At 68.7% G+C, this 906,516-nt stretch carries 850 protein-coding genes, 2 tRNA genes, 3 pseudogenes and 4 riboswitches (2 of these 859 running past the window's edge); of the genes and pseudogenes, 417 read left to right on the forward strand and 438 right to left on the reverse strand.

Annotation, left to right across the window (positions count from 1 at the left end; all coding sequences use genetic code 11):
• Positions 1 to 945, reverse strand: partial view of an amino acid adenylation domain-containing protein gene (locus tag ACQPYY_RS16325; protein WP_433594380.1) — the 5' end (the start) only. The gene continues 17,175 nt to the left of window position 1, outside the view; only the first 945 of its 18,120 coding nucleotides appear in the window; its start codon is at positions 943 to 945; its stop codon lies beyond the left edge, outside the window.
• A gap of 665 nt (positions 946 to 1,610) precedes the next feature.
• Here ACQPYY_RS16325 and ACQPYY_RS16330 point away from each other — a divergent pair.
• Both ACQPYY_RS16330 and ACQPYY_RS16335 read left to right on the forward strand, forming a co-directional pair.
• Complete coding sequence (locus tag ACQPYY_RS16330; RefSeq protein ID WP_433594381.1) at positions 1,611 to 2,237, forward strand: TetR/AcrR family transcriptional regulator; 627 nt, start codon at positions 1,611 to 1,613, stop codon at positions 2,235 to 2,237.
• Positions 2,238 to 2,244: 7 nt separating this feature from the next.
• The gene (locus ACQPYY_RS16335; protein ID WP_433594382.1) at positions 2,245 to 3,399 is read left to right on the forward strand and encodes a hemerythrin domain-containing protein; all 1,155 of its coding nucleotides are present in this window, start codon (positions 2,245 to 2,247) and stop codon (positions 3,397 to 3,399) included.
• A gap of 33 nt (positions 3,400 to 3,432) precedes the next feature.
• Here the strand turns inward: ACQPYY_RS16335 and ACQPYY_RS16340 are convergent, their stop codons facing one another.
• Complete coding sequence (locus ACQPYY_RS16340; RefSeq protein ID WP_357276973.1) at positions 3,433 to 3,759, reverse strand: winged helix-turn-helix transcriptional regulator; 327 nt, start codon at positions 3,757 to 3,759, stop codon at positions 3,433 to 3,435.
• 110 nt (positions 3,760 to 3,869) lie between these two features.
• Here ACQPYY_RS16340 and ACQPYY_RS16345 point away from each other — a divergent pair, with 110 nt between their 5' ends.
• Together ACQPYY_RS16345 and ACQPYY_RS16350 are read left to right on the forward strand one after the other, a co-directional pair.
• Positions 3,870 to 4,739 carry an alpha/beta hydrolase gene (locus ACQPYY_RS16345; RefSeq protein ID WP_433594383.1) on the forward strand — a complete coding sequence of 290 codons (870 nt, stop codon included), beginning with the start codon at positions 3,870 to 3,872 and terminating at the stop codon, positions 4,737 to 4,739.
• A gap of 19 nt (positions 4,740 to 4,758) precedes the next feature.
• Positions 4,759 to 5,763, forward strand: a complete 1,005-nt coding sequence (locus ACQPYY_RS16350; protein WP_433594384.1) for a YncE family protein — start codon at positions 4,759 to 4,761, stop codon at positions 5,761 to 5,763.
• Here the strand turns inward: ACQPYY_RS16350 and mqo are convergent.
• Positions 5,700 to 7,172 carry a malate dehydrogenase (quinone) gene (gene mqo, locus ACQPYY_RS16355; RefSeq protein WP_433594385.1) on the reverse strand — a complete coding sequence of 491 codons (1,473 nt, stop codon included), beginning with the start codon at positions 7,170 to 7,172 and terminating at the stop codon, positions 5,700 to 5,702. The two genes, ACQPYY_RS16350 and mqo, sit on opposite strands and share 64 nt — an antisense overlap.
• A gap of 93 nt (positions 7,173 to 7,265) precedes the next feature.
• Between mqo and ACQPYY_RS16360 the strand changes: the two genes are divergently transcribed.
• Entirely contained in the window at positions 7,266 to 8,201 is a 936-nt protein-coding gene (locus tag ACQPYY_RS16360) for a LysR family transcriptional regulator (RefSeq protein WP_433594386.1), read from the forward strand.
• On the opposite strand, the gene ACQPYY_RS16365 is transcribed toward ACQPYY_RS16360, so the two are convergent.
• Positions 8,182 to 8,646, reverse strand: a complete 465-nt coding sequence (locus tag ACQPYY_RS16365) for an NUDIX hydrolase (protein WP_433594387.1) — start codon at positions 8,644 to 8,646, stop codon at positions 8,182 to 8,184. The genes ACQPYY_RS16360 and ACQPYY_RS16365 overlap by 20 nt on opposite strands.
• Positions 8,647 to 8,866: 220 nt before the next feature.
• Here ACQPYY_RS16365 and ACQPYY_RS16370 point away from each other — a divergent pair, with 220 nt between their 5' ends.
• The 9 genes from ACQPYY_RS16370 (at position 8,867) to ACQPYY_RS16410 (ending at position 16,176) form a co-directional block, all read left to right on the forward strand.
• Positions 8,867 to 9,538 (forward strand): NAD(P)H-binding protein, encoded by a 672-nt coding sequence (locus tag ACQPYY_RS16370; RefSeq protein WP_433594388.1) that lies wholly within the window; start codon positions 8,867 to 8,869, stop codon positions 9,536 to 9,538.
• Positions 9,539 to 9,604: 66 nt separating this feature from the next.
• Positions 9,605 to 9,784: a hypothetical protein gene (locus ACQPYY_RS16375; protein ID WP_433594389.1), complete on the forward strand. Its 180-nt coding sequence runs from the start codon at positions 9,605 to 9,607 to the stop codon at positions 9,782 to 9,784.
• Between the two features lie 116 nt (positions 9,785 to 9,900).
• A complete protein-coding gene (locus ACQPYY_RS16380; protein WP_357082395.1) occupies positions 9,901 to 11,112 on the forward strand; it encodes an AAA family ATPase in 1,212 nt (403 codons plus the stop codon).
• A gap of 24 nt (positions 11,113 to 11,136) precedes the next feature.
• Complete coding sequence (locus tag ACQPYY_RS16385) at positions 11,137 to 12,111, forward strand: DUF58 domain-containing protein (RefSeq protein WP_379098899.1); 975 nt, start codon at positions 11,137 to 11,139, stop codon at positions 12,109 to 12,111.
• Positions 12,108 to 13,133 carry a VWA domain-containing protein gene (locus ACQPYY_RS16390; protein ID WP_357276959.1) on the forward strand — a complete coding sequence of 342 codons (1,026 nt, stop codon included), beginning with the start codon at positions 12,108 to 12,110 and terminating at the stop codon, positions 13,131 to 13,133. The genes ACQPYY_RS16385 and ACQPYY_RS16390 overlap by 4 nt, the downstream gene beginning before the upstream one ends.
• Positions 13,134 to 13,182: 49 nt before the next feature.
• On the forward strand, positions 13,183 to 13,899 hold the full coding sequence (fabG1, locus tag ACQPYY_RS16395) for a 3-oxoacyl-ACP reductase FabG1 (RefSeq protein ID WP_357276957.1): 717 nt from the start codon (positions 13,183 to 13,185) through the stop codon (positions 13,897 to 13,899).
• Positions 13,900 to 13,966: 67 nt separating this feature from the next.
• Positions 13,967 to 14,806 carry an NADH-dependent enoyl-ACP reductase InhA gene (gene inhA / locus ACQPYY_RS16400; RefSeq protein WP_433594390.1) on the forward strand — a complete coding sequence of 280 codons (840 nt, stop codon included), beginning with the start codon at positions 13,967 to 13,969 and terminating at the stop codon, positions 14,804 to 14,806.
• A 34-nt stretch (positions 14,807 to 14,840) separates the two neighbouring features.
• Positions 14,841 to 15,929 (forward strand): ferrochelatase, encoded by a 1,089-nt coding sequence (locus ACQPYY_RS16405; protein ID WP_433594391.1) that lies wholly within the window; start codon positions 14,841 to 14,843, stop codon positions 15,927 to 15,929.
• 10 nt (positions 15,930 to 15,939) lie between these two features.
• Entirely contained in the window at positions 15,940 to 16,176 is a 237-nt protein-coding gene (locus tag ACQPYY_RS16410) for a hypothetical protein (RefSeq protein WP_433594392.1), read from the forward strand.
• Positions 16,177 to 16,188: 12 nt separating this feature from the next.
• On the opposite strand, the gene ACQPYY_RS16415 is transcribed toward ACQPYY_RS16410, so the two are convergent.
• A complete protein-coding gene (locus ACQPYY_RS16415; protein ID WP_433594393.1) occupies positions 16,189 to 16,881 on the reverse strand; it encodes a hypothetical protein in 693 nt (230 codons plus the stop codon).
• Positions 16,882 to 16,991: 110 nt separating this feature from the next.
• Between ACQPYY_RS16415 and msrB the strand changes: the two genes are divergently transcribed.
• Together msrB and msrA are read left to right on the forward strand one after the other, a co-directional pair.
• On the forward strand, positions 16,992 to 17,447 hold the full coding sequence (gene msrB / locus ACQPYY_RS16420; RefSeq protein ID WP_357276948.1) for a peptide-methionine (R)-S-oxide reductase MsrB: 456 nt from the start codon (positions 16,992 to 16,994) through the stop codon (positions 17,445 to 17,447).
• Positions 17,444 to 17,956, forward strand: coding sequence for a peptide-methionine (S)-S-oxide reductase MsrA (gene msrA, locus ACQPYY_RS16425; RefSeq protein ID WP_433594394.1), 513 nt, complete (start codon positions 17,444 to 17,446; stop codon positions 17,954 to 17,956). The genes msrB and msrA overlap by 4 nt, the downstream gene beginning before the upstream one ends.
• Positions 17,957 to 18,410: 454 nt before the next feature.
• Here msrA and ACQPYY_RS16430 read toward each other — a convergent pair whose 3' ends face one another.
• From ACQPYY_RS16430 to ACQPYY_RS16445, 4 genes are all read right to left on the reverse strand, one after another.
• Positions 18,411 to 19,358: a hypothetical protein gene (locus ACQPYY_RS16430; protein WP_433594395.1), complete on the reverse strand. Its 948-nt coding sequence runs from the start codon at positions 19,356 to 19,358 to the stop codon at positions 18,411 to 18,413.
• A gap of 413 nt (positions 19,359 to 19,771) precedes the next feature.
• Positions 19,772 to 20,179 carry a single-stranded DNA-binding protein gene (locus ACQPYY_RS16435; protein WP_433594396.1) on the reverse strand — a complete coding sequence of 136 codons (408 nt, stop codon included), beginning with the start codon at positions 20,177 to 20,179 and terminating at the stop codon, positions 19,772 to 19,774.
• 930 nt (positions 20,180 to 21,109) lie between these two features.
• Positions 21,110 to 22,570: a helix-turn-helix domain-containing protein gene (locus ACQPYY_RS16440; RefSeq protein WP_433594397.1), complete on the reverse strand. Its 1,461-nt coding sequence runs from the start codon at positions 22,568 to 22,570 to the stop codon at positions 21,110 to 21,112.
• A gap of 9 nt (positions 22,571 to 22,579) precedes the next feature.
• The gene (locus ACQPYY_RS16445) at positions 22,580 to 22,759 is read right to left on the reverse strand and encodes a hypothetical protein (RefSeq protein WP_433594398.1); all 180 of its coding nucleotides are present in this window, start codon (positions 22,757 to 22,759) and stop codon (positions 22,580 to 22,582) included.
• Positions 22,760 to 23,496: 737 nt separating this feature from the next.
• On the opposite strand from ACQPYY_RS16445, the gene ACQPYY_RS16450 reads away from it, so the two are divergent.
• Positions 23,497 to 24,027: an HD domain-containing protein gene (locus ACQPYY_RS16450; RefSeq protein WP_433594399.1), complete on the forward strand. Its 531-nt coding sequence runs from the start codon at positions 23,497 to 23,499 to the stop codon at positions 24,025 to 24,027.
• On the opposite strand, the gene ACQPYY_RS16455 is transcribed toward ACQPYY_RS16450, so the two are convergent.
• Positions 24,003 to 24,485 (reverse strand): NUDIX hydrolase, encoded by a 483-nt coding sequence (locus ACQPYY_RS16455; RefSeq protein ID WP_433594400.1) that lies wholly within the window; start codon positions 24,483 to 24,485, stop codon positions 24,003 to 24,005. The two genes, ACQPYY_RS16450 and ACQPYY_RS16455, sit on opposite strands and share 25 nt — an antisense overlap.
• Positions 24,486 to 24,490: 5 nt before the next feature.
• Positions 24,491 to 25,228, reverse strand: a complete 738-nt coding sequence (locus tag ACQPYY_RS16460; protein WP_433594401.1) for a helix-turn-helix domain-containing protein — start codon at positions 25,226 to 25,228, stop codon at positions 24,491 to 24,493.
• 145 nt (positions 25,229 to 25,373) lie between these two features.
• On the opposite strand from ACQPYY_RS16460, the gene ACQPYY_RS16465 reads away from it, so the two are divergent.
• From ACQPYY_RS16465 to ACQPYY_RS16515, 11 genes are all read left to right on the forward strand, one after another.
• A complete protein-coding gene (locus tag ACQPYY_RS16465; RefSeq protein WP_433594402.1) occupies positions 25,374 to 25,841 on the forward strand; it encodes a hypothetical protein in 468 nt (155 codons plus the stop codon).
• Positions 25,838 to 26,125, forward strand: a complete 288-nt coding sequence (locus tag ACQPYY_RS16470) for a hypothetical protein (protein WP_433594403.1) — start codon at positions 25,838 to 25,840, stop codon at positions 26,123 to 26,125. The genes ACQPYY_RS16465 and ACQPYY_RS16470 overlap by 4 nt, the downstream gene beginning before the upstream one ends.
• Before the next feature lie 17 nt (positions 26,126 to 26,142).
• On the forward strand, positions 26,143 to 26,466 hold the full coding sequence (locus tag ACQPYY_RS16475; protein ID WP_433594404.1) for a WhiB family transcriptional regulator: 324 nt from the start codon (positions 26,143 to 26,145) through the stop codon (positions 26,464 to 26,466).
• Positions 26,466 to 26,792: a hypothetical protein gene (locus ACQPYY_RS16480; protein ID WP_433594405.1), complete on the forward strand. Its 327-nt coding sequence runs from the start codon at positions 26,466 to 26,468 to the stop codon at positions 26,790 to 26,792. The genes ACQPYY_RS16475 and ACQPYY_RS16480 overlap by 1 nt, the downstream gene beginning before the upstream one ends.
• 5 nt (positions 26,793 to 26,797) lie before the next feature.
• Positions 26,798 to 27,079, forward strand: a complete 282-nt coding sequence (locus ACQPYY_RS16485) for a hypothetical protein (RefSeq protein WP_433594406.1) — start codon at positions 26,798 to 26,800, stop codon at positions 27,077 to 27,079.
• Positions 27,079 to 27,660, forward strand: a complete 582-nt coding sequence (locus tag ACQPYY_RS16490; protein ID WP_433594407.1) for a DUF2637 domain-containing protein — start codon at positions 27,079 to 27,081, stop codon at positions 27,658 to 27,660. Before ACQPYY_RS16485 ends, ACQPYY_RS16490 begins: the two co-directional genes overlap by 1 nt.
• Before the next feature lie 54 nt (positions 27,661 to 27,714).
• A complete protein-coding gene (locus ACQPYY_RS16495; RefSeq protein WP_433594408.1) occupies positions 27,715 to 29,052 on the forward strand; it encodes an FtsK/SpoIIIE domain-containing protein in 1,338 nt (445 codons plus the stop codon).
• Positions 29,049 to 29,243, forward strand: a complete 195-nt coding sequence (locus ACQPYY_RS16500; protein ID WP_433594409.1) for a hypothetical protein — start codon at positions 29,049 to 29,051, stop codon at positions 29,241 to 29,243. The genes ACQPYY_RS16495 and ACQPYY_RS16500 overlap by 4 nt, the downstream gene beginning before the upstream one ends.
• Before the next feature lie 172 nt (positions 29,244 to 29,415).
• Positions 29,416 to 31,191, forward strand: coding sequence for a replication initiator (locus ACQPYY_RS16505; RefSeq protein WP_433594410.1), 1,776 nt, complete (start codon positions 29,416 to 29,418; stop codon positions 31,189 to 31,191).
• A complete protein-coding gene (locus tag ACQPYY_RS16510; protein WP_433594411.1) occupies positions 31,191 to 31,379 on the forward strand; it encodes a helix-turn-helix transcriptional regulator in 189 nt (62 codons plus the stop codon). Before ACQPYY_RS16505 ends, ACQPYY_RS16510 begins: the two co-directional genes overlap by 1 nt.
• Position 31,380: 1 nt before the next feature.
• Positions 31,381 to 32,703 carry a tyrosine-type recombinase/integrase gene (locus ACQPYY_RS16515; RefSeq protein WP_433594412.1) on the forward strand — a complete coding sequence of 441 codons (1,323 nt, stop codon included), beginning with the start codon at positions 31,381 to 31,383 and terminating at the stop codon, positions 32,701 to 32,703.
• On the opposite strand, the gene ACQPYY_RS16520 is transcribed toward ACQPYY_RS16515, so the two are convergent.
• Positions 32,675 to 33,817, reverse strand: a complete 1,143-nt coding sequence (locus tag ACQPYY_RS16520; protein ID WP_433594413.1) for an acyl-CoA dehydrogenase family protein — start codon at positions 33,815 to 33,817, stop codon at positions 32,675 to 32,677. The two genes, ACQPYY_RS16515 and ACQPYY_RS16520, sit on opposite strands and share 29 nt — an antisense overlap.
• Positions 33,818 to 33,891: 74 nt before the next feature.
• On the opposite strand from ACQPYY_RS16520, the gene ACQPYY_RS16525 reads away from it, so the two are divergent.
• Together ACQPYY_RS16525 and ACQPYY_RS16530 are read left to right on the forward strand one after the other, a co-directional pair.
• Positions 33,892 to 34,488, forward strand: a complete 597-nt coding sequence (locus ACQPYY_RS16525; protein ID WP_433594414.1) for a TetR/AcrR family transcriptional regulator — start codon at positions 33,892 to 33,894, stop codon at positions 34,486 to 34,488.
• Between the two features lie 92 nt (positions 34,489 to 34,580).
• Entirely contained in the window at positions 34,581 to 36,071 is a 1,491-nt protein-coding gene (locus tag ACQPYY_RS16530) for an FAD-binding oxidoreductase (protein WP_433594415.1), read from the forward strand.
• A gap of 3 nt (positions 36,072 to 36,074) precedes the next feature.
• Here ACQPYY_RS16530 and ACQPYY_RS16535 read toward each other — a convergent pair whose 3' ends face one another.
• The 4 genes from ACQPYY_RS16535 to ACQPYY_RS16550 all read right to left on the reverse strand — a co-directional run bounded on the left by ACQPYY_RS16535 (position 36,075) and on the right by ACQPYY_RS16550 (position 40,345).
• Positions 36,075 to 36,380: an alpha/beta fold hydrolase gene (locus ACQPYY_RS16535; RefSeq protein WP_433594416.1), complete on the reverse strand. Its 306-nt coding sequence runs from the start codon at positions 36,378 to 36,380 to the stop codon at positions 36,075 to 36,077.
• A complete protein-coding gene (locus ACQPYY_RS16540; RefSeq protein ID WP_433594417.1) occupies positions 36,377 to 37,108 on the reverse strand; it encodes an alpha/beta hydrolase in 732 nt (243 codons plus the stop codon). The genes ACQPYY_RS16535 and ACQPYY_RS16540 overlap by 4 nt, the downstream gene beginning before the upstream one ends.
• 215 nt (positions 37,109 to 37,323) lie before the next feature.
• Positions 37,324 to 39,513 carry a hypothetical protein gene (locus ACQPYY_RS16545; RefSeq protein WP_433594418.1) on the reverse strand — a complete coding sequence of 730 codons (2,190 nt, stop codon included), beginning with the start codon at positions 39,511 to 39,513 and terminating at the stop codon, positions 37,324 to 37,326.
• A 91-nt stretch (positions 39,514 to 39,604) separates the two neighbouring features.
• Positions 39,605 to 40,345 carry a S1 family peptidase gene (locus tag ACQPYY_RS16550; protein WP_433594419.1) on the reverse strand — a complete coding sequence of 247 codons (741 nt, stop codon included), beginning with the start codon at positions 40,343 to 40,345 and terminating at the stop codon, positions 39,605 to 39,607.
• Between the two features lie 72 nt (positions 40,346 to 40,417).
• Here ACQPYY_RS16550 and ACQPYY_RS16555 point away from each other — a divergent pair, with 72 nt between their 5' ends.
• The 4 genes from ACQPYY_RS16555 to ACQPYY_RS16570 all read left to right on the forward strand — a co-directional run bounded on the left by ACQPYY_RS16555 (position 40,418) and on the right by ACQPYY_RS16570 (position 43,292).
• Positions 40,418 to 40,933: a pyridoxamine 5'-phosphate oxidase family protein gene (locus tag ACQPYY_RS16555; protein ID WP_433594420.1), complete on the forward strand. Its 516-nt coding sequence runs from the start codon at positions 40,418 to 40,420 to the stop codon at positions 40,931 to 40,933.
• A 114-nt stretch (positions 40,934 to 41,047) separates the two neighbouring features.
• A complete protein-coding gene (locus ACQPYY_RS16560) occupies positions 41,048 to 41,779 on the forward strand; it encodes a helix-turn-helix domain-containing protein (RefSeq protein WP_433594421.1) in 732 nt (243 codons plus the stop codon).
• Between the two features lie 62 nt (positions 41,780 to 41,841).
• Positions 41,842 to 42,705 carry a DUF222 domain-containing protein gene (locus tag ACQPYY_RS16565; RefSeq protein WP_433594422.1) on the forward strand — a complete coding sequence of 288 codons (864 nt, stop codon included), beginning with the start codon at positions 41,842 to 41,844 and terminating at the stop codon, positions 42,703 to 42,705.
• Complete coding sequence (locus tag ACQPYY_RS16570) at positions 42,606 to 43,292, forward strand: DUF222 domain-containing protein (RefSeq protein ID WP_433594660.1); 687 nt, start codon at positions 42,606 to 42,608, stop codon at positions 43,290 to 43,292. Before ACQPYY_RS16565 ends, ACQPYY_RS16570 begins: the two co-directional genes overlap by 100 nt.
• A 350-nt stretch (positions 43,293 to 43,642) precedes the next feature.
• On the opposite strand, the gene ACQPYY_RS16575 is transcribed toward ACQPYY_RS16570, so the two are convergent.
• The 3 genes from ACQPYY_RS16575 to ACQPYY_RS16585 are packed head-to-tail and all read right to left on the reverse strand — an operon-like array spanning position 43,643 to position 45,743.
• A complete protein-coding gene (locus tag ACQPYY_RS16575; RefSeq protein ID WP_433594423.1) occupies positions 43,643 to 44,035 on the reverse strand; it encodes a VOC family protein in 393 nt (130 codons plus the stop codon).
• Positions 44,036 to 44,086: 51 nt separating this feature from the next.
• Complete coding sequence (locus ACQPYY_RS16580) at positions 44,087 to 44,896, reverse strand: hypothetical protein (RefSeq protein WP_379098943.1); 810 nt, start codon at positions 44,894 to 44,896, stop codon at positions 44,087 to 44,089.
• Positions 44,897 to 44,918: 22 nt separating this feature from the next.
• Positions 44,919 to 45,743 (reverse strand): DUF3097 domain-containing protein, encoded by an 825-nt coding sequence (locus ACQPYY_RS16585; RefSeq protein WP_433594661.1) that lies wholly within the window; start codon positions 45,741 to 45,743, stop codon positions 44,919 to 44,921.
• 182 nt (positions 45,744 to 45,925) lie between these two features.
• Here ACQPYY_RS16585 and ACQPYY_RS16590 point away from each other — a divergent pair, with 182 nt between their 5' ends.
• Together ACQPYY_RS16590 and ACQPYY_RS16595 are read left to right on the forward strand one after the other, a co-directional pair.
• Positions 45,926 to 46,357: an NfeD family protein gene (locus tag ACQPYY_RS16590; RefSeq protein ID WP_433594424.1), complete on the forward strand. Its 432-nt coding sequence runs from the start codon at positions 45,926 to 45,928 to the stop codon at positions 46,355 to 46,357.
• Positions 46,357 to 47,595 carry an SPFH domain-containing protein gene (locus ACQPYY_RS16595; protein ID WP_357276919.1) on the forward strand — a complete coding sequence of 413 codons (1,239 nt, stop codon included), beginning with the start codon at positions 46,357 to 46,359 and terminating at the stop codon, positions 47,593 to 47,595. The genes ACQPYY_RS16590 and ACQPYY_RS16595 overlap by 1 nt, the downstream gene beginning before the upstream one ends.
• 71 nt (positions 47,596 to 47,666) lie before the next feature.
• Here the strand turns inward: ACQPYY_RS16595 and ACQPYY_RS16600 are convergent, their stop codons facing one another.
• The 6 genes from ACQPYY_RS16600 to ACQPYY_RS16625 all read right to left on the reverse strand — a co-directional run bounded on the left by ACQPYY_RS16600 (position 47,667) and on the right by ACQPYY_RS16625 (position 53,698).
• The gene (locus ACQPYY_RS16600) at positions 47,667 to 48,605 is read right to left on the reverse strand and encodes a TauD/TfdA dioxygenase family protein (RefSeq protein WP_433594425.1); all 939 of its coding nucleotides are present in this window, start codon (positions 48,603 to 48,605) and stop codon (positions 47,667 to 47,669) included.
• A gap of 19 nt (positions 48,606 to 48,624) precedes the next feature.
• Positions 48,625 to 49,971 carry an LLM class flavin-dependent oxidoreductase gene (locus ACQPYY_RS16605; RefSeq protein ID WP_379098953.1) on the reverse strand — a complete coding sequence of 449 codons (1,347 nt, stop codon included), beginning with the start codon at positions 49,969 to 49,971 and terminating at the stop codon, positions 48,625 to 48,627.
• A 39-nt stretch (positions 49,972 to 50,010) separates the two neighbouring features.
• Positions 50,011 to 50,880 (reverse strand): ABC transporter permease, encoded by an 870-nt coding sequence (locus ACQPYY_RS16610; protein WP_433594426.1) that lies wholly within the window; start codon positions 50,878 to 50,880, stop codon positions 50,011 to 50,013.
• Positions 50,873 to 51,709, reverse strand: a complete 837-nt coding sequence (locus ACQPYY_RS16615; protein ID WP_433594427.1) for an ABC transporter ATP-binding protein — start codon at positions 51,707 to 51,709, stop codon at positions 50,873 to 50,875. The genes ACQPYY_RS16610 and ACQPYY_RS16615 overlap by 8 nt, the downstream gene beginning before the upstream one ends.
• On the reverse strand, positions 51,706 to 52,785 hold the full coding sequence (locus ACQPYY_RS16620) for an ABC transporter substrate-binding protein (protein ID WP_433594429.1): 1,080 nt from the start codon (positions 52,783 to 52,785) through the stop codon (positions 51,706 to 51,708). The genes ACQPYY_RS16615 and ACQPYY_RS16620 overlap by 4 nt, the downstream gene beginning before the upstream one ends.
• 166 nt (positions 52,786 to 52,951) lie before the next feature.
• Entirely contained in the window at positions 52,952 to 53,698 is a 747-nt protein-coding gene (locus tag ACQPYY_RS16625; protein ID WP_379098965.1) for an IclR family transcriptional regulator, read from the reverse strand.
• Positions 53,699 to 54,166: 468 nt separating this feature from the next.
• Between ACQPYY_RS16625 and ACQPYY_RS16630 the strand changes: the two genes are divergently transcribed.
• Positions 54,167 to 54,508 (forward strand): transglycosylase family protein, encoded by a 342-nt coding sequence (locus tag ACQPYY_RS16630; protein ID WP_357276906.1) that lies wholly within the window; start codon positions 54,167 to 54,169, stop codon positions 54,506 to 54,508.
• Positions 54,509 to 54,587: 79 nt separating this feature from the next.
• On the opposite strand, the gene ACQPYY_RS16635 is transcribed toward ACQPYY_RS16630, so the two are convergent.
• From ACQPYY_RS16635 to ACQPYY_RS16655, 5 genes are all read right to left on the reverse strand, one after another.
• Positions 54,588 to 55,385 carry an ABC transporter ATP-binding protein gene (locus ACQPYY_RS16635; protein WP_433594430.1) on the reverse strand — a complete coding sequence of 266 codons (798 nt, stop codon included), beginning with the start codon at positions 55,383 to 55,385 and terminating at the stop codon, positions 54,588 to 54,590.
• Complete coding sequence (locus tag ACQPYY_RS16640) at positions 55,382 to 55,717, reverse strand: hypothetical protein (protein ID WP_433594431.1); 336 nt, start codon at positions 55,715 to 55,717, stop codon at positions 55,382 to 55,384. The genes ACQPYY_RS16635 and ACQPYY_RS16640 overlap by 4 nt, the downstream gene beginning before the upstream one ends.
• Positions 55,718 to 56,001: 284 nt before the next feature.
• Entirely contained in the window at positions 56,002 to 57,264 is a 1,263-nt protein-coding gene (locus ACQPYY_RS16645) for a sensor histidine kinase (protein WP_433594432.1), read from the reverse strand.
• 29 nt (positions 57,265 to 57,293) lie between these two features.
• Complete coding sequence (locus tag ACQPYY_RS16650) at positions 57,294 to 57,671, reverse strand: response regulator (RefSeq protein WP_433594433.1); 378 nt, start codon at positions 57,669 to 57,671, stop codon at positions 57,294 to 57,296.
• Positions 57,672 to 57,742: 71 nt separating this feature from the next.
• Complete coding sequence (locus ACQPYY_RS16655; protein ID WP_433594434.1) at positions 57,743 to 58,414, reverse strand: response regulator transcription factor; 672 nt, start codon at positions 58,412 to 58,414, stop codon at positions 57,743 to 57,745.
• 335 nt (positions 58,415 to 58,749) lie between these two features.
• Between ACQPYY_RS16655 and ACQPYY_RS16660 the strand changes: the two genes are divergently transcribed.
• Positions 58,750 to 59,379: a TetR/AcrR family transcriptional regulator gene (locus tag ACQPYY_RS16660; protein ID WP_379098988.1), complete on the forward strand. Its 630-nt coding sequence runs from the start codon at positions 58,750 to 58,752 to the stop codon at positions 59,377 to 59,379.
• Positions 59,380 to 59,391: 12 nt separating this feature from the next.
• Here the strand turns inward: ACQPYY_RS16660 and ACQPYY_RS16665 are convergent, their stop codons facing one another.
• On the reverse strand, positions 59,392 to 60,102 hold the full coding sequence (locus ACQPYY_RS16665; protein WP_433594435.1) for a TVP38/TMEM64 family protein: 711 nt from the start codon (positions 60,100 to 60,102) through the stop codon (positions 59,392 to 59,394).
• A 169-nt stretch (positions 60,103 to 60,271) separates the two neighbouring features.
• Between ACQPYY_RS16665 and ACQPYY_RS16670 the strand changes: the two genes are divergently transcribed.
• The 4 genes from ACQPYY_RS16670 to ACQPYY_RS16685 all read left to right on the forward strand — a co-directional run bounded on the left by ACQPYY_RS16670 (position 60,272) and on the right by ACQPYY_RS16685 (position 65,995).
• Positions 60,272 to 62,107 (forward strand): methylmalonyl-CoA mutase family protein, encoded by a 1,836-nt coding sequence (locus ACQPYY_RS16670; protein WP_433594436.1) that lies wholly within the window; start codon positions 60,272 to 60,274, stop codon positions 62,105 to 62,107.
• A 2-nt stretch (positions 62,108 to 62,109) separates the two neighbouring features.
• The gene (gene scpA, locus ACQPYY_RS16675; protein WP_357082223.1) at positions 62,110 to 64,368 is read left to right on the forward strand and encodes a methylmalonyl-CoA mutase; all 2,259 of its coding nucleotides are present in this window, start codon (positions 62,110 to 62,112) and stop codon (positions 64,366 to 64,368) included.
• Between the two features lie 107 nt (positions 64,369 to 64,475).
• Positions 64,476 to 65,474: a methylmalonyl Co-A mutase-associated GTPase MeaB gene (meaB, locus tag ACQPYY_RS16680; protein WP_433594662.1), complete on the forward strand. Its 999-nt coding sequence runs from the start codon at positions 64,476 to 64,478 to the stop codon at positions 65,472 to 65,474.
• Positions 65,450 to 65,995: an N-acetyltransferase family protein gene (locus tag ACQPYY_RS16685; protein WP_433594437.1), complete on the forward strand. Its 546-nt coding sequence runs from the start codon at positions 65,450 to 65,452 to the stop codon at positions 65,993 to 65,995. The genes meaB and ACQPYY_RS16685 overlap by 25 nt, the downstream gene beginning before the upstream one ends.
• On the opposite strand, the gene ACQPYY_RS16690 is transcribed toward ACQPYY_RS16685, so the two are convergent.
• Both ACQPYY_RS16690 and ACQPYY_RS16695 read right to left on the reverse strand, forming a co-directional pair.
• The gene (locus ACQPYY_RS16690) at positions 65,992 to 66,969 is read right to left on the reverse strand and encodes an alpha/beta hydrolase (RefSeq protein ID WP_433594438.1); all 978 of its coding nucleotides are present in this window, start codon (positions 66,967 to 66,969) and stop codon (positions 65,992 to 65,994) included. The genes ACQPYY_RS16685 and ACQPYY_RS16690 overlap by 4 nt on opposite strands.
• 147 nt (positions 66,970 to 67,116) lie before the next feature.
• Positions 67,117 to 68,301 (reverse strand): acyl-CoA dehydrogenase family protein, encoded by a 1,185-nt coding sequence (locus ACQPYY_RS16695; protein ID WP_433594439.1) that lies wholly within the window; start codon positions 68,299 to 68,301, stop codon positions 67,117 to 67,119.
• Between the two features lie 184 nt (positions 68,302 to 68,485).
• Between ACQPYY_RS16695 and ACQPYY_RS16700 the strand changes: the two genes are divergently transcribed.
• Complete coding sequence (locus ACQPYY_RS16700; RefSeq protein WP_379099006.1) at positions 68,486 to 68,941, forward strand: MarR family winged helix-turn-helix transcriptional regulator; 456 nt, start codon at positions 68,486 to 68,488, stop codon at positions 68,939 to 68,941.
• Complete coding sequence (locus tag ACQPYY_RS16705; RefSeq protein WP_433594440.1) at positions 68,938 to 69,936, forward strand: zinc-binding dehydrogenase; 999 nt, start codon at positions 68,938 to 68,940, stop codon at positions 69,934 to 69,936. The genes ACQPYY_RS16700 and ACQPYY_RS16705 overlap by 4 nt, the downstream gene beginning before the upstream one ends.
• A 3-nt stretch (positions 69,937 to 69,939) precedes the next feature.
• Here the strand turns inward: ACQPYY_RS16705 and ACQPYY_RS16710 are convergent, their stop codons facing one another.
• The 3 genes from ACQPYY_RS16710 to ACQPYY_RS16720 are packed head-to-tail and all read right to left on the reverse strand — an operon-like array spanning position 69,940 to position 72,258.
• On the reverse strand, positions 69,940 to 70,302 hold the full coding sequence (locus ACQPYY_RS16710; protein WP_433594441.1) for a DUF1304 domain-containing protein: 363 nt from the start codon (positions 70,300 to 70,302) through the stop codon (positions 69,940 to 69,942).
• Between the two features lie 40 nt (positions 70,303 to 70,342).
• On the reverse strand, positions 70,343 to 71,230 hold the full coding sequence (locus tag ACQPYY_RS16715; RefSeq protein ID WP_433594442.1) for an amidohydrolase family protein: 888 nt from the start codon (positions 71,228 to 71,230) through the stop codon (positions 70,343 to 70,345).
• Positions 71,227 to 72,258 (reverse strand): nucleoside hydrolase, encoded by a 1,032-nt coding sequence (locus ACQPYY_RS16720; RefSeq protein ID WP_433594663.1) that lies wholly within the window; start codon positions 72,256 to 72,258, stop codon positions 71,227 to 71,229. Before ACQPYY_RS16720 ends, ACQPYY_RS16715 begins: the two co-directional genes overlap by 4 nt.
• Before the next feature lie 122 nt (positions 72,259 to 72,380).
• Between ACQPYY_RS16720 and ACQPYY_RS16725 the strand changes: the two genes are divergently transcribed.
• The gene (locus tag ACQPYY_RS16725) at positions 72,381 to 72,953 is read left to right on the forward strand and encodes a TetR/AcrR family transcriptional regulator (protein WP_379099018.1); all 573 of its coding nucleotides are present in this window, start codon (positions 72,381 to 72,383) and stop codon (positions 72,951 to 72,953) included.
• Between the two features lie 2 nt (positions 72,954 to 72,955).
• On the opposite strand, the gene ACQPYY_RS16730 is transcribed toward ACQPYY_RS16725, so the two are convergent.
• A complete protein-coding gene (locus tag ACQPYY_RS16730; protein WP_433594664.1) occupies positions 72,956 to 74,518 on the reverse strand; it encodes an MFS transporter in 1,563 nt (520 codons plus the stop codon).
• Positions 74,519 to 74,692: 174 nt separating this feature from the next.
• Positions 74,693 to 76,063 (reverse strand): CoA transferase, encoded by a 1,371-nt coding sequence (locus ACQPYY_RS16735; protein WP_433594443.1) that lies wholly within the window; start codon positions 76,061 to 76,063, stop codon positions 74,693 to 74,695.
• 64 nt (positions 76,064 to 76,127) lie between these two features.
• On the opposite strand from ACQPYY_RS16735, the gene ACQPYY_RS16740 reads away from it, so the two are divergent.
• Positions 76,128 to 76,916 carry a thioesterase II family protein gene (locus ACQPYY_RS16740; protein ID WP_433594444.1) on the forward strand — a complete coding sequence of 263 codons (789 nt, stop codon included), beginning with the start codon at positions 76,128 to 76,130 and terminating at the stop codon, positions 76,914 to 76,916.
• 51 nt (positions 76,917 to 76,967) lie between these two features.
• Here ACQPYY_RS16740 and ACQPYY_RS16745 read toward each other — a convergent pair whose 3' ends face one another.
• The 6 genes from ACQPYY_RS16745 to ACQPYY_RS16770 all read right to left on the reverse strand — a co-directional run bounded on the left by ACQPYY_RS16745 (position 76,968) and on the right by ACQPYY_RS16770 (position 82,152).
• Positions 76,968 to 77,744, reverse strand: a complete 777-nt coding sequence (locus tag ACQPYY_RS16745) for an O-methyltransferase (protein WP_433594445.1) — start codon at positions 77,742 to 77,744, stop codon at positions 76,968 to 76,970.
• Between the two features lie 85 nt (positions 77,745 to 77,829).
• Entirely contained in the window at positions 77,830 to 78,201 is a 372-nt protein-coding gene (locus ACQPYY_RS16750) for a DUF2784 domain-containing protein (protein ID WP_433594446.1), read from the reverse strand.
• A 20-nt stretch (positions 78,202 to 78,221) separates the two neighbouring features.
• Positions 78,222 to 78,998 (reverse strand): O-methyltransferase, encoded by a 777-nt coding sequence (locus tag ACQPYY_RS16755; protein WP_433594447.1) that lies wholly within the window; start codon positions 78,996 to 78,998, stop codon positions 78,222 to 78,224.
• A 299-nt stretch (positions 78,999 to 79,297) separates the two neighbouring features.
• Positions 79,298 to 80,749, reverse strand: a complete 1,452-nt coding sequence (locus tag ACQPYY_RS16760) for an SDR family NAD(P)-dependent oxidoreductase (RefSeq protein WP_433594448.1) — start codon at positions 80,747 to 80,749, stop codon at positions 79,298 to 79,300.
• A 117-nt stretch (positions 80,750 to 80,866) separates the two neighbouring features.
• Entirely contained in the window at positions 80,867 to 81,940 is a 1,074-nt protein-coding gene (locus ACQPYY_RS16765) for a hypothetical protein (RefSeq protein WP_433594449.1), read from the reverse strand.
• Positions 81,937 to 82,152 carry a hypothetical protein gene (locus ACQPYY_RS16770; protein WP_379099041.1) on the reverse strand — a complete coding sequence of 72 codons (216 nt, stop codon included), beginning with the start codon at positions 82,150 to 82,152 and terminating at the stop codon, positions 81,937 to 81,939. Before ACQPYY_RS16770 ends, ACQPYY_RS16765 begins: the two co-directional genes overlap by 4 nt.
• A 123-nt stretch (positions 82,153 to 82,275) precedes the next feature.
• On the opposite strand from ACQPYY_RS16770, the gene ACQPYY_RS16775 reads away from it, so the two are divergent.
• The 3 genes from ACQPYY_RS16775 to ACQPYY_RS16785 all read left to right on the forward strand — a co-directional run bounded on the left by ACQPYY_RS16775 (position 82,276) and on the right by ACQPYY_RS16785 (position 84,972).
• Positions 82,276 to 82,971, forward strand: coding sequence for a TetR/AcrR family transcriptional regulator (locus ACQPYY_RS16775; protein ID WP_433594450.1), 696 nt, complete (start codon positions 82,276 to 82,278; stop codon positions 82,969 to 82,971).
• Between the two features lie 86 nt (positions 82,972 to 83,057).
• Complete coding sequence (locus tag ACQPYY_RS16780) at positions 83,058 to 84,203, forward strand: acyl-CoA dehydrogenase family protein (RefSeq protein ID WP_379099047.1); 1,146 nt, start codon at positions 83,058 to 83,060, stop codon at positions 84,201 to 84,203.
• 208 nt (positions 84,204 to 84,411) lie between these two features.
• Complete coding sequence (locus tag ACQPYY_RS16785; protein WP_433594665.1) at positions 84,412 to 84,972, forward strand: TetR/AcrR family transcriptional regulator; 561 nt, start codon at positions 84,412 to 84,414, stop codon at positions 84,970 to 84,972.
• On the opposite strand, the gene ACQPYY_RS16790 is transcribed toward ACQPYY_RS16785, so the two are convergent.
• Complete coding sequence (locus tag ACQPYY_RS16790) at positions 84,969 to 86,006, reverse strand: saccharopine dehydrogenase NADP-binding domain-containing protein (RefSeq protein ID WP_433594451.1); 1,038 nt, start codon at positions 86,004 to 86,006, stop codon at positions 84,969 to 84,971. The two genes, ACQPYY_RS16785 and ACQPYY_RS16790, sit on opposite strands and share 4 nt — an antisense overlap.
• 151 nt (positions 86,007 to 86,157) lie before the next feature.
• Between ACQPYY_RS16790 and ACQPYY_RS16795 the strand changes: the two genes are divergently transcribed.
• Together ACQPYY_RS16795 and ACQPYY_RS16800 are read left to right on the forward strand one after the other, a co-directional pair.
• Positions 86,158 to 87,027 carry an AraC family transcriptional regulator gene (locus ACQPYY_RS16795; RefSeq protein ID WP_433594452.1) on the forward strand — a complete coding sequence of 290 codons (870 nt, stop codon included), beginning with the start codon at positions 86,158 to 86,160 and terminating at the stop codon, positions 87,025 to 87,027.
• Between the two features lie 57 nt (positions 87,028 to 87,084).
• Positions 87,085 to 87,921, forward strand: a complete 837-nt coding sequence (locus ACQPYY_RS16800) for an LLM class F420-dependent oxidoreductase (RefSeq protein ID WP_433594453.1) — start codon at positions 87,085 to 87,087, stop codon at positions 87,919 to 87,921.
• A gap of 51 nt (positions 87,922 to 87,972) precedes the next feature.
• Here ACQPYY_RS16800 and ACQPYY_RS16805 read toward each other — a convergent pair whose 3' ends face one another.
• Positions 87,973 to 88,521, reverse strand: coding sequence for a YdeI/OmpD-associated family protein (locus ACQPYY_RS16805; protein ID WP_433594454.1), 549 nt, complete (start codon positions 88,519 to 88,521; stop codon positions 87,973 to 87,975).
• Positions 88,522 to 88,566: 45 nt separating this feature from the next.
• A complete protein-coding gene (locus ACQPYY_RS16810) occupies positions 88,567 to 89,973 on the reverse strand; it encodes an MFS transporter (RefSeq protein WP_433594455.1) in 1,407 nt (468 codons plus the stop codon).
• 159 nt (positions 89,974 to 90,132) lie between these two features.
• Here ACQPYY_RS16810 and ACQPYY_RS16815 point away from each other — a divergent pair, with 159 nt between their 5' ends.
• The 3 genes from ACQPYY_RS16815 (at position 90,133) to ACQPYY_RS16825 (ending at position 93,525) form a co-directional block, all read left to right on the forward strand.
• Positions 90,133 to 91,029, forward strand: coding sequence for a LysR family transcriptional regulator (locus tag ACQPYY_RS16815; RefSeq protein ID WP_433594456.1), 897 nt, complete (start codon positions 90,133 to 90,135; stop codon positions 91,027 to 91,029).
• Between the two features lie 110 nt (positions 91,030 to 91,139).
• A complete protein-coding gene (locus ACQPYY_RS16820; RefSeq protein ID WP_433594457.1) occupies positions 91,140 to 92,378 on the forward strand; it encodes a serine hydrolase domain-containing protein in 1,239 nt (412 codons plus the stop codon).
• A gap of 49 nt (positions 92,379 to 92,427) precedes the next feature.
• A complete protein-coding gene (locus ACQPYY_RS16825; RefSeq protein ID WP_433594458.1) occupies positions 92,428 to 93,525 on the forward strand; it encodes an amidohydrolase family protein in 1,098 nt (365 codons plus the stop codon).
• Between the two features lie 161 nt (positions 93,526 to 93,686).
• Here ACQPYY_RS16825 and ACQPYY_RS16830 read toward each other — a convergent pair whose 3' ends face one another.
• Genes ACQPYY_RS16830 through ACQPYY_RS16850 form a run of 5 tightly spaced genes read right to left on the reverse strand, consistent with a single transcriptional unit; the run spans position 93,687 to position 97,705 of the window.
• A complete protein-coding gene (locus ACQPYY_RS16830; protein ID WP_433594459.1) occupies positions 93,687 to 94,748 on the reverse strand; it encodes a DNA polymerase domain-containing protein in 1,062 nt (353 codons plus the stop codon).
• On the reverse strand, positions 94,745 to 95,845 hold the full coding sequence (locus tag ACQPYY_RS16835) for an ATP-dependent DNA ligase (protein ID WP_433594460.1): 1,101 nt from the start codon (positions 95,843 to 95,845) through the stop codon (positions 94,745 to 94,747). Before ACQPYY_RS16835 ends, ACQPYY_RS16830 begins: the two co-directional genes overlap by 4 nt.
• A gap of 51 nt (positions 95,846 to 95,896) precedes the next feature.
• Entirely contained in the window at positions 95,897 to 96,292 is a 396-nt protein-coding gene (locus ACQPYY_RS16840) for a cold-shock protein (RefSeq protein ID WP_379099083.1), read from the reverse strand.
• Between the two features lie 43 nt (positions 96,293 to 96,335).
• Positions 96,336 to 97,442 carry an SPFH domain-containing protein gene (locus ACQPYY_RS16845; RefSeq protein ID WP_433594461.1) on the reverse strand — a complete coding sequence of 369 codons (1,107 nt, stop codon included), beginning with the start codon at positions 97,440 to 97,442 and terminating at the stop codon, positions 96,336 to 96,338.
• Between the two features lie 44 nt (positions 97,443 to 97,486).
• A complete protein-coding gene (locus ACQPYY_RS16850; protein WP_379099087.1) occupies positions 97,487 to 97,705 on the reverse strand; it encodes a hypothetical protein in 219 nt (72 codons plus the stop codon).
• A gap of 232 nt (positions 97,706 to 97,937) precedes the next feature.
• On the opposite strand from ACQPYY_RS16850, the gene ACQPYY_RS16855 reads away from it, so the two are divergent.
• Positions 97,938 to 99,467 (forward strand): DHA2 family efflux MFS transporter permease subunit, encoded by a 1,530-nt coding sequence (locus ACQPYY_RS16855; RefSeq protein WP_433594666.1) that lies wholly within the window; start codon positions 97,938 to 97,940, stop codon positions 99,465 to 99,467.
• Positions 99,468 to 99,525: 58 nt separating this feature from the next.
• Here ACQPYY_RS16855 and mraY read toward each other — a convergent pair whose 3' ends face one another.
• Positions 99,526 to 100,611, reverse strand: coding sequence for a phospho-N-acetylmuramoyl-pentapeptide-transferase (gene mraY, locus ACQPYY_RS16860; RefSeq protein ID WP_433594462.1), 1,086 nt, complete (start codon positions 100,609 to 100,611; stop codon positions 99,526 to 99,528).
• Positions 100,612 to 100,695: 84 nt separating this feature from the next.
• On the opposite strand from mraY, the gene ACQPYY_RS16865 reads away from it, so the two are divergent.
• Together ACQPYY_RS16865 and ACQPYY_RS16870 are read left to right on the forward strand one after the other, a co-directional pair.
• The gene (locus ACQPYY_RS16865; protein ID WP_433594463.1) at positions 100,696 to 101,535 is read left to right on the forward strand and encodes a helix-turn-helix transcriptional regulator; all 840 of its coding nucleotides are present in this window, start codon (positions 100,696 to 100,698) and stop codon (positions 101,533 to 101,535) included.
• Positions 101,536 to 101,622: 87 nt separating this feature from the next.
• Positions 101,623 to 102,387: an SDR family NAD(P)-dependent oxidoreductase gene (locus ACQPYY_RS16870; RefSeq protein ID WP_433594464.1), complete on the forward strand. Its 765-nt coding sequence runs from the start codon at positions 101,623 to 101,625 to the stop codon at positions 102,385 to 102,387.
• Between the two features lie 6 nt (positions 102,388 to 102,393).
• On the opposite strand, the gene ACQPYY_RS16875 is transcribed toward ACQPYY_RS16870, so the two are convergent.
• The 3 genes from ACQPYY_RS16875 to ACQPYY_RS16885 form a co-directional block, all read right to left on the reverse strand.
• On the reverse strand, positions 102,394 to 103,107 hold the full coding sequence (locus ACQPYY_RS16875; protein ID WP_379099099.1) for an MgtC/SapB family protein: 714 nt from the start codon (positions 103,105 to 103,107) through the stop codon (positions 102,394 to 102,396).
• A gap of 220 nt (positions 103,108 to 103,327) precedes the next feature.
• A riboswitch (M-box (ykoK) riboswitch) is annotated at positions 103,328 to 103,501 on the reverse strand.
• A 93-nt stretch (positions 103,502 to 103,594) separates the two neighbouring features.
• Complete coding sequence (locus ACQPYY_RS16880) at positions 103,595 to 104,215, reverse strand: TetR/AcrR family transcriptional regulator (protein ID WP_433594465.1); 621 nt, start codon at positions 104,213 to 104,215, stop codon at positions 103,595 to 103,597.
• A gap of 57 nt (positions 104,216 to 104,272) precedes the next feature.
• Entirely contained in the window at positions 104,273 to 104,671 is a 399-nt protein-coding gene (locus ACQPYY_RS16885; protein ID WP_433594466.1) for a hypothetical protein, read from the reverse strand.
• Between the two features lie 569 nt (positions 104,672 to 105,240).
• Between ACQPYY_RS16885 and ACQPYY_RS16890 the strand changes: the two genes are divergently transcribed.
• Positions 105,241 to 105,870, forward strand: coding sequence for a hypothetical protein (locus tag ACQPYY_RS16890; RefSeq protein WP_433594467.1), 630 nt, complete (start codon positions 105,241 to 105,243; stop codon positions 105,868 to 105,870).
• A gap of 29 nt (positions 105,871 to 105,899) precedes the next feature.
• Here ACQPYY_RS16890 and ACQPYY_RS16895 read toward each other — a convergent pair whose 3' ends face one another.
• The 10 genes from ACQPYY_RS16895 to ACQPYY_RS16940 form a co-directional block, all read right to left on the reverse strand.
• Positions 105,900 to 106,214, reverse strand: a complete 315-nt coding sequence (locus ACQPYY_RS16895) for a transcriptional regulator (protein ID WP_433594468.1) — start codon at positions 106,212 to 106,214, stop codon at positions 105,900 to 105,902.
• The gene (locus ACQPYY_RS16900; protein ID WP_433594469.1) at positions 106,211 to 106,675 is read right to left on the reverse strand and encodes a hypothetical protein; all 465 of its coding nucleotides are present in this window, start codon (positions 106,673 to 106,675) and stop codon (positions 106,211 to 106,213) included. Before ACQPYY_RS16900 ends, ACQPYY_RS16895 begins: the two co-directional genes overlap by 4 nt.
• A gap of 67 nt (positions 106,676 to 106,742) precedes the next feature.
• Positions 106,743 to 108,611 carry a Na+/H+ antiporter gene (locus ACQPYY_RS16905; protein WP_379099110.1) on the reverse strand — a complete coding sequence of 623 codons (1,869 nt, stop codon included), beginning with the start codon at positions 108,609 to 108,611 and terminating at the stop codon, positions 106,743 to 106,745.
• A 54-nt stretch (positions 108,612 to 108,665) separates the two neighbouring features.
• A complete protein-coding gene (locus tag ACQPYY_RS16910; RefSeq protein WP_357082128.1) occupies positions 108,666 to 108,941 on the reverse strand; it encodes a hypothetical protein in 276 nt (91 codons plus the stop codon).
• A gap of 107 nt (positions 108,942 to 109,048) precedes the next feature.
• Positions 109,049 to 109,657, reverse strand: coding sequence for a hypothetical protein (locus ACQPYY_RS16915; protein WP_379099113.1), 609 nt, complete (start codon positions 109,655 to 109,657; stop codon positions 109,049 to 109,051).
• A gap of 99 nt (positions 109,658 to 109,756) precedes the next feature.
• Positions 109,757 to 111,091: a pyridoxal-phosphate dependent enzyme gene (locus ACQPYY_RS16920; protein ID WP_433594470.1), complete on the reverse strand. Its 1,335-nt coding sequence runs from the start codon at positions 111,089 to 111,091 to the stop codon at positions 109,757 to 109,759.
• Positions 111,091 to 112,500 carry a decarboxylase gene (locus tag ACQPYY_RS16925; protein ID WP_433594471.1) on the reverse strand — a complete coding sequence of 470 codons (1,410 nt, stop codon included), beginning with the start codon at positions 112,498 to 112,500 and terminating at the stop codon, positions 111,091 to 111,093. The genes ACQPYY_RS16920 and ACQPYY_RS16925 overlap by 1 nt, the downstream gene beginning before the upstream one ends.
• Before the next feature lie 32 nt (positions 112,501 to 112,532).
• Positions 112,533 to 113,789: a heavy-metal-associated domain-containing protein gene (locus ACQPYY_RS16930; protein ID WP_433594472.1), complete on the reverse strand. Its 1,257-nt coding sequence runs from the start codon at positions 113,787 to 113,789 to the stop codon at positions 112,533 to 112,535.
• On the reverse strand, positions 113,786 to 115,066 hold the full coding sequence (locus ACQPYY_RS16935; RefSeq protein WP_433594473.1) for an aminotransferase class V-fold PLP-dependent enzyme: 1,281 nt from the start codon (positions 115,064 to 115,066) through the stop codon (positions 113,786 to 113,788). The genes ACQPYY_RS16930 and ACQPYY_RS16935 overlap by 4 nt, the downstream gene beginning before the upstream one ends.
• 114 nt (positions 115,067 to 115,180) lie before the next feature.
• Entirely contained in the window at positions 115,181 to 115,723 is a 543-nt protein-coding gene (locus tag ACQPYY_RS16940; protein ID WP_379099128.1) for a DUF2599 domain-containing protein, read from the reverse strand.
• A 238-nt stretch (positions 115,724 to 115,961) separates the two neighbouring features.
• Here ACQPYY_RS16940 and ACQPYY_RS16945 point away from each other — a divergent pair, with 238 nt between their 5' ends.
• Positions 115,962 to 116,426, forward strand: coding sequence for a hypothetical protein (locus ACQPYY_RS16945; RefSeq protein WP_357276788.1), 465 nt, complete (start codon positions 115,962 to 115,964; stop codon positions 116,424 to 116,426).
• A gap of 27 nt (positions 116,427 to 116,453) precedes the next feature.
• Complete coding sequence (locus ACQPYY_RS16950) at positions 116,454 to 116,765, forward strand: EthD family reductase (protein WP_433594474.1); 312 nt, start codon at positions 116,454 to 116,456, stop codon at positions 116,763 to 116,765.
• Between the two features lie 60 nt (positions 116,766 to 116,825).
• On the opposite strand, the gene ACQPYY_RS16955 is transcribed toward ACQPYY_RS16950, so the two are convergent.
• Entirely contained in the window at positions 116,826 to 118,556 is a 1,731-nt protein-coding gene (locus ACQPYY_RS16955; protein ID WP_433594475.1) for a GMC oxidoreductase, read from the reverse strand.
• A 102-nt stretch (positions 118,557 to 118,658) separates the two neighbouring features.
• Between ACQPYY_RS16955 and ACQPYY_RS16960 the strand changes: the two genes are divergently transcribed.
• Complete coding sequence (locus ACQPYY_RS16960) at positions 118,659 to 119,330, forward strand: MerR family transcriptional regulator (RefSeq protein ID WP_433594476.1); 672 nt, start codon at positions 118,659 to 118,661, stop codon at positions 119,328 to 119,330.
• Positions 119,331 to 119,347: 17 nt separating this feature from the next.
• Here ACQPYY_RS16960 and ACQPYY_RS16965 read toward each other — a convergent pair whose 3' ends face one another.
• The 3 genes from ACQPYY_RS16965 to ACQPYY_RS16975 form a co-directional block, all read right to left on the reverse strand.
• Positions 119,348 to 120,706 carry a family 1 glycosylhydrolase gene (locus ACQPYY_RS16965; protein ID WP_433594477.1) on the reverse strand — a complete coding sequence of 453 codons (1,359 nt, stop codon included), beginning with the start codon at positions 120,704 to 120,706 and terminating at the stop codon, positions 119,348 to 119,350.
• Positions 120,707 to 121,039: 333 nt separating this feature from the next.
• On the reverse strand, positions 121,040 to 121,690 hold the full coding sequence (locus ACQPYY_RS16970; protein WP_433594478.1) for a class I SAM-dependent methyltransferase: 651 nt from the start codon (positions 121,688 to 121,690) through the stop codon (positions 121,040 to 121,042).
• Positions 121,687 to 122,253, reverse strand: coding sequence for a hypothetical protein (locus tag ACQPYY_RS16975; RefSeq protein ID WP_433594479.1), 567 nt, complete (start codon positions 122,251 to 122,253; stop codon positions 121,687 to 121,689). The genes ACQPYY_RS16970 and ACQPYY_RS16975 overlap by 4 nt, the downstream gene beginning before the upstream one ends.
• Positions 122,254 to 122,406: 153 nt before the next feature.
• Here ACQPYY_RS16975 and ACQPYY_RS16980 point away from each other — a divergent pair, with 153 nt between their 5' ends.
• The 8 genes from ACQPYY_RS16980 (at position 122,407) to ACQPYY_RS17015 (ending at position 129,081) form a co-directional block, all read left to right on the forward strand.
• Positions 122,407 to 123,120 carry an RNA polymerase sigma factor gene (locus tag ACQPYY_RS16980; RefSeq protein WP_433594480.1) on the forward strand — a complete coding sequence of 238 codons (714 nt, stop codon included), beginning with the start codon at positions 122,407 to 122,409 and terminating at the stop codon, positions 123,118 to 123,120.
• A 149-nt stretch (positions 123,121 to 123,269) separates the two neighbouring features.
• The gene (locus tag ACQPYY_RS16985) at positions 123,270 to 123,686 is read left to right on the forward strand and encodes a helix-turn-helix domain-containing protein (RefSeq protein WP_433594667.1); all 417 of its coding nucleotides are present in this window, start codon (positions 123,270 to 123,272) and stop codon (positions 123,684 to 123,686) included.
• 74 nt (positions 123,687 to 123,760) lie between these two features.
• Complete coding sequence (locus ACQPYY_RS16990; protein WP_433594481.1) at positions 123,761 to 124,504, forward strand: aquaporin; 744 nt, start codon at positions 123,761 to 123,763, stop codon at positions 124,502 to 124,504.
• 716 nt (positions 124,505 to 125,220) lie between these two features.
• Entirely contained in the window at positions 125,221 to 126,798 is a 1,578-nt protein-coding gene (locus tag ACQPYY_RS16995; RefSeq protein WP_379099178.1) for a sensor histidine kinase, read from the forward strand.
• Positions 126,795 to 127,229 (forward strand): roadblock/LC7 domain-containing protein, encoded by a 435-nt coding sequence (locus tag ACQPYY_RS17000; RefSeq protein WP_357276764.1) that lies wholly within the window; start codon positions 126,795 to 126,797, stop codon positions 127,227 to 127,229. The genes ACQPYY_RS16995 and ACQPYY_RS17000 overlap by 4 nt, the downstream gene beginning before the upstream one ends.
• Positions 127,226 to 127,573 (forward strand): DUF742 domain-containing protein, encoded by a 348-nt coding sequence (locus ACQPYY_RS17005; RefSeq protein ID WP_357082077.1) that lies wholly within the window; start codon positions 127,226 to 127,228, stop codon positions 127,571 to 127,573. Before ACQPYY_RS17000 ends, ACQPYY_RS17005 begins: the two co-directional genes overlap by 4 nt.
• A complete protein-coding gene (locus ACQPYY_RS17010; RefSeq protein WP_379099182.1) occupies positions 127,548 to 128,144 on the forward strand; it encodes a GTP-binding protein in 597 nt (198 codons plus the stop codon). Before ACQPYY_RS17005 ends, ACQPYY_RS17010 begins: the two co-directional genes overlap by 26 nt.
• Positions 128,145 to 128,289: 145 nt before the next feature.
• Positions 128,290 to 129,081, forward strand: coding sequence for an alpha/beta fold hydrolase (locus tag ACQPYY_RS17015; protein ID WP_433594482.1), 792 nt, complete (start codon positions 128,290 to 128,292; stop codon positions 129,079 to 129,081).
• On the opposite strand, the gene ACQPYY_RS17020 is transcribed toward ACQPYY_RS17015, so the two are convergent.
• Positions 129,082 to 129,894, reverse strand: a complete 813-nt coding sequence (locus tag ACQPYY_RS17020; RefSeq protein WP_433594483.1) for a helix-turn-helix domain-containing protein — start codon at positions 129,892 to 129,894, stop codon at positions 129,082 to 129,084. It abuts the gene before it with no gap.
• 268 nt (positions 129,895 to 130,162) lie between these two features.
• On the opposite strand from ACQPYY_RS17020, the gene ACQPYY_RS17025 reads away from it, so the two are divergent.
• Genes ACQPYY_RS17025 through ACQPYY_RS17040 form a run of 4 tightly spaced genes read left to right on the forward strand, consistent with a single transcriptional unit; the run spans position 130,163 to position 135,037 of the window.
• The gene (locus ACQPYY_RS17025) at positions 130,163 to 131,344 is read left to right on the forward strand and encodes a 2-deoxy-scyllo-inosose synthase (RefSeq protein WP_433594484.1); all 1,182 of its coding nucleotides are present in this window, start codon (positions 130,163 to 130,165) and stop codon (positions 131,342 to 131,344) included.
• A 7-nt stretch (positions 131,345 to 131,351) separates the two neighbouring features.
• On the forward strand, positions 131,352 to 132,635 hold the full coding sequence (locus ACQPYY_RS17030) for a DegT/DnrJ/EryC1/StrS family aminotransferase (RefSeq protein WP_433594485.1): 1,284 nt from the start codon (positions 131,352 to 131,354) through the stop codon (positions 132,633 to 132,635).
• On the forward strand, positions 132,632 to 133,837 hold the full coding sequence (locus ACQPYY_RS17035; RefSeq protein WP_433594486.1) for a GNAT family N-acetyltransferase: 1,206 nt from the start codon (positions 132,632 to 132,634) through the stop codon (positions 133,835 to 133,837). The genes ACQPYY_RS17030 and ACQPYY_RS17035 overlap by 4 nt, the downstream gene beginning before the upstream one ends.
• Before the next feature lie 21 nt (positions 133,838 to 133,858).
• Positions 133,859 to 135,037 carry a cytochrome P450 gene (locus tag ACQPYY_RS17040; protein WP_433594487.1) on the forward strand — a complete coding sequence of 393 codons (1,179 nt, stop codon included), beginning with the start codon at positions 133,859 to 133,861 and terminating at the stop codon, positions 135,035 to 135,037.
• Here ACQPYY_RS17040 and ACQPYY_RS17045 read toward each other — a convergent pair.
• Positions 135,012 to 135,941: a GlxA family transcriptional regulator gene (locus ACQPYY_RS17045; protein WP_433594488.1), complete on the reverse strand. Its 930-nt coding sequence runs from the start codon at positions 135,939 to 135,941 to the stop codon at positions 135,012 to 135,014. The two genes, ACQPYY_RS17040 and ACQPYY_RS17045, sit on opposite strands and share 26 nt — an antisense overlap.
• Before the next feature lie 154 nt (positions 135,942 to 136,095).
• Between ACQPYY_RS17045 and ACQPYY_RS17050 the strand changes: the two genes are divergently transcribed.
• Both ACQPYY_RS17050 and ACQPYY_RS17055 read left to right on the forward strand, forming a co-directional pair.
• Entirely contained in the window at positions 136,096 to 136,908 is an 813-nt protein-coding gene (locus tag ACQPYY_RS17050) for a dienelactone hydrolase family protein (RefSeq protein WP_433594489.1), read from the forward strand.
• Between the two features lie 125 nt (positions 136,909 to 137,033).
• On the forward strand, positions 137,034 to 137,630 hold the full coding sequence (locus ACQPYY_RS17055; RefSeq protein ID WP_433594490.1) for a GNAT family N-acetyltransferase: 597 nt from the start codon (positions 137,034 to 137,036) through the stop codon (positions 137,628 to 137,630).
• 146 nt (positions 137,631 to 137,776) lie between these two features.
• Here the strand turns inward: ACQPYY_RS17055 and ACQPYY_RS17060 are convergent, their stop codons facing one another.
• Positions 137,777 to 138,901, reverse strand: coding sequence for an FAD-dependent oxidoreductase (locus ACQPYY_RS17060; protein ID WP_433594491.1), 1,125 nt, complete (start codon positions 138,899 to 138,901; stop codon positions 137,777 to 137,779).
• A gap of 94 nt (positions 138,902 to 138,995) precedes the next feature.
• On the opposite strand from ACQPYY_RS17060, the gene ACQPYY_RS17065 reads away from it, so the two are divergent.
• A complete protein-coding gene (locus ACQPYY_RS17065; protein WP_433594492.1) occupies positions 138,996 to 139,721 on the forward strand; it encodes a TetR/AcrR family transcriptional regulator in 726 nt (241 codons plus the stop codon).
• 197 nt (positions 139,722 to 139,918) lie between these two features.
• Here ACQPYY_RS17065 and ACQPYY_RS17070 read toward each other — a convergent pair whose 3' ends face one another.
• The gene (locus tag ACQPYY_RS17070) at positions 139,919 to 140,452 is read right to left on the reverse strand and encodes a class I SAM-dependent methyltransferase (RefSeq protein ID WP_433594493.1); all 534 of its coding nucleotides are present in this window, start codon (positions 140,450 to 140,452) and stop codon (positions 139,919 to 139,921) included.
• 67 nt (positions 140,453 to 140,519) lie between these two features.
• Between ACQPYY_RS17070 and ACQPYY_RS17075 the strand changes: the two genes are divergently transcribed.
• Positions 140,520 to 140,804, forward strand: coding sequence for a hypothetical protein (locus ACQPYY_RS17075; RefSeq protein WP_433594494.1), 285 nt, complete (start codon positions 140,520 to 140,522; stop codon positions 140,802 to 140,804).
• A gap of 210 nt (positions 140,805 to 141,014) precedes the next feature.
• Here ACQPYY_RS17075 and ACQPYY_RS17080 read toward each other — a convergent pair.
• Together ACQPYY_RS17080 and ACQPYY_RS17085 are read right to left on the reverse strand one after the other, a co-directional pair.
• Positions 141,015 to 141,080, reverse strand: a pseudogene (locus ACQPYY_RS17080) (hypothetical protein); the annotation flags it as partial.
• Between the two features lie 263 nt (positions 141,081 to 141,343).
• Complete coding sequence (locus ACQPYY_RS17085; RefSeq protein ID WP_433594495.1) at positions 141,344 to 142,069, reverse strand: SDR family NAD(P)-dependent oxidoreductase; 726 nt, start codon at positions 142,067 to 142,069, stop codon at positions 141,344 to 141,346.
• Between the two features lie 48 nt (positions 142,070 to 142,117).
• On the opposite strand from ACQPYY_RS17085, the gene ACQPYY_RS17090 reads away from it, so the two are divergent.
• Entirely contained in the window at positions 142,118 to 143,014 is an 897-nt protein-coding gene (locus ACQPYY_RS17090) for a LysR family transcriptional regulator (protein ID WP_433594496.1), read from the forward strand.
• A gap of 42 nt (positions 143,015 to 143,056) precedes the next feature.
• Here the strand turns inward: ACQPYY_RS17090 and ACQPYY_RS17095 are convergent, their stop codons facing one another.
• From ACQPYY_RS17095 to ACQPYY_RS17130, 8 genes are all read right to left on the reverse strand, one after another.
• Positions 143,057 to 143,497 carry a nuclear transport factor 2 family protein gene (locus tag ACQPYY_RS17095; protein ID WP_379099231.1) on the reverse strand — a complete coding sequence of 147 codons (441 nt, stop codon included), beginning with the start codon at positions 143,495 to 143,497 and terminating at the stop codon, positions 143,057 to 143,059.
• Positions 143,498 to 143,515: 18 nt separating this feature from the next.
• Entirely contained in the window at positions 143,516 to 144,385 is an 870-nt protein-coding gene (locus ACQPYY_RS17100; RefSeq protein WP_433594497.1) for a TIGR03619 family F420-dependent LLM class oxidoreductase, read from the reverse strand.
• Positions 144,386 to 144,540: 155 nt separating this feature from the next.
• Positions 144,541 to 144,750, reverse strand: a complete 210-nt coding sequence (locus ACQPYY_RS17105) for a hypothetical protein (protein ID WP_379099269.1) — start codon at positions 144,748 to 144,750, stop codon at positions 144,541 to 144,543.
• A gap of 99 nt (positions 144,751 to 144,849) precedes the next feature.
• Complete coding sequence (locus ACQPYY_RS17110) at positions 144,850 to 145,422, reverse strand: dihydrofolate reductase family protein (RefSeq protein ID WP_433594498.1); 573 nt, start codon at positions 145,420 to 145,422, stop codon at positions 144,850 to 144,852.
• A 45-nt stretch (positions 145,423 to 145,467) separates the two neighbouring features.
• A complete protein-coding gene (locus tag ACQPYY_RS17115; RefSeq protein ID WP_433594499.1) occupies positions 145,468 to 146,202 on the reverse strand; it encodes an SRPBCC family protein in 735 nt (244 codons plus the stop codon).
• 2 nt (positions 146,203 to 146,204) lie between these two features.
• Complete coding sequence (locus tag ACQPYY_RS17120; RefSeq protein ID WP_379099277.1) at positions 146,205 to 146,816, reverse strand: ArsR/SmtB family transcription factor; 612 nt, start codon at positions 146,814 to 146,816, stop codon at positions 146,205 to 146,207.
• Positions 146,817 to 146,926: 110 nt separating this feature from the next.
• Positions 146,927 to 147,877: a hypothetical protein gene (locus tag ACQPYY_RS17125; protein WP_433594500.1), complete on the reverse strand. Its 951-nt coding sequence runs from the start codon at positions 147,875 to 147,877 to the stop codon at positions 146,927 to 146,929.
• Between the two features lie 243 nt (positions 147,878 to 148,120).
• Complete coding sequence (locus tag ACQPYY_RS17130) at positions 148,121 to 150,583, reverse strand: patatin-like protein (protein WP_433594501.1); 2,463 nt, start codon at positions 150,581 to 150,583, stop codon at positions 148,121 to 148,123.
• A gap of 170 nt (positions 150,584 to 150,753) precedes the next feature.
• On the opposite strand from ACQPYY_RS17130, the gene ACQPYY_RS17135 reads away from it, so the two are divergent.
• Positions 150,754 to 151,146 carry a nuclear transport factor 2 family protein gene (locus tag ACQPYY_RS17135; protein ID WP_433594502.1) on the forward strand — a complete coding sequence of 131 codons (393 nt, stop codon included), beginning with the start codon at positions 150,754 to 150,756 and terminating at the stop codon, positions 151,144 to 151,146.
• A 16-nt stretch (positions 151,147 to 151,162) separates the two neighbouring features.
• On the opposite strand, the gene ACQPYY_RS17140 is transcribed toward ACQPYY_RS17135, so the two are convergent.
• The 5 genes from ACQPYY_RS17140 to ACQPYY_RS17160 form a co-directional block, all read right to left on the reverse strand.
• Complete coding sequence (locus ACQPYY_RS17140; protein WP_433594503.1) at positions 151,163 to 152,392, reverse strand: site-specific integrase; 1,230 nt, start codon at positions 152,390 to 152,392, stop codon at positions 151,163 to 151,165.
• A gap of 67 nt (positions 152,393 to 152,459) precedes the next feature.
• Positions 152,460 to 152,654 carry a hypothetical protein gene (locus ACQPYY_RS17145; protein ID WP_433594504.1) on the reverse strand — a complete coding sequence of 65 codons (195 nt, stop codon included), beginning with the start codon at positions 152,652 to 152,654 and terminating at the stop codon, positions 152,460 to 152,462.
• A 180-nt stretch (positions 152,655 to 152,834) separates the two neighbouring features.
• Positions 152,835 to 153,635, reverse strand: a complete 801-nt coding sequence (locus ACQPYY_RS17150; RefSeq protein ID WP_433594505.1) for a HugZ family protein — start codon at positions 153,633 to 153,635, stop codon at positions 152,835 to 152,837.
• Positions 153,636 to 153,671: 36 nt separating this feature from the next.
• Positions 153,672 to 154,901 (reverse strand): DNA polymerase IV, encoded by a 1,230-nt coding sequence (dinB, locus tag ACQPYY_RS17155; RefSeq protein WP_433594506.1) that lies wholly within the window; start codon positions 154,899 to 154,901, stop codon positions 153,672 to 153,674.
• Between the two features lie 43 nt (positions 154,902 to 154,944).
• Positions 154,945 to 156,972 carry an ArnT family glycosyltransferase gene (locus ACQPYY_RS17160; RefSeq protein WP_433594507.1) on the reverse strand — a complete coding sequence of 676 codons (2,028 nt, stop codon included), beginning with the start codon at positions 156,970 to 156,972 and terminating at the stop codon, positions 154,945 to 154,947.
• Between the two features lie 86 nt (positions 156,973 to 157,058).
• On the opposite strand from ACQPYY_RS17160, the gene ACQPYY_RS17165 reads away from it, so the two are divergent.
• Positions 157,059 to 158,285, forward strand: a complete 1,227-nt coding sequence (locus ACQPYY_RS17165; RefSeq protein ID WP_433594508.1) for a serine hydrolase domain-containing protein — start codon at positions 157,059 to 157,061, stop codon at positions 158,283 to 158,285.
• On the opposite strand, the gene ACQPYY_RS17170 is transcribed toward ACQPYY_RS17165, so the two are convergent.
• Together ACQPYY_RS17170 and ACQPYY_RS17175 are read right to left on the reverse strand one after the other, a co-directional pair.
• On the reverse strand, positions 158,282 to 158,632 hold the full coding sequence (locus ACQPYY_RS17170; protein ID WP_379099307.1) for a hypothetical protein: 351 nt from the start codon (positions 158,630 to 158,632) through the stop codon (positions 158,282 to 158,284). The two genes, ACQPYY_RS17165 and ACQPYY_RS17170, sit on opposite strands and share 4 nt — an antisense overlap.
• Before the next feature lie 70 nt (positions 158,633 to 158,702).
• On the reverse strand, positions 158,703 to 159,215 hold the full coding sequence (locus ACQPYY_RS17175; protein ID WP_433594509.1) for a dethiobiotin synthetase: 513 nt from the start codon (positions 159,213 to 159,215) through the stop codon (positions 158,703 to 158,705).
• A 113-nt stretch (positions 159,216 to 159,328) separates the two neighbouring features.
• On the opposite strand from ACQPYY_RS17175, the gene ACQPYY_RS17180 reads away from it, so the two are divergent.
• Entirely contained in the window at positions 159,329 to 160,273 is a 945-nt protein-coding gene (locus ACQPYY_RS17180) for a MerR family transcriptional regulator (protein WP_433594510.1), read from the forward strand.
• A 2-nt stretch (positions 160,274 to 160,275) separates the two neighbouring features.
• Positions 160,276 to 160,605, forward strand: a complete 330-nt coding sequence (locus ACQPYY_RS17185) for a thioredoxin family protein (RefSeq protein ID WP_379099316.1) — start codon at positions 160,276 to 160,278, stop codon at positions 160,603 to 160,605.
• Here ACQPYY_RS17185 and ACQPYY_RS17190 read toward each other — a convergent pair.
• Positions 160,602 to 161,318 (reverse strand): MerR family transcriptional regulator, encoded by a 717-nt coding sequence (locus ACQPYY_RS17190; protein WP_433594511.1) that lies wholly within the window; start codon positions 161,316 to 161,318, stop codon positions 160,602 to 160,604. The two genes, ACQPYY_RS17185 and ACQPYY_RS17190, sit on opposite strands and share 4 nt — an antisense overlap.
• 59 nt (positions 161,319 to 161,377) lie before the next feature.
• Between ACQPYY_RS17190 and ACQPYY_RS17195 the strand changes: the two genes are divergently transcribed.
• Positions 161,378 to 161,818: a DUF6194 family protein gene (locus ACQPYY_RS17195; RefSeq protein WP_433594512.1), complete on the forward strand. Its 441-nt coding sequence runs from the start codon at positions 161,378 to 161,380 to the stop codon at positions 161,816 to 161,818.
• Between the two features lie 69 nt (positions 161,819 to 161,887).
• On the forward strand, positions 161,888 to 163,357 hold the full coding sequence (locus tag ACQPYY_RS17200; RefSeq protein WP_433594513.1) for a potassium transporter: 1,470 nt from the start codon (positions 161,888 to 161,890) through the stop codon (positions 163,355 to 163,357).
• Between the two features lie 210 nt (positions 163,358 to 163,567).
• Here the strand turns inward: ACQPYY_RS17200 and ACQPYY_RS17205 are convergent, their stop codons facing one another.
• Entirely contained in the window at positions 163,568 to 164,251 is a 684-nt protein-coding gene (locus ACQPYY_RS17205; protein WP_433594514.1) for a TetR/AcrR family transcriptional regulator, read from the reverse strand.
• Between the two features lie 108 nt (positions 164,252 to 164,359).
• Here ACQPYY_RS17205 and ACQPYY_RS17210 point away from each other — a divergent pair, with 108 nt between their 5' ends.
• Complete coding sequence (locus tag ACQPYY_RS17210; RefSeq protein WP_433594515.1) at positions 164,360 to 165,382, forward strand: hypothetical protein; 1,023 nt, start codon at positions 164,360 to 164,362, stop codon at positions 165,380 to 165,382.
• A 120-nt stretch (positions 165,383 to 165,502) separates the two neighbouring features.
• On the opposite strand, the gene ACQPYY_RS17215 is transcribed toward ACQPYY_RS17210, so the two are convergent.
• Positions 165,503 to 165,871 carry an antibiotic biosynthesis monooxygenase family protein gene (locus ACQPYY_RS17215; RefSeq protein ID WP_379099336.1) on the reverse strand — a complete coding sequence of 123 codons (369 nt, stop codon included), beginning with the start codon at positions 165,869 to 165,871 and terminating at the stop codon, positions 165,503 to 165,505.
• Positions 165,872 to 165,922: 51 nt separating this feature from the next.
• Entirely contained in the window at positions 165,923 to 166,348 is a 426-nt protein-coding gene (locus ACQPYY_RS17220) for a DUF2871 domain-containing protein (protein WP_433594516.1), read from the reverse strand.
• A 234-nt stretch (positions 166,349 to 166,582) separates the two neighbouring features.
• Between ACQPYY_RS17220 and ACQPYY_RS17225 the strand changes: the two genes are divergently transcribed.
• Complete coding sequence (locus ACQPYY_RS17225; protein ID WP_433594517.1) at positions 166,583 to 167,197, forward strand: TetR/AcrR family transcriptional regulator; 615 nt, start codon at positions 166,583 to 166,585, stop codon at positions 167,195 to 167,197.
• Positions 167,198 to 167,306: 109 nt separating this feature from the next.
• On the forward strand, positions 167,307 to 168,578 hold the full coding sequence (locus tag ACQPYY_RS17230; protein WP_433594518.1) for a vWA domain-containing protein: 1,272 nt from the start codon (positions 167,307 to 167,309) through the stop codon (positions 168,576 to 168,578).
• Positions 168,579 to 168,597: 19 nt separating this feature from the next.
• On the opposite strand, the gene ACQPYY_RS17235 is transcribed toward ACQPYY_RS17230, so the two are convergent.
• Positions 168,598 to 168,984: a hypothetical protein gene (locus ACQPYY_RS17235; protein ID WP_433594519.1), complete on the reverse strand. Its 387-nt coding sequence runs from the start codon at positions 168,982 to 168,984 to the stop codon at positions 168,598 to 168,600.
• A gap of 518 nt (positions 168,985 to 169,502) precedes the next feature.
• Between ACQPYY_RS17235 and ACQPYY_RS17240 the strand changes: the two genes are divergently transcribed.
• From ACQPYY_RS17240 to ACQPYY_RS17250, 3 genes are all read left to right on the forward strand, one after another.
• Positions 169,503 to 170,435: a hypothetical protein gene (locus ACQPYY_RS17240; RefSeq protein WP_433594520.1), complete on the forward strand. Its 933-nt coding sequence runs from the start codon at positions 169,503 to 169,505 to the stop codon at positions 170,433 to 170,435.
• 330 nt (positions 170,436 to 170,765) lie between these two features.
• Positions 170,766 to 171,251, forward strand: a complete 486-nt coding sequence (locus ACQPYY_RS17245; RefSeq protein ID WP_433594521.1) for a hypothetical protein — start codon at positions 170,766 to 170,768, stop codon at positions 171,249 to 171,251.
• 116 nt (positions 171,252 to 171,367) lie between these two features.
• Positions 171,368 to 172,153: an SAM-dependent methyltransferase gene (locus ACQPYY_RS17250; RefSeq protein ID WP_433594522.1), complete on the forward strand. Its 786-nt coding sequence runs from the start codon at positions 171,368 to 171,370 to the stop codon at positions 172,151 to 172,153.
• 58 nt (positions 172,154 to 172,211) lie between these two features.
• Here the strand turns inward: ACQPYY_RS17250 and ACQPYY_RS17255 are convergent, their stop codons facing one another.
• Positions 172,212 to 172,679, reverse strand: coding sequence for a VOC family protein (locus ACQPYY_RS17255; RefSeq protein WP_433594523.1), 468 nt, complete (start codon positions 172,677 to 172,679; stop codon positions 172,212 to 172,214).
• 82 nt (positions 172,680 to 172,761) lie between these two features.
• Here ACQPYY_RS17255 and ACQPYY_RS17260 point away from each other — a divergent pair, with 82 nt between their 5' ends.
• Positions 172,762 to 173,790, forward strand: a complete 1,029-nt coding sequence (locus tag ACQPYY_RS17260; RefSeq protein WP_433594524.1) for a helix-turn-helix transcriptional regulator — start codon at positions 172,762 to 172,764, stop codon at positions 173,788 to 173,790.
• Positions 173,791 to 173,911: 121 nt separating this feature from the next.
• Here the strand turns inward: ACQPYY_RS17260 and ACQPYY_RS17265 are convergent, their stop codons facing one another.
• Positions 173,912 to 174,520 carry a GNAT family N-acetyltransferase gene (locus tag ACQPYY_RS17265; protein ID WP_433594525.1) on the reverse strand — a complete coding sequence of 203 codons (609 nt, stop codon included), beginning with the start codon at positions 174,518 to 174,520 and terminating at the stop codon, positions 173,912 to 173,914.
• A gap of 4 nt (positions 174,521 to 174,524) precedes the next feature.
• A complete protein-coding gene (locus ACQPYY_RS17270) occupies positions 174,525 to 175,481 on the reverse strand; it encodes an MBL fold metallo-hydrolase (RefSeq protein ID WP_433594526.1) in 957 nt (318 codons plus the stop codon).
• 47 nt (positions 175,482 to 175,528) lie between these two features.
• Between ACQPYY_RS17270 and ACQPYY_RS17275 the strand changes: the two genes are divergently transcribed.
• Positions 175,529 to 175,951, forward strand: a complete 423-nt coding sequence (locus ACQPYY_RS17275) for a MerR family transcriptional regulator (RefSeq protein ID WP_433594527.1) — start codon at positions 175,529 to 175,531, stop codon at positions 175,949 to 175,951.
• Here ACQPYY_RS17275 and ACQPYY_RS17280 read toward each other — a convergent pair.
• Positions 175,948 to 177,264, reverse strand: a complete 1,317-nt coding sequence (locus tag ACQPYY_RS17280) for a cytochrome P450 (RefSeq protein ID WP_433594528.1) — start codon at positions 177,262 to 177,264, stop codon at positions 175,948 to 175,950. The genes ACQPYY_RS17275 and ACQPYY_RS17280 overlap by 4 nt on opposite strands.
• A 137-nt stretch (positions 177,265 to 177,401) precedes the next feature.
• Between ACQPYY_RS17280 and ACQPYY_RS17285 the strand changes: the two genes are divergently transcribed.
• From ACQPYY_RS17285 to ACQPYY_RS17310, 6 genes are all read left to right on the forward strand, one after another.
• A complete protein-coding gene (locus tag ACQPYY_RS17285; RefSeq protein ID WP_433594529.1) occupies positions 177,402 to 178,538 on the forward strand; it encodes an epoxide hydrolase family protein in 1,137 nt (378 codons plus the stop codon).
• Between the two features lie 69 nt (positions 178,539 to 178,607).
• On the forward strand, positions 178,608 to 179,261 hold the full coding sequence (locus ACQPYY_RS17290; RefSeq protein WP_433594530.1) for a maltokinase N-terminal cap-like domain-containing protein: 654 nt from the start codon (positions 178,608 to 178,610) through the stop codon (positions 179,259 to 179,261).
• Positions 179,262 to 179,336: 75 nt separating this feature from the next.
• Positions 179,337 to 179,903 carry a DUF308 domain-containing protein gene (locus ACQPYY_RS17295; protein ID WP_433594531.1) on the forward strand — a complete coding sequence of 189 codons (567 nt, stop codon included), beginning with the start codon at positions 179,337 to 179,339 and terminating at the stop codon, positions 179,901 to 179,903.
• Between the two features lie 61 nt (positions 179,904 to 179,964).
• On the forward strand, positions 179,965 to 180,309 hold the full coding sequence (locus ACQPYY_RS17300; protein WP_433594532.1) for a hypothetical protein: 345 nt from the start codon (positions 179,965 to 179,967) through the stop codon (positions 180,307 to 180,309).
• A 10-nt stretch (positions 180,310 to 180,319) separates the two neighbouring features.
• Positions 180,320 to 181,204 carry an NAD(P)-dependent oxidoreductase gene (locus ACQPYY_RS17305; RefSeq protein ID WP_433594533.1) on the forward strand — a complete coding sequence of 295 codons (885 nt, stop codon included), beginning with the start codon at positions 180,320 to 180,322 and terminating at the stop codon, positions 181,202 to 181,204.
• Between the two features lie 91 nt (positions 181,205 to 181,295).
• The gene (locus ACQPYY_RS17310; RefSeq protein WP_433594534.1) at positions 181,296 to 182,492 is read left to right on the forward strand and encodes a DUF418 domain-containing protein; all 1,197 of its coding nucleotides are present in this window, start codon (positions 181,296 to 181,298) and stop codon (positions 182,490 to 182,492) included.
• A gap of 9 nt (positions 182,493 to 182,501) precedes the next feature.
• Here ACQPYY_RS17310 and ACQPYY_RS17315 read toward each other — a convergent pair whose 3' ends face one another.
• The 3 genes from ACQPYY_RS17315 to ACQPYY_RS17325 are packed head-to-tail and all read right to left on the reverse strand — an operon-like array spanning position 182,502 to position 184,306.
• On the reverse strand, positions 182,502 to 182,861 hold the full coding sequence (locus ACQPYY_RS17315; protein WP_379099400.1) for a VOC family protein: 360 nt from the start codon (positions 182,859 to 182,861) through the stop codon (positions 182,502 to 182,504).
• A gap of 9 nt (positions 182,862 to 182,870) precedes the next feature.
• Positions 182,871 to 183,719 carry an alpha/beta fold hydrolase gene (locus tag ACQPYY_RS17320; protein WP_433594535.1) on the reverse strand — a complete coding sequence of 283 codons (849 nt, stop codon included), beginning with the start codon at positions 183,717 to 183,719 and terminating at the stop codon, positions 182,871 to 182,873.
• Positions 183,716 to 184,306: a TetR/AcrR family transcriptional regulator gene (locus ACQPYY_RS17325; RefSeq protein ID WP_379099406.1), complete on the reverse strand. Its 591-nt coding sequence runs from the start codon at positions 184,304 to 184,306 to the stop codon at positions 183,716 to 183,718. Before ACQPYY_RS17325 ends, ACQPYY_RS17320 begins: the two co-directional genes overlap by 4 nt.
• A gap of 388 nt (positions 184,307 to 184,694) precedes the next feature.
• Here ACQPYY_RS17325 and ACQPYY_RS17330 point away from each other — a divergent pair, with 388 nt between their 5' ends.
• Positions 184,695 to 185,942 carry a cytochrome P450 gene (locus ACQPYY_RS17330; protein ID WP_433594536.1) on the forward strand — a complete coding sequence of 416 codons (1,248 nt, stop codon included), beginning with the start codon at positions 184,695 to 184,697 and terminating at the stop codon, positions 185,940 to 185,942.
• A gap of 217 nt (positions 185,943 to 186,159) precedes the next feature.
• Here ACQPYY_RS17330 and ACQPYY_RS17335 read toward each other — a convergent pair whose 3' ends face one another.
• Positions 186,160 to 187,386, reverse strand: a complete 1,227-nt coding sequence (locus ACQPYY_RS17335; protein WP_433590161.1) for a cytochrome P450 family protein — start codon at positions 187,384 to 187,386, stop codon at positions 186,160 to 186,162.
• Between the two features lie 291 nt (positions 187,387 to 187,677).
• Between ACQPYY_RS17335 and ACQPYY_RS17340 the strand changes: the two genes are divergently transcribed.
• Positions 187,678 to 187,911 carry a hypothetical protein gene (locus tag ACQPYY_RS17340; RefSeq protein ID WP_357276576.1) on the forward strand — a complete coding sequence of 78 codons (234 nt, stop codon included), beginning with the start codon at positions 187,678 to 187,680 and terminating at the stop codon, positions 187,909 to 187,911.
• A 162-nt stretch (positions 187,912 to 188,073) separates the two neighbouring features.
• Here the strand turns inward: ACQPYY_RS17340 and ACQPYY_RS17345 are convergent, their stop codons facing one another.
• Positions 188,074 to 189,132: a LacI family DNA-binding transcriptional regulator gene (locus ACQPYY_RS17345; protein ID WP_433590162.1), complete on the reverse strand. Its 1,059-nt coding sequence runs from the start codon at positions 189,130 to 189,132 to the stop codon at positions 188,074 to 188,076.
• Positions 189,133 to 189,287: 155 nt separating this feature from the next.
• Here ACQPYY_RS17345 and ACQPYY_RS17350 point away from each other — a divergent pair, with 155 nt between their 5' ends.
• From ACQPYY_RS17350 to ACQPYY_RS17365, 4 genes are read left to right on the forward strand one after another with little or no spacing between them, the layout of a single operon-like run.
• Positions 189,288 to 190,613, forward strand: coding sequence for an aryl-sulfate sulfotransferase (locus ACQPYY_RS17350; RefSeq protein ID WP_433590163.1), 1,326 nt, complete (start codon positions 189,288 to 189,290; stop codon positions 190,611 to 190,613).
• Between the two features lie 24 nt (positions 190,614 to 190,637).
• Positions 190,638 to 191,501 carry an ABC transporter permease gene (locus ACQPYY_RS17355; protein ID WP_433590164.1) on the forward strand — a complete coding sequence of 288 codons (864 nt, stop codon included), beginning with the start codon at positions 190,638 to 190,640 and terminating at the stop codon, positions 191,499 to 191,501.
• 2 nt (positions 191,502 to 191,503) lie between these two features.
• The gene (locus tag ACQPYY_RS17360; RefSeq protein ID WP_433590165.1) at positions 191,504 to 192,259 is read left to right on the forward strand and encodes an ABC transporter ATP-binding protein; all 756 of its coding nucleotides are present in this window, start codon (positions 191,504 to 191,506) and stop codon (positions 192,257 to 192,259) included.
• A gap of 19 nt (positions 192,260 to 192,278) precedes the next feature.
• Positions 192,279 to 193,241 (forward strand): ABC transporter substrate-binding protein, encoded by a 963-nt coding sequence (locus ACQPYY_RS17365; RefSeq protein WP_433590166.1) that lies wholly within the window; start codon positions 192,279 to 192,281, stop codon positions 193,239 to 193,241.
• A gap of 122 nt (positions 193,242 to 193,363) precedes the next feature.
• On the opposite strand, the gene ACQPYY_RS17370 is transcribed toward ACQPYY_RS17365, so the two are convergent.
• Complete coding sequence (locus tag ACQPYY_RS17370) at positions 193,364 to 194,398, reverse strand: fused (3R)-hydroxyacyl-ACP dehydratase subunits HadA/HadB (RefSeq protein WP_433590167.1); 1,035 nt, start codon at positions 194,396 to 194,398, stop codon at positions 193,364 to 193,366.
• A 95-nt stretch (positions 194,399 to 194,493) separates the two neighbouring features.
• A complete protein-coding gene (locus ACQPYY_RS17375) occupies positions 194,494 to 195,138 on the reverse strand; it encodes a hypothetical protein (RefSeq protein ID WP_433590168.1) in 645 nt (214 codons plus the stop codon).
• Positions 195,139 to 195,353: 215 nt separating this feature from the next.
• On the opposite strand from ACQPYY_RS17375, the gene ACQPYY_RS17380 reads away from it, so the two are divergent.
• The 4 genes from ACQPYY_RS17380 to ACQPYY_RS17395 all read left to right on the forward strand — a co-directional run bounded on the left by ACQPYY_RS17380 (position 195,354) and on the right by ACQPYY_RS17395 (position 198,233).
• Entirely contained in the window at positions 195,354 to 195,908 is a 555-nt protein-coding gene (locus tag ACQPYY_RS17380; protein ID WP_379099438.1) for a carboxymuconolactone decarboxylase family protein, read from the forward strand.
• A gap of 85 nt (positions 195,909 to 195,993) precedes the next feature.
• The gene (locus tag ACQPYY_RS17385) at positions 195,994 to 196,821 is read left to right on the forward strand and encodes an alpha/beta fold hydrolase (RefSeq protein ID WP_433590169.1); all 828 of its coding nucleotides are present in this window, start codon (positions 195,994 to 195,996) and stop codon (positions 196,819 to 196,821) included.
• A gap of 162 nt (positions 196,822 to 196,983) precedes the next feature.
• Positions 196,984 to 197,826: an SDR family NAD(P)-dependent oxidoreductase gene (locus tag ACQPYY_RS17390; RefSeq protein WP_433590170.1), complete on the forward strand. Its 843-nt coding sequence runs from the start codon at positions 196,984 to 196,986 to the stop codon at positions 197,824 to 197,826.
• Between the two features lie 137 nt (positions 197,827 to 197,963).
• Entirely contained in the window at positions 197,964 to 198,233 is a 270-nt protein-coding gene (locus ACQPYY_RS17395; protein WP_379099448.1) for a hypothetical protein, read from the forward strand.
• A 10-nt stretch (positions 198,234 to 198,243) separates the two neighbouring features.
• On the opposite strand, the gene ACQPYY_RS17400 is transcribed toward ACQPYY_RS17395, so the two are convergent.
• Positions 198,244 to 198,567, reverse strand: a complete 324-nt coding sequence (locus ACQPYY_RS17400) for a hypothetical protein (protein WP_379099451.1) — start codon at positions 198,565 to 198,567, stop codon at positions 198,244 to 198,246.
• 249 nt (positions 198,568 to 198,816) lie between these two features.
• On the opposite strand from ACQPYY_RS17400, the gene ACQPYY_RS17405 reads away from it, so the two are divergent.
• A complete protein-coding gene (locus ACQPYY_RS17405) occupies positions 198,817 to 199,533 on the forward strand; it encodes a VIT1/CCC1 transporter family protein (protein WP_433594668.1) in 717 nt (238 codons plus the stop codon).
• A 9-nt stretch (positions 199,534 to 199,542) separates the two neighbouring features.
• Here the strand turns inward: ACQPYY_RS17405 and ACQPYY_RS17410 are convergent, their stop codons facing one another.
• The 15 genes from ACQPYY_RS17410 to ACQPYY_RS17480 all read right to left on the reverse strand — a co-directional run bounded on the left by ACQPYY_RS17410 (position 199,543) and on the right by ACQPYY_RS17480 (position 216,738).
• Positions 199,543 to 200,253 carry an SDR family NAD(P)-dependent oxidoreductase gene (locus ACQPYY_RS17410; protein ID WP_433590171.1) on the reverse strand — a complete coding sequence of 237 codons (711 nt, stop codon included), beginning with the start codon at positions 200,251 to 200,253 and terminating at the stop codon, positions 199,543 to 199,545.
• A gap of 95 nt (positions 200,254 to 200,348) precedes the next feature.
• Complete coding sequence (nuoN, locus tag ACQPYY_RS17415; RefSeq protein ID WP_433590172.1) at positions 200,349 to 201,965, reverse strand: NADH-quinone oxidoreductase subunit NuoN; 1,617 nt, start codon at positions 201,963 to 201,965, stop codon at positions 200,349 to 200,351.
• Entirely contained in the window at positions 201,962 to 203,587 is a 1,626-nt protein-coding gene (locus tag ACQPYY_RS17420; protein WP_433590173.1) for an NADH-quinone oxidoreductase subunit M, read from the reverse strand. Before ACQPYY_RS17420 ends, nuoN begins: the two co-directional genes overlap by 4 nt.
• Positions 203,588 to 203,607: 20 nt before the next feature.
• A complete protein-coding gene (gene nuoL / locus ACQPYY_RS17425) occupies positions 203,608 to 205,479 on the reverse strand; it encodes an NADH-quinone oxidoreductase subunit L (protein WP_433594669.1) in 1,872 nt (623 codons plus the stop codon).
• 16 nt (positions 205,480 to 205,495) lie between these two features.
• Positions 205,496 to 205,795 (reverse strand): NADH-quinone oxidoreductase subunit NuoK, encoded by a 300-nt coding sequence (gene nuoK / locus ACQPYY_RS17430; protein ID WP_357010729.1) that lies wholly within the window; start codon positions 205,793 to 205,795, stop codon positions 205,496 to 205,498.
• The gene (locus ACQPYY_RS17435; RefSeq protein WP_379099461.1) at positions 205,792 to 206,622 is read right to left on the reverse strand and encodes an NADH-quinone oxidoreductase subunit J; all 831 of its coding nucleotides are present in this window, start codon (positions 206,620 to 206,622) and stop codon (positions 205,792 to 205,794) included. The genes nuoK and ACQPYY_RS17435 overlap by 4 nt, the downstream gene beginning before the upstream one ends.
• Positions 206,619 to 208,382 carry an NADH-quinone oxidoreductase subunit NuoH gene (gene nuoH, locus ACQPYY_RS17440; protein WP_433590174.1) on the reverse strand — a complete coding sequence of 588 codons (1,764 nt, stop codon included), beginning with the start codon at positions 208,380 to 208,382 and terminating at the stop codon, positions 206,619 to 206,621. The genes ACQPYY_RS17435 and nuoH overlap by 4 nt, the downstream gene beginning before the upstream one ends.
• An 82-nt stretch (positions 208,383 to 208,464) precedes the next feature.
• The gene (locus ACQPYY_RS17445; protein ID WP_433590175.1) at positions 208,465 to 210,933 is read right to left on the reverse strand and encodes an NADH-quinone oxidoreductase subunit G; all 2,469 of its coding nucleotides are present in this window, start codon (positions 210,931 to 210,933) and stop codon (positions 208,465 to 208,467) included.
• Positions 210,930 to 212,252: an NADH-quinone oxidoreductase subunit NuoF gene (gene nuoF, locus ACQPYY_RS17450; protein WP_433590176.1), complete on the reverse strand. Its 1,323-nt coding sequence runs from the start codon at positions 212,250 to 212,252 to the stop codon at positions 210,930 to 210,932. The genes ACQPYY_RS17445 and nuoF overlap by 4 nt, the downstream gene beginning before the upstream one ends.
• Positions 212,249 to 212,944 carry an NADH-quinone oxidoreductase subunit NuoE gene (gene nuoE / locus ACQPYY_RS17455; protein ID WP_433590177.1) on the reverse strand — a complete coding sequence of 232 codons (696 nt, stop codon included), beginning with the start codon at positions 212,942 to 212,944 and terminating at the stop codon, positions 212,249 to 212,251. Before nuoE ends, nuoF begins: the two co-directional genes overlap by 4 nt.
• The gene (gene nuoD / locus ACQPYY_RS17460) at positions 212,941 to 214,272 is read right to left on the reverse strand and encodes an NADH dehydrogenase (quinone) subunit D (RefSeq protein WP_433590178.1); all 1,332 of its coding nucleotides are present in this window, start codon (positions 214,270 to 214,272) and stop codon (positions 212,941 to 212,943) included. Before nuoD ends, nuoE begins: the two co-directional genes overlap by 4 nt.
• Positions 214,272 to 215,051 (reverse strand): NADH-quinone oxidoreductase subunit C, encoded by a 780-nt coding sequence (locus tag ACQPYY_RS17465; protein ID WP_433590179.1) that lies wholly within the window; start codon positions 215,049 to 215,051, stop codon positions 214,272 to 214,274. Before ACQPYY_RS17465 ends, nuoD begins: the two co-directional genes overlap by 1 nt.
• Complete coding sequence (locus tag ACQPYY_RS17470) at positions 215,048 to 215,602, reverse strand: NuoB/complex I 20 kDa subunit family protein (protein WP_040808330.1); 555 nt, start codon at positions 215,600 to 215,602, stop codon at positions 215,048 to 215,050. The genes ACQPYY_RS17465 and ACQPYY_RS17470 overlap by 4 nt, the downstream gene beginning before the upstream one ends.
• Positions 215,603 to 215,676: 74 nt before the next feature.
• Positions 215,677 to 216,057 (reverse strand): NADH-quinone oxidoreductase subunit A, encoded by a 381-nt coding sequence (locus tag ACQPYY_RS17475; RefSeq protein WP_033090134.1) that lies wholly within the window; start codon positions 216,055 to 216,057, stop codon positions 215,677 to 215,679.
• 261 nt (positions 216,058 to 216,318) lie between these two features.
• On the reverse strand, positions 216,319 to 216,738 hold the full coding sequence (locus ACQPYY_RS17480) for an Rv3143 family two-component system response regulator (protein WP_379099484.1): 420 nt from the start codon (positions 216,736 to 216,738) through the stop codon (positions 216,319 to 216,321).
• A gap of 127 nt (positions 216,739 to 216,865) precedes the next feature.
• Between ACQPYY_RS17480 and ACQPYY_RS17485 the strand changes: the two genes are divergently transcribed.
• The 5 genes from ACQPYY_RS17485 to ACQPYY_RS17505 all read left to right on the forward strand — a co-directional run bounded on the left by ACQPYY_RS17485 (position 216,866) and on the right by ACQPYY_RS17505 (position 221,927).
• Positions 216,866 to 218,413 carry a hypothetical protein gene (locus ACQPYY_RS17485; RefSeq protein WP_433590180.1) on the forward strand — a complete coding sequence of 516 codons (1,548 nt, stop codon included), beginning with the start codon at positions 216,866 to 216,868 and terminating at the stop codon, positions 218,411 to 218,413.
• Positions 218,410 to 218,853 (forward strand): hypothetical protein, encoded by a 444-nt coding sequence (locus tag ACQPYY_RS17490; RefSeq protein ID WP_433590181.1) that lies wholly within the window; start codon positions 218,410 to 218,412, stop codon positions 218,851 to 218,853. The genes ACQPYY_RS17485 and ACQPYY_RS17490 overlap by 4 nt, the downstream gene beginning before the upstream one ends.
• Positions 218,850 to 219,959 (forward strand): FHA domain-containing protein, encoded by a 1,110-nt coding sequence (locus ACQPYY_RS17495; RefSeq protein WP_433590182.1) that lies wholly within the window; start codon positions 218,850 to 218,852, stop codon positions 219,957 to 219,959. Before ACQPYY_RS17490 ends, ACQPYY_RS17495 begins: the two co-directional genes overlap by 4 nt.
• Positions 219,960 to 220,031: 72 nt before the next feature.
• Positions 220,032 to 221,408 carry a dihydrolipoyl dehydrogenase family protein gene (locus tag ACQPYY_RS17500; protein ID WP_433590183.1) on the forward strand — a complete coding sequence of 459 codons (1,377 nt, stop codon included), beginning with the start codon at positions 220,032 to 220,034 and terminating at the stop codon, positions 221,406 to 221,408.
• A 90-nt stretch (positions 221,409 to 221,498) separates the two neighbouring features.
• Complete coding sequence (locus ACQPYY_RS17505) at positions 221,499 to 221,927, forward strand: CBS domain-containing protein (RefSeq protein WP_379099499.1); 429 nt, start codon at positions 221,499 to 221,501, stop codon at positions 221,925 to 221,927.
• A gap of 79 nt (positions 221,928 to 222,006) precedes the next feature.
• Here the strand turns inward: ACQPYY_RS17505 and ACQPYY_RS17510 are convergent, their stop codons facing one another.
• Together ACQPYY_RS17510 and ACQPYY_RS17515 are read right to left on the reverse strand one after the other, a co-directional pair.
• Entirely contained in the window at positions 222,007 to 222,408 is a 402-nt protein-coding gene (locus ACQPYY_RS17510; protein ID WP_433590184.1) for a nuclear transport factor 2 family protein, read from the reverse strand.
• A gap of 103 nt (positions 222,409 to 222,511) precedes the next feature.
• A complete protein-coding gene (locus tag ACQPYY_RS17515; protein WP_433590185.1) occupies positions 222,512 to 222,760 on the reverse strand; it encodes a hypothetical protein in 249 nt (82 codons plus the stop codon).
• A 178-nt stretch (positions 222,761 to 222,938) separates the two neighbouring features.
• Between ACQPYY_RS17515 and ACQPYY_RS17520 the strand changes: the two genes are divergently transcribed.
• The 3 genes from ACQPYY_RS17520 to ACQPYY_RS17530 all read left to right on the forward strand — a co-directional run bounded on the left by ACQPYY_RS17520 (position 222,939) and on the right by ACQPYY_RS17530 (position 226,232).
• Positions 222,939 to 224,099, forward strand: coding sequence for a helix-turn-helix domain-containing protein (locus ACQPYY_RS17520; RefSeq protein ID WP_433590186.1), 1,161 nt, complete (start codon positions 222,939 to 222,941; stop codon positions 224,097 to 224,099).
• Between the two features lie 310 nt (positions 224,100 to 224,409).
• On the forward strand, positions 224,410 to 224,559 hold the full coding sequence (locus tag ACQPYY_RS17525; RefSeq protein ID WP_433590187.1) for a hypothetical protein: 150 nt from the start codon (positions 224,410 to 224,412) through the stop codon (positions 224,557 to 224,559).
• Between the two features lie 167 nt (positions 224,560 to 224,726).
• Complete coding sequence (locus ACQPYY_RS17530) at positions 224,727 to 226,232, forward strand: FAD-binding oxidoreductase (RefSeq protein WP_433590188.1); 1,506 nt, start codon at positions 224,727 to 224,729, stop codon at positions 226,230 to 226,232.
• 29 nt (positions 226,233 to 226,261) lie between these two features.
• On the opposite strand, the gene ACQPYY_RS17535 is transcribed toward ACQPYY_RS17530, so the two are convergent.
• Positions 226,262 to 226,696 carry a MarR family winged helix-turn-helix transcriptional regulator gene (locus tag ACQPYY_RS17535; RefSeq protein ID WP_379099516.1) on the reverse strand — a complete coding sequence of 145 codons (435 nt, stop codon included), beginning with the start codon at positions 226,694 to 226,696 and terminating at the stop codon, positions 226,262 to 226,264.
• Between the two features lie 26 nt (positions 226,697 to 226,722).
• Positions 226,723 to 228,489, reverse strand: coding sequence for an MFS transporter (locus tag ACQPYY_RS17540; protein WP_433590189.1), 1,767 nt, complete (start codon positions 228,487 to 228,489; stop codon positions 226,723 to 226,725).
• A gap of 558 nt (positions 228,490 to 229,047) precedes the next feature.
• Between ACQPYY_RS17540 and ACQPYY_RS17545 the strand changes: the two genes are divergently transcribed.
• A complete protein-coding gene (locus ACQPYY_RS17545) occupies positions 229,048 to 229,773 on the forward strand; it encodes an MspA family porin (RefSeq protein ID WP_433590190.1) in 726 nt (241 codons plus the stop codon).
• Between the two features lie 24 nt (positions 229,774 to 229,797).
• Here the strand turns inward: ACQPYY_RS17545 and ACQPYY_RS17550 are convergent, their stop codons facing one another.
• Positions 229,798 to 230,283 (reverse strand): polyketide cyclase, encoded by a 486-nt coding sequence (locus ACQPYY_RS17550; RefSeq protein WP_433590191.1) that lies wholly within the window; start codon positions 230,281 to 230,283, stop codon positions 229,798 to 229,800.
• A gap of 78 nt (positions 230,284 to 230,361) precedes the next feature.
• A riboswitch (ZMP/ZTP riboswitch) is annotated at positions 230,362 to 230,441 on the forward strand.
• Positions 230,442 to 230,469: 28 nt separating this feature from the next.
• Between ACQPYY_RS17550 and ACQPYY_RS17555 the strand changes: the two genes are divergently transcribed.
• Positions 230,470 to 230,937 carry a hypothetical protein gene (locus ACQPYY_RS17555; protein ID WP_433590192.1) on the forward strand — a complete coding sequence of 156 codons (468 nt, stop codon included), beginning with the start codon at positions 230,470 to 230,472 and terminating at the stop codon, positions 230,935 to 230,937.
• Here ACQPYY_RS17555 and ACQPYY_RS17560 read toward each other — a convergent pair.
• Both ACQPYY_RS17560 and ACQPYY_RS17565 read right to left on the reverse strand, forming a co-directional pair.
• Positions 230,897 to 231,763 (reverse strand): hypothetical protein, encoded by an 867-nt coding sequence (locus tag ACQPYY_RS17560; RefSeq protein WP_433590193.1) that lies wholly within the window; start codon positions 231,761 to 231,763, stop codon positions 230,897 to 230,899. The two genes, ACQPYY_RS17555 and ACQPYY_RS17560, sit on opposite strands and share 41 nt — an antisense overlap.
• A 141-nt stretch (positions 231,764 to 231,904) precedes the next feature.
• A complete protein-coding gene (locus ACQPYY_RS17565) occupies positions 231,905 to 232,780 on the reverse strand; it encodes a LysR family transcriptional regulator (protein WP_433590194.1) in 876 nt (291 codons plus the stop codon).
• A gap of 123 nt (positions 232,781 to 232,903) precedes the next feature.
• On the opposite strand from ACQPYY_RS17565, the gene ACQPYY_RS17570 reads away from it, so the two are divergent.
• The 5 genes from ACQPYY_RS17570 to ACQPYY_RS17590 are packed head-to-tail and all read left to right on the forward strand — an operon-like array spanning position 232,904 to position 237,908.
• Entirely contained in the window at positions 232,904 to 234,352 is a 1,449-nt protein-coding gene (locus ACQPYY_RS17570) for a form I ribulose bisphosphate carboxylase large subunit (protein ID WP_379099534.1), read from the forward strand.
• Positions 234,353 to 234,365: 13 nt separating this feature from the next.
• Complete coding sequence (locus ACQPYY_RS17575; RefSeq protein WP_357081801.1) at positions 234,366 to 234,788, forward strand: ribulose bisphosphate carboxylase small subunit; 423 nt, start codon at positions 234,366 to 234,368, stop codon at positions 234,786 to 234,788.
• Between the two features lie 25 nt (positions 234,789 to 234,813).
• Positions 234,814 to 235,890: an AAA family ATPase gene (locus tag ACQPYY_RS17580; protein ID WP_379099537.1), complete on the forward strand. Its 1,077-nt coding sequence runs from the start codon at positions 234,814 to 234,816 to the stop codon at positions 235,888 to 235,890.
• A gap of 16 nt (positions 235,891 to 235,906) precedes the next feature.
• Entirely contained in the window at positions 235,907 to 236,983 is a 1,077-nt protein-coding gene (locus ACQPYY_RS17585) for a class 1 fructose-bisphosphatase (RefSeq protein WP_357276474.1), read from the forward strand.
• Positions 236,984 to 237,029: 46 nt separating this feature from the next.
• On the forward strand, positions 237,030 to 237,908 hold the full coding sequence (locus ACQPYY_RS17590; protein WP_379099541.1) for a phosphoribulokinase: 879 nt from the start codon (positions 237,030 to 237,032) through the stop codon (positions 237,906 to 237,908).
• A gap of 72 nt (positions 237,909 to 237,980) precedes the next feature.
• Here ACQPYY_RS17590 and ACQPYY_RS17595 read toward each other — a convergent pair whose 3' ends face one another.
• Positions 237,981 to 238,568 carry an HdeD family acid-resistance protein gene (locus ACQPYY_RS17595; RefSeq protein ID WP_433590195.1) on the reverse strand — a complete coding sequence of 196 codons (588 nt, stop codon included), beginning with the start codon at positions 238,566 to 238,568 and terminating at the stop codon, positions 237,981 to 237,983.
• Positions 238,569 to 238,652: 84 nt separating this feature from the next.
• Positions 238,653 to 239,324, reverse strand: coding sequence for a YoaK family protein (locus ACQPYY_RS17600; RefSeq protein ID WP_433594670.1), 672 nt, complete (start codon positions 239,322 to 239,324; stop codon positions 238,653 to 238,655).
• Between the two features lie 187 nt (positions 239,325 to 239,511).
• On the opposite strand from ACQPYY_RS17600, the gene ACQPYY_RS17605 reads away from it, so the two are divergent.
• On the forward strand, positions 239,512 to 240,678 hold the full coding sequence (locus ACQPYY_RS17605) for a thiolase family protein (protein ID WP_433590196.1): 1,167 nt from the start codon (positions 239,512 to 239,514) through the stop codon (positions 240,676 to 240,678).
• 130 nt (positions 240,679 to 240,808) lie between these two features.
• Positions 240,809 to 241,921: a DNA glycosylase AlkZ-like family protein gene (locus ACQPYY_RS17610; RefSeq protein WP_433590197.1), complete on the forward strand. Its 1,113-nt coding sequence runs from the start codon at positions 240,809 to 240,811 to the stop codon at positions 241,919 to 241,921.
• Between the two features lie 18 nt (positions 241,922 to 241,939).
• On the opposite strand, the gene ACQPYY_RS17615 is transcribed toward ACQPYY_RS17610, so the two are convergent.
• The gene (locus ACQPYY_RS17615; RefSeq protein ID WP_433590198.1) at positions 241,940 to 242,359 is read right to left on the reverse strand and encodes a hypothetical protein; all 420 of its coding nucleotides are present in this window, start codon (positions 242,357 to 242,359) and stop codon (positions 241,940 to 241,942) included.
• A 401-nt stretch (positions 242,360 to 242,760) separates the two neighbouring features.
• A complete protein-coding gene (locus ACQPYY_RS17620) occupies positions 242,761 to 243,237 on the reverse strand; it encodes a winged helix-turn-helix transcriptional regulator (protein ID WP_379099555.1) in 477 nt (158 codons plus the stop codon).
• A 101-nt stretch (positions 243,238 to 243,338) separates the two neighbouring features.
• On the opposite strand from ACQPYY_RS17620, the gene ACQPYY_RS17625 reads away from it, so the two are divergent.
• On the forward strand, positions 243,339 to 244,742 hold the full coding sequence (locus ACQPYY_RS17625) for an MFS transporter (RefSeq protein WP_433590199.1): 1,404 nt from the start codon (positions 243,339 to 243,341) through the stop codon (positions 244,740 to 244,742).
• Here the strand turns inward: ACQPYY_RS17625 and ACQPYY_RS17630 are convergent.
• Positions 244,739 to 245,992, reverse strand: a complete 1,254-nt coding sequence (locus tag ACQPYY_RS17630; protein WP_433590200.1) for an MFS transporter — start codon at positions 245,990 to 245,992, stop codon at positions 244,739 to 244,741. The two genes, ACQPYY_RS17625 and ACQPYY_RS17630, sit on opposite strands and share 4 nt — an antisense overlap.
• Positions 245,993 to 246,118: 126 nt before the next feature.
• Here ACQPYY_RS17630 and ACQPYY_RS17635 point away from each other — a divergent pair, with 126 nt between their 5' ends.
• Entirely contained in the window at positions 246,119 to 247,177 is a 1,059-nt protein-coding gene (locus ACQPYY_RS17635) for a LysR family transcriptional regulator (RefSeq protein ID WP_433590201.1), read from the forward strand.
• On the opposite strand, the gene ACQPYY_RS17640 is transcribed toward ACQPYY_RS17635, so the two are convergent.
• Complete coding sequence (locus ACQPYY_RS17640; RefSeq protein ID WP_433590202.1) at positions 247,110 to 247,724, reverse strand: Uma2 family endonuclease; 615 nt, start codon at positions 247,722 to 247,724, stop codon at positions 247,110 to 247,112. The genes ACQPYY_RS17635 and ACQPYY_RS17640 overlap by 68 nt on opposite strands.
• 67 nt (positions 247,725 to 247,791) lie before the next feature.
• Between ACQPYY_RS17640 and ACQPYY_RS17645 the strand changes: the two genes are divergently transcribed.
• From ACQPYY_RS17645 to ACQPYY_RS17660, 4 genes are all read left to right on the forward strand, one after another.
• The gene (locus ACQPYY_RS17645; RefSeq protein WP_433590203.1) at positions 247,792 to 248,202 is read left to right on the forward strand and encodes an NUDIX hydrolase; all 411 of its coding nucleotides are present in this window, start codon (positions 247,792 to 247,794) and stop codon (positions 248,200 to 248,202) included.
• Between the two features lie 139 nt (positions 248,203 to 248,341).
• Positions 248,342 to 249,463, forward strand: a complete 1,122-nt coding sequence (locus tag ACQPYY_RS17650; protein ID WP_379341551.1) for an NAD(P)H-dependent flavin oxidoreductase — start codon at positions 248,342 to 248,344, stop codon at positions 249,461 to 249,463.
• 218 nt (positions 249,464 to 249,681) lie between these two features.
• Complete coding sequence (locus ACQPYY_RS17655) at positions 249,682 to 250,506, forward strand: HNH endonuclease family protein (protein ID WP_433590204.1); 825 nt, start codon at positions 249,682 to 249,684, stop codon at positions 250,504 to 250,506.
• A gap of 35 nt (positions 250,507 to 250,541) precedes the next feature.
• Entirely contained in the window at positions 250,542 to 250,766 is a 225-nt protein-coding gene (locus tag ACQPYY_RS17660) for a hypothetical protein (RefSeq protein ID WP_357081764.1), read from the forward strand.
• A 3-nt stretch (positions 250,767 to 250,769) separates the two neighbouring features.
• On the opposite strand, the gene ACQPYY_RS17665 is transcribed toward ACQPYY_RS17660, so the two are convergent.
• Positions 250,770 to 251,219 (reverse strand): SRPBCC family protein, encoded by a 450-nt coding sequence (locus tag ACQPYY_RS17665; RefSeq protein ID WP_433590205.1) that lies wholly within the window; start codon positions 251,217 to 251,219, stop codon positions 250,770 to 250,772.
• A 190-nt stretch (positions 251,220 to 251,409) separates the two neighbouring features.
• Here ACQPYY_RS17665 and ACQPYY_RS17670 point away from each other — a divergent pair, with 190 nt between their 5' ends.
• From ACQPYY_RS17670 to ACQPYY_RS17685, 4 genes are all read left to right on the forward strand, one after another.
• On the forward strand, positions 251,410 to 251,943 hold the full coding sequence (locus ACQPYY_RS17670; RefSeq protein ID WP_433590206.1) for an NUDIX hydrolase: 534 nt from the start codon (positions 251,410 to 251,412) through the stop codon (positions 251,941 to 251,943).
• Positions 251,944 to 252,069: 126 nt separating this feature from the next.
• A complete protein-coding gene (locus ACQPYY_RS17675) occupies positions 252,070 to 252,654 on the forward strand; it encodes a dihydrofolate reductase family protein (RefSeq protein ID WP_433590207.1) in 585 nt (194 codons plus the stop codon).
• Positions 252,655 to 252,665: 11 nt separating this feature from the next.
• Entirely contained in the window at positions 252,666 to 253,007 is a 342-nt protein-coding gene (locus ACQPYY_RS17680) for a YciI family protein (RefSeq protein WP_433590208.1), read from the forward strand.
• Entirely contained in the window at positions 253,004 to 254,230 is a 1,227-nt protein-coding gene (locus tag ACQPYY_RS17685) for an RNA polymerase sigma factor (RefSeq protein ID WP_433590209.1), read from the forward strand. Before ACQPYY_RS17680 ends, ACQPYY_RS17685 begins: the two co-directional genes overlap by 4 nt.
• Positions 254,231 to 254,241: 11 nt before the next feature.
• On the opposite strand, the gene ACQPYY_RS17690 is transcribed toward ACQPYY_RS17685, so the two are convergent.
• Positions 254,242 to 254,823: a TetR/AcrR family transcriptional regulator gene (locus tag ACQPYY_RS17690; RefSeq protein ID WP_433590210.1), complete on the reverse strand. Its 582-nt coding sequence runs from the start codon at positions 254,821 to 254,823 to the stop codon at positions 254,242 to 254,244.
• A gap of 39 nt (positions 254,824 to 254,862) precedes the next feature.
• Between ACQPYY_RS17690 and ACQPYY_RS17695 the strand changes: the two genes are divergently transcribed.
• Positions 254,863 to 256,107, forward strand: coding sequence for a KasA/KasB family beta-ketoacyl-ACP synthase (locus tag ACQPYY_RS17695; RefSeq protein ID WP_433590211.1), 1,245 nt, complete (start codon positions 254,863 to 254,865; stop codon positions 256,105 to 256,107).
• Between the two features lie 36 nt (positions 256,108 to 256,143).
• Here ACQPYY_RS17695 and ACQPYY_RS17700 read toward each other — a convergent pair whose 3' ends face one another.
• Both ACQPYY_RS17700 and ACQPYY_RS17705 read right to left on the reverse strand, forming a co-directional pair.
• Positions 256,144 to 256,557 (reverse strand): hypothetical protein, encoded by a 414-nt coding sequence (locus ACQPYY_RS17700; RefSeq protein ID WP_357081746.1) that lies wholly within the window; start codon positions 256,555 to 256,557, stop codon positions 256,144 to 256,146.
• Positions 256,554 to 256,838: a hypothetical protein gene (locus ACQPYY_RS17705; RefSeq protein WP_379099595.1), complete on the reverse strand. Its 285-nt coding sequence runs from the start codon at positions 256,836 to 256,838 to the stop codon at positions 256,554 to 256,556. The genes ACQPYY_RS17700 and ACQPYY_RS17705 overlap by 4 nt, the downstream gene beginning before the upstream one ends.
• 213 nt (positions 256,839 to 257,051) lie before the next feature.
• Between ACQPYY_RS17705 and mtnA the strand changes: the two genes are divergently transcribed.
• The 3 genes from mtnA to mtnC are packed head-to-tail and all read left to right on the forward strand — an operon-like array spanning position 257,052 to position 260,029.
• Positions 257,052 to 258,719 (forward strand): S-methyl-5-thioribose-1-phosphate isomerase, encoded by a 1,668-nt coding sequence (gene mtnA / locus ACQPYY_RS17710; protein WP_433590212.1) that lies wholly within the window; start codon positions 257,052 to 257,054, stop codon positions 258,717 to 258,719.
• A gap of 33 nt (positions 258,720 to 258,752) precedes the next feature.
• Entirely contained in the window at positions 258,753 to 259,331 is a 579-nt protein-coding gene (locus ACQPYY_RS17715) for a 1,2-dihydroxy-3-keto-5-methylthiopentene dioxygenase (protein ID WP_433590213.1), read from the forward strand.
• Positions 259,328 to 260,029: an acireductone synthase gene (gene mtnC / locus ACQPYY_RS17720; RefSeq protein WP_433590214.1), complete on the forward strand. Its 702-nt coding sequence runs from the start codon at positions 259,328 to 259,330 to the stop codon at positions 260,027 to 260,029. The genes ACQPYY_RS17715 and mtnC overlap by 4 nt, the downstream gene beginning before the upstream one ends.
• A gap of 95 nt (positions 260,030 to 260,124) precedes the next feature.
• On the opposite strand, the gene ACQPYY_RS17725 is transcribed toward mtnC, so the two are convergent.
• The 5 genes from ACQPYY_RS17725 to ACQPYY_RS17745 form a co-directional block, all read right to left on the reverse strand.
• Positions 260,125 to 260,715, reverse strand: coding sequence for a GTP-binding protein (locus ACQPYY_RS17725; protein WP_357081736.1), 591 nt, complete (start codon positions 260,713 to 260,715; stop codon positions 260,125 to 260,127).
• Complete coding sequence (locus ACQPYY_RS17730) at positions 260,696 to 261,073, reverse strand: DUF742 domain-containing protein (protein ID WP_357081734.1); 378 nt, start codon at positions 261,071 to 261,073, stop codon at positions 260,696 to 260,698. Before ACQPYY_RS17730 ends, ACQPYY_RS17725 begins: the two co-directional genes overlap by 20 nt.
• Positions 261,070 to 261,495 carry a roadblock/LC7 domain-containing protein gene (locus ACQPYY_RS17735; protein ID WP_040857697.1) on the reverse strand — a complete coding sequence of 142 codons (426 nt, stop codon included), beginning with the start codon at positions 261,493 to 261,495 and terminating at the stop codon, positions 261,070 to 261,072. The genes ACQPYY_RS17730 and ACQPYY_RS17735 overlap by 4 nt, the downstream gene beginning before the upstream one ends.
• Entirely contained in the window at positions 261,473 to 264,175 is a 2,703-nt protein-coding gene (locus ACQPYY_RS17740; protein WP_379099607.1) for a sensor histidine kinase, read from the reverse strand. Before ACQPYY_RS17740 ends, ACQPYY_RS17735 begins: the two co-directional genes overlap by 23 nt.
• Positions 264,176 to 264,341: 166 nt before the next feature.
• Complete coding sequence (locus ACQPYY_RS17745; RefSeq protein ID WP_433590215.1) at positions 264,342 to 266,321, reverse strand: sensor histidine kinase; 1,980 nt, start codon at positions 266,319 to 266,321, stop codon at positions 264,342 to 264,344.
• Between the two features lie 240 nt (positions 266,322 to 266,561).
• Here ACQPYY_RS17745 and ACQPYY_RS17750 point away from each other — a divergent pair, with 240 nt between their 5' ends.
• The gene (locus ACQPYY_RS17750; protein WP_433590216.1) at positions 266,562 to 268,061 is read left to right on the forward strand and encodes an alkaline phosphatase; all 1,500 of its coding nucleotides are present in this window, start codon (positions 266,562 to 266,564) and stop codon (positions 268,059 to 268,061) included.
• On the forward strand, positions 268,058 to 268,546 hold the full coding sequence (locus ACQPYY_RS17755) for a hypothetical protein (protein ID WP_379099614.1): 489 nt from the start codon (positions 268,058 to 268,060) through the stop codon (positions 268,544 to 268,546). The genes ACQPYY_RS17750 and ACQPYY_RS17755 overlap by 4 nt, the downstream gene beginning before the upstream one ends.
• A 272-nt stretch (positions 268,547 to 268,818) precedes the next feature.
• On the opposite strand, the gene ACQPYY_RS17760 is transcribed toward ACQPYY_RS17755, so the two are convergent.
• The gene (locus tag ACQPYY_RS17760; protein WP_379099617.1) at positions 268,819 to 269,493 is read right to left on the reverse strand and encodes a cupin domain-containing protein; all 675 of its coding nucleotides are present in this window, start codon (positions 269,491 to 269,493) and stop codon (positions 268,819 to 268,821) included.
• 167 nt (positions 269,494 to 269,660) lie between these two features.
• Between ACQPYY_RS17760 and ACQPYY_RS17765 the strand changes: the two genes are divergently transcribed.
• Complete coding sequence (locus ACQPYY_RS17765) at positions 269,661 to 271,214, forward strand: succinic semialdehyde dehydrogenase (protein WP_433590217.1); 1,554 nt, start codon at positions 269,661 to 269,663, stop codon at positions 271,212 to 271,214.
• 59 nt (positions 271,215 to 271,273) lie between these two features.
• Entirely contained in the window at positions 271,274 to 272,089 is an 816-nt protein-coding gene (locus ACQPYY_RS17770; protein WP_433590218.1) for a class I SAM-dependent methyltransferase, read from the forward strand.
• Positions 272,090 to 272,150: 61 nt separating this feature from the next.
• Here ACQPYY_RS17770 and ACQPYY_RS17775 read toward each other — a convergent pair whose 3' ends face one another.
• The 3 genes from ACQPYY_RS17775 to ACQPYY_RS17785 form a co-directional block, all read right to left on the reverse strand.
• Positions 272,151 to 272,558 (reverse strand): DUF779 domain-containing protein, encoded by a 408-nt coding sequence (locus ACQPYY_RS17775; RefSeq protein WP_357276401.1) that lies wholly within the window; start codon positions 272,556 to 272,558, stop codon positions 272,151 to 272,153.
• 13 nt (positions 272,559 to 272,571) lie between these two features.
• A complete protein-coding gene (gene exaC, locus ACQPYY_RS17780) occupies positions 272,572 to 274,089 on the reverse strand; it encodes an acetaldehyde dehydrogenase ExaC (RefSeq protein WP_379099625.1) in 1,518 nt (505 codons plus the stop codon).
• A 182-nt stretch (positions 274,090 to 274,271) separates the two neighbouring features.
• Entirely contained in the window at positions 274,272 to 275,489 is a 1,218-nt protein-coding gene (locus ACQPYY_RS17785) for a transcriptional regulator (protein WP_433590219.1), read from the reverse strand.
• Positions 275,490 to 275,695: 206 nt separating this feature from the next.
• Here ACQPYY_RS17785 and ACQPYY_RS17790 point away from each other — a divergent pair, with 206 nt between their 5' ends.
• Both ACQPYY_RS17790 and ACQPYY_RS17795 read left to right on the forward strand, forming a co-directional pair.
• Positions 275,696 to 276,259 (forward strand): hypothetical protein, encoded by a 564-nt coding sequence (locus ACQPYY_RS17790; RefSeq protein WP_379099630.1) that lies wholly within the window; start codon positions 275,696 to 275,698, stop codon positions 276,257 to 276,259.
• Between the two features lie 9 nt (positions 276,260 to 276,268).
• Positions 276,269 to 276,634 (forward strand): hypothetical protein, encoded by a 366-nt coding sequence (locus tag ACQPYY_RS17795; RefSeq protein ID WP_433590220.1) that lies wholly within the window; start codon positions 276,269 to 276,271, stop codon positions 276,632 to 276,634.
• On the opposite strand, the gene ACQPYY_RS17800 is transcribed toward ACQPYY_RS17795, so the two are convergent.
• The gene (locus tag ACQPYY_RS17800) at positions 276,592 to 277,041 is read right to left on the reverse strand and encodes a nuclear transport factor 2 family protein (RefSeq protein ID WP_379099636.1); all 450 of its coding nucleotides are present in this window, start codon (positions 277,039 to 277,041) and stop codon (positions 276,592 to 276,594) included. The genes ACQPYY_RS17795 and ACQPYY_RS17800 overlap by 43 nt on opposite strands.
• 167 nt (positions 277,042 to 277,208) lie before the next feature.
• On the reverse strand, positions 277,209 to 278,429 hold the full coding sequence (locus ACQPYY_RS17805; RefSeq protein ID WP_433590221.1) for an FAD-dependent monooxygenase: 1,221 nt from the start codon (positions 278,427 to 278,429) through the stop codon (positions 277,209 to 277,211).
• A gap of 72 nt (positions 278,430 to 278,501) precedes the next feature.
• Between ACQPYY_RS17805 and ACQPYY_RS17810 the strand changes: the two genes are divergently transcribed.
• The 4 genes from ACQPYY_RS17810 to ACQPYY_RS17825 all read left to right on the forward strand — a co-directional run bounded on the left by ACQPYY_RS17810 (position 278,502) and on the right by ACQPYY_RS17825 (position 282,372).
• Positions 278,502 to 279,065: a TetR/AcrR family transcriptional regulator gene (locus ACQPYY_RS17810; protein ID WP_433590222.1), complete on the forward strand. Its 564-nt coding sequence runs from the start codon at positions 278,502 to 278,504 to the stop codon at positions 279,063 to 279,065.
• A 145-nt stretch (positions 279,066 to 279,210) separates the two neighbouring features.
• Positions 279,211 to 280,191, forward strand: a complete 981-nt coding sequence (locus tag ACQPYY_RS17815; protein WP_433590223.1) for a terpene synthase family protein — start codon at positions 279,211 to 279,213, stop codon at positions 280,189 to 280,191.
• 331 nt (positions 280,192 to 280,522) lie between these two features.
• Complete coding sequence (locus ACQPYY_RS17820; protein ID WP_433590224.1) at positions 280,523 to 281,506, forward strand: polyprenyl synthetase family protein; 984 nt, start codon at positions 280,523 to 280,525, stop codon at positions 281,504 to 281,506.
• A 131-nt stretch (positions 281,507 to 281,637) separates the two neighbouring features.
• Positions 281,638 to 282,372: a glutamine amidotransferase gene (locus ACQPYY_RS17825; protein WP_433590225.1), complete on the forward strand. Its 735-nt coding sequence runs from the start codon at positions 281,638 to 281,640 to the stop codon at positions 282,370 to 282,372.
• On the opposite strand, the gene ACQPYY_RS17830 is transcribed toward ACQPYY_RS17825, so the two are convergent.
• From ACQPYY_RS17830 to ACQPYY_RS17845, 4 genes are all read right to left on the reverse strand, one after another.
• Positions 282,360 to 283,580, reverse strand: a complete 1,221-nt coding sequence (locus ACQPYY_RS17830; RefSeq protein ID WP_433590226.1) for a glycosyltransferase 87 family protein — start codon at positions 283,578 to 283,580, stop codon at positions 282,360 to 282,362. The two genes, ACQPYY_RS17825 and ACQPYY_RS17830, sit on opposite strands and share 13 nt — an antisense overlap.
• Before the next feature lie 130 nt (positions 283,581 to 283,710).
• A complete protein-coding gene (locus ACQPYY_RS17835) occupies positions 283,711 to 285,192 on the reverse strand; it encodes a hypothetical protein (RefSeq protein WP_433590227.1) in 1,482 nt (493 codons plus the stop codon).
• Positions 285,182 to 286,828, reverse strand: coding sequence for a sulfatase-like hydrolase/transferase (locus ACQPYY_RS17840; protein WP_433590228.1), 1,647 nt, complete (start codon positions 286,826 to 286,828; stop codon positions 285,182 to 285,184). Before ACQPYY_RS17840 ends, ACQPYY_RS17835 begins: the two co-directional genes overlap by 11 nt.
• Complete coding sequence (locus ACQPYY_RS17845) at positions 286,825 to 287,763, reverse strand: haloalkane dehalogenase (RefSeq protein WP_433590229.1); 939 nt, start codon at positions 287,761 to 287,763, stop codon at positions 286,825 to 286,827. The genes ACQPYY_RS17840 and ACQPYY_RS17845 overlap by 4 nt, the downstream gene beginning before the upstream one ends.
• Positions 287,764 to 287,831: 68 nt before the next feature.
• Here ACQPYY_RS17845 and ACQPYY_RS17850 point away from each other — a divergent pair, with 68 nt between their 5' ends.
• The 4 genes from ACQPYY_RS17850 to ACQPYY_RS17865 are packed head-to-tail and all read left to right on the forward strand — an operon-like array spanning position 287,832 to position 292,121.
• A complete protein-coding gene (locus tag ACQPYY_RS17850) occupies positions 287,832 to 288,386 on the forward strand; it encodes a TetR family transcriptional regulator (RefSeq protein ID WP_433590230.1) in 555 nt (184 codons plus the stop codon).
• A gap of 21 nt (positions 288,387 to 288,407) precedes the next feature.
• Positions 288,408 to 288,764, forward strand: a complete 357-nt coding sequence (locus tag ACQPYY_RS17855) for a DUF1330 domain-containing protein (RefSeq protein WP_379099668.1) — start codon at positions 288,408 to 288,410, stop codon at positions 288,762 to 288,764.
• Between the two features lie 32 nt (positions 288,765 to 288,796).
• A complete protein-coding gene (locus tag ACQPYY_RS17860) occupies positions 288,797 to 291,640 on the forward strand; it encodes an AfsR/SARP family transcriptional regulator (RefSeq protein WP_433590231.1) in 2,844 nt (947 codons plus the stop codon).
• A 34-nt stretch (positions 291,641 to 291,674) separates the two neighbouring features.
• On the forward strand, positions 291,675 to 292,121 hold the full coding sequence (locus tag ACQPYY_RS17865; protein ID WP_433590232.1) for an SRPBCC family protein: 447 nt from the start codon (positions 291,675 to 291,677) through the stop codon (positions 292,119 to 292,121).
• A 79-nt stretch (positions 292,122 to 292,200) separates the two neighbouring features.
• Here the strand turns inward: ACQPYY_RS17865 and ACQPYY_RS17870 are convergent, their stop codons facing one another.
• The 4 genes from ACQPYY_RS17870 to ACQPYY_RS17885 are packed head-to-tail and all read right to left on the reverse strand — an operon-like array spanning position 292,201 to position 297,224.
• Positions 292,201 to 293,031: a M12 family metallopeptidase gene (locus tag ACQPYY_RS17870; RefSeq protein WP_379099677.1), complete on the reverse strand. Its 831-nt coding sequence runs from the start codon at positions 293,029 to 293,031 to the stop codon at positions 292,201 to 292,203.
• Positions 293,032 to 293,036: 5 nt separating this feature from the next.
• On the reverse strand, positions 293,037 to 294,308 hold the full coding sequence (locus tag ACQPYY_RS17875) for a hypothetical protein (RefSeq protein ID WP_433590233.1): 1,272 nt from the start codon (positions 294,306 to 294,308) through the stop codon (positions 293,037 to 293,039).
• Between the two features lie 7 nt (positions 294,309 to 294,315).
• Complete coding sequence (locus tag ACQPYY_RS17880) at positions 294,316 to 296,196, reverse strand: hypothetical protein (protein WP_379099682.1); 1,881 nt, start codon at positions 296,194 to 296,196, stop codon at positions 294,316 to 294,318.
• Positions 296,175 to 297,224: a DUF2235 domain-containing protein gene (locus tag ACQPYY_RS17885; RefSeq protein WP_433590234.1), complete on the reverse strand. Its 1,050-nt coding sequence runs from the start codon at positions 297,222 to 297,224 to the stop codon at positions 296,175 to 296,177. The genes ACQPYY_RS17880 and ACQPYY_RS17885 overlap by 22 nt, the downstream gene beginning before the upstream one ends.
• Before the next feature lie 266 nt (positions 297,225 to 297,490).
• Here ACQPYY_RS17885 and ACQPYY_RS17890 point away from each other — a divergent pair, with 266 nt between their 5' ends.
• On the forward strand, positions 297,491 to 297,736 hold the full coding sequence (locus ACQPYY_RS17890; protein ID WP_433590235.1) for a hypothetical protein: 246 nt from the start codon (positions 297,491 to 297,493) through the stop codon (positions 297,734 to 297,736).
• 174 nt (positions 297,737 to 297,910) lie between these two features.
• Here the strand turns inward: ACQPYY_RS17890 and ACQPYY_RS17895 are convergent, their stop codons facing one another.
• Positions 297,911 to 298,321: a hypothetical protein gene (locus ACQPYY_RS17895; RefSeq protein WP_379099691.1), complete on the reverse strand. Its 411-nt coding sequence runs from the start codon at positions 298,319 to 298,321 to the stop codon at positions 297,911 to 297,913.
• Positions 298,322 to 298,587: 266 nt separating this feature from the next.
• Between ACQPYY_RS17895 and ACQPYY_RS17900 the strand changes: the two genes are divergently transcribed.
• Positions 298,588 to 299,253, forward strand: coding sequence for a DUF6891 domain-containing protein (locus ACQPYY_RS17900; protein WP_433590236.1), 666 nt, complete (start codon positions 298,588 to 298,590; stop codon positions 299,251 to 299,253).
• Positions 299,254 to 299,412: 159 nt separating this feature from the next.
• On the opposite strand, the gene ACQPYY_RS17905 is transcribed toward ACQPYY_RS17900, so the two are convergent.
• From ACQPYY_RS17905 to ACQPYY_RS17915, 3 genes are all read right to left on the reverse strand, one after another.
• A tRNA-Leu gene (locus ACQPYY_RS17905) sits at positions 299,413 to 299,500 on the reverse strand.
• Positions 299,501 to 299,594: 94 nt separating this feature from the next.
• Positions 299,595 to 299,903 carry a hypothetical protein gene (locus ACQPYY_RS17910; protein ID WP_379099697.1) on the reverse strand — a complete coding sequence of 103 codons (309 nt, stop codon included), beginning with the start codon at positions 299,901 to 299,903 and terminating at the stop codon, positions 299,595 to 299,597.
• Between the two features lie 150 nt (positions 299,904 to 300,053).
• Positions 300,054 to 300,881 carry a tetratricopeptide repeat protein gene (locus ACQPYY_RS17915; RefSeq protein ID WP_433590237.1) on the reverse strand — a complete coding sequence of 276 codons (828 nt, stop codon included), beginning with the start codon at positions 300,879 to 300,881 and terminating at the stop codon, positions 300,054 to 300,056.
• Positions 300,882 to 301,155: 274 nt separating this feature from the next.
• On the opposite strand from ACQPYY_RS17915, the gene mihF reads away from it, so the two are divergent.
• Positions 301,156 to 301,470: an integration host factor, actinobacterial type gene (gene mihF / locus ACQPYY_RS17920; RefSeq protein ID WP_357081650.1), complete on the forward strand. Its 315-nt coding sequence runs from the start codon at positions 301,156 to 301,158 to the stop codon at positions 301,468 to 301,470.
• Positions 301,471 to 301,609: 139 nt separating this feature from the next.
• Positions 301,610 to 301,694, forward strand: a tRNA-Leu gene (locus ACQPYY_RS17925).
• A gap of 56 nt (positions 301,695 to 301,750) precedes the next feature.
• Here ACQPYY_RS17925 and ACQPYY_RS17930 read toward each other — a convergent pair.
• The 6 genes from ACQPYY_RS17930 to ACQPYY_RS17955 form a co-directional block, all read right to left on the reverse strand.
• Positions 301,751 to 303,199: an amidase gene (locus ACQPYY_RS17930; RefSeq protein ID WP_433590238.1), complete on the reverse strand. Its 1,449-nt coding sequence runs from the start codon at positions 303,197 to 303,199 to the stop codon at positions 301,751 to 301,753.
• Complete coding sequence (locus ACQPYY_RS17935) at positions 303,196 to 304,197, reverse strand: 1-aminocyclopropane-1-carboxylate deaminase/D-cysteine desulfhydrase (RefSeq protein ID WP_433590239.1); 1,002 nt, start codon at positions 304,195 to 304,197, stop codon at positions 303,196 to 303,198. The genes ACQPYY_RS17930 and ACQPYY_RS17935 overlap by 4 nt, the downstream gene beginning before the upstream one ends.
• The gene (locus ACQPYY_RS17940; protein WP_433590240.1) at positions 304,194 to 305,495 is read right to left on the reverse strand and encodes a D-arabinono-1,4-lactone oxidase; all 1,302 of its coding nucleotides are present in this window, start codon (positions 305,493 to 305,495) and stop codon (positions 304,194 to 304,196) included. The genes ACQPYY_RS17935 and ACQPYY_RS17940 overlap by 4 nt, the downstream gene beginning before the upstream one ends.
• Before the next feature lie 80 nt (positions 305,496 to 305,575).
• Positions 305,576 to 306,529 (reverse strand): LysR family transcriptional regulator, encoded by a 954-nt coding sequence (locus ACQPYY_RS17945; protein WP_433590241.1) that lies wholly within the window; start codon positions 306,527 to 306,529, stop codon positions 305,576 to 305,578.
• Positions 306,530 to 306,568: 39 nt separating this feature from the next.
• Complete coding sequence (locus ACQPYY_RS17950; RefSeq protein ID WP_433590242.1) at positions 306,569 to 308,668, reverse strand: amylo-alpha-1,6-glucosidase; 2,100 nt, start codon at positions 308,666 to 308,668, stop codon at positions 306,569 to 306,571.
• Positions 308,665 to 309,906 (reverse strand): glycosyltransferase family 4 protein, encoded by a 1,242-nt coding sequence (locus tag ACQPYY_RS17955; protein ID WP_433590243.1) that lies wholly within the window; start codon positions 309,904 to 309,906, stop codon positions 308,665 to 308,667. Before ACQPYY_RS17955 ends, ACQPYY_RS17950 begins: the two co-directional genes overlap by 4 nt.
• Before the next feature lie 976 nt (positions 309,907 to 310,882).
• Between ACQPYY_RS17955 and ACQPYY_RS17960 the strand changes: the two genes are divergently transcribed.
• The gene (locus ACQPYY_RS17960; protein ID WP_433590244.1) at positions 310,883 to 312,112 is read left to right on the forward strand and encodes a lipase family protein; all 1,230 of its coding nucleotides are present in this window, start codon (positions 310,883 to 310,885) and stop codon (positions 312,110 to 312,112) included.
• 166 nt (positions 312,113 to 312,278) lie between these two features.
• Complete coding sequence (locus ACQPYY_RS17965) at positions 312,279 to 313,253, forward strand: alpha/beta hydrolase (RefSeq protein WP_433590245.1); 975 nt, start codon at positions 312,279 to 312,281, stop codon at positions 313,251 to 313,253.
• A 10-nt stretch (positions 313,254 to 313,263) separates the two neighbouring features.
• On the opposite strand, the gene ACQPYY_RS17970 is transcribed toward ACQPYY_RS17965, so the two are convergent.
• Entirely contained in the window at positions 313,264 to 314,259 is a 996-nt protein-coding gene (locus ACQPYY_RS17970) for an RNA polymerase subunit sigma-70 (protein ID WP_433590246.1), read from the reverse strand.
• 132 nt (positions 314,260 to 314,391) lie between these two features.
• Positions 314,392 to 315,396: an NADPH:quinone oxidoreductase family protein gene (locus ACQPYY_RS17975; protein ID WP_433590247.1), complete on the reverse strand. Its 1,005-nt coding sequence runs from the start codon at positions 315,394 to 315,396 to the stop codon at positions 314,392 to 314,394.
• A gap of 206 nt (positions 315,397 to 315,602) precedes the next feature.
• On the opposite strand from ACQPYY_RS17975, the gene ACQPYY_RS17980 reads away from it, so the two are divergent.
• Positions 315,603 to 316,739: a hypothetical protein gene (locus tag ACQPYY_RS17980; RefSeq protein ID WP_433590248.1), complete on the forward strand. Its 1,137-nt coding sequence runs from the start codon at positions 315,603 to 315,605 to the stop codon at positions 316,737 to 316,739.
• Positions 316,740 to 316,857: 118 nt separating this feature from the next.
• Here the strand turns inward: ACQPYY_RS17980 and ACQPYY_RS17985 are convergent, their stop codons facing one another.
• The gene (locus tag ACQPYY_RS17985; protein ID WP_433590249.1) at positions 316,858 to 317,988 is read right to left on the reverse strand and encodes a glycosyltransferase; all 1,131 of its coding nucleotides are present in this window, start codon (positions 317,986 to 317,988) and stop codon (positions 316,858 to 316,860) included.
• A gap of 302 nt (positions 317,989 to 318,290) precedes the next feature.
• Here ACQPYY_RS17985 and ACQPYY_RS17990 point away from each other — a divergent pair, with 302 nt between their 5' ends.
• Together ACQPYY_RS17990 and ACQPYY_RS17995 are read left to right on the forward strand one after the other, a co-directional pair.
• A complete protein-coding gene (locus tag ACQPYY_RS17990) occupies positions 318,291 to 318,512 on the forward strand; it encodes a hypothetical protein (protein ID WP_379099724.1) in 222 nt (73 codons plus the stop codon).
• Between the two features lie 5 nt (positions 318,513 to 318,517).
• Entirely contained in the window at positions 318,518 to 319,594 is a 1,077-nt protein-coding gene (locus tag ACQPYY_RS17995) for a hypothetical protein (protein ID WP_433590250.1), read from the forward strand.
• Positions 319,595 to 319,639: 45 nt separating this feature from the next.
• Here the strand turns inward: ACQPYY_RS17995 and ACQPYY_RS18000 are convergent, their stop codons facing one another.
• The 5 genes and pseudogenes from ACQPYY_RS18000 to ACQPYY_RS18020 form a co-directional block, all read right to left on the reverse strand.
• Complete coding sequence (locus ACQPYY_RS18000) at positions 319,640 to 320,530, reverse strand: NAD(P)-dependent oxidoreductase (RefSeq protein WP_433590251.1); 891 nt, start codon at positions 320,528 to 320,530, stop codon at positions 319,640 to 319,642.
• Positions 320,531 to 320,753: 223 nt separating this feature from the next.
• The gene (locus tag ACQPYY_RS18005; protein WP_433590252.1) at positions 320,754 to 322,208 is read right to left on the reverse strand and encodes an FAD-dependent oxidoreductase; all 1,455 of its coding nucleotides are present in this window, start codon (positions 322,206 to 322,208) and stop codon (positions 320,754 to 320,756) included.
• Positions 322,209 to 322,419: 211 nt separating this feature from the next.
• Positions 322,420 to 322,550, reverse strand: a pseudogene (locus ACQPYY_RS18010) (DALR anticodon-binding domain-containing protein); the annotation flags it as partial.
• A gap of 48 nt (positions 322,551 to 322,598) precedes the next feature.
• Positions 322,599 to 324,119, reverse strand: a complete 1,521-nt coding sequence (locus tag ACQPYY_RS18015; protein WP_433590253.1) for an FAD-dependent monooxygenase — start codon at positions 324,117 to 324,119, stop codon at positions 322,599 to 322,601.
• An 87-nt stretch (positions 324,120 to 324,206) separates the two neighbouring features.
• On the reverse strand, positions 324,207 to 325,310 hold the full coding sequence (locus ACQPYY_RS18020) for a phospholipid scramblase-related protein (RefSeq protein ID WP_433590254.1): 1,104 nt from the start codon (positions 325,308 to 325,310) through the stop codon (positions 324,207 to 324,209).
• Positions 325,311 to 325,491: 181 nt separating this feature from the next.
• Between ACQPYY_RS18020 and ACQPYY_RS18025 the strand changes: the two genes are divergently transcribed.
• From ACQPYY_RS18025 to ACQPYY_RS18035, 3 genes are all read left to right on the forward strand, one after another.
• The gene (locus ACQPYY_RS18025) at positions 325,492 to 326,709 is read left to right on the forward strand and encodes a hypothetical protein (protein ID WP_433590255.1); all 1,218 of its coding nucleotides are present in this window, start codon (positions 325,492 to 325,494) and stop codon (positions 326,707 to 326,709) included.
• 120 nt (positions 326,710 to 326,829) lie between these two features.
• Positions 326,830 to 328,179, forward strand: a complete 1,350-nt coding sequence (locus ACQPYY_RS18030; protein WP_379099741.1) for a M20/M25/M40 family metallo-hydrolase — start codon at positions 326,830 to 326,832, stop codon at positions 328,177 to 328,179.
• Between the two features lie 19 nt (positions 328,180 to 328,198).
• On the forward strand, positions 328,199 to 328,735 hold the full coding sequence (locus ACQPYY_RS18035) for a YbhB/YbcL family Raf kinase inhibitor-like protein (protein ID WP_433590256.1): 537 nt from the start codon (positions 328,199 to 328,201) through the stop codon (positions 328,733 to 328,735).
• Between the two features lie 153 nt (positions 328,736 to 328,888).
• On the opposite strand, the gene ACQPYY_RS18040 is transcribed toward ACQPYY_RS18035, so the two are convergent.
• Positions 328,889 to 329,440: a TetR/AcrR family transcriptional regulator gene (locus ACQPYY_RS18040; RefSeq protein WP_379099747.1), complete on the reverse strand. Its 552-nt coding sequence runs from the start codon at positions 329,438 to 329,440 to the stop codon at positions 328,889 to 328,891.
• 131 nt (positions 329,441 to 329,571) lie between these two features.
• Here ACQPYY_RS18040 and ACQPYY_RS18045 point away from each other — a divergent pair, with 131 nt between their 5' ends.
• Positions 329,572 to 330,873 carry a phthiocerol/phthiodiolone dimycocerosyl transferase family protein gene (locus tag ACQPYY_RS18045; RefSeq protein ID WP_433590257.1) on the forward strand — a complete coding sequence of 434 codons (1,302 nt, stop codon included), beginning with the start codon at positions 329,572 to 329,574 and terminating at the stop codon, positions 330,871 to 330,873.
• Between the two features lie 106 nt (positions 330,874 to 330,979).
• Here ACQPYY_RS18045 and ACQPYY_RS18050 read toward each other — a convergent pair whose 3' ends face one another.
• Together ACQPYY_RS18050 and ACQPYY_RS18055 are read right to left on the reverse strand one after the other, a co-directional pair.
• A complete protein-coding gene (locus tag ACQPYY_RS18050; protein WP_433590258.1) occupies positions 330,980 to 332,809 on the reverse strand; it encodes an AMP-dependent synthetase/ligase in 1,830 nt (609 codons plus the stop codon).
• Between the two features lie 214 nt (positions 332,810 to 333,023).
• Positions 333,024 to 333,896 carry a GTP cyclohydrolase II gene (locus ACQPYY_RS18055; RefSeq protein ID WP_433590259.1) on the reverse strand — a complete coding sequence of 291 codons (873 nt, stop codon included), beginning with the start codon at positions 333,894 to 333,896 and terminating at the stop codon, positions 333,024 to 333,026.
• Positions 333,897 to 334,173: 277 nt separating this feature from the next.
• On the opposite strand from ACQPYY_RS18055, the gene ACQPYY_RS18060 reads away from it, so the two are divergent.
• A complete protein-coding gene (locus tag ACQPYY_RS18060) occupies positions 334,174 to 334,827 on the forward strand; it encodes a GTP cyclohydrolase (RefSeq protein ID WP_379099758.1) in 654 nt (217 codons plus the stop codon).
• On the opposite strand, the gene ACQPYY_RS18065 is transcribed toward ACQPYY_RS18060, so the two are convergent.
• The gene (locus ACQPYY_RS18065) at positions 334,824 to 336,320 is read right to left on the reverse strand and encodes a carbohydrate kinase family protein (protein WP_433590260.1); all 1,497 of its coding nucleotides are present in this window, start codon (positions 336,318 to 336,320) and stop codon (positions 334,824 to 334,826) included. The genes ACQPYY_RS18060 and ACQPYY_RS18065 overlap by 4 nt on opposite strands.
• 337 nt (positions 336,321 to 336,657) lie before the next feature.
• Between ACQPYY_RS18065 and ACQPYY_RS18070 the strand changes: the two genes are divergently transcribed.
• The 3 genes from ACQPYY_RS18070 (at position 336,658) to ACQPYY_RS18080 (ending at position 337,780) form a co-directional block, all read left to right on the forward strand.
• Entirely contained in the window at positions 336,658 to 336,948 is a 291-nt protein-coding gene (locus tag ACQPYY_RS18070; protein WP_379099764.1) for a hypothetical protein, read from the forward strand.
• A complete protein-coding gene (locus ACQPYY_RS18075) occupies positions 336,945 to 337,232 on the forward strand; it encodes a hypothetical protein (protein WP_357098548.1) in 288 nt (95 codons plus the stop codon). The genes ACQPYY_RS18070 and ACQPYY_RS18075 overlap by 4 nt, the downstream gene beginning before the upstream one ends.
• Positions 337,233 to 337,375: 143 nt before the next feature.
• Positions 337,376 to 337,780 carry a hypothetical protein gene (locus ACQPYY_RS18080; protein WP_433590261.1) on the forward strand — a complete coding sequence of 135 codons (405 nt, stop codon included), beginning with the start codon at positions 337,376 to 337,378 and terminating at the stop codon, positions 337,778 to 337,780.
• A 62-nt stretch (positions 337,781 to 337,842) separates the two neighbouring features.
• Here the strand turns inward: ACQPYY_RS18080 and ACQPYY_RS18085 are convergent, their stop codons facing one another.
• From ACQPYY_RS18085 to ACQPYY_RS18095, 3 genes are read right to left on the reverse strand one after another with little or no spacing between them, the layout of a single operon-like run.
• Positions 337,843 to 338,922: a quinone-dependent dihydroorotate dehydrogenase gene (locus tag ACQPYY_RS18085; RefSeq protein ID WP_433594671.1), complete on the reverse strand. Its 1,080-nt coding sequence runs from the start codon at positions 338,920 to 338,922 to the stop codon at positions 337,843 to 337,845.
• Between the two features lie 18 nt (positions 338,923 to 338,940).
• A complete protein-coding gene (locus ACQPYY_RS18090; protein ID WP_213555396.1) occupies positions 338,941 to 339,207 on the reverse strand; it encodes a DUF5703 family protein in 267 nt (88 codons plus the stop codon).
• Entirely contained in the window at positions 339,207 to 340,214 is a 1,008-nt protein-coding gene (locus ACQPYY_RS18095) for a hypothetical protein (protein WP_433590262.1), read from the reverse strand. Before ACQPYY_RS18095 ends, ACQPYY_RS18090 begins: the two co-directional genes overlap by 1 nt.
• A gap of 217 nt (positions 340,215 to 340,431) precedes the next feature.
• Between ACQPYY_RS18095 and ACQPYY_RS18100 the strand changes: the two genes are divergently transcribed.
• The 4 genes from ACQPYY_RS18100 (at position 340,432) to ACQPYY_RS18115 (ending at position 343,875) form a co-directional block, all read left to right on the forward strand.
• Positions 340,432 to 340,788, forward strand: a complete 357-nt coding sequence (locus tag ACQPYY_RS18100; protein WP_379099777.1) for a hypothetical protein — start codon at positions 340,432 to 340,434, stop codon at positions 340,786 to 340,788.
• A 101-nt stretch (positions 340,789 to 340,889) separates the two neighbouring features.
• Positions 340,890 to 341,426, forward strand: a complete 537-nt coding sequence (locus tag ACQPYY_RS18105) for a hypothetical protein (protein ID WP_433590263.1) — start codon at positions 340,890 to 340,892, stop codon at positions 341,424 to 341,426.
• The gene (locus ACQPYY_RS18110; protein ID WP_433590264.1) at positions 341,426 to 343,528 is read left to right on the forward strand and encodes an MMPL family transporter; all 2,103 of its coding nucleotides are present in this window, start codon (positions 341,426 to 341,428) and stop codon (positions 343,526 to 343,528) included. The genes ACQPYY_RS18105 and ACQPYY_RS18110 overlap by 1 nt, the downstream gene beginning before the upstream one ends.
• Positions 343,525 to 343,875 carry a YrdB family protein gene (locus ACQPYY_RS18115; protein ID WP_433590265.1) on the forward strand — a complete coding sequence of 117 codons (351 nt, stop codon included), beginning with the start codon at positions 343,525 to 343,527 and terminating at the stop codon, positions 343,873 to 343,875. Before ACQPYY_RS18110 ends, ACQPYY_RS18115 begins: the two co-directional genes overlap by 4 nt.
• Before the next feature lie 16 nt (positions 343,876 to 343,891).
• On the opposite strand, the gene ACQPYY_RS18120 is transcribed toward ACQPYY_RS18115, so the two are convergent.
• From ACQPYY_RS18120 to ACQPYY_RS18135, 4 genes are read right to left on the reverse strand one after another with little or no spacing between them, the layout of a single operon-like run.
• Complete coding sequence (locus tag ACQPYY_RS18120; RefSeq protein ID WP_433590266.1) at positions 343,892 to 344,734, reverse strand: heme ABC transporter ATP-binding protein; 843 nt, start codon at positions 344,732 to 344,734, stop codon at positions 343,892 to 343,894.
• The gene (locus tag ACQPYY_RS18125; RefSeq protein ID WP_433590267.1) at positions 344,731 to 345,870 is read right to left on the reverse strand and encodes a FecCD family ABC transporter permease; all 1,140 of its coding nucleotides are present in this window, start codon (positions 345,868 to 345,870) and stop codon (positions 344,731 to 344,733) included. The genes ACQPYY_RS18120 and ACQPYY_RS18125 overlap by 4 nt, the downstream gene beginning before the upstream one ends.
• On the reverse strand, positions 345,867 to 346,901 hold the full coding sequence (locus tag ACQPYY_RS18130; protein WP_433590268.1) for a heme/hemin ABC transporter substrate-binding protein: 1,035 nt from the start codon (positions 346,899 to 346,901) through the stop codon (positions 345,867 to 345,869). Before ACQPYY_RS18130 ends, ACQPYY_RS18125 begins: the two co-directional genes overlap by 4 nt.
• Before the next feature lie 20 nt (positions 346,902 to 346,921).
• A complete protein-coding gene (locus ACQPYY_RS18135) occupies positions 346,922 to 347,881 on the reverse strand; it encodes an aldo/keto reductase (protein WP_357277124.1) in 960 nt (319 codons plus the stop codon).
• Positions 347,882 to 348,144: 263 nt separating this feature from the next.
• Between ACQPYY_RS18135 and ACQPYY_RS18140 the strand changes: the two genes are divergently transcribed.
• From ACQPYY_RS18140 to ACQPYY_RS18180, 9 genes are all read left to right on the forward strand, one after another.
• Complete coding sequence (locus ACQPYY_RS18140) at positions 348,145 to 349,095, forward strand: undecaprenyl-diphosphate phosphatase (RefSeq protein ID WP_433590269.1); 951 nt, start codon at positions 348,145 to 348,147, stop codon at positions 349,093 to 349,095.
• Between the two features lie 16 nt (positions 349,096 to 349,111).
• Positions 349,112 to 349,852 carry a histidine phosphatase family protein gene (locus tag ACQPYY_RS18145; protein ID WP_379099800.1) on the forward strand — a complete coding sequence of 247 codons (741 nt, stop codon included), beginning with the start codon at positions 349,112 to 349,114 and terminating at the stop codon, positions 349,850 to 349,852.
• A 20-nt stretch (positions 349,853 to 349,872) separates the two neighbouring features.
• A complete protein-coding gene (locus ACQPYY_RS18150) occupies positions 349,873 to 350,478 on the forward strand; it encodes a DUF3090 domain-containing protein (protein ID WP_357098508.1) in 606 nt (201 codons plus the stop codon).
• A gap of 4 nt (positions 350,479 to 350,482) precedes the next feature.
• Positions 350,483 to 351,280 carry an SCO1664 family protein gene (locus tag ACQPYY_RS18155; protein ID WP_433590270.1) on the forward strand — a complete coding sequence of 266 codons (798 nt, stop codon included), beginning with the start codon at positions 350,483 to 350,485 and terminating at the stop codon, positions 351,278 to 351,280.
• Positions 351,281 to 351,447: 167 nt separating this feature from the next.
• Entirely contained in the window at positions 351,448 to 352,686 is a 1,239-nt protein-coding gene (mshC, locus tag ACQPYY_RS18160) for a cysteine--1-D-myo-inosityl 2-amino-2-deoxy-alpha-D-glucopyranoside ligase (protein ID WP_379099807.1), read from the forward strand.
• A 150-nt stretch (positions 352,687 to 352,836) separates the two neighbouring features.
• Entirely contained in the window at positions 352,837 to 353,724 is an 888-nt protein-coding gene (locus ACQPYY_RS18165) for a GNAT family N-acetyltransferase (RefSeq protein WP_433590271.1), read from the forward strand.
• An 84-nt stretch (positions 353,725 to 353,808) separates the two neighbouring features.
• Positions 353,809 to 354,543: a FadR/GntR family transcriptional regulator gene (locus ACQPYY_RS18170; protein ID WP_433590272.1), complete on the forward strand. Its 735-nt coding sequence runs from the start codon at positions 353,809 to 353,811 to the stop codon at positions 354,541 to 354,543.
• 20 nt (positions 354,544 to 354,563) lie between these two features.
• Positions 354,564 to 355,235, forward strand: coding sequence for a sterol desaturase family protein (locus tag ACQPYY_RS18175; RefSeq protein ID WP_433590273.1), 672 nt, complete (start codon positions 354,564 to 354,566; stop codon positions 355,233 to 355,235).
• 199 nt (positions 355,236 to 355,434) lie between these two features.
• Complete coding sequence (locus ACQPYY_RS18180) at positions 355,435 to 358,524, forward strand: crotonase/enoyl-CoA hydratase family protein (protein WP_433590274.1); 3,090 nt, start codon at positions 355,435 to 355,437, stop codon at positions 358,522 to 358,524.
• Positions 358,525 to 358,656: 132 nt separating this feature from the next.
• Here ACQPYY_RS18180 and ACQPYY_RS18185 read toward each other — a convergent pair whose 3' ends face one another.
• From ACQPYY_RS18185 to ACQPYY_RS18205, 5 genes are all read right to left on the reverse strand, one after another.
• On the reverse strand, positions 358,657 to 359,310 hold the full coding sequence (locus ACQPYY_RS18185) for an enoyl-CoA hydratase-related protein (protein ID WP_433590275.1): 654 nt from the start codon (positions 359,308 to 359,310) through the stop codon (positions 358,657 to 358,659).
• 23 nt (positions 359,311 to 359,333) lie between these two features.
• Positions 359,334 to 359,930 carry a TetR/AcrR family transcriptional regulator gene (locus ACQPYY_RS18190; protein ID WP_379099827.1) on the reverse strand — a complete coding sequence of 199 codons (597 nt, stop codon included), beginning with the start codon at positions 359,928 to 359,930 and terminating at the stop codon, positions 359,334 to 359,336.
• 91 nt (positions 359,931 to 360,021) lie between these two features.
• Positions 360,022 to 361,827, reverse strand: coding sequence for a fatty acid--CoA ligase FadD11 (gene fadD11, locus ACQPYY_RS18195; RefSeq protein WP_433590276.1), 1,806 nt, complete (start codon positions 361,825 to 361,827; stop codon positions 360,022 to 360,024).
• Positions 361,828 to 361,913: 86 nt separating this feature from the next.
• Positions 361,914 to 363,290 carry an SPFH domain-containing protein gene (locus tag ACQPYY_RS18200; RefSeq protein WP_433590277.1) on the reverse strand — a complete coding sequence of 459 codons (1,377 nt, stop codon included), beginning with the start codon at positions 363,288 to 363,290 and terminating at the stop codon, positions 361,914 to 361,916.
• A gap of 306 nt (positions 363,291 to 363,596) precedes the next feature.
• Positions 363,597 to 364,175 carry a TetR/AcrR family transcriptional regulator gene (locus ACQPYY_RS18205; protein WP_433590278.1) on the reverse strand — a complete coding sequence of 193 codons (579 nt, stop codon included), beginning with the start codon at positions 364,173 to 364,175 and terminating at the stop codon, positions 363,597 to 363,599.
• Between the two features lie 94 nt (positions 364,176 to 364,269).
• Between ACQPYY_RS18205 and ACQPYY_RS18210 the strand changes: the two genes are divergently transcribed.
• Together ACQPYY_RS18210 and ACQPYY_RS18215 are read left to right on the forward strand one after the other, a co-directional pair.
• A complete protein-coding gene (locus ACQPYY_RS18210) occupies positions 364,270 to 365,088 on the forward strand; it encodes an SDR family oxidoreductase (protein ID WP_433590279.1) in 819 nt (272 codons plus the stop codon).
• A 14-nt stretch (positions 365,089 to 365,102) separates the two neighbouring features.
• A complete protein-coding gene (locus tag ACQPYY_RS18215) occupies positions 365,103 to 366,176 on the forward strand; it encodes an NAD(P)H-dependent amine dehydrogenase family protein (RefSeq protein WP_433590280.1) in 1,074 nt (357 codons plus the stop codon).
• A gap of 1,499 nt (positions 366,177 to 367,675) precedes the next feature.
• On the opposite strand, the gene ACQPYY_RS18220 is transcribed toward ACQPYY_RS18215, so the two are convergent.
• Positions 367,676 to 368,086 (reverse strand): hypothetical protein, encoded by a 411-nt coding sequence (locus tag ACQPYY_RS18220; protein ID WP_433590281.1) that lies wholly within the window; start codon positions 368,084 to 368,086, stop codon positions 367,676 to 367,678.
• 897 nt (positions 368,087 to 368,983) lie between these two features.
• Here ACQPYY_RS18220 and ACQPYY_RS18225 point away from each other — a divergent pair.
• The 4 genes from ACQPYY_RS18225 to ACQPYY_RS18240 all read left to right on the forward strand — a co-directional run bounded on the left by ACQPYY_RS18225 (position 368,984) and on the right by ACQPYY_RS18240 (position 374,008).
• Positions 368,984 to 369,769: an FkbM family methyltransferase gene (locus tag ACQPYY_RS18225; RefSeq protein ID WP_433590282.1), complete on the forward strand. Its 786-nt coding sequence runs from the start codon at positions 368,984 to 368,986 to the stop codon at positions 369,767 to 369,769.
• Between the two features lie 168 nt (positions 369,770 to 369,937).
• A complete protein-coding gene (locus ACQPYY_RS18230; RefSeq protein ID WP_433590283.1) occupies positions 369,938 to 370,420 on the forward strand; it encodes a cation:proton antiporter regulatory subunit in 483 nt (160 codons plus the stop codon).
• A 6-nt stretch (positions 370,421 to 370,426) separates the two neighbouring features.
• Positions 370,427 to 371,605 (forward strand): cation:proton antiporter, encoded by a 1,179-nt coding sequence (locus ACQPYY_RS18235; protein ID WP_433590284.1) that lies wholly within the window; start codon positions 370,427 to 370,429, stop codon positions 371,603 to 371,605.
• 306 nt (positions 371,606 to 371,911) lie between these two features.
• Positions 371,912 to 374,008, forward strand: a complete 2,097-nt coding sequence (locus tag ACQPYY_RS18240) for an acyltransferase family protein (RefSeq protein WP_433590285.1) — start codon at positions 371,912 to 371,914, stop codon at positions 374,006 to 374,008.
• Between the two features lie 501 nt (positions 374,009 to 374,509).
• Here ACQPYY_RS18240 and ACQPYY_RS18245 read toward each other — a convergent pair.
• The 7 genes and pseudogenes from ACQPYY_RS18245 to ACQPYY_RS18275 all read right to left on the reverse strand — a co-directional run.
• On the reverse strand, positions 374,510 to 375,286 hold the full coding sequence (locus ACQPYY_RS18245; protein ID WP_433594672.1) for a transposase: 777 nt from the start codon (positions 375,284 to 375,286) through the stop codon (positions 374,510 to 374,512).
• Positions 375,276 to 375,656, reverse strand: a complete 381-nt coding sequence (locus ACQPYY_RS18250) for an IS5 family transposase (RefSeq protein ID WP_433590286.1) — start codon at positions 375,654 to 375,656, stop codon at positions 375,276 to 375,278. The genes ACQPYY_RS18245 and ACQPYY_RS18250 overlap by 11 nt, the downstream gene beginning before the upstream one ends.
• A gap of 266 nt (positions 375,657 to 375,922) precedes the next feature.
• The gene (locus ACQPYY_RS18255) at positions 375,923 to 376,711 is read right to left on the reverse strand and encodes an FkbM family methyltransferase (RefSeq protein ID WP_433590287.1); all 789 of its coding nucleotides are present in this window, start codon (positions 376,709 to 376,711) and stop codon (positions 375,923 to 375,925) included.
• Positions 376,705 to 401,151: a non-ribosomal peptide synthase/polyketide synthase gene (locus ACQPYY_RS18260; RefSeq protein WP_433590288.1), complete on the reverse strand. Its 24,447-nt coding sequence runs from the start codon at positions 401,149 to 401,151 to the stop codon at positions 376,705 to 376,707. Before ACQPYY_RS18260 ends, ACQPYY_RS18255 begins: the two co-directional genes overlap by 7 nt.
• 555 nt (positions 401,152 to 401,706) lie before the next feature.
• Positions 401,707 to 401,886 (reverse strand): hypothetical protein, encoded by a 180-nt coding sequence (locus ACQPYY_RS18265; protein WP_433590289.1) that lies wholly within the window; start codon positions 401,884 to 401,886, stop codon positions 401,707 to 401,709.
• Between the two features lie 23 nt (positions 401,887 to 401,909).
• Entirely contained in the window at positions 401,910 to 402,515 is a 606-nt protein-coding gene (locus ACQPYY_RS18270) for a hemerythrin domain-containing protein (RefSeq protein ID WP_433590290.1), read from the reverse strand.
• Positions 402,516 to 402,586: 71 nt separating this feature from the next.
• Positions 402,587 to 402,952 (reverse strand): annotated as a pseudogene (locus ACQPYY_RS18275) (SDR family oxidoreductase); the annotation flags it as partial.
• A 486-nt stretch (positions 402,953 to 403,438) separates the two neighbouring features.
• Here ACQPYY_RS18275 and ACQPYY_RS18280 point away from each other — a divergent pair.
• Entirely contained in the window at positions 403,439 to 403,693 is a 255-nt protein-coding gene (locus ACQPYY_RS18280) for an IPT/TIG domain-containing protein (RefSeq protein ID WP_357289723.1), read from the forward strand.
• 819 nt (positions 403,694 to 404,512) lie between these two features.
• On the opposite strand, the gene ACQPYY_RS18285 is transcribed toward ACQPYY_RS18280, so the two are convergent.
• On the reverse strand, positions 404,513 to 405,205 hold the full coding sequence (locus ACQPYY_RS18285; protein WP_433590291.1) for a DUF4232 domain-containing protein: 693 nt from the start codon (positions 405,203 to 405,205) through the stop codon (positions 404,513 to 404,515).
• A gap of 471 nt (positions 405,206 to 405,676) precedes the next feature.
• On the opposite strand from ACQPYY_RS18285, the gene ACQPYY_RS18290 reads away from it, so the two are divergent.
• Both ACQPYY_RS18290 and katG read left to right on the forward strand, forming a co-directional pair.
• Complete coding sequence (locus ACQPYY_RS18290) at positions 405,677 to 406,090, forward strand: Fur family transcriptional regulator (RefSeq protein ID WP_379100286.1); 414 nt, start codon at positions 405,677 to 405,679, stop codon at positions 406,088 to 406,090.
• A gap of 35 nt (positions 406,091 to 406,125) precedes the next feature.
• A complete protein-coding gene (gene katG, locus ACQPYY_RS18295) occupies positions 406,126 to 408,348 on the forward strand; it encodes a catalase/peroxidase HPI (protein WP_433590292.1) in 2,223 nt (740 codons plus the stop codon).
• A gap of 82 nt (positions 408,349 to 408,430) precedes the next feature.
• On the opposite strand, the gene ACQPYY_RS18300 is transcribed toward katG, so the two are convergent.
• The gene (locus ACQPYY_RS18300; protein WP_433590293.1) at positions 408,431 to 408,910 is read right to left on the reverse strand and encodes a hypothetical protein; all 480 of its coding nucleotides are present in this window, start codon (positions 408,908 to 408,910) and stop codon (positions 408,431 to 408,433) included.
• A gap of 177 nt (positions 408,911 to 409,087) precedes the next feature.
• Between ACQPYY_RS18300 and ACQPYY_RS18305 the strand changes: the two genes are divergently transcribed.
• Positions 409,088 to 409,939, forward strand: coding sequence for an alpha/beta fold hydrolase (locus tag ACQPYY_RS18305; protein WP_433590294.1), 852 nt, complete (start codon positions 409,088 to 409,090; stop codon positions 409,937 to 409,939).
• 44 nt (positions 409,940 to 409,983) lie between these two features.
• On the opposite strand, the gene ACQPYY_RS18310 is transcribed toward ACQPYY_RS18305, so the two are convergent.
• On the reverse strand, positions 409,984 to 410,730 hold the full coding sequence (locus tag ACQPYY_RS18310) for an SCO6745 family protein (RefSeq protein ID WP_433590295.1): 747 nt from the start codon (positions 410,728 to 410,730) through the stop codon (positions 409,984 to 409,986).
• Between the two features lie 159 nt (positions 410,731 to 410,889).
• Here ACQPYY_RS18310 and ACQPYY_RS18315 point away from each other — a divergent pair, with 159 nt between their 5' ends.
• Together ACQPYY_RS18315 and ACQPYY_RS18320 are read left to right on the forward strand one after the other, a co-directional pair.
• A complete protein-coding gene (locus tag ACQPYY_RS18315) occupies positions 410,890 to 411,600 on the forward strand; it encodes a metal-dependent hydrolase (RefSeq protein WP_379099898.1) in 711 nt (236 codons plus the stop codon).
• 53 nt (positions 411,601 to 411,653) lie between these two features.
• Positions 411,654 to 412,148 carry a phosphoribosyltransferase gene (locus ACQPYY_RS18320; protein ID WP_433590296.1) on the forward strand — a complete coding sequence of 165 codons (495 nt, stop codon included), beginning with the start codon at positions 411,654 to 411,656 and terminating at the stop codon, positions 412,146 to 412,148.
• A gap of 78 nt (positions 412,149 to 412,226) precedes the next feature.
• On the opposite strand, the gene ACQPYY_RS18325 is transcribed toward ACQPYY_RS18320, so the two are convergent.
• The 3 genes from ACQPYY_RS18325 to ACQPYY_RS18335 form a co-directional block, all read right to left on the reverse strand.
• Positions 412,227 to 412,718, reverse strand: a complete 492-nt coding sequence (locus ACQPYY_RS18325) for a peptidylprolyl isomerase (RefSeq protein ID WP_357085817.1) — start codon at positions 412,716 to 412,718, stop codon at positions 412,227 to 412,229.
• Between the two features lie 214 nt (positions 412,719 to 412,932).
• Entirely contained in the window at positions 412,933 to 413,319 is a 387-nt protein-coding gene (gloA2, locus tag ACQPYY_RS18330; RefSeq protein ID WP_433590297.1) for an SMU1112c/YaeR family gloxylase I-like metalloprotein, read from the reverse strand.
• Between the two features lie 10 nt (positions 413,320 to 413,329).
• Positions 413,330 to 414,142 carry a LysR family transcriptional regulator gene (locus ACQPYY_RS18335; protein ID WP_433590298.1) on the reverse strand — a complete coding sequence of 271 codons (813 nt, stop codon included), beginning with the start codon at positions 414,140 to 414,142 and terminating at the stop codon, positions 413,330 to 413,332.
• Positions 414,143 to 414,209: 67 nt separating this feature from the next.
• Here ACQPYY_RS18335 and ACQPYY_RS18340 point away from each other — a divergent pair, with 67 nt between their 5' ends.
• Positions 414,210 to 415,103: an NAD(P)H-binding protein gene (locus tag ACQPYY_RS18340; protein ID WP_433590299.1), complete on the forward strand. Its 894-nt coding sequence runs from the start codon at positions 414,210 to 414,212 to the stop codon at positions 415,101 to 415,103.
• Positions 415,104 to 415,193: 90 nt separating this feature from the next.
• Here ACQPYY_RS18340 and ACQPYY_RS18345 read toward each other — a convergent pair whose 3' ends face one another.
• The 3 genes from ACQPYY_RS18345 to ACQPYY_RS18355 are packed head-to-tail and all read right to left on the reverse strand — an operon-like array spanning position 415,194 to position 417,493.
• Positions 415,194 to 416,051, reverse strand: a complete 858-nt coding sequence (locus ACQPYY_RS18345; RefSeq protein ID WP_433590300.1) for a fructosamine kinase family protein — start codon at positions 416,049 to 416,051, stop codon at positions 415,194 to 415,196.
• Positions 416,052 to 416,092: 41 nt separating this feature from the next.
• Positions 416,093 to 416,881 carry a helix-turn-helix domain-containing protein gene (locus tag ACQPYY_RS18350; RefSeq protein ID WP_433590301.1) on the reverse strand — a complete coding sequence of 263 codons (789 nt, stop codon included), beginning with the start codon at positions 416,879 to 416,881 and terminating at the stop codon, positions 416,093 to 416,095.
• Between the two features lie 54 nt (positions 416,882 to 416,935).
• Entirely contained in the window at positions 416,936 to 417,493 is a 558-nt protein-coding gene (locus tag ACQPYY_RS18355) for a sugar O-acetyltransferase (protein WP_433590302.1), read from the reverse strand.
• 30 nt (positions 417,494 to 417,523) lie between these two features.
• On the opposite strand from ACQPYY_RS18355, the gene ACQPYY_RS18360 reads away from it, so the two are divergent.
• From ACQPYY_RS18360 to ACQPYY_RS18370, 3 genes are all read left to right on the forward strand, one after another.
• Complete coding sequence (locus tag ACQPYY_RS18360; protein WP_379099918.1) at positions 417,524 to 418,417, forward strand: TIGR03619 family F420-dependent LLM class oxidoreductase; 894 nt, start codon at positions 417,524 to 417,526, stop codon at positions 418,415 to 418,417.
• 91 nt (positions 418,418 to 418,508) lie between these two features.
• Positions 418,509 to 418,862, forward strand: a complete 354-nt coding sequence (locus ACQPYY_RS18365; RefSeq protein ID WP_433590303.1) for an iron chaperone — start codon at positions 418,509 to 418,511, stop codon at positions 418,860 to 418,862.
• A 117-nt stretch (positions 418,863 to 418,979) separates the two neighbouring features.
• Entirely contained in the window at positions 418,980 to 420,182 is a 1,203-nt protein-coding gene (locus ACQPYY_RS18370; protein WP_433590304.1) for a WD40/YVTN/BNR-like repeat-containing protein, read from the forward strand.
• On the opposite strand, the gene ACQPYY_RS18375 is transcribed toward ACQPYY_RS18370, so the two are convergent.
• The 3 genes from ACQPYY_RS18375 to ACQPYY_RS18385 form a co-directional block, all read right to left on the reverse strand.
• Positions 420,183 to 422,117: a DUF4153 domain-containing protein gene (locus tag ACQPYY_RS18375; protein ID WP_433590305.1), complete on the reverse strand. Its 1,935-nt coding sequence runs from the start codon at positions 422,115 to 422,117 to the stop codon at positions 420,183 to 420,185.
• Positions 422,118 to 422,492: 375 nt separating this feature from the next.
• Positions 422,493 to 423,422, reverse strand: a complete 930-nt coding sequence (locus ACQPYY_RS18380) for a HAMP domain-containing sensor histidine kinase (protein WP_433594673.1) — start codon at positions 423,420 to 423,422, stop codon at positions 422,493 to 422,495.
• A gap of 116 nt (positions 423,423 to 423,538) precedes the next feature.
• Positions 423,539 to 424,216 (reverse strand): response regulator, encoded by a 678-nt coding sequence (locus ACQPYY_RS18385; RefSeq protein ID WP_379099929.1) that lies wholly within the window; start codon positions 424,214 to 424,216, stop codon positions 423,539 to 423,541.
• A gap of 119 nt (positions 424,217 to 424,335) precedes the next feature.
• On the opposite strand from ACQPYY_RS18385, the gene ACQPYY_RS18390 reads away from it, so the two are divergent.
• The 4 genes from ACQPYY_RS18390 to ACQPYY_RS18405 all read left to right on the forward strand — a co-directional run bounded on the left by ACQPYY_RS18390 (position 424,336) and on the right by ACQPYY_RS18405 (position 427,463).
• Positions 424,336 to 424,887, forward strand: coding sequence for a hypothetical protein (locus tag ACQPYY_RS18390; protein ID WP_433590306.1), 552 nt, complete (start codon positions 424,336 to 424,338; stop codon positions 424,885 to 424,887).
• A 381-nt stretch (positions 424,888 to 425,268) separates the two neighbouring features.
• On the forward strand, positions 425,269 to 425,838 hold the full coding sequence (locus tag ACQPYY_RS18395) for a copper chaperone PCu(A)C (protein WP_379099935.1): 570 nt from the start codon (positions 425,269 to 425,271) through the stop codon (positions 425,836 to 425,838).
• On the forward strand, positions 425,831 to 427,060 hold the full coding sequence (locus tag ACQPYY_RS18400; RefSeq protein WP_433590307.1) for a Dyp-type peroxidase: 1,230 nt from the start codon (positions 425,831 to 425,833) through the stop codon (positions 427,058 to 427,060). The genes ACQPYY_RS18395 and ACQPYY_RS18400 overlap by 8 nt, the downstream gene beginning before the upstream one ends.
• Positions 427,061 to 427,127: 67 nt before the next feature.
• Positions 427,128 to 427,463, forward strand: coding sequence for a YnfA family protein (locus ACQPYY_RS18405; RefSeq protein WP_433590308.1), 336 nt, complete (start codon positions 427,128 to 427,130; stop codon positions 427,461 to 427,463).
• 147 nt (positions 427,464 to 427,610) lie between these two features.
• On the opposite strand, the gene ACQPYY_RS18410 is transcribed toward ACQPYY_RS18405, so the two are convergent.
• Positions 427,611 to 428,246: a TetR/AcrR family transcriptional regulator gene (locus ACQPYY_RS18410; protein WP_433590309.1), complete on the reverse strand. Its 636-nt coding sequence runs from the start codon at positions 428,244 to 428,246 to the stop codon at positions 427,611 to 427,613.
• 118 nt (positions 428,247 to 428,364) lie between these two features.
• On the opposite strand from ACQPYY_RS18410, the gene ACQPYY_RS18415 reads away from it, so the two are divergent.
• On the forward strand, positions 428,365 to 429,807 hold the full coding sequence (locus ACQPYY_RS18415; protein ID WP_433590310.1) for an MFS transporter: 1,443 nt from the start codon (positions 428,365 to 428,367) through the stop codon (positions 429,805 to 429,807).
• Entirely contained in the window at positions 429,804 to 430,490 is a 687-nt protein-coding gene (locus tag ACQPYY_RS18420) for an SGNH/GDSL hydrolase family protein (protein WP_433590311.1), read from the forward strand. Before ACQPYY_RS18415 ends, ACQPYY_RS18420 begins: the two co-directional genes overlap by 4 nt.
• Before the next feature lie 96 nt (positions 430,491 to 430,586).
• On the opposite strand, the gene ACQPYY_RS18425 is transcribed toward ACQPYY_RS18420, so the two are convergent.
• Positions 430,587 to 430,937, reverse strand: a complete 351-nt coding sequence (locus tag ACQPYY_RS18425) for a hypothetical protein (protein WP_213555781.1) — start codon at positions 430,935 to 430,937, stop codon at positions 430,587 to 430,589.
• A gap of 206 nt (positions 430,938 to 431,143) precedes the next feature.
• Here ACQPYY_RS18425 and ACQPYY_RS18430 point away from each other — a divergent pair, with 206 nt between their 5' ends.
• A complete protein-coding gene (locus tag ACQPYY_RS18430; protein ID WP_433590312.1) occupies positions 431,144 to 432,133 on the forward strand; it encodes a glycosyltransferase family 9 protein in 990 nt (329 codons plus the stop codon).
• On the opposite strand, the gene ACQPYY_RS18435 is transcribed toward ACQPYY_RS18430, so the two are convergent.
• Both ACQPYY_RS18435 and ACQPYY_RS18440 read right to left on the reverse strand, forming a co-directional pair.
• On the reverse strand, positions 432,130 to 433,041 hold the full coding sequence (locus ACQPYY_RS18435) for an EamA family transporter (RefSeq protein WP_433590313.1): 912 nt from the start codon (positions 433,039 to 433,041) through the stop codon (positions 432,130 to 432,132). The genes ACQPYY_RS18430 and ACQPYY_RS18435 overlap by 4 nt on opposite strands.
• A 98-nt stretch (positions 433,042 to 433,139) precedes the next feature.
• The gene (locus tag ACQPYY_RS18440; protein ID WP_433590314.1) at positions 433,140 to 433,466 is read right to left on the reverse strand and encodes an ArsR/SmtB family transcription factor; all 327 of its coding nucleotides are present in this window, start codon (positions 433,464 to 433,466) and stop codon (positions 433,140 to 433,142) included.
• 182 nt (positions 433,467 to 433,648) lie between these two features.
• On the opposite strand from ACQPYY_RS18440, the gene ACQPYY_RS18445 reads away from it, so the two are divergent.
• Positions 433,649 to 434,356, forward strand: a complete 708-nt coding sequence (locus ACQPYY_RS18445; RefSeq protein ID WP_433590315.1) for a M23 family metallopeptidase — start codon at positions 433,649 to 433,651, stop codon at positions 434,354 to 434,356.
• Positions 434,357 to 434,550: 194 nt separating this feature from the next.
• Positions 434,551 to 435,594 carry a hypothetical protein gene (locus tag ACQPYY_RS18450; protein ID WP_433590316.1) on the forward strand — a complete coding sequence of 348 codons (1,044 nt, stop codon included), beginning with the start codon at positions 434,551 to 434,553 and terminating at the stop codon, positions 435,592 to 435,594.
• Here the strand turns inward: ACQPYY_RS18450 and ACQPYY_RS18455 are convergent.
• Positions 435,545 to 435,871 carry a hypothetical protein gene (locus ACQPYY_RS18455; RefSeq protein WP_033086730.1) on the reverse strand — a complete coding sequence of 109 codons (327 nt, stop codon included), beginning with the start codon at positions 435,869 to 435,871 and terminating at the stop codon, positions 435,545 to 435,547. The two genes, ACQPYY_RS18450 and ACQPYY_RS18455, sit on opposite strands and share 50 nt — an antisense overlap.
• 196 nt (positions 435,872 to 436,067) lie before the next feature.
• Here ACQPYY_RS18455 and ACQPYY_RS18460 point away from each other — a divergent pair, with 196 nt between their 5' ends.
• Positions 436,068 to 436,403, forward strand: coding sequence for an RNA polymerase-binding protein RbpA (locus ACQPYY_RS18460; protein ID WP_213555785.1), 336 nt, complete (start codon positions 436,068 to 436,070; stop codon positions 436,401 to 436,403).
• A gap of 68 nt (positions 436,404 to 436,471) precedes the next feature.
• On the opposite strand, the gene ACQPYY_RS18465 is transcribed toward ACQPYY_RS18460, so the two are convergent.
• Positions 436,472 to 437,560, reverse strand: a complete 1,089-nt coding sequence (locus ACQPYY_RS18465) for a response regulator transcription factor (RefSeq protein ID WP_433590317.1) — start codon at positions 437,558 to 437,560, stop codon at positions 436,472 to 436,474.
• 128 nt (positions 437,561 to 437,688) lie between these two features.
• Between ACQPYY_RS18465 and ACQPYY_RS18470 the strand changes: the two genes are divergently transcribed.
• Positions 437,689 to 438,108, forward strand: coding sequence for an ester cyclase (locus ACQPYY_RS18470; RefSeq protein WP_433590318.1), 420 nt, complete (start codon positions 437,689 to 437,691; stop codon positions 438,106 to 438,108).
• Here ACQPYY_RS18470 and ACQPYY_RS18475 read toward each other — a convergent pair.
• From ACQPYY_RS18475 to ACQPYY_RS18510, 8 genes are all read right to left on the reverse strand, one after another.
• Positions 438,102 to 438,884 carry an ABC transporter permease gene (locus ACQPYY_RS18475; RefSeq protein WP_433594674.1) on the reverse strand — a complete coding sequence of 261 codons (783 nt, stop codon included), beginning with the start codon at positions 438,882 to 438,884 and terminating at the stop codon, positions 438,102 to 438,104. The two genes, ACQPYY_RS18470 and ACQPYY_RS18475, sit on opposite strands and share 7 nt — an antisense overlap.
• Positions 438,885 to 438,994: 110 nt before the next feature.
• The gene (locus ACQPYY_RS18480) at positions 438,995 to 439,987 is read right to left on the reverse strand and encodes an ATP-binding cassette domain-containing protein (protein ID WP_433590319.1); all 993 of its coding nucleotides are present in this window, start codon (positions 439,985 to 439,987) and stop codon (positions 438,995 to 438,997) included.
• Positions 439,984 to 453,681, reverse strand: coding sequence for an amino acid adenylation domain-containing protein (locus ACQPYY_RS18485; protein WP_433590320.1), 13,698 nt, complete (start codon positions 453,679 to 453,681; stop codon positions 439,984 to 439,986). The genes ACQPYY_RS18480 and ACQPYY_RS18485 overlap by 4 nt, the downstream gene beginning before the upstream one ends.
• Positions 453,682 to 454,091: 410 nt before the next feature.
• On the reverse strand, positions 454,092 to 455,744 hold the full coding sequence (lnt, locus tag ACQPYY_RS18490; RefSeq protein ID WP_433590321.1) for an apolipoprotein N-acyltransferase: 1,653 nt from the start codon (positions 455,742 to 455,744) through the stop codon (positions 454,092 to 454,094).
• A 337-nt stretch (positions 455,745 to 456,081) separates the two neighbouring features.
• The gene (locus ACQPYY_RS18495; RefSeq protein WP_433590322.1) at positions 456,082 to 457,677 is read right to left on the reverse strand and encodes an amidohydrolase; all 1,596 of its coding nucleotides are present in this window, start codon (positions 457,675 to 457,677) and stop codon (positions 456,082 to 456,084) included.
• Positions 457,678 to 457,823: 146 nt separating this feature from the next.
• A complete protein-coding gene (locus ACQPYY_RS18500; protein WP_433590323.1) occupies positions 457,824 to 458,318 on the reverse strand; it encodes an FxsA family protein in 495 nt (164 codons plus the stop codon).
• Between the two features lie 82 nt (positions 458,319 to 458,400).
• On the reverse strand, positions 458,401 to 459,063 hold the full coding sequence (locus ACQPYY_RS18505) for a response regulator (protein ID WP_433590324.1): 663 nt from the start codon (positions 459,061 to 459,063) through the stop codon (positions 458,401 to 458,403).
• A gap of 77 nt (positions 459,064 to 459,140) precedes the next feature.
• Entirely contained in the window at positions 459,141 to 460,364 is a 1,224-nt protein-coding gene (locus tag ACQPYY_RS18510) for a sensor histidine kinase (protein ID WP_433590325.1), read from the reverse strand.
• A gap of 88 nt (positions 460,365 to 460,452) precedes the next feature.
• On the opposite strand from ACQPYY_RS18510, the gene ACQPYY_RS18515 reads away from it, so the two are divergent.
• Complete coding sequence (locus ACQPYY_RS18515) at positions 460,453 to 461,220, forward strand: TSUP family transporter (protein WP_433590326.1); 768 nt, start codon at positions 460,453 to 460,455, stop codon at positions 461,218 to 461,220.
• Between the two features lie 6 nt (positions 461,221 to 461,226).
• Here ACQPYY_RS18515 and ACQPYY_RS18520 read toward each other — a convergent pair whose 3' ends face one another.
• Entirely contained in the window at positions 461,227 to 461,958 is a 732-nt protein-coding gene (locus ACQPYY_RS18520; RefSeq protein ID WP_357085752.1) for a TetR/AcrR family transcriptional regulator, read from the reverse strand.
• A 187-nt stretch (positions 461,959 to 462,145) separates the two neighbouring features.
• Between ACQPYY_RS18520 and ACQPYY_RS18525 the strand changes: the two genes are divergently transcribed.
• From ACQPYY_RS18525 to ACQPYY_RS18540, 4 genes are all read left to right on the forward strand, one after another.
• On the forward strand, positions 462,146 to 463,672 hold the full coding sequence (locus tag ACQPYY_RS18525) for a TldD/PmbA family protein (protein ID WP_433590327.1): 1,527 nt from the start codon (positions 462,146 to 462,148) through the stop codon (positions 463,670 to 463,672).
• 21 nt (positions 463,673 to 463,693) lie between these two features.
• Entirely contained in the window at positions 463,694 to 465,091 is a 1,398-nt protein-coding gene (locus ACQPYY_RS18530; RefSeq protein ID WP_433594675.1) for a metallopeptidase TldD-related protein, read from the forward strand.
• Positions 465,092 to 465,221: 130 nt separating this feature from the next.
• Complete coding sequence (locus ACQPYY_RS18535; RefSeq protein ID WP_379099988.1) at positions 465,222 to 465,818, forward strand: dihydrofolate reductase family protein; 597 nt, start codon at positions 465,222 to 465,224, stop codon at positions 465,816 to 465,818.
• A 192-nt stretch (positions 465,819 to 466,010) separates the two neighbouring features.
• Complete coding sequence (locus ACQPYY_RS18540) at positions 466,011 to 466,913, forward strand: S1C family serine protease (RefSeq protein ID WP_379100292.1); 903 nt, start codon at positions 466,011 to 466,013, stop codon at positions 466,911 to 466,913.
• 29 nt (positions 466,914 to 466,942) lie between these two features.
• Here the strand turns inward: ACQPYY_RS18540 and ACQPYY_RS18545 are convergent, their stop codons facing one another.
• Positions 466,943 to 467,212 (reverse strand): helix-turn-helix domain-containing protein, encoded by a 270-nt coding sequence (locus ACQPYY_RS18545; protein ID WP_357276106.1) that lies wholly within the window; start codon positions 467,210 to 467,212, stop codon positions 466,943 to 466,945.
• A gap of 79 nt (positions 467,213 to 467,291) precedes the next feature.
• On the opposite strand from ACQPYY_RS18545, the gene map reads away from it, so the two are divergent.
• Positions 467,292 to 468,059 carry a type I methionyl aminopeptidase gene (map, locus tag ACQPYY_RS18550; RefSeq protein WP_433590328.1) on the forward strand — a complete coding sequence of 256 codons (768 nt, stop codon included), beginning with the start codon at positions 467,292 to 467,294 and terminating at the stop codon, positions 468,057 to 468,059.
• Between the two features lie 4 nt (positions 468,060 to 468,063).
• On the opposite strand, the gene ACQPYY_RS18555 is transcribed toward map, so the two are convergent.
• The gene (locus tag ACQPYY_RS18555; RefSeq protein WP_433590329.1) at positions 468,064 to 469,791 is read right to left on the reverse strand and encodes an amidohydrolase; all 1,728 of its coding nucleotides are present in this window, start codon (positions 469,789 to 469,791) and stop codon (positions 468,064 to 468,066) included.
• Positions 469,792 to 470,012: 221 nt separating this feature from the next.
• Between ACQPYY_RS18555 and ACQPYY_RS18560 the strand changes: the two genes are divergently transcribed.
• Both ACQPYY_RS18560 and ACQPYY_RS18565 read left to right on the forward strand, forming a co-directional pair.
• Complete coding sequence (locus ACQPYY_RS18560; protein WP_433590330.1) at positions 470,013 to 470,963, forward strand: FkbM family methyltransferase; 951 nt, start codon at positions 470,013 to 470,015, stop codon at positions 470,961 to 470,963.
• 102 nt (positions 470,964 to 471,065) lie between these two features.
• Positions 471,066 to 471,722 carry a TetR/AcrR family transcriptional regulator gene (locus ACQPYY_RS18565; protein WP_433590331.1) on the forward strand — a complete coding sequence of 219 codons (657 nt, stop codon included), beginning with the start codon at positions 471,066 to 471,068 and terminating at the stop codon, positions 471,720 to 471,722.
• On the opposite strand, the gene ACQPYY_RS18570 is transcribed toward ACQPYY_RS18565, so the two are convergent.
• Both ACQPYY_RS18570 and ACQPYY_RS18575 read right to left on the reverse strand, forming a co-directional pair.
• Positions 471,723 to 472,421: a glyoxalase gene (locus ACQPYY_RS18570; RefSeq protein ID WP_433590332.1), complete on the reverse strand. Its 699-nt coding sequence runs from the start codon at positions 472,419 to 472,421 to the stop codon at positions 471,723 to 471,725.
• An 87-nt stretch (positions 472,422 to 472,508) separates the two neighbouring features.
• Positions 472,509 to 473,093 carry a TetR/AcrR family transcriptional regulator gene (locus tag ACQPYY_RS18575; RefSeq protein WP_433590333.1) on the reverse strand — a complete coding sequence of 195 codons (585 nt, stop codon included), beginning with the start codon at positions 473,091 to 473,093 and terminating at the stop codon, positions 472,509 to 472,511.
• A gap of 92 nt (positions 473,094 to 473,185) precedes the next feature.
• Here ACQPYY_RS18575 and ACQPYY_RS18580 point away from each other — a divergent pair, with 92 nt between their 5' ends.
• On the forward strand, positions 473,186 to 473,926 hold the full coding sequence (locus ACQPYY_RS18580; RefSeq protein ID WP_433590334.1) for an alpha/beta fold hydrolase: 741 nt from the start codon (positions 473,186 to 473,188) through the stop codon (positions 473,924 to 473,926).
• Between the two features lie 9 nt (positions 473,927 to 473,935).
• Positions 473,936 to 474,316 carry a PPOX class F420-dependent oxidoreductase gene (locus tag ACQPYY_RS18585; protein WP_379100006.1) on the forward strand — a complete coding sequence of 127 codons (381 nt, stop codon included), beginning with the start codon at positions 473,936 to 473,938 and terminating at the stop codon, positions 474,314 to 474,316.
• Positions 474,317 to 474,391: 75 nt separating this feature from the next.
• Here the strand turns inward: ACQPYY_RS18585 and ACQPYY_RS18590 are convergent, their stop codons facing one another.
• Both ACQPYY_RS18590 and cobN read right to left on the reverse strand, forming a co-directional pair.
• Entirely contained in the window at positions 474,392 to 474,931 is a 540-nt protein-coding gene (locus ACQPYY_RS18590; protein WP_379100008.1) for a hypothetical protein, read from the reverse strand.
• Positions 474,932 to 475,237: 306 nt separating this feature from the next.
• Entirely contained in the window at positions 475,238 to 478,873 is a 3,636-nt protein-coding gene (gene cobN / locus ACQPYY_RS18595; protein WP_433590335.1) for a cobaltochelatase subunit CobN, read from the reverse strand.
• A gap of 45 nt (positions 478,874 to 478,918) precedes the next feature.
• Positions 478,919 to 478,990: riboswitch (adenosylcobalamin-variant (AdoCbl-variant) riboswitch) on the reverse strand.
• Between the two features lie 226 nt (positions 478,991 to 479,216).
• Between cobN and ACQPYY_RS18600 the strand changes: the two genes are divergently transcribed.
• Positions 479,217 to 479,447 carry a hypothetical protein gene (locus ACQPYY_RS18600; protein WP_379100011.1) on the forward strand — a complete coding sequence of 77 codons (231 nt, stop codon included), beginning with the start codon at positions 479,217 to 479,219 and terminating at the stop codon, positions 479,445 to 479,447.
• Positions 479,448 to 479,639: 192 nt separating this feature from the next.
• Positions 479,640 to 480,839 (forward strand): precorrin-3B synthase, encoded by a 1,200-nt coding sequence (gene cobG / locus ACQPYY_RS18605; RefSeq protein ID WP_433590336.1) that lies wholly within the window; start codon positions 479,640 to 479,642, stop codon positions 480,837 to 480,839.
• Positions 480,840 to 480,993: 154 nt separating this feature from the next.
• Here cobG and ACQPYY_RS18610 read toward each other — a convergent pair whose 3' ends face one another.
• The gene (locus ACQPYY_RS18610; protein WP_433590337.1) at positions 480,994 to 482,454 is read right to left on the reverse strand and encodes a DUF6345 domain-containing protein; all 1,461 of its coding nucleotides are present in this window, start codon (positions 482,452 to 482,454) and stop codon (positions 480,994 to 480,996) included.
• Between the two features lie 350 nt (positions 482,455 to 482,804).
• Between ACQPYY_RS18610 and ACQPYY_RS18615 the strand changes: the two genes are divergently transcribed.
• Complete coding sequence (locus tag ACQPYY_RS18615) at positions 482,805 to 483,767, forward strand: AraC family transcriptional regulator (protein ID WP_433590338.1); 963 nt, start codon at positions 482,805 to 482,807, stop codon at positions 483,765 to 483,767.
• A gap of 103 nt (positions 483,768 to 483,870) precedes the next feature.
• On the opposite strand, the gene ACQPYY_RS18620 is transcribed toward ACQPYY_RS18615, so the two are convergent.
• A complete protein-coding gene (locus ACQPYY_RS18620) occupies positions 483,871 to 485,619 on the reverse strand; it encodes an acyl-CoA dehydrogenase family protein (protein WP_433590339.1) in 1,749 nt (582 codons plus the stop codon).
• A 487-nt stretch (positions 485,620 to 486,106) separates the two neighbouring features.
• On the reverse strand, positions 486,107 to 487,315 hold the full coding sequence (locus ACQPYY_RS18625) for a cytochrome P450 (protein ID WP_433590340.1): 1,209 nt from the start codon (positions 487,313 to 487,315) through the stop codon (positions 486,107 to 486,109).
• Between the two features lie 477 nt (positions 487,316 to 487,792).
• Between ACQPYY_RS18625 and ACQPYY_RS18630 the strand changes: the two genes are divergently transcribed.
• Positions 487,793 to 488,344, forward strand: a complete 552-nt coding sequence (locus tag ACQPYY_RS18630) for a hypothetical protein (RefSeq protein ID WP_433590341.1) — start codon at positions 487,793 to 487,795, stop codon at positions 488,342 to 488,344.
• Here ACQPYY_RS18630 and ddaH read toward each other — a convergent pair.
• Positions 488,313 to 489,185, reverse strand: a complete 873-nt coding sequence (gene ddaH / locus ACQPYY_RS18635) for a dimethylargininase (RefSeq protein WP_379100025.1) — start codon at positions 489,183 to 489,185, stop codon at positions 488,313 to 488,315. The two genes, ACQPYY_RS18630 and ddaH, sit on opposite strands and share 32 nt — an antisense overlap.
• A 176-nt stretch (positions 489,186 to 489,361) precedes the next feature.
• Here ddaH and ACQPYY_RS18640 point away from each other — a divergent pair, with 176 nt between their 5' ends.
• The 4 genes from ACQPYY_RS18640 (at position 489,362) to ACQPYY_RS18655 (ending at position 492,798) form a co-directional block, all read left to right on the forward strand.
• Positions 489,362 to 489,799 (forward strand): Lrp/AsnC family transcriptional regulator, encoded by a 438-nt coding sequence (locus tag ACQPYY_RS18640; RefSeq protein ID WP_357276068.1) that lies wholly within the window; start codon positions 489,362 to 489,364, stop codon positions 489,797 to 489,799.
• 108 nt (positions 489,800 to 489,907) lie between these two features.
• The gene (locus tag ACQPYY_RS18645; protein ID WP_433590342.1) at positions 489,908 to 490,543 is read left to right on the forward strand and encodes a precorrin-8X methylmutase; all 636 of its coding nucleotides are present in this window, start codon (positions 489,908 to 489,910) and stop codon (positions 490,541 to 490,543) included.
• On the forward strand, positions 490,540 to 492,198 hold the full coding sequence (cobJ, locus tag ACQPYY_RS18650) for a precorrin-3B C(17)-methyltransferase (RefSeq protein WP_433590343.1): 1,659 nt from the start codon (positions 490,540 to 490,542) through the stop codon (positions 492,196 to 492,198). Before ACQPYY_RS18645 ends, cobJ begins: the two co-directional genes overlap by 4 nt.
• 54 nt (positions 492,199 to 492,252) lie before the next feature.
• Entirely contained in the window at positions 492,253 to 492,798 is a 546-nt protein-coding gene (locus tag ACQPYY_RS18655) for a PadR family transcriptional regulator (RefSeq protein WP_433590344.1), read from the forward strand.
• Positions 492,799 to 492,822: 24 nt separating this feature from the next.
• Here the strand turns inward: ACQPYY_RS18655 and ACQPYY_RS18660 are convergent, their stop codons facing one another.
• Both ACQPYY_RS18660 and ACQPYY_RS18665 read right to left on the reverse strand, forming a co-directional pair.
• Positions 492,823 to 493,566, reverse strand: a complete 744-nt coding sequence (locus tag ACQPYY_RS18660) for a cobalt-precorrin-6A reductase (protein ID WP_433594676.1) — start codon at positions 493,564 to 493,566, stop codon at positions 492,823 to 492,825.
• Positions 493,563 to 494,120: a hypothetical protein gene (locus ACQPYY_RS18665; protein ID WP_379100035.1), complete on the reverse strand. Its 558-nt coding sequence runs from the start codon at positions 494,118 to 494,120 to the stop codon at positions 493,563 to 493,565. Before ACQPYY_RS18665 ends, ACQPYY_RS18660 begins: the two co-directional genes overlap by 4 nt.
• Before the next feature lie 371 nt (positions 494,121 to 494,491).
• On the opposite strand from ACQPYY_RS18665, the gene ACQPYY_RS18670 reads away from it, so the two are divergent.
• Positions 494,492 to 494,806, forward strand: coding sequence for a 1-deoxy-D-xylulose-5-phosphate synthase N-terminal domain-containing protein (locus ACQPYY_RS18670; protein ID WP_433590345.1), 315 nt, complete (start codon positions 494,492 to 494,494; stop codon positions 494,804 to 494,806).
• Between the two features lie 54 nt (positions 494,807 to 494,860).
• On the opposite strand, the gene ACQPYY_RS18675 is transcribed toward ACQPYY_RS18670, so the two are convergent.
• On the reverse strand, positions 494,861 to 495,235 hold the full coding sequence (locus ACQPYY_RS18675; RefSeq protein ID WP_433590346.1) for an STAS domain-containing protein: 375 nt from the start codon (positions 495,233 to 495,235) through the stop codon (positions 494,861 to 494,863).
• Positions 495,236 to 495,584: 349 nt separating this feature from the next.
• Here ACQPYY_RS18675 and ACQPYY_RS18680 point away from each other — a divergent pair, with 349 nt between their 5' ends.
• The gene (locus tag ACQPYY_RS18680; protein WP_433590347.1) at positions 495,585 to 495,755 is read left to right on the forward strand and encodes a hypothetical protein; all 171 of its coding nucleotides are present in this window, start codon (positions 495,585 to 495,587) and stop codon (positions 495,753 to 495,755) included.
• 196 nt (positions 495,756 to 495,951) lie between these two features.
• Positions 495,952 to 496,362 (forward strand): low affinity iron permease family protein, encoded by a 411-nt coding sequence (locus tag ACQPYY_RS18685; RefSeq protein WP_433590348.1) that lies wholly within the window; start codon positions 495,952 to 495,954, stop codon positions 496,360 to 496,362.
• Positions 496,363 to 496,405: 43 nt separating this feature from the next.
• Here the strand turns inward: ACQPYY_RS18685 and ACQPYY_RS18690 are convergent, their stop codons facing one another.
• Entirely contained in the window at positions 496,406 to 496,870 is a 465-nt protein-coding gene (locus ACQPYY_RS18690) for a CinA family protein (protein WP_433590349.1), read from the reverse strand.
• 22 nt (positions 496,871 to 496,892) lie between these two features.
• Positions 496,893 to 497,042 (reverse strand): hypothetical protein, encoded by a 150-nt coding sequence (locus ACQPYY_RS18695; RefSeq protein ID WP_433590350.1) that lies wholly within the window; start codon positions 497,040 to 497,042, stop codon positions 496,893 to 496,895.
• Positions 497,043 to 497,413: 371 nt separating this feature from the next.
• Here ACQPYY_RS18695 and ACQPYY_RS18700 point away from each other — a divergent pair, with 371 nt between their 5' ends.
• The 6 genes from ACQPYY_RS18700 to ACQPYY_RS18725 all read left to right on the forward strand — a co-directional run bounded on the left by ACQPYY_RS18700 (position 497,414) and on the right by ACQPYY_RS18725 (position 501,862).
• Positions 497,414 to 497,788: a hypothetical protein gene (locus tag ACQPYY_RS18700; protein WP_433590351.1), complete on the forward strand. Its 375-nt coding sequence runs from the start codon at positions 497,414 to 497,416 to the stop codon at positions 497,786 to 497,788.
• Entirely contained in the window at positions 497,785 to 498,213 is a 429-nt protein-coding gene (locus ACQPYY_RS18705) for a CBS domain-containing protein (protein ID WP_433590352.1), read from the forward strand. The genes ACQPYY_RS18700 and ACQPYY_RS18705 overlap by 4 nt, the downstream gene beginning before the upstream one ends.
• Before the next feature lie 316 nt (positions 498,214 to 498,529).
• Complete coding sequence (locus ACQPYY_RS18710; protein ID WP_379100051.1) at positions 498,530 to 498,736, forward strand: hypothetical protein; 207 nt, start codon at positions 498,530 to 498,532, stop codon at positions 498,734 to 498,736.
• Positions 498,737 to 498,921: 185 nt separating this feature from the next.
• Positions 498,922 to 499,557 carry a flavodoxin family protein gene (locus ACQPYY_RS18715; RefSeq protein WP_379100053.1) on the forward strand — a complete coding sequence of 212 codons (636 nt, stop codon included), beginning with the start codon at positions 498,922 to 498,924 and terminating at the stop codon, positions 499,555 to 499,557.
• Positions 499,554 to 500,159: a UdgX family uracil-DNA binding protein gene (locus tag ACQPYY_RS18720; RefSeq protein WP_433590353.1), complete on the forward strand. Its 606-nt coding sequence runs from the start codon at positions 499,554 to 499,556 to the stop codon at positions 500,157 to 500,159. The genes ACQPYY_RS18715 and ACQPYY_RS18720 overlap by 4 nt, the downstream gene beginning before the upstream one ends.
• 167 nt (positions 500,160 to 500,326) lie before the next feature.
• The gene (locus tag ACQPYY_RS18725; protein WP_433590354.1) at positions 500,327 to 501,862 is read left to right on the forward strand and encodes an FAD-dependent oxidoreductase; all 1,536 of its coding nucleotides are present in this window, start codon (positions 500,327 to 500,329) and stop codon (positions 501,860 to 501,862) included.
• A 438-nt stretch (positions 501,863 to 502,300) separates the two neighbouring features.
• Here ACQPYY_RS18725 and ACQPYY_RS18730 read toward each other — a convergent pair whose 3' ends face one another.
• Complete coding sequence (locus ACQPYY_RS18730) at positions 502,301 to 502,846, reverse strand: DUF2267 domain-containing protein (protein ID WP_433590355.1); 546 nt, start codon at positions 502,844 to 502,846, stop codon at positions 502,301 to 502,303.
• A gap of 214 nt (positions 502,847 to 503,060) precedes the next feature.
• Between ACQPYY_RS18730 and ACQPYY_RS18735 the strand changes: the two genes are divergently transcribed.
• The gene (locus ACQPYY_RS18735) at positions 503,061 to 503,735 is read left to right on the forward strand and encodes a hypothetical protein (RefSeq protein ID WP_433590356.1); all 675 of its coding nucleotides are present in this window, start codon (positions 503,061 to 503,063) and stop codon (positions 503,733 to 503,735) included.
• Positions 503,736 to 503,914: 179 nt separating this feature from the next.
• Here the strand turns inward: ACQPYY_RS18735 and ACQPYY_RS18740 are convergent, their stop codons facing one another.
• A complete protein-coding gene (locus ACQPYY_RS18740) occupies positions 503,915 to 504,286 on the reverse strand; it encodes a Zn-ribbon domain-containing OB-fold protein (protein WP_433590357.1) in 372 nt (123 codons plus the stop codon).
• Between the two features lie 522 nt (positions 504,287 to 504,808).
• On the opposite strand from ACQPYY_RS18740, the gene ACQPYY_RS18745 reads away from it, so the two are divergent.
• Positions 504,809 to 505,231: a CBS domain-containing protein gene (locus ACQPYY_RS18745; RefSeq protein ID WP_433590358.1), complete on the forward strand. Its 423-nt coding sequence runs from the start codon at positions 504,809 to 504,811 to the stop codon at positions 505,229 to 505,231.
• A gap of 400 nt (positions 505,232 to 505,631) precedes the next feature.
• On the opposite strand, the gene ACQPYY_RS18750 is transcribed toward ACQPYY_RS18745, so the two are convergent.
• Both ACQPYY_RS18750 and ACQPYY_RS18755 read right to left on the reverse strand, forming a co-directional pair.
• On the reverse strand, positions 505,632 to 505,826 hold the full coding sequence (locus ACQPYY_RS18750) for a hypothetical protein (RefSeq protein ID WP_379100068.1): 195 nt from the start codon (positions 505,824 to 505,826) through the stop codon (positions 505,632 to 505,634).
• Between the two features lie 327 nt (positions 505,827 to 506,153).
• The gene (locus ACQPYY_RS18755) at positions 506,154 to 507,602 is read right to left on the reverse strand and encodes an SDR family oxidoreductase (RefSeq protein WP_433590359.1); all 1,449 of its coding nucleotides are present in this window, start codon (positions 507,600 to 507,602) and stop codon (positions 506,154 to 506,156) included.
• Between the two features lie 50 nt (positions 507,603 to 507,652).
• Between ACQPYY_RS18755 and ACQPYY_RS18760 the strand changes: the two genes are divergently transcribed.
• Positions 507,653 to 508,513 (forward strand): MerR family transcriptional regulator, encoded by an 861-nt coding sequence (locus ACQPYY_RS18760; RefSeq protein ID WP_433590360.1) that lies wholly within the window; start codon positions 507,653 to 507,655, stop codon positions 508,511 to 508,513.
• On the opposite strand, the gene ACQPYY_RS18765 is transcribed toward ACQPYY_RS18760, so the two are convergent.
• From ACQPYY_RS18765 to ACQPYY_RS18785, 5 genes are read right to left on the reverse strand one after another with little or no spacing between them, the layout of a single operon-like run.
• Positions 508,491 to 509,369 (reverse strand): MerR family transcriptional regulator, encoded by an 879-nt coding sequence (locus tag ACQPYY_RS18765; RefSeq protein ID WP_433590361.1) that lies wholly within the window; start codon positions 509,367 to 509,369, stop codon positions 508,491 to 508,493. The genes ACQPYY_RS18760 and ACQPYY_RS18765 overlap by 23 nt on opposite strands.
• Entirely contained in the window at positions 509,366 to 510,673 is a 1,308-nt protein-coding gene (locus ACQPYY_RS18770; RefSeq protein ID WP_433590362.1) for a class I SAM-dependent methyltransferase, read from the reverse strand. The genes ACQPYY_RS18765 and ACQPYY_RS18770 overlap by 4 nt, the downstream gene beginning before the upstream one ends.
• Positions 510,670 to 511,395 carry a DUF1365 domain-containing protein gene (locus ACQPYY_RS18775; protein ID WP_433590363.1) on the reverse strand — a complete coding sequence of 242 codons (726 nt, stop codon included), beginning with the start codon at positions 511,393 to 511,395 and terminating at the stop codon, positions 510,670 to 510,672. Before ACQPYY_RS18775 ends, ACQPYY_RS18770 begins: the two co-directional genes overlap by 4 nt.
• Positions 511,392 to 512,735 carry an NAD(P)/FAD-dependent oxidoreductase gene (locus ACQPYY_RS18780; protein ID WP_433590364.1) on the reverse strand — a complete coding sequence of 448 codons (1,344 nt, stop codon included), beginning with the start codon at positions 512,733 to 512,735 and terminating at the stop codon, positions 511,392 to 511,394. Before ACQPYY_RS18780 ends, ACQPYY_RS18775 begins: the two co-directional genes overlap by 4 nt.
• Positions 512,723 to 513,313 carry a lipocalin family protein gene (locus tag ACQPYY_RS18785; RefSeq protein WP_433590365.1) on the reverse strand — a complete coding sequence of 197 codons (591 nt, stop codon included), beginning with the start codon at positions 513,311 to 513,313 and terminating at the stop codon, positions 512,723 to 512,725. Before ACQPYY_RS18785 ends, ACQPYY_RS18780 begins: the two co-directional genes overlap by 13 nt.
• A gap of 144 nt (positions 513,314 to 513,457) precedes the next feature.
• On the opposite strand from ACQPYY_RS18785, the gene ACQPYY_RS18790 reads away from it, so the two are divergent.
• A complete protein-coding gene (locus ACQPYY_RS18790; RefSeq protein WP_433590366.1) occupies positions 513,458 to 514,411 on the forward strand; it encodes an SDR family NAD(P)-dependent oxidoreductase in 954 nt (317 codons plus the stop codon).
• Between the two features lie 243 nt (positions 514,412 to 514,654).
• Here ACQPYY_RS18790 and ACQPYY_RS18795 read toward each other — a convergent pair whose 3' ends face one another.
• Positions 514,655 to 515,674: an alcohol dehydrogenase catalytic domain-containing protein gene (locus tag ACQPYY_RS18795; RefSeq protein WP_433590367.1), complete on the reverse strand. Its 1,020-nt coding sequence runs from the start codon at positions 515,672 to 515,674 to the stop codon at positions 514,655 to 514,657.
• 262 nt (positions 515,675 to 515,936) lie between these two features.
• Between ACQPYY_RS18795 and ACQPYY_RS18800 the strand changes: the two genes are divergently transcribed.
• From ACQPYY_RS18800 to ACQPYY_RS18885, 18 genes are all read left to right on the forward strand, one after another.
• Positions 515,937 to 517,046, forward strand: a complete 1,110-nt coding sequence (locus tag ACQPYY_RS18800; protein ID WP_433594677.1) for a HoxN/HupN/NixA family nickel/cobalt transporter — start codon at positions 515,937 to 515,939, stop codon at positions 517,044 to 517,046.
• A 35-nt stretch (positions 517,047 to 517,081) separates the two neighbouring features.
• Complete coding sequence (gene hypA, locus ACQPYY_RS18805; RefSeq protein WP_357276018.1) at positions 517,082 to 517,456, forward strand: hydrogenase maturation nickel metallochaperone HypA; 375 nt, start codon at positions 517,082 to 517,084, stop codon at positions 517,454 to 517,456.
• Entirely contained in the window at positions 517,414 to 518,256 is an 843-nt protein-coding gene (gene hypB, locus ACQPYY_RS18810) for a hydrogenase nickel incorporation protein HypB (protein WP_433590368.1), read from the forward strand. Before hypA ends, hypB begins: the two co-directional genes overlap by 43 nt.
• Before the next feature lie 88 nt (positions 518,257 to 518,344).
• The gene (locus ACQPYY_RS18815; RefSeq protein ID WP_379100109.1) at positions 518,345 to 519,400 is read left to right on the forward strand and encodes a hydrogenase expression protein HypE; all 1,056 of its coding nucleotides are present in this window, start codon (positions 518,345 to 518,347) and stop codon (positions 519,398 to 519,400) included.
• 10 nt (positions 519,401 to 519,410) lie between these two features.
• Positions 519,411 to 521,207 carry a nickel-dependent hydrogenase large subunit gene (locus tag ACQPYY_RS18820; RefSeq protein WP_433590369.1) on the forward strand — a complete coding sequence of 599 codons (1,797 nt, stop codon included), beginning with the start codon at positions 519,411 to 519,413 and terminating at the stop codon, positions 521,205 to 521,207.
• Between the two features lie 30 nt (positions 521,208 to 521,237).
• Positions 521,238 to 522,137 carry a NifU family protein gene (locus tag ACQPYY_RS18825; protein ID WP_379100113.1) on the forward strand — a complete coding sequence of 300 codons (900 nt, stop codon included), beginning with the start codon at positions 521,238 to 521,240 and terminating at the stop codon, positions 522,135 to 522,137.
• On the forward strand, positions 522,134 to 522,778 hold the full coding sequence (locus ACQPYY_RS18830; RefSeq protein ID WP_379100115.1) for a DUF5947 family protein: 645 nt from the start codon (positions 522,134 to 522,136) through the stop codon (positions 522,776 to 522,778). The genes ACQPYY_RS18825 and ACQPYY_RS18830 overlap by 4 nt, the downstream gene beginning before the upstream one ends.
• Positions 522,775 to 523,425: a DUF6084 family protein gene (locus ACQPYY_RS18835; RefSeq protein WP_433590370.1), complete on the forward strand. Its 651-nt coding sequence runs from the start codon at positions 522,775 to 522,777 to the stop codon at positions 523,423 to 523,425. Before ACQPYY_RS18830 ends, ACQPYY_RS18835 begins: the two co-directional genes overlap by 4 nt.
• A complete protein-coding gene (locus ACQPYY_RS18840; protein WP_433590371.1) occupies positions 523,422 to 524,807 on the forward strand; it encodes a hypothetical protein in 1,386 nt (461 codons plus the stop codon). Before ACQPYY_RS18835 ends, ACQPYY_RS18840 begins: the two co-directional genes overlap by 4 nt.
• The gene (locus ACQPYY_RS18845; RefSeq protein ID WP_379100121.1) at positions 524,795 to 524,914 is read left to right on the forward strand and encodes a DUF6893 family small protein; all 120 of its coding nucleotides are present in this window, start codon (positions 524,795 to 524,797) and stop codon (positions 524,912 to 524,914) included. Before ACQPYY_RS18840 ends, ACQPYY_RS18845 begins: the two co-directional genes overlap by 13 nt.
• 4 nt (positions 524,915 to 524,918) lie before the next feature.
• Positions 524,919 to 525,395, forward strand: a complete 477-nt coding sequence (locus tag ACQPYY_RS18850) for a hydrogenase maturation protease (RefSeq protein ID WP_433590372.1) — start codon at positions 524,919 to 524,921, stop codon at positions 525,393 to 525,395.
• Between the two features lie 3 nt (positions 525,396 to 525,398).
• Positions 525,399 to 525,641: a HypC/HybG/HupF family hydrogenase formation chaperone gene (locus ACQPYY_RS18855; protein WP_379100125.1), complete on the forward strand. Its 243-nt coding sequence runs from the start codon at positions 525,399 to 525,401 to the stop codon at positions 525,639 to 525,641.
• The gene (gene hypF / locus ACQPYY_RS18860) at positions 525,638 to 527,941 is read left to right on the forward strand and encodes a carbamoyltransferase HypF (protein WP_433590373.1); all 2,304 of its coding nucleotides are present in this window, start codon (positions 525,638 to 525,640) and stop codon (positions 527,939 to 527,941) included. The genes ACQPYY_RS18855 and hypF overlap by 4 nt, the downstream gene beginning before the upstream one ends.
• Before the next feature lie 17 nt (positions 527,942 to 527,958).
• Positions 527,959 to 528,282 carry a HypC/HybG/HupF family hydrogenase formation chaperone gene (locus ACQPYY_RS18865; RefSeq protein ID WP_379100129.1) on the forward strand — a complete coding sequence of 108 codons (324 nt, stop codon included), beginning with the start codon at positions 527,959 to 527,961 and terminating at the stop codon, positions 528,280 to 528,282.
• Positions 528,279 to 529,391, forward strand: a complete 1,113-nt coding sequence (gene hypD, locus ACQPYY_RS18870; protein ID WP_379100131.1) for a hydrogenase formation protein HypD — start codon at positions 528,279 to 528,281, stop codon at positions 529,389 to 529,391. The genes ACQPYY_RS18865 and hypD overlap by 4 nt, the downstream gene beginning before the upstream one ends.
• Entirely contained in the window at positions 529,384 to 530,463 is a 1,080-nt protein-coding gene (gene hypE / locus ACQPYY_RS18875; RefSeq protein WP_433590374.1) for a hydrogenase expression/formation protein HypE, read from the forward strand. Before hypD ends, hypE begins: the two co-directional genes overlap by 8 nt.
• 86 nt (positions 530,464 to 530,549) lie before the next feature.
• Entirely contained in the window at positions 530,550 to 531,260 is a 711-nt protein-coding gene (locus ACQPYY_RS18880; RefSeq protein ID WP_433590375.1) for a DUF6390 family protein, read from the forward strand.
• 62 nt (positions 531,261 to 531,322) lie between these two features.
• Entirely contained in the window at positions 531,323 to 531,871 is a 549-nt protein-coding gene (locus ACQPYY_RS18885; RefSeq protein ID WP_433590376.1) for a CAP domain-containing protein, read from the forward strand.
• Positions 531,872 to 531,974: 103 nt separating this feature from the next.
• Here the strand turns inward: ACQPYY_RS18885 and ACQPYY_RS18890 are convergent, their stop codons facing one another.
• Positions 531,975 to 532,850, reverse strand: a complete 876-nt coding sequence (locus tag ACQPYY_RS18890; protein ID WP_433590377.1) for a LuxR C-terminal-related transcriptional regulator — start codon at positions 532,848 to 532,850, stop codon at positions 531,975 to 531,977.
• Between the two features lie 14 nt (positions 532,851 to 532,864).
• Complete coding sequence (secY, locus tag ACQPYY_RS18895; protein WP_433590378.1) at positions 532,865 to 534,184, reverse strand: preprotein translocase subunit SecY; 1,320 nt, start codon at positions 534,182 to 534,184, stop codon at positions 532,865 to 532,867.
• A 420-nt stretch (positions 534,185 to 534,604) separates the two neighbouring features.
• Between secY and ACQPYY_RS18900 the strand changes: the two genes are divergently transcribed.
• Together ACQPYY_RS18900 and ACQPYY_RS18905 are read left to right on the forward strand one after the other, a co-directional pair.
• Positions 534,605 to 535,606, forward strand: a complete 1,002-nt coding sequence (locus ACQPYY_RS18900; RefSeq protein WP_433594678.1) for a zinc-binding alcohol dehydrogenase family protein — start codon at positions 534,605 to 534,607, stop codon at positions 535,604 to 535,606.
• A 29-nt stretch (positions 535,607 to 535,635) separates the two neighbouring features.
• Positions 535,636 to 536,637 (forward strand): potassium channel family protein, encoded by a 1,002-nt coding sequence (locus tag ACQPYY_RS18905; protein ID WP_433590379.1) that lies wholly within the window; start codon positions 535,636 to 535,638, stop codon positions 536,635 to 536,637.
• A 156-nt stretch (positions 536,638 to 536,793) separates the two neighbouring features.
• On the opposite strand, the gene ACQPYY_RS18910 is transcribed toward ACQPYY_RS18905, so the two are convergent.
• A complete protein-coding gene (locus ACQPYY_RS18910; RefSeq protein WP_433590380.1) occupies positions 536,794 to 537,009 on the reverse strand; it encodes a DUF4389 domain-containing protein in 216 nt (71 codons plus the stop codon).
• Positions 537,010 to 537,343: 334 nt separating this feature from the next.
• On the opposite strand from ACQPYY_RS18910, the gene ACQPYY_RS18915 reads away from it, so the two are divergent.
• Positions 537,344 to 538,345, forward strand: coding sequence for an Acg family FMN-binding oxidoreductase (locus ACQPYY_RS18915; protein ID WP_433590381.1), 1,002 nt, complete (start codon positions 537,344 to 537,346; stop codon positions 538,343 to 538,345).
• A 208-nt stretch (positions 538,346 to 538,553) separates the two neighbouring features.
• On the opposite strand, the gene ACQPYY_RS18920 is transcribed toward ACQPYY_RS18915, so the two are convergent.
• Entirely contained in the window at positions 538,554 to 538,859 is a 306-nt protein-coding gene (locus tag ACQPYY_RS18920) for an SHOCT domain-containing protein (protein ID WP_387303529.1), read from the reverse strand.
• Entirely contained in the window at positions 538,843 to 539,604 is a 762-nt protein-coding gene (locus ACQPYY_RS18925; RefSeq protein ID WP_433590382.1) for an SDR family oxidoreductase, read from the reverse strand. The genes ACQPYY_RS18920 and ACQPYY_RS18925 overlap by 17 nt, the downstream gene beginning before the upstream one ends.
• Positions 539,605 to 539,784: 180 nt before the next feature.
• Here ACQPYY_RS18925 and ACQPYY_RS18930 point away from each other — a divergent pair, with 180 nt between their 5' ends.
• The gene (locus ACQPYY_RS18930) at positions 539,785 to 540,495 is read left to right on the forward strand and encodes an SRPBCC family protein (protein ID WP_433590383.1); all 711 of its coding nucleotides are present in this window, start codon (positions 539,785 to 539,787) and stop codon (positions 540,493 to 540,495) included.
• Positions 540,492 to 541,490 (forward strand): Acg family FMN-binding oxidoreductase, encoded by a 999-nt coding sequence (locus ACQPYY_RS18935; RefSeq protein ID WP_433590384.1) that lies wholly within the window; start codon positions 540,492 to 540,494, stop codon positions 541,488 to 541,490. The genes ACQPYY_RS18930 and ACQPYY_RS18935 overlap by 4 nt, the downstream gene beginning before the upstream one ends.
• 312 nt (positions 541,491 to 541,802) lie before the next feature.
• On the opposite strand, the gene ACQPYY_RS18940 is transcribed toward ACQPYY_RS18935, so the two are convergent.
• The 7 genes from ACQPYY_RS18940 to ACQPYY_RS18970 form a co-directional block, all read right to left on the reverse strand.
• Positions 541,803 to 543,161, reverse strand: a complete 1,359-nt coding sequence (locus ACQPYY_RS18940) for a wax ester/triacylglycerol synthase family O-acyltransferase (protein WP_433590385.1) — start codon at positions 543,159 to 543,161, stop codon at positions 541,803 to 541,805.
• Positions 543,162 to 543,180: 19 nt separating this feature from the next.
• Entirely contained in the window at positions 543,181 to 544,068 is an 888-nt protein-coding gene (locus ACQPYY_RS18945; protein ID WP_433590386.1) for a universal stress protein, read from the reverse strand.
• Between the two features lie 233 nt (positions 544,069 to 544,301).
• A complete protein-coding gene (locus ACQPYY_RS18950; RefSeq protein ID WP_433590387.1) occupies positions 544,302 to 546,005 on the reverse strand; it encodes a SulP family inorganic anion transporter in 1,704 nt (567 codons plus the stop codon).
• 169 nt (positions 546,006 to 546,174) lie between these two features.
• A complete protein-coding gene (locus ACQPYY_RS18955; protein ID WP_433590388.1) occupies positions 546,175 to 546,609 on the reverse strand; it encodes a hypothetical protein in 435 nt (144 codons plus the stop codon).
• A gap of 5 nt (positions 546,610 to 546,614) precedes the next feature.
• The gene (locus ACQPYY_RS18960) at positions 546,615 to 547,373 is read right to left on the reverse strand and encodes a sigma 54 modulation/S30EA ribosomal C-terminal domain-containing protein (RefSeq protein ID WP_379107016.1); all 759 of its coding nucleotides are present in this window, start codon (positions 547,371 to 547,373) and stop codon (positions 546,615 to 546,617) included.
• 184 nt (positions 547,374 to 547,557) lie between these two features.
• Positions 547,558 to 549,954: a phosphoketolase family protein gene (locus ACQPYY_RS18965; RefSeq protein WP_433590389.1), complete on the reverse strand. Its 2,397-nt coding sequence runs from the start codon at positions 549,952 to 549,954 to the stop codon at positions 547,558 to 547,560.
• Entirely contained in the window at positions 549,951 to 550,886 is a 936-nt protein-coding gene (locus ACQPYY_RS18970) for a universal stress protein (RefSeq protein WP_379107020.1), read from the reverse strand. The genes ACQPYY_RS18965 and ACQPYY_RS18970 overlap by 4 nt, the downstream gene beginning before the upstream one ends.
• A 229-nt stretch (positions 550,887 to 551,115) precedes the next feature.
• On the opposite strand from ACQPYY_RS18970, the gene ACQPYY_RS18975 reads away from it, so the two are divergent.
• A complete protein-coding gene (locus ACQPYY_RS18975) occupies positions 551,116 to 551,322 on the forward strand; it encodes a hypothetical protein (RefSeq protein ID WP_433590390.1) in 207 nt (68 codons plus the stop codon).
• Here ACQPYY_RS18975 and otsB read toward each other — a convergent pair.
• On the reverse strand, positions 551,307 to 555,308 hold the full coding sequence (otsB, locus tag ACQPYY_RS18980; protein WP_433590391.1) for a trehalose-phosphatase: 4,002 nt from the start codon (positions 555,306 to 555,308) through the stop codon (positions 551,307 to 551,309). The two genes, ACQPYY_RS18975 and otsB, sit on opposite strands and share 16 nt — an antisense overlap.
• Positions 555,309 to 555,414: 106 nt before the next feature.
• Here otsB and ACQPYY_RS18985 point away from each other — a divergent pair, with 106 nt between their 5' ends.
• A complete protein-coding gene (locus tag ACQPYY_RS18985) occupies positions 555,415 to 556,413 on the forward strand; it encodes an Acg family FMN-binding oxidoreductase (protein ID WP_433590392.1) in 999 nt (332 codons plus the stop codon).
• 73 nt (positions 556,414 to 556,486) lie between these two features.
• Positions 556,487 to 557,134, forward strand: coding sequence for a response regulator (locus tag ACQPYY_RS18990; protein ID WP_379107027.1), 648 nt, complete (start codon positions 556,487 to 556,489; stop codon positions 557,132 to 557,134).
• 554 nt (positions 557,135 to 557,688) lie between these two features.
• Here the strand turns inward: ACQPYY_RS18990 and ACQPYY_RS18995 are convergent.
• Complete coding sequence (locus tag ACQPYY_RS18995) at positions 557,689 to 558,087, reverse strand: pyridoxamine 5'-phosphate oxidase family protein (protein ID WP_379107220.1); 399 nt, start codon at positions 558,085 to 558,087, stop codon at positions 557,689 to 557,691.
• Between the two features lie 442 nt (positions 558,088 to 558,529).
• Between ACQPYY_RS18995 and ACQPYY_RS19000 the strand changes: the two genes are divergently transcribed.
• The 4 genes from ACQPYY_RS19000 (at position 558,530) to ACQPYY_RS19015 (ending at position 564,029) form a co-directional block, all read left to right on the forward strand.
• Complete coding sequence (locus tag ACQPYY_RS19000; RefSeq protein WP_433590393.1) at positions 558,530 to 560,857, forward strand: heavy metal translocating P-type ATPase; 2,328 nt, start codon at positions 558,530 to 558,532, stop codon at positions 560,855 to 560,857.
• Positions 560,858 to 560,990: 133 nt separating this feature from the next.
• Positions 560,991 to 561,869, forward strand: coding sequence for a DUF302 domain-containing protein (locus ACQPYY_RS19005; RefSeq protein ID WP_433590394.1), 879 nt, complete (start codon positions 560,991 to 560,993; stop codon positions 561,867 to 561,869).
• A gap of 83 nt (positions 561,870 to 561,952) precedes the next feature.
• Positions 561,953 to 562,093 (forward strand): hypothetical protein, encoded by a 141-nt coding sequence (locus ACQPYY_RS19010; protein ID WP_433590395.1) that lies wholly within the window; start codon positions 561,953 to 561,955, stop codon positions 562,091 to 562,093.
• A 208-nt stretch (positions 562,094 to 562,301) separates the two neighbouring features.
• The gene (locus tag ACQPYY_RS19015; RefSeq protein ID WP_433590396.1) at positions 562,302 to 564,029 is read left to right on the forward strand and encodes a GAF domain-containing sensor histidine kinase; all 1,728 of its coding nucleotides are present in this window, start codon (positions 562,302 to 562,304) and stop codon (positions 564,027 to 564,029) included.
• Between the two features lie 66 nt (positions 564,030 to 564,095).
• Here ACQPYY_RS19015 and ACQPYY_RS19020 read toward each other — a convergent pair whose 3' ends face one another.
• From ACQPYY_RS19020 to ACQPYY_RS19035, 4 genes are all read right to left on the reverse strand, one after another.
• Positions 564,096 to 564,995 (reverse strand): universal stress protein, encoded by a 900-nt coding sequence (locus tag ACQPYY_RS19020; RefSeq protein WP_433590397.1) that lies wholly within the window; start codon positions 564,993 to 564,995, stop codon positions 564,096 to 564,098.
• 37 nt (positions 564,996 to 565,032) lie between these two features.
• Positions 565,033 to 566,031, reverse strand: a complete 999-nt coding sequence (locus ACQPYY_RS19025) for an Acg family FMN-binding oxidoreductase (RefSeq protein ID WP_433590398.1) — start codon at positions 566,029 to 566,031, stop codon at positions 565,033 to 565,035.
• A 77-nt stretch (positions 566,032 to 566,108) separates the two neighbouring features.
• Positions 566,109 to 567,056 (reverse strand): universal stress protein, encoded by a 948-nt coding sequence (locus ACQPYY_RS19030; protein WP_433590399.1) that lies wholly within the window; start codon positions 567,054 to 567,056, stop codon positions 566,109 to 566,111.
• 66 nt (positions 567,057 to 567,122) lie between these two features.
• Positions 567,123 to 568,340, reverse strand: a complete 1,218-nt coding sequence (locus ACQPYY_RS19035; RefSeq protein ID WP_433590400.1) for a Rieske 2Fe-2S domain-containing protein — start codon at positions 568,338 to 568,340, stop codon at positions 567,123 to 567,125.
• A 205-nt stretch (positions 568,341 to 568,545) separates the two neighbouring features.
• Between ACQPYY_RS19035 and hsaA the strand changes: the two genes are divergently transcribed.
• Positions 568,546 to 569,709 carry a 3-hydroxy-9,10-secoandrosta-1,3,5(10)-triene-9,17-dione monooxygenase oxygenase subunit gene (gene hsaA, locus ACQPYY_RS19040; RefSeq protein ID WP_433590401.1) on the forward strand — a complete coding sequence of 388 codons (1,164 nt, stop codon included), beginning with the start codon at positions 568,546 to 568,548 and terminating at the stop codon, positions 569,707 to 569,709.
• A gap of 15 nt (positions 569,710 to 569,724) precedes the next feature.
• Here the strand turns inward: hsaA and ACQPYY_RS19045 are convergent, their stop codons facing one another.
• The 7 genes from ACQPYY_RS19045 to ACQPYY_RS19075 all read right to left on the reverse strand — a co-directional run bounded on the left by ACQPYY_RS19045 (position 569,725) and on the right by ACQPYY_RS19075 (position 574,694).
• Complete coding sequence (locus tag ACQPYY_RS19045) at positions 569,725 to 570,684, reverse strand: acyl-ACP desaturase (protein WP_433590402.1); 960 nt, start codon at positions 570,682 to 570,684, stop codon at positions 569,725 to 569,727.
• A 142-nt stretch (positions 570,685 to 570,826) separates the two neighbouring features.
• On the reverse strand, positions 570,827 to 571,588 hold the full coding sequence (locus ACQPYY_RS19050) for a sigma 54 modulation/S30EA ribosomal C-terminal domain-containing protein (protein WP_433590404.1): 762 nt from the start codon (positions 571,586 to 571,588) through the stop codon (positions 570,827 to 570,829).
• A 159-nt stretch (positions 571,589 to 571,747) separates the two neighbouring features.
• Positions 571,748 to 571,981 carry a (4Fe-4S)-binding protein gene (locus tag ACQPYY_RS19055; RefSeq protein ID WP_433590405.1) on the reverse strand — a complete coding sequence of 78 codons (234 nt, stop codon included), beginning with the start codon at positions 571,979 to 571,981 and terminating at the stop codon, positions 571,748 to 571,750.
• A 46-nt stretch (positions 571,982 to 572,027) separates the two neighbouring features.
• Positions 572,028 to 572,231, reverse strand: a complete 204-nt coding sequence (locus ACQPYY_RS19060) for a cold-shock protein (protein WP_357085479.1) — start codon at positions 572,229 to 572,231, stop codon at positions 572,028 to 572,030.
• Positions 572,232 to 572,346: 115 nt separating this feature from the next.
• Positions 572,347 to 573,093, reverse strand: coding sequence for a pirin family protein (locus ACQPYY_RS19065; RefSeq protein ID WP_433590406.1), 747 nt, complete (start codon positions 573,091 to 573,093; stop codon positions 572,347 to 572,349).
• Between the two features lie 131 nt (positions 573,094 to 573,224).
• Positions 573,225 to 574,109, reverse strand: a complete 885-nt coding sequence (locus ACQPYY_RS19070; RefSeq protein ID WP_433590407.1) for an alpha/beta fold hydrolase — start codon at positions 574,107 to 574,109, stop codon at positions 573,225 to 573,227.
• 102 nt (positions 574,110 to 574,211) lie between these two features.
• On the reverse strand, positions 574,212 to 574,694 hold the full coding sequence (locus ACQPYY_RS19075; protein WP_433590408.1) for a nitroreductase family deazaflavin-dependent oxidoreductase: 483 nt from the start codon (positions 574,692 to 574,694) through the stop codon (positions 574,212 to 574,214).
• 438 nt (positions 574,695 to 575,132) lie between these two features.
• Here ACQPYY_RS19075 and ACQPYY_RS19080 point away from each other — a divergent pair, with 438 nt between their 5' ends.
• Positions 575,133 to 575,669, forward strand: a complete 537-nt coding sequence (locus ACQPYY_RS19080; RefSeq protein WP_433590409.1) for a hypothetical protein — start codon at positions 575,133 to 575,135, stop codon at positions 575,667 to 575,669.
• Between the two features lie 209 nt (positions 575,670 to 575,878).
• Here ACQPYY_RS19080 and cbiE read toward each other — a convergent pair whose 3' ends face one another.
• Entirely contained in the window at positions 575,879 to 577,123 is a 1,245-nt protein-coding gene (gene cbiE / locus ACQPYY_RS19085; protein WP_433590410.1) for a precorrin-6y C5,15-methyltransferase (decarboxylating) subunit CbiE, read from the reverse strand.
• Complete coding sequence (locus ACQPYY_RS19090; RefSeq protein ID WP_433590411.1) at positions 577,120 to 577,881, reverse strand: SDR family NAD(P)-dependent oxidoreductase; 762 nt, start codon at positions 577,879 to 577,881, stop codon at positions 577,120 to 577,122. Before ACQPYY_RS19090 ends, cbiE begins: the two co-directional genes overlap by 4 nt.
• Positions 577,882 to 577,948: 67 nt before the next feature.
• Here ACQPYY_RS19090 and ACQPYY_RS19095 point away from each other — a divergent pair, with 67 nt between their 5' ends.
• The gene (locus ACQPYY_RS19095) at positions 577,949 to 578,377 is read left to right on the forward strand and encodes a PPOX class F420-dependent oxidoreductase (RefSeq protein WP_379107071.1); all 429 of its coding nucleotides are present in this window, start codon (positions 577,949 to 577,951) and stop codon (positions 578,375 to 578,377) included.
• 121 nt (positions 578,378 to 578,498) lie between these two features.
• On the opposite strand, the gene ACQPYY_RS19100 is transcribed toward ACQPYY_RS19095, so the two are convergent.
• Positions 578,499 to 579,626 carry a M24 family metallopeptidase gene (locus ACQPYY_RS19100; RefSeq protein ID WP_433590412.1) on the reverse strand — a complete coding sequence of 376 codons (1,128 nt, stop codon included), beginning with the start codon at positions 579,624 to 579,626 and terminating at the stop codon, positions 578,499 to 578,501.
• A gap of 497 nt (positions 579,627 to 580,123) precedes the next feature.
• Between ACQPYY_RS19100 and ACQPYY_RS19105 the strand changes: the two genes are divergently transcribed.
• Complete coding sequence (locus tag ACQPYY_RS19105) at positions 580,124 to 581,101, forward strand: 5'-3' exonuclease (RefSeq protein ID WP_433590413.1); 978 nt, start codon at positions 580,124 to 580,126, stop codon at positions 581,099 to 581,101.
• A 39-nt stretch (positions 581,102 to 581,140) separates the two neighbouring features.
• On the opposite strand, the gene ACQPYY_RS19110 is transcribed toward ACQPYY_RS19105, so the two are convergent.
• From ACQPYY_RS19110 to dop, 13 genes are all read right to left on the reverse strand, one after another.
• Positions 581,141 to 581,602 (reverse strand): hypothetical protein, encoded by a 462-nt coding sequence (locus ACQPYY_RS19110; protein WP_433590414.1) that lies wholly within the window; start codon positions 581,600 to 581,602, stop codon positions 581,141 to 581,143.
• Positions 581,603 to 581,739: 137 nt separating this feature from the next.
• Positions 581,740 to 582,465, reverse strand: a complete 726-nt coding sequence (locus tag ACQPYY_RS19115; RefSeq protein ID WP_433590415.1) for a DUF4333 domain-containing protein — start codon at positions 582,463 to 582,465, stop codon at positions 581,740 to 581,742.
• A 112-nt stretch (positions 582,466 to 582,577) separates the two neighbouring features.
• Entirely contained in the window at positions 582,578 to 585,271 is a 2,694-nt protein-coding gene (locus ACQPYY_RS19120) for a DEAD/DEAH box helicase (protein WP_433590416.1), read from the reverse strand.
• A gap of 3 nt (positions 585,272 to 585,274) precedes the next feature.
• Positions 585,275 to 586,249 carry a twin-arginine translocase subunit TatC gene (tatC, locus tag ACQPYY_RS19125; RefSeq protein ID WP_433594679.1) on the reverse strand — a complete coding sequence of 325 codons (975 nt, stop codon included), beginning with the start codon at positions 586,247 to 586,249 and terminating at the stop codon, positions 585,275 to 585,277.
• 122 nt (positions 586,250 to 586,371) lie between these two features.
• A complete protein-coding gene (gene tatA, locus ACQPYY_RS19130) occupies positions 586,372 to 586,644 on the reverse strand; it encodes a Sec-independent protein translocase subunit TatA (RefSeq protein WP_357085454.1) in 273 nt (90 codons plus the stop codon).
• 64 nt (positions 586,645 to 586,708) lie between these two features.
• Positions 586,709 to 587,740, reverse strand: a complete 1,032-nt coding sequence (locus ACQPYY_RS19135) for a 2-dehydropantoate 2-reductase (protein WP_433590417.1) — start codon at positions 587,738 to 587,740, stop codon at positions 586,709 to 586,711.
• Positions 587,737 to 588,729 carry a helix-turn-helix transcriptional regulator gene (locus ACQPYY_RS19140; RefSeq protein WP_379107223.1) on the reverse strand — a complete coding sequence of 331 codons (993 nt, stop codon included), beginning with the start codon at positions 588,727 to 588,729 and terminating at the stop codon, positions 587,737 to 587,739. Before ACQPYY_RS19140 ends, ACQPYY_RS19135 begins: the two co-directional genes overlap by 4 nt.
• Positions 588,730 to 588,851: 122 nt before the next feature.
• Positions 588,852 to 589,844 carry a helix-turn-helix transcriptional regulator gene (locus ACQPYY_RS19145; protein ID WP_433590418.1) on the reverse strand — a complete coding sequence of 331 codons (993 nt, stop codon included), beginning with the start codon at positions 589,842 to 589,844 and terminating at the stop codon, positions 588,852 to 588,854.
• 204 nt (positions 589,845 to 590,048) lie between these two features.
• Positions 590,049 to 591,407, reverse strand: coding sequence for a Pup--protein ligase (pafA, locus tag ACQPYY_RS19150; protein ID WP_357085449.1), 1,359 nt, complete (start codon positions 591,405 to 591,407; stop codon positions 590,049 to 590,051).
• A gap of 201 nt (positions 591,408 to 591,608) precedes the next feature.
• Positions 591,609 to 592,379, reverse strand: a complete 771-nt coding sequence (gene prcA, locus ACQPYY_RS19155; protein WP_357283940.1) for a proteasome subunit alpha — start codon at positions 592,377 to 592,379, stop codon at positions 591,609 to 591,611.
• A complete protein-coding gene (prcB, locus tag ACQPYY_RS19160; protein WP_379107092.1) occupies positions 592,376 to 593,236 on the reverse strand; it encodes a proteasome subunit beta in 861 nt (286 codons plus the stop codon). Before prcB ends, prcA begins: the two co-directional genes overlap by 4 nt.
• Positions 593,233 to 593,427, reverse strand: a complete 195-nt coding sequence (locus ACQPYY_RS19165) for a ubiquitin-like protein Pup (RefSeq protein ID WP_033089305.1) — start codon at positions 593,425 to 593,427, stop codon at positions 593,233 to 593,235. Before ACQPYY_RS19165 ends, prcB begins: the two co-directional genes overlap by 4 nt.
• A 194-nt stretch (positions 593,428 to 593,621) precedes the next feature.
• Positions 593,622 to 595,121 carry a depupylase/deamidase Dop gene (gene dop / locus ACQPYY_RS19170; RefSeq protein WP_379107094.1) on the reverse strand — a complete coding sequence of 500 codons (1,500 nt, stop codon included), beginning with the start codon at positions 595,119 to 595,121 and terminating at the stop codon, positions 593,622 to 593,624.
• A 132-nt stretch (positions 595,122 to 595,253) separates the two neighbouring features.
• Between dop and ACQPYY_RS19175 the strand changes: the two genes are divergently transcribed.
• Positions 595,254 to 596,480: a DUF418 domain-containing protein gene (locus tag ACQPYY_RS19175; protein WP_433590419.1), complete on the forward strand. Its 1,227-nt coding sequence runs from the start codon at positions 595,254 to 595,256 to the stop codon at positions 596,478 to 596,480.
• Here ACQPYY_RS19175 and ACQPYY_RS19180 read toward each other — a convergent pair.
• Both ACQPYY_RS19180 and ACQPYY_RS19185 read right to left on the reverse strand, forming a co-directional pair.
• Positions 596,477 to 596,794 carry a hypothetical protein gene (locus ACQPYY_RS19180; protein ID WP_433590420.1) on the reverse strand — a complete coding sequence of 106 codons (318 nt, stop codon included), beginning with the start codon at positions 596,792 to 596,794 and terminating at the stop codon, positions 596,477 to 596,479. The genes ACQPYY_RS19175 and ACQPYY_RS19180 overlap by 4 nt on opposite strands.
• A 23-nt stretch (positions 596,795 to 596,817) precedes the next feature.
• Positions 596,818 to 597,528 (reverse strand): TetR/AcrR family transcriptional regulator, encoded by a 711-nt coding sequence (locus ACQPYY_RS19185; protein WP_379107100.1) that lies wholly within the window; start codon positions 597,526 to 597,528, stop codon positions 596,818 to 596,820.
• A gap of 94 nt (positions 597,529 to 597,622) precedes the next feature.
• Between ACQPYY_RS19185 and ACQPYY_RS19190 the strand changes: the two genes are divergently transcribed.
• Both ACQPYY_RS19190 and ACQPYY_RS19195 read left to right on the forward strand, forming a co-directional pair.
• The gene (locus ACQPYY_RS19190; protein ID WP_433590421.1) at positions 597,623 to 598,540 is read left to right on the forward strand and encodes an AurF N-oxygenase family protein; all 918 of its coding nucleotides are present in this window, start codon (positions 597,623 to 597,625) and stop codon (positions 598,538 to 598,540) included.
• Positions 598,537 to 598,884: a DUF4873 domain-containing protein gene (locus ACQPYY_RS19195; RefSeq protein WP_433590422.1), complete on the forward strand. Its 348-nt coding sequence runs from the start codon at positions 598,537 to 598,539 to the stop codon at positions 598,882 to 598,884. Before ACQPYY_RS19190 ends, ACQPYY_RS19195 begins: the two co-directional genes overlap by 4 nt.
• 19 nt (positions 598,885 to 598,903) lie before the next feature.
• Here ACQPYY_RS19195 and ACQPYY_RS19200 read toward each other — a convergent pair whose 3' ends face one another.
• Complete coding sequence (locus ACQPYY_RS19200) at positions 598,904 to 599,593, reverse strand: TetR/AcrR family transcriptional regulator (protein WP_433590423.1); 690 nt, start codon at positions 599,591 to 599,593, stop codon at positions 598,904 to 598,906.
• Between the two features lie 127 nt (positions 599,594 to 599,720).
• On the opposite strand from ACQPYY_RS19200, the gene ACQPYY_RS19205 reads away from it, so the two are divergent.
• Positions 599,721 to 600,173 (forward strand): nitroreductase/quinone reductase family protein, encoded by a 453-nt coding sequence (locus tag ACQPYY_RS19205; protein WP_379107110.1) that lies wholly within the window; start codon positions 599,721 to 599,723, stop codon positions 600,171 to 600,173.
• A gap of 396 nt (positions 600,174 to 600,569) precedes the next feature.
• Here the strand turns inward: ACQPYY_RS19205 and ACQPYY_RS19210 are convergent, their stop codons facing one another.
• Positions 600,570 to 600,929, reverse strand: coding sequence for an arsenate reductase family protein (locus ACQPYY_RS19210; protein WP_357283966.1), 360 nt, complete (start codon positions 600,927 to 600,929; stop codon positions 600,570 to 600,572).
• A 94-nt stretch (positions 600,930 to 601,023) separates the two neighbouring features.
• Positions 601,024 to 602,637 (reverse strand): hypothetical protein, encoded by a 1,614-nt coding sequence (locus tag ACQPYY_RS19215; protein ID WP_433590424.1) that lies wholly within the window; start codon positions 602,635 to 602,637, stop codon positions 601,024 to 601,026.
• A gap of 354 nt (positions 602,638 to 602,991) precedes the next feature.
• Between ACQPYY_RS19215 and ACQPYY_RS19220 the strand changes: the two genes are divergently transcribed.
• Together ACQPYY_RS19220 and ACQPYY_RS19225 are read left to right on the forward strand one after the other, a co-directional pair.
• Complete coding sequence (locus ACQPYY_RS19220) at positions 602,992 to 603,207, forward strand: type II toxin-antitoxin system VapB family antitoxin (RefSeq protein WP_433590425.1); 216 nt, start codon at positions 602,992 to 602,994, stop codon at positions 603,205 to 603,207.
• Positions 603,204 to 603,647 (forward strand): PIN domain-containing protein, encoded by a 444-nt coding sequence (locus ACQPYY_RS19225; protein WP_433590426.1) that lies wholly within the window; start codon positions 603,204 to 603,206, stop codon positions 603,645 to 603,647. The genes ACQPYY_RS19220 and ACQPYY_RS19225 overlap by 4 nt, the downstream gene beginning before the upstream one ends.
• A 12-nt stretch (positions 603,648 to 603,659) precedes the next feature.
• Here ACQPYY_RS19225 and ACQPYY_RS19230 read toward each other — a convergent pair whose 3' ends face one another.
• Positions 603,660 to 604,439 carry a helix-turn-helix domain-containing protein gene (locus tag ACQPYY_RS19230; protein ID WP_433590427.1) on the reverse strand — a complete coding sequence of 260 codons (780 nt, stop codon included), beginning with the start codon at positions 604,437 to 604,439 and terminating at the stop codon, positions 603,660 to 603,662.
• A gap of 335 nt (positions 604,440 to 604,774) precedes the next feature.
• On the opposite strand from ACQPYY_RS19230, the gene helR reads away from it, so the two are divergent.
• Positions 604,775 to 606,967 carry an RNA polymerase recycling motor ATPase HelR gene (gene helR, locus ACQPYY_RS19235; protein WP_433590428.1) on the forward strand — a complete coding sequence of 731 codons (2,193 nt, stop codon included), beginning with the start codon at positions 604,775 to 604,777 and terminating at the stop codon, positions 606,965 to 606,967.
• On the opposite strand, the gene glnA is transcribed toward helR, so the two are convergent.
• Positions 606,937 to 608,373, reverse strand: coding sequence for a type I glutamate--ammonia ligase (gene glnA, locus ACQPYY_RS19240; RefSeq protein WP_433590429.1), 1,437 nt, complete (start codon positions 608,371 to 608,373; stop codon positions 606,937 to 606,939). The genes helR and glnA overlap by 31 nt on opposite strands.
• A 330-nt stretch (positions 608,374 to 608,703) precedes the next feature.
• Between glnA and ACQPYY_RS19245 the strand changes: the two genes are divergently transcribed.
• From ACQPYY_RS19245 to ACQPYY_RS19260, 4 genes are all read left to right on the forward strand, one after another.
• Positions 608,704 to 610,467: an AMP-dependent synthetase/ligase gene (locus ACQPYY_RS19245; protein ID WP_433594680.1), complete on the forward strand. Its 1,764-nt coding sequence runs from the start codon at positions 608,704 to 608,706 to the stop codon at positions 610,465 to 610,467.
• A gap of 10 nt (positions 610,468 to 610,477) precedes the next feature.
• Positions 610,478 to 611,689: a PucR family transcriptional regulator gene (locus tag ACQPYY_RS19250; RefSeq protein ID WP_433590430.1), complete on the forward strand. Its 1,212-nt coding sequence runs from the start codon at positions 610,478 to 610,480 to the stop codon at positions 611,687 to 611,689.
• Positions 611,690 to 612,008: 319 nt separating this feature from the next.
• Positions 612,009 to 614,069: a CocE/NonD family hydrolase gene (locus tag ACQPYY_RS19255; RefSeq protein ID WP_433590431.1), complete on the forward strand. Its 2,061-nt coding sequence runs from the start codon at positions 612,009 to 612,011 to the stop codon at positions 614,067 to 614,069.
• Positions 614,070 to 614,170: 101 nt separating this feature from the next.
• Entirely contained in the window at positions 614,171 to 615,655 is a 1,485-nt protein-coding gene (locus tag ACQPYY_RS19260) for an ABC1 kinase family protein (RefSeq protein ID WP_433590432.1), read from the forward strand.
• Here ACQPYY_RS19260 and ACQPYY_RS19265 read toward each other — a convergent pair.
• Positions 615,585 to 617,129 (reverse strand): glycosyltransferase family 39 protein, encoded by a 1,545-nt coding sequence (locus ACQPYY_RS19265; RefSeq protein WP_433594681.1) that lies wholly within the window; start codon positions 617,127 to 617,129, stop codon positions 615,585 to 615,587. The two genes, ACQPYY_RS19260 and ACQPYY_RS19265, sit on opposite strands and share 71 nt — an antisense overlap.
• A 177-nt stretch (positions 617,130 to 617,306) precedes the next feature.
• On the opposite strand from ACQPYY_RS19265, the gene ACQPYY_RS19270 reads away from it, so the two are divergent.
• The gene (locus ACQPYY_RS19270; RefSeq protein ID WP_433590433.1) at positions 617,307 to 617,552 is read left to right on the forward strand and encodes a hypothetical protein; all 246 of its coding nucleotides are present in this window, start codon (positions 617,307 to 617,309) and stop codon (positions 617,550 to 617,552) included.
• A gap of 54 nt (positions 617,553 to 617,606) precedes the next feature.
• Here the strand turns inward: ACQPYY_RS19270 and ACQPYY_RS19275 are convergent, their stop codons facing one another.
• Positions 617,607 to 617,990 (reverse strand): nitroreductase family deazaflavin-dependent oxidoreductase, encoded by a 384-nt coding sequence (locus ACQPYY_RS19275; RefSeq protein WP_379107138.1) that lies wholly within the window; start codon positions 617,988 to 617,990, stop codon positions 617,607 to 617,609.
• Between the two features lie 198 nt (positions 617,991 to 618,188).
• Between ACQPYY_RS19275 and ACQPYY_RS19280 the strand changes: the two genes are divergently transcribed.
• Positions 618,189 to 618,707, forward strand: coding sequence for an NUDIX hydrolase (locus ACQPYY_RS19280; RefSeq protein WP_357284016.1), 519 nt, complete (start codon positions 618,189 to 618,191; stop codon positions 618,705 to 618,707).
• A gap of 7 nt (positions 618,708 to 618,714) precedes the next feature.
• Here the strand turns inward: ACQPYY_RS19280 and ACQPYY_RS19285 are convergent, their stop codons facing one another.
• The 4 genes from ACQPYY_RS19285 to ACQPYY_RS19300 all read right to left on the reverse strand — a co-directional run bounded on the left by ACQPYY_RS19285 (position 618,715) and on the right by ACQPYY_RS19300 (position 623,891).
• Positions 618,715 to 620,145: a lipase family protein gene (locus ACQPYY_RS19285; protein WP_433590434.1), complete on the reverse strand. Its 1,431-nt coding sequence runs from the start codon at positions 620,143 to 620,145 to the stop codon at positions 618,715 to 618,717.
• Positions 620,146 to 620,565: 420 nt separating this feature from the next.
• Positions 620,566 to 621,606, reverse strand: a complete 1,041-nt coding sequence (locus ACQPYY_RS19290; protein WP_433590435.1) for a TIGR03842 family LLM class F420-dependent oxidoreductase — start codon at positions 621,604 to 621,606, stop codon at positions 620,566 to 620,568.
• A gap of 30 nt (positions 621,607 to 621,636) precedes the next feature.
• Complete coding sequence (gene hydA / locus ACQPYY_RS19295; RefSeq protein WP_379107146.1) at positions 621,637 to 623,058, reverse strand: dihydropyrimidinase; 1,422 nt, start codon at positions 623,056 to 623,058, stop codon at positions 621,637 to 621,639.
• The gene (locus ACQPYY_RS19300; RefSeq protein WP_379107149.1) at positions 623,055 to 623,891 is read right to left on the reverse strand and encodes a nitrilase-related carbon-nitrogen hydrolase; all 837 of its coding nucleotides are present in this window, start codon (positions 623,889 to 623,891) and stop codon (positions 623,055 to 623,057) included. Before ACQPYY_RS19300 ends, hydA begins: the two co-directional genes overlap by 4 nt.
• Before the next feature lie 161 nt (positions 623,892 to 624,052).
• Here ACQPYY_RS19300 and ACQPYY_RS19305 point away from each other — a divergent pair, with 161 nt between their 5' ends.
• Positions 624,053 to 624,460: a hypothetical protein gene (locus tag ACQPYY_RS19305; RefSeq protein ID WP_379107151.1), complete on the forward strand. Its 408-nt coding sequence runs from the start codon at positions 624,053 to 624,055 to the stop codon at positions 624,458 to 624,460.
• Positions 624,461 to 624,535: 75 nt separating this feature from the next.
• On the opposite strand, the gene arc is transcribed toward ACQPYY_RS19305, so the two are convergent.
• The gene (gene arc / locus ACQPYY_RS19310) at positions 624,536 to 626,296 is read right to left on the reverse strand and encodes a proteasome ATPase (protein WP_357284036.1); all 1,761 of its coding nucleotides are present in this window, start codon (positions 626,294 to 626,296) and stop codon (positions 624,536 to 624,538) included.
• A 332-nt stretch (positions 626,297 to 626,628) separates the two neighbouring features.
• Between arc and ACQPYY_RS19315 the strand changes: the two genes are divergently transcribed.
• Positions 626,629 to 626,985 (forward strand): hypothetical protein, encoded by a 357-nt coding sequence (locus ACQPYY_RS19315; protein WP_433590436.1) that lies wholly within the window; start codon positions 626,629 to 626,631, stop codon positions 626,983 to 626,985.
• Positions 626,986 to 627,064: 79 nt separating this feature from the next.
• Here the strand turns inward: ACQPYY_RS19315 and ACQPYY_RS19320 are convergent, their stop codons facing one another.
• Positions 627,065 to 627,898 (reverse strand): tRNA (adenine-N1)-methyltransferase, encoded by an 834-nt coding sequence (locus ACQPYY_RS19320; protein ID WP_379107155.1) that lies wholly within the window; start codon positions 627,896 to 627,898, stop codon positions 627,065 to 627,067.
• A 101-nt stretch (positions 627,899 to 627,999) separates the two neighbouring features.
• On the opposite strand from ACQPYY_RS19320, the gene ACQPYY_RS19325 reads away from it, so the two are divergent.
• Positions 628,000 to 628,872 (forward strand): RecB family exonuclease, encoded by an 873-nt coding sequence (locus ACQPYY_RS19325; protein ID WP_433590437.1) that lies wholly within the window; start codon positions 628,000 to 628,002, stop codon positions 628,870 to 628,872.
• A gap of 12 nt (positions 628,873 to 628,884) precedes the next feature.
• On the opposite strand, the gene hisG is transcribed toward ACQPYY_RS19325, so the two are convergent.
• From hisG to ACQPYY_RS19355, 6 genes are all read right to left on the reverse strand, one after another.
• Complete coding sequence (hisG, locus tag ACQPYY_RS19330; protein WP_379107159.1) at positions 628,885 to 629,736, reverse strand: ATP phosphoribosyltransferase; 852 nt, start codon at positions 629,734 to 629,736, stop codon at positions 628,885 to 628,887.
• An 89-nt stretch (positions 629,737 to 629,825) separates the two neighbouring features.
• Entirely contained in the window at positions 629,826 to 630,089 is a 264-nt protein-coding gene (locus ACQPYY_RS19335; protein WP_357085381.1) for a phosphoribosyl-ATP diphosphatase, read from the reverse strand.
• A gap of 43 nt (positions 630,090 to 630,132) precedes the next feature.
• Positions 630,133 to 631,935, reverse strand: coding sequence for a choline/carnitine O-acyltransferase (locus ACQPYY_RS19340; protein ID WP_433590438.1), 1,803 nt, complete (start codon positions 631,933 to 631,935; stop codon positions 630,133 to 630,135).
• Between the two features lie 211 nt (positions 631,936 to 632,146).
• Positions 632,147 to 633,514 (reverse strand): NAD(P)/FAD-dependent oxidoreductase, encoded by a 1,368-nt coding sequence (locus tag ACQPYY_RS19345; protein WP_433590439.1) that lies wholly within the window; start codon positions 633,512 to 633,514, stop codon positions 632,147 to 632,149.
• 63 nt (positions 633,515 to 633,577) lie between these two features.
• A complete protein-coding gene (locus ACQPYY_RS19350) occupies positions 633,578 to 634,408 on the reverse strand; it encodes a class I SAM-dependent methyltransferase (protein WP_433590440.1) in 831 nt (276 codons plus the stop codon).
• A gap of 14 nt (positions 634,409 to 634,422) precedes the next feature.
• Positions 634,423 to 635,283: a HalD/BesD family halogenase gene (locus tag ACQPYY_RS19355; RefSeq protein WP_433590441.1), complete on the reverse strand. Its 861-nt coding sequence runs from the start codon at positions 635,281 to 635,283 to the stop codon at positions 634,423 to 634,425.
• A 177-nt stretch (positions 635,284 to 635,460) separates the two neighbouring features.
• On the opposite strand from ACQPYY_RS19355, the gene ACQPYY_RS19360 reads away from it, so the two are divergent.
• A complete protein-coding gene (locus ACQPYY_RS19360; protein ID WP_433590442.1) occupies positions 635,461 to 636,375 on the forward strand; it encodes a toprim domain-containing protein in 915 nt (304 codons plus the stop codon).
• A 44-nt stretch (positions 636,376 to 636,419) separates the two neighbouring features.
• Complete coding sequence (locus ACQPYY_RS19365; protein ID WP_433590443.1) at positions 636,420 to 636,665, forward strand: alpha/beta fold hydrolase; 246 nt, start codon at positions 636,420 to 636,422, stop codon at positions 636,663 to 636,665.
• Between the two features lie 6 nt (positions 636,666 to 636,671).
• On the opposite strand, the gene ACQPYY_RS19370 is transcribed toward ACQPYY_RS19365, so the two are convergent.
• The 4 genes from ACQPYY_RS19370 to metH all read right to left on the reverse strand — a co-directional run bounded on the left by ACQPYY_RS19370 (position 636,672) and on the right by metH (position 643,216).
• A complete protein-coding gene (locus tag ACQPYY_RS19370) occupies positions 636,672 to 637,043 on the reverse strand; it encodes an MmcQ/YjbR family DNA-binding protein (protein ID WP_379107171.1) in 372 nt (123 codons plus the stop codon).
• Positions 637,044 to 637,096: 53 nt separating this feature from the next.
• Positions 637,097 to 637,765 carry an HAD family hydrolase gene (locus ACQPYY_RS19375; protein ID WP_433590444.1) on the reverse strand — a complete coding sequence of 223 codons (669 nt, stop codon included), beginning with the start codon at positions 637,763 to 637,765 and terminating at the stop codon, positions 637,097 to 637,099.
• Between the two features lie 123 nt (positions 637,766 to 637,888).
• A complete protein-coding gene (locus tag ACQPYY_RS19380; RefSeq protein WP_433590445.1) occupies positions 637,889 to 639,559 on the reverse strand; it encodes a serine/threonine-protein kinase in 1,671 nt (556 codons plus the stop codon).
• 78 nt (positions 639,560 to 639,637) lie between these two features.
• Positions 639,638 to 643,216 carry a methionine synthase gene (metH, locus tag ACQPYY_RS19385; RefSeq protein ID WP_433590446.1) on the reverse strand — a complete coding sequence of 1,193 codons (3,579 nt, stop codon included), beginning with the start codon at positions 643,214 to 643,216 and terminating at the stop codon, positions 639,638 to 639,640.
• Positions 643,217 to 643,431: 215 nt separating this feature from the next.
• Between metH and ACQPYY_RS19390 the strand changes: the two genes are divergently transcribed.
• Positions 643,432 to 644,325 carry a PAC2 family protein gene (locus ACQPYY_RS19390; RefSeq protein ID WP_357085358.1) on the forward strand — a complete coding sequence of 298 codons (894 nt, stop codon included), beginning with the start codon at positions 643,432 to 643,434 and terminating at the stop codon, positions 644,323 to 644,325.
• 134 nt (positions 644,326 to 644,459) lie between these two features.
• On the opposite strand, the gene ACQPYY_RS19395 is transcribed toward ACQPYY_RS19390, so the two are convergent.
• The gene (locus ACQPYY_RS19395; protein WP_379107180.1) at positions 644,460 to 644,765 is read right to left on the reverse strand and encodes a hypothetical protein; all 306 of its coding nucleotides are present in this window, start codon (positions 644,763 to 644,765) and stop codon (positions 644,460 to 644,462) included.
• A gap of 246 nt (positions 644,766 to 645,011) precedes the next feature.
• On the opposite strand from ACQPYY_RS19395, the gene ACQPYY_RS19400 reads away from it, so the two are divergent.
• The gene (locus ACQPYY_RS19400) at positions 645,012 to 646,148 is read left to right on the forward strand and encodes an XRE family transcriptional regulator (RefSeq protein WP_433590447.1); all 1,137 of its coding nucleotides are present in this window, start codon (positions 645,012 to 645,014) and stop codon (positions 646,146 to 646,148) included.
• 59 nt (positions 646,149 to 646,207) lie between these two features.
• Positions 646,208 to 647,008 (forward strand): DUF2127 domain-containing protein, encoded by an 801-nt coding sequence (locus tag ACQPYY_RS19405; protein ID WP_433590448.1) that lies wholly within the window; start codon positions 646,208 to 646,210, stop codon positions 647,006 to 647,008.
• Here the strand turns inward: ACQPYY_RS19405 and ACQPYY_RS19410 are convergent, their stop codons facing one another.
• Positions 647,009 to 648,082 (reverse strand): alpha/beta hydrolase, encoded by a 1,074-nt coding sequence (locus ACQPYY_RS19410; RefSeq protein WP_433590449.1) that lies wholly within the window; start codon positions 648,080 to 648,082, stop codon positions 647,009 to 647,011.
• A 56-nt stretch (positions 648,083 to 648,138) separates the two neighbouring features.
• Positions 648,139 to 650,214, reverse strand: a complete 2,076-nt coding sequence (locus tag ACQPYY_RS19415) for an alkyl/aryl-sulfatase (RefSeq protein ID WP_433590450.1) — start codon at positions 650,212 to 650,214, stop codon at positions 648,139 to 648,141.
• A gap of 188 nt (positions 650,215 to 650,402) precedes the next feature.
• On the opposite strand from ACQPYY_RS19415, the gene ACQPYY_RS19420 reads away from it, so the two are divergent.
• On the forward strand, positions 650,403 to 650,996 hold the full coding sequence (locus ACQPYY_RS19420; protein WP_433590451.1) for a TetR/AcrR family transcriptional regulator: 594 nt from the start codon (positions 650,403 to 650,405) through the stop codon (positions 650,994 to 650,996).
• Between the two features lie 70 nt (positions 650,997 to 651,066).
• Here the strand turns inward: ACQPYY_RS19420 and ACQPYY_RS19425 are convergent, their stop codons facing one another.
• The 4 genes from ACQPYY_RS19425 to ACQPYY_RS19440 form a co-directional block, all read right to left on the reverse strand.
• Positions 651,067 to 651,393 carry a DUF202 domain-containing protein gene (locus tag ACQPYY_RS19425; protein ID WP_379107193.1) on the reverse strand — a complete coding sequence of 109 codons (327 nt, stop codon included), beginning with the start codon at positions 651,391 to 651,393 and terminating at the stop codon, positions 651,067 to 651,069.
• Between the two features lie 25 nt (positions 651,394 to 651,418).
• Positions 651,419 to 651,778, reverse strand: coding sequence for a YidH family protein (locus ACQPYY_RS19430; protein ID WP_379107194.1), 360 nt, complete (start codon positions 651,776 to 651,778; stop codon positions 651,419 to 651,421).
• Positions 651,779 to 651,902: 124 nt separating this feature from the next.
• Positions 651,903 to 652,544 carry a response regulator gene (locus ACQPYY_RS19435; RefSeq protein ID WP_379107195.1) on the reverse strand — a complete coding sequence of 214 codons (642 nt, stop codon included), beginning with the start codon at positions 652,542 to 652,544 and terminating at the stop codon, positions 651,903 to 651,905.
• Positions 652,541 to 653,695, reverse strand: a complete 1,155-nt coding sequence (locus ACQPYY_RS19440) for a histidine kinase (RefSeq protein ID WP_433590452.1) — start codon at positions 653,693 to 653,695, stop codon at positions 652,541 to 652,543. Before ACQPYY_RS19440 ends, ACQPYY_RS19435 begins: the two co-directional genes overlap by 4 nt.
• Positions 653,696 to 653,904: 209 nt before the next feature.
• On the opposite strand from ACQPYY_RS19440, the gene ACQPYY_RS19445 reads away from it, so the two are divergent.
• The 5 genes from ACQPYY_RS19445 (at position 653,905) to ACQPYY_RS19465 (ending at position 663,491) form a co-directional block, all read left to right on the forward strand.
• Positions 653,905 to 654,477 (forward strand): GlcG/HbpS family heme-binding protein, encoded by a 573-nt coding sequence (locus ACQPYY_RS19445; protein WP_433590453.1) that lies wholly within the window; start codon positions 653,905 to 653,907, stop codon positions 654,475 to 654,477.
• Positions 654,478 to 654,676: 199 nt separating this feature from the next.
• Positions 654,677 to 656,227, forward strand: a complete 1,551-nt coding sequence (locus ACQPYY_RS19450; RefSeq protein WP_433594682.1) for a TIGR02677 family protein — start codon at positions 654,677 to 654,679, stop codon at positions 656,225 to 656,227.
• Positions 656,227 to 657,669, forward strand: coding sequence for a TIGR02678 family protein (locus tag ACQPYY_RS19455; RefSeq protein WP_433590454.1), 1,443 nt, complete (start codon positions 656,227 to 656,229; stop codon positions 657,667 to 657,669). Before ACQPYY_RS19450 ends, ACQPYY_RS19455 begins: the two co-directional genes overlap by 1 nt.
• Entirely contained in the window at positions 657,669 to 662,066 is a 4,398-nt protein-coding gene (locus ACQPYY_RS19460; protein WP_433590455.1) for a TIGR02680 family protein, read from the forward strand. Before ACQPYY_RS19455 ends, ACQPYY_RS19460 begins: the two co-directional genes overlap by 1 nt.
• Positions 662,067 to 662,174: 108 nt before the next feature.
• Positions 662,175 to 663,491: a hypothetical protein gene (locus ACQPYY_RS19465; protein ID WP_433590456.1), complete on the forward strand. Its 1,317-nt coding sequence runs from the start codon at positions 662,175 to 662,177 to the stop codon at positions 663,489 to 663,491.
• Positions 663,492 to 663,612: 121 nt separating this feature from the next.
• Here the strand turns inward: ACQPYY_RS19465 and ACQPYY_RS19470 are convergent, their stop codons facing one another.
• The 4 genes from ACQPYY_RS19470 to ACQPYY_RS19485 all read right to left on the reverse strand — a co-directional run bounded on the left by ACQPYY_RS19470 (position 663,613) and on the right by ACQPYY_RS19485 (position 666,675).
• Complete coding sequence (locus tag ACQPYY_RS19470; protein ID WP_357284115.1) at positions 663,613 to 663,885, reverse strand: hypothetical protein; 273 nt, start codon at positions 663,883 to 663,885, stop codon at positions 663,613 to 663,615.
• 168 nt (positions 663,886 to 664,053) lie between these two features.
• The gene (locus ACQPYY_RS19475; protein ID WP_433590457.1) at positions 664,054 to 665,433 is read right to left on the reverse strand and encodes a metallophosphoesterase; all 1,380 of its coding nucleotides are present in this window, start codon (positions 665,431 to 665,433) and stop codon (positions 664,054 to 664,056) included.
• 134 nt (positions 665,434 to 665,567) lie between these two features.
• Positions 665,568 to 666,038 carry a cyanase gene (gene cynS / locus ACQPYY_RS19480; RefSeq protein ID WP_357085320.1) on the reverse strand — a complete coding sequence of 157 codons (471 nt, stop codon included), beginning with the start codon at positions 666,036 to 666,038 and terminating at the stop codon, positions 665,568 to 665,570.
• A 28-nt stretch (positions 666,039 to 666,066) separates the two neighbouring features.
• Positions 666,067 to 666,675 carry a carbonic anhydrase gene (locus ACQPYY_RS19485; protein ID WP_433590458.1) on the reverse strand — a complete coding sequence of 203 codons (609 nt, stop codon included), beginning with the start codon at positions 666,673 to 666,675 and terminating at the stop codon, positions 666,067 to 666,069.
• 123 nt (positions 666,676 to 666,798) lie between these two features.
• On the opposite strand from ACQPYY_RS19485, the gene cynR reads away from it, so the two are divergent.
• Positions 666,799 to 667,725: a transcriptional regulator CynR gene (cynR, locus tag ACQPYY_RS19490; RefSeq protein WP_433590459.1), complete on the forward strand. Its 927-nt coding sequence runs from the start codon at positions 666,799 to 666,801 to the stop codon at positions 667,723 to 667,725.
• Positions 667,726 to 667,737: 12 nt separating this feature from the next.
• Here the strand turns inward: cynR and ACQPYY_RS19495 are convergent, their stop codons facing one another.
• The 3 genes from ACQPYY_RS19495 to ACQPYY_RS19505 form a co-directional block, all read right to left on the reverse strand.
• Positions 667,738 to 668,157, reverse strand: coding sequence for a M15 family metallopeptidase (locus ACQPYY_RS19495; RefSeq protein WP_433594683.1), 420 nt, complete (start codon positions 668,155 to 668,157; stop codon positions 667,738 to 667,740).
• 258 nt (positions 668,158 to 668,415) lie between these two features.
• Positions 668,416 to 668,853 carry a M15 family metallopeptidase gene (locus ACQPYY_RS19500; RefSeq protein ID WP_433594684.1) on the reverse strand — a complete coding sequence of 146 codons (438 nt, stop codon included), beginning with the start codon at positions 668,851 to 668,853 and terminating at the stop codon, positions 668,416 to 668,418.
• A 192-nt stretch (positions 668,854 to 669,045) separates the two neighbouring features.
• Positions 669,046 to 670,722, reverse strand: a complete 1,677-nt coding sequence (locus ACQPYY_RS19505; protein ID WP_379107210.1) for a fumarate hydratase — start codon at positions 670,720 to 670,722, stop codon at positions 669,046 to 669,048.
• A gap of 213 nt (positions 670,723 to 670,935) precedes the next feature.
• Here ACQPYY_RS19505 and ACQPYY_RS19510 point away from each other — a divergent pair, with 213 nt between their 5' ends.
• The 7 genes from ACQPYY_RS19510 (at position 670,936) to ACQPYY_RS19540 (ending at position 676,743) form a co-directional block, all read left to right on the forward strand.
• A complete protein-coding gene (locus ACQPYY_RS19510) occupies positions 670,936 to 671,436 on the forward strand; it encodes a MarR family winged helix-turn-helix transcriptional regulator (RefSeq protein ID WP_379107212.1) in 501 nt (166 codons plus the stop codon).
• Between the two features lie 165 nt (positions 671,437 to 671,601).
• On the forward strand, positions 671,602 to 672,495 hold the full coding sequence (locus tag ACQPYY_RS19515; RefSeq protein WP_357284127.1) for an STAS domain-containing protein: 894 nt from the start codon (positions 671,602 to 671,604) through the stop codon (positions 672,493 to 672,495).
• A gap of 14 nt (positions 672,496 to 672,509) precedes the next feature.
• A complete protein-coding gene (locus tag ACQPYY_RS19520; RefSeq protein WP_033085409.1) occupies positions 672,510 to 672,899 on the forward strand; it encodes an STAS domain-containing protein in 390 nt (129 codons plus the stop codon).
• Positions 672,877 to 673,302: an anti-sigma regulatory factor gene (locus ACQPYY_RS19525; RefSeq protein WP_379107213.1), complete on the forward strand. Its 426-nt coding sequence runs from the start codon at positions 672,877 to 672,879 to the stop codon at positions 673,300 to 673,302. Before ACQPYY_RS19520 ends, ACQPYY_RS19525 begins: the two co-directional genes overlap by 23 nt.
• Positions 673,295 to 673,948 carry a SpoIIE family protein phosphatase gene (locus ACQPYY_RS19530; protein WP_379107215.1) on the forward strand — a complete coding sequence of 218 codons (654 nt, stop codon included), beginning with the start codon at positions 673,295 to 673,297 and terminating at the stop codon, positions 673,946 to 673,948. The genes ACQPYY_RS19525 and ACQPYY_RS19530 overlap by 8 nt, the downstream gene beginning before the upstream one ends.
• 7 nt (positions 673,949 to 673,955) lie before the next feature.
• Positions 673,956 to 676,265: a SpoIIE family protein phosphatase gene (locus tag ACQPYY_RS19535; protein WP_379107216.1), complete on the forward strand. Its 2,310-nt coding sequence runs from the start codon at positions 673,956 to 673,958 to the stop codon at positions 676,263 to 676,265.
• 148 nt (positions 676,266 to 676,413) lie between these two features.
• Positions 676,414 to 676,743: an STAS domain-containing protein gene (locus tag ACQPYY_RS19540; RefSeq protein WP_379107229.1), complete on the forward strand. Its 330-nt coding sequence runs from the start codon at positions 676,414 to 676,416 to the stop codon at positions 676,741 to 676,743.
• A 109-nt stretch (positions 676,744 to 676,852) separates the two neighbouring features.
• On the opposite strand, the gene ACQPYY_RS19545 is transcribed toward ACQPYY_RS19540, so the two are convergent.
• A complete protein-coding gene (locus tag ACQPYY_RS19545; protein WP_433590460.1) occupies positions 676,853 to 677,890 on the reverse strand; it encodes an LLM class F420-dependent oxidoreductase in 1,038 nt (345 codons plus the stop codon).
• Between the two features lie 169 nt (positions 677,891 to 678,059).
• On the opposite strand from ACQPYY_RS19545, the gene ACQPYY_RS19550 reads away from it, so the two are divergent.
• Both ACQPYY_RS19550 and ACQPYY_RS19555 read left to right on the forward strand, forming a co-directional pair.
• Complete coding sequence (locus tag ACQPYY_RS19550) at positions 678,060 to 678,698, forward strand: cyclodeaminase/cyclohydrolase family protein (protein WP_433590461.1); 639 nt, start codon at positions 678,060 to 678,062, stop codon at positions 678,696 to 678,698.
• 227 nt (positions 678,699 to 678,925) lie between these two features.
• The gene (locus tag ACQPYY_RS19555) at positions 678,926 to 679,672 is read left to right on the forward strand and encodes a L,D-transpeptidase (RefSeq protein ID WP_379107717.1); all 747 of its coding nucleotides are present in this window, start codon (positions 678,926 to 678,928) and stop codon (positions 679,670 to 679,672) included.
• Between the two features lie 108 nt (positions 679,673 to 679,780).
• On the opposite strand, the gene ACQPYY_RS19560 is transcribed toward ACQPYY_RS19555, so the two are convergent.
• Positions 679,781 to 680,629, reverse strand: a complete 849-nt coding sequence (locus ACQPYY_RS19560; RefSeq protein ID WP_433590462.1) for a bifunctional 5,10-methylenetetrahydrofolate dehydrogenase/5,10-methenyltetrahydrofolate cyclohydrolase — start codon at positions 680,627 to 680,629, stop codon at positions 679,781 to 679,783.
• Positions 680,630 to 680,938: 309 nt separating this feature from the next.
• Here ACQPYY_RS19560 and ACQPYY_RS19565 point away from each other — a divergent pair, with 309 nt between their 5' ends.
• Together ACQPYY_RS19565 and ACQPYY_RS19570 are read left to right on the forward strand one after the other, a co-directional pair.
• Entirely contained in the window at positions 680,939 to 681,799 is an 861-nt protein-coding gene (locus tag ACQPYY_RS19565) for a YdcF family protein (protein ID WP_433590463.1), read from the forward strand.
• Between the two features lie 57 nt (positions 681,800 to 681,856).
• Positions 681,857 to 682,678, forward strand: coding sequence for a putative protein N(5)-glutamine methyltransferase (locus ACQPYY_RS19570; protein WP_433590464.1), 822 nt, complete (start codon positions 681,857 to 681,859; stop codon positions 682,676 to 682,678).
• A gap of 388 nt (positions 682,679 to 683,066) precedes the next feature.
• Here the strand turns inward: ACQPYY_RS19570 and ACQPYY_RS19575 are convergent, their stop codons facing one another.
• Positions 683,067 to 683,465: a VOC family protein gene (locus ACQPYY_RS19575; protein WP_433590465.1), complete on the reverse strand. Its 399-nt coding sequence runs from the start codon at positions 683,463 to 683,465 to the stop codon at positions 683,067 to 683,069.
• Positions 683,466 to 683,568: 103 nt separating this feature from the next.
• Here ACQPYY_RS19575 and ACQPYY_RS19580 point away from each other — a divergent pair, with 103 nt between their 5' ends.
• Both ACQPYY_RS19580 and ACQPYY_RS19585 read left to right on the forward strand, forming a co-directional pair.
• Complete coding sequence (locus ACQPYY_RS19580; RefSeq protein WP_433590466.1) at positions 683,569 to 684,555, forward strand: helix-turn-helix transcriptional regulator; 987 nt, start codon at positions 683,569 to 683,571, stop codon at positions 684,553 to 684,555.
• Positions 684,556 to 684,745: 190 nt separating this feature from the next.
• Positions 684,746 to 685,480 (forward strand): hypothetical protein, encoded by a 735-nt coding sequence (locus ACQPYY_RS19585; RefSeq protein ID WP_433590467.1) that lies wholly within the window; start codon positions 684,746 to 684,748, stop codon positions 685,478 to 685,480.
• An 86-nt stretch (positions 685,481 to 685,566) separates the two neighbouring features.
• On the opposite strand, the gene ACQPYY_RS19590 is transcribed toward ACQPYY_RS19585, so the two are convergent.
• Positions 685,567 to 686,016 (reverse strand): hypothetical protein, encoded by a 450-nt coding sequence (locus ACQPYY_RS19590; protein ID WP_433590468.1) that lies wholly within the window; start codon positions 686,014 to 686,016, stop codon positions 685,567 to 685,569.
• A gap of 1,013 nt (positions 686,017 to 687,029) precedes the next feature.
• Complete coding sequence (locus ACQPYY_RS19595) at positions 687,030 to 687,266, reverse strand: hypothetical protein (RefSeq protein ID WP_433590469.1); 237 nt, start codon at positions 687,264 to 687,266, stop codon at positions 687,030 to 687,032.
• Between the two features lie 797 nt (positions 687,267 to 688,063).
• Here ACQPYY_RS19595 and ACQPYY_RS19600 point away from each other — a divergent pair.
• Positions 688,064 to 688,705 (forward strand): hypothetical protein, encoded by a 642-nt coding sequence (locus ACQPYY_RS19600; protein ID WP_433590470.1) that lies wholly within the window; start codon positions 688,064 to 688,066, stop codon positions 688,703 to 688,705.
• A gap of 136 nt (positions 688,706 to 688,841) precedes the next feature.
• Positions 688,842 to 689,360: a ferredoxin gene (locus ACQPYY_RS19605; protein WP_433590471.1), complete on the forward strand. Its 519-nt coding sequence runs from the start codon at positions 688,842 to 688,844 to the stop codon at positions 689,358 to 689,360.
• A gap of 40 nt (positions 689,361 to 689,400) precedes the next feature.
• Here the strand turns inward: ACQPYY_RS19605 and ACQPYY_RS19610 are convergent, their stop codons facing one another.
• On the reverse strand, positions 689,401 to 690,561 hold the full coding sequence (locus tag ACQPYY_RS19610) for an IS110 family transposase (protein ID WP_433590472.1): 1,161 nt from the start codon (positions 690,559 to 690,561) through the stop codon (positions 689,401 to 689,403).
• 557 nt (positions 690,562 to 691,118) lie between these two features.
• Here ACQPYY_RS19610 and ACQPYY_RS19615 point away from each other — a divergent pair.
• The 3 genes from ACQPYY_RS19615 (at position 691,119) to ACQPYY_RS19625 (ending at position 692,597) form a co-directional block, all read left to right on the forward strand.
• On the forward strand, positions 691,119 to 691,511 hold the full coding sequence (locus ACQPYY_RS19615; protein WP_433594685.1) for a DUF7691 family protein: 393 nt from the start codon (positions 691,119 to 691,121) through the stop codon (positions 691,509 to 691,511).
• Between the two features lie 331 nt (positions 691,512 to 691,842).
• On the forward strand, positions 691,843 to 692,211 hold the full coding sequence (locus ACQPYY_RS19620; protein ID WP_433590473.1) for a hypothetical protein: 369 nt from the start codon (positions 691,843 to 691,845) through the stop codon (positions 692,209 to 692,211).
• Positions 692,208 to 692,597, forward strand: a complete 390-nt coding sequence (locus ACQPYY_RS19625; protein ID WP_433590474.1) for a hypothetical protein — start codon at positions 692,208 to 692,210, stop codon at positions 692,595 to 692,597. Before ACQPYY_RS19620 ends, ACQPYY_RS19625 begins: the two co-directional genes overlap by 4 nt.
• Before the next feature lie 131 nt (positions 692,598 to 692,728).
• Here ACQPYY_RS19625 and ACQPYY_RS19630 read toward each other — a convergent pair whose 3' ends face one another.
• Complete coding sequence (locus tag ACQPYY_RS19630) at positions 692,729 to 693,238, reverse strand: hypothetical protein (protein WP_433590475.1); 510 nt, start codon at positions 693,236 to 693,238, stop codon at positions 692,729 to 692,731.
• A gap of 404 nt (positions 693,239 to 693,642) precedes the next feature.
• On the opposite strand from ACQPYY_RS19630, the gene ACQPYY_RS19635 reads away from it, so the two are divergent.
• Together ACQPYY_RS19635 and ACQPYY_RS19640 are read left to right on the forward strand one after the other, a co-directional pair.
• Positions 693,643 to 694,203 (forward strand): TetR/AcrR family transcriptional regulator, encoded by a 561-nt coding sequence (locus ACQPYY_RS19635; protein ID WP_433590476.1) that lies wholly within the window; start codon positions 693,643 to 693,645, stop codon positions 694,201 to 694,203.
• A gap of 36 nt (positions 694,204 to 694,239) precedes the next feature.
• Positions 694,240 to 695,130, forward strand: coding sequence for an alpha/beta fold hydrolase (locus tag ACQPYY_RS19640; RefSeq protein WP_433590477.1), 891 nt, complete (start codon positions 694,240 to 694,242; stop codon positions 695,128 to 695,130).
• 168 nt (positions 695,131 to 695,298) lie between these two features.
• Here ACQPYY_RS19640 and ACQPYY_RS19645 read toward each other — a convergent pair whose 3' ends face one another.
• Positions 695,299 to 696,171 carry an alpha/beta fold hydrolase gene (locus ACQPYY_RS19645; RefSeq protein ID WP_433590478.1) on the reverse strand — a complete coding sequence of 291 codons (873 nt, stop codon included), beginning with the start codon at positions 696,169 to 696,171 and terminating at the stop codon, positions 695,299 to 695,301.
• Positions 696,172 to 696,283: 112 nt separating this feature from the next.
• On the opposite strand from ACQPYY_RS19645, the gene ACQPYY_RS19650 reads away from it, so the two are divergent.
• Positions 696,284 to 696,685 (forward strand): winged helix-turn-helix transcriptional regulator, encoded by a 402-nt coding sequence (locus ACQPYY_RS19650; RefSeq protein WP_433590479.1) that lies wholly within the window; start codon positions 696,284 to 696,286, stop codon positions 696,683 to 696,685.
• Positions 696,686 to 696,743: 58 nt separating this feature from the next.
• On the opposite strand, the gene ACQPYY_RS19655 is transcribed toward ACQPYY_RS19650, so the two are convergent.
• Entirely contained in the window at positions 696,744 to 697,307 is a 564-nt protein-coding gene (locus ACQPYY_RS19655; protein WP_433590480.1) for a S1 RNA-binding domain-containing protein, read from the reverse strand.
• Positions 697,308 to 697,912: 605 nt separating this feature from the next.
• Here ACQPYY_RS19655 and ACQPYY_RS19660 point away from each other — a divergent pair.
• Together ACQPYY_RS19660 and ACQPYY_RS19665 are read left to right on the forward strand one after the other, a co-directional pair.
• Positions 697,913 to 699,082 carry a cytochrome P450 gene (locus ACQPYY_RS19660; protein ID WP_433590481.1) on the forward strand — a complete coding sequence of 390 codons (1,170 nt, stop codon included), beginning with the start codon at positions 697,913 to 697,915 and terminating at the stop codon, positions 699,080 to 699,082.
• A gap of 816 nt (positions 699,083 to 699,898) precedes the next feature.
• Positions 699,899 to 700,189 carry a hypothetical protein gene (locus ACQPYY_RS19665; protein ID WP_433590483.1) on the forward strand — a complete coding sequence of 97 codons (291 nt, stop codon included), beginning with the start codon at positions 699,899 to 699,901 and terminating at the stop codon, positions 700,187 to 700,189.
• 224 nt (positions 700,190 to 700,413) lie between these two features.
• On the opposite strand, the gene ACQPYY_RS19670 is transcribed toward ACQPYY_RS19665, so the two are convergent.
• Positions 700,414 to 701,025 carry a TenA family protein gene (locus tag ACQPYY_RS19670; RefSeq protein ID WP_433590484.1) on the reverse strand — a complete coding sequence of 204 codons (612 nt, stop codon included), beginning with the start codon at positions 701,023 to 701,025 and terminating at the stop codon, positions 700,414 to 700,416.
• 374 nt (positions 701,026 to 701,399) lie between these two features.
• On the opposite strand from ACQPYY_RS19670, the gene ACQPYY_RS19675 reads away from it, so the two are divergent.
• Positions 701,400 to 702,242, forward strand: coding sequence for an SDR family NAD(P)-dependent oxidoreductase (locus ACQPYY_RS19675; RefSeq protein ID WP_433590485.1), 843 nt, complete (start codon positions 701,400 to 701,402; stop codon positions 702,240 to 702,242).
• Positions 702,243 to 702,657: 415 nt separating this feature from the next.
• On the opposite strand, the gene ACQPYY_RS19680 is transcribed toward ACQPYY_RS19675, so the two are convergent.
• Positions 702,658 to 703,374: a hypothetical protein gene (locus tag ACQPYY_RS19680; protein WP_433590486.1), complete on the reverse strand. Its 717-nt coding sequence runs from the start codon at positions 703,372 to 703,374 to the stop codon at positions 702,658 to 702,660.
• 153 nt (positions 703,375 to 703,527) lie between these two features.
• Positions 703,528 to 704,037, reverse strand: a complete 510-nt coding sequence (locus ACQPYY_RS19685) for a hypothetical protein (protein ID WP_433590487.1) — start codon at positions 704,035 to 704,037, stop codon at positions 703,528 to 703,530.
• A gap of 561 nt (positions 704,038 to 704,598) precedes the next feature.
• Between ACQPYY_RS19685 and ACQPYY_RS19690 the strand changes: the two genes are divergently transcribed.
• Complete coding sequence (locus tag ACQPYY_RS19690; protein WP_433590488.1) at positions 704,599 to 705,447, forward strand: GNAT family N-acetyltransferase; 849 nt, start codon at positions 704,599 to 704,601, stop codon at positions 705,445 to 705,447.
• 209 nt (positions 705,448 to 705,656) lie between these two features.
• Here ACQPYY_RS19690 and ACQPYY_RS19695 read toward each other — a convergent pair whose 3' ends face one another.
• The 6 genes from ACQPYY_RS19695 to ACQPYY_RS19720 form a co-directional block, all read right to left on the reverse strand.
• A complete protein-coding gene (locus tag ACQPYY_RS19695) occupies positions 705,657 to 705,881 on the reverse strand; it encodes a hypothetical protein (protein WP_433590489.1) in 225 nt (74 codons plus the stop codon).
• Positions 705,882 to 705,952: 71 nt separating this feature from the next.
• Positions 705,953 to 706,453, reverse strand: coding sequence for a hypothetical protein (locus ACQPYY_RS19700; RefSeq protein WP_433590490.1), 501 nt, complete (start codon positions 706,451 to 706,453; stop codon positions 705,953 to 705,955).
• Positions 706,454 to 706,492: 39 nt separating this feature from the next.
• Positions 706,493 to 707,557, reverse strand: a complete 1,065-nt coding sequence (locus tag ACQPYY_RS19705) for a hypothetical protein (RefSeq protein WP_379103838.1) — start codon at positions 707,555 to 707,557, stop codon at positions 706,493 to 706,495.
• Between the two features lie 886 nt (positions 707,558 to 708,443).
• Entirely contained in the window at positions 708,444 to 709,628 is a 1,185-nt protein-coding gene (locus ACQPYY_RS19710; protein WP_433590491.1) for an SPFH domain-containing protein, read from the reverse strand.
• 189 nt (positions 709,629 to 709,817) lie between these two features.
• A complete protein-coding gene (locus ACQPYY_RS19715; RefSeq protein WP_433590492.1) occupies positions 709,818 to 710,030 on the reverse strand; it encodes a DUF397 domain-containing protein in 213 nt (70 codons plus the stop codon).
• A 2-nt stretch (positions 710,031 to 710,032) separates the two neighbouring features.
• Positions 710,033 to 710,917, reverse strand: coding sequence for a helix-turn-helix domain-containing protein (locus ACQPYY_RS19720; RefSeq protein ID WP_433590493.1), 885 nt, complete (start codon positions 710,915 to 710,917; stop codon positions 710,033 to 710,035).
• 163 nt (positions 710,918 to 711,080) lie between these two features.
• Here ACQPYY_RS19720 and ACQPYY_RS19725 point away from each other — a divergent pair, with 163 nt between their 5' ends.
• Both ACQPYY_RS19725 and ACQPYY_RS19730 read left to right on the forward strand, forming a co-directional pair.
• Complete coding sequence (locus tag ACQPYY_RS19725; protein WP_433590494.1) at positions 711,081 to 711,464, forward strand: hypothetical protein; 384 nt, start codon at positions 711,081 to 711,083, stop codon at positions 711,462 to 711,464.
• Entirely contained in the window at positions 711,451 to 711,756 is a 306-nt protein-coding gene (locus ACQPYY_RS19730; protein ID WP_433590495.1) for a hypothetical protein, read from the forward strand. Before ACQPYY_RS19725 ends, ACQPYY_RS19730 begins: the two co-directional genes overlap by 14 nt.
• Before the next feature lie 21 nt (positions 711,757 to 711,777).
• Here ACQPYY_RS19730 and ACQPYY_RS19735 read toward each other — a convergent pair whose 3' ends face one another.
• The gene (locus tag ACQPYY_RS19735; protein WP_433590496.1) at positions 711,778 to 712,431 is read right to left on the reverse strand and encodes a hypothetical protein; all 654 of its coding nucleotides are present in this window, start codon (positions 712,429 to 712,431) and stop codon (positions 711,778 to 711,780) included.
• 18 nt (positions 712,432 to 712,449) lie between these two features.
• Here ACQPYY_RS19735 and ACQPYY_RS19740 point away from each other — a divergent pair, with 18 nt between their 5' ends.
• Positions 712,450 to 712,602: a hypothetical protein gene (locus tag ACQPYY_RS19740; protein WP_379103852.1), complete on the forward strand. Its 153-nt coding sequence runs from the start codon at positions 712,450 to 712,452 to the stop codon at positions 712,600 to 712,602.
• Positions 712,603 to 712,635: 33 nt separating this feature from the next.
• Here the strand turns inward: ACQPYY_RS19740 and ACQPYY_RS19745 are convergent, their stop codons facing one another.
• A complete protein-coding gene (locus ACQPYY_RS19745) occupies positions 712,636 to 713,223 on the reverse strand; it encodes a suppressor of fused domain protein (RefSeq protein ID WP_433590497.1) in 588 nt (195 codons plus the stop codon).
• 240 nt (positions 713,224 to 713,463) lie between these two features.
• On the opposite strand from ACQPYY_RS19745, the gene ACQPYY_RS19750 reads away from it, so the two are divergent.
• Complete coding sequence (locus ACQPYY_RS19750) at positions 713,464 to 713,667, forward strand: hypothetical protein (RefSeq protein ID WP_433590498.1); 204 nt, start codon at positions 713,464 to 713,466, stop codon at positions 713,665 to 713,667.
• Between the two features lie 140 nt (positions 713,668 to 713,807).
• Positions 713,808 to 714,149: a hypothetical protein gene (locus ACQPYY_RS19755; protein ID WP_433590499.1), complete on the forward strand. Its 342-nt coding sequence runs from the start codon at positions 713,808 to 713,810 to the stop codon at positions 714,147 to 714,149.
• Between the two features lie 39 nt (positions 714,150 to 714,188).
• On the opposite strand, the gene ACQPYY_RS19760 is transcribed toward ACQPYY_RS19755, so the two are convergent.
• From ACQPYY_RS19760 to ACQPYY_RS19770, 3 genes are all read right to left on the reverse strand, one after another.
• A complete protein-coding gene (locus tag ACQPYY_RS19760) occupies positions 714,189 to 715,079 on the reverse strand; it encodes an SAM-dependent methyltransferase (RefSeq protein WP_433590500.1) in 891 nt (296 codons plus the stop codon).
• A gap of 407 nt (positions 715,080 to 715,486) precedes the next feature.
• A complete protein-coding gene (locus tag ACQPYY_RS19765) occupies positions 715,487 to 716,314 on the reverse strand; it encodes an SDR family NAD(P)-dependent oxidoreductase (RefSeq protein WP_379103862.1) in 828 nt (275 codons plus the stop codon).
• Between the two features lie 34 nt (positions 716,315 to 716,348).
• Positions 716,349 to 717,920: a succinic semialdehyde dehydrogenase gene (locus tag ACQPYY_RS19770; protein ID WP_433590501.1), complete on the reverse strand. Its 1,572-nt coding sequence runs from the start codon at positions 717,918 to 717,920 to the stop codon at positions 716,349 to 716,351.
• 89 nt (positions 717,921 to 718,009) lie between these two features.
• On the opposite strand from ACQPYY_RS19770, the gene ACQPYY_RS19775 reads away from it, so the two are divergent.
• On the forward strand, positions 718,010 to 718,711 hold the full coding sequence (locus tag ACQPYY_RS19775; RefSeq protein ID WP_379103866.1) for a TetR/AcrR family transcriptional regulator: 702 nt from the start codon (positions 718,010 to 718,012) through the stop codon (positions 718,709 to 718,711).
• Positions 718,712 to 718,784: 73 nt separating this feature from the next.
• On the opposite strand, the gene ACQPYY_RS19780 is transcribed toward ACQPYY_RS19775, so the two are convergent.
• The gene (locus ACQPYY_RS19780) at positions 718,785 to 720,044 is read right to left on the reverse strand and encodes a glycosyltransferase (RefSeq protein WP_433590502.1); all 1,260 of its coding nucleotides are present in this window, start codon (positions 720,042 to 720,044) and stop codon (positions 718,785 to 718,787) included.
• A gap of 254 nt (positions 720,045 to 720,298) precedes the next feature.
• Between ACQPYY_RS19780 and ACQPYY_RS19785 the strand changes: the two genes are divergently transcribed.
• Together ACQPYY_RS19785 and ACQPYY_RS19790 are read left to right on the forward strand one after the other, a co-directional pair.
• Positions 720,299 to 721,492, forward strand: a complete 1,194-nt coding sequence (locus ACQPYY_RS19785; RefSeq protein ID WP_433590503.1) for a hypothetical protein — start codon at positions 720,299 to 720,301, stop codon at positions 721,490 to 721,492.
• The gene (locus ACQPYY_RS19790; protein ID WP_433590504.1) at positions 721,425 to 722,078 is read left to right on the forward strand and encodes an EamA family transporter; all 654 of its coding nucleotides are present in this window, start codon (positions 721,425 to 721,427) and stop codon (positions 722,076 to 722,078) included. The genes ACQPYY_RS19785 and ACQPYY_RS19790 overlap by 68 nt, the downstream gene beginning before the upstream one ends.
• On the opposite strand, the gene ACQPYY_RS19795 is transcribed toward ACQPYY_RS19790, so the two are convergent.
• On the reverse strand, positions 722,032 to 722,532 hold the full coding sequence (locus tag ACQPYY_RS19795; protein WP_433590505.1) for a DUF2199 domain-containing protein: 501 nt from the start codon (positions 722,530 to 722,532) through the stop codon (positions 722,032 to 722,034). The genes ACQPYY_RS19790 and ACQPYY_RS19795 overlap by 47 nt on opposite strands.
• A gap of 93 nt (positions 722,533 to 722,625) precedes the next feature.
• On the opposite strand from ACQPYY_RS19795, the gene ACQPYY_RS19800 reads away from it, so the two are divergent.
• The gene (locus ACQPYY_RS19800) at positions 722,626 to 723,468 is read left to right on the forward strand and encodes an ankyrin repeat domain-containing protein (RefSeq protein ID WP_433590506.1); all 843 of its coding nucleotides are present in this window, start codon (positions 722,626 to 722,628) and stop codon (positions 723,466 to 723,468) included.
• Here ACQPYY_RS19800 and ACQPYY_RS19805 read toward each other — a convergent pair.
• From ACQPYY_RS19805 to recC, 5 genes are all read right to left on the reverse strand, one after another.
• A complete protein-coding gene (locus ACQPYY_RS19805) occupies positions 723,434 to 724,933 on the reverse strand; it encodes a flavin-containing monooxygenase (protein WP_433590507.1) in 1,500 nt (499 codons plus the stop codon). The two genes, ACQPYY_RS19800 and ACQPYY_RS19805, sit on opposite strands and share 35 nt — an antisense overlap.
• Positions 724,934 to 724,978: 45 nt before the next feature.
• Positions 724,979 to 725,821, reverse strand: a complete 843-nt coding sequence (locus ACQPYY_RS19810; protein WP_433590508.1) for an alpha/beta fold hydrolase — start codon at positions 725,819 to 725,821, stop codon at positions 724,979 to 724,981.
• Positions 725,822 to 725,965: 144 nt separating this feature from the next.
• The gene (gene recD / locus ACQPYY_RS19815) at positions 725,966 to 727,885 is read right to left on the reverse strand and encodes an exodeoxyribonuclease V subunit alpha (RefSeq protein ID WP_433590509.1); all 1,920 of its coding nucleotides are present in this window, start codon (positions 727,883 to 727,885) and stop codon (positions 725,966 to 725,968) included.
• Positions 727,882 to 731,673: a UvrD-helicase domain-containing protein gene (locus ACQPYY_RS19820; protein WP_433590510.1), complete on the reverse strand. Its 3,792-nt coding sequence runs from the start codon at positions 731,671 to 731,673 to the stop codon at positions 727,882 to 727,884. Before ACQPYY_RS19820 ends, recD begins: the two co-directional genes overlap by 4 nt.
• Before the next feature lie 49 nt (positions 731,674 to 731,722).
• Complete coding sequence (gene recC, locus ACQPYY_RS19825) at positions 731,723 to 735,121, reverse strand: exodeoxyribonuclease V subunit gamma (protein ID WP_433590511.1); 3,399 nt, start codon at positions 735,119 to 735,121, stop codon at positions 731,723 to 731,725.
• A 178-nt stretch (positions 735,122 to 735,299) separates the two neighbouring features.
• On the opposite strand from recC, the gene ACQPYY_RS19830 reads away from it, so the two are divergent.
• From ACQPYY_RS19830 to ACQPYY_RS19850, 5 genes are all read left to right on the forward strand, one after another.
• Complete coding sequence (locus tag ACQPYY_RS19830; RefSeq protein WP_357277243.1) at positions 735,300 to 735,506, forward strand: hypothetical protein; 207 nt, start codon at positions 735,300 to 735,302, stop codon at positions 735,504 to 735,506.
• A gap of 109 nt (positions 735,507 to 735,615) precedes the next feature.
• Positions 735,616 to 736,506 (forward strand): tat pathway signal sequence, encoded by an 891-nt coding sequence (locus ACQPYY_RS19835; RefSeq protein WP_379103892.1) that lies wholly within the window; start codon positions 735,616 to 735,618, stop codon positions 736,504 to 736,506.
• A gap of 217 nt (positions 736,507 to 736,723) precedes the next feature.
• Positions 736,724 to 738,175 carry an NAD(P)/FAD-dependent oxidoreductase gene (locus ACQPYY_RS19840; protein WP_433590512.1) on the forward strand — a complete coding sequence of 484 codons (1,452 nt, stop codon included), beginning with the start codon at positions 736,724 to 736,726 and terminating at the stop codon, positions 738,173 to 738,175.
• A gap of 119 nt (positions 738,176 to 738,294) precedes the next feature.
• Entirely contained in the window at positions 738,295 to 739,287 is a 993-nt protein-coding gene (locus ACQPYY_RS19845; RefSeq protein WP_433590513.1) for a hypothetical protein, read from the forward strand.
• Positions 739,288 to 739,475: 188 nt separating this feature from the next.
• Entirely contained in the window at positions 739,476 to 740,255 is a 780-nt protein-coding gene (locus ACQPYY_RS19850) for a hypothetical protein (protein WP_433590514.1), read from the forward strand.
• 156 nt (positions 740,256 to 740,411) lie between these two features.
• Here the strand turns inward: ACQPYY_RS19850 and ACQPYY_RS19855 are convergent, their stop codons facing one another.
• From ACQPYY_RS19855 to ACQPYY_RS19870, 4 genes are all read right to left on the reverse strand, one after another.
• Entirely contained in the window at positions 740,412 to 741,062 is a 651-nt protein-coding gene (locus ACQPYY_RS19855; RefSeq protein ID WP_379104931.1) for an urease accessory protein UreD, read from the reverse strand.
• On the reverse strand, positions 741,052 to 741,807 hold the full coding sequence (ureG, locus tag ACQPYY_RS19860; protein ID WP_433590515.1) for an urease accessory protein UreG: 756 nt from the start codon (positions 741,805 to 741,807) through the stop codon (positions 741,052 to 741,054). The genes ACQPYY_RS19855 and ureG overlap by 11 nt, the downstream gene beginning before the upstream one ends.
• Positions 741,808 to 741,873: 66 nt before the next feature.
• Positions 741,874 to 742,506 carry an urease accessory protein UreF gene (locus ACQPYY_RS19865; RefSeq protein WP_379103902.1) on the reverse strand — a complete coding sequence of 211 codons (633 nt, stop codon included), beginning with the start codon at positions 742,504 to 742,506 and terminating at the stop codon, positions 741,874 to 741,876.
• 61 nt (positions 742,507 to 742,567) lie between these two features.
• Positions 742,568 to 742,789, reverse strand: a complete 222-nt coding sequence (locus ACQPYY_RS19870; RefSeq protein WP_357277261.1) for a hypothetical protein — start codon at positions 742,787 to 742,789, stop codon at positions 742,568 to 742,570.
• A 167-nt stretch (positions 742,790 to 742,956) separates the two neighbouring features.
• Between ACQPYY_RS19870 and ACQPYY_RS19875 the strand changes: the two genes are divergently transcribed.
• Positions 742,957 to 743,934: a zinc-binding dehydrogenase gene (locus tag ACQPYY_RS19875; RefSeq protein ID WP_433590516.1), complete on the forward strand. Its 978-nt coding sequence runs from the start codon at positions 742,957 to 742,959 to the stop codon at positions 743,932 to 743,934.
• Here ACQPYY_RS19875 and ACQPYY_RS19880 read toward each other — a convergent pair.
• Positions 743,923 to 744,819, reverse strand: coding sequence for an SDR family NAD(P)-dependent oxidoreductase (locus tag ACQPYY_RS19880; protein WP_433590517.1), 897 nt, complete (start codon positions 744,817 to 744,819; stop codon positions 743,923 to 743,925). The genes ACQPYY_RS19875 and ACQPYY_RS19880 overlap by 12 nt on opposite strands.
• A gap of 114 nt (positions 744,820 to 744,933) precedes the next feature.
• Here ACQPYY_RS19880 and ACQPYY_RS19885 point away from each other — a divergent pair, with 114 nt between their 5' ends.
• Positions 744,934 to 745,773: a hypothetical protein gene (locus tag ACQPYY_RS19885; RefSeq protein ID WP_433590518.1), complete on the forward strand. Its 840-nt coding sequence runs from the start codon at positions 744,934 to 744,936 to the stop codon at positions 745,771 to 745,773.
• Here ACQPYY_RS19885 and ACQPYY_RS19890 read toward each other — a convergent pair.
• Complete coding sequence (locus ACQPYY_RS19890; RefSeq protein WP_433590519.1) at positions 745,770 to 747,269, reverse strand: MFS transporter; 1,500 nt, start codon at positions 747,267 to 747,269, stop codon at positions 745,770 to 745,772. The genes ACQPYY_RS19885 and ACQPYY_RS19890 overlap by 4 nt on opposite strands.
• Before the next feature lie 127 nt (positions 747,270 to 747,396).
• Between ACQPYY_RS19890 and ACQPYY_RS19895 the strand changes: the two genes are divergently transcribed.
• Positions 747,397 to 748,065 carry a TetR/AcrR family transcriptional regulator gene (locus tag ACQPYY_RS19895; protein WP_433590520.1) on the forward strand — a complete coding sequence of 223 codons (669 nt, stop codon included), beginning with the start codon at positions 747,397 to 747,399 and terminating at the stop codon, positions 748,063 to 748,065.
• A 216-nt stretch (positions 748,066 to 748,281) separates the two neighbouring features.
• The gene (locus ACQPYY_RS19900; RefSeq protein WP_433590521.1) at positions 748,282 to 750,633 is read left to right on the forward strand and encodes an arylsulfatase; all 2,352 of its coding nucleotides are present in this window, start codon (positions 748,282 to 748,284) and stop codon (positions 750,631 to 750,633) included.
• Positions 750,634 to 750,786: 153 nt separating this feature from the next.
• Here ACQPYY_RS19900 and ACQPYY_RS19905 read toward each other — a convergent pair whose 3' ends face one another.
• Entirely contained in the window at positions 750,787 to 751,197 is a 411-nt protein-coding gene (locus tag ACQPYY_RS19905; protein ID WP_379103920.1) for a YchJ family protein, read from the reverse strand.
• Between the two features lie 4 nt (positions 751,198 to 751,201).
• Entirely contained in the window at positions 751,202 to 751,609 is a 408-nt protein-coding gene (locus tag ACQPYY_RS19910; protein WP_379104933.1) for a nuclear transport factor 2 family protein, read from the reverse strand.
• 87 nt (positions 751,610 to 751,696) lie between these two features.
• On the opposite strand from ACQPYY_RS19910, the gene ACQPYY_RS19915 reads away from it, so the two are divergent.
• Positions 751,697 to 752,239, forward strand: coding sequence for a PadR family transcriptional regulator (locus tag ACQPYY_RS19915; protein WP_433590522.1), 543 nt, complete (start codon positions 751,697 to 751,699; stop codon positions 752,237 to 752,239).
• Positions 752,240 to 752,243: 4 nt separating this feature from the next.
• Here ACQPYY_RS19915 and ACQPYY_RS19920 read toward each other — a convergent pair whose 3' ends face one another.
• From ACQPYY_RS19920 to ACQPYY_RS19945, 6 genes are all read right to left on the reverse strand, one after another.
• Positions 752,244 to 752,915 carry an O-methyltransferase gene (locus tag ACQPYY_RS19920; protein WP_433590523.1) on the reverse strand — a complete coding sequence of 224 codons (672 nt, stop codon included), beginning with the start codon at positions 752,913 to 752,915 and terminating at the stop codon, positions 752,244 to 752,246.
• Positions 752,916 to 752,982: 67 nt separating this feature from the next.
• On the reverse strand, positions 752,983 to 754,704 hold the full coding sequence (locus tag ACQPYY_RS19925) for an urease subunit alpha (RefSeq protein WP_433590524.1): 1,722 nt from the start codon (positions 754,702 to 754,704) through the stop codon (positions 752,983 to 752,985).
• On the reverse strand, positions 754,704 to 755,015 hold the full coding sequence (locus ACQPYY_RS19930) for an urease subunit beta (RefSeq protein ID WP_433590525.1): 312 nt from the start codon (positions 755,013 to 755,015) through the stop codon (positions 754,704 to 754,706). Before ACQPYY_RS19930 ends, ACQPYY_RS19925 begins: the two co-directional genes overlap by 1 nt.
• A 6-nt stretch (positions 755,016 to 755,021) precedes the next feature.
• On the reverse strand, positions 755,022 to 755,324 hold the full coding sequence (locus ACQPYY_RS19935) for an urease subunit gamma (protein WP_357085156.1): 303 nt from the start codon (positions 755,322 to 755,324) through the stop codon (positions 755,022 to 755,024).
• Positions 755,325 to 755,452: 128 nt separating this feature from the next.
• Positions 755,453 to 755,842 carry a PaaI family thioesterase gene (locus ACQPYY_RS19940; RefSeq protein ID WP_379104935.1) on the reverse strand — a complete coding sequence of 130 codons (390 nt, stop codon included), beginning with the start codon at positions 755,840 to 755,842 and terminating at the stop codon, positions 755,453 to 755,455.
• 117 nt (positions 755,843 to 755,959) lie between these two features.
• Complete coding sequence (locus tag ACQPYY_RS19945; protein WP_433590526.1) at positions 755,960 to 756,568, reverse strand: helix-turn-helix domain-containing protein; 609 nt, start codon at positions 756,566 to 756,568, stop codon at positions 755,960 to 755,962.
• A gap of 104 nt (positions 756,569 to 756,672) precedes the next feature.
• On the opposite strand from ACQPYY_RS19945, the gene ACQPYY_RS19950 reads away from it, so the two are divergent.
• Complete coding sequence (locus tag ACQPYY_RS19950; protein WP_433590527.1) at positions 756,673 to 757,491, forward strand: MBL fold metallo-hydrolase; 819 nt, start codon at positions 756,673 to 756,675, stop codon at positions 757,489 to 757,491.
• Positions 757,492 to 757,711: 220 nt separating this feature from the next.
• Here ACQPYY_RS19950 and ACQPYY_RS19955 read toward each other — a convergent pair whose 3' ends face one another.
• Positions 757,712 to 758,545, reverse strand: coding sequence for a helix-turn-helix domain-containing protein (locus tag ACQPYY_RS19955; protein WP_379103953.1), 834 nt, complete (start codon positions 758,543 to 758,545; stop codon positions 757,712 to 757,714).
• 552 nt (positions 758,546 to 759,097) lie between these two features.
• Between ACQPYY_RS19955 and ACQPYY_RS19960 the strand changes: the two genes are divergently transcribed.
• Positions 759,098 to 759,223, forward strand: coding sequence for a hypothetical protein (locus ACQPYY_RS19960; RefSeq protein WP_433590528.1), 126 nt, complete (start codon positions 759,098 to 759,100; stop codon positions 759,221 to 759,223).
• 637 nt (positions 759,224 to 759,860) lie between these two features.
• Positions 759,861 to 760,820: a helix-turn-helix domain-containing protein gene (locus ACQPYY_RS19965; RefSeq protein ID WP_433590529.1), complete on the forward strand. Its 960-nt coding sequence runs from the start codon at positions 759,861 to 759,863 to the stop codon at positions 760,818 to 760,820.
• Positions 760,821 to 760,823: 3 nt separating this feature from the next.
• On the opposite strand, the gene ACQPYY_RS19970 is transcribed toward ACQPYY_RS19965, so the two are convergent.
• Both ACQPYY_RS19970 and ACQPYY_RS19975 read right to left on the reverse strand, forming a co-directional pair.
• Positions 760,824 to 761,852 carry a helix-turn-helix domain-containing protein gene (locus ACQPYY_RS19970; protein ID WP_433590530.1) on the reverse strand — a complete coding sequence of 343 codons (1,029 nt, stop codon included), beginning with the start codon at positions 761,850 to 761,852 and terminating at the stop codon, positions 760,824 to 760,826.
• 205 nt (positions 761,853 to 762,057) lie between these two features.
• The gene (locus ACQPYY_RS19975) at positions 762,058 to 762,762 is read right to left on the reverse strand and encodes a hypothetical protein (protein WP_433590531.1); all 705 of its coding nucleotides are present in this window, start codon (positions 762,760 to 762,762) and stop codon (positions 762,058 to 762,060) included.
• 134 nt (positions 762,763 to 762,896) lie between these two features.
• Here ACQPYY_RS19975 and ACQPYY_RS19980 point away from each other — a divergent pair, with 134 nt between their 5' ends.
• The 6 genes from ACQPYY_RS19980 to ACQPYY_RS20005 all read left to right on the forward strand — a co-directional run bounded on the left by ACQPYY_RS19980 (position 762,897) and on the right by ACQPYY_RS20005 (position 769,297).
• On the forward strand, positions 762,897 to 763,934 hold the full coding sequence (locus ACQPYY_RS19980; RefSeq protein ID WP_379103968.1) for a FecCD family ABC transporter permease: 1,038 nt from the start codon (positions 762,897 to 762,899) through the stop codon (positions 763,932 to 763,934).
• Positions 763,935 to 764,008: 74 nt separating this feature from the next.
• Positions 764,009 to 765,082, forward strand: coding sequence for a FecCD family ABC transporter permease (locus ACQPYY_RS19985; RefSeq protein WP_433590532.1), 1,074 nt, complete (start codon positions 764,009 to 764,011; stop codon positions 765,080 to 765,082).
• A gap of 37 nt (positions 765,083 to 765,119) precedes the next feature.
• The gene (locus ACQPYY_RS19990; protein WP_379103972.1) at positions 765,120 to 765,911 is read left to right on the forward strand and encodes an ABC transporter ATP-binding protein; all 792 of its coding nucleotides are present in this window, start codon (positions 765,120 to 765,122) and stop codon (positions 765,909 to 765,911) included.
• 78 nt (positions 765,912 to 765,989) lie between these two features.
• Positions 765,990 to 766,391, forward strand: coding sequence for a BlaI/MecI/CopY family transcriptional regulator (locus tag ACQPYY_RS19995; protein WP_379103975.1), 402 nt, complete (start codon positions 765,990 to 765,992; stop codon positions 766,389 to 766,391).
• A gap of 43 nt (positions 766,392 to 766,434) precedes the next feature.
• Entirely contained in the window at positions 766,435 to 767,376 is a 942-nt protein-coding gene (locus tag ACQPYY_RS20000; protein WP_433590533.1) for a M48 family metalloprotease, read from the forward strand.
• A 397-nt stretch (positions 767,377 to 767,773) separates the two neighbouring features.
• On the forward strand, positions 767,774 to 769,297 hold the full coding sequence (locus tag ACQPYY_RS20005) for a DEAD/DEAH box helicase (RefSeq protein WP_433594686.1): 1,524 nt from the start codon (positions 767,774 to 767,776) through the stop codon (positions 769,295 to 769,297).
• Positions 769,298 to 769,589: 292 nt separating this feature from the next.
• On the opposite strand, the gene ACQPYY_RS20010 is transcribed toward ACQPYY_RS20005, so the two are convergent.
• On the reverse strand, positions 769,590 to 770,030 hold the full coding sequence (locus ACQPYY_RS20010; protein ID WP_433590534.1) for a nuclear transport factor 2 family protein: 441 nt from the start codon (positions 770,028 to 770,030) through the stop codon (positions 769,590 to 769,592).
• A gap of 96 nt (positions 770,031 to 770,126) precedes the next feature.
• Between ACQPYY_RS20010 and ACQPYY_RS20015 the strand changes: the two genes are divergently transcribed.
• The 5 genes from ACQPYY_RS20015 (at position 770,127) to ACQPYY_RS20035 (ending at position 777,455) form a co-directional block, all read left to right on the forward strand.
• Complete coding sequence (locus ACQPYY_RS20015) at positions 770,127 to 771,563, forward strand: GuaB1 family IMP dehydrogenase-related protein (protein WP_433590535.1); 1,437 nt, start codon at positions 770,127 to 770,129, stop codon at positions 771,561 to 771,563.
• 358 nt (positions 771,564 to 771,921) lie between these two features.
• On the forward strand, positions 771,922 to 773,298 hold the full coding sequence (locus tag ACQPYY_RS20020; protein ID WP_433590536.1) for a hemolysin family protein: 1,377 nt from the start codon (positions 771,922 to 771,924) through the stop codon (positions 773,296 to 773,298).
• The gene (locus ACQPYY_RS20025; protein ID WP_379103989.1) at positions 773,291 to 774,355 is read left to right on the forward strand and encodes a hemolysin family protein; all 1,065 of its coding nucleotides are present in this window, start codon (positions 773,291 to 773,293) and stop codon (positions 774,353 to 774,355) included. Before ACQPYY_RS20020 ends, ACQPYY_RS20025 begins: the two co-directional genes overlap by 8 nt.
• Positions 774,355 to 775,251, forward strand: coding sequence for a 3-methyladenine DNA glycosylase (locus ACQPYY_RS20030; protein WP_433594687.1), 897 nt, complete (start codon positions 774,355 to 774,357; stop codon positions 775,249 to 775,251). Before ACQPYY_RS20025 ends, ACQPYY_RS20030 begins: the two co-directional genes overlap by 1 nt.
• 365 nt (positions 775,252 to 775,616) lie before the next feature.
• Positions 775,617 to 777,455: a C39 family peptidase gene (locus ACQPYY_RS20035; RefSeq protein ID WP_433590537.1), complete on the forward strand. Its 1,839-nt coding sequence runs from the start codon at positions 775,617 to 775,619 to the stop codon at positions 777,453 to 777,455.
• 100 nt (positions 777,456 to 777,555) lie between these two features.
• On the opposite strand, the gene ACQPYY_RS20040 is transcribed toward ACQPYY_RS20035, so the two are convergent.
• Positions 777,556 to 778,356, reverse strand: a complete 801-nt coding sequence (locus tag ACQPYY_RS20040; RefSeq protein ID WP_433590538.1) for a hypothetical protein — start codon at positions 778,354 to 778,356, stop codon at positions 777,556 to 777,558.
• Here ACQPYY_RS20040 and ACQPYY_RS20045 point away from each other — a divergent pair.
• The gene (locus ACQPYY_RS20045; RefSeq protein ID WP_433590539.1) at positions 778,355 to 779,794 is read left to right on the forward strand and encodes a hypothetical protein; all 1,440 of its coding nucleotides are present in this window, start codon (positions 778,355 to 778,357) and stop codon (positions 779,792 to 779,794) included. The genes ACQPYY_RS20040 and ACQPYY_RS20045 overlap by 2 nt on opposite strands.
• A gap of 48 nt (positions 779,795 to 779,842) precedes the next feature.
• Here ACQPYY_RS20045 and ACQPYY_RS20050 read toward each other — a convergent pair whose 3' ends face one another.
• The gene (locus ACQPYY_RS20050; protein WP_379103999.1) at positions 779,843 to 780,343 is read right to left on the reverse strand and encodes a hypothetical protein; all 501 of its coding nucleotides are present in this window, start codon (positions 780,341 to 780,343) and stop codon (positions 779,843 to 779,845) included.
• A 143-nt stretch (positions 780,344 to 780,486) separates the two neighbouring features.
• On the opposite strand from ACQPYY_RS20050, the gene ACQPYY_RS20055 reads away from it, so the two are divergent.
• Entirely contained in the window at positions 780,487 to 781,029 is a 543-nt protein-coding gene (locus tag ACQPYY_RS20055; RefSeq protein ID WP_379104001.1) for a DUF6817 domain-containing protein, read from the forward strand.
• On the opposite strand, the gene ACQPYY_RS20060 is transcribed toward ACQPYY_RS20055, so the two are convergent.
• From ACQPYY_RS20060 to ACQPYY_RS20080, 5 genes are all read right to left on the reverse strand, one after another.
• Positions 780,929 to 781,513, reverse strand: coding sequence for a DUF1353 domain-containing protein (locus ACQPYY_RS20060; protein WP_433590540.1), 585 nt, complete (start codon positions 781,511 to 781,513; stop codon positions 780,929 to 780,931). The genes ACQPYY_RS20055 and ACQPYY_RS20060 overlap by 101 nt on opposite strands.
• A 33-nt stretch (positions 781,514 to 781,546) precedes the next feature.
• The gene (locus tag ACQPYY_RS20065) at positions 781,547 to 782,269 is read right to left on the reverse strand and encodes an alpha/beta fold hydrolase (RefSeq protein WP_433590541.1); all 723 of its coding nucleotides are present in this window, start codon (positions 782,267 to 782,269) and stop codon (positions 781,547 to 781,549) included.
• A complete protein-coding gene (locus tag ACQPYY_RS20070) occupies positions 782,266 to 782,913 on the reverse strand; it encodes a hypothetical protein (RefSeq protein ID WP_433590542.1) in 648 nt (215 codons plus the stop codon). The genes ACQPYY_RS20065 and ACQPYY_RS20070 overlap by 4 nt, the downstream gene beginning before the upstream one ends.
• 186 nt (positions 782,914 to 783,099) lie before the next feature.
• The gene (locus tag ACQPYY_RS20075) at positions 783,100 to 784,236 is read right to left on the reverse strand and encodes an NAD(P)/FAD-dependent oxidoreductase (RefSeq protein WP_433590543.1); all 1,137 of its coding nucleotides are present in this window, start codon (positions 784,234 to 784,236) and stop codon (positions 783,100 to 783,102) included.
• A 97-nt stretch (positions 784,237 to 784,333) separates the two neighbouring features.
• Positions 784,334 to 784,951, reverse strand: coding sequence for a DUF4232 domain-containing protein (locus ACQPYY_RS20080; RefSeq protein WP_433590544.1), 618 nt, complete (start codon positions 784,949 to 784,951; stop codon positions 784,334 to 784,336).
• 265 nt (positions 784,952 to 785,216) lie between these two features.
• Here ACQPYY_RS20080 and ACQPYY_RS20085 point away from each other — a divergent pair, with 265 nt between their 5' ends.
• From ACQPYY_RS20085 to ACQPYY_RS20100, 4 genes are all read left to right on the forward strand, one after another.
• Entirely contained in the window at positions 785,217 to 786,794 is a 1,578-nt protein-coding gene (locus ACQPYY_RS20085) for an LVIVD repeat-containing protein (protein ID WP_433590545.1), read from the forward strand.
• An 83-nt stretch (positions 786,795 to 786,877) separates the two neighbouring features.
• A complete protein-coding gene (locus ACQPYY_RS20090) occupies positions 786,878 to 787,450 on the forward strand; it encodes a DUF305 domain-containing protein (protein ID WP_433594688.1) in 573 nt (190 codons plus the stop codon).
• A gap of 47 nt (positions 787,451 to 787,497) precedes the next feature.
• A complete protein-coding gene (locus ACQPYY_RS20095) occupies positions 787,498 to 788,499 on the forward strand; it encodes an adenylate/guanylate cyclase domain-containing protein (RefSeq protein WP_433590546.1) in 1,002 nt (333 codons plus the stop codon).
• 301 nt (positions 788,500 to 788,800) lie between these two features.
• The gene (locus tag ACQPYY_RS20100; RefSeq protein ID WP_433590547.1) at positions 788,801 to 789,523 is read left to right on the forward strand and encodes a PaaI family thioesterase; all 723 of its coding nucleotides are present in this window, start codon (positions 788,801 to 788,803) and stop codon (positions 789,521 to 789,523) included.
• A 63-nt stretch (positions 789,524 to 789,586) separates the two neighbouring features.
• Here ACQPYY_RS20100 and ACQPYY_RS20105 read toward each other — a convergent pair whose 3' ends face one another.
• The 3 genes from ACQPYY_RS20105 to ACQPYY_RS20115 are packed head-to-tail and all read right to left on the reverse strand — an operon-like array spanning position 789,587 to position 792,263.
• Positions 789,587 to 790,876 carry an acyl-CoA dehydrogenase family protein gene (locus ACQPYY_RS20105; RefSeq protein WP_379104024.1) on the reverse strand — a complete coding sequence of 430 codons (1,290 nt, stop codon included), beginning with the start codon at positions 790,874 to 790,876 and terminating at the stop codon, positions 789,587 to 789,589.
• A 2-nt stretch (positions 790,877 to 790,878) separates the two neighbouring features.
• Complete coding sequence (locus tag ACQPYY_RS20110) at positions 790,879 to 791,520, reverse strand: TetR/AcrR family transcriptional regulator (RefSeq protein ID WP_433590548.1); 642 nt, start codon at positions 791,518 to 791,520, stop codon at positions 790,879 to 790,881.
• A complete protein-coding gene (locus ACQPYY_RS20115; protein WP_433590549.1) occupies positions 791,517 to 792,263 on the reverse strand; it encodes an SDR family NAD(P)-dependent oxidoreductase in 747 nt (248 codons plus the stop codon). The genes ACQPYY_RS20110 and ACQPYY_RS20115 overlap by 4 nt, the downstream gene beginning before the upstream one ends.
• 184 nt (positions 792,264 to 792,447) lie before the next feature.
• Here ACQPYY_RS20115 and ACQPYY_RS20120 point away from each other — a divergent pair, with 184 nt between their 5' ends.
• Positions 792,448 to 794,640 carry a malate synthase G gene (locus tag ACQPYY_RS20120; protein ID WP_433590550.1) on the forward strand — a complete coding sequence of 731 codons (2,193 nt, stop codon included), beginning with the start codon at positions 792,448 to 792,450 and terminating at the stop codon, positions 794,638 to 794,640.
• Positions 794,641 to 794,780: 140 nt separating this feature from the next.
• Positions 794,781 to 795,284, forward strand: a complete 504-nt coding sequence (locus tag ACQPYY_RS20125) for a hypothetical protein (RefSeq protein WP_379280341.1) — start codon at positions 794,781 to 794,783, stop codon at positions 795,282 to 795,284.
• A gap of 297 nt (positions 795,285 to 795,581) precedes the next feature.
• Here ACQPYY_RS20125 and ACQPYY_RS20130 read toward each other — a convergent pair whose 3' ends face one another.
• Positions 795,582 to 797,084: an MFS transporter gene (locus tag ACQPYY_RS20130; protein WP_433590551.1), complete on the reverse strand. Its 1,503-nt coding sequence runs from the start codon at positions 797,082 to 797,084 to the stop codon at positions 795,582 to 795,584.
• Between the two features lie 89 nt (positions 797,085 to 797,173).
• Between ACQPYY_RS20130 and ACQPYY_RS20135 the strand changes: the two genes are divergently transcribed.
• Entirely contained in the window at positions 797,174 to 797,830 is a 657-nt protein-coding gene (locus ACQPYY_RS20135; RefSeq protein ID WP_379104038.1) for a TetR/AcrR family transcriptional regulator, read from the forward strand.
• Between the two features lie 125 nt (positions 797,831 to 797,955).
• Here the strand turns inward: ACQPYY_RS20135 and ACQPYY_RS20140 are convergent, their stop codons facing one another.
• Genes ACQPYY_RS20140 through ACQPYY_RS20150 form a run of 3 tightly spaced genes read right to left on the reverse strand, consistent with a single transcriptional unit; the run spans position 797,956 to position 799,561 of the window.
• Positions 797,956 to 798,918 (reverse strand): NAD(P)-dependent alcohol dehydrogenase, encoded by a 963-nt coding sequence (locus tag ACQPYY_RS20140; RefSeq protein ID WP_433590552.1) that lies wholly within the window; start codon positions 798,916 to 798,918, stop codon positions 797,956 to 797,958.
• Positions 798,915 to 799,142, reverse strand: coding sequence for a helix-turn-helix transcriptional regulator (locus ACQPYY_RS20145; RefSeq protein ID WP_357277401.1), 228 nt, complete (start codon positions 799,140 to 799,142; stop codon positions 798,915 to 798,917). Before ACQPYY_RS20145 ends, ACQPYY_RS20140 begins: the two co-directional genes overlap by 4 nt.
• A complete protein-coding gene (locus ACQPYY_RS20150; protein WP_433590553.1) occupies positions 799,136 to 799,561 on the reverse strand; it encodes a hypothetical protein in 426 nt (141 codons plus the stop codon). The genes ACQPYY_RS20145 and ACQPYY_RS20150 overlap by 7 nt, the downstream gene beginning before the upstream one ends.
• 100 nt (positions 799,562 to 799,661) lie before the next feature.
• On the opposite strand from ACQPYY_RS20150, the gene ACQPYY_RS20155 reads away from it, so the two are divergent.
• Positions 799,662 to 800,879 (forward strand): cytochrome P450 family protein, encoded by a 1,218-nt coding sequence (locus ACQPYY_RS20155; RefSeq protein ID WP_433590554.1) that lies wholly within the window; start codon positions 799,662 to 799,664, stop codon positions 800,877 to 800,879.
• 470 nt (positions 800,880 to 801,349) lie between these two features.
• A complete protein-coding gene (locus tag ACQPYY_RS20160; protein WP_433590555.1) occupies positions 801,350 to 801,931 on the forward strand; it encodes a hypothetical protein in 582 nt (193 codons plus the stop codon).
• A 25-nt stretch (positions 801,932 to 801,956) separates the two neighbouring features.
• On the opposite strand, the gene ACQPYY_RS20165 is transcribed toward ACQPYY_RS20160, so the two are convergent.
• Positions 801,957 to 802,769 (reverse strand): amidohydrolase family protein, encoded by an 813-nt coding sequence (locus tag ACQPYY_RS20165; RefSeq protein ID WP_433590556.1) that lies wholly within the window; start codon positions 802,767 to 802,769, stop codon positions 801,957 to 801,959.
• A gap of 271 nt (positions 802,770 to 803,040) precedes the next feature.
• On the opposite strand from ACQPYY_RS20165, the gene ACQPYY_RS20170 reads away from it, so the two are divergent.
• The 4 genes from ACQPYY_RS20170 (at position 803,041) to ACQPYY_RS20185 (ending at position 806,202) form a co-directional block, all read left to right on the forward strand.
• Complete coding sequence (locus ACQPYY_RS20170; protein ID WP_379104052.1) at positions 803,041 to 803,586, forward strand: HNH endonuclease; 546 nt, start codon at positions 803,041 to 803,043, stop codon at positions 803,584 to 803,586.
• A 55-nt stretch (positions 803,587 to 803,641) separates the two neighbouring features.
• A complete protein-coding gene (locus ACQPYY_RS20175; protein WP_357277419.1) occupies positions 803,642 to 803,908 on the forward strand; it encodes a WhiB family transcriptional regulator in 267 nt (88 codons plus the stop codon).
• Positions 803,909 to 804,099: 191 nt separating this feature from the next.
• Entirely contained in the window at positions 804,100 to 805,701 is a 1,602-nt protein-coding gene (locus tag ACQPYY_RS20180; protein WP_433590557.1) for a VWA domain-containing protein, read from the forward strand.
• Between the two features lie 90 nt (positions 805,702 to 805,791).
• Positions 805,792 to 806,202: a DUF7144 family membrane protein gene (locus ACQPYY_RS20185; protein ID WP_379104058.1), complete on the forward strand. Its 411-nt coding sequence runs from the start codon at positions 805,792 to 805,794 to the stop codon at positions 806,200 to 806,202.
• Positions 806,203 to 806,307: 105 nt separating this feature from the next.
• On the opposite strand, the gene gcvP is transcribed toward ACQPYY_RS20185, so the two are convergent.
• From gcvP to ACQPYY_RS20220, 7 genes are all read right to left on the reverse strand, one after another.
• Positions 806,308 to 809,154: an aminomethyl-transferring glycine dehydrogenase gene (gcvP, locus tag ACQPYY_RS20190; RefSeq protein WP_433590558.1), complete on the reverse strand. Its 2,847-nt coding sequence runs from the start codon at positions 809,152 to 809,154 to the stop codon at positions 806,308 to 806,310.
• A 160-nt stretch (positions 809,155 to 809,314) separates the two neighbouring features.
• Positions 809,315 to 809,410: riboswitch (glycine riboswitch) on the reverse strand.
• Between the two features lie 51 nt (positions 809,411 to 809,461).
• Positions 809,462 to 810,028 carry a MerR family transcriptional regulator gene (locus tag ACQPYY_RS20195; RefSeq protein WP_357200843.1) on the reverse strand — a complete coding sequence of 189 codons (567 nt, stop codon included), beginning with the start codon at positions 810,026 to 810,028 and terminating at the stop codon, positions 809,462 to 809,464.
• A gap of 205 nt (positions 810,029 to 810,233) precedes the next feature.
• Positions 810,234 to 810,707 (reverse strand): bifunctional nuclease family protein, encoded by a 474-nt coding sequence (locus tag ACQPYY_RS20200; protein WP_040807814.1) that lies wholly within the window; start codon positions 810,705 to 810,707, stop codon positions 810,234 to 810,236.
• 147 nt (positions 810,708 to 810,854) lie between these two features.
• Entirely contained in the window at positions 810,855 to 811,640 is a 786-nt protein-coding gene (ftsR, locus tag ACQPYY_RS20205) for a transcriptional regulator FtsR (RefSeq protein WP_379104064.1), read from the reverse strand.
• Between the two features lie 44 nt (positions 811,641 to 811,684).
• Positions 811,685 to 812,152, reverse strand: coding sequence for a glycogen accumulation regulator GarA (garA, locus tag ACQPYY_RS20210; protein ID WP_213555026.1), 468 nt, complete (start codon positions 812,150 to 812,152; stop codon positions 811,685 to 811,687).
• A 186-nt stretch (positions 812,153 to 812,338) separates the two neighbouring features.
• The gene (gene gcvH, locus ACQPYY_RS20215) at positions 812,339 to 812,743 is read right to left on the reverse strand and encodes a glycine cleavage system protein GcvH (protein ID WP_357278132.1); all 405 of its coding nucleotides are present in this window, start codon (positions 812,741 to 812,743) and stop codon (positions 812,339 to 812,341) included.
• Between the two features lie 57 nt (positions 812,744 to 812,800).
• The gene (locus ACQPYY_RS20220) at positions 812,801 to 813,418 is read right to left on the reverse strand and encodes a CDP-alcohol phosphatidyltransferase family protein (RefSeq protein WP_379104067.1); all 618 of its coding nucleotides are present in this window, start codon (positions 813,416 to 813,418) and stop codon (positions 812,801 to 812,803) included.
• Positions 813,419 to 813,549: 131 nt separating this feature from the next.
• Here ACQPYY_RS20220 and ACQPYY_RS20225 point away from each other — a divergent pair, with 131 nt between their 5' ends.
• A complete protein-coding gene (locus ACQPYY_RS20225; RefSeq protein WP_433590559.1) occupies positions 813,550 to 815,235 on the forward strand; it encodes a GMC oxidoreductase in 1,686 nt (561 codons plus the stop codon).
• A gap of 83 nt (positions 815,236 to 815,318) precedes the next feature.
• Positions 815,319 to 816,212 (forward strand): nuclease-related domain-containing protein, encoded by an 894-nt coding sequence (locus tag ACQPYY_RS20230; RefSeq protein ID WP_433590560.1) that lies wholly within the window; start codon positions 815,319 to 815,321, stop codon positions 816,210 to 816,212.
• Here ACQPYY_RS20230 and ACQPYY_RS20235 read toward each other — a convergent pair.
• The 3 genes from ACQPYY_RS20235 to ACQPYY_RS20245 all read right to left on the reverse strand — a co-directional run bounded on the left by ACQPYY_RS20235 (position 816,181) and on the right by ACQPYY_RS20245 (position 821,071).
• Positions 816,181 to 816,855 (reverse strand): phosphatase PAP2 family protein, encoded by a 675-nt coding sequence (locus ACQPYY_RS20235; protein WP_433590561.1) that lies wholly within the window; start codon positions 816,853 to 816,855, stop codon positions 816,181 to 816,183. The genes ACQPYY_RS20230 and ACQPYY_RS20235 overlap by 32 nt on opposite strands.
• 22 nt (positions 816,856 to 816,877) lie before the next feature.
• Complete coding sequence (locus ACQPYY_RS20240) at positions 816,878 to 819,028, reverse strand: MMPL family transporter (protein ID WP_433590562.1); 2,151 nt, start codon at positions 819,026 to 819,028, stop codon at positions 816,878 to 816,880.
• A 135-nt stretch (positions 819,029 to 819,163) separates the two neighbouring features.
• A complete protein-coding gene (locus tag ACQPYY_RS20245; protein WP_433590563.1) occupies positions 819,164 to 821,071 on the reverse strand; it encodes an acyl-CoA dehydrogenase family protein in 1,908 nt (635 codons plus the stop codon).
• A gap of 137 nt (positions 821,072 to 821,208) precedes the next feature.
• On the opposite strand from ACQPYY_RS20245, the gene ACQPYY_RS20250 reads away from it, so the two are divergent.
• From ACQPYY_RS20250 to ACQPYY_RS20260, 3 genes are all read left to right on the forward strand, one after another.
• Positions 821,209 to 822,600 (forward strand): threonine/serine ThrE exporter family protein, encoded by a 1,392-nt coding sequence (locus ACQPYY_RS20250; RefSeq protein WP_379104939.1) that lies wholly within the window; start codon positions 821,209 to 821,211, stop codon positions 822,598 to 822,600.
• 115 nt (positions 822,601 to 822,715) lie between these two features.
• Positions 822,716 to 824,983 carry an MMPL family transporter gene (locus tag ACQPYY_RS20255; protein ID WP_433590564.1) on the forward strand — a complete coding sequence of 756 codons (2,268 nt, stop codon included), beginning with the start codon at positions 822,716 to 822,718 and terminating at the stop codon, positions 824,981 to 824,983.
• 136 nt (positions 824,984 to 825,119) lie between these two features.
• Positions 825,120 to 825,926 carry a tyrosine-protein phosphatase gene (locus ACQPYY_RS20260; RefSeq protein WP_433590565.1) on the forward strand — a complete coding sequence of 269 codons (807 nt, stop codon included), beginning with the start codon at positions 825,120 to 825,122 and terminating at the stop codon, positions 825,924 to 825,926.
• Between the two features lie 69 nt (positions 825,927 to 825,995).
• On the opposite strand, the gene ACQPYY_RS20265 is transcribed toward ACQPYY_RS20260, so the two are convergent.
• The 3 genes from ACQPYY_RS20265 to ACQPYY_RS20275 all read right to left on the reverse strand — a co-directional run bounded on the left by ACQPYY_RS20265 (position 825,996) and on the right by ACQPYY_RS20275 (position 828,792).
• On the reverse strand, positions 825,996 to 826,724 hold the full coding sequence (locus ACQPYY_RS20265) for a TetR/AcrR family transcriptional regulator (RefSeq protein ID WP_379104085.1): 729 nt from the start codon (positions 826,722 to 826,724) through the stop codon (positions 825,996 to 825,998).
• Between the two features lie 74 nt (positions 826,725 to 826,798).
• Positions 826,799 to 828,025, reverse strand: coding sequence for a cytochrome P450 (locus ACQPYY_RS20270; RefSeq protein ID WP_379104087.1), 1,227 nt, complete (start codon positions 828,023 to 828,025; stop codon positions 826,799 to 826,801).
• Positions 828,026 to 828,117: 92 nt separating this feature from the next.
• A complete protein-coding gene (locus ACQPYY_RS20275) occupies positions 828,118 to 828,792 on the reverse strand; it encodes a hemerythrin domain-containing protein (protein WP_433590566.1) in 675 nt (224 codons plus the stop codon).
• A gap of 101 nt (positions 828,793 to 828,893) precedes the next feature.
• Here ACQPYY_RS20275 and ACQPYY_RS20280 point away from each other — a divergent pair, with 101 nt between their 5' ends.
• On the forward strand, positions 828,894 to 832,169 hold the full coding sequence (locus ACQPYY_RS20280) for a BTAD domain-containing putative transcriptional regulator (protein WP_433590567.1): 3,276 nt from the start codon (positions 828,894 to 828,896) through the stop codon (positions 832,167 to 832,169).
• A gap of 73 nt (positions 832,170 to 832,242) precedes the next feature.
• Positions 832,243 to 832,698, forward strand: a complete 456-nt coding sequence (locus ACQPYY_RS20285; RefSeq protein ID WP_379104093.1) for a nitroreductase/quinone reductase family protein — start codon at positions 832,243 to 832,245, stop codon at positions 832,696 to 832,698.
• Between the two features lie 7 nt (positions 832,699 to 832,705).
• Here ACQPYY_RS20285 and ACQPYY_RS20290 read toward each other — a convergent pair whose 3' ends face one another.
• Together ACQPYY_RS20290 and ACQPYY_RS20295 are read right to left on the reverse strand one after the other, a co-directional pair.
• A complete protein-coding gene (locus ACQPYY_RS20290) occupies positions 832,706 to 837,178 on the reverse strand; it encodes a caspase, EACC1-associated type (RefSeq protein ID WP_433590568.1) in 4,473 nt (1,490 codons plus the stop codon).
• A 111-nt stretch (positions 837,179 to 837,289) separates the two neighbouring features.
• A complete protein-coding gene (locus ACQPYY_RS20295; RefSeq protein ID WP_433590569.1) occupies positions 837,290 to 838,801 on the reverse strand; it encodes a sugar transferase in 1,512 nt (503 codons plus the stop codon).
• A 519-nt stretch (positions 838,802 to 839,320) separates the two neighbouring features.
• Between ACQPYY_RS20295 and ACQPYY_RS20300 the strand changes: the two genes are divergently transcribed.
• The 4 genes from ACQPYY_RS20300 to ACQPYY_RS20315 are packed head-to-tail and all read left to right on the forward strand — an operon-like array spanning position 839,321 to position 843,043.
• The gene (locus ACQPYY_RS20300) at positions 839,321 to 840,577 is read left to right on the forward strand and encodes a methyltransferase domain-containing protein (RefSeq protein WP_379104943.1); all 1,257 of its coding nucleotides are present in this window, start codon (positions 839,321 to 839,323) and stop codon (positions 840,575 to 840,577) included.
• A 5-nt stretch (positions 840,578 to 840,582) separates the two neighbouring features.
• Entirely contained in the window at positions 840,583 to 841,365 is a 783-nt protein-coding gene (locus tag ACQPYY_RS20305; RefSeq protein ID WP_379104099.1) for a sugar phosphate nucleotidyltransferase, read from the forward strand.
• Positions 841,362 to 842,012, forward strand: coding sequence for a PIG-L deacetylase family protein (locus tag ACQPYY_RS20310; protein ID WP_433590570.1), 651 nt, complete (start codon positions 841,362 to 841,364; stop codon positions 842,010 to 842,012). The genes ACQPYY_RS20305 and ACQPYY_RS20310 overlap by 4 nt, the downstream gene beginning before the upstream one ends.
• A gap of 2 nt (positions 842,013 to 842,014) precedes the next feature.
• On the forward strand, positions 842,015 to 843,043 hold the full coding sequence (locus tag ACQPYY_RS20315; protein ID WP_433590571.1) for an NAD-dependent epimerase/dehydratase family protein: 1,029 nt from the start codon (positions 842,015 to 842,017) through the stop codon (positions 843,041 to 843,043).
• On the opposite strand, the gene rfbC is transcribed toward ACQPYY_RS20315, so the two are convergent.
• Positions 843,027 to 843,596, reverse strand: coding sequence for a dTDP-4-dehydrorhamnose 3,5-epimerase (gene rfbC / locus ACQPYY_RS20320; RefSeq protein ID WP_379104106.1), 570 nt, complete (start codon positions 843,594 to 843,596; stop codon positions 843,027 to 843,029). The genes ACQPYY_RS20315 and rfbC overlap by 17 nt on opposite strands.
• 14 nt (positions 843,597 to 843,610) lie before the next feature.
• Between rfbC and ACQPYY_RS20325 the strand changes: the two genes are divergently transcribed.
• Positions 843,611 to 844,732 carry a class I SAM-dependent methyltransferase gene (locus ACQPYY_RS20325; protein ID WP_433590572.1) on the forward strand — a complete coding sequence of 374 codons (1,122 nt, stop codon included), beginning with the start codon at positions 843,611 to 843,613 and terminating at the stop codon, positions 844,730 to 844,732.
• Between the two features lie 243 nt (positions 844,733 to 844,975).
• Positions 844,976 to 845,602: an MspA family porin gene (locus ACQPYY_RS20330; RefSeq protein ID WP_433590573.1), complete on the forward strand. Its 627-nt coding sequence runs from the start codon at positions 844,976 to 844,978 to the stop codon at positions 845,600 to 845,602.
• Positions 845,603 to 845,697: 95 nt separating this feature from the next.
• Here the strand turns inward: ACQPYY_RS20330 and ACQPYY_RS20335 are convergent, their stop codons facing one another.
• From ACQPYY_RS20335 to ACQPYY_RS20345, 3 genes are all read right to left on the reverse strand, one after another.
• Entirely contained in the window at positions 845,698 to 846,537 is an 840-nt protein-coding gene (locus tag ACQPYY_RS20335; protein WP_433590574.1) for a glycosyltransferase family 2 protein, read from the reverse strand.
• Complete coding sequence (locus ACQPYY_RS20340) at positions 846,534 to 847,925, reverse strand: polysaccharide pyruvyl transferase family protein (protein ID WP_433590575.1); 1,392 nt, start codon at positions 847,923 to 847,925, stop codon at positions 846,534 to 846,536. The genes ACQPYY_RS20335 and ACQPYY_RS20340 overlap by 4 nt, the downstream gene beginning before the upstream one ends.
• Positions 847,926 to 848,070: 145 nt before the next feature.
• Positions 848,071 to 849,678, reverse strand: a complete 1,608-nt coding sequence (locus ACQPYY_RS20345; RefSeq protein WP_433590576.1) for a serine/threonine-protein kinase — start codon at positions 849,676 to 849,678, stop codon at positions 848,071 to 848,073.
• 342 nt (positions 849,679 to 850,020) lie between these two features.
• Here ACQPYY_RS20345 and ACQPYY_RS20350 point away from each other — a divergent pair, with 342 nt between their 5' ends.
• The 11 genes from ACQPYY_RS20350 to ACQPYY_RS20400 all read left to right on the forward strand — a co-directional run bounded on the left by ACQPYY_RS20350 (position 850,021) and on the right by ACQPYY_RS20400 (position 863,915).
• Positions 850,021 to 851,082: a glycosyltransferase family 4 protein gene (locus tag ACQPYY_RS20350; RefSeq protein ID WP_433594689.1), complete on the forward strand. Its 1,062-nt coding sequence runs from the start codon at positions 850,021 to 850,023 to the stop codon at positions 851,080 to 851,082.
• Entirely contained in the window at positions 851,079 to 852,269 is a 1,191-nt protein-coding gene (locus ACQPYY_RS20355) for a glycosyltransferase family 4 protein (protein WP_433590577.1), read from the forward strand. The genes ACQPYY_RS20350 and ACQPYY_RS20355 overlap by 4 nt, the downstream gene beginning before the upstream one ends.
• Positions 852,270 to 852,756: 487 nt before the next feature.
• A complete protein-coding gene (locus ACQPYY_RS20360; RefSeq protein WP_433594690.1) occupies positions 852,757 to 854,040 on the forward strand; it encodes a lipopolysaccharide biosynthesis protein in 1,284 nt (427 codons plus the stop codon).
• Complete coding sequence (locus ACQPYY_RS20365) at positions 854,037 to 855,041, forward strand: CgeB family protein (protein ID WP_433590578.1); 1,005 nt, start codon at positions 854,037 to 854,039, stop codon at positions 855,039 to 855,041. The genes ACQPYY_RS20360 and ACQPYY_RS20365 overlap by 4 nt, the downstream gene beginning before the upstream one ends.
• 53 nt (positions 855,042 to 855,094) lie before the next feature.
• Positions 855,095 to 856,471 (forward strand): hypothetical protein, encoded by a 1,377-nt coding sequence (locus ACQPYY_RS20370; protein WP_379104123.1) that lies wholly within the window; start codon positions 855,095 to 855,097, stop codon positions 856,469 to 856,471.
• The gene (locus ACQPYY_RS20375) at positions 856,462 to 857,763 is read left to right on the forward strand and encodes a GNVR domain-containing protein (RefSeq protein WP_433590579.1); all 1,302 of its coding nucleotides are present in this window, start codon (positions 856,462 to 856,464) and stop codon (positions 857,761 to 857,763) included. The genes ACQPYY_RS20370 and ACQPYY_RS20375 overlap by 10 nt, the downstream gene beginning before the upstream one ends.
• 77 nt (positions 857,764 to 857,840) lie before the next feature.
• A complete protein-coding gene (locus ACQPYY_RS20380; protein ID WP_433590580.1) occupies positions 857,841 to 859,169 on the forward strand; it encodes a glycosyl hydrolase family 28-related protein in 1,329 nt (442 codons plus the stop codon).
• Positions 859,166 to 860,470: a GNAT family N-acetyltransferase gene (locus ACQPYY_RS20385; protein WP_433590581.1), complete on the forward strand. Its 1,305-nt coding sequence runs from the start codon at positions 859,166 to 859,168 to the stop codon at positions 860,468 to 860,470. The genes ACQPYY_RS20380 and ACQPYY_RS20385 overlap by 4 nt, the downstream gene beginning before the upstream one ends.
• Entirely contained in the window at positions 860,463 to 861,782 is a 1,320-nt protein-coding gene (locus ACQPYY_RS20390; RefSeq protein WP_433590582.1) for a glutamate-1-semialdehyde 2,1-aminomutase, read from the forward strand. Before ACQPYY_RS20385 ends, ACQPYY_RS20390 begins: the two co-directional genes overlap by 8 nt.
• A 13-nt stretch (positions 861,783 to 861,795) precedes the next feature.
• A complete protein-coding gene (locus tag ACQPYY_RS20395) occupies positions 861,796 to 862,974 on the forward strand; it encodes a glycosyltransferase (protein WP_433590583.1) in 1,179 nt (392 codons plus the stop codon).
• An 80-nt stretch (positions 862,975 to 863,054) separates the two neighbouring features.
• Positions 863,055 to 863,915 (forward strand): amidohydrolase family protein, encoded by an 861-nt coding sequence (locus tag ACQPYY_RS20400; RefSeq protein WP_379104135.1) that lies wholly within the window; start codon positions 863,055 to 863,057, stop codon positions 863,913 to 863,915.
• Positions 863,916 to 863,960: 45 nt separating this feature from the next.
• Here ACQPYY_RS20400 and infA read toward each other — a convergent pair whose 3' ends face one another.
• The gene (gene infA, locus ACQPYY_RS20405; protein ID WP_433590584.1) at positions 863,961 to 864,194 is read right to left on the reverse strand and encodes a translation initiation factor IF-1; all 234 of its coding nucleotides are present in this window, start codon (positions 864,192 to 864,194) and stop codon (positions 863,961 to 863,963) included.
• Positions 864,191 to 864,961 (reverse strand): GNAT family N-acetyltransferase, encoded by a 771-nt coding sequence (locus tag ACQPYY_RS20410; RefSeq protein WP_433590585.1) that lies wholly within the window; start codon positions 864,959 to 864,961, stop codon positions 864,191 to 864,193. Before ACQPYY_RS20410 ends, infA begins: the two co-directional genes overlap by 4 nt.
• Before the next feature lie 296 nt (positions 864,962 to 865,257).
• Between ACQPYY_RS20410 and ACQPYY_RS20415 the strand changes: the two genes are divergently transcribed.
• The 5 genes from ACQPYY_RS20415 (at position 865,258) to ACQPYY_RS20435 (ending at position 870,793) form a co-directional block, all read left to right on the forward strand.
• Entirely contained in the window at positions 865,258 to 865,650 is a 393-nt protein-coding gene (locus ACQPYY_RS20415; RefSeq protein WP_379104142.1) for a VOC family protein, read from the forward strand.
• Positions 865,651 to 865,654: 4 nt separating this feature from the next.
• Positions 865,655 to 866,572, forward strand: a complete 918-nt coding sequence (locus ACQPYY_RS20420) for a sigma-70 family RNA polymerase sigma factor (protein WP_433590586.1) — start codon at positions 865,655 to 865,657, stop codon at positions 866,570 to 866,572.
• Positions 866,573 to 866,660: 88 nt separating this feature from the next.
• The gene (locus ACQPYY_RS20425; protein WP_433590587.1) at positions 866,661 to 867,983 is read left to right on the forward strand and encodes a GDSL-type esterase/lipase family protein; all 1,323 of its coding nucleotides are present in this window, start codon (positions 866,661 to 866,663) and stop codon (positions 867,981 to 867,983) included.
• 160 nt (positions 867,984 to 868,143) lie between these two features.
• Entirely contained in the window at positions 868,144 to 868,395 is a 252-nt protein-coding gene (locus ACQPYY_RS20430) for a hypothetical protein (RefSeq protein WP_433590588.1), read from the forward strand.
• A gap of 337 nt (positions 868,396 to 868,732) precedes the next feature.
• Positions 868,733 to 870,793 (forward strand): SDR family oxidoreductase, encoded by a 2,061-nt coding sequence (locus ACQPYY_RS20435; RefSeq protein ID WP_433590589.1) that lies wholly within the window; start codon positions 868,733 to 868,735, stop codon positions 870,791 to 870,793.
• Positions 870,794 to 871,039: 246 nt separating this feature from the next.
• Here the strand turns inward: ACQPYY_RS20435 and ACQPYY_RS20440 are convergent, their stop codons facing one another.
• Positions 871,040 to 871,627, reverse strand: coding sequence for a cutinase family protein (locus tag ACQPYY_RS20440; protein WP_433590590.1), 588 nt, complete (start codon positions 871,625 to 871,627; stop codon positions 871,040 to 871,042).
• A gap of 328 nt (positions 871,628 to 871,955) precedes the next feature.
• On the opposite strand from ACQPYY_RS20440, the gene ACQPYY_RS20445 reads away from it, so the two are divergent.
• The gene (locus ACQPYY_RS20445) at positions 871,956 to 873,356 is read left to right on the forward strand and encodes a WS/DGAT/MGAT family O-acyltransferase (protein ID WP_379104156.1); all 1,401 of its coding nucleotides are present in this window, start codon (positions 871,956 to 871,958) and stop codon (positions 873,354 to 873,356) included.
• A gap of 22 nt (positions 873,357 to 873,378) precedes the next feature.
• On the opposite strand, the gene ACQPYY_RS20450 is transcribed toward ACQPYY_RS20445, so the two are convergent.
• Positions 873,379 to 874,299: an alpha/beta fold hydrolase gene (locus tag ACQPYY_RS20450; RefSeq protein ID WP_433590591.1), complete on the reverse strand. Its 921-nt coding sequence runs from the start codon at positions 874,297 to 874,299 to the stop codon at positions 873,379 to 873,381.
• 84 nt (positions 874,300 to 874,383) lie between these two features.
• Positions 874,384 to 875,082, reverse strand: a complete 699-nt coding sequence (locus tag ACQPYY_RS20455) for an expansin EXLX1 family cellulose-binding protein (RefSeq protein WP_433590592.1) — start codon at positions 875,080 to 875,082, stop codon at positions 874,384 to 874,386.
• Between the two features lie 423 nt (positions 875,083 to 875,505).
• On the opposite strand from ACQPYY_RS20455, the gene ACQPYY_RS20460 reads away from it, so the two are divergent.
• The 3 genes from ACQPYY_RS20460 (at position 875,506) to ACQPYY_RS20470 (ending at position 878,627) form a co-directional block, all read left to right on the forward strand.
• Positions 875,506 to 876,363 carry a cyclopropane mycolic acid synthase family methyltransferase gene (locus ACQPYY_RS20460; protein WP_433590593.1) on the forward strand — a complete coding sequence of 286 codons (858 nt, stop codon included), beginning with the start codon at positions 875,506 to 875,508 and terminating at the stop codon, positions 876,361 to 876,363.
• Between the two features lie 536 nt (positions 876,364 to 876,899).
• The gene (locus ACQPYY_RS20465; RefSeq protein ID WP_433590594.1) at positions 876,900 to 878,024 is read left to right on the forward strand and encodes a hypothetical protein; all 1,125 of its coding nucleotides are present in this window, start codon (positions 876,900 to 876,902) and stop codon (positions 878,022 to 878,024) included.
• A 21-nt stretch (positions 878,025 to 878,045) separates the two neighbouring features.
• The gene (locus ACQPYY_RS20470; protein ID WP_433590595.1) at positions 878,046 to 878,627 is read left to right on the forward strand and encodes an SMI1/KNR4 family protein; all 582 of its coding nucleotides are present in this window, start codon (positions 878,046 to 878,048) and stop codon (positions 878,625 to 878,627) included.
• Positions 878,628 to 878,725: 98 nt separating this feature from the next.
• On the opposite strand, the gene ACQPYY_RS20475 is transcribed toward ACQPYY_RS20470, so the two are convergent.
• Positions 878,726 to 879,307 carry a TIGR03086 family metal-binding protein gene (locus tag ACQPYY_RS20475; protein ID WP_433590596.1) on the reverse strand — a complete coding sequence of 194 codons (582 nt, stop codon included), beginning with the start codon at positions 879,305 to 879,307 and terminating at the stop codon, positions 878,726 to 878,728.
• Between the two features lie 132 nt (positions 879,308 to 879,439).
• Here ACQPYY_RS20475 and ACQPYY_RS20480 point away from each other — a divergent pair, with 132 nt between their 5' ends.
• On the forward strand, positions 879,440 to 880,048 hold the full coding sequence (locus ACQPYY_RS20480) for a TetR-like C-terminal domain-containing protein (protein ID WP_433590597.1): 609 nt from the start codon (positions 879,440 to 879,442) through the stop codon (positions 880,046 to 880,048).
• A 26-nt stretch (positions 880,049 to 880,074) separates the two neighbouring features.
• Here ACQPYY_RS20480 and ACQPYY_RS20485 read toward each other — a convergent pair whose 3' ends face one another.
• The 16 genes from ACQPYY_RS20485 to ACQPYY_RS20560 form a co-directional block, all read right to left on the reverse strand.
• On the reverse strand, positions 880,075 to 881,268 hold the full coding sequence (locus ACQPYY_RS20485) for a sensor histidine kinase (protein WP_433590598.1): 1,194 nt from the start codon (positions 881,266 to 881,268) through the stop codon (positions 880,075 to 880,077).
• Positions 881,269 to 881,320: 52 nt separating this feature from the next.
• Positions 881,321 to 881,986, reverse strand: coding sequence for a TetR/AcrR family transcriptional regulator (locus tag ACQPYY_RS20490; protein ID WP_433590599.1), 666 nt, complete (start codon positions 881,984 to 881,986; stop codon positions 881,321 to 881,323).
• Positions 881,983 to 882,705: a TetR/AcrR family transcriptional regulator gene (locus tag ACQPYY_RS20495; RefSeq protein WP_433590600.1), complete on the reverse strand. Its 723-nt coding sequence runs from the start codon at positions 882,703 to 882,705 to the stop codon at positions 881,983 to 881,985. The genes ACQPYY_RS20490 and ACQPYY_RS20495 overlap by 4 nt, the downstream gene beginning before the upstream one ends.
• Positions 882,645 to 883,256: a hypothetical protein gene (locus ACQPYY_RS20500; protein WP_433590601.1), complete on the reverse strand. Its 612-nt coding sequence runs from the start codon at positions 883,254 to 883,256 to the stop codon at positions 882,645 to 882,647. The genes ACQPYY_RS20495 and ACQPYY_RS20500 overlap by 61 nt, the downstream gene beginning before the upstream one ends.
• A gap of 14 nt (positions 883,257 to 883,270) precedes the next feature.
• A complete protein-coding gene (locus ACQPYY_RS20505; protein ID WP_433590602.1) occupies positions 883,271 to 884,221 on the reverse strand; it encodes an MlaD family protein in 951 nt (316 codons plus the stop codon).
• On the reverse strand, positions 884,222 to 885,232 hold the full coding sequence (locus ACQPYY_RS20510; protein WP_433590603.1) for an MlaD family protein: 1,011 nt from the start codon (positions 885,230 to 885,232) through the stop codon (positions 884,222 to 884,224).
• Positions 885,229 to 886,152, reverse strand: coding sequence for an MCE family protein (locus ACQPYY_RS20515; protein ID WP_379104179.1), 924 nt, complete (start codon positions 886,150 to 886,152; stop codon positions 885,229 to 885,231). The genes ACQPYY_RS20510 and ACQPYY_RS20515 overlap by 4 nt, the downstream gene beginning before the upstream one ends.
• Positions 886,153 to 887,163, reverse strand: coding sequence for an MCE family protein (locus ACQPYY_RS20520; RefSeq protein ID WP_433594691.1), 1,011 nt, complete (start codon positions 887,161 to 887,163; stop codon positions 886,153 to 886,155).
• Positions 887,163 to 888,170: an MCE family protein gene (locus ACQPYY_RS20525; protein ID WP_433590604.1), complete on the reverse strand. Its 1,008-nt coding sequence runs from the start codon at positions 888,168 to 888,170 to the stop codon at positions 887,163 to 887,165. Before ACQPYY_RS20525 ends, ACQPYY_RS20520 begins: the two co-directional genes overlap by 1 nt.
• Entirely contained in the window at positions 888,167 to 889,195 is a 1,029-nt protein-coding gene (locus ACQPYY_RS20530) for an MlaD family protein (RefSeq protein ID WP_433590605.1), read from the reverse strand. The genes ACQPYY_RS20525 and ACQPYY_RS20530 overlap by 4 nt, the downstream gene beginning before the upstream one ends.
• A 3-nt stretch (positions 889,196 to 889,198) precedes the next feature.
• Positions 889,199 to 890,068: an MlaE family ABC transporter permease gene (locus tag ACQPYY_RS20535; RefSeq protein ID WP_433590606.1), complete on the reverse strand. Its 870-nt coding sequence runs from the start codon at positions 890,066 to 890,068 to the stop codon at positions 889,199 to 889,201.
• Positions 890,068 to 890,895 (reverse strand): ABC transporter permease, encoded by an 828-nt coding sequence (locus tag ACQPYY_RS20540; RefSeq protein ID WP_433590607.1) that lies wholly within the window; start codon positions 890,893 to 890,895, stop codon positions 890,068 to 890,070. Before ACQPYY_RS20540 ends, ACQPYY_RS20535 begins: the two co-directional genes overlap by 1 nt.
• A 302-nt stretch (positions 890,896 to 891,197) precedes the next feature.
• Positions 891,198 to 892,448 (reverse strand): NAD(P)/FAD-dependent oxidoreductase, encoded by a 1,251-nt coding sequence (locus ACQPYY_RS20545; RefSeq protein ID WP_433590608.1) that lies wholly within the window; start codon positions 892,446 to 892,448, stop codon positions 891,198 to 891,200.
• The gene (locus ACQPYY_RS20550; RefSeq protein WP_357084824.1) at positions 892,445 to 892,630 is read right to left on the reverse strand and encodes a rubredoxin; all 186 of its coding nucleotides are present in this window, start codon (positions 892,628 to 892,630) and stop codon (positions 892,445 to 892,447) included. The genes ACQPYY_RS20545 and ACQPYY_RS20550 overlap by 4 nt, the downstream gene beginning before the upstream one ends.
• A 1-nt stretch (position 892,631) precedes the next feature.
• Positions 892,632 to 892,811, reverse strand: a complete 180-nt coding sequence (locus ACQPYY_RS20555; protein ID WP_357278151.1) for a rubredoxin — start codon at positions 892,809 to 892,811, stop codon at positions 892,632 to 892,634.
• Positions 892,811 to 894,037: an alkane 1-monooxygenase gene (locus ACQPYY_RS20560; protein WP_433590609.1), complete on the reverse strand. Its 1,227-nt coding sequence runs from the start codon at positions 894,035 to 894,037 to the stop codon at positions 892,811 to 892,813. Before ACQPYY_RS20560 ends, ACQPYY_RS20555 begins: the two co-directional genes overlap by 1 nt.
• Before the next feature lie 108 nt (positions 894,038 to 894,145).
• On the opposite strand from ACQPYY_RS20560, the gene ACQPYY_RS20565 reads away from it, so the two are divergent.
• Positions 894,146 to 894,751, forward strand: coding sequence for a TetR family transcriptional regulator (locus ACQPYY_RS20565; RefSeq protein ID WP_379104194.1), 606 nt, complete (start codon positions 894,146 to 894,148; stop codon positions 894,749 to 894,751).
• A gap of 45 nt (positions 894,752 to 894,796) precedes the next feature.
• Here the strand turns inward: ACQPYY_RS20565 and ACQPYY_RS20570 are convergent, their stop codons facing one another.
• Positions 894,797 to 896,746 carry an FAD-dependent oxidoreductase gene (locus ACQPYY_RS20570; RefSeq protein ID WP_433590610.1) on the reverse strand — a complete coding sequence of 650 codons (1,950 nt, stop codon included), beginning with the start codon at positions 896,744 to 896,746 and terminating at the stop codon, positions 894,797 to 894,799.
• Between the two features lie 126 nt (positions 896,747 to 896,872).
• Between ACQPYY_RS20570 and ACQPYY_RS20575 the strand changes: the two genes are divergently transcribed.
• The 5 genes from ACQPYY_RS20575 to ACQPYY_RS20595 form a co-directional block, all read left to right on the forward strand.
• Positions 896,873 to 897,352, forward strand: coding sequence for a pyridoxamine 5'-phosphate oxidase family protein (locus ACQPYY_RS20575; RefSeq protein WP_433590611.1), 480 nt, complete (start codon positions 896,873 to 896,875; stop codon positions 897,350 to 897,352).
• 112 nt (positions 897,353 to 897,464) lie between these two features.
• Positions 897,465 to 898,130 (forward strand): respiratory nitrate reductase subunit gamma, encoded by a 666-nt coding sequence (locus tag ACQPYY_RS20580; protein ID WP_433590612.1) that lies wholly within the window; start codon positions 897,465 to 897,467, stop codon positions 898,128 to 898,130.
• Positions 898,131 to 898,288: 158 nt separating this feature from the next.
• Positions 898,289 to 902,593 (forward strand): TIR domain-containing protein, encoded by a 4,305-nt coding sequence (locus ACQPYY_RS20585; RefSeq protein WP_433590613.1) that lies wholly within the window; start codon positions 898,289 to 898,291, stop codon positions 902,591 to 902,593.
• Positions 902,590 to 903,477: a DUF4231 domain-containing protein gene (locus ACQPYY_RS20590; RefSeq protein ID WP_433590614.1), complete on the forward strand. Its 888-nt coding sequence runs from the start codon at positions 902,590 to 902,592 to the stop codon at positions 903,475 to 903,477. The genes ACQPYY_RS20585 and ACQPYY_RS20590 overlap by 4 nt, the downstream gene beginning before the upstream one ends.
• A 142-nt stretch (positions 903,478 to 903,619) precedes the next feature.
• Positions 903,620 to 906,516, forward strand: partial view of an alpha-mannosidase gene (locus ACQPYY_RS20595; protein WP_433594692.1) — the 5' portion only. Its footprint extends 112 nt past the window's final position; only the first 2,897 of its 3,009 coding nucleotides appear in the window; the start codon lies at positions 903,620 to 903,622; the stop codon falls past the right edge of the window.

Here is a 906,516-nt window from a genome sequence, read left to right on the forward strand (position 1 = left end):
GACCACATTGGCCACCATGCCGCCCGAACGCCGCAATACCGCGGAATGCCGGCCCGACACGGGCAGGCTCAGGAGAACTTCGTCGCTGCCGGTCATTCTCGCCAGATAGGCGGCGAACGCGGCGACGATGATCGGGGTCACGCTCTTGTCGTGGTCGAGCGCGACGGTATCGAGCAGGTGTGCGGTGTCTTCGGCGAGTTCGGTGCTGACCAGCGTCGGATGAATGGTGGGCTTGTTGACGTGGGCGGCCAGACTGGCGCCCGCCGGTGCGCCCGTCAGATGCTCCATCCAGTGGGCGCGATCGTTCTCCATCCGCGTCGAATCACGGTACGCCAGATCTTGTTCGGCGACCAGCCGCAGGTCCTGGGCCACGCACGCGGGGGGCTCCTCGGCCTTGATCCACGCGTTGTACAGCTCGGTCATGCGGTGCAGCATGGTCACGGCGGCGAATCCGTCGAGCGCGATGTGGTGCGCGCGCTGGTACCACAGGTAATGGTCGTCGCCGACCTGGAAGACAATGGCGATCACCAGGGAGTCGCGCAATAGATCCAGGGGTGCGGAATAGTCCTCGGTCATTCTGCGATGTGCCGTCGCCACCGGATCGGCATCCTGTCGCAAGTCCTCGACCCACACCGAGGCGCCGTTGTCGGCGTCGACGTACTGGAATGGCTCGCCGTCGATCTCGACCAGGCGAGTATGCCCCGACCCGAACTCCCGGCCGGCCGTTCGGCAGGCTTCGACCAGGAGTTCGGCGTCCAATTCGCCGACGATCTCGACGTATTGGGCGACGGATATGGGTGTGGAGACCGCGAGATGCTGGGCGAACCAGATTCCCCGCTGCGCGGATGTCAGCGGAAAGACCTCGTGTGATGAATGAAATGTGCCATCTGGCAACGATTCTGGCTGGTCAGGATTGCTTTCGATGCCATTGTGCAGTTGGCGCATTTCGACCTCCAGCAAACAACGTTCATGTCAGGAACTCAAAACGCCCGAGGGCCGGCTGTCGATACGCTCACGCGCGCCGGGTCCGGGGACCATGGAATATGGCGGCAGGGTGTGACTCCGACACCCGCATTGCTGTGTACGTCGGGTCCGCCGCTGAGATCATTACAGCGAGTACCAACCGGTTCGTATGTGCCGACGTCGGCGCTCGATTCCCGGCATTCGTTCGCTACATCGCATCCACCCCGACCCCCGAATCACCCTCAGACCTCCCGGAAAACCGTCCAGTATGCCTTCGACCGCAGTGTCGACTGAGACCATGCCGAACTTCCCAACTTGAAAAGCGACTGTCCATGATGATTCTGCGCTCCGATGCCGCAACCAGTCGGTTTATTGATCAAAATGTTGGAAAAGGTTGTGCCTCACAGCATGAGATCCGGATGGGCGAACGTTGGTTCATGGGGTTTGACCTGCGATATTGGTGCAGTTTAGTCGTGAAAATTACAGAGACGTGAGCCGAGACCAGATTGAAAGCTGGCCTCTCACACGCCTCGAACCCTCAAGGGGAGGGTCACTGGCGAACTTGGCGCAACCTGTCAATCGATGGCTCCGTGGTGAATCACTGGAACAGTCTTGTGTTGAATACTTGGTCGTTCCATACTTTTTGTGTGTCACCCGCCAAGTCCCGCCGCTACGAGTCGCCGCTCCGCCAGGAGACGGCGGCGCGGACCCGCCGGCGGGTCGTCGAGGTCGCCTCGCGACTGTTCGTCGAGCGCGGCTGGGAGGGCGCCTCCATGCGCGATGTCGCGCGCGAAGCGGGATGTTCGGTGGAGACGGTGTACGCGAGCGTCGGGAACAAGACCGCACTGTTGAAGACCGTCCTCGACATCGCGGTCGTCGGCGACGACGCGCAGATCGCACTCGACGATCGCCCGTGGTTCGGCGTGGGGGAAGGTCCCCTCGCGACCCGCGTCGCCGCACTGGCGGAGGTGAGCGCCGGGATCTACCGGCGCACCGCCGAACTGCGCCGTGTCCTCGACAGCGCGGCTCGGAGCAACGCCGAACTCGCCGAGCTGGACGCCGGAAGCCGTGCACAGGAACGCATCTCGCGCACCGCGCTGGTGTCCGCGGCGGCCGGACGGCCGTTGACCGAGCTGGAAGCCGATGCGGTCCAGTCGGTGTTCAGCAATGAGATCTACCGGCTCCTCACCACGGTCAGCGGGTGGAGTCATGCCCAGTATCAACAGTGGGCGGCCGACGCGATCGTGCGGCTGCTCGACCTTCACGAGGAGTAGCAATGCCATGACCGCCGACACCGGCCTGGCCGGACCCGCGGATACCCGAGTCATGCGAATCGTTCATTCGGCCCTGCGGCGGGACTTCGGACGCGCCCGCCACGCGCTCACCGAATGGCCCTATCCCTTCGACGAACAACGCCGGGCGCTGGCCGCCCATCTGCTCTGGATGATGGACTTCCTGCACCATCACCACGAATCCGAGGGCGAGCACCTGTATCCGCTGGTCCGTGAGCGCAATTCGGGAGCCTGGGCCCTCCTCGACACCATGAACACCGATCATCGGTCCATCGCGCCCGCCATGGACGACCTCGCCGCCGCCGCCCGGACCTACCGTGACTCGGCCGAGCATCGCCCGCGCGTGGTCGACGCCCTCGATGCGCTGACCGGCGTCCTGCTTCCGCATCTCGCGCGCGAGGAGGCGGAGATGATGCCGATCGTCTCGCAGACCCTCACCGACGCCGAGTGGCGGCACTGGGATCTCGAATACAACGTGAAACCGTTGGGGCCCATCGATTTATCGGATCAGGGCCTGTTCATCCTCGACGGTCTGCGAGGTCAGGATCGGACCGCCATCACCGAACTGGTCCCCGCGGTGCCGCGCTGGATCATTCTCCACCTGATGATCCACCGCTACCGGCACGGCGCGTTCCAGCGGTGGCGCACCAGCGAGTTCAGTTCCCTGAAGACCACACTCGGCGGCCGCCAGGAATACACGACTTCCGCTTCACCGCAACAGATCTGGGACATTCTCACCGACGTCACCCGCGTCGGCGAGTGGAGTCACGAGTGCCGTTCCGCGCGCTGGCTCGACGGCGCGACCGCGGCGTCCCCGGGCGCCCGATTCGTCGGGTACAGCAAGTCCGGTGTCATGCGCTGGAGCCGCGCCTGCACGATCACGGTGCTGGACGCGCCGCGCGAACTGGGCTGGGTCACCCACGGCGGGGTCTGCGGTGACAACACCGAATGGCGCTACACCCTCGAACCTTCCGAGGGCGGCACGCGCATCGTGCAGACCTATCAGGTGCTGTCCATGCCGATGTGGTTCGACCGCGTCGTCTGGGTCGCGACCCCGGCCCATCATGATCGCCGGTCGGCGCTGCACTCCGATCTGGCCCGATTGGCCGGGATCGCGGAACGCTCGGGCCCTCGGGAGGGGTGAGGGCCGGAGCCGTGTGGTCCGCCGACCGTTCGGTCACGGGTGGTCGGCGGCCCAGGCGCAGATGGCGGCGAGCGGGGTCTGCAGCGACTTGCCGAGTTCGGTGAGGGAGTACTCGATGTGCTGCGGGGCGGTCTCCTTGAAGACGTGGCGTTCGACGAGCCCGTCGGATTCCATGCCGCGCAAGGTCTCGGTGAGCACCTTCTGGGTGATGCCGGGAAGGCGGCGGCGCAGCGCGGCCGGGCGCTGGGCGCCGTCGAGCAACGCGTAGATCAGCAGGATGCGCCATTTGGCGGCCAGGCGTTCGAGGGCCTGGCGGGTGGTGCAGGATTCCTCGAGTACGTCGGGAATCACCAGGTCCATCGCGCCTCCGTTCGGAAGGGCACTTCGAAGTGCCTTCTATCGGTGGCGGGGGTCCGCGCCTACCGTCGTGTTTCACCGTAATGCGACGACTTCGAGGACGAGAGCACCAGATGACTGTCAGCACAGTTCCGTTCACTTTCACCCGCGCCGGAGACCGACTGGTCGGCACCCTGTATGTGCCGGAGGGCGAGCCCACCGGCGTGGTGGTCACGACCGGCCCGCTGACCTCCGTCAAGGAGCAGGCGGCGGGCGTCTACGCCGAAGCGCTGGCGCGCCGCGGGTTCGCCGCCCTGGCCTTCGATCACCGGACCTTCGGCGAGAGCGCCGGGGGGCCGCGGCAATTGGAGGACCCGCTGGGCAAGGCCGCCGACATCAGCGCCGCCGTCTCGGCGCTGGAAGCGGACGAGCGTTTCACCGGTAAGACCGTGGTCGCGCTGGGCGTCTGCGCCGGTGGCGGCTACATGGCCCGCGCGGTCGCCGACGACCCGCGCCTGCGGGCGTTCGCCGGCGTCGCGGGCGTGTATGCCGACGCGGCCGCCAACCCCGCCGATCCGGCGGTGGTCGAGCGCGGCCGCCTGGCACGGGAGCGCCGCCTCGCCACCGGCGAGGTCGAGACCATCCCGGCGGTGGCCGCGGACAACGGCGACGTGGCCATGCCCCTGACCGAGGCGTTCGAGTACTACGGCACCCCGCGCGGCGTGGTCCCCAACTACACGAACGGTTTCGCCGTCGAATCCTTCGAGCACACCGCGGGTTTCGACGCCCAGGAGGCGGCGGCCCGGCTGTCGGTGCCGTTCCTGCTGGTGCACTCCGAGCACGCCCTGGTCCCGCCGTGGGCGCGCAAGTTCTACGCTGGGGTGGCATCCCCGAAATCGGAGCTGTGGCTGGACTCGGTCGGCCAGATCGACTTCTACGACGATCCCCGCCTGATCGAGCCCGCCGCCGACGCGGCCGCCGACCTGTTCCGCGGCGTCTGCTGACCCGCGTGAGGTGAGCCGGATGTGGCCGAGACGAGCCGGGTGGGCGCTGACCGCGATCGCACTGGTCGCGGGCTGCTCGTCCGGCCCGGCCACCACCGGCGGACCGCTGCCGCTGCGGAAGGTCGCCCAGGTGGCCCTGCCGGGCGGCTCGGCCCGATTCGATTACGCGAGCCTGGATTCCGGTCGTGGACTGCTGTTCCTGGCACACATGGGAGCCGGTGAGATCGTCGAGGTCGACGTCCGCGCGCACCGCGTGGTGCGCACGATCGCCGACACCCCGGATGTCCACGGCGTGCTGGTCGTTCCGGAGAAGCACCGGGTGTACGCGACCGTGACCGGGCGTGATCGGCTCATCGCCCTGGACGAGGACAGCGGGTCGGTGCTGTTCACCGCGCCGACCGGGACGTACCCGGACGGGTTGGCCTACGATCCGGTGCGCGACGCGGTCTGGACCACCAATGAGCGCGCGGGCAGCGAGTCGGTCCTCGACGCCGACACCGGCCATGCCCGCGGCACGGTCACTCTGGGCGGCGAAGTCGGCAATGTCGTCTACGACCCGGGTCCCGACCGCATGATCGTGGCGGTGCAGGGCCGAGGCGATCTCGCGGTCATCGACCCCGGCGCGCTGTCGGTCACCGACCGGATTCCGACGCCCGGCTGCTCGGGACCGCACGGTCAGGCGCTGGACGCGGCCCGGCAGCTGATGTACGTCGGCTGCGAGGACGACGCCACGCTGGCCACGGTCGATCTGGCGAAACACGCTGTCACCGACCGGAACAGCGTCGGCCCGACCCCCGACGTACTCGCCTACGATCCCGGCGCGCAGCGCGTCTACGTGGCCGCCGAGAGCGGCTGGGTCGGAATGTTCGACGCCAGGGCCGGGCACCCGGCTCCCATCGGAGCCGAGCACCTGGCCGACGGCGCGCATGTCGTCGTGGTCGATCCGGCCGATCATCACAGCTACTTCCCGATCCCCGCCGCGGCGGCGGGGCCCGTGCTCTGGGAGTTCGAGCCCTCGGCGTAGCCCGGCACCAGCTGCCGCAGGCGCGGCTCCCAGCCCGAACGTTGCTGCGGGAAGCACCGTTCCAGGAGTTCGATCATGATCGCGGGCGCGGTCGACGCACCGGGGGACGCGCCCAGCAAGCCCGCGATCGTGCCGTCGGCGCCGGTGACCAGTTCGGTGCCCATGGTCAGCACACCCACCCGGTCGAGGTCGGGCTTCACCAGTTGCGCGCGCTGTCCGGCCTGGACGAGATACCAGTCGGCCGGATCGGCCTCGGGGTAGAAGCGTTGCAGCTGAGCGAACTTGCGCCGCCGGGTCGCGAGCAACTCGCCGATCAGATAGCGGACCAGCGGCAGATTCTGCAGTCCCGCCGCCACCAGCACCACGATGTTCGTCAGCCGCAGCGTGGTGAACAGGTCGATCAACCTGCCGTACTTGAGCAGCCGCGTACTGAACGTCGCGTACGGGCCGAACAGCAGTGACGACTCACCGTCGACATTCCGCTTGTCCAAGTGCGGCACCGACATCGGGGGAGCGCCCAGCGGGGCCTGGCTGTAGACCTTCGCGTCGTGCCGGGCCACGACCTCGGGGTTGTCGGTACGCAGGAACTGCGCGCCGACCGGGAACACGCCGTAACCGCGCACCTCGGGGATCCGAGCCCGCTGGAGCAGCTTCAGCGCGTAGCCGCCCGCACCCACGAATACGAAGCGGGCGCGGATGGTGAAGCGCCGCTCGCCGTGCCGATCCCGGCCCGTCACCGTCCAGATGCCGTCGGCGTCGCGTCGCAGCCCCTTCACCTCGTGACCGGTGCGCACCCGCGCGCCCGCGTCGGTCATCGCCCGCACGAGCGACCCGGTCAGCGCCCCGAAATCGACGTCGGTGCCCGCCTCGAACCGGGTGGCGGCCACCGGTTGCCCCGGCTTCCGGCCCGCCATGAGCAGGGGAGCCCAGTTCGCGATGACGGCGGGATCCTCGCTGTACTCCATGGCGGCGAACGCGGGCAGCGCGCGCAGGGTCTCGAATCGCCGCCGCAGGTAGTCGACATCTCGCTCGCCGAAGACCACATCCATATGCGGTGTCGCCGTGACGAATCCGGTGTCGGCCAGCGCGCCCCGCTCGGCCAGTCCCGTCCAGAACTGCCGCGACAGCGCGAACATCGACGCGATCTCGGCCGCCTTGCCCGCATCGCCCGGATCGGGCATGTAGTTGAGTTCGCACAGGCCCGAGTGCCCGGTGCCCGCGTTGTTCCACGGATCCGAACTCTCGGCCGCGACCCGGTCGAGCCGCTCCAGCAAGGCCATCGACCAATCCGGTTGCAGCGCCGCGATCATCGCGCCGAGGGTGGCCGACATGATGCCGCCGCCGATCAGTACGACATCGAGAATCTCTGTGTCCGTGGCGGTTTCGCTGTGTGTGGTGTGGTCGTTCATCTGCGTGACCTCCTGGTCGGCGGGTACTCCGTCATCGTCACGCCACGCGTATCCATCCGTCCAATGTTCATTCCGAGCCGTTATGATCCGAATATGGATGAATTGTCGTCATCGCAGGTGGAAGCCCTGATCCCGTTGCTCGCGGCGTTCGATGCGGCCGCGGGGGAGGGACACGTCACCCGGGCGGCGCAGCGGCTGGGCGTGCCGCAGTCGTCGTTGAGCCGCCGATTGAAGGCGGTCGAGCAGGCGGTCGGGGTGAAACTCTTCCAACCGGTCGGTCGGCGCATCGCCCTCACCGCCGCCGGCCAGGAACTCTACGAACGCACCCGCGGCCTGGTCCAGGCCCTCACCGATGCCGTCGACGTGGTCCGCAGCGACGCCGACCCCGACAGCGGCCTGGTCCGCTTCGGTTTCCCGTTCACCCTCGGCCCGGTCAGCATCCCGTCACTCCTGGCCGACTTCCACGCGGGCGCACCCCGTATCCGCCTGCACCTCGTGCAGGCTCACGGCAGCGCCCTGACCGCGATGGTCCGCGACGGCCGCCTGGATCTGGCCGTCACCATCCCGGCCCCCGACGACCTGCCCGGGATCATCCTCGGCCACCAGCGCCTGCATCTGTACGTCGCCGACGCCCACCCGCTGGCAACCCGTGCCGAGGTCGAGTTCGCCGAACTGGCCGACGAGCCGTTCATCGCGAACCCGCCGACCTACCACCTGCGTCGCCTGGTCGACTCCTGGTGCGCCGAGGCCGGATTCACCCCGCGCGTCGGCTTCGAGATCACCGAGTTCGAGACGCTGCGCGCCCTGGTCGCCCAGAATCTCGGCATCGCGGTGCTGCCCGCACTGGAGGTCGCCCACCCGGGCCTGTCACGCGTGAGCCTGGCCGGTGCGCGGGACCGCAGCATCGGCCTGGTCTCGGGCAGCCACCGCCCGACTCCCGCGGTGGCACGCCTGCGTGATCACGTTGCCGCGCAGGCCCTGTCGTATCTCGGGCGCGGCGCGGCCCCGGCTACTCCTGATAGGTCGTGAGGATGCGCCGGATCGACGAGGTGACCGGCAGGTCCCCGGTCAGCGGCACCCACCGGTATTCGGCGTAGTTGGTCACCCGCACCGGTCCGGCGCTGGCCACCACCGCGGCGAAATGCTCCCGGCGCACCGGTTTCCCGGCGCTGGACAGGTAGTCGAAGCTGCCGAGGTGGCGCAAGATATCGGTGACCGCCAGCCCGGTCTCCTCGCGCACGGCCCGCACCACCGCGCTGGCCAGCGACTCGCCCGGGCGCACCACTGTGCCCGGTAGGTGCAGCGGACTGCGCCCTTCGACGTGCTCCTCGTGCTCGAGCATCAGTACCGAGTCATTGTGCTCGACGACCACCCCTACCCGTAGCGCGACTCCCTCCGCGGCGGCCCGCTCCCGCAGTTCCTGCAACACCGTTTCGCCGATGGACTGCCCGGGCGAAACTTCGAAATCCCACACTGCACACCACATCCCGTATCACCGGACACCGTCGACCGATATGGATAACGCTACCGGCGGAGAAACGGTCGGCGGCAGAGACATTCGCAAGAATAGGCGCACTTCCGCCCCAGCGATCCTGGGTCCGGAAACTTTCTCGACACCGGCCCGAAATGCCTGCGTGCCATCGCCGCGGCGGGGGTGGGAAGCTGGACCCGTACCGCCTACGAGAGGAGTCATCGTGAAGGTGTTCCAGATCGGCGCGGCCGGCGGTATCGGCCGCCGCCTGGCGACCCTGCTCACCGCTCGCGGTGACGAGGTCACCGGCATGCACCGCGGCCCCGCGCAGGCCGAGATCATCGCCGCGACCGGCGCGACCCCGCTGCACGGCGACCTGATCGCCGATTCGGTCGACGAGCTGGCCGCCAAGTTCCACGGCCACGACGCCATCGTCTTCTCCGCGGGCGCGCACGGCACCGGCACGGACCAGACCAGCCTCATCGACGGCCGGGGCCTGGAGAAGGCCGCCGACGCCGCCCGCTTCGCCGGTGTCGCCCGCTTCGTCCTGGTCTCGGTGTTTCCGGACGCGGGCCGCGATCGCGAAACCACGCCGGGCTTCGAGCACTACATGCGCGTGAAGAAGACCGCCGACGCCTACCTGGTCGGCACCGACCTGGACTGGCTGATCATCCGCCCCGGAACCCTGCGCGACGAACCCGGAAGCGGCCTGGTCACCGCCGGACTGGCGATCGAATACGGGGATGTGCGCCGCGATGACGTCGCCGCGTTCATCGATGTGGCCCTGCACCGCCCGGCCCTGAATCGCGTGATCCTCGAACTCACCGAGGGCCATACGCCGGTCGCGGACGCGATCGAACTCGTGCTCGACCGCTCGACCACCCTCCGCCGCTAGCGCCGCGCGGCCGGGGGTCGCGGCGGCCCGACGGCCGGGGTCGACCACCGCCACCGCAGCGCCGCGGTGCGCCAACCGAAGGCGGTCACCGCGGCCGCGCCGGTGGCGACGGTCATCCCGGTCTTGAATCGGCTCGCCGATCCCGGCGTCCGGGCCCTGGTCGTCTACGGCGCCGAGCTCGGAACGGCGTCGTCCATGGCGCTGCGCGAATTGACCCGCCCGGCCGCCGATCCGGCTCCGGATTAGCTGAAAGCCACATTTCGCGCCGAAATTTCGCGCCCCGATCGCGGGCGGGTGCGGCAATCGCGCGAGATACCTGGAATAGTTGGGGCGGAACGCACAGGACCAAGGCGAAAGCGGGGATGTTGGTGACTTCGACTGACGGTGTGAGCGGGGTAAGCACGGTGAAGGACGCACCTTCGGCTCCGAGCACCCTCGAGCGCGATGTCCAGACCCTGGAAAAGGCGATCTACGAAGTCAAACGTGTGATCGTCGGTCAGGATCGGCTGGTCGAGCGGCTGTTGGTCGGTGTTCTCGCCAAGGGGCACGTGCTGCTCGAAGGTGTGCCGGGTATCGCCAAGACCCTGGCCGTGGAGACCTTCGCGACCGTGGTGGGCGGCAGCTTCTCGCGCGTGCAGTTCACCCCGGACCTGGTGCCCACCGACCTCGTCGGTACCCGCATCTACCGGCAGGGCCGCGAGGAGTTCGACACCGAGCTGGGCCCGGTGGTCGCCAACTTCGTGCTCGCCGACGAGATCAACCGCGCGCCCGCCAAGGTGCAGTCCGCGCTGCTCGAGGTGATGGCCGAGCGGCACGTGTCCATCGGCGGCAAGACCTACCCGATGCCGAATCCGTTCCTGGTCATGGCGACTCAGAACCCGATCGAGTCGGAGGGTGTGTACCCGCTGCCCGAGGCGCAGCGCGACCGCTTCCTGTTCAAGGTCGTCGTCGACTACCCCTCGGTCGAGGAGGAGCGCGAGATCATCTACCGGATGGGTGTCACCCCGCCGGAGCCCAAGCGGGTGCTCGACCCGGCTGAGCTGGTGCGGCTGCAGAATGTCGCCGCCAACACCTTCGTGCACCACGCCCTGGTCGACTACGTCGTCCGGGTGATCGCCGCGACCCGCAAGCCCGCCGACTTCGGCATGCAGGATGTCGCCGGCTGGATCTCCTACGGCGCGTCCCCGCGAGCCTCGCTGGGCATCATCGCCGCCGCCCGCGCGGTGGCCCTGATCCGCGGCCGCGACTACGTGGTGCCGCAGGACGTGGTCGAGGTGATCCCGGACGTACTGCGTCACCGCCTGGTGCTGTCCTACGACGCGCTGGCCGACGAGGTCAGCCCGGACGACGTGATCAAGCGCGTGCTGCAGACCGTCGGCCTGCCGCAGGTCGCCGCTCAGGCCAACGCTCCGGCCGGCGCGCCCGCCCCGATGCCCGCCGCCGTGCCGCAGCCCGGCATTCCGCAGCAGCCGGGCGTGCCCGCGCAGGGTATTCCGCAGCCGCCGCAGCAGGGCATCCCGCAGCCTCCGAACGGTCAGATGCCCGGCGTCCCCGGTCAGCCGCAGCCGAAGTAGGTGGCCACGGAATCGACTGCGCCCGTGACGATCTCAACTCCCAGCGACTCCCCGCACGCCCCGCCCTCGTTCCGGCAGGGTCAGCTCACCGACCCGCGGTTGTCGGCGGCGCTGCGGACGCTCGAACTCACCGTGCGCCGGCGCCTGGACGGCGTGCTGCACGGTGACCACCTGGGCCTGATCCCGGGTCCCGGCTCCGAGCCCGGCGACGCCCGCATGTATCAGCCCGGCGACGATGTGCGGCAGATGGATTGGTCGGTCACCGCCCGCACCACCCACCCGCACGTGCGGCAGATGATCGCCGACCGTGAGCTGGAGACCTGGCTGGTGGTCGACCTGTCGGCCAGCCTCGATTTCGGTACCGCGCTGTGCGAGAAGCGGGATCTGGTGGTCGCCGCGGCGGCCGCGGTCACGCATCTGACCAGCGGCGGCGGCAACCGGATCGGTGCGGTGGTGACCAATGGCAATGAGCTGATCCGCATTCCGGCCCGCAGCGGCCGGGTGCACGAGCAGTCGCTGCTGCGCAAGATCGCGACTACCCCGCACGCCCCGGACGGTGTCCGCGGTGACCTGCGCGACGCGATCGAGGCGTTGCGCAGACCGCAGCGCAAACGCGGTCTGGCCGTGGTCATTTCCGATTTCCTGGGTGATATCGACTGGCAGCGGTCGCTGCGCGCCATCTCCGGCCGCCACGACCTGCTCGGTGTCGAGGTCCTGGACCCGCGCGATCTGGAGCTTCCGGATCTGGGCGATGTGGTCCTGCACGACCCGGAGACCGGACGCACACGGGAATTCAGTGTGACCCCCACGCTCCGCGCCGATTTCGCGCGCGCCGCGCAAGGCCATCGGGATCAGGTCGAGCAGGCGTTGCGCAGTTGTGGTGCGCCGGTGATGACCCTGCGCACCGACGGCGACTGGATCGCGGACGTGGTTCGATTCGTGTCCACCCGGCGCCACACCTTTGGCGCCCCGAACGCCGGACGGGTGCCGCGCCAGTGACTATCGGCGAGCTGACCTTCAGCCTTTCGCATTTCGCCTACCAGTATTGGCTGGCCTTCCTGGCCGTGATCGCGCTGGCGGCGCTGATCTACATCCTGATGCAGCAGCGGCGTCGCAAACAGATGCTGCGCTTCTCCAATATGGAGATGCTGGAGAAGGTGGCGCCCCGCCAGCCCAAGCCGTGGCGGCACATTCCCGTCGCGGTGACCCTGGTGGGCCTCATGTTCCTCACCTTCGCCGCGGCCGGTCCGACCGCGGCGAAGAAGGTGCCCCGCAACCGCGCCACGGTGATCCTGGTGATCGACGTGTCGCTGTCGATGGAGGCCACCGACGTGCCGCCCAGCCGGATCCAGGTGGCCAAGAAGGCCGCCAAGGAATTCGCGGACAATCTGACCCCGGGCATCAACCTGGGCCTGGTCACCTTCGCGGGTACCGCGTCGGTGCAGGTGTCGCCGACCACGAATCGGGAGGCGGTCAAGGCCGCCATCGACACCATGAAGCTGGCCGAGCGCACCGCCACCGGTGAGGGCATCCTGACCGCGTTGCAGTCCATCGACACCCTGGCCTCGGTGCTGCCGGGTGCGGAGAAGCCGCCGCCGGCCCAGGTGGTGCTCATGTCCGACGGTAAGCAGACCGTCCCGGACGACAAGGATGTCGAGAATCCCCGCCACGGCTTCACCGCCGCGCGTCTGGCGAAGGAGAAAGGCATTCCGGTGTCGACGATTTCGTTCGGCACCACGTGGGGCACCGTGGAGATCCCCGACCAGGACGGCAAGGGCTCCCAGCGGGTCCGCGTCCCGGTGGACGACGATTCGCTGCGCGAGATCGCGAAACTGTCCGGCGGCGAATTCTTCACCGCCTCCACGCTGGAAGAACTCAAGAACGTCTACGCGCACTTGGAAGAGCAGATCGGCTTCGAGACGACCGTCGCCGACGCCAGTCGCCCGTGGTTGCTGCTGGGTTTGGTGGTGACTGCCGCCGGGTTGGTGGCCGCGTTGCTCTATCGTCAGCGTCTGCCGTAAATCGGTACCGCGCGCCGAGTCCCGAACACGAACAGATAGGTTTGCGTCTATGTCGAACATCACATCCCGGTCGGTCCTGGTGACCGGCGGTAATCGCGGCATCGGGCTCGCGGTCGCCCAGCGCCTGCTCGCCGACGGACACAAGGTCGCCGTCACCCACCGCGGGTCCGGCGTTCCCGAGGGGCTCTTCGGCGTGAAATGCGATGTGACCGATAGCGAATCGGTCGATCGGGCGTTCTCCGAGGTGGAGGCGCACCAGGGTCCGGTCGAGGTGCTGGTCGCGAACGCGGGCATCACCGATGACACCCTGCTGATGCGCATGACCGAGGAGCAGTTCACCCGGGTCATCGACGCCAACCTGACCGGCGCCTTCCGTTGCGCCAAGCGCGCCAACCGCGCCATGCTGCGGGCCCGCTGGGGCCGCATGATCTTCCTGGGCTCCGTGGTCGGTCTGGGCGGTGGCCCCGGTCAGATCAACTACGCCTCCTCCAAGGCCGGTGTCATCGGTCTGGCGCGCTCGGTGACCCGCGAGCTGGGTTCGCGCAACATCACCGCCAATGTGGTCGCCCCCGGCTTCATCGAGACCGATATGACGGCCGAGCTGCCCGAGGACCTGAAGGAGACCGCCAAGAAGTTCATTCCGCTGCAGCGTCTCGGCCAGGCCGAGGACGTCGCCGCGGTCGTCAGCTTCCTGGCCTCCGAGGATTCTCGCTACGTCTCCGGCGCGATCATCCCCGTCGACGGCGGAATGGGCATGGGCCACTGAGCCTTCCGCTCAGGCCCGACCCGAACCCTCACCCCCAGCATTTCTAACGAGGAGAACCCACCACCCCATGGCTGGATTGCTCGCAGGCAAGACCGTACTCATCACCGGCATCATCACCGACTCGTCCATCGCCTTCCACGCGGCCGCGGTCGCGCAGGAGCAGGGCGCGAAGGTGATCATCACCGGCATCCCGGAGCGGCTGCGCCTCATCGACCGCATCGCCAAGCGCCTGCCGCAGGAGGTGCCCCCGGCCATCGGTCTGGACGTCACCAGCGAGGAGAACCTGGCCGAGCTGCCGGAGAAGCTGCGTGAGCTGGCTCCGGAGGGCATCGACGGCGTGCTGCACTCGATCGCCTTCGCGCCCAAGACCCTGATGGGCCCGGACGCGGTGAACTTCCTCGACGCCCCCGGCCCGGACGCGGCCAAGGCGTTCGAGATCTCGGCGTGGTCGTACGCCTCGCTGGCGCGCGCCGTGCTCCCCGCCATGAACGAGGGCGGCTCCATCGTGGGCATGGACTTCGATCCGCGTACCGCGATGCCGTTCTACAACTGGATGGGTGTCGCCAAGGCGGCGCTGGAGTCGGTGAACCGCTACGTGGCGCGGGAGGTGGGCGCCGCCAAGAAGATCCGCTCCAACCTGATCGCGGCCGGTCCGATCAAGACCCTCGCGGCCAAGGCCATCGCGGGCACCGCCACCGATGACGCCAAGCAGCTGAACATGCTCAACGAGTACTGGGACGGTGCGTCCCCGATCGGCTGGGATGTCGACGACCCGACCGTGGTCGCCAAGTCCGTGTGCGCGCTGCTGTCGGATTGGCTGCCCGGCACCACCGGTTCGATCATCTACGTCGACGGCGGCGCCAGCCACAACACCTGGTTCCCGGAATCCGGTTTCGGCGCCAACTGATCGTCATCGGTTCGATTTTCTGAGGAGGAGAGCAGTGCAGGCGGAGCCCGCGGCTCGTGAAGTGGACGCCCTGCTACTGCTGTCCTTCGGCGGTCCCGAGCGCCCCGAGGACGTGATGCCGTTCCTGGAGAACGTCACTCGGGGCCGGGGCGTGCCGCCGGAACGCCTGGCCGAGGTCGCGCAGCATTATCTGCACTTCGGCGGGGTGTCCCCGATCAATGCGCTGAACCTCGACATCATCAAGGCGATCGAGGCCGAATTCGGCTCGCGCGGTATCGATCTGCCGGTGTATTTCGGCAATCGCAACTGGCATCCCATGGTCGAGGCGACCGTCGAGGGCATGCGCGCCGACGGTGTTCGCTCGGCGCTGGTGTTCCCGACGTCCGCGTGGGGCGGGTATTCGGGCTGCCTGCAATACCAGGAGGACATCACGCGTGCCCGCGCCGCGGTCGCCGATGCTCCCGAATTGGTGAAGTTGCGCCAATATTTCGATCATCCGTTGTTCGTGGAGGCGTTCGCGGACGCGATTCGTGCGGCGGTCGCGGAATTGCCGCAGGACAAGCGGGATTCGGCCCGCCTGGTCTTCACCGCGCATTCCGTGCCGGTCTCCGCCGATATCGCCTCCGGTCCGCCCGCCGAGCAGCGTCTCTACAGCCGTCAGGTCGCGGAGGCGGCCCGATTGTGCGCGGCGGCAACCGGATTCGACGCCTACGACCTGGTGTGGCAGTCGCGTTCGGGCCCGCCGCAGGTGCCGTGGCTGGACCCCGACATCGTCGACCATCTCGACGCGCTCGCCGACCGGGGCGTGGACTCCGTCGTGGTGTGCCCGGTGGGTTTCGTCTCCGACCACCTCGAGGTCATCTGGGACCTGGACAACGAGGCGAAAGAGCGTGCCGCCGAACTGGGTATGGCCTTCGCCCGCGCCGCCACCCCCGGCCCGGACCCGCGTTTCGCGCGCATGGTCGCCGATCTGGTGCAGGAGTACCTGACCGCCGCCGCCCCGGCGCGTCTGAGCGACATCACCGGCCTGGGCTGCACCGTCGACGGCGCGCCGTGCGTGGTCGGCTGCTGCGCCCTGCCGCCGCGCAGGCCCGCGGTGGCACCGGCGGCCGCCGAATTGTAGTCTCGCCCAGGTGACTACACCCGGACGCGGAACCCCGCAACGCCGTCAGCCCGCCTCCGGCGGCACCGCCGCCCGCAAGCCGCAGCGCACCTTCGGCCCGCCGGACATGTTCGTCTGGGCGCCCGTGCTGACCCTGTTCCTGGCCGCCGGCATCGTCGGCACCATCGGCCAGTCCATCATGTTCGCCGCCGCCTGCGTCGCCATCGCGGTGGTCATGCTGGTGGCCGACATGTTCTTCAACCGCTGAACGATTCGCCTGTCAGTGCAGGACGTTCACCGCGCGGGCGACGACCAGGCTCACGGTGACGAGGGAGACCCCGGACTGCACCATCATGAGGAGCTTGGCCCAGCGGGTCATCGGCATCACGTCGGTGGGGCTGAATGCGGTCGCGTTGGTGAACGACAGATACAGATAATCCGGAAATTGCGGCTCCCATTCGGGATCGGCGAGTTCCGGATTCTGCATCTGGACCCACAGGAAATCCGGATACGGCTTGCGGGCGTGGGCGCGCGCCGCGGGACCGCCCCGGTCGAAATCCCAGTACCAGAGCGCGAACACCAGCACGTTGGACAGCCAGACCGCGGCGCCCGAGCCGAGCAGACCGGCGGCGTTGTTCGCGGCCGTCCCGTTGATCAGCGATTTCACCAGGTGGGACACCGACCACACCATGCCGAAGCCGAGCAGCGCCATCAACAGCAGGCTGAATCGCCGCAGTCGTTCGTCCTCGCGGTCGAGCCGTACCGGGTTGGCGATCACCAGGACGAGCAGCAGCGCGAACCCGACGATCGGCACGACCCAGTTGGGCCCGGCCGAGTATTCGGGCGGCAGGAGGTACTGCACCAGCAGGATCCCGATGACGGCCGCGGTGGCCGCCCAGCGCGATTCCCCGGTCGTGCGCCGCGCCCACGCGGGTACCTGGTCGTCGTCGGCGTCGTTCCTGGCTGCGCTCACGATCGTGAGTATGCCCGGCGGGCAAAGGTGACAGAAGTATGACGCGGGCTCGCGAACGGACTTTCCGTCGGGCAGGGTGGGTTGTAGCTGAGGCCTACCAAGGAGGTCATGTGGCACGGGAGTACAACCGGAATCCGGCGGCGGTGGCGGCGCTGTCGCCCGAGCAGTATCACGTCACCCAGGAGAACGGCACCGAGCGGGCGTTCACCGGCGAGTACTGGGACAACCACGAGCCCGGTATCTACGTGGACGTGGTGTCCGGGGAGCCGTTGTTCGCGTCGACGGACAAGTTCGAGAGCGGATCGGGGTGGCCGAGTTTCACCAAGCCGATCGACGCGACGAATGTGGCCGAGAAGCGCGACGTCAGCCATTTCATGGTGCGCACCGAGGTGCGATCGGTGCACGGTGACAGCCATCTGGGCCATGTGTTCCCCGATGGCCCGCGCGACGCGGGCGGGCTGCGCTACTGCATCAACTCGGCGTCGCTGCGGTTCGTGCATCTCGACGATCTGGAATCCGAAGGCTACGGACAGTACAAGACGCTGTTCACGAAGGAGGAAGCGTGAGCGACACACGCAAGGCGATTCTGGCCGGTGGCTGTTTCTGGGGCATGCAGGATCTGATCCGGCGTCAGCCCGGTGTCATCGACACCCGGGTCGGATACACCGGCGGCAGCAACGACAACCCCACGTACCGCAATCACCCCGGGCACGCGGAGGCCGTGGAGATCGTCTACGACCCGGCCCGGACCGATTACCGTGCGCTGCTGGAGTTCTTCTTCCAGATCCACGATCCGAGCACGCGGGATCGGCAGGGCAACGACATCGGCTCGAGCTACCGTTCCGCCATCTTCTACCTGGATGACGAGCAGAAGCGGGTCGCCGAGGACACCATCGCCGACGTGGACGCCTCGGGCCTGTGGCCGGGCAAGGTGGTCACCGAGGTGACCCCGGCGAGCGCGTTCTGGGACGCCGAGCCGGAGCACCAGGACTACCTGGTCCGCTACCCGAACGGCTACACCTGCCACTTCCCGCGTCCGGGCTGGAAGCTGCCCCGGCGCGAGACGACGGCATAGCAGTGAAAACGAGGGCCTCACCGCGGCATTCGCCCCGTTGAGGCCCTTCTTTTCGCCCGTTGCCGGGATTAGCCTGAGGCCGGACCACTACGGCAACGACTGGGGCAACAACCGCGGCTACCAGCAGTCGCCGTGGTGGTGCCGATTCGGCAGCTGCTGACGGTAATTCGTCGCCGTCCCGTGCCGTCCCGTGCCGTCCCGGCGCGGGACGGCTGAACTCTGTCCGCCCGACCCTCAGTTGCCGGCCAGCGACCGCGCGATGACCAGGCGCTGGATCTGGTTGGTGCCCTCGAAGATCTGGGTGATCTCGCAGCCAATCCTGCGGACCTCCAGGAATATTCGCAATACCGCACTGACATGTGCAGGTGCATCTCTGGGCTTCTGGCGAGCTCTACCGCGTTCCGCGACCTTGACGGCCTGGTGACGGCCTGCGGACCGAGGTCGGGATCGATCCTCAGGTTCCGACGATCGCATGGTGAAGCAAGTCGACAACGAATCCGTGCAGGGTGCCAAGCTCCGCCCGAAGTTCGTCGTGCGTCGGTCGGCTGGTGTTCCCGTGCACGAGTTTGCTGCGTGTCGTGTACGCCCTTCCGAAGAAGGTCGACGGATCGAAACCGCCGTACTCCTTGTCACCCAAGGTGGATGCCAGCTTGCGCCCGGATTCCGTGATCGACTCCTTTTTCCCGTAGCCGATGTGCTGAATGATCGTCTCGAGCTCCTCCGGGCTGAGGTCAAGCTCCTCGGCATGACGCTGGCACGATTCGAGTGCTGCGCGGATCGTGGCTGACTGCCGCGCGGGTTTTAGGAGTGCTTCGATGGCAGTGACCAGCGTGATGTATTGCGTTTCAGGGTTTTGATCGAACCTTGATGCGTGGAGCAGAGTCAGAGCCAGAGTCTGTCGTGCGGACATCGTCGAAGATGCCGCCCCAGCGTCACGAATCGCGTTGAGCAGCTCGGATGATGGCCGTTGGACTGACAGGTCAGCTGTGAACGATACGAACGCCGACAGCGGGTTGTCGGACTCGGGGTGGACCAGCAACCCATGGCGGTCCTTCAGCAAGACCGGTGCCTCCGGCGGAAAGTCCGTCTGACTGAGCGGAATCCGGGAAGGATGCGGCTCGGCTTCATCGCCAATATTGATCCCGACGAAGCGATCTGAACAGGCCAGTAGCAGCCGTCTGCGCCAGCTCATGCCTGCCTTTAGCGCATCTTCTGCAGTTGGGTATGGACCACCAGCTAGAAGTAGTCTTGCCGCCGCCGGGAACAGCTCGTTGTCGGCCGAAGGGCGCAGGACTACCTCGACCCCAGACTCGGAGAACAGCACAAGCCGATTGCCTTCCGCGGCAATGTACTCACCCGGCACCAGGTCGATTGTGTTGCGGAAGCGGAACTGTGTGGTCACCCGCCGAAGCTTTCCACGCGTGTTTCGGAATCGACACTGGTTTTGGCCTGACGGGTTCGTTCCAGTCGTCGGGCCAGATCCGCACCGAGCTAGTCGATGTGAGCACACGCCGCTACGGAGACTGTTCTTCTCCCTGCTTCCTCATACTGGCCCTCCTCTGCGCAAGGAGGTCGGGTCAAGGGTGGGCTTTGCCCATCGGCTTGCCGACGCGACGAAGGAGCGCCCTTGACGCGGCCTCCTGGAGCGAGACAATCGGGCCTATGAGGAGGCGGGGAACCCTCGGTCTGTCCGCCCCATCGAGTGCTCGGCGCGGACGTCGTTAAATACGTAAAAGGGGAATTCGGCAGCTGTTTGCGTGACGGGTGGTCAGCGACCGGACCTGGTGGCGCCAGGCCCGGTCTGTGTCGGCCGGATCAGAACGGCGGTTCGTTGTCGTCGGTGCTGCCGTTGCCGCGGATGCGACGGGTGATCTTCGCGAACTGGTATTTCAGGTCGATCGCTACCGTGTCGGCGGTCAGTTGCAGGGCAGCGTGCGGTTTGGAGTCCTTGCCGATGTAGGCGTCGGGGACCAGGCGGTGGCCGGTGACGGTGACGCGGCAGCCTTTGACCAGGCTGTCGGCAGTCTCCTGGGCGAGGTCGCCCCAGCAGGCGATGCGCATGACGGTCTTGCCGGCGTCGACCCACTGGTTTTGCTGGCGGTCGAACACGCGGTCGTTGGCGATGACGGTGAAGTTGGTGACGAGCTTGCCGGTGTTGGTCGTGCGCGGTTCGGGATCGTCGGCGAGATGGCCGGTGATGGTGATGGACACGGTGCTGGCCATGACGGTGACCTCCTGGTGGTGGAGTCCGGGTGGTGCCGGGCTCTCGGTGTCTGGTGGGACGGGAGTCGCTGTGGTGGGCACTGTGCGGCCTCGTCAAGACTTGCCGTGGATGCGCCTCCCAAAAGACTTGTGCGTCAGCTCGATTGGGAGGTGTAGCCGCGGTGACACCGCTTGGTCTTGGCGTGGCCGTGCGGGGTCTGCCATGGTGGCACTCGGCCTACCGGACATCGGGAGAACGGTGCTCGGACTTCGCCATCGGGAGGGCATCGGCGTGGCTGGTGCCGCGGCTGTCGTCAGCGCCGGGCGGCTTGGTGATGATTGCGGGCCGTGAACGGGCGGCATCGGGATGGTCGGCGCGAACTTCGCTGGCGGCGGCGATGGCCGTGGGCTCGATCGTCAGCGGGATCGGTGGGTCGGTGCTGGGGAGGGCGGCGTGTGTGGCGGTTGCTGGGGTGGCCTTGCCCAGAAGGCTGCTGACAGCCTGGTCGAAGGCTGCTGGGGCGGCGTCGGCGGTCAGCGTCTGGTCGGCGGACCCGCATCGGCGAGGACTCCGAACTGTGGGCTGGGCTGTGACTGGGTGTTGGCACGGTGGTGAGCGGGCTGGAGTGGCAGGGCGCGCAGATTGGTCGGAGTGGCCGTGGCGGCGGTGGCACTGGCGTCGGCGGACCACTGGTCGGCTTCGGCTGGCGCCGAGCGGGTTTGGTGCTGCCGGGTCTGATCGTTGGGCGCGTGTCATGCGGACAGATGCCGGATTGCTCTTTGGAGTGTCATGAGTGGTGCGGGGGCGGGAGCCGCAACGCGCCGACGCTCCGGGGCGGTGGAGCGTGCGGAACCGGCCCGTGTGCGTCGACGCGCGGGGCGGCGCGCGCACGCGCGCCGCTCTTGAACCTGCAGAGGAAAATTCGGCAACAGGGTGGTCGTTGCGCTGGTTCATAACGCACCATTAACCCTGGTCGGATACAACTGATTTCGCAGCTTGATCAACCGCTCAATAGATGCCCGGGGATTAAGAGCATTAACGGCTAGCATATCCAACAGCTTCAAATATTCCGAAACATCCTCCCTTCTGTCAATGTAGAGCGCGCTCGTCAATTGCTCCGTGTAGACGATATCAGGCAACCTCGGCTCGCTAAATCGAAGCAGGCTAAAAGAAGGTGAGAATCCACTCAACGAGCCATCCTTTTGTCCGAGAATCTGAATTACCACCCTACGATGTTGAGACATTGCAATAAGGTGCTCGATCTGTTCAAAAATGATATCTCGACTGACCGGTGCGCAAAGGATGGCTCTCTCATCAATTATTGCCCACAAGGTTGGTGATACCATGCTATTCAGTAGATCCTGACGCTCCATGCGCACCTTGAGCTGCAAATCGACCATACGTTTGATTGGGTCGGACTTGTTCGGAGAGTGCGGAAACTCTATAATTGCTCGGGCGTATTCTGATGTTTGCAGCAGTCCTGGTATGAAGTGCCCTTCGAAGGTTCGGATAGCTGCCGCATTCCGCTCAAGGTGAAGGTATCCCCTAAGCCAGTCTGGCAGAATGTCATCATATTTAGACCAAAAGCCGGACTGCCCGGCATTTTCGGCAACCTGCATCCACTCGTGATGAATACTCCGCTCGGTCTTCCCGTATAGCCTCAGGAGCTGCCGTATTCTGTTCTTGCCAAGATCTACATATCCAAGCTCCAAGAGCCGAATCTCAGAGGTCGGCCAATCGAGAATTTCACTGGCCCTATCCAGTGTGAAACCCTGCGATTCTCGGAGTTCTCTCATGTACCTACCGAGCGCCATACTCAAGACCGTGGGATATACATCCTCCGATCCCTGTGTTGATCGAATTTCGTCAGACGATAGATCCTCGATAAATTCAAGTGAAGTCGCATTGATCTGCGGGCCGGCATCATGTAACGCCCGCAACAGTCGCAGACCGATTGAACGCTGACCCGATTCGATAAGGTCGCCAGCAATCTGAAACGCCTCGCCCATGCCACGCGCACGAGCAAGGGGACGCGCGACTTCGGGCTGAACGGCAGCCTGTTGCTCTGTGGACGTAGGTTCGCCACCACGAAGTACGAGAGGCCCTTCATGATCAGTGGGTGTTGGTTCACCTCCACGAAGGACCTCTCTAGCGCTCCCCGAGTACCACAGAAGAGCCTGCTCTACCCGCGAAAGCGTTCCATCTGAAACCCTGCGGGTGCCACGCTCAAGATCCCCCAGAACGCGGTAACTGAGTCCTGTCGCCTGTGCAAGCTTCTGGCGCGTCTCGAGTCCGACGGATTTTCTTCGTAGGCGAACATAATCTGCTAGACGAAGCCAGTTTTCCGGGACGTCGCTACTCTGGACTTCTAGTTCCGCCACTTCTTCCGCGCTATGGGGAATCCCGCTCATTGTGGTGTCTTAACGCCTCATCAACAGCTGAACCACCGCCACGCCGAGTGCCGCTAGCGGAACGAAGGCGATGCCACTAGCCGAGATCGCCTCCACGAGCGGCTTGCCTGCCGCCATCTTCAAGATGTAGGTGATCAGTGAACCGATCACTGCCAACAGGAACGCAACTATGAGCGCTAGGGCCATCATAGTGCCCCCTCGGCTAGGGCCATCTTGCCCGTTCGACGAAGATGAACCCGAGTTCCTCGCTATCATTGACCTGCTTTCGTGTTCGCCAAAACGGAGCAACTGGCCTCACCTGGGTCACGACCAGGTGGGGCCGCTCCGTATCTTGTCTGTTCAAGGCGGGTGTTGATCGCCTGAGTTGGTGTACGGATGTCCGCTACACTCCCCGGATAGAAACATTCCACGCGGTTCGTGTTTGCGCGGATGCGCGCCCTCAACCCCCCAGCCTCCTGTATCTGTCGGAGGGGCGGCCAGTTGCCTGATCGGGATCCAACTTCCAATTAGAGTTACAGAGATGTGCTTGCATCTGCGATTGCATCACGCCAGCAATGGTAGGCACTCGTGTGCGAAAAGTCGACGTAGGTCGCCAACATTGCCACAGTAAGTTTCTCGCCGAGCATAACCGCAGTTCGGGAGCCCATCCAACAAGTGGCAAGGTTGCCACTTTGACTCGGAGCTACGGAGAAATGTGAACTAATTCCCTCTTGGTATTTATGTACCTTTTGACCAATATTTCGCATATTTCCGAATCTCATCGCGAGACGAAGCGGGGCGACGGGCGGCGCTGACACTTCGACAGAAGCGGGCGTGAGTGTTCGCCTGGCCGATATCAGAACTGCTGTTCTAGCTCAGGCCGTAGGCCTCCGCCAGTACGTCGCCGAGATCACGGCGGCGACCACGTGCGCGTAACATGGCCGGTCATGGACGCTGCGACGGCAGAACTGCTTGTACCGCTGACCGACTCGCGGCGTGCACACACGATTGCAGTGGGGCGCAAGGTTGAACGGGTTGCTCGCCTCGTGCCGGAGCTTCTCCGTGCGGAGGTGGTTACAGCGGCATACCTTCACGATGTGGGCTACGGCTACCCCGCAACCGGCTTCCATCCGTTAGACGGGGCGGAACTGCTGGCGGCGCGGGGATACTCCTTGACGGTCTGCCACCTGGTTGCCTTCCACTCCGCGAGCACGGTGGAGGCTGATGTCCGCGGCATCCCCCAAGAGACGCTTGATCAATTCACAATGTCTGCAGATGTGCCAGGGCTCGATATCGCCAGCGACTTGGTGTGGTGGGCCGACATGACCACCGGACCGACGGGCGAGACACTCACACTGGACGAACGGCTGGCAGACATCCGGGTTCGATACCCGGAAGGAACGTTGGTACGCATCGCGATCGACCGGGCCGAACCGCTGTTGCGTGGAGCGGTTCAGCGAGCTTCGGGGTCGATGTAGGGTTCTGGCTTGGACAGCGCCCAATCGATGCGCTTGCGCTGGCTTGGGTCCATCGTCAGCGTCGGAATCTGCTCGACCGGAACCCATTCGACTCGAGTGCTCTCGCTGCTGGTGGTTGGCTCCCCACCGACAACCTCACCGCGGTAGATGACCGTGAACTCCTGGCGTACCTCGTCATTGCTGGTGTAGTGAATGACGTGCGTGGGGTCGGTGAAGACACCTACGAGCCCGGTGAGTCGGATGTCGACGCCGGTTTCCTCTTGGGTCTCCCGGACGGCGGTTCTGCTCAGCGACTCGCCCGGATCATGTGCGCCACCGGGCATCGACCAATTGCCGTTGTCGGATCGGCAGATGAGTAGGACTTCATCGCCGCGGCGAACGAAAGCGCCGGCACTCGGCCGGACGCTGTTCGCGGTGGGTGCGTTCGGGTCCTGGTGGTAGTCAATGCGACGGCCCATGTTGATCAGAGTACTGCGGGTTCAGCTGTTGCCCAGACTGCTTCAAACGAGTCGTGGTAGTAGCTGAACAAGTGCCCACCTTGAACCTGCTGGAGGTGCTGCACTGGTGACTTGGCTGCGTACGCGCCATAGCTATGGGTGTTGACCAGCATTGATTCATCGAAGCGGTAGATGCTGTTGTACAGCACTGTGTGATGGGTTCGGATGTTAACCCGAGGTAGCTGGACTGTCTCCCAGAGGTATTCGAGGGTGGAGTGGCATCGCTGAGGTAGCGAGGGCAAACCTTCCTCGCGGGCCCGTGCCCTCACATTCGCCGAATCGCTCTCCCCAAGGAGGATTCGAATCTCTGCGCCAGCCTTGGACTTCTCGCGTACAACGTTGACGAAATCGAGCGACTCGACCAGGAATCCGCCCGCGTAGACGAGTACCTCGATGTTCTCGCTCGCCTGGCGCATCAGTGAGCGCCAAACGTCGTGCGGCACTTCCGATCGGGTTGGCCAAATCTGAACGATCTCTGACAGGGACGCGGCGGACGATCGGGCTCCAGCTAGTAGTTCGGGCCAGAGGTAGGTCTCCTCGCATCCGAGTATCCGGGCAACCTTCAATCGAATTCCTGGATGTGGACGGCGATCTTGAGTTAGCCATCGCTCCACCGTCTTCGGGCCGACATCTAGCTTTTCGGCAAGGCTGTTCTTGCTGATCTCAGCGGAAGCCATTGCCCCCCTGAGCCGTTCGTTCCCCATAGGGACATGGTACGCCTGCAAGTGTCCCTAAGTGTCCCTTTTTGCTGGTTATAGCGGCCCCATGCTTCGCGGGATTCTGAGTTCATCAGGCATTACGGACAACAGCAAGGCTCCGAAATGCTAATGGACGCAAAGGAGTTCGAGCATGGCTCTCAAGGATGTGTGGTTCACCCCGGAGTTCAGCGAGGCGTTCCCGATGGGACTGGTGCTGGTAGGGGTGATCGAAGCGGTGACGGAGTTCAGCCGTGAGCGCAACGCGCCCAAGCGGCAGAAGGTCGACCTGGACGACCAGGGCAACGGCACGGGTAAGCGGTTGTGGAAGGGGACGGTGACCGACCCGACCGGTAGCGGCTCGAGGAACCAGACCTTCGACGTGCTGTTCATCGCGGACGTGCAGCCGGTCCCGTCGTCCTCGCCGATCAGCCCCGGCTTCACCCCGGTCGTGTTGGAGGGCTTGCAGATCAAGCCGAAGATGCAGGGCGCGGGCGAGTTCAAGTCGATCGGCTGGAACATCCGGGCGACCGGCATCGCGGGCGACAACTCGGGCGCGAAGGTGCCGCCCGCGGACGTCCCCGCCTCCCGCCCGGCGCGTGAGGGCAAGGCGGTTGCGTGATGTGCATCAGCTTCAACGTGCACGGCCGCACTGACGGCGTCCAGGCGGTTACGTATCTGCCAGGGCAGTGGAACATCTACCCGAGCGGCCGCAGGTGGTTCGCGCCCGCCATCGTGCGGGTCGAAGTCGGCCCGGAGGACGCGGGGACTCTGAAACCGGACATGTCGCTGTACATGTCGGTGGAGGACGCCCAGTCGCTGATGGAGGCGCTTGGGGCGGTGCTCGTGGAACACGGTCTCGCACAGATCAGTTCGCCCAACGAGCCCGATGAGGCGGCGTCGTGATGCGCCGGGGTGGGCTGGTGAAGCCGAAGATGCTGGGCCGCAATCTGTCCGACCCGCATCATGCTGCCGACCGGGCGTGTGCGGGCTTGAACACCGAGGTGTTCTTCCCGGACACCATCACCGAAGCCGCGGAGGCTGTCGAGATCTGTGTGCAGTGCCCGCTGCTGACCCGGTGTGCAGAGTGGGCGGCGCGAGCGGGTGTGACCGATGGCGTGTTCGCCTCGGTGTGGGTGCCGGGGCTCGGTGCCTCCACGCAGGACAAGAACACTGCCCGCGCCCGCCTGGCGCTTGTGGCCGCCACCGGACTGCCGTACGTCGAACCGAGTCAGGAGGTGGCGTGATGTCGCTGTGGACCGCAATCGCGTTGGCCCAGAACAGCATGGAGCGCTCCCCGGACGAGCCTCGCATGTTCGTCCGCGGCGCGGTGGGCATCACCTGCGCACTGCTGGCTCCGGCCGCGATCATCCCCGCGGCCGCGGTGCTGCTGGCGTTCGGGCATCACTCCGATTCGACCGAGCTCGCGCCGACGGCGGTGCTCGTGTCGAACCCGACCGGGGTGCCCTGTGTGATGTTCTGCGACGAACCGCCCCGGACCTCCGATTCAGCAATGCCGACGGCGGACCCGAAGACCCTATGTCCGCCGTTCTGCGAATTCGAGCGGTGGTGATCCGGATGGCCGATCGGCGAACACCTGCGCAACACCATGCCGATATTGCGGCGTGCACCCTTGATCGATTGCAGCGGATCGCAGGGGAGCTGGACCACCTGTTCCTCCAGTTTCAAAGCCTGTGCTACTACGCCGCGCAGCACCCCGAGCTCGGGGTGAATGCTGATCATCTCCTCGCGGCTGAAAGCGCGGTGGCGATGCTGTTGCACTGCGCCCCGGAGGATGTCCGCACGATGGCCTCCAAGCTGCCGTTGCGTGGTCTCGAATTCGGATGCGAGGCACCGTGATGTATACCAAGGTCACGGCCAACCTGCTTGTTCTCGGGCTGGCCGTGGCCGCCATCCTCGCCGTGGGATTGGCGGCCTTCCGACTCTCCTTCGTGGGCCTGCGGGAACTCGCGGTGGCTGCGGCGATTCCCGCCGGGGACGCTTGGCTGTTCCCGGTGGTCATCGATATCACCACCGCCATCGCTGCGGCGCTGGCGGTGGCGGCCACCGATGAGGCTGTGCGGCAGTGGTTCTCCCGTGTGCTGATCGTGGGCACGCTGGTGAGCATCGCTGGGAATGGGTTGCACTCGGTTCTGCGTGGTCAACCGCTGCCGACCTGGGGATGCGTCCTGGTCGTCGCGGTGGCTCCGATCGCTGTGTTCGCCGATGTCCACGGTCTCATCCTGCTGATCGCATCCATGGCTCGAACTCCGAGCCCTGCGCCCGCGCCGGCCATTCTGACCCGAGAGCCGGTGGAGTTGGCGCCTGCGCCTGCTGATCCGCCGATCGTGGCGGTGTCGGTCGCGGTTGCTCCGCCGCCGCGCATGATGCCGATTCCCGCGCCCATCCTCCGCCCGAACCTGCCGGTAGCAACGCCGTAATCAGCTGCGTCCCTTCCCCTTTTCCAGTCTCCGTACTTCCCTCAGGGGGTTGTCATGTTGATCCCATCGCTCATCCAATTCGGGGTGCCAGTTGCGGGTGCGCTCGCCTTCGGCGCGTACATCGTCCCCGGCCCGTGGCACGGTCCGGACCCGGTTGGCCCGCCGACGGTGGCCGAGATCGTGGACGAGGCTCCGACGGTGCTGCGGCCCGCGGTGCAGGTGTTCGCCGATCCGGACCAGACCGACCGCATGTTCACCACCCTCAAGCTCGGCCACCCCGACCGCGGGTTCCCCGGCTTCCAGGGCTGGAACTACGCCCGCCACGGCCTCGACATCGATCTGTGGGCGCTGTGCGGGCAAACATTCGACGACTGGAACAACGACCACACCCGCGCCCAGTTGGCCACCTATCTGGGGGTGGAGCAGGTGACGGTGACCTCGCCTGCTCCGAGTTGGATCCGTCTCCACGTGAGGGTGCACGACACCCTCGCCGACCCGGCAGCGTTGCTGGTGTGGGCTCACAACGACGTGGACTTGGAGGCGGTCCCGGTCGGCATCCGCGAAGACGGCGAACTGTGGCGGCTGAAGATTCTCTACGCCCACGTCCTCATCGCCGGGGCGACCGGTTCGGGCAAGGGGTCGGTGCTGTGGTCGATCATCGGCGGACTCGGACCCGCCATCCGTAGCGGTCTCGTGGATGTGCTGATGGGAGATCCCAAGGGCGGCATGGAATTCGGCCGCGGGGAACACCGCCTGTGGACCGACTTCCAATATGGCGCCGACGGCATCATCGGCATGCTCAAGAAGGTCGCCGAGGTGGACATGCCCGAGCGGGCGGCGCGGCTGCGGGAAGCCCGGATCCGCAAGTTCGTCCCGAGCGTCGAGGACCCGCTGAAGGTCATCGTGATCGACGAATACGCGGCGCTGTCGGCGTTCGCGACCAAGGAGCAGATGCAGGAGGGCCTGCGCTACATCGGGCTGATCCTGACCCAGGGCCGCGCGATCGGGTTCAGCGTCATCGTGGCCTTGCAGGATCCATCCAAAGAGAACATGCCCAACCGGCAGCTGTTCCCGGTCCGGATCGGCCTCAAGCTCGACGAGCCGACCCAGAACGCCATGGTCCACGGCCAAGGCGCCAAGGACCGCGGCGCCCGCTGCCACGAAATCCCCGACACCACACCCGGCGTCGCCTACGTCGGCGAAGACGGCACCCGCGAGTTCGTGCGCGTTCGCGCCTTCTACGTCAGCGACGACGATGCAGACGCCATCGTGGATCTCTTCGCGGTCGCACCCGAGATCGACGGGCCTGCGGAGGATTACAGCGACTTCGACCCGGACGACCTCGGCGATGACGGCCTCGATGGGTTCGGCGAATCGGGGGCGGCGGCATGACCGTCCTGAAGGGCAGCGTCCACCTCCGTCTGTCCGGCACCCTCGGCGACATCACCAAGGTCCTTGCAGATCTCAGCGCATCCAGGGCATTCCGGATCGAGGTCAACGAACGTCCGCACGCCAATCGCCACGGTTTCGACGTGCACGTCTACGCCGAACTGTTCGTGCTCGACCAGGAGATGCCGCGATGAACACCCCCAGAGAATTGACCGTCGTGACCTGCGAGGTCTACGGCCACACCGGGAGCATCTGGCTTCCCCACGGCCACTGTGAGCGCTGCGGAGTACCTGCGGTCGAGGTGCTCGCCTGGGACTGCCATGGACAGCTGATGGGGATGATCCCCACGAACAGGGGCTCGTCCCGATGACCACCACCGACCCCCATACCACTGTCCCTGCCACTCTGACTGCCGCGGAGCGCCGGGCGTTGCCGAACTTGGTCGACATCGCCCAGGCTGCCGCGGAGAAGTTCGGCGTGTGCCGCCGGCCAATCCCGATGCGTGCGTTCAACCCCGAGACTGGTGAATCGAAATATGTTGGTGCGGCGTGCAAATCGACCCGCTCTTCGGAGTGCCCCAGCTGCGCGGCCAAGGCCCGTGCCCTGAGAATCGCGCAGTTGCGCGAGGGCTGGCATATCGCCGAGGAACCGGTCCGCGACCGCAATGAACCTACCGAACAGCAGACGGCGCTACTCACCGCGCGCGCTGACATGCTCGTCGGGTATCGGGCTGCCCGGGACGCGGGAGATGAGGAAACCGCGGACGGGTTCCGGGAAGTGATCGCCGATCTCGATCGCGAACTGCGGGAGTCGGGCATGTCCGGGAGGATCCCCGGCATTGATGCACTGCCACGAAAGCCCCGTCGGGCTCGCTCGACTAAGCGGCGCCAGGATGTTCCGGACCTGCCGCGAAAGAAGGTTTCCCGTACCACCATCGGCCGAAAGTACGCGGGCAAGCATCAACCCTCGATGTTCCTCACGGTGACGATGGATTCCTACGGTGTCTGTCACCGCGATGGGGCGACGGACAAGAACGGTCACATCTGCGGTGACGGTTCACCTGTCGATCCCGCAGCCTACGACTACCAGCGGGCGGCCCGTGACTCGATGTTCTTCCCGCTGTTGTTCGACCGCCTCATGCAGAACCTGCGCCGCGCGGCCGGGCGGGACGTGCAGTACTTCGCCGCGGTCGAACCCCAACGCCGCGGCGCCCCGCACGCCCATATCGCGATCCGCGGCACCGATCCGCACGCGCTGATCGCGCAGGTGATCGAGGCGACCTATCACCAAGTGTGGTGGCCGCACTTCGACCATGAGCAGTACAGCGATGGTGCGATGCCGGTGTGGGACGGCGGTGCCGGCACATTCGTCGATCCCGACACAGGATCCGTGCTGCCCACCTTTGACGACGCACTCGCGCTTATGGACGAAGTGGACGACGTTGAACCGGCGCATGTGTTGCGTTTCGGTGTGCAGGCCAAGACGGTGGACATCGGTGACACCGATCCCGACGGCGAGCACGGGCCAGTGCGTGCGCGCAAGGCTAAGGGTGTGCTCGGCGGGACCGAGGATGCAGGCAGGCTGATCGGCTACTTGACCAAGTACCTCACCAAGTCCATCGGTGAAGTTCTCGAAGCACCCAACGAGCGGACCCAGCGCCATTACGAACGGTTGCACGCCGAGCTACAGCGCACCCCGTGCTCGCCACAGTGTGCGGTCTGGCTGCGCTTCGGCATCGTCCCTCGCGGAGCCAAGGCCAAGACCCAACCGGGTCGTTGCAAAGGGCGCGCCCACCGCCGTGACACTCTCGGCCTACGTGGGCGCCGGGTGCTGGTCTCGCGCCGCTGGTCGAACAAGACCCTGCCCGACCACAAGGCCGACCGCATCGAATTCGTTCGGCAAGTCCTCGCCGCGGTCGGCATCGCCAAAGCCGAACAGGCGCAACGGTGGGTCGTGCGGCTGACCGAACCTGGCGACGTGGAGGTCCCGCCTCGCGAGACGTTGATCATGTCCTCGGTTGCTCAACGCTCGGTGTGGCAGAACGAATACCTCACCGCAAAGGGAGTGCTGGCGGACATCGCTGAACCACAACGTGTTTCGGGAGCCGGAGTCGCGTACTCGCCAGCAGGGAGGGCGGACTGATGGATTTGCCCGAGAATCGGTTGTGGACCGCCGAGGAGACGGCCTACTTCCTCGGGGTGTCGGTGAAGACCCTCTATCAGTGGAAGTGGCTTCGTCAAGGTCCCCCGGTGGTGCTCGTTGGCCGACGCTTGCGCTATCACTCGGCCAAGGTGAAAGCGTGGGTCGAAACCCATTGTGAGGCGGCGTGACATGGGACATGTAGAAGATCGTTGGTTCCGGCCGCAGCGTGACCAGTCGGGCCAAGTTGTTCTCAATGGGCGCGGCAAGCCAGTGATGGAACCGACCGAGCTCCATGGGAAGGGCTTGCGCTACCGGGTGCGCTACATCGCTCCGGACGGAGCCGAACGGTCGAAGTCGTTCCCAGATAGGCAGAAGAAGCGTGCCGACGACTTCCTGATCGAGGTCGAATCCGACAAGCGCGAGGGTCGGTTCATCGATCCGAAAGCGTCGCGGAAGACCTTCCGGCAGCAGGCGGAGAACTGGTACAAGGCACAATCGCCGGATCCAGCGACCCGGCTGGTGTTGCGGCAGCGGTTAGAACGGCGCATCTATCCGACGCTCGGCGATCTGACCTTCGACCGGATCGAACGGCCCGCAACCATTCGCGACTGGGTGGGTGGTCTGGACGATCTGGGCTTCTCCGAAAACTACAAGGCCGTGTTGTTCACGGTCGTATCGGCGGTCTGTGAGTCCGCGGTGGACGACCGAATCATTCGGCAGAACCCCTGTAAGGCCAAGACTGTGCGTCGGCCCATCGGCAAGAGCCCACAAGTCGTCGTGTGGCGCGCGGAACGACTTCGCAGCGTGGGCTCGGGACTTCCGCCGCGATTCGGGATCGTCACGAAGCTCGGGGCGGGCTTGGGATTTCGGCAGGGTGAGATCCTTGGGTTCTCCGCGGACGACATCGACCGCGTCCGGAAAATGGCCCGGGTAGAGCGGCAGCTCAAGACAGTCAAGGGCGTCACCATGTTCGCGCTGCCCAAGGGCGGCAAGACCCGCGAGGTGCCATTGGCGGACTCGGTCCTGGCCGACATCGATGCCCATACGAAGGAATTCGGGACCGCGCTGGTCACGCTCCCATGGGGACGGCCGGACGGCGAGCCTGTATCGGTCCGCTTGCTCGTCGTTGGTGAGGGTGGCCGAATCTACAGCGGCGACGTGTTCAACAAGCTGATCTGGCGTCCAGCGTTTGTAGCAGCCGGGCTGACCTTCGGTCGGCGTGCTGATGGCATGCACGCGCTCCGGCACTACTTCGCGTCCGTCCTGCTGTCGACGGGCTGCTCCATCAAGGAGCTGGCCGACTTCCTCGGCCACAACGATCCCGGCTTCACCTTGCGGACCTACACCCACCTGGTGCCGTCCAGCCTCGATCGCGCGCGTTCGGCAATCGATTCAGCGTTCGGTCGGACCGATTCGCCCACGGCCTACAGACGGCCTGCGCGGGCGAATCGGGTCACTGCTGGGGCGCTACGTCGTCGGAGAATCAGCCGTTTGCCAGGCTCCGCGCGATGACCAGGCGCTGGATCTGGTTGGTGCCCTCGAAGATCTGGGTGATCTTGGCTTCGCGCATGTAGCGCTCGACGGGGAAATCCTGGGTGTAGCCGTAGCCGCCGAGGACCTGGACGGCGTCGGTGGTGACCTTCATGGCGGCGTCGGTGGCGACGAGTTTGGCGACGCTGGCCTGGCGGGAGTAGGGGAGTCCGGCGTCGCGGCGGCGGGCGGCGTCGAGGTAGGTGGCGCGGGCGGAGTCGACGGCCGCGGCCATGTCGGCGAGCACGAAGCCCAGGCCCTGGTGGTCGATGATGGCGCGGCCGAAGGCTTCGCGCTGCTTGGCGTAGGCGACGGCGTCGTCGAGGGCGCGCTGCGCGATGCCGGTGGCGACGGCGGCGATGCCCAGGCGGCCGGAGTCCAAGGCGCTGAATGCGATCGGGAGACCCTGGCCGGGTTCGCCGAGGAGGCGTTCGGTGGGCACGAACGCGTCGTCGTAGGCGGCGCTGGTGGTGGGAACCGCGCGCAGGCCCATCTTCTCCTCGGGCTTGCCGAAGGTCAGGCCCTCGGTGCCGGCGGGAACCAGGAAGCAGGAGATGCCGCGTGAGCCCTCGCCGGTGCGGGCGAACAGGGTGTAGTAATCGGCCTTGCCGCCGTTGGTGATCCACGCCTTGGTGCCGGTGATCCGGTAGCCGCCCTCGGCCTCGACGGCCCGGCAGCGCAGCGCCGCGGCATCGGACCCGGCATGCGATTCGGACAGGCTGTACGCGCCGATGAGATTGCCCGACAGCATGTCCGGCAGCCAGCGTTGCTTCTGCTCGTCGGTGCCGTAGACGAACAGCGGGTGGCACGACAGGCTGTGCACGCTGACCGCCACGGCGACCGCCGCCCACCGCGCGCCCAGTTCTTCGAGCACCTGGAGGTACACCTCGTAGGGCTGGCCGCCCCCGCCGAACTCCTCCGGATACGGCAGGCTCAGCAGCCCCGCCGCGCCGAGCGCCCGGAACGCTTCGTCGGGATAGCGCTCCTGCTTCTCGTACTCGGCCGCGATCGGTTCGAGCACCTTGTCCGCGATATCGCGGGTGAGCTCGATGAGGTCGCGGGCTTCGGACGTGGGCAGCAAACGATCGACGGGCATGAGGTCACAGTACGACCGACACCCAATTGCGTGCAAGGCAGCACGCAATTTCGCAAGGCGGCTAGACTGACCAGGTGGTATCCGGTCTACCCCCGAACAAGCACCAGGAGAAGAGCCTCCGCACCCGTGCGCTGCTGCTCGACGCCGCCATAGACAGCCTGGCCGAGGTCGGGTACGCGAGCGCCTCCATCGCGGACATCACCGCGCGGGCCGGGGTGACCCGGGGCGCGCAGCTGCACCACTTCCACACCCGGCAGGAATTGTTCGCCCAGACCATCGAGCACCTGACGCAGCGGCAGGGCGAGGCGCTGCGGCGGCGGGAACGGACGCTGCCGGGGGAGTCGTCGCCGGGGGAGGTGCTGGTCGAGCTGGTGACCGCGCCCTTCGCGGGGAAGCTCGGCAAGGCCGCGGTGGAGCTGTACGTCGGCATCGCCAATGACAAGGAACTGCGCCGCAACATGCTGCGCGTGCAGCACGACCTGACCGCCGAACTGCTCGACGCCTGCGGCCGTTTCGTGGACGTGCCGCGCGAGCGCCTGGAAGCGGCGTTCTGGCTCACCATCAACCTGGTGCGCGGCGCGACCCTGGACGAGATGGTGGGCCGAGATCGTCTGCGGCGCAAGCAGGTTCTCTCGGACTGGGCACGACTCGCCGACGGCATGCTGGCGTAAACACATCGGTCGCGAGGCGCGATAACGAACCGTTGAGTGGTTCGTTATCGCGCCCGGGCAGTCGGGCGTGACCTCGGGGGAGGTGCGCCGTCATGGCGATCAATCGTCGAAACCTGTTGCGGGCGACCGCGCTCGGAGTCGGTGTGGCCGGATTGAGTTCGGTGACCGGCTGTGGACCGGAAGGTTTGCCGCGTGCGGAAACACCTGCGGGGCCGGTGGATTGGGAAGGGCTCCGGCGGCGACTGGCCGGGACCCTGAACCTGCCGTCCGATTCCGGTTACGGGACAGCCAAACTGGCCTTCAATCCGGTGTTCGACAGTCGCCGTCCGGCGGCGGTCGCTCAGGTGACCAACGCATCCGACGTCCAGGCGTGTGTGAACGCCGCGGCGAGCGCGAGGATCCCGGTGGCCGCGCGCAGTGGTGGCCACAGCTACGGCGGGTACTCGACGCCCGACAACGGCCTGGTCGTCGACCTGGGATCGATGAGCGGTGTGGAGGTGAAGCCGGACGGCACCGCGGTCATCGGTGCGGGCGCCCGGCTGATGGACGTGTATTCGGCTCTGGCGAAGGCCGGTCGCTGCCTGCCCGCAGGCTCTTGCCCGACGGTGGGCATCGCGGGTCTGACCCTGGGCGGCGGCCTCGGCGTCTTGACCGGCAAGTACGGATTGACCTGCGACAACCTGATTTCGGCGCAGGTGGTCACCGCCGACGGAACCGTCCGCACGGCCTCGGCGACCTCCGAACCCGACCTGTTCTGGGCGCTGCGCGGTGGCGGCGGCGGCAACTTCGGCATCGTCACCTCCTTCACCTTCAAGACCGTCGCGGCGCCGCGACTGGCGGTCTTCCAGGTCCGCTTCCCGGCCGGGTCGCTGACGGAGGTCCTCGGAGCCTGGCAGACGTTCACGGCCTCCGCGCCCGACGAATTCTGGTCCACCCTCGGCATTTCCGCCGGGAGCCCGCCGACGTGCCGGATCAACGGATGTTATGTCGGGTCGGAGAGCACTATGAATGCCCTGCTCGACAAACTGGTCGCGGCCACGAGGACGCAACCGTCCAACCGGTATTCGCTGTCCAAGGATTACCTCTCGGCGATGATGTATTTCGGTGGCTGCGCGAATTACTCGGTCGAGCAGTGCCGGCCGGACTGGAATGGCGGGGGAGTGCTCGGGCGGGAGTCGTTCACGGCGTCCTCGCGAGTGCTGACGAAACCATTGGCGGACCCGAGCCGATTGACCGCATTGCTCACCGGGCGCAGCGGAATGGATGTCCTGCTCGACAGCATGTCCGGCGCACCCACTCGAATCGGAGCGAAGGACACGGCATTTCCCTATCGCGGTGCGTTGGCGACAGCACAGATTTACGTAGGTGCGACAACCCCGGAGGCGCGGACGGCGGTGAACGAAGTGCGGGATGGCCTCGGCGCATTGACCGGCAATACGGCCTTCGTCAATTACATCGACCCCGGCCTATCCAACTGGGCGACCGCCTATTACGGCGACAACGCCTCCCGGCTGCGCGGGATCGCCAAACACTACGACCCCGCCGGAGTCTTCACCTTCGACCAGTCGGCGTCGAGGGCTTGAGGTTCAACGGGTCCAGCGTCCGGGCGGCGGGTCCATCGAGGTGTAGGCGGGCAGCGGCAGCGGCTGATCGTCGAGGAAGGTCTCGAGCAGTCGGGTGAAGAGATCGGGCTGGTCGGTCGAAACCGCATGGCCCGCACCCTGAACATCGACGAGGGTCGAGAGGGGGAGGGTGTCACGGTACTCGCGGGAGACGGGCCATCGGAGGAAGTCGCACTGCGCGGCCAGGACCAGCGCCGGAACGCGTGCGTTCCGCAAGGCGGGCCGGGGATCGGGGATGGTGGCGAAATCGGCTGTCGTCCGCTGATTCACGTAGAAGCCCTGCAGGTTGTCATGTGCCGGCGTGGTGACCTCGTGTCGGGGAAGGCCTCCGGCCAGATCGCGCCGGGCGCGACGAAGACCGCCTTCGCGACATGGTCAGGGTGAGCCGCGATGTACTGCGCCGTCAGCGATCCGCCCCAGGATCGTCCGATGAGGATGAGCTGGTCGGCGCCGAGCCGGCGCCGGATCGCTTCGAGGTCGTCGACCTGACGCCGCACGGTGTAGTCGGTGACGTCGCCGAGTCGCGTCGACCGGCCGCCGCCCACTTGGTCGTACGCGTAGACGTCGTACCCCCGGGCCGCGAGTTCGGCCCCGCCGATCGGTATTCCTTCTCCCGGGGTTCCCGGCCCGCCGTGGAGGAAGATCACCGGCGGTTTCCGTGAAGGGACATCGGCGGCCGGCGTGTGGACAAAGGCGATCCGCGACCCGGTGGGGAGTTCCCAATACCGGACAGCCGCGGGCGCTTCGGAGTTCGGCTGCGACGGGAAGGGGTGGAGAATCGTCGCAGCCGCCAACGCGACGATCGCCGCGCCGACCGCCGTGCTCGATCCGGCCGCGGCCACGGTCGCGCGGCGCACCCCTGCCATACGGAAGCCCCAGCGGCTGATCAGAAAGCACACGCCGACCGCCACCGCGAGACCGATGCCGAGGAACAGCGACGGGGTGTCCACTACGTATGCCACCACGACCGCCGCGAGTCCTCCGGCCACGATCGCCACCACGATGCCGACGGCGATGACCGCCACTCCCCGGACAACTCGCCACCGGCGACGTGCGTTCGCCGGGGTCGCCTCTTCCGCTGTCGCTGCTATCTCGGACCTGCCTCGTGAAATCGTCGTTTCGTCGCGATCGAGGTCCCCAATGTAAACGGGTCCACGGCGTTGCCGAGCGATTCAGCGCGGCCTGTCGGACGGTTGCCCAGTTGTGTGGCGTCTCAGGCGGATTCCACGGCGTGCAGGATCGCGAGGAGGCGGGTGAGGGCCCGCTCGTCCTCGACAGCGATGTCGTCGGTGGAGTCGAAGCGCTCGTCGCGCTCGACCAGGGGTCGGAGCTTCTTCACCACCGCGCCGCGGACCGCCGCCGGTGCGCTGGTGAGTCGTTCGGTGAGTCGGAGCCCGAGGTCGCGCGCCCACCTGTCGGTCACCGCCCGCGCCACGATCTTCGCGATGCGTGCGGGAGTTCCAGGCAGCGGCAGTCCGAGCTCGAGCAGGGCCATGGTCGCGGTGACGCCGGCCTTGATGAGCGGGCCGTTGTAGTTCTTGCGGTCGGTGATCACGAGGTCGGCCAGCAGTGCGCTCGAGTCGGCCACCGCCTCGGGCGGAAGGAGTTGCCCGGCATGCCAATCGAGCGCGAGGCGGACGGCGTCCTCGATCGGCTCGGTCCCGGCGTCGATGATGCCGCGCAGGATGGGCCAGCCGAGTGCGGCCTCGCGAGCGTCACCCTCGGCGAGAACACGAAGCGCGGCCAGCTGGTTGCCGCGTTCGGGGATGCTGGTCGCGGGCTCAGCGCCGACGAGGCCGCGACACCAGTCGAGGAAGCGCGGGTCGGAGCGATCGTCCCAGTGCGCGAGGACCTCTGATTCGGTGTACCGCAGGTCGGCGTCGAGGACGCGGTGGAAGTCGTTCGGGTCCTTGGTCAATCGCGCGAGCGCCAGCAGCACTGTCGCATCGCCGCCGCGCGCGGCTTCGCGGACATGGCCGATGCTCGCCGTGTCGTTCCAGCCCGCCAGCGTGTCGGCCGCCTGTTTCGGCGCGGACGCCAGCAGCGCCCGGACCGCCGAGATCGCGTCGGCCGTGGCCGCGCCGGGCCAGGAGCCGAGGAGCGCGATGAGCTGACCCGCGCCGTCGCGGGACGGATCGGCGGGCGGCGTTTGCCGCAGGGCCTGCAGGATCGCGGCGGTGAGCAGGGTGGCGGCCGGCGCCTGCACGCGCACGAGCGCGTAGCCGAGTGCGGATCGCGCCGATGCCGACGTGGCGACCATGAGGCCGCGCGCGGCCGGGTTGGTGAGCAGGGCCTGAGCCAGCGGGCGCGACCACCGTCCGTCCCCGGCCCGCAGTAGTGCGAAGCCGGCGTCCACGCGAGCATCGGTGTCGAAGCTGCTCGACCCGAAGGTGGAGATGCCGCCGGAGGTGACCTGCTCGGCGAGTGTGACGAGCGCGTCGCGGACCTCGGGCGTCGGCGGGCATTGGCGCAGCGCGGCGATCATCGTCTCGGGCCGGGACTCGGGGAGGGCCGCGATGGTCAGCAATCGGCGGACCGCCGCCGGCGCATTGCCGCGGGATCCGAGCATGACATCGACCAGTCCGCCGATTGTCGACTCGTCCGGAACCGGCAGTTTCGCGAGGATGTGAGCCGCAGCGTCCGGGTTGACCGCGCTCAGCCACTCCGGAAGATTGTCGACGCCGAAGGCGATGTTCGGCGCGACCTCGACAGCCAGTTCCCATCCTGCGATCAGTGCGTCGAGATCGGAAGGCTCCTCGCGCCGGGACGCGACCCGCGCGAGCGTGCCCGCCATGACCAGACCGGGATCCCTGTCCGCGAGAGCCGAAGTCGCGTCGGCCCCGAGCGTGGTCAGCGCGGCGACGCAAGCCTGCTCGACCTGACCTGCCGGTCGCGATGCCGCCCGGACCACGAGGGTGTCGATAACCGTGGAATCGACCGCGGGCTTGCCGGAATCGGCCGGGAGCGCGGCGGACTGCAGCAATGCCGCGGCCGCGGCCTCGGGGCCGTCGTCGTCGATCAGCGGCCGCACCAGCGCGGCGATCCCGGTCAGCGCGGCCCGGGCGGACCGGACCAGGGCGGCGGTCTCGGCGTCGTTGTCGATCTGTTCGTAGTCGTTGACCGTGTCGGCGAACATCAGCAGCAGCCACGCGGCGCTCTCCGCGTCCGCGGTTCGCCGCGCGCCGAGGGCCGCGGCGATCCATGTCATCGCCGGTGCGGTCGAGTCGTACAGGGTGCCCTGGTGCAACACCGCGCCCCACAACTCGTGCAACGACTGCTCGACCGTCGCCGAATCCTCCAGCCCCTCGATCCAGCCGGGCACGTCGCTCGCGTCGCCGTACGCGTGTTCCAGCGCGGACCAGTCGATTTCGCCGGTGCGGGAGCGTGGGTGCACGCCGTTCATGGATCTCCTTGTCGTGGAACGCGCAGCTCCGGCGGAGGCGGGGTGTCGCTGCTCGACTTCGCGGCTGGTAGCCGGTGTCGAGGGCAGAAACTCAGAATGCCGCGGGTATCCGCGCGTAGACGCCCGGGTACCCGGCCAGCGCGGTTCCGCGCGCCCAGGACGTGATCGCGACCAGTTTCCCGTCGATGAGCAGTGGTCCGCCACTGTCGAGCTCGCCGGTGTCGGCGTCGGTGGAGCCGGCGCACACCATGTCGGCGGCGTCGAAGGCGCCGGGATAGGCGGCGGCGCACTCGGCGTCGGACACCATCGGGACGGTGGCTTGCCGCAAAACGGTGTTGAAGATGTCGCTGTCGCTGGTAGCGCCCCAACCGAGCACGGTGCCGGTGCCGCCGTCGGGTGCGGCGATCGGGACGGTCGGTCGGGACTGCGGGTGCGCGAGCGTCAGGATCGCGAGGTCATGGTGATAGACATCGACGCCGTCGACGGTGTCGATGCGAAAGTCGGGGTGCAAGTGGATATCCGCGACGCTCACGGTAGTTCCGTCACGTGTGGTCAGATCGCTGCGGTCGAAGGTGACGGTGAGCGCTTGCGGCAACAGTTGTGCGAGTTGCACGCAGTGCGCATTCGTGAGCACTCGGTCCGGTGCGATGAGTGCGCCACCGCAGAACTGACCCGAGGCGCGCGGGAAGAACATCGGGGTGCCGACCGCGGCCAGCCAGGGATAGTCGCCGGCCTTGGCCTCGGTGCCGCCGACCACGCCGTGAGCGGGGGCGGGCACCGCGCAGCCGATGAGCGCCGCGGCGAGGACTGCGAGCCGACAGGAGTACGACATCAGGCCATTCAAACAGAGGGAACTGGGTTTCGGTGGCCGGATATGTCGGACCCTCGGCGTACGGTCGCGGTCATGACGTCTTGGAACGAGTTCGCTGCGGCCGCCCCTCGCATCTCGGGAATCTTCACTCGTCGTCACGCCGCCACCGGCAACCTGTGCATGCTCGCCACCCTGCGCAAAGACGGCTCACCGCGCATCAGCCCCCTGGAACCGCGCATCTTCGAGGGTGAGCTCTGGCTGGTGGGCATGCCGGGCACCACCAAGTTCGCCGATCTGGCCCGCGACCCGCGCTTCTGCCTGCACACGGCGACCGTCGACACCCAGGTCAGCGACGGCGACGTGAAGATCTTCGGCAGCGTGCGTGATGTGCAAGATCCGGAGCTGCAGCGCCGTTGGGCCGAAGACCTCTTCGCCGAGAGCGGATTCGACCTGCGCGGACGGAAGTTCGAGCCGTTCTACGCGGTGGAGCTGACCGGGGCTTCGTCGGTCGAGATCGTCGAGGGCCGCATGGAAGTGACGGTGTGGAAGCCGGGGCAGGATGAGCACGTCGTCGAAGTTTCCGACAGCGCCGACCCGGCGACTACATAACGTGCAATATTGCATGCAGTGCAAGACGGCATCTCGTGCAACAGTGCACGGGATGCCGAATATTGCTGATTTTCAGCAGATTTCGAGGTCAATGCGCGATCGGGTGCGTGCGTCGTGACGACTGTCCGTGCCCCACAAGGCTATCGGGAGCGACCGTCGAGCGTCGGTGACGCGGTGATCTGGTGTCGCGACGGCATCTCGGACGCCGACCCGCCGGTGCTGCCGGACGGCTGCATGGATCTGCTGTGGATCGATGGACGATTGTCGGTGGCGGGCCCGGACACCCGGGCCTACCGTCCGGAGCCCGGCTTCGCGGACCGGATCGCTGGTGTTCGCCTCTCCCCGGGGGCGGCGCCGGCACTGCTCGGGGTGCCCGCACGTGAACTCCGGAACGCCAGGGCCGATCTCGCCGATCTGTGGTCGCCCGCGGATCTGCGCACCGCTTCGGGGTTGATCGCACGAGCATCAAATCCGGCCGTCGGGCTGGAAGCAATCGCTCGCTGGTGCGCGGGCCGAACGGATGCCATCGATCCCGTGGTGCGATTCCTGGTGGCGTCGCTGAGATCGGGCAGTTCGGTCGCGGCCATCGCCGGCGAGTTGCAGACGGGGCCGCGCAGGTTGCATCGAATATCGCTTGCGGCGTTCGGGTATGGGCCCAAGACGCTGGGGAGGGTCCTGAGGATGCAGCGTGCGTTGGCATTGGCGCGCGGCGGAATGGGGCTTGCGGACGTAGCGGTCGCTTCTGGATATGCGGATCAGGCACATTTGACGCGGGATGTTCGGGAGTTTTCGGGCATGTCGCCGATGAAGTTGCTCGGATCGAAATTGGAACCGCTCTCGTTCTGAATATTATTATATCACTTCGTGATTCGGGCGTAGATGCTTTGCATTGGCGATAGAATTGATGCATGAATTCGATGGGGGTGACACTCGACGACTGCGGTATCGCTGAACTGGCGGCCGCGGTCTCGACCCTGACCGAATCCTTGCAGAACGGGAAGATGTCGGAGCTCTCCGACGAAGATGTTGTGTCGTTGATGCGGCAGCTCGAAACCTGCAAGCGTCAACTCGCCGCACTCGATACCCGCCTGATCATCGAAGCCGGAGAACGTTCCCTGCATTCGCGCAGTGGCGCGGGGAAGATGGTGCCGTTCCTGCGCCACACCCTCGGACTCTCCCGCTACGACGCGTCCGTGCGTGTGAAGATCACCCACCACTGCGGCGAATTCGTCCAGCAGACCGGGCATGTCGCGCCGCCGGTATTGCCGGTGACCGCCGAAGCGTTTGCGGTCGGTGATATTTCGCGGGATCACGTGCGTCACATCGTGGACGTGATGGACCACCTGCCGGTTGATGTGCCCACCGAAGCGCGTGCAGAGGCCGAGCAGATCCTGGTGGACTACTCCCGTCATGGGTGGCCGGATGATCTGTTGAAGATCGGCCGTGACATCCTCGCCCGCCTGGACCCGGATGGGAAGGTCGTCTCCGACGCTGACCGTCGCCGCCGTCGCGGGATCACGTTGTGCCGCCCCGGGGTGGACGGGATGACGCGGATCGAGGGCTGGATCACGCCAGAACTGCGTGCGTGCCTGGATGCGGTGTTCGCGAAGCTGGCGCGGCCGGGATGTGCAATGTCGAGGATCCGGAAAGCCCGTCGGCCACTGGCGGGTTCATCGCCGACAGCATCCTTGATGCTGCCGCGCGTCGCGACCGTCGTGACGCCGGACAACGGACTCATGATGCGTTGCTGGCGTTGGTGCAGCCGGGTGTGAACATGCGGACCCTGGGCATGCACCGTGGGCTGCCGGTCGAGGTCGTGCTGACCATGAGTCTGTCCGACCTGGAGAACGGCACCGGGGTTGCCACCACCGCTTCCGGCATCCAGATCTCGGTCAACGAAGCCCTGAAGATGGCCGAGGGCACCCGCCCGGTGATCGCGGTCCTCGATGGCGACGGGATGCCGCTCTACCTGCGCCGTTCCCGCCGCACCGCCAACCGCGCCCAACGATTGGCGCTCCTCGCCCGCGACAAGGGATGCACTCGCCCGGGGTGTGAACAACCCGCCAACATGTGCGCCGCCCACCACATCACCGATTGGGCCAAAAACGGGCCGACCGACATCGACAACCTCACACTCGCGTGCGACCACTGCCACGCGTTGATCAACGACGGCCCGGATGGCTGGAAAACCGTTGTGATGGGTAAAGATTCACCTCATGCGGGCCGCACTGGGTGGATTGCGCCGAAGAGTGTTGATCCGACCGGTACCCCACGTGTGAACGATCGTCATCACGTGGGGCAGGCGATCGCCGCTGCCGTCGATTCCAGTTGCCGAACGTGGCGCTCACGGGCAGCGTGACACTCGGCTGCTCATGTCGCACTGGCGTGCGCAAAGCGACGGGGAGTGTGGTCACCTCGCCTGCCCTGCCGGACTGGGGCTGACGCCGGGCTGAGATCCGCATTCCGCCGATCCCAGCCCACGGACTGCACGCATCACCTTCTCGAGAAAAGAACCCGAAGAACCTATAGGCAACAAGCCACTTCGAGAAGCTCACCCGCAGCTCTTCCTCTACACCGGGACGATGCGCGGCCGAGCCGTGAGGGGGCTGGTAGGTGAGGGGCCTCGCAAGCTGGGCCACCCTCTCTTCCTTCTCCAGGCGTCTTTTATCTTTTGGTCCCTTTGTCTTTGAGTTCTTGGCTCTTTGTCCGTCAGCCCAACGCGGCGTACAGATCCACCCGGTGCCCATCCGGATCGAGCACAGTCGCATACCTCTGCCCCCAGAACGCATCGAACGGCTTCAACTCCGCCCGATACCCCGCCCCCACCAGCTCCTCGAACTTCGCATCCACCCCACCCGGCGACCCACAGTCGCACGCCAGCCCGATCCGCCCAGCCCCCGGCACAGCCACCCAGTCCGGCCGGAACGACCGAACCGTCTCCTCGGTATCGAGCATCAGCTTCACTCCCCCACCCAGGTCCGCGTCGACATGCGGCTCCGTCTCGGCCCCGTCCGCGAAAGCCACGCCCAACCGCCGATAGAACGCCAGCGAAGCCCCCATGTCGGCGACCACGATCCCGATCACATTCAGTCGAATACCCATGCCCGAACCCTAAGCGCGGGCCACACCGATTCTCTTGAACGAATCGGACACTCAGCGAGCGTGGACAGCCGCCAGCCGCGCGGCGCGAATCGCATTCCACAACGGCCGCAACAACGCTTCCTGAGCAGCCACCGCAGTGGCAGAGGTCGGCGCCGAAGCCGGCTCCCGCTCGGCCACGGTCAGGATCGCCGCGACCTGATCGGCGGTATCGAGAATTCGCCGCGCCCGCAGCGGCATCGAATCCGGATACTTGTGCCGCGAATGCCCGGCCAGTTCGGCCTCCACCAGATCCCGCGGCGCGACCCCACCCGACCCGAGCCGCGTGGTGTGCATCTGCGCCAACGCGTCCGCCGCATCCCGCACGGCTTCCCGCATCGTGTATTCGGCCTCACCCAACGGCATTTCCGGCGCGAGGGTCAGCGGAATGGGTGTGGAGTACACCCGCCACTGCAATGCGTCCTCATCGGTCCACACCGGTACGAGTCCGGTCCCGGTGGTTCCGGGCGCTCCGACGAGGATGCCTTCCTCGGCTTCGGTTGCGGCGGCCGCGAACTCGGTGCCGACGGGTATGCCCCGCACGTCTCCGGGGATCGGCAGCACCAGCCGAACCTGCGCCTCGGGCCCGGTGTACGCCTCGCGAATAATCTTGAGCAGCGCCATGATTCCCGCCCCGGCGACCGCCGCGGGGTCGTCGTCGGACGCCCACGGCAGCCCGGTGTGCCCACCGGTGACAGGGTCCCCGGCGGCCACGGTCTGCCGCGAAGCCCAAGCGCGCAGTTCATCGAGCACATCGTCGGGGGCGCTACAGCCTGCCAGCCAGGAACCGGCCCAGACCGTGAGCGAGGCGCTTGGGGAACTCATGTATTCGAGGATAACTGGCTGGCTACTCCTGCTCGGTGACGAAATCGATCAGTCGTTCGACCGCGCCGATGAGGGGGGTTTCCAGGTCGCGGTAGGAGTTGACGGCGTTGTAGACGCGCCGCCACCCGTCCTGCGGGGTGCCCCAGCCGAGGCGTTGGCAGATGCCGGTCTTCCAGTCCTCGCCGCGGGGTACGTCCGGCCAGGCGCGGATGCCGACGGCTGTGGGTCGGACGGCCTGCCACACGTCGACGTAGGGGTGGCCGGTGACGAGGACGTGCGCGCCGAGGCCCTGGGTGAGGCCGGTTTCCTTGGAGCCGGTGACCAGGTGGTCGACGAGGACGCCGACGCGGTGGTTCGGGCCGGGCTGGAATTCGGCGAGTTTCGCGCCGAGGTGATCCAGGCCCTCGAGTTGTTCGACGACGACGCCTTCGACTCGGAGGTCGTGGCCCCACACGCGTTCGACGAGGGCGGCGTCGTGGATGCCTTCGACCCAGATGCGGCTGGCGCGGGCGACGCGCGCTTTCAGGCCTTCGACGCGGGTGGATCCGGAGGCGGATCGGGTGGATTTCGCGGGTACGGTGGCGGTCGGCTTGACCAGGGTGACCGCTTGGCCGTCGATGAGGAAGGCGGCTTCTCGCATCGCGAACAGTCGCACGCGTCCGGCGCGGTCCTCGAGTTTGACGAACTCTCCGTCGTAGCTGCGGTCGAAACCGACTACGGCGCCGCAGAATCCGGTGGCCGCGTCCTCGGCGACGAGGTCGCGTTCGGCGACCACGCGGGGCACTTCCCGCTTCTGTTTCCGTGCGTGCCCGGTGAAGATGTCGCCGTACTTCTGGTGCCCACTCACCGCGTCGAGGTTACCGGCGGCGGACGGGAATCCCGCTCGCGCCGCGCCCATTCCGGCGGTCGGGCGGCTGCTGGGCAGGTTGTGCACGGTTTCCGGTGATCGGTGTCCGATGTGCCCGGTCGCGGGGCTCGGAGTGATCACGAATATCAGCCGGGCCCCGCAAATACAGTTACTGTTGTGGCGTGGCCGCAATAGTTTGGCTGGTCGCGGGCATCCTGCTCGCGGCGGCCGAGATGCTCACGGGCACTCTTGTGCTGATCATGCTGGGGGTCGCCGCGCTGATCACGGCGGGCGTGAACGCGCTCACGGGGGCCCCGGTGCTGGTGGACGCGGTCGTGTTCGGTGTCACCTCGATCGCGCTGCTGGTGCTGGTGCGCCCATTCCTGTTGCGGCGCTACGCGACTCCGCCGCCGCATCAGACGGGGGTGGACGCTTTGCCGGGCAGGACCGCCAAGGTGCTCGAAACGGTCGACGAGCACGGTGGTCGCGTGAAGCTCGGCGGAGAGGTGTGGAGTGCGCGCCCGTACGACGCCTCGGAGACCTATCCCATCGGTTCGACCGTGTACGTCATGAGGATCGACGGCGCGCACGCCGTCGTCATGAAAGGGCAGTGATGGGTGTACTGATAGTCGCCGTCGTACTCATACTTCTGGTCGTCGTGGTGGTCTTCAAGTCGGTGGCGTTGGTGCCGCAGGCCGAGGCCGCCGTGATCGAGCGGCTGGGCCGCTATTCGCGGACCGTGTCCGGGCAGCTGACCTTCCTGGTGCCGTTCGCGGACCGGGTGCGCGCCAAGGTGGACCTACGCGAGCGGGTGGTGTCCTTCCCGCCGCAGCCGGTCATCACCAAGGACAACCTGACCGTGCAGATCGACTCGGTGGTGTATTTCCAGGTCACCAGCCCGCAGGCCGCCGTCTACGAGATCTCCAATTACATTGCCGCCGTTGAACAGTTGACGATCACCACGCTGCGCAACGTGGTCGGCGGCATGACCCTCGAGGAAACCCTCACCTCCCGCGACCAGATCAACGGTGAACTGCGCGGCGTCCTCGACGAGGCCACCGGCCGCTGGGGCCTGCGGGTGGCGCGCGTGGAACTGAAGGCGATCGATCCGCCGCCGTCGATTCAGGAATCGATGGAGAAGCAGATGAAGGCCGACCGCGAGAAGCGCGCCATCATCCTCACCGCCGAAGGCCAGCGCGAGGCGTCGATCAAGACGGCCGAGGGCCAGAAGCAGGCGCAGATCCTCGCCGCCGAGGGCTCGAAGCAGTCGATGATCCTGTCCGCCGAGGGTGAGCGGCAGTCCCGCATCCTGCGCGCCCAAGGCGAGCGGGCGGCCGCGTATCTCCAGGCACAGGGCCAGGCCAAGGCCATCGAGAAGGTGTTCGCCGCCATCAAGAACGGCAAGCCCACCCCCGAGCTGCTGGCCTACCAGTACATGCAGACCCTGCCGCAGGTCGCCAAGGGCGACGCCAACAAGGTGTGGCTGGTGCCGAGTGACTTCGGCAAGGCCCTCGAAGGGTTCGCGCGCGGTTTCGGCAAGCAGGGCGAGGACGGCGTGTTCCGCTACGAGCCGGCCCCTGACGGCGCGGAATCCGCGACCGAGGACGACTCCGACGAGGTCGCCGACTGGTTCGACACCGCGACCGACCCGGCCACCCAGCAGGCCGTGCGCGCCGCGGAGGCCGACGCGCGCACTCCGGTCGAGCCGATGAGCCTGCCGCCGACGGTCGCGCCGCAGCAGCTGCCGCACACCCAGCGTCCGGCTCCGCCCGTGCAGCCGCAGTACCGGCCGGAACCGCCGGACCAGCGCTGGCAGAACCCGCCGCAGCCGCCGCGCCCGCAGGGGCACTGACGGATTTCCCGGTCACGAAACCGAACGAGGCCCTCCCGGTAGCGCCGGGAGGGCCTCGTCGTCGGTCGAGGTCAGTTCGCGGAACCGTCGAACCGTTCCCCCGAGATCGACCGCGACGGCTCGCCGTCAACGCCGACGGGGACTTCACCTTCGAGGGTCGTGCGGTACAGCACTCGGGTCACGTCGAGATGGTCGAGGTCGCTGGGCGCGAGGTGCGCGGTGGCGCGGTTGTCCCAGAACGCGACGCTGTCCTTCTCCCACCGGAATCGGACCGTGTACGCGGGGTCGGCGATCTCGGCGTACAGCAGCTCGAGCAGCGCGTCGCTCTGCCGCGGGCTCAGTCCGATGATGCGGGTGGTGAAGCCGGGGTTCACGAACAGCACGCGTTCCCCGGTCACCGGGTGGACGCGGACCACCGGATGCTCGGTGACCAGCGGCGCCGCCGCGACGCGTTTGGCGTAGTCGCTGTCGGCGTCCCACACGGGCAGCTTGCCGCCGAACCGGTGCTCGGCGCGCAGCCCGTCGAGCAGCGTTTTGAGCGAATCCGGCAGTCCCGCATAGGCGGCCGCCAGATTGGTCCACTGGGTGTCGCCGCCGCGGTCGGGTGCGATCTCGGCCCGCAGCAGGGAGGCGGCGGGCGGGTTGATCAGCGGCGAGATATCGGTGTGCCACTGATTGGTGTAGCTGAATTTCTTCTTCCCGAAACGCTTTTCGTAGAGCCGGCTGTCGACGGCCAGGATCTCGGGGTGCTCGGTCGGGGCGTCGTCGTCATAGGGGTGCGACGGCGTGACCGCGCCGAAGCGCCGGGAGAAGGCGATCTGCTCGGCATGCCCGATGCGCTGATCACGGAAGAACAGCACCTTGTATTCGTGCAGTGCCGCGGTGAGGACCGCGATCTGCTCGTCGGTGAAGTCGTCGCGCAGGTCGATGCCGCTGATCTCGGCGCCGATGTGCCCGGCGACGGGAGTGATCTGGAAGGTGGCGACGGGGTTCTCGGTGACGGTGGTCATGAGGGTTTCCTTTCGGTGCTCAGGCGGTGGCCTGGGTGCGGACGGGAGTGAACTGGCTTTCCACCGCGTCGAGGCCGTAGTGGCCGCGCAGTGTGGTGGCGGTGTATTCGGTGCGGAACAGGCCGCGCTGCTGCAGGATCGGCACGACCTGGTCGACGAAGTCCTCGAGCCCGCCGGGCAGGTAGGGCGGCATGATGTTGAAGCCGTCGGCGGCGCCCTGCTCGAACCAGCTCTGTAGGTCGTCGGCGATCTGTTCGGGGGTGCCGGCGAGGGTGCGGTGGCCGCGGCCGCCGCCGAGCTTGCCGATGAGCTGGCGTACGGTCAGCTCCTCCTTCTCGGCGAGCTCCTTGACGAGGGTGAATCTGCTCTTGCCGCCTTCGATCTCGCTTTCCGGGGGCAGCGGCGGGAGCGGCGCGTCGAGGGCGTGCTCGGTGAGGTCGACGCCGAGCAGCGTCGACAGCTGCCGCAGCGCGTAGTCGGGGGAGATGAGGTCGGTGAATTCCTGTTCCAGCGCACGGGCTTCGGCCTCGGTGCCGGCGATGAACGGCACCAGACCGGGCAGCACTTTCAGGTCGTCGGCGGACCGCCCGTATTTGGGCAGCCGGGCCTTCAGGTCCCGGTAGAACGCCTGCCCCTCGGCGAGGGTGCGCTGGGCGGTGAACACGGCCTCGGCGTGGCGGGCCGCGAATTCCTTACCGCTCTCCGAGGATCCGGCCTGCACGAGCAGCGGCCGCCCCTGCGGGCTGCGCGGGGAGTTCAGCGGCCCGCGGACCCGGAATCGTTCGCCGCGGTAGTCGAGGGTGTGCACCTTGTCCGGGTCGGCGAAGACGCCGGTCTCCGGGTCGAGCACGACGGCGTCGGATTCCCAGCTGTCCCACAGCCGCACGGTCAGGTCGACGAACTCCTCGGCCCGCTCGTAGCGGCGGGCGTGTTCGGGGATGGCGTCGAAGCCGAAGTTGAACGCCTCGTCCTCGCTGCCGGAGGTGACGATGTTCCACCCTGCGCGTCCGCCGCTGATGTGGTCCAGGGAGGCGAATTTGCGGGCCAGGTTGAAGGGTTCGTTGTAGCTGGTCGAGGCGGTGGCGATGAGGCCCACGTGTTCGGTGGCGGTGGCGATGGCCGCGAGCAGGGTGACCGGTTCGAAGACGGCGAGGGCGTTGCGTTTGATGCGCGGCCCGACCGCGAGCCCGTCGGCGAAGAACACCGAGTCCAGTTTGCCGCGTTCGGCGATGCGGCCGAGCTCCTGGAAGTGCCCGACCTCGAGCACCTGGTGTTCGCGGGTGCGCGGATGCCGCCAGGCGGCCTCGTGGTGGCCGACGCCCATGAGGAAGGCGTTGAGATGGAAGGTCTTGCGGGGGTTGGGCATAGGGGAGTGATCCTTCGATGGTTTCAGTAATGGCGGCGGCTAGCGGTGCGCGCGCCAGCGGGAGAGCCGTCGCTCGATGGCCACGAGCACGCCGTTGTAGGTGAGCCCGACCACGGCGATGGCGACGATCCCGGCGTACATGTCCGGAATCTGGAAGTTCTGCTGGGCGGCGGTGATCAGGTACCCGAGCCCGGCGCGGGCCCCGAACATCTCCGCGGCGATGAGCACCAGGATCGAGCCCGAAGCCGCCATCCGGATACCGGTGAAGATGGACGGCACGGCCGCGGGCAGGATCACCTTCTGGAACAGTCGGAGCGGTGAGAAGCCGAGTGAGACGGCCGATTTCACGAGCAGCGGGTCCACGGTCCGCACGCCGCTGATGGTGTTGAGCAGGATCGGGAAGAATCCGGCGTACACCACGAGCGCGATCTTCGAGGTCTCGCCGATGCCGAGGATCAGGATGAACACCGGCAGCAAGGCGAGGGCGGCGGTATTGCGGAACAGTTCCAGCACCGGGTTCAGGAATTCCGCGACCGGCCGGTACCAGGCGATCGCCACACCGACCGGAATCGCGGTCACCAGTGCGATGGCGAAGCCGATGAGCGAGCGGGTCAGGCTGGTGGACACGTGTTCCCAGAGCTGACCGTTGCGGATCAGTTCGAGCCCGGCGCTGACCACCGTGGAGAACGGCGGCAGGAAGACCTCGTCGACGAGACCCAGTCGTGGCGCGGCCTCCCACACCGCGAGGAATGCCGCGATCACCACGGCCGGTTTGCCGATCCGCCAGCCGATGCGGGCGAGCGCGGGCAGGACCGAGGAGGCCCGGCTCGGTCGCGGCGCCGCGCGATCGGCGGCGGTGCGGGACGGGATCTCGACGGGTGCGTCGACCAGGTGCACAGCGCTAGACATGGGAATTCCTCCGATCGGCGGTGAGCGCGGCCTGCTCGAGGTCCTGGGCCCGCGCGACCTCGTCGTGCAGCAGCGACCACACGTGGTGGCGCAGTTCGCGGAACCGTTCACTGGACCGGATATCCGGGTCGGCGGCCCGGTCCAGGTCGATGTCGACCACGGCCTTGATCCGCCCGGGTCGCGAGGTCAGCACCGCGACGCGCTGCCCCAGGTAGACGGCTTCGTCGATGCCGTGGGTGATGAACAGCACCGTCTTGCCGGTGGCCCGCCAGATCCGTAACAGCTCGTCCTGCAACGACTCCCGGGTCTGGGCGTCGAGCGCGGCGAACGGCTCGTCCATCAGCAGCACTTCCGGATCGAAGGCCAGGCTGCGGGCGATGGCGACGCGCTGTTTCATGCCGCCGGACAATTCGTGCGGGTACCGGTTGCCGAAGCCGGCCAGTCCGACCAGTTCCAGGTAGTGCTCGGCGATTCCCTTGCGGGCGCGACGGGCAATGCCCTTGGCCTCCAACCCGAATTCGATATTGGCCCGCGCCGTGCGCCACGGCAGCAGCGCGTACTGCTGGAACACGATGCCGCGATCGAGTCCGGGCCCGGTGACGGGCGCGCCGTCGAGCAGGATCTGCCCGGCGGTCGGCCGGTCCAGCCCGCCGAGCAGATCCAGCAGCGTGGATTTGCCCGAACCGCTGGGCCCGACCAGGACCAGGAACTCACCGTCGCGAACATCGACGGAGATGTCGGAGAGCGCGGTCAGCGGCTCCCGCTCACCCCGCACGGGGAATTCCTTCCGGACGCCCGAGAGCGCGAGTTTCACCGCGGCGGTGCTCATTTGGCCACCGCCTCGCCGCTCGGGCCGCCGGTCGCCGGGTACTTCCCGTTGGCGTACGGGTTGTCCTTGTTGGTGTAGAGGTCCTTGGCGGAGAGCTTGCCCGCAGGCAGTTCGCCGTTGCGGACCAGCCAGTCGATCCAGATCTGCAGCTCCCGTTCGGCGACCACGCCGCCGGGGACCGGGACGCCGGAGCTCTTGTAGTACTGCAGCAGCGAGGTGTTCTCGTTGCGCCCGCGCTTGTGGATGATGTCGGCGAACCGGGCCACCACCTCGTCCCGCGGGGTCACCTGCAGCCATCGGGTGGCGCGTGCGGTGCCCTGGACGAAGTCGGCCACCGCGTCGGCGTGCGACTTCAGGTAGTCGTTGCGGAAGACGTAGGTGCCGTAGTCGAATTGGCCGAACAGATCCTTGTCGGTGTACAGCGGATGGATGCCGCCGCGCCCGATGGCGGTGTCGCGGAAGACGCCGCCGAGCGCGGCCACGTCGATCTGCCCGTTGCGCAGCGCGTCCTCGGTATTGGCGGGCGGCAGCACGACGAGCTGCACCTGCTTGATCTCGGCGTCACTGAGCCCTTGATCGTGCAGCCATTGGCGGGTGATGAACTCGTGGTGCGCGCCCAGGGTGTTGACGCCGACCTTCTTGCCGATGAGGTCGCGCGCCGAGGTGATGCGGGAGTCGTCGCGCACGAAGTAGCCGGTGAAGTTGAGTTCGTCCGCGCCGTAGGAGCTGAGCACCGAGGTGACGGGCGCGCCGCCCGCGATGAGCTTGATGACCGCGCCGTTGAAGGCGCTGCCGAATTCGACCTGTTTGGTGGCGGCGGCCTGGATATTGGCCGGGCCGGAGGTGGTGTCGCCCTCCCAGTGCAGGTCGATCTTGGTGAAGTAGCCGAGGTCGGCCGCGAGTTCGAAGGCCGTGACCTGGCCGGTGCTGCCCTGATAGCGGACGACGGTCCTACCGTCGGCGGTCGTGCCCGCGTCGGTCTCGGCGCAGCCGGTGAGCAGGACCGCCGCGCTGGTGACCGCGATCGCGGCGGCGACCGCACGTCGCACCCGCGCGGGGCGGAGAGAGAAGGCCATGGGGATGTCTTTCGGTGAGTGTGTCCGTCGCGGAATGGGTTTCGTGGCGGGGACGACAACAGAGCCGCATGGGGGTTCCTCTTCGGGGGTGGGGACGGTCGATCGGAGTGCTCACATGCTGCGATGGCCGGGAGGCCCCGGCAACCGCCATTTCACGATGTGGAAATCAGCGTGAGCGAAATTCGGCGGCGGAAAGCGTTGCGTCGCCGGTGTTTTGGAACAGCGGCGCGATCCGGCCCGCCGCGATGCGCATGGCCGGGACGACGGCGCGGATGAGCTCGCCATCCAGGCGCGCCGAGCGGGCCTGCACCGCCAGCGCGCCCCGCACCTGCCGGTGCGGTCCGACGATCGGTACCGCGAGCGCGCGGATCGGATCGTCGGTCTCGATGAGCTCGCTGGCGAACCCCCGGTGCCGGACCCGGTCGAGGTCGACATCGGCCGCGGCCCGGCCGGCGGAGTAGGCGAGCAACGCGTGGCCCGTCGCGCTGGCGTGCAGCGACTGCCGGGCCCGCGGCACCTGATGGTGGCAGAAGTGGACGGGCGGGCGGGCCTGGAACACCGTGACCGCGTCATCGGCCTCGGGCACGCTCACGCTCACCGTGATGCGGATGCCCGCCGCCAGCGCGTACAGGTGCGGTGCGATCGAGTCCAGGCCCAGCCGTGCCAGCGCGGGCCGGGCCAGTGTGGCCAGCCCCTGTCCGACGCGATACCGGTCGGTGGCCGGGTCCTGCTCGAGCAGCCCGCCTCGGACCAGCGCCTGGGCCAGCCGGTGCGTCGTGCTGACCGGCAGCGCGGCCCGGTGGGCGAGTTCGCTCAGCGACAGCTCGGGATCGTCGCCCTCGAGGCAGTTCAGGACGTGGATCGCGCGGTCGACAGCGCGGGCTCCGGACCGGGGTTCATCGATGGCGGCCATGGTTCCTCCTGGGGGACCCGAAACGACGTTCCAGGCACTATCCCGAGTGCTCTGACCTGGGGCAACGGTTGTGCGCACCGCGATCCGAGCCGGTCGGCCCGCGTTTCCGCGCGCGCATCGTTTTGTGTCGCGTTTGTATTACGCGATGGGGGTCACCTTTTATGCGTGACCTCGCTCACAAATTCACGGCTGAATTCCAGAAATGTCATTCTCCGACACTCCGCGACGAACTGCGTAAACCACATAAAGTACGGTCGCAATCGTTTCGTCAACTGCTCGTGATCGATACGTGATTTGCGGAGATCTTTCCGTTACCGTCGCTAGCGGCTCGGAGAAACCCGGGCTCCAGCTCGAATCGACGAACACCGGCAACTCCGTCCCGCGATTCGAGAGCAACCGATACCCCTGGGGACGGGGACCCGCAGCGAGCAGCACGGGCCGGTGGGAGCGGGGCAAGGAAACAAACTTATGCATCGCAACCGGAAGCTCACCACCCGCACTCGTATCGCCGCCGCCACCGCGGCCGTGGGCGCGCTCGTGTCCGTCCCGTTCGCGCTGTCGACGGCGACCGCCTCGGCCGCCTCGGGCAACTGGGATGCTGTCGCGCAGTGCGAGAGCAGTGGCAACTGGGCCGCCAACACCGGCAACGGTTTCTACGGCGGCCTGCAGTTCACCCAGAGCACCTGGAACGCCTACGGTGGCGCGGGCAGTGCCGCCAACGCCAGCCGTGAGGAGCAGATCCGCGTCGCGGAGAACGTGCTCGCCGGCCAGGGCCGGGGCGCCTGGCCCGTGTGCGGCGCCTACCTGTAATAGGCGTTCCGCTCAGTCGGAATTCACAATGGCTCGTGCCGCAACGATGCGGCACGAGCCATTGTCGTATTTCATGCAATCACGCATGGGCTTCGTAGATCGCCTGCGCCAATTCGATCTCGAGGGCCTGGAATTCGGGCTTCGCGGTGACAGCTAACTCCCGGACACCGTGCTTGTCGTCGCCGGGCAGGGTGATGGCCCGGTCCGCGATGACGCGCCCCGGCCGGGCGCTCATGACCAGGACCCGGGTGGACAGGAATACCGCTTCCTCCACCGAATGGGTCACGAACACAATGGTTTTCCCGGCTTCGCGCCACAGTCGCAGCAACTCCACCTGCAACCGCTCGCGGGTCAGTTGATCCAGCGCGCCGAACGGCTCGTCCATGAGGATGATGCGCGGATCGTTGGCCAGCACCCGCGCGATCTGCGCCCGCTGCTGCATCCCGCCGGACAGCTCGTAGGGCCGCTTGCCGCCGACGTCACCGAGCCCGACCAGCTCGAGTAGCCGATCCGCCGCGACCCGGCGCGCCTTCTTGTCCACGCCACGGCACTTCGGGCCGAACTCGACATTGCCGCGGACGCTGAGCCACGGATAGAGGGTGGGCGACTGGAAGACGACGCCGCGTTCCGGGCTCGGCCCGTCGATGCGGTCCTGGCCGACCAGTAGGGTGCCGGTGCTGGGTTCGAGGAACCCGCCGAGCAGTTGCAGCAGCGTGGTCTTGCCGCAACCGGACGGCCCGACGATGCTCACGAACTCGCCGGGCTCGATGACCAGATCGGTGGGGGACAGCGCGACGGTGCTGCCGGTCGGGGTGTCGTAGGTCTTGGAGACCTCCGTCAGCACCACCCGGTCGCGCTGGTCGAGCGCCGTCGTCATTTCGCACTGACCTTGGTGGCCGCCGCCGCGTAGACCGCTCCTGCGTACGCCTCCGGCGCCGCCAGGCCCTGGATCTCGCCCTGGCTCAACAGGAACTCGGCCGAGGCCTTCAGGTCCGCGCCCAGCTGCTCGCCCAGGTAGGCCGGACCGGCCTGGGCCGCGGCGTCGAGGTAGGTGGGTTTGCCGGCCTTGGCGGTCTCGGCGGCGGTGGTGACCACATGTCCGTTCTTGACCAGCTCCGACAGTGTCGGCTCCCAGACGAACGCCGCGTCGATATCGCCGCCACGCCAGGCCGCGGCGATGGCATCGGGCTGCATGTTCACCAGCGTCACGTCGCGCTCGACCCCGGCGGCGGTGAGCGCCGCGAGCAGGGGGACGCCGCGCGCACGGCGAGACCGCGAATCGGTCCGGCGGGCAGGGTGATTCGGGTCCGGTCTGCGGAGGCGGTCGTGGATCGGGTCGCGCCGATACTGATCATGCGGGTGTTCCGGGCACGTGGTGGGGACTCACGTGGGTGCGCCTCTCTATCCGACGGGTGGGCCTGCGGTGCCGGTGCGAGACCGAAACCGTCCGGCCCGATCCTGTCGAGGTGGCGTCGCGGCGAACAGCACCAGGATCAGCGTGATTCTGAAACCGGCTCCGCCAGCGGCCGGGTGGGAACCGTCGCGGTGAGCCGGGTGCCCGTGCCGGGGCGGGAATCGACGCGCATGCTGCCGCCGATGACCGCGAGCCGGTCGCGCATGTTCGTCAGCCCGGTGCCGTCGGTGGCGCGATCGGGGTCGAACCCGCGGCCGGTGTCGGTGACGGTGACCACCAGGCCGGTGTCGCTCTGGTGTGCGGCGATGGTGACGGTGGCGGTGGGCCCGCCGTGTTTGGCGCTGTTCTGCAGCGCTTCCAGACAGCAGTAGTAGAGCGCTGTCTCGATGTCCGGCCGATACCGCCCGATCCGGTCGGTGCGCACCCGCACGGGAATGGGGGAGCGGGCGGCCGCGGCGGGGAGAGCGCCCGGCAGACCTTCGCGGGCCAGCAGCGGCGGGTAGATGCCCTGGGCGAGGCGGCGGATCTCGGCGATGGCGGTTTGCAGCAGTTCGCCTGCCTCCCCGATCAATCCGACGCCGGCGACCGGATCGGTGGTCACGGTCTGGCGGGCCAGCTGCAGCGTGATCGCCACCGCGACCAGCTGTTGCTGCGCCCCGTCGTGCAGATCCTGTTCCAGCCGCCGCCGTTCGGCATCGGTGGCCGCCACCAGGCGGGCGCGGGAGGACGTGAGCTGGTCGGCGCGTTCGGCGAGCAGCCGCTGCGAGGAGCGCAGCGCGTCGGCATTGCGGCGCGCGATCACCGCCATATCGCCCAGGGTGGCCGCGGTGTGCCAGACCACCAGCAGGATCGGCACGGTCACGGCCGGAAACCCGATGGTGGCAAGGTATTTGGCGACCATCGGCGCGACGACCGAGGCGACCACCGGCAGCGCGAGCGCCGCGCACCCGAAGGTGGTGGCCAGGGTCGCGAGGCAGTACAGCAGCAGGCGGCGGCGCTGCACATACGGGATCGCGCTGATGGCCGGGATGATCGCGGCTACCACGTGCAAGGGCAGGGTGAACGGCGACAGCCACGACGCGGCCAGCGCTCCGGTCCAGATGCACACGGAGAGCGTGGCGATGGCCATTTCGAACGCGCCCCGCGCCGCGATCCGCAGCGCCACCGAGAAGACCACGCATTCGACGACGAGCAGCGCCAGCATCGCGAACACCCAGATCGTCGGCCGCCCGATCGCCACGGCCACGGTCAGTCCGAGTAACACGCCGTTCGCGATCAGCAGCGCGACGATGAGCTGCCGCAACCGGATCCGGGCCAGAACGTCGGTGCCGTCGGAGTCCACGCCGCCACCCGGGTTCGACCCGCCGGTGTTCAGGGCGGTGTGAGCCCGCTCCAGATGCTGCGCAGCAACTGCGGGCTCAGCGTCTCCTTGTGTACGTAACCTGCTGCGCCGCACCGGTATACCTCGTGGGGGAGATCGGATGTGTCATAGGTCGACATGAGCAGCACCGCCACGCCGGGATGCGCCTGCCGCAGCCGCCGGGTGGCCTCGATACCGCCCATGCCGGGCATGTGGATGTCCATCAGCACCAGGCCGGCGCCCGCGCCGCGGGTCAGTTCGAGGGCCGCCTCGCCGCTGTCGGCCTCGCCCGCCAGCACGAACCCGGCGCTCGCGGCCACCATCGCCGCGGCCGCGCGCCGGAAAGCGGGCCCGTCGTCGACGATCCACACCAGCACCTGCTCGGTCATGTGCGCCCCGGCTCGGTCATGAATGTCATGGTGCGACGCGGACCGGGCCTCGGGAAAGGGTGCAGGCACCCCTACCCGGGGTGCGCGGCCAGATACAGCAGCACCGCGGTGACCCGCTGGTCCAGGGTGGGATCGGAGGTGAGTCCGAACTTCGCGAAGATCGAGTTGATGTGCTTCTCGACCGCGCGTTGCGACAGCGAAAGCCGCTGCGCCACCACCCGATTGCTGCCGCCGCCCGCGATCTCGGCGAGCACCTGCCGTTCCCGGGCGGTGAGGCGGCCGACCAGTTCGTCTTCGCGGCGGCGCGACAACAGCGTCTGCACGATCACCGGGTCCAGCACCGACCCGCCGCCCGCGACCACGTGCACCGCGCTCAGCAGCTGGTCGACATGCGCGATGTGCTCCTTGAGCAGGTACCCGCGCCCGGCGGACCCGCCATCGAGCAGCCCGGTCGCGTACCGGGGTTCGGCGTAGTGGGACAGGGCGATGACGCCGGTGCGCCGCCCGGTGGCGCGCAGCTGCCGGGCCAGCCGGATCCCCTCGTCGGTCCCGGTGGGCGGCATGCGGATATCGGTGATCAGCACATCGGGTTCGTGCCGGTGCACCAGTGCGGCGGTGGCGTCGAAATCGGTGGCGGTGCCGACCACTTCGATGCTGCCGTCGGTGGCCAGTACCCGCAGTACCCCGTCGCGGATCAGCATCGAGTCCTCGGCCACCACAACCGTGACCGCTGTACTACTCACAGTGTCCAAGGATCCTCCGACCGTGGCCCCCGCGCACGGGTACCGCGCTACCCGATCACGCCGACGCGGATCCGCACGCGCCAATCCCGGTGTGCCCCTTGCCCGCGAGGGGGTGCAGGCACCACGTTGATCAGTGGTATCGGCAGGCTGCCCGGGGCAGGCGCGGCGGCCGACCATGGAAGGCGCGAGGACGGTGGGGAGGAGGGGACCCCACCGTCCTCGCGCGGATCACGCCGGTGGCCGGTGGACTGTGAGCAGGTGGGGGCAGGTTGGTAGCGTGGTCGCAGGAAAACGATCGGTTGATCGGTTATGAGCTGAGCCCGGAGGAGAGTGTCGTGACGGCCGTACGGCGGACTCAGGCCCAGCGGCGCGCCGAGACGCGAGAGGCGCTGATCGAGGCCACCATTCGGGCGATCGTCGAGAAGGGCTACTCCAAGCTCACGGTCAACGAGGTGTGCCGCCGCGCCGGCGTCTCGCACGGCGGACTGTTCGGCCGGTTCGACTCGCTGTTCGACCTGGTGGCCGCCGCCGCGGGCGAGGTCGGCCGCCGCCAGATCGAGCGCTTCGGCGCGAACGTCGCCGAGCTGCCCGATCCGCGCGACGTCGACGCGGTGCTCGCGATCTGGCTCGACGCCGCCCGCGACCCGATCAATACGGTGTGGCTGGAGCTGACCATCGCGGCCCGCACCGATGAGCAACTGCGCGAACACCTCTCGGTGGTCCGCGACGAGTACGCCGTGGCCCTGCTCTCCGGCGGCGGCCTGCCCGCCACCCGCGGACTCACCCCCGAACAGAACCTGGCCCTGGGCTCGATCGTGGTGTTCTGTTTCGACGGCTTCGCCATCCATACCGGCACCTTCCCGCAGCCGGAGCTGGATGCCATGCGCCTGGCCGCCCTGACCACCATGGTCCGGCAGTACCTGGACACCCACCTCGTATCCGACCGGGCCGCAACCCCAGACTGACCGGTCCCCGGGTCAGCGACCCACGCCGGTCGGGTCTGCCTGGCCGACCGTCATGCGGGCATCCACGACCAGGCCGATCACACCCACCGCCAGGCAGGCGACGGTCACGATGATCTGGGCGGGGGAGGTCCGATTGGTCAGCGCGTCGCCGAGCAGCACGGTCCCCACCGTGCCGGGGATGATGCCGAGGAAGGTGGCGGCGAGGTAGGGCGTGAACCGGATGGAAGACAGTGCCGCGCAATAATTCACGATCGAGAACGGCGCGAAGGCGATGAGCCGCAACGATCCGATCGCCAGCCAGCCCCGCCGCGCGAGCCGTGCGTCCACCGCCTGCACCGTCGGATGGGTGAGCCGGGCGCGAACTCGCTCGTGATCGAGCGCGCGCACCAGCCACAATGCCAGCACCGCGCTCAGGGTGGTGGCGGTGATGGCGAGCGTCAGCCCCTCGGCCGACCCGAACAGCATCCCCGCGCTGAGCGTGAAAATCGTTCGAGGGAACGGGGCGACGCACACGAGTGTGTGCACGGCGAAGAACACCAGCGGCAGCATGGGCCCGACCGAGTCGGCCCACTGCCGGATCTGCTGGGGTGCCGGATGCGGCGCGAAGGCCGCGAGCGCGAAGAGTAGTCCGCAGCCGATCAGCAAGGCCAGGGTGCGGGGTTGGCGCAGGCGGCTGAGCAGCCCGGATACGCGCTCGAGCGGGGAGCTCACGGTTGTTGGCACCGCGCCAGGTTACCCGCTGGTAGCGAGACTCCGGAGACGGCAATCACGGGGGTGCCGCTAGCATCAGGGGAAAGACGAGGAATGCTCGTTAACCAAAGTGACCGTTGATCTGCGCGTATGCCGGCCCAACGGGCACCGCGGTCAGGGAGTGGAAGAAGGAACAGCAGCTATGCCGATTGCTTCCGACTCGGACACCGATCCGGTGCCCGAGTATGCCGCCTGGCGCAAGGGTGTCGCCGGGGTGCTGGCGAAGGCCCGCAGGGTGGATGCGAGCGAACTGCCGGACGAGCCGGAGAAGCTGCTCGCGGTCACGACCTATGACGGTCTCACCGTCAACCCGCTCTACACGCGCCGGGACGAACTGCCCGAGCAGCCGCTGCCCGGGCAGTTCCCCTACGTGCGCGGTGGCGACGCCACCCGCGACGTGCACCGCGGCTGGTTCGTGAGCCAGAAGTTCGCCGGTGCGGACGCGAAGGCCGTCAACGCCGACATCCTCTTCGCGCTGGACAACGGTGTGAGCGCCGTGCAGCTGGGCGTCGCCGAGCGTGGCGTCCCGGTCGAGGGCCTGGCCACCGCGCTGAAGGGCCTGCTGTTCGAGCTGGCCCCGCTCACCCTGGACGCCGGTCCGGCCGCCAATGAGGCCGCCGCCCAGCTGTTCTCGGTGCTCGACGCCTACGCCGCGGCCAACGCGACCACGGTGCCGAACCGTGCCGACATCCGCGTCTCGCTGGGCGCGACCCCGCTGACGAGCCTGTTCGCGGGCACCTCCGCCATCGACCTGGACGGCGCGGTCGCGCTGGCCCAGCAGGCGGTGGCCCGGCCGGAGACCATCCGCGCGATCACCGTGTGCGGCGTGGCCTTCCACAACGCGGGCGCCTCCGACGCGCAGGAGCTGGGTGCGGCCGTGGCCGCGGGCCTGGAGTACCTGCGCTCGCTCACCGACGCCGGCGCCGACATCGTGGATGCGCTGGGGCAGCTGGAGTTCCGCTTCGCCGCCACCGACGACCAGTTCGAGACGGTCGCGAAGTTCCGCGCCGCCCGCAAGCTCTGGGCCCGCGTGGCTCACGTCTGCGGCGCTCCGTCCGCCGGCAACGCGCCGCAGCAGGCCGTGACCTCCGCGGCCATGATGAGCCAGCGCGACCCGTGGGTGAACATGCTGCGCACCACGCTCGCCGCGTTCGGCGCGGGCGTCGGCGGCGCCGACATCGTCACCGTGCTGCCCTTCGACGCCGCCCTGCCCGCCGGGGAACTCGAGGTGTCGCAGGCGTTCTCCGAGCGCATGGCCCGCAACACCCAGCTGCTGCTGCTCGAGGAATCCCGCCTCGGCCACGTGCAGGACCCGGGCGCGGGCTCCTGGTACGTGGAGTCGCTCACCGATGAGCTCGCCGCCAAGGCGTGGGAGTTCATGCAGGAGATCGAGGCCGCCGGCGGTTACCTGGCCGCGCTGCAGGCGGGTCTGCTCGCCGAGCGCATCGGCGAGACCAAGGCCGAGCGCGATTCCGATGTGGCGCACCGCAAGACGGCCGTCACCGGTGTCAACGAGTTCCCGAACCTGGGTGAGAAGCCGCTGTCGGAGGCCGCGCGCGCCACGGAGTCCTCGGCCCGCTACGGCGCCGCCTTCGAGGCGCTGCGCAACCGCTCCGACGCCTACCTGGCCGCCAACGGCGCGCGCCCGCGGGTGCGCCTGGTTCCGCTGGGCCCGGTGTCGGAGAACAATGTTCGTGTCACCTTCTCCACCAACCTGCTGGCCTCCGGCGGCATCGAGGCGGTCACCGAGGCCGGTCCGTCGATCGCGGTGCTGTGCGGTTCGGACAAGCGGTACGGCACCGACGCGGCCGCGGCGGTGGAGGAATTGCGGGCGGCCGGTGTCACCACCGTGCTGCTGGCCGGACCCGAGAAGGCGGTCGCGGACCTGACCGGCGCCCAGCGCCCCGACGGTTTCGTGACCGCGCGCATGGATGCGGTGGCGGCTCTGTCCGGTCTGCTGGAGAAGCTGGGAGCGTAGAGATGAGCGATATCAAGCACCGGATCGGCAATTTCGCCGAAGTACCGCTGACCGAGGGCGACACCGCCCCCGCCGAGGTCAGCGCCGCGCAGGTCGAGGAGTTCGTCAAGACCGCCGCGACCGCCAATCACTATGCGCCCGAACAGCTCACCTGGTCGACCCCCGAGGGCATCGACGTGCCGCCGGTGTTCACCAAGGCCGACCGGGACGCCATCGTGGCCGAGGGCTACCCCCTGGACAGCGTGCCGGGTATCGCGCCGTTCGTGCGCGGTCCCTACCCGACCATGTACGTGAACCAGCCGTGGACCATCCGCCAGTACGCGGGCTTCTCCACCGCCGCGGACTCCAACGCCTTCTACCGCCGCAACCTGCAGTCGGGTCAGAAGGGCCTGTCGGTCGCCTTCGACCTGGCGACCCACCGCGGCTACGACTCGGACCACCCGCGCGTCACCGGTGACGTCGGCATGGCCGGTGTCGCCATCGACTCCATCCTCGACATGCGGGAACTGTTCGATCAGATTCCGCTGGACCAGGTTTCGGTGTCGATGACCATGAACGGCGCGGTGCTGCCGATCCTGGCGCTCTACGTCGTCGCCGCCGAGGAGCAGGGCGTCGCGCCCGAGCAGCTGGCCGGAACCATTCAGAACGACATTCTGAAGGAGTTCATGGTCCGCAACACCTACATCTACCCGCCCAAGCCCTCGATGCGGATCATTTCCGACATCTTCGCCTACACCTCCGCGAAGATGCCGAAGTTCAACTCGATCTCCATCTCCGGCTACCACATCCAGGAAGCCGGCGCGACCGCCGACCTGGAGCTGGCCTACACCCTCGCCGACGGCGTGGAGTACATCAAGGCCGGTCTGGACGCGGGCATGGAGGTCGACAAGTTCGCGCCGCGACTGTCGTTCTTCTGGGCCATCGGCATGAACTTCTTCATGGAGGTCGCGAAACTCCGTGCGGGCCGCCTGCTCTGGAACGAGCTGGTCGCCAAGTTCGAGCCGAAGAACTCGAAGTCGCTCGCGCTGCGCACCCACTCGCAGACCTCGGGCTGGTCGCTGACCGCGCAGGACGTGTTCAACAACGTCGCGCGCACCTGCGTGGAGGCCATGGCCGCCACCCAGGGCCACACCCAGTCGCTGCACACCAACGCCCTCGACGAGGCGCTGGCCCTGCCGACCGACTTCTCCGCCCGCATCGCCCGCAACACCCAGCTGCTGATCCAGCAGGAGTCCAACACCACCCGTCCGGCCGACCCGTGGGGCGGCTCGTACTACGTGGAGTGGCTGACCCACCAGCTGGCCGAGCGCGCCCGCGCCCACATCGCCGAGATCGAGGCGCACGGCGGTATGGCGCAGGCGATTTCGGAGGGCATCCCGAAGCTGCGCATCGAGGAGGCCGCGGCTCGCACGCAGGCCCGTATCGACACCGGTCAGCAGCCGGTGATCGGCGTCAACAAGTACCTGGTCGAGGAAGACACCCCGATCGAGGTCCTCAAGGTCGAGAACTCGCGCGTGCGCGCCGAGCAGAACGCCAAGCTGGAAAAGCTGCGCGCCGAACGTGATTCGGCCGCGGTCGAGCAGGCGCTGGCCGAGCTCACCCGCGCGGCCGCCTCGACCGAGGGCGGCATGGAGAACAACCTGATGGCCCTGGCCATCGCGGCGGCCCGCGCCAAGGCCACCGTCGGTGAGATCTCCGATGCCCTGGAGAAGGTCTACGGCCGCCATCAGGCCGAAATCCGTACGCTCTCCGGCGTTTACCGGGAGGAGGCGGGCAAGGTGACCAATATCAGCAAGGCCATCGAACTGGTCGAGGAGTTCGCCGAAGCCGAGGGCCGTCGCCCCCGCATCCTGATCGCCAAGATGGGTCAGGACGGCCACGACCGCGGGCAGAAGGTGATCGCGACCGCCTTCGCCGACCTCGGCATGGACGTCGACGTGGGCCCGCTGTTCCAGACCCCCGAAGAGGTGGCGCAGCAGGCGGCCGACAACGACGTGCACGTCGTCGGCGTCTCGTCGCTGGCCGCAGGCCACCTCACGCTGGTGCCCGCCCTGCGGCAGGCACTGGCCGATGTCGGTCGCCCCGACATCATGGTCACCGTCGGCGGCGTCATCCCGCCCGGTGACTACGACGAGCTGTACGCCGCGGGTGCCGCGGGCATCTTCGGCCCCGGCACCATCATCGCCGACGCCGCGATCGACCTGATCGGGAAGCTGGCCGCACAGCTGGGCCACGAGATCGGCAGCGGCGCAACGGAATGAGCGACGCCGCACGCGCGACCGGGGGTGGCGAGAACCACCCCCGGCTCGGCACCACCGCCGGTGTCGGGGTCCCCGGACCCGGCCCCGGCGTCCGGCCCGCCACCCCGGTGGCGCGCCGGGTGATCGACGTCGACCAGCTGGCCGCGCAGGTGCGGGCGGGGGAGCGGGCCGGACTGGCCCGCGCCATCACCCTGGTCGAATCCACCCGGAGCGACCATCGGGAACTGGCTCAGCAGCTGCTGCTGAAGCTGACTCCCGACGCGGGCAAGGCGCTGTCCAATCGCGTGGGCATCACCGGCGTTCCGGGCGTCGGCAAGTCGACGTTCATCGACGCGCTCGGCATGTACCTGATCGGCCAGGGCCATCGGGTGGCGGTGCTGGCCGTCGACCCGTCCTCGACCTTGACCGGCGGCTCGATCCTGGGTGACAAGACCCGGATGGAACGGCTGTCGGTGCAGCGCGATGCGTTCATCCGGCCCTCGCCGACCGCGGGCACGCTCGGCGGCGTCGCGAAGGCGACCCGCGAGACCATCGTGCTTCTCGAAGCCGCGGGCTACGACGTCATCCTGGTGGAGACCGTCGGCGTCGGCCAGTCCGAGGTCACCGTCGCCAATATGGTCGACGTCTTCTGCTTCCTCACCCTGGCCCGCACCGGCGACCAGCTGCAGGGCATCAAGAAGGGCGTGCTCGAACTCGCCGACCTGGTGGCCGTGAACAAGGCCGACGGCCGTCACGAGCTCGAGGCCAAGGCCGCCGCCCGCGAACTCCAGGGCGCCATGCGGCTCGTGCATCCGCGCGAATCGCTGTGGCGGCCACCGGTTCTCACCATGTCCGGCCTCAACGGCACCGGCCTGGACACGTTCTGGGACGCGGTGCTCACCCACCGCCGGGTGCTGACCGAGGCGGGGGAGTTCGCCGAGAAGCGCCGCCGCCAGCAGGTCGACTGGACCTGGACCATGGTGCACGACAACCTGCTGCGCCGCCTGTCCGACAACCCGGCCGTCAAGGCGTTGAAGGCCCCGGTCGAGAAGCAGATCCGCGACGGCTCCCTCACCCCGGCGCTGGCCGCCGAGGAGATCCTGTGGGCCTTCGACGAACGGCCCTGACCGCCATGACCATCCGGATCCGCCCCGGTCTCGCCTCCGACGCGGGCGCGGTCGCCACGCTGCACACCGCCAGCTGGCGCACCGCCTACGTCGGGATCATGCCCGGGGCGTATCTGGACGGGGCGCTGGCCGATGACCACCAAGCCATGTGGCTGTCCCGGCTGACCGCGGAGGTCGCGCCCGGCAGCCTCTTCGTCGCCGAATCCGGCTCGGAACTGCTGGGATTCATCTATCTGGCGCCGCAACCGGACGGTCGCGTTCTGATCGACAATCTGCACGTCAGCCCGGCCCGCAAGCGTGGCGGCATCGGGACACGACTCCTGCGGCACGGATTCGAGTGGGCCGCCGCCCAATTCCCCGGCCACCCGGTGTACCTGGAAGTGCTGGAAGGCAATACGGCCGCCATCGCGTTCTACGAACGCCATGGCGGCCGGGCCGGTGCGCCGCGGACCTACCGCTTCCCGCAGGGCTTCGAGGTCCAGGATCTCGAAATCACCTGGCCTGTCACGCCCGCCGGCTAGACCCCGAGGGCGCCGGCGATCAGCGGCCAGGAATCGTGCACGTCATCCTGCCAATACGGCCAGGCGTGCGTGCCGTTCCGGTAGGCGACCTGCGCCGGAATCCCCAGCTCCCCGAGCCGGCTGACCAGGGAGTCCGTGCAGCTGCGGACGACCGTCTCCATGGCCCCGCCCACCGCCATGCGATCGGCCAGCGTGGCCACGTTCCCGCCGATGCTCGGATCCGCGAGGGAATCGTGCACGCCCGATGCGCCATTGCCCGCCGAGATGTAGAGCGCCACCCCGCGTAACTGGTCCGCGTTGATCACCGGATCGTGGGCGTCCCAGGCCGGATTGTTGTCGGGCCCCCACATGTTGGCGGCGTTCGCCCGGAACAGGCTGAGTTCGGTGCGCACGAAATTGCGGGCCATCGCGTCGGTGGTGCGCGGGCAGCCGCTGAAGGCCCCCACGGCCTGGTACATGCCGGGCGCTTCGATGGCGAGATTCAGCGCCGAGGTCGCGGACATCGACGCGCCCGCGATCGCGTTGCGCCCGGTCATCTGGAAGTGGGATTCCAGCAGCGGCGGCAGTTCGTGGATCAGGAAGGTGGACCACTTGTTGCGGCCCAGCGCCGGGTCGTCGGAGATCCAGTCGGTGTAGAAGCTGGCGCGCCCGCCGATCGGGGTGATGACGTTGACCGGCTTGTCGGCGAAGAACTGGGCGACGTCGGTGCGATTGGACCAGGGTCCGCCGGATTCACCGCCGTCGACCGCGTTCAACAGGTACAGGGCGGGGGCCGGTTCGTCGGGATGCGACACCCAGACCGGGATGTCGCGTCCCATGGCCGCGGAGTAGACGGTCACTTCGTACTGGCGTCCGCCGAGCGGCCGCACGTCCACGATGCCGGAACCGCCGCCGGGGTCGGCGTGCGCGGATGCCGGCACCAGGGCGGCAAATATGGCGATCAGGGCAACGAGAGAACGCGTCAGTCGATGCATGACAGTGAGTATCCCGCCGATGACGTCGATTGTTTTTGACATCAGCACGCGTGTTCTCCGCCGAGGGGTTTCGCGGTGGGCGAAAATGGGTAAAGTCGCGCGGTCCGATAGCCGCATCCTGGCAGCTATCGGACCGCGCCGAGGATGTCAGATCATCATGCGCAGCGGGCCCTCGGGTTCCAGGCCCATGGTGGTCAACGCCGTCGAGTGGTAGATCGAACCGGGCGTGTGGATGGCGTGCTGCAATCCCACGTGCGCGTCGCGCCAGAACCGCTGCATGACGTTCTGCCGCCGCGCCGCGTTGCCGCCGGACCGCGCGAAGATCTGGTCCACCGCCGCCACCGCCCGCCACGCGCAGCGGACCTGATTGCGGCGCACCACGGCTCGGTCCTCGAAGGAGATGGGCTTGCCCGCGTCGGCGAGATCGTAGAGGCGGCTGATGCCGTCGAGCAGCTGGCTGCGGGAGGCGGCGATGTCGGCGGCGGCCTCGGAGATGGCGGACAGCACGATCGGGTCGTCCTTGATCATGGTGCCGGTGGCGGTGACGCGATTGCGCTGGTAGTCGAGGTGGGCCGCGAGCGCGCCCTCGGCGATGCCGATGACCGCGGCGGTGATGCCGAGCGGGAACATCGACCAGAACGGCAGCTTGTAGACGGTGTCGGTGCGGCCCGCGCGCTCGGCGGCCCGCTCGCCTTCGGCGACCGCCTCCATCTCGATGGTCCGGTAGGCCGGAATGAACGCGCCGTCGACGATGATGTCCTTGGACCCGGTGCCCTGCAACCCGATGACGTCCCAGGAGTCGTCGACGATGGTGTAGTCCTTGCGCGGCAGCACCACGTGCAGCACGGTCGGCGGCATCACCGGATTCCCCTCGGGGTCGGCGAGCAACGCGCCCAGGAAGATCCAATCGCAGTGGTCGGTGCCGGAGGAGAAGGCCCAGCGCCCGTTCAGCGTGTACCCGCCGTCGGCCTGCTTCGCGACGCCCATCACCGCGTAGGGCGAGGCGATCCAGGCTTCGGGGTTCTCGCCCCACACCTCGTCCTGCAGCCGGCGATCCATCAGCGCCATTTCCCACGGGTGCGCGCCGACCACGCCGGTCACCCACCCGGTGGAGCCGCAGTGCTTGGACACGGCCATGACCGCCTCGGCGTAGTCGCGCGGGTGCGCGGCCAGGCCGCCGTACTCGGTCGGCTGCAGCATCCGCATGATGCCGGTCTGACGGAGCAGCTTCACGCTCTCGTCGGAGAGCTTCCCCAGCCGCTCGGTTTCCGGGGCAGTCGCCGCGAGCTGTCCGGACAGCTCCTCGATCCGGCTCACTACCTCATGCGTCATTGCAACTCCCCGCTGTTCGGCGTCCCTCGATTGGAACGCGTTCCAGGGCAACGTATCCCGAATTCCCGCGGTTTGCCGGACAAACCCGATCGCTATCACCGTGCATCGTCTCCGGGCTGCCGGTGTGACGGAGCAGACGGACAGATAGATTGTGCACAATTTAATTGTTGGCTACCGTGTTGAGGTGACCGATGAGCAGGCACTGGAGAACCAGCTGTGCTTCGCGCTGTACGCGGCGTCGCGCGCGATGACCGGGTTGTACCGGTCCAAACTCGACGCGCTCGGCATCACCTATCCGCAATATCTGGTCCTGGCCGCGCTCTGGCAGCGCGACGAGCGAACTGTCAGCGATCTGTGCGCGGCGCTGGACCTGGACTCGGGCACGCTCTCGCCTCTGCTGAAGCGCCTCGAAACGGCGGGCTTCGTGACCCGCCGCCGCTCCACGACCGACGAACGTCGCGTCGAGATCAGCCTGACCGACCGCGGCCGCGACCTGCGCGCGGCCGCCTGCCACATCCCCGGACGGGCCGAGGAGATCTCCGGCATGTCCACCACCGAACTGGCCGACCTGCGGACGACCCTGCACCGGCTCACCGCGGCCCTGGCCGCCCACCCTCGATCGAAGGAGAACCCCTCATGAACGCTCCCATGCGCGCGGTGGTCATCGAAGCATTCGGCGAGCCGAAGGACGTGCTGACCACGTCCGAACGGCCGGTACCCGAACCCGGCCCGGGTGAGGTGCGCGTCGCGACCACCCTGGCCCCGATCCACAATCACGACCTGGCCATCATTCGCGGCATCTACGGCTACCGGCCGGAGCTGCCCGCCGTCCCCGGCACCGAGGCCGTCGGCAGCATCGACGCCCTCGGCGCGGGAGTCACCGGCCTGGAAGTCGGTCAGCGCGTGACGGTCTCGGGTGTGCAGGGCGCGTGGGCGGAGTATTTCGTCGCCAAGGCGGGCGGCGTGGTGCCGGTGCCGGACTCGGTGTCCGACGCGACCGCGAGCCAGCTGCTGGCCATGCCGCTGAGCGCGCTCATGCTGCTGGAGGACCTGAAGGTCGAACCCGGGCAATGGATCACGATCAACGCCGCCAACGGCGCGGTCGGGCGGCTGCTGAACCTGCTGGCTCGCGCCCGCGGCGTCCATGTGCTCAATCTGGTGCGCAGCGAGGCCGCCGCGAAGTCCTTGCGGGAGCTGGGTTTCGAGCCGGTGCTCGACACCGAGTCCGCGGACTGGGTCGAGCGGGCCGCCGAGGTCACCGGCGGTGAGCCGATCGTGCGCGCGGTCGACCAGGTCAGCGGCAAGGCCGCCAACGACCTGCTCACGGTGCTGGCCCCGCGCGGCGAGCTGATCACGTTCGGTGCGCTCTCCGGTCAGCCGCTGGTGCTCGACCCCGGCCCGATCATCTTCAAACAGGCCGTGGTGAAGGGCTTCTGGGGCTCCAAGCGGGCCGAGGAGATCGGCGGCGAGGAGCGCCGCCGACTCATCACCGAACTGGTCACCCTGGCCGCTCAGGGCGTGCTGGATCTGCCCGTCGAGACCGCCTACCCGCTCGAGCAGGCCGCCGAGGCGGCCGCGGCCAGCGAACGACCGGGCCGCAACGCCAAGATCGCGCTCAGCGTCTCCGGCGGCTAGCCGCTATCCGGCCAGCAGCACCGCGGCCAGCGTGATCGCGCCCGGCGCCGCCTGGGCGAACAGGATCCGCCGGCTCGCGGTGGCCGCGCCATAGAGTCCGGCCACCACCACGCAGGCCGCGAAGAAGATCTTCGCGGCCTGCCCGACCGGATCGGACGCGATCAGGCCCCAGATCAGGCCCGCGGCCAGAAAACCGTTGTAGAGGCCCTGATTGGCGGCCAGCACCTTGGTCTCCTCGGCGAACTCGGCGGTGGTGCCGAAGCTCGCGCGAACCCGGGGCGTGGTCCACAGGAACATCTCCATGACCAGGATGTAGACGTGCAACGCGGCGAGCAATCCGACGAGGATCTCCGCGACCAACCGCATGACCGGCCCGCCTTTCTCGATATCGCCAGGGCGTGAGGTGTTATCCGAGAGTGAACACGCGTGCCGCGTTATCGTGACAGACCGCGCGCAGCCAGTCGTCGCCGAGGTCCAGGCGTTCCAGCGCGAACAGCGCGTGCCCGTACGGGTAGGGGATGTTCGGGAAGTCGCTGCCGAACAGGATCCGGTCGCCGAGATCGCGGACGCGGGGGAGTTCGGCGGTGGGGAAGGGGTCCGCGGCCTCGAAGAAGTCGGTGAAGTTCATCGTGGTGTCGAGCAGGACACCGGCGTGAGCCTGGGCGATATCGAGGAATTCGCGGTATTCGGGAGCGCCCATGTGCGCGATGATCAGCCGTAGTCGCGGGAAGCGCCGCAGCAGGGCCGTGATGGGCTCGGGACCGGTGAATTCCCCGGCGGCGGGCCCGGATCCGCAGTGGATGACCACCGGGGTGCCCGCGTCCTGGATCAGGCCCCACACCTCGTCCAGCAGCGGATCGGCCGGGTGGTAGTGACCGACCTGGATGTGCAGCTTGAAGATTCGCGTCCCGGACTCCAGCGCCGCGCGCACGTACTCGGGCGCGCCCGGCTCCGGATAGAAGGTCGAGGTGTGCAGGCAGTCCGGCGTGCGGGCGGCGAAGTCGGCGGACCAGCTGTTGAGCCAGGCCGCCATGTCCGGTTTGTGCGGATAGATCATCGAGGTGAAGGCGCTGACCCCGAACCCGCGCAGCGTCTTCAGCCGCACCTGCTCCTCGTCGCGGTAGGTGATCGGCCATTCACGATGGCCCACCAGCGGTCCGGCCGTGTCGAAGTAGGTCCACACCTTGCGCAGCACCTGCTCGGGCATGAAATGCGTGTGCACGTCGATGATTCCGGGCAGCCCGAGGCGCTCGCGGAATCCGGTGACGTAGTCGAGGTCTGTTCCGCCGGTCACCGGTCGGTGTCTCCTTCCGCGAACACCGTCCGCGCGTAATCGCCGACGCGGCCGATCAGCCGCTCGAAGAATTCCTCGGGCCCGGTCGCGACCACGATGTCCGCGTTGGGTTCCCGGCCCCACATCCCCGCCCAGTCGGCGACGGTGGTGGCGCGGGTCAGGGTGCCGGTCAACTCCACGTCGACCGTCGCGGGCTTGGTGACGGCCAGGCTCGGGTCCAGTGCCACCGCCGCCGCGAACGGGTCGTGCATGTGCGCCAGATAGCCCTGGTCGTAGAGCTTGTGGAAGTCGAAGTAGAAGCGCACCGCGTCGGTGAGGAACCGCACCAGCGGATTGCTCGCCTTCGAACGGGCGTGTGGCGGATCGTCCTCGGTGACCAGTTCCACCGGCGTGCTGCCCGCCCGTTCGGCCAGCAGTGCCAGGTGTGGGGGCTTCATCTCGATGGTCTCGGTGATGTCGAGCGCGCACACGATCGGTCGGCGGTCGGCGGGCGCGGCGGAGAAGGCGTCGAAGACCTCCTTGGCCGCCTCCGGATCCACGTGCACGTTCCACTCGTTGGTGGGGGTGGTGTTGCCCGGGTGATTGAACGCCCCGCCCATGATGACCAGCCGCCGGAGCAGTTGCGGCAGTCGCGGTTCCAGGCGCAGTGCCAACGCGAGGTTGGTGAGCGGGCCGGTGCACAGGCCGACGATCTCGCCGGGGTGCTCGCGGGCCAGGTCGACCCACAGCTGCGCGGCCGGCCGGTTCGACAGCGTCCGCTTGCTCGCCGGCAGCTCCGCGTACCCGACACCCTGCGGCCCGTGGGTGTCCTCGGTGGTGCGCAGCGGCACCGCCAGGGGCGTCAACGCCCCTTGTGTCACTTCGATTTCCGGGGCCCGCGCGAGATCGAGCAGCGCCAGATTATTGGCCGCGACCCGCGGCGCGGGCACATTGCCCGCGGTGGAGGCGATTCCGATGATCTCGGCCTCGGGGGAGGCGAGCAGGTAGAGCAGACCGAGGGCGTCATCGATGCCGGTGTCGTTGTCCATGAGGATCTTCTGCCGCACGGGTTCGAGGGTAGCGGGATCGATGCCCGATGAGACCGAGGCCCGATCGGGCGTTTGATACGGGTGTCTGGAACGAATGTCTAAGACGCTGCTAGGGTGAGGTCATGGGAAATCGAGAAGACCTGCTGGAAGGTGCACGCAAGGCCGTCCTCGAGCGGGGCCTGGCCAAGGTCACCGCCCGGGACATCGCGAGCGCCGCCGGTGTCAGCCTCGCCGCCATCGGCTATCACTTCGGGTCCAAGGACCAGCTGATCACCGAGGCGATCACCATCGGGGTCGGCACCCGGATCGGCGACGGCATGGAGGCCGCCATCCGCGACGCGGGGGAGGGCCACACGCTCTGGGAGTCGCTGGCCGCGACCTGGAACGGATTCGTGGACGTCGTGCAGCGCAATCGCGACGGCCTGCTGTTGAGCATGGAGAACGGCCTGCAGATCGCGCGCGATCCCGCGCAGCAGATCTTCATGGCCGAGGCGACCGAGGTGGCGCACCGCGATATCGTCGCCATCGTCAGATCCACCCATCCGGATCTGAGCGAGGATCAGGCCGTCGCGGTCGGGAAGCTGCTGTTCCTGGTGTTCCAGGGCCTCGCCATCCAGATGGTCATCGCTCCGAGCGCGGAACTGCTGGACGGTGATTCGCTCACCACCGCCATCGAGGCGATCCGAGGCAAGTGATCTCAGCTGGGCGGCACGTGCCGCAGCCGGGTCACGGCGATGACGGCCAGCAGCAGTGCGGCCCCCGCCGCGATGGCAGCCGTCAGGTGCATGCCGGTGAGGAAGGCGTGCTTGGCGGCGTCGGCCACCGTGGTGCCCAGCCTGCCGGGCATGGTGCGCGCGACTTCCAATGCCGCGCCGAGCGTGTCCCGCGCCGCGCGCGCGTCGGGTTCCGGCATGCCGTAGGGCAGGCCGGCGTTGAGCTGGCTGCGGTAGATGGCGATGCTGATGCTGCCGAGGATGGAGATCCCGAGCGCGCCGCCGAACTCGGCCCCGGTCTCCGAGAGCCCGGAGGCGGCCCCCGCCTGCTCCGGCGGCGCGGTGCCGACGATGAGCTCGGTGGTCACCCCGAACACCGGTGCCAGTCCGAACGACACCAGCAGTGACGCCACGATGGTGAGCTCCACCCCGCCCGAGGTGGTGATCTGGGTGAGCAGCAGCAGTCCGGCGGCGGCCATGGTCATGCCGGCGCCGATCATGTACGCGGGCCGTACCACTTTCATGATGCGCGGCCCCAGCTGCGAGCCGACCATGAAGCCCAGGCCCGCCGGGATGGTGGCCAGACCGGCACGCAGCGGCGACATGCCCAGCACCAGCTGGAAGTACTGTCCCACGAACAGGGCGTATCCGAAGGCGACGAAGATGGAGACCATATTGATGGTCAGCGCGGTCCGGAAGCTGCCTAGTCGGAACAGGCGTAGGTCCAGCATCGGGTCGGGCGTATTGAGCTGACGCCGAACGAAGATCACCCCGATCCCGATGCCGGTGGCCAGCGCGGCCACCGCGATCGGGCCGGGCCCGTCCTGCGCGGCCTTCTTCATGCCGAACACCACCAGCAGCACCGCCGCCGTGCACAGCGCGGCGCTGACCGGATCGAGGCGGCCCGCGTCGGGATCCCGGAACTCGGGCAGCACCCGGGGCGCGAGCACGATCAGCAGCACCATGACCGGCACCGCGAGCAGGAACACCGACCCCCACCAGAAGTGTTCGAGCATGAGCCCGCCCGCCAGCGGCCCGATGGAGCCGCCGACCGAGTAGGAGCCCACCCAGACCCCGACCGCCACCGACCGTTGCCCCGGGTCGCGAAACATGGTGAAGATCAACGAGAGTGTGGAGGGCGCGAGGGTGGCCCCGGCGATGCCGAGCAGTGCCCGGCAGGCGATGAGCACCGGCGCGGACGGCGCGAAGGCCGCGATCACCGAGATCGCCGCGAACGCGGCCGCTCCGACCATCAGCAACCGGCGACGGCCGATGCGGTCGCCGATGGTGCCCATGGTGAGCAGCAAACCCGCGACGAGAAATCCGTAAACGTCGATGATCCACAGCAATTGGGAACTGGTCGGCCGCAGGACCTCGCTGATCTGCGGCACCGCCAAGTGCAGGACCGTCAGGTCCATCGAGTAGACCAGGCACGCCAGTGCGAGCACCGACAGTCCGGCCCATTCCCGTCTCCCTACCTTGGTGGCGCCGGCGTCGCTGGCGGCGGTGAGCAAGGGAGCAGGTGTGTCCACGGTGACGTCCTCCATCCGCATGTCGACACACATGTCGACAATTTTGATGTCGGTTTCAGGGTCTCATTTATTAACGCCGGACGGGGGATAAGTGCGGCGTGTCGAAAGTGCTGCATTGCAAGGCAATTCGACTATTTCTCGGATGTACTTGCGGGTGTGCGTGCAGCAGCTTGTATACATTCGCCGAAGTTACGAACCGTCCGGTCGGGCTTTCCATTCGGGAGCGCTCGATCCGTAGGCCGGAGCGGGACACGGAAAGTCCGGATACTCGCTCAATGCCGGGCCCGCGGTGCTCACCGCCGCGTGCGTCACCGCGTAACGCGGATCCGGGACCTGCGCGGGCACGTGCCCGGGCGTCCGGCCCGGCGCGGTGATCAGCCAGGATGCGGTGCGGGCCAGCGCGACCCGGACATCGCGGCCGCGGCCGTCGGCGCGGCGCGCGCACAGCGCGTCCAGCACGCCCGCCGCGAGCAGGTACCCGCTGGCGTGGTCGAGGGCCTGGGCCGGGAGGGCGCCCACGGCCGGTTCGTTACGCGAATTATCGCGTGTGCCTTCGATAAGAGAAATTCCGGATGTGGCCTGCACGATGCTGTCGAAACCGCGCCGATCTCCCCACGGGCCCCGTTCGCCCCACGCCGAAACTCGTCCGTGCACAATTCCCGGTCGAATATCGCCGGGCCGCACTCCGAACCGTTCCAAGCTGCCCGGTCGGTAACCCGAGATGATTATGTCCGCATTGCTGATCAATTCGCGAAAGATCGGAAGTCCGGTGCGCAAATCGACTACAGTGGAACGCTTCCCCTGACAGGTGTCCAGGAACTGCCAGTCGATCTCCGGCAGGTCCGGCGGGTCGATCCGCAACACATCGGCTCCCAGCAGGGCCAATGCCCGCGTCGCCACCGGACCGGCGATCACCCGGGTCAGATCCAGCACCCGGATTCCGCGCAGCGGGAGCATTGCCGTTGCGGCGCCGAGTGAGTCGAGCGCGCCCCGATCGTCGCGGGCGTCGAGCGCGACCAACGGGCCGGACGCGGCCGCTGTGCCCTGCGGGCTGTCGGCCCACTCCCGCTCGGTGCGCACCCGGAACGCGATGGCCGCGTGCTCGGCGGCGCGCTGTTCGATATCGGCGGCCGTCAGCGTCGCGACCCGCCGGGTGAAATCCTCGGGAGTGGCCTCGGCGGACAGATCCAGCGCCGCCAGCAGGCGTGCCCGATGGTGCGGGTAGTTGGCGTGCGTCCGCACCCAGCCGTCCGCGCTTCGGAAGAAACCCGACAATTCCGCGAACATTCGCGGCTGCTGCCCATCGATCCGCAGCAGCTGGTCGCTCTGGAAGGCCGCCGCGACACGGCCGGGATCGATGACGCCGCGCAGCGGCGTCACCCCGCAGACTTCGCGCCACCGGTCGGCCGCACCGGCGAAGGCCGCGACCGCGCCACCCGCCAGCGCCCAGAACGGCAGCGTCGCAGCCAGATTCGCGCCCGGATCGAGCGCCGGCACCGGTGTCCCGGCAACCCCGATTCCGGTCTCGTAGTCGCGAACCAATGCGTCAGAGGTGGCCACGAGCCGACTCTAACGCCGGGACCAGGTGCGAGCCCGACGCGAGATCTCGGGGCATACTCGATCGATGAGCGCCCATCGACTCCCCGGAACCACCTGGCTGCGCGAACTGAAGCCCGATCCCGCCCCCGAGACCGTACTGGTGTGCTTCCCGCCCGGCGGCGGCTCCGTCGGCGCCTACCGGCAGTTGGCCCAGCGCTTCGGCGCGGGCACCGCGGTCTTCGGCGTGCAGTACCCCGGGCGGCAGGACCGCCTCGGCGACCCGCCCGTCCCCGCGCTCACCGAACTGGCCGGGCACGCCGCCACCGATCTGCTGGCCTGGCCGAAAGACGTGCGGCTGGCCATCTTCGGGCACAGCATGGGCGCGACCGTCGCCTACGAGACCGCCCGCCGGGTCGAGGCGGGCGGACGCGAGGTGACGCACCTGTTCGTCTCCGGCCGTCCCGCACCGGTGCACGAGGAGTCCGGCCGTCTGCACGAAGGCCCGGACGAGGGCCTCATCGCCGAACTCGAACGGCTGTCGAACGATCCGTCCTCGGTGAAGATCCTGCGCGACGAACCGGGGCTGGCCGATCTGGTCCTCCCGGCGGTGCGCACCGACTATCGCGCGGTGGAGACCTACCGCCACCAGACCGGCGCACCGCTGCGCACGCCGATCACCGCGCTGATCAGCGCCTCGGACCCGACCACCTCGGCCGCCCAGGCCGGGCAGTGGCGCGACTTCACCACCGCCGATTTCGATCTCGCCACCTTCGAAGGCGGCCACTTCTATCTGGATCTGCCCGAGAACATCAAGGCGCTCGCGGACTCGATCACCCGGGCGCTCGCCACGGCGTCGCCCGGCCCCTCGAAGTAGGTCGGCCGGGCTGCCGCGGACAGCGCCTGCGCCGCCGCGGCGAGTTCGCCGTCAGCCCAGGTATTCCGACTCGAGCACCCGGTCCTTGAGCAGGGACTGGTACTCGATGTGGGTGTCGTGCTCCACGGTGCGCCAGGACGAGCCCTCGGCCTCCCGCATGTAGGCCAGGTAGTCCGGCGCGCCGGGAATGCGCATATTGTCGGCCACCACGATGGTGCCCGGGTGCAGCCAGCCCGCGTCCAGAATGTGCTTCAGATCGGCGAGGTACGCCGACTTGTCGTGATCGACGAAAACGAAATCGACCGCGCCCTCGGTGATCCCGTACTCCTCGGCGAGCGCGCGGATGGTGTCCCCGCCGTCGCCGATGGTGCCGACCACCACCGTCACCCGATCCGCGAACCCGGCGTGCGCGATGATGGCCCGCGCCACCTCGGCATTGGCGGCACTGAACTCGACCGAGATAAGGCGCGCGCCCTCGGGCAGCACCCGCGCCGTGCGGACCGCGCTGTAGCCGACGTAGGTGCCCAGCTCCAGGGCCAGCGTCGGATTCGCCCGGCGCACCGCGGCATCCAGCAGCAGGCCCTTCTCGTCGCCGACGTTCACCAGATTGCTGCGCGTGCGCGCGAACCGGTCGATCGCGTCCAGCACGCTGTCCGGGTTGCCCTGCTCGGCATTGGCCAGCACGTGATCGCGCACCGCGGCCTCACGCCCGTCACCGAATTGGCCCGTGCGGGTGAAGGTCCCGATTCCCCACACGGTGCTGACCGCCGTGCGCACCGGATACACCACCCGCTCCAGGAACACCGACGCGATCGATGAGCCACCCATGAAAACCCCTTAAGTCACTTCGACAACCAGCGCGATTATGCACGCCCCGAAGCGGATTCGCCCGCAGCGGCCGGATCGGCGGTGATCACGAGGGTGCGGCGGCCCGCCGCCGCGACAGCAGGTACAGGCCCACCCAGGACACGCCGACGCACACCACCACGACCACTCGGACCTCTTCCAGCGCGCTACGGGGATAGAGCACACCGGTGATGTAGTGGTCGATGAATCCGCTCGGCGGCAGGCCCGCCTCGCCCGCTCGGTGGCGCGCCCAGTTCTCCAGGTTCGTCAGCGGGCACTCGACCTTGAACAGCACGGTGCTGAACCCCCATCCGAACGCGAGCAGGTGCAGCCAGAACGTGCGCGGCCAGCGCCAGGCGATGAACCCGCCCACCACGACATAGGCCACGAACGCGAAATGCGCGATCGCGGTCGCGTCGGCCAGCAGCCGGTAGACCATGACCCCAGGATAGGTGCGGGTCAGCCGAGGTACTCCGACTCCAGTACGAGATCTTTCAGCAGCGACTGGTATTCGACGTGGGTGTCGTGCTCGACGGTGCGCCACGTGGCGCCCTCGGACTCGCGCATGTACCGCAAGTAATCCGGCGCTCCCGGAATGCGGACATTGTCGGCGACGGCGAGGCTGCCCGGGTGCAGCCAACCGGCCTCCAGGATCGTCTTCAGGTCCGGAAGATAAGCCTTCTTGTCGTGGTCGAGGAAGACGAAATCGAGTGCGCCGGGAGCGAATCCGTGCTCGGACGCCAGGCGTTTCACGGTGTCACCGCCGTCGCCGATGGTGCCCACGACAACGGTCACCCGATCCGAGAGCCCCGCGTGCGCCAGCAGCGTCCGCGCGATCGACGCGTTGTCGGCATTGAACTCCACCGACACCAGCCGCGCGCCCGGCGCCAGCGCCCGGCCGATCCGGACCGCGCTGTACCCGCAGTAACCACCCAATTCCAGGGCCAACGCGGGGCCGGCCCGGCGTACGGCCGCGTCCAGGATGAGCCCCTTCTCGTCGCCGACATTCACCAGCATGCTGCGGGTCCGCGCGAAGCCGTCGTACGCGGCGAGCACACTGTCCGGATCGCCGGCCGCCCCGTGGGCCAGCACGTACGCCCGCGCCGCCTCCTCCCGGCCGTCGCCGACCTGCCCCGTGCGTGCGAAAGTCGGCCCGCCCAAGGCGAATCGGATCACCGACCAGCGCAGGAACGGCAACCGCTCGCGCAATGCATCAGCCACAGACTTAGCGCTCATGAGATCACCCGTCCTGGTGGGGGAGTGCGTGTGTCGATTATGGGCCGCGGTGGGAACGCGGGGTGGGGGACCGCGCATGGATCGGACTCGGGAAACCCGCAGGGTAGGGGAGTTTCTCGTCCAATTCTGGCGGCAGCCCGATGCTCGCCGGAGCTGATTCCGGCAATCAAGGCATATGAGTACGTACATATGCGCATCTAAACATGAATGCTCACCTACTCGGAAACTGTCGAGAAACAGCCCCCTCGCCTTCTAAAACAGCAAGGAGGGGAGGGGGCTGGGTCGGTACGGAAGTCTGGCTACCAGTTGGAAGGTTCGTAGTCCTTGAGGAAGCAGCCGTACAGGTCGTCACCGGCTTCGCCGCGGACGATCGGGTCGTACACCCGGGCCGCGCCGTCGACCAGGTCGAGGGGTGCGTGGAAGCCCTCCTCTGCGAGCCGGATCTTGGTGTAGTGCGGTCGCTCGTCGGTGATCCAGCCGGTGTCGACAGCGGTCATGAGGATCTTGTCGGACTCGAACATCTCGCGGGCGCTGGTGCGGGTCAGCATGTTCAGCGCGGCCTTGGCCATATTGGTGTGCGGGTGGCCCGCGCCCTTGTAGCCGCGGGCGAAGACGCCTTCCATGGCGGAGACGTTGACGACGTACTTGCGGCGGGCGGGGGCGGCGGCCATGGCCGGGCGTAGTCGGGAGATGAGGATGAACGGCGCGACCGAGTTGCACAGCTGCACTTCGAGCAGTTCGGTGGCCTCGACCTCACCGACGTTCTGCACCCAGCTGTTGGTGTGGGCGAGGTCGGGCACCAGGCCGCCCGCGTCGATGGCGACGCCCTGCGAAATGCGTTCGGGGGTCGCCGATCCCGCGATCAGCGCGAGGTCGGTGATGTCGGCGGCGGTGAGGTTGGGTGTGAGGCTCGCGGTCAGCGCGGTGGGGTGGGCCTGCATGGTCTTGCCGAAGCTGATCACGTCGGGCAGTTCGCCGGCGGGCAGCGGTCCGTTCTCGGCTTCGACGAGGGCGCTGTAGGCGCCGACCGAGCGGCGCACGGTCTGGGCGGCGTTGTTGATGAGGATGTCGAGCGGGCCCTGGGCGGCGACATCGTCGGCGAGGGCGACGACCTGGGCGGGGTCGCGCAGGTCGATGCCGATGATGCGGAGCCGGTGCAGCCAGTCGGCGCTGTCGGGCTGGGCGGCGAAGCGGCGGATGGCGTCGTTGGGGAACCGGGTGGTGATGGTGGTGTGGGCGCCGTCGCGCAGCAGGCGCAGCGCGATGTACATGCCGATCTTGGCGCGGCCGCCGGTGAGCAGGGCGCGCTTGCCGGTGAGGTCGGTGCCCGCGTCACGCTTGGCGTGGCTCTTGGCTGCGCAGTCCGGGCAGAGCTGGTGGTAGAAGGCGTCCACGCGGGTATAGCGCTGTTTGCATATGTAGCAGGGGCGTGCCCGCAGCAGCGTTCCGGCGCTGCCGCGTTCGGTGGCGGAGCTGATCGGGATCCCGGCGGTTTCGTCGTCGATGCGGTTGGGAGAGCCGGTGGCGGTGGCGGCCACGACTTCCTTGTCGGCGGCGGAGATGGCGTCGCGGGTGGCGATGCGCTTGTTGCGCTTGAACTTCTTGAACATGTGCCCGACGGCGCGCTGCACGGTGACGGAGTCCGGGTGGTCCTTGTCGAGCTCTCCGGCTTGTTCGAGGACGCGCAGGCAGGTGGCCAGGTCGGCGGGGTCGATGGCTGGGGCGTCGGTCGGGGTGGTCTGCTCGGCCATCGGAGCTGCGATGATCCTTCGTGTGCGGGGCGGTGGACCGAGCCATTCTCCCAGAGCGTCGGAGGTGCGGGTCGCCCGGCCGTGACCTGGGGCCGGGCGCGGTGGGTGGTGGTCGGGTCAGGTGGTGGCGGTGCCGAGGGGTTCGAGTCGGGTGGCGTGGTGGTCGTGGCCGAGTTCGCGGGCGTGGTCGGCGAGCCGGGTGAGCAGGTCCGCGGGGATGTGGTCGCGGAGCTGAATGAGGGTGTGCCACACCGTGTCCGGGGTGTCGGTGGTGAGGGCGGCGTCGACGAGTGGCAGGGCTTGGGGCCAGAGGTCGTGGGTGGCGGTGGCGTCGATGATGGCGGTGAGGATGTGTTCGTCGTGGATGGCGGGGCGTTGGGCGAACCGGCGCAGGCTGTCGGGGCTCATGGCGCTGGTGATGGGCAGCAGGGTGGTCCAGGCGTCGAGTTCGGCGACGGCGGCGATGAGGCTGTCGAGGACGTCGTCGCCGAGGCCGGCGGTGATGTCGCCGATCCAGGCGCGGTTGTGGGGTGCGATGTTGTCGAGCAGGTCGATGCCTTCGGCCCACATCTGCTGGTCGTGGGCGGCGCGGATGATGCCGGGGACGCGGTCGGCGACGATGTGCAGGACGTGGTCGAGGGCGGTTTTGTCCTCGAGTAGGAAGCCGATGCGCAGCAGGTCGGGGTCGCTCATGACGGGGGCGGCGGCGCGCAGGGCGGGTTCGGGGATGACGTGGACGAAGCGGCCCATGGTGATGTGGTCGCCGCGGGACAGGAGTTGGCGGGCGACGTCGGCGACCATGGTGGCGGGTACGGCGGCGATGATGGCGGCGGTGCGGCGGGGGTCGAGTTGGACGGCGGCTTCGGCGAGGAAGGCGGGGGTGAGGTTCTTGGCGATGTCGACCGCGCGGCGGGGTTCGACGGCACTGGCGACGGCGGCGCACAGGATGGGTCCGAAGGCGCGTTCGGCGATCTTGGAGCTGATGGCGACGGGGACGATGGCGCTGGCGGTGGCGATGGCTTTCATGCGTTGGGCGTCGCGGTCGAAGAGCAGGTCGGTGACGCGTTCGCGGTATTCGCGTAGGGCGGCGGGTGGGAGGTCGACGAGGAAGTCGAGGTCGGTGGGGTCGTCGAGGCCCAGGACGCGGGCGAGTTTGGTGGTTTCGGCGACGGCGGCGAGGTGGTCGCTCATAGACCCAGTGCTTTCTTGACGGCGGGGCGCAGCAGGCGCGGGACGAAGTCGAGGGAGGAGCCGAGGGCGGCGTCGAGGGTGTCGCGGCGGTGGGTCTTGGCGGCTTCGAGGAGGCGGTGGAGTTCGGCCAGGTCGCTGTCGGGGAGCTGGTCGAAGGCTGCGGGCAGGGGTGCGCGCAGGGTGTCGCCGAGTTGGCGGGCGGGGTCGGACATCGTCGTCTTTCCGGTTGTGCGTACTGCCGGTACGGGATTCGATACTGGCAGTACGCTCGGTCCGAAATCAAGTGGGATTGTCGCGTGGACCTGCCGTACCGGCGGTACATGTATGCTGCGCGGGTGGTTCGTAGCAGCGCCGGGGGGACTCGGCTGGTGTCGCGTGAGGACATTGTGGACGCGGCGATCCGGGTGATCGATCGGGCGGGTCCGCGCCCGAGCATGGATGACATCGCGCGGGAGGCGGGGATCACCAAGCCGCGGTTGTACCGGCAGTTTGCGGACAAGGGGGATCTGTTCACCGAGATCGCGGCGCGGATGTCGCGGCGGGCGTTCGCGGCCGCGGGTGCGGATATGACGTTGATGCTGCAGCCGCCGCGGCTGGCGTTGACGCGGGTGTTCGGGGAGTACGCGCGCGGAATCCTGGAGCATCCCAACGTCTTCCGGTATCTGGGGCAGGCCCCGGTGATCCAGCAGTCGGGCTCGGGGGTGCTGCAGCTGGATCTGGGGCGTGAGGCGGCGCTGCGGTTGGAGAAGCTGGCGCGGTCGGTGGCCGAGGCGGTGCCTTTGGATACGGCGGGGCTGGACTATCTGTCGCGCGCGCTGACCGGTGCGGTGGTGTCGATCACCGATCTGTGGCTCTCGGATTCGGATACGCCGTCGGCGGCGCAGACCGAGGAGTTCGTGGCGCAGGCCACGGAGTTGGTGTGGGGGTTGATCGATGGTTTTCTGCGGCGTCAGGGGATCGCCGCGAATCCGGACGTCCCGATCTTCACGATGTTCGCCGAGGTGAATCAGGCCCGGTCGTCCGACTATTGACACGTTGTTGACACCACGCCAATAGCCGTGCACCCTAGGGGCGAGGCGCATGTGCGCACCCCGTTCAGGCAAGCGAAGGATCTGCGATGGCACGCCCCGCATGGAGCGACGACGAGGTCGAGGCGGTACGAACTCTGGCGACCACCTTCTTCGAGAAGGAGGTGATCCCGCACACCGAGAAGTTCATCGAACAGGGCCACCCCGACCGCGCCCTGTACAACCGGGCCGGCGAACTGGGCCTGCTGTGCGCGGCCATCCCCGCCGAATATGGCGGTGGCGGCGGTACTTTCGCCCACGAGGCGGCCATCATCGAAGCCCAGACCCACGCCGGGGACGGCTCCCTGGGCATGTCGGTGCACTCCTCGATCATCGCGCCCTACATCCACGAGTTCGGTTCCGAGGAACTCAAACAGCGCGTGCTGCCCAAGGCGGCCAGCGGCGAGATGGTGCTGTCCATCGGCATGACCGAACCCGGCACCGGCTCGGACCTGCAGAACATCAAGACCCGCGCGGTGCGCGAGGGCGACGAGTACGTCATCACCGGCTCGAAGATCTTCATCTCCAACGGCTGGCTGTGCGACGGCATCATCATCGCCTGCAAGACCGACCCCACCCAGGGCGCGGCCGGCGTCTCGCTGATCTTCGCCGAGGTCTCCGACGAGACCCCCGGCTTCAAACGCGGCCGCATCCTGTCCAAGATCGGCGGCAAGGCCCAGGACACCGCCGAGCTGTTCTTCGACGGCCTGCGGGTGCCCGCGTCGAACCTGCTCGGGCAGGCCGAGGGCCAGGGCTTCTATCAGATGATGCAGATGCTGGCCCAGGAACGACTGGTCACCGCCATCCTCGCGGTCGCCATGACTGAGAAGGCCGTGCAGCTGACCGTCGACTACACCAAGGGCCGCGAGGCGTTCGGCAAGCCGCTCTACGCCATGCAGAACACCCGGTTCGAACTCGCCGAGTGCGCGACGATCGCCAAGGTCGGACGCGTGTTCCTCGACGACTGCATCAGCAAGCACCTGCGCGGGGAGCTCGATATCCCCACCGCGGCCATGTCGAAATACTGGTTGACCGATCAACTCGGTAATGTGGTGGATCGCTGCCTGCAGTTCTTCGGCGGCTACGGATACATGACCGAATACCCGATCTCGCAGTTGTACACCGGCGCTCGGGTCCTGCGAATCCTCGCGGGAGCCAACGAGGTGATGAAGGATCTCATTGCCCGCTCACTCTGACCCCACCGCGCCGCCAAGGCCCGGCGGTAACTCTGACCCCACCGCGCCGCCAAGGCCCGGCGGTAACTCTGACCCCACCGCGCCGCCAAGGCCCGGCGGTAACTCCGAACCCACCGCGCCACCAAGGCCCGGCGGTAGCACCGACCTCACGGCGGACGACGGCGCCACGCGCCGTCGCCGCCTCGAGCCCGACGAACGTCGCGCGCAGATTCTGTCCTGCGCGATCGACATGTTCGGCGAGCGACCCTACGCGGCGGTGTCCACCGCCGAGCTGGCCCAGCGGGCCGGGGTGGCGCGCGGGCTGATCAACCACTACTTCGGCAATAAGCGCGACCTGTACCTGGCGGTGGTGCGCCGCATGGTCACGCTGCCGCGGCCGGAGAAGATGGCGGTGCCCGCCGGGACGCTGCGGGAACGCGTGGACGCCAGCGTGGCATGGCTGCTCGACACCATCGGTGAGCACGGCAGCACCTGGGTCAAGGTCACCGGTCACGAAGGCGTCGGCGACGATCCGGAGGTGCAGCGCATCCTCGACGAGGCCGACTACGCCGCCGCCGACCGCATGGTGGCGATGATGGGTCTCGACGATTCGCTGCATTCGGCCGAATTGCGGGCGCTGGTGCGCTGTTACGGCGGTCTGGTCAAGGCCGCCGGGCGCGAATGGATCGTGCGCGGCAGCCTGACCCGCGAGCAGGTGCACCACCTGCTCGCCGACGCGCTCACCACGCTGGTGGCCGAGACGTTCCCGAAGGTCGACGCGAACCCCTAGACGCTCGCGAGCTCCTCGACCTGCCAGTGCACGCCCGTGGTGGCGAGATGGTCGAGGAAGCTCGCGGCGTCGAAAGCCTGCGCGGGCGCGAGGGTTCCGGCCGCGGCGCCGTCGAGCGCCAGGCGGCGCGCGGCCTCGACCGCGATGACCGCGGTGGCCGCGTACGGGTCGAACCCGGTCACCCAGCCCCGCGCCCGGCTGCCGTCGGCGCCGGTCGCCTCGGCCAGGATCAGCCAGCGCGACGCGGCCAACGCGTCGGGGTCGGGGATCTCCGGAATCGTCTCGGCGACTTCACCGCCCAGGCCGGCGAAGATCTCACCCATCTCGGTGCGGATCACCCCGCGCACGATCGGGGTGTCGAGGTGGCGGGGAATGGTGTAGACGCCCGGCAGGGCCAGCGGCGTCACCGACACCGGTTCCGGTTCGCCGGGTTCGAGGAGGGCGGTGGCCGATTCGTTCGCCGATTGCCATGTCCGGTCGCGGTATTCGACCTGATCGAGCACGGCGATGGCGGCCATCGAACGGGCCGTGCCGCGCGAGGCCGCGCCCGGGCGACGCAGATCGGCGACCCGGACTTCCCGCAGCGGCGTGTCGAGGCGGGCCGCGGTGAGCGCGGCGATCAGATCACCGGGCACACCGTCATCGGTGACCGCCGGAACGACCGCGACCCCGGCCTGTTTCGCGGGCTCGTCATAGGTGGACAGGATCTTGTGCAGGTAGCCGGGTTCGCCGGTGGTGTCGATGTAATGGCGGCGGGCGGCGATCGCGGCCCGCCGCACCGGCTCGCCCCACAGGGTGAACGGGCCGGCGGCATTGACGACGGCGTCGCTGTCGGCGAACGCGGCGGCCAGGGCGGCGGTGTCATCGAGGGCGGCCACCCGGATCTCGGCGTCAGGGACCCCGGTGCGGGCGGCGACGGCCCGCAACCGGGTCTCGTCGCGGCCCACGAGGATGGGGGACAGGTCGCGGCGCGCGAGTTCGGCGACGATGAGCGAACCGGTGAAACCGCTCGCGCCGTGCACGGCAATACGCATGAGGGACAACTCCATCGGGTGAAGGGGATACGGGCCGGGAATCGGCTCGCAATCCACGCTAGGCACGCCCGTTCGGACGATCCATGCTCGAAAGTCCGGTTCCGATATCCGATCGTCCGGAGTCGCGGGCGCCGCCGGTACGGTGGGATTCGTGGACATCCTCAGTGACGCGGTCGCCGCGATGCGGCTGGGCACACCGCATTCCACCCGCACCGTCCGGCGCGGCAGCTGGCGCACCCACTTTCCCGCCGCGGGCAACAGCGCCGGTTTCCATGTGGTGCTGCAAGGTTCGTGCTGGCTGCTGCCCGACGACGGCGACCCGATCCACCTGCACGCCGGTGACGTCGCGTTCCTGCCCCGCAGTCGAGGCCACGCCATCGCCGACCGCCCCGACGGCGACCCCGGTCCGGGCGCGGCGGGGTCGGACACCGTATTGCTGTGTGGCGCTTACTCTCTCGACGACGCGCGCCCGCACCCCGCGTTGGCCGAACTGCCCGATGTGATCCATCTGCCCGCCCGGGTCGGGCACCACAGCCCGCTGCGCGCCGCGATCGACCTGCTCGGCCACGAACTCGACGCCGCCGACGGCTCCGGGGCCATCGCGCCACTGCTCGAAGTGCTGCTGCTGTTCCTGCTGCGCGCCTGGCACGAGGCCCACCCCTCCGACACCGGTTGGGTCGGCGCGCTACGCGACCCGGCCGTGCACACCGCCCTGCAAGCCATCCACGCCGACCCCGGCCAGGCCTGGACCGTGCAATCACTGGCCGACCGCGCGGGCATCTCACGATCGGTGTTCGCGCAACGGTTCACCGCCACCTTGGGCATCGGCCCGCTCACCTACCTGACCTGGTGGCGCATGACCGGCGCGGCCCGGTTGCTGCGTGACACCGACCTGCTGCTGCGCGTCGTGGCCGAAAAGTCCGGATACACCTCCGAATACGCGTTCGCCAAAGCCTTCAAACGCGAATTCGGGGTCGCACCGGGACGATTCCGCGCCCAGGGCCGCCCCGACGCCGCCTGAGCGAATTCGATATCGAATCGGGGAATGCAACCCGATCATCGACGGTTGGTGCCCGGTATGGCATTCGACGGCTTGGGAACATTCGGCGTGTGGCAGCCCTATCCGCAGTTCACCCCGGAATCCGCGCGGGAAATAGAGGAACTCGGCTACGGCACGATCTGGCTGGGCAGCTCCCCGCCCGCCGACTTCGACGGCTACGAGCAGCTGCTCGCCGCCACCGAATCACTGGTGGTCGCCACCAGCATCGTCAATGTGTGGGCCTCGGCGCCCGACGCCGCCGCCGACACCTACCTGCGCCTGGACGAGAAATTCCCCGGCCGCTTCCTGCTCGGCATCGGCGCGGGCCACCGCGAACACACCGCGGACTACACCAAACCCTATGACGCGCTGGTCGACTACCTCGACGTCCTCGACGCCCGCGGCGTCCCCCAGCACGGCCGCGCCCTCGCGGCGCTCGGCCCGCGCGTGGCACGCCTGGCCCGCGACCGCACCGCCGGCGCCCTGCCCTATCTGACGGTCCCCGAACACACCGCCGAACTGCGCGGCATCCTCGGCCCCGACTCCCTGCTCGCGGTCGAACACAAGGTGGTCCTCGACGACGACCCGGCCCGCGCCCGCACCCAGGGCCGTGACCGCGCCGGCTTCTACCTCGGGTTGAGCAACTACACCAACAACCTGCGCCGCTTCGGATTCGACGACACCGACCTCGCCGCCCCCGGCAGCGACCGCTACATCGACGCCGTCGTCGCCCACGGCGCCGCCGACCAGGTCGCCGACCGGTTGAACGAGCACCTGCGCGCCGGAGCCGGCCATGTCGCCATCCAAGTCCTCGGCGACGACACCGCCGCCGCCCTGCGCGCCCTCGCCCCCATCCTCACCACGAACCGGGACTGACACCGATTCCGGGCGACACGCGTCCCGCCTGTCGCCCGGAATCAGCCGGTGTCACCGGCTTTCGAGCTCGTTCACAGCCTTCTCCAGCCGGGAAGCCCGTGTTTTCGCCGTTCTCGTGCGCACCACGTCCAACACGATCAGATACTGGCCCGTCCGGTCCAGCGCCTCGAACGCGGCCCGGGCCCGCGGCCGCGCCGCCAACGCCGCCGCCAAATCCTCGGGCACCGTGAAGTTCGCCTGCGACGGATACGCCGCCGCCCACCGCCCGTCCGCGCGCGCCGCCGCCACCTCCGCCAGCCCAGGCCCGCGCATCCGCCCCGCCGCCGTCAACGCCGCCACCTTGTCGACATTCACCTGCGACCAGAAACTCCCGGGCCGCCGCGGCACATACTTCTGCAGATAGAACTCGGCATCGAGACCCTTGCGCTGCCCGGAGATCCAGCCCCAGCACAGCCCAACATCCACCGCCTCGTCCTCGGTCAGCGACGCGATCCCGGATCCCTTCTTCGCCATCCGAATCCACACCCCCTCCGCGCGCGAGTGATTGACCTCGAGCCAGGCATCGAACGCCTCCGCGTCACCGAACGCCACCGAATCCATACCCGCCACTGTCGCAGACCGCACCGACACCACCGCTGATCGCCGCTACCGGGCCACCCGCCGCGACATCAACGCCTGCCCGAGCACGAGCGCACCCAGGACCAGCACCGCCACCCCGACCACTCGGAATCCGGCGTCCGCGCCCGAGACGAACGCCGCGACAATCGCATCGGAACGCTCGGGTGCGAAGCCTCGAGCCTGCGCCACGGTGTGCGCGCCGCCCGCGCGGACCTCCGGCGGGAGAGCGGCGACGAAACGGGAGGTCAGGACGGTGCCGATCACCGCAACACCCAACGCGCTCCCGAATTCGCGGGTCGTGGCCTGCAATCCCGCACCCACCCCGGCCAGCGACTGCGGCAATGCGCCGGTGATCGCCGCCGACAAGGTCGGAAGAGCCAGCGTCACACCGATTCCGGTGACCACAAGCCACGCCGCGTACACCAGGTAGGAGGTGTGCGGGCCGGTGGTGGACAGGCCCAGCAGTCCGCCGCCGACGAAACCGAACGCGATCGCGATCGTGGCGTCCACCCCGATCCGCCCCGACAAGCGTCCGACATGGCGTGCGCCCACGATGACCGGAACCGTCAACGGAATGATCCCGAGCCCCGTGCGCAGGACCCCGAACCCCTTGGCGTATTGCAGGAACGAGGCGTTCACGTAGAACAGCGCGAACATCCCGAAGAACACCGCCGTCATCCCCAGGCAGGCGCTGCGCAGATCCGGTGACGCGAACAGCCGCGGATCCAGCAACGGATGCCGCACCCGCAACTCGACCACCGTCCACACCGCGAACAACACCGCCGCGCACCCGAACCCGGCGACCACCACGACACTGCCCCAACCCGCCACCGGACCTTCCACGATCCCGACCAGCAGCGCCACCGACGCCGCGACCAGCAACACCGTCCCCACCGGATCCAGCCGCCGATCGTGACGGCCCGACACCGGCGCGATCCACGCCACCAACCCGGCCAGCAGCCCCGCCAGCGGCGCCGCCGCCACGAACAGCCACCGCCACGACCCGCCCGAAAGCACCGCGCCGCCACCGACATTGCCCAGCACCCCGCCGATCCCGGTCATCGACGCCCACGTCGCGATCGTCGCGGCCTTGCGATCGGCGGGCACCGCGTGCAGCAACACCGCCAACGTGTTGGGCAACACCGCCGCGGCGCCCGCCCCCGTGATCGCCCGCCCCGCCAGCAATACGCCCACCGACGGCGCCAGCGCCGAGACCAGCGCGCCCACCGCGAACAAGCCCAGCCCGGCCAGCAGCACCCCCTTGCGCCCGAACCGGTCACCGGCCGCGCCACCGGGAATCACCAGGCACGCGAACACGATCACATAGGTGTCCACGATCCACACCAGCGCCGACGCCGACGGCCGCAGCGGACTCGCCGCCAGCATCGGGACAGCCAGATTGATCGCGGCCACCATCCCCACGACCAACACCACACACGCGCACATCAACGAGACGAGCCCCCGACGAACCACCGCGTTCGGCGCGGTCCCGGCTTGGGGGAGAAGGTTTGTTTGCATGCGGTGCACGCTATGGATCAGGTGTGTATTCGCGCGACGCAAGTTCGACAACCCAGAGTTGCATACGATGCAACAATGACCGAGCAGCTCGACCTGAACCTGTTGCGCGTCTTCGACGCCCTGCTCCAGGACGCCAGCGTCACCGCGGCCGCCGAACGCCTGCACCTGTCGATCCCCGCGACCAGCCGCGCCCTGGGCAGGCTGCGCCGCGCCATGGGCGACCCCATCCTGGTGCGAGCCGGGCGCGCCATGACGCCCACCCCGTTCGCGCTGCGCACCGCACCCCGCGTGCGGTCTCTGCTCGAAGAGGCCGCCGCCCTCATCAGCGCCGACCGCACCATCGACCTCGCGGCGCTCGAGCGCACCTTCGCCATCCGCATCAACGATGGTGTCGCCGCCACCCTGGTCACCGCCGCCGTCGCGGCCACCGCGGCCGCCGCACCCGGCGTGGTCCTGCGCTTCGTGCCCGAAGGCGACGAAAGCCTCGAAGCGTTACGTGACGGCAGCATCGACCTCGACATCGGCGCCGATACCGCCGCCGCCCCCGACATCCACACCGCCGAGCTCTACCGCGAACACCTCGTCGGCATCGTCCGCGCCGAGCATCCGCTGGGCCGCCACCGCCGCCCCACCCTGGCCCAACTCTGCACACACCCGCACGTGTCGGCGTCGCGTCGCGGCCGCGCCCGCGGCCCCCTTGACGACGCGCTCACCGCCGCGGGCCTGCACCGCCACGTCGCCGCGGTCGTGCCCACCTCCGCCCTTGCCGCCCTGCTGGTTTCGCACACCCCCTACGTCGGGCTGGTCCCGCACCGGCTCGCCGAACAGTACGGCGACACCTTGGGCCTGCGCTGGTTCGGCATCCCCGCGCCCCTCCCCGAAGTCGACATCCGGCTGCGCTGGCACGCCCGCCTCGACGCCGACCCCGCCCAACGCTGGCTGCGCGAGACCCTGCGCACCGCGCTGGGTTGACCGGGCGCGCAACCGTTCCCACATCACCGGTGTCGAAACCTCCCACCCCGCCCCAAAATTGTCCCAGACACATCTTGCCGGGGTGGTGGTGCCGCCGCTACCGTGGACCGATGACGACCCACAGCTCCGCCACCGCTGCCGGACTGCCCGCCGGAGTCCACGGCGCCGCCGACCCCCGATTCGATTCCGCCATACGGACATTCGCCCGCGTCCTGGCCGGACGCCGCGGCAACGGCGGCGCACTCGCGGTGTATCAGGACGGCGAACCGGTCGTCGACATCCACGCCGGCGCCGCCGACGCCCACGGCACACCCTGGACCGCCGACACCGGCGCCATGGTGTACTCCGCGTCCAAGGGTGTCTCGGCCACCGTGCTCGCGCGCCTGGCCGATCGCGGCCTGCTCGACTATGACGCCCCCGTCGCCGAATACTGGCCCGAATTCGCCGCCAACGGCAAAGCCCGCATCACCGTCACCGAACTGCTCAGCCACCGCGCCGGACTCTCGAGCCTGCCCGCCGTCACCCCCGACGAAGTCCTCGACCACGAACTCATGGAACAACGCCTCGCGGCCGCGAAACCCGATCACCTGCTGGGCAAACCGATCTACCACGCGCTCACCATCGGCTGGCTCATGGCCGGCCTCGCCCGGGCCATCACCGGCCACGACATGACCCGCCTCTACCGCAGCGAGGTCGCCGAACCCCTCGGCGTCGACGGCATCCACCTGGGCCGCCCACCCGCCGGATCCCGCACCCGCCCCGCCGACCTGGTCGGATCGCTGAAGAACCTGGCCGAGCACACCATTCCGGGCCCGGTCGCCACCGCCGTCCCGCAACTGCCGCGCCTGCTGCGATCCCCGATCTCCTCCATCTACGTCCCCGGTCTGGAATCGATCTTCCGCGGCGACCGGCCCGCTATCCTCGACACCGCCCTGCCCGCCGGCAATGCGGTGTGCACCGCGCCCGCCCTGGCCAAGATGTACAGCGCCCTGGCCGGCGGCGGCACCGTCGACGGCCGCACCTACCTGTCGCCGGAAACCGTTCGGGGCCTGCAACGCATCCGCACCTACCAACTCGACCGCGCCCTGGTCATCCCGTTCTGGCACGTCGGCTACCACAGCTTCCCGTCCCCGCACGCCCCGCGCGGCTACGGGCACATGGGCCTGTTCGGGTCGATGGGCTGGGCCGACCCCGACTCCGGTGTCGCCGTCGGGTTCGTGCACAACCGCATGTCCGCGGGCTGGAGTCCGGTCGACCAAACCCTGTTCGTGGCCCTGCTGCACCTGATCCTGCGCGGCGCCCGCCAACCCGCCGCGCTCGCCGAGCAGCGCACCGCCGGAGCCGCCTGACCCGCGAGTCGATCTTGCCCACTGCTGCAACGGGTTCTAGATTGGCTGCATGCAGGGGGAGCCGAACCACAAGCTGGCCATCCGTCACGTCCGAATCTTCGACGGCCACACCATCACCGCACCGACCACCGTCGTCATCGACGGCACCGTCCTGGGAACCGACCCCGTCGGCGCCGAGACCCTCGACGCCGACGGGGCCGTCCTCATTCCGGGCCTCATCGACGCCCACGTCCACCTCGACAGCCCGCACGCGCTGGATGCCTATGCCGCCCACGGCGTCACGACCGCCCTGGACATGGGTTCGGTCGACACCGCCCTGATCGAGCGGGCGCGCGCCCGCACCGCCACGACCACCGTGCGCTGCGCCGGAGCGCCGATCATCGGTTCCGCCGGCGTGCACGCCCACGTCCCCGGCATCGCCGACGTCGGCATCATCCGCCACCCGGACCAGGCCGAAGCCATGGTGGCGCAACGCGTCTCGGCCGGTAGCGACTACATCAAGCTGATCCTGGAAGCCCCCGGCGAAGGCGGACCCGACACCGACACCGCCAAGGCCGTCGTCACCGCCGCCCACGCTCGCGGCCTGACCGTCGTCGCCCACACCTCCACCCCCGGCGCGTACGCCATGGCCATCGACGCCGGCGTCGACGCCCTCACCCACGTCCCCATCGGAGCCCGCCTGCCCGCCGCCGACATCGACCGCCTGGCCACCGGCGCCCACGTGGTGATCCCCACCCTCGTCATGATGGAAGGCGTCGCCGAAATCCACGGCGTCGCACAGTATTTCCCCGTCTCTCTGAAAACCGTCGGCGCCCTCCACGCCGCGGGCGTCCCCATCCTCGCGGGCACCGACGCCAATCAGATGCCCGGCATCCCCTTCCACCCGCCCCACGGCGCGAGCCTGCACCACGAACTCGAACTCCTCGTCCGAGCCGGTCTCACCCCCGCCGCCGCTCTCAACTCCGCCACCACCCTGCCCGCCCGCCACTTCGGCCTCACCGACCGCGGCGCCATCACCCCCGGCCTGCGCGCCGACCTGATCCTGCTCGACGCCGACCCGCTGGCCGACATCACCGCCACCCGCGCCATCCGCAAGATCTGGTGCGCAGGCACCGAACACGCCCCCGCGCAGACACTCTCGGCCTAGCCCGTGTCCGCGACCCGTCGGCGTCGCACCCGCATGTGGTCAGCCTTCCTCGTCGGATCGGCCGTGACCGTCGCCCGGTGTGTCGACCGCCATGGTGTCGTTCACCCGATCGGTGAGCCGCTCGAACGTCAACGCCGCCTGGCTGTGAGGATGCGGTACCGCTAGTCGGCGTCCTTGCGGGCCTTGCTGGGCTGCACGCGCGGCGGCTCATCGGGCATCTTCGGATACACCGGCGGCCACGGGGCGTCCATCAAGCCCGCGGCCATGTCCTTGTCCGACATCTCCAGCAGCGGAGTCAGCGACTGCGGGGTGCGATCGGCCCACGGGTCGCCCAGTTCGGCGACGCGGGCGGGCACGGTGGCGATCGTGAGGTCGTCGGGAACGATCGTGGCCAGCTCGTCCCACGAGATCGGGGTGGAGACCTGCGCGCCGACCTTCGGGCGGGCGCACCACGCACCGAAAACCGTTTTGTGCGGGGCATTCTGGTTGAAATCGACGAACACCCGCGAACCGCGCTCCTCTTTCCACCACGCCGCGGTGATGTCGTCGGGGTGGCGGCGTTCGAGTTCACGAGCCAGCGCGACCGCGGCGGCACGGACCTGGTAGCCGTCCCAGTTCGGTTCCAGCATCGCGTACAGGTGCAGACCGCGCGAACCGGACGTCTTCACCCGCACATCGATACCCAGTTCCGTGCACAACTCGCGGGTCGCGAACGCCGCGGCACGCAGATCGTCGAAACCGATGCCGGGGGAGGGATCCAGATCGATGCGCAGCTCATCGGTGACGCCGGTCGGCGGCAGCACGTTCCCGGCCGCGTCGAGCACCGGCGGGAACGTGGACGCCGCCTCGGCCCCGGCATGGGTGGGCCAGACGTGGAAACCCAAGCAGCCCAGATTGACCGCCCACACGATGTGCGCCATATCGACCGCGACCAGCGCGTCGCTGGTGGTGCCGTTCGGGGTGGACACGACCGTGGTCTGCAACCAGTCCGGCGCCGAGGACGGGACACGCTTCTGGAACCACGACTTGCCCGACGCCCCGTCCGGGTAGCGCTTGAGCAGCACCGGCCGCCCGCCGATGGTCCGCATGATCGGATCGGCGACGGCCAGATAGTAATTCACCAGATCCAGCTTGGTGTCCCCGCGCTTGGAGAAGTACACCTTGCCCGGATTCGACACCGGCACCGTGCGCCCGGACACCTCGATCTGCACCGAATCACTCACCGCGCGGTCCCTTTCGAATTTCTGGCCTCGGCGAAGATGTCGGCCAGCTCGGCGGGCGCGACCTCGTCGAGCTGAGCGTAGGTACACGAGTCGGGGGTGCGGTCGGTGCGGAACCGCACCAGCCGGCCGCCGTGGCGGAAACGCCCGGCCATCACATGCTCGTAGCGCACCTCCGCCACCAGCTCCGGCCGCAACGCCTCCCACGACAGATCCTTGCCGCCGGTCCAGCGGCTCACCCCGCCCGGCATCTTCCCGTCGGCCTTGGCCTGTGCGGCGGCATCGGCCCAGGAACGCCACGGATGGTTGTCCAGGGCGTGCTCGCGCAACGGGGCCAGCTCGTCGACCAGTTCCTTGCGCCGGGCCGCGGTGAACGACGACGCCACCCCGACATGATGCAGATTGCCGTCGTCGTCGAACAGGCCCAGCAGCAGCGACCCGACCCCTTGGCCGTCCTTGTGCCAGCGGAACCCGGCCACCACGCAATCGGCGGTCCGCTCATGCTTGATCTTGAGCATCACCCGCTTGTCCTGCAGATACGCCAGATCCGATGCCTTGGCCATCACCCCGTCGAACCCCGCGCCCTCGAACCGGGTGAACCAGTCCGCGGCGACATCGGGATCGTCGGTGATCGGCGTCAGATGCGTGCCCGGATGCGAGCCGTCCAGCACCGTTTCGAGCAGTGCGCGCCGCTCGGCGAACGGCCGCCCGGTCAGATCCTCATCACCCAAGGCCAGCAGGTCGAAGCCCACGAAACTCGCGGGGGTCTCCGCGGCCAGCTTCTTCACCCGTGACGCCGCCGGATGCAGCCGCTGCTGCAGCGTGTCGAAATCCAGGCCGTTCTCGGTGACGACCACGATCTCCCCGTCCACCACGCACCGCGGCGGCAGCGCCTGACCCAGGAGTTCCACCAGTTCGGGGAAATACCGGGTCAGGGGCCGATCATTGCGGGAACCCAGCTCGATCTCGGGTCCATCGCGGAACACGATGCAGCGGAAGCCGTCCCATTTCGGTTCGAACCGCAACCCCGGCTCCCGGGGCAGCTCCGACACCGATTTGGCCAGCATCGGTTTCACCGGCGGCATGACGGGCAACAGCACACGGCCTCCTCGGTTCGCGGCGGATCCGAGACCGATCGTAATGCGAACCGGTCAGTTTTCGAGCCACCCGTGCGCGTCGGCGAACGAGGTGAGCCGATCCCGAATCGTGATGATCTCCGCCGCCGTCAACTGCGGCGAGGCATCCAACAGCAGTTCGGTGATCAACCGGCGATGCTCGGCCGCGGTCATCTGCCCCGCGGCGCGATGCTCCTTACCCTTGTGCCGCACCGGCGCCGCCGGCTGACCCGGCACCACCGCCAGATTGATCGCCTTCGGACCCCGATCACCCTCGGTCACATCGAATTCGAAAACCCGCCCCTGGCGCAGCTCGTCCTCATCCAACCCGATGTCGTTGACATGCACGAACACATCCGGGCCGCCGTCTTCCGGACGGATGAACCCGAAACCCCGAGAGCTGTCGAACGACACCAATTTCCCGATGGACACCTAAACACCCGCTCCTCGTCGCCGCGTCCCTCTGGCGGTCACTCTAGTCCGCGGGCTGATCATTGTTGGAGGAAAGTGCCTTTTGCAACGAATTGAAGACCGTCAACCCCTGGCCCACCATCCCGTTGACGATCTCCGACACCCCGTCGGGACCATTGAGCACCGTCAGATTCGCCTTCGACAGCCCGCTCGCGGCCTGCTTCACGATCTCGGGCAACTGCTCGATCAGCAGCTGATCGAGCGCGATCCGATTGTTCGACGCCGCCGCCTCGGCCTGGATCCGGGTGCGGTCGGCTTCGGCCTCGGCGAGAATGCGTACCCGATCCGCCTCTGCCAGAGCGGGTTTGACCACCTCGGCCTGCAACTGCTGCTCCCGCAGCTCCGCCTGCTTGCGCGCCTGCTCGGCCTGGGCGGCCAGCACCTCCTGCATGGCGGTGGCCTGCGCGAGCGGACCCGCCTGCGCGGCTTCGGCATTGGCCTTGTCGATATCGCGCTGATACTGCGCCCGCAGGATCGCGGTCTCGCGCTGATACTCGGCCTGCTTGCGCTGGGACTCCTGCTCGGCTTGGGCGGCCAGCTGGGCGGCGGCGGCCTGCGCGATCTGCGCGTCACGCTGCACCGCGGCATTGTGCGGGGCGGCCAGGGCGGAGATGTAGCCCAGATTGCCGTCGTCGATGTGCTGGATCTGGAACGAGTCCACCCACAACCCGATATTGCTCATCTCCACCTTCGAGGCCACCAGCACCTCGTCGGCCAGCTTCTGGCGCTCGCGAATGATCTCCTCGACCGTCATCGACCCCACGATCGAGCGCAGATGACCGGAGAAGATGCGCCCGGTCAGCACGCTCATCTCCTTCTCCTGCTCGGACAGGAACCGTTGCGCCGCATTGACGATCGACTGCTCGTCATTGGCGACCTTGAACGCGATCACCGCCCGCACGTCGAGCTGGATGGCCTGTTTGGTGACGCAGCGTTCACCGATCTCGGCCTCGAACATCGCCAGCGACAGATACCGCACCTTGCGGAACAACGGCACCACCCAGGCGCCGTGACCGATGATCACCCGGAACGGCGCGCCGCCGTCCTTGCCGTGACGGCCACCGCTGACCAGCATCGCCTCATCGGGATCGGGTACGTGATAACCCAGCATCGTGTATTTCCCCTCGAACGTGGTTCCCGAGCATTTCCGTTGAATCAATCGCCCGGAAGCGGGACCCACGCAACAACATCGACGAGACGGCCGGGATGAGCGGCGACCACCAGTACCGGCGCACCGGCGGGCAGCGGCTCGTCCGCGCGCGCGATGTAGAGCTCGGTTCCCCCTCGGATGGCGACCAGTACCTCACCGAGGGCTCCCGCGCCCCGGATCGGCGAGGTCAGCGTACCGGTCAGGCCCACTACCGGGTCGGTCATCGCGATGTTCTCCTCGCCGGGGGGTTCGCTGAAAACGCCAGCGTACGCGCGCGGAGTGTGCTGCTCGGGCCGCTGCGCGGTCGCCTCATGTTTGCTACTGCTCGGTATGATTCGCTTGTCCCACCTCGGAGCGACAGTCGCGCGGCAGGAAGGACCCGCTCGTGAGCATTCCGATCCACGCCGAGAGAAAAATGTGCTGGTGTCCGCACCGACCGGCTGGCAGGCTGAAGCGGTGACCACCCCTCCGGATACCAAGGCGGCCGACTCCGCCGACGACAAGCTGGACATCGGCGTCTTCAAAATCGCCGGTGTCGTGGTGCTCGGCGCCATCATGTCGATCCTCGACGTCACGGTCGTGACCGTCGCCATCCCCACCTTCCAGCACGACTTCGACACCACCTACGCCATCGCCGCCTGGTCCATGACCGGCTACACCCTCGCGCTGGCCACCGTCATCCCCCTCACGGGCTGGGCCGCCGACCGATTCGGCACCAAACGCCTCTACATGATGGCGCTGGTGTTCTTCGTGATCGGCTCGGTGCTGTGCTCGACGGCCTGGAACATCGAGTCCCTCATCGCCTTCCGCGTCATCCAGGGTCTCGGCGGCGGCATGCTCATGCCGCTGGGTATGACGATCATGACCCACGCCGCGGGCCCCACCCGCATCGGCCGCGTCATGGCCGTGCTCGGCGTGCCCATGCTGCTGGGCCCCATCGGCGGCCCCATCCTGGGCGGCTGGCTCATCGACTCCTTCAGCTGGCACTGGATCTTCCTGATCAACCTGCCCATCGGCATCATCGCGCTGGTCCTGGCCTACACGATCTTCCCGCGCGACAATCCCGAGCCGTCGCAGAGTTTCGACTTCCTGGGCATGCTGCTCGCCTCGCCCGGCCTGGCCGCCTTCCTGTTCGGCGTGTCCTCCATCCCCGGTGAGGGCACCATCAAATCGGCCAAGGTGCTCATCCCCGCCATCATCGGCGCGGGCCTGCTGATCGCGTTCGTCTTCCACGCCCTGCGCACCGAACACCCGCTCATCGACCTGCGGCTGTTCAAGAACAAGTCGCTGCGCTACGCCGTCATGACCATGACCCTGTTCGCCATGGCGTTCTTCGGCTCCGGTCTGCTGCTGCCCTCGTATCTGCAGCAGGTGCGCGGTGAATCCACCCTGGCCGCCGGTCTGCTCATCGCACCGCAGGGTCTGGGCGCGATGCTGACCATGCCGATCGCGGGCCGCCTGGTCGACAAGATCGGGCCCGGCAAGATCGTGCTCACCGGTATCTCCATCATGACGCTGTCGATGGCCGCGTTGACCCAGGTCAAGGCCGACACCCCCTACCCGCTGCTGTGCGGGGTGCTGTTCGTCATGGGTCTGGGCATGGGCTGCACCATGATGCCGACCATGACCGCCGCCATCCAGACCCTCACCCACGGTGAGGTCGCGCGCGGTTCCACCCTGATGAACATCGTCAACCAGACCGCCGGATCCATCGGCACCGCAACCATTTCCGTGGTGCTGACCACCCTGCTCAACCACCGGCCCGAAGCCAAGCTGGCCATCGGATCGCACTACGATCCGCGCATCTCCCAGCAGGTTCCGCCGCAGGTCCTCGCCGACGGCTTCGATCAAGCCGCCCAGGCGTTCGCCCACACCTTCGTGGTGGCCACCGTGCTGCTGCTGGCGACGCTGATCCCGGCGTTCTTCCTGCCGCGCACCAAACCGGCGACCCCGGCCGCGGCCGACGCGCCCGCGGTCGTGCACTGAGATAACACCGTCGAAAGCCCACCCGGAAACCATTGTCCCGGGTGGGCTTTCGCGTTTCTCAGCGTCGCGGCCCCGACGAGGCCAGGTGCTCGGCGTAGAAGAACAGCAAGCCCGTCGCCGCCGAGATCGCCGCCAGCAGCCAGAATCGGATGATCACCGTGGTCTCCGGCCAGCCGGTCAGCTCGAAATGGTGATGGAACGGGGCCATCTTGAACACCCGGGTGCGGGTGGTGCGGAACATGACGATCTGCAAGGCCACCGACGCGATCTCGGCCACGAACAGCGCGCCGACCGCGATCATCAGCAGTTCGGTGCGCGTGGTGATCGACAGCCCCGCCAGCAGCCCGCCCAACGCCAGCGACCCCGTGTGGCCCATGAAGATCTTCGCCGGAGCCGCGTTCCACCACAGGAATCCCACGCACGCCGCCGCGCCCGCCGCGCACACCACCGACAGATCCAGCGGATCGCGCACCGTGTAGCAGCCCGGCACCGCCCTGGTCGCGCACGCGTGCGCGTACTGCCAGAACGTGATCAGCACATACGAACCCAGCGCCAACCCCACCGAACCCGCCGCCAAACCGTCCAGGCCGTCGGTGATGTCGACCGCGTTCGACCAGGCCACCACGATGATGCACGCCACCACCAGAAACCCCGCGACCGCCAGGGACACCGTGGAGATGTCGCGCACGATCGAGATCTGCTTGCTGCCCGGCGTCAGCCCCGACCCGCCGCGGAACCGCAACGCCAACACCCCGAACACCACCGCCGCGCACAACTGGCCGACGATCTTGCCCGACGCCGTCAACCCCAGCGAGCGCCGCTGCGACAATTTGATCGCGTCGTCGGCGAACCCCACCGCCCCCAATGCCGTCGCCAACCCCAGCACCAGCAGCCCCGACGCCGACGCGCCCCGCCCGTCGAAATGCCGCCCCACCTGCGTCGCCGCCCCGTACCCGCACCAGATCGCGACCAGGATCGCCAACCCGCCCATGGTCGGCGTGCCCCGTTTGGACAAATGACTCGCCGGGCCGTCCGAGCGGATCGCCTGCCCCCACCGCTGCCGCGTGAACAGCCGAATAAGCAACGGCGTCACCGTGATCGACACCACCAGTGCCACCAGCGCCGCCACCAGAATCTGCCGCATCGCACCCCCCTCGAAACCCGAAATCCGGTCACATGCTAACCGCCGCCGGAACGAAAGGGGCCCCCGTGATTGTTAGCGTGAGATATGACCACCCCGGGTGCGCGCCGCGACCAACTGCGAGAGTTCCTGCGCGACAGACGCGCCCGCATCACCCCCGACCAGGTCGGACTTCCCACCGCCGGCCGCCGCCGCACCCCCGGCCTGCGCCGCGAAGAAGTCGCCGTCCTCGCCGGAGTCGGCGTCTCCTGGTACACCTGGCTCGAGCAGGGCCGCGACATCACCGTCTCCACCGACGTCCTCGACGCCATCGCCGCCGCCCTGCTGCTCGACGGCCCCGAACGCGCCCACCTGTATGTCCTCGCCGGCCTCAACCCACCCTGCCGCTCCGGCACCGCCACCGCCGGCATCACCCCCGAGACCCGGAACCTCCTCGACGCCTGGGGCCCCCGCCCCGCCGTCCTCCGCAACCGCTACTGGACCGTGCTGGCCTACAACGACGCTGCCCGCGCCGTCTTCGGTTACGAAGCCCCCGGCCACAACTGCCTCATCACCTACTTCACCAACCCCCGCTACATGGCCATGCCCCACCACTGGACCCGCGCCGCCCCCGCCGTCGTCGCCGCCTACCGCGCCGACTCGGCCCCCTGCCCCGACGACCCCGGCTTCGACGCCGTCATCACCGACCTCGCCCGGCGCAGCCCCGAATTCGCCGACCTGTGGTCCCGCCACGACGTCGGCACCCCGGCTCAAGCCGTCAACGCCCTCCATCACCCAGAAGTCGGCGAACTCCACTTCGACACCACCACATTGACTCTCGCCGACCGCCCCGACCAACACGTCGTCCTCTACAACCCGCGCCCCGACACCGACACCGCCGAAGCCCTCGACCGCCTCCACCGCCTCCGCCTCGCGCCACCCGCGTGAAACGGTGGCGGCCGCGCAAGGTGGTGGTGTCACACCCACGATGAGTGCGCACTGTTTACCCATGGCGTGGCCCGGCACGCTGAAGCCATGACGCACAACGGGATCCGCTACGTGAACAAGATCGCCCTCATTACCGGTGGCAGCAGCGGGATGGGGCTGGCCACGGCGCAGCGCCTCATTGCCGAAGGCGCGGAGGTGATCATCACCGGGCGGGACAAGGGTCGGCTGGACGCCGCCGTCGCCGAGCTGGGGGAGCGCGCGACCGCGATCCCCGGCGATGTCACCGACGCCGAGGATCTTGCCGCGCTGGGTCGAACGGTCGGCGAGCGGTTCGGGCGGCTGGACGTGGTGTTCGTGAATGCGGGGGTCGGGGCGTTCCAGCCGTTCACCGCTGTCACCGCCGAGGAGTTCGATCGGATCGTGGGCCTCAACTTCAAGTCGGTGTTCTTCACCGTCCAGCAGGTCCTGCCGCTGGTGTCGGCGGGTGGCGCGATCGTCATCAACGCCTCGTTCGCCACCTATCGGGGTGCGCCCGGTACCGCCCTGTACACCGCCACCAAGGCCGCGGTCGATTCCTTGGCGCGGACCCTCGCGGCGGAGCTGGCGCCCCGGGGGATTCGGGTGAATTCCATCAGCCCGGGCTACACCGACACCCCCGCCTTCCGTGCCGAGACCACACCCGAGACCCAGGCCGAGGCGGCCTCGCGGGTGGCGCTCGGTCGCATCGGCACCTCCGACGATGTGGCCGCCGCGGTCGCGTTCCTGGCCTCCGCGGACGCCTCCTACATCACCGGCCAGGACCTGCTCGTCGACGGCGGGCTCACCACCGTCATTCCCTCGGCCATGGTCTGAAGCGGCTCACTGCTCGGTTTCCACCGGCCGTGGCACCGTGCGCCAGCCGACGCTGGTCACCGCCGGCTCCAGGCTCAGACGGCTCACCGCGGACTCCATCTGGCGATCGTCGCGACGATCGCCGGTGAGCTCGGCCCGCACCTGCACCCGCCCCGGGGACGTGTCGTGACTCGAGATGGACACCAGCCGCAAGTCGGTGCGCGTCAACGACTGCACCAGCAACGCCCGCACCTGCGCCTCGTGCGCGTCGTCGGTGTCGGCGTGGAAGGCGTACAACGCGTCCTGGGCGTCGGTGCCGTCGGCGAGCGGACGGTCCACCGATCGGGCGACCGTGCGCAGCGCGGTATTGACCACCACCACCGCGACCGTGCCCGCCGCGGCCGTCGAGTACATGCCCGCACCCGCCAGCGCGCCGACCGCGGCCGAACACCACAGCGTGGCAGCGGTATTGAGGCCGCGGATATTGAACCCGTCGCGCAGGATCACGCCCGCGCCCAGGAAGCCGATACCCGAAACGATCTGCGCCGCAACGCGGGTCGGGTCGGCGGTGGCGCCGTTGAAGCCGTGCGCGGACAGCAGCACGAACAGGGTCGCACCGGCGGCGACCAGTGCGTTGGTGCGCAGCCCGGCCATGCGGGCCCGGAACTGGCGCTCGAACCCGATGATCGCGCCCAACCCGACGCCGGTGGCCAGGCGGAGCAGCATTTCCCAGGTGGTCATCTCGATCTCCCAGCGGATGACGGCGCACTCGGAAGTGGACGCTACCGGGTGCGCGGCAGCGGCCTGAGGATAAGCGGAGTGTCGCCTGGTGAACGATTGGCTAACGGAACTCGGTCCGGTCCATCGGGCACGACCACCACCTCCTCGGCACACGCGCGCAACGCGACCATCGGGTCGCGTCCATGCCGGGGGAGTGGGACCGGCGGGGAATCGCCGGCACGGGTACCACCCCTCGTAAGACCTTCAGCACTCCACGGCGTAACCCGCCACCAGGGCGGGAGCCGGTCGGGGCATCCCCTTAGCTCGGGGAAGCCTGTCCTGATCCGGGGCGTCTCTCGACGTTCGGGATCGCCGGCCTGTATCCGTGAAGGAGCCTCAGCTAACGACGGCACCTTGCGTCAGCGAGTAAACACCCCGGCGCCGCGCCTCGCAACCCGATGTGACCGCGGTCGCCCGCATCCACGCCGCAACCGATCTGGTGGGAGGGTCAGGGATACATGCCGCGATAGGCGTCGATGGTCGCCACCAGATGGTCCACGATCTGATCGCGCGTGGCGCGCAGCGTGCCGTTGAGCCACGCCGAGAACATGCCCGCATTGCCGCTGGCCATGGTGACCGCGGCCAGCCGCCGCCGCACCGGATCATCGATGTGGGCGAACAGGTGATCCTGGATCAGGCGGGTGAAGGCGGGCATGACCGCGATCGTGGTCTGGCCCAGCCCCGTCGACGAATACGGCTCCACCAGGAACAGTCGCGACTTGCGCGGATCCTGCAGCACCTTGTCCACCAGCGCTTCCGACAGCGCGCGATCCCGATCGGGATCATCGGCGACCGCGAACGCCGTCATCGGATCCAGGAACTCGTCGGCGATCTGGCGGTAGAGCACGTCGAGCAGTTCGTCGCGGCTGGCGAAGGATTCGTAGAAATAGCGGTCGGTCAGCGTGGCGCGCCGGCACACCGCGCGCATGGTGACCGCGCCCGCCCCGGATTCGCCGATCAGGTCCAGTGCGGCCTCGAGCAGCGCGGTGCGGCGCGCCTCACGGCGTTCGGTGAGGGTGGTTCCGCCCCAGATGCGGGGCTCCTCGGCGGGAGGCTGCTCGGTCTGCACCGGGTCAAGAGTAATGCCCGGGCCCGGGTGTGAGCGCACACCCGGCCCCGGACCGGCTCACTTGGTGACCACGCACGCGCTGCCGAGGTTGATGCCGGTGCCGACGGTGACCGTCGCCCACTGCGAGCCGTTGTAGGTCCAGGCCTGCACGTAATGGGTGCCCGTGGAGGTCGGCGTCCAGCTCGAGGTGGCGGTGCCGCCGCTGCCCAGGCTGAACTGCTGCGGACTGAACGTCGCCGAGGCGCTGTCGTAGAGCCACACGTACTCGTTGGGGCTGCCGTTGACGGTGACCGTGTAGGCGCAGTTGGTGCCGTAGCCGCCGCCGATGCTGGTGCCGGTCGCGATGGTCACGCTGCTGACGTAGGCCGACGCGTCGGGCGCGGCGAGCACGAGCGCCGCGGCCGCGGCGAGACAGGTGGCGAACACGGACACGGCCGAGGTGCGTGAGCGGATCATTGTCGATCATCTCCCCAGATGAACGGGATGAATGAGAACCCTGCGACGCCATTGGCGCATAGAGGCAAGTGTCGGTGTTCAGCACCCGCGATAGGCGCGTATCGGACTACTCGGTGCGAACCGGTCACCCCGCCAACGCAATTCGCGATCTCCGGCAATCAGTCGGCTGCCCAGGTCCGAGGTCGAAAGGTGGGGGTTCCCCTAACAATCCCCTAATTCCTGCGCTCACAGCGCAATTCAGCTACTACATCGCTAACGTTCCGATTGTCCGAATCGCCGGGGTGACGAAGCGCAGACACCCACCGGTGATCGGACACCACGCGAGTCCTCTTCCCCGAGACTCGCCTCCCGCGTCCCCGCCGCGCAGCGGGCGCCGCGAACCCCGGCGTCGCCGGGCCGAACCCCGATCCCGGCCCGGCGACGCCGTCTCATAAGCGCCGATTCCGCCACAAGGACGGCGCGAATGCCGTGACGCTGCGATGATCGACCCAGTTTGGATTCAGTTCGGGTAGGCATTGCGAATCAACCTGTGCCGGTGGACTGTTCGAGGTGCAGAAGGATCGCGCAGGATGACCGCAAGCCGGTATGCCAGTAACTCCGATGTAGCCGAGCCTGCCGAGCCGTCGGGCTGGGGCCGACATCTGGGCGTCGGGGACGACATCGCGGACAGTCTCGGTTCCGGACAGCTCGGCGCGCTCATCTTCGCCCGAAAACTGGTGCGCTGCTGGTACATCGCGAACTTCCTGCTCGCGTCGACCCTCGGCTCGGGTGTGGGCCTGTTCGCCTGGGAGTACGGTCAGCGGACCTACGGCGACTGCACGGGCACCGCCACCTGCTATCCGCGCTGGGAGTTGCTGGTGCTCGGCGTCGGCTCCGGATTGCTCGCCGCGGGAGTGATCTTCCTGGCCGCGTCGTTGCCGTGCTTCTGGGTCGCCTACGCCATCCGGTGGTCGGCGCGCGCCATGGCCGACCGCAACGGCGGGCCCGAGCACTACGAGGCCGAGCACTACGCGGTCGCCGAGCAACACCAGTGGCACGCGGCCGAGCAGCCGACGCGCCGCCAGCCGCGGACCGAGGAACCGCCGCGCCGGCAGGCCCGGGCCGAGGAGCCCCAGCGCCGTCAGGCGCGACCCGAGCCGCCCCAGCAGCGCCGCCCCGCGCGCGGTGAACAGCCCGCCCGCCGCCCGGCCCGCACCTGACCAACCGCTCCCAGCCCATCGGCGGCCGCCTACCCGAGCGGCTCGCCGGGTGCGGTGGCGCCCGCGACGATCTCGCGCAACGCCGCGATATGCCCGTCGAAGGCGATGCGCCCGGCGTCGGTCAAGCGGGCCCGCACCTTGCGGCGACTGCCCTCGAGGCGACGCTCGGTACTGACGTACCCGGCTTCCTCGAGGGTCGCCAACTGCTTGGACAGCGCCGAATCCGACAGTCCCAGGCGCTCTTTGAGGAACGCGAACTCCGCCCAGTCGGCCGCGGCGAGCGTGGCCACCAGCGTCAGGCGCGTGCTCGGGTGGATCAGTTCGTCGAAACGGGCCTCGCTCACGCGCGCACCCACCGCCGTCCCGCCGCCAGCAGCTCGGGCCCGCCGAAACCGATGACCGCGGCCACCAGCAGCGCCGACCAGATGCGCGGATGCCCCGCCCCGTCGGCGTCGAGCGCGATCGCCGCGGCCACGGTCAGCGCGACCAGGCCCACCAGCATGCCGATCACGACCAGCGGCGTGCGCCGCCCGGCCACCTCGGCGCTGACCTGGACCCCGCCGGTGCGGCGGCGGCCATCGAGCAGCCGCGACGCCACCGTCGCGTGCCCGGCTCCGAACGCCAAGGTCGCGACCGCTGCCAACCAGTCCGGGCCCAGATCGCCCAGGGCTCCCAAAGCCAGCCAGCCGCAGGCCATTCCCCACCAGTAACCGCGGGGCAATCCGACTTCCGCGGCCATCTTCTGCCGCGCCTGACCAGCCGCGTCGAGTGCCGAACGCGCCTGCTCCGGAGTGATGCCGTCCATGATGACTCCTTACTTTCCTACTTGGAAAGTAAGACTCCACTTTCCCGCTAGGAAAGTCAAGGGTGGGTCAGCCCAGCAGTTCGTCCAGATAGCACCAGCGCCACGACTCACCCGGCTCCACACTGCGGATCACCGGATGCCCGGTGCCGTCGAAATGCTTGGTCGCGTGATTGCCCGGCGAGGAGTCGCAGCACGCCACATGCCCGCACTCCAGGCACATCCGCAGATGCACCCACACCAGACCCTCCTCGAGGCATTCCCCGCAGGCGTCCGGGGTATCGGGCACCCGCACGCACGGCGCCTCCCGCAGGTGCTCACACGCCCCCGGCGGCATCGGCGCCCGCAACCCCAGCCCGTCGTCGTCCTCGGCCTCGGTGACCCGGTCGATGGTGGACTCCTCGATGTCGAGGGCGGCCATCACCGCCTGCAGCACCTCCTGATCGACCTGCCCCGCGTCACGGATCCGCAGCACCGTCTCGCGCTCGGCCGCCAGCATCGCCAGGCGCAGCCGCCGGTACTCGCCGCTGGGGGTGACCCGCTGGGATTCCGAGCGGCCCAACAGCTCCCACGCCGACTGCGCCCGCACCACCACCCGGTTGCGCAGCGAGTCCACCACATCCGGCGGTGTCTCGGGCGCGATGTTCTCCTCGAGCGCCTTCAATCCCGCCGTCGTCGCCTGTTGCAGCAGATTCGCCTCCTGCAACAGGTCCTCGGCCCGGCTGGGCCCGCGCAGGCGCAGCATCCGCACCAGCCACGGCAGCGAGAGCCCTTGCAGCAGCAGCGTTCCGCCCACCACCACGACCGCCAGCAGCCGCAGCGTGTCCAGTTCCGGTGTATCGCCGGGCAGCAGCAGCGCCGCCGCCAGCGTCACGACGCCGCGCATACCGGCCCACGCCACCACCGCCGGTCCGGTCCACTCCGGCTTGGGTTTTCCCTGCCGGCGCCCCTCGATCTGCCAGGCCGCGTACGTCGCCGGGAACACCCACACCGGCCGCACCACGATCACCGTCACCAGCACCGCCGCACACGTCCACAGCAGTGTCGAATGCGGCAGATCGCTGTGCCAGGCGGCCTCCACGATATGGCGCACCTGCAACCCGATCAGCAGGAACACCGCGGACTCGAGAATGAACGCGATGGTCCGCCAATTGGTGTGCTCGGCGATGCGCGAGGCCGCGCTCTGCCAGTGCGGCGCACCGTGACCCAGGATCAGCCCGCACGTCACCACCGCGATCACGCCCGAGGCGTGCACCGACTCCGCGGGCAGATACGCGATCCACGGCGCCAGCAGCGACACACTGGTGTCCAGCACCGGATCGGTGATCCGGCGGCGCAGGAACGCCAGCATCATCGCCGCGGCCACCCCGATCAGCGCGCCGCCGCCGGCCGCGCCGATGAAACTGGCCCCCGCCTGCCACAGCGTCACACTGCCCGCCATGGCCGCGACCGCGGTCCGCAGGGTCACCAGCGCGGTCGCGTCGTTGAACAGCGACTCGCCTTCGAGCAGGGTCACGATCCGGCGCGGCATCCCCACCCGTCGCGCCACCGCGGTCGCCGCGACCGCGTCCGGCGGGGCCACGATCGCGCCGATCGCCACCGCCGCGGAGAACGGCACCGGCAGCAGCCAATACACCACCGCGCCCACCGCGAACGCGGTGAACAACACCAACCCCACCGACAGCAGCGTGATCGAGGTCTTCTTCGGCCGGAAATCCACCAGCGAGGTGCGAATCGCCGTCGTGTACAGCAACGGCGGCAGCAACCCCAGCAACACCAGTTCGGGCTCGATGTCGAACTCGGGCACGAACGGCAGATACGACGCGATTACCCCGGCCACGGTGAGCACGAACGGCTCACCCACCCCCAGCCGGCGCGCACCGGCCGCCAGTGCGACCGCGACCGACACCAGCACCACGAGTCCGAACGCCCACTCCACGTGATCATCGTGCCAGTCGCGGTGTCCGATTCCGGCAGCGGCACCGCAGATGGGTCAGTCGGCGTGGCCCGAACGGGACCGGGTGATCGCGAAGACCCCGATGCGCGCGGCCAGCGCCACCACCCACAGCACCACGCCGACCATATTGAGCATCGGACCGGCGCCGGTGTAGGAGCCGACCAGGATGGAGACGACACCCGCCGAGAAACACAGCACGGTGGCGGCATGACAGACGGTGAGGGTGATGCGCAGGTCGGTGTCCGGACCCGCGGCGCGCTCGATACTGATGGTGAAACTCCTGGCAACACTGTTGAATTCGGCCCCAGGCACCATAGCGTCCCGAAGCCGGAAGTGCAGAGTCCAGCAGCTCACCGTTCCCGCCGTATTCGCTTGCGGGGCGTGATGGCGGTGTTGCTCAACGGAATTCGCGAGTCGGATCAGGGGGTCTGCTTGACGCAGATCCAGGTTTCGCCGTCCTTGCGGGCCTCCACCTTCGGTGACTGGTATTGCCAAATGCACGCGATCTGCATGTCGATCGGGGCCTGGCACACCCAGGTGGTCTTGTCGATCACGGCCGGACGCACCTCATTGCTCGTCGGGTACGTCGCCTTGCAGTAGCCGGGCATATCCCGGATACCGCCCTTGGCCACCTGTTCGGGGGTGAAGCACATACCGCTGTAGGGGTCGTTCATCGAGAAGGACATGTGCAGACCGGTCTGCTTGTACTGCCAGTCGCACGCCTTGCCCAAATCGATGACCGCCTCACACGACTGGCCGTCGACCTGGCCGTACCCGTAGGAGACGCAGTACTGCGCCAGATCCAGCCCGCCGATCGAGGTGGACGCGGGCACACTCGGCGCGGTCGAGGACTGGGTGCGATCACCGACGACGTTGACGATCAACGGGGTGATGATCACCGCGGCGGCCACCGCCACCACGATCACGGCCAGCGCCCACGCCGGTACGCGCCTCAGCAACGGTGCGAGCACCCGTTGGGAGAATGGGGTCCACAGTGGCGAGAAGAACTGCGAGAACTGTTCGAGCACGAGCGCCCCTTGTTCCATGCATGTGCGGCAGCACAGCAATCCTATCGCCCGGGCCGGGGTCGCCACAGCCGAAATTACTGGGGCTGCGGCATATTGGCGTCAACTGTGCCGGGGTGCGGATTCCATCGGTTTGCCCGCGTCGCGCCAGGCCGTGATGCCGCCGGCCAGACTGTGCGCGTCATACCCGGCCCGGCGGGCCAGCGCCGCGAACCGCAAGGACACCTCACCGACCGGGCAGACGAAGACCACCGGCCGCGACCGTGAGAACGGAACACCCTGGACGAGCATGTCGTCGAGCTGATCGTCGCGGATGTTCAACGCGCCCGGCACATGCGCGATCCGGTAGGCCATCGCGCCGCGGGTGTCGACGATGGTCGGGCGCGCGGTGCGATCGAGCTGGTCGAGCTCGTCGGGGGACAGGGCCGGAGTCGCGGCGAGTTCGGCCGCGTCCGGAGCCGGGGCGCGTCCCGGCTTGCCGAACAGTTCTGGGCGGCGCTTGCGGACATAGGACAGGTACGGCTCGAGTCGATCGCACACGATGATCACCGCGATCAGCGGATCCGCCTGCGCCGAAGGCGGTTCCACCGACCCCAGGAACTCCAGCGCCGCGGCATAGGTCGCCCCGCTCGTCGGCCCGGCGAGCACCCCGTGGGCGGTGGCCAGGGTCAGCGTCGCGTCGACCGCGCGCCCGGCCTCCACCGCCATGATGCGGTCGTAGAAGTCGGGCTGGAACAGGCCCACGTCCCACATCTCGGTCTCCGAGCGGATACCGGGAATGAAGTCGCCGCGTTCGGAGACCACCGCGACGGTCTTCAACTCCGGATTGTGTTTGCGCAGAAAGGTCGCCGTGCCGCGGGTGGACCCGGTGGTGCCCAGCCCGCCGATCAGATAGTCGACACGGGTGATGCCGTCGCGCGCCAGGTCCTCGTGGATCTCGCGCCCGGTCCCGTGATGGTGGGCCTCGATGTTCTTCTCGCTGGTGTACTGCGAGGGGTGGTACCAGGCGCCGGGTGCGCGGGCCATGGTCGATTCGATGACCGAGTACACGTCGTTGGGGGCCGTCGGATCCGGGCATTCCGACAAACCAGGCAATTCTTCGATATCGGTCCCCAACAGCTGCAACAGGTCTCGCACCTCGGCGACCTTGATCCGATTGGTGACCGCGCGTAACCCGATCCCGTGCAAGGCCGCCAGCACCCGCAACGCCTTGGCGGTATTGCCGCTCGACGCCTCGATCAAAGTCTGCTTCCCGGCGATGATCTCGTCGAGGTCGTCGCGGATCATCCCCCACGCCACCCGATCCTTCACCGACCCGAACGGGTTGTAGAACTCGAGCTTCGCGTACAGCTCCACCCGCGCGAGCCCGTGCACGGCCGGATCCAGCCGCAACAGTGGGGTATTGCCGATCAGTTCGGTGATGTGGTCATAGCGCATCAGTGCACCTCGTGCCAATCAACGTCGCGGCACACCCGGAACAGCCCGGATTCGCGCGACACCGCCAATTTCGGCGGCACCGGATGCATCGAGGCCCGCGCGGCCGACAGATCCATGTGGTAGGCGGCGGTATTGGGGAACACCACGAAATCCCCCGATTGTGGATACCGCGGTAGCCACACTTTGTGGTTGGTGATCAGATCCCGTTCCAGGCACAGCCGCCCGGCCAGGAACACGCCCGCCGCATCGGGATTCGGAACGCCCGGGACGGAAACCGGCTCGTCAGCGCCGGTTCGGGCGGGGAGGAGGATCGGGTCGACCATCACCTCCTGATCGGCCGGGGTGACGGTGTCGCGGCTCAGATCCAGATTGACCAGGGTCGACCCGTCGGCGGTCCGCTTCACGAATTCCACCCGCGCCACGGTGATTCCGGCGTGGTCGACCAGCGCCTTGCCCGGCTCCAGCCAGATGTCGAGGAGGTTCTCCCCAGCCACCTGTGCAAAACTGCGCCCGCCCTGCGCGTCCAGGCCCGTATCCAGGAGATCGGCGAGCATGCGGTCGGCATCCACAATGTTGGCGTATTTGTGAAAAACTGGTGTCCCATGCACCGCGCCGTCCTCGACGTGGAACCCGAAAGTGTTGGCGCCCCAGGCCATCTGCTCGCCACGGCCCACCAGTGATTCGCGCAGCGCGTGCACGTATGCATCGAATGCGCCCGCGTCCGCGGTGAACACCTGCCGGAAGCCGCCCCCGATATTCAGCACCGTCGGCGTCAATCCGTACCCGTAGGCCCGCTCGGTCAACTCCAGGCAGCTCTCCACCGCCCGGACCCGTTCGGCCGGTTCGCCCGAATCCAGGTGAAAGGCGAACCCGCGGAACTCGATCCGATCCCGCTGGGTCGACAGCAGCTCCAGCAGCTGGTCGCTCTCGGTCAACGGCACCCCGAATCGACTCACCGGCGTGCCCGGGAATCCGCACATTCGGACCAAAACCGGCACGGGGATATCCGTTAGTGCCGCAATGCGTTCCAGTTCCCACAGATTGTCGACATTGATGGTCACCCCGGTGCCCACCAGTGCGCGCAACAGCCCCTCACCCTTGGGACCGGTGACCTCGATGCGCTCGGGTTCGAACCCGGCCTTCAACGCACCCAGCAGCTCGGCCTCCGAGGCCACGTCGATACCGATGCCCGCCGCGCGCCCGGCGGCCACGAACGCGCGCGACTGATTCACCTTGTGCGCGTAGCAGATCCGGAACCCCGCACCGCGCGCCGTCAGAACCGCCCGCAACCGCTCCAGGTTCTGCGTGAAGACCTGCGGGAACACCAGATGCGCGGGGGATCCGAACTCGGTGACCGCGTCCCGGACCGCGCCCGGCGTGTCCAGGAATTCCGACACCAGCGCATGCATCTTCGCCGGCAACCCCGGCGGCGCCGCAGCCGTCATACGGCGGTTTCGCTGGTCGCCGGGGTGACCAGGGTCGGGTTGTAGCCGCTGTCGCGCAGCGCCTCGAAAGCACGATGCCGGTTGCGCGGACTGCGGAACTCCGCGACCACCCGCTTGCTGACCAGATCGATATCGCCGACCCCGATGCCCATCGCGTCCAGCACCCCGCCGATGGTGCGCACGCAATGCTTGCACGTCATGTCCGGGACATAGAACACCTGGTCCTCGGCGGCGAGCTCACCGGTCTCCGAGCCCGTTTCGGCCGCCACCTCGGCCACCGTGATCCGGTCGACGATATGGGTGAACACCTCGGTGAACCGGTCGACGACCAGCGGCAGGATGCTGTAGTGCGCGCCGTCGAGTTGATGCGGCATGGCGGCCAGGCAGGCCGGGCGGGTGCCCGGCGGCAGCAGCGCGTACTGGCGCGAGATCAGATCCAGCTCGTCGTGATACTTGGCGATCGCCTCGCTCACGCTCAACCCCTCGGCGTTGGTGGCCCGGCGCATGACCCGGTGCGCGTCCTCGATGGTCATGTCCTTCATGGCGCGCAGTGTCGCCACCGTCTCCGCCGAATACCGTACGGTCCCATCGGGTTGGGTGGTCAGGGTGACCGCGATCATGCCGCGCCGGTAGCTCGAGGCCTGTAACTCCCAGAACCAGCGCGTCGCCACCGCCGCGTAGATGCCCGAATCCCGCATGCCGATCGCGAATTCGGCCGGGGTGCGATACGGCGTCTCCCGCGCCAGCAGCGCGTGCTGGGCCAGCGCCCGCCCCGCCGCCTCGATGCCCACCCGGAAGATCTCGTGCGGCACGTGATCGGTGGTGGTGCCGTTGAGCACCGCCTGCTCGCGCGGGCCGAGCTTGGCCATCCGCTGGTCCAGTGCGGGATCGGCGTCGAGGGCGTGCCACAGCGCCAGCACCGTCTCGCGCATGGCGATCGGCACGACCGGGCCCAGCCCGCCGGTACGGAAATGCCCGGTATTGGGGATGCCGTCGCTGTCCGTCCAGGTGATGCGGTGGGTCGCGCTGGTCACCTGGTCGGCGCGGCACGGGCGCATGAACCGTTCCAGATACAGCCGTTGCGACAGCGTCAGATGCGAGCCGGACTCCGAAGCCAGCGGCGTGCAGGTGTATTCGACGCGACGCGGAGGCGGCGGCACCGGGGCCGCGCCCAATCCCGGCCGGGCCAGTCCGGCCAGCACCCGGGAGGCGGCGCGGCGGTCGTAGCGGGGTTCGGGGCCTGACGTGGTCACGAGACCTCCTCGGCAATCGTGGCGACACACTCGGTGAACCGGTCGATCTCGTCGACGGTGGTATAGACGTGCGTGCTCACCCGCACCGAATCCTCGTCGGCCACCGCACCGGCGGTGGGGACGCAATGCGCTCCGGTGCGGACCAGGAAGCCCAGCTCGCTGAGCACGAACCCCAGGTCGGTGGCGCTGATCCCGGCGACGGTGAAAGACACGATCCCGTACCCGGTTTCGCACGGCGCGTACGCGGGGCCGGGCGTGAACTCGACCCCGGTGATCGGGCGCAGACCTGCGATCAACCGCTGCGTGAGGGCCCGATTGTGGGCGGTGATCGCGTCGAGTCCCAGCTCGCCCAGCACCCCGAGGGCCGCGCCGAGGGCGAGGATCCCGGGCAGGTTGTGGGTGCCGCCCTCCAGCAGTTGCGGCATCGCCCCGCCCACCAGGCCCGAATCGTCCAGTGACACTCCCGAATTGCCGCCCGGCAGAAACGGCAGCAGTTCACTGTGTCGGCGGCGGTGGCAATAGAGCACGCCCGTCCCCGGGGCTCCGAACATCTTGTGCGCGGCGAACACCGCGAAATCGGCGCCCAGCTCCGCCATCCGCACCGGCACATGTCCGCCGGACTGACTGCAGTCGAAGCACAGCGCGATCCGCGGATCGATGCGCCCGCGCAATTCTTCCAGGGTGGTGAGTCCGCCGAAGACATGGTGCAGATGGGCCACGGTGATCATCCGCGTGCGCGGGGTGATCCGCGCCGCCACATCTTCGACATCGGCCTCACCGAGCTCGTTCACCCGGTAGGGCACCAGCTCGATGCGCCGCCCGAACCGGGCCAGCAGGCCGCGCAGATGCTGCCACGGATACACATTGGAGGCGTGATCGCGTGGGCTGTAGAGGATCTCGTCGCCGTCGCGCAGATTCGCCAGCCCCCACGACAGCGCCACCGCGTTCATCCCGGCCGTGGCGCCGCCGGTGAAGACCACCTCATCCGGTGCGGCCCCGATGAATTCGGCCATCGCCGCGCGCACGGCGGCCACCTCGGCGGTCAGCGCGCCGGCCCACGCATAGGTGCCGCGCCCGGCATTGGCGGTGCGTTCGCGGTGATAGCGCTGCACCGCGTCGATCACCGGTCGTGGTTTCTGAGTGGTGGAGGCGGAATCGAGGTAGACCTCGGTGGCCTGGGTCAGCGCCGGGAACAGCGTGCGCACGCCGGGGTGCGCCGGTCCCCGGGCGGCGGCGGGCGGCGTGGGCGTAGAGGTCTCGGGTGCCGAGGCGCGCACCATTGCCCTCCCTCCCAGGAGTGAGCGCTGGACGTCACCCACGATACGCACATTTGGCGATCGGCTCGAAGGTTCTGGCGGGCAACCGGTTTCGTTACCGCATCGAACAACCGCTCAGCGTTCGGGACCGCCCGGATTGCACAGCGCCGACACCGTCGCGTCGTACCCGACCGCGGGCCGCCACGGCTCGATGTTCCAGCTGGTCTTGTCCGGCGCGACCGCGCGCGCCCACTCCCAGTGGCATCGGAACTGGTCGTACATGCCGGGGGAGTCCGCGTCGGGAGCCAGCGCCAGCACCTCGCCCCAGGCGCGATCCCCGGCCGTCGGGAACAGGTCGACGCGCCCGGCGCGGGTCGGGAAGATCTTCAACCGGCGGCCGTCGATCTCGTCGGTCCACTCGGTGTGATCGATGAGCGCCTGATCGGCCATCGGGTCCACCGTCGGCGTCGCCGCGCTCGAGATCGCGGTGGCGGTCGTGGGGGCCACCGCACTCGCGGTGGGCACCGGCTGTACGGGTGCGACGGTCGCCGAGATCGGCCCCAGCGAACTGACCACCACCGGCGGCGAGTTCTCGGCCGCGCCGCAACCGGTCAGTACCAGTGCCAGCGCGAGCACGGGCGGGCCACCCGCGAGTTTCCAGCGCCGCCGCATGGGCATACGCCCCTTTCATTCGATTCGTCCGGCCGGGATCCGAAACTACCAGCGACAATCGCGCACACGCGGAACACGCAGGGCAGCCCCGGACTTCGGTGCTCCGGTTTTGCCCGCGCTGGTGTATTGGCCCAGACAGCCCCTACGATGTCACGCGCGGGGCGGTTCGTGAAAGAGGGGACCGTCCGGCACCCTTGGTACCGGATGGTTGCTGACTGGTAGGGGAACGATGAATGCCGCGAACGTGAAACTGCTTGTGTGGGAGTGCGACAACACGCTCTGGGATGGGGTGGTGTGCGACTCCACCGCCGGAGCGCTGCGCGCCGAGGCCGCGCGCTCACTGCGCATCCTCAGCGAGCGCGGCGTCATGCACGCGGTCGCCTCCCGCGGGGAATGGGCCTGGACGGTCGAGCAGCTGCGCCGCCACGGCGTCGCCGACCGCTTCGCCGCCGTCGAGGTCGGCTGGGGCCGCAAGTCCGCTGCCATCGCCCGCATCGCCGAAACCCTCGGCGTGGGCCTGGGCCAGGTCGGCTACATCGACGCCGAACCCCTCGAACGCAGCGAGGTCGCCCACGCCCTGCCCCAGGTCCGCTGCTACGCCGCCCGCCACGTCGACGTCCTCGCCGCCCTCCAGGAATTCCGCGCTCCCCTCGGCGACGTCCCGCCCCCGACCTCCCCGATGGGCATCTCCCACATCCACGCCCACTGAGCCGGACCGCCCCGTAGCCTCGGTGCGATGTACCGACTCTCGATCCTCTACGGACATCCGCAGGATCCGGCAGCTTTCGACGAGTACTACTGGAACACCCATATCCCGATCGCTCGGGAGATGACCGGCCTGAAGAAGTGGACCATCGGCCACGGTGAGAGCGTCGATCCCAGCCAACCTTCGCCCTACTACCTGGTCGTGGGCCTCTACGCCGATTCGCGTGCCGAGCTCGAGGCGGTCCTGGCCAGTCCGCAGGGGCAGGCGGCGGTCGCCGATGTCCCCAACTTCGCCACCGGCGGTGTCACTTTCGTCTACAGCCACGAGCGGGACCTGATCTGATGTCGACACGAGTAGGGCCCCGGCCGTCGATCGGCCGGGGCCCTACTCGTGTGCGGGTGGTCAGGCGGGCGTGGATTCGGAGCTGCCGCCCCGGATTTCGACGATCGGCAGCACCAGGGCCGCGGGGGCCGAGGCGGGGACCATCGGCTGCGACGGTGCGACGGGTGCGATGCGGGCATAGCCTGCGGACTGGTCAGGGCGGGTGTCGGCCTGGCCTTTGTTGGGCCACATGGCCGCGGCGCGCTCGGCCTGGGCGGTGATGGTCAGCGACGGGTTCACACCCAGGTTGGCCGAGACCGCGGCGCCGTCGACGACCGAGAGCGTCGGGTAGCCGTAGACGCGGTGGTAGGCGTCGATGACACCGTGGTCGGCGTCCGCGCCGATGGCCGCGCCGCCCAGGAAGTGGGCGGTCAGCGGGATATTGAAGACTTCGCCCCAGGTGCCGCCCGCGACACCGCCGATGGTGTCGGCGACCTTGCGGGTGACCTCGTTGCCGGCCGGGATCCAGGTCGGATTCGGTTCGCCGTGGCCCTGTTTGGAGGTGAGCTTGCGCCCGAACAGCCCGCGCTTGGTGTAGGTGGTGATGGAGTTGTCCAGATGCTGCATGACCAGCGAGATGATGGTGCGCTCACTCCAGTTCTTCACCGACATGAACTGCAGCAGCATCAGCGGGTGCCGCAGCACGATGCCCAGGAAGCGCAGCCAGCGCGGGATGCTGCCGCCGCCGTCGACCATGAGCGTCTGCAGCAGGCCCATCGAGTTGGAGCCCTTGCCGTAGCGGACCGGCTCGATGTGCGTGTCGGGGGTCGGGTGGATCGAGGAGGTGATGGCCACGCCGCGGGTGTAGTCGATGTCGGGGTTCACCTTGCGGGTGGCCGCGCCGAGGATGGATTCGGAGTTGGTGCGGGTCAGCAGGCCCAGCCGCGACGACAGCTGCGGCAGGACTCCCTTGTCGCGCATGGCGAACAGCAGCTGCTGGGTGCCGCGGGTGCCGGCGGCCAACACCACGTGCTTGGCCGTATAGGTCTTGGGCTGCTTGCGGAACCAGGCGCCGGTGCGTTCTGTCTCCACGTCCCAGGTGCCGTCGGGCAGCGGGCGCACGGTGGTGACCGTGGTCATCGGGAACACCTGCGCGCCACCCTTTTCCGCCAGGTACAGGTAGTTCTTGACCAGGGTGTTCTTGGCGTTGTGGCGGCAGCCGGTCATGCACTCGCCGCATTCGATGCAGCCGGTGCGCTCGGGGCCCGCGCCACCGAAGTACGGGTCGGGCACGGTCTTGCCCGCCTCGCCGAAGAACACCCCGACCGGGGTCTGCACGAAGGTGTCGCCTACACCCATGTCCTCGGCGACCTGCTTGAACACCTCGTCCGCGGGAGTCATGTGCGGGTTGGTGACGACGCCGAGCATCTTGCGGGCCTGCTCGTAGTAGGGCATCAGCTCGTCGTGCCAGTCGGTGATCTCGCGCCACTGCGGGTCGGCGAAGAACGGGGCCGGGGGCACGTAGAGGGTGTTGGCGTAGTTGAGGGAGCCGCCGCCCACGCCCGCGCCGGCCAGGATCAGCACATCGCGCAGCGGGTGGATGCGCTGGATGCCGAAGCAGCCCAGCTTCGGGGCCCACAGGAACTTGCGCAGGTCCCAGCTGGTGTCGGGGAGCTGATCGTCGGTGAAGCGCTGACCCGCCTCGAGCACGCCGACCGAGTAGCCCTTCTCGGTGAGGCGCAGTGCGCTGACACTGCCGCCGAAGCCGGACCCGACGATGAGCACGTCGAAATCGGTGTCGCGTTGGGTCATGAGGACTCCCTTGTCGTCGTCGACAGTGTGGCGGCGGTTACGCTAATGCGGACAGTTGTGGCTGTCAACGTCGGGCCGGGTTGCGGTATCTATGCTGTTCGCGTGGACCGATACAGCCGCCTGCAACTCGCCGAACTCAGCGGTGTCGCCGCCCGCACCATCCGCTACTACCACTCGGTCGGCGTGCTGCCCAAGCCCGGGCGCGCGGGCAAGGAAGCCGTCTACGGTCCCGACCACCTGGAGCGACTGCGGGCCATCACCACCATGCAGGCGCGCGGGTTGCGCCTGGACGCGATCCGCGAGGTGTTCGAAGCCGAGGTCCCCGGCGACGGCGACTGGCGGGAGGTCTTCGATCCGCGCTACAGCGGCGACATCGACACCGGCACCGTCCTCGACGACGACGCCCTGACCGAGTTGCTCGGTGATCGCCGCCCCGAGATCCTCGACGACCTGCTGTCGGAGGGCTACCTCCAACCGCTCGGCACCCGCTGGCGGGTGCCCGAACCTGCCATGCTCACCGGCGCGCTGATCCTCTACGACGTGGGCACCGATATCGCGTTGTCGGGCGTGCTGCGCAAGCTGATCCGCACCCACATCGCCACCTTGGCCGACGAGATGATCCGGGTGGTGCGCGAGGCCTCGGGCCGGGAGTACACCGGCGAGGGCATCGATCTGGACCTGGATCGATTCCGGGACCGGTTCCTCGCCACGGCCCGTGAGGTCGGCGGCGCCACCCTGGCCGAGGAGATCGAACGCGCGGTCCGCCAACGCTGACGCGCGCCGCGCCCGGATCAGGGTGCGGGGACCGCGGTGGGGACGGTGACGGGGTTCTCGCAGCTGGCCGGGGGATCGACCAGCTTGCAGTCGGACGGGAAGCGCACCGGCTCGTAGCCCGAGGGCACCCCGCCGGCGGTGATGATCTGCCGGTAGGTGTCGACCGCGTCGGTGGGTTTGCGGGTCAGGCTCGGATCGGTCTGCACGTCCACGGTGTAAAGGCCGAAACGCGGTGCGAACGAACCCCACTCGTAGTTGTCGGTGAGGCTCCAGTAGTTGTAGCCGATCAGGTTCATGCCGTCGGCCTTGGCGCGCTGCAGCCAGTACACGGTGTCGCGCAGATGATCGGAGCGGGTGTAGCCGTCGGCGCGCGGCTTGCCGTTCTCGGTGGGCATGCCGTTCTCGACCACCCACAGGGGCTTGCCGGGGAACATCCGCGAATAGTGTTGCAGCGCATAGTAGATGCCCTCGGGGCGGATCGGGAGATCCCACATCCCGGCGGGCGGCGCGACCGACCCGTCCGGCATATTGACCGTATTGGCCTCGGGTGGCTCGTAGCCGAAGTAGTAGTCCACGCCGATGAAGTCGAGCTTGTCGCCGATGCGTTCCATGAGCGGCCCGTTGACCTGCGCCTCGGCTCCGGCCACATAGCCGACATTGCTGGTGACCAGCGCCTTGGGCTGCACCTGGTGGATGTAGTCGTAGATCTCGTTGTGTGCCTGGGCGACCCGGTCGAGCATCTGGTCGGCGTCGGTGTCGTTCTGGCGTACCTCGTGCATGATGTAGGCGACCGGCTCGTTGACCGTCACCCAGACCGGATTGCGGGAGGTGTAGCGGTCGACCACCTTGCGGGCATTGGCCAGCCAGTCGCCCACCATGGCGTCGTCGTTCCAGCCGCCGCGTTCGGCGGCCCAGCCCGGGTACACCCAATGGTCGAGCGTGAGCATGGGTTCCATGCCGTTGGCCACGATGTCGTCGATGACGCGGTCGTAGAAGGCGAAGCCCTCCTCGTCCCACACCCCCGGTTCGGGCTGGAGGCGCGCCCATTCGATGCCGATGCGGAACACCTTCGAGCCCAGGCCCGCCGCCAGCGCGATGTCGGTCTGGTAGCGGGAGCGGAAGTCGATGGAGTTGCGGTAGCGGTCCCAGTCGGGATTGGCGTCGATGTAGTGCATCCAGTTGCTGTCGGGGGCGTGCCCCTCGGACTGGAAGCCGGACGCGGCCACGCCCCACAGGAAGTCCGGGCCCAGTCCGCCGTGGGTGCCCGGGGTCGCGGGCGGCAGTGCGGGAGTCGCGTGGGCGGTTGTGGCCACCGGCAGCAGCGTCGCGGCGGCGGCGAGCCCAGCTAGGACTAGTCGGTGCAGGCGACGGCGCATCGGGGCTCCTTCTCCGGGACGCCTGGTCGGAATGTCCCATTCGGAGCGTAGCTGTCTATTAGCTGAATTCCGGGGCAGCGAGGGGCGTGTCGCGGGGACCGGTGCGCTCCGCTCACCCGCCGATCAGCGCCGGATTTCCGGACCGGAAAACCCTTGCGCACCTCACCTGCCGCGATGGCGGGCCCCGTTGATGATCTCGGTGTCGAGCCGTCCTCATGCCGCCTACCGTTCGTGCTGTACCGGCCTGTGGCCCAAGCGGTTCCAGGAGGGGGAGTCGCAGTCCGGTGCAACCACCCGGCGTCGTTTTGGCGAGGCAGCGTCACCGGGTCGGCCTCAGTGCGCGACCCGCGCTCGCACAATGCGGGGTTCGACCGAATAGTCCTGTCCGGCCGAGACTTCGAGATAGCGAGAGGCCAGCGTGTCGGCGCTCAGGTCCTCCTGCACCACCCACCCCGTGTCGCGCACCGCCCGGGCCACGCCGGTGACGCCCGCGCGAGGCACCTCGAGCACGATCTCCGCGCCGCCCGGGCAACCGGCGAGTAGCCGCAGCACCGTCGCGGTCGTCTCGGGACAGGCGGGGCCGCTCCCGGGATCGGTGTCCGCGGCGGCGTGGCCCGAATCGCGGCGGTACGGGTCGTCGAGCCGAATGGCGAACACCGGGTCCCCGGGCTCGAATCCGGGTGCGAATCGGACGAATTCCGCGATCTGCCTCGCCGCGGCCGGGTCGCCGGGTGCGGAATCCCCTGATCGCCGCACGATTCCGCCCTCACGCTCGGTGACCCGGATGACGCGCACGTCACGGTACGGATTGTGGGCGATGAAAGTGTCCAGGGCAGTGCCGAACACCAGGACCTGACGTGTACCCGCCGACACCGCTTCGGCGAGCCGGTCCTCGGCATAGCGCTGCCGGGCCGCCGCGAGCAGTCGGCGGCTCCGACCACCGGGTGGGTGCGGGACCTCGCGGCCCGCGGCGGCGGCTCTCATGCGCCCGGCTCGTCGTCGCGCGGCTCGGGTCCCGGCGCGGTGCCCGGACCGTGCGGACCGGGGCCGCGATGACCGTGCGGTCCGTGGTGCCCGGGTCCGGCGAACGGACGTCCCGGTGCTGGCGGTATGCCGGGCCCCGTCGGCCATTCGGGCATGCCTGGCATGGAAGGCATCTGGGGCATCGAGGGCAAGGGCGGAATGCCCGGCATGGGCGGAATGGCGGGAACCGGCGGAATCGGCGGCGTGGCGTGCAGTGGCGGAATCGGGATCCCGGTGCCGGCTCCGCCGAAGCGCTGGAACGCGGCTTGACGTGAGGTGCCGAAGATTTCGCCGATCTCGGCCCAGGTCCGCCCTTCGTCGCGGGCCTGCCGCACCAGCGACCGCAGCACATCGTCGACGACACCGTCGAGACTGCGTGCGGCCCGCAGCGCGGCCATCACCGAGGGTGGCGGAACGCCCTGGCCGGGGCGCAATACCTCGACCACGACATCGGCATTGGTGGACAACAGTTTTGCCAGGATCGCTCGCTCGTCGGCGGGATCCCGGTGCGGGGAATCACTCATATGTAAATGCTGCCTTGACGCGAATTCTGCTGTCAAGGAACGATTTACACACCCCGCTTACTGAGCATTAGCTGAAAGAAATGCGCTTTGTTTGCCGCCCCTATAACGTGTTCGTCAGCGATCTGGAGGTGCAGGGCGGAGGACACCTGAAACATGACCGACCCAGAGAGATGCGCGGCCGAACACGAGCTGTTCGAGCTGGTTCGCAAGGCCGGATTCGAGGGACCGGCCTGGAAGCTGTTGGCGGACAGTTTGGTTCGCCACGCATTGGCCGTCCTGGGGCCGTGGGTGCGCAGCGGCTGGATTTTCGCGGTCGCCGAACGCGAGGGGATGCCCTTGCGTCCGACCGCGCAGGAGCGGCTGTTGGTGGAGACCCGCTTCGCCGAGGACTTCGTGCGCGAGACCATCACCCGCGCCCTCGAACGCTTTCGCCGCGCCGCCCGTGACGGCGACGGCTGGGACGCCGACGGCGCACAGAGTCTGGGCGGCTACTTCCTCGGCGTGTGTGTCCGCGCCTTCGTCGAGCACTTCCGCCGCAGCCGCCGCGGCGGAGATCTCTACCGGTACCAGCCCGCGTCCACGGTGGCGGTGGTGAGCCAGGACGGCCCCGAGCTGTCGGAGGTCCTGGCCGCCGCCGAGGACATCGCCGGATCCGTCGTCTCCCGCCTAGCGTTCCGCAGCCGTCTGGAGGGCCTGAGCGAGCGTGACCGTGCGCTCGCCTGGGGCAAAGCGATGGGATTGAGCGCGGGCGAGATCGCGCAGCTCTTCGCGTTCCCGTCGGTCCCGGCCGTCGAAGTGCGCTGGGCCGGACTACGCAGCGACCATGATTGGATGACCGGCCTCGACGGCCAGGAGGTGGCCGAATGAGCCCCGATCACGCCCCCGACCCGATGCTGCGCATCGCCGACCTGCTCGAACGCTCCTCACTCAATGACCCCGCCCTGGACCGCCTCTACACCCGCATTCCGCATCGCACCCCGGCGCGGCACGGCACGCCCGCCCCGATCCCGTCGGCCGTGACCGGTTTCGCGGCCCGGCTCAACGAGCTCTTCGACGCCATGCCCACGCCCGGCGGACGCCCGCACACCAACTCCGCGGTCGCGACCCAGCTCACCGCCTGGGGCCACCCCATCTCCAAGCCCTACCTGAGCCAGCTGCGCTCGGGTGCGCGCACCAACCCCTCCCGCGAGACCATCGCCGCCCTGGCCCGCTACTTCCGGGTCCGCCCCGACCATTTCGCCACCGCCGCCCACCCCGTCCCGCGCGGCCACGACCTGGACCTGCTCGCCCGCCTGCAATTCCCCGGCCTGCGTGGACTCGCCATCGCGGCCGTCGATCTGAGCGAGGAATCCCAGCACCTGCTCATCACCATGGCCGAGCGACTGCGCCTCACCGAGGGCCTGCCGGAGGTGGGCGCGGGCGGCCTGGAATAGCCCGGCGGCGGTATATACGAAATATCTTGTGCCGAGCCCGGCTTCGGAAACCGCTGGTCTGGCACTGTGACCGGGTGCCGAACCCCGAACCGCCCGTCCTCGCCGCTGACCGCGCCATCCCCGACGCGGGCCCGCTGCCGCTCGGGCGTCGAGCGGTGGCCGAGTTCTCCGGTACCGCCGCCCTCGCCGCCGTCGTGATCGGTTCGGGCATCGCGGCCGACCAGCTCTCACCCGGCGACCTCGGCCTGCGGCTGCTCGAGAACTCGACCGCCAGCGCGCTGGGGCTGGCCGTGCTCATCCTGATCTTCGGACCGATCTCGGGCGCGCACCTCAATCCGGTGGTGTCGCTGGCGGATTGGCTGGGCGGCCGGCGCGACCGCCGGGGACTGTCCACGCGGGCGTTCGGCGTCTACGTCGCCGCGCAATGCTCCGGCGCGATTGTCGGTGCGCTGCTGGCCAACGCCATGTTCGACCGGCCTCCGCTGCAACTGGCGACCCAGCAGCGTGTGACCGGCGGTCACCTGCTCGGCGAGATCGTCGCCGCCGCCGGATTGGTCGCGATCGGCTTCGCCGCCGCCCTGCTCGGACGCGGAGTCGGCGCCGCGGCCGTGGCCGCCTACCTCGGTTCGGCCATCTGGTTCACCAGCTCGGGGTCGTTCGCGAATCCCGCGCTCACCCTGGGGCGCATGCTGTCGGATTCGTTCGCCGGCATCGCCCCGTCCTCGGTGCCCGCGTTCACCGCGGCCCAGATCCTCGGCGGCCTGGCCGGTTCCAGCCTGATCACTCTGCTGTATCGCCCGGCCGTCCGCGGCGTCTAGGCCACACGCGCGGTCGAGGGACCGCGAACGAGGTGCGGTCACCGGGCCATCCGTCGGCCGGGACCAGCGTCTGGGGCGTACCGAGCTCCTCGGCTCCGTGCTCGCAGCCGCGGCGTTCTCCAGGATTCCGCGCAGCCCGGCGGCCGCCCGGGATCGGCATTCACGTCGGGTCCCTGGGCGAGCAGCCACTCCAGCGCCAGCTGACCCCGCCGAAATGCCCAGCCGCGAGGCCATCTCGCGCAACGCCGCCACCTGTGCAAGATTCTCGTCGAGGTGCTCGCCCTGGAAGCGGGGGTCGTGACGGCGGAGATCGGCGTCGGTGTCGGCATCGAGTGTGGCGGTGACCAGGCCGCGACCCAGCGGGCTGTAGGGCACCGGGCGTCCCCGCTGCGGGCGCGGGGGAGTAGCTGGGCCGCTGGACCCCTCTCGGGGCTGCGCGACCGGTGATCGAAGCCCGGTGTCGGCACGTCGGGCCACGACCTCGGAAGAAATGGTCGGACGTCCATTTTGTGGCGCTCGGACCTCGGGTTCGAACCCGCTCGGCGGGGAGGTCCGACGCAGCGAGCCCTCGGCCTGCAAGAGTGCGCTGAAATGCGATGAGCTGCATGGACTCCGGTCGGCGGTTTGCTCGGAGATACCGAAAGGTTCGGGGACACAGACGATTCTGCTATGGTGGCTCCGCCGATTTCAGGATCGGCCGGACGACAAGAGAATTGATGAATCAAGACAACGCCGTGCTGCTTTCCTGGGTCCTCGCCGCCGCTCTCGTGCTCGCGGTGGTAGGGGTGGTATTCCTGTGGCGCGCCCTGCGCGCCGAACGTGGGCGTGTCGCGGCCGTGCGCGAGGAGCAAGTGGACCGCGACGCCGCGGTCGAGGCCATGATCGCGAATCTGACCGAGAATGTCGTGCCCGCCATCGGTGCGGCGGTGCGTCGATCGGACCCCGACAACCCGACCGTGAACCTGCCGGTCGTACTCGAACAGTCGCGCATCGCGGAACTGGTGTGGCAGTGGACCGCCCGCTGCGGCGAAGAACTGCAGAAGGTCGCCACCGAGACCGCCGAGCGGGTCGCGCGCGAACGCGCCAACGAGACCCAGCTCGCCCTCGCCGAGGCCGAATCCACCCGCGAGACCGCGATCGCCCAGGTCGAGGAGATGGCGCAGCTGGCCATCGCCCAGGCCGAGGAGGCCGCCCGCGTCTCGGTCGCGCAATCGAACGAGAACGCCCGCGCCGCGGTCGCCGACGCCGCCGACAGCGCTCGTGCGCAGGTGGAAGGCGCGGCCCGCGACGCCACCTCCGCGGCTGTGCGCGCGTTCGGCGCGTCCGTGGTGAGCCTGGGCGCCGACGTCAGCCAGGTGGTGAGCGCCGCGCTGCGTCGCCACCGCAATGACGAGACGTTCGAGACGCTCACCCGCATCGACCATTCCGTGCAGCAGATGATCCGTCAGGCGCAGTCCTACGTGATCGTCTGTGGTGGTCTGCCCGGCCGCCGCTGGCCGCAGCAGTCCCTCACCGACGTGGTGGGCGGTGCCACCGGCCGCGTGCGCGACTACACCCGGGTGCGCTCGGGCGAACTGGACCGCCCGGTGGTGAGCCGCGTGGTCGAGCCGCTGGTGCACACCATCGCGACGCTGCTGGACAACGCGCTGCGTTACTCGCCGCCGACCTCGTTCGTGGACATCGGTTTCCAGGAGGGCCACCACGGCGTCACCGTCATCGTCGATGACGCCGGCGTCCGGATGAATCCCGAACAGCTCGAGGAGACCCGCCGCGTGCTGGCCGGCGACCAGGTCGTCGACATCCACGCGCTGGGTCCGACGCCGCGCGTCGGCTTCCCCGGTGTGGCCGCGCTGGCGCGCCGCTACGGGTTCTCGGTCTACATCGACGGCCCGAACATGTACGGCGGTATGCGTGCCATGGTGTTCATCCCCGAAACCCTGCTGGCCGCACCGGCCGCCGCGCAGCTGACCGCCCCGGCCGTGGTGCCGGCTCCCGCCCCGGTGCCGATGACCGTGGCGGCTCCCGCCCCGGCGCCCGCGCCCACCCGGCTGCCCTCGCCCGATCCCGAACCTACCGTGGTGGCCATGGATTCGGTCGCACCCCAGGAACTGACCTCCGGCGGCCTGCCTCGACGGCGCCGCCGCTCCGCGACGGTGGCCCTGGCGGCCACCGCCGGCCCGGACACCGCGGACGCCACCGCCTCCGCGCGTCCCGATATCGCCGCTGCCTGGCACAGCGGCTCCCAGCGCGGCCGTGCGGCCGCGTACGAGCACTCCGAAGGGATGACATCGTGACCGGTACGCCCGCGACGGCAGTGAGTGATACCAACCGGCTGGCCTGGCTGCTCGAGGATCTCGAGGCCCCCGGTGTCCGGTTCGCCGTGCTGCTGTCCGAGGACGGCCTGCGCATCGCCCATACCGGCGGCGTCAGCATCGACGATGCCGAGCGGTTCGCCGCCGCGGCGTCGGGTCTGCGGGCCCTGGGCAAGGCGCTCGCCGAGTTCTGCGGCGGTTCGCCCGGGAACTCGGTGCGGCAGAACATGACCGAATACGCCGACGGGATGATCTTCATCACCGCCGCCGGAGCCGGTGCGCTGCTGGGCGTCTCGACCACCCAGGACGTGGACGTCAGCCTGGTCGCGCACCGGATGAACGAGCTGGCCGGGCGGGTCGGGCGTGAGCTCGGCAGTACGTCGCGGACCAGAGTGGATCTGCCGCGGTCATGAGCCGGCCCCGGCGCGATCCCGACCTGGTCCGGGCCTACGTGCGCACCGGTGGCCGATCGCGTCCGAGTCGGGCGCTGGATCTGGTCAGTCTGGTTGTCGCGGTATCCGATCCGCCACCCGGTGCGTCCCCGGACGCTCGCCGCATCCTGCAGATCGCTCGGCGCGGGGTGCTGACCCCCGCCGAGCTGGCGGCCTACCTGGATCTGCCGCCGTCGGTGGTGAAGATCCTGGTAGCCGATCTGCTCGACAGTGGCCATCTGGCCCACCCTGCCCCGGTGGAAGCGCTGCCGGGACAAGCCCTCTTGGAGGAGGTACTCCATGGACTCCGCGCTCTCTCCGCATGAGCGCGTCGTCGACTATGTGCCGGAGACCGTCACCCGCACCGTGAAGTTGCTGGTGGCGGGGAACTTCGGCGTCGGGAAGACCACGTTCGTAGGCAGTGTGTCCGAGATCCGGCCGCTGCGCACCGAGGAGACGATCACCGAGGCCAGCGTCGGTGTCGACGATATGGCCGGGTTGCCGGGCAAGACCACCACCACGGTGGCCATGGACTTCGGCCGTATCACCCTCAATCCCCGCCTGGCCCTGTATCTCTTCGGCACGCCCGGCCAGCGCCGGTTCGTGCCCATCTGGGAGGACCTGGCCGTCGGCGCGCTCGGCGCGCTGGTGCTGGTGGACACCCGCCGCCTGGACAAGGCCGACGAGGCGCTGTCGATCCTGGAGGAGCGCGGCGTGCCGTACGCGGTGGCCGTCAACGACTTCGACGGAGCGCCCCGCCACGCGCTCGAGGAGATCCGGGAGGCGCTCGACCTGGATCCGGACACCCCGCTGCTGCGGCTGGACGCCCGCGACCGCAACCCCTGCCTGCAGGCGCTGATCACTCTGGTCGAGTATCTGCTGGAGCCCCGCGTCTAGCCGTATTTTCTACGGGCAGAACATCATTCGTGGTGGGAGGCCTGGCGGAACGGGCGGCGTGACGGATCTCGCAAGGACGGTCACCCGGTGTGGAATCTGCTGTACGGTGAGCGATTCCTGCAGGGTGAACTGAAGGAGTTTCGGAATGCCGTTTGCGAGCAGAGGATCGGTGAAGATCCACTACACCGATACCGGCGGGCCGGGTCCGGCGGTGGTGCTCGGGCACGGGCTGTTCATGGATCAGGCGATGTTCGCACCCCAGATCGAGGCGCTCGCGCCCGACTACCGGATCATCGCCATCGATTCGCGCGGGCACGGCGAGACCGAGGACGACGACACCCCGTTCAGCTATTGGGATCTCGCCCGCGACGCCTGGGCGGTGGTGGACGAACTGAGCCTGGACCGGGTCGTGGTGGGCGGGGTCGGGCACGGCGGGTTCACGGCGCTGCGGATGGCGCTGCTGGCGCAGCCGCGGGTCGACGGGGTGATCGTGGTCGGTTGCAGCGGCACCGCCATGACCGCGCAACGCCGCGCCGGGTACCAGGAGGTGCTCGCGCAGTGGACGAGCGGCGCCACCCCGGGGCCGACCATCAGGATGGTGGGCTCACTCATGGTCGGCGGCACGGTCGAGGAGCAGCAGCCCTGGCGCGACAAATGGGGCGCTGCCGACCGCGAACGCATCCGGCTGGCCGGGGAGTGCCTGGTCAACCGAGACACCGTGCTCGAGCTGCTCGGCGAGATCCGGTGTCCGGCGCTGGTGCTGCGCGGGCTGGCCGATCAGGCGATCAGCGCCGAGCAGGTCGAGGAACTGGCCGCGGCCCTGGGCAATCCGGTGCCGGTGCACACCATCGCCGGGGCCGCCATGACCCCCTCACTCACCCATCCCGGGGAGGTCAACGCGCTGTTGCGCGGGTTCCTCGCGGGCGTGCCCCGCTGATCACGGCTCGAGCAGTCCGATGAACAACTGGTGCGCCGGACCGGGGGCGGTCGCGCGATAGCGCTGCACCCGCACGTCGAACACGGTGGCGGTGCGGGGGTTTCGCAATGTGAAGGTGGGGTCCTGGCGGCCGATGTGCACATGCCCCTCGTTCCACAGCCGCCGGAAGTCGTGCTGCTGACCCAGTTCCCGCAGCAGACCGTCGAGGTCGCCGCTTCCCGGAACCCCGGCGGCGTAGGCGCGGAAGCGCCCGACCATCAACCGCGCCTCACGCTCCCACTCCTCGAGCACGATGCGCGCCCGCGGATCGGTGAACATCCAGCGCAGCACGTGCCCCCGGCACGACAGTCCCGGCAGTGCCTCGTCGAAGGCGCTGTTGCAGGCCACCACATTCCAGGCATCGTCGATCGCGGCGGCCAGATGCGGCAGCAGGGCGTCGAGCGTGGTGCGCACCGCGGAGGCCGCCGCGTCACCGTGACGCAACGCCCGCGCCGACGACGCCGCCGGACGCTGCTGGGCCAGGTGGTACAGGTGCACGCGTTCGGCGGTGTCGAGCTCGAGCACCACGGCGAGCGAATCCAGAATGGCCGGACCGGGATTGAGCGCCTCACCCTGCTCGATCTTGGCGATGTAGCCCAGACTGGCGTGGGTGGCCTCGGCCAGCTGTTTACGGGTCAGCCCCGCCGGATAGCCCGTGCTGGCCCGCGCCCGGCGTTCGCGCACGAACTCCGCCAGCGTGGGCGCGCGCAGCACCTCGACGGTCGGCAGCCCGAATTCGTTGTCGGCCAACGGCACCCCTTCGCACACGGTCATCTGCCCCCAGCCTAGGGGGCCGCACCGGCCGGGGCCGCACGGAATGACGACCCGGGGTGGCCGCGGGCGGCGGTACCACCGGCGGTGGTGGCGGCGCAACACCGTGTTTCGCACAGTGGTACTCGCGAATTCGCCTGCACCTGACTGGGGAATCCCAGCGGTTGCCAAGTGGGGAGCGCGCATTCGATATTTGCCGTGCGAGGGTCGGCAATGGCGCCGGCAAGGGAGTCGATGGGGGATCGGCCAATAGCAAGGAGCGGCACCGGAAATGGCCAATACTTCATTGTCGCGCGACGAATCGGGTCTGCGGTCGCGCACGATAGTGATCGGCGAACAATCGTTTCCCTACTATTTCGGCCGCGACTGCGTAGCCGAGATCGGTGCGGCGATCACCGCCCTGGGACCCGACAAACTCGTGATCGTCACCGACGACGACGTCCGCGCCCGCTACCATCACCACCTCGACACCCTGGCCGGATCCATTCCCGCGCTGATCCTCTCGCATCCCTCCGGCGAATCCATGAAAACGCTGACCTGCCTGTCGAGCCATCTGGAGACCGCATTGCGGGCGGGCGTCACGCGGCGTTCGGTCGTGGTGTCCTTCGGCGGCGGGGTGCCCGGGAATCTGGCCGGGCTGATGGCGAACCTGCTGTTCCGGGGTGTGCGGCTGGTGCACGTGCCGACCACCACGATCGCGGCCATGGATTCGGTGCTGTCGCTCAAGCAGGCGATCAACTCCGGGGTCGGGAAGAATCATCTGGGCACCTATTACGCGCCCGAAGCGATATTCACCGACGTCGAACTGTTCACCACCCTGCCGGAGCGTGAATTGCGTTCGGGGTTGTGTGAAATGGCGAAGAATTGCCTCGCGATCCAGCCGTCGGCGCTGGACGGCTTGCGGCGGGTCATCGCGGCGGGCGAATTGAGCAGCCCGCATTCGCTGCTGTGGTTGCTGGACGCGAGCATCGCCGCGAAATCCGCGGTCACCCGGTCGGACACCTTCGAGCGCCGCGCCGGGCTGGTCCTCGAATACGGGCACACCACCGGGCATGCCATCGAGATCTGTGATCACCGGGTGCGCGGGGTCGCGGGACTTCCGCACGGCGCGGCGATTGCGCTGGGAATGCTGGTGGCCGCGCATATCTCGCACGCACGGGGGTGGCTGTCCGATGACGACGTGAGCGTCCACTACGAGATCGTCACCGGGCTGGGCGTGGAGCCGGCGCTGCCCGCGTCGGTGAGTGTCGACGATGTGCTCGCGGTGATCGCGGACGACAACAAGAAGGGGTACCTGCCGCCGCGGCCGGACACGGTGCCGTTCGTGCTGCTGCGGTCACTGGGGCATCCGGCGAATACGGGGGACCTTCCGCTGGTGCCGGTGGAGGTGTCGGAGATCCGGGCCGCGCTCGATGTCGTCGCGCGGGCGTCCGCCCCGGTCGTGGTCGGGTAGGCGCGCCATGCTCGCACTGCACGGGGGTGCGTCGGTCCGCGGGGGACGGGCCTGGCCGCGCTGGCCGCAATACGACAATCGGACCGCGGCGGAACTGCTGGCCGCGCTGCACTCCTCACGCTGGTCGGTGACCTGGTACAGCCCGCGCGGCGGCAAGTCGCGCGAGCGGTTGTTCGGCGAGGCGTTCGCCCGCTACAACGACGCGGCCTACGGGGTCAGCGTGGACCACGGGTCCAGTGCGCTGGTGATCGCGTTGGAGGCGCTGGGGATCGGGCCCGGGGACGAGGTGGTGGTGCCCGCCATGACCTGGGTCGCTCCGGCGACGGCGGTGCTGCGGGTGGGCGCGGTGCCGGTACTCGCCGATGTCGATCCCGATACCGGCTGCCTGACAGGTGATGAACTGCGCGCGGTCGTCTCGCCGCGCACGCGGGCGGCCATCGTGGTGCATCTGGCTTGCACCGCGGCCGAACTCGACGACATCGTCGCGGTCACCGGTGACGAGGGGCTCGCGCTGATCGAAGACTGCTCGCAAGCGCACGGCACTCGGTGGGCCGGTCGCGCGGTCGGGACCTTCGGCGCGATCGGGGTGTTCAGCCTCGGTGCGGCCAAATCGCTGGCCGCGGGGGAGGCCGGGGCCGCGATCACCGACCGCCGCGACCTGTACGAGCGAATGCTCATGCTGCGCGCGGACTCTCGCGCGTACACACGACATGCGCCCGCTCCCGGGGAGTTCGAGCTCGTCGAACAGGCCACCGTCATGGGCGCGAACTACTGCATGTCCGAACTCACGGCGGGGCTCCTGCTCGACCAGTTGCCGCGCCTCGACGACCAGCACGCGCTGCGTGAGGCCAGGGCGAAGGATCTGGAAGCCGGACTGCCCGACATTCCCGGCTTGGAACGCATCCCCGTCCCCGCGGCGGTGGACCGGCGCGCCGTCTACGAATACGGAATCCGGCTGCAACCCGGTGCTTTCGGTCTCGCAACCGTCGATCAGGTGGCGGCGGCGCTCACGGCCGAACTCGGAACCAAGGTCTACCCGCCCCGCGATCCACTGCACCGCAGCGCCCTGCTGCGCCCGCAGACCAAGCCTCGCTTCGCGCGGCGCTGGGCCGAGGCCGTCGAACGCGCCACCGGGCGCGACTTCACCGGCGCCGACCACTACCGCGATCACACCCTGCTCATGCATCACAGCGTTCTGCTGGGCGAGCGCGCCGACATCGACGACATCCTCACCGCGCTGGACAAGGTGCGCACCCACGCCGCCGCCCTCGACCCGAAAGGCCTGGCATGACCTCGGAACTCATGGCCGACTGGCAGAGCCGCACCATCGACGGGATCCGCACCCGCCGCGCCGTCGAATCCGACTGGGAGGCGTTGCGCGGGCGCTACGACCGCGCGTTCGGGGGTGTGAAGACCCACGATTTCGAGGCGTGGAAACGGCAGTTCCGGCTCGAGGACATCGCGGTCGTGGAGGACGTCACCGAGGCCGGGGAACCGCGCATCGTGGGGACCGCGGCCATCATTCGCACCACGGTGACCGCGCCGGGCGGGGCCCAGCTGACCGTCGCGGCCTGCGCGCAGGGGATGGTCGCCACCACCCATCAGAAGCGCGGAATCTACGCCAAGGTGCAGGCCGAGCTGATGGCCATCGCCATGGAGACCGAAGCCGACGTGTTCGCCGCCATGCCCGGGCCCGGCGGCCGTTACGCCTATGTCGGCGTCACCACCTACACCCGGCATCTGCGGATCGACCGCGCGCGGGCGAAACTCCGGGCGGCCGAACCGGATTCGGGTCGAGTGCGGGAGTCTTCGTACGCCGAATCGATGGGGGAGCTGCGTCGGCTCTACGCCCGCTGGCAGCAGGGCACGCCCGGGGCGCTGGATCGCGCGGAGTCCTGGTGGCCCAGTGCGTTGCATCCGCGGGCGTTCGTCTTGACGCACGCCGACGGCTACGTCGTCTACGAACTCGCCGGAGACGCCGTGCATGTGCGCGACTTCTGCGCGCTCACCGTGCCCGCCCACCGCGAGCTGCTGCGCTGTCTGCTCGGCCAGGGCGAATACGCCCGGATCCTCCTCGACACCGCCATCGACGACCCCACCCCGCTGCTGCTCGAGGATGCCCGCGCCGCTGCGGTGACCGGCGTCGATGCCGGGCTGTCGACGTGGATCCTCAACCTGCCCAAGGCCATCGGAGCCCGAGAGTTCCGGGCCGACTTCCACGGCGTCATCGAGGTGGCCGATCCGTGGGGGTTGAGCGCCGGCACCTACCGGCTCGACATCACCGGCGGCCACGGCGTCTGGACGCCCGCCGAAGGGGCGGCCGCCGACGTCCGCATCGGGCCGCTCGAACTCACGACCGCCTACTTCGGCACGCACTCGATCAGCGAGTTCGAGCGCGCGGGCCGCGTGGGCTCACTTACCGCCGGTGCCGCCGACACGCTCGACCGCGCCTTCGCCACGACGCGGAAACCCTTCAACACCACACCTTTCTGAACGCACCCGAGGACAGCGCCGATGACAACCACCCCCGCCGAACCCCTGCCCGCCGACGGCACCGCGCGCGACACGACCCCGTCGGTCTGCCCGGTCACCGGCGTCGTCGGCTCCGGCATCACCCGCACCACCACCCCCACCGGCGACTCCGCCTGGCTGGCCACCGGCTACGACCTGGTCCGTGACCTGTTCACCGACCCGCGCCTGGGCCGCTCGCACCGCACCCCGGAAACCGCGCCCCGCCTGGGGGAGTCGGCCTTCTCCGGCGGCCCGATCGGCAACTTCGACACCGAACTCGATGACCATGCCCGCATGCGCACCCTGCTGCAACCGCACTTCTCACCCAAACGCATGCGTGAACTGCGCCCGCGCGTGGAACAACTCACCACCGAACTGCTCGACGCCATGGAGGACCAGGGTCCGCCCGCCGACCTGCAAGCCGCCCTGGCGCTCCCGCTGCCACTGCTGGTGATCTGCGAACTGCTCGGCGTCCCCTACGCGGACCGCAACCGCTTCCGTGACTGGGTCGACGCCGTCGGCAATGTCGCCGACCGCGCCAAGGTCGAACAGGGCGTCGCCGAACTGTTCGCCTACTGCCTGCACCTGGTCGGCCGCAAACGCCGAGACCCCGGCGACGACGTGGTCTCACGCCTGTGCGCCGTCGACGGCGTCACCGACGACGAGATCGCCACGCACGCCATGGTTCTCCTGTTCGCCGGCCACGAAACCTCCGCCGTCCAGATCGGCGTCGGCATCCGCATGCTGCTCGAGAACCCCGCCCAGTTCCAGCTCCTGCACGAGCGTCCCGACCTGGTCGCCTCCGCCGCCGAGGAACTCCTGCGGGCCTGCAACGCCAGCAGCCTGCCGCGCTACGCCCGCCACGCCCTGACCATCGGCGACACCGACATCGCCCCGGGCGACCTGGTCCTGCTCGGCGTGGCCTCCGCCAACCACGACCGCACCACCTTCACCCACCCGGACCGGGTCGACATCACCCGCCAGGAATCGGCACATTTCATGTTCGGCTACGGCCCGCGCTACTGCCTCGGCGCTCCGCTGGCCCGGCTCGAGCTCCAAATAGCGTTCTCGCAGTTGGTGACTCGCTTCCCGACTTTGGCCTTCGCGGTGGACCCCGCGACTCTCACCGAACGTGACGACATCTTCACCGGCGGACTCACGGCGTTGCCGGTGCGCTGGTAGCCGAGCGCTTGAAGGCGGTTCTGTACTCGCCGGGCGCGCACCCGGTGTGCCGTCGGAAGAGTTTGGCGAAGGTCGCGGCGTCGCGATATCCGACGAGGTGACTGATCCTCGCCACCGAATGGTCGGTTTCCTCCAAGAGCAGGCTCGCCCGCCGCACCCTGGCCCGCTGGAGGTATTCCAAAGGCGTCTGCTGCGTTTCGCCGGTGAAGCGGCGCAGCAACGTCCTCGGGCTGACCCCGATGACCGCGGCCAGGGCATCCAGGTCGTAGCGCTGGTCGAGGTTTCGATCCAGATACCGCCTCACCTCTCGCGACAGCTGACCACCGCGGCGGGTCGGAACCAGTGCCGGGTCGACATACGGAGTTTGCCGAGTCCGAGTGTCATCGAGCAGCGTCAGTCTCGCGGTCGTCCGCGCCACCCGATCTCCGTGGTGTTCACGTACCAGCGTCAGCGCCAGATCGTGCATCGCACTGAACGCGGCGGTGGTGATCACCTCCGCCGCGGCGACCACCACCGTGCGCTCGGCCACGACACTGACATCCGGGTACGTCTGCGCCAGATCATGCGCGTACAGCCACGAGGTAGTCGCCTCGCGACCACCGAGCAACCCGGCCTCGGCCAGCAGAAACGCCCCGACACAGATCGAAACCACCGTCGTGCCCTGCGCGCGAAACCTCTGAATCGCGGCGATCTCCGGCCCCAACCGAGACCGCACACCCACAAACGCCGCGCCGGAACCCGTCTCGAACCCCGGCACGATCAACACATCCACCTCGCGCAGAGCCGACACCGCGACCCGCAGCCCACCCGCCGCCACCACCTGCCGCCGCGGCGACATCACCACGATCTCCGGCGCCTGCCCCGCCGGCGCGACCTGCGCCGCGATCGTCAGCAGATCCGGCACCGCGTACACCTGCGACGCGAAGCACCCGTCATACGCCAGCACCCCCACCCGCAATCGCGTCACACCACACCTCCCGAGCCGATGGCCAGATCACCCTCGTACATGGCGATCCAGCCTATGTGACAGCCCGCGCCCACGCCCTACCTTCCTCGTCATGGACCACGACGACCCTCTCGACGACTTCACCGCACGAGCTGTCACCGTCGACGGCATCACCAAGATCGTCCACGTCTCCGGATCCGGCCCCGCCGTCATCCTCATGCCCGAGATGCCTGGCATCAGCCCCGATGTAGCCCGCTTCGCCCGCTGGATCCGAGACGCCGGCTTCACCGTTCACATGCCCTCCCTCTTCGGGGTGGACGGCGCCTATCCCACCGTCGAACTGGGGAAGCGCGTCTACAACCACATCTGCGTGAGCGCCGAATTCCGAGTCCTCGCCGGAACCGGCACCAGCCCCGTCGTCAGCTGGCTCCGCGGCCTGGCCCGCCGAGCCCACCAGGACTGCGGCGGCCCCGGCGTAGGCGCCATCGGCCTCTGCCTGACCGGAAACTTCGCCCTGACAATGACTCTCGACCCCGCCGTCATCGCCCCCGTGATCAACCATCCCTCCCTGCCCTTCGACGACCTGGGCGCCCTCGAACTCTCCCCAGCGGACGCCTCCGCGATCGCCGCCCGCTTCGAACGCGAAGACCTCCGAGCCCTCGGCTACCGCTTCGAGGGTGACAAATGGTGCACCGCAGCCCGATTCGCCGCCTACCGGTCCCTCCTGGGCGACCGCTTCGACGCCCGAGTCCTCCCCGCCGCCCAAGCAAACCCGACCCCGCCCCCCTTCTTCGCCCAGACAGTCCAAACCCCTCACAGCGTCGCCACCGCCCACCTCGTGGACAAACCGGGCCACCCCACCCTCGAAGCCCGAGACGAAATTCTCGCCTTCCTGACCAACCGCCTGACCGCCCCTCCGCAGTAGCCCCGCGACAGCTTTTCGTTCGGCATCAGAGCAGCCCGCCGTCATTCTGGCGTGCGGGCCGATGCCCTGTACGATCACCGTGATCGGCGAAAGCCATGGGGGAAGCGATTGTTCGGGGGAAATCCATGGTCTCGACTCTGTCCGGCAAGATCGTCGAACTGACCGAGCTGACGCTGGATGACGCGGCCGCTCTGTCGGCCGCGGCCGCCGAGAACCGCGACTCCTACACGCACGCTCACGTCCCGGCCGACGTCGAGGCCATGCGCCGTTGGGTCGATCAAGCTCTGGCGGCGCGCGCCGCCTCCCGCCAGCTGCCTTGGGCCATCCGTCGCGCTCACACCGGGGAAATCATCGGCACCACCAGTTTCCACCTCGAACACTGGCCCTGGCCCGGCCGCACCACCACCCCACCCACCCCCGACGCGGTAGAAATCGGCTCCACCTGGCTGGCCCATTCCGCGCAACGCACCGGAGCCAACCGCGAAGCCAAACTCCTCCTCCTGGACTACGCCTTCACCGACTGGCAAGTCCACCGGGTCCGCTTCCGCACCGACGTCCGCAACACCCGCTCCCGCCGGGCAATCGAATCCCTCGGCGCAACCCTCGACGGCATTCTCCGAGCCGACTTCTCCGACCCCGATGCCACAGTCCGAGACTCCGCCTACTACTCCATCCTCGCCACCGAATGGCCCGCCCTCCGCGCTTCGCTGGTCACCGCATGATGGCCGCCGCCTGAATTCACCATTCCGAAGTGAGCGCTTGCCTCAGCTCTGATGAGATGCCACCGGTTCCTGGCCACGATGTGCCGCCGTTCGAACCGGTCACGCTCTGGGGCCGCGGGATCCGCAGCGGCGAAAGGTGAACGTCCTCAGGACAGTGTGGCTTCGGGGGCGAAGGCGGGCAGCTTCTCGAGGCTGCTGCGCACGGCTTCGTTGCCGTACACGAACATCTGTCGCTCGTAGTCGTCGACCGCGCTGAGCAGATCCCGACGGGCTTCGTTGGCCTCGATCAGGCAGCGGCGCAACAGGTCCGCGTCGCGCAGCGCGGTGTTCGCACCGTTGCCGCCGGTCGGGGAGGTGGCGTGGATCGCGTCGCCGAGCAGCGTGACCGGGCCGGACGCCCAGCGCTCACCGGGCTCGACCACCCGGATGGACAGCAGCGTGCTGTTGTCGGGGTCGGCCTGCTCGATCAGCGCGCGCAGCTGCGGGTGCCAACCTTCCATCCTGGACAGCACGGCTTCCTGGGCGGTCAGGTCCTCCAGCGAGCCGTTCGGCGGCAGGATCATGGCCCAACGCACGTAGTCGCCGATATCGGGCAGTGTGACTTCGGGAGCCAGTTGCTCGGCGGCCTGCTTCGGCGGGGTACGGAATCGCATTGCACCGAGCAGCAGGCTGACGCCGCCGCCCGTGATCTTCGAGCCGTATGCCTTGGACAGACCGGCGAATTCGTCGGTCAGCGGGGTGCGGCCGATGACGAACCGGACACCGGTGTCGGTCGGGGTGGTCTGCGGCGACAACACCCCGCGGACCGCGGACGTGACGCCGTCCGCGCCGACGAGCAGGTCGGCGGTGGCCGGGTCGCGGCGGGCGAACCGGGCTCGGACCCCGCCATCGGCCAGCACGTCGTAGCCGGTCAGCGCGGCATCGGTGTGCACGGAGAGACCGGTCAGCAACAGGTGTCGCAGCACCTGCCGATCGACGACGATGCCGGTCCGGCCCGCGCCGAGCCTGCCGATCTCGTTCAGCCGCGGGTCCAGGATCAGCTGTTCGGCGGAGGCGTCCATGACGATCTCGTCGAGCAGGGGGTGCCAGCACGTCGGCAGGCAGCCGCGCACCGCGTGGAAACCGGTGGGATTCAACACGAGCCGGTAGCCCTGGAACCGCGCGACGATCCCCGGGTCGCGCTCGAACACGTCGACCTCGATCCCGCCATTCCGCAGACCCTGCGCGAGAGCCAGACCTCCCAGACCGGCTCCGACGACGGAAACTCGCATCACGCACCTCCTGAACCGCGAACGAACTTAGTTCGCTATGACGATCTAAGTTCTACGCAACGAACTTAGTTCGTGTCAAGCTACAGTTGCCGGTATGCCCGCTGATCCCCGCCAACGCCGCGCAGCCCGCCACGCCCAACCCGCAGCCGAGGCGGCCGTGTCGGCGCAACGTAAGAAGCCCATCACCGTCGAACGGATCACCGACGCCGCCTTGGAGGTCGTCGCCACCGAGGGATATGACGCGCTGACCATCCGCCGGGTCGCCGCCGCGCTCGGCACCGGTCCGTCGTCGCTCTACGCGCACATCGTCAACAAGGACGACATCGATGATCTGCTGATCGGCAGGCTCTACGCCGAAGTCATTCTCCCCAAACCGAATTCGGACGCCTGGCGTGAACAGTTGCTCGGGGTGTACACGCAGATCCGCGACCTGTACCTGAAATACCCCGGAGTCTCGCGAGCCGCCTTGGCCATGGTGCCGACCAACCTGGAAACGCTGCGGGTCGGCGAGGGAATCCTGGCGATCCTGCTCGCGGGCGACATCGAACCGAGGGCCGCCGGATGGGCCCGCGACGCGATGTCGCTCTACGTCAGCGCCTACGCACTGGAAAAGTCACTGGTCCAGCAACGGCGCAAGCACCAGGATCAGGACTGGGTGCTCGGCCACGAGGAGTTGCTGGACCGCTTCACCGCACTGCCCGCCGAGAAATTCCCGCTGACTCGACGCCATGCCTCCGAGTTGATCTCCGGCAGCGGACACGAGCGCTTCGAGTTCACCCTCCGCCTGCTCATGAACGATCTGCAACCCGCAGCCGGGTGATCCTCGGCGCACAACGGCCACATGCTGCCGAGACAATCACCGATCCACAGAATGAGGAGGGCGTCGCCTGAAGCCGGGGCGGGCAGGACGAGACGAGACGCCCTCCCAAGCCGACTTGGCGTGGGCGCGACCACACAATTCGCTGATCGAGGTGATCGCCGCGTGGTGCGGGTTCGTCGGTGCGTGAGTGCTGGCTTCTACTCGGTCTTGCGGCGCGCGAGGATGATCCCGCCGAGCGGACTCTCGGCCGAGGTCAGAGTCTTCTCGGTCTCGACGACGAAGCCCGCGTCCTCGAGCCACGTGCGCATTCGGCTGTGCCGGCGGCGATGGACATGGAGATGCAGGGGGTGTCCGCCGTAGCCGTGGGTCTTCACATTCGACTCGTCTCCGACGTGGAAGCCGAGTAGCAGTGGCCCGCCCGGGCGAAGCACTCGCCGGAATTGGCCGGCGACGCAACCGAGCTCGTCATCCGGGATGTGGATCAGCGAATACCATGCGACCAGGCCGGCTATCGAGGCGTCCGGGAGGGCGAGGTTGGTCATGGAGCCGACGTCGAACCGGAGATCGGGGTGATCACGGCGGGCCACTTCGATCATCCCGGGCGAGAGGTCGATTCCGAATGCGTCGACACCCAGTTGACGCAGGTGGGCGGTGATCCGCCCCGCCCCGCAGCCCACATCCGCGACCAGGCCGCCGCCCTGGACGCGCACTCGTTCGGCGAACGACGCCAAAGCTGAACGTTCTTGGGGTGTTTCGTCCAAGAGGTGACGGGTGAGGTCCGCATATGTAGTCGCGACGGTGTCGTACGACCTCTGCGTCGCTTCGAGCCAGCCGTCAGCGTTCAGTCCCGTTCCCACAGTCGAACAGTATCCCGAGCACCCGATCAGGACCGGCAGTCAGCTCGAGCGCATCATCGCCGATCTGGGTGCGCGAATCGGTAGCCGCAAACCGTTCACCGTGCTGTCCGCGGGCGACAGCGCCACCGAGGTTTTCGACACCGGCACCTTGGACCGGCTGCGAAAGCTCGAGCACGCCCGCGACCCACACGGCATGTTCCGCTCCAACTTCCCGATCCTCCACTGACCCTGCGGTTTCGAACCGGCGCCGACCGCCTCGGCCGCGCTGTGCCCCCGATCGTGATTCGCGGGGCGCAGCGCGGCCACACCGACGACCGACCGGGTCGCCCGCCACTGCCGACGAGACGTTGCGCGGCTTGTGTGTGAGGTTGTCAACGTCGACTACGACCAACTCGGTCTGGGCGGACCACTTCTCGGAGAACCCGATCACCTCGTCGCCGACCGAAAATCGGGCGACTCCGAGGCCGACTTCCTCGACGACCCCGGCGACATCGCTGCCCTGCCCAAACGGAGAGGTCGAGGAAAGATCTCAGCCATCGCGCCGGACCGGATGGCCGCCTCATCGGGATTGATGCCGGCCGCTTCGATCCGCATGAGGAGCTGCTCGTCGCCGGGCACAGGGCGGACGACCTCGTCGACCCGCAACACCCCGATGCCACCGAACTCGGCGGACCTGACTGCCCTTGTCATGGCCTCGCTTCTCCTCCGGCGCGCGAGGCGTCGCTGATCACTCGAGCGGGATGTGGTGGGGCGCCGGTGTTCCTGTCACCAGGGCACGGCTCCGGCGTCGTCGATGAATTCGCCGCTCGGGCCGTCGTCGGGCAGGGTGGCGAGGTGAATCGCGATGGCCGCGCCCTGCTGTGGTGTGCGGTCGCCCCTGAAGCCGTTGAGGTCGGTGGCGGTGAAACCGGGGCAGCCGCAGTTGATCAGGATGCCGGTGCCGCTCAGTTCCTTGGCGTATTGGATGGTGACGGCGTTGAGGAAGGACTTCGACGCCAAGTACGCGGTGGGAACCGGGCCCATATCGATGCTCGGTGTGGTTTGCAGACTCAGCGAACCGACGCTGCTGGACATGTTCACAATTCGCGGCGAGGCCGAGGCCCGCAGCATCGGCAGCATCGCGTTGGTCACCCGGACGACCCCGATCACGTTGGTTTCCACGACGATTCGCACGGTCGCGGGATCGACCGTGGTCGGTGTCTGCGGCATACCGCCGGTGATCGCGGCATTGTTGACCAAGACGTCGAGGCCGCCGGCTTCCTCGGCGATCAACTCGGCCGCAGCGGCCACGCTCGCGTCGTCGGTCACATCGAGCGGTACGGCGAACGCATCGGTCCCGGCCGCGCGCAGCTTCTCCACCGCGGTCTCGCGGCGTTGCCGGTCTCGCGCGCCCACACCGATTCGCCAGCCGAGGGCGCCCAGGCCCGCGGCGATCTCGTATCCGATTCCTTTGTTCGCGCCGGTCACCAGCGCAATCGTTCGTTCACTCACACCGCCGATCCTGCTGCCGACTCGGGTGGGGCGTCCAAGACCGATTGGGTGGGCGCCGATACCGCACGGGTATTCGTCCTGGTGAGCGCCGGATACGATGACGTGGTGGAGACGCGGGAGTTGCGATATTTCGTCGCCGTCGCCGAGGAGTTGCACTTCGGGCGGGCGGCGCAACGGCTCGCGATGGCGCAACCACCGCTGTCGCGGGCGATCCAGCAGCTCGAACGGCGGCTCGGAGTCGTTCTGCTGCAGCGCGCTTCGCGCGTGATCACGTTGACCGAGGCCGGGGCCGTCCTGCTGCGGGAGGCCCGGCTCGCCCTCGAAGCGGTCGAAGCCGCCGAGCGCCGCACCCGGCGCGCCGCTGCCGACCGGCCGGGTCTGGTGCTGGCCACCAAGGCGGGAGCGTCCAGAGAACTGCTGTCGAAGCTGCTGGACGCCTACGCCGTCGAACCCGGCGCTGTCGCCGTCGAGGTGATGCTGTGCGGGCCCGGTGAGCCGGAAAGACTGCTCCGCAACGGGAGTGCCGACGTTGCCCTGCTCCACCGGCCCTATGACACGACAGCCGGACTCGACACCGAAGACCTGCACACCGAACAGCAGGTCGTGGTCCTGCCCGCGGGGCATCCCCTCGCCAACCGCCCCCACCTGTCGATGACCGAGGTCGAGACCCTGACGGACCTGCCCCTGCCGCGGTGGCCTCGACCGGATGGGAGTTATCCGGACGGCCCCGGCCCGCAGGTTCGCGACCAGACCCAGTTGACCCAACTGATCACGCTCGGACGGGCCTGCGCGCTCATGCCCGAGTCGCTGCGAGCCCAACTCCGCGACGATCACGCCATCGTGCCGGTGCCGGACGCACCGGCCGTCACGACCGCCATCGCCTGGCCACCACACAGCAGATCCCGAGCCGTCGCCGACCTGGTCCGCACGGCGATACGCCTCTAGCCGATGCCATCGGCGAATGCCGCGTGAGCACGCGGCATTCGCTCAGCGCCAGCGGTTCTCGAGCAGTTGCCAGGTATCGCTGACCGATTCCATGGCTTCGTAGCTGCGGGTGTAGCCGGTCTTGCTGATCCGCCAGACTCCGTCGTCGCAGCGGCGATATTCGTCGGAGTAGAAGGCGGCGCCGGAGAGGATCTGGCGCTGTTCGGTGAAGATGACCTGGTCGGTGAGATACCAAGTGCCCGTGGCGGTATCGCCGTCGATGTCGATTTCGGGGTGGTGGCAGTTGTGGACGGTGATGATCGCGGGGGTCAGGCTGTTGCGCATGTGACCGACCAGAGCGTCGCGGTCCGAGAATGAGAGGCGGTGACCGTATTCGGCGGTGACATCGGGGGTGAGGGTGTCGGCGAATTCGTCCCAGTTCTTCAGGTCCAGTGCCCGGAGGTAGCGGTACTTCAGCCGGCGAATCGACTCGATCGTATCCATGATCTTCTCCTCGGGATTTCAGAGCGCCGCGATGACCGCGGCGGCGTACTTTTCGATCTGCTCGGTCCGCTGATCGAGGGTGCGTTCGTCGGGGCCGTTCTCGTGAACCCCGCGGAACCCCACCACCACATCGGTGACCCCCGAATCCGCCAGACGTCGCACCCCGTCGACCGTGAATGCCTCACGGGACGCCGCAAAGGTCCGGAACTCCTTCTCCGGAGCGAATTCTCGCCGCAGTTCACCCAGTCGCCCGAGTATCCTGTCGAGCTCCTCGCTGCTCCCACCCGCGCTCATCCAGCCGTCGCCCCGCACCACCGACCGCCGCAACGCCGCCTCGCTGTGCCCACCGATCAGAATCGGCAACCGCTGTGCGGGAACCGGATTCATCTCGATCTCGGGAATGTCATAGAACTCCCCCTGGAACTGGAACGCCCCGCCCGCGCACAGGCCGCGAACGATATCGATGCACTCGTCGAGCCGCTTGCCCCGCTTCTCGAAGTCCACGCCCATCATCGTGAAGTCCTGCGGCCAGGGACTGATCCCGACGCCCAGTGACAACCGGCCTCCACTCAGCGCCGCGACCGATGCCGCCTGCTTGGCGACCAGCACAGGCGGCCGCACCGGCAACTTCAACACGAATGGAGTCACCTCCAGCCTGCTGGTAGCCGCGGTCACCGCGGCGGCCAACACCAGCGGCTCGATAAACGGCTTCCCCCGCAGAAACTCCCGCGTCCCATCCTCGGTATACGGATACCGCGCGTCGGATTCCGCCGGATAGGCAAGGCTGTCCGCCAAACAGATGCCGGTGAACCCGGCCTCCTCGAGCGATCGCGCCAGCGGGAGCCAATGGGCAGGGTCGCCCGCAGCCTCAGCGAAGTGGAATCGCACGACGGTCAGACCTCCTGGATGGCACTGTGACAGGTGCCACCACCATCGCCCGTTATCCCAGGTTCCTCACCGCAGAGTCTCAGCCTCCGGGAAATACAACCCTGCCGCTGGGACCGCTGGTAGCTTCGCACCGCCCCTGGCGTGCTCTCACGCGGTCAGACGAGTTCTACTTCGTCGAAGCGAACGGTGAAGGTGTGGCGGCGTTCGCGAAGCACACCGCCCTCGCGGTGGACGATGCCTTCGGCGAAGTCGATGCGGAGTTCTTCGCGGTGGGGGTCGACGGTGCGGACTACGCCGCAGATTCCGGAGAAGGGTCCGGACGGGAAGTAGACGACGTCACCCGGTCCGTAATCGGTTGAGCCCACGGGGTGAGCGTAGTCGCGGATGACCACCGGTGCCGGTAGGAACATTCGGGCCCGGCGGATTCGATCCGCCGGGCCCGAATACGAAGCAGCCGGGAATGGTCAGCGCACGACGTCGAAAACGTTCTTCTGGATGCCGTTGGCATAGGTCTCCGACTCGACCAGCTTCAGCTTCTGGACATCCTTGTCGGTGTCGGGGAACAGTCGCTTGCCCGCGCCCAGCAGCAGCGGGAAGACGAGCAGGTGGTAGCGGTCGATGAGGCCCGCGTCGGAGAGGCCGCGGTTGAGGGTGGCGCTGCCGTGGACGATGATCGGGCCGCCCTCGGTGTCCTTGAGCTTGGCGACCTCGTCGAGCGAACGCAGGATGGTGGTCTCGCCCCAGTTGGACACCAGGTCGTCCTCTTTCAAGGTGGTGGAGACGACATACTTCGGCATCACCTTGTAGCCGGCGAAGTCCTCCATGTCCGGCCACACGGGGCTGAACGCCTCATAGCTGGTGCGGCCCAACAGGATCGCCGCCGACTCCTCCTGTTCGCGGCCCTTGATCTCGTAGGCCTCGGGAACGAAGTCGATGTCCTTGAAGGTCCATCCGGAGTTCCGGTAGCCGGGTTCGCCGCCGGGGCCTTCCACGACACCGTCGAGGGACACGAAGGCGGTGCTGATCAGGGTGCGCATGCTGTTCTCCTTGATATCTGGGGTGCGAGTGATGATCGAGTCGGTTCAGCTCACCAGGGCGGTGAGCCAGTGCTGCCAAGCGATTTCGGCGCCGTCGGTGTCGGGTCCGAACAGGTGGTGGAACATCAGGGCCAGACCGGTGGGTGCCTGATGGAAGGTGTAGAGGCCATCGGCGGTGCGGATCTCGAACCGTTCGTCGTCGGCCCACACCACCTCGCCGTCGATCGGCGGCAGGCCGGCGGGGGAGGCGTGCACCTGGGCGCCCGCGACGAGCGGCGTCGGCAGGGTCAAAGCCTCGATGAGCGCGTCCCGCACCGCGCGGCCGGAAGAGCCTGTCGCGACACCGAATACGGGCACCGCGATCCGCCCCGGGAAGTAGCGGAGGTATTCGCGCAACGTATTGAGGTGGAACGGCCAGCCCCGCCGCAGCGCGTCGTATTCGTCCTGCCAGTCGTCGCCCAGCACGCCGCTGTGCACGACCCGCAGCACGGTGCTGCCGCCCTCGCGCCCCTCGATCAGATACTCGAAGGCCATGAACCGCCCGTCCTCGGCGGTCCCGGTGCGGGTCGCGAGCCGCTTACCCGGCTCGTAGGCGGTGATCACGGCTTCTTCCCGCTGCCCACCGGTCTCCATGGCCGAGATCCCGCCCTCGCGCGCTTCGATCTCATTGCGCCCCATGAACCAGGAGTCGACCCCCGGCCCGGTCGCGATCGCGTCCCACACCTGCTCCGGGGTGGCGGGCAGGTGCTCCTCCAGTTCGATCTCGAACGGATGTCCCATGGTCAGTTCCCCTGTCCTGCTGCGGTTTCGGTGGCGGCGTCGGGAATCTGATGCATCCCGACCACCACCCGGTGATTGCGGCCCGCCGGTGCGGACTCGTCGTGATAGCGGCTCACCAGCGAGGTGACCGCATCGGCCAGCTCCTCGGCGAACGCGGCGCGGTCGGCGGCGGAGGCGAACCGCACCTGCGCGTCGATCCCGAACGTCGCGACCCGCCGCTGTGCCCGCGCGGCCCCGCTCAGCAGCGTCCCGACCTCCTGCACGAGCCGCGACCCCAGCGCCAGCAGCCACCGCGCCGACAGCTGATCGGGCGATCGCGCCGGATCGGGACTGACCGCCCCCATCGCACTGGGCGAAATCACGTAAGACGCTGCGGTAGCGCGATACACACGCTCGGTGACGTTTCCCTTGCGACGTTCCTCTATCAACTCCACCAGCCCGTGCCGGGCCAGCTCCTTGAGGTGGTAGTTGATCTTCTGCCGCGGCAGCCCCAGCCGTCCGGCCAGCATGGCCGCCGACCCTGGTTCGGCGAGTGCGGCGAGGATCCGAGACCGGATCGGGTCCAGGGACGCCTCTGCCGCCGCGGGTTCTTCGATCACTGCGACGTCGAGCATGGCTCAACCTTCGCACCGACAAATAATTTTGTCAAGACAATCCATGTTGTCGGTGCGTGGGTTGAGCGGTCGCGGTCGAGTCGGCCCGCCGAGCCGGTGGCCGGCGCCGTTCAGGCCGCCTTCCTGGTGCCCGGCAGGGGCTGGACGTAGCCTGCCCCGGCATCGGACTGGTCGGGGCGGCCGAGCCGAATGAGCGCGTGCGGATAGGCGCACTCGTGCAGCAGTGCGCCGCGCACGCCCTCCCGCACCGCCGGAACCTTCATGGTCTGGGTCAGCAGTGAGCTGGCCAGACCGTTGCGGGCGGCGGTCAACAGGATGGAGCTGGCGGCCACACCGGCGTTGAGATGGCCGAGCCGGTCGTCGGTGGGTGTGCAGAGGATGAGCAGTTCGGCCGAGTCCGGGTCGTTGTCGTCGAAGGGGCTGCCGGTGGCGGGGATCGGCTCGATCGCGCACCGGTTGGAACTCCAGCTCGGCAGTGCGGCCCTGGCCGAGAGGTCACGCTGGTCGATTCGTCCCGCGACACCGGTCAGGAATTCGCCGTAGTCGCCGTCACGGTCGGCGGCCGCGCGATACGCGTTCGACAGATTGCGCCGCAGCTGATCCGGCACATGCCGGGCCGCCGCCCGGGTCCCGGCGGTGCTGCCGCTGATCGAGCGGATCATGTTGGCCGGCATTTCCCAGGGGCGGAAGCGGTTGTGCTGGAATTGCCGCTGAAAGATCGCACCCGCCAGACCGATCTGATCGCGGGTGGCCGTGCTCGGCGCGAGATGAAGCACCGCAAGATGATTCGGATCGCGCGGGTCGGGTAGCGGCACGGTCACCACGGCCCAGCCGAAGGCGGTCAGCGCGGTCCGCAGGTGATGCAGGGCGGCGCCGTTGCCGATCATCCGGGCCCGCTCCACCGCCGGATCGAAGATCAGCGGCACGTGCGGCTCGTCCATCCTGATATGCAGTGCGGCACCGTCGAGCCACCACATCCATGGCAGCGTGCCGTTGGCGAGTGGGGCTTCCCGTGCCATTTCCAGCGCGGCACGAATTGTTTCCTCCGACGGTGCGGACATCAGACGCATGACTATGGATTCCTGTTGCTTTTTTGGCCGTTGGCGGAGTGTTCACGCCACGGCGGCGGAAGGCAGCGGCCCCGGACCGCGATCCAGGACCCAGACAATCTGAAATGAATCTTCGTCATACAGGAAAGCAGTCGATCGGGTGGACAGTCCACCCGCGGTGACTCCGCTCACCGTTTTTACGGCTGTTTCCTCGGGCGTAGTGACGCACTTCACAGCACCCGGAAAGAGTTCGATTCAGCGGTTATAACCAATTTTCCCGGCTTCGAGTGCGGCGATCTGCGCGCGCAGGGATTCCATCAATGTCGCAGGGATGCGCCGCAGATCGCCCTCGGTCGCGAGCACCGCCGCCAGCGCCTGGGGAAGAAGGGTTCGTCCCACATCGCCATCGTTCTGGAATGTTTCGTCGAGCGTCCGCAATATCAACTCGACCGCGTCCAGCCGCCCCCACAGGTAATCGTTCTCCCGGTCGGGTGCGTGGGCGAACGCGCCGAAGTGGTGCAGGGCAACGCCTTTGAGCTTGCGCTGCCCGAGTGGCGTCAGCGCGGTCGCGCGCAAGGGACTGAATTGCACCACCGGAATGGGGCTGAATTGCGGGAGCTCCGACAACGAGATCGTCGGGAACAACAGTCCGTCCCAGAGGCCGAATCCCAAGTAGCGACTGGCCAGGAGAATCCGGTCGCGCTTGTTCCACGGCGATGTCGTTCGCGCGAACGCCTCCCAGAGCGTCTGCCCGTCGTTTCCGATGAGCCCCCGGATCACTGCGCGATACTCCGTGAACAGCCGGTCGAAATTCTTCGTCGCGCGGGCGGCGAAATCCTCCGGCGTCCCGAAGCGCACCCCCTGGAAGTCCCCGGCCTGCAGGCGAACCGGGTCCAGGAAGTCGAGTACCTGCTGTTCGGACAGCGCCTGGATCGCCGTGCACGGCGCCTGGGATATCGTCTCCAGTTGTGCCCAGGCCTGGCGTTTGAGGTCGTTGACGTCCTCGCGTGGCGGCCCGCCCTCGACGGTGTAGAGCCGGTTGAGTCCGGCCACGATGAACAGCATCCGGCGCTGCCGGTAGGGGGCGTCCATGTCTTTCAGCAGCGGCGACAGTTCGCTGGAATCCGATGCGGTCCAGCAGGGTTGGCTGCGCAGCCAGGAAGCGATGGCGCACCGGATGAAGACCGCGGTCCCCGATTCGCCGGGCAAGGCGAAATGCGCCACGATCGCATCGGCCAGGCACCGGGCGGCCGCGTCGGCCTTGAGCCTCTGGTAGGTGTTCCAGGTCGATCCGAGCGCCGTCACCGCATCCGCGTACAGGCGGTCCGACAGTTTCTGGAAGTCCGCCTGATCCATGAGGAAGTCCAGCGGCGGCATGGACTCGATCGCCGCGCGCAAGCCCCGCGAGCCGGGCTGCGGCGCGGATCGCTCGATGCCGGGGAGCGTGGCGAGAGCACTCGCGACGTGGTCGAGGACTTCGGCCTCCTGCTGCATGGAGATGGCGCCCACTTCGGCGATCTTCTCGTTCAGGTCGCGCAACCGGAGGAGGTCCGGGATCAGGGACCGACTGCCCCGGATCCCGATGAGCACCTTGCGGACATCGGCCGCCCACCGGCGTTTCGAGGATTTGCCCGCGTTGGTGTCGGCGGCCGCGGCCGAGAGGCCGCACGCGGGGTCCGGTTCGATATAGACGAGTCGGCGATACACCTGGGTCGCCGCCCGTCTGCGTCCGATCGCCTCGATGACCAGGTCGAAGGGCGCGTTGTCCAGCACGCCGCCATCGACGAACCAGGCGGTGCCCGCGTCCCGCCCGATCTCCTGGTAGCTGTACCGGAATCGATCGGTATCGACCCGCGTACCGCGCGGGAACCCCGCCTCGGCCGGGAAGGTCGTGGGATTGACCGGTTCGAACGCACCGGGGAACGCGGAGGTCGCCCGCGCGGCGAAGGACAGTGTCGGGGTGGCGTGCGGACCGAAGGCCGCCGGATCGTCGTCGTCGCGCAGGAACTGGAGTACCTGCGCGTGCTGCCGGTCGCGCTGCCCGACCCCGCCGCCGCTCGACGCGACCGCCACATCGAATCCGTTCAGGTCCGTCGTGGTCACGAACAGCGACAGCTCGCCCTCCTGCGGAATCAGCGTCGCGGGCACGGGACCCGGCGTGGTGGCGGACCAGGGGACGGTTCCTCGGTCGTCCATGCTCGACAGGGCGCCGTACAGCAGGCGCGACATCAGATCACCCCTGAGGACGGAGCGCCCGGTCCAGAACGTGCCGAGTTTGACCGCGAAGGCCAGCGCGAAGCGCAGCGGCAGCGTGCCGATCCGCCAGCCCCGCAGCAGCCGGTGGAGATCGGCTTGGTCGATCCACAATTGCTTCAGCTGTCCCTGATCGGCGTTCTGGGCGATCGCCTTGGCCAGCACGACACCGTTGATGCCCCCGGCGGAGGTGCCCGCGATGATGTCGATGCCGACCGACAGCGGCCGTCCTCGCGCATTCATCCGCGAAAGAGCGTCGAAATAGACGCCTTCCGTATCGACCGGCTTGCCGTCGGCGCCGACGAAGGGATTCACGTTCTCCGCCCCGGTGCCGAACCGCTCATCGAAAGCTCGGGAGGCGCGGACGAGTTTGTGTAATTCCTTAGTTATGCCATGCATATAAATGGCGAGAGATACGCCCCCGTAGCAGACGAGCGCGATTCGCAGTTCGGCGTTCTGAGACATCGGGCCCCCTTGGAGAGACACCACACGGCGATTCCATCAGCCTAAGCCCCCGCTACCACCGCGACCTGCGTATTGAGCTACTCGATAGCTGGCAGAACACCCCTTGACCCGGTCACCCGCCCTCCGGGAACATGCAGTCATCCTGTTTGTATCTCAGAAGGATTCTTCTCATGTCCGATACCAAGGATCTCTTCGAGCGCTATCACGCCTGCTGGGCCGCGCACGACCCTGACCGCATCGCCCAATTGCACACGCCCGACGCCATTTTCCACTTGCACTCCGGTCGCGAACCCGCGCGCGGGCGCGACGCGATCCGCGCCGCCGCCGCCGAGAACTTCGCCCTCGTCCCGGATCTGACCTTCACGATGGTGAATCTGCGTGTGGGCGAGGACTTCTGGGTCGTCCAATGGGTCCTGACCGGTACCTCCATCACCGGAGCCGCCGTACATGTCGACATCGCGGACCTGGTGCTGGTCGAAGGCGGTCTGGTGCGCGAGAAGCACACCTACGTCGACGGCGTGGCGATGCAGGCCGCACTGTCGGCGCCCGCCGAGATCGCCTGACCGGAGGAATCGCGCCTCAGAGTCCCAGCTTGGTTACGGCATTGTCCTCCAAGGGGTTCGCTGTCCGAATGTAGCCGTGCACCGTACGCGGATTGGACCAGCGGCCCTGGCGCATGATTTCGCGGTCGCTGGCGCCGCCCAGGGCGGCCTGGGTGGCGAAGCCGGCGCGCAGCGAGTGGCCGGAGAAGAGCGCGGGATCGAGACCGGCGCGGGCCGCGTAGCGCTTGACCAGTTCTGCGACCGCCCGGCCGGACATGGCGGTTGCCGCGAGACCGCCGTGGCGTGAGATCGATGGAAACAGTGGCAGATCCGGGTCGATGAGCGTGGTGCCGGTGAAGCCGTGGCAGCGGTGCAGGCGCGGGTCGGGGGCGGGGCGGGCGTCGATCCAGGTGCGGAGGTCACCATCGGCGTGCGCTTCGCGCAGCCGGGTCCAGTCGGCGTAGGCGCATACCGGGCAGGTGTGCGGGCGTTGACCGCGGGGGAGGGCCACCCGCTGTTCGTTCACGCCGGTGGCGTCGGTCTTGGTGGCGGGCAATTGAATCAGCAGCAGCGGCTCGCCGGTGGTGTGGTCGGTGGCCACGCTGACGTCGGTGATCCGCAGGGCGGCGATCTCGCTGCGTCGCAGCGCTCCCGCGAAGCCGACCAGTAGCAGCAGGGTGTCGCGGCGGCGCGCCGGTTCGGTCGGCCACGCCGCGGGCGGAAGTTCGCCCAGCAGTTGGTCGAGGGTGTGCAGCAGGACCGGCCGTTTGCGTTTCGGCCGGCTGCGGCGGGTGCGGCGCATACCGCGCAGGGTCAGCCGCACCACGTCCGAGCGGGTCGGCGAGGGCAGCCCGTTGGCGGCGTGGACCGCGGCGATCGCGGCGGCCTTGCGTTCCAAAGTGGCCGCGCTGAACGCCCATTCGCCGTTCTCCCGACGCGCGTCGGCTGCGGCGGCCAGATAGACCGCGACGTCCAGGGCGTCCGCGGGCAGCGCCTGCCGGGATTCGGCCGAGCACCACGCCGCCCACGCGATCCAATCGGTCCGGTAGGCGCGCAGCGTGTTCGCCGACTGCGACGCTTCGAGATAGCGGCGCAACGATTCCGCCTGGACCTCGTCGAACCGGTCCCGCACCAGCCGCAAGGCCGCCGCGTCGATCAGCACGCTGCGCACCCCGCGCCGCAGTTCGCCGCGCACCTCGTCGGGCACCGCGATCACCGCGGACTGATCCCCGGGCGGGCGTTCGCTGATCTCGGTCGGTTCCGGCATGTCTCGACCCTAGATCGAGCGCGCGTTCCCGTTGCGGCAGACCCCGTTTCGCGTGTCCGGCGCCGGGTCAGGGCTGTAGCCGCCAGACCGCGTCGGGTTTGGGGAGCGGCCAGCTCCAGCCGTGCTGGGCGCGCAGTTCGAGCAGTTGCTGCCGTCGTCCACAGGATTGCTCGGTGCCGCCGTCGCCTTCGACGCAGTTGCGGTGTGTCCAGAGCATGGCTTCGACCGTGCCGGACAAGCGCATGGCGCTATGCTCTGGCATCCGATGATGCTCGAGCACAGACGGCTTGTCCGACATGGCCCAATCATCCCCCAAAGGTGGCGGACTGTCGTGCGGTCTGCGCGTCTTCGCAGCGCCGGAAGGACATCCGCTGTCCATGGGGATGGTGATCGCCGCTCGTACCGCGCCCCTGTTCGGGCCCCTGACCGGCGGCGCCGTGGGTCATGGCGCATCCTTCGAGGCTCGTGCCAATTCGACTGTCGCCGCACGCAATTCGGCGATGGCGTCGATGGGCTGGAGGTAGCCGATCCGCGTCACGGCGATGCCGCGGGGCGTGGTGACCCGCAGATCCAGTCCGAACCGGTCGGCACGTTCGCAGACCGCGGCCGTCGCATCCGGGTACCCGCCGCGCGCGTGCGCCATGTCGAGCAAGGCATCAGCGTGATCATCGTTGAGATGTGCGATCGCCCGCGCCGCGGCGGGAATGATCGGATCGGCCTGAGCCGCCGCGTATTCCTCGGCCGTCGCCGAATCCATCCGGCCGTAGCCGCCGACCCACCGGGCCCGCCGCACGCGCAGTACCCACACCGTGAAATCGCTGAAGTCGATATAGGTCTTGGCGGCCGGGACCGCGGCCAGGTGCGCCTCACGAGCGGCGACCGCCTCCGCGCCCTCGGGCCGCTCGGCGACACCGGCCAGCGTCAATCGCGTTCCGGCCAGCGGATCCTCGGGCAGATCCGGGGTGACGATCGAGACGCTGGCCCGTGGATCGCCCGCCAGATTGCGGCCGTGCTCGGCCATGCGGGACACACACAGCACCGGCTGACCCTCGAGCAGCCCGTACGTGACGAAACTGGCCCAGGGTCCGCCGTCGGCGGACAGCGTCGCCAAGGTCGCCGTGTTCGTCGCCGCGGCAACCGTTCTGGCCTCATCGGCCGCGGACGGCCGCGTGGTGTTCACGATCGGGGTCAGCGGCGGCGGAGTCGAGGGAGCGTCGCCGGGGTCACCGTGGTCGAGAGCCATGCGTCACAGGCTACCCGCGCCACCGAACACGACTGATCAGTCCGGGAGGAGAGGCACCGACAGCCCTTCACCCTTGCGCAGCAGCGCCGCGCGGGTGACCGTGCCCGCACCGAACCGATCCCGCAGCGCGTCCAGCGTCGAATCCAGGGTCGATTCCGCGCGCGCCTCGAACGGCAGCGACAACTGCATACTGTCGGCCCGATCGAGATTGGTCAGGGTCAGGCCGATGAGCGTGAGCCCACCGCGCTCCTCGATCAGGGGCAACGCCGTCGCCAGCAGGGTGCGCGCCGCACGCAGGATCGCCGTGCCGCTGTCGGTGGCCTCCGGCAGGGTGTGCGAGCGGGTGGCGCGGGTGAAGTCGTCGAAGCGCATGCGCAACACCACCGTTCGGCACACCCGCCCCGCTCTGCGCAGCCGGTGCCCGAGCCGATCGGCCAGTCCGTGCAGATACGCTTCGAGCTCCTCGTCGCTGCGGTACCGCCGCCCCATGGCCCGTTGCGCGCCGATCGACCGCCGCCTCCGACCGGTATCCACGCGCCGGGGATCACGCGCCCACGACAGCGCGTGCAGGTGCCGGCCGACACCCGGGCCCAGCACCGCGGCCAGCGGTCCCTCACCCATGTCGGCGAGCTGGCCGACCTTGGTGATCCCGCGCTCGTGCAGCTCGCGGGCCGTCACGGCGCCCACGCCCCACAGTCGTTCCACCGGCAGCGGATGCAGGAACTCCAGCTCCTTGTCCGGCGGAACCTCCAGCAGCCCATCCGGTTTGGATACCGCGCTGGCCACCTTGGCGAGGAACTTGGTCCGAGCCACCCCCACCGAGATCGGCAGCCCGACCTCGGCCCGCACCCGCTCCCGCAGTCCACGCGCGATCTCCACCGGGCTTCCCGCGATCCGCCACAGGCCCGCCACGTCGAGAAACGCCTCATCGATGGAGATGCCCTCGACCTCCGGCGTGGTGTCCCGGAAGATCTCGAACACCGCCTTGCTGGCCTGCGAATAGGCCGACATCCGCGGCGGCACCACGATCGCGTGCGGGCAAAGGCTCACCGCCTGACGCAGATTCATCGGCGTCCGCACCCCGAACGCCTTCGCCTCGTAGCTGGCGGCCAGCACCACCCCGCCACCCACCAGGACCGGTCGGCCGCGCAGTCGCGGATTGTCCCGCTGCTCGACCGATGCGTAGAACGAGTCCAGGTCGGCGTGCAGAATCGCCGCCCGCTCGGGGCGCTCCTGCCTGCTCGACATCGATCCGGACACGAACATATGTTCGCATACCCATCGGTCTGATGTATGCCGGGCGGCCGAATCAGTGCGGTGGCGCGGTCAGGTCGTAGACGGCCATGTCGCCGAAGTGGTGGGTGGCGGTGTAGTGCGCGGTCACCCAGGCGAGGATTTCCGTGTTGCCCGCTGGGCGCCAGATGCCGTGGGGTGCATTCGGTTGCGCGGGACTGGAGGGGTCCGCCGGCTTGGGGTCGACGCGCCAGGAGTCGGGGAGCTCGACCTCGGGGATCAGGTAGTAGGTGATGGCGTGGTCACGGACCATCTGCTGGAACTTCGGGAGGATGGGAACCGGATCCTCCGAGGTGAAGCCGCCGATCGCGAGGACGGGTGTGCGGCTGGCCAATTCGAGGCCCGCCGCCGGGGAGGAACGGTCGATGGCGGCCGACCACCGGGTATTGGTCTGCTGTAGCAAGGCCACCAGTTGGGGATCCGCTTGCCCGCCCATCAGGGTCGAGAGCCGGCGGCGGAACTGGTCGGCCGGACCGGACTGCTTCGGACGGGCCGGGCCCACGGTGGGACTGCCACCGGTGTGGGCCTGCGGCAGCGTGGCGGCGGCGTAGGCGGTGGAACCGGCCAGGGACGCGAGGACTCCGGCGATGAGTAGGGCGGTCGTCGCGCGAGTACGTCGCCGGTCCCAGCGCGCCGCGGGCGGAAGCGACAGGACCAGCAGGGCCAGGGCGACGATCACCGAGGCCGCGAGGACGGTCCAGCGCAGCCACGGCTGCCAGTCGGAATCGCGTTGCAGCAGGACGAAACTCCAGATGCCCGCGGACAGGATCAACGCCGCGGCCCCGACCCGCCCGAACCCTTCGGTGCGGCGACGCCACACCTCGTACGCGCCGATCGCGACGCAGCCCGCGATGGCGGGTGCGACGGCCAGCGTGTAGTAAGCGTGCATCCCCGCCTTCATACCGGAGAACAGCGCGCTGTCGATCACCAGCCACAGGCCGAACACCAGCGCGGAACCACGGATCAGGTCGGTGCGCGGACGCCGGCCTCGCGACAGCAGCACCAGGGTGAAAGCGACCAGTGCCGCGGGCAGCAGCCAGGAGATCTCGAAGCCGATCTCACCGGTGAACATGCGGTCCGGGCCGGAACCGAATCCGCCGCCGAAGCCACCCTGCTTCAGCGCCTCCGGAATCTGATAGCCCTCGGGCAGTTCGAAGGGGTTCTTGTTGTCGCCGCCCATGTGGTTCTTGCCCAGGTAGCGGGCGAAGCCGTTGTAGCCCAGCACCAGATCCATGAACGTGTTGTCCTTGGACACGGCCAGATACGGCCGGGAATCCGCCGGCCACAGGATGGTGAGCAGCACGAACCACCCCGACGACACGATCAGCGCGCCCACGGCGGCCAGCGAGTGCAGCAAGCGGGCGCGGATGCTCGCCGGGGCGGCGATCACGTACGCCGGCCCCAGTGCGGGCAGCACCATCAGCCCTTCGAGCATCTTGGCCAGGAACGCGAATCCCAGTGCGACACCGGCCAGCACGATCCAGCGCAGACTCGCCCGCGGCAGCGCGCGGACCGTGCAATACGCGGCGGCGGTCATGAGCAGGACCATGACCGCGTCGGGGTTGTTGAACCGGAACATCAATGCCACCACGGGCGTCACCGCGAGCACGATGCCCGCCAGCAGGCCCGCGCCACGGTTGCCGGTCGCGCGAACCACGGCCGCGTACATCAGCGCCACCGCGCCGACCGCCATGATTGCCTGCGGTGCAAGCATGCTCGCACTGCTGAATCCGAACAGCTGCCCGGACAGGCCCATCACCCACTGCGAGACCGGCGGCTTGTCGACGGTGATGAAGTTGCCCGGATCCAGCGATCCGAACAGCAGCGCCTTCCAGTCCCGTGATCCGGACCAGACGGCTGCCGCGTAGAAGCTGTTGCCCATCGCGTTGACGCCGATGTTCCACAGGTAGGCGGCCGCGGTGCCGAGGAGCAGCGCCGCCAGCGCGATCCGTTCCCAGCGTCGGGCGGGGGCGAGGCCGTCCGGTTGCGCGGTCGGCGGGGTGGTCGGTTCGGACGGGGCCAGCTCGGCGGTGGTCACGCTCACCGCGGGAGTGTGTCCGGCCAGCCGGTGAACACCCTGGCTCCGAGCTGGGAGCTTCCTGGGAACCAAGATCTCCCTATGCTGGTCGCATGACCCCTCCGATGACGGCGCTGGTGCGGATCGACCCCGACCTCGACGCCGTGACCACGATCGGTCCCGAATCCGACCCCGCCGTCGCCGGCCTCCCGGGGGGCGACATCGAGGCGATCTGGCGGTCCGTGCAGGACTGGTATCGGATGGGCACCACGCCCGCCATCCAGGTGTGCCTGCGCCACCGCGGGCACATCGTCCTGAACCGGGCCATCGGCTACGGCTGGGGCAACGCCCCGAAGGACGCACCGGATGCCGACAAGCGGCTGGTGACGCCCGATTCGCCGTTCTGTGGCTTCTCCACGGCCAAAGGCGTAGCCGCGGCGGTGATGTTCATGCTCATCGAACAGGGCGCGTTCGCCTTGGACGACCGGGTGTGCGACTACGTGCCGGAGTTCAGCAGCCACGGCAAGGATCGCATCACCATCGGCGACGTCATGTCGCACTCCGCGGGCGTCCCGTTCATCACCCCGCCCTACCGCGGCTCCGAACTCGTCCTCGACGAAGAACTCGCGGTGCGCGGCCTCGCCGATCTCGTTCCGAGCTGGCGGCCCAACCGTTTCCGCGTCTACCACGCCATGACCGGCGGCCTGATCCAGCGACTCCTGGTGCAGCGCGCCACCGGGCGGGCCATGCGCGACCACCTGCGCGAGCAGGTCCTCGAACCGCTCGGCTTCCGCTGGAACAACTTCGGCGTCCGGCCCGAGGACGTGGACAGTGTGGTCCCCAGCGTGCGGGTCGGCCCCGGCCCGTCCAAGGTGTGGCGTCACCTCGCCGGTCGCGCCCTCGGCGGCGGCCTGTCCGGCCCCACCGACGAATCCGCCGCCCGCGCCTTCCTGACCGCGGAACTCCCCTCCGGCAACCTCGTCACCACCGCCACCGAGCTGTCGCGCTTCTACGAAATCCTGGCCCGCGGCGGCGAACTCGACGGTGTCCGGATCATGCGGCCCGACACCGTGGCCGCGGCGACCCGTCCGGCCCGCCGGCTGCCGGGCGTCGCGGGCCGGGTATCGGTGGCGGGCTACGAATTGGGCGCGCGCCGTTCCAAATTCGGCCCCGACACCGGCTCCCATTTCGGCCGCAGCGGACTCACCACCCAGTACGGCTGGGCCGACCCCGCGCGCAGCCTCGCCGGCGCGATCCTGACCAGCGGCAAGGCCCAGGCCGACGCCGACCGGCCGTGGCGGCTGGTCGCCCAGATCTCCACGGCGGTCCGGCCTGTCTAGCCGGCGGAGGCCAGCGCCGCGCGAGCCGCGGCGAACCATTCCTGGGTGCCGACCAGGCCGGCGGCGATGTCCTTGCGGGCGCCGTTGAAGCCGTAGAGGTTGCCGGCGTAGCGGGTGAGTACGGAGCCCTCGTGCTCGTCGAGTTCCTCGAGGACGGCGGCGTCCCCGAGCAGGTAGGCGACGTCGGCCAGTTCGGTGGGGGACCACTCCTCTCGGTAGTCGTCCCAACCGTGCTGCTTGACGGCGAGGGCGCGCTCGACCAGGGTCGCCTTCAAAGCCGCGCGGTCCGCGTCGGTGGGCTGCCGTGATGTGAGGTGGTCCCAGTTGATCCGTTCTGCGTCGGCCATTCGCTCATTGTCGCATCGTGGGGTTCGCGCTCCGCGCCACGGCGATGGTCGCCGGTCGATCCCGGCCGCGTCACGGTGCGCCGGTGAGGTGACGCCGGAACTCGGTGGCGGCGGTGAGCGCCAGGTCGACGGCTTCCGCCGGCGTGGTGGCGACGGCCGCGCCCGCGACGGGTGCACCGGCGGCGTCGAGGACCTGCCAGCCACCGATCGTCACGACGGGCACACCGCGGCCGTTCGCCAGCGCGTATTCGGACAGCGTGCCCCAGGAGCCGCCGACCACGACGACCGCGTCCGCGGACCCGACCAGGACAGCGTTTCGGGCTGCGCCCATGTTGGTGTACAGCACCGCGGACACGCCGGCGCAGACGGCGGCCGGGTCGGTGTCGGGGCGTACAGCGATGACCAAACCGCCCGCAGCCGAGGCGCCTTCGGCGACCGCGGCCATCACGCCGGTGCCGCCGCCGCACAGCACGGTGGCACCGGCCTCGGCCAGCAGCCGGCCGATCTCACGGGCATGGGTGGTGTCTGCGTCGGTGGCGTCACGCGGTCCGCAGACCGCTACCTGGATAGGCGGCACGGCCATGGGTCGCTCCTGCTCGTCTCGGCGGCGCATCTCGTCATCAGACTAGGCCGGTCCCGGTATTCACAGGTGGCGGGTTGACCTTGCCCCTAGGGGCAGCATTTAGATTCGGCGTCATGCGGATTGGTGAAGTCGCTCGGCTGGCGGAAGTCAGTCCGAAAGCGATCCGGCGGTACGAGGCGCTGGGATTGGTGGCTCCGGCCCGGCAGGCGAACGGGTATCGCGAGTACGACGACGACACGATTCGGCTGGTGCGCGAGATCCGTGTGCTCAATCGGCTCGGGATTCCGGTGGAGGAGACCCGCCCGTTTCTGGAATGCCTGGTGGCGGGCGGCGAGCACGGTGACGACTGCCCGGAGTCGCTGGCCGAGTATCACCGAGCCATCGACGATCTGACCGCACAGATCGAGGCGCTGACCGCCCGCAGGGACGGTCTGATCCAGCGACTGCGGGAGGCCTCGTATCGGCGCAGCGACGCCGTTCCCGTTCCGGGCCCGGACGATCTGATGAAGCTACCGGCTGATCTGGTGGCGCCGATCGACGACGGTGCGGCCGCACACTTGGCCGGAGTGCGCGTGCCCGCGGTGTCGATCGACGATTCCAGCGGCGAGCGAATCGATCTCGCCGCGCTCGACCCCGGACGCACCGTCATCCACCTCTACCCGCTGACCGGCCGACCCGACGCCGACATCCCCGCCGGATGGAATGACATCCCGGGGGCCCGCGGCTGCACGCCCCAGTCCTGCGGCTTCCGAGACCACTACACCGAGCTGCGCGCCGCGGGCGTCGACCGGCTCTTCGGCCTGTCCAGCCAGACCACAAGCTATCAGCACGAGGTCGTCACTCGATTGGGGCTGCCGTTCACGATGCTGTCCGACCCGGACTTCAGGGTGGCCGACGCACTGTCGCTGCCGACCTTCGATTTCGACGGCACCCGGCTCTACAAGCGGCTGACCCTGGTCATCCGCGACGGCGTGATCGAGCACGTCTTCTACCCCGTTTTCCCGCCCGACCGACACGCCGCCGAACTCCTGCGCTGGCTCCACGAGAAGGAATCCTGACCATGACCGAGATAACCCGCGTCACCGACGAGAGCTTCGAGCGACAGGTACTGGCCCGCAAGGGAACCGTCCTGGTGGATTTCACGGCCGAGTGGTGCCCGCCCTGCCACATGATCAAGCCCGTGCTCGCTCAGATCGCCGACGAGCGGTCCGACACCTTGACCATCTACACGCTCGACACCGACGAAAACCCCACGGCCGTGCGGGATTACCGAATCATGTCGCAGCCGACCCTGCTGCTCTTCCGCGACGGTCACCTGCTCCGCACCCTCGTCGGCGCGCGATCCAAGACCAAGCTCCTCGCCGAACTCGATGCCGCGCTGCAAGGCTAGGCCCGAGACCGCAGGGCGCGCAGCTCGGCGGCTCCGTCGAGCAAGGCCAGCGAACGGGATTCGATGCTGGCATCCCGGACCGCCAGCCGCTCCAGCACCTCGTTCCAGCGGCGCGCGCTCCGGAATTCGGCCATGAGGATGGCCAGGGCCGGGATGCCGTACCCGGCTCGGCGGAGCTGGTGCACGATGCGCGCGTCACGGACGTCGGCGGGTGCGTAGACGCGTGCGTCTCGAGGAACGGCGCGACCCGGGGTCACCAATCCTGTTGTGTCCCAATGCCGCAAGGTCGAGGGGCGGATGCCGAGACCAGCGGCGAGCTCGGAGACGCTCATCGAGTCCGAACCACGGACCTCGGTGATGGGTTCCTCGCTGATGTGGCGGACGGCTGCCCGGGTCGCCTCGAGATCACGGCGTTCGGTGTCGAGGCCGGCGTGCGCGGCGTCGAGCAGGGCGAGCATGCGCGCGGGGGAGTCGTGCTGGGCGGCGCGGACGATGTCCTTGGCCACCACGGGCCCGGTTCCGGCCGCGAGCGCGCGGTAAGCCCGAGCCGCCACGACATGACGGTGGTCGTAGACCCGGTACCCGGTCGGCGTCCGTGTCGCGGGCGGCAGGACGCCATCACGTTCGAGATTGCGGATCTGCTGAACCGAATACCCCGCGCGGCGCGCCACATCGGCGGTCCGCAGAACAGCGGAGTTGCGACTTTCGACCACCTCACCTCGGCTTTCCTCACCCAAGTCTCCACAAGCACTTCGGGTCCACGATAGAACTCATGGATATCGAGCAGATCACCGAGTACATCGAGTCCCTGGACGGCGTCCTGACCCTCGCGCCGGGCCCGGACAGCGCCTTCCCCGAGATCGCCTGGGGCGACAGGTTCTTCTACTACGCCCCCGACGGCCAGGTCCCCGCCCGAACCCAGCCGTTCGCCACGATCATCACCAAGGACTACCCCGACGACGCGACCTCGCAGTTGAACCGCCCGGGCCTCTTCCGCCTCAATATCAGTGTCGGGCGGGACGCCTTCATCGCCCGGTTGGGGCATACGCCGCGTGAGAGCGCCGACCACCGGCACGACCCCGCCGAGGTCGACTCCCTGTTCCCCCATCCGGTCTATGCGGGTGCCGCCTGGCTGTCGATCATCAACCCGGACACCACGGCCCCGGTGGCCAGGGATTTGCTTACCCTCGCCCACGACCGCGCGCGGACGTGACGGCAGGTCGACTATTCGTTGACATCCGTGGCCGTGGGTGTTCTCATCAGAGGTAACTGGGGGTTGCCGATGAGCACATCTGACGTGAATCCAGGGCATGGCGAGACCTGCGATGTATGCATCGTCGGGGCGGGGATCGTCGGGCTCAATGCCCTCTACGTCGCGAGTCGCTACCTGAGCCCCGATCAGAAAGTCATTCTCGTGGACCGGCATCCACGAGCCGGCGGGATGTGGGTCGACGCCTATCCCTACGTTCGGTTGCATCAGCCCCATCCACTGTTCACCGCGGGCGACATCAAGTGGACGATCGGCAAGGAACGCTCCTACCTCGCGACGAAGAGCGAGGTACTGGAGCATTTCCAGCACTGCATGCGGGTGATCGGACAACGCGTTCGGGTCGAGGAGTACTTCGGCTTCGACTACCGGTCGCATGAGGAGACCAGCGGCGGCGTGCGGATCACCTGTGCCGGTCCCGACGGCACGCCACTCGTGATCACCGCGACCAAACTGATCAAAGCGTTCGGCACCAATGTGACGCCGCTGGAACCACTCCAGGTGTCGAGCACCCGGATGCGGTCGGTATCACCCAACTATTGCGACGTGCGCGCCGATGACATGGCCGCCAGCGATGCGCCGGTGTGGATCATCGGCGGCGGCAAGACCGCCATGGACACCGCGGCGGCACTGATCACCGCTTCCCCCGGACGGGAGGTCAACCTGGTTGCCGGGCCGGGAACCGTCTTCATCAATCGCGACCGGATCCTGCCGCGCGGGGCACGCCGCTGGTGGGGCGGCGGCATGCCGAACCGGTTGTTCATCGACATCGCACGCCATTTCGACGGAACCAACGAGCCCGAGGTTCAGGATTGGCTGCTGCGTACCGCCGGGCTGGCGGTGACCCCGCACCCGAACAACTTCTTCGCGGGCCTGTTGTCGGAGTCGGAGCAGCGGACCATTCGCGAGGGACTGAACACGGTGGTCATGGATCACCTCGAGGACGCGGTCGACCGCAACGGTTCCGTTGAATTGCAATTCCGTAGCGGCAATTCCACCGAGACCACCGCCGGCAGCTGGCTCGTGAACTGCACCGGCTATCTGCTGCACACGAGCACCCCCTACGAGCCGTACGTCTCGCCCAGCGGATCGGTGCTGTCGATCCAGACCCGTTCGGCGACATTCGGATTCCTGTCGTTCGCCGGCTACTTCCTCACCCACCTGATGTTCCGCGACAAGCTCCGTGAGCTGCCGCTGTACGCCGTCGACGGCGACGACCTGCGAACGAAGACGGCCACCGCCGCCGCCCTCACCTACGGCGCCCTGACCCTGCACCTCTACAACCTGAGCCTCATCTACGACGCGCTCGGACCGTCGGTGTTCCTCCGCTGCGGACTCGACTTCGACCGCTGGTATCCCATGCACCGCCGCCTCGGCGACACCGCTCACTTCGTCCGCACCCACCACCACGACCAAGACCACAACCGCCGAACCCTCGACACCCTCCGCGACCGATTCGCCGCCCGCTGCGGCCCGATCGTCTGAACCGACCCAGCCGATCCTGTTGTGCGGGCGGTCAACGCCTGTCGATCGAGAGAATCGAGTTCTCCACCACGCTCTACGACCACGCCACCGCTCTTGCCCGCCAGCATCCGGGCGTCCTGCTGCCCAATGAGGCATGCGATACCCGAACACCGGCGAATACGCCGTCAGTGACGAATCATCCACCGGGGTAGAGAAGCTCTCACGCCCGAGCTAGGAACGAACGTGATCGGGACCGTGACTCGTCGGAGTGCGCGCTGCGGAACCTGCCCTGGTCTCCGCGTCGTCGAGCGCGGGCACGAGTGGGGCGAGCGCGGCGCGCAGCAGATCGGACAGCGAGCCGGACACCACGACGAAGCCTGCGATGGCGGTGTCGGAGGCGGGCTGTAGCCATTGTTCGAGCGCGACCCGGATGGCGGCGGCCACCCCGGCGGCGAGTACCGGGGCGGTGAATTCGTCGATGGCGCCCAGGCGTTCGGTGATCGCGGCGGCAAGAGGTTTCGAGATCGCGCCCGTGGTTCCGAGGAACACTTCGCGGAGCGCCGGATGCGTGGTGATCAATAGCACTGCGTCGCGGCGGGTTTCGCCCGGGTCGATGTACTCCGTCAGAACCGCGGCGATGATCGCGTCCGCGAGACCCACCTCGGGGGCTCGGGCGGTGACGGCCGCGGCGACCCGGGCGTCCCGCTCGCCGGTGACGGCCGCGACGATCGCCTGGTCGCGGCTGGAGAAGTAGTTGTTGTAGGTGCGCGGCGAGACGCCGGCCGCCTCGGCGATGTCCTCGACGCGCATATTGTCCGGCCCCTGTTCGAGGGCCAGTCGTAGCGCGGCTTCCCGGAGGGCCTCGCGGGTGGCCTGCTTCTTGCGCTCGCGCAATCCTGCGGGTCGCGGTGTCACGACCCGATCCTGCCATACAAAGGTGCGTGTACGAAATATTGCGTGCACGCATGTTTCGTGGTTAGCCTGGCGTCGACCGAACCGCCCGATCGACAGAAGGGATCGCACATGCGAGCCAAGGGAATGACCTATGACACCGGGTTCATCGCGAACGGCCACACGTCACGACAGGACTTCGACCCCGACGTTGTCCGCCGGGAGTTGGCGATCATCCGAGACGACCTGCACTGCACGGCCGTTCAGATTGTCGGAGGCGATGCCGACCGGCTCGACGTGGCGGCGCGGCATGCCGCGGAACTGGGTCTCGAGGTGTGGTTCTCGCCCTACCCGCTGGAACGGACGGCTGCGGAGATCCTGGCCTTGTTCGCGGATTGTGCGCGACGGGCCGAGCGGCTGCGGGCGTCCGGAGCCGAGGTCGTATTCGTCACCGGAGTCGAGCTGAGCCTGATGAATCGGGAGTTCCTGCCCGGCGACTCTGTCTGGGAGAGGCTCGAATTCCTGCTCGGCGATCCCGAGACCCGCGGTGAGCGGCTGGCCGAGGTGATCGGTCGTCTCGACAGGTTCCTGGGGGAGGCCGTGGCGGTGGTGCGTGAGCACTTCGCAGGCAAGCTCACCTACTGCGCCATCCCGTTCGAGCGGATCGACTGGACCCCCTTCGACATCATGTCGATCGAGCTCATTCGCTCCGCCGAGGTGGCCGACCGATTCCGGGCCGGGGTGCGCGACCTGGTCGCCCAGGGAAAGCCGCTGGCGATCACCGGTTTCGGCACCGCCACCTGGCAAGGCGCGGCCGATATCGCGCCACGCAGCAACGAAATCGTCGAATACGACGCCACCGGCGCCCCGATCCGATTGACGGGCAGCTTCATCCGGGACGAGACCGAACAAGCCGCCTACCTCTCCGAACTGCTCGAGATCTTCGACACCGAAGCCGTCGACAGCACCTTCGTATTCCTCTTCGCGCTGCACAGCCACCCGCACCGCCCCGACGGCGATCCCCGCGACGACCTGGACCTGGCCAGCCTCGGCATCGTCAAAGTCCTGGAGCACACCCACGGCGACACCTACCCGGACATGCCATGGGAACCGAAGCAGGCCTTCGCCGCCGTCGCTCGGTCCTACAGCGCCTGACTACAGCGCACTGATTTCGCCACCCTCGCCGCGTGGATCAGTGCCTCTGGGACAGACGACCGAACCTGATCCGATCGTTGAGGCGGCCGTATTCGCCCGCCTCAGCGATCGGGGTGATGGTCAGGCGCCGCAGATTCCCTCGACGGCGAGCTTCTGGAATGCGGTTGGGTAGGTGATGATTCCGTCGGGGTACTTGGCTGCGCCTTGATGGAACTGTGGGTTGGAGAGGGCTGCCAGGAGGGCCGCGGAGGATTCCCAGACCGCGATATTGGCGAAGAGTTGGCTGCCGCCGAATCCGCGGTGCATTTGGGTGGAGACGAAGCCGGGTTGTGACTTCATGAAGGAAGCGTCTTCGGTCCAGATCTTCAGGAAGTCATCGGCCAGGTCGGCGGGGACGACGAAGATGTTGATGACGTTGATCGGGCCGGTGTTCTCCTGGAGCTGGACAGGGAGCGGGACCGTGGGGTCCAGTGCCTGGAATTGGATCATTGGTTCATCCTTTCGTGCTGACTTCATTCGTAAATCTGGTGTGCCCGTGCGTCATACGTGGGCGGGTACTTCCTGACGGGCCGTCGCCGGGCGATACAGGCAGACGAAGAACAGTGTGAATCCGATGGTCAGGAGGATGTGGCCGCCGCCGGACATGTGGGCAAGGAACCCGCTCTCGGGTTGGCCCTTGACGGTTCGCATGCCGATCAGCGTCATACAGGTCACCGACCAGAGGACGCCTGTGTTGTACGTCCAGAAGAACCAGCCGTACAGCCGCTGGGAGGAAATGGCGAACTGCTTGTCCAAAGCCAGGACAATGAGAAAGAACAGCGTGCCGAGCGACAACAGATGCGTATGGGTGATCGCGAGTTCGGTCTTCCCGGTGAAATTGTGGGACTTCGTGAAATCGCGATAGAACAACCCGGACAGCAGTCCGAGGACGGTGTAGAGGGTCGCCGCGAAGTAGAGCTGTTTCATCGAGTTCCTTGTCGGAGTGTGGGGTGCCGGCCTCCCCTGGGCGCCCTGCCCGATCCTTGCGGCCGGTCGGCCATCATGACGACCACCACTCTAGAACAGATGATCAGTAAATGGAACAACGTTCTAGTGAGTGGATCGATGATCAACTAGACTCGGCGTAGTACGAGCACGTCGAAGCTGATGGGCTCGATACGCTGACTGACCACAGGTGTGGTTGTTGGACAGGAGGAGTAGATGTCGGCGGAGCAATCCGGCGTGGTCCGCTTGCGTGATCGACGTGAGCAACTGACGCTGCGGATCATCCTGACCACCGCCCGCCGGCTCTTCGCCGAGAGCGGTTACACGGGCACGTCGATTCGGCACATCGCCCGCGAGGCCGGGGTCGCGCCGCAAACGATCTACTCGCACTTCGGTTCCAAGGCCGGAGTGCTGCGAGGGCTGATCGACCTGCTCGAGGAAGAAGCGGGTTTGATCGATCTGCGAGCCGAGTCCCAGCACCTCGACGATTCCCTGGAGTTGATTCAGGTGCTGGCCAAGGGAAGCCGACAGGTCCGCGAGCGGTGTGGTGACATCCTCACGCTGCTGCACTCCGGCGCCAGCATCGACGCCGACATCGCCAATGCCAGGGCAGAAGCCATGCGCCGCAACCGCATCGAAATCGACGCGGTCATCGCGCAGATTCGCGATGCCGGTAGAAACCTCGACGCCAACGCCACCGATGTCGCCATCGCGCTGATGACAGACGACGTCTACCACAGCCTGGTCACCGACGCCGGCTGGACGCCCGCGGCGTACGAGCGATGGCTCACGAACTCGCTCGCGGTCCTGCTGTCGCACTCGCAGCCGTAAGCCAACTCAGCACGCGGATTCCGCAGGACCGTAACCATTCGCCGAGAAGCAGGGTGCGCGAATGGTTACGGTGAACGGGAACCGTCTACCTGGATCGAGAGCCGACCTGATGACCGAGTCTCCACTGATGCTGACCAAGGGGCAGAACGCCGAAGTAGCGACGGCCGCGGTGGTGATCGCTGTGAGCGTCCCGGCCCCGGTGGACATTTCGGCACTGCTGGTCACCGCTGCGGGGAAGGTCCGCTCGGATGCCGACTTCGTGTTCTACAACCAGCCTGACGCATCCGGTGTCCACCTGTCGGCGGGAACCCTGCGGGTGGATCTGAGTCAAGTACCGGCCGAGATCGCGCAGATCCGGGCGGTGGTCACCCTCGATGATCAGCACGCGTCCTTCGGCGCCTATCCGCCACCCACCGCAACTCTCGCGGATGCCGCCGGAAAGCCGTTGTACGACTACCGGATCGACGGCCTCGGCAGGGAATCCGTGATCGTGGCGATCGAACTGTACCGTCGCGGTTCGGGCTGGAAGGTGCGTGCTGTCGGGCAGGGTTATGCGGGCGGCTTCGCGGATCTGATCACCGATCACGGTGTCGTCGTCGATCAACCGGCGATCGGCTCCGCCACGGCGACGCCTGCGCCCGAGCCGATCGCGTCGGTGCGGTCTATGCCGGGTGAGGCGAAGTTGTCGCTCGAGAAGCGGCAGGTTCTGGATCTGCGCAAACGCGAAGTGGTCAAGGTATTGCTGACCAAGGGCGCACAAGGCGTGCGGGCAAGGGTGATCCTGGTGATCGACAAGACCGGGAGTATGGCCGGGCTCTATAAGCGCAAGGTCGTGCACCAGGTGGTGGAGCGGATGATCCCGGTCGCCATTCAACTCGACGACAACGGTGCGCTCGAGCCGTTCCTCTACGGCCAGAAGTACGCGAAGCTGCCCGATATCACCGTCGAGGACGCCGAGCGGTGGTGCGCGACGTTCCTGCACCTGAACGGCGTGCACGCGGGCATCGACTACCGGCACATCGGCGCGGTGAATGACGAGATCCCGATCATGCAGGCGATTCTCGGGTCGCTGCAGAACACCGGCCAGCCGACGCTCGTTTTGTTCTTCACCGACGGCGGGTTCAGCAAACGCCGCGAGATCACCCAACTCATGCGTGCCGCGTCGCGGGCGCCCGCCTTCTGGCAGTTCATCGGGCTGGGGCCCAACAACTTCGGGATCCTGACCAAACTCGACGATCTCGATGGCCGGGTGGTCGACAACGCGGGCTTCTTCGCCGTGCGCGACATCGATCAGCTCTCCGACGCCGAGCTGTACCGTTTGCTGCTCAGCGAATTCCCCTCCTGGTTGCGGGCCGCACGCCAGGCCGGCGTGCTGCGCTGATCGATACCGTCTTCGGCTGTTATCCGGCAGGGCACGAGCCGAGCCACCAGACGTCGTGTGTAGTCCAGGGTTGACTGTGCCCAGACACACGCAAGCAGACGTTGTCGTGGAACTTCACCATCAGGCTCCCGTCGTCCTCGACGGTGACGTCGTGAACGGTCTGGTTGAGCACTTCGGCCAGGCGTAGCAGCCTGAGTTTCTCATCGTCCTCTTCCGCAGGGACCGGGACAGCGGGGCCCGGTATCACGGTGAAACTGCTGTCGATGTAGAGGCGGACTTCCTGCGGAGATGCCTCGTCACGATGATCGGCGAATGTCACGTACGGCCAGGCTTGCCGAATGCCGATTTCGACGACGAAGCGTTCGCGCAGGAGGGCGGGGGCATCGTCGTGGTTCAGGTTGAGCATCCAGGTCCTATCCGTCGATGCGATGTGGTCGGTACGACGAGAATCTACGGTCCGTCGGTCGCGGCTACGCAGCAGCGTGGACGGCTGCGACACCAGCAGACTCGGGAATTGGTACGGGCGTGCATGCGAGCACAGTTTTTCGGGGGATACGTTGGGGTTTCGTAACGTTGGCTGCGACCAAACGTAAACGTATTGTTTGCGACGTCGATTGGGGAAGTGGGGAATCCTGACCCCCGATAAGGTTCACTTATCGGAGGTCAGACTCGGATCGATTGGTTTGGGGCAGATCAGGTTTCGTTTCGTGTTGTTCCGTTGGAAGTGACGGAACCAACGCTACGATTTGCGACGTGACGAGTACTTGCAACTACCCGGGGTGTACGAAACCGATCACGCGCGGCGGAGGGCCGGGGCGGCCGTCGGAATACTGTGAGCACCCCGAGCACACGCGGTGGAGGGCTTGGCGGGAGCGGCAGCGGCAGCAGGCGGGGGAGGGGGAAGGGCCGGTCGCCAATGTCACTGTGACGCAACAGGGGCCGGTGACCGTGGCTCGGCTACGGGCGGATGAGCTGCTCGGACAGTTTCGGGCGATCGCCGAACAGCTGGGTACGACGTTGAATACGGCGGTGGCGGAGCTGTCCACCCTGGCCGACCCGGCGGTGGCTGAGGCGCAGGTCCAGGCCGTGCAGGCCGATGCGGCGCGGCGGATTGCCGAGGCGGAGATGGCGACCGTGGTGGCCGAGCAGGCGCGGCGGGAGGGCGACGAGGCCAGGGCCGCGGCGGATTCGGCGGCCGAGGACGCGGCGCTCGCTGCGGAGGAAGCCGAGGGGCGGATCGCGGAGGCGCTGGCGGCGCGCGATGACGCGCTGCGGGAAGTCGCGCGGGTGACCAAGCAGGCCGCCGATGATGTGTTCGCGGCGCGGGCCGAGGCGGAGGCCGAGATCCGCACCATCCGCAGGGAATCCAGCGAGGATGTCGAGCGGGCCCGGCAGCAGGCGAGCGAGGACATCGAGTTGGCGCGCACCAAGGCGGCGGCCGAGATCGAGCAGGTGCGGAGGGATTCGGCGCAGCGGATCACCGCGGCGGGCGCGGAGCGGGATCTGGCGGTGCAGCGCGCCGCCGATGCCGAGCGCACCATCGAACGCGCAGAAGCCGCGGTGGCGGAACGCAGCCAGGTGGTCGCCGAAACGCGGTCGGTACTGGAACAGACGCGCACCGATCTCGAACGCGCCAGGACCGAACTCGCCGATGTCCGCCGACAAGCCGCCGCCGATATCGGCACCGTCCGTGCGGAAGCCAAAGCCGCACTGGACCAGGCGCATCAGGAGTCCGCCGCCCGCATCGCGGCGCTCGATGACGCGCGGGCCCAGACCCTGGCGCGGGCCGCCCGCGCCGAGCAACAACTCGACGCCCTCCTCGCAACCCGAAACGAACAGCCCGAGCCCTCCAAGTAGCCCCTTACACCATGCAGCCCCGTTGCGGGGGACAGAGAAATTGAGGGCACCGCTCCGATGGTGAACCGGAGATTCGCCTCCTAAGGTCGGAGCGGGGGCCTCCGCCCCCGAGTTGTCTTGTCGCGCAGCGGATGTGTCGGGGCTGGGGCTGCGGTGAATTCGGGAGGAAGCATGTCCGCGATTGCGGATCGGTGTGGCCGGGTGCGTGCGGGGAAGGGTGTCGGCGCGGCGGCGGTATTGATGTTGACGGCCGTGTTGACACTGGCGGCAGGGTGTTCCTCGGACGATTCGAAGACCTCATCGGCGACGACGACCAAACCGTCCATCAGTGTGACGGCCACCAGTGTGGTACCGACGAGTTCCGGTGCGCCGGTGGCGAGTCCGGGTGGCGGGAACCCGGGCGGTGGCAATCCCGGCGGTGGTAACCCGGTAGCGAACTCGCCGCAGCAGCCGCAGGACGTGGCACCCGGTGACGCGCCGCCGCCCGAGCCCGCTCCGGCTCCCGGCGGCGTCGACCACTACGTGAAGTGCACAGACAAGATCAACTACGCCGGCGACCCGCGCAGCAACGCCGAAATCAATCTGCTCGGTGAGCAACACGGTGGCGACTGCCCGGTTCCGATTACCGCCGCCGCAACCGCGACGACAACCCCACCGGCGACGACCTCCACCGATCCGGCGCCCACCGTCACGTCCACCACGGTTGCTCCGACCACCACGGCGGCGGAGACGACGTCTCCGCAAACCGGTACGGCCGCAGCGACTCCCACCGCCGACCCGGCCACCACGCCGGCCGCCGCGACCGTCCAGAAATAGCTCGGACCCACCCCTTGTGACACCTGGTGCCGTTTGCGAATATGACGCAAGATTTCCTGGTGGATAGCGGTATCGTCGGTGGGGAAAGAGGGGTGTGACACTTGAACATCAACGCCATGCGAGCACGGCAGTCCCGGCCGAGCGTGGCACGCGTATACAGCTACGTCCTCGGCGGGCGCGACAATTACGGTGTCGACAAGGATCTCGGTGACTACTTCATCGAGGATCTACCCGGGTCGGAAAAGTTGGCCATCACCAATCGCGACGCAGTGCTGCGCGCCGCGAAGGCCATGGCGGACGCGGGAATCCGGCAGATCATCGATATGGGCTGCGGACTTCCGGCGGCCGTGAACGTGCACGAGGTGGTACGGCAGGTCTACCCGGAGGCCCACGTCGTGTACGTCGACGACGATCCGTTCGTGGTGGCCCACGGCCGGGCGCTGCTCGCCGTCGACGACGGAATCACGGTGCTGGAAGCCGATATTCGCGATCCGGCGGGTATCGAGAACAACGCCGAGGTGCAGCGGCTCATCAACTTCGACGAGCCGGTCGGCCTGCTCTTCGCCATGACGCTGAGTTTCGTCAATGACGAAGAGAATCCGACCTCTGTGGTCCAGTACTGGGCGGATCGGATCGCTTCCGGCAGCCGGATCTACCTGTCGCACTTCCGAACCGGAACCTCGCGCGAGGCGATCGCGACCGCGAGCAAGATCCTGGAAGCCTTCGGCCGTGGACGCTTCCGCACCGACGACGAGATCCGCGCCTGTTTCGGAACGCTCGCGCTCGACGAGGACGATCTGCGCCCGTGCGTCCAGTGGCGTGGGGAGGACTCCGAAGGGGACCAGCCCGAGCTGACGGTCTGGGAACAGCTGGTGGTCGGCGGCATGGCCCGCAAGCCCTGATCGCCGCACACGAGGATGCACCGGTAGCGACCAGCTGCCGGTGCATCGTCATTTCTGGTCAGGGCTGGGTGTCATCGACTGCGACGTCGAGGATCCAGGTGATGCCGAAACGATCGCGCAGCATCCCGAACCCGGGCGTCCATGGGGCTGCGGCGAACTCCTCGATGACCGTCGCACCGTCGGCGAGGAGCTTCCACAACGCGCCGGCTTCCTCGACGGTGTCGCCGCGCACGGACAGGAAGAACGGTTCCGTGGTGATGGTGGTGCCGTTTTCGCGGCGGGTGGTCGGCGCGTAGTCGGCGACCGGTTCGTCCGGGCCGGGCACGTCGTATGCCATGACCCGGAACCCGTTGTCGGCGGAGACCTGGCCGAACACCACATTGCTCGCACCCGGCGCCTCCGCGGGCATCCCGAAGTCGCCGTAGGTGGCGATCGAGATCTGCCCACCGAACACCGACTGGTAGAACTCCAGAGCCGCACGAGCCTGCCCGTGGAAATTCAGGTGGGCGACAGCGTTGACCGACATGATGGCCTGTCCTTTCACGCATGGTTCGCCGCCGGAGGCTTCCGGCAACGGAATTCACTCTCGCAGTAGTACAGGACAGGGAATGTCCGCTATTCGTGGCAATCTGGCGACCATGCCGACCGCCACCTCGACGGCAACCTCCCGTCGCCTGCTCTCGTTGTTGTCACTGCTCCAGGTCCGCCGCGCCTGGCCCGGCGGCCTGCTCGCCCAGCGGCTCGGTGTCAGCGAACGCACCGTGCGCCGCGACGTCGATCGGCTCCGTGAGCTCGGGTACCTCGTCCACGCGGTCAAGGGACCTGAGGGCGGCTACCGGCTCGACGCAGGCAGCGAGCTGCCACCACTGCTGTTCGATGACGAACAGGCGATCGCTCTCGCGGTGGCGTTGCGGATCGCGGTCGGGGCTGGAGCGGGTGTCGAAGAGGCCGCGGCACGAGCGCTCACGACCGTCCGCCAGGTCCTGCCCAAGCGGCTGCGTCACCGCATCGACGCCCTCGAGATCACCGCGGTCGAATCGGTCGGGCGCGGCATCGGGGCCCGTGTCGACACCGACGCCCTGCTCACGTTGAGCGCGGCCATCCGAGCCGCTGAGGAGCTGCGGTTCGACTATCGGACGCCGATGCCCGCAGCCGACGCCAGCCCGCGGCCGCCGCGGCGAGTGCAACCCCACCACCTCGTGATCCGGGGCGGACGCTGGTACCTGATCGGATGGAGTCCACAGCGGGCGGACTGGCGCATCTACCGCGTCGACCGGATGGTGTTGCGCACTCCCAACGGACCGCGCTTCACACCCCAGCCACTGCCGGGCCGCGACGTCGCCACCTTCGTCGCGGGCCGGTTCAAAGGCTCCGACAGCGCGAACAATTGGCGGTGCCGCGGCGAGGTGATCCTCGACCTCCCCGCCGCACAGGTGGCGCCTTTCGCCGCTGACGGCGTCGCCGAGGAACTCGGGCCCGCCCGCACCCGACTGCTGATCGGATCCTGGTCGTGGGCAGGGCTGGCGGCCATGCTGGCCAGGTTCGACGCCGAGGTCGAAGTCGTCGGCCCGCAGGCGCTCCGTGACGCGTTCGCTGATCTGTCCCACCGCGCCGAGCGCGCCGCACGAGGTCGCTGACGCAAAGTCCAACGGACGCAAAGGTCTTCGGTCCGGCATGCCGAACGCAGCATGGCCGCCGTCCGACGGGTGTGGCTGACGTTCGTGTGGGGCACCGAGATTGGATGAACGACCGTTGTCGTCAGCGGGGCGTACGCCACATCGGCCACAACGGCGGGCCGCCTCGGGTGGCGTCCAGGGTGCCGGTGACCTCGAAGCCGAATCGCTCGTAGTACGGCACGTTGTCGGGTTTGCTGGATTCCAGGTACGCGGGCAGGCCCTCCTGGTCGCAGCGATCCAGACGCGAATTGAGCAGGGCCCGCCCGAATCCCTGTCCGCGAACACCAGGCAGGGTTCCGAGGACGGCCAGATACCAGTGCGGTTCACGGGGGTGCGCCCGCGCCATCGTCTCCGAGAGCCGGCCGGCGGTCAGCAGCCGGTGCCGGAAGGCGAACAGCAGCCCGGGCAGCTGACGCCGGGTCGCGCTCTCCGGGGCGTGCCAGTGCCCGGGCGGTGCCCAGAGTGCCGCGCCCACGATGGAATTGGCGTCGTTGCAGGCCACCTCCACCCCACCCAGGGGGATGAAGTGGTGGCGGGCCATCGCGGTGAACAATGCGGCGGCGCGGCGAGCGCGGGTGGCGTCGTCGCGGATGAGCCATGCGGTGATCGGATCGTCGGAAAAGGCGATGCCGAGCACTCGCGCCAATTCCGGAATGTCGGATAGCTGGGCCGGACGTACGGTGATCCCCATGGGTTCACGGTAGCGGCTCGGCGACCTCCGCATCGGGCGCTGCCAGCAGCAGGGCGGCGTCGTGATCGTGGGTGGGGATCACCGGAACGAGGCGTTGCGCCAGGTGGAGGCGGTGGAGGGTTTTGAAGGTGGCGTCGCGGTCGTGGTCCATGAAGACGCCCGGATAGGTGGCCTTCTGCCGGATTCGGTCGATTTGCAGGGTGTGCCAGGCGGCGTCGCCGGCGAGGAGTTTCCAGCCGTGCGTCGTATGGGCGAGAACGCCGATGCTGCCGGGTGTGTGTCCGCCGAGGTCGACCAGGACGACGCTGCCGTCTCCGAAGAGGTCGTGGCTGCGGGTGAAGGTGAGGATCGGGGGACCGTCGAGGTCGTACTCCTGGTGGGGACGGTCGACGAGGGAGTCGCGGACGCCGCCCACGGGCGCGACGGGACCGGTCATGACCCAATCTCGCTCGACGCTGTGCAGGTGGACGGGCAGGCCCGGCAGGTCGAGCAGACCGCACACATGATCCCAGTGGGCATGAGTGGGCAGCGCGAAGTCCAGTGCGGGCAGGCCCGGTTGGGCTTGCAGGGCCGTGGCGGTCGCAACGGTCTCGGCCGGCGGACGCGCGACCGGGCGGATCACGGCGGGCAGTTGCGCGATGGCGCGGTGCTCGGCGTCGACGCAGAAGCCCGGGTCCACGATGAAGGTGGCCTCCGGGTGCTGGATGACGAAGGAGCTCAGCGCGCTGGTGATGCGGCGCGGAGTGGAGACGCCTTCCACGACGACCTGGGTCGGAACCGGGCGGGGGACGTTGGTCAGAGCCGTCACGGTGACGGTGCGCTCGGTGCGGGGGAGTCCCGCATCGGTGATCGAGCGCAGGAACCGTTGGTCGGCGGGCCGTGGCCGGACCGCGCCGTGGAGGGAACCGATTGCGGCGGTGCAGCATTGCATGAGCGTGGGCTTGCGTACTGGATCGGACATGGAGGAACGCTAATACTTAAGGTCGACATGAAGTAAAGGGGAGAATCGTGACCACAGCGCAGGACATGAGAATCGGTGACGCCGCCGCGGCACTCGGTGTGGAGACGCACGTGCTGCGGCATTGGGAATCGGTGGGCCTGCTCGCCCCGCCACGCAGTCCGTCGGGCCACCGCAGCTACAACGAGGACATTCTCGACTACGCCCGCGCGATCCTGACGCTGCAGCGAACCGGCCTGTCGCTGAGCCAGATCCGGCAGCTCGGACTCAGCGAGCACACCGATCGGCGGGCCATCATCAACGACCGCCGCGCCGAGGTGCGCGAGCGCATCGCGTTGCTCGAGGCCACGGACCACTTCCTCGAGCATATGCTCGCCTGCCGTCACGCCATCATCAGCGAATGCGACGAGTGCTCGGCGTACGTGGCGCAGGCCCACGTGCGACGCGCACCCGAATTCCCGGACCGCGGTTAAGGGAGCGGGGAGACCACGACCGGAGCACCGTGGGCCGGAACGTGCGTGATGTTCCGGATCCGCACGGGCTCGCCGGTCTTGCCCTGCGGCAGCGAAAGCCGGTAGCGGGTGAGGATCTCCCGCAGCACCGCCGTTCCCTCCATCAGTGAGAACCCGGCTCCGATGCACCGCCGCACGCCGCCGCCGAACGGCAACCAGGTGTTGGGCGTGACCGACCCGTCGAGGAATCGCTCGGGCCGGAACGCGATGGCGTCCGGGAAGGCTTCGGCGCGTTCGTGCGCCAGGATGATCGAGGTGGCGATGACCGTGCCCCGCGGCAGGTGGTATCCGCCGATGGTCAGGTCGCGGGTGAGCTTGCGGCCGGTGCCGGCGATGACCGTGTGCAGCCGCATCGACTCCTTCAACACCGCTTCGAGGTACTTCTCGTCCTCGTCGTGAGCCGCGCGGCGGGCCTGGGTCTGGATCTCGGGATTGGCGGCCAGCTCGTGGCAGGTCCAGGACAGCGCGGACGCGGTCGTCTCGTGCCCGGCCAGCAGCAGGGTGATCAGCTGGTCGCGCAGTTCGGCGTCGGTCAGCGGTGCGTCGTCGGGGTTCTCGCCGGATCCGGCGGCCAGCAGCCGGGACAGCACATCGTCGCGCGCGTCCAGGTTCGGCTGCGCCCGGCGCTCCGCGATCTCGCGGTAGAGCAGCTCGTCGATGGCGGATTGGGTGGCGCGGAACCGCTTCCACATGCCGCGCCGCGCCAGGAACGGGTACTTCCAGCCGAACATGATGATCGGACTGACGTTCACGACCTCGCGCAATCGCGGCACCAGGGCGGCCCGGCGGGCTTCGTCGGCCATACCGAACACCACCTGCATGATGACATCGAGCGTCAGGTCGTTCATGCGGTCCAGGGTGTGCAGGGTCGTGCCCGGAACCCAGCGGTCGACATGGGTTTTCGCGATGTCGTCGACCAGCGCCCGGTAGCCGCGCAGCGAGGATCCCACGAAGGCGGGCATGAGCAGTCGCCGCGCGCGGGCGTGCTCGTCCTCGTCGGTGATCAGCAGCGAGTGCTCGCCCAGGATCTCGGCCAGCAGCCGATTGCCCTCTCCGGCGTGCAGGTCCGCAGGGTCGCCGGCGAAGATCTCGCGGATGTGCTCGGGCCGGGTGAACACGACCAGGTTCTCGGCGTACGGCGCGGCCAGATGCAGGGTGAAGGTGTCCCCGTGCCGGCGGGCGGCCGACCGGACCAGCGGTCCGCGCCATTTGGTGTAGATGGCGGTCTGCACGATGGGCGGCAGGGCCGGTCCGGGTGGAAAGGTGGTGGTCACGTAGCCGGTTCCCTCCAGTCGCGCCGCCTCGCCGCGGCTGAAACGCTCGCGTACCAGCCTAGAACGCGGGCCGCCGCAGCGGAATCGGCGAACGGATCAGGACCGCCCCTGACCTAGTTGGTTCCTACCGTGAAGACATGACGGTTTTCGAGCCCTTCCGAATCGATGTTCCGGACTCCGATATCGACGATCTGCGGACTCGCCTGACCCGCACCCGGTGGCCCGCCGACCTGCCCGAGGTGGGCTGGTCCTACGGCATTCCGACCGCGTACGTGCGCGAGCTGTGCGAGTACTGGAGCAGCGGCTTCGACTGGCGCGTCCACGAGGCCGAACGCAACCGCCATCCCCAGTTCGTCACCGAAATCGATGATCAGCGACTGCATTTCACGCACGTCCGTTCGCCCGAGCCGAATGCACTGCCGCTGGTGCTGGTGCACGGCTGGCCGTTCGAGGACTTCACCGACCTGATCGGCCCGCTCACCGATCCGCGCGCGTACGGCGGCGATCCGGCCGACGCCTTCGACGTGGTCATTCCGACGCTGCCGGGGTTCGGTTTCTCCGGACCGACACGGCACGCGGGGGAGGCCGCGACCGAGCGGTCCGCCGAGTTGATCGTGAAACTCATGGCCGGCCTGGGCTACACCCGCTACGGCACGCACGGCGGGGACGCCGGATCGTTCATCGCGCCCGGCATCGGCCGGCTCGTGCCCGATCGGGTGGCGGGTGTGCACCTCAACGATCCCATCACGATCCCGTCCTGGAACGACGACGGTTCCGGCTACAGCGAGGCCGATCAGCAGAAGCTGGCGCGGCTGAAGGATTGGAGCAGCAGCGAGACCTCCGGGTACGCGGGCATGCATTCGACCCGTCCGCAGACCCTCGCCCCGGCCGTCGCCGACTCCCCGGCGGGCCTGCTCGCGTGGGTGCTCGACGTGGTGAACACCTTCACCGATCCGGCCCGCGAGACCCCGGACGCGGCGATCGACCGCGACCTGTTGCTGACCAACCTCTCGGTGCTGTGGTTCACCAACACTGCGGGTTCGTCCATGCGTCTGTACAAGGAATCCCAGCACTGGGGCGCCGAGCTGCCCAACTCCGGAGTGCCGACCGGGGTGGCGGTCTTCCCCGGTAACGGCACGATTCGCGGCCTGGCCGAACGGCAGCACACCGTCGTGCACTGGTCGGAGTTCGACCGCGGCGGCCACTTCGCGTCGATGGAGACCCCCGATCTGCTGACCCGGGATCTGCGTGACTTCTTCCGAAAGCTGCGCTGACATCGGCGAATATTGGCCCGCCGCAAGGGGTTCGGCCGCGATCCGGCCGGACTCTGGCAGGATGGCTCTATGGCCGAGATCCACGAGACGACCATGCAGCCCGCCAAGCTGGAATTGCTGACGGCGTGGCTACCCACCCGGCACTGGCATGTCGGCGCCGGGACGCCCGCCCTGGTCAAGTCGGGCGGATTCCGGCTCGACGATCCCGACGGTGAGGTCGGCATCGAACTCATGGTCGTCACCGACCTCGCGGGTCCGGTGCCGGTCGCGTATCTGGTTCCGATGACCTACCGCGGGGCCCGCGTCGAGGGTCTGGACCACGCGCTGATCGGCAACTCCGAACACGGTGTGCTGGGCATGCGCTGGCTCTACGACGCCGCCCACGACCCGGTGTTCATCGAACAGGCCGCCCTGCTGCTGACCGGCAAGGCCACCCCGCAGGACCAGAACACGAGTGACACCCCGGACCTGACGGTGCACGTGGTACCGGGCGATATCCTCACGCCCGCACCGGGATTCCGGCCCACGGTGATCGACACCGACGCCCACACCGACATCGCCTTCGACTCCGACCGTTCCACCAATGCGGGTGCGGAGCTGATCCGCGTGCACCGGCGCCTCGCCACGGGCCGGTCGCTGGGCCGTGACCGCAGTCATCTGGACGCGCCGTGGTCGGCCCCCGACGGCACCACGCCGCGCGGGGTTTTCCTCAGTGCTCCCTGACTTCGGACGGGTCCGACGCGCCGAGCGTACACCAAACGTCCAGTTACCTGCACGAATCGGTCATATCATGATGAGGTGCCCGCCAACCGGATAGAGGGGCGAAGCGAGGTCTTCGCCGATTGGGCTTGGCAGTCGCTGGTCGTCACCGGCGGCTGCTCGGTGGTGCTGGGGGTGGTCCTGGCGGTCTGGCCGGACAAATCCTGGCAGGTGGCGGGAATCCTCTTCGGGCTGGTGCTGCTGGCGACGGCGGCCTTCCAAGTGGTGATGGCGTTCGGCGCCCGGATCCACCCGGCTCTCAAATGGCTCGAGGTGTTCAGCGCGGTCGTCTCCCTCGTGCTGGCGCTGTGGACCCTCGACGGTGGCGAGTGGGTTGCCTTGCTGTCCTTGTGGATCGGGATCGGCTGGGTGCTGCGGGGAATCGTGCAGGCGATCGTCGGAGTGTGGTCGGAGGAGTACGCGGGCGCGGGCGGACTGGAGCTGATCGGGCTGGCGACCGTGGCCGCGGGGGTGGGCGTCGCGGTCGCGCCGTTCACGACGCTGCCGCCGCTCTCGATCACCGTGGGGCTGCTCACGGTCGCGCTCGGCGTCTCGGAGATCGCGATCGGCCTGCGGGTGCAGCCGGTGACCGTCGGAACTTTCTGACAAATCCTCCGCGCGACGTTCGTGCTTCCCTCGGATAACTAGCCCTCCCGAAGTTACTCGATTGCCCGAGATTCGCCACGACGGAGGCAGGACGTCGACACTGGATCTGGTCGGCAGGGATCTCACCGTCCTGACCGCCGACGAGGATTGGGCTGACGCCGCGCACGCCGCCGCGGAGGCACTGTCGATTCCATTGACCGTGTATCGAATTCCTGTGACGGACAGCGATGGGACCGGCGGCATCGGCGTGCGCCCGGACGGCGTGGTTCTGGTGCGCCCCGACCACGTGATCGCCTGGCGCATGATCGAGCGGCCCCTCGACCCGCGGACCGCCCTGATCGACGCGCTGAGTGAAATCCTGTCGCTCAACGGCCGAGCGATGCGGCCGGTCACCGGGGCTCGGTAGGGTTCGGCTCGTGGCGAGGATCGCGTTTCTGGGGTTGGGCCGGATGGGTGCGGGGATGGCGGGGCGCATGGTCGCCGCCGGGCACGAGGTGGTGGTCTACAACAGGACCGCCGCCAAGGCCGACGAACTCGTCGCACAGGGCGCTGTGTTCGCGGCCACGCCCCGCGAAGCCTCCCGGAACGCGGAGGCGATCTTCGCCATGGTGGCCGATGACACGGCGTCGCGGGCGGCCTGGTTGGGGGCGGACGGTGCGCTGGCGGGGGAGTATGCGCCGGGCGCATTCGCGGTGGAGTTCTCGACCATCTCCCGGCCCTGGGTGCTGGAGCTGGCGAAACATGCCGCCGCGCACGGTCTTCGGTACCTCGACTCCCCGGTCACGGGGCTCCCCGAGGCCGCGGCCGCCGGACGACTGACCCTGTTCGTCGGCGGGGCCGCCGCCCACCTCGACGCGGCGCGCCCACTGCTGCGCCCATTGTGCACCGACATCGTGCGCTTCGGTGAGGTCGGTTCGGGCACGAGCTACAAACTGATCCAGAACCTGCTCGGTTCGGTTCAGATCGCCGCCACCGCCGAGGCGCTGCGCACCGCGGAACTCGCGGGTTTGGACCTGGCGGTCGTCGCCGACACCCTCTCGCGTGGCGGTGCGGCCAGCCCTACGGTGATCCGCATGTGCGCGGAGATGATCGGCGGCGTGCACGACCGCGACATCGCCTTCACCGCGGCCCTGCGCCTGAAGGACACCCGGATCGGGGTCGAACTGGCCGATGCGGTCGGCACTCCCGCGGCCCTGGGTCATACCGCCGAGCGGATCTTCGAGCGTCTGGTCGCGGCGGGACACGGCGATCTGTCCGAAACCAAGCTCATCGACCTGCTCAGAGGTCCTGCCATGGGGTGACTTCCGGGCCTGTCAATACCTCGGAGGTCGGATCGGGAATCCGGGGCCGCGGTGGATGTGGCGGGGGCGCTGCCGGAAATAGCGTGAGGGCATGTCCGAACAGCTCGAAACCCAGGTAGCCGGTGTGACGCAGAGGCAGCGCATCGGGGTGGTCGACAGTCTGCGCGGATTCGCGCTGTTCGGGATTCTGGTCACCAATACCGTGGTGGCGACGATGCTCTGGTCGTCGCCGGGCGCGGGCGCCGATCCGCAGCCGATGTTCGACGGCACGCTGGACCGGTTCGTCTACGGGCTGATCGACGGGTTCTTCCTCGGCAAGTTCTATCTGCTGTTCGCGTTCCTGTTCGGGTACTCGTTCACCTTGCAGATCGCGGCCGCCGGACGTGCGGGCGTCGCGGCCACGCCCCGGCTGTTGCGACGCTGCCTCGCACTGCTCCTGATCGGTCTGGCGCATCTGCTGCTGTTGTGGATCGGCGACATCCTCACCCTGTACGCCGCCTTGTGCCTGATCCTGGTGGCGCTGCGCTGGATTCGGCCGCGCCCGGCCCTGATCACCGGCCTGGTGCTGTATTTCGCGTTCGCGTCGCTGGCGTTCCTCCCGGGCAACGGGGGACTGGCCGGGGTGGGCGAGGTGTTCGATCTGCAGCGCATGCATGATGGCTACACCGCCAATTTCGGTGACACGCTGCGCGCTCAGCTGGAGTTCGGCCCGAAGTTCATGATCTTCACCTGGATCGGTCAGGGCCTTCCGGCGCTGGGGATGTTCCTCGTCGGCGTGGCGGCCGGCAAGCGCCGCGTGTTCGAGGACGCGGACTGGACGACCAGGTGGCTGCCACGGGCGCTCGCGGTGGGATTCGGTGTGGGACTGCCCGTTTCCGCTGTCACAGTGACGTTGATGACACTCCACGGGGAACTGCCGTCGTTCTGGTACGGGGTGCAGGAACTCGCGAATCCGTTGCTGACACTCGGATACGCGGCGAGCATCGTGTGGCTGGCCCGCTACCGGTGGGCCGGCGCAGTGGGCTGGCTCGCACCCGCCGGGCGGATGGCGGCGACCAACTACATCGGGCAGTCGGTGGTCCTGATGCTCATCTACACCGGATACGGCCTGGCACTGGCCGATCGCGTGCCCCCGGTCGGGGTCGTCTTGATCGCGGTTGCCACGTATCTGGCGCAGATCCGGCTGAGCGCCTGGTGGTTGCGCACTCATCCGTATGGCCCGGTCGAGTGGCTGCTGCGCACGGCGACCTACCTGTCGATCCCCGCGTGGCGGAAACCGGCAGCGTAGGCGCGCTGTTCAGGGCAGGTCGTAGGCCGTGGCGTGTCGCGGCTGGTACAGGCCGATCTGGCCCGCGCCCGGCACCTTCAGCATGGTGAGCAGGCCCCACCCGGCATCGGTGACGTCCGAGGTGAATTCGACGCCCTTGGACCGCAGGTCGGCCACGGTGGCGGTCAGGTCGTCGCACATGAGGTACAGCTCGGCCTTGCCGCTGTCGGGGACCTGCGCGGGATGCACGGCGAGTTCGGCGGGCGGCGACTTGAAGATGAGCCACCCGTTGTTCGCGTCGACATGGGCCAGGCCGAGGATGTCACGGAAGAAGGCCCGTGCCGCGTCGGCGTCCTCGGCGTAGAGGATGGTGTGCGCACCGGTGATCATGTGCCGACGCTAACAGCGACCGGCCGCTCCGGCGCGCAGGTGCGCGGTGAGGATGTCGCCGAGTTGCGCGGCGAATTCGGGGGCCTCGGTGCGCATCCCATTGTGGGCGCCGGGGAACTCGGTGACCTCGATCCCCAGCCGGTGAGCGATCTCGACGGCGGGGCGGTACGGCAGGCAGCCCTGCGTCTCGCGCCCGGCGGCCATGATCAGCCGATCGGCCACCGGGGCGAGCGCCGCGAAATCGGGGCGATACGAGGTGAATTCCCGCAGCTCGTGCTCGAGCATCAGCGGGCCGTTGGCCGCCAGTCGCGCCCACATCTCGGCGGCGCGCGGCGGCAGTTCGTCGGGCATCGGGGACGGCTTCATGGCATTGCCGATGCCCGCCAGGAAGCGCACCGACGCCGGGCCGGGGCCTTCGGTGCGGAACAGCGCGTAGACCTCCTCGACCATGGCGCGCTGTTCGGCGGCGTCGGGAAGCACGGCGAAGCATGGTGGCTCGTGCGCGATCAGCAGCGACACCTGCTCCGGATGCCGGGCCAGCAGATCGAGCCCGACGATCGCGCCGTTGCTGCCGCCGACGACGAGAGCGGGCTCGTCGGTGAGGTGGCCCAGTAGCCGGTGGGCGTCATCGCTCTGCACCTCGACCCGCTGCGTCTGCTGCGGACCGTCCAGGACGCTGCGTGAATAGCCGCGCTGGTCCAGCGACACCACCGTGAACCGGTCCTGGAGAACCTCGGCGATCGGGTCGACCGAGGCCGCGTCGCCGCCGCCGCCCGGCAGGAACAGCACGAGCGGACCGCTGCCGCGCACCTCGTAGTAAATGGTCGCGCCTGGTACCGGAAGCGTCTCGGATCTCATTGCGGGGTCTCCTGTTTCGATGTCGGCCACTGGGTCAGCAGCAGATGCAGGGCGTCGAGGATGCGCGCCCAGGACCCGTCGGTCTCGCGGGAGTGGTTGAAGCCGCCGACGGTCTCGAGCGTCGCGAAACCGTGGAAGGTGCTGCGCAGCAAGCGGCCCGCATCGATCAGCTCGGCGCCGTCGAGGTCATAGCCGCGCAGCAGCGCTTCGGTGAGCTGCACGCTGCGGACCGCTCCGGGGGCGTCGGCGATGGCCTCGATATCGAGCTTGCGCTGGGTCGCGTCGTAGCGGCCGGGGTGTTCGCGGGCGTAGTCGCGGTAGGCGTTCGCGAAGGCGATCAACGCATCACGACCCGCCCGCCCCTGGACCGCGACGCCGATCCGGTCGGTCATCTCGACCGCGGCCCGCAAAGCGATGCGAGTACGCAGATCCTGCAGATTCCGGACATGCGAGTAGAGGCTCGGATCCTTCACCCCGAAGTGCTTGGCGACCGCGGCCAGCGTCACGTTGTCGAACCCGATGGCATCGGCCATCTCGGCGGCCGCCTGCGTAATGCGTTCGGCGTTCAACCCCACCCGCGGCGACATCAGCCCACCCCTTCCTAAGGTCATTAGGTTTAAACCTAATATACCTAGGTTCGGCGGCGGGTCAAAACACGGTGAACGCCCCGGAAGTCGCGAACGTCGTTACCTCAGTTGCCCCTTACGTCGGATTTCCGTTACCGCCCGCGCAGTCCCTCGAATGCCAGGGATACCGCGCGACGGCGGGCGGTCTCGTCCCCGCCGTAGCGTTCGGCCGCTGCGCTGAGCCCATACGGGGATCGCGGAATTCGCTGGTGGTGGACCGTCGCAGCACGGTCTCGGTGTCGGTGGTCGGGCTGATCGCGGTCGCCGGGTGCCTCTCAGCGCACACGTGACCACTGCCGGCGTGGGTTATATTTTGCCGCAACCGCTTTCATGAAATCTTGGAGCATATGTGGATCCGCAGTACGCGCATCAGGGCGCGTCCCTCAGCATGAGGTCGCCCGATCACGCGCGAGTCTCGATCTACGGTCCCGAGTTCGCCGCTGATCCTCATGGGCATTACCGGTGGATGCGCGCCACCTACGGGCCGCTGGTGCCGGTCGAGATCTGGCCTGGAGTGCCTGCGACCCTGGTGATCAACTACGCGACTGCGGTGCGGATCCTCAACGACCCTGTCCGCTTTCCGTCCGATCCGAGCATCTGGCAGCAGACTGTGCCCGCCGATATCCCGATCATGCCCATGGTCGAAGCCCGGCCCAACGCCATCCGCACCGACGGGAATACGCATGCCCGCTACCGTCAGACGATCAACGACGCGCTCGCCGGCATCGACCTCCACGCTGTGCGGGCCATGGTGGAGCGCGCCGCTGTCCCCCTGGTCAACGGTTTCTGCGCGGACGGCATGGCTGACCTACTCGGTCAGTACGCCTTCCCGCTCGTCTTCTCGGCCTTCTGCCAGGCAGTGGGCTGCCCGCCGGAAATCGGTGAGCGTATCGCGGCGGTCAACGCTGCCATGTTCGATGGCGTGGACACCGCGGAAGTGAACCGGCTCATGGGCGAAGCACTGCTCGACCTCACCGCGCTCAAACGAGCCCAGCCCGCTGACGACGTCACCACACGACTGGTTCGACATCCGGCCAGGCTCAGCGACGAGGAGATGGTGCATCAGCTGGTCCTGCTGTTCGCCGCGGGCGTCGAGCCGGCAGCGAACCTCATCGCCAACACGCTGTTGCTGATGATGACCGACCCCCGCTTCACCAGCAGCATCGTTCAAGGGATCCCCCTGCCCACGCGCGTCGCGATCGACGAGCGGTTGACGTCCGACCCGCCGATGGCGAACTACTGCGTGACCTACCCGCAGCAGCCGGTCATGCTGGACAAGGTGTGGCTGCCGGCCCACCAACCGGTCATCATCAGTATGGCTGCCTGCAACACCGACCCAGAGTTGGAGCCGGGCAGTCCCCTTGATAACGGCTGGAACTTGGCGTTCTCGTCGGGTCCGCACGCCTGCCCCGCACACGCCCGGCCCTTCGGGGTCCTGCTCGCGCAGGAGGCCATCGATCAACTCCTGGACTACCTACCCGAAACAAGGCTGGCGGTGCCTGTCCCCGATTTGGTGTGGCGGCCGGGTCCGTTTCACCGCGCACTGACAGCGCTGCCCGTCACATTTCCGCCGTCGAAGCCATTTCCAGTCCTGTAGAAGGTAATCGCCCGTTGCGACGATCGCGCTGGACGGCTCACAGGTTCGGAGCAATCCGGACGACCGCCTCGAATCGCGCCTGTCATCCGTGGATTGGTCGATCCGTTTCTCGGTCGCCGCGGGGCCTTCGGTGAAGGCCCCGCGGCGGTTCAGCGATCAGTCGCTTGCCACAGCGATGCGGCCCATACGGTATCGAGTTCCTTCTCGAATGCCGCGGCTATCGCAGGATAACCGGCAGACGGTCGTGCCCGTTGGCGATGAAACCGGGCACTGTGCCGAGCTCGTCGGGCGAGACAGCGAGTTTCATGTTGGGGAACGCCTGGAACAGCGTGGTAAGACCGACGAGGGCCTCTAGCCGTGCCAGCGGTGCGCCCGGACAGCGATGGGGGCCATGTCCGAACGCCATGTGGGCCTTGTTCGTCCGAGTGGGGTCGAACATATCCGCGCTGTCGCCGTAGACCTTCGGGTCCCGGTTGGCGCCGGCGGGGCACGAGAGTATCGGATCGCCTGCGGTGATCGCGACGTCGCCGAGAACGAAATCGTCCACCGCGTAGCGCAGTGGGGCGTGAGCGATCGACGGTTCGAACCGCAGCGTTTCCTCGATCACATCCGCCCAGGGCAGGCTGCCGTCGAGCGCGGCAGCCAGGTGGTCCGGGTGGGTGAGCAACAGGAAAATGGCTTGGTCGAGCAGGTCCACTGTCGTCTCGTGCCCGGCGTTGATCGCGAGATAGAGGGTTCCGATGAGCTCCGCATCGCTGAAAACCGTTGCGGGATCGTCCGCGTGGGCGATGAGGGCACTGGTCATGTCCTCGGCGGGATTGTCGCGACGATACTCGACGAGAGTCTCCAGGAGCGCGAGCATTGCCTGGTAGTTGGCCAGGGCCTCCTCTTGACTCGCGGCAACGTCGAAGATTCCGTCGACGCACTTCCGCAGCGGCTCGATCAGGTTTGCGGGAACTCCGATCAGCTCGTTGATCACACGCAGCGGCAGCGGGTAGGCGAAATGCTCGCGGAGGTCGACAGGGTCACCTCCCGTCCTGGCATCCAGCCCTTTCACCAGATCATCGGCGATCGCCTGGATCCGCGGCTCCAGCGCCGCGGTCCGCCTGTCGGTGAACACCGGCACCAGAGGGGCGCGGAGGCGACGGTGGTCTGGCCCATAGGCGGTGAACATGCTCGGGGTGTTCACCCAGTTGAACAGCGGGAAGTCCGTCCCGATCCTGCCGTCCCGGAACGCCGGCCAGTGCTGCTTGGCGTCCTTGGAAACCAATGAGCTGAGGAGAACCTTCTTGAGCAGTTCCGTATCGGTCACTGACCACGCGGGTACTCCGCCGGGGAGCTCGACCTCGGTGACCGGTCCTCGCGCGCGGATGCTGGCAATCTCACCCTGAATGTCTTTACCTGAGGCGTCGATGACGATGGGGCCGTCGGTGTGGCTCTTCATGTGAACTCCAATCTGACCGTGAACCCTGCCTGCAGGGGGCTGGTGTAGCGCCCCCTCAGCTTCTGGTCCTTCACCAAAGTAGCCGATGTTGTTGATCCTCAACGTTTTACGAGACAGACTCGGGAATCCGGACGCGGGCGCTCGGCTCGGGCTCGGCGCGGTCCGGGGCCGCATCTTGCCTGCCGCGCAGCGTCAGCCCCTGGAATCGAGGGCTGCAACGCGGCCGATTCCGGTCTGTAGCGTCCGAACCGGAGGAGGCATCCGCCGGGGTACACAGAAGAGAAGGACTTGATGAAGCGTTCTATTGCCGGAGTCGTCGTCGCCGCGGGTTTGCTCATTCCCGGCCAACTGGTCTCCGCAGCCACGGCCTCCGCGGCGAATGCGCCCACCACGGTGGCGGATACCGGGTCCGGCGGATGCACCTCGAGCATGCCTCAGACGTGCAGTTCGCCGCTGGCTGCCGCGATCCTCGGCCTGCTCGGCGGACTGTCCACCGGTTCGGCTAACGGCGGGCAGCCCAAGTAGTCGAATTCGCCGTCATGCCAACCGGCGCTCTTCCCCGCTCGGGGACGGGGTGGGCGCCGGTTGATCCGCCGCCGCTTTCCTTCAGCTCTCGATATGCCGGCCGGTACCTGGCGACCGATACCGCGGGCGCGTCACGGCGTGGAGTGAGTCCGCCGGACCGAGTCACCCGACGGGTGTCGATGCCGGCCGCCACGGGGTGCAGCCACAGGTTTCACCGAGGCTGAGATGGACATCGAACGGTGACGGGGGAGCGCTGGGGGAGTTCGTGTTTCCGGCTGCGTCGAGGACGCGGGACAGGGCCGTGCGGGCGATGTCGTCGATCGGCTGTTGGACGGTGGTGAGGATCAACGGGGCGTATGTGTTCGCGGTGTCGGCGTCGTAGCCGACGACGGCAACGTCCTCGGGGATGCGCAGTCCGGCATCGGCGACCGCCCGCAGGGTCGCGGCGGCCTGGGCGTAGGTTCCGACCACGAGCCCGTCCGGCGCTGGATGGTCGGCGAGGTAGCGCCGCACGGCGTCGTACGCGCCCGCGGGGGTTAGGTCGGTGGGAATCCGTTGCGCGGCAGCGGCTCCGACGACGGAGGCATAACCCTCGTAGCGCTGGGCGACGGTTTCGCGGTCGCCGTGCGCGACCTCGTCGGGGGTGAATCCGCCGACGAAGACGATGGATCGACGCTGATGGTCCTGGCCCAGATGGTTCGCGGCCAGCCGTCCCGCCCGCACATGGTCCGCGCCGACCATGCCCGCGTCGACGTGGTCGCGGTTGTTGTGCACCCAGACGATGGGAATGCGGGCCTGCCTGCACAATTCGGCCGTCGCGGGACCGTTGGCCCCGCCGACCACGATCAGCCCCTCGATGCCGGAGTCGACGAAGGCGGCGGCGAATTCGATCTCGCGTTCGGGGTCGTAGGCGGTATTGCCGATCAGCGTCAGATGGTCGCGGTGGCGGGCCTCGATCTCGATGTGGCCGACCAGGGTGCCGAAGAGGGGGAGGCGGACGTCGGGGACGAGCAGGCCGAGGTGCCGCCAGCGTCGCGGGCGCCGCAGGGCGCGCGCGGCGCGATCGGGGCGGTAGTTGAGTTCGTCGAGGGCGGCGGTCACCTTGGCGCGCAAGGCGTCCGAGACCGGGCGCGGACCGTCATTGAGGACGTAACTGACGACGGCGGTGGAGGTGCCGGCTCGCCGGGCCACATCGGCGAGGGTGGCGCGTTTGGCAGTCACGTTGGTACCAACTCTCGTCGCTCGCGGGCCGGTTGCCCAGGCTTGAAATCGTTCTGATTCTTACAGTCTCCGCACCGGTTCCGTACCGCGCAAATCGATTAGATTCGTTACATCCGCGACCCGACCGCTTAACAGCCGACTGATGGAGTGAATGCATGGCCTTCGTACGACTCACCGGTGTCACCTATTACGAACCGGAATCAGCCCATGACAGCTACATCGTGTTCACCGGCGCGGACTCCGTCACCCGGCTCATCGACATGCACGGCGCGGTGCGCCACGAATGGTCCTATGCCGGTGTGCCGCCGCGCATCCTGGATCCGGCACTGACCGGGCGGCTCGGGGACGTCGGAGTGCAGCTGTCGCTCAGCGGCGATCCGCGCGGCGGGATCTACGCCAATGGCACTGTGGGACAACTGACCTGGGACGGCGACCGGGTGTGGGAGTGGGGCACGCAGGCTCCGGGCGGCGCGGCCCGGCAGAACCACGACTGGGAACTGCTGGCCAATGGCAACCGCCTGCTGCTGGTCACCATTCCCCGAGTGGTTCCGCGGCTGGGTTCGGCCGTGGTGGGCGACCAGGGGCTGTACGAGGTCGCTCCGGACGGGTCGATCGTGTGGGAGTGGCGGGCCGGTGACCATCTCGACGAACTCGGATTCTCCGAGGCCGGGTGGGATGCCTTGCGCGAGACCGTCGCTCGCGACCCCGACGATGCCTGGGGTTGTCTGGAGATCAACAGTGCGAAGACGCTGGGACCCAACCGCTGGCATCGCGCCGACCCCGACAGTGTGTTCCAGCCCGACAACATCCTGATCAGCAGCCGCAAGGCCAATGTGGTGGCACTGATCGACAAGGCGTCGGGTTCGATCGTCTGGAAGCTGGGCCCGTACTTCGACGCCGAGGCCGGGGCGCAGCACCAGCGGATCAATGCGCACAAGGTGCCGCGGCCGCTCGATCAGATCTCCGGACAACACAATCCGCATCTCATCGCCGACGGCCTGCCGGGCGCGGGCCATATCCTCGTCTTCGACAATCAGGGCGGCGCGGGGTATCCGCCCGCGGCCCTGGGCATTTACGCCGGGTCCCGGGTGCTCGAGATCGATCCGACGACCCGGCAGATCGTGTGGCAGTACACCGCGGAGGATTCCGGGCTGCCGTCGTGGACGTTCTTCAGTTCGTTCGTCAGCAATGCCCAGCGACTGCCGAACGGCAACACCCTCATCACCGAGGGTATGACCGGCCGCCTGTTCCAGGTCACCCCGCGGGGCGATGTGGTGTGGGAGTACGTGTCGCCCTACGAGGGTCGCGGTGTCGCCGGCGAACCCGAGGTGCACGAGCCGCGCGTGCCGGGCGTGGACCGGCTCAGCGACACCCCGCTGGTGTACCGCTCGCAGGCCGTCCCCGCCGAATGGGTGCCGCTCGAGCCGCATCCCGATCTGGCCGCCGTCGATCTGCGGACGACGGTCCGTCCCACCACCTAGCTCCGCCGAATTCAGGTGAATCCCATGACATCGAGCGTGCAAACCACCTCGGGCCGCACCACGTCGCAACCGTCCGCCGTGGTGACGGACGAGCCGCGCCGGACGCGGCGGCCGTATCCGCGCTGGTCACCGCGATGGCGAACGATCGGCGGCACGGCGGCCGGGATCGGATTGGCCGTGCTGGCCTGGTCCCTGGTCGCCGCGGCCGAACCCTTTCCCCGCCAGCTGTTTCCGACCGTCCCCCAGATTCTGACCGCCGGGCACACGCTGTGGGCCGAGGGTCTGCTGATCCCCGATCTCACGGCGAGCCTGCGCCGGGCGGTGTTCGGTCTGCTGATCGGTGTGGCCGCCGGCGTGTTCGCGGCCGTCCTCACCGCGAGCACCGGGGCCGGGCGGGCCTTGTTGCAGCCGGTGCTGCGTTTGCTGTCGCCGGTGCCGACGATCGGCTTGGTGCCCTTGGCGATTCTCTGGTTCGGGATCGGCGAGAACAGCAAGATTCTGGTGATCGCCCTGGGTGTGTTCGTTCCGGTCTGGATCAACAGCCATTCCGGATTCTCCGGGACCCCGGCCGACTACCTGCAAGCCGCACGCTGCCTCGGCGCGGGGCGCTGGCAGACGCTGACCCGCGTCGTCATCGCCGAAGGGCTGCCCGATGTGGTGGCCGGTGTGCGGGTCGGCGCGGCCATGGCGTTCGTGCTCATCGTGGTTGCCGAGATGACCGGCACCACGGCGGGTCTCGGGTATCGGATCTATCAGGCGCAGCTGTTCTCCCAGGCCGACCGGCTGATCTTCTGCCTGCTGGTGCTCGGGGTCCTGGGTGCGATCGGTGACGCCGTGATCGCGGCGATCAGCGCCCCGGTCCAGCGCTGGGCGCGGGAGGTGAGCTAGTCATGGCGATCGCCACCCGCGACCTGACGGTCCGTTTCCCGAACACCCCACAGCCCACCCTGCAAGGCATCGATCTGATCGTTCCGGACGGGTCGTTCACGGTGCTGGTGGGCGCGTCGGGCAGCGGCAAATCGACCCTGCTGCACTGCCTGGCCGGGCTCATCACGCCCACTTCGGGCGCCGTCACCGACAATGGCGTGCCGGTGTTCGCCCCCGATCCGCGGCGCGGCGTCGCGTTCCAGCGGGACGTGTTGTTCCCGTGGCTGAGCGTGGCGGGCAATATCGACTTCGCGCTGCGCGCCCATCGGGTGCCGGTTCGCTTGCGCGGCAATCGGATCGACGAGCTGCTCGACCTGGTCGGGCTCCCCGCCGAGGTGCGGCGCAAACGGCCCGCCCAGTTGTCGGGCGGCATGCGTCAACGCGCCGGGATCGCACGCATGCTCGCCGGTGAACCCGAGATCATGCTCATGGACGAGCCGTTCGCGGCGCTGGACGCGCTGACCCGGCTCAATATGCAGGACCTGCTCATCGATCTGTGGACCCGCCTGCAACGCACGGTCGTCTTCGTCACCCACGACGTCGACGAGGCGATCCGGTTGTCCGACACCATCAGCGTGCTCGCGGGCGGACGGATCACCAATCAGATCCCCAACCCGCTGTCCCGGCCCCGGCCCGCGGACGCCCTGGCCGACCAGCCCGGCTACAGCGAACTGCGCCGGCTGCTCCACCACGAACTCGGTATCCAGCACGCGATGTGAAGAGAAGAAGAGAACAGCCGTGAAGAAACTCCTCCGTCCCCTGACCGCCGCCCTGGCCGTACTCGCCCTGGCACTGCCGCTGACCGCGTGCGGATCCTCCGATGATTCCGACCCGAAGACCCTCACCGTCGGATTCGTGGTCGACCCGTCGTGGGCGCAGATTCCCGTCGCCCAGCAGACCGGATTGTTCACCAAGCACGACGTGAAAGTGAAGGTCGTCAATTTCTCGACCGGGGTGGAGGCGTTGCAGGCGCTCGCCGCCCACCAGGTCGATATCGCCACCGCCGCCGACGTGCCCACCTCGGCCACCCTGACCCGGTCGCCCGCGCTGCGGGTGGTCGGGGACGGATCGCGGTGGCAGGGTTCGCGAATCATCGCCCGCCGTAGCGCCGGAATCACCTCGGTCGCGAACCTGGCCGGGCATTCGATCGGCACGCCGTTGGGCACCAGCGCCGCCTACTTCGCGTCGAATGTGCTCTCGCACAACGGTATTTCGGCGAATCTCGTGCAGGTCGCACCGTCCGCGACGCTGACCGCGGCGACCCAGCACAATGTCGACGCCGTCTCGATCTTCCAGCCCTACCAGGCCCAGGTGGCCGAATCGCTGGGCGGCGACGCCGTCGAGCTCACCGGCGGCACCTACAACCAGCACAGCCTGTACCTGGCGACCGATACCGCCATCGCGTCGAAATCGGCTGCGCTGACGGCGTTCTTCGCCGCGCTGGGGGAGGCCGGGACCCAGCTCGCCGCGCGCTCCGGCGACGCGGTGTCCGCGGTCGCCACCGCCACCCAGCTGAGCCGGGCGTTGCTCGAGAAGATCCTGCCCGAGTTCGACTACACCCTGCAGTTGCGGCCGGAGCTCGCCGATACCCTCGCCGAGCTCGGCGCCTGGGCCAAAGACCAAGGGAAGGTCGACCGTTCGACGCCACTGCCGGACTACACGACCCTGCTCGACGCCGAATTCGTTCCCCGCGGCAACTGATCTGTCAGAGGGCGTGCGGCGGTGGCGAGCGTAAGTGTTGTCATGGCAATCAGATTCGCCGCGATGGCCGGCGGCAGCCAGGTGGTGTCGTGGCCGGGGATGACACCACCTGGAAGTCGTGGCTAGGCGAGTCGGACGTCCGCGGTGGCGAGACCGAAGATCTTGCGCCCCGCCGCCTTCGCGACGATGACGACCACGGCCGTCCGGGTCTCGGGATCGAGCGACTTGATGCGCCCGGTGAATTCGACGACGCCCGCCGTGGCGGCTTCGATCACCGTGTAGTTCGACAGCCGGACTCCGTAGCGGAGCATGGCGCCCGGGTCGCCGAGCCAGCCGGTCACGAAGCCCGCGCCCAAGCCCATGGTGAGCATGCCGTGCGCGATCACGTCCGGAAGGCCCGCGAGCGTGGCGATCTCGGCATGCCAGTGGATCGGATTCACGTCACCGGAGACCCCGGCGTAGTTGACCAGGTCGCCGCGGGTCAGGGTCACGGTCCGAGGGGGAAGCTCGTCACCGACGGCCAGATCCTCGAATCGCACCGACGTGAGCGGGGTCCGCAGCCGCGACACCGGAGAGAACCGTGCGGCGTCGCCCGGCTCGGGCACCCGACCCGCGTCGGCGGCAGCGGCGGGCGTCGATTCGAGCCCGGTCATCATGACCCGGTCGATCGTGGCGCTGATATCGGCGTTGACGTCGTCGCCGGTCAGCCCCACGACGGTGGTGTGCATGACCTGCATGATGTCACCGGCCATGTCGCTGAACGTGTTCGTGATGGTGAGCAGATCCTTGCCGCCGATCCGGCGCACCGAGGACAACTCGACATCACTGACCAGCCGCTCGCCGGTCTCCACCGGCTTGTACATCTCGAAGACCTGATCGGTCTGCACGATCACGTCGTAGCCTTCGAGCACGGTCTGCAGCAGCTTGCGATTGGCCAGCATCGCCGCGGTGGAGATGAACGTGGTCGGTGCGATCAGCCCGGCGTATCCGAGCCCCTGGGCGGCGTCCTCACTCCAGTGCGCGGGGTGGAAGTCCTGGACCGCTCGCGCATACTCCCGGATCTTCTCCCTGCCCACCTCGTAGTAGTCGTCCAGGCGGTAGTGATGCCCCACCAGCCCCGCTACGTCGAACGTCGCCTCCACCAAGCCCTCCTCCATCCGGATTCCTTCCACACGGTAACCGGTGGTGGCCCACCGACATCATGAGTGAAACGACACCTTCTCACACGACTCGGCGCCCGCGGCGGAAAACATCAGAAGGGATACTCCGCACACAGCCGCCCTGAGAAACTACGGACGGCATGCTCCCGCATCCGCCGCCCGTACACCACATCCGAGCCCAGATCCGTATAGGTCTCGAACTCGCACTGGACGAATCCTGCCACCTCCGCCACATATACATCGAAGCCCGGGTACATCAGCCCCGCGTACGGCATGTCGTCGACATCCACAGCGACCACTGGGTACTCACCCAGCGAATCGGCCGCCCCCACCGCCAGCACCCGTCGTGAGTCCGACCCGCCCGGCAGCAGGAAGCACTCCGGGAACCGCTCGGCCAGCCCCTCGAAGGTCTCACCCCAGGGCTGCCCCAGCTCGTCGCCGACCAGCTCGTCCAATGGCCGCGGCGCGAATCCGCCGTCCTCCGCGAACCATCCGCAACGCTCGAACAAGGTGGTATCGAACGCGAGCCACTCCCGAAGGCTCGGCGAGAGCGGCCGCCCCGACGGAAACACCGCCCCGGCCAACGCTTCCCCGTCCATGGGCCGTGGCTCACCCGCCACCCACGGTGTGTGACCGACCCACGCGACAGGCTCGAACATCGCCCGCCCGGGCTCACTCCGCACAGACTCGATCACCCGCCGCGTCAAGCCGACCCCGTGCCGCACCTCTTCAGTCATGGCGCGCAAGCTAACAGGTCAGTCCGACGAAATCACCTGCCGGGAACGGCAATCCGCCGTTCCCGGGGACCGCAGCCCAGGAACAGGGTGGGCGGGGGCCGAGGCGGTAGACGCATATCACTGAAATCGGACACGCATTGCTACTACAAGCCGTCGCAGGTTCGGCCTAGGCTGATACGCAGGGAAGATCCCGCGAAACGCCATGGGGAGGCATCATGCGCGCAATTGCCCGAATCATGCATTACGTCAAGGCCTTCGGTCGGGCTCGCAAGAATCAGACCGATCTGTTCGGCTGGCTCATCCGGCGGCCGCAGCTGCTGATCAGCACCCTGCTCCACGAAACGATGCTGCTGTTCTCCAACAAACTCGACCCGACCCTCAAGGAGCTGGCCGAGCTCAAGACCGCGGCACTGGTCAACTGCCAGTTCTGTCTCGACATCGGCTCCACGCTGGCCCACTTCGGCGGGGTCACGGCAGCGCAGGTCACCGACCTGCCGACGTATCAGGACAGCGATGCCTACAGCGATACCGAGAAGCTGGTGATCGCCTTCGCCGAGGCCATGACGGTCACGCCGACCGCACTGGACCTCGACGACCTGCGCACCCAGCTGCTGAGCCGGATGAACAAGTCCCAGTTGACCGAACTGACCGCCGCCATCGCGTGGGAGAATCAGCGGGCGCGGCTGAACCAAGCGCTCGGGGTGCGCCCGCTCGGCGCCGCCGAGGGTGTCGCCTGCGCGCTGCCGGAATCCCGCCGTCAGGTCGGCTGAGGCTCTTCCGTTCTCGCGGCGATGAATTCGACGCGGTCGTACCGTCAATTCAGGTGTCCCTCTTCCGAGACACCTGGAGCTACCCATGACCTCGACCGCACCCGTCACGTCCGGAACCGTCGCGGTGCCCGACGGCACCATCTACTACGAAGTCCGCGGCAGCGGCCCGCTGATCGCACTGGTCGGCGCCCCGATGGATTCCGGCCCCTTCGGCGCGCTGGCCGAACTACTCGCCTCCGACCACACCGTGCTGTGCCCCGACCCGCGCGGCCACGGGCGCAGCACCGTGACCGACGCCGACAAGGACTCGACGCCGGAACTGCGCGCCGACGATCTGGCCCGCGTGATCACCCACATCGGTCAGGGCCCGGCCGTGGTGCTCGGCTCCAGCGGCGGCGCGATCACCGGCCTGGCGCTCGCCATCGACCGGCCCGAGTTGGTGTCCACACTCATCGCGCACGAGCCGCCGCTGCGCGAACTGCTCGACGACCGGGACGATCTGCGGGCGCGAACCGACGAGATCGTGGACGTCTACAACACCGGTGACGTGATCGGCGCGGTCCGCAAGTTCGGTGAGATGTCAGGACTGTTCATGCCGGAGGAGATGCTGGAGCAGATGTTCGGCGGCGAACGGGACCCCCGGGCGATCGCCTCCGACGACTTCTTCTACCGCCACGAACTGCACACCACCTCCGGCTGGCAGCCTTCCCTGGACGCGCTGCGCGCCACCCCGACGACGATCGTCATCGGCATCGGCGACGAGTCCGCGGGCCTGTTCTGCGACCGGACCTCGCGTGCCCTGGGCGGTGAGCTGGGCATCGAACCGACGCTCTTCCCGGGTGGCCACGCCGGGTTCATGGAACAGCCCGATGCGTTCGCCGGGCGGGTCCGCGAAGTCATCGAGGCCGACTAGCGGGTTCGTCGACGGCCATGTGTCGAGCCGGGGCGCCGACGCATGGCTGTCGACGATTGACAGCGAACTGCCCCCGTCGTAATTTACCGATTAGTCAATTCGTGTGGGTCAAGATCCAGCTACCCGCATCCGCCGACCTCGCCACCGACGACGGGTACCGATATGAAGAACTATCTGGCCACCGCGCTGCTGCAACCGACGCCCTCGATCCGATCGATCGTCGGCGCGACCGGCGCACCGGATCTGCACGGCCGCACCGTGATTCTGACCGGCGCATCCTCGGGCATCGGCGAAGCGACCGCGCACCTGCTCGCCGACCGCGGAGCGCGGATCCTCGCGGTGGCCCGGGACCGGGAACGGCTCGAGCAGACCTGCGGGGCCATCACCGCCGACGGCGGCGTCGCCCACCCGATGCCCTGCGATCTCACCGATCCCGAACAGGTCGGCGAGCTGGCGGCCACCGTGCTCGAGCATTTCGGCACCCCCGACATCGTGGTCAACAATGCGGGGCGGTCCATCCGCCGCAACGCCTTCGACGCCACCGACCGGGCCCACGACTACGAGCGCACCATGGCCGTGAACTACTTCGGGCCTGTTCGCCTGACCCTGGCCCTGTTGCCCGCGCTGCGGGCGGCGAACAGCGGCCACATCATCAATATCGGCACCTGGGGCACCACCGCCGGCGTCATGCCCAAGTTCAGTGCCTATCACGCCTCGAAGGCCGCTCTGGCCGCGTTCGGGCGTAGCCTCGGCGCGGAGTGCCATGACACCGGAATCGCGGTCACCACAATCGGATTCCCGCTCGTGCGTACGCCGATGATCAGCCCGACCAGTGACTACGACACCCAGGCCGCGCTGACGCCCGAGCAGGCCGCGGGCTGGGTGCTCACCGCGGTGCGCGACCGTCCGGTCGAGCTGTATCCCACGTATGCGGCGGCCTTGCGGCTGCTGTCGACGGTGTCGCCGCGGCTGGCGGACAGCCTGGTGCGCGCGGCGGGCATCTGACCCCGTGCGGCCTATTCAGGAATAGGCTGGGGGCACACTTATCCGTGCGATTCGGGGAGGTGTGGGTGATGAGAACTCCAATGGCCCGAGGTGTGGGCATCGCGGCGATGTGTCTCGCGGTATTCGCGGGAACAGTGGTGAGCTCTTCGAGCGCTCAGGATGTAGACGGTCAGCGGTACGTGTGCGATCAGGTGGAGATCACCACGGATGGTCACGGTATCGGGACCGGGAACTGCGTATCCGCGGGTGGCGGCGCTCCCGCGATGGGCTTGATATCCGGTGCATTCGATATCGTGCGGCGCGGGGACGACTTCACCGTGCACTGCCAGGACAATGGCGGGATGGCGACCGGGGAATCGTGGTTGCCGGGTGAGGTGAACGGGGCCACCACGCATTGTTCGGCGTAGCGTGGCCGGGTCATTCCACCGGTGGAATCGCCCAGCGCGCATAGGTGTTTTCGGGACTCACCGTGATGATGTCGGCCACCTGCACGATGTCATCGGGGATGCGACCGCCGAAGTGGGCCAGGCTGGGGATGATCACCGCGTCGGCCTCCATCCGGGAGACCAGGGTGCGGACCCGGACCAGCGGCCGGTCGGTCTCGGGACCGAAGACCACCGTCTTGCACAGGTCATAGCCGAGCCGGCGAGCCAGATGCTGGATCTGAGCCTCGTCCCACTGCTGCTGCGCCCCCGACACATCGTGCCGGAGGTATCCGATCGCTGATGGTTGTGGCCGCATCCTGCCGCTCTCTTACCCGATCCGCTTGGCGCCGAAGACAACGCTACGGCCAACCCGCGCCGCGCATGACCCGAATCCACCGAGAATCTGCTTGTCGCAAACGTGTCGCGATCGCCGTGTCGCGGATTGCAAGGGGTGTCTGTCGCACCGAAACCCCTTGATATGCAATGCATTACCTAATTTCGGTGAGCCTTTCTTTGCTGGCGGCAAACGTTGTGAACTACTACCGTTCCCCTGGTGAGGGACGAAATGACCGGTTCGGTGGCGCTCGCGCATCCCGCCGAACCTCATGCGACGGGATTGGCGACTCGCCTGAATTGGCTGCGTGCGGGTGTTTTGGGCGCGAACGACGGGATCGTCTCCGTGGCTGGGATTGTCGTCGGTGTCGCGGCCGCGACGAGCAACAGCACCGCGATCCTGACCGCGGGCGTGGCCGGACTCACCGCGGGCGCGGTGTCGATGGCCCTCGGCGAGTACGTCTCCGTCAGCACCCAACGCGACAGCGAACGCGCCCTGCTGGACACCGAACGCCGTGAATTGGCAGAACAACCCGAAGCCGAGCTCGCCGAACTGGCCGCCATCTACCGCGCCAAGGGCCTGTCCCCGGCCACCGCTCAGGCTGTGGCCGAAGAACTCACCACCGCGGACGCATTCACCGCCCACGCCGAGGCCGAACTCGGTATCGACCCCGACGACCTCACCAACCCCCTCCACGCGGCCCTCTCCTCGGCCCTGTCCTTCACCCTCGGCGCACTGCTCCCACTCCTGGCAATCCTGACGCCCCAGGCGATCCGGGTTCCCCTCACCATGGGCGCGGTCCTGGCCGCCTTGGCCCTGACCGGCGCGTTGGGCGCGCGTCTCGGGCAAGCTCCCGTCGCCCGCGCGACCATCCGCGTCCTCGCCGGCGGCGCGCTGGCGATGATCACCACCTACGCCATCGGCCACCTCGTCGGAATCACCATCTGACCCACCCGATCACCAGGCCAGCGGCCCCTTCGCGTCGAAGAACCCGCCCGTCGGCCCGTCCGCCCCGATCTGCGCCATCCGCACGATGATCTCGGCCGCCTCCTGCACCGTCTGATGCCCGAGGTTGTGGTTCAGATCGGTACCGGTGTAGCCCGGTTCCACCGAATTGATCCGAATACCCGGAAAAGCCTTGGCGTACTGAATCGTCAGCACATTCACCGCGGTCTTCGACGCCGGATATGCCACCCCCGGATACCGACCGGCGATGTCCCCGTCCGTAGCGAGCCTGTTCAACGATGCCAGCCCACTGCTCACGTTCACCACAACCGGTGCCTCCGCCTTCTCCAGCAACGGCAAGAAGGCCTCCAACACCCGCACGGTCCCGAAAACGTTGGTCTCGAACGTCTCCCGCATGATCTCGGCAGTCATCTCCCCGGCCCCCAGCACACCCCCGTCCGCACTCATCTCCGCCTGAATCCCCGCATTGTTGATCAACACATCCAGCCCACCCTCGGCCTCGATCGCCGCGACCGCAGCGCGCACGGACTCATCATCGGTGATATCGATCCGAACAGCCCGCGCCCCCACCGCTTCCGCCGCCGCCAGCCCCCGCTCGGCATCCCGGCTCCCGAGATACACCGTGTGCCCCTCCACCACGAGCCGCCGCGCAGCCTCGAACCCGATTCCCTTATTGGCACCCGTAATCAGAATTCTGCTCATACCCCGAACCTAGAACCTGGAGCACACTCCAAGTCAACACCAATCGGGCTCGCCGCGAATTTCGCGGCGAGCCCGATTCTTTGGATCCGGTGGGTTCAGTGGATGAGGGTGGCGGCGTTCTTGGCGAGGTCGAGGAGGGGTTGGGGGAAGATGCCGAGGACCAGGGTGGCTGCGGCGGTGAGGGCGATGATGGTGCTGGTGAGGGTGGGGTGGACGACGGTGGGCGGGGTTGCCGGGGCGTCGGTGAAGAACATGAGGACGATGACTCGGATGTAGAAGAAGGCGGCGATGGCGCTGGAGATGACACCGACGATGACGAGGGTCGCGGCCTCGCCGCCGGTGGCGGCGGCGAAGACGCCGAACTTGGCGATGAAGCCACTCGTCAGCGGGATGCCCGCGAAGGAGAGGAGGAACAGGGAGTAGGTGGTGGCCAGCCAGGGGGAGCGGCGGCCCATGCCCGCCCAGGCGGGGAGCGCGGTTGCCTCGTCGCCGTTCTCGTCGCGGACCAGGCTGACCACGGCGAAGGCGCCGACGGTGCCGAGGCCGTAGACGGCGAGGTAGAAGAGGATGGAGGAGACGCCGGCGGTGGTGGCGGAGACCAGGGCCGTCAGGATGAAACCGGCGTGGGCGACAGAGGAATACGCGAGCATGCGCTTCATGTCGGTTTGGGTGACGGCGAGGATCGCGCCGACGACCATGGTGGCGATGGCGACCGCGGCGAAGACCGGGCGCCAGTCGTTGCGGAGGTTGGGGACCGCGACGTACAGCACGCGCAGCAGGGCACCCACCGCGGCGATCTTGGTGGCGGCGGCCATGAATGCGGTGACCGGAGTCGGCGCGCCCTGGTAGACGTCGGGGACCCAGGACTGGAACGGAACCGCGCCGATCTTGAAGAGCAGGCCGACGGCCAGCATGGCGACGCCGATGACGGCCAGGGTGTGCGACTTGCTGTCGTCACGGGCCACCGCCTCGGCGATGCCCACCAGCCGGATCGTTCCCGCGTAGCCGTAGAGCAGTGCCATTCCATAGAGGAAGAAGGCCGACGAAAACGCGCCCAGCAGGAAGTATTTCAACGCGGCCTCCTGGGAGAGGAGACGGCGACGGCGCGCCAGGCCGCACAGCAGGTACAGCGGCAGCGACAGCACTTCCAGTGCCACGAACATGGTGAGCAGGTCGTTCGAGGCGGGGAAGAGCATCAGCCCGGCGAGCGCGAACATGGTGAGCGGGAAGACCTCGGTGGTCGCGATTCCCGCTGTGGTGGCGGCGATCTCGTCGAGGCTGCCGGGTGTGGAGGCGGCCTGCGGGGTGAAGGCGTCGACCCCGCCACGGGAAGCCGTGAGACTCCAGGTGCCGGGTCCTTCGCGGCGCACCGGCATCCGGTCGGCCCGCCGCTCGGCGATGAAGAGCAGTCCGAGAATGCCGACCACCAGGATGGTGCCCTGCAGGAACAGGGAAACCCCGTCGATGGCAACGGCTCCCACCACGGCGGTCGCCCGGACATCGCGCAGTCCGATGACCGCGCCCAGCGCGACCGCCATACCGCCGAGACCGAGCACCAGGTGGATCACATAGCGCGACGCGCGCGGCGCGAACGCCTCCACCAGCACCCCGGCGACCGCGACACCGAACACGATCAACATCGGTGACAGGTACCGGTATTCGATGCTCGGTGCCGGGACCGTCGCGGCGGCGAGCAGCAGACCTCCACTCATTTGTGGGCACCTCCGGTGTTCGTCTGGGCGGCTTCCGGCTGCACCGCCGGGGCCGGATTGTGCTGTCCGATGGTGGTGAGGGTGCGGGCGACGGCCGGATCGATCCGGTCCAGCACCGGTTTGGGGTACGCGCCCAGAAACAGCAGCGCGATGATCAGCGGGACCACGACCACCATTTCGCGGGGCAGCAGGTCGTAGAGCCGCTCGTTGCCCTCCTTCACCGGGCCGGTCATCATCCGCTGGTACATCCACAGCACGTACACCGCGGCCAGCACCAGCGCGGAGGCCGCGATCACGGCCGCCACCGGGTAGCGGGTGAATGTGCCGATCAGCACCAGGAATTCGCTGATGAACGGGGCGAGCCCGGGCAGCGACAGCGTGGCCAGGCCGGAGATGAGGAAGGTGCCCGCCAGGATCGGCGCGACCTTCTGGACGCCGCCGAAGTCGGCGATGAACCGAGATCCGCGCCGCGACACCAGGAATCCGGCGATGAGGAACAGCGCGGCGGTGGAGATGCCGTGGTTGATCATGTACAGCGTCGCCCCGGTGCCGCCCTGGGTGGTGAGCGCGAAGATGCCCAGGATGATGAACCCGAAGTGCGAGATCGAGGTGTAGGCGATCAGCCGCATCACATCGGTCTGCCCGATGGCCAGCAGCGCCCCGTACAGGATTCCGATCACCGCGAGCACGCTGATCAGCGGCGCGTATGTCGATGTGGCCGAGGGGAACAGCAGCAGGCAGTAGCGCAGCATGCCGAAGGTCCCGACCTTGTCGACCACCGCCATCATGAGCACCGCGCTGGCCGGGGTGGCCGCCACCGCGGCGTCCGGCAGCCAGGTGTGCAGCGGCCACAATGGCGCTTTCACCGCGAACGCGAACATGAATCCGAGGAACAGCGCGTTGAGCACCGCGGGCGTCGCCCCGAGCTGCCCGGAGTTGGCGGCCTCCATGACGGTCCGGAAGTCGAAGGTGCCGCCGCCGTGGCTGCCCAGCTTCTCCCGCGCGGTGATCACGTAGAGCCCGATCACCGCGGCCAGCATGATGAGTCCGCCGAACAGGTTGTACAGCAGGAACTTCACCGCGGCCCGCGCCCGCTGCTGACGCAACGCCATGTCCCCGGTGCGGGGGCCGAAGCCGCCGATGAGGAAGTACATCGGGATCAGCATGACCTCGAAGAACACGTAGAACAGCAGAATGTCCAAGGCGGTGAACGAGACCAGCACCATGGATTCCACGACCAGGGTGAGCGCCACGTAGTAGTGCGCGACCCGCGGCCCGGTGCCGACCTCCCGATCGTCCTGCCAGCCCGCGATCAGCAGCAGCGGTACCAGTCCCGCGGTGAGCAGGACCAGAACCAGGGCGATCCCGTCGAGGCCGACCGTGTAGCCCGCCCCGAAGGCCGGGATCCACTGCCGGTCCTCCACGAACTGGTATTGCGCCCCACCGGTTTCGAACCGGGTGGCCAGCCAGATACCGATCCCGAGCGTGCCCAGCGAGACGATCAACGCGAAGGCCCGCACCGCGGTCCGCTGTCCCGCCGGGAACAGCAGCGCGAGCGCCGCCCCGCCGAGCGGCACCGCCCACAGCAGGGTGAGCCAGGGAAATTCGCTCACGGAGTTCATCGGTGCGTTCGCAAGCTCATTCACAGGAACCTCACCGCCAGCAGGGCGGCGACCACGAGGGCCGCGCCGGTGAACATGGACAGGGCGTAGGAGCGCACGAAACCGGTTTGCACGCGCCGGATCCGGGCCGACAGTCCGCCGATCACCGCGGCCGTGGAGTTGACCAGGCCGTCGATGCCGCGGTTGTCGACGAACACCAGCGACCGGGTCAGGTGCCGGCCGGGACGCATGAACGCGGCCTCGTTGGCGGCGTCGCCGTACAGGTCGCGGCGTGCGGCCTCGACGAGCGGGTTGCCGGCGGGCGCGGTCTCGGCGATCGGGGACTTCGCGTACTGGTCGTAGGCCACCCAGACGCCGGCCGCGACCACCGCGAGCGCGAAGAACGTGATGGCCCAGGCGGGAATCACCGGTTCGCCGTGATGTTCGCCGACCACCGGGGCCAGCCAGTTGGTGAGCGAGGACCCGTAGGCGAAGAGCATGCCGGAGAAGACGGATCCGAAGGCCAGCAGGATCATCGGCCCGGTCATCGAGGCGGGCGCCTCGTGCGGATGCGTGCCTTCCTTCCAGCGGCGCTCGCCGAAGAAGGTGAAGATCATGACGCGGGTCATGTAGAACGCCGTGATGCCCGCGCCGCACAGCGCGGCCAGGCCGGTGACGACACCGCCGACCCCGCCGTACGCGAACGCCGCCTCGATGATCCGGTCCTTGGACCAGAATCCCGCGAACGGCGGAACACCCAGGATCGCAAGGTATCCGAGCCCGAAGGTGACGTAGGTGATCGGCAGCAGCTTGCGCAGTCCGCCGTAGCGCCGCATATCGGTCTCGTCGTTCATCGCGTGCATGACCGAGCCGGCGCCGAGGAACAGTCCGGCCTTGAAGAAGCCGTGGGTCAGCAGGTGCATGATCGCGGCCGCGTACCCGACCGGGCCGAGCCCGGCGGCCAGCACCATGTAGCCGATCTGGCTCATGGTCGAGGCGGCGAGCGCCTTCTTGATGTCGTCCTTGGCGCAACCGATGATCGCGCCGAACACCAGAGTGACCGCGCCGACGGCCATCACGGCCGCCTGCGCGCCCGGCGCGAGATCGAAGATCGGGTTCGAGCGGGCGATCAGATAGACGCCCGCGGTGACCATGGTGGCGGCGTGGATGAGCGCCGACACCGGTGTCGGACCCTCCATGGCGTCCCCGAGCCAGGACTGCAGCGGCACCTGCGCGGACTTGCCGCAGGCCCCGAGCAGCAGCAGAAGCCCGATGGCCGTGAGGGTTCCGGTGCCCGCGTGGCTCGCCGACCCGAAGACGGTCTGGAAGTCGATGCTCCCGAAGGTCGCGAACATGACCATGAGCGCGATCGCCAGCCCCATGTCGCCGACCCGGTTGACCACGAACGCCTTCTTGGCCGCCGTCGCGGCGGAGGGCTTGTGGTACCAGAATCCGATCAGCAGGTAGGACGCCAGGCCGACGCCTTCCCAGCCGAGGTACAGCACCAGGTAGTTGCCCGCGAGGACTAGTACCAGCATGGCGGCCAGGAACAGGTTGAGGTAGGCGAAGAATCGCCGCCGTCCCTCGTCGCCGTTCATGTACCCGATCGAGTAGATGTGGATCAGCGATCCGACGCCGGTGATCAGCAGCGCGAAGCACATCGACAGTTGGTCGAGTTGCAGCGCGAAGTCGACCTTCAACCCGGCGACCGGCACCCACTCGAACAGCGTGTAGTGCACGGCCCGTTCGGAATTCGGCCGGTCCAGCATGTCGGAGAACGCCCACGCCGCGACCCCGAACGAGGCGAGCGCCAGCGCGGTGCCCGGAATATGGCCCCACGTGTCGCCGATCCGGCCGATCAGCAGCAGGAATACGGCCCCCGCGAGCGGGAGCGCGGGCATCAGCCACAGCATCTGTGCGGTATCCATGTCAATACCGCAGCAGGTTCGCGTCGTCGACCGAGGTCGAGCGGCGGGCCCGGAAGATGCTCATGATGATGGCCAGGCCGACCACGACCTCGGCGGCGGCCACCACCATGGTGAAGAACGCGAAGACCTGGCCGTCGAGATTGCCGTGTGTGCGCGCGAAGGTGACGAAGGCCAGGTTCACGGCGTTGAGCATGAGCTCGATGCACATGAACACCACGATGGCGTTGCGCCGCACCAGGACTCCGGCGGCGCCGATGGTGAACAGCAGGGCCGAGAGGTACAGATAGTTGTCCGGATTCACCGCTGGCCTTCCTCGTGAGTGTCGTCGCCGGGAACGTCGCTGCCGTCGCCGACGGTCAGCACGACCGCTTCGGTGTGGGCGCGATTGCGGCGGTGCCGCAGGATGGTGCTGACCGACAGCTCCTCGAAGGAGCCGTCCGGCAGCCGCGCGGGCGCGTCGACGGCATTGTGGCGGGCGTACACGCCGGGCGTGGGCAGCGGCGTCACCCGGGTGCCCGCGCGGAAGCGTTCCTTGGACAGGGTGCGCTGATCGGTGGGCGGCCCGAACCGTTCGCGGTGCGCGAGCACCATGGCGCCGATGGTCGCGGTGATGAGCAGTGCGCCGGTGAGCTCGAACGCCCACACGTAGCGCACGAAGATGAGTTCGGCCAGCGCCCCGACGCTGTAGTTGCCGCCCAGGCCGGGACCGGTCTCGGCGACGCTCCGGTCGGCCATGCCGCGGGCGATGCCGCCGATGAGCAGCATGCCGAAGCCGATGCCCACCACCACGACCGCGAGCCGCTGCCCGCGCAGCGTCTCCCGCAGCGACTCCGCGGAATCCACGCCGACGAGCATGAGCACGAACAGGAACAGCATCATGACCGCGCCGGTGTAGACGACGATCTGCACGATGCCCAGGAACAGCGCGCTCTGCGCGATGTAGAACGCCGACAGCGTGATCATGGTGGCGGCCAGGCACAGTGCCGAGTGCACGGCCTTGCGCGCGCAGACCATGCCGAGCGCGCCGAGCACGGCCACCACGGCGAGGATCCAGAACTGGACGGCCTCGCCGGTGGAGGTGTGGGTGACGATCTGCTGGGCGGGCTGGGCGATCCGGTCGGTGATCATGATTGCTTGGTCCCTTCCGCTCCGGCGAGTTCGCTTGCCGCGCCGGGGACTTCGCCGCGGTAGTAGGAGCCCTCGTCCGCGCCGGGGTACATGGCGTGCGGCGGGGCGACCATGCCCGGCTGCATCGGGGCGAGCAGATCCTGCTTCTCGTAGATCAGCCCGGCGCGGTTGTCGTCGGCCATCTCGTACTCGTTGGTCATGGTGAGCGCCCGGGTCGGGCAGGCCTCGATGCACAGACCGCACCCGATGCAGCGCAGGTAGTTGATCTGGTAGACGCGGCCGTAACGCTCACCGGGAGAGAAGCGTTCGTCCTCGGTGTTGTCGGCGCCCTCCACGTAGATGGCGTCGGCGGGACAGGCCCAGGCGCACAGCTCGCAGCCGATGCACTTCTCCAGCCCGTCCGGATGCCGGTTGAGCTGGTGCCGGCCGTGGTAGCGCGGCGCGGTCGGGGTCTTGACCTCGGGGTAGAGCTCGGTGTTCGGCTTCTTGAACATCGTCGAGGCGGTGACCACGAATCCGCCCAGTGGGGCCAGCAGATCCGGCTTCGGTGTGGACGCCATCGGGGTCGCGGGCATCGGCGGCACCGGGAAGTCCGAGTACGCCCGCGTCGAGTCCGGGTCCGGGGAGGCGTTGGTGCGGTCGTAGCCCGCGTGCCCGGCCCGGATCACCAGCGCCAGCAGCACGGCCGCGACCACCAGCCCGCCGATCACCATGCCCGCGGTCTGGATGTGGGTGCCGTTGTTCTGCAACACCTTCAGGGTCGCGACGAACATGACCCAGGCCAGCGACACCGGGATCAGCAGCTTCCAGCCCAGGTTCATGAACTGGTCGTAGCGCAGGCGGGGGAGCGTGCCGCGCAGCCAGATGAACACGAACAGGAACGTCCACACCTTGGCGGTGAACCACAGCATGGGCCACCAGCCGCTGTTCGCGCCCGCCCACAGGCTGATCGGGAACGGCGCGTGCCAGCCGCCGAAGAACAGCGTGGTGGCCAGCGCGGACACGGTCGCCATATTGATGTACTCGGCCATCATGAACATGGCGAACTTGAGCGAGGAGTACTCGGTGTGGAAACCGCCGACCAGCTCGCCCTCGGCCTCGGGCAGGTCGAAGGGCGCGCGGTTGGTCTCGCCGACCATGGACACCGCGTAGATCAGGAACGACGGCAGCAGCAGGAAGACGTACCAGGTTCCCTCCTGCGCCTTGACGATTCCCGAGGTGGCCATGGTGCCCGAGAGCAGGAACACCGCGGCGAAGCACAGCGCCATGGCGATCTCGTAGGAGATGACCTGCGCGGTCGAGCGCAGCCCGCCCAGCAGCGGATAGGTGGACCCGGACGCCCAGCCCGCCAGCACGATGCCGTACACGCCGACCGAAGCCATGGCCAGGATGTAGAGCACGCCCACCGGCATATCGGTCAGCTGCAGCATCGTCTGGTGCCCGAATATGCTGACCTGCGGCCCGAACGGGATCACCGCGAACGCCATCACGGCCGGGATCAGCGAGATCACCGGCGCGAGAATGAAGATCGGCTTGTCCACGATGGCCGGGATGATGTCCTCCTTGAGGAGCATCTTCACGCCGTCGGCGATGGACTGCAGCGAGCCGCGCGGCCCGACCCGGTTGGGTCCGACACGCATCTGCATGAACGCCACGATCTTTCGCTCCGCGTACACCGCCAGCATCGGGATGAGCAGCAGGAACACGAAGATCCCGATGGATTTCACCAGCACCAGCCACCACGGATCGTGGCCGAACATACCCAGGGTGTTCGCGTCAGGCCCGGAGGAGGCAGCGTGTGTAACCACAGAGGGCCCCGCGAACACCCTCATCAGATCGAGCTCACTCACGGTGGTCCTCCCGTCGGATACGCACGAGGTGGCCGGGTGTGGTGCCGAGCTGCACCAGCACGTCGGAGCCGGGGGAATTCATGGGCAGCCACACCACGCCGTCGGGCATCTCGGTGATGACCAGGGGCAGGGTGATGTGGCCGTGGTCGGTCGCGGCGGTCACCGGATCGCCGGTGGTGGCGCCGATCCCGGCGGCGGTCTCGGCCGACAGCCGCACCACGGGGGTGCGGGCGGTACCCGCCAGGTTGGGTTCGCCGTCCTGGAGCCGGCCGCGGTCGATGAGCATCCGCCAGGACGCGAGAACCGCTGTACCCGAATGGGGTTGGGCCGGCGGATGTGGGCGGTGCACCGGCGTCGGGGCGGGGGCGCCGTCCCAGACTCCGAGGTCGGCCAGTTCCGCGCGGGCGCCGGCGGCGTCGCGCAGGCCCAGCCGCACCCCCATCTCGTTGGCGATGGCGTCCAGGAGCCGGTACTCGGGCAGCGGCGCCGCCTCGCGGCGGACGGTGGAATCGCGCAGGGCGGCCTCGAATTGGCGGTGGCGGCCCTCCCAGGTGAGGAAGGTGCCGGCCTTCTCCATGGCCGAGGCGACCGGGAACACGACGTCGGCGCGCTGGCTGATGTCGCTGCGGCGCAACTCCATCGACACCACGAAGCCCGCCGCGTCGATGGCCTGCAGGGCGGCGTGCGGGTCGGGCATGTCGCCGACCTCGACGCCACCGATGAGCAGTGCGCCCAAACTGGGCGCGGCGGCCAGGATGGCGGCGGTGTCGCGGCCGGGAGTGCCCGGCAGTTCGTTCACGTTCCAGGCTTCGCGAACCTGTTTGCGCGCTGTGGGATCGGCGACGGGCCGCCCGCCGGGCAGCAGCACCGGCAGTGCCCCGGCCTCGAGCGCGCCGCGCTCACCGGCGCGGCGGGGGATCCAGGCCAGCGTCGCTCCGGTGTCGTCGGCCAGCCGCGCCACCGCGGACAGGCCGCCCGGAATGCCACCGAGGCGTTCACCGGCGAGGATCAGCGCGCCGGGCTCGCGCAGCAGGTCCGCGACCTCGCGCAGCCGGGCGTATCCGGCGGTCAGCTCATCGGTCTCGCCGGTCCGGATCGCTTCCAGCACATGCGGTTCCGCACCCGGTGCGGCCGGCAGCAGGGTGCCGGACAGCTTTTGCAGGCCGCGGGTCACATAGGGCGCGAGCGAGTAGATCGGTGTGCCGTTGCGGCGTGCGGCCTTGCGCAGCCGCAGATACACGATCGGCGATTCCTCTTCCGCCTCGAACCCCACCAGCAGCACGAAGGGCGCACGTTCGAGGGCGGCGTAGTCGACGGTGATGCCCTGCCCGGCCACCCGGGCGGCCAGGAAGTCGGCCTCCTCGGCGGAGTGCTCGCGGGCGCGGAAGTCGATGTCGTTGGTGTTCAATGCGACTCGCGCGAACTTGGAGTACGCGTAGGCGTCCTCCAGGGTCACCCGGCCGCCGACCAGGACGCCCGCCTTTCCGCGCGCCGCGGCCAGTCCGCGGGCGGCCGCACCGATGGCCTCCGACCACGACGCGGGCTGGAGGCTGCCGTCCCAGCTGCGGACCAGCGGCGTGGTGAGCCGATCGGATTCGGTGAGGTAGGTGAACGCGAATCGGCCCTTGTCGCAGTTCCATTCCTCGTTGACCTGCGGGTCGTCACCGGCCAGGCGACGCATCACCTTGCCGCGCCGGTGATCGGTGCGCTGAGCGCAGCCGCTCGCGCAGTGCTCGCACACCGCCGGGCTCGACACCAGGTCGAAGGGCCGGGCGCGGAAGCGGTAGGTGCTGCCGGTGAGCGCGCCGACCGGGCAGATCTGCACGGTGTTGCCGGAGAAGTAGGAGTCCAGCGGCTCCCCGGCGGCCGTGCCGACCTGTTGCAGCGCACCGCGTTCCATCAGTTCGATGAACGGGTCACCGGCCACCTGCTGTGAGAACCGGGTGCAGCGCGCGCACAGCACGCAGCGCTCCCGGTCCAGCAGGATCGCCGAGGACAGCGGAATCGGCTTGGGATAGGTGCGCTTCTCACCGTCGAAACGGGATTCGGAGCGCCCCGCCGACATGGCCTGGTTCTGCAGCGGGCATTCGCCGCCCTTGTCGCACACCGGGCAGTCGAGGGGGTGATTGATGAGCAGCAGCTCCATCACGCCCTCCTGCGCCTTGGCGGCCACGGGGGAGGAGACCTGGGTGCTGATCACCATCCCCTCGGCCACGGTCTGGGTGCAGGAGGCGACGGGCTTGCGCTGCCCCTCGACCTCCACCAGGCACTGCCGGCACGCGCCGACCGGGTCGAGCAGCGGATGATCGCAGAAGCGGGGGATCTGGACGCCGATGAGTTCGGCTGCCCGGATCACCAGGGTTCCGGCGGGCACCGAAACCGGGGTGCCGTCGATGGTCACGGTCACCATGTCGGTGGGGGTCACCCCGCCACCGGTTGTGGAGCTCACTGTCGAGGTCATCGTGCTCCTTGGGTGGCCCAGGCCGTGGTGCGGGCCGGGTCGAACGGGCAGGCGCCGAGGCGGATGTGCTCGGCGTACTCGTCGCGGAAGTACTTCAGGGAGGAGAAGATCGGGCTGGCCGCGCCGTCACCGAGGGCGCAGAAGGATTTGCCGTTGATGTTGTCGGCGATGTCGGCCAGCTTGTCCAGGTCGGTCTCGTGGCCCTGTCCGCTCTCCAAACGCTGCAACAGCTGGACCAGCCAGTAGGTGCCCTCGCGGCAGGGGGTGCACTTGCCGCAGGATTCGTGGGCGTAGAACTCGGTCCAGCGCAGCACCGCCCGCACCACACAGGTGGTGTCGTCGAAGATCTGCAGCGCCTTGGTGCCGAGCATGGAGCCCGCGGCCGACACGCCCTCGTAGTCGAGGGGGACGTCGATGTGCTCGGCGGTGAACAGCGGGGTCGACGAACCGCCCGGGGTCCAGAACTTCAGGGTGTGGCCCTCGCGGATGCCTCCGGCGTAGGTCAGCAACTCGCGCAACGTGATTCCGAGGGCCGCTTCGTACTGGCCCGGTCGTGTCACGTGACCGGAGAGCGAGTAGAGGGTGAACCCCGGCGACTTCTCCGTGCCGAACGACCGGAACCACTCCACGCCATTCGCGAGGATGAGCGGCACGGACGCAATGGATTCCACATTGTTGACCACGGTCGGGCAGGCGTAGAGGCCGGCCACAGCCGGGAACGGGGGACGCAGTCGGGGCTGACCGCGGCGGCCCTCGAGCGAATCCAGCAGCGCGGTCTCCTCACCGCAGATGTAGGCGCCCGCCCCGGCGTGCACCACGATCTCCAGATCGAAACCCGAGCCCTGGATATTGCGGCCGAGATAGCCCGCCTCGTACGCCTGCTGCACGGCGGCCTGCAATCGCCGCAGCACCGACACCACTTCGCCGCGCACGTAGATGAACGCGTGCGAGGCGCGAATGGCGTAGGCCGCGATGATGACGCCCTCGATGAGGGTGTGCGGGGTGGCCAGCATGAGCGGAATGTCCTTGCAGGTGCCGGGTTCCGACTCGTCGGCGTTGACCACCAGGTAGTGCGGCTTGGTGACGCCGTCGGGGCCGGGGCCCTGCGGGATGAAGCCCCACTTCATGCCGGTCGGGAAGCCCGCGCCGCCGCGGCCGCGCAGACCGGAATCCTTGATGGTGGCGATCACCTCGTCCGGCCGCATGCGCAGTGCCTGGGGCAGCGCCCGATAGCCGCCCTGGCGGCGGTAGGACGCCAGGGTCCAGCTGTCCGGGTCCGCCCAGTGCTTGGTGAAGACGGGAGTCAGAGCAGTCGTCACCGAACGCCTCCGTCGGTCGAGTTCTCTTCCGCGGCACGCAGACCGGCCAGCGACGCGTCCCCGGCCACACCGTCGGTGGCGCCGGGTCGCTGGTCCGGGTAGCCCGCGAGGATCCGAGCGGTCTCGCGGAAACTGCACGGCGGGATGCCGCTGCGGGAGGCGGTCGGCGGCTGGTCGCGGCGCAGCGAATCCACCAGTTCCTTGGCCGATTCCGGGGTCTGGTTGTCGAAGAACTCCCAGTTGACCATGATGACCGGCGCGTAGTCGCAGGCGGCATTGCACTCGATGTGCTCGAGGGTGACCATGCCGTCCGCGGTCGTCTCGCCGTTCCCGAGTCCCAAGTGCCGCTTCAGGTCCGCGAGGATCTCGTCGCCGCCCATGACCGCGCACAGCGTGTTCGTGCAGACGCCGACGTGGTAGTCGCCGGTCGGGGTGCGCCGGTACATGGAGTAGAAGGTGGCCACCGCGGTGACCTCGGCATCGGTCAATCCCAGCTGCTCGGCACAGAATTCGATGCCGGTACCGGACACATAGCCCTCCACCGATTGCATCAAGTGCAACAGGGGAAGCAGTGCCGAACGCGGATGCGGGTACCGGGCGATGATCTCCCGGGCCTCCACCTGCAGCCGGTCGTGCGCCTCCGGCGGGAACGGGATCGGCCGCGTGGTCAGGTTCAGCAGGATCTCGGTCATCGGTCCACGCCTCCCATCACCGGGTCGATGGAGGCGACGGAGGCGATCACGTCGGCGACCAGACCGCCCTCGCACATCGCCGCCACCGCTTGCAGATTCGTGAACGAGGGGTCGCGGTAGTGGACCCGGTAGGGGCGGGTTCCGCCGTCGCTCACCATGTGCACGCCCAGTTCGCCGCGCGGCGACTCGACCGCCACGTACACCTGGCCGGGCGGGACCCGCAGACCTTCGGTGACCAGCTTGAAGTGGTGGATCAGCGATTCCATGGAGGTGCCCATGATCTGGCCGATGTACTTCGGCGAGTTGCCGAGACCGTCCGGTCCGAGCTGCAAGTCGGCAGGCCAGGCGATCTTCTTGTCCTCCACCATGACCGGGCCCGGCCGCAGCTTGTCGAGGCACTGCTCGACGATCTTGACCGATTCCTTCATCTCGTTGACGCGGATCAGGTAGCGGCCGTAGCAGTCGCAGCCGGTGTCGGTCTGCACCTCGAACTCGTAGTTCTCGTAGCCGCAGTACGGCTGGGACTTGCGCAGGTCGTGCGGCAGACCCGTGGCACGCAGCACCGGGCCGGTGATGCCGAGCGCCATGCAACCGGTCAGGTCCAGGTAACCGACATTGCGGGTGCGCGCCTTCCAGATGGGGTTCTCGTTGAGCAGCATCTCCATGTCCCGCAGGCGGCTCGGCAGCAGTTCCAGCAGTTCGCGGACCTTCTGCACGCCGTCGTCCGGGAGGTCCTGGGCCAGGCCGCCCGGGCGGATGTAGGCGTGGTTCATGCGCAGACCGGTGATGGTCTCGAACACGTCGAGGATGAGTTCGCGTTCGCGGAAACCGAACAGCATCGGGGTCAGCGCGCCCAGCTCCATGCCGCCCGTGGCCAGCGCCACCAGGTGCGAGGAGATGCGGTTCAGCTCCATGAGCATCACGCGGATGACATTGACGCGCTCGGGGATCTGATCGGTGATGTCGAGCAGCTTCTCCACCGCCAGGCAGTACGCCGTCTCGTTGAAGAACGGCGACAGGTAGTCCATGCGGGTGACGAAGGTGGTGCCCTGCACCCAGCTGCGGTACTCGAGATTCTTCTCGATGCCGGTGTGCAGGTAGCCGATGCCGCAGCGCGCCTCGGTGACGGTCTCACCCTCGATTTCGAGAATGAGCCGCAGCACCCCGTGCGTGGAAGGGTGCTGCGGGCCCATGTTCACGACGATGCGTTCCTCGGCGATGCCGTCCAGGGTCGCGGAGATCTCGTCCCAATCGTTTCCCACCACGGTGACCGAGCGTTCGGGCCGGTCCTGGGTGTCACGACGGGACTTGGTGCCGGTGTTGTTCATTACGAGTACGTCCTCCGCTCGTCGGGCGGCGGGATACGCGCGCCCTTGTATTCGACCGGGATTCCGCCGAGCGGATAGTCCTTGCGCTGCGGGTGGCCACGCCAGTCGTCGGGCATGGCGATGCGGGTCAGCGACGGGTGACCGTCGAAGAGGATGCCGAAGAAGTCGTAGGTCTCCCGCTCGTGCCAGTCCACCGTCGGGTACACCGAGTACAGGGAGGGCAGGTGCGGATCGCTGTCCGGCACCGACACTTCCAGCCGCAGGCGGCGGTTGTGGGTGATCGAGTTCAGGTGGTAGAGCGCGTGCAGCTCGCGCCCGGTGTCCTCCGGGTAGTGCGCGCCGCTGGCGCCCAGGCACAGCTCGAACCGCAGGGCTTCGTTGTCGCGCAGCGTCTTCGCGACCAGCACCAGGTGATCGCGGCGGATGTGCAGGGTGAGCTCGCCGCGGAACACGACGATCTTCTCCACCGCCTCGTCGAAGGTCTTGGCCAGCGCCAGGCGCAGATGCGCGATGACCTCGTCGAAGACCGGGCCGTAGGGGGCTGGGGTGCCGCCGGGCATGGAGACGGTCCGGACCAGGCGGCCGTAGCCGGAGGTGTCGCCGGTGCCGGAGACGCCGAACATGCCCTGGCGCACGCCGATCACGTCGTCGGCGGGCGGCGCGGGCTCGGCGGCCGGAGACTCGACGGCGGCGGATTCCGTTGTGTCCGGGGTCTTCTCAGTGGGTTCCACGGCCGCCTCCGGGGGGCTCTCCGTGCCGACAGGTGCATCGAAGCTCATCGCAGCAGCCCCTTCAGCTGAATGGTCGGGGTGCTGGCGAGCGCGGCGGCTTCGGCCGCGCGCACGGCCTCTTCGCGATTGACGCCGAGCGGCATCTCCTGAATCTTCTCGTGCAGCTTCAGGATCGCGTTCAACAACATCTCGGGCCGCGGCGGGCAGCCGGGCAGGTAGATGTCGACCGGGACGATGTGGTCGACGCCCTGCACGATGGCGTAGTTGTTGAACATGCCGCCCGAGGATGCGCAGACACCCATGGCCAGCACCCATTTCGGTTCGGTCATCTGGTCGTAGACCTGGCGCAGCACCGGGGCCATCTTCTGACTCACCCGGCCCGCCACGATCATCAGATCGGCCTGGCGCGGCGAGGCGCGGAACGCCTCCATGCCGAAGCGGGCGATATCGAATCGCCCGCCGCCGGTGGCCATCATCTCGATCGCGCAGCACGCCAAGCCGAACGTCGCCGGCCACAGCGAACTCTTGCGCAGATAGCCGGCCAAATCTTCCACCGTGCTCAGCAGGAACCCGCTGGGCAGTTTCTCCTCGAGACCCATATCGGACTACTTCTCCCGGATCGGGACACCCCGCCTCGCACGGGATGTGTGAATGGAAATCCCCTGTGCGCCGATCAATCCCAGCTGAGACCGCCGCGCCGCCACTCGTAGGCGTAGGCGACCGAGACGTTGAAGATGAACAACGCCATGGCGGCCAGCCCGAACACTCCGAGTGCGTCGAAGTGCACGGCCCACGGGTAGAGGAAGACGATCTCGATGTCGAAGATGATGAACAGCATGGCGGTGAGGTAGTACTTCACCGGAAAGCGTTGGCCCGCAGCGTTTCCCGGACCACCCGCGACCGCGTGCGGGGTCGGCTCGATGCCGCATTCGTAGGCCTCGAGCTTGGCCCGGTTGTAGCGTTTGGGGCCGATCAGGGCCGCCAGGAAAATAGAGAACACCCCGAACGCGGCGGCGACCGCGCCGAGAACCAGGGTCGGTACCTCGATATTCACTTCAGCACTACCCCTCCTGCGAGCTGGACGACGCACTACGGACGGCAGCGGGCGCGGAGGGATGATGTCAGTGGTGCATGGCAGTCATGCATCTCCCCGCGCTCCTGTGAGCTACGGCACAGATTACAACTCGGACGAGAAGATACATGACGATTCGCGATCGCGTTTGATCGAATTCGGAACGGTCTTTTATGACCGATTGGACGCAATCCCGTTTGTCACGTGACACGGGTTTGCCCTGATCACGAGGGCAGAGGAAGATCAGGCCGCGAAGCTATTACCGAGCACACCCAGGACAGCGTCGGTCAACCGGATGGGGTCGATGGGGTGCGGCACCGCCGCTTCCGCGCGCGACCAATTCGCCAGCCAAGCATCATCGGGCCGACCGGTCAGCACGACAATCGGTGGGCAGTCGGCGATTTCGTCCTTGAGCTGCTTGGCCAGGCCGAGACCGCCCTCCGGGGCCGACTCGCCGTCGAGGATCAGCAGATCCAGTCCACCGGCGTCCATGCGCTCGAGGACCACCGGGCCCGTGGCCACCTCGACATAGTCGATGGGCGGCAGATCGGGGTGCGGCCGTCTGCCCAGCGCCAGCATGATCTGGCTCCGGGTATCGGCATCACTGCTGTAAACGAGGACCCGCACAGCGGCGGGACGTTTGGCATCGGCCACGTTCCGCATGCTACGTCGCAGATGGGGCGGTGCGGGGCAGCTTCGCGAGAAGTCCGTGTACGCGTCGCGGAATCGCCTGTCGCGCAATGTGTCGATGCCCGGTTGTTCGTAATCCGAGACCGGTACGATCCCGCGAATGAGGGGAGACGTCACGCAACGCCTCATCGAAACCGACGTATGGACCGACGAGTTGGTGGGGCGAGCCGGGATTCCGGTCTTCGATGTGCCACTGGTGAGCGTCGGCAGCGGGCTGGGATCGTTCACCCTGTTCGACACCTTGCGGATCTACGGGGTGCCCGGGGCGGCGATGGCGGTGCTCGGGCCACAGGACGTGCCGTGGGGGTCGTACGAATACCTGACTCGGGTGTCGCAGATTCCGCGCGGGGAACGGCTGCGCAGCGATTCGGGCGGAACGCCGGACAATATCTGGGGATTTCCGTCCTATGCCCTGCGCGAGGCGATAGCTGAAAAGTCGCTATCAGCTGTGTGGAATGTGCTGGTGGAGCCCGTTCTCGCCGAGTATCACACGCCTCGGGCAGGACAGGTCCTCGTGGCGCTGGAGCGCGAATTCCAGCGGGTCGAATACGCGCGATCCTTGCACAAAGGGCAGGTTCGCATGGTGCGCAAACGGAACGGCGGCGGGTATTTCACGATTCTCACGCCGCCCGAAGGAGCGGCGGCGACCAAGCGAATCGCGTTTCGCAGCAGTCATGTTCACATCGCCGTCGGGTACCCAGGGCTGCGGCTGCTGCCGGATCTGCAGGAGTACCGCGAGCGGTATCGCGATCCGACGCGGGTGGTGAACGCCTACGAGCCGCACGAGCACGTGTACGAGGCGTTGCAGCGGCGACCGGGGACGGTCATGGTGCGCGGCAGCGGGATAGTAGCCAGTCGTGTGCTGCAACGGCTGATCGACGACCGGGATCGGCTGCGGCTCAACACCCAGGTCCTGCATCTGTTCCGGACCTATGTGGCGGGACCACAAGGGGAGAGCGTGTTCGCGCGGCGGGCGGGAGCGAACGGGTGGGCGTATCAAGCCTTCAACTTTCCCAAGGCGAGCTTCGGCGGCCAGATCAAGCAGCGGCTGGGGAAGCTCGAAGGGCGGGAGCGGGCGGAGGCGCTGAAGACGCTGGGCGGGACCACGACGCCGCGGCGCAAGCGGTGGGAGGAACAGCTGGCGCGGGGGCGGGCGCAGGGCTGGTATCAGATCCTGGTGGGGTCGGCGCGGAATCTGCGGCCCGATCGCACCAGGCCCGGGGTGGTGACGACGGTGGCGCCCGAGCCGGGCGGGCCGAGCAGCTTCGCGTCGACCGACCGGCCGGTTGACGTGCACGCCGATTACATCATCGACTGCACCGGGCTCGAAGCCGACATCCGGGAGCATCGGCTGCTCGCCGACCTGCTCGATCACACCGGGGCGCGGTGCAATCCGCTCGAGCGGCTGGATGTGGATCGGACCTTCGAGCTGTTCGGGACCCGCAGCGGGGCCGGGCGGGTCTACGCCTCGGGCAGCGCGACGCTGGGCGGGTATTTCGCTCCCGTGGACTCGTTCGCCGGATTGCAGTACGCGGCCCTGCAGATCGCCGATGACCTGGCGGCGAACGGGTTCTGCCGGCGGCTGGATGCGCTGCGGTCGCTGACGCAGTGGTGGCTGTGGGTCACCGACCGGAAGATTCCGGCATGACGCCGACGCTGTGGGGGCGGATTCAGACTCGCGTGATCGTGCTCGGGGTGATCGGGGCGGTGATCACGCTACTGATCACCCCGCTGCTGCCGATGGGGAGGCTGTCGCTGGAGCAGGGTTACCGGGTCACGCTGACCATATTGGCGGCGGTCATCCTGCTCGGAGTCGGGTGGGAGCTGGCGTATCACGGTCTGCAGCAGTTCCGGTGGGACAAGGACTGGCCGACCGTGTTCGGGCTGGTGACCATTGCGAACGAGGGACTGCTGCTGTGGTTGCTGGTGCGGTACACCTCAGCGGTCGTGCCCCGGGATTTGCGGCCGTCCGCGCCGGCGTTCGGCATCGATTTCACCCTGACCTGGCTTGTGTACTGGGGATTCGTCAACGGTCCGATCCGGGTGGTGCTGCCGCGCTGGCGATATACCGGGGGCCGGGTGCTATGACCGCGCGGGTCGAGGTGGTGCCGGGCCGCCACCTGGTGGCCTGCGTCGACGGGGTGGTCGTGGTAGTCGCGCACCGGGATTCGAGTGTGATCACCGCGGCGTCCGAGGCTATTGCCGTGCTGGACAAGGTGTTGGAGATGGTGGCGGAGGCGTCGTCGCGGGAGACTCGGCGCACCGGGCGCACCTTCGCGCGGCTGGCGAGCACGTGGCTCATGGGTCGCACGGACGAGGAGCAGGTCGAATTCGGGGTGCTCACACCGGGAAAGCGGGGGCTGGCGGTCTTTCTGCACGGGCGGGTCACCGCGATGCTCGAGGGGATGGATGACCGGGAGGTGTTGCACGGCCGCGATGCCGGATTCAGTGTCGATCGGGTGGTGAGTCCCGCGCCGGGGCGGGCGGCGGCGGTCTTCGTCGACGACGGCGAACCGCGGACGAGCCTGCCCCGGGAGAGCGTGTGGTCGCTGCGCGACGGGCGGGTGCCAGGTTCGGGAGCGGTGATGTGGTTGGGAGAGAAGGCGAATACACCCGAGGCCGAGATCGGAACCGGAGGCCGGGGCCCGGTTCCGCGCGATTCCGGCAGCGCGCGCACCATCGCACCCACTGCCATTCCCGCAGGAATCGAGACCGCTCCCACCGGTGTCGTCGTGCACGGATTCACCTGCGCTCGCGGACATCTCAACGACCCGCGCGTGTCCTTCTGCGTCGTGTGCGGCATTCGCATGGAACAGCTGACCTGTGTCCTCGCCCCCGGGATCCGCCCGCCGCTGGGCGTTCTGCTGCTCGACGACGGCACCTCCTATGTCCTCGACAGCGATCTCGTGATCGGCCGCGAGCCCGCCCGCTCACCGCAGGTGCGGCGTGGCGCCCAAGCCATCCGAATCCCCGACGCCACCGGCGGCATGTCCCGCGTCCACGCCGAGATCCGCCTCGTGGACTGGGATGTCCTGGTCATGGATCGCGGGTCCGCCAATGGCACGCACATCCGCCCGCCCGGCCGCCCCGACTGGATCCGCGCCGCACCCGGCCACCCCACCGTCCTGGCGCCCGGCAGCCAGTTGCTGCTCGGTGGACGGGTGTTCACCTTCGACTCGCCGCACGGACGCTGACGGCGGAGGTTGGATCGATCCGGTCGGATGTGGGGATAGCGTCACAGGGAGCTGACGAGCGAAGGAGCACGTGTGACTGCCGAATCCGTTGATGTCGTTGTGATCGGGATGGGGCCCGGAGGCGAAGACGTGGCCACGCGGGTGGCGCGGGGCGGGCTCGCCGTGGTCGGGGTCGAGGGGCGATTGGTGGGCGGCGAGTGCCCGTATTACGCGTGTGTGCCGACCAAGATGATGGTTCGGGCGGCGGGGGTGCTGGCCGAGGCTCGGCGGGTGCGGGGGCTCGCGGGGTCGGCCACGGTGCAGGCGGATTGGCGGCCGGTCGCCGCGCGGATCCGGGACGAGGCCACCGACGATTGGGACGACCGGGCGGCGGTGGAGCGGTTCGAGAAGGCCGGTGGGCGGTTCGTGCGCGGGTGGGGGCGGATCAGTGCGCCGGGTGAGGTGACTGTGGCGACCGATAGTGGAGAACGGGTGTTTCGAGCACGGCGGGGGATTGTGCTGAATCCGGGGACGGAACCGGCTGTTCCGCCGCTCGACGGGCTGGCGGGAACGCCGTTCTGGACGAACCGGGAGGCGGTGCCGGCTACCGAGGTGCCCGAATCGCTCATCGTGCTGGGCGGGGGCCCGGTGGGGGCGGAGTTCGCGCAGATCTTCGCGCGCTTCGGGGCGCGGGTGACCGTGGTCGTGCCGCGGCGGCTGGTGCCGCAGGACGAGCCGGAGGCGGGGCAGCTGCTGGCGACGGTGTTCGCGGAGGAGGGGATCGAGGTCCGGAGCGGGGTTCGGGGAACGGCGGTGCGGCACGACGGGCGCGAGTTCGCGCTGACTCTCGACAATGGCGAGGTGCTGCGCGCCGAGCGGCTGCTGGTCGCGGCGGGGCGGCGAACCGAACTGGCGGGCTTGGGAATCGGGGCGGTCGGCTTGGACGAGTCGGCCAGGTCAATACCGGTGGACAACCGGCTGAGGGCGGCCGAAGGGGTGTGGGCGCTCGGTGACGTCACCGGGCAGGGGGCTTTCACTCACGTGTCCATGTATCAGGCGCGGATCGTGGCACAGGACATTCTCGGTAGCGGGGACGAGGTCGCGCGGTATCACGCCGTACCGCGGGTGACCTTCACCGATCCCGAGGTCGGGGCGGTCGGTATGACCGAGGAACAGGCCCGGGCGGCGGGGCTGACCGTGCGGGTCGGAATCACCGAAGTACCTGCGTCCACGCGGGGTTGGATCCACAAAGCGGGCAACGCCGGATTCATCAAACTGGTCGAGGACGTCGACCGCGGGGTGCTCGTCGGCGCGTGCTCCGCCGGGCCGCAGGGCGGCGAAGTCCTCAGCGCCCTGTCGGTAGCGGTCCACGCCCAGGTCCCGACCGCGACCCTGCGGGAGATGATCCTCGCCTACCCGACCTTCCACCGCGCCATCGAATCCGCGCTCGATGCCCTCGCGTCCGTTTAGGCATCGAATCGCAATCGTTGCTGTTCACACCCGCGTAACAGCGGCATCCTGGTAACCATCGATAGTCCTAGCTGGTTGGGCGGTGGGCACATGCGAATCTCGGAAATCCTGCGCCGGAAGGGCGGCGAAGTCGTCACGATTGCACCCGATGCAACCGTGCGCGAACTGCTCAGAATCCTGGCGGCACACAATGTCGGCGCGGTCATCGTCTCCCCGGACGGCACCGCCATGGCCGGCATCGTCTCCGAACGAGACATCGTCCGCCGCCTCTACCGCGACGGCGCACCCCTCCTGGACTCCCCGGTCTCCACCATCATGACCGCGGCGCTCCACACCTGCTCCCCGGACGACAACGTCGAAACCCTCAACGCCATCATGACCGAACACCGAATCCGCCACCTCCCCGTCCTCGAGGACGGCCGGATGATCGGCATAGTCAGCATCGGCGACGTGGTCAAAAGCCAGATCTCCGAACTCGAAACCGAACGCGAAGCCCTCGTCCGCTACCTCCACAGCTGACCGGCACCCGGCGTTCCGCACTCCGCTGGCCTGTGGATATTGCCCTACCCGAGTGGTGGTTTGTATCCCGGCGGGCTACCTACGGGGTCAAGGGCTTCTGGCGGGGGATCACGCGGCGGTGAGCGATGCGCCAGCCGTGGGGAGTGCGGTGGAGGGTGTCCTCGTAGGTGACGCTGGTGGTCGTGGCGTCGGTGTTGACCGCCAGGCCCTTGGAGATCGCGTGGGCCGTGTCGCGGTCCAGGGCTGTGACCACCACATTGGTGACATGGTGGGCTAGGGGGTTGGCGTCGCCCAGTTCGCGTGCCATGTCGCGGAGGGCTTCCACTCCGGGCACGGTGCCTGCGCCGAAAGCGGTCAGGTCGTAGGCGACGTCCTCGGTGAATACCTCGGTCCATCGGTCGAACTCGCCCGAATCGCTCAGATGTCCGTGCAGGGCGACCACTTCGTGGATCGCCAGTCTGTCCGCAACCGAATCCGTCATTCCCACACCAGATCACGAACCAGCGCGGTCGGCCACGGATTTTTCGCCGCGTTCGGCGGGCGGGTCGAGCCCGGGCCGATTGCTCGGGCTGTCGCCGGTGGGGTCAGTCGGTCCAGATGGAGAGGTACCAGAGGCCGTCGTCGCCGAGGTTGCATTCGTAGATGTCGTCGCCGGGGACGAGCTGGGTGCCGTCGGGGCGGGTGAAGGTGCCGGTTTCGCCGTCGGCGTCGCAGGCAGCCTCGGTGGGGTAGCCGCCGTCAACCTGCCACTCGGTGTCCTTGCCGGCGTGGGCGGTGCCCATCGCGGCGATCAGGCCGAGGGCAACCAGGGAGGTCGTTGCGAGCTTCTTCATATGTTGTTCCTTTTCACGAAAGAGCCCGGTCGAAGGTCTAGGTAAGACCGACTGGCCGGGCCGCCACACGATACTTCAGCACGCGGGTCCGACAAATCCGGCGGCGGTCGGACCGCTTGGGGCTCAGGACGTTCCGGTACCAGCTGCGCCTGCCGGGTGGCCGACCTAGTCTGGAGCGATGAGCGGCGACCTTGGTCAGCGGCTGCAATCGGTTCGGAAGCGGCGGGGGCTCACGCAGCGGGAGCTGGCCGCGAATTCGGCTGTCTCGGTGTCACTGATCCGGAAGATCGAGCAGGGGGAGCGGGACGACACTCGGATCGAGACGCTGCGGCGGTTGGCGGTGGCCCTGGGGTGCCCGCTGACCGCGCTCATCGGTGCCGCGCCCCGCGCTCCGGAGAGCAGGGACGGCGAGCTGTGGGCCGCCACCAGGCGAGCGATCGATGCGCCTCGGCCGGATGTAGCGGTGGAGCCGCACGCGGAAGAGGCTGTGGCCGAATCCCTTGCGGCGGCCGTGCGGCTCTACCACGACAACCGGTATGAGCTGCTGGCGCGAGTTCTGCCCGATCTGGTGGACGCGAGTGAGAGTGTCTCACCCGTGCTGCGGGCGCGGATTCTCCAGCTGACCGGATCGGTCATGGTGCAGACGCGACAATTGGGAACGGCGCGCAGAGTTCTCGATCACGCGCTGGCGGCGGCACAGGCGAGCGATGATCTACTCGATGCCGCGTCCGTTGTCGTCACGCTGTGCTGGCTACTCCTGGTGGAGCGGCGATTTCAGCAGGTCGATGACCTGGCGATCGACTGGGCCGACCGAATCGAGCCACGGATCTCGACCGCAACCGATCGCGAGCTCTCCACGTGGGGTTGGCTGCTGTTGCGTGGGTCGGCGGCGGCGATCCGCGACAACCGCCCCGACGACGCCGATGACATGATGCGGTTCGCACAGGCCGCCGCCGTGGCCGTCAAACGCGAACCCCGCGGCTACCAGGACTATTGGACGGTCTTCGGACCCGCCACCGTGGCCATGAAGCGCGTCGAGAACGCGGTCATCGATGACCGGCCCGACCTGGCACTGCGGTTGGCCCATGACGTGCCGACCGGCCTGCGGCCCACCTCCGACAATCGCAATCGGCACCTCCTCGACGTCGCTCGAGCCCACCTCGACCTCGCCCGGCCAGATCCGGCCCTGGACATCCTGATTCGGCTCTCCGGCGAGGCCCGCCCCTGGTTGATCGAGCAGCGGTTGGCCAAGGATCTCCTGGCCAGGCTGATCGGCAGACGCCGAACCCTCACCCCGGAGATGCGCGCCCTCGCCGACCTCATTCACCTCGAATACTGATCGCTTCGTGGCATTTCCGCGTTCGGACCCCGGAAAGTGCCATTGCCGCAGAATCTCCGCGGCCCGATCCTGATTCGGAATCCGCTGGAAGCACACTCGACGATCGAGAGGGCGAGCAATGAACCCCAGGGCTCTGGGATATCTCCGCGAAGACGTGTCCGGCTCACGACGGCAGTGGGATGAGCGGCGGATTCGGGCGTTGGCGGAACGGTTGGGGTATGACCTTCGGCGGACGGCGGTGTTCGGGCCGCATACCGATCGGCCGGTGCATCGGTTGGGGGTGCTGGTCGGGAATTTGGGGGTGGATGCGGTGATCGTGCCGAGTCTGGAGCATTTCGAGGGTGGGGAGGTGCCGGGGGAGTTGGTGCGGCGGGCGGATGTGATCATCGTCAGTCCGGAGGAGACGTTCGCGCGGTGGATCGTGCCGCCGGATGCGGTGGCCGACATGTGGTCCCGGTAGGCGGCATGCGGTGGACACGCCAGCACCCGTTTCGACGAATGAACGGTGGGTGAACCATGATCAATTGGTGCCGTGTCGTTCGATGGAAACAGGTGGTCGCGAAATTTGATGTCGAAAGCGAATAAGTCGGCGGCACAGCGGATCTCCGGCAGACCGAGGGGGCTGGTGTGAGACCCCAATTCTCGCGCAGCGTGTTTCTGCGCGGAGCTCTCGGAATCGCGGTCGCCGGTGTGGGTTTCGCGGGGGCCACACGGCTGCCCACCTCGGATGCGACACCCGATACCGGGTCCTCCGGAGCGAACGCCGGAGACCTGGGCAGCGCTTCCGGATCGAGCAGCGGGAGCGTCGACCCGAAATGGCGTGAGCTCAAAGGGAAACTGCGCGGGCGGGTCGTCCTGCCGGGGGACTACGGGTATCCGGGCGTGAAGGAGGTCTTCAATACTCGCTTCGACAACGAGATGCCCGAGGCGATCGTGCAGATCGCGGACGCCCAGGACGCCGCCGCCACCTTCGAGTTCGCGGCCGAGAACGACCTCCAGGTGGCGGCCCGCGCCGGCGGCCACTCGTACGCGGGAATGTCCACGGCGACCGGCACACTCGTCATCGACGTGCGGCGCATGCAGGGCATTCGCACCGAGGGCGGCACCGCGGTCATCGCGCCCGGCCACACCCTCTACGACATCTATCGCGAACTGGACCACGGCGGGCTGAGCCTGCCCTCCGGCATGTGCCCCGGCGTCGGCATCGCCGGTCTCACCCTGGGCGGCGGACTCGGCAACGAGTCCCGCGCCCACGGCCTCACCGGTGACCGGCTCACCGCCGCCACCGTGGTCCTGCCCGATGGCACCATCACCGAGGTCTCCGCCACCATCCGCCCGGATCTGTTCTGGGCCTTGCGAGGCGGTGGCCCGCACTTCGGCGTCGTCACCTCGTTCACCTTCGAGACCATCCCGGCGACGCCGAAAGACGTAGTGCGCCTGACCTTCCAGGGCGAGGAAGCCGCGATCGTCATCGCGGGCTGGCAGCAGTGGCTGCGCTCGGCCCCGCGTGAGCAGTGGGCCGATGTCAGCATCGATGCCGACGGCCAGGGTGGTATGCACTGCTGGATGCAGCTGGTCTGTCCCGCGGGTACCGGCGAAACCGCGACCGCCGAACTGGTCGACGCCATCGGCTTCGCCCCCAGCATCGTCGAACCCCGCACCCTGTCCCACCTGGAAGCGGTCCTCTACCTGGCGGGCGGCACCGCCGATCAGCCGCGCGCCGCCTTCACCAACGGCTCCGATATCGTCGCCGACCTCACCCCCGACACCATCGGACGTATCCTCGAGGTCGTCACCCGCTACTCCAGCGTCGGCGGTACCGGCTGGGTCCAGATCAACGCCCTCGACGGCGCGATCAGCGACCTGGCCCCCGACGCGACCGCGTTCCCCTGGCGCAACCACGCCGCTCTGGTCGAATGGGGTGCGTACGAACCCATCCCGCACGAATCAGCCCTGGCCTGGATCGCCGACGCGCACGCCATCATGGCTCCCGACTCCGTCGGCGCCTACATCAACTATCTCGAGCCGGGCGACCCACTGTCTCGCTACTACGGCACCAACTACCCCCGCCTGGCGAACCTCCGCGGTCTGGTGGACCCCGACAACCGCATCCGCTCGGTCCTGACCACCTGACCCCGCCCCTCGGGGCGGGGGAGCCCCCACTACTGGTCGAGGGCCTGGATGAGGGTGTCGAGGCCGGAACTGACCGATTCGCGCTGGGCGGGCGTCAGGGACTCCAGGGCGAGAGCGAAACGCTGGATGCGGGCCGAGGTGAGGCCGGTGACCAGGTTGTGGGCCGCCTCGGTGGCGGTCAGCAGCTGGGCCCGGCCGTCCTCGGGATCGGCGTCGCGGGTGAGGAATCCGCCCTTTTCCAGGCCCGTCACGATGCGAGACATCGTGGGGGCGCTGACCCGCTCGATCGAGGCCAGGTCGCCCAGGCGGAGCGGGCCCGAACGGGCGACCGTCGCGAGGGCGGACGCCGCGCCGGGGCTCAGCGCCCCGAGGTCGCCGGAGGTACGCAACAAGCGCAGCAGGCGGCCGATCGAGTGGTACAGCTCGGCGGCCTCGGTGAGCTGGTCGGGGTCGGCGACACCCATAGGCTCGGACAGCGTGATCTCCTCCGTCAGATTCCCTCGCGGGCGGCTTCACGCAATTCGGCCGCCTCGTCCGTGACAGTCGGGCTACCGGCGAACCAGGAGGCCGCCGCGCCGATCAGCATCATAATCGCGGCTCCCAGGAAGACCACGACCAGACCCGAGTGGAACGGGCCGGAGATCAAGTGCGGGAAGAACTCCTGACCGGTGAGCACGTCGCCGTGCACGCCCGGGTGGTCGAGAGTGCCGGTGGGGCCGAGCAATTCCTTGATCGGGTTGTAGCCGAGGAAGGCCGCGAACAGGCTGCCCACCGGCGGCATGTCCGAGATCGCCTCGGCGGCCGGCGCGGGCACGCCCTGCTCCTGCAGGCCCGAATTCATGGCGTCGGGCAGCGTATTCGACAGGCCGATGATCATCAGCGAGAAGAACAGGCCGATCGACAACGCCATACCGCCGTTGAACAGCGTGCCGCGCATACCGGAGGCCACACCGCGCTGCGCGGCGGGCACCGAGGACATCACCTCGGCGGTGTTCGGCGACGCGAACATGCCCGACCCGAGGCCGTTGAGGGCGATGACGAGCGCGAACACCCAGTAGTCGAAGTCGACCGGCAGCACGACGAGCAGCACGAAGGTCAGCGCGGTGATCAGCATGCCGGCGGTGGCGAACAACCGCGCGCCGTACCGGTCCGACAGCTTGCCCGAAACCGGGCCGGCGATGAGGAATCCGACGGTCAGCGGCAGCAGGTAGATGCCCGCCCACAGCGGCGTCTGCTCGAAGGAGAACCCGTGCAGCGGCAGCCAGATGCCCTGCAGCCAGATGATCAGCATGAATTGCAGACCGCCGCGGCCCAGCGAGGACATCAGCCCGGCGATATTGCCCAGCGCGAACGCCCGGTTCTTGAACAGCGACATATTGAACATCGGCTGCGCGACCTTGGATTCGATCACGCAGAACACGGCCAGCAGGACGATGCCGCCGATCACCGCGCCCAGCACCCACGGGTTGGTCCAGCCGGTCTTCGAATCCCCGTGCGGCTGAATGCCGTAGGTGATGCCGGTCAGCAGCGCGGTCAAGCCCAGCGCGAACGTGATGGTGCCCGGCAGGTCCAGTGATCCCGGATTGCGCTGGCCATTGTCGTGCAGCGAGCGGTACGACCAGATGGTGCCGATGATGCCGAACGGCACGCTCACCCAGAAGATGGCCTTCCAATCCCACTGCGCCAGTACGCCACCCATGAGCAGACCGAGGAAGGAACCGGCCACCGCCGCGACCTGATTGATCCCGAGCGCGAACCCGCGCTCGTCGGCCGGGAAGGCGTCGGTGAGGATCGCGCTGGCATTGGCCATCAGCATGGCGCCGCCGACGCCCTGGATCACGCGCCAGGCGATCAGCCATACCGCGCCGCCGCCGTGCGTGAACGGATCGAACGACAACGCGACGGCCGCGAGGCTGAACACCACGAACCCGTAGTTGTAGATCTTCACCCGCCCGACCATGTCGCCGAGCCGCCCGAACATGACCACCAGCACGGCCGAGGACAGCAGGAAGCCCATCATCAACCACAGCAGGTAGCTGACATTGGCCGGTTCCAGGGGGTTGAGCCCGATGCCGCGGAAGATGTCGGGCAGCGAGATCGTCACGATCGAGGAGTTGATGGTGACCATGAGCATGCCCAGCGTCGTATTCGACAGGGCCACCCACTTGTACCTGGGGTGATCGTGCTCGATCCGGAGTCGTCTCCGAATGGTCTGGACGTCACCGGCATCCAATCCGGTGGTAGGGGCCGCAGCCATCAGAGCCTCCCGCGAGTCTACGAACGAACTTCCCCAATATAGTTGCATGTTGCTAACTAATGAAATCGGGTTTGCCTCACTCAGTGGAATGCCTCGCGGCTGAAAACAGAGCATTGCATGGTTTTCGCGAACGGACGCGGCGGCGGGCGCCGGTTTCACGGAGGGGAATTGCCCTGCCTCGCAAACACTTTCGGCCACGGCATCCTTCCGCGGTCGCCCACCGTCGACCATCTGGTCGAAAGCGCCCTCGACCCGGCCTACTCCGGCGACGTCTGCCCACCGGGCAACTGGCCGGCCTTCGCGCCGCGCGGACGCGTACCCGAATCCGTCGAGCCTCGGACTCCGCGGGGAGCAACCGGAATGCACATCAAGCCGGCTTCTTCTGTGCGACAAGGATTCCCGCCCTGATCGCAGATCCGTCACCATCGATTCGGGCCGGTCGACACGCGTGTCGCAGCGCACCGGTTCGGCACGATTTGCAGTTACGCTGCTATTCGGGACCTGCGCCAACGGTATCGAGCTCGTACACCTTTTCGAGAACGAGAACAGGATCCGGTTATGCGACATGCGCTCATGGCCGCCGCGGCAGGAACAGCCGTGGCCGGTGTGACCCTGGCGAGCCTGTGGGCCTGGGGTGCCGATACGGTCCGGGCTCAGCCGCCCGGCGGGGACATGTCATCCGCGGGCGTGCATGTCGTGGCGTCGGTCGACACCGTCGAGGTGAATCCGCCCGGCAACCGGACACCGAACTTCCTGATGACGTTCTCCCATGCCGCGCAGATGTCGGGCAGCTACTCGGTCACCGTGGACGGTGGCCCGATCACGTCCGGTCAGGCCGTCGCGGGGTTCATCCTCGGCTGCGGGATCAGTGTGGCCGGCGGCGTCACCGTCGGTATCGAACCCAACCAAGGCTTGGCCGCCGCCATCGCCCCGTCGGTGACCCCCGGGAGCGTCTCCGTCAGCCCGCCGAGTGGGACGGTCGCGCCCAGCGCCTCGGTCACCCCGCCCGACATCAGTCTCGGACCCAGCGTGGGCGGGGCGCTGGGCGTAACGGAAGTCTTGACGGCCACCATGGGGCCCGGCCAGGTCACCACCACGACCACGGCGACCGCGGCCCTGGACAGCGCCACCGAGTGGCCGTACCAGATCGCGTTCAACAACGCCGCGTTGAACGTCGCCCAATGTGCTTCGCCGGTGTCGGCGGTCCCCTTCGTCACCACCACGGTCGCCACCTCGAAGGGTGTGGTGCAGACCACCGCCTACGGCGACCAGTTCACCTTCTGAACGCGGCCAGTCGCCCGGGCCGCCCTACGGCGAAGGCAGTTCCGGCCGGGGCTTTCCCGGGGCGACGGTGCGGGCGAGGATGCCGAGGGTGGCGCGGAGAGCGCTTTCGGGGATGACCGGGAAGATATCGGCGTCCTTGAATTCCTGGGGAACAGCGGACCAGTCGTAGTAGGACGTCACGAGGGTGCCCGCTTCGATGGGCTCGAGGAGATAGCCGTAGACGTGGCCCGGTTCGACTCGGCCGCGAACGGTCCAGGCGATCTGCTTGTCCTGTTCGAATGCGACGATTTCGACGGTCACGTCGTACAGCCCCAGCGGGTAGTCGTTGAGGGCCTCGCGGTCCATGTGGACGACGAAAGTGTCACCGGTGGCGTTGACGGGGTCTCCGCTGGCCGCCATCAGCATGCCGGAGCTGTCGATGGAGACATGACCTTGCGGATCGCTGAGGATGCTGAAGATGTCGGCCGCCGACGCGGCAACGGCCCGCTGCACTCGAAATTGTTCTGACACAACAGGATTCTACGCACGCGTACCGAGACGGCGCGACCCGGTGCACGCCCGATCCTGAAACCGCGGCCACGCGGGCTACAGTGGTGTCGCGACTGGCGTGACGTGGATCGGACCACGAGGAAGCGCGTATCGGAGCGTCGTCCGCCTGGGTGCTCCCGAACTCGAGTTCGGGAAGTAGGCCCCGTCATGGATCTTCGGTACGGCATGAATCCCCATCAGCGAGCCCGCGTGGTCGACCGCAGCGCCGAACACATTCGCGTGCTGCACGGTTCCGCGTCGCTGATCAACTATCTGGACCTGCTCAATGGCTGGCAGCTGGTCGCCGAGGCGCAGGCCGCGACCGGCCGGGTGGCGGCCACCTCGTTCAAGCACGTCTCACCCGCCGGGGCGGCGCTCGACGGGGAGCTCGACGAAACCCTGCGCGAGTCCTGGGGTTTGGGCGACACCGGCCTCGGATCGGTTGCCGCCGCCTACATTCGAGCTCGCGACGCCGATCCGCGCTCCTCGTACGGCGACATGATCGCGGTGTCCGCGCCCGTGGACGACGAGCTGGCCGACCTGCTGGGCGGTGGGGTGTCCGACGCCATCATCGCCGCCTGCCGCGAACACCGGATCACCCTCGCGCGCACCGAGCTCCGCATGTTCCACCACTGACACACCTGCCCCGGCCACCGGCACCTGACCGCGTCGCAACCGATGCCGCGGTCCGCGTGGCCGGGTCGGCAGGACCGGGGGGACGAACGACGGTAGGGGGAGCGTAGGAGATCGTGGGCTGGACGAAACTGGGCCGGACGAGCGTGAAATTGGGCTGTCGCGCCGGCGGATCCGTGTGGGGCGCACGTAACACCATGGCGAGCACGAACACGAATACGCCTGCGATGGCCAGCGCCGCCACCATGATCAGGGTGGATTCCCGCTTTCCCGGCTCCGCGGAGGGCGCTTGCCGTTGGGGGACGTTCCTCGTTCGACGGGCGGATGGTGCGCGCGGCGCCGCCGGGCGGTGAACCGGTTGGGCCTGATAGGACGCCACGCCCGCCTCGCGCAGCACCGTCGGCAGCGTGTGCTCGATCCTGTCGAGCATCGAACCCAGCACATCCGACTGCACGCGGTCGATCAACTCGCGGCGCTGCAGACCGGCGTGCAGTGCCCGGGCGGCCGCCGCGGACTCATCGGCGATCAACCCGAGGACGACCAACCCGACCGGGATCGGCCACAGGCGGTACCGGGTCGCCAACCGCCCGGACACCTCCAGGGCGATCGCACACTGATCGGTGAGCCGCACGTTCTCCCACCGCCCTGCGCCCCGGCTCGGCCGATCGATCATGCCCTTGCGCTCGATCGCGTCGGCATCTCCGGTGTCCAAGCAGATCCGTGACCAGTCACCCGATCCGTCCGCCCGCATCAACGCCACCAGCAGGTCACCCGTGTCGATGGGAGCCGGTGCCCTGGCGACCGCCGCGAGTCGCAGCGCGACGACCACCGTCGTATGGAAGCGGGCACCATCAAGTACGCCAGCCATGACTCATCTCCCCCGGCTGGGCCGAAAAACGGAGTACGTACCGCTCCGTTTGCGAGGAGAGTACAGCCTCCACAGTGTCCTGTCAGGCGATCGCCGACGACCTCAGACACCACGAAATGCTTTGTCGCCGACTCGATCCGGGTCCGTGATATGGGAGAGGAACAGGCGCGCGGCGGGGGTGGGGGTGCGGGTGGTGACCGCGTGCCACGGGCGGGTGAGGGGGGTTCCCTCGACGGGGAGGATCTCCAGGCGGCCGGTGGCGAGGTCGGCGGCGACGGCGTCGGAGTGGATGAGGGTGATGCCGAGACCCTCGCGCGCGGCGGCCAGGGCGGCGCCGTGGGTGCCGAGAGTCAGTGTGGGCGGGTGGATTTGGAGGCGGTCGAAGAGGGCGAGGGTGGTGTCTCGGGTGCCCGAACCTTTGCCGCGCAGGAGCCAGGTGGCGTCACAGGGGTCGGGCCAGCGGGAGGGCGCGCCGACGACGACGAGTTGGCAGGGGCGGCGGGCGCGGGTGATGAGGCCGGTGTCGCGAGGCGGGCGACCGGCGACCACGAGGTCGGTTTCGTGGTGGGTGAGTTCGAGGAAGAGGACGTCACGGGGGTGGATCGACAGACCCAATTCGATATCGGGATACCGGGTTCGGAACGACGCCAGCAGGTGGAGCAGGACGTATTCGCCCGCGGTGGCGACGACGCCGATGCGCAGCCGGCCGGTCTCGGCTTCCCGGACGGCGGCGTGCGCCTCCTTCATCAGACCGAGGATGGTGCGGCAGTAATCCGCGTACACCCGCCCGGCTTCGGTGAGCGCGATGCCGCGCCCGGATTTGGTCACGAGTTTCGCGCCGAGTTGTTTCTCGATGTGTGCTACGGCCGCGGAGGCGGCGGCCTCGGTGATGTGCAACTGGGCGGCGGCGCGGCGAATGCTGGAGTGCTTGGCAACGGCGAGAAAGGTTTCCATGCGCACCGCGCTCACCGTACCCATACTCAACGGTAGCAAACCCGACGAAAAGGTTGAGCGAGAACAGAAACAATCGAATTGTTTGTCGTTAACGGGCCCGTCATCCTGGGAATCGCAAGTGACCCAACCCGGTTCGCAGGAGGAAAGATGGCCGGATCTGACGATGATCAGCGCAGCCGGTGGGATCCGGGCGTGCAGTCGTACGCGTCGATGGGATACTACAACCCGGACTACGAGCCGAAGGACACCGACGTCCTCGCGGTCTTCCGGGTGACACCCCAGGACGGCGTCGACCCGATCGAGGCGTCGGCGGCCGTCGCCGGTGAATCCTCCACCGCCACTTGGACAGTCGTCTGGACCGACCGTCTCACCGCGCACAACCGGTACCAGGCCAAGTGCTACCGCGTCGAGGAGGTGCCGGGTCGCCCGGGCGAGTACTTCGCCTACGTCGCCTACGATCTGGACCTCTTCGAGGAGGGATCCATCACGAACCTCACGTCCTCGGTGATCGGCAATGTATTCGGTTTCAAACCGCTGAAGGCATTGCGACTGGAGGATATGCGTATTCCCGTGGCGTATGTCAAGACCTTCCAGGGACCGCCGCACGGAATCGTGATGGAGCGCGAGTATCTCAACAAATACGGCCGCCCCCTGCTGGGTGCGACGGTGAAACCGAAACTCGGGCTCTCCGCGCGCAACTACGGCCGTGTGGTGTACGAGGCCTGCAAGGGCGGACTCGATTTCACCAAGGACGACGAGAACATCAACTCGCAGCCGTTCATGCGCTGGCGTGACCGCTACCTGTTCGCCATGGAGGGCGTCAACCGCGCCATCGCCGAAACCGGTGAATTGAAGGGCCATTACCTCAATGTCACCGCCGCCACCATGGAGGACATGTACGAGCGCGCGGAGTTCGCGAAATCGCTCGGCAGCTGCATCATCATGATCGACCTGACGGTCGGCTATACCGCCATGCAGTCCATCTCGAAGTGGGCGCGCACCAACGGCATGCTGCTGCATCTGCACCGGGCCGGGCACTCCACCTTCACCCGCCAGAAGACGCACGGCGTCAGCTTCCGGGTCCTGGCCAAGTGGTGCCGGCTGATCGGCGTCGATCACCTGCACGCGGGCACGGTCATCGGCAAGCTCGAGGGCGACCCGCACACCGTGCGCGGCTTCTACGACACCCTGCGCGACAACCACATCCCCACGAACCCGGTCAACGGCATCTTCTTCGACCAGGACTGGGCCAGCCTGCCCGGCGTCATGCCGGTCGCCTCCGGAGGCATCCACGCCGGCCAGATGCACCAGCTGCTGGACCTGTTCGGCGACGACGCCATCCTGCAGTTCGGCGGCGGCACCATCGGCCACCCGATGGGCATCGCCGCGGGCGCGGAGGCCAACCGGGTCGCGCTCGAAGCGGTGGTCAAGGCACGCAACGAGGGTCGCGATCTGCTCAAGGAGGGCCCGGACGTGCTGCGCCGCTCCGCCGAGAGCTGCCGCCCGCTCGAGGTCGCCCTGCAGACCTGGGGTGACGTCACCTTCGAATACACCTCCACCGACGCCCCCGACGCCGTCCCCACGGCCTCCCGCTGAAAGTCGAGCCACCATGCATCTGCGCCAAGGCACCTTCTCGCACCTGCCGGACTTCGACGACACCGAGATCGCCGCCCAGGTCCGCTACGCCCTGCTCAACAACTGGCCGGTGTCGATCGAGTACACCGACGATCCGCACCCGCGCAACAACTACTGGGAGATGTGGGGCCTGCCCCTGTTCGATCTGGACGAGCCCGACGGTGTGCTCGCCGAGATCAACGCCTGCCGGGCCACGTTCCCGCGCCACTACATTCGCGTCAACGCCTACGACGCCTCCTACGGCCGCCAGACCACGGCGCTGAGCTTCATCGTGCAGCGCCCGGCCGACGAACCCGGTTTCCGCCTCGACCGCACCGAGGGCGCGGACCGCAGCCAGCGCTACGGCTTCCACGCCTACTCGTCGGATCAGCGCTCCGGCCAAAGATACGGCGGCTGAACACCTTTCGGATCAGGAGGTTATCGTGAGCTCGGAACACCCCGCGGCATCGGACGGTCGGCAGCCTGCAGCCGGCCGCCCGGCGGGCGGGTTCCAGATGCATCGGCCCGGGGCCACGAGCCCCGGCCCGCTGCGCGGTCCGGCCGCCGACGCGTCTCCCCGACCAGAGGACACCGTGGCGGCCGGCCACCTACTGGAACCGCTGGCCGACGACGCCGTCCTGGATCTGTCGACCGACGTCGCGGGCAAGGACGTCGAGGACACCCTCACCCGCCTGGACGCCGAACTGGTGGGCCTGGCCAATGTCAAACGCCGGGTGCGCGAGATCGCGGCCCTGCTGCTCATCGATCGGGCCCGCCAGCGCTTCGGCCTGCAGGCCACCCGCCCGACCATGCACATGAGCTTCACCGGCGGCCCCGGCACCGGCAAGACCACCGTGGCGCTGCGCATGGCCGAGATGCTGCACGCCCTCGGGTACATCCGGAAACCCAAGGTGCACACCGTCACCCGCGACGACCTGGTCGGCCAGTTCATCGGCCACACCGCGCCCAAGACCAAGGAGGCGCTGGCCAAGGCCGCCGGGGGAGTGCTGTTCATCGACGAGGCCTACTACCTGTTCCGCCCCGAGAACGAGCGCGACTACGGGCAGGAGGTCATCGAGATCCTGTTGCAGGAGATGGAGAACGAGCGCACCAGCCTGGTGGTCATCTTCGCCGGCTATCCGGACCGGATGGACACCTTCTTCTCCGCCAACCCCGGCCTGTCCTCGCGGGTGGCCCACCACATCGAGTTCCCCGACTACACCCACGACGAGCTGATGGCCATCGGCGAGCTCATGGTGCGCCAGGAGAACTTCCGCTTCGATCCCGAAGCCGCGCAATCCTTCTCGCGCTACCTGGAGCTGCGCATGGCCCGCCCCCGCTTCGCCAATGCCCGCAGCGTGCGCAATGCCCTCGACCGCTGCCGGCTGCGGCAGGCCAAACGCCTGGTCGAACTGCATCGGCCGGTCGGCCGCACCGATCTGATCACCCTGACGGACAGCGACGTCCTCGGCAGCAGTGTGTTCACGGACGCCCTCGCCGACGAGGGGGCATCTCCATGAGGGAATGAGAGGGACTGTGCCCGAAGGATTGAAGACCCTGACCCGGTACACCATCGAGCAGGAGCACAAGCATCCCGGCTCCTCCGGGGAGTTCTCGGCGCTGCTGAACGTGCTCGCCACCGCAACCAAGATCATCGCGAATCAGGTGACCCGGGGCGCCATCGTCGGCTCCCTGGGCGCCTCCGATGCCGGCCACCTGCCGGTCACGGTGCATCGCAAGATGGATGCCATCGCCAACGACATCATGGTGTCGGAAAGCCAGTGGACCGGACCGCTGGCCGCCCTGGTGTCGGAGCAGATGCGCGAATGCCATCAGGTGCCCACCGAGATCCGGCGCGGCAAGTACCTGCTCGCCTTCGACCCGCTCGACGGGTCGAGCAATATCGACGTGAACCTGCCGGTCGGCACGATTTTCAGCGTGCTGCGCGCACCCGAGGACGGGCGCGTCCCGGCCGGGCACGACTTCCTGCAACCGGGCGTGCAGCAGGTCTGCGCGGGCTTCACGCTGTACGGGCCCGCGACCATGCTGGTGCTGACCACCGGCAACGGCGTGGACGGGTTCACCCTCGACCGCGAGGTCGGCGCGTTCGTGCTCACCCACCCGCGCATGCGCATCCCGGACGACACCTCCGGATTCGCGATCAACGCCGCCAACGAACGGTTCTGGGAGCGCCCGGTGCGCCGCTACGTCCACGAATGCCTCGAAGGCGTGGACGGGCCGCGCGGGCGCGACTTCAATATGCGCTGGGTCGCCTCTCTGGTGGCCGACACCTTCCACATCCTCACCCGCGGCGGGCTCTACATGTATCCGCGCGACACCCGCAATCCCGAACGGCCGGGCCGGGTCTCGCTGCTGTACGGGGCCAATCCGATCGCCTTCGTGGTCGAGCAGGCCGGGGGAGCTGCCTCCACCGGGCACGAACGCGTGCTGGACGTACGGCCCGAGGAACTGCATCAGCGGGTGCCGTTCATCTTCGGCTCCCGCAACGAGGTCGAGCGGATCGAGCGCTATCACCGCGAACCGGAGGAGGGGCCCAGCTTCGACGCCTCGCTCTTCGGTTCCCGCTCACTGTTCCGCGCGGCCCGTCATTGAACGGCCGGGCGCGCGAAACCTGCTGTCCGGCAATCGAGGAGGTGCCATGTCGGTCAAACATCCCGTGGTCGCGATCACCGGGTCGTCCGGTGCGGGGACGACCAGCGTCACGCGAACCTTCCAGGAGATATTCCGCCGCGAGGGAATCAACGCGGCCATCGTGGAAGGGGATTCGTTCCATCGCTACGACCGCAACGAGATGAAACTGGCCATGGCCGAGGCCGAACAGCAGCGCAATCTCACGTTCTCGCATTTCGGGCCGGAGGCGAATCTGCTGCCCGAACTCGAGACGCTGTTCCGCGATTACGGGGAAACCGGCGTCGGGGCGGTACGCCGCTATCTGCACGACGACGAGGAGGCCAAACCCTACGGGCAGCCCGCGGGCACCTTCACGCCGTGGGTGGAGCTGCCACCGGGCAGCGACCTGTTGTTCTACGAGGGCCTGCACGGGGCCGCGGTCGGCGAGGACGTCGATGTCGGGCGGTACACCGACCTGCTGGTGGGCGTGGTGCCGATCATCAATCTGGAGTGGATTCAGAAGGTGCACCGCGACAAGACCGAACGCGGCTACTCCAGCGAGGCCATCATCGACACCATTCTGCGGCGCATGCCCGACTACGTGAAACACATCTGCCCGCAGTTCTCGCGGACCTATGTGAACTTCCAGCGGGTGCCGACGGTCGACACCTCGAATCCCTTCACCGCCCGGACGATTCCGACCGCGGACGAGAGTTTCGTGGTGATCCGCTTCGCCGACCCGAAGGTGATCGACTTCCCGTATCTGCTGTCCATGCTGCACGACTCGTTCATGTCGCGGCCCAACAGCATCGTGGTGCCGGGCGGGAAGATGGATCTGGCCATGCAGCTCATCTTCACGCCGCTGATCCTGCGGCTCATGGACAAGCGGCCCAAGCGGCTGCGCTGAGAATATCCGCGCCTCAACGAGAATGGCGGCCGCCCCGATTGTGGGGCGACCGCCATGTCGGTTGTCGGAAGACTATAGGTTCGCGGCGACGTGCTTGGCCGTGCGCTTGACCTGGAACGCCGAGATGACCTCGAAGATGCCGATCACGATCAGCCAGCAGCCGACCACGACGACCAGAGTGGTGATGGAGCGGAACGGCTCCACGATCAGTAGGCCGCCACCGACGATCAGCAGGATGCCGAACAGGATCTGCCAGCCCCGGCCCGGAACCGCGGAGTCCGACATCGCGGCCACCAGCACCGCGGTGCCGCGGAAGATCCAGGTGATACCGATCCACAACGCCAGCAGGCCGATCGCCTGGAACTCGTTGCGGAAGCAGAAGAAGCCCAGGATGAACGACAGGATGGCGGTGATGAACGACAGCACCCGCATCCAGGCGCTGACATGCAGACCGAACGCCGCGATCAGCTGGAAGACGCCGGAGACGAGCAGGTAGATACCGAACAGGACACCGGCGACCACCAGGGTCGGTCCGGGCCACACCAGGATCAGGATGCCCAGCACCACCGAGAGAATGCCGGTGACCAGGATCGACTGCCACGCGCTGCGGGCCAGTGCTTGGACCGGCCCCTCGAAAACTCCCTCTTTGCTGGTTGTCATGTTGTGCAGAATATGACCAGTTCGCCGCATTTGCGGTCAATTAGCCATGTGTTGCCTGGCTGTGACCTGCCCGTGTCGCGCGGTTCAGCTCTCGTCTATCGCCCGTCGGACCGTGCGCCGCACCCAGCGGATGTCGGCTCGCCAGGTGTAGGAGGCCACCAGCAGCGACCCAGCGACGGCGGCGTTGAGCATGTAGGCGCCGTCGACCACCACCGCGACCAGGCCGCCGATGAGCGCGCCCGTACCGAACGAAAAGTATTGCGTCGCATAGCCCAGCCAGTCGCGGACGCTGCCGCCGCCGAAGGCGTGCCGCTCGATGCCCTGTGCGAGTTTCACCATCGTGCCGGTGACGTAACTGACCGGGATCGACACCTCGCCGTTCTTCACGAACGAGGTGTTCAGCGCGCCCATGCCGAAGGCGACGAAAAGAATGGGGACCAGGCCGATGCCGCGCTCGTCGAGTATGTTGTCGACGATGGCCGCGCACGCCAACGCGACGGTGGTGAGCATGGTCGCGCCGTGCGGGTGATTGGTCCACCAGTACCGCCGGCAGATCGAGGCGACGAAGACTCCGGCCAGGAAGCAGGCGATGATCGAGGCCGCGCCCACGGCCAGGGTGTAGTCGCCGGCGAAGTTGCCGAGAATCGCGCGTTCGGTATTGCCGGTCATGAAGGTGACGAAGTAGCCCTCGGAGTGGGCGTAGGCGGCCGCGCCGATGAATCCGGCGAGCACCGACAGCACAGCGGACAGCCGCATCTCGAGGTCCCAGAAGGGGGCGTGGGTTCGATTGCTGGTGGCGGTCACAGCAACAGGTTAGCAATCGGAATCAGCGCGACAGGGAGGCTGGAAATCTGGGTGCTGACGACGCCACCGGTCGTGGGGTACAGTGCCTATGTTAACCGGAATTCGCATCCGGATCGTCCGCTGGGAACAGGGAGAAGTCATGACTTCCGCCGTCATCGTCGACGCCATTCGCACCCCGTCCGGAAAGGGGAAAGTCGGTGGCGGCCTGTCCGAAGTCCATCCGGCCACCCTGCTCGCGGGAGTACTGGGCAGCCTGATCGAGCGCACCGGAATCGACCCCGCGCTCGTCGACGATGTGATCGGCGGTTGCGTCACCCAGAGTGGTGAGCAGGCGTTCAATATCTCCCGCACCGCGGTGCTCGCGGCCGGCTTCCCGGAAGCGGTGCCCGCCACGACGGTGGACCGACAGTGCGGATCCTCACAGCAGGCCGCCCATTTCGCCGCCCAGGGCGTCATCGCCGGGGCCTATGACATCGCCATCGCGTGCGGCGTCGAGTCCATGTCGCGGGTGCCCATGTTCTCCAATGCCCAGGGCCAGGACGCCAACCGTGGCCCGATCGCGCACCGCTACCCGGACGGCCTGGTGCAGCAGGGCATCGCGGCCGAGGTGCTGGCCGCGCGCTGGAAGCTCGACCGGACCGCCCTCGACGAGTTCGCCGCCCGCTCGCACCGATCGGCCGCCGCCACCGCCGCGGCCGGGGGCTTCGACAACGAACTGGTGCCGGCGGGCACGATCAGCGCCGACGAGACCATTCGGGCCACCACCACCGTCGATGGCCTGGCCGGACTGAAGCCCGCCTTCACCGACGCCGAATTCAAGGCCCGCTTCCCGGAGATCGAATGGTCGATCACCCCGGGCAACTCCTCGCCGCTGACCGACGGCGCCTCCGCCGCGCTCATCATGAGCGAGGAGAAGGCCGCCCAGCTCGGCCTGAAGCCCCGCGCCCGCTTCCACTCCTTCGCCGTCACCGGCGACGACCCGCTGCTCATGCTCACCGCCGTCATCCCCGCCACCCGCAAGGTGCTGGCTCGCGCCGGGCTGTCCATCGACGATATCGACGTCTACGAGGTGAACGAGGCCTTCGCGCCGGTGCCGCTGGTGTGGGCGCGGGAGCTCGGCGCCGACCCGGCCAAGCTCAACCCGCGCGGCGGCGCGATCGCCCTGGGCCACCCGCTCGGCGCGTCCGGCGGCCGCATCCTGGCCACCATGCTCAACCACCTCGAGCAGACCGGCGGTCGCCACGGCCTGATGACCATGTGCGAGGCCGGTGGCCTGGCCAACGCCACCATCATCGAACGCCTCTGACAATGCGCGCCTGACACGGGAACCCGCGCGGGACGCGATGGACGGCACGTCGGCGCACCCACTGGATCACGGCCCGCGTCGGTCCTCGGTCGTATGCTCTGGCCGTTGCGGTCGAGCGGGTTCTGGAGGCGTGGTGCGGGTTTCGTGGGATCAGGTGTTCGCCTGGCGAGTGCGGCGGCAGTTCGTGGATCAGCGGACCCCCTCGAACGCGGTGGCCGTGGCCGAACAGCTGTGCGGGGTGCAGGCACAGGTCACCTCGGCCGCGGAAACAGCTGTGGCGCTGCGGCGTTCAACGGGGAAGCCCGGCGCGGTCGTCGACGCGCTGAGGGAGGGGACACTACTCAAGACCTGGGCCATGCGCGGGACGCTGCACGCCATGACGCCGGAGCAGGGCGCGGCCGCGCTCTCGCTCATGGCCTCGGCGCGGACCTGGGAGAAACCGGCGTGGACCAAGGCCTCCGGGGCGACGCCCGAGGATGTCGCCGCGCTGGTGAAGGCGGTCGGCGGGATTCTCGACGGGCAGGTGCTCACGCGGGACGAGCTGGTGTCGGCCCTGATCGCCGAACCGCGCTTCCAGCCGCTGGAGCAGCACCTCCGCTCGGGGTGGGGGTCGATGCTCAAGCCGCTGGCCTGGCAAGGGGCGCTCTGCTACGGCCCGGCGCGCGGCACCTCGGTCACCTTCACCAATCCCACGCACGTCGTGCCCGAGTGGGCCGGCATTCCGGAACCCGATGACGCCGCGCCCACGATCGTCCGCGCCTACCTCGGCACGCACGGCCCGGCGTCGCCGGAGATCTTCAATACCTGGCTGACCCGCGGATTCCTCAGCAAAACGACTGTGCGCCGCTGGTTCTCGGCACTGGGAAACGAACTGACGGAGATCGACGTCGAGGGCCGCCGCGGCTACTTCCTGACCGAGCACCTCGACGAGCTGGCGCAGACGAAGCCGACCTCCGCGGTTCATCTACTCGGCCAGTTCGACCAGTACGTGCTGGGCCCCGGCACCGGCGACACCGTGCTGCTGCCGGGCGACCATCGCGCCAAGGTCAGCCGCACCGCGGGCTGGATCTCGCCGCTGGTGCTCGTCGGCGGCCGGATCGCCGGCACGTGGGAGGCCGAGGACGGCACACTGGTCGTGTCCATGTTCGACGGCGCGCCCGTACCGACCGCCGAGATCGCCGCTCAGCTGCCGACGGTCGCCAAGGCCACCGGACACCAGCTCACGGGCGTCCGGGCCGCCTGACTCCGATAGTGGTGCGGTTCAGTTCGATTCGACGACCGGATCGACCCACACCCACCACCCGGTGTCGGCGATGGTGACGGCGATCGCGCGTCCGTCCATCTCGACCTCGGCGGTGCCGGGGCGATCGGCGCGACCATAGGCCCATCGCACGCCGCTCACGTTCGAGCCGTAGCCGAGCACGTAGACCGACCCGCGACTGCCCACCGCGATGAACTCGCCCGCGCCGACACTCATCCCGGCCCGCCATTCGCCGTCGTCGAGGATCAGCTCGTCGAGGTCGATCTCGGAACCGTCGCCGTTGGTGTCGACGAGCGCGAACGCGAACGCGCCGTTGCTCGCCAGCGCCAGCACGCGCGAATGCCGCGGATGCCAGCCGCCGACCGCCAGGACGGTCTCCGGGCTCGGCCGGGTGGACTCACTCGGTTCAGCGGGACGCACCGCCACCACCTTTCTTCCGCATGCCGCGGAAACCAGCTGAGAAACCAGGGCACCGCGGAGCAGGCGAGGACCGCCTGCGCGAGGTACCTGGTCGAATTGTCCGGGAGGCCCAGATCACGATCAAGCTGCCCCTCCGGATAGCACCAAGCCCGCGGAGATGACCAGCGCGACGACGTGCTTCCGGGCCCACCGGGTCCGGCGACTGTCAGGCCTGTCGAGATCCCCCCGAATCCGTTGTGCGCGAACCGCTTCGACAGCGCGCCACTCCACGGATTCCAGGGCACCTATCGGTTCGCGGCCCGTGGGTGCTCCCGCGCGTGGCACGGGCTGGACGCGATCATCAGCGGCCGGGCAGCAACGCGGGGGTGCGGGCGGCACCCCGGGGCCGGAGGGTTCATGCCTCAGCCACGAGCGGGCAGCAGGTCCGGGTCATGGGCACCCGGGCCCAACTGCAGGCGCAGGTCTTTCGAGGCGACGGGCTCACCGCATTCGGAGCAGGCGGGCTGGACGGTCATGGTGTGGCCGCAGCCGGTGTGCACGGCTTCGATCGGCGGACCGTCGGGGGCCGCCCATTCGTCACCCCATTGCCGCATGGCGGCGAGGATCGTCCACAGGGAGCGACCCTTGTCGGTGAGGCGGTAGTCGTAGCGGACCGGGTTGTCCTGATAGGGGGTCTTCTCCAGGACTCCTTGCTCGACCAGGTGTTCCAGGCGCTGGGTGAGCACATTGCGGGCGATGCCGAGGCGGGTGCGGAAGTCGTCGAAGCGGGTCACCCCGAACAGGGCGTCCCGCACGATCAGCAGCGTCCACCACTCGCCGACCACCTCCAGGCATTGGGCGATGGAGCAGTTCATGTCCTCGAAGCTGGTTCGCCGCATATCCCACAGCATAGTCGGTTGCTTGAAGAGACTCACTACCTTATGGTCAGTCGCATGATGCAACTCACTGGGTTCGATGCCCCGAGACATGGGGGAGAGCGATGAATGCCGTTGTCACACAGGAGGAGCGGCGGGCAGTCGATTCGCGGGTGGTGCTCGGCATCGTCGCGGTGGCGGTGCTGCTGTCCAGCCTGGACCTGTTCATCGTCAATGTGGCGCTGCCGCGGATAGCCGAGGATTTCTCGGGTGCGCGGATCTCCGGGCTCTCGTGGGTGCTCAACGCGTACGCGATCGTCTACGCGGCCCTGCTGGTGCCCGCGGGACGTCTCGGTGACCGCAACGGGCACAAGACGACCTTCCTGACCGGGCTCGGCGTCTTCGTGCTCGGATCGGCGTTGTGCGCGGTGGCCCCGAACACGGGAGCACTGGTCGCGTTCCGGGTGGTCCAGGCCGCCGGCGCGGCACTGCTCACCCCGTCCTCGCTCGGCCTGCTGCTGGCCGCGACACCGGCCGAGCGGCGGGCGACGGCGGTCCGACTGTGGGTCGCCTTCGGCGGTCTGGGCGCTGCGCTGGGCCCGGTGCTCGGCGGACTGCTCGTCGAACTGCATTGGCGCTGGGTGTTTCTGGTGAACGTGCCGCTGGGAATCATCGCCCTGCTGGTCGGCGTCCGGTTGCTGCCGCGACCCGCGGGCACGGGCGGCCCCCTGCCCGATGGGGTCGGCGCGCTCTCGCTGATCGCCTCGGTGGGTTCGCTGATCCTGGCCGTGGTGAAGGGACAGGACTGGGGCTGGGGATCCGCGGGAGTGCTCGGTGCGGTCGCGGCGACCATCGTCTTCGCGGCAGTCTTCGTGTTCTCTTCACGCCGCCACCACAGCCCCGTCGTCGATCCGGGCCTGCTGCGCGTCCCGAACTTCACTGTCGTGCTCGGCAATTCCCTGCTGTTCAACTTCGCCTTCGCGGGCATGCTGCTCTCGGCGGTGCTCTGGATGCAGAACGTCTGGGGCTGGTCCGCACTGAAGACCGGCCTCGGCATCGCCCCCGGCCCCCTGGTCGTGCCGGTCGTCGCGATCGCGGCGGGCCCCTTCATCGCGCGGGTCGGCGTCGGCCGAGTCCTCGCCCTCGGCGGAATGGCCTTCGCGGCCGGAATCATCTGGTGGGCCCAGGCCGTCGCCCTGCACGCCAACTACGCGACCGGGCTCCTCGCCGGGATGCTGCTGACCGGCCTCGGCGTCGGCCTGACCCTGCCCACCGGCACCGCCGCCGGCACCTCGGGCCTGCCGCCCCAGCAATTCGCGACCGGCTCGGCCGTCCTCACCATGGCCCGCCAGCTCGGAATGGCCGTAGGCGTAGCGGTTCTCGTGGCGGTCTTGGGTTCACCGCACGGCGGACCGGCAACCCTGGACGCCTTCCGCCACGGCTGGTACGTGATCGCCGCCGCGTCCGTCGCCGCGGGAGCATTGGGCCTGGCGGTACGAATGCCCAAGCCTGCCGCCACCTCCGGCTAGGCCCGCGACCGCGCGGTTTCGGAGAGGCCCGGGCCGGTGGCGCCGCCCGGGCGCTCCTCGCGGGGGAGGAGCAGTGGGCTGGCCAGGATCAGCAGGCCCACGACCGCGATGGCCGCGCGGGGGCTGGTGACGCTCGCGAGGAGTCCGCCGAGGGCACTGAGTCCGGCGATGGCGAGGCCGCTGCTGATCGACCACGCCGAGAGGGTGCGGGCGACAAGGTCTTTCGGTGTGTGTTCGAGGCGGTAGGTGGCCAGCACCGGGGTGTAGAGGCTCATATTGATGATGATCGCGAGCTCTACCACGATCACAGTCACGAGGCCGAGGACGCCGGGCTGGACGAAGACGAGGCCGATCAGCCAGATGGCGCGCAGGGTGCCGACCGTGCGGAGCACGCGGAACTGGCCATGGCGAGCCACCACCCGGGCCGCCAGGCGGGAGCCGATGAGGCCGCCGAGGCAGGGGGCGGCGAAGGCCAGGCCGTATTGCCAAGGGCTGAAGTGGAGTTCGCGGAGCAGGAGGACGGCGAGCAGGGGCTCGGTGGTCATGATCAGGCCGTTGACGAGAAGCTGGTTGAGATAGAGGGACCGGAGGCCGGGGTGGCTCAGCAGGTGCCGCCAGCCTTCCAGGAGGTCAGCGGTTCGGGGGGTGCTCACGGTTTTCTGGTGGGGGCGTTGCTCATTGCCGCCGATCGCGGTGACTGCGAAGGCCGACAGCAGGTAGCTGACCGCGTCGGCGATCACGGTGACGACCGGACCGAATACGCCGATCGCCGCGCCGCCCAGCGGGGGTCCGAGGGCGATGGAACTCCAGTTGGTCGATTCGAATCGTGCGTTGGCGACCAGCAGGTCGTCCGGGCGGACGAGGGACTTCAGGTATGCGCCACTCGCGGCGCCGAAGGCGATCTTGGCCGCGGCGACGACGGCCGAGACGACCAGCAACTGGGCGAAGCCGAGATGCCCGAGGGCGTAGGCGATCGGGATGCTCAGCATGATCGCGAATCGCAGCAGGTCCATCGCGATCATCACCGGGCGCTTGGGCTGGAACTCCACCCAGGGGCCGAGCGGCAGGGCGATCAGTGCGCCGACCGCGGGCCCGACGGCCGCCAGTGTGGAGACCTGAATGGGGCTGGCGTGCAATACGGTGACGGCGATCAGCGGGAGGGCGCCGAAGCCCAGGCCGGAGCCATAGGCGTTGACCGCGTAGGACGCCCACAGCCATCCGAACTCGCGGCCCAGTGCTCGTCTGGCCATCACGCTGCCTACCTCCCGAACAACTCACTGTTGACGGAGGTGATCCAATCAATCGAGGAAAGGCGAGATCAAACAACCGTTTTGTCGGCGAGCCACAACCGCGCGTTGTGGGAGTACGGTGTGCCCGTGGATCTCACCGGTGTGCGCACCTTCGTCGCGGTCGCGGACGCGGGCCAGTTCCAGGAAGCCGCCCACGCGTTATCGATCACCCAGCAGGCAGTTTCCAAACGCATTGCGGCGCTGGAGAAGTACTTGGATGTGCGCTTGTTCGCCCGGACCGCGCGCGGGGCCGAGCTGACCATCGACGGGCGGTCGTTCCTGCCGCACGCACGGGAACTGCTGCGGGTGGCCGACCGCGCCGACGCCTCGGTGCGGCCCGGCCGGCGCGCGTTGCGTGTGGATGTGGTGAACAGGCGCGTGGTCATGGCGTCGCTGCTCCAGGACTTCCATCGCGCTCACCCCGATATCGCGCTCGACATCGTCACCCTCGAAGGCGATGCCGAGGCCGCGATCGCGGCCGTCGAGGCGGGGACGATCGACGCCACCTTCCATGCCATCCGAGTACGGCAGCAGCTGCCCCGCGGGATCAGCACGGCCCGGGTCATCGACGAGCCGCACGAGCTGCTGGTCGGCCCGGGCCATCCTTTCGCCAACGCCCGGGCGGTGACGCCCGGGCAACTGGCCGGGCACCGCATCTGGATGCCCGGTCTGCCCACGCACGGCGAGGTCGCCGACTACTTCGCCGAACTCACCGAGACCTTCGGATTCACCATCGACCGGCTCGGCCTGGTCTTCTCGAAAGAGGCCCTGCTCGAGGAGATCGCCGACTCGGCGGACCTGGCGACCCTGGTCGGCCGAGGTACCCGATACCTGTGGCCGGACAGCTTCGACCTGCGGCGCATCCCCGTGCGCGGCCCCTCGCTGGTCTACCCGCTGTCCCTGATCTGGCGTACCGACAACGCGCATCCAGCGCTCCCCGAACTCCGGGGTCATCTCGACGCACGACGGACAGCCGAGCCCGAGGACGAGATCTGGCTGCCGACATGGGCGCAACGCATCCCGCGGCCTGTCGACTCACGGAACGCTGGACTGAGCCAGACCGACGAAGCGTGTCCCACTACCAGCGGCGCGGAAGCTGACTCTGCAGGTCCTCGAACATCACCGCGACTTTCACGGGGTCGGTGAGTACCAGCGCCTCGGTGTGCTGGTTCCAGCCGACGTACCGCCGGCCCGACCAATCCAGTCGCAGCTCCTCGATCACGGTGATCTGTTGCCAGTCCTTGTCGAAGTGGACGATGAGGTACACCGGAATGCCTGCACGGGCGTACAACTCACGCTTGATGCCGATATCGTCATCGATCGTGCTGTCGGATGTCACCTCCACAACCAGCAGCGTCTGGTCTGCGACCTGCCCCACGTCGTACGGTCCGCCGGAGCAATCCCGCAGGATCAGATCGGGATAGCGGGCCCGCAATCGACGGCGCGGGTCGCCATGATCGTTGTCGGCCAATCGCATCGGCGTATCGCCGTGCACTTCCCGGCAGGGCCCATCCGGGTCGATGGAGTACTCGAGTGCGGACCTCAGGCGGTGCACGACTCGATCGTGTACTGGGCTCTGGGCCATACATTCCAGCATCACACCGTCGTGGATCTCACCGAAGGCATCGGCGGGCCCGGCAAGAAACTCCTCGACCGTCACGAGTCGAGGCGGCTCCTGGCCAGGCTTTGACATGCCGACAGCGTACCCCCGGCGACGTCGCGAACCGGACCGTCCGCGCAGCGCGCGCTATGGTGCGCGAATGCGGACGGAGCGGGAGCAGCGGCTGATCGACACGGTGGCGTGGGTGCGGATCGAGGGCGGGAGGATTCTGTGCGCGCGGCCGAGCGGCAAGGACGTCTTCTATATCCCGGGCGGGAAACGCGAAGGGGACGAGACCGATCTGCAGACGCTCGTGCGCGAGATCCGCGAGGAGCTGACCGTGGAGATCGCCCCGGAGACGGTCGCTCACGTGGGCACCTACGAGGCTTTGATTCCCGACGCGGTCGTGCGCATGGCCTGCTATACGGCCGAATACTCCGGCGACATCGCGGTCAGCAGCGAGATCCAGGAGATCGCCTGGTTCAGCTACGCGGACCGGCCGCACGTGCCGCCCGTGGACCAGCTCCTTTTCGATGATCTGCATGCCGACGGGCTGCTCGCGCACGGCTGACCATTCCCGGCAACTAGAACATGTTGTTGACAGTGACCTACGGGTAGGCATCGAGAGACTGGTCCGAATGTAGAACATGTTCTAGTGTGGTGGGCACAACATTTCCAGTGTCGGAAAGTTCAGAGGAGCCCACCACACCATGCGTACCGAGATCTGCGATCGCCTCGGCATCGATGTGCCCATCTTCGCCTTCACCCACTGCCGGGACGTGGCCGCCGCGGTCAGCAATGCGGGCGGTCTCGGCGTGCTCGGTGCGGTCGGGTTCACCGCCGAGCAGCTCGAGGTCGAGCTGCAGTGGCTGGACGAGCACGTGCAGGGCGTCTACGGCGTCGACCTGGTCATCCCGTCCAAGTACGAGGGCAAGGGCGTCGAGGGCCTGAGCCCCGAGGAGCTGGAAGCCCAGCTGGCCAAGCTGGTTCCGCAGGGCCACCGCGACTTCGCGGAGAAAATCCTCAACGACCACGGCGTGCCGCACCTGCCGCCGGAGGAGAAGCACAACCAGCTGCTGGGCTGGACCGCCACGACGGTGGCCCCGCAGATCGAGGTCATCCTCAACCACCCCAAGGCGAAGCTGGTCGCCAACGCGCTGGGCACCCCGCCCGACGACGTGATCAAGCAGATCCAGGACTCCGGCCGCCTGATCGGCGCGCTGTGCGGTTCGGTCAAGCACGCCATGAACCACAAGAACGCCGGACTGGACTTCGTGGTCATGCAGGGCACCGAGGGCGGCGGCCACTGCGGCGAGATCGCCTCGATGGTGTTGTGGCCGCAGGTCATCGACGCGATCGGTGATATGCCGGCGCTCGCGGCCGGCGGCATCGGCGACGGCCGTCAGGTCGCGGCGGCCCTGGCCATGGGTGCGGCGGGCGCGTGGACCGGCTCGCTGTGGCTGACCGTAGAGGAGGCCAATGTGCCGCCCGCGCAGATGCAGACCTACATCGACGCCACCAGCTCCGACACCGTGCGTTCGCGCTCGTGGACCGGCAAGCCGTGCCGCATGCTCAAGAACGACTGGACCGAGGCCTGGGAGGCCGAGGACACCCCGAACCCGCTCGGCATGCCGCTGCAGATGATGGTCGCCCTCGACGGCGTCAAGCGCGGCCACCGCTACCCCGAGCAGGCCAAGGACGTGAACTTCAACCCGGTCGGCCAGGTCGTCGGCATGATGAACAAGATGGAGCGCTCCGCGGACGTCATGCAGCGCCTCATCAACGAGTACCTCGAGGCGTGCGAGCGGCTGAACAAGCTGAACAACGCCTGATCGACACCGCCTGATTCTCAGGACAATTCGGCGCGCCGGGTAGCTACTACCCGGCGCGCCGTCGCATATCCGCAGGTGGTGGCGCGGGACGGGCTGCGCCGCCATTGTTTTCGATCTTCGCGGGACCCACCATGGAGTCACGGTGGGTGTGACGCAGGTCTCCGAACCTCGGGTGCGACTTGCCGATTCGGGTCGCCGATTGCGAAGGTTTGCGGGATATGTTGCGCACAAATCCATTACGCCTGTCGGATCGCCTGTCCCCGGCCCAGCGCCGCCTGCTGCAAGCGGTCGTATCGCTATTGATCGTGGCCGCACTGGCCGTCGCTTTCACCATCCTCGAAAAACGCGGCGGCACAGACAAACCGGAGTCGAGTGGGCCGCCGATTCCCGATCGCGGCGCGCAACCGGCCGGATCGGCCAAGGAGATCAACGCGCTGCTGGGCAAACTCAAGGTGGCCGACGAGCTGCCGATGACCGGCTATTCGCGCGACCGCTTCCCGCACTGGGACACCGAGAAGCCCGAGCACGGATTCGGTGACAGCTTCGCGCAATACAGCCGCTGCACCACCCGCGAGGTGGTGCTGATACGCGACGCGACCGGACCGGTGAAACTGGATCCGAGCAGCTGCAAATTCAGCGGCCTCGGCGCCACTGCGGGCTGGCGCGACCAGTACGGGGTCATGGACAAGAAGACCAATGCCCTCAAGCCCTACAAGTGGACCACCGATTCGTCGGGCCTGGACATCGACCACATCGTGGCGCTGGCCGAGGCGTGGCGGTCGGGCGCGGCGAAGCTCGACGACGACACCCGCCGCCATATCGCCAATGACGCGTTGAACCTGGTGATTTCCGATCCCACCGCCAACCGTTCCAAGGGGGACCAGGATCCGTCCAGTTACCTGCCACCCGGAAACTTCCGGTGCGCCTATATCGGGCACTACATCCAGGTGAAACTAAAGTACGGATTGAACGTCGACACCAAGGAACAGTCCGCATTGCAGACAGCGGTGAAGGACTGCATCAGCAAGGGAGAGTTCACATAGTCGCCATCGTCGAAATCCAGAGCGAGGCAGCCGTCATGACCCGGGAAGAGGGAACGGTCTCCGGGGATCTCGATGTGACGCTGGACTACTCAGGCCACGGGCTCGTGCGCTATCGCGGTACCGCCACCTGGTACACCATCGGAAATCTGGAGGACGAGGAGCCGCGCAGCTGGACCAGCGTGCAGGACCTGGCCACCGCTATCGAGCACGAGAGCGGTGGCCGCGACGCCGCGGGCAATGTGACGCCGTTCGAGGCGTGAACGCTAGTCGCGCACGGCTTTCAGGGCCTCGGCGCGGGTCTTGACGGCTTCGGTCATGCCGGTGAAGCCCTTGCGCAGCGCGCCGCCGAGCAGGCCGCCGACGACCACCGACAGCGGGCCGTTGAGCTGGAAGTGCGAGTCGTAGCGGGTGCGGCCGTCGCCGAGATCGGTGATCAGGTGCGAGCGTTCGCTGCTGAGCACGCCGAGCGGCGCGGGCTTCATGTTGTAGCTGAACTCGCGCCCCGGGGTGCAGGAGCGGACGAACTCGCGCTGCTGCTTGGGCGGGCCGACCAGCTGCACGCGCATGTCGATGGGGGAGCCGGGTTCCAGGGTGGTCTTGCACTCCAGGACGAAGGGATTCCATTCCCCGTACGCGTCCACATCGGTGAGCACCTGCCAGACCAGCTCGGCGGGTGCGTCGATCTCCACGCTTTTGTCGATGACGAAGGCCATGGGGGAACAATACTGACACCAGTTCTAGATGGCGGGGTGGGTCTCACTCCGTGGAGGCACCCGCATCTCGCTCAGGCCGGGGATCCCGGTGACCGGGAGGCGATCCTACGGTCCGGGCATGACGGTTGAGGCTCCGCGCAATCACCTACGGCCCCGGCCACTTACGCCCCAGTCCCCGTACCGTCGACTCATGACTCTCGCCGAGCGCTACCCACAACTGCACGCCCCCGCTCGCTGGGAGTGGGGCGGGCTCGACGTCCAGTTCTCGACCGAGCTGCCACCCGATGACCTCGTCACCAATATCCACCTCGTCTGTTTCGTCGGCGACCGCATCGTCCTGTGCCGCGACGAGCGCGGTGTCTGGATCCTGCCCGGCGGCACCCGCGAGGCCGGAGAATCCATCGAGTCCTGCGTCATCCGGGAACTCGCGGAGGAGGCGGGCGCCGAACTGGACGGGCCCATCCTGCAATTCGGTGCGCACTACGCGACGACGGACCGTCCCGAGCCGTATCGCCCCTGGCAGCCCCATCCGCACAAGGCCTGGCTGTGGTGCATCGCCGAGGTGCGACTGACGGGCGCACCGACCAATCCCGAGGACGCCGAACAGATCCAGGAGGTCGGACTGTTCACTCTCCCGGAAGCCCTGCGCCGAGTCCGCACGGACGGCCACTATCTCCCCGAACTTCTGATGCTGGCGGTGGAGCTCACGCGTCCGAACGCCTGAACGGAACCGCGGCCGAATACCCTTGCTGGGAAAAAGTTCGGCGCCGGTGTCGATTTCGCCTGTGGCTTTTCGTGTAGGAGGTGAACGGTCGCGGAAGAGCGGTCAACTCGAGCGAAGGAGCATCTCATGCGCAAAGTCAACGCCACTTTGTCCGTCACTCTCGACGGAGTTGTCCAAGGCCTGGGACGTCCGGACGAGGACACCCGCGGCGGCTTCACCCACGGGGGCTGGGGCGGCAAGTACAACGACGAGGTCATGGCGGCGGAGATGGGCAAGGGTATGGCCGAGCCCACGGACATGCTGTTCGGGCACCGGACCTGGACGGACTTCATCACCGCCTGGGCAACCCGCACCGACGACAACCCGTTCACCACGCACATGAACGCGGCCACCAAGTACGTCTGTTCCAGGACTCTGGAGAACGCGGACGCCTGGCAGAACTCGATCCTGTTGTCGGGCGATGCCGCCGAGACGGTGGCCAAGCTCGTGACCGAGGATGGCAGGGACCTGACGATCATCGGTAGCGCCTCGCTGGTTCGCGACCTGCACGCCGCCGGCCTGGTCGACAGCTACACGCTGCTGATCCATCCGCTCACCCTCGGCACCGGCAGGCGACTGTTCGAGGGCAGCGCCCCGCTGACCGAATTCGAGCTCACCGGCAGCGTCACCACCACCAAGGGCGTGATCATCGCCCACTACACCCGCCTGTGAGGTAGGAATCCATGCAGAAGTACCTGCTGTCGATCTACCAGCCCGAGGGCGAGGCGGATCCCGCGGCCATGGTCCGGATCGCGGCCGATCTGCACAAGTTCAACGAGGAACTGCGCGAGAGCGGCTCGTGGGTGTTCACCGGCGGCCTGCACGCGCCCGGCACGGCTACCGTCGTGCGCGCCGACGGCATGCTCACCGACGGTCCCTACGTCGAGGGCAAAGAACACGTCGGCGGGATCTGGGTGATCACCGCACCCGATCTGGACGTCGCACTGGAATGGGGCCGCAAGGCGGCCGCCGCGACCACGCTGCCGATCGAAGTCCGCCCGTTCCAGGACGTCGAACCGTATTGAGTCCGACACCGGAGGGGATCGCGGCCGTGTTCCGCGCCGAGTACGGCAGAGCCGTCGCCGTACTCGTGCGCGGACTCGGCGATATCAGCGCGGCCGAGGACGCCGTCGCCCACGCGTTCACCACGGCGCTGCAGCGCTGGCCGGTCGATGGCATGCCGCCCAGCCCGGCCGGCTGGATCATCACCACCGCCCGCAACCGGGCCGTCGACGAGCTGCGCCGCGAATCGGTTCGCGCGCACAAGCACGCCGAGGCTCAGCGCCTCCACAGCCCGGACGAAGCCGACGAGGAGGGCCCGGTGCGCGACGACCGTCTGCGGCTGATCTTCACCTGCTGCCACCCGGCCCTGGCTCTCCCCGCGCAGGTGGCGCTCACACTGCGGCTCCTCGGCGGGCTCACCACGACCGAGATCGCCCACGCCTTCCTCGTGCCCGAACCAACGATGGCGCAGCGTCTCGTCCGAGCCAAGGCCAAGATCCGTGACGCCAAGATCCCCTACCGGGTGCCCCGCGACGCCGATCTGCCCGCCCGGCTCGGCGCGGTACTCGCGGTGCTCTACCTGATCTTCAACGAAGGCTACGTCGCCACCTCCGGCGCCGAACTCGCTCGCGCCGAACTCTGTGCCGAGGCGATCCGCCTGGCCCGGCTGCTGGTCGAGCTCATGCCCGACGAACCGGAGGCCGCGGGTTTGCTCGCGCTGATGCTGCTGATCGAGGCCCGGCGCGACGCCCGCACCGACCTCGACGGCTGCCTGGTCCGACTCGCCGACCAGGACCGCTCCCGCTGGAACGCCGACCTGGTGACCGAGGGTCGCGCGGTCACCCGCGCCTGCCTGCGCCGTAATCAGCCGGGCCGGTACCAGATTCTGGCCGCGATCAATGCCGTGCACACCGACCCCGTCACCGACTGGACGCAGATCCTCGCGCTCTACGACCAACTCGTGCACTTCGACACCGGCCCGGTGGTCGCACTCCACCGTGCTGTCGCGGTCGCCGAGGTCCAGGGCCCGGCAGCGGCGTTACGTGTGGTGGATGATCTGAATCTCGGGCACTACTACCTGTTTCACGCGATCCGCGGTGACCTGCTCGCCCGCCTCGGGCGAACAGCGGAAGCCGATCAGAATTTCGACGTCGCGGCGCAGCTCACCGGGAACCAGTCGGAACGCACCTTCTTACTCACCCGCCGCGATCAACTGGGCCGAACCGACCGCCCCCGCGAAGACTGACCGACAAATTCTCAGCTTCCGGCTTCAGTCGGCTGCGTCACCACCCCGGCCACGAGAAGGGCGACAGAGCGTTCGACACGGTCGGTGTCGCCGGTGATCCACCAGTCCATGATCAGGCCGCGGATGCCGGAGACGAGCAGCGTCGCCGAGGCTTCGGGGTCGGGCAGGCTCGGGTCGATGCGGTGCAGGGACTCGGCCATCGGGGTGACCACCGCGGTGATCGCGTCGGTCGCGTAGGGCCGGAAGGGGCTGCCGGGAACGGTTGCGGCGCCGAGGACTTGGAGCAGAGCGCGCAGGCTCACCGCGCTGTCTCCGGCGGTATTGCGGTCGAACGAGCTGGTCAGGCGGGCGGCGAGGGTGGCGGTGTCGTCGATGCCGGAGAACATGGCGCCGATGTCGGGGCGATGGGATTCCAAGGCGGCGACCAGCATTGCCTCCTTGGTGCCGAAGTAGTGGATGAGCATGCGGGAGCTGGTGCCCAGGTATTCGGCCAGGGGGCGCAGGGAGAGTTCGGTGAGGCCGTGGTCGGCGATGTAGGCGATGACGCCTTCGAGGAGCTGGGCGCGGCGGGCGTGGTCGAGTGGGCGGGGCACCGGTTGACTGTAGCGGGTGCTACAGGTATTCATGTCTCCATGAGTGTAGCGATTGGTACAGAAACTCGACGGGACGTGGTGGTGACGGCGATGGCGGCGACCACCTGCCTGGGGGCCGACCTCGACGCCACCTGGTCGCGGCTACTGGCGGGGGACAGTGGGATCGGCACGCTCACCGACGATTTCGTCACCGCGAATCAGCTGCCGGTGCGGATCGGCGGACGGCTGGTGACACAGCCGGGGGAGCGGCTGACCCGGATCGAGCAGCGGCGGATGTCGTTCGTGCAGCAGCTCGCGCTGGTGCTGGCACGGCAGGTGTGGCAGGACGCGGGGACGCCGCGGGTCCCGGCGGAACGGCTGACGGTCGCCGTGGGCACCGGGCTCGGCGGCGGAGAGGCACTCATCAATGCCGTGGACCTGATGAAGACCGGGGGCTACCGGAAGGTGCCGCCCATGACGGTGCCGATGGTCATGCCGAACGGCCCGGCCGCCACGGTCGGCCTGGAGATCGGCGCGAAAGGCGGTGTGTACGCGCCTGTTTCGGCGTGTGCATCGGGCGCGGAGGCCATCGCCCACGCGTGGCGGCTGATCGCCACCGGCGAGGCGGACGTGGCGGTCGCGGGCGGCGTGGAGGGTCATATCGACGCGGTCCCGATCGCCAGTTTCGCCATGATGCGGGCCATGAGCACCCGCAATGACGAACCCGAGCGCGCCTCAAGGCCTTTCGACCGGGACCGGGACGGCTTCGTCTTCGGCGAGGCGGGGGCGCTGCTGGTGCTGGAGTCAGCCGAGCATGCGCGAGCGCGGGGTGCGCGGGTACTCGGCCGGGTGCTGGGCGCGGGCATCACCTCGGACGGCTATCACATCACCGGCACCTCGCCCGACGGCGACGGCGCGGCCCGCGCCATGCGCAAGGCGCTCACGGCGGCCGGGCTGACGGGCGCGGACGTCGACCACGTCAACGCGCACGCCACCGGCACTCCGGTCGGTGACGCCTCGGAGGCGAAGGCCGTCATGGCGGTGACGCCGCACGCGTCGGTGTACGCGCCCAAATCGGCGCTGGGACATTCGATCGGCGCGGTAGGTGCGCTGGAGGCGATCCTCACGCTACGCACCCTGTCGGAGCAGATCGTGCCGCCCACCATGAATTTCGAGAATCCGGACCCGGGGATCGAGCTCGACGTGGTCGCCGACAAGCCGCGCGAGCAGCGGCTGCGGTACGCCTTGAGCAATTCGTTCGGATTCGGCGGCCACAACGTCACGCTGGCCCTCGCGCCTGCCTGAGCGGAAATTCGCTCGGCACAAGGCGATTCAGGCAGGTCAGGGCAGTTTATCGGTCTGGACGCGCGGGTCCAGCTTGCGCAGGGTGTCGGGCCGGTCGGTCAGACAGGGCCAATCCCGGCTCACCGCTTCGAGAGTGGCGTGCCCGGCGGGAATGAGGGCGTCGGCGTCGGGCCGATCGGCCAGAGTGTCGCCCAGTTGATCACTGGCGGGGCGGTCCAGCGGCTGGATGACGGTGTTGGGCAGGTCCAGCAGCACGGTGAGGATGTCCCACCGGCCGGGCGGTATCAGGGCGCGGGCGGCGGCCAGCGCGGTGGCCGGAACGATGATGGTGTGCCCGGCGTCCGCGGTCGCCCACACCACCGATTGCACGTAGGCCACGCGGTGGGCCCAGGCGGTCAGCGCGGCGGTGTCGAAGACGACGCCGCCCAGGGTCGGGGCGGCGGGGCTCATGCCGCGCCGGCGTGATCGCCGGGGGCCTCCTCGTCATCGGATAAAGGTGGCAACCCCTGCACCGCCCGGGCGCGATTGATCAGATCCAGCGGCGGTCGGCCACCGAGGGCGTTCTCCAGGCGGGCCAGTGAGTCGGCGCGGTCGACGCGCGCCTTCACGGACTCGGCGACGAACGCGGAGATCGAGGCGATGCGTCCGGAGGTGCGCCAGTCATCGAGAGTGGCGGCGATGTCCTCGGGCATCGTCACGGTTATCTTGCGGGTGCGACGCGGTCTCGCCATACCGCGATAGTAAAGCGGTATGTGCGGCGGACAAAAGCTGACACCCGCGCCGAGCGCCGGAACCGCAGGGGCGCAATCCCGCACGAAATCGGGCTATTCGGATCGGCCTGATCGGAAACCTGCCGGTCAGGCGCGGGGGCGGGTTCGATACGGTGGAGTGTGCCCACCCCCGTGGGCATCGCCGCAAATCTCCAGTCAAGAGGACATAACTCGATGGATCAGAGTTCGATCGTGTGGGCCGACGGTGCCATGGTCACCATCGACCAGCGAGCCCTGCCGCACCAGGTGCGGGAGCTGCGGATCACGACGGTCGACGAGGTCATCGACGCCATCAAGACGCTGGCCGTGCGCGGCGCGCCCGCCATCGGCGTGTGCGGTGCGTTCGGTGTGGTGATCGCGGCCCGGGCCGCCACCACCGACGGCATCCTCGACACCGCCCGGGTCGAGGCCGAGGCCACCCGCATCGCGGACGCCCGCCCGACCGCGGTGAACCTGGCGTGGGGTGTGCAGCGGACGCTGTCCAAGCTGGCCAGGGGCGTCGAGGCGCTCGAGGCCGAGGCGCTGGAGCTGCTGGCCGAGGACGGCCGGGTGAACCTGGCCGCCGCCACCGAGGCGGCCGATCTGATCCAGCGGCTGTGCGGGGACCGCCCGCTGCGGCTGCTCACCCACTGCAATACCGGTCGCCTGGCCACCACCGCGTGGGGGACCGCGATCGGCGCGCTGCGGGTGCTGCATCAGCGTGGCGCGCTGGCCGAGGTGATCGTCGACGAGACCCGCCCGCTGTTGCAGGGCGCGCGCCTGACCGCGTGGGAGATGGCCGAGGCCGGGATCCCACACCGGCTCACCATCGATTCGGCGGCGGCCTGGGCCATGGCCACCGAGGGTGTGGACGCGGTGGTCGTGGGCGCGGACCGGATCACCGCCGACGGAGCCGTGGCCAACAAGATCGGCACCTACATGCTGGCCATCGCGGCCGCGCACCACGGCATTCCGTTCATCGTCGTCGCGCCGGAATCGACGCGCGACATCTCCACGGCACGGGGTTCCGACATCGTGGTGGAGCAGCGCGCGGCCGCCGAGGTGACCGGATTCGGTGGCGTCGCAACGGCTCCCGCGGGCACGGCCACCTTCAATCCGGCCTTCGACGTCACCCCGGCCGAACTGGTCACCGCCGTGGTCACCGAGTTCGGCGTGCTCGAGGACCCGTCCGCCGCCCGCACCGCCGCCGGAACGGCGACCACACCCGGATCGGCCGCGGCCGCCGGCGCCGAGATCGCGGACATCGCGCGCGGCCTGTACGCGAGCGGCTGGATGCCGGGCACCGCGGGCAATATCTCTGTGCGCCAGGGCGATACGGCCGTCATCACCGCGAGCGGGCTGTCCAAGGGCGAGCTCACCGCCTCGGACATGGTCACGGTCGCCGTGGTCGACTCCCGGCCCGTGGACGACTCCGGCCGGAAGCCGTCGGCGGAGACCACGATCCACACCGCCGTCTACCGGACCCGCGGCGCGGACGCCGTGGTGCACGTGCACCCGCCGCACGCCACGGCCGTGTCGATCCGGACCGGCGGAAACGGCGTCACCACCGCACGTTTCGCCGGATACGAGCTGATCAAGGGCCTGGGCTCGGCCCGCCCCGATCTCATCGACATCCCGGTGTTCCAGAACCACGCCGATGTCCCGCGGATCGGCGCGGACATCGAGAAGTATCTGACCGAGCACCCGGAGGCCCCGCCGGTGCTGTTCATCGCCGGGCACGGCATCACCACCTGGGGCGCGTCGCTGGCCCAGGCCCGCGACCGCGCCGAATGCCTCGAGGCGATGTGCGAACTGACCACTCTGACCGGGCACCAGGAGCTCCCGGTGCGCGACCATGTGTGAAACGAATACCGCGTTCCGAGAAGGGAACCTCCGATGACCTTGTTGCAGATCATGTCCGACGCCGATGCCGGTGAGGTCGTCCTGCGCACCGATGACGACGCGGTGATCGCCGCCGAGCTGGGCAAGCGCGGCATCACCTTCGAGCGCTGGCCGCTGCTGGAGGGCTTCAGCGCCGCCACCACGACCGAGCAGCTGCTCGCCGAATACCAGGGCCGCATCGACGAATTGAACGCCGACGGCCGCTACAAGTTCATCGACGTGGCCCGGATCCACCCCGACGACGCCGACCCGGAGTGGCCCGCCAAGGCGGTCGCCGCGCGCACCAAGTTCCTCGACGAGCACCGGCACGCCGAGGACGAGGTCCGTTTCTTCGCCGCCGGCGCGGGCTGCTTCTACCTGCACCTGGGCAACGAGGTGCTGGCGACCGTGTGCACCGCGGGCGATCTGGTGTCGGTGCCCGCGGGCACGCTGCACTGGTTCGACATGGGCACCCGCCCGGAGTTCGTGGCCGTGCGCTTCTTCGAGGAAGAGGACGGCTGGATCGGCGATTTCAGCGGCGACAAGATCTCCGCGGGCTTCCCGACCCTGGACGAATTGCTGGCCCCGGCATGATCAAGGTGGTCGTGCTCGATATCGAGGGGACTACCAGCCCGACCAGTTCGGTGCGGGAGGAGCTCTACGGCTACACCCGGGAACGGCTGCCGGGCTGGCTGGCCGAGAACCGCTCCACCTCCCAGCGCTTCGGTGGCGACGCCGATCCCATCATCGAGGCCACCCGCGCCCAGGCGGACCGCCCGGACGCCGACGCGGCCGAGGTGGCCCGCATTCTCATCGAGTGGCTCAACACCGATGTGAAGTCCGAGCCGCTCAAGGCCGCCCAGGGCATCATCTGTGCCGAGGGTTTCCGCAACGGCGCGCTGCACGGCGAGTTCTTCCCCGATGTCGCCCCGGTCCTGCGGGCCTGGCGTGACGCGGGGCTGGAGCTCTACATCTATTCGTCGGGTTCGGTGCGCAATCAGAAGGATTGGTTCGAATTCGCGCGCGGCGGCGATCTGTCCCCGCTCATCAGCGGGCATTTCGACCTGTCGACCGCGGGCCCGAAGCGCGAGGCCGCGTCCTACGAGAAGATCGCGAGCGCCATCGGCGTTCCGCCCGAACAGATCCTGTTCCTGTCCGACCACCCGGACGAGGTGGACGCCGCGGCGGCCGCGGGCTGGCAGGCCGTCGGGGTGACCCGCCCGGGCGAGCCGAACAGCCCGCGCGGCCCGCACCGCTGGATCAGCGATTTCGCGGACGTCGTCCCCAACTGACCGGCGCCGCACCGGCACTGGTCGCAACGACGACAGAGATCGAGCCCGCCCGGCACGCGCCGGACGGGCTCGATTCGTCTTCGCCGGAGAACCGCTCAGCGCACCCCGGCCGTGGCGGCCCGCTCGATGAGGTACTCGACGAGCGTCATCAGCACGTTCTTGGCCGAGCCGCGATCACGAGCGTCACAGAGCAGCACCGGGATTCGCTCGTCCAGGTCGAGGGCGTCGCGCACCTCGGCCGGGGTGTAGAGCGGTGCGCCCTCGAAGCAGTTCACGGCCACCGTGAAGGCGACGCCGCGACGCTCGAAGAAGTCGATCGCCGCGAACGAGCCCTCGAGCCGGCGGGTGTCGGCCAGCACGACCGCGCCCAGGGCGCCGCGAGCCAGCTCGTCCCACAGGAACCAGAAGCGATCCTGCCCGGGGGTGCCGAACAAGTAGAGGACCAGGTTCTGGTCGATGGTGATGCGGCCGAAGTCCAGCGCGACCGTGGTGGTGGTCTTACCCTCCACCCCGCGCAAATCGTCTACGCCCGCTGACAACTCGGTAATGAGTTCTTCGGTGCGCAGCGGAGTGATCTCACTGATCGCCCCGACCATCGTGGTCTTGCCCACGCCGAAACCGCCCGCGATGAGAATCTTCACCGAGGCGGCCATGGGCGCGGCGGAATCAAAGTTTTCGGATGCCATCGAGTACCGCTCGCAGAATGTTGAGGTCACCGGGCGCGGCTTCGGGGGAGGCCGGGGCCCGGAACTTGAGGATGTTGTCGGAAATCAGGTCCCCCACCAGAATCTTCGTCACCGCCAATGGCAACCGCAGGGCGGCCGAGACCTCGGCCACTGTCAGCGGAAGCCGGCACAACCGCACGATTTCCGTGTATTCCGGCTCGGCACGCCGCAGCGGTGGGGCCGCGTTCGGCACTACCACCACTGTCAGCATGTCCAGATCGTGCCCCGCGCCCATGGTTCGGCCACCGGTCCGTGCGTAGGGGCGCACGAGCGGACCGGCCGCGTCATCGAACCACTGTTCCCCCGGCCCCGCGCTCATGACAGCCGCGGGTTGCCTTGTCCGGCCAGGTTGTGGCGCGGCGTGGTGGACAGGTAGTTGCCGACCCGCTGCACGGTCAGGTTCATCTCGTAGGCGACCATGCCGAGGTTGGCCTGTTCGGTGGCCTGCAGCGCGAGGCAGGCGTGGCTGCCGGCGGCGGTCACGAACAGCACCGCACGCTCGAGTTCGATGACCGCCTGGCGGACGCCGCCGCCGTCGAAACGGCCACCGGCGCTGCGCGCCAGCCCGTAGAGAGTGGAGGACATGGCACCGAAGTGCTCAGCGTCCTCGCGGCTCATGGCGGATGAGCGGCCCAGCAGCAGTCCGTCGGTGGAGTGCACCACCGCGTGACGGACGCCCGCTAGCCGGTCGACGAGATCATCGAGTAGCCAGTTGAGATCACCAGCGTTTGAGGTGGTCACCGTCGCCTTCCTGTCGTTCCTGCTGGGTGCCTTCGAAGAAGGCCTGGGACTCAGGCCCGAACGAACCGGGATCGGCCTGGCGGCCCTGCCTGGTTCCGTTTTCGATGGCGGAGAAAAGGTCTCGGGCCTGCTCGGCCGTGCGGGTGGCCTGGACCGCCGACTCGGGGGTCGACTGCTCCTTCGCCAATTCCGGTGCGAGACTTGCCTGCCGGTGCCGTCGCGGAAGCGCGGGCCGGGTGTCGGAGCCAGTGTAATGGGACCGATCGTGTTCGCGAGCACGGAAGCCGTTTTCGGACGGCGGGACCGCGCCGTTCTGCAGGTCCAGTCGCGGCTGCTGCGGCGGTTCGGGCCGCGGCGGCGAGGTGGGCGGGTCGAACGGCGTCGCCGCGCCGAAGGACATGACCGGCGGCACGGCCGAGTCGGTCCCGGGGCCGAACGTACTGGCAGGCGGGGCGAAGGACGTCGTGGGCGGGGCGAACGAGCCGGTCTGCGGGGCGAACGAACCCGTCGACGGACCGAAGGGCTCCGGCTCCGGCTCGGCCGGGGTGACCGGCGGCTCGGACGGAGTCGTCAGCGGCGCATCGTAGTTCAGCAGCGGCAGGTCGTAGCTCGAGGTCATCGACGGCGGGACCGCCGGGGCTGCGGGCAGCTGCGGCAGCGCGGCCACCGCGGCCGAGGCGGCGGACAGTCCGCCCGTCTCGAGCTGGCGCGGCGCCGCCGGGATCTCACCGGTGCGGCCGGAGGCCTGCACGGTCAGGACGGTGGGCACGAGCACGATGGCGCGGACGCCGCCGTAGTCGGACTCGGTGAGCCGCACCGTGATTCCGTGGCGCGAGGCCAGCTGGGCGACCACGAAGCGGCCGAGGCGGAAGTCGTCGGGCAGCATGGCGACACCGAAATCCGGGGCCTCACGCAGCACCGCGTTGATCCGCGCGAGCTCTTCCTCGGGCATACCCATGCCCTGGTCGATGATCTCGATAGCGACACCCTTGCCGACCACATTGCCGCGCACCTCGACCTGCGACTGCGGCGGCGAGAAGTGGGCGGCGTTGTCGACCAGCTCGGCGAGCAGGTGCACGAGGTCGGCCACGGCGCTGCCGACGATCGACACCTCCGGCAGCCGGGCGATCTTGACGCGGGTGTAGTCGGCGGTCTCGCCGACGCTGGAGCGCACGATCTCGAGCAGCTGCACCGGGTTTCGCCACTGCCGGCCAGGCTGACCGCCCGCGAGAATGATCAGGTTCTCGGCGTTGCGGCGTTCGCGGGTGGCGAGGTGGTCGAGGCGGAAGTAGATGTCCAGCAGCGCCGGATCCTCCTGCTGCGACTCCGCGGCGTCGAGGATCTCCAGCTGGCGGTGCACGATGACCTGGCTGCGGTGGGCGATATTGAGGAACATCGCCTTGACGCCCTCACGGGTGCGGGCCTCGGTGATGGCGGCCGACACGGCGGAGGCGTGGGCGTGGGTGAACGCCTTGGCCACCTGGCCGATCTCGTCGTGGCCGAAGTCCAGGATCGCCTTCTCGTCGGCCGGGTCCAGCGGGCGGCCCTCGCGCAGCTTGGCCATGATCTCGGGCAGCCGCTCGTCGGCGAGCACCAGCGTCTCGTCACGCAAGCCCTTGAGGCGGCGGATGATCCGGTTGGCGAGGATGAGCGAGACCAGGAAGGCCAGCGCCGACACCGCCACCATGGCGCCACCGACGAGCGCGGAGTTCCGGGCGTCGGTGTCGGCCACGTCGGCCGCGGCACGCTCGTTGTGCTTGCTGTTCTTGTCCCACAGCTTGAGGACCTGGGCGTTGAGGCGGGACACCGTGTCCCGCCATTCCTGCGGGGTGAAGGTCAGCGGCGCGACCACCGGCGGGGTGCCGGGCTTGACCGGAGGCAGCGTCATGGGGTCGAGCGCCCGCGACAGCAGGACGTTCTCCATCATGACGACCTTCGTCCAGTCCGGGTCGTTCATCAGGGCCTGCATGTCGGCATTGCCGGCGCCGCCGTCACCACCGGCGAGCACGCCGAGGTTGACGCGGTAGGTGCCTGCCACACGGGAGAATTCGATGGCCAGCTCGGGCGGCAGCGCACCGCCCGCCAGCAGCACCTCGGCCACCGCGGCTTCACGGGAGAGCATTTCGGCGGACTGCACGATCTGCAGGCCGTTGATCATCTCCATGGCGACCGCGGCATTGGGCGCGCGGTCGGCGACGATGCGGGTGCCGATCCAGATGAACTCGAGCACCTTGCCGTAGAAGTAATAGGTGTCCGACACCGATACGCCGTTGGTGTCGATTCCGGTGCGCAGTCCGGCGAGCTGGCGGGTGAGGGTCAGGAACCCGCCGACGTCGCCGGTGACCGATTCCGGGCCGGATTCGCGCATGGAGGCCGATACCGGCGCCATCCCCAGCAACGCGTTGTCGAGCCGGGTCCGCGCCTGCGCGAGGGCCTTCGGGTTGGCGTCGTCGCCACCGGCCATCTGGGCCAGCGAGAGCTGGCGCTCCTGCTCGACCGCGGCGATCAATTCTCCGGTGGGCGCTCCGGCGGCGGACAACGCGTCCGCCCATTCCCGCGCCTGCTTGCTCTCGACCACCAGGTACCCCGCGCCACCCACGCCGATCGCGAGCAGCGCCAAGCTCGGGACGAGTGCGATGGCAAGCACGCGGGTGCGGACCCCGAGCCTTGCTCTGAACATCGGGCAAAGGTAACGGGACGTAGGTCACAAATGCCGCATCGATCCCGTTGGGCGGGAGTGCGTTTGACAGACCGGGTCATACATGACGGTGCATCGCATAGGAAGCCGTCAAACAGCAATCTGATAGCTACCCTAATAGACGGCGGCACAGGACGATTCGCACCGCTCAGGCGTGTCGCCGCGAATCGACGGCATGGGACGAATCCGGCGTGGCGTCCGGCGGTTCGCGCTCGATCAGGACCGTGGGCAACAACACGATCGCGCGCACGCCGCCATGATCGGAATCGGACAAACGCACCGAGATGCCGTGACGGGCGGCCAGTCGCGACACCACGAACAGGCCCAGTCGCGAGTCCTCGGACAGCCTGGTGACCGCGAAGTCCGGTGCGGCGCTCAGCAGCTCGTTGCGGCGGTCCAGATCCTCGGCGGGCATCCCCATGCCCTGATCGCTGATCTCCACGACCACGCCGCGGGCCACCGCCGTGCCGGTGATCTCCACCCAGGACTGCGGCGGGGAGAAGGAGGCGGCGTTGTCGACCAGTTCGGCCAGCAGGTGCACCACATCGGCGACCGCCGCGCCGGCCAGGAAAACCGCTGGCAGACGACCGATTCGAACCCGCTGATAGTCGGCCGTCTCCCCGGCGGAGGAACGCACCAGTTCCAGCAGGGGGACCGGGTTGCGCCATTGTCTGCCGGGGCGGCCACCCGCCAGGATGATCAGGTTCTCGGCATTGCGGCGTTCCCGGGTGGCCAGGTGGTCGAGGCGGAAGTAGATGTCCAGCAGCGCCGGATTCTCCTGTCGCGCCTGCGCGGCGTCGAGAATCTCCAGCTGGCGGTGCACGACGACCTGGCTGCGGTGCGCGATATTGAGGAATACCGACTTCACGCCCTCGCGGGTGCGGGCCTCGGTGAGCGCGGCGCCGACGGCCGCGGCGTGCGCGTGCCCGAACGCCCGCGCCACCTGCCCGATCTCGTCGTGTCCGAAGTCGAGGACCGGTGTGGCGGCCTCCATCTCGAGGTGCTCGCCCGCGGCGAGGCGTCGCATGGTCTCGGGCAGTTCGTCGTCGGCGAGAGCGAGGGTGCGGTCCCGCAGCCGCCGCAGCCGGCGGATGATCTGGTTGGCCAGCGCCAGCGCGACCAGGATCGAGATCGCTCCCAGCCCGACCATGCCCGCCCCGGCCCATACCGATTTGCGGGTGGTGTCGGAGGCCGCGGCCACCGCCAGCCGCTGGGCCTCCTCGTTCTCGGCCTGCCAGAGTTCGGCCAGCCCGTGAGCCACCTCCGCGGCGCTGCGCTGCCACTGGTCGACAGGGACCGGAAGCGGTTGCGGCGCGGACCGTTTGACCGACCCCTCCGGCACGGCCAGGGTGCGCTGGGCCAGGACCGGTTCCACCTGGCCCAGATGCACCCAGGCTGCGCTCCACACCAGGGCGCGCGCCGCGGCGGCCTGCTGCTCGTCGGGTGCGGCCACGATGGCCGCCACCGCGGTGCGGTAATAGCCGACCAGGCTGAGATATTCGGCCCCGAGCTCGGGGGAGAGGTGGTTGCCGTCGAGCAGTGACACCGCCAGCGCGTTGGCGCGGCTCATCGCCTCCAGGCAGTGCAACACGTCCGCCGCCTGGGCCAGTTCCACCGCGGTGGCCGAGTCCGGCGCGGAACGCTGAGCGACCTCCACGCCCGCCATCACCGACTGCGGAATGCGGTTGTAGAAGGCATAGGCGTCGGCGGCCGGGACGGTCCCCGCGTCGATCCCGGTCCGAATCCCCGCCAGCCGCTTGCTCGTTTCGCCGAGCGCCGTCGTGGCCTGCCCCATGGAATCGGGCCCGATCCGCGACAACTCCGACTGCGCGGGCGCGAGCAGCCGCACCGCCGTATCCAGCCGCTGCCGCGCGGTCGTCAACTGCCGCACCTCGACATCCACCCCGGCCAACCGCCACAACGTCAGCTGCCGTTCTGCCTGCACGGCCTCGATCAACTCACGGGTGGGTGCGATCCCGGCCTGCATCTCACCCGCCCAGGTTCGAGCACGGGATGCGCGGTCGACCAGGACGCCGGCCGCACTGTTACCACTGACCGCCAGCGCCAGGCTCGGGACCAGCGCGATGGCCAGGACCCGGGTCCGGACGCCGAGCTTCGGAAAACGCATCGCCGCAACCTAGCCGGGCGCCAGATGCGCGGACGGCACGAGTCCTTTTGTGCGGGATGGTGTTTGACAGCGCTCCGGCGCGTCCCGTAGGCCCTGGTCATGGGGCATCCGTTAACCTGCGCGCCAACTGGGAGATTACTGCGAGTCGGAAACGGGCTAACCTGCAGCACTACGTTCAGCCGCGCCCGGGACATGAGCCGCGCCGCCGGACCTCGGGGACGCGACGACGGAGGAGACGAAGTGCAGCACAGGAAACGCGCGTGGTGGGTCGCGATGGCGACGGCGACCGCCGCGATGTCGGCCGCGACGCTGGTGGCCGGATGCGGGTCGGACAGCAAGGGCGACAACGAGGTCCACAACATCATCTACCTGCTCGGTGACGGTATGGGGCGCACCCATGTCACCGCCGCGCGCCAGCGGTTCGAGGGCGCGGGCGGGCAGTTGCAGCTCGAGAAGCTGCCGTATGTGGGCGCGGTCGCGACCTACGCCGTGGAGCCGAACAGCGCCAAGCCGTCGCTGGTGACCGACTCCGCGTCCGCGGCCACCGCGTGGTCGTCGGGTGTGAAGACCTACAACGCCGCCATCGGCGTGGACGCCTTCGGCAAGTCGGTGCCGACGCTCATGGAGCAGGCCAAGGCCGCGGGCTTCGCGACCGGCAATGTCAGCACCGCCGAGATCACCGACGCCACCCCGGCGGGCATGTTCAGCCACGCGCTGCTGCGCGGCTGCCAGGGCCCGACCTTCAGCGATTCGACCTGCCTGCCCAAGAAGGCCGACGGCAGCTACGAGGCGCAGCCGGCGGACAAGACGCTGGTCACCCCGATCGCGGAGCAGATCGCGCGCAACAACACCGCCGACGTCATCTTCGGCGGCGGCCTGGCCCGCTTCGAGCCCGATGACCAGAAGGCCTTGCTGGACAACGGCTATCAGGTGCTGGGCTCCATGGGTGATCCCGCGCTGAAGGCGCAGACCGCCGAGAGCCAGAAGGTGGCCACCGCCGCCGACCTGAAGTCGGTGACCGCGCAGAAGGTGATCGGCCTGTTCAACCGCGGGAACCTGACCGTCACCAATGCCCGCAACGCGCTGCCGGATTCGGCTCCGCAGAAGCAGGAACCGACGCTGAAGGACATGACCACCAAGGCGATCGACCTGTTGTCGGCGCGCAAGGGCAAGGGCTTCCTGCTCCAGATCGAGGGCGCCCTCATCGACAAGCGCTCGCACGCCAACGACGCCGCCCAGACCCTCGACGAGGTCAAGGCGTTCGACGACGCGGTCGCCGCGGCCATGGACTTCGCGAAGAAGGACGGTCACACCATGGTGATCGTGACCGCGGACCACGAGTGCGCGGGCTTCAACATCATCGAGAAGAACACCTTCACCAACGCCGAGGCCGTGGCGCCGCCGACGAACGTGGACGCCACCAACCCGGCCAACAACAGCAAGCCCGGCCGTGACGGCAAGGACAACGTCAAGGACCCGGTCCGCTCGCCCGGCCTGGTCAACGGTGCGGGACAACAGGATCCGCGCAACTTCGCCCCCGCCACCTTCCGCACCCCCGACGACCCGGCCGAGGTGAAGGACGGCACGCCCGAGGCAAGCCTGTGGCTGACCTACCTCTCGGGCAACCACACCGGCGCCGATGTGCAGATCTACGCCTACGGCCCGGGTGCGCAGGTGTTCGCGACCAGCCAGGACAACACCTCGCTGTACACCAAGATGCACAAGGCGCTGCTGCCGTGACACGGCGAACCGGAGCGGTGATCGCGGGCCTGCTGGCGGTGGCGGGCCTGGGCACGGGATGTTCCTCCGCGCCGCAGCCCGCGACCCCGGCACCCGCGGCCGCTCCGGTGGCCGCCCCGCGCACGACCGAGCCCCCGGCCGCGACGCTCGCGATCCCGGCGGGGGAGGTGCGGCTGGCGGCCGGGCCGTTCACCGATCGGGTGCGACTGAGCGGCACCCGGCTCGAAGGGTCTTCCGTGCGTGGCACTCTGGCGATCACCTCCGATGTCAGCGATGTGCTGGCGCTGGAGGTGAGTGCGGCGTTCTACGACGCCAATGGCCGACTGGTCGGTACGGGGATGTTCCAGCACGCCGACGAGGAACCCACCGGCGGCGGGCCGCACGTGCCCAGCGTGAACGGCATTCCGTTCACCATCGTGTCGGCTCCGGCCGACGCTCCGGTCTCGGCGGCGGTACTGTCGATCCCGGTGCTGGTGAACGAATAGGGTTGGGCCGCATGTCTTTCGGTGATCCCGCGCACGCACCCCTCGTACGTGCGCGGGATCGGGGCCCGACCCGCCGGTGCTGCCTTCACCGGCGGGAGATTCCCTGCCCGGGGTAGTACTGGCTATTTCTTCGCCGGCCGATCACGATCGGTTACAGAATTCGCAGCAAAATGCTGGAATTCCGGCAATACGGACAAAATAAATGCGGCACTCCGTCCAAGACGGAGTGCCGCATGTGCCCGCGGCCGGGCGGCCGCCGATGGGCTTGTCCCTCAGGTGCGTTTCGCGTACTGGGCCGCACCGGCCCAATCGAGCATCACGCACGGCTCGTCGCCGAGGACCCAGGCGTCGTGACCGGCCGGGCAGAACAGGTAGTCGCCGGGGCCGAGCTCGGATTCCGCCCCGTCGTCCATCCGGATCCGCAGCCGGCCCGAGATGCAGTAGCCGACGTGCATGGCCTGGCAGGTGTCGGTGCCGGCGATCGGCTTGACGTGGGTGGACCAGCGCCAGCCCGGTTCGAAGACCGCGCGGCCGAGCGCGCCGAACGGCGTCTCGATCAGGTCCATCCGACCCATTCCCGCCTCGAAGGGGCGGGTTTCGTCCGGACTGTCGAGGCTGCGCACGACCATACTGCGCCCCTGGCCGTCGGCCATATTGTCCTCGCGCAGCAGATCCAGGTTGTGGAAGACCGCCGGACCGTCGCACAGTGCGGCGATCTCCTCGGCGAAGCGGGTGGTCTCGGGCAGGTCGGAGTTCTTCATCGCCTCTTCGTAGGAGGGGAACTCGACCATCTGCATATAGGTGTTCGGGTGATCGCGATCCTTGGCCTCGAGGCCGCGGACGGCCGTGCGCTTGCCCGCCGTCGCGGTCAGCCACGCGTCGAGTTTCTCGTTGAACTCATCGATGTGAGTGGTCGTGAACTCGATCGTCTGAACGAACTTGGTCATTGTGGGCACTCCTTCGAAAAGGGCACCCCGCCGAGAACATTACTCTCGGATCGCTGGGTGAACTGGCAATTTTGTGGCAATCGCCAGATTTCCCAGTCCGGGCCCCGCGCCGAGGTCAGGGGGTAGATTGTGTGTATCCCAAAGTTACTCGCAAGTAGGAGGCGATGATGCCGGTGCCGGCTGCCGCGGTGTTCGAACGGCTGCGCTCGTTCGCGGCCGTGGATACCACGCAGGACCACGCGACCAGAGCGATCACCGAGGTGTTCACCGGTGACACCCTGGGCGAGGTGCCGGTCGGCACCGCCGCCGATGTCGCCACCGCCATCGCCAAAGCCCGTGCCGCCCAGGCGGACTGGGCCGCGCGCACCCCCCAGCAGCGGGCCGAGGTGCTGGACCGCTACCGCGCGCTGGTGATCGAGAACCGCGAATACCTGATGGACGTCATCCAGGCCGAGACCGGCAAGGCGCGCTGGGCGGCACAGGAGGAGGTGATGGGCCTGTTCCTCGCGGCCCGCTACTTCTCCCGGGTCGCGCCGAAACTGCTGGCGGCCCAGAGCGTGCCGGGCGCGTTCCCGGTCCTGAACCGGGCCTCGGTGCGCCCGGTGCCCAAAGGCGTGGTCGGCGTGATCGCGCCGTGGAACTACCCGATGCTGCTCGCGGTCGGCGACTCGATTCCGGCGCTGCTGGCCGGGAACGCGGTGGTGGTCAAGCCCGACAGCCAGACCCCGTACTCGGCGCTGGCCAATGCCGAGCTGTTCGCCCGGGCCGGGCTGCCCGCGGATCTGTTCGCCGTGGTCACCGGTCCTGGCACGGTGGTCGGCACGGCCATCGTCGACGACTGCGACTACCTGATGTTCACCGGCTCCTCCGCCACCGGTCGCACCCTGGCCGAGCAGTGCGGACGCCGCCTCATCGGCTTCTCCGCCGAACTGGGCGGCAAGAACCCGATGATCATCACGCGGGGCGCCGACCTGGACAAGGCCGCCAAGGCCGCGGTCCGTGCCTGCTTCTCCAACGCGGGCCAGCTGTGCATCTCCATCGAGCGCATGTACGTCGAGCGCGCGGTCGCCGAGAAGTTCACCGAGAAGTTCACCGCCGCGGCGCGGGCCGCGAAACTCGGTGCGGCGTACGACTTCTCGAAGGATATCGGCAGCCTGATCTCCGAATCACAGCTGGAGACGGTCACCAAGCACGTCGCCGACGCGGTCTCCAAGGGCGCGAAGGTGCTCGCGGGCGGCAACGCCCGCCCCGACCTGGGCCCGCTGTTCTTCGAGCCGACGGTGCTGTCCGAAGTCACCGACGCGATGGAGTGCGGTCGCAACGAGACCTTCGGCCCCCTGGTCTCCATCTACCCGGTGGACTCGGTCGACGAGGCCATCACCCGCGCGAACGACACCGAGTACGGCCTCAATGCCAGCGTCTGGGCGGGCAGCAAGGCCGAGGGCGAGCACATCGCCGGGCAATTGCACGCGGGCACAGTCAATGTCGACGAGGGCTACGCCCCCGCCTGGGGCACCACGGGCGCTCCCATGGGCGGCATGGGCATCTCCGGCGTCGGCCGCCGCCACGGCCCCGACGGCCTCCTGAAGTTCACCGAACCCCAGTCCATCGTGGTCACCCGATTCCTCAACCTGGACGCCCCGCCCTTCGTCCCCCAGGACAAGTGGCAGCCTTTCCTGATGACCATCGCCCGCAGCCTCCGCTTCCTGCCCGGCCGCTGAGGTGCCGTTAGACCAACCTTCCGGTGTGCGTACACTGTACTCGTCGGAAGGTTGGTCGAATGGCGGAGAATCCACTGGCCGCGCCGGGCGCATGGGACGACGTTGCCGCGGGCTATGCCGAGGTCGTGTCGGACATGATGCGTCCCTTCGCGATTCGCGCGCTCGAGCTGGGCGGACTGACCGCCCGGTCGCGGATCATCGATGTGGCCACCGGCCCCGGCGTGCTGGCCCTGCAGGCCGCACCCCGGGTCGCCGAGGTCGTCGCGGTCGACTTCTCGACAGAGATGATCCGGCGATTGCGCGGCACGATCATGCGGGCCGGAATCGGGAACGTGCTGACCGGCGTCAGCGACGGCCAGCGATTGCGCTACGCCACCAACACCTTCGACGCGGCCTTCTCGATATTCGGGCTCATGTTCTTCCCGGACCGCGCGGCGGGCTTCGCCGAACTGCGCCGGGTGCTGCGGCCCGGCGGCACCGCCGTGGTGTCGAGCTGGGCTCCGATCGCGGACTCGCCGCTGATGACCCTGCTGTTCGAGGCCTTCCAGACCGGGATTCCGGGATTCTCCGCGCCCCAGCCGAATCCGGACAGCCTGGAGAATCCGATCGCCTTCCAACGCGAACTGCACGCGGCAGGCTTCACCGAGGTAACCCTGCGCCCGCACACCGAATCGTTCCGCTACGACAGCGCCGAGCAGATGTGGGACCGGCTGACCCGAGGCAGCGCGCCGTTGCAGGCGACAAGGCGGCGCACGGACAAGGCCACCTGGGCGGAGCGGGAACGCGTCATGATCGAGTATCTGCGCGAGCACTACGAGCCCGGCTCGGCCCTGTCCACGACCGCGTGGCTCGGCGTCGGCCGAAAGGCGCGCTAGCGGATTCGCGGGCTGTACGGTGGCGCGGCCGACCCGGAGAAACCGGCCGCGCCACCCTCCTTCATCCGGCCAGTTCGTTGCCGCGGAGCGGGGCAGGAGCCGCTTCCAGCACCGCTGTCTCGGCATCGGTGAACAGGCGTGACCGGATGACGAATCGGACACCCTCGGGCGCTTCGAGGGAGAAACCGCCGCCGCGGCCGGGGACCACGTCGACGGTGAGGTGGGTGTGGCGCCAATATTCGAATTGGTCGGCGCTCATCCAGAACGATGTGTCCGGGAAGACGCGGCCGAGCAGTACATCGGCCGCGCCCACCCGGAACTCGCCCAGGGGATAGCACATCGGGGAGCTGCCATCGCAGCAGCCGCCCGACTGGTGGAACATCACCGGGCCGTTGTGGTCGATGAGCCGTTGCAGCACCGCCGCCGCGGCCTCGGTGATGGTCACCCGGGATACCGGACCCGCCGTCATATCGCCCCCCGGTTCAGAAGAATCCGAGTTTCTTCGGCGAGTACGACACGAGCAGGTTTTTCGTCTGCTGGTAGTGGTCGAGCATCATGCGATGGTTCTCGCGGCCGATGCCGGACTTCTTGTAGCCGCCGAACGCCGCGTGCGCGGGATAGGCGTGATAGCAGTTCGTCCACACCCGACCGGCTTTCAGCGCCCGGCCCACCCGGTAGGCGATGCCGCCGTCGCGGCTCCACACGCCGGCGCCGAGGCCGTAGAGCGTGTCGTTGGCGATGGTTACCGCTTCGACCTCGTTGTCGAAGCGGGCCACCGCTACCACCGGTCCGAAGATCTCCTCCTGGAAGATCCGCATGTCATTGCGGCCCTCGAAGATCGTCGGCTCGATGTAGTACCCATTGGGGAAACCCTCCACCTTGCGCATCTCGCCGCCGGTGAGCACTTTCGCGCCCTCCTGACGGCCGATATCGATGTAGGAGAGGATCTTTTCGTACTGGTCGTTACTGGCCTGCGCGCCGATCATGGTCGCGTCGTCGAGCGGATTGCCGCCCTTGATGGCCTTGGTCCGCTCGATGCAGCGGGCCATGAACTCGTCGTAGATCGACGAATGGATGAGCGCCCGGGACGGGCAGGTGCACACTTCGCCCTGGTTCAGCGCGAACATCACGAAACCCTCGACGGCCTTGTCCAGGAAGTCGTCGTCGGCCGAAAGCACGTCGGGGAAGAAGATATTGGGGCTCTTGCCGCCCAGCTCGAGGGTCACCGGGATGATGTTCTCGCTGGCGTACTGCATGATCAGCCGCCCGGTGGTGGTCTCGCCGGTGAAGGCGATCTTGGCCACGCGCGGGCTCGACGCCAGCGGCTTGCCCGCCTCCACGCCGAAACCGTTGACCACGTTGACGACTCCCGGCGGCAGCAGGTCCGCGATGAGCTCGATCACCAGCAGCAGCGAGGCGGGCGTCTGCTCGGCGGGTTTGATGACGACACAGTTGCCGGCGGCCAGCGCGGGCGCCAGCTTCCAGGCGGCCATCAGGATCGGGAAGTTCCACGGGATGATCTGCCCGACCACGCCCAGGGGTTCCTGGAAGTGATAGGCGACGGTGTCGGCGTCGATCTGGGAGAGGTGACCCTCCTGCGCGCGGACCGCGCCGGCGAAGTAGCGGAAGTGGTCGACCGTCAAAGGCAGGTCGGCGGCGAGGGTTTCGCGGACCGGCTTGCCGTTCTCCCAGGTTTCGGCGACGGCGAGGCGCTCCAGGTTCGCCTCGATCCGGTCGGCGATCTTGTTGAGGATGTTGGCACGATCCGTCACCGAGGTGGCACCCCAGGTTTCGGCCGCCCGGTGCGCGACCTCCAGGGCCATGTCGATGTCCGCCGCGCTGGAACGCGCCACTTCACAAAAGGTCTCGCCGTCGATCGGGGAGGGATTCTCGAAGTATCGGCCCTCGATCGGCGCTTTCCACTCGCCGCCGATGAAGTTGTCGTAGCGGCGGTTGAAGCTGATGATGCTGCCCTCTGTGCCGGGCTTGGCGTAGATCATGGCGCGGCTCCTGATCGCATTATCTGCGGTGACGGGGGCCACTATGAACCGCGAAGGTTGGCGGGAGGTTGGCGCGGGGTTGGCGAAACGTTGCCGCGTCGGTACCTGCGGAATCGGCTGCGGTAACGGACAATTCGGATGCTAGGCACGCTGTGCAACCTTGCATGCGATGCGTGTGTGGCCTAGCGCAGCGCGGTGTGCAACCGCGCGGCCGCCAGGGCCCGGCGGCTGTCGCCGTGGGGGAGCAGCCGCAGGGCGTGCTCGTGGATCTCGATGTCGTCGGGGCAGCGCTGACCGAAACGCAGGGCGTGCTCGGGATTGTGGTCGGCCAGTACGGCTGTGCGCAGGCAGACGTCGAGGTGCTCGCGCCACTGCACGATGCCCGGGACATCCGAATCCGGCAGCAGCGGACCGCGATACAGCCGCACGGCCGTGGTCAGGTCGCCCGCCTCGAGCGCGGCCAGCAGTTCGACGGCGTCGCAGGCGAGGGGTTCGGTGAGCATGTACCGGCGGTCGGCGATGCGGCCGTCGGTGGCGGCACGCAGCCGGGAGACGTCGGATTTGAGCGTGCTCGACGACACCGACCGGCCGCCATAGACGGCCTCGTGCAAGCGTTCCGGCGTGAAGCCCTCGGGCTCGAGCGCCAGCAGGGTCAGGATCTCGAGTTGCCGCGGCCGCATCGGCACCTGGCGGCCCTGCTGGTACAACCGGGGGACACCCAGCGCTTCGAGGCGGGGTGTGGCCGCGGGGCGTTGCTGTTCGGCGTGCACTCGGGATTCGATGGCGGTCACCAGGGCTCGGACGGTGGTGAGGATCAGCGGATGCGAGCGGTCCCAGTACGTCGATAGATCGAGCACGCCCAATTGGCGACCGTCGGCGGCGCGGATCGGCGCGCAGTAGCAGACCCAGCCGTGCAATGCCTCGACCAGATGCTCGGCGGCCCACACCTGGGAGGGGCGGCCGCTGTGCAGGGACAGCGCGATGCCGCTGGTGCCCATGTAGGGCTCGTCCCAGCAGCCGCCGGGGGCGAGGTTCACCGATTCGGCCCGCCGCCGCACCGAGCGGTCGCCACAACTGAAGAGCACGGTCCCGGCCTCGTCGGTGACCACCGCGATCATGCCCGAGTCCTCGGTCAACGCCCGCAGCTCACCCGCCATCTCGGTGACCGGGGTGCGCAGCGGCGATTCGGCCCAACGCGAACCCAATTCGTCGCGGTCGGTTCCCGGGGCCACGGCCCGTGTCGGATCCACCGTGCGCAGCGACCGCTCCCACGACGCGGCCACTTCACCGCGCAGCGCCACCTGGGCGGCGGGCGGACAGCCGGGGGTGGACGTGGTCCACCGCTCCCAGGCCTTCTCCAACTCCGCACGCTGATGCGACGCGGCGGGCAGCTGTGTCATGGCGCAAACTCCTCGGGGTGCCTCCGGACCGAGCGATATCCCATGATGGCGCGCGGTCGCACCGTGCGGGCCGCATTCGCCGCAGTCCGCGGAGTAAATCGTCCGGCGTCGCTTCGCATCCTTCGCCGGTGGCGACCCACCGGGTTTGAAGTGCCGATTTCGAGGCATTACGCCAACGGGGATACGGACTCGACCAGGAGGATCAAATGTCGAGCGGAGCATGGATCGCAGTGATCGTCGCCGCGGCGGTGATCGTGGTGTTGGTGATCGCGGCGGTGCTCGGGCCGCGCAGACGCAGCCGACGGCTGCAGCGTCGGTTCGGACCCGAATACGACCGCACCGTGGCAGCGGCGCCGAACCGCAAGGACGCCGAGCAGGAGCTGACAGACCGCGAAAAACGCCACGAAGAACTGGATCTGCGGGATCTGTCGCCCGAGGAGAAGCAGCGCTACGACGCGGCCTGGACCCACATCCAGGAACAGTTCATCGACGACCCCGGCGGGGCGCTCGACGCCGCCGACCGCCTCGTCACGAAGGCGATGACCGACCGCGGCTACCCGAACGAGAACTATGACCAACAAGTGGCGGACCTGTCGGTGGAACACTCACGCCCCCTGGGCCGGTTCCGCGCCGCCCACGAGATCGCCGCGCGTGCCGGACACGGCGAGGCGTCCACCGAGGACATGCGCGTGGCCATCGTCGACTACCGCGAGGTGTTCGCCGAACTGGTCGGCGGCGATCACCACGGCACCTCCGACCACCAGAAGTGAGGCATTGAGATGATCATGAATCCACACCCGCGCGAGGACGTCCCGGCCACCGAGTCCGCCGAGCGCGAAGACCTCCACGGCGACGGCCGTTCCCACGGCGACGGTGACCCCGGGCGGCTGCGCGATCAGTGGCGCGATATCCAGGCCGGGTTCGTCGACGATCCCAAGGACGCCGTGACCCGCGCGGACGCGCTCGTGGGCGACGCGCTCGAGCAGCTCACCGATCAGTGCTCGCGCCGCCGTGAGCAACTCGAAAGCGAGTGGGCGCGCGGCGAAGCCGCCGATACCGAGGCACTGCGCACGGCGCTGCGCGGCTATCGCGACCTGTTCGATCAGCTGGTGGGCGGCACCGCGTCCGGGGCGACGAACATGTAGCTCTTCTCCTCGACGCGCTGCTTGATCCGCCACTCGCCGCCGACCCGCACGAAGGTGTCGTGGTACCAGAGGCCGCACAGCATGAGCCGCCGTTCGCCGTCGGCGGCGCCGACCATCATCGGGTTGTGACACATGGTGCGCGCGGTGGCGTTGTCACCCTCGACCCGGATGGACGAATTGCTGATCATGTGTTGGAACGCCGAGAAGTTGGGCATGACCGTGGCGAGGAACTTCTTGGTGGATTCCACGTCACCGGCCGGACCGCCCATGGCGGTGTAATCGATGTGGGCGTCCGGGGTGAAGATCTCGTCCAGCATGTCCCACTGGTGGGTGTCCACGGCGTGGGAATAGCGGACCATGAGGTCCTCTATTTCCATGCGATCCGAAATCTCCTGCAGGGACAACATGCTGCCTCCGGGTATGGCCGATAACTCTTCAGGGACGGTGCGCCACCGTACGCCCAGGGTCGTCGTTGATCTTGCCATTTCCGAAAGACGAGGGGATGCCATTGATCTCGTTCGGGCCGGCCGGTCGCCCGCAAAGCACGCCACAAGCGGCGCGATCCGGGTGCAGGTCAGGCGGCGGGGTCGCCGATCCGGTAGTCCTCGACCGTAATTGTCCGCGCCACCTTCTGCGGAGCGCCGCCGATCAGTCCGCGCCAAGGCAGGTAAGGGAGCAGGCGCACGTTCAGGTTGCGGAAGGCGATCATCGCCTTGCTGTTCGGGGCGTACCAGCCGCCCACGCCCTCCGCGAATTTCTGGCAGGCGTCCACCATCGGCCGCATCCGTGTCTCGTAGCGGTCGAAGGCGACGCGGTGATCGCCTGTGGCCGCGGCCAACTCACCGGCCAGCACATACGCCCCGACCAGCGACAGGTCCGCGCCCTGGCCGGACAGCGGGGACGCGCAGTATCCGGCGTCGCCGACCAGCGCGATCCGGCCCTTAGACCACCGGTCCATACGGATCTGCGCCATGGCGTCGAAGTAGAAGTCCTGGGCGTTCGGCAGTTCCGCGAGCAGGCGCGGCACCTCCCAGCCCTGGTCGGCGAACGTCTCGGTGAGGATGCGTCGTTGGGCGTCGGTGTCGCGGTAGTCGTAGTCGAGGGGATCGGACGCCCACGCGAAAATCGCTTTGGCCTCGGTGTTCTCGCGGGCGCTGTAGGACCCCGCGATCTTTCCGGGGGTGTTGTGGTCCAGTTCCCAGTGATCCAGACTCAGCAGATTCGGCGTCGTGAAGATCGAGATGTAGTAGCCCATGTGGCGGAGGAATTCCGATTCCGGGCCGAAAACCAGCGTGCGGGTGTGGGAGTGGACGCCGTCCGCGCCGATGACCAGATCGAAGGTGCGGGCGGGGGAGTTCTCGAGCGTCACGTGCACGCCTGATTCGCCCTCACGCAACGCGGCGATGGAGTCGCCGAAGAGGTATTCCACATTCTCGCGGGTCGCCTCGTAGAGAACCTCGGCCAGATCGCCGCGCTGAATCTCGGTGTCGCCATTGGCCCCGACGCCATTGAACACCTCGCTGGAGATGGAGGCACGAGCCTTTCCCCCGGCATCGACATAGGAAGTGCCGCGCTTTCCGGTACTGCGAGCGTGCACCTGCTCGAGCAGACCCATGCGCCGGACCACCTCGGTGGCGCTGCCCAGGACATCGATGGCCTGGCCGCCCGGACGCAGCGCCGGGGCCTTCTCGACCACGGTCGGTTCGAATCCGTAGCGCCGCAGCCAGAACGCGAGGGCGGGGCCCGCGATGCTCGCGCCGGAGATCAGGACGTTCTTGGTGCTCGTCTGCCGCATATCTCGACCATAGATCCGATTTGGGCAAACGCGCAAGACATTTGTCTCAGGCATTTGCGCTAGAGTGTGGGCATGGGAAACCGTGAGGATCTGCTCGCCGGCGCGCGCCAGTGCCTGTTCGACAAGGGCTATGCCCGCACCACCGTGCGCGATATCGCGACCGCCTCGGGGGTCAGCATGGCCGCCATCGGCTATCACTTCGGGTCCAAGGAAGCGCTGCTCACGGCCGCGCTGGCAGAGGCCACCGAGGAGTGGGGAGACCGGTTGGCACGGACGGTGGCGGCGGCGGAACCGAGTCCGGATCCCCTGCGGCGCTTCGCCTCCCACTGGGACGCCATTCGCGCATCGGTGACCGCCGATCGCGGGCTCTGGGCCGCGACCTTCGACGCGCTCTCGCATCCGGAAACCCGGGCTCAGCTGGCGGAGCGGACCGAGGACGCCCGGGCGGGACTGGCCCGGTTGTTCGAGGGCGACGAGGGGGACGAGGCCGGACGGTCGGTCGGCGCGCTGTATCAAGCGCTGCTGATCGGGATCGCCGCACAATCGCTGATCGACGGCGAGACCGCGCCCAGCGGAAGCGAACTCGCGGAGGGGCTGCGGCGGATCACCGGGGTCCGCGACGCCACGGCCGACTAGCGGAAACGGACCGCACGAGGGCCGCGCCGGGTCGGATGGCCCGCAGATTCCTAATGACTGGGATTCCAGATGCGAGTGCAAACGTCCGAAATGCCGTTATCGTTACGATCTACTCAGTAAATAGTTGGGGGGTAGGCAGTTTCGTATGGAAGCGCTCGAAGTCTTCATGCCGTTCGAACCGGCGGGGCTCAATCCCGCGGAGCCGCAGGCGGAAGCGGGAATGTGGGCCTGGCTGGAAGCCTACTCGCTGGTGCCGACCGAGCCCACTCGGCGGCGCATGGAACGGACCCGACCGGCCCGTATGTACGCGCTGTGGTGCCCGCGCGCGAACGCCGAGGAGCTCACACTGCTGAGCCAGTACACCGCGTGGGCCTTCATCGTGGATGACCAGTTCGATATCGAAATCCCCGAGCCGCAGCGGTGTTTGGCGGCGATCCTCGCCATCGAAGCCGTACTGGACGGTATCGACAAGCCGTCCGGAGTGCTCGCGATCGCGTTCGCCGACCTGTGGAAACGCTTGTGCCAGGGTCGGTCCCCGGCATGGCGCGAGAGCGTACGCGGCGAGATCCGGGACTGGCTGTGGACCTACTACGCCGAGAGCGTGGGACGGCTCTCCGGCAATCTGCCCGACCTCGAGGACTACCGCGCGCATCGGCGAGACGGCGTGGCGCTGTTCGTGTTTCTCGATATCAGCGAGCGCGCCGAAGGCGTCGACCTGAGCCCCGCGACCCGGCACCTGCCCGCCATGCGCAGTCTGCGCGCCGCGGCCGTCGAGCACATGGGCCTGTTCAACGACGTGCTGTCGGTCGCCTCCGACGAGGCGTCCGGCTACCTGTACAACTCGGTGCTGCTGGCCCAGTATCACCACGGCCACGATCGAGCTCAGGCCCGGCAACTGGTGAACGGCATGCTGTCCGAGTGCGTGGCGCGCATGACCGACGCGGTCGAGCGCCTGCCCACCGAGCTCGACGATGCCGGCATCACCGGCCGCGAACGCGCCGACGCCCTCGCCACCGCCGCGAATTACACCGTCTACGTGCGCGCCAACCACGACTACCACTATCAGGCCGCCCGCTACACGAGCGCGCCCGCCGAGGCGCTCGAACACGGGCTGCCACTGACCTGACCACGCCCAACGGCGCACCGTTGCCGAACTGAAATTCGCAGGCAACCCCCGGGTTTCAGTTTCCGATGGGACGATGGGGTTCTTCTGAGCATTGCTACCCAGCTGCCACCGGGTGGCTGCGGTAGCCGTGTCCGAGAGAGCGGGGCCGATTATGCGAGCGTCGAAACCGATCCGTTTCACCGTGGGAGCGCAGGGGGAGGGCAAGCGCCGGTGGGGCCTGTCCCGCCCCGCCGTGGCCGCCCACGCCGGGCACGACGAATCCCGTGCCCGGGCAGCCGAATCCATAACGCGCCCACTCGACGCGACCGCGGAGCGAAGAGCCCGTAGACAATTGAGCGAGGCCAGAGCGGCCATCGACCCGGTGTTGCGGACCGCGGTCAGTGGCCTGACCGAACCGCTGGACCTGATGGCCGGGTACCACTTCGGCTGGTGCGATCCCGAGGGAGCGGCCGTCACCGGCGTGCAGGGCAAGGCGCTGCGCCCGGCGCTCACCTTCGCGGCCGCGACCGCGTGCGGCGGGGATCCGGGCACGTCGGTCCACGCGGCGGCGGCCGTCGAACTGCTGCACAACTTCTCGCTCGTCCACGACGACGTGATGGACTGCGACGCCTTCCGCCACGGCCGGCCCACGGTGTGGCGGGTGTGGGGTGAGACCACCGCGACCCTGCTCGGCGACGCGCTGCAGGCGGTGGCGCTCGGCGCGCTGTGCGACGGCGTGCCGGAGACGGTCACCGCCGAGGCGGTCATCCGGTTGACCCGGGCCACGGTCGACCTGTGCCACGGGCAGTACGCGGACTGCGACTTCGAGACCCGGGCCGCCGTCACCGTCGACGAGTACCTGGGCATGGCCGCGGGCAAGACCGGCGCGTTGCTCGGCTGCGCCTGCGCGCTGGGCGCACTGTGCGCCGGGGCCGACGAGCGCGTGGTGTCGGCGATGCACACCTTCGGCGCGGAACTGGGCCTGGTGTTCCAGCTGGTCGACGACTTCATCGACATCTGGGGTGATCCGGAGGTCACCGGGAAACCCGCGCACAGCGATCTCATCCATCGCAAGCAGTCGTTCCCGGTGGTGTGCGCACTGGAATCGGGCACGGCCGCGGGTCGCGAGCTGGCTCGGCTCTACCGCACCCGGCACCCGCTGACCACGGCACGCGCGGCGCGGGCCGCGGAGCTGGTCGAGCGGGCGGGTGGCAAGCAGCGCACGTTGCGGCGGGCGTCGACGGCCTTGGAAGCGGCTTTCGCGGCGTTGCCCGATGATCTGGTGTCGGACGACCTGAGCGCCTTGGCTCAGCTGGTCGCTCATCGCGATCGCTGATCGCGGGGTACGGCCGTGCGGGAAGGGCCAGAAAAACAAAGTACGTGTAACCGGCGGTTACACGTACTTTGTTTTTTGAGAAATATCTGATGAGGTACGCCGACTGTACCAGAGCCATCGACAATGTGGTGATGGCGAAGCCTTGTCTGCTGTTGCAGCTGCGACCCGAGCAAGCGGCCTCCGACCAGGAGTATGAAGCGATCCTCGACGCGGGCGGTCTCGCACCGGAGGAGGTGGCACGGGTCGAGATGAATCGCGGCATGCCCGACCTCGACCTCGACGACTACTGGGCCGTCATCGTCGGCGGCGGGCCCAGCAATATCAGCTACCCCGAGGACCGCAAGTACGACTACCAGCGCGCCTTCGAACCCGAACTGAGGAAGCTGCTCATCGAGGTGGTCCGCCGGGACTTCCCCTACCTGGGCGCCTGCTACGGCCTGGGCGTGCTGGCCGAAGCCCTGGGCGGGACCGTGGGTACCGAGCGCTACTCCGAACCGCCTGGAGCGACCACCATCGAACTGACCGGCGACGCCGCCGCCGACCCGCTGCTCCACGGCCTCCCGGACGCCTTCCGCGCCTTCGTCGGCCACAAGGAGTCCTGCCAGGACGTCCCACCCGGCGCGACGCTGCTGGCCCACTCCTCCGGCTGCCCGGTCCAAGCGGTCCGCGTCGGCGAGCACGTCTACGCCACCCAGTTCCACCCCGAACTCGACGGCCGAGGCCTGGCCCTGCGTATCGAAATCTATCGCCACGACGGCTATTTCGACCCCGCCGAGGCCGACTACCTCACCGAACTCGGCCACCGCGAGCACATCACCGTGCCCCAGGAGATCCTGCGCCGCTTCGTCGCCCGCTACCGGGAGTGAGCCTCGATCAGCGCTGAGCTCATGGCCGGGCGCGGTGATACGCGGCGGCGGGTCGCGATCGCGGCGGCGACCAGGAGCGTCCAGGTGAGCCAGATGTAGGCGTTGTGGGCGACGATGGCGAACGGGCCCGGATCGGCAAGGCGGAGAACGCTTTCGGAGGGCAGGCCGAGGAAAGGGAAGATGCCGCCCGAGCAGAGGAGGAATACCGCGATCAGGGCCGCGGCCGCCAGAACCGAACGGTGGCGCAGGAGGGTGAGGTCGGCCGCGCAGATCAGTAGCGGTGCGAGCCAGACCCAGTGGTGAATCCAGGTGTAGGGGGAGATGGCGGCGGCCGTCATGCCGCACAGGGTCAGGGCGGCGAGTTCCTGGCCGGTCGCGGAGAGGCGGCGGGCCACGACGAGACAGGCCAGGGCGGTGGCGAGGGCGGCCGCGGGCCAGAGCAATTGGGCGAGGCCGCCGGAGCCGAGGGAGCGGGCGAGCAGGCCGCGCAGGGATTCGTTGTCGGGGTTGCCGGGCACGCCGACACGGGCCGGGTCGGCGAAGGCGCCGCTCCAGAAGGTGAGGGAGTCCTTCGGCATGACGGCCAGACCGATCACCAGGGTGGCAGCGCAGGCGCCCGCCGCGGCGGCGGCCGCGCGGAAGCGACCGGTCACCAGCAGGTAGAGGATGAAGAAGGCGGGCGTCAGTTTGATTCCGGCGGCGACGCCGATCAGCGCGCCTTTCCAGCGGGACGAGTCGGGCATGGTCATATCGGCCAGGACCAGCAGCAGGAGCAGCAGATTGACCTGGCCGAGGCCGATGGTTTGGCGGGTCGGCTCACACCACAGCAGCACCGCGGTGGCGGCGGGGACGACGATCAGCAGCCGCCGGTCGCGCCGGAAACCCAGCAGCGACAAGGCGGCCCACACCGATCCGGCCAGCAGTGCGATGTTGCCGAGCGCACCGGCCATGGTGAGCGACGCACCGTGCAGCACCACCAGCGGCACGAACAGCAGAGCCGCGAACGGCGTATAGACGAATTCCCATTCGCCGCGCGTGTGCCCGCGCAAGGGACTGTCGTAGACCGAAACCCCGTGCACCACACGGTCGGCCGCGACCCGGTAGACATCGAGATCGTCCAGCGGGAACATCGCGCGCGGCGGCAGTAGCGCTTGGCGCAGGTACCAGCCGGCGGCCAGGACGCCGAGCGTTCCGATCAGCCACACCATGGGCGCCGGTATCGACCGTCCGTGTGGTGCGGCGGGATTCACGGAGGCCGCGTCGCCCCTCGTCGGAACGGGCATGCGGACTCCCACGGTGGTTCGGGCTGGCGTGTGCCCGAACCACCGTAGTGGCGATTCAGTTGTCGCGCAGGGCGATCAACCCCGGGATGACTCCCAGATAGGCGGTGCCATCAGGGCCGATACTGATTCCGGCGTAGTTGTTGTTGAAGCCGGGACCGGTGCCGGCGAGGCGCTTCCAGACGGTGGCCCCGGTGCGGAAGTCCAGCGCGGTGAGATACCAGGGATCGCTGGGTTCGGAGCCCTTGGTGTAGCTGTAGATCAGGCCGGTCGCCAGCGAGAGCTTGGGGACGACCGTGGGGGCGGCCTCGGTGGTGTTGGCCCAGACCTGGTGGCAGCCCGCGCCGTCGGGGTCGATGTCGATGCGGGCGAAACCCGGGGTGGTGGTCTTTCCGAGCAGGGTGGCCTCGGGACCGGTGTACCCGTAGTTGTTCTCGACGACCAGTGAATTGCCCGCGCTGATCAACGAATTCTCGGTGTCACCGGACCCCGCGCCGAACACGGGGACGGCGCACACCTGCCGCTGTGCCGCGCCGGGTGCGGTGCGGTAGACGACGACGTTCATCGGATCAGCGTTGTCGGTGATGGCGACGTAGCCGCCCGGCAGGATGGTCGGCGTGGTGCCGGTGCCGTCGTCGACCTGGCCCGGTTTGCGCTGTCCGCTATTGGCGTAGGTGGTGCGCCAGGTGATGGCGGGCGCACCGTCGGGTCCCGCGTCGAAGCGGAGCAGTTCGCGGTTGGTGGCGATGTAGACGTCGCCGTCGTTGCCCACCGCGAACGAGTTCTCGATCTCACCGTTCGCGCCATCGCCCAGCCGGATGACCTGTGCCGCACCGGTGTTCAGGTCCAGGGTGCCGACCACGCCATTGGTGCGGGCGACGAACCACAGCAGCCCATTGCTGTCGGGCAGCGCCGAGTTGAACGTCTCGCCGGGCCGCAGCAGTCCGGTCAGGTCGTGGTCGTGCACGACGGTGAAACCGTCACCGGCGCTGTTCACCGCGAAGACGCGGATGTGGCCGTCGCGGGAGGCGACCACGGCGCGATCCTGGTCGTCGAGGTAGAAGTACGCGCCGCCGGTGAAGTTGCCGAACGCGCCCGGCCGCAGGAAGGCGCCCGGATCGCCGGGAAGTGCGCTGCGGCCCAGTACATTCAGGGTGACCGGGTCGAGCAGGTACAGCGCGGGCGAGGGCCCGATGCAGGTCGTGATGATCCGTCCGGCGTGGTCGAAGGTGAGCGATCCGCACTCGCCGCCGATGACCGCCGACACCACGCGAATATCGTGGCCGAGCGGTCCGGGGCGGGTGGTGGTGTTGCTCATCCAGCCGTCGTCGTGGATGCCGGAACTGCCGTTGGGCGCGAGGTAGGGGTGCTGCGGAACCGGCGGCAGACCGGTGATCGGTTGCGCGACGGCCGGATTGCCGAGGAATACCGGTGGTGCGCCGGGCACGGCCGGGATGGGCAGCGCGGCCGCGGTTCCGGCGACCGCGGCGAACACGGTGGCGGCGGCGCCGATGACGCCGCCGCGGGAGCTATTTCGCACCGATGCCATCCCGGAGGAAGTCGGCGAGCTGCTCCCCGAAGGGTTTCGCGGTCTGGGTGAAGTAATCGTTCCATCCGTCCTGCTGTGCCTGCTGCAGGTAGGAGGGTAGCGGCTGCTGCAGTTCGGTCCGCACGGCCTCGTCGTGAAGTCGGCTCATGGTGTCGCGCAAGGCGCCGCCGATGGCCGCGGTGTTGTCGAGTTCGAGCCGGCCGTCGGGGGTGGAGTAGTCGTAGAGCTCGTACTCCTCCTGCTGCGCCGTGTCGATGCGTGACGTGCCCGCGGCCCAGTGCGAGTAGCGGACGAATTTGGCGTCGGCGGTGCGCAGCGCGATCACGTGTCCCGGTGCGTCACCGTTGAATCGGACCGCGGCCTCCTCGATGGAGTGCTCGTCGGTGGTGTGCAGGATCCACGGCCGTCCGGGGGCGCGCGGGTCGCGGGCCACCGCGGCGATGTCGTGCCGCCCGGCCAGGTGCGCGTAGCGGTCGTCGGAGCGCCAGCCGGCGCCGCCGGTGCCGATGGTCAGCAGCAGGGCGGCCAGGTCGACGCTGGAGGTGAGCTGGTCGCGCACGCCGGGGGACGGAGTGAGCAGCCCGCGCGGGTCGTGGATGTAGAGCGGTACCCGCAGGGCCTCGTCATACGCGCCGCCGCCCTTGCCGTGCAGGCCGTGGGAGCCCGCGTAGTCGCCGTGGTCGGAGGTGAAGACCACGACCGTGTTCGCGGCGACCTCGGGCCGGGACTCGACCGCGGCGATGACGCGGCCGATCTGGATGTCCACCTGCTGCTGGAACCACAGGTAGAGGTTGCGCAGGTCGATCCACTCCTGGTCGGCGCCGGGCGTGCCGTAGGGAGCCAGGCCGAAGGTCGCCGCCGACACCTCGACCAGCGCCATCTGTAGCCGCGGCTTCCGGGAGAGCTGATCGAGGGTCTCGAAATTGCCGGGCAGGTCGTTGATCCAGCGCGGAATGTTGTTGTTGGCCAGGGTGCGTCGCGTCCAGCGCGGCCACCATTGGATGTCGTGCGGGTTGACCAGCGACACCGTCGTGCACCACGGGCCGTGCGCCGCATCGGTGTCGAGCCACTGGACGAATTCGTCGACGATGCGGCCGTCCATCTGCAGGCCCTGTTCGGGCGCGCCGTTGGGGGAGGGGTAGGTGCCGCCGTCGAAGCCGTAGCGGTCCAGGCCGCCCGGGGTGGTGTCGGCGTAGTGGCCCAGATGCCATTTGCCCCACCAGGCGGTGCGGTAGCCCTGTTCGCGCAGCATCGAACCCCAGGTGGGGAAGCCCGCCGCCAGCTCCGACTGGGAGGTCGACAGGCAGCCGGTCTGGTGGGCGTACAGGCCCGTCACCAGGGCGCCGCGCGAGGGGGTGCAGTCGTTGGCGGCGGTGTAGTGCTGTTCGAAGGAGACCGACTTGTTCCGCAGCGCGGCGATATTCGGCAGGATCGTGTCGAGGACGGACTGCTCGGGGAACCAGATCGGGGCACGCATCTCGTCGACGATGACGACCAGGATGTTCGGTTTGCCCGGGTCGTTGTCCCGGCGGCCGGGTTCCGCGGCGGCCGGGCCTGCTGCCGTGACCGCGGCCGCGGTGGCGCCGGCCATCGCGCCGGTGCCGAAAAACCCTCTCCTGCTGATCATTCGATCGCTCCTGTAGTGGTGCCGGTGGCGGCGATGAACGCGCTCACCACGGCGGCGAGTTCGGGACCGCGGTCCTCCTGGAGGAAGTGACCGGCGTCGGTGATGGTGGTGTGGGCCTGACCGGCGGCGCCGGGCACCTTCTCCTGGAAGGGCCGGTGACCGCCCGCGGTGATCGGGTCGCCGTCGGAGAAGGCGGTCAGTACCGGTTTCTCGAACCGCGCCAGCTGTTCCCACGCCGCCCGGTTGGCCGGTGCGGCCGGATCGTCGGGGCGGGTGGGGACCAGGAGCGGGAACGCTCGCGCACCCGCCTTGAAGGTCTCGTCCGGGAAGGGCGCGTCGTAGGCGGCCACCACCTCGGGGGACAGGGCGGTGCGGCAGCCGCCCGCGATGATGCCGCCGACGGGGAAGGTCGGCGTCTCCTGGGAGAACCGCTGCCAAGCGGCGAACGCGTCGGTGAGTTTCACGTCGCCGGTGGGCAATCCGGTGTTGGCGACCACCACGCGGGCGAACCGGCCGGGGTGTTCGGCGACCAGCCGCAGGCCGATCAGACCGCCCCAGTCCTGACAGACCAGCGTGATGCCGGTCAGGTTCAGGTGGTCGAACAGGGCCTCGCGCATCCACTCGACGTGGCGAGCGTAGGTGTAGTCGGCGCGATCGGCGGGTTTGTCGCTGCGGCCGAAGCCGATGAGATCCGGTGCGATGCAGCGCAATCCGGCCTTCACCAGCACGGGAATCATGGTCCGGTACAGGAAGCTCCAGGACGGTTCGCCGTGTAGCAGCAGGACGACGTCCCCGTCACGGGGGCCCTCGTCGAGGTAGTGCAGTCGCAGCCGGGTCGCGCTCCCGTCTCCGGCGACGACGTCGGTGTAGTGGGGTTCGAAGTCGAAGTCCGGCAGATCGGCGAACCGGTCGTCCGGTGTCCGCAGTGCGTGCATGCTGCCGACCCTAGAACTATTTGCACGTGGAGTGCAACAATCAATTTTCCTGTGTAGGGTTGACCGTGATGGACGGACGTACAGCACGAGCGGCGAAGAACCGCCAGGCGGTCCTGGAGGCCGCCCTGGCGCTCATCGACGAGGGCAACCTGCAACCGACCGCGCAGGCGGTCGCCGAGCGGGCGGGCGTCGCCACGCGGTCGGTGTACCACCACTTCCAGGACCTGGAGACGCTGTATCTCGACGCGGCGCAGACCCAGATCGCCCGGCATTGGATCGCGCTCCTGGAACCGGTGACCGGCGACCTGAACCAACGCATGGACACCCTCGTGGCCCTGCGCTCGGACCTGTTCGAGAACGTCACCAACACCCGCCGAGCCGCGCTGCTGCGCGAACACGAATCCGTGGTCCTCTCGGAACGTTTGAACGAGAGCCGCGCGGCGCTACGCGCCCATCTGCGCACCAATCTGCCCGAACTCGACGCGCTCGAACCGGCCTCCCGCGAGGCCGTCTTCGCGATGTGTTCCTGGGAGGCCTGGGACGTCCTGCGCCGCCACCAAGCCCTCCCGGTCGACGCCGCCCGCGCGGCCGTGACCGCGGTCCTGACCCGCATGCTCACCTGAGCCGCCGAAAAGGAACATCCCATGGCCATCGTGCCCGACACCGATCAGTTCACCCGCTTCGCCGAAACCGCCGGCGAGGGGCCGATCGCAATGCTCAACCTCATCAAATTCCGGGATCGCGCCGAATACGCGAGCTACGGGGCGGCCGTGCTGGCCATGGTCGAGAAGCAGCGGGGCCGCCTGCTCTGGCACGGCGAACCCCAGCAGACGCTGATCGGCGACGAGGACTGGGACTACGTCGCCCTCGTCGAATACCCCAGTCGCCAAGCGTTTCTGGACATGGTGACGGCACCCGAATACGAGCAGATCCACCAGCACCGGGAGTCCGGCATCGACTACACGACCTTGATCGCGTGCCGGCCGCTCCCGACCCCGTGACCAGGTCCCCGGGGCGCGACTAAGCTTTTCGGGTGCTGTTCCTCCGGGTGCTCGGCCCGATCGAGGTCGAGGTGGACGGTCGGCTCGTCGACATCGGCGGGCCCGTTCCCCGGCGGTTCCTCGCAGCCCTGTCGACCACGCTCGGCTCCGCGATTTCCGACGAGGCGCTCGGTGAGCTGATCTGGGGCGCCGATCGGCCGCAGCAGGTGGGCGGCACGCTGCGAGTGGTGGCTTCGCGGCTACGGTCGGCGTTCGGACCGACCGACCGGGATCTCTTGCAGCGCAGCATATCCGGGTATCGGCTGGAGATTCCGCCGGAGTGGTCCGACAGTGGGCGCTTCGCGGCATCGGTCACCGCGGGAGTACGGGCGCTGGCGGCCGGTGAGGCGGCGAGCGCGGAGCGGCTCCTGGCGGATGGGCTGGCGCTGTGGCGCGGGGAACCGTGGCCGGAGCTGGATCACACGCCCGCATCGCCCGCCGAACGGACCCGGCTGGCCGAGCTGCGCGATGTCGCGGTCGAAGAGTTGCAGGCGGCGCGACTGGCCTGCGGGCAAACCGCGGCGGCGGTCGCGGCATTGAGCGAGGCGGTGGCACAGGCCCCGTTCCGGGAGCGGCGCTGGGAGCTGCTGGCACTGGGGCTGTATCGCGGCGGGCGGCAGACACAGGCGCTGGCCGAGCTGCGGCGGGTGCGGGAACTGCTGGTCGAGGAGCTCGGCGTCGAGCCCGGACCCGCGCTGCGCCTGCTCGAACAGCGGCTGCTCGAGCACGATCCCGGGCTGCTGGCCACGGCCCGTCCTCGGCCACCGGCCGACGGCGCGGTTCGCGCTGTGCCACAGCCTGTTTCGCGGCTGCTCACCTCGTTTGTCGGTCGTGACCGGGAACTACGGCTGCTGACCGAGCTGATGGCGGAGCAGCGGATGGTCAGCCTCGTAGGGCCCGCCGGGGTCGGCAAGACCAGGCTGGCGGTCGAATACTGTGCGGCGCGGGAGGATACGGTCGACCGCTGGATTGTGCGGCTGGGGGATGTCCGCCGCGGCGATGCGGTCGCCCTGGCGGTCGCGTCCACGCTCGGGCTCATCCACCACAGCGGCGACCCCGCCGCCCTGGTGCGGCGCGCGCTCGCGGTACGGCCGGGGCTGTTGGTGCTCGACAACTGTGAGCATCTGATCGAGCCCGTCGCCGAGCTGAGCGTGCCGCTGCTCGCCGGCTGTCCTGGATTGCGGATTCTCGCGACCAGCCGCCAGCCCTTGGGTATCGACGGCGAGCATGTGCTCACGGTCGAGCCCCTGCCCGTGACCGGCCCGGACGGCACCGATGGCAGCGCGGTACGGCTGCTGATCGATCGGGTGCGGGCCGGCCGGCCGAATTGGCAACCGGCCGAGGACGATCGGGCGTTCGCGCGAGATATCTGCGCGGCCCTCGACGGGCTGCCGTTGGCGATCGAATTGGCGGCGGCGCGGGAGCGTGCGTTCGGGCTGCGCGACATCGCCTCCCACATTCGCGATCGGCTCGATGTGCTCGGACCGACGCCACGGGGATCGCTGTCACCGCACGCGGGACTCGAGGCCGCCATCGGATGGAGCGTCGAGCATCTGACGGACGCGGATCGCGCGATGTTGTTGCGGTTGTGGCCGTTCGAGGGCGGATTCACGTGGCAGGCCGCCGAGGCGGTCCGGCCCGTGGCGGCCGGACCCGCGGTGCTCGCCACCTTGGCTTCGCTGCTGGATCGGTCGGTCATCAGCGCGGACACCACCACCGGTCCGACCCGCTATCGGATGCTCGAGACCATTCGCCGCCACTGCCGCGGCATCGATCCCGATCCGCAGGCCAGTCGCGCCGCACACGCCGCGTGGGTGCACGATTTCGTGACAGCGCGGACCGCTCTGCTGACGCGGCATGGGGCCGGGCCCGCCTACCGCGCCTTGGCGGGGGAGCTGCCCAACATTCGCACCGGCATCGACCACGACCTCGATCACGATCCCGTGCGCGCGCTGAGGACGGCGGCCGCTCTGCAATTCGCGTGGACGACCCTCGGGGTGCTGGCGGACGGTCGCCGTCTACTGCGGACCGCACTGGACCGCGCCGCACCGGCGGACAGCACGGATCGGGCGCGCGGGCTGGCGGCACTGTCCATCGTCTCCTTCCACGCCGGGGATCCCGCCGAAGCACTCGCGCACGCGGACACCGCCCTGGATCTCCTGACCGCCCCGGAGTCCGAGCGCGATCTGGTGTTGCACGCGTTGATGTTTCGCGCGTTGGCGCTGACCGCGCTCGGTGACGCGAAATCCACCCGGGAGGCCGTCGACCGCCTGATCGCGGAAATCGACCGCCTGCCCACACCCGATTGGATCCGCGGGTGCGCGCAGTTCGGCCACGGCATCACCCTGCTGCTGGAGGGCGACGGAACCGAGGCCCTCCGATGGCTGCGCGGTGCGAGGGAGCTCAGCGCCGACTGCGGTCACCTCTGGTGCCAGGGCATGGCCGATGTGGTGGTCGCCTGGTCGGCGCTCTCCCCGGGTGACGACAGGGACGCCGCCGCGGAGGCACTGACCGCGCTCGACCGGGCCTTGGGCGTGTTCGCCGAACAGTCGAACATCTCCGACGCCCTCGGCGCGATCTACGCGGCGGCGCACGCGCTCATGCTGACCTCCGAACCCCGAGCGGCACTTCAGCTGCGGGCGGCCGCACTACACCACTCCGAGCGTGTCGGAGCCGACCCGCGCCGCTACGCGCAGTTCGCCCATCCGGCCTTGATCGAGCGAATGAATCGGCTGCTGCCCGATGCGGACGCGGCTGCCGCCGAACAGGCCGGGAAGCGGATGAGCTGGAAGGACATGGTCGATCTCGTCCACGACGCCGCCGGCCGGCCGTTGTAGCGGATTTGAAACACCCTTCGGCGACGGTGAACCGGTGACCACCTTCGACTTGTCCACCGAGACCACCGTCGATTACCCGGCCTCGAAAGTCTGGGCGATCCTGGCCGACTACGCCAACGACACCGCCTGGCGCACCGGCGTCGTCGCCATGGCCGCGAACCCGCCCGGCCTCGCCTCACCCGGCACCCGCACCACCGAGGAACTCCGATTCGCCGGACGCACCTGGCGCAATGGCGGCGAAGTCCTCACGGTCGACCCCGGCACCCGCATGACCTGGCGCACCACCTCGGGAGCCGATGCCGAGGGCACGCGCGCCGTGACCCCGATCGGCACCGACCGATCCCGGATTCGCTTGGAACTGCGGGTCACTCCGCACGGCATGCAGCGACCGTTCGGCGCGCTACTGGCCCGCATGCTGCGGCGCAATCTCGATCGCGATATCGCCGCACTGCGGACGCTGATCGATCGCACGGGTGCGTGACGCGCCGGTACTCACCGACTTCGATCGGCCGAAGCCGTTGCGATGCACCGGCTTCGGCCGTCCCCTCGTATCGAAGCGGTCACCGGGCGTGCGCGGTGGCCTTCGCGGCCGGGTGGGGTGTGCCCACCAGGGTCGCCGGGTAGAGCGTCTGAGCGAACTTGCGGTCCTGGGCGTCGATGTCCAGCCCGCCGGGGACGGGCTTGCCGTCGCGCATGATCGAGCCCGGCAGCTGGTAGCACATGATCGACACCGTGTCGGTCGGCGTGGCGATGAGGCTGACGTCCTCGAGCGGGGTCAGCACCTGGGCGCGGGTGGTGTCCGGGCTCCAGCCGTCGGTCTCCTGGAAGTACCGGATCGCCTTCTTGGGGTCGATGTTCTCGACGACCTCGCGGCGCATGTGCTCGTGCGGGAAGCCCAGGGTGTGGCCGGTCTCGTGGCGCACGACCCGCTTGTACTCGCTCTCGGGGGTGTCCATCGAGAAGGAGTCCAGGTTCATGGTCGGCTGGTCGGCGGCGATGTGCAGGATATCGGTGCCCAGATACGACCAGTAGCCGTCGCCGGGGGTACGCGCGATCCGCACTTCCGCGTCCTTGCTGCGGCTTTCGGAGAACTTGATGTTCGCGCCCGGCGACCACGCGTTCATGTGACTGACGATGCGCTTCTTGAGGTCGGCGTCGTTGGTGTCGAGGAACCGGACGGCGAGGTGGACGCCGCCGCTGCGCCAGTACTTGGTGGTCAGGGCGGAGATGAACGCCTTGTTCACCGTGCCCGGGGCGACCAATCCGGTGACCGGACGCAGGTACGGGCGGTTCGCGGGATTGATCTCCACGGCCGTCTTGGCGGCCGCGAACAGGGTGTCGCCGGGCAGGCTGCGCGGCGTGCACACGATGATGGCGTCTCCGGTGGACATGTCTTTCACTCCTGATGGTGATTCGTTGCGGTGAGGGTGACCTCGGTCCAGAGGTCGCCGTGCACGGCCAGGTGACCGGGTACGGCCTCGGGCGGCTGGTCCGCGCGGACCACCGTGTGATGGTGCTGTTCGAGCGACTCGACCAGCGACTTCTTGGGTATGGTCTTCACCCATCGCCGCACCGGCCCGAACGGGACCATCGCGTATCCCGATGTCTGCCAGTCCTTTTCGACGAATCGGCGAGGAGTGGCATTGTGCGATCCGTGATGACCGACCTTGTACAGCGCCAGGTCGGTCAGCAGGTCGACATTGCGGGCGTCGGAGAACACGTACTCCCACGCGCCCTGCTGCGCGTCCCCGGGGAACAGCAGCCGCGTTCCGGACACATCGAGGACGAAGAAGACACTGGTGTTGTTCACGGCGTTCTCCAGAATCGCCGCGGCGCGCAGCAATCGGTCGTCATCGTGCACCAGATTCTCCAGCGCCAGATCCGTTTTCGCCTCCGGAAGCCGGCCCGGCAGCTGACCGGAGGTGATGTACCGCGCGTGGAACAGCGGCGTGAGCCGCCCGGCGGAGTCGGCGCCCGCGCCCGCGCGGACCAGCGGCCACGACTGCTGGGCGGGCGGATCCATGCGCTTGAGGAACTTGATGTCGCGGGAGGGCCCGAGAATGTGGGCGACCACGCCGACACGGTCCACCGCGATCCGGTTCTCGGCCTCGGCCCGGCTGGGCAGGAACCGGACCCGGTGCGGGGCGGCGAACCCGCGCTGATTGCGACCCAGCAGACGATCGGTCGCGGCGGCATTGCCCTGCGCGTTGAGCGCGAACATCCGGGCCTGTTCGACACCGGCGGGCAGGCGGCCGTCGAGTTCGGCGACGCGCCGCTCGCTCAGCGCCAGCAGGCCGTTGGCGGCCTCAGCCTGACCGCCACGAATGCGGCGCGCGTCCGCGTCGTCGGGGTCCTCGACGAACGGCACCCATACCTCGTCCACCAGCACCTGTTCCCATTCCTCGCAGGCGAATCCGGTGATGTGGTCGGCGTGGTGGTGGGTGGCGACCACGACATCGAGGTGCGGCCGGCGATCGGGCGCGGCGTCGGTGAGATCGGCGATGATGGCGCGCACCGATTCGCGGATCGGGCGGGCCCGGCCCTGACTGTGGACGCCGCAGTCGACCAGCATCCGCCAGGTCTCATCGCCGCGGCGGACGGTCACCGTGAACGCGTCGCCGAAGCCGACGTTGTACATGCGGACCGAAATCGTTGTCCGGGTGGCCATCTCGCACCTACTCCCCGGTATCGGAATGGATCGTGGCGAAGCCGAGACGGTGGATCGCGTGCTCGGCCGTGAACGCGCTCAACGGGTCCGCGGCCTCCAGGGACTCGAACCATTGGGTCATTTCGGCGAGCCGCTGCTTCCCGGCTTCATGGAACTCTCTGGCATTGTCATCGGTGGCCACGGTCGGATCGCTGAGTGGTAGTGGCTTCGCGATGATGTATTCGACGCTGCCGTCCGCCCGGACGACCAGGGCGGTGCCCGCGCGGATCGCCGGCGGCTTGTACTGTTTCGGATCCTCGAGGTCGGTGCGGCGTTGCAGCAGCTGGATGGCCAGTTCGGGGCGTGGCAGCCGGTCACCCGCCTGCCGGTAGGACACGTGGATGCCGTCACAGCCGATCGGCAGCTTCGGATCGAGCCCCAGTTGCAGGGCGTTCACGCGGGCCCAGGCGGTGATGCCGATGGCGACCTCACGGAAGACCGAACTCGTCGTCGGGAGCTCCAGGACGCGGGGACTGCCATTGCCGTCGGGGGCCGGAGGCGTGCGCAATTCGCCCGCGGCGCCGCCCGGGTCGAGGTCACGGGAGGCCGACAGGATGACCTTGGACAGGTCCACCGCGTGCTTGCCGCGGCTGAGGTTCAGGCCGGTGTCGGGCTGATGCCAGACCAGCGCCTCATCGGTCAGCGAGGCGACGCTGGTCGGCCAGATGCCCCGCCGGCGCAGCGCCTCGACCAGGGTGGCGCGCAGATGCCGGCGGTCCTCGGGGTAGAGGCCGCGGTCGGCGGTGACGATCGCGCGCACCACATCACCGAAGCGGACATCCACCACCGGCAGATAGTCGAAGGCGCGCACCACCATTCCGAGCAAGCGGTCCGCGGTCTTGACCGCCTCGTCGGCGATGCGGGACACCAGATCCGGGTGCAGGTGGCCGGGCGGCAGCACGCCGGTCCCGCCGGTCGCGATACGCAGCAGGTCCGCGATGGCGCTCTGATAGGAGTCGAGGTAGGCGTCGAAGACCGCGGCCACGAAGCACGCGCCCAGTTCGTGCGGCTCCTGCGCGGCCAGAAACTGATTGGGGGTGCGGTCCGGGCTGCGGATCGCCGAGCGCAGGGCCGCGCCACGGCCGGTGGATTCGCCGAATTCGCGTGCCAGATCCAGGAGTCCGCCGCTCTTGCCGAGCTCGCCCGAGGTCTTCGTGATGGCGTCGACCACGACGTCGCGGTGGGTGAAATGCTGGAACAACGCCATCAGATCGGCGACGGCCTCGTGCCAGGCGAAGACGTCCCGATGCGTGGATTCGCTGTAGAGGCGGCGGATTCGGTGCACGATCGCATGGGTCACCTCGTGGGCGACGATATCGCTCGACAGGCAGGTGAAGATGATCTGGCTGGGCAGATTCGCACCCGGGTTCTCGGCGTCTGCCCGGTAGTAGCCGAACAGGACCGCACGGCGCTTCGGATCGAAGTAGGCGTTCTGGCCCTCGAAGGCGTGCGGAACCAGGCGCAGGACCTGCTCACGATGCCAGCGGAAACGGCGGCCCATGAAACGCTCGAAGCGTTCCAGGACGCTCATCGCGACGGCGTAGACGACCTGCTGATGGGCGCGGGGATCGCTCTCGGTCGGGCGAATTCCGTCCTGCGCCAGCAGATACGGGTCGTCGAGGTCGATCGGGGCGTACCACTTCTCGCGGCTGGCGTCGTAGTCGACGACCTGCACGAGTCCGCCGTCCGGGCCGGGGCCCTTGAACTTCTCGAACGGGATGTCCAGGGTGAGGAAGCGTCCGGTCAGGCGCGTCGACATGGGGTCGAAGGCGAACGTCCGCAGTCGGCGGCGGGCGGGCGGGCAGATGCCGCCCATGCTGTAGGCGACTACAGGTGTGGTTTCGTCCATTGCTCGTCCTCCCACCGGACCGCTCGCGGGATTCGCTTGCCGTAGTTCGTATCCGTCTCGCACCGGGTCCGCACGCTCGCGTGCAGCAGGGCATCCGCGGGGATGCGGCGGTGCCGGTAGGTGAGCAGTGCCCAGATCCAGCCCATGCGGTGCACCCGGCCGCTCGCGTGGTTCTCGGTCAGGGCGCAGACGTCGCGGTAGGCCTTGGGCTTCACATTCAGTCCGGCCTCGATCGCGCCGTCGGCTATCCATTTCAGCGCGACTTCGGCCAGGCGCGGATCGTCCTCGAAGGTGCCGCCGACGTCGGAATGGACACCGGCGAACCACGCCTCCGTGAGGACGGGCCGCGCGCCCTTCGGGACGACCAGGTATTGCTCGTACGGGCGTCGCTTCTCGTCGATGGAAACGGCGTGCCGGACGCGTTCGACATTCGGTATCTGACGGGTGAACGGCCATTTCAGATTCCAGCGGAACAACCCGGCCGCCTTCACCGTGTCCCACACCCCCAGATACTCGATGGGAATCGAGAATTCGCCCTCCGGGGTCTTCGAGCAGAACGCGCGGGCATAGCGGCGCAGTTCCGGCCAATCCGTCGTCTTGCGGGTGTACGCGCTGACGACATATTGGACGAGATTTTCGCTGCCCGGCCGCAGCAGCCCGGGCTCGTGCAGCAGCCCCGCCAGGGCCCGCGCGGTGTAGGCGCCGCGGCTGAAACCGAAGACGAACACCCGGTCGCCCGGCCGCCAGTGTTCGATCAGATAGGTATAGGCCTCTGCGAGATTCGAGCGCAGACCGCTGCCCACGGCCAGCCCCAGCACGCGCGACACCCAGCGCGCCGGCGGCGACCACGCGCCGCGGGCGCTGAAGGTGCCGACGCCCGGATCGTAGAACGCGACCTGTTCGGTGGAATCGCTCAGATCGAGCATCTCGAAAAGGCGGACGACATTGGTGCTGCCGGTGGCCCGCAGTTGATTGCCCGTCCCGTCGAGACAGATGACGATGTTCTTCGCCGCTGATCCTGTAAACACCCATCGAGTGTCGCGCCGGACAATCGCCAAGTATCGAGTAGTGCTGTACTCGAATTTCGGTAAACGGAGACGTCGACTACCGAATTCTGGTACCCCAGGTCAGCGATTTCTTACCGGCTGGACAAATCCTGCGCCGACGTCGGCTTCGATCGTACGCTTGCCTAATTTCCCGGCGTCCGCGATCAGGCGCCCGGAAGCGACGAGACCGCCCCGTTCTCGATCGCGAGTTCCGTTGCAAGCCAACCGGTTTCGTGGGACTGATTACCATGCCGCTTGTCGGTTCAGATTGCCAGGATGCGCAGGTCGGCGCGAACTGGCACTGGTGGGAAGTGAGCCCGGTGATGGACGTGACCATGAACCTGCTGAGCGAGATCCGGTGCCGGTACGGCAGTTTGGACGAATTTCTCGCGCGACTGCATCGCGCGCTCGACGAACACACGACCGAGTTGCCCGCCATGCGCGACGCCGAGGCCGCGACCGGAGGGCGGCACCGCATGCGCGCTCGGGTATGAGGCGTCAACCAACTGCCTTGTCCGACGATGCGCCGGCCGGATGGGTGACCGAGAGGACGACGGCATGGCGAGAATCGATGAGCGCCCGCAATGTTCGCCGTCCCCAGGTCTGAAACCCGAACGCGACCACGCGCGTACCGGTTCCTGCCTTTCCTCAGTAGAGGCTGTGCGCCATCACCAGGCCATGTTCGCGTAGCTCGCGAGCATTTCCTCGCTCTCGCGCGAGAGCTTCCAGGTACCGCCGACGTTCTTCCAGGTCACCGAGAACGGGAAGGAATAGGATCCCAGCCGGCTGTTCAGCGTGGCGGACAGGACGTCACCGTCGACCGAGATCGGCCCCGACACGTCCCAGCTGTACCCCGGAATCCGCTGAATCACCTGATTCACGTTGCCGATCTGGCTCGCGTCGCCGGACTCCAGCTCGGCGGCCGACCCGTTCAGCGCCGCCTGCAGCTTGCCCTGCAGCTCACCCGCGGACGGCGTAGCCGGAGCGGCCACGGCGGCCGGAGCGGTCGCGACCACGGCGACGGCCGGCGCCAACAAGCTGGCGGACAGCATCGAGGCGACGACGAACTTGCGAATCATGAGCAGATCTCCTTCAGGTCAGGTTAGGCTAACCATAACCTATGCGGAGGGCGTTGTGTCCAGACCTTCGTGGCGGTGCGGGAGTGAAAGGGCTGGTCGAAATCCTCGACCGTGCAAGCGGCTTCACGGGGCGGGCGCAGTGCACAGTTCGCAGGCGATGCCGGCACCGGACAGTCCGATGCCCATGGGTGAGATGGATCGACGGAAGCTAGCATCGCCAGCGCGGGTGATTCGCACGGTTTCGCTCGTTGTCTGGAGGTTACGCTGTGAGCGCGTTGTCGAACCCGAACACGTTGCCGCCCTACGCCACTCTGCCCGATCTGCCGCTCGATGAGGCCGATCGCGCAGAGCTGGCCCGGCAGATCTGGGATCAGCTGATCACCGGCCGAGGCGACGCCGACGATTTCGTGGACAGCTACGGCGAGGACTACGACCTCACCGACGAGCAGCTCGAGGCCGCTTTCGCCGCGCTGCGTGCCGCGCGGCTGCTCCAGCAGGCGGAGATCGGCGCGTACACCTCTCGCACGATCGCCGCGTTCGAGGAGCTCAATGCCAACGGTGTGGTCGCGCGAGCGGACTTCTCCTGCTGCGGCACCTGCGCTTCCGGCGAGATCTGGGACGAACGCGACGACAGCCGGCACTGGAACGGCTACGTCTACTTCCATCAGCAGGACACCAGCCGTCTCCTCGAGGACGGCGCGACGTACGTCGGCTACGGCGCGTTCCCGCCCGAGGACTTCGACGAGGCCGCCTACGACGCGCTCAGCGATGACGCGAAGGCAGACCTCTACACGGCCGATGTGACCCGGCTGCTCGACGACGTGGTGTTTCCGATCTTCCGGCGCCACGGCATCGAGCCGGAATGGGACCGCGACCTGGGCACGAGGGTGCTACTCGAGAACGCCGACTGGTACGCCCCGATCGAGGCGTAACGCCCGGGAGACAACATCGAACTGCTGACTTCTCCTGGCCGGCAAGCGATCCCGGCGACGGATCGCCACAGCCCGGCCCGCGACCCGACTTCCGGCAAGCGCGACGGCTGAAACAAGAAACACCCGAATGCTGTGTGGTGCACAGCATTCGGGTGTTCGTGGTGTCCGGAGGGGGACTTGAACCCCCACGCCCTAATACGGGCACTAGCACCTCAAGCTAGCGCGTCTGCCATTCCGCCACCCGGACTCGGTGGTGCGGGACAAGATTAGCGGAGGGGTTGGCGGAAACGGAAATCGGGGCTGGGCCAGGCGAAATGGGGTGCGCGGGGGAAGGATTGGGGCTAGTGGAGGATGCCGAGGAGGTTGGCGTTCTTGATGGGGGTGTCCTTGTTGGCCTGGATTTGGCAGAGGCTCTGGACTGCCGCCATGGAGAGGTCGACCTGGGTGCCGGAGGGTTCGTTCTGGGTGCTGCCCTGCTGCTTGATGAACTTGGTGATGGTGATGCGCTGGGTGTCGGCGTTCTGGATCAGGTAGTCGCTGCACTTGGTGTCGCCGCCCTGGTTGAGCGCCTTCTCGACATCCGAGCAACCCGAGAGCAGGGTTACGGCCAGTGCGGCGGCCGCCACGGCCGTCCATCGCGCGGTGTTCATCATGCGTTCCTCGTGGGTCGGGCGCGGGGCCGAGGCGGCCGCGCGATCGACCGCCACTGTAGATGGGCGCGACCGCCCCGCAATCGGGGGCGGACCCGGAGATTCAACTCCGAGTCGCGTGAATTGCGTCACAGCACGCGCCGGGGTTTCTCAGCGGTAGTCGGTGGCGCCGGCCGTGCGCCAGGCCTGCGCCTCACCGGGGCCGCCGCGGCGACTGAGCAACTCGGCCAGGCCTGCCATCGCGCGCGAGTCGCCGTGGGTGGCGGCCAAGCGCCACCACTGTTCGGCCTCGGGGTAGTCGCCGCGGCGGTAGCGGACCACACCCAGGTCGTAGGCCGCGCCCACATGCCCGAACTCGGCTGCCTGCGCCCATAGTTGGCAGGCCTGCTCCTCGTCGCCGCGGCTCTGCATCCCGACACCCAGCTCGTAGAGCGCGTTCTGGTAGCGGCCGGCCTCGGCGGGCAGGTCGGGGCGCGGCGGCCTCCTGGTAGTGGCGAGCTCGACGACGAGTTCTCCGAAATCGGGCGGTCCGACGCCGGTCGAGCAGTGCAGGACGGTCATGGCTGGTTCGCGGGTGATGAGCATCCCGTAATTGCCGACCCAGGAGACGGTCGCGCCGCTGTCGTCGACCCAGACGGGGGTCACGGTGATCGCGGCGTCGGCGTCGGTGGGGCACACCTCGAGGTCGATCCCGCCGTCCATCGCGTCACTCCAGACGTCAACCCCCCTGATCTGGCGGCCGCCCAGCAACACATTCCCCCGGTCCACCGCCAGCCCGATCCCGAGGCTGCGCACGCCCGCCCGCGCGACGGCCGTGCGCAGGGTCAGCCGGACGGTGGCGGGGGAGTCCCCGAGAGTCTCCGAGTGCAGGGGGTAGACCTGCGCTCCGTTCCAGGTCACGGGGTCCGCGCTGGCGTATCGATCGGCCAGCGACGGCACGGTCGTGGGCGGTTCGGCGTACGGATACGACCCCTGCATCTGCCCCGCCCTTCGCCGGTGCCCGGTGATGTTCGCGCCCACCGTAGTACCGATGCCCGGCGCGGGGTCGGGTATTTGCCAGCTACGTCCGCCAGCAAACTTCTGGTCAGTCGACCGGTGTCGTGGGAGGCTCGAGACGGGCCTCCCGTGTCCAAATTTCGCCGGTCGGTCGACGTGTCGGCCACGTCCACGCGGTGTGTCGTACTTGCGGAGGGCCCACTGTCCTGTTGAATCGTCGGCGAAATACCAGCGAACGAGTGAAAGGTAAGGACATATGGCTCTGCCCACCATGACCCCCGAACAACGCTCCGAGGCGCTGGCGAAGGCCGCGGCGGTTCGTAAGGCCCGCTCGGAACTCATCGCGCAGGTCAAGAAGGGGTCAGTCAGTCTCGCCGAGGTGCTCAAGCGCGCCGACGCGGAAGACTTGGTCAAGAAGACGAAGGTGGCGGCGGTCATCAAGGCGCTGCCGGGTATCGGCCCCGTCAAGGCGGCCAAGCTCATGGACGAGGCCGAGATCCCCGCCGACCGCCGCATCGGCGGCCTGGGCTCCCGGCAGCGCGCCGCGCTGCTGGAGGCGCTGAAGGCTTGAGATCGGGGGGTGGCCTGCCGGGCCGGCATCCGGCCCGGCGGCAACCACTCCCACCGCCTCCGCTCGCTCGGCAAACACGCACTACATCGACCGATTTGGTCCGCGCGGCCCGATCCGATAACCTTGCTGAGCACCACCGGTCCGGGTGGCGGAATGGCAGACGCGCTAGCTTGAGGTGCTAGTGCCCGTATTAGGGCGTGGGGGTTCAAGTCCCCCTCCGGACACAATGACGAAGAGCCCTCCCACCTAGTGGGAGGGCTCTTCTCGTGTCGCACCGAAGCTATCGGCGCAGCCACCACGGATCCGGACGCACTCGGTCCCAGCGCAGCTCGGATTCCAGTTGCGCCGCCGTCGAAATCAACAGGGGCTCGGAATTCGCCGGTCCCAGGAGCTGGGCGCCGATCGGCAGTCCCGCGTCGGTGAATCCAGCAGGTACGTTCACCGCCGGCCAGCCCAGCACATTCCAGGTCCAGGCGTAAGGGCAGCTACCGGCGATCAGGTGATCGGTGGCGAAGCTGCCCAGTCCGTCGGGGGAATGTACCGGGAGCGGCGGGGTGGCGGTGGTGGGCGCGAGTACCAGGTCGAATTCGCCGAATATCGCCCCGATCCGCCGGTGCAGCAATGGTTCCGCTCGGCGGGCGGCGGTGAGTGGCGGTCCCGCCAGCAGCCGCCCGGTGCGGACATTGGCCAGGGTGCGGCGGTCGACCCGGACCGATGGGGGCATACGTTCGTGCCAGGCCGCCACTCCGGCCAGTGAACGCGGGAGGAAGGCTGCGGTCAGCAGCGTGCCGTAGGGCAGGTCGGCCTCGACCACCGCGTGGCCCGTGGCGCGCAGCCGGGACGCGATGCGTTGTGTCGCGGCGTGGATCTCGGGATCGAGCCGCGTCGGGAACCCGGTGAAGGGTGCGCGCAGCGATACCGCGATACGCAATCTGCCGGGGTCACTGCCCACTGCGTCGACGGCGCGGATCGCGGGCGGGCGATGCAGCTCATCCGGGTGGTTGCCGACGCACGCGTCGAGCAGCAGCGCGGCGTCGGCCACCGTGCGGGCCAGTGGGCCGTTCACCGTCAGACCGTTGAACGCCTCCGGTTCCGGCCAGGTCGACACCCGCCCGCGCTGCGGCTTGATACCCACCAGATTCGTCCAGGCCGAGGGGATCCGGATCGAGCCTGCGCCGTCCGAGCCCAGCGCCGCGGGCACCAGTCCGGCCGCGACGGCCGCGGCGCTGCCACCCGAAGATCCGCCCGGGGTGTGCCCGGCACTCCACGGATTGCGGGTGTGCCCGAACGCGTCGCCGCTGGTGAACGGATATTGGCCCAGTTCACAGGTATTCGTCTTGCCGACGATGATCGCACCGGCGGCGCGGAGCCGCCGGACCGCCTCGGCGTCGGCGGTGGCGGGCGGGTGCTCGCCACCGCAGCCGAATGCGGTTGGCTCGCCGGCGATATCGGTGTCGTCCTTGACCGCGATCGGCACCCCCAGCAACGGTAGCCTCTCCCCGGCAGCGATCCGCGCGTCCGCGGCCGCGGCCTCGACGAGCGCGCGGTCGCGTCGGACCAGCCGGAAGGCGTTGAGTCCGGGCTGGGCCGCGGCGATGCGATCGAGGGCCGCGGTGACCGCCGCGACCGCACTGATGTGCCCGTCTGCGATGGCCCGTGCGAGCTCGCCGAGCCCTAGTTCTGTTGTCTCCATAGGTGTTTCCTCGTTCTGATCACGCGAACCGGTCATCGCGGACCGTCTGTGTGCAGGTAGACGATCGGCCCGTGGTTCAGCGCACCGCGCCGGTCGAGGTCCAGCACCGCCGCCATGGCTTTGGCGGTGTACACCGGCTCGAGCTCGAGCCCGGCGCGGTCGTGGGCCAGTTGCTGGGCGAGCCGGCCGGGTTCGGTGGCATGGCCGTAACCGGCACCGAGTTGATCGCGCACCAGCAGCAGGCGATCCAGGGTGAGCGCCGACTCGGGCAGCTGTGCGCCGCGCTCCCGCAGCAGGCGTTCGGTGCGCCGGGCCGAGCGCAGCAGACCCGGCTCGTCCAGACGCAGTTTGTCATTGACCACCACGCCCACCACCCGCGTTCGCAGGCCGGCCATGGCCAGGCCCAAGGCAAGCCCGGCAGCCGTGCCGCCGGAGCCGACAGCGGTGACGATGTGCGATGGTTCGGGCATCGTTCCGTCCGCGACCTGGGCGGCAAGTTCCAGCGCTACCTCGACATAGCCGAGCAGCCCGACCCGCGATGATCCGCCCGCGGGCAGAAAATAGGGCGGGGTCGTCCCGCTGCGGTGGCGGGCCAGCAGCCACGGCAGGCTCAGCGCGGTGCGGGCCACGGTGTGCGTGAAATGTACTGTGGCGCCGGAGTTCCGGATCCGTTCCAGTTGGGCGCGCACGTGTTCGTCCATCGGCTGGTCGACCAGCGCCAGCGCGGTGTCCAGCCCGTGGGCCCCGGCGTAGAGGGCGGTGGCCAGCCCCCAGTTGGTCCCCAACCCGCCGACGGTGAGGATGGTGCGCCGGCCCCGGCGCAGCGCGTCGGGCAGGAGCCATTCGAGTTTGCGGACCTTGTTGCCGCCCCAGCCGCCGTCGCCGAACACGCCCTCGTCCTTGATCCAGATCTCGGTGTCGGACGCCGGGAGCAACGAAATTTGGCGCAGCGGGGTCGGGGCCGCGCCCAGGGCCAGGTGCGGCAGGGTGTCGCTCAGGGCCGGGTAGTACTGGTGGAGTAGTGGCACGCTCATTCCCCCAATACGCGCGAGACGTAGGCGTTGGTGAAACGCCGCTGCGGGTCGAGCCGGTCGCGTACCGCCGCGAATCGATCCCAGTGCGGGTATTCGGGAGCCAGATCGACGGCAGTGCGGAAATGCCGCTTTCCCCAATGCGGCCGCCCGCCGTAGCCGATCATGAGGTCCTCGACGGCGCGGAAGTACGGTTCCCACTCCATCCTCTCGAACTGATGCACCGCGATATAGCAGCTGGGTCGGTCACCGGCGGGGCTGAGGAAGGCGTCGTCGGGCGCCACGAACCGCACTTCGATCGGTACCGGGACATCGAATCGCGATTCCTCGGCCAAGGCGAGCACGCGCCGCACCGCGTCGGCGGCGTGCTCACGCGGGATGGCGTACTCCATCTCGGTGATCGGCACCCGGCGCGGCGTGGCGAAGATCCGGTAGGAGCGATCGACGGTGCGTGTGGTGCCCGACAACTTGCTGCACAGCCGATTCAGGGCCGGAATCCAGCGCGGCCGAGCGCGGCCCATGCGGCACACCGCCCAGAAGGCGTAGTTGGTGAGCAGTTCCTCGTGAATCCACTCGACATACTTCGCACGGGGCCGTGGCGGCTCGGCGGTCCGGTTCCATGTCTTGGTCATGACGAGGGGGCTGTGCGCGAAGGCGAAGAACCCGAAATGATCGTTGCCGTCGGCCAGTTCGTCGATGCCGTCCAGCACGTCGGCACGCGAGGCGAGCGTGTCCACGCCCGAGAGCGTGAACGCCGGCACCGCCTGCAGGGTGACCGCGCTGACCACGCCGAGCGCGCCCAGGCTCACCCGGGCGGCCCGATAGGCCTGCGGATCATGGTCGGCGTCGACTTCAACCCGGCTGCCGTCGGCGAGCGTCAGCTCGATCGAGCGCAGGCTCGCCGACAGATTCGGCAGGCCGATGCCCGCGCCGTGCGTGCCCGTCGCGGTGGCGCCCGCGATCGATTGCACATCGATGTCGCCGAGGTTCGCGAAGGCGAGTCCGTGGTCCCACATCGCCGCGCTCAACGCGCCCAAGGAGATTCCAGCCTCGCACCGCACCAGCCCGGAGCCGCGGTCGACATCGAGCACCCGGTTCATCCGGTTCAAGGTGATGAGGGTGCCGTCGGTAAGCACCGCGTCGTTGAACGAATGCCCCGACCCCGCCACCCGTACGATATCGCCGCGCTTGTCGGCGCGTTCCAGCGCCGCGCTCAATTCCGCCGCAGTGCCCGGGTTTTCGATGGCACGCGGGCGACACACCTGATCGCCCGCGAAGTTCCGCCACATGGATCGACTCATGCGGGCAAACGCTATTGCTCCCGGTCGGCGCCGCGGAAACACTCAAAACCCGCTGAACGACAAAACCGGGTTGTGAATCCTCAGCCGAGCATCGCGGGCGGGGTGCGGTCGGTGAAGTCCGGTTCGGCCAATGCCCGCACCAGATCGGGCCGATCGTCACGCACCGTCCGCGCCAGGTCCACGAACGATCGCACCAATGCCGAGGCCCGGCCGCGCCGCCAGGCCACCGCCACCCGGCTGGGCGCGGCGTCGGTGATCGGCACCAGTGTCACGCCGGGGAAGGTCAGCCAGCGGCACGCGGCGGCGGTGACCACGAATCCGACACCGGTCATCACCTTGTGCATCTCCTCGAGCAGGGTGGTGGAGCGCGACACCACCGGCGCGGGACGTCCGGCACGGTGGGATTCGAGTTCCCAGAACCCGTTCCAGGTCCGGTCGGCGCAGGCCGACCCGAGAATCGGTTCGTCCAGCAGATCGCCGACCGAGACCAGGCTCCGGGCCGCGAGCCGATGCCCGGACGACAGCGCCGCGACCACGGGCTCGCTGAACAGCGGCTCGATGTCGATATCGGGCGTCGATATCGGCAGGCGGACCAAGGCGACGTCTGCGGTGCCGTCGCCGAGCCCGGCCGAGGGATCGTCGTAGCCGAACTGCCGCAGTTCCAGCTGCACTCCCGGATGCTGCCGGCGGAAAGCCGAGAGGATGGGATCGGTGAGGGTCAACGCCGCGCCCTCCAGGAACCCCAAGGTCAGCCGCTCGTGTTCACTGGCTTGAATCGTGCGCGCCCGTTCCACCGCGGCGTCCGCCGCGGCCAGCAGGGCCCGCGCGTCGGCGAGGAACGCTCTCCCGGCCGCGGTCAACTCGACGCTGCGCGTGCTGCGCACGAACAGCATCACCCCCGCGGCCTGCTCGAGCTGCTTGATCTGAGCGCTCAGGGCCTGCTGCGCGATGTGCAGGCGGTGGGCCGCGCGGGTGAAGTTCAGTTCCTCGGCCACCGCCACGAAATAGCGCAGGTGTCGCATGTGCAGGTCCACCGGGAGAGTGTAGGCACTCCCCGGCGGGCCCGCCTTCCGCTACTTCCGGTTCAGCTGCCAGTCCGGCGGCAGGCCCTCGACCCGCGCGTCCATGCCGCAGGCCTCGATGGTGATCGTGGCCGGTCCCAGCCGCAGATCCGTCAGCCGGATCGTGCCCGCGCGGTCGGGCAGGCGGGGCGCGATAGTCAGGTTGCGGTTCGGGACGTCGGGCGCGAGGCCCAGGAACGATCGCATGAGCAGCAGCGGCGCCGCGCTCGCCCACGCCTGCGGCGAGCACGAGGTGGGATAGGGCACCGGGGAACGGAATTCGTCGCGCGCGAAGCCGCAGAACAGCTCCGGCGGGCGGGCGCCGAACTCCTGGATGGCCTCGAGCAGCCCGCTCGCCAGTTTCACGCTCAGTTCGAGGGCGCCGGGGATGTGGCCGTAGCGCATGAGACCGGCCACCGCGATGGCCGTGTCGTGCGGCCACACCGAACCGGTGTGGTAGCCCATGGGGTTGAACCGGCGCGCGGTGGAAGACAAAGTGCGCAAACCGAATCCGCTGTTCAGGTCGGCCGCGCCGAGCCGCTCGATCAGTTCGGCGGCGCGCTCGTCGGGCACGATGCCGGTCCACAGGCAGTGGCCGGGGTTGCTGGATCCGACGTCGACCGGCTGCTTCGCGCCGTCGAGGGCCATCGCGTAGCAGCCGCTCTTCGGCATCCAGAAGGCTTCGTCGAACCGGGCTTTCAGGTCGGCGGCCTGGGCGCGCAGTCGTTCGGCGAGGGGGTGGTCGCCGGTCTCGTCGGCCAGTTCCGCACGGCCGACGCGGGCGGCGTAGACGTAGCCCTGCACCTCGCACAGCGCGATGGGCGGGTCGGCGAGACGGCCGTCGGCGAAGCTGATGGCGTCCCAGCTGTCCTTCCACCCCTGGTTGGCCAGACCGCGGTCGGTCTTGCGCCGGTACTCGACGAAACCGTCGCCGTCGAGGTCGGCGTCGGTGTCGATCCACCCCAGCGCCGCGTCGGCGGCCGGGATCAGTTCGCGCACGGCCGCGTCGCCGACGCCCCAGCGATGGCATTCGGCCAGCAGCATCACGAACAGCGGGCTGGCGTCGGCGGTGCCGTAGTAGACGGTGCCGCCGAGCACCCGATCACTGCCGGGCCCGTGCCGCCGCTCGTGCATGATGCGGCCGGGTTCCTCCTCGGTGATCGGATTGGTCTCGGCGCCTTGCAGTTTCGCCAGCTGGCGCAGCGTACCCACGGCCAGGTCCGAATCCAGCAGCAGCGCCATCCAGGAGGTGAGCAGGCTGTCGCGGCCGAACAGCGCCATGAACCAGGGCGCGCCGGCGGCCACGTAGGAGGTGCCGTCGGCGGGGTCGTCCAGGCGCAGCGCGCCCAGGTCGGTCTCGGTGCGCTGCAGGATGGTGTTGAGGCCCGCGCCGCTGGCGGTGAGCGTGGTGGTGCTGGCGCGCCAGCGGCGGATCTTGTCTTCGGGACCGTCCTCGTCGCCGTCATCGAAGTTCATCGGGACGGCCCGATGGTCGTCGATGGGCTGGCAGCGCACCACCGTCTGCCAGTTGCTGTGCGCGGGGATCAGGATCCGCCAGGTCATCGACCCGGATTGGATCTCGGGCTCCTCGGTGGCGGTGATGACCACCCCGCGGCCCTGCTGACCGCGGTCGGTGATGCGCAGGGCGTGGTCGGTGGCCGTGGTTTCACCGCCGCCACCGCCGACGCGGCCCTCCTTGACCGCGAACAGGTCGGCGAAATCGGCCTCGGCGTCGAGGACGATCGTCAGCGCGGTGTCCTCGTCACCGAGGTTGAGCACGCTGATGATCTCCTGCATGCCCTCGCCGACGATGCGACGGCGCTGGATCAGCACCGTCGCATCGGCCACCCCGTGTGGTGGCGGTTTGCGCGCCACGAATCGGGCCCGGAACGGCTCGCGCACGACCACCGAAAGCTGTTCCGGTGGAAGACCGTCCACGCGCAGCTCCCAGCGGGTGAGGATGCGCGTGTCCCGGTAGTACAAGCCGTGCGCGGTGCCCGGGTGGATATCGCCGAGCTGGTCGGACAGGCTGAAGGTGCCGGCCTCGACGAGGGTGACGACGCCCGCGCCACCCTCGATGAGCACCGGCGGACCGGCATTGAAAACACTCACCCGCGACCACCCGGCACCTGGGTGCTGAGGATCCGCGAGTCACCGGGCAGCCGCACCCGGACCGAGCCGGCGATCGTGCGGGACTTCGCCAGTTCGATCGCCTTGCGGTAGGCCGCTTCGTAGCCTTGCGCGAACAGCCCGGTGGAGAACAGTCTTTCGACCCGTTCCCGGCAGGCGTACGGATCGATCTCGTGGGCGCGCGCGATCGCGCCGGGCAGTTCGTCCGGATCGTCGAGAACGAATCCGGTCACGCCGTGTTCGACGACCTCTTCCACCGCGCCGCCGCGCAGTGCGATCACCGGGGTGCCACAGACCATGGCTTCGATCATGACAATCCCGAAGGGTTCTTCCCACCGAATCGGGAACAAAAGGCAGCGCGCCCCGGCCAGCAGCTGGCGTTTCGCTGCGGCGTCCGCCTCGCCGAAGACATCGTCGGACTCGGTGAGCCGCGGCGTGATGTACTCGTCGAAGAACTCGTGCTCGGGCGGCTCGTTCAACTTGCCCGCCAGCACCAGCCGCACACCCGCGGCGTGCGCCGCCTCGAGCGCCAGGTGCGGCCCCTTGTAGGGGGCATAGCGGCCCAGGAACAGCGCGTAGTCGAGCTTCTCGGTGCGGAACGGCCACTCCGAGGGGCGAATCGCGTTGTGCACGCGGCCGATCCAGTTCAGGTCCGGCGCCAGCTCACGTTGCCGGTCGCTGATCGCCACCAGCTTCACGCAGCGGTCCAGGGATCGGTAGTACTCGTCCATCTGGGCGTCGACCGGGCCGTGCACGGTGACGACGGTGGGGATCCCGAGCATCTTGTACGCGGGCGCGTTCCCCGGACCGGCGAAGGTGTGGTCGTGGATGATGTCGATCGGGTCCGACGCGTGCAGCGACTCGATGATCTGCCAGGCCTTCATGGCGTTGACGATCTCCGGGTACGGCTCACCCAAGCGCTTGGTCTGGACGTCGTCCCAGACCCGGACGAAGTCCGCCTTCGTCCCGGCCCGGCCCGCGCCGAGCAGGGTGACGCGGTGGCCCTGATCGACCAGCTCGTCGGCCAGGCTCGCTACGACCGCCTCGATGCCGCCGTAGCCGACCGGCGGAATGTCGAAATACGGGGGAGCGACCAGAACGATATGCAGAGATCGGTTCCGCGAATTTTTCGCACCGTGTACGGCGGAATTGTCGGTCTGAACCTGCAGAAAGTCGAAAGCGTTCCCGAGCGGCGCATCGTAAGAAAGGTTGTTCCTCATTTCCAAACTCCTCGTTGTGAGTTGAACTGAGTCAAACCGTCGTATACGGTGCCACGAACTCCGCTGGTCGGCAAGAAGTTCAGGGTGTCGCAATTCAAAAGTTACGCCAATGTTCTGTCAACCGGACTTACGAGTATTCTGAGCAGACCGCCGACAATGAAACACATTTGAATCCTTAATTTTTCGCCCAGGTCGGCAATTATTCGCCCAGGTCGGCGGCGTTTTCATCGAGTGCGCAGCCATAGCCTGGCGTGTTCGGCGTCGGTTCAGGAAACCAGCAGGCCCGCCGGCAGGGTGGTCATACGCGCCTCATCGGCGGGTACGGGGTGTGAGAACTGTTGCCAGTCAGCGCAATTCGAGGAGACCTACACCTGGCTCACACAGTGGGATCGCCAGCGTGACGCTGCAGTTCGCGCCGTCGGCCCAGATCCAACTAGGTGATACCGGACCCGGCCGGTCGGGCCGTCCGAGCCGCCCACCAGCACGTCGGTGCCTCTGAGCGCGGCCGCGGCGCTGACGTGCGGGCCGCCGAACATCCCGAAGGCCTGCCCGTGTTCGGTCAAGGCCGTGGGCGTCGCCGCTCCAGACGCTCATGCGCGGATTGCTGTGCGCGCCACCGACAGCCCACCCGAGGACAACGGTGCGGTCGCCCGTGCCGGCCGAAATCAGTTCCGCCCGTGCACCGTACGGGGTTCGGAGTGGACCGGGACCGTGGTCGCGTGAGTGCTGTCCGTGGTCGACCAGGCCGCGGGGTCTCGGACGTCGGCGGCGGGGATCGAGCCGAGGGCCGGCACGCCGCCGGGTGCGGGAGCGAAGGCGAGGATCCACCGCCACCAGGACGATTGACCACTTCATGGGGTCGGAGTGCCAGAACCCGCCGGTCGCGGTGCGGTTCCGGGATTCCGCCCCACGCGGGACCCGCCGCACCGAGCCAAATCCGGTGGTCCGGGCCATTTCCGTGTGAGGATTTCTGGCCGTGGCTACTCGCCGGTCGAGACGGATTCTGACACTGGTAGCGCTGGTTACGACCCTGCTGCCGCTACAGGCGCACGCCGATCCCTTCTCGGAGCTGATCAGCCCGAGCCATGAGCTCGCGAGCGTCCTGCCGACGCCGCCGACCGACCCGTTCTTCACGCCCCAGTCCGGCTTCGAGAACACGTCGCCGGGCACCGTGCTGAGCGCGCGCCCGACCGGAGGCATGTTCGCCGCCGACGCCTACGAGCTGCTCGTGCGGTCCACCGACTCCCACGATCGTCCGGTCGCGATCACCACGACCCTGCTGATGCCGCACACCGCATGGCCCGGGCCAGGGCCCAGACCACTGGTCTCCTACAACATTCCGATCTCGTCAATGGGGTATTCGTGTGCGCCCTCGACGGAGCTGAAGAAGGGCGCGTCCGCCGACGTCGTCGCCATCTCGCTGCTGCTGGCCAAGCATTTCGCCGTGGTCGTTCCCGATCATCAGGGGCCGAAGCAGGCGTATGCGGCCGGGTTGATGGGTGGGCACGCGGTGCTCGATTCCATTCGCGCGGTGACTCACTCGACGTCGCTCGAGCTCACCCCGAACACGCCGGTGGTGATGACGGGCTATTCCGGCGGCTCCATCGCGACCAGCTGGGCCGCGCAGCTCGCGTCGAGCTACGCGCCCGAGATTCGATTGGCGGGCACCATCATCGGCGGCGCACCCGCGGATTACGACATGCTGATGCCGGTCATGAACGGCAGCTGGGGTACGGGGGTGATGCTGGCGGCCGCGCTCGGGCTGGCCCGGGAATACCCCGAACTACTGAGCCTTCTGAACGACAACGGCTGGCGGGTCGCCCACCTGTTCCGCGACATCTGCATTTCGCAGGAGACCGTGCTCGGGATCATCGCGCCGCTGCGGGTCGAGGACCTGACCGTGGTCCCGGATCCGCTGAAACTGCCCATGGTGCAACAGATTCTGAATGAGAACCGGCCCGGCGGAATGGCGCCTGCCGCGCCGGTCTACCTGTTCCACGGCGTCAACGAGATCTTCGTGCCCTACGCGGGAGCGAAGGAGCTTTTCGACGACTGGTGCGGGCGCGGCGCGCGGGTTCGGTTACAACCGTTTCCCGGTGAGCACTTCGTCGCGGGCGCGCTCTCGATTCCGTTGACCACGGATTGGGTCGACCAGTTGCTCACCGGAGAGCTGGTGCCGCAGGGATGCACCGGGCCGGGCCATTGAGAAACGATGCAGGGGAGCGGTGATTTCGTGCTCTGTCCGACAGCCGGCGAGATCGGCGCGGCGTCGCTACCGCTGGATCACCTACGTTTCACTTAGCATTCGAGTAGCCCGCCCCGGGCGCTCCCATCGTTTCCGATTCAATGCCGCACCTGATGAATGGACATCGATGAATGCCGATTTTCGTGCCGCCGCGGCCGCGGTCATCACCCTCGTCGCAATTCTGATCTCCGGCATCGGTGCGGCCCACGCCGAACCGGCTGGGGAATCGACCATTCTGAGCGCCACCGACGCCGGTCCCTCGCGCACCAGGATCTCGGTGTACTCCGCGGCCATGGACCGCGCGGTGACCGTGGACGTGCTGCATCCCGCCGATGATCAGCCGCGACCCTCGTATTACCTGCTCGACGGTGTCGATTCCGGTGCGATGGAGACGAATTGGACGCAGAAGACCGATATCGTGTCGTTCTTCGCCGACAAACGGGTCAATGTGGTGCTGCCGGTGGGCGGTAAGGGGAGTTTCTACTCCGATTGGGAGCGGCCCGATCCCGTACTCGGCGGGGTGCAGATGTGGGAGACGTTCCTGACCGAGGAACTGCCGCCATTGATCGATCAACGGTTCCACGGCAGCGGGAGCAACGCGATCGCGGGGCTGTCGATGGGCGCGCTCTCGGCGGCGGCGCTCACCACCCGTTATCCGGCGCTGTATCGCGGATTCGCGGCGTTCAGCGGCTGCCTGGACACCATGAGCACCAATGCCAAACTCGCCATCCGGAATTCGGTGAGCTGGGTCGGCGGCAATCCGGAGAACATGTGGGGGCCCGACAGCGACCCCGACTGGGCCGCCCACGATCCGCTCACCAACGCTGCCGCGTTGCGCGGTAAAGCGGTGTACGTGTCGACCGGTAGCGGGACGCCGGGGCCGGAATCGCTGACCGACCCGCTGATGCCGCAGGCGGTGACTTTCGGTGCGGTGCTGGAGTTTCTGGTGCGCGGGTGCACCGAGTCGTTCCAGCGGCGGCTCGCCGAGATCGATATTCCGGCGACCTTCGTCTTCCACCCGCGCGGCACGCATTCCTGGCCGTATTGGCAGCAGGATCTGCATGATTCGTGGCCGCTGCTGGAGGCGGCGCTCGCGGAATAGCGCCGTGCGGTCAATCGGGGAGACGGTCCGCGCAGCCGAACAGCGCTACCAGCGTCGGGTCGTGGAACGCGACCACGCGGGAGACGCCGGAAGCGGTGGGTGACAGCACGACCACCCCGCCCGCCCGGAGAGTGCCCTCCGGATCGCGTCGGTAGAGCAGCGCGGCGGGTTGGCCGTTGGCGGTGGTGGCGGCGAGCCGCCACTTGCCGGGCGCGTTCAGGACCTGCGAGTCGAGCATTCGAACACAGTTCGCCAGCCCCGCCTGCCAGTCACGGAACGGGGTCGCCTCCAAGGTGGCGTCGGCGCGCAGGACCTGTTCGAGCAGGTGCGCGTCGGCGCTTTCGAAGGCTGCGATGTAGCCGTCGAGCAGCGCGCGGGACCGCGGATCGCCGGGTTCGAGCAGTCCCGCCGGCTCGGGTTCGAGTTCGCGCAGGCGGGCACGGGCCCGTTGCAGACCGCTCTTGACCGCGGCGGTCGTGGTGCCGAGGATGTCGGCGGTCTCCACCGCGGAGAACGCCAGCACATCGCGCAGCAGCAGGATCGCGCGTTGACGGGCGGGCAGGTGCTGCACACTCGCGATGAGGGCCAGCCGCAGCGACTCCCGGGCCACTACGACCGCTGCCGGATCGTCGGCGTCCGAGGCGATCCATTCATCGGGAAACGGCTCCAGCCACGAGACCTCGCCCGGAGCAACCGGATTCGACCCGTGTTCGGGACCGGAGGCCGGGCCGTCCAGTCCCGAGGGCAGGATTCGGATCCTGCGTTGCCGCAAGGTGGTCAGGCAGACATTGGTGGCGATGGTGTAGAGCCAGGTGCGGAACGAGGCGCGGCCCTCGAAGGACGGGTATGCGCGCCAGGCCCGCAGGTAGGTGTCCTGCACCAGGTCCTCGGCGTCATGCGCGGACCCGACCAGGCGGTAGCAGTGGGCCAGCAGCTCGCGGCGGAACCGCTCTGTGTCGGCGGCGAAGCGGTCCCGATCGGCCGCCTGCCGCAGCTGCGCCGTCATGCCGTGAGTGTAGGGCTCGCGGGTGTCGCCGTTCGATCGGTCATGGGCTGCTCCTCACACGGGTCGGGTCCCGCCGGCGGGGACCTCACCCATGACGACCGCAGGGCCGCGGAAAAGGAATCGAACGCCTGGTCAGAGGGCATCCGGACTAGGGAGCAGGGCCAGCTTGCCGACGGTGGCCCGGGCTTCCAGATCGGCGAGCGCCTGGGGACCGTCGGCCAGGTCGTAGGCGGTGCTCGTACCGGGTCCCAGCACCCCGGTGGCGATGAGCGCGAACAGTTCGCCCATGATTTCGCCGAACAGCTGCGGGGCCGCGTGGATCAGGATGCCGATATTGAGTCCGATCAGCTGGATCTGATGCCTGTAGACCAAGTCCCAGTTGGTGACCGGCGCTTCCCCGCCCGCCAGGCCGAAGACCACCACGCGGCCGGTGACCCGCTTGGCCGCGGCCAGGCTGTGCTCGAAGGTGGGTCCGCCCGCGGACTCCAGCACCAGATCCACACCCGCGTCTCCGGTCAGCTGCCTGACCTGGACAGCCAGATCGGTTGCGTGCGAATCGAGTACGTGATCCGCACCCAACCCGAGCACGGTGTCGTGCTTGCCCGGTGAGGCCGTGCCGATGACCGTCGCGCCGTGATGCTTGGCCAGGATCGTCGCGGCCTGTCCGGTCGCGCCCGCGGCGGCGTGGATCAGCACGGTCTGTCCGGCGGCGAGGCCGCCGAGTTTCAGGGCGGCGAGCGCGGTCGGCATGTTCACCGCGAGGCCGAGTGCTTGCCGGCAGGTCCAGCCGTCGGGGACCGGTATTGCCGCGGCAGCGGGCAGCAACATGTAGTGGGCGAACGCGCCGTCACCAACCCCGACCACCTGTGCGCCCGGTGCGGGACCGGTAACCGAATCGCCCAGTGCGACGACCTCTCCGGCTGCTTCGAAGCCCGCGATGTAGGGCGGCTGCGGACCGTCGCGGAACGTTCCGTGCGATTTCGACAGATCCGCGAAGTTGATACCGGCGGCCGCGACACGGATGAGTACCTCGCCCGGGCCCGGTCGCGGTACCGGCGCGTCGGTGATCAGGGACATGTCCTGCGGGCCGTGCAGGGAGTGCTGGCGCAGCGCGCGCATCGTGGCGGGAGTGGTCATCGCTGGGACCTTCCAAGGTTCTCGACGGCTCCCGCATTGGGAGCATCCGGTTGTTCGGATAGACCTCGGGCGCGGACCAAAGGAATCGGCCGGGTGCGGCCGCCGAGAGCTACGCCGAGAGTGAAATGAGCACGCACGCGCGGTTTTTCGCGATGACAACCCAGTTTTTCGCGATGACAATGGGTCGCGGGCCGTTCGGTCCCCTGATGCTGTGGAGGCTGTGGGAGATGGAAGAGGTGCTGCTCACGCCGCCGGATGCCGCCGAGGTGCGGTTCCTGGCGCGGGGCGTGGTGAGTGCGGCGACCTGCGATCGAGGGCTCACGCCCCTGCAGGAGTTGCTGATTCCGGCGCTGTTCCTGTCGATGACGGGGCATCCGGTGGAGTTGGCCGAGGTGACGCCGATCGGGGCGGCGGAGTTCGCGGCGGGGATGGCGCGGCGCAATCGGGTCTTCCGGGAGCGGATCGTGCAGACCATGCTGCTGTCGGCCCTGGTCGTGCGGCCGCTGCCCGCGGCGACCGGAAACCAGTTGCGGGAGTACGCCGACGCGCTCGGCGTCGACGACGACATGATCGCGGTGGCCCAGCGCTATGCCGAGGGCGCGGTGGATCTGGCCGCGGTCGATTTCACCCGCAACGGATATCTGGGCAATACGGACACGCTGCGGTTGGATGCCCTGCACACCGCCGGACTGGACAGTTCGTGGAGCGCGGTCACCGATGACGCGGGCCTGGCGGGGCGCTGGGCGGAGTTGTGGGAGCTGCCGGTCGGGACCCTGGGTCGCGGTGTGGCCGATTTCTACCGGGACCGCGGCTTCGTCACCCCCGGTCTGCCCGGGTCCGCGCCGCCGCTGCTGGCCCAGCACGACTGGGTGCACGTGCTCGCCGGGTACGGCACCACCCTCGAGAACGAGATCGAGGTGTTCGCGTTCATGGCCCGCGCCAATGACGATCCGCGCGCCTTCAGCTTGCTGGCCATGGTGATCTCGCTGTTCGAGACCGGCTACCTGCGGGCGGGCGCGGGCCTGTTCGAGGCCGACGCCGGGCACCTGAGCACCTCGGGCATGGCCACCCGGCTCGGTGACGCCATGCGCCGGGGCGCGCTCACGCGCGGCAGCCACGACTTCCTCGACCTGGACTGGTTCAGCCTCGCCGATCGCCCGATCACGGTGGTGCGCGAGGAGATCGGCCTGGTCGCCAAGGACGGGTCGGCGGTGGCGGCGGGCTCGGCGGGGCCGTGGCAGCCCGGCGGAATCACGCCGTATCAGCTGAATTCGTCGAAGAACGCGGCCGCGGCCGATGGACGGGAGTACCTACCGTGGCAACCGGACCCGACCCGCGACTGACCGATCCGACACCTCGCCTCGCTCGACCTGCCCGACAGCCAGTCTGGATCGGTCCACTGAGCTGACGGACACGCCGGGCCCGGATCGGTCCGCCGGGCCGGCTAGCCGGAGGACACGGTCAGCTCGGACCCAGCAGGTCGAGCATTCCGGAAACCGCCGCGGGCCAGGTGAATTGCTCGGCGCGGCTGCGGGCTGCGCGGCGACGCTCGGCGCGGGGACGGGCCAGGACGTCGGTGACGGCGGTGGCGAAGGCACGCGGGTGGTCGGCGGCGACCGCGCCCGCTTCGGCGGTCACGATGTCGGCCAGCGCCGAGGAGCGGCTCGCCACCACCGGAGTCCCCGCGGCGAGGGCCTCGAGCGCGGCCAGGCCGAAGGTCTCGTGCGGGCCCGGGGCCAGGGAGACGTCCGCGGTGGCCAGCAGGGTCGCCAGCGTGGTTCGGTCGTCGATGAAGCCGGTGAAGTGGACGGTGGGCCGGCCGTCGGGCAGCGGCGGGATCATGCGGGCGCGGCGTTCCAGGGCCTCGCGGCGCGGCCCGTCGCCGGCCACCACCAGGCGCGCGTCCAGGCCGCCGCGGCGCAGTGCCCCGACCGCGGCGATGCTGCGGTCGACGCGCTTCTCGACCGAGAGACGGCCGCAGTGGACCAGCAACGGGTAACCGTCCGCGCCGAGGTCGGCGCGCAGGCGGTGATCGTGGCGATCGGGCCGGAACATGTCCAGGTCCACGCCGAGCGGCACCAGTTCGACATTGGCGGCGTCGATGCGCTGAAACTCCTCGCGGGCGAACTCGGTCGTGCAGACGACGACGTCGTAGGTCTGCGCGGTGCGCCGGTTGGCGGCGTCGGCGGCACGGCGGGCCAGCGGGCCGGGCAGCACCTGGCCCAGCAGACGGTCGAGGCGCTCGTGGGAGATCATGACACCCGCGATATCGCGGCGGCGCGCCCAGCGGCCGAACCCGCGCAGTGTCAACCGGTCCGACACTTCCAGCACGTCGGGCCGCAATCCGGTGAGGGTGTCGGCGACGCGGCGCGGATCTGCCGCGCGGTAGCCGCCGGTCCACGGAATCTCCGGTGCGGGCAGGGTGATTCGCAGGACTCCGGTGGCGAGCACCTCCTCGGCGCGCCGGGTGCCCGGCACCACCAGCACCACCTCGTGTCCGGCGGCGGCGTAGCCCGCGCCGAGGTGATGCAGTGCGGTTCGCAACCCACCCGAGCGCGGACCGTAGAAGTTCGCCAGCTGAACGATGCGCACGAGGCCGATCGTGCAGGGTACCGGGTTCCCTTCGGCACCTCCGACGCCAACATCACGTGAACACCCGCGAAAGACCCGGACAACCGGGCGTGGTCGGCATCGTGCGTCCGCCCGGACCGGGTCTCGCACGATGCATTCCACACCGCGTGCGAACCCGCATCCCACCGAACTGCATGCAGTCGACCTCAATTGGCGTGCGCGGATTCCCTCGCAGGTCTGGCGCAGTGCCATCGATCTTGGTAGAGATTGGGGTACGAACGATCGGGGTGATTCGAGTCATTCCGGGGGATGGGGATGAATCAATGAGCGCCAGAGCCGAACTGGAGCGGGAACTGGGCGGGCCGCTGCCCGCGCTCGACCTGCTGAACGAGGCCGAGACAGCCGATCTGCTGGCGGTCTTCCAGCAGGCGCAGCGCACCGAGAACCTCGCCATGGTGGAGGCCGTCGACAAGACCGTCGGCGCGCTGCCGTGGCCGTTGCGCACCGCGGCCAAGAAGATCATGTTCGGCAATAAGCTCGGGTAGGGGCGATGAGCGATCTGGTGACCCGCGCGCAGATCACCCTGCTGTCGCGGACGCTGCACGTGCCCGAGGAGAAGCTGACCCACCTCGAGAAGCTGGGCGCCGCCAACTTGCACGAACTGCAAGAACGCATGGCGAAGGTGATGTTCGCCGAACACAACGCGATCTTCTCCAGGCTGTCGTTGCTGGTGCCGATCATTCCGTTCAGCATCTCGATCCCACTGGTGCAGCGCCTGGTGCCGCCGGTGATGGCCGGGCGCGCGGCCGGCGCCATCGGGGTGGATCATCCGAAGAAGTCCGCCGAGGCCATCGTCCTGTTCGATCCCGGTTACGCCGCCCAGGCCGCGCCCTACATGGACCCGCACGCCGTGGGCCAGCTGGCCGACATCGCTCCGCCGGGACCGGTCATGGCCATCATCAACGAGCTGCTGCGCCTGCGGGACTACGTCACCGCGGGCCCGTTCCTGGCCTATGCCACACCGGCATTGGTGCAGGCGGTCGAACGCGATGTGCACGACGACGAGGGCATGATCCGGTCGGCGTCGTTCGCGTACTCCGGGGAGAACATCAGCGTCATCCTGCGCCACCTGCTGTCCGGTGAGGGCAAGCGCATCCCGAAACTGGTGGACACCATCCTTTCCGGGTCCGAGGAGCTGCGGCTGGCCGCGCTGTCGGTATTCGCGCGCTGCGACGACGATGTGATCCCGGCGATCGGCGACATCCTGTTCGATCAGGGTTCGCCCGAGCAGATCGCCGATCTGGTTCGCACCTTCCTCGCCGCGGGAGCCGTCGGGGAGACGCTGCGTTTCGTCGCCGGGCTGAGCCCGGAGGCCCTGGATCGGCTGGCCGCCAATCCCATTGTGGCCGAACCCGAGACCCTCGCCGCGCTCACCGACGCGGTCGACGGGTCCACCGATCCCGCGGTGTGGCGGGGTCTGCTGGCCCTGGCCAACCGCACCGAACCTGCGGTGACCAGCGAATTCGCCGCGGTGATCGCGCTATTGGATCCGGCGACGCTGGAGCAGGTCGCCGAACTGGGGCTGGGCGAGGAGTTGACTGCGCTCACCGCGCAGTCGAAGGAGTAACGCACCGGGGTTGGTGCGGGCCGGGATTCCGGCCCGCACCAACGGTTATCGCCGTGCGGGTGCGCCCCGCAGTTCCTCGATGGTCCGCTCGAACGCCGCCTTGCCGTGGCCCGCGTCGATCTGGCGATCCACGAGGGCGGCCAGTCCGCTGAGGGGTTCGTCGGTGACTCCGGCGTCGGCCGCCGCGCCACGCACGGCATCGAGGGCGGATTTGGTGAACACCAGGTCCTGGAAGACGTCGGCGGTGTAGTCGCCGCCGTCGATGATCTTCGCGTAGGCGGGCAGGGTGGTGGTCATGGCGGTCAGCCATCCGGCAGCGCGGGTCGCGAACTCCGAGGCCGTCACTCCGGCCGAACCGACCAGCGCCGCACCCTGGAAGAAGCCGCCGAACATGGTGTACATGGCGGTCAGCAGCGCGAAGTCCCACAGTGCGGCCATGCCCGGGTCGGCTCCGAGATAGTCGGCGGCGCCCAGCGATTCGAGGGCCGGGCGCCATATCTCGAAGACCGTGGCCGACCCGCTGTAGAGGATGCTCGCACCGGGGCCGCCGATCATGTCGGGGACCGCCATGATGCCGCCGTCGAGGAAATCGATCCCGTGCGTGGCCGCCCACGCGGCCAGCTCACGGGACTGCTCGGGTGTGGTGCTGGTCAGATTGAGCCACTGCTTGCCGGTCAGGTCGGCGGCGATGGGATCGAGGGTCTCGTGCACCGAGGCGTGGTCGAGCAGGACCGTGATGATCAGTTCGCCGCCGCGCACGGCGGCTCCGGCGGTCGCGGCCGCCACCGCACCCACCGCGACCACGTCGGCGTCCCGGCCAGGCGTCCGGTTCCACACCGTGACCGGGGTTCCGACATTCACGAGTCGGGTGGCCAGCGCGCGGCCCATCGCGCCGAGCCCCAGTACGGTGACCGGGCTGGTCTGGGTGTTCGTCATTGCGGGACAACTCCTTCTGGCAGGTCGAGGACTTTCGGTGCGCGCTGTATCGAGGTTGCCGGGCTTCGGGCCGGGCGACAAGTACGCACTAATTCCTCAGACACTGACCGGAAGGTATGTGTCCAGCTCGCAGCCATGGACGGCATTACACGCATGTTTGCATCGAGTGCAGAACTCGGCGTAGTCGCCGAGTTCCGTGTGGGCGAGGCGATCGCGGCGTGGCCTACTGCCCGTCGGTGGTGCGGGCAGCGGCCCGGGATCCGGCGACGCGACCGAAGGCGAGGGCGTCGGCGATGTGGAAGCCGCCGTCCTTGCACCAGGAGTAGGTGGAGCTGACATTGCCCGCGGCGTAGAGGCCGGGGATGGCCGCGCCGAAGGGGTCGAGGACCTCGGCGTGCTCGTTGCGGCGGGGGCCGCCATTGCTCCAGGCCAGGATGGGGGCGCTGGTGAAGGCGTAATAGGGCGGCTCCGAGATCGGGGCCAGAGTCTGTGCGGGGCGGCCGAACTGGTCGTCGGAGCCGGCCGCGCAGGCCGCGTTGTAGCGGTCCAGGGTGGCGTGCAGGACCTCCGGGTCGACGTGGAGGTGTGCGGCCAGTTCCTCGACGGTGTCGGCGCGGTGGATCCAGCCCTTGCCGATCTCGGCACTGTTGTCGGCACTCCACGCGTAGCCTTCGATGAGGCTGGCCCAGCCGACGGCGAGGCGTTCGCGCCCGGGAACGATCGGGCCTGCGCGGCGCGCGGACTCGTCGAAGACGATGTGCATCGGGGTGGTGGGGAACAGCTGGTAGCTGCCGTTGATGCGGGCGTGGCCGTGGCCCAGGGCGACGCGTTCGTTGACCAGGCGGCGACCGTCGAAGCCGAGATAGACGAAAGCGTTGGTGGCGGGGAAGGCGGTGTAGAAGCCGGCTTCGTAGCCGGGGGCGCGCAGGCCCGGCAGGGTCATCATGTTGGACATGTGCCACAGGTCGGCTCCGGCCTTGACTGCCATGCGCAGGCCGTCGCCGGTGGCGGCGGGGGTGCCCCACACGACCGGGTCGGTCAGGCGCAGGTGGTCGCGGACCATGTCGGGGTCGGCCTCGAAACCGCCGGTGGCCAGGACGACTCCGCGCGCGGCCCGGATCCGCAGCGGGCTGCCGTCGGCGGTTTCGGCGAGCACGCCGACGACCGTGCCGTCGTCGGTGACGAGCTCGCGGGCCGGGGCGCCCAGGCGGACGTCGATGCCGCGGGCGCGGACCGCGTCGGACAGCGCCGCCCACAGCAGTCCGTCGCCCATGCGGCCCTCGACGCCGATCCAGCCGCGCATGACGTCGCTGCCCTCGAGGTCGGGGAACTCCGCGGGCGGCGCGACCGCCAGACCGATCGGGATGCCGAGGCTTTCCATCCAGGCGCTGTTGCGGGCGGTCTCGCGCGCCCACACCTCGATCACCGGTTCGGGGATGGGCCGTCCGGCGCTGAGACTGCGCAGGTAGACGGCGGCCCGCTCGGGGTCCTGGTTGTCGAACCACACCGCGCCCGAGACCCGGGTGCTGCCGCCGGCGCGGCCGCCGGACTCCTTGTCCAGCACCAGCACTCGGGCCCCGGCGTCGTGGGCGCTGATGGCGGCCGCACACCCGGCCCCGCCGAAGCCCACGACCACCACATCGGTCTCGACATCCCACGACATTCCCGCGTCGACCACGACCGCACCGTCCTCTCGTCTCGTCCATCGCGAACGGTCCCAGCACCGCGCGCGGACCGAAAACGCCTGTCCCACTCACCGGGTGCCGACGCGGGGGACCGGATGCCGCGCCCCGGGTGCGGTCGGCGAACCGGACGCCCACCGACTCAGTCGCACCCCGATCCTCCTCCCACCGCGCAGTCCGATCGCTCTCCGTGCAGCCCGATCGCATCTACAGACGCTCAGGAGCACTGACACCTAGCAGCCCGAGGCCGTTGGCGAGAACCCGACGGGTGGCCTTGACCCGCTCGAGGCGAGCGCCTTGAGCGGGGTGACCTCGTCGTCGCCGTGCGGGATGACGCGCATCGTCTTGTCGGACGGAAGGCGTGTCGGTCCGACGTACCCGACTGGTCAGGTGGTTGCGCCGAACCAGGTGGTGAGCGCCTCGACCAGGTCGTGGGGTTCGGCCGCGGTCCAGCACACGATGCCGTCGGGGCGAATCAGCAACGCTGTGGTGTCGCGCGGCTGGGCCGGTTTGGCGGTGACGATCGTGACGCGATCCGACCAGGGCGCCAGCTCTTCTCGCAGGGTCGTGGAGTCGGTCAGGTCCAGGAGGACGCCGCGGCCGTCGGCGAAATGGTCGGCGACCCGGGTGCCGTCGGCCAGCTCGAAATCGGGCGTGGCTTTACCGACGAGAGGATCGGCGCTACCCAGGTCGTAGCGGTGCAGGACGCCCGAGATCTTGGCCAGGATCTGGGTGGTGGCGGCGCGGGTGTCGAGCAGTTCGGCGGTGACCGCGCGCAGGGCGCGGCTGCGCGGATCGGTGCGCATGAGCGCGATCTGCGCGCGGGTCCAGTCCAGCACCCAGGCGCCGATCGGGTGGCGTTCGCGAGTGTAGGTGTTCAGCAATGCTTCCGGGGAGCGGCCGCGGATGACGGCGGCCAGTTTCCAGCCGAGGTTGACCGCGTCGCCGACGCCCAGGTTGAGGCCTTGGCCGCCGAAGGGGGAGTGCACGTGGGCGGCGTCGCCGGCGAGCAGCACCCGGCCCTTGCGGTAGTCGGGGACCTGGCGGGTGTTGTCGGTGAAGCGGGTCGCCGAGATGACTTTCGTGATGGACACTGTCACGCCGGTGACGCGTGCGAAGCTGTCCTCGAGTTCGCGGGCGGTGATCGGGGCGTCGCGGTCGGCGGGCGGACCGTCCAGTTCGACGGTGAGGAAGCGCCCCGGTACCGGGCCGTTGACGAAGATGCCGGTGGGGGTGGCGTGCCAGCCCAGCGGCACGTCCTCCGCGCCGGTCATCTCGACCATGGCCTGGCGGCCGGTGATTTCCGGGTCCAGGCCGGGGAATTCGAATCCGGCGAGCTTGCGCACCGTGCTGCGGCCGCCGTCGCAGCCGACCAGCCAGCCCGCGCGGATGGTGTGGCCGCCGCAGTCGGCGGTGACGCCGATCCCGTCGTCGGCGAATCCGGTCACCTCGACGCCGCGGCGCACCGGCACGCCGAGTTCGGCAGCGCGCTCGGCGAGCATGGCCTCGATGGACTGCTGGGCGATGAAGCGGCATTCTCCGGCCGGGCCGACATCGGCGAAGGCCGGGTCCTCGCCGTCGATATTGTCCTGCCAGAGCATGATTCCGGCGAAGTGCGCGCCCGCGGGCCGTCGCACCGGCGCGATGGGGCTCTGGTCGCGGCCGCCGAAGATCTGGCCCATGCGCGCCAGGGCCGCCTCCTGGACCTCGCGCATCCGCGGCAGCAGGCCCCGCCGGTCCAGGGCCTGGGCGGTGGGCACGTTGATCCCGCCCGCCTTGATGGTCATATCCGGTGCGGCCAGCCGTTCGACGACCAGGACGTCCACGCCCGCCAGCCGCAGTTCGCACGCCAGCATGAGTCCGACCGGTCCGGCCCCGACCACCACCACATCTCGTGTCTCCTTCATGGGAATCACTGTGGTGGCGGCCGATTGCCGGAGTCTTGCGTCGGCTTGCGTGCGACTTACACGCGCGAGGCGCGGCGGTTCATACCGTCAGTTCCAGCCGCGCTGGTCCTGCTTGAGGGCGGTGTCGATGGCCAGTCCGGACGCGACCACCATCGACAGCAGCGGCTGGGGCAGCTGGCGGTGGATCTGCACGACGTAGTTGTCGGCGGAGGTGAACATGGTCTTGAGCAGGCCCTCCCACGTCTTGGTGATGCGGGCGACCTCCTGACCGGTGTGGTCGTGGATCGCGAAGTTCCAGGCCCGCCAGTTCTCGGCGCGGATGCCGCCGATCTGCTGACCGTTGACCATGAAGGCGAAGTTGATCTTGCCGATCATGTTCTCCTGGATGATCTCACCGATCGGCGCGCCATTGCCGTGCTCGAGCAGGAACTTCGACTTGAACACCTTGGCGGGCCGGGTGATCCGCATCAGGCACTGGCCGTGGGCGTCGCGGATCTCCAGCTTGTGGGTCATGAACTGGTCGTAGCTGGACAGGAACCGCACGGCCTTCTTCAGCGCCGACTGCCCGACCTCGGCGACCGCGCCGATCTGGCGGCCGTGCTGGTCGAACACGCTGTACTCGTTGACCATTTCGATCAACTTGACCTTCTGGTTCACCACGAGCACGGGCTCGGTGAACACGGTCCCGCCGCCGTTCTGGGCCGGCGCGACTCCGGCCTGCTGCTGCACCTGACGCTGGATGTCGCCGGGGTTGTTCGCGCTGCCGACCTCGATCTCCCAGGGGCTGGCCTCACCTCGCGGGGCGAACTGCTGGGGCTGCTGCGGGGCGTAACCCTGCTGGGCGTGGGGCTGTTGGGGCGCGCCTTGCTGAGGGAACTGCTGGTGAGGTGCGCTCTGCTGCGAGTACTGCTGCTGGGGCGCGCTCTGCTGGGCGTACTGCTGCTGCGGCGCGCTCTGCTGCGCGAAATGCTGCGGGCCCGTGCCTTGTTGCGCATATTGCTGCTGGCCGGTGCCCTGCTGATGCTGGGGAGCGTATTGCTGCTGTTGCGGCTGCTGCGGCCGGCCGGGTTGCTGGGCCGGGGGTGCGGGTTGCTGTTGGGGCTGCGTGTGATTGGTCCATTGGCTGCCGTCCCACCAGCGCAGAACTGGGGATCCGGGACGCTCGGGGTACCACCCCGCGGGTTGACTCATGGCCCGAATCCTATCGTCGTACAGGGAGTCTGCACTTTTTGCACTTTTTGCCGGGTAGTCACCTCTATGATGGGCGCTCGACATCGGGAAGCCGGGTCCACGCCACTCGAGGAAACGGGGAAAACATGTCCGCCACAGTCGAATTCGCGGGTTGCCAGGCGGACACGGAGCGGACGCGATTATGACCGACCTGGTGACGCGAGCCCAGCTCGTCCTGCTGGCCCGGACCCTGCACGTGCCGGTGGAACGGCTCGCCCACCTCGAACACCTCGGCCCGCACCGGCTGCATGAGCTCCAGCAGCGCATGGCGGCCCGCCTTTTCGACCAGCACACCCCGGTCTTCGAGCGCATGGCCACGCTGGTCCCGATCATTCCGCTGGCGATCTCGCTGCCCATCGTGCAGCGGCTGGTGCCGCCGTCGATGACCGGCCGCGCGGCCGGGGCGATCGGCGTGAAGTATCCGGCCAAGGCGGTCGAGGCCCTGCTGCGCCTGGATGTCGGCTATGCCGCGGACTGCGGCCCGTATCTGGATCCGCGCACCGTCGGCCAGCTCACCGACGACGCCCCGCCCGCCCCGGTGGTGGCGATTCTCAACGAACTGCTCGCGCGCCGCGACTACATCACCGCCGGACCGTTCCTGGCCTACGCGACACCGGAATTGATCAGCGCGGTCGAGCAGGGCGTGCCCGATGACGAGGGCCTGATCCGTTCGGCCGCCTACGCCTATTCCTCCGAAGCGATCAGCGCGGTGATGCGCCGGCTGCTCACCGGCGAGGGCCGGCGGCTGCCGCGGATGCTGGGCACGGTCATCAACGGCTCCAAGGAGTTACGGCTCGAGGCGCTGTCGGTGTTCGCGCGTTGCGCGCCCGATGTGATCGCCGCGGTCGGCGACGTCCTCTTCGAGGTGGCCCCGCCCTCCGCGGTGGCCGATCTGCTGACCACCTTCATCGCCGCCGACGCCACCGAGGACATGCTGCGTTTCGTGGGCAGGCTCAGCCCGCACACGCTGACCCGGCTGGCGCTGAATCCGGTACTGCCCGAGATCGCCGACGCTCTGGTCGACGCCGTCGACGGCAGCAGCGATGTCGGGGTGTGGCGCGGGCTGCTGGAACCGCTGGCGCGCACCCCCGACGAGGTGCGCCGCCGCGCCGGGATGCGGCTGGCCCGCCTCGACGCGGCCACCCTGCTCACCCTGCCCGCCCTGGCCCAGGCCGCACGGTTGTGGCCGCCGCTGCTGTGGGTGCTGGCCGCCACCGATGTCGATGTGCAGTCGCGCATCGGGGAACTGTGGGCCACCGCGACCCGGCTGGACCTCGATGTTCTCGAACGCCGTATCGCCGACCAGCGCCTGGATTCGACGCTCGCCACCCTCACCACCACGATCCGGGTGCTGCGCTGACCCGGGAATCCTTGCGCGATCACTGATTTCAACCGGCCGTGGCGGCGCGACCTGCGGCGCGCCGCGATGCCGAGGGCGGCGGGCCGACACCCGGGCGCGCGGAGGTGGTAGGAAAGTGACGTGCCCGAAACCGCCGAAACCCACACCCCCCGTGCCGTGTCGGAAGTGGTGAACCTGGTCAGCAGGCTGATCCAGTTCGATACCTCCAATACCGGCGAACTGGAGACCACCAAGGGCGAGCGCGAATGCGCGCAGTGGGTGGCCGAGCAACTCGAGGCCGCCGGGTACGAGACCGAGTACGTCGAGTCCGGCGCGCCGGGCCGTGGCAATGTGTTCGCGCGCCTGAAGGGCGCGGACTCCTCGCGCGGTGCGCTGATGATGCACGGGCACCTGGACGTGGTGCCCGCCGAGGCCGCCGACTGGAGTGTGCACCCGTTCTCCGGCGCGGTCCGCGACGGCTACGTGTGGGGGCGCGGGGCCATCGATATGAAGGACATGGTCGGCATGATGCTGGCCGTGGCCCGCCAGTTCAAGATCGAGGGCACCGTACCGCCGCGCGACATCGTGTGGGCGTTCGTGGCCGACGAGGAGAACGGCGGCCGCTGGGGCTGCCAGTGGCTGGTCGAGAATCGGCCCGACCTGTTCGAGGGCGTCACCGAGGCGGTCGGGGAGGTCGGCGGATTCTCTCTGACCGTGCCACGGCCCGACGGCGGTGAGCGGCGGCTGTACCTGGTCGAGACCGCGGAGAAGGGGCTGGGCTGGATGCGGTTGCGCGCCAAGGCGCGCGCCGGGCACGGCTCGTTCCTGCACGACGACAACGCGGTGACGATCCTGGCGCAGGCGGTGGCCCGGCTGGGCACCCACACCTTCCCGCTGGTGGTGTCGGATTCGGTGGCCGAGTTTCTGGCCGCGGTGTCGGAGGAGTCGGGCCTCGAATTCGATCCCGCCGCACCGGGTATCGAGGATCAGCTGGCCAAGCTGGGCACCATCTCGCGGATCATCGGCGCGACGCTGCGCGACACCGCCAACCCGACCATGCTGCGCGCCGGGTACAAGGCCAATGTGATTCCCCAGACCGCCGAGGCCGTCGTCGACTGCCGGGTGGTGCCGGGACGTCAGGCCGAGTTCGAGCGGGAGGTGGACGCGCTCATCGGCCCGGATGTGGAGCGGGAGTGGATCACCAAGCTCGACTCCTACGAGACCACCTTCGACGGACATCTGGTCGACGCCATGAACGACGCCATCCTGGCCCACGATCCGGCCGGGCGCACCGTGCCCTACATGCTCTCGGGCGGCACCGACGCGAAAGCGTTCGCCAAGCTCGGGATTCGCTGCTTCGGGTTCGCGCCGCTGCGGCTGCCGCCCGACCTGGACTTCTCGGCGCTGTTCCACGGGGTCGACGAGCGGGTTCCGGTGGAGTCGCTCGAGTTCGGCGCCCGCGTGCTGGAACACTTCCTGTTGCACAGCTGACGATTCGAAAGGACTGCTCGTGCCCGACTATTCGTACGACCCGTACGCCGCGCTGCCGCAGCTGCCGGAATTCACCCTGACCTCCACCGATATCAGTGAGGGCAAGCCGCTGGCGCTGGATCAGGTCAGCGCGCTGGCCGGTGCGGGTGGATCCGACATCTCCCCGCAGCTGAGCTGGTCCGGATTCCCCGCCGAGACCAAGAGTTTCACCATCACCATGTACGACCCGGACGCGCCGACCGCCTCCGGATTCTGGCACTGGGTGCTGGCCAATGTGCCGGCCACCACCACCAGCCTCGAGACGGGGCAGGCCGGTAAGGGCGGTTCGCTGCCGGCCGGGGCCCTGCACCTGCGCAACGACGCGGGCCTGCACGAGTACACCGGCGCGTTCCCGCCCGCCGGACACGGTCCGCACCGGTATTTCGTCGTGGTGCACGCGGTCGGGGTGGAGCGGCTCGAGGTCGATGAGAACGCCTCGCCCGCCTACCTGGGGTTCAACTTGTTCATGAACGCGATCGGGCGCGCCACCCTGATCGGAACGCACGAGCAGAAGTAGTCGTTCACGCCGAACCGACTGTGGCCCCGGGCGATTCGCTCGGGGCCACAGTCATGTCCCGAGGGGCGTCCCGGCATGCGGATCGAATCGGTTGTGCCCCGATCGAAACCCCGGGCGAGGACTGGTGATCGGCGACCGGGTCGTGATCGTGCGTCAATCGGCGGCCGACTGCTCGGCCAGACCGCGTAATCCCGCCGCGAGGTCCTGCGCCGCAGGCGCGTGCTCGGGGTCGATGAGGTACTGGACCAGCAGGCCCGCGATGAGGGTTTGCAGCACCGCGCCGACCGCGGGGTCGCCGCCGCCCAGGTCCTGTGACAGGCCCGCGCGCGCTTGTTCCTGCGCGGCACCGATTTCCGTGCGCAGGCTGGGGGAGTGCATGGCCTGGGCCATGGATTCGACATTGGCGGCCCAGATCACCCGGTCGCCGGTGAAGGAGTCGATCAGCCGCTGCCAGAAGGTGTTCAGGCGCGCGGCGGGGTCTCCGGCGCCGTCGGCGGGCAGGGAGTCGAGGATGTGCGACACCGCCGCCGCGGTCGCCTCGAGCATGGCCTGGTTGAGCAGCCGGTCACGGGTGCCGAAGTGGTAGTTGATGGCGGCGAGGTTGGCCCCGGACGCGGCGACGATGTCGCGCACGGTGGTGCGGGCGTAGCCGCGTTCGGCCAGGCAGTGCTTGGCGGCGGCCAGCAGGTCTTCTCGGGTTCCCACGCGGGTCAGCCTAACAGCGGGGTGAACGGTTGTTTGTAACGTATGTTTCAAACATTTGTTTTGAACAGACGTATGAAACGTGTGTATGGTCGGTGATGGCACGATCCCATCGCACGGAAGACGAGTCCGATATGACCGCACGACCGTTGTCTCCCTTCGAATCCGGATATTTCGCCGCGGACGCCCGGCTGGGCAGCGTGCCCGTCGGCGGGATGCCGCTGTTCATCGGCTCGGCCGTGCGCGGCGAGGTCGACGAACGCATCCTGCGGCGGGTGCTGGGCGAACTCGCCGCCGGGCATGTGCTGCTGCGCAGTCGCGTGGTCACCGTCGACGGGGTCGCGCGGTTCGTGGCCGGGGATCCGGTGATGCCGACGCTGACCGTGCGCGAGGGCAGCGTGGACGAGTACTGGGAGTTGGTGAACAGTCCGCAGGACTGGGGGGCGGGACTGTTCCGGGCGGTGCTGCTGCGCGGGGTGCGCGAGAGCCGGATCGTGCTGGTCATCCATCACGGGATCAGCGACGGGCGTTCGGCATTCGCGCTGCTCGAGGAGATGTGGCGGCGCTATGCCGCGCACGCGGCGGGTCTCGAACCGCCGCTGCACGATTCGGACGACGCGCTGATCGGCGGGGTCGACGAGCTGCTGGCCGCGGTGGTCGGTGAGGCGGAAGTCGACGGGTTCCTGGCGCACCTCGGCGAGGAGATCGCCGCGGCCGCGCCGGCGGATGTGCCGCGCACGATGCCCCACGACGGGGACGGGGTCGGGGATGCAGGAGGGCGATTGGCGTTGCGGCGCATCGAGTTGTCGCCGGGCCAGACCGCGGAACTGGTCGACGTGGCTCGGGGGCGGGGGATCTCGGTCAACAGTGTGCTGGCCGGGGCGGCGCTGGCGGCGGTGCGCGGAGAACTCGCCGGGGACGGGCCGATTCCGTTGATGTGCGGGCATGCCGCGGATCTACGGCCGGATCTGTCGCCACCCGTGCCGGTGTCGACGGTCCTCAATTGCGCCTCGGGCGCGGGGACTCCGGCGCTGGTCGATCGCGACGCCGATCCGCTGGCGGTGGGCGCGGTCGTCGACGCCGGCATGCGGGCGCTGCGCGAGAGCCGGTTCCCGGCGTTGTTCCTGCGCGCCGCGCAGCGCCCGCTCGCGCCGCACGTGGCCGCGATGCTGTCGCAGCCGCCGGCGATCGCATTGTCGAATATGGGCCGGTTGCCCGCGCATCCGATGCCCGCCGGGCTGGAGTTCGTGCGCGACGAGGTGTTCGCGATGGCGGCGGGCATGCCGCCGAAGATGACGATCTTCACCGTCGGCGGGCGGTTGACGGTGCAGGTGGAGTACGACACCGCCGAGCACAGTCACACCCGCATGGGCCGGGTGGCCGAGGCGATGAGCGATCGGCTCGCGCGCGTCACCCGGGTGGCCGTGCGCGGTTGAGCGTGGCCGTGTGGGGTCGAGAAGGGCGGTGCGGGGCTGAGAACGGCTGTGGGCCCGGACATCACGTCCGGGCCCACATCGATTCCGGGGGTGCAGCGCCCCGGGATCAGCTCAGGTTGATGACACCCTCGGGAGCGGGGGTCAGGTACAGCGCGGCGATCTCGGTGGCGTACTTGGCCGCGATCGGGTTGCGCTTGAGCTTGAGGGTCGGGGTGAGCTCGTCACCGCCGGGCTCCCAGCCCTGATCCAGGACGGTGAACCGCTTGATCGACTCGACCCGGTTCAGTTTGGCGTTGGCGGCCGAGATGGCGGCCTTGATCTCGGTGATGATCTCCGGGTGCGCGGCAAGGGTTTTCAGGTCGGCGTCGGGCATGCCCAGCGCCTTGGCCCGCACCACCGCGATATCGGGGTCGAGCACGATCAGCGCGGAGATGTAGGGCTTGGCGTCGCCGATCGCCACCACCTGACCGACCAGCGAGGACGCCGCCTTCACGGTGTTCTCGATATTGGTGGGAGACAGGTTCTTACCCGCCTCGGTGATGATGAGTTCCTTCTTGCGGTCGACGATGGAGATGTAGCCCTCACCGTCGATGGTGGCGACGTCGCCGGTGTGCAGCCAGCCGTCGGCGTCGATGGCCTCGGCGGTCTTGTCGGGCATCTTGCGGTAGCCGTGGGTGACGATGCCGCCGCGCAGCAGCAGCTCCCCGTCCTCGGCCAGCCGCACCTCGACCCCGCGCAGCGGGATGCCGACGGTGCCCGGCTTCGGCTTGGCCAGCGGGGTGTAGGTGCCGACACCGCTGGTCTCGGACATGCCCCACACCTCGGTTACCGTGAAGCCCAGGCCGAGAAGGTATTCCAGGGTCTCCGGCGGGATGGCGGCCGCGCCGGAGGCGGCCACGCGCAGCTCGTCGAAGCCCAGGGCGTGGCGCAGCTTCGACAGCACCAGCGCGTCGGCCAGCTTGTGCTGCACATCCAGCAGGGTGCCGCGGCCGGTGCCGGCCAGGTCGGCGCGCGCGGCCTGGGCGCCGACGCCCAGCGCCCAGTTCGCGAGGGCCTTCTTCACGGGGCTGGCCTCGGTGGCCAGTTTGGCGTCGATACCGGCCTTGATCTTCTGCCACACGCGCGGCACGCCGAAGAACGCGGTCGGGCGGGCGTCGGGCAGGGCGGCGGCGATCTCGCGCGGGTCGGGCACGCACGTCATCTGGACGCCGGTGAACAGGTTGGCGCAGTGTCCCGAGATCCGGTCGGCCACATGGGCGGCGGGCAGATAGGACACCGAGCGGTCGTCGAGGCCGACGGTCAGCGGGCCCTCGACCAGGCCCACGATCTGGGCGACCACATTGCGGTGGGTCAGCTCCACGCCCTTGGACGGGCCGGTGGTGCCGGAGGTGTAGATCAGCGTCGCCACGTCGTCGGGCTGCACGGCCCGCCAGGCGGCGTCGAAGTCGAAGTCGGGTTGCGGGGCGGCCTCCACCTCGGCCAGCGTCAGCGTGCCCGCGGCCGAACCCTCGACCAGCACAATGTGTTCCATTTCCACGCCGGCGCCGCGGACCACGTCCAGGAACGCGGGTTCGGTGATGACCACCCGGTTCTCGGCGTTGGTGAACAGGTGCGCGATCTGTTCGGGGGAGCTGGTGTTGTAGATCGAGAACGGCGTCGCACCCAGGTGCAGCGCCGCGGTGTCGACCAGATTGAACTCGGGCCGGTTGGTGAGCATGATGCCCACCGCGTCCCCGCGCCCCACCCCGAGCGCCGCCAGCCCGGCGGCGATCGCGCGCACCCGCTCCCCGTACTCGCGCCAGGTGAACTGCCGTGTGCCCCCCACGGTCCGCAATGCCACCTGCCCCGGCCGCAGCGTCAAGGTTTCCTGGAACGCCTCCGGAATCGTGTGGACGGTCTTGCCCGATGCGTGCGCATACCCGATGTCAGTCGTCATAAGCCCTTTTCCCGATAGCCTCTCGCTTCACCGTCCACCCGCGCGCCCATCAGCGCGAACCTTCGAAGTCCGAGACCACGACCAACCCGTCACGCGATGGCCACGCGTCACCTGTGGCGCGGCTCACTCATCGTAACCAGACTTTCGCGACTGTGTCGCGTGCTACAGCGGTCAACGGGGTGGCCGGAATTATCAATTGAGCGTCGGTGACGGTTCAGACGGCGGAGGTGGGGTCGTGCCGCGGGCGTTGGGCGAGTTGACGACGCCAAGCCCGCAGGCGGAGGCGCACCGAGGTGCGGGCGGGGTGCCAGGCGACGGCGGTCGCGGCCAGGGTCATGAAGGCGAGGACCGCGAGTTCGCGGGGGCCCCAGTAGATCGCGGCGGTGGTGGCCACCACGCCGAGGGCGAAGCAGGTCTGTTCCATCCTTCGGCCGATTCGGCGCAACGAGTAGGGCGGCAGGCGATGCCCGCGGTGGATTCGCTTGGCTTCCATGTACTCCCGCGCCCAGTGGCTGCGGGGTTCGGTGATCAGGGGCACCGCGGTGACGGTGATGTCGCCCCGTTGCAGGGCGTGCACCTTGTCGGGGTTGTTGGTCAGCAGGCTGACCGAGTGCAGGCCGAGCTGTTCGGTGAGGAAGCGGGCGGCGGTGTCGAACTCGCGAGAGTCGGGCTCGAAGCCGAGGGTCCGATAGGCGTCGAAGGTGTTGCGTCCCTCGGTTTGTGTGACGCGCAGGCCTTTCGCTTTGACTTCGAGGCCCGCGCCTCGGCCTTCCTGTTCGAGGTAGAGCAGCACGCCGGCGTCGGCGCGCTGGATCATGTCCATGGCCTGGTCGAGTTCGGGGCCGCAGTCGCAGTCGTCGGAGTGCAGGGCGTCGCCGTAGAGGCAACGGGAGTGGATGCGCACCAGCGGGGCCCGGAAGCGGTCGATATCGCCGAAGATGAGGGCCTGGCCGCCGTCGCGTCCCGGTATCGAGTGGACTCGCACACGGATCTCGGCACCCTTGCGGGTGAGTAGATGACTGGTGCAGGCGAGTTTCTGTGAATTCACCAGACCCGCAACAGCTATCGACTCGTCCGCAACGCTCACGTGACCGCCTCGTATCCCCGCGGGCCCGCGATCCGCCGCCCGACAGTGTCCGTTGGTGTGTGGTAACCGCCGGTCAGGAAGGTGCGCAGCGGCAGCGATCCGACCGTTGCTGCGGAGTTGCCAGGCGGCACACGCAGACGGTGCCGAAGCCTACCCTTTCCTGGCGATCACGGAGCGCATCCGGAGAGAATCATCGGCCACCGATTCCGGCGCGCGCCGTTATGCCCTGTTCAGCGATCCGGACAATCAGGACGGCATCGGGACATACCATTCACTGATGGGTTCTCGGCCGGCGAAAGACGTTAGCCGACAAGCGATATGGGCCAGCCTCGACCACGCCAGCCACTGGATCTCCCGCAAGGGCCAAGAGCTTCGCGTCCGCGTCACCGACCTGCCCACCGACGCGGAAACCGGGCACATTCTGGCCTTCGGATCCATCGACGACGACTGCCTGGTCCGCATCCACTCGCAGTGCCTCTACGGTGAATCGCTGTCGTTCCAGGACTGCGACTGCGGGCCCCAACTCGAACGCTCCCTCGACCTGATCCAGGCCGCCGGATCGGGCATCCTGGTCTACCTCGAGCAGGAAGGCCGCGGATACGGGCTGCTGGCGAAGGCGCGCGGCTACGAGATCAGTGAGCGCAACCGCCTCGACACCTACGACAGCTATCGGACGTTGGGCTACAGCGAGGACAAGCGCGACTACACCCACGCCGCGCAGGCGCTGGTCGCACTCGGGCTGACCGCGGTGCGGTTGATGACCAATAATCCGCACAAACTGCAGGCCGTGCGCGACGCCGAGATCCACGCCACCGTCATCCCGCTGCGCACCCCACCGCGGACTCGCCGGGAAGCCGACTACCAGCAGGCCAAACGCCGCCACGGGCACTGGATTCCGACCGCCGACCCACCGTGGTCGCCCGACCTCTAGAACGCGTCCAGGGTCGCGTCGATGGCCTCGCGGGTGGGCATGGAGTCGGGGATGCTCGTCTCCTTGCTGGCGCGCGCGGGAATCGCCGCGGCGGCCCACACCAGGTTGGCGTGCCCGGCCTGACGGCGGCGGTCGGGGTCGGCGGGCCGGGGTTGGGTCATCAATCGGGCGATGAACGCGGAGGCGAACGCCGACGAGGCTCCGGGCGCGCCCGGCCGGTCGGTTTGGATGTCCGCCCACACCGGCTCGGCCGCCGAGTCCCCGGCCGAGTACATCGCGCAGCTGTCACCGTGCAGGACCACGACCGACCCGACTCCGTGCTGCACCAATTGCGCTGCGATATCGGCGGTTTCGACCCCCGGACGCAGCGCGGCCAGTTCGCCGACCGAGGCGATCAGGTAGTCGACCGTCCGGAGATAGCCGGGCAACTGCGCGGGGAATCGTTTCGGCGGCGGAGTGGCGCTGACGAACAGCCACGGCCGCGACTCCCGGTCGGCGATCGCGTCCGCCACCGCCGCGAGCACCTCGACATTCTGCTCGAAGGTCAGCAGCACGGCGTCGGCGTGGACGAGCGCACGCGTGATCGGGATGTCGGCGATATCCCTGGCGTCGAAGCGGATCCGGTCGTCCTTGCCTGCCACCGAGTAGTTCCCGCCGTCGCGGGCGACGGTCACCGCCGCGGTCGGGGTGGGTCCGCGCCGCGCGCGCAACAGACTGGTATCGACACCGCGCGCGCGGAGATAGTCGACGATCAGTCCGGCTTTGTCGTCGTCGCCGACGGCCGCGAACAGACGCGCGTCCACCCCGAGCCTGGCCAGAGCGACTGCCCGATTCAGTCCTTTGCCTCCGGCGTGCTCGGAGAATTCCCCGTACAACGAGTCCCCGGCCTGCGGCAGGACATCAACGGTGCAGATGCGGTCCCACGCGGCGTCGCCGATCACCACGGCGCTCGGCCGTGTCGTCGCGCCGGGAAGGCCCTCGGCGGCAACGGACTCGAGGGTGAGCCCCCGCGCCAGCGCGGTGAACGCGTCCTCTTCCCGCCGCCCGCGCAAGGCGCGATTATTGCGCGGCACCTGAGCGACCGGCACGCCCAGATGTTCGTGCAGCGTCACCCAGTGCAGCGCGAGACTGTCTCGTCGCTGCCCCAGCTCGGGGCCGTAGAGCTCGTCGGCGATCGATGGCGGCAGCTGATCGGCCAGCATGGACAGGTTCAGTTCCGCGTCGACGATCAGGCGGTCGGCCATGTCGAGGGTGCCCGCGATGTAGCGCAATGCTTCGGGGAGCGCCGCTTTCGGGTCGCGGCCGGTGAGGTGAGCGACCCTGCGGACGATGACCAGGCCGAGCAGCGCGCCGAGGTCGACCGAGCGGTCGCGGTCGCCGCCCATGGCCCAGCGCTTGCGCAGTTGCAGCAGGGTGTCACGCACGGCGCGCACGTCGTTGTCCTGCGCGGCCGTGTCGGCGCCACTGCTTCCCAGGTTCGGCTGCATCATCATTCGCCCCAACCATAAGACCGTCCACGTTTGAACGTCGGCGGAAACGGCAATCCAATTGTGACAGCGTCAAACTGCGATTCGGAAGTGCCAAATGCCATCCTGGAATTGGCAAATGAGCGCCGCCCGACCAGATGTTCCGGGAGGTTCCCGATGACCGGACTACATACGATCCGGCGGATCCAGCGGCGCGCGCCCCGCGCGTGTGGTGCGGCCGATACCGATCTCGGGGCGAACATCCCGGTGCGATAGGCGAATTCGCCCGTCCACGTCGCCTCGGCCCAGCTCCGCGTCACACTCGATCCGGCGGTGACGCCTCCTCGTCTCATCGGAGGCCATCATGATTTACCCGAGTGCCAGCTCGATCACCAGCAGCGTCACCGGCGAGTGCGCCGAACGGCTGCCCCGCCACCCCGAACCGGCCTGGCGGCTCAGCTGGCGGCAGTCGCCGCTGCTGACGCGGGAGCAAGCGCTGGCGGCCATGGAACTGACCGAGCTCCTGCGTCGGGAATCGAGTGGCAGCGGCCCGGCCTGGATGCGCGTGTGCGCCCTCGGCGCCGCCCTGGGCATCGATGTCGAGGATGCCCGCATCGTCTTGCGCGAGCGTCGCAGGGAACGGGGAGAGTCATGACCATCTACACCACCGACGACTGGGCGATGACCAGCGATCTGACCGAGGAGAGCGCGGTGCGGGTGGCCGACCGCTGGACGCTGGCGTGGCGGTGCAGCTGGATGCCGGATCGATTGCTGACCCGTGCGCAGGCCCTGGCGGCGATGGTGCTGGCCGAGGTGGTGGCCGTCGACCCGTATCCGCGTGGGGAGGCCGCGCAGGGGCGGATGGTGGCCGCGGCCGGCGAAGTGGGGATTCCGTTGGAGCAGGCGGTGTTTCTGCTGCTGCGGCGCCGGACGGCTTGACGTACCGACCGATCCGATCCGAGGGGTGGGGCAGAGTCGATGAGGGGATGGCAGGGTCCGCGGCGACGACCGGTCGCGGCGGGCCGAAGACGGTGGACGGACGGAGATCCCGTGACGTGCGCCGATGGCCTTGGGAGGTCCTGATGACGATCGATATCACGACGCGGGCGATGACCAGTGACATCAGCCCGGAATACGCGCTGCGCGAGTACCGCCGCGGTGAGGTGGTGTGGCGGTTGAGTTGGCTTCCGGCACAGCACCTCACCCACGATCAGGCCCGGGCGGGGATGGAGCTCGACGAGGTGCTCTCCGATCCGGAGGTCGTCTACGACGAGTCCGCGCACCGGTGGGCCGCCGATCTGGCCACCCGGCTGGGGATCGGGGTCGAGCGCGCGGTGATTCTGCTGGCACAGCGATTGGCCGAACGTCTGCACCGGGAACTGCTCGACGAGGAGCCCGAGTCGCCGGCGGCGATGCTGTCGGGCGGGGGCCCCGCCGCGCACGGGGCGGCGTCGACGGGGGCCCGTTCCCGGCATCTGTGGGGCTGACCGCACGACCAACCGGCCGTGCGGTCTTCCGGGCGAATCGAAAGGTGTTGCCCGCGAACGGGTCAGGCGCGGGCGCGGTGTTCGGCGCCGACGGCTTCGGAGAGACTGGTGTAGCCGTGTTCGCGGAGTTTGGCGGCGAGGCCGTGGTGGATGTGTTTGGCCCAGAGGGGTCCGCCGTAGATGAAGCCGGTGTAGCCCTGCAGGAGGGAGGCGCCGGCGAGGATGCGCGACCACGCCTGGTCGGGGGTTTCGATGCCGCCGACGGAGATGAGGGCCAGTTTGTCGCCCACTCGGGTGTAGAGGCGGCGCAGGACCTCGAGGGAGCGGTCGGCCACCGGGGGTCCGGACAGGCCGCCGGCGCCGATGGGGTCGACGGTGGCGGCGGGGGTGGCCAGGCCGTCGCGGCGGATGGTGGTGTTGGTGGCGACGATGCCCGCCAGGCCGAGTTCGACGGCGAGGTCGGCGACGGCGTCGATGTCGTCGTCGGACAGGTCGGGGGCGATCTTGACCAGCACCGGGACCGACACCGAGTCGAGCACGGCCTGCAGGATCGGTCGCAGCGCGGCGACGGCCTGCAGGTCACGCAGGCCCGGAGTGTTTGGGGAGCTGACGTTGACGACCATGAAGTCGGCCAGCGGGCCCAGCAGTTTCGCCGAGATCGCATAATCGGTGGCGGCGTCCTCGGGTTCGACGACCTTGGTCTTGCCGATATTGGCGCCGATGGGGACGCCGCCGGGCAGCCGGTGCGCGAGATGTTCGGCCGCGGCGGCGGCGCCGAAGTTGTTGAACCCCATACGGTTGATGAGCGCCCGGTCCGCGGGCAGGCGGAACAGCCGCGGCGCGGGATTGCCGGGCTGGGCCTGGGCGGTGACGGTGCCGATCTCGGCGTAGCCGAAACCGAGCGGGCCCCACGCGTCGACGCCGTCGGCGTTCTTGTCGAAGCCGGCGGCCAGACCCAGCGGCGCGGGGAAGTCCACGCCGAACACGCGCGTGCGCAGGATCGGATCGTCGGCCACCAGGACCTTGCCGGTGAGGGCGCGGCCCGGGGTGAACCGGGTCGCCAGTTTCATCGCGGCGAAGGCCAGATGGTGGATGCGTTCCGGCGGGAGCAGGAACATCAGCTTCAGCAGCAGGGCGTACAGGCGCTCATACATAGGGGGTTACATCACCGCCTCGGGTGTCGGGGATAGCAGGGGAGTGGTCTTGCGGCGGCGCAGTAACACGCGGCGGCTGCCGTCGGTGTAGGCGCGCACCCGCGAGAGTTCCCAGCCACCGAATTCGGCGTGAATGGACAGTCGCATGGTGGCGGTGACCCTGGTGATGCCGGGTGGCAGCCGCAGGGGCACGTACTCCCATTCGTCGCTGGATTCCTCCCAGCCTTCCGGTAATGTGCGCGATTGGTGCGCCGATCGTGAGGCCCGAGCCATCACTGCCCTCTCTTCCGCTGGTCCGCGCCGATCCGCTGCAGACCGTCGCCGGTCGCGGATCCCACGAACAGGTCACCGGTGCGGGCATCGACGGTCACCGAGTTGGGCTGGCGCACCGTCGGGTAACGCCCCACCTCTACCGGTATACCCGTCGACAGCTCGTAGCCGACGACTTCGTTGCTGCCTGTCAGCGTCACCCACACGGTCTCCGACCGCTGATCGTAGGCGAGTGCGTAGGGCGAAGAGCCTACCGGGAAACGCTGGTGCAGGACCAAAGGATCGGTGGTGTAGACCAGCAGTTCGGCTCCGGCGGTGTCGGTGACCAGGCGTCGGCCGAAGTGGTCGCCGATCATGTTGGTCACCCCGTCGCCGGCGCGCAGGGCCAGGCCGAGCTTGTGGGCGTCGAGGTCGAGCTCCACGATCGCGGACTGGCGGCGGTCCACCACGACGACCGAGCCGTCGCCGGTGTCGATCGCGTCGGCGGCCGACAGGCCCGTAATGGTGTGGCGCACAGTGCCGTCCGCGTCGAGCAGCAGCACCCGGCCGTCGGCCAGCCCCGCCACCAGCGACCCGTCGGGGCGCAGGCCCACCGAGTGCAGGTCGCCGTCGACGGCGACGGTGGTGAGCGCGCCGCTGGCGACGTCGACGCGAACGATCTTGCCGGGCACCGCGATCAGCACCTCGCCGGGCTTGCCCGCGACCAGCGCGGCGGCCTTGCCGGGCAGGGCGACCGGGCGGGTGACGCCCTTGTCGATCAGGTGCACGGTGGTGCCGGAGTCCACGACCGCGGCCAGGATGCCGGTGGCCGGTTCGTCGAGCAGCAGCGCGATGGGCGCGCTCGCGGTCACCTGCCCGGCGGGGGCCGCGGCGGCGGTGGGCGCGGCGGCCGGGGTGGCCGGGTCACGGGTGGCGTTGTTCGCGTTGTCCGGCTGGTCCGAACATCCGGTCAGCAGGGTCACCACGGTCACACCCGCGAGGGCTGAACCGATCCAGCCGCGACGGCGCATGCAGCGAACTCCTTACTGACCGAACTGACCGACGAAATCATGCGTGCTCTCTAATCTGACCATGTCCCGGGTTCCAACCGTGTGACCGGGGGTCCGCGTGCCGATCTCGCGCGGGCATCCGGCACCGACTTGCATGATGTGACATGGGGATTCGGTGGCGCTGTCGGGGCATACGGTTACCGTGGAGTGCAAAAGCGGTCTGTATCAGGGAGATCTGTTGGTTGCCGACCAGAGCGCGGGGTTCACCGTCGAGGACGTGACCGTCGGGCGCTACGCGCACGGCTTCGGCGTCGCCGGGGACGGGCGGTCCTTCGCCTTCCGAACCCATCGATCCACCCTCACCGTGGAGATCTACCGCCGCGGCGTGACCACCGCGGTTCCGGCTCCGGAGGACGTCGAGGCGATCGCGGTGGCCCCGGTCACCGACATCGATCTCGACGACGAACGCAGCGTGGTGGCCCTGGTGCGCGACCTGATCCCGCAGGCCGTGCCGGTCCCGGCCGCCCAGCCGCGCGAGGCGACCACGGTGCGCGCGCTGCTGGGCCGGTTGGGCGCGGTGATCGAGGGCCGCTGACGCCCGCGGGCGGCGCTGTCTGTGACACAGAGATCACTTCCGGGCGCGGGGCGTGCCAAACTAGCGGCACACAACCGCAGTTCGAACTCCCGAGGATGTTGATGCGACTTCGACGACCGGCCGCCACCGCGCTGCTGCTGACCGTGCTGGGCGCATCGCTCGCCGCGTGCGGCGGCTCCGACGACGAATCGAAGGTCGCCCAGGCGCGGTCCTCGGCGTATGCGGCGTTGAGTTCGTCCTCGCAGGCCGCCGCCGCGCAGAGCAGCGCCAACCGGCCCGGGATCCCGAGCGCCGCGGAGCTGGACTCGCAGATCAAGCGGGCGCTGGACCCGAACCTGCCCGACAGCGAGCGCACCGCGCTGATCGAGGACGGCGAGGCGTTCAAGGACGCGATCCCCGACATGTACAAGGCGCTGGCCGACAATCCGCGCGCGGTGTACGGGGTCAAGGACCCGGTGTTCGACAACCATGACGGCACCCTGACCGCGACGCTGAGCCTGGACAAGGACGGCACCGGCACGAACGCGCGCACCACGGTCGTGCATTTCGTGGCCAAGGACGGGCATTGGAAGATCTCGCGCACCGATCTGTGCGGGATCCTGCGGTCGGCCGACTACAAGACCGCGGCCTGCGGCTGATGCTCGAGGCCGGATCCCTGCGGTGGGGGCGTCTGATCCACCGCTTCCGGTTCCTGGTGTTCGCCGTGTTCGGCCTGGCCGTGCTGGTGTCCGGGTTCTACGGGCGCGACCTGGGCGATCATCTGACCCAGGAGGGCTGGTTCGACGAATCCAGCCAGTCGGTGGCGGCGTCGAAACTGGCCGACTCCACCTTCGGCCGCGACACCGACGCCGACCTGATCGCGATCTACACCGCCCCGGCGGGGATGACCGTCGACGACGAGCCGGTGCGCTCGGCGGTGGCCGCGGAGTTGACGCGGTTGCGCACCGAGCACGCCGACCGCATCCTCAAGATCGACTCCTATTGGGACGGCGCGCTGATGGGACAGTTCGCCGACGCCTCACGCACCCACGCCTTCGCCAGTATCGGGTTGCGCGGTGACGGCGGCACCGACACCGTCGACAACTATCTGGCCCTCGAGAACGAATTCCATGCCGGGACAACCGGTTCCGGGCCGGGCGGCACCACGGTGCAGCTGGCCGGTCTGCAACCGGTGGTGGAGGGCATCAACACCGGCATGCAGCGCGATATCGAACGTGCGGAGCTGATCGCGCTGCCGCTGGTGGCGATCCTGCTGTATTTCGTGTTCGGCGGCGTGGTGGGGGCGCTGCTGCCGGTGCTGATCGGCGGCATGACGATCCTGGGCAGCCAGGGCATCATGCGGCTGCTCACCGATCATCTGCAGGTCAATGTGTTCGCCTCGGCGGTCGTGACACTGGTGAGCCTGGGCCTGGCCATCGACTACGGGTTGTTCGCGGTGACCCGGTTCCGCGAGGAGCTGGCGGCGGGACGCAGCGTGGAGGAGGCGACCGCGCGGACCATCGCCACGGCCGGGCGCACGGTGTTGTTCTCGGCGGCGATCATCGCGGTGAGCCTGGGCGCGTTGTTCATCTACCCGAACGGGGTGCTGCGATCGGTGCCGTTGGGCGGTATCTCCTCGGTGCTCTTGGCGGCGGTGCTGTCGGTGACGGCGCTGCCGGCGGTGTTGTCGATCGTGGGGCCGCGCATCGATCTGTGGGGCTGGCATCGGCTGGCCAGCATCCGCACCGCCGAGCAGATCGACCGCGGATTCTTCTCGCGGCTGGCGGTTTTCGCGATGCGCAAGCCGTGGCTGGTGATCGTGCCGGTGGTGTTGATGCTGCTGGCGTTGATCCTGCCGTTCCGCAATATCGAGTTCGGCGGGTTGAGTGAGCGGTATCTGGCCGCGGACAATCCGGCGCGGGTGGCGCAGCAGGACTTCGACCGGCTGTTCCCGCATTTCCGCACCGAGCCGCTGAAACTGGTGGTGGTGGGCGCGAATCCGCAGCAGCTGTCCGATCTCCGCTACGAGGCCAACCAGCTGGTCGGTCCGCGGATGACGGGTCCGTTCGACCCGGCCGCGCCGACCAAGGATCAGGTGACGGTGCTGGCCAGCGGCCTGTCCGACAAACGCGACGCCGACTCGGTGATCGCGGCACTGCGCTCGATCCCGGCGCCGGACGGCGTCGTGGTGATGGTGGCGGGCGTGCCCGCGCTGGAACGCGACAGCATCCAGGGGTTGATCAAGGGCCTGCCGCTGCTGGTGCTGATCCTGGTCGCCGCGGCCGTCGCGTTGATGTACGCGGCGTTCCGGTCACTGGTGCTGGCGATCAAGGCGGTGGTGATGAGCGCGCTCAGCCTGGGCGCGACCCTGGGCGTGCTGACCTGGATCTTCGTCGAGGGGCACGGGGCGGGACTGTTCGACTTCACCCCCGGCCCCCTGATGTTCGCGGTGCTGGTGCTGATCGTGACCGTGCTGTTCGGCCTGTCGACCGACTACGAGGTGTTCCTGCAATCGCGCATGGCCGAGGCACGCGCCGCCGGCGCGGATGCGCCCGAGGCGATCCGCTACGGCATCGCCCACACCGGGGGCGTGATCACCTCGGCGGCCGCGATCCTGATCGTGGTGACCGGTGCGTTCGGGTTCTCGGATCTGGTGCTGATGAAATACATTGCCTACGGCATGATCGCGGCATTGGTGTTGGACGCCACCGTGATTCGCATGCTGTTGACTCCTGCGGTGTTGAGGTTGGTCTGGCGATGAACGTGCTCAAGGGCGCGAACCTGCTGGTGATGTTCCTGCTGGAACTGGGAGTGCTCGCCGCGGGCGCGTGGTGGGGGTTCACCGTGTCCGCGCCACCGGCGGTGCGCATCGTGGCGGGGCTGGCGGTTCCGGCGGTGTTCATCGTGGTGTGGGCGCTGTTCGGCGCGGCCAAGGACGCACGGTTCCCGCAGACCGGGTGGCGGCGGATCGCCCTGGAAGTCGTGTGGTTCGGTGCGGCGGCGGTGCTGCTGGGCCTGGCGTGGACACCGGTGGCCGGGATCGTGTTCTTCGCGATCTGGCTGGCCAACGGCGTCCTGCGGCTGGTGTGGGGTCAGCAGCAGCTCTGACCCCGCCCTCGGGTGCTCAGCCCCGGACGGGCAGCACCAGTTGGGCGCCGGTGACCGGGTGGTCGAACACGTCGACCGGATGCTGGTAGACGCGGGTGAGCAGTTCGGCGGTGAGGATCTGCCGTGGCGGGCCGTCGGCGGCGATGCGACCGGCATCGAGCACGGCGACGCGGTCGGCGTAGGCGGCGGCGACACCGAGGTCGTGCAGCACGACCACGACCGCCGCGCCCGCGGTGGCCCGATCGCGGGCCAGGCGCAGGACCTGTTCCTGATGGCCGAGATCGAGTGCGGCGGTGGGTTCGTCGAGCAGCAGCGTCGCGGTGTCCTGGGCCAGGACGCGGGCCAGCGCGACGCGGGCGCGTTCACCGCCGGACAGCGCCGGGAACGGGCGCGCGGCGAAACGTTCGACGTCGGTGGCCGCCATGGCCGCGGCGATGGCCTGCTCGTCGTGCTCCTGACGCGCGGTCCGCGCCCACGGGGACCGACCCATGGCGACGACTTCGCGGGCACTGAACGGGAATCCGACGGTGTGCGACTGGGGCAGCACCGCGCGGCGGCGGGCCATGTCCAGATGCGTCCAGTGCGTGAGGGCGTGCCCGTCGAGTTCGACACTGCCGCCACTCAATTCGAGCTCCCCGGCCAGCGCGGCCAGCAGCGTCGACTTGCCCGCACCGTTCGGACCGACCAAAGCCACGATCTGCCCGGCGACGACATCGAAATCGATGCCGTCGAGCACGGTCCGGTCGCCGCGCTTGGCGCTGACCTGGCGGGCGCGCAGCGTCGCCGCACCCGGTTCGGGTGTCTCCGGCAGGGCGGGGGTGCGCCCGAAGATCGTGGTGAGCTCGCGTAGGCCGCTCATGCCCAGCCTCCCGATCGTGAGCGGGTGCGGCGCAGCAGCCAGAAGAAGAACGGCCCGCCGACCAGTGAGGTGATCATGCCCAGCGGCAGGTCCGCGTTGTGGACCAGGGCGCGGGCGCCGATGTCGGCGGCCACCAGCACGACCGCGCCGACGATGGCCGACAGCGGGATCAGCACCCGGTGGCCGGGCCCGACCAGCATGCGCACCAGGTGCGGCACGATCAACCCGACGAACAAGATGATGCCGGTGAACGCGACCCCGGCCGTCGCGAGCACCGCGACCACGACGATCACGTTGCGCCGCAACCGTTCCACGTCCACGCCCAGATGCCGGGCCGCGGACTCGCCCAGGGCGAGCAGGTCCAGGCGCGGAGCCATCCAGATCGCGGCGGCCAGGCCGAGCAGCGTCAGCGGCCACACCACGTTCACCGACTGCCAGGTGGCTCCGTTGAGGCTGCCCATCTGCCAGAACACGATCTGATCGCGCGCCGCGGGCGAAGCGGAGAACAGCAGGAACGAGATCAGGCCGCCGGCGAAGGCATTGATGGCGACACCGGTCAGCACCAGGGTCACCACTTCGGTGCGGCCGTTGGAGCGGGCCAGCAGATACACCAGCAGCGTCGTGGCCAGTCCGGCGGCGAACGCGCCCGCCGCGACCGACCAGGCGGCCACGAACGCGCCCCCGGCCACGATGACGGTGCCGGCGCCGACCGCGGCGCCGGCGGACACGCCGATCACGCCGGGTTCGGCGAGCGGATTGGCGAACACGCCCTGCAACAGGGCGCCGGCGGTGGCCAGGGCCGCGCCGACCAGCATGCCGAGCACGACACGCGGGAACCGCACCTCCCACAGGGTCACGTACCCGGCCGGGTGGGCGGGCATGGGACCCCAGTCCAGGCCGATGCGATGCAGGAATGCGCCCGCGACCTCGGCGGGGCTGGTCGGCACCTGGCCGATGGCCGCGGAGATCAGCGCCAGCACCACCAGCGCGGCCAGCGCACCGGCGAAGATCACCGTGTTGCGCGACCACGTGCGGCGAGCGCTGGGGAGCACCGCGGCCGTGGTCGCCGGCTCCTGCGCGGTCACCGGCTCCGGGTGAGGGCCGTGGTTGTCGGCCGCTCCGGGGCGCTCGCTCATGCGGCGGCGGGGCTGTAGACGGCCTTCACCAGGGCCGTCAGCACGCGGCCGGTGTTGGGGCCGAAGGACAGCAGGACGGCATCGGACATGTCGATGACGCGGCGGTCGCGCCCGGCGGGGGTCTGGGCGATGCCGGGGACCTTCTCGAGGCCGTCGACCCCACCGACCGACGCCAGACCGTCGCTCATCAGCAGCAGCGCGTCGGGGGCGGCGGCGATCATGGCCTCGCTGGTGATGGGCAGGAAGTCCTTGGTGATGCCCGACGCGGTTCCGGCGTCGACGCCGCCGATGGCGGTGATCAGCGAGTCGGCGCCAGAGCCGGGTCCGGCGATCATGGTGATGGCGGCGCTGCGCAGATACAGGAACGCGATCTTGGGTTTGGCGTCCTGGTGCGGCACCGAGGCGATGGCGGCGTCGATCTCGGTGCGGGTGCGCTGCCCCAGCGCCTTGCCCGCGTCGGGCACGCCGAGCGCGGCGCCGACGGCCTCGATCTGGGGGACGACTCCGGCGATGGTGCGTTCGGTGTCGAAGTAGACGACGGTGATGCCCAGGGCGCGCAGCTGGTCGCGCAGGGCGGGGGTGACGGTGGTGGTGTCGGTGAGGAACACCGTGGGGCGCAGTGCCGCAACGGCTTCCACGCTCAGGGTGCCGCTGCCCGAGGACACGGTGGGCAGCTCGCGCACGGCGGGGAACGCCGCGGAGTTGGAGCGCCCGATCAGTTTCGAGCGCAGTCCGAGGGCGACGACAGTCTGGGCGAGGGTGCCGTAGCGGTCGGCGGCGATGATGCGGGAGGTGTCGGTGACGGTGACCGGGGTGCCGTCGAAGGAGGTGACCGTGACCGGCAGCGTGGCAACCGGTTCGGGGCCCAGCGTGACGGGGTCGAGGTCGCCGATCTCGGCGGTGACCGGTCCGCGGCCGCCGGTGTTCGTGGTGCCCGAGCCGCAGGCGGTGACCCCGGCGACGAGACCGACACCGAGCAGCAGGATCACCAGCGTGCGGGCGGCGGTGTGGGCATTCACGAGACACCTCATGCAGGCAAGGCTAGCCTGGCTCATTCTGTGCGTGCGCTCACGTCTCCGAGGGCCGCGGCGATGGCGCGGGGAAGTTCGAGGGTCTCGGCGGCCAGGATGCCGGTGAGCTGCCCGATATCGCGGGCTCCGACCAGCATCGAGGCGACCGCGGGCTGATCGCGGATCCAGGCCAGCGCCACCGCCAGCGGCGAGGTCCCCAGCCCGTCGGCGGCGGTGACGACCGCGTCGACCACCCGCACCGCCCGGTCGTCGAGATGCGCGGTGATCTCGGCGGCGGTCGACTCGTCGGCGCCGCGCGAATCGGCGGGCACCCCGTCGCGGTATTTGCCGGTGAGGATCCCCCCGGCCAGCGGCGCGGTGGCGATGACGCCGATGCCGTGATGCTGTGCGGCGGGCACGAATTCGTGTTCCACGCCGCGCGCCAGCAACGAGTAGGGGGTCTTCGCGGCGGTCAGCGGCGCGGCGGCGGCGAGGGTGGCCAGCTGCCAGCCGTCGTAGCCGCGCGCTCCGGCGTAGCGCACGCGGCCCGAGCGCACCGCCCACGACAAGGTGTCGGCGATCTCCTCGAGCGGGGTGTGCGGATCCCAGGCGGCGACGGTCCACAGGTCGAGGTGGTCGGTGCCGAGCTGGGTGAGAGTGTGGTCGAGCTGGCGGCGCATGGTGCGCCGGGAAGCGTCCACGGTCCAGCGCACCGCGGCGGGCGCGTCGGCGGCGGCGTCGCTGAGTATCGGTGTGTACCCGGCACTTCCGGACAGCACCAGGTCCTCGCGGCCGACTTCGGCGATCAGCTCGCCGAGGATGTGCTGGGCGGCGCCGTCACCGTAGGCCGGGGAGGTGTCGACGAGATTGCCGCCGGCTTCGACGAACGCCAGCAGCTGGGCCGCGGCGTCCTCGGCGTCGGTCTCCCTGCCCCAGGTGTGGGTGGCCAGCCCGAGCCTCGACACCCGCAGTCCGCTGCGGCCGACCGTCCGTTGTTGCATCACCGCGCTTGCCCTTTCGTCACAGCCGTCAGCCTAGGCGCACCGGCGGCCCGCGCCCGGCTACGGCCCGCGCCGAGCGCGGCGAATTGCGGCGCGCGCGAGCCGGAACCCGATTTCACCCGGGGGTATCGGGCCCGCCATCACGGCCCGGTAGGGTCGCAGCGTTGCGGCGGGGCGCGAACGCCGCGCCGGTGACGGCCCGGGGCGTCGAAATGCTCACCGGGAGCTGATGATTCGGGACTGGAGGCTGCGTGGGCGAGTCGATGACGTGGGTGCAGGCGCTGGTGCTGGGCCTGGTGCAGGGGCTGACGGAATTTCTGCCGATCTCTTCTTCGGCGCATCTGCGGATCGTCTCGGCGGTGTTCTTCGGCGATGACGCGGGCGCGTCGTTCACCGCGGTCACCCAGCTGGGCACCGAAGCGGCGGTGCTGGTGTATTTCGCCAAGGACATCTGGCGGATCCTGGTGGCCTGGTGCACCACGGTGTGGATGAAGGTCGCTGGGCGCCAACGCGATTCGGTGCCGCTGCACGAGCGCGCCACCACCCAGCTGCCGGTGCTGACCGACGACGGCTCCTTCGCCTACGGCCCCGATCCCGACACCCAGCGCGAACTGGACTACCGCATCGGCTGGTATGTGATCATCGCCACCATCCCGATCGGGGTGCTGGGTCTGCTGTTCAAGGACCAGATCCGTACCGGCGCACGGAATCTGTGGCTGATCTCGATCATGCTGATCGTGTTCGCGCTGGTGATCGCGGCGGCGGAGTACTACTCGGGCAAGACCTACGGGCGGGCGCGCCGACCGATCGAACTGCTCACCACCCGCGACGGCCTGATCATGGGCCTGGCCCAGTGCCTGGCCCTCATCCCGGGCGTGTCGCGTTCGGGCGCGACGAGCTCGGCGGGCCTGTTCTGCGGTCTGACTCGTGAGGCGGCGGTGCGGTTCTCGTTCCTGCTGGCCATTCCCGCGGTGCTGGCCTCGGGCCTGTTCAGCCTCCCCGATGCCTTCGAACCCGCTGGTGAGGGCCTCAACGCGTCGGGCCCGCAGCTGCTGGTGGCCACGGTGCTGTCGTTCGCGGTCGGTTACGCGTCGGTGGCGTGGCTGTTGAAGTTCGTGGCGCGGCATTCGCTGGACTGGTTCGTGGGCTACCGCATCGTGCTGGGGTTGACGGTGATCGCGCTGCTCGCGACCGGCGTCGTGTCGGCCACCTAGTCGGTAGGCTGTCCCGGTGACGGTGATCCTGTTGCGGCACGGCGTGTCCACGTCGAACATTGCCCGCACCCTGGCCGGGCGCAGCGCCGGCGTCGATCTGACCGACCGTGGCCGTGAGCAGGCCGCGAGCCTGGTTCAGCGGCTGGGATCGCTGCCGATCGAGCACATCGTGTGCTCGCCGCTGCTGCGCTGCCAGCGCACCGTCGCCCCCCTCGCCGACAAGCTGGGCCTCGAGGCCGACCCGGATGAACGGCTGCTCGAGGTCGACTACGGCGACTGGACGGGCAAAGCCCTGGCCGACCTGGTCACCGAGCCGTTGTGGAAGGTGGTGCAGCGGCAGGCGTCGGCGGCGCGGTTCCCCTCGGGTGAGTCGCTGGCGGAGGTGCAGTTCCGTGCCGTGTCCGCTGTGCGCGAACGGGATCGGCAGTTCGCCGAGCGGCATGGTAGCGATGTGTTGTGGATTGCGTGCACGCACGGCGATGTCATCAAGTCGGTACTGGCCGACGCGTTCGGCCTTCACCTCGACGGCTTCCAGCGGATCGTGGTGGAACCGGCGTCGATCAGCGTCGTCCGCTACACCCCGAACGCCCCCTATGTGTGGCGGGTCAATGACACGGGTACCGATCTGTCCGGGTTGGCGGCGATTTCACCGCGAACAGGCGGCGAATCGCGCTCGGGGCCGGTTCCCGGCGGAGAAACGGGTACCACCGACAGTACGGATAATGGGGCTGGCGAACGCCCCGATTCATCAGTGTGAGTGAACCGAATGGAGGTGCAATGGGCCGGGCAATCCATATCTTCCGCACCCCCGATCGTTTCGTCGCCGGCACCGTCGGCGAGCCGGGCGACCGCGCGTTCTACCTGCAGGCGGTGCAGGAGCCGCGGGTGATCAGCGTGCTGCTCGAGAAGCAGCAGGTGAAGGTGCTGGCCGATCGGATGGGTCTGCTGCTCGACGAGGTGCAACGGCGCTTCGGGACCTCGGTGCCCCCGCAGGCCGCCGACGTGGCCGACACCGCGCCGCTGGTGACGCCGATCGACGCCGAATTCCGGGTCGGCACCATGGGTTTGGGCTGGGACGCCGACGCGGGCGCGGTGGTGGTGGAGCTGTTGGCGATCACCGAGACCGAGGTCGACGAATCGGTGGTTCTCGACGACACCGAGGAGGGGCCCGACGCGGTGCGGGTGTTCCTGACCCCGGTGCAGGCGCGGGAGTTCGCGTTGCGGTCGGCGCGGGTGATCGCGGCGGGCCGCCCGCCGTGCCCGCTGTGCGGGGAGCCGCTGTCCACGGCCGGGCACATGTGTGTGCGCACCAACGGCTACAAGCGCGGCGACATCTTCGGCGCCACCGAAGCCGACGACGACTCCGACGATTCCGAGGACTGATCCGGTGTCGGCCTCTGACAGCCCCGCGGCGGACCGGTCGTGGCTGACCGCCGAGTTGACGGTGATCGGTCAGGTCACCACCGCCAGCAACGTCACCCTGGTGTGCGAGGCGGGTGGCGGCGGGCAGCGGGTGGTGTACAAACCCGAGCGTGGGGAGCGGCCGTTGTGGGACTTCCCCGACGGCACCCTGGCCGGGCGGGAGGTGGCCTCGTATCTGGTGTCGCAGGCGCTGGGGTGGGGCGTGATCCCGGAAACGGTGTTACGGGAGGGGCCTTTCGGGCCCGGCATGGTGCAGCGCTGGATCGACACCGCCGAGGACGAGCCGAGCCCGGGTCTGGTGGATCTGTGCCCGGTGGGCGCGATCCCCGACGGGTATCGGGAGGTGTTGCGGGCGCTGGATCCGGGCGGGCATCCGGTGTCGCTGGTGCACGCCGACGACGCGCGGCTGCAGCGGATGGCGGTGCTCGATGTGCTGATCAACAATGCCGACCGCAAGGGCGGGCACGCCCTGTTGGGTCTGGATGGGCGCGTGTACGGGGTGGATCACGGGATCTGCCTGCATACCGAGCCGAAGTTGCGCACGGTGTTGTGGGGGTGGGCCGGTGAGCCGGTGGCCGACGAATTGCTCACCGACATCACGGTTTTGGTGAAGGCGCTGCCCGGGGAGCTGGGTGAGCGGCTGGCGGGGTTGATCACCGACGCCGAGATCGACGCGCTCGAGGCGCGGGGGCGGGCGTTGCTGGACGAGCCGGTGATGCCGTTGCCCGCCAGTCAGCGGCCGATTCCCTGGCCCGCGTTCTGACCCGCTGCGTCGCGGACCCTCCGGCGTTCTCGTCGCGCTGATTGCAATCATTGACACCGCCGGGTCGGCGACTAGGGTGCAGGTCGGCCCGGTCGGGCGCGTGTCGTGGGGCACACCGGCGCGGGGGCGGCGACGTCGCGGCCCGATCCCAGGGATAACCTCGAATCATGCAGTCCTGGTCCGATACCGCTGTCCCGACCGTCCCCGGATCCGGACCAGCGTTGCGTTTGTTCGACACCGCCGACAAGCAGGTCCGCCCGGTCACCCCCGGCGCGACCGCGACGATGTACGTCTGCGGCATCACCCCCTATGACGCCACCCACCTCGGCCACGCGGCCACCTACCTGACCTTCGACCTGGTCAACCGGTTGTGGCGCGACGCCGGCCACGAAGTGCACTACGTGCAGAACACCACCGATGTGGATGACCCGCTGTTCGAGCGGGCCGAACGCGACGGCATCGACTGGCGTGAGCTGGGCACCCGCGAGATCAACCTGTTCCGCGAGGACATGGCGGCGCTGCGGGTGATCCCGCCGCGCGACTACATCGGCGCGATCGAGTCGGTGCAGGAGGTCGTGGAGCTGGTCGACAAGCTGCTGGCCTCGGGCGCGGCGTACGTGGTCGACGACCCGCAGTATCCCGACATCTACTTCCGCCACGACGCGACCGAGCAGTTCGGCTACGAGTCGGGGTATGACCGCGAGACGATGGACCGGTTGTTCGCCGAGCGCGGCGGGGATCCGCAGCGGCCGGGCAAGCGCGATCCGATCGACGCGCTGCTGTGGCGGGCCGAGCGGCCGGGTGAGCCGTCGTGGCCGGCGCCGTTCGGGGCGGGCCGTCCGGGCTGGCACATCGAGTGTGCGGCGATCGCGGTCAACCGCCTCGGCAGCGAGTTCGATGTGCAGGGCGGCGGCAGCGACCTGATCTACCCGCACCACGAGTACTCCGCCGCGCACGCCGAGGCGCTGGTGAAGGGCCGTCGCTTCGCCCGGCATTACGTGCACGCGGGCCTGATCGGGCTCGACGGCGAGAAGATGTCGAAGTCGCGCGGCAATCTGGTGTTCGTGTCGAAGCTGCGCGCGGCGGGCACCGATCCGGGCGCGATCCGGCTGGGCGTGTTCTCCGGGCACTACCGCAGCGACCGCGAGTGGTCGGATGCGGTACTGGCCGAAGCGGTTTCGCGGCTGGAGCGGTGGCGTTCGGCGGTGGCGCTGGACTCGGCTCCGGATGCGACCGACACGGTGGCGCGGGTGCGTCGCCACCTGGCCGATGACCTGGACACTCCCAAGGCGCTGGCGGCGCTGGACGCGTGGGCGCAGCAGGCGCTGGCCTACGGCGGCCCCGACACGACGGCTCCGGCATTGATCACCGACACCGTCGACGCGCTGCTGGGTATCGCCTTGTAGCGGCGCTGCCGCGACCGACCGACGCGCGAGCCCGGATGTCCGGGCTCGCGCGTTCTTGTGTGCGGTGGGCGCGTTAATGAGTCGACCGGGCGGTGGTGGACGGCGCATCCTGGGGAGCGGTGTGTCGTCGGTCGTGAGGAGGGCTGTTCGGTGGGTGCGGCGGAGTCCGGTGCGGACGGGTTGGCGGTGGGTGCGGCGCGGTTCGCGCGGGCGACGGCCCGGCTCGACGAGTGCGCGGCGTTCTATCGGGAGATCGTCGGTCTGACACAGCTTTTCGCGTTCTCCGATCACGCGGGCTACAGCGGGTTCGTGTTCGGGTTGCCGGGCCCGCGCGCCCAGCTCGAGCTGGTGCGCCGTGACGACGCGCCCGCCCCGCCGCCGGTGGACCCCGAGGACGCGGTGGTGCTTTATCTGCGCGGCGGGTTCGAGGCGTTGCGCGAACGGCTGGCCGATCATGGTGTGGCCGAGGTGATTCCGGACAATCCGTATTGGGTGGCGGCGGGCGCGTTCGCGGTGCTGGACCCCGAGGGCTGGATGCTGATGGTGGTGCCGCCCGACTCCGATGCGGACGCGGTGCGGATCGAGGAGTTCACCGGTGATCGCGACGAGATCGCGTGGTCGTTCCGGATGGCCGAGGATTCCGAGCCGCTGCTGGCCGGGTATATCGGGCGCGGGCGGGTGTGGGTGGCGCGCGACGCGTCCGGGGAGGTGGTCGGTCATATCCAGGCGGCGCCGGAGGCGGACGAGTCGACGTGGGAGATCGTCAATACCGCGGTGGTGCGCCCGTTGCGCGGGGCCGGGGTGGGGCGGCGGCTGATCGACACGGTGGTGGCGGCCGCGACGGCGGCGGGAGTGCGGCGGCTGGAGGTGGCGACCGCGACCGCCGATGCCGGGAATCTGCGCTTCTACCAGCGGTGCGGCTTCCGGATGACGCGGATCGTGCCGGATGTGTTCACCGCGGCGGCCGGGTATTCGGACCTGGTGATGGTCGATGGGATCCGGATGTTGGATCAGGTCTGGTTCGCCCGCGAGTTGTGAACCGCATGGGGTCTGCTGAACCCCGCACGAGACAACTGGTCTTACCACTTGACCACCAGTCCTCGGCGGCGCACACTGATCGGCATGGCATGGACCCCCGTGGTGAAACGCTCCGTCGCCGGTGATGTGTTCGAACAGATCACCGCCGAAGTGCTCAGTGGCGAACTGGCGGCCGGCAGCACGCTGCCCAGCGAACGGCAGCTGGCCGAAGCGCTGGGCGTGTCACGACCGGCGGTGCGCGAAGCGCTGCAACGACTCTCGGCGGCCGGACTGGTCTCGGTGCGCCAGGGCGAGGCGACCACGGTCCTGGACTACCGGCGCAGCGCCGGACTCGAGGTGCTGCCCCGGCTGCTGCTGCGGGGCGCGACCATCGATGTGGCCGTGGCGCGCAGTGTGCTCGAGGCCCGCCTGCACAATGGGCCCAAGATCGCCGAGCTGGCGGCCGCGCGGGTGGGCGCGCGACCGGACCGCCGCGACGTCACCGAGGCGTTGCGCGCGCTGGACGCGACGACCGAGCGGCTGGCCGCATCCGCTGACCCGCTCGACCAGCAGCTCGTCGCGCTGGAGTTCTGGGATCACATCCTGGATCTGGCGGATTCGATCGCGTTCCGGCTCATGTATTCCATGCTGCGCGCGGCCTACGAGCCCGCGCTGGGGGCGCTGGCCCCGGTGATGTCGGCCGAGGTGGGCAATATCGACGCCTACCGCGATCTGGCCGCCGCCATCGGCGCGGGCGAGCCGCAGCGCGCCGCCGACCGGGCGCGCGCCCTGCTCACCCCCGCGACCACCACCCTGCTGCACGCTCTCGACCAGGCGTGACCCGAACACGAGGTATGACCATGACCGATCCCAAGACCACTGCCGGGCGCGCACTGCGCCGCGACCTCACCTTGTCGGCGGCGGCCCGCGAATTCGCCCGCCACCCCTCGCCGTGGATGATCGGGGTCACCCTGGTGGCCGCCCTGACGACGCGAATTCTGCTGGGCGGCTGGCACCTCGTCGACGCGATCATCCCGCTGGCGATCGTGGCGCTGTTCCCGGTGTACGAGTGGGTGATCCACGTGACGATCCTGCACTGGCGGCCGCGCGCGCTGGGCCGGCTCACCCTCGACAGCGAACTGGCCCGCGAACACCGCAAGCACCACGCCGATCCTCGCGCGATCCCGCTCATCTTCATCCCGACCCGTTCGCTCGCGGCGGTCATCGCCGCTGTCGTCGCGGTGGCCCTGCTGGTGTTCCCCCGGGTCGAGGCGGGTCTGACGTTCGTGCTCACCATCACCGTCGTCGGACTGATCTATGAGTGGACCCATTACCTCATCCACACCGACTACAAGCCCAAACACGCTGCCTACCGGTCGGTCTGGCGTCACCACCGCCATCACCACTACAAGAACGAGCACTACTGGTTCACCGTGACCACCGCCAACACCGCCGACCGCCTGTTCGGCACCGCCCCCGACCCGGCCACCGTCGCGACCTCACCCACCGCCCGCCATCTGCACGGCTACTGACGCGCGCACGGGCGGCGAACCACGAGCATCAGTCGTGGCGCCGCCCCCGATGGCCGGGCGGGACGGCACCCGAATTGTGAACCGGCATTCGCGCACGACATCTCGTGGGGTGCGAAGTTGCGCCGACTCTTCCCGTGGCAGGTGAACGGCCGATACCGTGAGGGCCGGATGGTGTGGACCCTCAGCGAGGAGGTGGGCCGTGAGTACGGTGCCGGGTTTCGATCGTGTGCGTGCGGTGCTGGAGCAGGGACTGGGGAAGGGCGCGTCGCTGCGCCGGCAGGTGCGTGCCGGGGGCCGGCTACTGGGCACGGTGCGCCGCGATCCGCGGATCGTGCGGGAGTTCATCGCCGGCGTGACCGGCCAGGGGGTGCCCGTGGAGGCCACGCCGGTCGAGCACACCCTGCCCGAGGGCCTGTCGGACTATCCGCGCACCGCGCACGCGCATCGCGATCTCGAGACCGGCGCGGCGGCGACGCTGGCGTATCTGGCGCAGTTGCAACGGCTTCCGGAGTGGGTGAGCTTCCACGCGGGCTGGCGTGGGCAGGCGCCGGGGTCGGCGGCCATGGGCGTGGAGTACACGCAGGTGGCCAAGTTCATGGGCATTCCGGCCGAGGTGCAGTGGCTGGTGACCGAGGTGAGCGACTCGCGGCTCGGGTTGCGCGGGCACGGCCCACAGGGTTTGGGCCTGGGTTTGTGGATCACGGTGGTGCCCAACGGTTCCGGGTCGAGCGTGTACATCGACGCGGGGTTGTCGGGGCAGCCGATCGAGGGCCCGCTCGGTGCCACGGTGGCCCGCGCGCTCGGTGACGCGTTGACCGATTCCCTGGCGCGGTTACCCGCGGTGCCGGCGGCGGCCGCGCCGGTGTCGGGGCGGGCGGAGCGGAAGGCGGTGCGGCACCGGGCTTCCGGGGTCGTATTGGCTCCGACGACGCCGGTGCTGGTGGGTGTGGGCCAGATCGTGCAGCGCACCCCCGACGCGTCCTGTGCCGATCCGTCGCAGTTGGCGGTGCGGGCGTTGCGGGCCGCGGCCGCCGACACCGGGGTCGGGGACGGGTTGCTGGCGCGCGCGGACGCGGTGTTCGCGGTGTCGCCGACGTCGTGGCAGTACCGGGATCTGGGGGCGCTGGTGGCGGCCGCGGTTGGCGCGGACGGGGTGGACACGGTGCAGTCGAGTCCGTTCGGTGGCGACGGCGGCCAGTTGGTGATCAACGAGGCGGCCGCGGCGATCGCGGCGGGCGACTACGACCTGGTGCTGGTGACCGGCGCGGAGGCCGGGGCGACACAGGCGGCGGCACAGCGGGCCGGGGTCGAGGTGGCGTGGCCGGTGCAGGACGTCTCGGTGTCCCCGACGCGGACGGTGGGGATCGACAAGGCGGCCAACAACGCCGCGGAGTCGGCGGCCGGGTTGCAGGCCCCGATCAATATGTACGCGCTGCTCGAGTCGGCCAACCGGCACCGGTTGGGTCGCACGCCCGCCGAGCACGCGGCCGCGGTGGCGGAGTTGTGGTCGCGCTTCTCGGCGGTGGCGGCGGCCAATCCGCAGGCGTGGCAGCCGCAGGAGTTCACCGCCACCGAGATCGCGGCGGTGACCGACGCCAATCGGATGATCTCGGCCCCGTACACGAAGCTCGAGTGCGCGAATCTGACGGTGGATATGGCCTCGGGCATCATCGTGGCCTCCGCCGCCGCGGCCGAGGCAGCGGGTATCCCGCAGGACAAGTGGGTGTTCCTGCACGCGGGCGCGTCGGGCACCGATGAGTGGTTCGTCAGCGAGCGTGCGGAATTGGCGGCGTCTCCGGCGATCGGGGCGCTGGGTGCGGCGGTATTCGAGCATGCCGGGATCACGGCCGACGATTTGGGCCCGGTGGACCTGTACGCGTGTTTCCCGGTGGCGGTGCAGATCGCGGCGCGCGAGCTGGGTTTGCCGGTCGACGACCCGAAGCGGCCGCTGTCGGTGACCGGTGGGCTGACCTTCGGGGGCGGTCCGGGCAACAATTACGGCGGGCACGCGGTGGCGTCGCTGGTGGGACGGTTGCGCGCCGAACCCGAATCCTTCGGTCTGGCCACGTCGCTGGGCTGGTATCTGACCAAGCACGCGATGGGCGTGTATTCGGCGACCCCGCCCGCACAGCCCTACCGGCATCTGACTCCGGTGATCGAGCATCCCCCGGCCCGCCCGGCCCGCACCGGTTATGACGGCGAGGCCGTGGTGGAGGCCTACACCCTGCCTTATGGTCGAGACGGTCTCCCCGAGGCCGCGATCGTGAGCCTGCTGACCCCCGCCGGTGATCGAGTGCTGGTGCGTTCCACCGATTCCGCGTTGGTGACCGCGTTGGCCGAGGACGACTGGCTGGGTCTGCCGGTGACCGTGGTCGGTGACACGATCACCCCGGTGGCCGCGCAGCGTCCCGAGTCGGGTTCAGCCGCTGAGGAATCGGGCGCTGAGCAGTCGAGCGCGGGGGAACCGGCCGCGGAGCCGGTGTCGAGTACCGCGGGTCTGGCGCGGGTGCCGTTGCCGCCTCCGCCGCCCGCGCCGGTGCTGATCGAGCGCCGCGGCCACATCATGATCATCACCATCAATCGCCCCCACGCCCGCAACGCGATCAATCTGGCCGCGGCGCTGGGTCTGGAGCGCGCGATCGACGCCTACGAAGCCGATCCGAACGCGCGGATCGCGATCCTGACCGGTGCGGGCGGCTATTTCAGTGCCGGCATGGATCTCAAGGCGGCCGCGCGCGGTGAGGTGCCGGTCACCGAGAAGCGCGGCATCCTGGGCATCGTGTCCCAACCGCCACGCAAGCCACTCATCGCCGCGGTGGAGGGCCCGGCGCTGGCGGGCGGCTGCGAACTGGCGTTGGCCGCCGATCTCATTGTCGCCGCGATTGATTCGACCTTCGGTATCCCGGAGGTCAAGCGTGGCCTGGTCGCCGTCGGCGGTGGCGTCCTGCGCCTGTCGCAGCGTCTGCCCCGCGCGATCGCGATGGAGTTGTCGTTGACCGGCGACCCGATCAGCGCGGCCCGGGCGGCGGAGATCGGGCTGATCAATCAGGTCACCGAACCGGGCAAGGCCCTCGACGCCGCGCTGGAGTTGGCGGCGCGAGTGGCGGTGAACGCGCCGTTGAGTATTGACGCGAGCAAGCAGATCATCGAGCAGGCCCCGGATTGGTCGGTCGCCGAGGCGTTCGGCAAGCAGGGGCAGGTCGCCGCGGCGGCACTGTCGTCGATGGACGCGGGTGAGGGGATGCGCGCGTTCGTGGAGAAGCGTCCCCCGGTCTGGCAGGGCCGCTGACCTCGAGCCCGGTGCGGGCGGTTCAGCGCACGGCGGTCAGTGACCGCCGTGCGGGTCGGATCCGCCCGCACCCCTGGGCATATCGCTCATCGGGGCGGGGCGAAGGCGGGGGTCTGGCCCGGTGACCCGGGGTCAGGCGTTGTGGAGGGCGGAGACGGCGTCGGCGAACATGGTGGCCTTGATCGCGCCGAGGGTGTCCTGGTCTTTGGCGCCGATCGGGCCGAGCAGGGCCAGCGCGGTGCCGGTGAGGGTGTCGAGGTCGCCGGTGGCGTCGACGAGGTCGTGGGCCAAAGCGTCGGGGCCGCCGAAGCGGCGTCCGGTGGTCATGGACGCGATGGCCGATCGGGGGGTGAGTTTGGCTTGGATGAGCGCGGACATGCCGCGGGTGAACGGGATGCGGATGTCGGCTTCGGGGAAGCAGAAGTAGCCGCGGTCTGCGCGCATCACCCGGTAGTCGTGGGCCAGAGCGAGCATGGCGCCGGCGCCGAAGGCGTGTCCGGGCAGGGCGGCGGCGGTGGGCATGGGGAAGGTGAGCACGCGCGCCAGCAGTGACTGGACTTGCGCGACATACCATTCGGCCCGTTCGCCATGGGCCGACAGCCAGTCCAGGTCGAGGCCGTTGGAGTAGAACTTGCCCGACGCGGTGGTGACCAGTGCGTGGGCGCCGTCGGCGATGACGGTGTCGAGGTGTTCGCCGACGGAGGTCAGGAATTCGGGTGAGAAGCGGTTCTCGTCGCCGCCGAGGTCGAGGACGGCGATCTTGTCGCGGTAGCTCAGGGTGGGCATGGGGGGTTCCTTCGCGGTGTGGGTCAGGCGGGTGCGGGCCCGATGTCGAGGACCGCGCGGACCGCGGCCCGCAACTGCTGTCGGGCTACGGGATTGGCGAGCCGGTCGCGGTCGAGCAGGATCGCTGTCGGCAGGTCGACCAGGCAGATGGTGAGGGTGTCCACGGCGTGGGCGTCGCGGCGCTGCCACAGCCGGTGGGCGAGGGTTTTCATCAGCTCGACCAGGGTTTTCTGGGTGGCTGCGAGTTCGGTGCGGACGGTGTCGGGCAGGTCGTCGCCGAGGAGGTCGTCGCGGCGGACGGTGAAGAACAGTTGGGTCGACATCGGGTGGCGGGCGGCGAATTCGGCGGGGGCTTCGGCGGCGGCGATGACCGCGTCGATGCCGTCGCCGGCGGCGGCGACCAGGTCGGCTTGCAGGGCGAGGAAGCGGTGGGCGGCGCGAATCCAGGTGCGGCCCAGCAGTTCCGCGCGGGAACCGAAGGTGTGGTAGAGCGCGCCGTTGGAGACGCCGGTGGCGGTGGCCACGGCGCGGATGGTGACCGCGGCGGGTCCGGAGCGCACGGCGAGCGCTTCGGCGGCGTCGAGCACCCGATCGGGGTCGTGGGTGCGGGGGCGGGGCATGCACCGACCATAACAGAGCACTTGCTCTGTTATGAAGGGGTGAATTCGGACCCCAGCGCTACCGCCGGGGTCCGAGTGTCACGGCAAGCGGTCAGGCGGGACCGGGTTCGTGGACGCCTTCGGCCAGGTCGGGCACGTACATGCGGTCGATATCAGCGGCGTACTTGTCCGCGATCGGTCTGCGCCGCAACTTCATGGTGAGGGTGATCTCGTCACCGCCGGGCTCCCAGAACGTGGGCAGGATCGTGAATCGCTTGATCTGTTCCACGCGTGAGAGTTTCGCGTTCCCGGCTGCGATGCCGCGCGCGATCTCGGCGATCACCGTCTTGTCGGTGGCCAGTGTCGCCGCCGAGGCGTCGGGCAGCTCGTACTGGGCGGCGTACGGGGGCGCGGATTCGGCGTCGAGGACGATGAGGGCGGTGTTGTAGGCGCGGTTGTCGCCGATGGTGGCCAGCGCCCCGATGAGCGGGGCGGCGGCTTTGATGGTGTTCTCGATATTGGCCGGCGACATGTTCTTTCCGGCGGAGTTGATGATGAGTTCCTTCTTGCGGTCCACCACCCGCAGATATCCGTCGGCGTCGCAGGTGATGATGTCACCGGTCGCCAGCCACCCGTCCGCGTCGAGGGTGTCGGCGGTCTTCTGCGGTTCCTTGCGGTATTCGCGCATGACCAGCGGCCCCCGCACCAGGAACTCGCCGTCCTCGGCGATCCTGGACTCCAGACCGGGCAGCAGCCGCCCCACGGTGCCCAGCCGCGCCTGCCCGGGCGGGGCGACGCTGACGATGCAGGTCAACTCCGACATGCCCCACACTTCCGAGATCGGAATGCCGAGCCCGAAGAAGAAGCCGAGGGTTTCCGCCGGGATCGGCGCGGCTCCCGAGAGCGCCCATTTGAGTTGATCCAGGCCCAGTTTCGCGCGCAACGCCCCCAGCACGGCCGCGTCGGCGCGCGCCCATTCCTGCGCCAGCCCGTCAGTGAGCGGCTGCCCGGCCAGTTGGGCAGCGGCCTTGCGCGCGGCGACCTCCAGCGCCCACACCAGCGCCGCCCGACGGGTGGGATCGGTTTCGGCGGCGACCGAATACTCCACGGCCGCTTTGAGTTTCTCCCACACCCGCGGCACCGCCCCCCAGATGGTGGGGTGCACGTCGGCGAGCGCGGCGCCGAGCTGGGTGCGGTCGGGGACGACGGTGATCTGGGTGCCGAAGTGCTCGTGCAGGTACAGGCCGGTGACGCGGTCGGCCATATGCGCGGTCGGCAGGAACGAGGTGATGCGGTCTCCGAACTCGACCGGCATGACCGAGGCGTAGGCGCGGCATTCGAACGCCAGACTGGCGTGGGAGATCTCCACGCCTTTCGGGTTGCCGGTGGTTCCGGAGGTGTAGCAGAGGGTGACGATGTCCTCGCCGGTCACCGCCTGCCAGGTGGCGTCGAAGTCGAAGTCGCTGCGCCCCAGCTGTTTGAGCTGCGCGACGCTCAACGTGCCGGGCGCGGGGGTGTCCACGCACACGATGGTCCGCATGGGCACCCCGCACGCGCGGATCCGGTCCACGTACTGCGCTTCGCACACCACGACCCGGTTGCCGGCATTGCTGAACACATAGTGCAGTTGCTCGGCGGACAGGGTGTTGTACACCGAGAACGAGGTGGCGCCGGTGTGCTGGGCGCCGACCTCGAGGGGGTAGAACTCGACGCGGTTGGCCATCATGAACGCCACCGTGTCCCCGCGGCCCACGCCCAGCGCGGCCAGGCCCGCGGCGATCTCGCGGACCTGCGCGGCGTAGTCGCGCCAGGTGAGGGTCACGGCGCCGCCGATCGAGCGGACCGCGATCGCGTCGGGGTCGATCGCGGCGGTCGCCTGGAACACTGCGGGTGTCGTATTCGGTTCGCTCATCACCATTCTCGATCCACTCCCACCATCGAAGCCTTCTCAGACGGTATGACGGCGCGGGGGCGTGGCGGGCCCGAATGACGACACCCGACGCGTCAGGATTGTCCGGTTTTGCGGATGGCGGTGATGATGTCCGACAACTGCGCCACCACGCTCGCCAATCCCGTGGTGTCGCCGCCGATCTGCACCGTCCGCAACTCCGTCGGCGTGGGCAGGTTGTCCACGATCGCGGGCAGGGCCTCGATCAACTCCGCCTGCATGGTGGCGGCATTGCGGCTGTTGGCAATGTCGACACCGACTCGCTGCCGATCCAACTCCAGCAGCGCCGCCTCGTGCGCGACCCGGGTTTTGGCCTGCGCCAACGCCAGATCGGCTTCCTGACGCAGCGCGACCCGCTCGGCCTGGCGGCGGGCGTTGTCGAGCTTCTCGGCGTGCTGCTCACGTTCCAGACGCAGCGTGTGCAGCGCCTGCTGCTGAGCCAAGTCGGCGACCTCCCGGTTCACCTCGTGCTCGCGTTCGGTGCGCCGCAGCCGTTCAGCGGATTCGCGGTCGAAGGACGCGGCATCGTTGCGGGCGCGCAGTTCGGCCAGCTCCCGTTCGTTCTCGATGCGCCGCTGCTCGGCGGCGCGCCCGGCGGCGGCCTCACGCACCGACACCGCCTCCTGGGCGTCGAGTTCGGCCAGGCGCGCGACCCGGTTCTGTTCGCTGCGGTAGGGCTTCTGTAGGTTCTCCCACAACGTGTTCGAGGAGACGACGGCCTCCTTGATCTGCACGGTCACGATCGACAGGCCCAGCCCGCGCGCACCGTCGCCCGCGCCCTCGGCGACGGTGCGCAGTCGTGCGGTGAGTTCCTCGATGATGGGCTGCTTGTCCGACAGCACGTCGCGCACCGCCATCGTGGACACCTTGTCCTTGATCGCGGCCTCGGCCTGTTCGCGCAGCTGCACGTTGACCAGCCGCATCGGATCCTCCGGGTCGGAGAAGTCGAGTTTGCGGTACGCGGTGGCGAAATCGTCGATGATCCACTGCACGTATCCCTGCACCAGCACGCCCTGCAGTTCACTGCAGATGCAGTAGGCGTTGATCAGGATGGTCTGGATCGCGCCGGGCACCACCAGGTAGGAGTCCTTGGCGGGATCGAACCGGAACGACACACCGAGACCGATGTGCAGGGGTTCGGCCGCGCCGCGACGGGTGTGCACGACGAACGCGTTGGGCGGCACCAGCACCGTGCGCCACCGCCACCAGCCGCTGACCCGCACCTCCACCGGACCCTGCGGGGTGTTCTCCCGCGCCGACCCCACGCGCCCGGCCCGTTTGGCCAGCGCGCCACGCGGACCCGGGGCGCCCGGCGGGATCGGCATCGCCGCGGGTGCGGGCGCGGACCGCGCGAACGCGGGCCGCAGGTCCTCCTCCAGTTCGGCCTGTTGTGCCACGACCTGATCGAGATAGCTGTTGTTCTTCGCCGCCATGGCGGGCAGGCTACCGGCGAAAGACCGTTCGGCCCACCGATATTCGCGCCGCGAACCACCAGCGATCGACGTCCGGGCGTGGGGGAGTGGCGCAGGATCCGAGTCGCCGGGGTGGGCGTGATCGCGCCGGCGCGGGATGCACACCGGTGAATCCCGGTCCGCACCGCCAACCGGCCACATGATCGAACTGTCCGAGACGGAAATGCAGCGGGTCGCCGAGAGTGGTCGTCGAATTCCGGCCGCTGTTCGATGCGCTCACCTCAGTCCGGGCGTCGGGCCCGCCGAGACCTGAACACGCCCCCGGGGCTAGTCGGCGGCGGGGCGACCGAGGATGCCGTAGAGCAGCAGGTCCTCGAGGGAGGCGGCGAAGCCGTCGAGATCGTCGATATCGCGGATGCACATGGCGAACAGGGCCGCTCCGGCGATGGTGTCGAGCACCGTGTTCGGGTCCAGTCCCGGGCGGGTGTCCTGCCCGGGCAGGTAGTCGCCGAGTTCGTCGCGGGTGGGGGAGTCCAGGCGGGCCGACAGCTTCTCGTAGAGCCCGGAGTCCTCCCGCATCTCGGCCATGAGACCGGGCATGGCGGCGCGGGTTTCGGCGGACCCGAACAGCTGGATGGTGCCGCGGATGACCTTGCGGATCTCCCCGAGCAGATCCGGCGCCACCACCGCGGACCCGACGTCGGGGAACACCGCCTGCGCGATCAGGTGCGCTTTGGACGGCCAGCGGCGGTAGATGGCCGGTCGGGACACTCCGGCGCGGGCGGCGATGGCGTCGATCGAGGTTGCGGCGTAACCCTGTTCGACGACCAGGGCGCGGGCGGCGTCGAGGACCGCGGTGTCCACCGCCGGATCGCGGTGCGGGCCGAGCCGGTGGCGTGTGGTCACGGATTTCGTCCTTGTCGCTGCGGGCACGAGTCGTTACAGTCTGTCACAACTAAGTCGTTACGCTCTGTAACGGCTGAGGACTCGAGGAGGAGTCGTGTCAGCCGCCCCGCACATCCCCGACACCTATCGCCCGGTACCGCTGCTGGCCGGCAAGGTCATCGTCATCTCCGGCGTCGGCCCCGGACTGGGCCACTCCCTGGCCATCGAAGCCGCCCACATGGGCGCCACCCTCGTGCTGGCCGGACGCACCGAGAAACGCCTGCACGAATACGCCGACGAAGCCCGCGCCCTCGGCGCCACCGCCCACGTCGTGCGCGCCGACATCACCGAGGAAGATCAGCGCCGCGCACTCGCCGAACGCGCGGTCGACGCGGCCGGCCGCGTCGACTGCCTGATCAACAACGCCTTCGCCATCCCGCCCATGTACCCGATCACCCAGATCGACGTGGAAGCGCTGCGCGACGCCAACGAGACCAATGTGTTCGCGCCGCTGCGACTCTCGGCCCTGTTCGCCGACGCGCTCGCCGCGTCCCGGGGGTCGATCATCATGCTCAACTCGTGCGTGTCCTACAGCTCGCAGCCCGAATACTCCGGCTACAAACTGTCCAAGGGCGCCCTCGCCCACCTGGCCTCCTCGCTGGCCACCGAACTGGGCCCGCGCGGCATCCGCGTCAACTCCGTCGCCCCCTCGTACGTGTACGAGGACATCAACAAGGCCTACTTCGACTGGCTGGCAAGCCAATCCGGGGTCACCCACGACGACATCTACCGGCAGAAGGCCGCGCCCACCGACCTGGGCCGCCTCGCCGGACCCGAAGAGGTCGCCCGCGCGGCCCTGTTCCTGGCCAGCGACCTCGCCACCGCCGTCACCGGCCAGATGCTCACCGTCGACTGCGGCGAATTCCACCGATGAATCCAGGAGTCACCATGACCACCAAACGCATCGTGTTGTGGGGGACCGGCGTCGTCGGCTCCATGGTGCTGGCCGAGATCCTGCGCCACCCCGCCTTCGAGCTCGTCGGCGTCGGCGTCAGCAATCCCGACAAGGTCGGCCGCGACGCCGGAGACCTGTGCGGGGCCGCGAAAACCGGTGTCCTGGCCACCGATTCGGTCGAGGAACTCATCGCGCTGCGCCCCGACGCCGTCGTCCACTACGGGCCCACCGCCGCCCTCGCCGAGGAGAACATGCGCGTCATCGGCGCGTTCCTGCGCGCCGGCATCGACGTCTGCTCGACCGCCATGACCCCGTGGGTGTGGCCGCAGATGAAGCAGCTGCCCGCCGTGTGGCGTGACCCGATCACCGAAGCCTGCCAGGCCGGGGGAGCGTCGTGCTTCACCACCGGCATCGACCCCGGCTTCGCCAACGACCTGTTCCCGCTGACCCTCATGGGCCTGTGCGGCGAGGTGCAGTCGGTGCGCGCCTCCGAACTGCTCGACTACACCGACTACGAGGGCGACTACGAATTCGAGATGGGCATCGGCCACCCGCCCGAATTCAAAGCCCTGCTCGAACACCCCGACATGCTCATCATGGCGTGGGGCGCAACCGTTCCCATGATCGCCGCGGCCGCGGGCATCGAACTCGACGCCATCACCACCACCTGGGACAAGTGGGTCACCCCGACCGACCGTCCCTCCGCCAAGGGCGGCGTCAAAGCCGGCACCGTCGCCGCCATCCGCTTCACCATCAACGGCGTCTACCACGGCCGCGAGGTCATCACCCTCGAACACGTCAACCGCATCGGCCTCGACGCCGCCCCCGACTGGCCCGCCGGCACCAAGGACGATGTCTACCGCGTCGACATCCTCGGCAGCCCCTCGATCGCCCAGGAAACCTCGTTCCGCTTCACCGACGGCTCCGGCCGCACCCCCGCGGTAGCGGGCTGCCTGTCCACCGGCATGCGCGCCCTCAACGCCGTCCCCGCCGTCAACGCCCTCCCGCCGGGCTGGGTCACCCCCCTGGACCTCCCACTGATCCCCGGCTTCGGCACCATCCGCTGAACTGACGAAAACCGCTGCTGCCGCTGGGGCGAAATCTTTCACTTCGCCCCAGCGGCAGCACAATGCGTCCTGACCTACGACGACAAGACGGTGTGGCCCGAGAGGTACAAACCCCCGCCCAGTGTCCCCGCGCCCAATTTCCAGTACAGCCAACAGTGCTGATTCCGCTGACTTGCGCGGACACAGGTTTCTCCTCCTCGGGTCGAAGTCAGCGCCGGCGCCCCATCAAGGCCCACCCGATAATGAATGACAGGATCGTCCACATGACAATAAAAAGGACGACAAGTTCTGCAGTTGCCAACCACTGACCTCCGCCAAGGGAACAATTACTTTGCGTGTTGCCATTCGAACCTCACAGCTCGTTGGCGATCAAAAGACTTCGTACACGCTCTTCCATGAGCCGGCGAGCACGCACGGCAGACCACCGGTCTTTGGCGTACAGCCCCGGGAAGTCCGCACTGAAGGCTATGAAGAGAGACCTCTCGCTGCTCCATACGACCTGAACATTGCCGAACGTCACGCTCCCCGACGTCATCGTGTTGTCTTCCTCGACTCGCGATTCGGTGTTTCGGAAGAGTGACGAAAGGGAACTTGCCGAAATAAAACTCGTGGATGGCGACGCAGGGCTTGTCGGGCGGCGCCCGCGTAGGACGGCGCCGTCGATGGCGTATCGACCATTTCCTCTTCCTGTTCGCTTCGTATCGCACGGGCGGAAACCCGGACGGTGGTGCCACTGGACTCGGGCGGCACCACCGCGCAACATTGGGGGCGTGGGTGGGCACGTCCCCAATCGGGGATCCGCATTGAGGGATTGCGGATCATTCGCCAGATTACCTCTAGAGACCTCATTTTTAAACATTAACCGAAGGAAATTCCGATTTGTCCATTTAATGACCGGCCCATAACGGGCAAAATGGACGCTCTGAGGCGATATTTCCGCAGTTGAACCCGAGGGCCGGCATCGCATACGACGCAGGGTCAGCGCTTCGATCCTATTGCTACAAAATAGCCACATTCGTGGTAGTGGTGCCCAGCGAGTGGGGACCGATCGGTATTGGCGTCCTGTCGGCCGCGATCGGATCCTGGAGGGAAGAGAGATCATCACGACCGGGCAGTGGTATCGACAATTCTGAGAATGACGCACTGCGTGAGATCACCAAGGGAAGCTCCGAGCAAGAGGCGACCGGCCCTTCGCCGAACTCGAGAAGGTCTTCATTCTCCGCGGTAGGCCGCCGAAAGTACTCCGTTCGGCAGGGAACCCCTGCCGAATGTCGGTGCGTTCGTTGTCCCGGCACCTGGACTCGCAGGCAGGTCGCGATATCTCTCGATCACCGCGAAGGCCTCATCGCAAGTGATACTGCCTGAAGCAGCAGTCAACGACGAGGCCCCCCGGAGGCTCGGCGCGGTTCACGCCCGGGGCGACGGGGTGAAATCCCCTGCACGGCGATGGAATTGGTCCTGCGGCCCGGGGCGCCGGCAGGCGCTGACCGAGTGCTACGTCAGTGCGACAGTTTCGGCCTGTTCGGCTTGTCAGGGTCGACCAGGCGGGCGGTGACCTCGCCCAGAGCGCCGACTTTGACCTTGATCAACTGACGGGCGTGCGCGGCGAACGCCGGCAAGGACCCGCCGACGTCGTTCGTCGCCCGGCGGCCGATCAGGCGGAACGGTCGCCTCGAGGGAATCGCGACGAACGCTGTCGTGGCGCCGCGCAACACGACAGCGGCGGGAGTGCTCCGAGTCAGACTCTCGAGGCACTCCATCAGAAGCTGTTCGCGCTCGTCGCCGGACAGCGTCGTCGTCCGACCAGCAGGGGCCGACGAGAGAATACGGACAACTCCGCCCAACTCCACGTCCATCCCCGTGGCGGATACCAGGGTTGCGAGGTGCTCGGCCACTTCCGGTGAAGTCATCAATCCGTCCCAAATCTGCTCACATGTTTCTCGGAATTCTCGTGAGGCTCCTCGCACGGCTGCCGCCGGCTTCACAGGCGCCCGCAGAGTCTCGAGACACTCGATCGGTACAGCGGCACGACGCGGCGGGCCAGCAGCCGCCGATAGATGATAGGCATAGCGTGTGGCAACTGTCTCGCAATTTGACATGATCTGGATCCTCTAAATCTCACGGACCCACACACGCTGTTCGTATCGCCTCAGATGCGAATCCGCGGAGCGTCAGCGCGACATCCTCTCGACGGTGAAGCAAGACCGATTCGATGGCAAAGTGTTCGCTAACAAGGCTGTTGCGGCGCCACAGGCCGCCTGGCGGTGCCGTCCAGAGCCACTGAATTCCAGACCAAACGGACATACTTGCTCAGATTTAATGCGACCCTTTCCGGTAAATGCAGGACGCGAGTCGTCGTGAGGGCTAGAGTGACCCGCTAGGTGTACGACGACCGTCGACGCCGGGCTGCGGGGTTCCGGCGATTCGAAATCTGGTTGTGGTTCGGTGTATCGGCGCGGTGGATCCGATACGTGCCATCGCGCACGGGACCGAAGGCGGTCCCGGCGCGGCACCGTTCGAGCGGGCTCATCGAGCTTCGATACGACGAAGGTCCGGGGTCGGGGTGGCGACCGCCGGGTAACTCGCTGCGGTGGGCGGCGACCGACTCTCCCCTGGGCTCAACAGTTTTCACATCGCCCTGTTGGTCCGGTTCGTCACGTCGATGGGTTTTCGACGCAGCAGTCGTGAACGCGTGGCGGCTCTTCATCAGCGGCTATCTGCCACACCGTCGTCGATACGCGTCACCCGAATTGATACGCCCCACGATGCCGGCCGCGCTCGGCCCTGTTCCGGAAAGGTGCTTGACGATGCTGACTTCCCTCAAACGACTCACTCTCGCGGACGGCAGATCGGTGACCTGCACGAGCCCCGCCGAGGCCCGGATGCTCTGGGACGAGATGTCGACGCAGGGGTACTACCGACGGGCAGCCGCCCAACTGCACCCGGACGACATCGTGCTCGATATCGGCGCGAACATCGGTCTCAGCGCAATAGCCTTCGCGGATACCTGTCCCGGCGTGCGCGTCATCGCCGTCGAGCCCGCTCCACTGACATTCGAGTGCTTGCGCCGCAACATGGTTGCGCACGTCCCCGACGGCATCGCGCTCGAAATCGGGGTCGGCGCAGCCAAGGGCACCGCACAGTTCACCTGGTACCCACGAGCGTCAGCGAACTACAGCCTGTACGCGGACCGTCAGTGTGCCAACCGGTCGACGACGATCTTTCTGCAGAATTGCGGCCTCGATCAGAAGGCGATCGCTCTCGTCACCAACGACCTCCAGGACGGCGAACAGATCGACGTGGAGGTCACTACCGTGTCGGCATTGCTGGCGGACCAGGCACCGGCAGGCGAAATCGGTTTGGTCAAGATCGATGTCGAGCGAGCGGAACTGGATGTCGTCCGCGGCATTGCCGAATCGGACTGGGCTCGGATGCGAACCGTCGTCGCCGAAGTCCACGACTGTGGCGATCGCCTGGCGCAGTTCTGCGCGCTGTTGCGCTCCCAGGGTTTGGCTACGGAGGTGCGTCAGGACGCGTTCCTGCGCGGAACGGAGCTCTACGAGGTCTTCGCCTTTCGGCCACCAACCTGGTGACGCAGTGACGAGCTGTCCGGGTCTGCCGGTTGCCGCGCATACTCGGAACCCTTTGCTCTGCAAGGGATCTTCCTGAGCATCGACGAGGCCAGACCACTGTCGATCGGGACGGCGGACGGGTGCCGAGGTCCCCGAACCCGGTGAGTAAATGTCCGTTATGTTCGATTTGTGAATATTGAAGTGACTCCCTTGCCCGGCATCGGCATACGGAAGGAGTTCGAGCTGTCCGGATCGCGTCGCCGCGTCGGCGTGATCGACCACAAGGACGGATCCATCGATCTGCTCATCGGCCACATCGGCAATCCCGATGCCTCGGAACAGATTCCGATGAGCGGCCCCGAGGCCGCGGTGCTCGCCAACCTCCTGGGGGCACCGCAGCTGATGGCCCAGCTCGACGACGAACATCGGGAATTGACAGGTCTGGCGTCCCGGCAGCTGCCCTTACGTGCCGGATCCCCGTATGACGGACGTCTACTCGGTGATACACAGATGCGGACTCGCACGACCACCTCCATCGTCGCTGTCATGCGCGCTGGGCACGTGCTGCCCTCTCCCGGCCCCGATTTCGTGCTGACCGCCGGAGACATGCTCGTCGTGGTCGGCACGGTCGACGGACTCACCGCGGCCGGCCGGATCCTGACGGACGGCTGAGGACTGATGGCACACCAAACAGCCCTGTCCCTGATTCAACTCGGTGCCATCTTCTTCGGACTCGGCCTGCTGGGCCGCCTGGCCGGCCGGATCGGTATGTCGCCGATCCCGCTCTACCTGGTGGGCGGTCTGGTATTCGGCACCGGCGGTCTCATCGAACTTCATCATGTCGACGAATTCATCGAACTCGCCAGCGAGATCGGTGTCATCCTGCTGTTGTTGCTGCTCGGTCTCGAGTACACCGCCTCCGAACTGGTGACCGGACTGCGCAGTTCGTGGGCGGCGGGACTGGTCGACGTCGTGCTCAACGTCACCCCCGGCGTCGCGGTGGCGCTGCTGCTGGGCTGGGGCGTCACCGGCGCCATCGCCATGGCCGGTGTCACCTACATTTCCTCCTCGGGCATCGTGGCGAAGGTGCTCAACGACCTGGGTCGAGTCGGGAACCGCGAAACCCCCACCATCCTTTCGATTCTCGTGTTCGAGGACCTCGTCATGGCCGGCTACCTACCGGTGCTGACCGCGGTCCTGGCGGGGGTGGGCTTCGTAGCCGGATTGCAGACGGTCGGCATCGCGCTGGCCGCGGTCACCCTGGTGCTCGTCGTAGCCTTACGCTTCGGCCGCTACGTGTCGCTGATCGTCGACAGCAGTGATCGGGAGATCTTCCTGCTCAAGTTGCTGGGCTCGGCGCTGCTGGTCGCGGGATTCGCCTCCGCGTTGCAGGTTTCGGCGGCGGTCGGTGCGTTCCTGCTCGGCATCGCCATCTCCGATTCCACCGCCCACAACGCCACCAAACTCCTGGAACCGATCCGGGACCTGTTCGCGGCGTTGTTCTTCGTGCTGTTCGGGCTGAGTACCGATCCGGCGAGCATTCCGCCGGTGCTGGGCTGGGCAGTGCTGCTGGCGGTGGTCACGGCGTCCACCAAGATCGCCACCGGCTGGTGGGCCGCCGGGCGGGCCGGGGCTTCCCGCTACGGACGTGCTCGCGCTGGATCCGCGCTCGTGGCCCACGGTGAATTCTCCATCGTCATCGCCGGTCTCGCCGTGGCCGCGGGCGCCGCACCACCGGAGTTCGCGGCACTGGCGACGACCTATGTGCTGTTGATGGCCATTCTCGGTCCGGTCGCCGCCCGCGGGCTCGAACCGATTCTGCGTAGCGTCGACCGGCTACGGGCACGCGCGGCCTGACAACAGGCTCGCACCGGCGATCACCGCTGCAGTGTTTCCCGCAGATCCGCGAGCGTGAGAGTGGGTCGAGCTCAGCCCACGGGGGAGTAGCGAGCTCGGCCCACCCGTCGCCGCGACCTGGTGGCACGGTCCACCCGTTCGCCGGAATACGCCCGAGGCGGGAGCTGTGAGTGTGGTGTGAGTGACGGGTGCGTTCGTTTGCACTGCTACCGATCGTGGTAAACAGTCCGCTGTCCACTTTCCGCCCGCCCTGCATCAGCCGACACGTTCGGCGCACCGCAGGACCTTCGCTGTCAGAGGTAGCCGATGAGGTTGTCGACTCGCGTACGCCGCGAGGAGAACCAGGATGCGCCACGTCAAACGGTGGGCTCGGAGTACCGACTGGACCTGGACGGATTACGCGGACTGGCTGTCGCGCTGGTCGTGATGTTCCACATCTGGATGGGCCGCGTGTCCGGCGGCGTCGATGTCTTCCTGACACTGTCGGGCTTCTTCTTCACCGGGATGCTGATACGCCGAGCCGAGTCGACCGGATCGGTCGACATGGTCGCCATGGTGCGACGTACGCTCGCGCGACTGGTCCCGGCAATGGTCGCGGTGCTGGCCGCGGTCGTTGTCGCGGCGTTCTACATCAGCCCGTACACGCGGTGGTCCGACATCGCCACCCAGACGACGGCTTCGATGTTCTACTACCAGAATTGGCAGTTGGCGCTGTCGTGGTCGAACTACCTGGCCGCAGACCCGAGCGTGAGTCCACTGCAACATTTGTGGTCGATGTCGGTGCAAGGCCAGTACTACCTGCTCGCCATCACCGTCGTGGCCGGCGTCGCCTGGGTGCTGTCCCGTCGCGCGAGCACCGCCCGTTTGCTGCGCCCCGTGCTGCTGACGGTCATCAGCTCTGTTGGTGTGGCATCTTTCGCCTATGCCGCGCACGGTGCGGCCACGCATCAGGGCTGGAACTACTACGACAGTTTCGCGCGATTGTGGGAGCTGCTGGCCGGTGCGGCGTGCGTGATCGTGGCCCCGATGATCTCGCCGCCGCGGCCGGTGCGGTGGCTACTGGCGATAGCCGGTGTGGCCGGGGTGCTGGCGTGTGGAGTGGTCCTCGACGGCGCCGATCTTTTCCCGGGCCCGGCCGCCTTGCTTCCGGTCGGAGCGACCATCGCGTTGATCGCCAGCGGCGCCAACACCGATCCCGCGTCGCGGCCCCTGCCCAACAGGCTGCTCGGCACTCCGCCGGCGGTTCGGCTGGGAGAACTGGCCTACGCGCTGTATCTGTGGCATTGGCCGCTCCTGATCTTCCTTCTCGTCGAAACCGGCCGCCCGCGGGCGGGATTCACCGACGGTGTGTTGATCATCGGCGCTTCGCTCGTACTCGCCTGGATGACCCACCGATGGATCGAGCAGCCGCTGCGGTCGGGGACACGGACCCCGGCCCTGTCCACCGGATATCGGCGGGCCGCATGGTCGATGATCGCGGTGCTCGGCGTATCGGTGATCGGCGTGACCTCGGCCTGGCATTTCGTCATACGCACCCAATCCACATCGGCCGTCAGCGCATTCGCCTTGGATCCTGCGATCTACCCCGGCGCTGAGGCATTGGTCAGCGGCGCCTCCGCACCACTCGCGAAGATGCGGCCCACCGTGTTGGAAGCGCCCTCGGAATTGCCGCCGCCCACCCTCGATGGCTGTATCGCCGACTGGAACACCCGAGACGTCGTGACTTGCACCTACGGAGACACCACCGCGGAGCGCACGCTGGCGGTGGTGGGTAGTTCACACGCCGAGCACTGGCTGCCCGCTCTGCAGATTCTCGCCGCCGAGAACGATTTCCGGATCGTCGTCTACTTGAAGATGGGCTGCCCGCTCACCGTCGCCGCGGACCCCGTGTACAAAGGCCAGCCCAATCCGGACTGCCGAGACTGGTCCCGTGAGGTGATCGACCGTCTCGGCGCCGACCACCCGGACTGGGTGTTCACCACTGGCACCCGGCCCGTGGACGACGGTGGTGACGAAACCCCCCAGGACTACCTGGATGTGTGGACCCAACTGTCGGCCCGCAATCTCAATGTCATCGCCGTCCGCGACACCCCGTGGTTGCGGCGCAATGGTATTCGCTACAGCGGGATCGACTGTTTGAGCAAAGGCGGCGACCGGCTCAGCTGCGGCATGAAACGCGACTATGCCCTCAATCCGGTCGACCCGGCTCTCGAGCCCGCGGCGGCCTACCCCAACGTATTCCCGATCGACCTCACCGATGCTGTCTGCGAACCTGATATCTGCCCCGTGGTCGAGGGCAACATCCTCATCTACCACGACGAGCATCACTTCACCGCCAGCTATTCCAGGTCTCTGGCCCCCGCGCTCGGCCGGGAACTCCAGCCGATCCTGGGGTGGTGGTGACCGGCCTTCCTCCACCCAGCCCAGCCCACCTCAATACGTCATAGTGACGTACTGAGCAGATCCCGCGGAGCCCAGGGGAGCGGCTCAAGGCGGGGTACTCCATGGCCGCAAAAATGGTGGCTTGTGACCACCCTGTTGCGGCGCGCGGAGTCCTTCCACGCCTGCATTCGCGTCGACAACGAGCGCAGCCTGAACGCAATCGCAAAAGATCCCTGGAATCCGTCTGATCGGCACGGCAGTAGACGATGGCCATCTGTGGCGGCACTATCGATGGAGGCTCGGCAGCGGCGAGTGACGACTCGGGCCTAGATCGCTTTCGGTCATCTCTCGCCCAACGCCCCCGGCCGTGTCGGACCTCGGGGTGTGGTCCGCGACTGTTGGTGGGCGGTTCTACACATCCACGCCTGATTGGCGATCCACGCCACCATCGGCCCGAAGAAGGGGCGTAAGTGCGCGGTCTACGATGCGGATGGATGTCGCCGACGGTGTAACTCCTGATCATCAGGACAGCCTTTGCCGTGAAGGGGCTCGACATGGATGTGATGAACTCTGCAAGTTTGCTGAGTGGGGTCGGCCGGTGTGCGCAGCGGCTCGCGGTCGGTCTCTTCGCCACTTTCGCCGCGGTGTGGGCAATCGAGGCTGAGGCATGGCTGTATCGCAGCAGAAGGTGAGGCGGTGACGGTTCTCGACGACCTCGCCGCTGTCGCGGAATTCGGCTTCCCGCCAGCAGCGCACCCGGGCTGATTCGATCGGAAGCAGTGGGTCGCAAGTCTGCTGGTGTCGACACGCCTCGCCGGAGGATTGACGAGTAAAGGTTGGCACCCCCGGGTCTCCATAGTCTGGCCGCGCCGACGACCCGCATCCGAGCCAGGCCCGGCCGCGCTCAACCCCTAGGTCTTGTCTCCCAATGATTTGAGCCATTCGACGACGATGGCCAGGACGTATCCGGCACGGTAGGTGGTCGCGAGCTTGTCGTATCGAGTCGCGACCGCTCGCCAGTGCGTGGCCTTGTTGAAGGCTCGTCCGATGACGTTGCGCCGCTTGTAGATAGGCGCGGCCGGCGATCACAACCTGCGGGTTCCGGCGTGGCGGTCCGCCTTCCAGCCGCGGCACCACCACCGCATCCAGCAACTGTGGCAGCAGCGGCGAGTCGTTGGTTTGACCGGGCGTCAGCAGCACCGCCAGACCGCGACCGGCACCATCGGTGGCCAGATGAATCTTGGTCGTCAGCCCGCCTCGGGACCGCCCGATCGCGTGATCGGCAGGTTCATAGCCCAGTCACCGAGTCGGCGGCAGCGCCGGCGGCATGTTGATGGGCCCGCACGATCGTGGAGTCGATCGAGACTACCCAGTCCAGATCTCCGGTGGTGTCGGCCAATGCCAGCAGTGCAGTCAGCACCCGATCCCAGGTGCCGTCGGCGGCATAGCGGCGGTGGCGTTTCCATACCGTCTGCCACGGACCGAAGTGTTCGGGCAGGTCACGCCAGGGCAGGCTGGTGCGGAGCCGATACAACATGCCTTCCACGACCAGGCGGTTGTTGGAGAAGTTACGGCCAACGTGGCCTTCTGATTTCGGCAATAGCAACGCCAGCAGTTCCCACTGCTTGTCGGTCAAAATCTGGTACCGATCACTGATCGCGGTCGCCACAGCGGCCATGATGCACGATCGGCCCCAGCAATGGGGCCGATCGATTCACCCCATTGGGAGACACGACCCAGCCCACGGGTTCGCGCCGTACACCGGCGGCGAGGGGCTCGGGCGGCACCGACTGGTCCCCGTGGACGACGGACACTACGACGACCACTGACCGGTTCACGGTCCCGCAGTACCGATGCGGCGGCGACCAGCTCGCGCAGTCCACCACCTCGTCCTTGTCGCCGAGCGGGTCGCGGCCAGGCGGCGTCTGTATCGAGTCAGTAGTCCGCGGGCCGGGCGGCGTAGACCTCGTGCAGTTCGGTCCCGGCCAAGGAGGGGTCTTGCCTGTTGTGCGGGGACAGTCCGTGCCGGCTCAGCAACTCGCAAAACTGGGCCAAACGGCCGTCGGTGTCGTGTACCTCGGCCACGACGGCACGAATACGGGGCCAATCCGTTTCGGAAATGCCGCGCAAGACGTCCAATTCTGCCCGCTCCACATCCACTTTGAGCAGCCCGATCTGAGCGTCGGGGGCGTGTTCGGCCAGCACCGCCGACACCGTGGTCACGTCCACGTCGATCTGCTCGCCATCGTGCAGCCCGGCAGTGATGTATCCGATTGATTCATCGTCCAGGCCGCTGTTGCGCAGAAATATCCTGGTGTTTTCATCGTCTCGTTCGCGGTCGGCATACAGACTGGAATTCGCCGACGCCTGCGGGTACCAGGTGAACGGCAAAGTCCTGGGCACGGCACCGACCGCAACCCGCAACGACACCCCGTGCGGCACATGAGCGGCCATGTTGCGCTGGAGACAGTGAAAGATCATCGGTACCGGCTCGGCGGCGATGACCCCGATTCCGGGGCACTTGTCCGCGAACATCATCGTGGCGAGTCCGATGTTCGCGCCGATGTCCAAGACGATCTCCTCGGGTCGCAGGCGGGCAGCGGCGTGCTGGTAGAGGCCGTCCGCCGCCATCGTCTCGCGCCACAACATGCGCGCCTCAGCCGGACTCGTGCAGGTCACGGTTCTTTCATCGTCGAGTCGAAACTGCTGAGGAGTAGTCAACATAGGTTCACGAACCTTTCCAGGACCGAGCCGACAACGGCCATTGCGTGCGGATGACTGAACTCGAGGTGACGTGTGTCGACAACCGTGTTGTGTATCTTGCCGGTCACGTAGGGGCGCCACGCCTGCGCGAGAGAGTCCTCTTCCGTGCGGTCTTTGCCGGCAGTGAAGAAGAGGAGATCTCCGTCGAAAACTGCGGGCCGGTAACCGGCGGCGAGGTCACTCGCGGTCGCGAAACTCTCCATCACCCGATCCGTCTGTTCGGCGGTGAACAGCCCGGTTCCGACCACTTGGCTGCGGATGACCGCCCATGCTTGCTCATGTGTGTGCGCCTGTACCACATCGCCGAGGTCGAACAATTCCCGCCAGCCGCCGAGGAGGTCCGCCATCAGGTGTCCTGGTGCGGACTCGTCCTCAGCGGCGATCATCGAACCAGCGGACATATCTGGTGCGGAATCCAACAGGGTCAGGGTTCCGACGAGCTCGCCGTCGCGCTGCAACCTGACCGCGATCGCGTGCGCGATTTGCCCACCCAGCGACCATCCGAGCAAGTGATACGGACCGTGCGGCTGCACTCCGCGAATCTCGGCCACATACAGCTCGGCCAATTCATCCACCGATTTCGCGCCTGGTTTTCCCGCGACCACATGTGGATCCTGCAGGCCGTACACCGGTCGTTCCTTGTCCACATGCTCGACCAAGCCGCCGTAGAACCACGCCAATCCGCCTGCCGGGTGTACGGCGAATATCGCAGGCTTCGATCCGCTCGCACGGAGCGGAAGCAACACCTCCAGACCGGAGCCCCCCGCGGCTTCGTCGGCCCTGCGCGCCAACGCTTTCGGTGTCGCATCGTCGAACATCCAGGGCAAGGCGATCGTCACGCCACGAGCGCTCAACTCGGCCATCGCCATCGTGGCCAGCAGCGAATTGCCGCCCAGATCGAAGAACCCATCCGACGCCCCGACCCGCTCCAGGCCCAGGACCTGTGCGTAGACGTCGGCGATCATCTTCTCGGAATGAGTTCGCGGCGTGACGAACTCGGTCACCGATGCATCGAAATCGGGAGCGGGCAGAGCCTTTCGATCGAGTTTGCCATTGACCGTCAATGGCAGACCTGGCAGCACCATTACCGCCGAGGGGACCATGTACGCGGTCAGTACACGGGCGGCAGCCTCCCGGACCTCGCCCGGATCGATCTGCTGGCCGTCGGCCCCCACAACGTAGCCGATCAGCTGATCGACGCCGTGCACATGGCGATGCACCGTGGCGGCGGCGCGCACCACATGCGGATGCCGGAGCAATGCGGATTCCACCTCACCCAGTTCGATGCGGTAACCGCGCAGCTGTACCTGCGCATCCGCTCGACCGGTGTAGGTCAATTCGAGCCCACGCGCGGACTTGGTCCACCGGCCGAGATCTCCGGATCGATACAACCGCGAACCATGCGAGTCGAAGGGATCCGCGACGAATCGTCCTGCGGTCAAAGCCGGGGCGCGCAGGTAGCCTCGCGACAGTTGCCCGCCGGCCACATAGATCTCGCCGGCGACGCCGATCGGCACCGGCCGCAACCGGTCGTCGAGCACATACACCCGCAACCCTGGCAGCGGTGATCCGATCCCGGCCACCTCCATGCCCTCGATCGTGCGGAACGTGACGTGCACCGTCGTCTCGGTGATCCCGTACATATTGACCAAGCACGGTGATTTTCGATCGTGATCCGCGAACCAATTGGTCAAGCGGGATACATCCAGCGGCTCGCCACCGAATACGACGTAACGCAGAGCGAGTTGACCTGCGGTGCAACCGGATTCGCGATATGCGCGCACTGCTTCGGCGAATCCGCAAAACGCCGACGGAGTCTGGCTCAATACCGTCACACGCTCGCGCGCTACGAGATCGACGAACTCCTTCGGCGACCTGGATGTGTCGTAGTCGACCACTACCAGCCTGCCGCCGGACAGCAGCGCACCCCACATTTCCCATACCGCGAAATCGAAGGCGTATGAATGGAACAGCGTCCACACGTCGTCCGGGCCGACATCGAAGCGTTCGGCCGTGCTGGTGAACAACGTGACCGCTTCGCGGTGACTGATCGGCACTCCCTTGGGACGGCCCGTCGATCCGGAGGTGTAGATCACGTACGCGACATTGTCCCGCCGCAAGTTCGGCATCGCCGCGTCGGCGGTGTTCGCTGCGTCCGCACAATCCTCGACCAGCACCATCGGTGCCGCGTACTCAGGCAGGGCCGTAGCCGTTTCGACGGAGGTCAGCACCGCCGCTGGACGCGCGTCATCGAGCACGAACCGCAATCGGTCGTACGGATACGCCACGTCGAGTGGCAGATACCCGGCGCCTGCCCGAATCACTGCGAGCAGGCCCACGACCAGTTCGACCGAACGCGGCAATGCGACGGCCACAAGCGATTCCGGCTCCACACCCTGTTCGATCAGCCGGGCCGCGACCTGGGCGGACCGATGATCCAGTTCCGCGTAGGTCAGCTGCGAGACGCCATCGGTGACCGCGACGGCATCCGGTTGGTCCAGGGCTCGGGCAGCGAACAAGTCTGCGAGTGTGGCATCTGCGACCACGGCGCCGTCTTCCCCTGCCGCGTCCAGCAATTCGCGCCGCTGCATCGGATCGACGAGGTCGATATCGCCGACCGACACCGCCGGATTCGCGGTGACACACTCCAGAATCCGCACGTAGGCGTGTGCGAACCGAGTCATCGTCTCATTCACGAAAAGATCGGTAGCGAAGGTCAGCCGTCCCATCATGCCATCTGGACGGCCTTCCCGGCCGAATCGCTCGGTCAACTTCACATTCAGGTCGGCCTGCGCCTGCTCGAAACCGTTTTCCATCAGCTCGACACTGAGCCCCGGCAGCTCCAATGCGGCCTTGCTCAGGTTCTGGACATCGAGTGTTACCTGATACAGCGGAAGATGCGCGGTCGACCGGGGCGGATTCAGCGCTTCGACGACTTGTTCGAAAGGCACATCCGCATGTGCGAACGCCGCCAGATCCGTCTCACGGGTCGAGGCGAGCAGTTCGGCGAACGGCTGCCGCATCGACACCCGTGACCGCAGCACAAGGGTATTGACGAACATGCCGATCAGATCGTCGAGGTCACGCTCTCCACGTCCGGCTATCGGGGCGCCGATCGCGATATCGTCGACGCCGGCCAGCCTCGACAGCAGCACGGCCAGCGCGGCCTGCAGGACCATGAAGACCGTCGCGTTCGCCTCGCGTGCCAGGCCGGCGATTCGCTCGTGCAGATCCGCGGAAAGTTCGAACTCGATCGCGCACCCATCCATCGACGCGACCGGCGGCCGTGGAAAGTCGGTCGGCAGCTCGAGCAGCTCGGGCAGCCCGGCGAGGGTGTCCTTCCAGAATCGCAACTGCTGGGAGATGACCGAGTCCGGATTGTCCGCCGACCCGAGCATCTCGTGCTGCCACAGCGCATAGTCGACGTACTGGACCGGAAGTACCGGCCACGTGGGCTCTTTCCCATGGCTGCTCGCCTCGTACGCCATCGCCACATCCCGCGCAAGCGGGATGATCGACTGGCCATCCGTGCAGATATGGTGCACACAGATGACCAGAACGTGGTCCTGGTCGTCGACAGCGAGCAATTCCATCCGCAACGGGGGCGCTTGCGTCACATCGAAACCCGCCGACACCACGGCGATCACGCGATCCATCACCTGATGTTCGCCGACCTGAACCGGAACCAGCGCGGGTACGACCTCATCGACAGCGACGGCAACCTGACAGGGCCGGCCATGGACCATCGGGAACTTCGTACGCAGCGATTCGTGCCGTTCGACGACCAGTTCACACGCGTGCCGGAGCGCATCGACGTCGAGTTCTCCGCGCAGCCGGATCACCAGCGGGATGTTGTACCTGCCGACGGCGGTGTCGAACTGATTGAGGAACCACATTCGCTGCTGCGCCGGTGACAGCAGTACCTGCGCAGGCCGGGGGCGCGCCGTCAACGGCACCCGGGAGTCGCGGTCGAGAGTCGCCAGCCGAGCGGCGAGTTCGGCTACCACGGGCGCCTGGAACAGGTCGCGGACCCCCAGGCGCACTCCTGCCGCCGTACTCAACTGTGCAGCCACCCGAGTGGCCGACAGCGAATCGCCGCCCAGGTCGAAGAAGCTGTCCGTCGCCCCGGCACCGTTGACGCCCAGCACGTTCTCGAACACGGCGGCGACGCGTCGTTCGGCGTCGGTGCGGGGAGCGACCCGTTCTCGGCCGACCGCGAATTCCGGAGTGGGAAGCTCCGAGCGGTCGAGTTTGCCAGTCGCGGTGAGAGGAAGTTCGGCCAGCACGGCGAACGCCTCGGGCACCATGTGCGCGGGCAGCCGCAGCCGCGTAGCGGCACGAACATCATCCGGATCCAGCTCCTCGTCAGTGACGAGATAGCCGACGAGTCGGTCGATGCCGCGGTGATCCTTCCGCTGCAGAACTACCGCTTGGGAGATCCCGGGATGCCCGGCCAGAACAGTTTCGATTTCACCGAGTTCGATGCGCTGGCCACGGATCTTGACCTGGAAATCGCGGCGTCCGAGATATTCCAGAGTGTGCTCCGATGTCCAGCGAACCAGGTCGCCGGTGCGGTACATGCGCGAACCTGCCGCACCGATCGGATTCGCCACGAACGCGCCCGCGGTGGCCGAGGCTCGGCCCGCATAGCCACGCGCCAATTGCACCCCCGCGAGGTACAACTCTCCCACCACCCCGACGGGCACCGGCCGCAACCACGCATCGAGCACGACAGCCTCGACACCGCGGATCGGCCCGCCGATGGTCACCGCGTCACCCGGGTGCAGCGCAGCGCTGATGGCGGCGAGAATCGTCGCTTCGGTCGGGCCGTAACCGTTCAGCAGAGTTCGGCCCGGCGCCCATATTTCGACCGTTTCCGGCGTCACCGCCTCGCCCCCCGCCACCAGCACCCGCAGCGAATCCATCCCGGCCGGCGACATCGTCGCCAACACGCTGGGAGTGAGGAAGGCATGCGAGATCTGCTGTGCGCGAACCAGTTCCATCAACTCGTGCCCAGCGAACACTGCTGGGGGCACAGCCACCAGGACTGCACCGCTGGTGTGAGCCAGCAGCACCTCGAGGACCATGGCATCGAAGCCGGGAGCAGCGACCTGCAGCACTCGCGATCCGGTGTCGACACCGAACCGATCCCGCTGCGCGGCAGCAAAATTCGCGAGCCCCTCATGGGTGACCGCGACTCCCTTCGGCATTCCGGTCGAACCCGAGGTGTAGAGAACGTATGCCACATCCTGGATGTGCGGCATCCGCACGAGTTCTCCAGTTGTGACGCGGGCGGGCGATTGCGCGATGACCGACCGCTCGATGTCCGGATCGTCCAGTACCAACGGGAATACCGTGCCGGGCAACAGATCTCGCGTCTCCTCGACCGTGACCGCCAGCTGAATGCCGGCATCCGCCACCATGAGTGCGATGCGCTCGGCCGGATTCCGGGTATCAACGGGCACGAACGCCGCGCCCGTTTTGGTCACCGCCCACAGGCCGATCACGAATTCGACCGACCGCGGCATCGCCAGCGCGACGTGATCACCCGGTCCTGTGCCCCATGCGATCAACTGCCGAGCCAGCTGGTTGGACCGGGCATCCAGCTCTGCGTAGGACAACGTGTCCTGACCGGACACCACCGCTGCTGCTTCGGGATTCACCGTCACGCCCGCTACCAGCAACTCCGGCATCAGTCTGGGTGCCACGGCCCCTCCGCCCGATGCGGGCACCAGCGTGCTTCGCTCGTCCTCGGTCAGCAGATCGATCGCACCGAGCACCGTATCCGGATCGCCGGCCAGCGTCCGTAGCACGGTTTCCAGACGGCCGGCGAGACCGGCCGCCATCACCTCGTCGACGCGGGTTCGTTGGTAGCGGACTCGGACGTGCAACTCGTCGGTTTGGTGCGCTTGCACGGTGATGGGGTAATGCGCCGCGTCGCGGCCGTCCGCCGAGACCACTCGCATTCCGTCGATGTCCACATCGCCCAGGCCACTGCTGTCGACCGGATACGACTCGAAGACGACCAGGGTATCGAGCAATTGGCTGTTACCGGTGGCCGCCATGACCTGCGACAGTTCGAGGTAATGGTGGTCGAGCAGACGGGTGTTGTCCGCTTGCAGTCGACGCAGCGCGTCCTCGATGGTCAGATCTCGCCGCACCTCGGCGACGACCGGAATCGTATTGATGAACAGGCCTATCATCGACTCGACATCGGGCAGTTCGGCGGGGCGGCCGGAGACCGTGCTGCCGAACGCCACGCGTTCGACGCCGAGCAGATTGCCCAGCACCACGGCCCAGGCGAACTGCAGGATCGTCGCCATCGTCACGCCCCGCGCCCGCGCGAATGTCACCAATTCCGCTGTAGCGGATGGATCTACAACGATCGGCACATCGATCGGAATGTCCGCCGTCGCCAGCGTGCGTGGATCGGCGACCAGCGTCGGTTCACCGATATCCCGGAGCGCGTCCCGCCACACCTCGATACTTGCGTCGCGATCGCGTCGGTCCAGCCACTCCAAGTACCGCTGATACGAGGCCGCTGGTGGAAGTGACTCCGGCTGGGCGGCAACAGCATACAAACCGATGAGCTCGCGCCACAGCAGCGGCAACGACCAGCCGTCCAGGAGCAGATGGTGCGCCGTCAGCACCAGCCGGAACTCGTTCTGTCCGAGGGCGATCAGCAGGAACCGCAGCAGCGGCGGGTCGGCGGGATCGAAAACGACGGCCCGCTCGGCTTCGATCAGCGCCGCTACTGCGCTGGTGTCGCCGGAAAGATCGACCCTGTTCCAGGGCACGGTGGTGCTTGCCGGAACGGCCTGCGCCGGAACGCCATCGACGGTCCGGGTGAAGGCGGCCCGCAGGTTGGGATAGCGTTCGAGCAGCGCTCGTGCAGCACATTCGAGCCGGTTCTCGTCGACCGTGCCCGCAAGGGTCAGGACCGACTGCGCGGTGTACACGTCGAGTTCGCCCGCCGCGAGTTCGGCGTGGAACAGCAGACCCTCCTGCAGCGGCGCCAATGACCATACGTCGCTCAGTGGACCGTACCGGTCTGCCAATCCGTTCAGATCGAGCTGCGTGACGTCGACCAGCGGAACGTCGGCCCGGGACAATCCCCACCGCTCGTCGGCGCGAGCGAGGGTGGCGATCTCGGTCACGGCGTCGACCCATCCGGCGACGAGTTCGGCCACATCGTCGTGCTCGAGCAGCCGTGACGCGTAGCCGACATACGCGGACAGTTCAGGTCCGGTGTCGGTGTCCACGATATCGACGTCGATCGTGATCACCGCTGCGGCGGGCATATCCGGATCGAAGGCGGATCGGCGGTCGAACTGCTCATCGGTCGGGACCCACGCGAGATCCGACAGGGCGGTGAGATCCACACCGGCCCGGCCGAGATTGTTGAAACTGATCTGCGGCTGGGGCGCCTTCGCGAGCACGTCGGTGGTGTCGGTGTTCAGATAGCGCAGCAAGCCGTATCCGATGCCCTTGTCGGGTATCTCGCGCAGCTGGTCCTTGACGGACTTCACTGCCGAACGCAGGTCCGCGTCGTCGATTCCGCTCAGGTCGAGGGCCACGGGGTACGCGCTGGTGAACCAGCCGACGGTGCGCGACACATCCGCTCCCGGGGCGATCTGCTCCTCACGGCCGTGTCCTTCCAGCAGGACTTTCATGCCCGGGTGCGGAAGGCCGCGCCGTGCGCGCCAACGGGTCAGGGCCACGGTCAGCCCGGCCAGCAACGCGTCGTCGACGTTGCCGCGCACGGCCGTCGGTATCGAGTCCAGCAATGCCGAGGTCACCGCGGCCGGAATGGACGCTGTCAGATACCGCACCGTCGCGTGGGTATCGACGGCGGGATCGAATTCCGCCGTCCCGAGCAGCGGATCGGCGGCGGCACTCATCCGCTGCCACAGCTCGAACTCGCTGCCCCGGCCGGCTGCGGCAGCGGTCAGCGCGTGTGCCCATCGCCGCATCGACGTACCCTGTGCCGGCAACTCGACCGTGCGTCCCTGCCCGATCTGCTGCCACGCGGTGACGAAGTCGGGCAACAGGATTCGCCACGACACCCCGTCGACAGCCAGGTGGTGAATCACGATGAGGGCCCGGGCATCGGCCTCGACGCCCGATTCCGGAAGCAGGCACGCGACCTGCATCATCCGGCCCGCCGCGGGATCGAGACGATCCGACGCCTCGGTCAGCGCCGCTTCCACCACAGCCGTGAAACCGTCGCTGCCCGGCGCCTCGTGCGCCCGGAAGGTTCGCACGAATACCGCGCCGGTCGCATCGGCGGCGTGAGCGGGTAGCGCATCCATGCACTGTTCGCGCATCCGCGACCGCAACATGTCGTGCTGTTCGAGCACTGCCCGCACGGTCGCGATCACCTCGTCGACGCGCGCGTCCCGCGGCAGACGAACCAGCATCGACTGTGCGAACCGATCGGCTGTCCCGACCCGGTCGACGAACCAGGACACGATCGGCGTGAAGGGAATGTCTCCCACGCCACCGCCGGCCAGCTCCGCGAGGAACACCCGGTCCGCAGCCACGGCCACCTGCGCCAGCCCGCGAACGGTCTTGTGCTCGAAGACATCCCGCGCGGTCACGACCACACCCGCCGTCTTCAGCCGCGAGACCAGCTGGATCGACATGATGGAGTCACCGCCGAGCGTGAAGAACGAGGTCGTCACACCGACCGACGCGACGCCGAGCACATCCACGAAAGCGGCGCCGATCGTGCGCTCCAACTCGTTTGCCGCGAACACGTCCTTGTCGCCGCCGGTGTCGAAAACTGGTTCGGGCAACAGTTTTCGATCCACCTTGCCCGTCGAGGCGAGCGGCATGTGGTCGAGCACGGTGATCGTCGACGGCACCATGTGGGCGGGCAGCACCGCAGCGAGGTGGTCGAGCACGGCATCGGGTTCAACCGCCGCCGCGGGCTCGGCCACGACGTACGCGGCGAGCACGGGCTGCCCGCCGGGTCCCGAGCGGCTCACGGTGACGGCGGTGGCAACCTGCGGGTGTGCCTGCAGCACAGCATCGATCTCCCCGAGTTCGATGCGCTGGCCACGAATCTTGACCTGGAAGTCGACGCGGCCGATGTACTCCAGCACACCACTCGCGGTCCAGCGGACGATGTCGCCGGTGCGATACATCCTCGATCCCGGCGCACCGTAGGGGTTCGCCACGAACGCACCGGCGGTCGTAGCGCGGCGGTTCAGGTAGCCACGCGCCAATGCACCACCGGAAAAGTACAACTCCCCGGGCACACCGACGGGCATCGGACGCAGCCGGGCGTCCAGCACCACCGCCTCGACGCCGCGGATCGGACCACCGATATTGATCGGGTCGGACGGCTGGACCGGATCGCTGATCGTGACCACGATCGTCGTCTCGGTCGGACCGTAGATGTTGTGCAATTGCCGCCCCGGCGCCCAGGTGGCGATCAGGTCCGCGGACACCATCTCGCCGCCGACCGCCAGTTCCCGCACCGATGCGAAGTCCTCGGGCGACATCGTCGCCAGCACACTGGGTGTCAGGAACGCGTGGGTCACCTGATGTGTGCCGATCAGTGCGGCCAGATCAGGGCCGCCGAAAACCTCCGGTGGCGACACGACCAGGCAAGCGCCGGCCGCGCACGCCATGAACGCCTCGAGCAGCACCGCGTCGAAGGCAGGCGCCGCCACTTGCAGGACACGCGATGTGGCGTCCACCCGATAGCGGACCCGCTGCTCGGCCGCGAAGCCGGCCAATCCCTCGTGGCTGACCACCACACCCTTCGGTGTTCCGGTCGACCCCGACGTGTAGATCACATACGCGGCCTCCCGAATCCGTACGGCCCGGCCACGAGCCGCATCCGTGATGGCCCGGCCGGTCTGCGCGGCGATCTCGGCGGCTGCTTCCGGTTCGTCGAGCACCAGCCATCGGACATCGTCGGGAAGCGACGCGCGCGCGGACGCGACCGTGATCCCCGCGGTGACACCGGAATCGTTCACCATGTGCGCGATCCGCTCCGCGGGATAGCGCAGATCCACCGGTACGAACGTGGCGCCGGTCTTCGCGATCGCCCACATGGCGACGTGGTAGTCGACCGAACGCGGCACGGCCAGTGCGGTGAGCGTGCCCGGCCCGGCTCCTCGGGCGAGCAGGTGTGCGCTGAGCTGATTGGACCGGCGGTCGAGTTCGGCGTAGGTGAGGGTTTCGGTTTCGCCGATCACGGCGGTCGCGGTCGGATCCGCTGCTACCGCCGCGGCGAGTAGATCGGGCAGCAGACACGGCGCCGGGCTCTCGCCACCTCGCGCCGGGACCAGTCGCTCGGCCTCCGATGTGTCGAGCAGATCGATGCCGCCCACCGTCCGGGCCGGGTCGGACACGACCGACTCCAGGACCCGGAGGAATCGCGCCGCGAGCGATTCGGCCGTGGACGCCACGAAAAGGTCTGTGGCGTAGATGATCTCGCCGTCGATTCCGGCCGGCCGACCGCCGTCGCCACGTTCGGTCATCAGCACGGTGATATCGGTTTTCGCCTGCGCGATACCGGGGTCGAGCAGTTCGACATCCACGCCGGGGAGCTCGAACCGGGCCGCACGCATGTTCTGCAGACCGAACATCACTTGATAGAGCGGTGTGTACGCGGTGGATCGGGCACGATCGAGGATGTCGACGAGCCGCTCGTAGGGCACATCGGCGTGGGCGAGCGCTTCCAGGTCGACGTCGCGTACTTCGGCCAGGAGTTCGCGGAACGACAGATCGTCCCGGACTCGCGTGCGCAGCACGACGGTGTTGACGAACATGCCGACCATATCGTCCAGTTCCCGGCTGCCTCGGCCGGCAACCGGAGAACCGATCGAGATGTCCGCGCTGTGCGCGGTGCGCGCCAACAGGATCGCCAGTGCGGCATGCAGCACGACGAACACCGTGACACCCTCGCGTTGGGACAGCCGCGCTATCTCGTCGTGCAGCCGCTCCGAGAGCGCGAAGCGAACACTGCCGCCGGCCATCGACATGGTGGCGGGCCGGGGTCGGTCCGTCGGCAGGTCCAGCAGCTCCGGAGCATCGTCGAGGACCTCGCTCCAATGTGCGATCTGCCGCGCGATCGGCGACTCCGGATCGCCCTCGGCACCGAGCGTTTCGGCCTGCCACAGCGCGTAGTCCGCGTACTGGACCTCGAGCGGTTCCCACTGCGGTGCTTCGCCGTTCACACGCGCGGCGTAGGCGGCGAAGATATCGCGGCCCAGCGGCGCCATCGAGGAACCGTCGGCCGCGATGTGATGGACCACGAGCACGATCACATGCTCGTCGTTCCCTGTGCGGTATACCCGTGCTCGCACCGGCACCGAATCCACGACATCGAAACCTGTTTCGACGACCTGCCGGATCCGGTCGGCCAGCTCCGCCTCGTCGGCGACAGACTCCGGATCCAGCGTCAGCTCCGCGGCCGCGGCCGCGACCTGACGCACTACCTGGCACGGTTCGCCGTCGACGGCGGGATACACCGTGCGCAGTGGCTCGTGCCGCTCCACGACGTCGAGTAGCGCCGCCTGTAGCGCCTCGAGATCCAGCCGGCCTGTCAGCCGGGCCGCAAAGCAGATGTTGTATGCCGCCGAGGCGGTGTCGAATTGATTGAGGAACCACATCCGCCGTTGTGCCGCCGCCAACGGGACCGCTGCCGGGCGCGGCCTGGCGGTGAGCGGAACCACCGCGTGTCCGGCTCTCGTGCGCAGGCGCTCGGCCAATCCGGCAATCGTCGGTTCGGTGAAGATGTCGCGAATGCCGACCTCGATGCCGAGCTCCGCGGTGGCCCGGGCTGCGATGCGGGCGGCCGAGAGTGAGTTGACCCCGATCTCGAAGAGGTTGGCCGTCACGGTCACCCGCTCGCGATCGGTGATCTCCGCGACGATTGCCGCAAGGGCCGCTTCGCGTTCGGTGCGGGGTGGCACGAATTCCTCGGCGTCGTCGAACATCGGCTGCGGCAAGGCAGCTCGGTCGAGCTTGCCGTTCGGTGTCGACGGGATCGCGTCGAGGACTTGAACGGCGGCCGGAATCAGGTAGGCCGGCAATGCGTGGGTGAGCCGGTCGCGAATCGAGCGCCCATCGGTGCGCGCACCGGGAGCGAGTGTCACGTATGCGACGATTCGATCCGTCGTGGCTACGGCCACAGCGCGTGCAACGTCCGGGAGCGCGGACAGCGCCGCTTCGACGTCACCCGGCTCGACCCGCTGGCCGCGGACCTTGACCTGGAGATCGCTGCGGCCCAGGTATTCCAGCTCGCCGGTTTTCACCCATCGGACGAGGTCGCCGGTGCGGTACAGTCGCTCACCGGGCCTGCCGAAGGGGTGCGCGACAAAGGCGCCCCAGGTGAGGTCGGGACGGGCGTGGTAACCGCGCGCCAGCTGGACACCCGAGACGTAGAGGTCGCCGACGACACCGATCGGCACCGGTCGCAGCCATGGGTCCAGGACGTAGACCCGCATGCCGGCCACCGGCGTACCGAGGGGGGCCATCGAACGGTTCGCTATCCCCGGCAGGCAACGCGCAGCCGTCACGACTTCCGCCTCGGCCGGGCCGTACCAGTTCACCACCTCGGCATGCGCGAATACCCGCGAAGCGGCGTCGACGGTGCGCTGCGCCAGCGCCTCACCGGCGACGAAGACCCGTCGGATCGACGGCAGTGGGGTACCCGCGGTTGTTTCGACGAGAACCTCGAGCATCGATGGCACGAAGTGCACGGTGCTGACCTGATGGTTCGCAATGATGGTTGCGATGTATCCGGGATCGCGATGTCCATCGGGTTCGGCGACCACGATCTGCGCACCGGTCTGCAACGGCCAGAACAGCTCCCATACGGCGATGTCGAAGGTGATCGGGGTCTTGTGCAGCACGGTGTCGGACGCGTCGTGCGGCCATTGCCGCTGTGCCCACGCCAATTGGCTCACGGTCGCGGCGTGGGTCAGCGCGACGCCCTTGGGGACTCCCGTGGAGCCGGAGGTGAACAGGATGTAGGCGACATTGTCCGGCCGCAGCGGCGTATGACGCTCGGCGTCGGTGATCGGGACATCCGGAAGACCGGCCACGTCGACTCGATCGATGCACGAGATCTCGAACCCACTCGGCAGTGCGTCGCCATCCGCTGAGGTGGTGAGTACCAGCAGCGGCTGCGCCGCGTTCAGCACATCAGCGATGCGGGCGGTCGGATGATCCGGATCGATCGGCAGGAACGCGGCGCCCGCCTTGACTACCGCGTACAGCGCGGTGATGAGGTCGATCGATCGCCGGATGCCCACCGCGACAACAATTTCCGGCCCAGCGCCACGGGCGATGAGCCATCGGGCCAGGCGATTGACGCCGGTGTCGAACTCCCGGTAGGTCATCCTGATGCCGCCCGGAAGACAGATCGCCGGAGCATCCGGGGTTCGGGCGACCTGTTCGTCGACAGCGTCGACCAGCGTCCGGCCGGTCGCTGCGAGGCCCGCGGTGTCGTTCCATCGCCGCAGCACCAGGTGGCGCTCCGCGGCATCGAGCAACTCGATACCGCCGACCGCCGCGTCGGCATCGGTCGCGGCGGCGTCGAGCACACGCACGAATTGTTCCGCGAAGCGCAGCGCTGAGTCATCGTCGAAAAGGTCAGTGGCATACGTCAGCCGCAACGTCATGCCGGTCGGCTCACGGTGAGCGCCGTGTCCCTCCGTGATCATCAGCAGCAGGTCGTAGATCGCGGCGCTGTCCTCCGGATCGAGGCTCTCCACGGTGAGACCCGGAAATTCGACCCGCGCCTGTGCCATGTTCTGATAGGCGAGCATGACCTGGAACAACGGCGTATGCGACGTCGATCGCGCTGGGTTCAGTGCCTCCACCAACTGCTCGAACGGGACGGTGGCATGGTCGAAAGCCTCGGTGGCCGTGCGCCGCACCTGGTTCAGCAGACTGGTGAACGATTGATCCCGCCTGCACCGGCTGCGCATCACCAGGGTGTTGACGAACATCCCGACCAGGTTGTCCAGCGATCGATGGCCGCGGCCGGCATGTGGCACACCGATGGTGATGTCGTCACTGCCGGAAAGTCTCGACAGCAACACGGCCAACGCGGTGTGCACGACCATGAATGTCGTCGCCCCGGCGCGCCGCGCCAGCGCCTCCAACCGGGCATGCAGCTCGCTCGGGATCGTGGCATGGACGACCGCGCCGCGTTGTGTCTGCACGAGCGGCCGTGGCCGGTCGGTCGGCACTTCGATCACATCGGGGATACCCGCGAGTTGTGCTCTCCAGTAGGCGAGGTCGTGGGCCAGGTACGAGTTCGGGTCCTCCGCCGAGCCGAGCACCTCGCGCTGCCAGAGGGCGTAATCAGCGAACTGTACGGACAGCGGCGCCCAGTCCGGCGGATTGCCGCCGGACCGTGCACGGTAGGCGGTGACGATGTCGGCGGCCAGCGGTGCAACCGACGAACCGTCGCAACTGATGTGGTGGACTGCCAGCGCGATCACCCAGGTCTCGTCGGACAGTCGATACAGGGCAACGCGCAGCGGCACGCCCTTCGACACATCGAATCCGGTGCCGAAGAACTCGGTCAATCGGGCCCGCAACTCGTGCTCACCGACCGGTTGCGGCCCGAGATCCCAGTTTCCGACGACGTCGGCCGCGTCGAGCGCGACCTGCGTCGGCGTGCCATCGACCGCTGGATACATGGTGCGCAGACTCTCGTGCCGCTCGATGACGTCACCGACCGCCGCTGCGAGCGCATCGAGATCGACGCTACCGTCGAGCCGCATCGCCAGCGGCACAACATATCCGGGCGAACTCGGATCGAACTGGTTGAGGAACCACATCCGCGCCTGCGCCAGTGACAGCGGGATACGATCCGGGCGCGGGGTGCGAGTTGGCGCGGGCAGGTTCGGCACCGCGCGCAGCTGCCCGATTCGTTCGGACAGCTCTGCGACAGTGGGTGCTTCGAAGATCACCCGCACCGGCACGGTGACGCCTGCGATTTCGCCTATCCGGCTCAGCGCACGCGTTGCGAGAAGCGAGTTTCCGCCGAGGTCGAAGAAGTTGTCGTCCGCGCCGACCTCTGGAAGGTCGAGCAGTTCGCCGACTACCCCGGCGACGGTCTGCTCGATGAGGCCTTGCGGCGCACGGTATCCCGCTTCGTAGCCTCTCACATCCGGTGCCGGCAATGCCCGGTAGTCGACCTTGCCATTGACGGTGAGCGGGACAGCATCGATTCGGACCATCGAGGACGGCACCATGTACGCCGGCAGCCGCTGCAGCAGGAACGCCCGGACCTGCCGGAGGTCCAGTGCCTCCGCGGCAACCAGGTACGCGACCAGTCGCTGTTCGCCGCGCTCGGTGCGCATCTGCACGACGGCCGCGGCAACCTGCCCGTGCGCGACCAACGCGGCTTCGATGTCACCGAGTTCGATGCGGAGACCGCGCACCTTCACCTGGGTGTCGGCACGGCCGACATAACGCAGGTTGCCATCCGAGCCCCAGCGAACCAGATCACCCGTGCGGTACAGCCGGGCACCGCTTGTGCTGCCGAAGGGGTCGGCGATGAAGCTCCCTGCCGTCAGGCCAGGGCGTTCGTGATAGCCGCGAGCCGGCTGGATTCCACCCAGGTACAGCTCTCCGATCACCCCGACAGGAACCTGACGCAGTCGCGAATCGAGCACGCGCACAACCACATTCGCCTCGGGCATGCCGATAGGCACGGTGACGTCGTCGAGCGCGTCGATGCGGTGAGCGGTGACGCTCACCGCCGCCTCCGTCGGCCCGTACAGGTTGTCGATGCGCGCTGGGCTGAGTTGCCGGAAGCGACGGACGGTCTCGGCCGGCAGTGCCTCACCGATGCACAGCACCCGCCGCAGATCAGGGAACTTCCGCGCGCCGGCCGCATCGAGGAATGCCGACAGCGAGGACGGCACGAAGTCCACGGTCGTAATCCGGTGTTCGGCGAGCAGCCCGGCTGCGGTTCCAGGGTCGAGGTGCGCGTCGCGACCAGCGACAACCACCGACGCGCCGCAGGTGAGTGCGGAAAACAGCTCCCAGACCGAGAGATCGAATGTGGTCGGCGTCCGCAACAGCATGATGTCCTCGGCCCCGAGCCCGTAGTGATCCCGCAGCCAGCGAAGTTGGTTGACCACCGCGGCATGCGGTACGGCCACCCCCTTGGGCACGCCGGTCGAGCCGGAGGTGTAGATGACATACGCCAGATCATCCGGGCGCAGCGCCCGGGGCCGATCGGCGTCTGTCAGCGTCGACGTGTCCGCACGCTCGCCATCGAGCTGCTCGAATGTCCACACCGGTACGTTTTCGGGCACATTCGCCCGGTCGACCGGCCGGGTGATGACGGCACTCGGCCTCGCGTCGGCGACGACCGCACGCACCCGGTCGACTGGATGATCCGGATCCAGCGGCAGGTAGGCCCCGCCGGCCGCATGAATTGCGTACAGCGTGGTCAGCAGATCGACACAGCGGCGCATCGCGACAGCGACGACGGTTCCCGGGCCGACTCCGCGTCCGATCAGCACGCGGGCCAGCGAATTCACCCGCGCCGCGAATTCCCCGTAATCGAGCCGGCCGCCCCCCTCGGCGTCGACAACCGCGATCCTGTTCGGGTTCGCGGCAGCCTGCGCGGCGAACAGGGACGCGATCGTTTCGGACGGGGGACTCGTAGCCTCACCGCTCGACCACGCCGCCAGCTCGCGCGCCTCGTTCGCGGTCAGCAGCTCGATATCGCCCACGACACAGGTGGGCTCGGCCACGATCGCCTGCAGCAACAGCAGGTAGCGGTCGAACATCGCAGCGACCGTCGCCTCATCGAAAAGATCTGTCGCATAACTGAATTCGACCGCCATGTCGCCCGGGTCGCCATCCGACGCCGGTGAGTCGACGAGGTTCAGATGCAGGTCGTACTTGGCCACGCTCGGATCGACCATCCGGGCCGAAACCGTCAGGTCCGCGAAATCCACGGTCGGGATCTCGATGTTCTGGAACGAGAATCCAACCTGAGTCAAGGGCGAATGTGCGGTCGAGCGAGGCGGATTCAGCACCTCGACAAGCCGTTCGAACGGAATGTCGGCGGTCTCGAATGCGCCCAGATCGGCGGACCGGACCTGATCGAGCATGTTCAGAAACGACGAGCCAGGGTCGATGCGGGTCCGCAATACCAGTGTATTGACGAACATTCCGATCAGATTGTCCAGTCCGGGCTCGCCGCGGCCGGCGATCGGTGTGCCCACCGCGATGTCGCCGGTTCCCGAAAGCCTCGCCAGCAGCGTGGCGTACGCCGCATGCATCACCATGAAGACCGTCGCGTCGAGTCGCCGGGCCAACGCGATCACATCACGATGGAGGTCTGCGGGAACCACCGTCGATATGGCCGCACCCCGGAACGACTGTTTGGCCGGTCGTGGACGATCGGCCGGCAGGTCGAGCACCTCGGGCAGGTCGGCGAGGGTGGCGCGCCAATACTCGAGCTGGGCGGCGGTCACGCTGTTCGGGTCATTTTCGATACCGAGTAGGTGTTGTTGCCACACAGCGTAATCCGCGTATTGCACGGGCAACGGCGTCCACTGCGGGGACTGGTGTCCGACGCGGGCCTGGTAGGCGGTCGCGAGGTCTGCGGCCAGCGGCGCCAGCGACGACCCGTCGAAGCTGATGTGGTGGACGACGAGAATCAGAGTGTGCTCGTCGGGTGCACTGCGCAGCAGTGTGATCCGAAACGGAACCTCGGAGGTGACATCGAACCCGGCGGTCACCTCCGCGCCGATGCGCGCCTCGACCTCGCTTTCCGGAACCGGCACCGGCGCCAACGAAGGCCGTGCCGTCGCCACCGGCACAATCACCTGATGCGGTCCACTGTCGCTGTCCGGGTAGATGGTTCGCAGAGATTCGTGCCGGTCGATCACATCGGCGATCGCCGCGTGCATGGCGGCCACGTCGAGGTTGCCCGACATGTGGACGACCATCGGAACGTTGTACATCGGCGAGGCGGTATCGAACTGATTGAGGAACCACATGCGCGTCTGCGCGGGCGAGAGCGGGATCCGGTCCGGGCGATCTTGCGGGCCCAGCGGTTCCCGTCCGGCCGCGTCGCTGGTCCGTATGCTCTCCGCCAGCGCGGCGACGGTCGGCGCTTCGAAGAGCGTGCGCAACGAGACATCGGTGTCGAACGCTGCGCTCAGCTGCGCTGCTGCTCTGGTCGCGGACAGCGAGTTGCCGCCCAGATCGAAGAAGCTGTCGAACACACCGACCCGCTCGATTCCCAGCACGGCGGCACACACATCGGCGACCAGCTGCTCGGCCGCGTCGCGCGGTGCGACGTATTCGGTTGTGCCGGTGGCGAAAACCGGCTCGGGCAACGCCAGGCGGTCGATCTTGCCCACTGTCGACAACGGCAGCGTGTCGAGCACCATCACCGTGTCCGGGACCATGTGGGACGGCAGGCGCCGCGCGGCGTAACCGAGCAGATCCGCGGTGTCGACGGCGCCGTTGGCCGACACGACGTAGGCCACCAGTCGCGACCCGCCGGCGGTCGCCGCACCCACCGTCACCGCTGCTGCCACGGCGGGGTGCGCGGCGAGAACGGCCTCGATCTCGCCGAGTTCGATGCGCTGTCCCCGGATCTTGACCTGGAAGTCGGCGCGACCGAGATATTCGAGGGTTTCCTCGGATGTCCACCGGACCAGATCACCGGTGCGGTACATGCGGGTGCCCGGGGGACCGTACGGATCGGCCACGAAGGCGGTGGCTGTCGCGGCCGGTCGCTTCAGGTATCCGCGGGCCAGCTGCACTCCGGAGACATACAGCTGTCCCGATACTCCGACAGGCACCGGCTGCAGGCCCGCGTCCAGCACCACGGCCTCGACGCCACGAATCGGGCCGCCGATGGTGACGCGGTCCCCGGCGCACAGCGGGTCGCTGATCGCCACCATGATCGTGGTCTCGGTGGGTCCGTAACCGTTGAACAGCTGTCGGCCCGGTGCCCATACCGCGACCGTCTCCGCCGACACCGCCTCCCCACCGGCGACCAGCACCCGCAGCGAATCCAGACCGGCCGGCGACATCGTCGCCAGGACACTCGGGGTCAGGAAGGCATGCGATACCCGCTGCTTCCCGATCAATTCCGCCAACTCACGGCCCGCGAACACCTCGGGAGGCGATACCACCAACGCCGCGCCGCTCGCATGAGCCATCAGCAACTCCAGCACAACCGCGTCGAAACCCGGTGCTGCCAACTGCAACACCCGCGACGAACTGTCGACCCGGTAGCGATGCCGCTGCTCGGCAGCGAAATTCGCCAGCCCCGAGTGCGTGACCGCGACACCCTTCGGCACCCCCGTCGACCCCGAGGTGTAGAGCACATAGGCCACGTCCGAGACACGGCAGGACCGCAGCCGGTCTGCATCCGTCACCACGGCCGAGGACCGAGCCGCGACGTGCGCCTGTGCGTCAGGTGCATCGAGCACCAGCCGCTGAACCCAGTCCGGCAGCAGGTCCTGTGACACCTCGACGGTGAGACCCACCCGCACGTCGGCATCGGCCACCATGAGGGCGACGCGGTCGACCGGATTGCGCGGATCCACCGGCACGAACGCCGCGCCCGCCTTGGTCACCGCCCACATCCCGACCACGAACTCCACCGACCGGGCCATCGCCAGCGCGACCTGGTCGCCCGGGCCGACACCCCATGCGATCAATTGCCGGGCAACACGATTCGACTGCTCATCGAGCTCTCCGTACGACATCGTGTGCTCACCCGAAACCACAGCCACCGCATCGGGATCCGCGACCGACAACAACTCCGCCAAGACCCGCGGCGCCACGGCACGGCCCCCCGACGCGGGCACCAACCCGGCCTGCTCGCTCCCCGACAGCACATTCACGCGACCCACCGGCAGGTCGGGACTCGACACCACCGCATCGAGGACCCGATTCAGCCGCACAGCCCATTCCTCGACCGTCTCCCGATCGAACAGATCTGTGGCGTAGTTGATCCGGAGGGAGACATCGCCTCCCGCAGAAGCGTTTTCGGCAACGGTGACGATAACGTCCACCTTCGCCGGTTGCGGCCCCGGATCCAGGATCTCGACCGTGAGTTCGGGCAGCTCCAGCCTTGGACGGTCCAGGTTCTCGAAAACGAGGTACACCTGGCACAGCGGTGCGTGCGCGACCGATCGCCTGGGATCTATTTCATCGACAATCCGTTCGTACGGAAGGTCGCTGTTGGCAAACGCATCGACATCGATGTCCTTGACCCGCCACAGAAACTCGAGGAGCGATTCATCGGAACGCACTTCGGTACGTAGCGGCACCGTATTGACGAACATGCCGACGAGCGGTTCCAGCGCACGCTCCCCTCGGCCCGCGACCGGTGTCCCGATGGTGATATCCCCCGAGCCCGACAGCCGGGCCAGCAGCACCGCCAGCGCGGCATGGATGACCATGAAGGTGGTGACGCCGGACGTGCGGGCCAGATACTGGATCGCAGCAAAGGTTTCGGCTGGGATCACGCTCTCGGCGATATCGCCGCGCATGGATTGGCGAGCAGGACGCGGACGGTCCGCGGGCAGCTCCAGCAACGGCGGCATTCCCGCCAGTTGCGTCACCCAGTAACGCAACTGGCGTGCCGCCAACGACTCGGGGTCGTCCTCGTCGCCGAGCATCTCGCGGCGCCAGATGCTGTAATCGGCGTATTGCACGGTCAGGGGCTGCCAGTCCGGAGTTCTTCCCTGCGACCTTGCTTCATAGGCCGTCGCGATATCGACCGCGAGCGGTGGAAGCGACGAACCGTCACAGCAAATATGGTGCAGACCCACGACCAGGACGTGCCGATGCCGTTCGCTGGACTCGAGCAGCGCGACTCGGATCGGTGGACTTGTTCGGACGTCGAAACCGGTCGAAGTCAGCTCACCGATGCGATGCGCGATATCGGCGCAATCGATCTTCTCCGGTATCAGGCCGACACCGTGCCCGGGTGCCAGAACGACTTGCCTTCCTTCCCCTTTCGTGTCCGGATAGATGGTCCGCAGGGATTCGTGCCGATCGATCACATCCATCAGAGCCAGGCGCAACGCAGTGACATCGAGTCGTCCGGTCAGCTGCACCACCAGCGGAATGTTGTATGCCGTGGAGGCCGGGTCGGCCTGATTGATCAGCCACATCCGGTTCTGCGCCGGCGACAACGGAATCGGCTCGACGCGCGGTTCCGCGCGCAACACGAGTGCTCTGTGGTGGTGTTCGATGTCGATATGCGCGGCGAGTTCGGCGACAGTCGGCTTGCTGAACAGATCGCGGACCGACACAGCGGATCCGGTCAGCTCGGCGATTCTCGCGGCGGCATTGGTCGCGGTGAGCGAATTGCCGCCCAGTTCGAAGAAGTGGTCCAGCACGCCTATTCGCTCGAGGTCCAGCACCTCGGCGAAGATGGCCGCGATCGCCTCCTCGACCGCCGAACTCGGCGCCACATAGGCTGCGGACGAATCGAAGATCGGCTCCGGCAGCGCCCGATAGTCCACCTTGCCGTTCACCGTCAGCGGCAGCTCGGGCACCACCACGACGACGGCCGGCACCATGTACTCCGGCAGTAGCGTCGCGACATACGTGCGGAGAATGTCGCCTGTACAGGCATCTTCACCGGTCGGCACGACATAGGCCACGACCTTGGCCGCCGCCGTGCCAGGGCGATGGACGATGACAACCGCGGCCGAGACCGCGCTATGGGTCGACAAAGCGGTGCGAATTTCATCCAACTCTATGCGAAACCCACGCAGTTGCACCTGCTGATCGGCACGGCCACGGTATTCCAGCTCACCCTTGTGATTCCAGCGTGCCACATCGCCGCTGCGATAGAGCCGCTCGCATGGTCGGCCGAACGGGCTGGCAACAAATCGGGCGGAAGTCAGCGATGACCGGTTGAGATAACCGCGGGCGAGTTGCGTTCCGGCTACGTAGACCTCGCCCCAGGCGCCCAACGGCGTCGGCCGCAATTGTTCATCGAGAACATAGGTGCGCAGACCAGGCAGTGCTGGACCGATCGTGCTCGGGGCGTCCGCCGTCGCGTTGCTCGGTGTCAGACCGAAATAGGTTACGAACACCGTGGTTTCGGTAATGCCATAGCTGTTCGCCAGCACCGGGAGCTCCGGGTTGTGCTCATACCAGTCCGCCAGCACAGCCGGGTCGAGTCGTTCGCCGGAAAGTATGACCAGTCGCAGCGAAAGCTCACCGTCAGGCTCACCCGCATCTATGTACCGCCGGTACGCGGCACCGAACTGCTGGAACGCGAACGGTGTCTGGTTGAAGACGGTCACCTTCTCGCGTGCCGCCAAGCGCACGACATCGTCTGGTGACCGGGTGGTGGGGGTGTCCACGACTACCAGGCGGCCACCACTGGCCAACGCGCCGAAGATCTCCCACACCGAGTAGTCGAACGCGAAGGAGTGGAACAACATCCACACGTCGCCGGGCTGCACGCCGATCTCGGCGCACGCGTTCACCAGGTACGTCGCCACGGCGCGATGGGGGATGGCCACGCCCTTGGGCCGACCGGTCGACCCCGAGGTGTAGATGACGTAGGCGATGTTGTCGGGGCGCAGCGGGCTGGTCCGGTCGGCGTCGGTGACAGGTGTCGCAGCCTCGTCGCCGGCGACCTCGTCGAACAGCACCACGCGGCCCGGGTCTCCGGGCACAAGCTCGCGCATGTCGCCGGTCGTGACTACGGCGATCGGATCGGCGTCGTTCAGCACGTATTCCAGCCGATCGGCCGGATGCGCGATATCCAGCGGCAGGTATCCGGCGCCTGACTTCAGCACGGCCAGCGTGACGATGATGAGATCGGCATCCCGTGGCATCGCGATCGCCACCAGCGAGTCCGGGCCCGCTCCGAGCGCGATGAGGGCGCGTGCGAACCGATTGGAACGCTCGTCCAGCTCCCGATAGGTGAGAGGGGCCCCCTCCGATGTGACGGCAACTGCCGATGGAGTCGCATCGGCCTGTCCCGTCAGCAAATCCACGAGCGTTGCCGTACTCGTTGCCCCGTCGCGGCCGGCCAGCTCCCCGGCGATCTGTGCCTCTTCAGCAGGGTCAACGAGCGGAACCGCGATCAGGGCTGTTTCGACGGGCGCTTCGATCAGTCGTTGCAGGAAGGCGATGAATCGGTGGGCGTGCGCATCGAGTTCATCCTGGCCATAGAGATTCGCGTTGCCGTGCAGTTCGATCAACAGTGGCGCGTCGACCCCGGAACGGTAGAGATTCAGCTGGAGATCGTCCAATGTGCCCGAGGTCAGCGCGCGATAGCGGCCGACAGCAGACCCGAGACGAATTTCGGAGTCGAAGAAGAGGATATTGACGATCGGACCGAACGAGTTCGCAGACGCATCCAGTGCATTCGAATCGCGGCGCAGGTCCTCGAACCGGTAGAGCTGATGCCGCATCGCGGAGACGAGTTCGGACACCGACGCATGGACCAGTTCCTCCACGGTGGTCGTTCTATCCATCGTGAATCGGATCGGCACCATGTTCGCCAACATCGCGGCAGCATTGCGCAAGCCCTTCGTCACGCGCCCACTCACCGGCATCGACAACACCACATCGTTGCCACCGGTCATCCGTGCGAGGAATGCGGCGAAGGCCGCCACGACGACCTGCGCAGGCGATGCTTGCAGGTTGCCGGAGAAACGGTCGAGCAGGTCGGACAACTGCGGCGGAAGCTCGATGCCGGAAACACGATCGACCTTGCTCGGGCGGGCGGTGCGACCGGACAGACTCGTCGGCGTCGGAAGGTCGGCAATCCTGCCGAGCCAGTATTGCCTGTCGTTCTCGAACCGAGAGCTCGTCCGATACGCTTGCTCCGCCTCGATGATGTCGCGCAACGCGTCCGCTTCCCGAGGCGCCGGCGGCCGGCCCTCGAGCAATGCGTTGTAGTGCTCGGCCAGCCGGGTCAACACGTTGAATGCACCGTAGCCATCGATGACGAGATGATGGGCACGCGCGTACCACAGATACCGATCTTCGGCGATTCGGATCAACCGTGTCTCGGCGAGCCGGTCACGGCTCATATCCTCGGCTCTGGCTTCGAAATCATGCCGCATCCATTGCATTGCCGCCGCGAACGGATCACTCTCCCCGCTGACGTCCAGCACAGACTCGTCGTAAGTCATATTGCGATCGACGAATTGATAGGGAACGCCGTCGAACTCGACCACCCGGACGACCAGAGATTCGGATTCGTGGCCGGCAACGTTCACCGCCTCGATGAAGGCTTCGACGTCGATCGGGCCCTCGATCTCGACGTACTGTGCGATGTTCATCGCCTGCCCACCGGGCAGGTTGTCCGCCAGCCACATCCCGTATTGCGCCCTCGATAGCGGAATCAAATCCGCCTGGCGGTCAGCAGGTTCGGTTGACCTCAGATTCATCTGGACCCCTTCACTGGTCGGCCTGTGGAATCCAACTCGGACTCCGCGCCGCAGTGCGACAACGCCCCCGCACCCGTACGTCAACGTTTCTTGGTATCCCAAAGCCTGAAGAGTCGGATATTTCCAACATCTGGCAAAGAACGCGGGCTCACAACATACCCGGCGTACAGCTTTCGAGCCGCGTTCCCGAGCGGCATGCTGCTATGCGGTCACCGACCACGGGAGGGAATGCCGATCAAGTCGCGAAATCCACTACCACCCAGGGAAATCGGTCAGAACAAGGTTCAACGATCTGGCGAGCACGAGCCTAACATGCCTCGATCCGGATCGAGCAACATTGGCACATGGTTCTCGGCCTGGAGCCCGCAACGCGCGGGACTTTCTCCGGGCGGCACACTCGCGCCGAGCCATCCGAACGCCGGTCGGGAGGATCTCAATAGCGGGCATTGTCTCAGCGTTCACGGCACGGGCGGACGTCATCGGCAACACGAGGCGTCGCATCCGGTTTCCTGGCTCCAGCGCGATTACTCTCATAAACAAACGATCATGAGCCGCTCAGACCGCGAATCCGGGATCGGGGTCCATTCCGCCGAATCCGTCTGGCGATTCGGACTCGGTGTCTGGATCAGGGTCGGTGGTTATCGACTGGTGTTCCTCGGCGAAGTCCGGGTCACGATCCTCGCGAGCGGTGTGAGCCTTCTTGTTCTCACCTACGGTGCCATCGCGCTGGGTCATCGTTCCTCCCGATCCACTGGGGGCTATTCGGATTGGGTGCGACAATCGCGCACTGCATCACGTACGCGGTCGAACAACGCCAGCGGCGGCCCGAATACCACATTTGCGGTCGCGGATTCGCCGGCGCGCGGATGCGGACGCGTCGGCGCGACGGCTTCGGCGACACGGACCGCGGGCGCGCTCTTGCCCGGACAGGCTTGCGTGTAATGGAGCGAACTCCTCTTTTTCCTCTCTTTTTCCTCCATCTCGGCGTGTTCGATCACCGATTCGGCGAAGTCGTGGAACTTGGCCGCGAACTGGTCATGCGTGACCCCGAGGTCATAGAGTTCGGCCAGCACGTGTTTGGCTTCGTCCTCTTCGTGAAGACGATCGTCGACGATCCCCCCCGGCGACCTCAGCGCGCCGGACGCCGGATGCACGACCTGTTCCTCAGCGCTCTCGTGCACGGCCAGCAACCGGACGAGATCCTCGAAGAGTTGGCGTTTGACTTCCCCCGAGGCCGTTTCTACCTGGTGCAACAAGTCCTTGATCTGCGTGTGCTGTTGCTGCAGCAATGCGATGACATCATCCTGCTGGGTCGATATATGGCTCACCTCCCAGTTCGAATACCGATCAACGGCTGCGGCCAACGCGGCCCGCTCACGGCCTACCCGGGCACCAGATGACCAAACACCAGTCCCGCCCGTATCAGGCGGTGGCCTCACAGGATGGGGCGGCCGCCGGTGACGGCCAAGCGGGCTCTCGAGATGTAGCTGGCGAGAAGAACGTAGGCCGGCGCTAGCTCGGCGGGCTGCCCGGCGCGGCCCAGTGGCGTGTCGTCACCGAAGGAAGCAACCTTCTCCAGCGGCATGGTCGACGGGATCAACAGAGTCCAAATCGGTCCTGGTGCAACGCTTTTCACGCGAATACCCTTGGGACCCAACAGCTGCGCAAGGCTGGCGCAGAGATTCGCGATCGCGGCCTTCGTTGCCGCGTAGGGAGCCAGAGTGGGGGAGGGCATATCGGAGTTGACCGAGGAGCTCGCGATGATCGATCCGCCCGATTGCATATCCGGCAGAGCCGCTTTGCGCCTCGGCCGCCCGCCGGCCATGACCGACGAACAGATCCGCCAGGCCCGCGCTCTGCTGACCCGCCCCGACGAATCGGGTCCTCGATCGCCCGGCTGCTCGGCGTCTCCCGGTCCACGATCTACAAGTACGTACCCGAGCTGACCCAGGGCAGCCCAGGGCAACTCATCGCCGGAGAGGACCGACTGATGCCCAACGTCAGCAAGTACAACGAGCCGCTGCCGTCTCGCCGAGCAGCCGAGGCGTAGCACTCAGTTCATGTTGCGACCTCGCGCACCGGCTGGGTGTGGGGGTGAGTTGTCCTGACCCTGTTGCCGCAAATCACCAGGTCGAAACCGGATAAAACCGGAAGGGTAACGAACTGTGGATCCCGTTGCCGAAGTGCCAGCGCCGGGGGCTTACTGGATATGCAACGGTTGCCGCAGCAAGATCGGCATCCGTTGCAAGGCAACCCTTTTCATTCATTTTCGGCTTGGAGTCCGACCATGGCACCTGTTCTCACTTCCCTGACACCCGCTTCCGGCCCTGCGACGACTTTCAGCTCTGTGGTGATCACCGGCTCCGGGTTCGCCAATGTCGGCCCCTTGACCGTGCGGTTCGGTACCACGGCAACCACATTCACCATCGACTCCGACACCCAGATCACGGCCATCTCCCCGACGGGGACAGGCACAGTGAACGTCACCGTCAAGGTGGAACTGGACGGCACCAGCAACGGACTGCCCTTCACCTTTGTCTGACGGCGGGTGTGGCTGGGCCGTCGGTGGGCAATTGCCTGCCGACGGACCAATCCGCGTTGCGGTCACGGGTAGGGGCAGTAGAGACCGCGGGTCCGATCGCGACGTGTGCGAGAAACACCGCAGGTCGATGCCCAGATGCCGGGTGACCTCACGCAGCGCGCCTCTAGTGCAGCCGCGAGAGACCAGGCTATCTTTTGAGCCAGCCCACTCCAATACGTCACAGTGACGTATTGATGGGATCCCGCGAGCCTAGGGGAGCGACCCAAAGGAGGTCGCCGAAGCCAAACCCTGGGCCACATCCAGCCAATCCATGCCGAACAGGAAATTTTCCACCAAATGGCATGTAGGCCAGAAATATTCATCCGAGCCAATGTACGCCTGCGCGCGCCAGCGTTTTCGCGCAGGGAAGTACATGCACACAAGGCGCCGCCAAGTCGAGCCGGCAGCGCCACATACACGCGAACACGCAACGCACACAATATCTTTCAAGATCAACACCGCCGCCGTAACAGCGCCGATAATCAACATTATGTCAAGTTGATGGCTCACACCTGTCGGCAGTGACCCGGCCCCATGCCCCCTATCCACAGCCATCGCGGATTCCTCGTATGGATGGGAGTTCGTGCGGATGCCCGGGCCCATTCTGCCGATGAACCCCGGCAAGCCCCTCTTCCGCAGGCTCGGAGCCATAGGGTTTCTGATACCGCTCGGCTTCCTGCTCTTGGTCACCGTCGTACTCCCACTGCTGTGAACCTGACCCTGGAAGGTCGGCGGCCGCCCCCGCGAGGGCGGCCGCGAGCTGGAAGAGATGCCTCTCCCCTACATCGGCGTGATCGCACGGACGACGAGCATGCGCTGGGGGCTCGGGCAGATCAGGTTGTCCCAGGGCAGGGACAGAGATTCGGTGTTGTCGGGCGGGTAGACGCGCAGGGTGCTGGTGCGCAGGGCGGCGCAGTCGTTCACCTGCTTGGGGTAGCTGATGAACTCGAATTGGGCGGCGCCGCCGTTGGCGGACAGGGTGACCTGGGTGGCCTGCGGGGCTTGGGGGCCCTTGTCTCGTTCGGCGGGTTCGCCGACCGGGTCGCCCTGGGGTCCGTTGGTTTGGGAGACGCCCGGGAAGCCTTCGAGGGTGCAGGCGGTGGAGCTCTTGTTGATGAACTTCAGGAACCAGGTGCCGCCGATCTGACCGCCGTGACCCTTGTCCAGGATCAGTTGCGACGTTGTGCATTTCGCGGTGCCGGCGGGGGCCTTGGTGGTGGTGGGGTCCCCGGCCGGGGCTCCGGTCGTCGGGACCGGGGCGTCGGTGGTTCCGGGGGTGCTGCCGCCGGGCTGGTTGGGCTGACCCGGTTGAGTGGGCTCGCCCGGTCGAGTGGGTTGGGCGGTGGGCTGGGTCGTCTGGCCGCCGGGGGCCGTGGTGGGCAGTGGCTTGGGTGTGTCGGACGGGTCGCAGGCGGTGGTGCCGAGAACGACCCCCGCGGCGAGTGCGGCGACAACCAGTGACTTGATTCCCATGAGAAACCTCCAGATGCGAAACCCGACCAAAGACATGCATGGTGCACATCAGAGGGGTCGGAGCGGCCGTTACGGCCCTCCAGGCGACAAATCCGTGGAATCACCTGTGGGTCAACACAGTTCGTCGTAGACTGCCGCGAAAACCCCTGATCCGGGTGCGCTTGGCGAAAGCGTTAACAGCTACCGGAATTCTTTGTGCCCCCAAAAGATGGGGCCGAACGAGGCGCTTCTCCCCCGCCGCGAGGTCAGCGCCCGGATCACCGATCGGCGGGCCCGATGGACCGCCTGGGTCCGAGCGACGCATGGATGTCGTTCGCACTCCCGGGCGGCAACATCGCCTACTGTCTGGAGCAGGTCGCCTGGTCGGCCTCTCCCCGGGAATTCTCCCCACACACACCGAAGCAATACTTGATTGATTCCAGAAAAAGGGGCAGACTTCGTGGTGTGCCCACGCCTACCGATTTCGAGCGCATGTTGCGCGGGGCCGCTCTGCGCGTGACCGCACCGCGGCTCGCGGTACTGACCGCTGTGCACGACCACCCGCACTCCGACACCGATACGATCCTCGGCTTCGTTCGCGAAACCCTGGGCGGCGTGTCCCACCAGGCCGTGTACGACGTGCTCAAAGCCCTGACCACCGCGGGGCTGATCCGCCGAATCCAACCCATGGGATCGGTCGCGCTCTACGAAACGCGCGTCGGTGACAACCACCACCATGTCGTGTGCCGCACCTGCGGCGTCATCGCGGACGTGGACTGCGCCGTCGGCGAGGCCCCCTGCCTCACCGCCTCCGACACCAACGGCTTCGCGCTCGACGAAGCCGAGGTCATCTATTGGGGTTTGTGCCCCGAATGCTCCAAAACCGCTGCCACACAAAACAAGTAGCGGCCACACTCGTGGTCGACAACAAGATCACATCCATGGAAGGACGACACACCGTGCCTGAACACCCGCCCATCGGTGAAGCCAATACCGAACCCGCCGCCGGTGGCTGCCCCGTCTTGCACGACCGGAATTCCGACCCGGCCGAGGGCGGTAACGCCAACCGTCAGTGGTGGCCCAACCAGCTCAACCTGAAGATCCTGCAGAAGAACCCGGCCGTCGCCAACCCCATGGACGAGGGCTTCGACTACGCCGCCGAGTTCAAGACCCTCGACCTGGCCGCCGTCAAGGCCGACATCGTCGAGGTCATGCGCACCTCCCAGGACTGGTGGCCCGCCGACTTCGGTCACTACGGCCCCTTCTTCATCCGCATGTCCTGGCACGCCGCCGGCACCTACCGCGTCCAGGACGGCCGCGGCGGCGCCGGAGCCGGCATGCAGCGCTTCGCGCCCCTGAACTCCTGGCCCGACAACGCCTCCCTCGACAAGGCCCGCCGCCTGCTGTGGCCGGTCAAGAAGAAGTACGGCAAGAAGCTGTCGTGGGCCGACCTCATCGTCTACGCCGGCAACGTCGCCCTCGAGGACATGGGCCTCCCGACCTTCGGCTTCGGCGGCGGCCGCGTCGACCAGTGGGAGCCCGAAGAGGACGTGTACTGGGGGCCGGAGACCGAATGGCTCGGCGACGCCCGCTACACCGGCAAGCGCGACTTGGACAACCCGCTCGCCGCAGTCCAGATGGGTCTGATCTACGTCAACCCCGAAGGCCCCAACGCCAACCCGGACCCGATGGCCGCCGCAGTCGACATCCGCGAGACCTTCGCCCGCATGGCGATGAACGACGAGGAGACCGCCGCACTGATCGTCGGCGGCCACACCTTCGGCAAGACCCACGGCGCGGGCCCCGCCGACAGCGTCGGCGCCGAGCCCGAAGCCGCACCGCTCGAGGAGCAAGGCCTGGGCTGGGTGTCCAGCTACGGCACCGGCGTCGGCAAGGACGCCATCACCTCCGGCATCGAGGTCACCTGGACCCCCACCCCGACCAAGTGGGACAACACCTTCCTCGAGACGCTCTACGGTTACGAGTGGGAACTGTCGGCCTCCCCCGCCGGTGCCCACCAGTGGGTCGCCAAGAACGCCGAAGCGATCATCCCCGACGCCTTCGACGGCCCGGCCAAGCTGCCGACGATGCTCACCACTGACCTGTCGCTGCGCATCGACCCGGTCTACGAGCAGATCACCCGCCGCTGGCTCGAGCACCCCGAAGAGCTCGCCGACGCCTTCGCCAAGGCCTGGTACAAGCTCATCCACCGCGACATGGGCCCCAAGGTCCGCTACCTCGGCCCCGAGGTGCCCGAGGAGACCCTGCTGTGGCAGGACCCGATCCCGGCCGTCGACCACGAGCTCATCTCCGACGCCGACGCCAAGGCTCTCAAGGCCAAGATCCTCGACTCGGGCCTGACCGTGGCGCAGCTGGTCTCCACCGCGTGGGCCGCGGCCTCGTCCTACCGCGGCTCGGACATGCGCGGTGGCGTCAACGGCGGCCGCATCCGCCTGCAGCCGCAGGCCGGCTGGGAGGTCAACCAGCCCGACGAGCTCGCCCAGGTGATCCGGGTCCTCGAAGGCATCCAGGCCGACTTCGGCAAGCCGGTCTCCTTCGCCGACCTGGTCGTGCTGGCCGGTAACGCCGGCGTCGAGAAGGCCGCCGAGGCAGCCGGTTTCGCCGTCGAGGTGCCGTTCCACGCGGGCCGCACCGACGCCACCCAGGAGCAGACCGACGTGGAGTCGTTCGCGATGCTCGAGACCGCCGCCGACGGCTTCCGCAACTACGTCGGCAAGGGCACCCGCGTCCCCGCGGAGTACCTGCTGCTCGACAAGGCCAACCTGCTGACCCTGTCCGCGCCCGAGATGACCGTCCTCGTCGGCGGCCTGCGCGTGCTCGGCGCCAACTACCAGGGTTCGCAGCTGGGTGTGTTCACCGACAAGCCCGGTGTGCTGAGCACCGACTTCTTCGTGAACCTGCTCGACATGTCCACCAAGTGGGCTCCGGCCGACTCCGAGGACAGCAGCTACGTCGGCACCGACCGCGCCACCGGCAAGACCGTGTGGACCGCCTCCCGCGTCGACCTCGTCTTCGGCTCCAACTCGCAGCTGCGGGCCCTGGCCGAGGTGTACGCCGAGGACGACTCCAAGGAGAAGTTCGTCAAGGACTTCGTCGCGGCCTGGACGAAGGTCATGGAACTGGACCGCTTCGACCTCGCCTGAGGTTGATCCGGCCGGTGTGACCGGTTGAGACGATGCCCCCGAACCCGTTCGGTTCGGGGGCATCGCGCGTCTCGGGGATCGGTCAGTCGACGATCCGGGTGCGGACGCGGCCGATGAAACGGCGCGCGACATCGGTGCCCTCGTGGTTGTAGGCGTTCATCAGGTCGGTGAGTTCATCGACCAGCACCCGCAAGGCCGGGGAGTCGACACCGTCGGCGTCGGTGGCCCACCCGCGGGGAATGGCGCCGACCGTGATCAGAATGCCCGCCTCGGCGGGGGCTTCCACCGAGTAGGTGAGCAGGTCCGGAGCATCATGTACCGCGCTCAGCACGGCGATGTCCTCGGCGATCATCTCCGCGATGCGCGACAGGCTCGCGTGCCGCCCCGGACGCGCGTGGCGCACACCGTAACTGCGCTCCCCCGGCCGCGCGGCCGACCGACTGGTTTTGGCCAGTATCCGATCGAGCATGCGTTGCGCGGCCGCGCGTTCGGCCGCCCCGGTGCGCGGATGCTCGATCAGACTGCGCAGCCGCTGGATTCGGCCGATCGTTCCCGTGGGCATGCCCTCCCCTTTCGCCGTAGCACCTTGATCATGCCAGCGCCCTGCTCTGTCGTGGCCGGGGTTGTCGGCCACGACTTTTCGAGTGGACAGTGATGCATACGCATGTCCGCATGCGACTATAGGTCTTTTGCCGACATATCGGTGACATAAAAGTGAAACCTGTTCTATTGTGGTTGAGTGGATGTCACATACGAGAACACCCGACGCGAAATCGCCACGGACAAAGGCGTTCTGCGCTACCACGAAGCCGGGGACGGCCCTCCCCTACTGCTGCTCCACGGATCCGGGATCGGCGTCAACGGGTGGCGGAACTTCCGCAACAACCTGGGCTTCTATGCCGACCACTTCCATTGCTACGTCCTGGAGTTCCCCGGATTCGGCGTCAGTGACCCGGTCCCCGGACACCCCGTGCTCACCGCCGTCGACTCCGTCATCCGGTTCATGGACGCTCTCGGACTCGACTCCGCGGCCATGATCGGCAACTCCATGGGCGGCGTCGTCGCCTTCAATGTCGCCATGGCACACCCGCAGCGGGTCGAGAAGATCATCGCCATCGGCGGGGTCGGGCAGAGCCTGCTCGCCATGACCCCCAGCGAAGGCACCCGGCTGCTGTCCGAATTCGCCGACGCACCCTCACGCGAGGGCCTCATGCGGTGGCTGCGCTGCATGATCTACGACCCCAAGATGATCACCGACGACCTCGTCGAGGAACGCTGGGCCGCCGCCACCGATCCCGCCGCGCAGGCCAGCCTCAAAGCCATGTACGGGTCGGAAGCGCTTGCGCTGCAACAGCAGTTCCTGGAGAACTCCCCCACCCCGCCCTACTGGTCCATGCTGCACAAGATCAAGAGCCCGGTCCTCATGACCTGGGGCGGCGACGACCGCCAATGCCCCACCGACATGGCCCTCATCCCGCTACGGCAGATCCCCAACGCCGAACTGCACATCTTCCCCCAATGCGGGCACTGGGTGATGTACGAGGCCAAGGAAGCCTTCGAACGCGTCACCCTCGAATTCCTGCATCGCTGAGCAGGACCACCGGGTGGGCCGCGACCAGCCCACCCGGACCACGCTCAGCGACCGCCGAACACCGTGGCGTGACACGAGGTGAGCAACGCCGCCAGCTCGTCCCCCTGCTTGTCGTCCAGCACCGCGAACGCGGGCGCGATCAGATCCTCGGTGATCTGCTCGGCCTGCATCCAGCGGCCCTTCAACTCCGCGGTGATCTCGTCGAACGGCTCCGGCCAGCCGAAATTGCGCGCCTGATCCGGGCCCGGCTTCAACGGCGACCCCGCGATCAGCACCGCCTGCAACGGCGTCAGACCACTACCCAGCACACCGATCAGATGCAGGCCGCCGCGCAGCTCCCGCAGAATGTGGATCAGCTGCAGCACCAGGCCCGGCGCGTCCTCCGCCAGCGGCAGCGCCCGCCAGCCCGCGAACAACGGCACACCGACCGGATTCGCGGCGGCCACCACCGGCAGCAGGAGCTCCGCCAACCGGCCCGAATCGTCGAAGTCCGCCAGTTTGCGGCGGCCGAAGTCCTGGCACGCCGTCAAATAGCCGGTCGCGCCCGCCTCCGCCGACATCCCCGCGGTCGACTCCCACGCCTGCCGGATGGCATCGGGACGGAAGAAACCGAACGCCGCGGTCACCACATCCGCGTCCACGTCACCCAGCACGCCGCCACGGCCACGCGTATAGCCCGGCAGGAAGCCGGGGACACCGGTGCTCTCGGCGAAGGATCGGGCCTCCCGGGAGAACATGAATCCCCCGCCGATCTGCTGAATCTGATCCTTCACCGCGGACGCTACCGACATGTCCGATCCTCTCTGAACGGAAAGCGCAATCGATCCGAGACTATTGGAGGCCCGCCACCCCATGCACCCGGGTCACCCGAAAGCGATCCGGAACACACCCCGAAAACCAAACCGGCTGCCCTGAAAAGGGTTTCGAACCCGTACGTTAACCTTCAAGTGGTGCTAGGACATTCACATGCGACCAGCGGCGCGCTCGCCTGGTCGGCGGCTGCCGCGGCGCTGCCGCTCACCGTCTTGACCTATCCCGCAGTGCAATCCGGGGCCATCGGCTCCGTCGATCTGGTGATGGGCACCTTCCTCACCGCGGGCGCGGCGCTGCTCCCCGACGCCGACCACCCCTCGGGAACCATTTCCCATGTGCTCGGGCCGGTCTCGCACTACGCGTGCAAGTTCATCTCGTGGATCTCCGGCGGGCACCGCCACGGCACCCACTCCTTCGCCTTCGTCGCCGCCGTCACCTACGGCACCTGGGCCGGGGAACACCTGCTCGGCCGCAACTTCACCCTCGCCCTCGTGTTCTTCCTGCTCGCCCTCGCGGTCAAGGCACTGGGCCTGGCCCCCAGCGGCGACGGCCTCAAATCCTGGGGCACCGTCGTCATCCTCGCCGTCTGCGGCACCTTCGCCATCGACCACTGGATCAGCGACAAACCGCTCTGGCTGCCGTTCTCCGTCGGCCTCGGCGCCCTCGCCCACCTCATCGGCGACTGCCTCACCGACCGCGGCTGCCGGCTGCTGTGGCCGCTCAAACTCCGCACCCGCGTCCCGATCATCGACCGCACCGGCAACAAGGTCGAAACCATGGTGCTGGTACCGCTGTTCGCCCTCGCCACCCTCGCCCTGCTCTGGTACACGATCACCCACCAGCCCTGACCCCGGCTCGTATGATCACGAAGACCACCGCAGCGGCCAGAACGGAGTCGGGCATGAGCGATCGCGAAGAACTGAGCTGGGAACTGTTCGGAAACGCCGGCCGGGAACTGGCCCAGCTCATCGCCGACGACGGCTTCGAACCCGACCTCATCCTCTCCATCGCCCGCGGCGGGCTCTTCGTCGCCGGCTCCCTCGGCTACGCCCTCGACGTCAAGAACCTCCACGTCATGAACGTCGAGTTCTACACCGGCGTCGACCAGCGCCTGGACCTGCCGGTCATGCTGCCGCCCGTGCCCAGCGCCGTCGACCTGACCGGCGCCACCGTGCTGGTCGCCGACGACGTCGCCGACACCGGCAAGACGCTGAAACTGGTGCGCGACTTCTGCTCCGACCACGTCGCCGAGGTCCGCTGCGCGGTCATCTACCAGAAGCCGCATTCCGAAGTGGACTGCGAATACGTGTGGAAACGCACCGACAAATGGATCAACTTCCCCTGGTCGGTGCAGCCGCCGGTGGTGGAACGCAAACACCGCGTCCTGGACGCCTGAGCCAAACCCTGTACGCGGCAAAGACAACGGCCCGGAACCACCAGGTTCCGGGCCGTTCGTTGAATTGTCGCGAGTAGGTCAGACCAGCTCGGCGGACAGGATGGTGATGGCCTCGACCGGCACATCCTGGTGGCCGGACTTGTTACCGGTCTGCACACCCTCGATGGCGTCCACGACGGCCTCGCCGTCGACGACCTTGCCGAACACCGCGTACCCGAAGCCGTCCTGGCCCGGGTAGTTCAGGAAACCGTTGTTGCTGGTGTTGATGAAGAACTGCGCGCTGGCCGAATGCGGGGCCGAGGTGCGCGCCATGGCGACGGTGTACTTGTCGTTCTTGAGACCGTTCGCGGCCTCGTTCTCGACCGTCTGCGGGGCCGGCTTCTGCTGCATGTTCGCAGTCAGGCCGCCACCCTGAATCATGAAGTTCGGGATCACGCGGTGGAACACGGTGTCCGCGTAGTGGCCCGACTTCACGTAGTCGACGAAGTTGGCAACGGTCTTCGGTGCCTTGGCGTCGTCCAGTTCCAGGGTGATGTCCCCGGCGGAGGTCTTCAGGAGCACTTTGGTCATGTTGCCCATCGTATGGGAGCGCCCAATCCAGCGACCGAGCGGCACCGAATACCCGCTCCCCTCTTCGAGGTTCATTGGTGATGGGTGTGGTCAGGAAGGTGTGTGCGGTCGTGAGTGCCGGAGATTGTTCGAAACGGAGTCACATGTTTAGATGCGCATAGTTCCATTTCCTAATGGTCGATTCGGATGGCCCCGGCGAGCCCGGGACCCAACCTCAGGCTTCGTACAGTTCGAGCGGCAGTCCGTCGGGATCGACGAAGAACGCGAACCGCTTCCCCGTGTACTCGTCGACCCGCTCCTCCTCCACGACCACTCCCCTCCCCCGTAGCTCGGCCAGGGCCTCCCCCACATTCGGCACCACGAACGCCAGGTGCCGCAGGCCGGCCGCCTCGGGCCGCGAGGGGCGTGGCGGCGGCTCCGGAAACGAGAACAGCTCCAGCTGCCCGCCGTCGGGCAGGGCGAGATCCAGCTTGTACGAGCGCCTTTCGGCCCGATAGTTCTCGGCGAGGACCCGCAGGCCGAGGATTTCGGTGTAGAAGGACTTCGACTTCTCGTAATCCGACGCGATGATCGCAACGTGGTGAATTCGCAGCAGCCGCATCTCGGCAACGCTAACGCACACCATTTCGCAGGGCGGGGATGGCGAGGTCGAGGAATTCGCGGACGAGTGTGCCGGGGTCGGCGGCGACGGCCAGGCAGGTTTCGGAGCCGGGGGCGTCGGTGACGGGGCGGTGGACGAGGTCGGGGCGGACGTAGGCGCGGGCGACGCTGCGGGGCACGATGAGGAGGCCGTGGCCGGAGGCTATGAGTTCGAATTTCTCCTCGAGGGAGGGGGTTCGGCGGGCCGCGAGGTCGAGCATGCGTTCGCTGTCGAGGTCGGCGAGGGTGAGTTCGGGGCGGGCGGCGAGGGGGTGGGCGGCGGGGAGGCAGGCCACGCCGGGGTCGTGGCCGATGGGGATGACGCGGAGGCCGGTTTCGTCGAAAGGCCGCCGGAGGTAGGCGATCTGGGCGCGGCCGTCGCGCAGGGGTGCGTCGCGTTCCCACCAGCGGGCGGGGACGACGTCGGTTTCGACGTCGGGGTGGCGGGTGGAGAATTCGCGGAGGATCTCGGAGACGTGGAGCCCGACGGAGAAGGCGACGACCAGGCGGCGGACGCCGCGGTCGGCGTTGTGGACGCGGCGGACGGCGGCGTCGACGGCGGCGAGGATGCCTTGTGCTTCCTCGTAGAGCTGGTGTCCGGCGGCGGTGAGTTCGACGGTGCGGGTGGTGCGGAGGAGCAGGGTGCAGTCGAGTTCGCGTTCGAAGGCTTTGATCTGGCGGCTGAGGACGGGTTGGGCGATGTAGAGCTGTTGCGCGGCGCGGCCGAAGTTGCGGTGCTCGGCTACGGCGGCGAAGTAGCGGAGCTTGCGCAGGTCCAGATCCATACCCTCACGGTATCAATTGCTGGAAAGGGTCTTGGACGTCGCGACGGCTCGTCACCAGACTCGAAGCATGATCGTTCTTACCGCTCCCACCGGGCATATCGGTGGCCAGTTGTTGCAGATGCTCCTCGAAACCTCTACTCGCACCGACGAATTGCGTGTCGTCGTGCGTGATCCGGCGAAGTTGCCGGAGTCGGTCCGGTCCCGGGTCGATGTCGTCGCCGGGTCGCACGGCGATCCGGATGTGGTGGATCGGGCGTTCGCCGGTGCGGACGCGGTCTTCTGGCTGGTTCCGCCGGATCCCGCCGGGGCGAGTTTGGATGCCGCGTTCTCCGGGTTCACCCAGGCGGCGGCGAAGGCGTTCACCGCGCACGGGGTCGGGCATGTGGTGGGTGTGTCCGCGCTCGGGCGCGGTACGGCGGTCGCGGATCGTGCCGGGCATGTGACGGCGTCGCTGGCGATGGACAACCTCATCGCGGGTTCGGGTGTGGCGTATCGGGCGCTGGCCAACCCGTCGTTCATGGACAACCTGGTGTGGCAGGCGAACTCGATCCGCGAGGACGGGGTGTTCACGGGCACGGTGCCGGCCGATCGCAAGGCCGCGACGGTGGCGACGCGTGATATCGCCGCGGCGGCCGCGCGTCTGCTGCTGGACCGTTCCTGGTCGGGCGCCGGGGAGGCGGCGTTGCTGGGGCCGGAGGATCTGTCGCCGAACGACATGGCGCGCATCGTGTCCGAGGTGCTCGGCCGGCCGGTGCGGTACGAGCGTCTGTCTCTGGAGCGGGCTCACGCCGCGCAGATCGCGCGTGGGGTGAGTGATGTGATGGCGACCGCGTTCGTCGACATGATGCGAGCCAAGAACGAGGGTCTCGACGATGGTGTGCCGCGCGCGGCGGCGGCCGCGAGCCCGACGACGTTCCGCGCGTGGTGCGAGCAGGTCCTGGCTCCCGCGGTTGGCGCCTGAGCGATCCGTGAGGGCGAGACCACTGGCCTGTGAAGGCGAGTCCGCTCGCCCACACGCGAGGAGGCCACTGCCCCAGCGAGGGCGGAGACGCTAATTCGCGAGGGCGGAGGCCGCGGCGGCGAGCAGCATCCCGCGGTAGGACCCGCCGAAGAGCACCACGTGCACCAGCAGGGGATGCAGCTGGTGCAGTGGGACCCGTTGCCGCCATCCCGAACTCAGGGGCGTGGCGGCCTGGTAGGCGCCGAGGATGCGGTCGAGGTAGGGCGCGCCGAACAGTGCCAGCATGGCCAGGTCGGTCTCCCGGTGTCCGCCGTGTGCGGCCGGGTCGATGAGGAGTGCGCGGCCGCCGGACCAGAGGATGTTGCCGGACCAGAGGTCTCCGTGCAGGCGGGCGGGTGGTTCGGGTGGTCCGGCGAGGTCGGTGATGCGGTCGATGACGCGTTCGACCAGTCGGACGCCGTCGCGGCCGAGTTCGGGTGCGGCGGCGGGGAGGTAGGGGGCGAGGCGGTGTTCGGCGTACCAGGTTCCCCACTCCCCCGTGCCGAGCGTGTTGTCCAGGGGCAGGGTGGCGATGTATCCGGGCCAGGGTGCGCCGAAGGTGTCGGGGTGGGTGGCGTGCAGGGTGGCGAGGTCGTGTCCGAGGTGTTCGGCGGCTGCCGGGTCCGCGGGTTGTGGTGGCTGCCAGGGCAGGACGAGCATGCGTTCGTCGGCGGCGACGACGGATGGGACGAGGTCCGGGTGGCCGGTCGCGAGCCAGCGCAGTCCGGCGGCTTCGGCGGTCAGGACTCCGTCGATGTCCGGGTCATTGTCGTCGACGGCTTTGACGAACAGTTCTCGTCCGTCGGTCATGTCGGCGCGGTGGAGGGCCCAGGCGTGGCTGTGGCCGAGGGGGTGCAGGTGCGCGACGGGGGTGCCGGTGAGGTGGGCGAGGTGCGCGGGCACGTCCATGGATCCTCATTGTGCGGTATCGGACCCCGCGTGCGGACCGACTAGTCGGATGGAGTGAGTCGTTCCCGGAGCAGGGCCGCGGTGGCGGCGTCGGCGGGCAGGAACGCTTCGATCGCCAGCTCGGCGACGGTCACGTTCATGGGTGTGCCGAAAACCGTGGTGGCGCTGAGGAAGGCGAGTTCGTGTCGGTCGAGCCGCATCCGCAGCGGCACCACGGCCTGGTCGGGTTCGGGCAGGCCGGGACCGTCCTCGCCGCCGGGGTAGGTGCGCATTTCGTCGAGCAGGTCGGTGAGCTCGGGTGATCCGGTGACGTCGATCTGGCGTTGCAGCCGTTCGAACAGGTGCCCGCGCCATTCGGCGAGGTTGATGATGCTGCCCGCGAGGCCGTCGGGGTGCAGGGTCAGTCGCAGCGCGTTGACCGGCGGGCGCAGCAGGGCGGGGTCGAGTCCGTCGAGGAACAGGGCGATCCCGGCATTGGCGTCGATCATGGTCCAGGCGGCGTCGATGGCGAGGGCGGGGTGGGGTTCGAGGCCGGTGAGGATCTGGCGGACGGCGTCGCGGATGGGGCGCATGGCGGGGGTGTCGAGTTCGGGTTCGGCGTACACGGGGGCGTATCCGGCGGCGAGCAGCATCCGGTTGCGTTCGCGCAGCGGGATGTCGAGTTCGTCGGACAGGTGCAGCAGCATGTGACGGCTGGGGGTGGCGCGGCCGGTTTCGATGAAGCTCAGGTGCCGGGTGGAGGTGTCCGCGCGGCCGGCGAGTTCGAGCTGGCTGAGCCGGCGCGCGGTGCGCCAGTGTCGCAGCAGGTCGCCGGCGGTGGGTGTCGCCATCCTCTGATCCTACGAACGATCAACCACGCCAAGCCATTACCCCGCAGGTAAGGCTCACAGTTCGCGGATGACGCGGGCCGGGTTGCCGGCGGCGAACACCTGGGCGGGCAGGTCGCGGGTGACGATGCTGCCCGCGCCGACCACGGTGTTCGCGCCGATGCTCACCCCCGGGCACACGATGACGCCGCCGCCGAGCCAGACGTTGTCGCCGATGCTGATGGGTGCGGCGGTCTCCCAGCGGGCGCGGCGCAGTTCGTGGTCGCCCATCGGGTGCAGGGCGGTGAGCAGTTGGGCGCGCGGGCCGATGGAGACGTCGTCGCCGATGGTGACCGGGGCGCAGTCGAGGATGATGGCGTCGTAGTTGAGGAAGCTGTTGCGGCCCAGCCGGATCAGGTGGCCGTAGTCGCATTGGAAGCGCGGCATGATCCAGGAGCCCTCGCCGATGGCGCCGAGCAGTTGTTCCAGCACGGCGCGCCGTTGGGTGTCCTCGCCCGCGCGCGTGGCGTTGAAGGTGTCGAGCAGTTCTTGGCAGCGGCGGCGTTCGGCGACGAGTTCGGGGTCGTTGTCGCGGTAGAGCTCACCGGCGAGCATGCGGTCCTTGTGTTCACCCACGCTCCCATCCTGTCTGGTATCACCGGAAGAGTGAAAATTGGCTTCTCGCTTCCACAGTTCGGTGCCCAGGCCCGTGAGGGCGCGCGGATCGCGCAGTACGCGGCCGCGTTGGAGGAGGCGGGAGCCGACAGTCTGTGGGTGGGTGACCGGCTCATCGCGGCCACCAACCCGTCGGTCGGGTACGGCGGGACCGACCGGATTCCCGACGAGTTCAACGCGGTGCTGGATCCGTTCCTGGTGCTGGGGATCGCGGCGGCGGTCACCGAGCGGGTGCGGTTGGGCGCGAATGTGCTGATCGCGCCGATGTATCGGCCCGCGCTGCTGGCGCGGTCGCTGACCACGATCGACGTGGTGAGCCAGGGGCGGCTGATTCCGGGGTTCGGGATCGGGTGGTCGCCGGAGGAGTACGCGGCCGCGGGCGTGCCGTTCGCGCAGCGCGGGGCCCGGCTGGACGAGACCCTCGACGCGCTCGAGGCCATCTGGTCCAGCGACCCGGCCGGGTACGAGGGCCGGTTCGTGTCGGTGCCCGAGCATCGCAGCGAGTTGAAGCCGGTGCGGCGGCCTCCGATTCACCTGGGCGCGTTCAACCCGGCGGCGCTGGCCCGCATCGGGCGGCGTGGGGACGGGTGGCTGCCGGTGGTGCCGGTGCCGGGCCCGCCCGGGTGGGGCAAGCAGCTGCTGGCCTTGCGGGGGTTCATCGACGACGCGGCGGTCGCGGCGGGTCGTGATCCCGCCGCCATCGGGACGGTGCTGCGGGTGAATGTGGCCGCGGGCACCGACCTCGAACAGGTGGCGCGGACCGTCGAAACGGTCGCGGCCGACACCGGATTCGACGATTTCTTCATCGACCTGCTCTACGTCACCGACTCCGTCGACGGCATGCGGGACGCGGCATTGCGGCTGTTGGAGCGGCTGAACGGCTGAGCGGTGTGGCATCGGTCCGGCGCGGGCGGACGGCCCGGTACCGTCGAATCGGACGAAGCTCTCTCCAAGAGCCACGGAAGGGTGGCCGTACATGACAGAGCCCGAGACCGTCGACGACTACCTGGCCGCCCAGCCCGCCCCGGCCCGCGCCGCCCTCGAGAAGATTCGCGCCACCATCCACGCCGCCCTGCCCGACGCCTCGGAGACCATCAGCTACCAGATCCCCGCGGTCCGGGTGAACGGCAAGGCCGTCATGTATTTCGCGGGCTGGGCAACCTTCGTGTCGGTGTATCCGGTGCCCACCGGCGACGACGGGTTCCAGCAGGCGATCGCGCCCTACCTGAAGGGCAAGGGGACGTTGAAGTTCCCGCTGCGCGACCCCATACCCTACGACCTCATCGGCGATGTCGCGGTCCGGCTGGCCGCGCAGCGCGGAGGCCACTGACCACGGGATGGGCGTAACCGGCCGTCACCGGGCATACTCGATCCCGTTGTGCCGCAGGGCCGCCGGGCGACCGCCCGGGAACGGGGCCCGGGTTCGTGTCGAAGGGAGTCCCGGCCGGTGCGGTTGCGGGCGAATCCGGTCGTTCTGGCCGGAGTCATCGGGGTCGGAATGCCGGTACTCGCCGCGGGGGTGATCGCGGGGCTCACCATGGACGACGGTGACAGCGGGCCGGATTCGGCGACCGGAGCCACGGCCGCACCGGACGCGGCCGCGACTCCTCGTCCCACCCCGGCCGCGACCCCCGCGGCCACGTTCGCCGCCGACCCGGATCCGGTGGGCTTCCAACCCGATTCGATCAACTTCGTCTCCGTGGACGAGGGCTGGGTGCTGGGCCGCAGCTATCCGTGCCCGGCCCTGCTGTGCCAGTCGTTGCGGCACACCACCGATGGCGGGCGCACCTGGCGGGAGGCGCCGCTCCCGGCCCCGCTGCGCGACGCCGGGCACCACGGTGGATGGGTGAAGTTCGCCGACGCCCGCAATGGCTGGATCGGGACCCGCGACGCACTGTTCGCCACCCACGACGGCGGAACCACCTGGCGCGAGACCGATATCGACATCAAGACGGCGGAACCGGCATGGTCGCTCACCGTGTCCGAGGACACCGTCTGGGTGGCGGCCGCGCGGGCCGACGAGCGGACCGCGTTGTTCACCAGCCCGATCACCCGCGACGCGTGGACCGGGCCCGTCGAGGTCGCGGTGCCCGGCGCCGGCGGCCCCTACCCGGTCCCCGAGGTGTCGGCGACCGGAAGCCGTGCCTGGATGGTGGTCACCGGGCGCGGCAGGAGCGGCGCCCGCATGGTCGACGGCACGTGGACGCCGTGGCAGCTGCCGTGCGGCGGCAACGGGCCCGCCGACTGGCACGCGGTCTCGGAGAAGCGGCTCGTGGCGCTGTGCGGTCTCCCGGCGTCCGGCGACGGCGGCGCCACCCGTGTGGTGACCTCGGTCGACGGTGGCGTCACGTTCACCGAGACCGGGCAGCTGTCCCCGTCACGGCCGGCCAAGGCCGTGTTGCTGGCCGCCGATGCCACCCATCTGGTCGCCGCTGTCGACGAACGGCTGCTGACATCCATCGACGGCGGCGAGACCTGGACCACCGCCTACACCGCGCCCGACCGCGGCTGGCAGCCATTGTCGGGTGAGTTCGTCACCGAGACAACGGGTTTCGTGGTGCTGGGCCACCCCGGAAGCGGACCGGTGCCCACCATGATGCTCGCCACCCGCGACGCGGGTCAGAGCTGGACACCGGTCAGCTTCGGCTGATCAGCGGGTCGCGCTCGCGCGCGAGTAGTTCCAGCCCTGCCAGGAGTCGTCCGTCAGGCGTTCGCGGATGGCGTTCGCGACGGCTGTGCGCTGGGGGTCGGGCAGCCGGTCGGTGGCGGGCAGCGCGTCCGGGGACAGGTTCGACAGGTAGTCGGTGTCGAGGGACTTGCCCGACTGCCAGCGCGCGATATTGCGGTCGGCGACGAAACCTTCCGGGTTCAGGACCGACAAGGCGAGCAGGGTCGTCAGGGCGGCGCCGACGGCCAGGCGCGGCACCCAGTGCCGGCGCAGAAGTACCAGGCTGGCCACCAGCAGCAGGTACACCAGCGCGATCCAGCCCTCGAACACCTCCACCAGCAGTCGCAGCAGGGTGAAGCCGTAGGCCTGCTGATAGGTCCACATGCGGTGCAGCGCCGACGCCACGATCACCAGCGCCAGACCGATCACCACGGCGATCGCGATGCGCAGCCAGCGGCGCTCGGCGGCGCCGTCCTGCGCGGCGAAACGCAGCACGACCCCGATCACCGCGAGAGTCAGCAGGCTCACGATCGACAACTGCCAGAAGCCGCTGCGCGCGTACTCGGCGTAGGTGAGGCTCGCGGTGCGCTGCACGTAGCCGTCGCCACCGAACAGCACCGCCACCTGGGTGGCGACGAACGCCGCGAACACGATCGTCAACGCGCCCACCGGGATTCCCCACTCCAGCGGCGAGAACCGGTGCCCGCCCCGGCTCCCGCCGGAGAACGAGTCATCGTCCGCCGCGGCCGGGGGCGGACCGGCCAGCAGGTACAACGCCCCGGCCACCCCGGACCCGGCGACCACGAACACCGCCACCCATCGCAGCACCGCCGGGACGTCGACGGCCGGGATCAGCCCGTCCACCAGACCCGCGAACACCGCGTCGGCCCCCGCCAGCAACGGCACCATGATGAGCAGCAGCGCCGCCGCCGCACCGATCGACCACCACACCCGCTGCGTGCCCGTGCCCGCCCGCTCCCGGGTGCGAGTCATGGCCCGATACAGCCACGGCCACGAATTCAGCCCCGCGAACGGCACCGCGAGCACGTCGAACCACATGCCGTACGCCGAACGCGGCACCACCGCCAGCGACCCGGCCACCGCCGCACCCGCCAGGCACAGCACGAAAAGCCACGGCGCGGCCCGGAAGGCACCCACCGACAGCAGCGCCAACGCCACACCGGTCCACCAGACACGACTCCAGGGCACCTCCGCGAGACCGGCGGGCAGCAGGCCGGCGATACCCGCGACAGGACGACCCGTCCCGGCCGACGAATGCGTTTCGGCCGCTGCCTGATCGGTGCCGGATGCGGCGACTGCGTGCGCCGCGGCCGCATCGTCGCGATCGGCGCCACCGGAGCGACGGGCATCCTCGTCGCGTGCGGCGTCAGCGCCGACACCGTGACCGTCAACGCTGCCCCCGACGCCATCGCGGGCCGGGCTGCCGGCGCGGGATGCGCTGTCACTGGCGACGTCGTCCCGGGCGTCACCGTGTTCGCCCGCTCCGCTCAGGCCCTTCTCCGGTTCCTCGGCCGCCCGGTCGGCGTCACCCCGGTCCGAGTCGTCCTTGTCGTCCCACTCCGCGTTTCGCGCCGCGCGATCGACCGCGTACACCGTGCCGGTGATGGCCAGTCCGGTGAGCAGCCATCCGATGCCGGGACGGTCCAGGGGTACCAGTACCGCGGCCGCACACCCCGCAGCGGCCGTGGCGGCAAGCAACCCGTTCGGCACCGGAACCCGCGCCGAGCGCGACGGAATTCGTTGCGGTGCAACACGATAGATCCCGGCCACACCGGATTGCGACACCGGGGTGGGATAGGGCGGCCACGCGGCGGGCCACGGCGCGGGTCCCCCGGCACCCGTCGGCGCGGCACCCGCCATCGCCGCGGCGAACGCCGGTGCCGCCGCAGCCGGCACGAGGGGCGGCGCACCGCCGGGGACGAACGCGGCCCTCGCCGGTTCCCGCACAGGCGCGGAACTCACAGTGGCCATGGCCAGTTCAGCAGCCGGATCAAGAGCATCCGCCGCAGACCCTTCGGTCGCCGATGCGGCAGTGTGCGCGTGCGCGTCGGATCCTTCGGTCGATGGTGCCGACTCGGCAGTGGGCGTGACGGATGGTTCGGCCGGTGTCGCGAGGGCGGGAGCAGGGGTACTCGCCGCATCCGGTTTCGGATCCGGAGGTGGTGTGGGTGTGTCGGGCATGGGTTCCTCCATCGGGTGAGCGGGACCGGCCCGGGGAGCGCGGTGCGCAGCCGGGACACGGTCGGGAATTGGGTGTGAAGAGACCGCGGGTCAGGGCGGGGGCAGGGTGATGCGGATGCGCGAGCCCGGGTCGGCGACGGCGATGGTGCCGCCGTGCAGGTCCACGATCCAGCGGGCGATGGCCAGGCCCAGGCCGGTGCCGCCGCCGGTGGCGCGGCCGCCGCGGGTGAAGCGTTCGAAGACGCGGGCGCGTTCGGCGGCGGGGATGCCGGGGCCGTCGTCGGAGACCTCGATGACGGTGTGGCCGTGGGCGGTATGGGCGTGGACGCGGACCTCGCCGTGGGCGGGACCGTGGCGAGTGGCGTTGTCGAGGAGGTTGAGCAGCACCTGGTGCAGGCGGGCGGGGTCGGCGTGCACGGTCAGGCCCGCGGCGACGGCGACGGTGAAGCGGACGGGACGGTCCACGGCGGCGGCCATCACCTCCGCCTCGGCGACCACCTCGCTCAGCAGCGGCTCGAGGTCCACCGGTTCGCGGTCCAGGCGCACCGCACCCGCCTCGATGCTCGACAAGGCCAGCAGTTCCGACACCAGCAGGCTCAGCCGCTGGGTCTGGGCGTGGGCGGTGCGCAGGGTCGCCGGATCCGGTTGGGCGACACCGTCGACCAGGTTCTCCAGCACCGCGCCCAGGGCGGTGATCGGGGTGCGCAGTTCGTGGGACACATTGGCGATGAACTCGCGCCGCTGCTGATCGGCGGCGGCCAGGTCGGCGGCCATCTGATTGAACGCCACCGCCAGCTGCCCGACCTCGTCGCGGGAGGTGGCGCGCACACGGCGCGAATAGTCGCCCTGCGCCATGTGTTTGGCCGCGGCGGTCATCTCCCGCAACGGCATCGTCATCCCGTGCGCCAGCACCTGGGAGATCAGCAGCGCGAACACCATGGCGACGACGGTGGCGCGCGGCGGCAGCACACCGATGCGGATCGCGAAGTAGCCGAACGCGCCCGCACCGGAGCCGACCATGAGGATCGCCAGCTTCGCCTTGATCGACGGCACCCGGTCCAGGGGCCGCGGCAGACGTGCCGCCACCCCCTTCGCGAGCGCCCGCACCCCGGTCACCGGAGCCTCGGCATCGACGATCATCGCGCCTCCAGGCTGTACCCGACGCCGTGCACGGTGCGGATCAGGTCCGCGCCCAGCTTGCGACGCAACGCCTTGATGTGGCTGTCGACCGCGCGGGTGCCCGACGCGTCGGCCCACCCCCACACCTCGCTCAGTAGTCGTTCCCGCGCCAGCACCGTGCGCGGCCGCCGCGCCAGATGCACGAGCAGTTCGAATTCCAGTGGCGTGAGCTGGGTTTCACTGTCCGCGCGCCACACCCGCCGCTGATCGGTGTCGATCCGCAGGTCACCGACGAGGATGGTGGCCACCGGTGCGGCGGTGCGTTCCACCCGGCGCAGCAGGGCGTGGACGCGGGCGGCGAGCACCCGCATGGAGAACGGTTTGGTCAGATAGTCGTCCGCGCCGACGCCGAGCCCGACGAGCATGTCGGTCTCGTCGGTGCGGGCGGTCAGCATGAGCACCGGCACGGGGCGGCGGGCCTGGATGCGGCGGCACACCTCGAGACCGTCGAAACCGGGCAGCATCACATCCAGCACCACCAGGTCCGGGTCCCCCGCCGCCTCGGCCGCCACCCCGGCGGGACCGTCGTGGGCGATGTCGACGATGTACCCCTCGGCGCGCAAGCGGGCGGCGATCGATTCGGCGATCGTCGGCTCGTCCTCGACCACCAGGATCCGGCGCGCACTGGTTTCCATGCAGCCGACACTAGGCAACCGGAGTGGAGATCGTTCGCCTCGCGTGTGGAGATGTTGTGGAGACGCCGGTCATACCACCTGGCAACGTCTTCAACGACGCGACGTCGTAGCATGACGGGGTGCGCTCACCGACGGATCACACCGCGCGCCTGCGCGGCGCTGCCGTCGGCGCGTCCTCGGGAGCGGTCGCGATCCTCGCCCACGGACTCGGCGGCGGCGCGTCCCTGGCCGACGGTTCGGCGCTGGCCCTGCTCCTGGCGGCGTGCACCGTGATCGGGGTCGGGGTGGCGTCGATGCGGCCACGCTACGGGCTGGCCGGAACGATCGCGATGCTGGCGGCCGGGCAGGCGATCGGGCACACCGCACTGTCGATGTCGCCGGGGCACCACCATCATTCGTCGTCCGCGGCCATGCTGATCGCCCACCTGGTGGCGATTCCGGTGGGCGCGTTGCTGATTCGCGCCGCCGAGGCGGGCCTGCGGCGGGCCGTCACCGGTGTGCGCAGGTTCCTGCTCGCGTTGAGCGCGATCCTCGCGCCGCCGGTGCGCCGGATGCGGCCGAGGCCGGCCGATGACCGCGCCGTCGCGCGACGGCTGCTGGTGAGCCCCGGGATCGGACGTCGCGGACCTCCGCCGGCCGCCGCACGGCACACCGACCTCGTTCCGGCCTGACACCCCTCGATCCGGCGCTGACACCCCGAATCGTGCACGCGCCACAGCCGGATGCGACGCGCTCGGTGACCGATGCCCACCAACCGATGACACACCCCGCGCTGAGGCCGAGCACGGCGACCGACGGATACGCGCGCGCAGCGCCGAACACGCCGCGCACAGTACCCGACGGATACGCAGCGCAGCAGCCGAGCAGAGCGACGCCACGCTGTGACCGAAGGCGGCGAGCGCATGCCGCACGCGTGCCGCGCTGACGCCGGACGGCCCCGCGCCGTCGCCGACGCGTTGCGTTGCGTTGCGGCCGAGCGCATCCGGCATCGATCCGGGTTCGGCCGTTCCCGCCGGGGTGGCATTCACTTCTTCTACCTACGGAGTTCTCACATGTCCCAGATGCCCTTCAGCCACGGCTTCCGTCTGCGCACCGGCGGATTCGCGCGCCGTGTGGGCGCGGCCGCGGCGGTGACGACGCTGGCGCTGCTGCCCGTGGCCTGCTCGTCCTCGCAGACCGCCTCCTCGTCCCCCGCCACCGCGGCCGCGGCGATCACCCTGACCGATCAGTGGGTCAAGGCCGCCGACAGCGGGATGTCCGCCGCGTTCGGCACCCTGGCCAACGCCTCCGATCAGCCGGTGAACCTGGTCGCGGCCAGCAGCCCGGCCTCGGCGCGGGTGGAGATCCACGAAGTCGTCGCCGACGCCTCGGGCGACAAGGCGATGCGTCCCAAGGCCGGCGGCCTCGTCATCCCCGCCCACGGCACCGCGACCCTCAAACCCGGCGCGGAACACCTCATGTTCATGGATCTGAAGGGCCCGCTGCGCACCGGCTCGGAGGCCGCGCTCACCCTCACCTTCTCCGACGGCTCCACCACAACCGTCACCGCGCGGGTGCGTGACTTCGCCGGCGGCAAGGAGAACTACCAGCCCTCCGGCGACAACGCCGCCCACGGTGGCTGATCCGGCACCGCGGCCCGCCCGGCTGTCGCGGCGACGGCTGCTCGGCGGCGGCGCGGTCGCGGCGGGCGCGGCCGGGGCCGCCGGCATCGGCTGGGGCGCGGCCACCCGCACCCACCGCGAGCACGATCGCGACCCCGGATCGGACACGGTCGCGTTCTACGGCCCCCACCAGGCGGGAATCGCCACCGAACCGCCCCGGCACGCGGCGTTCGCGGCCTTCGACCTGAAACCGGGCCTGGGGCGCGAGGACGTCATCGGACTGTTGAAGATCTGGACCGACGACGCCGCGCGCCTCACCCAGGGCAAGCCCGCGCTCGCCGACACCGAACCGGAGCTGGCCGCCCGGCCCGCCCGGCTCACCGTGACCGCCGGGTTCGGTCCCGGCATGTTCACCGCCGCCGGACTGGAATCCCAGCGCCCGCACTGGCTGAAACCGTTGCCGCCGTTCACCATCGACCGGCTCGATCCCGCCTGGTGCGGGGGCGATCTGCTGTTGCAGGTGTGCGGCGAGGAGGCGACCACCGTCGCGCACGCGGTGCGCGTGCTGTCCAAGCACGTGACATCGCTGGTCTCGGTGAAGTGGGTGCAACGCGGCTTCCGGGACGCGCCGCGCGGCCAGACCATGCGCAATCTGATGGGCTCGGTCGACGGGACGGTCAACATCGCCCCGGCCACACCGGATTTCGACCGCCTGGTGTGGGACGACGGCGCGGTCCGGCCGTGGCTGGCCGGGGGCACCTCGATGGTGTTGCGGCGCATCGCGATGAACCTCGACACCTGGGACGAACTCGACGCCGACGGCCGCGCGATCACCGTCGGGCGCACCGTCGACACCGGGGCGCCATTGTCGGGCACCCGCGAATTCGATGAAGCCGACTTCGCGGCCACCGACCGGTACGGCATCCCGAAGATCCCGCCGTCCTCCCACATCGCGCGCGCCCACCACGCCCACGACGGGGAACGGTTCCTGCGCCGCGGCTACAACTACGACGACGCGCCCGCCCCCGGGCACGTGTCGAACTCGGGGCTGCTGTTCGCCTCGTTCCAGCGCGACGTCGACGCCCAGTATCTGCCCGTGCAGCGGCGGCTGGCCGACTTCGACGCGCTCAACCAGTGGACGACGCCGGTCGGGTCGGCGGTGTTCGCCATCCCGCCCGGGGTGCCCGGACCGGGCGGCTATCTCGGTCAGCAGTTGTTCGACAGCGCCCCGGCGCAACCCTGATCGCGACCGGCCGGACCGCTCCCGGGCGGTCCGGCCGGTGGCCGGGCACGGGACCTAGGGTGACCCCATGACCGTGTTGCGATCGATCGTGTTGTTCGGGCTGGCCGCCGTCGCCGAAATCGGTGGCGCCTGGCTGATCTGGCAGGGAGTCCGTGAGCACCGCGGCTGGGCGTGGATGGGCGCGGGCGTGGTCGCGCTCGGCTGCTACGGGTTCGTCGCCACCCTGCAACCCGACGCCCACTTCGGCCGGATCCTCGCCGCCTACGGTGGCGTGTTCGTGGCGGGATCGCTGCTGTGGGGCATGGTGTTCGACGGGTTCCGGCCCGACCGCTGGGATGTGATCGGGGCCCTGGTGTGCGTGCTGGGGGTAGCGCTCGTCATGTACGCGCCACGCTCGGCGTGAGACACACCGATGCATTGCTCCACGTGAAACCGGCTGCGCCCGAACTGCATTCACGCATTCCGCGCATTCAGGTCGATGATGGACGATCGGTGCAGCGAGTGCACAGACGCACCGCGCGAACCGATGACGAATTCCCGCAGGTCACGATCACGGTTGAGGCGCTGAACCGAGCAGTCCGTCGATGATCGCGCGCGCCGTCGGCAGCGCCGCCTCATCACCCAGACGGGTCGCGGTGTTCGCGGCCGACACCACCGCGTCGAACTGGAACGCGACCGCCCGCGGATCCAGTCCGGTCATCGCGCCCTGCCGCTGGGCGCGGCCGATCTCCGCGGCCAGCATCGTGAACCAGTCCTCGCGGTCGGCGGCCAGCGCGTCGCGCACCGGGCCGGGACGGCTGTCGAACTCCGGCTGGCACGCGCCCCGGAAGCAGCCGCCGGGCAGCACCGGCTCGCCGATGTAGTCGAACCAGCGGTCCATCAGCGCACGCAGACGCGGCAGGCCCGGGTCCGCGGTGAGGGCCGGGCGCACGACATTGTCGATGAACACCTCGCGCGCCGCGGCCACCGCGGCCAGTTGCAGGTTCTCCTTGCTGCCGAACAGCGTCGCCACCCCGGACTTGCTGACCCCGAGGTCCTCGGCCAGCCGCCCGAGACTCAATCCCGTCAATCCCTCGACGGAGGCGACGTCGGCGGCGTGGCGGGCGATGCTCGCGCGGGCCCGCGCGCCCTTGAGCCGACGCTGATCGGAAATCTCCTGGTCGGAGGCGCGCACCGGTTCGTCCATGGATCCATCCTCGCATCACCTGTTGCGTAACCGCACGATCGGTCGTACTTTTCAACAATACGAACGATCGTGCGTACAGTTTTGATCCCGCTCCCGACCCTCACGCAGAGAGCCCGTCATGACCGACACCACCCACCGTCCCAGCGCCGACACCTCCCCACCCGAACCGACCACCACCACGACCACCCCCGCCGACTCCGGCCGCGCGGCGAAACTCGCCCTGCTCGTCGCCTCCGGCGCGGCCTTCATGTCCTTCCTCGACCTGTCCGTGGTCAATATCGCCTTCCCCGAGATCACCCGCGACTACCCCGACACCACCGCCGGCACCCTCACCTGGGTGGTCAGCGGCTACGCCGTCGCCTTCGCCGCCCTGCTCACCCCCGCCGGGCAACTCGCCGACACCCTCGGCCGCGGCCGCGTATTCCTCACCGCCCTGGCCGGATTCGCCCTCACCTCCCTGCTGTGCGCCCTCGCACCCGGCGCCGAATGGCTCATCGCCGGACGGTTCCTGCAAGGCGGCACCGCGGCCTTCCTCATTCCCGCCGGACTCGCGCTCGTCTTGAGCAGCAGCCCGCCCGAACGCGTCGGCATGGCCATGGCCGCCTGGACCGCGGCGGGCGGATTCGCCGCGACCGTCGGCCCGGCCGTGGGCGGGGCGCTCGTGGACTGGTTCGGGTGGCGGTCGGTCTTCGTCATCAACGTGCCCATCGCCGCCGCGCTCATCGCCGCCGGATGGCGACTGGCCCGTGGCGAACACCGGCAACCGCACGGACTGCCCGATCTCCTCGGGGCCGCCGCCACCGGACTCGGTATCGGCACCGTCGTCGCCGCGGTCACCCAAGGCCGGCAATGGGGTTGGACCGACGCCCGCACCCTGGGCAGCGCGCTGATCGGGGTCGTCCTGCTGGCCCTGGCGTTGTGGCGCTCGCGGCGGCATCCGCGCCCGGCCATCGCCATCGGACTGTGGCGCAGCCGCCCCTACGCCCTCGTCAATGCCATCTCGTTCGTCTTCGGCGCCACCATGTTCGCGTGGCTGCTGGCCGGACCGCTGTGGCTCGACGCCATCTGGCAGTACTCGGTGCTGGAGTCCGCGGCGGCCATGAGCATCGGCGCGGTCGCCTCCATGGTCACCGCGGTCGCCGCCGGACGCGCCCCCGTGCCGTGGCAGCGATGGCTCGCGGTGCTGGGCGCGTCGATGTTCGCCGCGTCCACCTTCTACATGAGCACCGGGGTCTTCGACACCGAGCCCGCGCTCTGGTCCGGGTGGGTGCCCGCCGGAATCCTGGGCGGCGGCGGCATCGGCATCCTCGTCACGGTGCTGGGCACCGCCGCCGCGCGGGCGCTGCCGCCGCAGCGGTTCGCGGCCGGGGTCGGCATGAACATCACCGCCCGCCAATCCGGCGGCGCGCTCGGGGTCGCCCTGCTGGCCGCAGTGTTCGCCGCCCATCCCGGGCAGCCGCTGACCGCCTTCCACACCCTGTTCGCGTGCTGTGCCGCCATCGCCGTCGTCACGGCCGTGCTCGCGGCGCTGCCCGTCCGCACCGAGGAGACCACCTCATGACCGACCGCACCGAGAACACCGATCCCTACACGCTGTCCGATTCGGCGGCCGCCGCCATGCTGCGCGCGGTGCCGTTCCGCCGCCTCGCCGTCATCGGCGACTCGACCGCCGCGGGCACCGGTGACCCGTGGCCCGGCTACGAAACCGTGTCCTGGGCAGACCGATTGGGCCGCTGGCTGCACGCCGCGCACCCCGACGCCGCCCACCTCAACACCGGCGTGGTCGGAGCGGTCATCGCCGACGTGCGCGCCGGACAACTCGCCGCGCTCGAGGAGTTCGAGCCGGATCTGGTGGTCGTCACCTGCGGCGGCAACGACCTGTTCCTGCGCGATGCCAGTCCACTGACCGTGGAAGGCGACCTCGACGACCTGTGCGCGAGCGTCGCCGCCACCGGCGCCCGGCTCGCACTGTTCACCCTCGCCGACGCCTACGTCGGGCGGCTGGCCCCGCTGCGGCCGCGCTTCGCCGAGTTCGCGCGGTCGGTCCGCCGCATCGCCCACCGCCGCGACGCCATCCTCACCGAGTTCTGGGACCACCCCGCGCGGCTGCGCGAGGACTGGCTCTCCGCGGACCGGATCCACCTCACCATGGCCGGGCACGCCGTGGTCGCCGCCGAACTCGCCAAGAGCCTGGCCCGTCACCACGCCCGGGAAGTGCCGCCGGAGCTCATCGGGCGATCCTGACCCCGCAACGCACCGATGCCGCACCGGATGCGACTACGCACCCGATGCGGCATCGCCGTCATCCCCTGCTCTGTCCAGCCGGCCCTCGCGCGGAGGTCACTTCCACAGAGCGGCGATCAGGACATTCAGGATCGCCAGGCCACCCGCGGCGTGGGTCATCCACGCCACCTCCTTGCCGCGCTTGGCATCCGCGCGACCCATCTCGGCGAACGCGGCCACCGCCACGGCCACCACCAGCTTGGTGATGATCTTCGCCATGTTCGGGTCCTTGTGCAGCGAGTCGATCGACTCGGCCATGCCCACCAGGATCACGCCGGTGAGGACCTGCACGCGCGCACCCCACACCATCAGTTCCGACACTCGCGGCTGCGCGGCGGCGTACCCGCCGACCACGGCTGCCATACCCAGCAGATGAGCCGTCACCATGAGGTTGTAGACGAAGGTCATGGGTGTCACGGTAGTCGATCCGAGCCCCGCAACGACAGCCGGTAGTACCCGCGATTTTTCGCGAATCGGACACGGAGGCACCAACTGTCCGCGCGGACCTGTCCGAGGGTTTCACCCTCGGACAGGCCGGGTAGTCCTCACCCGATGGTCCCCGCACGTGGTGGATCAGGGCGTCGTGGGCAGCGTGGCCGGCTAGGAGAGGTTCAGTGGCGGTTGTACTAGTGCTGCGAGCACGTGGACTCGGTGACCTGCTCACCGCGGTTCCCGCGTTGCGCGCATTGCGCCGGGCCCGGCCCGGTGACCACATCGCACTCGCCGCACCCCACCGCCTCAAACCGATCGTCGACCTCATCGCCTGCGTCGACGAGATGATCCCGGTCAGCGACCCTGTCGGGCTGCGCTGGGACGGTCCCGCACCGGCGCTCGCGGTCAACCTCAACGGCCCCGGCGCCGACGGCATCGTGGAACTCTCGCGCACCCGCCCCGAACGCATTCTGTCCTACCGCAATCCGGCCTTCCCCGACCTCGCCGGCCCCGCCTGGGAACCCGACATGCACGACGTGGACCGCTGGTGCCATCTGCTCGAACACGACGGCATGGCCGCCGACCGCCGCAACCTCGGCCTGGTGCCGCCGGTCGCCACCACCAGCCACCGCGACGCCGTGGTCGTCCACATCGGCGCCGGCGCACCCGCCCGCCGTTGGCCACCCGACCGGTTCGCCGCGGTGGTCCGGCACCTGCTGGTGCAGGACCGCGAAGTCGTGCTGACCGGTGACGAATCCGAACGCGAGACCGCCTTCGGCGTCGCCACCCGCGCGGGACTCTCACCGGCGCGCGTCCTCGCGGGACAGCAGAACCTCATCGAACTGGCCGCCACCGTCGCCGAAGCCGCGCTCGTGGTGTGCGGCGACACCGGCGTCGCGCACCTGGCCGCCGCCTTCGGCACCCGCACCGTGCAGCTGTTCGGACCCAACCCACCCAGCCGCAGCGGCCCGCCCCCGCACCTGCTCGGCCGCCACGCCGTGCTGTGGGCCGGGCAATCCGGCGACCCGGACGCCGACGCCATCGACCCCGGACTGCTGAAGATCGGTGTCCCCGAGGTGATCAACGCCGTCGACAAGCAACTACGCAAACGCCCCTGGCCCGGCACCGGCCTCGACCGCCGCACCCAGCAGGCCTACCGGCGCGTCGGCTAGACCCCCGAATCGGTGGTCGGCACCCGCGGATCCCGTTGCCCGGCACTGATACTCAACGCCGCCATCACCAACCCGATCCCGGCCAGCTCCGCCGCACCGGGGCGCTGGGCCAGCGCTACCGCCCCGATCACCGCCGCCGTCGCGGGCAGCAAGGCCAGCAACAGCGCGAACCGGGCCCGACCCACCCGGCGCAACACCACCTGATCCAGGGCATAGGGCACCGCGCTCGACAACACCCCGACGCCCACGCCCAGCAGCCAGGTCCGCGGATCGGCGAAAACGGCCGGGGCGAGCACACATTGGCGGGTCACCAGGATCGGGGCCAGCACGATCGCCGACACCGTCGTCCCGATCGCCAGCGCGTCCATCCCCGCACCCGTATCGGCCACCCGCTTACCCAGCAGGATGTAGCCCGCCCACAACACACCCGCCAGCACCGCGAACCCGACACCGCCGGGCCCGGCTTCCGACGACACGCCCGCCAGCAGGAAGACACCGGCCGCCACGAGCACGACGGCCAGCAGATCCCGGGCCCGGCGTGAACCCAGCGCCGCCACCGCGATCGGACCCAGGAACTCGATGGCCACCGCGGTGCCGAGCGGAATCCGCGCGATCGCCTCATAGAAGGCGATGTTCATCCCGAGGGTGACCACCCCGAACCCGGAGGCCACCAGCACCGCGCGCCGCGTCCAGCGCGAGCGCCACGGCCGCCGCCAGATCAGCAGCGCCACCCCGGCCGCCGCGGCGCGCAACCAGGCCACCGTCGCGGGCTCGACGGTGTCGAACAATCGCACGCCGATCGCCGCGCCCGCGTACAGCGACACCCCGCTGACGATGAAGACCAGCGGGACCGACCAGCCGGGCAGACCCACGCGGCGTTGCCGCTGCACTCCGACCGACGTACCCACCTCGACACCGTATCGCCCGCTCGAGCGGGCGGGCCGCGGCACGGCCGCATGGTCCCGGCCTGGGGGCGCCATCGCGCCGCTGCGCGGACCCAGCTCCGTTACTCCCCTTCCGGCGCGGCCTTCGCCTCCGACAGGGCGGCCGAGTAGGCGGCGATGGCGCTGGGCCAGAACTGTTCGAGATAGTCGCGGGCGTCGGCCAGGCCGCGCGGGTCCAGGGAGTACAGGCGGCGGTTGCCCTGCGGGCGCATCATCACCAGGCGGGCCTCGCGCAGCACCTTCAGATGCTGCGAGACCGCCGAGCTGGTCACGCCCAGGGCCTCGGCGATCTCCCCGACCGCCTTCGGGCCCTGCGGCAGGGACTCGAAGACCGCGCGCCGGGTGTCGTCGGCGAGCGCGCCGAGCACCTTTACTCCGTTAGTAGGCACTTACATAGTGTGCCGTCAAGCCGATCATGGGTCAATACACGCGTTATCGGCACACGCCAACGTCATCACAGAATTACCTGCGTGTCGTTATCAACTCGTAATAGTCGAACTGGGCTTTTGTACCAATGTGACGGTAGCAACAGGGTTTCTGAACGTGCGCTGAGATCTCGTAGCTTCGAGACATGCCCGTAACCGATTCGTTATCCCGCTTCTGGGGAACCGGCCGATACCGAGCAGCCGCGACCCGCGCCGTAGCCGTGACCGCCCTCGTCGGCGCGTCCATGGCCGCCCTCGCCGCCACCGGCCCCGATGCCGCCCACGACCCCGTGGCCATCGCCAACGCCTCCGCCGCCGGTGACATCCAGTTCACCGCCTTCACCCCGCGCGAGGCCCAGGAGCCGCAGATCGTGCCGCAGGAGGTGCTGGACTACCTCAACGGCCTCAACATCCCGCTGCCGCCGCTGCCCGGCATCCCGGCCCCGCGCCCGGCCACCGTGCGGCCCGTCGACGGCCCGCTGACCTCCGGCTTCGGCATGCGCTGGGGCGCCATGCACGCCGGCATCGACTTCGGCGACGGCTTCGGCACCCCGATCCGCGCCGTCACCGACGGTACCGTGATCGAGGCCGGCCCCGCCTCCGGCTTCGGCCTGTGGGTGCGCGTGCAGCAGGACGACGGCACCATCGGCGTCTACGGCCACATGCAGGACATCCTGGTCGGCGTCGGCCAGCAGCTGCGCGCCGGCGACGTGCTCGCCACCGTCGGCAGCCGCGGCTACTCCACCGGCCCGCACCTGCACTACGAGGTGCACACCGCCCCCGGCGCGCCCATCGACCCGATCGGCTGGCTGGCCGGCCGCGGCGTCGACTTCGGTGTCGCCCCCGCGGACTAGACCCACCCCAACCCCTCGGCCCACTCCGAGCATCGATGGGGGGTGCACGGATCGGTTTGTGCGACAACGGAGTCCGCACGATGGAGAACGGCCCCGGCGCTACCGCCGGGGCCGTTTCTCATACCTGGGTACGGGGTGGCCACACCACCGCCGGGGGACGTGAACCAGCGGATCGCGAACCTACCGTCAGCCGCATGACCACGCTCGATCGTCCGACGCTCGCGCCGCTCACCGACCTCGCCCCCGCCCGCCGACTGCACCGGCCCCTGCTCGCCACCACCGCCGCCATGGCCGCCCTGGCCCTGTTCTCCCTGTGCGCCATGGTCTTCGACGACCGCGCGCTGCTCGGCGAGACGGTGTGGCTCAAACCCCTCAAGTTCGCCATAGCCATGGTCCTGTACTGCGGCACCCTGGCCTGGCTGGTGTCCTTCCCGCACCGCGGGCAGCGCCTGACCTGGTGGATGGGCACCGTCTTCGCCATCACGGCGGTCGCCGATGTCGGCTTCGTCGTCGTGCAGGCCGCGCGCGGCACCTTCAGCCACTTCAATACCGAGACCGACGCGTTCAACACGATCGGCCAGAAGGTGTTCATGACCGGAGTGCCGGGACTGTTCCTGGCGAATCTGGTGATCGCGGTGACCCTTTCGTGGCAGCGCGTCACCGACCGGCCCACCTCCATGGCCATCCGCGCCGGCCTGGGCATCGCGGTGTTCGGGATGGCGCTGGGCTACCTGATGGGCTACACCGGCACACAGCAGACCACCGACGCCTCCGGCCGCCCGGTCACCCTGGTCGCGGGCCATACCGTCGGGCACGGGCAGTCCGACGCGGTCCGCGACGGTGTCGCGACCATGCCGATCACTCATTGGAGCACCAACGGCGGTGACGTGCGGATCGCGCACTTCGCGGGCCTGCACGGCATCCAGCTGCTCATCATCGCCGCCATCGTGCTGACCCGCCTCGCCCCCACCGTGGGGTGGCTGCGCGCCGAACGCACCCGCGCCCGGCTGATCGGGGTGCTGGCGCTCGGCTACACCGGCCTGGTGGCGACGCTGCTGTGGCAGGCGCTGCGCGGGCAGCCGGTGACCTCGCCCGATGCCGAAACCCTCACCGCGCTCGGTCTTGTCGCCGCCGTCACGGCCGCGGGGATCACGATCGTGTACGCGCTGAGCGGGCGCACCGGCGGGGTCAGCGCAGCCGTTCGGCCTCGCGGGTCAACGCCACCAATGTCGCGGTGAGATCGGCGAGTTCGATCATCTCCGCGCCCTCGGAGACCGCGGTGGCCACATCCTCGGCGGCACAGCGGGCGGCGAACCAGCGGTCGGACAGATCCGACACCTCCTGGGCGCTCAGGACCACCGAATCCTCGGGAATACCGGTGCCCTTCACACTGTTCCGATGCTCGTACGCCCGCTGGCGACACGATTGCCGGCAGTACCGGCGTCGGCGTCCGATCTCCGATTCGGCGATCTCCCGCCCGCACCACTGGCAGCAGGACAGCACGCGTCGAGACATGGTCCGAGACAATAGCGGTTTCCGGCCCCGACCGGGTGCAGTGGCACGCCGCAGCAAACCGGGCGACCCGCACGGGTAGGATGGCAGGGTTCTCCCCACGGGAACCGAAACGTGCGCGGCTGCGTTGACACTACGTACCGCAGCTGCAGAAACACTGAAGTAGAACATTGCCGACAGGCGAGAAGGGACCGCACTCATGGCAGATCGCGTACTCCGGGGGTCTCGGCTCGGAGCGGTGAGCTACGAGACCGACCGCGACCACGACCTGGCGCCGCGTCGGATGGCGCGGTACCGCACCGACAACGGCGAGGAATTCGACGTCCCGTTCGCCGACGACGCCGAAATCCCCCCGACCTGGCTGTGCCGCAACGGCCAGGAGGGCACGCTCATGGAGGGCACCACCCAGGAGCCCAAGAAGGTGAAGCCGCCCCGCACCCACTGGGACATGCTGCTCGAGCGTCGCAGCAAGGAAGAGCTCGAGGAGCTGCTGCAGGAGCGCATGGACTTGATCAAGTCCCGCCGCCGCGGCTAGCCGCCCAGCGACACGACGACACGGGTCCCCCGCACCATCGGTGCGGGGGACCCGTGCTGTGCCGGGGGTCAGTGCGGTGAGCCGTACTGGGCGGCAAGCAGATTGGCGACCAGATCGCGGCGGCTGCGCACCCCGGACTTCTCGAAGATCGACTTCAGGTGCTGCTGCACCGTCAGCGGTGAGACCACCAACGTGTCGGCGATCTGCCGGGTCGAACTGCCCGCCAGGACCAAGGCCGCGATCTGGTGTTCGCGCGGGGTCAGCGGATAGGCGGCCAGCTTCAGGGGCGCGATCTCCGGGGCGCGGGCCGGTTCGAGGATGACCGCGATGGGGCCCTCGGGGTCCGCACCCGGATCGGTGTGCAGCCGGGAGGCGTGGGCCACCAGCCAGCGGCCCGAACGGGTGCGTAGGCGAACCCGGGGCACCGCAGGCGAATTCGGATCCAGTTCCAGACTGCGCAGGCGCATGGCGACCGCCACGATCGCCTGCGGCAGCGTCTCGCGCGCGGGTTGGTCGGCGAGCTCGGCCAGCAGAACGCTCGCCTCGGGGGTGCGGGCCAGCACGGTCCCGGCGTCGTCGAGCAGCAGCAGACCGGGCGGGGGCTGCCCGTCGGCACCCGACTCCACCTCCGACAGCAGGACCGCCGCGCGCAGGCCCTCGGCCAGATGCGCGGTCATGGCGTGCACGAATCCGACCTCGTCGGCGCGGAAGCCCTCCGGCGAGGGCTCCCGGTGCAGGCACAGCACACCCCAGCAACTCGCCCCGGTCCGCAACGCGGCGCGCAGTTCGTCGCCCATGCCGAGCGGGGCGAGGATGTCGCGATAGCGGGCGCTGGCCTCGGGCGCGCCCCGGGTGGCGTCGAACAGGGTGCGGACCGGGTCGGCGGCGGTGGCCAGCGCCCGGAAATGATTCACGTCGTCGTCGAGGAACTCGTTGGCCAGGAACAGGGGCGTGGCCGCAGCGGGGATCTCGTCGATGACCGACCCGGTGAACAGGACGGTGGCCGGATCGGTGGTGGCCGCCCAGTAGGCGGCGATCGGAACGGCCGCACGCAACGCGGTCAGCGATTCGGTGAGCACCGTGCCCGAGTCCAGCCCGGAGTGGCACAGGCGGACGATCTCACGCCGTGCCCGATCCGTCGATCGGCGCTGCCCCACCATCTCAGGCTACGGCCGCGCCCGCACCGGCGGGATACCAGTTTTCTGGAATGTTCCCGGCGGCCGCGAACGCGCACAGTCGATACGAGGGCTCACCGCGAGCCCCGACCACCGATCGAGGAGTGATCATGTCCGAGTCGAACAAAGCGCTGATCGAGCGCTTCGTGAACGAATTCTGGAGTGCGGGCCGGCTGGCGGCGGCCGACGAGCTGATGGCCCCCGATGTCGTCATCCACGCCCCCGAGGTCGGCGGGATCGAGGGCCTCAAGGCGTTCAACACCACCCTGCGCACCGCCTTCCCCGACTGGCATTCGACGCTGGAAGAGGTGGTGGCGGAAGGTGATCGGGTGGCCGAACGCTGGACCGGCCACGGCACCCAGCTCGGCGAGTTCCAGGGAATTGCGGCGACCGGCCACACGGTGACGGTGCCCGGTGTCGTGTTCTACCGCGTGCGCGACGGCCGGATCACCGAATTCCGTGGCTCTTTCGACATGTTCGGCCTGCTGGGCCAGCTCGGCGCACTGCCGCAGGCCCAGCCCGCTCAGTGACTGGCGACCTTGCGGTACTGGACCAGGGCCAGCGGCACCGCGATCGCCAGGATGCCCACCGAGCACAGGATCGAGTACTCCACACAGTGGTCGGCGGCCCAGCCGGTGGCCGGGGTGAACGAGGGCGGCGACCCGTTGCCGAACAGTTTGCGCCCGGCCGCCGACACCGCGGTGATCGGATTCCAGGCGGCCACCGTGCGCAGCGGACCGGGCAGCGTCTCCCCGGAGATGAACGCCGAGGAGATGAAGGTCAGCGGGAAAAGCCAGATGAGCCCGGCACTCTGGGCCACCTCGACACTCGGCGACATGAGCCCGGTGATCGCGCCCACCCACGACATGGCGAAGGCGAACAGCAGGATGACGGCGAACGCCAGCACCGCGTCCATGATCGCCCCGTTGATCCGCCAGCCGACCACGTACCCGCACGCCACCATGACCGCGAGCGCCAGGATATTGACCACCGTGTCGGACAGGGTGCGGCCCATCAGCACCGCCAGCCGCGACATGGGCAGTGTCCGCATCCTGTCGATGATGCCCTTGTGCAGGTCGTTCGCCAGGCCGACGGTGGTGAACGCCGCATTGAAAGCGACTGTCTGCGTGAAGATTCCGGCGAGCAGGAACTCCCGGTACTGGCTGCCGCCCAGGGACGCGCCGAAGATGTAGGCGAACAGGAACACGAACATCAGCGGCTGGATGGTGGCGGTCACCAGCAGGGTGGGCACGCGCAGGATGGTGATCAGGTTGCGGTAGGCGACGATGGCGCTGTCGCGCACCACTCGCGGTAACAGGATGGCGGGCCCCTCACCGGCCGGGCGGACGTGCTGCTCCTCGGCGGTGGCCGCTGTCTCGTCGCCCGGAGGCGCTTCCGGGTCGGCGGGCAGGGTCGTCACGACAGGATCTCCTCTTGAACTGACTCGGTGGCGGGCACATCGATCGTGTGGTCGGCGGATTTGCCGGTGAGAGACAGGAATACGTCGTCGAGGCTGGGCCGGTGCACGGTCGCGTCGAGCACGTGCACGCCGACGTCGTCGAGGCGGCGCAGCGCTTCGACCATGGTGCGGGTGCCGTCGCTCACGACCACGGTCAGCCCGTCGGTCGACTCGTCGTACTCGGGTTCGCCGATGCCGACCCCGGCCAGCACTCGGCGGGCGGGGGCGGGATCCTGTCCGGCGGCCAGGGTGACGGTGAGTTTGTCGCCGCCGATGGAGGTCTTGAGTTCGTCGGCCGAGCCGCGGGCGATGACGCGCCCGCGGTCGATGACGGTGATGCGGTCGGCCAGCAGGTCGGCCTCTTCCAGGTACTGGGTGGTGAGCAGCACGGTGGTGCCGTCGTCGACGAGTTCGCCGATGACGCGCCACATGTCCAGTCGCCCACGGGGATCCAGCCCGGTGGTCGGCTCGTCGAGCACCACCACCGGGGGTCTGCACACCAGCGCCCCGGCGAGGTCGAGACGCCGCGCCATACCGCCGGAGTAGGTGCCCGCCCGGCGCCCGGCCGCGTGGTCGAGGCCCAGCGCCGATAAGAGCTCGGTGGCGCGGTCGGTGGCCTTCTTGTGGTTCATGCCGTACAGCCGGGCCACCATACGCAGGTTCTCGAAGCCGGACAGATTGGCGTCGACGGCCGCGTACTGGCCCGACAGACCGATCCGGGTGCGGGCCCGTGCCGGATGCTTCAGCACGTCCACGCCCGCCACGTGCACCGAGCCGGAGCTCGGGCGGAGCAGCGTGGTGACGATACGCACGGTGGTGGTCTTGCCCGCACCGTTGGGCCCGAGCAGTCCCATCACGGTGCCGCTCGGGATCTCCAGATCGATCCCGTCCAGCACCCGGACCTTGCCGTAATACTTCACCAGCCCTTGGACTTCCACCGCCAGACTCATCGCGTACCCTCCCGCCGGGCTTGGATCTCCGCCAGCTGATCCCGCAGCACCGGCCCGATGACGGCGAGGGATTCCGGCGTGGTCATGCCGGCGTGCGTGCAGCGCACCAGCTGGTCGTGCACCACGCCGGTGACGTGGGGCTGCCAGGCCGCGGCGCAGCGCGCCGGGTCGGCCCGGTTGATCTCGTCGTCGGCGGCGGTGAAGAACACCAGGTCGCCGTCGAAGACCCGCGGCCGGAACCCGTGCGCCTGGGCCGCGCCGTTCTCGTATCCGGTGTAGAGCCGTTCCAGGTGTTCGATCGTGAGCGCCGCGAACGGCCCGGAGCGGCCGCGCAGCAGTTCGGCCGCCTCCTGCAGGGTCAGGCGCGGATCGATGTCGGCGTCACCGCCGAGCAGATCGGATCCGAACTCGGCGATGATCGAGGCCACCGAGGGCACCGCCTCCTCGAGCCACTGGTCGGAGAGCTGGTAGCTGTCCATCATGCCGAGCAGCGCCACCTCGTCGCCGCCCGCCTGGAGCTGCACCGCCACCTCGTGGGCGATGAGCCCGCCCAGCGACCAGCCCAGCACATGGTAGGGCCCCTCCGGCTGTACCGACTTCATGTGCGCCACATAGTATTTCGCGGCCTCGGCAATGGTCCGGTGACTCTCCTCGCCCGCCACGTGCGGCGCCTGCAGGCCGTACACCGGCCGTTCCGGCGGCAGGTGCGACAGCAGCCCGGCGAAGCACCAGGACAGGCCGATCGCCGGATGCACGCAGAACAGCGGCGGCACCGCCGAATCCGTGCTCGGGCGCAGCGGCAGCACCGCGCCGAGCGCCGCGGTCAGCGCCGCCCCGACGTCGCCCTCGGCCGAGGACAGGCGGGCGGCGATGGCGGCCGGCGTGGATTCGCCGAACATGGCCTGCACGGGCAGGTCGATCCCGGCGGCCCGCAACTGCGCGACCACCTTGGTGGCCAGCAGCGAGTTGCCGCCCAGTTCGAAGAATCCGTCGTCCACGCCGACCGGGCGGTCCGCGCCGAGGCCGAGCACATCCGCGAAGGCCGCGCACAGGGCCTCCTCGATCGGGCCGGTCGGCGCCCGGTAGCCCTCGCGGGCCGCGAACACCGGTTCCGGCAACGCCTTCCGGTCGAGTTTGCCGACCGGCGACAGCGGCACCCGGTCCAGCAGCATGATCGACTGCGGCACCATGTAGTTGGGCACCAGGGCCGCCATGTGCGCGGTAAGTTCGGCCGGGGTGGGCGCGGTCCCGGTGCGCGGCTTCACGTACGCCACCAGCGCGGTGGACCCGGCCGGGGTGCGGTGGCCGATGGTGGTCGCGAACTCCACCGCCGGGTGCTTGGCCAGCGCCGCGTCGATCTCGCCGAGCTCGATGCGGAAGCCGCGGATCTTGACCTGATGGTCGGTGCGGCCCACGTAGTCCAGATCCCGTGCGCTGCCGTCGCGTTCGAGCCAGCGGACCAGGTCGCCGGTCCGGTACATCCGGGCGCCCGGCTTGCCGAACGGGTTGGCCACGAACCGCTGCGCGGTCAGGCCCGGGCGGCGCAGGTAGCCGCGGGCCAGGGCCGCGCCCGCCAGGTGCAGTTCACCGGTGACCCCGGCCGGGGCCGGGTGCAGGCGCGCGTCCAGGACAGTAGCGCCGACACCGCGGATGGGTCCGCCGATGGTGATCTGCCCACCGGGGGTCAGGGGCTGCGAGATCACCGTGACGATGGTGGTTTCCGTCGGCCCGTACACGTTGTAGAGCTTGCGGCCGGGCGCCCACCGGGCGACCAGGTCCGGCGGCAGCGCCTCACCGCCGACGAGCACGTGGCGCATCGCGGTCACGGCCGACGCGTCGACGGTGCCCAGCGCCGAGGTGGTGATGAAGGCGTGGGTGATGCCCTCGTCGACGAACACCTTCCCCAGCTCCTCGCCGCCGACCACGCCGGGCGGGGTGATGACGAGGGTGGCGGCGCCGCCGAGTGCGAACAGCAGGTCGAGCATGGCGGCGTCGAAACTCGGTGTGGCGAAGTGCAGCACGCGGCAGCCGGGTCCGACGTCGAAACGCTGCGCGGTCTCGGCGGCGAAGTTGGACAGGCCGCCGTGGGTGACGACGACGCCCTTCGGGATGCCCGTGGACCCGGAGGTGTAGATGACGTACGCCGGGTTGTCCATGCGCAGCGGCGAGGTCCGCTCGCTGTCGCGGATGGGCGCGTCGGAGGTGGCCAGCACGCGACGCCGGAACGAGGGCGCGTCCAGCACGGTCCAGTTGGCGCCGTCGGGCATGCGCCCGCGGTGCGCGGACAGGGTGATGCCCACGGCCGCACCGGAATCCAGCAGCATGTGGCTGATCCGCTGCTCCGGGTACCCGGGGTCGACGGGCACGAAGGCCGCGCCGGCCTTGGCGATGGCGAGGGTCACCGCCACCGATTCGGCCGACCGCGGAATGCCCATGGCGACCAGGGTTTCCGGTCCGACGCCGTAGCCGATCAGGACCCGGGCGAGCCGGTTGGTCCAGCGGTCGAGGGCGTCGTAGGAGATCTGCGTGCCCGCCGAGCGGACCGCGATGGCGGCCCGGTTCAGGTTGGCGGCGGCCTCGAACACCTCCGGGAAGGTGATCGGCAGACCGGGTTCCGCGCCGCGCACCGGCGCGAGGGCCGTCCACTCGGCGGCGTCGAGCAGGTCGAGATCACCGATCGCGGTGCCCGGGTGCCCGGCGGCCGCGCCGAGCAGCCGCACGAACCGCTGGGCCAGTCCCTGGGCGGTGTCCTCGTCGAAGAGGTCGGCGGCATAGTTGACCGAGACGGTGATGCCGTCGGGTTCGCGTGCCGCGGTCCAGGATTCGGTGAGAGTGAACTGCAGGTCGAACTTGGCGATGCCGGGGTCGGCGTCGTCGGCCTCGATCCGCAGGCCCGGCAGTTCGAGCACCCGCACCGGCTGGTTCTGCACCGACAGCATCACCTGGAACATCGGGTGATGCGCCTGCGAGCGGACCGGGTTGAGCACCTCGACCAGTCGCTCGAACGGCACGTCGGCGTGCGCGAACGCCTCCAGGTCGGTGTCGCGGACCGTGCGCAGCAGATCGGCGAAGCTGGCGCCGCCGTCGATGCTGGTGCGCAGCACCAGGGTTCCGACGAACATGCCGACCAGCCGGTCCAGCGCGTGGTGGCCGCGCCCGGCGATGGGCGTACCCACGGCGATATCGTCGCCCGCGGTCAATCGATGCAGCAGTGCCGCCAGTGCGGCGTGCAGCACCATGAACATGGTGACGCCGTGTTCGGCGGCCAGCGCCTGCAATTCGCGGTGGGTGAACGGGTCCAGCCCGCATTCCACCGTGCCGCCGCGATAGGTCGGGGCGGGCGGGCGCGGCCGGTCCGATGGCACCGCGAGCAGCTCGGGCAGACCGTCGAGGGCGCGCCGCCAGTAGCCGAGCTGGCCGCTGATCACCGATTCCGGATCGTCCTCGCGGCCCAGCACATCCTGCTGCCACAGCGTGTAATCGGCGTACTGAATGGGCAGTTCGGGCCATTCGGGGGCTTGCTTGGCGACGTGCGCCCGGTAGGCCGCGGCCACGTCGGCCGCGAGCGGTTGCAGCGACCAGCCGTCCATGGCGATGTGGTGCACGACCAGCACCAGCACGTGCTCGGTCTGGTCGCCCGGCAGCCGCAGCAGGGCCGCGCGCAGCGGCACGCTGGTGGCCAGGTCGAAGCCGCCGGCGGTGACGCGGCGGATCTCGCCCGGCACCTCGGCCTCGGTCACGGTCCGGATCGGCAGCCCGACGGTGGCCTCGCCCGGTTCCAGGATCTGCTGGCACGGTTCGCCGTCGATCTCGGGGAACACGGTGCGCAGCGTCTCGTGCCGTTCCTGCACCTCGTGCAGGGCCGCGCGCAGCGCCGCCACGTTCAGTTCACCGTGCAGGCGCAGGGCGACCGGAACGTTGTAGGCGCCCAGCGCTTCCCCGTTCTCACCGGAGGCGTTGAACTTCTCCAGGAACCACAGCCGTCGCTGCGCCGCCGAGAGCGGGATCCGCTCGGGTCGGGTGCGCCGGCGCGGTTCCGGACGCAGGTCGTCCGAGGCGGAGCCGGCGTCCAGCGCGGCCGCGAGCCCGGCCACGGTCGGGGCGACGAACACGGCCCGCACCTCGAGCCGCACCCCGGTGGCGGTGGCCAGCCGGGCCACCAATTGGGTGGCCAGCAGCGAGTTTCCGCCGACCTCGAAGAAGCTGTCGTCCGCGCCGATCCCCGGCGCACCGACCAGTTCCCCGATCACCCCGGCGACCAGGCGCTCGGTGTCGGTCTGCGGTGCGCGCGAGACCGAGGCGAGCAGCGCCGCGGGCGGCGGCAGCGCGTCGCGGTCCAGCTTGCCGACCGGGGTGAGCGGAATGTGGTCGAGCACGGTGAACGAACTCGGAACCATGTGCGCGGGCAGGTGTCCGGCGCAGTGGCCGCGCAGCTGCTCGAGGTCGGGCGTGCCGCCGTCGGCGGGCAGCACGAACGACACGATGCGCCGCACGCCCGCGATCTCGCGGACCTCGGTGTGCGCGAAGCGGACCGCAGGATGCGCGGTGAGCACGCCGTCGATCTCGCCGAGCTCGATGCGGAAGCCGCGCACCTTCACCTGGTGGTCCGTGCGACCCAGGTAGACGATGTCGCCGTCGGCGCTCCAGCGCACCACGTCACCGGTGCGGTAGACCCGTGATCCGGGCGGGCCGTACGGGTCGGCCACGAAGCGGGCCGCGGTCAGCTCGAACCGTTCGAGATAGCCACGCGCGCAACCCTGTCCGCCCAGGTACAGCTCGCCGGGGACACCGACCGGGACCGCCCGCAGGCGTTCGTCGAGGACCAGGGCCCGCGCGCCGCGCACCAGCTTGCCGATGGTGATCGGCTCCCCGACCGCCAGCGGTCCGGCGATGGTGGCGACGACGGTAGTCTCGGTGGGCCCGTAGCCGTTGAACATCATGCGGCCGGGAGCCCAGCGCGCCACCAGTTCCGGACCGCAGGCCTCGCCGCCGATCATGACCGACCGCAGGTGCGGCAGCGGCCAGCGCCCACGGTCGATGGTGGCCAGCGCGCCCGGGGTCATGAAGGTGTGGCTGATCTGTTCGCGGTCCATGAGCGAGGCCAGTTCGTCGCCGCCGTACACGTCGGGCGGGACGATGATCATGGTCGCGCCGGCCCCGATCGCCAGTAACAGGTCGAGAATGGCGGCGTCGAAGCTCGGGGACGCGAAATGCATGGCCCGCGAGTCCCGTTCGACCCGCATGCGCTCGCGGATCTCGTCGGCGAAGTTGGACAGGCCGCCGTGGGTGACGGCCACACCCTTGGGTTTTCCGGTCGAACCGGAGGTGTAGACGATGTAGGCGAGGTCCCCCGTCCACAGGGTGGCGGTGCGGTCGGCGTCGGTGATCGCGGTCTCGTCGAGCACCTCGAGCACTTCGAGCAGCTCGGGGTCATCGAGCAGCAGCCATTCCACCGGGTGCTTCCCGGCGGCGGTGTGCAACGCGTCCGCGGACTCGGTCATGCTGATGCCGACCCGGCAGCCGGAGTCGGCGAGCATGTGCCGCACCCGATCCGCCGGATAGTTCGGGTCCACCGGCACGAACGCGGCGCCGCACTTGGCGACGGACAGGGCCGCCAGCACCGATTCCACCGAGCGGGTCAGGCCGAGCGCGACCCGGTCGCCGGGGCCCAGGCCGCGATCGATCAGGGCCCGCGCCAGGCGGTTCGAGTAGATGTCGGCTTCGAGGTAGGTCAGTTCGGTCTCGTCGAAACGCAGGAACACCCGGTCCGCGTTGAGGTGCGCGGTGGCCGCGAAATAGGCGGCCAGGCTGCACTGCGGTTCGGGCACCGGACCCCAGGCGGGGGTGAACATCTCGCGCTCGAGCTCGGTGCGCGCGTCGATGTCGCGGACCCGCACCTGCGCGTCGCCGGTGACGGCTTCGAACACCTGGACCAGGCGTTCGGCGAGGATGGTCACCGTCTGCTGCTCGAACAGCTCTGCCGCGTAGACGAATTCGAAGACGCGTTCGTCGGCGGCGAGGCCGGGCAGCACCCGCAGTTCCAAGTCGAACTTGGCCAGCGCGATGTCGAGCTCCTCGGCGTGCAGCGACAGTCCGGGCAGCCGCAGCACGGGCGTCGGGGTGTCCTGCACGCTCAGCGCCACCTGCAGCAGCGGGCTCGCGCCGAACGGGCGGTGCCGGTCCTCGCCGGACCGCAGTTCCTCCACGACCCGCTCGTAGGGCACCTCGGCGTTGGCCATGGCGGCCAGTTCGGTGTCGCGGTCGGCCTGCAGCAGCTGGGCGAAGGTGCGATCGGGGTCCACGTCCGAACGCAGGATCAGCGTGTTGACGAACATGCCGACCAGGTCGTCGAGGCGGGTGTCGGAGCGACCGGCGACCGGGGTGCCGATGACGATGTCGCGGCCACCGGTGACCGCCCGCAGCATGACGGCCAGGGTGGAGTGCAGCACCATGAACAGGCTGACGCCGTGCGCCCGCGCGACCTCGGCGAGCCTGCGCTGCAAGGCTTCCGGCACCTCGAACCGCACCGTCCCGGCCCGCCCGGTGGGTTCGGCCGGACGGGGCCGGTCGTAGGGCAGCGGCAGTTCCTCGGGCAGGTCGGCCAGGGCGGCGCGCCAGTAGGCGAGCTGCGCGGCGGCGGCGCTCTCGGCGTCGGTGTCGGCGCCGAGGATGTCGCGCTGCCACAGGCTGAAGTCGGCGTACTGCACCGGCAGCGGCGTCCACGCGGGGGCCACGCCGCCGTGGCGGGCGGCGTAGGCGATGGCCAGGTCCTGGGTCAGCGGGCCCAGTGACCAGCCGTCGGCGGCGATGTGGTGCAGCGCGATGCCGAGTAGGTGCCGGCGGGTTCCGGTGCGCAGCAACGCGATGCGCAGCGGGATCTCGTGTGCCAGGTCGAAGCCGCGCCGGGCCAGCGAGCGCAGCGCCTTGCGGGCGCCGACATCGTCGGTCTCGACGACCTCGGGCACCGGAAGGCAGCCCGCGGTGTCGAGGACGACCTGGTAGGCGCCCTGCTCGTCCTCGGGGAAGACGGTGCGCAGCACCTCGTGGCGTTCCACCACGTCGGCCAGAGCGGCCCGCAGGGCGTCGATGTCCGGATCGCCATCGATCCGCAGCACGAATGCGATGTTGTAAGTACTGGATTCGGGGGAATATCTGTTGAGGAACCACAGTCGCTGTTGCGGCAGCGACAGTGGTACGCGTTCCGGGCGCGGCGAGTGCACAGCCAGCGCGATACGCTGCGCCCGGGGCGCCCCCGTGGAGCCGGAGGTGTTGACCGCCGCCAGGCGTACGGCCACCCCGGCCACGGTGGGCGTCTCGAAGATGTCACGCACCGGCAGCTCCACCCCGAATTCGGCGTACAGGGCCGCGGTGAGGCGGGTCGCCAGCAGCGAGTTGCCGCCGATCTCGAAGAAGTTGTCGTCCGCGCCGGGCGCGATCCCGCCCAGGATCGAGCCGAACACGAGTGCGACCTGCTGTTCCAGTTCGGTTTCCGGAGCGCGGGAGGACGCGGCGGCCACGAACTCGGGCGCGGGCAGCGCCTTGCGGTCCAGCTTCCCCGAGGGGGTGACGGGCATGGCGTCGAGCACGGTCAGCGCCGAGGGCACCATGTAGCCGGGCAGCCGTCCGCGCGCGGTCTCGAGCACCCGGGCCGCGTCGACGGCGGTGTCGGCGGTGAGATAGGAGACCAGGCGCGGGATTCCGCGCTCGTCGTGGTGGACCAGGGTGAGCGCGAACGTGACGCCCGGGTGCGCGGCCAGCACGTGGTCGATCTCGGCGAGTTCGATGCGGAAGCCGCGGATCTTGATCTGATCGTCGGCGCGGCCCAGGAAGCGCAGCTGCCCGGCGCCGTCGGCGACCACCAGATCGCCGGTGCGGTACATGCGTTCGCCGCGACGGCCGTGCGGGTTGGCCGGGAAGCGTTGCGCGGTCAGGGCGTGCCGGCCCAGGTAGCCGCGCGCCAGGCCGGGGCCGGACAGGTACAGCTCCCCCGCCACGCCCGGCGGCACCGGGTGCAGGCGGCCGTCGAGCACGAACAGCCGCATGCCGCGCACGGGCAGGCCGATCGGCACCGGCTGCCCGGCCACCATGGGTCCGGTGGCGGTGGCGGCGACGGTGGCCTCGGACGGGCCGTACATGTTGTGCATGCGCCGGGCGGGCTTCCCGGGCCGCGATTCCGGTGCGGTCCACACCGTCACCAGGTCCTCGGGGCAGGCCTCGCCGCCGACGATGACGGCCTCGAGTTCGGGCAGGTCGCCGGCGGGCACGGTGCCCAGGGCGGCGGGGGTGACGAACGCGTGCGTCACGTGCTCCTCGCGCAGGATGCGCGCGAGCTCCTCACCGCCGAAGACGCCCGCGGGCACGACCACGATGGTGGCGCCGGCCGCGAAACCGAGCAGCAGCTCCAGCACCGAGGCGTCGAAGCTCGGCGACGAGAAGTGCAGGGTGCGAGCCGAATCGGTGACCTTGAACAGATGCATCTGCTCGTGCGCCAGCGAGGCGATGCCCGCGTTGGTGACCACCACGGCCTTGGGCTTGCCGGTGGAGCCGGAGGTGTAGATGAGGTAGGCCGGGCCGCCGGTGCGCAGCGGGTGGTGCCGTTCGATGTCGGTGACCGCGGTGTCGGGGAACTGCGCGCATTCCGCGCCGAGCTGTTCGGCGCCGAGCAGCAGCCAGTCCACGTAGCTCTTGCGGTGCCGCCCCCTATTGCCGGGCCAGGTGGTCGGCATGTCCGGGCGCCGTTCGGCATTGGTGATGCCGAGCATGGCCCCGGAGTCGGCGAGCATGTGGGCGATGCGGTCCGACGGGTAGTCGGGGTCGATCGGCACATAGGCGGCGCCGGTCTTGGCGACCGACCACACCGCGAGGATGCTGTCGAGGCTGCGCGGCAGTGCGACGGCGACGACCACCTCGGGCCCGGCGCCGTGCTCGATCAGTACCCGCGCCAAGCGGTTCGAGCGTTCGTCGAGTTCACGGTAGGTGGTGTCCTCGCCCAGGTAGCGCACGGCCACCGTGTCGGGGACGCGTTCGGCGGTGTCGGTGAGCAGCCGGGCCAGGGTGGTGGCGGGTTCGCCGGGCGCACCCATGATGGGCACCAGTTTCGCGGTCTCGCGCACGTCCAGCAGCGGGAGATCGCCGACCGGCAGCGCGGGTTCGGTGACCGCGGCGGCCAGCAGGGCACCGAAGCGGCGGGCGATGGCCGCGACCGTGACGTGGTCGAAAACATCGGCGGCGTAACCGAATTCGGCCGACAGCCCGGCGTCCTCGGCCGGGGTCCCGGACGGCTCGTGCACGGTCAGCTGCAGGTCGAACTTGGCGACGTCGGTGGCCATCGGCACCACTTCGCTGTCCACGCCGGGCAGGTCGACGCGCGTCTCGGGTCCGTTGTCGTAGGACAGCATGACCTGGAACAGCGGGTGCCGGGACGCGGACCGCTCCGGGTTGACCACCTCGACGAGCCGCTCGAACGGCACGTCGGCATTGGCGAAGGCGTTGAGGTCGGTGTCGCGGACCTCGGTGAGCATGCGGTCGAATCCGGCGGCCGGATCCACCCGGGTGCGCAGCACCAGGGTGTTGACGAACATGCCGACCAGGTCGTCGAGCGCGGGATCGCTGCGCCCGGCGATCGGCGTGCCGATGGCGATGTCGGCGGTGTTGCACAGGCGCGAGAGCACCACGGCCAGCGCGGCGTGCAACACCATGAAGGTGCTGACCCCGCGGTCGTGGGCGACGGTGGCCAGGGCGCGGCGGACCTCGGCGGGGATGGTGAATTCGACGGTCCCGCCGTCGGTGGACCGCTGCCGCGGACGCGGGCGGTCCAGGGGCAGGTCCAGCTGGTCGGGCAGGTCGGCGAGGGCGGCACGCCAGTAGGCCAGCTGCCGGGCCAGGGCGCTGGCCGGGTCGGCTTCGTCGCCGAGCAGTTCCCGTTGCCACAGCGCGAAATCGGCGTACTGCACCGGCAGCGGCGTCCACACCGGGGCCTCGCCCTGGGCGCGGGCGGCGACCGCGGTCATCAGGTCGCGGGTGAGCGGGTCGATCGACCAGCCGTCACCGCTGATGTGGTGCAGCACCACCAGCAGCAGGTGGGTGTCGGGGCCGGTGCGGTACAACGCCACCCGCACGGGGGCCTGACTGCGCAGATCGAAACCGTACCCGGCGAATTCGGTGGCCAGCGCGACCGCGTCGGCGTCCGCGGCGGCGTCGATGGGGTCGAGGGTGAGCGGGATCTCGGCCGCCGGGTGGACGAGCTGGCAGGGCCCGTCGGGGGTGTCGGGGAAGGTGGTGCGCAGGCTCTCGTGCCGTTCCAGCACGTCCACGAGTCCGGCGCGCAGGGCCGGAATGTCCAGCGGCCCGGTCAGTTTCACCGCGAACGGCATATTGTAGGCGGCGGCGTGCTCGGCGAACCGGTTGAGGATCCACAGCCGCTGCTGGGCCAGGGACAGCGGAATCTGCTGCGGCCGTGGCCCGGCCGTCAGCAGCGGCTCGGGGTGCGCGGTCCCGTCGAGCTGCGCGGCGGAGAGCCGGGCGGCGAGTGCGGCCACGGTGGAGGTTTCGAACAGGTCGCGAATGGTGAGCGAGACGCCGAGCGCGGCATTGACGCGCGCCATGGCGCGGGCCGCGGTCAGCGAGTTGCCGCCCAGGTCGAAGAAGCTGTCCTGGACGTCGAATTCGTCGGTGCCGAGCACCTCGGCGAAGATGCCGAGGAGCCGGCGTTCCATATCGGTGCTGGGCTCGGCCGCGGGCCGGTCGGGGCGTCGGGCCGCCGCGTCCGGTTCGGGCAGCGCCTTGCGATCCACCTTGCCGTTGGCGCTCAACGGTAGTTCGTCGAGGACCACCACGATCGAGGGCACCATGTAACCGGGCAGGGTGCGGCGGAGCCCGGCGGTGAGCTCGATGGGGTCCAGCGTCTCGACGCCGGGACCCGCGACCGCGTAGCCGACCAGTTCGTCGCCGCCGCGGCCGCGGCGGGCCACGCACACCGCGCGCGCGACCCGGGGGTCGGCGAGCAGGGCGGCCTCGATTTCGCCGAGTTCGATGCGCAGGCCGCGCACCTTGACCTGGAAGTCGCTGCGGCCCAGGTACTCCAGTACGCCGGAGCGGCCGCTGCCGCGCCAGCGCACCAGGTCGCCGGTGCGGTACATGCGGGCGCCGGGGGTGAACGGGTTGGCCACGAACCGGTCGCCGGTGAGGGCGGCGCGGCCCAGGTAGCCGCGGGCCAGCTGCACGCCCGCCAGGTACAGCTCGCCGACCACGCCGGGGGCGACGGGCTGCAGCCGTGCGTCGAGGACGTAGGTGTGGGTGTTCCAGACGGGCGCGCCGATCGGCACGTCGGTGCTGCCGGGTGTGCAGTGCCAGGCGGTGACGTCGACGGCGGCCTCGGTGGGCCCGTAGAGGTTGTGCAGTTGCGGCGCTTCGGGTCCGGCGCCCAGGGCGGCGTGGAATTCGGCGACGGTGGCGGCGGGCAGCGACTCACCGCTGCAGAACACCCGGGTCAGGCCGGTGCAGCCGCTCACCTCGGTGTCGGTGAGGAACACCGACAGCATGGACGGCACGAAATGGGCCGTGGTGACGCCCTTCTCGGCGATGACGCGGGCCAGGTAGGCCGGATCGCGGTGGCCGTCGGGGGCGGCGATGACCAGACGGGCGCCGATCTGCAAGGGCCAGAAGAACTCCCACACCGAGACGTCGAAGGTGGCGGGGGTCTTCTGCAGCACGACGTCGGAGGGGTCGAGCGGGTAGGCGTGCTGCATCCAGCGCAGCCGGTTCACGATGGCGGCGTGGCTGACGCCGACTCCCTTGGGCTTGCCGGTGGAGCCGGAGGTGAAGATGACGTACGCCAGGTGGTCGGCGCGCAGCGGGGCGGTGCGGTCGGCGTCGGTGACCGGTCGGCCGGAGTGCACGGACAGGTCGGCGATGTCGATGTCGAATCGCGGTGCGAGATCGGGCAGTTCGATGCCGTCGGCGGCGGTGGTGAGCACGCACAGCGGCCGTCCCTGTTCGAGGACGGCGGCGATGCGGTCGGCCGGGTGGTCGGAATCGATGGGCAGGTAGGCCGCGCCCGCCTTGACGACGGCGTACATGCCGACCAGCAGGTCGAGGCTGCGGCGCATGGCCAGGCCGACCAGGGTGTCGGGGCCCGCGCCGCGCGCGACGAGTTCGCGCGCGAGGCGGTTGGCGCGCTCGTCGAGCTCGCCGTAGGTGAGGGTCTCGCCCTCGAAGTCCAGCGCGATCCGGTTGGCGGACACGGCCGCCCGGTCGGCGAAGAGCCCGGCCAGGGTGCCCTCTTGGCGGGCGACCTCGGTCGAATTCCATTCGCGCAGGACGCGGTCGCGTTCGGCGTCGGTGAGCACCGGCATGTCCACGACCACGGATTCGGGTGCGGCGGAGACGAACCGGCCCAGGTAGTCCAGGAAGCGGCCGTGGTGCATGGACAATTCGGCATCGCCGTAGAGGCGCGGGTTGGCCTCGAAATCGATGTGGGTGCGGTCGCCCAGGCCGTTGTAGAGGTTGATCGAGAGGTCCTCGACCGGGCCGGTGGACAGCACGTTGATCGAGCCCATCAAGCTGCCGAACTTCAGCTCGCTGTGAAAGAGCATGAGGTTGACCATGGGCCCGAAGAAGCCGCGCGAATCGCGCGAGTAGCCGCAGTCGCGGCGGATGTCGTCGCTGCGGTAGCGCTGGTGGCGCAGCGCGCCGGTGATCTGCAGTTCGACCGCGCGCACGGTGTCGGCGACGGTCTCGGCGCCGGTGAACTGCACGCGGATGGGCACCACGTTCGACACCACGCCCGCCGAACGCCGCAGCGCCACCGTGGTGCGTGCGGAGACGGGCAGGCTGAGCACCACGTCCTGGGTGCCGGTGACCGCGCGCACGTAGCCGGCCAGGGCGGCGACGAACAGCGCGGAGGTATTGGAGCCGAACGCGGTGGCGGTGGCCTCGATGGCGGCCTCGACCTCGGGGGCGAGCACCGCGGTGGCGCTGCGGCGGCCGGCGTCGGAGATCGGCGCGACGGTGCCGTTGGCCGACAGCGTGAGCGGTTCGCCGACGCCGGCGAGCTGGGCGCGCCAATAGTCGCTGTCGGAGACGAAGCGGGTGGTGTCGCGGTAGCGGTTCTCGTCGCCGTAGATGGTGGCCAGCGGCGTGGCGCGGGAGACCGTCGGTTCGGTGTGGTCCTCGAGCGCGGTATAGATCTCGGCGGCGCGGGTGGTGGCGTTCATGGCGCCGTAGCCGTCGATCACGATGTGGTGGCCGCGGGTGTACCAGATCCAGTCGGCGTCGCCGATCTGGATCACCACATTGGTGGTGAGCGGGTCGCGCTCGATGTCGATGGGTGAGCTGGCGTGCTCGTGCATCCAGGCGTGGGCCGCGGCGCGCGGGTCCGCCTCGCCGCGCAGGTCCACGCGGGCCCAGCCGGGGCGGCGATTGAGGTCGACCACCTGGTGCGGGACGCCGTCGATCTCGAGCAGGCGGACGTGGCCGACCTCGCTCTCGGCGCCGAAGCGTTCGATGGCGTACAGCAGGCGGCCGACATCGAGGTCGCCGTGGATCTCGACGAACTGCGCGATGGTGAGGGGAATGTCTGGCCTGATCCGCTGGGCGTACCAGAGGGCTGTCTGCGCCGGGGAGAGCACGAATGGTTGGGCCGAGAATTCACCCGAAGAACATTGGTCGACACGGTCGGTGGCCAATGAACTCATCAAACACTCCGTTCTGACGCTGTAGACGCAACTCCCCGAGCCCCGAAAGAGTGATCACAAGGTCCTGGATGCCCGGCGTGCGCGCGCACGCGCGAGCCCTAGGACGTGATCCACGTCCTATGATTCGGAGCATCCCGCCGAGTGGATCGGTGGTGATCTCGAGTTGCCGCAACGAACAGCGTTGGCGGAACGCGGCTGTAGTTCAGTTACCTATCAGCAAACCTCACAATATGCGCCCAACTCGCATAAGGGAACGGTTTCAATTCGGACCTATCGGAAAATTCAACAAGCCCTGGCAACGAACTGGCGAATCTCAGTCGCCGAGACGGGTACGGCCCTCACACACGTGCCCGCGGTACCACGCCGGATGAATTCTCCGGCCGTCCGGTTGGTTATGACCGATTCAGATATCACCCGCGCGGGGTGCGGTAACGCCTCCGGATCAGCGCGGCCGCTATAGCAGCCGCGGCCAGAATACACACAACCGTCTCGGGCGTGGGGCCCAAACGGGACGCGAGTGTCGTGTTGTCCCGCAGCGGCAGAGTCGCGACCAGCGCCGCGGGCTCGAACTGCGGCGTCTGCTGCCGGATCACGCCGTCGGCGGTGATCATGGCGCTGACGCCGGTCGTCACCGACACCACCACCGCGCGGCCGTGCTCGACCGCGCGCACCCGCGACATGGCCAGCTGCTGATAGGTCATCTCGCTGCGGCCGAAGGTGGCGTTGTTCGACGGCACGGTGAGCAGCTGCGCGCCCGCGCGCACCGACTGCTCGAAGGCGCGGTCGAAGGCGACCTCGTAACAGGTGGCCACGCCGATGGCGACCGGCGCGCCGCCGCCGGCGGGCCGCACGTGCACCACGCCGTCACCGTGGCCGGGCACGAAATAGCCCGCGCGGTCCGCGTATTCGGAGAAGTGGCGGAAGAACTCCCGGTAGGGCAGGTATTCGCCGAAGGGCTGGATGATCTTCTTGTCGTGCCGCTCGGCCGGGCCGGAATCGCCGTTCCATACGATGACCGAGTTGGTGGTGGTGCGATCGGCGTTCACGAGCACCGCGCCCACCAGGATGGGGGCCTTCACCGCGATCGACGCCTGCGAGATCTCCTGCGCCGCATCGGCGTTGCGCAGCGGATCGATATCGGAGGAGTTCTCCGGCCAGATCACCACGTCGGGCTGCGGGGCCTTCCCGGCCGCGATGTCGCGGGCGAGTTCCTCGGTGCGCTTGACGTGATTGTCGAGAACCGCGCGGCGCTGGGCATTGAAGTCCAGGCCCAGGCGCGGCACGCTGCCCTGGATGGCGGCGACCGTGATCGGCCGGTTGCCGTCCTCCGGGCCGGGCAGCGCGGTCCGGAGGATCACTCCGGCGAGGGGAACTATAGCCACAAGCATTGCCGCAGCAACAATCCGGTTCCACGATGTGAGATGCGATGCTCCCCATCTGGGAGAATCCGATGTGGCCCCGGCCACTCCTCCGCTACCGCCGGCACGGGCGGTGAGACGGCCCGGCAATCCCGCGGCGAGCGCGGCGAGTCCGGTGCCGGTGAGCGCCACCGCGAAACTCACCAGCGGCGCGCCGCCCACCATCGCGTACGGCAGGTACCAGCCGTCGGCCTGCCCGAAAGCCAGCTTCCCCCAGGGAAACCCGCCGAACGGAAAACTGGCGCGCGCCCATTCGGTGAGCGACCACACCGCCGCCACCCACAGCGGCCAGCCCGGCAGGGTCGCCACCCAGCGGGCCAGGAGCCCGAAAAGCCCGACGTAGACAGCACATACCGCCGACAGCGCGAGCCACGGCGCGGGCCCGACATAGATCCCGGTCCACGGCAGGAGCGGCAGGAAGAACGCCAGCCCAGCCACGTAGCCGTACCCGAATCCCGCACGCGCCCGGCCGGTTCCACGCACCACGAGCGTCAGGATCGCGATCCCGACCGGGGCGAGGAACCACAAGGTCCGCGGCGGAAAGCTCGCGTACAGCAGCAGCCCGGCCAGGACGGCCGCGAGCAGGCGCGCCGACCGCGGCCACCGCTCGGCAGCCGCCGCGATCGCGGCGATCGACTTGCCCACCCCGGACCCCGGCGGCGCCGCGCCACCTGCCGAACCGTGTTCGACCGCAGCCGAATCAGCCGCGGGGGCACCGGCCGGAGCAGATCCGGGAACCGAGCCGGCGCCGACGTCGGCCACCCTGTCGTCCGAATCGGCAGCGGCAGCCGAACCCCCGGCGGCGGCCGCATCCCCGGCCGGGCTCGCGGAAGTGTGTTCCGGATTCCCGGCGCGAGACCCGGACCTGCCGTCCTCTCCGCCGGTCAGGCGTGCCGAACCGTCAGCGCGCGAGCCGGATTCGGCCGCGCGGTCCGCGGCGGAGGCGGAATCCGCTGCGCGGAGGTGGTTCTCGGGATCGGTGTCAGGCTTCATGGATGGTGACCCCGCGGTGCACGGTGCGCAGGCTCTGCGGCAGGGTGGCGGCCGGGGTGAGCGGCGGCAGGCCGGGGACGCGGGAGCGGGGGTCGGTGGACCAGCGCTGGACGGTGTCGGCGGCGGCCGCGACGACCAGTTCGCGGGAGTCCCAGATCGCGTAGGAGGCGGGTGCGCCGGGGACCAGGGTGCCGGCGACGCCGTCGCGGACGCCGCCCGCGCGCCAGGCGCCCCGGGTGGCGGCGGCGAAGGCGGCGCGCGGGGAGATCTGGTGGCCGGGGGTGCGGTGGTTGACCGCGGCGCGCAGCGCTTCCCACGGGTTCAGTGCGGTGACCGGGGCGTCGGAGCCGATGGCGAGGGAGATGCCCGCGGCGGCCATGGCGGCGAACGGGTTCAGGGTGGCGGCCCGGTCGGCGCCGAGGCGGGTGGCGTACATGCCGTCGGGGCCGCCCCAGGCGGCGTCGAATCCCGGTTGGACGCTGGCGATCACGCCCCAGGCGGCGAGTTTGTCGATCTGGTCGGTTGTCATCATCTCGGCGTGTTCGAGCCGGTGCCCGCGCGAGGCGACGGCCGGTCCGCCGAGGGCGTCCACGGCCCGTTCGAATCCGGTGACGACGGCGTCCATGGCGGCGTCGCCGATGACGTGGAAGCCGGTCTGGATGCCGGCTTCGGTGCAGGCGAGCACGTGGGCCGCAATGGCTTCGGCGTCGAGGTAGGAGGTGCCGGTGCTGTCGCGGTCGGCGTAGGGTTCGCGCAGCCAGGCGGTGTGCGAGCCGATGGCCCCGTCGACGAACAGGTCGCCGCCCAGGGCGTGCACCCCGAGTTCCTTGACCAGGGTGCGGGCTTCGTCGGCGGTGCGGACGGCCTGTCCCCAGTAGGCGCGGACCTCGACGCCGTGGGTGAAGTCGAGGAGTTCGCGCACGTCGTCGGCGCCGGAGATCTCGGGTCCCGCGCATTCGTGCACGGCCACAACCCCGTTGGCGGCGGCCGAGTCCAGTGCCGCCTGCCGGGCCGCGTCGCGCTGTGCCCGGCTCAGCGCGCCGAGAGCGGCCGCGCGCACCCGGTGGTGGGCGTCCCCGCGCAGCGGCTCGCCGCGGGTGAACCCGTCGGCCTCGGTGATTGCGTCCACGGCGTCGAGCAGCGCGGTCGAGGCGACGGCCGAATGCGCGTCCACGCGAGCCAGATACACCTGTCGTCCCGGCGCGGCCGCGTCGAGTTCCTCGCGGGTCGGGGTCCGGCCCTCGGCCCAGCGGGTCTCGTCCCAGCCCTCGCCGAGGATCACGCCGTCAGGGTGGCCGGAGGCGAAGTCCCGCACCAGTTCCAGGCATTCCCGCAGTGAACCGGCTTGCGCCAGATCGAGTCCCGTCAGCTTCAACCCGAGCGCGGTGACATGCACGTGCGGGTCGACGAATCCCGGCGCGACGAACGCCCCGTCGAGGTCGATGATCTCCGCGTCCGGATGCAGCGCCCGTCCCGGCTTGTCCAGCCCGACCCACACCACGGTCCCGTCGGTGACGGCCATGGCCGTCGCGTCGGGATTGCTCGAACTGTAGATACGGCCGCCGACCAGCAACTGGGTACTCACGACTGCCCAGTCTGCCGCACGGCCCGCCGGTCCCGGCAATCGCACTCGCCGACTGTGACCAGGACCCCTGCCGCAATGCCGCGGGGCCGATCACCGTGCTGGTGATCGGCCCCGCGGGCGGTAGGGATCGACGTGTGGGTTCCCGCTCAGCGGGGATCGATCATCTTGTATCCGTTGCCCTGACCGTCGTCGTAGTACTCGGTGACCACGGTCGCGTCGATGACCTCACCATCGGGATCGATCACGACATTGCGGTACCCGTAGGGCCCGACGGCAGTGGCGACCCGGTTCAGTCGGCGCGCCGCGAAGGCGGCCACGATCGGGCGGAGCAGGAATCGGGTGAACGGCAGCAGGGCCAGCAGGCCGAGCGCGGTGGTGAGCAGGCCGGGCACGAACATCAGGACCGCGCCCACGCCGACCAGCGCGCCGTCGGCGACGGCGGTGCTGGATTCGAGTTCACCGCGCGCGGCGCGGCGGAATCCTTCGAACACGCGGCGGCCCTGCGAGCGCACGAGCACCAGACCCACGGCCGATCCGGCCAGCAGCAGCAGGATCGTGGGGAAGACGCCGATGAGGTGGCCGACCCCGATCAGGGTGGCGATCTCGGCGGCGAACCAGGCGAGGAACAACAGGGCGGGCATCAGGCGATCCTTTCGATCGGTCTACCCGTGACAACGCGCGAGGCCCCGATTTTTCTCCCGGGTGCGTTCCCGGTCACACCGGTCAGGCGCCGCCGGGCCGGACCAGGCCGGTCTCGTAGGCCAGGACGACGGCCTGGACCCGGTCGCGCAGGCCGAGTTTGGTGAGGACGCGGCCGACGTGGGTTTTGACGGTGGCCTCGGAGAGGTAGAGGGCGCCCGCGATCTCGGCGTTGGAGCGGCCCGCGGCGATGTGTTCGAGGACCTCGCGTTCGCGGGCGGTGAGGACGTCGAGGACGCCGGGGTCGCGGCCGGCGGCCGGGTCCTCGGCGATGAGGCGGTCGAGCAGGCGTTTGGTGACCTTCGGGGAGACGACGGCGTCGCCGCCGGCGACGCTGCGGATCGCGGAGATGAGGTCTTCGGGCGGGGTGTCCTTGAGCAGGAAGCCGCTGGCTCCGGCGCGCAGCGCGCCGAGGGCGTGTTCGTCGAGGTCGAAGGTGGTCATGACGAGAACGCGGCTGCCGCAGCCGGATTCGATGATGCGGGCGGTGGCGGTGACGCCGTCGGTGACGGGCATGCGGACATCCATGAGGACGACGTCGGGGACGAGTTCGGTGGCGCGGGCGATGGCGGTGGCGCCGTTGTCGGCCTCTCCCACCACGTCGATGTCGGGGTGCGCGCCGAGCACCATTCGCAATCCAGCGCGCATGAGTTCCTGGTCATCGACGACGAGCACGGTGATCGGCACGCCCCCAACCTATCCGGCGCGAGGATGCGGGCGGGTAGCCGGGCAGCGGCCCATCCCGGTCGGTGCAGGTGGGCGGCTCAGTCCTGCACGTCGTCGCGGTCGAGCGGGATGGTGGCGCGGACGGTCCAGCCGCCGTGCGGATTCCGGCCGGTGGTGAGGGTGCCGCCCAGGACGGCGATGCGTTCGCGCATGCCGACCAGTCCCAGTCCGCTGCCGGGGATGCGGGTGGCAGGCATGGGCGGGGCGGTGGCGGACCCGATGTGGCAGCCGCTGTCGGGGGGCGTGGTGAGCGGGGCGCCGCCGGTGTCGGTGATCTCGAGCAGTACGTCGGTGTCGCGGCGGGTGACGCGGACTTCGGCGCGCGGGTCGGGTCCGGCGTGGCGCAGGGTGTTGGTGAGCGATTCCTGCACGATGCGGTGGATGCCGAGGCTGACCTCGGGGGTGACGGCGTCGAGTTCGCCGCGCAGTTCGAGGGACACGTCCAGTCCGGCGCTGCGCATCATGTCGGCGACCTTGGCGATGCCCGCGGTGCCGTGTTGCGGAAGTTGTTCGGGCGCATGCTCGGTGCGCAGCAGCTCGACGGTGCGGCGCAGTTCGCGCAGGGCTTCGCGGCCGGTGCCGGCGATGGTGGTGAGTGCTTGCTCGGCGGTGTCGGGGTCGTGGCGCAGGGCGTAGCGGGCGCCGTCGGCCTGCACGATGATGACGCTGACCGCGTGCGCGACCACGTCGTGCAGTTCGCGGGCGATGCGGGTGCGTTCGGCGGCGACGGCGTCGTGGGCGCGGCGTTCGCGGTCGTAGTCGGCGACGGCCAGGCGGGCGGCGACCTCGGCGTCGTAGGCGTGGCGGGCGCCGACGAATTCGGCCAGGGTCCAGCACAGCGCGTAGTAGAGGGCGTTGAACAGGATGTCGGTGCCCTGCGGTGTGCCGATGGCGGCCGCGGCGACGACCCCGTCGATGAGCAGGATCGCCAGGTAGACGAGTCCTTGGCGGCGGCCGACGTAGGCCACGAGGGTGTAGAGCATGATGCCCAGGCCCAGCAGCGCCGGGTGCACGGCGTGGTCGCTGACGCTCCAGTGCACCAGCGACGCGGTCATGGACAGCGCGACCATGGCGGCCGCGGCGGCACGGGTGTGGGTGCGGCGGAACACGATCGGCAGCGGCAGCAGCACGCTGAGCACGAGATAGGTGGGCTTGTACTGGCTGTTGCTCAGGGCGAGCACATCGATGACGAACAACAGCAGCGCGACCGCCGAATCGGTGATCAGCGGTTTTCCGCGCAGCCAGAGACTGAATCGGCGCACCCGTCCACCCTACGGGCCGGTTCGCTGACAACTCGCTGACAGACCCGACGGTTTGAATCGAGGTGGCGGCGTCTGGTTGGGTCGCGGAGTGAGCATTGCGGACTGGACGATCCTGTTGACCGCGGCGACAGCGGCCGGCTGGGTCGACGCCGTGGTCGGCGGCGGCGGGCTGATCGTGTTGCCCACCCTGTTCGTGGTGCTGCCCGGCCTGGCGCCGCAGACGGCCCTGGGCACCAACAAGATCGCCGCGTTCTCCGGCACCAGCGCGGCGGTGTTCACCTTCGCCCGCAAGGTGCCGATGCGCTGGAAGGTGCTGATCCCCGGCGCCATGATCGCGGCGGTGGCGGCCGCGTGCGGTTCGGCGGCGGTGGCCCTCATCGACCGCCGGTACTTCATCCCGATCGTCATGGTGGTGCTGATCGGGGTGGCGGTGTTCGTGACGCTGCGCCCCTCGATCGGGGTCACGATGGCCACCCATCGCCCGACCCGCCGCAAGACCATCCTGGTGGTGGCGCTGGCCGCGGGCCTGATCGGCCTCTACGACGGCATTCTCGGGCCGGGGACCGGCACGTTCCTGATCATCACCTTCGCCACCCTGCTCGGCACCGAGTTCGTGCGGGCCGCGGCCATGGCGAAGGTGATCAACTGCGGATCCAACCTGGGTTCGCTGCTGTTCCTGGCGAGCACGGGTCACGTGCTGTGGGCGCTGGGCCTGTCCATGGCGGTGGCGAACGTGGCAGGTTCGATCGCCGGGTCCCGCATGGCCCTGGCCAAGGGCGCCGGTTTCGTCCGGGTCGTCCTGCTGGTGGTGGTCACCGCCATGGTGATCCGCCTGGGCTGGCAGCAGTTCGGCTGACCGGGTTCAGACGCGGGCCAGCCGGTGCACCGAGCTCAGGGGGCGAAAGGCTTCGGGCTCCGGACGTAGTGGAACGTCGGCGATCACCGGTAGGTGGTCGGCGGGCAGCTCCGGTGCGGGCTGGGACAGCCACGGCGCCAGCACCTTCGAGGTGGTCTCCTGGATCTTGCGTTGCAGCGCTTCGCCGTCCTCGAGGCCGGGCCGCTGGAACAGCACGGTCAGCGCGCCGGACACCGCGCCGACGACCGCTCCGACCAGGGCGGCCGCGCCGACGTCGTCGAGTTCCTCGGGGAACGCGGCGCGCAGCTGGCGCGCGATCTCCTGCTGCGACGCGAGCTGGGCGTAGGCGGCGCGGCCCGACACCGCGGGCACGGTGCGCGATACCTGGGCGCGCAGTACGGCGATGCGGGCGGCGAGGTCGTCGCCCAGGTGGTCGCCGGGATTGTCACCCGCGGCGCGCAGCGCGCGCAGCAGCACCTCGACGGGTCGTTCACCGGGGCGGCGGGTGGCGATGGCGCGCACGGCGGCCTGCACGCGTTCGTCCGGCTCGGGGAACAATAGTTCCTCTTTGCTGGCGAAGTAGTTGAAGAACGTCCGGGTGCCGACTTCGGCGGCGGCCGCGATGTCGGCGACGGTGGCCGCCTCGTATCCTCGGCTCTCGAACTGTTCTACGGCGGCTTCGAGCAGGGCTCGGCGGGTGCGTTCCCGTTTGCGATCGCGGAGTGCGGATGGCGGCACGCGGGCAGACAGTACGGCATCCGATCGGCAATCCGCGGAATGTCAGGCCGTTGAGCGTGCCGTTTCCCAGTGTGCTCCTTCGCACTTCGCGCATCGTTGCAGCGTATGCAGATATGCGCGGGGTGAATTTCGTTCGGGCTGCGTGGTTTCTTGAACCCCCGGCGTGTCGCCCTCTAGCGTGGTGCGGGTGAGCATCGCTACCAAGGTCATCGACGGTCAGTTCCGCGCGCTGCCGCTGTCCGCGCTCGCCGACGCCGCGTTGAGCGCGGCCCGCGCGGCCGGGGCCGAGTACGCGGACCTGCGGGTCCATCGACTCGTGCAGCAGTCCATCAGGTTGCGCGACGGCCGCGTCGAATCGGTGTCCGACAGTACCGATCTCGGGTTCGCGGTGCGCGTGATCGTCGACGGCACCTGGGGTTTCGCCTCACACGCCGATCTCACCGCCGAGACCGCCGCCCAGGTGGCGCGGCGCGCGGTGACGGTGGCGCGAACCCTGCGCGCGCTCAATCGCGAACGCGTGGAACTGGCTCCGGAGCCACGCTACGACGACGCCGAGTACGTCTCCGCCTACGACGTCGACCCCTTCGAGGTGCCGACGCCGGAGAAAGTGGCGCTGCTGCTGGACTATTCGGGGCGGCTGAGCTCCGCCGACGGCGTGGATCACGTGACGGCGGCGGTGCTGCAGGTCAAGGAGCAGACCTTCTACGCCGACACCTTCGGCTCGCGGATCACCCAGCAGCGGGTGCGCCTGCACCCGCAGTTCGAGGCCATCACCGTCGATCCGGCGGCGGGGGTGTTCGAGACCATGCGCACCCTGGCCGCTCCGGCCGGGCGCGGCTGGGAGTACGTGACCGGCGCGGACGGACACTGGGACTGGGCGGGCGAACTCGCGCGGATGCCGGAGTGGCTGGCGGAGAAGGTGAAGGCCCCCACCGTCGAGGCGGGCCCCACCGATCTGGTCATCGATCCGAGCAATCTGTGGCTCACCATCCACGAGTCCATCGGCCACGCCACCGAGTACGACCGTGCCATCGGCTATGAGTCCGCCTACGCGGGAACCTCGTTCGCCACCCCCGACCAGCTCGGCACACTGCGCTACGGCACGCCGATCATGCACGTCACCGGTGACCGCACCCAGGAGCACGGCCTGGCCACCGTCGGCTGGGACGACGAGGGCGTGGCCGGGCAGCGCTGGGATCTGGTGCGCGACGGCGTGCTGGTCGGCTACCAGCTCGACCGGGTGTTCGCGCCCAAGCTGGGCCTGGAACGCTCCAACGGCTGCTCCTACGCCGATTCCGCGCACCACGTGCCGATCCAGCGCATGGCCAATGTGTCGCTGCAACCCGACCAGGAGCGCGACACCAGCACCGCCGAGCTCATCTCCCGGGTGGAGAACGGCCTCTACATCGTCGGCGACAAATCGTGGTCGATCGATATGCAGCGCTACAACTTCCAGTTCACCGGTCAGCGCTTCTTCCGGATTCGTCACGGTGAGCTGGCCGGGCAGGTGCGCGATGTCGCCTACCAGGCCACCACCACCGACTTCTGGGGTGCGATGGAGGCCGTCGGCGGGCCCTCGACCTGGGTGCTGGGAGGGGCGTTCAACTGCGGTAAGGCGCAACCCGGTCAGGTGGCGGCGGTCTCGCACGGCTGCCCGTCGGTGCTGGTGCGCGGCATCAATATTCTCAATACCCGCGCCGAAGCCGGACAGTAGGAAAGGACCGACACGGTGAGTGTGCTCCCCGCCCCCGAGGTCGTCGAACGCGCGCTGCGGGCCTCGCGCGCCGACGAGGCCATGGTGATCGTCACCGACGCGTACGAGGCGTCGCTGCGCTGGGCCGGAAACTCCATGACCACCAACGGTTCCTCGGTGGCGCGCGATTGGGCGGTGGTCTCGGTGTTCCGGGAGGGCCCGACCGTCGCGCGGGTCGGCAGCGTGAGTTCCACCAGCGTGGATCCGGCCGAGATCGAGGCCGTGGTGCGGGCCAGCGAGCAGGCCGCCCGCGACGCCGAGCCGGCGCGCGACGCCATGCCGCTGCTGGATCCCGACGCCGTCGACGCCGACACCCTGGACCGGCTGCTGGACTGGGACGGCGATCCGGCCACCACCGATATCGGCGTGTTCACCACGCTGGCAAGCGATCTCGCCGCCGGTTTCGACGGCTCCGACCGCCTGTACGGTTTCGCCCACCACCAGATGCACTCCACCTGGCTGGGCACCTCCACCGGGTTGCGGCGGCGCTGGGTGCAACCGACGGGTTCGGTGGAGATCAACGGCAAGCGCGGTGAGGGCGCGGAGCTGGCCAGCGCGTGGGTCGGCACCGGCACCACCGATTTCGCCGATGTCGACACCCCCGGTCTGCTGGCGGAGTTGTCGCGGCGGCTGGACTGGTCCACGCGGCGCGTCGAGCTGCCCGCGGGCCGCTACGAGACGCTGCTGCCGCCGTCCGCGGTCGCGGATCTGATGATCTACCTGGCCTGGTCCATGGAGGGCCGCGGCGCGCACGAGGGCCACACGGCCTTCTCCCGCGCGGGCGGCACCCGAATCGGGGAGCGGCTCACCGGGATTCCGCTGACCCTGTCCTCGGATCCGAGCGCGGCGGGTCTGGAGTACCGGCCGTTCGTGGCGACGCCGTCGTCGTCGGAGTCGCTGTCGGTGTTCGACAACGGCCTGACCGCGCAGCGCACCGACTGGGTGCGCCAGGGCGTGATCGAGTCGCTGGTGTATCCGCGTGCCACCGCCGCCGAATTCGACGCCCCCGTCACTCTGCCCGGCGAGAACCTGCTCCTGACCGGCGGCGGCGACGCCACGCTGACCGACATGATCGCGCGCACCGAGCGCGGACTGCTGCTGACCTGCCTGTGGTACATCCGCGAGGTCGATCCGGCCACGCTGCTGCTCACCGGCCTCACCCGCGACGGCGTCTACCTGGTCGAGAACGGCGAGGTGACCGGCGCGGTCAACAATTTCCGCTTCAACGAGAGCCCCCTGGACCTGCTGCGGCGCGTGTCGGAGGCGGGCCGCACCGAGATCACCCTGCCGCGTGAGTGGAAGGACTGGTTCACCCGGACGGCCATGCCGCCGTTGCGGATTCCCGATTTCCACATGTCCTCGGTGAGCCAGGCGACCTGATCCGGTCGAACCGGTCCGTTTCCCGGAAACTTTCGTCGCACGACAACGATGATTTCCGGGAGGCGGCGCCGACTTCCAGGCAGAGACGGCGACACACGCCGATTCGTTCCCCTGCTGAAGGAGTACGGCCATGAGCAAGGTAGTCACCGGCGCGAGCATGTCCCTCGACGGGTTCATCGCGGGCCCCGGCGAAACCGGTTTCGAGCACCTGTTCGCCTGGTACCAGAGTGGCGACGTGCCGATCGCCAGCACCCACCCCGAGATCCCGTTCACTCTGACCGCCTCCGACGCCGAATACCTGCGAGCCTGGCTCGACGGGGTCGGGGTGTACGTGGTCGGCAAGCGGCTGTTCACGCTGACCAACGGCTGGGGCGGGGTGCATCCGGCGGACAAGCCGATCGTGGTGGTCACCCACACCGTGCCCGAGCAGTGGATCGCCGAGCACCCCGACGCGCCGTTCACCTTCGTGACCGGCGGGGTGAAGGAGGCCATCGACGTGGCGCGCGGCATCGCCGGGGACCGGATGGTCGGTGTCAGCGGCGGTGACGTGGCCCGGCAGTGCCTCGACGAGGGCCTGCTCGACGAGGTCTGGGTCGATCTGGTGCCGGTGCTGCTGGGCAGCGGGGTGCCGCTGCTGGGTGAGCTGGCGAATGCGCCGGTGCTGCTGGACGATCCGGAGATCGTCCCCGGCTCCCGCGTCACCCACCTGAAGTACCGCCTGCGCTGAACCGCGTCCCCGGTTTGCGCTGTCGGCGAACCGGTTGTCGCGGCGCCTCGGTCGCGCGCATCCTGGGATTACGCACTGTAATCACGTAATCGGATGGTGGTCGTCGTGGACGACGAAGCTGCCCTCTCGCCCGGGGACGAGAACCCCGACCCCGTGCCGCCTCCGGGCTTCGGCCCGCCGGACCCCGAGGCCATGGACGCCTACTCGCGCACCGTGATCGCGGTCGCCGCCTCGGTGACCCCGCACGTGGCCAGCGTGCAGACCCCGCGCGGCGGCGGATCGGCGGTGGTGTTCACCGCCGACGGATTCCTGCTCACCAACGCGCACGTGGTCGGCGAGGCGAGCAAGGGAATCGTGGTGTTCGCCGACGGCCTCGAATCGGCCTTCGACGTGGTGGGGGTGGATCCGCTCTCGGATCTGGCGGTGCTGCGCGCCCGCGGCGGCGCGCCCGACGCGGTGCGGCTCGGGGACGCCGACAGCCTGGTGGTCGGGCAGCTGGTGGTGGCGGTCGGTTCTCCGCTGGGGCTGGCCGGGTCGGTGACCGCGGGCGTGGTGAGCGCGCTGGGCCGCTCGGTGCCGGTCGGCAACCGGCGCACCGCGCGCGTCATCGAGGACGTGATCCAGACCGACGCCGCCCTCAATCCCGGCAATTCCGGTGGCGCGCTGGCGGATTCGGCGGGCCGGGTGGTGGGGATCAATACCGCGGTCGCCGGGATCGGGCTGGGTCTGGCGATTCCTATCAACGTCACCACCCGCCGCATCATCAGCACGCTGCTCACCGAGGGCCGGGTCCGGCGCGCCTATCTGGGCGTGGTCGGGGTGCCCGCGCCCCTGCCGACCGCGGTCGCCGCCCGCACCGGGCAGGACGCGGGACTGCGGATCGTGGAGGTGGTGCGCGGCGGGCCCGCCGAACAGGCCGGGCTGCGGCGCGGGGACCTGGTGCTCAGCATCGCGCGCACCGAGATCCGGGACGCGCAGGGCATCCAGCGACAGTTGTTCGCCGACGCCATCGGGCGCACGCTGCCGGTGACGGTGCTGCGCAACGGCGCGATGGTGGATGTGCTGGCGGTGCCGGTCGAGCTGGCCGGCGACTGAACCGGCCGGTCGCGGTCCCCGGCAATCGGTTACGAGGCCGAGCGCTGCTCCGCGTCGCCAGGGTGCCAGATCTCGGCCAGCTCGTCGAGGGGAATGTCCAGGGTGCGGCTCAACGCGACCACGGTCCCGAACGCGGGCGTGGGCAGGCGCCCCGATTCGATCTTGCGCAGGGTCTCCGGGGAAATGCCCGCGCTCGCGGCCACTTCCACCGGGTCGCGGCCGTCGCGGGCGGTACGCAGGGCCGCGCCCAGGCGGCGTCCGGCTTCGAGCTGGGCGGGCGTGAGGGGCAGTCGGACCATACCGGCCACCCTACGGTTGGTATTTAAATACCGCAAGCCGCTAGGGTCGGTATTAAAATACCGATTGATGGAGGTAGTCATGGTGGAACTCAAGAGCCCCGCCGAGATCGACAGCATGCGCGTGACCGGGCAGTTCGTGGCCGGCGTGCTCGCCGAACTGCGGGAGCGGGCCCGGATCGGGGTCAATCTGCTGGAGCTGGAGGCCGTGGTCCGCGAACGCATCCGGGAGCGCGGCGCGGTCTCCTGCTACTGGGACTACTCCCCCAGTTTCGGGCGCGGGCCGTTCCGCAACACCATCTGCCTGTCGGTGAACGATGCCGTGCTGCACGGACTCCCGTTCGACTACACGCTGCGCGACGGCGACGTGCTGAGCATGGATCTGGCGGTGAGCGTCGACGGCTGGGTCGCCGACTCCGCGGTCACAGTCATCGTGGGCAGCCCCGATCCCGAGGACGAACGGCTGATCCGCGCCACCGAAGAGGCCCTGGACGCGGCCATCGCGGTCGCCGAGCCCGGCAACAGCATCGGCGACCTGTCGGCGGCCATCGCCGCCGTGGCCCGCGACCACGGCTACCCGATCAACACCGAATACGGCGGACACGGACTGGGCCGCACCATGCACGAGGACCCGCATGTCCCCAATGCCGGGCGCGCCGGGCGCGGTTTCCGGCTGCGCCCGGGCCTGACCCTGGCGATCGAGCCGTGGTTCGCGCGCGGCACCGACCGCATCGTCACCGACCCCGACGGCTGGACCCTGCGCTCGGCCGACGGTTCGCGCACCGCCCACTCCGAGCACACCATCGCCATCACCGAGGCGGGCCCGCAGGTACTGACCCGCGTCGGGTGACCGGTCAGGCGAGCGGTTCGCCGAAGGTCTGGCGGCCCATGAGGTAGGTGGCCTCGACCGTTAAGGCGCGCAACGACTCCGGCGGCACGGCGCGCGGATTGCCCGACAGCACCACCAGATCCGCGTACTTGCCCGGTTCCAGGCTGCCGATCTCGGTGTCGAGGTGCAGCTGCCAGGCCGCGTCGAGGGTCTGCGCCTTGATCGCGGCGTCGACGCTCAGGCACTGCTCGGCGGCCAGGACGCGGCCGCTGCCGCGCGCGGTGCGGGTGACGGCGGTGGCGATATTGCCGATCGGGTCGGGCGGGGTGACGGTGCCGTCATTGTGGAACGAGATCCGCAACCCCGCGTCCAGCGCCGATTTCGCCGACATCCAGTGCGCGCCGTGTTCGGGACCGAACAGGTCGTCCAGCAGCACGTCACCCCAGTAGTAGACGTGCTCGATGAAGAAACTCACCGTCACCCCGAGCTTGGCGGCGCGCGCGAACTGGTCGGGCCGCATCGCCCCGCAGTGCTCGAGCCGGGGCCGCAGCTCGCCGCTCTTCCCGGCCAAAGCCTTCTCGTAGGCGTCGAGCACCACGTCAGCCGCGTCGCCGTGCACGTGGCAGGCGGGCTGCCAGCCCTGCCCGACGAACGCGGCGGACAGGTCGGTGATCTGTTCGGGGGTGTAGTTCATGCCGCCGTGGTGATGCGGCTCGAGACCCATGCGGGCGGTGGCCTCGTTGGTGAGATAGGGGAACGTGGTGAAGATATTGCCCTGCCAGGGTGATCCGTCCGCCCACAGTTTCATGCCGATGACCCCGAACAGGGCGTCCCCGCCGACGGCCGGGCCGGGCACATGGGCGGCATCGGTGGCCAGTTCCGGGGTTCCCATGGTGTAGGAGCGAATCCGGATCGGGCAGGCCGGGTCCGCGGCCACCGCGGTGTACAGCGTCCCGGAGTCGGCGCTGCCGGTGTGCTCGCTGGCGGTGGCGTATCCGGCGGCCGCCAATTGCCCATAGGCCCAGCGCAATCGGTCGGGCATCCCGCCGCTGACCGACGCCTGCAACGGCTCGGTCAGCGTCAGGATCGCGGCCGCCTCCCGCACCTCGCCGGTCAGTTCGCCGTCGGGCCCGTGCACGTACTCCGCCCCCGGCGGATTCGGGGTGTCGCGAGTGATCCCGGCCTGCCGCAAGGCGGCGGTATTGCCGTACGCGGCATGCCCGCTGTTGGCCACCACCACAACCGGATTCGCGGGCGCGGCGGCATCGAGACTCCGCACGGTCGGCAGCACCAGCCCGGTCTGCAGCAGCACATCGATCCCGTACAACAGGATCGACTCCCCCGCCCGCGCGGTCCGCACCGCCTCGGCCAGCTTCGCGTTCACCCCGTCGCCGGTCGGCACGGTGAACGGCCGCACATCCACCGCGGGTGGCGCGAGCGCGGCGGCGATCTGCGAGGGATGACTGTGCGGTTCCACGAACGCGGGCAACAATGCCCGCCCGCGCAGATCCACCAGCTTCGTGGCGGGCCCACGGTGCGCCATCACCTCGGATTCCGCGCCCACCGCGCTGATCCGCCCGCCGGCGACGGCCAGCGCCTCGACCTCGGGCGCACTGCCCGCAACCGTGACGATCGGCCCACCGGAGAAGATGACATCCGCCGACGCGCCCGATCCCGAGTCGCCAGTCCCGCACGCCACGGCCGACGCCGCCACGGCACTCCCCACCACGAAACTCCGCCTGCTCATCGCCATGCGTCCCTTCCCTGGCCGTCCGCCCACGACGTGGGTTCGACCACCAAGTTACGGTCGCCAACCCCGGCGACGAGCCAAGCCGCCGGCGCGTGTGTCGCACAGCTGAGCCATTGGCTACCATTCAGCTATCTCCATGGGTGGGTTCACCTGCGCGTCTTGCCGTCCCGAGCCTCAGCTGATCGACAGTCACATCCGGATCGCACACTCGGACAGGAGATGTCATGAATCTGGCCTACCTGCGCACGGACGCCGACCGCGCCTTCGGGGTCGGCACCGCACGGGTCCTGGCGCGCGAAGTCGTCGGCGCCGCCCGTGACCTGGGCATCGCTGTCGCCACGGCTCGTGGCGACAGCCGGGTGCGCGCGCCCTTCTGGATGGCTCGCCGCGTTCTCGGCATGGCCGGCACGCCCCTGACGGGCGAGGAGTTGATCCCGCTGCGTTTCGCCACCCCGCGTGAGGACGCGTCGATCATGGTGCGCCGCAATCAGAGCGACCTGCTCATCCTCTGGCAGATCTTCCTGCACCGTTACTACGAGCTCAATGCGGTCTATGACCTCGACGCCGTCATCGGCACCCTGGACACCATCGTCGATCTCGGCGGCAACACCGGGCAGGCCGCGGCCTATTTCACCGCCCGCTACCGGCCGAGACTGCTGCTCACGGTGGAGCCGATCGCCGAGAGCCGGCAGGTGCTGTACCGCAACCGGTCCTTGTCGGGGATGGACTGGATCGTGGAGGATTGCGCCGTGTCCGGCGCACCGGGTGAGCTGGAGTTCGCCGTCAGCGCGTTCTGGGACACCTGCACCGCCGTCCCCGCGGTGTACGAACTGCGCCGGCGACGGCCCTGGCGGCTCGAGAACAGCCTCGCCCGCCCGCCGCGCACCCTGCCCGCGTGCACGGTGGCGCAGCTGCTGGACCGGAACGGTCTCGACCACGTCGACCTGTTGAAGGTCGACGTCGAAGGCAGCGAGGCCGACATCTTCGCCACCCCACAGCCGTGGATGGACACCGTCGACCGCATCGTGCTCGAGGTCCACGACAAGTACATCGACGGCGACGGTGTTCGAAGCACCATGAAACAAGCCGGGTTTCACCGCATCGCACCTCGCCGTCCCGACCCGGCCGGGTTCAACCCCGTGGAACTCTACTGGCGCGACGGACTTCCCGAATGATCGGCGTCGCACCCGTCTCCAACGGCCGGCGGCGCCGCCGGCTCACGGTTGGCACCCCCGGCCGGTGAGCGGGTGAAACACTCTCTGAGAGATACTCATTCGATGGGTATCGACGACGACGCGGCGCGTGACGCCGCCCGGGGCACGGTCGCGGTCGCGCGGCAGGAGCTCACCCAGCGCCGCTTCCCCGAGGGCCAGCGCCGCATCTTCCTGGCCGCCATCGACGCCTTCGCCGAACGCGGCTTCCACGCCACCACCACCCGCGACATCGCCGCCCGCGCGGGTCTGAGCCCGGCCGGGCTGTACGTGCATTTCGGCTCCAAAGAGGAAGTCCTCTACCGCATCTCGCTGTCGTCGATGCGGCTGACCGAACAGGTCGCCACCACCGCGGCCGCCGGAGCGGGCACCGTGGCCGACCGGCTCGCCGCCGTGGTGCGCGACCTGACGGTCTGGCACGCCGAGCACGCCGCCTCGGTCCGGGTCGTCCTGCACCACCTCACCGACCTCACCCCCGAGCACCGCGCCGAGGTCACCGACCTCCAGCTCGCCATTCACCGCCTGGTCCGCGACCTCGTCGCCCGCGGGGTCGGCGACGGCGTGTTCGATGTCGCCGACACCCACGCCGCCACCTTGGCGCTCATGTCGCTGTGCGTGGACACCTCCCGCTGGTACCACGGCGACTACCGCCGCACCCCCGACGAGATCGGCGCCGACTACGCGGCCGTGGCCCTGCGAATAGTCGGCGCCCGCCCCGCCTGATCACTCTCCGGCGGCGGCGATGGCGTCCAGATCTGCCGCCACCGCCGCACGATCGGCGTCGGAGAGTCCCAATCCCTCGATCTCGGCCCGTAGTTCGGCCACCCGCGCGGCTTCGCCTGCGACCGTGGCGATTTCGGCGAGCATCGCCAGCGCCCGGGCCCGGTCGATCAGCGGTGCGGTGGCGGCGTGACGGCGCAGCCCGGTGTCGAGTACGCGGACCGCGGTGGCGTCGTCGTTCTTCGAATCACGGAAGATGCGCGCGTTGTCGAGCACCCGGGCCAGGCCGTCGAGCTGTTTCGAGCCGCCGTATTCGGGATCGGGTTCGTCGCGCTGGATGTAGATGACGGTATTGCCGACCGGATCCACGACCGTGAACCGGGTCTGCCCGGTGCGGAATCGGGTGATGCGCGGGGCGCCGCGGCCGGGCACCTTGCCGTAGCGGGCACGCAGCGCGGCCTTGAATTCCGCGTGCCACGGCTCGACCTCGTCCACGAGCACCAGACAGCCGATATGGGCTCCTTCCGCGGACAGATCCTTCGGTGTGGGCCCGAAATGCAGCTGGAAGCCGTCGCGTTCGACGATTCCGTAGGTGTAGGGCCGGGTCATCTCGTAGGTGACGGTGTATCCCAGTGTCCGGTAGAAATCCAGCGTCTCGGGTAGCTCGCCACCCCAGAGCATCGGTACCGAAACTGCCGCCATCGTGCGCCTCCTCGTGCCGTTCGGGTCGTCGGAACCCAACGTACGGATCGGGGCGGGTACGCGCCTATGACCCGGCGTCGCGCCGGGTCAGCCCGCTCCGGGCAGCCCGTCCACCACGAGATCGACCGCGCCGGAGAGATATTCGGGTGTCAGCGGCCGGCCGCGCAGGAGCAGCCGGAACCAGATGGCCCCGGCCAGTAGATCCATGATGGCGGCGGGATCACAGCCGGGGTCGAGTTCGCCGCGCGCCACGGCCCGTTCGAACACCGGCTGCTCGCGGCCGAGCCGTTCGGCGAAGAACGCGGACCCGACCGCCGCGAGTTGCGGCCGCGCGGGCGCCGCGGCCAGTACCGCGGTCGCCACGGGCGCGGTCGCGGGGTCGGTGAGCATTCCGGCGATGGCCCGCGCCAGGCCCAGCAGGTCGCCGCGCAGGCTGCCGGTGTCCGGCATCGGGAAGCTCAGCAGGTCGGAGTCGGTGAGCGCCGAGGCCAGCAGCGCGTCCTTGGCGGGCCACCACCGGTACAGCGTGGTCTTGTTCACCCCGGATCGCGCGGCCACCGCCTCCATGGTGAGGCCGTCATATCCCTTGTCCGCCAGCAGTTCCAGGGCCGCGGCGAAGATCGCGGCCGCTTGCCGCGGCGCGCCCGCGGTTCGCCGTTCCGGTGTCGTCACCCCACCAAAATACAACACAACGTTGCGTTGCGAACCGATCCCTGCTGTGATTGCAACGCAACGTAGCGTTGCATTCGAGTCGGGAGGACGCCATGACGACAACACCGATCCTGCTGGTCCACGGCATTCGATTGAGCTCCGCCTGCTGGGGGCAGGTCAGCGAACACCTCGCCCCGCGGCATCCGGTGCTGGCCATCGATCTACCCGGGCACGGCCGCCGCCGTGGCGAGCGATTCACCCTGCCGGGCGCGATCGAGGCCGTGCGCGCGGGAATCGATCAACTCGGCGGCGAGGCGGTGGTCGTCGGCCATTCACTGGGCGGCCAGGTCTCGATCGCGGCCGCCGCGGCCCACCCGGAGCAGGTGACCGGCCTGGTCGTCGCGGGCGCGAGCGTGACTCCGAGCCGGGCCCTCGCGACCCCGTTCCTGCTCATGCACCGCGTCCTGACCGCCCGCGCCGACGGCGGACAAGCCGTCAGCGAGCGGGTCTTCGACCGGGTACTGCCGCCCCGGGTCGCCGCCGACATCGCGCGCGGGGGCATCACGACCGAGGCCATTCCCGATGTGATGGCCGCCCTCACCGCATTCGATCCGGTCGCCGCGCTGGCCGGGTATCGCGGGCCCGTGCGCCTGATCAACGGCGGCCACGACCACTTCCGCCTCGGCGAACAGCGTTTCCTGCACGCCGCCCCCGACGCCCGGCTGCTGGTCGTGCCGCGTTCGGGGCACTATCTCCCGCTCACCCACGGTGCGGCCTTCGCCGACCTGGTCGCCGATTTCGCCGCGTCCCGGGACCTCGTGCGCCTGGGAGCGTCCGGCGGCCATACCGGATAGGCTGCGGGCGTGGACAACCCGTTCGGGCCCGTGGGCACCGCGAACTACGTCAACCTGACCACCTACAAGAAGGACGGCACCGCGGTGGCGACGCCGCTGTGGGCCGCGCTCGACGGCGGCCGCCTCTACGTGTGGACGGTCACCGACAGCTGGAAGGTCAAGCGCATCCGGCGCAACCCCGACGTGACGCTGCAACCCTGCGATGTGCGCGGCAAGACGCACGGCGAGATCGTGAAGGGGCGCGCGACGGTGCTCGACGACGCGGGCAGCGACCGCGTGCGGGATCTCATCAAGCGCAAGTACGGGATCCTGGGCTGGCTGACCATCATGGGAAGCAAGCTGCGCCGCGGCGACGCGGGCACCATCGGCATCGAGATCCTTCCGGCATAAGCGAATTCACGCCACGTCGCCGAACCGACCGGTCCGGCGACGTGGTTTCGCGCTACCTGCTTCCGGATCGGTCGATCACGGCTGGTCGTTCGCGATGATCGCGCCGATCAAACCGCCGACACCGCAACCGATCACGGCGCCGACCAGGAAGAACCAGACGCCGATCACAGCCCCGACCACACAGCCGATGAGCGCCCCGGCGACGACCGATCCGGCATTGGCCACGGTCTGCAAGGCGACGACATCACCGTTGGGTGCGGCGACATCGGCCGGATTCGCCGGTCGCACCGTCAATTCGGTCGCGTCGGCGTTCACCTCGGGGACGACGGTGACGGTGCGGTCGGCGGCCTGGTAGACCAGCGGCAGCGCCGCGAGGGTCGCCCCCGAGGGCGCGATGATGTTCACCGCGCCGCCGGCGAGCTCGAAATGGCCCGAGGCCAGCGTGGTGGTGACCGCGCTGCGGTCCTGGGCCAGGGAGATGGAGTAGTCGACACCCCGGTCCACCCCGCTGATTCCCGGTGCCGCGACAGCGGGTTCGCCGTGAGCGGTCACCGTGGCCACGCACAGCGCGGCGACGGACAGCAGAGCGGTAGCGGCGATCTTGGCGATTCTCATGATGGTTCCCTACGTCGAGGGACCGATTCACCGCATGACCGAATAAACGTCCGTACCATCATGGGACGCCGTGAGACACGACTCGGACGCACACACCCGGACCGCTGCGAATCGGGGATTCCCCACTTCGAATTATTCGGTCCGGCAATATGACTCGCATATCACCGGAGGCCCCGCCGCTTCCCCGAGCCCGACGCCGGGTCCGATTCTCATACTCCTCTTACGAACCGGCGGTGGGAACCCCCCTGTACCGGGGTTGTCCGCTGCTGTCCTGCGGGCCACCCCGGTCCGGGTACGCGAAATCGCCTACTCCAGTTCGCCTTCGGTCTCCAGGTAGACCTGCCGCAGCCGGTCCAGGGTGGCGGTGTCGGGCTGCTCCCACAGCTTCCGCTCCGCCGCCTCCAGCAAACGTTCCGCGATCCCGTGCAGCGCCCAGGGATTGGACTGCTCCATGAACTTGCGGTTGGTCTCGTCGAAAACGTAGGACTCGGCCAGCTTTTCGTACATCCAGTCGGCGACCACATTGGTGGTGGCGTCGTAACCGAACAGGTAGTCGACGGTGGCGGCCATCTCGAAGGCGCCCTTGTAGCCGTGCCGGCGCATGGCCTCGATCCAGCGCGGGTTCACCACGCGCGCCCGGAACACCCGGGTGGTCTCCTCCGACAGGGTGCGGGTGCGGACCGCGTCCGGGCGGGTGCTGTCGCCGATGTACGCCTCGGGGTTCGACCCGGTGAACGCGCGCACCGCGGCCACCATGCCGCCGTGATACTGGAAGTAGTCGTCGGAGTCGGCGATGTCGTGTTCGCGGGTGTCGGTGTTCTTGGCCGCCACCGCGATTCGCTTGTACGCGGTCCGCATGTCGTCGGCGGCGGGCGCGCCGTCGAGGTCGCGACCGTAGGCGAATCCGCCCCACGCGGTGTACACCCGGGCCAGGTCGTCGTCGGTGCGCCAGCTCTTGGAGTCGATGAGCTGCAGCAGGCCCGCCCCGTAGGTGCCGGGCTTGGAGCCGAAAATGCGTGTGGTGGCGCGGCGTTCGTCGCCGTGCTCGGCCAGGTCGGCCTGGGCGTGGGCGCGCACGTAGTTCCGGTCGGCGGGCTCGTCGAGTCCGGCGGCCAGGCGCACCGCGTCGTCGAGCAGCGCCAGCACGTGCGGGAAGGCGTCGCGGAAGAAGCCGCTGATCCGCACGGTCACGTCGATGCGCGGACGGCCCAGCTCCTCGAGCGTGATGGCTTCCAGGCGGGTGACGCGGCGGCTGGCCTCGTCCCACACCGGCCGCACGCCCAGCAGCGCGAACACCTCGGCGATATCGTCGCCGGAGGTGCGCATGGCCGAAGTGCCCCACACCGACAGGCCCACCGACCGCGGGTACTCGCCGTGGTCGGCCAGATAGCGGGCCAGCAGCGAATCCGCCATGGCCTGACCGGTTTCCCACGCCAGCCGCGACGGCACCGCCTTCGGGTCGACGGAGTAGAAGTTGCGGCCGGTGGGCAGCACGTTGATCAGACCGCGCAGCGGCGAACCACTCGGTCCGGCCGGAATGAAACCGCCATTCAGCGCGTGCAGGATGCGAGCCACCTCGACACCGGTCTGCCGCAACCGCGGCACCACCTCGGTGGCGGCGAAGCCCAGCACCCGGCGCGTCTCGGCCAGGCGCGCGGCGACATCGGTGAGGCCCGCGGCCACGGCCGCCTCCCCGCCGAACACGCCCTCGGTCACCGCGTCGATGGCGTCGACGTCCCAGTCGACTTCCAGCATGCCCGAGACCAGTTCGCGCGCCAGCTGCTCGAAGGCGTCCACCCGCTCGCGCTTCTCGTCACCGGATTCGCTGAGCCCCAGCGCCTCTCGCAGACCGGGCACATTGACCTCGCCGCCCCACAGCTGGCGGGCGCGCAGCATGGCCAGCACCAGGTCGACCTCGGCCTCCCCCGCCGGGGCCTGGCCGAGCACGTGCAGGCCGTCGCGGATCTGCACGTCCTTGATCTCGCACAGCCAGCCGTCGACGTGCAGCAGCATGTCGTCGAAGACCTCTTCGTCCGGGCGTTCGGTGAGCCCGAGGTCGTGGTCCATCTTGGCCGCGCGCATGAGCGTCCAGATCTGCTGGCGGATGGCGGGCAGCTTGGCCGGGTCGAGCGCGGAGATATTGGCGTGCTCGTCGAGCAGCTGCTCGAGCCGCGAGATGTCGCCGTAGGTCTCGGCGCGCGCCATGGGCGGGATCAGGTGGTCGACCAGGGTGGCGTGGGCGCGGCGCTTGGCCTGGGTGCCCTCGCCCGGGTCGTTGACCAGGAACGGGTAGATCAGCGGCAGATCGCCGAGGGCGGCATCGGTGCCGCAGGAGGCGGACATGCCGAGGGTCTTGCCGGGCAGCCACTCCAGGTTGCCGTGCTTGCCCAGGTGCACCACGGCGTCGGCGGCGAAGCCCTCCGCGACGGCCAGCCAGCGGTAGGCGGCCAGGTAGTGGTGGCTCGGCGGCAGGTCCGGGTCGTGGTAGATGGCGACCGGGTTCTCACCGAAACCGCGCGGCGGCTGCACGATCAGCACCACATTGCCGAAACGCAAGGCGGCGATGACGATCTCGCCCTTCGGGTCGGCGGAGCGGTCCACGTACAGCTCACCCGGCGGCGGGCCCCACGCCTCGACGACCGCCTCGCGCAGGTCCTCCGGCAGGGTCTCGAACCAGCCGGTGTAGAGGTCCGCGCCGATGCGAATCGGGTTGCCCTCCAGCTGTTCCTGGCTCAGCCAGTCCGGGTCCTGCCCGCCGGCGGCGATGAGCGCGTGGATCAGGGCGTCGCCGTCCGCGGCCTCCAGGCCCGGGATCTCGCCGGGCGCGCCGAGGTCGTAACCGGCCTCGCGCATCTCGGTGAGCAGCCGGATGGCGCTGGCGGGGGTGTCCAGGCCGACGGCATTGCCGATGCGGGCATGCTTGGTCGGGTACGCCGACAGCACGATCGCGACCTTCTTGCGCTCGACCGGAATGTGGCGCAGCCGCGCGTAGCGCACCGCGATACCCGCCACCCGGGCCGCGCGCTCGGCGTCGGGCACATACGACGACAGCCCGTCGGCGTCGAACTCCTTGAACGAGAACGGGACCGTGATGATGCGGCCGTCGAACTCCGGCACCGCCACCTGGGTGGCGACATCCAGCGGCGACAGGCCGTCGTCATTGGCCTCCCACTGCTCACGCCCGCTGGTCAGGCACAAGCCCTGCAGGATCGGCACATCCAGGTCCGCGAGCGCGCCCACGTCCCAGGCCTCGTCGTCGCCGCCGGCCGAGGCGGTCGCGGGCTTGGTGCCGCCCGCCGCCAGCACCGTCACCACCAGAGCGTCGGCGGCGCCGAGCGTGGCGAGCAGCTCCGGCTCCGCGGTACGCAGCGAGGCGCAGTAGATCGGCAGCGCGCGAGCGCCCTTGGCCTCGATGGCGGTGCACAGCGCGTCGATGTAGGCGGTGTTCCCGGCCAAGTGCTGGGCGCGGTAGTAGACCACGGCCACGGTCGGCGCGTCGTCCGGAACCGGGCAGGCGTGCCGTTCCAGCTCACCCCAGCTCGGCATCTCGACCGGCGGCTCGAACCCCTCGCCGGTGAGCAGCACCGTGTCGGACAGGAAGTGGTGCAGCTGCAGCAGGTTTCGCGGGCCGCCCGCGGCCAGGTAGTTGTGGGCGTCGGCCGCGACGCCGCCGGGCACGGTCGAGCACTCCATCAGCTCGGCGTCGGGCGCGATCTCACCGCCGAGGGCGACCATCGGAATTCCGCTGGCGCGCACCGTCTCGAGGCCCTCCTCCCAGGCCCGCTTCCCGCCCAGCACACGCACGATCACCAGCGACACACCGTTCAGCAGGACCGGCAGGTCGTCCGGCAGCAGCCGGGCCGGATTGGCCAGCCGGTAGGCGGCGCCGCTGGCGCGCGCGCTCAGCAGATCGGTGTCGGAGGTGGACAGCAACAGGATCAAGGGTCTCGGCCTTCCTAGGGTGACGCGCCCAGCACGGTTCGGCGCTCGCCGGGAAGGTCTGACTGTCACAGTGGCGCGACCGCACCGGAATTGCACCGGCTTTCTTCCGTTCGACGAGCTCGCCGATGCTATCGCGCCGCCGTCGCGGGCCCGATATCGCGCCCGCGTCGGCGCCGGCGGGCACCGATCACAGTGCGGCCAATCCTGGCTCGCACCCCTGCGGAACCGACCGGTCGGCGCGTACGCTGCCGGTATGCCACTCACTCCAGGATGGGTCAGGCGGAACCGCTTTGCTGCCTGGTCGGGATACTTTTGCGTACTGGTTGCCTTCGCGACGCTGGCCATGGCTCTCACGGCCGCCGGCACCGGTCACTCGCAGTGGGCGCTCATCGCCGGGATCATCTGCGCGTCGACCATCCTGTTCGGCCTCACGGTCATGAGCACCACCGTGCACCGCGACCACGCCGACCACCACAATGTCCCCAGCCTGCTCAACGACACCTGGGAAACGACGCCCGCTTTCGCCCGCCGCCGCGGGGCGCCGGCGGCCATCGAACCGCACCGCGCGGGCTGAACCGCCCGGCGAATCGACCGATCCGGCAACCCCACTCCGAGACTCCCCCGTCCCGGAGTCTTTTCTTTGTCCCCGCCACACCGGAACACATATTTTGATTGCAATATCTCCAAATGTAGATAGTGACCGAGTGAACCCGACCCCCGGGCGGCCGTGCCCGGCCTCGGCATCCTCCGTACGCTGGGTGGCGTCATGACGCGAACCGATCCCGACTCCTGCCCGGGCGTGCTGCGCCTGCACGAAGCAGCCGACGGTCCCCTCGCCCGTATCCGGGTGCCCGGCGGACTCCTCTCCCCCACCCAGCTCCAGGCCCTCGCGGCAGCGGCCGCCGACCTCGGCGACGGGAACATCGAGCTCACCTCGCGCGGGAACATCCAGTTCCGGCAGGTCCGCGACGCGGCCGCGCTCACCGAACGGCTCACCGCGGCCGGACTGCTGCCCAGCGCCACCCACGAGCGGGTGCGCAACATCATCGCCTCGCCGCTGTCGGGACGCGTCGGCGGCTGGACCGATGTGCATCCCCTGGTTCCGGCTCTCGACGAAGGACTGCGCGCACAGCCGCGCTACGCCGACCTGCCCGGCCGGGTCCTGTTCACCCTCGACGACGGCCGCGGCGATGTCAGCGGCCTGGGCGGCGACATCGGCGTGCACGCGCTCGACGAGCGCACCTGCGCACTCCTGTTGGCGGGCAAGGACTCCGGCCTCCGCCTGCCCACCGACGCCGCGGTCGACCTCATGCTCGCCGCCGCGGACGGCTTCCTCGACCTCCGCGACGGCCACTGGCGCTTGCACGAGATCCCCGACGGCGCGGCCCGGCTGACCGACCGCCTCCACACCGCCCACCCCGACCTCGACGTCGCCGGCGATCTCCTGGAACCGCCCGGCCCCCAGGACCTTCCGATCGGTTGGATGACCCAGTCCGACGGCCGGGTGGCCCTCGGCGCGGGCGTGCGCCTCGGCTCCCTCCCCGCCCGCACGGCCGAATTCCTCGCCGCCGTCGAATGCCCGATCATCGTCACCCCGTGGCGCAGCCTGATCCTCGCCGACCTCGACGAATGGCCCGCCGAACAGGTGGTCCGAGTGCTGGCTCCCATGGGCTTGATCTTCGACACCGCGTCCCCGTGGCTCCAGGTCAGCGCCTGCGCGGGCATGCCCGGCTGCGCGAAGTCCCTCACCGACGTCCGCGCCGACGTCGCCGAGGCCGTCGACTCCGCCCGCGTGCTCCCCACGGGCGCACCGGGTTTCGCCCGCGACGGTCTCGACGCCGCCGACGTGGTGGTCGCCGGCCGTCAGCACTGGTCCGGCTGCGACCGCCGCTGCGGCCGCCCGAAGGGCGCGGTCACCGACGTCATCGCCACCGCCGACGGCTACCGCATCATCCCCGCCGACTAGCCGAGGGACCGAACCGGCGGGATCAGGCGGAGCGCACGGTGCGAGCGGGATGCCTCGTCCTCCCGTCACGCCACCGCGGAACTCGAGGCGGCCGCGCGCCTTCGGCTGTTCTCCTGACGAGTCCCGGCAGGGCATGCGGCGGCTCGGTGCGTCCTCAGACAGTGACCTCGACGATGTCGCGGATCCGGAAGCGGCCGCCGGTGATCTCGATCGTCTGGCGGGCGACGAGGGCCGCGTCGTCGCGGTCGTAGCGGTAGCCGATCTCGCGGGAGTCGGGGACGACGGCGAGACGGGCACGGCCGCCGAGGCATTCGGCGCGGGCGGCGGTCGCCTCGGTCAGGGCCGTGCAGGCGTCGGTGTCGTCCGTGGTGGGCGGGTGGACCTGCTCGGCGCTCAGGATCGGGACGGTGGTGTCGGAGATCGAGCAGAGTCGGCCGGTCGGGTCGAGGGTCATGGTGAGCTGGCCATCGCCGCCCGCGACGGCGGGGACACCGTCGTGGAGCTGGCGGTAGTGCAGGGTGTAGTCGGCCACCGCGGCCGCCACCGTGTCGCCGTCGCGGCTCGCGCCCGCGTGGAAGGTGGCCGACATTCCGGCCAGGGCGAGGTCGTGGCCGAGGTCCAGTTCTCGCAGGGCCCGGTCGGCGAGGTCGCGAATCTCTTCGGGTGTGCGGCCGTTGGCGGTGCGGTCCGGCTCGGCGTAGAACGCCTGGTAGCTGCCGTCGGGGTGCATGACCAGCCGGGGTTCGAATTCGGCTCGCGCGCAAGTCTCCTCGGTAACCGGGGACGCGGGCTCGGCGAGCAGGCCGCGGAGCCCGCGCCGTTCACCCAGGGCGGCCGCGGTGTCGGCGTCGGCGCTGCGGCGGGCCAGGCGCAGTGACATCGGTTGGCGCGGAAGGGGAATGCTCAGGTCGACTTCGAGGGGGAATTGACCCGCCCAGCGCCACCAGTACCAGTCGTCGGAGACCGCGCCGCCATGGAACAGCCGCTCGTTCCAGAGCCGGTCCTGCGCCTCACGGTCGGTGGCGCCGCAGGCGGCCGAGGACACCCGGTGATTGTTGTGGAAGATCGACAGCGCCGCGTCCTGCCACGCCTGGCTGAACGATTTGCCGGTGTTCCATTCCTTGAAGAACCGTGTCCCCTGCTGATCGGTGTCGAAGGTGAGGCTGTCGAATCCGAACAGCATTCGCGCGCCCCGGTTCGGCGTGTGCCAGGTGCGGTAAGGGCTGTGTCCGAAGTTGGTGCGCAGCGATTCGCAGCCGTGCAGGAACAGGTAGCGCAGACGCTGATCGCCGAAGCCCATCCGGTCGGATTCGGCGTAGATGGTGTTGTCCCAGGTACGGCCCATCGAGGTCAGATACACGCCATTGCTCATGGTGGTGCTGTGCGCGTAGTGGTAGAAGACCCGCACCGAGTCCATGCCGAGGCTGTCCTGCCAGTTGTCGTACTCCTGGTCGTACCGCCATTCGCGCACATCGTCGTCCTTGGCGTGGAAGTTGACGCCGTTGAACTTCGCGACGTAGTCGAGAAAGCCGCTCACGCACGCGTGCGGATAGGTCAACGTGGCGTCTTTCGGGTAGACCTGCACCGACGCGCCGCCGTACATGTTGTCGGACATTGTCGAATGGTCACCGATGCCGGGCGCCCGGGCACGGGTACCGGACTACTCGTTTTCCCCGCCGACCCGCCCGGGGCTGGTAGATGCCCGAGATCTGCCCCCCATCAGCAGACCGCCGGCACACGCCAGCCCCGGGCGCGGCGACCCTGCGCGGGCGCGGTTTCGTCGAGCACCTGAGCGAGGGCCTGACGCCGCCCGCGGGCCTCGTCGACCGCGAGCGGCGTTCCCGGTCGTCGGCGTCGGCGCCATCGACCGGAGCTTCGGCCAAAGACTATGTGCGCGTATAGATTCTGTTCCACCGGATTCGCGACGACCCGCGTCCGGATTTGCGACGACAGAAGGGGTCGCCGGTGTCCGAACTCGTCGTGGTGAGCGACACGACAACGGAATTGTCGAAGCATGACAGGCCTGGATACTGGCGTGAGCAGGTGTCGGCGAACCAGGGCGGGGCACGGGTCGACTTCTCCGATTGGCCGAACTTCCATGGCGCACTGCGGGTTCAACGTCTGGCGAGCTATCGGCTCGGCGACTACCAGAATGTCGCCTTCGAATCGACTGGAATTTCGTACGAGCGCACTATGGCCGACATCGATGCCGATGGTGACCGCAGCGCTCGGCTGCTCGTCGCCCGTAGCGGACCCCTCGACATCGAGCAGCACGGCACTCGGGTGTCGTTGCGACCCGGGCAGATGGGTGTGGTCGATTGGGGGCAACGCATGGTGCTCTCCCATGCCGACCATGTGCGGGGTTGGATCCTCAACATCCCCGCCGACGCGCTGCGGCTTCCCGAAGCACCGGTCAGCCGCTCGTTTCTGGCGCTCGACACCCATGACCCCTTGCTCGGTTCCGTGCTCGCGCTGACCGAACAACTCTCCCGTCACGGCGACTCCATGACGCCCAGCCAGTTCCTGAGGATCAGCACGCATTGGACGGGTCTGCTCGCCGGCGCCCTCGACGAACGCCGAGCCCCGGAAGACACGAAATTCGCGGCTATTTCCCGGGATGCGCGTCTGTACATTCAACGATGTTCGGATGATCCGCGACTGACCGTGGATGCGGTGGCCGAACATCTCGGCATCACCCGGCGGCAACTCGAGCGGGCGATGCGTGATTTCGGCACGTCACCTCACAGCTACCTGCTCGCGACCCGCCTCGACCGCGCCGCGCAACGATTGGCCGACCCTCGGAACGCTGGTCACACGATCGCGGATATCGCCTACGACAGCGGATTTGTCGCCTTGTCCGTCTTCACCAAGGGCTGCCGCGACAGATTCGGCGTTCCCCCGGGCCGGCTACGGAGCAGGTCGACCTGACCGCAGCCGCCGCGGTGTCGTCGGTCCGGGGTTCGGGACCTGGTGAACAGCCAGCGGCCAGGCTCGCGGGCGGGCCTGGCCGGTGGCGCCTAGGTCAGGGTCGTCACCGATCGTGGCAGCGAGTTTCCCAGGCAGCGGGCAGGTCGTCGGAAAGGACCGGCGCCGCCAGAATTTCATCGTCGAAACCGAAAGCGTCCAGCAACGCGGGGAGGTGCTCGGCCACGGTGTCGATGGCCAGGCGGAGTCGCTGTTTGATGGTGTCGACCGCGGCGATGTCGAGCAGTCCGTGGGTGAGGTACCAGACTGCGTGCTGATCGAGGTAGTTCAGCGCGAAGACGTCACGCACGGCGGCGATCTCGGGGTGATCGGCGAATCGGTGGAGCACCTGGAGGGCTTCTTCGGCCGAGTAGGCCTCGGCGAGGGCGAGCGCTTCGGGAATGACCGCCAAGCGCCCCTCCAGTCCGGGCGTCGTCAGGTATTGCTGGGTCTCTTCCACGATCGTCAAGGTCCGGGCGCTGAACAGGCTCAGGCGGTCGGCTTGATCGGTGGGATCGTGCAGAACGACTTCCGGTACCGGCTTTCCGGCCAGGTATTTGGCCAGGACGCGACCGGCCACGGAGCCGAGGACGTGGCAATCGCCCTCGCCGGTGATGGCCGCGTGGCAGACCCCGAGGTAGTCGGCCACCCGATTGGCGCTGAACATTCCCTGGGCGCCCATCCGAATTCTGGCGTGGGTCACCGTGTCCAGCGCGTGCAACTGGATGAAATGCTTGGCCAGCATCACCGAGACGACCGTGTCACGGCTGGTGAGGTCGGCGTTGGCGAGCGAGGTTTTCACCGTGTTGCCGTAGAGCGTGCGAGCGATGGTGCCGGCCAGGTCGGTGAGCAGGGTGTCGCGCACGTGCGGCAGCTCGACCATGTACGGGGTGTCCGAGGGAGTCAGCGGCACCACCCGCTTGGCGGCGTACCGCAGCGCGATGTAGAGCGAGGCCCGCGCGGTGGCGTTGAGGCAGGACGCGAGCGCGAGCCGACCGACCGTGAGCTGACTGATCGCCGAGGCGAACGACCGCTTCCGGCTGTCCTCGTCGCGCCAGGTCAGCACGCCCTCGTCGTCGATGGTGGCGAGGTCGTTGCTCAGCCAGGCGCTGCGGTCGACCTTCAGCTTGTCGAACCCGATGACGGAGTTGTCCATGATGACCAGCGGTTGATGGTCGAGCTGCGTGATGGTCACACCGGGCGCGGGGGCGCCGTCGGGGCCACGTAGTCGTGCCGCGAACAGGTGCACCCCGTGATCGACGCCCGCGGCGTCGATGAAGCGCGCGCCGACCACGCAGACGCGTGCCACGGGGATGCCGACGCTGGGCATGAACTTGCGGGCCCGCGGGTTCGGGGTGTCGATGACGAACCCGTCGCCGTCCCAGGTCGCGCGGGTCTGCATGAACTGGATGTTGGACCCGCACCCGTATTCGGTCAGCAGCATCACCCCGACGCTCGAGCCGTTGTCGAGGTCCTGCAGATACGGTGCGGCCGAATCGGAGTCGGTCAGGGTGGACAGGCTGCCCGAGGCCAGGTTGTAGTGCCCGGAGATCAGCGGGATCAGATCCGTCGCCAGCACCGCCGACCAGTCGAAGACGGCGAAGAGTCGTGGCAGGTCGGTGGCGATGTCGCGGGTGCTGCCGACTTCCGCGACCAAATTGTGCAGCTGGTCGTAGGCGTTCTGGCGGCGTTGCTCCTGGCTCTGGGCCTCGGTGACGAAGTAGGCCGGGTTGTTCAGGATCTTCTGCAAGTGCTCGTCGAACTCGAGGCTGCCGTGGCGGAGAACTCCGGCCAAGGGGGTCTGCTCATGCTGCATGATCCTTCTCCTACTCATTCAATCGATCCCGTCGGCAACTGGTCCGCCGAGGGCATAGGAGGCATCGCGGCGCTCGGACGCACCGGCGCCCGGCGTTGCTGCGTGATTACGCGGGCACCGTGACGGGTCCGGAACAGAGAGCCGGGCGATTACCTGTCAGAAGTTCGACGCACCACTCACCTTCACGCGACATCCAGCGATGTGGGCTGGGGAAGGTTCGGGAGGCCACGCGCGCCCGACCGGATCACGGTGTTGCGCGGGAGAGAGATTCGCGTGAGCAGGCCGGTAGCGGGACGCGACTGCTGAACCACGGTCGCGACCAGGGTCGCTCGCGTGATTCGTTGCCACAGTGCCACGTTCGGCCCGAAAGTCACGAATTGTAGTGTTACACAGATTGTCTGAAAGTTCGCAGTGAACCATCACAGTGTGTCGCGAACAGACACGCCGCGAGTGCGGTCACCCACGTCGGTTCAGCGCGTTCGGGTGGCTACGGCGTGGGGAACGGGTAACGCATCGGCGGGAAGACCACGGGCAGCTCGGTGAGAGCGCGGTGGAACGGGCCCGGCCGCCACACCAGGTCCTGCTGCGGGACCGCGAGTCCGATCTCGGGCAGGTAGTCGAGCAGCTGGTCGATCACCTCCTGCGCCAGCAGCCGCCCGTAGGGGCGGGCTGCCGCCGGGCAGGCATGCTCACCCGAGCTGAACGCGAGGTTCCAGCCGTTGTCGATGCTGCCGCCGCCGGCCAGCGCCGGGTCGGTGTTGCACGCGGCCATGCTGATGATGACCGGCTCGTGGGCGGGCAGCCACTCACCGTCGATCAGGACCGGCTGGGGCGGATAGGTGATGCAGTAGTTCGCCATCGGCGGGTCCGTCGCCAAACGCTCGTCGATGGCGATGCCGGTCGACAAGGGCGGCGAGTCGGCGGCGGAGATGAAGCGACCGTCGGTCATCATCAGCAGCAGCGTGTTGGCGATGAGGTTGAGCGGGGGTTCGACACCGGCGGCGAAGAGCAACACCAACTGGTGCACCATCTCCTCGTCGGTCAGCCCGGCGGGGTGCTGAACCAGCCTCGTGGTGACATCGACGCCCGGATACGAGCGTTTGAGCGCGGTCAGGTCGAGCAGGGCCTCACCCATTTGCGCGTTGACCGTCGCGGTGTCCACCCCGTCGAACATCGCCGCGCTGGCGGCGGCGACCCGCTGGCCGATATCCGGCGGGCAGCCCAGGATTTCGCAGAAGCACGAGAAGACCATCGGGAGGGCGTACTGGCTGAGGACGTCGGCGCGGCCGTGGGTGGCGAACCCGTTGATGATCGGCACCGCGGAGCGTTCGACGATGGCCCGCACCGTGTGCAGGTCGATGCCGGACAGGGCGTCGGTCACGGCCTGACGGTAGCGCGCGTGTTCGTGTCCGCTGGTGCGGATGGCATTGGGCCGGTACTCGACCATCGGCAGGATGGGGATATCGGCGGACACGGTCTTCTGCCACAGTCGGGGGTCGGCCGGGAAATGGAAGGGATCGTTGAGGATTCGCACCGCGGTCGCGTAGTTGATGACCAGCGTCGCGGGCACTCCGGGCCACATCTCGACCGGCACCAGCGCCCCGAACTCGCCGCGCATTCGCCGATAGTGCCCGTGGGGGTCGGCGGCGAATTCGGGACTGTAGATCGGGACTCGCACGATGTCGGTCGGCCTCACGCCGAGGGTTGCACCCTGACGCGCGTGCTGCGGATCCACGTAGTCTCCCAGTGTGTGGCATGAAATTGGTTGCGGCAAAATATAACCCAGGCCGGTCGCGGGCACATCGACGAAGGGCCCGGTCACACCAGTGGTCACGTGGTCCGGGAGCCGAGGTGCACCGGCAGCGAGCTGCCGGAACGGCCGGACACGCTCGGGCGTCGGACCGCGATGTCGGCGGGAAGGTCAGGTCCCTCACGATCCGCGGCGATCGGGTGAGCACCACGGTCCCGGCCGCTCGGCGCCCGGCGGCGAGCCGGTCGGGAGAACGCGGGACAACACCGACCGGGCCGGGTGGCGGACTACTCGATTCCACCGTCGACCCGCGCGCGGACGGGCCCGACCGGTCCGGGACGGGTGGGGGGTGCACGCGGCGCGGTTGCTGGTGCACAGTGAGGTTGTCCGCGCTGCGACGACCATCGGATGCTGGAGGCGGCCATGACCATCGCGAAGCTCAGCGATCAGGAGATCCTGGCGATGTCCGACGAGGAGCGTCGCGAGCTGATCCGGCGGTTGCAGCCGCCGCCGGAGCGGGTGCTGCCGCGCCCGGAGGTGGTGCGGCTGCATCGGCGGGTACGGCTGGCGCTCATGGTCGGCGGCTGTCTGGGGCTGATTCCGTGGATCGTGTACCTGGGGTTCTCGTTGCCGGCGGAGTATCACGCCCGTAACTGGTCGCTGGCCTGGATCGGGTTCGACATCGTGCTCGTGCTGATGATGGCGGCCACCGCGTATCTGGGCTGGAAGCGGCGGGTGGTGTTGCTGCTCCCGGCGTTCGGCACCGGCATCCTGCTGGTGGTGGACGCCTGGTTCGACATCGTGACCGCGGACGCCGGGGATTTCTGGCTGTCGCTGGGTACGGCGGTCCTCGGCGAGATCCCATTGGCGGCGTTGCAGATCAGTGGCGCGATCATGCTGCTGCGCTTCCTGATCCTGGCTCACCCGCTGCACGATCCGCAGGTCAGTCCGTTCCGGACGCGACTGCCGTTCTGACCGAGTGCCATTCCATGGTGCAGCACTTGACGCTGCCACCGGACTTGAGCAGCTCCGACAGGTCGATCCCGACCGGTTCGTAGCCGCGCGCCCGCAATTGCGCGGCCAGGTCGACGGCCTGGTCGCTGAGGAACACGTGGTACCCGTCGCAGACCCCGTTGAGGCCCAGCACATTCGCGTCGGCCTCGGTGGCGATGATCGCGTCCGGGTACAGGCTCGCGAGCAGCCGCGCACTGGGTCCGCTGAAGGCGGCCGGGTAGTAGGCGATGGTGTCGTCGAGGACCATGAGCGCGGTGTCGAGGTGGTAGAAGCGCGGATCCACCAGATCCAATGAGACGACCGGCAATCCGAAGTACTCCGCCACCTCCTGGTGCGCGCCGCGGGCGCTGCGGAACCCGGTCCCGGCGAGGATCCGGTCGGGCGCGATGGCGAAATCGCCCTCGCCCTCATTGGTTTCACAGGCGCGCGCGACGCTCGTGAAGCACTGGGCGGCCATCCAGTCGTGGTAGGCCGGGCCTTCCTGCGCGCGTTCGGGATTGGCGAAGCGGGCCGAGAGCGCCCGCTCCCCGATGGCCAGTCCCCCATTGGCGGCGAACACCATGTCCGGCAGCCCCGCCACCGGTTCGATGACGTCGACCCGGTGTCCGTGCCCCTCGTAGGCGACGCGCAGCGCGTCCCACTGGGCCAGGGCGAGCCCCCGGTTCACGGGGTCGGCGGTGTCCATCCACGGATTGATGGCGTAGGTGACGTCGAAGTGGTCGGGGCGGCACATGAGGTAGCGGCGGGGCACGGGCCGGCGGGCGGCGGGATCGCGGGCGGGCAGCGTGGCTACGGACGTCAACGGGACTCCCTCGGAAGCGGCGCGGACGGGTCTGACACGAAGATAAGTGGCGTACCGTTGCGTCAGGAATAGCGAAACGTTGCGTTGATCAACCCGTGAACAGCGATTCGTTGCGCCTGAACGATGCGCGTGCATCATCGCGCCCGATATGCCCGGATCCTCGAGAAGGAGCGACCGTGGACGATCTCGACCGCCGGATCCTGGCCCACCTGCTCGAGAACGCGCGCGCCTCGTTCCAGGACATCGGCGCGGTCATCGGCCTGTCCGCCCCCGCCGTCAAACGCCGCGTCGACAAACTGGTCGCGGCGGGCCAGATCACCGGTTTCACCGCCGTCGTGAACCCGGCCGCCCTGGGCTGGCGCACCGAGGCGTATGTCGAGGTCTTCTACCGCGACAACATCTCCCCCGCCGAACTACGCCGCGGCCTCGAACCGATTCCCCAGGTCGTCGGCGTGTGGACCATCGCCGGTGAGGCCGACGCACTGGTCCACGTGATGGCCACCGACATGGCCGAGATCGAGGCCACCGTCGAACGCATCCGCGAGAACGCCCGCGTCGGGCGCACCCGCAGCAATATCGTCATGTCCCGCCTGCTCGAACGTCCCCGCACCTGACCCGGCCGGGCCGGAAAGCACCGGCCGCGCCCGCTGCGGACCGTCCACTGTGGCCGGGCGCACTACCCGCCCAGCGACGCTCCGGCGGCGAAATCTAGGGTGGAGGCCATGTCCGACGTGCGTGCCAGCTACCTCAAAGACGGGGCCGAGATCTATCGGCGCTCGTTCGCGACCATCCGGGCCGAGGCCGATCTGGCCCGGTTCCCGGCGGACGTGTCACAGGTGGTGGTGCGCATGATCCACGCCTGCGGGCAGGTGGATCTGGCGGGCGACGTGGAGTTCAGCACCGATGTGGTGGCCAAGGCGCGGGCCGCGCTGCGGTCGGGCGCGCCGATCCTGTGCGACGCCAAGATGGTCGCCTCCGGCGTCACCCGCAAGCGGCTGCCCGCCGACAACGACGTGCTGTGCCTGCTCGACGACCCGCGCGTGCCCGACCTGGCCGCGCGCATGGACAACACCAGATCGGCTGCGGCCCTGGAACTCTGGAGTGACCGCCTCGACGGCGCCGTGGTGGCCGTCGGCAATGCGCCGACCGCTCTGTTCCACCTGCTCGACATGATCGACGCGGGCGCGCCCCGCCCCGCCGCGGTGCTCGGGATCCCGGTCGGGTTCATCGGGGCCGCGGAATCCAAGGAGGCGCTGGCCGAATACGGCGGCGTCGAATTCCTGACCGTGCGAGGCCGGCGCGGCGGCAGCGCCATCACCGCCGCCGCCCTCAATGCGATTGCGAGCGAACAAGAATGAGCAAGCTCTGGGGTGTCGGGCTCGGACCCGGCGATCCGGAACTGGTGACGGTCAAGGCCGCCCGGGTGATCGGCGAGGCCGACGTCATCGCCTTCCACAGCGCCCGGCACGGGCGCAGCATCTCGCGCGCCATCGCCGCCCCCTACATGCGCGAAGGTCAGCTCGAGGAGCACCTGATCTACCCGGTCACCACCGAGACCACCGACCACCCCGGCGGCTACCAGGGCGCGATCGACGAGTTCTACGAGTCCGCCGCCGCCCGCCTGGCCGAGCACCTCGCGGCGGGCCGCACCGTCGCGTTGCTCGCCGCCGGTGACCCGCTGTTCTACAGCTCGTTCCAGCACATGCACCGCCGCCTGGCCGACCGGTTCGATACCGAGATCATCCCCGGTGTCACCTCGGTCAGCGCCGCCTCCGCCGCCCTGGGCACCCCCTTGGTGGAGGAGAAGCAGGTCCTCACCGTGCTGCCGGGCACGCTGCCGCCCGAGGAGCTGACCCGCCGCCTGCGCGAGACCGACGCCGCCGCGATCATGAAGCTCGGCCGCACCTACCCCGGTGTGCGCCGCGCCCTCGCCGACTCCGGCCGCCTCGACGACGCCTATTACGTCGAGCGCGCCAGCTCCGACCGGCAGCGCGTGCTGCGCGCCGCCGACGTCGACGAGTCGAGCGTCCCGTACTTCGCGATCACGGTGGTTCCGGGCCCCACCCCACAGACCCGCATCACCCTGACCGATTCCGCTCAGGCCGCCGCTATTCCCGCCGAAACGGTTGCGGCGGAGCAGCCTTCGGAAGCCGCCGACCCGATCGCGCACGCCACCGCGACCGCCGCGGCGCAGGTCGGCGCGGTCACCGCGGCGGGTGAGCGCGCGGACCACGCCGCCCCGAACCCGGATGCGGCGCGCCAGGATCGGGTGGGCGAGGTCGTCGTCATCGGGCTGGGACCGGGCGACGAGGGCTGGACCACCCCCGAGGTGTCGCGCGCGCTGGCCGAGGCGACCGACATCGTCGGCTACACCACGTATGTGAACCGCGTGCCGGTGCGACCGGGTCAGCGGCGCCACGCCAGTGACAATCGCGTCGAATCCGAGCGCGCCGGAATGGCTTTGGACATGGCCAAGCAGGGCGCGAAGGTCGTGGTGGTGTCGTCCGGAGACCCGGGCGTGTTCGCCATGGCGGCCGCGGTGATCGAGGAGTCGGCGGATCCGCAGTGGCGCGAGGTGCCCGTGCGGGTGCTGCCCGGCGTGACCGCCGCGAGCGCGGTGGCGAGCCGGCTGGGCGCGCCGCTGGGCCACGACTTCGCCATGATCTCGCTCTCGGATCGCCTCAAGCCGTGGGAGACGGTGGCGCAACGGATTTCGGCGGTGGCGTCGGCGGATATGGCGTTCGCCGTCTACAACCCGGCATCGTCGCAGCGCACCTGGCAGGTGGCGGCCATGCGGGATCTGGTGCTCGAGCACCGCAAGCCCGAGACGCCGGTGGTGATCGGCCGCGATGTGGGCGGCCCGACCGAGTCGGTGCGGGTGGTGACGCTGGGCGAGCTGGATCCCGCCGTGGTGGACATGCGCACGCTGCTGATCGTGGGCGCATCCACGACCACGGTGTTCGAGGCGGCCGGCGGTCCGCGCGTGTTCACGTCGCGTCGCTACGAGGTCTGAACGCCCGGCCCCGTAATATTCCTATGTAGAACGTAGGCTGTGGAAGGAGTGCCGGTGCCAGAAGATCACGCTCGACGCCCGCTCAACTCGACGGCCGCGTCCCTACTCGGATTCCTGCACCAGGGCGAGATGTCGGGGTGGGATCTGGTGGCGCTGGCCCAGGACCGCATCGGCGACTTCTGGACCATCACCCAGAGCCAGGTGTATCGCGAGCTCGCCACCATGCACGGCCTCGGCCTGGTCGAGAAGGGCGCGTCGGGCGCCCGCGACCGTACCCCGTACCGCATCACCGAGGACGGCCGCGAGGCCTTCGCCGAATGGATCGCCCGCGATCCCGGCCCGGAGACCATCCGGGTGCCGCTGCTGCTGACCCTGTCCTTCGGGGAATTCGTCGACGCCACCCGCCTCGAACGCATCGTCGCCGCCAACCGCACCGTGCACGAACAGCGGCTCTCGGGCTATCTGTCCGGTCACGACGAGCAGCGGATGTCGCCCTACGAGCGGGCCACACTGGATTTCGGCATCCGCTACGAGCGGGCCGTCCTGGAATGGTTCGACCGCCTGCCGGAGCTGCTGGACCGCACCAGCCGCCTGTCCTGACCGGATCCGCGCCCGGTGCTGTCGCTACGCTTCGTCGCGCCGGGCGCGCAGCCAATCCCACGCGGCCGCAACTGTTTCCACCTGCTGCGCGCCCGCGGGCAGTGGCGGCCGGTCGATCATCACGACCGCCAGGCCCAGTTCCCGGGCCGCGGTCAGCTTGGCCTCGGTGAGCGCACCCCCGCTGTCCTTGGTCACCAGGACGTCGATGCGCCGTTCGACGAGCAGTGCGATCTCGTCCTCGACGCTGAAAGGTCCACGGGCGAGCAGCAATTCGTGATGCGCGGGCACCGCGCCCTCGGGCGGGTCGATCGCCCGGATCAGGAACCACTCGTCGGAGTGCTCGAAGGCGGCCACACCCTGGCGGCCGATGGTCAGAAATACCCGTTTACCGAGCGCCGCAGCGGCTTCCGCCGCCAATGCCAGATCCGGCACCCGCACCCACCGGTCCCCGCACCGCTCGATCCACCCCGGCCGCCGCACATGCAGCACCGGCAGTCCGAGCTCCGCCGCCGCGACCGCCGCATTGGCGGTGATCCCGCCCGCGAACGGATGGGTGGCGTCCACCACGGCCTCGATGCCGTTGCCGGACAGCCACTCCCGCAGCCCGTCGACACCCCCGAATCCGCCCACCCGCACCTCGCCGACCGGCAGGACGGGTGCGCGCACCCGCCCGGCGAGCGAGGACACGATCTCGAATCCCCGCTCGCCGGACGCGATGTCGGCGAGTTCCCGGGCTTCCCGGGTGCCGCCGAGGATCAGCGTTTTCAGGGCTGCCCGCTGAAGTAGGCCGACCCGGAATCGATCAGCGGCTGCCCGCCGACCACCAGCAGCCCGATGATCGCGCCCGGGATGGCACCGATCCCGAACAGGAACGCGCCGAGGATGCCGCCGATGATCCCGCCCAGCGCCGCGTGCTGCAGCTGCCCGAAGAAGTCACCCTGCGAGTCGATGTCCTTGGCGGTGGCCAGCGGCGCCGACACCGAGGTCAGCGTCAGCTGGGTGCCGGTGGTGTCGATGGCCGCGGTCAGCCCGTACTGCTTGCCGGCCAGTGTGCCGGTCAGCGGCACCTGGGTGACGACGTCCCCGGCCTGGTTCTTCAGGAACACCGTCTGGCCGGCGGCGTCCAGGCTGAACTGCCCGCCGGTGACCGTGGTGACGATGTCGTTGGCATCGCTGACCACGACGTCGTAGCCGACGCCCTGCTGGGTGCCGTGCAGCGGCGACGCGGCCTGCTCCACCACCGGAGCCTGGTCGAGCGGAACGGCGTATCCGGTGCCCGCGGCAATGCCGGTCGCGGCCGCGGCGACGAATGCGGTAGCCACGAACTTTGTGTACTTCATCGATCTCCTAATAGAGCTACATCCGAATCCGATAACCCTCGGATTCCAGCTCGTAACCCTACCGTTGACGTAGTGATGTTTCAGTTTGGATGGCTCACTGAGGACACGGATTCCGCTGTCCGACACCGTAGTCAACCGCCGCCGGAACGCGTTCAGCCTGGTCACCGAAGTGCCCCGGCCCAAACCTCACATCACGCGGATGGCCCAATTGCGCACTCGCCCGGCGCTTGTCAGGAAGGCAATCCACATGACCCCGCGGTCTCATCTCATCTCAGCGATCCCCGTCTTCGAGCTCTTGGCCCACTGGCGCGAGTCGGCTATCGGACCGACCTCCTGTTCGACAGCGGATTGAAATGAATCGGGAGAAAACCACTCTCAGTCCAAGCGCGAATGGATCTCCAGGACACAGAGCCCCCTCATCTAGCCCTCGCGGACATCGATGCTGCCCGCCATCTGCGGGCCCGGACGCACTCGTTCCGCTCGATGACGCCCAGCTCAGGCAGTTGGCCGACGAGATACGAGCGTTGCCGACCGAGATGATCTCGGTGACGGGAGGGCATGTCGGGCCGGATCTGGGTGTGGTCGAACCAGCGTTCGTCTCGCATCGTGTCTTGTCATCACCGCGGGGCGCTCTTGCTCTGCGATACCGGCCGGATGGCGCACCGTGACCAGCAGCGTACCCACCGAACAAACCGAAGGGCGCGCTGCTGGGGTCTGTGCGATCAGGACGACGTGTGCAGCGGTCGCGCGCTACAGGACGCCGCCCAGATCATCGGCATGAAGGCCTCAGCGATCGTGCCGGCCGTGGTCAGGGTGGGGCCGCAGACTTCGAGCACGCGGTTCACACAGCGTGGTCCGGCGACGACGCACAGGGCGCGGTGGTGCTCTCGGGCGTGGTCGTCGGCGTCGAGGAGGGCTTGGAGGCCCGAAAGGCTCAAGAAGGTCACCCGCGACAGGTCGACCACGACGAGCCGGCCGCGGGTGGCGATGCCGTAGCGGAGGTGCTCGCGCAGTTCGTCGACGGTGGTGGCGTCGATCTCGCCGGTGACGGTCAGGATCGTTGTTGACCGCGACGGCCTGCTGCGGGTGACTCGCATCAGGGTGTTCGACCCGCATCGCCCAGCTCGAGCCGGTCGGCGTTCAGCGAGGAATGAGTTCGACATCAGGATCAGATCCCTTGTCCGGTTGCATGTGGGGCCCGCTCGGGGTCGCCGCACTATGTATCGCCCTGCCGAACAGGCACAGACTGGGCTGCTGATTCAACCGTGATCATGGAGTTCCCCGCCTGACGGTGAGATACACCTGCAACCCAGACAGATGATTGCCGCCGTCCCCGATGGGTAATCGCCCGACCCTGAGTTCCAGCGAGACGACTACGCCGTTGCGGAGTGCGGCAGTTATCGAAAGGCGTTATCGGGTACGCGGTAGCCAGGAGGTTGCAAAGAAATGGTTGCTCTACTGCTGGTACTGCTGCTCGCCCTGGTTCTGTTCGGAGCGGGGTTCGCGCTGAAAGCCTTGTGGTGGGTCGCGGTCGTCGTCCTGGTGGTGTGGATTTTCGGTTTTGTCTTCGCCAGCGCCGGCGAGTCCGGAGCCCGCAAACGGTGGTTCCGATGGTGAGGTCCGTTCGCTGATTCGATCATCATCGATGACCAGAACAGTCCCGGAAACGCTGCCCATAGGTCGATAAGTGGGCTGCGTGCCCATGGGCCCGGTCCGGAACCATCAACTCTGGCCCTGAGTCTCGTTTGCCGTTATGCCGGCTGTGGTATCGCCATCGCGACCAGCCAATCCATCCAGCGCGAGGAGCGTACACATGGACGTACCGCCCCCCAGGTCGGCAGAGCGTGACGACAGGTTGTCCCTCTTCGATCGATTCGCCACCAAGGCCAGCGAATTCGCTTCCCGGGCAGGATTCTTCGTGTTCTGCGTCGTCCTGGTCGCGGTCTGGGCGCCGTCGATCATCGTGTTGCCGAACATCGACACCTGGCAGCTGGTCATCAACACCGCCACCACGATCATCACGTTCCTGCTCGTGGCGCTGTTGCAGAACACGCAGAGCCGCAGTGACGCCGCGCTCCATCAGAAACTCAACGCGATTGCCGGCGCTCTGGCCGCCTTCATGGGTGAACTCAGCGCCGAATACCCCGAACTCGACCGGCACCGCGCTGAACTCGCAGACGCCGTCGGACTCGAGCGTCGCGAAGGTTCTCAGCACCCCGGATGACGACCCACCATGGCTGCGCCACTGAATCGACAGGCTGAATCTCTCAGTTCCCGACCGCATCGAGCAGCATGCCGATCGCGGCTTCGACGGCCGCGGCCAGAACTTGCTCTGGCTCACCGTCGAATTGCTCGTGCCGGACCCTCGTCTCGCCGAAAGCGTCCACCGCGAACCACACCGAGCCCGCGGGCTCACCGTCCTGCGCGCCAGGGCCTCCGACGCCGGTCACCGCCACCGCGATATCTGCATCCAGCAGCGACCGTGCTCCCGCTGCCATTGCGCGCACGGCCGGCTCCGAGACGACAGGCACGTCGGGAACGCCAAGCACGCGATGCTTGACGTGTGCGCTGTAGGCCACTACCCCACCACGCAACCAGCGGGCGGAGTCCGGTGCCGCGCCGAGCGCCGCTGACAACTTCCCACACGTCAACGACTCCGTGACAGCCACGGTGCGCCCCGTCCGCACAGCCGTATCAGCGACCCGCTCGGCGAGCTCACCGATCCGCACCATCACCTCATCCTTTCGAAGTAGCTCAGGTAATCGGTTGTGCTGCAAAAGAAGTGAGAATTCCGGCGTTCCACGCATGATCGATCAGGTCGATCACACGGATGTCCGTCAACTCGGCCAGAATCGGACCGTGGAACCGTGAATTCACGAAAGCGGCAACGTGTTCGGCGATCATGCGACCGATCGGGCCCAACGCGACTGCGACGCGTCCGAGAGTCGATGTCGCCGGGCTCGATGTCGACTCGGTCGGCTCCGACGGCGACCCGCACCGACCCTGCCCCGCTGGGGCCGAAGGCTACCGAGCCGATAGCTGTGCGATCGCGCTGAAGTGGATTCATGAGCGCACCTCCCATGCGTGGATCGAGCCTTGATCGGGGTCGGTCAACCGTCGTATCCATGCGCCTACCCCGCTGGCGATCAGGTATTCATCGCGCCGTCGTGTGATCGCGGGAAGCCCGGGTATGGCGTAGGGCGAGGTTCACCCGCTGAGAGGAGCTTCCTGTGCGTGTCGTCGTAGTCGGCGCAACCGGCAATGTCGGAATCTCGGTGGTCCACGCCCTGTCTGCCGATCCCGTCGTGACGTCGATCATCGGATTGGCACGCCGGCAACCACAGCTTCGAATCGAGAAGACGTCCTGGGCCGGTATCGACATCCGCGTCCATGCCCACGCCGAACTCGGTTGGAGCCCTCGCTACAGCTCAGTCGAAGCCTTGCTGGAGGTGCTCGGCAGAATCCGCGCCGCCGCCGAGATCGACACCCCACCACTATCGCGAACCGCGGGCGGACCGCTGCGGATTCACGAATTCACCTCCGGCATCGACGCTCGCGATCCGGTCGACCGCGCACCCGTCCCGAGAACCGGCAATATCCGGCCGGGCGACACCATTCTCGACGAAACACCCAGGAGGACAAGGAAATGACAACCGCACGCGAACTGATGACACCTGACTGCGAATGCGTCCGCGCCAGCGACACCGTGCTCGACGCCGCGCGCAAGATGGCCGACCTGCATATCGGTGTCCTGCCGATCTGCGGCGAGAACCTCCGGTTGAAGGGCATGCTCACCGACCGCGATATCGTCGTCAAAGTCGTCGCACAGCAGAAGGACCCGATCGGTATCAAAGCCGGCGACCTCGCCGAAGGGACTCCCGTGCTCGTCAACGCCGACGACGACGTATCCACGGTGCTGCATCTGATGGCCGACCACCAGATCCGGCGGCTACCCGTGATCGAGAACAATGAGCTGGTCGGGATCATCGCTCAAGCCGATATCGCACGCGCCCTGAAACACAAAGTGGCCGGCAAGACCATCGAGGCGATCTCCCAGGATGAGGGCGATCGGTAACACGACGACTTCGGGGACCATCTCGGATTTCTGATCGCTCCGACCTGGGCGACTCGGCGCCGCTGACGCATCGCCCATGCGCTACGACGCGGTCGGGGATCTGAGGGCAGGTCGTCCGGCCTGACCGGGTGCGGCACCTTCCGGCCTCCGCGATTCGAATGCGCGCCCGCGGGTAGTTCCCGACGGTGACCGGATTCGGCACATTTGCAAGGAGGCGCCCATGATGGCAGGACGGAACATATCGCAAGAATCGCCTGGTCGACAGCGCAGATTGTGGCGTCGTCATTCCGGCGAGGGCATCGAGGACAGTGTCAATGTGGTCGGAATCGTATTGCTGGGGTTGGGGATCGTGAGCATGGGTTTGGCGCTGGTGGCCGCCGGGACCGGATTCGGCGGGTGGGCGATAGTGGCCGGTGTGGCGTGCGCCGCGTTCCTGTTGACCGGCGGCGCGGTGATCGTCACCGAGTGGCGACATCGCCGAGCCCGGGATGTGGCGGGATCCGCTGTACGGCAAGGCCATTGAAGCAACGGGAATACCGGCCCGGCGCTCGGCCTCGACCAGTCGGTGTTTGCGATGACTGGTGTCGCACACTGGATAGATTTCGGCATTCTCGGCGCGCTGCTCACCATTCCGCGAAATCCGGCCCGGTTACCTCGCGATCACGGGGGTAATTCCTGCACAACACCGCCACTGGGAACGGAGTCGCCATGACCTCGACAACCGCCGAATCGCCCGCGGCCGAATTGAACGCCGTCGCCCTGGTGTGCACGCTGAAGCGGTCGCCGGACGAGTCCAGCAGCGACCTCATGGCCCGCCGCATCCTCGATCGGCTCGCCGAGCACGGCGTGAAGGGCGAGATCGTCCGGGTCGTCGACTACGACGTCCGTCCGGGAATCAGCGCGGACGAAGGAGACGGGGACCAATGGCCGGCCATTCGCGAGGAGATTCTCGCCTCGGAGATCCTGCTCATCGCGACCCCGACCTGGGTCGGACACATGTCCTCGGTGGCGCAGCGGGTACTCGAACGGCTCGATGCCGAACTTTCCGCTACCGACGCAGCGGGCCGACCGGCCATGACCGGGAAGGTAGCCGTCGCCGCGGTCGTGGGTAACGAGGACGGCGCGCACAAGATCGTGGCCGACCTCTTCCAAGGCCTCGACGATATCGGCTTCACCATCCCAGCCCAGGGCTGCACCTACTGGAACGATCAGGCCATGGGCGGCACCGACTATCGCGATCTGCCCGCCGAGCCCGACGCGGTCGCCGACGCCACAGCCACACTGGCCCGCAACACCGCCCACCTGGCCCGCCTGCTGACCGCACAGAACTACCCGGCACCGTGACCGCCGCGGACTTCGTTCCCCAGCACGCAGGGCTGCCTGGCCTTCGGAAGGCGGCTCGGGACTGCCACGGTTGCGCTCTGTACCGCTTCGCCGGGCCAACGGTTTTCGGTGAGGGCCGGGCCGACGCAGACATCGTGCTGCTCGGTGAGCAGCCCGGCGACCAGGAGGACAGGGTGGGGCATCCGTTCGTCGGACCCGCGGGGCGGCTGCTCGACCGGGCGCTGGCCGACGCCGGAATCGACCGCGACCAGGTGTATGTGACCAACGCGGTCAAGCATTTCAAGTTCACCGAGCGCGGCAAACGGCGAATACACCAGCAGCCCAACCGCACCGAGGTGGTCGCGTGCGCACCGTGGTTCGACGCCGAGATCCGGGCGATCGGACCGCGCCTGGTGGTCTGCCTGGGCGCTGTGGCGGCGCAATCGCTGCTGGGACCCTCGTTCCGGATCACCAGCCACCGGGGGCAGTTCCTCCCGCACGCCGGGTACCTGGTGTTGCCGACCGTGCACCCGGCGTCGGTCCTGCGCAACCCCGACCGCGACCGGGCCTACCTCGCATTCGTCGCCGACTTGAAATGCGTCGCACCGAGACTGGCTCGCTGAAGGTCAGGACGTGCGCACACAGAATTCCGCGGTCCGATTATCGGATTGCAGAGACAACCGGGGGCATACCCGTGAGGGTGCCGAATCAAGGTCGAAGTGCCGCGCACCGGCCCTGCGAGGCGGTGGCCCTGCGGTTTCGGCGGCCGCCATCGGGCTATAGCGTCACCATGACACCAGTGTGGAAGATCGAGAACACGGCTGCGGCCCGCCTGCGCGTGACACCCGGGGCGCGTTATGACGTGGTCGTGATCGGCGGCGGGCTCACCGGCCTGGTCACGGCACTGCTGCTGGCGCAGAGCGGAGTCGAGGTCTCCGTCATCGAGGCCCGCCGCATCGGCGACGGAACCACCGGTGCCAGCAATGCCAAAGTCAGCCTGCTGCAAGGTATCCGAGCCCAGCGGATCCGGCATCGGCACAGCGCCGACATGGTGCGCGCCTACCTCGACGCCAATCACGCGGGCCAGCAGTGGCTGCTGGAGTACTGCGGCAGCCGCGGTGTCGCCTGGCAGCCCGCGGACGCGTACACCTACGCCCAGAGTGAACGCGAACTAGCCTCCGTACGAAGGGAATTCGGCGCCCTGCGAGAGGCCGAGATGCCGGTCGAGTTCACCGACCGGATCGATGCGCCGTTCCCCGCCGTGGGCGCGGTGCGGCTCGCGCGGCAGGCGCAGCTGAATCCGATGGCGCTGCTGGCGAGTCTGGCCGCCGACGTGGAATCACACGCGGTGCCGATCCATGAATCCAGCCTGGTCCACGGCGTGCGCACCGCCGCGACGGGCGACCACCTCGTCGAGACCGAGCACGGTCCGGTCCTGGCCGGGACCGTCGTCCTCGCCACCGGGACTCCGATCCTGGACCGGAGCGGATTCTTCACACGCCTGCTACCGCTGCGCTCCTACCTCACCGCTTACCGCCTGCCACAGTCGTTTTCGGGCATGTACATCACCGCAGGAGAGCCGACTCGTTCGATCCGCACCGTTCCCGACCCCGACGGCGACGTGCTGCTGGTCGGCGGCAACGGCCATGTGGTCGGCCGCGCGGACCACACCGACGAGCTCGTCGCCGACCTGCGTCGCTGGACCGAGCGCTGGTTCCCGTCCGCGACCCCGCTGACCAGCTGGTCCGCCCAGGACTATCAGCCGATCGGCGAACTCCCGTACGCGGGTCCGCTGATTCCCGGTCACGACGGCATCCTGCTCGCCACCGGATACGCCAAATGGGGATTCACCAATGCGGTCGCCGCCGCCGAGGTCCTGGCCGGCCGGATCACCGGCAAGCGGCCCGATTGGGCGGGCGTCTTCGCGACCTGGCGGCCTGGTGAACTACGGTCGCTACCCGCTGTGGCCCGCGCTACTTCCGGTGTGGCACTGGAATTCTGCGCGGGCTGGTGGCAGCTGGCCCGCACCGCTCACGAGCCCGTTCCACCTGCTGAGGGCGATGGGCGAGTCGAGCGCAGGCTGGGCCGCCCTGCCGCTACCTGCACTGTCGACGGCACGACCACCACAGTCTCCGCCATCTGCCCCCATTTGGCGGGCGTGGTGCGCTGGAATCCGGCCGAGAGGTCCTGGGACTGCCCACTGCACGGTTCCCGCTTCAGCGCCGACGGCACCCGGCTCGAGGGCCCCGCCACCCACCATCTCACCCCGCTGTCAGCGCCTTTCACCGGACCGTCGGCACACATCCCGCAACCGGATGAGCACTGACCGCATAGCAGCGCGAGACCCGCGATGACCTACGAGCCCGATCAGATGGGATCGGCACGACTGTGCGCCGTTTCGCATGTCCGGAACGCCTCGAACACGCACCGGCCGCGCGAATTTCTCGTACTCCGGCATCGGATTCGTACCGGGCGGCGCGGGAGGATGTGTTGGCGGCGCTGGAGTTTCATACTGGAGCGGACCGGCGTCGTGCTTCGTGCCGGTTGGTCCGGGCGGTGCGAGGCACGACGTACCGGATTGAACGAGCGAATGGCCGACACCCCCCGGGTGCCCGCAGTCGCGGCCAGGCCGCCTGCGACTGCGCGACACCCACCGGTCAGCTCACGGCAGGCCGCGCCGACGACCCACATCCGGGCCAGGCCCGGGCGCACCCAACCTTCGCGCCCGGGCCGACCACGACCGGCTCCCGCGATCGCCACGCGCTCACGCGCTCTCCGGGAGCGTTCCGGGCGGTACCGCAGGTGGCAGCGGGGTGACGATCGGGCGGAGCGGCTCGGGTGCGGTGGTCAACTGGTCCACGACGTCGACGCGCAAGTGCGCGGTGAGGTCGGCGAGCAGTTCTGGGTCCTGGAGCCGCAGCACGCGCAAGACCACGTCGATCAGGTGGCGGGCACGTTCGGGTGAGACCGCCAGGCGCCAGGCGACCTCGGCGATCACCGCGGTGCAATCGAGTGCGCGCGGTGTCCCGTACCTGTTCATCGCCGACTCGAGGAAGCCGGGCAGCCGATCGGCGAGGCGGTGGCGGACCGGAGGCGGCAAGCAATGCGCGCAGGTGGCCAGAACCGCGGTCACGGCGTTGCGAGCCTGGTCGCTGGTGTCCAATTCAGCCGCCGGTTGCACGGCGTCGAGCAATTCGCGGTAGTTCATGAGGAGTCCGGTCCGTTTCGGCGATCGCGACGGCCCGCCGCCCCCGCACGGCCCGGTCTGCTCGGTCGCGGGAAGTCTGCCGTAGTTGATCATCAACGGCATTCCCCGGGCTGCACGGCCGAAACCGCGATCGATCGATAACTCGGACGGTCCTCGCCGTGACCTCGATCGTGGGATTGGTCCCGCTGTTCCGTGGCGCGGGCAATCAGTCACCGCGAACTGGCGCGTAGATCATCGGCTATCGGGTAGTGCCACATCGGGTCGGGTGTCATACCAGGCCCGGAGAATGGTGAACCCCATTGAGGAAGGCACCATCATGGCCAACCAGCACACTGCCAAGTACCGCGCGGTCACTGCGGCAACGATGGCAGCTCTCGCATTGTCCGCAGGCGTTCTTCCTGTCTGCGATGCTGTGCCCCTCGCGTCGGCACAGGTGTTGCACACCGCTCCCGCAACGGAAGCGCAGACCCAGCTCTACGCCGGCATGCGGTCGTTGTGGAATCAGCACATGGACGGGACCTGGGCGGTCGTTGTCGCGTTCGCCAACGATCCGGTCGCATTGGCGCCCAGTCTGGCCGGGCTGCTGAGCAACCAGGTCGACATCGGGAACGCGTTCGCGCCGTACTACGGCAGGCAGGTCGCCTCGCAACTCACCGGCTTGTTGACGATCCATATCCTCGACGCCGTGCCGGTCCTCACCGCCGCCAGGATCAACAGCCAACCGGCCCTCGACGCCGCGGTCGCGAACTGGCAATCCAACGCGCGAGACATCGCGGACTTCCTGGCCGGGATCAATCCCAGCTGGCCGCAGCAGGACATGCGGGACGCGATGCGCATGCATATCGACCAGACGGTCACCTACTCGGGCGCCGTGATCGGCGGCGACAACAGTGCCGCGACCGCCGAATTCGGCGAGGCCAAGGCCCACATGATCGATGTCGCCGATATTCTCAGCCAGGGCATCATCACCCAATTCCCCGATAAGTTCTGATTCCCGCGCCGGACGCCGGATCCTCGCCGAAGATTTCGAAGGTTGCCCCGGGTCGACCACTCCCCCACAGAATCGGAAAGATCTCCGCTGACCCCCGCACCCGCAGCGGCGCCGGCGGGGTCACTAATGCGCCTGGCATCAAGGAGATCGAATTCGTCACACCGCACGTTCCGGGGGTGTCACACCATGAAGACGGGAAACCTGTCGTCTCGGGGCCTCGGCTGAAACTGCACACGCACCGGCCCCTCGGCGGGCGGCACCTCACCCTCCAGGGAGGCATAGACCCACGGCCCCTCGTCGAGCTCCACGATCGCAACCGTCAACGGCATCAACTCACCACGCGCACCGGCGCGATCCACCACCCGCCACGACACGACCTGCCCGACACCGGACGACGGCACGAACTCCAGGTCGTCGGACGAACACGAGGAACATCCGGCGGTCATCGGCGCGAACAACTTGTCACAGGTCACGCATCTGCGGATCATCAAGATCTCTTCCGCGACCATGCCGACGTCATGAGAGCTGTGCTGAAGGGTGGGTGCAGACATCGGTTCCTCCGCTCGAGGGTTGCCAACGGGACACCTCTCAGCCTCGTCGCCGGTGAGCACGACCACGACGGTCGAACTACCCCCGATATACCTATTTCTCGTACGCCTGCCGGAACAAGCAGTCCTTGCTCCAGCAAAATCCCCACGCAGTACTGGTTCGCCATTCATCCGACCATGGCTGATTCAACGGCAATAGTGGCCGATCCGAACCCGCCTGGCGCCGCAGCTCCCAACCCGCATCATCGATGCCCTCCCATCCCGCCCGTAGACGCGGGCGGGAGGAACTCCCGGGATCTCACCAGCCGGCCTGGGGGGACTTCATCGATCTCCTCCAGAAGCTACATCCGAATCCGATAACCCTCGGATTCCATTTCCCGCGCCCAAGGCCGGATCCTTGCCGAAGATGCCGAACAGTCACAGCTTCGTGATGCTCCGGAATCTCGCACCCCTGGCGATATGCGCGGAGAATTGGGTCGCTTCATCCCATTGATCAGCACCGGCTGGATATGAGGAGGTAGCTCTATGACCACGGCACGCGACATCATGAGACCCGGCGCCCAGTGGATATCCCAGGATCAGACCGTCGCCGACGCGGCCCAGGTGATGGCCGAGCTCGACGTCGGATCGGTTGTTGTCGCCGATGACAACGAACGAATGGTCGGCATCATCACCGACCGCGACATCGCGGTGAAATGCGTTGCCCGGGGATTGTCCCCCGAGACCACCCGAGCCAGCGAGCTGTGCGAGGCCACACCACGCTGGGTGGCCGATGACGCCGACATCTCCGAGGTGCTCGGGTCGATGGAGAGCCACCGAGTGAAGCGGATGCCGGTGATCGACGGGCGCAAGCGCATGGTCGGCATGATCAGCGAAGCCGATCTGGCCAGGCACCTCGACGAACGCACGCTCGGGGAATTCGTCACCGCCATCTACGGCAGAGCGTGAGCGCCACCGCCAGGCACGGGCTCTGGAGGAGGTGTGACCTGAGACCGGCCATCTGCGCCGGAAGCCGGCAGAGTGCCCGATCACCGAGTTGTGGTTGCCCTCGGCAACCTAGACAGCCGTCCATTGTTGATGGAATTCGTTGGGCGACTTGGCAGTTGGGCGCATGACGGTGTGTCACCACGATGCGGGCGGAAATGGATCCGGTCGAATCGGGCGGGCCGTCGGCCGCCGACGGACCGGTGACCATGTTCGCTCTCACCGACCGAATGCGGGGCCCGGGCGCTACGGATCAGTCAGCGCCCGGGCCCGGCCCGGATGAGGTCTTCGGCGCGGCTCGCCGGAAACCGAGGCTGCGATGGTCACGCTCGTGTCCGGGCCGCGCATCAGCGGCCCAGGTGTGTCACGTGCCGACGGGCGGCTCGTCGGCGTGATGCATGATCGCGTTCCACCACGATTCGAGCCGGCTCGGATCCGGCCAGCGCACCACCGGCGCATCGTCGTCGGAACCGCGGGTGATGGTGGGCGGTGTCCTGTGCCAGCGTCCGGCCCGCCGAGCGGGGCCGTCACCGTGTGATTCGCGTGGAGCTGCTGTCATGGCGTACCTCCGAATCCGTGCCCGACGCCGGTCTCACCGGGCGGGCTGGATTCTCAACTCGCGGCGGCGGTGTACGCCGAGGTCGACCACGCGCGAGGAATGCCACGAGGGCCCGAAAGGCAATTGCCGAGGGGTCTGCGCCACCGCGGAGGGGGCCGACCTGCCCCAGGGTAGGCGTTCAAGGTCAATGGCAGGCTACGGTCGGCCCAATTCCCCCCGAACTGTCGCCGCTTCGCCGCCTCGCGCACGGCCTGAACGGGGACGTGCGGGGCACCCTGCGAACAGATGGCCCGCCCGGAGGCACCCTCGAAGCACCCGGCCTGTTGCTCACGGTGCTCGCTGTGCCGCGCCGGTGATATTGCGAACCATGCCGCCGAAGATCAGGGCGTGGAACGGGGCGATGGCATGCCAGTAGAGGTGCCCGGCCAGGCCGTGGGGTTCGAACAGGGCGCGCTGACGGTAGTGCGCTCCGCCTCCGGAGGCCGGGGAGACCGACAGTTCCAGCCAGGCGCGGCCCGGGACCCGCATCTCCGCGCGGAGCAGGATCCGGCGGCCACGTTCGAGGCGTTCGACCCGCCACCAATCCAGGGCGTCGCCTTCGCGCAGCCGGTGCGGATGGCGGCGGCCCCGGCGCAGCCCGGCGCCGCCCATCAGGCGGTCGATCCAGCCGCGCAGCGCCCAGGCGGGCGGAAAGGAGTACCAGCCGTTGGCGCCGCCGATCGCCTCGAGCACCGACCACACCGCTTCCGGGTCGGCCGCCGTATCCTGTTCTCGCACATCGCAATACATCGATCCGCCGGACCATTCCGGGTCGGTGGGCAACGGATTGGCCGGGGCGTGCGGCGGATTCGCGTCCGACCAGCGGGTGGGCACGTCCAGCGCCCGGACCCGCTGCAAGGCCAGGGTCACCGCGCGGCGATACGGCGTCGGCCCGCCGGGCGGGTCGGCGATGACCGTGGCGATCCGGTGATCGGCGCAGATCACGTCGTTGACCAGGGATTCCATCAGCGGTACGGCGATCGCCCGCGGCACCGGCGTCACCAGATTCACCCACTGCGCCGACAGCCACGGCGTGAGCACGGGAACCGGCACGATCAAGCGGCGGGGCAGCTCGGCGACGGCCGCGTAGCCGCGCATCATCCCGAGGTAGGTGAGCACGTCGGGACCGCCGATGTCGAACGCGTCGTTCACGTCGCCCGCCAGACCGGCGGCGGCGACGAGGTAGTAGAGCACGTCGCGCACGGCGATGGGCTGGATGCGGTTGCGCACCCACCGCGGGGTCACCATGACCGGCAGGCGTTCGGTGAGATAGCGCAGCATCTCGAAACTCGCGGAGCCGGAACCGATGATGACGGCGGCCCGCAGCACCACCGCGGGCGTCGCCGCCCGCACCAGGATCTCGCCGACCTCGGCGCGCGACGCCAGATGGCGTGACAGCTCCTGATCGGCGGGCGTGATGCCGCCCAGGTACACGATCCGCCGCAGTCCCGCACCGTCCGCCGCCGCGGCGACCGTGTGCGCCGCTTCCCGATCGACATGCTCGAAATCGGTGCGCGCCAAGGAATGCACCAGGTAGTAGAGAACGTCCTGCCCGGCCAGCGCGCTGCGCACGTCGTCGGGGCGAGTGACGTCGCCGCGCACCACGTCCACCCGATCCCGCCAGGGCACGTCGTCGAGTTTGCCGACGTCGCGGGCCAGGACGCGCACACTGTGCCCGGCCGCCAGCAGTTCCGGCACCAGGCGGCCACCGATATAGCCGGTGGCCCCGAACACCACACACCGCACCGTAATCACCCCTTCCGATCATGAACAGGCACAATCAAGGCATGTCGCACCGCCCGATATCCGCCCCCGAACAGACCGGTTTCTCGGTCCGCGCGGCGGCCGAACGGCTCGGCATCCCGACCGCGACCCTGCGCAGCTGGAATCGCCGCTACGGTATCGGCCCCGAACAGGATCGCCCGGGCCGACACCGGCTCTACACCGAAGGCGATATCGCGCTGCTGACGCGGATGGTCGAGCTGATCCGCGCCGGTTCCACGCCGGCCGGCGCGGCCGCGGCCGCCCGGGGTTCGGCCCTGTCGTTCGGTGATGCGGCGGCGCTGGTGTCGGCGGCGTTCGATCTCGATACCGACGTGGTCTGCGATCTGGTCGAGAAGCATGTGCGCATGTACGGGGTGATCGACACCTGGGATGGCTTGTGCCGCCCCGCCTTCGCGAACATCGTCGGCCGCCAGCTCGGGGGCGAGGGCTGCGTGGACGTGGAACATCTGCTGTCCTGGGGCATCGTCGCGGCCCTGCACCGGACCGTGCCGCCGGCCACCGCCCGTCTGTCCGCGCCGCTGATCCTCGCCTGCACCGGCGGTGAAACCCATTCTCTGCCATTGGAAGTGCTGCGCGCGGCGCTCGCGGAACGAGAGGTGGGGGCGCGAATGCTCGGGCCGGATGTCCCGACCGCGGCCCTGGCCGACACGCTGGCCCGCGTCCCGGTTCCGGCCGCGGTCGTGCTGTGGTCGCAGCAGGAGGCGACGGCCCTCACCTCCGCGATCCGCGCCTGTGCCGACGCCCAGGCGACGGTCTATGTCGGCGGTCCCGGCTGGGACACCCTCATCCTGCCCGAATCCGCCCGGCGGCTCGCCGACCTCACCGAAGCGGTCGAACTGCTCAGCGCGTCCGCGGCGCGGTAAGCGCATCGAGCGCCTCCTCCAACGAGCGCAGTCGCGAGACGTCGGCCTCGCCGCCGGTGTGTTCCCAGCCCGGCCCGGCGACGAACACCGACCCGGCCGCGGCGGTGGCCACCCGCAGCGATTCGAGCGACGCGGTGCCCGGCGATTGCGACCACAGCACGACAGCGGCCGGGCGGCGCCGCCGGGACAGAGCGCGCTCGAGTGCCTCCGCCGGAACCGACGCACCGAGCAGCAGCGCCGCGGTGCCACCCTCGGCCAAGGCCGCGCGCAGGACTTCGAGCGGCAGCACATGCTGCTCTCCGGCGGTGCAGGCCAACACGATTCGCGGCTCCCCCGCCGCGTCCGCCACCGCCGGAACCGCACGATGCAGGCTCGTCGTGGACGCCCAGGACAGCAGGTGCTCGACCTCGATATAGCCCTCGCCGCGGCGCTGGCGATCGACGATCTCGGCGAAGGCGGGGCGGCACAACAGATTCCAGGTGTCGACCACCCCGTGATGGGCCACGTGCGCCGACAGCAGCGTCAGCAACCGGGCGACATCCATGCTCTCCGCCGCGGCCAGCACCGGTCCGACATCGCCACGGTGCGGGCCCGGTTCGGCGACGGCCCGCGCGGCCCGCGCGGCACTGCCGGGACTGGCGCCGGCCCGCACCAACTCGACCATGCGGGTGACCATCGCCAGGTCCGTCCCGGTGTAGTACCGGTGCTTTCCGGGCCGATGCCGCTGCGGGCCGATCCCGTAACGCCGATTCCAGCTGCGCAGGGTCGCCACCGGCACACCCAGCCGCCGCGCGACCGCACCCACGGTGAACTCGGCCACCGCCCCTGGCTGCGTCCCGCCCGGTCCGGAATTCACGTCCGCACCGCGGCGAGATCGGCGGCACCGCGGTCCCGCTCGCACAGCACGAGGTGCACGACATCGAGATAGTCCGAGCGGAATCCGGCCTCGGAGTAGGCCAGGTACAACCGCCACATCCGCTGGAAGACCTCGTCGAATCCCAGGTCGGCGACGTGGTCGGCGGCGGCGGTGAATCGTTCCAGCCACAGGCGCAGCGTGTGCTCGTAATGGTGGCCGAGGCTGCGGCGATGCGTGATCCCCAGGCCGGTGTGCGCCGAAAGAAGCTGAGCGAGCAGGGTTTCCGAGGGCAGGAACCCGCCCGGGAAGATGTACTCCTGGATCCAGGTGTGCGTTCGCCGCGCGGCCCGCAGGCGGTCGTGCGGCATGGTGATGACCTGCAGAGCGATGCGCCCGCCGGGTGCGAGCACCCGTTCGAGGGTGGCCAGGTAGCCGGGCAGGTAGTCGTATCCGACCGCCTCGATCATCTCCACCGAGACGACGGCGTCGTAGCGCCCGTCGACGTGACGGTAGTCGAGCAGCTCGATCGATACCCGGTCGGTCAGCCCGGCGGCGGCGACTCGCTGCCGGGCGTGACGCTGTTGCTGGGAGGACAGGGTGAGCGACCGGACCGTCGCGCCCCTGCGGGCCGCCCGCAGCGCCAATTCGCCCCAGCCGGTGCCGATCTCGAGCACCGTGCTGCCCGGCCCGACCCCGGCGTCGTCCAGCAGCCGATCGATCTTGCGATGCTGCGCCGCGGCGAGATCGTCCCAGGTCGGCGCTGGTTCCAGGCGTTCGAACAGCGCCGCCGAATAGGTCAGGGTCTCGTCGAGGAAGGCCGCGAAGAAGTCGTTGGACAGGTCGTAATGGTGCGCCGCGTTGCGGCGGGCACCCGAGGCGGTCGCCTTGGTGGCCCGCGGGTGTCGCGGGAGCAGCAGCGGCCGGAACACGTGCAGTGGCCTGGGCACCACGGCGCGGATGTCGGCGGCCAGCACCGTGAGCACCGCGGGCAGATCCGGGGCGCTCCACTCGCCGGCCATGTACGCCTCGCCGAATCCGATGAGACCCGAGACCGCGATCCGGCGGGCGAAGGCGTCCGGATCGTGGAGCACCAGCCGGGGCGCACCGGGATCGTCTAGCGCGCCGCCCCACCATGCGCCGCCGGGCAGTTCGATCCGCAGCGGAAGGCGTTGCGCCGCACGCTCGAACAGGGCCAAGACGACCGGGCGACCGAGTGCGGACCGCGTGCCGATCGGCACCGGCGGCGGTGCGATGCGGTGCGCACCGGAGACGACGGGCGGCCGCGCGAACGAGCGTCGGCTCATGTCAGGACCTCCCGGGAGGCGGCGGACGGGCGCGGCGTGATGGGCAGGCCCCGGCGCCACAGCCGCAGCCCTTGCCAGCGGATGAGGGCGGTCACCCGCAACGTTTCGACCGGATGCGCTGTCAGGACCCGGGCCACGGTGCGCCGGTTCGCGGGCAGCACCTGCCCGCTGACGCTCCCGGCGAATACGGCGCGGCCGTCGGTTCCCTCCAGCGTGATCGCCACCCGGAGCCGATCCGTGGGTTCCGGAGCCCGCAGCCGGTACCGCCCGGCGGAGGGAGTGAACGGGGACACGGAGAACTCCTTGGCGACAATCGCTTCCGGCTGCGCGGGCGCCAGGTAGCGGTGCCGCTCGCCGTAGGTGTTGTGGACCTCGGCGATCACCCAGCGCAGTGTGCCGTTCGCGTCGTGGCACCAGTAGACGGTGAGGGGATTGAAGACGTATCCGAGCACCCGGGCGTTGGCGAGCATGAGGACGCGTCCGTCGCCCAGTTCGATCCCCGCTGCGCCCAGGTAGTCGATCACGTTGGCGCGCAGGGTGGCAGCGGGGTCGCCGAGGTGGTCGCGGGCTCGGAAGCTCGCGAGGCAGCGCCACGGCCACGGCAGTGCGGGCAGTTCGTCCAGGTCGACCAGCCAGCTGTAACTGCGATAGGTGAAGGCGTGTCGCACCGGCGCCAGCCGCGTGTGGTGAATGACGGTGCGCACCAGCCTCGCTCGGGTCATGACGACTCCCGGATGGTGACTGCCGGGGTCGACGGGCTCCTCTGCCACCGGCCGCCGATCCGTTCGGCGGCGCGCACGCCCGAGAGCGCGCCGTCCTCGTGGAATCCCCAGCCGTGGTAGGCCCCGGCGAACGCCACGGTGTGGTCCCCGATTTCGGCGAGCCGGCGGCGCGCGGTCATGGATTCGGGTGTGTACCGGGGGTGTTCGTAGTCCATGGTCGCGAGGACGGTTTCGGGCGCCACCCGGCCGTCGTCGCCGAGGGTGACCAGGAACCGCCGATCGCCCGGACCATCGGGCAGGCGTTGCAACCGGGTCAGGTCGTAGCTGACCTGGACCCGCTCCGGGGTGGCCGTGCAGTGCGGCAGCCGATAGTTCCACGAGGCGCGCGCACCGGACCGCCGGGGCAGCACCGAATCATCGGTGTGCAGCAGCACTCGATTGGCCGTATAGGGCAGGCCGCCGAGGATGTGCGACTCGGCGATGGTCGGCGAATCCAGCAGGCGCAGTGCCTGTTCCGGGTGGGTGGCGATGACCGCGGCGTCGAAGAACTCCACCTCGTCGGCATCGTCGCGCACGCCGACGGTGTGCGCGCCACGGTGCACCGAGCGGACCGGAACCCCCGCGCGCACCTGGTGCAGGCGGGCGGCCACGGCCCGCACGTAGCTCGCCGAGCCGCCGGTGACGGTGCGCCAGGTGGGCGATCCGAACACGGTGAGCATGCCGTGATGATCGAGGAACGTGAACAGATAGCGGGCCGGGTAGCGCAGGGCCAGCCGTGGCGGACACGACCAGACCGCCGCCACCAGCGGCACCATGAAGTGCGCTGTGAAGTAGGGCGTGAAGGCGCAGTCGGTGAGGAACTCGCCCAGGGTGCGCGGTTCGTCGGCGCCGGTGGCCAATTCGGCCCGCGCCAGCCGGTGGAAGCGGGTGATCTCACCGAGCATGCGCAGATAGGGCGGGCGCAGCAGGACCGAGGGTTCCGGGATCAGTCCGCGTGGCCCCTTCGCTCCGGCGTACTCCAGGCCGCAGCCGTCGCAGCGCACCGACATCGACATGTCGGATTCCTGTGTGCGCACGCCCAGTTCATCGAACAACCGCAGCACCGTCGGGTAGGTGCGGTCGTTGTGCACGATGAACCCCGAGTCCACGCCGAGGCGATCGCCGGAGCCGTCCGCGCGCACAGGCACCCGATGAGTGTGGGCGTGGCCGCCGAGCCGCGAATCCGCCTCGTACAGCACCACTTCACAGTCGCGGGCCAGGACCCAGGCGGCGGTGAGGCCGGACACTCCGCTGCCGATCACCGCGACGCGGCGGCGGGCCGCCCCGGTCAGCGCGCGCACAACGGCTCGATTCCGTCGAAGCCGCCGGTCACCGGTGAGGTCAGGAACAGGCAGGGATCCATGCCCGCCGCGTCGATGCCGGCGCGGATGTCGCTCCACTGCCCGGCGTCGGGCGCGGGCATGCGGGAGAGCACGAAACCGGCTGTGCGGCCGGGGTTCACGACGACCGACCAGCGGTAGTCGGGATCCAGCGCGGTGACGATGTAGTTGGTCGCCGGATCGGACTCGCCCCGGAAGCTCACCCCCAGTTGCGCATTGGTGGCCGGATCGGTGACGCGCGCGGTGCCGGTGATCTCGTCGCGGGTGCCGAGCCAGGTGGTGCAGGAGTTCCGCACGGTCAGCCCGTCCGGTGTGGGGGTGTACTCGGCCCGGGTGTCGCGTGCGCAGGCGAGATTGAACGGCTGCGGGATCGCCGCGAGCTGCAGCCAGGTTCCGGTGTACCGGGACACCTCCAGCGTCGGCACGGGCGGCGGAGGTGCGGCGGCCGCCCGGGCGGCGAGCGGCCAGCAGGCGGGCAGGACCGCGGCCGCGGCCGCGGCGCGCAGCCATCGGCGGCCGCGCAATGGACTGGTGTGCATGGTTCCTCCGCCGGTTGGGCGTGCGCCGGTCGGTTGTTCCCGGCTCCTGACTGTCGATGCTAGCATTCAATCGATGCAAAAACGATGCATCGGTTCACTCTATGCCCGGCATCGAGCGACACGAGCGAAAGGCGAGACGACGGCATGAGCGCACAGCACGTCCTCGACGACTTCCTGGACCGCACGGTCGTCCTCGGTTACGGCCGCCTCGGTCACCGGCTCCGGCGCGGGTCATGGCCGCCGATCGCCACCGATGCGCTGCGCGGCCGCACCGCCCTGGTCACCGGCGCGAACTCCGGGATCGGCAAGGCCATCGCGACCGGCCTGGCGGAACTCGGCGCGGTGCTCACCCTGGTCGTGCGCGACCGCGAGCGCGGCGTCGCCGCGGCAGCGGAGATCACCGCGGCCGTGCCCGGCGCGGCGGTCAGCGTCACGTGCTGCGATGTCTCCGACCTGGCCGCCGTCCGCAACTTCACCGCCGACCTGGCCCGCCAGGTCGATCGCGTCGACGTGCTGGTTCACAACGCCGGAGTGCTGCCGCCGCGGCGAACCGAGAACCCCCAGGGCCACGAACTCTGCCTGACGACCCACGTGCTCGGCCCCCTGCTGATGACCGAGGCGCTCACACCACTACTGGCCCGCTCGGCGGCGGCGCGGGTGATCCTGATGTCCTCCGGCGGCATGTACACCCAGGCGCTGCACCCCGGCGACATCGAGTACCGGGCAACCCCCTATCGCGGCGCGACGGCCTACGCGCGCTCGAAGCGCATCCAGGTGGCCCTCACCCCGATACTCGCCGATCGGTATGCGCCGCAGGGTATTTCCGTGCACTGCATGCACCCGGGCTGGGTGGACACCCCCGGCATCTCGGTGGCACTGCCCCGCTTCCGCCGGCTGGCCGGACCACTCCTGCGCACACCCGAGCAAGGCGCGGACACCGCGGTCTGGCTGGCGGCCACCGACGTCCCGTCGGGGCGGTTCTGGCACGATCGCCGCGCCCGGGCGGAGCACTACCGGGCGCGGACCCGCACGTCGGCCGCCGACCGGGAACGAGTGTGGCAGTACTGCGCCGCCGCGGCGGGCCTGCCCCCCAGGTGACTCAACCCCATCAATCGATGCATAAACAGTGCACACCGTGCGGCACCGACCCCCGCAGCGGCAAAGTCCTCACCGAGGCTCGCCCAGCGTCATGGCCGCGACCGCCCCGCGATGAACATGGCTCGCTACGGCAGGTGCAAAGGATCAGCGATGGGCTGATCCCACTACCCTGCAAGAGAATTCACACAGCCGCCGACCCGCCACGACCGTCCGACCAGTCCGCGCCTCGACTCCGGGCTGCGGTCAGAGTCCTGTTGTCAGCACCACGCGGAACCGGGCTTTCCCACTGAGAGCGTGGCGATATGCGGCGGGCGCGTCGTCGAGCGGCCGCTCCTCGATCATGGCCCGGATGCCGGTGACGGCGGCGAAGTCGAAGGTGCGCTCGATGTCGCGGGCGGTGCCGGACGGGTGCCCGCGCACTGCGCGGGACTGAAAGATCAACTGGAAGGGGCTGACCGGGATCGGCGTCGGAACCGCACCGATGACGATCAGTTCACCGTCCGTGGACAGGCCGTCGATCGTGGCGGCCATCGCCTCGGCGTTCGCGGCGGTGGCTTGAACGACGCGGGCGCCGCCGAGACGACGGAGTTCGGCGGCGACATCCTGGGCTGTGGAGTCGATGTAGTGCCGGGCCCCGAGTTTCGTAGCGAGCGGTTCCTTGTCCTCCCCCCGTGCGATCGCGACGGTGTCGAAGCCCATCTTCGCGGCGAACTGGACACCGAGGTGCCCGAGCCCGCCGATGCCGAGGATCGCGACCAGATCGCCGGGGCGGGCCTGGCTCCGGCGCAGCGAGTTGTAGGTGGTCACTCCCGCACAGGCCATCGGTCCGGCATCGACCGCGGTGAACTCGTCGGGGATGCGGGCGATCGCGCTGGCCGGCACGACCACCGCTTCCGCATAACCCCCCGGATACTGCCAGCCCGGCACCTGGAGGTTCTCGCAATGTATGAAGTCCCCGTCACGACAGTGGTCGCAGTACAGGCACGCACCGCCGAACCAGCCGACGGCCACCCGGTCGCCGGGACGCCAGCGCGGTACGCCCTCGCCGACCGCGTCGATACGACCCGCGATCTCATGGCCGGGCGTCAGCGGGAACGTCACACCCGGCAACGCGTTGGTGACGAACGCGTTGTCGGAGTGGCAGATACCGCAGGCTTCGACGGTGACCCGCACCTGTCCCGGCCCCGGATCGGGTATGTCGCGAGTGGTCAGGAACAGCTCGCCGTCCGGATGGTCCACCTGGACGGATCGGATGCTGGGCATCAGAAGAACTCCCTCCGGCTGTGATCGGGCCTGAAACGCAGTCCTGTCCGTCACGGTCCTCCACCGGACCGCCGGGGCACCTTCGAGGGTAGTGCTCCAGCCCTTCCTGCACATGGACATCCGATGGCCAGGGACCGTGCCCGGGGCCCGACCAGGGTTCATGGGCTCCGGTGGCCGAGCGCCGAGTGGTCTTGCCGCGCGAGGTCGGCGGAGTCTACGGTCGAGGAACCCGGGTCGCAGGGAGTCAGCCGTGGCGTCGACAGTGCAGCGACGTGGTCCGATCGGATTTCTGACCGATCGGTTCACCATCACCAGGCAGGAATGGCTCCGCCTGGCCGGGATCGTCGCGGTGGTCGTCGGGTTGCATGTGATCGGCTGGGGAACGCTGATCGGGATCGTGGCCCCACAGCATTTCAGCGTCGGCGACCGGACGCTCGGGTTCGGGGTCGGGCTCACCGCCTACGTGCTGGGGCTGCGGCATGCCTTCGACGCCGACCATATCGCCGCCATCGACAACACCACCCGGAAGCTCATGCACGACGGGCAGCGGCCGCTGTCGGTCGGGCTGTACTTCTCGCTCGGGCATTCCACCGTGGTGTTCGGTCTGGCGCTGTTGCTGTCGGTGGGCGTGAAAGCGGTGGCTGGGCCGGTGTCCGACGACTCCTCGGCGCTGCACCACTACTCCGGCGTGATCGGCGCCGTGGTGGTGGGCGGCTTCCTCTATCTCATCGCGATCATCAATCTCGTTGTGCTGACCGGGGTTCTGCGGTCGGTGCGCGGGTTGCGCTCGGGCCGCTTCGACGAGGCGGAGCTGGAGGACCGGCTCGCCGGGCGTGGATTCGTGACCCGGCTGCTGGGCCCGGTGATGAAGTCGATCTCCCGGCCGTGGCAGCTGTTCCCGATCGGCCTGCTGTTCGGCCTGGGCTTCGACACCGCCACCGAGGTCGCGCTGCTGGTGCTGGCCGGGACCAGCGCGGCGGCCGGGCTGCCCTGGTACGCCATTCTGTGCCTGCCGGTGCTGTTCGCGGCCGGCATGAGCCTGCTCGACACCATCGACGGCACCTTCATGAACTTCGCTTACGGTTGGGCCTTCGCGCAGCCGCTGCGCAAGGTCTACTACAACCTCACCGTGACGGCGTTGTCGGTGGCGGTCGCCCTGATCGTGGGCACGGTCGAACTGCTGAGTCTGCGTGGCGCGGGTTCCGACCCCGGTGGCATCGATTCGACGCTGCTCGGTTGCCTGGTCGTCGGTGTTTTCGTCGGCGTCTGGGTGATCGCGCTGGCCGGGTGGCGCTTCGGCCGCATCGAGCAGCGGTGGGCAGGTGCGCCCGGTGTGGAGACAACCGCCCGCGCACCCGAGGCCGGGGAGTAGCGTGGGTCTTCTCCGATCGTCGAATCGAGGCCCGTGTGCACGAGATGGCGATAACCTGCAGCCTGGTCGAGGCGGTGTGTGAACACGCGGCCGGTCGGCGGGTGCACAGTGTGACCGTCGAGGTCGGGGCGCTGTGCGCGGTGATCCCCGCCGCGATGGAGTTCTGTTTCGAGATCGCCGCGGAGGGAACCGTGGCCGAGGGCGCGCGGCTCGAGATCGCCGTGATTCCGGGCAGTGCGTCGTGTCGATCCTGCGGCGACCGATTCCAGGTCGCCGATCCGATCCTGTTGTGTCCCTGTGGCAGCGCCGACGTGGAAATCACCGCGGGGCGCGAGCTGCGTATCCGGTCCCTGGAGGTGAGCCGGGAATGTGCGCCACCTGCGGCTGCGGTGATGACGGATCAGCCGTGATCACCGTTGTCCCCCACCATCATTCACCCGAGCATGATCATCCGCACCGGCACGACGGCGACGCGGGCGACCATGTGCACGGGCACGGTCCCGGCGAGCACGTGCACCTCGCGCCGACCGAGACGATCACCCTCGAACAGAAGGTGCTCGCGAAGAACGACGCACTGGCCCACTCGGTCCGGCGCCGGCTGGCCGAGCAGGCCATCCTGGCGATCAACCTGACCAGCTCCCCCGGCTCGGGCAAGACGACCCTGCTCGAGCGCACGCTGCGCGACCTCGCCGACACCTCGATCGCGGTGATCGAGGGCGATCAGGAGACCATGCTCGACGGCGAGCGCATCCGCGCGACCGGGCGGCCGGTGGTCCAGGTCAATACCGGCGCCGGATGCCACCTGGACGCCGCCATGATGGACACCGCGCTCACGGCGCTGTCCCCCGACCCGGGCACATTGCTGTTCATCGAGAATGTCGGGAATCTGGTCTGCCCCGCCCTTTTCGACCTGGGCGAGCACGCGAAAGTCGTGGTCATCTCGGTGACCGAGGGCACCGACAAACCGTTGAAATATCCGCACATGTTCGCGGCCGCCTCACTGGTACTGATCAACAAAATGGACCTGCTGCCGTACGTGGATTTCGATGTGGAGCGGTGCCGCGAGTACGCGAATTCCATCAATCCCGGGATCGGCGTGCTGACGGTGTCGGCGACGACAGGAATGGGCCTGGCGAACTGGTACGAATGGCTGTTCGAACAGACGTCCGCCCTGCTCAGCGATCTTGAGGAAGGTCTGCGCCGAGAATAGACTGGCGTGATCAGGGTCACATTTCGACGGGATTCCGAGCTGTACCGGAACCACGCAGGTGGCCACCAGCTTCTGAAGGGCGGCATTCATGCCAACTGGCGAAGCAGTCAAAGCCGAAGAGACGCTGATCCATGTTCTGTGGATCAACGCAGGCCTCAGTTGTGACGGTGACTCGGTGGCGTTGACTGCCGCCACCCAACCCAGTGTCGAGGAGATCGCTCTCGGATCCCTTCCGGGACTGCCGAAGGTCGCCGTCCACTGGCCGCTGATCGATTACGAATGTGGCCCCACCGGGGGCGCCGATGACTTCCTGGAATGGTTCTTCAAGGCCGACCGCGGTGAACTCGAGCCGTTCGTGCTGGTCGTGGAGGGCTCCATTCCCAACGAGCAGCTGCACACCGAAGGCTATTGGTGCGGGTTCGGCAACAACCCCGACACCGGTCAACCGATGACCACCAGCGAATGGCTGGATCGCTTGGCGCCCAAGGCAACCGCGGTCGTGGCGGTGGGCACCTGCGCCACCTACGGCGGCATCCACGCCATGGCGGGCAATCCGACCGGCGCCATGGGCGTCCCGGACTATCTGGGCTGGGACTGGCAGAGCAAGGCGGGCATCCCGATCGTGTGTGTGCCGGGCTGTCCGATCCAACCGGACAATCTCTCCGAGACCCTGACGTATCTGCTGTACATGGCGACCGGCCAGGCGCCGATGATTCCGCTCGACGAAGCGCTGCGCCCGAAATGGCTTTTCGGCGCGACCGTGCACGAGGGTTGCGACCGGGCCGGCTATTACGAGCAGGGCGATTTCGCGCACGAATACGGTTCACCCAAGTGCATCGTCAAACTCGGCTGCTGGGGTCCGGTCGTGAAATGCAATGTGCCCAAGCGCGGTTGGCTCAACGGCGTGGGCGGGTGCCCGAATGTCGGCGGTATCTGCATCGGCTGCACCATGCCCGGATTCCCGGACAAGTTCATGCCGTTCATGGACGAACCACCGGGCGGAAAACTGTCCTCCGCCGCTTCCGGACTGTACGGGTCGGTGATCCGCAGTCTGCGCCACATCACGGCGCGCACCGTGGACAAGGAGCCGCATTGGCGGCATCGGGGCACCGAGCTCGAGACGGGTGCGCGACGCACCTGGTAGGAGAATTCCGATGACTCAGATCATTCCGGAACCCTCACATCGCCTCATCGAGCCCGATTCGCTCGTGGAAATGGCGTGGGATCCGATCACCCGCATCGTCGGCAGTCTGGGCATTTACACCAAAATCGATTTCGCGAATCGCGAAGTGGTCGAATGCCACAGCACGTCGTCGATCTTCCGCGGCTACTCCATCTTCATGCGCGGCAAGGATCCGCGTGACGCGCACTTCATCACCAGCCGCATCTGCGGCATCTGCGGGGACAATCACGCCACCTGCTCGTGCTACTGCCAGAACATGGCCTACGGCGTGAAGCCACCGAACCTCGGCGAATGGATCGTGAATCTGGGCGAGGCCGCCGAATACATGTTCGACCACAATATCTTCCAGGAGAATCTGGTCGGCGTGGACTTCTGCGAGAAGATGGTCTCCGAGACCAATCCCGGCGTGCTCGCGCTGGCGGAGAAGACCGCCGCGCCGCACTCCGACGCGCACGGCTATCGCACCATCGCCGACATCATGCGCGCGCTCAATCCCTTCAGCGGCGAGTTCTATCGGGAGGCGCTGCAGGTCAGCCGGTACACGCGAGAAATGTTCTGTCTCATGGAGGGACGTCATGTCCACCCGTCGACGCTGTATCCCGGCGGTGTGGGAACCGTGGCGACGATCCAGCTGATGACCGACTACATGACGCGGCTGATGCGGTACGTGGAGTTCATGAAGAAGGTCGTGCCCATGCACGACGACCTGTTCGACTTCTTCTACGAGGCCCTGCCCGGCTACGACAAGGTCGGTCTGCGGCGCACGCTGCTCGGCTGCTGGGGCTCCTTCCAGGACCCCGAGTTCTGCAACTTCTCCTACCGTGACATGGAGGACTGGGGTCGGCACATGTTCGTCTCACCGGGCGTGGTCGTGGACGGCAAGCTCCTCACCACCTCGCTGGTCGACATCAACCTCGGCCTCCGAATCCTGCTGGGCAGTTCGTATTACGAGGACTGGACCGATCAGGAGATGTTCGTGACCCAGGATCCGCTGGGCAATCCGGTGGACCGGCGGCACCCGTGGAACCAGCACACCAACCCTCAACCGCAGAAACGCGATCTGGAGGACAAGTACAGCTGGGTGATGTCGCCGCGCTGGTTCGACGGCACCGACCATCTGGCCCTCGATACCGGCGGCGGACCGCTGGCCCGGCTGTGGGCCACCGCGCTGGCCGGGCTGGTCGACATCGGCTATGTGAAGTCCACCGGCCACAGCGTGCAGATCAACCTGCCCAAGACCGCCCTGCGCGGGCCGGTCGAATTCGAGTGGAAGATACCGGCTTTCGGCTCGAACACCATCGAGCGGAACCGGGCTCGCACGTATTTCCAGGCCTACGCCGCTGCCTGCGCCCTGCATTTCGCGGAGCAGGCGCTCGTCGAGATCCGGGCGGGCCGGACCAAGACCTGGGAGGCGTTCGAGGCCCCCGACGAGGGCATCGGATGCGGATTCACCGAAGCGGTCCGCGGGGTGCTGTCGCATCACATGGTGATCCGCGACGGCAAGATCGCCAACTATCACCCGTACCCGCCGACGCCCTGGAACGCGAGCCCGCGCGACAGCTTCGGCACGCCGGGTCCCTACGAGGACGCGGTGCAGGGTCAGCCTATCTTCGAGGAGAACGACCGGGAGAACTTCAAGGGGATCGACATCATGCGCACCGTGCGCAGTTTCGATCCGTGCCTGCCGTGTGGTGTGCACATGTATCTGGGCGGTGGCAAGTCGCTGGACCTGCTGCACTCCCCCACCCAGACGCCCGTCATCCAGTGACGAGGACCCCGACCGTGAGGAGGGACATCGATGGGAGACGATCGTCCGGCGGCGCGCGACGACCATTGGCGGCACGCCGGCGACCGGATCGAAGACCTCCTCGACGCGAGCTCCGCGGGCGGGCCGATCGCCCGCGAGCGCGCCGAACAACTCGTCGGTGAACTCGTCGAGCTGTACGGCGCGGGACTGCGACGGGTCGTCGACCTGCTCGACGACGACGCGGTGCGGCGGCTGGCCGCGGACGAACTGGTGGCCAGCCTGCTGATCGTGCACGGACTGCACCCCGACGACGTTCCCACCCGGGTGCGGTCCGCCCTCGACAGCGTCCGCCCCTACCTGGGTTCCCACGGCGGCGACGTCAGCCTGGTCGACGTCGAGGACGGCGTGGTGCGGCTGGAGCTCTCGGGCAGCTGCCGCGGCTGCCCGTCGTCCTCGGTGACCCTGGAACTGGCGGTCGAGGAAGCCGTCCGTGCCGCGGCGCCGGAGATCGAGCGGATCGAAGTCGTTGCCGCGCAGACCGATTCGACCTCGGCGGTGATTCCCGCCGAGTCCCTGTTCACCCGGGTGCACGCCGCGCCCGCCGCCGACTGGATTCCCGTGCCCGAACTGGCGGAACTGAGTCCGGGCGAGGTCGCCGGCTACGAGGTCGCCGGGCAGGCCCTGCTGGCCTGCCGCGTCGGTGACAACCTGCTGGTGTACCGCGATACCTGCCCGGCGTGCGGCGGCTCGCTCACCGGCGCCCAGCTGCATCGGCGGCCCGGGTATCCGGTCGGCGACGCCGTGCTGCGCTGCCCGTCGTGCCGGGCGCACTACGACGCCGTGCACGCCGGGGACCGGCTCGACGGGGAGGGCCACCTGCGGCCCCTGCCGGTGCTGCTGCGCGAGGGCGTGCCCACGGTGGCGGTGCCCGCGCTGGAGCCCACCGCATGAGCGCCTCGTTCTCGGTGCTGCGCCGACTCGCGAACCGGCCGGATCCAGCCCCGGCCGGTGAGCGCTGCGAGATGTGCGCCGAGCTCATCGGCGCACCGCACCGGCATGTGGTCGATGTCGAGAGCCGCCACCTGCAATGTGTCTGCACCAGTTGCTATCTGCTGTTCACCGAGCCGGCCGCGGCACTGCGCTACCGCGCGGTCCCGGACCGGTATCTGGCGTTCGGGCAGACCGCGATCACGGCCGCCGAGTGGGACGCGCTCGAGATCCCGGTGGGTCTGGCGTTCCTGTTCGCGAATTCCGCGCAGGGCCGGACCGTCGCGTTCTATCCGGGCCCGGCCGGTGCGACCGAATCGGAATTGCCGCCCGAGCACTGGCGGGACCTGCTGCGCAACCATCCCGAACTCGACGTGCTCGCCGACGATGTCGAAGCGCTGCTGATCCGTATGCCCGGCAGCGCCGGGCGCGAGAGCCCCGGCGACTGCCTGCTGCTGCCCATCGACACCTGCTACGAGTTCGTCGGGCGAATGCGGTTGCTGTGGAAGGGATTCGACGGCGGTTCCGAGGCCCGGCACTACATCGACGAGTTCTTCGCCACCATGAACGCCCGCGCTCTCGCCCGAGGCGGTGGGCGGCCGTGAGCCCCGCCTACTCGATCACCTTCGCGGTGCTCGACATCAAACCCGAGCCCTACGCCATCGGGCCGACGCTGTCGGCGCGCGTCGGGATCGCGGCGCTCGGCGAGGAACCGGTGCACGCCATCGCCTTACGGGCCCAGGTTCGCATCGAGCCCAATCGGCGCGCCTACACCGACGCCGAGGGCAGTGGACTGCTCGACCTGTTCGGCACCCGCGACCGCTGGCACGACACCCAGCGAACCTTCCTGTGGATGCACACCACGACGACGGTGCCCGGCTTCACCGGCGGCGCCGAGGTGGACCTGCCGCTGCCGTGCACCTACGACCTCGAGGTGACCGGATCGAAGTACCTGCACGCCCTGCGCGACGGCACGGTGCCGCTGTTGTTTCTGTTCAGCGGAACCGTGTTCTTCAAAGGCGCGTCGGGTTTCTCGGTGCAGCAGATCCCGTGGGACCGCGACGACCGCTTCGAAATGCCTGTGTCCGTGTGGCGGCAGCTCATGGACACCCACTACCCCGACACCGGCTGGGTGCGGATGCGGCGGGAGACCGTCGACGCCCTCACCGCCTACAAGTCCGGGCACGGCTTTCTCGACTACGACCAGGCGGTCACCGAACTGCTGTCGACCCCGTCGCGGGAGCCGTCGTGAGCGGGCACGAGCCCGGCAGCGTCCGCGACCAGGCGCGGGCGGTCGCCGATGCCGTGCTGTACGAGGGCTACCTGCTGTACCCGTACCACGCGAATGCGCGAAAGAACCAGTCCCGCTGGCAATTCGGGGTCCTGGGTCCCGAGGGCGCGGCCGCGGCGGGCTTCGGTGAGGAGTCCGCGCTCGCCGCGCAATTCCTGGTCGACGCGAGCCCCGCCGCGACATTGCGCCTGACGGTCCGGTTCCTGCAACTGCAACGCCGCACCGTCGAGGACGCCACCGGGCGGACGGTGCCCGAACTACGGGCGGGCGCGCGAGTCTGGACCGGATGGGACGAGGCCGTCGAGCAGGAGATCGATTCCGGGCCGAGACCGTTGTCGGACACCACGTTCCGCATCGACGTCGACGGCGGGGCGGACATCGAGGACTTCGCCGACGACGACGGCACGCCCTTCGGCAGCCTCGTGCGCACGCGCCGAACCCTGACCGGCCTGGCCGAGACCGTCGTCGAGCCGGTCGGCCGCTATCAGCGGATCAGCGTCACCGTCCGCAATCTCGGTGTCCCCTCGATCGACAAGGACGATGCCGTCACCCGATCCTTCCTCGGCGCGCACGTACTCTGCGAACTGCGCGACGGTGTCTTCCTGTCGCTGATCGACCCGCCGGAGGACGCCGTCGAGGCGACCGAGGCGTGCACCCAGCGCCGCTGCTTCCCCGTGCTCGCGGGTCCCGAGGGGACCGCGGACCTGCTGCTGATCTCACCGATCATCCTCTACGACCATCCGCGCATCGCCGAGCAGAGCGAAGGGCCGCTCTTCGATTCCACCGAGATCGACGAGATCCTGACCCTGCGCGTGCTCACGCTCACCGACGAGGAGAAGGAGCAGGCCCGCGCCACCGATCCGCGCGCCGCCGAGCTGATCGACCGCTGCGAGGCCATGACACCGGAGAGCATGCAGGGGCTGCACGGACTTCTCCGCGACGACAGCCTGTTGCGCGAGGACGACCGGCTCGTGGACTCCGCACCGGGATCGCCGCGCGTCCTGCCGGCGCTCGACCCGGACACCCCGTGGTGGGATCCGCTGTCCGACACCGCCGTCGATCCCGACTCCGACACCGTGGTGATCGGCGGAACGCCGGTCGCCCGGGGCAGCCGGGTGCGGCTGCATCCCTCCCGCCGCGCCGACGCGCAGGACCTGTTCTACGCGGGCCGCACCGCGCGCGTCGCCTCGGTGCACGAGGACGTCGACGGGCAGCTCCACCTGGCGGTGGTCGTCGAGGACGATCCCGCCGCCGAGCTGCACGAATGGTACGGCCGCTACCTGTATTTCGCGCCCGACGAAATCGAACCGATCGAGAAAGGAATCCCGCCATGGAAATCGTAGGTGTGATCGCCGTCGTGCTCGTGGCCCTGGCAGCGCTGCTGGTGGCAGCGGTGGGCATCCGGTCGATACCGGATGTGCGCCGATACATACGAATCCGGCACATGTAGCGGGGTGATTCCCACGACGAGAGTGCTGGTCGCCGGCATCGGCAACATCTTCCTCGGAGACGACGGGTTCGGCTCCGAGGTGGTGCGGCGCATGTCGGCGAGCACCGAACCCGATGTGCGCGTGACCGATTACGGCATCCGCGGTCTGCACCTGGCCTACGACCTGCTCGACGGCTGGGACGCGCTGGTGCTCGTCGACGCGCTGCCCGACCGCGGCATGCCCGGTCAGGTGGACGTGTTCCACGCCGATCCGGGTGGCGGCGGCGTCGGTCTCGACGCGCACGCCATGCACCCGGACGCGGTCTTCGCCGTGGTCCGGGCGATGGGCGGAACCATTCCGCCGACGGTGATCGTGGGCTGCCAGATCAGCTCGGTCGCCGACGGCATCGGCCTGACCGAACCCGTGGCCGCCGCGGTCGACCCCGCGATGGCCGCCGTCGAATCCGTGGTGACCGCGCTGCGGCACCCGCAGGAGGTGTGAACGATGTGCCTGGGCATTCCCGGCCGCGTCGTCGGACCGGTCGAGGGCTATCACGGTCAGATCGCGCTGGTCGACGTCTCCGGCGAGCGGCGGACCGTCAATGTCGGCCTGCTGGAGGACGATCCGGCCGGGCCCGGCGACTGGGTGATCATCCACATGGGGTTCGCGGTCGAGAAGACCGACGAGGCCGGGGCCGCCGCCGCGCTGGCGGGGCTGCGGCTGATGGGGTCGGGTGAGGAACCGTGACCGGGGCCCGGGTCCGGCGGCGGATCATCGTCGGCGGCGTGGTGCAGGGCGTCGGGTTCCGGCCCTTCGTGTACACCACGGCGGCCGAGCTGGCGCTGACCGGATCGGTGTGCAATGACAGTTCCGGGGTGGTCATCGAGATCGAGGGGGCGGCGGACGGCGTGGACGCCTTCGTCGCGCGCCTGCGGGACCGACCGCCGCCGCTGGCGGTCGTCGAGACCGTCGAGCAGACCGAGATCCCCGTCCGCGGCGGAACCGGCTTCCACATCTCCGGCACCACCCGGGGCGACGGGCGCACCCTCGCGTCGCCCGATGTCGCGATCTGCGCGGAATGCGCTGCCGAACTCCAGGATCCGGGCAACCGGCGCTACCGGCATCCGTTCATCACCTGCACCAACTGCGGTCCGCGGTTCACCATCATCGCCGCGCTGCCCTACGACCGCCCGCAGACCTCGATGGCCGGGTTCGCCATGTGCGAGAACTGCGCGCGCGAGTACGCCGATCCCGGCGACCGCCGCTTCCACGCCCAGCCGATCGCCTGCAACGAGTGCGGCCCGACCCTGACCTTCTCCGACCCCGAGGCCGGGGAGCCGTTGCGAGCGGCACGGAACATGCTGCGCGACGGCGGAATTCTGGCCGTCAAGGGCATCGGCGGCTATCACCTGGCCTGCGATGCCGCCGACAGCGCCGCGGTGGCGGAGCTGCGCTGCCGGAAACGCCGCGGCGACAAGCCTTTCGCGGTCATGGTGCCCGATCTGGCGACCGCCGCCGCCATCGCCGAGGTGGACGCGACCGCCGCCGCCCTGCTCACCGGCCCGGCCCGGCCCATCGTGCTGCTACCGCGCCGGACCTGCGCGTCCGCGGACCCCGACGCGCCGCCGCAGCCCGTGGACGCGGTCGCGCCGCACAACCGCGATCTCGGGGTGATGATCGCCTACACGCCGCTGCATCTGCTGCTGTTCGGACTGCCCGGCGACGCCCCCGGCCCGCGCGTGCTGGTCATGACGTCGGGCAACCTCGGCGGAGAACCGATCTGCCACACCGACTCCGACGCCCGGGAACGACTGTCCGGGCTCGCCGACGCCGTCCTGTCCCACAACCGCCCGATCCTGGTCCCGTGCGACGACTCGGTGGTCAAGGTGGTCGACGGCGTCGAGGTGCCGTTCCGGCGCTCCCGCGGCTACGCCCCCCTGCCGCTCGCCCTGCCGATGCCCGCCGGGCCGACCCTCGCCGTGGGCGCGGACCTCAAGAACACCTGCGCCGTCGCCGACGGCCGCTACGCCTGGCTGAGCCAGCACATCGGCGACATGGACGACGTCGCGACCCTGCGCGCGTTCACCGCCGCCGAGCGGCATCTGGAGAAACTCACCGGCGTCGCCCCGCAGCAGCTCGCCGCCGACGCCCACCCCCGCTACCGGTCCACCGCCTGGGCCGCGGAACACGCGGGCCGCCGGCCGATCCGGCTGGTGCAGCACCATCACGCGCACGTGGCGGCCGTCATGGGCGAGCACGGCCTGGACGCGAGCGCGACCGTGCTCGGATTCGCCTTCGACGGCACCGGTTACGGGCCCGACCGCGCCATCTGGGGCGGGGAGGTGCTCGCCGCGAGCTACAAGGGGTTCCGCCGCCTGGCGCACCTGCGCTACGTGCCGCTGGCCGGCGGTGACCTCAGCGTGCAGCGGCCGTACCGAATGGCCCTGGCGCACTTGCGGTCCGCGAACCTCGACTGGTCGCCGGATCTGCCGTGCGTGCGCGCCTGCCCGCCGCGCGAGGCGCAGGTGCTGGCGCATCAGCTCGACACCGGGCTCGGCTGCGTGCCCACCTCCAGCATGGGCCGGTTGTTCGATGCGGTCGCCTCGCTGTGCGGGGTGCGGCACGAGGTCGACTACGAGGCGCAGGCCGCCATCGAATGGGAGGGCCTGTCCCGTGACGCCGACCCGGGTGCGGTCGCCTACCGGTTCGCCCTGCCCGGCGACCCCGCCGACGAGACGGCCGCCATCGATCCGGCGCCCGTGCTCGCCGCGGTGATCGCCGATGTGCGCGGCGGGGTGCCCGCCGGCGTCATCGGCGCGCGGTTCCACGCGGGCGTCGCCCACCTGGTCCTGGATCTGGCGACGCGCTACGGCGATCCGGAGCAACCGGTCGCGTTGTCCGGCGGCGTGTTCCAGAACGCGCTGCTGCTCACCACCGTGCTGCGGCTGCTGCGCGAGCACGGTTTCCACGTCCTCACCCACCATCGCGTGCCACCCAACGACGGTGGGATCGCGTTCGGCCAGTTACTCGCCGTCGCGGCGAGCTGAGCGGAAGGAGAACAGCGATGTGCCTGGCAGTCCCCGGCAAAGTGCTCAGTGTTCACGAGCGGGATGGCACGCGGATGTCGGTGGTCGACTTCGGCGGCGTCCAGAAGGATGTCTGCCTGCAGTACATCCCGGACATCGCCGTCGGCGACTACGTGATCGTGCACGTCGGCTTCGCCATCCAGCGGCTCGACGAGGAGTCGGCCATGCAGACGCTCGCCGAGTTCGAACACCTCGGCGTGCTGAAAGAGGAATTCGGCGACGGATTCGCGATCGCCGCAGCCCAGGCCGGAGTGGCCAACCCGGAAACCACCCCGACCGCCGATCCGGAGGTGAAACCATGAAATACCTCGACGAATTCAGTAATCCGGAACTCGCGAAGCTGCTGCTGGATCGGATCCGCTCCACCACCACGCGGCGCTGGTCGATCATGGAAGTCTGTGGCGGGCAGACGCATTCGATCATCCGCCACGGGATCGACCAACTGCTGCCCGACCAGATCGAGATGATCCACGGTCCCGGCTGCCCGGTCTGCGTGACCCCGCTCGAGCTGATCGACAAGGCCCTGGCCATCGCGGCCCAGCCGAATGTCATCTTCTGCTCCTTCGGCGACATGCTGCGCGTGCCGGGCAGTTCCAAGGATCTGTTCCGGATCAAGAGCGAAGGCGGCGACGTCCGCGTCGTCTACTCACCGCTCGACGCTCTCGAACTCGCCCGCGCCAACCCCGACCGCCAGGTCGTGTTCTTCGGCATCGGGTTCGAGACCACCGCACCGGCCAATGCCATGACCGTCTACCAGGCGCAGAAGCTCGGCGTACGCAACTTCTCGCTGCTCGTCTCGCACGTGCTGGTGCCCCCGGCGATCGCCGCCATCATGGAATCGCCGAGCTGCCGGGTCCAGGCCTTCCTGGCCGCCGGGCACGTGTGCACCGTGATGGGCACCGCCGAATACCCGCCGCTGGCCGAGAAGTACCGGGTTCCGGTGGTGGTCACCGGATTCGAGCCGCTCGACATCCTCGAGGGCATCCGGCGCACCGTGGACCAGCTGGAACACGGCCGCGCCGAAGTGGAGAACGCCTACCGGCGCGCGGTCACCACCGAGGGCAACCCGGCGGCCAAGGCCATGCTCGCCGACGTCTTCGAAATCACCGACCGGGGCTGGCGCGGCATCGGGGTGATCCCGCAGAGCGGCTGGCGGCTCTCGCCGCGCTACCGCGAGTTCGACGCCGAACACCGGTTCGCGGTCAGCGATCTGCACACCGAGGAATCGCCGATCTGCCGGTCGGGCGAGGTGCTGCAGGGCCTGATCAAACCGCACGAGTGCGCGGCCTTCGGCAAGGAGTGCACACCGCGTAATCCGCTCGGCGCCACCATGGTGTCCTCCGAGGGCGCCTGCGCGGCCTACTACCTGTACCGGCGGCTGGATCTGCCCGCGGAGGTGGCTCATGCCTGACATTGTCGGAACCGGCAACGGCGCCGTCGATTTCGAGAACTGGGTATGCCCGATGCCGCTGCGCGACTCACCCACCATCGTGATGGGGCACGGTGGCGGCGGCGCGATGTCCGGCGAGCTGATCGAGCACCTGTTCCTGCCGGCGTTCGGAGCGGCGGCGCAGGCCGGGCTCGGTGACTCGGCGGTCGTGACGGTCGGCGAGACGCGGCTGGCGTTCAGCACCGACTCGTTCGTGGTGAAGCCGTTGACGTTTCCCGGCGGATCCATCGGAGATCTGGCCGTCAACGGCACGGTCAACGATCTCGCGATGTCCGGGGCGCGGCCGCTGGTTCTGTCGACGGCGTTCATCCTCGAAGAGGGCACGCCGCTCGTGCGGATCGCGGAAGTGGCCTCGGCCATGGGCACCGCGGCGCTCGGCGCCGGGGTCGCGCTCGTCACCGGCGACACCAAGGTCGTCGACGCCGGGCACGGGGACGGCATCTACGTCAATACCGCGGGCATCGGCGTCCTCGATCCCGGAGTCGACATCCGGCCCGAACTCGCCGCGCCCGGGGACGTGGTCATGGTCAGCGGGGAGATCGGATTGCACGGTGTCGCGGTACTGTCGTGCCGCGAGGGACTCGAATTCGGGACCACCGTGTGCAGCGACACCGCTCCACTGCACGGTCTGGTCGCGTCGATGCTGGCGACCGGCGCGACCGTGCACACCATGCGCGACCCGACCCGCGGTGGACTGGCCGCCAGCCTGAACGAGATCGCGCGCGCCGCGGGCGTGGGAATCGCGCTGGACGAGAACACGATTCCGATTCCCGCCGGGGTCCGCGACGCGTGCGGGCTGCTCGGCCTGGACCCGCTGTACGTGGCCAACGAGGGCAAGCTGGTGGCCTTCGTACCCGCCGCGGACGCGGATCGGGTGCTCGCCGCCATGCGCGCCCATCCGCTCGGGGTGCACGCCGAGATCATCGGCCGCTGTGTGGCCGAGCATCCCGGCATGGTGACCGCACACACCGCGCTCGGTGGCACGCGAGTCGTCGATCTACCCGCAGGAGAACAGCTTCCACGCATCTGCTGACCCCCCACTCACGGAGGCCCGCCATCACCGCCCCCCGCCCGCATTCCAGCAGTTCCCAGCCATCCGACCCGGGGGCCGGGGAGACGATGTTCGCGCGCTACGCCTACCCGCCGAACGCGCTGGGCTACTGCGGACCACCCGACACGACGGCCCTGTCCGACGGATCGCCCGCGCTGATCCGCGCCGCCGCCCGCCGCTTCACCGGCGCCTGGCCCTACCTCCAGGTCATGTCCGCCATGACCGGCATCGCCGACCCCCTCGACCTGCGCCTGGTCGAATCCTATTGGCACGGCGGAGGAATCGGCTCGACCCTCGATCCGGCAGCCTTCTGCGCCGAACTGCTCGCCATCCTGGGCCCCGCCGCGGGCCTGTACTGGACCCACCTGACCCCCCGGCTCGCCCCCGAAGCCGCCCCCAACCACTGCTTCCACGTCTTCGGCGTCTACCCGTGGAGCCGCCTGCTCGGCACGGCGGCAACCCCCACCGCCCTGGAAGTCCTCGACAAATGCCGCATCACCCCGGCCCGCGTCGTGGCCCGCGACGGCTCCCACGTCCGGCTGGAAGCCAGCCACCTGACCTGGGACGGCCGCCACCTCGACCTGGGCCCACCCGGCACCCGCACCGCGACCCTCACCGCCGACGGCCGCCTGACCACGGACCCGCAACCCGGTGATCACGTTGCCCTCCATTGGGATCGGCTGACGGCGCTGCTGCACAGCACCCAAACCGCGAACCTGACCGACAGCACCCTCCGACAGTTGGCCGCCACCAATCACCGCCTCGACATCGACACATAGTCGTGCCGGTGCCGCCGACCGCTATCGAAACATCCGGGAGCAACACGACAATGGGAGCATCAGTGGTGTATTTCAAGCGATCCGCCACCGTCATCACCTGCGTGATGGCCGGGGCAGCGCTTTCCCAGGCCGCTGCCCTGTCGGACCCGCCCGTGTGGATCGGAACCGGCTCGTCCCAGGGACCGGGCGTCGGTTCGGCGCAGCCCGCTCCGTCCGATCCACAGACCGATGCGGCGCGAGCCGGTGTGCTCGAACTCGTGAACAGCGAACGCGCGCAGCACGGATGCGCCGCACTACGGCCCGACGCGCGCCTGCAGAACGCGGCACAGCGCCATTCCGATGATATGGCCGCTCGCAGCTACTTCGATCATCGCGACCCCGACGGGTGGATGCCGCACCAGCGAGTCGTGGCCGCCGGCTATCTGTGGCGCACCATCGGCGAGAACATCGCCCACGGCCAGGCCGACGCCGCCGAGGTGATGGCCGAGTGGCTGTCGCGCCCCGGCCACCGCGGCAATATCCTCAACTGCGCGTACACCGATATCGGCATCGGAGTCCACTTCGGCGCCGACGGACCCTTGTGGACACAAGATTTCGGCGCCCCGCTGTGAACCACGACCCCGATCACGGTGCGATCGTCACTGCGCAGTGAAGATCACGACTCGTCCCGCCGCGGCGGCCCGGTAGTAGAGCGACCGGACGTCGACGAAATACTCACGACCGGAATCTGCTCCGGGGCGCACGTTCGAACGGGCTGTCGGTGACGATGCGGCGGGTGTGGGCGTAGACGACCGCCTCCACGCGGTCACGGACACCGAGTTTGGCGAGCACGTTGGACACATGGGTTTTGACGGTCTGCTCGCCGACGCCGAGGGCCGCGGAGATCTCGGGGTTGGTGCGGGCCTCGGCCATCAACACCAGGACCTGATGCTCGCGCGGGGTGAGCGTGGCGATTTCGGGCGCGGCGGGGAACGGTTCGCCGCCGGGGGTCAGGCGGGTGATCAGACGACTGGTCCGGCGTGGGTCGATCAGCGCGTCACGGTGCGCGGCGATCCGGATGGCGGCGACCAGGTCCACCGCGGGCACCGCTTTGGTGAAGAATCCGCTGGTGCCCAGGCGTAGCGCGCGGTAGAGGTTCTCGTCGGTGTCCTCGGTGGCGAGGGTGAGAATGCGGCTGGTGCTGCCGAGTTCCGCGACCGTGTCGATCGCGGTCGGGTCGTCGAGACCGGGCATGTCGAGATCGAGGATGGCGATATCGGGTCGCAGCCGCCGCATGTCGCGAATCGCGGCCGCACCGTCGCCGACCTCCGCGACGCATCGCAGGTCCGGTTCGGATTCGATCACCGACCGCAGGCCCGAGCGGAAGATGATCTGATCGTTGGCGAGCAGCACCGAGATCGTCGAATCCTGCCGCGCGGCAACGCTATCGCTGCCCGCGGCGAGCGGGTCCGAGCCCACCGCGGCGCTGCGACCGGCGACCGGGGTGGCGGCCTGCGCGCTGGGCGCCGACAGCATGGTGGCGCTGATCGCGAGCACGAGCGTGGACACCAGCCGCAGCAGCAGCGGGGATGTCGATGGAGTCGTGGGCATACGCACAGTCTGCTTCAGCGCAGGAATCCCGCGTAGTTCCTGTTCATCAGCTGGCTCTCGAGCTGCTTGACCGTATCGAGGGCGACGCTCACCACGATCAGCACCGACGTGCCGCCGAACGCGAGGTTCTGGGCCGGGCCGCCGGAGCCGAAGCGCAGCAACACGTTCGGCAGGACCGCGACAGCACCGATGTAGAGGGAGCCGGGGAGGGTGATCCGGCTCAGGACATAGTTCAGGTAATCGGCGGTCGGCTTGCCCGGCCGGTAGCCCGGGATGAAGCCGCCGAACTTCTTCATCTCGTCCGCGCGCTCCTCCGGGTTGAAGGTGATCGCGACGTAGAAGTAGGTGAAGAACACGATCAGGGCGAAGTAGATCGCCACATAGACCGGGTTGCTCGGGTTGACCAGATACTTCTGGATCAGCTCCTGCCACTTGGCCGGATTGCCCGTGCTCTTCTGGGTCAGCTGCGCCAGCAGGTTCGGCAGGTACAGCAGCGAGGACGCGAAGATCACCGGGATGACACCCGCCTGGTTGACCTTCAGCGGCAGATAGGTCGAGGAACCGCCGTACATCTTCCGGCCGACCACGCGCTTGGCGTACTGCACCGGAATCCGGCGCTGGCCCTGCTCCACGAAGATGACGGCGACGATCAGCAGCAGGATCGCGGCGCCGACGAGGGCGAGGATCAGTGCGCCCTTGCTGTCCAGAATCGACCTGCCCTGACTGGGGATGCGGGCGGCGATACCGGTGAAGATCAACAGCGACATGCCGTTCCCGATGCCGCGCTCGGTGATCAGCTCGCCGAACCACATGACCAGGGCCGCGCCCGCGGTCATCACCAGCACGATGATGATCATGCCGAACAGGGAGGTGTCGGCCAGGATGTCGTGAGGGCAGCCGCGCAGCAGCTGTCCGCGGGCGGCCAGCGCCACCAGGGTGGTCGCCTGCAGGACGGCCAGCGCCATCGCGAGATAGCGGGTGTACTGGGTGATCCGGGCCTGCCCGGATTGGCCCTCCTTGCGCAGATCCTCGAATCGCGGGATCACCACGGCCAGCAACTGGGTGATGATGCCGGCGGTGATGAACGGCATGATGCCGACCGCGAACACCGACAGCTGCAGCATCGCGCCGCCGGAGAACAAGTCGATCAGCTGGTAGATACCGGCCGATTCACCACCGGAGACGAGTCCGATACAGCTGCGGACCGACGTGAGGTCGACACCGGGTGACGGCAGCGCCGCACCGAGCCGATACAGCGCGAGCAGACCCAGCGTGAACCCGATCTTCCGCCGCAATTCCGGGGTCCGCACAGCCGGTACGAAGGCGGAAAGCACGCACACTCCTGACGAATAGGGGTGCGGGGCAGCATGATCGGCCAGCACCGGAGATATTCGACGCTACGGAGATTCGCCCCCGCCCACCTCGGCCGCGAGAACGAATTCGACCTCCCCCAATGGAGGGATCCGCAGCGCCCGGCGCGCGGTGCGTCCGCGTGGGCGGCGTCGCTCCCCTATCGCCTCCGTGGCTCGAGCGTTGCCGTGGCGATACGGGCCGATCGCCCGCACGAAAGCGAGTCGTCGCGAAGGAATAGGTTGCGGGGTCATGCGCATTTCGGATCCATTTCGAAATCCAAGGCTCGAGGCTGTGACCTCGACATGATTGAAGATTCAAGAGAACCGAACTTTTTCAAACGGGTTTTGACGTTCACAATGAAGGGACTCCGTCGACGCCGAAGGGGGTATCCGATGAACTCGATGCGAGCGTGGCGGGTGCGGACACCGGGCCGGATCGACGGCGAGCCGTTGAAGGCGGAGCGTATCCCGGTGCCGGAACCCGGTCCGGGCGAATTGCAGGCGCGGGTGCTCGCGTGCGGGGTCTGCCGGACCGATCTGCACGTGACCGAGGGCGACCTGGCCGTGCACCGACCCGATGTGGTGCCGGGCCACGAGGTGGTCGGTGTGGTGACCGCGCTCGGGCTCGACGCCGGGAGCGAGTTCCACGTCGGTGACCGGGTAGGGATCGCCTGGTTGCGGCACACCTGCGGACGGTGCCGGTTCTGCCGCCGCGGCGACGAGAACCTGTGCCCGCGTTCGCGATACACCGGCTGGGACGCCGACGGCGGCTACGCCGAGTACGCGGTGGTTCCCGCCGACTTCGCGCTGCCGCTGCCTACGGGCTACGCCGATATCGAGCTCGCTCCCCTGCTGTGCGCCGGGATCATCGGCTATCGGGCGCTGCGGCGCGCGGCGCTCCCGCCGGGCGGGCGGCTGGGGATCTACGGGTTCGGCGGCAGCGCGCACCTCGCGGTGCAGGTGGCGCTGGCCCAAGGCGCGCAGGTGCACGTCATGACCCGCGATTTCGCGGCCCAGCGGCTCGCGCTGGAGCTCGGTGCGGCGTCCGTACAGGGGGCGGTGGAACCGCCTCCGGAACAACTGGATTCGGCGATCCTCTTCGCACCGGTCGGCGAGCTGGTGTTGCCCGCGCTCGAGGCGCTGGATCGTGGCGGCGTCCTCTCCATCGCGGGTATCCACCTCTCGGACATCCCGCCGCTGAACTATCAGCGACATCTGTTCCAGGAACGCGAGATCCGCTCGGTGACCGCGAACACCCGCGCGGATGCGCGCGAGTTCCTCGCCTTCGCGGGCGCGCATCGCCTGGAGGTCATCGCGCACCCGTACCCGCTCGCGGAAGCCGATCGCGCACTGCGGGATCTGGCGCACGGGCGCTTCGCGGGCGCGGCCGTCCTGGTTCCCTGAACCGGCGCGTGTGCTGCCACACTGCACGGGTGACCCTGTTGCGCCGTGTCATTCGCGTCCTGTCGGCCTTCCTGCTGGTGACAGCCGTCGGCACCACGGGTTACCGGTTACTCGGGTTCGGGTACCTCGACGCGCTGTACCAAACCGTCACCACGATCACGACGGTCGGTTTCCGCGAGGTCCATCCGCTCGGTCCCGGCGGCCAGGTATTCACCATGGCGCTCATCCTGTTCGGCGCGGGCACCGTGTTCTATATGTTCGGTGTCCTGCTCGAGGCACTCATCGAAGGCCATGTACACCAACACCTGGAACGGCGGCGCATGAACAACCGGATCGAACGACTGCGCGGACACGTCATCGTGTGCGGCTGGGGCCGTGTCGGGCATTCGACAGCGCAGTACCTCAGCGGTCTCGGCAAGGAGATCGTGGTGGTGGATCGCGACCCCCAACGCCTGGAGAACCTCGAATTCCCCTACATCCTGGGCGATGTCACCGACGACGCCGTCCTCGAGGCCGCGGGCATCCGCCACGCCCAGGCCCTCATCGCCGCCCTGGACAGCGATGCCGACAACGTCTACGTCACCCTGTCGAGCCGGGCCCTGCGCGGCGATCTCATCATCATCGCCCGCGCCCGCACCGAAAGCTCGAAATCCAAACTGCTGCGCGCGGGCGCCAACCGCGCGGTCAACCCGCAGCTCATCGGCGGCCGCCGCATGGCCGCCTTCGCCCTGCAACCCAATGTCGCCGAATTCCTCGACGTGGTCATGCACGACGAGAATCTCGAATTCCGCATCGAGGAGATCGAGATCGGCCCCGACTCACCACTGCTGGACCGCACCGTCGCCGACGTCGTGCCCCGGCACGGTGGCGGCGCGCTCGTCCTCGCCCTCCGCGCCGACGACGGCCGATTCATCGCGAACCCCCACGGCGACACCCGGCTTCGGCTCGGAACCGTCCTCATCGCACTCGGCACCCAGCCGCAACTCGACTCGATCCGCACCAGCACCCGGGCCACGGACGGGGCGAGGTGACCTCCCGATCGAACCGGCGACGCCACCGTCGCACGGGCGTTGCTCGCGTGGAACGTCACCGATCAATCCCCGTGCGCGTCCGGCAGCGAACGCCCATGACCCGATCCGACGCTCCTATCTGGTTGCCACCGTGTCCTCCGCCCTCGGATCCGTGATTCACGCGGCCGCGGTCTCGCTGGGTTCCCGCGGGCCCTGGTCGAGCCGCAGGGGCGGGTACTCGTCGGTCAACAGGGCGGAATAGGCCAGAACTCGGTAGAACCATCGGTTGACGCCGATGACGAAGCCGAACAGTCCGCGGGGGTAGCGGCCGCTGAACACCAGCGCCACGGCGGCGATCAGGACCAGTACGCCGATCAGCGGAATCGTGGTCACCCCGGCAGCGAGCCTTCGGCCACCGGGCCCCGGCTCAGGGGGGCCGGAGCGACGACCGGACGGTGACCATCGGCCCTACGGCGCGGGATGCCCCCGCGCCCATGCTGATGCACGGAGCCGATGCCGTCGGCGGCCGTTCACCGTTTTCGCGCCAGGAGCGACCCATGACCACACCCACGCAGCAGCGGTCCGCGCCAGCGCGGTCGGCGGCTGCCGGGCGCTTTCACAGATGTCGACCCCGTCGACGTCCGCGGGCGGCCGAGTGTCGAAATACCCTGCCACACAGGAAGAACGACCGTATCCGCCGGATTCGGACCACCCCGACACTGATGGTATGAGCGTCAACGATGATGTACGCGGCTGTCCGGCACCCGATCCGGGGACGGTCTCCGCGGTGATCGAGCTGGCGGCGCGGGCGCCGTCGGTGCACAACTCCCAGCCCTGGCGGTGGCGGTTCGACGGCATCCACCTGAATCTGTTCGCCGACGCCGAGCGGCTGCTCTCGGCCGCGGACCCGCTCGGACGCCAGCTGGTGATCAGCTGCGGCGCGATGCTGCATCATGTCCAGGCGGCCTTCGCCGACCGCGGCTGGCACACCGACATCGTCCGGGTGCCCCAGGCGAAGCGCCCGGATCACCTGGCGGCCATCGGATTCCGGCCGTGGGTGGATCCGCCGCCCGAGATCCGCGCACACGTGCGCGCCATCACCCGGCGCCGTACCGATCGGCTGGCGCTGCTGGAGCCCAGCGGCTGGGAGGACCTCGTTCCCCGGCTGCGCGAACTGGCCGCGGCACGGGACGTCCGGCTCGACGTGCTCGCCGAATCCGCTCGCCCACGGCTTGCCGCCCTGTCCCGCGAGTACGCGACCCTGCGCGGTCACGACCAGTTCTACGACCTCGAACTGCATACGTGGGCAGGGAATTCCGATACTCGCGATGGTGTTCCGCCGGCGGCCCTGGTCTCGGACGCGGAGTTCGCCCGGGTCGGCGTCGGCCGCGTCTTCCCAGCGGGTCCGCGTTCCACCCGCCGCGGTCCCCGCACCGACCATGCTCGGCTCGTGGTCCTCAGCGCGCTGCCGGACTCGGTCCCGCAATGGCTGCGCATCGGTGAGGCCCTCTCCGCGGTGCTGCTCGAGTGCGCCGCCGCCGGGCTCGCCACCTGCACCCTGACCAATATCACCGAATTGCCGCCCGGCCGAGACCTTCTCGCGAGCCTGATCGGCGGTCCCGGCATTCCGCAAGCGGTCATCCGAATCGGCTCCGCCCCACCCGATGAAGCCGCCGCGTCCCCGCTCACTCCCCGTCGCCCGGTCACGGACATCCTCACCTTCGGGTGAGGCCGCGGCCCGGCCGGGGAGAGCCGGAATCACATCGTCATCGGGGGCAGGATGCCCTGCTGGTGCATCCTCATCGGCATGCTCCGGGGTGAGCCGTCGATTCCCACGAGCAAGGAGACCGCTGATTCGTCGGTCGCGACGACGACCGGAGGATTCACTTGTCCACCGGGGGAATCGGCGGCGCCGCTCGCCGGATCGGAACGCTCGCTCATTGCCGCGCGCCCGACGCCCGGAGCGCGGTGAGCCGCGACGTGTACTCGGCCTCATCGATCTCGCCGCGCGCGAAGCGCTGCGCCAGAAGTTCTTGCGGCGACGGGGATTCGTAACGCGGCGCGCCGCCCCGGTCGGGGACCGCGAACCGGATCGCCAGGACGATCCCGCCGATGACGAGAGCCCAGAAGATCAGCATTCCGACGCCCATCCCGGCATAACCCCAACCACTCAGATCGTGGTCGTTCCAATACATCATGGCGACGCCTCCTTCTGTCGTTCCGCCATCACCGGTGGTCAGCACCGGATGCCTCGAGGACCCCGGCCTGGCCGGTGGTCGCGCCGCCGTCGATCACGAATTCCGAACCGGTCGAGAAGGTCGCCTCGGTAACCAGGAAACGCACCATGGCGGCCACCTCCCCCGGCTCGCCGAACCGCGGCAGCGGCTGGGTGGCGGCGATGGACTCGTCCATCCCGGCGGTCATCGCGGTGTGGATCGGGCCGGGGTGCACCGAGCACACCCGGATACCGGACGAACCCAGTTCCAGCGCAGCGGCTTTGGTCAGCCCGCGCAGCGCCCACTTGCTGGCGACGTATCCGCTGATCCCGGCGTAGCCCATGAGCCCGGCGGTCGAGGACACATTGACGATGGCGCCGCCGCCCGCGGCGCGCAGGCGGGGCGCGGCCAGCCGCATGCCCAGCCAGGCCCCGACGACGTTGACCTCCAGGACGTGGCGGAACAGGTCGGGCGATTCGGTCTCCACGGTCCCGAAGTCGAGGATTCCGGCGTTGTTCACCAGGGCGGCCAGCGGGCCGAATTCGCGTTCGGTCTCCTCGATCACCCGCTGCCAGCGGGTCTCGTCGGTGACGTCGAGGTGATGGAATCGCGCCTGCGGCGCGAAGGCTTCGGCCAGTTTCAGCCCGTCCTCGGTCAGCAGGTCGGCGATGACCACACCGAAGCCCGCCTTCACCAATTCCGCGACCACCGCCGCGCCGATTCCCCGCGCCCCGCCCGTGACGATGGCGCTCCGGTCCGCGAACTCGGTCATGGCTAGTCCTCCGATCCGTGCGAATCCGCTGTTCGGTCACAGCATCCCGCGCGCACCCACCGGCCCGAGACGGCCGAAAGTCACCGGTTGTGAGGGCGATTGCCGGGCCATCGGTCCCTGCGGAAATCGCGTCGGGCGGCCCAGGATCGACATCGACGCCGATCGAGAGGAATCGACCCCATGAGAACAGCGACCGCGACCGGCATCGGCGTGGCCTCGGCCCTGGCCGGACTGGCGATCGGCTATCGCCTCTTCGCCCGGAACACGTGCGTGACCTGGGGCTCGACCGCCGAGGAGGTCGGTCGCGTCATGCCCGGTGACGAACTGCTACCCGATGCCGGCACCGTCACCACCCGCGCGATCACGATCGCGGCGGCGCCGGAACAGATCTGGCCCTGGCTGGTGCAGATGGGTCCCGGTCGCGGCGGGGCATACACCTATGACTGGATCGAGAACCTGCTCGGCCTGAACATGCACAGCGCCGACGAAATCCTGCCGCAATACCAGCGGCTCGCGGTCGACGACGCGCTGCCGATGGGCACCTCCGGTCCCGCCATGCGGGTCGCCGTGCTGGACGGCCCGCACGCCTTCGTCCTCGCCTCGACCGAGCACCACTGGGTGTGGTCGTTCGGGCTGTACCCGACCGCCCAAGGCACCCGGCTGATCAGCCGCAACCGCATCGCGCTCCCGGACGCCGGTCTGCCGCAACGCCTGTTCTACATGCTGATCATGGAGCCCGGCAGCCTCGTCATGGAGGCGAAGATGCTGCGCGGGATCAAGGAGCGCGCCGAACGCGACGTCGCGCCACTCGCCCCGGTGACCAACGTCCCTGACCAGCGGGCGGAAAGCCCGTATGTTCCGCGCTGGCCGACGAGAACACTCGGAGGATGACCACCATGAACGCCACCCCGCTCGTCCCCGACCATCGCACCCTGATGTCCGCGATGCGCCTGGCGTCGCGCGCGCCCTCGGTGCACAACACCCAGCCCTGGCATTGGCGCTTCGACGGCGAGCGCCTGCACCTGCACAGCGACCCCGACCGGGTGCTGATCACCGCCGACCCGCAGGGCCGTCAGCAGGTGATCAGCTGCGGGGCGATGCTGCACCACGTGCGCACCGCGTTCGGCGCGCAGCGCTGGCACACCGACACGACTCGGATGCCGGATCCGCTCGATCCGGGCCGCCTCGCAGAGATCAGTTTCCGGCCCTGGCCCGGCCCCCCGGCCGGGCTGGTGGCGCGGGCGGGCGCGATCGACCACCGCCGCACCGACCGCCTGCCGATGGACCCGCCCGCGCACTGGGATGACGTGGCACGAACGCTACGCATGCTGGTGTCCCCGCATTACGTGGACCTGGAAGTCCTCGACGACTCCGTGCGGCCGAGGCTGTCGGCGGTGTCCGAGCAGGCGGCCGCGCTGCGCCGGCACGACCAGATGTACCAGGCCGAAATCGGCTGGTGGGCCGGTCATTCCGGATTCCCCGAGGGAATCCCCACCGACGCGCTGATCTCCGACTCCGAGCGCGCCCGGGTCCGGGTGGGACGGGCGTTCCCGTCCGCGCCGCACTCCGCGCGCCGTCCCGATATCGAGGACCGGTCGCGGCTCGTCGTCCTCAGCACACCCGGCGATTCGGCCGCCGAATGGCTGGCCACCGGTGAGGCGCTCTCGGCGATCCTGCTCGAATGCACCGTGGCCGGTCTCGCCACCTGCGCCCTCACCCACATCACCGAATTGCCCACGGGCCGCACCATTCTCACCGGATTCCTGCCCAGGCCCGGCCATCCGCAACTGGTCGTGCGCATCGGCGCCGCCCCCGCCGACGAACCCGAGCACCCGCCGACGCCACGCCGGCCGCTCGCCGACACCCTCACCATCGACCGGCACTGACCGGAGCAGGACGTCCCCTGCGAGCAATGGTTTGTCACGGTCCCGGCCGGAACTCCTGCGAGACCCGTGCACTCGAAGTCGTCACCGCCGGACAGGCTCGCCGGCCGGGTGCGACACGATCGGGTCAGGTGGCGAATCGGGTCAGGTGGCGAGGATAGCGAGCAGGGTCGCGCCGACCAGCACCACCGCGACGGCTGTCACGAAGGCGATCATGGCCCAGTCTTCCTGTGTACGAGGGAGTTTGGTTGTCATGGCTGAATTTCCTCGCTGCGGGGTTCGGTCGGACCGGGGAGAACGTGGCCGTCGGCCCGCTCACCCGGCCGGGTGCTGGGTGCGGGCGCGCGCCGCGGCGAGCAGGTCGGCGATGGCGGTGTGGATGCCGTCGGCGATCCGGTCCAGGTCCGGGGTCGAGTCGTAGTCGCCGGTGATGCCGAAGGTCAGCTGGTCGCCGTAGCTGAGGATGGCGATGCCGGTGCGCAGGCGCATGGCGATGGGGATGGCCGGAATCAGCTCCAGCACTTCGCGTCCCAGCACCGACAGGGTGCGGCGCGGGCCGGGGATGTTCGTCGCCACCGCGGTCACTCCGCGCTGGGGCAGGTGCGACCACAGCCGCATTCCCCAGGCGACCGGCGCGAACGGCAGCCGCCCGGCCAGTGCGAGCAGCGACGTCTCCGCCTGCGCGGCGCCGCCGGACTTGTGCCGGGCCATGCGCTGATGAATGGTGGCCAGTCGTTCCACCGGGTCGTCCAGATGCAACGGCAGCAGGGACAGGACCGCGGAAACCCGGTTGTCCAGCAGGGATTTCGCGTCGGCCGCCCGCATCGACACCGGCACCAGGATGCGCACCGTCTTGCCCGTGGGCTGTTCCCCGCGGCCCAGCAGAACGCCGCGATAGGCCGAGGTCACCGCGGCGAGCACGACATCGTTGACCGTCGCGTCCAGGCCGCGGCCGATCTCGCGGATCTCCGCGAGGGAGGCGCGGGCGATCGTGTAGCGCCGCTGCCGGCCGATCGGGCCGTTGAGCGAGGATGCCTCGGGCACCGAGACGAACGCGGCCACCACCGGGATCAGGCTGCGCATCATCCCGACCGCGTAGCGCGGCACATCCAGCGGCAATCGCAACCCGGTGACGACCCGGTCGAGCCAGCCCGGCCCACCGGCCGCGTCCTCCGCGGGCAAGGCGTGCGGCCGCTGGACGGATTCCGGTGCATCACAGAGCCTTTCGAACAGGCTCACGCCGGAGACGCCGTCGACGAGGCTGTGGTGCGCCTTCACGATCAGCGCCCAGCGCGCATCCGCCAAACGCTCGACGACGACGCATTCCCACATCGGATGATCTCGATCCAGGCGTTCGACGAGCTCGCCGGCCACGAACTCGCGCAGGGTCTTCTCGTCGGCGGGTGCGGGCAGGGCGGCCCATCGAATGTGGTGGGCCAGATCGAAGCTCGGGTCTTCTTCCCACACCGGGACGGTCAGATCCAGTGGCGCACGCCGGATTCGCTGTCGCAGGCGCTGGTTCGCCGCGACGCGCTCGGCCAGCATGGCCGCGAATTCCGCTCGCGCGGGGGGCTGCCCGGCCAGGATCGCCACCGCCGCGATGCCGAGGCTGATGCGACGGTCCGCGTCCTCGAGTTCGATGAATCCCGCGTCCAGCGGCTGTAATTCGGTCATGACCGACACCTGATCTTCGTTATGCGCGGACAACGATCGTCGGGGTTTCGACATTGTGCAACACGGTGGAGCTGGTGGATCCGAGGAGCAAGCCCTCGAATCCGCCCCGGCCGCGGCTGCCGACCACGACCAATTGCGCGTACTCCGATTCCCGCAGCAGCGCCTGGTGCGGGCGTTCCATCACCAGCAGGCGGCGAACCGCCACGTCGGGATAGCGTTCACCGAATCCGGCGAGCCGCTCGGAGAGCAGTTCGTTCTCCCGTGCCCGCAGCGGCTCCCAGCCGATGAGCGGCACGTACGATCCGAGAATATCGGTCCAGGCGTGCAGTGCGGTCACCCCGACCTTACGCGCGGCGGCCTCGGCGAAGGCGAGTTCCAGCGCGGGCACGCTGTGGGGTGTGCCGTCGACCCCGACCAGCACCGGTTTCTCGGCGGAAAGCGGATCGGTCGCCGCGGTGGCGTGGATGACTGCCACCGGGCATTCCGCGTGCCGAACGACCGCATCGGCCACCGAGCCGAGCAGCCCACCCCGGATCGCGCCGAGACCGCGGCTGCCCACGACCACCGTCCGCGCGGTCCGGGACTGCTCGATGAGGTGTCCGACGATGGGCGCGCAGATCACTTCGGTCGTGATCGTGACCGCCGACCCCACCGCTCCGGCGCGCGCTACACGACTCGCCTCGTCCACGATTCGCTGCCCGTCCCTGGCCAGCAGCTCCCGATCGTCGGGCCCGAGCACGCCGACCGGGACCTCCCCGCCGGGCAGCGAGATCGAGGTGACGATGTGCAGCGCGCAGCCGTGCAATCCGGCGTCCACCGCGGCCCACACGGCGGCCTGATAGGAGGTGGCCGACCCGTCGACGGCGGCGACGATACGCGCGGCCCGAGCGTCGAGATCAGTGGTCATGATCAGCTGTCCTTCCGATGGATCCGGGGGCTCTTACCTGCCGATGGGACGATCGAGCCCCCGCAGCTCGGCCTCCCAGCGCACGCCGCGCAGGCGCTCCAGCAGCTGGCACCAGCGACCGCGCCCGCCACGCCAGCGAGGAATTGCGCGACACGGTCTGTCACCTCGTCTCTGGAGAACCGATCCGTCCATCCAGCATCGCGTGACCGGGCCCACCGGAGACGGGCCTTAAGTCACCGATCCGCCTGTCCGAGGTCGTCGGTCTCGCGCCGGTAGGCGGCCAGGGCGGTCGGCAGTGTCGGGAACAATCGCTCGGCGCCGACACGGTCGGTCAGCCCGGCGGCGTCGAGGGCCGCGCGCAGGTCCTTCTTGACTCGCGCCATCGCGAAAACGATTCCCCGGTCATCCAATTCGGTTCTGAGCTGCTCGACGGCGTCGAGAGCGGTCAGGTCGACCTCGACATTGGCCTCGGCATTGAGGACGAACCAGCGGACCGAGTCCGTCGCGTCGTCGACGGCGGCCAGCGCGCGGCGGCGGAAGTCCTCGGCGTTGGCGAAGCACAGCGGTGCGTCGTAGCGGTAGACCACCAGCCCGGGAACGGTCGTAGCTTCCGGATAGTCGTCGATGTCGTGCATGCCGGCCAAGCCGGACACGAAGCCTTGGACGGCGTCGTGCGCACGGGCCACCCGGCGTAACAGGTCCAGGATCGACAGCCCGACCGCGATCAGGATGCCGTACAGCACCCCGGCGGCCAGCACCGCGACCGCCGTACTGAGCGCGAGTAGCAGCTCACTGCGCCGGAACCGGGCCAACCGGCCGAACTCGGGCAGGTCGATCAACCGCAGCGCGGCATAGACGACCAAGGCGCCCAACGCCGCGGACGGGAACGCGGCCAGCACCGTCCGCCCCCAGAACACGACGGCCACCACCGTGGCCAGCGTGGCGACCGCATACAGCTGGGTGCGCGCGCCGGCGGCAACGGCGATGGTCGTACGGCTGCCGCTGCAACTGACCGGAAATCCTTGCGATACACCGGCGGTCAGGTTGGTCGCGCCCATGGCGAGCAATTCCTGGTTCGCGTCCACGGTGTCGCCGTGCCGTGCCGCGAAGGCCCGCGAGGTCAGGACCATATCGGAGAATCCGACCAGGGCGATGCCGACAGCGGGCAGCAGCAGTTTGCCCACATCGGCGGCCGCGACCTGCGGCACGCTCGGCACCGGCAGCCCGGACGGGATCGCGCCCACGACGCGAATTCCGTGCTCCCGCAGGGAGAAGACGGCCACCACCGCCGTCGCTCCCAGGACAGCGATCAGCGGGCCGGGAACACGCGCGGCGTGTTTCGTCGACAGCAGCAGCATCACCAGGGTGAGGGTGGACAGAAGCACTGTCGGCCAATGCAATTCATCGATGTTCGACGCGAAGGACCGCAACTGATCCGCGATGGACTCCCCCGCCACGCTCACCCGGCTGAGCCTCCCGAGCTGACTCACGATCATGATTCCCGCGGTCCCGGCCAGATACCCCACCAGCACCGGTTTCGACAGCAGATCGGCGAGCACTCCGAGCCGGGCCACCGCACCGGCCACACAGCAGGCTCCGACCACCAGCGCCAGCATCGCCGCCAGCGCGGCGTACCGGCCCGGATCCCCCGCTGCCAGCGGCGCCAGCGCCACCGCCGTCATGAGCGCGGTCGTCGACTCGGGCCCGACCGACAGCCGCTTGGACGTCCCCAGCACGACGTACACCGCCAGCGGCCCGAGCGTCGCCCACAAGCCCACGATCGGCGCCAGACCCGCCACGGTCGCGTAGGCCATGACCTGAGGAATCAGATAGGCCGCCACGGTGACTCCGGCCAGCGCGTCCGACCGCAGCCAGGCCCGCCGGTAGCCCCGGAACTGTCGTGTTCCGGGCAGCCACCGCGCCGCGGCCTCGCCCATCCCTGCACGGTACCGCGCGCGGTCACCCCGGCGTGGGGTTCGGAACCAGCGCCGCGCTGTCACCGCCGCCACTGGGACGGTCGGACGCGATCGTGGCTCGCCGGTGTGGCCAGGAGCCCTGTGGTCGACAGGAATGCGACCGCGATGGCGATCGAAAAGTGTTCCCGGCTCACGGTACCGCGCCGTTCAGGACCAGCACCCCCGCGGTGAGCAGGGCGGCCGCCTTCACCACTTCCAGGCCGACGTAGGCATAGTGGCTGCGCGACCGCGGCCCCTCCGCGCCGGCGAGCACGGCATCGCTGCGCCGGGTCAGCCGGGGACGCACGGCGAGCAGCTGGATGGCCAGCGCGCCGATCGCCACGGCCACGGCGGCCGTCGTGGCCGATCCGGGCGGATCCGCCCAGACCGCCGCGAGAATCAGGATGGCGAACAGCGATTCGACGCCGTTGAGGGCGCGGAAGACCAGGCGGCCGATGCCCAGCCCGATGGCCAGGGTGACGTTCGGGGCGCGGAACTTCAGCGGCGCTTCGATGAACGAGATGGCCAGCACCATGCCGAGCCACAGGAAATCGGCGGCGGTGAGGAAGGCACGGGCGGTGGTCATGGATATCACCCTCTCGAGACGTCCGGTCCCGCAACGAGTCCCAGATCCCCGTCGTAGCGGCGGTACAGCAGGCGGCCGCGGCGGTCGGACGGGTCGGTGAAGAACAGGAACGGCAGGCCGTAGGCGCACAGCCGGGCCGCCGCCTCGGCTTCGGTGAATTCCCTTGTCGGGCGGGGGCTCATGGTGAGTGGCCGCCAGGTGGCGGAGGCGGGTGGACGCATCCGCCGTTGCCGGGCCATCCGGACGCCCAGCGGACCGGCCCAGTGCACGATCGCGTCCTCGCCGGTCTCGGCATCGGTGAACAGGAGGACGTCGTAGTCCATGGCGTCCATGGCGGCCGCCGCGCCGACCGGATCGAGGACCTGGAGGCAGCACTGCTTGCGCCGGACGATGGGCCGCGCGCCGCTCACGGCCGCCAGCGGCGCGCGGCCGGGATCGGGTGCCCACCGCGGCTCGGCTTTTCCGGTGAGCCGGTCGAGTTGGCGGTCGAGGCGCTCGGCGGCGAAGGTGAGCGCGAAACCGCCCGGACCGTCGGCCTGTACACGAATCTGGGTGCCGTCGAACCGCGCGTTCACCTGCGCCACCGTGGTGGCCCCGAAACTGCCGTTCCTGGTGAGCCGGACACTCGCGGGCGACTCGAGGTGGTGGCGACGCAGCACCTGACGGACCACACGGTCGGCCCGGCTCCTCTCGGCAGCGGTGATCGGACCACGCGACTCCACCGCGACCCCGGGCGTCGCCGCCGCCACTCGCGTCGTATTCATCGAACTCGCGTCGTATTCATCGAAGATGCCCTCGCTTCTTGCCGATTCCGCCGAATGACAACGCCCATGCCATCATCCGGCGAGCGGCGCGGAACAGGGTCCAAGGTCCTCCCGGGTCACTTCCCGGCACGCACCGGCAGGATGCGGGCCGGGAGCCCATCGATCGTGCACACCGGCGACAGGTTCAGTGCGCCGCGGTCGGGTTCGGCGCGGTACCTCCGGCGGGCCAGCGCCAGTCGGCGATCTCGGGCGGGTCGATGCCGTGGCGGCGGGCGTAGGCGTCGGCGGCTTCGCGCTGCGTGGTCAAGCGCTCGGTCAGGGACGCGAGCCGGTCGGCGAGGCGGGGCACCTCGGCGAGGGCGGCGGCCGCGAGGGTGAAGCGGTCGATGCCGTTCATCGCGCACATGCTGAACGGTGTGGTGGTGGTGCCGTTGTCGGTGAAACCGTGGACGTGCATGCGGTCGTGGCCCGGGCGACGGTAGGCGATGCGGTGGACGAGCCAGGGATAGCCGTGGAAGGCGAAGATCACCGGGGCGTCGGTGAAGACGGCACGATAGTCCGCGTCGGCGATGCCGTGCGGGTGACGGTCCGGCGGGAACAGCCGGGCCAGGTCCACCACATTGACCACGCGAACCGCCAAGTCCGGCACCATGTCCCGCAGCAGCGCGGCCGCGGCCAGGGTCTCCTGGGTGGGAACATCGCCCGCGCAGGCCAGCACGACCTCGGCGGGGCGACCGGAGTCCGTGCTCGCCCACTGCCAGACACCCAGTCCACGTTCGCAGTGCACGCGCGCCGCGTCGTCGTCGAGGTATTGCAGGGCGGGCTGTTTGCCGGCGACGACGACATTGACCCGGCCCCGGCTCCGCAGGCAGTGGTCGAAGACGTGCAGCAGGCAGTTGGCGTCCGGCGGCAGATACACCCGGCTCACCTCGGGCCGTTTGCTGAGCACGTGGTCGATGAAGCCGGGATCCTGATGGGAGGCCCCGTTGTGATCCTGCCGCCACACGTGCGAGGTGATCAGGTAGTTGAGGCTGGGAATGGGCTCACGCCAGGCGAAGTCGGCCGCCATGTGCAGCCATTTCGCGTGCTGCACCACCATCGAGTCGATGACGTGCGCGAACGCCTCGTAGGTGGAGAAGACGCCGTGGCGTCCGGTGAGCAGGTAACCCTCGAGCCAGCCCTGGCACAGATGCTCCGAGAGCACCTCGAAGACGCGGCCGTCGGGACTCAGCCGGTCGTCGCCCACGACGCGCCGCTCGCGCCAGCGACGGCCGGTGACCTCGAGGATGGCGTCCAGGCGGTTGGAGGTGTGTTCGTCCGGGGAGAAGAACAGCAGATTGCGGGGATTCTCGACCAGGGCGTCCCGCAGGTAGCCGCCGAGTACGCGGGTGGCCTCGGCCGATTCTGTTCCGGGCGTGGCGAATTCGACCCGGTAGTCGGTCGGGCACGGGAGCCGCAGGTCGACGCTGTCGTGCCCGTGCGCCGCGCGGTTCGCGCTCATGCGCAGCTGCCGCGGGTGCAGGTCCGCGATCCGGGCGACCGGACGACCGTCGGCGTCGAAGAGCTCCTCGGGCCGGTAGGACCGCAGCCAGTCCTCCAGTTGCACAAGGCGTTCCGGGTTCTCCCGGACGCCTGCCAGCGGTACCTGGTGGGCCCGGAAGGTGCCTTCCACACGGACGCCGTCGACCACGGCCGGACCGGTCCACCCCTTGGGGGTCGCCAGCACGATCATCGGGCGGCACGGGTCGCGCGGCCCCAGCCCGCGCTCGGCGTCGTCGCGGATCTCGCGGATGCGCTCCATCGCCTCGTCGAGCACGGTCGCGTAGCGTTCGTGCACTTCGGCCGGATCGGAGCCCTCCACGTACATGGGCTCCCAACCCTGCGCGGTGAGCATGGCGTCGAGGTCATCGCGCGACATGCGCGCCAGCAGTGTCGGATTCGCGATCTTGTAGCCGTTGAGGTGCAGGATCGGCAGTACGGTCCCGTCGGTCACGCGGTCCAGGAACAGCGACCCGTGCCAGCTGGTGGCCAGCGCGGCGGTCTCGGCCTCGCCGTCGCCGATCATGCAGGCCACCACCAGATTCGGATGGTCCAGGGCCGCACCGGTGGCGTGCGCGAGCGAGTAGCCCAGCTCACCGCCTTCGTGGATGGAGCCGGGCAGATGCGGCGAGGCGTGACTGGGCACGCCGCCGGGGAACGAGAACTGCCGGAACAACTCCCGCATCCCGGCCAGGTTCTGCCCCACTTCCGGATGCCGCAGCGAGTAGGTGCCCTCGAGCCAGGTCGCCGCGGTGAGCGCCGCCGCGCCGTGGCCGGGGCCGAGCACGAACAGCATCTCCTGCCCGGTGCGCATGATGACGCGATTGAGATGGGCGTAGGTGAGTGTCACCCCGGGCACGGTGCCCCAGTGCCCGATCAGGCGCGGCTTGATGTGTTCGGGCCGCAGCTTCTCCGTCAACAACGGGTTGTCCATGAGGTAGATCTGGCCGGCGGCCAGATAGTTCGCCGCCCGCCACCACGCGTCCAGATCGACCAGGTCGTCCCGGATTCCGGTCGCGGATCCAGGCATGGTTCTCGTCATCGCTTCGTCTCCTCGGTATCGGCGTGCACCACCATCACCGGGCAGTGCGCGTGCTGGACCAGGTGGTGGGCGGTGGATCCGAGGAGCAGGCCCGTGAATCCGCCGCGGCCGCGGTTGCCGACCACGACCAGTTGCGCGGTCTTCGACAGCTCGGTGAGCTGGGCCCCTGGCCCGGCCGTGCAGACCTCCCGGGTCACCTCGACGTCCGGGTACTTCTCCTGCCAGCCCGCCAGCCGCTCGGCCAGCACGGCCGTCTCGACATCGTCGAGGTTCCCGGTCATCGAGGTCACCTCACCGGCGAACTGCCCGGTGTCCCAATCGCTCCAGGCATGCATCGCGACCAGGCCGGTGCGCCGCTCGGCGGCCTCGGCGAACGCCGCGGCGAGGGCGGCCTCGCTGGTCCGGCTGCCGTCCACACCCACCACCACCGGTCCGGAGGTCCGGACCACCTCGCCGGTGTCGGGGTCCGGCCGCACCACGATGACCGCGCCGCGCGCGTGGCTGGTGACCGCCAGCAGAGTCGAGCCCAGGTGCGCGAGGGTTCCGGCGGTGCCGGACGCGCCGATCACCACCGCGAAGGCGGTCGCGCTGTCCTCGATCAGCAATTGGGCCGCGGTGTCGCCCGACATGGACGCCGAGAGCGGGACCTGCGGGTCGTACTCGCCCGCGACGGACACCGCGCGCGCCACCAGCGCCCTGCCCGCCGCTTTGACGCTGTCGATCAGCGGCTGCGTGGCGACCGCGTAGGTTCCGACGCCGCGGCTCACGCCGACCAGGTCCAGCCCGTGCACGATGTGCAGCCGCCGCCGATGCTGCGCGGCGTACCGTACCGCCCACCGCAGCGCTCGCGCCGCGCCGTCCGAGCCGTCCACGCCGACCACGACGGGCGCGGAGGCCAGCCGATGCGGATCGTCGTACTGCTGCTCTGTCATCGTGACCTCCGGGTGAGGTGAAATCAACGGCGCCCGAACCGGGCTGGTTCTCTCACGGTAGGAATGCCCCCGCTTCCGCTGCTGCGGGCGATCGTCCTCGAAGCGGGGACCAAAGGCCTCTGCGCGACGGCTCCCATCACCGACACGGGACTTCGGCCGCCGTTGGTCACTCCCGGGTCGGGAACAACGACCCTGCTGCCCGCCCCACGCCGGGACGAGGCTGGTCACCATGGATTCTCCCGCACCCGCCCATGCCGTAGCGATAGCGGCGCTGGTTCTCGGTTCGGTCATGGTCGTCGCGATCCCCGCGGCCACCGACTATCTGTCCGGCTGGGGGCGGATGTACGGCGCGGTGCTGGTCTACCTCGCGTTCGCCGAATATCTGGCGGTCGCGGTCGGGCTGGTCCGCTGGGGCGTCGGTCAGCTGCGTTCCTGATCGCGGCCCGCCACGAAAACCCGCGCGTCCAGCGGTACCCGCACGGTGGCCCCCGCCGCCAGCATCTCGGTGACGCCGTCACAGTCGATCTCCACAGGATCGGCGCAGCCCGGATCCGCGGCGACCTCCAGCGCGCGAGCGCTGATCCGGATCGCCAGCCGATGCCCCCGATAGATGATCGAATAGCGCAACTCCCCCAGCTCCGACGGCCAGCACGGGTTGAAGATCAGCCGATCGGATCGGATCTCCATCCCGGTGAAGCAGCGCTGCACCAGGTCGATGCTTCCGGCCATGGCTCCCAGGTGAATTCCCTCCTCCGTGGTGCCGCCCTGGATGTCGGCGACATCGGAGTCGAGCACCCGGTCGAAGAACTCCATCGCCTGCGCCCGGTGCGCGCGGGCCAGCACCCAGGCGTGGACCAGCGCGCTCAGTGTGGAGCCGTGCGAGGTCCGGGCCAGGTAGTAGTCGATGGTCCGCGGAATCATCTCCCCCGGCAGCTCGTATCCGAGCCGCTCGAGCACGTCCCGCAGTTCGTCGGCGGAGAGCAGATAGAACAGCATCAGCACGTCGGCCTGTTTGGCGGCCCGGTAGCGGTTGACGTCGTCGCCCTCGGCCTCGAGGATGCGATCCAGTCGCTGGATCTCGCCGTAGCGCTGCCGATAGCCGTCCCAATCGAGTTCGGCCAGCGACTCGTAGCCGCCGAACTGGCTGATGACGCCGTCGTGGAACGGTACGAACATGCGGCGGCTCACGTGCTCCCACCGGGCGAGTTCGCGCGGCGAGACGCGCAGTGACTCCAGCAGTTCCGCGCGCGCTCGCGGCGTCAGCCGCGCCAGGGCTTCCTGTGCGCGCACCAGCGTCCAGACCGCCATCACGTTCGTGTAGGCGTTGTCGTCGACACCGGTCCCCGGCGCGGTGGGCGAGCCGGTGTGGAATTCGTCGGGCCCGATGACACCGCGCAGGTGATAGCGATCGTGGCGGGGATCGTAATCGGCCAGGCTCGCCCAGTATCGGGCGATCTCGACCAGCAGCTCGGCCCCGTGGTCGGTGAGGAATTCGAGGTCTCCGGTCGCCTGGTAGTACTGCCACACGGTGTAGGCGATCGCGCTGCCGATGTGATGGGCGCGCGGGCTCGGATCCGGATTCCAGTGCCCCGACAGCGGATTCAGGTGCATCAACTGGCTCTCCTCGCGACCGTCGGAGCCCGACTGCCACGGGAACATCGCGCCGCGCTGACCGGCCGCGGCGGCGGCGCGGCGCGCCTCGGGCAGTCGCCGGTAGCGGTAGCGCAGCAGCCCGCGTGCCAGGCGCGGGAAGCGCGGGTTCAGGACGGGGTAGACGAACAGCTCGTCCCAGAAGACGTGCCCGCGGTATGCCTCGCCGTGCAGGCCGCGCGCGGGGACGCCGACATCGAGATCGGCGGTGTGCGGTGACAGGGTCTGCACCAGATGCAGCAGGTGCAGCCGGATCACGCGGGTCGCCCGGTCACCGCCGTCGAGGTCGATGCGCAGCCGATCCCACAGGTGTTCCCAGGCGGCCGTATGGGATTCGAGCAGATCCGCGAAACCGCCGGCCGCGCGCAACGACCGCGCGGCCTCGTCGTCCGGGGCCGAGACGGCGTGGTCGCGACCGGTGACCACGGCCGCGATCTTCTCCAGCACGACGCTGTCCCCCTCGGCCAGCGCGACGCCGTGGTCGTGTCCGATCGAGCTCTCCGACTCGACGAGTTCGGTTGCGGGGCACAGTTTCACCCCGTCACGGTGCAGGGTTCCGCGCGCGGCGGTCGCCACCGGAATCCCCGACTGCCCGGTGCGCACGACCAGCACCACCGATTCGGGCGACAGTTCACGCGCCGACACCGGCGCGAGATGATCGCCCGACAGGTCGCGATACCGGGCCACCAGTTCGTTGCGGACGCCACCGTCCACCGTCGAGCGGAAGATCACGGTGCCCGACCAGTTCTCGGCGGTCACCTCGGTCTCCAGCGCGCACAGGTGCGGGGCGTGCATGGCCGCGAAGCGACGCTGCCGCACCCGGATGATCCGCCCGGTGGCGTCGCGGAAACGGAAGCGCCGCGACAGGACGGCCCGGCGCAGATCGAATTCCTGCCGATAGGACAGCAATTCGACGGAGTCGATGTCGAACCAGTCGCCGTCGCCGACGCGGAAGGTCACCGGCAGCCAGTTGGGCAGGTTCACCAGGCTCTCGTTGTCGACGGTACGCCCGGCGACCTGGTCGACGAGCCGGTTGTAGGTCCCCGCGACATACGTGCCCGGATAGTGGTGCTCGCCCGCCGCGCGGTCGGGCGCCGCGCCGCGGGTGGCGAGGTAGCCGTTGCCGACCGTGCACAACGCCTCCCGCAGCCGCTCGTGCGCCGGGTCGTAGCCGTCGAAGGCGAGCACCCACGAATCCGACACCGCCCCGGTCGATTCGGCGTCGAACAGCCTGGCCAGGTCGTCGAGGAACGCGCGCACGCCCTGCGGGCCGGACAGCGCGAACCGGGCGGCGGTCCGGCGGTCGCCGTTCTCGTCGTGGCGGACCACCACCGACAGTCCCTCGGCCTCGATGGAGTCGAAGGCGTCCTCGTCGGTGAGATCGTCGCCGACGTAGATCGGCAGGGTGGACGTGGTGAGGTGGCCCAGGATCCAGTGCAGCGCGGTTCCCTTGTCCCAGTCCACGTCCGGTCGCAGCTCCACGACCTTGCGCCCGCCCGTCACCCGCAGGCCCCGGTCGTGGGCTTGTGCGTGGACCGCGGCGGTCACCGCGGGCACCCGTTCCGACGGCACGCGCCGGTAGTGCACCGCGACGGCGAACCGCTTGTGCTCCACCAGAATCCCGGGGACGTCGCCGAGCGCCCGCTCGAGCTCCGCCGCCGCCGCGGCCAGAGCCGCCTCCGCACCCGGCGCCGCGTCGTGCACATACGTCGTTCCGTCCGGGGCCAGCAGCTCGAATCCGTGACACCCGGCGTACCAGAGTCCGTCCACGCCCACCCGATCGCGCAGATCCGCCAGTTCGCGCCCGCTCACGATGGCCACCGGGCATCGCGCCGCCAGTCGCGTCAGGGCCGCGGCCGCGCCGTCGACCAGGGTCGCGGCGGCCGGGTCGGGCACGATGGCCGAGAGCGTGCCGTCGAAATCGAGCAGCACCGAGGCCTTCTCGGTATCGAGCAGGTCGCCCAGGCGAGCCGCGGCGGCCTCGGGCAGCTCCGACATCCGCCGGAAACCGTTGCGCAGCCCCACCTGCCCGAGGTCGGCGACCACGACATCGGCGCCGTGTTCGGCCAGCCGGTCCTCGTGCCCGCCCCGATCGACGCCGATCACCAGGCCGAAACCGCCCGCCCGCCCGGCGGCCACACCGGACTCCGCGTCCTCCACCACAATGGTCCGCGCCGGTTCGGCCCCGAGCCGGCGCGCGGCCTCGAGCAGCATCGCGGGATCGGGTTTGCCCGCCAATCCCAGCTCGTCGGCGTCGATCCCGTCCACGCGCACCCCGAACAGATCACCGATGCCCGCCGCGCGCAGGACCTCGGCGCAGTTGCGGCTGGCGGAGAAGATCGCGACGCCGAGTCCCGCGGTCTGCAAGCGGCGCACCAACGCCACCGTGCTCGCGAACGCGGGCGCCCCGTCACGGGTGAGCCGATCCAGGAACAGCCGGTCCTTGCGGTTGCCCAGCGCACAGACGGTCCCCGCGTCCTCACCGTCGCCAGGTTCCCCAGAGGGCAGTGAGATACCCCGGGCGGCAAGGAAATTGGTGACCCCCTGATATCGAGGAACGCCGTCGACCCACCGCAGATAGTCGTCGGCGGTGAACGGCGACCGATCCTCGCCGGGCGCCACGGCACGGTGCGCCAGGAACTCGTCGAACGTCTCCTTCCACGCCGCCGCGTGGACCGAAGCGCTGTCGGTCACCACGCCGTCCATATCGAAGATCACCGCATCATGACGCCGCGCATCGATCAGCGGCGTGGCCTGAGTGTGCTCGTCCACCACTTCAGCGTGCGTCGCGCCCGGCGTGTCGCCAAGGGTCCTGTAGCACCGCACCGAGGACCAATGGCCCCTGCGGCCAGGACCGCGCGCGTCCTAGCGTGAGTCCATGAGCCCACTACCCAGCGGCGACACGATCGAGCAGGCCGTCCGGCTGTCCGGTCGAGCGCCCTCGCTGCACAACAGCCAGCCCTGGCGCTGGGTCTTCGACGGCGCCGCCCTGCACCTGTACTCGGTCCGCGAGCGCATGCTGCCAGCCACCGACGCCTCCGGACGACAGCTGCTGATCAGCTGCGGTCTGGCCCTGGGCCACCTGCGAGCCGCGCTCGCCGCGGCCGGATGGCAGACCCGGGTCGCCTACTTCCCGAATCCCACCCGCCACGAACACCTGGCGACGGTCACTTTCGAGCCCGCGCGCATCGTCACCGACGCCGACCGGGATCGCGCGGCCGCCATCGAGGTTCGCTACACCGACCGGCTGCCTTTCAGCGCGCCGAACGACTGGCGCGACTTCGAACCGGTGCTGCCGGTGGTCGTCGACCCGCGCGACGCGGTGATCACCGTGCTGCCGCCCGAGGCGCGCTCCGAGCTGGCCCAGGCGTCGCGGCTCACCGCCGCGGTGCGCCGTTACGATTCCAGCTATCAGGCCGAATTGCAGTGGTGGGCAGGGCATTCACTGGCAGCGGAGGGCATCCCTCCGGACGCTCGGATCTCCACCGAGGAGCGGGAGCGCGTCGAGGTCGGCCGGGTCCTGCCCGCCGTCGGGGGCGAATCGCGCCGCACCGAGATCGACGAGGACCGATCGGTCGTCGTGGTCCTCTCCGGCGACGACAGCGCGGTCGAATTCCTGCGCTGCGGCGAGGCGCTGTCGACGCTTCTGCTCGAGTGCACGGTCGCCGGCTATCACACCTGCCCGCTGACCCATGTCACCGAACTGCCGCGCAGCCGGGCCATGATCCGGGCACTCACGGGCCGCGGCGAACAGCCGCAGGTCCTCGTCCGGATCGGGAGCGTCCCCGTCGCCGAACGGCGGCGACCCCGCACGCCGCGACTGCCGCTCACGCAGATCCTGACCCTCGCCGCATCCACCACCGCGGTATCGGAATGAGTTCCGGCGTTTCCGGGCCGCGGGCCCCGCGGGCTATCGTTGACTTGACCACCCAAGAAGATGGGAACCGGCCATGACCACCGTTTTTCTCGTGGACGACCACGAGATCGTCCGCCGGGGGCTCGTCGACTTGCTCGAGAGCGACCCCGACATCACCGTCGTCGGCGAGGCCTCCGACACCGCCCAGGCCCTGGCCCGGATTCCCGCGCTCAACCCCGATGTCGCGGTGCTCGACGTGCGGCTGCCCGACGGCAACGGCATCGAGCTGTGCCGCGATCTGCTCTCCCGGCTGGACGGGTTGCGCTGCCTGATCCTCACCTCGTTCACCGACGAGCAGGCCATGATGGACGCCATCCTGGCCGGGGCCAGCGGGTATGTCGTCAAGGACATCAAGGGCATGGAATTGGCCAAGGCCATCAAGGAGATCGGGGCCGGCCGCTCACTGCTGGACAATCGCGCCGCCGCCGCCCTCATGGACCGGCTGCGCCGCAGCACGCAGACCGACGGCCCGCTCGCCGGGCTCACCGAACAGGAACGCAAGCTCCTCGACCTGCTCGGCGAGGGCCTGACCAACCGCCAGATCGCCGAGCGCATGTTCCTCGCCGAGAAGACCGTCAAGAACTACGTCTCCCGGCTGCTCGCCAAGCTCGGTATGGAACGCCGCACCCAGGCCGCCGTCTACGCCTCCAAGCTGCGCGGCGACCACCCCCATCCGGTCTAGATCGACATCGCGCCCGAACGCCGCGCCCGCTGATCGGGGCGCGGCGTTCGGCGTCGTGGTGAGTGCGGCCGCGTTCGCGAAAGCCGACCCCCGGCGCCGGAGCGATTACGCAGCGAAGGCGATCGGAAGGGCGTCTCCGGCAGCGCGGGTCCGATCACCGTCTCCCGTGACTGCAGGTGTCACGTCGCGGCGGAGATTCGATTCGACCGGTGTACAGCGCAATCCGGCGTGCGGCCCACCCACGCCTCGCTCCTGGAACCACCCCTGGCCCCGGGGATCGACCTGCCAATCATGCGGGGCACTGCCCGGTAGCCGCAGCGGCGGCAAGTCCTCAGCTACAGGGTCTTTGGTCCTCGACCCGCCGCGCCGATCACCGATCACGGAGTCGCGCAGCACGTTTCGCCGCCGGAACCCGCGCCGCGCCGGGGACTTCCGCACAGCCGGGACAGGCATTCGGTCCCTAGAGCCCGACAGCGACGAGACCGATGTCGACGGGGACGAGGACAGCGAATGGGAGATCGACGACCCCTTCGCGTGAGCCGGCCGTGACGCGGCTATCCCGCCTTCTTCGCCACGAGCCGCACCCCGGTCACCAGCGTCGGCTCGATGGCGACGATGGAATCCATCATCCCGTCCACCCACGGCTGCAGCATCTCCTCGTAGCGGGCGACGCGTTCGGGATCGGTCACCGGTCGGGCGATGCCCGTCACCACCACGGACCAACCGAGTTGTTCGACGGGATCGATGTCGTCGGCTTCGTAGGCCACGACGACATTCTCGTCCGCGCGCACCGTCGAGGTGAGCCGCGAGGTGAGCCGGGTCCGCACGATGACGATCTCGCCATCGTCGACCAGGTGATTCACCGGCCGCACGGCGGGCAGCGCGTCCCGGGTGAAGATCACCCGCCCGAACGGCACGCTCGCCAGCAGCCGCAGCGCCTCGTCCCGCCCCATGGCCACGGTCGCGCGGGGACCGAACGAACGCTCGGCGTGCCCGTTCACGCGAAAGCCCCGGACAACCGGCACGCCCGCGGGCCGGATCCCTCCGGCCACAAGCGCTGGACCGATCGAGCCTCGTACGCGCGCATGAACTGACAACCCTTCCTCACGTCCCCTTGGCACGATGCGTTTCCCCGGATCAATGTCATCACCGATACCCGTCGGCCCCACAGGGCCGAAGGTCCCATCTCGGGCGTCCTTCCGACACCGGGCGCCTATCGAGCGCCGAGTCCGTTCGGCAGGACCGCTCCGCGGAAGCCAGCGAACCGCCGCGTACCCATAGATCACCGGCTGCGGGTCCAAAGGCAGTCCGTCCGAGGGACTGTGGCCCTGTGGTGCGCCGCATTCGTGCGGTGCACTTCAGAGGAACACGATCCGGCGGGAAGGGAGCATTCCGGTGCCCGATTCACGAGACCGGCATCGGTGGGAGCGGTACACCGGTGTCGCGAGCGCGTTGCTGCTGGTCGGCACCATCGTGCCGCTGCTGGCGGGTGTGATCGCCCGGGTGGCCGGCGCGATCACGGTCGCGGAATGGTGGTGGGCCGCGGGCACGGTGGTCGCCATCGTGCCCGCGCTGTGGTGGGTGGTCTCGGCACTGCGGCGCGGGCGGGCGGGCGTCGATCTCATCGCGGTGCTGTCGCTGGCCGGCACCCTGTGGGTGCACGAATACCTCGCCGGGGCATTGATCGCGGTCATGCTCAGCGGCGGGCACGCACTCGACGCGGCGGCCGACCGCCGGGCGACGCGGGATCTGCGAGCGCTGCTCGAACGGGCCCCGCGATCGGCGCGGCGCCGGCGCGGAGCGGTGGTGCGGGTCGTCGACCTCGACGAGATCGCCGCGGGTGACATCCTGGTCATCGCCGCCGGAGAGGTGGTGCCGACCGACGGCAGGATCCTGGATTCGGTTGCGGTGCTGGACGAATCGGCCTTGACGGGGGAACCGTTGCAGGTCGAACGGGCCGCCGGGGAACCGGTCCGCAGCGGCGTGCTCAACGCCGGTGCGGTATTCGAGATGCGGGCCACGGCGACCGCCGAGGAGAGCACCTACGCCGGCATCGTACGACTGGCCCGGGAGGCGGGGGCCGACACCGCGCCCACCGTCCGTCTGGCCGACCGCTACGCCGCGTGGTTCCTCCCACTGACCTTGGCCGTCGCCGCGGCGGCCTACTGGTTCAGTGGTTCGCCCACCCGCGCGGTGGCGGTACTGGTGGTCGCCACGCCCTGTCCGTTGTTGCTGGCCGCGCCGGTCGCGATCGTGTCGGGACTGTCCCGCGCCTCCCGCGTCGGCGTCGTCGTCCGCGGCGGTGGAGCGTTGGAGAACCTCGGCCGCGCCACCACTCTGGTGATGGACAAGACCGGAACCGTCACCGCCGGGCGGCCCGTCGTCACGGAGGTGGCCGCCGCCCCCGGCACCGATCCGACGTGGCTGCTGCGGCTGGCCGCCTCAGTCGATCAGCTCTCGCCGCATGTACTGGCCGCGGCTATCGTCACCGAGGCGCTGGCGCGGGGCCTGCGACTCGAGGTCGCCACCGAGGTTTCCGAACGGGCGGGCCACGGTGTGAGCGGCATGGTCGACGGCCGCCGCGTGCAGGTCGGCAAGCTGCCCGACACCGCGGCCGTTCCGGATTGGGCCCGGCCGGTCATGAATCGCGCACGACTAGACTCCGCCGCGATCGCCTGGATCACCGTCGACGACGACCCGCTCGGGGCCGTGCTGCTGCGGGACCCGTTGCGGCGCCACGCGCCCCGCACGCTGCGGCGGCTGCGTGAGGCGGGACTGAACCGGCTCGTCATGCTGACCGGTGATCGCCCCGAACCCGCGCGGGAGGTCGCCACCGTGCTGGGCCTGGACGAGGTGTACGCGAACCAGAGTCCGGCCGACAAGGTCGAGGCGGTCCGGCGGGAGAGCGACCGGCACGTGACCGTGATGGTCGGCGACGGGATCAACGACGCCCCGGCCCTGGCCGCCGCCACGGTCGGCGTGGCCATGGGCGCGCGCGGATCCACCGCGTCGTCGGAGGCCGCCGACATCGTCCTCACCACCGACCGGCTGGACCGGCTCGCCGATGCCATGGACATCGCGCGCCGCTCGCGGCGCATCGCGGTGCAGAGCGCGACCGTCGGGATGGGACTGTCATTGCTGGCCATGGTCGTCGCGGCCGGCGGATGGCTGCCGCCCGCGGCGGGCGCGCTGCTCCAGGAGGCGATCGACGTCGCCGTGATCCTGAACGCGTTGCGGGCCCTGCGCCCCGGCCCCGCGAGCGGGCGCGCCGTGCCGGTCGACACCGATGAACTGCTACGGCATTTCGCCGCCGAACACGACACCCTGCGCGACACGCTCGCCACATTGCGGGCGGTGGCCGACCGGATCGCGGACCGCCCCGACGCCGAAGCGCTGAAGGCGCTCGAAGCCGCGCACCGCTTCCTGGTCGAGGATCTGCTGCCGCACGAGCGAGCCGAGGAGACGAAGCTCTACCCCGCGCTGGCCGGGCCGCTCGGCGGATCCGAGGCGACGGCGACCATGAGCCGGGCGCACGCCGAGATCCAGCGATTGACCACGAGAATCGGCACGCACCTCGAATTGGCGCGGGCGCGTGATGGTTTCGATCCCGACCAGATCGACGATCTGCTCGCGTGCCTCTACGGGCTGCACGCCGTCCTGCGCCTGCACTTCCTGCAGGAGGAGGAGAACTACTTCGTCCTCGCCGCCGACGAACGGCTGTGACGGTGGCCCCGTGCCCGGGACGCTCGACACGGTCAGGTCATCGACTTGTTCCCGCCCCGCCGGGACCTTCTCCTCTGGAACCCCGACCGGCCCGTGCGCAGGCTGGTGATACGGCAATCGAAGGAGGCGTGCGATGGAATACCGGGTCACCGTGTGCGAGACAGCGCCGCAGGCGGTCCTGCGCATCCCGTTGGAGATCCGGCCGGACCTGTTGAGCGAGGGCATCGTCAGCGGGATGGACCGGCTGAGCGAGGTCGCCGGGAAGGCGGGACTGACCGCGAACGGTGCGCCGACGATCACCTTCCATCGGGAGCTGCCCGCCGAGGACGCCATCGTCGTCGACTTCGGGCTTCCGATCGAAGCGGCCCCCGCGCTCGGACCGAGTTCCGGGGCGGAATTGGTGATCCAGTCGCCGATCCTGGTGGCCCGCACCAGCCATCGCGGCGGCTACGGCGATATCGACGCGGCCTACCGCGCCCTGCGGGAGTGGCTGCGGCAGGCCGGTTATCGTCCGGTCGGACCGCCGACCGAGGCGTACCTCGTGGGGCCGGACGAGGTGAGCGATCCCCGGCTGCTGATCACCGAGATCCGGATCCCGGTGGCGCCCGCCCCGGCCATCACGGTGCACCTGGCCACCACCTTCTCCGACGCGGTGGATCGAACCCGAACAGCGTTGCGAGAGCGTGGATTCGGCGTCGTCACCGAATTCGACGTGCAGGCGTCGCTGCGGGAGCGGACCGGTGAGCACATCGAGGAGTATCTGATCCTCGGCGTCTGCAACCCCCAGCTCGCGGGTCTGGCCTTGGCGACCGATCGGGAGGCCGGGCTGCTGATGCCCTGCACCGTGGTGATCCGCGCCGAGGTTACCGGCGTTCTGGTCGAGGCCGTCGATCCGACCCTCCTGGTCCAGGTCCTGACCCGGCCCGAGTTGGCGTCCTCGGCCGAAGAGATGCGCCGCATGCTCGCCGGGGCGCTGTCGGGACTGGATCAGCCCGCCGCCGCGGCGGGCTGACGGCGATGCCGGGGACCATGGTCCCGACCGACGCGGGTACGAGTCCTCTCACCGAATCTCGCCCGCGCGAGCACGCTCGACACATGGCAAACACGGCCCCCGCAGCACCGTCGGTGGAGCAGGCGCGGCAGTCCGCACCGCTGCGGCGGCTGCTGCTCGGCGCGGACTTCAGCGATATTCTCACCGCGGCAGGCATTTTCGAGGCCCGAGAGGCCCAGCCGTGACCGTTGACGGCTACGTACCGGGAAGTGATCCAGGCGGGTCCGCGCGGGACCGAGCACGCGCTGTCCATGCGTTCCGGGCGGTGATCGAGTCTCGACCGTCGATGCACGGAACACGCGGCGCCCCGAACTAGAATCGGCACCGACCTAGAATCGGGGCAGGCCGTAACGGACAAATCGTGCGCGGATCCCTCACGTACAGGAAGACGATATGACCGTTGAGCCCCCGGACGGCTCCTACTCGGTGCGCGATACCCTCTCCCAGCTCCGGCTGCGGGAATTACTGGTGGAGGTCAAGGACCGCGTCGAGTTGATCATCGATGCCCGCGACCGCATGGACGGTCTGGTCGAGGCCATGCTCGCGGTCACCTCGGGGCTCGATCTCGACCAGACCCTGCGCACCATCGTGCACACCGCCATCAGCCTCGTCGACGCCCGCTACGGGGCCCTGGGCGTGCGCGGGCAGGACCAGCACGGACAGGATCCGCTCGAGCAGTTCATCTACGAGGGCATCGACGAGGCGACCCGCGCCGAGATCGGCGAACTGCCCGAGGGCCGCGGCGTGCTCGGGCTGCTGATCACCCAGCCCAAGACGATCCGGCTGGACAACATCGCCGATCATCCGTCGTCGGTGGGCTTTCCGGCCAACCACCCAGCGATGCGCACCTTCCTCGGCGTACCGGTGCGCATCCGCGACGAGGTCTTCGGCAACCTGTACCTGACCGAGAAGGCCGGCGGGCAGCCGTTCACCGAGGACGACGAGGTGATCGTGCAGGCGCTCGCCGCGGCCGCGGGCACCGCCATCGACAACGCGCGGTTGTACCAATCCAGTCGCAGCCGGCAGGCCTGGATCGAGGCGACGCGCGATATCGCCACCGAATTCCTGGCCGGAACCGATCCAGAGGAAGTCCTCGCGCACGTCGTCGTGCACGCGCGCACCCTGACCGAATCGGCCTGGGCGTTCCTGGCGGTCGACGACGAACCCGACAGCGACCCCGACGCGGTGGCGGGGCTGCGGATCAGCCATTGTTCCGGGCCGGACGGCAAGACCCACAGCGGATTCGCCCGGACGTCGGGGACCGCGGTCGGGCGGGCGTTCCGCCAGGGCCTGCCCCACTGCCCGGACGTCGGCGAGGATATCGGCCTCGACACCGAACTCGACGCCGGTCCGTCGCTGGTCCTGCCGCTCAACGCGCAGGACTCGACCTTCGGCGTGCTGGTCATGGTCCGCCCGGTCGGCGCGCCCCCGTTCTCGGACGAATTGCAGGGGCTGGCAGCGGCATTCACCGGTCAGGCCGCCCTGGCCATCCAGCTGTCGGAAGCGCAGCAGCGGATGCGCGAACTCGATGTGCTCACCGACCGCGACCGCATCGCCCGGGATCTGCACGATCATGTCATCCAGCGACTGTTCGCGGCCGGGCTGAGCCTGCAGGGCACCGTGGCCCGCGCCCGGTCCGCCGAGATCCGGGAACGGATCTCCGACGTCATCAACGATCTCCAGGATGTGGTGCAGGAGATCCGCACCTCCATCTTCGACCTGCACGGCGGCGCCGAGGGCAGCACCCGGCTGCGGCAGCGGATCGAGGACGTCATCCGCAAGCACACCACCGACACCGGACTGCGCACCTCGTTGCGCATCTCCGGACCGCTGTCGGTGGTGGCGGCCGAACTGGCCGATCACGCCGAAGCCGTTGTGCGCGAAGCGGTCTCCAACGCGGTCCGGCACGCGCACGCCGAGACGGTCGCGGTGACCATCGACGTCTCCGACGATCTCACCGTGCTGATCGCCGACGACGGCCGCGGCATACCCGCCGACATCACCCCCAGCGGTCTGCAGAACCTGGCCCGCCGTGCCGAACAGCTGGGCGGCACGTTCACCTTCGGCAGCAACCCCGACGGCGCGGGGACGCTGCTGCGCTGGGCCGTGCCGTTGCCGTGACCGGACCACACGGCGGGTGCGCCGCCGACCCCGCACAGGGTTGACGGCGCGTCCGCCGCGGCCGGATCACTCGCCGCGCACGACGATGATCGGGCAGTCCACCGCGTGCAGCAGAGCATTGCTGGTGGAGCCCAGCAGCATGCCGAGGAACCCGCCGCGACCGTGGCTGCCGACCACCACCAGCTGCGCGTGCTCGGCTTCGTCCACCAGTGACCGAACCGGCCTGTCCTTCACCAGGATTCGCCGGACCGGGACATCGGGGTAGCGCTCGGCGTATCCGGCCATCTCCTCGGCGAAGGTCGCGTGCTCCTGCTCCTGGAGCGTCTCCCAGCCCGCCATCGGCATGTAGGGTCCGCTGACATCGCTCCAGGCGTGTACGGCGGTCAGGCCGGTCTTGCGCAGCGACGCCTCCTGGAACGCCAGCTCGAGCGCGGCGACACTGTTCGCGGTTCCGTCCACACCGACGAGCACCGGCTGCCGGGCCGAGATCGGGTCCGCCGCCGCGGTCGAATGGATCACCGCGACCGGGCAGTGCGCGTGGTGGGTCACCGCGGTGGTGACCGAGCCGAGCAGTCCGCGCCGCAGCGCTCCGAGCCCGCGGCTGCCGAGCACCATCAGGCGGGCGTGCCGTGAGAGCGCGATCAGATGCGTGATGATCGGCTCGGTCGTGACCTCCGACGACATCGGAACGCCTTCGCCGGGCAGCGTCTCCGACGCGATCCGGGTCGCCTCGCCGACTACCCGCTCGCCTTCCGATTCCAGCCACGCCATGTCCTCGGCGCTGAGCGCCACGGTCGGCGACGGCCCGACCGGCGCACAGATCGAGGTGACGATCCGTAACGGGCAACCGTGCCGCGCGGCGTCGAGCGCCGCCCACGCCACGGCCTGGTACGAGACGGCCGATCCGTCCACCGCGACGACGATCGCGGGATTCGGATCCGCCTGCGGGACAGTGTTATCGGTCATGATGATCTCTCCTGTTTCCATGTCCGGTCGCGGGTGCTCAGCTCTCGCCGGACGAGATCGCGGGCTCGAGCGGCCGCACCACGTCGTGCAAGGGCAGCCGGGGTGTGGCCGGTACCGGAACGGCGCTGGTCGCCGCCCAGCCCATGCGAATGATCAGCTGCGGATACCCGAAATCACCCAGCAGATCGTGGCGGATCCTCGACCGCACTCCGGTGATCTCGAGCGGTTCACTCAGCACGCAGGTCGCCAGTCCGCGCACCGTGGCTTCGAGCAGCACCGCGCCGGCCGCCTCGCCGGCGCCCAGCCAGGCGTTCAGGTCGTCGGCGGCGGTGCACACCAGCAGCATGCGCGCCTCCTCGTCGGTGTCACGAACCACCGCCTCGGGCAGGCGCGGGTCGCCGAACGGCCGCACGGTCGGGTCCGAGGACGCGACCGCGTTGCGCGCGGGAACGCCTTGCGGGTCGGCGTGATGCCCGCTCCACCGCGCCAGTTCGGCGCTGTAGGCCGGATCACCGCGGTGCGCGGTCGCCGCGTCGACGAAGGCGCGCAGCAGGCGGGCGTGCTCACCGTTCGTGTCGACTTCGCGGACCTGGACTCCAGATGCCTCCGCACCAGCGGCGGCGATCGCCGACACCTGCGCCGACGGCACCTCCCACGAGGTGAAGCGGCGGCGGTCGCTGCGTCGCTGCGCGATCGCGCGGGCCGCCCGGACCGCCGCCTCGTCGACGGAGCCCGGCCGCAACTCCACCGACGCGAGGTGCCGCGGTTCCGCGGGGTTCGGGAACCGGTGCACAACCGGCTCCCAGCCGAACGCGCGCAACGCGACCTGCAGATGGTGCAGTGCCGCACCACAACTCACGACGAGCTCACGACTGTCGGGATCGGTGTAGGGCAGGCGCCGGCTGTCGTCGGCGTACAGGTGCACCGTGGTGTCCCCGACCCGCCACAGCCACGGCTGGGTGTTGTGCACCGACGGCGCCCGCACCGCCAGCGCCAGGGCGGCGCGGACGGTATCGGGATCGGGGTGTCTCGACATCACTTGTCCTTCCTCGGAATTCGCGTGCTGTTGGCTTCAGCATGGCCCGATCGCGGGCCGCCGGTGACGGCCGAAAGTCACCGTCCCGCGGGTTCTTCGGCCTGGTTTCGCGAGGGCTGACGGACCACCACGACCGGGCACGGCGCGGTGTGCAGCAGCGCGGTGCTCACCGAGCCCAGCAGCATGCCTGTGATCCCGCTGCGGCCGTGGCTGCCGACCACCACCAGTTGGGCCGACTCGGCATGGTGGAGCAATACCCGCGCGGGCGTGTCCCACGCGAGGACGCGGTGCACGGTCACCTCCGGGTAGCGCGTGGCGTACCCGGCCAGCGCCGCTCCCAGCAGCACGTCCTCGGTCCGGTGGATCGACTCCCAGCCCAGCACGGGCGCGTCGAAGCCGGTGGTGTCGTTCCACGCGTGCACCGCGATCAGATCGACCTTGCGCCGCGACGCCTCGGCGAAGCCGAACTCGATGGCCGGTTCGCTGTTCGGCGAGCCGTCGACGCCGACCACCACCGGCTTCGACACCGATTCCGGCTCGGTTTCCGAAACGCCGTGCACGATGGCCACCGGGCAGTGCGACTGCCGCGCCACCACGGAGCTCACCGACCCCAGCACCGCCCGCCGGACCGCGCCGAGACCCCGATTGCCGACCACCAGCACTTGTGCCCGGCGCGAACGCTCGAGCAGGGCCGTGGTGACGTCGTCGAAGATGAGTTCGGTGCTGATGTGCAGGCTTTCGCCCGGCACGGTGTGCCGGGCGATCCGCGCGGCGTCTGCCAGTACCCGCTGCCCCTGCACGCGCAGGTCCCGCAGGTCGCCGGGTTCCAGCTCCATCGCCCCGGGCACGATCGGGTTCGCGTACGAGGTGACGATATGCAGCCGGCACCCCCGCATATCCGCTTCGCCGGCGGCCCAGGCCACCGCCTGATACGAGATCTCGGACCCATCGGTGCCGACCACGACTCCCAGGTCGTCGTCACCGGCGGGTTCGAAAGTCGTTGTGGGGTGGGCGTTGTCTGCCATGGCGTCTCCTGAATCGGCGGTGCCCCGAGCATCCCGCCCGCACCGGATCGGCCACAGAGAACAACGTCACACTCCGGCGGGACGTCCTCCCCCACCGCCCGGGGACCCGGCCGCCACCCGGGACTCGCGCAGGTTCGCGGCCACTTCGGCCTCCCACACCTCGTTGGCCCGGGAGGTGTCGACCTCGAATTCGAAACGCTGCCGCGACCTCGGGTCGACGGCGGCGACATCGGTGTAGAACTGCTCGTACCAGCGGCGCAGCTGGTAGATCGGGCCGTCCTCGTCGCACAGCAGCGGATTCTCGATCTTGGTCTTGTGCTTCCAGATCTCCACGTCCTGCAGGAAGCCCGCGGCGATGCCCTCGGTCATCTTGGCGGCCAGGCGGTCGGCCGCGTCATCGGACAGGCCGAGAGGCTTCTCGAGGCTGATGCCGTACTGCAGGACGAACGAGTCCTGGCTGACCGGGTAGTGGCAGTTGACCAGGACACTGTTCACCTCGAACCCGCCGTAGTTGTTGAGCAACGTGTTGATCATGTACGACGGCCCGAAGTAGGACGCCTGCGAGGTCAGCAGGGTGTCGCCGCCGTACTTGGCGCCGGTCGCCACATCCGGGCGTCCCTTGGTCTGCAGGTACTGCGTGGCGACCTCGCCCTCGAAGACGTTCTTGAAGAAGGTCGGGAAGGCGTAGTGGATGTAGAAGAAGTGCGCCATGTCCACGATGTTGTCGATGATCTCGCGGCAGTGGGAGCCCTCGATGAGGATCGAGCGCCAGGTCCACGGTGTCCACCCGGGATTCATGGTGTCGAGGTTGCCGCCCGCGGGGTCGATGTACGCGCCGGGGGCGTGGGGGATCGTCACCCCCGGCGCGGGCGGATTGCCTTCATGGTCGTGCCACACGAACAGCTGACCGTTGCGTTCCAGGGTGAGCCACGAGCGCGTCCGGGCCAAGGGCGGCACTCGCCGCGCATAGGGGATGTCCTTGCATTTGCCGTCGCCGCCCCAACTCCAGTCGTGGAACGGGCACGCGATGTTGTCGCCCTTGATCTTTCCCGTCGCGAGGTCTCCGCCGAGATGGCGGCAGTAGGCGTCGAGCACCTGCAATTCGCCCGTGCTGTCGGCCCAGACGACAAGCTTGGTCCCGAACGCCTCGACCGGATGCGGTCGAGGGTCACGGAAGGAATCGGCGAGGCCGAGGCAGTGCCATCCCCGGGCATACCGGCTGGGCGCGGAGCCCACGTCGATGTCGCGGACCTTGCCTCCGTAGCCCTGGGGGTTCGCCACCATCACACACTCCTTGCAATTAGAACATGTTTCAGAACAGCGTCAGCTTCGGACACGATCGACCACAGTGACAATGGCCGAAAGTCCCTACTATTCGGTTATTTGCTCCACTAGCCCTCGGCGAAACGGTGCTCGATATTGACGAGAACGTGTTCTACAAATGGCGGTCGGACAGCCGGCCGCCCGACAGTCAGGAGCATTCCGCGAGATGACCCAGGACATCATCGACCGCGTCGCAGCGGTCCTTCCGGCACTGCGCGAACGAGTCCAGGAAACCGAGCGGCTGCGCCGGATCCCGGACCAGTCCATCAAGGATCTCCAGGAGACCGGGTTCTTCACCCTGCTCCAGCCCCGCCGGTGGGGCGGTCTGGCCGCGGACCCGGTCATCTTCTACGACACCGTCCGCACGATCGCGAGCGCCTGCGGTTCCACCGGCTGGGTGGCCGGCATCCTCGGCATCCACAACTGGCATCTGGCGCTGTTCGATCAGCAAGCGCAGCAGGACGTCTGGGGCGAGAACACCGATGCCCGCGTCGCGTCCTCCTACGCGCCCCTGGGCGCGGGCACGAAGGTCGCGGGCGGCTATCTGGTCACCGGGGCGTGGGCGTGGTCGTCCGGCTGTGATCACGCCGACTGGGTGTTCGTCGGAGGCCCGGTCCTCGACAACGGCAAGCCCGTCGACTTCGGCTCGTTCCTCATCCCCCGCGACGACTACCGCATCGAGGATGTCTGGCATGTGGTCGGACTGCGCGGCACCGGATCCAATACCGTGGTCGTCGAGCGGGTCTTCGTCCCCGAACACCGCTTCCTGAGCTTCCGGACCATGGGCGAGCTGAAATCGCCCGGCCTGGAGGTCAATCCGGACCCGGTGTACCGGATGCCCTGGGGCACCATTCATCCCACCACCATCTCCACCCCCATCGTCGGCATGGCCTACGGCGCCTACGCCGCGCACGTCGAGCACCAGGGCACACGAGTGCGCGCGGCGTTCGCGGGCGAACAGGCCAAGGACGATCCGTTCGCCAAGGTGCGCATCGCCGAGGCCGCCAGCGATATCGACGCCGCCTGGCGGCAACTGTCCGGCCACGTGGCCGAGGAATACGCGCACCTCGTCGCGGGCCGCGATATCCCGTTCGCGCTGCGGGCGGCCGCTCGTCGCGACCAGGTGCGGGCCACCGGACGGGCCATCGCGTCCATCGACCGGCTGTTCGAGGCGGCGGGGGCGACGGCGCTGGCCGAAGGCACCGCGCTGCAGCGGTTCTGGCGTGACGCGCACGCCGGGCGGGTCCACGCGGCAAATGACGCCGAGCGCGTCTACGTCATGTACGGCAATCACGCTTTCGGGCTGCCGCCGGGCGACACGATGGTGTAGCCCGGCGGTTCGCGGTCAGACCCGGGCCGCCTCCCGCGCGAGTGCGCGGTCGCGGTGTTCCTCGAAACGCGGAATCTGGTTCTTCGCGAGGTTCTCGAGGAATCCAGCGAGGCGTTCCCGGGCCTGTTCGCCGCGCGGCCCGAAATCGTCGCGGCCGAAGATGTTCCACTGCCGCATGACCGGCTCCAGCACTTCCTCGAGGTGCTGGCGCAGATCGTAGATCCCGTGCTTGGCCATGAGCACGCCGTGCCGACGGAAGTTCGGCATCCCGGCGCCGGGCATCCGGAAATTCTCCACGATCAGGTCGATGGCCTCCATCGCCTGATCGGGAACCAGATCCAGGGCGGCGCCGCACAGGGTGCGGTAGAAGATCATGTGCAGGTTCTCGTCCAGGGCGACGCGCTGCAGCATCCGATCGGCGATCGGGTCGTCGCAGACCGCGGCGGTATTGCGGTGGCTGATCCGGGTCGCCAGCTCCTGGAACGACACGTACGCAACCGAATACAGGAATCCCGCCTGCCCCTGCGCGGTGAGCTGATCGACGGGCGGGGCGAAGCCGTTCGCCATGTGCGCCATCCGGTCGTTCTCGAGCGCGACCGGATCGACGCCACGGGTCACGACGAGATAGTCACGCAGCACGATGCTGTGCCTCGCCTCCTCGGCGGTCCATCGCCCGACCCACGAGCCCCAGGCGCCATCCCGCGAGAAGTTCTCCGCGATTTCCCGGTGATACGAAGGCAGATTGTCCTCGGTGAGCAGATTGGTGATCAGCGCCGCCTTCGCCACCTCGGACAGCTGCGATTGCTCAGGCTCCCAGTCGGTTCCGCCCAGCGACGCGAAGTTCCGGCCTTCGTCCCACGGGATGTAGTCGTGCGGATGCCAGTCCTTGGCCATCGACAGATGCCGGTTCAGCGCCGCCGCGGCATCGGATTCGAGTTCGGTCAGGATCTCCAGCTGAGTCAGATCTCGCGCCAAGGGATTGTCCGCCTTTCATTTCCGGGAACAGGAATGGGAGAGGGTGAAACATGGCCGCCTACCCCGTATGCGGCTGCGCGGCAGACACGCATCGGGGTGACAACCGATAGGGGAAGCGAACTGTGAGCCTTCGGGCTCGCGATTACCCGCCGTCAGCGGTGACGAGCCCCAGATCGCCGTCGTAGCGGCGGTACAGCAGCCGCCCGCGACCGGTGGCCGGATCGACGAAGAACAGGAACGGCCATCCGCTCTCGCAAACCCGCTGCACCGCAGCGACTTCGGTGAGCGTGGGGGCCGGTCGGGGGTTCACGACGAACGGCCCGGCCACATCGCCGTCCACCCGCGGCGGATGGACACTGCGTTGACGCGTGAGCCGGAGCCCCGAGGGACCAGCCCGGTAGACGACGGCGTCCTCGCCGGTCTCGATGTCGGTGAACACGTGGGCGTCGTAGTCCATCCGGTCCATCATCATGGCCGCGTGCGACGGCGAGAGGGTCTGCAGCGAAGCGGATTTGCGGCGCGCGATGACTCCCGGTCCAGGCGCGTCCAACGGTCGATGGTCAGGGTCGGGCCAGGTGCGCGGCCGCCATGCCGTGCGCAGAGCCAGAATCCGGCGTTCCAGCCGCACGACGACCGGCAGGGCGTCTCCCGCGCCATGGGTCAGCGTCTGAACCCGCACCGGGATTCCGTCGACCGACAGGTTCACCTGGGCCAGATAGGGGCCGATATCGCAGTTCGGCCCGGTGATCCGCAGCCGCGCACCGTCTTCCGCCCGCATCCGCCGCAACTGCCGGCCCACCGCCCCGGCGTACCGCTCGCCTTCGAGCACCGGCACCCGGCCTCGGGCGACGACGACCACGTCCGGAAACGCCATCGAGGTCCACGCCTCGGACGCCCGCAGCATCGCACCACCTCCACGTTCTCGGCACACCGGACACATCACGTTCATGCCGAGAGTGCCGGTCCGCGCACAGCGCCGAGAAGGGCCGAAGGTCACCGATGCGCGGACTTTCCGCATGGCCTTCACGGCGTCGGCCAGGGAGCTTGCGTGGATCGGGTCGAGCTACTCCGGCGGGGCGGCGCGGGTGCGGCCGTCGTCGGTGCGGTAGCCGAGGGCGTAGCTCGGGCAGCGGTCGATCACTTCGACGATCTCGTCGACCGAGGCCGCGGATGGATCGATCGACGGGCGGCGGTCGCGGTCGAAGACCGAGGGGAGGCCGTGGACGCACTCCTGGGCGTGGCGGCAGCGGCCCGGCTCCCAGGTGATGGTGACGCCTGGGGCGGAGAACGCGGGCACAAAAAAGCCCGCGCGGTGATGCGCGGGCTTCCTCGTGGTCGACGACTTAGATGGCGCGGACCTGCTGGGCCTGCGGGCCCTTCTGGCCTTCGCCGATTTCGAACTCGACGCGCTGACCCTCATCGAGCGACTTGAACCCGGAGCCGGTAATCGCGGAGTAGTGGACGAAGACATCGGCGCCGCCACCGTCCTGGGCGATGAAGCCGAATCCCTTTTCGCCGTTAAACCACTTCACAGTGCCTTGCGTCATTACTGAATGCGTTCTTTCTGTAGCGAGCCGGGCGATCAGTTCGACAGCCCGTTCTCAGCCTTAAAGAATGCCACCTTTCGGAAATAATCTCTAACAATCGTGCCTGAGCACACACTCAGGCCAGTGCGGTATGCATCTCCCAGATCAGCACCTCGGCAGGCTCGAGCGCGGTCACAATGTGCCCGCCACCTGCGGATATGCGCACCGCATCGCCCTGCGACAGCCGGCCGGAGCCCTCGAAATCCACCGATCCGCGGGCCACGAAGACATGGCCGTACGGCGCGTCGGGGACCTGGATGGCGTGGCCGGGGTCGAGCCTCGCCACATGGAAGGCGGCTCCACTGTTGCCGATCGCGATGGCCGTCCGATCGCGGTCCCGGCGCATCCCGGACGCGACGGTGACCAGACTGTTACCGGTCAACCGGTCGGCGATATCCAATTCCTGATAGCCGGGGGTCACCCCGGGCTCGTCGGGCGGCACCCACATCTGCACGACATGCAGCCGCTCCCGCTCCAGATAGCCCGCACCATTGCGCTCCGAATGCATGATTCCGGCGCCCGCGCTCATCCGCTGCGCCATGCCGGGATGGATCAGACCGGAATTGCCCGCCGAATCCTGGTGCACGACAGTGCCTTCCAGCACCCAGGTCACGATCTCCATATCCCGGTGCTGATGGGTGTCGAACCCCTCACCGGGATCGACGATGTCCTCGTTGTGGATCATGAGCAGGCCGTGCGCGTTCGCCGCCAGATCGAAATTTCCGGTCGCGGGAAACGACTGCCGGGAGTCGAGCCACTCGCTGCGCCACCGCCACCGACCCGCGGCCGGGACCACCCGGACCTCCGATTCACGCACCGCCATCGCTCGCCTCCACCAGCTGATCCCTCCCGCCTCTGTAAGCCGGCCGGGCGGCCGGGCATTCCCGGCCGCGCCACACCTCACACCACACCGAGCCGGTGATCGTCGGCGCGGCCCGGCGCGGGTGCGGCCGCTCAGGCCGGATCGGCTCGCAGCGAGGCCAGGATGTCGGCGGATCGCTCGACGAACAGCAGGTGACCGGCATCGGGCACAAGGTGCAGGCGGGCCCGTGGGAGGGCCGCGGCCAGGCTGGTGGCGTCGGCGGCGGGGACATTGCCGTCGGCTTCGCCGTGCCAGACCTGGACGGGGGCGGTCACCTCGGTCAGGTCGAAGCCCCAGTCGCGGGTGAAGACCAAGCGGATGTCGGCGGCGAAACCGCGGCTGCCCTGTTCGAAGCTGCGGCGGAGGTTGGTGTCGAGTTTGGCGGAGAGCTCCGGGTCGGCCTCGACGCGGTCGCGGTCGACGGGGGCCATCTGTGAGACGAGGCCCGCGACGCCATTGCGGCGGCGGATGACCACCGACATCTCGAGGGCCATGGGGTGGACCAGGAACGGGACGCGGCGCAGGACGTTCAAGCCCTTGCGCCGGCGGAGCGCCACCGGGTCGAGATCCGCGGCGGCGGGCTGTTCGCTGGTCGGGGCGGGGGCGGACACGAGGGCCACGCCGGTGACGCGATCGGGCAGGCGGGCCGCGACGGCGAGGGCGAAAGGGCCGCCGCCGCTCACGCCGATCACGCCGAAACGGTTCAGGCCCAGCCGGTCCGCCAGGGCGGCCACGGTGGCCGCCCAGTCGGCGACCTGCTCCCCCGCCGGTAGCGACGATTCCGCCATGCCGGGGCGGTCGACCGCGATGATGCGGACCCCGGCAGCGGCTCCGGCTTCGTCGAAAGCCTCACCCTCGACATGCGTTCCGGGGACGCCGTGGCAGTACAGCACCGGCATCCCATCCCCCGCACCGTACTCGGCGTAACTCACCCGGCAGTGCGGCAAAGCGATCGTTCGCGACACGGCAGCACTCACGCGGGCCAGCCTAGGCGAAACCGGCCCCCAACAGGTCAAACAACGTTGTTCCACACGGGGGCAGGGCAATTCGGGTCGGACGGACAGCCCGACGTGGCGCCGTCACCGCGGCTCGAGCAGCACCACCGGGATCAACCGTCCGGCCGCGCGCTCCTGATAGAACGCGAAGTCCGGCATCGCCGCCACGAACCGCGGCCACCACCGCTCCCGTTCGTCCGCGGTCGCCACGCGCGCGTGCACCGGCCGCACCGCACCGCCGACCTCGACGACCGTGTCCGGGTGCGCGAGCAGATTGTGGAACCAGGCGGGATGCTCCGGCTCCCCCGCCTTCGACGCCGCGACCGCCAGCACGCCGTCCGCCTCGACGTACATCAGCGGCGAGGTCCGGCGCACGCCGCTGCGCGCGCCGACGTGATCCAGCAGCAGGATGCGGCCGCCCCGCCAGCCGGGCACGCGCCCGCCGATCCGGCCACGCGACCATCGATAGACGCGCACATGCACCGTCGTGGACCGACGACCCAGATAGATACCGCGACGATTCGCGAATCGCGAACCGGCCGAGACCATTCGACCGAACAGCGCCATACCGCCAGTAAACACGACACCGGTCCGTGAGCCCGGCCTCGTACAGACCGCTCTGTTCCGGCCACAGGATTCGAGACACGTCACCAATGCGCCTGCGTCCCACTGAGGCCGCCTGGAGCGACTTTTCCGTTACCGGCGCACATGCGCCTGACCAGTGTCGTTGCCGGATCCGCGAAACGCCGGGACTATCGAAGGGGAGGGCTCAGTGCCGTCGAGATGCGTTGGGGCAGGGCGGCCCGAAGGTGACGAGTGGCGAAACTCAATGAGCGGCCCAGTGTGTCGCTCTTGCGCGGACCGGATGAACCGACCGACAGTGAGAGGGTCGCCGCCTGATGAGCGAATACACGGCAAACGCCGTGTTGGTGCCGAACCGCACCGGCTCGCACGCGCCCGACACCGAGCCCCGGCAGAGGAATCGGCACGGAAGGATCGAAGGCGATGACCGATATGACCATCGACGCGGCGGTCGGCCGCACCCCGTTCGCGCGACCCACGGTGGCCGTGGCAGCCACACCGGCCCCGACCATACCGGCCCGGGCCGCGGCGGCGCGGCCGTCGACGGTGTGGGAGAAGGCCAAGACCGCACTGGTCACCCGGACGCTCGGACACCGCCAACTGGTCACCGCCCCGCGCCTGGTGATTCCCTTCGGCGACAACGGTCTCGCCTTCCGCGTCTCGTCGTTCGCCGCCGAAGCCGAGCAACTCGCCCTCGACCCCCGCGTCCTGGTCCAGCCCGGGGACTGGCGCGGCAACCCGGCCGTCGGCAGCCGTCAGCTCATGGGCCACGCCAACCTGGTCGCCCAGGGCGACCTGCTAACCCAGGTAGAAGCGGCGATCGACGCCAAGTACGGCTGGCGCACCTCACTGGCCAAGGCCGCCCACCGCCTCGCCAACGGCTCCGCCCCCTACGGGAATATCGTCGTCCTGGTCACCGTCTTCGAACCCGGCCCGCTCGCGCTTCCGCCGGTCGGCTGACCGCGCCGGCCGACGCCGCACCCGACGTCTCGTCGCGAAACCACCCTGCGCCGCGCCCAATCTGGCGGCGTGGGTATTCGCGCGTCCCACACCGCCTCACGTCGCGCCGATCTCGCGGCATGGCGCACCGCGCGCCCAGCTGCGGTTCGCGACATCGCCGGCAGCGCGGCGCCCATGTCCGCCGCACCACGGACGACCCCTCCGCGTGGCTAGCCTTGCGGCGCGGCCGGTTTCGTCGCCACCCAGTGGGTGACCGGGAGTTGGGGGCGCCAGGCGGTGAAGCCGCCGAGGGGTTCGGCGCGGTAGATCTGGAAGCGGCGCAGTGTGCCTCCGTGCTCGTCGGCCAGGCGCAGCAGCAGGCTGTCGGATTCGGCGGTGACGGCGCTCGCGACCAGACGCCCACCGGGACGCAGGCGCGACCAGCAGGCGTCGAACATTCCGTCCTGCGTCAGGCCGCCACCGACGAAGATCGCGTCGGGGGCCGGGAGATCGGCGAAGGCGTCGGGGGCCGGGCCGTGGACATCGATGCCGGGGACGCCGAGGGTGGCCGCGTTGGCGGCGATCTGCTTGCGGCGGCTCTCGACTCGTTCGAACGTGACCGCCCGGCAGGACGGGTGGGTGCGGCACCATTCGATCGCGATGGTCCCGGATCCGCCGCCGACATCCCACAGCAGTTCGCCGGGCGCGGGGGCCAGCGCCGACAGGGTGAGGGCCCGCACCTCCGACTTGGTGAGCTGGCCGTCGCCGTCGTAGACCTCGTCGGGGAGGCCGGGCACACGGGTCAGCCGCGGTGCCGACGGATCGGCCACGCAGCCGATCGCGATGATGTTCAACGCATCACCCAGGGGGTGATCCCAGCGCGCGGCGGTACCGGTCACCAGGCGTTCGGCGGGGCCGCCGAGCTGTTCCAGGACCGTGAGAGCCGATTCGCCGAATCCATTGCGTGCCAGCAGCTCCGCTACCGCGGCCGGAGTGTGCTCGTCGGAGCTCAGGACGAGAATCCGGCGGCCGGAGGACAATTCCGGGAGCACGGTCTCCACGCGCCGGCCGACCGCGCTGACGACCGGTGTCGCATCCAGCGCCCAGCCCAGACGGGCGCACGCCAGCGACACCGACGACGGCTGCGGCAGCACGCGCAGCGCTTGGGCGCCAACCAGTTTCGTCAGGGTCACGCCGATGCCGAAGAACATCGGGTCGCCGCTGGCGAGGACACCCAGCTTGCGGTCGGCGTACTCGCGGAGCAGTCCCGGGAGGGCGGGCACCAGCGGCGAGGGCCACGCCACCCGCTCCGCGCCCGTCTCGCCCTCCGGGATCAGCGCCAATTGCCGTGTGGAGCCGAGCAGGACGTCGCAGGCGGCGACCTCGCGCCGCGCCGGACCGCCCAGACCGTCCCAGCCGTCGGCCCCGATCCCGATCACGGCGATCGGGACCGACGGCGCGGGAAGCTCGGTCATCGGCGGGCCCGCCGCCACACCGCGTAGGGCGTGAAGCGCATGGCGATGAACAGCAGCCGAATGCGGCGCGGCACATCGACAGTGCGGGCGCGCCGGTACAGGCTCGCCACCACCGCGTCGGCCACCTGGTCCGGGGTGCTCGACATGATGGCGGGCTTCATGCCCGCGGTCATGCGGCCGATGACGAAGCCGGACCGCACCGTCAGCAGGTGCACACCGCTGCCCTCGAGGGCCATCTGCAGGCCGCCGGCGAAGCCGTCCAGGCCCGCCTTGGCCGATCCGTACACGTAGTTGGCGCGCCGCACCCGCACGCCGGCGATGGAGCTGAACACCACGATCTGCCCGTCACCCTGCTCGCGCAGCAGGTTCGCCAGACTGGTCAGCACGCTGACCTGCGCCACGAAATCGGTCTGCACGATCGCGACCGCGTGTTCGGGGTCCTGTTCGGCCAGTGCCTGATCCCCGAGGATTCCGAAGGCCACCACCGCGACACCGATGCGCCCGTGCTCGGCGATGATCTTCTCCAGCAGCGGCTGGTGCGAGGCCATGTCGTCGGCGTCGAACTCGACGCAGTGCACCGCCGCGGCCTCCGCGATCAGCAGCTCCTTGGTCTGCGCCTGTAACCGGTCGGCGCCGCGCGCCGCGAGAATGACCTCCCGGCCCGGCGACAGCCGGCGCGCCACTTCCAGCCCGATCTCACTGCGCCCGCCCAGCACCAGTACGACGCCCTTGTCGACGTCCCGCGATCCGAAACCCATGGCCCACAGTGTGCCACCCGGGCACCGCCGCCCGGTGCGCCCGACGGCGGATTGCTAGCGTCGAATCATGACCAGCACCGCCGCACGCCCCGAACTGTCCCCCGCCGCCGCCGACTTCGTCACCGAGCGTCACCTGGCCACCCTGTCCACGCTGCGCGCCGACGGCACCCCGCACGTCGTCGCCGTCGGATTCACCTGGGATCCGGAGGCCGGGATCGCCCGCATCATCACCAATGACGGCTCGGTGAAGGTCAACAATGTGCGCCGCTCCGGGTACGCGGCGGTGAGCCAGGTCGACGGGCCGCGCTGGATCACCCTCGAGGGACCGGCCACCGTGCTCGACGACCCGGCCGCGGTGGCCGACGCCGTCGACCGCTATGCCGGCCGCTACCGCCAGCCCCGCGAGAACCCCACTCGCGTCGTCATCGCCATCGAAGTCCGGCGCGTCCTCGCCAGCAGCGTCTTCAAGCCGGGTGCTCCCGCCCTGGACCACTGATCCCAGCAACCCAGCCGAGGTCGGGTTGCCGTTACCAGCAGCGAGCGTAGATCCCCCGACGCGCACCGAATCGGCATGCCGCGATCGGTGCGCAGGGGAATCACGTTGCCGACGTGGCGCTTTATAGCTGGGTCAGGCCGTGGGGACGCTTGTTCATCGACTCGCAGCCGTCCGCGGTGACGATGACGATGTCCTCGATGCGAGCGCCCCACTGGCCGGGGAAGTAGATGCCCGGCTCGATGCTGAACGCCATGCCCTCCCGCAGGACCAGGTCGTTGCCCGCCACGATGTAGGGCTCCTCGTGCACCGACAGGCCGATGCCGTGGCCGGTGCGGTGCACGAAGTAGTCGGCCAGCTCGGCCGCGGCCAGCACGTCGCGGGCGGCGGCGTCGATGGATTCGGCGGTGACGCCCGGGCGGACGGCCGCCACCGCGGCGGCCTGGGCGCGTTCCAGTTCCGCGAACTGGGCCGCCACCTCCTCGCTCGGCTCGCCGAGGATGTAGGTGCGGGTGGAGTCGGAGAAGTAGCCGGGCTCGACCGGGCCGCCGATATCGATGACCACCACGTCACCGGGCTCGATCACACGGTTTGACACCATGTGGTGCGGGTCCGCGCCGTGCGGGCCGCTGCCGACGATGACGAAGTCGGCCTCGGTGTGGCCCTCCTCGACGATGGCGGCGGCGATATCCGCGCCCACCTCGGCCTCGGTGCGGCCGGGGCGCAGGAACTCACCCATGCGGGCGTGCACCCGGTCGATGGCCGCGCCCGCGCGCCGCAGGGCCTCGGTCTCGCTGGGGTCCTTGCGCATTCGCAGCTCGCGCAGCAGCGGGGTGGCCGAAACCGGTAGCGAGCCAAACTGATCGGCGATGGGCAGCAGGTGCAGGGCGGGCATCACATCGGTGACCGCCACGCGCGCACCGGCATTGAGCACGCTCTTGACGATGCGGTACGGATCGACCCCGTCGACCCAGTCCACGATCTGCAACCCCAGCTCCCCGGCCGCCGACCCCTTCAGCGAGGCCAACTCCAGCTTCGGGATCACCACCGAGGGCGTCTCCCCGCTGGCCGGGATCACCAGGCAGGTCAGCCGCTCGAACGACTGCGCCCGCGACCCCATGAGAAACCGCAGGTCAGGCCCGGGAGTGATGAGCAGCGCGTCCAGATGCGCATCCCTGGCCAATCGCGCGGCGCGCTCCAACCGCGCCCCATAGACCTCCGCCGCGAACCGTGACTCGTCATGAGAGCTCATGCCATCCGACGCTACTCCCCCACCCCGCCACCCTCCAGCCACCACCGAACTTCGCACCCCCACCACCGGGTACCCCCACCACCGCATCACCCGACCACCCTGCCGCCGAGCACCTTTCGATCCACGAACGCCTCCTGTGGTGCGCCGCATCGCACCGTGGCATCCCGCGCACGCCGCCGCCCCGCTACCGGTCCGCGCCCTGAGCACACCCGCCGCGGGCCCCACGACGTCCTGCCACTACCGCGGGCCTGGTGGAACGACGCAGATGCTCGGTGGAACGACACAGCCGCTCGATGCCAAAGCCCTGTAAATGGTCGATCGGCACCTGGCCACCGGTAGAGTGTTCCGTCCCGCAGATCCGAGCGCCGAGCCGTCTCGCCCCGCCGCGGCCACGGTCAGCGCATCGAATTCGATGGGCCCGGGCGCGAATCCGAGAGTCCGACTCCCCGTGCCGTCATCGGCCCCGCCGTCGGACGCGAACGGTAGGGTCGTGCGCTATGAGCAACCCTGCCGCCGGTCCGCTGTTGCTGCTCGATGGGGCCAGTCTGTGGTTCCGGGCGTTCTACGCGATCCCGGAGAAGATCACCGCGCCCGACGGGCGACCGGTGAACGCGCTGCGCGGGTTCACCGACATGATCGCCGCGCTGGTCAAGCAGCACGCGCCGAGCCGGCTGGTGGTGTGCCTGGACCTGGATTGGCGCCCGCGGTTCCGGGTGGACCTGCTGCCGTCGTACAAGGCGCACCGGGTGGCCGTGGACGCGGGCGAGCCGGTCGCGGGGGTGATCGCGGAGGAGGTTCCCGACACCCTGACCCCGCAGGTCGACATGATCATGGAGCTGCTCGAGGCGGCGGGCATCGCGACCGCGGGCGCGGCGGGTCTCGAGGCCGATGACGTCATCGGGACGCTGGCCACCCGAGAGGGCGCCGACGAGGTGATCGTCGTGAGCGGCGATCGCGATCTGCTGCAACTGGTCCGCGATACACCGGCGCCACCGGTGCGGGTGTTCTACGTCGGGCGCGGGCTGGCGAAGGCCGAGCTGTGGGGTCCGGCCGAGGTGTCGGCCAAATACGGTGTGCCCCAGGACATCGCGGGCCCCGCGTACGCCGATATGGCGACGCTGCGCGGCGATGCCTCCGACGGCCTGCCGGGTGTGGCCGGAATCGGTGACAAGTCCGCCGCTCAGCTGATCACCAAGTTCGGCTCGGTGGAGGCGCTGCGCGAGGCGGCCGCCGACCCGGACTCCGGTCTCGCCAAGGGCGTGCGCGCGAAACTCGTTGCCGCCGACGACTATCTGAAGGCCGCGGCCCCGGTGGTGCGGGTCGTCCGCGACGCCACCGTCGAATACTCCGGCCCCGACCTGCTGCCCCGCACCCCGGCCGACCCGGAACGACTGGCCGCGCTGGCCGCCGCCTACAACGCGGAGAGCCCGGTCAAACGCCTGCTCACCGCCATGGCCAAGCGCGCCGCGTCCTGACCGAACGCGTCCGTCGCGTCGACTGCGAGCCGACCGCTGTCAGCGGCGAATGGGTCCCACAGGCCACGTTTCGGGCTTGCCGTCGAGGTCGGTGATGGCGGCTTCGGTGAAGTAGCCGTCCTGCACCTTGCGCAGCGTCACGTGGGTCGCGCCGCTGGCTGTGCGCCCGGCCGCGCAGCTGGGCTCGCACACCCGCCGGTATTCGGTGCCGTCGCCCTCGGCGGTGTCGGGACCCCAACTGCTCCAGGTGATGTCGCGGACGCTGAGCCCGCCGTCACCGCAGGCCAGCAGCATGCTCGCGGGTTTCTCCACGGCTTTGTTCGCGACACAGTCGTTCACCACGGGAGCTTCCATCCGCGACGCGGCGAAGGACGCGACGACCGACGACGGCGCGGGCCCGGCCGACGACGCCTGCCCCGCGCAGGAGGTGGTGACAAGTGCCGCGCCGGCGACCGCCAGTGTGGTGCCGGCCAGTCCGATGGCCCGAACGAACGAATTCACATCGCCCCCCGATCACGATCAACCGAAAGAATTTCGGCCCACCTTACTCGCAACGAGCATCCAGACAACCCCTGGCAAACAGAAGGGCCCGGCCGCGATCCCAATCGCGCCCGGGCCCAACATCTTTGCCTCGAAAATCAGTTCGGGCGGCCGACCTCGTAGGTGCCGTCGTCCTTGGTGATCTTGATGGTGACCTTCTTGCTCTCGCCACCCACCTTGAGCGTGCAGTCGAAGGTCTTGTCGACCTCGACCTTCTGCCCCGACGGGCACTTCACGTCCTGCACGTCGTCGATGCCGTAGGTGTCCTTGAGAACCTTCTGCACCCCGGACTGCACGGCGCTGTTGTCGAGCTGGTCCTTGCTCAGCAGCCAGGCCAGACCGCCGCCGACCGCGGCCAGCACCACGACGATCGCGACCACCACGCCGATGATCACACCGGTCTTCTTCTTGCCCGCGGGCGCCTGCTGACCGGGCTGCGGCCACTGCTGCCCGGCCTGCTGGTTCCAGTCCTGCTGGCCCGGCTGACCCTGCTGCGGCCACTGGGGCTGCGACTGCCCCCACTGCTGATCGCCCTGCGGCTGCTGCCACTGCGGCTGGCTCTGCCCCCACTGCTGGGCCGGCTGCTGCGGCTGCGACTGCCCCCAGGGCTGGGCGGGCTGCTGCGGCTGGGACTGGCCCCACGGCTGCTGGCCGGGCTGCTGCTGCGACGGATCGCCCCACTGCGCGGTCGGCTGGGCGGGCTGCTGACCGCCCCACTGCTGAGTCGGCCCGGCGCCGGGCGCGGGCTGCTGTCCGCTCCACTGCAGGGTCGGATCGTTGTTGCCCCCCGCCGGGGCGTCATTCGGTCCGTACGGGCCGCTCATCTGCTTGCCTCCAATAGCAATCCGTTGTACTCACGCTAGCCCCCCGAGCGGGAACACGCGCATGCTCCCGCTGCGGTCGGTACATCCAAGAATCAAAGCACAGTCGTATCTACTACGCCGCGTCCACGGCTACGACACCCCGGCGGATGGCGCGCACCGCCTTGCTGGCCGTGGCCGCCACCTCGACGTCGTCGGCGGTGTTGTGAATCTGGTCGAGCAGGTCGATGACCTGACGGCACCAGCGCACGAAATCGCCCGCGGAGAGCGGGTTTCCGCGATCACCGCTGGCGAGCAGGGCGTCGGCGAGGTCGTCGCCGCGCGCCCAGGTGTAGACGCCCGTGACGAAACCGAGGTCGGGTTCACGGGTGGGCTGCACCCGGTGCCGGGACTCGTCGGAGCGCAGCTGCGACCACACCCCGATGGTGGCGTCCACGGCCCGCCGGATGGGCGCGGTGGGCCCGGACGCCCCCAGGTAGCCGCCCTCCTGCCGGGACTCGTACACCAGGATCGACACCACCGCGGCCAGCTCGGCCGGGCCGAGCCCGCGCCACAGCCCCTGCCGAAGGCTTTCCGCGACAACCAGATCCGCCTCGGCGTAGATCCGGGCCAGCCGCCGCCCGTCCTGGGTGACCTCGCCGTTCTCGACGTAGCCGCGTTCCTCGAGCAGCCCGAGGATGCGGTCGAAGGTGCGCGCCAGGGAGTTGGTGGTGGCCGCCACCTGCTGGCGTAGATGCTCGGTCTCGCGTTCGAGGCGGTTGTAGCGTTCCCCGATGCGCGCCAACTGCTCTCGATCCGGCCGCGAGTGTGCCGGGTGGTTGCGCAGGGCGCGCCGCAGGGTCTGCAGGTCGCGGTCGTCGGCGGCCTTGGACTTGCCGGCGGTGCGGGGGCGGCGCGGCATGGTGATGCCGGTGCTGCGCAGCGCCGAGGCCAGATCGCGGCGGACCCGCGCGGTGCGGTGGTCCACGTGCTTGGGCAGCCGCAGCCGGCCCAGCGATTCGGCCGGGGTCGGGAAGTCGGCGGCCGAGACGCGACCGGCCCACTTGTCCTCGGTGAGCACCAGCGGACGCGGATCCCCCGGTGTCGCGTCGGGTTCCAGGATCACCGCCAGCCCCTGCCGGCGGCCCGACGGAATCGCCACCACGTCGCCGCGCCGCAGCGCGGTCAGCGACGACACCGCGGCCTGCCGCCGGTCGGTGCGGCCCTGCCGTTCCAGGTTCCGTTCCCGGTCCCGGATGCGTTCGCGCAGCTGGATGTACTCGAAGAAGCTCTCGTCACCGAGCTGCGAGCGCAGCTTGCGCAGCTGGGCCTCGTTGCGTTCGATGCCCCGCACCAGGCCCACGACCGACCGGTCCGCCTGGAACTGGGCGAAGGAACGCTCCAGCAGCGCACGCGATTCCACCGCGCCCATGCGATCGACCAGATTGATCGACATGTTGTAGCCCGGCCGGAACGACGACCGCAGCGGATAGGTCCGCGTCGAGGCCAGACCCGCGACCGCGCTGGTGTCGACCTCGGGCTGCCACAGCACCACCGCGTGACCCTCGACGTCGATGCCGCGTCGCCCGGCGCGCCCGGTGAGCTGCGTGTACTCCCCCGGCGTCAGTTCGGCGTGGCTCTCGCCGTTGAACTTGACGAGCCGTTCCAGGACCACCGTGCGCGCGGGCATGTTGATGCCCAGTGCCAGTGTCTCCGTGGCGAATACCGCGCGCACCAGTCCGCGCACGAACAGGTCCTCGACGGTGTGCCGGAAGGCGGGCAGCATGCCCGCGTGGTGCGCGGCGAAGCCGCGGTGCAGCGCCTCGCGCCACTCCCAGTAGCCGAGCACCTCGAGGTCGCTCTTGGGCAGATCCCCGGTGTGCTTCTCGATGATCTCGTCGATCACCGCGCGGTCGTCCTCGCGGGAGAGGTCCAGGCGCGAGCGCACGCACTGGGCCAGCGCCCCATCGCATCCCGCGCGGCTGAAGATGAAGGTGATGGCGGGCAGCAGCCCCTCGTCGTCGAGCCGGGAGATCACCTCGGGGCGCGGCATGGGCCGGAACGAGCGCCGCGGCCCGCCGCGCCCGCGCCCGGGCACGCCCCAATTGTCCATCCGGTCAACGGCTTCGCGGTGCTTGATGTAGCGCTGCAGATCCTGGTCGACGACGACCTTGGCGTCGCTGGACTTGGGATCGAACAGGTCGAACATGCGCTTGCCGACCATGACGTGCTGCCACAGCGGCACCGGCCGGGTCTCGTCGACGATGACCGCGGTGTCGCCGCGCACCGTCTCCATCCACGCGCCGAACTCCTCGGCGTTGGAGACCGTGGCGGACAGGCTGACCAGGCGCACCTCGGGCGGCAGGTGCAGGATGACCTCTTCCCACACCGCGCCGCGGAAGCGGTCGGCCAGGTAGTGCACCTCGTCCATGACGACGTACGAAAGCCCGCGCAGCGCATCCGATCCCGCGTAGAGCATGTTGCGCAGCACCTCGGTGGTCATCACCACCACCGAGGCGTCCGGATTGATGGACTGGTCACCGGTCAGCAAACCGACCTCGTCGCGCCCGTAGCGGGCGGTGAGATCGGCGAACTTCTGGTTCGACAGCGCCTTGATGGGCGTCGTGTAGAAGCATTTGCCGCCCGAGGCCAGGGCCAGGTGTACCGCGAACTCGCCGACCACCGTCTTGCCGGCGCCGGTGGGCGCGCAGACGAGCACGCTGTGCCCGCCCTCGAGCGCCGCACACGACTGCCGCTGGAACGGATCGAGCTCGAATGTCAGTTCGGCGGTGAATGCCGCCAGTTCGCCAGTAAGCGACCTTGATGTCACGCGTCAGAGGGTATCGGAGTAATCCGACACGACTCCCGTGGTTTTCTCCACCGGTGTGGCGCTGACCGGCTCGGCGCCGGGCACCGGGGTCGCGGCGTCCACCCCGCCGGGCGCGGTATCGAGCGGGGAGGCCTCGTCGTCGGCCAGCTTGTCCCAGGCCTGCGCGTTGCGGGCCTTGCGCTTGTCGTTGATCCGCGCGACCTGCACCGCGATCTCGAACAGCAGGGTCAGCGCGAACGCCAGCGCCAGCATGGAGATCGGATCCTGCGGGGTCACGATGGCCGCGAACACGAACAATCCGAAGATCAGCCCGCGCCGCCACTTGGTGAGCCGTTCGTAGGTCAGCACCCCGAGGAAGTTCAAACCCACGATGAGCAAAGGCGTTTCGAAGCTGACGCCGAAGATCACCAGCAGCTTGATGATGAAGCTGAAGTACTGCGCACCCGAGAGCGCCGTGATCTGGACATTGTTGCCGATGGTCATCAGGAAGCTGAGCGCGTGCGCGACCACCCAGTAGGCCAGCACCGCGCCCGCGACGAACAGCGACGCGCCCGCCGCCACGAACGCGATCGCGTACTTGCGTTCCTTCGCGTACAGGCCCGGGGTGATGAACGCCCACAGCTGGTACAGCCAGAACGGGCTGGCCACCACCACACCCGCGGTGGTGCCGACCTTCAAGCGCAGCGTGAACTGCTCGAACGGGGCGGTCGCCAGCAATCGGCAGGCGCCGTCGGTGCTGAGATTGGCCCGCGAGGAGGCCGGGAGCGCACAGTAGGGGCCGCGCAGGATCTCACCGAGGCTCTCGATCCCGAACAGGGTGTGCGAGTACCAGAAGAACCCGAACAGGGTGCCGATCGCCACCCACGCCAGCGCGATGAGCAGGCGTTTGCGGAGCTCCGAGAGGTGCTCCACCAGGGACATGGTGCCGTCGGGGTTCGTACGGCGCTTGCTGCGCCGCGGATCGAACGGGATGCGAATACGCATGTGAGTGTGACTGCCTCCGCCTTACGGCCACAGAAGACGTGGGCGCGGGTGCGCCCCCGGACCCGGACAACACCACATCCGGGATGAGCCCACGCTCATCCCGGATGATGGCCGATTCAGGCCTTCTGCTGGTCGTTCGGCTGTGCCGCGGGCTGCTGCACCGGCTGGGCGGGCGGCAGCTGCGCCGGCGGCTGCACCGGCTGGGCCTGGGCCTCGGGAGCGGCCTCGCCCGTCTTGCCCTCGTTCTGCATCTGGCTGACCTCGGTCTTGAAGATGCGCATCGAGCGACCCAGGCTGCGGGCCGCGTCCGGCATGCGCTTCGAGCCGAAGAACAGCAAGAAGATCAGCACAACGATCAGCAAGTGCCACGGGCTGATGGCGCCTGTCATTCCATTACCTCCAAAGACTTGGTGAGTCCGATGCTACCGGACCCGCATACCGCGAACCTCGTTGTCAACCCTCGTTCGCCGCGTCGTCACGCGCGGCGCCCTCGAGTTGTGCCAGCAATTCCGCTCCCGACCAGGTGCGCCGGTCGCCGTTCTCCGCGGCTGTCACGAGTTCTATCAGCTTCTGGTTCACCGGCGTGGGTATTCCTACCATGGCACCGAGGCTGACGATTTCTCCGCACAGCCAAGGGATTTCGGTGGCGCGCCCGGCGGCCAGGTCGTCGGCCATGGACGAGCGGGCCACCGGATCGATGGCCAGCACACGTCCGGCAACTCGACGGAAGACGCCGTCGGGCGCGGTCAGCAGACGCGCCATCAGCTCCGGCGGCAACGGGGTGAGCCGGGCCGGGCGGATCCGCGCGGCCGCCATGGCGGCCAGCGCCTCGCGCTGGGCCAGGGCCAGGCAGCGCCGGTAATCGCGGGACCCGAGCTCCTCGCGCAGCGGGCGGCCCGACAGCGCGTTGATCGGGTTGTTCAGGTTGAGCAGCAGCTTGGCCCATTGGATGGACAGCAGGTCGGCATGACGTTTGAAGCCCAGACCCGACCGGGCGAAGACGCCGGTGAACCGGTTCAGCACCGCATCGTCGGCGAGGTCGACGGTGCCCGCGGTGCCGCGGTGGAAGCGCCCCTCGTCACGGTGGACCACGTTGAACATCACCATGCCGGGCAGCACCACGCAGGTGGGCAGGATCTCACGGATCACCGCGTCGTTGCCGATGCCGTTCTGCAGGCTGAGCACCACGGTGCCGGGCGCGAGCACCCCGGCCAGCTCGGCGGCGGCGGTCGCGGTGCCCGCGGACTTGACGGTGATCAGCACCAGATCGGCCTCATCGGTGGGCTCGGTGGCCGTCCGGAACGCGGTCGGCTCGACGGTGACGTTCTTGCCGTCGAGGTCGGTGAGCCGCAGGCCGTGCGCGTTCAGCTCGTCGAGGATGCGCGGACGGCCCACGAAGGTCACCTCCGCGCCCGCCGCGGCCAGCCGCCCGCCCACATAACACCCGATGCTGCCCGCGCCGAGCACCGTCACCCGGAAACTCAAGCGGGACCGACCTCCTCGAGCCCGGCGAGATCCCCGAGCCCGGTGTCGTCGAGTCCGGCGTAGGCGGCCAGCGCCGAACCGGACCGATCCCGCACCGCGGTCACCAGTTCGGCGGGGCCGAGCACGGTGACGCCCGCGCCGAAGCCGAGCAGCAGCCGCGCCATCCAGTCCAGGGTAGCGAAGCGCATGGTGGCCTCGAGGCTGCCGTCGGGGTGAGTGGTGACCTTGTGCATCGGGTACTGCTCGAGCACCCACGCGTAATCGGGGCGAATCAGCAAGCGCGCCAGCGGGACCGCGGGATCGTCGACGAACAGGTCCAGCGCCGCGGACTCGTCGAGGGCGGCCTCGGCGGGCGGGCGCGCGGGCTCGTCGAGTTCGGTGGCCTCCTCGATCCGGTCGAGGCGGAACAGGCGCACGCCCTCGGCTTGCCGGCACCACGCCTGCAGGTAGCTGTTGTTGTCCACCAGCACGATTCGGATCGGGTCCACGACGCGTTCGGACACCACATCGCGACTGGCCGAGTAGTAGACCAGGCGCAGCGCGTGGTCGTGCTCGACGGCGGACCGGACGGTCGCCACCGCGGGCGCCTCCACCGGCGCGGGCAGCGCAGGACCCGCGAATTCCCGTCCGGAGATGGCCGATTCGATCTTCGCCGTGGCCGAGTGCGCGGCGCTCGGATCCACCATGCCGGGCAGATCCGCGATCGAGCGCAGGGCCACCAGCAGCGCGGTCGCCTCCAGGGAGGTCAGCCGCAGCGGGCGATCGATGCCCGCGCTGAAGGTGACCTCGATGCTCTCCTCGGAGAACGACAGGTCGATCAGGTCACCGGGCCCGTAACCGGGCAGGCCGCACATCCACAGCTGGTTCAGGTCGGTCATCAGCTGCTTGGTGGTGACGCCGAGTTCGGCCGCCGCCTCCGCCGCGCCGATGCCCGGGTTGGCCTGGAAGTACGGAATCATATTGAGCAGCCGGGCCAGCCGGGTCGACAGGCGGCTGCTCGCCGCCGCGCTGCCCCGCCGGTCCTTCGCGCCCTCCGACGCCCGGGCTCCGTCACCCTTACGGGCATTGTCGATCACGCTGTCTCCCCGGCGTTTCCGCGACGCGTCCGCACTCACGCCGTCACCTCCGTCCGCTCCAGCACCGACTTCAGGCGCGCGATCACGTTGTCGCGCAGGTCCTCCGGCGCGAGCACCAGCGCGTCCGCGCCGAGTCCGGTGATGAGCCGGGCCAGCCAGTCGCGGGACCGGATCGGCACCTCCACGATCGAGCCGGGCCGCCCGCCCAGCACCCGGTCCTCCATGACCGGTCCGAGGCGGCGGATCTCCTGGCCCCGCCCCTCCGCCACCCATACCGTGGCCGATCCGGTGATCGGCGACTGCGCGGTGACCTCGGCGACCACGGCGCGCAGGTCCAGGTCCTCGGGCTTGTGCACGGCATTGGCCGGGCCGTATTCGATGACGTCCTCGTCGATGCGGGAGATGCGGAACACCCGTTGCGCGTCGCGCACATTGTCGTGCGCGACCAGGTACCAGCGGCCGTGGTGGGTCACCACACCCCAGGGCTGGACATCGCGTTCGACCGGATCCCCGTGCGACTGCCGGTGTTTGAACCGCACCGACCGTCCGGCATCGATCGCGGCGAGCAGCTTGCCCAGCACCGGCTCCGAGCCGCGTGTCCGCGCCGGCACCGCGGGCACCGCCGACACCCCGGCGTCGGGCTCCACGTGAATACCGGCCGCGCGCAGCTTGAGCAGGCCGCCCTCGGCGGCCGCCGCCAGCTCCGGCGACTCCCACAACTGCACGGCCACCGCGACCGCGGCCGCTTCCTCGCTGGTCAGATCGATGTCCGGGAGCTCATAGGCATCCCGGTTGATGCGGTAGCCCTCGACACTCGACAACCGGCTCACCGGCCCGATCTCGAGGGGTATGCCCAGATCGCGCAGCTCGTTCTTGTCGCGCTCGAACATCCGGCTGAAGGCCTCGTCGCTCGCGGACTCCTCGTACCCGGCGACCGACTCCCGAATCCGCTCCGCGGTCAGGAACTGCCGGGTGGACAGCAGCGCGATAACCAGATTCATCAACCGCTCGACCTTGGATATCGCCACCCCGTAGAGAGTAATGGGAGTGTCGCCGAGTCGGCGCATGGGCGGTCGCGTTTTTCCCCTAACCCGCCCCATAACGCGCGGAACGGGCCGCGAACCGAGTGATTCGCGGCCCGTTGCCGGACGAGTTCCCCGGGATCCGGGGGTTCGGGGCGAAGCCCGGCCTCGGGGAGACGGAGGCCCGAGTCCCGAGAGCTGGGCCGTTCCCTACATGGAGGCGATGAGCCGGTCCACGCGCTCGTCGACCGAGCGGAACGGGTCCTTGCAGAGCACCGTCCGTTGCGCCTGGTCATTGAGCTTGAGGTGGACCCAGTCGACGGTGAAGTCGCGGCCCGCCTCCTGCGCGGCGGTGATGAAATCGCCGCGCAGTTTGGCCCGGGTGGTCTGCGGCGGCGTGGTGACCGCCGCGTCGACCGCGTCGTCCTCGGTGATCCGCTTGGCCAGACCCTTGCGGGCGAGCAGGTCGAAGACCCCGCGTCCGCGCTTGATGTCGTGGTAGGCCAGATCCAGCTGGGCGATCTTGGGATCGGACAGCTCCATGTTGTAGCGGTCCTGGTACCGCTGGAACAGCTTGCGCTTGATCACCCAGTCGATCTCGGTGTCCACCTTGGCGAAGTCCTGCGCCTCGACCGCGTCGAGGGTACGGCCCCACAGATCCACCACCGCGTCGACCTGCGGGTCGCGGTCGCGGTTGCGCAGATGCTCGACGGCGCGGGCGTAGTACTCGCGCTGGATCTCGAGCGCAGACGCCTGCCGCCCGCCCGCCAGCCGCACGGGCCGACGACCGGTGAGGTCGTGCGAGACCTCGCGGATGGCGCGAATCGGGTTGTCCAGAGCGAAGTCTCGGAACGCGACGCCCGCCTCGATCATCTCCAGCACCAGCGACGCCGTGCCCACCTTCAGCATGGTCGTCGGTTCGGCCATGTTCGAGTCGCCCACGATCACGTGCAGGCGCCGGTACTTCTCGGCGTCGGCGTGCGGCTCGTCACGGGTGTTGATGATCGGCCGCGACCGCGTGGTCGCCGACGACACCCCCTCCCAGATGTGCTCGGCTCGCTGCGACAGGCAGAACGTCGCCGCCTTCGGCGTCTGGAGCACCTTCCCGGCCCCGCAGATCAGCTGCCGGGTAACCAGGAACGGCAACAGCACGTCGGAGATCCTCGAGAACTCCCCGGCCCGGACCACGAGGAAGTTCTCGTGGCAGCCGTAGGAGTTGCCCGCGGAGTCGGTGTTGTTCTTGAACAGGTAGATATCGCCGCCGATACCCTCCTCCGCGAGCCGCTGCTCGGCGTCTATGAGCAGATCCTCCAGGACCCGCTCGCCGGCGCGGTCGTGAGTGACCAACTGCACCAAGCTGTCACATTCGGCCGTAGCGTACTCCGGATGGGAACCGACATCGAGGTAGAGCCGGGCACCATTACGAAGGAACACGTTCGAGCTACGGCCCCAGGAAACTACCCGGCGGAACAAGTACCGGGCCACCTCGTCAGGACTCAACCGACGGTGACCGTGGAACGTGCACGTCACCCCGAATTCGGTCTCGATCCCCATGATTCGTCGCTGCACCCTATCGACATTACAGCGGAATAGTGCCCGGTAACGGCCTTGTCGGAGCACTGATGCAAACGTATTCACAACGATTTAGCACGGCATGCAACGCGGCACGCGCTCTACCCTGCGAAAAAGCAAGGCTCCTTTGCACTCTGCTATTGAGAGTGCAAAGGAGCCTTATCCCGAATAGCGGGATTTGCCGACGTCGCCGGGGCCTTAGGACGGGTCCCCGCCCGACGGCTTGTCGGCCTCGGCGGCCGCTTTCGCGTTCGGCGCCTTGCCGGTGATCAACTCCGACAGCGCGGCGCCGTGGACCCGGCGGAACGCCCGCCGCGGCCGGGACTGCTCGAGGGTTGCCACCTCCAGGGAGGAGACGCCCACGGTGCGCTGCTTGTCCTTGTCGCCCTCGGGCACGGCCTTCTGCAGCGCGGCCACCGCCGTGGTGATGGCCGAATGCAGGTCCATGCCCGGCTTGTAAGAAGCCTTCAGGGCGGTGGTGATCGGGTCGGTGTTGCCGCCCATTACCACGAATTCCCGTTCGTCGACGATGGATCCGTCGAAGTTGATGCGGTACAGCACCGAGTTCGTGGACTGCTCCGGGTACCCCACCTCGGCGACGCAGATCTCCACCTCGTAGGGCTTGAGCTGGTCGGTGAAGATGGTGCCCAGGCTCTGCGCGTACAGGTTGGCCAGGAACCGGCCGGTCACGTCGCGGCGGTCGAACTGGTAGCCGCGCAGGTCGGCCTGCAGGATGCCCCCGCGGCGCAGCGCCTCGAACTCGTTGTACTTGCCGACCGCGGCGAAACCGACCCGGTCGTAGAGCTCACTGATCTTGTGGAGGGTGGCCGAGGGGTTCTCGGCCACGAACACCACGCCCTTGTCGTAGACCAGCACGATGACCGAGCGGCCGCGCGCGATGCCCTTGCGCGCGAGCTCGGTCTTGTCGCGCATGATCTGTTCGGCCGACGCGTAATACGGCAGTGTCATGCTTCGCCGATCCCCTCTGCCGCCAGCGCGGCCCGCTCCTCCACCATCGCCCGGGTGATCTCCTTCAGGCGCTCGTCGGTGACCTCCACGGTGCCCTCGGAGTCGATGACGATAGCCGTCGGGTAGATGTTGCGCATGGTGTCGGGACCGCCGGTGGCGGTGTCGTCGTCGGCGGCGTCGAAGAGCGATTCGATCGCGATCCGCAGCGCCCGGTCCTGGTCGAGGCCGCGCGCGTAGGTCTTCTTCAGCGACGATTTGGCGAACAGGGAACCCGACCCCACCGCGGTGTACCCGAACCGCTCCTCGCTGCGCCCGCCGACCACGTCGTAGGACACGATCCGCCCGGACTTGTCCGGGTCCGGCGCGTCCGGATCGAAGCCGACCAGCAGCGGGACCACCGCCAGCCCCTGCAGGGCGGCGGGGAGGTTGTCGCGCACCATCTTCGACAGCTTGTTGGACTTGCCGTCGAAGGTGAGGGGCACGCCCTCGATCTTCTCGTAGTACTCGAGCTCCACCGCGAACAGGCGGATCATCTCGATCGCCATCCCCGCGGTACCGGCGATGCCGGCCGCGGAGTACGTATCGGTGATGTACACCTTCTCGATGTCACGCTGGGCCAGCAGGTTGCCCTGGGTGGCGCGACGGTCGCCCGCGATCAGCACACCGCCGCGGTAGCTGACCGCGACGATGGTGGTGCCGTGCGGAGCGATATCCGACGGCACGCCCGGATTGGGGTGCGTGCCGCCGGATCCGAATCCGTTGCCGGGCAACAGTTCCGGAGCGTGTAAACGCAGGTACTCGGAGAAAGAGGATTGGGCGAACCCCAACTGGAGCCGCAGGGGGTCACCTTGGGTCACTGGCCGCCCTTCTGCACGTATGCGCGGACGAAGTCCTCCGCGTTCTCCTCGAGCACGTCGTCGATCTCGTCGAGCAGGTCGTCGGTTTCCTCCGCCAGCTTCTCGCGACGCTCCTGTCCCGCCCCACCGTCGCCGACCGGGCCCTCGTCCTCGTCGCCGCCACCGGCGCGCTTGGTCTGCTCTTGTGCCATAGCAGCCGACCTCCTCTGTGATCATCGGCGAGCACCGGAGAAGACCCGATGCTCGTGCCGTCAACAGTACCCACCAGCGGGGACAACATGCCGGATTAAACGTCATTGTGCTGTGCCCGCGATCTCTCCGCCGCCATGTCGCGGACACGAAAAAGGGGTACGGGGTTCAGTTCCCGTACCCCTCTCACGTGGGCCTAGTGGGTCAGCTGGCGCACCAGTTCCGAGGCGGTGTGCACGCCGTCCAGGAGTTTGCCGACGTGGGACTTGGTGCCGCGACGCGGTTCCAGGGTGGGGATCCGCACCAGCGAGTCGCCGCCCAGGTCGAAGATCACCGAATCCCAGCTGGCCGCCGCGATATCCGCGCCGAACCGGCGCAGGCACTCGCCGCGGAAGTAGGCGCGGGTGTCGGTGGGCGGGTTGGTCATGGCGTCGGTGACCTGCTGCTCGGTGACCAGGCGCTGCATGGAGCCGCGCGCCACCAGGCGGTTGTAGAGGCCCTTGTCCAGGCGCACGTCGGAGTACTGCAGGTCGACCAGGTGCAGCTTGGGGGCGGCCCAGGACAGGCCCTCACGCGAGCGCATACCCTCGAGCAGGCGCAGCTTGGCGCACCAGTCCAGCAGGTCGGCGCATTCCAGCGGGTCGCGCTCGAGCAGGTCCAGCACGTGGGCCCACTTCTCGATGACGTCCAGCACCCGCGGGTCGTCGTTTCCGGTGCGGTCCATGAACTTCTCGACCCGGTCGAGGTAGATGCGTTGCAGCGCAAGGCCGGTCAGTTCGCGGCCGTCGGAAAGGGCAACGGTGGCACGCAGAGTCGGGTCGTGGCTGATGGTGTGCACGGCGGTGACCGGGCGGGCCAGCTGCAGATCCGAGAAGTCCTCACCGGCCTCGATCATGTCCAGCACCAGCGCCGCGGTGCCGACCTTGAGGTAGGTCGACCATTCGGCGAGGTTGGCGTCGCCGATGATGACGTGCAGGCGCCGGTACTTGTCGGCGTCGGCGTGCGGCTCGTCGCGGGTGTTGATGATGCCGCGCTTGAGGGTGGTCTCGAGACCGACCTCGACCTCGATGTAGTCCGCGCGCTGCGACAGCTGGAAACCGGGGGTGTCACCGGACTGGCCGATGCCCACGCGCCCGGACCCGCACACCACCTGCCGGGAGGCGAAGAACGGGGTCAGGCCCACGATGATCTGATTGAACGGGGTCTCCCGGCTCATCAGGTAGTTCTCGTGGGTGCCGTAGGAGGCGCCCTTGCCGTCCACGTTGTTCTTGTACAGCTGCATGCGGGCCGCGCCCGGCACGCTGGAGGCGTAGCGGGCGGCGGCCTCCATGACCCGTTCACCGGCCTTGTCCCAGATCACGGCATCGAGGGGGTCGGTGACCTCGGGCGCGGAGTACTCCGGGTGGGCGTGGTCGACGTAGAGGCGGGCCCCGTTGGTGAGGATCATGTTGGCCGCCCCGACCTCGTCGGCGTCGATCACCGGCGCGGGCCCGTTGAGCCTGCCGAGATCGAAACCGCGCGCGTCGCGCAACGGCGATTCCACCTCGTAATCCCAGCGTGTGCGCTTGGCGCGCGGCACGCCCTCGGCCGCGGCGTAGGCGAGCACCGCCTGGGTGGAGGTGAGAATCGGGTTGGCTGACGGCTCGGTCGGCGTCGAAATGCCGTACTCGACCTCGATTCCGATGATGCGCTGCATGGCTTCGAGCCTAGGCGAAAGGCGGGCCCGGACGCGGCCGGACTGTCCGGGTCGGTCTCATTCGCGAGTCGTACGCCGGATCGTCCTCGCGGGCGATCCGCCCGGGACCGGCGCGACGGCACAATCACCTGCATGGTCGAATCGGCTCCCCTCCCCCGCCCGCCGCACCCGGTCACCACCGTCGCCGACGACCCCGATCCCGCACCCGCCCAGCCTGTTTCGAGCCGGGTGGCCGCGCTCGACGTGCTGCGCGGCATCGCGATCCTGGGCACCCTGGGCACCAATGTCTGGATCTTCACCAATGCCGAAGGGCTGCTCGGCTACATCGCGCGCAGCGACGAGCCGCACGGGGCGTGGCTGTGGATCGAGCGATTCCTGCAGCAGCTCGCGCAGGGCAAGTTCCTGGGGCTGCTGACCATCATGTTCGGCATCGGGCTGGCTATCCAGCAGCGATCGGCCGTGCGGAGCGGGCGCGCCTGGCCTGGCAGCTATCCGGTGCGGGCGGGGCTGCTGTTCCTCGACGGCCTGCTGAACTTCTTCCTCGTCGCCGAGTTCGACGTGCTGATGGGGTACGCGATCACCGGCCTGGTGGTGGCGTTCATCCTGGCCACCGGTCCGAAGGCGCAGCGGCGCTGGCTCATCGCGCAGGCGAGCGTGCATCTCACCCTGTTGTCGCTGTTCGCGGTGGCGATCGCGGTCGGATCTCCGGATGATTCCGGCCCGCGCCGGACGCTGGATCCGAATCCGTACGCGGACGGCTCGTTCTGGGATCTGGTGGCGTTCCGGTGGGAGCACCTGCTGGTGTTCCGGCTCGAACCGCTGCTCATCTTCCCGATGTCCATCGCCCTGTTCCTGCTGGGTGCGCGACTGTTCCGGGCCGGGATCTTCGAGCCGGGCGGGGCTCGAATCCGCAAGCGGCTCATGCTGATCGGGTTCGGCATCGCCGCGCCCGTCGACCTGGCGCTGGGCCTGATCGGCGGCGATCTGATCCTGCTGGCCCGCTACGGCACCGCGCCCGTGGTCTCGCTGGGCCTGCTCGCCCTGGTCGCCGAGGTGTACGCGCATCGGCCCCGGCCCGGCTGGGTGGGCCGCCGTTTCGGCGAGGTCGGGCGAATGGCGTTGAGCTGCTACATCCTCCAGAACCTGGTGGCGGGATTCCTGTGCTACGGCTGGGGTCTGGGCCTGGCGAGCCTGGTGTCGGCCAACGCCCGGGTGCCGTTCACGGTGGGGATCTACGTGCTGGTGTGCGCGCTCATGCTGGTCTTCGCCCACTTCTGGCTGCGCCGCGTCGAGCGCGGACCGGTCGAGTGGCTGTGGAATCGCAGCTATCTGGCCCTCACCGGCGCGGCGAGGGGCTAGTCGACCTCGTCGATGGAGCGCAGGTAGGGCGCCTGCCCGTCGATGCAGGACGAGAGCCGGTAGAGCGAATGGGCCGGTACGAAATCGACGAACTGCTCGCTGCCGGAGGAGCCGCCGACGTCCGAGTCGTGGTACTCGCACTGCATGTAGCCGGAGACCACGTATTCGGTGTCGGTGTCGTTGCGGCAGTCCAGGACGTCGCAGTGCAGTCCGGCGGGAAGTTCGGCGTCGGCGCCGGCGGAGGCGGCCGGAGCCAGTGCGGCCCCGGCGATTCCGGTGAACACGGCCAGCCGGGCGAGAGTGCGTGCAGCCATCGGAGTCCTCGGGTCGATCGACGTCACGCCCGCGCCGCCTCGGTGCGCGAGAGCAGGTCGGCGACGACGGTGTCGCGGGTCAGCGGCACGTCCAGACTACGGGCATTGCCCTCGAGCAGCGACAACACCGATTCGGCGAGGATGCCCTCGATGTGGTCCGAGGACAGCCCGGGGGCCGCGCGCCAGCTGTTGACCACGCCGTCGACGAAGCCGACCGTGCCGAAGGCCATGGGGCGGGCCCGGTTCCGGTCGATGCCGAAACGGTGCAGGGCGTCGGCGAACAGGTCCGCGAGCCGCCCGCCGATCCGGTCGCGGGCCCCGGCCAGCGCGGTGGAGGATTCGCCGTGCGGGTCGGCGGCGGTGAGGAAGCGGTGCAGGTTGGGGTGGCGTTCCACCCAGCCGACGTAGGTGCCGACGGCTCCGCGCACCAGGTCGCGGACGGTGCCGTCGGGGTGCAGGCGCGGCATGAGTTCGGCGGTGAGGCCGTCGAGGATGTGGCGGCGGATGGCTTCGTCGAGGTCGGTGCGGCCGTCGAAGTGCCGGTAGACGACCGGGCGCGGGACCGAGAGGCGGTCGGCGATCTGCTGGACGGAGATCTCGGTGCCGTGCTCCTCGATCACGGTCAGCGCGGCGTCGAGCATCTCGACGCGGCGGCGGGCCTTGTGGTCGTCCCAGCGCGTACTGCGGCCGTCGGCGCCCGGCGGCGCGGGTGTGCTGCGTCGGGTCCCGGTCACGCGCCTCACGATACCCACCTCCGACATTGACCGTGACGGCATGTACCACTAATCTGAGTGTAACAGCCTGTATCAGTAATAGTCGGGAGCTGTCATGGGCGACAACGCGGTCTCCACGCCTGCGCGCGGCCTCTCCGGGCGCGAATCATTCGCCCAGCGTTTGCTGGCCGGATCGGCGAAGAAGTCCTACGACCCGGTCGTCGATCTGGACTGGGACGCCCCGCTGGACCCGGACAAGCTCTTCCTGCCGCCCGAGGTCATCTCCCTCTTCGGCACCCCGCTCTGGGACGCCATGACGCCCGAGCAGCGCCGCGAACTCTCCCGCCAGGAACTCGCCAATGTGCTCTCGGTCGGCATCTGGTTCGAGAACCTGCTCAACCGCCTGCTGCTGCGCGAACTCATGGCCGGTGACCCGACCTCGCGGCACGCGCACTACACGCTCACCGAGATGGGCGACGAATGCCGGCACATGATGATGTTCGGCAAGCTCATCGACCGCATCGAGGCGCGGCCCTACTGGCCCAACCGGTTCGAGCGCTGGACCATCAGCGCGCTGCAGCAGCTGCTGCGCGGGTCCATGGTGTGGGTGGGCGCGCTGGTCGGCGAGGAGATCTTCGACGCGCTGCAGCGCCGCACCCTCGACGATCCGCAGTTGCAGCCCTTGGTCGCGCGGGCCATGCGCATCCACGTCACCGAGGAGGCGCGGCACATCGGGTTCGCCCGCGACGCCCTGGCACACCGGGCGCCGAGCATGTCGAAGGCCGAAACGCTGTACACGCGACTGTGTGTGGCGGTGGCCGCTCCCCTGTTCGTGTACCTGATGACCAACTGGCACATGTACGCCCGCGCGGGCATCGAGGACGGGCGGGCCGCACGGCGGATGGCCCGCGCCAACCCGCATTCGCGGCGCGCACTGGGGCTGGGCGCGGCGAATCTCGGCGCGTTCCTGGACGAACAGGGGCTGATGGGGCCGATCGGCAAGCGCGTGTGGCGACGCCGAGGGCTGCTGTGAGGTTCCGGCGGGACCGCCGCGATCCCCGGCCACCGGCGGACCCGCAGGACTTCACCGAACCCGAACCGGCCCCGGACTATTCGGGCCCGGCGCTGCTGGACGCGCCGGGCATCGAAGTCGCGGTGCGAGTCGCCCTGACCGGCCACCTGGATCCCACCGACGGCCAGTTCCATTGGTACGGAAGGATTTCCGCCGACGACGGTGCAACTCTGCCCGATCCCGGGCGCGGTCAGGTCTTCCTGACCGTGCCGGGCCGGTCCCCGGCGCCCGGCGTGCTCCAGGAGCGTGATCCGTGGGGCAATCTGCGCATCACCGGGATCGGCGCGCCGCCGTTCACGCTGTAGCGCGACGCCGTTCGGATCGCTAGCGGGTCAGGCCGATGAAGTCGGCCATGGCCTCGACGGAGTACGCGAAGAACGGTCCGGCCGGATCCATGCTGTTGTCGAGCTGGCCGAACAGTTCGAAGGTGACCGTGCCGTAGAGCTGCGTCCACGCCATGACCCCGCGCACCACGGCGACCTCGGGCAGACCGGGCGCGACCTGCTCGGCGATGCCCGCGGACTGGGCGGCCAGCACCGGATCGACCGGTTCGTCGGACACCGTGAGACTGGCCGACTTCCACGCCCGGTTGACCACGCCCAGCGCGGCCACCGGCACCCGGGACGCGGGGCCGACCGTGGATTCGGGGGCCCGATAGCCCGGCACGGGCGAGCCGTAGACCAAGGCGTACTCGTGCGGATGCGCCTTGGCCCAGTCCCGGACCGCATGGGAGATCGCCCGCCACTGCGCCCGGGGCGTGTCCGCGGCGGCGACCGCGTTCTCGACCGCGTCGGCGATGCTGTCGTACGCCTCGATGATGAGCGTGGTCAGCAGGTCGTCACGGCTGGGGAAGTAGCGGTACAGCGCCGAGGACACCATGCCCAGTTCGCGGGCGATGGCCCGCAGCGACAGCGCGGGGGCGCCGGATTCGGCGAGCTGCCGGCGCGCGGCGTCGGTGATCTCGCGGGTGATCTCGGCTCTGGCCCGGGCGCGGGCGGTTCGGGGGACGCTCATCCCGATAGTGTGCCACGTTTCGGATCACCAGAATATTTCGAGAGCACCGCTCTTGACATTCCGTGAGGCGTGCATGCACACTGATCACAACAGAGAGCACCGCTCTCAAAGAGTGAAGGAAGATCTCATGGACGCCCACACCGCCGCCACCCGCTACATCGGTCCCACCGGTCTCGACCCCTACATGAACCGCTTCTTCAATATGCTCCCCAAGCTCGGCATCAGCGTCGCGGGCTCGCGGCTGCTGGCCGTGCGCGGCCGCACATCCGGCGAATGGCGCACCACCCTGGTCAATGTCCTGACCATCGACGACACCCGCTACCTGGTCGCCCCGCGCGGCCACACCCAGTGGGTCCGCAATCTGCGCGTCGCCGGGACCGGCGAACTCCGCCTGGGCCGCAAGTCCGAGACCTTCACCGCCACCGAACTCCCCGACGCCGACAAGATCCCCGTCCTGCGCGCCTACCTCGACCGCTGGGGCTGGGAGGTCGGCCGCTTCTTCGAGGGCGTCACCAAGAACGCCACCGACGCCGAACTGGCGGACATCGCACCGGGATTCCCGGTCTTCGTCCTGCACTGACCCACCCCGGCTCCCTGCCCGACGCTGACATCAAGGCCGGGCCGCAGTCCAGCCGCCCACCACGACGTCTGTCCCGCTGTCGACCGCCTCGAGCTTCGACCCGAGAACACCTCGCCCCGGCAAGGCCTGCGCCTTGCCGGGGCGATTTCATGCCCGGGCGCGGATGCGCTCGTGCCGGTGGACTGCCGGACCACTCCTGTCCGGCGATGTCAGCGGCCCGCCGGACCAGGGGACGCTGTCGGTGCGTGAGGCCGCGGCCGGGCCTGCCCAGCAGCGGCGCATCGAGAACGAGCGGGAGCTGTTCACAGGTGCCGTACCGGCAAGGCCTGGAGTGGCGCGATCCCAGCGGACCGCCCGGTGTCGACAGGCCGCCGTACGGGATCTCGCCGACCGGCGTCAGCGCAGTTCGTCGAGGGTTTCGTTGTCGCGGGCGACGAAGGCGCGGCCGTCGGCGGTGAAGACGATGGGGCGCTGGATGAGGCGGGGGTGGGTGGCCAGGGCCTCGATCCAGCGGTCGCGGTCGGCGGGGGTGCGACCCCAGGAGGCGACGCCGAGTTCCTTGGCCTGGGCCTCGGCGGTGCGGGTGATATCCCACGGTTCCAGGCCGAGTTTGGTCAGGGCGGCGCGGATTTCGTCGGCCGAGGGCGGGTTGTCGAGGTAGCGGCGCTCGACATAGTCCGAGCCGGTTTCCTCGAGCACCGCTTTGGCGGTGCGGCTCTTGGAGCACTGCGGGTTGTGCCAGATTTCGGTCGCCATGCCGCCAGCCTAGGCGGCGGCGCCGACTCCCCCGGTCACCGGCACGGGTCAGGACGTACCGACCGGAACGGTCAGGGCACGGGCGGCCGGACGGTCACAGCCAGTCGACGACCCAGCGGTAGGGGCGCATCCAGTACAGGCCGGCGTCGGGAATCGGCGCGCCCCAGCGCTGTTCGGCCTGGGTCAGCTGCCAGCGGTATTCGGGAGCGGGTTCACCGCCGTGGATCTCGAGCAGGTGCCGCCGCCAGCTGCCGATCATGGCGGGGACGACCTGACTGTCGTTCTCGTAGGCCCACTCCACGTTTCGGGTCATCAAGCTGTCGACGGCGTGGTTGGCGGCGTTCGGGTCGCCGGTGCTCAGCGAGTGCAGGAACGCGGCCACCAGGTTGTAGGCGATGGCGTCGTGCACCGAGGTCTGGCCGTTCTCGAGCGACCAGATACCCAGGTAGGTGGGTCCCTGCTCGTCGATCCACACCGAATGCGCCTCGCCGACCCGATTGTCGAAGATGAGCGCGGTGAGCAGGCCCAGGGTGGCCTTGCCCATGATGAGCGGGTCCGGTCGCCCGGTGCCGACGGCGTCGTCGATCAGCGCCCGGTAGGCGGCGGCGGCGATGCCCGGACGGTTGGCGTCCATCAGCGCGTCGGCGGTCGCGCCGCCCGCGAGCTGCTCGGCGGGCGGCTGCGCCGGACCGGTCGCGAGCTGCGGCGCACCGTCGCCGACCCGCAGGTACTGGGTCGCCATGGCGTCGGGCGCGACGGCGGGATCGAGCGGCGGCAGGCCCGCCACCGGGCCGGACTGCGCGGCACCGAAATCGGCTCCCGGCGCACCAGGTTCGGGCTGCGCGCCAGCGGGTTCCAGCGGCGAGAACGCCTGATCAGGCTGTGCCGAGCCGGGTTCGGGGAAGGCCGCGCCCGGGTCGGGAAACAGTGCGCCCGGTTCGGGGAACAGTGCGCCCGGGTCGGGAAAGGGTGCGCCGGGTCCGGGCGATATGGCGGCGGGTTCGACCAGCGGCGCGCCATTGCGGAGCGGGTCCTCGAGGCCGAGGTCGATGGCGAGCGGGTCACGCAGGGCGGGAGCGGTCTGCAGATATTCCAGTGCCACCCGGGCGAATTCGTTGTCCTGGGTCTCGAGCCATTCGCGCCCGGCCCGCAGGGTGTCGATGAGGTGTCCGCCGACGCCCTGTTCGATGGCGGCGCACAGCGCGTAGTACCCGTAGCCGCGGTAGTCGTCGTGGCCGACGCCCTCGGTGATCAGCAGTTGCGCATATCTGCTTGCCAGGTCGTGTCTTTCGATGTCGCCGAGCAGGGTGCAGGCGGTCATGGCCGCCATCAGCACTTCGGCGTGTTCGCCGTGGGCGCGACGCAGGTCGATGCAGCGGTCGGCCATGAGGACGGCGCTGTCGGGCAGGTCCTGCTGGGTGGCGGCCTCGACGGCCATGGAGTACATGGTGGCGAGGGTGGCGGGCGGGATGTCGGCCGGGTAGCGGGCCGGGCCGTGTTCGGCCAGGTGCAGAGCCTGGGCGTAATCGCCCGCGGCGAAGGCGGATCGGAAGCGGTAGGAGACGATCCAGCCGTATTCCTTGGGATCGGGGACCCCGGCCAGCTCGTCGTCGAACGCCGACAACCGCGCCAGCGCCTCCTCGGCCCGGCCGGTCTCCAGCATGCCGCTCGCCTCGTTCATCACCTCGACGAACGCATTTCGATCCATGGCCTACTCGCCTTCCCGCATATGTCAGCCCCGGATCGTATGACCGCACCACGACCCCGCGCGGTCACTGAGGTCAAGGTCATAGTTTGACGCCACCCCACATGACCACGCGTTGTCATTCGCGTGGCACGTTGTGTCACAACGGTATTCCCGCACCGCGACACGAACCCGCCTCCCTGCGGGCCACTCTCGCGTCGCGGCCGATCCGTCCTGCCCACAATCTAACGACAACACACCGAACGAACCCGCAACCACTCTCGGCGCGTCTCGTTGGGCGATTCCTGATCGGCGAGCCGCCGCGCACCGGCTCGGATATACTTCAGGGACGATTTATATATCCCCGTGGAGGTGACCATGACGAAAACCCTGATCGACATTCCGGATGACCTCATGGAACAGGCCCGGCGGGTCACCGGTGGGGCCACGAAAACCGAGACCGTCCGCACGGCGCTGCGCCTCCTGGTCCAGCAACGTCAGCAGCACGACGCCATCGCGTGGTTCGCCGACTCGGCGCCCTTCCTACCCGAGGCCGAACCGACCGGGGAGGCCGAGCCGCCGCAGCCGCGATGACCGGCGGCGGAAATCTCGCGCTGTATCTCGCCGATCACAGCGCGGTATCCCGAATTCAAACTCGCCCGGCCGTGCGCGCGGCATTCGACCGCCTCCACGCCGCCGTCGGCGTCCTGTGCTCGAATGCCGTCACGCTGGACGAGGCCTGCTACAGCGCCCGCAATGCCCAGGACCTGGAACGCATCATCACGATCTATACGGGAGTGTTCCGTTTCCTCCCGATGGATCCCGCGATCGACCGGTTGGTACGCACGATCCGGCAGCAACTCTGGGCGCACGGCCACGGCCGTTCCGCCCAGGCGACGGATGTCCTGATCGCGGCGACCGCGGTCCATTACGACGCCACGGTTCTGCACTACGACAGGCATTTCGAACTGATCGCCGGCGTCTTCCCGACACTGCGGCACCAGTGGATCGTTCCGCGCGGAACCGCGGAGTGACCGCGTGGTCCGTCACAGGACCGGCAGGGTGGTGTGCGGGGCGGGGGTGAAGGTGACGATGCGGCGGCGGGGATCGCCGGGTAGTTCGAGGTTCTCGTAGGCGAAGGTGAGATCGCCGGAGTGGGGGTGGCGGACGCGTTTGCCGCCGTGGGTGCGGTGTTCGACGTCGCCGGCGCGCCAGAGGGCGGCGAATGCGGGGCTGCCGGTGGCGAGTTCGTCGATGAGGGCGGTGGTGGCGGGGTCGTCGGGGTAGCGGCCCGCGACGCGGCGCAGCTGGGCGACGGTGGCGGCGGCCACGTCGTCCCAGTCGAGATAGAAGGCGCGGGCGGCGGGGGCGAAGAACAGTGAGCGGGCCATATTGTCGCCGATCAGATCGCCGAAGACGTAGTGCGCCAGCGGGTTCGCGGCGAGCACGTCGAACAGGTCGGTGATGAGCGCGGCGGGAGCCTTGTCGATCAGGTCGAGCATGCGCAGCAGTTCGGGACGCGGTGCGGCGGACGTGGTTTCGGAGCGCCGGGGCGGGCGGGCGAGCGCGTGCAGGTGCTCGGTTTCGACGGGGTTGAGGCGCAGGGCGGCGGCGAGGGAGTCGAGGACGTCGGCGGAGGGGTTGGCGGCGCGGCCCTGTTCGAGGCGCTGGTAGTACTCGGCGCTGATTCCGGCGAGGTGTGCGAGTTCGGCGCGGCGCAGACCCGGGACCTTGCGTGGCCCCGAGGGCGGCAGTCCGGTGTCCCGCGGATCGACGCGCGCCCGCCGGGACTTCAGGAACTCCGCCAGATCCTCGCGCACGGCCATGTCCGCAGTGTGACACAGGACTTGGGTGGCCCCGGGGGTACGAGGCACGGCGTGCACTGGTTGCCGTCGGCCCGGGCGAGCAGGCTCGGTGGCGGGAGTTCACCACCGATTCCCTTGCACCGGAGGAGTTTCGCCATGACTGCCACCGCTCAGCAGCGCGCCGACATCAGGGAATCGGGGAGGGCTGTACCTCTCTCCCCTTTCAACATATATCGCAGTGGGGGGCTTGCGGCAAGGCCCCCGTGGTGGCGCACAATCGCTGGCCGAGGGCTGCGGCCTGCGCGGATGGCGCGCGGGCGGCGGCCGGGACCGGCTGGGCGGAAGGTGTGGTGCTGATGTCTGATCAGGGATACGAGAACGAACTGCGGTCCGAGCGCGACTACGTGGCCGGGCTGTATGAGCGGCTGGACGCCGAGCGGGCGCGGGTGCGCGGCCGGTACGGCGAGACGCTGACGGTGCGCGGTAATGCGACGGTGCTGGTGGAGCGGGATGCCGAGTCGCGGGCGCTGGCCAAGGAGATGACCCGGCTGGGTGTGGCCGACAACGGCCTGTGCTTCGGGCGTCTCGACAGCGAGACCGGCGAGCGCGCCTACATCGGCCGGATCGGCATCTACGACGAGACCAACGAATTCGAGCCGCTGCTGCAGGATTGGCGGGCCCCGGCGTCGCAGGCGTTCTACACCGCGACCGCCGCGACCCCGGAGCACATGCGCCGGCGTCGCCAATTCCACACGCGGGGCCGTGCCGTGGTGGATTTCACCGACGAGGTGTTCGGCCGTCCCGGGGACGGGGAGCGCGGTGACGCGGCCCTGCTGGCGGCGGTCAACGCGCCGCGCGGCGAGGGCATGCGCGACATCGTGGCGACGATCCAGGCCGAGCAGGACCGCATCATCCGGCTCGATCACCCGGGCGTGCTGGTGATCGAGGGCGGGCCGGGCACCGGCAAGACCGTGGTGGCGCTGCACCGGGTGGCGTACCTGCTGTACACGCAGCGTGAGCAGATGGAACGCAACGGCGTGCTCGTGGTGGGCCCGAATACGGCCTTCCTGAAGCACATCGGGCGCGTGCTGCCGTCGCTGGGCGAGACCAACGTGGTGTTCACCACCACCGCGGATCTCATGCCCGGCGTGCACGCGACCGCCGAGGATGTTCCGGAGGTGGCCCGGCTCAAGGGTGCGCTGGGCATCCTCGAAGTGTTGAAAGCGGCGATCGCGGACCGGCAGCGGGTGCCTGCGGAGCCGGCGTCCCTGGAGCTCTCGGATGTGACGGTCCGCATCGGTGCGGACATCGCGGACTGGGCGCGGTCGGAGGCCCGCGAGAGCGGTCTGCCGCACAATCTGGCCCGCGCCACTTTCGTGGAGGTGCTCACCTGGGCGTTGACCGAGCGCGCGATCGCCCGCATCGGTCAGGGCTGGCTCACCCGCGAGGACCGCGAGGCGTGGGAGAACATGCGTACCGACCTGCGCACCGAACTCGCCGAGCACGAGGGCTTCACCGCCCTGCTCGACGAACTGTGGCCGACGCTCACGCCGGAACAGCTACTGGCGGAACTGTTGTCGTCGACCGACCGGCTGCGCGCGGCGGGCGCCGACCAGTCGCTCTGGCGGGCCGGGGGCGAGGCCTGGACGGTGTCGGATGTCCCGCTGCTCGACGAGCTGGCCGACCTGCTGGGCCGCGACACCTCCGCCGAGGAAGCCGCGGCCGAGCGGGAACGCAAGGCGCAGGCCGCCTACGCCGAGGGCGTGCTGGATCTGCTGGTGAGCCGCGCCGACCACATGGACGACGAGGACCATCTGTTCGCCACCGACATGCTCTACGGTGAGGACCTGGCCGAGCGGTTCATCGAACGCGACACCCGTGAACTGGCTGAACGCGCTGCCGCGGACCGGGATTGGACCTACCGGCACATCGTGGTCGACGAGGCCCAGGAGCTGTCGGCCATGGACTGGCGGGTGCTGATGCGCCGCTGCCCCGGCCATTCCTTCACCGTGGTGGGCGATCTCGCGCAGCGTCGTTCCGCGGCGGGCGCGACCTCGTGGGGCGCGATGCTGGACCCTTACGTTCCGGGCCGCTGGCAGTACCGCTCGCTCACCGTGAACTATCGCACCCCGGCGGAGATCATGGCCGTCGCCGCGGCCGTGCTCGCCGACTTCTCCCCCGACGTCACCCCGCCGGATTCGGTCCGAGCCTGCGGCGTCCAACCCTGGGCCCGGCAGCTCTCCACCGACGACATGCCCTCTGCCATCGAGGAATTCGTCCGCGACGAGGCCGCCCGCGAGGGCACCAGTATCGTGATCGGCCCGCCCGGTATGCCGGGCACGGTCCCCGCCTCGGAGACCAAGGGCCTCGAGTTCGACGCCGTCCTGGTGGTCGAACCCGAGCACATCCTCGCCGACGGCCCCCGCGGCGCGGCCGAACTGTACGTCGCCCTCACCCGCGCCACCCAGCGCCTGGGCGTCCTGCACCGGGGCCCGCTCCCGCGTGCCCTGACCGGGCTCTACACGTCGAAGTACAGCTCGAATTCGTAGGGGTGGGGGCGGAGGTTGATCTCGGCGATCTCGGTGTCGCGCTTGAGGCGGATCCAGGTGTCGATGAGGTCCTCGGTGAACACCCCGCCCTGGGTGAGGTAGTCGTGGTCGGCCTCGAGACGGTCGATGACCGCGTCGAGGCCGGCCGGGGTTTGGGTGACCTCGGCGGACTCCTCGGGGGTGAGTTCGTAGAGGTCCTTGTCGACCGGCAGGGCGGGCTCGATCTTATTGGTGATGCCGTCGAGTCCGGCCATCATCATGGCGGCGAAGGACAGGTACGGGTTGCCCGAGGAGTCGGGGCAGCGGAATTCGAGACGTTTGGCGCGGGCATTGGTGCCGGTCACCGGGATGCGTACGGCGGCGGAGCGATTGCGCTGGCTGTAGACCAGATTCACCGGGGCCTCGTAGCCGGGGACGAGGCGTTTGTAGGAGTTCACCGTCGGGTTGGTGAAGGCCAGCAGTGACGGCGCGTGGTGCAGCAGCCCGCCGATGTAGTGCCGGGCCAGATCCGACAGTCCGGCGTAGCCCGCCTCGTCGTAGAACAGCGGCGCGCCGTCCTTCCACAGGGATTGGTGCACGTGCATGCCGGACCCGTTGTCGCCGAAGAGCGGTTTGGGCATGAAGGTGACGGTCTTGCCGCCCGCCCAGGCGGTGTTCTTGATGATGTACTTGTAGAGCATGAGGTCGTCGGCGGCGGCGAGCAGGGTGTTGAACCGGTAGTTGATCTCGGCCTGTCCGGCGGTGCCGACCTCGTGGTGGCCCTTCTCCAATTCGAATCCGGCCTGTTGCAGGTGCGTGCACATGGCGTCGCGCAGATCGACGTCGGCGTCATAGGGGGCGACGGGGAAATAGCCGCCCTTGGGCCGGACTTTGTAGCCGCGGTTGGGAGTTCCGTCGGGATTGACTCTCTCGCCGGTATTCCAGTCCGCCGACGACGAATCCACTTCGTAGAAGGCCCGGTTCATGCCGGTGTCGTAACGGACCGTGTCGAAGATGTAGAACTCGGCTTCGGGGCCGAAATAGGCGGTGTCGGCGATTCCGGTGGAGCACAGGTACTCCTCGGCCTTGCGGGCCACATTGCGGGGGTCGCGGCTGTAGGCGGCGCGGGTGTGCGGGTCGTGGACGAAACAACTGATATTGAGGGTCTTGGCGGCGCGGAACGAATCCAGTTGCGCGGTGCGCAGATCCGGCAGCAACAGCATGTCGGATTCGTGGATGGCCTGGAAGCCGCGCACCGAGGAGCCGTCGAAGGCGATGCCGTCCTCGACCAGCTCCGGGCCGAACATGCTCGCCGGGATCGAGAAGTGCTGCTGGATGCCGGGGACGTCGCAGAAGCGGATGTCGACGTACTCGACGTCCTCGGCGTCGATGTAGTCCTGTACTCCATTGGTGGTAGGGGTGATCACCGCTGCCTCCTCGTGGCCGCGCACGCCTACCCGATCGGACGGCCCGGTCGGGGTCCGGCGGTCCTGTCGTGCTAACAGGTTACGTCGCGGAGACGCCCGGTCGGACACGAATGAGCTTGTGCACCAAGATCATTCGCTACAATGGTCAGCGTGCAGACGTCGGCGTGGGATCCACGGTTCCGGCCTGCCCTGCCGCTCCCCCGTGTTTTTGGCACAGTGCACAACTCGCCTGTCCCAGTTCTTCTCCATTGCCCCTGGTCCGCCCCACACGCTGTGCGATCTGCTGGAACCGTGAGTTCAACATCGGTAGCGGGGACGACCCCGCGCACCATGGTGGAAGCGTTCCAGGCCACCGCCGCCCGTTATCCGGACGCGATCGCGTTGCGCACCCTCGGCGGGGCGGTCTCGATCACCTGGCGCGAGTACGCCGACCGGGTGCGCGCCATCGCCACCGGCCTCGCGGCGCTCGGCGTCGGCCGGGGCGACACGGTGGCGCTGATGATGACCAACCGGCCCGAATTCCACCTGTGCGACACCGCGATCCTGCACACCGGCGCGACCCCGTTCTCGGTGTACAACACCAATCCGGTGGAGGTGCTGGCCTACCAGTTCACCAATGCGGGCAACAAGGCCGTGATCTGCGAGGCGCAGTTCGCGCCGCAGGTCCGCGCCGCGGTGGCACGGGCCGCCGAGCAGGGCGCGACCGTGGAACACGTGATCTGTGTCGACGAGGCGCTCGCGGGGTGCGTCGTACTGGCGGAGATCGAGGCCGCCGCGCCGGGCGGGTTCGACTTCGAATCCGCCTGGCGCGCCGTGGCTCCCGAGGACCTGCTCACCATCGTCTACACCTCCGGCACCACCGGCCCGCCCAAGGGCGTGGAGCTCACCCACACCAATTTCCTCGAGAACGCCCGGGTGGTGGACGAGTTCGGCGGTGGCTCCCCCGCCGACCGGGTGATCTCCTATCTGCCCGACGCGCACGCCGCCAATCGCTGGCTCTCGCACTATCTCTCGATCCTGACCGGCGGCCAGATCACCACCTGCCCGGATTTGAGACAGGTCGCCGCGGCGCTGTCCGAGGTGCATCCGACCGTGTTCATGGGTGTGCCGCGCGTGTGGGTGAAAGTCAAAGCGGCGCTGGAGGAACGCTTCGCCGCCGAGCCGAGCTCGATCAGACGCCGCCTCATCGCCTGGGCGATCGCGAGCGGCCGGGCGCGAGCCCGCGCGGCGTCGGACGGACGCACGCTGAACGTCCTCGACACCTGGCGGTTCCGGCTGGCGGATCGCCTGGTGCTGTCGGCCGTGCGAGCGCAGCTGGGCCTGGACCGGATTCGCATCGCCGTCACCGGCTCCGCCCCGATCCCGAAGGACACCCACGAGTTCTTCCTCGGCCTGGGCCTGCCGCTGTGCGAGGGCTACGGGATGACCGAGTGCACCGCGGGCGCGACCATGGACCGCCCGGCCCGCATCAAGATCGGCACCGTCGGCACCGCGTTCCCCGGCACCGAAGTCGCCATCGCCGAGGACGGCGAGGTGCTGGTGCGCGGCGGCAGCGTGATGCGCGGCTATCGCGGTGAGCCCGCCAAGACCGCCGAGACCGTGGACGCCGACGGCTGGCTGCACACCGGCGATATCGGCGAACTCGACACCGAGGGCTTCCTGCGGATCGTGGACCGCAAGAAGGAACTCATCATCAACGCGGCCGGCAAGAACATGTCGCCCACCACTATCGAGAACACCGTCACGGAGCACACTCCCCTGGCGGGTGCGGTGGTGGCGATCGGTGAGGGTCGCGCCTACAACACCGCCCTGATCTGCCTGGACCCCGACCTGGCCGCCGCGTTCGCCGAGCGCCATCAGCTAACCGAGCGGGACATCGCGGCCCTGGCCCGCGATCCGCGCGTGCTCGCCACCCTCCAGGAAGGCGTGGACGCGGCGAACGGCAAGCTCTCACGGGTGGAGCAGATCAAGAAGTTCGCGGTGCTGCCGGAGGTGTGGGTCCCGGGCTCCGATCACCTCACGGCGACCGGAAAACTCAGGCGCAAACCCATAGCTATCACCTACGCCGCTACTATCGAGTCGCTGTACGGGTAGTAGGAGAGTTATGCACGCGCGATTACGGGATCGGACGCTCGAGGAGCTGTACCGACGCGCCGTCGTGGCGCGCGCGGAATTCCCCGCCCTCGCGCCGCCCTACCCCAAGCTCCCGGAATCCCTGGTGACCAGCGGTTTCGAGCGCGGCACGGCCCTGAACGTGGACCTGTTCTTCGAGTTCCTGCGCACCGGTGTCGCGCCCTCGCCCGAGGACACCGCCGAGGTCGTGCAGATCGCGTTGAGCCGCATCCGCGACGGCGAGACGCTCGAGGAAGTGCTCAACCGATACAGCCTGGGCGCGGAGCTGATCTGGTCGCGGGTGCGCGAGACCGCCCACGGACCCGAACGCGAACTCCTCGACGACGCCGCGATCTCGCTGCTGCGCTACATCACCCTGCTCACCACCCGCATCGCCACCGCCTGCGTGCAGCGCGCCCACGACCCGCGCTGGGAGTTGCTGGAACGCCGCCGGACCATTGCCGACGCGCTGCTCACCGGCCGCGACCCCGTCGAGTGGGCGGGCGAACCCGCGGTGGCGGTGCCCGACGCGTTCCTGCTCGCCGCCTTCCGGCTCGGGTCCGCCCGCGGCGGCGACACGAGCGAACTGCGCCACCGCATCGAAGCCATCCCGGGTGTGTTCCTGCGCCTGGACAGCGGCGGCTGGACGGCACTGCTGCCACTGCATTCCGGCGATGACGGCACGGCGACCCTGGCGGCGCTCACCGCGCGCCTGCCGGGCCGGCTCGTTCTCGGGCACTCCGCACCGGCCGAGCAGCCGCGCTCGGCCGCGCCCGCCCCGTTCTGGGTCGGCGTCGCCACCGCGGCGAGCCGCGCCGCGATCCCCGAGGTGTTCGCCGAGGTGCGCACGCTGGCCGAGCTCGGCCGCTGCCTGGGCCGCCCGCAGCCGGTGTGCCGCCGCGCGGACCTGATGTTCGAATACACCGTCGCCGCAGGTGGTTCCGCGCGCCCCGGGCTGGCGGCCGTGCTCGAGCCGCTCGACAGTCAGACGGTGCTGACCGACACCCTGGACGTGTTCGTGGACACCGGCTTCAACCAGTTGGCCACAGCCCGGCTGCTCAACGTCCACCGCAATACCGTCACCTATCGCCTGGCCCGGGTGCACGAGCTGACGGGCCTGGATCCGCACCGCCCGACCGACGCCATGACCCTGTCGGCCGCCCGGATCGCCCGGCGGCTCGAAACCGCCTGCTTCGCACCGTAGTCGGCGCCGCCACCGATCCCACGCCGGGTGGCTGCACGTCGCCGGTCCGCGCCGCACGCCGCGCATCCCGGTCCGTCGCGCACGGCTCCTGGTCGCGGTCCGCAACGTACCCGCGTGGTGGACTGTCGCGTTCCTCCTGCCCATTCCGCCGAGCCCGCGGTTTGGTCGGCTGCACAATGCCCTCGGCTACTCTCTTGGCGATTGCCGATACCGGCGCGCGGGCACTGTGCGGTGTGCTGAACACCGACGACGAGGTCATGCGGCGCGGCATCCGGTCCGCGCCCGCCGGGACCTCCCGACCATCCGCAGAGGTACTTCGTTGAGCAGCACCTTCCGGCCGCGCCGCTGCCGCCTGGCCCCCTGGGCCGTGGCGGGCTTCTCCGCGCTCGCCATGACCATCGCCGCCACCACGCCGTCGGGGGCCGCGCCCGTGTTCGGGCCGGTGCCCGACGCGCCCGCCAACTTCGGCCTGCCCTCGGACTACCGGCCCACACCGGAGCGGTACGGGGTGGGTTATCAACTCGGACAAGTGGTTTCCCTGTCGGACGGCACCCAGTTGCAGACCGAGGTGCGGTATCCGACCGATCCGGCGACCGGGCAGCGGGCCGCGGGCGAGTTCCCGGTGGTCGTCAACTTCACCACCTACGGTGCGGTGGCCAGCGCGCTGACCGCCGCCATCACCTCGGTCATCGATGAGCTGCACATCCAGCTGCCCGATCAGTTGAAGGATGCGCGACGGGTCATCAATCAGGCCACCTCCATGCAGGACATGCTGGTCCGGCACGGCTACATCGAGGTGACCGCTGATGTGCGCGGCACCGGCGGCTCCACCGGCGCGTGGAGCCCGGCCTCGCAGCAGGACGGCAAGGACGGTGTGGAGCTGGTGGACTGGGCGGCCACACTGCCCGGCTCCAATGGCAAGGTCGGCATGTACGGCTACTCCTTCCCCGGCCTGTCGGCCATGCGCACCGCCGAGACCATCGGCCCCGATTCGCCGTTGAAGGCTATCGTGCCGTTCGCGGTGCCCAACAATATCTTCGACGAGGTGCTCAACCACGACGGCATGATGAGCCCGCTGCTGCTGACCGTCATCTCGCTCATGGTCCCGTACCTGAGCCTGATCGGCCCGTTCCTGACCGCGCCGCTGTCGCCGCAGACCTTCCTGAAGTCCCTCGGTGATCACCTCGCCGCCCTGGTCGGCCCCGACACCAGCACCGTGAAACTGCTCTTCGACGCCTACACCGGCGGCGCCACCGCCTACGACAACTCCTGGTGGCGTGAAAGGCGTTTCGAGACCGATCTGCACAACCTGGTCGACAACGGCATCGCCATGTACCAGGTGGACGGCTGGTGGGACCTGTATCAGGAAGGCGCGGTGCGCAATTACGCGCAGTTGCAGAATCTGGCCGCCGGGCGCGACCAGTTCGCGCCGATGGCCGCCGATCAGCAGGCCGACGGGCGCTACCAATTGCTCATGGGCCCTTGGTATCACGTCGGCCTCGGCCTGGGCCCGGGCTCGCGGATGGACACCGACCAGATCACCCTGGCCTGGTTCGACCGGTGGCTCAAGGACATTCCCAACGGCATCGACGAGACCCGCACGCCGCTGCACGTCATCGACGCGAACAACACCGCCGCCGACACCGCGCGCTACCCGTTCGAGCAGGCCACCGTCGAGCAGCGCTACTTCGACGGCGACCGCCTCGTCGCGGACAGGCCGACGGCCGTCGACGCCTCGGATCGCCTGAACTACACCGGAATCGACAATATCTGCAATCGCGAGACGCTGGGCCAGTGGGCGGCGGGCCTGTTCGACTTCGTGTTCCGGGTCTTCACCGTCTCCAACCCGTGCACCGAGTGGGTGCGGAACCCGACCACCGGGCTGCGCTACACCATGGACCCGGTGACCGAGCCGACCATGCTGGCCGGGCCGTCGTCCGTCACCCTGTACGCCTCCTCCACCGGTTCGGACGCCGCCTTCCAGGTGTGGCTCGATGACGTCGCGCCGGACGGGACGGCCGTGAACATCACCGGCGGTTCGCAATTGGCCAGTCAGCGCACCCTCGACGACGGCAAGACCTGGCGCAGCGGCGACGGCACCGTGTACGCGCCCGAGCACACCGTGCTGAAGGAGAACGAGCAGCTGCTCTCCCCCGGCGACGTGGTGCGGATGGAGATCAAGATCCGCCCCGCCTTCCACCGGCTGGAACCCGGCCACGCGCTGCGGCTGCGCATCACCAGCGGCACGTTCCCGTCGACCATCCCGAATCCGGCCGATCTGGGCCGGCTGCTGGGCACCGCGCAGCAGATCCAGCGGACCGCCGCGTATCCGTCGGCGCTGGTGGTGCCGCTCGGTCCGGCCACGGCGTTCGGGCGCTAGGCCCGGCGCGGTCGCCTGTCCGGTCCTTGCGGTCACCGCCGCCCAGCCGCGAAGATCGACACCGTGACACAGTGAGGCTCTCGACGTTTCGGAGGTTCTCGATGCTCGAACCGCGCCAGGGCGGTGTGCGGGGTGCGCGCCGCCGCTCGACCGGCTCGGCCGACGGCCTGCCGACCCGCGCCGCGGCCCGGACCGCCAAGATCACCGCGCTGCCGGTGGCCTATGCCGCGCGCCGGGTGGGCGGGCTCGGGCGGCGGGCGCTCGGAACACCGTCCCGCGAGGTCGAACTCGATATCCAGGCGCGCACCGCCCAGCACATGTTCGAGGTGCTGGGCGAGCTCAAGGGCGTCGCGGCCAAGCTGGGTCAGCTGCTCGCGCTCTACGAACTGGCGTTGCCGCCGGAGCTGGGCGAGCCGTATCGGGAGGCGTTGACGCGGCTCCAGGATTCGGTGCCCGCGATGCTGCCCGCCGCGGTCGACGCGGCCATGGCCGCGTCGATGGGCGACCGGTGGCGGGACCGATTCGCCGAGTTCGACACTCGCGCGGCGGCCGCCGCCTCGGTGGGACAGGTGCATCGCGCGGTGTGGCCGGATGGGCGGCGGGTCGCGGTGAAGCTCATGTATCCCGGGGCCCGGGCGGCGGTCGCGGCGGATCTCGAGCACATGCGCCGGCTCGCGCCGCTGGCCAAGGTCTTCGCCCCGGACCTCGACACCCGGGCGGTGACCGAGGCGTTCGCCGCCTGCATCGGCGCGGAGCTCGATTACGCCGAAGAGGCCGCCACGCAACGGATCTTCGCCGCCGCCTTCGCCGACGACCCCGACTTCCACCTCCCGGCGGTGGTGGATCAGCAGGGCGACGTGCTGGTCACCGAATGGCTCGACGGCGTCCCGCTGCACCGGGTGATCGCCGCGGGCACGCCCGCCGAGCGCACCCGGGCGGGACTGCTGGTGACGCGTTTCGTCATGTCGAGCTTCGCCAGGACCGGGCTGCTCTACACCGATCCGCATCCGGGCAATTTCCGGATGCTGCCCGACGGCCGCCTGGGCGTGCTGGACTTCGGCGCGTGCTCACCGTTCCCGGCCGAATTCCCCACGCTGGTGGGCGATATCGGCGAGGCGGCCCTCAACGGCAGCCCCGCCGACCTGGAGGTGGCGCTGCGCGAGCACGGATTCGTACGCCCGGAACGGGACTTCGCGATCGCCGACCTGGTCGGCATGGTGGACCCGATCGTGGACCTGTACCGGCACCGCGACGCCCACCTGACCCAGGCGTGGCTGCGCGCCCAGGTGCGGCGCGCCACCGAGCCGAGCCTGTCCAATGTGTCGCGCCACCTCACCACCCCGCCGGAGTACGCGCCGATCGGGCGCACCATCCTGGCCGCCACCGGCGTGCTCTGTCAGCTCGGCCTGCACGGCCCGCTGAGCGACGAATTGGTCGCGCCGCTCCCGCGATTGGCGGCGGCGGTGCGCACCTGCCGCGACCGCGAGGCGGCCGCGGCGGCGGTGGTCCGGCCGTTTACAGGTGCATCCACTGCGGCCACACCTGTGACCACGGCTTCTTCCGACCCGAGCACTTCCAGATGGTGACGTCCTGGGTATTGCCCTTGAACCCGAGGCGGGTGTCGACCTTGCCGACCGGGTCGACGTGCTCGAACTGGCTGCGCAGCACCGCCTCGTAGCCGCCGACGGCCAGGACCACCGAGGCGTCGTCGGGCGGGGTACCGAAGTAGCCGAAACCGCGGCTGGGACTGTAGAGCGGCGGCAGGTGCGTGCGACCGAACTCGTCCAGAGCGCTGGCCTGCCAATAGGTGTCGGTGATGATGACGGCGCGCTCACGCTCGGCCGGGCTGAGCGCGGCGTAGGCGCGGGTCACCTCGTCGGTGAGCTCGTGCCAGCCGAAGGACCCGTAGACGCCGATATTGATCGCCGCCTCGGCATCGTCCTTGGGCGGATGCACCTCGTCGGCGGGCCGCCACGGCGTCGAGTAGAGCGTGAAAGCCGTTGCGCCCACGGCGAGTACGGCTAGGCCCGCGGTCAGCGCCCGCCGCCACAGCGGTGCGATGCGCTCGGCCGTGCCGACCACACCGACCGCGCCCGCCGCGATCATGACCGCGTACATGCCCGCCGCGTAGTAGATCCGCCCGCCGGTGATCAGGAACGCCGCGAACAACAGCAGCAGCGTGACGCCCAGGAACCGGTAGGGTCGCAGCACATCCCAGCGCAGCAGCACCCACAATCCCCACAGCAGCAGCAGCGCCCCGAGGTATCCGGCCAGGCTGATCGACATGGGCAGGAACAGCAGCCGCCCGCCCAGGATGCCCTGCTCGGACCCGATCACCCCGCCCATCTTCAACTGCGGCCACGAATGGCGTTCCTGCCAGACGAGTTCGGGCACGGTGGCCAGCACCACGATCGCGCCGCCGGTCCACAACAGCGGCCTGCGCACCAATTCCCGCGGCCCGCACAGCATGCTGCTGATCACGACCGCGATCCAGAAGAACGGGATCAGCCACTTCACCTGCATGTCGACGGCGGTGACGAGGGCGGCGGCCAGCAGCAGCCAATCGTCGCGGGTCCGCACCCAGCGCACCACCAGCCAGGTGATGATGACCCACAGCGCGGTGTCGACGGCATTGGTGGTGAGCATGGTGCCCTGCAACAGCAGGAACGGTGAGCTCGCGTAGCCGATGGCCGCCAGCAGCTGCGCCCAGCGGCCGCCCTCGAATTCGAGGGCCAGCAGGGCGCACAACACGATCGCGGTCACCGTCAGCGCGACCGCGGGCAGCCGCAGCACGAAGTAGGACTCCGGCGCGATGGTGTCCATCAACCGCGCCAGCAGGGGCAGCACCGGGCCCTGGTCTGCGTAGCCGAACGCCGGGCGGCGGCCCGCGGCCAGGAAGTACAGCTCGTCGCCGAAGTAGCCGTAGCGGCGCGCCGACAGCAGCAGCACCACGGCGGCGGGCACCGCGACCGCGGCCACGGTCAGCCAGGCGAACGGCGGCCGCTCCACGGGCTTGGCATGCCGTCCACCACCGTTCGACCGGGCCGGTCGATCCACCACATCGGTCAACGCGCGCTCCTCGCCACCGGATCATGCTGTGAACACTCGAAATCTACAGCTTCTTTCCAGCAAATTTCGGACGCGGCACCGCGCCGTACGCCAGTTTCAGAAGCGCCGCCGCCGGCCTACACCCGCCACGAGGGCGACATCCTGATCGGCACCGCCAAGCACCCGTGGGTGAGCAATATCCGCGAGGACGTCCCCCTGGAAGTGTCGTTCGGCGGCCCGAAGCACAGCGCCGACGCGGAGGTGCTCTCCGACGAGGACACGGTCATCCGGCTCTCCGAGGCCATCGCCCGCCACAACAAGCAGTGGGCGAAGTTCAACGGCATCGGATTCGACGCTGACGGCACTCCGAATCGGGCCGACGCCTACCAGAGATGGCAGCAGGGCTGCGTCATCATCCGGCTCCGGGTGCGCTGAACCGTCGCCGACCCGGCCCGAACCACCCCTGGCAAATTTCGAGCATGCCGCCGGTCAGCGGTCCACGGGCCGGGCCTGGACATAGTCCGCGGCGTTCAGGCCCACCAGCACCTGCCGCACCAGCGGCGGCGCCCAGGACGCGCTGGCGTCGTGCCCGAGGACCGGATCGGTGAGGGTGACGGTGCGCCCGCGGGTCTCGAACTCGAAGCTGCCCGCGGCGCGAATGTTCTTCAGCCAGTCCACGTCCCGCCCGTAGGTCAGCGCGATCCGGTAGCCGTCCGCGCGCCGGAAGACCATGACCGGTGACCGGTACACCCGCCCCGACTTGCGGCCCCGGTGCACCACGACCCCGAACAGCGGTGTGACGCGGGCCGCGATCCCCAACACCGGATTGCTGATCCGGCGATTGATCCTCGCCAGTGTCCGCGGCAGTGGCATGGTCTCGTCCTCCCTGACGAAAACGGTTGCGCCCCTGAGGATACGCCGCCGGGCGGGCCCCGGCGGCCCCCTCGCGACAGCGGGTGGAACCGCGGCGCGCCGCGATACTCGACCGTACCGCTCGTCCACCCGGCGGCATCACTAAAGTGCTGTTCAGAGCGCCGGGTCCCGCGGCGCGGCAGCGAGGAGGGCCCGTACATGCCGGAGATGATCGCGGTGTACGACGCGGTCGGGCGTGAGGTCGGCGCGCAGGAGCGCGCCGTGGTCTACGAGCGGGGCCTCTGGCATGCCAGTGCGGGCGTGCTGGTGCGGTCGCTCGACGGGTCGAAGGTGTACGTGCACAAGCGGACCGACACCAAGGCGGTCTTCGCGGGCATGCACGACTGCCTGGCCGGCGGGGTGCTGGGACCGGGCGAGGACCCGGCCGAGGCCGCGGTCCGCGAGTTGGGCGAGGAACTGGGCATCGTGCTGGGCCCGCACGACGACCGCCCGCTGCCGCTGGCGGCCGCGGCCTGGGACGGCGAGTGGGAGGGACGGCCGATGCGCTGTCACCTGTTCGCCTACGAGCTGCGCTACGACGGCCCGATCACCCATCAGCCCGAGGAGATCGTGGACGGCTGGTGGTGGAGCGACGAGGAGCTGCGCTCCTACGTGGAGGACCCGCATTGGCCGTTCGTCCCCGACACCCGGGTGCTGATCGGGGATCTGCTGCGCTGAACCGGCGTCACCGGCCGCCGGCGGGCGCGGCACAGTTTCCCGAGGTAGGGACGCCGCGCAGGCGTTGATCCAGCCAGTCCATGGTCGCGCCGTAGGAGCTGACGTAGGCGGCGAGGTGCTCACCCCCGACGATGTTCTTCGTCGCGGCCACCCCCAGCTCGCACTGCGCGCGCCACAGTTCCTCGGCCTCCGACACGGGAACCCACGGATCGTGGACGCCGTGGTAGATGAACAGCGGCACACCCGATTTCCGGTCCTGCATGCTCAGCTGCCGGAACACCGATTCGGCCGCGGCGCTGTCCAGGGACTTGTCGACCTTGGCCATGATGTCGACCGGGATGGGCGCGATCCCGAGCGCACCGAAACTGCCGCTGCAGTTGTCCTTGATGGGCGAGGTCGCCAGCCACTGCGCCGCGTGGTTCATGAGGCCGAGGATTTCCGGGTGCTCGCGGCCGAGCGCGAGCACGGTGCTGAGCAGGAACGCGGAGATGTAGGAGCCGTCGAAGGTGTGGGCGAAGCGGCGATAGTCGTTGACCAGCCCCCCGAAGCTCGCACCCGCGAAATACGGGAGCAACTCCGGCGCGTAGTCCGACACCAGCATGGCCGCGGCGTTGGACGCGATCGCGCCGCCGGAGTAGCCGGTCGAGGCGAAACGACTGTTCCCGAACCGATCCGGGGCGAACTCGCGGACCGCGCGGATCGAGTCCAGCACGTTGTGCCCGGCGACCGTCGGCTCCGAGTAGGCCATCAGCGGCCCCTCGTGGTCGGGAATGATCAGCGCGTACCCGTGCTCGAGCGCCCAGGTGGTCGGTGACGGCGTGAAGTCGTTGCCGGTCGGCACCTCCATGCCGTGGGCCAGCACGTACCCGGGGGTGCAGCGCTTGTTGAGCGAATTGGTGGCAGGCGCGTTCACCAGCACCGGCTGCGGGCCGGGCCCGGTCCACTCCTTCGGCGGCAGGACCAGGGTCGCGGTGCCGATCGAGGGCTCGCCCGCGGAGTTGGTGGTGCGGAACTTCAGGAGCGTGGCCCGCGAGATGCCGGTGAGGTTCAACAGCAGCATGGTCGGGCGCGCCGAGTCCGTCACATCGCGCGAATCCAGGATCTCACCGGGCGCGTAGCGCTCGAGATCGGCGGGCCAGGCGTCGAACAGCGGGTCGCCCGTCGGCGGGGACTGCACGGCCTTCCAGAACTCCGTCAGCTCCGGGGGCAGATCGCCCGGCGCCGCCAGCGGCCGCGCCGCGCGCGGGACCATCTTCATCGGCGCGGGCACATGCTCGTCGATCCACTGCTGCAGCGGATTCGGCGCCTCCGGTGCCCCGGCGGACGGCGCCACCGTCACCACCACGGACGCCGGCGGATCCGGCTCCGCTTGCGCGGGGACCTGCCCCAGGGGGATGGAAAGACCCAGAACCACCAGCGTCGCGGTCAGTTGCCTCACGGTCGTTCAAGCTACGACATGACACCGCGCGAACGCGGGAGGCTGCCGCGGTCGCGTCGTGTCGATCCGACCGTCGTCGGCGCGTCCGCGGGAAACGCCGAAAGCCCACCGAATCCCGCGCGATTCGATGGGCTCTCGGTGTCTTGCTACGTTCAGGCGGTCGGCTGGGTGCTACCACCGGCGCTGCCGCTGAACAGACCCGTGATGGTCTTGATCAGAACTGCAGCCAGGAAATCCTCAGCGGATCCGGTCACTTGCTACTCCTCATCTATCCATGACATGTCGGGTATGTGAATCATCCACGGTTCACAATCAAAGGGAAGGCCTTTGCCCGGAGAACTTTCAGCAACCCGACCGGAACTACACGGTAGAACGCGTTCCATCTGCGTTTATATCGATTTGATAAAAGTGTGATCTACATCACAACGACCGGTGGACTGTGGCATCGGTCGCGGGCGTGAGGCGCGGCAGGACCGATTCGCCGTACGCGTCGAGGGTCGCGGTCTTGGCGTCGTGTTGCAGGTAGACCGCGAACTGGTCGACGCCCAGCGCCTCGAGTTCGCGCAGCCGGGCCAGGTGCTGGTCGGGGGTGCCGAGCACGCAGAACCGGTCCACGATCTCGTCGGGCACGAAGTCCGCGTGCGGGTTCCCGGCCCGGCCGTGCTCGTTGTAGTCGTACCCCCGGCGGCCCGCGACGTAGTCGGTCAGCGCGTCGGGCACCTCGGAGTGCGTGCCGTAGCGGGCCACGATCTCGGCAACATGGTTGCCGACCATCCCGCCGAACCAGCGGCACTGCTCGCGCGCGTGGGCCAGGGCCTCGGGCGTGCCGTCGGTGACGTAGGCCGGCGCGGCCACGCAGATGGAGATCGCACCCGGATCGCGGCCCGCGCGTTCGGCGGCCGCGCGCACGCGGGCGATGGTCCAGGCGGTGATGTCGGGATCGGCGAGCTGCAGGATGAACCCGTCGCCCACCTCCCCGGCGAGTTCCAGGGCGCGCGGCCCGTATCCGGCCACCCATACCGGCAGCCGCGACTCGCTCGCCCACGGGAAGTGGATCACCGTGTCCCCGATCCGCGCACTGCGGCCATTGCCCAATTCCCGGATGACGCCGATGGAATCGCGCAGCGTCGCCAGGTTCACAGGCCGGCCGCCCAGGGTGCGCACGGCCGAATCGCCGCGGCCGATCCCGCAGATGGTGCGGTTGCCGAACATGTCGTTGAGGGTGGCGAAGGTGGACGCGGTGACCGTCCAGTCGCGGGTGGCGGGATTGGTCACCATGGGCCCGACCACCACCCGCCGGGTCGCGGCGAGGATCTGGCTGTGGATGACGTACGGCTCCTGCCACAGCAGGTGCGAATCGAAGGTCCACACGTGCGAGAACCCGTGCGTCTCCGCGATTCTGGCCAGTTCGATCACCCGGGAGGCGGGCGGGTTGCACTGCAACACCACACCGATGTCCATACCGGAACTCTCCCCTCGTTGGCCGATGGGTCAGATGAGACTCTGCGACAGACCGCGTTTCAGGAATCGGCCGTGCCCGGCGCTGCCCAGGTACTGCCCGCCGTCGACGATCACCCGGCCGCGCGCGAGCACGGTGTCCACGTGGCCGTCGATCTCGAAGCCCTCGTAGGCCGAGTGGTCCATGTTCATGTGGTGGGTCTTGCCGACCCCGATGCCGGTGTGCCCGTTCGGGTCGTATATCACCACATCGGCGTCCGCGCCGGGGCTGATCACACCCTTGCGCGGGTACAGCCCGAACATCCGCGCCGGGGCGGTGCAGCACACCTCCACCCACTTCTCGAGCGAGATGCGACCGTCCTTGACGCCCTGGAACATCAGGTCGAGGCGATGTTCGACGCCGCCGATCCCGTTGGGAATCTTGCTGAAATCGCCGAGCCCGAGTTCCTTCTGGTCCTTCATGCAGAACGGGCAGTGGTCGGTGGCCACGGTGGAGACGTCACCGGTGCGGATGTAGCGCCACAGCTCGTCCTGATGTCCCTCGGCGCGGGCGCGCAGCGGGGTCGAGCACACCCATTTGGCGCCCTCGAAACCCGGTGCGGCCAGGTTCTCCTCCAGGGAGAGGTACAGGTACTGCGGGCAGGTCTCGCCGAACACGTTCTGCCCCTTGCCCCGCGCCTCGGCGATCTGTTCCAGGGCCTGCTTGGCGGAGACGTGCACGACGTAGAGCGGCGCACCGGTCAACTGCGCCAGCATGATCGCGCGGTGCGTCGCCTCTTCCTCCATCTGCCACGGCCGGGTCAGACCGTGATACACCGGGGCGGTCTCGCCGCGGGCCAGGGCCTGCGCGACGAGTACATCGATCGCGATCCCGTTCTCGGCGTGCATCATCAGCATCGCGCCCAGATCACCGGCGGTCTGCATGGCGCGCAGGATCTGCCCGTCGTCGGAGTAGAAGACGCCCGGGTAGGCCATGAAGAGTTTGAAGCTGGTGACGCCCTCGGCCACCAATTCGCTCATGCCCTTCAGGGATTCGGCGTCGACCGAGCCGACGATCTGGTGGAACCCGTAGTCGATGGCGCAGCGCCCGTCCGCCTTCTCGTGCCACAGCGCCAGGCTGTCCTGCACCCGCTCCCCCGGCTTCTGCACGGCGAAGTCGACGATGGTGGTGGTGCCGCCCCACGCCGCGGCGCGGGTCCCGGTCTCGAAGGTGTCGGAGGCCTCGGTGCCGCCGAAGGGCAGCTGCATGTGGGTGTGCGGGTCGACGCCGCCGGGGATCACGTATTTGCCGGTGGCGTCGATGACGGTGTCGGCAGCCGCGGCCAGGTCGGCGCCCAGCGCGGTGGAGCCCGGCCGGACCACCGCGGCAATGGTCTCACCGTCGATGAGGACGTCGAGGGGTTGGGTTCCGGTGGCGGACACCACGGTTCCGCCGTGGATGAAGGTGATGCTCACGGCTCCACCAGCTTTCCGTAGGCGTCGGGGCGGCGGTCGCGGTAGAAGGCCCAGCGATCGCGCACCACCTTGATCAGGTCCATGTTCAGGTCGCGCACGACGAGTTCGGGCGCGGTGTCGGAAGCCACCTCCCCCACGAACTGCCCCTCCGGGTCGACGAAGTAGCTGGTGCCGTAGAAATCGTCGTCCCCGTACTCCTCGATGCCCACCCGGTTGATGGCCCCGATGAAGTATTCGTTGGCCACCGCCGAGGCGGGCTGCTCGAGCTTCCACAGATAACTCGACAATCCCCGCGAGGTAGCGGAGGGGTTGAACACGATCTCCGCGCCCGCCAGGCCCAGCGCCCGCCACCCCTCGGGGAAATGCCGGTCGTAGCAGATGTAGACGCCGATGCGGCCGACCGCGGTGTCGAAGACCGGCCAGCCCAGATTTCCGGGCCGGAAGTAGAACTTCTCCCAGAACCCGTTCACGTGCGGAATGTGGTGTTTGCGGTATTTGCCGAGATAGCGGCCGTCGGCGTCGACCACCGCCGCGGTGTTGTAGAGCAGGCCCGGCTGTTCCTGCTCGTACACCGGCAGTACCATGACCAGGCCGAGTTCGCGGGCCAGCGCCGCGAATCGCTCCACGGTCGGGCCCGGCACCGATTCGGCGTAGTCGTAGAACTTGGTGTCCTGCAATTGGCAGAAGTACGGCCCGTAGAACAGTTCCTGGAAACAGATCACCTTCGCCCCGGCCGCGGCCGCCTGACGCGCATAATCCTCGTGCGCCTTGATCATCGACTCCTTGTCGCCGGTCCAGCTCGTCTGCACCAGCGCCGCTCGCACATTCGCCATCCACTGATGTTCCACCTCCCGCGATGGCGGGCAGGTAAAACACGGCGACAAATGGGGAACAGTTTCCCGGGAACGCCGCCTCCACCGGGACTGGACCGAGGATCGCGCGCCGGTGTGATACTGATGCGCGCAGTGTCTATCGACGTTCCATGGAGGGGTACATGAACATGATCACCCGCAGCGTCACCCGGCTGGCCGCGGCCGCCGTCGTCACCGGGGCCGCCTTCACCCTCGGCGCCGGTACCGCCTCGGCCGACGACTGGCCGGTCCAGCAGCCGAACAGCCCGATCTACGTCTTCGAAGCCACCGGTTTCCTGACCCCCAGCGACCTCGACTACTGGAACCCCCTGGTCGACCGCGCCCGTTTGACCTCGCCATTCGGCAATTCCACCCGCATCGTGTGCTCCGGTTTCCACGGCGTCACCACCAGCTGCTTCCAGGCCGACGCCGACGGCAACCCGCACCAGCTCAAGCGACTGGCGATGAACTACCCCAATGTCACCGGCTACCTGGCCCCCGGCGGCGGGGTCAGCCACTGGGTCTACCCGGGCTTCATCCCCGGAAGCTGAGCCCCGGCTCCGGCTTCCGCGCAGACGAAGAGGCCCGCCTCCGAAAGGAGACGGGCCTCTTGGCTTTTCCGAACCTTACAGGTACTGACCCGTGTTGGACTCGGTGTCGATGGCGCGGCTGGCGCTGGCGTTCTTCCCCGTCACCAAGGTGCGGATGTAGACGATGCGCTCGCCCTTCTTACCCGAGATGCGAGCCCAGTCATCGGGATTCGTGGTGTTGGGCAGGTCCTCGTTCTCGGAGAACTCGTCCACGATCGAATCGTAGAGATGCTGGATGCTCAGACCCGGGTTGCCGGTTTCCAGGACCGACTTGATGGCGTACTTCTTGGCCCGGTCCACGATGTTCTGGATCATGGCGCCGGAGTTGAAGTCCTTGAAGTACAGGACTTCCTTGTCACCGTTGGCGTAGGTGACCTCCAGGAAGCGGTTGTCGTCGCTCTCGGCGTACATGCGGTCCACCACGCGTTCGATGGTGGCCTGCACGCACTTGCCGCGGTCGCCGTCGAACTCGTTGAGATCGTCGGAGCGCAGCGGGAGCGTCTCGGTCAGGTACTTGGAGAAGATGTCCTGCGCCGCTTCGGCATCGGGCCGCTCGATCTTGATCTTCACGTCCAGGCGGCCGGGCCGCAGGATCGCGGGGTCGATCATGTCCTCGCGGTTGGAGGCGCCGATCACGATGACGTTCTCCAGGCCCTCGACACCGTCGATCTCCGAGAGCAACTGCGGCACAACGGTGGTCTCCACGTCGGAGGAGACGCCCGAACCGCGGGTGCGGAAGATGGAGTCCATCTCGTCGAAGAACACGATCACCGGGGTGCCCTCGGACGCCTTCTCGCGGGCCCGCTGGAAGATGATCCGGATGTGGCGCTCGGTCTCACCCACGAACTTGTTGAGCAGCTCGGGGCCCTTGATGTTGAGGAAGAACGACTTGGCTTCCTTGGCGTCCTCACCGCGCGCCTCGGCGATCTTCTTGGCGAGCGAGTTGGCGACGGCCTTGGCGATCAGCGTCTTACCGCAACCGGGAGGACCGTAGAGCAGCACACCCTTGGGCGGGCGCAGCGCGTACTCGCGGAACAGATCCTTGTGCAGGAACGGCAATTCGACGGCGTCGCGGATCTGCTCGATCTGGCGGGACAGGCCACCGATGTCCTCGTAGTTGACATCCGGGACCTCTTCCAGCACCAGGTCCTCGACCTCGGCCTTGGGGATCCGCTCGAAGGCGAAGCCGGCCTTGGTGTCGACCAGCAGCGAATCACCCGGGCGCAGTTTGCGAATCGGGCGATCCGGATCCTCGAGGTCGTCCACGTCCACCAGCGCGGACAGCGGACCGGAGAGCCAGACCACGCGCTCCTCGTCGGCGTGCCCGACGACCAGGGCCCGGCGGCCGTCGTCGAGAATCTCACGCAGCGTGCCGATTTCGCCGATGGCGTCGAAGTTTCCGGCCTCCACCACGGTCAGCGCCTCGTTCAAGCGAACGGTCTGGCCGTAGGTGAGGGTGGTGGTGTCGATGTTCGGCGAACAGGTCAGCCGCATCTTGCGTCCGGAGGTGAACACATCGACCGTCTGATCGTCGTACACACCGATGAGAACGCCGTAGCCCGAGGGTGGCTGGCCGAGGCGATCCACTTCCTCACGGAGAGCGACCAGTTGCTGGCGCGCTTCCTTGAGGGTGTCCATCAACTTGGTGTTGCGAATCGTCAGCGAATCAACACGCGCTTCCAATTCCCGTGTGCGATCGGGTGTGTCGGCGAGTTGCCTCCGGAGTGCAGCTGCCTCGGCACGTACGGCCTCGAGTTCCCTCCAGGCTGCCGAATCCGAATGTTCGATGGGGCTCATGATGCTGCTCCTCCCAGTCCCGGTCTATCAACGCTACCGGGCTCTAACCGTTCCCGCTTTCCGACATGGTTTCGTCGTGATCACATCTAGGCTGCGGCCCACGGGCCGGACAGGCATGTTAGCCTGCCCTAACCTGTTTCCGGCGAGTTAACGCCGGCCCGAGCCGAAAGGTGCCGTTGATGCTCCTTCCCACCAGTCGTACTCCTGGTATGCGCAACGTCTCCCGGACGCTTCGTGTTTCCCTGGCTACCGTCGCGGCCCTCGCGGCCGCTACCGCAACTGTGACCGCATGTAGCTCCGACGACAAGGGTTCTTCGCCCACGAATACGTCCGTGTCGTCGGCCGCCGCCACGCCCGCGCCGACCGCGGAGAGCCTGCAGAGCGTCCTCACGGCCTTCGCCGACCCGGCAAAACCGGCCGCCGACAAAGCCAAACTAGTCGTCGACGGGGACAAGCGTCTCGGAAATATCGAGACAATGAACCAGGGACTCGCGCATTACCAGGTCAGTTTCGCCGTCGGCGAGATCAAACAGGACGGCACCAAGGCCGATGCCAAGGTCAGCGTGACCTCCCCGCACGGCACCATGCCCGACGTCCCGATGGCGTTCCAGTACGCCGATGGCACCTGGAAGCTCTCCGACGCCGGCGCCTGCACCGTCCTCGGAATGGCCCGCGCCGCCTGCCAATAGCGGGGAGCGAGCAAACCGGTGGCGCCTCGGGGCGGACATCCTGTGATGTCCGCCCCGAGGCGCCATTCGTGCGTTCGGGTCAGCCCTTGGAGGGGCGGCGCTGCGGGCGCGGCGCGGTGACGCCGTCGGCCAGGCGGCGGGCCTTCACCAGGAAGGCGGTGTGGCCCTGCATGCGGTGCTCGGGGCGCACGGCCAGGCCGACCACGTGCCACGGGCGGACCATGGACTCCCACGCGGCGGGCTCGGTCCAGCAGCCCTGGCGGCGCAGTCCCTCGACCACCTCCGACAGCTGCGTGGTGGTGGCCACGTAGGCCAGGAAGACGCCGCCGGGGATCAGCGCCTTGGAGACCGCCTCGAGCGCCTCCCACGGCTTGAGCATGTCCAGGACCACCCGGTCGACCTGCTCGCCGGAGTACTCGGTCACATCGCCCAGGGTCAGTTCCCAGTTCTCGGGACGTTCGCCGAAGAATCGCTCGACATTCTTGACGGCGTGCTCGGCGTGGTCCTCGCGGATCTCCCAGGAGATGACCTTGCCCTCCGGGCCCACCGCGCGCAGCAGCGAGCAGGTCAGCGCGCCCGACCCGGCCCCGGCCTCGAGTACCTTCGCGCCGGGGAACATGTCGCCCTCGTGCACGATCTGGGCGGAGTCCTTGGGGTAGATGACCGCCGCGCCGCGCGGCATGGACAGCACGTAGTCGGTGAGCAGGGGGCGCAGCGCCAGGTAGGGGGTGCCCTTGGCGGAGTTCACCACGCAGCCCTCGTCGGCGCCGATGAGGTCGTCGTGGTTGATGTGGCCGGCGTGGGTGTGGAACTCCTTGCCCACCTCCAGGATCACCGTGAACTTGCGCCCCTTGGCGTCGGTCAGCTGTACCCGGTCACCGATCTGGAAAGGGCCGGTCCGTCTGGCCGTCATGAAACTCCGTTCTGCGTGTTGTCGTGAAACGTGCGTCGCTGCGATTGTGCTGCGGCGAATTCGTGCGCACCTTGTCGGTGCCTGCGTTTAGCCTGCCAGGTATGTCGGTCGACGCGATCAGTACCCCGGAGACAGAGCGGTTCGCGCCGCGGGGGCCCGCGCTGTCCCCTTCGCGCGCAATCGATTTCAAGCAGTGCCCGCTCAAGTACCGGCTGCGGGTGATCGACCAGATCCCGGAGCCGCCCTCGCGGGCGGCGGTGCGCGGCACGGTGGTGCACGCCGTGCTGGAGTCGCTGTTCGGGCTGCCCGCCACCGAGCGGGACGTGGCGGCCGCGGCCGCGCTCATCGAACCCGCCTGGACCGGGGTGCGCGAGTCCCGGCCCGAGGTGGAGTCGCTGATCCCGGACGAGGAACTGCCCGGGTTCCTGGCCGAGGTGCGCAAGCTGGTGGACGTGTACTTCCGGCTCGAGGATCCGGCCGGATTCGAGCCCGAGTCGTGCGAGACCTTCATCGAGGCCGATCTGCCCGATGGCACCCCGCTGCGCGGCATCGTGGACCGCATCGACCGCTCGGCCGACGGGGACCTGCACGTCATCGACTACAAGACCGGCCGCGCCCCGGGCCTGGCGTACGAGACCCGGGCGCTGTTCCAGCTGAAGTTCTACGCCCTGGTCCTGCTCCGCACCCAGGGCCGGGCCCCGGCACAGCTGCGGCTGATGTACCTGGCCGACGGCGTCACCCTGACCTACGCCCCGGATCCGGAGGAGCTGCTGCGTTTCGAGCGGATCCTGTCGGCACTGTGGGCGGCCATCGTCACCGCCGCCGAGACCGGCGAGTTCCCGCCCAGCCCGGGCTGGATGTGCCAGTACTGCGATTTCAAGCGACTATGCCCCGAATTCGGCGGCACGCCACCGCCTTTCCCGTCCGGTCCGGTCGAATCGGGTCAGGACGAGCCGGAGCTCGACCCGTCCTGACCTCGACGCGGATCAGAAGGCGCGGCAGGACCGGATGTCGGTGGCCAGGATGGCCTTGGCGCCCAGGTCGGCGAGCCGGTCCATGAGCTCGTTGCCGTTCTTGCGCGGCACCAGCGCGCGCACCGCGACCCAGTCGGGATCGGTGAGCGGGGACACGGTCGGCGACTCCAGGCCGGGGGTGATCTCGACGGCCCGGTCCAGCAGCGCCTTGGGGCAGTCGTAGTCCAGCATCAGGTACTGCTGAGCGAAGACCACGCCCTGGATGCGGGCGACGAGCTGGTTGCGGGCCTTGTCGTTCTGGTCCGCGCCCTTGGCCTCGATGAGCACGCCCTCGGAGTCGCACAGCGACTCGCCGAAGGCGACCAGATTGTGCTGGCGCAGGGTGCGGCCGGAGCCGACCACGTCGGCGATGGCGTCGGCGACGCCGAGCTGGATCGAGATCTCGACCGCGCCGTCGAGGCGGATGACCTCGGCCTCGAGGCCGCGCGCCTTGAGGTCGCCCCGGACCAGGTTCGGGTAGGAGGCGGCGATCCGCTTGCCCTGCAGGTCCTCGACCTTCCATTCGCGCCCGGCGGGGGCGGCGTAGCGGAAGGTGGAGCGGCCGAAGCCCAGGGCGAGCCGTTCCTGCACCGGCGCACCGGAATCCAGGGCCAGGTCACGGCCGGTGATGCCGAGGTCGAGCTCGCCGGAGCCGACGTAGATGGCGATGTCCTTGGGCCGCAGGAAGTAGAACTCGACCTGGTTGACCGGGTCGAGCACGCTCAGTTCACGGGAGTCGGTGCGCTTGCGGTAGCCCGCCTCGGTGAGGATGCCGACGGCGGACTCGGACAGGGCGCCCTTGTTCGGGACTGCGACGCGAAGCATGGGAGGTCCTTTCGGAATGGGAAGGGAAGACATGGCCGACAGGGGGACGAACGGTCGCTCCGCACGGTGTGTGCGGAGCGACCGGTGCGTCACAGATGTCGGTACACGTCCTCGAGCCGCAGCCCGCGGCCCACCATCAGCACCTGCACCCAATACAGCAGCTGCGAGATCTCCTCGGAGAGCTCGTCGTCGCTCTGGTACTCGGCCGCGATCCAGACCTCGCCGGCTTCCTCGAGCACCTTCTTGCCCTGCGCATGCACGCCGGCGTCCAGGGCGGCGACGGTGCCCGACCCCTCGGGGCGGTTGGCGGCACGATCCTGCAGCTCGGCGAACAGGGCTTCGAAAGATTTCACGGGGAGTGATTCTCTCAGACGGGCGCACACTCCCCGCAATCGGTTATACGGTGAGCAGTTCGGTGAGTTCGGCCACGGCCACCCGCAGCTGGTCGGCGAACTCGTGCATCTGCCGCGCGACGTGCTTGGGCGTGGCCAGGTAGAGGTTCCAGCGGTCGGGCAGCAGCACGTAGGCGATGCCGATGCACTTGGGGCTGGTGGAGCCGAAACCGAAGTACTGGATGTTCACCGACGGCGCGGAGCTGGTGCTCAGGTAGTCGTCGCGAGTGATGGTCCAGCCGGGGCTGTCGAAGAACGGCATCGCCTCGGTCGCGCCGAGCTGTTCGCCGCGGCGGCGCTGGATCCACTGCAGCTCCCACAGGTGCTGTTCGGGAGCCTCGCCGCGCTGGCATTCCTGGGCGCGGCGCACGTGCGCCTCGGCGGCGGTGCGCAGGGCCACCAGTTTGCGGTCCCGGTCCACGGCCGGATCCTCCATGGCGGCAACGAAATCCAGCATCTCGTGGGTGATGACGCGCATGGCCTCGGTGCGGCCGTTGCGGAACTGGCGGGTGGCGATGGATTCGTAGGTCGCCCCGTTGAGGCCCTTGCTGCGGCGGTGCGCGAGCTGGTAGCTCAGCTGGGCCAGCGCGTCCGGGGAGATGCCGAGCTTCTTGGCGCGCTGGGTGCCGAAGTCGAACGACACCGTGGAGGTGGCGGTGTCGGCGGCGAACTGGGCGAACGAGGCGGCGGCCGAGGCGATCTCGGTGCGGGCCTCGGGGCCGAAGGTGAACTCGACGGGTTCGACGGCGGGCAGGCCCTGTGCCTGCGCGCCGGATTGCGCGGCGTGGTCGCCGACGGGCGCTTCGAGCAGGGTGTCGACGAAGGACAGGATGGTGGTGCCGTCCAGACCGCAGTGCTCGACATTGATGCCGGCCTCGCCGTCGGCGAAGACGACGAACGACACCGCCTTGTCGAACCAGCGGTTGCCGCTGTCGCCGTGCAGCAACTGGTCGCAGGCGTGCAGGGTGTCGCGGGGCGCGAAGTCCTCGAGGCAGACGCAGAACAGCGCGGTCTCGATGGTCTCGAAGGCGGCGGCGTTGGCGGGCCGCAGGGCGGCGTAGAGCGGGGCCCAGTCGGCGCGAGCCATGGTGGTGAGGTGCCCGGCGGCGGAGTTGGTGGCGGCCCGGCGCGTCCCGGCCTTCATGACCGCGCGCAGGCCGTCGGTGAGGTCCTCGGGGGTGTGCGGGGCGCCGCCGGCGCCGATGACGTCCATCCGGAACATGTTGCCGCGGTAGAAGACCACGATGTGGCGGGCTTCGGAGTGCCCGGGCCATTCGTCGCTGTAGGGCACACGCACGGTGTCCTGCGGCGCGCCGGGAATGCGCGTCTCGGAGAACAGGAACTTGTTCTGCGCCATATTGAGTCGCGTGCCGCGCTGGGTGGCGGGCGGGATCTCCTCGGCGTCCAGGCGCAGCTTGTAGTTCACCGCCGCCGAGATCAGGGCCGCGGCGCGCTCGCTCTGGTCGGAGCCGGTGGAGCCGGCCAGCGCGGTGTCATCGCGGAACAGGAAGAAGAAGTTGGCGTTCAACGCGATTCGGTCGCGGCGGCCCAGATAGCGGGAGGGCCAGAACTCGTCGAGCCAGCTGCCGACGCCCGGGGTGGCGTCGAAGCGCTCCAGGTCCGCGTGCAGGGTGCGGGCGGGGCCCTCGGGGCGCAGCAGGTCCTCGACGGTGGCGGCGGTGGCCGCGTACTCGTCGGAGGTCAGCAGCGGCGCGCACCAGTGCAGGAAGCGGGTGCAGCTCTCCTCCAGGGTGGGCAGCGGGACGCGGGGCAGCTGCTCGTCGAAGGCGAAGGTGCTGTCGCTCAAGGGGTGTCCTCATGGTCGATGGGGTTGGGGCAGCCTGGCTGTGCACACGTGTCACCGTCCCCCGGCGGTCACGCCACCATTCTTGCCATCGTTGCCGTCCGGGCGCCACATTTTCGCGCGAAACCGCCACGGACCGACCAGGATGTGGTTTTACTGCGCGACAACAGTTTTCATGCGGCTATCCGGTTTGCCCCGAACCGACCGGTTTTGTTCACTCCGGGTCGCCGAGTTCCTTCACCACCCGCGGCACCTCGTCGGCGGGCAGGTAGCAGCCGGATTGTTCGAAGCCGCCGATGGTGTGGACCTTGTGGTCGGCGTACCCGATGCGCAGGAAGTCGTCACCGGCCAGGCCGTGCACGGCCCAGTCGAAGGCCACCCGGGCGCGGGCGACGATCGTGCGCAGCGCCATGAGGTGGTAGCCGCGCGCCACGAATTGTGCCGGCACGCCACGCAATCCCAGGCCGAGCGGCCGGGCCAGCGCGTCGCGCCCGCCCAGATCGACCACCATGCCCAGGTCCGGATGACGGTAGGGCGAGGGCGTTTCGCCGCGCAGCGTGGCGACCAGGTTCTTGCCCAGGTGCCGTCCTTGGCGCATGGCGTGCTGCGCGGTCGGCGCGCAGACCTGACCGTCGCCTTCGACGGTGTCGGGGACGGCGGCCGCATCACCCATGGCCCATACGCCGGGCAGGCCCGGGACCGTCAGGTCGGCCTGGGCGACGATGCGGCCCTTGTCGGTTTCCGCGCCCAGATGCGCGGCCAGCGGGCTGGGCGCGACCCCGGCGGTCCACAGCACCGTGCGGGACGGGATGAATTGGCCGTTGGTGAGTTTCACGCCATTGGCGGTGACTTCCGCGGCGGAGGCGCCGGTGATGAGTTCGATGCCGCGTTCGGCCAGAATCCTTTTCGCCTCCGCGCCGAGCTTGTCGCCGAGTTCGGGCATGATGCGGTCGCCGCGGGTGACCAGGTGCCAGCGCACCATGCCGGACTCGACTTCGGGGAAGAAGCGTCCGGCGGCGGCGCGGCAGACCTTGTTGAGGACGGCGGCGGTCTCGGTTCCGGCGTAGCCCGCGCCGATGGTGACGAAGTTCAGCCGTTCCTGGTCCTCGTCGAGGCCGCCGCGCACGGCGGCGATATCCAGCTGCCGCAGTACGTGGTCGCGCAGGTACATGGCCTCGGCCAGGGTCTTCATGCCGAATCCGTGCTCCTGCAACCCCGGAACGTCCATGACGCGGGTGATGGAGCCGGGCGCCAGGACGAGCTGGTCGTATTCGAGGGCGGTTTCGCGGCCGGAGGTGCGGGTGCGGCGCACCACCACCCGCCGGGTGCCGGGCTCCACGCCGACGGCCATGCCGGGCACCACTTCGGTGCGGCGCAGCAGCCGGCGCAGAGGCACCGACACCGAGCGCGGGTTGAGGGTGCCGGAGGCGACCTGCGGCAGCAGCGGCAGATATAACAGTCCGGCGTCCGGGGAGACGAGTTGGATGAACGCCTCCTCGGGGCGGAGGCGTCGCTCCAGATAGCGGGCGCATTCCACGCCCGCGAATCCACCGCCGATGATCACGATCTTCGCTGGTGCCACGACTTCACCGTAGCTCGTACCGCCCGCTTCGAGGTGAATCCCGCGATTTCCGCGTCCGCGGGATCAGTGTTCGCGCTCGGTACCGGGTTTCGGGCGCGACAGGTACAGCTGCGCGTAGAGCCAGCCGTCGGATTCGGCGTCGGTGGTGTCGATTCCCTTGCCCGCCAGGGCGTTCAGCACCCGCGCCTGTTCGTCCGGGGAGGCGAAGCGGCGCTGCCGGTAGACGCCGGGAGCGCGTTCGGTGCGGTAGCCGAGGGTCTCGAGGTGCGCGGCGATGGGGTCGAAGGCGAACATGCGGAGCACGAAATGCGCCATCCACGGGAGTTTCCCGCCGTGTGCGCGGGCCACCCGCAGCAGGGTGTGTTCGGTGATGTAGCCGACGCAGCCGGTGGAGATGATCAGGTCGGCCCCGGCCAGCGTCTGCCGCTGGGCTTCGGTGGGTTCGGCCGATTCCAGGTCGGCGTGCACGACCTCGTCGAGGAAGCCCGCGGCGTGGCCGTAGTCGAGGGCGGGGCGGGAGGCGTCCATACCGATGAATCGGACTCCGGGCAGCCGGTCGCCGGAGCGCAGCAGGGCGCGGTCGCGGTCGAGCAGGGCGGCGGTGTCGTCAGCGTCGCGGCCGCGGTAGTGCCCGGAGAGTTCGGTCATGGTGGTGTCGAGGCGCAGCAGGGCCGCGTTGACGCCGTAGGAGCAGCCGAGGTCGAGGACCGCGGGGGTGGCGATGCCGGTGGCGGACCGGTATTCGTCGAGCAGTTTCTGGAAGTGCGGCTTCGCCAATTCCGGTATCTGGTAGTCCAATTCGGCCATACGGGCGTAGTACTGGCGGGGATCGGGCCGATCGTAGATGTCGTCGAAGGAGGCTTTTCCGGTGGAACTGTGCAACGAAACCGGCACGCGCTGGTCCCCTCTCAGTCGAGCAATCGGTCGCCGCGGATCTCGCCGACCGCCAGATGATCCGGCGTCACCCGCCCGAACAGCTGCCGGGTCCGTTCGGCGGTGCCGATCAGTCCCGGACTGTCGCTGTAGGCGAAGATCGCCGAATGCCGTTGCACCGCACCGTGTACCGGTGCGACCCGGTGCAACGAGAACCTTCCCTGGAACAACTGCAGGTCGCCGGGCCGCAGGGCCAGCCGGCGGATGAACCGTTCCCCGTCGCCGGTGAGCACGGCGCGCACGTCGGCGAAGTTCTCCGCCGTCCGTGACCGGATGCCCGGGCAATACTCGAACACCCCACCGTCTTCCGGCTCCTGGGTGAGCATGCTGACGGTGAATTCGTTGGTGTCGAAGTGCCAGGGATGCGACTGCCCCGGCGCGACCACATTGAGGCACAGTCCGGCCAGCGGATCGCTGTACTCGTGCAGTTCGGCGAGCCCGAAGCAGTCGGCCACGAACCGCTGGAACCGGGTGTCGATGTAGAGCCGGTGGATCAGCGCCTCGCGCGGAATGAGATCCCGTGCGACGAAAGCGTTTCCACGCTGCAGCACGATCCGCCCCGGGTGATCGGTGGGCAGCCCCGCGTCGAAGGGAATGTTGTACGCGTTGACGTTCTCGACGGTGTAGTGGGCTCGCGGAGCCAGCTCCTCCCCCTCGCTCCGCAGCGTCTCCACCAGCTCGGGCCGGATGAACCCGCGCAGGACGCAACATCCCCCCGCCGCCAGCTCGGCCCGCGCCCCCGCCACCGCCCGCAGCCACCCGTCACTCCCCGGCGAATCCAGTGGATACCGCCCGACATCGACCCCCGGTACGCTCCCCTGCCCAACCGCAACCATAGGCCCATTCTTACGAACCGACCGCCCGACACGCCCGAAAAGCTCCCCGATTGTGAATTGCCACTTTTCCTGCGCCCCACCAGTTTTGATGTGGTATTGGCACCACGGCGCAACGTGTGGCACGCCGTTTGACAGCCGCGTTCAGAGGTGTACACCGGTAGTGAGAGGACCGGTCGGATGGGCAGTCACGGATCGTGGGAGACCGTCAACCGGGCACTGAATCGGGTGTCCGGGCCGGGGAGGCGCGGGACCGAGTGGACGACCTACCTGTGTCCGGTGCACGAGGCGGATGGGCGACGGCATCGGGCCTCGCTGGGGGTGGTCTACAACCTGTCGCGGCAGCGGACCGTGGTGCGGTGTTTCGCCGGATGCTCGGATGTGGAGGTGTTGGAGCGCATCGGATTGCGGGTGCGGGATCTGTTCGACGCGCCCCCGGAGCCGAGGACGGGACACCGGCGGAACGCGCCGGAGCCGGCGGTGGCGGATCGGGCGATTCTCGCGGCGGGACTGGCGCTTTCGGTGCATCGGAAGGATGCCGGGCCGCGGATCGGGAGGCCGCGGCGAATGGCGGCGTACGTGTACCGGTGGCCGGACGGGGGCGCGGCCGGGTGTGTGGTGCGGGTGCGGACGTTGCATCGGCAGGGGTATGTGAAGTCGTTCTATCAGCGGCGGCTGACCGAGAACGGCTGGGAATCCGGGGGTTTCGCGCGGGTGCCGTTCCACCTGCCGGAGGTGATCGAGGCGGTGGCGGAGGGGCGCGACATCTTCGTGTGCGAGGGCGAGGCGGACGTGCTGACGGCGACGCGGGCCGGGTTGACGGCCACCTGCAATGCCGGGGGCGCGAGCGGGTGGTATTCCGAGCACGCGGAGTGGTTGCGGGGCGCGCGGCGGGTATGGGTGGTGGCGGATCGGGATGCGCCGGGGTATCGGCATGCGGCGCGCGTGGCGGAGTCGCTGGTCGATGCGGTGGCCCAGGTGCGGGTGGTGCAGGCGCGGGACGGGAAGGATCTGACCGATCACTGCAATGCGGGGCATCTGGTGTCGGAGTTGGATCCGGTTCCGGTGCTGGACACGCATTTTCGCGGGGGTTGAGTCAGCCGGCGGTGGTGACGGCGCGCTGGTAACGGGTGATCAGGGTGCGCAGGGCCCTGATCGGCCTGCTCACCGATCCGGACGAGGGCCCGGCCTTCCACGTGATCGCGCCCTCCCTGCCCGGATATGCCCTGTCCACCCCGCTGTCGGGAACCGGATGGACGATGGCGCGCACCGCCCGCGCCTGGATCGAGCTGATGGCCCGTCTGGGTTACGAACGCTACGGCGTGCACGGCGGCGATCCGGCCGGCCTGGCCACCGATCTCCAGGCCTTCGGCCCCCTGCGCTGAGCCCGGTCAGGTGGCGGCGATGCGCCGATCCAGTTCCGCGATCAGGCGTTTCGCCGCCACCATCCGGTAGGCGTCCTCGACGATCTCGGTGATCTCGTCCCAGTCCACGTCGACATCCAGATACACCCCGAGCCACCCGCGATGCCCCACGTACGGCGGCCGGTAGAACCGCCCGGGCTCGGCCGACACCAGTTCCTCCTGCGCCCCGGCCGGTGCCGCGCACCAGAATCCGACCCGTTCGTCGTGGTGGTGGTCGGCGAACATGACGAACATCTTCTTCCCGCCCGCGAACCACGCGGGTTCGCCGTGGCTGACGCGTTCGCTCACCTCGGGCAGCCCGGCGCACACGCCGCGCAGCGATTCCAGCACCCTGTCCATACCCGCAGGGTAGGCGACCCGGACCGGTCCGCCTTGGACGAATGGGAACGGGGTCAGGAATTCGCGCGCACGAGGTCCTTCAGGTGCGCGAGTTCGAGCCCGACCAGACTGTCGCGGAAGGTGCGTCCGGGCGCGTCCGGCACCGGGACCTCGCACGGCACGACCAGCAGGGCGCATCCGGCTTCCTGCGCCGCGATCGAGCCGGTCGGTGAATCCTCGATGGCCACGCTGAATTCCGGTGCGGCACCGAGCAGTTGCGCTGCCCGCAGGTACACGTCCGGCGCGGGTTTGCCGTGTGGCACCTCGTCGGCGCACACGGTGGCCCCGAAGTACTCACGCCCGATGGTGTCGAGCCCGTACTCGGCCAGCGACCGCTTGGTATTGGTCACCAACGCCATCGGCACCCCGGCCGACCGCAGCAGATCGAGTGCTTCCCGCGCGCCCGGTCGCCACGGCACCGGCCCCTGGAACAGCTCGGTCACCCGCGCTTCCATCCACTCCGAGGCCCGCACGACCGCCTCGGGGGTGTGCTCGATGTCGAGGCCCTCGAACAAGATGCGATACGCGTTCGGCCCGGACGCCCCGATCAGCGCGTGCCGCACGGTGTCGGTCAGCTCGCGCCCGTACTCCCCCGCCAGCTCCCGCAGTGCCATGTCCCAGAGCTTCTCCGAGTCCAGCAGAGTCCCGTCCATATCCCACAACACCGCGTCCAACCGCGCCACCGACCCGAGCTCCTTCCACACACCCTCATCCAGGAGCGTCCGCGCAACGCGGCGCACCGGCCCCGCCGCGCGCGGAGCCGGTCCAGCCTATCGGGGCGCGGTCACCGGCCCCGGGCCCGCGGTCTACAGGCCCGACGCCGCGATCACCAGCCGCCCGCCCGAGGAGTCGGTCTGGATCCAGCGGTTCTCGGAGGACACCTGCCCCGACTTGGACACATAGGTGAGCGCGACCACCGCGCGATTGTCGCCCTGCGGCGTCACCGCGCCCACACTCACCGAGCGGATGCTGCCCCAGAACTGCGCGTAACTGTTGTAGCCGCCGGTCGACGCCTGATAGCCGGGCGACAGCATCGACCACGCGCCGCTGACATTGCCGGGCAGCATGCCGTAGTAGCCCTGGACGAACGAGGTGACCGAGGCGGCTGACGGCGGACCGGCCGGCGTCGTGGTGGGCGGGGTCGTCGTCGGATGCGCCGAGGAACTCGGGGCCGCCGACGAGGACGGGGCGGGCGTGGTGGTCGGGGCCTGGGTGGCCGCGCCCGCGCCGCTGTTGCGCGTGGGCTGCTGCCCGCCGTCGGCCGGGCCCAGGTTCTCCGGCGAGGTGGCCGGGATCGACGCCGGGGCCGAACCGCCCTTGTCCGCCTGCGGGGTCCCGCCGCCACCGTTGTTGCCGTTGACCGCCAGGGTGATCACCACGGCCAGCACGATCGCGCCGACGACGCCGACCGCCACCAGCACCAGCTGACGCGGATTGCGTTCCCCGCCACCGGTTCTCACACCCGAGCCGATTCCCGGCGGCGGCACGGTGCCACGCCCGCCGGTCGACATGTCGACGTGCATGGTGGGATCGGCCGCATTGCTCGGCGCACCCGTCCGCGACCCCGGCAGCACGGTCGTGGCCGCCGCGGCGTCCACGGCGGCAACGGCATTCACCGGCGGCAGCACCTTGGTCGGCTGGACCGGCACGGCCGGGGCGCGCCCCTCGGCCACCGCGTGCAGCCGTTCGGCGGCCTGTTCCATGGTGGGCCGGTCCGCCCCCTCGGCGGCGAGCAGATCCATCAGCACCGGCGCGAGGGTCGCGGCGTGCGCGGGCCGCGGCACCTGTGCGCGCGCCACCGAATGCAGTACGGCCAGCGGGTTGTCGCCCTCCCCGAAGGGCGGCTTGCCTTCCACGGCCGCGTACAGCGTCGAGCCCAGAGCGAAGACGTCGGAGGTCGGTTCCGGGTTCTCGCCGCGCGCCACCTCGGGCGAGAGGTAGGCGGGAGTGCCCGCCAGGAACCCCGTCGAAGTGACGGTCACGTCGCCGGTGGCCCGGGAGATGCCGAAGTCGGTGATCTTCACCGTCCCGTCGTCGGCGACCAGGATATTGGCGGGCTTCACATCGCGGTGCACGATGCCGGCCTTGTGAGCCGCGGCCAGCGCCTCGGCGACCTTGGCCCCGATCCGCGCCACCTCGACCGGCGGCAGCTGCCCCTTCTCCCGCATGAGCGCGGCCAGGCTGACCGCGTTCACGTACTCCATGACCAGCCAGGGCTGGCCGTCCTCCTCCGCCACGTCGAACACGGTGACGGCATTGGGATGGTGCAGGCGCGCGGCGATGCGCCCCTCACGCATCGCCCGCATCCTGGCCTCCACGGCCTGCGACCGGGTCAGGCCCGGCGTCAGCAGCAGCTGCTTGACCGCGACGGTGCGTCGCAGCCGAACGTCGGTCGCGCGCCACACGACCCCCATCGCACCGGTGCCGATCGGATCCGTCAGGCGGTACCGCCCCGCAATCAGCCGGTCTGAGCTCATGTGGTTGTACCCCTCCTGCTGGCTTTCGCGCCGGGCGCCCTGCCACCCTGCGCGAAAGCCCGAAACCTGGTGAAGATATTAAGCGTTGAAGTACTTGGCTTCCGGGTGCAGCAGCACGAACGCGTCGGTCGACTGCTCCGGATGTAGCTGCAGCTCCTCGGAGAGAATCACGCCGATTCGGTTGGCGTCCAACAACTCCACGAGCTTGGCCCGATCCTCCAGTTCCGGGCAGGCCCCGTAACCGAACGAGTACCGTGCGCCACGGTAGCCGAGTTTGAAGTAGTCGAGCACATCGGCGGGGTCCTCGTCGGCGACGGAATGTCCGTCCAGAGTCAGTTCTTCCCGGATGCGGCGGTGCCAAAACTCCGCGAGCGCCTCGGTGAGCTGCACGCCGATGCCGTGCACCTCGAGGTAGTCGCGGTAGTTGTCCTCCTTGAACAGGACGTTGGCGAAGTCCGCGATGGGCTGGCCCATGGTGACCAGCTGGAACGGCATCACATCCACCTGACCGGTCTCCAGCGCACGCTCACGCGAGCGGATGAAGTCGGCGATGCAGAGGAACCGGTCGCGCTGCTGACGCGGGAATGTGAACCGGAAGCGTTCCGGTGCATCGGGTTTCGGCTCGGTGAGAACAATCACATCGTCGCCCTCGGACACCGCCGGGAAGTACCCATACACCACCGCGGCGTGCTGCAGCACACCCTCGGCGATCAGCCGGTCCAGCCAATACCGCAGGCGCGGACGGCCTTCGGTCTCGACCAGGTCCTCGTAGGACTGGCCCTCGACGCCGCGCTGACCGCGCAGGCCCCACTGCCCCAGGAACAGCGCCCGCTCGTCGAGCAGCCCGGAGTACTCGCTCAGCGACAGACCCTTGATGATGCGCGAACCCCAGAACGGCGGCGTCGGCACCGGCAGGTCCGCGGCCACATCGGAGCGCTCGGGCACCACGACCGGGGCCTCGGCCGCCTTGCGTTCGGCGGCGATGCGCTTGGAACGCTCGTGGCGCGCCTTGCGTTCGGCGGCCTTCTCCCGTTCGGCGATGGCCTCGGGCGAGTTCGGATCCAGTCCGCCGCCGCGCTTGCGGGTCATGATCTCGTCCATCAGGTGCAGGCCCTCGAAGGCGTCACGCGCGTAGTGCACGTCGCCGGCGTAGACCTCGGTGAGATCGTTCTCCACGTAGGCGCGGGTCAGCGCCGCGCCACCGAGGAGCACCGGGAACTGCTCGGCGACCCCGCGCGAGTTGAGTTCCTCGAGGTTCTCCTTCATCACCACGGTGGACTTCACCAGCAGCCCGGACATGCCGATCACGTCGGCCTTTTTGTCCACGGCGGCGTCGAGGATGGTCGAGATCGGCTGCTTGATACCGAGATTGACGACCTCGTAGCCGTTGTTGGACAGGATGATGTCGACCAGGTTCTTGCCGATGTCGTGCACGTCGCCCTTAACGGTGGCGAGCACGATGCGACCCTTGCCCGAATCGTCGGTGGCCTCCATGTGCGGTTCCAGGTAGGCGACCGCGGTCTTCATGGTCTCCGCCGACTGCAGCACGAACGGCAGCTGCATCTGGCCCGAACCGAACAGCTCACCGACGGTCTTCATGCCCGACAGCAGCGTCTCGTTGATGATCTGCAGCGGCGGCACCTGCTGCATGGCCTCGTCGAGATCGGCGTCCATCCCGGCCTTCTCGCCGTCGACGATGCGCCGCGCGAGCCGCTCGAACAGCGGCAGCGCCGCCAGCTCCTCGGCGCGGGAAGCCTTCGAGGAGGCGGTCGAGACGCCCTCGAACAGCGCCATCAGCTTCTGCAGCGGGTCGTACTCCTCGGTGCGCCGGTCGTAGACCAGATCCAACGCGACCTGGCGCTGTTCCTCCGGAATCCGGGCCATGGGCAGGATCTTCGACGCGTGCACGATCGCCGAATCCAGACCGGCCTGGACGCATTCGTGCATGAACACCGAGTTGAGCACCTGCCGCGCGGCCGGGTTCAGGCCGAAGGAGATGTTCGAAAGACCCAGCGTGGTCTGCACTTCCGGGTGCCGCTTCTTGAGTTCGCGGATGGCCTCGATGGTTTCGATGCCGTCACGGCGCGACTCCTCCTGGCCGGTGCCCAGGGTGAAGGTCAGCGTGTCGATGATGATGTCGGACTCTTCGAGACCCCAGTTGTGCGTGATGTCCTCGATGAGCCGCTCGGCGATGGCCACCTTGTGCTCGGCGGTACGCGCCTGGCCCTCCTCGTCGATGGTCAGCGCGACCACGGCCGCGCCGTGTTCGGCGACCAGCGCCATGGTCTGCTGGAACCGCGAATCCGGTCCGGCGCCGTCCTCGTAGTTGACCGAGTTGATGGCGCAACGCCCGCCCAGCTGCTCCAGACCGGCCTTCAGCACCGGGGTTTCGGTGGAGTCCAGCATGATCGGCAGCGTCGAGGAGGTCGCCAGCCGCGAGGCCAGCTCGCGCATGTCGACGGCGCCGTCGCGGCCCACGTAGTCCACGCACAGGTCGAGCATGTGCGCGCCGTCGCGAGTCTGGTCCTTGGCGATATCGAGGCACTTCTGCCAATCGCCGGCCAGCATGGCGTCACGGAAAGCCTTGGAGCCGTTGGCATTGGTGCGCTCACCGATCATCAGGATCGAGGCGTCCTGCTCGAACGGCACCGCCGAGTAGATCGACGAGACGCTGGGCTCGTGCACGGGATTGCGCTTGGCCTGCTCGACCTCACGCACCGCCTCGGCCATCTGCCGGATGTGCTCGGGTGTGGTGCCGCAGCAACCACCCACCAGCGACAATCCGAACTCGGACACGAACTGGGTCATCGAGACCGCCAGATCCTCGGCCGAGAGCGGGTACTCCGCGCCCTTGGCGCCCAGCACCGGCAGACCCGCGTTCGGCATCACCGACACCGGCAGCTGCGCGTGCTTGGACAGATGGCGCAGGTGCTCGCTCATCTCGTCGGGGCCGGTGGCGCAGTTCAGCCCGATCATGTCGATGCCGAGCTTCTCGAGCGCGGTCAGCGCGGCGCCGATCTCGGAGCCGACCAGCATGGTGCCGGTGGTCTCCATCGTCACGTGCGTGATGATCGGGATCCGGCGGCCCGCCTTCAGCATGGCGTTGTGGCTGCCGGTGACCGCGGCCTTGACCTGCAGCAGGTCCTGGCAGGTCTCGATGAGGATGGCGTCGGCGCCGCCGTCGAGCATGCCGAGCGCGGCCTCGGTGTAGGCGTCGCGCAGCGAGACGTAGGGCGCGTGGCCCAGGGTGGGCAGCTTGGTGCCCGGGCCCATCGAGCCCAGCACGTAGCGCGGGGTGCCGTCGGCGGAGCGGCCCATCTCGTCGGCGACCTCGCGGGCCAGGCGGGTGCCGCGCTCGGACAGATCGCGGATCCGGTCGGCGATGTCGTAGTCGGCGAGGTTGGGCAGATTGCAGCCGAAGGTGTTCGTCTCGACGGCGTCGGCACCGGCCTCGAAGTAGGCGCGGTGGATGTGTCGCAGCACGTCGGGGCGGGTTTCGTTGAGAATTTCGTTGCAACCCTCGAGGCCGCGGAAATCGTCGAGGGTGAGATCCGCGGCCTGTAGCATCGTGCCCATCGCACCGTCCCCGATAACGACACGCCGTCTGAGCGTGTCCAAGAAGGTGGTGTCGAATTCGGCGCGGCTGCGTACAGACATGTACTCAAGAGTAGTGGGAAGCTGCGACAAGCTGAATTTGACTGCCTCCGCTCCGCTCCGGCGGGTTCGCGGCCCTGGAGGTCTCGTTCTTCCCTCCCTCCGCTCAGTCCAGAACGAGACGGGCCGCGAACCACCGGGCGATCATGCACACGGCGCTCATTGTGCGATTGCGCGTCGCATGCACACGGGGGTTGCGTACACCGTAGGCTGACCGGGTGAACGCCAGTGAATCCCCGGTGCCACCCGAATCGGACCTGCCCACGCTGCGGGATCCGGTGCTCGTGGCCGCCTTCGAAGGCTGGAACGATGCCGCCGACGCCGCCAGTGGCGCGGTCGAACATCTGGAACTGATCTGGGACTCCCAGCCGCTGGCCGAGCTCGATTCCGAGGACTACTACGACTATCAGGTCAACCGCCCGACCGTGCGTCAGGTCGACGGTGTGACGCGCGAGATCGTCTGGCCCTCGGCCATGCTCTCGGTCTGCTCTCCCCCCGGCAGCGACCGGGACGTGGTGCTGCTGCGCGGGGTGGAACCGAATATGCGGTGGCGCAGCTTCTGCAATGACATTCTCGAGTTCGTGGAACAGCTCGGGGTGTCCACGGTGGTGATCCTCGGTGCGTTACTGGCCGATACCCCGCACACGCGCCCGGTTCCCGTCACGGGTACCGCCTATAATAAGGAAGCCGCGGAGCGCTTCAACCTCGAGCAGACCCGCTACGAGGGACCGACCGGTATCACCGGAGTCCTGCAGGACGCGTGCGTGCGCGCGGGTGTGCCGGCCATCTCCTTCTGGGCCGCGGTGCCGCACTACGTGTCGCAGCCGCCCAACCCCAAGGCCATCATCGCTCTGCTGCACCGGGTCGAGGATGTGCTCGATGTGGAGGTGCCGCTGGGCGCGCTGCCCGAGCAGTCCGAGGAGTGGGAGGTCGCGGTCAACGAGATGACCGCGGGCGACGAGGAGATCGCGGAGTACGTGCGCTCGCTCGAGGAGCGCGGCGACGCCGAGGTCGATATCAACGACGCCATGGCCAAGATCGACGGCGATGCCATCGCCGCCGAGTTCGAGAAGTACCTGCGCCGTCGTGGTCGGGGTGGCTTCGGCCTCTGACCCCCCGCATCCCACCGTGCCCGTTTCAGGCCGAATGGTCCGCTTCGGGGTGAATGTCCCGAAGTAGCTCGAAAATCATTGCCGCACCCGCGTTCTCGACGTGGGTGCGGCGGCGTTTCGGGCGGCGTGTCGAGCTAGCGCTCGACGGTCCAGACCTGAGCGGACGCCTCGTGAGCCAGTTTCGCGATCAATAGGTCGCGCGGAATGGTCTGGCCCGCAAGGTGTTCGAGCGACGGCACCACCACGTGGTGGGCGTCGGCGCGCTTGAGTTCGGCGGTCAGCTCCGCGAACGCGGTGCCATCGCCGGCGGTCGATTCATGGAAGGTGGCGGCGAAGCAGAGGCCCGCGGACTGAGCGAGCCCGCACATGGCGTTCTCCAGCTCGTCGCTGCGACCGTCGGCCAAATCGTCACGCACGTACCCATAGATCAACGCTTCCACCCGAACCTCCGTTGGATTGGGGATCGCTGTCCTGACGTGTGCCCTGGTAAACAGTTTGGCGTTTTTGCGAATGCAATTGCAGATGTCAACCCACTGACATCCAGATGCCCTATCCGGGTCCATCCGCCGTTAACTGGTGAGATACTACAACTCGTGTCCGCCGGTGACGATCGACCTGTCTGGGCTGTCCGAATGCGTGCCGAACGTGATGCTCGGGGGTGGTCACAAGCCGACGCGGTGCGCGCGATGCGCACCAAGTCGAGCCACAATCTCCCCACCGACAGCACACTGTTACGGAACTGGCGGCGTTGGGAATCCGGGGAATCGCGGCCCGACGATTTCTACGCCCCGATCATCGCGGCGTCTTTCGACACCGTGACGGCGGCGTTCTTCCCCAAGACCCGGCCCAACCGGGACGACGAGATGCTCTCGGCAACCGGACTGGACACCCTGGAATTCATTGGGCGGCTACGAATGTCCGATGTGTCGGCTTCCACACTGGACGCCATCCGCATCACAGCCGACCGGCTCTGCTCGGACTACCCGTGCGCCGATCCGCACGATCTGCACGCCGAGGGCACCGCCTGGCTGCGCCGCATCACCTCGCTGCTGGACGGCAGACTCACACTGGCCCAACATCGCGAGGTGCTGGTGCTGGCCGGATGGGTCGCTCTGCTGGTCGGCTGTGTCGACTACGACCTGGGCTGGCGCACCGCCGCCGAGGCCACCCGCCGCGCCGCACTGTCGCTGGGCCAGGAGGCCGACCATGCCGAAATCATCGGCTGGGGAGCGGAAATGGCCGCGTGGTTCGCCCTCACCCAGGGCAACTACCGTGGCGCCATCGATGCCGCGGAGGCCGCGCACGCCACCACCGGCCGCCTGGGCGTGGGCGTCCAGCTGGCCGCCCAGCGCGCCAAGGCCTGGGCCCGCCTGGGCGACCGCCATGAGGTGGAAAAGGCGCTCACCCAGGGCCGTTCGATCCTCGAGGCGATCGAGCACCCGGCCAATCTGGAGAACCACTTCGTGGTGGATCCGCAGAAGTTCGACTTCTACGCCATGGACTGCTGCCGGGTCGCCGGGGACGACCGGCTCGCGGAAACCTATGCCCGCCAGGTGATCGCGACCTCCACCCGCCCCGACGGCAGCATCCGCAAACCCATGCGGGTGTCCGAGGCGCATCTGACCCTGGCCGTGGTCGCGGTGCGCGATCGCAATCTGGAGCTCGCGGTGGACGAGGGCATGCGCGCCTTCGCGGGTAAACGGCGGTCGCTGCCCTCGCTCATGTGGATCGCGGGCGAGGCCGCCCGGGAGATGGTCGCGCGCTTCCCCGGAGATCCGCGCACCAGAACCTATCTCGACCAGCTGCGCTCGCTCGCCGGCTGACCGCGCGCCCCGGCCGTGTTCCACGGCGGCTGTCGCGGGGCCTGGGTACGCTCCAGCGCATGGACTTCAGTCTCTGGACCTGCGCTGCCCGAGGGCACGAGACCTACGCCCCGACCGAGCCCGAGCTGAAGGCACGACTCCACGTCGCCACCCCGGCGGGCGAATCCTGGCGCTGTCTGCGCTGTGGCGATTTCGTGCCGGGCGAGCCGCGCCGCAGCGGTCCCGCCGACGACGCGCCGGAGGTGCCGCGCGGGCATCTGCTGCGCGATCGCATCATCATGCGGCTACTGGCGGCCGAGCGGGTCGGCCGCGCGCTGGTGCTGATCCTGCTCGGCGCGGGCGTGCTGAAGCTGCGCGGTTCGCGCGAGCACTGGAAGGCCAGCTGGGACAAGGATCTTCCGCTCATTCGCCAGCTGGCCGACCAGATCGGTTTCAACCCCGACCATTCCAAGATCATCCGGGGCATCGACACGGCGTTCACGCTCTCGCCGACGATTCTGATCTGGATCGCGGTCGCGCTGTTCGCCTATGCCACCATCCAGCTCGTCGAGGCCGTGGGCCTGTGGCTGGTCAAGCGCTGGGGCGAGTACTTCGCGGTAGTGGCCACCAGCCTGTTCCTGCCGCTCGAGGTGTGCGAGTTGACCGAGAAGGTCACCTTCCTGCGAGTGGCCGCGCTGCTGGTGAACCTGGCCGCGGTGATCTGGCTGCTGTGGAGCAAGTCCCTGTTCGGCCTGAACGGCGGCGCGGCCAAATACTACGCCGAGCACCACTCCGAGAGTCTGATGACCGTCGAACGCGCCGCCGTCGCAGCCGAATCCGACCTGCTCGCCGCGAAGGACGTTGCCCCGCACCAGTCCTGATCAGGCGGGCAGGTCCAGTCCCTTGGCCAGCACCGGCCAGGACTTCAGCAGCTCGTCGCGGAACACGCCCCAGGAGTGGGTGCCGTTGGCCGGCAGGTCCACGGTGGCCGGAATGCCGAGTTCGGTGAGCTTGGCGGCGAGGTTGCGGGTGCAGTAACCGGTGGCGGCCTCGATGGTGCCGTCGTAGATCATGTGCACCATGAAGCCGAGCGCGCCCGGGAAGATGACGTACTTGCCGTCGACCACGTCGTACTGCCCGGGCAGGCCGTTGCCCGCGGACAGGTAGAGCTCCATGCCGCGCAGCCGCTCGGCGTGCAGGTACGGGTCGTTGTCCGCCCACATCGGGTCGCCGGACGGGCCGTACATATTGTCGGCGTCGCCGCCCTCACTGGCGACGACGATCCGGGCGAACGCCTGGCCGATCGGGTCGCTGGTCTGCACACAGCCGCTGTAGGTGGCCGCGGCCCGGAACAGGCCCGGCTTGGCGAGGGCGAGATTCAGCGCCGGGGTCGCCGACATCGACACCGCCGCAATGGCATTGCGGCCGTTGGTGCGCAGGCCCGCGTCGATCAGCGGGGGCAGTTCCTCGGTGAAGAAGGTCTTCCACTTGTTGAGGCCCAGCTGCGGATCCGGTGCGCGCCAGTCGGTGTAGTAGCTGGCGAGGCCACCGGTGGGGACCACGACATTGACGTCCTTGGCGCCGAGGAAGTCGAAGACCTCCGGCACCTGGGTCTTCCAGTTCTTCACGCCGTAGCCGGCGTCGGTGCCGTTGAACAGGTACAGGGTGGGCCGCGGCTTCGAGGTGTCGCCGGGGCGCAGCACGTCCAGGTGCACCGTCTTGTCCATGGCCGCCGAGTACACCTCGAGCGACAGGTTGCGGTCGTCGACGATGTCCGCGCTCACCACTTTCGACGCGTCGACGGTGGTGGCGGCGGTCAGCTGCGCCGCGGTGTCGGCGATGGCGGCATCGGGCGCGCCCCCGGCCGCATCGGGCTGCGCGCCCGCCGTTCCCGGCACGGTCGCGGCGATCGCCAGACACCCGACGACCACCGCGTTCCGCAGTCGATTCCGCACAGCCACTCCCACTCTCGTCGAACAAGTGAGAGGGACTCTGCCATATCCACCCGCGATCAGGGCGTGACGATGTTGAAGTTGGGGTCGGGCTTGTCCATCACGTCCACGAGCTGCTTCAACTTGGCCGGATCACCGGTGGCCTTGATCGCCCCGGAGGCGACCTCCTTCACGAAGTCCTTGCTGCGCGTCATCACCGCGATGAGTTCGAGGCGCGGCAGGGTGAAGGTGGCGTCGGCGGCCGGGCCTGTGAAGTCCGGCGGCACCACGTAGTGGATGAGCACGCCGTTGCGCAGTTCGGTGCGGTAGGTCTTGTTCTCCTCGGGGATCACCCAGTCGTTGACCAGGTGCAGGTCCCACGCCTTGGGCCCGTTGATCTGGAAGGCCGCGGCGTCGAAGACCTGGTCCACGCTCAGCGCGCTGATCATGGACGCGGAGTTGGCCTTGGTCGGGGTGCCGAAGTTGCCGTTGCGCAGCTCGTAGGCGCCGGAGAGGAAGAAGTTGCGCCAGGTGCCGTTCTCGGAGCCGTAGCCCAGCTGTTCGAAGGCGCTGGCCTGCAACATCTTCGCCTTCTCATTGTCCGGGTCGGCGAAGATCAGGTAGTTGAGCACCTGGACGCACCAGCGGTAGTCGCCGTCGGCATAGGCCTTGCGGGCCACCTTCAGCACGCCGCTCGCGCCGCCCATGGCGTCCACGTGCCGCTTGCCCGACTCGACGGGTGGATGCTCCCACAGGTGCGCGGGATTGCCGTCGAACCAGCCCATGTAGCGCTGGTACACGGCTTTCACGTCGTGGCTGACCGACCCGTAGTAGCCGTGGTTGTACCACTTCCGCTCGATGGCGGGCGGCATCTGGATCTGCTCGGCGATCTCGATGCCGGTGTAGCCCTGATTGAGCATGCGCAGGGTCTGGTCGTGCAGGTAGGCGTAGGTATCGCGTTGCAGCGACAGCCATTCGGTGAGCTTGTCCGATCCCCAGGTGGGCCAGTGGTGTGAGGCGAACGCGACATCGGAGACACCGGCGAACATGGTGATGGTCTCGGTCAGGTACTGCGACCAGACGTGCGCGTCGCGGACCAGAGCGCCGCGCAGGGTGAGCAGGTTGTGCAGGGTGTGGGTGGCGTTCTCGGCCATGCACATGGCCCGGAAGTCCGGGAAGTAGAAGTTCATCTCCGAGGGCGCCTCGGTGCCGGGGGTGATCTGGAAGACCATGCGCACCCCGTCGATCGTCTCCTCCTGCCCGGTGCGGGTGATGTCGCGGTTGGGCGGGAGGAGGCTCACGGTTCCGGTGGAGGTGGTCATGCCCAGGCCCGCGCCGACCTGCCCCTTGTCGCCGCGCGGCAGGGCGGCGCCGTACATGTAGGCCGAGCGGCGCGCCATGGCGGTGCCCGCGAAGATGTTCTCGGCGACGGCGTGTTCGGTGAAGCCCTGCGGTGCGAGCACCGGAATGCGGCCCGAGGCAGCGTCTTCGGCGGTGATGACGCCCGCCGCGCCACCGAAGTGGTCGACGTGGGAGTGGGTGTAGATCATGCCCGTCACCGGCTTCTGGCCGCGGTGGGCGAAGTACAGTTCCATGCCCGCCTTGGCGGTCTCGGTGGAGATCAGCGGGTCGATGACGATGACGCCGGTCTTGCCTTCGACGATCGTCATGTTCGACAGGTCCAGGCCGCGGATCTGGTAGATGCCCGGAACCACTTCGTAGAGGCCCTGTTTCACTACCAGCTGCGACTGCCGCCACAGCGACGGGTGCACCGAGTTGGGACAGCTGCCCTGCAGGAACCCGTAGGAGTCGTTGTCCCAGATGACATTGCCCTTGGCGTCGGTGACCCGGTCGGGTTCCAGCTTGGCGATGAAACCCTTGTCGGTGTCGGCGAAGTCCTGGGTGTCGGAGAACGGCAGCGAGGACTGCACCGTCGCTTGCTGATCGGTGATGAGGCCGCTGGGGTCGACCGGATCCTTGGAGGTCTTCTCCGCGGCGGACCCGTTGTCGGCGTTGCTGTCGCAGCCGGTGACGGCCGCGCCCACCCCGACCGCCGCGAGGGCCGCCGCGCCCACCCCGAATACTGCGCGCCGCGACACCGTGAATCGGCCCGGCCCGGGGTTGTTCGCGTGATCGGTGCGGTTGTCGTCGGTCATCGGCGCTCCTGTCTCCATCTGGCTGATGCGAGTGGCAGGATCGTTAGCTGAATATTCGCCAACTCTCCGGCCCCGCCCCAGCCTACCTCGCTATTGCAGCATTACTGCAATAACATGGCCCTGTGACCTCACCCATACGCCGGGACCTGCGCGTCGGGGGTCCGGCCCGATGTGATCGGATTCCTGCCATGAGCGAGGGCAAAGGCGACAGCCCGCGGCGGCGGCGCAATCCGCCGCAGACCCGCAAGGCCATCATCGAGGGCTTGCTGTCGGCGGTACACGAGGGCGAGTTCGACCCCACCACCCGCGATATCGCGGAACGGGCCGGGGTGTCCGAACGCAGCATCTTCGTGCACTTCCCATCGCGCACCGCGCTGCTCACCGCGGCGGTGGACCAGCAGTCCGAACAGGTCGAGGCGCTCATCGCCGAGATCGACCCGGCGCAGCCGCTGGACAAGCGCATCGACGCGGTGGTGCGCCAGGGTGAGGCGATCTTCCGGCTGCAGCGCGAGCCGCGGGTGCTGGGCCTGGTCGAATCGCTGCGCTCGCCCGCGGTGGACGAGCGGATGCGGCTGACCGACAAGCGGATTCGCGAGGCGCTGGCCCGCGGCTTCGCCCCGGAGCTGGCCGGCGACTCCGGCGAGCAGTTGCTCGATTTGGTCGACGCCACCGTCGGCTGGCCCTACCGCCACCATCTGATCGACCGCCGCGGGCTCTCGGTGCGGGCCGCGTCCGAGGCGGTCCGCCGCGCCCTCACCACCCTGCTCACGCCCGCGAACTGAACCGACCGCCCGGATTACGCGGCGGACGAACGGATTCCGCTCCCCGCCCGGGTGATCTCCAACCCGCCCGCTAGGTGGTAGCGGGAGGTGCGCCAGGGACGAAGAACGCGATGAACAGCGCCACCGCGCACACGGCCAGGACCACCGCCGTGGCCATGGCGATGGCGCGCGGCCCGTGCGCTCGATGCCCGTGGTGCAGGGAGTTGTTGCGCGCGAAGCTGATCCCCGCGAGGAACAGCAGCCCCGCCGCGGCCAGCGCGGGCCCGATCGCGGCCGGATGCCAGCCGCTGACGGCCGCGTGATTCACGAACAGCGCCGACGTGCCCATGGCGGCGATCGCGGTGCGCCGCCACGCCAGCGCGGTGCGCTCGGAATAGAAGGTGGGCGTCTCGGTCATGCCCGCACCATCGACGCCGTGCCGGTCATGGCCACACCGTCGCGACGGCCGCGAAGATCGACACGATGGCGATGCCGCCCGCCAGGATCGGGACCAGCAGCGTGTTCCCCAGCACGTCGCCGCGAGTCATGCGGGCCTGCACGTCCCGCCAGTGCGTGTACGCCCCGACCGCGAGCGTCACCGCCAGCACGATGCAGCTCAGTGAGAGCGCGCGCCGGATTCCGGCGTGGTGGAACGGCTGCACCAGGGTGTGCACCGCGACGCCGGCGGCGAGCAGCCCGAGCGAGGTGCGGATCCACGCGAGATAGGTTCGTTCGTTGGCGAGCGTGAAGCGGTAGTCGAGCGGCTGTTCCGCCTCACTCGTCGGCTGACCCTGGTCTTCCACCCTCACCACCTGTCCGATAGCGCTGTCGCGGTCGCGGCACGCGAGCCCGCCGCCGCCCCGATCATGACACGAGTCGGCCCGAAACCGCCGACGGCGCAACCGCGGGCACCGGGGCGTCCGAGCGCTACTTCAGCAGCCGTTGTTCGTTGGCGACCGCGACCGCCGCGGCCCGGGTGTCGACGCCGAGCTTGTCGTAGATGCGGCCCAGGTGGGTCTTCACCGTCGCCTCGCTGACGTGCAGGGCGCGCGCGATCTCGCGATTGCCCAGGCCCTGGGAGAGCTGGCCGAGGATGTCGAGTTCGCGGGCGGTCAACGCCGGCTGCGGGTTGCGCATCCGCTCGAGGACGCGGTCGGCGATCGGCGGGGAGAGCGCGGTGCGCCCCTGGGCGGCGGCGTGGATGGCGGCGAAGAGTTCTTCGGGCCGTTCGGCTTTGAGCAGGTAGCCGGTCGCGCCCGCCGCGATCGCGCGGGTGATGTCGGCGTCGGTGTCGAAGGTGGTGAGGACCAGGATGTAGGGGGCGGGCCGCACGGTGGTGGTGATGCGGCGGGTGGCCTCGATGCCGTCCATGTCACCGCCGAGCTGCAGATCCATCAGGACGACATCGGGGTGCAGGCGTTCGGCGACGGCGACGGCCTCGGGGCCGCTGCCCGCCTCGCCGACCACCTCGATGTCGGGGGCGCTGCCGAGCAGCGCGCGCAAGCCCGCCCGGACCACCGCGTGGTCGTCGCAGAGCACCAGGCGGACAGGGGTTTTCGCGTCGGTCACGGCCGCTCCAAGGGGACTTCGGCGGAGACGACGGTGCCGTCCCCGGGGGCGGATTCGACGGTGAGGGCACCGCCGAGCTGGCGCAGGCGGGCGCGCATGGCGGGCAGGCCGTGCCCGCGGTCGGCGGCCGTGGGCAGCGTCGCCGGGTCGAAACCCGTTCCGTCGTCGGCGATGTCGAGGACCAGGCGGTCGCCGAGATCGGTCAGGGTGATGGTGACGGTGTTCGCCTCCGCGTGCTCACGCGCATTGGCCAGCGCGCCCTGCGCGATCCGCAGCAGCGCGGCCTCCACCCCCGCGGGCAGGCCCACCGCCGCACCCTCCACGTGCACGCGCACGGTGAGGGTGTCCCCGCCCTCCCGCCGCGCCATCGCCTCCAGCGCCGCGACCAGGGAGCCGCCCGCGGCCAGGTCGGTCGGCGCGAGGTCGTGGACGAAACGGCGGGCCTCGGCCAGATTGTGTTCGGCCACCCCGGCCGCCCCGCGCACGTGCTCACGCGCCGCGCCCGGATCGCTGTCCCAGATCCGGTCGGCGGCCTGCAACAGCATGCGCTGACTCGAAAGCCCTTGCGCGAGGGTGTCGTGGATCTCCATGGCCAGGCGCTGACGTTCGGCGAGGGTGCCCGCGCGGCGTTCGGTGGCGGCCAGTTCGCGGCGGGTGGCGCGCAGATCGTCGATGAGCGCGGCCTGCCGTTCGGTGGTGCGCAGCAGGCCCAGGAACAGCGCGGTGCTCAGGGCGGCGACCGCGGGCGGGGCCAGCAGCAGGTTCGGGTCGATCCAGCCCGCGAGCTTCAGCTGCGCCCACACCACGAACGCGGTCAGCCCGGCGACCAGGGCCAGCGCCACCCGGACCGGCAGGATGCGCAGCCCCGTGTAGAGCAGCGGGACCGCGCACCACGCGAAACTCGGTGCGAGCACGACCAGTACCGCCCAGCCCGACACCAGCAGCGCGAACCACACCAGCCGATCGGAGGCGCGCAGTTCGCTCACGACGTAGAGCACGGCCAGCGCCAGCGAGAGCCCGATCACCCACGGTGTGCGCGGACTCTCGGGATGCCGCAGCAGGAATCGCAGCAGCGACGCCGCCAGCAGGACGTAGAAGGCGCTGTGCACGATGGTGCCCAGCAGCCGGGTGTCGTCACGAGACGACGGCATGTGAACACCTCCTCGGCGACAACGACGGGCAAACACCCTCATTCTGCCGTGCGCGCACCGCCGCCCGGGTCATCCGATCGGTTGATACGGGGTTCGGCCGGACCGCCCACCGAATCCCAGCCACTGCGCCGATGTGCCGGGATGTCGCGGACCGCACGCTGGATCACGAACCGAGCGAACAGCTTTCACCGCAATCCCAGGAGGATGTCATGACCCCCGAGCAGCCCTCGAACCCCACCCGCAAGCGCCTGATCATCGGCGGCGCGGTCGCGGCCGTCGCGGCGGCCGGGGTGATCGGCGTGGTGTCGGTCAACGCCCAGGATCCCGACCCGGGCGCCAAGACCCCCGTCGCGGCCGATGTGGCCAACGGCAACCTGGCACAGAGCACCCACCTGACCATCGCCGCCGCCACCAGGGCCGCGCAGGCCGCCCTGGACGCCGCGGTCAAGGAGAACCAGCACGTGACGGTCGCGGTGGTGGACCGCGACGGCAATACCGTCGTCACCCTGCGCGGCGACGGCGCGGGCCCGCAGTCCTACGCCTCCGCCCAGCAGAAGGCGTTCACCGCGGTGTCGTGGAACGCGCCGACCTCGGTGCTGGCCAAGCGTCTCGACAGCGCGCCGCATCTGGCCGACATCGACGGCACCCTGTTCCTGGGCGGCGGCGCGCCGGTCACCGCCAAGGGCGGCGCTCCGATCGCGGGCATCGGTGTCGCGGGCGCGCCGAGCGGGGATCTGGACGAGAGGTTCGCCCAGGCGGGCGTCGCCGCGCTGGGCAACTGATCGTCCGGTTCACACCTGGTCGTCAGGACCGTGAGCGGCGGAACCGGTCACCCCGGCCGGATCGGGCGCGCCGACACTCGGCACGATTCCGAACCGGTCGGCAGGGGGTACTAACCTTCTCCCGGTGACCGAGTCCGCTGACGGATTGCTGCCCGACCCGAGGGGGGTCGGGTCCGAGGAGTTTCCGCGCCCCGACCGGCTGCGCCTGTTCTCCTTCGCCACCGCCGAGAAGCGGGCCGACTACCTGTGGGTATTACGGGCCTTCGATACCGCCCGCGCCGCCTACGTGGTGCTGTTGCACGCCTCCGACGTGTCCGACACGCTCGAACGTTGCCCGGGCGCACCCGCTCTCACCGCCACCGAGGTCGGGCCGCTGCTCGAACAGCTGCATCACTGGGGCGTGCTGGAACGCAGTTACGACGGCACCCGTGCGGCCACGCTCGCCGAGTACCGGAACCGGCACTTCGTCTACCAGTTCTCGCAGGCCGGATACCAAGCCTTCCGCGCGGTGTCCGACGTGCTCGAGGCCCGGCTCGACGAGGCCGCGCTCTCGCGGCTGGTGCTGCCGGAACTGCTGGCCGACCTGCACACCCTGGCCGAGGCCAACAAGAGCGCCGACGCCCCGCGCGTCTACCGCGTGCTGAACCGGCTCGACCGGGCGCTCACCGATCTGGCCGAACGCGCCGCGCACTTCTATCTGACCCTGGGCGATCTGGTCCGCACCACCGAGGCCACCCCCGAGGCGTTCCTCGCGCACAAGGACGCGCTGCTGGCGCACATGCGCGAATTCTCCATGGACCTGGCGCGTTTCGCGCCCCGGCTGGCCACCGCCATCCGCGAGGTCGAGGACACCGGCGTCGAGGACCTCATCGAACGCGCCGCCCGCTGCGACGAACGGGTGCTCCTCAACCCTGAAGAGCGCCAAGCGGATTGGCGGGCTCGCTGGCACGGCCTGCGCGGCTGGTTCATCGGCGACGACGACGGCGGGCTCACCGAATGCGAGCGGCTGCGCGAGGCCACCATGAGCGCCATCGCCGCCGTACTCTCGCTGCTGCGCCGGGTGACCGAGACCCGCAAGGGCGGTGTCAGCCGCGAATCCGCGCTGCGGCACCTGGCGGGCTGGTTCACCGCCGCCCCCAGCGCGGACGCCGCGCACGCCCTCTACGACGCGGTCTTCGGCCTCGGGCGGCCGCGGCACCTGGCCATGCAGCATCCCGACGCCGACGTGATCCCGGCCATCCGATCCTGGTGGGACGCACCGCCATTGGAGATCGCCCGCACCCTCGCCGAGACCGGGCGGCCGCCCACACCGGGCGCGCCCGCCCGGCTGCAACGCAATGACGCCGGCATCCGGCGGCTGCGCCAGGCTCAGCTGGACGCCCAGCGCGCCCGCGCCGAGGCCGCGCGCTCACTGGCCACCGCCGACCTCTACGACCGCGAACTCGACGAGGGCGAGACCGAGGTCCTGCTGAAACTCCTCGACGCCGCCTCCACCGCGTGGGTGCCGGTGAGCGGGCGGGTGCCCGGCACCTCCGGTTCCGACAACGGCGTCACCCTCACCGTCTCCGAACACGAGGGGTCCACGCTGGTCCGCACCTCCAAGGGCGTGCTCTACCTGAACAACCGACGCCTGGAAGTGCGCGAGACGGCCTCCCTGCGGGGACGCAAATCCCCTGCGGCGCAGAAGGATCGGATCGACTCACCGCCACCGGGCGACGAGCCCGGCGGCCAGGGCGGGGAGGTCCGCTGATGCACGCGCGCACCATCGATTCACTAGCTCTGGACAGCTACCAGCGCGCCGCCCGGGTCATCCTGGCCAACCATCTGGTCACCCGCACCTACCCCGATCGGATCGCGCTGCCGCTGTTGCGGCGGTGGGCGACCGAACTGCGCGAGGATCTGGCCGAACTGTTCGGCTATCGCCTCGAGGTCACCGAGACCACGGCGCGTCTGTTCCCGGTCCTCGACGAGCTCGACGCGGGCCGTCCCGCCCGCACCACCGGCGACCGCGTCTTCGACCGCCGCCGCTACGCGTACCTGGCGCTGGCGCTGGCTGCGCTGGGCCGCGCCGGGGATCAGATCACCTTGTCGGAGTTGGCCGATCAGGTGGCCGCCTACACCGAACGGGTCGACGGGCTCGAGCTCGCACCGGACCGGGCCGCCGATCGGGACGCCTTCGTCGACGCGGTGGGCTGGCTGGCGGCGCGCGGCGCGGTGACCCTCGCCGACGGTGACGCGGGCGGCTGGGCCAGCGACCCCGAGGCCGGGGAGGCGCTCTACGACATCGACCGGTCCATCGTGTTCGCCCTGTTCCGGCCGCCGCGCGCGCTCCAGCACCTGCAGAGCGTGACCGGGCTGCTGTCGGAGGCGGCGGGCGGCGGGGCCGAAACCCGTTCCCCCGCACAGGCCGCCGCGGCCCGGAAAGTACGCCGGGCGCTGGTCGAGAAGCCGGTGGTCTACGCCGACGAACTCGACGAACCCGAACGGTCGCTGCTGGCGCAGGAGAAACTCGTCACCGAGGTCGAGTACCTGACCGGGCTGCGGGCCGAGCGGCGCGCGGAAGGCGTTGCGCTCATCGACAGTTCGGGCCGGCTCTCCGACCTGCGGTTCCCGGGCACCGGCACGCTCGCCCAGGTGGCGCTGCTGCTGGCGGGTGAGATCGCGGACCTGGTCCTCGACATCGACAATCCGGTCGAGCGCAGGCCGCGCCCGGAGCGCCCGTACACCGATCTGGTGGAACAGCTCGACAGCGCCATCCCCGTCACCACGGTCTTCGCGCCACTGGCCGATCCCCTGGATGTGTTCGGCGCCCAGGAGGATTCGGACGAGCCCGCCGAGGAGCCCGATATCCCGGACTTCCCGTTCCTGGAATCCGCGTGGATCCGCGACACCGTGAAGATACTCACCGACCGCTACGGCAATACCTTCGCCGCGCAGTGGCAGGCCGATGTCGCGGGCCTCACCGGCGAAGTGGTGTCGCTGTTGGAACGGCTACGCCTGGTGGAGCTGGTCGACGGCGGGCTGCTCATCCTGCCCGCGCTGGCCCGCTACCGGGGCGCGATCGTGACCATCCGCACCCGTGCGGAGTCCGAATTGTTCCTCTCCCCCACCGAACTCGGCGCGGACGACGCGCCGGCCGACAGCACCGCGGGCACTGCGTCCGACAGCACAGCGAAGGGATCGGGGAACTGATGGCCGACCACATTCACGGTGGAGTGCGCTTCGTCCCGACCCGGGCGGGCATCATCAACCTCTGGGACTACCGCGACCAGGAATTCTGCTTCGCCGACGGCCGTCTGGTGCTGCGCGGCCCCAACGGCTCCGGCAAGACCAAGGCCCTCGAGGTGCTGTTCCCGTTCGTGCTCGACGGCCGCATCGAGCCGCGCCGCCTCAACCCGTTCGCGGGCGAGGAACGCACCATGAAGTCGAATCTGCTGTACCGCAAGCAGGAATCGGCCTACTCGTACGTGTGGATGGAGTTCGCGCGCGGCGACTGGGACTCCCCCGAGACCGTCACCATCGGCATCGGCATGCGCGCCACCCGCTCCAACGACAAGGTGACCCGCTGGTACTTCGTCGCCGACGGCCGGGTCGGCGTGGACTTCTCGCTGCTCGGCCCCGACGATCGGCCGCTGACCCGCAAGCAGCTGGCCGAGCAGATCGGCTCCGACACCATCGTGGACCGGCCGGTCGAATACCGGGCGGCCATCGACGCCCGCATGTTCGGGCTCGGGCAGCAGCGCTACGACCAGCTCATCAATCTGATCCTGACGCTGCGCCGCCCGCAGCTGGCCAAGAACCTGGACCCGCGCGGACTCTCGCAGGCCCTCACCGACGGTCTGCGTCCGCTCGACGAACAGCTGATCCTCGACGCCGCTCGTTCGTTCAGCGATATGGAGGAGGTCGGGCGCACCCTCGAGGGCCTGGTGCAGGCCGACACCGCGACCCGCGATTTCGTCACCGTCTACCGGAAATACCTGGCCGTCCAGGCGAAGACGGACGTCGATCAGGTGCGGACGCGCCTGGACACGGTCACCCACGCGGGCACCGCACTGCACGCCGCGGCCGCCCTGCGCACCCGCCGCGACACCGAACGCGCCGCCGCCGAGACCCGCGCCGAGGACGCCGACCGCGCCTACGAACAGGCCCTGGCCGACCGTGAGACCCTGCAGCGCTCCAGCGCCTACGAGGGCAAACAGCAGCTCGACGACCTCGCCGACGCGGTGCGCCGCCTGGAGACCTCCGCGGCTGTCCACCACGACAAGGCGCTGAAATCCCGTCAGACCGTGGACCAGCGGCTCGAGGAAGCCGAGCGCGCGCAGGCGGCGGTCGCCCATGCCGCCTCGGCGCTGTCGCGCGGCGAGGACGAATTGCGTTCGGTCGCCGAGGAAGCCGGCATTCCCTGGACCACGCTGCCGGAATCGGCGCGCGCCGACCAGCTCACCACCACGGTCCGCTCGCACGCCGAGGAACGCGACGGCGATGTCCGCGCGGTCCGGCGGGCGCTGACCCTGGTCGACCAGGCGGGCACCGAACGTACCCGCGCCGAACGCGCCTGCGGCCGCGCGGTGGAACTGCGCGATGCCGCGGCCGCCGAGCTCGCCGAGGCCGAAGCCGCTGTCGCGCTGGCTCGTTCGAACACCGCCATCACCCTGCGCGACTGGTGGGACACCCACCGCGAGGTGTACACCCCGATCCGCACCGGGCTGTTCGAGGCGCTCAACGAGGCCCTGGGTGAGGTCGGCACCGAACCGCTCGCCCGCCGTGGCGGCACACCGAACAGCCGCGCCGAGAAGGCGAAGAGCGCGTCGGGCACCGAGGCCCCCGCGACCGCCGGGGCCGCACCGGGCGCCGAGGCCGCGCTGGAGGATCCGCCCGTCCCCGCCACCCCCGCCGAGGTGCTGGCCGAGCGCACCGAACCGCTCACCGAGGAGATCCGCGGCCGCCGCCAGGAGGCGCGCGCCCGCGCCGCCCAGGCCGCCGCCCGCGCGAACGAACTGCGGGCCGAGCGGGAGCGAGTCGCGGCCGAACGCGACGACGCGCCACCGGCTTTCGCGGCCCGTACGGACGCGCGAGCGGAGCGTCCCGGCGCGCCGCTGTGGCGTTTGGTCCGATTCGCCGACGGTGTCGCGCCGCAGCAGGCCGCCGGACTCGAGGCGGCGCTGCAAGCCGCCAATCTGCTCGACGCGTGGGTCTGCGCCGAGACCGAGCTGCCGCCGCACGCGTCGGACCAGTTCCTGGTTCCGCTGCCGCCCCAGCAGCGGCCCACCGGGCACACGCTCGCGGATGTGCTGGTCGTGGAGGACGATTCACCGTCACTGACGGTTCCCCGGGAGACCGTCGCCGGGGTGCTCGCCTCCATCGCCCTCTACGAGTCACCGCACGCGACGGCCACCGGTGCGGGAGCGGACAAGGCGCACATCGTCTCCGGGGCCGCCGCACAACCGGTCGGCGTCGAGGGGCAGCTGACGATCGCGACCGACGGCCGCTATCGCCAAGGCGTCCAGTCGGGTCGGCACGTCAAGACCGACGCGGAATTCGTCGGCACCACCGCCCGCGCCCGCCGCCGCGAATTGCGGCTGGCCGAATTGGCCGCTGCCATCGAAACGGCCGTCGCCGAGGCCGAGACCGCCCAGACCGAGGAGCAGGCCGCCACGGCCGAGCTGGGCCGGATTTCGGCGGCCGCCAAGGCGCTTCCGCGCACCACCGCGGTCACCGCCGCCCTGCGCGGCGTGGCCGAGGCCGCGGGCATGCTGCGCTCGCGCTCGGAGGCGGCCGCGCAGGCCGAGCGGGATCTCGATCAGGCGGTGGCCGAATACACCAACGCGGACAAGAAGGTCCGCGCCATCGCCGCCGACCACCGCGCGCCCCGCGATCCGGTCGAGCTGGACGCGCTGGCGGCCGCGGTCCGGCACTTCGAGAACGCCGGAACAGCGCTGCTGCGCCTGCGCGGCGACCATCAGCGCGAACACGAGCGGGCCCGCGAGTCCGGGGATCGCCTCGACGAATCCAAGGATCTGGCCGAGGCGTTCGCCGAGGAGGCCGAGGCCGCCCGCTCGGGATACGAAGAGCAGCTGCGCAAACTGGAGACCCTGCGCGAGGCGCTGGGCGCCGGAGCCGCCGACATCGATCGCGAACTGGAACTGGCCCGCGAACGCATCGACGCGGCCCGCGCCGAGCAGAAGGCCGCCCGCAAGGCCGCCGCCGAGGCCATCGAGGCGGTCGGCGCCGCCGAGGGCGCGCACCGCGCCGCCCACGACACCCTGGGCACCGCGCTCACCGAATTGCTCGCCGACGTCCGCCATCTCGCCCCCTACGCGCGCCCGGACCTGCTCAGCCTGCTGGGCGCGCCCGCCGACAGCCGCTGGCCCGCGGCCGACGCCGCCTGGTCCACCCCCGAGCAGCTGCTGTACCGCATCGAGAACGGCGATCCCGAGCAGGAACCGGCCGTGCTGCCCGCCGACGTGGCCGCGCTGTTCGGGAACCTCGCCACCGCAACGGCTTCGGTGCGGGCGGGTGAGGCGGCCCGCAAGGCCACCCGCAGCGCCGTCACCACCGCCCTGCAGGAGTTCGACGCCGCGCTCGCCGCGGCCCGCCAGGACTACCGCCTGCACTGGGACGCCGCCGACGGCCTCACCGTGGTGCAGGTGCACGACGACCACGGGCTGTCCTCGCTGGCCGACTTCGCCGAGCGCATCGGCGGGGCCCGGCGCGATCAGGAACTGCTGCTCACCGACGCCGAGCGCCGCATCCTCGAGGACGCGTTGCTGACCGGGCTGGCCCAGCAGATCCACGAACGCACCTCCGACGCCCGCGATCTCATCTCCCGCATGGGCGCGGAGATGAAGCAGCGCCGCATGTCCTCGGGCAACACCATCGGCGTGCACTGGGTGCTGGCCGACAACCTCTCCGAACCGGCGCGCGCGGTGTGCAAGCTGCTCGACCGCGACTCCGCCGACCTCACGCCGGAGGACCTGTCGACCGTCCGCGCCTACTTCGCGGCCGAGATCCGCACCGCCCGCGCCACGCACCCGGAGCGCTCGTTCCCCGAAATCCTCGCGGCCACCCTCGATTACCGCACCTGGCGGGTGTTCTCGTTCACCATCCTCACCGCGGACGGCACCGAGGACCGCCTCACCGTGGCCCGCCACAGCGCGCTCTCGGGCGGCGAACAGTCGGTCTCGCTGCACCTTCCGCTGTTCGCGGCCGCACACGTGATGCTCGACTCCGCCGACCCGCAGGCGCCGCGCCTGCTGGCGCTGGACGAGGCGTTCGCGGGCGTCGACGACAACGGCCGCAGCGAACTGCTCGGGCTCTCGGTGCAATTCGACCTCGACCTGTTCATGACCGGCTACGACCTCTGGATCACCTACCAGCACGTGCCCGCCTGCGCGCACTACGATCTGGCGCACTCGGCGGCGGAGAACACCGTGAGCGCGACACTGCTGGTGTGGGATTCGGACGACCTGCTGGCCGAGCACGACGGAACCGATCTCACCTCCGCGCTCGGCTCGCCCAACCGGCGGCGCCTGCCGCACGGACTGGAGGGCGCGATCCCGATGGACGAGGAACTCGAGCTGACCGATTAGCCCGATCCGGGCGTCGGCAACCCCACTGGACACCGGCCGGAGCGGCGGGTTCGTCCTGCCCTGACGGACACCCCAATCCGCGTGTCGCAGTGCGGCGCGCCGTAAGGATTGGACCAACGGCAAACCAACAGTTTCGCGGTTGGGCGTGTATCGACTAGAAATGTCTTCCGTGCCTACCGGAATCACGTGCCAGCCATCGGGAGTCCCTGGACGGGGGACCAATTGACGATCGACAACCCGCGCGAGGACGACGTCACCCAGCTGGCGCTACGGGTCGAAAAGGCCCGCGGCCGGCTGGCGTACCAATACGATCCCGCGCTGACCGACGCGCTGTCGGAGAACGAGCTCGTCGCCGAGCGCGATCTCGCCGAGCGCATTCGCGAGCAGGAGCGCGCGCAGCGCTGGAAATACGCCGAAGCCACGGCGGCTGCGGCGGATCGTGCCCGCCAGACCTCCGAAGAGATTGAGAAGGCCGACATTCGCGACTTGCTGCTCGCCCGCAAGGCGATCGCCGCGCAGCGGCGGGAATCGAGCCCACACGCCAAACTGGCGTCGCTGTACAAGCATCGGGCGTGGAGCCAGCGCGCGCTCGCCGGTGTCGTCGCGGCCGGCATGCTCTGGTCCGCGGTCAACGTGCAGCACAATATCGCCCCCGGCGGGCCCTCCGATCCGCTCTACTGGTTCAGCTACCTGCTCGAAGGCATGATCAGCGTCTGCCTCGTGATCATCATGATCGGCACCAACAAGGTCGCCGAGTGGGGTGTGATCGACAGCCGCCGCCAGGTCGTGGTGGCCGAGATGGCGCTGCTGAGCCTGACCGTCATCCTCAACACCTACCCGTACCTGAAGAACGGCAGCTGGTACGACGTGGCGGTGCACGCCATCGCGCCGGTGATGATCGGTGTGGCGCTGCTGATCCACAATGCCGCTGCCTCCCGGTACGGCTTGGCCATCGTGCGCGCCACCGACCAGATCCGGGACCTGCCCGACCCGGGTGAGCAGATCCGCCGCTCCATGCCGACGGTCGTGGCCTGGCCGACCCGCCCGACGCCGCCGTCGGCCGGGGGCACCGCCACCGGACCCGCCGCGCTGACCGCAGGGCCCGCCGAGGCCGAGAAAACCGTTGATGCAGAAGCCCAAGTGGTCGAACCTCGACCCACCGCCAAGGCCGAAAGCCAGGCGGAACCCGCGAAGTCTGCGGACAAGGAGCGTCGCTCGGCGACGGGCAAAAGTCGCAAGTCCGACGAGGACGAACGGTCTCCGCTCGCCGATCTGACCGATCCCGTCCCTCCGCTGAATGTCTATGACACCGGCCAGTTCCGGATCGCCGAGACCCTCGAGCAGGAACTCGCCGAACTGCAGGCCGCCCGCCGCCGCGCCCGCGCCGCGTCGCGGCCGCGCAATGGCACCGCTGTCGACGACTGAGACGCGAACAACCCGCTCCTGACCTGACGAACGACATTGACCCCGGTACCGCTGGAGCGGTACCGGGGTCAATTCGTGTGCGGATCAGGCGGATCGGATGATCGGGACCCGTCCGATCGGGTCAGTGGCCGCCCGGCCGGGCCGGGTCGACGGGCACCACGACCGCCGAACGCGGCTGGGCCGGAGTGCCCACGTGCTGGAGGTACCCGAGCCAGCCGGTGCCCACGAAGACCGCGAGCAGCACCGCGGTGGGCAGTTCGAAGAACAGCCAGCTGGTGGCGCAGAAGATGTCTCTCCAAGGGTGAGCGGGCCGCTGGGCGATGCGGACGGGCGGGCGCTGGTGCCGGAGCGTGCCGTGATTCGAACGGTACTGCCTGCCCTGCCTGCCCACCATGCCTCCGTTGCTGAAGAAGTGCCGAACCAGGATGTCGAGCCCGCGTCGTGCGCACACCGGTGAACGAGCCGTCGCCGCGCGCACTCGCACCAGGCAGTATGCCGAACAGAACGAACATTCGGGTCGTATTGACCGAATATTCCGGTGCGTCGGCCGGATTGCTCCCGACTAACCGGACAATCCCGAAAAATCGCGCAGGACAACGTGATTACGATCGGCACAACTGCCCAGCGCGTGATCCGGGTGCAGACCAAGATATTGGCTGCGCGTGCGGGTGCTCCAGCGCCGCGCCGCCTCGGACCGCGTCTTGTAAAAGTTGACCGCATAGCCGCCCTCGTAGACGCGGATCAGGGTGTACCCGCCCGGATACTCCTTCACCGCGCCCACTTCCAGGAATTCCACCCCGATCGCGGAATCCGGGCGGGTACGCCGATTCCGATGGGTGTGCCCGCTGTGGTGCAGGAACACCCCGGGCGCGCTCGCGTACAGCGCGTGCAGCGCGGCCGCGTTGGCACGGTCCAGCACGAACCCGGGTCCGCCCGGATTGCTCACGGCCGCATGCCGGGTGACCGGGTGGTGGCCGAAGACCAGTGTCGGCCGGTCGGGTTCACCGCGCAGCAGTTCGCGCAGGTGGGCCAGCTGCGGCGCGGCGAGAGTGCCACCCGCGCCACGCACCCGGGTGGTGTCGAGGCCGATGATCCGCAGCCCGCCGGCGTAATACTCGAGCAGGCGGTCGCGCGGGTGGAAGATCGCACCCCAGTGATCGGGCTCCTCCGGGGGACGAACGTCGTGGTTTCCCCTGCACACGAAGTAGTCCCGGCCCAGCACGCCCCAGTCGTCGAGCTGGGCGCGGGCACCGAGGGCCTGCGCGGCCGTTCCCGAATCCGTCAGATCGCCCGCGACGATCAGGTGGTCCGCCGCCCGGTCCGGCAGGCGCAGATCCTCGAGCAGCGCGCTGAGCATGAATTCCGGGTATTCCTCGGTGCCGTGGCGCAGGCCCTCGAACAGTCCCGCGAACAGCCCGCTGGCCGGTTCGCCGTAGTGCAGATCGTTGGCGAGGGCGATGGTGCGGATCAGCCGCCCGGGCGGCGGGGCGGCGGTGGTGAAAACACCGGTGGATTCGGGTGTTCCGGAACGCCGTGTCACCAGGGTGCGGGCGGGCACGGCCCGGCGGCCGTCGGAGTACGCCTCGAATCGATAGGCGCGGCCCGGTTCCAGGCCCCGGATCTCCGCGTAGTGGTAGGGAGTCCGGCGGGCCTCGGACAACCAGGTGCGCGGTTGTCCGCGTCCGTCGGCGGGGGCCAGGCGCACCTCGGTGTCGGCGGGGACCGGCCGCAGCCGCCCGGCTCGGTTGCGGGCCCGGGTGGTCCAGGTCAGGATGGCCGAATCAGCGGTCACCGTCACCAGTTCCAGATCCGAGGCCACCACCGTTTGCTGGGGTGTCCGGGCCCGGTCGGCGAAGATCGGGCGCGGTGTGCGCACGGCGACGGCCGCCGCCCCGCTCGCCGCATTGGCCAGCCACATGGTTCGAAGTCGCGGTTCCAGCATCACATCTCCGTCCGCTGCGCTCCCCCACGGACGACGGTAGAGCGGCCAGTTGAACCGCCAGATGCCCGGACATGACCGAACGGCTTCCGATTCCGGACATTCAGGCCATGTCCCGGCGAGGGGGACGTCGAGCCTCAGAACGGCTTGGTCGGCAGGTACTTTCCGTCCAGGGTGATGACCGCTCGCTCGCCGCCCTCGGGGTCGGCGACCTTCTTCACATCCAGGCGGAAGTTGATGGCGGAGATGATGCCGTCACCGAACTGCTCGTGCACCAGGGCCTTCAGCGTGGTGCCGTAGACCTGCAGCATCTCGTAGAAGCGGTAGATGGTCGGGTCGGTGGGGACACCGCCCGGAATCGAGCCGCGCAGCGGGATGGTCTGCAGCAGGCGGGCCGCGTCGGCGTCCAGGTCGAGCAGCTCGGCGACGGCCAGCGCCGACTTCTCCGGCAGCGGGTGCTGGCCCAGGATGGCGGCGGTGGTGAAGGCGGGCGAGAGTCCGGCGGCGTCGGCGATCTGCTGCCAGGTGAGGTCCTTGGCGATCTTGGCGGCGACGGCGGCGTCGGCCAGGGCTTCGCGTGCGGTGGGATCGAACTGTGCGTGCACCATGGGAGGTTTCCTTTCGGAGGGAGGGGAATCAGGCGGCGAGGGTGGAGAATTCGCCGTCGGCATCGAGCGCCTCGACGCGCCCGGAACCGATGTCGTACACCCAGCCGTGCAGGGTGAGGGTGCGCCGGGCCAGGGCCCGGGCAACGGCGGGATGGGTGGCGAGATTGGCCAGCTGCGCCACCACATTGTGGCGAACCAGCACGGATACCGCTGCGGCGCCGGTGATCTCGGGATCGACGGCGGCGCGGGCGGCGTCGGCGTGCCGCAGCCAGCCCGCCACCGCGGGCAGACCGGACAGGTCCTGGCCCTCGGCGAGCGCGGTCATCGCCCCGCACGCCGAGTGACCGCACACCACGATGTCGCTGACCCCGAGCACGCCCAGCGCGTACTCGATGCTGGCGACCACGCCGCTGGCCGCGCCGGGGGTGTGCGGCGGGACCAGGTTGCCCGCGTTGCGGATGACGAACAGCTCACCCGCTTCGGCGGAGGTGATGAGTTCGGGCACCACGCGGGCATCGGAGCAGCCGATGAACAGCGCACCCGGGCGGTGGTCGCCGGCCAGGCGGGCGAACAGCCCCGCCTTGCCGGGGAAGACATCGCGCTGGAACCGTCCGAGACCGTCTGCGAGGTTCGGCATGGGAACTCCTTCCGAGTGCGGCGGCCCCGGTCGGGCCGATGCCATTCACCCTGCCCGAGCAGTGGCTATAGAGTCCAAGACTTGATATCGATAGGTACCATTGCTGTCATCTATAGTAGTGCTGTGACCCCGGAACTCCGGCATCTGCGCTACCTGCTCGCCGTCGCCGAGCACGGCAACTTCACCCGCGCGGCCGAGGACCTGCACCTGTCCCAGCCAACCCTGTCGCAGCAGATTCGTCAGCTCGAACGCCTGGTAGGGGTGCCGCTGCTCGACCGCACCGGCCGGTCGGTTCGCCTCACCGACGCGGGCGCGGTGTACGCCGAGCACGCCCGCCGGGCGCTGCGCGAACTGACCGCCGCCGACCGCGCCGTCCACGATGTCGAGGACCTCGCTCGCGGCACCCTGCGCCTCGCGGTCACCCCGACCTTCACCCCCTACCTGGTCGGCCCGCTCATCGCCGAATTCCGCGCCGGCCACCCCGGCATCACCCTGGAGGTCAGCGAAAACGCCCAGGAGGCCATGGAATCCGCGATCGTCGCCGACGACATCGACCTCGGCATCGCCTTCCTCGGCACGACCTCACCCGGCGTCGAGGCCACCCCGCTGTTCGAGGAGGACCTGAGCCTGGTGGTCGGCGAGCACAGCGCCGCCCGCTCCCCCTTGCCGATCGCCGACCTCGCCGACGCCGAATTGGCGCTGCTGAGTCCCGATTTCGCCACCCGCGGCCACATCGACGACTTCCTGCGCGCCCATGCCGTGACACCGCGCATCGCGGTGCAGGCCAATGCCGTCCAGTCCGTGATCGAGATCGTTCGCCGTACCGCCCTGGCCACGGTGCTGCCACCCGCCATCGCCGCGGCCTACCCCGGCCTGCGCGCGATCGATCTCGATCCCCCGATGCCGACGCGCACCGTCGCCTTGCTCCGCCGCGACCAGGCCTACCGGACCGCCGCGACGCGCGCGTTCACCCAGCTGACCACCACGTGGGTCCGCGACCGGCTGCCACCGCCGCGAATTCCGCAGCAGCAGAACGAAACCCAGCCCTGACGGAATCCTCGCTCAGCGCTGACCGGCGTCGGGCAGGCGGGCCGGGCAGGGGCCGTCGGGGACAGTGGCGAGTTCGAAGTGCCACCACTCGTTGTCGTACATGCGGCACAGGCCCCAGTGGGAGCCGTTGGCCTCCAGCCATTGCGCGCCTTCGAGGGGGCCCACGTCGATGGCCTGGCCGGTGGCGTGGGTGGATTCGCCGGGCGGCAGCACCCACCGGCGAGCCGCCTCCGGGCTGCCGTAGGTCTGTAAACCGTCCTCCCAGAGGGCTTCCTGCTCGCCGGGCGTGCGGTAACCGGAGGTGATCCAGAGGGTGACACCGGCGGCGTCGGCATCGCTCGCCGCGGCCGCGAAAGCGGAGGCCAGCCGGGGGTCCAAGCCCTCGGTGCCCGCGGCGACGGCCTTGACGGACGGGATGCCGTCGTCGACCAGGTCTGAAAGCTGTTCGGCGGCAGCGCGGGTCGCGGTCACCACGGTGACCGAGCCGCCGACCAGTCCCGCGCTGGCGAGCACGGCCAGGGCCGCCGCCCGGCGGGTTCCGGCGGGCCGTCGCCGCCGCTCGACCAGGTCAGGACCGGCCACTCGCATCCACACGCCTCCAGGTTCGAAGTTCAGCCTCGGGTATACCCGAACCGGCCATCCGGTCCGATCGCTTCGCGAATTTTCCTACCCGTCAGCCGATTCCGCGATTCAGCGTTGACTCGCGTCGGGCAGCCGCGCGGGGCAGCCGAGGCCGGGCACGGTCGCCAGCTCGAAGTGCCACCACTCGTTGTCGTACATCCGGCACAGCCCCCACCGGTTCCCATTGGCTTCCAGCCACGCCGCGCCCTCGCGCGGCCCGACATCGATGGCCTGCCCGCTCACGTGCGTGGACTCGTTAGGCGGCAGCACCCACCGGCGCGCGGCCTCCGGACTCCCGTAGGTCCGAATCCCGTCCTCCCACAACGCCTCCTGCTCGGCGGGCGTCCGATATCCCGACACGATCCACAAGGGCACGCCCTGCGCCCGCGCCTCGCCCTGGGCGAGCCGGTAGGCGAACGCGAGCAGCGGATCGAGACCGTCGGTCTCCGCCGCGACCGGGGCGACCGATGTATTGGACGACGCGACAACGCCCGCGGGAGCGGTCATGTCGTCCGGGGCGGCGTGGGCGACCGCCGGGGTCAGCGCCGCCACCGTCAGCGCGGCGGCGCACCCGAGCAGGGCGGCCCCGCGCCGGAAGGATCGGGGCCCGAGGGCGGCGGGTGCGGTGGCCGTACACCCGGCGGTGTTCCGCCGGGGCGCAAGGTTTTCCGAATACCGCATCCGCCTGCCTCCTGCCGGTTAGACGCGCTCCTTGGAGCGCTCGCGCACGCGCAGCGCGATCGGCTTCGAGGTCTCGGCGAAGAAGTCGTTGCCCTTGTCGTCGACGACGATGAAGGCGGGGAAGTCCTCGACCTCGATCTTCCACACGGCTTCCATACCGAGCTCGGGGTATTCGAGGACCTCGACGGACTTGATGCAGTCCAGCGCGAGTCGCGCGGCGGGGCCGCCGATGGAGCCGAGGTAGAAGCCGCCGTGCTCCTTGCACGCCTTGGTGACCTGCGCGGAGCGGTTGCCCTTGGCCAGCATGACGTGCGAGCCGCCCGCGGCCTGGAACTGGTCGACGTAGGAGTCCATGCGGCCCGCGGTGGTGGGACCGAAGGAGCCCGAGGCGTAGCCGTCGGGGGTCTTCGCCGGACCGGCGTAGTAGACGGCCATGTCGCGCATGTACTGCGGCATGGGCTCGCCCGCGTCCAGGCGCTCCTTGATCTTGGCGTGCGCGATGTCGCGGGCCACGACCAGCGGGCCGGTCAGCGACAGGCGGGTCTTGACCGGGTACTTGGAGAGCTCGTCGCGGATCTCCGACATCGGCCGGTTCAGGTCGATCTTGACGACGTCGCCGCCGAGGATGGCGTCGGTCTGCTCCGGAAGGTACTGCGCCGGTTCACGTTCCAGCTGCTCCAGGAACACGCCCTCGGGGGTGATCTTGGCCAGCGCCTGACGGTCCGCCGAGCAGGACACCGCGATGGCGACCGGGCAGGACGCGCCGTGGCGGGGCAGGCGGATGACACGCACGTCGTGGCAGAAGTACTTGCCGCCGAACTGCGCGCCGATGCCGAAGGACTGGGTCAGCTTGAAGACCTGCTCCTCGAGCTCGAGGTCGCGGAAGCCGTGCGCGGCCATCGAGCCCTCGGTCGGCATGTTGTCGAGGTAGTGCGCCGAGGCGTACTTGGCCGTCTTCAGCGCGAATTCGGCCGAGGTGCCGCCGATCACGACCGCCAGGTGGTACGGCGGGCAGGCCGCGGTACCCAGCGAGCGGATCTTCTCGTCCAGGAACTCCAGCATGCGATCGGGGTTCAGGATCGCCTTGGTCTCCTGGTACAGGAACGACTTGTTGGCCGAGCCGCCACCCTTGGCCATGTACAGGAACTTGTACGACGGCTGCGCGGGATCGCCCTGGTTGGAGTACAACTCGATCTGCGCGGGCAGGTTGTTGCCGGTGTTCTTCTCGTCCCACATATTGATGGGCGCGAGCTGCGAGTAGCGCAGGTTCAGCTTGGTGTAGGCGTCGAACACGCCGCGCGAAATCCATTCCGCGTCATCGACTCCGGTGAGCACGCCCTCGGACTTCTTGCCCATCACGATGGCGGTGCCGGTGTCCTGGCACATGGGCAGGATCCCGCCCGCGGAGATATTGACGTTCTTCAGCAGATCCAAGGCCACGAACCGGTCGTTGCCACTGGACTCCGGATCGTCGATGATCTTGCGCAGCTGCGCGAGGTGCGCGGGCCGCAGGTAGTGGCTGATGTCGTGCATCGCCTCCGCGGTCAGCATCCGCAGCACCTCGGGCTCGACCTGCAGGAAGGTCCGCCCGTTCGCCTCGAACGTGCTCACGCCCTCGGTGGTGAGCAGCCGGTAGGGCGTCTCGTCCTTACCGATGGGCAGCAGATCCGAGTACAGGAAATCAGGCGCGGTCACGAATCGGACTCCTCGAGCAGGGCTGGGGCTGGTCAGCCGACGGTTCAAGCACAGAGACTCTATCCAGCGCCCGCTCCGGCCCCGCCGACAGGTACAGGTTGGCCCCGCACAGGCACAGGTTGCACCTTCAACCGAGCGGGTGTTACCTGTCCATGATGTGCTTGTCGGCGGCGGGGAGGACTTGGCATGGTGGCGGAACCCGGGAGTGGAACTGTGGCGCAGACCCGTTGGCTCGATGATGTCGAGATGCGCGCGTGGCTCGGATTCGTGTTCACCCGCGATCTGATCGCCGCCGCGGTAGGGCGCGATTCCCTACGCGAATCCAATCTGACCTATGTGGAGTACACCGTGCTGGCCCGGCTGGCCGACGCCCCGGATCATCGGCGGTCCTTCGCCGAGCTGGCGGCGGTGCTGGAGTGGTCGCAGAGCCGGTTGTCGCATCAGATCACCCGGATGGAGAAGCGCGGGCTGGTGGCGCGGGAGTCGATTCCCGACGACGCGCGCCGCACCGCGGCGGTGCTCACCGACAAGGGCGTGCACGTGCTCGATTCGGCCGCCCCGGCACACGTGGACAGTGTTCGCCGCCACATGGTGGATGTGCTCGATCGTGGCCAGCTGGCCGCGCTGGCCGACATCTACGACACCCTGCTGGCCCATCATCGCGGCGCCGAACCCTCACTCGGCCGGGCCGAGACCCGTGAGCAGCACACCTGACACGAAATCGCCTGCCCACCTCGGTTTGGTTTGGCACCCATCGGGTAGTGGGTAAGACTAGGCTCGGCACCGGCTTCCCATGTGGGTCGGCACCGAGCACACGGCTGGCTACGGTCGTGGAAGTGAGCACCCGACCTGGCCTTAGCGAAAGGGGCAGGAGTTTCCATGTCCGACGTGTCCATCGGTCTCTCGGCGGATTCGCTGCCCGCGAATTCCGTCGACAATCTGCTCCCGCAGCTCGTCGAGCACTTGCGGCAGAACCGCACCGAACTGCGCGAGGAGTGGGCCCGTCGCATCACCGATGCCCAGCTGCTCACCGCCATGACCCCCGAGGAGATCTTCTCGGAAGCGACCTCGGTCTACGACAACTATGTCGAGGTGCTCGAGACCGGTAGCGTCGAAGCGCTGCAGGCCTACGCGCGCGACCTGTCCGAACGCATCATCCCCCGAGGCGTCGAGACCGACGAGGTCGTCGGCATCGTGCTCCTGTTGCGAGACGTGCTGGCGCGCAGCCTCTTCGAGAAGTACCAGTCCGACTTCGAGCTGCTCAAACTGGTTCTCGACGCGTACGAACCGGCCGCGAACCGGATCGCCAACACCGTGGCCGTGTCCTTCGTGCAGGAGCGCGAGCGCGTCATCCGCCAGCAGCAGGAAGCGATTCGCGAGCTGTCCACGCCGGTGCTCCAGGTGCGTGAGCAGCTGCTCATCCTCCCCATCATCGGTGTGCTCGACTCGCAGCGCGCCCGTCAGCTCACCGAGCAGCTGCTGCGCGCCATTCGCGCCAACCGCGCCAAGGTCGTCGTCATCGACATCACCGGTGTGCCCGCGATCGACTCCACGGTGGCCAACCACCTGGTGCAGACCGTCGACGCGTCGGGCCTGATGGGCGCCAATGTCATCATTACCGGCCTGTCGTCGGAGATCGCGCTTACCCTGGTCACCATCGGCCTGGATCTGTCGAAGATGAACGCCGTCGGTGACCTCCAGGGTGGCATCGAGGAAGCGGAGCGGCTGCTCGGCTACGAGGTGTCGCGCGTCACCGATCGCGACGGAAGATAACCCGGGCGGGGCTCATGCCGGTACCCATTCTGAAGCAGGGCACCTATCTCATCGCGTCGGTGCAGTCAGCGCTCACCGACGCCGATACCGAACGCCTGCAAGACGATCTGATGACCTACGTCAGCAGATATCGCGCCCAGGGCATCATCGTCGATGTCACCGCAATCGACGTAATGGACTCCTTTGCCGCCAGATCGCTGCGTACCATCGCCCACATGACCAAGCTGCGCGGCGCGGAGACGGTCATCGTGGGCCTGCAGCCCGAAGTCGCTTTCGCCATGGTGCAATTGGGACTTACCTTCGAGGGTATGCACACGGCGCTGGACCTCGAGGAGGGCTTGTCGTGGCTGAACAAGAAGATCCATAGTCGCAGCCAAAAAGATGGTCGTGATCGTGGCCGCTGACGACGTGGTGATCGCGGTGACCGTGTCCAACGACATCGTGACCGCGCGGCAAGCGGGGCTGGAGTTGGCTGCCAAACTCGGCTTCTCGCTTTCTGACCGCACCATGATCGCTACGGCCATTTCCGAAGTGGCGCGCAATATCACGAGTTACGCGGGCACCGGCGAGATCCGGCTGGGCGTGCAGGATCGTGACGGCCGGCGCTCGATGGTGGTGCAGGCCAAGGACAACGGGCCGGGCATTCCAGACATCCCACGGGCCATGGAGGACGGGTACTCCACGGGACGCGGTCTGGGCCTGGGGCTTCCGGGCTCGCGGCGGCTGATGGACGGCATGGTCATCAATTCCGAGCCCGGCCAGGGCACCCTCGTCGAAATGTGGAAGTGGGTCCCCAGCGGTGCGTGAGGACGGCAACATCGGCGCGGTCGAATGGGCCGTCGCCGGACGCGCCCTACCCGGGCAACGGGTTTCGGGCGACCGCTCGGTGGTGCTCGACGCCGGCGGCGGTTCCGTGCTTTTCGCCGTGCTGGACGGTCTGGGTCATGGCGCGGCCGCGGCGGACGCCTCCGATCGCGCCGCGCAGGTGCTGGCCGAGAACCGGGCCGAGCCCCTGGACGTGCTGATGCTGCTGTGTCACCGGGCCATGAGCGACACCCGCGGCGCGGCGGTCTCGCTGGCGCTGTTCGATTCTCGCGACCGGGTGCACTGGCTCGGGGTCGGCAATGTCGAATCCCGCATCGTGGCGGCGGCACCCGGCAAGCCCGCCATCCGGGCGACGGTCCTGCTCTCGGGCGGCATCGTCGGCTATCTGCTGCCGCCGAACCTGCAACCGCAGACGGTGCCGGTGCGGCCGGGCGATCTGCTGCTGATGTCGACCGACGGCATCACCTCGAGCTTCGCCGACGCCGTCGACCTGTCCAAACCGACCTCGGAGATCACCGCCGAGATCCTGGCCCGCCACGCCAAGGACACCGACGACGCGCTGGTGCTGGCGGCCCGCCACCGCGGGCAATCCCATCCCTCCCAACCCATTCCGAGTGTGAAGCCATGAGGCCGTAGTGAGCGCGGTACTGGCCGCTTTCCGCGAGGCGTACGCCGCCGCGCTGCGACTGCACCTGCGCGCCCCCGATCAGAACACCCTGGCCGAGGGCTACGAACTCGGCCGCCGCGCACTGGTGGAGGGGGTGAGCATCCTCGATCTCACCGAGCACCACTACCGGCTGCTCGAACAGGAGGGGCTGGGTCCGGCGCCGGACGGCACCGATCGCGGTGAGGCCGCTCTGGAGTTCCTGCTCCAGACCATGGCGGCCCTGGACGTGGCCACCCGCGGCTTCCTCGACGGCACCCGCCGCTACGAGCAACAGCGTTCGCGGGCCGACGATCTCGCGGGCCGCGACGCCTTCCGGACCGCGCTGGTGGAGTCGCTGCAGGACGGGTTCTTCGTCGTCGACGCCGAAGGCACGCTGATCGAGGTCAATTCGGCGTTCGGCGCGCTCACCGGCTACGGCCCCGACGGCATCCCCTATCCGCTCCCCCATCCCTGGACCGTCCCCGAGTCACCGCGCTACCCGGACCTGGGCACCGAGGCCGCCCGGTTCGTGATGCCCATCCGGCACCGGGACGGACGGCAGCTGTGGCTGGCGGTGTCGACGTCCTCGCTGGTGAAACCCGAGAACGGCGAACGGGTTTTCGTCGGCACACTGCGTGACGTCACCGCCGAGCACGATGCCCAGGCCCGCGATCAGGCGGTGTCACGGCTGGCCACGGCGGTCGGCGCGGCCACCAGCGTGGTCGAGGTCCTCACCGTCGGACTGGAGGAGCTGCGCCGCGCGGTCGGCGCGGAGGCCGCGGTGGTCTCGGTGTGGCCCAATCACCACGCCGGCCCGGAACTGTATGTGTCCGAGGACAATCAGTACACCGCCGCGGGTCTGGCCCCGCACATCACCCAGCCCATCCGGCGGCCCGGCAACGGCGACGCGGACCCGATCGGCGGCGCCGAGTCGCGCCGCGTGCTCGATGCCCGCGCCCGCGCCCTGCTCGACCGCGCCCGATTGCAGCCCGGCCGCAGCATGTTCGCGATCCCGGAGGGCGTGTCCAGTTCCGAGGGCATCGTCGCGCCGCTGGGCGAGAGCGGGGATTCGGCGCTGTGGCTGCGCTTCTCCGCGCCGCGGGTGATCACGCCCGGCGACTGGGCGCTGTTCTCGCTGCTGATCGGGCATCTGAGCCTGGCGGTGCAGCGGGCCCGCAACTTCGACCAGGCCCGTTCCACCTCGCTGACCCTGCAACGCGCCATGCTCGGCCCGATCGAACTGCCGCCGCGGTTCTCGGTGCACTACGAGCCCGCGCTGCCGCCGCTCGAGATCGGCGGCGACTGGTACGACGTGGTGCGCCTGGAGGACGGCGCGATCGGCGTGGTGGTCGGCGACTGCGTCGGGCGTGGCCTGTCGGCGGCGGTGGTGATGGGCCAATTGCGCACGGCCGCACGAGCCCTGCTCCTGCGCGGCGCGGGCCCGGCGCAGCTGCTGGCCGAGCTCGACACCGTGGCCGCCCGGATTCCCGGGGCCATGTGCACGACGGTGTGCGCGGCCATCCTGGATCCGGTGCGCGGGCTGGTGCGCTACTCCAATGCCGGGCACATGCCCCCGGTGCTGGCCGAGCCCGGCAAACAGGGCCGGCTGCTGGAGGGCGGGCGGGCGTTCCCGTTGGCCACCTTCGACATTCCGCGCCGCCCCGAAGCCACCACCGCCATGGCGCCCGGCGCGACACTGGTGCTGTTCACCGACGGCCTGGTGGAGCAGCGCGGCGTCGACATCGACGACCGCTTCGTGGAACTGGCCGACGAATTGTCACGCGTGGCAGTGCAATTGCCGCGCGAGGTGGCCGATTCGGTGCTGTCGCGGCTGCGCCCCACGGGCGGCTACGACGACGACGTCGCCATGGTGGTGTACCGGCAGCCGCCCAAGCCGCTGCGCCTGGACGTGCCCGCCGACGCCCGGGAGCTGTCGCAGCTGCGGCGCGCGCTGCGCTCCTGGCTGACCGCCGCGGCCGTCCCGCACGATCTGGCCGTGGATCTGGTGTCCGCGGCGAACGAGGCGTGCAGCAACAGCATCGAGCACGCGTACCTGGGCGGCGAGCCCGGCCGGGTACGGCTGAGCGCCGACTGCGGCGTGGACACCCTCACCATCGAGGTGTCCGACACCGGCGTGTGGCGGCCGCTGCCCGCGGATCCGGGCAACCGCGGGCGCGGGATCGCCATGATGCGGGCGCTCACCGATCAGCTCGACATCGACCATTCCGGGCCGGGCACGCTGGTCCGGATGTCGGTGAGACTCGTGGCCGCGTCCTTCTCCGCGGCCGGGAGAATGTGAATCAGGGCCTGCCGTCACGCCTTCGGCAGGCGGCCCACCTGCGAGCCAGTGCCGATGTGGCAAACGATGCAGCACGAACGGACGGATCATGGCAGATTTGTACAACGTGACCACTAATTCCGCAGACGGCCACCCCTTCGCCGAAACGATGACCACCTCGGTCACCCGCACCGACGAGGCCACCGTCCTCACCGTGACCGGCGAAGTCGACCTGGCGACCGCCTCCGCACTGGAGAGCGCGCTCGACGCCGCCCTGGCCGCCGAGCCCGCCGCCCTCGTGATCGACCTGACCGCCGTCAGCTTCCTCGCCTCGGCGGGGATGGCGGCCCTGGTCAGCGTGCACAAGCGGGCGGGCGGCACGCGCCTGGTCGTGGTGGCCGACGGGCCCGCCACCGGCCGGCAGCTGAAGATGACCAACCTGGACCAGGTGTTCGCGCTGCACTCCACCCTCGACGACGCGCTGGGTTCGCTGCGCTGAGCCGGTGCGCCCGGCGCGTGTGGCGCGGGCGCACCTCTCCAGCGAATCCCCGAAACGACGAAGCCGAGCCCGGATCACCCGGACTCGGCTTCGTCTTTACGCCCAGCGGTCAGAGGAGCTCGCGCAGCTGCTCGATGAGCTTCACGCGCTCGGCGGGGGTGCCCGCCATCGGCACCACATTGAGGACGGTGACACCGGCCTCGCGGAACGCCGCGACCCGCTCCTTCACGAACCCGGCCGAGCCGATCAGGTTGATGTCGCGGACCAGATCGTCCGGAACCACCTTGGCGGCCTCGTCCTTGCGGCCCGCCAGGTACAGCTCCTGGATGCGGTCGGCCTCGGCGCCGTAGCCGTACTTGGTGGCCAGCGCGTGGTAGAAGTTCTTGCCCTTGGCGCCCATGCCGCCGATGTAGAGGGCCAGGTGCGGCTTGATGCCGTCGCGCCAGCCGTCCACATTGTCGCCGATGGCCAGGGCCGGACCGGCGTAGATGTCGAGGTCGCCCAGGGCCGGATCACGCTTGGCCAGACCGGCTTTCACCGAGTCGCCCCAGACCGCGTCGGCCTTCTCCGGCAGGAAGAAGATCGGCTGCCAGCCCTCGGCCAGCTCCGCGGCCAGCTCGACGTTCTTCGGGCCGAGCGCGGCCAGCAGCACCGGAATGTTGTCGCGCACAGGGTGATTGATCAGCTTGAGCGGCTTGCCCAGGCCGGTGCCCTCGCCCTCGGGCAGCGGGATGTTGTAGTACTTGCCGTTGTATTCCAGGCGCTCGCGCTTCCACACCTTGCGGCAGATCTCGAGCACCTCGCGGGTGCGGCCGATCGGCGCGTCGTAGGGCAGGCCGTGGAAGCCCTCGATCACCTGCGGGCCCGAGGCGCCCAGGCCGAGGATGTAGCGGCCGTCGGAGACGTAGTCCAGGCCGGCCGCGGTCATGGCGGTCAGCGTGGGGGTGCGGGTGTAGAGCTGCAGGATGCCGGAGGCCAGCTGCACCCGCTCGGTCTTCGCGGCCAGGTAGCCCAGCGCGCTCACCGCGTCGAACGAATACGCCTCGGGCACGAACACGATGTCCAGGCCGGCCCGTTCGAGGTCGGCGACCTCGGCGGCGATCTCCTTGAAGCCGTCGGTGTAATTGATCGACAGTCCGATACGCATGACCCGGACAATACCCAACTATTTGCATACCGACAGTGGGCGGGTCGCACTATTGGCAATCCGACAGCGGGCGGGTTGCCGAAAGCTGTCCGCCGACCGGTAGCGTGGGCGGCGAAATCACCCGAATTCCGGGTATTGCCAGCAGGACTGCCAAGGGAGGCCACCCCGCATGACTCAGGACACCACCACGTTCGGTGACTCGACACTGCGGGGGTACCTGGACCAGCTGGCCGCCAAGGTGCCCGCGCCCGGCGGCGGCGCGGTCGCGGCGCTGCACGCGGCGCAGGGCGCGGCCCTGGTGGCCATGGTGGCGCGCTACACCACCCGCGCCAAGGACGCCGACAATCGCCCGGTCATCGACCGGATCATCGCCGCGGCCGACATCGCCCGGGAGCGCTCGCTGGCGCTGGCCGACGCCGACGCCGCCGCCTTCACCGCGGTCGGCGCCGCCTACAAGCTGCCCAAGGAGTCCGAGGCCGAGCAGGCCGCCCGCGGTGAGGCGATCACCGCCGCGTTGCTGCAGGCCGCCCGGGTGCCCGCCGCCGTGGTCGCCGAGGCCGACGAGATCGTCTCCCTCGCAACCGAACTGCTGCCCATCGGCAACCCGAACGTGGTGACCGACATCGGCGCGGCGGCCGACTGCGCGCGCTCGGCGGCCGGCAGCTCGCAGCTCAACATCGCGATCAATGTGACGTCACTCGACGCGGGCGCGGGCGCGGAGTTCGCGCCGGTGTTGAAGCAGATCGAGGAGGTCATCGCGCGCGCCGATGCGCTGCATAACGACGTTGTGGCGGCCATCACACGCTGAGCGCGCAGATCCGCTCGCCGCGGTGCCCCGTTCCGGATCCGGAGCGGGGCACCGTTTTGTATCGCTACCTGCATTGTCGCCGGTCAGCGCCACTACCCCGAGGGGCGAAAAAGACAAAATACCCACGCCGGTACAATTGTCACGAACCGGAAACATTTCCGGATGGTAGTCAAGATCAAGTCATACGCTGAGGAACCAGCCCCACACCCTCTCGAAGGGACGGAAGAATGCGGAAAGCGATTCGCTCTCTGTTCGTCGCAAGCCTTGTCGCCGCGGCGGCCGCGTTCGGTTCCGGAGCCGCCGGCGCGGCACTCCCGGCATCCAATCTCCCAGCGGTCCAGGCGATCTCGCCGGGCCCCGGCCAGGTGGTCGGCATCGCAGCTCCGGTGACCGTGCAGTTCGCGGAAGCCGTCACCGATCGCGCCAAGGCCGAACGCTCGGTCGACGTGAAGGCCGAGAACTCCCTCGCGGGACAGTTCTCCTGGCTCGACGACCGGCAACTGGTGTGGACCCCCACGCGCTATCTACCCGTGTCCTCGCCGATCACGGTCTCGGCGGGACGTGACCACGTCAAGTTCCAGACCAATGGCGGCACCACGGCCGACGCGGACATGTCGAACCACACCTTCACGGTCTGGGTGAACGGCGTCGCCCGCACGATGCCCGCGTCCATGGGCAAGCCGGGCCGTGAGACCCCGGTCGGCACCTTCCCGGTGATGTCGCGCGAGCGTTCGGTCACCTTCGACTCGCGGACCATCGGCATCCCGCTCAACGATCCCGAGGGCTACCTGATCACCGGTGAGTTCGCCGAACGGCTGACCTCCGGCGGCGTGTACGTCCACTCCGCTCCCTGGTCGGTGGACTCGCAGGGCAACTCGAACGTCAGCCACGGCTGCATCAACCTCGCACCCGCGGACGCCGAGTGGTACTACGACAACGTCTCCGTCGGCGACCCCGTCACCACCCACTGGTGAGGCAGCACCTCTAGATACGAGTTCAGGGAGCGCTCGGCGCGGAATCGGACGGATTCCCGCACTGAGCGCTCCCTGATCTTCTGTCTGGGGATCAGCTTCTGCCTGGGATCAGCGGCCGGATTCGGCGGCCTGGACCACGTGGCGCATGAGCAGCGCGGTGGTGACCGGGCCGACGCCGCCGGGGACCGGGCTCAGGGCCGCGGCCTTGCCGGTGACCGAGTCGGCGTTCACGTCGCCGGTGATATTGCCGTTGTCGTCCTCGTTGGTGCCGACGTCGATGACGACCGCACCCTCACGAACATGGTCGGCGGTGATGAGGCCCGCGCGGCCGACCGCGGCGATCACGACATCCGCGGCCGAGGTGACCGCGGGCAGGTCGGTGGTGCGGGAGTGCGCGATGGTGACGGTCGCGTTCTCGGCCAGCAGCAGCTGCAACAGCGGCTTGCCGACCACGTTGGAGCGGCCGACGACCGCGACGTGACGGCCCTCCAGCGGCACCCGGTGGAACTTGGCCAGTTCCACGACCGCCTCGGAGGTAGCGGGCGGGAACCCCGGCAGTCCCGCGGCGAGCAGGCCCAGCGACAGCGGGCTCACGCCGTCGACGTCCTTGCCCGCGGCGATGGCGGAGCTGACGTCGTCGAGGCCGACGCCCTTGGGCAGCGGGGTCTGCAGCATGATCGCGTCGACCGAAGCGTCCCGGGAGAGCTCGGTGAGCTTGGCGCGAATCTCCTCGGCGGTGGCGTCGACACCGAGATCGATGTTCTCGCAGGTGATTCCATTGCGCTCGGCGGCGCGATTGAGCGACTTCACGTACCAGGCGCTGGCCGGGTCGTCGTTCGGGATCACGAGCGCCAGGCGCGGTGCGGCGCCCTGCTCGGCGAGGGCGGCGGCGCGCTGCTTGGTGTCGGCGTTGATGGCGGCGGCGAGTTCCTTGCCGATGAGCGAAGTCGTATCCACGGGTGCACAGCTTATCCGGCGCGGGGGCTGTCCCGTCCGCGTGAGTCCGTATCGCTCATACCCGTGTTCCTGATTGTTTGCCACACGCCGTCCGGCTTGTTTTGTCCCGCGTGTCCGAATTACTCGCCACGCGCCGGGCGCGTTCCCGGCGCCACGCCGGACCAAACTTGCGAAACCAGTTGGGCAAATACCCGACAACAGCCGTGGACAGTCGTATCGTGTCTCCATCCGGCACTGGGCCATCAACCAGCTAATTGAATAGCTCCGCTCGCAGACGCATGCGTGACACCCTCCGAAAGGTCGACAGCAGTGCAGATCGCCAGGCGTTTTCCCACCCTGCTCGCGGCGGCGGCCGCGACCATCGCCATCCTCGGCACCGGCACCGCGCACGCGGATCCCGCGGCGCTGTTCAACTCCGCGCAGGACAACTTCACCAGCGGCAACGAGGCGGCCGGCCTGGCCGACCTGCGCCAATTGCTCAGTGAGTCACCGGATGACGCGCAGGCGCTGGCCTTGCAGGCGATCTGGTCGGACTACGCCGGGGACATCATCACCCGTGAGCTGGCGATGAACCGCCTCAACGGCGTCGACGGGCGCCTCGCCGACGGCACCCGGAACCTGTTCCGCGCCATCGGCGCCGCCGTCGGCACCCTGCCCAACCCGATCCCGGCCATCGCGGGCCCGCAGACCGGCATCGCGGTGCTCGGCTACGGCCTGCTCCCCGACGGGACCATGCGCCCCGAACTGGTGAACCGCTTGCAGGCCGCATGGCTGCAGGCCATCGCCTCCCCCTTCTCCCCCATTCTGCTGACCGGCGGCAACCCACAGAACGGCGTCACCGAGGCGGCGGCCATGGAGGGCTGGCTGATCGGCCACGGCATCCCCGCCAACCGCATCCTCACCGACCATCGCGCCGGCTCCACCGTCCAGAACGCCCTGTTCGGCGTGCAGATGCTGCGCGACGCGGGCGCGACCAGCGCCATCGTGGTCACCTCCCCCAACCACATCCGCCGCGCGGTGGCCGACTTCATCGTCGCGGGCATGCCGGTGGTCGGAGCCACCACCTCCCTCGAGCAGCTCGTCTCCCAGCTGCCCCCGCCCGCCCGCAGCGGCCAGCGCGGCATCTACCTCGACACCACCCGCACCCTGCGCATCCCGACCGAACGCTGACCTTCGCGTCCGGACCCGCTCGCTCACCGCTCGGGTCCGGACGTGCACAATGACGCGGTGACAGCTCCCGACACCGACACCCTGGTCGCACGCCTGCGCGCGGCCGGTTGCGTCTTCGCCGAGGACGAGGCCGCGCTCCTGCTCGAAGCGGCCACCGACGCCGACCACCTGGAAGTGCTTGTCACCCAACGCATCACCGGATTCCCCCTCGAACATCTACTCGGCTGGGCCGAATTCCGCGGCCTCCGCGTAACCGTCGCCCCGGGCGTCTTCGTCCCCCGCCAACGCACCGGCTTCCTGGTCGAACAGGCCGTCGCCCTCACCCGCGCCCTCGGCCGGTTCGTGGTGGCGCTCGATATGTGCTGCGGCTGTGGCGCTTTGGGTTTGGCATTCACGAAAGAGCTGGCACAGCACGGGATCCGGGTCGAGCTGACGGCCACCGACATCGAGCCCGCCGCCATCGTCTGCGCACGCGAGAACCTCGCCCCGGTGGCCGCCCACGTCGTCGAAGGCGACCTGTTCGACGCGGTGCCCGCCAATCTTCGTGGCCGCGTGGACGTCCTACTGGCCAACACCCCCTACGTCCCCTCCGACCACATCCGCGACATGCCCCCGGAGGCCCGCGATCACGAGCCCCGCCGCGCCCTCGACGGAGGCGCGGACGGCCTGGACGTACTACGCCGCATCGCCGCCGTCGCGGCCGACTGGCTCGCACCCGGCGGGCATCTGCTCGTCGAGGAAAGCGAGGAGCAGGCGCCGGTCGCCGCCGAGATCATGCGCGCCCACCACCTCGCGGCCCGCATCGTCGACTGCGAGGACATGGGCGCGACCGTGGTAATCGGCACGCGACCAGCGAATTTCGCACCCGACGTCAGATGACCGAGCGGAACGCAAGTCCCTGCTCACCATTCGCGTCCTCGGGTTCGGCGTTATCTACCTCGCCCGCCACACGCGCACCCGCAATCACCTCGGCCAGGGTGGTCGTTAGGCTAGTGCTTCTGTGAATGACTGCGCAGCAAGGACATTCGGGTAGAACCGCCCCGCTTATCCGCGAATCGATCCGCGGAGGCTTTCGCGCATTCTCACTGTGCCCGCGAGCATCACGAAGCCACCACATCACGATGCTCCAGACCGGGGTTGCCACTGGTGCACACTGCACACCCGCCTGCCCGGCGCCCTATGTCGATACACCTCCTCGACCGTGGCCGCGGACCGAAGCGGGTGACGGTGCGGCACAAGAATGCCCGCACATGCCGATGAGCGGATATCAACCGGCGAACTTCGCGGCGGCTTGCGCGGTGACCGGGGTGAAGAGGTTGATCAGGTTGCCGTCGGGATCGCGAAACAGCAACGACCGGTTCCCCCACGGCATCGTCGTGGGCTCGTTGACGAAATCCTCGACCGTTTCTCGCAACCGCCGATTATCGGCATCGACGTCGGGGACCAGGAATTCGATGATCGCCGTATGATTGTCGGCTGGGTGCGCGCTGCCCGCGGCGAACAACGCCACGGTGCGGGTGCTTCCGATCGCGAGGGTGCCGGCCGGTGTGACGATTTCGGCGAAATCCGGTGTAGCCCAGTTCGCTTCGACGCCGGTCACGTGGTGATAGAAACTGACCAGCCGCTGGATGTCGTCAGTGATCAGACGGATCGAGACGAGCTTCATTGTGTGCTCCTGCTGTCGGATGAGGCGGAGGTTTCACCGCCGCACGCCACGGTAGACTCGATACCGGACAGTTTCCGCCCGGTATGGATGCGAGAATTTCCCGATGACGCGCCCCACCGCCCGAGTGCTGGCCCTGCTCGAGCTGTTGCAGACCGGCGGTACTCATACCGTCGGCGAACTCGCCGGACGGCTCGGCGTCGATGAACGCACCGTCAGGCGATACGTCACACATCTCACCGACCTGGATATCCCGGTCCGATCGGTGCGGGGCCGCTACGGCGGATACCGGCTCGCTCCCGGATACCGAATGCCACCGCTGATGCTGACCGACGACGAGGCGGTCGCCGTGTTACTCGGGCTCCTCACCAGCCGCGGCGCCGACCGGCCGACAGCGGCCGCCCGCGCAGCCGACAGCGCGACGGCCAAACTCCGCCGCGTCCTACCCCCACGTCTGACAGCCCGGCTGGACGCACTGATCAACACCGTCGAATTCACCGCCGACGCGCGCCCGGAAGTGGCTGTCGAGACCGCCGCCCTGCTCCGGCTCGCCGAGGCCACCCGCGAGCACCGACCGGTCGCAATCGGGTACACCGACCGACACGGGCGGTCCAGCCAACGGACCGTGCACCCCTACGGGCTCGTCGACCACTCCGGCCGGTGGTATCTGACCGGGCTGGACAGCGACAGCGACGAACTACGCCAGTTCCGGCTGGACCGCATCACCGCGGTGAGCACACAGCCCGGAACGTTCACTCCGCCCACCGAATTCGAGCCGGCCGCTCATCTGCTGTCCGCATTGGCCAACGCGCCCTATCGGCACGAGGTATCGGTCCGAGTCCAGGGCACACTCCCCCAGGTCCGCCCGCTGCTCCCTGCGACGATCGCGACCGTGCATGAGATCGACTCGCAGCCCGCTGACACCGACCCGTGGGTCCGGATCCGAATCCGCGCCGAACAACTCGACTGGATTCCCGCCCTGCTCGCCGGCCTGAACCGCCCGTTCATCATCGAGCACCCCGCCGCACTCAACGACGCCGTACGCGCCCTGGCCAGCCGACTCACCGCGGCCGCCGACGGCCGATACCCATAGGCAGCAGCCCGGACGCTCGGTAGTGCCGCATACCGCACCGGCCAGCGCCAAGCATCGGAAGATCAACGGGCAGAGCGCCGTACGACCGCCGGTAGTGCACGCTCATGCCGATTATCGAGTGGTGGACGCTGATCAGCTCTGGGATCATCGGGTCGACGTTCGACACAGTGCCGGTGGGAGGAAATCGCGGATGACCACAGCGCGGCGGTTCTGGATCGAATTCGACCCGCACGAGTGCGGCGACGCCCGGTTCTGGCGGGGTGTCGGTGTGACCGGCTTCGACGTGCGGGATTGCTTGTCGATGGTCGCCGATCTGTTCCCCGATGGTCTGTTACCACCCGTGCACCGAATTACCGTCGACGTCTCGCTGGCCGAGCCACTACCGGTGAATCGCCATTACCTCGGCGTTTCAGTGTGGCGCGGCGTCTGGCATCCACCCGTGAACCTCGGAATCGGGCCGACCCACGACATCGACCGACGGGGAGCACCCCGCGACTACCCGACGCCGGTCGCCGCATCACACCGCCGACTGCGGGCCAACGCGAATCCGCCCACGAAAACCACATGGTGGGACGAAATCCCGCATATCGACGGCCTGCGGTGGCCGCTGATGGACATGCACCGCCGCGCCGAGAGCGGCCGTGGAATGCGGAATTCCGCCTCGGCGCTGCGCCACGCCTGCGCCACGGATCCGACCTACGGGGACCTGGTGCGCGAAGCCCTCGACTTCATGATCTGGTGGCGGCCGACACCGGACGAATGGTTCGATCCGACCGAAACCAGGTTCACCGACCAGCGCGAACTCGACGAGTACCTGCTCGCCTTCCGTGACTACCTGTTCGGAATCCGCCCGAACCCGATCGACCCTCCCGGCGGCGAACTGCTCGCACCCGACGAGCGACTACGACTTCTCGGGATCGAATAAGGCCCTCTCAGGCACAGGACATCCTGTGATCGCAGCTGGGCGCGACCCGATCAGGGCAGCACGCGCGGCGGTACGGACGCTGTCGATCAGTCCTTTATTCGCCGGTAGGTGAGCAGGGATCTGAGCAGACCGCTGAACGCGTAGCTGGCAGCCCACACTGAAATCACAACGAGGACAACGAACATCGGTAGCCAGCTGCTCTTATGATGATCGACGCTCCACCAGACCACCGTGAACAGAATCGCGCAGATGAATAGCAGGATGTCGCGCAAGCCGCCGCGATAGGAGGCGGCCGCCCTGCGCAGTGGCCGGTATCGATTGACGGTCGCGACCAAGTCGTCGATGCGACCATCGATGCTCCGCTGCAGTGCGGCACGCCGCTCCACCTCCTCTGGAGGCATACGGTCCAGCAGTTCCATATCCTGCTTGATCGTTTTGCGGACATCCGGGCCCTTCAGATATCCCGCGGCCGCGCCGAGAGCCAATCCACCAGCGATGGGCGCGATCCCCACGGCAAGGTCAACCAATGCGGGCATGCTTCCGTCTCCTCAGCCACCCAGCAACATCGCGGCAAGTGCATTGCCCAGATCATATGCCCTGTCCCACGAATGAAGACCTTGGCCCCTACCAGACTCGGGCCGATTACGGCTACCCTTAGCTATCGGCCTTTTCCGAACGCCAGGGAAAGGACGTCGCTTCGGTCCAAGAACTACGGACCGGAGCCGCCAGGTCGACGGTCGTGCCAGTGCCTGGCGCCGGGCCATCAAATACAACGTCTGGTTCGGCAATCTGTTGTGTGGCCATCGCCCGCGATGCAGGACGATGACAACTGGTCGGGGTCGAGAACGAACAAAGCGCGTCATGGGCCGCATCCGAGGGCGGCGAAGCCCGCCACTCGATCACCAGCGAGCAGCGCGAGGGCAATCACCTGAGGTTGCCCGGCTGCACTGGACGCGCATCAAACCAGTCAGTCGATATCGAGGAACAGACATGTCCAGCACAATGATCAAACTCGTGGCCGCAACCGCAATTGCCTTGCCACTGGGCGTTATCGCAGCCCCGGCGGCTTCCGCCAGCCCCATCGCGACGGCACCCGCGAGTTCGACATCGATCGCGGTGACTCCTGTCGATGGATCAATTGCCCTCTGCTTCCCCCTGGGCAGTGTGGTCTGGTGCATCTGAGATCACGGTCTTCCATCTCTGTGGGAAGGGGCTGACAGGAAACTATGATGTCCCCGGCCCTTCCTGGGGCTGGGGGCTTCGATCCTTCAGCGGCCATTGAACGAGTGCAGTAGTGACCCGCCATCGTTGGCCTGACCCGATAACAGCACCACCATCCGCCGCAGCGTGACGGGTCAGCCGAAATTCGCGCGCCAGACCACGGACCCGCCGGTCCGTCCATGCGAGCGCTCGGCCCGACCTGGGGGGCCGAGCATGCCCGAAGCGCGCTGACCTGCACACTCAGCGAACACACTGTTTTGCCATATACCGCGAACCGGCCAGTGCGGGGCACTGCCGGCGGGAACCTGGTGCGGTACAGAACGCACGCTCATGCCGATGAGCGGCCGTAGAGCGGACGGCCGGGCGACAGGAGGCGGTCCGCGGTGTCGGCCAGACGCTGGTAGTCGGTACGGCGCTCGTCAACGATGAAATCGTTCGGACGCTCGCGTGCCAGGCGCGCGTAGCGGTCCTGGAACTCAGCCATCGCGTCGTCGAAGTTTCCCTCGATCTCGGCATGGATTCTGAGAACAGCCCGACCACCGGCTCGACCGATTGCAGCAGACACCAGTCGAAGCGGGCACGGTAGGGACGTCTGCGCCCGGACTCCGGGTCGACCGCCTCGAAGTCGATTCGGTTCCCGATCGAGCCAAGGTCGATGTCTTCATCGAACGGACCCAGGCCGGAGCCCAGAAACTCCTCCTTCGTGCACGACCAAGGGATCAAATCCTCAATCGAATCCAACCGCGGCACAGGCACTCCCGGCCTACGGAGCAGTCGATGGAAGAGATGACGAGGCCCCGTCGCCCTGAACTCGAACTGCATGCCAGGCCAGAACGGCAAATCCCACCGCGCCGAGCGAATCTCCCGCTCGCCGTAACGTTCGATGCCGTCCGAATCCGGTGCGCCCCAAGCAGTTACATACTCAGCGATCGTCGTGAAATTGTTCGTGGCGTCACCAAACCACCACCGCGCCTGCGCGACCGCAGTGTCGGCGCTGGTCGCACCGATTCGATCAAGCAGTCCCGCGGCCTGCGTCGGGGCGCTCTCGCACATCGGGTGAAGCATCGACAATTGGAAGTCATGCAGTGTCGTCACAGGCTCGCCGACCATCTTGCCCTCCCCATCGGCGCGATCGGAATCGAACATACCCGCTCACGGAAACAGGCTGTTCGAACCGATCGGGCTGGGGGGAATGCACGCTATTGCCGCATGTCCCGCTGCTCGGACCGGCCAGGCCGCGGCCGGCCGAACGCATCACCATGCCGATGACCGATCGATGATCGGGCGCCGAGACGCTGTGATCTTAGGATGGCCCCTGGGCCTGGGATGGCGGGTGCCATCGAGATCGATGAGGAGCCGGTTGTGTCGGACACGTTCGTTGTTGCCGCTCGAATTCCTATGGGGCGGCCCGAATTCGAGCAGTGGTTGGAGACGCCGGCGCCGGGGCCGGAGGCCATGGAGAATCACGGTGCGATGTATGACGGGTGGTTCTGGGAAGGGAAGACGCCGGATTGGCGGCAGGCCGAGCAGGGGGTCACGCCTCGGGAGTATTTCGCCGACTGTTTCGACGAGGACACCGGTGGACTGACTTATGTACTGAGGTATCGGGAGGCAGCGCTCGAGGCGTATCTGATGCACTTCGGGTTCTGTGAGTCGAACATCTATACCGCGCTGCTGATGCTCGCCGCGGCAGGGCGGTTGAGCTCGGCGGTGACGCCGAGCGTGGTGTTGTTCTGGGCCGAGACCAGCGGGGCGATGTTCGCGGCCGATTCCGACGCCTGGCTGGCGACTGTGTCGGTGGGCGTCGACGGGGCGCGCTTCGCAGCCGATATCGATCTCACGGAGACGGTCGCGCAGCTACGGACGGCGGAGGCGAGCTACTTCGATTTGCTCGTCCAGCTGGCCGAGGTGGAGGAATCGGTTGGCACCGAGGGCGAGTCCAGGTTCGCTGCGATCGCCCGCGATCCACGCTATGTGGACGCGGCGGTCCTCGTCGAGCGCTGAACGGGCCGCGGGGTCCTTGCATGACAGAAGGCCGGATCGGAGTATGTGCACAACCGGCAAACGCACCGACATCCCGAATGGCGCGCCGACAGACGATGCTCATGTTGTGAGCGACCTACCGCGACGCTGGGACCCGATGACTGCGGTTCCGCTCGATCCCCACAACTCCGTCTACCACGGTGACAAATGGGAGGACCGGCATTGGATGAACGTGCCAGGTCCCTTCTACACGGGGCAGACCGATACCTGTTGGACCGGAAGGCTTCACGCGCCGTGCAACGTGCTCTATGGCGGTGAGTATTACAACGAGTTCATCTATCGCCAGCCGAAGTCGCCGGCCGAAGTCGAATGCCTGCTGGAGGCAGCGGCCGCCGACCCATTCGATGGTTATGCCTGTGATGGGGATTCGCGGTGGACTCCTGCGGCCGTTCGTGCGTGGTGGAGTGGTCGTGCCAAGGTCGCCGAGCACCTTAGGGAGTTGCTTGCCGAGTACACGAAGCAGGACGCTCACGCCCAGGAACGCGAAGCGGCAGAGGGTGTTCGGACCTTCCTCACCTATCTGGCCACCGACCTCGAAACCGATCTGCGGGGGTATGTGTTCAGGTTGGAGAACGGTCGATACCCGGCCGCTGACGACCCGCTGCCGCACCTGTAGCAAGGCCCCTCCAGACATCCGCTTCTGGCACCCCTCTATGTCAAGACGCCGGTGTGGGTGTGGGGTTAGCCTGTTGGTTGGGTCCGGGATGTGGCTTGTCCGAAGGATCGGTGTGCGGGTTGGAGCCGGTCGCGCTGGAGTCAGGAGTCGTTCCCGATTGCCCTCCCGGGCCTGCCCATTCACGACACCGCTGATCAGCGATCATTCTGGCGTAGATCACGTTCGAGAGCCGTCGTTTGAGCGCGCGGACCGCTTCCATCGAGGTCTTTCCGCCCGCTCTGCGTCCGTCGTAGTAGAGCCGGCCCGGCGTGCGGTTGCGTAGTTGAACGATGGCCATGATGTGCAAGACCCTATTGATCTTGCGGTTGCCGGCGCGGGAAAGCCGGTGCCGCTGTTGATCACCCGAGGACGCGTCCAAGGGTGCGGTGCCGTTCCAGGACGCGAACCGGTCGCGGTCGCGGAACCGCCGAATATCGCCGGTATCAGCCAAAAGTCGTGCTGCCGAGGAAGGTCCGATCCCGAGCAGGTCCATCAGCGTGGAGCCGCGGTCGGTGACCAACTGCCGCAATTCCTTGTCCGCGGCTTTGGTTTTGTGGTCGATGGTTTCCAGGTCCTCGATCAATTCCACGACCAACCGCAGCCGGACCCGCGCGGCCGCGTCCGACGGCGTGATCTGAGCGATCAGCTCACGGGCCTGACGGGCCGACAGGAATGTCTTGGCGCCACCAGGAATCAGCTCCAGCAGCAACCGGTGCAGGCGGCAGACGGTTTCGGTGCGGGAACGCCCGAGCTCGTCGCGGCGGTCGGCGAGCATGCCCAACGCGACCAACTCCGGATCGGCCTCGACCCGGCGCAGATTCGGTGCATGCAAGGCGGCCAGGGCGACGGAGTGGGCGTCGACCGGGTCGGTTTTGCGGCCGTTGCCGGTGGCGAAGACACGGACCTGAGCGGAGAGTTTCGCGGGCACGTCGATCACGGTTTCCCCGTCGTGGACCAGGCGGTGCGCGAGGTGGCGACCGATGCCGTTGCAGCCTTCCACCGCCCAGATCCGGTCCGGGAATCGCCGTCCAGCAGTAAGCATTTCCGGATAGCCGGTGTTGTCAGTGGTGTATCTGCCGGTGGCCAGGACCTTGCCGGTCGGGTCGAGTGCTTCGATGGTGGCCGAGCGTTTGTGTGGGTCCATTCCGATGATGACAGTCATCGCCGTGCCTCCCGCGTCAACGAACCGAGTGGTGTCCGTGCGGGAGGGCACCGCTAGTTTGAGCATCGGGGCAGGCCCCTCTTCAGCCACTCCCTGCACGGTGACCGGTGGGAGGCAAGCCAGAAGAGAGCCACACCAATACCGATGGTGGGCAGCCGAATATAGGGAGCATCCCACCGGGCACCTGGATCAAATCCTGGCCGGGACCTGATCCTGACAGCAAGTGTCTAACTAGCCGTATGCCGCACTGACCGAACCAGCCGGCGCGGGGCGCCGCCGGCCGGAACCTGTTGCGATGCAGAAAGTCCGCTCATGCCGATGAGCGACCCCATGGCGAGGTCGGGCAGTCAACCGACAGCGCGAAATAGCCAAGGTGCCCGTGTCGTCTGGTCTCGTTATCGTGACGCCGTGGATTACAGCATGCGGATGTACCCTGTCGATCACGACGTATTGACGGCGACGATCGGGTCCACGAACACCGCGCTCTTCAACGCGATCGTCGCCGCTCCCACGAACCGCCGTCGGTTCAACCTCGATGAGGACAGGGAAGGCTCTCCATCACCCTCACCCAGGCGTTGCGGGCTGTCATTGATGGCGGGCCTTTTGGCGAGGAACATTCGATCGACTATCTGGAAGCTGTGGAGAACCTCTGCGTTCACCTCGGCGGTGAGTGCTTCGCTGATCCGACCTCCAACTTCGGTTGGACGTCCGCGGTCAATCACGCCTTTGACGAGTTGGGTCTAGATATCGAGATGTACGACATCGAGCGCCGCTACCCAGCGGTGCTCGGCCTGCCCGAGATCGACGACTGGGATGTCTTGGCGGGCGGTGGGTACTGGAGCAACGAAGACTGGGATGTCTTGGCGGGCGGTGGGATATCTGTGATCCCGCCGTCGTCGGCACCATCAACCCCGAGCTGTTCAAAGATGTCGAGCAGTACATCGGGCTAACTGGGAGGGCCACGGCGGCGGGCCGAGACATCGTCGCCATCTGGGGCGAGTAGCTGCGCCGATCCCCGTCGGCGAACGCACGCTCATGCCGCGATCCGCGCCCGGCGGCAACACAGGGCATCCATTCCGATCGTTACAGCTATCCGTCCGGGCACGGTAGTGTCGGCGATCGGGAGGGGGATCGATGACAGATACCGCTACTGATGTCCGGTGGGGTCCCGGCCGAATGGTAAGACAGGGCCGGTTTGTGATTGTGGCGGCGGCGCTCGTGGGGCTTCCATGGTTTGGAGTACATCGCCTCCACCAATGGCAGGAGCGTCAGGTCGAGTCGGTGCGAATTGCCGAAGCGGTGACGGTCGCCGGGTTTGAGCGGGTCGCGCTCGTCAATTGGGCACCGGGCGATGATCTGCCCGAGGGAATGGCGTATTTCGCTGGGCCACAGCCATATCCGGATCCAGTGGCGGGTGTATCGGTGCCCTCGATCCCGCTGCGATCCGCAAAAGGAAAGCAGGACGGTGTGGTCGGGGATATCCAGGTCGCGAGCGGGTCGCGCCCCGATCACTGTGGTGCTTCGGTGTACTTCAACCCGAGCCCGTGGTCGTACACCGTGGGCAAGCCGGAGGCACGAGCGGCACTGTCCGCCGCGCTCGGTGCCGGAAAGCTCCTCATTCTGGTCCACGTGCGAGGTTGCGGAGTATGACCGTCGAACAAGAGCGCATCGACCGCCGCCGCGCCCGGGCCAATACCTTCGCGGTCAGTTCGGTGGTGGTCGGTCTACTGGTAACGCTGTTCACCGCGGTGGTATCCCTGAGCGTGATGAGCAGCTACTCGAGTCTCATCTTCGGTGGCGGTGACTGGCATCGGATCACCACAGGTGCGTCGAAATCGGTACCGGCACAAGCGTGCCTATGGACGTCCTGGCTGATTGCCGGACTGATCTGTATGTACCTGGGCAGTCGCGCGGTTATGCGCGGTCGAAACTTCTTATGGGCGATCGTGATCGCACTGATTCTCTACGAGATCGGACTCGACGTGACCATCGAGATCGCCACCCATGGCATCGACGCAGCCTACGATCGACCTTGAGCGCAGCCGGACTTGATGTCACTCGAACAATTGTTGCGATGACCGCCTGAGACCACACCGAGTCGAGTGTGTCGGTGGCTACCGGCCACGCAGTCGAGTCGTTGCTCGAGCGGATCCGGATGGGCTGTGGGTCAGAGACGGGCAGGTCTCAGCGGCTCAATGACCTGGGCCTCGGAGCGCTCGCGCAGCTCGAGAAGCGCCTCGTCAAGGCTCGAGCCGAGCAGGTGGAGGGTGTTCATGCCGCGCGATTCCCACACCGGAAACTCCTCGTCGGCATTGCGGCTTGCGACGTCCCAGAGGAGAAGGTCGCCGTTTTCGCTCCAGCCGAAGACTTCGAGTCGTTCGGCGAGGTCCCAGCTACCGTCGGGCTCGATCATCCAGTCGAATTCCTCCTCTTCGCCGTCGCGGAAGACCGTGTGGAAGTGCTCGGTGAGGTTCGCTGCACGGGCCCGCCCGTCCGCGAAACCGGGTTGGACGGGCGGGTAGATGAGCCACAGGCCGAACGTGCGGGCCCAGCCGCAGGAGCGAACAAACTCGCGGTAGCTCTGGGGGTACCCACTGCCGTCCGGGAAACGGAACGAATCGAGTGCCTCGAAGTCAACATGCTCGAATGAGGGGGATGCAGGCGCGGGGACACTCATGACTCGATTATGGTCGGGTTGCTGGAGCCACCTTCACCTGTCGGGTCGACTCACTGGACAAAGTCCGGACCAACCTCCCTGGACATCACAACTAGCCATCGCTGTCCAGTGTGAGCACCGTTGGCTCCCCGAACGCACTCATCTGCCGCGGACCCGGGCGGTTGGGAGCAGCCACGGCGCCTGCAAGTGGACCCACCATCAGGCCGATGTACGGATGTCGAAATGCCAGCTGTTCAGCGCCATTCGGCTGTCGGGATGACCGGACCGATCGGTGGACAACCAGCCGAATTCCACATACGGTACAGAACGTGTCGTTTCGTAATAGTCACACCACGGATCCGGTACCTGAAGTGCGTACAGGAAGGCCCCGTGATGCGGCGCGTGAGGTTGAGATCCTCGCGTGTGTGCTGGAGCTGGTGGGTGAGGTCGGTTATGACGCGTTGACGTTCGAGGCGGTCGCGCGTCGTGCTCGGGCGTCGAAGGCGACGCTGTACCGGCGCTGGGAGACCAAGCGGGACATGGTGGTTGCCGCGGTCAAGGCCGGTCCCGCGGCCGGCACTTCCGCGGACCCGGTCGATACCGGTTCCTTGCGCGGAGACCTGATTACCTTGTGTGAACGGCTCGCCACCACGATGAATGCTGCCGACCCGACGATGAGCTTGATGCTGCTGCATGCGGGTCTGGAGGATCCCGACCTGTGTCGCCACATCGAAGAAGCGAGCGGCCCGACCGGCGCCAAGTTGCCAGCCTCGGTGATATCGGCTGCCATCACCCGGGGCGAGCTACCAGCCGGTGCTCAACCATTCCCTTTCGAGGAAATCACTGGGGCAGTGCTGCTTCTACGCAGGCTGAACGGGCTTCCCGCCGGAGCCGAGTATCTGGCACATCTGGTCGACGCGATTCTTGTCCCGGCTCTGCGAGCAAGCGCGAGTGCAGAACCTCCGCTACCCGCCATTTTCTCCTGACGACACGTCCAACCGATCGACGAAAGGTGCGCGCCCATGTCGGGCACGACAATCAACGACTTCGAATACCGCCATGTCCTGGGGGCGGACAGCGTCCATCTGAATGTCGCCGTCGGTGGTGACGGCCACCCCATCGTCCTGTTGCACGGCTTTCCGCAGACTCACCTCATGTGGCGGCATGTTGCCCGTGAACTGGCAGACCGCCACCGGGTGATCGTGCCTGATCTGCGTGGCTACGGTGCGAGCGACAAACCCGAAGAGGCGACGCCGGACACCTATTCGAAGCGGACCATGGCGCTCGACATCGTCAGTGTCGTGCGCGAACTCGGCTACGAACAGTTCAGCCTCATCGGCCATGACCGCGGAGCGCTGGTCGGGGTCCGAGCAGCGCTCGACCACCCGGACATGATCACCCACTTGGGGATTCTGGATGTGCTGCCGACCATGGATACCTGGGACGTGCTGCACGGTGTCGATGCCGCCGTCGCTTGGCACCTATATCTGATGGCACAACCAAAGGGCTTGCCCGAGCGGATGATCGAAGCCGTCGCCGAAGACTTCTTCAGCTCGTTCCTCGACGCCTGGGACCCCAGCGGAACCACCTTCCCACCCGAGGTCCGCCGACACTACATCGACAGCGCCACGCGCGCTGTGCCATCCATCGTCGCCGACTACCGGGCCACAGCCGGAATCGACTTGGAGATGGACCGAGCCGACCGCAAGGCAGGTGCCCAGTTGGCCATGCCTGTTGCAGTGATCTCCCAGGACTGGGGGGCACGTCTCGGATTCGACGCAGCCGCTCTCTGGCGGCAATGGGCTCCGACCGCCACCTACCAGCCGATCGACGCCGGCCACTTCATGGCCGAGGAAAAGCCAACGGACGTAACCGCCTTCATCCTGGACCTGGTACAACGCACACCCGCATGAACCGACAAGCTCGGAGGAAGTTTTCAACTCGACGTCCTGTAATGCCGCGACCGGCGCGGTTCGAAGCGGCCGGCACGGTCGTGCGGAAGATCAACCGGCCGAGCCGATCTGAGGTCGGCGAAACGTCCGCATCTGCCGATTGGCATGCCCGCTGATGCGGCCCCGTGGTCAGGCGGGTTGTTCGGCGGCAAGGAAAGGCATCATGACGTCGAGCAGTTCGTACGGTCTGTCCAGCGGGATGATGTGACCGCAATGCGGAATGACCTGTCCTACTAAGTTATCGGTGATGGGTCGGAGCTGCCGCTCGAGGGCGTCGCCGACGGGGTGGGCGCCGATCGCCAGGGTGGGTGTGGTGAGCCGGTTGGACGCTACGGCGTGAGCGATCTGGTGGGCGCTGGTCGGTAGTGCCCGGTAGTAGGAGAAGGCGCAACGTAAGGCGTCGACTCCGGTGTAGGAATCGATGAACGCGTCGTGGATATCTGCCCGCACGCCTCGGCCTCGAGTGCCGGTGGTGAGAAACCATTCGATATAACGTGCCTCGTGGCCGAGCAGGACCGTTTCGGCGAGACCGGGGACGGCGTGGAATCCGAACCACCATGGCGGACCCGCGGCGAGGAAGTCCTCGGCGCCGGGGAGGGCGCCCAGCAGGGCTTCCATGACCACCAGCCGTCGCACGCGGTCGGGGTGGCGCAAGGCGAGCAGGACCGCGACCGGGGTACCGGCATCGATCGCGATCACGGCCGCGGTGGGTTCGCCGAGGGCGTCGAGGATCCCGGCGATGTCGGCGGCCAGTGTGGCGGCGTCGTAGCCGTCCGGCGCACGGCTGGTGGCGCCGAACCCGCGCAGGTCCGGGGCGATGACCCGGTAATGCGTGGACAGCGGGCCGATGATCTCGCTCCACAGGCGCCAGGTGTGCGGAAAACCATGCAGCAGAACGACTGCGGGGCCAGAGCCGGCAATGGCGACATTGGCGCGGATGCCGTTGGTCTCGATCTGACGCAGCTCGACAGGGGCGGTTTGAAGCGGTGGCGTGTGGGTCACGGGACCTCCATACGGTTACCGTTGGTTACCAGGAAACGGTAGGTAACCTCCATTAGGCTGCCAAGAAGGCACTTCGGCTACAGGTGGTGAGGTCCAGGTGACTACTCGATCAGTGCACGCGAAGGCACCGGTTCGCGGTGATCTTTTCGATTCCCAATGCCCGACACGGCAATTGCTGGACCGCATCGGCACTAAATGGACGTCGATGGCAGTCAAGGTCCTCGCGCAGGCCGCCCCGGGTGAGGTGCGCTTCGCCGAGCTGCGGCGGCGAATGCCCGGCGTATCCCAGAAAATGCTGTCTGTGACCCTGCACAACCTGGTCCGCGACGGTCTGGTCACCCGTCGAGTGGAACCGACAGTGCCACCGCGCGTGCACTACCGGCTCACCGAACTGGGCTTGTCCCTGGAGATCCCATTAGCGGCGTTGCGCACCTGGGCCGAGGAGCATATGGCCGAGATCGACTACGCCAACACCGTCAACGACACGCAAGCCGACCCGACCGCCACCGAATAGCTCGCCAGCCAGGGCGAAACCAGCGGTGTCGCCCCTTCACCGCCTTGGGTGCTCGGAGTCAGGGCTGACCTGCGGCCTGTCGGGAGAGGGACAGCCGACGGTTTCCCTGGTCGATTTGGGTGACGACGACCGTGACCTCGTCCCCGATCTGGACGATATCCTCTGGAGCCGCCACCGGCGTCGATGTGAGGTCTCGAAGGTGAACCAGCCCTTCGACCCCTTCTGAGACTTGGACGAAAACGCCGAACGGCACCAGCTTGGTGACGTGTCCGTGTATTTCTTGGCCCACGACGGTGCACGCGGCGAAGGCGTGGAAGGGATCGGGCTGTGTTGCGCGCAGGGAAAGCCTGGCTTCTGCGTTCCATTCGTCGAATTGGAGGAACTCACCTGAAACGCGCTGCCCAACATGAACAATATCGGAAGCCGCGTCGAAGCGTCGCCAGGACAGCTCTGGGATCGAGATGAACCCGACGCCCGGGTAGAGAGGATGCTCGGGACCATCGTCCAAGGCAACGAAGACGCCGAAGCGCTCTATCGCCGTGACAGTGCCGGAGAGAATCTCGCCGCCCCGCAATGATTCCAGGAACGCCCAGAGTTCCGGGCTCTCGGCTCGCCAGTCCATGCCGTCCAGCCTGACATGACGCGCTCCGACCTCTCAACTGATCATCCGGCCGTGCCGCCCCATGGGCCGACCGAACGCACTGACATGCCGAGTTGAGGGCGTTCGATCCGGCCGCCGACAGCATCAGGGTGTCTCGTGAGCGTTCGTTCGCGAGACGCAAGGTGTGGGCTGTCCGGAACCCTAGTGCGATGTGGAACCTTGGAACCGCGCTTCGATCCGCATTGCGGAGAGAGCCGGTTTCGAAGGCGAAGGGCTCCTCAGATCGTGGCAGAAGGTCGGCAATCGACGCCGCGACATGTTCATGTACGCGCGCCTGGCAACGGGACCTCGCCGAGGCGGATCGGGTTTGCGCCGGTTAGACCACGGTTAGACCTCAATGACCGGTTGCCGACGGTCGCGGGTGATCGTGAACCGATTTCACTGCTGGCACAGTGTTCGAAAGGCCCCGGCGGTGCCTGGGTACTCGCCTCGTGGTCGACCTCCACGGCCTCGCTTGTAAAATTAGTCGATACTATGCTTGATCTGCGTTTGTACGCACAGCCAGTGGATAAATCCGCTCGAAAACATCTGATGAATCGCTCACCTCTCTATGAGAGGACCGTCCGATGGGTTTTGCAGAGATGCGCCGGTTCCGGCGTGATCCGTTGGGTTTCCTCGAGAATCTGCGCCGGACCAGCCCGGTAGAGGTGTTCGGGCTGCCGTGGGGCGGGTGGTGTGTCGGCGATACGAGTCTGGCGCTGACGGTGTTGAGTGACCGTGCTTTCAATACGGGGAAGTCCGGGTTCTTCGGTTCTATGCTGCCTTCGCGGTCTGCTCAGGTCGATTTCGGCCGCGCGGTGCGCGCGATTCTGCGGACGCGTACGCCCGAGTATCGCGAGTCCCTGGCGGCGGCGGTGATCGAAATGCCCTCCGTCACCCGCTGGCCCGCAGCGGGGGTCGAGCTGATGTATCGGTGCACCGCGGACGTGTTGCTGCACCCCGATGGTTCTCCCGAGTTGCGGCAGTTACTGGAGCGAAATGCACGCGTGGGCGCGCTTCGCCCGGCCCGAATGGCGCAGCGGGCGCGGGCGCAGCTGCTGCGCGCCAAGCTGTCCACCGCGCTGAACGAGCAGATCCGGGACCGGCGCAGCGCCACCGGCCGCACTGCGGAAGCCGAACCACGGGATCTGCTCGATGCCGTGATCGGTGCCTGTCCCGACAGCGTCGCCGATACAACGGTGGCGCAGCTGTATGTGCTGATGTTCCGGTCCATTGTGGGACCGCTGGGCTACTCGCTCGCGTGGTCGGTGCTGCTGGGCAGTCTCCACTCTCCCGGCTCACCATGGCCTTGGCCCGTCGACTGGGTGGTACGTGAGGCCCTGCGGCACCGGCCAGTCTCCTGGATGGTCAGCCGTCCCGTTCCCTATCCCGGCGAGTTCGGGGGGATCGCCTTCCAGACCGGCGACCTGCTGTCCATCAGCCCCTATCTGCTCCATCACGACAACAAACACTGGACCAGACCAGAGGCATTCCAACCCGACCGCTGGATTCGACCGAGCGAACACGGCCCATTTGTGCCCTTCAGTTCCGGCCCCTTCACCTGCGCCGGCGCCGCGGTCGCCCACGATCTGGTCACCGATGCAGCCACCACCCTCATCGAGAACACCTCTCTGCGCGTCATCGGCGGCGGTGATACCCGCCCGATCGTGACCAATGCCGCGACCCCCAGGCCGTTCACCCTGCGGCGTACCCCACGAGCCCTATCCGCGCCCGACCGAGCCCCAGGAAGGAGGTGACATCATGATCAAGGCATTGCGGTTCATCATCACCAACAAGCCGACCCGTTCCTGGAACCCCGCTGAATACGGATGATTCTGCTACCGGCTGGATGGCTCGACCAACGCCAACCAGCTCTCGGTCATCGGTGGCGCCCCCGATGACATCGCGTTTCCACCGGGGGCTTTGGAGTGAACGAAACGTCCCGAGATCCCCAACCTGTATCTGCATGGCGGGGATTCGGGGCACCGTTCGGCTGGGGTGATCGCACCCGCGTGCGGACGTGTCGCAGCAGCGGGTCCGGTCCGGCGAACGCGGTCTTGAACACATCACCGCGAAAGTGTCTCGCGTCAAGGAGTTGGCAGGATCTCGATGGCCATGAGGTTTACGCCCCCTCTGGACGTCCGTGCTGGACGCACCATAATGCCGAATACCGCGCTGACGAACCGGCCGGCGCGGGGCGCCGGGACTCGGTGCGGTGCAGAACGCACGCTCGTGCCGGTGAGCGAGCGATCTCCGCCGATCAGTGGTGCTGGTCGGCGCGGCCTGTCCTCGCTTGGCACATTGGTCGATTCATCCCCGAGTCGGAACGTGGCGGCGAAGGATCGACCGGTGGGAATTCTCGGGGCGGGTGCGGAGAGGGTCCCTTTCCAGCGAACACTTCTCAGTTCGTGGCCGATCCAGTGAACGCACTCACCGCAACCCAGGCGGTCCGGCGTGGTGGCAGTGCGCTGGTCTGTAGTGCCGACCGCAGAAGTAGGGGCAGAAAACTTGAAACCCTGACGCTTCAGACATGCGTAGGGTGGCACCGACATCACGAAACATGAGGAGCGCCCATGAAAGCCGCTGCCAGACAACGCATTATCGCCGCTGCGGCCGGATGCCTGATCGCCGCCGCTGCGGCCGGAACCGCCAGCGCCGCGCCGCTGGTTTTGCAGCCCGCTGCCGAAGCACCCGTCGCGCCAGTTGTGGCCGAAACCGGATCGTTGGAACGCGCGCTGGGCGGCGATGTGGGGTTCTCGGTGAGCCAGGGCTCGAGTGACATGTACTGGAACATCGTCGAATTGGTGGTCTGTGACCTGCTGCGAGCCGGTCCGTTCATCTGCGCCCCCGGTAGCGGCCACTGAAAGGTATCTGACGCTCGACCGCGTAGTCGAGGACGTGGCACCTTCGCGCGGATCCAGGAACGATTGGCTATGAGCGCGAAATCCGACACCATCTGCGTATCAGCAACCGTCGGGTCGTGTCCCTGATGCGTGCCACCGTTCAACGGCCTGGACCATCTCGCGGCCGAGGTAGTCGAGATATCGGCCGATTTCGGTCAGGCGGATTCGACGGACGACCTACCGGTTCATCCGTGGCTGATCGGCACATCCCAGAACGCGAGTTCGTGGCGCATGCCGGTCAGGAACAGCTCCTCCGCGTTGTCGCCGCCGGCCTCGTCGAGCATCTGGGCGCAGCGGGCGGTGAGGGCCGCGAAGCCGGGGTCGGCGTAGGTGTCGATCCAGCGCTGGTAGCGCGGGTCGGCGGGAGGGTTCTGGGCGAGGATCGCGCCGAGTGTCGAATAGCCCCACATGCAGGGGTAGAGGGCGGCCAGGCCGTCGGCGTAGTTCGCGGCCGAATCCAGCAGGAACGCAGTGTATTTCGTGCACGGCTCGCCCTTGGTGGCGCCATCGAGGTCGGCGCCGAACTCCGCGGCCAGACTGCGGTGCAGCGAGATTTCGTCGTGGAAAGTGGCGTGCGCGAGGTCGACCAGGTCACCGAGGTGGGCGGCGGGCGCCTGCCAGGCGAGGCGGGAGAAGACGCGGACGTAGTCGAGCAGGAACAGGTAGTCCTGTTCCAGCCAGGAGCGGAACACCGGCTCGGCGAGGTCGCCTTTCGCGATCCCCGCGACGGTCGGATGCGCAAGTTGCTCCTCGACCAGCGGGCGGCCGAGCTGCTCCAGACGTGCTGCAAGACTCATGCGAGAAGTCTCTCCTACTCGCCTGATCGCGGTGGCGGCGGTGTTGCGCCGGGTCCGCCGCGCTGACCGAACCTCGCGCGCGGCGGCCCGGCATCGAGTACATCGTGCTATCACTGCTGAACGACGTCGGTATCCCAGCCACTGTCCAGGCAGGCAGGCGCGAGATGATCTCGGCAGCGGCGTGGTTCAGATCGATGACGAAGTCCACGGGTCAAAATCTCCTCTTGATCACCCCCTGCCGTACACGTCGACATCTACGCCGGCGAACACTTCGAACGAAATATCGCCGGCCAGCTCGCTTTCCTCGCTCAGAACGTCCCCTCACCGCCTGAATCGACCGCGCACCTTCGATCGCAACCGAGGAGTCATCCACCGTGTCTCGCTACCACCTCGCCGGGCGCACCGTCCTGATCACCGGCTCCACCGGCGGACTCGGATCCGCGCTCGCACGCGCCGTGGCCGCCCGTGGCGCCAACCTGGCGCTGCTCGACCTCGATGCCGACGCCACCGCGCGGCAAGCCGAAGCGCTGGGCCCCGACACCGCCGCCCGCGGGTGGGCCGCCGATGTCCGGGACTTCGACAGCCTTCAGCGGGCAATCGATGCTGCGGCCGCGCATTTCGGTCGTATCGACGTGGTGATCGCCAACGCCGGCGTCGGGGCAATGGCTCCGCTGGCCACTGTCGACCCCGCCGTCTTCGAGCGCGTGACCGACATCAACCTGAACGGCGTCTGGCGCACGTTCCGCGCCGGGCTCCCGCACGTCACCCAGCAGAAGGGCTACCTGTTGGCGATCTCCTCGATGGCAGCGTTCGTGCACTCTCCCCTGCAAGGCGCTTACACCGCGAGCAAGGCCGGGGTGTGGGCACTGGCCGACTCGACCCGCCTCGAGGTGCGCCACCTCGGGGTCGGTGTCGGTAGTGCGCACCCCACCTTCTTCAAGACGCCGATGATGGACCAGATCCACTCCGATCCCGCCGGCAACACCCTGTGGAAGGGAAACGCCAGTGGCCTGTGGAAGATGATCCCCCTCGACGACGTGGTCGCCGGCATCGTCTCAGGCATCGAACGCCGCGCCGACCTGATCGTCGTGCCGAAACGACTCGGCCTACCCGCACGGATCCCAGGCCTCATCCGACCCATCGTCGACCGGATCGGATTCCCGGGCACCACCATCCCCGACGCCATCGCCCAAGCATCACCCACCGGCTGGAACTGACCCCGCCGCATGCCGCGCTGACCGAACCTGCCACCGAAGACGGCCAGCGACACGACTGGGACCCGCGCGGAACACCGGGTGGAGCTCAATGAGTCTGCACCCGTTACGGTTTACGCGCCGACTGCTTGTACTTCGACGGTGCAGGGCTGATTGCGATGTGCCCACGCGAATACGCCTCTGATCAGGACATCGACGAGCCACTCCAGAGGTGCCTGGTTGCGCCTCGGCGCACGGCCATCATGATTGTCAACAATGGGCTGCGACCGATGAGTCCAGGACCAGGACAACGAGAGTAACTGGCGCGGCGATAGTTTGACTGGCGCCGGGCCACACGGGGTGAGCGGACGCCCCGCGGCCATTGCGGCGCTGCGCCTTCTACACAGGCAATGAACTCCCGTCGCCGCGACCGAATAGGTCAGTATCGGTTCGGCTGATGCTCATGAGCCGCTGCGTTCAAGATGCGCGCAAGGACGCTCAACGCCTGCAGGTATCGCAGGTATGGCTGGTCCTGCGATCGAACATCTTCCTTGGCCTTGAACCAGGCATGAAGTACCCCGCCGTGGACTCGAATTCGCAGCGCGCCAACAGTTTGGTCCAGTATGGTCAGCACTTCTTTGGCCTGGGCGGTCAGCAAAGGTTTCGCGTGCCCAGCGTCGCCGCTGTAGAAGGACCACTTGGTGTCGAAATCGGCGTCGCCACTGGTGAATTTGCGATCATCGAACGACCTCCCGCTCAATGTCGCACGCCAGTCGCCGTGCGCCGAGATGATCTCGAGGTCGGGAAGGTTCTGCGAGATCCCGATGATGCCGACAGCATCGGCGTCGTAGGTGAATATCACACCAGGGCTGCTCGATGGATGGAAGGTCCACTGGGTGCGATACGAGACGAAGTGGAAGCCGCTGACAGTGCCATGGATGGGGTTGGTGTGTCGGCCGTTGTCGGCTTCTGGCCCAAGGTTGGCTTTGTGCTGATCGGGCCATTGCGGTGTGGGCCAACCGATCTGCCCGCCCACCGCTGCCGCGATTGCACTGTCCTTCGGATTCGCCTGTCCGATACTCGGCTTCTTGTCGATGCTCGACAAGACCGCGATCAGGATGAACGCCGCCAACACGATCCCCACAATTACCAACATGAAACTTCCCCTCCGAAGTCGATCTTCGCCCGATGGTAGCAATGGACATGCCGTTCGGCCGAACCGGCCATCGCGGGCATCGGAAGATCAACCGGCGGTACTGATCCGAGGCTGGCGGAATATCCGCAACTACCGATTTCATCCTGCGCGGCATCATTGGTCGACGGAATCGACAGCCCTGGCGGCAATAGCGGGCACGGTCTGGATATCGTTGGCCGCGTATAGAACAAACGCGTCGATCGCCGCCGTAGCTGCTAGATAGCGTCGTTCATGTTCGTCCGCATCGCTCGCGGCCGCCCCGCTTCGCTGAATCCCTCGAATCGCTTCGATCGCTTCGTCTGCCAGTCGATGCAGACGGATATCGTCGGACAGCAACTTGAGGCGGAGAAACTCCGTTTTCAGTGCTGCCTTCTTGGTAAAGGCTTCCGATCTCGTGTTCAGCTCAGCATCGGGATCCTGGCTGAGCCGATGCCATCTCTCGATTTGGTGATGGCGGTACTCGATCGCTGCGGCCGCAAATGCGTTGTATGCATTCAAGCGATCCTGCCGCAGCCGTTCCGAGAAGCTCTGCCGGGCCGTTTTTTCAGCCGAAGCCCGCTGAAAGTAGTGGGTAACAATGGATCCCAGCAACGTTCCAGCGACGGCAATCAACGCGGTAATCACATAATCAACCTATCCGGTTCTGCCGGATCTTTTTGTGCTGCTTACGATCTGGAGTAGTCCACAGCGCCCCGCGGCCCCGGATGCACCTCCGAAGGCCATGCCTCCATCGAGCCTGAACGCATTCTTCTGCCGTCTGGCACGTCGCCCGGCACAGGTGTCATGCCGAAGGTCGTGCGGCCGCAACCGCGATATCCCTTTGCCCGCCGAGCCGATCCGCGTCCACGCGTCGTCCGCGTGCGGCGCGCTGGTGGGCGCCGTACGGACGTTGGTATCGGAGCAGTGATGTTGCGGTGGCATCGGCACGCGAGGCGGCGTACGCGGAATACCTCCGCAGTGGTTGTCGGCGCGAGAGCCACTGCCTGCCTGGGCAACGGATGGCGACGCCCGGCAAAAGCTCTACGACGGGCACAACTCGAACGTGCGGTATTGCCGCAGACAGCGCTGACCGAACCGACCAGCGCGGGGCGGACCCCAGCTGAGACTGACCGCGGTGCAGGAACATCCGCTACTGCCGATTATGTGTAGACCTCGCCACCGACACAGGTCACCGACCTACGGCTTTTGTTGTTTCTGGGCCGGGATCCGCGTCGGTTCGACAGCATCGAATATGGTTCGCGCATGTTTCCGATGTGGCGAATCACGTATGTCAGAGCGGCCCTTCAGCAAGGCCCCTGGCGTGCCACCGCTCGTGGGCTGGCGAGTTGGATCGTGATGGTCGGGGCTCCGGCGGTGACTGTCGGGGTCGTGTTTACGGTCGTATCGGGCTCCGCTGCACGGGGACTCGTTATCGCCGTCTGGGTGATGCTCGTGGTGGGCGTCGTGCTTGTCGCGGGCGGGCTCTGGGCGTGGAGGGTCAGTGGGCTGGTCGACAAGGAAATCAGGGCGCGTTATGGCGTGCTGTGGAAGGTCGAGTCCGCACGACTGCTGCTGCGCCCGCCGGTTCGGCAGGACGCGGTCGCGCTCGCCGCGACGATCGATGCGGAGATGCTTGCCGGGAACGGGTGGTCGGAACGCGATGCTCAGGTAATGGTGAAGGCCGTCGGGGCGGGGCTACCGACTCCTGGGCTTCTCGTGTTCGAGGCGTGGTCGGACGGGTCCCTGGTAGGTGGCGCGAGCGTGCACCCGAGCGGTAGCGACGCATCGTCGCGAACTCTCGGCTGGTGGATCGGACCACGGCACCGGCGCGCCGGCTACGCGACCGAAGCGGTGGCCGCGCTGGTCGAGGCGATCCACGACGCCGGTTTCACTACCGTCGAGATCGGCACGAGCGAGTCGAATCTCGCGGTGCAGCGCATCTGCGACAGGATCGGAGCGACGGAAAAAGATCGTCGAGCGCAGCAGTTGCCGAACGGATCGGTCGTCCCGGGAATCTGGTACGAGCACCGGCAGGTGCCTGCGGAAATGCCTTGACCCTGCCGAGTTCTCGGCGGGTCGTCGTCGAAGGCGGCATAGCCGTTGTTGCCGTTGGCGATCAGGTCCAGGTTGTCTATGCCTGGTTTTGCGATTCGAAGGCAGCCAGAAAGGACTCCATCGGGGTTCTGGGGCTGGATAGCGAACCGCAGTGCGTGTCCTCAGCGACACACACGCTCATGCCGCGACCCGCGGGGTTCAGCGACGCCTCAGAACAACCGATCACCCGAAGGCGCCGGTGCAGGCGTAGTCGGCAAGTGGTCGCGCTCCTCGTCGTCGATGACATCCTGAATCGCATCGATCTGGTCCTGGACCACCTCGGCGCGCGCCACCAACTCGACCCGGTCGGGCTCGGTGAGGCTCTCGGCACCGAGCTTCTCGAAAACGCAGGAGAGGGCTGACCGTAAGTCCTCCAGCTTGCTGTCTGATTCCACAGGACCTCACCCTACGTCGGTCCCAAACGACAACCGCCCGAGCCCAGAGGGACTGCGCGCGCCTCCCGGGTTCAGCCCGCCTCGAGGGATTTGCGGATCTCGGCCTGGATCTCGAGTTGCGCCCGCGCAGCGGTCAGCCCGGCGGTGACCTCCGCGGCGGTGCGCTGGGTGGCAGCCGAAACGTATTGCGCCACCGCCGCTTCGATGGATTCGACGGCCTGGGTGGCGGTCGCCCGCTGCTCGGTCAGGGCGGCGGCGGGCAGGGCCGCCATGGCGACCAAACGGTCGTCCCAGGCCAGAGCGGCCTGCTCGAGTTCGGCGCGCAACACGATCGTGGTGGCGTCGTCGAGGGTGTTGGCGGTGTGCAGGGCACGGATGGCGTCGCGCAGGCGACGGTGCAGGCGCGGCTCCGGGTCGTGCGAGCCCGCCCACGAGGCCGGGGCGCGGGTCGGCATGCCCGGCACCACCTGGTTGGCGGTGGCGGTCGAGGCGCGCTGACCGCGCGACACCAGGATGATGCCGCCGCCCACGGCGGCGATCAGGATCAGCGCGACGGCTACGAAGATCAACACGGTCGGTTCCGCTCTGCTCGGTGGGTCATCGTCGGTGGGTCATCGATGGGTGGTGGGGCGCGGAGGCACGACGGTGGAGTGGCTCGGCCCGCTCGGATGATGGCTCGGCGTGTGATGCCCGCGCGCGACCGCGAACGCCACCACCACCGCGACGATCACGGCGAGCACCGCCAGGATCGCGGCGATGATCTTCGCCTTGCTCCACGGCCGGTCACCGGACACCTGCCCGGTCAGGCCGTTGATGTACACCTGATAGGTCTTGTCCATGTAGACGACCGTCAGCAGCCAGATCGGCAGCAGCACATGCTTGTACGCCAGCCAGTTCCAGTTGGTGTTCAGTTCGTGGATGCGCTGGTGGTCGCCGCCGATGTCGGCGCGCACGCTCGACTCGATGGCCGACTCGATCCGCTGCTGCGCCTCCGGGAACGACTCCTCGGCGTCCTTGTCGTAGGTGCGGCACAGGTGCCCGGCCACGAACTCCGGCGAGTAGGCGCGCGCCTGCTCCACCGGCCACGGTTCCAGCGACCGGATCCGGTCCCGGTTCAAGTTCTCGTTGGCCAGCACCGGCAGATCGGCGAACTCGTTGCCGACCTCGCCGGCCACCGAATGCCATCGCGTGTGGGTCTCGTAGATCGGATCGCCGTCCTCGTCGGTCCCGACCCGCACCTGATAGTCGTCGCCGCGCTCACCCTGATACCAGCTCGCGGTGTCCGCGTCATAGGTGAAGTAGGCCGTGTACAGACTCGAGAAGGCACCGATCCGCCGGTACTTCCGGAAGTTCGACGGCGCGAACCACCGCTTCGACACCCACTTCTCGACCAGCTCCCGAGCCTGCTTCTCCCCCACCAGGAACGGCACCACCCCGTCCACCGGCAGCCGAGCGGGCGCATTGTGCACGTCATCACGCTGAATCGGGGTAGCGCAGTACGGGCACCGAGTGGCGGTGAGGCTGCCATTGAATCCGGTTGTCCCACCACAGTTCTGACACTTCACCTCCCACTCCCCCGTCACCTGCGGCCCCGCCGCCTGCCCCTGCAACTCCCGCAGCGCCGCCATCGCGGGCCCCAACTCCCGAGCCTGCACCGGCACGTTCGGAGCGGTCACCGGCGACCGGTTCCCGCAACTCGGGCACAGCAGATCCTGCCCCGCCGGATCGAACACCAACTGCGCCCCACACGCCGTACACGGATACGTCCGTGTCATCTCCGTGCCGTGCAACATGGCCCGATCCGGCGCCACCGGCTGAGCCTGCGGCCCAGGCCCTCCCGCTCCATGCTCGGGTTCGCTCGCCCCGGGCACGAGCACCGGAGCCACAATCATCGGTTGCGGCATCGCACCCATCGGGGGCTGCATCGGCGCATTCGGCGCGAATCCACCCGGAAGCGGCGGCGGCACAGCCATTCCCACGCCCCCACCGGCGGGCGGAGCGCCGACAGGACCGCGCGACCCCTGCGCTGGAAGCGGCGGCGGCATCGGAGATCCCGTGGCCCCGGGCAGGGGCGGAGGGCTCACGGCACCTTGGGGCGGCATCGCGGCGCCCTGGGGCATCGGCGGGACACCGGTCGCATCGCGCGGCGGAAGCGGGGGCGGCACAGGGTTTCCCACGCCGGGCATCGGCGGCGGCATCGTCCGTCCGGGTTGCGCGGCGCCCGGGAGGGGCGGCGGGCCGGACGGGGCCGCCGCCTCGCCGCCGGGGTTGGCCGCGACGGGAGGGGTCCACTGGCGGGGTTCCGCGGTGTGCGGGGCGGCGTCGCCGCCGGGCAGCGGGGGCGGGCCCGCGGGCTGCTGTGGGGGCTGGTGGTCGTTCATGTGCGCTCACTCGGTGCGGCGGACTCGCTGGTCACGCTGTTGCGGTGGAAGGAGTTTCGGGACGCACCGAGTTGTCGGGCGTTCGATCGGGCGGGTGACCGGATTCGGGTACGGCGAACCGACCCGTCGGCGGTCATGCGCCGACGGGTGGGCCGGGTGGGTCCGGTTGCGGAGGTCGCCGTTACTGCGGGGGCAGCGGCGGCGGAGTGCCCGGCAGCGGCGGCGGGGTCGCGAAGAGGGACTGCAACGCCGCGACGGTTGAGGCCGGGGCCCAGCCCGCCATGCCCTCGGCCCACACATTGGTATCGCGGGTCAGCTGTCCACCCGAAACGTATTGGCGTAGCTGGTCGATCGGGAACGGGCCCGCGGCCTGGCCGCCATTGTCGAAGTGGAACTGCTGCTGACCCGGCAGCGGCGGCGGGGCCTGCTGCGGCGCGGGCTGGGCGAAGCCGCCCTGCTGGGGCTGACCGTAGCCGGGCTGCGGCTGCATGCTGCCCTGCATGGCGCCCGCCATCTGCCCGCCCAGCACGACACCCATCCCGGCCTGCATGGCGGCTCCCATTCCCCCGCCGGGGTTCTGGGCGGCGGCGAGCATGGCGTCGGCGGCCTGCATCTGCTGGTACCGGTTGAGGTCGACATTGTTCATGAACCCGCCGGCCTCGACACCGCGCGCGACGCCGCGGGTCATGGCCTGCTGGATCTCCTCGGGCAGCGAGATGCTCATGGTGACGCCCTCGACCCCGACACCGAAGCCGGACAGTCGCTGGCCCACGAATTCGCGCAGCTTGTCGGACAATTCGACCTGACGGCCCTGCAGGTCGATGGCGCCCAGCCCGCTGGCCAGCACCATGTCGGAGAACGCGAGCGCGACATTGGCGCGCAGCTGCTCACTGAGCACGTCCGCGTCGACCTCGGCGTTGGTGCCGATCATCTGCCGCAGGAACACCTCGATATCGGTGACCCGCACGTTCGCGGTGCCGTTGGCGCGGATCTGCACCATCCGGAAGTCGGGGTCGCGCACGGTGACGGGCTGCGGTGTGCCCCACCGCATATCGGTGACCGCGCGGGTATTGACGTAGTACACCTCGGACCGGAACGGCGAGTTGAACCCGTGCCGCCACCCCTGCAGGGTGGACATGATCGGCATGTTCTCGGTGGTCAGCGTGTAATGCCCGGGCCCGTACTTGTCGGCGAGTTGCCCCCGATACACGAAGACGGCCTGCTGCCCCTCCCGGACGATCAGCTCCGCACCGTTCTTGATCTCGTTCTCGTACCGCGGAAACCGCCAGGCCAACGTGGTCCGGCTGTCATCCAGCCATTCGATGATGTCGACGAATTCGCCGCGGATCATGTCGAACAGGCCCATCGAGCTCTCTTTCCTCCCTCAGGCGCGACCGCAGCCCGCGCCGAGTATGGCACAGGTCAGCAACGCGCCGGTCACCGTCAGATGGCTATCGAGCCAACCACGAGCAGTGTTAATGATCCATGAACGACCAAGGCCCGCGCGGACTTTCCCGCACAGGCCATAGCGGTCGGCTACCGTTCTCCGCGCGGCTCAGGCGGGCGCGCCGAGGCCCCCGCCCGCCACGCCGGCGGTGAAGGCGTCCCACTCGCCGGGCGCGAACACCAACGCCGAACCGGTCGGATTCTTGGAGTCCCGGATACCGACCATGCCCCCGTCGAGGAACGCGACCTCCACACATTCCGAGTTTCCAGAGCTGCGGCTGCTCTTGAACCACTCGGCTTCAGCAAGGTGACGATCGTTCATCCTCAGAATTCCCTTCTTGCGCACTGCCGCAGCATGTTTCGACTCGTGACCGCATCCATCGCGACGCGCTGGATCGTCGCGAACGCCCGACGGTATTTGCCGACATCTGCCTCTCCCTCAAGGTACATATCGCCCGTATAGCTCTCGACATAGATGACCGTCGGTTCCGCGACGCCCTTCACGTCCGGCTTGAAGTCGAGCGTTACGAACGGCCCAACCGGTGTCCCGAGTGGGAATCCCGCCTGGAACGGCACGACGCGAACCGTGATGTTCGGGCGAGTACCGAGGTCGGCCAGATGCCGAAGTTGCGTTGCCATGATCACGTCATTGCCGACTGTGGTACGCAGGGCCGATTCGTGCAGCACCAGATCGACGGTGATGGGCGACCGCTTACGCGTGATGATCGTCTGCCGCCTCAGCTTCAGCTCGATCCGCCGATCCTGCTCTTCCTCAGAGTCTTTCGGAAAGTAGGTCCGGTTCAGCGAGCGGGCGTAGTCGGCGGTCTGGAACAGCCCTGGAACCAGGTCCGGTCGGTAGATCTCCATCGATCCGGCCTCGGTCTCCATCCGCATGTAGACGTCGAAGTTGGCCCGAATGAGGTCGTTGAAACTGTTGTACCAGGTCTTTTCGGCCACCTGCCGGGCGAGTTCGATCATGGCGTCGGTCTTCTCGTCCGGGATCTCCAGGATCTTGCCGAGCTCGCGGAGATCGCGATCGAGAATCCGCCCCGGCTCACCCCGCTCCAGCCGGGAGTATTTGCTGTGGCTCCATTGCATCGCGGCCGCTACCTCAGCCTGCGTGAGTACGGTGTTCTCTTCGCGCTGGCGGCGAATGTACCGCCCGAGCTGCCGACGTGGCAGCGAAGCGCGGGGGTTCTCCTCGGGCATCGCAAACTCCTCGACTCGGTCAGAGTGGCACTGCGCCGATCCCAGAGTGACAGCGCTGCTGGGCTTTTGCGGCTGCTTTACGAGAATCCCTAAATGACAATGTCACGGCTGATCGTGGGGTGGTCTCCTTGACGGACAACGACGAAACCCCAGGTAGGTGACGATGTCCAGCAAGAACCCGTGGTCGGTGCAGGCGATCATCGACCGGATCGAACGAGAGAAGCGCCAGGCGGCCGACAGGGCGGCGGAGCAGACCGCAGTGGTCGGCTATGCGGTGCGCGGGCTGTGGTCGTGCTATTCGGATCCCGGCAAACTGACTGCCGCGCAAGCGCATATCGCGATGCAACTGCACCTCGGGTGCGGAGTCGGCACCTGCCTGGTGCGGCGGCGGGCGCGCACCGCCTTGGTCTCCGCCGGGCGTATGGTGCTCGACGCACGCGCGGAACGCCCCTCGGCGTCCCCCAAGCGGTCGCTGCTCACTCTGCTTCGGGTGGCCGCGGTCGCCTACAGCACACTGCTTTTCGGAGGTCGCCGTGCCGTGCGATGACCCGGACCACGTCGAGATTCAGGTCATCCAGGACGTTCTCGACACCATCGAGGCTCGCCTGCGCGACCGTGAACGCCACGGCTGGCGCTTGATCGTCCCCCGCTCTCGCGTGTACGCGACCGTGCTGCACGCGGTCATCGTCAGCGCCCGCGAATCCCGCCGTCTCCCCGCGACTCTGGACCACGCCGCCATCCTCGACACGATCCTCGACGGCGCCGAAGCCACGGACCCCGACACCGGCCTCCGCCCGATCGAGGACGTCCTCGACCATCACACCGTGCCGATGAACTGAACCGTTCCGGATGGCTCCGCATCAGTCCGCGGGGACCTTGACCGCGATTTCCCCTCCGAGGTGGTAGCCGTCGGCCAGACGCAGGTTGTCACCGCTCCAGAACCGGCCCGGGTCATACCAGTTCGGGCGCTTCTCCGGCAGCAGGCCCATCGCCTGGTAGGTCATCGCGACGATCTCCGCGCAGTACGCGTTCTCCAGTCCCGCAGTGGTTTCGGGCGTGGCCGATCGCTTCGCTCGCGGTACCCGGCCGCGCAACCACCGTCCCGCGAGCGCGGTGGTGGAGGGGAAGGGCATGCCGTCCAGCCTCGCCACCATCCGCAGCGCGGCATCCTCCATCTCCCGGGTGACCGGCCGATCCAGCTGGCGGATCCACGCCTGCTGCTCATAGACGTTGGCCCAGCGCATGACCGCGGCCCGCAAGTCGTGCAGCTGGGCCCCACGATGGTTGTTGCCCGACCAGACGTCGGGCAGCGAACGACCGAGCTCGGCATGCCAGATCAGGGCCGGGAGATCATCGATCACCACCGCCATCCCGACATGGTTGACCGGACTGTTCGTCAGCCCCCGAATCGCCCGGTCGGCACCGGAATGCCCCCGAAACAGCCACAGATCACCGGTCCTGGTGAGATCGACCGCTTCATCCAAACCCACACTCGACAGCGCTTCGCGTGACACAACCGCTAGCCTAGGCGCATGCGCTGGTGGAAGTGGCTCGGCTTGGCAGGCGCCGCAGGTGTCGCGGCGACCGGAGTGGTGATCGTGCGCTCCGAACGCAAACGCCGCGCCTACACCCCCGACGAGATCCGCGACCGCCTCCACGCCCGCCTCAACGATCGGCCCGCCTAGGGCTGAGCCCGTGTAGTCCTCGGCCTCGAGGCATCAGAGCAGACAGGGCCGATCCGGGTCGAACACCTCGCTGACCTCGCCTCGATCGAGCGTCGCGATGAGGGCGTCGGTGCCATGATCGATCTTCAGCGCAACCTCGGCCTGATGCAACGGCACCAGGGCGAGAAGGTTGATGGCCGTGCTGGATTCGATGACCCTGGCTTCCGGTTCGACGTCGAGCATCGGAGTCACGACCACACCCGCGAACGGCGTATCCGGGGCATAGGGCTGAACCGGATCGCCGTTCGGGACCAAATGCCATGCGCCGAGCCATGTCTCGCGTTCGTGAGGGAACCGAGCCATGTACTTCAGCAGGTGGACCGGCCACGACCCGCCGTCGTCCGGTAACGGCCAATCCGCGGGCAAGCCGATCATCAACTCGGCGAGGGGGCTCACCCCCTCCGGCACTCGCATCGGCCGTCCGCTCATCCCCTCGGTGACCAGCGTCCGGTACGGTCGGCCTTCCGTCGGCCCCACCACGAGCACATGCACGCGATCCGCCATCCCGACCTCGTGCATCACGAACTCGATTGGCCCGAAGTGTTCTTCGACATGACGTTCGATGGCTTCGTCGTGCTCCACGACAGCGAGCCTACGGTGCCGGGCACGAGTGTCCGGCAGTGCGTCGAACCGCCGGCACCCATGCTTCGAAGCGGGTGGGCACACTGACGAGTGCCAACACAGGCAAGTGACGTAGAGACTTTCCAGCAAACCAACCTTCTGATGTTAACGTAGCGCTCACGGCCCCATTGACCTGTCATAGACAACTGACAGCAACCACCTGGCGCCGCCCTAGTCGCGACCTGGAGGAGTAGAACCCAGATGCTGGCATCCATCGCCCGCTCGGCAGCAGTAGCCGCACTCGCAGTCCCCCTGCTGACCCTCGCGGCCCCGTCCGCCTCCGCGGCCGAGCCCGCCGCCCAGCCCGCGGCGCTGCAGAACATCGACGCCCCCTACATCTCGATCACCATCTGCCTCCACATCCCGACCCCCGGCTCCGCCACCCTGGACTGGTGCTGGCCGTAACCCCGACAGCCACACCACCGACGGCCCGCTCGGCTTCGACCGAGCGGGCCGCCGCCATTCCTGCACCCCGCAGCGGCCGGAACGCTATGCGGTAGAGACTCGTTCGCGGCACAGGAGCACGCTGGTGACATGCTCGTACCGTGGTTGAGCACTTTTGGCCCGAGAACGTGGAATTGGCGCGACGCAGCCGTGCGGCATGGGCCGCCACGGTGGAGTCCTTGCCGGTGGGCAGCCCGGTGACCGGCAAGGTGATCGGGCGGCAGCCGTTCGGGGTCTTCATCGAGATCGACCAGATCCCGGATGCCATCGGCCTGGTCAGGGTCACTTTCCTGCCAACGGATGCGGAGCTGCCCGCCCGCGGCGAGTTGATCGAGGGCCATGTGCACTGGCATGAATCGCACAACTGCCAGGTGATCGTGATGCCGTCGGGCGGTCGCGAATCCGACTACGCCAACGCCGTCTCGCCGGATCGCCTGGGATGACCTTCGAAGGAGATTGCGGGGCGAGGAGCCGTACCGGGTTCACTGCTTCTCGGCGCGCGAGTAGTGCCCCTGGCGCATGAGGTCGAGCAATTCGGCGGGCAGGTCGGTGATCGGGTGGGCGTAGGCGGCGGCGAGGTCGACGGGGGTGGTGACGTGGACCGACCAGCCGTGGCGGGACAGCCAGTCGCCTGGGTCGGCGCGGGCGTCGTCGTAGAGGAGGTCGCTGACGTCCAGGTTGCCGAAGGGGTTGGTGCCGAAGAATTTTTCCTCGGTGTCGGCGAAGTGTTGGGGGTCCAGGCCGCGGCTGAACTCGTCGGAGGCCACGCTGCTGCCGGGCGCGGACAGCGCGTCGATGCGCTCGAACAAGGCGTCGTGCGCGTGACCCGGCAGGAACGGCAACAGCCCCTCGGCCGACCACGCCGTGGGTTGGCCCGGATCGAATCCGGCGGCAATGAGCGCCGCGGGCCAATCGTCGCGCAGATCGACCGCCACCACGCGGCGATCGGCCTTGGCCACGGCACCGTGCTCGGCGAGAACCCGGTCCTTGAACTCCAGCACCTGGGGCTGATCGATCTCGAAGACGACCGCGCCGGCGGGCCAATCCAGCCGGTACGCCCGCGCGTCCAGACCGGACGCCAGGATCACCGCCTGCCGCACACCCCGCTGAAACGCCGCGGCGAAGAACTCGTCGAAGAACCTCGTCCGAACGCCCATGAACCGCCCGAACCGCCTGGCCTCGCCCACCGACTCCGGGTCGGCCAGCATGTCGACGAAGTGCGGTTCACCGGCCGCTTCGACGAACCACGCCGCGTAGCCGTCGTGGATCATCGGCTCGGGATCCACCGTCTCGAGTGCGCGAAACGTGGCGACGCCCAGGGCGGTCAGGCCCACGCTCGTCACAATGTCCCAGCTATCCCCTTCGGTTCGCATCAAGGTCACCCCACTGGTGTCAGAGATCGTCCGAGTTTCATCGAGCCAAACGCGAGTATCAACCCAGTCGATTCTGCGCCCATACGGAAACTCCGGCAACCATCCAGACACCTTCCGTAGCCAGGTCCTGCACGTATACACGCGCCGACCCGTTGCACCACGAAGATGAGGCCAACGACAATCTGGGGATCAGTCCGGGATTCTCCGCCACGTTCCCGAACAGCCGTCAGTTCTGACTTTCAGCAATGTTCAGGCATCCTCGATGACAGGAAGTCTGCCGCATCGCCGGCCCGGGTGAATTCTGTATCGATCCGCACCGGGCCCCGATAGCGAACACCACCCGGACCAGACGGCCGGGTGGTGTCGGTGCGTCGCGTCGGAGCGCGTTCGTCGTTCCGCGCGAATCCCTACTTGCGGCCGGTGAACTCGTCCATCGAGTGGTAGACGCCCACCGTGTTGAGATAGAAGTCGCGCAGCTTCAGCGGGAGAAGGCCGGAGATGGCGCGGTTGAGGCGGGAGGTCCAGGGCAGGACGACCAGGGCCGAGCCCTTCTTCATCTCGGTCCAGGAGGTGTCGACCACCTCCTCCTGCTCGAGGATCGGGGTGAACCAGAAACCCTTGGCGCCGTCGAACATTCCGGTGTTGATGTAGGTCGGGCACACCGTGGTGAACTTGACGTGGTCGGTGCCGGACTGCTCGAGTTCCAGGCGGACCGAGTCCGACCAGCCCAGGGCCGCCCACTTGGAGGCGGCGTACACGCTCATGCGCGGGTTGGAGACCAGACCCGCGGAGGAGGCGATGTTCAGCACACGTGCCTCGACGCCGGTGTTGGCGACCATGGCGGGCAGGAACTCGAGGGTGATGTACATGGGGGCCAGCGAGTTGATCGCCATCGTCTTGTCGATGTCGGCCTTGTTCGCGGTCTCCCAGAAGTAGCCGTTGCCGCGCACGATGCCGGCGTTGTTGACCAGCACGTCGATGCCACCGACCTCGGCGCGCACGGTCGCGCCCGCCTCGGCGATGGCGTCGCGGTCGGACACGTCCACCACGTAGTGGTGAATCCGGCTGCTGCCCAGGGCCGCCAGCTCGGCAGCGGTCTCCTTCAGCGCCGTCTCGTTGACGTCCCACAGCACCACATCGGCGGCCTGCTCGGCCACCGCGCGGCGCGCGAACGACTTGCCCAGACCCATGGCGGCCCCGGTGACCAGGACCTTCTTACCGGCTACGGTCTTCATACCCCTCTGTACCCCTGTCGAATGGTCGGCGGAATCACTTCTGCCGCAGTGTCTTCATGACGTTCAGGTAGAGCGTCATGGTCTTGGCCCACAGCTGCTCCGACATGCCCGGCAGCGGCGCGATGGGCAGCACCCGCTGCACCGCGATGGTCTGGGTGTCGATGTACTTCAGCAGTCCCTCGGGTCCGTGGCGGCGGCCGGTGCCGGAGATGCCGAGTCCGCCCGACGGCGCGGCGACCGAACCCCAGGCGGCGATGAAGCCCTCGTTCACGTTCACCGATCCGGCGTTGACGCGGGCGGCCACCTCGCGGCCGCGGGCGGTATCGCGGCTCCACACGCTGGCGTTGAGGCCGTAGGCGGTGTCGTTGGCCTGCGCGACGGCCTCGTCGTCACTGTGCACGCGGTACAGCGACACGACCGGTCCGAAGGTTTCCTCGCGGTAGACCGTCATGCCCTCGCGCACGCCCTCGAGGATGGTGGGCTCGTAGAAGTACGGGCCCAGGTCCGGGCGCGCCTTGCCGCCGGCGAGGACGGTCGCGCCCTGGGCGACGGCGTCGTCGACGTGCTTGGAGACATTGTCGACCTGGCGCGGGAAGGTCAGCGACCCGATCTCGTAGCCGAAGTCGAGGGTCTTGCCGAGCGTCAAATCCTTGGTGTGTCCGACGAATTCGCGGACGAACCGGTCGTACACCTTGTCGTGCACGTAGATTCGCTCGATCGACTCGCACAGCTGCCCGGCGGAGGCGAAGCAGGCGCGCACCGCGATCTTGGCGGCCGCGGAGACATCGGCGTCCTCGAGCACCAGCAGCGGGTTCTTACCGCCCAGTTCGAGCGAGTAGCCGATCAGCCGCTCCCCCGCCTGCTGGGCGATGGTGCGGCCGGTGGCGCTGGACCCGGTGTAGTCGACGTAGTCGGCGCGCGCGATGACCTCGGTGCCGACGACCGCGCCACGCCCGAGCACAGCCTGCCACAGCCCCTTGGGCAGACCCGCCCGCTCGGCGATGTCGATGGCCCACAGCAGGGTCAGCGCGGTCTGATTGTCCGGCCGCCCGATGACGGCGTTACCGGCGAGCAACGCGGGCAGCGCGTCGGAGGCGCCCAGCGCGAGCGGATAGTTCCACGGCGAGATGACCGCGACGACGCCCTTGGGCCGGTTGCGCACCTCCACCTGGGTCAGCACCGGCATCACGCCGCGCGGCTTGCGGTGCGCCAGAATCGATTTGCCCTCGGCGGCGTAGTAGCGGGAGTTCACCGCGACATCGGACACCTCGTCGAAGGCGTGCACGCGGGACTTGCCGGTCTCGAGCTGGACAATGTCGAGGATAGCGTCCTGCTCGGCCAGCACCAGATCGTGGATGCGGCGCAGCAGGGCGGCCCGCTCCCCGACCGGCACCTTCGCCCATTCGGCCTGCGCGGCGCGCGCGGTGGCGAATGCGGCCTCGATATCGGTGACCGAGGATTGCGGCAGGTCGGCGATCTTGGCGCCGGTGGCGGGCGCGAACACCTCGACCGAGGGCGCACCGCCCGCGACGGCATGGCCGAGCAGGCGCTGGACCAGGTCAACAGGCAGCGCATCGGCGGCGGCGAGCTGCGGGGCAGTCGTCATTGGTCGCCCTCTCGAAGAGTCGGATCCGGTGGAGCTCACTATTAACTGAACACCAGTGTTACATGAACACCAGTGTTAGATTAATAGACGTGACGCATGCGATGTCAAGCCCTCCGGCGGACAAGGCCACCCCCGCCCGCCGCGGCCGCCCCCCGCAGACGGAGCAACAGGCCGACCAGGTGCGCGCCCGCATAGTGCTGGCGACCGCCGAGGTCTTCGCCGCGCACGGGTCCCGCGGGCTGAGCGTGGCCCGCATCATCGAGGAGGCCGGGATCGCGCGGCCGACCTTCTACCGGTATTTCGCCAATGCCACCGAGCCGCTGCACGCGGTGCTCACCGTCTCCAACGACGACCTCGTCGGCGGTATCCGGTCGGCGCTGGAACGGACCGAGGAGCCGGTCGAACTCGGCATCAACATGATCGAGGCGTATCTGCACTGGGCGGGCGGGCACGGCTCGATGCTGGCGCCGTTGTTCGCCGAACTGCACGATCCGAGCTCACCCGTGTCGGAGTATCGGAATCGGGTGGTCGACGACATCCGGGTTCTGGTGCGCAACAAGATCACCGGGCTGGGGCGGCCCGCCCCCACGGACCTCGAACTCGATACCGCGCTGCACACCTGCGAGTACGTCGTGTTCCGCATCTCGGCTGCCGCCCCACACGGCGAACCCGACCAGGCCACCATCGATGCCGCGCGGTTGACCATGATTCGCGGCGTGCTCACCATGCTCGGCACCCGCCAGGACGTGGAGTACGCGCTCACCGTTCCGGGGCTGTTCGAATCAGCCTGATCCGGGCCAGGCCGTGCGTTCGGCCCCGGACCGGCGATCGAATGGCGTACGGACTGAATGGATTCGAGTCCCTTCAGTGTGCGTCGAGGTGCGCTTCGATGAGTTTGACCGCGGTGCCCGCGCCGTCCTCCTGAGCGATCCGCTCCGCCAGCCGGGTGGCGTTGTCGCGGTAGAAGCTGTCGGTGGTCATCGCGTGCAGGGCCGAGACCAGGCGGTCGACGGAGAGTTCCTGCTGCGCGATTGTGGCCGGGCTGACGCCGAGTTCCCGCGTCCGTCGGGCCCAGAAGCCCTGGTCCGCTTGGCCGGGGACGGCGGCGAACGGCATGCCCGCACGCAGGCTCGCCGAGGTGGTTCCGGCGCCACCGTGGTGAATCGCGGCCGCGACCTGCGGGAACAGCCAGTCGTAAGGCACACTTCCGATGGTCAGGACGTCGTCACCACTGATGTCGAGGTTCATCCAGCCCGTCTGCACGACCGCGCGGCCGCCGAACCGCCGTAGCGTCTCGTTCAGCAGCTCCGAGAATTCGGCGCGACGATCGCGACCTTCGGTGGTGCTGCCGAATCCGACGAACACCGGGGGCGGGCCGGCTTCGAGGAAGTCCACCAGCTCGGCGGGCGGCTCCCAGTCGATGGGCCGCGGCGGCCACCAATAGCCGGTGACCTCGAGCCCCGGGCGCCAGTCCGCGGGCCGTGGCGACACACTCGGCGAATAGCCGTGCAACACCGGCCATTCCGACGCGGTGCGCCGTCGCCGCAGTGCGCGGGCGGACACCTTCGGCAACCCCAGGTCCCGCCGGAATTCGGCGACCGGCCCGCGATAAACGGTGTCGAACACCCATGCCCCGACATCGGCCGTCAGCCGATTCCGGAACCCCCCGAAGTCCTTGTCCCCGACCAGACTCGGCGGATGCTGCGTGGTCGCCGACAACGGGAACAGCCGCAATCCGATCGCCGGAATCCCCTTGGCCTCGGCGAGCTGGAACCCCGAGAACTCGGTGATCGGACTCAACAACAGCGCATCCATCGGCTCATCGATCAACGCCTCGATCAACCCGTTCCCCAGGAACCGCTGCCCCTCCGGCCAAGCCAGCTTGTCCGGCACCACCAGATCCTCGTGCCCACTGAGATCGACATTGAACGGATCCGACTCGTCCACCTTGACATCGGCTCCCATCAGCCGAAATTCGAGCCCCGCCTCGGTGATCAACTCCCGGAACAAACAATGCGCGGCGACCACCACCTCATGCCCCGCGTCCCGCAACCGCAACGCGACATCCAGCAACGGCGCCACGTCCCCCCGAGTCCCCATCGCCGCAATAACCAACTTGCTCACGCGTCAACTCCTGCCCGACGAGACCCGATCGAATTCACCCCTCGAATATCGAATGCGCACTCCCACTTGGCAACTGATCGAACACCCCAGTCAGGTGCGTGCGGCTGGCGGACGACCACGGCCTCGGGCACCCTCACCGTCCGGTACCACCGGCAGGGGTAGCGAACTCGACGGCCGCGAAACACTCCATCGCGGAAGTCGGTAGCGTTCTGCACCGGTGGTCAAGATCGACTCGGGGGAAGGACACACCACACATGCATCAGATTTCACGGCGGTCGGCACCGCGGCAGCGGAACCGGCGCACACGGTTTCGGCTGTCGGCGGCGCTGGCGGGCATTCTGCTCACGGTGCCAGCTTGCTCGTACGGTACCGAAACAGATAGCCCGACCGGGTTCACCTCGCCGCCCTCCTGCGACGACGCCGACCGCTCCCTACGGAGCGCGCTGCGCGACTATGTCCCAAAGCTGTTCCAAGAGAACCGGCATCTGCGGACAGAGAGCTCCGATTTCTCGGGCTACTCCCGTTCGGTGCGCTGCGAATTAGTCCTCGAGAATCCGGTGCCACGCACGGCCGATGTGCCCGCGGCCGGGCCACTGTCACGCACCATCGTCATCAACCTCGATGTCTCCCCGCCATTGAGTATCAGCACGACCATGAAGCCCAACCGGCCGGATCCCTGGGTCACGTCGACCACGCCTCTGCCTGGTGTGGGTGAGGAAGCGCTGAGCTGGTCCGGCCAGCAGAGACCGGGATACGACGAAGGCGGAGCCAGCGCTCGGGTCGGTACGCTCCGCATGGATGTGACGCTCTCCGGTATGGACTGGTCCGGCGGTGAAGCCGTGCCCGTGTGGGAGTCGCGCTATTTGAAGCCGGATCTTCGCTCGGGCGCGGAATCCCTCGTCACCGCTCTGGCCGCTGACCTCCCGAGGAACCTGCGGCGGACCACCCTCACCTGGCCGCTGCCGACGCCGTCGACGACAAGCCCTCCGATCGAAGAACCACCCATGACGGTGTGGGATCCGTGCACGATTCCCGACTCCTCGATCACGGCCGCGGGGTTGGATCCGGCGAGTAAGAAGATCGGCGGATACAGCCTGTTCGACGGCAAGAAGGCCTGCCAGTGGCACAAGGACGATTTCGACTTCTCGATCAGTGCCGGGTCCAATCGGTTCCTCTATGCCTTCTTCTACCCTGGATTCCACACCACGTTCCGACCGATCGGGATCGGCGGGCGTGTGGGCTTGAGCCTCCCGAAGGAGTCCTACAGCGAGCACAGCTGCAACCTCGCCTTCGACGCACCGCGGGGCGAGCAGGCCGGCGCACCGGTGGGTGTGGTCGAGATGGTTGTCTCGTCGTGGAGCGATCGAAACTACAGCCGAGATGAGCTGTGCGGCAAACTGTTCGGCATCGCGGGCCCGCTCATCTCACAACTGCCACCAGGACGCTAGACCGGCAGAGAAATCCAGTGGCCGGTTTCCTGGTCCCGGACTCACAATCCAGCGATGGCTGTCACGGAGAGGGCGGCAGACCTCCGGCCTGAACCTCCTCGGCCTCACGGCAGCCCTGGGATCGGCGATCTGCTCGGCCGCCTATTTTCTGCTGGGCGAGTACGGCGCCCGCCGATCCGACCCCTTCGGCCTCACCGCGACCGGCCTGCTGATCGGAGCCGTCGCGGTCACCGTGATCGCTCCTCCGTGGACCTTCTCGTCCGACCTGCTCACGGCACCAACCGCACTCGGCGATCGGCACCCGCCCGCCTGGCCGGTCCTGCTGATCCTGGCCGCCCTCGGCACCGCCGTGCCCTACCTGACCGGTCTTCGAGCCCTTCGCGACCTGTCCCCGATCGCAGCCAGTGTCCTGGCCGTGGTCGAGCCCCTGGCCGCCACCGTCCTGGCATGGCTACTGCTCGGCCAGTCGCTCCACCCGACCCAGATCCTCGGTGCGGTCATCATGCTGATCGGCGCGACGGCGGTGCAGGTCGGCGGTGTCAGTGGAGAAGCTGTTCAGCGATCGACTGCACTCGGGCGCGGGTGATGCCGGATCGGTGCTCGACGGCGAGGGGGTGGTCGGTGGGTTCGAGTTCGAGGAGGGGGCGGGCTCCGAGCGGCTGGGTGTGGAGTTTGGTTTTCAAGTTGATGGTGGTGGGGGCGTAGATCGGGATCTGGGTGGAGAGCCAGCCGAAATAGGGTGGTTCGTCGACTCGGGCGGGGTCGTTCCACAGTTCGGACATGCGGTGGAAGTTCTGTTCGCTGAGGGAAATCCAGACGCCCCAGGCGAATTCGTCGTCGCTGTCCAGGATGGGCAGGATGATGCGGGCGCGGACGAAGAAGTGTTCGCCGGCGATGACGCATTGCTCTTCACCCAGAACACTGCCGGGCGCTTCGGCTACCGCGTCGTTCCAGTAGGCCGGGGCGGGGAAGGCGAAGCTGAGCGGCGGGCCGTCGTGAAGTTCATCGCAGCTGGTGCAGGTGAAAGTTGAGCTGGTCACGACGGCAGCGTAGGCGGGGTCAGCCGATCGGTTGACAGTGGTGTCGGCCGGATGGGGGTGGGAGAAGGAGCCGGTGCACCGATTCGGGCGTAGGTGGGGGTGCGGAGCATGGGAGAGGAAGGCAATCACTCGACGGATGGAGCAGCGGTTATGGGGACCTCATGGTGGCGTGGGCGTGCTCGGGGAGTCCGGGTCGGGGTCGCGGTGCTGGCCGGGTCGGTGCTCGTGGCCGCTTGCTCGGCCGAGCCGGCGGAGAAGGAAACCGCGGACACGAGTCGGCAGACACAGAACGGATCGGTGATGATGTCCGACAACAGTGATTCCGGTCCGGTCGACGTGCCGGTGGAACAGGCGAACAAGGCGTTGCTCAGGGCGGCCAAGGATGGCGACGCTGACGGGGTGCGGACCGCGTTGAATCAGAAGGCGCAGGTGGAGACTCGGGATGGGTCGGGACGGACTCCATTGATGATCGCCGTGCTGGATGACAATCTGCCGGTGGCCAAGGTGCTGATGGAATTCGAGGCGGATCCGGATGCCAAAGATGATCGCGGGGAGAGTCCCTGGGTGAACACCGGGGTCACCGGCAGTGTCGCGATGATGGAATTGCTACTGCCCGCGCAACCGGATTTGACGTTGCGGAATCGGTTCGGCGGGAACGCGCTGATTCCGGCGGCGGAGAAGGGGCATCTCGATTACGTGCGAGAAGTGTTGCGGCAGACCGATATCGACATCGATCACGTGAACGATCTCGGCTGGACCGCGCTCCTCGAAGCCGTCTACTACGGCAATGGCAGCGCCGTGTATCGCGATATCGTCCGGGTGCTGGTGGACAATGGCGCGAACGTCTCGATTCGTGATGCCAAGGGGCGCACCGCTTATGACCACGCGGTGCGCCGCGGGTTCAGTGAGATCGCGGCGATGGTGAAACCCACGTGACGCCGAGCGGCTCGGCGCGTTCGAAATGGATGGCGGGGTCGGTGATCTTGCCGAAGCGCAGGGCGGGCAGGTCGCGGAGGTAGTTCATGTGCAGTTTCCACGGGGCGCGGGTGCCCTGCTTGGGGAGGATGTCGAGGGAACGCAGGACGTAGCCCGGCTCGAAATCGAGGAAGGGGGCCGGGCCGACGGCGGGGTCGCGGATCGGGGTGGCCTTGGTGTAGCCCTCGGCATCCATGTGGCGGAGCAGACGGACGACGTATTCGCACACCAGGTCCGCCTTCAACGTCCAGGAGGCGTTGGTGTAGCCGATGATGAAGGCGAAATTGGGGATGCCCGAGAGCATCATCGCCTTGTAGGCCATGGTGTCGGGCAGGTTGACGTCGTGGCCGTCCACGGCGAGGGCGACGCCGCCGAAGGGGATCAGGTTGAGGCCGGTCGCGGTGATGACGATATCGGCGTCGAGGTCACGGCCCGATTCGAGGCGCAGGCCGGTCTCGGTGAAGGTGGCGATGCGGTCGGTGACCAGGTCGAGCTTGCCCTGGCGGATGGCGCGGAAGAAGTCCCCATTGGGTGACAGGCACAGGCGCTGGTCCCACGGCTTGTAGCTGGGATTGAAGTGGGTGTCGATGTCGAAACCCTCGGGGAGCCAGCGTTGCTGCCAGCCGCGGATCCAGGCCCGCATCCGCGTCGGATAGCGTTGCGACAGTTGGTACATCGCGGTGCTCAGGGCGACGTTCTTGGCGCGGGCCACCGCGTACGCGGCGCGGGCGGGCAGGAACTGGCGGGCGCGGTCGGCCAGGCCGTCACGGGCGGGCAGGGAGATGATGTAGGACGGCGACCGTTGCAGCATGGTCACATGCGCGCCCTGCTCGACCAGCGCGGGACCGAGGGTGACGGCGGTGGCGCCCGAGCCGATGATGACGACGTGTCGGCCTTGCACGTCGACCGACTCCGGCCAGTGCTGCGGGTGGATGATCGGGCCCGGAAAGCGTTCCGTGCCCGGGAAATCCGGGGTGTAGCCCTCGTCGTAGCGGTAGTAGCCCGAGCAGCTGAACAGAAAATCCGCGGTCAGGGTGACCGGTTCCCCGTCGTGCTCGGCGGTCACCGTCCAGCGGTTGCGCGGCGAGGACCATTCGGCCCGCACCACCCGATGCCGGTATCGGATGTGACCGTCGATGTCGTTCTCGGCGGCGGTGTCGCGCAGGTAGGCCAGGATGTCGTCGCCGTCGGCGATGGCCTTCTCCCCCAGCCACGGACGGAATCGATAGCCGAGGGTGAACATGTCGGAGTCGGAGCGAATGCCTGGATAGCGGAACAGGTCCCAGGTGCCGCCACTGGCCTCGCGTGCCTCCAGCACGGCATACGTGCGCCCGGGAAAGGCGCGCTGCACATGGTAGGCGGCATCGATGCCGGACAATCCGGCCCCGACAATGAGCACATCGACGTGCTCCGGCGTAGTGGCCATTCCCCCAGCGTATTCTTCACGCCGCCAGCGCAGTGGCCGATGCGGCTACGAACGCGCCAAGAATTCCCCGATCACGCCCGCCACCCGGTCCGGCGCTCCCTTGTCGATACCGAAGTGGTCCAGCCCCGGCACGGTGACGCGCTCGCACCGCGGGATCACCGAGGCGAGTAGCTCCTGGTCGGAGACGGTCCATGCCCGCCGGTCCTTGTCCCCGTCGACGAGCAGCACCTCGGCGCTGATCTCCGCGTAATTCCGATACGTATTGTCGAACCGCGCGTACTGCCGATGCTCGACGAGATTCTGCGGCAACTGCGCGATGACCTCGTCTTTCTCGGGCGCTTTCATCATGACCGGCATCATGCGCCGGAACATCCACCGCGGCGTCTTCCGGATGGCGTCCGGCCCGATCGCCCGCAGGAACTCGATGAAGGCCTCGAGGGGTTTGCCTTGGGCGAGATACTTCTCGTAGGCGTCCATCCATCCCAACGGCATGGACCCGTTCACCGACAGTCCCGGCTCGTACACCGCGACCTTCGCGATCCCCGTGTTCTGCCGCGCCGCCTCGAGCGCCACGAACCCCCCGTAGCCGTGCCCGACCAGAAATGCCGCGCCCGTCTTGTCCTGGAGCGCTCGCACATCCGCGCAATCGTCCTCCACCCCGTGCCCGGGGCGCTGCGGCCCGCTCTCCCCGTGCCCCCGCCGCTCGATGGTGTGCACGGTGAACGCGCCGGCCAGGGCCGTCGCGAACCGCTCGTATCCGCTCGCCAGGGCCAGCACTCCCGGAATCACGATCACCGCGGTCCCACTGCCCCTGCTCAGGTACGCGATCCGGGTCCCGTCCTCGGACACCACGGAGTCCACGCTCGGTTCGGCTTCGAAATCGACCATCACAAGCCCTCCCCTAGTCGGGCCGCCCTGCTCAGAAGGACCACGGCGACAGCGGCATCGAGCACCGCTCACGCTACGCCGCCCCGGCCACCACGCCCACGCCCGGCAGAACTCCGCACCCCCGCAGCGCGTCCCGGCCCCGGATCACTCCCGATTACGCAGGCCGCTCGCCCGCAGGACGCGGCGGGCGATGCCCGACCGGATCGATTCCTCGGTCCCGAGGATCCGCACATGCTTGCGGGCCCGGGTCACGGCCGTGTAAAGCAGCTCTCGCGTGAGCAGCGTCGATTCGGGCCCGGGCAGCACGGTCGACACGGTGTCGTACTGACTGCCCTGGCTGCGGTGAATCGTCATGGCGTACACGGTGGTCACCCCGGGGAACTGGGTGGGATGCACCAGGTACGGCTCGGTGCCGCGCTGCAGCGCCGCGCGCAGCGTCCCGTCGGGAGCGCGCACGATGACACCGGTGTCGCCGTTGTAGATCCGTGCCTCGTGGTCGTTGGCGGTGACCAGCAGCGGCTGCCCCGGATACCAGTGCCCGGCACCGGGATCGGCGCTGATCCCCGCCCCGATCACCCAGCCCGCGGCCAGCCGGTCCCAGCGTTCGACACCGGCCGGACCCTGCCGGTGCGCACACAGCAGACGATGCGATTCGAGGGCGGTGAGCGCGGCGGTCGCGTCTCCCGTCAGCGCCGCGTCGGTGGCTTCGCGGGCGGCCCGCAGCACATCCGCGCGCACTCCGGCGATGTCGTCGGGCGCGTGCAGCGACAGTTCGTCGCCACCATCGGCGAGCAGAGCCAGCGCGCCGTCGGCGTCACCCGCGCGAATGGCGACCGCCAGCTCCGCGATCCGCCCGCCGAAGCGGCGACCGCGCGTCAATCGGACGATGCCGCCGCGCAGCCGTTCCCGTTCCCGCCCGGACAGCGCGTCCGGATGCGCGGCCGTCGCCCGCAGGTCCCCGCCGAGGATCCGATCCAGCGCGGGATTCGCCTGCCCCGGAACAGGTCCGGCCACCAGGTCGGCGAGCACCGCGCCCGCGTCGACCGATGCCAGCTGGTCCGGGTCTCCGACCAGCACGAGCCGCGCGTCCGGCCGGACCGCGGGCAGCAGGCGGCTCATCATGGTCAGCGACACCATGGAGGTCTCGTCCACCACGATCACGTCGTACGGCAGCCGATTGAACTCGTTGTGCTTGAACCGCCCCGCGCCGCCGCGCTGCCAGCCCAGCAGCCGGTGCAGGGTGGCGGCGGTCAGCTCGGGCAGTCCGATCTCCCCAGCCTGCTCACGCACCGCCTCCTGCATGCGGGCGGCGGCCTTACCGGTCGGGGCGGCCAGCGCGATACGCAGCGCGGGCGCGCCCGGCACGGCCTGCTGATGCGCCACCAGCAAGGCCAGTACCCGGGCGATGGTGTGGGTCTTTCCCGTACCCGGCCCGCCCGCGACCACAGTCGTCCACTGCGTGGTGGCCAGCGCCGCCGCCAAGCGTTGCCGGTCGGGCGGTTCGCCGGGCCCGCTGTGATCCGGGAACAAGCGATCCAGTTCGCGGCGCACCAGTTCCGCGTCCACCATCGGGTGGGAGGCGGCCCGTTCGGTGAGCACCCGCCGGATGGTCTCCTCCTGCCGGTAGTACCGGTCGAGGTAGAGCAGCGGCCCTGGGCCCGCGTCACCACCGCCACGCGAGCCGGAGTCACCGCCGGACGGGTCGATGAGCCGCAGCGGGCGCAGCGGCCCGGCCGAGCTTCCGGTCACCAGCGGGCTCACCCGCAGGGCCGCGATCACCCTGTCCACGTCCGGCCAGGGCAGTGTGGCCGGATCGATGGCCGATTCCTCGGTGTCCTGAGCGTCCACGCCGATCTCGTGCATGCGCCGCACTTCCAGGCACACCGACCCGGATCGCACCGCGCGAACCGCCAGCGCGGTCGCGAACACGACCGCCTCGGACCGTTCCCCGCCGAGCCGCGCCAGCCGCAGCGCCACGTGCACGTCCGCCGCCGACAGCACCCCGGCGGCATTGAACACCTGCAGCAGCCCGGTGCCGCGCTGCGCCAACTGAATCGAGGTCATCGCACCACTCCCGTGTCACCGGCGAGCAGCGCCGACAGGTCCTCCACCAGGGCGGCGGGCGGCTGCCAGTCGAACACGCCGCAGCCGTCCGGGGTGTCGGGCCCGATCATGCCGCGCACGAACAGGTACCGGATGCCGCCCAGGTGTCGCGCCGGATCGTAGCCGGGCAGCCGCCACCGCAGATACCGGTGCAGCGCAACCGAATACAGAATCGCCTGCAACGGGTAGTGCGAGCGCATCATCTCCGCCGCCATGCGCTCGCGGGTGTAGTGCGCCACCGTGAGATCACCGACGCCGAGCCGGTTGGTCTTGTAGTCGACAACCAGGAATCGGGGCCCGGCCGTCCGCAACACGGCGTCGATACTGCCGGTCAGGTACCCACGCAACGGGGTGTCGTCCAGGTGCGCGAGCTGATCGGCGTAGGGCGCGAACACGTCGTCGGCGGGCAGATGCCGACGCAGCAGATCGGCGATACGCGGCACGGTGACTCGCGCCGCGACCGGATCGTCGCCACCGGTGAGCGGCAGTTCGAAATCGAGTTCGCTCAACCGATCCCGCGCCGGGAACCCGGCGAGCGTCCCGTCCCCGATCGGCGTATGCATGACCGCCAGCAGCGCCCCCGACAACACGTCGGGGTCCGCGTCGAACATCTGCTCGTTCACCGCGTGCAGGCAGCGCGCCCGGATCTCGGCGGCCAGGTCGGCGGCGTCGGTGTCGACGTACTCCAGCACCTCGTGCACCAGGGTGCCGAACTCCGCGCCGTAGGGCAGCGAATTCATCAGCGAGGGCGCGGCTCCCGCGAACGCGCTCAGATCGTCGGCGAGCACAGCCGGATCAGCCGGTTCGTCGGAGACACCGCCGCCCTCGGGCAGATCGGCGGCGGGCAGGGCGTCGTGCGCGCCCGCGGTCAACGCCGAATAGGACGTCCGCCGCCACGCCTGATCCAGCACCCGGTCGAAGCGGGCCGCGGCCAAAGGTTCGGAGGCCGTGGTGGTGTCGTCGTGCGGGAGCCGGGCGCGGGTGATCTCCCGCACCGGCTCGACGGCGATGACCCCGGGTTCGGCGGTCGACGCCCACTCCCGGATCCGTTCCAGCACTACCGAATCCGCGGGCACCGGCACCTTGTCCGCGACGGCGGGGCTGCCCGGCTCGCGCCCCAGCAGCATGCGGTGCAGCGGCGCGGTCTGGGTGTCGTAGGCCGGCGCCCACCACGCCACCACCTGCGCGCCCGCCCGCGTCAACGCCACGTAGAGCAGCCGCAGTTCCTCGGCCTGCTCCTCGGTTTCGGCTCGCAGACGCCGGGAGTTGTAGCCCGGCGCGTCGGAGCCGCCGACATCGAGGACGCGGCGGCCCTGCTCGTCATGGAACAGCAGCGTCGGCGGGTTGCGCAGCTTCGCGGCGTCCCACGCGAACGGCAGGTACACGACCGGGAATTCGAGCCCCTTGCTGGCGTGCACGGTCGCCACCTGCACGGCCGCGGCGTCGCGATCGAGCCGACGGCTCCGATCGGCGACGCTCCCGGAGGCCGGATCGCGCACGCGGTCGGCCAGCCACCGGGTCAGCGCGGACAGTCCCAGACCCTCACGCAGGGCCGCGTCGTCGAGCAGCTGCGCGATCTGCCGCAGGTCGGTGAGCTGCCGTTCCCCGCCTTCGAGAGCCAGCAGGCGCGGCGCCAATCGGGTTTCGGCACTGAGCTTCTCGGCGACCGCCGCGAACCCGGCGCGGGCGAACAGCCGGGCCGCGTCGCGCAGGTCCGCGCTGAGCCGACCCACCAGATCGGCTCCCCCGGCGTCGATCTCGGCGGCGCTCACCCCGAGCAGCGCCGTCCCGGCCGCCAGCCGCACCCGGTCCCCGCGATGCGGCTGCTCCACCGCCCGCAGCACCCACAGCCATTCGGTGGCCGCGGGCGTCCCGAACACGCTCGCGCCGCCGGCCAGCACCGAGGCGACCCCGGCCGCCTCCAGCTCGGTGCGCACCATCTCCAGTTGCGCGCGATTGCGCACCAGCACCGCGATATCGCCGGGCCCGATGGCCCTTTCGCGGGGAGTCCCGGCATCGATGCGCACCCCGGACCCGAGCAGCCCGACGATATCGGCGGCCACATCGATGGCCACCCGCTCCCTCTGCCGGCCCACCGTCGGATACCCGGACTTGTTGAGCGGCCCGGCCCCACTGCGCGGCAGGCACCGCAGCCGCAGCGGCGTCACCCGCTCGGGCGCACCCGACAGCCGCGAGAACGGGCGCGTCGCCGCCACCCGGTGCACGGTGATCTCCTTGTGCCCCAGGGCCGCACCGCCGTGCACGTGTTCGAGCGCGGCCAGCAGCCCCGCGTCACTGCGCCGGTTGGTGGTCAGTTCCCGCTTGCTGTCGGCGTGCGCCACCGCGTCCAGGTAGCTGAGCACCTCCGCGCCGCGGAAGGCGTAGATCGCCTGCTTCGGGTCGCCGACCAGCACCAGGGTGGCGTGCCCGTGGAAGGCGCGACGCAGGATGTCCCACTGCAGCGGGTCGGTGTCCTGGAATTCGTCGACCAGCGCCACCCGATACCGGTCCCGGATCCGCCGGCAGGCACGGGGGCCGTGCTCGGGGTCGGCGAATACCTCGTGCAGCAGCACCAGCAGGTCGTCGAAGTCGCGCAGTCCCGAAAGCCGTTTGCGTCGAGCGGTTTCCACCCGGACCGCCGACGCGAACGCCACCCGCTCGGCCGCCGGATCGTCGTCGCCCTCGGCCTCCGGCATCAGCAGCGCGTGCGGGTCGCCGACCGCCGCCGTGGCCAGTCGCTGCGCGTCGGCGGGACCGAACACCGATCCGCCGCGCGCGTACCGGCTCAGATACAGGTCGTCGGCGACCGTGGACACCACGTCGGCGACGCTCTCGACCAGCCGCACCCCCGGGTCCTGCTCCCCCGACAGCCCCAGCTCGTCGAGCATCCGCTGACAGAAACTGTGCGTCGTGGCGATGGTTCCCGCGTCGAAGTCCGAGAGCGCCGTCAGCAGCCGCTCCCGCCTGGTCGCGATCTCGCCCGGGTTGCCCTGCGCCAGATGCCGGATCAGCTCGTCGCTCGACGCGAGCGCCCGCTCCGGTTCGGCCAGGGCGGCCGCCACCCCGACGAATCGATCCCGGGTGCGCTCCCGCAATTCCTGGGTCGCCGCCCGGCTGAACGTCACCAGCAGCAGCTCCGAGACATCCACGCCCAGTTCAGCGACGAATCGAACCGCCAATCCGACGATGGCGTACGTCTTGCCGGTGCCCGCGCTCGCCTCGAGGACGGTCGTCCCCGTCGGCAGCGGCCCGGTCAGCTCGAACCGGTTCCCCGAATCCGCGAAAGCCCCTGATGCGTCGCCGGTTCCGGACACGGCGCCCCCGGGCACCGTTCCCTCCGCTGATCGCGATGCCGCCGAGCCGTCGTCCCACAACCCCGGTCCCACGGATTCATCACCCGAGCGCGGAGAGACGCTCGCACCGGCGGTATCCGAATCGTGGTGCGCCCCGGACGGATCGGCGGGCCGCGGCTCCTGCCCACCGGTCGCTTCGGGAGCGGCGGCCCACAGCCCCTGCGGCCCGCCGGAATCGGACTCCTCAGCGACCGTTTCGCGCGCGTCGGCGCCCGAGTCCAGCCCACCCGGCGGTGCCGGTTCGGTCGTGCCGAACAGATCCGGGGCGCCGGAATCAGCCGGCGCGCCCTCCGGACGCCGTGGTTCATCCACCGCCGGGTCCGCCCGCAGCAGCCTTCGCCGCGCGGGCCGCGGGGCCAGGTCTGGATCGGTGAAGGAGAACAGGTCGTCGGTCATGCGGGGCTCCCGGGGACGGTCACGGGCAGGAGAGTCCTCCTCGGGGTGGTCATGGCTGACCCTGATTCTCGTTGGTCAGCAGGGGATTCCAGAGACGACGCGCCAGCTCGCCGAAACGGGTCGGTTCGGATTCGACTCCCGGCAGCGCGGGCGCGGCGGCCTCGGTCAGCTGATCGAACCGCGGCGATCGGCCCAGAATGTGCCGGAAGTAGCGGTCGGTGTGTTCACCGAAGCGATCGTCGAAGTCCTGGCTCGCCGCATGCAGCGCGTCCTCGGGCGACGCGCCCGCGAGACGGCGCTCGGCATAGGTGGCCGACGCCGACGGCGCGATCGGCAGAGGTTCGGTGAGGCCCTCGTCGCGCAACAACGCCAGCTCCCGCAACAGCCCCCGCGCCAGCGGGGCGGGCGGCGCGGTGAGCGTCGACTGCCAGGCCGGACGATGATGCTTCCCGCGCCCGATGGTGATGGCGCGCCACGACTGATGGGTCCCGGTGGCGGCCAGCGCCAGCACGCGAATCCACGCCGCCATCCGATGCTTCGGGGCCAATCGCGAGAACGTCGTGCGCAGCAGCGCGTCGTCGTGGACATCGGGCACGGTGCCGGTCAGGCGACGCCCGTCACCCAGATCCACCGCGATATCGATGGTGCGCGACGGGATCTCGTGCAACGGACGCGCCACCCGCACCAGCTGGTCGACGATCCCCTCGACCTCGTCGAGCACGGCCGCGCCCATCCCGAACGGCGGCAACGTCCCCCGCCGCCACTCCGCGGCCCGCAACACCGTGGGATCCACGCCGGTGAGCCGCGCCGACAGCATGCGCTCGCCCATATTCCACTTGGTCAGCCCGTCGAGTTCGATGGGGAGCCGGTCGGCGATCTCCTCCTCGTCCTCGGGTACCCGAATTCCCAAGCGCTGCCACAGGAATGCCCGCACCGGATGCTCGGCGAAGGACACCAGATCGGCCAGCTCCACATCCCCGGGCTCGCGGCCCGGCAGCGTGGTCGGCAGGAACAGCGGCCGCGGCTCCGGCGCACGACCCGCCGCCACCGCACCCGCCAGCGCGACGGTGTCGAAACTGAACGGATTCTCCGGCCGGAAGTTGCGGCGATCGAAGGGCTGCAACGGATGCCGCGTCACCACCTGATCCATCGCCCCCGCACCGATGTGCGCGCGCACGGTGTCGAGCAGCTCGGCCAGCGGGATCGCGGGCGGCCGGTGCGCGCCCGAGACCGGATCGGATCCGGTGTGCAGCAACACCAGCCGCTCCCCCGCCGCCATGATGGCGTCCAGCAGCAGCTGCCGGTCCTCGCTGCGCGGATCCCGATCCCCGGGGCACCGATGCCGGGCCAGCACGTCGTCCCCGTCCACGCCGCCCGCGCGCGGGAACACCTCGTCGTCGAGACCCAGCAGCACCACCACCCGATGCGGCACCGACCGCATCGGCACCATGGTGCACACCGTGAGCTCCCCGGTGCGGAAGTTGGCGCGCGAGGGCCGACCGGCCAGCCGAGCCGTGAGCAGCGCGTCGATATCGCTGAGCCGCAAGGGAATCGAACCCGCCGGTTCCAGCGCCGTCGCCAGTTCGCGACGCGCCTGCACCGCCATCCAGCCCTGACCGGACGGCACCTCGGTCAGCAGATCCAGGGCGCGCCCCAGCACCGCGGCCCATTCCGACGCGGGCCGCGCGCTGCCCGCGGGCTCGTCCAGGGTGGAGCCGCGCAGGTCGCGCAGGCACACCGCGAGCCGGTCCACGAATTCGGCGAACCGGCCGCCCAGATCGATGTCATTGCTGTCCACGTCGTCCAGCGGCAGCACCAGATCCAGCCAGTCCTCACTGGATTCGCCCGCCGCGACCCCGAGCAGGATCCGGTCCACCGCGGCATTGAGCGTGTTCTGTGGGAAGTCGCCCAGCCCGAACGCCTGCCGCTGCCGCTGCCCGATCCCCCAGCGCGCCCCGGTCTCGGCCGCCCATTCCCGCAGCCGCTCGATATCGTCGTCGTCGAATCCGCAGCGCACCCGGACCGGTTCGGTCGCACACAGATCCAGCGCCTCGGTCACGGTGACGCGGCCGTCGGCCAGCCCCAGCAGCGTGCCCACCACATCCAGCACCGGATTGACCGCGCGCTGGGCGCGATCGGCCAGCCGCACCCGCAGCCCGTGCGCGGGATGCCCCGGCTCGGCCCCGTCGAGGGACCACTGCCCGAACGCCGCCCGCACCAGCGGCGCGTAGCTCTCCACGTCGGGGCACAGCACGATGACGTCGCGCGGTTCCAGCGTCGGATCGGCGGCGAACACGCTCAGCAGCGCGTCACGCAACACCTCCACCTGCCGCGACGGCCCGTGGCAGGAGTGCACGGTGACCGTCCCATCCACCAGGCCCGGGTCGGGCAGGAGCGACCAGCGGTCCTGACGCACGGCGGCCTGCAGCTCCGACAGCAGCGTGCGCGGCCCGATCTCGTCCGGTCCCGGGTGATAGGTGTCGATGTGGTCGTAGCCCGCCAACCGCTCCTGCAGCTCCCGCACATCCCGGCCCAGCGCCGCCAGCAGCGGATGCCGCACGCGCACACCGGAATTCGGGATCACCTCGGCGTCGGCGAGCTTGGTCCACAGCGCCGGGCTGGGGTGCACCAACCACAGGTGCACCTGCCGACCGGTCGACAGCGCCGACAGCACCTCCAGCTGATCGGTGGTCAGCCGCGTCACTCCGAACAGCGAAATCCGTTCCGGCACCGAGACGATCGACGGCTCGGCCCGCAGCCGCGCGCACGCCGCCGCCAGCCGCTCGGCGGGACTGGGCACCCCGACCACGCCGCGCACCCGCCGCCACAGCATCGCCTGCCACACCAGATCCGCCGGGAGCGCGTGCCCCGCGCCGTCGGTGTCGCTGCCCGCTGCCCACTCGGTGATCATGGCCGGGCGCTGGGTGCCGTAGCTGTCGAACAGCGCCGCGATCCGGGCCGCCGTCGCGTACCGGCGTCCCACCCGGTACCCGCCCGCGTCGCCGTGGCCGAGGTGGCGCGCGAGCACCGCGCTCCAGGGTTCGGACAGCACGTCGTCGAGGACCGGCAACAAGGTCCAGACCAGTCGCTCCGGCGACCACGGATCCTGCTCCGGATCCACTCCTGTCGCCTCGGCCAGGACCGCCGACACGAGCGCCGCCGGATCCGCGAAGTCGATGTTGGCCGAGATCCCGTCGGTACCGAGCCCGCCAGCCGCACCGCGGCCGAGCCCACCACCCGCACCGCGGCCGAGCCCACCACCCGCACCGCGGTCGGGGCCGCCACCCGCGCCGAGTACCGTGGCCAGCCGCTGCGTGAGCCAGCGCTCGATCCCCTTGGCGGGAACCGCGACGACTTCCGGGGTGAACGGATCGCCGAGCGGTTCGATCAGCAGCCCGGCGAGCGCGTCGGCGAGCGTGTCCGCTCGTTCCGCCCGGTGAATGTGCACGACCTGTGTTTATACAGTCGGCGAACGACATGCAAACACCGGGCTGCGCGGCTCGCCGGGTGACACCTGCCACATGCCGAATATTTGCTAGGGCGCGTCACTGCGAAATTCGAGTGTGGTATGCGACAGTGCCTTTCGGGGTGGTTCTCAATTCTCGCTGAAAGGCTGGTCCGCGTACATGTCTGCGTCGGTGATTCCCCTGGTGCCCCGAACCGGGTTCACGGTGCGACGGGTGGGAGAGCGCTGGGAGCTGGTCAACTCCCGACATTACGGACGCGGCGTGGTGCTGCAGTCCTGGCCGCGCGACCGCCACACCGAGGCCTTCGAGCATTGCTACCGGCTCAACGGCCGCGGAATCGAAGAGCTACGGGCAGCTTTCCGCTGATCCGGACGAAACTCGCAAGCCGTACACGAAAATCCGTGTGACAGTGTCGATTCGATAACAGACAACCCGATCACCTGCAAGACGTGCGAATCGGGCATTGTCCCCTCTATTGTGTTCCCTCGTGCGTTCCCCCAAGGCCCGGCGCGTGGCCTCCTCCGCTTGTGTCCTCGCGGCCGCTGCCCTGATTCCGGCCGCGCCCGTCCTCATTCCCGTCGCCGGCGCGGTCCCCGCGCACGCGCAGGGCCCGATCGCGGGATTCGACGCGGATATGAGCAGACGCATCGCCGCGGTCGACGACTATCTCGCCACCCGCCCCGGCGTCACCGGTTATGTGATGCGCGACCGCGTCACCGGCGGCATTTACCGGAATGGCAACGCGGACACCAACTTCTGGACCGCGTCCACCATCAAGCTGGCGATCGCGGAGGATCTGCTGAATCGCGCCCGGGTCGGCGCCATCGCGCTCGGTCCCGACGACCGCGCGCTCATGGAGTCGATGCTGGCTACCTCCAACGACAATGCCGCCGACATCCTGTGGAACAAGTTCGCCGGATTCGACCGCATGGCGTTCAACAACGCCTTCCGGGCCAACGGCATGGTCGGGCTGATCCCGCTGCCGCCGACCACCTCGCTCGAGCAGATCAAGCTGTTTCCGGACTGGGGCTTCCAGCAGTGCTCGCCCGCCGACCTGGATCGGCTGATGGACAACATCCTCACCCGCATGCACCCCGACGACCGCGCGTACCTGCTCGACCGCATGCGCCGCGTCGACACCAACCAGCACTGGGGCGTGTGGGGCGCGGGCGCGGCCATGAACCCGGGTCTGAAGAACGGGTGGTCCGACGAGCAGGGCGGCTGGGTGGTCAACTCGGTCGGCTTCGCCGGTCCCGGCGAGCGCTACACCCTGGCGATCATGACCGAGCAGGGCAACCAGGGCGGCTACCTCGAAGGCTCCGAAACCACCACGCGCGTCGCGCAATTGCTCTTCCAGGGGCGCTGAGCCACCTCGCCCGAACATCAGCGCGGGCGGCCTTCCCGGCCGCCCGCCACCGGGCTCGCGCCAATCCGCACTGAACGACCGCCCCTATTGTATTTTCGGGTGAGCTGTCTGAAAGGTCTGTTTTCGGTCGGTCCTGATTGGGCTGCGCTACTCACACTGCATTACCGTTGTGCGTGAGTTGTCGTAGTTTCACCGTCTGGCGAGGAGCAGGAACTAGATGAACGCCGAGAATTCCGTCGCACAGCGCCATCGGGTGGTGGTGATCGGGTCCGGGTTCGGTGGACTGTTCGCCTGCAAGCACCTGCGCAAGGCCGACGTCGACATCACACTCATCTCCAAGACGTCCACGCACCTGTTCCAGCCGCTGCTGTACCAGGTCGCGACCGGCATCCTGTCCGTCGGCGAGATCGCCCCGGCCACCCGCATCGTGTTGCGCAAGCAGCAGAACACGCAGGTGATCATGGGCGAGGTCACCGATATCGACCTCGAGGGCGGCACCGTCACCTCGCGCCTGCTCAACCGGGACTACGTCACCCCCTTCGACAGCCTCATCGTCGCCGCGGGCGCGCAGCAGTCGTACTTCGGCAACGACCACTTCGCCACCTACGCCCCGGGCATGAAGACCATCGACGACGCCCTCGAACTGCGCGCTCGCATCCTGGGCTCCTTCGAGGAGGCCGAACTGGCCACCGACCAGGAGACCCGTGACCGGTTCATGACCTTCGTCGTGGTCGGCGCCGGCCCCACCGGCGTCGAGCTGGCCGGGCAGATCGCCGAACTCGCCGACCGCACCCTGGACGGCACCTTCCGCAATATCGACACCCGCGACGCGCGCGTCATCCTGGTCGAGGGCGCGGGCGCGGTACTCGCCCCGATGGGCCCCAAGCTGGGCGCCAAGGCTCACAAGCGGCTCGAGAAGATGGGCGTGGAGATCCAGCTCAACGCCATCGTCACCAATGTCGACGCGCGCGGGGTCACCGTCAAGGACAAGGACGGCTCCGAGCGCCGCATCGAATCCGCCTGCAAGGTGTGGTCGGCGGGCGTGCAGGCCAGCGGCCTGGGCAAGATCCTGGCCGACAAGTCCAAGGGCACCGAGGTGGACCGGGCCGGGCGCGTCATCGTCGAACCGGACCTCACCATCAAGGGCTACCCGAACGTGTTCGTGGTCGGCGACCTGATGTCGGTGCCGGGCGTGCCCGGGCAGGCCCAGGGCGCGATCCAGGGCGGCACCTACGCCGCCAAGGCCATCAAAGCCGAGACCGAGGGCAAGCAGAAGGTCGAGGACCGCAAGCCCTTCAAGTACTTCGACAAGGGCTCGATGGCCACGGTGTCGCGGTTCAACGCGGTCTGCCAGGTGGGCAAGCTGGAGTTCAGCGGCTTCTTCGCGTGGCTGGCCTGGCTGGGTCTGCACCTGTGGTACCTGGTCGGCTTCCGCAGCCGCTTCGTCACGGTGCTGGAGTGGTTCGTGTCGTTCCTGGGCCGCCACCGCGGTCAGATGGCGGCCACCGAGCAGTGGGTGTTCGCACGGCTCGCACTCGAGGCGCTCGACGATCCCGCCGAGGCGCTGGAATTGGCCAAACAGATCGGCGCGGCCGAAAACGCTTCCGGGAACGGCAAATCCGTGGCGAATTCCGACTCGGCGAAATCCACCGAACAGCGCGCGGGCTGACAGCTCGGCCCGGCCGTCCTTCGAATGAGGGTCGGACCGGGCGGCGTGTCCAGACCAATCCGGCACACCGCCGGATCCGAATGTCCGACGTCTGTCGATATTCGGAAGAAAGGTCATTCATGGGCAAACGCCAACCGGTCGATACTGTTTCGCCGCGGCGACGGCGCCTGGGCACACTGGCGGTCGCGGGCGCGCTGCCGCTGGTCGCCGCCCTCGCCGCCGCCGGAACCAGTGCGGCGGAACCGGTTTCGTCCGACGAGACCCAGCCGGCGGTGGTCGACAATCAGCCCGGCGCCATGCTGCCGGGCGGCACCGACGCCCAGCCGGGCGTAGTCGTCGACACCCCGTTCGGCACGCTGACCGTGCCGATGCCGCAGGCCATGGCCGACGGCGCGCACACCTATCTGGCCGCCACCGCGGCCGAGGTCGCCCCGGACGAGCTGATCGAGCCCGCCGCCGAGGTCGTCCTCCCCGTGCGAGTCAGCCGCAACTCCACCACCGGCGTGCGTGACATCCCCAACGCGCCGCTGACTCCCGTCGACAACGGCAAGCTGCGCCGGCCCGACTCGCCGGCCGCCCCCGAGGTGGCGCCGATCGCGGCACCCGAGGGCAAGCTGCGCCTCGGCGACACCCAGGTCGACATCCCGGCCTGGCTCGACGCGGACCAGGCCGCCCAGGTGAACGCGCTCGCCGCGGGCGCCGAGGCCGAACTGGCCCGCACCTACGACTCGGCCGGCTTCGAGCCGAGCCGGTCGGACCGCATGGCCGCCGCGACGATCGGCTCGGCCGCGGTGGGCGCGGCGGTCGGCGTGGGCGTGGCCGCCCCGCTCGAGATCGCCGGCGGGGTCATGGGCGGTGTCATCGGCGCGATGGCGGGCACGCCGTTCGCGCCGGCGGGCTGGGTCTTCGGCCCGGCCGCGGGCGCGACCGCCGCCGTGAGCCTGATCGCGGTGCCGGCGGCCACCGCCGGGGCCGTGATCGGCGGTGCCGTCGGCGCGGTCAACGGGTACCTGACTCCGGCCACCCCGGGCGCCGTCGTGGACCGGGCGACCGGTCTCGACGACACCACGGTGGACGCGCCGAGCGCCGATGAGGCGTCCGTTCAGGAGTGATCGCCGAGCTAACGAGGCCGGAATCTGTTGTCGAGGATTCCGGCCTCTTGCTTATGCAGAACCCGCTCAATCCGCTAATTTTCGGTTATCACAACGATTTTCGGTCGTCCTCGTCCTCACCAATCCAGGTGGTCGGTGGGTTCGAATGTCGGTCGTCCCGATGTTCCCCCTGTCCAGAAAGGTCATGTATGGCCGCAGGTAAGCACCGAGCGCTCAACCCGCACCGGAACAAGGTCGGCAATGTGGTGGCGGCGGGTGCGGTCCCGCTAGTCATGGCGATCGTCGGATCCGGTGCCGCCAACGCCGCCCCGTCCGAGGTCGCTCCGGCGGCGCAGCGTGACGACGCGCCCAAGGCCCAGTGGCCGGCCGCAGCCGCCCCGAATGTGAATCCCTATGAGGGCCTGCACATTCCGAATGACACCAAGAGCTCCCTCCAGTGGTCGCGTCAGGCCCCGGACAAGAGCTACCTCGCCCCCGTGGGCGTACTCCACCCGCCGGTTCCGGTTTCGGCCGTGCCACCGATCGCGCCGCCGCCGGGCATGTTCCGGTTCGGCGACGTGACGGCTCCGGCGCCCGACTGGATCGACAACGAACAGGCGATCCAGATCAATGACAATGCCGCGCAGGTCGAGGCGAATCTCGCCACCTTCCTCGACTCGGTCGGCATGGAGCGCAGCCGCTCCGACCGGATCGCCGGGCAGACCATCGGCACCGCGGCCATGGGCGCTGTCGCCGCCGCTGTCGCCGCCGCCCCGATCGAGCTCAGCGCCGCCGCCGTCGGCGCGGTGACGGGCCTGGCCGTCGGCCTCCCGCTGTTCCCGGTCGGCCTGGTGGCCGGTCCCGTTCTCGGCGCGGCCACGGGCGCGGCCATGATCGCCATCCCGGCCGCTGTCGCCGGTGCCGCGGTCGGCGCCGCCGTCGGCGCGTTCAACGGATTCAACGCACCGCCCCGCGTCGTCGGCGACTGATCCCTCCCCGACGAGGCCGCTCGACCAGGTAGATGTGCGCACGCGGCGGAAACCAGCGGTGAGGTTGGTTCCCGCCGCGAACGCGACCCGCTGTGGCCCGAAGGCTCCGCGCACGAATCGAAGTTCTTGCGCGACAGCCGTTTTTCGATACTCCGGTCAGGCCGTCAGCAGTCGACCGGTCCGCGTGAACAGCGTGCCACCCGCGGCCAGCGGCAGCAGCGCCTGATCCAGGCCCGCCGTATCGGCCGGGCGATCATCGGGATAGGTGAGCACGCTCTCCAGCGCCCGCGGCCCCGACAGCGCGTCATCGGTGATCGCCTCGGAACCCAGTTCCAGTCGGTGCCGCAGCAGCGGAATCGCACCGGCATCCGCGATCAATTCCCCGGTCCAGTGACCGTGGTCCTCCCCCGTGCGGCCGATCTGCACCCGTTCCCGAAGTCGCAGCCGCGCACCGTCTTCCAGGCGCACCGTGGTGAACGTGTCGTGTTCCGCGCCGCCCGCGACCACGGTCGGTTCCGGATCGAAGTCCAGTTCCCCGCCTGCGGCCACCTCGAAACGCCAGTGCGCCACCGACTTCCGGGTCTCGCGGCCCGGCAGCGCGATGGTCGCGGCCACCGACCGCACCCGCAGCCGCGCACCCGCGCCCACCGTGATCGTGATGTCCAGGACGTCGCCACCCAGCGGTGTGGCGGCGGTGCCGATCAGGTGCACCGTGTCCGGGCCCGTGTGCCGCGCCGCCAGGCCGCCGACCGCGTGAATGCGCGGCAGCGTCCCGGCGGACGCGGTGATACGGAGCTCAGTGCGAATGGGCACCGCCCGCGGTCAGCGAATGGGCAGGGCCCGCGGTCAGCGAATGAGCAACGCCCGCATCCTGTTCGGCGGCCAGCCGCAGCTGCTCGCGCACCCACGCCAGCACCGGCGTCGCGGCCGGATCCTCGGTGAGGGAGGTGAACACGAACGGGCGGCCCTCGCGCACGGTCGTCGAATCACGGTCCATGACCGACAGATCCGCGCCGACCATCGGGGCCAGATCGGTCTTGTTGATGACCAGCAGATCCGACCAGGTGACACCCGGGCCGCCCTTGCGCGGCACCTTGTCGCCGCCGGCCACGTCCACCACGAAGATCTGGGCGTCGATCAGGCCGGAGGAGAAGGTGGCGGTCAAGTTGTCGCCGCCGGATTCCACCAGGATCAGATCCAGCGGCGGGTTGGCCTCGATCAGGTCGTCGATGGCGTCGAGGTTGGCGGTGATGTCGTCCCGGATGGCGGTGTGCGGGCAGCCGCCGGTCTGCACGGCGGTGATGCGCTCGTCCGGCAGCACCGCGTTGCGCCGCAGGAAGTCGGCGTCCTCGGTGGTGTAGATGTCGTTGGTCAATACGGCCAGCGACAGCTCGTCGCGCAACTGCCGGCACAGGGCCGCGGTCAGCGCGGTCTTGCCCGATCCGACGGGACCGCCGATCCCGATCCGCACCGGTTCCCCGGGCGTCCGCTCGCGCTTGGGCCGGTCGTGACTGTGATCGTGCGGTTCCCCGTCGATGAGGTGAGGTGGCATGTGCGCTCCTTTCACCCCCATCCTGACCCAGTCACGTAAACCGGGTGTTACCTGGCCCGTGACCGGCTACGACGCGAACAGCGGCATGTCCCGGCGGGGGTGCCGTTCGGCGAGCACGTCCTGCAGCGGGTCGGACAGCGCGGCCAGCGATTCGGTGGCGGTGCGGGCGGTGGCGTCGCACACCGGGGCGAGGCGGATGGTGCAGGCGGCGACGGCGGCCGGATCGAGGGCGAGCAGGCGCTGTGCGGCGGTGGCCGCCCCGGTCATGGTGGTGTAGACGGTGACGGCGGCGATATCGGCGGGGGTGGCCTCGCACACCGTGCCGACCACGCCGAGCACGGTGGACAGATGAGGGCGGGCGCCGAGCGCGTGCCACTCGGCGTGCGGCCAGACCTGTTTGGCCAGCCGCAGCAGGCCGCGGCCCTGGGCGCGAGAGGCGGTGCGGGCGGCCGGGGACGGGGTGCGCGCGTCGGCCTCGAGTTCAGCGCGCCGCGGGTCGAGGGTGCCCGCGCAGACCGCGGCGGCCAGCGAGGCCGCCACCAGTCCCGAGGTGCGGATGCGGCGGCGCAGGAACAGTTCCACGCTGGGCACGTCGCGCAGCAGACCGGAGGCGATGGCCTCCTCGACTCCGCCGGAGTGCACGTGCCCGCCGATCGGCAGCCGGGAGTCGGCGAGGGTCAGCAGGGTGGCCAGGCTCATCGCCGCACGTCCGGGTGTCGCATGGGTCGATCCTAAGCGGCACCCGGAGCGGCGGTGACGACTAGGTGAGCAGGCAGGGCATCGCCGCCGAGATGCTCTGCAGCGCACAGGTGATGGAGTTGGACAGCCCGGCCGAGCCGGTCATCGGCACCAGCCCGGCGACCGGGGCGGCGCCGGTATCGGTGACGGGCACCAACTCGACCGGGGCGGCCATGGCCGGGGCGGCGCCGATGCCGGAGGCGATGGCGGCGACGGCAAAGGCTTTCAGTGCAACGTTTTTCATGAATTTCCCTTTCTCACACAGCATCCTCACAGGATGTGATCGCAGCGAGACTAACCCACGTTCCACAGGTGTGAACGGTGTTTGTTTCAAAATGCGCGACTTGACCTGAATATTAGTTGAGGTTGCAGACTGGGCGGGCAGAACGTCAACGAGGTAGAGGAGTCGCCGTGCACGCCATCCGTCTTCACGAGTTCGGGCCCGCCGAGAACCTGCGGTACGAGACCGTCGCGGACCCCGAGCCCGAGGCCGGGCAGGTCCGGATCGCCGTCCGCGCCGCGGGGGTGCATCTGCTGGACACCTCGATTCGGCAGGGCGTGGCGGGCGGCCCGCTGTCCTTGCCCGAGCTGCCCACCATTCCGGGCCGCGAGATCGCCGGGACCGTGGACCGGGTCGGGCCCGGCGTCGACGAAAGCTGGCTCGGGCGAGCGGTTGTCGCGCACATCGGGCAGGCGCCGGGCGGGTACGCCGAGCTCGTGGTCACCGAAGCCGAACGGCTGCACCCGATTCCGGACGGCCTCGACGCGGGTTCGGCGGTGGCCATGATCGGCACCGGCCGGACCACACTGGGCATTCTGAGTTTCGCGGAGGTGGGCCCGGAGACCATGGCCCTGGTTCCGGCCGCGGCGGGCGGCATCGGCACCCTGCTGGTGCAGTACCTGGTCTCGGCGGGCGCGACCGTCATCGGGCTCGCGGGCGGCCCGGTGAAGACCGACCAGGTGTACGAGAACGGCGCGGACCTCGCGTTGGACTACCTCGATCCGTCCTGGCCCGAGGCCGTGCGCGCCAAGTACGGGGACCGACCCGCGACCCTGCTGTTCGACGGGATCGGCGGCGAGATCGCGCGCACCGCGGTCGATCTGCTGGCAGACGGCGGCGTCCGCCTGGTGTTCGGCTGGTCCGGCGGGGAAGTGGAACTCGACGAGCAAGCCTTGGCCGCGCGTGGCATCACCTCGCAGGTCACGCTCGGTCCGCCCATGCTGCAGCGCGGGGGCGGCTTGCGCGCCTTGGAGACGCGCGCGCTGGCCGAGGCCGCGGCGGGCCGATTGCGTCCGGCGGTGCAGTCTTTCCCGCTCGCCGAGGCGGCGGCCGCGCACCACTCCCTGGAGACCCGCGCGACCACCGGCAAAGTGGTCCTAGTCCCCTGACCGCCGCCTGAGGCTGCGTTCCATGAACCGCTGCGCCGCCCCGCGACGCAGATCCGTCCAGGCCTGCACCGGGCCGGTCCACCAGGGCGAGATCTCGAGGGGCCGCGCGACCACGGCGTGACAGACCAGGTCGGCCGCCTCGTCGGCGGTCAGCCCGGGCACGCCCGAGAAGTCGGTGGGCGCGCTCATGCGGGTGTGCACCAGCGGCATGTACACCGAGGTGGTGGTGACGCCGTCGGCGGCGATCTCGGTGGCCACCGTCCGCAGCCAGATGTCGAACGCGCCCTTCGAGGCGCCATAGGCCGCCCAGCGTGGCGCGGGCGGCATGCGCAGACCCCAGGTGGAGATGTTCACGATGTGCCCGCGGCCGCGTTCGCGCATGCCGGGCAGCAGGGTCAGCAGCAGCCGCACCGGGCCCAGATAGTTGACGTCCATGGTGCGGGTGAAATCGTGGAAACGGTCGTAGGATTCGTCGATCGGGCGGCGGATCGAGCGGCCCGCGTTGTTGATCACCACATCCACCCGGCCGTGTTCGGCCAGCACCCGGCGGCCCAGTTCCTCGACGGCGTCGAATTCGGTGATGTCGGACTGGTAGACGTGGGCGATCCCGCCCGCGGCGGTGATCTCGGCGGCCACGTCCTCGAGGTCCTCGCGCGACCGCGCGACCAGCAGGACCGTCGCGCCCGCGGCGGCCAGCTTCCGGGCCGCCGCCTTGCCGATGCCGTGCGAGGCCCCGGTCACCAGGATCACGGCGCCCGACACCGCCTCGCGCAAGGCTTTCTCGCGCGGCCGGGAGGTCGGGTAGAAGATTCTGGTCGCCACGCGTTCGGCCAGCGGTCGGCCGTTCGGCCCGGCCGGCTGGTTCGGGGCGTCGTGCTCAGCCACGTTTCCGAGCCTAACCGCCGGACCGGTAGGTGATCGCGAATGAGTGGAAATACCCTGGCCGCACTGCGGATTCCTGCACCAGGATGAGGACGATATCCCGGGGGAAGGAAACCGATGACGACTACTCGCACGCCGGAGCGACCGACGCCGGAAGAGGTGACGTTCTGGGGCTGGTGCGCCCGCGCGGTGGTGCTGGTGGTGTTCGTGCCGCCGCGATTGCTGTGGGAGGGGATCACCCGCGTGCCGCGACTGATCGCGGCGGCGTTCCGGCTGTTCACCGACCATCTCGCGAAACCGCTCGCGATCCTGTTCCGGGACTGGGTGTTCCGGCCGCTGCGCAATTTCGTGCGTGATTACCTGTGGCATCTGCTGATCCAGCAGTTGTTGTTCGGCATGGTGCTGACGCCGATCGGCGCTTTCCTGCTGGCGTACTTCCTGCGCCCGATCCAGCGCGCCATCGAGGAATGGTTGTGGCGGCGGGTGCTGAAGCCCGGCATCCCGTGGGTGTTCCGCACGATCGTGAAACCCATCGCCGAGGCGATCGGCTGGACCGTGGCGAATCTCTGGAAATGGCTTGTCGCGGTGCCGCTGTCGACGCTGTGGCGGTATGTGCTGAGCCCCGGCGGCCGCTGGCTGATGACCGCCGTCATCGAGCCGCTGGTCGAATGGCTGATCGTGTGGCCGGCGAAGCAGCTGTGGCGCTGGCTGCTGCGGCCGATCGCCTACGCGGTCGTCGCGGTGATCGTGTTCGGCTGGCGGGTGGCCACCGCCGTCGTCGCGGTCACGGTGGTCGCCCCTTGCCGATGGCTGCATCGCACGGTGCTGCGACCGCTGTTCGCGGCCGTCGCCCGGGCCTGGCGGGCCCTCGCCGATCCGTTGCGCAGGCTGTATCAGCGCGTGATCATGCCCTGGCGCGCCCGGATCACCGAGGTGTGGACCGGCCTGTTCGGCTAGTGCGCGGAACCGGCTTTCACCGCAGCCTCTTTCACGGGCGTCCCGGCCTTGGCGAAGAACGCGACCGCCGCCATCGCGGCCAGCAGGACCGCGCCGGCGGTGGTCGCGACGTGCATGCCGGTCACGAACGACTCGCGCGCGGAATCGATCAGGGCGGTATCGCCCCCGGCCTCGGCGACGGTCTCCCCCAGCGTGGACCCGAAGTTCCCGCCGGACCGGAACACCAGCGCGGCCAGCGAACCCAGCAGCGCCAGGCCCAGACCGTTGCCGAGTTCGAAGCTGGTCTCGGAGATGCCGACCGCCGATCCGGCGCGTTCGGGCGGCACCGAGGACACCGCCACCTCCGACACCAGGGTGAAGGCGATGCCGAAGCCCGCGCCCGCGACCACGGATCCGGCCACGTACCAGCCGATTCCACCGTTCACGCCGACCCCGAGCAGCATGAGATTGCCGAGTGCGGCCATGCCCAGCGCGAGCACGAAGGTGGTCTTGGTGCCGAACACCCGACCGATCCGCGCGCCGCTCATCGAGAACACGAACACCACGACCGCGCCCGGAATCCCGAGCAGCGCCGCGGACAGCGGGTCGCGGCCGGTCACCGACTGCAGGTACACGCTGGTCAGGTAGCTCATCCCGGCCAAGGCGAGCATGCCGACCGTGCTGGAGCCGATGGCCACCGAGAACAGTCCGCGACGGAACAGGCTCAGATCGAGCAGCGGTTCCTCGAGGTGGCGCTGGCGGCGGACGAACGCGGTCAGCAGCAGTGCGCCGACGATGCCGATGCCCACCGCGGGCAGGTCGAAGCCCTCGGCCGCCAAGCGCTTGACGGCGTACACGATCGGCAGGATGCCGCCGATCGACAGCAGCACACTCACCCAGTCGAGGGGGCCGCGCGCGGCGGCGCGGTGCTCGGGGAGCAGCAGCGGCCCGAAGACCAGCAGCACCAACAGGACCGGAGCGTTGATGAGGAACACCGAGCCCCACCAGAAGTGGTGCAGCAGTACGCCGCCGATGATCGGCCCGACCGCCGAGCCGCCCGCGAAGAACGCCGTCCACACGCCGATCGCGGTGGCGCGGGAACGGTCCTCGGGGAACAGGGTGGAGATGAGCGCCAGCGAGGAGGGCAGCAGTGTCGCGCCGCCCAAGCCCATGAGCGCCCGCGCCGCGATGAGCACGCCCGCGCTGGGGGCGAAAGCGGCCAGCGCCGAGGCGATTCCGAAGACGGTGGCCCCGGCCAGCAGAATATTGCGTCGCCCGATGCGGTCGCCGAGATTGCCCATGGTGATGAGCAGGCCGGCGATCATGAAGCCGTAGATGTCGAGGATCCAGAGCTGTTGGGTCGCGGACGGATCCAGGCTCTGGGTCAGGGTGGGCATGGCCAGGTAGAGCACCGACATGTCCATCGACACCAGCAGCACCGGGAGCAGCAGGACGGCCAGGCCCGCCCAGGCACGGCGCGGCGTCTTCGCGCCGGGGCGCGCGAGGGTACTCGTCATGACCTATCCTTCGGGCTGCTCGGGGCCCACCGGGCCCTGTCCATGGAACGCGCCCGGGCGTACAACGTACGCTCGAGCGCGGGTACAGTGTACGCACACCCCGCGCCGGAAGGGAACAATTCGTCCGATGACCGAGGCCAAGCTCACCCGGGCCGCCATCGTCGACACCGCCATCGCCCTCGCCGACGAGTCCGGACTCGACGCGCTGTCCATGCGCCGCATCGCCGAGCGGATGAACGCCGGGGCCATGTCGCTCTACCGGCACGTCCCCAACAAGGACACCCTGCTCGCCGCCATGACCGATGAGGTCTCGCGCCGCAATCCCTATCCCCCGGCCGAGGGGCGGGACTGGACCTGGCGCGACCGCGTGCGCATCGCCGCCGAGGTGGATTGGCGGCTCTACCAGGAGCATCCGTGGGTGCTGTTCACCTTCGCGGTGCCGCGCTACAACTTCGGCGAGCACAGCCTGATCGTGCTGAGCTGGCTGGTCGAGGGCTTCGCCGAACTCGGCGTGGACGCCCGCGAGGCGACGCGGATGTCGCTGTCGGTGTGGAGCTATATCGCGGGCGTGGCATTGCAGGAGGTCAGCGCCCGGATGCTGCGCGGCCGCGACAGTGACGGGGAAGACCGGTCAGGTCTGACCGCGCTGCTCGACGGCGATCCACACTGGCCGGTGCCGCCCGCCCTGGCCGGACTCGAGGGCACCCGCGACACCGCCCTGCTGAACCCGGAGCATCTGCTCGACACCGGCCTCACCGCGCTCTGCGACGGCTTCGCGGCCCGCACCGCGCTCTGATCCGCCCCGAAAACCGTTCGGTATCGGGCTGGTTCAACCGCCACCGCAAGTACATTCCGGTCGGTACTCTTTGAGGCGTGCGAAAGGTGGGTGATCCGCACGGGTTCCGGACGCCGAGTCCCGGAACAGCGCGGTCACCGACGCGTCGATGAACTCCCAGCGGTCACGCCGGAGCTGGGTCTCACTACCAACGATTCTCCTTTTCCGAGGTGAATGATGGCCAGGAAGTTCGAAGGACATATCGCGCTCGATATTCGTGATTCGGTCGCCGACTGGGGACCGTACGCGGAACCGACCGCCCCGCCGGGCGCGCCCAATGTGCTGTACCTGGTGTGGGACGACATCGGCATCGCCACCTGGGACTGCTACGGCGGCCTGGTCGACATGCCGAACATGAAACGGATCGCCGACAGTGGCGTGCAATTCACGCAATTCCACACCACCGCACTGTGTTCACCCACCCGCGCCTCCCTGCTGACCGGGCGAAACGCGTCGTCGGTCGGCATGGCGACCATCGAGGAGTTCAGTGACGGATTCCCGAGCCTGTCGGGACGCATCCCCGCCGACACCGCCCTGTGCTCGGAGGTGCTCGGCGAACGCGGGTGGAACACCTACGCCGTCGGCAAATGGCATATGACGCCGTTGGAGGAGGAGAATCTCGCGGCCTCGAAGCGGCACTGGCCGCTGGGGCGCGGATTCGAACGGTTCTACGGTTTCCTGGGCGGCGAGGCCGACCAGTGGTATCCGAATCTCGTGTACGACAACCACCCGATCGCGCAGCCGTATTCGCCGGAGGACGGGTATCACCTGTCGAAGGATCTGGCCGAAAAGTCGATCGAGTTCATTCGCGACGCCAAGGTGATCGCCCCCGACAAGCCGTGGTTCATGTACCTGTGCCCGGGCTGCGGGCACGCCCCGCACCATGTCGCTCAGGAGTGGGCCGATCAATACCGCGGCAAGTTCGACATGGGCTACGAGAAGTACCGCGAGATCGTGCTCGACAACCAGAAGCGCATGGGCCTGATTCCGGAGAACACCGAGCTGTCGCCCATGAACCCGTACAGCGATGTCACCAGCGCCGACGGCAAGCCGTGGCCGGCACAGGACACGGTGCGCGCCTGGGATTCGCTGTCGGAGAACGAGAAACGGCTCTTCGCCCGACAGGCGGAGGTGTTCGCCGGATTCCTCTCCTACACCGACGCCCAGATCGGGCGGGTGCTGGACTACCTCGAGGAGACCGGCCAGCTGGACAACACCATCATCGTGGCCTTCTCCGACAACGGAGCCAGCGGCGAGGGCGGCCCGAACGGTTCGGTCAACGAGATGAAGTTCTTCAACGGCTACATCGACACGATCGAGGACAGCTTGGTCAAGCTCGACGAGCTGGGTCTGCCGACCACCTACAACCACTACAGCATCGGGTGGGCGATGGCCTTCAACACCCCGTACAAGCTGTACAAGCGGTACGCCTCACACGAGGGCGGCATCGCCGATCCCTGCCTGATGGCCTGGCCGGCGGGCATCCCGGCCCGCGGCGAGATCCGCCATCAGTACCTCAATGTCTGCGACGTCACCCCCACCGTCTACGAGCTGCTGGGCATCACGCCGCCGGACACGGTGAAGAACGTGCCGCAGCGTCCCGTCGAGGGAGTCAGTTTCCGGGCCCTGTTCGCCGACGCCGACGCCGATGTCGGCAAGCACACCCAGTTCTATTCGATGCTGGGCACGCGCGGCATCTGGCATCGCGGCTGGTTCGCCGACACCGTGCACGCGGCCTGCCCGTCCGGCTGGGGACACTTCGATCAAGACCGCTGGGAGCTGTTCCATATCGATCAGGACCGCAGCCAGATGCACGACCTGGCCGCGGAGCATCCCGAGAAGCTGGAGGAATTGAAGGCGCTGTGGTTCTCCGAGGCGGAGAAGTACAACGGGATGCCGCTCAATGATCTCGATATCGTCTCCGCGCTGGTGCGCTATCGGCCGACGTACGCCAGGGGCCTGGACCGTGCCGTCTACTACCCGGACAGCGCGGAGGTCGGACCGGGCGCGGCGCTCGAGATTCTGGGCCGTTCGTTCGCGCTGCTGGCCGAGACGACGATCGTCAGCCCGGACGCGGAGGGCGTGCTGTTCGCCCACGGCGGGCGGCTCGGCGGGCACGCCCTGTTCGTCCAGGACGGTCACCTCTGCTACGTCTACAACTTCCTCGGCGAGGAGGAGCAGGCCATCGTCTCCGATTGCCGGGTGCCGCTCGGCGATCACATCCTCGGGGTGCGCTACGAACGGCACGGCACCCGGCCCGACCACTACACGCCCACGGGTGAGGCCGTCCTCTACATCGACGAGAACCCGGTGGGCTCACTCGATGACATGCGGATCCAGCCGACCGTGTTCTCCGGGGTCGGGGAGGGCGTCCGGGTCGGCCGGGACACCGGCCAGTCCGTGTCGGGCCGGTACCACTCGCCGTTCCCGTTCACCGGCGGAACCATGCACCAGGTCATCGAGGACGTGAGCGGGAAGCCGTACATGGATCTGGAAATGGCTGCGGCCGCCGCGTTCTCGCGCGACTGAGCCGCGCGCTCGGGGCGGCGGTGTTCCCGTCGGAACTTTCCGCTGGTCGCCGCCCCGAGCGCAGCCATGGTGGCACGCTGTGCACGATTGCCGATCGTGCACGGTCACGCGGTGTGCGAATACGCAGGGGCGGCAAGGAGTTACGAGCCCCGGTCAGCGCTCGATATCGCCGTCGAGGTACACCCACTTCCCCTCATCCCGGCGAAATCGGCTGTTCTCGTGCAGTTCCCCCGCCGCCCCGTGCACGCGGTAGTGCGCCCGGAATTCCACGGTCCCCTCGGTGTGGAACGGTCCCCCACCGGTCGCGCCGAGGATCTCGAGCCGATCCCAGCGCATGCCCGGATCGAAATCGACCTCGGCGGGCCGGGTTTCGGGGTCCCAGCTGCGCAGCAGGTACGCCTCGTCCTCGACCGCGAAGGCACTGAATCGCGACCGCATCAGTTGCTCGGCGGTGGTGGCGGCCCGTTCGCCGCGGTGCAGCCGGCCGCAGCAGTCGGCATAGGCGGCGGGCAGGCCGCACGGGCAGGCCTCGGGCGCGGGACGGTTCTCGCGGCGCTTCGACATGGGCTCAAGCGTAGAAGCTCCGTCCTTCGGCCCCGCCGGACACCGACCACACCTCCACGATCTGCCCGTTCTCGGCGCGCAGGATGTCGGTGCCGCTGAGTTCGCGCACGATCGTCCCGTCCGGTGCGGTGATCCGGGCGCCGTAGGGGCGGGCGATGATTCCGGTTCGGGTGTCGTCCATTTCGACGACCGGGATGCCCTGCGTGGAGAACTCCAGGCCCGGCCGCTCGGCCCGGAAGGTGTCGATGGCGGCGGTGAAGGCCGCGCGGTCCTGCACGCTGTCGTAGGCGTCCGCGCCCGGCTGGGCGTAGCGCAGGGTGAACGCGGGGGCCATGATCTCGTCGGCCAACGCGAGGTCGCCGTTCCACATCTGGGTCCAGCGGTCGAACAGGTCGATGGCGTAGTCGCGCATATCCACTCCAATAGTCTCATTGATACCGTATGACTGGTATCAAGGTATAGTCTCAGCGATACGGTGTCAAACGAGAGGGGATTCGGAATGGCCGAGCTAGGCCCGCAGGACCACATCGTGCTGGGACTCATCGCCCGCCACGGACCGCTGACCCCCTACGACATCAAGGCGCGTCTGGAGGAGAGCGTCGACAAGTTCTGGCCCATCCCCCACGCGCAGCTCTACCGCGTCCCCCCGCGCCTGGCCGATCAGGGCCTGCTCCGTGAGGAGGCCGAGGAGTCCGGCCGCCGCCGGCGCATCTTTCACCTCACCGACGCCGGGCGCGCCGAATTGACCCGCTGGCTGGGCGATCCCACCTCACCCCAGCCCGAGACCCGCGACCCCGCCCAGCTGAAACTGTTCTTCGCCGACCTGGGCGAGCCCGGCGACGTGGTGGCCCTGGCCCGCAATCAGGTTGCCGAGCACCGGCATTGGCTGGACATGTACCGCGCGCTCTACGACGAGATCGACGCCACCGACAGCGTCCGCGCCACCTCGCGGGCCCGCATCCTGCGCCTGGGCATCATGCACGAGCAGGCGTACGTGGACTATTGGAAGGAATTGGCCGCGAACCCCGATCCGCGGCCGTGACCGGTCAGTCGTCGTCGCCGACCACGACCGCGTACGCGAACCCGTCCCACCCCTTGCCGCCGACGGTCTGCACCACGGTCCCGTCCAATCGCGGCTCGGCGGCGATGAATTCGATGACCTCCCGGCTGGCTCGCACCGCCGCGTCCGCCGAATCCGCGTCCGCGATCGCGCCGTTGCGCACCACATTGTCGACGACGATCACCGATCCGGGCCGGGTCAGCGTCAACGCCCACCGCACATAGTTGGTGTTGTTGACCTTGTCGGCATCGATGAACACCAGATCGAACGGCTCGGGCCGCTCGGCCTCGAGCTCGGGCAGCGAGTCCAGCGCCGCGCCGACCCGAATCTCCACCCGATCCCCCACCCCGGCCCGATCCAGGTTCTCACGCGCGACTTCCGCGTGCAGCGGCTCGAATTCGAGCGTCACCACCCGCCCGGACTTCCCCACGGCCCGCGCCAGCCACGTGGTGCTGTACCCGCCGAGCGTCCCGATCTCGAGCACCCGCCGCGCCCGCACCGACTTCCCGAGCAGATACAGGAACTTCCCCTGCGGCGGCGACACGTCGATGGCGGGCAACCCCGCCTCCGCATTGGCCCGCAACGTCCCCGAATCCTCGTCCCCCACCAGGGTTTCGACGAGGTAGCGATCAACATCGGCCCAGTCGGCAGTCGTCATACCTCGCAGTCTGCCAGGGGTTCCCTCGGCGCTCCAGCATTGTGATCATGCCGAGGGATTCCGGTCCTCAGAACAGGAAGTAGCGCTGGGCCATCGGGAGTTCGGTGGCGGGTTGCTCGCTCCAGACCTCGCCGTCGATGCGGACGGTGAAGGTGTCGGGATCGACCTCGATGCGGGGCATGGCCTCGTTGTTGGGGAGGTCGGCCTTGGTGCGGCGGCGGACATTGGCCACCGGGACCAGTTTCCGGTTGACGCGCAGGCGGTCGGCCAGGCCGTCCTCGATGGCCTGTTCGGAGACGAAGTGCAGGGAGGTCGAGGCCGTCACGCTCGGGGCGGCGCCGAACATGGGGCGCGGGAGGACCGGTTGCGGGGTCGGGATGGAGGCGTTGGCGTCGCCCATGGCGGCCCAGGCGATCGCGCCGCCCTTGATGACGGCGTGCGGGCGGACACCGAAGAAGGCGGGCTCCCACAGCACCAGGTCGGCCAGTTTGCCGACCTCGACCGAACCGATCTCGGCGTCCAGGCCGTGCGTGACCGCCGGGCAGATGGTGTATTTCGCGACGTAGCGCCGCACGCGGTTGTTGTCGGCCGCGCCGTCGCCGGGCAGGGCGCCGCGGCGGCGCTTCATGACATGCGCCGTCTGCCAGGTGCGCATGACGACCTCGCCGATGCGGCCCATGGCCTGGGCGTCCGAGCCGATCATGGAGATCGCGCCCAGGTCGTGCAGAAGGTCCTCGGCGGCGATCGTGGAGGGGCGGATGCGGGACTCCGCGAACGCCAGGTCCTCGGGGATGGACGGGCTCAGGTGGTGGCACACCATGAGCATGTCCAGGTGCTCGTCGAGGGTGTTGATGGTGTGCGGCCGGGTCGGGTTGGTGGAACTGGGCAGCACGTTGAGATGCGAAGCGACGGTGATGATGTCGGGCGCGTGGCCGCCGCCCGCGCCCTCGGTGTGATACGAGTGGATGGCCCGGCCGCGGATCGCCGCCAGGGTGTCCTCCACGAATCCCGCCTCGTTCAAGGTGTCCGAGTGCAAGGCCACCTGCACGCCGGAGGCATCCGCGACGGTGAGGCAGCGGTCGATGGCGGCCGGGGTGGTGCCCCAGTCCTCGTGCAGTTTGAAACCGCCCGCGCCGCCACGCAATTGCTCCCACAGCGCGTCCTCACGCACCGTGTTGCCCTTGCCGAGCAGCAGGATGTTCACCGGCCAGGAGTCGGTGGACTCCAGCATGCGGGCCAGATGCCAGGCGCCGGGGGTGACGGTGGTGGCCTTGGAGCCCTCCGCCGGGCCGGTGCCGCCGCCGACCAGGGTGGTGATGCCGCCCGCCATGGCCTCGTCGAGGATCTGCGGGCAGATGAAATGCACGTGGCAGTCGATGGCGCCCGCGGTGACGATGCGGCCATTGCCGGCAATGATCTCGGTCGACGGACCGACCACCAGGTCCGGGTGCACGCCGCTCATGGTGTCCGGGTTCCCGGCCTTGCCGATGGCGACGATGCGGCCGTCACGAATACCGATGTCGGCCTTGATGATTCCCCAGTAGTCGACGATCACCACGCCGGTGATGACGGTGTCCGGGGTGCCCTCGGCGCGGGTGGCGCGCGCCTGGCCCATGGATTCGCGCAGCACCTTGCCGCCACCGAACACGGCCTCGTCACCGGCGAGTCCGGGTCCGCCGCTGCGGTCCTCGGTGATCTCGATGAGCAGGTCGGTGTCGGCGAGCCGGATGCGGTCGCCGACGGTGGGCCCGAACAGTTCGGCGTATCGGGCGCGAGAGAGTTCGGCCATCAGATATCCAGCTTTCCGGGAGGGGTGAGGCTGATTCCGTGCACTTCGCGGTCGCCGCCGAGCGGGACCAGCGAAACCCGCTGCCCCAGACCGGGTTCGAACCGCACCGCGGTACCGGCCGGAATGTCGAGACGGTGGCCGTGCGCGGAGTCGCGGTCGAACTCGAGCGCGGAGTTGGCCTGCGGGAAATGCACGTGCGAGCCGACCTGCACCGGCCGGTCACCGGTGTTCACGACATCGAGTTCGATGCGATCCGCGCCGGCATTGAGCTCGATCGTGCCCTCGGCACAGAGGTATTCACCAGGAATCATCGCGCGTCATCCGATCGGGTGGTGGACGGTGACGAGCTTCGTGCCGTCGGGAAAGGTGGCCTCGACCTGCACGTCGTGGATCATCTCGGGAATCCCGTCCATGACGTCGTCGCGGGTCAGCACGGTGCGCCCGGAGGCCATCAACTCGGCTACCGTGCGCCCGTCCCGCGCTCCTTCGAGCACGTGATCGGTGATGATCGCGATCGCCTCGGGATGATTGAGTTTCAACCCGCGCGCCTGCCGCCGCCGCGCCAACTCGGCCGCGTAACTCAACAGCAGGCGTTCCTGCTCGTGCGGCGTCAGTCGCATGCGGGCTCCTCGGCAATCACGGGGACGGATCGTCGGTCATTCTGGCACGACCCGCGTTACCAGCATGTTTCGGAGATATACGATTGTCCGTCCCCGCGTCCGGACCCCCGAATCCGGCTGTGCCCGACTCAGTTCTGCGGGCTGAGGTTCTGCAACCGCACCTGCCCGCGAGCCACCGTCCGCTCCTGCTCATCGGTGATGACGACCTGCCACAACTGCTGCGAGCGCCCCCGATGGATCGGCGTCGCCACCCCGCTCAACTTCCCCTCGCGCACGGCCCGCAGAAAGTCGGTGTTGTTGTTGACGCCGACCACGGTGCCGCGGTCACCCAGCCACGCCCCGCCTGCCACACTCGCCAGCGTCTCGATCACCGTGCAGTACACGCCGCCGTTGACGATCCCGGCAGGCTGATACAGCTGCGGTGTCACCACCCACTCCGCCGCCACCCCGTCCCCGCTCAGCTCGGTGAACTTCAACCCGATGAGATCGGTGAACGTCCCCTCACTGAGCTTGTTCATCAGCTCGGGCGTCACGTCAGCCAGCGATTTGATCGAAGAGAAGTCGTCGCTCATATGCACACATTTGCACATCCACGCGACCCGCCCGCTACCGGGGACCCCGGCAGCCGCGGCCGATCACGATCTGCGCGAGATGATCATGATGTATTCGCAGGGAGCGTTCGTCCGATTCGCGAAGCCGTGATCCGCGTCGGCCTGAAAGAAAATGGAATCGCCCGTGTTCAGCGTTTCGGTGATCCCGCCGATCGCGACGGTGAGGGTGCCGTCGAGCACCACGAGTTGCTTCTCCGAACCCCGCGGATACGCGGGCAGCAGCCCGGTGGAAACCTGCGCGGGGAGATAGTGGACGACCATCTCGCCGCCTCCCGCACCCGGGGCCGCCGACACCATGTGCCGCTCGAATCCGGTTTCCGGGTCACGGAAAACGGGCCGATCGTTCTTGCGCATGACAACGGCCACCCCGGACGCGGCAGCGGCCGCCCCACCGATCAGCTCGGAGAGCGACGCGTCGAGCGCGTGAGCGATCTTGGACGCGACGCCGATCGTCGGACTCTTCTCCCCGCGTTCGACTTTCGACAGCATCGCCCGGCTGACCGAGGACTGCGTGGACAACTGCTCCAACGTCAGACCCGCCTCCTCGCGGCGTCGCCGCACATTCGCGCCGAACGCCCCGGCCAGGTCGTCACCGTGCCGTGGTTCGTCCGCGTTTCCGTCTTGCTCGATCACCGCGCTCCTCGATCGCTGGATGCCTCGTTGCCCACAGTGTAGATTTCTTCCAAAGAAGATTTTGTCTCCCATCGGAGACATGCGCTCAACCCGACGGAGATTCCATGCGTTTGATCTCGAGTGGCCGCCACCATGCCGCCTTCGAATTCGGTGACCTGCAAGTGATCTCATTGCGAGACGGCTACATCGACATGCCGCCGACCCGGCTCCGCGACGAGGACGGGCGCCCCCTCCCCCAGCTGCCGACCGCCGTACCCCTGGTCGGCGACAACCTGCGGCTGTCGGTCAACGCCTTCTTCGTCACCGACGGCACCCGCTCGATCCTCATCGACACCGGCGCCTCCAACGCCTGGCACGACCCCACCATGGGATTGATCTACGACGCGCTCGAAGAAGCGGAAATCGACCGCACACAGATCACCGACGTCGCCATCACCCACCGGCACGAGGACCACGTGAGCGGCCTGATCACCCCGGACGGTTCGGAAGCGTTCATCGAACTCGAGCGCATCTGGATCGGAGCGGGCGACACCTCGGTGTTCACCGGCCGACTCGAGCCGCTCCGCGACCGGGTCGTACCCGTGCCCGACAAGGTCGCGATCAACAACTGGACCACCGCGATCCCCACCCCGGGCCACACCCCCGGCCACACCATCTACGACATCACCAGCGGCGCCGCCCATCTACTCATCTGGGGCGACACCGTGCACGTTCCCACACTCCAATTCGAGCAGCCGACCGTGTCCTGGGAGCTCGACGGCAACCTATCCCAGGCTCGCGCCGCCCGAGTAGCGCTCCTCGAACGCTTGACCCGCCCAAACCATTTCGTCGCCGGCGCCCACCTCGACTCCCCCGGCATCGCTCGCGTATCCCCCTCCGGCAACGGCTATGCGCTGGAATACCTCGCCCCACCGATCGGCTGATCGGACGGCCCGACGAAGACCTCGAAGGCGGGGCCGTTGCGATCGAGGGCGCGACAATAGGCGCTTGCTAGTTAGGTAAGCCTGACCTATACTCGGTTTCGGCGTCAGGATCGTGGGAGGCCCCGAGGGCTGCGGTGGCCCCCGATCCGCTGCCGGTGGTGGGTTCTGTCGAGAGTGATCGGTCGACAGAGCCCACCACCTCCGTATTCGGGCGGGTCGGTCAGTCGGTCATGCCCCACAGCATGCGGATCCAGCCTGGGTAGCGGGCGCTTTCGACGTCGTAGAGCTGCATGTCCAAGGGGGTTTCGCCGCGGGGGGTGCGGAGGCGGATGAGTCGTTCGCCGGGGTGGTCCAGGTCTTGGGCTCGCGACCACAGGCGGCGGAATTCGGGGTTTCGGCCCAGGGCGCGCAGGAAGTCGCCGGACCAGTCGGGGACGTCGAAGGCGGCGATGCGGGCGCGCAGCACCGATACCGAGGCGTGGGCGGCGGTTTCGCGGTCGAGCAGGGCGGTCGCGGCGCGCGGGTCGTCGAGGAGCCAGATGAGCCAATTGCCGCCCTCGGTCAGGCCGGGGAAGGCGCGGCGCGCGGCGTCGTTCAATGCCAGGACGTGCCAGCGGGAATCGAAGTAGCCCGCGGGATCAGGGGCGAGTCGCTCGAGTCGGCGCAGCCGGTCCGGGGTGATGGCCGCGCGCAGTTCAGCGAGGTCGGGTGCGGCGGGGTCGGGCAGTCCGGCCAGGTCGTACAAGTAACGCCGAGAGCGGTGCGAGACCGGCTGGACCCGGTCGAGGCAGCCGCACAGGGCTTCGACGACGGCCTGGGTGGGGCGACCGCGGCGGCCGAGTTCCAGGTGGGTGATGTAGCTGGCGCTGACACCGGCCGCCATGCCCAGGCGTTCGCGTGACACCCGGCGCTCGTCGCGCAACCGCCGCAGTACCGCGCCGAAGCTCGGCGGTTGCACGGCCGCGGCGTCGATATCCGATGTCAGGCGGCCCGGCTCGCGCACAACCGGTGTATCCGCGATCGAAATCGTCGCTACGCCTTGCATGTTCGTCATGCGTCTCCCGCTCCTTTCCGCTATGGCTGTGACCCCGAACACCAATCAAGTTAGGTGTACGACCGAGTACCAAGGGTGCTGTCCGTGCCAGCCAATCGACTCACAGCGACCACTCGGTTTGGAATGCGGGCCGAGTGGGGAACCGGATTGGCGCGCAGACACTCTGAGTCGACTGCTGTGCACTCACGGTCATGGGCTTCGACTCCGGCGCGTCCTATGGTCGATTCGGGTGGGCGACGCAGTGAGCCGCCTCGCCACCCGGTTTCACAACGCGGCCGGCCGTCGACGACGACCCGCCTGCACGGTGATCGTGCGGCCGGCCGCGAGAAAACCATCCGTGGAACGCGTCCCATGCCACGGGCATCGACGCCCGCACTCTGGCGGTCCAGGATTCACCCGCACATCGACACCAGTTGTCGCACACCGCTCTCCGGGCGTAAGCCCCGCGCGATTCCCAGCGCCCCGCGGGTGTGGACCGTTCGGCACATCCGTCGCCCGCACCGCCGGAGTCGACATTCTCGCCCGCCCGGAAACCTCGATCGGAGAACCCGCATGACATCCGACCGCCGCCCGGACCAGGTCCGGCCGCTGGGCGCCGAGGGCGCTCTGGAGCTGATCGAATTCCTCACCGGCACCGCGAAAGCGGCGCGGATCACCCGGGACGCCGGCCCGCGCTGACAGTGCGGCTCGAACGAGTCGCCGACGCTCTGGAACCAGACGATTCGCCCGCCGCTGTCGGAGAACGGCGGCACCACCGGAATCGGCCATGGGGAAACAGCTCTCGCGGCGGCGCTCACCGCGCTGGATCCGGCCCATGTGCGCGTCATCGTGCGCCTCGACCCCGGTCGGCTCCTGGACTTCGCGCAATCCTCACAGCGCTTCCCCGGCGTCGGTGAGGTCGTGCTCTGAGTGCCTCGCGGGCGCCCATCGGTGCCGAGCATCGCGAATATGCTTGTCGCACATCGTCGGCCCTGAGTGCCGCGAATCTTGCCTGCCGTGCACCGATAACGCTCCGACCGGCCGGGGTCGTGAACCGGCAACCGACACGTATGGTGGCGCTCGCAAATTTGCTGTGGGCGCACGATTGTCGCCTCTGCGTGCCGTGCGAATGGCACGCAGAGGCGAGTCAGGGTGACGAAATCACAGGTCACTTGTCCGACCAGTTCTATTCGCCCGACTTTTCAGTACTGCACTCCTCGTAATGGCCGCTCCGCGCATGCGGGGAGTTGGCCTGGAACTTTCTAAAATCAGGCCGTTCGTAATGTTCAGCACGAAGCTGGAACTCGAGTGCGGGCGAGTTCCGAGGGGAGTTGAGATGGCTGTCCTTTTGGATGCGGAGTCGTGCCCGGTCGAGAATCGGCACGGCCTCGTCACCGACCTCGCCAAGTCGGTGGCCCTGCAGGTGGACGCGGAATTGCTGGATCCACCGGAACGCATAGTCACCCGCCACGAGAAGTGGCGGCTCGGGGTGGCAACCCTGCACCGGATCCAGATCTCGGCAGTCCGGGTCCGCCGGACGCCCGCGCAGGTGCTGCGAACACCCTCGTCCGCGGTCGCGGTGGTCTTGCAGAAGCAGGCGGTCCGGCATCACTACCAGAACGGGCGGCACACCGTCACCTCGCCGGGCGAATGCGCCCTCTGGGATTTCGCCACACCCTTCGAAGTCGGCTGGGACGGGCTGGGCGAATCCTGGTGCATCGCCGTGCCGCGCGATCGGCTGGGAGTGTCGGGCGAGACCCTCGCGGCCGCCACCGGCCGGCTGCGGCACAGCCCGCTGCACGACATGATCGCCGGGCAGATCACCGAACTCATCGAGGGCGCCGAGGCGCTCGAACGCGATCCGGCCGCGGTCATGGTGGGCCAGTGCTGCGTCGAGATGGTGCGGGCGCTGCTGCTGTCCGCCTCCGGACCCGCGACCGGTGACGAGACCCCCGCCCACCAGCAGGCCGTGGTCCGCGAGGTGCAGAACTACGTGCGCCGCCACCTCAACGACCCCGACCTGAAGGTCGAGCAGATCGCCGCGGCCCACAACATGTCCGCCCGCTACCTCTACCGGCTGTGCGCGAACGCCGGAATTCGCCTGGAGCAGTGGATCATCGGCGAACGGCTCGCGGCCGCACGCGCCCTGCTGGTGGATCCGGCCCACGGCGGGCGCACCATCAGCGCCATCGCGCACACCGTCGGTTTCCGGGACGCCACGCATTTCACCCGCCGGTTCCGGGCCGCGTACGGCATGACCCCGCGGGACTGGCGCTACGCCGCGGCGACCGCCTGAGCGTCAGCTCGCGGACCCGCCGACACCCCGCGCCTCGGCCCGCCATTCGCTCGGGCCGACGCCGTAGGCGGCGCGGAAGCGGCGGGTGAAGTGGCTCGCGTCGCGAAATCCCGCGGCTCGCGCGATCCAGCCGATGGTGCGCTCCGTGTGCCGGGGATCGGCGAGCATGCGACGCGTCAGCTCCAAACGTTCACCGATGATCCACTGCTGCATCGAGACTCCCTGCTCCGACCACAGCCGATACATCCGGCGCACCGAGATGTGGTGCGCGGCGGCGACTTCCGCCGCGGTCAGGTCGCGACGGCGCAGATTCAGGCGCAGGTAGGTCTCCATCTGGCGCAGCAGCAGCGGGGCGGGCAGCCCGGCCCCCTCCACCGGTTCGGCTCCGGCCGCCGAGAGCACCAGTGCGCGCACCATATCCACCCCGGCCCGGCCCAGATCGGCAGCGCCCGGGTCGTTCTCGATGGTGTCCGCGCGGGTCATGAGGTCGACGATGAACGACGAGACCAGCGGGCACAACGGGCTGCGGCGCAGACCCAGCGCCGCGGTGCGCACGACGTCGCCCGGTAGTTCCAGCTCGTCCACCGACATGCGCAGGCTCACGCTGATCGACGCGCCGCGCATCACCGACACGAACGGGTTGTCGTGGTCGATGGCTCCGCAGTCCCCCGGCGCGAGCACCTCCTGAATGCCGAAATGTTCGTGGATGCGGGTGCCGCCGATCTGCCGCGTCACCGAGAACAGGCCCGCGGGAGTGGTCCGGACATGCTTGGGGGTCCGGAGCACGTCGACCCCTGTGGTCTCGGCCCGCAATACTTCCACCGGCCCGAACAGCCAGGCTTCCAAACGGCCGTGGGCCCCACCGCGATCGGCGAAGCGGACATCGGCGGCGGCCACGGTCTCGGAGGCGACGGCGGCCAGAGCGTCCGCGCGCTCGTGCCGGGCCAATGCCGCGGTATCGAACACGACCGCCATCCACGCCTCCACCAGTTCGATCCGACGCGGTGCGGGCACCCCTCGGGATGCCCGCACCGCGGTCGGAACAGTAGCAGCAGCAAGTGGGCAGCACACCATTGTGCAGATAGCCCGCGAGTCCACGGCCCCGGCGCATGAATTGCACCGTCAATGCATCAAGATTGTTTGCCGCACAGTCTACTTGCGAGACCCGGACGGGCGCGACACAGCACCGAATCGACGGCTACAGCAAACCGGTGGCGTGGCGATTGGACCGACGGGTCTACCTGACGCAGGCGCGGCGCACCGGTAGACCGCGGTCCTCGAAGGCGGCCAGCATGGCCTGGCCGCGACGCGCGCCCTCGGAGGAGGACGTATTGGCCAGGGCCGGAACGTAGGTCGCCGCACCCACCACCGATTCCGCGACCAGCCCCCAGAAGCGCCGCACGCCCAGACCGGAGCAGTGCGTCATCGCCTCCTGGATGAGAGTCAGCGCGGGCAGGCAGCGGTGCGCGAGCCAGACGTAGAGCGCCGGCTCGCACGGCAGCGCCACCACACCGTCCTGACCGGCGAGCGGATCGCCGTCCAGCACGCGAATGGTGGTGTCGGACAGCCCGGCCCAGTCGATGCCGCCGTCGTTGTCGGTGTGGATCCACAGGTTCTCCAAGCCCGGATCCCACGCGCGGCCCTCCGACACGACCATGGCCATCACCCGGCCCACCACCGCGTGGATCAGCGCGGTGGCCACCACCTCGGCGGCGATGTCGGCATTGCTCATCTCCGCGGCGTGGCGCCGGTACATCAGCTCGATGCGGCCCTCACGGATGCCGGCGGCGAGTCGCCACCATCTGCGTTTGCCCTGGTCGACCATGGCGGCGACGGCGTAGACACGCGGGTGGTCGGGTTGCAGGGCGCGCAGGCGGTGACAGGCCGTCCCGAAGGCGAGCCTGGAATCGCGCGGCGGGCACACGGTTACGGGTTCGAGCATCGAACCTCCTCATTCATCGACTATTCGGCCAATGTGGGGACCAAAGGCGTGGAGCATGGACAACGCGTACGAGAAGATAGGTTAGGCTTACCAGACTTATCGACCATAGAACGTGTCAGGAGTAGTTCGTCACCGTGCCCGCCGTAGTCACCACCAGACGGCGACGTCTGTCCGGACTTCTCGTTCTCGCCGTGCTCCTGCTCGGCGCACTGGCCGCCAGCATCGCCCTGGGTACCCGCAATCTGGGTCTCGGAACCGTCTACGACGCGCTCACCTGCCCTGGCGGACTCCCGCTTTCGTGCCCGGCCACCGACACCGCCGCCCAAATCGTGCGCGAATTGCGGCTCCCCCGAACCGGACTGGCCCTGATCACCGGGCTGGCGCTCGGCATGGCCGGGGCGCTCATCCAGGGCTACACCCGAAACCCCCTGGCAGACGCCGGACTACTCGGCATCAACGCGGGCGCGGCGTTCCTCGCGGCGCTGAGCATCCACCTGCTCGCGCTCACCAGCCCGGCGCAGTACATCTGGTTCGCGTTCGCGGGCGCACTGCTCGCGGGCGCGGTCGTCTTCGGCATCTCAGCCCTCGGCGGCGGTAAGGCGAGCCCGCTGAGCCTGGTCCTCGCGGGCGCGGCCGTGACCGCGTTCCTGCAGGCCATGACCAATATCGTTGTCCTCCTGGACGGGACGGCCCTCAACACCTACCGCTACTGGGTGGTCGGCGACGTGGCCGGGCACGACGCCACCACCTTCCGGCAGGTCCTGCCGTTCCTCGCGGTCGGCGTCATCCTGGCCCTGACCTGCGCCCCGACCCTGAACCTGCTCGGCCTCGGCGACGACGTGGCCCGTGGCCTCGGCGTCGACATCACCCGCAGCCGCGCCCTCGGCCTGGCGGCGGTCGTCCTGCTCGCGGGCGCGGCCACCGCCGCCGTCGGCCCCATCGCCTTTCTCGGCTTGATCGTCCCCCACCTGGCCCGGGCGTTCACCGGCCCCGACTACCGCTGGCTGCTCCCCTACTCGGCGTTGCTCGGCGCGATCGTCCTGCTCCTGGCCGACACCGCGGGCCGATTGATCGCCCGCCCCGGTGAACTCCAAGCGGGTGTCACGCTCGCAGCCCTCGGCGCACCCTTCTTCCTCCTGCTCGTCCGCCGCCGAAAGCTGGTGAGCCTGTGACACTCCCGACACCTCCCAACACCGCCCCCGACGCTGTGAGCTCGGGCGACTCACCGGCAAACCCTTCGACGGGCATGCTGCGAGCGGTTCGGCCCGCCGTGCGGGTGGGCGGATTCTCGTCCGTGCTGCGTCCGATGGCAGTGATCACCGTGATCTCGCTGGCGGCCTTGCTGTTCGGATTGTTCGCGCTGGACATCGCGGTGGGTGAGTTCCGGATTCCGCTCGGGCGGGTACTGGATGTGCTGGGCGGGGGCGGGACTCGGGCGCAGCGATTCGTGATCATGGATTCGCGGCTGCCCCGGGCGCTGACCGCCGTGGTGGTCGGGGCGGCGCTGGGGCTGGCGGGCGCGGTGACGCAGTCGATTCTGCACAACCCCCTGGCCAGTCCGGATCTGCTCGGCATCACCTCCGGTGCGAGCGTCGGCGCGGTCGCGGTGCTGGTCGGGCTCGGTGGGGCCGGGACGGGGACGGCTGCGGCGCTCGGGGTTTCGGGGGCGGCGCTGGCGGGTGGACTGCTGACCGCGGTGCTCATCTATCTGCTGGCCTGGGGACGGACCGCGTCCGGGGACGCCGGGGTGATGGGATTCCGGTTGGTGCTCATCGGGATCGGCGTCAACGCGGCGCTGCTGTCGGTGGTGAGCTGGCTGCTGACGCGGGCCACGCTCACCGACGCCGCGCACGCCCAGCAATGGCTGACCGGGTCGCTGAACATGGCCGACTGGTCGAGCCTGATCCCCGCCTCGATCGGGTTGGGGCTCGCGCTGCTCGTCACCGCCGGATCGGCGCGCACGCTGGCCGCGCTGCGGTTCGGCACCGACACCACCCGCATCCTCGGCGTCCGCATCCAGACCCAGCAGGCGATCCTCATCGCCGCGGCGGTCGGCTGCACGGCGCTGGCGACCGCCGCGGTCGGCCCACTCGGCTTCGTGGGCCTGGCGGCGCCGCAGATCGCGCGGCGGCTGCTGCGCACCCCCGGTGAACCGGTCATCGCGTCGGCGCTGGTCGGAGCCGTCGCCGTGGTCGGCGCGGACCTGCTCGCGCGCACCGCGTTTCCGGTGTCGCTGCCCGTGGGCGTGGTCACCGCGGCCGTGGGCGGACCGTTCCTGCTGTATCTGCTCGTTCGCACCAACCGGAAGGCGACACTGTGACTTCGACGTCGGCTCCCGCGACTTCTAAGGTGGCACTGTGACTCTCGCTGCGGAATCCCTCACTCTCGGCTACGGCGAGCGGATCATCGTCGACGGACTGTCGGTGGACATCGAGCCCGGGCTCATCACCACCGTCATCGGCCCCAACGGCTGCGGCAAGTCCACCCTGCTGCGCTCCCTGGGCCGGCTGCTGCGCCCCAAGGCGGGCCGGGTCCTGTTGGACGGCAAGGCCATCGCCACCATGAAGACCAAGGACATCGCCCGCGTGGTCGGCATGCTGCCGCAGACGCCGGTCGCGCCCGAGGGCCTCACCGTCGCCGATCTGGTCGCCCGCGGCCGCCACCCGCACCAGTCCTGGCTGCGGCAGTGGTCCGCCGACGACGAGACCGAAGTGCTGGCCGCCCTCGAACAGACCGGCATCGCGGACCTCGCGGGCCGCACCCTCGACGAGCTGTCCGGCGGCCAGCGCCAGCGCGCCTGGATCTCCATGGCCCTGGCCCAGGGCACCGACATCCTGCTGCTCGACGAGCCGACCACCTACCTCGACCTCACCCACGCCCTCGAGGTGCTGGACCTGGTCGACCGCCTGCACGACGACCTGGGCCGGACCGTGGTCATGGTGCTGCACGATCTGAACCTGGCCATCCGCTACAGCGACCGCCTCATCGTCATGCGCGACGGGCGCATCCAGGCCCAGGGCGCCCCGGCCGACATCATCGACGCCGAGCTGCTGCTCGAGGTGTTCAATCTGCGGGCCGAGGTGCTCGAGGATCCGGTGTCCGGGCGGCCCATGATCGTGCCGATCGGCAACCGTCACGTCATCGTATGAGGAATCCCACACCAGCAACCCGCCGGTTACGACGACCTGTAGTACGCATTGCTGTCGTTGCCTCCGTAAGCTGGTGGGATGGCAGGTCTTGGTGAACTCGAGAAAGCGGTCATGGACCAGTTGTGGTCGGCCGACGAACCGCAAACGGTCCGGCAGGTCCATGAAGCCCTCGCTGAGCGTCGTGAACTCGCGTACACCACGGTGATGACCGTTCTACAGCGCTTGGCGAAGAAGAACCTCGTCGTCCAGCAGCGCGACGACCGCGCACACCGGTACGCGCCCGTGCACACCCGCGACGAACTCGTCGCCAGCCTCATGTTCGACGCGCTGCAGCAGGCGGACGAGGTGGGCAGCCGCCGCGCCGCGCTCGTGCACTTCGTCGAGCAGGTCGGCGCCGACGAGGCTGACGCATTGCGCGCCGCACTCGCTAAGCTCGAAGCCACCGAGGTGGCGCGCAAGGACAAACCCGAGTCCGTTTAGCTGTACCCTCGGCCCGAGCCCCACAACGCAGTGAGCTGAGGACATGGACTGGACAGCGCCGGTATTCGCCGGTCTCGCCTTGTTATTGGCGGGACCGGTACCAGCGCTGCTCTCCCGGTCCACCTGGCCCTTCCGCAGTCCCCGTGCCGCACTGGTGCTCTGGCAGGCCATCGCACTGGCCGCGGTGCTCAGCGCCTTCGGCTCCGGCCTCGCCATCGCCTCCCGCCTGCTGGTCCCCGGCCCCGACGGCCGGCCGACCACCACGCCCAGCAAGGAAATCGACGTCCTCGGCCTGCCGCTGTGGCTGGGCCTGGTGCTGGTGTTCGCGCTCACACTGCTGGTCGGGGCGCGGCTGATCTGGTCGGTGATCCGGGTCGGCATCCACACCCGCCGCCGCCGCGCCCGCCACCGCATGCTGGTCGACCTGCTCGATCAGTCCAGCGTGCAACGCAAATCGGCCGACATCCGAGTGCTCGCGGCCACCGAGCCGATCGCCTACTGCCTGCCCGGGCTGCGCCGCCGCGTGGTGCTCAGCCAGGGGACGGTCACCAATCTGACCGACGAGGAACTCACCGCCATCGTCAGTCACGAGCGCTCGCATCTGCGCGCCCGCCACGACCTGGTGCTGGAAGCCTTCACCGCCGCGCACGAGGCCTTCCCCCGCGTGGTCCGCTCCAAGTCCGCGCTGGACTCGGTGAAACTGCTCATCGAACTGCTGGCCGACGACTCCGCGGTCAAGGTCACCGGCCCCACCCCGCTGGCCCGCGCCCTGGTGGCCTGCTCGAATTCGCCCGCCCCGCAGGGCGCGATGGCCGCGGGCGGACCCAGCACCCTGATCCGCATCCAGCGCCTCGCCGGTCCCATCGGCGACCTGCGCATCGCCGTCGCCGCCTACCTGGCCGCCGCCGCGATCCTCGTCGTGCCGACCCTCGCCGTCGCGATCCCCTGGCTGGTCGAGGTCAGCCGCCTGGTCAGCCGTGCCTGAACCCGCTCCGCCCGCCCGCGAATCCGACTCGGGCGCGGACGGTTCCGCCGTGCCCGGCGGCGCACCCGGCTCCCTCGACGCCTCGTCCACTCGCCGTGGCGCCCGAAACCGACCTGCGGCGACACCGAGCACAGCTCCTGCCGACACACCGAGAACAGCTATGGAGGACACCATCCACACCGACCCGACATCCGCGGCCGACCCGGCATCCAGCACGGCACGACCGGCATCCGCGGAGATGCCGGCCGGGCCCGCGGGAACGGCAGGCGATGTCGGCGGCAGCGCCGGAGCGGCCGGACACGGAGGCCGCGCGGGCGGTGCGGCGGGATCGCCCCCGATCCGATTCGCGGATCTCGGTCTGCCGCCGGTGCTGGTGCAGGCGCTGCGGCGGGGCGGGATGGATTCGGCGTTCCCGATTCAGGCCGCGGTCATTCCCGATATTCTCGCGGGCCGCGACGTGCTGGGCCGGGCCGCCACGGGGTCGGGCAAAACGCTGGCGTTCGGGTTGCCGATGCTGGTGCGGCTTTTCGGCGCGCCCAGCGCCCCCAAGCGGCCGCGCGGTCTGATCCTCGCGCCCACCCGGGAACTGGCGATCCAGATCGAAGCGGCGCTGGACGAACCCGCGCTGTCGCTGGGCCTGCGCCTGGCCACCGCGGTCGGCGGGCTCCCGATCAAGAAGCAGGAGGAGCGGCTGGCGCGCGGCGTGGACGTGGTCATCGCGACACCGGGCCGGTTGACCGACCTGCTCGGGCGGAAAGCGGTGCAGCTGGCCGATATTCGGGTGGTCACCGTCGACGAGGCCGACCACATGGCCGAACTCGGCTTCCTGCCGCAGCTCACGGCCCTGCTGAACAAAGTGCCCGATGACGCGCAGCAGCTGTTGTTCTCGGCGACGCTGGACGAGTCGATCGACGGGCTGGTACAGAAGTACCTCCGCGAACCCGCCACCCACGCGATCGGCGCGACCACGGCGAAAACCGCACCGGCGGGCACGGATTCGGCCGCGTTCGGGACGAGTCCGGCATTGGGCGCGGATTCGACCACGCAGCACCCGGGTTCGACCACGCCGGGCGCCCCGGCCATGGGCGCGGCGTCGCGGGGTGAAGCCTCGGCCCTACTGGGAGCGGGCTCTCCGGGCATGGGCGCTGCCGAGGCGGGTACCGGTTCGACAGCGGCGGCCACGGGTTCGAGCGCGGTAGACGCTAGCGCCACGGGCGGCACGGTCGTCGGCGGGTTCGGGAGAGTAGCCGCTGGACCCGATATCGCCCACTACGCGCTGCATGTGCGGCGGCCGGACAAGCGGGCGGTGGTCAGCGAGATCGCCGCGCGGCCGGGGCGGACGCTGCTGTTCGTGCGCACCCAGCACGGGGCGGACAAGCTGGCCCGCAAGTTGCGGGAGATCGGGATCGGCGCGGTCGCGCTGCACGGCGGAAAGGCACAGAACCAGCGCACCCGGATGCTCGCCGCGTTCGCCGACGGGACCGCGCCGGTGCTGGTGGCCACGGATGTGGCGGCGCGCGGGCTGCACATCGACGATGTCTCGCTGGTCGTGCACGTCGATCCGCCCGCGGACCCGAAGGACTACCTGCACCGCACCGGCCGGACCGCGCGGGCGGGCGCGTCGGGCACGGTCGTCACCATCGTCACCCCGGACGACCGGGAAGAGGCGGCTCGGCTCGCGGAGCGGGCGTCGGTGACCCTCACCGATGTCGAGGTGCGGCCGGGCGATCGCCGGCTCGTCGAGATCACGGGTGCCCGGCGCCCGAGCGGCCGTCCGATCGCCGATCCCTCGGCCCCGCCCGCGCCCGAGCGGAAGGCCGACAAGGAGCAGCCGCGGTTCCGGCAGCAGCGGCCGCAGGGCGAGAGTCGCACGCACAACAAGAAGCGCAAACCGGGTGCGGCCCGGCGTTCGTCCCGCTGAGTGGCGACACGTTTGTAGGTTCCTACGACACGCGCAGGCGAATCGAGCGGCGTTTCCGGCAAATCCGACGAGATTGAGATAACTCGGGGGCCGAAACAGGGTCTAGCAACTATTTAGCAAACGACTCGGGGGCTCAGGGGCGGGCGCGTTCAGGACTCCCGCGACGGGCCGAGGAGAGTGGGCGCAATCCGTTCGAACCCACTGCGGCCCAAGCCGATCGACAGCGGCCCGGCGCAGGCGGCGAGGAACCGGCCGCGAGGCCCGCCACCCTCACCGCGTCCGCGCTCGGCGGTCAGATCAAGTCGGGGTTGCCGTCGATGACCTTCAGCTTGTGTTCGAAACGGTCGATGCGCCAGCCCTTTTCGGTGCGCCGCAACCCCAGCACGTAGCTGCCGACGAACCAGCGGGTGGCGCCGCCGGTGGCGTCGTTCTTCACGTGCACGGCGATGGCGTCGGCGTGCGCCAGCGCGGTATCGCCGGTGATCTCGATGAGCTGATTGCCCGCCTGGTGGTGGACGGCGTCCAGTGCGCCCAGCCCGGCGGCCCAGGCGTCGACGATGTCGCCGCCTGGCTGCGGCCCGACCGGACCGCCGAAACCGTTGTCGAAGAACACCTCCGGCGCGAGCACCGACTCGCGCAGGTCGGCCCAGCGGGCCTGATCGCAGTAGACGAAGAGTTTGGTGATGGTGTCGCCGACGTCCAGTCGATCGGCGAGCGCCGCAAGATCGGTCACGATCGCGAACGCTAGGACACCCCGATTCGCGCGGCAATCGGAATTTCCTTGGCAAGTCGCTGGCGAACGCACAGCATTCAGCTACCATGGTCCAACGTGCAGTTTCTTCCCGGGCAGACCCCGCCCTATGACCTGACCTACGACGACGTCTTCCTCGTCCCTCGCCGGACGGATGTGGCGTCCCGTTTCGATGTCGACCTGTCCACCTCGGACGGGACCGGCACCACCATCCCCCTCGTGGTCGCGAACATGACCGCCGTCGCCGGCCGCCGCATGGCCGAGACCGTGGCCCGCCGCGGCGGCATCGTGGTGCTGCCGCAGGATCTTCCGATCCCGGCGGCCGCCGACACCATCGCCTTCGTCAAGAGCCGCTCGCTCACCGCCGACACCCCCGTCGTGCTGGATCCCGAGCAGTCGGTGTCCGACGCGCTGGCGCTCATCCACAAGCGCGCCCACGGCGCGGTCGTCGTGGTCGAGAACGGCAAGCCGGTGGGTGTGGTCACCGAGGCGGCCTGCGCCGACGTGGACCGTTTCGCCCGCCTGAGCACCATCGCCGACGCCAACTTCGTCAGCGCCGCGGCCGACGCCTCGCCCCGCGACATCTTCGATCTGCTCGAGGCCAAGCACGCCCACCTGGCCGTGCTGGTCCACGCCGACGGCACCCTCGCGGGCGTGATGACCCGCACCGGCGCCATCCGTACCGGCATCTACACCCCGGCCACCGACACCGCGGGCCGGCTGCGCATCGCGGCCGCGGTCGGCATCAACGGCGACATCCCGGGCAAGGCCAAGGCCCTGGTCGACGCGGGCGCCGACGTGCTGGTCATGGACACCGCGCACGGCCACCAGCAGAAGATGCTGGAGGCGCTGGCCTCGGTGGCGGCGCTGGATCTGGGCGTGCCGCTGGTCGCGGGCAATGTGGTCTCCGCCGAGGGCACCCGCGATCTGATCGAGGCGGGCGCGGACATCATCAAGGTCGGTGTCGGCCCCGGCGCCATGTGCACCACCCGCATGATGACCGGCGTGGGCCGCCCGCAGTTCTCCGCGGTGGCCGAATGCGCCGCGGCCGCCAAGGAATTCGGCAAGCACGTGTGGGCCGACGGCGGCGTCCGCCACCCGCGCGACGTGGCGCTGGCGCTCGCGGCCGGCGCGGCCAACGTGATGATCGGCTCCTGGTTCGCGGGCACCTATGAGTCGCCCGGCGACCTGCGCACCGACCGTGACGGCAACCGCTACAAGGAGTCCTTCGGCATGGCGTCCAAGCGGGCCGTGGCCGCCCGCACCGCCACCGACTCGGCGTTCGACCGGGCCCGCAAGGCGCTGTTCGAGGAGGGCATCTCGTCCTCGCGCATGCGCCTGGATCCCGAGCGTCCCGGTGTCGAGGACCTGATCGACCACATCACCTCCGGTGTGCGCAGCTCCTGCACCTACGCGGGCGCGCGCACCATCGGCGAGTTCCACGAGCGCGCCGTGCTGGGCATCCAGTCGGCCGCCGGTTTCGCCGAAGGCCGTCCGCTGCCGTCCGGTTGGTGATCGTTCCCCGTTGGTACTGCACAACCCGAACCCGGCGGGTCCGCTCGGATCCGCCGGGTTTCGTATGCGCGGACCCCGTTCGGCGTGTCACGCCCGGTCGCCGCCGGACGATTCCCGGCGACCATCCACTGTGATACGGCCCCGCCGTGCGGAAACCGGCGAAGCCGCCCGGTAGCATGGCCTGACCGGACCCAGGAACTGGGTATCCGTGGCGTATCTCCGCCAGCAACCCCTGCGAAAGGAACCAGTTGTCACCCGCGTCCCAGGGCGCTTCACAGGAGGGCTCCTCTACCGAGCCGGGTGACAAACCCGGCTTCCCCGCAATACCGGCTTCGGAAACGGCCGGGTGGTGCTGACCGTGTCGGTTCTGCTCACCATTCTCAGTCTGCTCGGATTCATCGCTCTGACCGCCGGCACGGCGTTGTTCGTGGCCGCGGAATTCTCGCTCACCGCTCTGGAACGCTCCACCGTGGAGGCCCACGCCCGTGACGGCGACCGCCGGGCCCGGCAGGTGCGCCAGGCGCATCGCACGCTCTCGTTCCAGTTGTCGGGCGCTCAGCTGGGCATCACCATCACCACCCTGATCACCGGTTACATCGCCGAGCCCGTGCTGGCCCGGCTGCTGGAGCCGATGCTGAGCGCGTTCGGGCTGGGCGCCGGGACCGCGCAGGGCATCTCCCTGGCGCTGGCGCTGATCATCGCCACCTCGCTGTCGATGATCTATGGCGAGCTGGTGCCCAAGAACATCGCCATCGCCTCCCCGCTGGAGACCGCGCGCTGGACCGCGGGCCCGATGATCGCCTTCTCCACCGTCTTCAAGTGGATGATCAATTTCCTGAACGGGGCCGCCAACTGGGCGGTGCGCCGAATCGGCATCGAACCGGCCGAGGAACTCCGGTCGGCCCGCTCACCGCAGGAATTGGGTTCGCTGGTGCGGACTTCCGCGCTGCACGGGGCGCTCGATCAGCGCACCGCGCAGGTGGTGGATCGGTCGCTGCAGTTCGGCGACCGCACCGCGGAGGAGTTGATGACGCCGCGCATGACCATCGAAACCCTCGATCAGGACTGCACTCTCGCCGATCTGATCGACGCCGCGCGTGAAACCGGCTACTCGCGGTTCCCGGTCGTGGACGGCGATCTCGACAACACGCTCGGGTTCGTGCACATCAAGCAGACCTTCGTGCATCCGGTGAAGGATCGCCGCCAGATCACCTTGAAGTCCATCGCGCAGCAGGTGCCCGTGGTGCCGGCCAGCCTGGACGGCGACGAGGTGCTCGAGCGGGTGCGCCGCGACGGCATGCAGGTGGCGCTGGTGGTCGACGAGTACGGCGGCACCGCGGGCATCGTCACCATGGAGGATCTGATCGAGGAGATCCTCGGCGACGTGCGCGACGAGCACGACGAGGAGGAACTCGATGTGCGCCGCACGGCCAACGGCTGGAACTGCTCGGGTCTGATGCGCATCGACGAGGTGTCCCGCACCACCGGATACGACCCGCCCGAGGGCGAGTACGAAACCTTGGGTGGCCTGGTCCTGATCCGTCTGGGCCGGATCCCCGAAACCGGCGACGAGGTGCTGCTGCCCCAACCCGGCAACAGCCAGCTCGAGCACACCCACACGCGAGGCGGCTGGATCGCCACCGTGGAGCGCATGGACGGCCGCCGCATCGACCGCGTCCTGATCCGGCCGATCGACGCCGAGGCCCTCGCGATCTGGGAGCAGAATCATGGGTGACCTGTACGCCGTCCTGTTGACGTTCCTCCTGTTACTGGGCAACGCGTTCTTCGTCGGCGCGGAGTTCGCGTTGATCTCCGCGCGCCGTGACCGGCTCGAAGCGCTTGCGGCGCAGGGCAAACGCAGCGCCAATACCGTGATCGAGGCGGGCCAGAACCTGTCGATGATGCTGGCGGCGGCGCAGCTGGGCATCACCATCTGCTCGATCCTGCTGGGCCGGGTGGGTGAGCCCGCGGTGGCGCACCTGCTGGAGAAGCCGTTCGATCTGCTGGGCGTGCCGGATTCGCTGCTGCATCCGATCTCGTTCGCGCTGGCATTGACGATCGTGGTGATCCTGCACATCCTGCTCGGCGAGATGATCCCGAAGAACATCGCGCTCGCCGGTCCGGAACGGATGGCGCTGCTGCTGGTTCCGCTGCACCTGATGTGGCTGCGGCTGGCCAAGCCGTTGATCGCGGTCTACAACTTCGCGGCCAATATCTCGCTGCGGGCATTGCGGATCGAGCCGAAGGACGAGCTGGATTCGACGGTGTCGTCGGACGAGCTGGCCGAGATGTTCGGTGAATCGCGCTCCGAGGGGCTGTTGGACGAGGAGGAGCATCGTCGCCTCACGCAGGCGCTGGGCTCGAGCGATCGGATCGTCGCCGATGTGATGGTGCCGCTGGCCAAGGCCCGCTCGGTGCCGTTGCGCGGCGACGGGACCACCCTCGGTGACATCGAATCCGCTGTCGCCGAGACCGGTTTCTCGCGGTACCCGGTCCGGGCGGACGACGGTTCGCTGGTCGGCTACCTCCACGTCAAGGATGTGCTCGACCTGACCGCCGACGAGGACGCGGGCCCGGGCACTCCGATCCCGCGCACCGATATCCGTCCGCTGCCCACCGTCAGCATGGGCACCACCTTGTTCGAGGCGCTGGCCCGCCTGCGCCGTACCAACTCCCACCTGGGTCGTGTGGTGGACAGCCGCGGCAATACCGTCGGCATCGTGGCCCTGGAGGATCTGGTGGAGGAGTTCGTGGGCACCGTCCGCGACGCCACCCACCGTCTCGCCGAATGATGAACACCCGCATCGATTCCCCCGTGCTGTCCGGTCCCGCGTGGCGGGACCGGGCGGCCGCCCACCGCGCCCGCGTCGACGCGCTGCTCGGCCCGTACCTCGACCGGCGCGCGGCGGGCACCAAGCACCCGGTGATCGACTTCCTGTTCACCTATTACGGCAACAAGCCCGCCCAGCTGAAACGCTGGCACCCGGGGTTCGGTGTCGTGCTGACCGATGCCGAGGAGTACACGGGATCCCGCGGCTACCAGCAGATCTCGGTGGACTCCCCCGACGGACCGCCCGCCACCGGCTGGACCGCCGATCCCGCCTTTCTCGAAAAGCGCCGCGACACCATCGAATTCGTCGCCTCCCTGTTGTCCGCGACCGCCTCCCGTCCGGCTCAGCTGTCCTGCTTCGGCCTGCACGAGTGGGCCATGGTCTACCGCACCGACGATGTCCGACACCAGCAGGTCCCGCTCCGCCTGGGCTCCGCCGGCACCGACGCCGTCGTCGAATCGATGCAGATCCGCTGCACCCACTTCGACGCCTTCCGCTTCTTCACCCCCGCGGCCGTCCCCCTCAATATCGAACCCCTCACCCGCGACTCCCAGATCGCCCGTGAGCAACCCGGCTGCCTGCACGCCAATATGGACATCTACAAGTGGGGCTTCAAACTGACCCCCTTGATCAGCTCCGACCTGCTGTTCGACGCCTTCGAACTGGCCTGCGCCGCCCGCGAGCTCGACATGAAGGCCAGTCCCTACGACCTGCTGGACTACGGCTACGAGCCGATTCGCATCGAAACACCTTCCGGCCGAGCCGAATACGTTCGCGGCCAAGCCGACATCGCGACCCGATCGGAACTCCTGCGCACCCGCCTGCTCGACGCCGCGCGACACCTGCTGAGCGTGTAGGCGCGAATGACATCCCGGATTCGATGCGTTTGCGAACAAATGATATTCGTGACCGGTATGACGGTTTAGTCCTGCTTCCGAATGGCGCTGACGTGCACTATTATCAGGAAATCTCGACTGCGCACTGGCCGATTGGCACATTCGACTACAGGTTCGGACGGCTAAGGAATTTGGGGGGCAAGGTTGGATAGGGCACCTGGTCGGCGCATCTGACAGGAACAGTGCCACGCATCCGTCCCAGGTCGGCGGATCGCCCACCGTCGTCATATTCGACAGTTCCTGCTGTCGTCGGCGCGTGCCCGCGCCCAATTAGAAGACCAACTGGCCTCGTTCACGAACGACGGGGGGATTGCCGGGGCTCCGAGGTGCTGCCCCACCTCGAATGCAGCCCGATAAACGGAATATGCGACACGCCGTTTATTCAGAATGCTCGTTCGGCGACGCACGCAACCGATTCTTTTCGCGATCACGCGAATTCTCGAAGGGTGCGCATCTGCTTTCGACAGAGGAGGCGCATAGCTATGACACGGGATCAAGTCGCCCAAGCGATCATCGCGGAGGGGCAGCGACGTGGAATCAGCCAGCGCGGCATCGTGATCGCACTGGCGACGGGGCTCGTCGAGTCGAACTTGACGGTCTACGCGAATCCCGCCGTGCCGGAGTCCATGCAGCTCGAACACGATGCCGTGGGGACCGACGGCTACTCGGTGGGCGTGTTCCAGCAACAGATCCGGCAGGGCGACAACGGCGAGTACTGGTGGGCGGATTGCGCGACCTGTATGAACCCGACCACGTCGGCAGGGCTGTTCTACGAGCGACTCGCGAGGCTGGACTACAACGGTCCGGATTCACCCGGTTCGTATGCCCAAGAGGTGCAGCGGTCGGCGTTCCCCGATCGCTACGACGAACGCATGTCCGACGCCCAGGAGATCTATGACCGGCTGGCTTCGGTGTCGCCGGGTGGGGAACCGACGGAGAAGGAACTCCCCTACGACAGGTCGATCGTCCCGCAGGAGAGGTTCTTCTGGTGCGGTCCCGCCGCCACCCAGATCGTGTGCAATTCGTGTGGAGTGAATCTCTCCGAGCAATATTTGGCCACCGAGATCGGGACCACCGAGAACGGGACCGATTACGTCGGTTTGATCACTCCGGTGCTGAACAGGATTCTCCCCGCCGCGAAGTATGTCGACACGTACATGCACGACGATCCGCCGACCGGCGCCCAGAAGGACCGGTTGTGGAAGGACATCGTCGGTTCGATCGACGCCGGCTTCGGCGTGGTCGCGAATATCGATGCCCCGCCGAACAACTACCCGCAAGGCGTCAAGGGTTCGGTATCGCCCGTCTACGGCGGCGGTGAAGTGTTCCATTACATCGCGTTGATGGGCTATGACAGCGCCTTCCCGCGTGCGGTGTGGGTCGCCGACAGCGGATTCAGCCCGTACGGGTATTGGATCGGCTTCGATCAGCTCGCGACACTGATCCCCCCGAAGGGCTATACCTCGGCGACCGCGGCCCCGATGCCCACCTTGCCGATCGGAGACGTGTGGATCCAGCTCTTCGGCGACGGCGGAAACAACACACCCGGTACGGGATGGCCCCAGCTGGGCGGGCGAACCCTCGTCGACGAATTCGCCGCGATCGGTCAGAAGCTGAAGATCAGCCGCTTCGCGGCTCCCACCACCGCGGTCAATGTGCCGTTCCCGGCGGGCGTCGACGGTCAGGTCCGCGACGTGTGGATCCAATTCTTCGGCGACGGCGAGGACTTCACACCGGGAACGGGATGGCCGCAGCTCGGTGGCCACACCCTCGTCGACGGTGTAGCCGCCATCGGCCAGAAGCTGAAGATCACCGGATTCGGGGCTCCCACCGGTGCGACCAACGTGCCCTTCCCGACCGGCGCCGCGGGCCAGATCCCCGACGTGTGGATCCAGCTGATGGGTGTGGGCGGCACCGGCTGGCCGCAGCTGGGCGGTCACACGCTGGTCGACGGCGTCGCCGCCATCGGCCAGAAACTGACCATCGACGGCTTCGCACCTCCCGCCGGCCCGACCCAGGTCTCCTTCCCCGCCCGGATCGCCGACCAGGTCAGGGACCTCGAAATCCAGTTGATGGGCATTGCCGGCAATGGCTGGGCGCAGCTGGGCGGTCACACTCTCGTCGACGGTGTCGCCGAGATCGGAAAGGCGACCAAAACGTCTTGACGCGCACGGCGTAGCACTGCCCGAGCGGGGCGGCCGTCAACGGCGACGGCCGCTCCGGCGCGACAGCGGCCACCCGGTGAAACTCGTTGTCACTCAGCTGTCATCGCGGGCCATCCTCCGCCGCACCCATCCACCATGCTTCGAGCTCGTCTTCTTCGTAATACTCCGGCGGCGTGCGCAGCCCGGAGGGCAACTCGAAGGTCGTCGCGCCCGTCCGCAACGCGATCGCCCGAATCTCCCTGAGCGCGGGCATCTCCCAAGGCTCTTCGGTATGGAAGTCCGGCAGCAGGGTGGTCGGCCCCAACGCGTGCCATGTGGCGATCACCCCGATCTCCCCCTCGGCTTCGGCCGCGAGCACGACCTCACGAACCACATCGGCCAGCGCCACGCGCCGAAGCGGTTCGGCGCCGGTCCCCGCGATCAGCCCGACCTCCACCGCACGCCGCCACAATGCCGTCCCCGCATCGCAATACAGATGCGGCGGATCCACGTATCCCTCCTCGAGCCACGCGTCCAGCCCCGACCCGTCCTCGTCGTCATCCACCGCGATGTCCGCGAGCGCCGTGAATTCCTCCAACCCGTCGAAGAACTCACGCCGCCCCGGATAATCCGGATGCGCATCGATCCCGAATCGAAAGCAGTAATCCCGGGCCAGCAAGATCTCCATCACCCTGAACTGCGTGAACGAACAGTCATACCCGCCCTGAAACGAGTACAACCCCCCGAACCAATCCCGAACCCGCCGATCCGCCCCCGGATGCCGCGCATCCAGCACCCAAACCGACCATTCGACCAGATCCTCGATCTCGTGCATCGACACCCGCGCGAGACTACCGGCGACGCCCCGCCGCACCGTCAATCCCTTGGCATCATTCAGGGTCGTGGACTTGGAACGGATCATGGAACAAGCCGATCGCTCCGCGACATTCGACTTGATCCGCAAGCTGGCCGACCCCGATTCGGGCGAGCCGGAACGCGACGGGATCAGCTATGCCCTTCAACGGCTGGGTGATCCGAGGGCCGTCGAGCCGCTGACCCGGATCGGCCTGGACCCGAGCGGTGCGATCGAGGTCCGGCGAGCGGCACTGTCCGTGCTGGAGAGCACCGGGATGTGCCCGGAGGGCGGCGAATTGCGGGCGTGGTGGAACGACGGCGACGACCTGGTCCGCGCCTGTGTTCTCCGGCAGGCCCAACGCACCGAGGCCGATCTACTCGAACCGGTCGCACGCGATCCACGCGATCGGCTGCACAAGCACGCGTTGATCGGTCTCGAGTTCTCCTTCGAGGAACCGCTGTGGCAGGGGTACAAGATCCAGGGCCTCGAGCACCCCGACCCGCGTGTCCGGAAGGCCGCCGCCGACGTCCTGTGCTGGGACGAGCCGGTGGCCGCCGAACCGGCTTTGCATCGCGTCGCCGTCGGCAGCGACACCGAGGCCGCGTGTGCCGCGATCGATACGTTGCGCTATTACCACAGCAGGGCCACGCTGCGGCTGCTCCATGAGATCGGCCGGGGCGACGGCGAAAGGGCTGTCACAGCACGGGCTTCCGAGGTCGACCTGTTGAGCGAGTTCCGGGGCGAGCAATCGGCGATCCGCGAGTGGATCGCTCCCGTGGCCGACCTGCTCGGGTCACCCGAGCCCGCGACCTCGACCGCACGACCGCGGCTCCGTCAACAGCCTCGGCCCGTGCCCTCGGCGGCCGAGATCCTGGCGACCTACTCCGATCCGGACGGACCGTGGGCGCCCAAGTTGTCCATGCTGCGCCGCTACGCCTGGCCCCGGGTTCCCGCCGCCGACCGCCCCGCGATCGCCACCCTGCTCTCCACCCACCCGGACCCCGAAGTGCGCGAAGCGTCCTGCGGCATGCTGGCAATCTGGCACGAGGTGGACGCCCTCCTCGCACTCACCGACGATCCGAACTGCGCTGTCCGCAAATCCGCCGTCTACTCCCTGCGGTTCGTGCCGGCATCCCCCGAGATCGCCACACTCACTTGGAATCTGATCACCTCCGGCGAGGTAGCCAGCACCCGCGGCTACGAGGCCCTCGCCACCTGCGCCGCCCACACCCCACCCGGCGACCTCGACGACCGCCTCATCGACCTGGCCCGCACAGACCTCCGCGAAAGCATCCGCGCCGAGGCGATCTCCCAACTGGGCGACCGCGTCGAACCGCTCCTGCACCTGTTGGCCGAACCACCTTTGGTGACCTGGGCGGTGCACACCCGCCTGCTGGACGCCTGCCGCGGCGCGGGCACGCATATCCCTGACCTCACACCGCTGCGCGAAGTCGACAACTTGCACCTGGCGCTCGCCCTCGCGGATTTCGACGCCCGAGCGTGATACCGGGCCGGGCGCGGCGCCCGGCCGGTTGCTCGACAGCTACCCGGGTCAGCCGCAGGCCGGGGAGGTTTGGTTGGCGAGGGACAGGAGGTTGCAGATCCAGTCCTTCTGGACTTTCCATTTGCCGTCTTCGGCGACGAAGGGGACGACGGCTTGTTGGGGGGCGCCGCCGCCGATGGCGGCCTGGGCGTCGGCGGTGAGGGTGCCGTTGCCGAGGTCGACGACGTTGGTGACGGTGATGGAGGCGTTGTTCTGCTTGTAGGCCTCGATGATTCGGGTCGGGAGGCTCGGGTCGGCCTGCATGCCCTGCATGAGGTCGAGCTTCTCGGCGTCGGGGACGGCGGGGTCGAGGACCTTCTGCATGGCGGTGTTCAGCTCCGTGGCGGACGGAGCGGGCGGGTATGCCTGTCCGGCGGCCGTTTTCGACGTCGAGGACTTGGCGGGCGTGTGGCCCGGGTGCTTCTCACCACTGCCGCATGCCGACAGACCGAGCACGGTCACGACAGCCAACGCCACCACGGCGAAACGTCCACTCTGACGGAGCTTCACTACACATCCTTCACACATTCCGAATACTTCTGTCACACAAGATGACCGTGAGAGGCTCCCGGAACAAGTCGAGGGGGCACTTTCAGTCCGAACCCTCATAATTGCCGCCGATCATCGTGACCGACCGCGGGTAGGTTGGAGCGGTGGCGGATACACGGGAACGGGTCGAGCGTTTCCTGCGTGATCTGGGCGCGGACCGGATTCCGCATCCCGGGGGCACACTGATGACGCATCTCGCGCGGGTCGCCGACCTGCTGGCGCAGTGGGGCGCGGACACCGATGTCCAGTACGCGGGGCTCTGTCACGCGATGTACGGCACCGATGGATTCGATCGGTCGCTGCTCGAGGTGTCCGAGCGGGCGAAGCTGGCCGCCGTGATCGGTTCGCGGGCAGAGGAACTGGTCTATCTCTACGGCAGTTGTGACCGGTCCGCGGTGTATCCGCGGTTGGGCGCGACGCCGACCGTGTTCACCGACCGGTTCACCGGCCGGGAACACGACGTGGACGACGCCGCGCTACACGCGTTCCTGGAGATCACCGCCGCCAACGAGTTCGATGTCATGGTGCACAACACCGAACTCGCGGCTAGGCACGGAGCTTCTCTGTATCAGCTGTTCGCGCGCGCCGCGGATCACCTGTCGCCGGCGGCCCTGCAAGCGTGGCGAAACCACTTCGGGCCACGGTGATCCGAGGCGTTTCCGTCGCGGTTGCCGTGCAGAGCCGGAACAGCAGCAGGAAGAGGCAGTCGATGAGGAACGGGACTGCCAGGAATGCCACGGCGGGGGCCGCGATCAGGAGGAAGCGCAGCCATTCCCTGGGTCCGGCGCCCGCCATGCGGCCGCCGAAGCGGACGGCGGCCCACATCATCCACCGCTGAGGGGTGGAGACGCCGCATTCACGGAGCATGCGGCGGAAGATGCCGTCGGCGTCGGAGCGGCCGACGGGTGCGACCTCGCACAGGTAGTCGTGCAGGATCGCGGCGCGCGTGTAGGCGCCGTAGCGGGGGATCAGCCAGATCAGGGGCCGTGGGACAGAAGCGAAGTCGGTGATGAAACCGACCGGCACACTGAAGGTGTCGGCGGCGGCGCGGTAGGTCAGCGGTGCTTGCAACCGCCACCTGACCGCGTCGACCTCCTCGACGACCACGGCTTGTTCACCGAGGAACGGCATCGAATCCTCCTCGGCGCGATGCGGTGCGGTCGGTCATCGGGGCAGTTCCTGGTTCAGGGCGCCGGCGAGCGCTTTGCAGTGGCCTTCGGCGAGGTAGGCGGTGGTGTGCCGGCCGTCGGTGAGGTAGCCCTTCATCCAGGCCAGCGCGCCGCCCCAGTCCTGCCATCGATCGAGGTTCCACCACGGCTGCATGCTGCGGTTCGTGGCGGTGTCGATCATGTGCTGAGCCCAGCGCGTGGCGGCTTCGGGGGAACTCAGCGAATAGAACTCGGTCATATCGGCCAAGCTGCGCAACGGGTTTCCCGCCGGAAGCGACGTGATCGGGTCGCCGGCGGCGGCGACCCACCAGGTCGGCAGCCCGGTGTCGCGTTCGCCGGAGATCCCCCACCCGCCCGGGTCGATACCGACGCACCGGCCGCGTGGACGAGAAGGGTCGGCGATCAACGCCACACCGCGCACATCCAGTTCCGGATGCTGTCCGGCCGAGATCTCGGCCGCGACATCGCCTGCGATCTGCGCACCCTGCGAATACCCGCCGAGCACAACGGGATTCGGGCTCGCGCCGATCGCGCCGAGCAGCGCCTCGCGCCCCGCCGCGCGACTGTCGGCGTAGGTGCCGGGACTGCCGTACTCGGCGGGATAGTCGACGATGCGAGTGGTGAATTCGGCGGGGTCCAGGTCGTGCAGGAACTCCTCGCTGATGTTGTCGCCGCCGTGCGGGCAGAAGGTGCCGGGCACCATGAGAACGTCGATCATGACCGCACTCCGGAACGCGCGGTGACGATTCCGCAGGCGGCGGCCAACTCGTCGGGCGACAAACCGTCGGCACTGTTCATATCGCAGGGGCCGAACGGGTCGCAGCCCTCCGGCAGTCCACCACCCCACCCCTGCCCGTCGGTGTATTGATGCGCGACCTGCCCCGGCAGTTGCGGATCGTTGCCGTAGCCCGCCGCCACCACGCGCAGTCCCTCGGGACGGGTGGGCCACAAAGACGCGAAGTCGGAGGCATTGGCGTACCCGATGACCCTCCGTGGATCACCGAGCCAGTCGGCGGCCGCCCAATAGGCGCGATTGATCCCGTCGGATTGGTCGCCGGACGGATTGCCGCCCTGTTCGACGTCGAGCATCACGATCATCCGCGGATGCGGTCCCCCCGCCTCGGTCACCATGTCGATGCAGGTCCGCACCGTCTCGTGCCAATTCGGACGCCAGTAGAAGTAGACGATGAAGCACGCCAGTCGCCCGGAATCGGCTGCGGCGGCGGCCCATCGATAATTGTGCGCGAAGTGGTCGTCGCGGATTGTGCCGTCATTGCTGCGAAACGACAGGACTTCGTACGGATAGTCGTCGTTGACGGGCGCCTGAAAAGTGGACACGTCAGCGAACAAGGTGTCGGTCATGAAGTTCTCCCCCAGTACAGATCGGCGGTCTCTCCCACCGCCGATCACGAAGGTAGAACCCGATGCCCCCGATCCACCACGCATTTATTCCGGACCATCGAAAAAGGCGCGGTCACACCGCTTTTCCGAGTTTTCCGGACCGGACGAAGCCGACGGAAGAATGCCCGCCGCGCCGGTCCCGCGGCCTCAGGAACCGAACCAGCGCCGCCGCCGCGCCGCCGCGAATTCGGCTTTCTCCTCGGCGAATTCGGTGGATGGCCCGAGGAACGGGGCGACGGGCGACGGGCCGGAGAGGAAGTCCGCTTCCACCTTCCCGACGAGGCCCCCGCCGAACTCGATGTGGCACGTGCCTTGTCCCAGATACCTGCCGTCGCGGGGACGGTCGTGCAGGTGGGCGATGATGTCGGCGGCGACGGTTCGCGCCGCCGTCTCGGCGAATACGCCCGCCCGGGGCACGGGAGCATCGGCGCAGTCCCCCAACGCGTACACCCCCGGGTAGGGGGTGGCCAGGGTGGCCGCGTCGACGTGGATCCAGCCGTCCACTCCCCCCGCGGTCAGCCCGGAAACCTGCACGACCTCCGGAACCCGGTGCCGGGGGATTCCGATGAACAGGTCGTAGGGCAGGTCCCCGGCGCGCGTCGACGCGGTGTGGGTCGACGGGGCCAGAGCACGCACCCGTGTTCCGGGCGTGTACTCGATGCCGCGGTCGGCGAGTGCGCCGAGGATCGCGGTGTTGGAGCTCGGCGACACCGGAATCGGTGAGTCCATCGGGGTGATCAGTCGCAGGCGGGTCGTATCGCGCAGATCGCGTCGCACGAGCTCCTCGTGGAGCAGCAGCGCGCCTTCGTACGGCGCCGGCGGGCACTTGAACGGGACGCTCAGGATCGACATCAGGATGGTGCCGCCGGTGAAGGCGTCGAGGCGTCGCCGCAGCCGGTGGACGCCCGCGAGCGAGTAGTACTCGTGACCGTCGTCGACGAATCCGGGAGTGGCGGCGCAGTCGTACTCCGCACCGAGCGCGACGACGAGCGTGTCCGGCGCGTACTCGCCTCGGTCGGTGGTGACCGTCCGGTGGGCGGGGTCGATCGCGATGACCGTTTCGCGCCGGAACTCCACGGCCGGAAGGTCGATGGTGTCGTAGGGAATCCGGACCTCGTCGACGGTGCGACCCCGGAACAGCACGTCCAGCTTGGCGAAGCCGAAGACGAAGCCTTCGGCACAATCCAGCAATGTCACCCGGACCTCGTCCGGCACGGACCCGGACAGACCCGCGGCGAGTTCGAGCCCACCGAATCCCGCACCGAGGATCAGAACGGTGTGCATCGTTCGAGTATGCGCCCGATCGCGCCCCCCGTGTGCTCGGAATTTGCGGGGTATGACAGCCGGCAGGTCGCCGCCGACAATGGCGCCGCCCCGCGGGCTATGCCGTGACCGGGTGAATCTTCAGGCTGCAGGTGTCGAGGGCCTCGTCGACCACCCGGGTGTCGGTCGAGTTGGGCGGGGTCACTTGGGTTTTGACGACCTTGGGATCGGATGTGCCGTAGACGCCGCAGGCCACCGATTCGGCGATGGCTCTGGCGGGGTGACCGGACCTGACGACGACGGTGGGTTCGGGGTCGCCGACGGGTTGCGGGCTCATGTAGCCGGAGGTGGTGCGTTCGGCGTGGACGACCTCGCCGGTGGAGGTGGTGAGGTCGAGGCCGGGATAGCCCTTCAGGGTGCAGGCCTGCGCGGGGTTGGCGATGGAGAAGGTGAGGGTGATGCCGTGGTGGCTCATGGCCGCCCCCAGGCCGGTGGCGGTGACATCGACCTGGCCGGGGGCGCAGGCGGCGATCGGGGTGTCGGCGGGGATGGTGGCGGGCCCGGGTCTACCCGTCGGGGCGGCGCCGGGGTTTCCGGCACTCGGGCTACCGGCACCGGGTGAGACGGCCGGGGCCGCGGAGCTCGGCGTCGTGGTCGGGGTGGACCCATCGGTACAGCCGGTGACGCCCGCGATCACCGTGCAGGTCAGGAGCATCGTGAATCCAGTCGAGCGCATCGCCCACCTCCGTCGTCGAATCATCGCAGCCTTTCGAGATCGACTGGGCGACGGGCTCTGTTAACCGCTGCGGCAACAGGTTTCGGACCCGAGCGACAGACCCGAGCACCCACTGGCAGCGACTGTCACAGACAATTTTCGCTCTGGATCTACCGAGCGGTCAGTTTATGAGTTAGCGTTCGCGATGTAACCGTGACCACATCGCACAGTGGCCTGTGCCTCGGGTCACTGTCGATCGAGCACGCGAGAAGACGGGGGTACCGCGATGAGGCGGTTCACGAGTATCCGGCGGTCCAAGCCCGCCGTGGTGCTGGCGGTGACGCTGATGGGGGCGGCCGTGCTGCCCATGCACGGGGCGTCGGCGGATCTGCAGTCCGATATCGCCAATCAGGTGCAGCAGTTCCTGGATGTCGGGCGCACGTCGGTGCCGCGCGCCGACTGCGGACCGGACTCGCTGCCGGAAACCGGTATGCAGGGCGATGTTCCGGCCGACGACCGCAACAGCGGGCGCAGCACGCTGGGGTATCGATGCAACATGTCGTTCGTCGGCGGGTACGTCGGCAAGGGCGCGGGCATCACCTCGACCACCTATGACCACTGCTCCTACACGGGGTCGCTGTTCCCGGGCAATATCCTCGGGCCCGCCCAGGGCGTGCAGGTGCTCGACGTGTCGGATCCGGCGAATCCGGTCGAGACCGGCAGCCTCACCGAGCCCGCCATGCTCGCGGGCACCTGGGAGTCGCTCAAGGTCAACGCCGAACGGAAACTGCTGGTGGGCACCGGCGTCCCGGTCGGCATCGGCGCGGGATTCCTGTCGGTGTACGACATCTCCGACTGCGCGCACCCGCGGCTGCTGAACCCGGGCCCGGGCACGAATCTGCTGATGCCGCTGCCGATCACGACCCACGAGGGCGGCTTCTCCCCCGACGGGCGCACCTACTGGGCCTCGGGCATCGCCCCCGGTTTCGTCAGCGCCGTCGACCTGACCGACCCGACCAACCCGCACGTGATCTGGCAGGGCCTCACCGGCATCGAGGCGCACGGATTCGGCATCAGCCCGGACGGCAACCGCATGTACCTGTCCGCCCTGGGCGGCTTCACCGTCCTCGACATCAGCGCCGTGCAGCGCCGCGACCCGAATCCGCAGGTCCCACACCTGGGCCGGGTGTTCTGGACCGACGGCTGGGCGACCCAGCACAGCATCCCGGTCACCTACGACGGCAAGCCCTACCTGTTCACCGTCGACGAGGGCGGCGCGGGCGGGGTGAAGCTCATCGACATCTCCGACGACACCAATCCCTCGGTGGCGGCCAAGCTGAAGCTGGAGATCAACCTGCCCGAGAACCAGGATTCGGCGATGGCCTCGGCCATGGGCGGTTCGGTGTTCTCCTACGACGCCCACTACTGCGCCGCCGACCGCCCCAACGACCCGACCGCCCTGGCCTGCGCCTGGGAGGAGTCCGGGATCCGGGTGTTCGATGTGCGGGATCCGTTCCACGTCAAGGAGATCGGCTACTTCAACCCGCCCGCCCGCAAGGGCCGCAACCTGGAGTTGTGGAACTCGCCGCACGCGCTGGCCTCGCTGATCGGCCCGCCGATCATGGAGTTCCCGTCCGCCGCGCGGGCGATGCTGGAGGGCAAGTTCGATCCGAACCAGGCACTCTCGTCGCGCACCGGCATGCTGGCCTTCGGCGACCTGTCCACCGACTGGTGCTTCTCGCCGCCGGAGTGGCACGGCAACCAGCTGTGGGCCACCTGCAATGACAACGGGTTCATGGTGCTGCAGCTCGCCGATGACGTCTACACCCCGCCCGCCGACCAGCACTCCGTGGTGGGCTCGTGACGGAAAGCCCGGCCCACCCGCGTGATCGAGTACGGCGACCGCTGGCGATCGCCGTCCTCGTATTCGCCCTGCTCGCCGCCGGGATGCTGCTGCGACCCCTGCTGATTCCCGAGAGCCACTCCGCCGCACCGGTTCTCAGCCCCGTCGAAATCGGTTTCAGTCAGGACATGTCCGCGCACCACCAACAGGCCCTGATCATGGTGCAGCGCCTGGATTCCGGCGTCGACCCGACGGTGCGCCGGCTGGCCCAGCAGATCGCCGATGCCCAGCGCATGGAGATCGGCACCCTGCTCGGCTGGCTGCGCCTGGCCAACGCGGCACCGCAGTCCGCGCATCCGATGGCGTGGATGACCGCGGATTCGGCTGCGGCGCACGACCATTCGGCCCTGGCCACCGGCACCTCCATGCCCGGCATGGCCACCCAGGCCGAACTCGACGCCCTCGCGACCGCTCGCGGCAAGGATGCGGAGGTGCTGTTCCTGCAGCTCATGCTGCGGCATCACCGCGGCGGCGTGGCCATGGCGAAGGCGGCCGATCAGCTGGTCGCGTCGGGTCCGGTGAAGGAGTCCGCGCGCGGCATGATCGCGTCGCAGTCGCAGGAAGCGGGCCTGATGACGATCATGCTCGCGCAACGCAATGCCCAACCGCTGTCGTGAGATTCCCGACCGCCCCTCGCGGCCGTGTCGTGTGCTGTACTGACCGCATGATCGAATCCGGTGGGTCGACCGAGATCGTCGACGCGGTGGTCGAGCGGTCGCTGCTGGGCGGGCCGCGCCGGTACACCCGCACGCAGGTCGCCGCACTGTCCGGGGTGCCCGTCGAGCAGGCCCGGAAATTGTGGGTGGCCCTGGGTTTCCCGGCCGCCGCCAGTGACGACGAAGTGGCGTTCACCGACAACGACGTCGCCGCGGTCCGCGCTTTCGCGGCCCTGAGCGCGGCCGCGCTGACCAATGAGCAGAGCCAGGTCGCGGCCGCTCGCACCATGGGCCAGGCGATGGCGCGCCTGGCCGAATGGCAGGCCGATCTGATCACCCGCGAGGTCGGCGGCCGCCCGGCGGCCGACGACGGCACGACGCCCGGGGAAAGCCGAGACGCCACCGCGCACGCCATCACGGTGCTGGCCGAACTACACGACTACGCCTGGAAGCGGCACCTGGCCGCGGCCCTGAGCCGCACCCACGAATCCGGCAGCGCCACAAGGCCATTGCTGGTCGGGTTCGCGGACATGGTCGGCTACACCCGGCTGTCGCGGCACCTGGACCCCGATGAACTCACCGAACTGCTCGACGCCTTCGAGACCACCACCACCGAGGTGATCACCGCCCACGGCGGCTGGGTCATCAAGAACGTCGGCGACGAGGTCATGTTCGCCGCCGAGCACCCCCGCGCCGGCGCGCGCATCGCCCTGGACATGCACCAGGCGATCGCCCGTGCGGCCCAGACGATTCCGGAGATGCCACAGCTCCGCGTCGGCCTGGCATACGGCCCGGTCCTGACCCGCTTCGGCGACCTCTACGGCACCGTCGTCAATGTCGCCGCCCGCCTCACCGGCGTGGCCCGCCCCGGCACGGTCCTCGCCGACGACGGCGCGGCCGCCCAACTCGACACCGACCCCGACCTGACCCTGCGCCACCTGCGCAGCGTCCGCGTGAAGGGCATCTCCCGCCTGCGTTCCCATGTGGTCCGCGAGCGCAAGCGCCGATAGTCCTGGACGCCGCACGCCCGCCCCCTCCGCCCCTGGCCGCCGCCCGGGCTGTCGTCCCCGCCGCCGTCCCGTCAGCCCGAGATCGATCGGCCCCGCCCCTGATCGGCCGCCACCCACCCACGATTGTCCGCTCCCCCGCCCCAGTGTCTCGCTGCGATACCGGCGGGCCGCTGCTCGGCGACGATTCCGCTTCTCCGCCATCATCTGGGTGCGAAATCTCACGACAGCGCGCGATCCCGGCCTGGGTATCGTCAGTGCTGACCGATCGGCCATGGCGGCCGGGAAAGGTGGGGCTTCGACGATGACCCACGCGCAAGCGCTCACCATCCCCGCACACATCCACGGCTATCCGGAGATCGCGTTCGGTGGGTATCTCGCGGGCCTGCTGGCCGCCCAGTCGGGCGCGGACGCCGTGCGCGTCGACTTCCGGCGTGCGGTCACCGTCGGCACCCCGATCCTGCTGTCGCGTCCCGAGCACGGCCACGCCGCCTTCACCGCCACCGACGACACCCTGCTGGTGGAGGCCGCGCCCACCGCACTCACCCTCGACCCGCGTCCCGCACCGTCGTGGGCGGCGGCGAAATCGGCTGTCGAGCTCAGCTTGTCGGGCAATCGAACGGTCACCGACTGCTACGGCTGCGGGCTGGCCTGCGCGCCCGGCCTCGGGCTGCGCCTGTTCCCGTCGGAACTGCCCGGACTTCAGCAGATGGCCGCCGCCTGGACCCCCGATGCCGGGCTGGCCGACGAGTCCGGCGAACTCCCGTCCGAGGTGGTCTGGTCGGCGCTCGACTGCCCCGGGGGCCGTGCCGCATTCGCCTTCTCCCACATGGGCAGCGGCGCGTTCACCGCCGCCCTCAGCGCGACCCAGCTCCGGCCGATGTATGCCGGGAACGACTACATCTCCCATGCCTGGGTGGTGGGGCGCGAGGGCCGCAAACACACTGTCGGAGTGACACTCTCGACCGCGGACGGCGACCTGTGCGCCGTCTCCGAGGCCCTCTGGATCGAACCGCGCCCGAACTGATCGCCCCCCGCTCGACGCGGCCGGCGGCGACGGAGCGGGCAATTCGCCCGCCCCATCGCGAGATCAGAGGTTGCCGACGGTGTGTTCGAGCCGTTCCGCGACGAGCTGACGAGCCTTCTCCCGCAGGATCGGCCGATATCCGCTGGGGTACACCGGATCCGCGGGAGCGTAGGCCTTCAGGACCTCCTTGGCCAAGGTGATCTTGTGGACCTCGGTCGGACCGTCCGCGATGGCCATGATCTGCGCGTAGGTCATCATGTCGGTGAACGGCAGGTCGGTGCTGACGCCGATCGCGCCGTGCAGGTGCATGGCCCGCTGGGCGATGTCGTGCATGACCTTCGGCATGGCGACCTTGATGGCGGCGATGTCGTGGCGCACCTTGCGGTAGTCCTGCTCCTGGTCGATGCGCCACGCGGTGCGCAGCACCAGCAGCCGGAACTGCTCCATCTCGATCCAGGATTCGGCGATCTTCTCCTGCGTCATCTGCTTGCCGCCGAGATTGCCCTTGCCCATGGGGCGGGACACGGCGCGCTCGCACATCATGTCGAAGGCCTTGCGCACCAACGCGACCGTGCGCATGGCGTGGTGGACGCGGCCACCGCCCAGACGTGTCTGGGCCACGATGAATCCGAGCCCCTCCGCACCCAGCAGCGAGTCCGCCGGGATGCGGACATCGGTGAACCGCAGGTGCCCTTCGTGTTCGCTGAAACCGGGCACCGTGAAGTTCTTCACGATCTCCAGGCCGGGGGTGTCGGCGGGCACGATGAACATCGACAGCCGCTGATGCGGCGGCGCGTCCGGGTCGGTCACCGCCATGACGATGTGGAAGGTGGCGAATTCGGCGGCGGAGTTGAACCACTTCTCGCCGTTGATGACCCACTCGTCGCCCGCGCGCACCGCGCGGGTCTGGAACGCCGTCGGATCCGATCCGCCGGTCGGCTCGGTCATGACGTAGCAGGACCCGATCTCGCCGTCGAGCAACGGCCGCAGGTACGTCGCCTTCTGCTCGGGCGTGCCGAAGTGCGCGAGGATCTCGGCGTTCCCCGAATCCGGCGCCTGACAGCCGAACACCAGCGGCGCCCACTGCGAGGTCCCGAGCACCTCGTTGAGCAGCGCCAGCTTCAACTGCCCGTAGCCGGGGCCGCCGAGTTCCGGCCCCAGGTGGCAGGCCCACAGCTCCTGCTCCTTCACCTTCTCCTGCAGCGGCCGCATGAGCGCCCGGATCTCCGGGTTGGTGCGGTCGTACGGGTTCGGGTAGATCAGGTCGAGGGGTTCCACCTCGGTCCGGACGAACTCCGCGACCCAGTCCAGTTTCTTCTGATACTCCGGATCGGTGCCGAAATCCCAAGCCATGGTCAGCCTTTCGTGGTCTTGCGCGGTTGGATGAGTCCGTCCAGGACGGTGGTGCAGAGGATGCCGGCGATCTCGTCGGGCGTGTGCTGCCCGCCGGGCCGGTACCAGAAGGTCACCGAATTGAGCATGCCCAGCACGCCATTGGTGACCACGTGGTCGGCGGTGCGCAGCACGCCCGCCGCGGTGCCCGCGTCGATGACCTGCTGCCACAGGTTCTGGATGCGGTCGCGCAGTTCCTGGAGTTCACGCGCCCGGTCACCGCCGAGCGCGGACACGTCGCGCAGCTGGATGGCGACGGCGGCGCGGTTCTCGATGATCATGACCACGTGCGAGTGGATCAGCCTGCGCAGCTTGGTGACCGGATGATCGGGGCCGTGCGCGATCTGCTCGGCCTCGCCCAGCATGAGCCGGGTGTAGTCGCCGAGGATCTGCCACAGCAGTTCCTCCTTGGACCCGATGTGGTAGTACAGCGCCCCGCGCTGCACTCCGGCACGATCCCCGATCTCGGCGACGCCGGTGCCGTGGAAGCCCTGCTCCGCGAACAACTCCAGCGCGGCGGCCACGATCCGCTCCCGGGTCTCCCCCGGCCCGGCCGCGGAGGCCGGCGGGCGGCCGCGGCGGCGGGCCGGGACGGCGGCGGTCACCGGAATCCACCGTCCAGGGCGAGGGTCGCGCCGGTGCAGTAGGCGGAGGCGTCGGAGGCGAAGAACAGCGCCGCCCCGACGATGTCGGCGGGAACGCCGAGGCGGCCGAGCGCGGTGTGCCGGGCCAGTTCGGTGCGCATCTCCGCGGGCCACGCCTGGGCGATATCGGTGTCGAAGGGCCCGCAGCGAATCGTGTTGACCCGCACCGCCGGTCCGTAGGTGTGGGCGAAGCCCCCGGTCAGCGTCTCGAGCCCGGCCTTCGCGGCCGCGTACGGCACCGCGAGCGGTTCGGGGTGCGCGGCTTCGACCGAAGATATATTGACGATCGATCCCCCGCCCGCCGCCGCCATGCGCGCTCCGATGAGCGCCGAAAGCCGGAACGGCCCCTTCAGATTGGTGGCGATCACCTTGTCGAACATGGCCTCGGAAACCTGGTCCAAGCTGGGATAGAGCAGCGACATCCCGGCGTTGTTCACCAACACGTCGACACGCCCGAACTCCGCATAGGCTGCGTCGGCGAGCGTCTCGCACTGCCCCCAATCGCCCACATTGCAGGCCACGGCCAGAGCGCGCCGCCCTGTGGCGTCGCGCACTTCCCGTGCCAGTTCCTCGCACGCGTCGAGCTTGCGGCTGGCGATCACGACGTCGGATCCGGCGGCCGCGAACGCGCGCACCATCTCCCGCCCGAGCCCCCGGCTGCCGCCTGTTACCACAGAGACCTTGCCCGACAAGGCTTTTCCCATGAATCGCACCTTCGCGTCGCGCCCCCGAAAAATGTTCCAACCAGTACATTAAATGTACTGATCGATACAATCAACCCCCATCGGCCGAGGCTCGAACCGCGAGGGCCGGGGAATACCGCCGAGTAACCGCGAGTAATATGACGGGCGTACTTTTTCCACCCGGCTTCTCGAAATGAGGCAATAGATGACAGAGCGGATTCAGGTCGGCGGGCTGCAGGTTGCCAAGGTGCTCCACGATTTCGTGGAGAACGAGGCCCTCCCCGGCACCGGTGTTGATTCCGCCGCGTTCTGGTCGGGTGCCGAGGCCGTCATCAATGACCTCGCCCCCCGCAACCGCGCACTGCTGGCGGAACGCGACGACATCCAAGCCAAGATCGACGAGTGGCACCGCGCGAACCCGGGCGCAGGCTACGACAAGGCTGCCTACAAGCAGTTCCTCACCGAGATCGGCTATCTCCGTCCCGAACCGGCCGACTTCCAGATCGGCACCGAGAACGTGGACGCCGAAATCGCCACCCAGGCCGGACCGCAGCTGGTCGTGCCGGTGATGAACGCCCGCTTCGCCATCAACGCCGCGAACGCGCGCTGGGGCTCGCTCTACGACGCCCTGTACGGCACCGACGCCATCTCCGAGGCCAACGGCGCGGAGAAGGGCTCGGGCTACAACAAGGTCCGCGGTGACAAGGTCATCGAGTGGGCCCGCAACTTCCTCGACGACGCGGTGCCGCTGATCACCGGCTCGCACGTCGGCTCCACCAAGTACTCGATCGAGGACGGCGAGCTGGTGGTCGGCCTCGAGGACGGCACCGAGATCGGCCTGGCCGACAACGATGCCCTCGTCGGCTACCTGGGCGACCCGGCCAACCCGACGTCGGTGCTGCTGAAGCACAACGGGCTGCACATCGAGATCCAGATCGACCCGTCCTCCCCCATCGGCTCCACCGACACCGCCGGTGTCAAGGACCTGGTGCTGGAGTCCGCGGTCACCACGATCATGGACTTCGAGGACTCGGTCGCGGCCGTGGACGCCGAGGACAAGGTCCTCTGCTACCACAACTGGCTGGGCCTGATGAAGGGCGACCTGGCCGAGACGGTCACCAAGGTCGGCAAGACCTTCACCCGCACCATGAACCCGGATCGCGTCTACACCGCGATCGACGGCGGCGAGCTCGTGCTGCACGGCCGTTCGCTGCTGTTCGTCCGCAACGTCGGTCACCTCATGACCTCCGACGCGATCATCGACGCCCAGGGCAACGAGATCCCCGAGGGCATCATGGACGGCCTGATCACCGTCCTGATCGCCAAGCACGCCCTCGACGCCGCCGGCGACGAGACCGCGCTGCGCAACACCCGCACCGGCTCGATCTACATCGTGAAGCCGAAGATGCACGGCCCGGACGAGGTGGCCTTCACCAACGAGCTGTTCGGCCGCGTCGAAGAGGTCGTGGGCCTGCCGGTCAACACCCTCAAGGTCGGCATCATGGACGAGGAACGCCGCACCACGGTGAACCTGAAGGCGTCCATCTTCGCCGCCAAGGACCGCGTGGTGTTCATCAACACCGGCTTCCTGGACCGCACCGGCGACGAGATCCACACCTCCATGGAGGCCGGGCCGATGGTCCGCAAGGCCGAGATGAAGGGCCAGCAGTGGATCAAGTCCTACGAGGACTGGAACGTCGACACCGGTCTGGCCACCGGCCTGCCCGGCAAGGCGCAGATCGGTAAGGGCATGTGGGCCATGCCGGATCTGATGGCCGAGATGCTCGTCCAGAAGATCGGCCACCCGAAGTCCGGCGCCAACACCGCCTGGGTGCCCTCGCCCACCGCCGCCACCCTGCACGCCACCCACTACCACCTGGTGGACGTGTTCAAGCGGCAGGCCGAGATCGCCAAGGGCGGCCCGCGCGCCACCGTCGACGAGATCCTCGAGATCCCGCTCGCCCCGAACACCGACTGGTCCGCCGAGGAGATCCAGCAGGAGCTGGACAACAACTCGCAGGGCATCCTCGGCTACGTGGTGCGCTGGATCGACCAGGGCGTCGGCTGCTCGAAGGTGCCCGACATCAAGGACATCGGCCTCATGGAGGACCGCGCCACCCTGCGCATCTCCAGCCAGCTGATGGCCAACTGGCTGCGCCACGGCATCGTCACCGAGAAGGACGTCATCGCCTCGCTCGAGCGCATGGCCCCGGTCGTCGACCGCCAGAACGCCGGCGACTCGTCGTACTTCGCCATGGCTCCGGACTTCAACGCCTCCATCGCCTTCCAGGCGGCGAAGGAACTGGTCCTCGAGGGCACCACCCAGCCCAACGGCTACACCGAGCCGATCCTGCACCGCCGCCGCCGCGAGGCCAAGGCGTTCAACAAGAGCGTGTAGGAATCAGCCGCTTCGGCGCATGACAGGGAATCCCCGGTCGACCACGGTCGACCGGGGATTCTCCTTTTCCCGGGTCTGCCCCTGAAATCCGGGGCAGCCGGTCATGTGTGAAACGTGTTGATTCCAAATATGATCCGGCGATGATCAACTCCTCGCGGATCGCTCGCGCCGGGCTGCTCGGCGCGCCGGCGCTCGCGCTGCCATTGCTGTTGACCCCGACCGCCCATGCCGCCATCGACAATTTCGGCGTCGATTGCGGGACACCCGCGGTGCCCTGCCACGTATCGATCACGACCAAGGGGGCCGACCGGCTCAGCCCGGTGACCTTGACGGTCAACGGCACCGTCATCGGTCAGGACACCCCGTACACCAGCGCAGACGGGCTCAATGGGTTCGCGCAGATCACCTGGACCCCACCGGCCGTGGGCGCGTACACCTTGACGGTCACCCAGGGCGCCTCCTCGCGTTCGGTCAATGTGAGCATCTGCCCGAAGAATCCGTCGACCTATCCCGACATCTCGTTCTCGCCGGGATCCGCCGTGTCGAGCGCGTGCGGCATCATCGGCAGCGCCGTGAACTCCGGCTCCGCGTCGGGTTCGGCGGCTGCCGTGCTGCCGATCTTCAGCGGCTCCGCGGGCATGTGATCGCGCTTCGACTTCGTTTGAGCTGCAACGGAATCCCCGGTCGACCCTCGTCGACCGGGGATTCCCCATTTCGCAGCAGGTCCGATACGCTGCGCAGCGTCAATCACCCCGAGCATGAGGATTTATCGATGGGTTCTGCCGTTCTCGAGATCGTCAATGTCATCCTGACCCACGTCAACGCGACCGTGTCGTGGTTCACCTCGGGCTCGGCGGGCCCGATCCCGCTGTAAGACCGCGCGGACGACAGCGCGAACCCCTCCACCATATGGACGGCGGAGGGGTTCGGGCGTTTTCGGATCAGAGGGCGGCGGAGGCGGTGGCGAATTCGCCGGCGGAGGCCAAGGCGGCGTCCTCCTCGACCTCGTGCGGGGTCAGGCGACGGCCGGTGTGACCGAGGCCGAAGCCGGCCAGCAGCGCCGCCACCGCGAAGAAGGCCGCGCCCGTCAGGAAGGCGATGCGGTAGGCGCCTTCGGCCGGGAGAGAGATCACCGCACCATTGGGCAGGGCGTGGCCGAGGGTGTCGCTGGTGAGGATGGTGACGACCAGTGCGCTGCCGATCGCGCCGCCGACGGTGCGCATGATCGAGTTGATCGAGTTGGCGATGCCGGTCTCGTGCGGCGCCACATTGGCGACCAGGAGAGCGGGCATGGCGGCGTAGGCGATCGCGATGGCGGCGTTCGCGATGATCAGTGCGACAACGACTTCCGAGCTGGTCGAGTGCACCAGCGCCAGGGCAGTGAGCGCGCACAGGCCGATGACGCTGGCGAGCAGCAGGACATAACGGGCGCCGATCCGCCCGACCAGGCGACCGGCGATCGGGCCCATCACCACCGAGACCACCGCACCCGGCAGCATGAAGGCCACACTGGTACGCAGCACCGAGGCGTCGAAGCCGAAGCCCGCCAGCGCCCGCGGCGTCGCCACGAAGTAGGTCGCCCCGAGGAACACGCTGAACATCGCGAAACCGACGCAGAAGCTGGCCAGATTGGTCACCGCGACCGGGCGATGCGCCAGCAGCGAGGTCGCCACCAGCGGCGACCGCAGCTTCGACTGCAGCACCAGGAACCCGGCCAGCACGACCACCGCGGCGATGAACAGCCCGATCACCCGGGCGCTGCCCCAACCCCATTCGTGCCCTTGGGAAATCGGCAGCAGCAAGCAGACCAGACCGACACCGAGGACGGCGGCCCCCACGTAGTCGACGCGACCGCCCTGACCCGCGCGCCGCGGCAGGGTGAAGAACGCCAGCGCCAGCACCACCACCGTCAGCACGACGCACAGCCAGAAGATGCGACGGTAATCCGCGCCGCCCTGCGTCAGCAGACCCGTGGCCACCAGCGCGACACCACTGCCCACGCCCAGCGTCGACGCGGTGACGGCCAGCGCCCCGGTCAGGCGCTCGGCGGGAAGTTCATGGCGCAGCACGCTGATCGCCAGCGGGAACAGTCCGAAACTGGCTCCCTGCAAGGCCCTTCCGACGATGAGCAGATCGATGCTGTGCGCCGAGGCCGCGATCACGCTGCCGGCCAGCGTCACCGCCAGCGTCGCCAGGATGACCGGCTTGTGTCCGTAGACATCACCCAATCGCCCGAGCAGTGGTGTCAGCGCCGAGGCGGCCAGCATGGTCGCGGTCGTGACCCATCCGACGGTGGTCGCCGAGACACCGAGCTGCGTCCCGATCTGCGGCAGCGCGGGCACGGGCAGGGTCTGGGCCATGGCCAGAAGAAACACGGTGCTGGCCATGGTCAGCACGATCGCGGTCGGCGACGGGGAACGCCGATGCTCGAGCAGGGAGGTCATTCGTGGAACCCTACGACGGAATCGACACAGTGTCGATTATGATAGACGCCACGTCCATTGCAGGAATGGAACTCGAATAGGGTGAACACATGGCGCAGCAGGGCGGACGCAAGGTGAACCAGACCCGAGTCACGACCCAGGATCTGCGCCGCCGCGGCGCCGTGTCGAAGGGTGATCAGCGCGAGGCCGAGATCCTCGACGCGACCCGCCGGCTGCTGACCAAGAAACCGATGGCCAACTTGACCGTCGACGACATCACCACCGCGACAGGCATTTCGCGCACCAGCTTCTACTTCTATTTCCCGTCCAAACACGCGGTACTCGCCCGCCTGATGGAGGACGTGAGCGACGGCTACGCCAAAACCCACGTCTGGCTGCCGTCCACCGGCCCGCAGCGCGAACTCCTGCGCACCCAGCTCGCGGGGACGGCCGCGATCTGGCACGACAACAGCACGATCCTGGTCTGCTCACTGGAAGGTTACGACAACAATTACCCCCCGCTGACCGAATTCATCGCCACCATCCAGAACCGATTCACCAGCGCGCTGGCCGCCAAGATCGAGCGCGACCGCGCGGCCGGCCTCGCTCCCGAGGGCATCGACTCGGCAACGCTGGCGACTCTCGTCACCCTGATGCGCGACGGCCGGCTGTCACAGTTGTCCGCGGCGCCCCCGAACGAAGTGACTCGCGGCCTCGACGACCTCACCGAAGCGATCCTGCGCCTGATCTACGGCCGACTGGACTGACCGTGCCGATAGCTGCCCCGTATGGCATCTACCGGGACCAGGGCCCCGCGCCTGCCCGCCGACCTTGCTGATTCACCTGTGCGCCGGGCAGTGTCATGGCCGGAGCCGATCGGACGTTTTCCGAGTCAGCTGACCACGATGACCGATTTGCCGCGCGAGTGGCCGGCGGCCAGGTGGGTGATGGCGGCGGGCGCTTCGGACAGGGCGTAGGTGCGGTCGATGTGCGGGACGACCGCGCCCGCGGTCGCGAGTTCGGCGAGCGTGACCAGGGCTTCGGGCTTGGGCAGAGCCAGCAGGGCGCGCAGACACTGTCGCGCGAAGGGCGAGAGCAACTCGGCGCGCACCGAACGGCCCAGGCCGCCGAAGAAGCGGCCGCCGCCCTCACCACCGCCGAGGACCAGGGTGCCGGTCTCGGTCAGCAGTGAGCGCAACAACGCCAGCGGGCGGTTTCCGGCCATATCGAGGATGAGGTCGTAACGGCCGCTGAGCTTTTCGGTCCGGTAGTCGATGACGTGATCCGCGCCGAGCCCGGTGACGAAGGCCGCGGACGCGCCCGAGCACACACCGGTCACCTCTGCGCCGTAGTGCTTGGCCAGCTGGACCGCCAGATGACCGACACCGCCGGAGGCGCCGATGATCAGCGTGCGCTGCCCGGCTTCGATGCGGCCCGCGTCACGCAAGCCGGTGAGCGCGGTCGTACCCGAGATCGGCAGCGCCGCAGCCTGTTCGAAGCTCAGGTTCGCGGGCTTGCGTTGCAGCTTGGTCGCGGGGGCGGCAGCGAATTCGGCGAACGAACCGGGGACCGTCCCGAAGACCTCGTCTCCGGGCTCGAATGCGGTGACCTGCGGGCCGACCGCTTCGACGATGCCCGCGACATCCCAGCCGCGCACCCGCTCCCGGGGTTTGCGAGGGCCCAGTGCGAGCCGGGCGACCAGCGGTTCGCCGGTCATCATGTGCCAGACGCTGGGGTCCACACCCGCGGCCCGGACCCGGACGAGAACCCCGTCCGGACCCGCCTGCGGGGTGGGAATGTCGCTGTAGGACAACACATCAACGGTGCCGTAGACGTCCTGGGTGATAGCTTTCACGACTCATCCTCTTCCGGATATTCGAAGATCTCGTCCAGTGGTGCGCAGAACACCCGGGCGATCTGGAACGCCATCTCCAGCGACGGCGAGTATTTGCCCTGTTCGATGGCGTTGACGGTCTGCCGGGTCACGCCGAGCCGGTCGGCCAGCTCGGCCTGGGTCATCTCGCCGTGCGAGAACCGCAGGGCGCGAATGTTGTTGGTGACCTTCGTGGGTTTCACCATGGCGCCATCCCCCGCCGATAGGCCTCCAGCTTGGCGGCCGCGCCGACGACCGCGGACAGCGTGAATCCGAGGTAGATGACATTGGCGATCCAGAAGGTGTCACCGTCGGCCAGGGCCAGCACCAGCGCCGCGACGGCGCCGAGAACGATGAATGCTTGGCCGACATGCGTTCCGCGCAGGTCGATTTCACGGTCGCGCTGATCGCGCCGGTCGCGATCGCGGGACCCGATGGCGACGGCGACGGCAGCCACGATCGAGGCCGCGATGGAACCCCCGATCGCCCACAGCATCGGCGCGACATAGGCGACCTCGACCAGCGCCGTGTGCCGCGCCCGCACCAGCACGACGATCAGGTAGATCGCGTACGAGACGACGGCCACGACACCCAGGATCCAGGTTCGCTTCTCCTCGTAAGGCATGCGATCAGTGTAAAGAAAACACGACAACATGTACAGAATTCTTTACATAGTCGCGAAACAGCCGTCGTCGCAACCGATTCCATCCGCTAGTGTCGGAACCATGGCCGATCTCGAAGCCCTGGACCGTATCGAATCGCTCGGTCCGGAATTCTTCGCCGACCCGCACGCCCACTACCGTCGCTGGCGCGAGGACGGCCCGGTGCGGCAGGTGCGATTCCCGGACGGGATCGTGCGGTGGGTCGTGCTGGACTACGCGGCGGGGCGGGCCGCGTTGAACGATCCGCGGTTGCACAAGGCGGCGGCGGTCAACGATGAGCTGCTCAGCCGCAAACGCGGTGCGCCGCCGTCGGATCCGAAACAGCTGGCGGTGCTGACCCATATGCTGAGCACCGATCCGCCGGGGCATACGCGCCTGCGGAAGCTGGTGACCCGGGCGTTCACGCCGCGGCGGGTCGCCGAGTTGGCGCCCCGGATCGAGGAGATCACCGACGGGCTGCTGGACGCCCTGGCGGGCCGGGATGAGGTGGATCTGCTGCACGAGTTCGCGGAACCGCTGCCGATCACGGTGATCTGCGAGCTGCTCGGGGTGCCGCTCGGGGATCGCGACGATTTCCAGGAGTGGACTCGGGCGCTCGTCGCGGTGGCGGGGCTGGAGGAGAATCGGGCCGGTGCCGCGGCGGCCATGGCGGACTACCTGACCGGGCTGGTGCGGGCGAAACGGGAACGGCCCGAATCGGATCTGCTGTCGGCGCTGGTGCTGCCGGCCGACGACGGCGACACCCTGACCGAGACCGAACTGGTCGGGATGGCCACGCTGCTGTTGATCGCGGGGCACGACACCACCGTGAACCTGATCGCCAACGGCACCCTGGCGCTGCTGCGCAATCCGGAACAGTTGCGCGCCTTGCAGACCGATCCGGAGGCGATTCCCGCCGCCATCGAGGAGTTCCTGCGCTTCGACGGGCCGGTGAACATGAGCACCGTCCGCCACACCGCCGAACCGGTCACCATCGCCGGAACCGACATTCCCGCAGGAGAATTCGTCTTCGTCGCACTCCCCGCCGCCAACCGCGACCCGGAGCGCTACCAGGAGCCCGACGCCCTGGACCCGGCCCGTGACACCGGTGGCCATCTGGCCTTCGGCCACGGCATCCACTTCTGCGTCGGAGCCCCCCTGGCCCGCCTGGAAGCGCGAGTCGCCTTCTCGGCCTTGCTCTCTCGATTCCCGGATCTGCGTCTGGCGCGCCCGGCGCAGGAGCTGGAATGGCATCCGAGCACCCTCATGCACGGCCTCAAGGAGCTTCCCGTCCAGCTCTAGTGCGCAGAGCAGCCCGGCGCCGGGATGTGCCACGACTCGCCCATTGCGATAGCGACGTGCGTCACAAAACTGGTCGGTCGACCAGAGTTAATGAGTGGCGAATACCAAGGCAAGCTGAGAAAACGCCGTCAAACGTCCTAGACAGAACAAACCGAGTGGTCACCTTTCGATAAAAGTTCACCTTCCCAAACCGTTCGATGCGCTAACGTCACTCAGGCCGTACTGGTGGGACCGCATTTTCGGACGATGTGGAGGTGTCGCAAGAATGGTCGGGACAGCAACGCCGGTGAGGGAAAGCCAGCGCTTAGCTGAGTGGTTCGATGCGGTCAAACGGTCCCCGTCGACAGCCACATTAATTGCTATTTGTTTGCTGTCTTTAGTCCTCGGCGCGGCCCGGCGCCGCACCCGCACCACCCCGATGCCGGCCGACGTGCAGGGTTGATCCCGCCGCGAAGAGAACGAGCTGCCTCATGACCGTAGTCGTTGTTCCTTCCGTCCACCGCCCGATCGCACTGCTGCCCTGCAGGCAGATCACGCTCAGCTTCCAGGCCGAGCAGACCCGATTGCGCGACACCGCCCAGCGGCTCGCCCAGCTGTGCCATCGCCGCTGGCTGGGCCGCTCCGACTTCGAGATGTTCCCGCCGCTGCACCGCTGGGGCGCGGTCCCCAGTCTGCCGCTGCCCCAAGGCCTTCCGACGCCGCACACCCTGATCAGCGCGGCGGCTCGGGGCGCACATCTGGCAGCGTCCACCCCGGTCGAGTTCCTGGCCGCCGCGATCATGCTGTCCACGGGCTGCCCGGCCGCCGCGACCATCGACCAGCTCGCCCCCACGCCGGGACCGAGCCGGACCGCGCAATTGCTGAGCCTGTCGATCCTCGCCATGGCCGAGGACGACGCCGCACTCGCCGTCGATCTCGCGGCCACGGCCATCGCCGTCTCCGGCGGGCGGATCGCGCAGCGGCAGGAAGACTGGATTCCACTCGACGACGAGCTGCCCGTCGAGCACACCGGGACCCACGGCTCGGTGGCCGGTCCCGCGCCCGCCGCCTGATATCGCACGACCCCCGCGCGCCGCGTCAGAGCCCGAAGACGCGGCGCGCGTTGCCGTCCAGGTACAGCTCGCGGGTCTCGTCGTCCAGGCCCAGAGCGTCCAGACCATCGAGGGCGTGCTGGGGCAGGATCATCGGATAGTTGGTGCCGAACAGCACCTTGCGCCGCCCGCTCGCGGACTTCAGATACGAGACGAGTTCGGGCGGCAGCCTTTTCGTGGTGTAGGCCGAGGTGTCGATCACCACGTTCTCGTGTTTGCGGGCCACCGCGATCATCTCCTCGGTCCACGGATAGCCGACGTGCCCGCACACGATGGTCAGCTCCGGGAAGTCCAGGGCCACGCGGTCGATATACGGAATCGGGCGGCCCGGCTCCGAGGGCCGCAGCGGACCGGTGTGCCCGACCTGCGTGCAGAACGGGATCCCGAGGTCCACGCAGGCGGCGTAGAGCGGATAGAAGCGGGCATCGGTCGGCGGCACCTCCCACAACCACGGCAGCACGCGGACTCCCACGAAGCCCTCGTCACGGACCCGATGCCGCAGCTCGCGCACCGATTCCATGGGCCTCCGCAGGTCCACCGAGGCCACGGCGGTCAAGCGATCCGGGGCCTCGGCCACCCATGCGGCGACCTCGTCATTGGAGATGAGCGTGCCCTCCGGCGCGCACCACGCCGAGATGAGCGCCCGGTCGATGCCGCCCGCGTCCATCGCCGCCAGCGTCGCCCGCAACGGGATCTCGCCGGTGGGGATCGCTCCCCCGGTCCACCGCCGCAGCGAATCGAAGATGTCACGCGCGAGAAAACGCTCCGTCGGATGCTGAGCCCAAGCGTCGATCGTCACCTTTCCAGTGTGGGGAACAAACGGCCGTCGCGGATCGTTCTCCATGCACCAGGGGCGGAAATAATCAGCCGACAACGCAGCGTCGTTGTGCCACCATGTGATTCATCGAAGATCAGCCGACCGACACGGTCGTGACCAGCAGGAAGGGGGAGACGGCTTTGAATCCGAGTATCGACGAACAGTACCGGGGCTTCGGCCGTCTCCGGGCCCATTCGTAACCGGCCGACACCCTTTCCCTGTTCGATCCCTTTCACGAAACATGGTGACCCCCATGCTGTTCCGTCATGCCGAAGACCCGGAGATAACCACCGACAATTGGATACACGCCGGAGTGCTGCTGCTCAACGCCTCCTACGAGGCGCTGACCACGATCCGCGCCGAGCGCGCGGTGGTGCTGCTGCTCGGCGGGGCCGCCGAGACCGTCGCCGAACGGCAGCCGCACTTCCCGATCCGCTCGCGGCACCTGGAGCTGGCGCTGCCGGAGACCATCCGGCTCACCCGCTACATCTACCTCGAGCACCGGATCCTGACGCACGACGACGACAGCCGGGCCACCCTCCCCGCGGTGCTGCGCCGCGACCGGTACCGCTGCGGGTACTGCTCCGGCTGGGCCCGCACCGTGGACCACATCCGCCCGCGGTCGAGGGGCGGGCCCAATACCTGGGCCAACCTCATCGCCGCGTGCGGTCCCTGCAATACGTACAAGGCGGACCGGACTCCCGCGGAGGCCGGTATGCGCCTGCTGTGGGAGCCCAAGGCCCCCAATGACAGAGAACGGGCCCAGCGCCAGATCTGGAAGGAACTGGCCGCGTCCTGACTCGACGCACGAAACACCCATCACGCGTGATCGGACAGGAAAGGAGCAAGATCCGATGACGAACACCGCACTGCAGGAGCAGACCCTGGCGGATCTGCTCCCCATCTCCGACTCGAAGGACTACTGGGCGCGCGCCGCCTGCAAGGGTGACCCGAACCACGAGGCGTGGTTCCCGTACCCGTCGCAGGACTTCGACTACGCCCGCGGCATCTGCGCGGGCTGCCCGATCCGCCGCGAATGCGGTGACTTCGCGGCCCGCACCGGCCAGTCCGGCGTCTGGGGCGGGCACGAGTACGACCGCGGCAAGATGATCCGCGACTGACCCGAGTCTCGGGCGGCCATCTCGGTGATCCGAGGTGGCCGCCCGTTTTCGTGCCGGTCGCGGGATGGGCGTTACCGGCTCGAACAGGTGGGGTGGTGGGCGTCAACATAGGATGGGCGCTCGTGGGTACTCATCGCGCCGCGGGCGGGTCACGAGGTGTCAGCAAAGGACCGGTTATCGCAGTCGTCGCGGTGATTGTGCTAGGGCTGGCGGTCGTCGGCTGGGCATGGTTGTCGGATCGGTCGAAGCAGAAGGACAGCCGGGCCGCGTCGTCGTGTGTGGAGGGGACCGCCACGCTGGCGGTGACCGTCGATCCGGACATGCTGACGCCGGTGAAGGCCGCCGCGGATCGGTTCAACGCCACCGCGCCGCATGTGCGCGATCACTGCGCGCAGGTGGCGGTGACCGCGCAGCCGTCGGCGGCGATGGTGGCGGCGTTCGTCGCGAACAAGTGGGACCCGGCGTTGGGGCCGCAGCCCGCGCTCTGGATTCCGCAGTCCTCGCGATCGGTCGAGCTGATGCGGGTGCCGGGTTTGATCGCGGGCACTCCGGCCCCGGTCGCGGTGAGCCCGGTCGTGCTGGCCGTGCCCGAGGAACTGCGCCACGCCCTCGATACCTCGAAGGCGCACTGGGCGGATCTGGCCAAGCTGCAGACCGGTTCGCTGGCCGATGCCGGGCTGCCCGCATGGGGCAAGCTGCGCCTGGCCATGCCCGGCGGTGACGCCACGGTGGCTGTCGCGGCCGCGGTCGGTTCGGGTGTCTCCGGCACCGATCCGCTCGACGAGAAGGCGGTCGCCACCGGACAGGTCGTCTCCGCGATCTCCGGCCTGGCCGCGAGCGCGCCCGCCGTGAAGGACACCGCGAGCGCGCTCGCCGATCTCGCCGGTGCGCCCGATGCCGCCGGGCCGGTGCACGCCGTGCCCGCCACCGAACAGCAGATTCGCGCCCACGCGGGACTGGTCGCCTTCCGGCCCGACGACGCGGGCCCGGTCGCCGATTTCCCGGCCGCACAGCTCACCGGCCCCTGGGTCGACCAGACCCAGAACCTCATCGCCGGCCTGTTCTCCGACTTCCTGCGCGCCCCCGACCAGTCGAAACTGTTCACCGACAACGGTTTCGGCGCGGCCGCCCCCGCGACCACGAAGGCGCCGTCGAAGCCCGTCCTGGACAAGGTGAATCAGATCCTCGCGCACCCGGTGCTCGGCGTGCAGGCGACCGTCCTGCTCGACGTCTCCTCCTCCATGTCCACCGCCGAGGGCTTCGGCACCCGGCTCGGCAATGCCGTGGCCGCGCTGTCGTCCACGATGACCGTGATGCCGCCGGAGTTCGGGCTCGGCGTATGGGAGTACTCCAAGAACCTCGACGGCGCGAACGCGCACAAGGTGCTGACCCCGACCGCACCACTGACCGACGCCCAGCGCAACGCCCTCGCCCAGGGCCTGACCACGGTGACCGCGAGCCAGTCCAAGCAGGACCGCACCTACCCCGCCCTGGAGGCGGCCTACAAGAGCGTGCTCGCCAACTACGCCGCCGCCCGCACCAATTCGATCCTGCTCATCACCGACGGCCCCGAGGACGACTCCCCCGTCACCGGTGACCAGCTGCTCGCCGATATCGCCGCCGCGACCGATCCGGCGCATCCGGTGCGCATCGACGTGATCGTGGTCGGCGGAGCGGGCACCCAGACCCTGCAAACGCTCGCCCAGCGCACCGGAGGCACCTACACGAAGGTCGGCACCACCGCGGATCTGCCGTTCGGCACGGCGGTCTCGCAGGCGCTGACGACACCCTGACCCAGCGGGCGGATCCGGGCCGGGCAACAGCCCGGCAACACATGGCCGTAATGTCCGGATCCACCAGCCAACTCGTGGCATATTCGGCGGATGACACACAGTACGGGTCCCGAACCCACATTGAAGCAGGGCCTGGCCGCCGGAACGACCATCGGTGCCGGCATTCTGCTGCTCGTCATCGGCGTGCTCTCTGTCCTGCAGGGCATTTCCGCGGTGGCGTCGGACGACCTGCTGGTCGTCGGCTACGACTACATCTACAAGCTGAACACCACCGGCTGGGGCTGGATCCACATCGGCGTCGGCATCATCCAGATCATCGTGTCGATCGGCCTGCTGAAAGGCTCGACCTGGGGCCGCACCGCCGCCCTCGTGCTGGCGGCCCTGTCCATCGTGGAGAACTTCCTCTGGATCCCCTACTACCCGGCCTGGTCGCTGCTCATCATCGCCCTCGACGTCGTGGTGATCTGGGCGATCTCCACCTACAAGCCGGTCCACGCCTGACCCGTATCACCCTGTGCCACCACGAATCACCCCGCGCCACCACGGACGAGCGCCCCATCGGTTTCCGGAAACCGATGGGGCGCTTGCCAGTTCAGCTACGGCGAATCACTCCGCGTCGATATAGGAGTCCATCGGCGGGCAGGAGCACACCAGGTTGCGGTCGCCGTAGGCGCCGTCGATGCGGCGGACAGACGGCCAGACCTTGGCGCGGGTGTGCTTGACGCCCATCGGGTAGACGGCGGTTTCGCGGGTGTAGGGGTGGTTCCAGTCGCCGACCAGGCATTCGGCGGTGTGGGGAGCGCCGCGGAGAGGGTTGTCCTCGACGGGCCAGACACCGGCTTCGACCTGGTCGATCTCGCCCTTGATGGCGATCATGGCCGCGATGAAAGCATCGAGCTCTTCGAGGTTCTCGCTCTCGGTGGGCTCCACCATGAGGGTGCCGGCGACGGGGAAGCTCATGGTGGGGGCGTGGAAGCCGTAGTCCGCCAGGCGCTTGGCGACGTCGTCGACGGTGACGCCGGTGCGCTTGGTGATCTCGCGCAGGTCCAGGATGCACTCGTGGGCGACCATGCCGTTATCGCCGGTGTAGAGGACCGGGAAGTGCGGGTCCAGCTTGCGCGCAATGTAATTGGCGGAGGCGATGGCGGTGAGGGTGGCGCGGCGCAGGCCGTCGGCGCCCATCATGCGGATGTAGGCCCAGGTGATCGGGAGAATCGACGCCGACCCGTACATGGCCGCCGACACCGCGTGCGAGCCCTTCACCAGCGGGTCGCCGGGCAGGTACTGGGCCAGGTGCTCGCGCACCGCGACCGGGCCGACGCCGGGACCGCCGCCGCCGTGCGGGATGCAGAAGGTCTTGTGCAGGTTCAGGTGGCTGACGTCGCCGCCGAACTTGCCCGGACGGGCCAGGCCGACCAGGGCGTTGAGGTTCGCGCCGTCGACGTACACCTGGCCGCCCGCCTCGTGCACCAGGCCGCACAGTTCGGCCACCTCGTGCTCGTACACGCCGTGCGTGGACGGGTAGGTGATCATGATGCAGGCCAGCCGCTCGGCATGATCGGCGATCTTGGCGCGCAGGTCGTCGAGGTCGATATCGCCGTTGGGGCTGGTCTTCACGATCTCCACCCGCATGCCGACCATGGCCGCGGAGGCGGCGTTGGTGCCGTGCGCGCTGGACGGGATCAGGCACGTATCCCGGTGCGAGTCACCGCGATCCAGGTGGTAGCGGCGGATCGCGAGCAAGCCCGCGTACTCGCCCTGGCTACCGGCGTTGGGCTGCAAGGAAACCCGGTCGTAGCCGGTGACCGCGCACAGCCAGCCCTCGAGGTCCTCGATCACTTTGATCAGGCCGGGCGCGTCCTCGACCGGCGCGTACGGGTGCACCCGGTTGAAGCCGGGCCAGGTGATGGCTTCCATCTCGGCGGCCGCGTTGAGCTTCATGGTGCAGGAGCCGAGCGGAATCATGCTGCGGTCCAACGCGATGTCCTTGTCCGAGAGCGCGCGCAGGTAGCGCAGCATGGCGGTCTCGGTGCGGTACTTGGTGAACGCGGGCGCGGTCAGGTACTCGGAGGTGCGGACCTCGATGTGCGGGCGCTGCCTGCCGTGGAAGAGCGCGCCCTCGGGGCCGACCGGGACCTCCGCGCCGAAGCAGTCGAGCACGGCGACCACGTGGGTGTCGGTGGTGACCTCGTCGCAGGCGATGGCCACGTGGTCGGCGTCGACGAGACGCAGGTTGATGCCCTCACCCTTCGCCTTGGCCACGATGGATTCCGCGCCGCCGGGCACGTTCACCAGGACGGTGTCGAAGTAGGTCTGGTGCACGACCGCGTCGCCGAGGCCGGCGGCCAGCCACTGCGCGTGCCCGTGCACGCGGCGCGCGATCGACCGCAGCCCGTCGGCGCCGTGATAGGAGGCGTACATGCCGGCCAGGATGGCCAGCAGCACCTGCGCGGTGCAGATGTTCGAGGTCGCCTTCTCACGGCGGATGTGCTGCTCACGGGTCTGCAGCGCGAGCCGGTAGGCGAGGTTGCCGTCGGCGTCGACGGACACGCCGACCAGACGGCCGGGCAGCTGCCGCGCGTGCGCGGTGTGCACGGCGAGGTAGCCCGCGTGCGGCCCGCCGAAGCCCAGCGGCACGCCGAAGCGCTGCGTGGTGCCGAAACAGGCGTCCGCGCCTAGCTCGCCGGGCGGGGTGATGAGGGTCAGCGCGAGCAGGTCCGCACCCACCGCGACCAGCGCACCGCGCTCGTGGGCGGCCTCGATGACCGGAGCCCAGTCCACGATCCGGCCGGACGCGCCCGGCTGCTGCACGATCACGCCGAAGAAGTCGCCGTCGGGCAGCCCGCCGTCGGCCAGGTCGGCCTCCACGATCTCGAGGCCCAGCGGCTCGGCGCGGGTGTAAAGCAGGGTGCGGGTCTGCGGGAACAGGTCGGTGTCGATGAGCAGCCGCTGCGACGTGGACTTGCGGTTGGCCCGCTGCAGCAGGGTCATGACCTCGGCGGCGGCGGTGGCCTCGTCGAGCATGGACGCGTTGGCGACCTCCATGCCGGTGAGATCGCCGACCATGGTCTGGAAGTTGAGCAGCGCTTCGAGGCGGCCCTGGCTGATCTCGGGCTGGTAGGGCGTGTAGGCGGTGTACCAGGCCGGGTTCTCGACGAGGTTGCGCAGCAGCACCGGCGGGGTGAGGGTGTCGTAGTACCCGAGCCCGATCATGGAGGTGGCGACGGTGTTCGAATTGGCCAGTGCCGCAAGCTCGGCCAGCGCGTCGTGTTCGGAGACGGCGTCGGGCAGCACGGTGAGGCCATTGCCCTCGGGGGCGTCCAGGATGCTGGCGGGCACGGCCCTGGTGGCGAGTTCGTCCAGCGACTCGACGCCCACGGTCTCGAGGATGCGGCCGGTTTCGCCGCTGTCGGGGCCGATGTGGCGGTCGGCGAAGGATCGAGTCCAGATCACGGCTGCTCCAAGGGGTGGGCGGGGGTCGACCACGGGGTCGACGTGTCGTCTGCCCTCCCCCTCTGTCCTCGATGCCTGAGAGATTCGGACCCCGGTCCGGCGACCGGTGACCTTTCACCATGGGCGGACGGCACGCGGCCATCACTTTCCAGAGGCGTCGAAACTCCGCACGGTCCCTTGTGCCTGAGAGATTGACGGGGAGGTGCTGCTCCTTCGGCGTCCGAGACTATCCCCGGAACTCTCCCGCACGGCTGCGACGCACTGCCAGTCTAAGCGGCCGCAGGTTACAAGAATGTTGCCGACCGGACTAACCGGTCTTGCTCATCCGCGCCTTGCGCCGGAACGAGAGCTCGTCCTCGGGGCGATCCGTGGCGGACGCGGTCTCCGCGCGCTCGGCCGGGAAGTTGGCGATTGCTCCGGTGAGCTCGCGCATGGCGCCGCTGACGGCGATGCCGAACACGCCCTGGCCACCCTGCAGTAAATCGACCACCTCTTCGGCGGAGGAGCATTCGTAGACCGTGGTCCCGTCGCTGAACAGCGTGATTCCGGCGAGATCCTCGACACCGCGACTGCGCAGGTGGTCCACGGCGATGCGGATGTTCTGTAGCGAGATGCCCGCGTCGAGCAACCGCTTGACGATCTTGAGGACCAGGATGTCCTTGAACGAGTACAGCCGCTGGCTACCGGATCCGGTGGCGCTGCGGATGGAGGGGACGACCAGTCCGGTGCGGGCCCAGTAGTCGAGCTGCCGGTAAGTGATTCCGGCCACCTGGCACGCGCTGGGCACACGGTAACCGACGAGTTCGTCGGGCACCGTGTCATCGGGGAACAGCCCTGGCTGCACCACATCCCGAGGTTGCGGTTGATCTCCCACTGACTTACTCCCTTACTGCGTGCCTATCAGGGCTGGGCTCGTCATCGACTCTGGAGCGTTGGCCTAACAATCGAGGCTACTCCCCTGATTGTGGCCGCAAAATCGGCACCGTTAAAGCATGACCGAGTGCGTGTTTCTCACCCTAAACCTGAGGTAGAGACAAGGAAATGTCTCATTTCGGATGCTTTGCCCGGTCAGCAGTTGGTCAGCTGTCCGTGGCTTTGAAGTCATCCGGAGATACCGATTCGAGAAACTCCTTGAACTTCTCGACTTCGTCCTCGCGCTCGTCGGGCATGACCAGCCCGGCCTCCTCGAGCACCGGCTCCTCGGCATAGATCGGGCAGCCCACCCGCAACGCGATGGCGACCGAGTCCGAGGGCCGCGCGGAGATGCGCAGATCGTTCTCGAAGACCAGGTCGGCGTAGAAGGTGCCCTCCTGCAGATCCACGATCCGCACCTCTTTGAGGGTGTGGCCCAGCTCCTTGATCAGGATCTTGATCAGGTCGTGGGTGAGCGGGCGGATGGGCGTGACGCCCTCCTGTTCCAGCACGATCGCGGTGGCCTCGGCCTGCCCGATCCAGATCGGTAGGTACCGGTCCCCGGACACCTCACGCAGCAGCAGCACGGGCTGATTCTGTGGCTGTTCGACACGGATGCCGATCACACGCATTTCGCTCATGGCCGTGCCTCGCTAGCGCTCGCCACGACCATGCGCGAAGGCGCGCTGTGTTTATTGGTTCGCTCGCTTCGCTCACTCACGGCACTGCCTCCCAGATCCTCACCAGGCCGCCCAACCCGGCTGTATTACCGAGTCTAGGCGAAGATTTCAGCCTCCGAGGGAAGCGCGCACCGAGGTCTTCACGAGGCAGGTGTGCAGCGTCAGCGACAGTGCGGCCAATTCCCGGACCGTCTCCTCGGCGCGAGCGCGGGCGTCGGCGTCGCGGCTCTTGGCGATGGGCGCGGCGATCTGGGCCACCATGGCGGCCTCACGATCCGCGGCCAGCTTGAAGGCGCGCAGATGCCTTGCCTCCAAACCGAATTCGCTCAGCGCCTTGGCGGTGCGAGCGAGAGTGACGGCGTCGCCGTCGAAGTACCCGGCGGCGCCGGGGGTGATCAGGTTGGCCCGGATCAGCTCGGTGAGGAACTTCTCGTCGATGCCGGCCTGATCGAGCAGATCCGCCCGGGTGATCCGGATTTCGTGATCGAACCGGAGTTCCTCGGGCGACACCTCACCGGGCACGGCGTTCAACCGGCGCAGCCGGCCGCTCCCGTTGGCGGACAAGGCATCCGGGGTTTCCGGAATGCCTCGGGATTCGGGCACGATGCCTCCCACGGCGTTCGCCCGGGCCCGCGCTTCCCGGACTCCGAGCGTCGCCGCACCACTGTCGATCGCTTCGAGCTGTTCCTTGATCACCTTCAACGGCAGGTACTGGTCCCGCTGAGCGGTCAGCACGAAGCGCAGGCGCTCGACATCCGCCACATGGAAGCGGCGGTATCCCGAGGGCGTGCGCTCCGGGCTGATCAGGCCCTCCGATTCCAGGAATCGGATCTTGGAGATGGTGATGTCCGGAAAATCCGGACGCAGGAGATCCAGCACGGAGCCGATCGACATGCCTCCGCGCGTCCACTGCGCTGCGCCAGTCATTCCGCTCGGCCCTATAGCGCCGAGTCGCTCGTCGCCGGTCGCGGACCAGTCAGGAAGACCAGACGGAACTTGCCGATCTGGACCTCGTCGCCGTTCTGCAGCTCCGAGGAGTCCACCGGCTCACGGTTGACGTAGGTGCCATTGAGGCTGCCCACGTCGACGACCTGGAAGGTGTCGTCGTCCTGGCGGAACTCCGCGTGGCGACGACTGACCGTGACATCGTCCAGGAAGATGTCGCTGTCGGGATGGCGTCCCGCCGAGGTGGTCGGCTGGTCGAGCAGGAAGCGCGAACCGGCATTCGGACCACGCTTGACCACCAGCAGGGCCGCGCCCGCGGGCAGACCCTCCACCCCCTGCACCGGCTGCTCGCCGGTCTGCTCGGTGCGCGACGTGTCGACCTCGTTCAGGAAGTCGGCACGGAACACCGAAGTGGTCTCTGCTGCCGTTTCCTGGTAACCCGGGTCCTTGTTCTCGCTCACCCTTGCTCTCCTCCTCGAACCGAATAATCCATGCAAGCAATTGATGCCCTCAGCGATGCGGCGCTCCGGCCGCTCCCCGCCTCGGGTGGGTTCCGGAAATTCCGGGCACCGGTTGCGCGCACTTCTGTTGGCATTGACCGTACCCTGCCAGGGCGTACCCGTGCAGGTAGAACTGTGAAGGCTGCTTCAGCCTCCGATAACTCCTTGATAACCTGCGGCATCGAGCAGCTTGCCCAGGCCCGCCTCGAGCGCCTCGGCGGAGTCGACCTCGAGCTCGAACAGCCACCCGTCGCCGTAAGCGTCGGAGTTGACGGTCTCTGGCTCGGCATCCAGAAGATCGTTCACCGCAACGACTTTCCCGGCCAGCGGGGCGTAGATGTCGGACACGCTCTTGGTGGATTCGATCTCGGCGATGCTCTCACCGGCCGGCGCCTCGGAGTCCACCGCGGGCAGCTGCACGAACACGACGTCACCCAACTGCGACTGCGCGTAATCGGTGATGCCCACCCGCACCCGGGTCGGACCCACCTTGCTCACCCACTCGTGCTCCTCGGAGTAGCGCAAATCCTCGGGTACTGCGGTCACTGGCAGTGTCCTTTCAACGGGCGGTTCCTCTCGGGATCGTCGTCGATCCGTCCGTCGCACACCCTATCGGGAGTGATCATGGTGTGGCACGGGCGGTATCGCTCGGGCCACGGCGCGGGCTTTGCCGAGGTACAGGATTCCGGTCCAGACGTAGACCGCCGTGCCCCAGATCAAGAATGCCCCACCGAAGGCACGGCCGAAACCCGCGGCGGCCCAGTCCATCTGCCCGGCCAGCAGCCAGGGCAGCGCCGACATGAGCGCGAAGGTGGCGGCCTTGCCCAGGTAGATGACCTCGGGCGGGGGCAGGTCGCGGCGCTTGTAGATGCCCAGGGTGAGGGTCAGGATGCCGTCGCGGGCGACCAGGATCAGCACCACCCACCAGGGCAGGATGCCGCGAATCAGGAAGCCGCCCAGCGTCGCCAGCAGGTAGAGCCGGTCGACCAGCGGATCCAGGATCGCGCCCAATTTGGACGACTGATCCAACAGTCGGGCCAGCTTGCCGTCGAGGAAGTCGGTGAAACCGCTGGCGACCAGCAGCGCGAAGGCCCAGCCGTCGGCCTTCTCGACCAGCAGCAGCCACAGGAACACCGGCACGCCGATCAGCCGCACCAAGCTGAGGACATTGGGCACGGTCAGGATGCGGTCGCTGTACACCGGTTCGGCGTTCCGCTCGGTTGTCACAGTCCCCGTCCTACCCCAATCGGCGCGCCATCACCATCCGGGCACGCCGCCGGGCCGGGCGCGGACCTACTCCGTGAGAGAGTTGTGTGCAATCCTTCTCACATCTGGTTGGGACCGCGAGAGGAATGACCATGCCCGACTTCGACTATGACGTCGTCGTTATCGGCTCCGGGTTCGGGGGGAGCGTGAGCGCGCTGCGCCTGAGCGAGAAGGGCTACCGGGTGGCGGTGCTGGAGTCCGGCCGCCGCTGGAACGCCGAGGACATCCCCAAGACGAACTGGAATGTGCGCAAGGCGATCTGGGCCCCGCGCCTGGGCCTGACCGGGACCCAGCGGATCAGCGTGCTGGGCAAGTGCGCGGTGTTCTCCGCGGCGGGCGTGGGCGGCGGGTCGCTGATCTACGGCAATACCCTCTACGAGCCGCTCCCGGCCTTCTACACCGACCGCCAGTGGGCCCACATCACCGACTGGCGCTCCGAGCTCGCGCCCTACTACGACCAGGCCCAGCGCATGCTCGGCGTGACCGAGAACCCGCGCATGACCCCGGCGGACGAGGTGATCCGTTCGGTGGCAGCCGATCTGGGCGTGAGCGACACCTTCCACCCCACCCGGGTCGGCGTGTTCTTCAACGAGGCCGCCCCCGGCGAGGAGGTCGAGGACCCCTACTTCGGCGGCGCGGGCCCGCGGCGCAACGGCTGCATCCACTGCGCGCGCTGCTTCACCGGCTGCCCGCACAACGCCAAGAACACCACCCCCAAGAACTACCTGTACCTGGCCGAGCAGGCCGGCGCGCACGTGTTCGAACTCACCACGGCCACCAAGGTGCGGCCCATGACCGGCGGCGGCTACGCCATCGAGACGCAGCGGTCGGACCGCTGGGTCCGCAAGGGCCGCAAGGTGTTCACCGCCGAGCAGGTGGTGTTCGCGGCGGCCGCGCTGGGCACCCAGAAGCTGCTGCACAAGATGCGCGACGAGGGCGTGCTGCCGAACCTGTCACCGCGGCTGGGTGAGCTGACCCGCTCCAACTCCGAGGCGATTCTCAATGTGGTGAGCAAGTCCCGCGACGATTTCGCCGAGGGCATCGCGATCACCTCCTCCATCCACCCCGAGCCCGACACCCACGTCGAGGTCTGTCACTACGGCAAGGGACAGAACGGCCTGTTCCCGCTGTCGGTGCCGATCGTCGACGGCGGCGCGTTCCGGTTCCTGCGCTTCCTGCTGGCCATGGTGCTGCATCCGGTGGTGTTCGCGCGCAGCCTCAACGCGCGGCGGGCCTCGGAGCGCTCGGTCATCCTGCTGGTGATGCAGTCGCTGGACAATTCGCTGACCTCGTTCCGGCGCTGGGGGCAGCTGAAGACGAAACAGGGCATGGGCAAGCCGAATCCGACCTGGATCCCCCTGGCCCACGAGGTCGGCCGCCGCTTCGGCGAGCGCGTCGACGGCGATGTGCAGATGCTGGCGATGGACGTGTTCAACATTCCCGCCACCGCGCACTACATCGGCGGCTGCGTCATCGGCGAGGGGCCGGAAAGCGGTGTGGTGGACCCGTATCAGCGCGTGTACGGCCATCCGGGTCTGCACGTGGCCGACGGTTCGGCGGTGACGGCGAACCTGGGCGTGAACCCGTCGCTGACCATCACCGCGCAGGCCGAGCGCGCAATGGCGTTCTGGCCCAACCGAAACGAGGTCGATCCGCGGCCGCCGCTGGGCGCCGCGTACCGTCGGATCAGTCCAATCGCACCGATGTCCGGGGCGGTGCCGGAGTTCGCTCCGGGCGCGTTGCGGCTGCCGATTTTCCCGGCGGACCACCGGAACTGAGCGCGGCGGCGCGCCCGGCGGTAGTTTGGGCTGTTGTGCCCGTACCATTCGCGGTACCGATCCGACGAGGAAGGTGAGAGCCGATGCTCGTCCGAGTGCAGAACGCCGCCGGCACGCACGCCGAAAGGGTGCTGATCGACTGGCTGCGAACCTGGAAGGGCAGCACCGACCCCCAGGGTGTCGCGACCGTCAATTGCACTCTGTTCCACGGCGATAAGCTGCATCCCTTCGACGCGGTGGTGTGGACACCGACCAGCTGCGTGGTGATCGAGGCCGAGGCGCTGGCCGAGCGGCTCGACGGCGAGCTGCAGGTGCCGGTCAACGGCCCATGGCGGGTCGGGGACCGGATCGTCACCTTCGAGGGCGGCGACAAGCGCAGCCCCCTGGACAAGTCCCGCGATCACACCTTCGCGTTGCAGACCTGGCTGGCCGAGCGGGGACTCGGGCAGCGGGTCATCCACGGCATCGTGCTGGTGGTGCCGCCGCCGGGGTCGGATCTGAAGGTCACCCAGCTGTGGAACGATCCGAGTTTCCAGGTGCTGCTGGGCGACGAGCGGCGGCTGCGCGACCATTTCACGGGTCTGCTGTCGCGGGGGCGCCCGCAGTGGTCGGCCAATGACGTGGCGTGGGCGTTCCGCGGCCTGGGGATCCTGCCGTACCTGCCCGCACCGCAGGATCTGCTGAACGAGGGCTTCCTGGGCCCGGTGGATCCGACCCTGTGGCACGGTGGCCCCCAGCAGGCGCAGGCCGAGGCCTACGCCTTGGAGCAGGCCCGCTTGGAGCAGGAGCACGCCGCGGCGGGCCGGGGTTTCGTCATGCCGTCGCCGTGGTTCAGCCCGTGGAAGCTCTATCCGCGCCGCAGCGACCGGATCGAGGTGGGGCGCGGGGCAATGCGGGTGATGCTCACCCTGGGCTTCATCATCGCGGCCCTGTGGGTGGTGTGGTTCATTCTGGCGGGGGCGGCGTCGCTGTATTAGCCACCCGCCCCGCGGTGGTTGCCGAGAAGTAGCGGCACGGCAGGTAGAGGGCGGTCACGAGCGCCACGGCGGCCGCCGTGCCGCCGACCACGTCGGTCGGATGGTGGTATCCGAGACCGACCATGCCGATCATGACGGCGGGCAGCGCCACCGCCATGACGATCACCGTGCCCCGGAGCACCCGCGCGGATTCGGTCACGAGCGCGAACGCGGTCACCACGGCGACCAACTGCACGGTATGCCCGCTGGGGTAGGCCAGATAGTGCTCGAGCTTGCGTTCCCAGAACGGTTTGAGCGCATAGGTATTGACCGCCACCACCAGTTCCGGGGCGATCAGCGCGAAACCCGCCTGCCACCACAGCCGCCGGTAGGCCAGCCACGCGGCGGACAGGGCCAGCAGGGTCAGCACGACGGGACTGTTACTGGGGAACACCAGCACTCGGTAAATCCAGGTGTGGGCGTCGAGCGCCGAGTGGATGCCGTTCTCCAGGGTCAGGTCCGCGCTCGTCGAGCCGCCACCGGACGGAAAGGTCAGCGGCACGAGCAGGGTGACGATCACCCCCGCCAGGATCACGGCGGGCAGCGTGGCCGGATGGGGCCGGGCCGCCGGAAGCTCGGGGACAGGGGTGATCGGTCTGCTCACGTCTGCACGATAGCGGCCGCGCTCAGTCCCGCAGCGCGGCCCGTTCCAGCAGCGGCCGCGACCGGGGCGGGGCCCACCAGTTCGCGGTGCCCATGACCCGCATGAACGCCGGGACCAGCACCATGCGCACCAGCGTGGCGTCCAGCAGTACCGCCAGCGCCAGTCCCACGCCCAGCATCCGGTTCATGGTGACCTGGCTGGCGGCGATCCCGGCGAAGACCACGGCCATGAGCAGGGCCGCCGCGGTCACGATACGGCCGGAGCGGGCGATGCCAAGCGCGACCGCGGTGTCGTTGTCCGCGCGGGTCTTCGCCGAACGGCGCCACTCCTCGGTGAAGCGGGCCAGCAGGAAGACCTCGTAGTCCATGGACAGTCCGAAGGCCACGCAGAACAGCAGCACCGGCATGGTGGCGATGGTGTATCCGGTGGCCTCGGTGCCGAGCCCGCCCAGATGGCCGTCCTGGAAGATCCAGACCAGCGCGCCGAAGGTGGCCGAGAGCGACAGCACATTGAGGACGAGGGCTTTCAGCGGCAGCACCACGCTGCCGGTGAGCAACAGCAGCAGCACGAAGGTGACGATGCCGATCCAGGCCAGCGCCTTCGGGACGCCTTGCGCGACACCGTGGGCCGCGTCCGCGGTCTGCTGGGCCGCGCCGCCGAACAGCGCCGGCGCGGGGGCGTCGATCGCGCGCAAGGCGTCGAGCTGGCGCTGGGCGCGGTCGGAGTACGGGTCCAGGCGGGTGGCGACGGTGAGGTGGACGGAGTCCGGTCCGGTCGCGGCGGCGGCGCCGGGGGCGATCATCCGCTCGTGGGCGTAGGTGCCCGACGGGGCGATGACGGCTTCCACGCCGGGCACCCGCGACAGCGCCGACGCGTAGGCGCTCACGTCGTTGCCCGGCGCGCGCACGATGATGTGCACCGCGCCGGTCGCGTTGTCGTCGAACCGATTTCGCAGCAGATCACCGACCCGGTGCGATGACAGCGTCGCGGGCAGCACACGATCGTCGGGCAGCCCGAGCTTCAGATCCGCGATCGGCGCGCCCAGGATCAGCAGCAGCGCGAGCACCGGCAGCGCGCACAGGGCGGGGCGGCGCTGCACGCCACGCGCCACCCGGTACAGCACGCTGCCCTCGACGGGTGCGGCCTCGCGCAACGGTTTCCGGTTGATGCGGTCGCCGAGCACCATCAGCAGGGCGGGCACCAGGGTCAGCGCGAGCACGATGGACAGCGCCACCACGGCCAGCCCGGCCGCGGCCATCGACCGCAGGAAGCCCATGGGGAAGAACACCATTCCGATCAGGGCGATGCCCACGGTGATCCCGGAGAAGGCGACCGCGCGGCCGCCGCGGCGCATGGCGACGGTGAGCGCCGCGGTGCGGTCGCGGCCGGCGGCGATCTCCTCCCGATAGCGGCCGATGATCAGCAGCGAGTAGTCCACGGCCAGCGCCAGCCCGAGGGCGGTGATGATGTTGAGCGCGAACACCGACAGCTCGATCACGAAGGTCAGCAGGTACAGCACCGCGCTGGCCCCGGCGATGGCGACCACGCCGGTGGCGAACGGAATGGCCGCGGCCACCAGGCTTCTGAGGTACCACACCAGCAGCAGGAAGGTCAGCGGCAGCGCGATGGCCTCGGCCAGGCCCAGGTCCTTCTGGGTCTGCTCGCTCGTCTCGTTCCAGATCATGGCCTGTCCCCCGGCCCGGACGGTGATGTCGCCGTGGGCGCCGGTGAACTCATCGGCCAGGTCGCGGGCCGCGCCGGGCGAGGTGTTCTCGTCGCCGCGCACATCGGCCACGATCAGCCCGATCGTGCCGTCCCTGCTGAGCAGCGTCTTGGTCAGCGTCGGATCGGTCCAGGGCGAGACCACCGCGGAGACGCGCGAGTCGCCCCGGAGCTGTTGCGCGATGTCCCTGCCGAGGGCCGCGGCCGCGGGATCCTGTGCGCCGCGCGGCGATTCGACGGTGAGCACCAGCTGCATGCCGGACCTGCCGTAGTCGCGTTCCAGCACCCGGGCCACCTGCGCGGACTCGGAGTGGGTGGAGACGAAGCCACCGTTGGACAGTCGTGCGCCGGCCTGTGTGCCGAGCGCCCCGCACAGCACGAACGCGATGGCGACCAGGGCCAGTACCAATTTCGGCCTGCGCAGTGCCGGTGCGATCAACGTGTCGATCATCGTGTGGCCCGCTCGGTGTGCGGCCGTGGATTTCCCAGGATCACGATTTCCCCTCGCGGCGTTGCGATTCGGGTGGACGGTTCCGATCAAATCCTGAATGACGACAGTGTGTGAGGGTCGGTGCGGTGCGAGGATTCAGCCCAGCATGGCGGCGCGCAGCAGGCCTTCCGGCACGCCCAGGCCCTCGACCAGGGTGAGCGCCTGGGGCCGGAGCCGGTCCACGAGTTCGTTCACCCCGCGCCGGACCGACTTGGCCCGCTCGACCGACATGAACCGGTGCATGATGTACCAGGCCTGGTGCTGCTCGATGGTCGAATACACGAACAGATCGCAGACCGTGTCGGCCAGCGCCCGTGCCTCCGGATCCTCGATACCGGCGATACCGTCGATGAAGGCCTCCAGCACCAAGCGCTCGATGTGCGCCGACCCCGCGGCCAGGATGTGGTCCTGCGCGTTGTTGAAGGCCTCGAACGGACCGGTCTCCTTCGCGCGGGCGCGCAACCGGTGTCCGGCCGTACGGACCAGGTAGTCCTCGCGATCGGCGAACAGCTGCAACTGGATCGAGCGCCGCGACAGGTCGCCCTCGTCGACGGTGTCGTCGCCGCGGTCGCGCAGGCGCTGAATCATCTGCCGCACACCGGATCGCTCACGCACCACGTCGCGGGCCATGGTGGCGGCGAACTTCACCCAGCCGAGCGCGTCGAGATCGCGGACCTCGTCGGCGTAGGCGGTCAGCAGATCCTTGGCGACCAGCTGGGTCAAGACGACATTGTCGCCTTCGAAGGTCGTGAAGACGTCGGTATCGGCCTTGAGGCTGACCAGGCGGTTCTCGGTGAGATAGCCCGCGCCGCCGCAGGCTTCGCGACATTCCTGAATGGCGGCGGTGGCGAAGCGGGTCTGTGCCACCTTGAGTCCGGCGGCCCGGTTCTCCAGCGCGCGCCGGGCTTGCGGGTCGGTCTCCTGCCCGGTCTGCACCAGATGCATGCGGTACACGAGATCGTTCTGCGCGAAAGCCAGTGCGTAGGAGCGGGCTACCAGCGGCAGCAGGCGGCGCTGATGGCTGCGGTAGTCCATCAGCACCGTCTCCTCCCCGGTGTCGGGGTCGGCGAACTGCCGCCGCTGCTCGCCGTAGCGGACCGCGATGCTCAGCGCGACCCGGGCCGCGGCGGCCGCCGCGCCGCCGACGCTGACCCGCCCGCGCACCAGGGTGCCCAGGGTGGTGAAGAAGCGGCGGCTGGGGTTCTCGATCTCGGAGCTGTAGGTGCCGTCCTCGGCCACGTCGGCATACCGGTTGAGCAGGTTCTCGCGCGGAATCCGGACCTGGTCGAACAGGATTCGGCCATTGTCGACACCGGGCAGGCCGCCCTTGTAGCCGCAGTCGGAGGTGGTCACGCCGGGCAGGTCACCGCCCGCCTCGTCGCGGATGGGGACCAGGAAGCAGTGCACGCCCTGGCCCTGCCCGCCGGTGATCAGCTGCGCGAAAACCGCTGCCATGCGGGCATGTTCGGCCGCGCCGCCGATGTAGTCCTTGCGGGCCGAGGGAGTCGGGCTGTGCACCACGAACTCCCGGGTGGCCGGGTCGTAGGTAGCGGTGGTCTCCAGGTTGGCGACATCGCTGCCGTGACCGGTCTCGGTCATGGCGAAGCAGCCGAGCAGGCGCAGCGGGATCAACTCGTCGAGGTACTCGCGGTGCCGCTCGGTGCCCAGGTTCTCGACCGCGCCGCCGAAAAGTCCCCACTGCACACCGCTTTTCACCCACAGCGACAGGTCCGTGTAGGCGAGCATCTCGAGCGCGGTGACAACCGCGCCCGCGTCGCCGGGGGTGCCGTCGGGGTGGCGGAAGCCGGATTCGACCCAGCCGAAGGAGGAGACCAGCCCCATCTGGTCCAGCACGCGTGCCCGCGCGGCCTTCAGATCGAGACTCGGATCGCCGAAGAGGCGGTCGTCGTCGAGGACTGCCCGGGCCCGTTGGCGAACCTCCCGCCAGGGGCCGTCGAGTGCCGTGCGTAGCTCTTCGGAGATCGAAACGCCGCTCGTCGCCATGCCCAAAACACTACTGCCACGGCTGTGCTCATCCTGGTGATCTCGATCGCCCGTGTACGTTTCTTACTGTGAGCAATGAGGTGGCCGTCGAGTCGCCGGGTCTGCCCGCGGGGCTGCGCACCCGGTGGTGGCGCCGCCTGCTCACCACCGTCTCCGATCACGTCGTCGCTGATCAGCGCGCCACCGTGGACACCGTCGTGGAGGCGCCCGCCCCGGTCCAGCCGATCGATCTCACCGACGACGCGACCGTGACCGAGGTGCTGGATCTGGCCGAACGGGTCGGGGAAGTCGTGCTGGCATCGGGCACGGCGGTGATGGACACCACCACCCAGATCGAGTTCATCGCCGCCACCTACGGGCTGTCCCACTGTGATATCGACGTCACCTACAACTCGATCCGTATCTCCGCCGACCGCGGCACCCGGCTGCCGCCCGCCACCACCATGCGGGTCGTGCACTACCGGTCGCTGGACTTCACCCGGCTCGCCGCGGTGGACCGGCTGACCCGGCGCATCCGCCGCGAACTGGTGCCGCCGCAGGACGCGCTCGCCGCCCTCGACGAGATCACCTCCGCGCCGCATCCGTACCCGCGCTGGTCGGCGACGCTGGGCTGGGCGTTGATGGCCGCGGCCGTGGCGCTGTTGCTCAATGGCGGCTGGCTGATCGGGCTGCTGAGTTTCGTGACCACCATGCTCATCGACCGCACCAACCGGCTGTTGAACCGGCGCGGGCTGCCGTTCTTCTTCCAGCACATGATGGGCGGCGTCATCGCCGCGGCGCCCGCGGTCTTGGTGTCCACCTTCGCGGCCGGGCTGCGACTGGATCCGGCGTTGATCATCGCGGCCGGAATCGCGGTGTTGCTGGCCGGTTTACAACTGGTGGGCGCGGTGGAGGACGCGATCACCGGGGCGCCGGTGACAGCGTCGGCGCGCATGTTGGAAGTGATCATGATGACCGTCGGGATCATCGCCGGGATCGCGCTCACACTGCGGGTGGCGGAGGTGTTCGAGGCGACGGTGCCGACGGTCGAGATGGTCTCGACCCGCGATCTGACCAATCTGCCGCTCAAGCTGTTCGCGGGTGCGGTGACCTCCGGGGCTTTCGCCCTGGCCTGTTACGCCGAGCAGCGGGCGCTGGCGGCGGCCGCGTTCAGCGGTGGCGCGGCCACCGTGGTCTATCTGCTGGCCCAGCATTTCGGATTCGGGCCGGTCGTGTCCTCGGGCGTGGCCGCCACCGTGGTGGGTCTGGCCGGTGGCCTGCTCGCCCGGCGCGCGCTGACGCCCCCGCTGGTGGTGGCGGTCGCGGGCATCACTCCCCTGCTGCCGGGCCTGAAGGTCTATCGCGGGCTGTACGCGCTGCTCAATGACGAACTACTGATCGGGCTGAACCAATTGTTCAGCGCGTTCGCGGTCGGTCTGGCGCTGGCCGCGGGCGTCACCCTGGGCGAATGGATGGCCCGTGACCTGCGGCGTCCGCGCATCATCCGCCGCATGGGCGCGTTGCGCCGCCCCCGGCTCGCGGCCGGTTGATTCGCGACCTCGATAAATACCTTTCATCTATCATGAAATCACGTTTCTCGTAATTCTAATTGTATTGCCAGACAAGGCTTTTAATTAATTCTGATCATGCCTGTTACCGTGCAGTATGACCACGAGCCGCCGCCCGCGCGAACGCGATGTCTTCGCGCTATGGGGACAACTCGTCGCCCGCTATCGCTTCCTCGTATTGGCCGCGGTCGCGGCCGCCCTGCTGGCCCTCGGCGCGTACTCGCTGGGGTTCGAGGGTCGCCTCAGCGCGGGTGGTCTGGACGACCCGAATTCGGAATCGGTGCAGGCCGCGGAGCTGGCCGCGGGCGCGTTCGGGCCGAATCACGCCGCGGACATGGTCATCATCTATCACTTTCCGGACGGGACGACCGTCGACGACCCCACCGTGAATCAGCCGGTGGTGGACAGTCTCAACAACCTCACCACGCGGTTCCCCGACGCGGTGCAGGCGGTCAACGCCACCTACTGGCCCGGGGTGACCACGACCCTGGGCTCGCAGTCGGGCCTCGCCACCAAGGACAAGACGCGCGCGGTCGCCTCCATCGCCCTCAAGGGTGAGACCGGTGACGTGCTGTCGGCGCACTACGTGCAGGTGAAGAACGCGTTCGCGGTGCCGGGCATCGATGTGAAGGTCGGCGGGCTGCAACCCATCGGGACGGCGCTGACCGACACCATCTCGGCCGACACCCATCGCATGGAATTGCTGGCGATCCCGGCCGTCGCGATCCTGTTGTTCTTCATCTTCGGCGGCGTGGTCGCGGCGGCGCTGCCGCTCATGATCGGTGTGCTGACAATTCTGGGCGCCAATGGCATCGTGCGAGGGATCACCAATGTCGCCGAGGTGAATTCGTTCGTCGCTCCGGTCGTTTCGATGATCGGGCTGGGCCTGGCCATCGACTACGCGTTGTTCATAGTGAGCCGTTTCCGGGAGGAAGTGGCCGCCGGGTACGACACCCCGACCGCGGTGCGGCGTTCGGTGACGACGGCGGGCCGCACGGTGGTGTTCTCGGCGACCATGATCGTCGCGAGTCTGGCCGGGATGCTGTTGTTCCCGCAGGGCTTCCTGAAGTCCATCGCCTACGGCGCGATCGCCACGGTCAGCCTGGCCGCGTTCACGGCCGTCACGATTCTGCCCGCGATGCTGGCGATCCTGGGCCCGCGGGTGAACGCCCTGGGGATCGAGCGATTCCGGCGCGCCGACGCGGCCCGCGATGTGGAGCAGAGCTTCTGGGGCCGCTGCACCGCCTGGGTGATGCGGCATCCGCGCAAGATCACCGCCTTGTTGATCCTCGGCCTGCTGGTGCTGATCCTGCCGGTGCGCAATATCGCGTTCGGCGGTTTCAGCGAGAAATATCTGCCGCCGGACAATGCGGTGCGGGTGGCCCAGCACGAGATCGACACCTATTTCCCACTGCGCAAATCCGACCCGATCGAACTGATCATCGTCACCGGTGACAGCACCGAGGTGGGTCCGCTGGTGGAGCGCGCGAGCTTCGCTCCCGGCCTGCTGCCCTCGGGTTTCGAGATCCCGACCCGGTCCCAGACCGATCCGACGATCTACCGGACCCAGGCGTATCTGGTCGATTCCAGCAAGTACGACAAGACGATCGACTTCCTGCGCAATCTGGAGACCGCCGACGGCACCACCCTCATGGTGACCGGCGTCCCCACGGTCCAGCACGACACCATCGCCGCGCTGCTCGACCGTCTCCCCCTGATGATCGCCCTGGTCCTGGCCGCGACCACGATCCTGATGTTCCTGACCTTCGGCTCCCTGGTGCTGCCCCTCAAGGCCGCCCTGATGAGCGTGCTGGGCCTGGGCTCGACCCTCGGCATCCTGACCTGGATCTTCACCGAGGGCCACGGCGCGACGCTGCTCAACTTCACGCCGCAGCCGATTCAGGCGAACATCCTGTTCCTGATCATCGCCATCATCTACGGCCTCTCCACCGACTACGAGGTCTTCCTCCTGTCGCGGATGGTCGAGGCCCGCGCCCGCGGCGCGAGCACCGAGGAGGCGATCCGCTCCGGCACCGCCCACACCGGCCGCATCATCACCGCGGCGGCGCTGATCCTGTTGGTCGTCACCGGCGCCTTCGCCTTCTCCGACCTGGTCCTCATGCAGTACATCGCCTACGGCATGATCGCGGCCCTCGTCATCGACGCCACGGTCCTGCGCATGATGCTGGTCCCGGCGGTGATGAAGCTGCTGGGCGACCGCTGCTGGTGGGCCCCGGCCTGGATGAAGCGCATCCAGCAGCGCATCGGCTTGAGCGAACCGATCCTGGAGGACGAACCGGCCCCCGCCGAGCCCCCGGTGGCCGAAATGGTCGGCGCGGCAGGAGGTTCGCGCCTCAGCGTCTGACCTTTTCAGCCACACCCGATATTCGCTAACAAAGTATCCACTCGATAGACACAGTGTCAGCTAAGCTCCCGGCTGTCCTGGCCCGGTGTTGTACGCACCGGCGGGTGCCGGGACGTTCTATCGAAGGGAATACCTCATGATTCGACCTCGCACGCTCGGTGTGACCGCGATTTTGGCCGCCGCCTTGACCTTCGGGGTCTCGCCGGGTCTGGCACTCGCGGTCGATCCGCCGGTGGCGACCGCCAATGTGCTGCTCGATCCGGCCGCGCGCTCGTTGAACCTCTCCGGTGTGCAGAATGCCCGCGACGTGGGCGGTTATCGGACTACGGACGGTCACACCGTCCGCACCAATCTGGTGTTCCGCACGGCCGCCCTGGGTTCGGCGACCACCGCCGATGTGGCCGCGCTGGCCGCGCACAATGTGGTCTCGGTGCACGATCTGCGCACCAACTACGAACAGCTGCTCAACGGCGCGGACAAGATCCCCGCCGGGGCGGCCGAACACCACGACGACATCATGGGCGGGGCCTCGCCGCTGGCGGGGTTGAGCACGGCGTCGTCGGCCGCGAACGCGTACCCGCAGTTCATCACCTCGCCGGGCGCGAACGCCGGCTTCGCCGACGTCCTCCGCGATATCGCGTACAACAACGGCGGCGTCCTGTTCCACTGCACGGCGGGCAAGGACCGCACCGGCTGGGCGGGCGCGGTGTTGCTGACCCTGCTGGGTGTCGACAAGGACACCGTGTACTACGACTTCATGCTGTCCAGCTTCTACCGCAACGCCGCCCCCGGCGACGTGAACAATGGCGTGACCGCCGCCGAGCTCGACTCGGCCTTCGACCAGGCGAACAAGTCCTACGGCAGCTTCGCCAGCTACGTGAGCAACGGCCTCGGGCTGACCGCGGCCGACATCGCCGCGCTCAAAGCCAAGATGCTGGCCTGATCGAGCCGCGATCGCCCCGGCGGCCCGTCACCGGATCGGTTGCGGGCCACCACGGTTCGCGACGCCGGGTCAGCGCGCGACGAGGCCGATGCCGCGGCCGATATCGGCCAGGGTGGAGTCGAACAGCACGTCGGGGTGCGAGATCTGGATCGGGTAATTGCCGAAGACCTCGAGGGTGACGTGGCCGTAGAGGCGGGCCCAGAACTGGATCATGACGTAGCTGACGCCGAGGTCGAGTTTCTCGGCGGGGAACTTCTGGCCCGAATCCGCCAGCACGCGAAGCAGTTCCGTCTGGAAGGTGATCAGGTCGTCGCGCAGTTCCGGCGGGATCAGCTCGGTGGGCGTGGTCACGACCTGGTAGTCGGTGAGCAAACGGCCCGCGGCCCCGAGGAAGATACGGCCGACCGGTTCGCCGAATTGCTGCATGGCGCTGGTGATTCCGGCGGCGACCGGGGAGGCGAAGACCAGGGTGAATTCGCGCGAGTGGGCCAGCGCCCAGCGGCGGAAGCCGCGGCAGATGGCGAAGAAGCGGACCCCGGCATCGTCGGGCAGGCCCTCCACCGACGCCTCGAGGTCCTTGGCCAGGTCGAGGCAGACGTCGGTGCGGACGGCGGCGACCAGGTCGTCGCGCGATTCGTAATAGCGGTACAGCGCGGGGGCGGTGATGCCCAGTTCACGGGCGATGGCCCGGAGCGTGATCGCGTCCGGGCCGTGGTCGACCAGTAGTGACCGCGCGACGCGCCGGATATCGGCGTCGCTGACCGCCGGCGCTCGTCCGCGTCGGCGAGGTTCACTCATGGTTGACTCCAATGTTGAAACGAGCAGGGCCCCGGATGGGGTATCAAAAGTTACCGCGTCCGGGGCCTGATCGCTCACTCGTAGGCGACTTCCCAGCTCTTGATGCCGTTGAGCCAGCTGGAGCGCAGGCGGACCGGCTCGGAGATCTGGCGGATGTTCGGCATCACGTCGGCGATCGCGTTGAAGATCAGATCCAGCTGTAGCCGGGCCAGGTTGGCGCCCACGCAGTAGTGGGTGCCGGTGCCGCCGAAGCCGACGTGCGGGTTCGGGTTGCGCAGCACGTTGAACTTGTACGGGTCCTCGAAGTGGTTCTCGTCGAAGTTGGCCGCACTGTAGAACATTCCGATGCGCTGCCCCTTCTTGATCGAGGCGCCCGACAGCTCCAGGTCCTCGGTCGCGGTGCGCTGGAAGGCGATGACCGGGGTGGCCCAGCGGACGATCTCGTCGGGAGCGGTGCGCGGACGCTGCTCCTTGTAGATCTCCCACTGGTCCGGGTTGTCCACGAACGCCTTCATGCCGTGCGTGGTGGCGTTGCGGGTGGTCTCGTTGCCGGCCACCGACAGCAGGATCATGAACCAGGCGAACTCGTCCGAGGCCATCGACTCGCCGTCGAGGTCGGCGTGCAGCAGCGTGGAGGCGATGTCGTCCATCGGGCAGGCGCGACGCTGCTCGGCGAGGTTGTAGGTGTAGCCCATGACCTCGGCGGTGGCGACCTTGTGGTCACCGTTGAACTCCGGGTCGTCGTAACCGATCATCTGGTTCGACCAGTCGAAGATCTTGCCGCGGTCTTCCTGCGGGATGCCGATCAGCTCGGCGATGGCCTGCAACGGCAGCTCACAGGCGACCTGCTCGACGAAGTTGCCCGAGCCGTTCTTCTTGGCCTCGTGCACGATTCGCTCGGCGCGCTCGCGCAGGGCGTTGCGCAGCGACTCGATGGCACGCGGGGTGAAGCCCTTGGAGATGATGCGGCGCAGCTTGGTGTGCTTGGGCGGGTCCATGTTCAGCAGCAGGTAGCGCTGCACCTCGATCTCTTCGCGGGCGATGTCGCCGTAGAAGCGGATGACCGCGGTGTTCTCCTCGGAGGAGAACTGCTCGGGGTTCTTGGAGATCTCCTTGATGTCATCCATCTGGGAGATGGCCCAGTAGCCGCCGTCGTCGAAGCCGGTCAGGCCATCGGCCTGCGGCACCCAGAACGGAGCGGCTTGCTTGCGAAGAGCTGCGAACTCCTCGACCGGCAGGCGCTCGGCCAGCAGGTCGGGGTTGGTGAAGTCGAAACCGTTGGGAATGGACGGCGCGGACACGGAACCTCCTTTGGAACACGTTCGACGTCGAGTGAACCACACCACAGGCCGGTTTGTGAACACGTATTACTAAATAGCGTTCATTTGATCTGTCACCAGTTCGGTTCGGTGCCGTAGACCTGGCGATACTCCCGATCGAAGGTGCGGCGGCCGAGCAGCCGCCACGCCAGGCGCGCGGTGCGCGGGAGCTCCGCGAGAACCTTGCGCCGATCGGGCGCCGAAGCGGCGTGCAGGAGGAAGCCGAGGAAGACCAGCTGGCGATCCTTGGGCATGTGCGCGCGCCCGCGTTCGCCGAGCGACCGCCACTCCGGCACGGTCATGACCTGCTCGACGACCGACAGGATGTGAGTCTCCTCCTCGGCGAGGTGCTCGTCCAACGCGGCCGCGAGCGCGGCGGCGGTGGCGGCGAACCGATCTCGCGCGGCGGGCTCGGCGGCCGCGGCGAACTCGGCGGCGTCGCGCTGCGCGCGGGTCGAGAGTTCGGCGATGCGTTCGTGCTGTTCCTCGAGGCGCAGGATCAGGGCGGCGGCCATCGGGGCGCGTTCGAGCAGCAGCGGCCACATCAGTTCGTCCTCGCCGGTGTGATGGCTGTGCAGCCCGGTGCCGAGTTCGGCCAGGAAGTCGGCCAGGACGCGGGCGCGCTCGACATCGCCCGGGGCGACGCCGGCCGCCAGGGCGGGCAGGGCGCGGAAGTGGCGGCGAAAGGCGTTGTGCACGACCACCATGTCGTAGGTGTCGGGCCGGGTCTGCGCGAGGTCGGTGCTCATGGCTGCTCCTGTCGAGGTCGGTGACTGCGCCGAGAATGCTTCGGCGCGCTTGGAATCGACTCGAGGCGGACTAGGGGCGGCCGTCCTAGACTTACGCGATCATGGTTCGGATTCGGGTACTCGGTGCACTGACCGCGACCGGCGAGCGCGGGGAACTCGATCTCGGCGGGCCGCGACAACGCGGGGTGCTGGCGCGACTGCTGGTCGCCGGGGGCGACGTGGTGCCGGTCGATCGGTTGATCGATGACCTGTGGCGCGGCGAGCCGCCGCCGCGGGCGCTGGGCTCACTCCAGGCTTACGTCTCCAATCTGCGGCGACTACTGGAACCGGATCGCGCACCGCGGACACCGGCGACGGTGCTGATCAGCCGCGCTCCCGGGTACGCGCTGCGACTCGACACCGCCGAGGTGGACGCCTGGGCGTTCGGCGCCGACCTGAACGCGGCTGCGCGACTGGACGATCCGCGTGAACGCCGGCACGCGCTCGAGCGGGCGCTGGCAGCGTGGCAGGGTCCGGCGTACGGCGCGTTCGCGCAGGAATCCTGGGCGAACGCGGAGGCCGTGCGACTCGAGGAGCTGCGGTTGAGCGCGCGGGAACAGCTCGCCGTGGCACTGCTCGAACAGGACGAACCGGCGCTGGCGGCGGCCGAGGCCGAGGTGCTGTGCCGGGAGCATCCGTTGCGGGAGGAGGCGTGGCGGCTCACCGCGCTGGCCCGGTATCGCGCGGGCCGCCAAGCCGACGCGCTCGCGGCGCTGCGGCAGGCCCGCGAGGTGCTCGCCGAGGAATTGGGCATCGATCCGGGACCGGCGCTGACCCGGCTCGAATCCGACATCCTCGCCCAGCGAATCCCCGTGCAGGAGCAGGTGATCGCCGTCCCCGCGCCGCCGCGCGATCCGGTTCCGGGTCCGGTCGCCCCCGAGTTCCTCGGTCGGGCAACCGAACTCGCGACACTGCACGCGGCCGCCGGGTCTCCCGGTCCGCGAACGGCGACCGTGGTGGGTGAGGCGGGCAGTGGCAAGTCCTCGCTGCTGCGCCGGCTGCGCGACGACCTGCGGGACGGGGGTTATCGCGTGGTGCTGGGTCATTGCCCCGAGGACGAGGCCGCGCCTTCGGCGTGGCCCTGGGTCGAGATCCTGCGCGCCCTGGCCGCCGAGCACGACCCGGCCGGGCTCGCGCCCGCTCTGGCTCCCCTGCTCACCGACGCCGCGGGCGCACCCGAGGCGGACCGCGCGCACGGCCGGTTCCTGCTGCACCGTGCGGTGTGCGACTACCTGACCGCCGTCGCGGCCGAGGGACCGCTGGCGATTCTCTTCGACGACGTCCACCGCTGTGATGCCGAGACCGCGGCCCTGCTCGCCGCGGCGGCCACCCGCGCGCCGGTGTTCGTCGTGATCGGCTACCGGCCCGACGAGGCGCCGCCCGCGCTGACGCAGGCCCTGGCCGGTCTCGCGACCACGATCCGTGCGCGAATCCAGCTGCGCGGCCTGGACATCGAGGACAGCGCCCGGCTCGTCACCGCGCTGACCGGCAGCGCCCCGGCGGACTCGGTGCTGGCGACGCTGCACGAACGCACCGGCGGCAACCCGTTCTATCTCACCGAGACGGCACGCCTGCTGCGCAGCGAAGGCGAACTGGTCGCCGCGTCCGAGGTGCCCGAGGGCGTGCGAGATGTGCTGCGCCGCAGACTGTCCCGCCTACCGGAGACCGATGTGGCGCTGCTGCGCCTGGCCGCGGTGATCGGCCGGGAGTTCGATCTCGCGGTGCTGCTGCGGGCCGCGGAGGTGGGTGAGGAGGACGTGCTCAACGCGGTCGAAGCGGGCAGCGTGGCCGGTCTGCTCGACGAACCCGCCAGTGGCCGTGCCCGTTTCACCCACGTCCTGGTCCGCGACACCCTGCTCGGGGACCTGTCGCGGGTACGCCGCGACCGCTGGCATCGCCGGATCGGGGCCGCCCTCGAGGAGATCGCCCCGGACGATCTGACCGCCCTGGCCCACCACTTCGGCGAATCGGTGACCTCGGAGACGGCGCGGCGGGCCGCCCGCTACGCGGCGGCCGCCGCCGAACGAGCCGAGCGGCGTTTCGCCTACGACGTCGCCGCGACCGGTTACGAACGCGCGGTCGCCGCGCTGGAGCGACTCCCCCGCCACGAGACCGTCGACGAGCGAATCGCCTTGCTGGGCAGAGCCGGTCACGATCACCTCTCCGCCGGGTCCGCGCTCGCCGCGCGCGCCGCCCGTGACCACGCGGTGCGCCTGGCCGAGGATGCCGAGCGTCCGGACCTGGTGGTGCGGGCCTTCACCGCCTGGGACGCGCCGACCCCGTGGATGAACCGGCAATACGGCGTGGTCGAGCACCCGATCGTCGCCCGGCTGGAGAACGCGCTGCGTCTACCCGGCCTGTCCCCGGCCGACCGCTGCCGATTGCTGGTGGCGCTGGTCGACGAGATCGGTGGCGAGGCAGGCGAACAGGCGAGCCCGGCGGCGGCCGAGGCCGAGGCGATCGCCCGTGAACTGGGCGACGACACCCTGCTCGCACCGGTGCTCCAGGCCCGGGCCTCGTTGTACGACACCCCGGATCGCGGCGCGCTGGGCGCCGAGCTGATCGAGGTCGGGCAGCGCACCGGCGATCACACGTATCAGCTGCTGGGCCACACCATCGCGCTGCAAGCCGCCGCCTCCGTCGGAAACCTGGCCGCGGCCCGCGAGCATCTCGGGGCGACCACGGTGACGGCCGACCGCTATCAATGGCGGCAGGCCCAGCTGGCCAACACGATGGCCCGCGGGCTGTTGGCGCTGGCCGCCGGTGACCCCGACGACGCCGAGCGCCAGTATTTCCGTGCCGGTGAATTGCTCACCGGCGCGGGCATTCTCAATGCGGACGGCATCGTGCTGATGGCCATTTTCACGGTCTATCTGGGCCGCGGGCGGCTGGGTGAGCTGGCGCCGGCGATCACGACGTTCATCGAGCAGGCCGACGCGGTGTCGTTGGACGCCGTCGTGGATTTCCATGTGCTCGTGCTGCTCGCCGCCGGTGACCGCTCGGCCGCCGAATCGATGTGGCGCCGAGCGCAACCGGTCCGCCACGACCGGTTCCGCTCGTTCTTCCTCACCTTGCGCGGCATGGTGGTCGCGGAGTTGGGCACGCCGCGCGAGGTGGCGGAGACCTACACCGACCTGCTGGTCTACCGGGGTCGGCTGGGCGGCGCCGACACCGGCGCGTATGTCGTCGGTCCCGTCGATACCGTGCTCGGCGATCTGGCGGCGCGGCGCGGCGAGGCCGCCCTGGCCGCCGAGCACCACCGCGCCGCCCTCGCAATCGCGCAGGCGTGCGGAAACCCCGGGTGGATGACCGTCGCTCGGGCGCGCCTCGGCCACTGACCGGTCACTGGTCGTCTACTAGTGGGTGGCTCGATCGTTGTTCCCGACCGTCCCACCGACCGAGGAGCCCGCCGTGCCCGACCTCCACCGCACCGCCACCGAACTGTTCCTGAAGACCTCGACCACGCTGCACCGCCGCCTGCTCGACCTCAGCGGCGGCCGGTTCGGCACCCGCTTCAAGAACATGCCCACCCTGACCCTCACCACCACCGGCCGGCGCACCGGCCGCTCGCACACCGTCGTACTGACCGTCCCGATCGTGGACGGACCCCGCTACCTGCTCGTGGCCTCACGCGGCGGCGACGACATCTCGCCGGCCTGGTTCCACAACCTGTCCGCCAACCCGTCGGTGGAAGTGTCCTTCCAGCACGGTCCTTCGCAGTCCATGACGGCTCGTGTCCTGTCCGCCGCCGAACGCGAGGCCCGCTGGCCCCAGATCCTGGAGGCCTACCCCGGGTACGCCACCTACCAGAAGCGCACGGCCCGAGTGATTCCCGTCGTCGAACTGACCCCGCGCGCCGGCTACTGATCGCCGTTCACCGAGTGGTCATGCGTTCCAGCGAGTCCAGTCGCAGCGCCTCGTCGGTGATGCCGACCAGCAGGACCGGATCGAACCGGGCCACGGTGTCCAGCACCGAGGACCAGGGGGCCACGCTCCACGCCTCGGCGAGGAGGCGGCGGATACGGCGACGGGCGAAGCCCTGGTCGGCGGGCGGCACGTCGGGGTAGGCGCGGACCAGACCGTCGGCGATCCGGGTGAGGAGTTCGCCGCGCAGATCGCGGGTGGTGCCCCGGGCGAGTTCGACGGCCTGGTCGAGTTCGCCGATGGCGAGCGCGGCATCGATCAGCCGGGCGGCCGCGCGGTCCCGTACCTCGTCCGGGGGCAGCTGCGCGAGCAGCTGGGTGGCGGCGGCCAGCGCCGTCTTCGAGCGCTCCGATCGGCCACCGTCGGTCAGCGCCGGAATCACCTGTGCCATGGCATGAATGCGTTCTCCGATCACCGGAATCGAATGGCGGCGGGTCAGCACATTGGGCTCGCGTCCCGCCTTCACCTGCGCGGCCAGGATCTCCCGGTACGCGACGGATCGGGCGAGGTCGTCGGTGAGTTGTTCGGCGACCGCCAGGGCCCGGTCCACCGCGCCGGCGCGGGCGGTCGAGCTCGCGAGCATCGACAGCACGCGTTGTTCGCCGAGGGGGGTCATCCATCGGCTCGTCAGCAGCCTGGTCACGGCGTCGGCGTCGCTGAGCGCCGCCGAGAACAGAGCGCTCACCACACGATTTGTCAGCAGGTCCGGTGAATCGCGTGCGGCCGCGGCCCGGTCGGCGTCCTCGCGCACCAGCGCGGCGACCAGGGCGGCGAGTTCGCTGCCGCCTTCCTCGACCATGATCCGCAGCGCCACCGCGATCTGCTCGGCATCGTCGATCAGCTCCGCGACGGTGGCGGGTTCGCTCCAGATGCCCGCGCCCGCGCTCATCCGCGAGGTCAACCACACCGGGAGCAGGGTGATTCCGTCGATCAGCTCGCGGGCCATGGCGAGCTGACCGGTCTCGGCCAGCAGCACCGCGAGGCTGCCCAGCCCCGGAGCCAGCCCGTCCACCGGATCTAGCGAGCCGTGGTACATCAGGATGAGGTGATCGGTCAGCTCGCGCACCCGCTCGACCGCCGCCCCGGCCAGCAGCGCGCGGACCACGTCGGCCAGTGGGGTGCTCGACTCCGGCGCCGCCGAGCCGAGCCAGTCGGTGGCGAAGAGCACGGTGAGAAATGACCGGTCGGTCCTCAGGTAGCCGCCGTTCGGCAACGCGGTCCCGACGCGCATCGCACTCATCGCTCGTTCGAGGAAAACGCCTCCGCTGGGCGCGGATTCGGCGGACCGCGTCCCGAGATAGGTGAAGGCCAGGATCCGGTGGTCGTCGCCATCGATCCGATCGGCCACCGCGACAGCGCGCGTCCATTCCCCGGCGACCGCCAGCGCCCGCACCATCGTGTACAGGACCAGGTCACGCTCGCGCGGGTCGATGCTCTGGTACGCGCGGAGTTCGATCTCCGCGGCCAGCCGCCGGGCGTCGGCCGTCCGATCCGCCGCGAGCAGGGCGGTCACCGCTCGGACCGCCACCTCGAGTCCGCCTGTCCCCCGGGTGAATCGGCGCGCCAGCGCGAGCACGCGGTCGGCGTTCCCGAGCGCGACGAGGCACTCGGCCAGCTGCACGACCGCGGCCTCGATATGACCCCAGGGATAGTCGGCGATTCCGCTGATCGCGTCGTTGAACGCGGCGTCGAACCCGGTGTCCGACGCCTCCAGCTGGGCCTGCCAGGCCTCGATGTCGACCAGCACGGCATCGGCCTCCGCACGTAGCACTTCGGCGAATCCGGCCGCGACGAGATCCTCGGCGATGGCGGCCAGCGTGTGCGACCGGACCACTGTGCTGCTGATCGGCGCAAGCGAGGACCGGATCGACCGCATGTGGCGGGCAGCGGATTCGGCGTCGCCCTGCGAGACGAGGGAACGCGTGATCGCCGCCAGGGCGACCACCCGCACCCCGACGGATTCGGTGGCTCCGCTCAGCTCCTCGACGCGGTCGTGCTCGTCCAGCGCCGCGTAGGCGCGCACCGCCGGCCGCAGCACCTCGTCGCGTTCCGCGGTGCGCGCCCACACCACGTGGCGGTCGATCTCGGTCTTCGCCGCCGAGATCGCGTCCTCACGGCCCAGTGCTCGCCAGGCCGGAATCAGTTGCGCGAGTACTCGAACCCGTTCCACGGGAGTGGTGATCTCGTCGGCCAGTAGTTCGGCGCTCTCGATATCGGGGACGGCGATCAGGGCCTCGACGAGGCGAGCGAGATCCGCGTCGCGCACCACAGCGGTCTCCGACTCCCGCAGCGAGTCGATCACGGCCCGATTGTGCGGCGGATCGTCCCGGAGAAACCGAGTCGAGGCGACGCCGATCCGGGCGCGCAGGCGGCGGTGCGGGTCCAGCAGGCCGTCCGCCAGGCTCCGCGCGCGAACGACTTCACCCATGCCGGCCAGTGCCGCAGGCAATTTCGCGGGAATGTCGCGCCCGCGCCGAGTCAGCCGGTGCCGCCGCAGGGCGAGTTCGCCGACCGCGACCAGGTCCGGATCCCGCTGTTCGAGCCAGACACCCGACACGGTCGCGATCTCGGTCCGTGCGATCTGGTCGCTGCCGGACAGCAGCAGGAGCCGATCGTGGCGGGCGGTGTCGAGGGCGAGTTCGGTCATCCGCACCATGTCGCCGTGCCTGCGCAGCATCGAGAAGTATCGCGTCAGCAGATACGTCGGCGTCTCCACCGGCCACCCGCGGTCGCGGAAGCGGTCGGCCCAGGCGTGGAACCGGTTTCGATATTCCGCGAGGAGCGCGCGGCCCAGCGTCGCTTCGGCCTCGCGTTGCAAGGTCTCGTGCGCGAGCAGGTACACGTGGTCGGACCCGAACCGGCTGGACCGGACCCGGAAGGTGCGCCCGGTGACGCCCGACAGGATGGTCTCGATGCGGAACGGCGGCCACCCGGTCAGATCCTCGAGCTCGGCGCGGGTCAGTCCGCGCGCCGCGGTCACCAGTCCGAGAATCTGCTGGTCGGCGTCGGAGCGTTCGAGAATCCCCCGCAGTTCCAGCTGCGCGGCGTCGCGGATGTCGAAGGCCTTGGCCGAGGGTCCGAGTTCGCGGCGGCGGCAGTGCCGGAGCGGATGGGTGGCGGGAACATCCAGCGGGAGTGCGGGATTGGGCCGCCCGGAGACGAGGACCCGGAGTCCGGGTCCGGGATTCTTCGGTAGCAACGAGGCGATGCTGGTCCGGCCGCGATCCTCGTCGAGCCCGTCGACCAGCAGCACGATCCGATGCCCGACCTCCGCCGCCCGTTCGCCGGCCAGCGCGAGCATGTGGCGGCGCAGCCCGTCCCGGCTCCCGGTCGCGCTGGCCACGGTGGCGGCCTGATCCGGCAGCAGTGCCGAGAGCTGTTCCAGCACAGCGTCGGTGAACGCCCGATGATCGTCCTGATCAGCCATGCGCGAGGTGATGAAGAAGGCCACCACCCGCGCCCCCGGCGGCGGATTCAGGGCGAACCAGGACATCAGGGCCGTCTTGCCCGCCCACGGTCCGGCCCGCCACCACAGGTAGGCCTCGTCGCCGGCGCAGAAGTCGGCGAGTTCGGCCAACTCCGCGTCGCGATCGGACAGGCCCTCCGCGGGCGCGATGTCGCGGATGGTGGCCCGATACGGGGTATCGCCGATGCCGGGCAGAGTGGCGGGTTCGGTGCGGCCGGTCCATCCGGCATTGGCGGCCAGCGCGATTCGTCCCGCCGTGCCTCGTTCCAGCGCCTTCGGTTTCGGCATGCTCGCAGCCGGCAGCCGAGTGCGAAGTTCGCGAAACAGGACGGTCATGGTGAGGTACCGGTCGGCCGTCGGCACCCCGGCGCGCAGGGTGTCGAGCATCATGCCGGTGAAGGCGGTGCGGCCGCCGCCCCCCGTGGCCCGCGCGAACTTGGTCTTCTCGTCGGTGGCGGTGAGGACGAACGCGCCGTCGATATCGGTGGCCTCCCGCAACGGCTCGCCCTCACCGGCGAGAACGTCGCGGCCGAAGGCTCTTCCGCTGTGGCAGCAGTCGAGAATCACGACGACGGGGCCGCGCGCGTTGGACTTGATCCGCGACCGCAGCACCGGATACGGCAGCGCGGTGACATCGGCGTCGGCCGAGCGGGAACCCGTGTGGGTCAGATGCAACTGGTTGTCGACCGCGACCCCGTGGCCGACGTAGTAGACGAGCAGCAGCCCGGTCGCGGCGCGCGCGGCGGCGGTGACCCGGGCCGCGATGGTCGTGCTGTCGCCGGGGTCGAGAACCACATCGATGTGATCCGCCGGCAGTCCCGTTTCGCCACGCAGGAATTCGGCGAAGTCGAGCAGACTGCGCTCCACCGCGGGGAAGGATTCGAAGCCGGAATCCGGGGCGTAGCGCGCGGTTCCGATGAGGATCGCGCGCGAGGCTTCCGGATCTGGAAGCGTCATCCTCCCGTGTCCTTCCCCCGTACGTCACTGTTCCAGAGAGTCTGCCATGGGATGAATCGAAAGGCGCGCACCGCTGGATGCGATGCGCGCCTTACGTATTGGTCGCTTGCCTCAGTACGCGCCCTCGCCGCGGGTCACCGCGCCGATCGTCTTCGCGATCAGCAAGAGATCCAGCACCATGGACCAGTTCTCGACATAGGACAGATCCAGGCGCATGGCGTCCTCGGGCGTGAGGTCGGAGCGACCGCTCACCTGCCACAACCCGGTGACGCCCGGCTTCACCAGCAGACGCCGTCGCATGACGCCGTCGTAGGAGTCGACCTCCCGCTGCACCTGCGGCCGGGGGCCGACGATGCTCATCTCGCCGCGCAGCACATTGAAGAACTGCGGCAGCTCGTCGAGGGAGTACTTGCGGATCACCTTGCCGACGGCGGTGACGCGCGGATCGTCGCGGACCTTGAAGAACAGCGGGTTGCCGCCATTGCTGTCGATGAGGGCGGTGATGTGTGATTCGGCGTCGGCGTACATGCTGCGGAACTTGATCATCCGGAACGGTTGCCCGTCCCGGCCGATCCGCTCGGACAGGTAGAAGATCGGGCCGCGGCTGGACAGCTTCACCGCGAGCGCGATCATGGCCAGCGCGGGTGCGATGGCCAGCAGGGCGGTGACGGCGAAGCAGAAGTCGAACACGCCCTTGCGAATCGACTTCGCCCGGTCGTATTGCGGCTTCTCCACGTGCAGCATCGGCATGGACGCGACGACCCGGTGGGTGAGCCGGGTGCCCGCGATGTCGACCAGGCCGGGCGTCACGATCAGCTCGGCCCCGAGTTCGTCGAGTTCCCATGCCATGCGGCGGAAGTCGGCGGGCCCGAGATTGTCCGTAGCGGTCACCGCGACGGTGTCCGCCCCGGTGCGCCGCACGGCGTCGATGACATCGTGATCGCCTGCGACCACCGGGACTTCCCGGCCGCCGACCTCGAGCACCGATTCCGCCAGCGCTCCCTCGGCGCGGGTGCAGACCCCGATCACCTGATAGCCGGAGTCACGGTCCAGCGAGAAGGCCGACACCATCGCTCGCGCCGCCTCGGGACTGCCGACCACCAGCATGGCGGTGCGGTAGGCGCCGCGGGCGCGCCGGCCCGCGACCCAGCGCCGCCAGATCCGCCGTTCCACCATGAGCAACACCATGCCGAGCGGCAGGGCGATCGCGAGGTACCCGCGAGCGATATCCACGCGCAGCAGTAGCGAAGCAATAGCTATTCCGCCGAAGAGCTTGAGCGACGCGGACACCACGCGCCGGTATTCCTCTGTGCCACTACCGATCACGCGCGGCGAGCGGGTGCCGCTGAGGGCCAGCGTCACCGACCATGCCAGCGCCAGCACGGCGGACACCATCGTGTAGCGAACCTCGAGTGGAAGTTGGGACGCCAACGGGGGCTCGGCGCCGGATCCGCCGAAACGAATCCACTGAGCGAAACCGACGGATAGGATTAGTACGCACAGGTCGCTGATAAATAGCCGACTGGCGTAATCCGCTTGCCAGCGTTCACGATCCGAGCGCGGCTCGGGACGCGGTGGCCGGTACACGCGCACGGCGCGACCGGCAGAAATTTCATACGACATGAAACGAACGCACCTCCCCCACGGGAGAACTCGGTTCCGATCCCCGCTGATCAGTTCCACGACCAGGCTGACGCCGGTTTCCCAAGGGCTTTCAGACCATGACAACCGATGATGCCGCCGAGTCTTTCGGCGGCCAGAAGGCGAATGTTACACACCCCGGATGTCATACACCCCCAATCTCGCACGGCCTCAACGTTTCCGGAAAGTAACGGATAGGAACCTGACCGGTTCCCCCCACCGATCCCCCTATTTCCCCTATTCGCAAAATCGCAGGTTGAACTACGCAAGCCACACCGTGTGAGCTGGTCGAAACCCTTGCGGCGCAAGGCTCGACGGGTTGCCGCCCGGACGCCGGGTTCTGCGGGTCGCAAATTTACAGTTGTTTTGGCACTATCGGTCCGTCGTCGGGCCCCGGAGCGCCGCGCAATCCTGTTGTAACGTATGGCCGAACCGAGCCGACCCACTGGTCACCCGGCGCTGCGCGGGCAGCCCGGGCTCGGTGAAAGGTGGGGAAACTTCGTGCAATGCCGTCTTTGCGATTCGAATCGATTGCTCAGCGTTCTCGATCTAGGCGCCACGCCGCCCTGCGAGAAGTTTCTCACCGCCGACGAGCTGGATCTGCCAGAAGCGACATATCCGCTGCACCTGCGGCTCTGCGAAAACTGTCTGCTGCTACAGATTCCGGCTCTGATCACTCCGGAAGAGACATTCACCGAATATGCCTACTTTTCGTCATTCTCGGACAGCTGGGTCCGGCACGCAAAACTCTTCGTCGACCAAGCAATCGAACAGCTAAAACTGAACGACAATTGTTTCATAATTGAGGTGGCGAGCAACGACGGCTATCTCCTGCAGCACGCGGTGGCCGCCGGTATCCCCTGCCTGGGTATCGAGCCGTCGGTGAATGTCGGTGCGGCAGCGCGGAACAAAGGCGTACCAACCGAAACGGGCTTCCTCGACGAGGAGCTGGCCGCCCGGGTGGCGGCCGAGCGCGGACCGGCAAATCTGGTGGTGGCCAATAATGTCTATGCCCATATCCCGGATCTGCTCGGCTTCACCCGCTCGCTGCGCGCGCTCATGGCCGACGACGGCTGGCTGTCGATCGAGGTGCACCACGCGCTGAACCTGGTGGCGCTGGCCCAGTTCGACACCATCTATCACGAGCACTTCCAGTACTACACACTGCTGTCCGCCCAGCGCGCCCTGGCCACCGCGGGACTCGAGGTGGTCGACTGTGAGCTGATCGGCACACACGGTGGCTCCCTGCGCATCTGGGCTCGACCGCAGGGCGTGGGCACCCCCACCGATCGGGTCGCCGAGGTCCTGCGCCTCGAGGCCGACGCCGGGCTGCACGAGGTCGCCGGCTACCTGGAGCTGCGCCCCGACACCGAGCGGGTGCGCCAGGATCTGCTGCGATTCCTGTTGGACGCCAAGGCCTCCGGCAAGCGGGTGGTCGGCTACGGCGCTCCCGGCAAGGGCAACACCCTCCTCAACTACTGCGGCATCCGGACCGACCTGCTGGAGTACACGGTCGACCGCAACCCCTACAAGCACGGGCGGTTCACGCCCGGCACCCGCATCCCGATACACGAACCGGAGCGGATCGACGCCGATCGCCCCGAGGTGGTGCTGGTGCTGCCGTGGAATCTCGAGCGCGAGATCACCGCGCAACTGCGTCACGTCCTCGAGCGGGGCGGCGAGATCGTCTACCCGCTCCCCCATCTTCATCATGCGACGCTCGATGACGCCGCCGCATCCACACCTGCCGAAAGGTAAAGCTCGTGAAGGTCGTACTGTTCTGCGGCGGTTACGGCATGCGCATGCGCAACGGAACCGAGGACGTCATCCCCAAGCCCATGCAGATGGTGGGCCCGCGCCCGCTGATCTGGCATGTGATGCGCTACTACGCGCACTTCGGGCACAAGGACTTCGTCCTGTGCCTGGGCTACGGGGCCACCCACATCAAGAACTTCTTCCTCACCTATCAGGAGTCGGTGTCCAACGACTTCGTCATCCGCGGCGGCACGGTGGAGCTGCTGCAGTCCGACATCAGCGACTGGACCATCACCTTCGTCGACACCGGGGTGGAGTCGCCGATCGGTGAGCGGCTGCGCCGGGTGCGCGGCCACCTCGAGGGCGAACCGTACTTCCTGGCCAACTACGCCGATGTGCTGACCGATGCCCCGCTGGACGAGATGATCGAACAGTTCCAGGATTCCGGGGCGGCGGCGTCGATGATGATCGTGCCGCCGCAGTCCTCCTTCCACTGTGTGGACGTGAACTCCGCGGGCGAGGTCAAGAACATCACCCCGGTCTCGCAGCTGCCGATCTGGGAGAACGGCGGCTACTTCGTGCTGACCCAGGAGATCTTCGACCACCTGCCGCCCGGCGGGGACCTGGTGGAGGACGCCTGCGGCGCGCTGGCCGGGCAGGGCCGGCTGTTCGGGTATCAGCATCACGGCTTCTGGAAGCCCGCCGACACCTTCAAGGAGCGCGCCGAGCTCGACACCGGCTATCAGCAGGGCGATCGCCCGTGGATGGTGTGGGAGCGTCCCGGCGCATGATCGGCTTCGACACCGGCGCGATCACCGAGATCGCGCTGCTGGCCGCCCATTGCGATGATCTGGCCATCGGAATGGGTGGCACCCTGCTGACGCTGGCGCGGGCGCGCCCCGGTCTGCGGGTGCGGGCGCTGGTGCTGACCGGCGCGGGCACCGAGCGGGCCGACGAGGAGCGCGCGGCGCTCGAATCCTTCTGTCCGGGAGCGGAACTCGATCTCACCATTCTCGACATCCCCGACGGCTACGCCCCCGCGCATTGGGCGCGGGCCAAGCAGGCGGTCGCCGCGCTGGCCCGCCACGGCGCGGCGCAGGTGGTCTTCGCCCCACATCGCGGCGACGCCCACCAGGACCACCGGCTGCTGGCCGAGCTGGCCCCCGGGGAATTTCGCGACCATCTGGTGCTCGGCTACGAAATACTCAAGTGGGAGACCGACACTCCGCAGCCCGCGGTGTTCCATCCGCTCGCCGAGGGGCTGGCCGAGGCCAAGGCCGCCCTGTTGCTGAAACACTATCCCTCACAACACAATCGGGACTGGTTCGATGAGCAGTCCTTCCTGGCCCTCTCGCGGCTGCGCGGGGTGCAGTGCCGCGCCCGGCACGCCGAGGCGTTTCTGCTCGAGAAGGCCGTCATCACTTTCGGAGGTGCGTAGTCATGCGGGTGCTCGTCACCGGACATCAGGGGTATCTGGGGACGGTCATGGTGCCGTTCCTGCAGCAGGCCGGGCACGAGGTAACCGGTTTGGACACCGGCTATTTCGCGGACTGCGTGCTGGGCGACGCTCCGCCCCCGCCGCCCGCCATCGAGGTGGATCTGCGCGAGGTGACCGTCGATCAGCTCGCCGGGTTCGACGCGGTGGTGCATCTGGCGGCGCTGTCGAACGATCCGCTGGGCGCGCTGGCGCCCCGGATCACCTACGACATCAACCATCACGCCTCGGTGCGGCTGGCCCGGCTGGCCAAGGAGGCCGGGGTGCGCCGGTTCCTCTACGCCTCGACGTGTTCGGTGTACGGCGCGGCCGGTGATGGCCTGGTGACCGAGGACGCGCCGCTGCGGCCGCTCACCCCGTACGCGGAGTCCAAGGTGCGGGTCGAGGACGATGTGGCCGCCATCGCCGACTCCGGCTTCTCCCCGGTGTTCCTGCGCAATGCCACCGCCTTCGGCTTCTCGCCACGGCTGCGCGCCGACATCGTGCTCAACAACCTGGTCGGGTACGCGGTGCTGACCGGCGAGGTCAAGGTCCTCTCCGACGGCACGCCGTGGCGGCCGCTGGTGCACGCGCAGGACATCGCGCTCGCCTTCGCCACCTGCCTGGGCGCCCCGATCGAGGCCGTGCACTGCCGTGCCTACAACGTGGGCGCCGAGACGAACAATCTGACGGTCGCGGAGATCGCGCGGGCGGTGGTCGACGTGGTCCCGGAGTCCACGCTGGCCATCACCGGCGAGAGCGGCGCGGATCCGCGCTCCTACCGCGTCGATTTCGGTTACGCCCGCAGGGAACTGGGCTTCGAGGCCGCGTGGAGCATTCCCGACGGCGCGGCCGAGCTGTATCGCGAGTACACCGCGCGCGGGCTCACCTCGGAGGCCTTCTTCCAGCGCTTCACCCGCCTGGCGCACCTGACGTCGCTCAAGGAGGCCGGGGTGCTCGACGACGAACTGCGCCGGATCAGGACCGGGGTGTGAGGTGATGGGCCGCGAGCAGCTCGCGCCACGATCCCGCACCCGCGTCCCGCTCCGACACCACCGTGACCGGCTGCGGCCAGGCGATGGCCAGGTCGGGATCGTCGTAGGCGACACCCAGGTCCTCGGCCGGGTCGTGCGGGCGGTCGATCCGGTAGCAGACGTCGGCGACCTCGGTGAGGGCCTGGAAGCCGTGCAGGAAGCCCGGCGGCACGTAGAGGTGCCGGAAGTCGTCGTCGTCCAGCAGGAAGGCCTGCCGCACACCGAAGGTCGGCGACTCGGGCCGGATATCGACGAGCACGTCGTGCACGGCGCCGTGCGCACACCGCACCAGCTTGGCCTCGCCGCGGCCGGAGCGCCCGTGCATTCCGCGCACCACGCCCCGGCGCGAGCGCGACTGCGAGTCCTGCACGAAGCTCGCGGCCGAGCCCGGCCGGCCCAGGTGCTCGTCGAACTCCTCGGCGTCGAAGGTGCGGGTGAACAGGCCGCGATCGTCGCGGAAGGGTTGCGGGATCAGCAGCAGGACGTCGGCGAGGTCGGTCGCTTCGATACGCACCAGGCCATGCTGCCATGAGCGGGGCGGAGGAGGAGGCCGTGCGGACGGGCCCGGCCCGGGGATGCCGCGGCTGCGGGCACGGCCCACTGGTCCGGGTGCTCGATCTCGGGAAAATACCTGCGGCGGATGACTTTCCGAGCCTGGACTCGATGTCCGGCGGCGACGAGGCGGCGTATCCGCTGGCCATGGACCTGTGCGCCGGCTGCGGGCTGGCGCAGCTGGCCGAGGACGACACGGTCACCGCCGAACCGCGCGGCGTGGAACCCCAGGCGCTGCGGGATCAGGCCGCGGACGCGGTGTCCCGGGTGGCCGCCGGGGGCTGGCTGCCCGGCGGCGGCACCGTGCGCGAGTTCGGCAGCCCGCACGGCGGCAGCTGGCTGCCGCTGCTGACCGACCGCGGCTACTCCGTCACCGCGGACCCCGCCGACGTGGTGATCGACTGCTTCGGCATCATGCACGAACCCGATCAGCGCGCGGCCTTCGCGCGGCGGGCGGCGGCCACAGCGCCGGGCGGGGTGCTTCTGTTGCAGTTCCACTCGCTGCGCGCGATCGTCGAGCAGGGGCAGTGGAACGCGTTGCGGCACGGACATTTCGCCTACTACTCGATGGACTCGCTGCGTATCCTGCTGCGGTCGGCGGGCTTGGCCGCGGTCACGGCGTGGGATTTCGAGCTCTACGGCGGCACCGTCCTGGTGGCCGCGGTCCACGCCCCCGCCGACGCCGATCCGGCCATCGCCCGAATTCGCGTCGCGGAGGCGGCTGTCGCGGACCCGGCCGTGGTACGCGGACTCCAGTCGGCCGCCGACCACCAGGCGCACGCCCTGCGTGCCTGGCTGGATTCCGAGAATGCTTCCGGCAGCTCCGTTTACGCCTACGGAGCGGCCTCCCGCGCGGTCGCCCTGCTCCATCTCGCGGGCGCGCACCGCGGGCTGCTGGCCGGGGTGGCCGACGCCTCCCCGGGCAAGCAGGGCCGCCGCATGCCCGGAACCGACATTCCGATCATCTCGCCCGCGGAACTCGTTGCGGCGCAGCCAGATCGGGTTCTGCTGACGCTACCGGACCTGTTCCCCGAGGTTTCCTCCCGGTGGCCCGAACTCGACGGGAAGTGGGTGATCGACGTGCGGGAATCGCTATGAAACCCAGCAACTCTCGTCCGGCGGCGGCATGACGGCGCCGGGCACGCGACTCGTCGGCCCGTGAGCGCGATCATGCGATTGCGGCCACACGCAGGGTAATCGAGTGGGATAGTCTCAGCGTGGGGTAGATCACCGGTCGAGGGGGACAGGTGGACGTTCATCCGTGCCCTGAGTACACAGGGGAATCATCAAGCGAGCGTACGCAATTACGCAGCAACACCTGATGAGGGAATGGGAATTATCATGCGCAACACCAAGACCGTGCTCTCGCGCACGGCGGCCGTCGCGATCGCCGCCACCATCGGCGTCGTCCTGAGCGGCGGCGCGTCCGGCGCCGCCGTCGACGGCAACAACTCCATCGTCGATCAGCAGGGCCGGACCGTCGAGGCCCTGTCGGCGGACACCCGTATCGATTTCGTGCCGCCCCTCGACGGCAATCCGCTCACCCGCGAGTGGTTCCACAGCGGCAAGGCCTGTTTCACGGTGGCCCTGCCCGCCGGTGATCGGTGGAGCGGTCACCTCACCATGGGCTACCAGGTGGGTTACCCGGCCACGCTGTCGGGCAAGATCTCGTTCCAGTACCAGACCCCGGGCCTCGAGCTCGAGATCGGCGGGGACGGCCCCAAGGTCGACATCTACAACCTGATCCCGACGCTGGGCGTGCAGCTCGACGTCGGTTTCGGCCCGGGCATCCAGTCGGTCGACGTGGCGGGCGGCGATGTCTCCGGCGCCGAGGGCTGCATCATGATGTCCGGCTTCCACGGCACCGTGACCGGCGTGCTGGGCACCACCACCATCCGCCCGTTCGTACGCCTGGTGAGCAGTGCCGGTGACACCGTGGTGGCCTACGGCCCGCTGGCCCGCATCTGATGCCCCGGGTCCGGGCGGTCTCGCGCCTCGCGACCGCCCGGGCCCGCGGATCGGACCATGATGCGGCGCAGCGTTGTCCGCGTGCCTCGCCCCGCTCAGTGCAGGAGATCGGGGCGGCGCAGCGCGGTGGCGACGGTGCGCACGCGGACGCGTTCGGCGGCGGCGCGGGCCAGCCGCCAGTCCCCACCGAGCACCGCGCCGCGGCCGACGTATTCGGGGTACTCCGACCCCAGCCGGTGATGGAAGCGCAGCATCTCGGTGAGCTTGCTGACCGTCGAGGTCCGGCTGCACAGGTTGAAGCTCGAATTGCGCCAGGCCGCCAGGATTTCCGGCATGCCGAAGAAGTCGCCGAAGGCGCAGACGCGGGCGAACAGGTCCACGTCCATGGGGAAGACCAGGTCGCCGCGGAAGCCGCCCACCCGGTCGAAGTCCTGGCGGCGGAAGACGGCGGCGGCGGTGGGTCCGAAGTCGGCGGGGCCGCGGTGCACGATGGTGCGCATGAGGGCGCGGGCGTCGCGGCGGCCCAGCAGGTCGGGCAGGCCCAGATCGCTCTCCTCCACGAGGCCGCGCTCGTCGATGACCTGGAATTTCGAGGAGCAGATGGCGATGCCGTTGTCGCCCATGATCTCCAGTTGCCTGTCCAGCGCGCCGGGCAGCAGGATGTCGTCGGCGCAGACGACCTTGACGAAGCGGCCCGAGGTCAGCGAGACGGCCTTGTTCCAGTTCTCGCCGATGGGCAGGGTTTCCTGATTGCGGTGGATGACCACCCGCGGGTCGTCGAAGGACTTCGCGATGGCGCCGGTGTCGTCGGTGCTGGCATTGTCCAGGACGACGACCTCGATGTCGGTGTCCTGGTCCAGAATCGAGCGCAGCGTGGTCTCCAGGGTGCGGCCGGAGTTGTAGGCCGGGACGCACACCGAAAGGTTCTTCATCATTCCCCCTGAATTGGTTCGGCCGGTTCGCCGGGTGAGCCCTCACCTCCCGCCACGAGCCGGAACACCCGATCCAGGCCCGCACGGCCGGCGTCGATCTGCTCAACTGCTTTCTGCTGCAGAGTATCCCGCAGCTCGGGCGCGGACTCCCACAACTGGCGAATCGCACGTGTCAATTCGGCGTCGAGATTGTCCACGTCCAGGTGCACGATGCGCAGCCCGGCGTCGGTGCCGGCGTCGAACATGTCGGCCAACCCATAGAATTTGTCGTCGTAGTACTGCGAGGCCGTTACAGCCACGGCCGGAATACCCTGGGAGAGCGCGAAAACCGCGAGGTGGTAGGCGCTGGTCACCAGGACCCGGCAGCGCGAGACCTGTCGCGCCACGTCCTGGGCGGTGCCCGCGCGGCCGATGACGGGCCGGGTCCGGGCGGCGCCCTCGAGCAGCGGCAGCGTGTGGCGGCGGTCCTCGTCGTCGTATTCGGAGATGATGAGCGGGGCGAGCGCGGTGTTCAGGGCGGCGGCCTCGCGGCGCAACACCTCGCCGAGGGTGTCGCGGGCGGAGTCGGTCACCTTGGAGTAGTCCGAGATCCGCAGGCACAGGCCCAGATCGGTGCCGATGCCCGGGCGGCGCAGCCGGTAGGAGAACTCCACCGCGTCGTCGCCGGTGACGAGGATCTTGTCCTCGGGCACGCCGAGCTCGGCCAGCAGTTTGGGCCCGCGCCGACCCTCGCGCAGGGCGATGAGGTCCGCTCCCGGCAGCACCTCGGCCGCGCGGCGCAGCAGGCCGGCATCGCGCATGGGGCCCAGTCCCTGCCCGATCATGACATTCGGAATGCCGTGGCGCTGAGCGGCTTCGAGCAGGTTGAGGGTGCGATGCGCCTGATACAGGTCGACATCGGTCATGTACCCGCCGCCCTGGGCGATGACCAGGTCCGCCCCGGCGAGCGCCGCCGGAACCGGCGGTAGTTCCGGAATGCCGGCCGGTTCGGACTCGGGTGTTCCGGTGGCGAGCGCGTGAACTTCCTTGCGCGCCCAGTTCTTCACGCCGCGCAGATAGTGTTTGGGCACCTCGGTGGCCGATCGCCAGCGCAGCGCCGCCGGGCCGAGTACGTGCACCCCGGCGGTCTCCTCGAGCCGTCCCGCGAGCCCGTCGCGCCCCCACGGCCCGCCCGCGTGCGCCACCACCGGCTCGGCGTGCGGCAGCACCCCGCGCAGGATGTGCGGCTCGTCGGTCAGCATGCCGATGCGGGCGTGCGGCCACTGTTCCCGCAGTCGTTCCACGGTCATCACCATCATGGCGATGTCACCGCGATTGCGGAGCCAGTACTCGCCGTTGTCGACGAGCACCTTCAACGTCCCGGCACCATCCCCCGCGCCAGAGTTCCCCACGCGATTCCTTCCGACGCTCGTTCCGAGCACGAATCCGGTGCGAATCTATCGCACGACCAGCTCTTCGCGCTACACGAACGAATGGCCCGCGCAGCGCGAAATCGATTCGCCCGCAAGATCATAACTGGGCGCACGACCATTTCGGTCAGCTCGGAAACAAGGGGCTGACCCACTTGCTGCACAGCCACTTTCCGTCGACGTAATCCATCGACATGGTGATGTTCTGATGCTTGGCCTTGTCGGGGGTGTTCTTGGTGGCGGCGGTCAGCTCGGTGATGTCCACCGCCAGCTCGTAATGGGTTCCGCCGCCGGAGGTCACCGTGCACGCCGCGGTGTCGGACCAGGTGTGCTCGGCGTCGTTCTCGAGCAGCAGCCGGATGGTCGGCAACAGCGTCTGGGCCTGCGACTTCCACTGGCCGGTCGCCCCGGCGATCACCTTGGCCTGCCAGCCGTCGCCATTGCTGTAGTCGTAGGAGCTCATGAGCTTGCCGTAGTCACAGGCGGCTTGGACCGCGGCCTCCTCGGCCGCGGCCGCGGGCACCGGCGTCCGGCCGATCGAGCTGCCACCGCCGGTGACCACGGCACGGAACGCGCCGGTGCCGAATCCGAGGCCGACGCCACCGGCCACCACGAGCGCGACCGCGAAGGCCGCGATCAGCCGCTTGCGACCGCGACCGGTGGCGGGCGCGGCGGGCGCGCCCGTCGCGAACCGATGTGCGGCGCCATCCATTTCGTGCGGTCCACTGCCGCCCACGACCGGATAGCGCGGTCCCGACCGCGCACCGAGCTGGGTCGGCATCTGCTCGAACCGCTCCCGCGTCGACCCGGGCTGCCCGGCCGGGCTCGACCGGGTCGTCGCCCCGGTGAAGGTGACGGGGACCTCCTGCCGCACCCACGGCCCGTGCCCCCGGTCGGTGGCGGTGAGCGCCGCCTCGGCCGCCGCGGCCAGTTCGCCGCAGCTGCCGAAGCGGTGGTCGCGGTTCTTCGCCAGCGCGCGTTCGATGACCGCGTCGAAGGCCGGGGGCACGGTGCCGTGCACCTGGCTCGGCCGCGGAATCGGCGCGCCCAGGTGGGCCGCGACCAGCTGCGCCGTGCTCTCCCCCGGATACGGCAGCTGCCCGGTGAGCATGTGGAACAGCGTGCAGCCCAACGCGTACACGTCCGCGCGGTGGTCGGTGTCGCCGCGCAGCTCGAACTGTTCGGGGGCGGCGTACTGGAAGCTGGCGTACATCTCACCGGTGCGGGTGAGCGTGCTGGTGTGGTCGACCGCTTTCGCGATCCCGAAATCGGCCAGGAAGACCTGCTGTTCGGTCCCCCAGGCCAGCAGGATGTTGGCCGGCTTCACATCGCGGTGCAGCACGCCGGACCGGTGCGCGTGGTCCAGCGCCCGCGCGGTCTCGCCGATGATCCGCACCGCGTGGTCCGGGCGCACCGGGCCGTCGCGCAGGATCGCCGCCGCGTCGGTGCCCTCGACGTACTGCATGGCCATCCAGAGCCGGTGGTCGTCATTGCCACGCGCGTACACCGCGACGATGTTCGGATGCGACAGCCGCGCGGCGGTATCGGCTTCCCGTAGGAAGCGGGCCCGCACCTCGGGATCGTCGGCCTTGCCCGCGGCCAGCAGTTTCAGTGCGACCGATCGGGGCAGATCGCGGTCCTTGGCGAGGTACACCTCGCCCATTCCGCCGACGCCGAGCAGCCGTTCGATGGTGTAACCCGCGAATACCTGCCCTTGCGCGAGTGTGCGCCCCACAGCCTGCCTGCCCTCTCCGACCACATCATTCCCGCTGATCACCGTAACCCAGATCCGGTTCGGCGACGCGGGCGTCAATCGCCCGGGACGCTTTTCCGAATGGAAGCGAATTACTTATTTTCTGTCACAACGTAATTCGGAATTCGGTCCGGTCCACCCCGGCAGGATTTGATCTTTCCTGCCTATTGGACTGGTCAGTCGCATGATTGCCGTCCGTTAGCCCTCCTCCACCCTCGGATTGGCATACACTTGCGCTGCAAGGGCGTTCGGATCGGGATGTCGGTCCGAATGGTGGTGACGGACCCGGGGGTGAGGGTTTTGACACGGCCCATTCGGGTGTTCATGACGGGGTCGGAGTGGTTCACGGCCGCTCACGGGGGACTGAACCGGTACTTCACCGATCTCGCTGAGGCGCTCGCCCGCGACCGCGGAATAGCGCTCAGCGCACGAGCTTTCGGCGACGCTCCCGCCGGGGCGGGATCCTGGGGACCGACGGGCGGCTCCACCCTCGATCGCGCCCGCACCGCGTTCCTGGATCGGGACGCGCTCACCCGCGACACCGTGATCGACCGGCACTTCTGCCTGTACGGCCCGGCCGCGGTGCGGAACCCGCTGGTGGTCCATTTCCACGGACCGTGGGCCGCCGAGAGTCGCATGGCGGGCGAGGGTCCGCGCGCGGTCCGGGCCAAGTACCTCGTCGAGCGTTTGCGCTACGCCCGCGCCGACCGATTCATCGTGCTGTCCGACCATTTCCGGCGCCTACTGGTCGGCGACTACGGCATCCGCGCGGACCGGGTCCGGGTGATTCCGCCGGGCGTCGATCTGGACCGCTTCACCGCCACCGAGCCGGAGGCGAACTCCGGGATCGTGCTGTGCGTGCGGCGGCTGGAGCGGCGCATGGGCATCGACGTCCTGCTCCGCGCCTGGTCCGCGGTCGCCGACCGGCAGCCGGACGCGCGGCTGGTGATCGTCGGAACCGGTACCGCCGAGGCCGAATTGCGGGAACTGGCGACGCGCCTGTTCGGTGACGACGCGCACTCCCCCGTCCGGTTCACCGGCACGGTGTCGGACGCGGAGCTCACCGACCTCTACACCCGGGCCGATCTCACCGTGGTGCCGTCGCTGGCCCTGGAGGGCTTCGGTCTCATCGCCCTCGAATCCCTCGCCGCCGGACGCCCGCCCGTCGTCTCCGACTGTGGCGGCCTGCCGGATTCGGTCCGGAGCCTGGATCCCTCGCTCGTCGTCCGGCCGGGCGATGCCGAAGCGCTCGCCGCCCGGCTGGTCGCGGCCCTGGACGGTGTGCGGCCGGATCCGAAACAGTGCCGCGCCCATGCCGAGACGTTCTCCTGGGCCGTCGCGGCCCGGCGACACCGTGACCTGTATACGGAGCTCACCGCTCGATGAACGCGCCGGCCGTCTTCCTGGCACACACCGCGGCCCCGTCCGGGGCCGAACTGGCGACCCTGCGCCTGGTCTCGGCCATGCCGGCCGGTCGCACCGCCGTGGTGTACACCGAGGACGGTCCGATGCTGCGGCTGATGGCCGAGCGCGGTATCGAAACCCGCGTCGTGCGCAATGGTTTCGACTCCCGCGCCATGACCATCGACAAGGCCGGGGTGCGCAGCCTGCTGGTCGGCGCGACGGGCCTGCTGCGCCTGGGCTGGACCCTGGGCGCGACCGTGCGCGAACTGGAGGCCACGGTCCTGGTCGCGGGCAGCACCAAGGCGATGCTCATGGGCGCGGTGGCCGCGCGCCGGGCGGGGGTTCCGCTGGTGTGGCATGTGCACGACCGGATCTCCCGCGACTACTTCGGCCGCGCGCTGGCACTGATCATCCGGGTGCTGGGCTGGGTGGTGGCCCGCGGCGTCATCGCCAACAGCCGCGGCACCCTGGCCTCGCTCTACACCTGGCGCCGCCGGGCCGTGGTCGCCTACCCGGGCGTCGAATTTCCCGCCGGCGACGAACCAGCGCAATTCGCTGCCGATTCCGGGATCGCCGGCGACGCGCGCCCGCAGGGTCAGCGTCCCGCCACCGAGACCGTCATCGCCGTGGTCGGCCGCCTCGCCCCGTGGAAGGGCCAGGACCTGTTCCTGCGCGCCCTCGCCGATGTGAAAACTCTTCCGCGCGAGGTGTTCCTGGTCGGCGGCACCTTCTTCGACGAGCAGGCCTACCGCGCCGAACTCGAGATGCACGCCACCGCTCTCGGCCTGCCGGTGACCTTCACCGGCCACGTGGACGACCCGGAATCCTATCTGCGCCATGCCGATATCCTCGTGCACTGCTCGGTGCTGCCCGAGCCGTTCGGACAGGTCGTGGTCGAGGGCATGCGGGCGGGCTGCGCCGTCATCGCGACCCGGCCGGGCGGCCCGGAGGAGATCGTCGACCCGGGCGTGAACGGCCTGCTGGTGACCGCCGGGAACCGCGCCGAACTGACCCGCGCCCTGGACCGCCTGATCGCCGATCGGGAACTGCGCACCACGCTGGCCGACGCCGCGCGACTGCGGTCGCGGGACTTCGACGTGGCCGCCTCGGCCCGGACCGTCACCGACTTCCTCACCGGCCTGCCCGGAAAGCGGTGGCGTCGTGGATGATCCGACCGACCCGTTCCCCTACGACCCGCCCACCGTGCAGATCGAGGGTCTCGGCACGCTGGGCCGGTTGCGGCAGCGCCGCCACCTGCGCCACCGCATCCCCGAGGTCGACCACCAGGCCACCGCCTTCGAACATGACGAATCACGCCGCGACCACGGCCCGGCCGCCGCGCACCGGCCCGCCCGCGCCGGCGCGCCCGGGTACGAGAGCGGAACCGGTCGCGGCCCGGGCGGATTCGATCGCGGGCCCGCGTTCGGCCGGGCGTCGTTCGAGGAGACCCGCGCCGCCCGCTACGCGGCCCCCTCGCGGGGACCGGTGCTCCCCACCTTCTACGGCGACCCGGTCGAACCGCCGACCGTCCGGCTGCCCGTCATCGTCCCGCAGCGCGACGCGTCGGGCGCGTACCGCCCCGCCGACGGCGAATCCGATTCCGCCGCGGATCATTCCACCGACACCGGTAAACACAGGAAACAACAGTCCTCGGGCTTGGGCGGCATCGGCGGCATCATCCGCGACATCGGTCTGGTGACCTTCGGCAAGTACGGTCAATACGTCATCACCCTGGTGACGGTCCCGCTGCTGGCGCGCATGCTCGGCCCGCACGGCACCGGCCTGCTGGCCATCGGCATGTCCTCCTACTTCATCGGCTCGCTGGTGGTCGACCTCGGCGTCACCTCGTTCCTGGCCGCCAAGGTCCCCGAGGACGATCCGGGCCACCGCGAGGTGAACCGCCTGCGCGGCACCTATCTCGCCATCCGCGCCACCACCCTGACCATCATCGGCGCGGCCCTGCTGGCCACCATGACCGTCGGGGTCTCCCCCAAACTGCACATGGTGCTGCTGGGGCTGTTCGCCGGCGGCTTCTGGTCGGTCTCGGAGGACTGGCTGCTGATCGGCCAGGGCAGGTTCGGGACCTCCACCATGTATCAGGGCGTGGGCCGGATCGGCTATCTGGCGCTGCTGGTCGGGCTGCTACCCCGTTTCCCGAGCGCGTCCATGGCCGTGCTGTGCCTGCTCATCTCCTCGATCGCCACCGTCTCGCTGACCTGGTGGGATTCCTTCCGCCGGTTCGGCCCGCCCGCCCGGCCCTACGGCGTGACGGCCGTACTGCGGATGGCCGCACCGATTTTCACCTCCCGGCTGCTGGTCACCGGCTACGGCCAGGGTTCGGCCGCGGTCTACGGCGCGGTGCTCGAGGCGGCGTCGCTGGGCCTGTACTCCGCGGGCGACCGCCTGGTCCGCGCCATCCAGTCCACCCTGGACCCGATCGGTTTCGCGCTGTTGCCGCGCATGGCCCGGCGCAGCGGCGACGATCAGTTCTGGCGCAATCAGATTCAGATGATCGTCGGCTGCGTGACCCTGGCCTGCCTGGCGGTGGTGGCGGTCTGGATCATGGCGCCGACCCTGATCCACCTGATCTACACCGACGATTTCACCGGCGCGATCTCGCTGCTGCGCGTGGAGATCCTGATTCTGCCCGCCACCACCATCACCTCGTATGTGACCACCGCCGTCCTGCCGGTCAAGCAGGACACCATGGGCGTGCTGATCGGCGCGATCATCGGCACCTGCGTCGCGGCGACGGCCTTGGTGGTGGCCATGCGCACCGGCTCGGTGTGGAGCCTGGTCTATGGCACCGTTTCCGCGGAATTCGGTGTCGCGCTGTGGTACATCATCCGGGTGCGCTGGCTCATGGTCCGGGAACGGACCCGGCGGGACGGGCCGGTCGAACCGGCCACCGCACTGCTGACCAAAGGGGATGTGGCGTGAAGGTGCTCTTCGTCGGGGATGACTGGGTGGGCAGCAACGCGCGCTCGCTCGCCGACGGATTCCGGCAGGCCGGGCACGAGGTGGTCGTCATCGACACCACCGCGGTGACGCTGCCCGCACGCCTGTCGCCGCCGTGGGTGTACTCGAAGTTCGCGCACCGCCGCGCGCCCTGGGATGTGGAGGCCCTGCACCGCGAGATCGACAGCGCCGCACAGGCATTCGCGCCGGACATGCTGTTCGCGTTCAAGTCCGTGCACCTGGATCAGCAGCGGCTGCTGGGCGCCCGCGCCGGTCTGCATGTGCACTACAGCCCCGATGACGTTTCCAATCCGTACAACACCAGTCCGGAATACCTGGCACACGAGTCCGCATGGGACCTCATCGTCACCACCAAGTGGCACAACGTGCCCGAGCTCACCGCCCGTGGGGCGCAGCACGTGAAATTCGTTCGTAGTGCTTATGATCCGGCGCTGCACCACGTCACCGCCCGCCGCACGGTGCGCCGATTCCTGCTCGGGTTCATCGGCGCGGTCCGGCCCGATCGCGAAGACCTCCTGGTCTCGCTGGCCCGTGAACACCACGGGGACATGCTGCTGCGCGGCCCCGGCTGGCGGCGGGTGCGCGCGCTGTGGCAGACCGGGGCGGACGTCGGCGGCGCGGTCTACGGCGAGCACTTCTCCGCGGCCGTCGCCGCCGTCACCGCCAACCTGGTGCTGCTGAACTCCGACAACCGCGACACCCACACCTGCCGCACCTTCGAAGTCCCGGCCGCCGGTGGGCTTTTCGTCGGCGAGCGCACCGACGAGCACGCCGAACTGCTCCAGGACGACGCCGAGTGCTACCTCTTCTCCGGCCCCGCCGAACTGCGCGAGATCCTGCGGCGCTGCACCAAGTATCCCGAGCAGGCCGCCAAGGTCGCCGAGGCCGGGCATCAGCGGATCGTCGCGGGCGCGCACAGCTACGCCGACCGCGCCCGCGAGATCGTCGACGCCCTGGCATGAACCGGGTAACGCCGCGGGCCGCCGGGCGGACATAAGGGGGTGATGGGAGAGTGATGGCCTCCGCTCAGTTCGCCGTATTCCTGGTCGCCGCCGCGCTGGCGACAATCGTTGTGGCCGCGATGTTCCTGCCCGGGGTGGCCCGGGTGTTCCTCATCGCGCAGACCGCGCACTGGTCGCTGTCGTTCATCGCGCGACCGGTGGTGCTGCTGTGGGTCAAACCCGTTCCCGGCTTCGGCGACAATGTGCCCGATCCGCGGCTGTACGAGTACGGCTACGACGACGGCATCGCGGCGGTGCTGCAGCCGGTGATCTTCGGCCTGTGGTTCTACGCGGGCCTGATCATCGCCTACGTCCTGTGGGTACGGTCGCGGCCGCCGCGGAACCCACCGCGCACAGCGCCTTTCGCGGGGGACCCGGTCTTCACCCAGACCCTGTTCCTGCTCTACGGCATCGGCACGCTGGGCCGGCTGGCCGCCTACGCGACCGGCTCCACCGGCAAGGCCGGTGAACTGGAGAGCCCCAACCCGCTGATCAACCTGGTCACCATTCTGGCCACCCTGGGCGCGGTCGGCCTGATCGTGTTCTTCCGCAGCGACTCCGGCCGCGCCACGTTGCTGGTGCTCGGCGCGCTCGTCGGCGGTGAACTGCTGTGGACCGCGACCGTGCAGTCCAAGACGCCGATCATGGGCGCCGCCCTGGCCATCGCCGTGCGCTTCGCCATGACCGGCTGGACCCGGCGCACGGTGATCGCCGTGCTGAGCATCATCGCGCTGGCGCTGGGCGGCTTCGGCTGGCTGCAGTCGCTCAAAACGGATTCCGCCGCCAAAGCCGAAGCGGCGCAGGTGGATGCGCAGTATCCGGCGGTGGTGCACCCGTTCCTGAGCATGCTGCGTCGCTTCGATCTGCTCGAGGCCGCCACCGACGCCTGGTTCGCGGGCCCCCACTCGTGGCTCACGCCGCAGCAGGTGGCGGTGCACGCCTTCCAGAGTCTGATCCCCACCCAGCTGCTGGGCGCGGAGAAGTTCCGCTCCGGCGCGGCCTGGGCCGAGCAGGTGCGCGGCGGGTCGGTGGACATGTCGACGGTGGAGGTGTCGCTGGCCGAGGGCAATATCAACGAGGGGTATGTGCTGGGCGGCTATATCGGGGTGGCGGTGGGGGTCACGATCACGTTCGTGCTGCTGCTGATCTGGATCCGGGCCCTCTACAGCAAATACCTGGCCATGGCCATTCTCGGCTTGTCGGTGATCGAGGTGCCGGTGCTGTTCGAGCGCGGCATCCTCGGCACCGTCGAGATGCTCGGCAAATATCTGCAGGCCGTGGTGCTGGCCTGGACGGCGTATCTGGTTGTTGGTGAATTCCGAAGACGAGTGGAGCAGCCGCCGGGGGCCGGTGTTCCATCCGGGAAAACGAGGACAGCGCAATGGGTTTGATCGACTACTGGCGGCTGCTGCGGCGGCGCTGGCCGATAATCGTTGCCGCGGTGGTGATCTGCACGGGGGCGGCGTACGGCTACGCGAGCACCCTGCCGACCGAGTACACGGCGACGAGTTCGGTGTACGTGTCCATGGCGACCGGAACCTCCGTCAACGACTCCTATCAGGGCGGGCTGGCCGCACAGCAGCGGGTGCGCTCGTACGTCGACCTGGCCAATTCCGTCACCGTCGCCACCTACGTCCACGACCAGCTGGGCCTCAAGGCCTCGGTGAACGATCTGCGCGGCCGCATCTCCGCGGTCTCGCCCCCGGCCACCACGATCATCGTCATCACGGTGAAGGACTCCACCGCGGCCGGGGCGCGCACCCTGACCGACGAGGTGGTCTCCCAGTTCCGGGCGCTGGTCTCGCGGCTCGAGGTCACCCAGACCGACGCCGCGCCCGCGGCCCGCGCCGAGGTGATCGACAAGGCGCAGACCCCGACCCAGCCCAGCGCCCCGCAGAAAACGCGCTTCTACATCCTCGGCGTGCTGGCCGGGCTGATGCTGGGCGTGGGCGCGGCGGTGGTGCGGGACAAGCTCGACAAGCGGGTGCGCACCTCCACCGAGCTGGAAGCCTTTCTCCCGGTGCCGATCCTGGGCATCGTGGACGACGGACGGCCCGGCGCTGCCGGGGAGCTCCGGCGGCTGCGGACCCGGCTCACCGAGGATCCCGAACTGGTCAGCCTCCTGCTGACCTCGCTGTCCCCGCATTCGGAACCGGACGTGTCGATCGGGCTGGCCCGCACCTTCGCCGACACCGGCGCGCGGGTGGTGCTGGTCGACGCCGACACCACCGGGCACGGGTCCACCCGGCGCACGCCCGCGGCCGCGGCGGCCGGGCTCTCGGATCTGTTGCGCAGCAACGGGAATCCCTCGGCGGCGGTCATGCCCTGGCCCGAGGTGGGGATCAATGTGCTGCCGCTGGGCGGCGTGGATTTCCGCACCCCCGACCTGCTCGACTCGGAGCGGTTCGCCGACATCATGTCCAAGCTGCGCAGCGAGTTCGACTACATCATCGTGGAGTGCGCGCCGGTGACCGCGGCGGCCGACGCCATCGCGCTGGCGCGGCGCTGTGACGGCACCATCGGCGTGATCGAACTCGGCCAGACCACCTCCAATCAGGTGCGCGGCGCGGTGGCGACCTTCGGTCACGACAACAGGCGGATGATCGGGACCGTGGTGTTCTCGCGGCCGCACAAGAGCGTCGGCGAGTTGGTCCGCCATCCCCTCGATCTGGTGAAGCGGTGATCGGGGGCGGCGGGGGGACCGACCAGGCGGGGCCGGACGGCGAGGCCGATACCAGCGGCGGCGTACGGCGACGGCGCATGCTCAGGGCCGGGCTGGGGGCCGCGGCCATCCTGCCGGTGGCGGCAGCGTGTTCGAGCGGGGATGCCGGGGACGGCGCCGAGTTCCGCTCCCCGCACGTCACCGATCAGCCCTCGGCCCGCAATGTGAAGGACTTCGGCGCGGTCGGGGACGGGAAGGCCGACGACACCGAGGCTTTCGAGAAGGCCGCGGCGGTGAGCGGCCGCCCGCTGGTGCTCTACATCCCGGCCGGTCAGTATCAGCTGACTCGCTTCCCGGCGCTGTCGGACTACGCGACGGTGCTGGGCGACGGCGCGGACGTCACCACCATCAACTACGACGGCGACGACACCTTCATCGCATTGCAGCGCAAACAGCGAGTCCGCTTCTCCCGCCTGGGTTTCTACTTCTCGGGCACGAAGGCGACCGCCGTGCGGCTGTCGGAGTGTTTCCGCTGCACCTTCGATTCGGTGGTGCTGCGCGGGAATCACCTCAGCGACAACGCGCCCCGATTCCAGGAGCAGCGCGGGCTGGTGCTGGACCGCAATACCGGCGGCACCACCGTCATCAACTCCGACATCAACAATTTCGGCTTCGGGATCGTCACCTCCTGCATCCAGAACTATGTGACGTCGTCGAAGCTCACCAACAACCGCATCGGCGTGCTGGGCACCGGCGGCGATCACAATGCCGGATTGGCGATGGCCAATGTGGAATTCGTCTCCGACAACGACCCCCGCACCACCGACAAGCATGTCTTCGTCGACGGCCCGGCCAATGACTGGTGGCTGACCAATGTGTGGTTCGAGGGGGCCGACACCGCGCTCGCCATCGGCGGCCCGGCGGGCGGACCCGCCCAGTTCGGTCTGGTCAACTGCAAGGTGGCCGCGCGCAAGGTGTGCCTGGACCTGATCCGCTGCCGCCAGCCGTATCTGGCCAATGTGCAGTTCGATCCGGATCTGGACGCGCCGCCGATCGAGGTGCGGGTCGATCCCAAGGGCGTGGCCGAGGGCACCGCCATCAACCTGATCTCCGGGTCGTTCGAGGACGTGGACCCCAAGTCCTTCCCCGACGGCTGGCACGTGATCGGGCGCGGGGCGATCCACGGGGCGCGCTTCGCCGGAACCACGGTGGCGCAGGCCTTCCAGCCCGGCACCGATATCTTCCAGGTCCAGGACCGCGACGGCACGGTGCTGTCGGCCGTATTGAACAGTGGGGCTTATCTTTCCGATCGCAGCGAAGGGGGAATCGTGTTGAAGGACTCGGCCGGGGTGTACTGGCGGATGTCGGTGGGAACCGACGGCGCGGTCAAGACCACGTCGCTGGGAAAGCAGCGGCCACACTCGTGAGCGGGCCGCCGACAGCACTGCGTCTGGGACCGGCGCGATTACACGGCAGCACGCTGCTGCTGCGGCTGCCGCGCTACACCGACTTCCCGCAGTGGCGGGCGCTCCGGCTGCGGGATCGGGCCTTCCTGGAACCGTTCTGGCACACCTCGCCCCGGTGCTGGGCCGAACGGCACACCGAGAAGGCCTGGGTGCGTGAGTGTCTGGAGGCCGCCACCAATGCCCGCACCGGACGTCGGGTGGCCACCGTCATCGAGATCGACGGCCGCTTCGCCGGGCAGGTGGAGATCGGCAATATCGACGATCGGGCCAAGCAGGGCGAGATGGGGATCTGGATCGACGCGCGGCTGGGGCGGCACGGCTTCGGCGGCATCGCGGCGGGCCTGATCCTCGACTTCGCCTTCGACGCACTCGGTTTGGAGCGCGTGAACGCGCCCATCTCGCCGGGGAACGCGGCCGCCACCAGTGGCGCGGTGCAGATCGGCTTCGTGCGGGAGGGCCGGATGCGGCTGCACTTCGATGTCGGCGGGGCGCGGGCCGATCACGATCTGTGGTCGATGACGCGGGCGGAGATCCCACCCAAGGGGTTCACCGAGATGTGGACCGAACGGACCCTCGAACACCGCACCCCGCCCGCACCGCCCGGTCAGCCCGAAGACACTCTACCCGACCCGGTAATGCCCGATGCCGCAATGGTTTTCGGCGTCCAGGCTCGCTATCGCGCCGGACAGGCGTGGCGGGCCGCGCAGCAGCTGCTGCCCGCCCGGCCGGTGACCTTGCGGCTGCCCGGTCACGACGGGGTGGTGCTGCGTTCGGCGCAGCCCGCCGACGGCCCGATGCGGGCCGTCGCGGTGCGTAACGCGGGACCCGTGGCCGCCGACGGAATCGGTAGCAGCGGAACGGCGTGGCTACGCGAAATCGCCCTCAGCGCAGCGGGTGTCCGCTCCCCCGCCGGTCTGCTGTTCGTCCTCGACGTCGCGGGCGCCTACGCCGGCACCGCCCGGCTGTTCGACCTCGACCTGTTCGATCGCAATGCCCGGATCCACGTGTGGACCGATCCCGCCCGCGCCGACGACGCCGTGCGCACGGCCGCCACCCGGGCACTGCTGGGCTACGCCTTCGACCGGCTCGGACTGTTCCGGGTCAGTACGGCCGTGGCGGCCACGGACACCGCGTCCGCCGCCGTCGCCGCCGACGCGGGCCTGCACAAGGAGGGAACCATGCGCAGCTACACCGGACTCGACGGACACCGCGGCGACCACGACCTGTGGGCCGTCACCGCCGGGGGTGATCACCATGCGTGACTACCGGCGCAGCAATGCGATGCAGGCGCGCCTGCACGACCTGGTGCCGGGCGGCGCGCACACCTACGCCCGCGGCGCGGACCAGTACCCGGAGGACATGGCCCCGATCCTGGTGCGCGGCAACGGCGCCCGGGTCTGGGACGCCGACGGCAACGAGTACGTCGAATACGGCATGGGCCTGCGCTCGGTGACCCTGGGCCACGGCTTCGCGCCGGTGGTCGAGGCGGTGGCGCGGACCATCGCCGACGGCGTCAACTTCTCGCGGCCCACCGAGCTGGAACTGGCGGCGGCCGAGGACTTCCTGAGTCTGGTGCCGGGCGCGGACATGGTGAAGTTCGCCAAGAACGGCTCCGACACGACCACCGCGGCCGTGCGGCTGGCGCGCGCGGCGACCGGGCGGGAGAAGGTCGCGATCTGCGATCAGCCGTTCTTCTCGGTGGACGACTGGTTCATCGGAATGACGGAGATGAACGCGGGCATCCCGGCCGCCCCGACCGTGAAGTTCCGGTACAACGACCTGGAATCGCTGGAAGCCGTGCTGCGCGGCGAGGACATCGCGTGCGTCGTCCTCGAACAGGCCACGGCCCTGGCCGATCCCGCGCCGGGCTTCCTCGAAGGCGTCCGCGCCCTGTGCGACGGGTACGGCAGCCTGCTGATCTTCGACGAGATGATCACCGGGTTCCGCTGGTCGGCCGGTGGGGCGCAACAGCTCTACGGCGTGGCGCCGGACCTGTCGTGCTGGGGCAAGGCCATGGCCAACGGCTTCCCGCTCTCGGCGCTGGCCGGGAAACGCGAATACATGGAACTCGGCGGTCTGCGCACCGACGCGGACCGGGTGTTCCTGCTGTCCACCACGCACGGGCCGGAAACCGCGTCGCTGGCGGCCTTCCGGGCCGTCGTCCGGGCCTACCGCGACGGTGATCCCGTGGCGCGTATGGAGGCGTCCGGCTGCCGCCTGGCCGCCGGGGTGAACGCCATCGCCGCCGATCTGGGCATCGCCGACCATCTGGAGGTGGCGGGCCGGCCATCGTGCCTGGTGTTCCTCACCCGGGACCCGGAAGGCGTTCCGTCGCAGCCGTTCCGGACGCTGTTCCTGCAGGAGCTGCTGGATCGCGGGGTGCTGGGCCAGTCCTTCGTGAACTCGGCCGCCCACACCGACGCCGATATCGACCACACCGTAGACGCCTGCCAGTCGGCGGCCAAGACCTACCGCAAGGCGCTCGAGCAGGGCACGGTCGCGGGGCTGCTCACCGGGCGGCCGGTGGCCCCGGCACTGCGGCGCACGGCCGCACCGCGCCGGCTCGCGGATTGATCGAGGAGTTCTGATGTCGGCACCCCGGATCGCGCTGGTCCACGAACGCTTCACCGAGTACGGCGGCTCCGAGGCGGTGGTCGCGGAGTTCATGAAGACCTGGCCCGGCGCACCGGTTTTCGCGCCCATCACCGACCCGCGGTGCACCCGCACGCTGCTGGAGGCCGCGGGACTGAGCCCCGAGACTTCCGGCACGGGCGGCCCGAGCGCCCTGTCCACGCCGGCGAGCGAGCTGGTGCGCGACACCTGGCTGTCGCGGGCCTACGCGGCCGGCGGGCGACGCTCGCACGCCCCGCTGCTCCCGTTCGCGCCGAGAGCCTTTCGCGCCCTCCCCCTCGACGACGCCTACGACGCGGTCGTGGTGAGTCATCACGCCTTCGCGACCCAGGCCGCCTTCGCCACCACCGCACCGGTCATCGCGTACGTGCACAGTCCGGCCCGCTGGGCCTGGGACAGCGCGTTCCGGGCCCGTGAGGCGGGCGGCCGGGCCGGGCAGGCCGTGCTGACCGGACTGGGCGCGCTGGCCCGGCGCAACGAACTGCGGGCCGCGCCCCGGCTCGCGCACGTGGTCGCCAATTCCCAGGCGGTCGCCGATCGGGTCCGCGACTGGTGGGGCCTGCCCGCGTCGGTGGTGAATCCGCCGGTGCGCGTTGCCCGTTTCGCCCCCGATCCGAGTATCGAGCGCGAGGACTTCTTCCTCTTCGCGGGCCGCCTGGTCCCCTACAAGCGACCCGACCTCGCCATCGCCGCCGCCCAGCGGGCCGGGGTGCGCCTGGTCATCCTCGGCGGCGGCCGCTACCGCCAGCAGCTCGAGGCGATGGCCGGCCCGGAGACCACCTTCCTCGGCGCGGCGTCCGATGACGTCCTGCTCGACATGTACCGGCGCTGCCGCGCGCTGCTCATGCCGGGCGTGGAGGACTTCGGCATCGTCCCGGTGGAGGCCATGGCCTGCGGCGCGCCGGTGCTCGCGGTCGGCGCGGGCGGCGCGCTGGACACCGTGGTGCCCGGCATCTCCGGCGAGCACGTCCCGGCCGGGACCGACGCGGCGGTGACCGACGGATTCGCGCGCGCCATGCGCGATTTCGACCCGGCCGCCTATCACGCCGACACCATTCGCAAGCATGCCGCCACCTTCTCCCCGGAGGCGTTCCGCACCCGAATCGCCGACATAGTGTCGCGCAATTCCCGCTGACCGACTATTCATGGATCTGCAACAGCCATCGCGCTCGATAGCGTCAGCGGCGGCGTCATCATGGTCCAGGAGTAGCCAACATGCCCACCGTCCCCCTCGTCGATGCCCACATGCACCTGTGGGACACCAGCGCACACGCCTGGTACCCGAGTTTGGCGAGGTTCGTCGATGCCGGAAAACCCGAGATCGCGCAGAACTTTCTACCGGCCGACTTCGACCGCGGCCTCGGCGGCATCCGGGTGGACGGGCTGGTGCACGTGTCCGCGACCACCGCGCCGCACGCGTACCTGGCCGAGACCCGGTGGGCCGACGGCATCGCCGATGCCGACCCGCGGCCGTTCGCCCTGGTCGGCGGCATCGACCCGACCCTGCCCACAGACGAGCTGATCGATCATCTCGACCAGCAGGCCCGCACCCCGCGGCTACGCGGCATCCGGGCCTTCGCCGGGCTGTCGCCGAACACGCCCGCCGCCGACGCCATCGCCGGCTGGCTGCAGGAACGCGACGCGGTCTTCGATCTGGTCGCCCAGCCCGGCGAGATCCTGGACTGGATCGACTTCCTGGCGGGCTACCCCGATCTGCGGGTGGTGCTCGAACATCTGGGCTTCCCGCAGGGCCGCTCCTCCGAGGCCCGCACCGCCTGGCACAACGCGATCTCCCTGGCCGCCAAGGAGACCCAGTGGCTGTGCAAACTGTCCGGGTTCGGACTGATCTGCCGCGACCTGTCCTGGCCGACAGTCGAGTACTGGCTGGAATCGAGTGTGGCGCTGTGGGGCTGGCGGCGACTGATGTTCGCCTCCAACATGCCGGTGGACTCGATGGCGGGGACCTACACCGAACTGGTCACCACCATCGATCAGGCCGTCACCTCCGATGCCACCGAGCAGGAGGCGGAGTACTTCTACCGCACCAACGCCTTGGACACCTACCGGCCGCAATAGCCCCGGAGCCGACGGGGCGGCGACGAAGCGCCGCCCCGCGTGCCGCTATGTCCGGTACCGGAACAGGATCCGGCCCCGGGTGAGGTCGTAGGGACTCAGCTCGACGAGCACCCGGTCCTCGGGCAGGATCTTGATGTAGTTCTTCCGGATCTTGCCGCTGATGTGCGCCAGGACCTGATGCCCATTGGGCAGTTCGACCGTGAACGTGGCATTGCGCAGGCACTCGACCACGGTGCCCTCGATCTCGATGCCCTTGCCCTTCTTGCCCGGATTCGTCATCGCAGCACCAGTTCCAGGTTGCCGCCGACCCGGCGCGCGCCGACACTGTCGAACAGCGCCAGAGCCGCCGCGTTGGACTCGTTCACTTCGGTTGTCGCGGTGGGTATTCCGCGATCGTGCAGTGCGCCGAGCGCTCGGGACAGCATGGCCCGGCCGATGCCGCGACGCCGCGCATCGGCCCGCACCGCGATCAGTCCGATGCGCGGCAAGCGCGTCACCTGGACCACGCGCAGCAGTCCGACGTAGCGATCGGCCTGCGCCGCGGCCACATACAGTTTCGGATCAACCACGGTGTCGCCGCCGGGCCCACGCAGGATCTCGGCGGGCATCTCCTGCCAGCCGATCGTCGATTCGATCTCATCGCGAATGAACCGGTCCACGGCGCGCAGGGGTTCTTCCTCCGCGCGGCCCGCGGGCACCACCGTGATGTCCGGGGGCGGTGTCACGGCCCCCAGTCCGGTGGTCGCGGGATCGCTGGGCACGAGGTACTCCCACTCCCGCCTCCGGGTCACGAAACCCGCTCGCCCCCAACAGGACAGCAGTCCGCCGTCCGCCTCGTCGACCACGGTGTGCAGTGGCCTTCGCAGGGTGGCGAGCATGGTCGCCGCGATCTGATCGAAGACGTCGTCGTGCCACGCGTCGACACTGACGAACAGCCGCCCATCAGGCCGTTGTGAAACCTCGCCGCACCCGACCACCTGGTCGTTCTCGACGGCTTCCCACCGCGTCAGCTCGAGCCGGCGGATATCTACAGAATTAGTGTTCATCGGTCGTCACCTTTCGGGATTTGCCTACTCGGACAGGCGCTCCCGGCGACGACTAGTTCGTTCGCCCATCCGCGACCACGAGGGGGAGCCCCCACATCGGTACTGTGTGCACGGGTCTCACCTCCTCGCCTGATGTCACGGTGGTCAGCACGCTAACAGGCCACTCCCACACCTGCCCACCGATTTTTCTACCTGCGGTTATTCCGGTCCTCGGCGATCGCGTTACCTTCCCGGCCCGGCCTCCGTCATAAGACCGACGACCGAACGCGGTCGCCGACCGATGAATGGAGGACTGGATGCTGACCGACATCATGTACGTGACGGTCTACGTGACCGATCAGGATCGCGCGCTGGCGTTCTACACCGACGGCCTCGGACTCGAGAAGCACAGCGACTACCCGGGTCCCGACGGCCGCTTCCTGACCGTGCGCGCTCCCGGGAGTCCGGTGGAGATCATCCTGTGGTCGCATCCGTCCGCCGCCGGGCAGCCGGGCGGCGGATCCGAGGTGCTCGCACCGGGCCCGGTTATCCTCGAGTCCGATGACCTGCGGAAGGACTTCGAGGTGCTGCGTGGCCGAGGCGTGACGTTCCTCGACGAGGAACCCGAGGACTACCCGTTCGGGATTCGCGTCGAGGCGGTGGATCCGGACGGCAACCGGATCTCGCTGCGGCAGCGCCGGGGGCGGTAGGGACATGGCCGAATCCGGTTCGACGGCCGAATCCCCTTCGGGGACTGTGGCCGAGGCGTTCGAGGCGCACCGTGACCGGTTGCGGGCGGTCGCGTTCCGCGTGCTCGGCTCGCACGCCGACGCCGAGGACGCGGTCCAGGAAGCCTGGCTGCGGCTGGCCCGCCAGGATGCCGCGACCATCGACAATCTGGCCGGGTGGCTCACCACGGTCGTCGGCCGGATCAGCCTGGACACGCTGCGTGCGCGGCAGGCGCGGCCCGAGGTGTCCCAGGACGGCACGCCCGCGTTCGCGATCACCGCCGACGACGGCCCGGAGCCGGGAGATATTGCCGCCGTGGCCGATTCGGTCGGGTTGGCGCTGCTGATGGTGCTGGATTCGCTGGGACCGAGCGAGCGCCTCGCGTTCGTCCTGCACGACATGTTCGCGGTGTCGTTCGCCGAAATCGGCCAGATCCTGGGTAAATCCGCCGACGCCACCAAGATGATCGCCAGCCGCGCGCGCCGCAAGGTCCGCGCCACCGACCGCCCGGTCGCCTCACGCCGCGAGCAGCGGGCCGTGGCCGAGGCCTTTCGCGCCGCCGCGATGGGCGGCGACTTCGAAGGACTGCTGCGCGTCCTCGATCCCGATGTCGAACTGACCGTGGCCACCCCCGGCGGCGTATTCGTCACGCTCGGGGCCACCGACGTCGCCACCCGGGCACGGATGTTCTCCGGTGAGGTGGTCCGCCACCAGCCGGTGCTGGTCGACGGCTTGCCCGGGTACATCTCGTGGCGGGCGGACGGCTCCGCTCGATCGGTCATGTCGTTCGCGGTCACCGGCGACCGCGTCACCGCCATCGCACTGCTCGTCGACCCGGCCCGCCTCGCCGCGCTGCGACCGGACCAGGCCCCGACCGGCGACCGGGAGGGCGCCGAACACTGACGGTCAATTGCCGGAATCGGCCACGCGGTTGATCTTCGACCGATACGTTGGCCGAAATGTCCAGTTCGGTCGGGTGATGGTGGTCGCTATGACGTCTCGCGGGTGGGGTGTGCGCAATGCCGGTGTCGCGGCGTCGGTCGCGGTCGTGGCCGCGATGACGGTCGGCGGACCGGCGGGTGTGGCCGCAGCCGGGACACCGGGATGCGATGCGCCGCAATGGGTGAGCGGATGGATGGCCGCGCCCTCGGACGCCTTCGGGGCGGTGGATCCGTCGATGGCGCCGCAGGCGCACGTGGGCGGACAGACCTTCCGGCTGGTCGAGACACCGCACCTGGGCGGGTCCGTGGTGCGGATCCATCTGAGCAACCAGAATCGGCCGGTCCCGGTCGAATTCGCGCACGTCACCATTGCCGAGCAGGCGGCGGGCCCGGCGATTCGCGCCGAGACGCTGCGGGAGGTGAGCTTCGACGGGAGTTCCCGCGTCACGGTGCCCGCGGGCGGTGAGGTGGTCAGCGATCCGATCGAGTTGACGTTCGAGGCTTTTCAACCGCTGGCGGTGAGCGTGTACGCGCCCGGGCTGGCGGTGCTGCCCACCGAGCACTTCAACGCCAATGCCACCAGTTACTACAGCCTGCCGCTCGCCGGCGACGCCACCGACGAACCGTCCGGCGCGGCCCTGCCGCTGCCGACCACCTCGATGCCGTTCCTGTCGGGCCTCGACGTGCAAGCGCCCGGCACCACGTCGACCATTGTCGCGTTCGGGGATTCGATCACCGACGGCTATGTCGGCGCGACCTACCTGAGTGTGCCGCAGGACCCGGGCGTGGTGGACCGCAATGTCCGCTACCCCGACTTCCTGCAACGCCGCATCGACCAGGCGGGCCTGCCGTTCACCGTGGTCGACGCCGGGATCAGCGGAAACCGGGTCACCCGAGACGGATTGATCCCGCAGTTCGGCCCGGCGGGCGTGAGCCGGGTGCAGCGCGACGCCATCGCCAAGGCCGGAGTCACCGACGTCATCATCCTCGAGGGCATCAATGATCTCGGCGTCCCGATCGGCGTCGATGCCGACCAGCTGGTCGCGGGCTACACCGACCTGATCGCGCAGCTGCACGCCGCCGGGCTGGCCGTGCACCTCGGCACGATCATGCCCGCGGGCAACGCGCTCTCCGACGGCATCGCCACGCTGCCCCTCGCCGGGCCGGTGCGGCAGCGGGTCAATGCGTGGATCCGCGCCCAGACCCTGTCCGACAGCGTCATCGATTTCGACGCCGCCCTGCGCGATCCCGCCAACCCCGATGTCCTCGCGCCCCGCTACGCCGGCGCCGACAATCTGCACCCCAACCCGGCCGGATACCAAGCCATGGCCGAGGCCATCGATCTGAACGCCTTCCGCGGCCGCTGCCGCTGACCCCGCACCCGCCTCCCGTGTGACTCGGATCATGGCGGGACGGCGGCCGTCCCCCGGTCACGGCAAGTGTGACTCTTGTCGGCTTCACTCCGTAGTAGACCGATCGTCATACTGAACTCGGTACCTACTGATGAGTAACACCGAGGAAAGGTGGAGGTCGATGAATCGCCGTCGAGTGGCAATCGGGATTGTTGTCACCGGTATCGCGTTGAGCGCACCCCTGCTGGGCGCGGGCTCCGCGGGAGCGACTCCCGTGAGCGGCGGCTGCCATTCCGGCGACCGCGCGCCGACCTCCGATCCGCACACCTACGACTCGTGCATCGAGGGCGAGTGGGGCAACCTCCGCCAGTGCCCACCCTTCACGATCGTGACCCAAACGGTCGACGGCGACGTCCGTTGCGTCAACGAATAACCGCAAACAATTCGCAATCGAAACAAGTGAGCGGCCGCTCAGGACAATTGACCAGTTGCCCGTGAATTGCCGAACGCGCCTCCGGGTTACATCAAACCCGTTGTTACACATACCAACTCGAATAGCCCCGAGGTGACCAGTCACACAGGGCCGGAACGGCCATTCAGCTTGAATGGCAATTCGCGGAACCGTAAAGTTACCGACCAGTTAGGCACGATGGTGTTCCTACCTCGGCCCGACATTCTGCTAGGGGGCCGATCACACAACGTCCGCATCCACCGACGCATGTCGGACGAACCCCGTTGGGTATCAACAGGTTCGTAATAAGGAGGGGACGATGACTTCCTACATCGTCACGGGCGGAACCGGATTCCTCGGTCGGCGGCTCATCGCCGGGCTGCTGGAACGCGACCCGGAAGCCGTGGTCCACGCACTGACGCGGGAAGCCTCGGTGGCCAAACTGCGTGAGATGGCGGCGGGCTGGGGCGCCGAAGACCGCGTGTTCCCGCTGGTCGGCGATCTGACCGCGCCCGACCTGGGGCTGATCGACGACGCGCCCCGCGCCGACCACGTGATCCACCTCGGCGCGGTCTACGACATGACCGCCGACCCCGAGGTCACCTACGCCGCCAATGTGCGGGGCACCGCCTCGGTGATCGCGCTGGCCCGCGAACTCGGCGCGGTCCTGCACCATGTGTCCTCGGTCGCGGTCGCGGGCGACCACCGCGGCAAGTTCTTCGAGGACGACTTCGATCTGGGCCAGGGCCTGCATTCGCCCTACCACCGCACCAAGTTCGAAGCCGAGAAGATGGTGCGCGAGGCCGCGGACCTGCGCTGGCGGGTCTACCGCCCGGCCATCGTGGTCGGCGACTCCCGCACCGGCGAGATGGACAAGATCGACGGGCCCTACTACTTCTTCCCCGCCATCGCCGGACTGGGCGCGCTGCCGTCGGAACTGCCGGTGCCGATCCCGGATCTGGGCTCCACCAATATCGTTCCGGTCGACTACGTGGTCGGGGCCATGCTCGAACTCATCGCCAAGCCGGGTCTGATCGGCCGCACGTTCCACTTGACCAACCCGGAACCGCAGCCCTTCACCGAGATCTACAACGCGCTGGCCCGTGCGGCCGGCGCCCCCACCGCGATCGGCACCGTGCCCGGCTCGCACACCGCACTGCACGCCCTGGGCGGACTGCCGGGCGTGCCCACGGTGCGCGATTTCCTGTTGGAGCGCTTCGGCATTCCCGCCGAGGTCGCCCCGCACACCGCCTTCGAGTCGACCTTCGTCTCCGAATCCACCCGGGCCCACCTGCGCGGCACCGGCGTCGAGGTCCCGGCCTTCGAGGACTACGCCGAGACCCTGTGGTCGTACTGGCGCACCCACCTCGACCCCGACCGCGCCCGCCGCCACCACGGGGGCCTCGGCGGCCGGGTCGTGCTGATCACCGGCGCGTCCAGCGGCATCGGTTTGGCCACCGCGCACGCCGTCGCCAAGCGCGGCGCGACCGTGCTGATGGTGGCGCGCACCGAGGAGGACCTCGAGGCCGCGGCCGCCGCGGTGCGGGCCGACAGCGGTGCGGCGCAGGCGTATGTCTGCGACATCACCGACGAGAAGTCGGTGGAGCTGCTGGTGAAGCAGGTGCTCGCCGATCACGGGCACGTCGACTACGTGGTCAACAATGCCGGACGCTCGATCCGCCGTTCGGTGCTCAACTCCACCGACCGCATGCACGACTTCGAGCGGACCATGGCGGTCAACTACTTCGGCGCGGTGCGGCTCATCCTGGCGCTGCTGCCGTCCATGCGGGAGCGCCGCTTCGGGCACTTCGTGAACATCTCCTCGATCGCGGTGCAGACCAAGGTGCCGCGCTTCGCCGCGTACGTGGCGAGCAAGTCGGCGCTGGACAACTTCAGCGAGATCGCCGCGGTCGAGAACGCCGACGCCGGAATCACCTTCACCTCGGTGCGCATGCCGCTGGTGCGGACCGCGATGATCGCGCCGACCGATCTGTACAAGTCGATCCCGGTGCACAGCCCGGATCAGGCCGCCGACATCGTGGTGCGGGCGCTCGAGCACCGGCCCAGCCGCATCGACACCCCCATCGGCACCTTCGCGCAGTTCGTGGACACGGTCATGCCGTCGGTGAAACGCGCCATCCTGCACCAGGGTTACCGGATGTTCGGCGAGTCCAAGGCGGCGCGGTCGCAGCCGAAGACCGGGCACCCGGCGGTGGACGCCGAATCCGCCACGGCGAGTGGTGAGAGCGCGACGGAGAGCACCGCCAAGCCCGATGCCCGCAGTCCGCTGCTGGCGCTGGCCCCGATCGTGCAGCCGCTCATGGGCCTGCCCGCTCCGGCGGCCCGGATCACCAACCGGATTCCGGGGCTCAACTGGTAATCATTCTGCCCGGCAACGGTATTCAGATCCGACAGGCCGGGTGAACAGCACCACACAGAGTTCGGCCCGGTGCGGGACAGCGCACCGGGCCGACTCGTGCGATACCCGCGGCTCGTTGTGGGATGAGGCCCCGAGTGCCGTGACACCCGACGCCCCGCGAAACCGCGGGTACCCGGGCCCTGCTCCGGGGTCTCGCGGGCGGGTCCGCCGAGACCGCCCGGGAGCCGGCCCTTCCCCTCCCCGGGGTCAGATGTGGTCCGCGGCGAAATTGGCCGCGGCCACCAGATCACTGCCGTAGGCGACGTGCGCGTGGGCATTGAGGCCGGAACCGCACACCGGGTCGCCGCCGACGCACCAGTCCCCCGTGCGGGACAGGAACTCGCCGGGAACATTCCAGCCCAGGCCGCGGACGGGGTCACCGAAGAGCAGGACCGCCGCCACCCGGTCGCCGAGGTAGCGCGGCAGCTGGACGCGGCCCGGGTACCAGGACACCACGCCGGTGCCCAGCGCGGCCTGCACGACCGCCGCGCCCTGTGAGTAGCCGACCAGGACGAACTGCTGGCCGGGGCAGGCGACGGCGCGAACGGTCAAGTGCCGCACCAGATCCGCGCTGCCCGCGCCGACATCGAAGCTGTAGTCGGCGGGGTAGTTCACGCGGTAGGCGGACATCGAGATGGGCAGCCGGTCCTGCAAGACGCCGAAGAGGGGGTCGCCGATCTGATCGCCGAGCCAGCCGGGTTCGCCTGTACCCCTGGCCACTACGACGTCCACATCGGCGCAGCCCTGCGCGTGGGACCGCGATTGTGGCACGAACACGGTCGCGATCGTCAGCATGATCGCGACACCCCATGCCGTACGCCATCTTCCAGACAGCAGCACCTTCCGGTCGCCCATCGTCCTCACCTCTCACGTCGTTGTGAGAAGTCCGGTGACTCTTGTCATTGACTAGAGAACGATCACCGGACCATGTGACCCAAGGTAAGAACGCTCCGGAAGGGCGGCAACGAATTCCACTGGAGAGACACCTGATTGGTACCCAACCGTTTCATCATGAAACTTGTTATCTACGTGCAACTTTGGGGCAACAAAACGACCTCGGACCGGATTCGGAGCACACCGCGAACCGCACGCAAAATACAACCGGTTCTCATAGTGTGTTGGTATGGAACGACTTACCGGGCTCGACGCGAGCTTCCTCTATTTCGAAACAGACACCCAACTCCTGCACGTCTGCGCATTGCTGATACTCGACCCCGCCGCCGACGGGGTCACCTATGAGCACGAGGCGTTCAAGGCCGAACTCGGCCGGCGGCTACATCTCATCCCGGCCATGACGCGGCGGCTGCACGCCGTCCCGTTCAACCTCGATCACCCGGTGTGGGTACAGGATTCGAACTTCGACCTCGACTACCACGTGCGGCGGCTGGCGCTGCCCAGCGGAGCCGGGGACCGCGGGCTGGCCGAACTGGCCGCCGACATCGCCGGACGCCCCCTCGACCGCGCCCGCCCGCTGTGGGAGATGTGGGTGGTGGAGGGCCTGCCGCACGGCCGGGTGGCGGTGGTCTCCAAGTACCACCACGCCATCGTGGACGGCATCACCGGCACCAACATGATGATGCACCTGTGCGATATGCAGCCGGGCGTGACCTACACCCCGCCCGCCGAGGACACCACCGTCGAGGCCGAACCCACCGATCTGCAGCTCGCCGGTGAGGCGCTGCTGAACCTGCCGGGGCGCCTCGGCATGGTCGGCATGGTGCCCAAGACGGTCGGCATTCTGGGCGGGCTGGTGCAGCGGCGGCGCGAATCCGGCCGCCGCGGTATGCCGTTGCCGTTCACCGCGCCCCGCACGCCGTTCAATCGGGCAATCACCCAGCATCGGGCCATCTCCTTCGAACAGACCGAGTTGTCGGATATCAAGGAGATAAAGACCGCCTTCGGGGTGAAGGTCAACGACGTGGTGCTGGCCGTCGTCGGCGGCGCACTGCGCAGCTACCTCGAACTGCACGACGAACTGCCCGAAACCTCGCTCATCGCCTCGGTTCCGGTGTCCACCCACGACACCTCACGCCACGAGGAGGGCACCAACAAGGTGTCGACCATCTTCGCCCGGCTCTACACCGAGATCGAGGATCCGGTCGCGCGGGTGCTGGCCATCGCCGAGGACAATCGCGGAGCCAAGGAGGAGCACAACCTGATCGGCGCGGACTTCCTCCAGGATTGGGGAAAGTACGCCCCGCCCAACACCTTCCAGCTCGCCGCGCGGGCGTACTCCTCGCTCAAACTGGCCGATCACCACCCGGTGGTGCACAACCTGGTGATCTCCAATGTGCCCGGGCCAAACTTCCCGATGTACTTCCTCGGGGTGCGGGTGTCGTCGATGTATCCGTTCGGACCGGTGTTCCACGGCGCGGGCCTGACCGCCACCGTGATCTCCAACAACGGCCACCTGGACTTCGGCTTCATCGCCTGCAAGGAACTGGTTCCCGATGTGGACACGATCGCCGACGCCGTCCCCGAGGTGATCACCGCGCTGCTCAAGGCCGCGCGCGAAAAGGGCTGAGCCCGAACCGAGTGGCTACCGTCTAGAGCCGCTCCGCCACCGACTGCACGGCCTCGAGGAACACCGGGACAAAGACGTCCGCCTCGAGTGCGCAGGCCGCGTGGCCCGCCCTGGCGAGGAAGATCTCCGCTCCCGGAATCGCTTTCGCCATCTCCAGCTGACGGAAGACGGGCAGCGCCCGATCCCGCGTGGTGATCACCACCGCCGTCGGCATCTTCAGCGTCGGCAGCCATTCCGACGCATCGAACCGCCCCAGCACCGCGAGCGCCTGCGCGAGCGCCCAGCCGCTGGTGGCCCGCAGTTCCGTCATCGCCCAGCGATCCATCCGGCCCACCGGCCACGAGGACTCCGGCAGCCTGGGCAGTTTGTCGCGGCGCAGCTCCGCGCGGCGGAACGACCACTCCGAGAACAGGGCGGCCGTCGCCGACCAGCCCCGATGGAAGGCGCGCTCACGCCACTTCTCCTGGAAGCGGTAGGTGGTCGCGGCCAGGACCAGCCCGCCCACCCGGTCCGGGTGCCGGTGCGCGGCCAGCTGAGCCACCACGCCGCCCATGGAGTAGCCCGCCAGGATCGGGCGCTCGACGCCCACCGCGTCGGCGACCGCGATCACGTCGTCGGCCAGATCGTCGAGATCGAAACGCTCGGAACGGATTCCGTGACCGTGCCAGCGCTGGTCGAACAGGACCACCCGGTAATGGGCGTTCAGCTCACGCAGCGAGGGGAACCAGTTGAGCATGGCGGTGGTCGCCATGCCGTGCAGCAGCAGGACCGTCGGCGCGTCCGCGGCCGGGCCCGGCAGGTCCACCACGTAGGTGGCGCCACGACCGGGCAGCTCCACCATCTCGCCCTGCGGCACCTCGGTCAGCCGGGAGATGCGCGGCGACAGGCGGCGGCCGCGGCGGGGCGCGGCGGGCGTGGTCGGATCCGAGCTGGGGTTCGTCATCGAGGGCCTCCCGGCACACCGTCGCGGCGGTCGAACTGGAACACGTTTCACTCGATGATGCCATACCGCGGGCGCGGCGGCCGGTTACGGCGTGCAGGGCGCGGGGGCGTCGACCAGCGTGGTCACGACCACCGGGGCCGCGGACGGCAGTGGGGTGCCGGACGGCTCGTCCGAGATGTCGTAGAGGTGAATTCCGGTGCGGTGCAACTGTCCCGGCTCGATCGATACCCCCGGGACGTAGGCGACGTGGCCGTAGATGTCGGTCACCTGGGCGGTGAACGGGCCCCGGCCCATGCCCGACACGGTCCAGTAGTTGTCGTAGCCGCGGCGCATCGGGCGGTAGTCGCCGCCGGAATCCGGGCGCAAGGCCACTTGCGCGAGCGGATTGCCGGTGCCGGAGAACAGGATTCCGATCCAGCTGGTCGAGGAGCTCTGCTGGACGCGGTAGAACAGCTCCGGCGCGGGGTTCGGGTCGCGAACGGTGCTGATCCTGACCGGCGCGACGCCGTCGACGGAGTCGGCGATCGCCTCGAACGCCGAACGGCTCAAGTCGTATTGGTCCGGGCCGCAGCCGGGGCAGCGGTCGACGACCTGGGCGCGGACACTGCCCAGCGGGCCGTCGATGTCGACGTAGGAGCCGCACGGGGCGGAACCGTCGTATCGGCTGGTCGGGACACCGACGTAATAGCCGTCAGGCGGCAGATCCGGCAGCGAGCAGGCGACGCCCGGACCGAAGGCGTAGAACCTGGCCTCGCCCCGCTCCAGGGGCGGTTCCGCGTCCACGGTTCGAATCTGCTGAGGAGTAACCGCAGTCGGTGCGGGTTCGGCGGGCAGCGTGACGACCGTTGGCGTCGGCGCCGCCGTGCTGCAGCTCAGCGACTGCGGTCTGATCCACCACGTGGCCAGTCCCACCACCACCGCTCCCACCAGAATCGTCCACAACCACGGCCTGCCAGGATGGACCTCTTCGTGTCCGGTGCGGTGCATGGCCGGCCCCCAACCCTCCGAATTGTGTTTGCTGACGCGATGCTGCACTCCTCTTCAGGAAAGCAGCCGGGACGGTAACGTCGAGGTCGAATGGCGATTTCGGAGTGAAAAGCGCGGCGTGTTGGCCGGTGTGTCCGTGATGTAGAACCTGGGGCCCGGTCGCTGCGTATGTCCGGATGTCCACATCTCCGACGTCCGTACGCCTCAGGAGAGACCGCCATGGCCCAGCTCGCGCCCTTTTACCGGCAGGTCCAGGCCCACTACGACCTGTCCGACGACTTCTACGCGCTGTTCCTCGACCCCTCCATGACCTACAGCTGTGCCTACTTCGAACGCCCGGGCCTGACGTTGGAGGAGGCGCAACTGGCCAAGATCGATCTGGCGCTCGGCAAGCTGGGGCTCGAACCCGGCATGACCCTGCTCGACGTCGGCTGCGGCTGGGGCTCGACCATGATCCGCGCCGTGCTCACCTACGGCGTGCGCGTCATCGGACTCACCTTGAGCCGCAACCAATTCGAGTACGTCCGCACCGAACTACGCGATCTGGGCATCTCCGAAGCCGAAGTGCGCCTGCAAGGGTGGGAGGAATTCGACGGCACCGCCGACCGCATCGTCAGCATCGGCGCCTTCGAACACTTCCGCAAACAGCGCTACCCCGAGTTCTTCACCCGCTGCCACCACATGCTCCCGCCCGGCGGCCGCATGCTGCTGCACACCATCATCGGCCACACCCTCGCCGACCTGCGCGCCGCCGAGATCCCGGTGACCCGTGAGGACGCCCTCTTCCACATCTTCGTCAAACGCGAGATCTTCCCCGGCGGCCAACTCCCCCAACCCAACACGGTCCTCCACGAGGCCGAAGCGGTCGGCTTCCGCACCACCCGCATCCAGTCCCTGCGCCCCCACTACGCCAGAACCCTCGACCTGTGGGCCGCCGCCCTCGAGGCCCACCACACCGAAGCCGTCCGCCTCACCTCCGAAGAGGTCTATCAGCGCTACCGGAAGTACCTCACCGGCTGCGCCCACTACTTCCGCGCCGGCCACCTCGACGTCATGCAGTTCACGTTGCAGAAATAGGCGTCACGCCGGGTACCCCCGCCGTGTTGCCTCGAGGGCGCACGTGATCGGGTCGAGGCAGTCGGCGACCACGAGGGTTCGCGCGCACCGGGTCGCGATCGCCCGATCCAGGCTCGGGAGGCGCATCCGTCAGAACTGTCGGCGGCCCTCCGGCCGGTCGTAGGGTGCGCACACCACCAGCCCCTCCATCTCGTGCGCCGGAGTCGACCTTCTCGCTGTCCTCAGCCATGCGGTTCCACCTTGTCCCGCAACCAGAGCCGACCCAGCTCCCCCATAGCCAACGGTACAGGTGGCGAAGACCGGTACGCGAAGATCTCCCCTTCCAGGTCCGGGCGGGCCCGTGCCCGATCTTGACCGTTGCATGGTGAACATGTTTGGCTATCAATGCCATTCGTTCACGGGGAGATCAAATGCGCTCGTCTGCACTACCTTTCATTCATCGACTGATAGCCGTACTGGCGACGCTGGCGGGAATTCTTGCCACCCTTGTCATTCCATCGCAGGTAGCCTTCGCCGAACCACTCGATTGCACAGCCGTGGCGGCGCGGATCGAGGCACACAACCAGGCCGCGGCCGCACACAATGCGAACCCGCCGGATTCGAGCAACCAGGCCGCGGTCGCCGCGTACAACGCCGAGGCCGAGCGGGGCAATGCGGAGATTCCGGAGTTGGAGTCCCTCGCCGATCAGTGTCGGCGGCAGGGGGTCGATGTTCCACAGGTCGGTGCGGCGCCGCAGGCCGGAGAGCCGGACGCCTGCCCGGCGGCGCTGGTCGTTCCGATCGGTCAGCCGGGTCCCGTACAGGACATCGCCGCATGCCCGCCGTCGGCCGCGCAGCCGCCACCGCCGCCCGCCAATCGCCGCAAGCTCCGTCCGGCGGTGCCGTCGAACGTGCTGCCGCCGATCAGCCGGGTCCTGCCGGGCGCGCCGAAGGCGCCCTACCAGCCGGCGCAGCTGACCGGAACGCGCCAGGATCCGCCGACCACGACACTGCCCGCCTCCTTCGCCGCCAATCCGGCGCTGAAAACCGTTCCGGGATATCAGCTTCCGGCACCGGGCCAGGCCAACCCGAGCGCGTCGGCCCCGAACATCTCCGAGACCGCCGCGAACTTCCTGCCCTACGCGATGCAGTACCTGGCCCAGGGTGTGCCGCTGCCGGTCGGCAGCTACGGGGTGCCCACGATGAACGGCTACGAAGCGGCAGCCAACAGCACTCCCGTCCTGGACGTGCACGGCGGCGGCGGACTCATCGCCTACGGCCCGATGGACGACGTCTACGGCCCCAGCGGCGTATACATGCGTCTGGTTCCCGGCATGCAGGACAAGGGATCCGACGCCACCCGAGCGCTACTGGGCGACAACGTGCCCCTGGACTACGACGCCGGCCATCTCGCCGGGTCTACCAGCGGTGGTTCCGGTCGCATCCCGCAGAACCTCATCCCCGAGAACTTCCACAACAATCGCGGGGTGAAAGCCCAGTGGGACAAGCTGATCACCAGCGTCGCCGAGGGCACCAATCCCGACGTGGATCAGCAGGTCGTGCACGCGCTGGCCATCCCGGTATGGGGCGCGCCCGGTGAGCCGCCGACGGCGGTGCTGCTGTTCGCGTGGGGCGAGAAGGGCTGGAATCTGCCCCCTATCATCATCGACAACTCCATCTGACCGCACAGGAGAGGACGAGCCATGACCGCCATCGACGACCTGCGGAGCCTGCTGCCGGTACCCCCGAGCGTGTCACGCCCCGCGATCGACTGGGTGGCGGTCGAACAGCGGATCGGGATCCCACTGCCCGAGGACTACCAGCAGCTGGCGGGCACCTACGGGGAGTCGGAATTCTCCTCGATCGTGCGCCTCAGCGTCCCGGATGCCACCTCCCCCTCAGCGGATCTGGAGTGGTGGATCAAGGATGCGCGCGAACGCCTCGAGAACCCCGACCTTCCGATCGAATGCGACGACATCCCGGCAGGATTCACGCTGAACCCAGCATCCCTGACAGCCTGGGGAAGACTCGCCGACGGCGGCTACTGCCTCTGGGATTCGAGCGACGGCGATCCGACCAGCTGGCCCGTCGTGATCGGCAGCAAAACCCACACCCGCTGGGGCTTCTACCGCGGCACCGCCACCGAATTCCTCCACGCCCTGCTCACCGAATCACTGCCCGCCGGTCGCCTCTTCGACGAATTCGCGGACATGGTCGATGAATTCGGCGCGTACTGCGACTTCTACCACGAAGGCCGCAAGATCGACCGCGTCACCGCCGCCTAGTCGCACTGCACGCCGAACGCGGCGCGCAGGAATGCGGCGAGCTGGGTGCGGACCCGGATCCCGGGGTCCAGGGTGCGCGCACCTCGACGTCATGCGGTTCACGCCGCAGAAGTAGACCGGCCGAGGAAGGCCAGCAGCCGCTCGTGAGCGGGTGCGTCGACGGACGACGGTCGTGCCGGGCCGAACATGCCGGGGCGCCGGAAGGCGTCGAAGTCCATGGATTGCATGACGGTGAGCAGGTAGTCGGCTTGCCGCTCGTCGATGAGGTGCCGCTGTCCGGTGACGACGGCGAGATCGATGCCGTGGACCAGGATTTCGGTCAGGTGGATCAGGGCGGCCATGGGGCCGGGCACCGGTCCGAAGCCGAGGCGGACGGTGGTGTCCAGCGCGCCGGGGCGCGACCAGGCGGCGCGGTCGAGGTGCGCGGCGGTGGCGTAGGCGGTGCGGTGGTGAGTGCCGAGCCAGTCGGCATGGTGGTCGCCCTCGGGGTCGGTGTGGGTGAGTTCGGCGGCGAAGACGCGCACGCCGCCGACCAGATGGTTGAGCTCGAATCGGACATCCCAGCCGGGGCAGAGCGAGGGCAGGCCGAGCTGCGGGTCGCCGATGCCGGCGACGATGGCGCCGGTGGTGTCGAGGGCGTCATGAATGCGGTCGACGAGGGTGGGGGCCACGGTGTTCATGGTGGTGTCTTTCGATGCGATCGGAGGAGGTGAATCCATCGAGCCGGAACGGTTCCGTCTCGTCTACTTCGAGCACGCTACGGCCGTTCCAGTCGATACGCAACCGTTCCGTCTCGTGTTAGCGTGGATCACATGCCCAATCCCCCGCGCCGCACCTCCGGCGGCCCGGTCTTGCAGGATGACCTGACCGAGGCCCTCACCACCGCCTTCTTCGAGGAGCTCGCGGCAGTCGGCTACGGACGCCTCTCCATCGAGGCCGTGGCCCGCCGCGCGGGCGCGGGCAAGGCGGCCGTCTACCGCCGCTGGCCCTCCAAACACGCCATGGCCACCGACCTCATCACCAAGGTCGCCGCAGACGCCGCCGACACCCCCGACACCGGCTCCCTCCGCGGCGACCTCCACGCCTTCCTCACCGCGGCCGCCGCCGGCCTCCGCCACCCCCTCGCCTCGAAGATCATCCCCGACCTCCTGGCCGAAGCCGCCCGCGAACCAGCCCTGGCCGCCACCCTCACCACCGGCATCGCCACCACCCGCCGCGACCGCGCCACCACCCTCCTCCACCGCGCCATCACCCGAGGCGAACTCCCCGACGACCTCGACATCCCCCTCGCCCTGGACTTCCTCGCGGGCCCCCTCTACTGGCGACTGACCATCACCGGCATCCCCCCCGAACCCACCTACCTCGACAACCTCACCACCATGCTCCTGACCGCCTTCCGCGCCAACCCCTTTCCGACCTAGCGGCCCAGGCGGATCGGGGCGTTGGACTATCGAAGTGGGAGTTCGGCGCGGACTCGCCAGCCGTCGGCGCAGGGCCCAGTGTCGAGGTGCCCTTCGCCGAGCGCCTCGACGCGTTGACGCATCCCGCGCAGGCCATTGCCGGAGGCGTCGGGCGTGGAGGTGAAGGTGCCGGTGTTGTGGATCGACAGGGTCGCTCGGGATTCGGAGATGCGCAGGGACGCGGTGACCGTGGAATCGGGTGCGTGTTTGGCGACGTTGGTGAGGGATTCCTGGGTCAGGCGGAACAGGGTGAGGGCGACGGCTTCCGAGACGGAGTCGAGTGGGCCGGAGGTCTCGAATTTCACCCGTAGGCCCGCCGCTACGAAATCGCTGATCATGTCGTCGATGTCGGCCGGGCACGGTTTCGGTGTCGGAGTGGGAGCATCGGAGCCGAGGAGACCGATGGTCCGTCGAATGTCCGCCATCGCTTGGCGGCCGATCCGTTCGGCGTCGTCGAGGGCCGCCATGGCTTCATCGATATCCCGGTCCTGGGCCAGCGTGTGACGGGCACCGGTCAGGTGGAGCAGGGTGACGCTGAGGGAATGGCCCGCGATGTCGTGAACCTCGCGAGTGATGCGGCGGCGCTCCTCGAGCACGGCCCGATCCGCGAGCAGCCGCTGCGCCTCACGTTCGCTGCGCAGCAATCGTTTCTGGGTTTGCAGCAGCCGCATGTGGGTTTGCAGCATGTGCCCCAGCACCCACCCGCCACCGAGCAACACGAGGTAGATCGGCGCAGCATCCAGCCTGCCCAGCGCCGCGGGGATGCCCAATGCCAGCGCTGACGCCGCGAGCGTGAGCAGACTCTTCCGCAGTGAGGCGGCCATCGCCATCATGGTGGTGAGAATCGCCAGGCAGCCGGGCGCCGCGTCGGGAAAGACAGGGCGCAGCAACAACAATGGCTCGACGGCGGCGATCACCAGGACCACGCCGATCAACCGCGCGTTCGGCGTGACCACGGCGATCAGGACCATCGGTGTCACCGTGAACAGGGCGGCCAGCAGCGGCCATTGCGGCGGGATCACCGCACCCCGCTGCACGGCCGCGGCCATCGCCGCGCCGGAGATGATCAGGTCGGCGAGGGGGACGTACCAGGCGGGGTAGTCGTAGCCGGCCGCTTCGACGTGTGCCGTCTGTCGATCGGTGATCGCGCCGGCTGCGCGAATGATCCCACCCCACACCATCATCCGAGGATAGGTGCGCCTCGGGGGCTGCGCATCCGCGTTCGGGCGGAGTTCATTCACCTACCGTGGTAGGAGATCCCGGGCCGCCGAAGGCGGTGCGGAGGAAGGCGACGAGTTGGGTGCGGACTCGGGTTCGGGTGAGGCCGTCGGTGCCGGCGCGAAGGGCCGAGAGGAGGGCGGAGACCAGGAGGGAGAGGAGGACTTCGCCTGCTATGGCGGGGTCGAGGGTGGGGTCGAGGTAGCCGTGGGCGATGCCCTCGCGGATCCGAGCCACTGATTCGGCGGCGTAGGCGCGGGCATTGTGGAGGCAGCGGTCGAGGACGGCGTCGTCGATCGAGGAGGCTTCCAGGAGAAAGAAGTTCACCAGACCGGGTTCGGTCGCGACCAGGTCGTAGCAGCGGTCGATGACCCGGGCGTAGCGGTCACAGAAGGCGTCCAGGGTGGTGGGGGTGCTGTCGCCTTCGGGGCCCAGGAGGAGGTCGCGGATGTGGAGGAAACTGTGGTCGATGACGGCGTCGAGAATGGCGCGTTTGTTCGGGAAGTAGTTGTAGAAGGTGCCGTGGCTGACGCCCGTCGCGGCGGCGATGTCGTCGACGGAGATGGCACGGAAGCCTCGGGTGACGACCAGTTCGTAAGCGGCGGAGACCAATTCGGCGCGACGGCGGTCGGCTCGGGACAGGCCGGGTCGGTCGCGGTGCGGGTCGGGGGCGGCGGTCATGGGGGCGGGCTCGGGGGAGCCGGAGGACCCAGGGGGCGCAGGGTTCGGTCGAGGTAGGCGAGGACCGCGGTCATGCTGCGGTCGCGGATGGCCGGATTGCCCGCCCCCAGCAGTTCCCGCATGAGCCACGGGCCGACCAGGGTGGGGATGGTGTGGCCCAGCACTTCCGGATCGATGTCGGGACGGATCCATCCTGCCTCCAGGCCGCGGGTGAGTTCGGCGGCGATCAGGGAGGCGGTGAGGGCCTCCAGGCCGAGCAGGCGGTGCGCCAGTTCGGGATCGATGGCCCCGGCCTCGACCACCAGCAGCCGCAGCACGCGCGGCTCGCGTTCGAGCAGGTCGTAGAGGCGGGCCACGGCGGCGCGGACCGCGGCCACCAGGTCGTCCACGGTGTCGGCCGCGCCGAACACGGTGTGCAATCGCATGGCGTCGGTCACCTTCTCGATGCCGAGATCGATGACGTGGTCCAGGATTTCACGTTTGCTGCCGAAGTAGCGGTAGACGGTGCCCTGGCCGATGCCGGCGCGGGCGGCCACCTCGGAGATGGCGGTGGCCTCGTAGCCGTGCGCGGTGAACACCTCGTAGGCGGCTTCGATGATCTCCCGGCGGCGGCGCGCGGGGAGTTCGCGCTGCGGCGGGCGGCCGATGCGTGCCGAGGCTATTTCGCGGCCCCGCCCTTCACACCGGCGTCCTTGGGGCCGTAATCGGTCACCAGCCACTCGCCGTCGCGCCCGGCCACCGTTACCACGAGCAGGTTCGGCACCGTCGCCGGCTCGGGCTGCTGCACGTTCTGGGTGCGCTGGGTGGCGTACACGGTGACCGTGTACTGGTCGTTGCCCTTGGCCTCCACCGAGGTGCCCACCACGTCGCCGGAGGCCACCACCTGGGCATCGGTCATGATCTTGGCGAGGGTGTCGTGGAACTGGGTGTACTTGTCGCGCAATGGATCCGATGCCCCGCGCTGCACGCCGTCGAAGAAGGCGGGCAGGTTGCGGTAGTCGTAGGTGAGCGAGCGCAGCGTGTAGTCCTTGGCCACTTGCGCGGCGCGATCACGATCGGCATCGCGGGACTTCAGCGCGTCGTAGTCGCCCGAGGCGGAGTGCCACAGCACCCCCAGCACCACGGCCGCGATCGCGAACAGCGCCGCGGCCGCCGCCACCAACGGATTGAGTCGTTCACCGATCCCCTTCTGGGACACCGCCTTCGGAGATTCCTCGACGGTCTCCCGCGTGTCGGGCTTGTCGGTCTCGGTCTGCTCGGTCTCGGTCACGATCTGCCTTCTCTCTAGCGAGGAATCTCGATGCCCACGTGCGCCGCGCCGTCGCCGGGGAACACCGTGGACAGCAGGTCCACGATCGATCCAGCGTCCACGCGCAGCGGTTTGATCACGCTGGTGGCGGGTTTCAGGACGGTGGCGATCTGCCCGAGGTCGGGTCCGATCAGCCGCAGGTATTCGTCGATCTTGGTGACCAGCGGCCCGATCGGATCGTCGAAGATGTGCTCGCCGATATAGGAGTAGTTCTGGAACGCGGCGATGATGTGCAGCAGCTCGGGCAGCGCGGTGGTGAGATCCCCGGCGGCCGCGCTCAGCGTGGGTGCGCGCCCATCGAACTTGTCGCCGAGGGTCTGCACGTTCGAGTACAGCCGCCCGATGGCTTCGCGCTTGTCCCGCAACAGATTCGCGGTGCCGACCAGCGCCTTGGTGAGGTTGGCGACCTCGGCGTCGCGGCCCTCGAACCCGGCGGCCACCGTGGTCGCCAGATTCCGCAACTTGGCCGGATCCAATTGCGCGGTCAGGGCATCCAGTTCGGCGAGCGCGTCCCCGACGGTGGTCGCGACCCGCACCTGCCGATTGGGCACCACGCTGCCGTCGCGCAGGAACGGCCCGGCGGTCCCGGTCGGCCGGAAGTCGAGGAACTGCTCCCCCGCCGCCGACAGGTTGGCGATCTGCACGACGCTGTCCACCGGAATTCGGTACTTGGCGTCGTATTCGAGGGTGACCGCCAGCCCGTGCGAGGTCGCACCGATATCGCGCACCTTGCCGATGGGCAGGCCGCGCAGCGTCACCTGGGAGGTCTTCATCAGCCCGCCCGACCCGTCGAGCAGCACGGTGACGGTGTTGTTCTGGCGGCGCGGATCCAGCTTCAACACCCCGACGGCCATGTAGCTGCCGCACACGAAGGTCAGCACCAGCAGCATGACCATCGACACCGGCCCGGACAGTGAGAGCTTCATTCAGGGCACCATTCCGATCCCGCGCAGCGTGCCGATCAGCTGATCGGCCTGCGCGTCGGCGGCGGACACGTTGCGCACCTTCACATCCGGCGCGTTCAGGAAGGGAGTGATCTTCTCCTTCAGCAGCGTGTGGAACGTGTCGAGGTTGGCCGCCAGGGTCAGGTCCGCGTACCCCGCCGTCACCGCGGCCGGCGCGAGCACCGACACGATCGACCGGATGTCCCCCAGATGCGGCAGCACCAGGTCGCCGACGTTCTTGGCGAGCGGACCGCCGCTGATGATCAGGTTCACCACCGCCAGCAGCACATCCGACAATCCGGCGGCCCGATCCGGTCCGAGGGTGAGGATCCGATCCACCGCCCCGCGACCGGATTCCAGCTTCCCGGTGATCTGCTGCGCCGAGGTGAGAATGCGATTCAGCTCGTCGGTGTGGGTGGCCATATCGTGCAACGCCGCCCGGCCCGCCCGGTTGACCCGGTCCAACTCGGCCGGGTCCGACGGGAACGCGGCATTCACGTCGGTCACCAGTTTCTGGATGTCGGACCACCGCCCGCCGGTGATGATGTTCGACAGCGCCCGCAGAATATCCTCGACATTGGTGGCGGGAATGGTCTGCGACACCGGAATCACATCGCCATTGCCGAGCAGTGTGCTGCTGGCGTTCTTGGGCGCTTCCAGCGCGATATGGATGTCGCCGAGAATGGTGGACTGCCGCAACTCCGCCGTCGTGGACTTCGACAGTTTGGCGTCGGTGTGCAGCTTCACCGTCGCCACCGCCGTGGTCCCGATCAGCTCGATGTGGTCGAGCATGCCGACCTCGACACCGTCGGAGATCACCTTGGCGCGGTCGGGCAGATTCAGCACCGACCCGAATTCGATACGCACCGTGTAGGTGTCGCCGGAGGGGTAGGTGCCGGGAATCGGGATATCGGTGGCCTTCACCCCGCATCCGGTCAGGACCAGCGCGGCCGCGGTGACCACCGGCAACAGCCGGACGACCGCGCGCCTCATTTCGCACCCGCCTGCGGTAGCTGCGCGGCCAACGGCGGCAGCGCGGTGAGCAGCGAGGTGATGTCGCCCTGATGCTGCTGCACGAAGGTATGCGCCTGCGGCAGCACCACATCCAGCAGGCTGTAGATCTGCTGATCGTATTTCCCGGCATTGCGTGCGATCACCGGCAGGAATTCGACCGCGATATCGACCGCCCCGGAGAATTCGGCCGAGAACTGCCCGATCAGCTGCAAACCGTTGCGCAGATTGTTCAGCACCTGCGCCATATCCGGCCAGTTGGTCACGAACATGGTGGTGAGCTGATCCAGATTGTCGACCAGCCGCCGGAACGCGGCATCCTTCTGCGCGGGATCACCGACGACCGCGGACAGCCGCTGCAGCAATTGATTCCACTGCTGCCCGGTCCCGTCGATCGCCTTGTCGGCCGCGGTCAGGGTGTCATCCAGCAGCGAATCCGGCTTCCCGGCGCCACCCCCGGTCAGATCACCGGCCAGTCTGCCCATGGCGTCGAGCGCCTCACTGATCCCGATGGGCGTCTTGGTCCGTTCCAGCGGAATGCATGTCGCGGTATCGAATCGCGGGCCGCCGGTGTACGGCTTGGTCAGCTCCACATGCCGGTCGGTCACGATGGAACTCGACATGGTGACGGCCGCGATATCGGCGGGCAGTTTCACCGAGTCCTTGACGCTCATGGTGACCCGCATGCGGTCGCCCAGCGCCTCGATCTTCGACACCGTGCCGACCTCCACCCCGAGCATGGTCACGCTGTTGCCCTCGTACAGTCCGACCGTGTCGGTGAACTCGGCGCACACGTTCTGCTTCGGATCACGGACGGTCGTCGCCCACGACACGCCCACCGCGCCGGCCGCCACCACCGCGACGGCGACCCCGGCGGCGAGTGCTGTTCTGCCCCAGTTCATTCAGCACGCCTTGCCTTCGAAGGGAATGCACAGCCGGACGCCGGCGGCCGGGTCCTCGACCTGCACCTGAGTGCCCAGCAGCCCGCTGAGCCGGTTGATCACCTCACGCATCCCGGTGATCACGGTGTCGAGCCGGTTCGGGTCCTCCATGAGCTTGGAGAACAGCTGCTCGAACTGGGTGACCGACGGTTCGATGCTGTCGTAGGCCATGAGCGGCCGGTGCAGCACGATCAGGAACCGCTTGAGCAGCGCGAACATGCTCACGATGTCGTTCTTGCGGTTGCCCAGTTGGTCGGCGACCGTACCCAGCTGTTTCACGAAATCCGCCAGCAGCGCCTTGTCGTCGGCGATGGCGGCGATGTACTCGTCGGACACGGTGAGCGCGCTGTTGAGCTGATCGGTACGCTCGGCCAGCAGCCCGGTGAGCTCGTTGGCATTGCCGATCACCCCGCGCACAGCGTCGGGCTGCTGCGCCAGTGCCGCATTCAGCTGCCCGATGGTGTCGCGCATGGTGGTGGCGTCGACCTTGCCGAACACCGGAGTGCCCTTGTCGAGAATGTCGCTCAGCTCGAACGGGGTGGTGGTGCGCTCGGGCGGGATGTGCTTCGACGCCAGGTCCTTGTCCCCGACGGGGGCCAGCGCCAGGTAGTGGCCGCCGATCGGGGTCAGCATCTTGACCTCCACCGCCGACCGGTCCCCCACCCGCACATCGCGATTCACGGTGAAGGCGACCTCCACGTGGTCCCCGACCAGGTCCACGGCACGGATCTTGCCGACATTGATCCCCGCCACCCGCACCTCGTCACCCGGCCGAGCCCCGCCCGAGATCCGGAAATCGGCCACGTAGGTGCGCTGCCCGAACGGGATCACGTACACCGCGCCCGCCACTGCCAGCGCGATCACGCACACCACGACACCGGCGATGCCCCAGCGCAATTGCGTGTTCTGGTCCCCGCGACCGGTGAGCACGTCCCGGATCAGCCCGCCCATCCGGGCGATCAACGCTCTCATCAGTTGCACACCACCAGGTTCTGGTTGGACAGGATGACTCCGGCCACCGCGGGCAGCGCGGCCTCACCGTGGGAGCAGGTGATGCGCGGCTTGAACCCCTGCCCGGGGACCGTCTGATTCAGCCCGGTCACCAATTGCGGTGCGAGAGCCAGGATCTGGGTCAGCTCGTCGGTCTGCGGCACCAGCCGCCGGAGCAGTCCGTCGACCGGACCGTAGGCGGTGTCGTAGGCGTCGCGGGTCTCCTCCAGCAGCGGCACCACCGGAGCCAGCAGGGTTTGCGCGGTGTCGACCGCGCTCAGCATGGCCTGGGTCTTGGCGGTGAACTGGTGCAGGATGCCCGAGAGCTGCTGCACCAGGTCGCCGACCGCCTTCGACTTGCCGCCGATGGCGTCGGCGACCACGCCCAGATTGCGGATGAGCAGCACGATCACGGCCTCGCTGTTGCGGGCGTGCTTGGTGAGCGTGTCCACGTCCGCCAGCACCGGACCGATCCCGGAGCCGTCACCCTGGATGACGCGCAGCAGGTTGGTGCCGAGCTGGTTGAGCTGAGCGGGATCGAGCGTGTCGAACATCGGCTTGAAACCGTTGAACAGCTTGGACACGTCGAAGCTCGCGATGGTGCGCTCGACCGGGATCGTCGTCCCGGCGGCTATTTTCGTGCGCCCCGGCCCGTCGGTGAGCAGTTCGACGTACCGCTGACCGATGAGGTTCTGGTATCGCACCGCGGCCTTGGTGTTGTCGTACACCGGCCGCTCCCGATCCACGGTGAAGTGCACCCGCGCCCGGCTGCCGTCCAGCGACACCGTCTCCACCTTCCCGACCGCGACACCGGACATGCGCACCGAGTCCCCCGCGAACAGTCCCGACACATCGGTGAACACCGCGTCGTAGGTGACCTTGTCGCCGGGGATCGGCGTCCGCAGCGCGGTCACGATGAAGGTGGTGCACCCGGCCACGACCAGCAGGAACGCGACCAGTTTGAGGGCCGACCTGGTGACCTCGCTCATTTGGCCTCTCCCCCCAGCGAATCCGCCAGGTACGGCATGGTCTGGGCGATCAGTTCCACCTGCAGCTGCACCCGGCCGTCGACCACCGGGAACGCCCCGTCCATGGCCCGCAGCAGATTCGGGACCCGATTGTGGGCCGCGGCCACCGAGCCCACGGACACGCTGATCGGCACCGCCACGTCGAGGATGCCGTCGAGGACCTTCTCCAGCTCCGGGTTGTTCTGCTGCAGCAGATTCGAGATGCCCACCAGCACCGCGTCGTCGACGCCGTGGGTGGCGCGGTTGGTGCGCGCCCGGTTCTCCGGATCCCCGAAGTAGGCGCTCTGCTCGAGCACCGCCAGGATGGCGTGCCCGGCCGCGGGCGTCACGTCCCCGAACGCGCCGGTCATGTCGCCGCCGATGCGCAGGTAATGCGCGAGACTGTTCTGCTGTCCGTCGGCCAGGGTGCGCGCGGTCTCGAAGAACGACCGCAGCACGGGGCCCATGCTGGCCGCATTGTCGAGCATCAGATCGAACAACCGGTGCACGGCCGCCGAATCCAGTACCTGGGTCAGGCGCGCCGCCCGCCGGAACACTCCGGCCACGGTGGCATTGGTGGCGCCTGCCCCGATCTGGAGCACGGCATGTTCACGAAGCTTCCTGCCGTCGGTGCCGGGCACCAATTCGATGGCACTGGAACCGAACACGTTCGACGAGGTGAACCGCGCGGTGACGTCGTCGGTGAGCGCGTCGGCCTGCCGCCGGTCGATCCGCAATCCGATGCGCTGATGCCCATAGCCCACGGTCTCGACGGTCGACACCGTCCCGATCGCGTACCCGCGGAACTTCACCTCCGCCCCCGGCGCCAGCCCCTCGCCGAGGGTCGCCGCGTCGACGGTGACCTCGAACCTATCCGCGAAAGAGCCTCGGGCATAAGCACTCACGACAATCGTCACAGTGACGAGGACGACGGCGACCACCAGGCCGCGCAATCGCAGCAGCCACGGTCCGGCGCTACGGCCGGAATGATCCTTGAAGACGGCCATGTTTCACCCCGAGATCCGGATGCCGACATCCAGGCCCCAGATCACGATCGTCAGGATCATGTCCAGGATGACCACCAGCACCAGGCTGGCGCGAATGGCGCGACCGGAGGCCCGGCCCACGCCCTCCGGTCCGCCCGAGGCGTAGAAGCCCTGGTAGCCGTGGATGAGAATGATGGTGACCACGAAGATCGTCGCCTTGATCAGCGAGGCGATCACGTCGCCGGGCTGCAGGAAAGCGTCGAAATAGTGGTAGTAGGTGCCCGAGGACTGCCCGTGCAGGACGTTCACCACGGTCGCGCACGACAGGTACGACAGGATCAGGGTGAGCAGGTGCAGCGGCACGATGGTGATCGCGCCCGCGATCACGCGGGTGGTCACCACGAACGGCATGGGCCGAATGCCGATGGCCTCCAACGCGTCGATCTCCTCGGAGATGCGCATGGCCCCGATCTCGGCCGTCATCCGGCAGCCCGCCTGCGCCGCGAAACCGATGGCCGCCACCATGGGCGCCATCTCGCGGGTATTGGCGTAGGCGGAGACGAACCCGGTCAGCGGGCCCATCCCGACCATGTTCAGCGCGGTGAAGCCCTCCACGCCGATGGACCCGCCGACCGCGATGCCCAGGAACGCCAGCACCGCCACGGTGCCGCCGCCGACGATGAGCGAGCCGGACCCCCAGGTGATGTCGGACAGGATGAGCATGGTCTGACGCCGGTACACCCGCAGCGTGTGCGGGATGGCCGCCAGCACCTCGTAGACGAAAGTCGCTTGGTGACCGAGGGATTCGACCAGGGACACGGGCGCCTGCGCCGAGGAGCCGATCACCCGCCCCGCGGTCCCGAGTGGCGTGTACTTCGCCGGTACCTGGGTCATCAGCCCACCTGCGTCGGGATGAACATCGACACCAGCTGCGTGATCACCAGATTCACGCCGAAGGCGGCGATCACACCGATCACCACCGCCGCGTTCACGGCATTGGCCACGCCCTTGGGGCCGGCGGTGGCCTCCAGCCCACGCTGGCACGACACGATGAGCACGATGACGCCGAAGATGATCGACTTCACGATCGCCACCCACAGGTCGCTCATCTTGGCGAAGGCCGCGAACGCCGACAGGTACGAGCCGGGCGTCACGCCCTGGAAGCCGACGGCGATCACGTAGCCGGTGAACACGCCCATGAAGATGATCAGCATGCACAGCAGCGGCGTCAGCGCGATCATGGCCGCCAGCCGCGGGGCGACCAGCCGCCGCACGGGGTCGATTCCCATGACGCGCAAGGCGTCCACCTCGTCGCGAATGGTGCGCGCGCCCAGATCCGAGGAGATGGCCGAACCCGCGGCGCCGCCCAGCAGCAGCGCGGTCACCATGGGCGCGCCCTGCCGGATGACGCCGAGGCCGCCGGCCGCGCCGGACACCGAGCTCGCGCCGACCTGCTGGGTCAGGCTCCCCACCTGCACCGCCACGATCACGCCGAACGGAACCGACACCAGCACAGCGGGAATCGCCGTCACGCTGACGATGAACCAGCCCTGCTGGAGGGTGTCACGCCAAGGATGGCGAAGTGCGACGATATCGACGATCAGGAACCGGAACGCCGCGATCGCCAGCTGAATGGCGCGGCCGAACGTGCACAGCCCTGAGAGTGCGAATTCGATTGCCTGCCATAGTGATTCCGGCCCCCGAACAACTTTCTCGACCAATGTTCACCACCCCACAGCCCCTACTGTTTGGTCGATGCCGACCGGTCCCTCTGTTGACCCGGTTCCGACTGACCGAGACAGTAATACAGATTTCGGACTGACGTGTCAGTCTTCACCGAAATAACCAGGGCCTTGACAGGGATCGCGAGAGCGCAGAAAGATACGCGCGCCGCGCGAATAGCACGGATTACCAGCACTTTTCAGCAATGAGTCGGCAAATGCGAAATGCCACCGGACCATTCGGTTGGTCCAGTGGCATTTCAGATATAGCGAGGTGTTAGCTCAACTGCGGGCGTCTGCCCTCACGACTGTCCGGACAGTACGAGCGCCTCGGCCAGCGGCAAGGATTCGTCGACGCACGCCCCCGCGTCCAGCACCGCTCCCCGGCCGATCAGGTCCCGCGCGACCCGGAACTCCGCCGGGCGGGCGATCGCCACCACACCGACGGCGCGACCGTCGCGCAGTGCCAGCACCGTCGCGTCACCGGACTCCGCACTCCCCCGCACGATCAGCTCGTCGTCGGCCTGAATCACGCCCGCGAACTGCACGTTCCGACCGTACTGCATCGACCAGCCCCACGGCACCTCCGCGGTCAGAGCGGGCAATCCGAGCATCGATCGCGCCGCGGCCGCACCCTGCGCCTGCGCGCTGTTCCAATGCTCCTCGCGGCGGTATCCACCCGATTTCGGATCCAGTCGATTCACCGCGTCACCCGCGGCGAACACTCCCGGAGCCGACGTGCGATACCGCTCGTCCACCCGGATGCCGTCGTCCACGGCCAGCCCGCCGGTGACGGCGAGCCGAGTGTCCGGGACAGATCCGATCGCCACCAGCGCCGCCGCGGCGGTCCAGGTGCGGTCGTCCTCGGCCACGGCGACGACTTCGTTGCCGGTGTAGGCCAGGTGCGAGAGCCGCACCTCGGTCGAGATGGCCACCCCGTTGTCCGCGTGCAGCTTTCGGATGTAGTCACCGACGACGGCGGGCGCGACCCGCTCCAGCGGCGCGGTCCCGGCGTCGAGCACCGTCACCTCCGCGCCCAGACCCCGCGCGGTCGCGGCGACCTCGCAGCCGATGAGCCCGGCCCCGATGATCAGCAACGACGGATCCCGCTCCAGCGTCGCTCGCAGGGCTTCGGCCTCGGACCGGCCCCGCAGGGTGTGCACCGGCAACACGGCGTCGGACGCCACGGACCGATCCGAGGTCACCGCCAGCCGCCGCGACACGGCACCGGTGGCCAGCAGCAGCGAGTCGTAGCCGATCGCGGTCCCGTCGGCCAGCCACACCAGACCCGGTCCGGGATCGATGGATTCGACCGGCACGCCCACCCGCAGGTCGATGTCGTTGCCCGCCCAGAAGTCGGCGGGATGCAACAGCGACCGCCGGTCCTCGACCGCGCCGGCCAGCAGTTCCTTGGAGACCATCGGCCGCCGGTAGGGCGCGGTGGGTTCCGCGCCCAGCAGCACGATCTCGCCGGTGTAGCCCTCGGTGCGCAGGGTGCGCGCGGCGGTGGCCCCGGCCACGCCCGCGCCCACGATGACGATGCGCCCGCTCACGCGCGGCTGACCTCGACCATCTCGAAATCGCTCTTGGCCGCACCGCAATCCGGGCAGGACCAGTCGTCGGGGATGTCGTCCCAGCGGGTGCCGGGCTCGATGCCGTCCTCGGGCCAGCCCAGCGCCTCGTCGTATTCGAAGCCGCACTGCAGGCAGCGGAAGAGTTTGAAGTCGGTGCTCATATCAGTGTCCCTTCTGAGCGGAAGCCGGTTCGAAGTCGATCTTTTCGCGCACCCCGCAGTCGGGGCAGCACCAGTCGTCCGGTACTGCGGACCAGGCGGTACCCGCCGGGAAACCCTCGCGCGGCGCGCCTTTCGCCTCGTCGTAGACGTAATCGCAGATCGGGCAGCGGTAGGAGGCCATCACGCCACCGCCCCGTACCGGGCGAGCACGCGGGCGCGCTTGCGGGGCTGGACGTTGGCGCGGGTGATATCACCCGAATAGTGCTCGAGCACGCGGTGATCCATCACCTTGCGCCACAGTGGCGGGAAGTAAGCCAGCGAGATCATGCTCGCGTAGCCGCTGGGCAGGTTCGGGGCGCCGTCCATACTGCGCAGGATCTGGTAGCGGCGGGTGGGGTTCGCGTGATGGTCGCTGTGCCGCTGCAGGTGGTACAGGAAGATATTGGTGACGATGTGGTCGGAGTTCCAGCTGTGCTCCGGGGTGCAGCGCTCGTAGCGGCCGCCGGCGGTCTTCTGCCGCATCAGGCCGTAGTGCTCGAGGTAGTTCACCGTCTCCAGCAGGGTGAAGCCGTAGATCGCCTGGATCACCAGCCACGGCAGCACCGCCGGGCCGAACGCCACGGCCAGCGCGCCGAACAGCACCACCGACATCAGCCACGCGTTGAGCACGTCGTTGCGAATCGTCCACGGGCGCCGGCCGAGCCGCTCCAGGCGCTTGGCCTCCAGCTCCCACGACGAGCGCAGGCTGCCCCACACACTGCGCGGCAGGAAGCTCCAGAAGGTCTCCGCGAAGCGAGCGCTGGCCGGATCCTCCGGAGTGGCGACGCGAACGTGGTGGCCGCGGTTGTGCTCGATGTAGAAGTGGCCGTAGAACGTCTGGGCCAGGGTGATCTTCGACAGCCAGCGCTCGAGTTCGTCCTTCTTGTGGCCGAGTTCGTGCGCGGTGTTGATGCCGACGCCGCCCATCACACCCATGCTCAGCGCCAGGCCCAGCTTGGAGATCAGGCCCAGGCCGCCGTCGACGCCCAGCCAGGACAGGTCGCTCGCGGTCCACAGGTAGCAGGCCACGGTCAGGCTCAGCAGCTGGAACGGGATGTAGGCGTAGGTGCAGTACCGGTAGTACTTGTCGTTCTCGAGGTACTCCATCACCTCGTCGGGCGGGTTCTGGCCGTCCGGGCCGAAGAAGCGGTCCAGGATCGGCAGCAGCACGTACACGATCAGCGGGCCGATCCACCACCACACCGGCGAGACCGCGGTCCAGCCGAACTCGTTGAAGGCCCAGACCAGAGCCATCGCCAGGAACAGGGCGGTCGGGGGAACGAGACCGAGCAGCCACAGATAGCGCTTGCGGTCACGCCACTGCGGGCGGGCCGAGGCCTCCTCGATTCGAGAACGAGACGTCGTCATTGCCGTACTCCTAGCGTTTACACTTTCTCAAGAACTGTATTCATTAGATACAGTGTGATCCAGTCTGTCAACGACGAGACGAAAGTTGAGCCCATGTACGATCGGCACGTGGTTGAAGCACCGAACTTCCAGACCGAGATGCGGCTGTTGCTGCGCGAGCGGATCATCGAGGCGGGCCGGCGCATCGTCATCACCGAGGGCTGGGGCGCGGTGAACATGTCGCGGCTCGCCAAAGAGGTGGGCGTGAGCCGCCCGGTGCTCTACAAGGAGTTCGCCAACAAGCACGAGCTGGCCGAAGTGGTGATCCAGCAGGAGGTCGACACCTTCCTGGTGGGCATCTCCGAGTGCCTCGCCGCGCATCCGACCGAGGTCGCGACCGGGATGACCGCGGCGGCCGAGTACACGCTGCGGACCGGCGCCGACAACACGCTGATCAAGGCGGTGCTGGCCGGGCGATCGGAAACCGACAGCTCCCTGCTGCCGGTGCTGATGACCGAGACCGAGCCGGTACTGGGCCGCGCGGTCACCGCGCTCTCGGCGGGCATCCGGTCGCAGTACGGGCTGCCCGCGATGAGCGACGCCGAACTGACCTCGATGACCGAGGTGCTGGTCCGGCTCGCGCTGAGTCACCTGTTCCAGCCGACCGGGCCGATCGACCGGGCCGTGGGGCAGATCAACAAGGTGATAGTCGGCGCCTACGGCTCGGTGCTGTGAGGACGGCGCGGCACGCGAAACAGCGTGCCGCGCCCCCGAATCGGGCTAGGCGAGCCGCGCCGCCAGGCGGGTCGCGTTCATGTACGCGATGGCCTCGATACTGACCATCGGGTTGCCCCCCGACGAGGTCGGGAAGCAGGAGGCGTCGGCCACCACGATGTTCGGCACATCCCAGGTGACGCCGTCGGGATTCGTCGCCGAATCCGCGGCGGAACCGCCCATCCGGGCCGAGCCCATGATGTGCAGCGCGCCCATCGAGCAGCGGCCCGGCGCGTAGCCGGCGGCGGCCGCCCGGTCGGCGAAGTCCTCGTGGCTGCCCTCGACGCCCGGCGCGTAGCCGACGCCCGCCTGATGCCCGGAGAAGATCCGCTGCGCGCCCGCCGCCTCCAGAATGCTTGCGGCATTGACGATTCCGGTGTGCATGTGGGCGGCGTCGCGGGCCGAGAGCCGGTAGCGCACCACGGCCTCGCCCTGCTTGTCGGTCTCCACCGAGCCGTGGTCGCGGTCGCGGGTGATGACGCCGACGGCTACCGTATTCGCCAGTTTCAGCATGCGGTCGCGATGCGCGGCCGCGCCGGTCCACGCCTGGAAGCCCACCGAAAGGCCCGGGGTCATGGGCCCGGTCTCGTAGATGACGCCGTAGCCGTGGCCGTCCAGGTCGCGGTCTTGTTTGGAGTAGCGGGTCTGCAGGCCGCCCTCCCACGGGCGGATCTCCTCGTCGAAGACGCCGAACACCGCGGTGGCCGGATGCAGTCGGAGATAGTCGCCGATGGCACGATTCGTCAGTCCGGAGCGGCGCAGCAGGGCGGGGGTCTGGATCGCCCCGGCGGCGACCACCACCGCGCGGGCGCGCACCCGCACCGCATGCCCGTCCGCCGTCACGGCTTCCACGCCGGTGGCGGTGCCATTGCTGACCTCGATGCGCCGCACGTCGGTGCCGACGAACAGGCGCGCGCCCGCCGCGGCCGCATCCGCCAGCCAGGTCTTGACCGCCGACTGCTTGGCCCCGATGCGGCAGCCGAAACCGCAACGCCCGCATTCGATTCCGGCATCACAGTCGCGGACGTTGCGGGGCAGCGGCTCGACGTGCCAGTCCAGTTTGCGCAGGCCGCGTTCGAGAATCTCGTCGCGGCGCGAGGCGGGCGAATGGTCGAGGTTCACCCCGAGCCGGGACACCACCGCGTCGAGAGCGTCGGTGTACTCCTGCTCGGCGAACTGGCTCGCGCCCAGCCCGGCCCATTCCGCGCGCACGTCGTCCGGAGTGCGGAAGGAGGTGGTCCAGTTGACCACCGTGCCGCCGCCCAGCGCGCTGCCCGCCACCAGACTCAGCTGGCCCTCGGCGGTGGCGGCCGGACCCGGCGCGTACAGCTTCAGGAACCCTTCCTTCTCACCGATGCCGAAGTCCGGGTCGTCGAGGTAGTCGCCGCGTTCCAGCACCACGACATCCAGGCCCGCCTGGGCCAGGACCGCCGCGGCCGTCCCGCCGCCCGCACCCGACCCGATCACGACCACATCGCAGACGACGGTCGTGTCGGAGTCCGGCCGCGCCGGGCTGAGCCCGCGTTTCGCGCCCTCCACCGGGCCGAACGCGGGCGGGAAGCCCATCTTGTCCCACACCGGATTCACCCCGGTCGGTCCCGGCGTCAGGTAGTAGGAGGTGACCGCCGCCCCCTTCAACGCCTGGAACAGGGCCCGCTTCTGCTCGATCCGGGAGTTGGCCATCCCGAGCAGCATCCGCTCCCGCTCCTCGGCGCCGAGCCGCGAGAACTTGCGCCACCCCGCCCCATTGAGCGCCCCGAACACCCGCGAATCCCACAGGCGCATGAGCAGTTCGAACTGCCGCCGCTCCGCCTCCCGGGGATTGCGCCCGAGCAACTCGGTGACCGTGTCGACGACCCCCAACGCGGAAGCCGCCGCCACCTCACCCCCGTCCCCCGGCGCGAAAGTGTCACACACCATCTCGAGTACGGCCCGCCGCGCCGCATCTGAACCCATGCCGCCATCATGCGCTACCCACCCGCCGCTGTCCCGGCAATTGCGGCACACCGCCCTCACATGCCGCCCGGCCGAATCCACCTACCCTCGAATCGTTCAGTCAGCCCCTATCGAACAGGACCGGTCGTGACCCTCGAACAGAACTGGGATCGCATCCGCGAGACCGTCTCTCGCGCCGCCCACTGCGCCCTCGCCTCGACCGACCCTGATGGCGCGCCGACCATCGCACCGATCGGCACGGTGTTCCTGCGCGACGACACGACCGGCTTCTACTTCGACCAGTACGCCGAGGCGCTGGGCCGCAACCTGGACCGCGATCCGCGAATCTGCCTGCTGGCGGTGGACGGCCGCGGATTGTTCTGGTTCCGTGCGCTGCTGACCGCGCGCTTCCCGTCGCCACCCGGAGTTCGGCTCTACGGCACCGCCGGTCCCCAACGCGCCGCGACCGAGGACGAACTGCGGCAGGTGCGGGCGCGAGTGCGATTCCCGGCGCGGCTCGCGGGCGGGAAACTGTTGTGGTCGGACTTCTCTCACGTCCGCGACATCACCTTCACCGACTACCGACCGGTTCGGTACCCGCACATGATGTCCCACCTCTGGCAATAGCCCGCCGCCCTACCCGCGGAGGTGGCACGATTCGACACTTCTCCAGCGCACGCCGGCGTGCGACAGTTGCTCGGCCAGTGCTGTCGGTGCCGACCGAATGTGGGGTGAAGGCATGATCATCGCGATCTGGGTGGTACTGCCGTATGCCGCTGTCGTGTCGTGTGCGGCCGGACATCTATGGCGGTACCGGCGCGACGGCTTCCGCGGCTACCTGTACGGGCCACACATCGACAAGGCACAGCGGATCGGGATCGCGGCCGTGCGGACCGGCTTCCCGGTGGTGTTCGCGGTACGGGTGGCCGAGATGCTCGCGTCGGGGCCACATACTCGCCCCGAGCACGACATCCAGGTCCTGCTGTCGGCGGTGCAGATCGTCGCCGCGCCCGTCACCGTCGCCGGAGTGGCGCTGATCCTGATCCCGCCACTGATCTCCGCCGACGTGCGGCATCGGGTCACCCCCCTCGATCGGCTCACGCTGCCACTGCTCAGCGCCGCGCTCCTGTCGGCCGTACTCGTCACTTTCGACGGCAGCGCCACCGACGGCCGCTACCGCGCCGCCGAAACCCTGTTCCCATGGGCGCGTTCCCTGCTGAACCTCCACCCCGACACCTCCGGCATGGATCACGCACCTCTCCTGTACCAGGCGCGCGGGCTGATCGTGGTGGCGATCATCGCGATCTGGCCCTACACCCGGCTCGCCGGGATCCTGTCCGTACCCACGCTGCGGCTGCTGCGGCAGGCGGTCCCCGCCTCCTATCGGTCCGCGCCGACGGTCTGATCCGTTCACCACCGAGATTTCCGGGAGATAGCTCCCATTGCTAAGAATTGCTGTTTCGCGCACGGCAGACCGATTGTTCGCCGGTGCGCGGATATCACCTTGGGTTCGAGTAATGCGGTACTCATGACGCCGCCGACGGAAGCGGCGACACTCGAGAAATGGCGCGCATTTTCCTCAGCCATTCCAGCCGGGACAACCGGCAGGCCATTGCGCTGAAGGCCTGGCTCGTCACGCAGGATCCCGCCCTCGCCGACGAGATCTTCCTCGATCTGGACCCAGACACGGGGATCGCGCCCGGGGTCCGATGGAAAGACGCCCTGGTCCGAGCTACTTCCCGCTGTGAAGCCGTGATCTGTCTGCTGTCGGGGAACTGGGACTCCTCGCCGGAATGCCGCGCCGAGGCGCGGACCGCGGAGAACCTCAACAAGCGGATCTTCGCCGCCCGCCTCGAACCGTTCGTGAGCCGCGAATCCACCCGGGACTGGCAGCAATGCGATCTGTTCCCCACCGGACCGACAACGGCGGTACCCGTCAGCGGGGGCCCGCCCGTCGAATTCTCGACCGACGGACTGCGACGGCTGTGGCGCGGTTTGCGGGAAGCCGGAATTGGCGCCGAATATTTCGAGTGGCCGCCGACCGGTGACCCCGGGCGCGCGCCCTATCGGGGATGGGCCCCGTTCGAAGCGGTCGACGCCGCCGTGTATTTCGGGCGGGACGCGCAGATCGTGCGCGGCCTGGACATGCTGCGCGGCATGCGGGCCTCCCGCGTCGAGAACCTGTTCGTCATCCTCGGCCCGTCGGGCACGGGCAAATCGTCGTTCCTGCGTGCCGGACTACTCCCCCGCCTGCGGCGCGACGACCGGCACTTCCTGGTGCTCGACATCGTGCGCCCCGAACGAGCGGCGGTCACCGGCCCGGTCGGCCTGGCCGCATCGCTTTACGCGGCGCGCCGGCGGCTGGGGCTTGCGAAACCAACCCTCGGTGCGATCAAGGCGGCCTGCGTGTCCGACCCTGCACAAGTCACCACCTGGCTGTGGGAAGCGCGGGACGCCGCGACGGCGGGGTCGCCCGACGCCGGCGACACCGTGCCTCCGACGATCGTGCTCCCAGTAGATCAGGCCGAGGAGCTGTTCGGCAGCGAGGCCGGACGCGAGGCCGGGCTGTTCCAGTCGCTTCTCGCCCATCTGGTCGAGGACGGCCTGGATATCATTGCCGCACTGACCATTCGGGCCGATCGCTACGAACCGCTGCAGACCTCACCCGCCCTCGCCGACGTGAAGAGCGTGGTGTTCGACGAATTGCGCCCCCTGCAGCCGGCCCGGTTCGCCGAGGTCATCCAGGGGCCGGCAGAGCGCGCCACCGCAGCGGGCAATCGGCTCACGGTGCGCGAGGATCTCGTGGAACGACTCCTCGCCGACTGCGCGGACAGCGCCAACCCACTGCCACTGCTGTCCCTGACACTGTGGCGGCTCTACCTCGACTACGCCGCCGCCGGCGCACTGACCAGCGCCGACTACACCGCCATGGGCGGGATGGCGCACGTGGTCGAATCGGAGATCGATTCCATACTCGCCCAGGACGATTCGGAGCGGCAACAACAGCTGGCGCACTTGCGCGCGGCCTTCGTGCCCTGGCTGGCCACCATCGCCGCGGACAATGATCAGCCGCTGCGCCGCATCGCACGCCTCGCCGACCTGCCGACCACCAGCCGCCCGCTCATCGCCGCGTTCGTCGACCACCGCCTGCTGGTCCAGGACGAACGCGGCGGCGAGACCACCATCGAGGTCGCGCTGGAAAGCCTGCTGAGCGAATGGCCCGCCCTCGCCCAATGGTTGCGCGAGGAAGCCTCCGATCTACGGACCGCCGACGGCCTCGACCGCGCCGCTACCGAATGGGAGAGCAGCGGGCGCGACGACGCCTGGCTGATCGAAGGCACCCGGCTGAGCGAGGCCGAGAAGGTCGCCGCCACTCCGGCTTTCGCCGATCGGCTGGCCTGCGCGCGCGAGTACCTCACCGCGTCCCGGCAACGGCAGGACGCCGAGACCGCAGCCGAACAGCAACGGCGCGAGAAGGAACTGAACGACGCCCGCGCCTACGCCGACGGGCTCCGCCGCCGGACGCACATCCTGCGGGCGGTCCTGGCGCTCACCGTCGTCGCGGCCCTGGTCGCCGGGTTCTTCGCGGTACGAACCACCCTGGCGCAGAACGAGGCTGATCGGCGGCTGCACGAAGCGACCGCCCTGCGCCTGGTCTCCGAAGGGCAAGCCATGCTCGCCGGAATCCGGCCCGGTGGTGACACGCGAGCCATACAACAGATCCTCGCCGCACGCCGGATCGGATCGCATGCCGACGACGGCGCGGTCCTCGACGCGCTATCGACGACATCTGCCGCGGTGAAAATACTTGATACACCGGCACATGACTCCGTCACAGCATTCGCCGTCAGTCCCGATGCGCGGCACGCGGCGTCAGCGAGCGGCGGGACGATTCAACTGCGGGACGGAGTTACCGGCTGGGCCACGGGCCCGCCACTCACCACGAACAACAAGAGTGCCGTGAACGGCCTGGCCTACAGCCCAGACGGTCGGCGGCTCGCATCCGCCGGCAATGACGGATCGGTCCAGATTTGGGATGCCCAGAATGGTTCACATATTGTCGGCCCGTTCAAGACCGGAAACGGGGCGGTCGTAGCGGTGGCATTCAGCCCGGACGGACGTCGTCTGGCTGCAAGCGTTTTCCCCGGCGCGATCCAGATATGGGATGTCGGTGCAGGACAACGGCTTCGCACGATAGAACGCACCGACCTAGCCTTCCGTATCGCGTTTCTGCCGACGGGAAACAGCCTCGTCACCACGACGAATTCCGGCCTGCGACTCTGGGACACCGAATCCGGCGCGACGGTCGCACAGACCCCGGACCAGGACGACAAGACCGCATTGGCCGTCGCGGTCGCTCCGGCCGGTGGCCTCATCGCATCCGGCGGGTACGACAAACTCGTGCACTTCTGGGACGCGACGACCCTCCAGCCGGCAGGGTCTGCGCTCAGCGGTCACGACGATGCGGTGGACGCGATCGCATTCAGCCCGGATGGGCGCAATGTCGTCTCCGGCAGCTCGAACGGAACGATTCGGCTGTGGGACGTCGCATCTCGGCAGCCGACAAGCACCCCTATGACCGGGCATCACGGCAGCGTCAAGGGCGTCGGCTTCACCGCCGATGGACATGAAGTGCTGTCAGGCGGCGACGAAACCATCCGTGTGTGGAACGCCGATACCGCCGCCACTATCGGCACGGTGATCACAGCCGACGATGCCTCGGTGATGTCCGTGCATTACAGCGCGGACGGTACCCGCCTGGTATCCGCCGGCGCCCGGAATGATCCGAGTTCGAGTCTGCCCGGCGTCATTCGCATCTGGGACGCCGCGACGGGAACCCTCGTCTCGAGGATCACGAGGGACGACTCGTTACCTGTGAATGCGGTCTTCAGCCACGATGGCACCCGCGTCATTACCCTGGAGACTGCTTACAAGAAACCGACCGATCGGATCGCTGCCACTATCGACGATCTGATCCCCTTCTACACGATCGCGACGTTCGATACGAAAACCGGTGTACCGGTGGCCGAATGGGAGATCGGCGCGCAGAAGACGGTCGGCGCCTCGGTGTTGAGTCCGGACGGAACACGGCTGGCCACCGTCGGCGGAGTGGTGCCGGCCAACCTGCTGACCGACGGCTTTCAGGCCTATGACCTGAACTCCCCCTCCCTCGGCCTCGACTTCAGCGTGATGTTGTGGGATCCGGGAACCGGACATCAGATCGGCACACCGATCGACGAGCATTCGATTGTCAACGCCATGGCCTTCAGCCCCGACGGCCGGCATCTCATCACCAACGGTGGACTTGGCAAGATAGAGGTCTGGGATGTCGACACCCATCATCAGCTCGGTGAGCCGATCTCCGACACCAGCACCTCGCAATTCCTCACGTACAGCCCCGACGGCCGGCGAATCGCCTCGGCGAGCTCGGAGTCCATCCGGCTGTTCGACGCTGACTCCCGGAAGCTGATCAGTGACTCGATCACCGATCCCATGGGAGCCATAAAGGCCATATCGTTCAGCGCTGACGGCAAATACGTGATCGCGGCGGCCGGCAAGTCCGTGCGGATCTGGGACGCGGCATCCGGGCTTCCGGTCGGCCGACCGATGACCGGCCCGGCCGACACCATCGCAGCACTCACCGTCAGTCCCGACGGCCGTCGGCTCGCGACCATCGGATCTGCGTTCGGCATCGACCAACACGCAAACATCCATCTCTGGCCCGGTCCCGCCGCCTGGCCGGACCGGTTGTGCGACAAACTCAGCGCCAATATGAGCCACAAGGAGTGGAACGAGTGGGTGTCCCCGGACATCCCCTACCGCAAGGCTTGTGACGGCCTGCCGATCGCCTCGGATGCCGACACGTGAGCGGGAACGACGATCAGGTCGTCGCCGAGATCTGGGCCGACCGGCTGCGCTGGTCGCAGGCGGCCTGCCGGCTCAAGCGCCGCCTCGATCGCGCGCGGATCACGGCGTTCACGGCCAGCACGATCGGCGCGCTGTGCACGACCGCGGCGGCGACGGTGGCGCATTCGGGCGGTGTGGCACGGACCTGTGTCGCGGCGGTCGGCGCGGTGTGCCTGGCGCTGGCCGCTTTCGTCGGATTCCAGTACCTGACCCCGGATGCCATCCGGGCGTGGACGCGGGCGCGGGCGACATCGGAGGGCATCAAACGACTGATCTTCGAGTTCCGTGCGGGCGCCCAGACCAGCGTCGATGCCCTACGCCACGAGATGACCGAAATCGTCACCGCTGCCGCGGATCTGCTGCCGTACGTCGACGACGCCGCAGCCGAGCCGACCCCACCGCCGTCCGCATTGACACCGGAAACCTATGTCCGGCAACGAATCCAGGGCCAGATCGACGACTACTATCGGCCGACGGCCCGCCGATACACGCGGTACGCGGCGCGCTGGCGCAGGTTCGCGATCGCGCTGGGTATGACGACCGCGCTCGTCGCGGCCGCCGCGGCCATCGCTTCCGGCACCGGCCCGACCGCCCTGGCCCCCTGGGTCGCCGTCTTGACCACGGCCACCGCCAATGTCGCCGCCTACCTCACCGCCCAGCGCTACGACTACCTCGCCATGACCTACCTCACCACCGCCCACCGCCTCCGCGCCCTCGCCGACGACTGGGCCGCCGGAGCCCACACCGACTGGCCCGCGTTCGTCTCCGCCTGCGAATCGGTGATCGCCACCGAGAACAGCGCCTGGATGGCCAAGTGGACCGAGAGCGCCACCGCTGGTTCCTGATCGGTGTTCGCCTGCCGACACACCTGAGCCGAACCGCCCGCGCCGACGGTCCGATCATTCCCGGAGGCGGGCTGCGCGGCCGCTAGAGTCGGGCGGGAGACGGTTCGCCGGTCACCACCCACGCCCGATGGGAGCCACCGTTATGCACGATGACCGCCGGTTGATCGAGGGCAGGCTCGGGCGGGTGCTCGACCGCATCAAACCCGCCGTGTACCCGGAGTCCACGCCGATGCGGGTGTCGATCTGGGAAGCGCCGGGCGAACCGGTGCCGGTCGCCGAGGGTTTGGCCGCACCGCGCACACCGACGTCACCGGGTACTCCGTGGGGCGCGCCCTGGGGCACCAGCTGGCTGACCGTCGAGGGCACGGTCCCGCCGGAGTGGGCGGGACGCACCGTCGAGGCCATCATCGACCTCGGTTTCGACGCGAACCAGACCGGGTTCCAGTGCGAGGGTCTGGTGTATCGCCCCGACGGGACACCGGTGAAGGGGCTGCATCCGCGCAATCAGTGGGTGCGCATCGCCGCCCCGGCGCGCGGCGGCGAGCAGGTGCTGTTCCATGTGGAGGCGGCGTCGAACCCGATCATCCCGTTCTTCGGGCCGACCGGACTCGGCGACCTCGCCACCGCGGGCGCCGATCCCCAATACCGTTTGGGGCGAATGGATCTCGTCGTCTTCGATGACGACGTGTGGCAGCTGGTCCAGGATCTCGAGGTGCTCGGCGAGCTCATGCACGAGATGCCCGAGGACCCCGCCCGCCGCTACGACATCGTCCGGGCCATCGAACGCGCCCTCGACGCCATCGACCTGCAGGACGTCAACGCCGGGGCCGGCGCCGCCCGCGCCTGCCTGACCGGGGTGCTCGCGCGCCCGGCCGTGCCGTCCGCGCACCTGATCTCCGCGGTCGGACACGCTCACATCGACACCGCCTGGCTGTGGCCGCTGCGCGAGACCGTGCGCAAGGTCGCGCGGACCACCGCCAATATGGCCGCGCTGCTCGACGCCGAACCCGACTTCATCTACACCATGTCCCAAGCGGCGCAATACGATTTCCTCAAACAGCACCGACCCGAGGTGTACGCCCGGGTCAAGCAAGCGGTCGCGGAGGGACGATTCGTGCCCGCGGGCGGCATGTGGGTCGAATCGGACACCAATATGCCCGGCTCCGAGGCCATGGCCCGCCAGTTCGTGCACGGCAAACGGTTCTTCCTCGAGGAATTCGGCATCGAGAACGAGGAGGCGTGGCTGCCCGACACCTTCGGCTTCGCCGCCGGACTGCCGCAGATCATCAAGGCAGCCGGGTCCAAATGGCTGCTCACCCAGAAGATCTCGTGGAGCCAGACCAACACCTTCCCGCACCACACCTTCCTGTGGGAGGGCATCGACGGCACCCGCATCTTCACCCACTTCCCGCCCGTCGACACCTACAACTGCTCCATGCAGGGCCGCGAGATCGCGCACGCCGCCAAGAACTTCAAGGAGAAGGGCCGCGCCAACCGGTCCCTCGCGCCGACCGGCTGGGGCGACGGCGGCGGCGGGACCACGCGCGAGATGATCGCGCGCGCCGCCCGCCTGCGCGACCTGGAGGGCTCACCGAAGGTGACCTGGGAGCGGCCCGCCGACTTCTTCGCCGCCGCCGAGGCCGAATACGCGAACCCCGCCGTCTGGGTGGGCGAGCTGTACCTGGAACTGCACCGCGCCACCCTGACCAGCCAGGCCAAGACCAAACAGGGCAACCGGCGCAGTGAACACCTGCTGCGGGAAGCCGAACTGTGGGCCGCCACCGCGACGGTCCGCGCCGATTTCGAATACCCCGCCGCCGACCTGGACCGGCTCTGGAAGACGGTGCTGCTGCACCAGTTCCACGACATCCTGCCCGGCTCGTCCATCGCGTGGGTGCATCGGGAAGCCGAGGCAACGTACGCGCGGGTGGCCGCCGAGCTCGCGGCCATCATCGAACGGGCGCAATGGGCACTGGGTGGGGAACGGTCCGGCTCCCACGTCTTCAACCCCGCCCCGCACGCCTGGCGGGGTGTCCCGGCCGGCGGCGCGGGACCGGTGGTGCCCGGCCGCGGCACCACGGTGACCGAGCGGCCGGACGGCGGATTCGTGCTCGCCAACGACCGGACGCGGGTCGAGGTCGACGCGCGCGGCCTGGTCGTGTCGCTCTACGACCTCGGGCAGCGGCGCGAAACCCTGCCGCCGGGCGCGGCCGCCAATCTGCTCCAGCTGCACCAGGATTACCCGAACTCCTGGGACGCCTGGGATGTCGACCAGTTCTATCGCAATACCGTCACCGATCTCACCGAAGTGGACTTCCTCGTGGCCGAGTCCGGGGCCACCACCGACGCCGTCGTCCGCATCGGCCGCTCCTTCGGCTCCTCGACGGTCGAGCAGGTCCTCACCCTGCGCCCGGACACCGGTGCGCTGGAGATCGCCACCACGGTCGACTGGCACGAGACGGAGAAGTTCCTCAAACTCGCCTTCCCCCTGGACATCCACGCCGACCGCTACGCCTCCGAAACCCAGTTCGGGCACCTGTACCGGCCCACGCACACCAACACCAGCTGGGAGTACGCCAAGTTCGAGGCCTGCAATCACCGCTTCGTCCACCTGGCCGAACCCGGCTGGGGCGTGGCCCTGGTCAACGACTCCACCTACGGCCACGATCTGACCCGCGCGGTGCGGCCCGACGGCGGCACCACCATCACCGTCCGCGCGTCCCTGCTGCGCGCGCCGCGGTTCCCCGATCCGCAGACCGACCACGGCGCACACCATTTCCGGCACGCGCTGCTGCCGGGCGCCTCGATCACCGATGCCGTGCGCTCCGGATACCGGATCAATCTGCCGCCGGTCACCCCGGGCGTCGCCGAACCCGTGGCACCGCTGTTCACCGTCGACAATGACGATGTGGTGACCAGTGCCGTCAAATTGGCCGAGGACGGTTCCGGTGATGTCGTGGTCCGGCTCTACGAAGCGGGCGGCGGACGCGCCACCGCTTTGCTCACACCGGATTTCGAGTACACCGGTTATCGCCGCTG

The organism is Nocardia sp. CA-145437 (genome assembly GCF_050956485.1).
GTDB lineage: Bacteria > Actinomycetota > Actinomycetes > Mycobacteriales > Mycobacteriaceae > Nocardia.

What these genes read in the sequence shown, in the direction of transcription:
- ACQPYY_RS16335 (WP_433594382.1), top strand. Translation starts at nt 2,245, where the DNA reads ATGACCGCCGACACCGGCCTGGCCGGACCCGCGGATACCCGAGTCATG.
- ACQPYY_RS16340 (WP_357276973.1), bottom strand. Translation starts at nt 3,759, where the DNA reads ATGGACCTGGTGATTCCCGACGTACTCGAGGAATCCTGCACCACCCGC.
- ACQPYY_RS16345 (WP_433594383.1), top strand. Translation starts at nt 3,870, where the DNA reads ATGACTGTCAGCACAGTTCCGTTCACTTTCACCCGCGCCGGAGACCGA.
- ACQPYY_RS16350 (WP_433594384.1), top strand. Translation starts at nt 4,759, where the DNA reads ATGTGGCCGAGACGAGCCGGGTGGGCGCTGACCGCGATCGCACTGGTC.
- mqo (WP_433594385.1), bottom strand. Translation starts at nt 7,172, where the DNA reads ATGAACGACCACACCACACACAGCGAAACCGCCACGGACACAGAGATT.
- ACQPYY_RS16360 (WP_433594386.1), top strand. Translation starts at nt 7,266, where the DNA reads ATGGATGAATTGTCGTCATCGCAGGTGGAAGCCCTGATCCCGTTGCTC.
- ACQPYY_RS16380 (WP_357082395.1), top strand. Translation starts at nt 9,901, where the DNA reads ATGTTGGTGACTTCGACTGACGGTGTGAGCGGGGTAAGCACGGTGAAG.
- fabG1 (WP_357276957.1), top strand. Translation starts at nt 13,183, where the DNA reads ATGTCGAACATCACATCCCGGTCGGTCCTGGTGACCGGCGGTAATCGC.
- inhA (WP_433594390.1), top strand. Translation starts at nt 13,967, where the DNA reads ATGGCTGGATTGCTCGCAGGCAAGACCGTACTCATCACCGGCATCATC.
- ACQPYY_RS16435 (WP_433594396.1), bottom strand. Translation starts at nt 20,179, where the DNA reads ATGGCCAGCACCGTGTCCATCACCATCACCGGCCATCTCGCCGACGAT.
- ACQPYY_RS16440 (WP_433594397.1), bottom strand. Translation starts at nt 22,570, where the DNA reads ATGAGCGGGATTCCCCATAGCGCGGAAGAAGTGGCGGAACTAGAAGTC.
- ACQPYY_RS16445 (WP_433594398.1), bottom strand. Translation starts at nt 22,759, where the DNA reads ATGATGGCCCTAGCGCTCATAGTTGCGTTCCTGTTGGCAGTGATCGGT.
- ACQPYY_RS16450 (WP_433594399.1), top strand. Translation starts at nt 23,497, where the DNA reads ATGGACGCTGCGACGGCAGAACTGCTTGTACCGCTGACCGACTCGCGG.
- ACQPYY_RS16455 (WP_433594400.1), bottom strand. Translation starts at nt 24,485, where the DNA reads ATGGGCCGTCGCATTGACTACCACCAGGACCCGAACGCACCCACCGCG.
- ACQPYY_RS16460 (WP_433594401.1), bottom strand. Translation starts at nt 25,228, where the DNA reads ATGGGGAACGAACGGCTCAGGGGGGCAATGGCTTCCGCTGAGATCAGC.
- ACQPYY_RS16465 (WP_433594402.1), top strand. Translation starts at nt 25,374, where the DNA reads ATGGCTCTCAAGGATGTGTGGTTCACCCCGGAGTTCAGCGAGGCGTTC.
- ACQPYY_RS16480 (WP_433594405.1), top strand. Translation starts at nt 26,466, where the DNA reads ATGTCGCTGTGGACCGCAATCGCGTTGGCCCAGAACAGCATGGAGCGC.
- ACQPYY_RS16485 (WP_433594406.1), top strand. Translation starts at nt 26,798, where the DNA reads ATGGCCGATCGGCGAACACCTGCGCAACACCATGCCGATATTGCGGCG.
- ACQPYY_RS16490 (WP_433594407.1), top strand. Translation starts at nt 27,079, where the DNA reads ATGTATACCAAGGTCACGGCCAACCTGCTTGTTCTCGGGCTGGCCGTG.
- ACQPYY_RS16495 (WP_433594408.1), top strand. Translation starts at nt 27,715, where the DNA reads ATGTTGATCCCATCGCTCATCCAATTCGGGGTGCCAGTTGCGGGTGCG.
- ACQPYY_RS16500 (WP_433594409.1), top strand. Translation starts at nt 29,049, where the DNA reads ATGACCGTCCTGAAGGGCAGCGTCCACCTCCGTCTGTCCGGCACCCTC.
- ACQPYY_RS16505 (WP_433594410.1), top strand. Translation starts at nt 29,416, where the DNA reads ATGACCACCACCGACCCCCATACCACTGTCCCTGCCACTCTGACTGCC.
- ACQPYY_RS16510 (WP_433594411.1), top strand. Translation starts at nt 31,191, where the DNA reads ATGGATTTGCCCGAGAATCGGTTGTGGACCGCCGAGGAGACGGCCTAC.
- ACQPYY_RS16515 (WP_433594412.1), top strand. Translation starts at nt 31,381, where the DNA reads ATGGGACATGTAGAAGATCGTTGGTTCCGGCCGCAGCGTGACCAGTCG.
- ACQPYY_RS16520 (WP_433594413.1), bottom strand. Translation starts at nt 33,817, where the DNA reads ATGCCCGTCGATCGTTTGCTGCCCACGTCCGAAGCCCGCGACCTCATC.
- ACQPYY_RS16530 (WP_433594415.1), top strand. Translation starts at nt 34,581, where the DNA reads ATGGCGATCAATCGTCGAAACCTGTTGCGGGCGACCGCGCTCGGAGTC.
- ACQPYY_RS16545 (WP_433594418.1), bottom strand. Translation starts at nt 39,513, where the DNA reads ATGAACGGCGTGCACCCACGCTCCCGCACCGGCGAAATCGACTGGTCC.
- ACQPYY_RS16550 (WP_433594419.1), bottom strand. Translation starts at nt 40,345, where the DNA reads ATGTCGTACTCCTGTCGGCTCGCAGTCCTCGCCGCGGCGCTCATCGGC.
- ACQPYY_RS16555 (WP_433594420.1), top strand. Translation starts at nt 40,418, where the DNA reads ATGACGTCTTGGAACGAGTTCGCTGCGGCCGCCCCTCGCATCTCGGGA.
- ACQPYY_RS16565 (WP_433594422.1), top strand. Translation starts at nt 41,842, where the DNA reads ATGAATTCGATGGGGGTGACACTCGACGACTGCGGTATCGCTGAACTG.
- ACQPYY_RS16575 (WP_433594423.1), bottom strand. Translation starts at nt 44,035, where the DNA reads ATGGGTATTCGACTGAATGTGATCGGGATCGTGGTCGCCGACATGGGG.
- ACQPYY_RS16580 (WP_379098943.1), bottom strand. Translation starts at nt 44,896, where the DNA reads ATGAGTTCCCCAAGCGCCTCGCTCACGGTCTGGGCCGGTTCCTGGCTG.
- ACQPYY_RS16595 (WP_357276919.1), top strand. Translation starts at nt 46,357, where the DNA reads ATGGGTGTACTGATAGTCGCCGTCGTACTCATACTTCTGGTCGTCGTG.
- ACQPYY_RS16600 (WP_433594425.1), bottom strand. Translation starts at nt 48,605, where the DNA reads ATGACCACCGTCACCGAGAACCCCGTCGCCACCTTCCAGATCACTCCC.
- ACQPYY_RS16605 (WP_379098953.1), bottom strand. Translation starts at nt 49,971, where the DNA reads ATGCCCAACCCCCGCAAGACCTTCCATCTCAACGCCTTCCTCATGGGC.
- ACQPYY_RS16610 (WP_433594426.1), bottom strand. Translation starts at nt 50,880, where the DNA reads ATGTCTAGCGCTGTGCACCTGGTCGACGCACCCGTCGAGATCCCGTCC.
- ACQPYY_RS16615 (WP_433594427.1), bottom strand. Translation starts at nt 51,709, where the DNA reads ATGAGCACCGCCGCGGTGAAACTCGCGCTCTCGGGCGTCCGGAAGGAA.
- ACQPYY_RS16620 (WP_433594429.1), bottom strand. Translation starts at nt 52,785, where the DNA reads ATGGCCTTCTCTCTCCGCCCCGCGCGGGTGCGACGTGCGGTCGCCGCC.
- ACQPYY_RS16625 (WP_379098965.1), bottom strand. Translation starts at nt 53,698, where the DNA reads ATGGCCGCCATCGATGAACCCCGGTCCGGAGCCCGCGCTGTCGACCGC.
- ACQPYY_RS16630 (WP_357276906.1), top strand. Translation starts at nt 54,167, where the DNA reads ATGCATCGCAACCGGAAGCTCACCACCCGCACTCGTATCGCCGCCGCC.
- ACQPYY_RS16635 (WP_433594430.1), bottom strand. Translation starts at nt 55,385, where the DNA reads ATGACGACGGCGCTCGACCAGCGCGACCGGGTGGTGCTGACGGAGGTC.
- ACQPYY_RS16650 (WP_433594433.1), bottom strand. Translation starts at nt 57,671, where the DNA reads ATGACCGAGCAGGTGCTGGTGTGGATCGTCGACGACGGGCCCGCTTTC.
- ACQPYY_RS16670 (WP_433594436.1), top strand. Translation starts at nt 60,272, where the DNA reads ATGCCGATTGCTTCCGACTCGGACACCGATCCGGTGCCCGAGTATGCC.
- scpA (WP_357082223.1), top strand. Translation starts at nt 62,110, where the DNA reads ATGAGCGATATCAAGCACCGGATCGGCAATTTCGCCGAAGTACCGCTG.
- ACQPYY_RS16690 (WP_433594438.1), bottom strand. Translation starts at nt 66,969, where the DNA reads ATGCATCGACTGACGCGTTCTCTCGTTGCCCTGATCGCCATATTTGCC.
- ACQPYY_RS16695 (WP_433594439.1), bottom strand. Translation starts at nt 68,301, where the DNA reads ATGACGCATGAGGTAGTGAGCCGGATCGAGGAGCTGTCCGGACAGCTC.
- ACQPYY_RS16705 (WP_433594440.1), top strand. Translation starts at nt 68,938, where the DNA reads ATGAACGCTCCCATGCGCGCGGTGGTCATCGAAGCATTCGGCGAGCCG.
- ACQPYY_RS16710 (WP_433594441.1), bottom strand. Translation starts at nt 70,302, where the DNA reads ATGCGGTTGGTCGCGGAGATCCTCGTCGGATTGCTCGCCGCGTTGCAC.
- ACQPYY_RS16720 (WP_433594663.1), bottom strand. Translation starts at nt 72,258, where the DNA reads ATGGACAACGACACCGGCATCGATGACGCCCTCGGTCTGCTCTACCTG.
- ACQPYY_RS16725 (WP_379099018.1), top strand. Translation starts at nt 72,381, where the DNA reads ATGGGAAATCGAGAAGACCTGCTGGAAGGTGCACGCAAGGCCGTCCTC.
- ACQPYY_RS16730 (WP_433594664.1), bottom strand. Translation starts at nt 74,518, where the DNA reads ATGGAGGACGTCACCGTGGACACACCTGCTCCCTTGCTCACCGCCGCC.
- ACQPYY_RS16740 (WP_433594444.1), top strand. Translation starts at nt 76,128, where the DNA reads ATGAGCGCCCATCGACTCCCCGGAACCACCTGGCTGCGCGAACTGAAG.
- ACQPYY_RS16745 (WP_433594445.1), bottom strand. Translation starts at nt 77,744, where the DNA reads ATGGGTGGCTCATCGATCGCGTCGGTGTTCCTGGAGCGGGTGGTGTAT.
- ACQPYY_RS16750 (WP_433594446.1), bottom strand. Translation starts at nt 78,201, where the DNA reads ATGGTCTACCGGCTGCTGGCCGACGCGACCGCGATCGCGCATTTCGCG.
- ACQPYY_RS16755 (WP_433594447.1), bottom strand. Translation starts at nt 78,998, where the DNA reads ATGAGCGCTAAGTCTGTGGCTGATGCATTGCGCGAGCGGTTGCCGTTC.
- ACQPYY_RS16760 (WP_433594448.1), bottom strand. Translation starts at nt 80,749, where the DNA reads ATGGCCGAGCAGACCACCCCGACCGACGCCCCAGCCATCGACCCCGCC.
- ACQPYY_RS16765 (WP_433594449.1), bottom strand. Translation starts at nt 81,940, where the DNA reads ATGAGCGACCACCTCGCCGCCGTCGCCGAAACCACCAAACTCGCCCGC.
- ACQPYY_RS16770 (WP_379099041.1), bottom strand. Translation starts at nt 82,152, where the DNA reads ATGTCCGACCCCGCCCGCCAACTCGGCGACACCCTGCGCGCACCCCTG.
- ACQPYY_RS16780 (WP_379099047.1), top strand. Translation starts at nt 83,058, where the DNA reads ATGGCACGCCCCGCATGGAGCGACGACGAGGTCGAGGCGGTACGAACT.
- ACQPYY_RS16790 (WP_433594451.1), bottom strand. Translation starts at nt 86,006, where the DNA reads ATGCGTATTGCCGTGCACGGCGCGAGCGGTTTCACCGGTTCGCTCATC.
- ACQPYY_RS16800 (WP_433594453.1), top strand. Translation starts at nt 87,085, where the DNA reads ATGGCATTCGACGGCTTGGGAACATTCGGCGTGTGGCAGCCCTATCCG.
- ACQPYY_RS16805 (WP_433594454.1), bottom strand. Translation starts at nt 88,521, where the DNA reads ATGGATTCGGTGGCGTTCGGTGACGCGGAGGCGTTCGATGCCTGGCTC.
- ACQPYY_RS16815 (WP_433594456.1), top strand. Translation starts at nt 90,133, where the DNA reads ATGACCGAGCAGCTCGACCTGAACCTGTTGCGCGTCTTCGACGCCCTG.
- ACQPYY_RS16820 (WP_433594457.1), top strand. Translation starts at nt 91,140, where the DNA reads ATGACGACCCACAGCTCCGCCACCGCTGCCGGACTGCCCGCCGGAGTC.
- ACQPYY_RS16825 (WP_433594458.1), top strand. Translation starts at nt 92,428, where the DNA reads ATGCAGGGGGAGCCGAACCACAAGCTGGCCATCCGTCACGTCCGAATC.
- ACQPYY_RS16845 (WP_433594461.1), bottom strand. Translation starts at nt 97,442, where the DNA reads ATGCTGGGTTATCACGTACCCGATCCCGATGAGGCGATGCTGGTCAGC.
- ACQPYY_RS16850 (WP_379099087.1), bottom strand. Translation starts at nt 97,705, where the DNA reads ATGACCGACCCGGTAGTGGGCCTGACCGGTACGCTGACCTCGCCGATC.
- mraY (WP_433594462.1), bottom strand. Translation starts at nt 100,611, where the DNA reads ATGCGGCAGATTCTGGTGGCGGCGCTGGTGGCACTGGTGGTGTCGATC.
- ACQPYY_RS16865 (WP_433594463.1), top strand. Translation starts at nt 100,696, where the DNA reads ATGACCACCCCGGGTGCGCGCCGCGACCAACTGCGAGAGTTCCTGCGC.
- ACQPYY_RS16870 (WP_433594464.1), top strand. Translation starts at nt 101,623, where the DNA reads ATGACGCACAACGGGATCCGCTACGTGAACAAGATCGCCCTCATTACC.
- ACQPYY_RS16875 (WP_379099099.1), bottom strand. Translation starts at nt 103,107, where the DNA reads ATGACCACCTGGGAAATGCTGCTCCGCCTGGCCACCGGCGTCGGGTTG.
- ACQPYY_RS16885 (WP_433594466.1), bottom strand. Translation starts at nt 104,671, where the DNA reads ATGATCCGCTCACGCACCTCGGCCGTGTCCGTGTTCGCCACCTGTCTC.
- ACQPYY_RS16890 (WP_433594467.1), top strand. Translation starts at nt 105,241, where the DNA reads ATGACCGCAAGCCGGTATGCCAGTAACTCCGATGTAGCCGAGCCTGCC.
- ACQPYY_RS16900 (WP_433594469.1), bottom strand. Translation starts at nt 106,675, where the DNA reads ATGGACGGCATCACTCCGGAGCAGGCGCGTTCGGCACTCGACGCGGCT.
- ACQPYY_RS16920 (WP_433594470.1), bottom strand. Translation starts at nt 111,091, where the DNA reads ATGCGCTATGACCACATCACCGAACTGATCGGCAATACCCCACTGTTG.
- ACQPYY_RS16925 (WP_433594471.1), bottom strand. Translation starts at nt 112,500, where the DNA reads ATGCATGCGCTGGTGTCGGAATTCCTGGACACGCCGGGCGCGGTCCGG.
- ACQPYY_RS16940 (WP_379099128.1), bottom strand. Translation starts at nt 115,723, where the DNA reads ATGCCCATGCGGCGGCGCTGGAAACTCGCGGGTGGCCCGCCCGTGCTC.
- ACQPYY_RS16950 (WP_433594474.1), top strand. Translation starts at nt 116,454, where the DNA reads ATGTACCGACTCTCGATCCTCTACGGACATCCGCAGGATCCGGCAGCT.
- ACQPYY_RS16955 (WP_433594475.1), bottom strand. Translation starts at nt 118,556, where the DNA reads ATGACCCAACGCGACACCGATTTCGACGTGCTCATCGTCGGGTCCGGC.
- ACQPYY_RS16965 (WP_433594477.1), bottom strand. Translation starts at nt 120,706, where the DNA reads ATGCGCCGTCGCCTGCACCGACTAGTCCTAGCTGGGCTCGCCGCCGCC.
- ACQPYY_RS16970 (WP_433594478.1), bottom strand. Translation starts at nt 121,690, where the DNA reads ATGAGAGCCGCCGCCGCGGGCCGCGAGGTCCCGCACCCACCCGGTGGT.
- ACQPYY_RS16975 (WP_433594479.1), bottom strand. Translation starts at nt 122,253, where the DNA reads ATGAGTGATTCCCCGCACCGGGATCCCGCCGACGAGCGAGCGATCCTG.
- ACQPYY_RS16980 (WP_433594480.1), top strand. Translation starts at nt 122,407, where the DNA reads ATGACCGACCCAGAGAGATGCGCGGCCGAACACGAGCTGTTCGAGCTG.
- ACQPYY_RS16995 (WP_379099178.1), top strand. Translation starts at nt 125,221, where the DNA reads ATGAATCAAGACAACGCCGTGCTGCTTTCCTGGGTCCTCGCCGCCGCT.
- ACQPYY_RS17005 (WP_357082077.1), top strand. Translation starts at nt 127,226, where the DNA reads ATGAGCCGGCCCCGGCGCGATCCCGACCTGGTCCGGGCCTACGTGCGC.
- ACQPYY_RS17010 (WP_379099182.1), top strand. Translation starts at nt 127,548, where the DNA reads ATGGACTCCGCGCTCTCTCCGCATGAGCGCGTCGTCGACTATGTGCCG.
- ACQPYY_RS17015 (WP_433594482.1), top strand. Translation starts at nt 128,290, where the DNA reads ATGCCGTTTGCGAGCAGAGGATCGGTGAAGATCCACTACACCGATACC.
- ACQPYY_RS17020 (WP_433594483.1), bottom strand. Translation starts at nt 129,894, where the DNA reads ATGACCGTGTGCGAAGGGGTGCCGTTGGCCGACAACGAATTCGGGCTG.
- ACQPYY_RS17025 (WP_433594484.1), top strand. Translation starts at nt 130,163, where the DNA reads ATGGCCAATACTTCATTGTCGCGCGACGAATCGGGTCTGCGGTCGCGC.
- ACQPYY_RS17030 (WP_433594485.1), top strand. Translation starts at nt 131,352, where the DNA reads ATGCTCGCACTGCACGGGGGTGCGTCGGTCCGCGGGGGACGGGCCTGG.
- ACQPYY_RS17035 (WP_433594486.1), top strand. Translation starts at nt 132,632, where the DNA reads ATGACCTCGGAACTCATGGCCGACTGGCAGAGCCGCACCATCGACGGG.
- ACQPYY_RS17040 (WP_433594487.1), top strand. Translation starts at nt 133,859, where the DNA reads ATGACAACCACCCCCGCCGAACCCCTGCCCGCCGACGGCACCGCGCGC.
- ACQPYY_RS17050 (WP_433594489.1), top strand. Translation starts at nt 136,096, where the DNA reads ATGGACCACGACGACCCTCTCGACGACTTCACCGCACGAGCTGTCACC.
- ACQPYY_RS17055 (WP_433594490.1), top strand. Translation starts at nt 137,034, where the DNA reads ATGGTCTCGACTCTGTCCGGCAAGATCGTCGAACTGACCGAGCTGACG.
- ACQPYY_RS17060 (WP_433594491.1), bottom strand. Translation starts at nt 138,901, where the DNA reads ATGCGAGTTTCCGTCGTCGGAGCCGGTCTGGGAGGTCTGGCTCTCGCG.
- ACQPYY_RS17065 (WP_433594492.1), top strand. Translation starts at nt 138,996, where the DNA reads ATGCCCGCTGATCCCCGCCAACGCCGCGCAGCCCGCCACGCCCAACCC.
- ACQPYY_RS17095 (WP_379099231.1), bottom strand. Translation starts at nt 143,497, where the DNA reads ATGGATACGATCGAGTCGATTCGCCGGCTGAAGTACCGCTACCTCCGG.
- ACQPYY_RS17110 (WP_433594498.1), bottom strand. Translation starts at nt 145,422, where the DNA reads ATGCGCACCCTGATCAGCACCGCCTTCGTGTCCCTCGACGGTGTCGTG.
- ACQPYY_RS17115 (WP_433594499.1), bottom strand. Translation starts at nt 146,202, where the DNA reads ATGGGACATCCGTTCGAGATCGAACTGGAGGAGCACCTGCCCGCCACC.
- ACQPYY_RS17120 (WP_379099277.1), bottom strand. Translation starts at nt 146,816, where the DNA reads ATGCTCGACGTCGCAGTGATCGAAGAACCCGCGGCGGCAGAGGCGTCC.
- ACQPYY_RS17125 (WP_433594500.1), bottom strand. Translation starts at nt 147,877, where the DNA reads ATGTCCGCACCGTCGGAGGAAACAATTCGTGCCGCGCTGGAAATGGCA.
- ACQPYY_RS17130 (WP_433594501.1), bottom strand. Translation starts at nt 150,583, where the DNA reads ATGTCTCAGAACGCCGAACTGCGAATCGCGCTCGTCTGCTACGGGGGC.
- ACQPYY_RS17135 (WP_433594502.1), top strand. Translation starts at nt 150,754, where the DNA reads ATGTCCGATACCAAGGATCTCTTCGAGCGCTATCACGCCTGCTGGGCC.
- ACQPYY_RS17140 (WP_433594503.1), bottom strand. Translation starts at nt 152,392, where the DNA reads ATGCCGGAACCGACCGAGATCAGCGAACGCCCGCCCGGGGATCAGTCC.
- ACQPYY_RS17145 (WP_433594504.1), bottom strand. Translation starts at nt 152,654, where the DNA reads ATGCCAGAGCATAGCGCCATGCGCTTGTCCGGCACGGTCGAAGCCATG.
- ACQPYY_RS17150 (WP_433594505.1), bottom strand. Translation starts at nt 153,635, where the DNA reads ATGGCTCTCGACCACGGTGACCCCGGCGACGCTCCCTCGACTCCGCCG.
- dinB (WP_433594506.1), bottom strand. Translation starts at nt 154,901, where the DNA reads ATGTTCGTGTCCGGATCGATGTCGAGCAGGCAGGAGCGCCCCGAGCGG.
- ACQPYY_RS17165 (WP_433594508.1), top strand. Translation starts at nt 157,059, where the DNA reads ATGACCCCTCCGATGACGGCGCTGGTGCGGATCGACCCCGACCTCGAC.
- ACQPYY_RS17170 (WP_379099307.1), bottom strand. Translation starts at nt 158,632, where the DNA reads ATGGCCGACGCAGAACGGATCAACTGGGACCACCTCACATCACGGCAG.
- ACQPYY_RS17175 (WP_433594509.1), bottom strand. Translation starts at nt 159,215, where the DNA reads ATGGCCGTGCCGCCTATCCAGGTAGCGGTCTGCGGACCGCGTGACGCC.
- ACQPYY_RS17180 (WP_433594510.1), top strand. Translation starts at nt 159,329, where the DNA reads ATGCGGATTGGTGAAGTCGCTCGGCTGGCGGAAGTCAGTCCGAAAGCG.
- ACQPYY_RS17185 (WP_379099316.1), top strand. Translation starts at nt 160,276, where the DNA reads ATGACCGAGATAACCCGCGTCACCGACGAGAGCTTCGAGCGACAGGTA.
- ACQPYY_RS17195 (WP_433594512.1), top strand. Translation starts at nt 161,378, where the DNA reads ATGGATATCGAGCAGATCACCGAGTACATCGAGTCCCTGGACGGCGTC.
- ACQPYY_RS17200 (WP_433594513.1), top strand. Translation starts at nt 161,888, where the DNA reads ATGAGCACATCTGACGTGAATCCAGGGCATGGCGAGACCTGCGATGTA.
- ACQPYY_RS17210 (WP_433594515.1), top strand. Translation starts at nt 164,360, where the DNA reads ATGCGAGCCAAGGGAATGACCTATGACACCGGGTTCATCGCGAACGGC.
- ACQPYY_RS17215 (WP_379099336.1), bottom strand. Translation starts at nt 165,871, where the DNA reads ATGATCCAATTCCAGGCACTGGACCCCACGGTCCCGCTCCCTGTCCAG.
- ACQPYY_RS17220 (WP_433594516.1), bottom strand. Translation starts at nt 166,348, where the DNA reads ATGAAACAGCTCTACTTCGCGGCGACCCTCTACACCGTCCTCGGACTG.
- ACQPYY_RS17225 (WP_433594517.1), top strand. Translation starts at nt 166,583, where the DNA reads ATGTCGGCGGAGCAATCCGGCGTGGTCCGCTTGCGTGATCGACGTGAG.
- ACQPYY_RS17230 (WP_433594518.1), top strand. Translation starts at nt 167,307, where the DNA reads ATGACCGAGTCTCCACTGATGCTGACCAAGGGGCAGAACGCCGAAGTA.
- ACQPYY_RS17235 (WP_433594519.1), bottom strand. Translation starts at nt 168,984, where the DNA reads ATGCTCAACCTGAACCACGACGATGCCCCCGCCCTCCTGCGCGAACGC.
- ACQPYY_RS17250 (WP_433594522.1), top strand. Translation starts at nt 171,368, where the DNA reads ATGCGAGCACGGCAGTCCCGGCCGAGCGTGGCACGCGTATACAGCTAC.
- ACQPYY_RS17255 (WP_433594523.1), bottom strand. Translation starts at nt 172,679, where the DNA reads ATGTCGGTCAACGCTGTCGCCCACCTGAATTTCCACGGGCAGGCTCGT.
- ACQPYY_RS17260 (WP_433594524.1), top strand. Translation starts at nt 172,762, where the DNA reads ATGTCCGCTATTCGTGGCAATCTGGCGACCATGCCGACCGCCACCTCG.
- ACQPYY_RS17265 (WP_433594525.1), bottom strand. Translation starts at nt 174,520, where the DNA reads ATGGGGATCACCGTACGTCCGGCCCAGCTATCCGACATTCCGGAATTG.
- ACQPYY_RS17270 (WP_433594526.1), bottom strand. Translation starts at nt 175,481, where the DNA reads ATGTCCGATCCAGTACGCAAGCCCACGCTCATGCAATGCTGCACCGCC.
- ACQPYY_RS17285 (WP_433594529.1), top strand. Translation starts at nt 177,402, where the DNA reads ATGACGGTTTTCGAGCCCTTCCGAATCGATGTTCCGGACTCCGATATC.
- ACQPYY_RS17290 (WP_433594530.1), top strand. Translation starts at nt 178,608, where the DNA reads ATGGCCGAGATCCACGAGACGACCATGCAGCCCGCCAAGCTGGAATTG.
- ACQPYY_RS17310 (WP_433594534.1), top strand. Translation starts at nt 181,296, where the DNA reads ATGTCCGAACAGCTCGAAACCCAGGTAGCCGGTGTGACGCAGAGGCAG.
- ACQPYY_RS17315 (WP_379099400.1), bottom strand. Translation starts at nt 182,861, where the DNA reads ATGATCACCGGTGCGCACACCATCCTCTACGCCGAGGACGCCGACGCG.
- ACQPYY_RS17320 (WP_433594535.1), bottom strand. Translation starts at nt 183,719, where the DNA reads ATGAGATCCGAGACGCTTCCGGTACCAGGCGCGACCATTTACTACGAG.
- ACQPYY_RS17325 (WP_379099406.1), bottom strand. Translation starts at nt 184,306, where the DNA reads ATGTCGCCGCGGGTGGGGTTGAACGCCGAACGCATTACGCAGGCGGCC.
- ACQPYY_RS17335 (WP_433590161.1), bottom strand. Translation starts at nt 187,386, where the DNA reads ATGAAGAGCCACACCGACGGCCCCATCGTCATCGACGCCTCAGGTAAA.
- ACQPYY_RS17340 (WP_357276576.1), top strand. Translation starts at nt 187,678, where the DNA reads ATGAAGCGTTCTATTGCCGGAGTCGTCGTCGCCGCGGGTTTGCTCATT.
- ACQPYY_RS17350 (WP_433590163.1), top strand. Translation starts at nt 189,288, where the DNA reads ATGGCCTTCGTACGACTCACCGGTGTCACCTATTACGAACCGGAATCA.
- ACQPYY_RS17355 (WP_433590164.1), top strand. Translation starts at nt 190,638, where the DNA reads ATGACATCGAGCGTGCAAACCACCTCGGGCCGCACCACGTCGCAACCG.
- ACQPYY_RS17360 (WP_433590165.1), top strand. Translation starts at nt 191,504, where the DNA reads ATGGCGATCGCCACCCGCGACCTGACGGTCCGTTTCCCGAACACCCCA.
- ACQPYY_RS17370 (WP_433590167.1), bottom strand. Translation starts at nt 194,398, where the DNA reads ATGGAGGAGGGCTTGGTGGAGGCGACGTTCGACGTAGCGGGGCTGGTG.
- ACQPYY_RS17375 (WP_433590168.1), bottom strand. Translation starts at nt 195,138, where the DNA reads ATGACTGAAGAGGTGCGGCACGGGGTCGGCTTGACGCGGCGGGTGATC.
- ACQPYY_RS17380 (WP_379099438.1), top strand. Translation starts at nt 195,354, where the DNA reads ATGCGCGCAATTGCCCGAATCATGCATTACGTCAAGGCCTTCGGTCGG.
- ACQPYY_RS17385 (WP_433590169.1), top strand. Translation starts at nt 195,994, where the DNA reads ATGACCTCGACCGCACCCGTCACGTCCGGAACCGTCGCGGTGCCCGAC.
- ACQPYY_RS17390 (WP_433590170.1), top strand. Translation starts at nt 196,984, where the DNA reads ATGAAGAACTATCTGGCCACCGCGCTGCTGCAACCGACGCCCTCGATC.
- ACQPYY_RS17400 (WP_379099451.1), bottom strand. Translation starts at nt 198,567, where the DNA reads ATGCGGCCACAACCATCAGCGATCGGATACCTCCGGCACGATGTGTCG.
- ACQPYY_RS17405 (WP_433594668.1), top strand. Translation starts at nt 198,817, where the DNA reads ATGACCGGTTCGGTGGCGCTCGCGCATCCCGCCGAACCTCATGCGACG.
- ACQPYY_RS17410 (WP_433590171.1), bottom strand. Translation starts at nt 200,253, where the DNA reads ATGAGCAGAATTCTGATTACGGGTGCCAATAAGGGAATCGGGTTCGAG.
- nuoN (WP_433590172.1), bottom strand. Translation starts at nt 201,965, where the DNA reads ATGAGTGGAGGTCTGCTGCTCGCCGCCGCGACGGTCCCGGCACCGAGC.
- ACQPYY_RS17420 (WP_433590173.1), bottom strand. Translation starts at nt 203,587, where the DNA reads ATGAACTCCGTGAGCGAATTTCCCTGGCTCACCCTGCTGTGGGCGGTG.
- nuoL (WP_433594669.1), bottom strand. Translation starts at nt 205,479, where the DNA reads ATGCTGTGGCTGATGCCCGCGCTCCCGCTCGCGGGGGCCGTATTCCTG.
- ACQPYY_RS17435 (WP_379099461.1), bottom strand. Translation starts at nt 206,622, where the DNA reads ATGATCACCGACCGGATCGCCCAGCCCGCCCAGCAGATCGTCACCCAC.
- nuoH (WP_433590174.1), bottom strand. Translation starts at nt 208,382, where the DNA reads ATGTTCGGCCACGATCCGTGGTGGCTGGTGCTGGTGAAATCCATCGGG.
- ACQPYY_RS17445 (WP_433590175.1), bottom strand. Translation starts at nt 210,933, where the DNA reads ATGACCTCGACAGTGAGCTCCACAACCGGTGGCGGGGTGACCCCCACC.
- nuoE (WP_433590177.1), bottom strand. Translation starts at nt 212,944, where the DNA reads ATGACCGAGATCCTGCTGAACCTGACCACGCGGCCGATCCCGTTCCCG.
- nuoD (WP_433590178.1), bottom strand. Translation starts at nt 214,272, where the DNA reads ATGAACAACACCGGCACCAAGTCCCGTCGTGACACCCAGGACCGGCCC.
- ACQPYY_RS17465 (WP_433590179.1), bottom strand. Translation starts at nt 215,051, where the DNA reads ATGAGCTTCGATGCACCTGTCGGCACGGAGAGCCCCCCGGAGGCGGCC.
- ACQPYY_RS17470 (WP_040808330.1), bottom strand. Translation starts at nt 215,602, where the DNA reads ATGGGTCTCGAGGAGAAACTGCCCAGCGGGTTCCTGCTGAGCACGGTG.
- ACQPYY_RS17480 (WP_379099484.1), bottom strand. Translation starts at nt 216,738, where the DNA reads ATGCGGAACGTGGCCGATGCCAAACGTCCCGCCGCTGTGCGGGTCCTC.
- ACQPYY_RS17485 (WP_433590180.1), top strand. Translation starts at nt 216,866, where the DNA reads ATGAGGGGAGACGTCACGCAACGCCTCATCGAAACCGACGTATGGACC.
- ACQPYY_RS17490 (WP_433590181.1), top strand. Translation starts at nt 218,410, where the DNA reads ATGACGCCGACGCTGTGGGGGCGGATTCAGACTCGCGTGATCGTGCTC.
- ACQPYY_RS17495 (WP_433590182.1), top strand. Translation starts at nt 218,850, where the DNA reads ATGACCGCGCGGGTCGAGGTGGTGCCGGGCCGCCACCTGGTGGCCTGC.
- ACQPYY_RS17505 (WP_379099499.1), top strand. Translation starts at nt 221,499, where the DNA reads ATGCGAATCTCGGAAATCCTGCGCCGGAAGGGCGGCGAAGTCGTCACG.
- ACQPYY_RS17510 (WP_433590184.1), bottom strand. Translation starts at nt 222,408, where the DNA reads ATGACGGATTCGGTTGCGGACAGACTGGCGATCCACGAAGTGGTCGCC.
- ACQPYY_RS17515 (WP_433590185.1), bottom strand. Translation starts at nt 222,760, where the DNA reads ATGAAGAAGCTCGCAACGACCTCCCTGGTTGCCCTCGGCCTGATCGCC.
- ACQPYY_RS17520 (WP_433590186.1), top strand. Translation starts at nt 222,939, where the DNA reads ATGAGCGGCGACCTTGGTCAGCGGCTGCAATCGGTTCGGAAGCGGCGG.
- ACQPYY_RS17535 (WP_379099516.1), bottom strand. Translation starts at nt 226,696, where the DNA reads ATGGGTGTCGCCGACCCCGACCAGCTCACCGAGGCCGCCGAGCTGTAC.
- ACQPYY_RS17540 (WP_433590189.1), bottom strand. Translation starts at nt 228,489, where the DNA reads ATGGCTGCGGCCCCTACCACCGGATTGGATGCCGGTGACGTCCAGACC.
- ACQPYY_RS17545 (WP_433590190.1), top strand. Translation starts at nt 229,048, where the DNA reads ATGCGACATGCGCTCATGGCCGCCGCGGCAGGAACAGCCGTGGCCGGT.
- ACQPYY_RS17555 (WP_433590192.1), top strand. Translation starts at nt 230,470, where the DNA reads ATGGATCTTCGGTACGGCATGAATCCCCATCAGCGAGCCCGCGTGGTC.
- ACQPYY_RS17565 (WP_433590194.1), bottom strand. Translation starts at nt 232,780, where the DNA reads ATGGGTACGGTGAGCGCGGTGCGCATGGAAACCTTTCTCGCCGTTGCC.
- ACQPYY_RS17570 (WP_379099534.1), top strand. Translation starts at nt 232,904, where the DNA reads ATGGCCGGATCTGACGATGATCAGCGCAGCCGGTGGGATCCGGGCGTG.
- ACQPYY_RS17575 (WP_357081801.1), top strand. Translation starts at nt 234,366, where the DNA reads ATGCATCTGCGCCAAGGCACCTTCTCGCACCTGCCGGACTTCGACGAC.
- ACQPYY_RS17590 (WP_379099541.1), top strand. Translation starts at nt 237,030, where the DNA reads ATGTCGGTCAAACATCCCGTGGTCGCGATCACCGGGTCGTCCGGTGCG.
- ACQPYY_RS17595 (WP_433590195.1), bottom strand. Translation starts at nt 238,568, where the DNA reads ATGACAACCAGCAAAGAGGGAGTTTTCGAGGGGCCGGTCCAAGCACTG.
- ACQPYY_RS17600 (WP_433594670.1), bottom strand. Translation starts at nt 239,324, where the DNA reads ATGCGGCTGTCCGCTGTGCTGTCGGTGCTCGCCGGATTCATCGGCGCG.
- ACQPYY_RS17605 (WP_433590196.1), top strand. Translation starts at nt 239,512, where the DNA reads ATGACTTCCGCCGTCATCGTCGACGCCATTCGCACCCCGTCCGGAAAG.
- ACQPYY_RS17620 (WP_379099555.1), bottom strand. Translation starts at nt 243,237, where the DNA reads ATGCGGCGAACCAGCTTCGAGGACATGAACTGCTCCATCGCCCAATGC.
- ACQPYY_RS17625 (WP_433590199.1), top strand. Translation starts at nt 243,339, where the DNA reads ATGAATGCCGTTGTCACACAGGAGGAGCGGCGGGCAGTCGATTCGCGG.
- ACQPYY_RS17630 (WP_433590200.1), bottom strand. Translation starts at nt 245,992, where the DNA reads ATGGCCAGACGAGCACTGGGCCGCGAGTTCGGATGGCTGTGGGCGTCC.
- ACQPYY_RS17640 (WP_433590202.1), bottom strand. Translation starts at nt 247,724, where the DNA reads ATGTCAAAGCCTGGCCAGGAGCCGCCTCGACTCGTGACGGTCGAGGAG.
- ACQPYY_RS17645 (WP_433590203.1), top strand. Translation starts at nt 247,792, where the DNA reads ATGCGGACGGAGCGGGAGCAGCGGCTGATCGACACGGTGGCGTGGGTG.
- ACQPYY_RS17650 (WP_379341551.1), top strand. Translation starts at nt 248,342, where the DNA reads ATGCGTACCGAGATCTGCGATCGCCTCGGCATCGATGTGCCCATCTTC.
- ACQPYY_RS17655 (WP_433590204.1), top strand. Translation starts at nt 249,682, where the DNA reads ATGTTGCGCACAAATCCATTACGCCTGTCGGATCGCCTGTCCCCGGCC.
- ACQPYY_RS17660 (WP_357081764.1), top strand. Translation starts at nt 250,542, where the DNA reads ATGACCCGGGAAGAGGGAACGGTCTCCGGGGATCTCGATGTGACGCTG.
- ACQPYY_RS17665 (WP_433590205.1), bottom strand. Translation starts at nt 251,219, where the DNA reads ATGGCCTTCGTCATCGACAAAAGCGTGGAGATCGACGCACCCGCCGAG.
- ACQPYY_RS17670 (WP_433590206.1), top strand. Translation starts at nt 251,410, where the DNA reads ATGACTCTCGCCGAGCGCTACCCACAACTGCACGCCCCCGCTCGCTGG.
- ACQPYY_RS17675 (WP_433590207.1), top strand. Translation starts at nt 252,070, where the DNA reads ATGCGCAAAGTCAACGCCACTTTGTCCGTCACTCTCGACGGAGTTGTC.
- ACQPYY_RS17680 (WP_433590208.1), top strand. Translation starts at nt 252,666, where the DNA reads ATGCAGAAGTACCTGCTGTCGATCTACCAGCCCGAGGGCGAGGCGGAT.
- ACQPYY_RS17695 (WP_433590211.1), top strand. Translation starts at nt 254,863, where the DNA reads ATGAGTGTAGCGATTGGTACAGAAACTCGACGGGACGTGGTGGTGACG.
- ACQPYY_RS17700 (WP_357081746.1), bottom strand. Translation starts at nt 256,557, where the DNA reads ATGAGCCCCGCCGCCCCGACCCTGGGCGGCGTCGTCTTCGACACCGCC.
- ACQPYY_RS17705 (WP_379099595.1), bottom strand. Translation starts at nt 256,838, where the DNA reads ATGGCGAGACCGCGTCGCACCCGCAAGATAACCGTGACGATGCCCGAG.
- mtnA (WP_433590212.1), top strand. Translation starts at nt 257,052, where the DNA reads ATGGATCAGAGTTCGATCGTGTGGGCCGACGGTGCCATGGTCACCATC.
- ACQPYY_RS17715 (WP_433590213.1), top strand. Translation starts at nt 258,753, where the DNA reads ATGACCTTGTTGCAGATCATGTCCGACGCCGATGCCGGTGAGGTCGTC.
- mtnC (WP_433590214.1), top strand. Translation starts at nt 259,328, where the DNA reads ATGATCAAGGTGGTCGTGCTCGATATCGAGGGGACTACCAGCCCGACC.
- ACQPYY_RS17725 (WP_357081736.1), bottom strand. Translation starts at nt 260,715, where the DNA reads ATGGCATCCGAAAACTTTGATTCCGCCGCGCCCATGGCCGCCTCGGTG.
- ACQPYY_RS17730 (WP_357081734.1), bottom strand. Translation starts at nt 261,073, where the DNA reads ATGAGCGCGGGGCCGGGGGAACAGTGGTTCGATGACGCGGCCGGTCCG.
- ACQPYY_RS17740 (WP_379099607.1), bottom strand. Translation starts at nt 264,175, where the DNA reads ATGTTCAGAGCAAGGCTCGGGGTCCGCACCCGCGTGCTTGCCATCGCA.
- ACQPYY_RS17745 (WP_433590215.1), bottom strand. Translation starts at nt 266,321, where the DNA reads ATGCGTTTTCCGAAGCTCGGCGTCCGGACCCGGGTCCTGGCCATCGCG.
- ACQPYY_RS17760 (WP_379099617.1), bottom strand. Translation starts at nt 269,493, where the DNA reads ATGACCAAGTTCGTTCAGACGATCGAGTTCACGACCACTCACATCGAT.
- ACQPYY_RS17765 (WP_433590217.1), top strand. Translation starts at nt 269,661, where the DNA reads ATGCCGGTGCCGGCTGCCGCGGTGTTCGAACGGCTGCGCTCGTTCGCG.
- ACQPYY_RS17770 (WP_433590218.1), top strand. Translation starts at nt 271,274, where the DNA reads ATGGCGGAGAATCCACTGGCCGCGCCGGGCGCATGGGACGACGTTGCC.
- ACQPYY_RS17775 (WP_357276401.1), bottom strand. Translation starts at nt 272,558, where the DNA reads ATGACGGCGGGTCCGGTATCCCGGGTGACCATCACCGAGGCCGCGGCG.
- exaC (WP_379099625.1), bottom strand. Translation starts at nt 274,089, where the DNA reads ATGATCTACGCCAAGCCCGGCACAGAGGGCAGCATCATCAGCTTCAAC.
- ACQPYY_RS17785 (WP_433590219.1), bottom strand. Translation starts at nt 275,489, where the DNA reads ATGACACAGCTGCCCGCCGCGTCGCATCAGCGTGCGGAGTTGGAGAAG.
- ACQPYY_RS17790 (WP_379099630.1), top strand. Translation starts at nt 275,696, where the DNA reads ATGTCGAGCGGAGCATGGATCGCAGTGATCGTCGCCGCGGCGGTGATC.
- ACQPYY_RS17795 (WP_433590220.1), top strand. Translation starts at nt 276,269, where the DNA reads ATGATCATGAATCCACACCCGCGCGAGGACGTCCCGGCCACCGAGTCC.
- ACQPYY_RS17800 (WP_379099636.1), bottom strand. Translation starts at nt 277,041, where the DNA reads ATGTTGTCCCTGCAGGAGATTTCGGATCGCATGGAAATAGAGGACCTC.
- ACQPYY_RS17805 (WP_433590221.1), bottom strand. Translation starts at nt 278,429, where the DNA reads ATGCGGCAGACGAGCACCAAGAACGTCCTGATCTCCGGCGCGAGCATC.
- ACQPYY_RS17810 (WP_433590222.1), top strand. Translation starts at nt 278,502, where the DNA reads ATGGGAAACCGTGAGGATCTGCTCGCCGGCGCGCGCCAGTGCCTGTTC.
- ACQPYY_RS17815 (WP_433590223.1), top strand. Translation starts at nt 279,211, where the DNA reads ATGGAAGCGCTCGAAGTCTTCATGCCGTTCGAACCGGCGGGGCTCAAT.
- ACQPYY_RS17825 (WP_433590225.1), top strand. Translation starts at nt 281,638, where the DNA reads ATGGCGAAGCCTTGTCTGCTGTTGCAGCTGCGACCCGAGCAAGCGGCC.
- ACQPYY_RS17830 (WP_433590226.1), bottom strand. Translation starts at nt 283,580, where the DNA reads ATGGTGTGGCTGATCGGAACGCTCGGCGTCCTGGCCGCCGGCTGGTAC.
- ACQPYY_RS17840 (WP_433590228.1), bottom strand. Translation starts at nt 286,828, where the DNA reads ATGATCAGCAGGAGAGGGTTTTTCGGCACCGGCGCGATGGCCGGCGCC.
- ACQPYY_RS17845 (WP_433590229.1), bottom strand. Translation starts at nt 287,763, where the DNA reads ATGCACGCACTGCGGACACCGGACGACCGGTTCGCCGATCTGCCGGAC.
- ACQPYY_RS17850 (WP_433590230.1), top strand. Translation starts at nt 287,832, where the DNA reads ATGGACGGACGTACAGCACGAGCGGCGAAGAACCGCCAGGCGGTCCTG.
- ACQPYY_RS17855 (WP_379099668.1), top strand. Translation starts at nt 288,408, where the DNA reads ATGGCCATCGTGCCCGACACCGATCAGTTCACCCGCTTCGCCGAAACC.
- ACQPYY_RS17870 (WP_379099677.1), bottom strand. Translation starts at nt 293,031, where the DNA reads ATGTCCACCGGAGACGCCATCATCGTGTGCACGCCGCGCAGCCTGCCC.
- ACQPYY_RS17875 (WP_433590233.1), bottom strand. Translation starts at nt 294,308, where the DNA reads ATGGCCACCCGGACAACGATTTCGGTCCGCATGTACAACGTCGGCTTC.
- ACQPYY_RS17880 (WP_379099682.1), bottom strand. Translation starts at nt 296,196, where the DNA reads ATGGACGAAACCACACCTGTAGTCGCCTACAGCATGGGCGGCATCTGC.
- ACQPYY_RS17890 (WP_433590235.1), top strand. Translation starts at nt 297,491, where the DNA reads ATGCCGCTTGTCGGTTCAGATTGCCAGGATGCGCAGGTCGGCGCGAAC.
- ACQPYY_RS17895 (WP_379099691.1), bottom strand. Translation starts at nt 298,321, where the DNA reads ATGATTCGCAAGTTCGTCGTCGCCTCGATGCTGTCCGCCAGCTTGTTG.
- ACQPYY_RS17910 (WP_379099697.1), bottom strand. Translation starts at nt 299,903, where the DNA reads ATGAACACCGCGCGATGGACGGCCGTGGCGGCCGCCGCACTGGCCGTA.
- ACQPYY_RS17915 (WP_433590237.1), bottom strand. Translation starts at nt 300,881, where the DNA reads ATGCAGGGGTCGTATCCGTACGCCGAACCGCCCACGACCGTGCCGTCG.
- mihF (WP_357081650.1), top strand. Translation starts at nt 301,156, where the DNA reads ATGGCTCTGCCCACCATGACCCCCGAACAACGCTCCGAGGCGCTGGCG.
- ACQPYY_RS17930 (WP_433590238.1), bottom strand. Translation starts at nt 303,199, where the DNA reads ATGACCGGTTCGCGTGATCAGAACGAGGAAACACCTATGGAGACAACA.
- ACQPYY_RS17935 (WP_433590239.1), bottom strand. Translation starts at nt 304,197, where the DNA reads ATGAGCGTGCCACTACTCCACCAGTACTACCCGGCCCTGAGCGACACC.
- ACQPYY_RS17940 (WP_433590240.1), bottom strand. Translation starts at nt 305,495, where the DNA reads ATGAGTCGATCCATGTGGCGGAACTTCGCGGGCGATCAGGTGTGTCGC.
- ACQPYY_RS17955 (WP_433590243.1), bottom strand. Translation starts at nt 309,906, where the DNA reads ATGAGGAACAACCTTTCTTACGATGCGCCGCTCGGGAACGCTTTCGAC.
- ACQPYY_RS17965 (WP_433590245.1), top strand. Translation starts at nt 312,279, where the DNA reads ATGAATGCCGATTTTCGTGCCGCCGCGGCCGCGGTCATCACCCTCGTC.
- ACQPYY_RS17970 (WP_433590246.1), bottom strand. Translation starts at nt 314,259, where the DNA reads ATGACGGCGCAGCTGCGGCAGGCGGCCGATCGGGACCGCTTCGCCGCC.
- ACQPYY_RS17975 (WP_433590247.1), bottom strand. Translation starts at nt 315,396, where the DNA reads ATGACCACTCCCGCCACGATGCGCGCGCTGCGCCAGCACTCCCTGCAC.
- ACQPYY_RS17980 (WP_433590248.1), top strand. Translation starts at nt 315,603, where the DNA reads ATGCTGTGGAGGCTGTGGGAGATGGAAGAGGTGCTGCTCACGCCGCCG.
- ACQPYY_RS17990 (WP_379099724.1), top strand. Translation starts at nt 318,291, where the DNA reads ATGAGCGCCAGAGCCGAACTGGAGCGGGAACTGGGCGGGCCGCTGCCC.
- ACQPYY_RS17995 (WP_433590250.1), top strand. Translation starts at nt 318,518, where the DNA reads ATGAGCGATCTGGTGACCCGCGCGCAGATCACCCTGCTGTCGCGGACG.
- ACQPYY_RS18000 (WP_433590251.1), bottom strand. Translation starts at nt 320,530, where the DNA reads ATGACGAACACCCAGACCAGCCCGGTCACCGTACTGGGGCTCGGCGCG.
- ACQPYY_RS18015 (WP_433590253.1), bottom strand. Translation starts at nt 324,119, where the DNA reads ATGAAGGAGACACGAGATGTGGTGGTGGTCGGGGCCGGACCGGTCGGA.
- ACQPYY_RS18020 (WP_433590254.1), bottom strand. Translation starts at nt 325,310, where the DNA reads ATGAGTCAACCCGCGGGGTGGTACCCCGAGCGTCCCGGATCCCCAGTT.
- ACQPYY_RS18025 (WP_433590255.1), top strand. Translation starts at nt 325,492, where the DNA reads ATGACCGACCTGGTGACGCGAGCCCAGCTCGTCCTGCTGGCCCGGACC.
- ACQPYY_RS18045 (WP_433590257.1), top strand. Translation starts at nt 329,572, where the DNA reads ATGACCGCACGACCGTTGTCTCCCTTCGAATCCGGATATTTCGCCGCG.
- ACQPYY_RS18050 (WP_433590258.1), bottom strand. Translation starts at nt 332,809, where the DNA reads ATGACGACTGACATCGGGTATGCGCACGCATCGGGCAAGACCGTCCAC.
- ACQPYY_RS18060 (WP_379099758.1), top strand. Translation starts at nt 334,174, where the DNA reads ATGGGTTCTCGGCCGGCGAAAGACGTTAGCCGACAAGCGATATGGGCC.
- ACQPYY_RS18065 (WP_433590260.1), bottom strand. Translation starts at nt 336,320, where the DNA reads ATGATGATGCAGCCGAACCTGGGAAGCAGTGGCGCCGACACGGCCGCG.
- ACQPYY_RS18070 (WP_379099764.1), top strand. Translation starts at nt 336,658, where the DNA reads ATGATTTACCCGAGTGCCAGCTCGATCACCAGCAGCGTCACCGGCGAG.
- ACQPYY_RS18075 (WP_357098548.1), top strand. Translation starts at nt 336,945, where the DNA reads ATGACCATCTACACCACCGACGACTGGGCGATGACCAGCGATCTGACC.
- ACQPYY_RS18080 (WP_433590261.1), top strand. Translation starts at nt 337,376, where the DNA reads ATGACGATCGATATCACGACGCGGGCGATGACCAGTGACATCAGCCCG.
- ACQPYY_RS18090 (WP_213555396.1), bottom strand. Translation starts at nt 339,207, where the DNA reads ATGGCTCGGGCCTCACGATCGGCGCACCAATCGCGCACATTACCGGAA.
- ACQPYY_RS18095 (WP_433590262.1), bottom strand. Translation starts at nt 340,214, where the DNA reads ATGCGCCGTCGCGGCTGGATCGGTTCAGCCCTCGCGGGTGTGACCGTG.
- ACQPYY_RS18105 (WP_433590263.1), top strand. Translation starts at nt 340,890, where the DNA reads ATGCGACTTCGACGACCGGCCGCCACCGCGCTGCTGCTGACCGTGCTG.
- ACQPYY_RS18110 (WP_433590264.1), top strand. Translation starts at nt 341,426, where the DNA reads ATGCTCGAGGCCGGATCCCTGCGGTGGGGGCGTCTGATCCACCGCTTC.
- ACQPYY_RS18115 (WP_433590265.1), top strand. Translation starts at nt 343,525, where the DNA reads ATGAACGTGCTCAAGGGCGCGAACCTGCTGGTGATGTTCCTGCTGGAA.
- ACQPYY_RS18120 (WP_433590266.1), bottom strand. Translation starts at nt 344,734, where the DNA reads ATGAGCGGCCTACGCGAGCTCACCACGATCTTCGGGCGCACCCCCGCC.
- ACQPYY_RS18125 (WP_433590267.1), bottom strand. Translation starts at nt 345,870, where the DNA reads ATGAGCGAGCGCCCCGGAGCGGCCGACAACCACGGCCCTCACCCGGAG.
- ACQPYY_RS18130 (WP_433590268.1), bottom strand. Translation starts at nt 346,901, where the DNA reads ATGAGGTGTCTCGTGAATGCCCACACCGCCGCCCGCACGCTGGTGATC.
- ACQPYY_RS18135 (WP_357277124.1), bottom strand. Translation starts at nt 347,881, where the DNA reads ATGCAACAACGGACGGTCGGCCGCAGCGGACTGCGGGTGTCGAGGCTC.
- ACQPYY_RS18140 (WP_433590269.1), top strand. Translation starts at nt 348,145, where the DNA reads ATGACGTGGGTGCAGGCGCTGGTGCTGGGCCTGGTGCAGGGGCTGACG.
- ACQPYY_RS18150 (WP_357098508.1), top strand. Translation starts at nt 349,873, where the DNA reads ATGGGCCGGGCAATCCATATCTTCCGCACCCCCGATCGTTTCGTCGCC.
- mshC (WP_379099807.1), top strand. Translation starts at nt 351,448, where the DNA reads ATGCAGTCCTGGTCCGATACCGCTGTCCCGACCGTCCCCGGATCCGGA.
- ACQPYY_RS18170 (WP_433590272.1), top strand. Translation starts at nt 353,809, where the DNA reads ATGGCATGGACCCCCGTGGTGAAACGCTCCGTCGCCGGTGATGTGTTC.
- ACQPYY_RS18175 (WP_433590273.1), top strand. Translation starts at nt 354,564, where the DNA reads ATGACCGATCCCAAGACCACTGCCGGGCGCGCACTGCGCCGCGACCTC.
- ACQPYY_RS18185 (WP_433590275.1), bottom strand. Translation starts at nt 359,310, where the DNA reads ATGCCCACCCTGAGCTACCGCGACAAGATCGCCGTCCTCGACCTCGGC.
- ACQPYY_RS18190 (WP_379099827.1), bottom strand. Translation starts at nt 359,930, where the DNA reads ATGCCCCGCCCCCGCACCCACGACCCCGATCGGGTGCTCGACGCCGCC.
- fadD11 (WP_433590276.1), bottom strand. Translation starts at nt 361,827, where the DNA reads ATGGTGATGAGCGAACCGAATACGACACCCGCAGTGTTCCAGGCGACC.
- ACQPYY_RS18200 (WP_433590277.1), bottom strand. Translation starts at nt 363,290, where the DNA reads ATGGCGGCGAAGAACAACAGCTATCTCGATCAGGTCGTGGCACAACAG.
- ACQPYY_RS18215 (WP_433590280.1), top strand. Translation starts at nt 365,103, where the DNA reads ATGACCACCAAACGCATCGTGTTGTGGGGGACCGGCGTCGTCGGCTCC.
- ACQPYY_RS18220 (WP_433590281.1), bottom strand. Translation starts at nt 368,086, where the DNA reads ATGACTTCACCGGAAGTGGCCGAGCACCTCGCAACCCTGGTATCCGCC.
- ACQPYY_RS18225 (WP_433590282.1), top strand. Translation starts at nt 368,984, where the DNA reads ATGCTGACTTCCCTCAAACGACTCACTCTCGCGGACGGCAGATCGGTG.
- ACQPYY_RS18235 (WP_433590284.1), top strand. Translation starts at nt 370,427, where the DNA reads ATGGCACACCAAACAGCCCTGTCCCTGATTCAACTCGGTGCCATCTTC.
- ACQPYY_RS18240 (WP_433590285.1), top strand. Translation starts at nt 371,912, where the DNA reads ATGAGGTTGTCGACTCGCGTACGCCGCGAGGAGAACCAGGATGCGCCA.
- ACQPYY_RS18255 (WP_433590287.1), bottom strand. Translation starts at nt 376,711, where the DNA reads ATGTTGACTACTCCTCAGCAGTTTCGACTCGACGATGAAAGAACCGTG.
- ACQPYY_RS18260 (WP_433590288.1), bottom strand. Translation starts at nt 401,151, where the DNA reads ATGAATCTGAGGTCAACCGAACCTGCTGACCGCCAGGCGGATTTGATT.
- ACQPYY_RS18265 (WP_433590289.1), bottom strand. Translation starts at nt 401,886, where the DNA reads ATGACCCAGCGCGATGGCACCGTAGGTGAGAACAAGAAGGCTCACACC.
- ACQPYY_RS18280 (WP_357289723.1), top strand. Translation starts at nt 403,439, where the DNA reads ATGGCACCTGTTCTCACTTCCCTGACACCCGCTTCCGGCCCTGCGACG.
- ACQPYY_RS18285 (WP_433590291.1), bottom strand. Translation starts at nt 405,205, where the DNA reads ATGGGAATCAAGTCACTGGTTGTCGCCGCACTCGCCGCGGGGGTCGTT.
- ACQPYY_RS18290 (WP_379100286.1), top strand. Translation starts at nt 405,677, where the DNA reads ATGTTGCGCGGGGCCGCTCTGCGCGTGACCGCACCGCGGCTCGCGGTA.
- katG (WP_433590292.1), top strand. Translation starts at nt 406,126, where the DNA reads ATGGAAGGACGACACACCGTGCCTGAACACCCGCCCATCGGTGAAGCC.
- ACQPYY_RS18300 (WP_433590293.1), bottom strand. Translation starts at nt 408,910, where the DNA reads ATGCCCACGGGAACGATCGGCCGAATCCAGCGGCTGCGCAGTCTGATC.
- ACQPYY_RS18310 (WP_433590295.1), bottom strand. Translation starts at nt 410,730, where the DNA reads ATGTCGGTAGCGTCCGCGGTGAAGGATCAGATTCAGCAGATCGGCGGG.
- ACQPYY_RS18320 (WP_433590296.1), top strand. Translation starts at nt 411,654, where the DNA reads ATGAGCGATCGCGAAGAACTGAGCTGGGAACTGTTCGGAAACGCCGGC.
- ACQPYY_RS18325 (WP_357085817.1), bottom strand. Translation starts at nt 412,718, where the DNA reads ATGACCAAAGTGCTCCTGAAGACCTCCGCCGGGGACATCACCCTGGAA.
- gloA2 (WP_433590297.1), bottom strand. Translation starts at nt 413,319, where the DNA reads ATGCGGCTGCTGCGAATTCACCACGTTGCGATCATCGCGTCGGATTAC.
- ACQPYY_RS18335 (WP_433590298.1), bottom strand. Translation starts at nt 414,142, where the DNA reads ATGGATCTGGACCTGCGCAAGCTCCGCTACTTCGCCGCCGTAGCCGAG.
- ACQPYY_RS18340 (WP_433590299.1), top strand. Translation starts at nt 414,210, where the DNA reads ATGATCGTTCTTACCGCTCCCACCGGGCATATCGGTGGCCAGTTGTTG.
- ACQPYY_RS18345 (WP_433590300.1), bottom strand. Translation starts at nt 416,051, where the DNA reads ATGGACGTGCCCGCGCACCTCGCCCACCTCACCGGCACCCCCGTCGCG.
- ACQPYY_RS18350 (WP_433590301.1), bottom strand. Translation starts at nt 416,881, where the DNA reads ATGGCGACACCCACCGCCGGCGACCTGCTGCGACACTGGCGCACCGCG.
- ACQPYY_RS18365 (WP_433590303.1), top strand. Translation starts at nt 418,509, where the DNA reads ATGACAGAGCCCGAGACCGTCGACGACTACCTGGCCGCCCAGCCCGCC.
- ACQPYY_RS18380 (WP_433594673.1), bottom strand. Translation starts at nt 423,422, where the DNA reads ATGGTCGGCTCCGGTGCGGGCGCGTTCGGCTACTTCGCGATCCGCATC.
- ACQPYY_RS18385 (WP_379099929.1), bottom strand. Translation starts at nt 424,216, where the DNA reads ATGGAAACCAGTGCGCGCCGGATCCTGGTGGTCGAGGACGAGCCGACG.
- ACQPYY_RS18395 (WP_379099935.1), top strand. Translation starts at nt 425,269, where the DNA reads ATGTCCCAGATGCCCTTCAGCCACGGCTTCCGTCTGCGCACCGGCGGA.
- ACQPYY_RS18405 (WP_433590308.1), top strand. Translation starts at nt 427,128, where the DNA reads ATGACCGTGTTGCGATCGATCGTGTTGTTCGGGCTGGCCGCCGTCGCC.
- ACQPYY_RS18410 (WP_433590309.1), bottom strand. Translation starts at nt 428,246, where the DNA reads ATGGACGAACCGGTGCGCGCCTCCGACCAGGAGATTTCCGATCAGCGT.
- ACQPYY_RS18415 (WP_433590310.1), top strand. Translation starts at nt 428,365, where the DNA reads ATGACCGACACCACCCACCGTCCCAGCGCCGACACCTCCCCACCCGAA.
- ACQPYY_RS18420 (WP_433590311.1), top strand. Translation starts at nt 429,804, where the DNA reads ATGACCGACCGCACCGAGAACACCGATCCCTACACGCTGTCCGATTCG.
- ACQPYY_RS18425 (WP_213555781.1), bottom strand. Translation starts at nt 430,937, where the DNA reads ATGACCTTCGTCTACAACCTCATGGTGACGGCTCATCTGCTGGGTATG.
- ACQPYY_RS18445 (WP_433590315.1), top strand. Translation starts at nt 433,649, where the DNA reads ATGCCCGTAACCGATTCGTTATCCCGCTTCTGGGGAACCGGCCGATAC.
- ACQPYY_RS18450 (WP_433590316.1), top strand. Translation starts at nt 434,551, where the DNA reads ATGACCACGCTCGATCGTCCGACGCTCGCGCCGCTCACCGACCTCGCC.
- ACQPYY_RS18455 (WP_033086730.1), bottom strand. Translation starts at nt 435,871, where the DNA reads ATGTCTCGACGCGTGCTGTCCTGCTGCCAGTGGTGCGGGCGGGAGATC.
- ACQPYY_RS18460 (WP_213555785.1), top strand. Translation starts at nt 436,068, where the DNA reads ATGGCAGATCGCGTACTCCGGGGGTCTCGGCTCGGAGCGGTGAGCTAC.
- ACQPYY_RS18470 (WP_433590318.1), top strand. Translation starts at nt 437,689, where the DNA reads ATGTCCGAGTCGAACAAAGCGCTGATCGAGCGCTTCGTGAACGAATTC.
- ACQPYY_RS18480 (WP_433590319.1), bottom strand. Translation starts at nt 439,987, where the DNA reads ATGAGTCTGGCGGTGGAAGTCCAAGGGCTGGTGAAGTATTACGGCAAG.
- ACQPYY_RS18485 (WP_433590320.1), bottom strand. Translation starts at nt 453,681, where the DNA reads ATGAGTTCATTGGCCACCGACCGTGTCGACCAATGTTCTTCGGGTGAA.
- ACQPYY_RS18500 (WP_433590323.1), bottom strand. Translation starts at nt 458,318, where the DNA reads ATGCCCGCCCTGTTGTTCCTCGCCTGGTTCGCCGCCGAGATCGCCACC.
- ACQPYY_RS18535 (WP_379099988.1), top strand. Translation starts at nt 465,222, where the DNA reads ATGAGCAAGGTAGTCACCGGCGCGAGCATGTCCCTCGACGGGTTCATC.
- ACQPYY_RS18540 (WP_379100292.1), top strand. Translation starts at nt 466,011, where the DNA reads ATGGACGCCTACTCGCGCACCGTGATCGCGGTCGCCGCCTCGGTGACC.
- ACQPYY_RS18545 (WP_357276106.1), bottom strand. Translation starts at nt 467,212, where the DNA reads ATGGTCCGACTGCCCCTCACGCCCGCCCAGCTCGAAGCCGGACGCCGC.
- map (WP_433590328.1), top strand. Translation starts at nt 467,292, where the DNA reads ATGGTGGAACTCAAGAGCCCCGCCGAGATCGACAGCATGCGCGTGACC.
- ACQPYY_RS18555 (WP_433590329.1), bottom strand. Translation starts at nt 469,791, where the DNA reads ATGGCGATGAGCAGGCGGAGTTTCGTGGTGGGGAGTGCCGTGGCGGCG.
- ACQPYY_RS18560 (WP_433590330.1), top strand. Translation starts at nt 470,013, where the DNA reads ATGAATCTGGCCTACCTGCGCACGGACGCCGACCGCGCCTTCGGGGTC.
- ACQPYY_RS18565 (WP_433590331.1), top strand. Translation starts at nt 471,066, where the DNA reads ATGGGTATCGACGACGACGCGGCGCGTGACGCCGCCCGGGGCACGGTC.
- ACQPYY_RS18570 (WP_433590332.1), bottom strand. Translation starts at nt 472,421, where the DNA reads ATGGCGGCAGTTTCGGTACCGATGCTCTGGGGTGGCGAGCTACCCGAG.
- ACQPYY_RS18580 (WP_433590334.1), top strand. Translation starts at nt 473,186, where the DNA reads ATGACGACAACACCGATCCTGCTGGTCCACGGCATTCGATTGAGCTCC.
- ACQPYY_RS18590 (WP_379100008.1), bottom strand. Translation starts at nt 474,931, where the DNA reads ATGAGAATCGCCAAGATCGCCGCTACCGCTCTGCTGTCCGTCGCCGCG.
- ACQPYY_RS18600 (WP_379100011.1), top strand. Translation starts at nt 479,217, where the DNA reads ATGGCTCTCACGGCCGCCGGCACCGGTCACTCGCAGTGGGCGCTCATC.
- cobG (WP_433590336.1), top strand. Translation starts at nt 479,640, where the DNA reads ATGACGCGAACCGATCCCGACTCCTGCCCGGGCGTGCTGCGCCTGCAC.
- ACQPYY_RS18610 (WP_433590337.1), bottom strand. Translation starts at nt 482,454, where the DNA reads ATGTCCGACAACATGTACGGCGGCGCGTCGGTGCAGGTCTACCCGAAA.
- ACQPYY_RS18620 (WP_433590339.1), bottom strand. Translation starts at nt 485,619, where the DNA reads ATGCAGCATGAGCAGACCCCCTTGGCCGGAGTTCTCCGCCACGGCAGC.
- ACQPYY_RS18630 (WP_433590341.1), top strand. Translation starts at nt 487,793, where the DNA reads ATGACCATCGCGAAGCTCAGCGATCAGGAGATCCTGGCGATGTCCGAC.
- ACQPYY_RS18645 (WP_433590342.1), top strand. Translation starts at nt 489,908, where the DNA reads ATGTCCGACGTGCGTGCCAGCTACCTCAAAGACGGGGCCGAGATCTAT.
- cobJ (WP_433590343.1), top strand. Translation starts at nt 490,540, where the DNA reads ATGAGCAAGCTCTGGGGTGTCGGGCTCGGACCCGGCGATCCGGAACTG.
- ACQPYY_RS18670 (WP_433590345.1), top strand. Translation starts at nt 494,492, where the DNA reads ATGAATCGGGAGAAAACCACTCTCAGTCCAAGCGCGAATGGATCTCCA.
- ACQPYY_RS18675 (WP_433590346.1), bottom strand. Translation starts at nt 495,235, where the DNA reads ATGCGAGTCACCCGCAGCAGGCCGTCGCGGTCAACAACGATCCTGACC.
- ACQPYY_RS18680 (WP_433590347.1), top strand. Translation starts at nt 495,585, where the DNA reads ATGGTTGCTCTACTGCTGGTACTGCTGCTCGCCCTGGTTCTGTTCGGA.
- ACQPYY_RS18685 (WP_433590348.1), top strand. Translation starts at nt 495,952, where the DNA reads ATGGACGTACCGCCCCCCAGGTCGGCAGAGCGTGACGACAGGTTGTCC.
- ACQPYY_RS18690 (WP_433590349.1), bottom strand. Translation starts at nt 496,870, where the DNA reads ATGGTGCGGATCGGTGAGCTCGCCGAGCGGGTCGCTGATACGGCTGTG.
- ACQPYY_RS18695 (WP_433590350.1), bottom strand. Translation starts at nt 497,042, where the DNA reads ATGATCGCCGAACACGTTGCCGCTTTCGTGAATTCACGGTTCCACGGT.
- ACQPYY_RS18705 (WP_433590352.1), top strand. Translation starts at nt 497,785, where the DNA reads ATGACAACCGCACGCGAACTGATGACACCTGACTGCGAATGCGTCCGC.
- ACQPYY_RS18715 (WP_379100053.1), top strand. Translation starts at nt 498,922, where the DNA reads ATGACCTCGACAACCGCCGAATCGCCCGCGGCCGAATTGAACGCCGTC.
- ACQPYY_RS18725 (WP_433590354.1), top strand. Translation starts at nt 500,327, where the DNA reads ATGACACCAGTGTGGAAGATCGAGAACACGGCTGCGGCCCGCCTGCGC.
- ACQPYY_RS18730 (WP_433590355.1), bottom strand. Translation starts at nt 502,846, where the DNA reads ATGCCGTTGATGATCAACTACGGCAGACTTCCCGCGACCGAGCAGACC.
- ACQPYY_RS18735 (WP_433590356.1), top strand. Translation starts at nt 503,061, where the DNA reads ATGGCCAACCAGCACACTGCCAAGTACCGCGCGGTCACTGCGGCAACG.
- ACQPYY_RS18740 (WP_433590357.1), bottom strand. Translation starts at nt 504,286, where the DNA reads ATGTCTGCACCCACCCTTCAGCACAGCTCTCATGACGTCGGCATGGTC.
- ACQPYY_RS18745 (WP_433590358.1), top strand. Translation starts at nt 504,809, where the DNA reads ATGACCACGGCACGCGACATCATGAGACCCGGCGCCCAGTGGATATCC.
- ACQPYY_RS18750 (WP_379100068.1), bottom strand. Translation starts at nt 505,826, where the DNA reads ATGACAGCAGCTCCACGCGAATCACACGGTGACGGCCCCGCTCGGCGG.
- ACQPYY_RS18760 (WP_433590360.1), top strand. Translation starts at nt 507,653, where the DNA reads ATGTCGCACCGCCCGATATCCGCCCCCGAACAGACCGGTTTCTCGGTC.
- ACQPYY_RS18770 (WP_433590362.1), bottom strand. Translation starts at nt 510,673, where the DNA reads ATGAGCCGACGCTCGTTCGCGCGGCCGCCCGTCGTCTCCGGTGCGCAC.
- ACQPYY_RS18775 (WP_433590363.1), bottom strand. Translation starts at nt 511,395, where the DNA reads ATGACCCGAGCGAGGCTGGTGCGCACCGTCATTCACCACACGCGGCTG.
- ACQPYY_RS18785 (WP_433590365.1), bottom strand. Translation starts at nt 513,313, where the DNA reads ATGCACACCAGTCCATTGCGCGGCCGCCGATGGCTGCGCGCCGCGGCC.
- ACQPYY_RS18790 (WP_433590366.1), top strand. Translation starts at nt 513,458, where the DNA reads ATGAGCGCACAGCACGTCCTCGACGACTTCCTGGACCGCACGGTCGTC.
- ACQPYY_RS18795 (WP_433590367.1), bottom strand. Translation starts at nt 515,674, where the DNA reads ATGCCCAGCATCCGATCCGTCCAGGTGGACCATCCGGACGGCGAGCTG.
- hypB (WP_433590368.1), top strand. Translation starts at nt 517,414, where the DNA reads ATGTGCGCCACCTGCGGCTGCGGTGATGACGGATCAGCCGTGATCACC.
- ACQPYY_RS18815 (WP_379100109.1), top strand. Translation starts at nt 518,345, where the DNA reads ATGCCAACTGGCGAAGCAGTCAAAGCCGAAGAGACGCTGATCCATGTT.
- ACQPYY_RS18820 (WP_433590369.1), top strand. Translation starts at nt 519,411, where the DNA reads ATGACTCAGATCATTCCGGAACCCTCACATCGCCTCATCGAGCCCGAT.
- ACQPYY_RS18825 (WP_379100113.1), top strand. Translation starts at nt 521,238, where the DNA reads ATGGGAGACGATCGTCCGGCGGCGCGCGACGACCATTGGCGGCACGCC.
- ACQPYY_RS18830 (WP_379100115.1), top strand. Translation starts at nt 522,134, where the DNA reads ATGAGCGCCTCGTTCTCGGTGCTGCGCCGACTCGCGAACCGGCCGGAT.
- ACQPYY_RS18845 (WP_379100121.1), top strand. Translation starts at nt 524,795, where the DNA reads ATGGAAATCGTAGGTGTGATCGCCGTCGTGCTCGTGGCCCTGGCAGCG.
- ACQPYY_RS18855 (WP_379100125.1), top strand. Translation starts at nt 525,399, where the DNA reads ATGTGCCTGGGCATTCCCGGCCGCGTCGTCGGACCGGTCGAGGGCTAT.
- ACQPYY_RS18865 (WP_379100129.1), top strand. Translation starts at nt 527,959, where the DNA reads ATGTGCCTGGCAGTCCCCGGCAAAGTGCTCAGTGTTCACGAGCGGGAT.
- hypD (WP_379100131.1), top strand. Translation starts at nt 528,279, where the DNA reads ATGAAATACCTCGACGAATTCAGTAATCCGGAACTCGCGAAGCTGCTG.
- hypE (WP_433590374.1), top strand. Translation starts at nt 529,384, where the DNA reads ATGCCTGACATTGTCGGAACCGGCAACGGCGCCGTCGATTTCGAGAAC.
- ACQPYY_RS18880 (WP_433590375.1), top strand. Translation starts at nt 530,550, where the DNA reads ATGTTCGCGCGCTACGCCTACCCGCCGAACGCGCTGGGCTACTGCGGA.
- ACQPYY_RS18890 (WP_433590377.1), bottom strand. Translation starts at nt 532,850, where the DNA reads ATGCCCACGACTCCATCGACATCCCCGCTGCTGCTGCGGCTGGTGTCC.
- ACQPYY_RS18900 (WP_433594678.1), top strand. Translation starts at nt 534,605, where the DNA reads ATGCGAGCGTGGCGGGTGCGGACACCGGGCCGGATCGACGGCGAGCCG.
- ACQPYY_RS18915 (WP_433590381.1), top strand. Translation starts at nt 537,344, where the DNA reads ATGAGCGTCAACGATGATGTACGCGGCTGTCCGGCACCCGATCCGGGG.
- ACQPYY_RS18925 (WP_433590382.1), bottom strand. Translation starts at nt 539,604, where the DNA reads ATGACCGAGTTCGCGGACCGGAGCGCCATCGTCACGGGCGGGGCGCGG.
- ACQPYY_RS18930 (WP_433590383.1), top strand. Translation starts at nt 539,785, where the DNA reads ATGAGAACAGCGACCGCGACCGGCATCGGCGTGGCCTCGGCCCTGGCC.
- ACQPYY_RS18935 (WP_433590384.1), top strand. Translation starts at nt 540,492, where the DNA reads ATGACCACCATGAACGCCACCCCGCTCGTCCCCGACCATCGCACCCTG.
- ACQPYY_RS18940 (WP_433590385.1), bottom strand. Translation starts at nt 543,161, where the DNA reads ATGACCGAATTACAGCCGCTGGACGCGGGATTCATCGAACTCGAGGAC.
- ACQPYY_RS18945 (WP_433590386.1), bottom strand. Translation starts at nt 544,068, where the DNA reads ATGACCACTGATCTCGACGCTCGGGCCGCGCGTATCGTCGCCGCCGTC.
- ACQPYY_RS18950 (WP_433590387.1), bottom strand. Translation starts at nt 546,005, where the DNA reads ATGGGCGAGGCCGCGGCGCGGTGGCTGCCCGGAACACGACAGTTCCGG.
- ACQPYY_RS18955 (WP_433590388.1), bottom strand. Translation starts at nt 546,609, where the DNA reads ATGACCACCGCCCGTGCCTTCCTCACCGCCGCCGATTTCCTGTGGCTC.
- ACQPYY_RS18960 (WP_379107016.1), bottom strand. Translation starts at nt 547,373, where the DNA reads ATGAATACGACGCGAGTGGCGGCGGCGACGCCCGGGGTCGCGGTGGAG.
- ACQPYY_RS18965 (WP_433590389.1), bottom strand. Translation starts at nt 549,954, where the DNA reads ATGACGAGAACCATGCCTGGATCCGCGACCGGAATCCGGGACGACCTG.
- ACQPYY_RS18970 (WP_379107020.1), bottom strand. Translation starts at nt 550,886, where the DNA reads ATGACAGAGCAGCAGTACGACGATCCGCATCGGCTGGCCTCCGCGCCC.
- ACQPYY_RS18975 (WP_433590390.1), top strand. Translation starts at nt 551,116, where the DNA reads ATGGATTCTCCCGCACCCGCCCATGCCGTAGCGATAGCGGCGCTGGTT.
- ACQPYY_RS18985 (WP_433590392.1), top strand. Translation starts at nt 555,415, where the DNA reads ATGAGCCCACTACCCAGCGGCGACACGATCGAGCAGGCCGTCCGGCTG.
- ACQPYY_RS18990 (WP_379107027.1), top strand. Translation starts at nt 556,487, where the DNA reads ATGACCACCGTTTTTCTCGTGGACGACCACGAGATCGTCCGCCGGGGG.
- ACQPYY_RS18995 (WP_379107220.1), bottom strand. Translation starts at nt 558,087, where the DNA reads ATGGGGCGGGACGAGGCGCTGCGGCTGCTGGCGAGCGTGCCGTTCGGG.
- ACQPYY_RS19005 (WP_433590394.1), top strand. Translation starts at nt 560,991, where the DNA reads ATGGAATACCGGGTCACCGTGTGCGAGACAGCGCCGCAGGCGGTCCTG.
- ACQPYY_RS19010 (WP_433590395.1), top strand. Translation starts at nt 561,953, where the DNA reads ATGGCAAACACGGCCCCCGCAGCACCGTCGGTGGAGCAGGCGCGGCAG.
- ACQPYY_RS19015 (WP_433590396.1), top strand. Translation starts at nt 562,302, where the DNA reads ATGACCGTTGAGCCCCCGGACGGCTCCTACTCGGTGCGCGATACCCTC.
- ACQPYY_RS19020 (WP_433590397.1), bottom strand. Translation starts at nt 564,995, where the DNA reads ATGACCGATAACACTGTCCCGCAGGCGGATCCGAATCCCGCGATCGTC.
- ACQPYY_RS19025 (WP_433590398.1), bottom strand. Translation starts at nt 566,031, where the DNA reads ATGTCGAGACACCCCGATCCCGATACCGTCCGCGCCGCCCTGGCGCTG.
- ACQPYY_RS19030 (WP_433590399.1), bottom strand. Translation starts at nt 567,056, where the DNA reads ATGGCAGACAACGCCCACCCCACAACGACTTTCGAACCCGCCGGTGAC.
- ACQPYY_RS19035 (WP_433590400.1), bottom strand. Translation starts at nt 568,340, where the DNA reads ATGGTGGCGAACCCCCAGGGCTACGGAGGCAAGGTCCGCGACATCGAC.
- hsaA (WP_433590401.1), top strand. Translation starts at nt 568,546, where the DNA reads ATGACCCAGGACATCATCGACCGCGTCGCAGCGGTCCTTCCGGCACTG.
- ACQPYY_RS19050 (WP_433590404.1), bottom strand. Translation starts at nt 571,588, where the DNA reads ATGCTGCGGGCGTCCGAGGCGTGGACCTCGATGGCGTTTCCGGACGTG.
- ACQPYY_RS19060 (WP_357085479.1), bottom strand. Translation starts at nt 572,231, where the DNA reads ATGACGCAAGGCACTGTGAAGTGGTTTAACGGCGAAAAGGGATTCGGC.
- ACQPYY_RS19065 (WP_433590406.1), bottom strand. Translation starts at nt 573,093, where the DNA reads ATGGCGGTGCGTGAATCGGAGGTCCGGGTGGTCCCGGCCGCGGGTCGG.
- ACQPYY_RS19075 (WP_433590408.1), bottom strand. Translation starts at nt 574,694, where the DNA reads ATGGCGCTGTTCGGTCGAATGGTCTCGGCCGGTTCGCGATTCGCGAAT.
- ACQPYY_RS19080 (WP_433590409.1), top strand. Translation starts at nt 575,133, where the DNA reads ATGACCGATATGACCATCGACGCGGCGGTCGGCCGCACCCCGTTCGCG.
- cbiE (WP_433590410.1), bottom strand. Translation starts at nt 577,123, where the DNA reads ATGACCGAGCTTCCCGCGCCGTCGGTCCCGATCGCCGTGATCGGGATC.
- ACQPYY_RS19090 (WP_433590411.1), bottom strand. Translation starts at nt 577,881, where the DNA reads ATGGGTTTCGGATCGCGGGACGTCGACAAGGGCGTCGTACTGGTGCTG.
- ACQPYY_RS19095 (WP_379107071.1), top strand. Translation starts at nt 577,949, where the DNA reads ATGACCAGCACCGCCGCACGCCCCGAACTGTCCCCCGCCGCCGCCGAC.
- ACQPYY_RS19100 (WP_433590412.1), bottom strand. Translation starts at nt 579,626, where the DNA reads ATGAGCTCTCATGACGAGTCACGGTTCGCGGCGGAGGTCTATGGGGCG.
- ACQPYY_RS19105 (WP_433590413.1), top strand. Translation starts at nt 580,124, where the DNA reads ATGAGCAACCCTGCCGCCGGTCCGCTGTTGCTGCTCGATGGGGCCAGT.
- ACQPYY_RS19115 (WP_433590415.1), bottom strand. Translation starts at nt 582,465, where the DNA reads ATGAGCGGCCCGTACGGACCGAATGACGCCCCGGCGGGGGGCAACAAC.
- tatA (WP_357085454.1), bottom strand. Translation starts at nt 586,644, where the DNA reads ATGACAGGCGCCATCAGCCCGTGGCACTTGCTGATCGTTGTGCTGATC.
- prcA (WP_357283940.1), bottom strand. Translation starts at nt 592,379, where the DNA reads ATGACACTGCCGTATTACGCGTCGGCCGAACAGATCATGCGCGACAAG.
- ACQPYY_RS19165 (WP_033089305.1), bottom strand. Translation starts at nt 593,427, where the DNA reads ATGGCACAAGAGCAGACCAAGCGCGCCGGTGGCGGCGACGAGGACGAG.
- dop (WP_379107094.1), bottom strand. Translation starts at nt 595,121, where the DNA reads ATGCAGCGCATCATCGGAATCGAGGTCGAGTACGGCATTTCGACGCCG.
- ACQPYY_RS19175 (WP_433590419.1), top strand. Translation starts at nt 595,254, where the DNA reads ATGGTCGAATCGGCTCCCCTCCCCCGCCCGCCGCACCCGGTCACCACC.
- ACQPYY_RS19180 (WP_433590420.1), bottom strand. Translation starts at nt 596,794, where the DNA reads ATGGCTGCACGCACTCTCGCCCGGCTGGCCGTGTTCACCGGAATCGCC.
- ACQPYY_RS19190 (WP_433590421.1), top strand. Translation starts at nt 597,623, where the DNA reads ATGGGCGACAACGCGGTCTCCACGCCTGCGCGCGGCCTCTCCGGGCGC.
- ACQPYY_RS19200 (WP_433590423.1), bottom strand. Translation starts at nt 599,593, where the DNA reads ATGAGCGTCCCCCGAACCGCCCGCGCCCGGGCCAGAGCCGAGATCACC.
- ACQPYY_RS19205 (WP_379107110.1), top strand. Translation starts at nt 599,721, where the DNA reads ATGGACGCCCACACCGCCGCCACCCGCTACATCGGTCCCACCGGTCTC.
- ACQPYY_RS19210 (WP_357283966.1), bottom strand. Translation starts at nt 600,929, where the DNA reads ATGGCGACCGAAATCTGGCACAACCCGCAGTGCTCCAAGAGCCGCACC.
- ACQPYY_RS19215 (WP_433590424.1), bottom strand. Translation starts at nt 602,637, where the DNA reads ATGGATCGAAATGCGTTCGTCGAGGTGATGAACGAGGCGAGCGGCATG.
- ACQPYY_RS19220 (WP_433590425.1), top strand. Translation starts at nt 602,992, where the DNA reads ATGACGAAAACCCTGATCGACATTCCGGATGACCTCATGGAACAGGCC.
- ACQPYY_RS19225 (WP_433590426.1), top strand. Translation starts at nt 603,204, where the DNA reads ATGACCGGCGGCGGAAATCTCGCGCTGTATCTCGCCGATCACAGCGCG.
- ACQPYY_RS19230 (WP_433590427.1), bottom strand. Translation starts at nt 604,439, where the DNA reads ATGGCCGTGCGCGAGGATCTGGCGGAGTTCCTGAAGTCCCGGCGGGCG.
- helR (WP_433590428.1), top strand. Translation starts at nt 604,775, where the DNA reads ATGTCTGATCAGGGATACGAGAACGAACTGCGGTCCGAGCGCGACTAC.
- ACQPYY_RS19245 (WP_433594680.1), top strand. Translation starts at nt 608,704, where the DNA reads ATGGTGGAAGCGTTCCAGGCCACCGCCGCCCGTTATCCGGACGCGATC.
- ACQPYY_RS19250 (WP_433590430.1), top strand. Translation starts at nt 610,478, where the DNA reads ATGCACGCGCGATTACGGGATCGGACGCTCGAGGAGCTGTACCGACGC.
- ACQPYY_RS19260 (WP_433590432.1), top strand. Translation starts at nt 614,171, where the DNA reads ATGCTCGAACCGCGCCAGGGCGGTGTGCGGGGTGCGCGCCGCCGCTCG.
- ACQPYY_RS19275 (WP_379107138.1), bottom strand. Translation starts at nt 617,990, where the DNA reads ATGCCACTGCCGCGGACACTGGCGAGGATCAATCGCCGGATCAGCAAT.
- ACQPYY_RS19280 (WP_357284016.1), top strand. Translation starts at nt 618,189, where the DNA reads ATGCCGGAGATGATCGCGGTGTACGACGCGGTCGGGCGTGAGGTCGGC.
- ACQPYY_RS19290 (WP_433590435.1), bottom strand. Translation starts at nt 621,606, where the DNA reads ATGGACATCGGTGTGGTGTTGCAGTGCAACCCGCCCGCCTCCCGGGTG.
- ACQPYY_RS19300 (WP_379107149.1), bottom strand. Translation starts at nt 623,891, where the DNA reads ATGGCGAATGTGCGAGCGGCGCTGGTGCAGACGAGCTGGACCGGCGAC.
- ACQPYY_RS19305 (WP_379107151.1), top strand. Translation starts at nt 624,053, where the DNA reads ATGAACATGATCACCCGCAGCGTCACCCGGCTGGCCGCGGCCGCCGTC.
- arc (WP_357284036.1), bottom strand. Translation starts at nt 626,296, where the DNA reads ATGAGCCCCATCGAACATTCGGATTCGGCAGCCTGGAGGGAACTCGAG.
- ACQPYY_RS19320 (WP_379107155.1), bottom strand. Translation starts at nt 627,898, where the DNA reads ATGACGGCCAGACGGACCGGCCCTTTCCAGATCGGTGACCGGGTACAG.
- ACQPYY_RS19325 (WP_433590437.1), top strand. Translation starts at nt 628,000, where the DNA reads ATGTCGGTCGACGCGATCAGTACCCCGGAGACAGAGCGGTTCGCGCCG.
- hisG (WP_379107159.1), bottom strand. Translation starts at nt 629,736, where the DNA reads ATGCTTCGCGTCGCAGTCCCGAACAAGGGCGCCCTGTCCGAGTCCGCC.
- ACQPYY_RS19355 (WP_433590441.1), bottom strand. Translation starts at nt 635,283, where the DNA reads ATGGTTGCGGTTGGGCAGGGGAGCGTACCGGGGGTCGATGTCGGGCGG.
- ACQPYY_RS19360 (WP_433590442.1), top strand. Translation starts at nt 635,461, where the DNA reads ATGGGCAGTCACGGATCGTGGGAGACCGTCAACCGGGCACTGAATCGG.
- ACQPYY_RS19370 (WP_379107171.1), bottom strand. Translation starts at nt 637,043, where the DNA reads ATGGACAGGGTGCTGGAATCGCTGCGCGGCGTGTGCGCCGGGCTGCCC.
- ACQPYY_RS19380 (WP_433590445.1), bottom strand. Translation starts at nt 639,559, where the DNA reads ATGAGCTCAGACCGGCTGATTGCGGGGCGGTACCGCCTGACGGATCCG.
- metH (WP_433590446.1), bottom strand. Translation starts at nt 643,216, where the DNA reads ATGTCTGTACGCAGCCGCGCCGAATTCGACACCACCTTCTTGGACACG.
- ACQPYY_RS19400 (WP_433590447.1), top strand. Translation starts at nt 645,012, where the DNA reads ATGCGCACCAAGTCGAGCCACAATCTCCCCACCGACAGCACACTGTTA.
- ACQPYY_RS19405 (WP_433590448.1), top strand. Translation starts at nt 646,208, where the DNA reads ATGGACTTCAGTCTCTGGACCTGCGCTGCCCGAGGGCACGAGACCTAC.
- ACQPYY_RS19415 (WP_433590450.1), bottom strand. Translation starts at nt 650,214, where the DNA reads ATGACCGACGACAACCGCACCGATCACGCGAACAACCCCGGGCCGGGC.
- ACQPYY_RS19420 (WP_433590451.1), top strand. Translation starts at nt 650,403, where the DNA reads ATGAGCGAGGGCAAAGGCGACAGCCCGCGGCGGCGGCGCAATCCGCCG.
- ACQPYY_RS19425 (WP_379107193.1), bottom strand. Translation starts at nt 651,393, where the DNA reads ATGACCGAGACGCCCACCTTCTATTCCGAGCGCACCGCGCTGGCGTGG.
- ACQPYY_RS19440 (WP_433590452.1), bottom strand. Translation starts at nt 653,695, where the DNA reads ATGCCGTCGTCTCGTGACGACACCCGGCTGCTGGGCACCATCGTGCAC.
- ACQPYY_RS19445 (WP_433590453.1), top strand. Translation starts at nt 653,905, where the DNA reads ATGACCCCCGAGCAGCCCTCGAACCCCACCCGCAAGCGCCTGATCATC.
- ACQPYY_RS19455 (WP_433590454.1), top strand. Translation starts at nt 656,227, where the DNA reads ATGCACGCGCGCACCATCGATTCACTAGCTCTGGACAGCTACCAGCGC.
- ACQPYY_RS19460 (WP_433590455.1), top strand. Translation starts at nt 657,669, where the DNA reads ATGGCCGACCACATTCACGGTGGAGTGCGCTTCGTCCCGACCCGGGCG.
- ACQPYY_RS19470 (WP_357284115.1), bottom strand. Translation starts at nt 663,885, where the DNA reads ATGGTGGGCAGGCAGGGCAGGCAGTACCGTTCGAATCACGGCACGCTC.
- ACQPYY_RS19475 (WP_433590457.1), bottom strand. Translation starts at nt 665,433, where the DNA reads ATGCTGGAACCGCGACTTCGAACCATGTGGCTGGCCAATGCGGCGAGC.
- cynS (WP_357085320.1), bottom strand. Translation starts at nt 666,038, where the DNA reads ATGGTGCACGCACAGTTCGATCCCACCGCACGCGAAGCCCTGGCCGAC.
- ACQPYY_RS19485 (WP_433590458.1), bottom strand. Translation starts at nt 666,675, where the DNA reads ATGCCGAACCTCGCAGACGGTCTCGGACGGTTCCAGCGCGATGTCTTC.
- ACQPYY_RS19500 (WP_433594684.1), bottom strand. Translation starts at nt 668,853, where the DNA reads ATGACCGCTCCCGCGGGCGTTGTCGCGTCGTCCAATACATCGGTCGCC.
- ACQPYY_RS19515 (WP_357284127.1), top strand. Translation starts at nt 671,602, where the DNA reads ATGTCCGACGTGTCCATCGGTCTCTCGGCGGATTCGCTGCCCGCGAAT.
- ACQPYY_RS19520 (WP_033085409.1), top strand. Translation starts at nt 672,510, where the DNA reads ATGCCGGTACCCATTCTGAAGCAGGGCACCTATCTCATCGCGTCGGTG.
- ACQPYY_RS19525 (WP_379107213.1), top strand. Translation starts at nt 672,877, where the DNA reads ATGGTCGTGATCGTGGCCGCTGACGACGTGGTGATCGCGGTGACCGTG.
- ACQPYY_RS19540 (WP_379107229.1), top strand. Translation starts at nt 676,414, where the DNA reads ATGACCACCTCGGTCACCCGCACCGACGAGGCCACCGTCCTCACCGTG.
- ACQPYY_RS19545 (WP_433590460.1), bottom strand. Translation starts at nt 677,890, where the DNA reads ATGCGTATCGGACTGTCGATCAATTACACCGACGGCTTCAAGGAGATC.
- ACQPYY_RS19550 (WP_433590461.1), top strand. Translation starts at nt 678,060, where the DNA reads ATGACTCAGGACACCACCACGTTCGGTGACTCGACACTGCGGGGGTAC.
- ACQPYY_RS19555 (WP_379107717.1), top strand. Translation starts at nt 678,926, where the DNA reads ATGCGGAAAGCGATTCGCTCTCTGTTCGTCGCAAGCCTTGTCGCCGCG.
- ACQPYY_RS19575 (WP_433590465.1), bottom strand. Translation starts at nt 683,465, where the DNA reads ATGAAGCTCGTCTCGATCCGTCTGATCACTGACGACATCCAGCGGCTG.
- ACQPYY_RS19580 (WP_433590466.1), top strand. Translation starts at nt 683,569, where the DNA reads ATGACGCGCCCCACCGCCCGAGTGCTGGCCCTGCTCGAGCTGTTGCAG.
- ACQPYY_RS19585 (WP_433590467.1), top strand. Translation starts at nt 684,746, where the DNA reads ATGACCACAGCGCGGCGGTTCTGGATCGAATTCGACCCGCACGAGTGC.
- ACQPYY_RS19590 (WP_433590468.1), bottom strand. Translation starts at nt 686,016, where the DNA reads ATGCCCGCATTGGTTGACCTTGCCGTGGGGATCGCGCCCATCGCTGGT.
- ACQPYY_RS19605 (WP_433590471.1), top strand. Translation starts at nt 688,842, where the DNA reads ATGACTGCGGTTCCGCTCGATCCCCACAACTCCGTCTACCACGGTGAC.
- ACQPYY_RS19610 (WP_433590472.1), bottom strand. Translation starts at nt 690,561, where the DNA reads ATGACTGTCATCATCGGAATGGACCCACACAAACGCTCGGCCACCATC.
- ACQPYY_RS19625 (WP_433590474.1), top strand. Translation starts at nt 692,208, where the DNA reads ATGACCGTCGAACAAGAGCGCATCGACCGCCGCCGCGCCCGGGCCAAT.
- ACQPYY_RS19630 (WP_433590475.1), bottom strand. Translation starts at nt 693,238, where the DNA reads ATGAGTGTCCCCGCGCCTGCATCCCCCTCATTCGAGCATGTTGACTTC.
- ACQPYY_RS19640 (WP_433590477.1), top strand. Translation starts at nt 694,240, where the DNA reads ATGTCGGGCACGACAATCAACGACTTCGAATACCGCCATGTCCTGGGG.
- ACQPYY_RS19655 (WP_433590480.1), bottom strand. Translation starts at nt 697,307, where the DNA reads ATGGACTGGCGAGCCGAGAGCCCGGAACTCTGGGCGTTCCTGGAATCA.
- ACQPYY_RS19660 (WP_433590481.1), top strand. Translation starts at nt 697,913, where the DNA reads ATGGGTTTTGCAGAGATGCGCCGGTTCCGGCGTGATCCGTTGGGTTTC.
- ACQPYY_RS19665 (WP_433590483.1), top strand. Translation starts at nt 699,899, where the DNA reads ATGAAAGCCGCTGCCAGACAACGCATTATCGCCGCTGCGGCCGGATGC.
- ACQPYY_RS19670 (WP_433590484.1), bottom strand. Translation starts at nt 701,025, where the DNA reads ATGAGTCTTGCAGCACGTCTGGAGCAGCTCGGCCGCCCGCTGGTCGAG.
- ACQPYY_RS19680 (WP_433590486.1), bottom strand. Translation starts at nt 703,374, where the DNA reads ATGTTGGTAATTGTGGGGATCGTGTTGGCGGCGTTCATCCTGATCGCG.
- ACQPYY_RS19710 (WP_433590491.1), bottom strand. Translation starts at nt 709,628, where the DNA reads ATGGGCCTGTTCGACATGATCCGCGGCGAATTCGTCGACATCATCGAA.
- ACQPYY_RS19715 (WP_433590492.1), bottom strand. Translation starts at nt 710,030, where the DNA reads ATGAACGATCGTCACCTTGCTGAAGCCGAGTGGTTCAAGAGCAGCCGC.
- ACQPYY_RS19720 (WP_433590493.1), bottom strand. Translation starts at nt 710,917, where the DNA reads ATGCCCGAGGAGAACCCCCGCGCTTCGCTGCCACGTCGGCAGCTCGGG.
- ACQPYY_RS19725 (WP_433590494.1), top strand. Translation starts at nt 711,081, where the DNA reads ATGTCCAGCAAGAACCCGTGGTCGGTGCAGGCGATCATCGACCGGATC.
- ACQPYY_RS19740 (WP_379103852.1), top strand. Translation starts at nt 712,450, where the DNA reads ATGCGCTGGTGGAAGTGGCTCGGCTTGGCAGGCGCCGCAGGTGTCGCG.
- ACQPYY_RS19750 (WP_433590498.1), top strand. Translation starts at nt 713,464, where the DNA reads ATGCTGGCATCCATCGCCCGCTCGGCAGCAGTAGCCGCACTCGCAGTC.
- ACQPYY_RS19760 (WP_433590500.1), bottom strand. Translation starts at nt 715,079, where the DNA reads ATGCGAACCGAAGGGGATAGCTGGGACATTGTGACGAGCGTGGGCCTG.
- ACQPYY_RS19765 (WP_379103862.1), bottom strand. Translation starts at nt 716,314, where the DNA reads ATGAAGACCGTAGCCGGTAAGAAGGTCCTGGTCACCGGGGCCGCCATG.
- ACQPYY_RS19770 (WP_433590501.1), bottom strand. Translation starts at nt 717,920, where the DNA reads ATGACGACTGCCCCGCAGCTCGCCGCCGCCGATGCGCTGCCTGTTGAC.
- ACQPYY_RS19785 (WP_433590503.1), top strand. Translation starts at nt 720,299, where the DNA reads ATGCATCAGATTTCACGGCGGTCGGCACCGCGGCAGCGGAACCGGCGC.
- ACQPYY_RS19790 (WP_433590504.1), top strand. Translation starts at nt 721,425, where the DNA reads ATGAGCTGTGCGGCAAACTGTTCGGCATCGCGGGCCCGCTCATCTCAC.
- ACQPYY_RS19805 (WP_433590507.1), bottom strand. Translation starts at nt 724,933, where the DNA reads ATGGCCACTACGCCGGAGCACGTCGATGTGCTCATTGTCGGGGCCGGA.
- ACQPYY_RS19810 (WP_433590508.1), bottom strand. Translation starts at nt 725,821, where the DNA reads ATGGTCGATTTCGAAGCCGAACCGAGCGTGGACTCCGTGGTGTCCGAG.
- recD (WP_433590509.1), bottom strand. Translation starts at nt 727,885, where the DNA reads ATGACCTCGATTCAGTTGGCGCAGCGCGGCACCGGGCTGCTGCAGGTG.
- ACQPYY_RS19820 (WP_433590510.1), bottom strand. Translation starts at nt 731,673, where the DNA reads ATGACCGACGACCTGTTCTCCTTCACCGATCCAGACCTGGCCCCGCGG.
- ACQPYY_RS19830 (WP_357277243.1), top strand. Translation starts at nt 735,300, where the DNA reads ATGTCTGCGTCGGTGATTCCCCTGGTGCCCCGAACCGGGTTCACGGTG.
- ACQPYY_RS19840 (WP_433590512.1), top strand. Translation starts at nt 736,724, where the DNA reads ATGAACGCCGAGAATTCCGTCGCACAGCGCCATCGGGTGGTGGTGATC.
- ACQPYY_RS19845 (WP_433590513.1), top strand. Translation starts at nt 738,295, where the DNA reads ATGGGCAAACGCCAACCGGTCGATACTGTTTCGCCGCGGCGACGGCGC.
- ACQPYY_RS19850 (WP_433590514.1), top strand. Translation starts at nt 739,476, where the DNA reads ATGGCCGCAGGTAAGCACCGAGCGCTCAACCCGCACCGGAACAAGGTC.
- ureG (WP_433590515.1), bottom strand. Translation starts at nt 741,807, where the DNA reads ATGCCACCTCACCTCATCGACGGGGAACCGCACGATCACAGTCACGAC.
- ACQPYY_RS19865 (WP_379103902.1), bottom strand. Translation starts at nt 742,506, where the DNA reads ATGAGCCTGGCCACCCTGCTGACCCTCGCCGACTCCCGGCTGCCGATC.
- ACQPYY_RS19870 (WP_357277261.1), bottom strand. Translation starts at nt 742,789, where the DNA reads ATGAAAAACGTTGCACTGAAAGCCTTTGCCGTCGCCGCCATCGCCTCC.
- ACQPYY_RS19885 (WP_433590518.1), top strand. Translation starts at nt 744,934, where the DNA reads ATGACGACTACTCGCACGCCGGAGCGACCGACGCCGGAAGAGGTGACG.
- ACQPYY_RS19890 (WP_433590519.1), bottom strand. Translation starts at nt 747,269, where the DNA reads ATGACGAGTACCCTCGCGCGCCCCGGCGCGAAGACGCCGCGCCGTGCC.
- ACQPYY_RS19895 (WP_433590520.1), top strand. Translation starts at nt 747,397, where the DNA reads ATGACCGAGGCCAAGCTCACCCGGGCCGCCATCGTCGACACCGCCATC.
- ACQPYY_RS19900 (WP_433590521.1), top strand. Translation starts at nt 748,282, where the DNA reads ATGGCCAGGAAGTTCGAAGGACATATCGCGCTCGATATTCGTGATTCG.
- ACQPYY_RS19905 (WP_379103920.1), bottom strand. Translation starts at nt 751,197, where the DNA reads ATGTCGAAGCGCCGCGAGAACCGTCCCGCGCCCGAGGCCTGCCCGTGC.
- ACQPYY_RS19910 (WP_379104933.1), bottom strand. Translation starts at nt 751,609, where the DNA reads ATGCGCGACTACGCCATCGACCTGTTCGACCGCTGGACCCAGATGTGG.
- ACQPYY_RS19915 (WP_433590522.1), top strand. Translation starts at nt 751,697, where the DNA reads ATGGCCGAGCTAGGCCCGCAGGACCACATCGTGCTGGGACTCATCGCC.
- ACQPYY_RS19920 (WP_433590523.1), bottom strand. Translation starts at nt 752,915, where the DNA reads ATGACGACTGCCGACTGGGCCGATGTTGATCGCTACCTCGTCGAAACC.
- ACQPYY_RS19925 (WP_433590524.1), bottom strand. Translation starts at nt 754,704, where the DNA reads ATGGCCGAACTCTCTCGCGCCCGATACGCCGAACTGTTCGGGCCCACC.
- ACQPYY_RS19930 (WP_433590525.1), bottom strand. Translation starts at nt 755,015, where the DNA reads ATGATTCCTGGTGAATACCTCTGTGCCGAGGGCACGATCGAGCTCAAT.
- ACQPYY_RS19935 (WP_357085156.1), bottom strand. Translation starts at nt 755,324, where the DNA reads ATGCGACTGACGCCGCACGAGCAGGAACGCCTGCTGTTGAGTTACGCG.
- ACQPYY_RS19940 (WP_379104935.1), bottom strand. Translation starts at nt 755,842, where the DNA reads ATGAACAAGCTCAGTGAGGGGACGTTCACCGATCTCATCGGGTTGAAG.
- ACQPYY_RS19950 (WP_433590527.1), top strand. Translation starts at nt 756,673, where the DNA reads ATGCGTTTGATCTCGAGTGGCCGCCACCATGCCGCCTTCGAATTCGGT.
- ACQPYY_RS19955 (WP_379103953.1), bottom strand. Translation starts at nt 758,545, where the DNA reads ATGACGAACATGCAAGGCGTAGCGACGATTTCGATCGCGGATACACCG.
- ACQPYY_RS19960 (WP_433590528.1), top strand. Translation starts at nt 759,098, where the DNA reads ATGACATCCGACCGCCGCCCGGACCAGGTCCGGCCGCTGGGCGCCGAG.
- ACQPYY_RS19965 (WP_433590529.1), top strand. Translation starts at nt 759,861, where the DNA reads ATGGCTGTCCTTTTGGATGCGGAGTCGTGCCCGGTCGAGAATCGGCAC.
- ACQPYY_RS19975 (WP_433590531.1), bottom strand. Translation starts at nt 762,762, where the DNA reads ATGCTCGAACCCGTAACCGTGTGCCCGCCGCGCGATTCCAGGCTCGCC.
- ACQPYY_RS19985 (WP_433590532.1), top strand. Translation starts at nt 764,009, where the DNA reads ATGCTGCGAGCGGTTCGGCCCGCCGTGCGGGTGGGCGGATTCTCGTCC.
- ACQPYY_RS19995 (WP_379103975.1), top strand. Translation starts at nt 765,990, where the DNA reads ATGGCAGGTCTTGGTGAACTCGAGAAAGCGGTCATGGACCAGTTGTGG.
- ACQPYY_RS20000 (WP_433590533.1), top strand. Translation starts at nt 766,435, where the DNA reads ATGGACTGGACAGCGCCGGTATTCGCCGGTCTCGCCTTGTTATTGGCG.
- ACQPYY_RS20005 (WP_433594686.1), top strand. Translation starts at nt 767,774, where the DNA reads ATGGATTCGGCGTTCCCGATTCAGGCCGCGGTCATTCCCGATATTCTC.
- ACQPYY_RS20025 (WP_379103989.1), top strand. Translation starts at nt 773,291, where the DNA reads ATGGGTGACCTGTACGCCGTCCTGTTGACGTTCCTCCTGTTACTGGGC.
- ACQPYY_RS20030 (WP_433594687.1), top strand. Translation starts at nt 774,355, where the DNA reads ATGAACACCCGCATCGATTCCCCCGTGCTGTCCGGTCCCGCGTGGCGG.
- ACQPYY_RS20045 (WP_433590539.1), top strand. Translation starts at nt 778,355, where the DNA reads ATGGAACAAGCCGATCGCTCCGCGACATTCGACTTGATCCGCAAGCTG.
- ACQPYY_RS20040 (WP_433590538.1), bottom strand. Translation starts at nt 778,356, where the DNA reads ATGATCCGTTCCAAGTCCACGACCCTGAATGATGCCAAGGGATTGACG.
- ACQPYY_RS20060 (WP_433590540.1), bottom strand. Translation starts at nt 781,513, where the DNA reads ATGCCGTTCCTCGGTGAACAAGCCGTGGTCGTCGAGGAGGTCGACGCG.
- ACQPYY_RS20065 (WP_433590541.1), bottom strand. Translation starts at nt 782,269, where the DNA reads ATGATCGACGTTCTCATGGTGCCCGGCACCTTCTGCCCGCACGGCGGC.
- ACQPYY_RS20070 (WP_433590542.1), bottom strand. Translation starts at nt 782,913, where the DNA reads ATGACCGACACCTTGTTCGCTGACGTGTCCACTTTTCAGGCGCCCGTC.
- ACQPYY_RS20075 (WP_433590543.1), bottom strand. Translation starts at nt 784,236, where the DNA reads ATGCACACCGTTCTGATCCTCGGTGCGGGATTCGGTGGGCTCGAACTC.
- ACQPYY_RS20080 (WP_433590544.1), bottom strand. Translation starts at nt 784,951, where the DNA reads ATGCGCTCGACTGGATTCACGATGCTCCTGACCTGCACGGTGATCGCG.
- ACQPYY_RS20085 (WP_433590545.1), top strand. Translation starts at nt 785,217, where the DNA reads ATGAGGCGGTTCACGAGTATCCGGCGGTCCAAGCCCGCCGTGGTGCTG.
- ACQPYY_RS20090 (WP_433594688.1), top strand. Translation starts at nt 786,878, where the DNA reads ATGCTGCTGCGACCCCTGCTGATTCCCGAGAGCCACTCCGCCGCACCG.
- ACQPYY_RS20095 (WP_433590546.1), top strand. Translation starts at nt 787,498, where the DNA reads ATGATCGAATCCGGTGGGTCGACCGAGATCGTCGACGCGGTGGTCGAG.
- ACQPYY_RS20100 (WP_433590547.1), top strand. Translation starts at nt 788,801, where the DNA reads ATGACCCACGCGCAAGCGCTCACCATCCCCGCACACATCCACGGCTAT.
- ACQPYY_RS20105 (WP_379104024.1), bottom strand. Translation starts at nt 790,876, where the DNA reads ATGGCTTGGGATTTCGGCACCGATCCGGAGTATCAGAAGAAACTGGAC.
- ACQPYY_RS20115 (WP_433590549.1), bottom strand. Translation starts at nt 792,263, where the DNA reads ATGGGAAAAGCCTTGTCGGGCAAGGTCTCTGTGGTAACAGGCGGCAGC.
- ACQPYY_RS20120 (WP_433590550.1), top strand. Translation starts at nt 792,448, where the DNA reads ATGACAGAGCGGATTCAGGTCGGCGGGCTGCAGGTTGCCAAGGTGCTC.
- ACQPYY_RS20125 (WP_379280341.1), top strand. Translation starts at nt 794,781, where the DNA reads ATGATCAACTCCTCGCGGATCGCTCGCGCCGGGCTGCTCGGCGCGCCG.
- ACQPYY_RS20130 (WP_433590551.1), bottom strand. Translation starts at nt 797,084, where the DNA reads ATGACCTCCCTGCTCGAGCATCGGCGTTCCCCGTCGCCGACCGCGATC.
- ACQPYY_RS20135 (WP_379104038.1), top strand. Translation starts at nt 797,174, where the DNA reads ATGGCGCAGCAGGGCGGACGCAAGGTGAACCAGACCCGAGTCACGACC.
- ACQPYY_RS20145 (WP_357277401.1), bottom strand. Translation starts at nt 799,142, where the DNA reads ATGGTGAAACCCACGAAGGTCACCAACAACATTCGCGCCCTGCGGTTC.
- ACQPYY_RS20150 (WP_433590553.1), bottom strand. Translation starts at nt 799,561, where the DNA reads ATGCCTTACGAGGAGAAGCGAACCTGGATCCTGGGTGTCGTGGCCGTC.
- ACQPYY_RS20155 (WP_433590554.1), top strand. Translation starts at nt 799,662, where the DNA reads ATGGCCGATCTCGAAGCCCTGGACCGTATCGAATCGCTCGGTCCGGAA.
- ACQPYY_RS20160 (WP_433590555.1), top strand. Translation starts at nt 801,350, where the DNA reads ATGACCGTAGTCGTTGTTCCTTCCGTCCACCGCCCGATCGCACTGCTG.
- ACQPYY_RS20170 (WP_379104052.1), top strand. Translation starts at nt 803,041, where the DNA reads ATGCTGTTCCGTCATGCCGAAGACCCGGAGATAACCACCGACAATTGG.
- ACQPYY_RS20175 (WP_357277419.1), top strand. Translation starts at nt 803,642, where the DNA reads ATGACGAACACCGCACTGCAGGAGCAGACCCTGGCGGATCTGCTCCCC.
- ACQPYY_RS20185 (WP_379104058.1), top strand. Translation starts at nt 805,792, where the DNA reads ATGACACACAGTACGGGTCCCGAACCCACATTGAAGCAGGGCCTGGCC.
- ACQPYY_RS20200 (WP_040807814.1), bottom strand. Translation starts at nt 810,707, where the DNA reads ATGAGCGAAATGCGTGTGATCGGCATCCGTGTCGAACAGCCACAGAAT.
- ftsR (WP_379104064.1), bottom strand. Translation starts at nt 811,640, where the DNA reads ATGTCGATCGGCTCCGTGCTGGATCTCCTGCGTCCGGATTTTCCGGAC.
- ACQPYY_RS20225 (WP_433590559.1), top strand. Translation starts at nt 813,550, where the DNA reads ATGCCCGACTTCGACTATGACGTCGTCGTTATCGGCTCCGGGTTCGGG.
- ACQPYY_RS20230 (WP_433590560.1), top strand. Translation starts at nt 815,319, where the DNA reads ATGCTCGTCCGAGTGCAGAACGCCGCCGGCACGCACGCCGAAAGGGTG.
- ACQPYY_RS20240 (WP_433590562.1), bottom strand. Translation starts at nt 819,028, where the DNA reads ATGATCGACACGTTGATCGCACCGGCACTGCGCAGGCCGAAATTGGTA.
- ACQPYY_RS20245 (WP_433590563.1), bottom strand. Translation starts at nt 821,071, where the DNA reads ATGGCGACGAGCGGCGTTTCGATCTCCGAAGAGCTACGCACGGCACTC.
- ACQPYY_RS20255 (WP_433590564.1), top strand. Translation starts at nt 822,716, where the DNA reads ATGACCACGAGCCGCCGCCCGCGCGAACGCGATGTCTTCGCGCTATGG.
- ACQPYY_RS20260 (WP_433590565.1), top strand. Translation starts at nt 825,120, where the DNA reads ATGATTCGACCTCGCACGCTCGGTGTGACCGCGATTTTGGCCGCCGCC.
- ACQPYY_RS20265 (WP_379104085.1), bottom strand. Translation starts at nt 826,724, where the DNA reads ATGAGTGAACCTCGCCGACGCGGACGAGCGCCGGCGGTCAGCGACGCC.
- ACQPYY_RS20275 (WP_433590566.1), bottom strand. Translation starts at nt 828,792, where the DNA reads ATGAGCACCGACCTCGCGCAGACCCGGCCCGACACCTACGACATGGTG.
- ACQPYY_RS20280 (WP_433590567.1), top strand. Translation starts at nt 828,894, where the DNA reads ATGGTTCGGATTCGGGTACTCGGTGCACTGACCGCGACCGGCGAGCGC.
- ACQPYY_RS20290 (WP_433590568.1), bottom strand. Translation starts at nt 837,178, where the DNA reads ATGACGCTTCCAGATCCGGAAGCCTCGCGCGCGATCCTCATCGGAACC.
- ACQPYY_RS20295 (WP_433590569.1), bottom strand. Translation starts at nt 838,801, where the DNA reads ATGTCGTATGAAATTTCTGCCGGTCGCGCCGTGCGCGTGTACCGGCCA.
- ACQPYY_RS20310 (WP_433590570.1), top strand. Translation starts at nt 841,362, where the DNA reads ATGATCGGCTTCGACACCGGCGCGATCACCGAGATCGCGCTGCTGGCC.
- ACQPYY_RS20315 (WP_433590571.1), top strand. Translation starts at nt 842,015, where the DNA reads ATGCGGGTGCTCGTCACCGGACATCAGGGGTATCTGGGGACGGTCATG.
- ACQPYY_RS20325 (WP_433590572.1), top strand. Translation starts at nt 843,611, where the DNA reads ATGAGCGGGGCGGAGGAGGAGGCCGTGCGGACGGGCCCGGCCCGGGGA.
- ACQPYY_RS20330 (WP_433590573.1), top strand. Translation starts at nt 844,976, where the DNA reads ATGCGCAACACCAAGACCGTGCTCTCGCGCACGGCGGCCGTCGCGATC.
- ACQPYY_RS20335 (WP_433590574.1), bottom strand. Translation starts at nt 846,537, where the DNA reads ATGATGAAGAACCTTTCGGTGTGCGTCCCGGCCTACAACTCCGGCCGC.
- ACQPYY_RS20350 (WP_433594689.1), top strand. Translation starts at nt 850,021, where the DNA reads ATGACGGGGTCGGAGTGGTTCACGGCCGCTCACGGGGGACTGAACCGG.
- ACQPYY_RS20355 (WP_433590577.1), top strand. Translation starts at nt 851,079, where the DNA reads ATGAACGCGCCGGCCGTCTTCCTGGCACACACCGCGGCCCCGTCCGGG.
- ACQPYY_RS20370 (WP_379104123.1), top strand. Translation starts at nt 855,095, where the DNA reads ATGGCCTCCGCTCAGTTCGCCGTATTCCTGGTCGCCGCCGCGCTGGCG.
- ACQPYY_RS20375 (WP_433590579.1), top strand. Translation starts at nt 856,462, where the DNA reads ATGGGTTTGATCGACTACTGGCGGCTGCTGCGGCGGCGCTGGCCGATA.
- ACQPYY_RS20380 (WP_433590580.1), top strand. Translation starts at nt 857,841, where the DNA reads ATGCTCAGGGCCGGGCTGGGGGCCGCGGCCATCCTGCCGGTGGCGGCA.
- ACQPYY_RS20390 (WP_433590582.1), top strand. Translation starts at nt 860,463, where the DNA reads ATGCGTGACTACCGGCGCAGCAATGCGATGCAGGCGCGCCTGCACGAC.
- ACQPYY_RS20395 (WP_433590583.1), top strand. Translation starts at nt 861,796, where the DNA reads ATGTCGGCACCCCGGATCGCGCTGGTCCACGAACGCTTCACCGAGTAC.
- ACQPYY_RS20400 (WP_379104135.1), top strand. Translation starts at nt 863,055, where the DNA reads ATGCCCACCGTCCCCCTCGTCGATGCCCACATGCACCTGTGGGACACC.
- infA (WP_433590584.1), bottom strand. Translation starts at nt 864,194, where the DNA reads ATGACGAATCCGGGCAAGAAGGGCAAGGGCATCGAGATCGAGGGCACC.
- ACQPYY_RS20410 (WP_433590585.1), bottom strand. Translation starts at nt 864,961, where the DNA reads ATGAACACTAATTCTGTAGATATCCGCCGGCTCGAGCTGACGCGGTGG.
- ACQPYY_RS20415 (WP_379104142.1), top strand. Translation starts at nt 865,258, where the DNA reads ATGCTGACCGACATCATGTACGTGACGGTCTACGTGACCGATCAGGAT.
- ACQPYY_RS20420 (WP_433590586.1), top strand. Translation starts at nt 865,655, where the DNA reads ATGGCCGAATCCGGTTCGACGGCCGAATCCCCTTCGGGGACTGTGGCC.
- ACQPYY_RS20425 (WP_433590587.1), top strand. Translation starts at nt 866,661, where the DNA reads ATGACGTCTCGCGGGTGGGGTGTGCGCAATGCCGGTGTCGCGGCGTCG.
- ACQPYY_RS20430 (WP_433590588.1), top strand. Translation starts at nt 868,144, where the DNA reads ATGAATCGCCGTCGAGTGGCAATCGGGATTGTTGTCACCGGTATCGCG.
- ACQPYY_RS20435 (WP_433590589.1), top strand. Translation starts at nt 868,733, where the DNA reads ATGACTTCCTACATCGTCACGGGCGGAACCGGATTCCTCGGTCGGCGG.
- ACQPYY_RS20440 (WP_433590590.1), bottom strand. Translation starts at nt 871,627, where the DNA reads ATGCTGACGATCGCGACCGTGTTCGTGCCACAATCGCGGTCCCACGCG.
- ACQPYY_RS20445 (WP_379104156.1), top strand. Translation starts at nt 871,956, where the DNA reads ATGGAACGACTTACCGGGCTCGACGCGAGCTTCCTCTATTTCGAAACA.
- ACQPYY_RS20450 (WP_433590591.1), bottom strand. Translation starts at nt 874,299, where the DNA reads ATGACGAACCCCAGCTCGGATCCGACCACGCCCGCCGCGCCCCGCCGC.
- ACQPYY_RS20460 (WP_433590593.1), top strand. Translation starts at nt 875,506, where the DNA reads ATGGCCCAGCTCGCGCCCTTTTACCGGCAGGTCCAGGCCCACTACGAC.
- ACQPYY_RS20470 (WP_433590595.1), top strand. Translation starts at nt 878,046, where the DNA reads ATGACCGCCATCGACGACCTGCGGAGCCTGCTGCCGGTACCCCCGAGC.
- ACQPYY_RS20475 (WP_433590596.1), bottom strand. Translation starts at nt 879,307, where the DNA reads ATGAACACCGTGGCCCCCACCCTCGTCGACCGCATTCATGACGCCCTC.
- ACQPYY_RS20480 (WP_433590597.1), top strand. Translation starts at nt 879,440, where the DNA reads ATGCCCAATCCCCCGCGCCGCACCTCCGGCGGCCCGGTCTTGCAGGAT.
- ACQPYY_RS20485 (WP_433590598.1), bottom strand. Translation starts at nt 881,268, where the DNA reads ATGGTGTGGGGTGGGATCATTCGCGCAGCCGGCGCGATCACCGATCGA.
- ACQPYY_RS20490 (WP_433590599.1), bottom strand. Translation starts at nt 881,986, where the DNA reads ATGACCGCCGCCCCCGACCCGCACCGCGACCGACCCGGCCTGTCCCGA.
- ACQPYY_RS20505 (WP_433590602.1), bottom strand. Translation starts at nt 884,221, where the DNA reads ATGAAGCTCTCACTGTCCGGGCCGGTGTCGATGGTCATGCTGCTGGTG.
- ACQPYY_RS20510 (WP_433590603.1), bottom strand. Translation starts at nt 885,232, where the DNA reads ATGAGGCGCGCGGTCGTCCGGCTGTTGCCGGTGGTCACCGCGGCCGCG.
- ACQPYY_RS20515 (WP_379104179.1), bottom strand. Translation starts at nt 886,152, where the DNA reads ATGAACTGGGGCAGAACAGCACTCGCCGCCGGGGTCGCCGTCGCGGTG.
- ACQPYY_RS20520 (WP_433594691.1), bottom strand. Translation starts at nt 887,163, where the DNA reads ATGAGAGCGTTGATCGCCCGGATGGGCGGGCTGATCCGGGACGTGCTC.
- ACQPYY_RS20525 (WP_433590604.1), bottom strand. Translation starts at nt 888,170, where the DNA reads ATGAGCGAGGTCACCAGGTCGGCCCTCAAACTGGTCGCGTTCCTGCTG.
- ACQPYY_RS20530 (WP_433590605.1), bottom strand. Translation starts at nt 889,195, where the DNA reads ATGGCCGTCTTCAAGGATCATTCCGGCCGTAGCGCCGGACCGTGGCTG.
- ACQPYY_RS20535 (WP_433590606.1), bottom strand. Translation starts at nt 890,068, where the DNA reads ATGACCCAGGTACCGGCGAAGTACACGCCACTCGGGACCGCGGGGCGG.
- ACQPYY_RS20550 (WP_357084824.1), bottom strand. Translation starts at nt 892,630, where the DNA reads ATGAGCACCGACTTCAAACTCTTCCGCTGCCTGCAGTGCGGCTTCGAA.
- ACQPYY_RS20555 (WP_357278151.1), bottom strand. Translation starts at nt 892,811, where the DNA reads ATGGCCTCCTACCGCTGCCCGATCTGCGATTACGTCTACGACGAGGCG.
- ACQPYY_RS20560 (WP_433590609.1), bottom strand. Translation starts at nt 894,037, where the DNA reads ATGACGACGTCTCGTTCTCGAATCGAGGAGGCCTCGGCCCGCCCGCAG.
- ACQPYY_RS20570 (WP_433590610.1), bottom strand. Translation starts at nt 896,746, where the DNA reads ATGGGTTCAGATGCGGCGCGGCGGGCCGTACTCGAGATGGTGTGTGAC.
- ACQPYY_RS20580 (WP_433590612.1), top strand. Translation starts at nt 897,465, where the DNA reads ATGATCATCGCGATCTGGGTGGTACTGCCGTATGCCGCTGTCGTGTCG.
- ACQPYY_RS20585 (WP_433590613.1), top strand. Translation starts at nt 898,289, where the DNA reads ATGGCGCGCATTTTCCTCAGCCATTCCAGCCGGGACAACCGGCAGGCC.